Source organism: Streptomyces uncialis (assembly GCF_036250755.1).
GTDB lineage: Bacteria > Actinomycetota > Actinomycetes > Streptomycetales > Streptomycetaceae > Streptomyces > Streptomyces uncialis.
In genome coordinates, this window is sequence record NZ_CP109583.1 from 7886716 (window position 1) to 8809461 (window position 922746).

Sequence of the window (922746 nt, forward strand, 5' to 3'; positions counted from 1 at the left end):
TCGTCGCGGCCCTCGGTCTCACCGTCCCGCTGTGGGCGTCGGGCGCGGTCGCCTTCGCCGGTGGCCTGGCCGCGGCGGCGCTCGTCCTGCTGCTCTCCGGCCGGGCCTCGGGCACCGCGGGCACCCGGCTCATCCTCGCCGGATCGGCGATCGCGCTCGCCCTGGACGCGGCGACCGGGATGCTCCTCATCCTGTTCGACCAGAACACGACCGGCCTCTTCGCCTGGGGCAGCGGTTCGCTCGCCCAGATGAACATCGACGCCTCGGTACGCGCCCTGCCGGTCGTGGCCGTGGTGCTGTGCGCCGCCCTGCTGCTGTCCCGGCGACTGGACGTGATGAACCTCGGCGACGACGCCGCGTCCACCCTCGGTGTGCCGATCCGGAGCACCCGCGTGACCGCCGTGATCTGCGCGGTGCTCCTGGCCGGTACGGCGGTGACCCTCGCGGGCCCGATCTCCTTCGTCGGCCTCGGCGCCCCCGTCCTGGCCCGGCTGATCGCCGGGCGGGTCCGGGCATTGCGGCGGCACCTCCTGCTGGTGCCCGCGGCCGGGCTGATCGGCGCGCTGCTCATCCTGCTCGCGGACGCCTCCCTGCGCGCGGTGCAGGGCGCGGACGGCGCGGCATCCATCCCCACCGGCGTGCCGACGGCGCTGCTCGGCTCCGTCGTGATCGTGGTCCTCGCGCTGCGCCTGCGTGACACGGGCCGCCTCCGTCAGCCACCGCACTCACGGGTCGCCGCACGGTCCCGCCGCGCGTTCCTCCTCGTCGTGTCCGGTGCACTGGCCCTGCTGGCCGTGGCGGTCCTCGTGGCGGTCCTGGCGGGGAGCCTCTGGCTGCGGACGGGGGACCTCGCGCTGTGGTTCCGCGGCGGCGCCCCGGACCTGATCGGCCAGGCGCTCGACGACCGCGTCCCCCGGGTGGCCGCCGCGGTCCTCGCCGGCGCCGCGCTCGGACTGGCCGGGTGCGTCGTGCAGGGCGCGGTGCGCAACCCGCTGGCGGAGCCGGGAGTGCTCGGCATCACGGCGGGCGCCGGGCTGGGCGCGGCGAGCGTGGCCACGTCCGGGCTGTCGGGCGGCCGGCCCGTGCTCGTCGCGGTCGCGGTCGCCGCCGGGCTCGCCACGTTCGGGCTGGTCGCCCTGCTGGCCTGGCGCGGCGGTTTCCTGCCCGACCGGTTCGTACTGATCGGCATCGGCTGCGGATACGGCCTCAGCTCGGTCACCACCTTCCTGCTGCTGCGTGCCGACCCGTACAACACGCCGCAGATCTTCACCTGGCTCTCCGGTACGACCTACGGCCGCACGCTGCCCGACGTCGTACCGGTCGCGGTGGCCCTCGCGCTCGCGCTTCCCGTGCTGTTCGCCATGCGCGGCCGGCTCGACCTGCTCGCCGTCGACGAGGACACCCCGCGCATCGTCGGTGTCAAGGTGGAGCGCACCCGCTTCGCCGCGCTGGCGATCGCCGCGGTGCTCGCGGCGCTCAGCGTGATCGCCGTCGGTGTCGTCGGCTTCGTGGGGCTGGTCGCCCCGCATCTCGCCCGGTCCCTGGTGGGCGCCCGGCACGGCCGCGCGATCCCGGTCGCGATGCTGCTCGGCGCGTTGCTGGTGTGCGTGGCCGACGCCCTCGGCCGCACGCTCGTCGCGCCCGCCCAGGTACCGGCGGGCCTCATGATCGCGCTGGTCGGCGCGCCGTACTTCGTCTGGGTGCTCCGGCGGTCCCGCGCATGACACCTGACGCACCGTACCCGCGCCCCGGCCCGCCCTGACCCGTCCCCGACCCGCCCGGTCCCGCCCAATCCAGTCCCGCTCCGTCCCGCTCCGTCCCGTCCCGCCAGGAGTACCGCGATGCCGTCCCCGCAGGAAGCGTCCGTGAGGTCCGTCGTCGTCCCGTTCGAGGCCGGTGAGCCGCCTGCCCCGCTGAGGGGGCTCGGACACCACGGAGTGCTGGAACGCTGGCGCGCGGTCGACCGCTCCGGCCATGCCCCGCACCTCGTGGGTGTCCGGGGCGCGGACGGGGAGGACTGGACCGCCGCCGCGCTCGTGACGGCCCGCCCGCACACGGCGTATCTGAAGATCGTCGACGCCGTCGGTGACGTGCCGGCGGCCGTCGCGGCGGTCGTCGCCCACGCGCGCGCCCGGGGGCTCGCGCAGGTCAAGTGGGAAGGCTGGACGGCGACTTCCGAGGAAGCCGTCGCCGCGGGATTCGCCCCCCTGGGTCCTCCGCTCGCGCGCTCCGAGGGCGCCGAAGGGCCTGCCGCCGGATACTTCCGCTGGCTGCGCGACGGCGTGGTGACCGCACCTCCGTACTACGGGCAGACCACGCACTTCACCTGCGGCGCCGTCACCGCCCTGGTCGCGCAGGCACACGCGGGGGCGCTGCCGGGGGACGGGCTCGACCGCCGGGCGGAGCTGACGCTGTGGCGCGACGCGACCAACTTCCCCGCGTGCGAGCCCGTGGGACTGGGCGTCGCCGTCCGCCGCGCGTGGCCGTCGTCCCCCGTCACGGTCCACCTCGACACGGACCGGCCCGTCATGCTCGGCCACCTCCCGGAGAGCGAGCGGGAGTGGCGTGCCCACCTCCAGCGCATGTCACGTGAGGACGCCGGACGGATCGGCGTCCCGGTCGACCCGCGCCGCCTCTCCACGACCGGCATCCGGAGCGCGATCGGCCGACGCGAGCATGTGCTGCTCCTGGTCTCGCTCGCCGCGATGCAGGGCTTCGACGTGCCGCACTGGGTGCTCTGCCATGGCGTCGTGCCCGGCGCCGTCGTGGTCGACGACCCGTGGGCCGACGCGGCGAAGGGGGACACCTGGGTCGACGCCCATCTGCTGCCCGTCCCCGATCCGTCGCTCGACACCATGTCGGCCATCTCGCCGGACGGCTTCGGCGGCGCGGTGACCATCGGACGCCGGACGGCTTCAGCCGGGCGGTGACGTGCGGGGCCTGGCAGCGGACCCCCGGCCGCACGGCGTCACCCGGTCCGTGGATTCACGGGAGTCACGCCGTACGACGAACTCGGTCATGCTGACGAGGGGCGGTACAGCGATCGCGGCACGTACCCGGGAGAATTCGTCCAGGGTGCGCACGTGTCCACCAGTTGTCGCGCGCGACCGCGAGCCTGCCGGCGAACCCGGGCGCGTACGCCTTCCATGAGGAGATCCCGCCCTCGCGGGACTCCCGGGCTGTGGTAATCGGTGTGCGGTGCCTGGCCGATGGCCTGGTGGGACCGGACGGGACGGTTCTTCATCCGGGCGTCTCCGTTGCTGTGGTGGGGAGTTGCCCTTCGGTCGGTTCCGTCTCGGCGGGACGCCAGGACCGGCGGAAGTGTTCGACGCTGTTGTGCAGATGAACACGCGTGGCGTGGACGGAGAGCGCGGCATCGCGGCGGGAGATGGCCCGCGCGATGAGCGCGTGCTCCGAGGCGGACGCTTCGAGCCTGCTCCGGGAGTGGCCGGCCATACGGCGCACACGGGCGACGTGGGTCCGCAGGTTCTCCATCGCGTCGACCAGGAAGGAGTTGTCCGTCGCCTCGTTGACGGCCTCGTCGAAGCGCCGGATGAGTGCGAAGTAGTCGCTCACCTGCCCGTCGGAGACCGCGGCACCCCGGAAGAGGTCATGCCACTGCGTGAAGTGGTCCCCGAACTCCGCGAAGACCGCGGGCTCACCGCGTAAGGCGGCGAGCTGGGCGGCCTGGGACTCAAGGCAGGAACGCTGCTCGAAGAGGCTGCGCACGTACCGGTCGTCGACCTGCGTGATCACGAGGCCCCGTTTCCCCGACGGCTCGGCGAGACCCTCTGCGGCAAGGCGGCTCAGGGCTTCGCGCACCGGTGTGCGGGAGACCCCCAGGCGCTCGGACTGTTCCACCTCCAGGAGGTGGGCGCCCGGTGGCAGAACGCCGTCAAGGATCTCCGACCGCAGTTGCGCGTAGGCGCGTCCTGCGGCTGTGGGGGGAGTGGTCAACATGGATGCAGTGTATACACCATGGTTACGAGTGAGTGCGAAATGCGCGTGAACTCTTGTGGGCTCACCTCCGTATGTATACATTCCGGTTCTCCAGGCACCTGCCGGAGAGACAAGGAAGCTTCCATGAAGATCACCCGCACCGCCGCCACAACTGCGGCCGCTGTCCTTGCCCTCAGCGCATGCGGTAGCAGTGAGGACCCGGCCTCGGACGCCGAGCCCGAAGCGCTCGACCGTCTTGAGATCATCGCGCCGGCCGCGCCTGGCAGCGGTTGGGACCGAACCGCCCGCGGCACCCAGGACGCGCTGAGATTCGCCGGGCTCGCGAAGTCGCCCGAGGTCACGAATGTCGCCGGGGCCTCCGGCACCGTCGCCCTCTCCAAGTTCGCGCCCCAGAAGGGCAAGGAGGATCTCTGGATCACCTCGGGGCTGGCGATGATGAGCGGCGTCATCAGCAACGGGACCGAAGCCACGCTCGACGACCTCACGCCCCTCGCCCGCCTCATGGGCGAGTACGAGGTCGTCGTCACGCCGACGAACTCGCCCTACAAGTCGGTCGACGACCTGTTCGCGGCGATCAAGGAGGACCCCGAATCGGTCGCCATCGCGGGCGGCTCGGTGGGAAGCGCCGACCACATCTACATAGGTCTGCTCGCCCGGCACTACGGTGTCAAGCCCGCCGACATCAAGTACGTGCCCAACAGCGGCGGCGGCGAGGCGACGACCGCGCTCCTCAGCGGCAAGGCCCAGGCCGGCGTCTCGGGGCTCAGCGAGTTCGCCCCCCAGATCAAGAGCGGCAGGGTGAAGGGCCTCCTCGTCTCGTCACTTGAGCCCGTCGACGGCCCCCCCTTCGAGCAGACCGCCGCTGACGTCGACAAGTCCCTGGAATTCCAGAACTGGCGCTCGATGATGGCCCCGGGTGATCTGGACGACGCGCTCAAGACCCGGTACGTCGAGACGCTCAAGGAGATGCACGGCACAGAGGGCTGGAAGGACATCGCCGCGGAGAACGCCTGGAACGACAACTTCCTCGCCGGTGACGAGTTCGCGACATGGCTCAAGGAGGAGAACAGCCGGGTCAAGGAGATCCTCGGCGAGCTGGGCCTGGCCAAGAACTGATCCGAGCCCCGTGGTGGGTGACCGCCACCGTGCGCGGCCATCCACCACCACGGCATGAGACCGGCAGATCCATGGGCGCCCACCCGGGGCACGCCGTACAGCCTGGCGAGATACTGACGGAAGTTACCGTGACCCGCTACATCACGCCGCTGCGTGAGGGCGGGTCGCTGCCCGGTGTGGTCGAGGCCGACGATCTCGGTACGTACGCCATGAAGTTGACGTGCGAGGGGGGCTGACCTGCGTAAAGGTGGCAGTTTCCCGGGCTGACCTGCCTAGTTGGTCCTTTCGGTGTCTTTCAGGGGCGCGCCGTGTCATGCGGCCGCTTCTCCCTGAGCGCTCCCCAGCCGTGCGCTTTCTCCCCCGGTTCCTCCCAGGCGGGACTTGGCCCCGGGCGCTGACGTGGAGTGAACCCGCACGTGGTCGCAGTCGCGCTGAGTGAGTGCTGGGGCTGAGTAGGTGCGGGCTGTGGAGGGGATGGCCAGTCCCCGTTCTCCGCGAGTTCCGGCGGCGACGCCGGTGGTCGGCTGTCACGTGCAGGGAACCGCGGGACGTGCCGGACGGGTCGAACTCGCTTGCACTACGGTCGAGTTGTCCGTGATCGTGTGCGTGACGGGGGCTTCCGGATGACAGTGGAACCGGTGGCCGAGCGCGGGGTGCTGACCGCGCCGACCCCACGGACCCGGGCGAAGGTACTCTCCGCCAGGCAGACCACGACCGTGGCCTGAGAGCATCGAGGCATGGTCAGGCACAGCCGACCCAAACCGTCGGACCAGCCGTCGCGCGCCGTCCCGCGTCTGGACGCCGACAACCCATGCGCCGCGTACGACGAGCGGCGCCGCCCGCCGATGAACATCTACCGGCGTCACCGGCCGGTGCACGGCGGCGCAGTCACCTCCGGCCCGACGAGGCGCGCGTTCTGGAGGAGTGGAGCGGGTTCGCGTACGAGCCGGCCGGCACCGCCCCCGGCCTCGCAGCAGCCCAGGAATGATTGAACGAACTTCCGATCGGCGGCGCCCGCAGCATGATGCCCCGTGGCGGAAGGCATCCCGATCCGGGCCCGGGTGCCGGTGTATCCGAGGCGGCGGCCGGACACGGGCGCCGTGTGCCGGGGTGCCGAAGGCGTGGGCGGCGTGGTCGAGGGTGTCGGCGATCTGCCCGGGGTGGGCGTGCGCGTGGCGGAGCCGGGTGGTCACTTCGTCGGGGAGGCGGCTCCAGTCGGCTTCGTGCTGGCCGCCGGAGATCCGACAGCCCGTCACGAAAGTTCGCGGTCAACGAGCCGGATCCCAAAGCGTTTCAGATCGACAAGTCACTGGTAGTGAGGTTGGCGGACATGAGATTCGATCATCCTTTCAATTGCCCGGCATGGAGCGCGCCCCACCCCGGGAAGAGAAGGGCGGGGCGCGCAGTTGTCTCCGTACGGTTCCGAAGGGGGATTCAGAAACGGACGGCGAATTTGTTCGTCGTGCCCGTGTTCCCGACAGTCAGGTCGTCGACGCGCAGCTTCCACCAGCCATTGACGGACTTTCCATCAAGATTCACGGTGTACACCTTCTTGAAGGTGCCGCCACCCGTAGGCGCACCGGACGGCTTGAGGAGATGGATGGAGCCATCCGGGGCGATGACATCAATCTTCAGGTCGGCGTGACGCTGGTGATCGACCTCCACATACACCTGGACCTTCGAAGACGCGGTGCCGAAGAGGTTGGACACACTGGTCCAGATCTCCTCGTAGTTCTTGTCCGGGATGGGCTTGACGGTCTGGTTCTCATACGACGGGAAACCAAGCGCCCAGCCCTTCAGCGTGCCGGTGTCACCTGTGGCGTTGTCGGTGACCTTCAGCGTCCATGTGCCGTTCGCGACCGCATCCGTGGCATCCACACCCCATGTGGTGACCAGACTGCCGCCAGGCTCCGAACCGTACGGCTTGAGGGTGTACACCCGGCCGTCCGGGCTCGCCAGGAGAACACGAGCCTCACCGAGCTTGGTGTGATCCATGTTCACGTACACCTGGAGCGGCCCGGCCGCGTTGCCGTTGATGTTGGTGACGTCGATCGCGGACACGAGCGTGCTGTTGTCGGCAATGACCTCGTTGGCGTTCTTCTCGAACGGCGTCGGGAAGATCAGCGACCACCAGTTCAGCTTTCCGGTGTCAGCGTCATCAACATCGGTCATCTGAAGCTTCCACGTGCCGTTCGCCGGTTCAACAGAAGCATCCACCGTGTAAACGGCGACAATGTTGTCCGCCCCATCCGAAACAGAGGAATTCTTCAGTAGGAACACCTTGCCGGTCGGCGAGATCAGCTCCAGCTTCACATCACCCCGGTAGGTGTGGGTGATGTTCACCGACACGCTCAGCTTGTTCGACGCCTGCCCCGGGTACTCGGCCACGGTGATCGGCGACGTAGCGGCGGGTCCAGGGGCCGGAGAGCCCACACCATCGGGGATGGCAACCGTCTGATCGTTGTCGATGTGGAACGCACGCGGCTTCTTCGTCGTGGGATCAGGCCCCGGAGTCACCGCGGTGATGGCCTTGTACACATCAATACGCGGCGTGGTCGCTCCCGTGTACGAGATGGGCGTACCAGACGTGGCGAGCAGCGACACCAGGGATTCGATCGTCTCCGCCGGATACGTCTGCCGCAGCACAGCCAGAGCCCCCGCAACGTGCGGAGTGGCCATCGAAGTGCCGTTCTTGGAGGCGTAATTGCCGCCCGTCACCGACGAGTTGATGGAGGTGCCGGGGGCAAACAGGTCCAGCAGCGGGCCACGGTTGGAGAACGTGGACACCTCATCGGTGTCCGTGGTCGATCCCACGGTGACAGCAGAAGCAATACAGCCGGGCGCGGACACGGCATCGGTGTAGCCGTTGTTGCCGGCGGCGATGACAGTGGCGACACCCTTGGTGAGAAGACTGTCGATGATCGCCTTACGCGGATCCGCGTTGCAGCCAGTGGTCCAGCGGGCCCCGCCCAGGCTCATGTTCGCGGCGACAATGTTCACCCCGGCGGTCTTCCACTGCTGCACCTGCTCCAGGCCCTTGATCTGCGAAGAGGTGAAGGACAGCACGCACGGGCTGCCCCCGGCTCCGCAGTAGGTGTCGTCGTTGAACCGGGTGAACACCTGCACGGCAGCAATATCAGCTGCGGGGGCGACGCCTCGCTTTGGCGCACCAACAGCACTGTTCGAGTTGCCTGCGGCGATACCGGCGACGTGAGTGCCATGGTCGCACTGCGTGCCGAGCAGTGAGCACGGGCCGGTGGACGTGTCAGCTGAACCGGCACCCACCTGAGCCTGCGTGCTGTCCGGGCAGAGGCTGGTGGCACCGTAGCCCGCGTCAGTGACGGAGAAACACGCTTCCTGCTTGACGCGCCCACCGAGGAACGGATGCCCCTTCTCCACTCCGGTGTCCAGGACAGCGATCGTCACTCCGGCGCCGGTCTTGCCTGCGGCGGTCGCCCTGTCGGAACCGATCTTGACGGTGGATTCGTTCAGAGTTGCCTTGACCGGCACGTCTTCGGTGACGGAGATGACACCGGGCTGCGATTCAAGGTTCGTGAGCCCGGTCTGGTTCACCCGCAAGGTGACCAGGGGAAGCGTGTTGTAGGTGACGAGGGTTGCCCCCGCCGTTTGCGCAGAGGACAGCTCCGATGTCTGGGAGGTGACGACGTTGACGCGGACGGTGCCGCCGGAGGCAACCTTGTCGTTGAGGGCCGGATCAACAGCGTCGCTGGTAGCCGCCAGCGCAGTGCCGGTGATGGGGTTGTAAGGGGAGGGCATGGCCGCGAGGACCATGGCTGCTACCGTCGCCGTGACGGTAGCCCATATAGGCCGCTTCAAAACGGGTTCTTCCTTCTTCCGGGGACGGCATGGAAAAGGGGTCCGAGCGGGCATAGGACGGCTCGGACCCCTGTCACCTCAGCAAGCCGACTCGCTCACCTGAACGGTCAGGTGGCGTTGGCGCCGTTCTTCGGACGGCCGAAGTAGAAGACAGCCGTGTAGTACGCGTACGCCGTAGCCCGGCAGGACTTCTTGTTGCTGTACCGGGGGCAGGTGTAGTTGTACAACGTCTTGTAGAACGTCACGTCAGCCTGAGCGCCCTTGCCCTTGTCCAGGTACCACTTGTAGCCCTTGTAGGCGTTCCCGATCGTGCCGTACCCGTAGTCGTGCATGTCGCACGCCGGAATGAAGTTCCAGCCGTTCGGCTTGTCCCTGGCAGAGGTGCAGTGATCGTGGTTGATACCCACCACGTAGTGCCCCGTCGGCGTCACCTTCCAGTACGGGTTACGCCACCCGTAGTGAGCGACCTTCGTCGCACAGCCACTCGCCGTGTACCACATCCACTCATACGCGTTGTTGCACCACGACGGGTTCGCGGTGGGCGCGTTGATCTCACCGGACTCGAAGTCGGATGCCGCCGGAACAACCCCTTCTCCCTGCTGAATCGAAGGCGCACCCGCCATCGCGGTGCCGCCATCCGGAACAGTTCCGGTCGTCTCCGTCACCGTCGCCTGAGCGGTCTCCGCACCGAAGTTCAGATCCCACCTCCCGCCACCATCAGTGGTCGCGGTGTCCAGCCGATTCAACCCGTCATAGGTGTACGCGTTCAGCTCGTCACCCGCCGACGGGTTCTCCACCTTCTTCAGCAGCCCCGCACTGTCGTAGCTGTAGCGGGCCAGCGTCTGTGTGGTGGTACCGACCGTGAGAGAGATGTCCTTCACCAGACCACTCACTTCACCCAGCGCCGTGGAAGTGGCAGTGGTCGCGGTGGAGTAGTTCACCTTCAGCGTCTGCGCCGGAGTGTCGGTGCCACGCGCCGGGTCCTTCGCCTGCGAGACGCGGCCCTGCGCGTCGTAGGTGACGGTCGACGGCTTGTACGCGTTGTTACCCACCGACGTCACCCGCCAGGTGTCCCCGCTGCCAGACACCTGCTTGTAGACGTAGGTCGGCTTCAGGTCAGCGGCCGGAATCGGTGCGCCGGACGCATCCACGGGAACGTCGTCCCCGGTGGCGCCGGCGGCAAGGTTGACTTCTACGGTCTCGACGACGGTGGTCTTCAGCGACCCGGACAGGTCATCGAAGACGATGGACTCCATGAGCGTGGACCCGTCAGCGGCCTTGTAGGTGTTGGTGCTGCCGCCGTTGGGGCCGGCGATGGACTCGGTCAGGTCGTAGCGGGTGGAGGCACCCGACGCCAGGTCCTGCACGGTGATCGCACCACTGGAGGAGACGAGGGTGCGGTTGAGTTGCCCGCCGAGGAACTCGGCCTCCCACGCCTTGCCGAACACGTCCAGGTCTGCACGCGCGGAAGGCGCCTGCTCAACGCCGGCGGGACCGGATCCCTGCCCGTTCACGGCATGGGAGCGGCCCATCAGCCCGGCGGGGACATCGTTCTCGGTGACGGTGTACGTGTCGGTGGCAGACTCGTACAGGCCGGGGCCGATGGTGGTGACCGTGCCGTCGGCCAGAGGCGCGCTGGGCGTGGTGTCGGCGACGGCGGGTGACTGCGGCAGCAGCATGGCCAGGGAGGCCGCCGCTATCACAGGAAGCGCGATTTTGCGCACTGTGTTCCCTTCGGTCAAGTTGACGAGCTCTGATCAACAATCCGGGAACTTATGCGATCCGAACATGTGCCTGCAAGACCGTATAACTGGAGCCCACTCCTCCATTTATGAGCGTTTTTGAGACCCGGAGCAATACTCGAAAACTGTGGATCGGCGACGGGTGACCCGCGAAAGGGATACCTTGCCGAATGGTCCTGGGACGGTCATCGATTCCCTCCCTGTCAGCCTTGGGTGAGACTTCCCGCTTCGGCGGGTGAGCCTGAGAGGGCACCGACAGGAGAACCACCCCGTCATGATCAGCACCAAGCCCGCCTGATCCGACCCGGACGTCACCTTCCACGAGGACGACTCGCAGGTCGGGACCAGTACGGCTCTGCGGGCGACGGCCGGCTTCCGCAACCTGGCCATCAGTACGATCCGCCTCGCCGGACGAGCCGGCATCGCCCACGCCCGCCGCGACCTACTCCACCACGGGACGCTTGCGCCGTTCACGACATCTGATCAACATCATGAAACCGGGCAGCGCGGAACTGCGCCGGGGCCTTTCCTGGAGAACGATGACGGATTCGAAACCGAACTCGTCGAAATCGAGCCATCGCAACGAGACCGAGGTCAATTGATCCACAGATCTCTACGACTGCTTTGGCGTAATCAAGCCATGAGTACGCATACTCATGCGCCCCTGTGAGCGTGCGGCAAAGATTCATCTATGCCATCAATTCGCTTCACTGGATCCGTCGTCATAGCGGCTGCGGGCTCCCTCGCCCTGACCGCCTGCGGCACCCAGACAGCCTCATCCACCTCCACCACCCCGGTCGGCTCCCAGGTCTCCGCCTCACCCGCCCGGCAGCCCACCGAGAAGCAGTTCCTCGACCTCCTCAACAAGTTCGCACGCCAATGCTCCCCCGACGCCCCCAGCGGCAGCGGCGCCGCACCGGATCCCGGGACACTGCCCGGCGGCATCCCCAGCGGTGCAGCCCCCCGCACCGACAAGCCCGCCGGGACACCTGACGCGAACGGCGACATACCCATCCCCGTCGATGAGTCAGGTGAGATGCCCGACAAGCCCATGCGGTCCGGCCCGCCACAGGAAGTCGAACTCGGCGAAATCGAAAAGTGCGCCGCCGCCAAGCACGCCGAGCGCCTGACCACCAAAGCAGCCGGAAAGCCGCATACCACCTACAGCGCACTTCAGCAGACCATTATCGCCGCCGGATACCGTACCGACCGCATCCACAAGATGCCCGACCTCGGCGGCGACCCGCGCGCCCGAGTGGACCTTCGGTTCATGGGCTCCGGCCTGGCAGTGGAAGTCATCGGCACCGGAACAGGCGTGATCGCGGAACCCTTCGGCGCCCCCGCAGACGAGAGCGTGTCCGTGACTGAGGTGAGGCGGAAGCCGAACCTGGACGCACCGTCCTCCTGAACTGCGAGTGCACCGTTCCGGGTTCGGTGGAGACCCGATTCCGTGAATGGATCGAGCCATGGCACGCCCTTCCCGTTACCCGCTTGAGCTGCGCCGTCGCGCGGTGCGCATGTTCGCCGAGGTCCGTGGTGGCTGTCCGAACGAGTCGGCCGCGCTGCGGGCGGTCGCCCAGAAGCCGGGGCATCGGTTCGGCAGAGCCCCCGCGGAACCGGGTGAAGCGGGACGAGATCGACTCCGGGCAGCGGCCGGGGACGACCACGGAGGAGTCCGCGCAGGTCAAGGCGCTGAAGAAGGAGATCGCCGAGCTGAAGCCGCTCATCGTGCGAGACCGGCACCGCTCACCGGCCGCGGGCACCGCACCTGCCCGGCGCGGAATCCACCGCCGGCCGGTCCACCACCACTCCGACCGGGAACAAAACGACACCGCCCCAGGCCGGACACCGCGTCAGATGGTTCCCGGTACGGGCCGCGCTCCACTCCGCGCCTGCCGGAGGGGGCAGGCGGTGGTCAGGCGCTTGTCACGTTCTCGGCCTGGGGGCCCTTGGGCCCGTCGGTGACGTCGTACTCGACCGCCTGGCCCTCGTCCAGGTTCCGGAAGCCGGAGGCATTGATCGACGTGTGGTGGACGAACACCTCCGCGCCGCCGTCGTCCGGAGTGATGGCACCGTAACCCTTCTCCGCGTTGAACCACTTCACCGTTCCTGTAGCCACGCTGCTCTCCTTCTGCGATTCCTGGACGGCTCCACACGACCAGACGCTGCCTGGAGCCGGGCAGGCGGACCGGTACGGCCACCGCCATCAGGGACAACGAGCCGCGATGCTCAACGACTCGGCCGCCCGTCCAACGTTCCCGCCGAAACCCGCCCCACCGACCCATTCCGTGAGGTCGCTGCTGGGTGCTCGCACCTGGACAAGATCCGCCGCTACGGCTCACACACCGGCCACCTCGGAGGCGGGGACCTCACCGCCGACCTCGCCCTCCCCCTCGAACAACCGCCCCCACCCGGCAGCCACACCCTGCTCATCGGAGATCGCCGAGGCCCTCGCCCGCACGACGTTCTCTTCCTCCACGACGACCCGCGCCGGTTCGCGGCGTACGAACGGCGGTTCGGGGCCCCCTACCCGGCCGGGCGCACGGTGGATCCGCTGTTCACCCAGCTGCACCGGCGGACGCGGTCCTAGCGTCCGGCCGGCCCGGACGCCGAGCGTTCCACGTTCGTGGCGAGTTCCCGCGCCGAGGGCCTGTCACCCGGAGCGCTCAGCAGGACCTCTCGCAGGACTCCCTGGACCTCTGGCCACGGTGCCGCAGCTCGCAGGGGGATACGGCCGGTGGCGATCTGCGCGCGGAGCTGGTCCGAGGTCAGGTGCTCCGGTGAGATGCCGGCGGCCGGGTAGTCCAGGGGCCAGGTTCCGGTGACACAGGTCCACAGGGTGGCGGCCAGGGTGTAGACGTCGGCCGCCCTGCCCGCGTCCAGCGGCAGATCACCGGCGCCGCGCAGGGCCACCTCCGGCGGCACGAGATGGTCGATGCCCACCCCCGTCACCGGTGGCGGCCGCATCCCCTCCCGCCAGCTCCACGCCAGGTCGATCAGACGGACACCACCACCGGTGTGGATCCCGTGGTCCGGCTGGAGATCAGCATGGACCCAGCCCAGGCCGTGCAGGCCGTCGACCGTCCGGCACAGTTGCACCGCCGCGTCGAGGCCCGCCCTCCGCCCGCTGCTGTTCTCCCGGAACGAGGCGAAGGCATCCCATGTGGAGGGCCCTTCGAACCACCGCGCCACCAGCCACGCGCTGTCCGGTCCCCGACCCGCGGCGAGCAGATGCCCGGTCCACCCCAACGCCCGGAGTACCTCGGTCTCCCGCGACACGGCCCCCGCGCCGTCGCCGGTGCCGATCTTCACGGCGAACCTCCCGCCGGCACCCGCGGCCTCCCACACCACGGCTCCCCGGCGGGACGTCACCTCCCGCAACCGGAAGGCGCTCCCGCAGCGGGCCTCGACCACCGCGAGAGCCTCGTCGTATCCGGAAGGAAACTGATCCATCACGCAACCTGATGCTGTCGGGACACATGGGTTCGGCGGACCGTCCGGTCACGCCGCCCGAGCAAACGAGCCGGGCCGTCAAAAGACTCGGCGTGCCAGGGCGAGCTAGCCGGAATCGCCGGAGGCGGACCGCTCAGGAGCCTGGGGCGACAACGTAGCGTCCGGATGCGGCAGGCAGGAGCGCGGCGATCTCCCCCAGGACCCGGGCCGCCGGTGCCGGGTCGACCAGCCACTTCAGGTGGCTGCTGGTGAGTGTGCGGACGTCGTAGGGGGTCTTCGGTGTCAGCTTGTTGCCCTCGCGGATTATCCGGTCCTGCATGGCGAGCGGCATGCTGGTGTCCTCGGTCAGCCGGATGTACGTCTTGGGGATCCGCCCCCAGGTGTCGGCCTGTGCCCGGTCGTCGGGTGAGCCGACGTCGAGGTTCTCGTCGGGCTGGAAGGTGTTGAGGAAGACCATGAACTCGCCGTCTGTCCCGTCGGCGAGGAAGGCCGCTTTGAGGGCCGCGAGGGCGCCGGGGTCGGCGGTGCGGAAGTTGGAGCGCAGCAGCCCGAGTTCGGCAGGGTTCCCGACCATCGCCGATGCCACTCCTGTGGTGTCGACCGTGGCCATCTCGGGCTCGGCGTAGTAGGCGCTGACGTCGAGGTCGACGGGGCACCAGGCGGAGACGTAGACGATGCGGTCGATCAGGTCGGGCCGCTGGTTGGCCGCGACGGTGGCGGTCATGCCGCCGCGGCTGTGGGCGACCAGGATGACGGGCCCGTTCCGTCTGGCGCGCTCCAGCGTCCCGATGAGATGCGCGGCGTTGTCGGCGAGCGTGACGCCCTTGACGGCCCCGGGCGCGGTGGCGAGCTCTTCGAGGTCCTGCGGCGCCTGATAGGCGCGCGGGTACGTCGCGGCGAATCCGTGCCCCGGCAGGTCGACGGCGACGGAACGGTGCCCGAGGAGGCCGAGTTCGGCTTGGAGCGGTGCGAACGAGAAGGAGTTCGCGAAAGCTCCGTGAACCAGTACGAACGTCGGTTGCATCTGTCTGCTCTCTTTCTGGGCCCCGTGGCGCCCGGCGGCATGCGCATCGCCCTTTCCGGCGCCGCACACCACCTCGCGGCCGGGGCCGGGGAACGAGTCGTCGCCCGTTGCCGCCCGGCGGCAACGCGTATCCGCCCGGCCGTTGTCACCAGGTGGCACCTGTTCGGGGCATCAACACCACGGCCAGGGACACCGCAAGTTGCTGCGCCGTCCGGGTATGCGCGATGCGAGGCCCTTGCCCGCGGCCGCAGCGGCGGTCGGCGCCGAGCTGCACCTCCGGCACTCCGGGCACTCCTCCGAGTTGGTGTCGTGCGTCAGTCCTGCGAGGTACCCATGGAGTCGAAGGTCTCGCGCATCAACTGGTCGATGGTGCCCGGCTTGTCGGCCAGGGAGTCGAAGAGGTCCGCGAGCAGCCACAGCACGAAGCCGTGGATTATGGCCTCCTTCGGCTCGATCGGCCCGAACCGGTCGCGCCAGGCCACGGTGTCCATGCCCATGGCGGCGGCCATGAGGACACCGGTGGCCATCGGCACCTGCTCCGGGTCAGCCATGTCGAAGGTGGGCAGTTTGCGGATCACCGCGGGGATGAGGTCGGTCAGCGGATCGAACTGCTCCCCGCCGCCGGGCGGCTCGCCGATCAGGTACCCGGTCAGGACGCCCACCAGGAACACCGTGCCTCGGGAGACCTCCTCGCGCCCGACGGAGTCCGCCGCAGCCTTCACTCGTTGCTGCGCTTCTTGGCGCTCCTTGGCGGGCGTCCGCTTCTCCAGGACCCGGTAGGTGTCCCACGCCGCGCGGACCGCCTCATCCACCACTACACCGTCGTTGCTCATGCAGATGACGGTAGGCGAGACGACGTGATCCGCGAAGACATTGCGGCAACCGAGCCTCCGCGTCCGTGCCCAAAGGAGTTCCAGGGCTGGCTCTCAGGGCTTGCGGGTGCGTGTCAGGCGCGTACGACGAGGCAGGTGGCGCAGTAGCCGGCTCCGACGCTGACGAGCAGGGTGTGGCTCTCGGGTGGGGGTGGTTGTTTGAGGGTGAAGGCGAGGTTGGCGGTGAGGTCGCCGCCCCCGAGGTGGCCGGTGTGGGAGCCGTACCGGCGGATCTTGTCCTGGAGGGGGGCGGGAAGGGCGGGGCGGATGGTCCAGTCGATGAAGGTCTGGCCCAGGAAACAGGGGAGGACCGAGTCGATCCCGGGGGCGTCGGGGCTGAGGTGGGCGTCGTCGAGGGCGTCGTCCACGGCGTGCTTGACGCAGGCCCGCATGCGCTTGAGGACGTCCTGTTTGCGGAAGGGGGAGCCGTTCGGGTCGGGGGGCTGGAGTCCGAACGGGTCGCGGCCGGGGAAGTCGGGTTCGAGGCTGGTGTCTCCGTGGCCCGCGATGGATTCGATGAGCAGCGGGCCCGGGGAGGGGGTGAGGACGACGGCGGTGGCGCCGTCGCCGAGGGGGCCGCCGTCGGAGAGCGGGGACCAGCGCCCTTGGGGGACTTCGTTGAACTTGTCGGCGGTGGTGATCAGGGCCGTGGTGGTCCGGGGGTCCGTGGCGATTTTGGTGAGGGCTGTTTCGATCGCGGTGGCTCCGCTGTTGGACTGCTGTTGCAGGCCGAACGCCATGCAGTGGTGGGCGCCGGTGAGCCGGGCGACGCGGTGGGCCGGGCTCCAGACCCCCTCGCCCTGTTCGTAGACCCAGCAATGGATGTGGAGGTCCACGTCGTCGGGGGTGAGACCGGCGTCCTCAAGAGCGGTGCGGGCGGCTTCGGCGGCCATGCTCGAGACCGTGCGGTCATGGCAGACGGCCAGTTGGGCGAAGCCTTCGGCCTCGGCGGCACGCAGTCGGATGACTCCGGACGCGGCGGCTTCCTCGGCTGTGGAGGCGGTTTGGGGCAGCCAGAGCGCGGCTGCGTTGATGTAGAGGGGGATGTCGGTTCTCACGGTCGTCCTTCCCGTCGGCCGGCGGGGGAGGAGCGGGAGGGGAAGGCGGCCGAACGGCTGGGGAGTGGGTATCCGCGTCTGCGGGTACGTGTGTCTGCCACCGCCGGGCTTGCGGGGTTCGGTCCGGCGTGTTCCGGTCCGCCTGCGGCAATGGTGTCGTCCGTCGCGCCGGGGTCTTCATGGCCGCTGTCGCGCCGTGCCGAGGGTGACGGGGAGGGTGGTGAGGCGGCGGTTGAGGGTGGCGCCCTGCCAGGTGAGGGCGTCGGGTTCGGTGGCGAGCGCGATGGAGGGGTAGCGCCGGAAGAGGGCGCGCAGGGCGATACGTCCTTCCAGCCGGCCGAGGTGCGAGCCCAGGCAGTAGTGGGGTCCGTGGCCGAAGGACATCAGCTGGGCCGCGTTGGGGCGGTCCGTGCGGAAGTCGTCGGGGTGGGGGAAGACGCCGGGGTCCTTGTTGGCGGCGGCGAGCGAGAGCAGCACGAAGGCGCCTGCTGGGATGGTGGTGCCGCCGACCTCAACGGGTTCTGTGGTGAAGCGCCAGCCCGCGGTGAACAGGGGTGCGTGGTGACGCAGGAGTTCCTCGACGACTGCCTGGGCGCTGTCGTCGTCGGTCAGCAGGGTGCGTCGGATGTCGGGGTGCTCGATCAGCAGGGCGGTGCCGTAGGCGATGAGCGTGGCGGTGGTTTCCAGCCCGGCGGCGGTCAGGAGCGAGATCATTGCCTGGATCTCCATGCGGGTGATCCGGTCTCGGCCGTGGGCTTTCAGCAGCACGGTGATGAGGTCGTCGCCCGGGTCCGTGCGGCGTCGTTCCATGGCCTCTCTGACCAGGTCGAACTGTTCGAGGAGGGCGGCGTGCATGGGTTCGCTGTCCGGGGGGTCGGGTTCCCCGAGCCTGGCGGTGACGTCGGCAAGCGGTGCGCGGAGGTCGGCCGGGACGCCGAGCAGGGTGCTCATGACGTCGCTGGCCAGGGGGCGTGCGTAGTGGGCGACCACATCGGCGGGGTCCTGGCCGGCGAGGTCCCGCAAGGCGTTCTCGGCCGCGGCTTCGATCATCGGCCGCTGCGGCTGGACGGCCGCGTGGCTGAGAAGGGGGGAGACCTGCCGGCGCAGGCGGTCGTGGTCGGCGCCGTCGATGTTCATCAAATGGCGCCCCCGCACGGCCAGTCCGTCCTCGGGGTAGCGGGTGCGGCCGAGGCCGCAAGGGGGTTCGGGGATCTCGCGGATGTCGAGGGTCAGTCGTTGGTCGCCTGCCAGGGCGCGTGCGGCGTGGTGATCGGTGACGAGCCATGTGTGCAGGCCGCCGGGGAGGACGACCGGGTGGACCGGTCCGGTGTCGGCGAGATCGCGGATGGCGGTGGGGAACGCCTCATGGGGGAAGGCGGCGTCCATCAGATGCCGGTTCCCGCCTGTCCGGGCGGGGCAGACGGCCGGGGTCGGCTGGTCCGGGGAGGTCATGGCCCGCTCCCGGCTTTGGCGGCCAGCAGGGCACGCAGATCACCGACCGTGCGCAGATCGAAGAGTTCTTCGTCGCTGAAGGCAACCGAGAACTCTTTCTGTATGCAGGTCATGGCCCTGAGCAAGCCCAGGGAGTCCACGCCCGGCAGGTTGAGCAGCGGACGGTCGTCCTCTTCCGTGACGGTCCCGTTCCATTCGAACTCCCGGTCCAGCAACCGGTGCAGACGTTCCTGGAGGTGCGGCGCGAGCGCCGCCTGGTTCTGCTTCGGTGGGGGGTTCATGCGGCACACACTTCTCTCCTGCGGAAAGGCCGTGAGCGGGGCCGGTGACTTCCTGCACGTGGTCCCGCGGTGTCCGGGACGTTCAAGGGGATGTCGGGCCGACAGGCACGGTTTTTTCGACCCTACGCTTGTCCGCCGGGGGATTCGCGCTGAGCGGGGAGGGGCCGCGTGACAGGCACCTGTTCTCCGGGGGTCGCCTCCGCTGATCTCTGCGGGTCGCTTCCGTAGCGGTGGCGTGCAAGCATGGATACGCACTTTCCCGGCATTTCATCCCGTATGTCACTGGGGTCGGGGAGGCGGTCACAGGGGTCGCGTCGATGGCGACCCGTCGCCTCGCGATGAGGCGAAGTCGACTTTTCATGCACCGGTTGCCCGACCGGCCCGGTTCCCGGCCGGTCGAGTCCGCCAACGGAGCGGCCGATCCAGGATTCACGCCGGACACCTGACGCGAACGCGGTCGTCGGCCTGATTCATCAGGTGAACATCTGTCCTGCGAGGAGAATCCGATGGCCGCGCATTCCATCCGGCAGAACGGCCGCGGTGCCCCTACCCGTGGTGAAGCGGCGATGTCCGCCGAGTACCCGGCCCGTTCCACCGAACCGCAGGACGCGGTCGCCGTCGTCGGGCTGGGCTTTCGCGTGCCGGGAGCCATCAACAGCCGCGAGGACCTGTGGCGCACCCTGAACGCGGGCAAGGATGTCCTCACGCCGGTACCGCCCGAACGCTTCGATCCCGAGCGGTTCTTCGACCAGGACACGCAGCACGAGGGCAAGACGTACTCCACCACCGGCGCGTTCCTCGACGACATCAGCGGATTCGACGCCGACTACTTCGGCATCTCCCCCAAGGAAGCATCCCGGGTGGACCCCCAGCAACGGCTCCTGCTGGAGTGCACGGTGGAGGCCTTCGACGACGCCCAGCTCGACTCCGCCGCACTGGCGGGCAGCGACACGGCCGTGATCATCGGGGTCTCCGACCGCAACTACTACGAACTCCAGGTCCGCCGGCTCAGGACCATCAACGCCTATGCCATGAGCGGGTCGGCGTCCTGCAACACCGCCAACAGGATCTCCTACGTCTTCGACTTCCACGGCCCCTCGTTCGCCGTCGACAGCGCCTGCTCCTCCACCCTGACCGCGGTGCACCACGCCTGCGAGGCGATCCGTACCGGGCGCAGCACGCTGGCAGTCGCGGGCGGGGTCAATGTGATGCTCAACCCGGCCGACTTCATCGGATTCTCCAAGGCGTCCATGCTCTCGCGCACGGGACGCTGCCATCCCTTCTCGGCGGGCGCCGACGGGTATGTGCGCGGCGAGGGAGTGGGTGTGTTCGTGCTGAAGGCGCTGCGTGCGGCGATCGCCGACGGTGACCGGATCGAGGCCGTGATCGTGGCCAGTGCGGTCAACGACGACGGCACGACGTCGGGCCTGTCCCTTCCCAGCGCCACCTCGCAGCAGGAACTCCTGGAAAGCGTCTACACGCGGGCGGGCATCGATCCGGAACGGGTCGCCTACGTGGAGGCACACGGCACCGGGACCCCGGCCGGAGACCCGCTGGAGTGCCAGGCGCTGGGCCGGGCCCTGGGCAGCCGAAGAGCGCAGCCGCTGCTGATCGGCTCGGTGAAGTCGACGCTGGGACACCTGGAGGCGGCGTCCGGGGTCGCCGGGCTGCTCAAGGCGATGCTCGTCCTGCGCCACGAGACGATCCCCGCCACGCTGCACGCGCTGCCCCTCAACGACGAGATCGACTTCACCGGTCTCGGGCTCGAACCCGTCACCTCCCCGCGCCCGCTGCCGCTCGCACCGGACGGAGTGCTGGGGGTGAACTCCTTCGGGTTCGGAGGCGCGAACGTCCATGTCGTTCTCCGGGCCGCGCCCGTAGCCGCGCCGGTCGACAGCGGGCGCGGGGAAGCCGACAGCACGCGCGGGGAAGGCGAGCTGCCGGTGATGACCTCGGGCGCCACCGAAGCAGCGGCCAACGAGACGGCCCGGCTGCTCGCCGATCACCTGGAATCCGTTCCGGACGACTTCTACGACATCGCCTACACGAGCTGTCTGCGCCGTACACGGCGGGAGCACCGGGCGGTGGTCCTGGCTTCGGACGCGGCCCGGGCGGCGGCCGGCCTGAGAGCTCTGGCCGCCGGCGACGAGCCGGTCGCGGGCAGCGCCCGGGGAACCGCCGAACGGGACGGGAGCTCGGTGGGCTTCGTCTTCAGCGGCAACGGCTCCCAGTGGCCCGGTATGGCCAGGGACCTGCTGGCGGCGGACGAGGCATTCCTGAGCGAGGTCGCCCTCATCGACGGAGAGTTGCTGCCCCGGCTGGGCTGGTCGGTCCTGGAGGCGCTGCGCCGCCCCGTCGGCGCGCCGGAACTTGAGCGCACCGAGGTCGCTCAGCCGCTGCTCTTCGCGGTGCAGGGCGGACTCGTCGCCTCGCTGGCGGCTGCCGGTATCACCCCGGCGGGAGTCACCGGCCACAGCGTCGGCGATGTCGCCGCCGCCTACTGCTCGGGCGCCCTGAGCCGGGCCGCCGCCTGCCAGGTCATCGCGGAGCGCAGCCGGGCCCAGAGCAGGACCGCGGGCAGCGGGCGGATGGCCGCGATCGGACTCGGCCCCGCCGCCGCACAGGAGGCGCTCATCCCGTTCGGCGAACGGCTGGTGATCGCCGGGATCAACGGGCCCGATGCCGTCACCGTGTCCGGCGCGACGGCGGCGATCGCGGAACTGGGCAGGGCACTGGAGGCGCGGGAGGTGTTCTTCCGCGAACTGCCCCTGGACTACGCCTTCCACAGTGCGTCCATGGATCCCGTGCGGGAGGTGCTGCTGGATTCGCTCCAGGACCTCCCGGGGCGTCCGTCCCGTATCCCGATGGTCTCCTCGACGACGGGCCGGGTGGTGGACGGTCCGGACCTCGACGCGGAGTACTGGTGGCGCAACATCCGCGAACCCGTCCGCTTCACCGACGCGCTGGACACACTGCTGGACGGCGGCTGCACGGTACTGGTGGAGATCGGCCCCCACGCCGCCCTTACCCCGTATCTGCGCACCGGCACCGTACGACGGCCGGAACAGGTCACCGTCCTGTCCACACTTCTGCGCGACCAGGCCGGCCCGCCGCTGATCCGCTCGGCGATCGCCGCGGTGCTGGCCACCGGCGCCACCACCGACTGGACTCCCTTCTTCCCGGTCCGCGGCCGTGCCGTGCCCCTGCCCGCCTACCCCTGGCAGCGCGAACGGCACTGGTCCGGCGAGCCGTCATGGTGGGAGGAGTCCGCCCAGCAGGACGCCCCGGCCCGAAAGCATCCGCTGCTCGGTGAGCGGCTGCCCACCCTCGACCCCGCCTGGCACCAGCAGCTGGAGCCGGGCCCGCTCGCCTGGCTCACCGACCACAAGGTGGGCAGCGCCGTGGTGCTTCCCGCCGCCGCCTACGTCGATGTCGCCCTCACCGCCGGGGAGAATGCCCTCGACGCGGCGGCCGAAGTCACCGACCTGTCCATCGACGCCGGGCTCACGCTGCCCTTCGACGATCCCGCGATGGACATCCGCCTCCAGACCACGGTCGCCCCCGGCGGCCGGTGCACCATCGCCAGCCGTGACGGAACCTCAGGCCCCTGGCGGGAACTGGTCCACTGCCGGGTACAGCGACTCACCCTGCCGCAGCCGCCTCCGCTGGACCTGGCCGCCATCCGGGCCAGGACCACCCGCCGCCAGACCCGAGAGGAGCACTACGCCACCTGCGCCCGTGCCCAGTTGCCCTACGGGCCGGCGTTCCGGCCGCTGACCGCACTGGCGGTCGGCGAGACCGAGGTGCTCGCCGACTTCACGGCTCCCGTCCCCCCGTCCGGCCGGCACACCGCCGACGTGAGCGTGCTGGACGGCGCCCTCCAGTCGGGCGTGCCGCTGCTGGCCACCGAGGGCGACACGGTGGTGCCCTACCTGCCCTCCGGGTTCGCCGCCGTACGGTCGTGGACGGACCTGCCCGCCACCGGACACGTACACGTCACGGGTCGGCGCGGGGACCGGACCGAGCACACCTGGGATCTGACCGTCACGGACACCGACGGCAACGTGGCCCTGGAAGCGATCGGCTGCCGGCTGCGCCGCTTCAACGCCGCCGAACCGGCCGCCCCCTCGCTGCTGGCCGAAGTCCTGCGCGCCGCCCCCCTGCCCGGCACCTCGGCACGCCCCACCCCGCTGCCCTCCCCGCAGGAGACGGCCGCCGCAGACATCTGGCCGGATGGACCCGGCGACCAGCACCTGCACGACTTGACCCACTTCCGCACCGGTGTGGTGGACACCGCCGCCCACAGCATCGCCCGCGCCCTCACCGACATCCTCGGCGCGGACCGACCTCTCAGCGTCCCGGCGGTGCTCGCCACCGGAGTCCACCCCAAGCACTCCCGCTGGCTCACCGCACTGTGCCGCCTGGCCGAGGCACGCGGGGTCCTGCGCGCTACCGGACAGGACACCTGGCGGATCGCCACCGAACCCGCACTCGAACGCATCGTCCAGGAAACACTCACCGCCCACCCCTCCATCGGCGCGGCCCTGTACCCCTACGCGGTCACCGGACTCCACTACGCGGACATCCTGCATGGCCGGATCGACCCCCTGGAATTCCTCTTCTCCGTCGACAACCTCGCCTCACGGGTCTACGACTTCACCCCCAACCTGGTCTACCAGTACCGGCTGGCCCGCAATCTGCTGCGGGCGTCCCTGAAGAACTGGCCGCCGGGCCGGCCGCTGCGGGTGCTGGAGGTCGGAGCCGGCACCGGCGGGCTGACCGCCGCCGTCCTGCCCGTGCTGCCTCCCGAGCTCACCCGCTTCACCTGCACCGACATCTCGCCCGCCTTCTTCCCGCACTGCCGCGAACGCCTCGCCGCCCACGACTTCGTCGACTACCTGCGCCTGGACCTCGACCAGGACCCCACTGAGCAGGGCTTCACCCCGGGCAGCTTCGACATCGTCCTGGCCGCAAACGCCCTGCACACCGCCCGTGACATGGACCGCACCATGCGCTACGTCTCCGGTCTGCTGGCCGACCACGGCCACCTCCTGGCGATCGAGTCGCACAACCACGACGTCGCCACCCCCGTCTTCGGCATGCTCGACAGCTATTGGGACTACGAGGACACAGCACGGCGTCCCGACGGCCCCATGCTGTCCTGGGAGGAATGGCGCACCCTGCTGGAAGCCAGCGGTTTCGATACCCCGGTCCAGCTCGGCGACCACGCCGATCCGGACCTGCGCGACTACTCCCTCATCCTCGCCGCCGCCTCACCGCACCAGGACACCAAGGCCCCGGGACCGGCCCACCCGGCACCCGAGCGGACCGACCCGCAGGACACGACCCGCTGGCTCATCGCCGCCACGGGCACCGCCCACGGCCGAAACGCCGCTCTCGCCCGCGAACTCGCCGAGACCCTGCCCAACAGCCCCGGCCTCCCCCATGGCACACAGCTCATCGAGGACGCCGACGACCCCGGCTCCTGGACCAAGGCGATGCGGTCCTCACCCGGACCCACCTCCCTCGTCCTCATCGGCGGCGACGAACACGACAGGACGACGGAGCAGGACACAGATCCGCAGGCACTCACCGACGAGGCCATCCGCCAACTGGGCACCCTGCGAACCCTCGCCCAGGTCCATCAGCACCACACCGACACCGACCGGACCGGTCTGTGGCTCATCACCCGCAGCACCGCCCACACCCCGGAACACCCTCCCGGCGAACCGGTCGCCGCCGCGCTCTGGGGAGCCGCACGAAGCCTGGCCAACGAGTTGCCGACCACCCCGGTGCACCGCATCTCTCTCCCCCTGCCGGAGGGATCCCCCGACCCGGTCGACGCGCTGGTCGCCGAACTGAGCACGCCGACCGAGGAGGAAGAAGTCCTCCTCACCCCCGAAGGGCGCTTCGTTCCCCGAGTGCAGAACCTCCCCGCCCCCACCCGCCCCAGCAGCCACGGAACCTCCCAGCGGTTCACCCTCGAAGTCCCCGCCTGCGTACCGCACTACGAATTGCGCTGGAAGGCGGTCCCGCCCCTGGTACCGCCACCCGGCCAGGTGGTGATCGCCGTCGAAGCGGCAGCCCTGAACTACCGGGACATCATGACCGTGACCGGCCGGGTGCCCGCACCCCCCAGAGCCCCCGACGATCCGACCAGCCCCCTGGGGATGGACTGCGCGGGAACCGTCCAAGCCGTCGCCGACGATGTCACCACCCCTTCGGTGGGGGACAGGGTCGCCGGGATCAAGGTGGGCTGTTTCGGCTCCCACGCGGTGCTGCGCGCCGACCGGCTCATCCCCGTACCCGACACCCTGCGCAGCACGGAAGCGGTCACCCTGCCCGGCGTCTTCATCACCGTGGAGCTCGCCCTGCGCCATCTGGCCCACCTGAGCCGGAACGAAACCCTGCTCGTCCACTCGGGCGCCGGCGGCGTGGGAATGCTCGCCGTCCAGTACGCACAGCGTGTCGGCGCCACCGTCATCGCCACCGCCGGCACCCCCGGCAAACGGGACCTGCTCCGCCTCCTCGGCGTCCGCCACGTCCTGGACTCCCACACCCTCGAATTCGCCGATCAGATCCGTGAGATCACAGGCGGCGAAGGCGTCGACGTCGTCCTCAACTCCCTCGCCGGGGAAGCTCTCGCCCGTAGTGTCAAACTTCTCAAACCCCACGGCCGCTTCATCGAACTGGGCAAACGGGACTTCCTTGCCGACAGCCCGCTCCTCCTCGCCCCCTTCCTGAACAACCTCACCTTCTTCGGCGTCGACGTCGCCCCCCTGCTCACCGAGTACTCGCCCAGCGGCGACGCCCTCGTCCGCTCCCTGGCCGACGCCGTACGGACCGGCACCGCGCACCCGCCGCCCCACCAGGTGTTCCCCGCCTCCCGCATCGGCGAGGCATTCCAATCCATGGAACGGTCGCGTCACATCGGCAAAGTCGTCATCGACCTCACCGACACCGTCCCCGTACACACCGCACCCGACCCGGCCCCCCTCGACCCCGACGCCGACTACCTCATCACCGGCGGCCTCGGCGGCTTCGGCGCGGCCACCGCCCGCCACCTCGCCGGCCGGGGAGCCCGCCATCTCACCCTCGTCAGCCGCAGAGGCCCCGACGCCCCCGAAGCGGAAGCACTCCTCGCCGATCTGCGGCACGGCGGCGTCAGCGTCACCGCCCACGCCGCCGACGCCGGTGACTACGAGGCGATGGACACCATCGTCACCGGTATCACCGCCGCGGGCAGACGTCTGGCCGGAGTGGTGCACGCCGCGATGGTCCTCGACGACGCCCCGTTCACCGAGTTGACCGACGAGCGCCTCACGAAGGTCCTCGCGCCCAAACTCACCGGCGCCCTCATCCTGGACCGGCTCACCAGCGGACTCGATCTGGACTTCCTGGCCCTCTACAGCTCCGTCACCGCGCTCACCGGCAACACCACGCAGGCCGCCTACAGTGCCGCGAACCTGGCTATGGAAAGCCTCGCCCGCAGACGCAGGCGCGAGGGCGCACCCGTACTCGCCATCCAGTTCGGGGTCATCTCCGACGCCGGGTTCGTCCACCGCGACCAGACCGGCGGGACCCTGGCCGCCCGGGGAATGACCGGCACCACCGCCCGCGAAGCCCTCCAGAACCTGGACCGGCTCCTCGCCCAACCTCCCGTATATCTGCCCAGCCCCGCCATCGCCCTCACCCACATGGACTGGGCCACCGCCGCCGGCTTCGTCAGCACCCTCACCGCCCCCCGGACCGCCGGACTCCTGCCCCCGCAGGACGACACGGCCACTCCCCTCCTCCGTGAACAACTCACCCACGCCGACCCGGAAGAAGCAGCCGACCTCGTCGAGAACGCCCTGCGTGAGCTCCTCGCCGCGACCCTCAGAACCACCCCCGACCACATCCGCACCAACCGCCGCCTCGACCAGATGGGCGTCGACTCCCTCATGGCCACCGAACTCAGCACCGCCATACGCAACACCTTCGCCTGCGAACTCCCACCCGTCGAACTCACCAACGCCGCCGACCTCACCGCCATCACCCACCGCGTCCTCACCCGCCTCAACCTCCAGCAGGAACCCACCCCTGGCCCGTCTTCGCAGACCTGAAATGCCGGATGCTCCTCATCAGGACCGCTCAGCTCCTCACCTCGCCGAAGGATCCGGCCCCGGGATCGGGCTGCCGACGTTGAGAGGCCGACCTGGTCGCCGTTGGCCCGCAGCGATCACGCCGCGCCCGTGATGCCCGGAACCGCGACGCTGCGGGAGGCATCACGAATGTTCCCGGTACCCCTGCGTTCGTCGTGCACCGAGCCTCCCTCTCGGGCGGCCGGAGAGTCACCGTGCGCGGCAGCGGCCGGGGCGAGATCCTCGGAACCGCCTACAGCGGCCACGACCTGGTCGTGTTCCTTGCGGGTGCCGGCGTCGCCGGACCCGAGGCCGTCCCGGACGACCCGCAGTGGGGGGAGTGGCGCGGCGGCCATGCCCATGAGTTCGGCGCCGGCCGAGTACGTGCTCTTGACCCGGGACTGCCGTGGGCCACCGGCTGGAATTGTCGCCTCGGGGTTCAGATGTGAGAGCTCGTGGCCGAAGAACGGGGTACGCCGATCTTCCCCTCCGGCCCCGGGCGTTCCGGGTCCCGCTGCATCCCTGCCGGTTGCGGAGTGCCGAGTCGCACCGTGAGGTATCCGGCGGTCAGTGCGGACAGGGTTGTGTACGGGCCGGTGTGTTCGTCGCGGGTGAGGACGGCGATCGCGGTGTCCTGTTCTGGGAGGCGGACCAGAAAGGAGCGGTGGCCGGGATTGTCGCCGTGGTGGAAACGGGCCGGGTGCCCGGCCAGGGTTTCGATGAACACGTCGTAGCCGTACCCCGAGACGGCCAGCGGCGACGGAAACCGGATACGTGGGACGGCACGCGGGGTGAACATCGCGTTCAGGGAACCGCGGGTGAGAAGCTCTCCCCGTTCCAGCGCAACCACGAAATCCGTCACGGCGGCACATCATGGCTGCTCAATCAGTTCAAGGGAAAACCGCTTCGTGCGGCCTGACAGCAGGACCAACGGCATCACAGCTCGTCGATCAACCGCGCATACATGAACATGTCCCGGCGTGCGTCCCCCACCTGTTGCCATCCACGCAGCACCGAGCGCGACCCGCGCGGAGCAACCTCACCGCTGCTTCATCAATGACGACAGAGGGTGTCGGGTTTACGGCCGACGATGGACGTATGCGCGAAACCCCGGAAGAACTCGACAAGCTCCAGTCCCTCCTCGACTCCTCCCTCTCCGGCTCGACCGCACACCTCCGCTCGATCGTCGAGGGCCGCACCATCACGGCGGCGCAGCTCACCGGGGTCCTCACCGGCATGTGCACGCTCGCCCTCTCCACGGTGACCGCGAAGGGCGAACCGCGGATCAGCGGCGCCGACGGGCACTTCCTGCACGGCCGGTGGCACTTCGGCACGGCGCGCAACGCCGCCAAGGCGCGTCATCTCGCGGCCCGTCCGGCCGCCAGCGTCGCGCACATGCGCGGCGAGGACCTCGGCGTGTTCACCCACGGCACGGTGGAGGAGATGAACCCCGAGGACGCCGGGACCACGGCCGACTGGCAGGAACTCCGCGCCTACTTGAAGGACTTCTACAACGACGACGCCTTCGACTGGAACCGCGAGGTCGTCTACTACCGGCTGAACCCGCACTGGACGACCGTCTACGCCCCCGACCTCGACAAGCTCACCGGCCCGTGACGCCGGGACCGTCGACGAGGACCTGCACCTGCGCGTACGTGGGTGCGGGGCCGGTCGACGGCGCGCCCTCGCGTACCGCCGGCACCGTGGCGACAGCCTCGCCCAGCGCCCGCCGGTACAACAGCGACCCGAGGCTGCCCCGCCCCCAAGCTCTCAACTCCGCTTCGCTGCGCTCGAGCAGGGGGCCGCTCGGCGTCTTGCACCGGTCGGAGCGGGGAACCGTGTACTTGTGCAGTGCCGCCTGCGGGCCGAACGCGCCCAACAGCGCCTGCTCCTTGCCCACCTTGATGCGCTGGCGGGAGGTGGCCGAGACGTACGTGAGGCCCGAGATGATGTCGTGCCGCACCTGGAAGGCGTAGCGGAGCTTGTAGTGGCTGCCCTCGGTGAGGGTGAACCCCTTCTCCTTCAGTTCGGCGAGCGCCTGCGGGTCGTCCAGCTGCCAGGTGGTCGGGGTGCCGCCCTCGCTCTCCAGGGTCAGCGACCGGAGGACCAGCCGCCGTCCGTCGTCCGCCGCCTGCGCCACCGTGCTGCTCGTCTCCTGCTCGGGCATGTCGTCTCCCTCGGTTGTCGGGCCGGGCCGGCCGGGTGCGCGGCCCGCATCGCAGGAGAACACGGTGGTCTCCCCTGCTTCCGGCCCTCGCCGGGCCATGGCCCGGGCCCCGCCCCGTTGATCTGGAATCCGCCGGCCGTACCCGCCTGGCGTGCCGTTGCTCCTCACCGGGGCTGTCCGGCCGGGCGGCCGTCCGGTGCTCCCGCGCTGCCTGCCCGGCTGCTGTCTGGCGGCGGTGCCGCTCTCCCCCGGGGGGCGACTCTCCTCTTCTCCTCCGGGCGAGCCTGGGCAGGGCCCCGGTCTCATGCGAAAGGGTGGTGGCCGTCCGACCCGCCCCGGCACGGCGTCGCCACCGGCCGGGGCGGCGGTGGGATGAGGACAGCACTCCGGCCGGCGAGAGCCGGGGAACCTCCCAGGGGCGGAAGACCATCGTGATCGTTCGCATCATGGGCGAAAGCCAGGTCAAACCGGCCGACTCGCACCTCTCCCAGCTGAACCGGCTCGACGAAGAACTTCTGGCCTACATGGAGGACGGCGACGAGGAAGGCTCCAGGCGGACCCTCGGCGCGCTGCTGGACGCGGTCCGACGCCTGGGCGAGCCCCTGCCCAACGACGCCCTGGCGCCCTCCGAACTCGTCATCCCCGCACCCGACGCCTCCCTCGACGAAGTCCGCGGGAGGCTCAGTGACGACGGCCTCATCCCCAGCTGACCCACCGCACGGAACACCTTGCAGAGCCCCGCCGGGTCGCTCATTCGGGTGGGTGGTGTGGGGTATCACGGGGGCGCGGTCCGAGTGAGGGTGATGATCGCCATGAGGTCCGCGCGTGCGGGCCCGGCGCGGGTGTCGCGCCGCCGACGGCGGTGAAGGGTGGAGCTTGTGGCTACAGGCACGGTGAAGTGGTTCAACGCGGAGAAGGGGTACGGCTTCCTCTCCCAGGACGACGGCGGCGCGGACGTGTTCGTGCACTTCGCGGCGATCGAGGCCACCGGGTACCGGAGCCTGGAGGAGAACCAGCGGGTGGAGTTCGAGGTGTCGCAGGGCCAGAAGGGTCCGCAGGCGGAGAGGGTACGCCTGTTGCAGTCCTGACGTTCGACGCACCGCTCCGCGCGGCGGTCGTCCAGGCCCTGGCCGGACGACCGCCGCCCCTTTCGCGTGGCCGCCGACAAGGGTGCGGGCCCGGTCACGGGAAGCGATCTTGGCGGGCGGGGGAAGCCGCCCTGCAGCAGCACATCATCACCACAGCTCCGTGGATTCTGTCGGTTGGCCTCACCGAATGATGGCTGATCACAAAGCGATACGGTCTCTCTCCATACGATGACCGGTGATGTCGCGAGGCGGACACCCCGAGCTTGCCCTCACCGCAGCCCCGGCACGAAGGAAGCCATCATGGCTACAGACGTTCAGCCCGACGAGGTCGTCAAGCTAGTGAACGCGAAGACCATCAAGTCCCTCGACGAGCTGAAGGCAGCCGCCGTCGCGAAGCACCCCGGTGCCACCGTGACTGACAGCGAGCTCGCAGACGAGTACGGCCGCTACATCTACAAGGTCGAGCTCCGCGACCAGCAGAACGTCGAGTGGGCCGTCGACGTCGATGCCAAGACCGGCGAAGTTCTGAAGGACGAGCGAGACAACTGAGCCCAGCAGTCCATCGAAGACCGGTCTCGGGCGAAGCAGCGGAGGCAGCCCCGAAGGTGGGGCTGCCTCCGCTGCTTCGCCCGAGACGCCCAAGGCGAGTCAACTGTTACAAGTTCACCCCGCCCACTCACCGTGACGAATCGTGGCTCGGCCAGATCATCTCGTCAGGCTGAGCTGGTTCGGACAGGACCAGACCGGCGCCCTCGGCCTCGTCCTCAACGCTCTGGTCCTCTTCAACACCCGCTACATGGACGCCGTCGTCACCCAGCTCCGCGCCGACGGCTTCGCGGTCCGGGACGAAGAGGTCGCGCGCCTCCCCGTTCGTCCGGCAGCACGTCAACATGCTCGGCCGGTGTTCCTTAAAGCTCCCCGAGTTCCCCGGGGGCCTGCGCCCGCTACGTGACGAGAACGCCCCCGACGGCGAGTGAGGGCGGCTATCCGGCCGTCCTCACGGGCGCCGTGGTGAGGGCGTGCCGCTTTCGGGTGACGGTCGGGCGAAGCGGGGGTGTTGGAACCGAGCGGAGTCCGAGAACGATCACTTGTCCCGTCCCGCATACAAGCGACCGCCCACCGGCGGTTCTCGGAGTGGTCGAAGGCCAGGGTGTGGGCCAGGCTTCACCGCCTGGTCCTCGACGAACCCGGTTCCCGCGGTGAGCTGGACTGGTCGCGATGCGCGATCGACTCGGTGAACACGCGGGCACTGAAAAGAGGGACCTGACAGGTCCGATGGACACCTTTGCCCCGGGGCTGAGAGCAGAAAAGAAGAGGGTGTGTGGCGCCAGTGGATGGGAGAAGCCGAGTCCGATAGTGCGGGCCGGTGCCGGCAGGCGGATGCCTGTCGTGGCAGCGGAACTGGTCACGGTGCTCGGTCGGGACCCGCCGCCAATGCTGTCGGCGTCCTGGTGGCGTGCGGCATCGAGAGCCGGGCGCAGGGAGTCGGCCGTGCAGCGGGGGAGGTTCATCCCGTTGTGGGCCGTGGTGATGGGCGCGTCCGGTAGCCGCTGAGCCGATGGCGACCTGGTGGGCCGGGGCCCCTGGGGTGATGCGTGCTTCTCAGGCGGATTCCTGGTGACCGAAGGTCTGGGCGGGATGGCGTCAGGGGAGCAGTCGTGTCCTACGAGTCGTGAACAGCGAACGCTCTTCCTGAAATGCTGTGCGGCGGGCGGGGCAATATCTATGACCGCGGGGTGAGGGTTTAGCGCGTCGTGCGGGGAGAGGTTTTACCGCAGCTGACAGAGTCGAATCATTCGGCACGCACAGGTCGCTACCGCGTGCTACTGTCGTTTTCAGTTGCAGTCTTGGTTCCCAAAATTTGAAGCGTTTTCTTTCGGTGTCTTCAGCCGTTGGATGCGTTTTTGTATTTCCGGTCATTTTCCGGTCGGGGCATCATCGCGGCGACCCGGTACCCGTGCATTGCGGGCCCGGCACTCTGCCCCAGGGAGATATGACATGGCGTCTGGCACCGTGAAGTGGTTCAACGCGGCCAAGGGTTTCGGCTTCATCGAGCAGGACGATGGCGGCGCTGACGTGTTCGCCCACTTCTCGAACATCGCCGCCGAGGGCTTCCGTGAGCTGCTCGAAGGCCAGAAGGTCACCTTCGACATCGCGCCGGGCCAGAAGGGCCCGACGGCCGAGAACATCGTTCCCGCCTGACGCTGACGCGCACTTCGTAGCTGGGGCCCGCATCCCTCGGGGTGCGGGCCCCAGCTACGGGCATGTCCCACAGAGGTTGCACCCTGTAGGGCAACCAGCGCACGGCAGACCTCTCTCCAGCGATGCGGCCCCTTCGAAGCCGCATCCGTCGGCGTCCTGGATTTCACGTCCGTATGACGTCACCCATTCTCTTTCCTGGACCCGCATCGGATTCGCGGCAGGTCAGATTTTCTTTCGCATTCCATCCGGCCCGTTCTTGTGATTCCCCGCGCTGCTCTTCCGCTGCGGGAATTCCTTGATACGTGCCGTATCAAGGAAGGTTCTGAATGAACCCCACACGTACGAATGCCCGCTCCTCCCGCACCCGCAGCCGTACAGGCGGCCCCGCTTTCGGCTCCGGCTTCGGCTCCGGCTCCGGTTCGGGCCGGGGCAGCCGCTTCGGCTCGCCCGCCCCGAGCCGCTCCGGGGGGCCGGGCCGCCCGGGCGGCCACGGCCGGCGGCCGGCGGCGGTTCAGGGAGAGTTCGCCCTGCCCAAGACGATCACTCCGGCTTTGCCCGCCGTCGAGGCGTTCGCCGACCTCGACATGCCCAGCGGGCTGTTGGCCGCGCTGACCGCGCAGGGCGTGAGCGTCCCGTTCCCGATCCAGGGCGCGACCCTGCCCAACACCCTCGCGGGCCGCGACGTCCTGGGCCGTGGGCGCACCGGCTCCGGCAAGACCCTCGCCTTCGGCCTGGCCGTGCTGGCCCGCACCGCGGGACAGCGCGCTGAGCCCCGCCAGCCGCTGGCCCTGGTCCTGGTGCCGACGCGTGAGCTGGCCCAGCAGGTGACCGACGCGCTCACCCCCTACGCCCGCTCGGTGAAGCTGCGCCTGGCCACCGTCGTCGGCGGAATGCCGGTCGGCAGGCAGGCCAGTGCCCTGCGCGGTGGCGCGGAGATCGTCGTCGCGACGCCGGGCCGCCTCAAGGACCTCATCGACCGCGGTGACTGCCGGCTGAACCAGGTCGCGATCACCGTCCTGGACGAGGCCGACCAGATGGCCGACATGGGCTTCATGCCCCAGGTGACCGCGCTCCTGGACCAGGTCCGCCCCGAAGGTCAGCGGATGCTGTTCTCCGCCACCCTCGACCGCAACGTCGACCTCCTGGTCCGTCGCTATCTCACCGACCCGGTCGTCCACTCCGTCGACCCGTCCGCAGGTGCGGTCACCACCATGGAGCACCACGTACTGCACGTCCACGGCGCCGACAAGCACCGGACGACGACCCAGATCGCGGCGCGCGAGGGCCGGGTGATCATGTTTCTGGACACCAAGCACGCCGTCGACCGGCTGACGCAGGACCTGCTGAACAGCGGTGTCCGCGCCGCCGCCCTGCACGGCGGGAAGTCCCAGCCGCAGCGCACCCGGACCCTGGCCCAGTTCAAGACAGGGCATGTCACCGTGCTCGTCGCGACGAACGTCGCGGCGCGCGGCATCCACGTCGACAATCTCGACCTCGTCGTCAACGTCGACCCGCCGACCGACCACAAGGACTACCTCCACCGCGGCGGCCGTACCGCGCGAGCAGGCGAGTCCGGCAGCGTCGTCACCCTGGTCACCCCCAACCAGCGCCGCGACATGACCCGCCTCATGTCGGCCGCCGGCATCGTGCCCCAGACCGCCCAGGTCCGCTCCGGCGAGGAGACACTCAGCCGGATCACCGGCGCACGGAACCCTTCCGGCATCCCCGTGACGATCACCGCGCCGGTGGTCGAGCCGCGCAAGCGCAGCGCTGCCTCACGCGGTCGCCGCAGCTCCGCTTCCGCTGCCCGGCGCGTGATCGTGCGGCAGACCTCCTTCAACGCGGCGGCCTAGAACCGCCGTGATCAGGAAACTGACACATCTCTGCCGGAGGCACGTTTTGACGCTTGTTCAGATGAAGCTCCGATCGACGAGTGCCACGCCGGTGCGCAGAACGGTGGCCGACGCGAGGGACGCGGCCGGACCGCCGGTCCTCAACGACATGACCTTCGAGGCGGCCCTGTCCGTCATGGCCGGTGCCCGCGCCGGACACCTGCCCGTCCGCGACAACGGCGACCCGTGCACCGGACTGGTCACCCGGGCTCAGCTCGCCGCAGTCCGTGACAGCTCCGACCGCACGGACCGGGTTCGGCCGGGCGGCATCCTCGGCGACCGCAGGCCGTTCACCTCGCCGGTGGCCACGATGGCCGAAGCCGAGCACGCGATGCGCTACCGCTCGCTCGATGCCCTGCCCGTCGTGGACGAACAAGGCATCGCTCCGGGCGCCCTCGCCCTTGCCCGCTGAACCGCCTCACCTGGCAGAACCATCCCCAATTCTTCTCCCTGTGAGGCATCATGCGCTGCATCATCGCCCGGTTCCCGTTCGACCTCACCAGGAGCGGCGTCCTGGAATCCATGAAAGGCATCAAGCCCGAACAGGTCATCGGCGAGTCCGTCATCATCGGCCGCCGTACCTACCCCGTCAAGCAGGTCGGGCAGGTCATCACACGCCAGGACCGCCGCGATTTCAGCGCCGGTGAAATCCTCCGGGCCATGACCCGGCTCGGCTTCACCTGCCCCACCCTTCGCCGCACCACCGCGCCCCTCCCCGCCCTCACCCCGTCCCAGCAGGCTTCCGCGCTGCTCGGCCCCCCTGCCGCCGTCTGACCGATGTGCAGGCGTCAGCCGCCACCAGAACAGTGGTGAGGCCGACCTGGAACGCATCCGCGTTGACCCCGCCTTGGGCAAGGACCTGGCCACGGAAGCGGAACCGGTTCACCTGACCCCGGTCTTCGATCCGCCGCGACGAACGAACAGGCGCTTGGGAGGTCGCGGCGATCCCCGAGGCCAGCATCCGCCTCTTCAGCCAGCGCGACAACCAGGTTCGCGACCTGCTGACAAGGCTCGGCATCGACTACGACAGCGCCACCACCCGCGAGCGGACCACCGGCTCCACGGCATCCAAGGCCGCGAAGAACGGAGAAGCCGCAAGCGTCGCGGACGACGGTACTGCGCGACTGTTGGCAGGCCGATGCGGACCGCGGTCGTGGGCCCGGACACGGTGGCGAAGACCGTTTCCACCATCGAGGCCCAGCAGGGGTTCGAGTTCTCCGCCGAGCAGCGCGCCGTACTGGAACGTCTGCTCACCGCCCGGCACGGTTCATCCGTGTGCCCAGGCCCAGTTCGTTCCCACCGGCATCGGCCAGGGTGAGGTCGACGGCCGCCAACGCGGACCCGAAGCGAATGGCCGCGAATGCATCACGCAGGTGTCGGAGCTGGTGGCGCAGGAACATCCGATCCTCCTAGGGAACATCCGCGCGCTCTATCCGCAGGTCCGCCCGGCCGAAGACATCGAAACGAGGCAGCCGGAGCTCACTCGGCGGTTTCGGAGAGTGCAAGGTCGCGAGGGCACTACCCAGCTCTCCGTAGGTCGCCTTCCGGTTCTCTGCGGTAATCAGATGCCAGAAGGTGACCGGGTGGCCGCCGACCACCACGGGCTGGTCGACGTCCTCAAGAACTCGTGCCGCGGCAATGCCCTCCCCGATGCGCCGGCGGGAGACGGCCACCTCGTTGACCACCCTCGGGCAAGTACTCCGCAGACCTCGCGATCCGCACCACCACCGGCGCACTGGCCAACCGGAACAGCGCGTTCTCACCGACACGGATGAGGACCGCGCCCCGGTCGTCCAGACCGACGGCCTCGCATGCCAGCTTCAGCAGCCGTACGGCGGTCGCGGACGTGAGCCCCGCTCCCGCCCCGCCGACATCACTTGCCATCTCGCAACGCACTCTCCTCGGAGCACGGTGGCCGACTCACCCTGACCCGGCTACCCCACCGACGGTACCCACGCCGATGAAATCAACGCGAAGCCGACCCGGCTGAGAAGTGACTGAGAATTTCTTCCCGGCCTACCCGTTGTTATAGGCCGCATGGACAATGCGGCGATCCTGGCAAGCATCGGTCGGAGGAGAAGAATGAAGCGACACACCGGCGTGCCGTGGGGTCTGACGCGTATGGAGCCCTACCCGACCCTGAGCAGGCGGACCGCGACCCTCGTGGGTCTGGACCCGGATTCCCAGACGGCGGTCTACGCGGACCCGGCGGGGGAGCGGTTGGAGATGGGCAGGTACTCGACGCACCGCGGCGTCGGGACCGGGACCTCCACCAACCCGGGTGACGGCGCGGGCCCCGACGTGCGGGACGAGGATCACGATCAGCGGACGGAGGAGGACGATGACCGTGAGTACTGATCCTGCTGTCGTGGTGCTCACGGAGCCGGCCGACCCGACAGCCGACCTGGTGATCACCGAACTGAACAGCCGTCGGGTTCCCGTCGTTCGGCTCGATCCGGGGACGGACGCGGTGACGTTCTCGGCGTTCGTGCCGACGGGGCGGTCGTGGACGGGGTCCCTGACGACCGGCCGCGGCCGCGTCCTCGATCTCGGCAGCGTGCGCTCGGTCTACTACCGGAGACCGTCCCCGTACACCGCGCCGGAGCACCTTGATGCCCAGGAGCGGGCCTTCGTCACCGCGCACGCGCGGCACGGACTGGGCGGCGTCCTGGGAGCGCTCGACTGTCTCTACGTGAACCATCCCCACCGCAACCTGGCCGCCGGATACAAGCCGCACCAGATCGCGGAGGCCGCGCGTGCCGGCCTGTCCGTCCCTCCGACCCTGATCACGAACGATCCCGCCGAGGCCGCCGCATTCGCTGCGGAGTTCGGGCCGGTCGTCTACAAACCGCTTCGGTCCACCGCCTACGTCGAGGACGGCGAGCACCGGACCATCTGGGTACGGCAGGTCGACCCGGCGGAGATCGGCGATGGAGTGGCGGCCTGTCCGCACCTCTTCCAGCAGGCCGTGGCCAAGGTGGCCGACATCCGGGTCGCGGCCGTCGGCGGCCGGCTGTTCGCCAGCCGTATCACCGTGGACGGCGACCACCTCGACTGGCGCTGGGACTACGACCGGATCGCGTTCGACCCCATCGCCGTGCCCGCAGACGTGCAGGCCGGCATTGAGCGACTCATGCACCGGCTGGGCCTGGTCTTCGGCGCATTCGACTTCGGGCTCGGCCACGACGGCCGCTGGTGGATGTACGAGATCAACCCGAACGGGCAGTTCGCATTCGTGGACCCGCCGACCTGCACCGCCATCGTCGGCGCACTCGCCGACGTACTGGAGAAGGGCGTTCCCGCCTGACCGACCCCGCCACCCAGGCCCCGAAGCGCTCGCGGCCCGGCTGCGCGAGCAACTGGCCGACCGGTTGGAGGACGCGGGGCTGCCGCGATCGGACGTCCGGCGATCGGCCGTCTCGGCGGTACCCCGCGAGGTGTTCGTCCCTGCGTTCTTCCGCCACGGCGACGGACCCCAGGGGACCGTCCGGACTCCCACGGCGCCCGGCACCGAAGGCGCCTGCACCTGACTGGGGGAGGTGTACGCGGACGAGACCCTGGTCACCCAGCTCGACGGCGACGTGCACCCCGGCGACACCGACGGCCCGGTCACCGGGGAGCCGACCTCCTCGTCCCCCCTGCATCGAGCCGCGTCATGAAGGGGCGAAGGCGTGGCAGTGGGAGGCGGCGCGAAGGGACGGCTTCCATGTACTGCGGCACACCTGTGCCTCGGTCATGCTGGAGGCGGGGGAGTCCCTGGTGACCCTGGCGCGAGGGCTCGGGCCTTCCTTCGCCGACCGTCACGCTGAGCTACTACGCTCACTTCATGCCGGAAGCGGGAGCCAAAGGGCGCACCGTCATCGACGGAGTCCTGGGGAGCCGGAGAGAGTGACGTGCCCGTGGAAACTCCCCAGATCCTCCCCGGGGCTGGTGGGGGTGGGACGCGCCTGGTCGCACGGTCCGACTCGGTCTGCTGATTCACAGGGAGTCGCGCCGTATAGCCTGGGGAAATGCTGAGAGAGGTCGCGGCGACGCGCTATGTCACGCCCCTTCGTGAGGGGGGATCGCTGCCCGGTGTGGTCGAGGCCGACGATCTCGGTACGTACGCCATGAAGTTCACCGGCGCCGGACAGGGCCGCAAGACCCTGGTCGCCGAGGTGCTGTGCGCGGGGCTGGCGCGGCGTCTGGGGCTGCGGGTGCCGGAACTCGCCGGGCTCGTGCTCGACCCCGTCCTCGGCCTGGGGGAGCCAGACCCCGAGGTGCAGGAACTCCTGAGGTCCAGCGGCGGGCTCAACCTCGGGGTGGAGTTCCTGTCGGGAGCCCTCGGCTTCGACGCGCTGGCCTATACGGTCGACGCCCGCGAGGCCGGACGCGTCGTCTGGTTCGACGCGCTCGTCAACAACGTCGACCGTTCGTGGCGCAACCCCAATATGCTCGTCTGGCAGGGCGACCTCTGGCTCATCGACCACGGAGCCACTCTCATCTGGCACCACAACTGGCCCACCGCCGCCGCCTCCGCGGCCCGGCCCTACGACGCCTCCGACCACGCGCTCGCGCCCTTCGCCCCCGATGTGGCCGCCGCCGCCCGGGAACTGGCGCCCCAGGTGACCGCGAGCCTGCTCACCGAGGTGGCCGCCGAGGTACCGGACACCTGGCTCACCGGCGAACCGGGCTTCGACAGCCCCGACGCCGTACGCGACGCGTATGTGGCCGCGCTGCTGCCCCGCGCGCGGGACATCCACCAGCGCGTCACCCTCGGACCACCGGACCAGCGACTGCGCGCCCGTCCCACCGGCTGGCCGACGGACACCGGCCCGGCCCGGGAGGCCGTCCGATGACCGCACGGGACGTCTTCGAGTACGCGCTGCTGCGCGTGGTGCCCCGGATCGAACGGGGCGAGCGGATCAACGCGGGTGTGATCGTCTACTGCCGCGCCCGGTCGTTCGTCGCCGCGCGCACCGCGCTGGACGAGGCGCGGCTGCTGGCCCTGGATCCGGCGGTGGACCTGGCGGGCGTCCGGGCCGCGCTGCGCGCCGTCGAGGACGTGTGCCTGGGCGGTGACCCGGCGGGCCAGGCCGCGCGGGACGACGCCGGACGGCGGTTCCGCTGGCTGGTCGCCCCCCGGTCCACCGTGGTCCAGCCGGGTCCCGTCCACACCGGACTCACCGTCGACCCCGGCGCCGAGACGGAACGGCTGCTGGACCTGCTCGTACGCTGACGCGCTCCCGCGCGGGGGACCGCCGCGGTCCGATCGCGCTGTCCGACGGCCGGCGGGACGCGCCTCGCGCGCCGGGCCCGAGCCCGACCCGGCCTCACCTTGGACGCGACGGCCGGGACCCGCCCCCACGCGCGGGACCCCCGCCCCCGGCCTGCGTCCCCGCGCGCGGGACCCGTCGCGGACCGCACCGGACCGAGCCGGACGATGGATGCCGTTGACACCGGGTGCCAGGGCTTCTAGCGTCACGTCTGCCGTGGGTACTAAGCGGCCGCTCACCCGAAGAGCGTACGGTGAGGGGCGCGCCACGGCGTTCGTACGAAGCGGAACAGAGCTTTTCCGAGGGCGAGGAGCAGCATGTCCACCACTGAGCAGCGTGTGGCCGTAGTGACGGGAGCCGCGCGGGGTATCGGCGCGGCGACCGCCGTGCGGCTGGCCGCCGAGGGCCGGGCCGTGGCCGTCATCGACCTCGACGAGGCGGCCTGCGCGGACACCGTCGGGCGGATCACCGCCGCGGGCGGCACGGCGATCGCGGTGGGCTGCGATGTCACCGACGAGGCGCGGGTCGAGGCGGCCGTCGCCCGGATCGCCGCGGAACTCGGCCCGCCGACCGTGCTGGTGAACAACGCGGGCGTGCTCCGGGACAATCTGCTCTTCAAGATGAGCGCCACCGACTGGGACACCGTCATGAACGTGCATCTGCGCGGCGCGTTCCTGATGGCCAAGGCGTGCCAGAAGCACATGGTGGACGCCGGCTTCGGCCGGATCGTCAACCTCTCCTCCTCGTCCGCCCTCGGCAACCGGGGCCAGGCCAACTACGCGGCGGCCAAGTCCGGCCTCCAGGGCTTCACCAAGACCCTCGCGATCGAACTGGGCAAGTTCGGTGTCACCGCGAACGCCGTCGCCCCCGGGTTCATCGTCACCGAGATGACCAAGGCCACCGCCGCCCGGGTCGGTATGGGCTTCGAGGACTTCCAGGCCGCCGCCGCGACCCAGATCCCCGTCCAGCGCGTCGGCCACCCCGACGACATCGCGGGCGCCATCGCCTTCTTCACCGGCGACGACGCGGGCTTCGTCTCGGGCCAGGTCCTGTACGTGGCCGGCGGCCCGCTCAACTGAACCGGAGGACGGTACGGATGACTGTGCGGGACAGCGGACGGGTCGCGCTGATCACCGGCGCGAGCCGGGGCATCGGGTACGGCATCGCCGCGGCGCTCGTCGCCCGGGGCGACAAGGTGTGCGTCACGGGACGCGGTGAGGAGGACCTGCGGGAGGCCGTCGCGAAGCTCGGCGCCGACCGGGCCGTCGCGGTCCCCGGCAGGGCGCACGACGAGGAGCATCAGGCGGTCGCCGTCGAGCGCGCCATGGAGGCGTTCGGCCGGATCGACTTCCTCATCAACAACGCGGGCACCAATCCGGTGTTCGGGCCGATGGCCGATCTGGATCTCGGGGCGGCCCGCAAGGTCTACGAGACCAACGTCATCTCCGCGCTCGGGTTCGCGCAGCGCACCTGGAAGGCGTGGCAGAAGGACAACGGCGGCGCGATCGTCAACATCGCCTCGGTCGCCGGGGTCTCGGCCTCGCCCTTCATCGGCGCGTACGGCATGAGCAAGGCCGCGATGGTCAATCTGACGCTCCAGCTCGCCCATGAGTTCGCGCCCGGGGTCCGGGTGAACGCGATCGCGCCCGCGGTGGTGCGCACCGGCTTCGCCAGCGCCCTGTACGAGGGGCGCGAGGAGGAGGTCACCGCGGCGTATCCGCTCGGCAGGCTGGGGGTCCCGGAGGACATCGGGGGCGCCGCCGCGTTCCTCACCTCGGACCAGGCCGACTGGATCACCGGACAGACGCTGACGGTCGACGGAGGGCTCTTCCTGAACGCGGGGGTGACCTGACGGATCCGGCGGACCCGGGGACGTGCGATCCCGGGTGCGAGTGACGGCCGGGGGTGACCTGACGGACCGTCATCACCCGGGCATTTGCGCTCGTACGCGACCTTGCCGGATATCCCGCACCCCGTCGTCATGGGCGGTTCCGGCGGCGGAGTGCTGCGGTAGGGTGCGCCAACCCCGAGGTTCGGCCGATCGAGGAGCGTGCGCGTGTTCGTCCGGTTCCGATGTGCGCGGTACATGGCGGCGGTGGCGTCGATATCCGTGCTCGCCGGATGCGGGCTGGTGCCGCCCGGCGGTTCAGGCGGCGAGCAGAAGGTCACCGTCGGCACCACGAGCGCCCCCAGCACCCTCGATCCCGCGGCCTCGTGGGACGGCTCCTGGGAGCTGTTCCGCAACGTCCACCAGACGCTGCTCAGCTACCCGAGGGGCGCTTCCGAGCCCGAACCGGACGCCGCCCGCTGCGCGTTCGCGGACGACTCCAACCGCTCCTACTCCTGCACCCTGCGCGACGACCTCACCTTCTCCGACGGTGACCCGCTGGACGCGACGGCGGTCAAGCACACCTTCGACCGGATCATGCGCATCGGTGTGGACGGCGGCCCCAAGGGACTGCTCGGCAGCCTGGAACGCGTCGAGACCCGGGGCGACGACACGGTGGTCTTCCAGCTGAACCAGCCCGACGCCACGTTCCCCTTCGTCCTCGCGACGCCCGCCATGTCGCTCGTCGACCCGCGTGAGTACCCCGCCGACTCGCTGCGCGAGGGCGGCGGCGTCACCGGCTCCGGCCCGTACGTCCTCAAGTCGTACCAGGAGGGCAAGCAGGCGCAGCTCGTCCGCAACAGCCGCTACAAGGGCTACGCGGAGCGCAAGAACGACGCGGTGACGATCCGCTACTACCCGGACTCGGCCTCCATGGTCAAAGCCCTGCGCGACAAGCAGATCGACGCCACCTTCCGGGGGCTGTCCGCCCCCGACATCATCGACCTCCAGAGCGACGACGCCGGGGGCGGCCTCCAGCTGGTCGAGGGCGCGGGCACCGAGATCAGCTACCTCGTGTTCAACCCCAAGGACCCCTGGGCCGGGAGGCCCGCCGTCCGCAAGGCGATCGCCCAGCTCATCGACCGCAGCGCCATCGCCCACAAGGTCTACAAGGACACCGTGGACCCGCTGTACTCCATGATCCCGACGGGGCTGCCCGGACATACGACGGGCTTCTTCGACGACTACGGCAAGCCGAGCGTCGACAAGGCCCGCGACCTGCTCCTCCAGGACGGGATCACCGAACCGGTCCCCCTGGAACTGTGGTTCACGAGCGACCGTTACGGCTCCCTGACCGCCCCCGCGTTCGCGGAGATCGAACGGCAGCTGGAGCGGTCGAGGCTCTTCGACGTGACCCTCAGGAGCCGCCCCTGGAAGACCTACGAGGCCGGGTACCGCAGCGGCGAGTACCCCGTCTTCGGCCGCGGCTGGTTCCCCGACTTCCCCGACCCGGAGAACTTCATCGCGCCGTTCGTCGGCGAGCGGAACGCGCTCGGAACGCCCTACATCGTGCGGGAGATCACCTCCGTACTGCTGCCGCAGTCCCGCCGGGAGACCGACCGCGGCGCGGTGGTCGGGGACTTCGAGCGCGCACAGAAGATCCTCGTCGACGACGCGCGGCTGCTGCCGCTGTGGCAGGGGCGCCAGTACGTCGCCACGAGCGAGGAGATCTCCGGCGGCGAGCGCGCGCTCGACCCGTCCACGATCATGATGATGTGGGAGCTGGAACGCAAGACAAGTTGGTAGATCCGCAGGTCGCAGCCTTGACAGGCGGCCCGGTCCGGTGCTGCCCGGGCCGAAGCGGCGGGCGTTGTCAGTGGGCGCCGGTAGGTTCTTGGGTGTGGGGGCGGCCGTGGGGGTCCAGGGCCGCCGAACGACCTTTTTCCGGAGGATGTTGACGTGACCGATACCGCCCTGCTGCCCGAGTCCTGGCGTGGCGTCCTCGGCGAGGAACTGGCGAAGCCCTACTTCGAGGAACTCACCGGGTTCGTCGAGGAGGAGCGGGGGAAGGGCCCGGTCTACCCGCCTCGCGACGAGGTGTTCGCCGCCCTGGAGGCCACCCCGTACGACCAGGTCAAGGTGCTGGTCCTGGGCCAGGACCCGTACCACGGCGAGGGCCAGGGGCACGGGCTGTGCTTCTCGGTCCGGCCCGGTGTGAAAACCCCGCCGTCGCTCCGGAACATCTACAAGGAGATGCACGCCGAGCTAGGGCATCCCGTTCCGGACAACGGCTATCTGATGCCGTGGGCCCAGCAGGGGGTCCTGCTGCTCAACGCGGTGCTGACGGTCCGCTCCGGCGAGGCCAACTCCCACAAGGGCAAGGGCTGGGAGCGGTTCACCGACGCCGTCATCCACGCCGTCGCGGACCGGCCCGACCCGGCCGTCTTCGTCCTGTGGGGGAACTACGCGCAGAAGAAGCTGCCGCTGATCGACCAGGACCGGCACGTCGTGGTGAAGGGGGCGCACCCGTCGCCGCTCTCCGCGAAGAAGTTCTTCGGCTCCCGGCCGTTCACCCAGATCGACGAGGCCGTGGCCAAGCAGGGCCACACCGCGATCGACTGGCGCATCCCGAACCTGGGCTGACCCGGTCGCGGGGGGACGGCACCGGCGGCGACTTCGGTGACCCCGCGCCCCAGCGCGCAGGGGCGGCGCCCGGTGCTCGCGCGGGGGCGGGTCCGGCCGCTGCGCCGGTGGTGCCGTACCCGGCCGGTGCGGCACTGTCCGGGTGGCACTGTCCGGCCCCTCGCGGGGTGCATCGGCGGGTACGGGGCCCGCGCCTGCCCCGGAATGTCCCCGGTGACCGTTAGCGTCGTCCTCTCGGGAACGATCGCCGTACCGGCGCGATCGGCGGACCGGCGGGAGGACGCGGTGGCGGAGCGGCAGGAGGGGACAGCGGGGGACGACACCACGATGACCCGTATCGGGCAGGCCGTCATGCTGCACCACGGCGGCGACCGTGAGGAGGCCCGCGACCGTTTCCTGGCCCTGTGGGCGGAGATCGCGGACAGCGGGGACCCGTTGCACCGGTGCACCCTCGCCCACTACATGGCCGACACCCAGGACGACCCGGAGGCCGAGCTGGCCTGGGACCTGCGGGCCCTGTCCGCCGCCGAGGAACTGGCCGACGGCCGGGTGCCGCCGTACCATCTGGCGCCCGCCGCCCGCGCCTTCTACCCCTCGCTCCATCTCAATCTGGCCGCCGACTATGTGAAACTCGGCCGCACCGATGCCGCCCGCAGCCATCTGCGGCTGTCACGCGGGGCCCTGGACCAGCTCGCCGACGACGGATACGGCGACGCCCTCCGGGCCGCCATCGCCCGGCTGGGACACCGGCTGGACGGCGACCCGCCCGACGACCCCGGACCGGGCCCGCTCCGCCCGAGGAGCGACGGACCGCTGGGGCCGCCCCGCCGGGAGCAGTAGCCGCGGCGCCCCCGTATCGGGGTTCCCGTCTGTCCGACCGGCCGTCCCGACCACCCGGTCGACCACACGTCAACCACCCGGGTACGCCCGCGCGCAGAGCCGGGCCATCCGGTCACCGGGCTCCCAGCCCCCGTACGCGCGCCCGAGGGCGCACACATCCGTGGTGGTAGGGGTCGCCACCGGGCGCGGTGGTGAGGAGGGTGGGGGCGGTACGGGCCTGGGCGGCGTCGCGGTCCTCCGCCGCGCCGAGGGAGAGTGAACCGGGGGCGGGTCGAGGGACGGTGCCGGGGCGGATCTCGTCGTCGGCGGTGCGGGGGCCGGAGGACGGTACGGGGGTGCCGTGGGGCGGGGAGCCGGGCCGACGAGTCGCAGTGCCTCCCGCGCCGGGGGCTGGACCAGTCGCGGCGGCCGGGCGCTGTCCGCGTGCGGTGCGCGGGGCGCGGCGGACGAGACACGCGGCGTGGCGGCCGGCTGCGGGCCGTCGCCCACGCTGACGCAGCCGGACAGGGTCGTGACGGCCACCGTCGCCAGCAGCGCCGCCGTCGTCTTCGTTCGATGCACCCGCGCCACGATGGCGGGCCTGCCCGGCCCGTGGCGCCCGGGGCGGGTCCGATGGCCCGCACGGGTGACGTATGTGTCGTGCGCGCCCCGCGTGCGTCCGGCGGCCACGGCGCGCCGATGTGCCGCGTCGATGTGCCGTGCGTCGGAGCGGTCCCGCGGTGGGTCAGTCGCCGGTGGCGCCGTCGATCCGTTCCCGCACCAGGTCCGCGTGACCGTTGTGGCGGGCGTACTCCTCGATCATATGGACGTAGATCCAGCGGAGGCTGAACGGTTCCCCGGCGCGGCTCTTGAGGGCCGAGAGGTCGTCCAGGCCGTGGAGGGCCGCGCGCTCACGCGCCTGACCGGTCTCCGCCCGCCAGGTGGCGTACGCCTCTTCCCAGGTGTCCGTGTCACCGGGGTGGAAGTCACCGTCGGGGTCGGCGTCGTCGTAGTACAGCGGGGGAGCGTCGGCGCCGTCGAGGGTGCGTGCGAACCAGTGGCGTTCGACCTCGGACATATGGCGGACCAGACCCAGGAGGGTCATCCCGGACGGCGGGGCGGACGCCGTGCGCAACTGGACGTCGTCCAGCCCCGCGCATTTGCCGACCAGCGTCAGCCGGTGGAACTCCAGCCAGGACTCCAGCATCTCGCGTTCGCCCGCGGTGGTGCCGGGGGAGGTGCGGGCCGGTTCGGTGAAGGCGGTGGCGCCGGGTGTGGCGGGGGCGTTCGCGGGCGCCGAGCGGTCCTCCCCGGTGGCCGGGGCGGGTTCGGGCGTGGGATGTGAAGAGGTGGGCATGAGGGTCATCATCCCCAGCGACCTCCCCGTTCTCCAGCGAATTCCGGGTGCCGCGCCCCAGGCCCGGTCGCCGTCCGGCGGATCACCGTCGGTCGTCCGGTGGCCCCGCTCCGACCATGCCGGTCAGCAACTCCCGGAGTCCGTCGCGCAGCTGGTCCAGGGTGGGGACCTCCGCGTGATGGGAACCGGCCACGCACGCGAACATCATCCCGTCGCTCCAGGCGATCAGGGAAAGGGTGTGGCGCGGGGGGTCCGGTGAGCCCAGGACGGTGACCAGGGCGAGCAGCGGTTCGCGGAACCGGCGTCCCGCCTCGTCGTAGCGGTGGCGCAGTTCGGGGCGCCGGGTGGCCTCCAGCGCCAGCTCGTAGCGGCAGACCAGCAGTTCCCGGTGGCCGGTCAGATAGCGGTGCAGTACGGGGGCCAGCGCGTCGGCGACCGCGTCCGGGCCGCCGGCCGGGTCCGGCAGTTCGGTGACGGCCAGCGCCCGGGCCTCACGGGTCGCGAGCCGTTCGTTCGCCGCTTCCAGCAGCGCCAGCCGGGTCCGCGCGTGGTTGGACGTGGAGCCGGGCGGCAGCCCCGCCGCCTCGTCCACCGCGCGATGGGTGAGCCCGCGCATACCCCGCTCCGCGAGCAGCGCGAGCGCGGTGTCGGCGATGAGGACGGCACGGCCGGAACCCGTCGGCGGGCCGGGCGCGGTGCCGGGCCTCGTGGCTACGGGTCCGGTGTCGGCGGGACGCGCGGCGACGGGTTCCGCAGATACGGGCTTGCCGGGTACGGGTTCGGCGTCGGCGGGATTCGTGGTGACAGGTTCCGCGCGGACGGGCTTGCCGGGGGCGGGTCCGGTGTCGGCGGGCCTCGTGGTGGGCGGGGGAGCGGACGGGGTGCCGGTGGAGGTGGCGGACGGGGCGACGGCGGGATTCGCCGGGGGCGGCGGAGCCGGCGGGGTGCCGGTGGGGGTGCTGGGGTCGGGCATGGCCGACAATCTACCGCCCCAACTACAGCTGTAGTACGGTCATCGAAGCGCTCACTACACCTGTAGTCCCTGGAGGGGTCATGACCGGTCGGCACGCCGTCGTCATCGGAAGCGGTATCGGCGGACTGACCGCCGCGGTCGCCCTGCACCGGCGCGGCTGGCGGGTCACCGTGCTGGAACGCGCCCCGTCCGTCGACCCCGTCGGCGCGGGGATCGGCCTGGCGCCCAACGCCCAACGGGCCCTGGACACCATCGGGCTCGGCGACGACATCCGCGCGCTCGCCGCCTGGCAGGGCGCGGGCGGGATGCGGACCCCCTCCGGCCGCTGGGTGGCCAGGCTGGACGCCGCTGCCGCCGCCGAACGCTTCGGCGGTCCGCTCGTCCTCCTCCACCGCGCCACCCTCGTGGACCGCATCGCCTCCCGGCTGCCCACCGGAACGATCCGTACCGCCACGCCCGCCGAACTCGTCGACCCCGGTGTCCCGGGCGGGGCGCCGGCCGTGGTCGGCACCCCCGCCGGGGAACTGCGGGCCGACCTGGTCGTCGGGGCGGACGGCATCCACTCCGCCGTCCGGCGCGTCCTCTTCCCCCGCCACCCGGGACCCCGGTACGCGGGCCTCACCGCCTGGCGGTTCGTCGCCCCCGCCCCCGAACTGCCCTTCGCACCGCACGAGACCTGGGGACGCGGCACCCTGTGGGGCTCCCATCCGATGAAGGACGGCCGTGTCTACGCCTACGCGGCGGCCCGGGCCCCCGAAGGGGCACACGCGCCGGACGAGCACGCGGAGTTGCTGCGCCGCTTCGGTGACTGGCACCACCCTGTCCCCGCGCTGCTCGACGCGGCGGCCGGTCTTCCCGTCCTGCGCCACGACGTCCACCACATGACGACCCCGCTGCCCGCGTTCCACCGGGGCCGGACCGTCCTGCTCGGCGACGCGGCGCACGCGATGGCGCCCACCCTCGCCCAGGGCGGCAACCAGGCGGTCGAGGACGGGGTGGTGCTCGCCTTCCACGCCGCGCCGGACGCCGATCCGGGCGCCGCGCTCGCCGCCTACACCGCCGACCGGCTCCCCCGCACCACCGCCGTCGTCCGCAGGGCCGCCCGGGTCGCCGCACTGGTCTCCCTCGACGGCCGGGCCGCCGTCGCCCTGCGCACCGGCCTGATGAGCGTGACCGCGCGGCTGATGCCGGGCGCGGTGCTGCGCGGCTTCGACGGGATCGCCGACTGGCGTCCACCACGGCACACGTATGCTGCCGGGGCACAGGACAACCCCCAGCACAGGAGACACATGTGAAGGTCGGCTGCATCGGACTCGGTGACATCGCACAGAAGGCGTATCTGCCGGTTCTCACCGTCCAGCCGGATGTGGAACTGCACCTTCAGACCCGCAACCCCGAGACCCTCCAGCGGCTCGCGGCGATCCACCACATCCCCGCGGCCCACTGCCACACCGACCTCGACGGGCTGCTCGCCCAGGGCATCGACGCGGCCTTCGTCCACGCCGCCACCCCCGCCCACCCGGCGATCGTCAGCAGGCTGATCGAGGCCGGTGTCCCGACCTATGTCGACAAGCCGCTCGCCTACGCGTACGCCGAGTCCGAGCGGCTGGTGCGTCTCGCGGAGGAGCACGGGGTCGCTCTCGCCGTCGGTTTCAACCGCCGTCACGCGCCGGGCTACGCGCAGTGCCTGGAGCGTCCGCGCGACCTGATCGTCATGCAGAAGAACCGGGTCGGCCAGCCGGAGGACCCGAGGACGTTCGTCCTGGACGACTTCATCCATGTCGTCGACACCCTGCGCTTCCTCGCCCCCGGCACCATCGACCACTTCGGCGTACGGGCCAGGACCGAGGGCGGGCTGCTCCACCATGTGGTGCTCCAGCTCGCGGGCGACGGCTTCACCGCCCTCGGGGTGATGAACCGGCTCAGCGGCTCCACCGAGGAGATCCTGGAGGTCGCGGGCCAGGACACCAAGCGTCAGGTCCTCAACCTCGCCGATGTGGTCGACCACCAGGGCCAGCCCAGTGTGCGACGGCGCGGGGACTGGGTGCCGGTGGCCCGCCAGCGCGGCATCGAGCAGGTGGTGACGGCGTTCCTCGACGACGTCCGCGCCGGACGGACCATCAGCGCGCGGGACGCGCTGGCGACCCATGAACTGTGCGAGCGGGTGGTCCTGGCGGTCGAGGAGCAGATCGCCGGCTGACCCGGTGGGCCGCGGCGCCCGCGCCGTGGCCGCCGAGCACCAGCAGCGCCGCGACGACGGGCCAGTCACCGAACCGCGCGTACGGGGTGGTGCCCGTCGCCAGCGGGACGTCGTACACCCGGGCCGCGCCGGCGTCCGTACCGAGCCATGGCCCGGCCCGCGCACCGTCCGGCCCGTACACCGCCGAGACACCCGTCAGCGTCGCGTGCACCACGGGACGGCCGCTCTCCGCCGCGCGCAGCGCCGCCAGGGACGCGTGCTGCGGCGGCGCCCAGCTCCCCTGGAACGACGAGGTCGCCGACTGGGCCACGAGCAGCCCGGCGCCGCTACGGGTGAGTCGGCGGCCCATGTCGGGGAACGCCGACTCGAAGCAGACCAGCGGACCGATCCGGAGCCCGCCGCGGACCTCCATCACCACCTGCCGGGTGCCCCGGACCCGGTCCTCCCCGGCCGCCTTGCCCACGGAGGTCGCCCAGCCCAGCAGGGAACGCGCCGGTACGTACTCACCGAACGGCACCAGCCGCATCTTGTCGTAGCGCTCACCCGTGGGGCCGTCCGGGCCGACCAGCACGGAACTCTTGCGGATGCCCGCCTCCGTACCGCCGGTGTCGGCGCTGCCGCGGGCGTCGACGTTCACCAGGACGTCCGCCCCCACCCGGCGGGACAGCGCGGCAATCCGGTCCGCGAGGTCCGGACGGCCGGTCAGATCGTGGCCCACACTGCTCTCGCCCCAGACGACCAGGTCGACGCCCTGTCCGGCCAGGGTCCCGGTGAGCTGTTCCGCGCGGGCGAACCGGGCGTCCGCCCCGCTGATCACCCCCGGCTGCACCACGGCCACCCGCGCTTCGCCGGAGCTCTGCGCGCGCGGCGCCCAGACCCAGGCGCCCGAGGTGAGCGCGACGACCCCCACCAGACCGGCCACGGCCGGGGTACGGGCGTCCCGCGCGGACCACAGCAGGGCGACGGCGGTGTTCACGGCGACCACGCACAGGCTCACCAGCCACACCCCGCCCAGCGAGGCCAGCCGCAGCGCGGGCGGCACCTGCCACTGGCTGGAGCCCAGCAGCCCCCACGGCCCGCCGAGCGCCTGCCAGGACCGCACCAGTTCGACCACGAGCCACGCCGACGGCAGGACGAGCAGCGCCGCCAGGGCACGCGCCCCGCCGGGGCGTCCGCCCAGCAGCCGCCGTACCAGCACTCCCCACGGCACCCACAGCAGACCGAGCAGGCCCGCGATCATCACGGTGAACACATGAAGGCTCGGCAGCAGCCAGTGATGCACCGCCAGCATGAAACCGAGCCCCCCGCACCAGCCGTCCCACCCGGCGCGGCGGGCCGTGGGCGCGCCGCGCGCCAGCAGCATCCACGGTACGAGGGCCACCGGGGCGAGCCACCACAGGGACGGCGCCGGGAAGGCCAGCGCGGGCAGGGCGCCCGCGAGTGCCGCCAGGGCGGAGCGCGACCACGGGCCGTCGAGCAGGCGCCCCGCGCGCTCACGCGGGGCGCGCCACCGCTCCTGGCCGAAGAATCCGTCCATGAGGGCGCCTTTCCGGGGTCGCCGGTGCCGTCGTCGGTCCTGTGCGTCCAGTGTGTGCGCTCGGCCCGCACCCGGCAGGCGCACCGCCGCGCGCGCGGGGGTGCGCTACCACGTGCCCGGGGTTCACGACCCGTGCGCGGGCGTGCATGACAGCTCTACGGGGTCACGACAGATCCGTGGGGGTCACGGTCCGTCCGTGGGGTCCTCCGGCTCGCGGACACGCCGCCACTTCTCCTGGACGACCACCGCGTGCAGCCGCCAGCCGTCGCGGGTGCGGCTCAGGGCGAAGCTGTAGCGGCCGCCGCACACGAAGTCCGGGGCGGTGGCCGCCGCGTCGCCCCCGGCCAGCCGCATCGGGTTCACGTAGTCGGCCTCCACCCGCGCGGTGTCGCCGTCGTCGTGCTCAAGGACGCCGAAACGCAGTCTGCGGTTGACGATGAGGTGCTGGCGTACGGCGAACCGTGCCAGGGTGTCGGCGAGCCACGTGGCGGTCTGCGCGGCGCTGCCCTCGATGCCTCCGGCCGAGCGGTGGTCGATCCGGCCGTCAGGGGTGAAGAGTTCCTGGTAGAGCGCCCAGTCGGCGTCGTCGACGGCATGGGCGTATTCGGTGATGAGGGCGTCGATGGCGAGGCGGTCCATCACGGTAGCGAGTTCTACGCGCTGCGTCATTGGATCAGTGTTGGTGAACCGGGCCTCCGCGCCAAGGGGCAAGAGCCCCTCGGCTACCAGCTTCTGATCTCACCCCGGACAGCGGCGGCCCATTCGGTGACGAGGGCCTCGTAGGTGCGCCGCTCCTCGACCGTCAGACGACCACCGGTCCGAAGCCAAAGGTCGCGGATCTGTTCGTTCAGCGACTCGGCGGAACGCACGCAACCGGAGTGCTCTTGGATGCGGGACATGACACGAAGCTTAGGCGCTCGTTCTGACGATCCGCTACGCCTTGCCTACAGATCATCACTGTACGCGAGGTGCTGCGGAGCGCTTTCGGGGGTGAACCTGCTGGTCAGCAGGGGTTACCGCCGGTTGGCGGGGCGTCAGGTCCCGACGAAGGCTGTGAGGGAACTCTCTCTTTCGAGGCCAATTCGTGAGGTCCGAGGGGGTTTTGTGCGCGCCCGCACGAGGTAGGCGAAGGGTCTTGCCGCCGCCCGCGGACACCGTCCGGCGCCCGCCGCGCCCCGCCGGACACCGTCCGGCGCCCGCCGCGCCCCGCCGGACGCCGTCCGGCGCGCGGCCGTTGCCCGTCCCCCGTTGCCCCGTCGGCGCGGTCGAGGCACCCCGCACGCCGTACCCGGGAGAGATCCGTCCTCAAGCGTCGCGCTTCCGCAGGACGTACGCGGCGGTGAGCGAGACCGCGCGGTCCTCGTCGTGCGACAGTTCCACCAGGGCACGGGACGCCGTGGCTCCCGGGATGTTCGCGAGCGCCTGCGCCAGCCGCCGACGCGTGGACGGTCCGGCGCCCTCGTGCGCGAGGCGGTCGACGAGCCCGGCGGCGATCCGGTCCGCCGACCCGGGACGGCTCGCCAGCGCGCCCAGCGCGTCGGCCGCCTCGACGTCGTTGGTCCCCTCGGCGACCATGGCGATGAGCGTCGGGACCGCGTCGGTCGCCCCCCGGGCCCCGAGTGCCAGAGCCGCGTATCCGCGGACCGCCATGTCGGGATGGGCGAGGGCGTCCCGCAGCAGCGCGGTCGCCTCGTCGTCCGGGATCTCGGTGAGGGACCGGACGGCACGCAGCCGCACCTCGGCCACCGGTGAGCCGAGGCCCTCCGCCAGCAGCGCCCCGCCGCCGTCCGATCGTGCCAGAGCCCATCGGAGGGCTCCGGCGACGTTCGGGTCCGACTCGGTCAGCACCGCCTCGACCAGTGCCTCCACCGGCACCGGGACCTCGTCGGAGGAGGACAGGGCCGCCCTCTGACGGGTGCCGGGGCTCTCCGAACCCAGCGCCTGGAGAAGCGCGACGACCTGGAGGACGTCCTGCCAGCCACCGGGCTCCGCGGCCCCGATCCGGCGCAGCCGGGTCAGCAGTTCCGTCTCACGGGCGATACGGTCCCGGGTCCGGTGGACGAGATCGTCCACGAGCGCGGAGGGCGCGAAGCCGGGATCGTCGAGCGCCTGCCCGACCTCGCGCAGCGACAGCCCCAGGGACCGCAGGCTCTCGACGTGGAAGATCCGCCGGATGTCCTCGCCGGAGTACTCGCGGTACCCGGCGCCGCTACGACCCGTCGGCCGCACCAGCCCGAGCGAGTCGTAGTGCCTGAGCATGCGGGCGCTGACCCCTGACCGCCGGGCCACCTCACCGATCAGCACCGGCTCTCAGCCTTCCTGACCGGCCGCGCCCAGGGCCACGACGCGCTTCGCCTCTTCGACCGCGGACTCGAACCCGGCGTCCGGATCGCGCAACAGCCGTTCCGTGGCGACCGCGTGCGCGCGCACCCCGGGGTCGGGAGCCGTCGCCGCGGCGCGCAGGAGCGGCACGATCACCTCACCGAGCGCGGTCAGCGCCCGGCTGAGGCTCAGCCGCATGTCACGTCCGCCGCGCCCGAGCCGCGCCGTCAGCGCCGTCGCGAGCCCCGCTTCCTCGCCCTCGGGTACGAGCGCGACCGCCGCCCGCCAGGCGCTCCGGGCCACCTCGTCGTCGGCGTCGGACAGCAGCGCCGGTGTGATCGCCGGCCACGCCGACCGGTCCCCGATCTTGGACAGCGTGTGCAGCGCCTGGCTCCGTGCCTGCGCGCGCTCCGAACGGACCTCTTCGAGCAGCGCCGGGACCGTCGTGGACGCGGGATGGCGGGTGAGTGCCCACGTCAGTGCCTCGCGTACCTGGAAATCGGGTTCGACCGCGCACCGTGCGACGAGCGTGCCGACGAACCGCGGGTCAGGGCTCGTACCGACCGCCAGCGTCACCCTCAGCCGCACCGACGGGCGGCTGTCCTCCAGTCCCCGAAGAACTCGGATCGTCTCCGCGTCCTGTTGCGGCACGGTCATCGGAACCACCTCCTCGACACAGTGAAGACCTTGTCACCGTGTCAAGGTCAACGGCACGGCGACGCCATCGGGCACGCCGAGCGTGGGCACGCCGAGCGGGGGACGGGGAACGGGGAACGCGGGCCCAGGGCGTCAGCGCAGGGGCGCGTCCGTGACCTTGCCCGTGAGGTGCGGGCCCTCCAGCCACTCGTACCCCTTCAGACAGGACATCCGCATCCGCAGCGACTCCTCCGGTTCGGCCGGTGTGTCGGCGATCGTGGGTACGGACACCTCGGTGCTCGTCACGCCCGCCGGGAGGCCGAGCCAGAGGGAGGGGCTGTCCGTGGACAGGGGCCGTTCCGGGTCGGCGGTCAGGCCGAGGCCGGAGAGCCATTCCGTGTCGACGTCCGTCGTGGACAGTTCCGTACCCTCGTCCACCGGCAGGAGGTCGAACCGGCTGTCGATGACCGTGTCGGCGGGCTGGGACAGCTCCACCCTCCAGGTGAGCTTCTGTCCCTCGGTGACCGAGCCGGCGACCGGGGTCACAGTGACCGTGGGCATCGGATCGTCGTTCTCGACGAGCAGTCCCCCGGAGGCGCTGCCGACCACCGCGCCGTGTACGGCCTTGGCCGCGATCTCATGGTTGACGTCGAGGGCGTAGCGGGGGTTGCCCGCCACCGTGATCGATGTCTCCGGGGAGTCGGCGGCCTTCACCGTCACGGTGCGGATCGTGGACCCGCCGGTCCTCGGATCGAGAACGGCGAGCTTGATCACGCCGGTGCCCTTCCCGGTGACCCGGACGGGCACACGGTAGGTGAGGCTGCCGGAGTCGCCCTCCTTGACCGTCAGCCGGCCGATGTCGACACGCGGAAGGGGGACGGGGGCCACCGCCGGGGTGCCGGGACGCCAGCCCCAGGCGTCCATCAGCCAGAACTCGCCGGAGCCGCCGCGCGGGGTGAGCTCCAGCGACCGTGTCCGCTTGAGGTCGATCCCGGCGCCTACGGCCGCCTTCAGCGGCACCCGGACCTCTCGCGCCCAGTGTCCGGGTGTCAGACCGGCGCCGGGAACGCCGTTGACGGTGACCTGACCGAGCCTCACCCGCCGGCCGGAGGTGTCGGTGAGGGCGACGTCGAGCCGGGTGCCCCGGGTGTTCGGCGGCACGATCACCCGCAGGGCGAGAGACTCGGAGCCCGCCAGTGAGAAGGCGCGCTCCGGTGTCAGCCGGACCGGGGTGCCCGGCCGGGTCCAGCGGGCCGTGACCGCGCCTCGGCCCGGTTCGTCACCGAAGACCGACCAGGACGCGAAATGCGGCGACCCGCCGGACCCGGAACCCGTCAAACAGGCTTGGGCGGTGTCCGTCGTGATCTGCCGGCACACCCGCCCGTTCGTCACCGGGAGCGGGGCGTCGGGCGTGATCGCCGGGGTGCGGTTCCCGCCGACCGCGTGGGTCAGCACCTGGACGGGTCCGGCCGAGGGCGCGCTCCGGCCGGAGCCGTCGAGCAGCGGGCGGACCCGGTCGTCGCCCGCGAGGAAGAGCCGCGCCGCGGCGGCGATGTACGTGGTGCCCGCGGCCTGCTGCCGTTCGGCGCTCAGCCGGGTCGGGGCCCCCGTCGAGCAGACCGGATCGGTGTCGTCCCAGACATCGTCGAAGGCCGGGACCTCGGACCGGCCGGGCGCCCACTCCGTGTTGAAGTAGTTGTGGTTGGCGCCGACCATGTACACCGCGCTGTGCAGTGCCGTACCCCGGCCGATACCCCGGGTGCCGTCGACGTAGAGCTGTCCCTGGAGATCGCTCACATCACCGTCGCAGCCCGGCAGGACGGTCATGGAGGGCACGTCCGGCGTGGGGTTCTGGCCGAAGTTGGTGGGGCCGATCAGTACGGTGCCGCGGATGCGCCAGTTCACCGGCCCCTGGTAGCCGTCCTCGGCGGGCGGCGGCGGGGAGACGCTGTCGAGGGCCGCCCGGTTGACGCCCTCGCCGCCCCGGGAGTGGCCGACGAGCAGGACCTTGGAGAGGTCGGCGGGCTTCGTCGCGCGTACGGCCGCGGGGGCCTCGGCGGGGTTCGCGCCCCACTCCGCCCAGCGGGCGAGATGCTGACGCACCAGGGAGGAGCGGGCCTGCGCCCCGAGGTCGGCCGCGCGGTAGTCCTGCGCGTTGACGCCGTTCGCGGAGACGGAGACCGTCACATACCCCTGGGACGCCAGCCGCCGCTGGTCGTGCAGATGGCCGCGGTAGCTCGGGACCTCCTGGTGACCCGGCTTGCACGGCCAGCCGAAGGCGGCGCTGCTCTCGCCCGGCTTGTAGCAGGTGGCGGTGCGGCCGTGGAGGAAGAGTGCGAGCGGTCGCTTGCCCGGCGCGTCCGTCGGACCGACGACCGTGGCACGCATCTCCACCGGCTCGGCGTAGCCCGGCAGCCGCACGGCCTTCAGCTCGTACTCACCGCTGGTGGTGCGGTACTTCCCCGCGGTACCGGGGTCGACCGCGTTCGCGGGGAACGGCGCCGGGGGCTTCGCCGGGGCGGGCGAACGCCGTTGCGCGGACGGCCGGTCGGCGCCCGCGGCGTCCAGCCGCCGTGAACCGGCGACCGCCTGGAGTTCGCTCACCGGTCCGGTCCGCACCCCGTCGAGGCGGAGCCGGAAGGTGCGGTGGTCGGGGGAGGGCATCGGGACACCGAGGGTCCGCCCACCCGACCGGAACTCGACCCGGGCACCGCCCGTGCCCACCGGTTCCGGCGAGCTCCAGACCAGTTCCCCGCCCTGGAATCGCCACCCTTCCGGCAGCCGCTCGGCGGAGGCTCCCGGAGGAGCGCCGGGTATGGACTCGGCGGGCGGCTGCGCGTGCGCCTGCCCCGGCGGCGTACCCGCCGCGAGCGCCAGGACCGCCAAGGCGGCTGTCAGCGCGCGTGAGACCTGTCTCACGGTGGTGTCTCCTCGTTCTCGTCGTGCTTCGGTGCCCCAGGAATCCCAGGGGCACCCCCCGCACCGAGGAGATGCCGACGTGCCGTCATCGGTTGTCCGGCCCCGCGTGCCCTGACAGGAGTCGGACACGAGGCTGACAGGTCCCACACAGGTGGCGACCACCGCCGATGTCAGTGGTCGCCCCTAGGCTGTAGGCAACATCAGTCCATGCTGGCTGCGTGAGCTGAGAGGTCCCGTCCCGGCTGGACAGCGCCTCCGGGACGGGACCGGCATTCCCGCCACCGCGCCTCCGCGCGTCCCGGCCGGGGCCGCCCGCTCAGTGCCCCGACTCGCCCGCGTGCGGGCTGAGCACACCGGCTCCCACCAGGATGAACAGCACGATGCCCAGGGCGATCCGGTAGTAGACGAACGGCATGAAGCTCTGGGTAGTGATGAAACGCATGAACCACGCGATGACCGCATATCCGACAAAGAAGGCGATAAGGGTCGCGAACACCAGTGGCCCCCAGGACACATGACCCTCGCCCGCGTCCTTCAGCTCGTAGGCCCCCGAGGCGAGGACCGCCGGGATGGCCAGCAGGAACGAGTAACGCGCCGCCGACTCACGGGTGTAGCCCATCAGCAGTCCGCCGCTGATCGTCGCGCCGGACCGGGACACCCCGGGGATCAGTGCCAGGGCCTGGCAGAAGCCGAAGATCAGACCGTCCCTGACGCCGAGTTCCCGGAGCGTCTTGCGGGGCCGGGCCGCCCGGTGTTTGCCGCCGCTCTCGTCCCGTGCCGCCAGCCGGTCCGCGACACCGAGGATCACACCCATGACGATCAGGGTGGTCGCGATCAGCCGCAGATCGCGGAACGGCCCCTCGATCTGGTCCTTGAGGGTGACCCCCAGCACCCCGATGGGCAGCGAGCCGATGATGACCAGCCAGCCCATCTGGGCATCATGGTCGCCGCGCATCGACTTGTCCGTCAGCGACCTGAACCACGCCCGTACGATCCGGGTGATGTCCTCCCGGAAGTAGATCAGCACCGCGGTCTCCGTACCGATCTGGGTGATCGCGGTGAACGCGGCCCCCGGGTCCTCCCAGCCGGCGAACGCGGCGGTCAGCCGCAGATGCGCGCTGGAGGAGATGGGGAGGAACTCGGTCAGCCCCTGGACGAGTCCGAGGACGAAGGCTTCGAACCAAGACATGAAGTAACGGAATCCCGTGCTGATCGGTGCCTGGTCGCGGGACGCGCGAACCGGAGACGGAGACGGACGATGGTGGACCGGAGCGGGAGCCGGAGCCGGAGCCGGACGGTCCGGGGAGTGGCGGGGCGGGAGCGGTGGCCCGCGTGTGCGCGGGCTCATCCGGGCGACTGGGTGACTGGGTGACGACGTGGGAACGCTAGGGTCCCCGGGTGAACGGCGGCCCTCCGGAGGCTGACGCGGGGCCGTACGGGACACGAGCGCGCGCGTACCGGTGTCCGTACCCTCGCGGGACCACCCTGGCCGCCTGCCGCCTGCCGCCTGCCGCCTGCCGCCTGCCGCCTGCCGCCTGCCGCCTGGGCCCGACCGCCGTCGAGGAGGACCGTCGGCCGGTCCGCCCGCGTACGGCCCGCACGCGTCACCCCCGTACGCCCCGCCCAGGTCCATCGCCGCCCGGTTCCCGACCAGGTCCGTTTCCGACCGGGCCGCTCCCACCCGGGTCCGGCGCCGCCCCGGGTCCGGCCCGGGGCCTCAGCGTGGCCGGGACCGCGCGTGCAGGGTCCGGGCGACCCGGGGTCCCAGCCACCGCTTGAACCGGCGTGCTGACTCCAGCCGCCCCGCCGCGCGGTCGAGCCGGTAGTACAGCCCCGGCGGTACATGCGGAAGCAGCGGCGAGTGCCGCTGGCCGAGCAGCGCGAACATCCGCTCGGGCGGCAGCCGCATGTAGCGCGGCAGGTTCTCGTACCACTCGGCGCTGTAGCGCGCCGCGCTCTGCGCGGACAGCAGGGCGGACCGCCGCTCCCGCTCGTAGCGCGCCAGCGCGGGCCGCAGCTCGGGCGAGCCCCGCAGCGCGGCGGCCAGCGCCATCGCGTCCTCCAGCGCCAGGGTCGTGCCCGCGCCGATGGAGTAGTGCGTGGTGTGGGCGGCGTCCCCCAGCAGCACGAGGTTGTCCCGGTACCAGGCCCGGTTGGTGACCGTGCGGAACGTCAGCCACTGGGCGGTGCCGTCCCGCTGCTCCCGGCCGATCAGCCCGTGCCCGTCCAGCACGTCCGCGAACAGCTTCTCCAGGGTGTTGAGCCCCTCCGCCTCGTCGGCGCGGTCCAGACCGAGGCCGCGCCAGGTCGCGGGGGAGCACTCGACGACACAGGTGCTCCGGCCGGCGTCGAAGGGGTAGCCGTACGCCCAGATCCAGCCGTGCTCCGTCGGCACGAACGCGAAGGTGAACGACGGGAAGACCTTCGTCGTGCCGAGCCAGGCGTAGACGTTGCGTCCGGCGGTGACCTCGGTACCGAAGTGGTCCCGGTGGCGGTCGCGCAGGACGCTGTTCACCCCGTCCCCGGCCACCACGAGATCGGCCGGGGGCGGCTCGCCGACCTCGTCCTCGAACACCACCCGCACCCCCAGCGCACGCGCGCGTTCGGTCAGCAGACCGAGCACGGTCCGGCGGCCGATCCCGAACCCCTCGTCACCGGGCTGGACGGTCGTGAAGTCCCCGACACGCGCCACCCCCTGGTGCCAGCTGACGGAGTGTTCGGCGATGGCCCGCGCGGACTCGGGGTCCCCGGCCCGCAGCCGCTCCAGCAGCGCGCTCCAGTAGGTGACGCCCCAGCCGTACGTCGATCCGGCCGGGTTGCGTTCGTGGACGGTGATGTCATGCGACGGGTCCTGCCGCTTCATCAGGATCGAGAAGTACAGTCCGGCGGGCCCGCCGCCGACGCAGGCGACCTTCACACGCGCTCCCATGAGTGACACAAGGTGAATGATGGGCAACGCAGAGTAGCAGTAGGCAGGTGTGGCCGAACGGCTCCCCCGCGCGCGAAGAGAGCCTGCCGATCAGAAGCCGGGGAACCGCGCGAGCGTGAGCCGCAGAAGCGTGCTGGGTGCGAGCCGGGGAACCGTGCTGGGCGTGAACCGGAGAAGTGCGCCGAGAGTGAGTCGGGGACCGCGCGAGCGTGAACCGGGAGGTGCGCCGAGAGTGGGTCGGGGACCGTGCTGAGCGCGGGTCAGCAGTCCCGCAGCTGATGCCGCTTGCGCCAGGCGACCACCGCGCCCGCCAGCCCGGACAGCGCGATGAACCCCATCGCGATCAGGAATCCCGGCGAGGTCGGGGTCTGCGCGCGGTCACCCGCGATCACATACGCGGCCGTGTTCGGGACCGTTCCCAGCGCCGTCGCGAGCAGGAACGGCGTCCACCCCATCCGGGACACCGAAGCGCAGTAGTTCGCCGCGACGAACGGCACTCCCGGGAACAGCCGCACCGCCAGCATCGAACGGAAGCCGTGTCTGCTGAGCTGTCCGTCGGCCGCCGTCAGCCAACGGCCCCGGAGCAGCGGGCGCAACGCGTCCTGCCCCAGCACCCGGCCCAGCCCGAACGACATCCCCGCGCCCAGCACCGTGCCCGCCACCGCGGCGGCCAGCCCGAACTGCGAGCCCAGCAGCGCGCCGGCCGCGAGGTTCAGCAGCGGACGCGGCACGAACGCCACCGTGCACAGCCCGTACGCCACCGCGAAGGCCGTCGCCGCGGCGACACCGCCGAGTTGTGGTGGCCAGCCGTCGGCGAGCACCTTCTGCGGCTCGAACAGCAGCATCGCCGTCGCCGCGCCCGCCAGCAGGACCACCAGCAGGGAGAGCCGCGACCAGGGTGACAACAGGACGCCCGACCACCGCGCGGCGGCACTCTTCGGCGCTGCGCCGCCGACCGGCGCGGGAGGGAGAACCGTGGTGTCGAGCATCCGGGGAGATTAACCGACACCCGCATATGATCGCCGTAGGGTGCATGCGATCGCGGTCCTCGCACCGGGCGTGAGCTGCGGGAATCCGCCGAGTGAGGTTGCCGACACCGCCGCCGGACCGCCCTTCGCCGCCTTCGCCGCCCTCCGCCCCGCCCCCTTCCTGGTCGTCCTCCCGGTCCGGCACGGCGGCGGGTGAAGGTAAATCATTCGACGCCCGCGGCCCGTTCGGCGAGTATCTAGCCATGTTCCGGCACGCCTTCCTCCTCGCAGCATCCGCAGCAGCGGATGCCCGGAAGGCTGCCGTCCACGTCCTGCTCGCAAGCGTCGACGGCGCTCGAAGCTGACCCTCCCCGGATCGTCCGGCGGACCCCTCAGGGGGAGGGTCGGAAGGGCTGAGGGGTCCGAAGGTCCGGCAGCCGTGCTCCCGGACCTCACACGCTTTACCTCCTGACGCGAGACGCGAGGAATCCCCATGTCCAAGACGGCATACGTGCGCACCAAGCCGCATCTCAACATCGGCACCATGGGCCATGTCGACCACGGCAAGACCACCCTGACCGCCGCGATCACCAAGGTGCTCGCCGAGCGCGGCAGCGGCACCTACGTCCCCTTCGACCGGATCGACCGGGCGCCGGAGGAGGCCGCGCGCGGCATCACCATCAACATCGCGCACGTCGAGTACGAGACCGACACCCGCCACTACGCCCATGTCGACATGCCCGGCCACGCCGACTACATCAAGAACATGGTCACGGGTGCCGCGCAGCTCGACGGCGCGATCCTGGTCGTCTCCGCGCTCGACGGGATCATGCCGCAGACCGCCGAGCACGTCCTGCTGGCCCGTCAGGTCGGCGTCGACCACATCGTCGTCGCCGTCAACAAGGCGGACGCGGGCGACGAGGAGCTGACCGACCTCGTGGAGCTGGAGGTACGGGAACTGCTCTCCGCGCACGGGTACGGCGGGGACACCGTGCCCGTCGTCCGGGTCTCCGGGCTGCGCGCGCTGGAGGGCGACCCCCGGTGGACGGAGTCGATCGGCGCGCTGCTCGACGCCGTGGACACGTATGTGCCGCTGCCCGAGCGGTACATCGACGCGCCGTTCCTGCTCCCCGTCGAGAACGTGCTCACCATCACCGGCCGCGGCACCGTCGTGACCGGTGCGGTGGAGCGCGGCACGGTACGGGTCGGGGACCGCGTCGAGGTGCTGGGCGCCGGTCTCGAATCGGTGGTCACCGGGGTGGAGACCTTCGGCAAGCCGATGGACGAGGCGCAGGCCGGGGACAATGTCGCGCTGCTGCTGCGCGGGGTGGCGAGGGACGCGGTGCGCCGCGGGCACCTCGTCGCGGCGCCCGGCAGTCTGGCCCCCAGCAGCCGTTTCACCGCCCAGGTGTACGTGCTGTCGGCCGCCGAGGGCGGCCGGACCACCCCGGTCACCACCGGGTACCGGCCGCAGTTCTACATCCGCACCGCGGATGTCGTCGGGGACATCGACCTCGGCGAGGCGGCCGTGGCCCGGCCCGGCGACACCGTCACGGTGACGGTCGAGCTCGGCCGGGAGGTGCCGCTGGAGCCGGGGCTCGGCTTCGCGATCCGGGAGGGCGGCCGGACGGTCGGCGCGGGGACGGTGACCCGGGTCGGCTGACCCACCGGCGCGGACGGCCCGCCGACGGCCCTTCGGGGAACCGTCGGCGGGCCGTCCTGCCCCGGACCGGAACGGGCCGCCCCCGCGCCCGGACGCGGCGCGGGGCCGCACAATGGACGGGTGGACGACCCCGACCCCGACCCCGACCCCGACCCCGACCCCGACCCCGACCCCGACCCCGTACCCGTACCCGTCATCCGAGCCGTCGACCACGGCACCGCGCGGCTGCTGCCCGATATCGACCGGGAGCGGGCCTGGCTGCTGACCGTCGACGGCTCACCCCAGTCGTACGTCGACCTCGACGACCCCACCCATCTGGAATTCGAGTACGTCCGCCGCCTCGGACACGTCGTCGACACCGCCGCCCCGCCCGGCCGTCCGCTCGACGTGATCCATCTGGGCGGCGGGGCCCTCACCCTGCCCCGCTACACCGCCGCCACCCGGCCCGGTTCCCGTCAGCGGGTCGTGGAGTTCGACGGCGCCCTCGTCGCCCTGGTCGCGGAGCATCTGCCGCAGAGCGACCCGGACGGGGTCCGGACGCACACCGCCGACGCGCGCGGCTGGCTGGAGGCGGCGCCCGGGCGCTCCGCCGATCTGCTGGTCGCCGATGTGTTCGGCGGTTCCCGGGTACCCGCGCACCTCACCTCCGTCGAGTACGCGCGGGCGGCGGAACGCGTTCTGCGCGAGAACGGGCGGTACGCGGCGAACCTCGCCGACGGGGCGCCCTTCACCTTCCTCCGCTCCCAGCTGGCGAACTTCGCGGCGGTGTTCGGGGAGCTCGCACTCATCGCCGAGCCGTCCGTGCTGCGCGGACGCCGGTTCGGCAATGTCGTCCTGCTCGCCTCGCACGCCCCGCTGCCCGTCGCGGAACTGGCCCGGCGTACGGCCGCCGACGGGTTCCCCGCGCGTGTGGAGCACGGTACGGCCCTGCGGCGGCGGACCGGGGACGCGGCCGTGGTGCGGGACGCGGACGCCGTCGGCTCGCCCGAGCCGCCGGGCGGGACCTTCCGGGTCGGCTGACCGGCGTCCCGGTCAGCCGCGTCCGCCCGCGTCCGACGCCCCGTCCGCCGGTGCCTCACCGGCGGTGGCGGCGGCGGGATCGCGGGGGACCCCCGGGCCCGTGCCGGCCGTGAGCGGTTCCCGGGGCAGCGCCGCCGCCTTCGGGGCGTCGGCCGCCGGCCGGTGGGACAACCGCCGGACGTCCGGGACGAGCAGCACCGCCGCCGTCACCAGCACCACCAGCACGGCGCAGCCCCACAGTGCCTCGGAGCGGCCGAACGCGCTCTCCGCCGGGCCCGCCAGGGCGGTGAAGACGGGAACCATGCCGACCGAACCGAACCAGTCGTACGCGGACACCCGGGAGAACTTCTCCTCCGGGATCTCCTGGTGCAGCGTGGTGATCCAGGCGACGCCGAACACCTCGATCGCCACGCCGCTCACGAACATCACCGCGACCAGCCCGGCGATCGGCAGGGGCACCGCCAGCGCGGCGGACGGCAGCGCCAGCGTGAACACGGCCAGGCTGCCCACGAACAGCAGCCGCCGCGGCTTCCAGCGCATCATCACCAGGGCCCCGACGAGCGTCCCGACACCGAAGGCGCCGAGCGCGAAGCCCCAGGGCGCCGCGCCGCCCAGCTCCTCCCGGGCCACCAGCGGGCCGTAGACGGCCTCGGAGACCGTGATCACCGCGACCACGACGGAGAACTGCGCCACGATCGACCACAGCCACGGCCGTCCGATCACCTCGTGCCAGCCGTCCCGCAGATCGGCGGCCAGCCCGTTGCCCGGTTCCCGCGGCGGGATGTGCCGGACGTCCAGGAACGCGCGCAGCGCCCCGGCGAGGGCGAAGGCGGCGGCGTCCACCGCGAGGACCCAGCCGGGACCCATCGCGGCGACCATCGCCCCGCCGAGCGCGGCTCCGCCGATGCCCGCGCCGTGCATGGCCATCCGGTACAGGGCGAAGGCGCGGCCGGCCTGTTCGCCCGAGACGGAGGACATCAGCATGCCCTCGGAGGCGGGCGAGAAGAACGCGTGCCCGGCGCCGCCGAGGGCGGACAGCAGCATCATCTGCCAGAGTTCGGCGCGGCCGGTGATGACGAGGGCCGCGAACACCGCCTGCGACACACAGTTCACGGCGTTCGCCGCGACCATCACCCGGTGTCGGGGCAGCCGGTCGGCGACGGCGCCGCCGATCAGCAGGAAGAGCACCAGCGGCACGGTGCGCGCCGCGGCCACGAGTCCCACGTCACCGCTGCCGCCGCCCGACTCGATCACGGCGAACGCCGAGGCGATCAGGGCGCCGTGGCTGCCGAGGTTGGTGAAGACGGTGGCGACGGTGAGCAGGATGTAGTTGCGACCGGCCCAGGGCGGCCGGCGCTGACGTGGCGGCGGTGAGTTCACCCAGGGACTATCGCGGCGGGCCGACCCGGATTCAACCGAATTGCCGTGTCGCGGGCGGACGTGGCGTGATCGCGCCCGGCGCCCGCGGCGGAGGCCTCGCGGCACTCGCGGACGGACGGGCTCCGGGAGCGGTCACCCGCCCACCGGAGGCCGTCCGGGCAGCCGTTCGCTGCGGGGACCGCCGCCCGGGCGGCCGTCCGGCGGACCGTCCCGGAGGAGCGGCGACGAGCCGTCCGACCGGAACGGCCCGAGGGGTCAGTCCGTCGGTTCGCCGTGCAGCCGGACCGTCTTGAGGATCTCGGTGATCAGGCTGTCCGGGACCTCGTCCTTGACGCCCTTGGCGCCGTAGAGGTTCCAGGCGACGAAGTCACCCTTGGAGTTCTTGAAACCGAAGGAGACGGCCTTGCCGTCGCTCGCGCACTTGCCCTTCCGGGGAGTGTTCGTGGACTCCGCGCGCGCGATGCTGCCCTTGATCCCGGACGTGGTGGTGAAGGGCTTGCCCTTCTTGTCGGTGCGCATGCTCTTCTTGTCCGGCTGCGTGTAGCCGCCGTAGACCCACCACGGCACCTGGTTGACCGCGGCCTCCTCGGCGTCCTTGGCACCGTTCGCGCCCTTGGTGCCGACGGTGGCGAGCGAGGTGCTGTCCTTGTTGCCGTCCTTGTCGTCGTCCGACTCGCACCATTTGGACTTGAGGTACGCGGGCGCCGACATCACGATCAGCGGCTTGATCTCCTTGGAGTCCTTCTCCTCGAACCCCACCGACATCCCGGGCGAGTCGACCTCCCAGTCGGCCGGCACGTCGAAGGCCACCCCCCGCTTGGGGTTGTAGACGACCTTCCAGCCCGCGACGGTCGGCTTGATGTCGTCGCCCCCGCGCGGGTTGTCCTCGGCGGACTCCTCCGGCGCCACCTCCGGGGCGGAGGAGACGGGCCGCTCGGACGGCTTCTTGTCGCCGCCCTTCTGGGCCGTCTCCTTGCCGTCCTCGTCGCCGCCCAGCACCAGGAACCCGGTGACCCCGGCGGCGACCACGACGGCCACCGCCGCCACCAGGGCGACGAGCTTCGTCCTCCTGCCGTCGTCACCCGGCGGGGGAGGGCCCGGAACGGCCGGTCCCGCCGGGACCGTCGGCGCCCCCCAGGGCGGCTGCTTGTCCGGCGGCCCCGCGTAAGGGCCCGGCTGCTGCTGATAGCCGGGCTGCTGGTACGGATTGGGCTGCTGATATCCCGGCTGCTGGTACGGGTTGGGATTCGGCTGTTGCGGGTTCTGCTCGCCCCCGGGCGGCTGCTGTCCTGGCCACATGGGCAGTAACCATAGTGGCGCCGGGCAACGACCTTGTCACCGGCACTTGACGGGTACGTGCCGAACGGTCCGGCCCGCGAGGTCTGGCCAACTCTTCTTACCGGTGGGTAACATTCGGTCATGAGCGCTGACCAGATGTCCATCGGCGAGATGCTCGCCGCCACCGTCCCGATGGCCCGCACCCTCAACCTGGAGTTTCTGGAGACCGGTGCGGACAAGGCGGTGGTCGCGCTGCCCGACCAGGGCGACTTCCACAACCACGTCGGCGGCCCGCACGCCGGGGCGATGTTCACCCTGGGGGAGTCGGCCAGCGGCGCCATCGTGCTCGCCGCGTTCGGCGCGCAGCTCTCCCGGGCCGTGCCGCTCGCGGTGCGCGCGGAGATCGCCTACCGGAAGCTGGCCATGGGGCCGGTGACGGCCACCGCGACCCTGGGCCGCCCCGCCGCCGACGTGATCGCCGAACTGGAAGCCGGGGGCCGCCCCGAGTTCCCCGTCACCGTCGAGATCCGGCGCGAGGACGGCGCGGTCACCGGGGAGATGACCGTCGTCTGGACCCTGCGCCCCCACGCCTGACCCGCCGGAACTCGGCCGCGCTACGCCTGACCGGCGCCTCGGGTGCCTCCGCCGTCATGGCCGTCACGGTCGTCGTCGCCGTCCCCGGTGCCGTCCCGGTCGGCGGTCCGTTCCGTGTGCGCCTCCTCGTGCGCGCGCGCCAGCTCCATGTAGAGCGTGCCGTTCAGGGTGATGCCCGCCCGCTCCTCGTCCGTGAGGGGGCGGCGCACCTTGGCCGGCACCCCGGCCACCAGCGAACCGGGCGGTACCACCATCCCCTGCGGGACGAGGGCCTGCGCGGCCACCAGCGAACCGGCCCCGATCACGGCGCCGTTGAGGACGGTCGCGCCCATCCCGATCAGGGCGTCGTCCTCGATCGCGCACCCGTGGACGACCGCGTTGTGGCCGATGGTGACCCGCTCGCCGATGACCACCGGGAAGCCCGGGTCGACATGGACCGTGCAGTTGTCCTGGACGTTGCTGCCCGCCCCCAGGACGATCGGCCCGCAGTCGCCGCGCAGCACCGCGCCGTACCAGACGCTCGCCCCCGCGCGCACGGTCACCTCGCCGACCACGACCGCCGTGGGCGCGACGAACGCGCCCGGGTCCACCTCGGGGCTCTTGCCGCCCACCGCCACGATCAGTGCCCGTCCGGCCATGACTGCCTCCTCGTCGTCGCTGCGCGCATGCGCTCACCGGCACGGTAGGCGACCCGCCGGGCGCCGGGCCCGGCGGGTGGGGTGAAGATCACAGCGGGCCGCGCTCCGGCCCCCCGGTCCCGTGAGTACGGTGTGCGGGTGCCGAACAACCGCGATACGCGTCCCCTCCCCGGCCGGCGTCCGGGCCGCTGGCCGCACCGGCTCGCGCAGCGGGTGGTGCGGGGCGGCTGGGCCTGGGCGCAGCGGTTCGGCGCGATCACCGACGAGCATCCCGGGCGGCTGCGGTTCGGCGCCATCGGTACGGGCACCCGGCTGGCGTTCCCGCAGGGCACCGTCTTCGGGGAGCCGTGGATCCAGCTCGGCGCCCACTGTGTCATCGGGGAACAGGTCACCCTGACGGCCGGTCTGATGCCCGGTCTCGACCTCGGCCCCGAGCCGATCCTGCGGATCGGTGACGGTGTCGTACTGGGCCGGGGCAGCCATGTCGTCGCCGACACGGCGGTCACCATCGGCGCGCAGTGCTACGTCGGTCCCTATGTCTATGTGACGTCGACCAATCACTCCTACGACGACCCGGCGGAGCCGATCGGCAAGCAGTGGCCGCGGATGGAGCCGGTGGAGATCGGGCCCGGCTGCTGGATCGGCACCGGCGCGGTGATCCTGCCGGGTACCCGGATCGGACGGAACGTGGTCGTCGCGGCGGGAGCGGTGGTCCGCGGCGAGGTGCCCGACCACTCGGTGGTGGCGGGCGCGCCCGCGCGCGTGGTCCGGCGCTGGACCCCCGGGGAGGGCTGGCAGCCGCCCCTGCGGACACCCGCGCCGGTACCCATCCCGGAGGGCATGACACCGCAGCAGTTGATGGCCCTCGCGGAGCTGGAGTCGGACACCGGCGGGACGTGACCCGTCCGCCTGCCCGGACCCGGGGCGCCGCCGCGGGCTGTCCTCGCCGGCCTCGAAGTACAGTGCGGTGGACCAGGTGACCACCTCACGGTAGTTCTATGTGTTGCACCCTGCCATTAAAGATATTGGACGGAATGTGTCGGATCTCGACCAGCTCACACAGTCCCTCGCGCGCAATCTCAAGCGCTTGCGCGGCGAACGTGGCTTCACCCTGGACGTCCTCGCCACCCGCTCCGGTGTCAGCCGGGGGATGATCATCCAGATCGAGCAGGCCCGGACGAACCCCAGCGTCGGGACCACCGTGAAACTCGCGGACGCGCTGGGCGTCAGCATCAGCACCCTCCTCGACCAGGACCAGGGGCCGCTGGTGCAGCTCGTGCCCGCCGAGCGCGCGGTGCGGATGTGGTCCACCGAGGCGGGCAGCCACACCTCCCTGCTCGTGGGCACCGACCGGCGCGGCCCGCTGGAGCTGTGGGCATGGCGGCTGATGCCCGGCGACGGCAGCGCGTCCGACCCGCACCCGGGCGGAACCATGGAACTGCTGCATGTGACAGCCGGGGAGCTGACCCTCGTCGTGGACGGCGTCCCCTACCCGATGCCCGCCGGGACCTCCGCCACCTTCGAGGCCAACGTGCCGCACATCTACCGCAACGACGGTACCGAGGTGGTCGAGATGACCATGGCCGTCGCGGTCCCGCCCGCGCGGTGAACGGTCTCGCGGGACGCCTTCGCTTGCGCCGCCGGGTCCGTCCACCTGAGCCCACTCGCTCCGGTGCGGGCCGTCCGTGGCCGCGCAGTTCCCCGCGCCCCTGAGGTCACCTCGGGTGGGCGTCCCTTGCTCCTGTGCGGCTCGAACGTGGGTGCGCAGTTCCCCGCGCCCCTGAAGGGGCGCCTCCCTGCACGTTCAAGGTCGACGGAGGCGCCCCGAAGGGGCGCGGGGAACTGCGCGAAGACGAGGGCGAACCCGCACGCGATCAGCGACCGAGCGGGGCAGCATCCAGGGGCGCGGGGAACTGCGCGAAGACGAGGGCGAACCCGCACGCGATCAGCGACCGAGCGGGGCAGCATCCAGGGGCGCGGGGAACTGCGCGAAACGCGAGGGCGGCCCCGCACCCGAAGTGCGACGGACCGGGGCAGCATCCAAGGGGCGCGGGGAACTGCGCACCCATGAACGGCCCGCACCGGACTATGTGGGCCCAGGTGGACGAACCCCGGGGCGCAAGCGAAGGCGGCCCGCACCGGACTACGTCGGCCCAGGTGGACGAACCACGGACATGCGTCAGCCCATGCGGGGGATCTCGATCGCCGGGCAGCGGTCCATCACCATCGCCACGCCCGCCGCCCGGGTGCGGGCGTACGCCGCCTCGTCCACCACACCCAGCTGGAACCACACCGCCTTCGCCCCCTTCGCCACGGCCTCGTCGGCCACCGCGCCCGCCAGGTCCGCGTTCACGAACACATCCACCACGTCGACCTCGAACGGGATGTCCGCCAGCGTGGTGTACCCCCGCTCGCCATGGACCGTCTCCGCCTTCGGATGGACCGGGACGATCCGCTTCCCGAACCGCTGAAGGATCCGCGCCACCCCGTACGCGGCCCGCGACTCGTTGTTCGACAGGCCCACCACGGCCCAGGTGTCCCCCGACTCCGTAAGGATCTTCTCCACTGCCGCCTGGTCGCCGTACATGGCACGCCTCCTCGGATCACTGCTGCTGCCACCACGGCAACGAACCACCGTGCCCGGGGATTCCCGCCCCGCCCCCTGGCGTCCCGCCGCGGACACACCGCATACGCTGGGCCGATGCAGGACGAGTACCGCACCGTCGCCCAGGAGGGCGTGCACGAGACCGAGATCAACCGCTCGCGTTTCCTGTGCGCGCTCGCACCCGCGGCCACCGAGGAGGAGGCCCAGCGGTTCATCGCGCGGGTCCGCAAGGAGCACGCCGACGCCACGCACAACTGCTACGCCTACGTCATCGGCGCCGACGCCTCCGTCCAGAAGGCGAACGACGACGGCGAACCGGGCGGCACCGCGGGCGTCCCCATGCTCCAGATGCTGCTGCGCCGGGACATGCGGTACGTCGTCGCCGTCGTCACCCGCTACTACGGCGGGGTCAAACTGGGTGCGGGCGGGCTGATCCGGGCGTACGGCGGATCGGTCGGCGAGGCCCTCGACACCCTCGGGACGCTGACCCGGCGGCGCTTCCGGCTGGCCACCGTCACCGTCGACCACCAGCGCGCGGGCAAACTCCAGAACGAGCTGCGCGCCACCGGCCGCGAGGTGCGCGACGTGCGTTACGGCGAGGCGGTCACCATCGGGATCGGGCTGCCGGACGCCGACGTGGCCGCGTTCCGCGCCTGGCTCGCCGACGCGACCGCGGGCACCGCCGTCCTCGAACTCGGCGGCGAGGCGTACGGGACGGCCTGAGACCCCCGATTCCGATGGTGTCGGCCCGCGCGGAACGGGCACGCCCCGACCGCCGGTCTCAGCAGATGCGCGGCAGTTGCTCACCGAGTGGCAGATCGACCACCCGGGTCCCGCCGAACGCGGTCCGCGCGACCACCATCCCCGGATGCTCCGGTACGCACTCCCCGATCACCGCGGCGGCCGCGCCCAGCGGATGGGCGCGCATCGCGGCGAGCACCGCGTCCGCGTGGGCACGGGGGACGAACGCGACGAGCTTCCCCTCGTTCGCCACGTACATCGGGTCGAGGCCGAGGATCGCGCAGGCGTTGGCGACCTGCGGGGGCACCGGGACGGCGCGTTCCCGGATCACCACACCGACACCGGCCGCCCCCGCGATCTCGTTGAGGGCGGTCGCCAGCCCGCCCCGGGTGGGGTCCCGCAGGACGTGCAGATCCGGGGTGACGGCCAGCATCGCCTCGACCAGGGTGCCGAGCGCCGCGCAGTCGCTCTCGATCTCCACCCCGAACTCCAGACCCTCCCGCACACTCATGATCGCCACACCGTGGAGACCGATCTCCCCGCTGACGATCACCACATCGCCCGGCTCGGCGCGCTGCGGACGGATGTCGACACCGGGCGGCACCACCCCGATGCCCGCGGTGTTGATGTACACGCCGTCCCCGTGACCGGCCTCCACGACCTTGGTGTCGCCGGTGACCACCTCGGTGCCCGCCGCGCGGGCCGCGTCGCCCAGCGCCCGGGCGATCCGGCCGACCACCTCCGTCTCCACCCCCTCCTCCAGGATGAACCCGCAGGACAGGTACGCCGCCCGCGCGCCGCTCATGGCCAGATCGTTCACAGTGCCGTTGACGGCGAGGTCGCCGATGCTGCCGCCGGGGAAGAACAGCGGACGCACCACGAACGAGTCCGTCGAGAAGGCGAGCCGTGACCCGCCGACGGGGAGCACCGCGCAGTCACCGAGGGCGGCGAGCGTCCCGCCGCCGAAGGCCGGGAGGAAGAGATGCTCGACCAGTTCCGCGGACAGGGCGCCGCCTCCGCCGTGCCCCATCACCACCCGGGGGTGGTCGCGCAGCGGCAGCGGGCAGGTCCAGCCGCCGAAGTCCGGCGCGGCGGCCGGCGCCGGTGCGCCGGAGAGCGTGTCAGACAACGGAGCTCGCCTCCAGAGGGGTGGTGGGGGTGCCGAGACGGCGGTAGAGGTAGTACGCGGCGCACGCGCCCTCGCTGGACACCATCGTCGCGCCGAGCGGGCTGCGCGGTGTGCAGTCCGTGCCGAACGCCTCGCACTGGTTGGGCTTCAGCAGGCCTTGCAGCACCTCGCCGCTGCGGCACGCGGCGGGCTCACGCGTGGCGATGTCCACGACGTCGAACCGGTGCTCCGCGTCGTGCTCGCGGTAGCGCGGCGAGAGCCGCCAGCCGCTGAGCGGGATCGTGCCGATACCGCGCCACGCGCGGTCCGTGACCTCGAAGACGTCCGCCAGCATCGCGCGGGCCGCCGGATTGCCCTCCGGCCGTACCGCCCGCGGATAGGCGTTGTCGACGGTGTGCTCACCGCGCTCCAACTGCCGCACCACCCGCCGGATGCCCTCCAGGATGTCCAGCGGCTCGAAACCGGTGACCACGATCGGCACCCGGTGGCGTGCCGCCAGCTCCGGGTACTCGGACGTGCCCATCACGCTGCACACATGACCGGCCGCGAGGAAGCCCTGCACCCGGCAGTCCGGCGAGCCCATCACCGCGTCGATGGCGGGCGGTACCCGGACATGGGAGACCAGCATGCTGAAGTTGCGGATGCCGCGTTTGCGGGCCTGGTGCACCGCCATCGCGTTGGGCGGGGCGGTGGTCTCGAAGCCGATGCCGAAGAACACCACCTCACGGTCGGGGTTCTCGGTCGCGATCCGCAGGGCGTCCAGCGGCGAGTACACCACCCGGACGTCACCGCCCTCGCTGCGCACCCGGAACAGATCGCGGTCGGTGCCGGGCACCCGGAGCATGTCCCCGAACGAGCAGAAGATCACCCCGGGCCTGGCCGCGATCGCCAGGGCCTTGTCGATGACCTCCAGCGGGGTCACGCACACCGGGCACCCCGGTCCGTGGATCAGCTCCACCCCGTCGGGCAGCAACTGGTCGATGCCCTGGCGGATGATGGTGTGCGTCTGCCCGCCGCACACCTCCATGAGCGCCCAGGGACGGGTCACGGCCGCCCGGATGTCGTCGAGCAGGCCCCGGGCCAGCTCAGGGTTCTGGAACTCCGCCAGGTACTTCATCGTTCGACCTCCCATGGGTCACCGAACTCCTCCTGGAGCAGCCCGAGTTCCTCGAAGAGGGCGAGCGTCTTGCGCGCCGACTCCTCGTCCAGCCGCTGGAGCGCGAACCCGACGTGCACGATGGCGTACTCGCCCACCTTCAGGTCCGGCAGATACTCCAGGCACACGTCCTTGACCACACCGCTGAAGTCCACGACGGCCATCCGGGCACCGTCCCGCTCCGCGATCTCCACCACTCTGCCCGGCACCGCCAGACACATACGGCTCTCCTTCTCTCAGGTCACGGCCCGTGCGGCCACCATGAGCTGGCCGAGGGCCAGTCCCCCGTCACCGGGGGGCACGTTCCTGTGCCGCAGCACCGTGAAGCCGTCCGCCTCCAGCGCCCGCGCGCAGCCCGACAGCAGCAGGGCGTTGCCGAACACCCCGCCGGTCAGCGCCACGGTCCCCGGCTCGCCGGCGCGGCGCGCGAGCGCGCAGAGCGCGCGCACCAGGTCCACCACCGCCTGGTGGAAACGCGCCGCGATCAGGCCGGCCCCCGCCCCGGCCCGGACATCGGCCACCACCGCGGCGAGGACGGGAGCCGGATCGGCCAGCCAGCGCTCCTCGTGCGGACGCAGCGCGAAGCGGTAGGCGGGCGCGGGGCCGACGCCGTGCCCGGGGCCGACACCGTCCCCGGGGCCACCGCCGGACGACGGACCACGGCGGGGCGAGGGGTCACCGCCGGGCACCGGGCCGTGGGGGCGCGCGGGACCGTGAGGGTGCCCCGGTCCTTGCGCGTGTGCCGGACCGTACGCGTGTGCCGCGCCCTCCAGCTCGATCGCCGCCTGCGCCTCGTACCCGGCCCGGTGGCGGACACCGGCGAGCGACGACACCGCGTCGAAGAGGCGGCCCATGCTGGACGTGGGGACGCAGGCCAGGCCGGTCCCCAACTGCTGCGCCAGCGCTAGGAGTTCGTCGTCGGGACACACAGCGACCGGTGGCAGGTCCCGGGCCCAGGGGATACCTGCGGCCCGCAGATGGGCCAGCGCCATCCGGTACGGGCGCTCCACCGCCGCGTCACCGCCCGGCAGCGGCACATACGCGAGCTGGGCGAAACGGCGGAACCCGGCGTAGTCCGCGAGCAGCACCTCGCCGCCCCACACCGCGCCGTCGTCGCCGTACCCGGTGCCGTCGAACGCGACACCGATGACCTGGCGTCCGCCGTCCAGCCCGTGCTCCGCCATCACCGACGCGACATGCGCGTGATGGTGCTGCACCCGTACCACCGGCCGGTCGTGGCCCCGGCGGGCCCGCGCGGCCGAGCGGTAGCCCGGGTGCCGGTCCACGGCGACCGTCGCGGGGGTCACCCCGGTCAGCGCGGCGAGGTGTTCGGCGGCCCGGTCGAAGGCGGTCAGGGTGGCCAGGTCGTCCATGTCGCCGATGTGCCCCGACAGCCACGCCCGGCGGCCCTCGGCCACGGCGAGCACGTTCTTGAGGTCGCCGCCCGCCGCGAGCGACGGGCCCACCGGCAGCGGGAGGGGGATCGGGGCGGGTACGTAGCCGCGCGCCCGGCGCAGCGGGAACGGCACACCGTCGACCACCCGCACCACCGAGTCGTCGCAGGGGACATGGATCGGGCGGTCGTGCGTCAGCCAGCCGTCCACCAGCGGCGCGAGCCGTTCCAGCGCCTCGCCGTCGTCGGTGACGAGAGGCTCGCCGCCGAGATTGGCGCTGGTCATCACCAGCACCCGGGGCCCGGGCGGGTCACCCGGCAGGCCGAGCAGCAGATGGTGCAGCGGGGTGTACGGCAGCAGCACCCCGAGGTCCGGGCAGCGCGGGGCGACGGCCTCCAGGGCCACCGGGGCGGCCCGCTCCCGGTCCGCCGCGCGGGTGTCCGTCCGGCGCCGCAGCAGGACCACCGGCCGCACCGGCCCGGTCAGCAGCTCCCGTTCCAACGGGTCGAGCTCCACCAGCGGCTCGATGTCCGCGAGATCCCGTGCCATCACGGCGAACGGCTTGTCGCCGCGCCGCTTGCGGCGGCGCAGCAGGGCGACGGCCGCCGGGTCGCCCGCGTCGCACGCCAGGTGGTAGCCGCCGATGCCCTTGACCGCCAGGATCGCGCCGCCCGCGAGGAGTTCCCGGGCCCGGACGAGGGCCGGCCCGCCGCCGAGCGGCCCGGCGCCCGGCACGATCAGCGAGAGCCGGGGCCCGCAGTCGTGGCATGAGACGGGCTGGGCGTGGAACCGCCGGTCGGCCGGGTCGCCGTACTCCCGCTCGCACCGCTCGCACAGCGGGAAGCCCGCCATCGTCGTCCGGGCCCGGTCGTACGGCAGTGCCGTGGCGATGGTGAAGCGGGGGCCGCAGCCCGTGCAGGTGATGAACGGATGCCGGTGGCGGCGGTCGGCGGGGTCGCGCAGTTCGGCGACGCACTTCGGACAGGTCGCGGTGTCGGGCGGGATGAGGCTCGCGCCCCTCGACCCGACCGCGCGGGACGGGGTGATCACGAAGCCCTTCGTCCCGGTGAGCGCGATGACCTCGTGCCGGACCGAGTCGACGGCCGCCGGGCTCGGCGCGTCCGTCGCCACCCGGCGGCAGAACACGTCGACCGCGTCCGGCGGGCCCTCGATCTCCGCGAGGACACCCTCGCCGGTGTTGACGACATGTCCGGATAGCCCGAGTTCGGTGGCCAGTGAGTAGACGAACGGCCGGAAGCCGACGCCCTGGACCACCCCCTGGACGGCGACCCTCCGGCGCGCCGCCGCCACGGACCCCCCGGTCGAGGTCACAACTGGTCCGCGACCGGATGCGGGTGCGGGTGGGGATGCGCGTGCTCGTGCGGGTGAGCGTGGGTGCCGCCCGGGGGCTGCGGCAGGACGACGGGCGGGGTGTCCCGGTCCCCGGCGGTACGGGTCATCACCGGGCGGTGCGCCTCGGCGCCGTCCCGCACGGCCAGGGCCCGCTCCAGCAGGACCCCCTGACCCTGCCCGTCGCGCGCCGAGGTGAACACCACCTCCACACCGGGGTTCACCCGGGCGACGTTCGCCAGGAACGTGTCCCGGTCGAAGCCGGCGGCCGCGGCGATGTCCGTCTTGGTGACCAGAACGAGCTGGGCCAGCCCGAACGCGCCCGGGTACTTGAGCGGCTTGTCCTCGCCCTCGGTGACCGACGCCAGCGTCACCCGCAGCGACTCACCGAGGTCGTAGGAGGCCGGACAGACCAGATTGCCCACGTTCTCCACGAACAGCACCCGGGTGTCCGACGGCAGCCAGCCCGCGAGGTACCCGCGCAGCATCACGGCCTCCAGATGGCACAGACCGTCGGTGAGCACCTGCTGGACCGGTACCCCGGTGCGGGCCAGCCGCCGGGCGTCGTTCTCGGTCGCGAGGTCGGCGGTCAGCGCGGCCACGGGGACACCGCGCTCGCGGGCCAGCGCGAGTTCCGTCTCCAGCAGCGCCGTCTTGCCGCTGCCGGGGCTGGACAGCAGGCTGACGGCGACGGTCCCCCTGGCCGCCAGCTCGGCCCGCAGCGCCCGCGCGCTGTCGTCGTTGTGGGCGAGTACCGCCTGCCGGAGATCGGTCGTACGGCACATGGGACACCGTCCTCCTCGTCAGCTGTGCGCGTGCAGCGGGCCGTCGGCCCACTCGACGTCGCGGATCTGTAGTTCACGGCCCGTCAGCAGCTCGGCCCGCGCGCCCCCGCAGCGGGGACACACCAGATCGGGCGGGACGCCCGGGGACCACTCGGTGTCGCAGGGACCGCACCGCGCCCGCGCCGGGACGCTCCGGGTCACCAGACGGGCGCCCTCCAGGGGCGTCCCCTCGCAGACCAGCGCGAAGCAGAAGTCCAGGGCCGCCGGTACCACCCCGGCGAGCTCACCGACATCGAGCCGGACCGTGGTCACCGCTGTCGCGCCCCGGTCGGCGGCGGCCGAGGTCACCTGGTCGACGACGGCCGCGGCGATCGACATCTCATGCATCGGTACGCCTCGTTCCACGGCGCGTGCCGGACGGTCGACGGCGGCTCCGTCGTCCGGCGTGACCGCGGCTCCATTGCACGGCGCGGTCGCGGGAGGGGCCGGGTGCCACGCCGCCCGCCGGTGCGGCCCGCCCCGTTCGCAGCAGCGCCGTCCCCGGACGGCCGCGCCGCACCGCCGTGCCCGGGAACGAGCACGGTTCACATCCGGGAGATCCGCAGATACCGCCTCAGGTCGGGCAGGGTCAGCCGGATCACCACCACGGCGGCGGCCCCCGCGGCCGTGGCGAGCAGGGCTTTCAGCATGATGGTGCCTTTCTGCCGGACGGTTCGACCCCCGCCGCCTGCCCACCCTCTTCGACGGCCCCCTCGCTGACGGCCTCGTCGCCGACGGTCTCTCCGCTGACGACCCGTCGGATCAGCCGGACGGCCTGCTCGACCCCCGCCGTCACCGGGGCGCTCAGCCCGATGCCCTCCTCCAGCGAGGCGGGCTCGCATCCCACCACCAGCACGCGTTCCGGCGGGACGCCCCCGGTGCTCGCGCTGAGCGTCGCGAGAAGCGCGAGCACGGCGTCCGGACCCATCCGGTGGCCGTCCAGCGCGGCCGGACCCGACGGTTCCACCGGCCCCGCCTGCGCCTCGATCAGATAGACGGTGCCCGGCGCCCCGCCACGGGACGCGGCGTCCACCAGGACCACCGTCCCGTAGCCGTCGAGCAGTTGGTACGCCAGATGGACGCCGCGCACCCCGACATCGACCACGTCGACCCCGTCCGGCACTCCCGCGAGGACCAGCCGCCGGACGGTCTCGACGCCGAAGCCGTCGTCACCGAGGAAGATGTTGCCGACGCCCGCGACCAGCGTCCGTCGGCCGGTCATGACTCCTCCAGCGGGGTGACCTCGTCGGGCTGGAAGTAGCGGAACCTGCCCTGGGCCCGCCAGATGTCCGCCCCGGGGTCACCCTCCACGGTGACCGCCAGATGCACCGAGCCGTCGACATCGTGCAGGACCGCCTCCACCAGCGCGGTGCGCCCGTGCAGGAACGCGTCCTGCGCGTCGGTGCGCCGGCCCCCGGCGCCCAGCACCACCCGGCTCCCCGCACCGATCTGCCGGCCGTCGATCAGCACCCGGTCCCGGGCGGGGTCCACGTCCCGGTCGGCCCCCGGGTCCCACCAGGGCCGCGCCGGGTCGGCCGGGACACCGTAGGTCGGCACGCCGTCGTCCGGGACTCCGGTGAGGGGCGAGGCGCTGAACCGGTCCAGGGGATCCGCTGGGTCCGGGGGAGGGGACACCGCGTCCAGGGCGCGGATCGCGCCGTGGAGCCGTTCCAGCACCTCGGGGGGCATCGAGTCGGCCAGGTCGATCACGGCGCCCGCCCGGTCGTCGGTGCCCCGGGCCTCGCGCTTCTCCCGGTCGGTCAGCGCGGCGGTGCGCAGCGCGAGGATCTCGTCGATCTCGGTGGCGTCGTAGAGCGCGCCCGGACTTTCCGGGGCGATCCGCGGATGGTCCTCCAGGATGATCGGCGAGGACAGCACCACCTGGTCACGGCCCGGTTCCCCGGCCAGTACCGGCCAGGTGTGCTCGTTGCGGCAGCCGGCCACCGCCGGCGCGGCCCAGCGGGGCGGATCGGTCACCGAGAGGAAGGTGCCCCGGTCGAGGGCGAGCAGCAGATGCGCGGAGACCAGCGAGTGGGGCAGCGCGGCGTCCCGGCGGTCCGCGCCGGTGGCCGTCCAGCCGCTGGTGTTCTCCACGACGGCCGTCAGCCGAAGGGCGCCGTACGGCCCGGGGACCTCCTGGGTCCGCAGCCGGATCACCGCTTCGGCGCTCTCGCGCGCCCGCAGCAGCCGTCCCACCCGGACACCCGCCTCGTCGACCTGCTCCTCCTCCTCGCACGCGGGCAGCCGGAAGGCGTGGGTGACTCCGTCGTCGCGCGCCAGGTCCTCCACCGGCACCAGCAGCCGGACGTGCTCCTCCACGCCCTCGTCCCAGGGGACGAGCACCCTTTCGCCCAGGTCCAGTTCCGGGACGTCCGTCCAGCGGCCGTCCTCCGTCGCGCGCTGGACGGTTCTGCGCCGGGCCCGCAGGAACCGCAGCTCCACCGCGAGCCGGGCGCCGGGGCGGGGCTCCATCAGCAGCTCGGTCCGCTGGTGCGCGGGTTCCCCGGAGACCGCGGCCCAGCCGGGCGGGACGAGTACGCCGAACTGCCAGCGGAGCTGGTTCTTGGCCGCCGACGCCCGGTAGGGGTAGAGCACATAGCCCTCGAACAGCACGGCGTCGGCGATCTGCCGCACCGACGCGAGGCGCCGCTCCACGTCCTCGGGAAAGCGCACGGGTTCGTCGGAGAAGCGCACCGTGTCCTCGGGACCGCGCGCCGGCCGGCCGGTCGTACCTGTGTCGCCGGCCGCGTCCGTACAGCCGGTCGCACCTGTCGCAATGGTCACGTCCGCCGCACCGGGCGCTCCGGTCGCGTCCGTGGTCATACGCCCTCCCCGATACCGGCGGGCTCCCCGATACCGGCGGGTTCCGCGATACCGACGGGTTCCCCGGCGGCGGGCTCCGCCGCGGCCAGCAGCGCGCGTACGGTGTCCTCCCAGGACGGCAGCCCGCGGCGGGTGCGGAAGGCGAGCAGGGCGTCCATGAGGTCACCGGGGAGCCGCAGCCAGCCGCAGCCGGGGAAGTGCTGCTCGATCATCTCCCGCCACACCCGTACCGGCAGCCGGACGGCGGCCTCGCGGTCCCAGGCCACCGGGGTGACCCGGAAACCGGCGGGACCGCTGAAGACCGTGCCGGAGAACAGCAGCAACAGCGGTACCTCGCCCTCGTCCAGGGCCCGGAAGTAGCGGGTCGCGGCGATGTCCAGGTCGTAGGTGCACGGCACGACGACGTCCACCTCGGTCTCACCGGTGAACCCCGGCACCATCAGGGCGACCTGCGCGAACTGGATCGGGTGCAGCGTGCTGCCCCAGCGGGAACGCTCGCCGAACAGGTCCGTCAGCCGCTCGCCCTCACCCTCGGCGTACTTCCGGCGCGCCGGTTCGATCCGCAACTGGCAGCGCAGCGCGACCGCGTGCACCGGGACGTCCGGCTCGGCGGTGATCCGCAGCCGGAGGACCAGGGTGGGCCCGGCGGCGTACGGGTCGGCGCGCACGCCCACGCAGTGGAAGCGCAGTTCGCTCATGGGGTCGTCTCCTCGGGCAGGGCCACGGCCCGCTCCTGGACGGCGGCGAAGAAGGCGTCGAGTTCGGCATGGGCCTCGGAACCGCCGTCGAAGCCGCGCCAGTGCAGCCGCATCCGGCCCACCAGCTCGTAGGCACGGTCGACCGGCACCAGGAAGCACCGGACGCGGCCATGGGTCCGGCGCAGCAGCAGCGCCTCCACATCGGGCTCCAGCAGCGCCGCCAGCCGGTTCCCGGCGAACGCGGTCCGCCAGGTCTCCGGTTCCAGATCGCTCTCGGTGGCCCCGGCCGGGCCGGGGTAGCAGAGCACCGGCCGGGCCGGGGCGGTGCCCAGCATCAGGAACGCGGTGCTGACCGGGATGCCGAGCGTCCGCCAGGTGTCCTCGCCGGGCTCCCGGCCGGGATCGCTCAGACACCGGTCGGGGACCGCGCGGTAGCGGCCGTCCGCCGCGCCCGGCTGCTGGAACAGCAGCACACAGGCCGTGCAGGCGCAGACGAGGGCGCGTTCCGCGGTGTCCGCGAGGTGCCGGTGCCCCGGTGGCAGACCCGCGCCGCAGAAGGTGCAGCGCTCCGGCCGGGGCGGGGCGGGTTCCCGCATCCTGCGCAGCAGTGCGGAGCCGGTACGGGGGAGCTGGCGGATGGTCACCGGACCTCCGTCGGCACCGGTGGGCGGCTGCCGATCTGGAGCAGCGCGGGGGCCCGCTCCCAGACCACCGCGGTCACCTCCGGGGCATGGCAGGCGATCACGTCCTCGATCTCCTGCTCGCCGCCGCCCCCGCCGCAACCGCAGCCGCCCCCGGACTCCGCGCGCCGCAGGGTCAGGGTGCCGCTGCCGGGCTCGTAGCCGACGAGTGCGGCCGGGGCGTCCGGCAGTCCGGCCAGGGCGCGGGCGATCCGCTGGTCGACGCCCTCCGGGTGCAGCTCGTGCAGGACGAGCAGCCCGGCCGCGGCCGGATGCTCCAGGGCCGGGTCCAGCGCGCCCGGCGGCAGCGCGCCGACGAGCGCGGTCAGGCCCTCGCCGTAGAACGACAGCAGTTCGCGGACGAGTTCCTCGCCCGCCTCCAGGGCGCCGCTGCCGGTCAGCCGGTCCAGCGCCTCCTGCACCCGTACGCCGGTGGCCTCCGCCGTCATCCGCTCAGTCCGCTCAGCCCGGTGGGGACGTGCATCTGCTGAAGGGTGCGGCCGCCGCCCACGTACATGTGCACCCCGCACGGCAGACACGGGTCGAAGCTGCGGACCGCGCGCATGATGTCGATGCCCTTGAAGGTCTCCGGCGGGTTCTCCTCGAAGATCGGGGTGTTCTGCACCGCGTCCTCGTACGGGCCGGGGGTGCCGTAGCTGTCCCGGACGCTGGCGTTCCACGGGGTCGGCGGGTACGGATGGTAGTTGGCGATCTTGCCGTCGCGGATCACCATGTGGTGCGAGAGGACACCGCGCACCGCCTCGGTGAAGCCGCAGCCGAGGCCCTCGTCCGGCACCTCGAACTTCTCCCAGGTCTGGGTGCGTCCGGCACGGACCTCCTCCAGCGCCTTCTCCGCGAAGTGCAGTGCCGCCGCGGCGGCGTACGCCTGGAAGTAGGTGCGGGCGCGGTTGCGTTCGATGGCGTTGCTCCACCGGGGGATCTTCCACTCGAAGGTGGTCTCCGGCTTGGTCATCGACCGGGGCAGGTTGATCAGCACACTGTGGCCGGTCGCCTTGACGTAGCCGATGTCGACCAGCCCGGACAGCGCGGTCGACCACAGCCGGGCGATCGGGCCGCCGCCGGTGTCCAGCGCCAGATGCTCCTTGCCGTCGAACCAGCGGGGGGACATCACCCAGCTGTACTTGTCGTCGAAGTCCCGTTTCTGCGGGGCGGGGATGGTGTGCTGGTTCCACGGGTGGCGGGGGTCCACCGGATTGCCCAGCGGGTCATGGGTGACGAAGAGGTCCTTGCCCTGCCAGTCCTCGTAGTACGAGCTGCCGAGCAGGATACGGATGCCCAGATTGATCTCGGTGAGGTCGTTGGTGACCAGCTTGCCGTCCACGACGACACCCGGGGTGACGAACATCCTGCGGCCCCAGTCCGTCATGTTGCGGTACGTGAAGTCGCAGTGCGCGGGGTCGTTGAGGCTGCCCCAGCAGCCCAGCAGGACCCGGCGGCGCCCCACCTCCTCGTACCCGGGCAGCGCCTCGTAGAAGAAGTCGAACAGGTCGTCGTGGAGCGGTACGACCTTCTTCATGAACTCGACGTAGCGCATCAGCCGGGTCAGGTAGTCGGTGAACAGCTGCACCGTCGCCACCGTGCCGACCCCGCCGGGGTAGAGCGTGGAGGGGTGCACATGGCGCCCTTCCATCAGACAGAACATCTCCCGGGTGTACCGGCTGACCTGGAGCGCCTCCCGGTAGAACTCGCCCTCGATGGGGTTGAGGGAGCGCATGATGTCGGCGATCGTCCGGTAGCCGTGGTCGCCGGCGTGCGGTGCCTCGGTGCGTTCGGCGAGCTCCAGCACCCCGGGGTTGGTCTCGCGGACCATCCGCTCGCAGTAGTCGACCCCGACCAGGTTCTCCTGGAAGATGTTGTGGTCGAACATGTACTCGGCGGCCTCACCGAGGTTGATGATCCACTCGGCCAGGTGCGGCGGCTTCACCCCGTACGCCATGTTCTGCGCGTACACCGAGCACGTGGCGTGGTTGTCGCCGCAGATGCCGCAGATCCGGCTGGTGATGAAATGGGCGTCGCGCGGGTCCTTGCCGCGCATGAACACGCTGTACCCGCGGAAGACGGACGAGGTGCTGTAGCACTCCGCGACCCGCTTCTGCTTGAAGTCGATCTTCGTATGGATGCCCAGGCTTCCCACGATCCGGGTGATCGGGTCCCAGGACATCTCCGTCAGGCCGCTGCCGTCACCGGCTTTTGTGGTCGTTGAGGCCATGGTGTCTTTTCGTGCCCTTCTGCGAGCGGGAGGTGGACGGCGGCGGCCTTGCGCGATGCCGGACGCGGGTCAGGGGGAGCGGCGGTACCCGGTGGTCAGCCGGCGGCCGGTGTGCCGCCACTTGGGTTCCTTGTCGAGGGTCCGGGTGGTGATCGTGCGCAGCCGCCGGATCACCGCGCCGTACGCGGAGCTGGCGTTGCTGGAGACATGCGATCCGGGCGGGGCGTCCATGAAGGGCATGAACTTGTCGGGGAAGCCGGGCATGGTGCACCCGATGCAGATACCGCCGACGTTGGGACAGCCGCCGATGCCGTTGATCCAGCCGCGCTTGGTGACGTTGCACTTGACCACCGGCCCCCAGCAGCCGAGCCGCACCAGACACTCCGGGGTGCCGTACTCCGAGGCGAACTGTCCCTGTTCGTAGTAGCCGCCGCGGTCGCAGCCCTCGTGCACGGTCGCCCCGAAGAGCCAGGCGGGACGCAGCTTGTCGTCCAGCGGGATCATCGGCGCGGACCCGGCGAGCTGGTAGAGCAGATAGGTCAGCGTCTCGGCGAGGTTGTCCGGTTGGATGGGGCAGCCCGGCACACAGACGATCGGCAGTCCGGCCTTGGACGTCCAGTCCCAGCCCAGGTAGTCGGGCACCCCCATGGCGCCGGTCGGGTTGCCCGCCATGGCGTGGATGCCGCCGTAGGTGGCGCAGGTGCCGATGGCGACGATCGCGGTCGACTTGGCCGCCAGCCGGTCCAGCCACTCGCTCGTGGTGATGGGCTGCCCGGTCTCGGGATCGTCACCGAAGCCGCACCAGTAGCCCTCCTCCTTGATCTGCTCATTGGGGATCGAGCCCTCGACCACCAGTACGAACGGATCGAGCTCGCCGCGGTCCGCCTTGAAGAACCACTCGACGAAGTTGTCCGCGCCCTGCACGGGGCCGCACTCGAAGTCGATGAGCGGCCAGTGCACGGCGATCTTCGGCAGACCCGGCAGCGCACCGGTCACGATCTCCTCGATGCTCGGCTGCATGGCCGCGGTCAGCGCCACCGAGTCCCCGTCGCAGCTCAGGCCCGCGTTGATCCAGAGGATGTGCACGACATCGGTGTCCGTGCCCGTGCCCGTGTCGGTGCCGCTGGTGGTCGTCCCGGTCATGAGGGTGCCTCCCTGGAGAGGGGCGAAAGGTCAGAAAGCGACCAATAACGTCATAGCATTCCGGGCGACGGGCCGCCGGTCGGAAAGGCCGGACCGGGCGCCGGGAGAGCGGCCCGGGTGCGGGCCGTCCGGCGGTCGGGGAGCGGGCGGGCGCCCGGGTGGGGCGGCACGGGTCGCCCTCGGCGCGAATCCCGGGCCGCGGGCGGCCGAACGGTGGGCGCCGTCACGGGGTGTCACGGCGCCGGGCGTGCGGGCCTGCGGGGCCGGGGTGTGCGGGCCTGCGGGGTCGGGGCGTGCGGACCTGCGCGCCGGGCGATCCGGCGATCCGGGCCGCGTACGCCGTCACGGTCATCCGCCCCCGGCACGGATGGCAGACTGAGGCCGGTGAGGACCCGGTGCCGGTCGGCGCCCGGTGTGGTCGGTGCTGACAGCGGTGCCCGTGCTGAACCCGTACGGTCGCCGCCTGCGAGGGGGAGTGCGCGCATGCGGGCCGGAGAGGTGTCATGAGGATTCTGCACACGTCCGACTGGCACCTCGGCCGGACGTTCCACCGGGTGAACATGCTCGACGCCCAGGCCGCGTTCATCACCCATCTCGTGGAGACGGTCCGCGCCCGCGAGGTGGAGGCCGTGGTGGTGTCCGGCGACATCTACGACCGCGCGGTCCCGCCGCTGGCCGCCGTGGAGCTCTACGACGACGCCCTGCACCGCCTCGCGGACCTCGGCGTGCCCACCGTGATGATCTCCGGGAACCACGACTCCGCCCGCCGGCTCGGTGTCGGCTCCGGACTCCTCGGGCTCGCGGGCGTCCATCTGCGCACCGACCCCGCCTCCGTCGGCACCCCCGTCCTGCTGTCCGACGATCACGGCGACGTCGCGTTCTACGGACTGCCGTACCTGGAGCCCGCGCTGGTCGGCGACGTGTTCGGCGTCGAGCGGGCCCGCCACGAGACGGTGCTCGGCGCGGCGATGGACCGGGTGCGCGCGGATCTCGCGCGGCGCCCCGCGGGCACCCGCTCCGTCGTCCTGGCGCACGCCTTCGTCACCGGGGGACGCACCAGCGACAGCGAACGCGACATCACGGTCGGGGGAGTGGCCTCGGTCCCCGCGCAGGTGTTCGACGGTGTCGACTACACCGCCCTCGGCCATCTCCACGGCAGCCAGCGGCTCGGTGAACGCGTCCGCTACTCCGGCTCGCCGCTGCCCTACTCGTTCTCCGAGGCCGACCACCGCAAGAGCATGTGGCTCGTGGACCTCGGCCCGGACGGCGCGATAGCGGCCGAACGCGTCGACTGCCCCGTACCGCGCGCGCTCGCCCGGCTCCGGGGCCGCCTCGCCGACCTCCTGGACGACCCCCTCCTCACCGCGCACGAGGACGCCTGGGTCGAGGCCACCCTCACCGACCCCGTCCGCCCCGACGACGCCATGGCGAGGCTGACCACCCGCTTCCCGCACACCCTCGCCCTCGTCTTCGCCCCCGACCGCCCCCCGCGCGAACGGGACGTCTCGTACGCGCGGCGGCTGTCCGGACGCACCGACCAGGAGATCGCGGAGGACTTCGTGGCCCATGTCCGGGGGGCCGGACCCGATGCGCGGGAGCGGACCGTCCTGCGCGACGCGCTCGACACGGTCCGCGCCGACGACATCGTGCGGGAGGTGCCCCGATGAGGCTGCACCGGCTCCGCGTCCAGGCGTTCGGACCCTTCGGCGGCGTCCAGGAGGTCGACTTCGCCGACCTCTCGCGCGCCGGACTCTTCCTGCTGCACGGCCCCACCGGAGCGGGCAAGACCTCCGTCCTGGACGCCGTCTGCTACGCGCTCTACGGAACGGTGCCCGGCTCCCGCAACAGCGGCCAGGGCACCGGACTGCGCAGCGACCACGCCGCCCCGGACACCGTCACCGAGGTCACCCTCGACCTCACCGCCGCCGGCCGCCGGGTCGAGGTGACCCGCCGGCCGCCCTGGACGCGCCCCAAGAAGCGCGGCGACGGCACCACCAAGGAGAAGGCGTACAGCGCGCTGCGCGAGTACGACACCGCACGTGGCGCCTGGAAGGACCTCAGCCGCTCCCACCAGGAGATCGGCGAGGAGATCAAACAGCTCCTGGGTATGAGCAAGGAACAGTTCTGCCAGGTCGTCCTGCTCCCGCAGGGCGACTTCGCGAAGTTCCTGCGCGCCGACGCGGAGGTCCGGGGCAGACTCCTCGGCCGCCTCTTCGACACCCACCGCTTCGCGGACGTGGAACAGCACCTCGCGCAGCGGCGCCGCCAGGGCGAGGCCGCCGTACGCGACGCCGACACCGAACTCCTCGCCCTGGCCAACCAGATGGTGACGGCCGCCGGGGACAGCGCCGACGCGCCACTGCCCGACCCGGCACCCGGCGAACCCGGACTGAGCGACGCGGTCCTCGCCTGGGCCGCCACCGTCCGCGTCGGCGCCCGGGAACGCGTCACCCGGGCCGAATGCGCCCTGGAAGCCGCCGAGGCACGGCACCGCACGGCCCGGGACACCGCGCGCGAGGCGGGGGAACTGCACCGGCTCCAGACACGTTTCGCCCGGGCCCGCGAACGCGCCGCCTCGCTGGCCGAACGGGCGGCGGCCGACGAGACGGACCGGTTGCGGCTGGAGCGCGGACGCAAGGCCGACACCGTGGCACCCGCGCTGGAACTGCGCGCCGACGCCGAGGCCCGCCACCGGGACGCCGTCACCGCCGAGACCCACGCCCGGGCGGCCCTCACGGACACCCTCACCGGGCCGGAGCGCCACGCGGTAGCGCCCACCGGCTCGGAGCCGCGTACGGAAGCCACCGACGGGACCACCGCCGAACCGGACGTCACCGAACCGGACGTCACCGACCTGGGCCTCACCGACCTGGACGCCGCCGGACTGACGGCCGCCGCCCGCACGGCCACCGAGGAACTCGGCGGCCTGGAATCCGCGCGGCGCGCCGAACGGCGACTCGCCGCCCTCGCCGACGAACGCGCCGGGGCGCGACGCGAGGACCGCGCTGACCAGGACATCATCCAGGACGCCACGGGCTGGCTCGGTGACTGGGAGTCCACCCGGACCGCGCTGCGCCACGACATCGACCGCGCCCAGGAAGCCGTCGCCCGCGCCGAACACCTCGCCGGACAGCTGGAACCGGCCCGGCGGCGGCTCGACTCCGCCCGGCTGCGTGACCGGCTCACCGACCACGCCGACGAGGCCGGGCAGGCCGTCCGGGACGCCCGCACCCGCGCCGACGACGCCCGTCAGCACTGGCTCGACCTCAAGGAACAGCGGCTGAGCGGCATCGCCGCCGAACTCGCCGCCGCCCTCACCGACGGCGCGCCCTGCGGGGTGTGCGGCTCCGTCGAGCACCCGCACCCCGCGCGCCGGTCACCCGGCCATGTGGACCGTGCCACCGAGGACCGCGCGCACACCGCCTACCAGCGGGCGGACGCCGCGCGCGACGAGGCCACCCGCGAGCACGCCCGGCTGCGCGAGGAACTCGCCGCCGCCACCGCCGGAGCGGGCGACGAACCGGCCGAGGCGCTCGCCGCGGCCGTCGGCACGCTGCGCGACGAACTCGCCGGGGCCCATCGCACCGCCTCCGGTCTGCACGCCGCCCAGGAGGCGTTGGACCGCGCCGAGGACGAGCACGCGCGCCGGGTCGCCGCCCAGCAGGAGGCGGCCCGGCGTGCCGCCGCCCGCGCGTCCCGGCGCGAGGCGCTGGAGCGCGAGACGGCCGGCCTCGAAGCGGAGCTGACGCACGCGCGCGGGACCGCGACCAGCGTCGCCGCCCGCGCCGCCGAACTCGAACTCCGCGTCACGCTGCTGACCGACGCCGCCGACGCCGTGCGCACGGCCGCCGACACCGCGCACCGGCTGAAGGAGGCCGACGCGCGCGCGGCCGACGCCGCGTTCCGCGCCGGGTTCGACACCCCCGGGGCCGCCGCGGCCGCCCGGCTGGACGGCGCGGCGCACCGCGAGCTCCAGCACCGGGTGGACCTCCGGAGCCAGGAGGAGACCGAGGTCCGGGTGGCGCTCACCGAGGTGGACACGGCCGCCGCCGCGGCCCGGCCCCCGGCCGATCCGGTGGCCGCCGAGCGGATCGCGCGGGACACCGAGCGGGTGTCCCGGGAGGCGGCCTCCCGGCTCGCCGCCGCGATCCGCGACCGCGACGACCTGGAACGGCTCTCCGCCCGGGCCACCGCCGCCGCCCGTGCGCTGGCCCCCCGGCGCGAGGAGCACGACCGGATCGCCCGGCTCGCCGCGCTCACCGCCGGTACGTCCACCGCCAACGAGCACCGGATGCGGCTGGAGTCGTACGTCCTCGCGGCCCGGCTCGAACAGGTCGCCGCCGCCGCGACCCTCCGGCTCACCCGGATGTCCCAGGGCCGCTACACCCTGGTGCACTCCGACGACCGCACCGGACGCGGGCGTTCGGGCCTCGGCCTCCATGTCGTCGACGCCTGGACCGGACGGGAACGGGACACGGCGACACTGTCCGGCGGTGAGACCTTCTTCGTGTCGCTGGCCCTCGCCCTGGGCCTCGCGGACGTGGTCACCGACGAGGCCGGGGGAGTGCGGCTCGACACCCTCTTCATCGACGAGGGGTTCGGCAGCCTGGACGAGGAGACCCTGGACGAGGTGCTCGACGTACTGGACTCCCTGCGCGAGCGGGACCGCTGTGTGGGCATCGTCAGCCATGTCGCGGATCTGCGAAGGCGCGTCCACGCCCGGCTGGAGGTCGTGAAGGGCCGGGACGGGTCCGTGGTGCGGCAGCGGGGTGCGGCGGGATGATTCCCGGGCCGGCCCCGAGGTCCGTTCCCTGGCTGATCCCTGGCCGCTCCGGTGGTGCCCGGGGGTGACATCCGGGTCGACGCGTGGGTCCTGCCAGGCCCGACGCCTGAGGGCCGAAGTCCGGGTCAGCGCCCGACGGGACGGCCCGGCAACGGCGACGAGTACACCACGCTCGTGGTGACCGAACCCAGGGCGCCGATCCGGCCGGACACCTGTTCCAGATGGCTCATCGACCGCGCGGCGACCTTGATCACGAAGCAGTCGTCGCCCGTGACGTGGTGCGCCTCCAGGATCTCCGGGGTGACCGCCACCAGATCGTGGAACGGCTTGTAGTTGCCGGTCGGATACCGCAGCCGGACGAACGCGAGGATCGGCAGCCCCAGCCGCTCCGGGTCCACCACGGCCGCGTAGCCCCGGATCACGCCCGACTCCTCCAGCCGCCGGACCCGTTCGGTCACCGCGCTGGGGGACATGGACACGGCCCGCGCCAGCTCCGCGTAACTGGCGCGGCCCTCACGCTGGAGTACGTCGAGGATGAGCCAGTCGGTGGCGTCCGGGGAATGGTCGGTCATCCCCGAGTTCTACCAGTCGATTCCACGGTGGGCCGGGGCGGGGTCCGTGGATCACCGGTTCAACAACGGCCTTTCCCTCCGTAGATTCTCCGTTACCGGCACCCGGACCGCAGGCCCTCCCGGGCCCGCCGACCGCCGCGCCACACCTCCATGACGCACCGACAAGACGCACCGACAAGACGCACCTACAGGAGACCTCGCCATGACCACGGCCACCCCGTCGCCCGCCCACCGGGTGCTGGGAACCCCGCCCGCCGCCCCCGAGCGGGCCGCCGCGTACTTCGCCGCCCGGCTCGCCTTCCACACCGATGTGTCGGACGTGGCCGCCGCGCTGGCCACCGGCGGCGACCCCGGGTTCGTCCTCGTCGACTCGCGTTCCACCGAGTCGTGGGACCAGGGACATGTGCCCGGCGCCGTGCATCTGCCGACCGCCCTGATCCCGGCCACGGCCGCCGCGCTGCTTGACCGGTCCGTCCCGGTCGTCACCTACTGCTGGGGACCCGGCTGCGACGGCGGCGCGCGGGCCGCCCTCGCGCTCGCCGAACAGGGCTTCCAGGTCAAGGAGATGATCGGCGGCTTCGAGTACTGGGTCCGGGAGGGCTTCGCGTACGAGACCCACCAGGGCCCGGAGCGCCGCGAGGCCGACCTGCTGACCGCGCCCCGTGTGTCGGGCGACTGCGGCTGCTGACGAACCACCACCACCCTCAGGACAAGCGGCCCGGTCCCGTCCTCAGCGCGCGCAGGAACGGCACGTCCGCCGCCGGGACCTCCGCACGCGGACGGGACGACCGCAGCAGCACCTCAAGGGCCGCGTCGCCGTCACAGGCGTAATGACCGCTCGCCCAGGCCGCGTTCGCCTCGATCACGGCCCAGGCCCCGTCCGCCGGCGGCCCGAGTGGGGGTGGCGTACGGGCGGCCGTGTTCATCAGCGAACAGCCGTCCGGTCCGCGTCCCGCCGCCCCGCCGTCACCGACCCCACCGAACCGCGGCCGGCGCTCCGTGCAGGGCCCGTACCAGCACGTCGGCCGGATCGTGGCCGGACCCGTCGTCCCCCGCGGGAACACCGGGGGAAGGGGCCTGGGCCGCCCCGCCGGAGCCCCGGGGCAGTCCGCTCACCTGGCCGTCGCCTACCTCCACCACCCGCCAGCCGCGGCCGTCCGACCGCAGCGCGAGGTCGGTCGTCACGAAGCGGCAGCCCAGTGCCGCGACCGCCGCCCGTACCGCCGTCAGCTCCGGCCGGGGACGGTCGGCGGGGGTGTCCGGGTGGGCGGTGACCAGGACCGGTTCCCCGTCCAGCCACCACACGCGGGCCTCGCCGCCCGGGACGAACGGCTCGAACTCCCGCACCACCAGCCCACCGGCCAGTGCCTCGTCCTGAAGGGCGAAGAACCTCCGTACCACCGCCGACAGCCGCACCGGATCACGGAGATCGGGGACGAAGCACGCCTCGTCCCACTCGTGCTTGCGGGACTTCACATGGTCCTTGACGATCCCGGCACCCGGCGCCAGCTGCCCGGCCAGTTCCGTCAGCGCGGCCGTACCCGGTGGCGTACCCGGGCTCGCCGGGCACCACGCGCTGCGCGGGGTCAGTTCCGCGAACACCGCGTACCAGCCGGGCAGCTCATGGGCGCGGACATACGCCCCGGGCGGGGTCATCAGCGCACAGCCCCGCTCCCGGAGTGCCCGCGCCAGCTCCCCGTACTCCACCGCCGGCAGCATCCAGCCGCGGTACCAGTACGGCCCCGAGTCCCGCGGTACCCGGGCCACCGCCCCGCGCGGGTCACCCGCCGCCAGCGCGTCATGGCCGATCAGCGCGAGCGGCGCCCCGGCCGCGCGGACCGCCGTGACCTCGGCGGCGAACTCCGGATCGGGCCGGGCGGGCCGCAACGGGTCGTGACAGAACAGGAATCCGGGACGCATACGCGGTCCTCCACGGGGATCGGCGGTCCGGACCGGGGGCCCGACCGGTGGACCTACAACCGGGACAGCTCGTCCACCAGGTCGTCCAGCCCGAGCGAGCCCTGCGACAGGGCCGCCATGTGCCACGCCTTCGCGTCGAACGCGTCCCCGTGCCGCCGCTGCGCCCGCTCACGGCCCAGCAGCCAGGCCCGCTCGCCGAGCTTGTAGCCGATGGCCTGGCCCGGGATCGACAGATAGCGGGTCAGCTCGCTCTCCACGAAGTCCGCCGGACGGCTGCTGTGCGCGCCGAAGAACTCCTGCGCCAGCTCCGGCGTCCACCGCTCACCCGGGTGGAACGGCGAATCGGCCGGGATCTCCAGCTCCAGATGCATCCCGATGTCGACGATCACCCGTGCCGCGCGCATCATCTGCGCGTCGAGATAGCCCAGCCGCTCCTCGGGGTCCGCGAGGAAGCCCAGCTCGTCCATCAGCCGCTCGGCGTACAGGGCCCAGCCCTCGCAGTTGGCGCTGACACCGCCGATGCCCGCCTGGTAGCGCGACAGGTCCTCCCGCACATGCGCCCACTGCGCGAGCTGGAGATGGTGACCGGGCACCCCCTCGTGGTACCAGGTCGACACCAGGTCGTACACGGGGAAGCGGTCCAGGCCCATCGTCGGCAGCCAGGTCCGCCCGGGGCGGGAGAAGTCCTCCGACGGGGAGGTGTAGTACGGGGCCGCCGCGCTGCCCGGCGGGGCGATCCGGGACTCGACCACCCGCACCCGGTCCGCGAGGTCGAAGTGGGTGCCGTCCAGCGCCTCGATGGCCTTGTCCATCAGCTCCTGGAGCCAGACCCGCACCTCCTCAACACCCTCGATGTGCCGCCCGTGCACATCCAGATGGGCGAGCGCCACCCACGGCGTGGCCGCGCCGGGCAGGACCTTCTCCGCCTCGGTCCGCATCTCCGCCAGCAGCCGGTGGTACTCCGCCCAGCCGTACGCGTACGCCTCGTCCAGATCGAGGTCCGTGCCGTTGAAGTAGCGCGACCAGCGCGCGTAGCGCTCCCGGCCCACCGGGTCCGGCGCCCCCTCCACCGTCGGCGCGTAGACCTCGGCCATCCAGTCGCGCAGCTCCGCGAACGCCTGGGTGGCGGTACGCGCCGCGGCGGTCAGCTCCGCGCGCAGCGACTCGGGGCCCGGCGCGACGAACTGCTCGAACCAGGTGAGCCCGTCCGCGTCGGGTCCCGTCCACTCGGCGAGCTGCTCGACGAACGTGGCGGTGGGGCGCGGGCCCGCGTACAGCTCGCGCTCCAGACCGAGGCCCAGCGACTCCCGGTAGCCCGCGAGGGCCCCGGGCACCGCGCGCAGCCGGGCGGCGATCGCCGCCCAGTCCTCGTCGGTGTCGGCCGGGGTGAGCGTGAACACCTCACGGACGGAGTGGGCGGGGGAGTGCATGTTCCCGACGGCGCGCAGTCCCTCGTGGGCGTCATGGACGGCCAGTTCCGCCGTCAGCCGCTCACGCAGCAGCCGGGCGCAGCGCCGCTCGATGTCCGCGTCGGCGCCCGGCCGGGCCTCGGCGGCCTCCAGACCGGCGAGCGTACGGCGGGCCAGCTCGGCGAGCCCCTCCTGACCTGCGGGGGAGTAGTCCGGCAGCGCGGACGAACTGGCACGCACACCGAGATAGGTTCCGGTGACCGGGTCGAGGGCGATGAGCTCGTCGACATAGGCGTCGGCGACCTCGCGGGGCAGCGGGTTCTGGATCTCTGACATGCGGCCATCCTCATATGAGGACCCCGGCGCAGTCACGGGGATTCCGCTCTCGGCTTCGGCCGGCGGTGCCCCGCGTGGACGACCCCCGGGTTCCGGCCGTCCGGTGTCCCGGGGCGGACGCCGAGCCGTCCCACTCGGGCGCGCCGGGGTGTACCTTCTGCCCCGGGCGCCACAAACCGGAATCGCAGGGGCGTCCTGGACGCACCTGGGGGCGGGATGGGTTTCGCACGATCCAAGGGGCTGACGTTCTCGCAGCTCGTCGCGGTGAGCGTGGTGGGGGCGCTGGTCCTCGGCTCGGCACTGCTGCTGGCGCTCGACCGGCTGCTCGGCGGTCTGCTTCTGGAGGACGACGACTGTCTGGGGACCGAGGGGCGCGCCGAGGAGATGTCCGCCGTGGGCATCCTCGCGACACCGCCCGAGGGCGCGCGGGCGTCGAAGGGCTGGCACACCCCGGAGGTGGGCTGCCTGGACGACAGCGGCGACGAACTGCTGTCCGCCACCCGCGGCTACGACTTCGGCGGCGACCACCGGGCGGTCCGCGACCACTACCGGGAACTCGCGGAGGGCGACGGCTGGTCGCGGGTCGCGACGGCCCAGGACCCCGCCGGGCTGCCGCCCGGTGAACAGGCCGATCTCTGCTTCGAGAAGGACATGGAGGGGTGGCCGGTGCTGTTGCGCCTCACCTTCGACCAGGGGGAGTTCTGGGTCGGCACGGAGTCGGCGCTGGACGAGGGCGAGCGGGTGCCCTGCTGATCCGCGCTGACGTGACGTGACGTTCGGTCGGGTCGCGTCACGCCGGGGCGGTGCCACCCGGCGCCGTCGTTCCCGGCGGCGCCGGCGTGCCCGGTGGCAGCAGCGGACCGCACTCCCACTGCTGGAAGATCAGCCGGGTCTCGACCCGCGCCACCTCCCGCCGTGAGGTGAACTCGTCCAGCACCAGCCGCTGGAGATCCGCGGCGTCGGCCACCGCCACATGCACGAGATAGTCGTCGGGCCCCGTCAGATGGAACACCGAACGGGCCTCGGGCAGCGCGCGGACACGTTCCACGAACGGCCCCACCAGCTCCCGCCGGTGCGGACGCACCTGCACACTGAGCAGCGCCTGGAGCCCGCGTCCCAGCTTGGCCGGATCGAGCCGCAGCCGGTGCCCGAGGATCACCCCGCTGCGGCGGAGCCTGGCCACCCGGTCCAGACATGTCGACGGCGCGACCCCGACCTGCGCGGCGAGATCGCGGTACGTGCTCCGGGCGTCGTTCTGAAGGACGCGCAGAATGTGCAGGTCCACCGGATCGAGAGCGACGCTTTCGGCCATCCGCCGAACGTAGCACGGGGTTCGGCGCCGATCGGCCGGGCGGTGTTCAGCCTGGTGTCCATGGACCTCGACACATATCCCGGCACACACCCCGGCCCGGAGTCCGCCGACGGACCCCGCCCGGACGGTACGCGGGCGACCCCCGCCGCCCCGTCCGCCCAGGCCCCGAGGCACGAGACGGTACGGGCCACCGCGCGCGCCCTGGAGACGGAGGCCGTGCACGCGGGGCGCGAAGACCTCCCCGGGCTCGGACTGCACGCGCCGCCCCTCGACCTGTCCACCACCTACCCCTCGTACGACAGCCGGGGCGAGGCCGCCCGCATCGACGCGTTCGCCGCCGACGGCGCCGAACCGGACGGCCCCCCGGTCTACGCCCGGCTCGGCAACCCCACGGTGGCCCGCTTCGAGACGGCACTCGCCCGGCTGGAGGGCACCGGCAGCGCGGTCGCGTTCGCCAGCGGCATGGCGGCCCTCACCGCGGTGCTGCTGGTACGGAGCGCGGCCGGACTCCGGCATGTCGTCGCCGTCCGGCCGCTGTACGGGTGCAGCGATCATCTGCTCGGCGCCGGGCTGCTCGGTACCGAGGTGACCTGGGTCGACCCCGCAGGCATCGCGGACGCCATCCGCCCGGACACCGGTCTCGTCGTCGTGGAGTCCCCGGCCAACCCGACCCTCGCGGAACTGGACCTGCGCGCCGTCGCCCGCGAGTGCGGAGAGGTGCCGCTGCTCGCCGACAACACCTTCGCCACGCCCGTCCTCCAGCGGCCCGTGGAGAGCGGTGCCCGGATCGTGCTGCACAGCGCCACCAAGTACCTCGGCGGGCACGGGGACGTGCTCGGCGGTGTCGTCGCCTGCGACGAGGCCACCGCACGCGATCTGCGCCGGGTCCGCTTCGCCACCGGCGGGGTCCTGCATCCGCTGGCCGGATATCTGCTGCTGCGCGGCCTCGCGACCCTGCCGGTCCGGGTGCGGGCCGCGTCCGCGACCGCGGCGGAGCTGGCCCGGCGGCTCACCGCCGATCCCCGGGTCCGCCAGGTGCGTTACCCGCGGCTGGGCGGTGCGATGGTCGCCTTCGAGGTGGCCGGTGATCCGCACGAGGTGATCGCCGCGGTGCGGCTGATCACCCCGGCGGTCAGCCTCGGCAGCGTCGACACCCTGATCCAGCATCCCGCGTCGATCAGCCACCGGATCGTCGCGGAGGGCGACCGCCGTTCGTCCGGGGTCTCCGAACAGCTGCTGAGGATGTCGGTGGGACTGGAGGACGTGGACGACCTGTGGCGGGACCTGGACCAGGCGCTGGACGCGGGGCCGGGTGGTCGTACGGGCGGGGGTACGGCGGCGGGGAGTTACGACACGTACGCCGCGCCATGAGGTGCCGCGCCATGAGATGCCGTGCCGTGGGCCGTCGGACCGGGCGGTGCCGTGCCGTGGGCCGTCGGACCGGGCGGTGCCGTCCCGAGCCGTGACTCTTGGCGGCTCGCGGGGTCGGCGGGACTGGCGGGGCCGACGGGGCCGGTGTCCAGTCGGGCCGTGATGACGAGGGCGCCCTCGTCCCACTGGTGCTCCAGCGGCAGACCGAGCCCGCGCATCGCCGCGATCATCCCCGCGTTGGACGGCTGGGTCAGCGCGTACAGCCGCGCGCAGCCCGCCTCCGCCGCCATGTCCGCGAGCCTGCGCAGCAGTTCACCGCCGATGCCGCGGCGCTGCCACTCGTCCTCCACCAGCAGCGCGACCTCCGTCTCGTCGCCGTCCCAGAGCAGATGCCCGAGGGCGACGGTCCGTCCGGTGGCCGTCCGGGCGACGAGGGTGCGGCCGAAGTGCGGGTTCAGCAGATGGCGCAGATAGCGGTCCGCGTCCTGGACGGGGCCGTGATAGCGCGTCCGCAGGGTGCCGGACGAGCATCGGCCGTGCATGGCCGTCGCCGCGTCCACGTCCGACAGATCGGCGCGGCGCACGGTCACGGCCTCGCCGTGCGGCAGGGGCAGGATGTCCTGGCCGCGCGGGACACGGGGGCCGAGCCGGGTGTCCAGTTCCACCAGCGCGCGGGCGCGCGCGAACTCGGTCGGGGTGAACGGCGGATACGGGCGCTCCACGACGAGGGTGCCGCCTCCCGGCGCGTGCAGCCGGATCACCGTGCCCTCCAGGGCGCCCTCGACCGGCAGCGCGGTGCCGCCGTCCACCGGGCCGGGAGCCCCGTCGGCGGGCGCGGACCGGGTACGGACCGTGCAGCGGCCCAGGAGAGCGCGCAGCGCCGAGGGCAGTTCCCCCGCGTCCAGCGCCGTGCGGGTCGCCAACGACAGCACCCGGGTCGGCGCGTCCACCAGGTCATGGGGGTCCGCCCGTTCGATCCAGATGTCCGTGCCGCCCGCCCCCGCCACGGCCGCCGCGACCTCGGCTGCGGTGGTCCCGCGCGGTGCGCGCAGCAGGAACTCGTCCACCGTGCTTCTCGTCAGCGGGTGGGTCTGGAGGCTCAGGATGTCCACCTCGCGGTGGGCGAGCGCCGCGCACAGGGCGGCCAGGGAGCCCGGGGCGTCCTGGACGGTCGCCCGCATCCGCCACAGCGCGGTCGCCCCGGACGGCGTGCCGGGGCCGTTCCCGGGACGTGACCCGGGGCCGGATTCCTCCGCCGACGGCGCGGAACGTACGGAGGAGTCCCCGGGGTTCCCGTTGTCCCCGGCGGGCCCGGACCGCTCGCGTGCGGCGGGCGGCCGGGCGCCGGTATCCGCGGCGGGTGGCGCGTGACCGTGACGCCGCGCCCACCAGACATGGAAGCCCGCCGTGGCCAGCAGGACGGCCGCCGAGACGAGCAGCAGCTCGGGACCGTCCGGCCCATGGCCGATCAGATGGGCCACCGTGTCCGCGGCGGCCACGGCGGTGAACAGGGCCGCCAGCTCCACCACGTCGCGGCGCCAGCGAGGGCGGACGGGGCGGCTCTGCACGGCGGGGAGGGCATCGGACATCTCTCGACTCATGCGGTCACTCTCGGCGGGCGGTGTTGCGTGATCGCCAACGCTTTGTGTCCGATGGGTAAAAGCTGCTTCTGTCCGGAATGCCTCAGGTGGTGGCTGCCGAAGCGTCCTCCTCGGTGAGCAGGGTGTGCAGGCGACGGGCCTGGGTCAGCAGCCGTGAGCCGCCCCGGCGCGCCGCCAGCTCCCCGAGGTGCGGGAGCTCCCCGCGCCCCCCGGCGCGCTCCACGCACTCCGCCGCCACCGCGAGCAGGTCCCCGACCCCGCGCGCCGCCGCCGTCCCGGCCGCCGGGCCCGCCAGCAGCGCGGGCAGCGCCGCCCGCAGCAGCCCCCACACCGTGCCGCAGGCACCCGTCGCCGCCGCCGTGCGCACACACTCGACCACCCGCACCGGCTTGACCGCCCCCATGGCCATCAGCCGCCCCAGCAGCTCCCCCAGCCGGTCCGTGTCGAGCTGCCCCGACGCCGCGAGCACCAGCAGCGCGTCGACCGCCGCGACCCGCTCCTCGGCGCGCCGGGCTCCCGCCCCGTACGCGACGGACAGCAGCAACGCGTCCCCCACCGGGCCGGGCGACTCGGCGAGCAGCGGCAGATACCCCACCTCAAGGGGGATGTCGTCCACCGCGCCCGCCGAGACCACCGCCAGCAGCCGGGCCGCGACCGTCTCCCGCTCCCCGGGCAGGATCGCCAGCCAGTGCGGGTACGCGGGAAAGCCCCAGTGGTAGCACTGCTGCCCTCGCTCGGTGGGGTCCACCGGCGCGCCCAACGGGCGGAAGAACGGCGGCAGTTCCCTGCTCCGGAGCTCCGGTACCCCGCCGGTCCGCACGAGCAGCCGGGACTCCGTCCCGACGATCTCGGCCGCCGGTGCCGCCGGAGCGGGCGCGGTCAGCAGGGCCGCCAGCCGGTCGCCCTCCGGCGTGCCCAGCGCGGTGGCCGCCGCGGCGACACCGACCGAGGCGTCCGGGTCCGCCGGCACGTCGTGCCGCACCCTGCGCAGCGCCTGTGCGAAGTCCGCCTCCGCCACCGGCGCGCCCAGCCGCCGGTACTCGCCGAGCCGCGCCACCAGTTCCCCGGCCTCCAGCAGCCCGGACGCCCAGGTCGGGGTCGACAGCAGGAACGGCAACGGCTCGGTCCGCAGCCGGTAGGCGGTCTCGTACAGCCGGGCCCGCCAGGGCCGCTCCAGCTTGGCGTGCACACAGTCCGAACGCGTGGAGCCGTCCTTGCGGAGCGCCTTGTGCAGCGTGGACGGCTTCACCCCGTCGAACAGCGAGGCGAGCACGACCTCGACGCCGTACGGCCGGGCGCGGAAGTTGGTGTCCGCCGATGCGCGGGGACCGTCCTCGGGGTACCACCAACGCCCGGCCACCACCGGCCGCAGCGCCTCGACCAGCGCCTCGTGGTCCCGGTACGTGTGACGCACCAGGCCGTCGAGGACCCGCTCGAAGACCGCGACGTCCTCCGTCCGGGCCGCCAGCAGCGCGCCGACCTCCTCCGCCAGCTCCTCCACGGTCTCCGGCGCCGGGTCCACCCGCCGCGCGAGCGGTACCGGCGGCAGGATCTCCTCGTACACCTCGGGTGTGCCCGCTTCGAGTGCCTCCGGTACGACTCCCAGGGCCGCCGCCGCACGGGGCCGCAGAGCCCCGCTCAGCAGCTCGGCCGACGCCAGCATCTCGTCGCGTGCCCCCTGGTCCGCCCGGCCCGCCCACCGCTCCACCAGCTTGACGGCGCGCTCCTGGAGATCGGTGTCCGGATGGCCGAACCCCTCGGCGACGGCGGGCAGCAGGGCCGACGCCTCCGAAGGGCTCGCCCGCAGGACCTTGCCGAGCAGGACGAGCTGCGCGCGGACCAGCTTCTTCTCCGGCCGGAACAGCACGCCCCGGGACATCTCCGCGAGCTGCCGTGCCGTCAGCTCGCCGTCCAGGGCGAGCGCGGTCAGGACCGACTGGGCGTGAAAGGCGATCGCGACGGCCGCGTCGGTGGCCAGCGCCATCCAGTCGCCCGTGCGCTCCCGCTCCTCCTCCCGGGTGGGGGAGAGTGCCTTGAACAGCGTCAGGAACGCCCGCTGGTCGACGGTGGAACCGCCGCGCAGCAGCCGCGCCACACAGCCGTCGATCATCGTCCTGCGATCGAGGAGGCCCTGCTCGGTGAGCTGCGCCAGGGCCGGTATCCAGCCCTGGGCGTCGTCCTGACCGTAGGTCCACTCCAGCCGCCAGCCGATGTCGTCCAGCTCGAACAGGGCGTTCACCAGTGGCACCAGATGGGCGTCCCGGCCCAGCCGCTCCGCGAGCAGGGGGCCCGAGAGCTGCCAGGTGGTGGTGGACGAGTTGAGCCAGCCGCGGACATAGCTGTCGGTGGTGGGCACCGCGCATCCGGACAGCCGCACCAGTCCGGACATCAGCGCGAAGGGGACGCCGGCCGACTCCGGCCGGTCCGCCAGCCGGGCCGCGACATCCGCCTGCCACTGCCGGTCACGGTACGCCAGCAGGTTCAGCAGCACCGGGGGCACGGCGGGGGCCCAGGCCATCTCGGACCCGGAGATCCACGCCGCGGCCGCCGCCGCGCCGGAGTGACAGGCGGCGCCCGCGGCGTGCAGGGCCGGACGGATCTGCCGCGCCCTGTTGGACCAGAGCTCCTTGCGCAGCTCGATGCGCAGCGCCTTCAGCTCCGGCACCGCCGCGCGGCGCTCCTCGGTCGTCATGTCCGTGACCAGCTCGATCACCGCCGAGACCTTGCCCTCGCGGACCGCGGCCATGAGTGTGTCGGTCGTCGTCATCGTGCGCCCCCGTCGATCCGTGCCGTCGTGCCCTCGCCCTGCCGCGCGCCGGGACGGCCCGCGTCCGCCTCGCCCGCCCCGCCCGGAACGCCGTTCGAAGCGCCGTTCGGAACGCCGCCCTCCGCCGCGCCGCCGGTCGCGCCCCTGCGGGCCATCCGTACCGCCAGCGCGTGTTTGCACGGGCCCCGGCCGCCGCGGTACTCCGCCCACCACCGGCAGGTGCAGCTCAGCCGGCCCGCGTCCTCCCGCACCCGGTGCACATGGCCGTCCTCCGCGGTGACCGTGCCCAGCGCGCCCGCCAGGGTGACCGCTCCGGCGTCCAGCAGCGCCAGCGCGGAGCGCAGCCGCGGGTTGTGCCGCTCGACCCGCGCCGCGTCGTAGGGCAGTTCGCGGTGGAAGTACGCGGCCTCCGCCGTGTCGTACCCCACCCGGCCCGAGGTGCCGAGACGGACCAGGGCCGCCTTCACCCGCTCCCGGGACAGCCCGGAGGAGGCCGCCAGATCGGCGATGTCGATCGTGGGCTCCCAGGCGAGCAGGACCGAGACCAGCTCGGCGTCCTCGGCGGCCTCGTCCGTGGCCAGCGCCTCCAGGACCCCGCCCTCGCCGGAGAATCCGCGCGACGCCATCGGCGACAGCGTGAGGGTGAGCCGCATCCCGGGCAGCACGACCTCCCACGCGGCGGCGGCCGAGGCCTCCGTGCCCGCCGGGGGACCGTAGACCCGCAGGGCCGTGGCGTACCGCAGCACCCGCTGGAGGGCGGCCAGGCGCTCGGGGCCGGGCAGGCACACCGCGCCCGGCACCGGGCGGGTCGTCTGCCGCAGCCCCCGGCCCGCGGGCACCACCCACAGCGCGCCCTGGGACGGCCCGCGCCCGCCGCTCCTGGGCAGCGCCCGCAGGAACCGGACGGCCTCCGCCGCGGGCAGCTCGGCCCGCAGATCGAAGCCGGCGGCCACCACCTGGGCCTCCGCGAACCCGCGCAGCCAGCGGTCCGGCAGCGGCACCTTCTTCTCCACCACCGGTCCGCCGAGGGTCGTCACCGCCATCTCGTCGGGACCGACCCGCAGATGCAGCGGATCGTCCGACCCGATCCGCGACAGCGCCTCCCGCAGCGGGTTGTTCACATCGACGTTCGTCGTGCCGTGGCCGATCCGGTCCCCGTCCAGCCCGGCCGCCAGGACGTCCAGCCGCGCGTACACCCCGCCGCAGCCCGAGAACGACTCGAATCTGAGCCGGTCGCCGTTGCCCGTCACCACCGGGTCCAGCGACGCCCTCAGCTGCGGCTGGTAGTACCGGGCCGCCGCCACGTCGGCCACCGCGAGCAGCCCCGCGGAGGCGATCCGGGGCGAGGTCAGGAACCCGGCGAAGAAGCGGGGATGGTCCTCACGGCCATGGGGTGTGCTGCCCTGGGAGGTCTCCAGGCCGAGGCGCCGGCCGTCGGCCGCCGACTCCAGCGAGGAAGGGCGTGCGTAGGCCAGGGCATGCAGTGATCGCGTCATGGGAAAACCGTAGACTCCACCACTGACAAGGCCGTTGAGCTGCGAGAACCCACGAATCCGAGGCGGGCCGGGCAAGTTCGGCGGGGACGAGGGTGCTTCACCCCGCCCGCCTTCGTCCCCTTCCGCCCGCCGCCGCCCCGCCCCCGCTTTCGCCCGTCCCGCTCGCCGCAGTCCCGCCCTCGGCCGCCCCGCCTTCGTCCCGCCCCGTTCGCCCCGGCCCCGTCCTCGCCCGTCCCGCCTGGACGCCGCGCACCCTCAACCGTCCCGCGTGACAGCCGCGGCCAGCCCCCGCACCCCCGTCACGATCCGCGCCGGCGTCAGATGCGCGTAACCGAACACCAGCCGCACCGGCCCGCCGTCCCCGGCCGCCGCCCGCGTCCCGGCGGACCCGTACACCGACAGCGGTCGCACCACGATGCCCGCCTCCCCCGCCCGGGCCAGCAGCCGCGCCTCGGGGCCGTAGCGGCGGGGCAGCGCGGCGATCACATGCAGACCGGCGGAGATCCCGGTCACCCGCGCGCCCGGGAAGCACTCCGTCAGCGCCGCGACGAGGGTGTCCCGGCGCTCCCGGTAGGCCCGCCCGCAGCGCCGCAACTGGCGCTCGTACGCGCCGCTCTCCACGAACCGCGCCAGGGCCTCCTGGTCCAGCGACGGATTGCCCAGGTCCATGGTCCTCTTGCGCTCGACGAGTTCGTCCGCCAGCCGCGCGGGAGGCAGCAGCCAGCCGATGCGCAGCCCGGGCGCCAGGGACTTGCTCACCGACCCGGTGTACGCGACACGCTCCGGGTCGAGCCCCTGGAGCGCGCCCACGGGGGAGCGGTCGTAGCGGAAGTCACCGTCGTAGTCGTCCTCCACCAGCAGACCGTCCACGGCCCGCGCCCAGTCCAGCAGCCGCGCCCGGCGCCGCGCCGAGTACGCGATGCCCAGCGGGAACTGGTGGGCGGGCGTTGTCACCGCGCACCGCACCCCCGAGTCCGTCAGCGGCCCCGGCGCCAGCCCCTCCTCGTCCAGGGGCAGCGGTACGCTCCGCACCCCCGCCGACGCGAACAACGCCCCCTGCTCCGGGCTGCCCGGGTCCTCGACGCCCACCGCGCGCTCCCCGCGCGCGTGCAGCACGAACCCCAGCAGGGTCACCGCCTGCGTCACCCCGGAGCACACCAGCAGCCGCTCCGGGTCGGCCACCACCCCGCGCCGCCGTGTCAGCAACTCCGCGAGAGCCGTGCGCAGCCGGGGCGTGCCCCGGGGGTCCGGGTAGCCGAGCGTGTCGTGCGGCAGGTCCGCCAGCGCGCCCCGGTACGCGGACGCCCATCCCGCGCGCGGGAACATCGACAGATCAGGCGAACCGGGCGAGAAGTCGACGGTGGCCCCGCGCCGCCGGGGCGCCCTGTCACGCGCGCGGGGCCGCCCCGCCCGCGCCGCGCCGCCCACCCAGGTACCCGCGCCCCGGCCGCTGCGGAGATAGCCCTCCGCGGTCAGCTGCTCGTACGCCTCCGTGACCAGCCCGCGTGAGACCCCGAGGTCGGCGGCCAGGTCCCGGGTCGACGGGAGCCTGGTCCCCGGGGCCAGCAGCCCTTCGCGCACCGCCTCACGCAGGGCCGACCCGAGCGCCCGGCCCCGCCCGCGCGCGGGCGCCGCCACCGCGGGCCGCAACAGCTCCCACACGGGAGCGCCGGGCCCGGCGCTCCCGGGCGCGTCCCGCGCGTGGACGCCGGACGTGCCGGGCCCCGCCGGGCCGTCGCTGGAAGTGGTCCCCGATACCGTCATGGAAGTGGACCTTAAACGGGTCCACGCGCGTACCTAGCGTCAGCGGCATGAATGTGAACTCCGCACGCGGGTCGCTGTCCGCCGCCTTCGCCTGTGTCCTGGTCGGCGGCTCCTTCACCGCCAACAGCCTGCTGGGCGAGTACCCCTACGCGGGCGGACAGTTCCTCCGGTACGGACTCGCCTTCCTGCTGCTGATCCCGCTGGTGGGCCGGGGCGCCATGGCCGCCGTCCGGCGTCTGGGACCCCGCCAGTGGGCACGCCTGTGCCTGCTCGCGGCCGTCGGCATGGTCGGCTTCAACCTCGCGGTGCTCGCGGCGGAGCGCACCGCCGAACCGGCCGTGCCCGGCGTCCTCGTGGGCTGCGCGCCGGTCGTCGTCGCCGTCCTCGTCCCCCTCCTCGACGGCCGCCGCCCGCGCCGGATCGTGCTGTACGGCGCGCTGCTCGTCGCGGCGGGCGCGTTCACCGTGCAGGGCTGGGGGCGCACCGACACGGCCGGGATCGCGTTCTCCGTCTGCGCGCTGCTCGGGGAGGTCGGGTTCGCGGTGATCGCCGTCCCGCTGCTGCGCCCGCTGGGACCCCGGCTGCTGACCGCGGTGGTCTGCGCGGTGGCCGCCGCCGAGTCGGCGCTCGTCGGGCTGCTCGCCGACGGGGGTGACTGGCTGCGGGTCCCGGACACCACGGAGACGCTGGTGCTCCTGTGGCAGGCGGTGGTCGTCACCGTGGTCGGCTTCATCTGCTGGTACCTGGGTGTGCAGCGCATCGGCGCGGAGCGCGCGACGCTGTTCTCCGGCCTCATCCCGGTCGCCGCCGCCTGCACGGCCCCCCTGGTCGGCGCAGGCGGCTACGGGGCCGCCCAGGCCGCCGGAAGCGCCCTCGTGGCGGCGGGGGTGGCCCTGGGCGCCGGGGCGTTCGGCGGTCGCGGGGCCCGGCGGCCGGCCGGCCGCGGTGCGCCGACCGGCGGCCGGGACGGCACACGCGCCCGGCTCGGGTCCCTCCCGCGCGGCGGGCGGCCGGGCGGCGACGGCGGGCACTGACCCCCTCGCCGCCCCTCGCCGCTCGCGGCCCCCCTGCCGCCCGCCACCCGAGCGGGTTCGCGGTGGAGATGTGCCGCTGTCACCTACCGATGGGTAGCCCGCAGGACCGGCAGGGCCGGAAATCCCACCCCGCGCGGTCCGGAGGCCGAAATGCGAGGTGGACAGGGGGGTGCGCCTCGGGATGGGATGGGGAGGTGGCTGCCGACACCGCGACCGACGTCTTCGAGGAACACCGCTCCGTGCTGCTGGGAGTGGCCTACCGCATGCTCGGCCGGGTGGCCGACGCCGAGGACGTCGTCCAGGACGCGTGGCTGCGCTGGGCGGCCGCCGACCGCGGTGACGTACGCGAGCCGCGCGGCTTCCTGGTCCGGGTCACCACCCGTCTCGCGATCGACCGGCTGCGGCACGTCCAGTCGCGCCGGGAGGCGTACGTCGGCCCCTGGCTGCCCGAACCACTGGTGACGGACCACACGGCGGCCGTCCCCGACGGCGCCGACCGTGTGGTGCTCGCCGACTCCGTCTCGATCGCCGTCCTCGTGGTCCTGGAGTCGCTGTCCCCCCTGGAGCGGGCGGTGTTCGTCCTGCGGGAGGCGTTCGGGTACCCGTACGCCGATATCGCCGTCACCCTCGACCGCTCCGAATCCGCCGTCCGGCAGCTCGCGGGCCGGGCGCGCAAACACGTCGGGGAGGGCAGGCCGCGCTTCGACGTGGACCCCGCCGAACAGCGCGACCTCACCGAACGCTTCCTGGCCGCGGCCGCCGACGGCGACATCGGGCGGCTGCTGTCGCTGCTGGCTCCCGACGCGAGCCTGGTGGGCGACAGCGGGGGCAAGAGCAAGGCGCCCCTGCGGATCATCGAGACCGCCGCGAAGGTGGCCCGCTTCCTGGCGGGCGCCGCGCGCAAGGGCGTCGACGAGCACACGACCTTCGAGACGCTCGAACTCAACGGGGCGGTCGCGATCCTCGCACGGTACGACGGCAAGCCCGACGCCGTGTTCCAACTGGACGTCGCCGACGGCCGCGTTCAGCGCGTCTACGTCATCCGCAATCCGGACAAGCTCGTCTCCCTGGGCTGAATCCGGCATCACGCGACACCCTGCTCCGCCGTACGACGGGCCCCTGACCTCGTGCGAAAGGTAAAGGTTTCGCCATGTGACCGAGCCTGTACGCGATGTGACAAGCGCCTTACAGGCGTGTGAGCATCGCTAACGACTCATGAATGTTGTCCTGCGCGGGCCGAACGCGCGCCCGCACGGTTTCAGTATTGGTCTTGACCAAGGGTGGGCGGCGCCCTATCGTCGCAGTGATAGTGCAGGAACCTTTAATAAACAAGGGCGCTAAAACGCTTCTGGGACACGGCGATTGCGGAGGACAGGGTGGGGACCACGCAACTGGAGACGGTGCCGGAGCCCAAGTACTGGCACCTGAAGACCGTGCTCACCGAGGCACTCGACTCGGAGTTCACGGTGGGCGAGATCCTGCCCAACGAACGCGATCTCGCGGCCCGCTTCGGCGTCGCCCGCGCGACGCTCCGGCAGGCCCTCGAACAGCTCGAACTCGAAGGGCGGCTCCAGCGCCGCCGCGGGGTCGGCACCACCGTCGCGCCTCCGCGCGTGGGGGTGGCCGTCGGCTCCGACGACCAGGACTGGCCCGGCGTGCTCGGCGACGCCTGGCAGACCGTCGGCAGCGAGTCCGATGTGCCGCCGCCCGCGGTGGCCCGGATGCTGGAGTCCGGTACGGACGAGACGGTGCACATCGTGCGGCGCAGCCGGGTGTCGAACGGACAGCCCGTCGCCGCGGAACTGCTCTACATCCCGGGCGCCTCGGTGCCCGACCTCTCAGGGATCGAGAACCCCTCGGGCACGGCACGCGCGCGTGGTGTGCTGCGGGAGCTCCAGCGGCTCGGACTCGAAGGCCAGGACCGTGCCGTCGAGCTGGGATCGGCGCGCGCGGCCGACGCCAAGGAACTCGACCGGCTGCCCGGATCGCCCGTCCTCGTCGTCACCACCCGGTTCTTCGCCGGGGGACGCACGGCGGCGGTGTCCGTCGCGACGTACCGTGCCGACACCTGCCGGCTCACCTTCGGTGACTCCGGCGGCGTCGAGATACACCACGGACCGGAGCGACGCGCCTCCTGACCGACCGACGCGGGGCCCCACGCGGGTGGTTCACACCACACCCGCGTGGGGCCCCGCGCTGTTTGTCCGCACCACGCCGGACCGCCCGGGCGGACCTCGGCCGCCGCCCGGTGCACCGCCACCGGTCCACCGCCGCCCGGTCCGCGGCCACGCGGTCCGCAGCCACGCGGTCCGCCGGCGCCCGGTCTACCGCCGCGCGGTCACCGTGCTCTCCACGGCGAACAACTGCTCCTCCACATGATCCAGGGCGAGCCGCAGCGCACCCGTGGCGACCGCGGCCTCACCGAGCATCGACAGCGCCACCCGCGGCGGCCGCAGACAGTACCGCTCCAGCTCCTGGCGCAACGGCACCAGCACACCGTCCAGCCCCGCCGCCCAGCCCCCCACGACGACCACCTCCGGGTCCAGGGCCAGCACCAGCGCCATCACGTCGTGCACCAGCCGCCTGATGAAACGATCCACCGCCGCGCGGGCGTTCTCGTCGCCCCCGCGCGCGTGGGCGAAGACCTCCGCGACGGCCTGCTCGTCGAGCGGGTGCAGCGGCTCGCCGGTGGTGGACAGCAACACCTCCGGCGTGGCCTCACGCCCCAGCAGATGCAGCGCCCCGATCTCCCCGGCCGCGCCCCCGAAGCCCCGGTGCAGCCGTCCGCCGATCAGTGAACCGGCACCCGGGCTGAGGCCCGCCAGGACGAAGACCACATCGTCCGACTCGGTCGCGGCACCCTTCCAGTGTTCGGCCACCGCAGCGGTGTTGGCGTCGTTCTCGACGAGAACCGGACATTTGAACGACCGGCGCAGCCGCTCACCGAGCTGGAGCCCGGTCCAGCCCGGCAGCGCCGTGCCCAGGCGCACCGTGCCGTCCGCCTCCACGATCCCCGGGGTGCCCACACCGACCGCCCACAGCGAGCTGCGGGCCACCCCGCTGCGCCGCAGGGTGTCGGCCACGGTCATCCGCAGCCGCTCCAGCCGCTCGTCCGCCGGGGCCTCGGCGGTGATCTCCTTGAAGCCCGTGCCCAGCACCCGGCCGTCCAGGTCGGCGAGGATCGCGGCGACCCGGTGCGGGCCGATCTCCAGCCCCAGCAGATGCCCCGCCTCCGCCCGGAAGCGGAACCTCCGGGCCGGACGGCCCTGTCTGCGTGCCGCGCCCTCCTCGGCGGCCGACTCGACCGCGAGGCCCGTCTCGATCAGCCCCTCGACGACCCCTTCGACGGTCGGCCGGGACAGACCCGTCACCCGGGTCACCTCGGTCAGCGTCGCGGAGTCCGCCGCACGCAGCGCGTGCAGCACCACGGCGGAATTTATCCGCCGCAGAAGAGAGGGGTCTCCGCCGGTCAGCCGCCCCAACGTGTGTCCTCTCCGCTCGTGCTCTTATGGCCGGGATCGTACTCGTCACCGTGCGACCACGGCGAGCATCGATGCACTCCCGCAACCTGCCGATACCAAATCGCGTCGCAGCGGCCCCTGGACGCGAGCACCGGGCGGAACGTGAGCCTCCGCCAACCGCGCGCCGAACGGGCCCTTCGCCGCGCCCTCACCCCGGCGACACGAATCCGGACTCGTACGCCGCGATCACCGCCTGTGTACGGTCCCGGGCCCCCAGCTTGGCGAGCACCGCGCTCACATGGGACTTGACGGTCTCCGTGCCGACGACGAGCCGGACGGCGATCTCGGCGTTCGACAGCCCCCGCGCCATCAGCCGCAGCACGTCGGCCTCCCGGCCGGTCAGCGCGGCCCGGCGCAGCTCCTCCCGCGCCGCCGCCGTACCGTACCCCGTGCCGTACCGGGCGGCGAGCTGCCGTACGGCCGCGGGGAAGAGCAGCGACTCGCCGTCCGCGACGAGCCGGACCGCGTTGACGATCTCCGCGGGCCTCGCCCGCTTGAGCAGGAAGCCGTCCGCGCCCGCGCGGAGCGCGCCGTACACGTACTCGTCGTTCTCGAACGTGGTGATCATGAGGATCTTCGGCGGGTCCGGGACCGTCCGCAGCAGCGCGCGGGTGGCCTCGATGCCGTCCATCAGGGGCATACGGACATCCATGGCGACGACATCCGGCCGTAGTCGCCGCACCAGCGGGATCACCGCGGCGCCGTCGGCCGCCTCACCGGTCACCTCGATGTCGGGCTGCGCCTCCAGCACGGCGCGCAGGCCCGCGCGTACGAGGGGTTCGTCGTCGACCAGAAGGACCGTCAAGGGCATCGGATCAGCGTACTCGTGGTCCCCCGGGCCCCTGCCCGCCCACCCCTCGGGGCAACGCGGTGGCCGTTCCCGCGCGCGTGCGGGGTGCGTGGGACCCGTACCGGAACGGCTACGTCCAGGGGTGGGCACCGGCGGCGGGTCCCGGCAACCCGCTCGTACGACCCGCCTCAGCCGAGCGGCAGTTCGACCCGTACGCGCCACTCGCCCCCGAGGGGCCCTATCTCGGCGTGCCCGCCCAGCAGCGCGGCCCGCTCCCGTATCCCCCGCAGCCCCGTCCCGCCCCGTCCCGTGGGGACGATCGGCGCCGGCGGCAGCGGATTGACCACGTCGATGTCCACGCGCGTGGGAAGCACCGACACCCTCACCCGCACGGGCACCGGGCCCGCGTGCCGCAGCACATTGGTCAGGGACTCCTGAAGCATGCGGTAGCACTCACGGGACACCGCCCCCGGGAGCCGGTCGACCGGACCGGACACCTCGGCGTCCACGACCGCGCCGGACGCCCGAGCCGACTTCAGAAGCCGCTCGGCCTCCCCGAGCGCCGGCCGCGCGCTCGCGGGCCGTTGGGACTCCCTGAGGACCACCAGGACCCGCTCCAGGTCCTCCAGGGCGGCCCGCCCGGTCTCCTCGATCGCGCCGAGCGCCCGTTCCGTGAACGCGCCGTCACCCGCCGCCCGTGCCGCGCCCGCCTGCACCACCGCGACGGACAGCGCGTGCCCGATCGAGTCGTGCAGCTCATGGGCGATGCGGTTGCGCTCCAGCAACTGCTCCGTCCGCTCCTCCAGGGCCGCCAGCCGCTGCGCGGGGGAGGGACCCAGCAGCCGGCGGGCCGCCGCCGTCAGCGCCACCCCGAGCGTCACCACGACCGCCATCAGCAGCAGCACCGGCACCGGCACCAGCAGCGCCGCCGCCCACCACCGCGTCGGCGGCGCCAACGGGGCGTCGATGTCGTCGACGGAGCCACCCATGGCCCTGACCAGCAGCGCCATGAACTGTCCCAGCAGCGGAAGCATGGCCAGCCCGGTCAGACACCCGAGTTCCAGCCGCACCACCAGCCACACCGAGGTCCGCACCCGGTCCCGCCACGACGCCGACGGCGCGGCGCTGATCCCCGACGCGGCGTCACCGTCACGCACGCGCGCGTGCTGCCCGGGGAACAGCATCAGCTGCGCCTGGAGCCCCTCCGCGCGGCGGACCACCGGGACCAGCCCGAGGGCGGCGACCGGCACCGTCGGGACCAGCACGACCAGCAGCCACCTGACGGGCGTCATGTCGGTCAGCCCGGGATACACCATCGCCGACGCCAGCGCGAAGAACCACGCCAGCATCAGATGCAGCCAGCGCGTGTACGTCACGGCACGGGCCAGCGGGCGCGCCGACCGGAGCACCCGGCCCAGGAATGGGGGCATGGAGGCCATCGTGCCAGCCGGACCCGCGGGCACGGCTCCCCCCTGCGGGGGAGACGCTCTCCACGCGCGGGGGAGGCCCCGCACCCCCGCGTCCGACCAGGCTGGAGCCATGACCAGCATCGACGTACGGGAACTCACCAAGGAGTACGGGAAGACACGGGCCGTGGACGGGCTGACGTTCTCCGTCGCCCCAGGACGGGTCACCGGCTTCCTCGGCCCCAACGGCGCGGGAAAGTCGACCACCCTGCGACTCGTCCTCGGCCTGGACCGGCCCACCACCGGCACCGCCACCGTGGGCGGACGCCACTACACGGCGATCGACGAACCGCTGCGGCACGTGGGGGCCCTCCTCGACCCCCAGAGCGTCCACGGCGGACGCACCGCCCGTCAGCACCTCCTCGCGCTCGCGGTCGGCAACCGCCTCCCCGCGCGCCGGGTCGAGGAGGTCCTGGAGGAGACCGGCCTCGGCCCGGTCGGGCGCCGCCGGGTGCGGACCTTCTCCCTCGGGATGCGCCAGCGCCTCGGCATCGCCGCGGCCCTCCTCGGGGACCCGGCCGTGGTGATCCTCGACGAGCCGTCCAACGGCCTCGACCCCGAGGGGATCGTGTGGATACGGGACACCCTGCGCCGCCTCGCCCGTGAGGGACGCACGGTGCTGGTGTCCAGCCATCTGATGAACGAGACCGCCACCTTCGCCGACCAGTTGGTCGTCCTCGGCCGGGGCAGACTCCTCGCCGACCTCCCCATGGGGGACTTCATCGCCGCCCACGGCACGTCCCGCACCCGGGTACGCACCCCCGACGCGACGCGGCTGGACGCGCTGCTCACCTCCGCCGGGCACCGGCTCGCCCCGGCCGGGGAAGGGGCATGGGTTGTCGCCGGGCTCACCGCCGCCGAGGTCGGGGCGATCGCCGCGGGCGAGGGCATCCCCCTGCTCGAACTCGTCACCGAGGAGGCGACCTTGGAACAGGCCTACCTCGCCCTCACCGCGACGAGCGCCGAGTTCGCCGCGTCCACCACCGCCCAGGAGGTCTGACCGTGTCCCCCACCGCCGTCCTGCACGCCGAATGGATCAAGCTCCGCTCACTGCGGGCCGCTCTGGTCTCGCTCGCCGCGGTGTTCGCCGTGGGCGTCACCATCACCGCCCTCGTCCAGGCGTCGATCGAGGACCCGGCCGGCGCGATCGGTGAGGAGTTCGGCGGCGACCGGCTGTTCGCCGCCTTCTACGGTGTCAACTTCGCCCATGTCGCCGCGATCGCCTTCGGGACCACGGCCATGTCCTGCGAGTACGTGAACCACGCGCTGCGTGTCTCGCTCACCGCCGTACCGGACCGCACCCTCTTCTACGCGGCCAAGACCGCCGTGATCGGCGCCGCCGCGCTCGCGGTCGGCCTCGTCACCGGATTCGGGATGTTCCTGACCGGACAGGCCGCACTCGGGGACGACGGCCTGGGGCTCGGCGCCCCGGGCGCCCTGCGCGCCTGCTTCGGCACGGGCCTCGGGCTCGCGCTGACGGCCCTGCTCGCGGCCGGGCTGACCGCCGTGCTCCGCAGCGGTGTGGCCGCGTTGAGCATCCTCATCCCGTTCTTCCTCATCGTGTCCTTCGTGATCGGGGACACCACCGGCGGCGTGGCGGAGTACCTGCCGGACCGCGCGGGAGCTCAAGTCCTCTTCGCCGACCCCGTGGGCGACCTCGGCGCGTGGTCCGGTCTCGCCGTGGCCGCCCTGTGGTCGCTGGCGGCGCTGCTCGCCGGATGGTGGACGGTTCGCCGTCGCGACGCCTGACCCACGCTGCGCCCGGACATGACCGACCGCCAATTGTCAGTGGCGCGGGGTTTACTGGACCGCATGACCACCGCACGGCGACTCGCAGCGATCGACCTGCTGTGCTCCCGGGAACTCCCCGCGGGGCCCGGCGGGTCCGCGCCGTCCGGCGCCGGTACGGTACCCCTCCTCGTCGACCTGACGCATGCCCCGGGCCCGGCGGACGCGCCGCACGACGGGCGGGGGCCCGACGCGGACCACGAGGAGCAGCTGTACGCCGACCGGGACGCGCTGGCCGTCCCGCTGACCGCCCGGTTCGGCGAGCCGGACCACCTCGGGCTCCAGGGCGTGTTCCTGCGCGCGGCGGAGCCGGGGGAGGGGATACCCGAGCCCTGGCGCTCGATCAGTTCCCGCGCCGGGGACGCCCTGGTGTGGCGCGCGCCCGGCCGCTGGCTGGTCCTCGCCGTCACCCGCGACGGCCACGGCGGCGCAGCCCGGCTCCTCGCGGCGGCCACCGACGTCGACCCCCCGTAGCGACGACGCCCCGGCGGGAACCGCCGGACACGCCCTACACGGCCGGCCCGGACGCCGCTTCGCGCAGCCGCCCGTACTCCTCGGCCATCGCCGCCACCGTCCAGTGCGCGTTCAGCCCGCTCGGATTGGGCAGCACCCAGACCCGGCTGCCGCCGATCAGGGTCTCCTGCGGCCCGATCACGGCCCGCCGCTCACCGAACGCGGCACGGTAGGCGGTGACACCGACCACCGCCAGCCACACCGGACGCAGCCGCGCGACCTTCGCCGCGAGGAGCCTGCCGCCCTCGCGGTACTCCTCGGCGGACAGCTCGTCGGCCCGTGCGGTCGCCCGCGCCACCACATTGGTGATGCCGAGCCCGTGGACGAGGAGCTCGTCCTGCTCGTCCGGACGCAGCTGCCGGGGGGTGAAGCCGGACCGGTGCAGCACCGGCCAGAAGCGGTTGCCGGGCCGGGCGAAGTGATGGCCCGTCGCGGCCGTCATCAGACCCGGGTTGATACCGCAGAACAGCACCCGCAGGCCGTCCGCGACCACGTCGTCGACGAGGCGGTCACGGGCGGCCTCCAGCTCGGCGGGGGTGAAGCGGGTCAGAGGATCGCCCCGGGGGTGTATCCGGAGGCCGTCGGATAGCGCTTGGCGATGTCCTCCACCCGGGAGACCACCGCGGCGACCTGCGCGCCCGCCGCACCCGTGAACGACAGCTTGTCGGCCATCAGCGCGTCGAGCTGCGACCGGTCCAGCGGGATACGGTTGTCCGCCGCGAGCTTGTCGAGCAGCTCGTTGCGCTCGGCGCCCTGCTCGCGCATCGCCAGCGCCGACGCCACCGCGTTCTCCTTGATCGCCTCGTGCGCGACCTCCCGGCCCACCCCGGCGCGCACCGCGCCCATGAGGACCTTCGTGGTCGCGAGGAACGGCAGATAGCGGTCCAGCTCCCGGGCGACCACGGCGGGGAACGCGCCGAACTCGTCCAGGACGGTCAGGAACGTCTCCAGCAGCCCGTCCAGCGCGAAGAACGCGTCCGGCAGCGCTACCCGGCGCACCACCGAGCACGACACGTCGCCCTCGTTCCACTGGTCGCCCGCCAGCTCACCCGTCATCGACGCGTAGCCCCGCAGGATCACCATCAGACCGTTCACCCGCTCGCAGGAGCGGGTGTTCATCTTGTGCGGCATCGCGGAGGAGCCGACCTGCCCCGGCTTGAAGCCCTCCGTGACCAGCTCGTGCCCGGCCATCAGCCGGATCGTCTTCGCCAGCGACGACGGCGCCGCCGCCAGCTGCACCAGCGCGGTGACGACCTCGTAGTCCAGGGACCGCGGATACACCTGGCCGACCGAGGTGAAGGCGTGCGCGAAGCCGAGGTGACCGGCGACCCGGCGCTCCAGCTCGTCCAGCTTCGCCGCGTCCCCGCCGAGCAGGTCCAGCATGTCCTGGGCGGTGCCGACCGGGCCCTTCACCCCGCGCAGCGGGTAACGGGCCAGCAGCTCCTCGACCCGGCCGAACGCGACCAGCTGCTCGTCCGCGGCGGTCGCGAAGCGCTTGCCGAGGGTCGTCGCCTGCGCGGCGACGTTGTGGGAGCGGCCCGCCAGCACCAGCTCGGCGTACTCGCCCGCGAGCTTCCCGAGCCGGGACAGCACCGCCACCGTACGGTCACGGACCAGCTCCAGGGAGAGCCGGATCTGGAGCTGCTCGACGTTCTCGGTCAGATCACGCGAGGTCATGCCCTTGTGGACGTGCTCGTGCCCGGCGAGCGCGTTGAACTCCTCGATCCGGGCCTTCACATCGTGCCGGGTGATCCGCTCACGCTCGGCGATCGAGGCGAGGTCGACCTGGTCGAGCACGCGCTCGTAGTCGGTGATCGCGCTGTCCGGGACCTCGATCCCGAGGTCCTTCTGGGCCCGCAGCACGGCCAGCCAGAGCTGCCGCTCCAGCCGCACCTTCCGCTCGGGGGACCAGAGGTCGGCCAGCTCGGCCGACGCATAGCGGCCGGCGAGGACATTGGGGATACGGGGCTTCGAAGACGCAGCAGTCACGTGGAGGGAGTCTACTGGGCGGAACCTTCAGCCCGGTGCGCCGGGCACCTTCGGAGGAAGCTCCAAGATGACAGGGATGACCGGTCGGCGGCGGGGACCGGGCCATGAGGGACGCGACGGGCCCCTCGGCGGAGAGCCGCGTGGGCGCGCACCCGGCACGGGCTCATGCACAGGTCCCGTGCCCGCCCCGGCCCGCGTACGGACTCCCCACCCGGTGCGCGCCGCCCTCCCGTGCGCCGGGCGCCCCCGGCGCACGGCACCGCCCCGGCGCCTCCGACGGATCGGGAGCACCGGGGCGGGCCCACAGGTCACGCGGGCTGGCCGAAGAGCTCCCGCAGGACGTCCTCCATCGTCACCAGGCCCGACATCTTGCCGTCCGCGCCGAGGACGGCCGCCAGATGCGTACGGCTGCGCCGCATCGCGGTCAGCACATCGTCCAGCGGGGTGCTCGCCCGGACCCGGGCGATCGACCGCATGTCCTTGACCTGGAACGGAAGGTCGCGCGGGGTCACGTCCAGGGCGTCCTTCACATGGAGGTAGCCCACGATGCGACGGGCGTCGTCCACCACGGGGAACCGCGAGAAGCCCGACTCCGTGGAAAGGCGCTCCAGCTCCTCCGGGGTGACCCCGACATGGGCGTAGACCACCTGCTCCAGCGGCAGGACCACGTCGTTCACCGGGCGGCGGCCCAGCTCCAGCGCGTCATGGAGCCGCTCCTGGGCGCGGTCGTCGATCAGCCCCGCGTCCCCGGAGTCCTTCACCAGCCGGGCCAGCTCGTCGTCCGAGAAGGACGCGGTGACCTCGTCCTTGACCTCGACCCGCATCAGCCTGAGCAGGGTGTTGGCGAACGCGTTGATCGTGAAGATCACCGGCCGCAGCGCCCGCGCCACCGCGACCAGCGGCGGCCCGAGGATCAGCGAGGTGCGCACCGGCTCCGCGAGCGCGATGTTTTTGGGGATCATCTCGCCCAGCAGCATGTGCAGATACGTCGCCAGGGTCAGCGCGATCACGAACGAGATCGGGTGGACCAGTCCGTGCGGCACGCCGAGCGAGTCGAACACCGGCTCCAGCAGATGCGCGATCGCGGGCTCGGCGACGATACCGAGCACCAGGGTGCACAGGGTGATGCCGAGCTGCGCAGTGGCGAGCAGCGCCGACACGTGCCGCAGCCCCCACAGCACGCTGCGGGCCCTGCGGTCGCCCTCCTCGGCGTGCGGCTCGATCTGGCTGCGCCGTACCGAGATCATGGCGAACTCGGCACCGACGAAGAAGGCGTTCGCGACGAGGGTCGCCAGCCCGATCAGCAATTGGACGGCGGTCATCGCTCTTCCTCCTCCTCGTCGGGACGCGCGGGCGGCGCGTGCATCATCACCCGGGCCGCGCGGCGTCCCGTGGCGTCCACCACGTCGAGCCGCCACCCGGCGACGTCCACCCGGTCACCGGCGGCCGGGATACGTCCCAGCTCGGTGGCGACGAGCCCGGCCAGGGTCTCGTACGGGCCGTCCGGGGCGCGCAGACCGACGCGGGCCAGCTGATCCGTGCGCGCGGAGCCGTCGGCGGCGAAGAGCGCGCGGCCCTCGTCGTCCTGTCCGGCGGGCGCCAGATCGGGTGCCTCGTGCGGGTCGTGCTCGTCGCGTACCTCGCCGACGACCTCCTCGACGATGTCCTCCAGGGTGGCCACCCCGGCCGTGCCGCCGTACTCGTCGATGACGACGGCCATGGTGCGCTTCCCGGACAGGCGGTCCATCAGCCGGTCCACGGTCAGCGACTCCGGTACGAGCAGCGGCTCGCGCATCAGCTCCGCGACCGGCTTGCGGGGGCGCCGTTCGGCGGGGACCGCGAGCACGTCCTTGATGTGGACGACCCCGACGACCGTGTCGAGGTTGCCCCGGTACACGGGGAAGCGGGACAGGCCGGTGGCGCGGGTCGCGTTGGCGACGTCCTCGCAGGTGGCCCGTGCCTCCAGCGCCATGACCTGGACACGGGGCGTCATCACGTTCTCGGCGGTGAGGTCGGCCAGGTTCAGCGTCCGGACGAACAACTCGGCCGTGTCCGCCTCCAGCCTGCCCTCCTTCGCCGAGTGCCGGGCCAGGGCCACCAGCTCCTTGGGGCCGCGCGCGGAGGCCAGCTCCTCGGTGGGTTCCATGCCGAGGCGGCGCACGGCGTGGTTGGCGGTGTTGTTGAGATGGGTGATCAGCGGCCGGAACGCGGCGCTGAAGAAGCGCTGCGGGGTGGCCACCCACTTGGCGATGACCAGCGGGGACGAGATCGCCCAGTTCTTGGGGACCAGCTCGCCGACCACCATCAGGAACACCGTCGACAGCGCGGTGCCGAGGATCAGGGCCAGGGTGGAGGCGGCGGACGCGGAGACCCCGAGGTCACGCAGGGGTCCCGAGATGAGTTTGGAGATGGACGGCTCGGAGAGCATGCCCACGATCAGGTTGGTGACCGTGATGCCGAGCTGGGCTCCGGAGAGCTGGAACGTGAGGTTCTTGACCGCCTTCAGGGCGCTGGCGGCCCCGCGGTCGCCGCGCTCCACGGCGCGTTCGAGATCGCCGCGCTCGACGGTCGTGAGCGAGAACTCCGCCGCGACGAAGGCACCACAGGCCAGCGAGAGCAGGACCGCCACGGCGAGCAGAAGCACTTCGGTCATCGGGTCACCTCCGTCCCATGATCGGGCAGGAGCGGGGGGAACGCGCGATGTCTACTACTAGGGGGCTCGCCCATGGACGGACGCTCACACCTTTCGCGGAGAAGGGACGGGGGGACCACATTCTGATACGGGCGGTCCCACACATCGTAAAGGGTGGGCAAAAGCCTCTCGCCCGCCCACCGGACCTGTTCCCGCGTCCGCCGTTCCCAAGCCCGTCGTTCTCAGGCCACCACCCGGACCCGGTCCCCATGCCGTCCCGTCCATTCCCGTCCACCCGCCCGCCTCAGCCGGACAGCGGCTTCACCCAGCGGAGCCACTGGTCCTGGGGCGCGTACCCCGCCGCACGCCACGCGTGCTGCGCGCGTTCGTTGCGCTGGAGCACCATCGCGTCGCCCCGGCGCCCGCCCAGCGCCACGAACCGCTCCTCGGCCGCCGCCAGCAGGGCCGAGCCGATGCCCTGGCGCCGGTGCGCGGGGTGCACGGCGAGCCGGTACAGATGGCAGCGCCAGCCGTCGAACCCGGCGATCACGGTGCCCACCAGCTCGTCCGCACGCTCCGCGAGCAGCAGCGACCCGGCGTCACGGGTGAGCAGCCGCGCCACGCCCGCCCGGTCGTCCGAAATGCTCGTCCCCTCGGCGGCGGTCCGCCAGAAGGTGAGGACGGGGTCCAGGTCAGCGGGCCCGGCGGGCCGTATCCGAAGATCGTTCATCCCTGTATCCCACCTCATCTGGGAGCCGCTCCGCATCTGTGTTCGGGCTCTTCCCGCGATACGGACGCCTTGACCGGCGGCCGAGGGGCCCGCCCCCGGCGGACGGCCGGCGCCGCGCGCGCCCGTACGCTCCGGACACCCCTTGCGGGCGCTAGCACATCAACGCTAGCGTCGGCGTATGGCCAAAACCCAGCTGAACGTCAGGGTGGACGAGCACACCGCCCGCGCCGCACGGGAACGCGCCCTCGCGCAGGGCATGAGCGTCAATCGCTACATCGAGGAACTGGTCAGACGGGACACCGGCGAGATGGGGCACACCTTCGTCGACGCCGCGGCCGACTTCATGAAGCAGTACGAGTCCGTCTTCGTCGAGGAGTTCGGCGCGGACCGTGAAGGTCGTCGTTGAGGCGTTGAACATCAGAATCGATCTTGCCTGGCTGTTGATGGTCGCCGAACAGAAGACCCCCGGGGACCCCGAGGTCACCGACTGGGGAGCGCTGGTCGCCGCCGTCAGCAGACATGAGGCCGAGATATTCGGCGTCCCCGTCTACGAGGACCCGCACGTCCGTGCGGCGGCCCTCCTCCAACTCCTGCTGCACGTCCCCGCCCTGGAACGCTCCAACGCGATGTTCGCTGCGGCGGTGGCGTACGCCTATCTGATCGCCAGCGGCCTGAAGGTCGCCACCTCACCGGAACAGGTCCGCGACCTGGCCCGGCTGGTCAAGTCGGGCAACGCGACGGTCCGGCAGATCGCCGAGGTCCTGCGCGCCTGGACGCTCTAGACCGACGCGGCCCGGACACCGCCCGTGCCGGGTCACCCGAGCGCCCCCGGCCGCCTGAGGCCGTCCAGCCCGCTCCGGCCGTCCGAGCGCCCGCGTCACCCCTCCGGGCCCGGTCACCCGCCCGCCCCCGGTCACCCGAGCGCCCCCGTCAGCCGCCCGCCCCCGTCACCCGCCCGCGCCGGGCCCCGGCGCCTCGCGTGGCCGCCGGGCCGAGCCCAGCACCAGGTACGACGTGGGCAGCCGGGGGCCCTTCGCGGGGATCGTCACCGCGCGCTCCGCCTCCACCGTGAAACCGCGGTCCGTGAGCGACGCGACCGGATCGCGGGCCACATGACAGCCACCGAACAGGAACGGCCACACCGTACGGTCGAGGCCCCGCTGGACCGCGGCCATGCCCCGGCCGGGCGCCACCCCGTGCTCGAAGAAGCGCAGCACCCCGTCCGGCCGCAGCACCCGGTGCACCTCCCGCAGGGCCCGCCCGGTGTCCCGCACACTGCACAGCACCAGGCACAGCACCGCCGCGTCGAACGCCTCGCTCTTGACCGGCAGCGCCTCGGCGACCCCGGGCACCACGTCGACCGGGGTCCGCGACCGGCGCGCGGCGGTCAGCGCCAGCCCGCGCAGCAGCCGTTCCGGTTCGATCGCCACCACCTCGGAGACCTCCGGCGGGTAGTGCGCGAAGTTCAGCCCGTTGCCCGCGCCGATCTCGATGACCCGCCCGCTCAGCCCGGCGAGGAGTTCCGAGCGGTACGGGCCGACATCCCCCTCCGTCGCCGTACTCACCTTCGCGTACACCCGGGAGAACACCGGATGACGCACCGCGTCCGACGGCGCCCGCGGGGAACGGCTCCGTACGCTCATGGGACCTCCTGCGGACAGCGGCGTCGGCGGACACGGCCGAGGACACGGCCATTGTCCCCGCCATCGGGCGAAGTCACCCGTCGACGAAGCAGAACTCGTTGCCCTCGACGTCTCGCAGCACCTGGAAGGCCCCCTGCGGGTCGCTCACCCGCCCACCCACCCGCACCGCGCCGAGTTCCTCCGCCCGGGCGCACGCCGCGTCCATGTCGTCCGCGCGCAGGTCCAGATGCAGCCGGTTCTTGCCGGACTTCCCCTCCGGGACCCGCTGGAACGCCAGCCGTGTCCACCCGGGGACGTCCACGTACGACCAGGAGGGGTTCCGGTCCACCGGCGCACCGCCCAGCAGCGCGGCCCAGAACCGCACCGTCCCGGCCGGATCGGAACAGTCGAACACCAACTCGCTCACCTGTACTCGCATGATCGTGAGCCTAGGCGCCGCGGTACGGCGCGGTCCCGTCCGTCACCGGCCGTGTCCCGCGCCGGAGCGCGGTCCCCGGTTCCCCGGCCCGGGCACCGGCGCGGTGACGTCCCGGCCGGTCCACGGGTGCGGCGCCCAGGCCGCCGCGAACCCCGGGCCGTCCCAGTCGCCGCCCAGCTCCGGGGCCAGCCAGCCCGGGGCCGCCGCCCGGAACAGGGCCGGGTCGTACGCCCCCGCGCCGCCGGGCAGAGCGCCCAGGAGGGGCGCGTCGGCGGCCTGCGGCAGATCCGCGAGATTGCAGCGGGACGCCAGGTCCGGATCGTCCGGCCAGCTCCCCACGACGACCCCCAACGGGGCGAGCCCGCGATTGCGCAGCGCCTCCGCGGTCAGCGCCGTCGTGTTCAGCGTGCCGAGCCCGGCGGACGCCACCAGCACGACCGGCGCGGCCAGCAGCCGGGCCGTGTCCGCCAGCGTGCCGCCGCTCGCGTCGAACCGTACGAGCAGCCCGCCCGCGCCCTCCACCAGCACCAGATCGTGCGCGGACGCCAGCCGCCGGGCCGCCCCGGCGGCCTCCCGGGCACCCACGCCCGGACGCCGGGTGCGCCGGGCCGCCGTCGCCGGGGCCAGCGGCTCCGGGTAGCGGGCGAGTTCCACGGCCGTCACCGCGCCGGCCAGCCGCGCGACCTCGTCGGCGTCGCCGTGCTCCCCGGCCGTCACCCCGGTCTGCGCCGGTTTGAGCACCGCCACCGAACGCCCGGCCGCGATCGCCGCCGCCGCGATCGCCGCGGTGGTGACCGTCTTGCCGACCTCCGTACCGGTACCCGTCACGACCAGAATCGCCATCGCCCCCACCGCTTCCGTTCCCGCCGCCCGATGCCGGCGCCCCGCTGCCGTCCCGCTGCCGTCCCCCGTCGTGTGCGCGCATCGCGCCGTGTCCGCCGGGGTCAGCCGACCGCCGCCGCCGCGCACACCGCGCGGCCGATCCGGGCCACGTCCTCGTCATCGCACACGAACGGCGGCATCGTGTACAGCAGATCGCGGAACGGCCGCAGCCACACCCCTTCACGGACCGCCGCCCGGGTCGCCGCGGCCATGTCCACCGGGTGGTCCAGCTGGACCACCCCGATCGCCCCGAGCACCCGTACGTCACGGACCCCGGGCAGCTCCCGGGCCGGGGCCAGGGACTCCAGCAGCCCGGCCCCGATCCGCTTCACCTCCGTCCGCCAGTCCTGCGACAGCAGCAGGTCGACGGAGGCCAGCGCGACCGCCGACGCCAGCGGATTGCCCATGAACGTCGGCCCGTGCGCGAGCACCGGCACCTCGCCCCGGGAGATCCCCTCGGCGACCCGCGCGGTGCACAAGGTCGCCGCCATCGACAGATAGCCGCCGGTCAGGGCCTTGCCCAGACACATCACATCGGGGACGACCCCCGCGTGGTCCGCGGCGAACAGCTCACCCGTACGGCCGAACCCGGTGGCGATCTCGTCCAGGATCAGCAGCACCCCATGGGCGTCGCACGCCTCCCGCAGCACCCGCAGATACTCCGGCGCGTGGAACCGCATCCCGCCCGCGCCCTGCACCACCGGCTCCACGATCACGGCCGCCAGCTCGTCCGCGTGCCGCCCGATCAGCTCCCGCAGATGCTCCGCGTACCGCTCCTCGTACCCGGCCGGGGGAGCGTCCGCGAAGACCTGGCGGGGCAGCGCGCCGGACCACAGGCTGTGCATCCCGCCGTCGGGGTCGCACACCGCCATGGGCTGCCAGGTGTCGCCGTGGTAGCCGCCGCGCCAGGTCAGCAGCCGCCGTTTCGCGGGGCGGCCCAGCGAACGCCAGTACTGGAGGCACATCTTGACCGCGACCTCGACCGACACCGAACCCGAGTCGGAGAGGAAGACATGCTCCAGACCCTCCGGAGTGATGTCGACGAGCCGCTCGGCCAGCCGTACCGCGGGCTCGTGGGTGAGCCCGCCGAACATCACATGACTCATCCGGCCGAGCTGGTCGCGCACCGCCGCGTCCAGCACCGGGTGCTGGTAGCCGTGGATGGCCGACCACCAGGACGACATCGCGTCGATCAGCTCGTCGGGCCCGCCCAGCCGCTGTCCGCAGCCCTCGGCGAGCCGCAGCCGCACCCCGCTCGCCGACTCCACGACCAGCGGTTCTTGCCGCCCCGGCATCGGCCCGTACGGATGCCACACATGACGGCGGTCCAGGTCGAGCAGGGCCTGGACGCCGGCCTCGGCCGCCTCGCCGCCCGCCCCGGCCTCAGGCATTGGGCGCGACATCCGTCCCGGCCCCCCGGCGCCGCACCGCGACCAGGTCCGTACGCGCCTTCGGCGCACCCGTGGACCCCGTCTCGTCCGCGGCGGGCGGCGCGGTCCGCGCCGCCGGTACGGCCGGGGCGTCCTGCCCGGTCGTACCGCCGTGCCCGCCGCACGGCCCGCAGCCGGGTCCGGCCGACGCTCCCTCGCCCGCCGCCGGAACACCGGGGCCGCAGACCGGCTCCGCGGACGAGGACGACGCACGGTCCGCGGAGGACGCGGCGGCGGGGGACGTACCGCAGCCCCCGGCCGTCACCCGGTGCGGGGGCAGCGTCACCTCGCCGGTGCCCTCCACCTCGAACCCGGCGTCCGCGATCATCTCCAGGTCCGCCTTGCCCGCCTGGCCCTCACTGGTCAGGTAGTCGCCCAGGAAAAGGGAGTTGGCCAGATGCAGCGCGAGCGGCTGGAGGGTACGCAGATGCACCTCGCGCCCGCCCGCGATCCGGACCTCCGCGTCCGGGCACACGAAGCGGACCATGGCGAGGATGCGCAGGCACCGCTGCGGGGTGAGGTTCCACTCCTTCGCCAGCGGGGTGCCCTCGAACGGGATGAGGAAGTTCACCGGCACCGAGTCCGGGTCCAGTTCCCGCAGCGCGAACACCACGTCCACCAGATCCGCGTCGCTCTCGCCCATCCCGGCGATCAGCCCCGAGCACGCCGAGAGCCCCGCCCCGTGCGCCTTGCGGACGGTGTCGACCCGGTCCGCGTACGTGTGCGTGGTCGTGATCTGCTCGTACGTCCCCTCGGACGTGTTGAGGTTGTGGTTGTACGCGTCGGCGCCCGCGTCCCGCAGCCGCTCCGCCTGGCCGTCCGACAGCAGCCCGAGACAGGCGCACACCTCGACGCCCTCGTTCTGCTCCTTGATCGCCTTGATGGTGTCCGACACCCGGGCCACGTCCCGGTCCGTCGGCCCCCGGCCGCTCGCCACCAGACAGACCCGCTTGGCCCCGCCCGCGAGTCCGGCCGCCGCCGCCTGCGACGCCTGCTCCGGCTTCAGCCAGGTGTACTTGAGGATCCCGGCGGTGGAACCGAGCCGCTGCGAGCAGTACGAGCAGTCCTCGGGGCAGAGCCCGGACTTGAGGTTGACCAGATAGTTGAGTTTCACCCGCCGCCCGAACCAGTGGCGCCGCACCCTCCCGGCCGCGGCCACCACGTCGAGCACGTCGTCGTCGGAGGTCGCCAGTACCGCGAGCGCCTCGTCACGGGTCGGCGGCTCGCGCCGAAGCCCCTTGTCCACCAGCGTGTTCAGCAGGTCCATGGCGCCGATCCTGGCCTACGCCGACCCGGCAGGCCAAGGAGACTTCGCACAACTCTCGGCCGGCGACATGTGGGTATCGCCACATGGGAACCACGGGGGAGCGACCGTTAAGGTCTGTGGACTGCCTACAAAACCGCCCGGGTGCCCCGCGCCGCCGGGCAGCGCGGCCACGGCACCGTTCCCGGCCCCGCGGGCCCGTTCCCCGGCACCGTCCCCGCCGCATCTGGAGGCGCGCATGGCCGTATCGCCGTTCGACTGGATCGACGGGCAGGCCGAGCGCCGCCGCGCCGCAGGACTGGTCCGCACCCTGCGGCCCCGCCCCGCCGACTCCCCGCTGCTGGACCTCGCGGGCAACGACTACCTCGGCCTCACCCGCCATCCGGAGGTCACCGACGCCGCCGCCGCGGCGGCCCGCCGCTGGGGCGGCGGCGCCACCGGCTCCCGGCTCGTCACCGGCACCACCGAACTGCACACCGAACTGGAGTCGGAGCTGGCCAGGTTCTGCGGCTTCGAGTCCGCGCTGCTGTTCGCCACCGGCTACGCGGCCAACCTCGCGGCCCTCACCACCCTCGCGCCGCACGGCTCCCTGATCGTCTCCGACGCGGCCAACCACGCCTCCCTCATCGACGGCTGCCGCCTCTCCCGTGCCACCACCCAGGTCGTCCCGCACAGCTCACCGGACGCCGTACGCAAGGCGTTCGCCACCCGCGCCGCGCCCACGGACCCCGCGCTGCTGGTCACCGACTCGGTGTTCTCCGTCGACGGCGACGCGGCCCCGCTGTCCGCGCTCGCCGCCGTCTGCCGCGACGCCGGGGCCGCGCTGGTGGTGGACGACGCGCACGGCCTCGGTGTCCTCGGCGAGGGCGGCCGGGGCGCCCCGTACGCGGCGGGTCTCGCGGGCGCCGACGACGTCGTCGCCACCGTGACCCTGTCCAAGTCGCTCGGCAGCCAGGGCGGCGCCGTCCTCGGTCCGGCCCGGGTCGTCGACCATCTCGTCAACGCCGCCCGCACCTTCATCTTCGACACCGGACTCGCTCCCGCCGCCACGGGCGCCGCGCTCGGCGCGCTGCGGCTGCTGCGCAGGGAACCGGAGCGCGCCGCGCGCGCCCGCGCGGTCGCCACGCGGCTGCACACCCTGCTGTCCGGCGCGGGACTGGCGGCCGTCCGCCCGGACGCCGCCGTGGTGTCGGTCCGCGCGCCGTCGCCGGGTGACGCGGTGCGGTGGGCGGCCGACTGCCGCTCGGCGGGGCTCCTCGTCGGCTGCTTCCGCCCGCCCTCCGTCCCCGACGGGGTGTCCCGGCTGCGGCTCACGGCCCGCGCGGACCTCACCGACGCCCGCGTCGAGGAAGCGGTACGCGTCATCGTGGACCACGCCCCCCGGGACGCCCGGAGCTGACCCCGGACCGCCGCGCGGCGGGGACGGCGCCGGGACCGGTGGTACGGGCAGCCCCGCGCGCCCCGCGTTCCCCCGCACCCCGGCCCCGTACGCGGTGTGCGCCCGGTATGCGTCGCGCCCCCGGGACGCCGACCGGCTCGGCGTCCCGGGGAACGACCCGTCAGGGACCGGTCGGTGCCCGCTGAGCGGAACCGGTCGGCGTCGGGAGGGCCGGACCGGTCAGCGCCCGGTCAGCGAGCCTAAGAATGTGTCCCAGGCGCCGGGGGCGAAGAGCAGGGCCGGGCCCTGCGGGTCCTTCGAGTCCCGGACGGCGAGCAGACCGGCCGCGGTACCCGCCCCGGGCCGCGCCGTCTCGACACAATTGTTCATTCCCGTACTGCGGCTGCTACGGCGCCAGCGAAGGGCGCCGAGCGAAGTGCTGTCGCTCAGTGAGGTGACGTGGGGGAAATGCCTCGACCATTCGGACATCGATACTCCTACGCGCCGTGACGGACCCCCGCGATGAAGTCCAGGGAGTCCTCGGGGGAAAGGGCGTGCCTTTGGAGCGAACTGAAGGCGTCAAGATACGCCTTTACGTCTTCTTTCCCTTCCAGATAAAGGCTACTCGTCAGATTGTCGACGACGACCACATCCAGATCGGAGTTGCCCGGAAAGGAGAACATGACGAAAGGACCGGTCAGTCCGATGTGTTCCCCCGCCGCGAAAGGGAGCACCCGCAGGTCCACCCCGTCCGGCCGCGCCGACCGGACGAGATGGTCCAGCTGGCCGTCCATCACCGCCGCGCCGCCGACCGGCCGGCGCAGCACCGCCTCGTCCACGACCGCCTCGAACCGGGGCGGCGGATCGCGGCGCAGCACGTCCTGCCGGGTCAGCCGTACCTCGACCAGCTCCCCGATCTCCGTCTCCGACAGGCCCTCCAGCGAGGCCCGGGTCACGGCCCGCGCGTACTCCGGGGTCTGGAGCAGCCCCGGGACCACGGAGTTCTCCAGGGTCCGCATCCGGCACGCCTGTGCCTCCAGGCTGATGAAGTCCCGGTACGTGGGCGGCAGCAGCCCCCGGTACGCGTGCCACCAGCGGTCGACCGCCGCCGGGCCCAGGTCCGCGAGGGCGACGAGCAGGTCGCGCAGCGCCGGGTCCGCGACCTCGTAGATGTCCAGCAGCAGCCGCACGTCGTCGGACTTCACGGCGCTGCGCGCGGTCTCGATGCGGCTCACCTTCGACTGGTTCCAACCCGCCCGACGCGCGGCCTGGCCGCTGGTGAGCGCGGCGGCGAGACGCAGTCGGCGCAGCTCACCGCCCAGCTTTCGGCGGCGTACCGCGGGACCTCGGTGCATGGGCCGACTCCTCCCGGCCGGTGGCTGGTTCACCGCCAGACGGTAGAGCAAGTGGCGCTTTCGGGGGGCGCACGAGGCGCACGCAGGTGGTGTGGGGGCGCTGTGTGCCAAATACGTGCGGCCGTGGCAGAGTTCACCGCTTCGAGCGACAGATATATGCACATCCTCGTGGATCGGTACGCGCGGGCGCCGCTCAGATGGCAGGCTTTGCCGCAGCACCAATCCGGGACCGCCCGCGAACCATCCGCCTCACGCCGGAGTCCGGTCCCGGTGGGAAAGGGACGACGTCGCCATGGCCGACCACCAGGAAGCATCCGTGACCCTGCCGAGCGAACCCGCCTCGGTCTCCGTGGCCCGCGCGTATGTGACGGACGTCCTCGCGGAATGGGGGCTGCCCGCCGACACGGACATGACCGACACGGTGCGGCTCATCGTGTCGGAGCTCGCCACCAACGCGGTCCAGCACACGCTCGGCCAGTCACCGACGTTCACCGTGGACGTGGAGCTGGTGCGGGACGAGCAGCTGCGGGTGGGTGTCACCGACAGCCATCCGCGCTATCCCAAGCGGCTGCCCGCAGCCGTGCAGCAGGACAACGGCCGGGGGATGGTCATCATCCGCTCGCTCGCCGTCGAGTACGGCGGCCGGCTCTCCGTCAGCCCCACCGCCGAGGGCGGCAAGACGGTCTGGATCGCCCTGCCCTTCCAGCGCGGGCGATGTCTGTCGAGCGCGGACCGGCCGGCCCAGCGCTGACGGCCCGGCGCGCGGCGCCCGTGGTGTCCTCGCTCCGGCCGGGCGGGTGGTCGACGGGTCGGCGGGCCGGTCAGGACGGCTCGCCGCCGTCATCGGTTCCGGCCGGAGGTCCGGTCCGGTCCGTGGCCTCCCTGGTGGCCACGACCCGCTGGACATGCCAGGGCAGGACGACCCACAGGGCCGCGCACACCAGCAGGGTGGCGCCGCCCGCGACGAGCCCGCCGGTCCGCCCCACCGCGACATCCACGGCGAGCAGCACCGAACCGGACAGGGCGAGGCACAGCACGCCGAGGCCCAGTTCCGTGAGCCGGGAGGACACCCGGACGATGTCGCTCTTCACGCCCTGATGGAACAGATACCGGTGGATCGCGGCGGGCGCCGTGAACAGCGCCGCGGCCAGCACCGACAGACACAGGGCCACCACGTAGGTGACCCGCTGCACGCGGTCGAGGTCGGGGAAGCGGGGGGTGAAGGCGAGGGTCAGCAGGAAGGCGAAGAGGATCTGCACCCCGGTCTGGGTGACCCTCAGCTCCTGGAGGAGTTCGCCGAAGTTCCGGTCGGCCCGCTGGACCGGGGTCTCCGTCCGAGGATCACCGGTCCGGCCGGGGCGTGTCGGGTCAGCAGGCATGGGACATGGGTATCCCGCGCCGCGTTTCCTACGCCTGGCCGACCGCCCGCACAGCCGTGCGGGCGTGAGCCCTTCGGCGCGGCGGGTCCCGTCGGCACGGTGGTGCGGGCCCGTGCCGGTCCCCTGGGGCCCCAGGGGACCGCTCGTGGTGCGGGGACGGCCGACCGGAGGCCGTACGGGCGGTACGGGCCCGAGGGCGGCGGGGAACGGCCGCGGTCCGTTCCCCGCCCGCCTCAGTGGGCCCGCGCGGCGGTCGTCGTCCGCGCCGCCGTCAGAGGTCCATGGGTCACCGCACCCGGCCGTACTTGACGCTCTTGGTCCAGATCTTCGAGAGCCGGACCACGTCACCGGTCTTCGGGGAGTGCCACATCTTGCCGCCACCCGCGTAGATGCCGACGTGGTAGACGTTCCGGCCCGAGTAGAAGAAGACCAGGTCGCCCTTGCTGCGGTTGCCCGCCTTCACACGCTTGGTCTTGTTGTACTGGCCGGCGGCCGTGCGGGGCAGCGTCTTGCCGGCCTTCTTGAACGAGTACAGCGTGAGCCCTGAGCAGTCGAAGCGGCTCGGGCCGGTGGCTCCGTACTGGTAGGGGGCGCCCTTCTTGGAGGCGGCCACCTTGAGCGCCTTGGCCCCCGGTGCCGCGGCGGACGCCTCGGAGGCGGCGCCGGGGGCGACGATACCGCCGCCGACGGCGACGAGCGTGAGAGCCGAGGCCGTGGTGGCCCTCGTCAGCAGCGACGGAACACGATTCAGCGCGGTCATGCGAAACCCTTCGTCAGCCGCCTGTGAAGGATGACCTGTCGGGTTCGGGCAGGCGAAGATGCCCGGCCGCTCGCGCGGCTTCACCCCAAGGGCCGTCCGGATCTCTCCGGCGGCCCGTCGTACCTGGGTCCTCCACTCCTGCCGATGCACTTCTGTCGACCTGGCGTCCGGGCAGCGGCAGGACTCGGCGTCCGCCCGGACCGCCCCGCCGTTGTGGCGGGGGCTTGTCGTCGGAAGGGATCTTCACGCATGGATGTCGGAAAAACCGAACGTTACCGCTGGTTTGTGAGTCTCCTCACCACGGACCCGTTCGGGTGGACAGCCCCCAGGTCGAACACCTCGGCAGACGGCCGACGACGTCTGTACCAGCGGCGGAACGCATAATTCTGGCTGCCGGACAGACGATTCGCGCAAGTTGGACCACTCAAATGTCTACCCCTGGCTACGCTGTTCGGTGGTACCCCGTTCGGGCCGTTTCGGAGCGGCCCCGGACGTCGGGTCAGGTGCCGTCCGGAGGGACCCCGACGCGCGCCGACCGTCGTACGCCGTCCAGGGTGCGCAGCGCGCGGGCCAGCGTGTCGGTGTGCAGCTCGCTCTCGCCGCGCCGGTGCATCAGCGCCAGCGCGTCCCGGAGCGCGGCGGCCGTCGCGGCGAGCGCCTGGGCGGCGCGCAGAGCGCTGTAGGTGTCACCGGCGCGCGCCGGGTTGATCCGCCCCAGCAGTACGGCGGCCTCCAGATAGCGGTCGATCAGCTCGCCCTCGGCCCGGGTGAGCGCGGGCAGCGGCGGCAGATCCGGCAGCATCGGGGGCTACCGGATGCCCGGTGCCGTGCGCGTGGCCTTGCGGCTCGGCACGATCCGGTCGACCAGCCCGTACGCCAGCGCCTGGGGCGCGTCGAGGAAGTGGTCGCGCTCGATGTCCGCCGCGACCCGCTCCCGGCTCTGCCCGGTGTGCCGGACGAGCAGCTCCTCCAGCAGGTCACGGGTCCGCTGGAGCTCACGCGCCTGGATCGCGAGATCGTCGGCCTGGCCCTGGAGCGGCTCCGGGAACGCCGGCTGATGGATCATCACCCGGGCGCCGGGCAGGGCCAGCCGTTTGCCGGGGGTGCCGGCGGCGAGCAGGACGGCCGCGGCGGAGGCCGCCTGGCCGAGGCAGATCGTCTCCACGTCGCAGGTGACGAACCGCATCGTGTCGTAGATCGCGGTCATGGCGGCGAACGAGCCGCCGGGCGAGTTGATGTAGAGCGAGATGTCCCGGTCGGGGGCCGCGTGCTCCAGATACATGAACTGCGCCGCCACATCGTTCGCCGAGGTGTCGTCGACGGGTGTGCCGAGGAAGACGATCCGTTCCGCCAGCAGCTTCGCGTACGGGTCCAGGGTGCGGGGGCCGGTCGAGGTGCGTTCGGTGAACTGCGGCAGGACATGGCGGGCCGTCGGCTGCACGGGCATGAGTGGGCGCCTCCTCTGTAAAAAATGTACAGGACGTACGTGCCGTTAAGATGGGGAGCATGGCCCATGAGATTCCGGTGACGCAAGCACGAGCCGAGCTCGCCGATCTGATCAACCGCGTGGTGTACGGCGGTGAGACGGTCGTCCTGACCCGGCACGGCAAGCCGCTCGTCGCCCTGGTGTCCGCCGGTGACCTGCAAAAACTCGAAGCGCTCCAGGAATCACCGGACGAACACACCGTCAGTTCCGTGTCCTCGCTCGTGCCCTTGGCGTCCGCTCCCCGCGAACGTCAGCGGTTCGGGATCACGGCGGAGCACCGGGGCCCGGACGCCCGCTAGCGCGTCCGAGCGCCCCCGCGCAACCCCCTGCACGCCCCGGCGTGCGGGCGGCGCATACCGGATCGGTCACGCCCCGGGAGCAGCGGGAGCGCACCGCGTTCGAACCTTCCGGTCGTCGAAAGCAGACCGTGCGGTCGGTTTCCGCTCCGCACGGCGCCGCGGTCGCCACCTCGGGCGGGCACTGCGACCGGCGCGGCGGCCCCCGCTCGGAGGGCCGCCCCGGGCACCCGTACCCGGCCGAAGTCCCGCGCCCCGCTTCCCGGTGACCGCCGTACGGACCGCCGACGGACCGCCGTACCGACTGTCGTACGGACCGCCGCGTGCGCCGCCGGACGTACGCCGCGTGAGCCGCTGTGCGGACCGACGCCTGAGCCGCCGCGTGAACCACCAGGCGTAAAGGGCTGGAGAGTCGGGACCCGGGAGTGCTGGAATGCGCCCATGGTGTCTCTGGACCGATTGCTCGCCTTCGCGGCCATGTCCTTCCTCCTCATCGTCGTCCCGGGCCCCAGCGTCCTGTTCGTCGTCGGCCGGGCCCTCTCGCAGGGCCGCCGCGCCGCGCTGACGACGGTCGTGGGGAACACGCTCGGCGCCTATGTCCTCGTCGTGGCCGTGGCGCTGGGAGTCGGGGCGATCGTCGAACGCTCCGTCCTCGTCTTCACCGTCATCAAGCTGGTGGGCGCGGCCTACCTCATCCACCTCGGGATCAAGGCGGTGCGCCGGCGAGGGGTGATGCCCCTGGCGGCGGACGGTGGCGCGCCACCGGCCAGCGGGTCGCGCACCCTCTGGGAGGGATTCGCGGTCGGGGTCGCCAACCCCAAGACGATCGTGTTCTTCGCCGCCGTGCTCCCTCAGTTCGTCGACCACGGGAGGGGACAGGTGGTCGCCCAGATGCTGTTGCTCGGGCTGGTGTTCAACGCCATCGCCGTCGTCTGCGACAGCGTGTGGGGACTCGCCGCGGCCACCGCGCGGAACTGGTTCGCCCGGTCGCCGAAGCGGTACGCCGCCGTCGGCGGGGTCGGTGGCCTCACGATGATCGGCCTTGGGGTCACCGTCGCCGCGACCGGCCGCGCGGACTGACCCGTACGCGGTCCCCGGCGCCGCGCCGCCCTTCGGCAGCCCCTCCTGGCCCCGCCCTGCCGGGACCGGCCGATCGGCGGGGAAAGGAAACAGCCGCCGCGCCCTGATCCGGGAGCGGGGCGCGCGACATCGCGGCTGATTTCACCATCGGTGCCCCTTGCAACCGTACGGCGCCGAATTCTGCCCGGCAGTCGCCGAGTTCTGTCGGACACCGTTCGGTTGACGAACTCCAGGCATATGCGCACCGCACACCCCCGGTACCGGATACCGGCCAATTCCGGTGCCGCCGGGGAATTGCGTGCCACGCGGACGTCGACCGATGCTGAATACCCGCGAATCCGGTGCCTCCGAATGACCTCCGCCCGGAGAATCCGCCCGCCGCCCGCCGCCCGCCGCCCGCCGCCCGCCGCCCGCCGCCCGCCGCCCGCCGCCCGCCGCCCGCCGCCCGCCGCCCGCCGCCCGCCGCCCGCCGCCCGCCGCCCGCCGCCCGTCGGCCCCGGCCGCTTCCGGCCGCTCCCGCTGCCCCGAGCGGCCCGCCCCGCACGCCCCCCGTCCGGCGGATGCCACCCCCTGCCGACTCGCCCACACCCGCGTACCGCTCACGGAACGCGGGTTGCCGGTTATCGGATTGGTAAAGAACCCCGACCCTGCCTGTTGTCAGGGACCCCACAGACGACAGGATCACGCTGACTCATTCGAATCGGCGTACGGGAGGTCCCACTTGAGACGGACACGGGTGAGGCGGGTGACCGCGCTCGGCTCCGCGGGCACCATGATCGCGGCGACCCTCATAGCAGGCGCGCTGGCCGCGCCCGCGGCCAGCGCGCACGGCGACCGTGACCTGGGCCGTGACCAGGTCCGTGGTCAGGAACGGGAGCAGATAGGCGCGTCCATCGCCGCGGCCCGCGCCAAGAAGGCCGGGATCGACTGGAAGGACTGTCCCGCCGACTGGGGGCTCGCCAAGCCCATCCAGTGCGGCTGGGTGACCGTACCGCTGGACTACGCCAAGCCGTTCGGCAAGACGATCGAGCTCGCCGTCGACCGGATCGGCCACACCGGCACCCCCGAGGAGCGCCAGGGCGCCCTCGTCTACAACCCCGGCGGCCCCGGCGGCTCGGGTCTGCGCTTCCCCGCCCGGGTCACCAGCAAGAACCCGCTGTGGGTGAAGACCTCGAAGGCCTACGACTTCGTCGGCTTCGACCCGCGCGGTGTCGGTCACTCCGCGCCCATCTCCTGCATCGACCCGCAGGAGTTCGTCAAGGCGCCCAAGCTGGACCCGGTCCCCGACAGCGAGGCCGACAAGCGCGCCCAGCGCAAGCTCGCCGCCGAGTACGCGGACGGCTGCGCCGAACGCAGCGGCGAGATGCTGCCGCACATGACCACCCCGAACACGGCCCGCGACCTGGACGTCATCCGCGCCGCGCTCGGCGAGGAGAAGCTGAACTTCCTCGGGGTCTCCTACGGCACCTACCTCGGCGCCGTGTACGGCACGCTCTTCCCGGACCATGTCCGGCGCCTGGTCGCCGACAGCGTCGTCAACCCGTCCCGCGAGAAGATCTGGTACCAGGCCAACCTCGACCAGGACGTGGCCTTCCAGATGCGCTGGGACGACTGGACGTCCTGGGTCGCCAAGAACGACGCCGCCTTCCACCTCGGCACCACCCGTGCCGCGGTCGAGGAGCGGTGGCGCGAGCTCCGCGCCGCCGCGAAGAAGAACCCCATCGGCGGGGTCGTCGGCCCGGCCGAGCTGATCGGCTTCTTCCAGGGCGCCCCGTACTACGACTCCCGCTGGGTGCCGGTCGCCCGGGTGTGGAGCCAGTACGCCGCCGGGAACACCCAGGCGCTGGTGGACGCCGCCGGTCCCGATATGACGGACATCGCGGGCAATGCCTCCTCCGAGAACGGCAACGCCGTCTACACCGCGGTGGAGTGCGCCGACGCCAAGTGGCCCCGCGACTGGCGGACCTGGGACCGGGACAACACCCGGCTCCACCGGGACTACCCGTTCCTCACCTGGTCCAACGCGTGGATGAACCTCCCCTGCTCCACCTGGAAGTCGAAGCAGCACACCCCTGTCGAGGTGAAGACGCGCAAGGGTCTGCCGCCGGTGCTGATCGTCCAGGCCGACCGGGACGCGGCCACGCCGTACGCGGGCGCGCTCGAACTGCACAAGCGGTTCAAGGGCTCCCGGCTGATCGTCGAGAAGGGCGCCGGGTCGCACGGTGTCACCGGGGCGGTCAACCCGTGTGTGAACGACCGTGTCGACACGTACCTCCTGACCGGCAAGGTCGACAGCAAGAACGTGACGTGCGCGCCGCGCGCCACTCCCAAGCCCTGACCCGCGGTACCGGCCCCCGCGCGGGGGCCGGACAGCGCTGAGGGAGCACGAAGGGGGTCCGGGCAACTGCCCGGACCCCCTTCCGCGTGACCATGTGCCGATCACCGCCGGACGGCAGCCTGCGGTGCGACAGCGCGCCCGCCGAGGTGTCCCGCCGCCTCCCGGCGTCCGCCCGGCCGTCCGCTCAGCGGGAGGTCTCCTCCGCCTTGACCTCCGCCGCGTAACGGTCCACGTACTCCTGGCCGGAGAGTTCCAGGATGGCGTACATGATCTCGTCGGTGACGGCCCGCAGGATCGCCTTCTCGTTCTCCAGTCCCTCGTAGCGGGAGAACTCCAGCGGCGCGCCGAACCGGATGCGCACCGGATGCAGCCGGGGCAGCACCTGGCCGGGGGGCTGTGCCTCGAACGTGCCGATCATCGCGCACGGGATCACGGGCACGCCCGCCTTCAGGGCCATCGCGGCGACCCCGACCTTGCCCTTGTAGAGCCTGCCGTCGTGCGAGCGCGTCCCCTCGGGGTAGATACCGAGCAACTCCCCCTGGGAGAGCACCCCGAGCCCTTCCCGGATCGCCGCCTGCCCGGCCTCCTTGCCGGAGCGGTCCACCGGGATCTGGCCCGCGCTGCGGAAGAACGCCGCGGTGAGCCGTCCTCTCAGTCCCGGCCCGGTGAAGTACTCCGCCTTGGCCAGGAAGGTGATGCGCCGCCGCAGGATGGCCGGCATCAGGAAGTGGTCCGCGAAGGACAGATGGTTTCCCGCGATGATCGCGGCGCCCGTCTCCGGCACCCGCTCCAGCCCCTCGATCCGGGGGCGGAAGAGGAGCCGCAGCAGCGGTCCCAGCAGCACGTGCTTGAGGACGTAATAGAACATGGGGTGCATCCCGCCTGTACCAGAGGACCTAGTGCCTCGCATTCTCGCAGTTCAGGGGGTGGTCGGGAGGGGCGTCCGCAGGTGTCGTGGTGTTCCGGTCACCGCTCCCCGCGGCCGGACCCCGTGCCGGTCCGGCGCGGCAGCCCGTAGAGCGGCTGTGTCGCGCCGGGCACGAAGGCGGAACCGTGATGGTGGACGGGGTCCATGGTGGTGACGACGAGCCGTCCCGGGGTGGAGACCCTGCCCTCCCCGGACCCCGGACCCCGGAACGACTCCGGAACGCTCGGGACCCGCTGCTCCGCCCGACTCCGCCCACCTGCGCACGCCTCAGCGCCCGGCGCTCCCCGCAACTCCCCGCAACTCCACGCGGCCCGGGCCGCGTCGGGTCAGCGTCCCCGGTACCGTCGGGTCAGCGTCCCCGGTCGGTCGGCGCGCCGGACGGGTGGGCGGTCGCGGCGCGGTGCGCCCCGGTGGCCGCGACCGCTCCGACGGTCGCGGCCAGGACGGCGACGGCCGCCGCGAAGACCAGTCCCGCCGTGCGCAGATCGGTGAGTTCGGAGAGCACTCCGACACCGACGGCCGGTACGGCGAGCATGCAGTACAGCCCGGCGAAGAAGGACGAGGAGACCTCGCCCCGGCGCGCCGGTTCGACCTGCCCGACCGTGGTCGCGATCCCGGCGTTCAGACACAGCCCGCCGGCGACCCCCAGCACCACCGGCGCCGTCAGCAGCGCGCCGAGCGAGGTGGCCGCCAGCGCCAGCGCGAGGACGCCCGCGGCGAGCACCAGGCCCGCGCAGCCGATCGGGAGGGCCGTCGCCGGGCGCAGCCGCCGGGCGAGCAGCTGGCCCACCGCCATGCCCGCGAAGGCGAGGCAGACGACGAGTCCGGCGAGGGTGTGGCTGCGCAGCCCCAGCGAGTGTTCGAGGAACAGCGCGCTCACGGCGGTGAGCACCCCGGTGACGGCGAACGCGGTACCGGCGGAGAGCACCGCCAGGGTGAACGCCCCGCGCACGGCCGCGGGCACATGGAGCCGGTGCGGCCGTACCCGCGGCCGGCCGTGCGGGCCGGGCGCCGGGGTGAAGGCCCACAGCCCGGCGAGGGCGAGCACCGCGAGGACGGTCTGCGCCGCGTAGGGGACGACCAGGGGCGCGGGCGCGGTGTCGGCGATCACCCCGCTGAGCAGCGTGCCGAGCGCGAGGCCGCCGGTGTTCGCGGCGATCGCCACGGTCCCGGCGGTGACCTTGCGGTCGGCCGGGAACAGATCGATGACCGCGGCCGTACCGGCGCCGCTCATCAGCCCGGCCCCCAGCCCCGACAGGACCCGGGCCACGACGAGCCCGGGCAGTGTCGGCGGCAGCAGGAACAACAGGGCGCTGGCCAGGGCGAGTCCCACGGCGAGCAGCAGTACGGGACGGCGCCCCAGATCGTCCGACAGCCGTCCGAACAGCAGCAGGGTGACGACGACACCGAACGCGTAGAGGGCGAACAGCACCGTGACGGTGAGATCGTCGAAACCGAGCTCGGTGGCGTAGATCGCGTACAGGGGGGTGGGCAGGGTGGTTCCCATCATGGTGACGAGGAACGCGAGCACGGTGGCGCCGATCGCCCATCCGCCGTGCGTCCGGTCGCCCGACCCTGCCGTCATACGCACCGCCTCCGGCGTGGGCCGTCGCGGCCCGCTGGGCCCCTCGGCGAGCATAACGCCATCGAGACGGCCCGTCTCGCGGTGACGGGCGCCCGGGGTCCCACGCGTGGCCGACCGTGCTCCGGCACAGGCCCTGTGGTCCGCACGGTTCCCCGCGCCCCTCCGGGCCACCCCGCCCCCGCGCGGTCAGGGCAGCTTCGTCCCCTCGGGCAGCTCGATCCCGAAATCGTCCGCCAGGACCTTCAGCAGTTCCTCGTCCGCCACCTGGACGACCCTCCGCTCCCGGCCGTCCGCGAACTTCTCGGTCAGCTCCCTCCCGGCGAGCCGCAGATGCCGGTCGTCAAACGTCCGCTGGACATGCACCGCCCGGCTGAACGGCGACCGGGGGTTCGTCGCGACATGCCAGTTGGCCACGTCGAAGTCCGTCTGCTCGAACGGCTCCTCCGTGAAGCTGTACTGCCCGTCCCAGTCGGCCGTCTCCGGCGCGCCCACCTCCCGCGCCTGGAGCAGCCAGGTGGCCAGCGGCCCGGTCCGCTCCGGCTGGACCAGCCGGTGCCGCCGCCCGTCCGCCCCGACGGTGACGGTGCCGACGACCAGCGGCACGGCCTCCAGCAGCCCGCCCTCGGACCCGAAGCCCACGTCCGCGAGATACCGCCCGGGCTCGTCGGGCACCTCCACGAGCAGCGTCATATGCGTCCGGGGCCGGATCGCGCCGGGCCGCGCCCCCTGGACGACCCGCGCGGCGAGACCCGTCACCGAGAAGCCGAGTGCCCGCAGCACCGCGGCGAAGAGGGTGTTCTGTTCGTAGCAGTAGCCGCCGCGCCGTGAGCGGACCAGCTTCGTCTGTATGTCGGCGAGATCGATGGACGGCGCCGAGACCAGCACCGGTTCCAGGTTCTCGAAGGGGATGCCGCGCACATGTGCCCGGTTCAGTGCCCGCAGGGTGTCGGCGGTCGGCGCCCGGCCGCCTGTCCAGCCGATCCGGTCGAAGTACGCGTCGAGATCAAGTTCCATACGAAGACGGTAGACGCCCTGGCCGTACGGGTCAGGCGTTCGGTGATCAACTGTCGCGGGCCACGACCATACCGACGGTGATCAGCCCCACCAGCACCCAGCCGAACCACAGCCAGCCGTTGCTGCCGAGCGCCACCGAGTACGCCGACACGGCCACCAGCGTCCCGACGGTGAGCATTCCCATGGTTCTGGTCGATCCGGGAGTCGATCCGGGCATCATGGCACCCTCCTCGCGGCCGCCCGGACAACGCTGCCCAAGGCCATGGCCATGGGTCCATAGTCACCCGGAGGGCCTGCCCGGCGCCAGGCGGTACGCACACCGTATGTACCGCCCCCCGTTTCCCGGCCGCCCCGGGAGCGGTCAGCGGCCCCGGGAGTTCAGCGAGGCGAGATAGGCGTTGTAGGCCGCCAGCTCCTTGTCGCCGTCCCGGTCGGCGGCCCGGTCCTGGCGGCGGGCCTGGCGCTGGTCGGAGGCGTACCACTGGAACACCAGCGCGATCAGCACCAGCACCGAGGGCACCTCGCTGAACGCCCAGGCGATACCCCCGGCCGCCGTCTGGTCGGCGAGGGCGTCGATCCCCAGCGACTCCGGCGGATTCTGGTACGGGCCGATCATCGGGGTGCTCGCCATCATCAGCGCGATGCCGAAGAACGCGTGGAACGGCATCCCCGCGAACAGCTCCAGCATCCGCATCACGTACCCCGGCCGGTGCGGACCCGGGTCCACCCCCATGATCGGCCAGAAGAACACCAGACCCGTCGCGAGGAAGTGCACCATCATCGCGAGATGCCCCGGCTTCGACTCCATCAGGAACTCGAACAGGGGGGTGAAGTACAGCCCGTACAGGCTCGCGATGAACAGCGGGATGGTGAACCCCGGGTGGGTGATCACCTTCAGATAGCGGCTGTGCAGCAGCATCAGCAGCAGCTCACGCGGCCCCTTGCTGCCACGGGCCGCCACCGGCAGGGCCCGCAGCGCGAGCGTGATCGGCGCGCCCAGCAGCAGCATGATCGGGGACAGCATGCTGATCACCATGTGCTGCACCATGTGCACGCTGAACATGACCATGCCGTAGTCGTTGAGCTTGGTGCACATCACCAGCACCACCGACAGCACACCCAGCACGAACGACACGGTCCGGCCCACCGGCCACTTGTCGCCGCGCCGCACCAGCCGGGTCACCCCCCAGCCGTACAGGGCGAGCGCGAGCAGCGAGCCGGTCAGGAAGAACAGGTCGGGCGACCATTCGAGCCCCCGCCCCAGCGTGAACGGCGGCAGGTCCATGGACATGCCGTGGCCGTTGTGATCCATCCGCCGGCTCCTGTTTCGTACTGGTTCGCTGCGTCTGTCCGCACCAGACTAGAACCGCCCCCGCCCGCGGCTGCGAGCGGGGGCGGCCCGGACGGCGAAAGTGTCACCCGCCGACGCGGCGACCGGTCACAGGACGACCCCGGCCTCGGTGTAGCGCTCCTCGGGGACCGTCTTCAGCGTCTCCACGGCCGACGCCAGCGGCACCATCACGATGTCCGTGCCCCGCAGCGCCGTCATCTGCCCGAACTCACCCCGGTGCGCCGCCTCCACCGCGTGCCAGCCGAAACGGGTCGCCAGCACCCTGTCGTACGCCGTCGGGGTACCGCCGCGCTGCACATGGCCGAGGATCACCGGCCGGGCCTCCTTGCCGAGACGGTGCTCCAGCTCCACCGACAGCTGACGGGCGATGCCCGCGAACCGCTCGTGCCCGTACATGTCCTTGCCGCCCTCGTCGAACTCCATGGAGCCCTCGCGCGGCTTGGCGCCCTCCGCGGCGACCACGATCGCGAACTTCTTGCCCGCCGCGAACCGCTCCCCGACCCGCGCCGCGAGCTCCGCCACATCGAACGGGCGCTCCGGCACCACGACCGCGTGGGCCCCGGCCGCCATCCCCGAGTGCAGCGCGATCCAGCCCGTGTGACGGCCCATGACCTCCACGATCAGCACCCGCTGATGGGACTCGGCGGTCGTCTTCAACCGGTCCAGGGCCTCGGTCGCCACGCCCACCGCGGTGTCGAAGCCGAACGTCACATCCGTGGCGGCGATGTCGTTGTCTATGGTCTTCGGCACACCGACGATCGGCAGTCCGCTGTCCGACAGCAGCTTGGCCGCCTTCAGGGTGCCCTCACCGCCGATCGGGATGATCGCGTCGAGACCCAGATCGGCGACATGGCCCTTGGCCCGCTCCACCCCGTCCCGCAGATGCGCGGGCTGGACCCGGGAGGAGCCGAGGATGGTGCCGCCCCGCGCGAGGATGCCGCCCACCGCGTCGAGGTCGAGCTTGCGGTAGTCGCACTCCAGCAGGCCCCGCCAGCCGTCGTTGAAGCCGACGACCTCGTCACCGTGGTCGACGACGGCGCGGTGGACGACCGACCGGATCACCGCGTTCAGACCGGGGCAGTCACCGCCGGAGGTGAGGACACCAAGACGCATGGCTCGGAATACCTTTGCAACGTGGACGTGCGACCGGACCACGCCGTCCGGTGGGACGCCGCCACCCTACCGGCGCACCGCACGTCAGCCGAACCGCACGTCCGACTGCTGGACAGGCCCGCACACCTGAGCGCGGACCCCTTCAGAAGGGGTCCGCGCTCAGGTGTCACGGACGGCCCGGCCACGGCCGGACCAGGAGCGGGCGGCGGATCAGGCGGGCTGCTGCGCCGCGCCGATCCGCTCGTTGCGCAGGGCCTCGTACCAGCGGTCGTCCGTCGGCGGCAGCGCGTTCACGTCCAGCGCCAGCTTCAGCAGCAGATCCGCGATCAGCGGGTTGCGGGCGAGCACCGGGCCGTGCATGTAGGTCCCGAACACGGTGTCGCTGTACGCGCCCTCCGTACCGTCCCCCGAGCCGTTGCCCCGGCCGAGCCGCACCCGCGCCAGCGGACGGGCCGTCGGACCGAGGTACGTCACACCCTGGTGGTTCTCGAAACCGGTCAGCGGCGGCAGGCCGAGGCGCGGGTCGATGTCGCCGAGGACATCGCCGACGCACCGCTCGCCCTCGCCGCGCACCGTCTTCACATCGAGCAGCCCGAGCCCCGGCTGACGCTGCCCGAGGTCGTTGATGAACTCATGGCCGAGGATCTGGTACCCCGCGCAGACCGCGAAGACGATCGCGCCGTTCTCCACGGCCCGGGGCAGTCCGCCGTCCCGGCCCAGCCGCTCGGCCGCGAGCCGCTGCGGACGGTCCTCACCGCCGCCGATCAGATAGATGTCACCCGAGGTCGGGATCGGCTGGTCGCTGCGGACGTCGATCCGGGTGACGTCGAGCCGCCGCTGGCGGGCCCGGCGCTCCACGACCAGGGCGTTGCCCTGGTCGCCGTAGGTGCTGAGCAGGTCCGGGTAGATCCACACCAGACGCAGACTGCTGTCGCTCATCCTTGAAGTCCTAGGGTCGAAGGCCCGTGTGCCGGGCGGGCGTACGGGTGCGCGGGCCGGGGCGGCCCGTCAGTTGCCGATCCGGCGGCGCAGGTCCTGGAACGCGGTGTAGTTCGCGATGGCCTCGATCCGGCCGGGCGGCGCGAGCTGCACCGCCTGGTCGACCGTGTCGCACACCTGGAAGTTCTGGCCCGCGACCTCCAGCCGCACCGCGAGGTCCAGCTTGCGGTCACCGATCACGAAGATCGGGTGCCCGCCGAGCTGGGTGTAGTCCACGTCCCACAGCCACGAGGTGTCGGTGCCGTCGGCGCCGCGCGCGTTCACGGAGAGGATCACCGGGGTCGGCGGCGGGTCGATCAGCGAGAACGTCTCCAGCCAGCCGGCCGGGTTCTTCGCCAGCAGCAGCCGCAGGTCCCGGCCCATGAACTGGACCACGTCGTAGCGGCCGGCGACCGCCTGCACCTGGTACATACGCTCCAGCGCGACCTGGGGCGGCACCCCGAACACGGCGGCGACGGCCGCGGAGCTCGCCGCGTTCGCCTTGTTCGCGCGGCCCGGGAGCTGGAGGTGGATCGGCCAGGCCGAGCCGTGCGGGTCGAGGACGTAGTCGCCCTGGAGCGCCCAGCTCGGCGCGGGACGGCGGAAGCCGCAGTCGCCGCAGTACCAGTCGTCGCCGGGGCGCTGCATCACACCGCCGCACGACGGGCAGGACCAGGCGTCGTCCTTCCACATCTGTCCCGCCGCCACCCAGATGACGTTCGGCGACGACGACGCGGCCCAGACGACCAGCGGGTCGTCGGCGTTCGCGATCACCACGGCCTTGGACCCGGCGAGGCCCTCCCGCCAGTGCTCGGCGAGCATCCGGGTCTCCGCCGCGCGGTCCAGCTGGTCGCGCGAGAGGTTGAGCAGCGCGATCGCCTTCGGCTCCACGTCACGGGCCACTCCGGCGAGATACTTCTCGTCGACCTCGATCACGCCGAAGCGGGCGTCGGAGCCGCCCGCGAGCGCCGAGGTGATCCCGGCGGGCATGTTCGCGCCGAGCGCGTTCGACACCACCGGGCCGGCCGCCCGCAGCGCCTCCGCGATGAGCCGGGTCGTCGTCGTCTTGCCGTTGGTGGCCGAGACCAGCACCACGTCCAGATGGGTCGCGAGCCGCCCCAGCAACTCCGGGTCGAGTTTGAGCGCCACCCGGCCGCCGATCACCGATCCACTGCCACGGCCGGCCGCGCGGGAGACCGCCGCGGCCGCCTTGCCCGCCGTCACGGCCAGCTTGGCTCGTGGCGACAGCGGGTCCGGGTTTGCTGCCATCGTTCTGCGTCCTCCTTGCGGTACGGCGCCGCGCCTGCCCCGGCATCGATAGCCCTCAGCCTATCGAGATCCGGTCAGGTGCCCGAACCGCGGCACCGTCGCGGAACGGGCGGGTTCAGTGAACGTACCCTTACCGGCATGCGACAAAGCACCATCCCGGGCGCCTCCGGGCGCGTTCGGCCCCTTGTCCTGCACGGCGATCCGGGCTTGCGGACCCCCGGCGCCGAGGTCACCGAGTTCGGGCCCGCGCTGGAACGGCTGATCGAGGACATGTTCGCCACGATGTACGCCGCCCGGGGGGTGGGCCTCGCGGCGCACCAGGTCGGCGAGGCGCTGCGGGTGTTCGTCCACGACTGCCCCGACGACGAGGATCTGCGCCATCTCGGATATGTCGTCAATCCGCGGCTCGTGCTCACCGACGGGGTGGTGATCCGCGGTCCGGAGGGCTGTCTGTCGCTGCCGGGTCTGGAGGCGGGTACGGAGCGCTTCGACCACGCGGTGGTGGAGGGTGTGGACATGCGCGGTGAGCCCGTCCGGGTCGACGGCACCGGGTTCTTCGCCCGCTGCCTCCAGCACGAGAGCGACCATCTGGACGGCTGTCTGTACCCGGACCGGGTCACCGGTCTGCGTGCCCGCAGACTCCGGCGGGCCATCGCCCGCGCCCCCTGGACCCCCTGACCACCACCGACCGCCGCGCCCGGCCCCGACCGCCCGGCCTCCGGCTGTCCGGCCTCGGACCGCCCGGCTCCCGGCTGTCCGGGCCTCCGACCGCCAGGTGCCCCGACCTGCCTGACCGCGACCGGGGTGGTCGGCCACCGGGCGGTGAGCGGGGCCCTAGCGGGGAAATGGGCTCGCGCGGTGAGCGGGGCCCGCGCCGGGAACAGGACCCTGGCGGTGAGCGCGGGCCGGACGGAGAAGGGGGCCCGAGCGAGGACGGGGGTCAGAACCCCGGTCCGCCCACCCGGTCGCCCGCGGCGGCCAGCCTGCCCCAGAGCAGATCCGCGAGGATACGCACCAGCTCCGCCCGGTCGCAGGGCCGTTCGCCCAGCCACCAGTCGCCCGCCGCGTACATCATCCCGACGATCCCGTGCCCCCAGACCCGGGACACCCGCTCTCCGTCGGGTCCGAGGTCCAGCCGCTCCTCGATGACCCGGGCCAGCTCCTCCCCGAGCCGGCGCAGCAGCGGCGCGGAGTGCCGGCCCACGTCGAACTCCGTGTCCCCGGGCGCCCCGCCCTCCGCCGGGTGCATCAGGAACCGGTACACCTGCGGCCGGGCCTCGATCGCCGACAGATAGGTGTCGAGCGTCGCCTCGACCCGCTCACGCCGCTCGGCGGGCGCGTCGAGCGCCGCCCGCAGGGAGACGAGCAGGGCGTCGGTGTGCCGCTGGGCGAGCGCGGCGTACAGCCCGCCCTTGTCACCGAAGTGGCGGTAGAGGATCGGTTTGGTGATCCCCGCCTCGGCGGCGATCGCGTTCATCGAGGCACCCGGACCGTCCCTCAGGACCACCCGGTCCGCGGCTTCGAGCAGTTCACGCCGACGCCGGTCGGCCGGTTTCTGCTGATCGCCCCGTTGTGTGGTGTCCATGGTCTGCCTCTCCCCACCCTGCTGGAAACCGATGACGCCAGCGAAAAGTAACACCCCCGGCCCCGCGTCCCCGGGGCACGCTACGCGCGGTGATACGGGGGCGGACGGGTGTTGACAGCTTCTACCACCCGGTAACAGACTTTCGTTACCGCAAGTAACACTTGCTGTTCGGATACACCCGCCGTTCGCGCACGTCGCTGGAGGAGTCATGGCCGGATTCACCATGGAGCTGAACGACGAGCAGCGGGAGGTCCGGGACTGGCTCCACGGCTTCGCCGCCGATGTCATCCGCCCCGCCGCCGCGGAGTGGGACGAACGCGAGGAGACACCGTGGCCGGTGATCCAGGAGGCCGCGAAGATCGGGATCTACTCCCTCGACTTCTACGCCCAGCAGTACTTCGACCCGACCGGCCTCGGCATACCGATGGCGATGGAGGAACTGTTCTGGGGCGACGCGGGCATCGCCCTGTCGATCGTCGGGACAGGTCTCGCGGCCGTCGGTGTCCTCGCCAACGGAACCGAGGAGCAGATCGGCACCTGGATACCTCAGATGTACGGCGACCCGGACGATGTGAAGGTGGCGGCGTTCTGCTCCTCCGAACCGGACGCGGGCTCGGACGTCTCCGCCATGCGCACCCGCGCCGTCCATGACCCGGCCAAGGACGAGTGGGTGCTGAACGGCACCAAGACCTGGGCGACCAACGGCGGTATCGCCGATGTCCATGTCGTGGTCGCGGTGGTCGACCCCGCCCTCGGCTCCAAGGGGCACGCGTCCTTCATCGTGCCGCCCGGTACCCCGGGACTGTCCCAGGGCCAGAAGTTCAAGAAGCACGGCATCCGCGCCTCCCACACCGCCGAGGTCGTCCTGGAGGACGTCCGGCTGCCCGGCTCCTGTCTGCTCGGCGGCAAGGAGAGGCTGGACGAACGGCTGGCCCGCGCCCGGGAGAAGGCCGCGGCGGGCGGCGAACGCCTCAAGAACGCGGCCATGGCCACCTTCGAGGCGTCCCGTCCCGCCGTCGGCGCGATGGCCGTCGGCACGGCCCGCGCCGCCTACGAAGTCGCCCTGGACTACGCCCGGACCCGCGAGCAGTTCGGCCGCCCGATCATCGACAACCAGGGCGTCGCCTTCCAGCTCGCCGATATGCGCACCAGCATCGACGCCGCCCGTCTCCTGGTCTGGCGTGCCTCCTGGATGGCCGCGAACGGCAGGCCGTTCACCTCCGCCGAGGGCTCCATGTCCAAGCTCTTCGCCAGCGAGACCGCGCGGAACGTCACCGCCCAGGCGATCCAGATCCTCGGCGGCAACGGCTACACCCGGGAGTACCCCGTGGAACGCATGCACCGCGACGCCGCCATCTACACCATCTTCGAGGGGACCAGCGAGATCCAGCGCCTCGTCATCGCCCGCACCCTCTCCGGCACCCCGATCCGCTGACCCCGGCAGCCGGACGGCGGAGCTGCGGAAACGTTCCCGCAACTCCGCCGTCCACCCCACCAGCCCCGCCGTGTGGCTGCGCTCCCCGCCGTTCACCGTCCCGGCGGGTCCTGCCGGCCGTGGCGCAGCGGGGTGAGCTGCTCGATGTCGTAACGGCCGCGCAGGGCCTCGATCGCCGCGTGGTCCGGGGTGCCGCCCGCCGAGAGGATCTCCAGCAGTTCGTCGAAGTAGCGTTCGTGGTCCGGCGGCGGCGACGCCTGGAAGAACATCTTGGCGGGGGAGTCCGTCGGGTTCGCGAACGCGTGCGGACAGCCCGGGGGGACGACGATCAGCGTGCCGGGGGTGGCCCGCACCACCCGGCTGCCCGACGACGACTCCCAGCGCTGCCAGCGGTCCGGGGTACGGACCCGGGGCTCGAAGGCGAGCACGTCCAGCTCGCCCTCCAGCACATAGAACAACTCCTCGCTGCGGGTGTGCACATGCGCCCCCACGTCGAAACCGGGCGGCACCAGGACCTCGAAGGTCGAAGCGGCCCGTGAGTGCTCCCCGGTCACCTTGAACGTCACGTCCTGCGCCGGGGTCCGTACCCGCTTGCCGTGTCCGGGGGGGACCAGCAGACCCTCGGTCGCGGGTCGCAGGCCCTCGGGCGGGAGCAGTGCGGTCATCGGGCCGCCCTCCGCCCCTTCACCAGCGCACCGGGAGGGCTTCCGGCCCCCGGATCAGCGCGCCCTTGCGCCAGGGGACCTCCTCCGGCGCCACCGCGAGCTCCAGCCCCGGCAGCCGCTCGGCCAGCGTCGACACCAGCAGCTCGGCCTCCATCTTCGCGAGGATGCCGCCCACGCAGTAGTGCGGGCCGTGGCCGAACGACACATGGGGGTTGGGGCTGCGGTCGAAGTCGACGCGGTCCGGGTCGGGGAACACGTCCGGATCACGGTTGGCCGCGAGATACGACACGTACACCGCGTCGCCCGCCCTGATCCGGACGCCGTGCACCTCCATGTCCTCCAGCGCGATCCGGGACAGGCCGACCGCGCTGCGGTGCGGGATGTAGCGGATCAGCTCGTCGATGGCCTGTGAACGGATCTCCGGCTCGGCGCGCAGCCGCTCCCACAGCGCGGGGCGGGTCAGCAGCAGATAGAACAGCTGCCCGCTGTTGTTGGTGACCGCCTCCCCGCCGATCTGGACGAGCACCGCGAGCCCGACGGCCTCCTCCTCGCTCAGCTCGCCGCGCCCCACCGCCGCCCCCAGCAGCCCGACGACGTCCTCGGTCGTGCTGTCGCGGCGGGAACGCACCAGTTCCGTGAAGTACGCCACCATCTCGTCCTTGGCCCGTTCGCTGACCTCGACGCCGTTCGACGACGACAGGATCAGCTGGGTCCAGGTGTGCATACGCTTGCGATCCGCGGCCGGTACGCCCATAAGCTCGCAGATCACGGCGATCGGGAACGGCGCGAGCACCCGCTCGGTGAGGTCCGCGGGCGGTCCGTCCCGCAGCAGTTCGTCCACCAGTTCGTCGAGGAGTTCCTGGGAGTGCTGCCGGATGCGCTGCACCCCGCGCGCGGTGAACGCCGCCGTCACCGCTCGCCGCAGCCGGGTGTGGTCCGGCGGGTCGGCGAAGCCCACGGCGCCCGCCACCGGGATGAAGTGCGGGGCGAGCCGGGTGACCTGTTTCTCCATCACAGCCGCACGGCTGAACCGGGGGTCGTTGGTCACGGCGCGGACATCGTCGTAGCGGGTCACCAGCCAGGCCCAGCCCTCCCCGTTGGGCAGCTGGATACGGGTGACCGGGCCCTCGCGCATCAGCTCCGCCAGCACCGGGTCGAAGTCCACCGCCGTCAGATCGAGGGCGGGCCAGAACCGCACGGGCGGCAGGGTGGTCGTGGTCGTCTCGTCGGTCATGGTGACGCCTTCGCCATCGGGGACGGTAGGACGGTGGGACACGGACGGGGACCGGGGGAGCCCGGCCGGGGCGGTACGGGGCCCGGCGCGCGGTGCGGCACGCCGGGCCTGCGGGACGGGACGGACCGGCGCCGGGTACCGGGCCGGTGTGCGGACGGGCGGCGCGGACGGACGCGCGGACCGGACGGGGGGCGCGCGGGCGTCAGTTGAGCGCCTGCGGGACCGCGTCCCGGGACCCGCGCAGCGCGGGTTCCAGCGGCTCGTCCGCGGCGACCCAGCGCCCGAGCGCCATCTCGGCGGTGATCCCGGGCCCGAAGCCCGCGAGCAGCCCCCGCGCCCGGTGCTCCGCGCCGCCCTCGTCGAAGAGCCTGCGCAGCGCGTCCAGCACCACCGCGCTCGCGATGTTGCCGTACTCGGTGAGCGTCGCCCGGCTGAAGCGGAACGCCTCCGGCGGGACCTTGAGGTACTTGCTCAGGTCGTCCAGGATGCGCGGTCCGCCCGCGTGGATGATGTAGAAGTCCAGGTCGGTGGCGTCCCAGCCATGGACATCGGCGAGCTGAATGAGCGCCGGGGCCAGCGGCTCCATGGTCGCGGGCACCCGCTTGTCGAGCAGGAAGTGGAACCCGGTCGCCCGTACGTCGTAGGCGATCCAGTCCTCGGTCTTCGGGATCAGGTACGAGCCGTTGCGCTCCAGCGCCACCCCCGTACCGCCCTTGCCCCGCACCACGGCGGCGGCGACCCCGTCACCGAAGAGCCCGTTGGACAGCAGCGAGCCGATCCCCAGGTCCGTGGGCTGGTAGCACAGCGAGCAGAACTCGCACGCCACGATCAGGGCGTTCGCGTCCGGGTAGGCCATGCAGAAGTCATGGGCCCGGTTGATGGCCGCGCCGCCCGCCGCGCAGCCGAGCTGGGCGATCGGTATCTGCCGGGTGTCGCTGGAGAACTCCATCTTGTTGATCAGCCATGCGGTCAGCGACGGCATCATGAAGCCGGTGCACGACACGTAGATGATGACATCGATGTCGGCGGCCCGGAGGTCGGCGTCGTCCAGCGCGCGCCGCACCACCGCGGGCACCCGGGCCTTGGCCTCCGACTCGTACAGCTTGTTGCGGTCGGCGAAGCCCGGGTGCTTCAGGGTCTCCTCGATGGGCTGCACGATGTGCCGGGTCCTGACACCCGTGTTCCTGATCAGGCGCAGGGCCAGCGGCAGCTGGGGATGGTCGGCGTGGCGGCTGCTCGCCAGCGCCAGCGTGTCCTCCATGGTGATGACGTGCTCCGGAACGGATACAGCGGGTCTGCACAATGTCGCCATGAACGGTGCCTTCTCTCGACCCCCGGGCTGAAGGTGGTCCACCCACGATGACCCGGGGCGGCCCGGATATCGCGCCGGACTACTCCAGACCGGGGAGGCACCGCCCCCGCGCCCGGACCGCCCGGACCCCTCGGCGCGCCGCCGCTCCGGCCCGCCCCGCCGGGCCTGGCACGGCCCGCCGCCCGCGCGCCGCCGCCGACCGGTGTCCGCTCCGGCCCGTCGGCGGTGTCACCCGAACGGCTCAACCGATCCGCCGGGACCAGCACCGGACCCGGCACCGTCACGACGGGACGGTCGTGCTCACGGCGCCGTCGCGGTCAGGGCGCCGTCATGGTCAGGGTGCCGTCGCGGTCTGGTGCGCGATGCAGGCGACGTCGATCCGGTCGGCGAGCTTCGCCAGTTCGATGGTCAGCGTGGCCACCGTGTCCTCGTCGAGCCCGCGCCGCCCGTGCTCCACCAGATGGAGCCAGTGGCCCCCGATCCCGCGCAGCAGCTTGCTCACATCCTCGGCGGCCACATGCAGACTGCCGTGGCTGTCGATGATCACAGGGGGCACGACTTCCCGACCCACAGATTCCTCCCGGGGACGACGACGCTGTGGATCGTATCCGTCCACGGGCCGCGAACCCGGCCCTGCGGCTCCCCGTCATCCCGGGATTAGGCCGGTCAGGCGCCCTGCCACACGGTGGTGATGTTGCAGAACTCGTGCATGCCGTGCGCGGACAGCTCCCGCCCGTGGCCGGAGCGCTTGACGCCCCCGAAGGGGAACGCCGGATGGGACGCCGTCATCCCGTTGAAGAACACTCCACCGGCCGCCAGATCACGGGTGAACCGGGTGATCTCCGCCTCCTCCAGGGTCCACACGTTGGAGCTGAGCCCGAACGGCGTGTCGTTGGCCAGGGCGACCGCCTCGTCGAGGTCCGCGACCCGGTACAGCGTCGCCACCGGACCGAACGCCTCCTCGTGGTGGATACGCATGGCTTCGGTCACATCGGCGAGGACCGTCGGCTCGTAGTACCAGCCGTGGGGGAGGTCCGCCGGTCGCCGGCCGCCGCACATCACGGTCGCCCCGCTCTCCACGGCCTCGTCGACCAGTTCCTCCAGATCGGTCCGGCCCCGCTCGGTCGCCAGCGGGCCCACCTCCGTGTCCTCGTCCAGCGGGTCCCCCACCCGCAGCGCTCTCATGCCCTGGGTGAACCGGTCCGCGAACTCGTCGTACACGTCCTCGTGGACGATGAACCGTTTGGCCGCGATGCACGACTGGCCGTTGTTCTGCGTCCGGGCCGTCACCGCGACCCGTGCGGCGCGCTCCACGTCGGACGACGGCATCACCACGAACGGATCGCTGCCGCCCAGCTCCAGGACGGTCTTCTTGATCTCGTCCCCCGCGACGGCCGCGACCGCCCGCCCCGCCGGTTCACTGCCGGTGAGCGTCGCGGCGGCCACCCGGGGGTCCCGCAGCACGCCCTCCACCGCCCCGGAACCGATCAGCAGCGTCTGGAAGCAGCCCTCCGGATAGCCCGCCCGGCGGAACAGGTCCTCCAGGTAGAGCGCCGTCTGCGGCACGTTCGAGGCGTGCTTGAGCAGTCCCACGTTGCCCGCCATCAGCGCGGGCGCGGCGAACCGCACGACCTGCCACAGCGGGAAGTTCCACGGCATCACCGCGAGGACCACCCCGAGCGGCCGGAACACCACCCGCGCCGTCACACCCCCCGAGTCCTCCACATCGGCCGGGTCCGGGATCTCGTCCGAGAGCAGCGCGTCCCCGCGCTCGGCGTACCAGCGCATCGCCTTGGCGCATTTGGCGGCCTCGGCGCGGGCCTGCGTGACGGGTTTGCCCATCTCCACGGTCATCACCCGGGCGATCTCCGGCCGGTCGTGGTCCAGCAGGTCGGCGGCGCTGTGCAGCAGCCGGGCGCGCTCGTACAGAGGCAGCAGCCGGAAACTCTCGAACGCGGCCGCCGCGGCGGCGAGTTTGCGCTCCACACCGGGGCCGTCCAGTGCGTCGTAGGTGGCGACCTTCTCGCCGGTGGCCGGGTTCACCGTCGCGATGGGCATGGCTGAGACCTCCTGGTGCGCGGTCCCTACGACCATCACCCTCTGCGGGGACTGCCGCAACGCGATGTGGTGTGGACCGGTGGTACGTCGGGAATTGCCGTTACCCGGTGTGATGGTCGTTACACCTGGTGACGGTGAATTAGCGTGATGCCGCCATTCGGGCGGTGGCGCGATCGCATCGCTCGCGCACCACGATGTCAGCCCCCGAGACGCGTGGCCAGCCGGTCCAGGAACGGGGTCTGGCCCCGGACGATCGCCTCGCGCGCGGCACCGAGTCCGAACCAGGCGACACGGTCCAGCTCGGGGAAGGTACCGATCCGGCCGGACCGCGGCGGCCACTCCATGGTGAACGTGCCGGGGACCATCGACGCCGGGTCCAGATCGGCCTCGACGGCCCACACCGTCACGATCTTGCCACCGGGCTGGGTGTGTTCACCGAGCGGGATCGCCGCGCCCTGCGGCGGCGCGATCCCCAACTCCTCCTCGAACTCCCGACGGGCCGCGTCCCACGCCGACTCCGGCGGTACGTACTCACCCTTCGGCACGCCCCACGCGCCGACGTCCTTGCGCGCCCAGTAGGGCCCGCCCATATGCCCCAGCAGGACCTCCGGGCCACCGGAGCGCCGCTGGAACAGCAGCAGCCCCGCGCTGCGTTTGACCGTCATGGGCCCAAGTCTGTCCCTCCCCGGCCCGGTTCGTCCTCACGTACATCTGTGCCCCCGCTCCCCCCGGGCGACGATCACGAGGTCAGCCCCCGGGAGCGCCCCCGGAGTCCGGGCCGCCGCTCCGAGCGTGTCGCGCCGCGCCGACCGCGAGGACCGCGTCCAGCGTGTCGGCCCCCGCCGCGCTCTTGTCCTCCCGGTAGCGCACCACCCGCGCGAACCGCAGGGTGACGCCCGCCGGGTAACGGGTGGAGCGCTGGAGCCCGTCGAAGGCGATCTCGACCACCAGTTCCGGCCGGACCGTCACCACGAACCCGTCGTCACCGGTGGCGATCTCCCGCAGCCGCTCGGTCTGCCAGGCCAGCGTTTCGTCGGTGAGCCCCTTGAACGTCTTCCCCAGCATCACGAAGGAGCCGTCCGGGCCGCGGGCGCCCAGATGCAGGTTCGACAGCTTGCCGGTGCGCCGTCCATGACCCCACTCGGCGGCCAGCACCACCAGGTCCAGGGTGTGCACCGGCTTCACCTTCAGCCAGGACGCGCCCCGGCGGCCCGCGCTGTACGGCGCGCCGAGCCCCTTGACGACCACCCCCTCATGGCCGCGTTCCAACGTCCGCGCGAGGAACACCTCCGCCGTCTCCCGCGCCCCCGGGCCGTCCGCCGCGTCCACCACCGTCCGCCGCACCCGGGACACGGCGGGGACCAGCCGCGCCAGCTCCGGGTGCCGCTCGGCCAGCGGCAGATCCAGCAACTCCCGGCCGTCGAGGGCCAGCAGATCGAAGAAGACGGGGGACAGCGGCACCGAACGCGCCGCCGACGGCACATCGAGACGGGCACCGACCCGTCCGGCCGTCTCCTGGAACGACCGGGGCCGCCCGTCGGCGCCCAGCGCGAGCACCTCACCGTCCAGGATGAACCGGTCACCCGGGAACTCCCTCACCAGAGCGACCAGTTCGGGCAGCCGGGCGGTGATCTCGTCCAGGGTGCGGGTGTACACCCGGACCTCGTCGCCGTCCCGGTGCACCTGTACCCGGATACCGTCCAGCTTCTCCTCCACCGCGCACGGCCCGCCGTCCGCGAGGGCGTCCACCGCCTCCGTCGCCGAGACCGCGCTCCGCGCGAGCATCGGCAGCACCGGCCGTCCCACCGTGAGCCGGAACGACGCCAGCGCGGCCGGCCCGTCGGCGAGCAGCGCCCGCCCCACCTCAGGGAGCGAACCGGAGAGCATGACCGCGCGCCGCACCGCGTCCGCCGGGGCTCCGGAAGCCGCCGCCAACGCCTCCACCGCGAGCGCGTCGAGCGCGCCCTGGCGTACCTCACCGGTCAGCAGCCCGAGCAGGAACCGCTGCTCCTCCTCGGTCGCCGCGGCCATCAACCCACCGAACAGCCGCGTCCGTTCGGCCCGCGTCCCGGCCCCGGACACCGCGGCGAGACCGGTCATCGTGGTGTCCACCGCGCGGACAGTGAGGGTCGGCACGGACGCGGGCGGCACCGGGTGACGCAGCACGCTCCAGCCGACGCCGATCCGCCCCTGGGGGAGCCGTCCGGCGAGGTACGCGATCACCACCGGTACGTCGTCCGGCGCGCTCCCGCGGAACAGTTCCGCGAGCAGCGCGGTCTTGCGGGAGCGCGCCGAGGTGGCGGCCACCTCCCGCGACACCCGGGCCAGCCGTTCGAACAGCATCCCCCCAGCCTCCGGCCCGCCCCCGGGGCGCGCAACCCACGCGGACGGGGCGCGCCCCATATATGCGGACCGGACGCGGTCTACCAGTCCCCGTCCCGCACGGGCCGCCCCGGCCGGGGGTCGCCCAGCGGTCGTACCTGATGGGCGCCCGGCGCCTGCCACGGTGTGTGGTCGTCGCCGATCCAGTCCCCGACCGGCCTGACGTCACCGAGTGCTCGCGGGGGAGCCAGATCGGTGGCGCTCTCGTCGTAGTGGTCGAACCACGGCAGCCCCGCGGCCGTGTACGCGGCCCGGTCCACCGGCGACGGCGGCGCGGCCTCGCCGGTGATCCGGCGCCACTCCGGGGCCGTCACCAGATGGACGAACGTCCGTGCCGACGGCTCCGCGGCCCAGTCCGACAGCGGCCGGTCGTCCTCGAACACCTGCTGCCGCATCGAACCGCCCGCGCCCAGCCCCATCGCCGCCGACCGCGCCCGGGGCGCGGCCGCGCCCCGCGCGGCCTCCGGCGCCCCGCCCGGCGCGCGGCGGCGGGGCACCGCCCCCGACGGCACCCGGCGCCGCGAGCGCCCCGGGCGGGGCCCCGTACATGGCCGTCTCCATGCGCGGGCGTATCAGCCGGGCCCGTTCCCGCTCCGCCTGCCACGCGCGGTGCGCGGCCTCCCCGAGCCCGAACGCCTGGAGTTGCACACCGCCCACGGTCTCCTCGCCCGTCACCTGGCCCTCGACCGTCGCCCCCATCCCCAGCGGCACGGCCACGAACTGACGGACCGTGCCCCGGCCGGAGTTGATGCCGTCGAGCCACGGCTGGCGGGGCAGCGTCAGATAGTTCTGCGGGCGCCGCGCCAGCGCACCGGTCCACCGCTCGCCGGACACCGCGCACACCTTGCCCACCCCGACCTGGAGGGCCGACGGCTCGTCGGTGCCCGCGAAGCTCAGCCACATGGCCTCCCGCAGAAACACGGGAAGCATCACCCCGCCCCTGGCCCGCCACTCCGACGGCACGGTGTCCAGGTGGTCCTCGACCCGCCGCACCGGGAACTCGCCCAGCCCCGGCGGCAGCGGATGCGTTCCCGTCTCCGGCAGGCGCAGGGTACGGATGAACCGGACCCGCACCCCTCCCAGGACCACGGTGTTCCCCTCGATCCGGGCGGCACCGACTGCCATGGCGGACTCCCCTCTGTCGCACTCCGCTCGGCTCTCCGACGAGCCTCCCGGCAGTATTCACGAACGCACGCGCGCCCCGGTTCCCGCACCGGGCGCGGGCCGCCGCAGCCGTCCCCGCGCGACCAGCTCCACGGTGATCGCCACCGCCATGGTCTGCACCGCCATCAGCGCGATCAGCACGAAGAGCTGCACCGCGCCCGCCATGACCGGGGACGCGCCGCCCAGCAGCATCCCGACGAACGCGCCCGGCAGGGTCACCAGACCGACCGTACGGGTCTGGTCCAGGCCCGGCAGCAGCGCGTCCGAGGCGGCCGGGCGGACGATCTCCAGCCGCGCGTCCCGCTCCAGGAACCCCAGCGCCAGACACGCCTCCACCTCACCGGCACGGGCCGTCAGCTCGTCCAGCGCCCGGCGGCCGGCCAGCACCGTCGCGGTGAGCGCGCCGCCGATGAGGATGCCCGTCACCGGGATCATCGCGATCCCCCGCGCGGGCAGCAGCCCGATCGCCAGCAGCACGGCGACCAGCGGCGCCACCGGCCCGGCGACGGGGACCGCCGCCCACCACCAGCCCCGGTCCGGGGTGATCCGGTGCCCGGCGGTCCAGACCGCGACGGCGAACATCAGCAGCAGGAAGGCGAACGTGGCGGGAAGGTGCCGCACCACCCAGCCGATGGCCAGCGACACGGCCGCGAGCTGCGCCGCGGCCCGGCCGCCCGCGAACGCGATGTCCCGGGCCCGGCCGCGCGACCCGTCCGGCGCCAGCCGGAACACGGCGGCCGTCGTGGCGGCCAGCAGCAGAAGGGCGACCAGGACCACCCCGAGGGTCATGTCGACCGGCAGCAGCACATCGGCCGCCAGTACGGCCTCGTCCCGGCCGGGGGAACGCATCGCAGGACCGCGCACCCGCCCAGCCTAGGTGCTGCCCCCGCACCGGTGACCGACGACGCCCGGCGGGTACGTCCGGGTGTTCCCGCTTCCGGCGGAAACGTTACGCTCCACACGGGCGGGCCGACGCGACCGTCGGCCACCACACGACCGAAGGAATGAGGACGGGCATGGGAGCGCAGCAGGTGCGGGGCGTCATCGCGCGGGCGAAGGGCGAACCGGTCCGCATCGAGACGATCGTCGTGCCCGACCCCGGACCCGGTGAGGCCGTGGTCAAGGTCCAGACGTGCGGGGTCTGCCACACCGACCTCCACTACCGCGAGGGCGGCATCAACGACGACTTCCCCTTCCTCCTCGGCCATGAGGCCGCCGGGATCGTCGAGTCCGTCGGCGAGGGCGTCACCGAGGTCGCCCCCGGCGACTTCGTCGTCCTCAACTGGCGGGCCGTCTGCGGTCAGTGCCGCGCCTGCCGGCGCGGCCGTCCCCAGTACTGCTTCGACACCCACAACGCCCGTCAGCGGATGACCCTCACCGACGGCACCGAACTCTCCCCGGCGCTCGGTATCGGCGCCTTCGCGGAGAAGACCCTGGTCGCCGCCGGACAGTGCACCAAGGTCGACCCGGCCGCCTCCCCGGCCGCCGCGGGACTCCTCGGCTGCGGGGTGATGGCCGGGATCGGTGCCGCGATCAACACCGGGGGCGTCGGCCGGGGCGACTCGGTGGCCGTCATCGGCTGCGGCGGGGTCGGCGCGGCGGCCGTCCTCGGCGCCCGGCTCGCCGGAGCCGGACGGATCGTCGCCGTCGACATCGACGACCGCAAGCTGGAGACCGCGCGCGGCCTCGGCGCCACCCACACCGTCAACTCCCGCTCCACCGACGCCGTCGAGGGGATCCGCGAACTGACCGGCGGCTTCGGCGCCGATGTGGTGATCGAGGCGGTCGGCCGGCCCGAGACGTACGAGCAGGCGTTCTACGCCCGCGATCTCGCGGGCACGGTCGTCCTCGTCGGTGTCCCCACCCCCGAGATGCGGATCGATCTGCCGCTCCTCGACTTCTTCGGACGCGGCGGCTCCCTCAAGTCGTCCTGGTACGGCGACTGCCTGCCGTCCCGCGACTTCCCGATGCTGATCGACCTCTATCTCCAGGGGCGGCTCGACCTCGACGCGTTCGTCACCGAGACCATCGGGCTGGACGACGTCGAGGCGGCGTTCACCCGGATGCACCAGGGCGACGTCCTGCGTTCGGTGGTGGTCCTCTGATGGCCGCGCGCATCGACCGCCTCGTCACCTCCGGCACGTTCTCGCTGGACGGCGGCACCTGGGACGTCGACAACAACGTCTGGATCGTCGGTGACGACTCCGAGGCGGTCGTCATCGACGCCGCCCACGACGCCGACGCGATCGCCGAGGCCCTCGGGGACCGGCGGCTCGTCGCGATCGTGTGCACCCACGCTCACGACGACCACGTCGACGCCGCCCCCGCCCTCGCGGACCGCACCGGCGCACCCGTCCTGCTGCACCCCGCCGACACCGAACTGTGGCGGCTCACCCACCCCGACCGGGCACCCGACGGCGAACTGGCCGACGGCCAGGAGATCACCGTCGCGGGCACCGTGCTGCGCGTCCTGCACACCCCCGGCCACTGCCGGGGAGCGGTCAGCCTGTACGCCCCCGAGCTGGGTACGGTCTTCACCGGGGACACCCTGTTCGCGGGCGGCCCCGGCGCGACCGGCCGGTCCTTCAGCGACTTCCCGACCATCGTGGAGTCGATCCGCGCCAAGCTGCTGACCCTGCCCGGCGAGACCGTGGTCCGCACCGGCCACGGCGACAGCACGACGATCGCCGCCGAGGCCCCCCAACTGGACGAATGGCTCCGCCGGGGCCACTGACGGCCGCTGACGGCCGACGGGTCCCCCTTCCAGGAGACCCGTCGGCCGTCAACCCGTGCCCAGCGCCCGCAGGGTGTCGCCGTCCCGGGTCAGGCCCGACGCCGTGACCGGGGCCTCCCGGCCCGCCGGTACCGCGAGGGTCGTGCCCGCCGAGGTCTCCCGCACCGACCCGGCCGTCTCGATCCGGGTCACCGCCCGGCTGCCCGCCGCCAGCACGTACCAGCGCCCCGACGGCGCTTGCCAGCGCGCCTGAGCCACCATGTGCTGACCGAACCGGCCGCACGCCGCCGTGTCCGCGCGCCGGGCCACCACCGTGCCGGGCGCGGTCAGCGCACGCGCCGGGGGCCGGAACCGCACCAGGATGTCGCCAGGACCGCGCCAGGTGTCGACCCGGGTGCACGTCCACACGGCCCGGCCCGCCTCCTCCGGCAGATCCTGCTCCGCGAACGCCCAGTCGTTCACGGCCCGTACGCCCGTGCCCCGCATCCCCCGCAGCAGACACACCGACCGCGCCCAGCTCACCAGCGCCGGACCGCTCGTCGCCTCCCGGGGCTGCCGCGCGGGCGCCCCGCGGCCGGGCGGCGGGGTGTAGGTGAGGTGCACGGGGGAGAGGTCGCCGAGGTCCGTGACGAGGAACGAATGACGCTCCACGATCCGCCGGGAGGAACGCAACTGGAGCGCGGGCCACGACTCCCCGCATCCCCCGCCCGCCATCGGCCGCGGCACGGCCGGTGTCACACCGTCGGCGGCGACCTCCAGTGCCTGGGCCGGGGCGTCGGGATCCAGCAGATCACGGGTCGCGGCCGTCGCGATCCACGGTGCCGTCAGATACCGGACGGACCCGCCGCCCCGGGTGAGGGCCACGGCCGCGGCCGACGTCACATCGGCGTCGTCCGCCCGCGCGAGATCCAGTGCCCGGCCGCCACCGCCCGGCCCCGGCTCGGTGTAGCGGGCGAGCCGCTGCCCGTCGTGCAGCAGCACCACCGCGTCGCCGTCGGCCTCGCCCGCGTACAGGAGCCGCGCGGGCGCCGACGGCGGTACGGCGGTGGTGCCGGACGCCGCGGACACGGTCACGTCCCCGGCGGGCGACGCCCAGGCGCCCAGCGCCCGGCCGAGCAGCGCGCGGTCCCCGGCCCGGGAACCCCGGGCTAGGCCACACCGTGAAATCGACCCGGGCCGAGTCCGCCCAGCCGCCGTGGCCCGCACGCACGAGACGCGCCGGATCGACCACGGCGGAACCGGGCCCGGCCACCGGGGCGGCGGTCCGGCCCTGGTCGGGCGGGCCGGAGGTGACGGCGAGCGCGGTGCAGGTGAGCACCGCCAGCGCCCCGGTCATCGCCGCGAACCGGGCGCGGCGGCGGCGCCGGATGAGATCGGTGGGCCGGGTGTGCACCGTGCACGGATCGAACTCCTCCGACCGCAGCAGCGCCCCGGCGTCCTCGTGGGCCGACCGCAGCCGCTCGGCCGCCCGTACCGCACCGCCCGGGTCACGGCCGTCGGCCTGCGCGAGCTCGGCGCGCACCGCCTCGGACGGCAAGCCGTCGAGCAGCAGCAGCGCGAACGCCGCCCGGACCTCCGGGCGCACCTCGGACAGCGCCTGGTCCAGCGCGAGTTCCCCGGCGCCCCCGGCCCGGGGGAAGAGCCGCAGCCCGAGCACCGCGGGCAGCCGCAGCGGCAGGGCGTGCCGCGCAGACAGCCTGGGTGGCCACCAGCCGGTCCGTGTCCCCTCGGCCAGCGCGCCCCGCAGCACCCGCAGCCGCACCCACGCGTAGTCGGACGAGGACTCCCCGCGCTGCGCGGGGAGCGCCGGTTCCCGGCGGCCGCGCCGCACGCCCCGCAGGGACCGCTGCACCGTCCCGTGCGCGGCGAGCACCCGGCGGTGCCGGCCCAGCGCGGGCGGCAGCGTCAGATACGCCAGTCTCACCAGCCGCGCGTAGTGGCCTATCAGCGCGGCTTCGGCGCGTTCGACATGGTGCCGGGAGCGGTCGGCCGGGGGACGCGGCCGCGAGTACGTGGACATGGGGAGGGCCTTCCGGGCGGTGACGGTGTGCCGCTACCCGCCGTACGAGAGCGCGTCGGCATCCCTGACACCCGGAACAACGACCCATCGGTGTGACGGTCACACCGCCGCCCCCGGCGGCCCCGACGGTCCACCCCGTTCCGGCCACCGCCGACGCCCCTCCGGGCCCCACATGGCGACGCGCCAGCCCCCCTGGACGCGACCACACCCACCCGTCAGGCCACCTGTCACGCCACACCATCGGTCATGCGACCCGGGAGCCGAAGCCGTCCCCGCGTCCGTCCTCGTCCTCGTCGTCCTCCTCGTCGGGCAGCCGGACATCGTGGACGGTGATGTTCACCTCGACGACCTCCAGACCGGTGATCCGTTCGACCGCGTCGATGACGTTCTCCCGCACCTCGCGCGCCAGGCCCGCGATCGGCACCCCGTACTCGGCCACCAGGCCCAGGTCCACGGCCGCCTGCCGCTCGCCCACCTCGACCTTGACGCCCCGGCCCACATCGGGCCGCCCGCCCGGCACCCGGTCGCGTACCGCGCCGAACGTACGGGAGAGACCGCCTCCCATGTCACGCACACCCGGCACCTCACGGGCGGCCGTGCCCGCGACCTTGACGACCACGGCGTCCGCGATCGAGGTCCGGCCCCGGGTGGCGGCCGGTTCCCCGGGGCCGGTCGCCCCGCCGCCGAGGGTGGTGGTGTGCTCGGCCGAGCCGCCGCGCGCCGGGCCGGTCCCGGTCGCGGTGCCCTTCTTCCCACCGGAGACTTCCTGAGTGGCCATGGTGCTCGCTCCTCGTGTCCGGGGCCCGGTCACCGGAGCCGCGGGCCCCGGCGCCGGAGCGCCGGGGCCACGCGCCCGGCCGGGCCCGTGCCTGTGCTGCCTCGTATCCGTTGGACACAGGACGGAGCCGGACGTCACGCGGAGCCCGGCGGTCGCGTCACGTGCCGCCGCGTGACGGATCACGGCCACCGGTGTCGCAAGGGGTCCGCGGAGTTCTCCGCGTACGGGTGCAGAGGAGCGAACGATTGCCCGGGAACGGCATCGCCGGTACGGACCGACCCGACCCCCCGGGCCGGGCGCCCGACGACGCCCTGCTGGCGGTCCGGGCCCGGGAGGGCGACGAGGAGGCGTTCGAGACATTGGTGCACCGCCACGGTCCGCTGCTGCTCAATCTGGCGACCCGCATGCTCGGTGACCGGGCGGAGGCCGAGGACGCCGTCCAGGACGCGTTCGTCAGCGCTTGGCGGCGGCTGCCGGAGTACCGTGGTGACGCCGCATTCCGCACCTGGATGTACCGCATCGTCACCAACCGCTGTCTGAACGTGCTGCGCGCGAGACGTCCCTCGGCGCCCCTGGACGCCGTCGCCGAACCCCCGGCTCCCGAGCACGAGGGCTCCCCGGCGCGGACGGCGGAGTCGCACGCCGCGATGCGCGACCTGGCGGTCGCGCTCACGGGCCTGTCGCCCGAGCAGCGGGCCTGCTGGGTCCTGCGTGAGCTGCACGATCTGTCGTACGAGGAGATCGCCGAGGCGGTGGGCATCAGCCGGCAGGCCGTCCGCGGGCGGATCTTCCGCGCACGGCGCCAACTGACGGAGTCGATGGGAGCATGGCGTTGAACGTGAACCCGCTGCCGTCCGGCGACGGTCCCGGCACCCCCGACGGCCCCGCCGGTGAACTGCTGCCCTGCGGGCGGTCCCTGGAATCCGTCTGGGACGCCCAGGGCACCCCGGAGGCCGAGCGGGACACCCATCTGCGGACCTGCCCGCACTGCGGCGCGGCCCTGCGCGAGCTGACCACCCTCGACCGGCTCGTCCAGCGGGCCCGCGTCACCGACGAGGCGGGTACGGCCGATCCGCGCGAGGCGGCCCGGTTCACCGCGCGGGTGATGGACGTCGTCCGCCTCGAACTGCGTCCGGGCCGCACGCTGCCGCTCGGCGATCTCGACGAGGACCTGTGGATCGTGGAATCGGCCGCCGCGAAGACCTTCCGGGCGGCCGTCGACGCGCTGCCGGGGGTCCGGGCCGGGAGCTGCCAGGTCCACCCGGCCGACCCCGCCGACAGCGGCTCCGGGGTGCCCCGGGGACCGGTACGGGTGCGGCTGGAGGTCGAGGTGTCCGCGCTCCGCAACCTCCAGGAGGCCGCGGAGGCCGTCCGCGCCGCGACGGTACGGGCCGGCGCGGAGCGCCTCGGGCTCACCGTCGGCCGGGTGGACGTCACCGTGACGGACCTGCTGGCCGCCGACGACGGGAGGGACCGACGATGACCTCGCAGGACACCCGGCGGACGCTGGAGGGGACGGTCGCGGACGCGGTCCGGCCGCTGCCCGGGGTCGCCTATCTGCGACCCGCGCTGACCGATCTGCTGCGGGGCGCGGTGGCCCGCCCGGTCGGTTCGGCCGGGGTGCGCGCCGTTCCCGCGCCGGACGGGCGCGGCTGGCGGATCGACGTCAAGCTGACGACGCTGCGGGGTCATCGCGCGGTCGACGTCAGCCGCGCGGTCCGGGACGTGGCGCGGACGGCGGCCCGCACCCTCCTGGAGCCCGACGGCACCCCGACCATCGAGATCACCGTGACAGTCACAGGCACCCTCTGACAGGCCGCCTTCGCCAGCGCTTCCGAGGTCCGTCCGGCTGGGCGTACTTGTTCCTGTCCGGGTCGTCCGTTGGGTGCGCAGTTCCCCGCAGGCCGCCTTCGCTAGCGCTTCTGAGGTCTGTCCGGCTGGGCGCGCTTGTCCCTGTGCGGGTTGCCCGTGGGTGCGCAGTTCCCCGCGCCCCTAGGGTGCGCCCCTTGCGGTTCTCGTTCGGCTGCGGGTGGCTCCTGGTTGCTCGCGCAGTTCCCCGCGCCCCTGGATGCTGCCCCTTCGGGCTTGTTCTTCGGGTGCGGGCCGGTCCTCGTCTTCGCGCAGTTCCCCGCGCCCCTTTGGGGGCGCCTCCTGAGGCTGTTCTCTGTCTGCGGGGACGGGGTTGAACCATCCTCCTCGTGCAGTCGCATGGCTACGGGAGGGGGTGGGCGGGAATCTCTGCCCGCAGACTCCGATGCTCTTCAGTCGGGCATGAGGGATGTCCGACCGAGCGCGTTGGAGCGAGGACGGAGAATCCCGACCGGCACCGACCCGAAGAACCGGCCGGGGGCGCCCCAAAGGGGCGCGGGGAACTGCGCAAAACCCACGAGCGACGGCACAGCAACGAAGTGCGCCCACCCGGACGGACCTCGAAAGCGCAAGCGAAGGCGACCCGCTGAGGAACTCAGTCCAGCGCGAGTACGGCCCGTACCGTCTTCCCACCCCGCCGGTCGCCCACGACACACCAGTGCCGGGACAACGCGTGGACGAGGGCCAGCCCCCGCCCCGACTCCGCCGACGCCGACGGCGCACGCAGCGACGGCCGCTCGGGGCTGTCGTCGTGCACCTCCACCGTGAACTCGTGGGCGTCCAGCCGCAGCCGGAGCCGGCAGGGCCCACGCGCGGCCCGGGTGGCGTTGGACACCAGCTCGGACACGACGAGCTGGGCATCGTGCAGCCGGTCCGACGGCCGGCCGCACCCCTCCGCGAGCAACGCCCGGGTGAGCTGCCTGGCCCGGCCCGCCGACGCGGAGCCGCCCGGCAGCACGAATTCGACACGTGCCGTGCGACCACCGCAACGCTTCTGCGCGCGCATGCTGACCACTCCTCTCGCTACGGGCCCGGTTGGCCCGGATGACCTATGGCCCGTGGGCGGTGGAAGATCCCACCCGAACGGGGAGTTGACGGCGCCCCCACCACCCGTTACCAGAACCCCTTCCCGCTGCGGGCGATCGGCAAGCCCTTGACTGGTCAGGGCGGGTATCGGTCAACTCAGCGTGGCGTGTGACCGTTTCCGGCTGCATTCCACGACGGACGGTGCGCCGCGGTGTGAGCTGGTCCACACTGTCCTCGTGGTGCGAAGTACTCCTGACGAGTCCACGAGCTTTGTCGGACGCAGGTCCGAACTGTCACGGCTGGCCGAGGCGTTCGCCGGGCACCGAATGGTGACCCTGACGGGCCCCGGCGGTGTCGGCAAGTCGAGGCTTGCCCTGCACGCCGTCACGACGGGGGTCCTCGGGCCGCCCGACACGGTGGCCTGGGCGGATCTCTCGCCGCTCCAGGACGAGCGGCTGCTCGCGGCGACGGTCTCCGACGCGTCCGGCCTGGCCGATCACACCCCCCGGATGCCCGCGGACGCGCTGTGCGCGTGGCTCGCGGACAAACGCATGCTGCTGGTCCTCGACTCCTGCGAGCATCTGGTGGACGCCTGCCGCGATCTCGCGGGCGATCTGCTCACGGCCTGCCCCGGACTGACGATCCTCGCGACGAGCCGTCAGCCCGTCGGTATCCCGGGTGAGATGCGGTTCGAGGTCGGTCCGCTGCCCTTCGACGGCGACGCGCTGACCCTCTTCACGGACCGGGCCCGTGCCGCCGCCCCGGGCCTGCGGCTGGACGGCCCCGAGCAGACCAGGGCCGTCGCCGCGATCTGCCGCCGCCTGGACGGCATCCCGCTGGCCCTGGAGCTGGCGGGCGCCCAACTGCGCGAGGGCACCGTCGAGGAGGTCGAGAAGCGGCTGCGTACCGCGCTGTCCGCGCTGGACACCGTCGAACCGGTGAGCCCCGCCCGCCACCAGTCGCTGCGTACCGCCATCGGCTGGAGCCATGAGCTGTGCGCCCCGCTCGAACGGCTGCTGTGGGCGCGGCTCTCGGTGCTGCGCGGCACCTTCGACGAGTCCGCCGCGCGGGCCGTCTGCGTGGGCGGCCCGCTGCGCGCCGACGCGGTGGCGCCCGCGCTGGCCGGACTGGTCGCCAAGTCCGTGGTGTCCCGGCGCGGCAACGGCTTCCGGATGCTCGACACCGTCCGGGAGTACGGCCGGATGTGGCTCGCCGAACTCGGCGAGGAGAAGGCCGCCGAGGGGCGGCACGCCCGCGCCTTCCTCAATCTGGTGCGCCGCGCCGACGACGGCTGGCTCGGCCCCGGCCAGGCGGGCTGGTACCGCAGGCTCGCCGCCGCGCATCCCGATGTGTGCGCGGCCCTCGACCATCTGCTCACGACCGATCCGCACGCGGCCACCGAGATGGCGTCCCGCGTCGGCTTCTTCTGGGCGTGCTGCGGCCATCTGCACGAGGCACGCGACTATCTGGAGTCCGCGCTCGCGCTGTACGGCGTGCCCGGCCCGACGCGTACCCGCGCGCAATGGGCGCTCGGCTGCGCGGCGCTGCTCCAGGGGGAGCACGACAAGGCACGGCTGCTGGGTGAGCTCTGCGCCCAGGAGGCGGAGCGCGATGACGATCTGGAGGGCCGCAGATCCGCCGCGTACCTCCTCGGCATCACCCATCTGCTGTCGGGCCGTCCGCTGGCCGCCGGGAACGTCGCGGACCGGGCCCTGGCGACCGCGCCCGACGGGCCGTTCGCGTCGGCGTCGGTGCTGCGCTGCCATCTCGTCCGGATCTTCGCGCTGACCGGGTCGGGGCAGCTGGACCAGGCGACGGCCGAGGCGGAGAAGCTGCGGCGCGGCTGTGTGTCGCGCGGCGAGTACTGGGCCCGCAACTACACCTACTACCAGCTGTCGCTGATCGCGCTGTTCCAGGACCGGCCCGAGGAGGCCGCGGAGCACGCGCGGGCCATGCTCGACGGCAAGCGCAGGCTGGGTGACACCTTCGGTATCGCCCTGGGCCTCGACCTGCTGGCCGCCGCGCTCGCCGCGGGCGGCGAGAACAACTCCGCCGCCCGGCTCGCGGGCACCGGCCTCGCGTACTGGCGCGCGGTCGGCCACGCCCAGCGCGGTACCCCGGAGCTGGGCCCGATCCGTGAGGAATGCGAGCGGGCGGCCCGCGAGGCACTGGGCGACGAGAGTTACGACCGGGAGTTCCGTACCGGGGTCGAGGAGGACGCCTCGCTGGCCCTCGCCCGGGTCGTCGGCGGCTGAGCGCAGGCCCCACCGGGGTCAGGAGGCGCCCGGGGTCCCCTCGCCCCCGGCGGAGGGTACGTAGAACGCCAGGGTCGCTTGCGCGGCGGCCCCGGCGGCGGCGGGTTCCGCGCCGGACGCCCGGTGCGCCGCGCCCCAGGCGGCGCTGGAGCGGGTCATGAACTCCACCGCCTCGGGGGAGTCCTGCCACTCCCCGGACTCCAGGGCGCCCGCCCCGGTCCGCAGATGCCGTCCGAGTCCGAGCAGGGTGAGGTCCCAGCCGACGCCTGTCGCGCCGGGCCCGTACCGGTCCCATGTCCCGTCGGGGACCACCGCCGCGTGCTCCAGTGCGAGGACGGTCCGTTCCGTGCCCTCGGGGGTGAGCCGCAGTTCCACCTCGCCGAACCCGGGGTCGGGGCCGGACAGCCAGCTCACCCGCAGCAGCCGGGGCGGTTCGCAGGCCAGGATCCGCCCGCCCGCGTTGCCCTCCAGCCGGTAGTCCCCGCCCAGCCAGAACTCCCCGCTGACCGGCAGGAACCAGCGGCTGATCCGTTCGGGGTCGGCGCAGGCGTCCCAGACGTCCCCGGCGGGGAAGTCGTACGCGCGCCGCAGCAGCACCGTACGGGCCCGTCCCTCGGGGACGGTCCGGCCGCCGACCTCGCGGTGGACGTCGTTGATCCGGTCGACGATGTCGCTCATGGCCGCTCTTCCCTGTCGCCGTCGGTGCGCGGTCGCGGTGTCCGGCGCCGAACCGGGTCGCCAGGACATCGAATGCGTGCGCGACCGGCCGGGCCGACCGCAGCCTATAGACGTCGCCGCTCATATGACGCGGTGACGCGCGGAGCGCCGATCGCCGTGCGGGCACCGGGAGCGGCGCGGGATCCGGGCCCCGGGCGGCGGGTCGTTCGCTCGCCGTGGCGACGTGGGTCAGTTCGACCGGACCGCCACTCGATGGGGTGAAAGCCCGTTTGGCCATAACTCGAACCGTTCTCCGGCGTTTTCTCCAGTGCGGGTGAGTGCCCGCGACGACGTCTGGAAGGCAGGGAACGGATGAAGCGGGTTGCCCGGAATGGATTGATCGCCGTGGCCGTCGCCGGAGGTGCCGTCGTCGGCGCCGGCCCGGCCCACGCGGACTCCACCGCGAACGGCGCGGCGGTGGGCTCGCCCGGCGCGGTCTCCGGGAACACGGTCCAGCTGCCGGTGCACGTCCCCGTCAACGCGTGCGGGAACACCGTCAATGTGGTCGGTCTCCTGAACCCGGCGGCGGGCAACACCTGCGCGAACCGCGGCGGCGGCACCACCGCGAAGGGATACGGGGAGCAGGAGAAGCCCGGCGGGTCGGCCACGCCGGGCACGAACGCGGCGAACGGCGGCGGCGCCACCGCCGAGGGCGCGGCCGTCGGCTCGCCCGGGGTGATCTCCGGGAACGGTGTGCAGCTCCCGATCGACCTCCCGGTCAACGTCAGCGGGAACTCCGTCAACGTCGTCGGCATCGGCAACCCGGTGTTCGGCAACCACTCGGAGAACGTCTCCGGACCCAAGCCCCCGCAGAAGCCGGTGACCCCGCCGGAGCGGCCCGTCGTGCCCAAGCCGCCGGTGAAGGAGCCCGTGAAGGTCGCGCCGGAGGAGGAGTCGAAGACCCCGGCCACCGTCCTCCCGGACAACGACCACGAGAAGGCCGCCCCGGCCGCGCCCGCCGACTCGGCCACGCTCGCCCAGACCGGCGCCGACCCGCTGGCCCTCGCCGCCCCCGCCGCCCTCGCGCTGCTCGGCGGCACCCTGCTGCACCGCCGCTTCCGCAAGCAGCGCGACAACTGAGCCATCCTCCTCGGGCGGCGGGCGGAACTCCCCCTCCTTGGTCCGCTCCTCGCCCGGCCGTGGGTCCCACCGCATCCTTCTCCAGCGGTGGGGCCCACGGCGTTTTCCGCGCGGCGGTGTCCTCAGCCGCCGGTCCCGCGCTGTCCTTCCCCGGACCCCGTCCGCCCCGCCTCGCGCGGCCCCGGCTCCAGGGGCGGACAGTTGGCAGCCATGTTCGACCGGCACAGCGGCTCGGGGGCGTCCCGTACCCGGCCGCGTACCGCGGTCGGCCGGATCAGCAGCACGGCGGTCAGCGAACCGAGCGCGAAGAGCGCGGCGCAGCCGATCGCCGCCCGGTGGAACGACGCGTTGACCGCGTCCGCCGAGGTGTACGCGTCACCCGACAGCCCCACCGCCAACGGCAGCGCGGCGACCACCAGGAACTGCGCGATCCGCGCCGCCGTGTTGTTCACCCCGCTCGCCAGCCCCGCGTGCGACGGCTCGACCGACGCCAGCACCGTGGCCGTCAGCGGCGCCACGAACAGACTCATCCCCGCGCCGAGCACCACGACCGCCGGCAGCACGTCCGCCACGTACGTCGAACCGGGATGCACCCGCAGCATCAGCAGCACCCCCGCCGACGCGATCAGCGGACCGGTCACCAGCGGCAGTGTCGGCCCGACCCGGCGGGCGAGATCACCCGCGCGCGCCGAGAGCAGCAGCATCAGCACCGTGATCGGCAGGGTCGCCGTCCCCGCCTCCAGCGCGTCCCAGCCGAGGCCCGTCTGCAACTGCACCGGCAGCAGGAACAGGACGCCGCCGATCGCCGCGTACAGACACAGGGTCATCGCGTTGGTCGCGCTGAACAGCCGGGAACGGAACAACGACAGCGGCAGCATCGGGGCCGCCCCCCGCCGCTCCACCACCACGAACGCGGCACCCGCCACCACACCGCCCAGCGCGGACAACACGACGGCGGTGTCCGAGGTGTCGCCCGAGGCGCCGATCAGCGCGTAACTGATCCCGGCCAGGCACAGCGCGCCGAGCACCGCGCCCAGCACGTCGAACCGCTGGTCGGCGGCGGCCGGGTCACGGCTCTCCGGGACGTGCCGCAGCGCGATCGCGATGACGACCGCCGCGATCGGCACATTGATCAGGAAGATCCACCGCCAGCCGGGCCCGTCGATCAGCCAGCCCCCGAGGAACGGCCCCAGCGCGCCCGCCACCCCGGTCAGCCCCGACCACGCGCCGACCGCCCTCGACTGGTCGTCGGGATGGAACGTCGACCGCACCAGCGCCAGCGAACCCGGGGTCAGCAGCGCGCCGCCCACCCCCTGGAGCGCCCGCGCGGCGATCAGCGTCGCGTCGTCCGGGGCGATCCCGCACAGCGCGGACGCCACCGCGAACCACACCACGCCGATGACCAGCGTCCGCTTGCGGCCGATCCGGTCCCCCAGCGCGCCCCCCAGCAGGAGCAGCGCCGACAGCGTCAGCATGTACGCGTTGACGACCCACTGGAGCCCGGACAGGGACGCGTCGAGGTCCCGGCCCATCCGGGGCAGGGCGACATTGACGACCGTGCCGTCCAGCATCGCCATCCCGGAGGCGAGGACGACACAGCTCATCACCCAGCGCCCGCGCGCCGACGACAGCCGGACCCCGGGACCGCCGTCCGGTCCGGTGGTGTCCCCGCCGCCCTTGGCCCCGCTCCCGTGCCCGCTCACGTCGGTCCGCTCCGGTCCGGCGCGGCCGTCAGTCGCTGACCTTGCTCTGCCCGGAGTACAGCAGATCCTTGTACTCCGGGTGCCGGGCGATCCATCCCGAGTAGAACGGGCACACGGCCAGGACCGAGGTCCCGGCGGCCCGCGCCGCGTCGAGCGACGCCCGCACCAGCGCGCCACCGACCCCGCGGCCCTCGAACGCCGGATCCACCTCGGTGTGCACGAAGGCGATCAGTTCCGCCGTGCGGATGTACTGGGCGAAGCCCGCGAGGGTGTCACCGGTCCGGGCCTCGTAACGCTGCTGCTCCGGTACGTCGGTCACGGTGACGGCTTCGGTCGGCCGGCTCATCTGCGGTGTTCCTTCCCTCGCGGACAACTGCGACCAGAGTGGCGCGTCCGGGCGCCGGACGCGAGTCCGGCGCCCGTCCGGATCAGGTCGCCCGGTCGAGCGCGCGGTCGGCCCGGCCCTGCGTCGTGTGCCACCAGGTGGTCACCGGCTCGTACACCTTGACGCCATGCGGGGCGCCGAGGGACCGCGCGCTGAACGCCTTGCCCCGGTGCGACGGGTCCGCCGCGACGGTGACGGACCGTACGACGCGCGCGGCCGGGTCGTCGGTCCGGGCGATCGTACGGACCGTGGCGTACGCCGCCTTGCCCGCCCCGACGCGGTACGGCCTGCTCTCGGTGGGTGGCACCGGCTGCGCGGCACCGTCCAGCGCGCCGAACGTGACGGTCGGGATCCGGTCGATCGCACAGGTGCGGTCGCCGTTGTTCCTGACCCGGACATGGATGACATGGGGGCGGTCGGTCCTGCTCGCCTCGACCGTCACCTTGCCCTCCCGGCAGAGGGGCACCGGCGCCGCCTGCGCTCCCTGCGGCGCGGCGACCGCGAGGCTCGCGGGCAGGGTGAGGGCGAGAGCGGTGGCCGCGGCGGACGCCGCGAGAACGGTACGTACACGCATCACTTGGTTCCCCTGTTCCTGATCGTGGGGTGGACCCGACCGGCCGACGACGAACATCCCCCGTACGCCCACGTCCCGCCCCGTGTCCTCCCTCAGACGACCACCACCCCAAGGAGGTTGCACAGCACCCCGCACAGGAACAAGTACGCCCACGGACGCAGACCCCAGAGGCGCGGGGAACCGCCCAAGAACGAGAGCGGACCCGCACCCGACGAACAACGGACCGGGGCAGCACCTCAGGGGCACGGGGAACCGCGCAAAGCACGAGGGCGACCCGCACCCGGAGGGCGACCGCAATGGGGCAGCATCCAGGGGCGCGGGGAACCGCGCAAAACCCACGGGCGACGGCACAGGAACAAGTACATCCAGCCCCGAGTACCCAGGGGCGCGGGGAACTGCGCACCCACGAACGACCCGCACGGGCACAAGTACGCCCAGCACAGGAGACCAAAGGGGCGCGGGGAACTGCGCACCCCACGAGCGACGGCACAGGGACAAGTACGCCCAGCACAGGAAACCCAGCACCGCGAGCAACCGCAAGGGCTCACCGGGCGACTCAGTGCTCCCCCCTCGCACCCCGCCGCCCCCGCGCACGCGCGCGGAACACCGCCGCCCCGACCAGCGCGAGCACCGCCCCCGTCCCCACGACGGACCCCGTGGACCACCCTCCGTCCCCCTCCGCGACCTCCCCCTGCTGCGCCACCGACACGGCCAGCGGCCGGGGCGAGGGCGCCGCGGCCGAGGGGCTGACCGCGCCCGGGGCGGGTCGCGGCGGCGGGGGCGGCGGCAGCAGGGAGCCGACCGGCCGGACCCGGCCGACTGCGGTGAAGCCCCAGTCGAGCAGCGCCCGCGCCTCCTCGTAGACGGCGTGTCCGCCGTCCTGCGGATTCATCACCGTGGCGATCACGGTCCGGCCGTCGCGCTCGGCCGCCGCGATCAGGGTGTTGCCCGCGTTGGTGGTGTAGCCGTTCTTGACCCCGATCAGCCCCCGGTACGCGTCGACCCCGTCCGCCCCGGTCAGCAGCCGGTTGGTGTTCTGGATCGGATAGGTGACCCGGCCGCCGGGGAAGTCCGCCAGCTTGGTCGACGCGTACCGGATGAACTCCGGATCGGTCAGCCCCTCCCGACCGAAGACCGCGAGGTCGTACGCGGACGACACCTGCCCCTCCGCGTCGTACCCGTCGGGGGAGACGACCTTGGTGTCCAGCGCGCCGAGCGAACGGGCTTTGGCCTGCATCTGGCGGACCGTCGCGGCGAAGCCGCCGTTCATCGCCGAGAGGACCCGTACCGCGTCGTTGCCGGAACTGAGGAACACGCCCCGCCAGAGATCGTCCACCCGGTACCGGTAGCCCGCCTCCACCCCCACCATGCTGCTGCCGAACCCGATGCCCTCCAGTTCGCCGTCGGTGACCGTATGGGTGCCTCCCGACCGCAGATGCGGCAGGGCCGTGACGGCGAACAGGGCCTTCAGGGTGGAGGCGGGCGGCAGCTTGCGGTGCGCGTCACGGGCCGCGAGGATCTCGCCGGACCGGGCGTCCGCGACGATCCACGACAGCGCGGACAGGTCCGACGGGGGCGCGGCGGTCCCGGGGCCGCCCGGGTTGGCCTGGGTGCCCGGCCGGTCGAGCTGGCTGCGGGCGGGCAGGGGCCGGGGGCGGGGTGGCTCCGGCTCCCGGGACCTGGCAGCCGCCCCAGGCACGGGCAACAGCAGCGCGGCACCGAGCGCGAGCGCCACGGAACGGGCGATGACGGCGCGCGAAACGTGTCTGATGACCATTCAGCCACCGTAGGAACGGACGGCGCGCCCCGCAGATCGGCTTGATCCGGCTGGGGGTACGCCCGCCGTCGACACGGGGCCGATGCGGTGGTCGGCACGGCCCGGCAGGGCAGGGCGCGGACCCGGACCGGCACCCGGCCCGCGCCGGTCCTCCGCCCGGTGGACGCTCGCGTATGCGGGTGAGCCCCATGGCCATGGGCGAGCGGAGCACGGGGCGGTTGAGTGGTCGTACGGCCAAGGGGCGGCGCGGATCGCCCCCCGGATCGGCCATGCCGCACGGACAGGACGGACCATCATGAACACGGGGAACTCGCACCACCACGCCGCCACCCAGCACCTCGGCGACGGCACCATTCAGAGCGCCGGCGACGCCGCCACCCGGAATCCCGCCGACGCGGACCGGGTCACCCTGGTCGTCGGGGGGACCGGCAAGACCGGCCGCCGGGTCGCCGAGCGGCTGACGGCCCGGGGCCTGCCGGTCCGGATCGGCTCCCGCTCCGGGCGGCCGCCGTTCGTCTGGGAGTCGCCGCGGACCTGGGACGCCGCGCTGGACGGTGTCGGCGCCGTCTACCTCACCTACTACCCCGACCTCGGCATCCCCGGTGCCGCCGAGGCCGTCGGAGCCTTCGCCCGGACGGCCGCCGCCCGCGGGGTGCGACGCGTGGTGCTGCTGTCGGGGCGTGGTGAGGAAGGCGCCCGGCACAGTGAGGACAAGGTCAGGGAGTCGGGTGTGGAACTGACGGTGATCAGGGCGAGCTGGTTCGCCCAGAACTTCGACGAGGGACTCTTCGCCGACGCCGTGCACTCCGGTGAGATCGCCCTGCCCGCCGGGGACGCGGTGGAGCCGTTCGTGGACGCCGACGACATCGCCGACGTGGCCGTCGCCGCGCTCACCGAGGACCGGCACATCGGCCGCACCTACGAGGTGTCCGGCCCCCGGCTGCTCAGCTTCGCGGACGCCGCGGCGGACCTGACCCGCGCCCTGGGCCGGGAGATCCGCTACGTCCCCGCCACCATGGACGCCTTCCGGACCGCCCTGATCGAGGAGGGACTGCCCCTCGACCTCACCGAGCTGATCGGGCTGCTGACCGACGGACGCAACGCCCACCTCGCGCACGGCGTCCAGGAAGCGCTCGGCCGGCCGCCGCGCGACTTCGCCGACTACGCCCGCGACGCCGCGGCCCGGGGCGCCTGGAAGCGGTGAGCCCGGTGTGATCCATCGGAGGAATCACCCGCACGGGTGAGCCGCGCCTCGGCCGCGCCGCGCCCGCGCCGGGCGATGATGCCCACGTGCACCGCTCACTCGCCGCGTTCGGCGCCTCCGCTGTCCTGATCGCTCTCACCTGCACGGGGTGCGGGAAGGACAGCAAGGGCGCCGACACCGCACCCCGCCCCGCCGCCGGGGCCCCCGGCGCGCTCTCCGGAGCCGACGCCGCCGTGCCGTCCGGGGTCCGCGAACAAGCCGGGTCGTACGGCGCCGCGTTCCTCGGGGACGGCCGCCGCTTCAGCGCCCCCGGCTCGGACTCCGAGGAGGACGGCGGACCCCAGTACCAGCTCACGGTGACCCCCAAGTCCGTGCTCGTCGGCGCGCTCCCGGCGCCCGGCGGGGGAGCGGGCCCGGCCACCGGCCACCACTGGGAGGCCGTACGGGTGGCCTTCGCCAACACCGGCTGGGACACCTACGAGGGCATCCTCGGCAACTCCCTGTCGGTCCTCGACTCCGAGGGCCGTTCCCACCGCCCTGTCACCAAGGTCGAGAAGCTCACCGTCGGCGACACGATGGACGGGAGCGGAGAGCTGCTCCTCGGTGAACAGGTCACCGCCTGGGTGGTCTTCGACCTTCCGGACGGCGCCTCGGCGGAGCAGCTGAGGTTCCGCTGGGGCGGTACCAAGACGGTGAACACCCAGCGCGGCTGGCGGCTGTGACCCACCGCCCGCCGGGGCGCTGACACCGCGGGAACGACGGGACGGCCACCAGATCGCTCCGATGACCGTCCCACCCCCCGTCGGCCGCCCCGGTCACCCGGCCCGCGGCCGGACCGGGAACGGACGGCGGATCAGTCGCTCACCTCGATCTTCCCGTTGACGGAGGCCGACACCTCCGCCGGGGGCGCGCCCTCCGCCTTGCGGGCGGCGTTCTTCAGCAGCGCGGCCAGATCGACCCCGGTCGTCGCGCTGAGCAGTTCGACGCCCTGCGCGACATTGTCCGTGACCGTCCGGGACAGCTGACCCGCGCCGTCCGTCGAGATGATGGTCATCTTCTCCACCGCGCTGAGCGGCTCGGACGCCTTGGCGACGACCTCCGGCAGCACCTGCACCAGCATCTGGAGCACGGCGGCGTCCCCGTACTGCGCGAAGGCGTCCGCCTTCTTGCGCATGGCCGCCGCTTCCGCGGCGCCCTTCGCGTCGATCGCGGCGGCCTCCGCCTCACCCTCGATCCGTACCGCGTCGGCGATCGCCGAGCGCTGGGCCTTCTCGCCCTCACCGGTGAGACGTGCCCGCTCGGCCGCGGCCTCCGCCTCCTTGACGAGACCGATCCGGCGGGCCTCCGCCTCCTGTTCGGCCTGGTAGCGGGCCGCGTCGGCGGGCTTGCGGATCTTGGTGTCGAGCTCCCGGTCGGTGAGCGCGGCCTGGCGCGTGGCCACCTTCTCCTGCTCCATCAGGACTTCCTGCCGGCGGGCCGCCTCGGCCAGCGGGCCGGCCGCGTTCGCCTGGGCGGCGGCCTCGTCGGTCTGCGCCTTGATCTCGGCCTGCTTCAGGTACAGGGTCCGCTGCGCTACCGCGATCTCCTCCTCGGCCTTCAGCCGGGCCTGTTCGGCCGCGCGCCTGGCCACGGCCTCCGCGATGTCGGCCTCCTGCTTGGCGCGGGCGGCCTCGGGGCGGCCGAGGTCCTCCAGATAGGAGCCCTCGGTGGTGATGTCCTGGATCTGGAAGGCGTCCAGCACCAGGCCCTGGCCCGACAGGCTCGCCTCGGCCTCCTCGGCGACCTGGCTCGCGAAGGCGGCCCGGTCCCGGATGATGTCCTCCACGGACATCCGGCCCACGATGGACCGCAGCGCGCCCGACAGCACCTCCTGGGTGAAGCCGACGATGCCGCCCTGCTGCTGGAGGAACCGCTGCGCGGCGGCGCGGATCGAGTCCTCGGTGCCGCCGACCTTGACGATGGCGACGCCTTCGAGGTTGGCCTTGACCCCGCGCAGGGTCACCGCGCCGCGCACCGAGATGGGGATGTGCCGGCTGGACAGGTCGAGCACGAACTTCTGCTGGACGAACGGCACGACGAACACACCGCCACCGACCACGACCTTCTGGCCGCTGTTGTCGGTGAAGATCCGGCCGGTGTCCGGGTCGGTGGACTTCTTGCCACGCCGGCCGGTGACGATGAACGCCTGGCTGGGTCCGGCCACCTTGTAGCGGGTGACGACGGCCAGCGCGAGTACGACGAGGAGTACGACGACTCCGATGACGGAGATGAGGACTGGACTCATGGAGACCCCCCACTGCCCTTCCGGGGACGGCAGTTCGAACGGTTGACATGGACGGACGTACGGTGGACGGACCGGCGGACCGCTTCCGGCGGGTCAGCGCTCCCCGGTACGGACCGGCCGGACGACCACCGAGGTGGCGGTGGGCGCCGACTCGACCCAGACCTCGGCACCCCGGGCGATCGGGACGGCGCTGCGGGCGGAGTACTTCGCCGGCTGACCGGCGAGCCTGAGCATGACCTCGCCGTAGCCGTCGGCGGGGATCGGGGTGACCACGCTTCCCGCGCTGCCCACCAGATCCTCCCCGCGGGGCACCGGCGGGCCGTCGTCCCGCATCAGGGACCGGCTGAACCGCGCGGTCAGCCAGGCCGCGGTGACCCCGGCCGCGGCACCGGCGGCCGTCGCGGGCACGACCCCGAGGCCCGTGGACCCCAGCACGATCGCGCCGGTGAAGCCGAGCATGGACACGAATCCGGCGACCACCGGCAGCGACAGCAGTCCGTCGAAGAGGCCGTCCAGCACGCTGATCCCGCCGAACAGCCCTTCGAGGATCCCGTCGAAGACCAGCGCGAGGACGAGCAGCGCGAGCCCCGCGATCCCCAGACCGAGAAACCAGGTCATACCGCGACCTCCCCCTTGTGCACGGCACCGGCACGGGCGATGCCCGCCGGTGCGGCCCATGTTTCCATGCGTGTCCGCCCGAATTCATTTCCGGATTCCGGCAATCTTTACGCGTTCTTGATGCCTGGTCCGTCAGGAAGGACGGCACCGGCCCCCGCGCGGTTCCCGCCGGGCCGTCACATCAGCCGCCCTGTCCGGGCGCCGGGACCGTCCGGCGGGGGCGGCGGCCCAGCAGTTCCGCGAGACCCCGGCCGGTGGCCGCCAGCACCACCCGGTCCTCGGCGCGCAGCACGTACCCGGGGTGCAGGTCCCACACCAGGCCCGCCGCCCGGTCCGCGCGGGCGGGCGGCGGGCCGTCCCCGTCCCGCTCCCGGGCCGCCGTGTCCAGGGCGAGCACCCGCCAGGCCCCGGGGCGGAACGCCTCGGCGACGGTACGGCCCTCCAGCGGGAGATGGCCCGCCACATCGACGGCGGCGATCAGCAGCACCTTGCGCTCGACGGGGACGGCCCCGAGTATCTGCCGGCCCATCATCGCCCCGGCGAACGCGGGCGCGGCGAGGTAGGAGACGCTGCGGCTGCGGGTCAGCGCCCGGGGGTGGGCGGCCCGCAGGGTGCGGTAGACGGCGGTCGCGAAGTCGTCGTCGTACAGCCGCATCACCACCCGCAGCCGGGGGTCGACCGAGCGGGCGTACAGCGCGGCTTCCAGATTCGTCGTGTCGACGCTCGTCAGGGCGAGCAGCGAGTGCGCGCGGTGGATCTTCGCCGCCTCCAGCACGCCCTCCTCGGTGACATCACCGAGGACCACGGGCACCCGCAGTCTGCGGGCCAGTGCCATGCCCCGCGCGTCGGGATCGGCCTCCACGCACACGACCGGGATGTCGAGTTCCCGCAGCCGGGCCAGGACCCGGGTGCCGATCTTGCCGAGACCGAGCAGAACCACGTGTCCGGACACCCCGCGGGGCGGGCGCCGGGTCACGGACCCGCTGCGGAAGGTGCCGAGGACTTCGAGGACGGCCGCCAGCAGGACCGGGAGCAGCAGCAACCCGACGAGTCCGGAGAACAGTTGCAGCACCTGACGGCTCGTCGGTTCGCCGATCGCGGGCTCGTTGATGGAGAACAGGTCGAGCAGGGTCAGATACACCGCGCGCAGGGGATGTTCACCGGTGGTGAGGACCGCCGTGACCGCCAGCGCGACCACGGCGAGCACCAGGCCCACGAAGGACCAGCGCAGCCGGGCGGGCAGCAGCGAGCCGAGCGGCACACTGCGGCTCACCGGCTGCGCTGGACCGGAGTACGACACGGTCTCCAGCACGATCCGGCCCCGGTCGCGCGCCGCCGCCACGCTCTCCTCGTCGGGCAGCAGTTGGGGGACGGCCGTACCGGGTCCCTCGGTGTCGGTGGCGGTGTCGGTGAGCAGGGCCAGGGTGCACAGCGCCGGATCGTCGTCGTCCGGGTCCTCCGTACGGGCCGGGGGGCGTTCCGCCGCCCGCAGCAGCAGGCCCTCCGCCTGGACGACCTTGCTGCTGCCCGCGACGGCCGCCGCGGTGAGCGCGGGCGCGGCGGTGTCCGCGTCGGACAGGATCGTGGTGGACGCGTCGAACGCGCCGGTGCCGGAGCCGGGGACGGCGAGGGCGGCGGCCTGGTCGAGGACGTCCTCCAGGTACTGGCCGAGCCGTCGGTTGTAGAGCCGGATCACCAGCCGCAGCCGGGGGTTGAGGCGCCGGGCGGCGAGGGCCGCGCGGATGTTGGTCTCGTCGTCGTCATGCACCAGCGCGAGTGCCGCGGCCCGCTCCACCCCCGCCTCGGCGAGTACCTCGTCGGTCAGCTCCTCGGCCTCCAACTGCCGGTCGGGGAGGCCGGGTTCCGGGTCGCCGTTGTTCCCGGTGGCCCGGTTCACCGCGGCGGACACCCGGCCGAGCAGCGCGGAGGCCCGGGCCCGGCCCACGACGGGCGGGCCGGGGGTGCGCCCGGCGGGGGGCACCACCAGGGTGACCGGTTCGCCGTAGACGCTCCGCAGTTCGGCGGCGAGCCGTCGCGCGAGGGCGTCGTCGCCGCAGACGACCATGTGTTCCACGGCGGGGGGAGTTGATTGCGTGGGCAGGGCAGACATGAAACCTAGGACTGCCGTGAGGGTCGCGCGGTTTCATGGCCGGACGGCCGCGGCTGCTTTCCCCTCGTGCGACGGCGCCGATCCGGCCCGGACGCGGGCAACCGCCGGGTGCCGGGCGGGGGTTCGCGGGCGGGCCGGGGCTGTCACCGGAGCGGGGCCGGTCGTGCGGGTGGCTCACTCCTCCGGCGACACCGGGCGCAGGGTCGGCCGCCGGACGTTCCTCGCGGACGCGAGCAGGATGTGCATCCGCTCGGTGACCTGCGCGAGGTCGTCGGCGGGCCGGTGGAACGGCAGCCGTACGTCCTCGTGGCCGCGCAGCCGTTCGAGGCGCAGGGTCAGTCCGTGCCGGTCGAGGGCGAACGGCTGCACCCGGACCACCTCGCTCAGGCTCTCCGGCTCGACGAGCCGGGTGAGCCATTCGACGGCGTCGGCGTGGGCGTCGGCCAGATGGGTGAGCAGCCGGGACTCGGCGGTGGCGAGCGGGTCGGGCGCGGCCCGCGCGAAGTCGTCGATGTCGATGCCGATATGACCGGAAGGGGCGTGCAGCACGGCGCAGGCGGGCTGGAAGAGCAGGTGCTCACCCTCCCGGGTGAACCGCCCCGACAGCCACAGCCGCGCCCGGATGCGGTCCCGTACCGGCACCGGCGCCGCGTCGGAGAACTCCATCAGGGCGGTCGGCTCGCCGCGCGGGGAGCAGAGCGCGGCCGAGGCCAGCACGCTGTCCTCCGGGACGCACAGTCGTACGACGCCGTCGGTGGTGACGGAATGCGCCCCCACCAACTCCTCGTGGCAATGGTCCGTGGTCACCGCGCAGGACCATGCTGCTGCGAGTACCGAGCGGGCACGTTCCGCCGCGGTGGGCGCGGTCGTGCAAGCCTGGCGGACACCCATCTCCGTACCTCCAGTATTAGGTAAGCCTTGCCTAACTTAGCGGACCTGGAGGGGAAGGGCTACCGCGTGTGCCCGAAAGAGTGGCGCGGGATCGGCTTTGATCACCCGCTCGGACGCCTGTTCGCCGCCGTCGGCGGCCTGTTCGCCTCTCGCGGTCACGGGCGGGCCGGGGCCGGGTCGGGGGCCCGCGTCGCCGCCCGCATATGCCGCTTGACCAGGCACACGCACCCCTGGGTCGACCCTCGCGGCCGACGCGCGCCCCGAGACGGCAAGGGTATTTGTTATGTCCGTATATGGTCGCGCCGGGGCATTCGACCGTCGGCGTACGCGCCCTCCGATCGGAGGGTTTCCGGCCTATTGCTGAAGCGTCCCTATTCAGCCATGCCCCCCAGGACGAAACGGACAGCCCTCCGGTTCCGCGATATCCGGACCTTCCGCGGTGGCCATTTCCGTTACTTCTCGCCACTGATTCAATACGCAAGGTTACCGAAATGCAGGGGGTCGACGTGAAATCCGGCGCCGGAGTAGGCAGACTCACCGACGCCGAACAGGTAACCGATCCACAGACCGCCGCTCACAGCGGAAGGAGCGCACCATGTCGCACATCACCCGCCGGGCCATGACGGGGGCGCCGCCGACCGCGGCCGACCGCGGACCGCTCACCGGTGCGGCGCTCGCCGCCGGCGCTCCGTCCGGGGGCGCGACCGCCGCCTCTCCCGGACCGCACGCCGCCTCGGCCCTGGTACTCACCCTGGGCCATGGCGTGAACACGGCGAACGCGGCACCGCAACGCGCGGTCACCCTGTCCTGTGCGCCGGCCAGCGCGGGGACGCATCCCGCGGCGGGCCCGGCCTGCGCCGAACCCGCCCGTGTCCAGGGCGATCCGGCGGACCTGGTCGCCACTCGGTCGGGCGGGCGCACCCGGCGGTACGACCCGGTGGTGGTCACGGTGCCGGGCGTACGGGACGGCCGGCGGATCGCCTGTGAACGCACCTTCGGCAACGACTGCGTGAAGAACGCCCATGGGGTGGCGGTCTTCACTTTCTGAACCGGGACCTGGAGCGGTCGGTGCCTGCCTGTGGGGGGCAGATCCGACGGCCCGTGTGGGGGGTCCCAGTGGGGGACCGGCCGGGTGGAGGATTCATCTCCGCCCGGCCGGTCGACTTTCCGGGGCCGGTACGTCCGTACGGTGCGCCGACCGGTGCCACGGCGCCGCGCGGGTCAGCCGCCGGTGTCCGGGCGGGTGCCGACCACCACCGTCGCGGGCGGCTCCTCGCAGGTCGCGACCTCCGTCGTCAGCCCGCCGTCCCGGAACGCCCGCGCCGCCCGCTCCGCCTGCCGTCCACTGGTCTCCACCAGCAGATGACCGCCCGGCGCCAGCCAGCCGAGCGCCCCGGCGGTCACCCGGCGCAGCACCCCGAGCCCGTCCCCGCCCCCGTCCAGCGACACCAGCGGCTCATGGTCGCGCGCCTCGGTCGGCAGCAGCGCCACCTCACCGCTCGGTACGTACGGGACGTTGGCGACCAGCACGTCCACCCGGCCGCGCAACGCGGCGGGCAGCGCGTCGAACAGATCGCCCTCGTGCACGCCGCCGCCCCGGGGGACGACATTGAGGCGCGCGCACCGCACCGCCACCGGGTCGATGTCCGCCGCGACCAGCTCGGCCCGGGGCAGCGCCGCGAGCAGCGCGGCGCCGATCGCCCCCGATCCGCAGCACAGATCCACCACGACCGGCGGACGCGGCGCCCGCCGCGCGGCGAGCGCGACGGCCTCGGCGGCCAGGAACTCGCTGCGGCGGCGCGGCACGAACACCCCGGGGGTCACGGTGATCCGCAGTCCCCGGAACCCCGCCCAGCCGAGGACGTGTTCGAGGGGCGGGCCGGACGCCCGGAGCTCCGCCATCGCCAGGGCCTCGCGCGCGGTGCGCGCGGTGGCGAGGATCAGCGCCGCCTCGTCCTCGGCGAAGACGCAACCGGCGGCGCGCAGCCGGGCGGCGAGGGCGGACGGCTCCGCGCCGGACCCTTCGGGGCCGCCGGGGGACGCGCACGGTACGGGGGGTTCGGTCGGCGCGGCTTCCGCCCCGGCCGCGGGCGCGGCGGGAGTGGCGGGCGCGACGGACGGGTGCTGCGGGAACGTCATGGGGAGAAGGTGCCTTTCGGGGCCGAAAGGGCGTTCTCCCGGATGCGGGAACCGCTAGCAGCGGTCCGCCGTGCGACCGGCGGACGAGAACACCCTGCCTGAACTGGCGGAAATGGGTCTCACCTCCCCGGTGGACGCCGACGCGGACAGCCGCACACTACCCGAGCGGATCGGAGACCGTACAGGGGGACTTGCGCGTTCCGAGGTAGTGCTCGGCGGCGAGTGCCGCCTCCCTGGCGCTGCGCCGGCCCATCAGCACGCACAGGGTGTACGCCGTGTCCTCGAAGCGTCCCCGGACGGTGCCGTTGGACGGATTGGCGAGCATCAGGCGTTCCCACGCCCGATACCGCTCCAGGAGAAAGGCGACCTGGGGTTTGTCCGGCAGCAGCATGGCGCCGCTCACCTCCGATGTGATTCTCGCCGCCCGGAGTCGTGCGGTGGGGCCATCCTCGCCCGAACGCCCGCCGTCCTCCTGTCGGGAGATCGGCCGCCGCACCATCGCGCCGAGTGCCGGGCCATGACCCGACCGGCTCCGTACCGGCCGCCGCGCACCTCGATGACCTGCGGGAACGCTCCCGTGTTGCACGACTGGAGTAATCCCCGCACGCTGGAGGCAACTCAGCAGCGACCGCCGCTCACGCTTCGTGTTCGTGGCTCGGCCGAACGGGCGAGAAGCGGTGGTGACCGAGCTTTGCGGGTGAGGAGCCCAGATCATGACCGTCCCCCTGCCCTGTTACAGCTGTGTGGAAGTGGAAGCGCACCCGGAGCGGATCGACCGGGTCCACCGCATCCTCGCGGCGCACCTCGCCCGCTGGACGCTGGACCGCCAGATCACCCCGGTGTGCGCGGGGGTCCGCGAACTGCTCGCGAACGTCGCCGAGCACGCGGGCGACGGCACCGCCGTCATCGAACTCATCTGGACGGGACGGCACTTGATCGCCTCTGTCGCCGACCAGGACCACCGGCCGCCCCGGCCGCTGGGACCCGAGCGCGGCGGCCTGGCGAGGGTGGCCGCCCTCAGCGACGGCTGGGGGAGCTGCGGGACACCGGACGGCGGCAAGGTCGTGTGGTTCTGCCGCCGGGTGGAGACCGCGGAGGGCCAGCCACTGGTGTGGCCCGCCCCGGTGTCCGTGCTGCGGGAGTCACGGCCCGGCCCGGGGAGCGGCCCCGTCCCGGCCCTGCTCGGCGCTCCGGCGCGCGGCGCGGCCCGCCCGCCCCTGGCCCGCCGGCCGCTCGCCACGCGATGCGCGTGAACACCCGGAACGCTATCGGGAGCCGTCCACCAGCCGTGTGACCGTGTCCTCCATCCACCGCCACGCGTCGTCGGTGTCGGACGAACGCCCGTGCGGCGCGCGGAACATGTCCAGGAACGCGCACACGTCGTCCAGGTCCCAGCGCAGCCGGTACAGCTCCAGCGCGGACCGGTCCGGCGTCCGCCCGCTCGCCTGCGCCCAGGTCTCCAGCGCCGCCTCGTCGGTCCCGCCGGGCCCGGCCGCGTGCCACAGATCGCGTTCGGGGACCGCGAGTCCGGCGGTGTCCCAGTCGACGAGCAGCGGCTCTCCGCCGGAGCGCCACAGCACATTGCCCGGATGCGGTTCGCCATGGGTGACGACCAACTCCGGCCCGCGGTCGCGCAGTCGCCGCGCCCGCCGGTCGAACTCCGCCAGCCTCGTGCGCAGCCCCGTCGCCCGGGTACGGAGCAACTCCCGCGCCGGACCGCCGTACGGGCCCGGACCCCACGGCCCGTCCGTCCCCGCGAGCGCCGACTCCAGCCGTGCGCGCGCGGGCAGGTCCGGTGGCAGCACCCGGGCCGCGGCGGGTGGCGCGGCGCGGTGCAGGGCGGCGAGCATCCGCATGATCCGGGCGCGCTCCGGGGCGGTGAGCTCCTGCCCGAACTCCCCGGACGGCGCGTCGGTCCACGGCAGCACACTCAGCGCGTACCGCTCGCCGACCCGGCGTACCGTCGCACCGTCCCGGGCGGGCAGCGGCGCCACCACGGAGTCCAGCCCGGCCGCGTACAGCGCGGCCGAGGTGTCCAGGGCGCGGCGCAGCCCGTCGAACGCGCCGTCCGCGCCCTCGCCGCAGTACGGCTTGTGCGGCAGATCGGCCAGGGTCAGGAACCAGCGCCGCCCGTCCTCCCCGGTCGCGCTCCAGTGGTAGTCACCGAAGCCGACCGGGGCGTAGTCGAGCGAGACCGGCCCGACCTCCCAGTCGCGCAGCGCGCGGATCAGTTCGGACTCGGTGACACCGGTGGGGCGCTCTCTCATGGCCGCGAGGCTAGGGGCTCCCGCACGGCCCGGTCACACGCTTTTCCCCGGCGGCGGTCCGGTCGGGACCGTGACCGCCGGGGGTGAGGGCGGTCAGTGCGGCGCTTCGGAGGGCTCCAGGACGAAGACCGGGATCACCCGCTCCGTCTTCTCCTCGTACGCCGCGTAGTCGGGGTACGCCGCCACCGCGCGCTCCCACCACTCGTCCCGCTCCGCGCCGGTCACCTCACGGGCCGTCATGTCCTGCCGGACCGGGCCGTCCTGGAGCTCCAGCCGGGGATCGCCCAGCAGATTGTGGTACCAGACCGGGTTGTTCGGTGCTCCGCCGAGGGAGGCGACCGCCGCGTAGCGGCCCTCGTGCTCCACCCGCATCACCGGTGACTTGCGGAGCTTCCCGCTGCGCGCGCCCAGGGTGGTCAGCACGACCACGGGCATGTCCCGCAGGGTCGTGCCCTCGGTGCCGCCGGAGCGTTCGTACAGTTCGACCTGCTCACGGACCCAGGCGGTCGGGCTCGGTTCGTACTGGCCCTGCAAAGGCATGCGGCTCGTCCTCTCGTCGGTGGACACGTCGTCGTCCGGGTGCCTCAACACCGCCCGGCGGCAGGTTCATCCCGGCTGCCGTACGTTCACCCGTCCGGACCTGCCGGGTACGGCCGCCTCCGCGCCGGGCGGGGGCGGCCGTGTACTCAGAGCTCGCGCCGGGACCGGTCCGGGCGCTGCGGCCCGCTCGGCGCGCGGTCGTCGGCCTCCGACGCCCGGCCAGGCGCCTGGACGGGCGTCCGGTCATGGGCCTCGGCGGCGGGCGCCCCGCAGCCCGCGCCGCAGGCGTCCGGGTCCTCGGGGACCGACCTGGCGGACGCCGGGGCCGGGTCGACCAGCCAGCGCTGGCGGGCCGAGTTGTCCCGGAGTTTCACCACCACGTCCGCCCGTTTCACCAGCGCCGTGGGGGTGAGCGCCAGATCGTCCGCCCAGCGGGGGATCAACTGGCCCTGGACCGTGAGGTCGTAGTGCACATCGGCACTGTGGGACTCCTCGCGCAGCGCGCAGGGACCGAGGGCCGCCACCCCCTCGTCGGCGTGCGAGTCCAGGCACAGGCCGGGGTCCGCGGCGCTGCGCAGCAGTCCGTCGTCCTCGTACGTCCACTGCTGGCTCGGCCCCTCCGAGCAGGCCATCAGTGTCGCCGACGCGCCGGCGCGCGGTCGCTGCCCCGCCACGTCGAGACAGAGTCCCGCGTCGGCGTTGCGGAGTCTGCCGCCCACCGGTCCGCGCGGCAGCCCCGCGGCCTCCGCCGGGGGCACGTAGCCGGGCGGCAGCGACGCCTCGGGGCGGGTCACGGAGGTGCCGGGCAGCCCCGAACCCCTGGCGTCGTCGCCGCCGTTGGGCCACAGGGTCGTGGCGAGGACCGCCGTCGTCAGGACGGCCGCCCCGGCCCCGAACCCGGCGAGCATCTGCCGCCCCGACCGCAGGACACGCGGGGTGCGGACCCGGTGCCGGCCCGTCGCCCGCGGTGCGTCGGCGACGGGGTCCCGGTCCTCGTCGGACCGGGCCGAGTACAGCGGATGGGGCGGTGCCGGCGGGCGTACGGAGCGCGGGGGAGGGCCGGGCAATTCGGGAATTCTGCGGTGCTGACGGATGGCGAGATAGTCGTCCGCTCCATGGACGAGTACGGACTCGGCCAGCAGCGCACCCACATTTCCGTCGAAGTAGCGCAGTTGCTCGACGGTGAACCGGCAGTGCTCACAACCCTGTACGTGTTCCGTCACATCAGGCAGCAGGGGATCTCCCTGGCGGACGGGTACGTCGAGGAGACGGTTGTAGTAGCGGCATTCCGGACGGGTGGCAAGTTCGATATGCGCTTGCAGGCAGGATGTCCGGAATACCTCCCGTGCTTCTTCGAGTTCACCTTGGGCGGCGGCGTTCTCCAGGGCCAGCAGAGCGGCCGGTTCCGATATCGGCTCGCCCTCGACCTCGGTGTGCCAGAGCAGGTACTGGGCGGATATCGGCAACTCACCGAAAGCACGTGCGGCGATCCGCCGGTTATCCGCGACGGTGACCCCGGACGCCCAGGGTTCACCGCGTATCGGGTCCGTCGGGTTGATCGTGTCCATCGTGTTCCTCGGGGGGAGTGGGGTCGCCTCCGGGGAAAGAGCCCAGGTCCGGGCCAGGTCGCGCACGGTCAGCAGCAACCGGGGGCGCAGCGCGAGCGAGGGCTCCCCGTCGCGCGTGGGGTCGAGCACCGCACGGAACGCCGCCGCGGCGAGCATGGGGGAGGCGGCGGGTCCGGACACGGCGCACACGGTCGCGTAGTCCTGGACGGATTCCCAGTGGCGGCTCAGCAGCACCGCGAAGGCCCGGGTCTCCTGTTCGGCCGAGGGGGAGCGGAGCGCGACCGTGAGTTCGTCGTCGGAACGGCGTGAATCCGCCGTAGGGGTGTGGGGGTCCTGCTTCGGATGGGGTGTGAGGGGGGTGGGCACAGAGGGATTTCCTTCCAGAGCGCACTGGGGCACGCGGGGAGTTCTGGCCGGGGGAGGTAAAGGACGCGGGGACGTCCTCGACCACCGATGGCGAACACGTCTTCTGGGCGACCGGCCATGGTCCGTGCTGGAACGCTGCATACCCTGACACAGTCAACTCACGTGTAACAAGGTTTTCGTAAAGGGTTGTTGAGTGGATAGTCACCTGCGCTGTCATGTGAACCGCCAGACGCGCTCTCATCCGATGCGGCAAGTTACCTGTTGGTACTCGTCGATGCATTCGGCAGCGGCCCGCCGCGCGCCTGGGAGCTGCGCGGAAGTATGCGGTGCACGTGGTGAATCGGCGCCTCTCGCGGGGTACGGCGGCCATACGGCGATACGTGCCGGAACGCCCCTGTGTTCACATCCGGCGCTCTGTGTATGAGAGGGAAGTCCATCGGTTCTGTGCGATGCCAAAAGGCAGAACAATCAAAACGTCGAATGGAGTTCTTTCCCGGGAAGTCCTGTTCCGGAAGAAGGGGGAAGGCCGTGGAATCACTGGCGCCGGGCGAATGCCTGGCGGGGACCCACCGGACGGCGGGTGGCCGGGAACAGCCGACGGCCCCTGTCACGGGCATATGACAGGGGCCGGGAGGAGCGGTGAGGCCGCCGGGGGCGGGCCCCGGTCGGCGAGGCGGGCGGCCGGGCCGCGAGGCGCCCGCGCCGGATCAGCCCTGCGGCGGTTCGAGCGGCTGCGGTGCGGAGATCCGTGCGGACCCGCCCCCGCTCTCCGTCCGTTCCTCGGTACGGTGGCCACGGGCGATGTAGTCCCGGACGACGAGCTCCACCGCGTCCTGCGGTGAGCCGGCGCCGGACAGCACCATGACCTCCACCACGAGTTCCGCGTCCAGTCCGACGGTTACCTTGGCCATGTGCCGCTCCTCCGCACCGAAAGTGACCGAGACGGTAGCACCGCCCCCGCCGGACGCGCACCGGGGCGCCCGGCGTACGGCGACCGGTCGGTGGGTACTTGGCCGGAGTGTCCCGGCCCCGGCCGCCGATGGCTGACAACCGCCGTTCCCTCCGGGGTGTTCCGCGTCCTCGGTCACCGCCCGGGGACGCCGGCGGCGGTGGTCAGGTCGCGGTGTCCGCCGGGAACAGCCCGGCGAGGACACCCGTCGCCTTGAGGCCCGAACCGGTCAGCACCACGACCGTCGTCTCACCGTCCCGGATCGCGCCCCGGGCACGGAACACGTCGATCGCGGCGGCGGCCGTCGCGCTGGTCGGCTCCACGTACAGCCCCCGGCTCGCGAGAGCGCGGACCGCCGACGCGATGTCCCGCTCGGGGATCGCGGCCATGTCCCCGCCGGAGCGGCGGACCGCGGCCACCACCTCGGGCAGCCGTACCGGTGCACGGATCGCGGTGCCCTCCGCGATCGTCGGGCCGAACTCCGGTACGGGCTCCGACCGGAACGCGGCGTGCAGCGGGGCGCACGCCGCGGGCTGGGCGACCAGCAGCCGGGGAAGGCGCGCGATCCGCCCCGCGGCGAGCAGCTCCGAGAACCCCAGATCGCAGCCGAGGACCGTGCTGCCCGCGCCCGCCACGGTCACCACCGCGTCCGGGGCACGGAACCCGAGGTCCTCCCACAGCTCGTACGCGAGGGTCTTCGTCCCCTGGAGGAAGTACGGATGCCAGTTGTGCCCCGCGTACATCACCTCCCCGGCGCGCCGCAGAGCCTCCGCCGCGGTGGCCTCCCGGCCGCCCGGCACCGGGGTGATCCGCGCCCCGTACGCCCGCGTCTGGAGCACCTTGGCGGGCGAGGTCCCCTCCGGGACGAGGACCGTGGCGCCGATCCCGGCCGCCGCGCAGTAGGCGGCGACCGACGAACCGCCGTTGCCGGAACTGTCCTCCACGACCTCCCGTACGCCCCGGGCGGCCAGCGCCGAGACCATCACACTGCTGCCCCGGTCCTTGAAGCTCCCCGTCGGGTTGAACCACTCCAGCTTGAAACGGACCCGGGCCCCCGCCCACTCGCCCTCCACCAGCGGCGTCATCCCTTCCCCGAGGCTCACCGGGGGACGGCCGCCGGGCAGCGGCAGCGCGGCGCGGTAGCGCCACAGGGAACGGACCGAGCCGTCGATGTCCCCCGGCGCGAGGCCGGGCAGCGGCGACACGGTCAGCGGACCGCCGTCGTCCCCGCGCCAGCGCAGGGCGTCCAGCGGATACGTCCGCCCCGAACGCCCGTCGATCAGCTGTGGCCCCTCGGGTTCCCGCTCCGGTTCCGGCACGCGGACCGCCTCTCTCCTCGTCCGCCCGGCCCTCCGGCACGGCTTCCGACAGGGGGTCGAACGGATCATCAGATGATGGACGGAACCTACCGGACCCGTGATCGTCGGCCCCGTGTCGGCGCCGTACCTGAGCCGCCGGGCCCCTCCCGCCTGGCTCCGCCAAGCGCCTGCCACGGCCTGCCGAGCGCCGCCTCGGCCCTTTTGCCTCAGCGCCGCCCCCCTCAACCCCGCTCGCTGCCCCGGCTCCCGCCCCCGCCCGGGAACAGGGACCTCAGCCGTCCCAGCCAGGAGAACCGCTGCCGCTGCTCACGCGCGCTGCGGTCCAGTTCCTCCATCAGCCGCCTGCTGCGGTGCTCCATGTCCAGCTCGTCCAGCAGCCGGTCCACCTCGGTCAGCAGCGCCCCGTGGAGCTGCCAGCCGCGCGGGTCCTCCCGTACGTCGTCCAGCAGGAGCCGCGCCGCCCGGTCCCGGCTCGCGACCGCGGCACTCAGCTCCTCCGCCAGCCGTGCCTCGGCGGCGTCCGCGTTGGTGCTGACCTGAGTGGTCACCAGGACCGCGAAACTGACGACGGCGTCGGCGATATGGTCCAGCGTCTCCTGGAGCGCCGCGCCCGTCCCGCGCGGCAGCAGCGGCTCGTGCGGACGTTCCCTGCTCAGATCGGTGAACGTCCGGGAGAGGACCCGGACGACGACCACACAGATCTCCAGGGTGTCGAGACCGGTCCGCAGCACCACCCGGTTCAGCAGACCCTCACGGACCCGGGGGTTGAGCCGCAGGCTGTCCTCCGCCTGCCGCAGCGCCGCGTCCACGTCCGCCACGTCGTCGTCCAGCTGCCGTGCCTCGAACAGCCGCTGCTCGGCCTGCTCGGGCGCGGTCGGGGTGATGAGCTGTTCACCGCCCCGCAGCAGCAGCCGCCGCATCCGGCGCGCCAGGTTCTCGATGGACTCCCCGGCGGTGTCCACCCACACGGGCGGCGCCAGCAGGAAGTTGAACGACAGGCCGACCACCGCCCCGATCAGCGTCTCCAGCACCCGGTCCCAGGCGGACGCGCCCACCTGGGTCACCCCGAGCACGAGCATCGCGCTGATCGCCACCTCGGGCACGAACTCGCCCACCCGGACGAACTGGCCCACCGTCAGCGACGCCAGGATGATCAGGGCGAGGCTCCACCAGCTCAGCCCCACCAGCGAGCTGAAGCCGACGGCGATCAATACGCCGATGACCACCGAGTTCACCCGGCGGACGCCGGTGGTGATCGTGGCGTAGAGCGTCACCTGCACCACCAGGAGCGCGGTCAGCGGCGCGGTCAGCGGCGCCTCGACGTCGCTGAGCTGGAGCGCGACGGCGTACGAGATGGTGGCCGCCGCCGTGGACCGCAGGATCTGCACCACCACGGGGTCGCGCCAGCGCCGGACGACGCCGGCCGCCCGGGGCGCGTGCGCCGTCCGTCCGGCCGCCGCTTCCGGCGACGCACGGTTCTCCTCGCTCATCGTCAGCCACCGCCCGCCTCACGGAACCGATACCGGGTCCACTGTCGTACGGAGCGGTGCCGGGGGGACGGTGACGCTCCGTACGACCTGCGGCCGGTTTCGGCGGAGTCGCGGGGTCGCGGGGGCGCGAGGGCGGTGGGTGTCCGGCTCGCCGTCGTCTTCCGTCCCGGAGGTTCGCTGCCCCTTCGGGGACACCCGCTGTGGGGGCGGTGGGTGGTTCGCCCACCGTCGGCGGTCTTTCGCGCAGTTCCCCGCGCCCCTTTGGGGCACCCCGCTGTGGTGGCGGTGCGGGGTCGGCTTTCCGTCGGTGGTCGTTTGCGCAGTTCCCCGCGCCCCTATCGGGGCACCCGCTGTGGTGGCCGGGGGCGATCGGCTGACCGTCGCCGGTCTTTGCGCAGTTCCTCGCGCCCCTTTGGGGCACCCCGCTGTGGTGGCGGTGCGGGGTCGGCTTTCCGTCGGTGGTCGTTTGCGCAGTTCCCCGCGCCCCTATCGGGGCACCCGCTGTGGTGGCCGGGGGCGATCGGCTGACCGTCGCCGGTCTTCGCGCAGTTCCCCGCGCCCCTATCGGGGCGCCCCGCTGTGGTGGCGGTGGGTGGTCGGCTTTCCGTCGGTGGTTGTTCGGGCGGCTTCGGGGGAGCTCGGTGTGGGGCGGGTTGTCCCGGGCGTTCCCCCGCGGTCCGTGGCCGTCGTCAGTAACCTCCGGCGTACGCGGCGAGCGCACCGACGAGAGACGGGCACGACGATGAGCGGACATGCGGCCGACTTCCAGTACGAGATCTATCTGAACGGTATGACCGGGGCGGTGCCCAGACTGCCCACCGATCTGACCCGCCTCGCGGAACTCACCGAACAGCGGCTCGGTTCCGGACCGGTCGGCTATGTGGCGGGCGGCGCGGGCGACGGCAGCACCGACCGCGCCAACCGTGCGGCACTCGACCGGCTGCGGATCGTGCCCCGTGTGCTGCGGGACGTCCACGTGCGCGACCTGTCCGTGCACGTGCTGGGCCGCACCCTGCCCGCGCCCGTGGCGCTCGCCCCGATCGGTGTGCTGTCGATCCTGCACCCCGAAGCCGAGGGCGCCGCCGCCCGGGCCGCCGCCGTCCGCGGGGTGCCCTACATCCACTCCAGCGCCGCCAGCACCCCCATCGAGCAGGTCGCCGAGGCCCTGGGTGACGCCGAACGCTGGTTCCAGCTCTACTGGTCCAAGGACCGCGAGGTCACCCGCAGCTTCCTGACCCGGGCCCGGGACACCGGGTTCACCGTCCTGTTCGTCACCCTCGACACCCCGCTGCTCGCGTGGCGGCCCCGGGACCTCGACCAGGCGTATCTGCCGTTCCTGCGCGGGGTGGGCACCGCCAACTACTTCACCGACCCCGCGTTCCAGGCGGGACTCGCCCGGCCCGTGCACGAGGACCCGGACGCCGCCGTCATGCACTTCATCGGCCTCTTCTCCGATCCCTCGAACACCTGGCCGGATCTCGCGTTCCTCCGGGAGAACTGGGACGGTCCGATCGTCCTCAAGGGGGTGCTGCACCCGGACGACGCCCGGGCCGCCGCCGACGCGGGGATGGACGGTGTCGTCGTCTCCAACCACGGCGGACGCCAGGTCGCGGGCGCCATCGGCGCCGCCGACGCGCTGCCCGCCGTGGTCGACGCCGTCGGCGACCGGCTCGACATCCTGTTCGACAGCGGTGTCCGCTCCGGCGCCGACATCGCCAAGGTCCTCGCGCTCGGCGCCCGCGCCGTGCTGATCGGGCGGCCCTACGCCTACGGGCTCGCCCTCGACGGCCAGGCGGGCGTCGACCATGTGATCCGCTGTCTGCTCGCCGAACTCGATCTGACCCTCGCCCTGTCCGGGCACGCCACCCCCGCCACGTTCACCGCGGCCGACCTGCGGCGCGAGGGCGACCGATGACCGCCCCCGGCGGCCCGCACGGCCCGGGACGGCCGTGATGTTCGGCCCCGGCGGACCCACGTTCCGCGAACTCACCGTGCAGGCGCTGTCCTCCGTCGAGCACGGCTACGACCTGCTCGCCCCCACCTTCGACCGCACGCCCTTCCGCACCCCGGACGCCATCCTCGACGCCACCGCGCGTGTGCTGGAAGGACTCGGCCCCTTCGGCCGCGGGCTGGACCTGTGCTGCGGCACGGGTGCCGGTACCCGGGTGCTGCGGCGGGTGTGCCGGGACCGGATCGTCGGGGCCGACCTCAGCGCCGGGATGCTGACGGCCGCCCGCCCGGCCCCACCGGTCCGCCCCGGCCGTCCGGCGGAGCATCTGGTCCGGGCCGACGCGCTGGCCCTGCCCTTCGCCGGGAGCCTCGACCTGGTCGTCAGCTTCGGGGCGTTCGGCCACTTCCTGCCCCGGCAGCGGCCCGCCCTCTTCGCCGGGGTGCACCGGGCCCTGGCCCCCGGCGGCCGGTTCGCCTTCCCGGTGGTCGCACCGCCCGCACCCGGCTCGCGGGGGTACTGGGCGACGGCCGGGTTCGACGCGGTGATGCGGCTCCGCAACGCCCTGTGGCGTCCGCCGTTCGTGATGTACTACCGCACCTTCCCGCTGTCCGCCGTCCGCGCCGAGCTGACCCGCGCGGGCTTCACCACCGACCTGTACGCCCTGCCGGAGCTGGGCCGGCGGCCGGACGGAGGACCGCGCTGCCGTCTGGTGGTCGCCACCCGGCCCCGCACCCGCGCCCAGGTGGCACCTGGACGCGCGGCCGATGAGTTTTCGGCGGACCATCGGTCGTAACGGAGAGAGCATGCAGTAACCGATCGCGCACGCGGGAGGCGTCACCGATGACCAGCGAGGCATTCACCACCTGTCTGTGGTTCGACGGCCGGGCCGAGGAGGCCGCGGACCACTATCTGTCCGTGTTCAAGAACTCCGAGCCCGGCCGGGTCACCCGGTACACCGAGGCGGGCCCCGGCCCCGCCGGGACCGCCATCACCGTCGACTTCACCCTCAACGGCCAGCACTTCCTCGCGCTCAACGGCGGACCGGAGTTCACGTTCAACGAATCGGTCTCGTTCCAGATCCACTGCGCCGACCAGGACGAGGTCGACTACTACTGGGACCGGCTCACCCAGGACGGCGGCCGGCCCGGGCAGTGCGGCTGGCTCAAGGACAGGTTCGGGGTGTCATGGCAGGTCGTCCCCACCGAACTGCCCGGACTGCTCGCCGACCCCGACCATGAGAAGGCGGCCCGGACGACCCGCGCCCTGTTCGCGATGACGAAGCCCGACATCGGCGCGCTGCGCGCCGCGTACGCGGGGGAGTAGCCCCGGCCGGGACCGGTCGCGGGGGTCGGCGGTTGTCAGTAGCGCAGTACGCCCGCGATCCGGCCCAGGTCCGCGAGGGTGCCGTCCGGCAGGAAACGTACGGTGGCGCCCGTCGCCAGGCAACGCTCGACGATCTCGTCCACCAGGTCCTCGCGGGAGTCGAGATCGTCATGCCTCGCGGGCATCAGATGGTGGCCGTCGTCGCGTACCGTCACCCGGTAGTTCTCCTCCACGGCCAGCAGGTCCACCCGGCCCTCGGTCGCGTTGCGCCACACCTCGTCGGCCCCGGCGGCGAACTCCCGGCGGCCCCGCGCCCGGTCGAGGTCCCGCAGCACCGCGCCGTTCTCCGCCTCCTGCCGCGCGGAGTGGAACGGCAGCACCGCCTGCCACACCAGCTCGGGCGGCCCCTGCGCCAGGCCCCCGTGCGGCACCCGGAACATCTCGCCCGCACCGCCGTCCGACGCGCCGCCGACCTCCGCGAGGGTGGTCAGCGCCGCCGCCTCCCCGGCCGCGTACAACGGGCGGGGGTGGTCCGCGAGTACGGCGGCCATGGCTTCGTCCGCCCGGCGCAGAAACGCCCGGGTCGCCTCGTCGCGGAAGGTGCTGGGCAGGTCCCCGACGCGTTCCTGACGCTCCGCGTCGGGGTCCGCGAGACTTCTGACCAGCGGGAACGGGCCGGTGCGGACCTCGCTGACCCGCTCGGCGCGGCCGTCCCACAGCGAGATGTGGTCGGCGGAGACCGCGAGGACCCAGTACGGGCGATCGGCGAGGTCCGCGGCGACCAGGTTCCGGGTCAGGAACGTGTCCGACAGCACGACGCGTTCGGGGACCGCGCGGTTCAGGTACCAGACCTGGTGCTCGCCCGGCGCGGCGAACACGGCGAGGCCGTCCTCCGCGAGGGCCAGGTCGGTGGCGGCGACGGCCTGGTCCAGCTGGTCGGCGATGTCCGCGGAGCGGGCGCGGGTCGCCGCGGGGTCGGCCCGCAGCCGGTTCTTCGCCTCCGCGACGAGGTTGCGCAGACGTACGTGGTCCTGGGCGTGGTGGGGTTCGCGCCGGTGCGTGGGCATCAGCAGGGACAGCGCGGGGTAGGGGCGCGGCTCCCGGAGCCGCGCCAGCGTTCGGGGGTCGAGCCGTGGGTGCATGTCCGCCTTCGCTTGCGCTTCTGAGGTCTGTCCGGGTGGGCGCACTTGTCCTTGTGCCGTCGTTCGTGGGGTGCGCAGTTCCTCGCGCCCCTGGGTACTCGGTGCTGGGCGCGACTGTTCCCTGTGCCGTCGCTCGGTGGTTTCGCGGTTCCTCGCGGGTCGCCTTCGCTTGCGCTTCCTAGGTCTGTCCGGCGGGGCGTACTTCGTTGCTGTGCCGTCGTTCGTGGGGTGCGCAGTTCCTCGCGCCCCTGGGTACTCGGTGCTGGGCGCGACTGTTCCCTGTGCCGTCGCTCGGTGGTTTCGCGGTTCCTCGCGGGTCGCCTTCGCTTGCGCTTCCCAGGTCTGTCCGGCTGGGCGTACTTCGTTCCTGTGCCGTCGTTCGTGGGGTGCGCAGTTCCTCGCGCCCCTGGGTACTCCGTGCTGGGCGCGCTTGTTCCTGTGCCGTCGTTCGGTGGGTTTGCGCAGTTCCCCGCGCCCCTGTCGGGGCGCTGCCTGGCTGGTGTTGTTGTTCGGGTGCGGGTCGCCCTCGTTTTCGCGCAGTTCCTCGCGCCCCTTTGGGGCGCGTTCTGTTTGTTCTTCGGGGCGGGGACGGTCGGGATTTTCCGTCCTCGCTCCAACGCGATTTCCGCCCACCCCCTTGCCTAGCCGGGCGGGTGTGCGGGGAGAGGGGTGCTCCTTCGGTCAGCCCTGCGCGCCGAGGTGTTCGGCCAGTTCCTTCTCGTCCTCCGCGTTCAGCGAGGTCTTCAGCAGCCTTCCGCCGAACGGCTGCATCGCGTCGGCGAACTTGTCCTCCGTGATCTTCGCGGCCATGATCACCACGGCCGCCGCCCCCGGCTTCAGCATGGACTGCACCTGCCCCCGGAACTCCTCGTCGATCCCGGACTTGCTGAGCTTCCCGAACAGCCCGCCGAACGCGGCACCCGCCAGCAGGCCGAACGCCGGGACGAGGAAGAGCAGGCCGAAGATCGTGCCCCACAGCGCACCGGACGCGGCCGAGACCCCGACGATCTTGCTGGGCGTCTCGACGTGGTTCTTGCCTTCCTGGTCGACACTGACCACCGCCAGTCCGGAGAGATCGACCACGAAGTCCTTCTGGAGTTTCTGGACCTCTTCGTACGCCTGATGGGCGACCGCTGGATCCTCGTACCCGATCACGATGAGTTCGGACATGGTGTGCCTCCTTGGCGGTGATTGTTCACGGTCACCGGCGACCGGACCGACATATGCACCTTATGTCCGTTCTGGGGGTCGGGCATATGGGTCAGATGTGGGAGGGCTCGGATGTGCGGGGGTGTCGGCCGTCCGGGGCGGGGTGCGGTCTCCGGGTCCGGCTTCGCGTGGTTACGATGCGTCATGCCCACTCGTACCGCGCTGCTCGCCGGGGCCACCGGCCTCGTCGGCGGCCATCTCCTCGCCCGGCTGCTGGCCGACCCCCGCTACGACCGGGTCACCGCCCTGGTCCGCCGCCCCCTGGACCGCGAACACCCACGCCTCGACGTACGGATCGTGGACTTCGCCACGCTCACCGCCGACGAGGTGCCCGCCGTGGACGATGTGTACTGCGCGCTGGGCACCACCATCAGGAAGGCCGGGTCGCAGACGGCGTTCCGCGCGGTCGACCATGACGCCACGCTCGCCGTCGCCGACCGTGCCCATGGAGCCGGGGCCCGTCGGATCGCCCTGTGCTCGTCGGTCGGCGCCGACCCCGCCTCCCGGAACTTCTACCTCCGGGTCAAGGGGGACGTCGAACGCGACATCATCGCCCTCGGGTACGACAGCACCCTGCTCTTCCGGCCCTCCCTGCTGCTCGGGGAGCGGACCGAACAGCGCACCGCCGAACGCCTCGCCGCCCGGCTCGGCCCGGTGTTCGGCCCCCTCTGCGCCGGACCGCTGCGCCCGTACCGCCCGGTCGCCGCCGGACGGCTCGCCGCCGCGATGGTGAACGCCCTCGCCACCGCCGAGCCCGGTACCCGCGCCCTCACCTACGAGGACATCGTCCGCGCCTCCGAAGCCCGCTGAGCCCGCCGGATCAGGACGGCAGCGGTCCGCCGCAACGCGCGCAGCAGCGGTCCTCGCGGCCCGGGGCGAGCCGTCCGCACTCCTCGCACACCCGGTGCAGCAGACACGCGGCTTCCCCGCCCATGTCCGGCGCCGGGGCGCGGGCCGCCTCCGCGTCGGACTGTCCGTGATCGTTCGCCGCCATGCGTCCCCCGGTCTCCCGTTCCGTGTCCGGGTGCGCGCCGGTCGCCGCCACCCGCCCTGTGTCCGACGGTACGCGGGACCGGCTCCCGTCTCCGGCGAACGCTGTTCGGGAGTCTTTTCGGTCAGGGTCAGTTACCGCGTGAAGTGGCGAACGCGCTGGTGGAGTGGGTGAGTTGAGTCTTCGGTCAACTCGTGGGGCGCCCGGGACCGCACACTGGCCGAATCGGAGTGGTGACATACAGTCATGGCGTGAACTAAAGAAGAGGGGGTACACGACGGCGACGACGCGCATGCGACGAGCGGCCGTCCATGTGCCATGTCCTGAACCGCCCCCGGAGGTGACCATGCATGACGAATTCCTGTGCCACGTCACCGCCTACGGTGTCTGCGGTGGCCAGTGGGTCGGCGTGCCGCTCGGTACCTACCGGGCCCCCACCCTGCCACTGGCCCTGTGGTGGCTGCGCGACCGGGCCCTGTGGATCGCGGCCCGCCTCGATCCCCTCCCCGAAACCGCCGCCTTCCCGGAAGGTTCGCTGACCCCCGTCGGCGCTGACACGGCGGATGTACCGGCCGTGCTGCGTGACTGGTGCCACGACACCTACCGGCAGGACCGGGTCGCGGAGGAGCTCTCCCAGGGGCGGCTGATGCGATTCTCCGCCCAGGACGAGACCACGGAGTACGAGCTGATGGCGGAGTCCGTGGACACCCTGCGGATGCGCCGGATGCGCGACCCGTACGCGATGTCCGCCGGCGCGGCCCGGTGGTGAGCGCGCACGCCGGCCGCCTGGTCCGGAGGGCCGTGGCCGGCGGCACCGGACCGGGCGGGGCCGACGGGTCAGGCCCGCGGTGGCTGCTGGCCCCGGTCCTGGTCGCCGAGCCGGTCCTTCAGCGCGTCCTGGCCCTTGTCGACCTGGCCCTGGTACTTGCCCTGCGTCCTGTCGTCGATGGCGTCTCCCGCCTTGTCGACGCCCTTCGACGTCTGGTCCTCATGCCCCTTGAGCATGTTTTTGAGCTTGTCCATCATGGACATGAGCCCACCTCCCTAGAGGGTTGTTCCGTCTTCAGCTTCACCCGCCCGGGCCACTCCCGCATCCGCGCGCGTCCCCGCTGGTAACTTCTCACCATGAGCAGCGCAGCCGAGCCGCCGACCGTGGCGGTCCCGCTGGACACCCCGCCCCGGGTCGCGAGCCTCGGCACCGGGGTCCACGGCACCCACACCACGACCGACGTCTTCCGGCTGCCGGACCTGTGGCAGCTCCACCTCTACACGTACAGCGCCGAACTCGTCGTCGGCGGTCTGTCCCACACCATCCGGCCCGGCCGGGTCAGCCTGGTGCCGCCCGGCACCGAGGTCCGCTACCGCTACCGGGGCCGCTCCGAGCACCTGTTCGTCCACTTCGCCCTGCCCGGCACCGGGGGGTCCACCCGGGTCCCCCTCCTCCAGGACGCCGGGGCCGAGACCCCGGCCCTCACGGGGCTGCTGCGCCAGGCCGTCGCCATCGCCCCGCGCAACCCCGTACGGGCCGCCGCCGAGGTGTGGACGGCACTGTGGCGGGTCGCGGAACTCGGCGCGCCCGGCGGGTCCGCCCAGGCGCCCGGCCCGGTCGCCGCCGCGATCGCCCATGTCGAGGCACATCTGGCGGGCCCCCTCGCGGTGCCCGACCTGGCCCGGGTCGCCGGGGTCTCGCACAACCATCTGACCAGGCTCTTCCGCGCCGAGACCGGCCGTACGGTGGTCGCCTACGTCCGTGCGCGGCGGATGGCCCGCGCCCGGCATCTGCTGCGCGAGTCGACGCTCACCGTCCGCGCGGTGGCCGACGCCGTCGGCATCGCCGACCTCCAGGCGTTCAACAAGGCGTGCCACCGGGAGTTCGGCGCCTCGCCCCGCGCACTGCGCGCCGCCGCCCGCGCGTCCGGCGGGGATCAGCGCAGCCCGGTGCCCTGATACAGGTCCAGCTCGCCGTCCAGCTCCACGGCGAGGACGGTGGCGCACGGATCGACGTCCCCGGGCCCCGGCGCGTCGATCCAGGTCATCCCGGGCACCTCGTGCAGCCCGCCGACGACCCGGTGCCCCAGCTCCGCGCCCGTGCCGAGCACGCTCACCCGCTTCACCGGGGTCCGCAGCCCGCGTACCGTCACCGACTCGCGCGGTACGTCGAAGCACATCAGGTACAGGGTGCGGCGGTCCGCCGAGAGGGTGCTCGGTCCGTAGTGGTGGCCCGGCGGCAGGCCCGCGACCGTGCCGTGCACGGCGTCCGCGTGGGCGCGTATCCAGTCACCGAGGCCGGTGAGCCGCTCCGTCTGCGCGGCCGAGATCGTGCCGTCCTCCCGGGGCCCCACGTCGAGCAGCAGATTGCCGCCCATCGCGATCGTCTCCGTGAGGTAACGCACCAGCAGCGCCACGGACTTGTGGTTGTCGTCGCCCTGCCGGTACCCCCAGGAGTCGTTGACGGTCAGACACAGTTCCCAGGGGCCGTCCGGGGCCCGCACCGGCAGTCCCTGCTCCGGGGTCGCGTAGTCGCCGTGTCCCGTCAGCCGGGCGTTCGCCATGGTGTCCGGGGCCGCCGCCCGGATCAGCCCCGCCAGTTCGGCCATCCGCCACTGCTCCGGTGACCGCTCCCATTCACCGTCGAACCACAGCAGGTCCGGGCGGTACCGCTCGATCAGCTCGGCCACCTGGCCGTCCCGGTACGCCAGATACCGCGCCCATGCCGCCGGGTCCTCCACCCCGTTCTGTGGGGTGACGTACGCACTGGCCAGGATGTCGTCGTGCGCGGGCGGGTCGGGGTGGACGACCGTCGGGTAGTCGGGGTGGTTCCAGTCCGAGTGCGAGTAGTAGAGGCCCACCTTCAGCCCCCGTTCCCGCAGCGCGTGCGCGTACCCGGCGATCAGGTCCCGGCCCGCCGGGGTGTGCCGGACGACGTCGAGTCCGCCCTGGCCGGAGTCCCAGAGCGCCACCCCGTCGTGGTGGCGCGCGGTGAGAACCGCGTAGCGGGCGCCCGCCCGCGCGAACAGGTCCGCCCACTCGGCCGGGTCGTAGCGCGACGCGGTGAAACGGCCGAGCTGACTCATGTACCGCTCGTGCGGGACCTCGCCGTTGTAGAAGGACCAGGACTCGGCCACCGAGTCGACGGCGTAGACGCCGTAATGGACGAAGACGCCCAACTTCGCGTCACGGAACCAGGGCTGTGTGGACATGCCCGAACGCTAGAGCGGCGGACCGTCCCCGCGCGTGGGTACGGATCACCATCGGTGGTCCATTTTCACCCTATGGAGGAGCCTGGCGAAGGCGACGGGGTGCTGTTCCGACGGGGTCGTGGGGCTTCCGTCCGCGCGGACCGGTGGGCGCGGTCCACCAGCGGTCCGGCGGCCGTCCGTCGGCGGGCGAGGGCCGCGAGACGGCCGCGAGTCGTCCGTGCGACGGTTTGCGGAGGGGGCGTAGCCCCAACCTCAGCAGGAGAGCGCCTTGTTCATGGGCGGGAATCGGTCACGGAGGACGGCATGACGGACGGCACGACGGATGACGGGCGCGACAGGCGCGGTGCGGGCGGCGGTGTGGGCGGGGTCGACGCGGACGGCCGGGACGGGGTGGGGAGCGCGGTCGGCCCCGGCGGCACGGCGGGTGCGCGTGCCGAGGCGGCGATACCGGGGAAGGGCGAGGGCGGCGACCGGACAGGTGGCCGGACGAGTGGTCGGCGCGGCCGGGTGCGGGCGCTCGGCACCCTGCCGGTCGCCGCCGCCGCGCTGACCGTGACCGTCGCCGTCTACATGGCCCTCGTCGCGTTCGGCAACATCACCGACTTCGGGACCAACCAGCAGTTCGTCCGGCATGTCCTCGCGATGGACACGACGTTCAAGGACGAGGACCTGATGTGGCGAGCCGTCGAATCCCCTACGCTCGCCGATCTCGCGTACGTCGCCATCATCGTGTGGGAGACCCTGGCGGCCCTGGTCCTGCTGGCCGCCGGGTGGCTGTGGCTGCGGGCTCTCACGGGCGGCGCCCGGAACGCGCCGGGCACCCAGGACGGCGACGCCCTCGAACGTGCCCGCGCCGTCGCCACCCTCGGACTGGTGATGGTCCTGCTGCTCTTCGGGCTCGGGTTCATCGGTATCGGCGGCGAGTGGTTCGCCATGTGGCAGTCGTCCGACTGGAACGGGCTCGACGCCGCCAGCCGTAACGTCACCCTCGCCGGTCTCGCGCTGGTGGTCGTCAGGCTCCCGGCCGGCCGGGACGGCACCGACCGGGCCCGGTAGCGCGGAGGCGACGTGGCCGGGCGGCCGTGGAGAGGCGACGGCCGGGGGGCGGTAGGGGCGACGAAGCCGGTGGCGGCAGGTGTGGCGAAGCCGGTGGTGTCAGACGCAACTGGCCTGGCAGGCGTACAAGATCGGCCCTCCCGGCACGTCGCGATCGCGGGTCCGCCATACTGATGTCCGTGCGAGTAGCGGTCATGACAGCGGGTTCCCGGGGCGATGTCGCCCCCTTCACCGGGCTGGGCCACGGGCTGGCGCTGGCCGGTCACGAGGTGACCCTCGTGACCCACGCGCGGTTCGCCCCGCTCGCCGCGCGCGCCGGACTGGACTTCCGTCCGCTGCCGCTCGACCCGCGTGCCGTACTCGCCTCCGCGAAGGGCCAGGACCTGCACCGCAGCGGCAGCGGGATCGGCAAGATGAACCGGCTGTTCGCCCTGGTCAGGGAACAGGTCGGGGCACTCGCCGACGACCTCCTGGCAGCCGCCGGGCACAGCGATGTGCTGCTGCTGGCCCCCGCGATCGCCCCGCTCGGCCACGCCGTCGCGGACGGCCTCGGACTCCCGGCCGCCGAACTGCACCTCCAACCCCAGTCGCCCACCCGGGTGTTCGCCCCGCCGCTGCTCGGCGCCCGCTCGTTCGGGCCGCTGGGCAACCGGCTCGGCGCCCACGCGGTGAACGCCGGGCTCGACCGGCTCTTCGCCGACTCCACCCGCGCCCTGCGGGCCCGGCTCGGCGCCCCGCCGGTCGGCGTCCACGCCGCCCGCCGCACCCGGGACCGCCGCCTGCTGCCGGTGCACCACGGCTTCAGCCCGCTGCTCGTGCCCCGCCCCCGCGACTGGCGGCCCGGCCTCACCGTCGACGGCTACTGGTGGTCGTACGATCCCCCGGACGCCGAACTCCCGGACGAGGTCGCGAAGTTCCTCGACGCGGGACCGCCCCCGGTGTACGTGGGGCTGGGCAGCGCGACCGCGCCCGACCCCGAGCGGCTGAGCGCCACCATCGTGGGGGCGCTGCGGGCCGCCGGGCTGCGCGGGGTGATCCAGCGCGGCTGGAGCGGACTCGCCGCGGACGGCGACGACATGCTGACCGTCGGCGAACTCCCGCACTCCGTGCTGTTCCCGCGGACCGCCGCGGTCGTCCATCACGCGGGCGCCGGGACCACGGCGGCGGCGCTGCGCGCCGGGGTGCCCTCGGTGCCGCTGCCCGTGCAGTTCGACGCCGCGTTCTGGTCGGCGCGGCTGCGCGCGCTCGGGGTCGCGCCGGACATCGTGCCGCTGCGGACGCTCACCGAGCGGCCGGGGAGCGCGGACCGGCTGACGGCGGCGCTCGTCCGCGCCACCGCCCAGGACTCGACCCATCGGACCCGCGCCCGCGCGCTGGCCGCGCGGCTCGCCGGCGAGGACGGTGTGCTGCCCGTGGCGCGGACCGTGGAGCGGCTCGCCGCGCGACGCTGACCGGCACCCGCGCGATCCGCTTGACCTCTAGATTGGTTGAGGTTGCAGGCTGTTCCCTGTCGGCGCGACCGGCGCCATCGACGGAGGGACAGCGTCATGTCGGACACCCGCACGACCAGGGACACCGCGAGGAACAAGGTCGTCATCTACGAGGAGGAGGGCGGGGACCCCTCCGTCGATCTCCTGGTGGTCGGGAACACGCACGGACGGACCCGCGTCCGCGCCGTAGGGGACCCGGCCCAGGCCGTCGAACTCGCCGTGCGGCTGGTGGCCGAGGGCGTGGACCGGATCGAACTGTGCGGCAGCTTCGGGGCCGTGTGGCACGCGCGGGTCGCCCGCGCGGTCGACGGCCGGGCCCCCGTCGGCGCGATCTACTACGGCTTCGAGTCGCTGACCCCGATCGCCGCGTACAAGGCCCGGTTCGAGGCGGGCGAGGTGCTGTCCGACGCGTTCCTCGTCGTCCACGAGGGTGCCGACCCCGTCGCCGACCGTGTCGTCCACGCCAAGCCCGGCGGCGGGCGGGTCACGCTCGTCGCCGTACCCGACGAAGAGACCGCCGCCCGGGTGGCCGCCGAGCTGGGCCCCGCGCTCCAGCTCATCGAGTTCTACGGGGTGGGCGGGCCGGACGCGGCGGAACGGGTCATCGAGGCCGTTTCCCCGGCGGGCGTTCCGGTCGGGGTCATGGCGTTCGCGGGGCCGTAGGGGCACGGGCGTCGGGTGGGGCCGGGCAACCGTCGGGTGGGCGGGGGAGTTCACCAAGCGGGTGAAGCTACCAATAGGTAGAATTCGGACATGGCAGAGCGGTCCGGAACCCCGACCGCGCCCGCCCTCGTCGTCGAGACGGACTCGGGCTCCACCGTGCTGACTCCGGACCGCGACTACCACGTCGGGCGGGACCCGCTGAGCGACATCGTCATCGACGACGACCGGGTCTCCTGGCACCACGCGGTCCTGCACGCCGACTCGGACCACTGGACGGTCGCCGACGAGGGCAGCACCAACGGTACGTACGCCGATGGACGGCGGGTCGACGAAGGGGGCGTCGGGCCCGGCAGCGAGCTGCGTTTCGGCAGCCGGACGGACGGCCCCCGCGCCCTGCTCAGCGCCTCCCCGCCGCCCCCGGCCCCACCTGGTCCGGAGCCGACCGGTGCCCGGGGACCGAACGATGCCCCGGCCGACGCCGACGCCGACGCCGACGCCGACGCCGACGCCGCAGAGCCGCCCGATGCCCCGGCCTCGACCGGTGCCGTGGAGCCGCCCTATGCCCCGGCGCCGACCGACGGTACCGAGCGGCTTTCCGGGGTGCACGCGCCCGCCGCCACCGGGACGTTCCGGCGGCCCACCACCGTCCGGCCGATCCCCGTACGGGCCGTGCGGATCGGGCGGGCCCGGGACAACGACCTCGTCGTGGACGACCTGGTGGTCTCGCGTCACCACGCCGAACTGCGGGTGGGCACCGACGGGACCTTCGAGATCGCGGACCTCGGCAGCCACAACGGCACCTATCTCAACGGCAGTCCGGTGACCCGGGCGGCCGTCCTGCCCGGCGACATCGTCGGCGTGGGGCACTCGGCGTTCTGCCTGGTCGGCGACAAGCTTGAGGTGTACGTCGACACCGGCGAGGTCTCGCTGGACGCCCAGGAGCTGACGGTCACCGTCGACCGGGGCCGTAAAACGCTGCTCGACGGGGTGTCGTTCCCGGTCGGGGAGAAATCCCTGCTCGCCGTCGTGGGACCGAGCGGCGCGGGCAAGTCGACCCTGCTGAACGCCCTCACCGGACTGCGGCCCGCCGACCACGGCACCGTGCTGTACGACGGCCGGGACCTCTACCACGACTACGCGGAACTGCGCAGCCGCATCGGGCTCGTCCCGCAGGACGACATCCTGCACGTCCAGCTCACCGTCCGCCGCGCGCTGCGGTACGCCGCCCGGCTCCGCTTCCCGCAGGACACCGCCGAACCGGAACGCCGGGCGCGGGTGGACGAGGTCATCCGGGAACTCGGTCTCGAACAGCGCGCCGACCAGCACATCCACAGCCTCTCCGGCGGCCAGCGCAAACGCGTCAGCGTCGCCCTGGAACTGCTCACCAAGCCCTCGCTGCTCTTCCTGGACGAACCGACCTCGGGGCTCGACCCCGGGATGGACCGCTCGGTGATGCATATGCTGCGCGGTCTCGCCGACGACGGACGGACCATCGTCGTCGTCACCCACAGCGTGCTCAGCCTCGATGTCTGCGACCGGCTCCTCGTCCTCGCGCCGGGCGGCCGGATCGCCTACTACGGACCGCCCGAGGACGCCCTCGGCTACTTCGGCTTCACCCAGTGGCCCGAGGCGTTCGAAGCGTTCGAGACGGACCGCGAACGGGACTGGGCGGGGGACTACCGCGCCTCGTCGTTCCACCGCGGATACATCACCGACGCCACCGCGCGCCCGCCCGTACCGAACGCCGACGGCGTCGCCGCCGTCGCCGCAGCGGTGCCGCCGCCCAAACCGCAGAGCTGGGGCGCCCAGCTCTCCACCCTGGTCCACCGTTACGCCACCGCGCTCAGCGCCGACCGCACCTTCCTGGTGATCATGGTCGCGCTGCCGTTCGTGATGGGTGCCATGGCCCGCGCGCTCGCGGGCAGCAGGCTCACCGCGCAGTCCGCGATGAACGCCCTGCTCATCCTCTGCGTCGGCGGCGTCCTCACCGGCGCCGCCAACGCCGTACGCGAACTCGTCAAGGAACGCGCCATCTACCGCAGGGAACGCGCGGTCGGGCTGTCCAGATCGGCGTACCTGATGTCGAAGGTCGTCGTCCTCGGCACGATCACCGTGCTCCAGTCCGTGGTACTGACCCTGGTGGCGCTGCTCGGAGTCGATCTCGGCGCGCCCGGCGGACAAGGGGTGTTCCTGCCACCGCTGGTGGAGATCGTCCTCGCCGTCGCCCTGCTCTCCTTCACCGCGATGACCCTCGGGCTGCTGGTGTCCGCGCTGGTGCGCAAGGAGGAGGTGACGATGCCGCTGCTGGTGCTGCTCGCCATCGTCCAGGTGGTGTTCTGCGGCGCCCTCCTCGAACTGAACGTGCCGGGCATCCAGCAGCTGTCCTGGCTGGTGCCCGCGCGCTGGGCGTTCGCCGCGATGGCCTCGACGATCGAGCTGGGGCGGATCGTGCCGGGTGCCATGAGCTCCGACGCCCTGTTCCGGCACTCGGCGGGCGTCTGGCTGCTCGACATGGGCATGTTGATCGTGCTGTCCCTCGTCTTCCTGTACGCCGTGTCCCGGCTGCTGCGGCGCCAGGAACCGGCCGTGATGCGTGAGTGACCCCGCCCGGCCCGCCGGGGCGCGGGCCCGCGCCCCGGACCGTCCGGCACCGCGAGGGAGCCGCCGATGACCACCGCCGAGTTCCGTCCCACCCATGTCGTCCCGCCCGGTGGCCTGCCCACCTGGGAGGTCCCGGACACCGACCGGCCCACCGCGCCCCTCGGCGCGCTGCTGCCCGTACAGCTCACCGACCGGCTGGGCGACTGGGGCCGGGTGGTGTGCGCGAACGGCTGGACCGCGTGGGTCGACGGCCGGCTGCTGATCGCGGTCCCCCAGCGGCCGCCCGAGGCGGGCAGCCCCACGGCCCGTACCGCCGACCCCCGGCCGCTGCTCGCGCGCGCCGAGGAGGCCGTCGGACGGTACCGGGCGGCGGCCGGGGAACTCGCGGACGGCCGCCTCGACGTGGAGTCCTTCCACCGCCGCACCCGGGGCTTGCGGGTGGGCATGGTCGTCGACGGGGAGTCCATGTGGCTCTACGACGCCGACCACGAACGGTGGGTGTACTGCGACGGCCGACGGCTCAGCGGATTCGCGGCGGACCGGGCACCGGGGGAGAGCGCGGCTCCGGCGGCCCCCACCGGCACGCCACGGGACCGGGCCGCCGTACGACCGGACCGGGCCGCCGTACGACCTGAGCAGGCCGGGGCGCGACCCGAGCAGGCCGGGGTACCCGAACCCGCGCCGGAACCGCCCCGTCCGCCCGCACCCGCACCCGACCCCGCGCCTGAACCGATACCGACAACACAGGTACCGGAGCCCGAACCCGCATCGGAACAGGCACAGCCACCCGCACCCGCACCCGCGCCGGAACCGGAGCCGACACTCGACCCCGAATTGACGCCCGACCCCGCCCCCGAACCGACCCGTGTCGTCCCCGTCCGTCCCACGCCCCCCTCCCGTCCCCCGCCCCGCGGCTCCGCGCCGCCCCCCACCCGGGTCGTCCGTCCGGTGCCCGGTGACACCGCGGGTCCCGAGCCCGCGTCCGGTCCCGCGGGGGAGGGGACGGACGCCACCCGTCAGGCGTCCGGGCCGCGGGCGGAACCGCGTGCCCGGCCCGGTGGTGACACCCCATGAGACCGGCCGGTACCGACGAGGGGACGAGTGAACACTCCGGGCGTCCCTCGGGACTCCTCGGCCGCCGGATCGCCGGGTACCGCGTCGAGAGCGAGATCGGACGCGGCGGTATGGCCGTCGTCTACCGGGCCAGGGATCTGCGGCTGGACCGGACCGTGGCGCTGAAGCTGCTCGCCCCCGAACTCGCCCGCAACGACACCTTCCGGCGCCGCTTCACCCATGAGTCACGGGTCGCCGCCGCCATCGACCATCCGCACATCGTGCCGGTGTTCGAGGCGGGCGAGCGGGACGGCGTGCTGTACATCGCCATGCGGTACGTCGCCGGACTGGATCTGCGCCATCTCCTCGACCAGCGCGCCGAAGGGGACCCGCTGCCCCCGGCGGCGGTCGTACGGATCACCGCGCAGGTCGCCTCCGCGCTGGACGCCGCGCACGACCACGGACTGGTCCACCGGGACGTCAAACCGGGCAACATCCTGGTCGCCCAGGGCACCGACAGCGACCATCCCGAGCACGTCTACCTCACCGACTTCGGTCTCACCAAGAAGTCCCTGTCGCTGACCGGGTTCACCACCGTCGGCCAGTTCGTCGGCACCCTCGACTACGTGGCGCCCGAGCAGATCTCCGGACGGCCCGTCGACGGCCGCTGCGATGTGTACAGCCTGGCGTGCGTGGTGTACGAGATGCTGGCCGGGGGACCGCCGTTCCAGCGCGACGACGACATGGCCCTGCTCTGGGCCCACCAGTACGACCAGCCGCCGCCGCTCGCCGAACGGCGCTCCGGGGCGCCGCCCGGGTTCGACGCGGTCCTGGCGAAGGCGCTCGCCAAGCGCCCCGACGACCGTTACGGCTCATGTCTGCGTTTCGTGGCCGCCCTGCGCACCGCCGCGACCGGTGCGCGTGCCCCGGCCCTGACCGATCCGGGGGCGCTGCCCGCCGATCTGCCGCCCGGCCCGCCGCCGGTCCCGCCCCGCTGGGCCCGTCCGGCCTTCCGCCCCGCGCCCCGCTGACCGCAAGCGCCGAGCCGCTCAGTCCACGCGCCCGGTGGCCCGCGCGTGCACCCGTGCCGCCGCGCCCCCGAGGAACCCCGTCACCAGACCCCACAGCGCGGCCGTCCCCAATGCCCCCCACAACCGGGGCGACAGCCGCACCTGTCCGCCCAGCCCGCCCCCGAGGTCCCCGATGCCGAGCAGCGACAGCCCGAAGTGGGCGGACACCCGTCCGGTCAGGCACACGATGAGCACCGTCAGCACCAGTGCGATCCCGATACGCAGCGCGAGCCGCCACAGTGCCGTACCGGCCGGTGACCGCCGCGCCATCAGGAAGGCCGCCGCGAGGAGCACCAGCGCCGCGCACGGCACCAGCCACCACGCCCGGGGGTCCCGTTCGGCCAGCGTCCGTACGTTCAGCACGCTCAGTTCGCCGCCGCCCGAACCCCGCAGCACCTCGTCCAGCACCTTCGGCACCGGCAGTCCGAACGGTCCCTCGATCCGTCCGTCCCAGGTGGCGCCGAGCCCGAGCGTGAAGGCGAGCCAGACGAGGTTGGGCAGTCCGAGGAGCAGTACGCCGACGGTGTCGGCGGCGTTGCCCCGGGTCGCGGCGACGACGAGCCCGACGACCAGTCCCGCGACGACATAGGTGAGCAGCACGTCCAGCATCGCGTGCGCGGCGGGCCGCACCGCCCCGTGGAACCGCAGCAGCCGCGGCGGGACCGGTGTCCTGCGGGCGACGAGCAGCGTGATCACGAGCACCCCCGCGAGCCACACCAGTCCGACGAGGACGCTCGTCCCGACGTCCCCGGCGAAGCCGACGGTGGGGGCGATCCCCAGCAGATCGCCGAGGTCGCCGATGGCGCCGTCACCGATCGAGACCCTGAACTCCTGCCGGGCGAAGAGGGCGAGGGCGACGAGCACGACCACCCACGGCACGGCGATCCGCGCCGCCCAGCCCGCCAGCTCGCGTTCCCCGACGACGGCGCGGTGGCGCAGCGGTACGAGGAACCCCGCCCCGAGGACCAGCGCCCCGGCGAGGGTCACCGACAACGGCAGCACGCCGAGGTCGCCCTGGGCGCCCGCGAGGCCGCCGGCGTCCCCCGACAGATCGATGTCCCCGCCCACGGCCATCAGCACGACGGCCGCGACCACCCGGGGGAACGCCGCGCCCGGCAGGGTGTGCGCCCCGGCCGCCCAGAGCCCCGCCGCGGCGACGACGGTCATCACGACCAGCGCGGCGAGCGCGGTCAGCAGGGCCTGGAACCAGCCGTGCGGCGCGGGCCCGGCCACATAGTGGTCGGCTGCCCCGCCGGGTGAAGTCCTGTGGCTCACACGGTCACGCTATGCAGTTCCCGGCCCGTGCGCTCCCCGGACACCGCCGACCGCGCCGGCTTGCGGGCGGGCGCGGGAAGCGGCACACAATGGGCTGGTCGCGGCAGGAAGCGGACGAGGGAGTTCGGCTGTCGCCCGGACATCCGCGGCGGGGCCCGGGGGGTCGTACGAGACCGGGAGCTGAGTGACCGTGAGCGCCGAACCGCCGCCGCCCGACCGCCCCACCGGCCCGTCCCCGTCGGGGGCCCCCGCGGGCCCACCGTCCGGCCCGCCCGCGGGACCCCCTTCGGGCCCGCTCTCCGACCCCTCCCGGCCCGGCTCGCCCTCCGGCCCCACGGGCCCGCCCGCGGACCACCCGTCCGGCCCGCCGTACGGCCATCCGGACGACGGCGCCCACGGCACGACGGGCGGCGCCCCCGCCCCACCGCCGGAACACGACGGCACGCGCCCCGGGACAGGCGACGGCGGGACCACGGACGGCGGAACCGGGGAGGGCGGCGGGAAGGGCGGCGGCGAAGGTGGTGGCCAGGGCGGGGGCGGCGATGGCTCCGGGCCCGGTGGCGCGCCCCCCGCGGAGCCTGGCAGGGGCGGCGGTACGCCCTGGTGGCGCAGCGCCCCCCGGGTGGCCCTGCTGACGCTCGGGGTCGTGGCCGCGGTCGTCCTCGGGGTGGTGCTCACACGTTCGGGCGGTTCCGGCTCGGGTGACGGTCCGTCGGGCGGCGGTGGCGGCGAGGTGTTCCTCCAGGCCGCGGACAGCACCGGCCGGGACCCGTTCACGGAGTCGACCGCGCGGGACAGCAGCCCGCCGCCGAACACCCCGTCGCTGCCCGGCCGGTCGGAGTCCGGCCGGTCCGAGTCCGCGCCGGCCGCCCAGGGGGTGTCGGGCGCCGCACCCGGCCTGTACGGGGGCACCCGGAGGACGGCGAGCTGCGATGTGGAGAAGCAGATCAGGTTCCTCGGTGCCGAGGAGGCGAAGAACAAGGCGTTCGCCTCGGCCCTCGGTATCGCCCCGGACAAGGTGCCCGGCCGGCTGCGCGCGCTGACCCCCGTACAGCTCAGGCTCGACACCCGGGTCACCAACCACGGCTACGTGAACGGCTCCGCGACGGCCTACCAGGCGGTCCTGGAGGCGGGCACGGCGGTCCTGGTCGACGACCGGGGGCTGCCGACCGTCCGGTGCGCCTGCGGAAACCCGCTGACGGAACCGGTCGCCCTGCGCGGCACCCCGAAGGTCGTCGGTGAGCCCTGGCCCGGGTACCGCGCGTCGAACGTCGTCGTGGTGAAGCCCGCGTCCCGGCCCGTGGACACCTTCGTGATCTACGACCCGCACAGCGGCGGCTGGTTCACCCGCGACCCCGGCGGCACGGGTTCGGGCGACCAGGAGACCGCCCCGCCGACGGACGCGACCCCCTCGCCGGACGGTTCGCCCTCCGGCGAGGACACCTCGACGGGTTCCACCGACGAACCCGGCACCCCTTCGGACGGGACCGGAGGGCCGTCCACCGGATCGCCGTCCGCCGAGCAGCCCGGCTCACCGTCCGCCGGGTCCCCGCCGCCCGCCACCGAGGAGCCGCCCCTGACCTCGGGACCGGGTGACACCCAGGCCCCGCCGTCAGGACCGGCGTGACCGCGACCCGGCCAGGACCGGTGTCCAAGACCGGGCGCAGGCGGGTGACCGGAGCGGGCCAGGCGGGTGATGTACGGCCAGGATGTACCGGAATGGGGGGTTATGGGGGGACAGGGTGGGCGCGTCCGTGCCGCACTCGCACCAGGAGACCTGAATGCGCCTCATGCCTCGTCCGCAGCGCCAAGCCGTGCGCGGCCTGGCCCTCACCGCCACCCTCGTCGCCGCCGCGTCCCTGACGACGGCACCGGCCCACGCCCATGAGGGACTCCCGTCGCACCACTGCGTCCTCAACGGGGCGGAGGTACCCCCGGGCCAAGAGGTGTTCGGCACCCCCGGTGACGATGTCATCGAGTGCGAGAACGACGTCGAGAACGTCATCATCTGGGGCGGGGCGGGCAACGACAACATCCGCGTCAAGGGCCTCATCATCGACTCGCAGGTCCTCGGCGGCGACGGCGACGACCGCCTCCAGACCAGCCATCTGCTCCCCCGCGAGGGCCAGGCGTCGATCCGGGCGGGCGCGGGCGACGACACCGTCATCGTGCCCACCGTGATGGGCACCACCGACAACGGCGCCGCCGTCTACGGCGACCAGGGCGCGGACACCATCACCGTCGGCACGGTCTCCGGCTCCCCGGGCCAGCACGCCCGGGGCGGCGGCCAGGTCTTCGGCAACGACGGAGCCGACACCATCTCGGCCGGTGTCATCGACTTCGGCGGCCGGGTGCTCGGCGGCAGCGAGAACGACGTCATCGAGGCCAAGGGCGTCGGCCCGGAGGCGGGCGGTGTCATCCAGGGCGGACCCGGCAAGGACACCATCCGGGGCGCCAAGGACACCGTCCTGCTGGCCGGACCCGGCTGGGGCCTGGTCGACGGCGGTCTCGACGAGGACCAGTGCAAGGTGCAGCACGCCAACCCCGAGCGCGCCCGCAGCACCATCGCCGCCTGTCCCTGACCGGCCGGAACCCGCGCCCCTCCCCGAACTGCGGCCCCTCGGCCGTCACCCCGGGGAGGGGCGTCCGTCGTACGGGTGTTCCCACGCGGCCCCGCGAGGTGGGGCCCCACGGGTGAGCCGGGCCGCCCGGCCGTGACCGAGCCCCCCGCTCGGCCGTTGCTCCGGGCATGACCGCAACCCGACGTATTCTCGCCGCCGTGGCCCTCGCCTCCAGCGTCACCGGACTCACCGTCACCGCCGCGTCCGCGTCCGCGATGGAGGTGCCGTCCGTACTGGGCCAGCTCGACGCGCTGTCCGCGCAGTCGGTGACCCCCGAGCACGCGCACCGGATGCCGACCGTCACCGGTCAGCTCGGCACCGTCGCGCAGGGCGCCTCCCAGCTCAACCAGCTCCGCCAGGTGACCGACCTCGCGGCCCCCGTCACCGGGCTCCTCCCGGCCGTGGAGTACTAGGCCACCCGTACCCGCCGCCCCCCATGCGCCCGCCGCCCCCGGACGGACCCGGTTCGTCCGGGGGCGGCCCGTGTCTCAGATCCCGGCCGCCGCCATCACCGGGATCAGCTGCTCCTCCTCGTACCTCAGATGCGCCTCCAGCTCGGCCGCCAGACGGTCGAACTCCTGGAGCAGGTAACCGGGTTCCGTCTCCGTCGCCGAGACCAGCAGTCGCAGGGACTCCGCCAGCTCCGCTATCTCCTCGTGCTCCCGCGCGAGCCGGTCCATGACCGGCGCCAGCTCCGGACGCCCTGGCGTGAGCTGCGGGAACAGCATCGTGTCCTCGCCCAGATGGTGGTTGCGCAGCCCCTGGCAGACGGTCAGACAGTTCATCCGGAGCTGACCGCCGATCCCCGCGCCCGAAGAGGTGATCTCCTCGCGGATCATGGCGAGTTCACGGCGGAACCCGTCATGGACGACCTTCATCCCCTCGGCGAACGACTCCGCGTTCAGCCGGTGCGCATCCTCGACCGCCCGCAGCACCACGACCGGGATGACCCGGTCGGTCTTGCGCTGGTACTCGGCCCAGCCGTCGTCCGCCTCGACCGCGCGGGCGAACATCCGGTCACGGTCCTCGCCGGTCAGCACCTCGGCCTCGGCCTCGTAGGTGAAGACCCCGTCCTCCACGGTCACCCTCGGCTCGGCCACGAGATTGTGGTACCAGTCGGGATGCCGGTCCGCGCCACCGGCGGACGCGATGACGACCACCTGCCCACCGCCGTCCGGCAGACAGCCGACGGGGCTCGTACGGGGGACGCCGCTGCGCCGTCCGGTGGTCGTCAGCAGGAGCAGTCGCGCTCCTTCGAACCAGCCGCCGACACGTCCCTGGTTGGCGCGGAACTCTTCGATGATCCGCTCATTGAACTCGTTGGGCATTCGCTGCTTTCCGCTCGGTTCTTCTCGCCGCTGAACAGGGCACACGGCCACCCGGGCAGGGCTGCGGGGACGCGACGGGATTCCGGCGCGCCCGGCTGCCCCGGCAGGGGTGGGCGGTGCTCAGGGGAAGGGGAAACGCACCTGACCGGTGCGTGAGAAGAAACGAGCGGCGGGGCTCTCGCCCGCCCCGGAGTCACTCCGAGGCCGGGTGCCCTACTCGTGCGCGGCGCGAAGCCGACCCGGCAGTCATACGGACGACCCTAGCGGCCACCCCGTCGGTCGAACAACCCGATGATCGCCCCGCATTCGGGTCTCTTCCGAGGGCGCGGGGACCGGGTCCGGTCGGCGCCCCCGAAGCGGCGCCGGAACCGCGTACCCCGTCCGTCACCCGCGATCGGTCCAGGAGACGGTCGGCCGGGCGGGGTCCTCCTCGGCGAGCGCGGCGCCGGTTCAGCGGTTCAGCGGGGACATGTCCGTGTAGCGGTCACCCGAGGGGGCGGAGAGTGCCGCGAGGCGGGTGAGCTGCTCGGGGGTGAGGGTGAGGGCGTCGGCCGCCACGTTCTCCTCCAGCCGTGACACCCGCTTCGTCCCGGGGATCGGGGCGATCGTGTCGCCCTGCGCCAGCAGCCACGCGAGCGCCGTCTGCGCGGGTGTCGCGCCCGCGTCCCGCGCGATCGCCTCGACCTCGTCGGCGATCCTCAGGTTCTGCTCGAAGTTCGCCTCGCTGAACCGGGGGTTGTCCTTGCGGAAGTCGGTGTCGTCCAGCTGGTCACGGCTGCGGATACGCCCCGTCAGGAAGCCCCGGCCGAGCGGCGAGTACGGGACGAAGCCGATGCCCAGTTCCCGGGTCAGCGGCAGGACGTCCGTCTCGGGGTCCCGGGTCCACAGCGAGTACTCGGTCTGGAGGGCGGCGACCGGGTGGGCCGCGTGGGCCCGCCGGATCGTCTCGGGTCCCGCCTCGGACAGCCCCACATACCGGATCTTGCCGTCCGCGACCAGCTCCGCCAGAACGCCCATGGTCTCCTCGATCGGGGTGTCCGGGTCGACGCGGTGCTGGTAGTAGAGATCGATCCGGTCCGTGCCGAGCCGCCGCAGCGACCCCTCGACGGCCGCCCTGATGTTGCGCGGCGAGCTGTCGGGACCGCGCCGCGCGCCCGGACCCGAGTGCGACAGGATGCCGAACTTCGTGGCGAGCACGACCTCGTCCCGCCGGTCCGCGAGAGCCCGTCCGACCAACTCCTCGTTGGTGTAGGGCCCGTACACCTCCGCCGTGTCCAGCAGGGTGACACCGAGATCGATGGCCCGGTGGATCGTCCGCACCGCCTCGGCCTCGTCCGTACCGGCGCCGGTGTAGAACGCCGACATACCCATACAGCCGAGGCCGATCCGGGATACGTCGAGCCCGCCCAGGGAGACGTGTCGCATGGGGGTTGCCCTTTCAGGGGAGGGACAGCGCGGGAGGGCCACCGTGCCAGAGCCCGGCCCGGCCGTGCCCCCGACATGCCGGAATGCTGACACACGCCACAACACCGGGCGACCGGGCCCGGCGCAGGTGGGTGCGGGCGGAGGCGGGGCGGGTCCGGTGCCGGGCGGCGCGACCGGCCGGTGACGGGCCGCCGTGGCCCGGCCTCCCGACGGCCTGCGTGGCCCGGTTCGTGGTGAGCACGGTCCGGACCGCCGCCGCTCGTCAGCCGCCACGGGCCTCGTACGCCGTCCTGGGGAGCGGCCGTCACCGACCGGCGGACGTCCCTGCCTATGCTGTTCGGCGTGGTGAAGAACTCCCCGGCCGGCGGGCGGGCACATCCGGGGCGGGCCCTGCGGTCCGTGGACCTCGCGCGCAGCGCCGGGGTCTCCACCCAGCAGATCCGCAACTACGAGGACGCCGGGGTACTGCCCCCGGTCCCGCGCAGCGAGTCCGGGTACCGGCGCTTCGACGAGGGGCACCGGGGCGCCCTGCTCACCTACCGGGCGCTCGCCCGGGGCTACGGTCCGGACCGGGCCCGCGCGGTGATGCGGGCGGTCCACGCGGACGACGTGGCGCTGGCGCTGAGCCTCCTCGACGCCGGACACGCGGCCCTGCACGAACAGCGCCGGGACATGCTCGCGGTGGGCGAGGCGCTCGCGGCGGTCGCAGGGGAGGACCCGGACCGCTCGCGGGCCGGGGTACCGCGCGGCGGGCTGCGGATCGGGGAGGTCGCCGCCCGGCTCGGGGTGCGCACCTCGGCGCTGCGGGTGTGGGAGAAGGCGGGTCTGCTCTCCCCGGTACGTGAACCCGGCACGGGATACCGCTGGTTCGGGCCCGAGGAGGTAAGGGACGCCCGCATGATCAGGATGCTGCGCCAGGGCGGCTACCGGCTGCCGCGCATCGCGCGCGTCCTCGACGGGCTGCGGCGCACCGGCAGCGCGGAGGCGCTGCGGGAGGCCGTCGCGGAACGCGGACGGGAACTGTCCCTGCGCTCCCGGGCGATGCTCGCGGGGGCGAGCGGGCTGCACGACTACCTCGCCGGGCGCGACGGGGAACGGGCGGACGCGGGGGACAGGGGTGACGCGCGGGATACGGGTGACGGAGGACGCGGTGACGCCCGGGAGAACGGGTGACGCGTCGGACACGAGCCCTGTGACGGATACGGCGGGTACCGGGGTCAGGACGGATACGGCGGACACCGGAGTCGCGGCGGGGGCGGCGGACACCGGGGCTGTGCCGGATTCGGCGGGCACCGGAAAGCGGGCGGCCCCGCCCGGGTGATCGGGATCGTCACCCGGGCAGGACCGCCCGCCGGTGGGGTCGGCGCGCCTCCGCGTCGGCTCAGACCGAGGCCGGGCCGCTCGTCCCGGAGTCCGGTCCGTTCGCCGTGGCCGTCCGGCGGCGCCTCACGAGGACCGCCCCGGCCGCGGTCAGGGCCGCCGCCGCTGCCGCGGCCGACAGGACCGTCGTCCCGGTGGAGGCGAGCACACCGCCACCGCCACCGGTCGTTTCGACGCCGCCCGAGCCCGTGGAGCCGCCCGCGCTGCCGCCGCCGCCGACCGAACCGCCGGAGCCGGAGCCGCCGGTGGAGCCACCGGTGCCGCCGCTGTCCCAGCCGCCGGCCGAACCCCCGGCCGAACCGCCACCGTCGGCGCCGCCGCTGTCCGAGCCGCCGTCGGTCGAACCCCCGTCGGTGCTGCCGCCGTCCGTACCGCCGTCCGTGGTCCCGCCCTCGGTGGAACCGCCGTCCGTACCGCCGTCGGTGCTGCCGCCGTCGGTGCCCGTGGTGGTGCCCGCGGTGGTGTCCTGCTCCTTCTCGACGGTCAGGGTCACCGGGTAGGTGCGGGTCGTCCCCGCGTCGTTCTTGAACTCGGCCCGGTACTTGTGGCCGTTCTGGGCGAGCTCGGCGGTGAAGGCCAGGGTGGCGGACGTCGCGCCTTCGACGTCCTTCCAGGTGGTGCCGTCCGTGCTGATCTGCCAGCGCCGCGCGGGCTCCGGGGTGCCCTCGGCGCGCGCGGTGAACGTGACGTTCTCGCCGGGCTCCACCGACACATCGGCGGGCGCCTCGGTGACCTTCGGGGACACCCGCCGGACCAGCTTGAGGACCTTGCCCTCGGCCGGGTGGGTCACGTACACGACCGCGCCGCCCGCCTCGACGGTGACCGCCGCCGCGCCCACCTGGCCGTGGTTGCCCGGCAGCGACACCGGCTCGGTGGTCCGCGTGTGGTCGGTGGTGTCGTAGGTGGTGAGCGAGCCGTTGTTGTCGTTGCCGGGCTCGTTCAGGTCACCGCGGTCCTGCCGGACCACGAACGCCTGTCGGCTGGATTTGTCGAAGGCGACCGCGATGGCCTGGTCCGAGTCCGTGATCTTCTTCACGGGCTTTCCGTCCGGACCGAGGACCAGGATCGTGCCCCCGGTGCCCAGCCAGACGGCACCGCTCTCCGGGTCGACCTCGATGACGCCCGTGGCGTCGCTCGCGATGTCCGGTACGTCGATGGTGTCCTTCAGGGTGAGGGTCGCGGTGTCGACCCGGTACAGCTTGCCGCCGGGGAAGTCCGCGAACCACACCGAGCCCCGGGCGGTGTCCACCGCGAACCGGCTGCCGCTCTCCAGGGTGAGACTGCGCAGGGTGGCGCCGTCCTTCGGGTCGATCTCGGAGAGTTTGCTGCCCTGGGCGACCAGGACCGCGGTCGGGGTGGAGGTGCCCGGACCCACGTCGTGGACGGTCCCGCCGGCGGCCAGCCATACGCCCCGCATGGCGGTGTCGCCCTGCTTGGCGCTGCCGATGCCGCGCAGCGGGTACTGGAAGCGCGCCCCGTCACCGGCCAGCGGGCCGATGAACCGGGAGACCGACGACGCGCGCGGGGTGCCCAGGTTGCCGGGAGCCTGGTTGAGGTGCGCGAGCGCCTTGCCGTCCTCGGGGTCGAGGACGTACAGCCCGCGCTCGTCGATGTCCGCGGTGTCGGCGAGGTTGTCGGAGCCGACGTAGAGCTTCTTCGACTCGGGGTGGAGCAGCACGTCCAGCGGCTTCCCGGCGGTGGTGAACTCCGCGGTCCGGTGGTACGACACGGTGCCCGGGGGGACGCCGACGCCTTCCCCGCCGGGCGGCGGTCCGGCCGCGAAGGTGACCGGGATACGGACGTCCTGCGAACGGTCGCCCAAGCCGCGGTGGTCCACCCGGGTCACCACCGAGCAGGCGACCTCCGCACAGTCGACCGTCGTGCTCTTCGCCTCGATCTGGAGCTCGACGTCGAAGGTGCCGCCCGGCCCGAACGCCGTGGCGAGTTCTCCCGCGTGGGAGTCCCCCTTGGGCACGATCCAGGCCGACGACTTCGAACCGCCGGTCATGTCGACGCCGCCCGCACAGGGGGAGGGGGCCCGGCCGGGGCCGTTGTCCTTGCAGACGGCGACGTAGACGCCCTTGGTCTCGTCGTAGTCCTTGCCGGTGATCCTGATGGTCTGGCCGGCGGGGTTCAGGTCCTTGGTGACCGACGCGGAGAGTTTCTGGCCGCCGGAGCCCGTGCCGGTGCCGGGGGTGTCGGCGGCGAGGACGGGGCCGCCGGCGCCGATCGAGACCGCGAGCACGGCCGCCGAGCCGAGCGCGGTGGACGCGATCAGGGCCGGGGTGCGGCGTCTGCGGCCGTCGCGGGAACGCGGGGATGAGTTGTCTGTCATGGCTTCCTTGTCGTACGGGACCGGCGCACGCGCCGAAGGGCGGGCCCCGGCACGGAGGTGCCGGAACCCGCCCGGGGCTTCGCCTTCAGGGTCTTTCGTCCGGATCGGGCGGGAGCGGGCCCCGGCGGGACGCGGACAAGAGGTCCTAGGAGAAGGTCACCGGGATGTGGACGTCGTACTTGCGGTCGTTGCTGTCGGTGTGGTCGGCACGTGTCACGATGGCGCAGTCGACCGTGTCGCCGCAGACGTTGCCGCCGCCCAGATCGGCCTTGATGTGGATGGTCGCGGAGAACTTGCCGCCCGTGCCGAAGGTGGAGCTGTTCGGGAGGAGGCCGCCGCCGAAGTTGGACACCCAGTACGAGGCGCCGGTGGTCCCGGCCTCGTCCTGGCCGCCCAGACACGGGGTCGGCTTGTTGGCGCCCTGCGTGCCGTTCACCGCGCACAGGCCGACGTAGATGCCCTGCCACGAGTTGTAGCCGGTGCCCGTCACCGTGACGTTGGCGCCGGTGGCCGCCGCCGTGTTGGGGCCGGTGATGGACAGGTTGTAGGTGGTGGACCCGTCGACGATCGTGCGGCTTCCGGTCGCCGCCGAGGCGGAGGAAGCGAGACCGAGTGTCAGCGCGGCGGCCGAGAGGACGGCGATGCCGGCGCGGGCGGCGGTACGGGTGGAGAGCACAGCACTCATCCTGTGAGCACCTTTCTGAGCAGCGAGGATCGGGCTCCGGATGGCTCCGGTTCACCCGTTCGGCTTAGGTAAGGCATACCTAAGTTGATGCTGGGTGAGTTGTCAACAGGCGGTAAAGGAACCGCAACGCGGATGTGTGCCCGCCGGGTTGGCGCGAGGCTGTGGGGTAGCTCCGCCGGTCCCGGCCGCCGGGGCCGGTTCCCCGGGAAGCCCCGTCGGGGCGAACCGGACGGCGGCGCCCGTGTCGCTCATATGTACCGAATCGGTGACAAGCGTCCGGGCTCTGTGACAGGTGGCGGTCGCGTACAACGGCTTCCGTGCGCGGCGGGTCCAACAATGCGTGGTGCCGGGGAGATCCGGTGCGCGGCACGGCTCGTGGCCATGGGCCACGGGGTGCGGAACCGACGCGCGAACGGCGCGCGCGGGGAGGGGAGAGTTTCACATGGGGGACATGCGCAGAAGGGCCGGCGTCGCCTTGGGGGTCGCCGGGCTGATGGCTCCGCTGGCGCTCGCGCTCGGTGCGGCTCCGGCCGCGGCGGCCGCGTCGTGCACCACACAGGCGGGCCCGTACCAGAAGAAGGTCGAGAAGTTCCTCGGGCGGCCGGTCGACGGCCGTCAGTCGGCCGCGGACTGCAAGGCGGTCCAGGCGTTCCAGAAGAAGCACGGCATCACCCCGGCGGCCGGCTACGCGGGCTCGGTGACCTGGGGCGTCATGGATCTGATGAACAAGCAGAAGGCGGTCGGCGACAAGCCCAACCGGGACCGCAAGTGTCCCACCAACAGGGGCCGGATCGCCTGCGTGAACCTCACGCTCCAGATCAGCTGGATCCAGGACGGCAACACACTCAAGTACGGCCCTGTGCCCGTCCGTACGGGCCGCGACGGCTCCGAGACCCGCACCGGCGCCAAGAAGATCACCTGGCGCAACATCGACCACCACTCCAGCCTGTACGACGTCGCCATGCCGTACGCGCAGTTCTTCGACGGCGGTCAGGCGTTCCACTCCGCGGCCGTCAGCATGTGGAACGCGCCCGGCTCACGCGGCTGTGTCAACCTGCGCCCCGCGGACGCCAAGAAGTACTGGTCGATGCTGAGGAACGGCGACGACGTGTTCGTGTACGGCCGCAAGGCCGGTACCTGACAGACCGTCAAGTCCAGGTACGCACAGGTCCCGGGAGCCCGCCAAGGGCCCCGGGACCTGTGCTGTGGGTACCGGTGTTCCGTACCTGTGTGGGCGGGGTCACCGGACCGTGGCCGCTTCCACGGTCCGGTGACCCCGCCCGGTTCTCCGGGCCGCCCACGACGTCGGCCCGGAGAGACCTGAGGAAGCGTCAGCGGCCTTGCAGGGCCTTCACGTTGTCGCCGAAGGTCCAGTTGCGGGAGCCGTCCCAGTTCAGCGACCAGGTCATCAGACCCTTGAGGGCGCCGTTGTACCGGTTCCACGCCTGGCCGACCAGGGAGGGCGACATATGGCCCCCGCCCGCGCCGACCTGTGCGGGCAGACCGGGCACCTGCTTGTCGTACGGGACCCGGATGGTGGTGCCCTGGATGACCAGTCCGCGGTTCAGGCAGTCCGTCTGCGCGGCGAAGCCCGCGACGGTGCCCGCGGAGTACGAGTCGCCGGAGCAGCCGTACATGCTGCCGTTGTAGTACTGCATGTTCAGCCACCACAGGCGGCCGTTGTCCGCGTACTTCTTGATGACGGGCAGGTATGAGCCCCAGATGGAGCCGTAGGCCACGCTGCCACCGGTCACGTACGCCGTCTCGGGGGCCATCGTCAGACCGAAGTTGGACGGCATCTGCGCCAGTACGCCGTCGATGATGCGGATGAGGTTGGACTGCGAGGACGACAGGGTGTTGATGTTGCCGCTGCCCACCAGCCCGGTCTCGATGTCGATGTCGATGCCGTCGAAGTTGTACTTCTTCAGGATCGGGACGATCGTCGCCACGAAGCGGTCCGCGACCGAGCTGGAGCTGAGGTCGATGCCCGCCGCGGCCCCGCCGATGGACATGAGGATCGTCTGCCCGGACGCCTTCGCGGCGCACATCTGCTCGGGGGTGGGGACCTTGACGGTGTTGTCCATACCGTCCTCCCACAGGACCGTCCCGTCGGAACGGATCACCGGGAAGGCCGCGTTGAGGACGTTGTAGCCGTGCTGCCCGATCCTGCTGTCGTCGATCGGTATCCAGCCGAGCGGGGGATGGACGCCGTTCGCGGCGCCGTCCCAGTTCTCCCAGTAGCCCTGGAGGACCTTGCCCGTGGGTTTCGACTTCACCGCACAGGTGGTGGCCGCCGCGCTTTCGGGGGCGGCGTTCGCCGCGGGCGCCACGACGCCCAGCAGGGGGACCGCGCTCGCCAATGCCGCGCCGATACCGAGCAGCCGCAGCTTGCGGCCGATGGTGCCGATCATGCTGAACTCCCTTCGCACCGTGACGCGCCCGTGTGGGGTGGGCGCGCCCCGGAAGAGGTCGGCAGGAGGGAACGATCGCTCAAGGACACGCTGACCTCCTGGGTGGGGGGAACCTGGAGACTTACGCGGAACGGTGAGGGAGGAGGGGTGGTGAGGGTGCTGCGGGGGTGGGGGTCGTGCGGGGTCCCGGTGGGGTGGGACGGGCCGTGGTGGTGCGTGGGGGTACGGCCCTGGAACATGGGGTCGGGGGAGGGTGCGAGCCCATACCGTAAGTTGGTCCAGACCTGTCGTCAATAGGTCTGGACCAAAACGGAGAAGGGTGCTCCGAACGCCGCCGCGCCGTGCCTGTCGCCCGGCGGCACCGGCACCGCCCCCGACCTGCCGACGGCGCGCGGTCAGCCGCCGCCGGTGAGCCAGGAGTACGCGGCCGTCGCGGTGAACTCCGCCTGACCGCCCGGGAACAGCAGCTCCGCCGCGACGAACGCGGGGTCGTCGGCCTGCTCCTTCAGGAAGGGCACGGCGATGCAGCGCATTCCGGCCGCGTGCGCCGCGAGCACCCCGGGCACGGCGTCCTCCAGGACCACGCAGCCGGCCGCCGGCGCGCCCAGCCTGCGGGCCGCCTCCAGGAAGACATCGGGTGCGGGTTTGCCCGCGGCGACCTCGTCGGCCGACACCGTCGCGGTCATGAACCCGCCGAGCCCGGTGCCGTCGAGGATCGCGTCGATCGCCGCACGCGACGAACCGGACGCGACGGCCATCGGCACCCCGGCCCCGTGCAGCAGCTCCACGAACCTCCGCATCTCGGGGTAGGTCCGGGTGTTCGTCCGGGCCAGTTCCAGATAGCGCCGGTTCTTCTCCGCCAGCAGCTCGTCCACGGACGGGCCGAGTGCGTACCGCTCCTTCCAATGGGTCACGGTCTCCCGGGTACTGACCCCGACGGACCACAGATGGTCCTCCCAGGAGAAGCCGTCCACCCCCTGCCCGGCCAGCAGCTCCCGCCCCGCCTCGAAGTAGTTGGTCTCGCTGTCCACCAGCGTCCCGTCCAGGTCGAACAGCACGGCCTGTCGCACGCGCGCCCTTGAATCCGTCGTCATGCCCCCCAGCATGCCAAGACGCGCCCGCGGCCGTAGGGGGGCGCATGTGCCCCTTTGTGCGCCCCCTGTGATCCCCCCGCGCCCCCACCCCGCACCCTCCCCCGCATCGCCCTGCCGGGTCCCGGAGATACTGTCCGGAGTGCGTCCGTCACTCTCCGCCAGTCGGGGGGCCGCGCACTGTCCCGCACCGCCGTGACTCACCCGCCCGAAACTGGGTAGCCGGACCTTTCCGCAGGTGAGCGCGGTGACCGGGGTGCGCGGTGAGGCGGACGGAGGAGTCCGCGGGCACGAATGGTTCCGCGAGGCACCGACGGGGGTGGATCAGGCCGTCCGGGGGTGACCCCGCGGCGCAACGACGACACGCTGCCCGCGGACCGCAGGCAGCGGGCCGGGGCGTTGGGGGATAGGTATGCAGAACCTCCCGTACCGGACCGCGTCCATGACGGCGGGCTGCCCGGTGCTCCACGACGATCCGGCGGCCTGGCCCGACCGGTCCGCCGGACCTGAGAGACCGCTCCGCGAACAGGCCGGCGCCGTGCTGCGGGCCGCCACCGAGTTCCTGACCCTCCACCACACCGAGGAGGGTCTGGGCGACCCCGCACCTCGGATCGCCGAGATCCAGGACGAGATCGGACGGACGGGCACCTACCGCCACACCGCGCGGGAACTCACCTTCGGCGCCCGGGTCGCCTGGCGCAACGCCAACCGCTGCATAGGCCGGCTGTACTGGCGCTCCCTGCGGGTCGACGACCGCCGTGACCTGCGGTCGGCCGGCGAGGTCGCGGACGCCGCCGTCCGGCATCTGCGCGAGGCCACCCGGGGCGGCCGGATACGCCCGCTGATCACCGTGTTCGCCCCCGACGCCCCCGGCCGGCCGGGACCCCGGATCTGGAGCGACCAGCTCATCCGCTACGCCGGTTACCGCCGCCCCGACGGCACGGTCCTCGGCGACCCGGCCAACACCGGTCTGACCGCCCTCGCCCGGCGCCTCGGCTGGCCCGGCGGCCCCGGCACCCCCTTCGACGTGCTGCCCCTGATCGCCCAGGGGCCGGACGGCGTACCGCACTGGTTCCCGGTGCCCCAGGACGCCGTCCACGAGGTGCCCCTCACCCACCCCGGGCATCCCTGGTTCGCCGAACTCGGACTGCGCTGGCACGCCGTACCGGCCATCTCCCATATGTGCCTGGAGATCGGCGGTGTCTGCTACTCGGCGGCGCCCTTCAACGGCTGGTACATGGGCACGGAGATCGGCGCCCGCAACCTCGCCGACACCGACCGCTACGACCTGCTGCCGCTGGTCGCCGCCGGACTCGGGCTCGACACCAGCAGCGACCGCACCCTGTGGAAGGACCGGGCGCTGGTGGAGCTGAACATCGCCGTCCTGCACTCCTTCGACCTGGCCGGGGTCACGGTCGCCGACCACCACACCGAGTCCCGCCGCTTCCTGACCCACCTCGACCGGGAGGAGAGCCAGGGCCGCCGGGTCGGCGCCGACTGGTCCTGGATCGTGCCGCCGCTCTCCGGCAGCACGACCCCCGTCTTCCACCGCACCTACGACGAGACCGAGCTGCGGCCCGCGTTCGTCCACCACCCGGAGGGCCTCGCCCGAGCACGCGGGGAGTACGTTCCCGACTTGGTCTAGACCGATCGCCTCCGGCTGCTACCGTCGGCGCAGCAATCAGGCAGCCGAGAGGGGACAGCAGTGCGCGGGCACACCGGGCGGGCGTACATCGGATCGTTCACGGCGGCCGGGGGACCGGGCATCGCCACGGCCTCCGTCGACCCCGCCACCGGTGCCCTGACCCTCCTCGGGACCACCGGCGCGGTGGCCGACCCGTCGTACCTCGCGCTGTCCGCCGACGGGACCACCCTGTACGCGGTGAGCGAGACCGACGAGGGCGCGGTCGCCGCGTTCCGGGTGACCGGCGCACGGCCGGAACCCCTGGGCGCGCCGGTCCGGGTGGGCGGCGCCGGTCCCACCCATCTCGCCGTGCACGCGGGGCATGTGCTGACGGCCAACTACGGCTCCGGGAGCGTGAGCGCCGTACCGCTGCGCGCGGACGGCTCCCTCGGGGACGCGCCCTCCGGCGTGCTCACCCACAAGGGTTCCGGACCGCACCCGCAGCGCCAGCACGCCCCGCACGCCCACCAGGTGCTCGCCGTTCCCGGCGGACGCCGGGCCGTGAGCGTGGACCTCGGCACGGACTCCGTACGCGTCTTCGAGCTGGACACGGCGGGCGAGCCCGTCCAGCACCGGGAGATCGCCCTGCGGCCCGGCAGCGGACCGCGTCATCTCGCGTTCCATCCCGGGGGCACGGTGGTGTACGTCCTGAACGAGCTGGCGCCGACCCTGACGGTGTGCCGCTGGGAGGCGGTGGAGGGCGCGCTGCGTCCGCTGGCCGAGATCCCGGTCCTGCCCGGTGCCCCGGAGGGGGACGCGTACCCCTCGGAGGTGGTCGTCGCGCCCGACGGCCGGTTCGTGTGGACGGCCACCCGGGGCGAGGACGTCATCTCCGTGTTCGCCGCCGGGGACGGGGGCGAACGGCTGGAGCTCGTCGCGACGGTGCCCTGCGGCGGGCACTGGCCCCGTGACCTCGCGCTCGACCCGTCCGGTCGGCGGCTGTACGCGGCCAACGAACGCTCGGGCGACATCACCTGGTTCGACGTGGACGGCGCCACCGGGCTGCCGGTGCGGGCGGGCTCCCTGGAGTTCCCCGCGGTGTCCTGCGTCCGCTTCTTCTGACGCCGCCGGGGGCGCGGCGCCCGCACGCACGGCCTGTGCCGGGCGCGCCGGGCCCGGCCACCGTGCGGTGCTGCCGGGCCTGCTCGCCGCTCAGCGCAGCGGCGCGCCCGCACCGGTCTGCGGGATGCCCAGCGTGGCGGCGTACTTCGACAGCGCGAGCTTGCCGATCGCCGGGTACGCCCCGAGCGGCTCCGCGGCGAGGCAGCCTGCCTCCTTGGCGGCGGCCTCCAGCAGCGTCGCGTCGATCTCCGGACCGATCAGGTACGGCGCCAGCGCGAGCTGCGCGGAACCGGAGGAACGCAACTGCTCGGCGGTGTCCGCGATCGCCCCCTCCTTGTCCAGCGCGGCGGCCATCACCGGCACGGCGAGCCGCGCGGCCAGCAGCATCCCGGTGATCCCGGCGGCCTGCACGGCCTCCTCGCCGCCCACGGACGCGATGATGATCCCGTCGGCCGCGGTGGCCACCGTGAACAGCCGCGCCCGGTCCGCGCGGGCGAGCCCCGACTCCGAGAGCCGTACATGCAGGGCCTCGGCGAGCAGCGGGTGCGGACCGAGGACATCGGTCAGTTCCGCCGCCACCTTGCTGTCGTTGATGCCCTGGCGGACCCGGCGCAGCAGCGCGCCGTCCGGCCCGGCGAGCAGCGGGACCACCACGGCGACGGGCCCCTCGGGCTCCGTGACCTCGACACCGGCGGCCCTGGCCTGCTCGTAACGGGCGGTACGTTCCCGCGCGGTGCGCGCGAGGACCGCGGCGAGGGTGGGGAACTCCGTGTCGTCCCCGTCGAGATATCCGATCCGGGCGTCCAGGCCGGGAAGCTCGGAGCGCGCGATGCTCACGACCTCGTCGGCGAGGCTCCGCACGGACGCACCGGGGGTGCCCGGGACCGCGAGCACGAGCGCGGGCGCGCCGTCGGGGGCCACCGCGGGTTCAGGGCGGCGGTGGCGTCCTGACTGACGGGGGCGCGGCATTCGTACTGGCAGGCCGGAGGCTGGCCCAGTGGGGGTGCTCATGGCGCCGCATGCTACTGGCTTTGTGGCCTGCTCCGTTCGGGGAGGGGGTAGCTGCACGGCATCCATCCGTATTTGTCCGGTTGATCTGGAGGTGGGGCAGGTGGGACGCCCGTTCTCAGCCGCCGCTTTCGGTACGTACGTGCAGCATGCGGTCATCAACGGGCAGACCCGGACGCTCTTCGGCCAGATCCGTCGCGATCCGTACCGCGCCGTGCAGCGGATCGCCCTCCGCGGCCGTCCGTCGTGCCGAGGGCAACTGCCGGGACAACTCCTCCTGGAGCGGGACGAGCAGGGGATCGCCCATCCTGAACAGTCCGCCCGTGAACGCCACCTCGCAGTCGCCGGACTTCGGCGCGACCGCCGCCGCGGCCTCCACGATGTGCCCGGCCGCGGCCGTCAGGATGCCGCGTGCCACCGGGTCCCGCTCCGCGCACGCGGCGACCGACGGCACGAACGAGGCGAGCACGGCGGGCCGGTCGGTGCGGGGATACAGCAGCCCCGGCAGCTCACCGGCCGGGCCGAACATCTCCTCGGCGCGGGCCAGCAGCGCCACGGACCCGCCGCGCCGCCCGTCGAACGCCCGCATCGCCGCGTCGAGTCCCGCGCGGCCGATCCACGCGCCGCCGCCGCAGTCGCCCAGCAGATGACCCCATCCGTCGGCCCGCCGCCAGGTGGTGAGGTCCGTCCCCGTCGCGATCATGCCGGTGCCGCCCGCCACCACCGCGCCCGCGCGGCGGCCCAGCGCCCCGGCGTAGGCGGTGACCGCGTCGGCGGCCAGCGCGAGCCGCCGGACACCCAGCTCCCGGGCGAACGCCTCCGGCAGTTCGGCCCGCAGCGCGTCCCCGAGGGTGGCCATCCCGGCGGCCCCGAGCGCCGCCGCCCGTACCTCGCCGATCCCCGCGTCGGCCATCAGCCGACGTGCCATCGGCAGCAGCAGCGCGAGCAGATGCCCGGGATCGATGCCCCGCGCACCGGTACGGACCGGCTCCGCCGAGACCAGCGGGGCGCCCAGCGCCCGCCCGCCGACGGCGAGCACCGCCCGCAGCCCGGAACCACCCGAGTCGACGGCGAGCACAGCGCCCGCCATGCCCGGTACCGGGGGACGGCCGCCGGTCACGGAAGCCGCCAGTCGACGGGCTGGGCGCCCTGACGGACGAGCAGATCGTTGGCGCGGCTGAACGGCCGGGAGCCGAAGAAGCCGTTGTCCGCGGACATGGGGGACGGATGGACGGACTCGACCGAGGGGAGATCACCCAGCAGCGGCCGTACATTCCGGGCGTCGCGCCCCCACAGGACCGACACCAGGGGCGTGCCACGGGCGGCCAGCGCCCGGATCGCCTGCTCGGTGACCTGCTCCCAGCCCTTGCCGCGGTGCGCCCCGGGCTTGCGCGGGGCGGTGGTGAGCGACTTGTTCAGCAGGAGCACGCCCTGCCGGGTCCAGGGGGTGAGGTCCCCGTTGCCCGGCGGCGGTACACCGAGGTCGCTGGTCAGCTCACGGAAGATGTTGAGGAGGCTGCCGGGCAGCGGACGGACCTCCGGGGCCACCGAGAACGACAGTCCCACGGCGTGCCCCGGAGTCGGGTACGGGTCCTGACCGACGATCAGGACCCGTACCTCGTCGAAGGGCTGCTGGAAGGCGCGCAGCACATTCGGTCCGGCCGGCAGGTACGTACGGCCCGCGGCGATCTCGGCGCGGAGGAAGTCCCCCATCCGGGAGACCTGTCCGGCCACGGGCTCCAGGGCCTTGGCCCAGCCCGCTTCGACGATCTCGTGCAAAGGTCGTGCTGCCACGCGGCCGCGCCCCCCAGAGTGCTCAAGTGTGCGATGTGAACCAAGCGGAGTGGTGTACGTCTCCGCGGCTCGAAGGGTACCGCCGTACGACGGTCGCCCTTCCCCCGGGACAGCCACGCGTTTCCCCCGGCGTGACGCCCCCGAGGGCCCGGCAGATGCACTCCACGCGTTTGCAGTACGGGCATACGGGGACCACGGTTGGTCTCCTTCCTTGACAGGGGATGTCGGTTCTTTATCCCTCCCTTAGAGAAACGGGTTGGAGCGTGTGCAGGTTTCGAAAGGGAATGAAGACCTCGTGATGTTTTTCGTCACGTCGGTTTTCGGCCGACGTGGCTGAAGTTGCGCTCTGTTGCTCCGTGTTATGGGGCGACTGCGGCGCGCACACGAGAAATGTCCGGGAGTGGAGCGAGGAACGACCGCCAGGAATCGACGTCGCCCGGGGAGACGTACAATTCGCCGCTGCGATCGCCGAAGCGCACACCCGGTCACCTCCGGACAGCGTTGTCCTCACCCTCGTCAGTCTGCACCGGATGCCCGGTCCCACACCCATGACCCGCCGGATCGCGATCCGCACGGGCCCGCACGGCCGGAGCGGCCCGGTCCGGTAACGGACCGGCGGCGATCGGCGCGACAGCGTGGCCCGGTAACGGACCGGCGGCGATCGGATCGGCCGCGTGCCGGTACGGACGGGCGGCGGTCAGCGCGGTCCCAGGGGGCCGGTGGCGTTCCGTACCCGGGCCGCCGTCTCCGCGATCGCGGCGGGTCCCACCCGGCAGCACCCCCCGACCAGCCGCGCGCCCGATGCCAGCCAGCCGTCCACCCGGCGGGCCGTGAACCGCCGCGGACCCGTCCAGACGCCGCGTACCGCGTCCCAGCCTTCACCGCTGTTCGGGTAGACCACCACCGGCTTGCCCGTGACCCGGGCCGCCAGCGCGACGGCCGCGTCCGCGTCGGCGGGCGTGCAGCAGTTCACGCCGACCGCGACCACCTCGTCCGCGTCGGCGGCCACCGCGAACGCCTCCGCGAGCGGCTGTCCCGCGCGGGTGCGGTCGCCGCGCACGTTGTACGAGAGCCAGGCCGGCACCCCGAGTCCCCGTACCGCGCGCACCAGGGCGCGCGCCTCGTCGGTGTCCGGGACGGTCTCCAGCGCGAACACATCGGGCGCGGCGGCGGCGAGGGCCTCCAGCCGGGGCCGGTGGAACCGTTCCAGCTCCGCGACCGTCAGCCCGTACCGCCCCCGGTACTCCGAGCCGTCCGCGAGCATCGCCCCGTAAGGACCCGCCGAGGCCGCCACCCACCGCGGCCGGCGGGCGGGGACGGCGGTACGGGCCGCCTCCCGGGCCAGGGCCACGGCGGACCGCAGCAGTTCGGCGGCCCCGCGCCGGTCCACCCCGTGCCGGGCGAACCCCTCGAACGTCGCCTGGTAGCTCCCGGTGACGGCGATGTCCGCGCCCGCCTCGTAGTACGCCCGGTGCGCCGCGACAAGGGCCTCCGGCCGGTCCAGGAGCAGCCGCGCGGACCACAGGCCGCCGTCCAGCCGCTCACCGGCCGCTTCGAGCTGATTGGAAAGCCCGCCGTCCAGGACGAGCGGACCACGCCGCAGCACGTCCGCGAAAGTGCCGGTCGCGAAGGTGCCGGTCGTGGACGCGTCGGGGGTACCGGGGCTCTCCGGGGGCCGTACGTCGTCGGGGAGCCGGGGGGATCGTGCGGCGCTGGGAGGCCGGTCCGGGTCGGGGGTGCCGGGGAGCGGGTCGGGGTCCGGGTTGCCGGGGGAGTCGGGCATGGGTCCGACGCTAGCGGCGGGCGGTCCGGTCCGGACCGCCCGGCGCGGGGGCGTGCGTCAGACGGAGCGCAGATACGGGTCCGGGACCCGCACCGCCGCGCCCAGTTCACGGGCCGCGTGCCGTGCCCAGGACGGGTTGCGCAGCAGTTCCCGTCCCAGCAGCACCGCGTCGGCCTCGCCGTTGGCGACGATCTTGTCGGCCTGCCCGGCCTCCGTGATCAGTCCCACGGCGGCCACGGACAGCCCGGCCCCGGACCGGACCCGGCTCGCGAACGGCACCTGGTAGCCGGGGCCGGTCGGGATGTCCGCGCGGGGCGCGTTGCCTCCCGACGACACGTCCAGCAGATCCACCCCGTGCTCCTTGAGCTGCCCGGCGAACCGGACGGTCTCGTCGGCGGTCCAGCCGTCCGGGCCCAGCCAGTCCGTCGCGGAGACCCGGAAGAACAGCGGCAGATCGTCGGGCCACACCGCGCGGACGGCGTCCACGACCTCCAGCGCGAAGCGGGTCCGGTTCGTGAAGGAACCCCCGTACGCGTCCGTGCGCTTGTTGGAGTACGGGGACAGGAACTCCCCGAGGAGGTAGCCGTGCGCGCCATGGATCTCGACGACCCGGAACCCGGCGTCGAGGGCCCGGCGGGCGGCGTCGGCGAACTGCCCGGTGATCCGCGCGATCCCCCCGGTCGTCAGCTCCGTCGGTACGGGATGCCCGGTGTCGAACGGGACCGGGCTGGGCGCGAGAGGCTGCCAGCCGTCGGCCCCGGGTCCGACCGGGCCGCCGCCCCGCCAGGGCCGGTCGGTGGAGGCCTTCCGTCCGGCGTGCCCGATCTGGAGGCCCGGCACCGTGCCCTGGGCGGTCAGGAAGGAGGTGATCCGGCGGAAGGCCCGGGTCTGGGTGTCGTTCCAGATGCCCAGGTCGGCGGGGGAGATACGGCCCTCGGGGCTCACGGCGGTCGACTCGACCAGGATCAGCCCGGTGCCTCCCGTGGCGCGGGCGGCGTAGTGGGCGAAGTGCCAGTCGCCGGGAACCCCGGCGCACGGCCCGGTGGGATCGGCCGAGTACTGGCACATGGGCGCCATCCAGGCCCTGTTCGGGACGGTCAGCGAGCGAAGGGTGAGGGGTTCGAACAGCGCGCTCAAGACGGACTCCATCCGTGTTCCATGGCGGGTGGCCGCCCCGGTGCCCGGTCGCAGGACCAGGGCCCGTCGGCCTGGTAGTACGATAGACCTCGTAGTACGGGAGATGTCAAACTACGAAGGATGTCGAACCAGTCTCGTAGGATGGTCAGGAGCGGCGTCACGTCACGTCATGTCGCCACCCGTCAGAACGCAGGGAGCCGCCGTATGACCGCCGCCAGCAGTCGCGAACTCGCGCACCCGCGCAGCGAGGACATCGCCCTGGAGGAAGTGCTGCACGCGCTCTCCGACCCGCTGCGGCTGAGCGTCGTCACCGAACTGGCTTCGACCGGCGGCGAGTTCCCCTGCTCGCACTTCCCGCTTCCCGTCACCAAGTCCACGACCACCCACCACTTCCGGGTGCTGCGCGAGTCCGGTGTCATCCAGCAGTGGTACCGGGGCACGGCCAAGTACAACCGGCTGCGCGGCGAGGAGCTGGACGCGCTGTTCCCCGGGCTGCTCGCCGCGATCCTGCGGGCCTCGGCGGCGCAGTCCGCGCGACGGACGGACGGCTGACCCCGGACGCCTCCGCGTCGGCGTCCTCGGGTGGCGTGACACGTGGCACCTCCGGGCGCCTGGCGTCCCCAGGGCGCCCGAAGCTGCCCGCGCGCCCCCGCGTGCGCTCCAGGGGGCCGTCACGCCCCGGCGCGGGGCCGGTGCGGCCCGCGCCGGGTGACGGCCCCGGCGGGCCGACGGCCCCGGCGGTCAACGCGGGCGCCATGACCGTCACTCGAACGGGGCCCTGAGAGTGCCGGGTCGGCCACCCGGACGGGCCGTCGCCCGACCTTCCGGCCTTTCCGCCGGACGGCCCGCCCGGGCCCATCGGTGCGGCCCGTCCGAGCTGACCGGACCGGTGGACCGGCCGTGCCGGGTCAGAGCATGTCGCGCATCCGGCCGATCTCCGCCGTCTGCTGGGCGACCACATCGGTGGCCATCTCCTCGACGAGGACGTTGTTGCCGTCGGAGAGCGCCTCGGTGGCCATCGTGATCGCGCCCTCGTGATGCGTGATCATCAGCTTCAGGAACAGCTGGTCGAACGCCTTCCCGTCCGCCGCCCGGAGCTTCGCCAGCTGCGCCTCGGTGGCCATGCCCGGCATCGAGCCGTGGTCGTGGGAACCCGGATCGGGCGTCTCCCCGCCGTGCCCGCCCTCGCCGTGGTCATGGCCCGACCCGGACGGCTTCTTCGGGTCCGTGTTGTTGTCCAGCCAGCCCTGCATGGCGCCGATCTCGGGCTTCTGCGCGGCGGTGATCCGGGCGGCCACCCGCTTCACCTGCGTCGAATCGGCCCGCGAGGGCACGAGTTCGGTCATCACCAGGGCCTGGCCGTGGTGCTCGATCATCATCCGGGCATAGGTGAAGTCCGCCGAGTTGGGGGAGTCGTCGGCGGCCTGCTCCTGGACGTCCTCCGCCGACAGGGTCCGCGCCGCCTCGCCCGGCTTGCCCGGGGCGATCACCGAAGGGCCGGACGCGGCCTTCCCCTCGTCCTTCGAACCGCCGGAATCGCAGGCGGACAACGTCAGGACGAGCGCCGCGCACAGCAGCGCGGGACCCGCGCGCAGGGCACGGGGAACGGCGGCGTCCCGGTGGCCGGGACGGTCGGCGGCCGGACGGCGGATCACACCGGTTGCGGCGGTACGGCGACGGAACAAGGCATCCTCCAGCGGGTGCACGGGAGTTGAGGGAGCCCGGTACGGGGCGTGCGCGGACAACGGACGGGGGACCCGCCGGAGCGCGTCGTCCCCGGGCCGGACGGTGGGGCGGATGTGACGGATGTGCCGGTGTCCGTCTTAGCACCCCTTCATGGACCGGTGATCAAAAACCTTTATGACGATTACGTTGCCCTCTATTGATATGAGCATGAGGAAGACGATACTTCGGGTGTCCGTGAACCGTTCCAACCGTGAACGGCGCAGAGGGAGGACGCAGTGACCCTGTCGAACAACCCCCGAACACGGCGCAGACGCCTGGGAGTCGCCGCCGCGGCGGCCGGTCTGCTCGCCGCACTGATCACCGCCGGACCCGCCGGGGCGACCCCCGACCCCGGGGACAACCCGGCGAGCCCCGAACGGGTCTCCCAGAGCGAGGTCCGCGACGCCAAGCGGGCCATAGCCAACGGGGAGATACCCGGCCAGGACGAGATCGTCCACTCGGACAACATCGAGCACCTGGCGAACATCCCCAAGGACGCCCTGCCCGGCACCAACTCGGACCTCGCCTTCCAGGGCAAGTACGCGTTCGCCGGCAACTACGACGGCTTCCGCATCTTCGACATCAGCAACCCGAAGGCGCCGAAGACCGTCTCCCAGGTGCTGTGCCCGGGTTCCCAGAACGACATCTCGGTCTCCGGGAACCTGCTGTTCCTGTCGACCGACTCGTCCCGCAGCGACAACTCCTGTGCCAGCACCTCCCAGTCCGCGACCAACAAGGACTCGTGGGAGGGCATGAAGGTCTTCGACATCAGCGACAAGCGCAACCCGAAGTACGTGTCCGCGGTGGAGACGGCCTGCGGTTCGCACACCCACACCCTGGTGCCGGACCGCAAGAACGTCTACGTGTACGTCTCCTCGTACTCGCCGCTCGCGGCGTTCCCCGACTGCCAGCCGCCGCACGACGGCATCTCGGTCATCAAGGTGCCCAAGAAGGCCCCGCAGAACGCGGCGGTCGTGGGCTTCCCCGTGCTCTTCCCCGGTGAGGGTCCCGACGGCGGCGGCAACCCGGGCGGGCCCACCAACCCGGGTGTCTCCAAGACGACCGGCTGCCACGACATCACCGTCCTGCCCTCGAAGGACCTGGCCGCCGGCGCGTGCATGGGCGACGGCATCCTGTTCTCGATCAAGGACCCGGAACGCCCGAAGGTCATCGACAGGGTCCAGGACAACGTGAACTTCGCGTTCTGGCACTCCGCGACCTTCAACCAGGGCGCAAAGAAGATCGTCTTCACCGACGAGCTCGGTGGCGGCGGCTCCGCGACCTGCAACGCCGAGGTCGGCCCGAACCGCGGCGCCAACGGCATCTACGACATCGTCGGCCGCGGCGACAAGAGCAAGCTTGAGTTCCGCAGCTACTTCAAGATCCCGCGCCACCAGGCCAGCACCGAGAACTGCGTCGCCCACAACGGCTCGGTCATCCCGGTCCGCGGCAAGGACCTGATGGTCCAGGCGTGGTACCAGGGCGGTATCTCCGTCTGGGACTTCACCAACTCCTCGCGCCCCAAGGAGATCGGCTACTTCGAGCGCGGTCCGATCAGCACGACCACCCTGGTCGGCGGCGGATCCTGGTCGGCGTACTACTACAACGGCTACATCTACTCGAACGACATGGCCAAGGGCTTCGACGTACTGAAGCTCAACGACCGCCGCACCGATCCCGCCAAGAAGGTCCGGCTGCACGAACTGAACGTCCAGACCCAGCCCGACTACTTCGACAACGACTGGGACGACGACCGCTGGGACGACTGACCCGTCCCCCCCCAGGTGCCCGGCCGATCCACCGGCCACGGTGAGCGGCCCGCCCGCCCACCACCGGTGACCCGTCCGGGCACCACCCGCACGACAACGCCCCCGCCCCGCACGACCTGTGCCACGGGCGGGGGCACCTCTGCGCCCGGACCGCCCGCCCCGCGACCGGACCACGCCCGGCCACGGCTGCGCACGGGGCCCGCGTACGGGCTACGGCCGGATCACGGCCGCGACGCCTCGTCCTGCCCGCACCGACCCGGCCCGAACAGCGGGGAGAAGTTCTCCGGACGCCCGGCGCCCACCCGCGGCGGACCCCCGGCGGGCGGCACACCGAGTTCCCACGCCAGCTCGTAACGGTGGAACAGCTCCGCCCGCAGCACCTCGGCCGACATCCCGGCGCCGGGCAGCAGCACCGCGAAGACCGAACCCATGAGCTGCGCCCGCAACAGCGGATAGTCCACGTCCGGCGCGGGCGACCCGTACCGCTCGACGGTGTCCCGCAGGAGTTCCGCCAGCCGCTGCTGCTCCTCGCAGCGGACGAAGCCCTCCGCCTGGAGAATGCCCGCCATATGGGTGCGCATCAGCACCGGACGGTCCCGGGCGAGCCCGAGGACCGCGTCGATCGCACGGGCCATCCGCTCCTGTCCGTCGTCCGTCCGGGGCTCCCGCTCCAGGGCCTGCGCGAGCGTCAGATGCATCAGCCGGTGCACCGCGGACTGGAGCAGCTGGCGCTTGCCCGGGAAGTAGTACGACACCAGCCCCCGCGCCGTACCCGCGCGATCGGCGATGTCGGAGAGCTTCGTCGCCTCGTACCCCCGCTCGCCGACCAGCTCCACAGTGGCCCGCAACAGTCGCTCACGACTGCGTCGGCGCAACTCTTCATTGACCGATGGGCTGCGCGGGGACATCCTGTACTCCTGCGTTGACTGGCTCCAAGCCAATATACTCAGAGCGGTCGGCACGGAACCCTTCGTGGGATCTGTGCCGCTGCCGCCGTGCGCATGGGCGCAGCGGGGGAGCGTCCATGCGCACGGTGCCCGCACCATCCGGCCGGACCCCACGGGGTCCGGCCGTCGGTCTTCTTCTCGCGGGACGCCCGGCCGGTCCCTACAGTGGGGCCGAGGCCGAGGAGGCGACGACATGGATCAGCGAGAGATCCTGACGCGGATCACGGCGATGGTCGAGGACGAACGGCGGCTGCGGGACTCCCTCGCGAGCACCGGCACCGACGGCGACACGGAACGTTCCCGCCTCTCCGCGCTCGAACGCGAGCTGGACCAGTGCTGGGACCTGCTGCGCCAGCGGCGGGCCAAGACGGAGTTCGGGGAGAACCCCGACGAGGCGGCGGTCCGCCCCTCCTCGCAGGTCGAGGGCTACCAGTCCTGACCCGCGGCGGTGCCGACGGCACCGCCCGGGAAGCCGCGTGGGCCGGGTCCGTCCGGCTCAGGGAGCCGTGTCCGGCCGGGCGGTGTCCCGCCGGGCCGTGTCTGCCTCTGCCGTGTCCGTCCGGTCGCGGCCAGGACGCCCGCCTGTCCGCTCGTACGACACGATCGCGAGGGTGACCATCAGGGCGCCCAGCAGCCAGCCCTCCAGTACGTCCGACGGCCAGTGCACACCGAGCCAGATCCGGGTCAGCCCCGCGCCGAGCACCGACACCACCGCCAGGGCCACCGCCGTACGCCACAGAGCGGGTGCCACGCCGTGCCGGAGCAGTACCCACAGCACCAGTCCGCTGACGACGGTCGCCGTCAGGGCGTGGCCCGACGGGAACGCGTTGAAGTGCGCGGAGTCGACCGGGTCCGGCCAGCTGGGGCGCTCCCGGCCGACCGCCGCCTTGAGGGACTGCTGGAGCAGCGTCCCGACGAGGCTGGTCGCCACCAGCCAGCACGCGAGCCGCACCTCCCGGCGCCGCAGCAGCCACAGCACCACGACGGCGAGCAGCAGGCGCATCGCCCAGGGGTCCCAGATCCAGTCGGTGAGGATGCGGTTGGCGTGGGTGAGGCCCGGTTCGGCGACCGCCCAGCGGTGGGTCGTGCGGGCGATACGGCCGTCGAGGTCCATGAGCGGACTCCAGCGGGCCGCCACCAGGGCCAGCAGCAGCGCCGCGAGGCCGAAGAGGACGAGCGCGGCGCGTGGGGCGCGCGCGCCCGCCGGACGCGGGGGGCGGGGTGGGGAGGAGGGGGACACCGTTTGCATGGGGTGATCCTTCCCGACCTGGCCGGTCGCAGCCATCCGGGTGAGGAGATCCACAGCGGTCGGGTCCGTGTTAGGCCGGTGGACGGCCCTGCGGCGGCTGGTTCGACGCTCCCCCGGCGGTGGCGGTGGCGGGACGCCGTGGTGGGGTGCGGTGGCCGGGGGCGACGGCCCGGGTACGACGGCCCGGGTGGACGGTGAGCCCGGGGTCCGGGGGGCGGTGAGTCCGGCGTCCGGGGCGGTCGCGGGGCTCGGCGGGACGGGTGGGGCGGGTCCGGTGGCGGCGCGGGGTGCGCGGGCCTCCGGTGGTCGGCGAGGGCGCGGGCCCCGATGGCCGACGCGGGGTGTGCGGCCCCGGTGTGAGCGCAGGGTGGTCCAGCCCTCCGTTGGTCGGCGCGAGCCATGCGGGCACCCGGGTGCCGCCGCAGGGTGCGGGCCCCCGGTGTCAGCGCAGGGCGTGCAGGCCCGGGACGAAGGCGATCAGGACCGGGACCACCGGGACGAGCGCGGCCGCCGCGGTCAGCCGGAGCCGGCGGGCCGGGGTGAGACGGCGCGGTGGGGCGAGCAGCCGGTGCACCCGCTGCGGGACATGGCCGTGCGGGGTGGGGCAGGGGCGGCCGAACACCCCGCGGTCCTCGTTGAGTTCGACCAGGGCGAGGGCGATCGTCAGCCGTCCGAAGCGGCGGGAGGCGACATCGTCGGCGGCCAGCTCCACCAGCCGGTGCATCTGGGCACGGAACGCGGCGAACACCGGCACCTGCGGGAACCCGTTGGCGAGCGCGGCCGACGAGTGCAGCAGCCAGTCGTGGCGCGCCTCGGCGTGACCCTGCTCATGGGCGAGGACGGCGTCTAGCTGCCTGCCCTTGAGACGGCGCAGCGCGGCCGTGGTGATGACCAGCCGCGGTGCGGCCCCGGGCAGCCACCAGGCGTCGGGCCGCTCGCCCTCCAGGACGACGAGCCGGTCGCTGCCGGGCTCCTCGCCGGGCAGCAGCGGTGCGCGGACCTGGAGTTCGGCGCGGCGTGTCCGGCGGGCCGCGCGGGTGAGACGGATCTCCCGGGCCAGCATCGCTGCGGTCCACACCCCGCCGCACGCCAGCAGCAGCGCGGTCGTCGCCGCCCAGGGGCCGGAGGGACCGAACGCGTACGCCTCGATGACCCGGGTCGGCGCCGGTGCGAACAGCCGCCCGCGTACCGCCTGCCAGGCCGCCGCCGCGCTCAGCGCCATCGACAGCGCGCAGCACAGCAGGACCGCCGCCACCACGCACTGCCAGAGCCAGAGCGCGACGACAGGTTCGCGTTCGGGCCAGTCCGCTCGCGCGAGCAGTCGCGGGGCGAGCACAGCGGTAAGCGCGCCGAGCAGCAGCAGTGCCACGGATACCGTCATCACCCCAGCTTATGAGGGGTGCGGGACCCCGCGATACCGGTGATCGCCGCAAGTGACGCAGGCCACGTTTACGGCTCGCCGCCCGGTGGCCCCGCGGGAGTCAGACGGTCAGCAGCATCGCGACCATCGCGACCCCCATCGAGAGTCTGCACGCCCGTGTCAGCTCGGGCCGGTCGCCCCAGCCGATCCGTGCCCCGCCCGGCGGACCCGCCGCGCCCGCCGGAGCCGTCGGCCGCCCGGCCGGGTGGCCTGCCGCCGGGACCGGTACGGCCGCCCCGGCCGGTATCAGCCGCGCGCCCGCCCACAGCACGTACCCGGTGAAGTAGCCGAACAGTACGGCGGTCAGCGGCGAGGTGCCCGCCGTGCCGTGCCCGTCCGCCGACGCCATCGCCACCGACATATGGACCATCGCGACCGCGCCCACCAGATGATGCAGATGGTGGGCGCCCGCTCTGGACTCCCACAGGGCCCGGGCCCCCGCCACGGTGAAGAGCGCCGCCCCGGCCAGCCACACGGCCCGCTGCGCGGGCACCAGCGCGGCGGGCAGGGCCATGGCGGCCATCCCGAACCCCATCAGCGCCTCGCCCCCCGCCGCCCGGCGCTGTGCCTCGACCCCGCTCCGCATCCGTAACAGGCAGTAGCCCCCGCTCAGCGCGCAGAGCACGACCAGCAGCCATCCGGCCGCCCCCGGTGTGTGCACCGCCCACCTCCCTGTCCGGTGCCCCCGGGGCATGGCTGCCCACCGGTCCGGCGGGGGAAGCGGGCGGGGGTGAGCGCACAGGTGTGCGAGGGGGAGTGCGCGGGGGCGCGCGGTCAGCGGGAACAGCCAGGGGTCCGCTCCATGGCCCGCTCGGGCAGCGGCTCGCGGCCCGAGTGCGGCAGCTCACGCAAGGTGGATCAGGCCACCTGTCGGCTGCCCTCCGGGCACGGGCCCGCGCGGTCCGCACCCCGGCCGGGGGTCTCCGTGAGGGTGATCCGGGTGGAGCGGGGGCGGGGGTCGATACCGGCGGCCCGCAGGAAGTCGGCGGCGGACTGGGCCGCCGCGAGGGACCGGCGGACCCGGGGGCGGGGCACCGCCGTCGCCAGACAGATCCGTTCGACGCGCCAGCCGTGCCAGGCCAACTGCCAGACCACCGAACCCAGATGCTCCGGTGTGACGACCAGCCGCTCACCGGTCAGCAGCCGCCGCACCAGGGAGTCGTCCGCGCCGTACAGGGTGCGCAGGGCGCGCCGGAACCGGCGGCGTTCCGACGGTGTGAGACCGCCCCACACCCCGTCGGACTCGCAGTTGTCGACGGCGTGCCGCAGACAGTCGACGCGTACGGCGCAGCCGCCGCAGATGCGTTTCGCCTGCTCGATGGAGTGCTCCCAGCGTTCCGACTCCCCACGGGGGAAGAACAGCTCGGGTTCGTGGCCGATGCACGCGGCACCCGGAAAGGCGGTGTCACGGACGAGAACGCGGTCGCGGGGCGGCCGGGATGCGGTCATGTGGCTGTGTCCCTTCGGGCATGCGGTTCTTCCGCCCGGCCCGGGGTCGGACCGGCTGCGGGGGTGCGCAGCCCGGGGCCGGGTGGCCGGTGCGGGACGCGGGCCCGGCCCCTGGGGACCGTGCGACCGCTTCCGCACCGAGCCTTCGTCCCCAACAACGGATGCCGGGGCGCACGTGTTCAGCGCGGCGCGGGGGAACTCGTCACACCCCCCGGCCGGGGTGTTCGCGGGACGCGGCGGAGAGCCCGCGGGATCGCCGGGGACGGGCGCGGGGACGGGGCGCCGGGCCCGGTGGGACGGACGGGCGGCCGGGACGTGCCGGGCGCCGCGGACCGGGTGGGGCGCGGCGGTGGACGGGCCGGACGCGGTGGTGGACGGGGTGGGTCAGGCAGGGCGGGTCGGGCAGGGCGGGCGGGTCAGGCGGTGAAGCGGGCGGTCCGCTTGATCTCCGGATGGTCCGTCGTCGCGCCGTCGAGCCCGAGGGCGCGTACCAGCCGCAGCTGGTCCTGGGTGTTGACGACCCACCCGATGATCCGCAGATCGGCCTTGCGCGCGCGTTCCACCAGTTCGAGGGTGAGCCGGCGGATGTTCAGCACCAGGGTCCCGGCGCCGACGGCGGTCGCCCGGTCCACCACGTCGAGGCCGTAGCGGCTGGCCACCAGGGCGGTGCGCGCGTCCGGCACCAGCCGGGAGATCTCCGCGAGGGCCGCGTCGTGGAAGGACAGCACCTCCACGCGCGGGACCAGGTTGCGGGCGTGCATCACATCGGCGAGCGCGCGGGCCGCCGCGATGTCCTTGATCTCGGCCTGGAGGGGGGCCCGTACCGCGTCCAGGACCTCCTCGAACACCGGGACGCGTTCGCCGCGTCCGGCGTCCAGGGTGCGGAGCTGGGCGAGGGTCCGGTCCGCGATGGGACCGCTGCCGTCGGTGGTCCGGTCGACATCGGCGTCGTGCATGACGACGAGCGCGCCGTCCTTGCTGAGGTGGAGGTCCAGTTCGATGACGTCGAGGCCCGCGAGCTCGGCGGCGACGAAGGACCTGAGGGTGTTCTCGGGCTCGACGCCCATGATTCCGCGATGGCCGATGGTGAGGAAGTTCAACGTGTACTCGCTTCCGTCGACAGCGGGTCCCCGTACGGGTCGCCGGGCGGTGTCCGCGTGCCCCGCGCGGGCAGGGCGCAGCCTAATCGTCTCCTGGGATGTGGGAAGGGCCGTGGGCGGGCGCGGCTGGTTGTGTTCCTCCGCCCGGCGGCTCCCGAGGCCGGTGCGCCTCCCTTCACGCCCCCTGGTCGGTGGTCCCGCCCCCTGGACGGGAGGCTGCCCCGGTTCGTCCGTGTGATGTTCATCCCGGGTTCGGACGGGCTATCACGGGAAAAAGAGCGGTGTGGGTGGAGCGGGGCAGGAGATTTTCCGGCCCCTCGTCTTGCTGTAGAGATCCTTGCCCGCTTACGGTGGCATAACGCAAGGTTTTCCCGTGGAGGGTGAGAAATGACGGATGTTCTTGTGCGGATGGGTTCCGGGGGGCGGGTTTCTCCGTCGGAGCGGGTGATCGACCACCCTTCCTGGCCCCTGCTCAAGGCTGCCGTGGAAGAGATCAGGCCCTGGCAGTCCAAGGACGGCTCGATCGACCTCGGCGCCGACCACACCCCCGACCTCGCCCGGGCCACCGCCGTCGTGGAGCGCGTCGTGGACGCCCTCGGCGACCTCGCCCCGCTGCTGCCCCACAACGCCGCGTACCACACGGCCCTCGCGGCCGATCTGCGCCGCTGGGCCGCCGGCGGCTTCGAGGTCCCGGACTTCCTCGACTCGCTGCTGGCCTTCCAGCCCGCCGCGCACCGCGAGGACGGACTCCAGCACCTGGTCGTCTTCCCCATGTACACGCAGAACGGCAATCTGGACCGCAATCTCGAAGCGGTCGTCCTGCGCATGGTGTGGCCCGACTGGCTCGCCGAGCTGGAGCGCACCCGGTACGACAACCCGCTGTTCTGCGGGATCACCTTCGAGGACTTCACCCCCGGGTACGACACCAACTCCGCGGTCCTCTTCCCCGAGACGATCGCCGTCCGCGAGGCCCCCGAGCGGTTCACCTGGGGCGGGATCTTCTGCGACCGCGAGGCCGCCCGGTTCCGGCGTGTCACCGACGCCTCCGTCGGCATCCTCGGTCTGGAGCTGCCCGACGACATCCAGCAGATGGTCGGCGACCAGGACCGCTGCGAGCAGGCCTTCGTCCTGTGGGACATGGTCCACGACCGCACCCACAGCCACGGCGACCTGCCCTTCGACCCGTTCATGATCAAGCAGCGCCAGCCGTTCTGGATGTACGGCCTGGAGGAGCTGCGCTGCGACCTCACCGCCTTCAAGGAGGCCGTGAAGCTGGAGGCCGACGGCTTCCCGCAGGGCCGTGACGTGCAGTTCGCCGTGCTGTTCGACCGGATGTTCCGCTTCCCGGTCACCGGTGAGCGCGTACGCAACTACGACGGGCTCGGCGGCCAGCTCCTCTTCGCCTACCTGCACAAGCACGACGTCGTCCGCTGGACCGACAACAAGCTCCACATCGACTGGGACCGCGCCCCGCAGGTCACCAACCAGCTCTGCGCCGACATCGAGCGGCTGTACCGCGACGGCATCGACCGCCCCAAGCTCGTCCACTGGTTCGCCGGGTACGAGCTGGTGTCGACCTACCTCGCCCCGCACCCCGGCTCCCGCTGGGCCAAGGGCCCCGACGCCCTCGATCTGACGCTGCCGCCCCGCAAACTCGTGGACGACGTGCTTCCGGACGAGTTTCCCCTGAGCATGTTCTATGAGGCGCTTGCCAAGAAGCTCAAGAACGTGATCGCCTCGACCAAGGGCATCACCGCGGCCACGCCCGGCACGGGCACCGACTCCACCGAGGTGGCCGCGTGAGCCCCGAGGGCAGCCCGGAGGTGAGCACGATGGACGGCAAGGACACGCTGAACGGTGCGGTGATCGCGGTCGCCGGCGCGGCCGGCCCGGCGGGCCGGGCGACACTGCTGCGCCTGGCCGAGGCCGGAGCCACGGTGATCGGCTCCGACGCCGACGCCGAGCGGCTCGCCGAAGCGGTCGACGCGGCGCGCTACGCGCACGGCGGGTCCACCGTCATCGGCGACACCGTCGACCTCCTCGACCTGCGGGCGACCCGGGAGTGGGCCGACCGGATCGAGAAGGACTTCGGACGCGTCGACGGCCTGATCCACCTGGTCGGCGGCTGGCGCGGCAGTCCCTCCTTCGCGGACACCGACCTCGCCGACTGGGACCTGCTCGAAAAGCTCCTCATCCGCACCGTCCAGCACACCTCGCTGGCCTTCGCGGAGCCCCTGAAGCGCAGCGACCGGGGCCGCTATCTGCTCATCAGCGCGGCCGGCGCGAGCAAGCCGACCGCCGGGAACGCCGCCTACGCGGCGTCCAAGGCCGCCGCCGAGGCATGGACGCTCGCCCTCGCCGACGACTTCCGCAAGGCCGGGGGCGACGACGGCCCCGCCGCGGCGGCTGCGATCCTGGTGGTCAAGGCGCTGGTCCACGACGCGATGCGCGCCGAGCGACCGAGCGCGAAGTTCGCGGGCTTCACCGACGTGGCGGACCTGGCCGAGGCCGCCGCCGGAGTCTGGGAGCGACCCGCCGGCGATGTGAACGGAAACCGTCTGTGGCTCACCGAGAAGCCGTGAACCCTCCCAGGACCGACGCGCGACGTCACCACGACCCGGACGTGCGCGGCTTCGCCAGCGACAACTACGCGGGCGCCCACCCGGAGGTCCTCGCGGCCATCACCCTCGCCAACGGCGGCCATCAGGTCGCCTACGGCGAGGACGACTACACCGAGAACCTCCAGCGAATCATCCGCGGCCACTTCGGCGCCCGTGCCGAGGCGTTCCCCGTCTTCAACGGGACCGGCGCCAACGTCGTCGCGCTCCAGGCCGTCACCGACCGCTGGGGCGCGGTGATCAGCGCCGAGAGCGCCCACATCAACGTCGACGAGGGCGGCGCGCCGGAACGCGTCGGCGGGCTCAAGCTGCTCACCGTCCCCACCCCGGACGGCAAGCTCACCCCCGAGCTGATCGACCGGCAGGCCTGGGGCTTCGAGGACGAGCACCGGGCCATGCCGCAGGTCGTCTCGATCACCCAGAACACCGAGCTGGGCACCGTCTACACACCCGACGAGATCCGCGCGATCTGCGACCACGCCCACGATCTGGGCATGGTCGTCCACCTCGACGGCGCCCGGATAGCCAACGCCGCCGCGTCGCTGGACGTCCCGATGCGGACCTTCACCAACGCGGCCGGGGTCGATCTGCTGTCGCTGGGCGGGACGAAGAACGGCGCCCTGTTCGGGGAGGCCGTCGTCGTCCTCAACCCGGACGTGGTCCGCAGGATGAAGCATCTGCGCAAGCTGTCCATGCAGCTCGCCTCGAAGATGCGCTTCGTGTCGGTGCAGCTCGAAGCGCTGCTCGCCAAGGACCTGTGGCTGCGCAACGCCCGCCACGCCAACGAGATGGCGCAGCGGCTGGCCGAGGGCGTCCGCTCGGTGCACGGGGTGGAGATCCTGTACCCCGTGCAGGCCAACGCCGTGTTCGCGCGGCTGCCGCACGACGTCAGCGAGCGGCTCCAGAAGCGGTACCGCTTCTACTTCTGGGACGAGACGGCCGGCGACGTCCGCTGGATGTGCTCGTTCGACACCCGTGAGGAGGACGTCGACGGATTCCTCGCGGCGCTCAAGGAGGAGATGGCGCGGTAGCGCGAAGCGCAGCGCACCGCGCCGTTCGCGGCGGCGGGCGCGAGGTCCCGGAAGGGGCGCGGGTGAGCGGATCCCCGCGCCCCTTTCCGTTGTCCGTGTTCTTCCCGCTCCCGGAACGGCTCAGCAAATGCATTGAAGTTCCGTCGAACGTATATCTATGCTGAATGTATGCAGCTGATCGAGCAGGACGTGCCCCGGTCCGCCTATCTCGCCGCCGATGAGGTGGTCGACCATGGGCATCCTCTGGTGCGCGAGACGGTGACCGCCTTGGGTGGCGGGTCGCTGTCGCCGTATGAGTATGCGCGGGCCGCCTTCGAGTACATCCGGGACGAGATCCCCCACTCACGGGACAGCGGCGACATGAGGGTCACCTGGCGCGCCTCGGACGTGCTGGAGCTGCGTACCGGGATCTGCTACGCCAAGTCCCATGCCCTGGCCGCCCTGCTCAGGGCGCGCGGCATCCCGACGGGCTTCTGCTACCAGCGCCTCACGGAGGACGACGGCAGCGCCCCGGTCCTCCATGGGCTCGTGGCGATCGCGCTCCCCGGGCACCCGCGCTGGGCGCGTCAGGATGCCCGGGGCAACACCTCGGGCATCGACGCGCGGTTCTCGACGGAGGATGAACGGCTGGCCTTTCCCGTCCGGGCGGAGTTCAGTGAGGTGGACTATCCGGTATTGTATGCTGCACCGCATCCGGCGGTGATGGACGCCCTGAGGAGCGCACCGGACCGGGCCGCGCTGTGGCAGTCCCTGCCCAGCTCGCTCTGACCCGCACCGCCACCGGCAACGACCCACGGCAGGCAAGGCAGAAGATGACCATTCCGCTCACCGTGTCCGACGAGGTGCGCGCACTCGCGCCCGGCTTCATCCATGTCACCGTCGAGGCCGAAGGGCTCGTCAACACCCCCAGCAGCGAAGGCACTTCGGCCCTGCTGGACGACGCCGCCCGGCGCCTCGCGGTCCGTCTCGAAGGCCGCGCGCCGCACGAGGACCCGCACATGGCCGCCTGGCGTGCCGCGTACACCGCGTTCGGCGCCAAGCCCGCCCGGACCCGCAACTCCGCCGAGGCCCTCGCCAAGCGCGCCCTCTCGTACGCCGGACTGCCCCGGATCAACGCGCTCGTCGATGTCTACAACGCCGTCAGCGTCGCCCATCTGATCCCGGTGGGAGGCGAGGACGCGGACCGTATCCACGGGGGCATGCGACTCGTCCGCGCGAAGGGCGACGAGGAGTTCCCCACCGCGGCCGAGGGGGAGCGGGTGATCGAGCACCCCGAGCGGGGTGAGGTCGTCTGGTGCGACGACAGCGGGGTCACCTGCCGCCGCTGGAACTGGCGGCAGGGAACGCGTACCCGGCTCACCGAGGAGTCGCGTTCGGCGCTCTTCCTGCTGGAGGGGCTGGCGCCGATGCGGGCCGGCGAGGTCGCGGCGGCGGGAGCGGAACTCGCCGAACTGATCGAGAAGTTCAGCCCCGGCGCCCGTATCACCGTCAACGCGCCGGTCGGTGCCTGAACCCACCTGGGAGTCGGCCCCGGCGGCGGGCGGACCGGGCGGGGAATGGTGGAGTCGGCTGGCCGGTCGGTCGGTCGGCCGGGGTTCGGCGGGGCGGGCGGGGCGTTCTCAGCCCGCTTCCGCCGCCTTCACGGCCTCCGGGGTCGGCGCCGTGCCACCGAGGTGCGCGGGCATCCACCAGGTGTCGTCGACACCCTTGGGCCGTACCGGGTACGCGCGCTGCGCCGCCTCAAGAAGCTCCTGCACCTGGTCCCGCACCCGCCGGGTGATGGCTCCCGCGTACTGGTCGCGGGGGGCCTCCATCGGCTCACCGACCCGCATCGTGACCGGGATGTGGTGCCGCCGGAAGTTGCGCGGCCGCCCCTTGGTCCACAGCCGCTGTGTCCCCCACAGCGCCATCGGCACCAGCGGGACGCCCGCCTCCTGCGCGAGCCGCGCGGCACCCGACTTGAAGCTCTTGAGCGTGAACGACTGCGAGATGGTCGCCTCGGGGAACACCCCGATGATCTCCCCGGACCGCAGCGACTCCAGCGCGTGCTGGTACGCGGCCTCGCCGCTCTCGCGGTCCACCGGGATGTGCTTCATCCCGCGCATCAGCGGGCCCGACACCTTGTGCCGGAAGACGGCGTCCTTGGCCATGAAGCGGACCAGCCGCTTCTGCGGGAGCGCCGTGAGCCCCGAGAAGATGAAGTCCAGATAGCTGATGTGATTGCTGACCAGAACCGCGCCACCGGTGCGCGGGATGTTCTCCGAACCCTTGCACTCGATCTTCAGATCGAGCGCCTTGAACATCGTCAGGGCCACGCCGATGACGGGGCGGTACACAAGCTCTGCCATGGGACGAGGAAGGCCCTTCTGTCTGCCTCGGGAGGGGGAACCCGGGCGGGAAGTTACGCAGCCGTAGGTTTTCCGGCCTGCGCAGATCGTGCCCGAAGAACGAACCGGGGGCCAGTCCTGGCGCCCCCGCAGCGCGAGATCCTCGTCACGTCGGAGACATGTACCGTTCCCCCCGCCGGGCGGGCGTATGCCGCCCCGTCGCGACCCGCCGTCCGGCGGAAGTTCCGTCCGGAACCAGGCAGGTCAGGAATCACCGCGAACCGGTGCACGCTCTTCCTGGGGAAGGCGGGGTGTCCGGCGCCGGACACCCCCGAACAGAAGGACGGTGGACGGTGGACGGTGCACACGCGCAGGAGTGGGCGCGCGGGCCCGGGGACGGTACGCGGCTCGACGCGGCCGCGCTCGGTGCGGACCTCGGGGAGCGGGCCACACTCGTCCAGTTCTCCAGCGCCTTCTGCCGGCCCTGCCACGCCACCCGCCGGGTGCTCGCACAGGTCGCGGACATGGTGCCGGGTGTCCGGCACATCGAGATCGACGCCGAGGACCACCTCGCGCTGGTCCGCTCCCTCGGCATCCTCAAGACACCGACGGTCCTCGTCCTGGACGCGGACGGCCGTGTGGTGCGCCGGGCCGCCGGACAGCCCCGTACCGCCGATGTGATCGCCGCGCTCGGTGAGGCTGTCTGAAGGCCGTGCGACCGGGGAAGGCTGCGACTACGGAGCGTTGCGAAGGTCACAAGGCCGAGCGCTTGCTCAGGCAGGATGACAGGAGTCTACTGATCGGTAATATCGCCTCCGGGTGCACCCGGAGGCGGCCGGAACGGGCGGCTCCGCGCGCCTGCGCACCTGCGGGGCGATGCCCCGGAACTGACGACGAACAAGGAGTTCGGTATGACCCTGAAGATTGTCGTGTGTGTGAAGTATGTGCCGGATGCTTCGGGTGAGTGGGGGTTTTCGGGGGATTTGACGGTGGATCGTGTGGGTGTGGACGGTTTGTTGTCGGAGTTGGACGAGTATGCGGTGGAGCAGGCGTTGCGGGTTGCTGAGGCGTCGGGGGATGCGGAGGTGACGGTGGTGACGGTGGGTCCTGATGATGCGCGGGATGCGGTGCGGAAGGCTTTGTCGATGGGGGCTGATCGTGGGGTGCATGTGGAGGACGGGGGTGTTGAGGGTTCGGATGTGATGGGGACGTCGTTGGTGCTGGCGGCGGCGGTGGGGAAGGCGGGGTTCGATCTGGTGGTGTGCGGGATGGCGTCGACGGATGGGGTGGCGGGGGTGGTTCCGGCGTTGCTGGCGGAGCGTCTGGGGGTGGCTCAGGTGTCGTTGCTGTCGGAGGTGTCCGTCCGGGACGGTGTGGTGCGGGGGCGTCGTGACGGGGATGCGGCGTCGGAGGTGCTGGAGGCGGGGTTGCCTGCGGTGGTGTCGGTGACGGATCAGTCGGGTGAGGCGCGGTATCCGTCGTTCAAGGGGATCATGGCGGCGAAGAAGAAGCCGGTGGAGTCGTGGGATCTGGATGATCTCGGGGTGGATGCGGGGTCGGTGGGTTCGGCGGGTGCGTGGACGGTGGTGGAGTCGGTGACGGAGCGTCCGGCGCGGGTGGCGGGGACGGTCGTGACCGACGAGGGTGACGGCGGGCTCCGGTTGGCGGAGTTCCTGGCGGGTCAGAAGTTCATCTGACGGGCCCCTTCCCGGAGGGGCCGGGGTCCGGGCCGAGGCCGGTCCGGGCCGGTGCGGGTGGTGTTCTCCCTGCGCGGGTGACCGGGTGACCGGGTGGCCGGGTGGCGGCGGGTTCCTCTCGGTTCCTCTTCGTTCCTCCTTCGGTCTTCGTTCTCTTCGGTCTTCGTTCTCTTCGTTCGTTCTGCGTTGTTCTTGGTTCGTTGTCGGGTGCCGGTGTGGCCGGCTGTTGTGGGATTGGGTGGTTGTGGTGGCGCAGGTTCTGGTTTTTGTGGATCAGGTGGACGGTGTGGTGCGGAAGCCGTCGTTGGAGTTGCTGGCGGTGGCGCGGCGGTTGGGTGAGCCGGTGGCTGTGGTGGTGGGTGCGGGTGCGGGTGGTGCGGCGGGTGTGCTGGGTGGTCATGGTGCGGTGAGGGTGCTGGTGTCGGAGGCTTCGGAGTTCGCGGAGTTGTTGGTGGTGCCGAAGGTGGATGCGTTGGAGGCGGCGGTGGGGGTGGTGTCGCCGGTGGCGGTGCTGTTGCCGTCGTCGGGGGAGAACAAGGAGGTCGCGGCGCGGTTGGCGGTGCGGCTGGGTTCGGGTGTGCTGGTGGATGCGGTGGATGTGGTGGCGGGGGAGGGGGGTCCGGTGGTGGTGCAGTCGGTGTTCGCGGCGGGGTTCTCGGTGCGGTCGCGGGTGTCGCGGGGGGTGCCGGTGGTGACGGTGAAGCCGAATGCGGCGGCGGTGGAGGAGGTTGCTGCGGCGGGTGCGGTGGAGGAGTTGGCGGTGGTGTTCGGTGGGGGTCCGGCGGCGCGGGTGGTGTCGCGGGAGGCGCGGGCGGTGTCGGGGCGTCCGGAGCTGACGGAGGCTGCTGTGGTGGTGTCGGGTGGTCGTGGTGTGGGGGGTGCGGAGGGCTTCGGGGTGGTGGAGGCTCTGGCGGATGCGCTGGGTGGTGCGGTGGGGGCGTCGCGGGCGGCGGTGGACGCGGGCTGGTATCCGCATGCGGGTCAGGTGGGTCAGACGGGGAAGAGTGTGTCGCCGCAGTTGTATGTGGCGAACGGGATCTCGGGGGCGATCCAGCACCGGGCGGGGATGCAGACGTCGAAGACGATCGTGGCGGTGAACAAGGACGCGGAGGCGCCGATCTTCGATCTGGTGGACTTCGGTGTGGTGGGTGACCTGTTCAAGGTCCTGCCCCAGCTGACCGACGAGATCAACCACCGCAAGAACTGACCCACGACCCGAACAACCCGGCCCGACCCGAACGGCCCGGCCGGCCCGGACAGCCCGGCCGGCCTGATCCGACCTGACCGGACAGTCCGGCCGACCCTGGCCGATCCGGCTGCCGGTCACCCACGGCCCCCGCGACCCCCACCGGTCACGGGGGCCCGGCCATGCCGCCACACGAACACGTACCCCACGGAGTACGCCCCCAGGGGTTGTTACCGGCCCACGACCGCTGGGTAGCTTCACCGTCCCGGTACGGGACCGGCGTACGGCGGAACGCGGGAGGTCGTGGCATGCGGCAGCGCGAGCACGTGGCGAGAAGCCTCACGCGGGAGGTCACCGGGCCCGTCTGCGCGGCGCTCGCCCCGGTCGACGTACGACTGGCGCGCACGTACCCGGGGGACCCGGGCACCCGGCAGCCGGTGCACACCGTCTACGTACCGGGTGATGTGTTCGACGCGGGTACGGTCCGGCGGTGGGGGGATCTGGCGCGGGAGCTCCTCGACGAGCACGCGCCGGACGCGTCCGCCCTGGCGGCGGTCCTCGGTCTGCCCGGGGAGTTGGCGGAGCCGGTGCACACCCGGGTACTGGCCAAACTGGAGCGCGAGCCGGTCGAGGATCTGCGGATCGACTTCGAGGACGGCTACGGCACCCGCTCCGACACGGAGGAGGACGAGGCCGCGGCGCGGGCCGCCCGGCTGGTGGCGCGGGCGTACGCGGACGGTACGGCCGCCCCGTACATGGGTGTCCGGACGAAGTGCCTGGAGGCGCCGGTACGGGAGCGGGCCATCCGTACCCTGGACATCTTCCTGACCGGACTCATGGACGCCGGGGGGCTGCCCGCCGGACTCGTGCTGACGCTGCCCAAGGTGACGTATCCGGAGCAGGTGACGGCGATGGTCCGGCTCCTCGACGGGTTCGAGCGGGCCCGGGGGCCGCTGCCCGCGCGGATCGGGTTCGAGATCCAGGTCGAGACCAGCCAGGCCGTGCTCGCGGCCGACGGCACGGCGACCGTCGCCCGCATGATCCAGGCGGGGGAGGGACGCGTCACGGGGCTGCACTACGGCACGTTCGACTACAGCGCCTGTCTGGGGGTCGCCGCCGCGTACCAGTCGAGCGACCATCCCGCCGCGGACCACGCCAAGGCCGTCATGCAGGTCGCGGCGGCCGGGACGGGCGTACGGGTGTCCGACGGGTCCACCAACGTCCTGCCGGTGGGCCCCACTCCACGCGTCCACGAGGCCTGGCGGCTGCACCACCGGCTGACCCGGCGGGCCCTGGCCCGCGCGTACCACCAGGGCTGGGACATGCACCCCGGTCATCTCCCGACGCGGTACGCGGCCGTCTTCGCCTTCTACCGGGAGGGGTTCGTACGGGCGGCGGAACGGCTGCGCGCCTATGTGGAACGCACGGGCGGCGACGTACTGGACGAACCGGCTACGGCGCGTGCCCTCAGCGGCTTCCTGGTCCGGGGTACGGACTGCGGCGCACTGGACGAGGCCGAGGTCACGACGGCGACCGGACTCACCGCCCCGGCCCTGCGAGCGCTCGCGTTCCCGCGCCGGACCGCGCCGACCGGATGAGGGGACGCCGGAGGAGGGGTTGCGGGTCGGCGCGGAGTCAGTCGGCCGGGGGTATCTCGCCGGACCCCCGGGTGATCAGCCGGGTCGGCAGTTCGATGCGTTCCGGGGTCCGTGAGCCCCCGTCGAGCTGACGGAACAGCCGTTCGGCGGCCGTCCGTCCCAATTGGGCGGCGTCCTGGGCGATCACCGTGAGCCCCGGTACCAGCAGGTCCGCCAGTTCCAGGTCGTCGAAGCCGACCAGGGCGACCGGACGGCTCTGTTCGGCCAGCACACGCACCACCGTCACGGTCACCCGGTTGTTCCCCGCGAAGACCGCTGTCACCGCTCCGGGGCCCGACAGCATCGCCTCCGCCGCCACCCGTACCCGCTCGGGGACGGTCGTCCCGAGGGACATCCACGCGTCCTCGACCGGTATCCCGGCGTCGGCCATGGCCGACCGGTACCCCCGCAGCCGCTCGACCGCCGTGTGGATGCGCGGCTGGTCGCCGATGAACCCGATCCGCCGGTGCCCGTGGGCGATCAGATGCGTCACCCCGGCGCGGGCACCGCCGTAACTGTCCGACAGCACGGTGTCCGCCTCGATACGTCCGGCGGGCCGGTCCACGAACACCGTGGCGACCCCGGCCCTGATCTCCGGTTCCAGGTACCGGTGGTCGTCCCCGGCGGGGATCACCACCAGCCCGTCCACCCGCCGCGCGCAGAGCGCGAGCGCCAACTCCTGCTCCCGGCCCGGGTCCTCCGCGCTGGAGCCGTTGATGAGCAGCGCGCCGTGCGCGCGGGCCACCTCCTCGACGGCCCTGCTCAGCGGACCGTAGAAGGGATCGGCCAGATCCTCCAGGACGAGTCCCACACTGGCGGTACGCCCTTTGCGCAGTACCCGCGCGCTGTCGTTGCGCCGGAACCCGAGTGCGTCGATGGCCTCCTGGACGCGTCGCTCCGTGTCTGCCGTGACCCCCGGCTCCGCGTTGACCACGCGTGACACGGTCTTGAGACCGACTCCTGCGCGCGCGGCGACGTCCTTCATGGTCGGACGGTTGCCGTAGCGGTTCTCGGCTCTGCGGGCTATATCGGCCACTATGCGGCGTCCTGTCCTGTCGTACGGGTACGTTTTCCGGGTATGCATGACGATGTGGCGACGAGCATAGAGCCTGGACAACGTTGTCAGACGCGAGGGAGACTGTTCCACGCTTTCTCCGGACGGCCCTTCCACCAGGAGATCCCACACTGATGCTGACCGACCTCGTCGCCGCGCTCGACATCGGCGGGACAAAGATCGCCGCCGCACTCGTGGACGACCGGGGCCGTGTCCACACGCGGGCGCAGCGGCCGACGCCCGCGCACGAGGACGGCGACACGGTGATGCGGGCCGTCACGGAGGTCGTCGCACAGCTGACGGTGTCGCCGTTGTGGTCGTCGGTGCGGGCCGTCGGGATCGGCAGCGCGGGACCGGTGGACGCGGTGGCGGGCACGGTCAGTCCGGTGAACGTCCCCGGGTGGCGCCGGTATCCGCTGGTGGAGCGGGTCGCCTCGGCGACCGGGGGGCTGCCCGTGGAGCTGATCGGCGACGGTGTCGCGATCACGGCCGCGGAGCACTGGCAGGGTGCCGCACGGGGCCATGACAACGCGCTCTGCATGGTGGTGTCGACCGGTGTGGGCGGCGGGCTGGTCCTCGGCGGCCGACTGCATCCGGGGCCCACGGGGAATGCCGGGCACATCGGGCACATCAGCGTCGACCTCGACGGCGATCCGTGTCCGTGCGGTGCGCGCGGCTGTGTGGAGCGCATCGCCAGCGGCCCCAACATCGCCCGCCGCGCGCTGGAGGGCGGCTGGCGCCCCGGCGCGGACGGGGACGCCTCCGCCGAGGCCGTCGCCGTCGCCGCGCGCGCGGGTGACCCGGTCGCCCTCGCGTCGTACCGGCGGGCCGCGCAGGCGCTCGCCGCCGGGATCGCGGCGACCGCGACCCTGGTGGAGATCGACATCGCGGTGATCGGCGGCGGTGTGGCCAACGCGGGCGAGGTGCTGTTCGCCCCGCTGCGCAGGTCGTTGCGTGACTACGCGGCCCTGTCCTTCGTCCAGCGCCTCACGGTGGCACCCGCTCGGATGGGGGCGGACGCGGGACTGGTGGGCGCCGCGGCGGCCGCGCTGAGCCGGGGCGCGGGGGCCGCGGCGGCGGGCGTCTGAGCCCTGGCCCACTCATGAGCCCTGGCCCCCCTCGTGAGTCTTGAGGTCCTTGTGCGTCCTGAGCGCTCGTGAGTCCTGAGGCCCTGAGGCGGCGGGTCCCCGAGGTGGCGGGTCCGGAGGCCCTGGGTGCTGTCGGGTCCTCGTCCTCGACCTCGTGCGCGGGAGGGCGGTGTGCGCCGCCTCCCTTAAATAGTCAGCTTGACCAAAAAGAGGGAACCCTTTAATGTCATGGAGACGAAAAGGGGTCCCTCATGGCCGACATCACCAGGCGTCTCGGCTGGCGCCATCTGCGCTCCGCCCCCACCTCCCATATCCGGCACCACCGGGACGGCGGACTCGTCCACGACGGTCCGGGCATCGGATTCTGGTACCGCGCCCTCACCGCGGCCCTCTCCGAGATACCGGTCGACGACCGTGAGGAGTCGATGGCGTTCCACGCCCGTACCGCCGACTTCCAGGACGTGACCGTGCAGGCGACCGTCACGTACCGGATCGGTGATCCGGCCGTCGCCGCCGAACGGCTGGACTTCTCCATCGACCCGGACACCGGCGCCTGGCGCGGTTCGCCGCTGGAGCAGCTCTCCACGCTGCTCTCGGAGACGGCCCAGCAGCACGCGCTCGACGTCCTCGCCCGGACCCCGCTCGCCGGGGCCTTGGTCGACGGTGTGGCCGCGGTACGGGAGCGGGTGACGGACGGGCTCGGCGCGGAGCCCCGGCTCGCCGCGACCGGGCTCACCGTGGTCGGGGTGCGCGTGGTGGCGATCCGTCCCGAGCCCGAGGTCGAACGCGCCCTGCGCACCCCCGCGCGTGAACGTATCCAGCAGGAGGCCGACCGGGCCACCTACGAGCGCCGGGCCGTGGCGGTGGAGCGGGAGCGCACGATCGCCGAGAACGAACTGGGCAGCAAGATCGAGCTGGCCCGCCAGGAGGAACGGCTGGTGGAGCAGCGGGGCGCCAACGCCCGCCGGGAGGCCGAGGAGCAGGCCGCCGCCGACGCGATCCGGGCGGAGGCCGAGGCGGCCCGCACGGTCCGGCTCGCCAGGGCGCAGGCCGAGGCGGCCCGGGAGGCCGGGGAGGCACGTGCGGGGGCCGAGGCGTCCTGGCTGCGGGTGCACGGCGACGCCTCACCCGAGACCCTGCACGCGCTGACGGCCGCCCGGCTCGCCGAGAACCTGCCGCGCATCGACAGTCTGACCGTCTCTCCGGATGTGCTGACCGGGCTGCTGGAACGCCTCGGCCGCCCCGGCGCGCGACGGGAGCCGGGGGCGTGAGTCTCGCGCCGAGGGCGGTGCTGGTCCACCGCACGACGGAGTACGAGGAACTGCTCGCCCGGCACGGCACCGCGGGGCAGGCCGGTTTCTTCCTCTCCTCCCGGGGCCGGAGCCTCGCCGGGGTGGCGGCGCGGCACGCGCTGGCCCGGCGGACGCTCGCCGAGACGGCGGCGGCCGTCCCGCTGAGCTGGCGTCAGGCCCGGGTGGAGCGCGGCGATCTGGACCGGTTCCTGTTCGGCCCGGAGGACGTGGTCGTGGTGGTCGGCGCGGACGGACTGGTCGCCAACACCGCGAAGTACCTGACCGGACAGCCCGTGGTCGGGGTGGACCCCGAGCCGGGCCGGGGTCTCGGCGTACTGGTGCGTCACCGGTCTGCGGACACGGCCCGGCTGCTGGCCGCCGCCGTCTCGCCCGGCGCGCTGTGCGACGAGCTGACGATGGTGGAGGCGGTGGCCGACGACACCCAGGTGCTCCGCGCGCTCAACGAGATCTATCTGGGTGCGCCGGGGCACCAGACGGCGCGCTACCGGCTCGGTACGACGGCCCCCGCCCACGGCGGCGCGGGGCGGCGCGGGGACGCGGGCGGGGACACGGAGGAGGCCCAGGCGTCCTCCGGGGTGCTGGTCGGCACCGGCACCGGGTCGACGGGCTGGCTGGGGTCCCTCTGGCGGGAGCGGGGCAGCGGGCTGACGCTGCCGGCGCCCGCCGCCCCCGGTCTGGTCTGGTTCGTCCGGGAGGCCTGGCCGTCGCCCGCCACCGGCACCTCGCTCGTGGAGGGCACGCTCGGCGGGAACGAACAACTGCGGCTCGTGGTGGAGTCGGACCGGCTGGTGGTCTTCGGGGACGGGGTGGAGAGCGACGCGCTGGAGCTCACCTGGGGCCAGACGGTCCGGGTGGGACTCGCGGATCTCCGGCTGCGGCTGGTGATCTGACGCCGCGCCGGACGGCTCGGGCGCGACGACCGGCGTCACGGAGCCCGGCGCGCGTCGGCGGAGCGGGTGTCCCGTACCCGTACCCGTACCCGTACCCGTACCCGTACTTGTGCCTGTGGCCGGTGCCTGTGCTTGTGACCGTCGCCGTGTGAGGTCCGTCAGGTGTCAGCCGTTCTCGCCGTCCGGACCTCCGGCGTGTCCCGGCTCGGGGGCGTCCTCGCCCGGTGCGGAGAACTCGGCGGTGAACACCTCGTCGCCCAGGGCCGCGAGGACGCGGGCGGTGACGCGGTCCACGTCGCCCCGCTCGGCCTCCGGGAGCGGGGCGCCGGACCGTTCGCGGGCACGGGCCGCCAGGCCCAGGAGGCGGGCCGCCCGCGCGGGTCGATCCGCGAGGGAATGGGCACCGGCCAGGCCCTCGTGGGCGAGGGCGACGGCCCGGGGGTCGCCGCCCTCGCGGGCGACCGCGAGACCCTGCTGGTGGAGGGACAGGGCCAGGGCGGCATCGCCGCGCTGTTCGGCGAGGAAGCCGAGTTCGGCGAGCAGGAGCGCGGGGCCGGGGCCGAACTCGACCTCGCGGTGCCAGGCGAGGGTCTTGCGCAGATACCGCTCCGCGAGGTCGAGGTCGCCCTCGCGGCGGGCCCCGAGGGCCAGGCCGATCTCGGCGTGGACCTCACCGGCCGCGTATCCGTGCTCGGCGGCGCGCGCCCTGGCGTCCCGGTGGAGTGCGGCGGCCCGCCGGAAGTCACCGGTCAGCAGGGCGACCCGGCCCAGGCCGGTGAGCCGGTCGGCGGCGTCCGCCCAGAACCCCAGCTCCTCCGCGAGCCGCAGACCCTGCTCGTGCAACGCCGAGGCATGGGCGTGGTCACCGGTGATCGAGGCCAGCGCCGCCAGCGGGTACGAGCTCTGAAGACGGCCCCAGGGGTCCCCGAGCTCGTCGAAGAGCGCGTGGGCGTCCGTCGCGTCGCTCCGCAGCGCGGCGAGGTCGCCCCGCAGCAGTCTCTGGACGGCCCTGGTGCTCAGCGCCGCGGCGATCCCCCAGCGGTCGCCGTCCGCGCGGAAGGACGTCAGGGCCCGGTCCACCAGGACCTCGCTGCGGGCCAGGTCCTCGCCCGCCCTGAGCGAGGAGTGGCCGAGGAACCACACGGCCCGCGCGTCCCCGCCCCACTCGCCTGCGCCGCGTCCGGCCTTCGGAACCGGACCCTGCCGGGCCTCCCCGGCCAGCAGGGCGAAACCCTCGTGCCACAGGGCGATACGGGAGCGCTGCCCGGACCGGTCCGCGCCGGTGACGCGCAGGGTCTCGCCGAGCGACCGGCGGGCCTCGCTGAGCCGGCCGCGCAGGAACCAGTACCAGGTGGAGGCGAGCGCCATCCGCGCTGCCGCAGCCGGCTCCCCGTGCCGCAGGGCCCGTTCCAGCGCCGTACGCAGATTGGCGCTCTCCTGGTCCAGCCGGTTCACCCACTGCCGCTGCCCGGGGCCGTGGAGCAGGGGCGCGGCCCGCCCGACCAGTCCGGCGTAGTAGGAGTGGTGGCGCTGTCCGACGGTCCCGGACTCGTCCGCCTCCGCGAGACGTTCCGAGGCGTACGCGGCCACGGACTCCGGCAGCCGGTAGCGGGGACCGTCCGTCACCGTGACGAGCGAGCGGTCCACCAGCCGGATCAGCGGCCCCAGGACATCCGTGTCGCCGCCGCACACCGACTCGGCCGCCTCAAGGGCGCAGCCGTCGGCGAAGACCGACAGCCTGCGCAGCACCGTCCGCTCGTCGTCGCCGAGCAGCTCCCAGCTCCAGTCGATCACCGCCCGCAGGGTCCGCTGCCGGGCGGGCGTCCCGCGGTGGCCCCCGTCGAGCAGCCGGAACCGGTCGTCCAGGCGGGCGGACAGCTCACGCACGCCCAGCGCCCGGACCCGGGTCGCGGCCAGTTCCAGCGCGAGCGGTATCCGGTCGAGGCGGCGGCATATCTCCGCGACGGCCTCCGCGTTGTCCCCGGTCACGGTGAATCCGGGCGCGGCGGCCGCGGCGCGCTGGGCGAACAGCAGCTCGGCGTCGGCCTGCGCCAGCGGCGGCACCGTCCACACCGCCTCCCCGGCCAGCCCGATCGGCTCCTGGCTGGTGGCCAGGACACGCAGGCCGGGGGCGGCGCCCAGGACGCGGCGGATGACGTCGGCCGCCGAGTCGATGACGTGCTCGCAGTTGTCCAGCAGGAGCAGGAGCCGCCGGGAGCGCAGCGCGTCCTCCAGCCCCGCCGGGCCCTCCTCGCGGATGCCCAGGGCCGCGCTCAACTGCTCGGCCACGTCGAGCGATCCGGCGAGACCGACCATCCTGACGCCGTCGGGGTATTCACCGGCCACCCGGCCCGCCACCTCCTCCGCCAGCCGGGTCTTGCCGACCCCGCCGGGCCCCGTCAGCGTCACCAGCCGGTGCGCGGCGAGCAGTTCGGCCGCCGCGGCCACCGCTCGCGTCCTCCCGATCAATCCGGAGAGCGGGGCCGACAACCCGGTGGGCGAGGTCGGTGATCCAGGCAACCCGGCGGACGGCGCCGGCGATCCGGCGAAGGGGGCCGACGGGGCGCCGGTGCCGCGTCTGCGGGTGGCGGGAGCCGTCCCCAGTGCCTCGTCGTGCGCGAGGACCGCCTGGTGGAGGGCGACCAGCTCCGGGCCGGGGTCCACCCCCAGTTCATCGGCCAGCAGCTTCCGCAGCGCGGTGTAGGCGGCCAGGGCCTCGGACTGCCGCCCCGCCCGGTACAGCGCCCGGATGTGCGCGGCCCGCAACCGCTCCCGCAGCGGGTGACGAGCCGTCAGCTCGCCCAGCTCGTCCGTCAGCGCGTGGTGCTCGTCCAGTTCCAGCCGGGCCTCGGCGCGTGCCTCCAGCGCGGTCAGCCGCTGCTCCTCCAGGCGTTCGGCCGCGGAGTGCAGGAAAGCGACCTCCCGCAGATCGGCGAACGCGTCCCCCTTCCACAGCGCCAGGGCGTCGGTGAGCAGGTCCGACCTGGTCCGGGGGTCCCCGATGTCATAGGCCGAGGTGGTCAGTTCGGTGAACCGGTGGGAGTCCACGTCACCGGCTCCGGTCCGCAGCAGATACCCCGGGGCCCTCGACTCCACCAGCTCCGCGGCCCCCGACTCGCCCCGCTCCAGGGCGCCGCGCAGCCGGGACACCTTCGTCTGGAGGGCGCCCACCGGGTTACGGGGCACCCGGTCGCCCCACAGATGGTCCACCAGCAGGTCCGACGACACGGTCCGGCCCGCGTGGACCAGCAGGGCGGCCAGCAGCGCGCGGACCTTGGCCTCGGGGACGTCGACCGGGTCACCGGCCGCCGTGGAGACGGTGAGCGGGCCGAGCACGGAGAAACGCATGCCCGCACGGTATCCGGGCGTCCCGGCGGTCGGCGTCCGTGGACCGTCCAGACCCCTGACCCCTGACCCCGAGCCGCGGACCGCCCACCGCCCGACCATGACCGACAGCCATGACCGACAGCACTCCGACAGGGTCCCGACAGCGCGCGCGGCCACAGTGAGGTCAGTCGAACGAACCGGCCCGGCGCAGCGGACCGGACGGACCACCGGACACACAGGAGTGACCATGCTGGAGCACACGAACGACGGGCAGTCGGCGGTGTCGGTGATCGGCCTGGGGCAGCTGGGGACCCGGATCGCCCAGGCGTTCCTCGCCGCCGGCCACCCCACGACCGTATGGAACCGCACCGCCGCGAAGGCCGACGCCCTGGTGGCCCAGGGAGCACTCCGGGCCACCACCCTGGAAGCCGCGGTCACCGCGAGTCCGCTCGTCGTGGTGGTCCTCCCGGACTACCCGACCGTGGAGAAGCTGCTCGGGCCGGTGGCGGACGGGCTGCGCGGCCGGGTACTGGTGAACCTCACCTCCGGCACCCCCGAGGACGCCACCAGGACGGCCGGGTGGGCGGCGGAACACGGCGTCGGCTACCTCGACGGCGCCGCCATGAGCGGCACCCGGCTGGTCGGGCGCCCCGAGGCGCTGTTCGTCCTCAGCGGCTCCCAGGACGCCTTCGACGCCCACCGGGAGGAACTGGCGAGCCTCGGCAACGCCGTGCACCTCGGCACCGACCCGGCGCTGGCCCCGGTGTACGACACCGCGCTGTTCGGCCAGGTCTGGGGCGCGCTGGCGGGCTTCTACCACTCCGTGGCCCTGGTCGGCGCCGCGGGCGTCGACCCCACGGCCTTCGCGGCGGTGGTGAAGGGGCACATGCCCTTCGTCACCTCGCTGATGGTGGACCACGCCCGGCAGATCGAGGACGGCCGGTTCCCGGACGACGACGGCACGGTGGAGGTGCACGGGGCGGCGATGGACCATCTCCTGCACACCAGCGCGGACCAGGGCATCGGCACCCGGGTGCCGGAACTGTTCAGGACCCTGCTGGAGCGGACGGCGGCCGACGGCCACGGCAGGAGCGGCATCGCCAGCGTGGCGCGGACGATCTCGAAGGGCGACACGGCGGTCGACGCGACGGCTGACGCGACGGCCGCCCCGGAGGGTGACACGAAGGCCGACGAGAAGGCCGACTCGAACAGCGACGAGAAGGGTGAGCGGAATGTCTGAGCGTACGAAGTCTCCCGTGACGGTCCTCGGGCTGGGCCGGATGGGCACCCCGATCGCCGACGCGTTCCTCGCCGCCGGCCACCCCGTGACCGTATGGAATCGCACCGCGGCGAAGGCCGGTCCGCTCGTGGCGCGAGGCGCCGCCGGTGCGGCCACCGCCGCCGAGGCCGTGGCGGCGGGCCCGCTGGTGATCGCTCCGCTCCTCGACCACGAAGCGGTACGCGAGGCCCTCGGCCCGGCCACCGCCGAGCTCCGTGGCCGCACCCTGGTCAACCTCGCCAACAGCAGCCCCGACCAGGCCCGGGAGCTCGCCACCTGGGCCGCCGGGCACGGCGCCGACTACCTCGACGGCGCGATGATGGCCCTGCCGCAGACGGTCGCCACCCCGTCGGGCTTCTTCCTCTACAGCGGCTCCCAGGACGCCTTCACCACCTATCGGCCCGAGCTGGAAGTGATGGCACCGGCCCACTACTTCGGCACGGACCCCGGCGCGGCGGAGATCCACGACCTCGCCGTGCTGGGCACCGGGTACGCGGCCCTCGCCGGGTTCCTGCACGCGGCGGCCCTGCTCGACACGGTGGGCACCCCTCCCGAGGTGCTGGCCCCGCTCGCGGCCCGCTGGCTGGGCGGCATGGCCGACTTCCTGCCCGAGCTGGCGCGGGAGGCGGGATCGGGATCGTACTCGGACGGGGTCTCCACGATCGACCTGAACCGGGCCGCGGTCGGCAGCCTCGTCGGCCTCAGCCGCACCCACGGTGTCGCCACCGACGTGCACGACCCGCTGAAGGCCCTGCTCGACAGGAGAGCGGCCGACGGCCATGGCCAGGACAGCTTCTCCAGCGTGTTCGAGCTGCTGCGCACCCGGAACCCTTCGAAGGGGTGAGCGCACGGCCGGGGAGGCGGGGGCGGCCGGGCCGACCTTCAGGGCCGCCCGTCGACCGGCCGACGCCCCCGGCAGCCCACGTCGACCGGCAGACGTCCCCCCGCCCCCCAGACCCCCGGCCCCGCCGACCGGCCCCCGCCGATCGGCGGGGCCGTCGCCGATCCCGGCCCGCGCCGAACCCCGCCGACCGGCGAAACCCGTTACCGGCGGAGGCTGTCGAGGCGTCACAATGAGGGTGTCCCCCGAGCGTCAGGGCGTGCATGAGGCCGACGAGGTCACCGATCACGTCACGCCGCACCCGACCCGCTCGCGGACCCGCCAGGACGCGCGCCCCTCGCGGCACGGACCGGGCGCAGATCACACCGATCGCCGTACAACCCTCCGGGGGTGTCGTCGGTCTTGCCATTGATCACGCCGTGATCGCATCCACGAGGAGAAACGTCATCACCGCCATACGCAAGACCCTCACCGCCACCGCTGTCGTCGCTCTCGTCGTGTCGGTTTCCGCCGCCTGCGGCACGGTGGAGAACCTGACCGCGGGGCAGAAGATCGACCGCGCGTTCGAGAAGCTCGGGAAGGAGAACTCGGTCGGGTTCGAGCTGGACCTCGACACGGATGTCGCGACCCTGAAGTCGATCGACCCCGCCGCCTCGCCCGACGACCAGATCCCCGACGAGTTCGCCGAGCTGATCACCGCGGGGAAGATCTCCGTCTCCGTGGAGTCGAAGAAGCCGTTCGCCGAGTCCGGCCAGAAGGACTTCGTCGGCATGGCGGCCAAGGTCAGCGGTGCCGACGGCGAGCTCATCGAGTACCGGACCGTCGGTGACTTCACCTACGCCCGGTTCGACCTGGCGGCGTTCGCGAAGCTGTCGGGCAGCCCCGCGCCGTCCGTGGACGACATGCTCCCGCCCGGTGAGCTCGCCGAGAGCCGTGCGGCGATCGAGAAGGCGCTCAAGGGCGAATGGGTCAAGGTCTCCAACAAGAAGCTGGAGGAGATCCAGAAAGAGGTGATGGCGGAAGCGCCCAAGGAGGCCGCGGAGCCCACCCTCGACGCCAAGACGCAGAAGAAGCTGCTCGACGCGGTGACCGGCGTCCTCTCCAGCAAGGTCGAGTTCAAGACCGCCGAGGGCAAGGACGGCGCCGAGCGCGTCACGGCCACCGCCTCCCTGCGTGCCCTCGTCACGGCGATGGTCGAGGAGATCCGCCCGCTGGCGAAGGACCTGCCGCCGGGTGTCGAGCTGCCCACGGCCAAGGAACTGAAGGAGCTCCCCACCAAGAAGGGCTCCGCCGACTTCACCCTGAAGAACGGTGAGCTGAAGGAGGTCTCCATCGACCTCAGCCAGCTCGACAAGAAGCTCAAGGGCAAGAAGATCGACCTGGTGCTGCGGCTGACCGACGCCGAGAAGCCCGAGGCCCCGGCCGGTGCCACGGAGCTGAAGCTGGACGAGATCATGGACAGCATGTTCGGCGGCGGCGCGGCGGGCTTCCCGTCCGAGGAGTTCTCCGGCTGAGCCGTCGGCGGAGCCTGGTCCGGCCCGCACCTTCATGGCGGGAGTGCGCCACCGGCCCGCTTCCCGATCGCCCCCGGGGCCCCGCGCCCCGGGGGCGATCGGCTGCCCCGCCGCCGGTGCCCCCGCCGTCGGCGCCACGCCCGGCCGGGTCCGGGCACGCCCCCCACCGGGCACGACACGGTCCCCGGCCCGCCCCGCGAAGGTGGGCCGGCCCCCGCCGCCGCGCCCGGCGGCCACGCGGGGGCGGGCCGGCCGGGGCCGGACAGCGGCGGGGAGCCGAGCGGAGCGGGAATCGCGCGCCTGCCACGGCGGAAGCGCGGGTAGGTCCACCTACGGGGTCCTGGTTTTCGCGGCGGGGCCTTCCGGGCAGTCCTTCAGGGGTTACCAGCAGAGGGGGAACCGTGATCGTCTGGGTGAACGGTGCGTCGGGTGCGGGCAAGACGACCACCGCACGGGAACTGATCGAGCTGATCCCGAACAGCACACTCTTCGACCCCGGGGTCATCAGCGGCGCGCTGCCTCGGCTGCTGCCGCCCAAGTACCTCGACGAGATAGCCGACCACCAGGAACTGCCGATCTGGCGGCGACTGGTCATCGACACCACGGCGGCCGTCCTCGCGGAGGTCGGCGGTGTCCTCGTCGTCCCGATGACCCTGCTGCGCCAGGACCACCGCGACGAGATCTTCGGCGCGCTGGCCTCCCGCCGGATTCCCGTACGCCATGTCGTGCTCGCCCCGGCGGAAACGATCCTGCGCGCCCGTACCGCCCAGCACCCGGCCCCTGCGGACCGCCCCGACGGCGCGGTCCGGGTCCGCCCACGGGAGGACGACCCGGTGGCGGCCTACCGCGCCGCACTCGGCTCCTGGCTCGCCGCCGACGCCCACCTCATCGACAACGGACGGCTCACCCCGCACGCCACCGCCGTCCGGATCGCGGAAGCCGTCCGCACCGGGACCGCGCCCGTCAGCGACATCGTCCAGACCCCGCAGCCCGGCGCCGAGACCGTCGCCGCCGGGGTGCTCCTCTTCGACGCCGAGGACCGTGTCCTGCTCGTCGATCCCACGTACAAGGCGGGCTGGGAGTTCCCCGGCGGCATCGTGGAACCCGGCGAGGCGCCCGCCCGCGCGGGCGTCCGCGAGGTCGCCGAGGAGACCGGGCTGCGGCTCGACCAGGTGCCCCGGCTGCTCCTCCTGGACTGGGAACCGCCCGCGCCTCCCGCCTACGGAGGACTGCGGCTGCTCTTCGACGGCGGCCACCTCGACGCCGACCGCGCCGGACAGTTGCTGCTGCCAGGCCCCGAACTGCGTGACTGCCGCTTCGTCGCCGAGGACGAGGCCCGCCGGCTGCTGCCCCCCGAGCGGTACGCCCGCCTCCGCTGGGCGCTGCGCGCCCGGGAACAGGGCGCCGTCGTCTATCTGGAGGCCGGACTGCCCGTGTAGCCGAGCGCCGCGCGGCCGGTGACCCCTGCTGGTCGGTGCGGCGGGCACCGACCGGCACGGCCCGCCCACCCGTCAGCCCCGATCCGGACGGAAGCCCCTGGCCGACGCCCGGGATCGCGGCTGGACGGGCCCGCCACCGAGCGGACGGGCCCCGCGTCGAGCGGACGGGCCCCACGCCGACCGGATGTGGACCTGCACCGACCGGACACGCCCCCGCAACGGCGGTACAGGGCCCCGGCACCGACCGGACAGGGCCCCGGCACCGACCGGACAGGGACCCGCACCGGCCGGACAGGGACCCCGCACCAGCCGGGACAGACCCCCGCACCGACCGGACAGGCCCCGGAAGCACGGCAGCGGGCGCGGCCGGGGCGCGGGGCGGATACTGGGGTGGTGCGGCCCGGTAGGGCGGTCTGCCCCGGGTGCGCTCCGTGCGACCTGGAGGTGCGGCGCCATGGCGCGAGGCAGCGGGAAGCCCGGCGGACGGGTGATGGTGGGCGGCGCCCGCCATCTGACCCCCCGGGAACGCGCGGAGCGCGGAAAGGCGGCCCGCAAACGGACCCCGAGGTCCGCGCACGCCGGGTTCGAACCGGCGCCGGGGCGGCCCGACCCGGTCGCCGTCGTCGAGGAGCAGTCGGCCGCCCGGGTCCAGGAGCTGATCCCCATCCGCTACGGACGGATGACGGAGACCCCGTTCCGCTTCTACCGGGGAGCCGCGGCCGTGATGGCCCAGGACCTGGCCACCACCCCGGACTCCGGGCTCACCGTCCAGCTCTGCGGTGACGCCCATATGCTCAACTTCCGGCTGCTCGGCTCCCCCGAACGGCGCCTGGTCTTCGACATCAACGACTTCGACGAGACCCTGCGGGGCCCCTGGGAATGGGACCTCCAGCGACTCGCGGCGAGCCTGGTCATCGCCGCACGGGAGAACGGCTGGTCCCGGTCGGTGCGCGCCCGGATCGTCCAGGACACCGTACGGTCCTACCGCGAACGCATGCGGGCCTACGCGGGGATGGGCAACCTCGACGTCTGGTACGACCACGGGGACATGGAACGGGTGCGGCTACTGGCCGACGAACGGCTCGGCGCCCGGGGCCGCGGCCGGCTGACCAAGGCCCTCGGCAAGGCACGGACCCGCGACAGCCTCCAGGCGTTCGAGAAGCTCACCGCGGTCCACGACGGGCGACGCCGCTTCAGCCCCGACCCGCCGCTGATCGTGCCGGTCGACGACCTGCTGAGCGGCGCCGAACTGGACCGGCTGGTGAAGGGGCTGCGCCAGCTCGTGGAGCGGTACGTACGCAGCCTGGCCATGGAACGCCGGCATCTGCTGCGCCAGTACCGGGTCGTGGACATCGCCCGCAAGGTCGTCGGGGTCGGCAGCGTCGGCACCCGCTGCTGGATCCTGCTCCTCCTCGGCAAGGACGACCAGGACCCGCTGATCCTCCAGGCCAAGGAGGCCGACCGGTCGGTCCTCGCCGAGCATCTCGGCGAGAGCCCCTACGACAACCAGGGCAAACGCGTGGTCGCCGGACAGCGGCTGATGCAGGCGGTCGGGGACGTGTTCCTCGGCTGGGACCGGGTGACCGATGTCGATGTCCCGCAACGCGATTTCTACGTACGCCAGTTGCACGACTGGAAGGGCATCGTGGAGCCGCAGGACATGGTGCCCAAGGGGATGCGGGTGTTCGGCGAGTTGTGCGGGGCGACCCTGGCGCGCGCCCACGCCCGGTCCGGCGACCGGATCGCCATCGCCGCCTATCTGGGCGGCGGCGATGTCCTCGACCGCGCGCTGGCCGTGTTCGCGGAGGACTACGCCGACCAGAACGAACGCGACCACCGGGCCCTGGTCACCGCCGTCCGCAAGGGCCGGGTGACGGCCGCGGGCGCCTGACCGCCACCGGCCACATGCACCGGATCAGCACCGGTCACGGGCCCTGACCACCACCCGCCCCCGGGCCCCTGACGGTCACCCGCCCGGGCACGTGACCGTTACCCACCCGTCCCCGTCAGCTCCCCGCGTAGGCGCGCAGGAACAGGGCCTCCGTCAGGGACAGCCGCTCCAACTCCTGCGGCGACACGCTCTCGTTCGCCGCGTGGATACGGGCCTCCGGCTCGCTCAGCCCGATCAGCAGGATCTCCGCCGCGGGATACAGCGCGGCCAGCGTGCCGCACAGCGGGATCGACCCGCCCTGACCCGCGTACTGCATCCGCTCACCGGGGTACGCGGTGCTCATCGCCCCGGCCATCGCCGTGTACGCGGGACTCGTCGTGTCGGCGCGGAACGGCTGGCCCTCACCCGTCTGCTCGACGCGTACCCGGGCACCCCACGGGGTCCGGGAGGTGAGGTGGGCGGTGAGGAGCTTCGTCGCCTCGGCCGCGTCCACGCCCGGCGGCACCCGCAGACTGACCAGGGCCCGCGCCCGGGACTGCACCGAAGGCGTGGCGCCCACCACCGGCGGGCAGTCGATGCCCAGCACCGTGACGGCGGGCCGCGCCCAGATCCGGTCCGCGACCGTGCCCGACCCGATCAGCTCCACCCCGTCCAGCACATGCGCGTCCGCGCGGAACGCCTCCGGGTCGTACTGGAGCCCGTCCCACACCCCGTCACCGGACAGCCCGTCGACGGTGGTCGAACCGTCCTCGGCGCGCAGCGAGTCGAGGACACGGATCAGCGCGGCCAGCGCGTCCGGCGCGGCGCCGCCGAACTGCCCGGAGTGCAAATTGCCCTCCAGGGTCTCCATCTCGACCCGTACCATCGTCATCCCGCGCAGGGTCGTCGTCACCGTCGGCAGGCCCACCCGGAAGTTGCCCGCGTCACCGATCACGATGGTGTCGGCGCGCAGCAGTTCGGGGTGCTGCTCCGCGTACCGTTCCAGGCCGCCGGTGCCCTGTTCCTCGGAGCCCTCCACGATGACCTTGACGTGGACCGGGACGCCGCCGTGGGCCTTCAGCGCGCGCAGCGCCACCAGATGCATCACCAGACCGCCCTTGCAGTCGGCGGACCCGCGACCGTACCAGCGGCCGTCCCGCTCGGTCAGCTCGAACGGCGGGCTGTCCCAGGCGGCCTCGTCCAGCGGCGGCTGTACGTCGTAGTGCGCGTACAGCAGTACGGTCGGCGCGCCCTCGGGGCCGGGCAGGTAGCCGTACACCGACTGGGTGCCGTCGGGTGTGTCGAGCGTGGCGACGTCCTGGAAGCCCTCGGCGCGCAGCGCGCCCACGATCCAGTCCGCCGCGGCCTCGCTCTCGCTCCTCGGGAACTGCGCGAAGTCCGCCACCGACCGGAAGGCGACCAGCTCGGCCAGCTCGGTACGGGCCCTCGGCATCAGCGACGCGACGGTCTCGGCGAGAGGATTCGGCGACATGGGCACGCTCCTGACGGGTGCGACGTTGTACACGGTGATGTGTCGGTGCCTTCGCGGGTGCCGGGGTGTGCACGGCGCGGACGCTGGTGATCCTCCCACAGCGGGAAGCGGCGGCCACCGCCGTAGGATGCCTGATGGAAGCGCGGCAAGCTGTGGGATCGGAGCGGTAGACCAACGTGAGCAGCGAGAACTCTTCGGACGAGGCCCGTCATGTGTGGGACGTCGTCGTGGTCGGGGCGGGACCGGGGGGAGCCTCCGCCGCCTACGCGGCGGCCGTGGCGGGGCGCAGCGTCCTGTTGCTGGAGAAGGCCGATCTGCCGCGTTACAAGACATGCGGCGGTGGCATCATCGGTCCCTCCCGTGAGGCGCTGCCGCCCGGATTCGAGTTGCCGCTCCAGGACCGGGTGCACGCGGTGACGTTCACCCTCGACGGCAGGTTCGCCCGGACCCGCAGGTCCAAGCAGACCCTGTTCGGTCTGGTCAACCGCCCCGAGTTCGACCAGCGGCTGGTGGAGCACGCGCAGAAGGCGGGCGCCGAACTGCGCACGGGGGCCACGGTCACACGGGTGGAGCAGCACGGCCCGGCCGTCCCCGACCGGCGCACGGTGGCCGTCGTCCTCCAGGGCGGCGAGACGCTGCTGGCGCGGGCCGTGGTCGGCGCCGACGGCAGCGCGAGCCGGATAGGGGCGCATGTGGGGGTGAAGCTCGGCCAGGTCGATCTGGGTCTTGAGGCCGAGATCCCCGTTCCGCCGACGGTCGCGGAGGACTGGAAGGGCCGGGTCCTCATCGACTGGGGCCCGCTGCCCGGCAGTTACGGCTGGGTGTTCCCCAAGGGCGACACCCTGACGGTCGGGGTGATCTCCGCGCGCGGCGAGGGCGCCGCGACCAAGCGGTACCTGGAGGACTTCATCGCCCGGCTGGGGCTGGCCGGTTTCGAGCCGGGCATCTCCTCGGGGCATCTGACCCGCTGCCGCGCCGACGACTCCCCGCTGTCCCGGGGCCGGGTGCTGGTCTGCGGTGACGCGGCCGGGCTGCTGGAGCCATGGACGCGGGAGGGCATCTCCTTCGCGCTGCGGTCGGGGCGGCTCGCGGGGGAGTGGGCGGTGCGTATCGCGGAGTCGCACGACGCCGTCGACGCCCGCCGCCAGGCCCTCAACTACGCCTTCGCGGTGAAGGCGGGGCTGGGGGTGGAGATGAGCGTCGGCAAGCGGATGATGGCGGTCTTCGAGCGCAGGCCCGGAATGCTGCACGCCGCGCTGACGGGCTTCCGTCCCGCGTGGAAGGCGTTCACCCGGATCACCCGGGGCACCACCACGCTCGGCGAGGTCGTCCGTACCCATCCGGTGGCGGGCCGGCTGCTCTCGTCCATCAACCGCTGACGGCTCCGCCCTCGCGACCGCCCTGCCCCAGGTGCCGCGTACGGGTCCCGCCCGCCCTTGGACACCCGGGGCCGCGGTGTCTCAGCCGTGGGCCGGGGCGGTCCGGGTGTCGCGGATCGCCCAGGCGATCACCGAGGCCACCGCGGCGAGGAGTGCCACGCTGGTCAGGGCGGTGGGCAGGGAGAACCAGTCGGCCATGAAGCCGATCGCGGGCGGAGCCAGCAGCAGGCCGCCGTAGCCCAGGGTGGAGGCGGCGGCTATGCCGTTCGGTCCGGCGAGGGCTCCGGCGCGTTCCACGGCCACCGGGAAGATATTGGCGAGCCCGAGGCCGGTGACGGCGAAGCCGGCCAGCGCCAGCCACAGCGTCGGGGCGAGTGCGGCGACGAGCATGCCGACCGCGGCGGTCGCGCCACCGGCGACCAGGGTGCGGGTGCGGCCCAGCCGCTCCAGCAGGGTCGTCCCCGAGAACCGGCCGATCGTCATGGTCAGGGCGAAACACGAGTAACCCGCCGCCGCGACACCGGGATGGGCGGCCAGGGTCTCCTCCAGATGCAGCGCGCCCCAGTCGGCGAGCGCGCCCTCGCCGTACGCCGTGCACAGCGCGATCACACCGAACACCAGGACCAGCCGCCGGGTACGGGGCTCCATCCGGTGCGCCGCCTTCCGCGCGGGCGCGTCGGCCGGGGTGGCGGGGCCCGCCGGTACGGGATCGGGGATGCCGTGGCGCAGCAGCGGTCGGGCGGCGACGGCGGTCACCACGAGTCCGATGACGGCGAGTCCGAGCAGGTGCCGGGTGGGCGACAGCTGCCCCGCGACCAGTCCGCCGAGTCCGGCGCCGAGCATCCCGCCCAGGCTGTACGCGGCGTGGAAGGCGGGCATGACAGGACGCCGGATCGCGTTGACCACGTTCACCGCCGCGCTGTTGAGGGCCACGCTCATCGAGCCGTAGGCGGCGCCGAACAGCAGCAGCACCAGGCCCAGGGACAGGGCCGACCGGGTCAGCGGGGGCAGGATCACGCTCAGGGACATCAGCGCGGCGCAGGCGATGGAGACCCGGAGGCTGCCGAAGCGGCGGCACAGCCGGCCGGTGAGCATCATCGTGATCACCGCCCCGGCCGACACACCCAGCAGGGCGAGGCCCAGGGTGCTGGCCGTGGTGCCGGTCTGCTCCTTGATCGCGGGGATACGGACGATCCAGCCCGCGAAGATGAATCCGTCGAGGGCGAAAAAGACGGTGAGGGGGCCGCGAGGGTAGGCGGACGTGCTGGTCGTCCCGGGGGTCGCGAGTTTGTTTATTATCGGCACAAAGTGAGGGTAGGGGCCGTGCCGGGGTGCGGGCAAGGGGGTTCGCGGTGGTCTGCGCGGTGACGGGCGGGGTGCCCTTCGCCGTCCCTTGGGAGTGGATTGCGAGGTGCGGTGAGGGGGTCGACCTGGCCCGGATGTCTTCCCGTCGATGCCGGATGCCGGATGCCGGATGCCGGATGCCGGATGCCCGGTGCTCGGTGCCCGACGGTGTCCAGGCGACCCGCTGCCTGGTGACGGCCCGCTGCCCGGTGGCGGCCCGGCATCCCGGCGCCCGATGACATCCCGATGCCCGGTGATGTCTCGTCGCACCCGGGGCCGTCCGGTCAGACGGTCATGACCCTGATGCCCGCGTCCTCGAAGCGTGCCAGTGCCGCCGGGTCGGCGGCCGTGTCCGTGACCAGGGTGTGGACGCCCTCGGCGGGGCGGATGCGGGCGAAGGCGCGGCGGCCCAGCTTGCTGGAGTCCGCGGCCACGACGATCCGCTCGGCGCGCTCGCACAGCAGCCGGTTCGTGGCGGCCTCGGCCTCGTCATGGGCGGCGGCGCCGTGGACGGCGTCGAACGCGACGACACCGAGGACGGCCACGTCGAGGGTGATCTGCGCGAGGACCGTGTCGGCCAGCGGGCCGGTCAGCTCGTACGACTGGGGGCGGGCGACACCGCCGGTCAGCACGATCTTGAACTGGGGGCGGATCGCCAGCTCGTTGGCGATGTTGAGCGCGTTGGTGACCACCGTCAGGGCGGGGGTGCCGGACGCCAGGTCGGTGCGTACGGCGAGGGCCCGCGCCACCTCGGTCGTCGTCGTCCCGCCCGTCAGCCCGACGGCCTCGCCCGGTGCGACGAGAGCGGCCACGGCGGCGGCGATCCGCTGCTTCTCCGAGGCGTGCCGCGCGGACTTGTAGCGCAGCGGGAGTTCGTACGAGACGCCGTGCACCACCGCGCCGCCCCGGGTGCGCACCAGCATCTGCTGTTCGGCCAGTTGGTCGAAATCGCGACGGATCGTCGCCGATGAAACCCCGAGGGTGGAAGCGGCCTCTTCCACATCGAGGCGTCCGCGTTCCACCAGCAGTTCCAGCAGCGACTTCCACCGGGCGTCGCGGGACATCGGCGTGCTCCCTTCCAGATCTTCCGTGACCCTAGCGTAGCTTCCTGAGACCCGAGAATGCTTGAAGATGCTCGAAAGTCCACTGTATCTTGCAGAAAAACGCATCACCTGACGCGTGTGACAGCGACGCGTGTGACAGTGGGGAGAGGAAAACCGGCATGAGTCATGTCGAGAACGAACTGAACAGCCAGCCCGAGTGCTGGACCCGCGCCGCCGCGCTGGCCGCCGACCATCGCGCGGCCCTGCCCGCGCCCGGCGAACGCGTGGCCGTCGTGGGCTGCGGCACCTCGCTGTTCATGGCGCAGTCCGCCGCGGCCCTGCGCGAGGACGCGGGTCAGGGCGAGACCGACGCCTTCGCCGCCTCCGAGTTCCCCGGCCACCGCGCCTACGACCGGGTGGTCGCCCTCACCCGCTCCGGCACCACCACCGAGGTACTGGAGCTGCTGGCGTCCCTGCGCGGCCGGGTCCGGACCACCGCGGTCACCGCCGACCCCGCCACCCCGGTGATGGACCTCGCGGACGATGTCGTGGTCCTCGACTTCGCCGACGAGAAGTCCGTCGTGCAGACCCGCTTCGCCACCACCGCCCTCACCCTGCTGCGCGCCCATGTGGGACGCCACACCGAGGACGCGGTCACCGACGCCCGCACCGCGCTCGCCGACCCGCTGCCCGAAGGGCTCGTCGACCGCACCCAGTTCACGTTCCTCGGCCGCGGCTGGACCGTCGGCCTCGCGAACGAGGCCGGACTCAAGATGCGTGAGGCGGCCCTCGCCTGGACCGAGGCGTACCCGGCGATGGAGTACCGCCACGGCCCCATCAGCATCAGCACCACCTCCACCGTCACCTGGATGTTCGGCGAGGCGCCCGACGGGCTCGCCGAACAGGTCCGCGCGACCGGCGGACGCTGGATCGCCGGGGGCCTCGACCCGCTCGCCGAACTCGTCCGCGCCCAGCGCCTCGCCGTCGCCGTCGCCGCCGCCCGCGGCCTCGACCCCGACAGCCCCCGCCACCTCACCCGCTCGGTGATCCTCGACTCGCCCTGACCACCCGCGCTCCCCGCTCCGGGCGCCGCACCCCTCCCGCGGCGCCCGGAGCGGGGTACCCCCGGCCGCCCGTCCGGGGACAGGAACCACAGAGGAAGGAGGGGCCCGTGCCCCTCGCAGCAACCGGAGACCTCGTCGCGCAGGCCGCGGCCGCCCGCGGTGCCGTCGCCGCGTTCAACATCATCACGCTGGAGCACGTCGAGGCGGTCATCACCGGCGCCGAGGCCGTGGGCGCCCCCGTCGTCCTCCAGATCAGCGAGAACGCCGTCAAGTTCCGATACGGACGGCTGCTCCCGCTCGCCCGCGCCGCCGTCGCCGCAGCCGAACGCGCCGAGATCCCCGTCGCCCTCCATCTGGACCATGTCCAGAGCGACGACCTGCTGCGGCAGGCCCCCGACGCCGGATTCAGCTCGGTGATGTACGACGCGGCCCGGCTGCCGTACGCCGAGAACCTCGCCACCACCCGCGCCGCCGCCGAGTGGGGCCACCAGCAGGGCCTGTGGATCGAGGCCGAACTCGGCGAGGTCGGCGGCAAGAACGGACAGCCGCCGCTCGACGCCCACGCGCCCGGCGCCCGTACCGACCCGGACCAGGCACGGGAGTTCGTCGCCGCCACCGGGGTCGACGCGCTCGCCGTCGCCGTCGGCAGCTCGCACGCCATGACCACCCGCACCGCCGCCCTCGACCACACCCTGCTCACGGACCTGTCGGCCGCACTCACCGTCCCGCTCGTGCTGCACGGCTCGTCCGGCGTGCCCGACGGCGAACTGCGCCGGGCCGTCGCCGGAGGGATCGCCAAGGTCAACGTCGGCACGGCGCTCAACGCCGCGATGACTCGTGCCATCCGGGGGTTCCTCGCGGCGAACCCCGAGGCCGTCGACTCACGCAAGTACCTCAGCGTCGGACGCGAGGCCATGGCGGCCACTGTCCAGGACCTGATCACCGTGCTGCGCTCCGCGTCCCCGGCCGCCGCCTGACAATGAGGATGTTCGTGAGCGTTCCCCGGCGGGGTCTGACCCACCGCCTGACTGACTCAGGGTCCTCAACGGGATCTGTCGGCCCCGTTCGGGGGGCGCTCGTGTGCATCCGTCGGGCCGGGGGACGTGACTTCATAAGAGCCTGGCCAGAGGCCCCATCACTGTCTTGTCCGCCCTCCCGGCCGACGGGTGCCATCCCACCCGGTCGAATGGACAGGACGGCACAACCCACGATGGCACAGCACCAGGTCGAGGTCACCGGCGGCGTCGACACCCACAAGGACACCCACACCGCGGCGGCGATCGATTCGGCGGGCCGGGTCCTGGGCTCGGCCCAGTTCCCCGCTTCCGCGCTCGGCTACCGCAAGCTTCTGACCTGGCTCTCTTCCTTCGGCACCCTGCTGATGGTCGGGGTCGAGGGCACCGGCGCCTACGGCGCCGGCCTTGCCCGCTACCTGCGTGAACACGACGTGAGGGTGGTCGAGATCGACCGCCCGGACCGCAAGACACGCCGCTGGCAGGGCAAGTCCGACCCGGTCGACGCCGAGGCGGCGGCGCGGGCCGCGCTCGCCGAACGCCGCACCGGCACCCCGAAGTTCCGGGACGGCCGGGTCGAGGCCCTGCGGGCGCTGCGGGTCGCCCGCCGCAGCGCGGTCCAGCAGCGGGCCGACGTCACCCGGCAGATCAAGAACCTGATCGTCACCGCGCCGGAAGGCGTCCGCACGATGCTGCGGTACCTGAAGGACAAGGACCTCCTGGCCGTCTGCACGGGCTTCCGCCCGGGCCTGGACCAGGCGGGCGATCCGGTCACCGCGACGAAGATCGCCCTGCGGTCCCTCGCCCGCCGCCACCGAGGCCTGGGCCAGGAGATCGACGAACTGGACGAGCTGATAGCCCCGCTCACCCAGAAGATCAACCCTGCCCTGACCGAACTGAACGGCGTCGGCCCGGACGTCGCGGGCCAGCTGCTGGTCACGGCCGGGGACAACCCCGACCGGCTCCGCTCGGAAGCGGCGTTCGCCATGCTCTGCGGCGTCGCCCCGCTGCCCGCGTCATCCGGCCGAACCCACCGCCACCGCCTCAACCGGGGCGGCGACCGGGCCGCGAACGCGGCCCTCTACCGGATCGTTCTCTGCCGCCTGCGCTGGGACCAGCGCACCCGCACCTACATGGAACGTCGCACCAGGCAGGGCCTGTCGAAGAAAGAGATCATTCGCTGCCTCAAGCGGTTCGTCGCCCGCGAGATCTACCACGCCCTGACCACCACGAACGCCACAGCAGCGGCCCCAAGCCACCTCACAACCGCTGCTTGACATCCATAAGAGCATCCCGGACGCCGCGGCCCCCCGGAGCCGGTGCACCGCACCGGCTCCTTCCGGCCGGGATCGTGGCGGATCTGACACGCTCTGTATCCCCGCAGTCGCTCCAGGCATATGCTGAGTGGCCCCAAGCGAGGGGAATGCGGCATGCCGTCGGACGCCAAGATCCTCATCGTCGCCGACCATGAGGACACGCTCTACGCGCTGGAGAGCGCGCTGTCCCCGCTCACGCACGAGGTCGTCTGCGCCACGAGCGGTGACGCGGCACTGAAGGAAGTCCTGCGCGGGAACATCGGTCTGCTGCTGCTCGACGTACGGGTCCCGGACGTCGGCGGCCTGGAGGTCGTGCGCTATATGCGGCGGGTCGAACAGACCCAGTACATACCCATCGTCCTGCTCACCGGCTTCGGACCGGACGCGGCCCTCTCCTCGGCCGCGCTCCGGCTCGGGGTCGCGGACCTGATCCCCAAGCCCGTCGATCCCTGGGCCCTGCGCACCAAGGTGAGTTATCTGTTCCGCACCCATCAGCGGCTGCGGGCGATGGAATGCGAACTGCGCGAGCTGCGGACCAGACCCCCGTCCCGGACCCTGTTCGGCCGGGGACGGGCCGTCGGCCGCACCCGCGGGGTCGACCCGCGGAGCCCGGTCCCGCTGGAGCTGCCGCTCCAGCCCGACTCGGCACCGCAGGGCGGCTGACCCCGCCCCCCGACCACTTCTCCCCGTACCCGCGCCCCGGCCCCCGCGCCGCGACCGGGTACGGGGACCGTCCGCATCACAGCCACCACTGGCACCAAAGCCGCCACAGCCGCCGCGTCGTCGGGTACCGGACAGCGGTGCCGCCGCCATGGGCCGACGCCCCGTCCCGGGGCCCGGCCGGACCGCGCGGTGCGCCGATCATGGGAGACTCGCCCTCATGAACGGCAAGGCGGCACCGAGGACGGTGGGGGACGGGTCCACGCGTACCCGGCTGGAACGCGGACGCGGCGCGCTGGGGCCCGCGTTGGCACTGGTGCACACGGGACGGGCACCCACCCGGGCCGTCCTCACCGCGGAACTGGGCGTCACCCGGGCCACCGCCGGGGCGGTCGCCGCCGAGCTGGAGGCCCTCGGACTCATCCGGGTCGACTCCCACCCCAGCGCCGCCACCGGTTCCCAGGGCCGCCCCTCGCACCGGCTGCACCTCGCCGAGGACGGCCCCGTCGTGCTCGCCGGACAGATCCACGCCGACGGACTGCGGGTCGCACTCGTCGGCCTCGGCGGCCGGATCGTCGCCACCGCGTCCCGGCGCGCGGCCGTCGACGCCGACCCGGCCGGTGCCCTCGGGACCGTCGTCGCCGCCGGCGCGGAACTCCTGGCCGCCACCCCGCGCCGCTGTGTGGGCGCGGGACTCGCCGTCCCGTCCGCCATGACCGAACCCGAGGGCGCCGCCCTCAACCCGCTGCATCTGGCCTGGCCACCGGGCTCCCCGGTCCGCGAGGTGTTCGCCGACCAGGTGCGCGCCGCCGGGATCACGGGCCCCGCGCGCGCGGGCAACGACGTCAACCTCACCGCCCTCGCCGAGCACCGGCACGGCGCGGGTCGGGGCGCCCGCGACCTGCTGTGCGTGGCCACCGGACACACGGGTGTCGGCGGCGCGCTCGTGCTGGACGGGAAGCTGCACACCGGGAGTTCCGGGCTCGCCCTGGAGGTCGGTCATCTCCCGGTCCGCCCGGAAGGCGGGCACCGGTGCTATTGCGGCGGCCGGGGCTGCCTGGACGTCGAGACCGACCCCCACGCCTTCCTCACCGCGGCGGGCCGCGACCCGGGCCCCGGGACGTCCGTCCTCCAGCAGGCCCGGGACCTCATCCGCGACGCGTACGACGAGCCCGCGATCCGGATCGCCACCGAACTGCTCATCGACCGGCTCGGGCTGGGGCTCGCCCAGCTGGTCAACATCCTCAACCCGGACCGGATCATCCTCGGCGGGCTCCACAAGGCGCTCCTCGAAGCGGACCCCGAACGGCTGCGGGCCGTGGTCGCGGACCGTAGTCTGTGGGGCCGCAGCGGGGGTGTGCCGATCCTGCCGTGCGTCCTGGACCACAACAGCCTTGTCGGCGCGGCCGAGCTGGCGTGGCAGCCGGTCCTGGACGACCCGCTGCGCATCGCCCCCTGACCGTCCGCCTTCCCGCACGCCCCGAGGTCCGCCCGTCCGTGGATGCGCGGTTCCCCGCGCCCCTGGGTACTCGCAGGTGGGCCCACTTGTTCCTGTGCGGGTTCGACGGGGGTGCGCAGTTCCCCGCGCCCCTTTGGGGCGTCGACTCCGGCCGGTTCCCCGGGTGCGGGTGCTCCCGGCCGCAGCCGACGAGATACCCCAGGCGGCACCCTCCAGGGGCGCGGGGAACTGCGCACCCCACGAGCGACCCGCACGCGAACAAGTCCGGTCCGCACCGCGTACCCAGGGGCGCGAGGAACCGCGCACCCACGAACGACCCGTACAGAAACAGGTGCGGTCCGCACCGCGTACCCAGGGGCGCGGGGAACCGCGCACCTCACGAACCACCCGCACGGGACAAGCGTGCGTGGGAACCCGGGGCGCGAGGTACCGGCGACCCGGCCGACGGCACCGCGTCACGCCGTGAGACTCCACAACGCCGCGACCAGCGGCCTGCGCAGATCAGGCCGCCGCACGCACAGCCCGATCGTCAGCGGATCGGGCCCCCGCTCCACCGCCACGACCGCCAACCGCTCCCGCACCGCGCTGTGATCGAGCACCAACCGCGGCACCACCCCCGTACCGCAGCCCAGCGCGACCAGGGTCAGCAACGCCTCATGGCCGTCCGGTTCGGCGCCGATCACCGGCGCACGCCCGTGCGCACGCAGCCACCGCTGCGCGGCCTCCCGCACCAGCCCCCGGCGCGGCAGCACGAACGGACCCCGCACCCCCGGGTCCGGCCGCTCCCGCGCGGTCACGAACACCAGGTCGGTGACCGCCACGGTCCGGGTGACCAGCGCGTCCGGGACCCGTTGCGGCACACCGGCCACCGCGACCTCGACCTCCCCCTCGTCCAGCCGGGCCAGCGCGGTCGCCGCGTCCCCGGTCCGCAGATCGAGACGGACGCGCGGATGCGCCGCCAGGAAGGGGGCGAGGAGCGAGGGCAGCAGCGTCTGGCAGGCCGTCACCGTCGCGAACACCCCGAGCGTGCCGCTCAGCTCCACCGGGTCCTGATGCCCCGCCCGGTACGTGTGCCACAGCTCCAGCGCCCGCGTCGCGTACTCCCGGAAGCGATGGCCCTCCGTCGTCAAAGACACCCCGCGCGGACCCCGGTCGAACAGCCGGTGCCCCACCCGGGACTCCAGCCGCTGGACGGTCCGGGTCAGGGTCGCCGCACTGACATGGCACTCCAGACTCGTCCGCCCGAAGTTCAGCGTCCCCGCCAGATGCAGGAAGACCCGCAGCTCCTCGTACTGATCCGACACGTCCCACCTGCGTCTTTCATCTCACGCAACGCCCCGCTGCGGAAGTTGCGCTTGCCGCAACAGTGCGCCGGAGCCTACAACCACCCCATGACATCGAGGAACCAGAACCTTCCGGAACCGGCCGTCGGCAACACCTTCTCCTCCGCCGTCTTCCCGCTGGAGACCATGGACGTGCCAGGCGGCACCGAGACCGTCCTGCGCGGCGGACGCCATCTCTTCCCGCTGCTGCCGACGGCCTTCGCCGGGGTCCGCAGCATCGGCGTGATCGGCTGGGGGCCGCAGGGCCGCGCGCAGGCCCGCAATCTGCGGGACTCCCTCGCGGGCACCGGCATCCGCGTCACCGTCGGTCTGCGCCCCGGCTCGGCGTCCGCCGCCGACGCCCGCGCCCACGGCTTCACCGAGGCCGACGGCACCCTCGGCGACTGGCTCGACGTGACCGCGGCGAGCGACCTCGTCATCCTGCTCATCGCGGACGCCGCGCTCGCCGCCCACCACGAGCGGGTCTTCGCCGCGCTGAAGCCCGGCGCCACCATCGGACTCTCGCACGGCTTCCTGCTCGGACATCTGCGCTCCCTCGGCGGTGGCTTCCCCGCCGGGCACGCCGTCATCGCGGTGTGCCCCAAGGGCATGGGCGACTCGGCGCGCCGCCTCTACGAACAGGGCGCCGAGGTCAACGGCGCCGGGATCAACAGCAGCTTCGCCGTCCACGCCGACCCCGACGGGCACGCCGTCGACCGCGCGCTGGCCTGGTCCGTCGCGCTCGGCTCCCCGTACACCTTCCGGACCACCCTCGGCAGCGAGTACCTGTCCGACATCGTCGGCGAGCGCGCGATCCTCCTCGGCGCGGTCCACGGTCTGGTCGAGACCCTGTACCAGCACCACCGGATCGCGGGCGCCGACCCGGTGACCGCGTACGAGCGTTCCTGCGAGAGCATCACCGGACCGCTGGCCCGCATCATCTCCCGTGACGGGCTGCGGGCCGTCCGCGACGGACTCGACCCCGCCGGACGGGACACCTTCGACCGCGCGTACACCGCCGCCTACCGCCCGGCGCGCGATCTCGTCGCGGAGATCTACGACGAGGTCGCCGACGGCACCGAACTGCGCAGTGTGATCCTCGCGGAGGCCCGGCTCACCGCCCGTCCCATGACCCGGATCGGCGGTTCCCCGATGTGGGCGGCCGGAGCCGAGGTGCGGGCCCGCCGGGCCGGCCGGGGCACGGCCGTGGACCCCGTCACCGCCGGGATGTTCGTCGCGACGATGACCGCGCAGATCGACGAGTTCGCCGAACGCGGCCACCCCTGGTCGGAGATCGTCAACGAGTCCGTCATCGAGGCCGTGGACTCCCTGCTGCCGTACATGCACGCCCGCGACATCGCCCATATGGTCGACAACTGCTCCCGGACCGCGCGGCTCGGCGCCCGCCGCTGGGGCCCCCGCTTCCAGGCGGCGTACCAGCAGATCGCGCTCCCGGCGGCGGACGCTCCCGCGGACCCCGCGCTCGTCGCCGCCTTCACCGCGCACCCGGTGCACGAGGCGCTGAGCGCGGCGGCGAAGCTGCGGCCGTCGGTCGACATCGCGGTGGGCTGACCGCCACGGGTGACCGTGCGGGCCCGGCCCGTCAGCCGACGACCGCGGGTCCCACCGGGACCTGGCCGGGCCGGGGCCCGTCCGCCGCCGGTCCGACGGGCACGAGCCCGGGTACGGCGGCGACGGCCACCAGGACGTCCAGCCCGGTCGTCGTCGATCCGTAGACGGCGTGTCCGGGGACGGCCACCACGGGCGACGGGGCAGCGGCCGGAAGGGTGAACCACACCACCTTGCCGGAGTCCCCGAACGGCCGGGCCCCCCAGCTCTCGCTGACGGCGGCCACCATCGCGAGGCCCCGGCCACAGGTGGCGAGGGCGTCGGCGACATTGAGGTCGGGCAACCGGGGATCACGGTCGCGCACCGACACCGTCAGCCGGCCGAGCAGCAGCTCGATGTCGACGGTGCAGGTCTTGTCGGGCTGGGCGTGCCGGTGGACGTTCGTCAGCAGTTCGGTCACCCCGAGCGCCGCGTGGTCTATGAGGCCGTCCACATGCCAGTAGCGCAGTTGCGCGGAGATGATTCTGCGGATCTGTCCGATCCGCGACGGCAGGGCTTGCAGCTCCACCGTGCAGTGCCTGCTTGGCTCGCTGGTCACGGCTACGACTCCCCGAATTGAGGTCCGGAAGAGGACGCGGTTACCGAAGTCAGCAGGTCGGCCCCACCGAGCCGCCGCCTGCTGCGTGTCCGGCGAGCTGGTTCGCAGCGTGATCGCCGGTAAACCCAGAGTAAAGTGAGACCAGAGTGACTCACGGGTCACCACCCCGCAACTCGCGCCCCGCATCCGGTGCCCCGGCCGTCCGCAGCGCTCCCCCCTCGGGGCCCGTTCGGAGCCGTCCGCTCGGACCCGGACGCTTCCGTCCCGCGCGGCCGTTCCCCGCAGCCGCCCGGCTCAGCCGTTCCGTTCGCCCCGGCCTGGGCGCTCGCCCGCGCGGCGTACCGCCTCCACGAAGCGACGGGCCGCCGAAAGACCCGGGGCGCCCGGCGGGGTCTCGCCGGGGTCAAGGGTGAGGTTGTAACGCGTGCCGTTGACGTCCGCGTGCGCGCGGCCGTCCGGCGCGAACCATGATGTGCCCGCGCGGACCGAGCCCACCGGCGCGCTGTCGATCTCGCTGCCGTAGCTGGTGAGCAACTCCAGCCTGCCGTCCGCGATACGGATCTGACCGGCCCGGGTCAGCGAACGCAGCCGTCTGCCGATCCGCACCCCGCTGGCCGCGAACTCCGGTTCCCCCATCGTCCGCCCCTCCTTCGTCGCCTCGAACCCACGCCCGGCCGCCGCCGGGACGGGCCCTTCGGCCCCCGTACGGTCAGGGTGGCAGTGTGCCCCGGTGCGGCGGCGGGCGCCAGAGCGCCGTCCGCCCGGTCCCCCCGTTCCCCTTTGAGCTGCCCAAAGCAGTGTTTATGCAGGTGAGGTGAGGTGCGGTGGCGCCTATGATCGAAGGCATACGGCCCGATCGACCGGTGCGTCCGGCTGGTGCCCCGGCACCGCGGTGACGCCGAGGAGACGCGATGAGCACCCCCCGAGCGGCACATCAGCCCGACCCGTCAGGCGCCCGTGGTCCGGTCGGCGGCGGTGAACCGATGCCCACCCTCGACACCGACCGCACCGATCCCGGCTACCGGGACTGGCTCAAGGAAGCCGTACGGAAGGTGCAGGCCGACGCCAACCGGTCCGCCGACACCCATCTGCTCCGTTTCCCGCTCCCCGAGGCGTGGGGCATCGATCTCTACCTCAAGGACGAGTCGACGCACCCCACCGGCAGCCTCAAGCACCGGCTCGCCCGCTCGTTGTTCCTCTACGGCCTGTGCAACGGCTGGATCCGTCCGGACCGCCCGGTCATCGAGGCGTCCAGCGGCTCGACGGCCGTCTCGGAGGCGTACTTCGCCAAGCTGATCGGCGTCCCGTTCATCGCGGTGATGCCCCGTACGACGAGCGCCGAGAAGGGCCGACTGATCGAGTTCCACGGCGGCCGGTGCCACTTCGTGGACGACCCCCGCACGATGTACGAGGAGTCCGCGGCCCTCGCCGCCGCGACCGGCGGCCACTACATGGACCAGTTCACCTACGCCGAGCGGGCCACCGACTGGCGCGGCAACAACAACATCGCTGAGTCCATCTACCGTCAGCTGGAGCTGGAGCGCTATCCGGAACCGGCGTGGATCGTCGCCACGGCCGGTACCGGCGGCACCTCGGCGACCCTCGCCCGGTACGTCCACTACATGCAGTACGACACCCTGATCTGTGTCGCCGACCCCGAGAACTCCTGTTTCTACGAAGGCTGGACGACCGGTGACCCCGATGTCACCACCGACCGGAGTTCCCGTATCGAGGGCATCGGCCGCCCCCGGATGGAACCCAGCTTCGTACCGGGCGCCGTCGACCGGATGATGAAGGTGCCCGACGCGGCGTCGGTCGCCACGGTCCGCGCCCTGGAGGACGCCATAGGCCGCCGGGCGGGCGGCTCGACCGGGACCGGGCTGTGGAGCGCGCTGAAGATCGTCTCCGAGATGGTCGCGGCGGGCCGTACCGGCAGTGTCGTGACCCTGCTGTGCGACCCCGGCGACCGCTACCTCGACAAGTACTACTCCGACGACTGGCTGGCCGCCCAGAACCTCGACATCACCCCGTACCGGACGGCACTCGACACGTTGTTCCGCACGGGGAAGTGGGTGGGCCAGGACTCCGTCCCGCCTGCCTGAGCCCCTCGGGCTGCCTGAGTTCCCGGTCTGCCTGAGGCCCTCCGGATGCCGCCCCCGAAGGTCGATCCGTGGACGTCGTCGCCCGGCAGCCGGCAGCCGGCAGCCGGTCGCCGTCGCCGGGTGCCGGTCACGCCCCCGCGCCCGGTCAGCTCTCCGTCGGTTCCAGTCGCTCCGCCAGCGACTCCATCGCTTCACGGAACGAGCTGCCGAGCCCCGAACGGGCCCGCCGTAACGCGAACCGGAACACCGCCGTGCCGTCCGCCGCGAAGGTCCACTGCACCCGGGTACCGTCCGGGGTCGGCGTCAGCAGCCACTCCTCCAACAGCCCCCGCGCGCCAGGGACGTTGGTGCGGTCGACCCGGTAGGCGTACTGCGCGGGCGCGTCCACCGCGATCACCGTCTCCTCGAACCGGCCCCCGCCCCGCAGCCGCACCACCCGCCGCTTGCCGCCGTCCGCCGACCGGGCCTCGGTCACGGCCCCGAACCACAGCGGCCAGTCCTCCACCTGTCTCGCGAGAGCCTGGAACACCGCGTCCGGAGCGGCCGGGATCTCCCGGGCGAACACCAGCCGCACCGGGGCGGTACTGGCGAAGTCGAGCCCCACCGGGCTCAGACTGTGTGTCATACGAGGCCCCCCTCACAGAGTCCGGCGCCGGAACACGGCGCCCGCTTCAGCGATGAGCAGGGTCACCCTAATGGGCCGCCTCGCGGATGTCTGCACCGCCCTCGGCGTCCTCGCCCGCCACTATCAGCCGCCGCAGCCGCTCGGTCACCTCCGCCCGCGCCTCGGCGGGCAGCCCGGTGTCCGTGACGAGAGTGTCCACCTGGTCCAGTGAGGCGAAGGAACTCAGGCCCACCGTGCCCCACTTGGTGTGGTCCGCGACCACGACCACCCGCCGTGCGGAACGCACCAGCCGGCGGTTCGTCTCCGCCTCCGCGAGGTTCGGGGTCGAAAGCCCCGCCTCGGCCGATATCCCGTGCACCCCGAGGAACAGCACATCGAAGTGGAGCGCCGCGATCGCCTGGTCGGCCACCGGGCCCACCAGGGAGTCCGACGGCGTACGCACCCCGCCGGTGAGCACCACCGTGGACGAACCGGTACGACCAGCGCCGCGCTGCGCCACATGGAACACGTCCGCCACCCGCACGGAGTTGGTCACCACCGTCAGCTCCGGGACGGCGAGGAGGCGCTGGGCGAGCGCGTACGTGGTGGTGCCGCCCGACATCGCGATCGCCGTGCCCGGTACGACCAGCGCCGCCGCGGCCCGCGCGATGTCCTCCTTGGCGGTCAGCTCCAGCGCGGACTTCGCCTCGAACCCCGGCTCGTGCGTACTCGCCTCGACCACCGGGACCGCGCCGCCGTGCACCTTCTCCAGCACGCCCTGCCGGGCGAGGGCGTCCAGATCGCGGCGCACCGTCATGTCCGACACCCCGAGCTTGCGCGTGAGTTCGTTGACCCGGACACCACCGCGGCGGCGCACCTCGTCCACGATCAGGGCGCGGCGCTGCTCCGCGAGGAGGTTCTGGTTCTCACTCACGTCCGTCACGCCCCTGCCCGTCGGAGGCGGCCGACCACGTCGCCCGGCTCCCCGCGCCGTGCTCCCCTCGCGCCACGCGTCGTCTCCTCTCCCGGGGGGACCCGAGATCCCCGAGGACCCCCCATCCTCGCACGAGGCACTGACACGCCCGACGGCACGGGGGCGCGCCGGACACCCACAAGCTCACCTCATTCGGGGAGATTCCGTCATGACCGGTGCACCCGCTCCCGGTACGCGCGATTCTGGCTGCCTCACACGATTTACCCGCCTCGGGGGAAGCGTCATGCAGCCTGCGGAACGCGCGTCCTCACCACCCACGGCACCACTCGCGGCACCTCGTCCGGCGCCGGGCGCGGCCCTGGAACTCCTGGTCCACGGGGTCGGCGGGGCCACGGCCACGGGCATGCTCGACGACCCGCACACGGTCCGGGTCACCGGCGACGGCATCGCGGCCGTCCACCGCCGCTTCGTCGACCTCGACGCCGAACGGCGCTCGTGCGCGCCGGACGGCCGGCCGGTCCCGGAGGCGTACGTCTGGTCCAATCTGACCTCCGGCAGCGGCAGCCGCGCCCTGTGGCTCCTGCTGCTGCCGTTCATGGTCGTCAACCTCGCCCACTGGATGCGGCCGCCGTCCCACGGGCGCGACCGGACGGCCAGCGGGTACGGGCTGCTGGTGCGGCTCGTCGCGCTGAGCCTCACGGTGCTGCTCGTCGCCGCCGTCTGCCAGGTCGCGCTCGACCTGGTCGCCTGGCAGTGCGCGGGCACACGCGCGTGTGCCGCGCGGTACTCCTGGCTCCGCTTCCTGTCGCCCGACCTCGACCCGGGCGGCTGGTGGTCCGGGCCCGGCCGCCGGCTCGCGCTCGCCGCGCTGGTCCCGGCCGCCGTCACCGGCCTCCTCTGGTACCTGTCGCACCGCACCTGGAGCGTCTACGAGTCCGCGGAACCCCCACCCCCGGGCCCACCCCTCACCGACCCGCCGGACGACGGCACCTCACCGCCCGACGGCACCCGGTCGCCCGACGGCACCTCGCACGCGACCGCTTCCGCCGATGGACCCGCCTCCGCCCCGCGTGCCGCGTCTGCCGCCCGTGTTCCCGGCCCGGCGCACGGCGCGAACCGATCCACCGACCGCACCGACCGCCGCCCGGACCACGGCACTGACCCCACGGACCGCGCGGACCCCACCGGGCACCCCACCGCCCGCGCCGAACACCACCCGGACCACCCCACCGACCACGCGCACCCCGCCCCCGGGGCACCCGACGCCGGCACCACCCCCCTGGCCCGGCCCGGGTTCTGGTACGGGCGGCGGCTGGTGGCCCGGCTCCGGGCCGCGCACACGGCCGCCGCGTTCCTCACCGTCGCCGCCGCCGTCGCCACCCCCGTCGGCCGTTTCGACCTCCGCTCCGGAGGCCCGCCCTGGCTCGGCGCGGCCGGGCTCCTGCTGCTCGTCGTGATCGTGGCCGGGGCGGCCGTCGCCGTCGCTGTGATCTGCCGCCGGGGCCGCAGCGAACGCCACCTCGACCGGCACCCGGACGGTCCCCTCGTACGGTTCCTGCCGTCGGCGGCCCTCGCCGTGCTCGTCCTCGCCGCCGGATACGCCTTGTGGCCCCGGCCCGGCTGGCGGTCCGGTGGAAGGCTTCCCGGGGACACGGCCTTCGGCGCCCTGATGCTGCTCCAAGGCGTCCTCGTCCTCGCGCTCGCCGTGACCGCCCGTCTGCTGTACCGCGCGGGACCCGCGCCGCGCACCGCGCTGCGCGGCTTCGGCGGCCCCGCCGTCGCGGTGCTGGCCTGCGCCCTCGGCGGGGTGATGACCGGTGGCGTCGCCCAGCGGGTCGCGGACTGGCTCGACGGCTCCGGCACCCCCGGCGGGGCGGGTCCCCTGCCCGGCCCGCCGGTCCTGCTCACCTGGCAGGCGTCGGTGATCCCCCCGCTGCTGCTGGTCATAGCCCTGGTCCTGGTACGGCTGTCCGTCGCCACGCTGCGCCGGGCCCGCGCCGAGGCCCCCCGGGTACCCGCGGACTACCCGGACGAGCACCCGGCCGACCCCGGCGACCCGTACGCCCCGCCCGCCGGGGACACCGCACGGGCCCGCCGGATCGCCCTGACCCGTGCGGGGGCCGCGCTCACCGACCGGGCCCCGGTGGCCGTCGGGGCGCTGGCCGTGACGACGCTGCTGTTCGGCGCGTTCGCCCTCGCCGGGGCCTGGGGGACCGGTGAGGTGCCCGGGGACGCGGCCCAGGGCACCCCCGATCTCGTGGCGGGCGCCGCCGACACGGCCCAGGCCGCCGGATCGTGGCTCATAGGAGCCGGGTTCCTGCTGCTCGTCGCCTGGGGCCGACGTGCCTACCGGGACCCACGGGCCCGCCGTACGATCGGCATCCTCTGGGACGTCGGCACCTTCTGGCCCCGCGCGGCGCACCCCTTCGCACCGCCCTGCTACGCGGAACGCGCCGTGCCCGACCTCACCTGGCGGGTCGACACCTGGACCCGCGCCACCCGGGGCCGGCTCGTCATCTCCGGACACTCCCAGGGCAGTGTCCTCGCCGCCGCGGCGGCCTGGCAGCTCGCCCCCGACGTCCGGGCCCGGGTCGCCCTGCTCACCTACGGCTCGCCCCTGGAGCGGTTGTACGGGCGCTGGTTCCCGTCCTGCTTCGGCCCGGCCGCGCTGGACGCGCTGCACCGCGAGGTGGACTGCTGGCGCAATCTGTACCGGGACACCGACCCCATCGGCGGTCCGGTCCGGCTGACCGGCTCCTGCGGACCCGCCGTCGACCGCCCCGCGCTGCGCGACCCGCTGGCCTTCGGCCGTACTCCCGAGCACCCGCTGCCCGCACCCGTCCTCGGGCACTCCGACTACCAGGCCGACCCGGCGTTCGAGGAGGAACGCGCGCGACTGCTGCGCCGCCTCCGTCCGGGCACGCTGCCCGCGCCCCGGCCCGCCGAGCGGCCGTACGAGCCGCGGGAGGCGCCGGAGCCGCCCGTCGGAGCCGGATGACCGGACGGCCGGGACCATACGGTCCGTACGGTGCCGTCGGGGCGGGTCACGGCAGGTCGGGCAGATCCTCCGGGTAGAGCAGGGTCAGCTCGTCCGTGCTGGGCTCGGCGAGCTGGGCGACCCGGCCCGCGTGCCGCTCGACCATCGCCTCGAACGTCTGCCGCGCGGTGCGGCCGTTGCCGAAGGCGGGGCCCTTGGGCAGGACCGTGAAGTACTTCAGCAACGCCTCCGGCGCCGCCTCGCCGAGCCGGTACTCGTGCTCCTCCGCCTGCTGCTCCACGATCCTCAGCAGCTCGTCGGGCATGTAGTCGTTGAAGGTGATGGTCCGGGAGAAACGCGACGCCACACCCGGGTTGGTCGCCAGGAACCGCTCCATCTCGGCGGTGTACCCCGCGACGATGACGACCACGGCCTCCCGGTGGTCCTCCATCAGCTTCACCAGGGTGTCGATCGCCTCCCGGCCGAAGTCCCGGCCCGAGTCCTCCGGTGACAGCGCGTACGCCTCGTCGATGAACAGCACTCCGCCGCGCGCCCGGTCGAACGCCTCCTGGGTGCGGATCGCGGTCGACCCGATGTGCTCACCGACCAGGTCCACCCGGGACACCTCCACGAGATGCCCCTGTTCCAGCACCCCGAGGGAGGCGAGGATCTCGCCGTACAGCCGGGCCACGGTCGTCTTGCCGGTACCGGGGGAGCCCGTGAAGACCAGGTGCCGTCGTGCGGAGGCGGCCTTGAGGCCCGCCTGCTGCCGGCGCCGGCCGACCTCGATCATGTCGGTGAGCGCCCGTACCTCGCGCTTGACGCTCTCCAGACCGACCAGGGTGTCGAGTTCACCGAGCACGGCGTCCGAGGACCGCGCGGGCTCGGCGGGCGGTTCCGCGACCGCCGGGACCGCGCGTGGCGCCGGGCCGGCCGACAGGAGTCCCACCGAACCGGAGACCGTGGCCGTCGCCGCGGCTCTGGGCAGCGGATCGGGTGTGCTGGTCCTGTGTATCCCGCCGCTCTCGTCGCTGGTGCAGTCCTCGGCGACGGGCCCGTCCTCGGAGAACTCGTACCCGCCGCGCGCGCAGCGCTCCGTACGGCACTTGCGCAGGGTCGTACGGCAGCCGTCTATGACATGGAAGCCGTACCCGCCGCTGCCGGTGACCTTGCATCCGACGAGGGTGCCCCGGCCGCCCGCCGAGACATAGAAGCCCGCCTCGGCGGGGGAGGTGACGGTGCAGCGTTCGATGGTCGGGTCGGCGCCCTTGGTCACGATGACCCCGGTCTGCACGGTGTCCACCGTGCAGTTCGCGAGGGTGCCGCCGCTGCCGTGGTCGCGGAACCACGCGCCGGTCGCGGCCTCCCGGATGCGGCAGTCGTCGAGCTGGGCCGTCGCCCCGTCGCTCACCGACACCGCGGTGTTGCGCACCTGGGTGAGATCCGTGTCGACGACATCCGCGCGGGAGCCGCGGTCCAGTACGAACAGCGCGTCGGGCACGTCCCGGACCCGGCACGAGTCGAGGACGACCGCGGCGCCGTCGCTGACCCACACCGCCGGGTAGTCGCCGGTGCTGTCGTGGATCTCGCACTGATGGGCGTCCACCCGGGTGCCCGGGTCCCACACCGACAGACCGTTGCGGCCGAACCGGCTCACCGTGGAGCGGGTCAGGGTCAGCACCGAACGCGACCTCAGATCGACCGCGTTCTCCGGGATGTCGTGGATGCGGCAGTCCGCGAGGGTCAGCACCGCGTCCGTGTCGAGGGTGATCCCGTCGGCGGTCGTGCGGTGCACGTCGCAGTCCGTCAGATGGGCCGTGGCCCGCGCGGTGACCTGCACACCGGAGCCCTTGACCTCGTACACCTCGCAGCCGAAGCCCTCCAGCGTCGAGCCCTCACCGGTCACCGAGATGCCGGGACCCGACGCGTGGTGCACCCGGCAGCGCTCCAGCCGGGGGCGTCCGCCGTCGCGGACGGCTATCCCGGACTGTCCCGCCGCGACGACCTCGCACTCCTCGAAGACACCGCCCCCGCCGTCCAGGACCGCGATACCTATCCCGGCCGGGTTGTCCACGGTGCAGCGCCGTACCGTCGGCCGCGCGCCCCCGCGCACCTCTATGCCCACCGCGGACCGGGTCACGATCCGCAGATCGGACAGCTCGGGCGCGCTGTCCTCCACGAGCAGCGCCGGGGAGGCGGAGTCCTGGCCCTCCAGCAGCAGGTCCTGGACGGCGGCCGGGGCGCGCACGGTGAGCGGCACCCCGTCGACCGGCGCGATCCGCACCGAACCCGCCGACCCCTCGGGGCCGCGCAGCGTCACCGCGCGCTGGATCACCAGGTTCTCCCGGTAGGTCCCGGGCGCGACGGTGAGTACGTCGCCGTCCCCCGCGGCTTCCAGCGCCGCGGCGAGGGAGGGGTACTCACCCGTGCGGCGCCGCCACCGTGATGTACCGCTGTGCGTCACCTGGACCGTGCCCTGTGCCATGGCGCTGTTCTGTCCCCACCTCGTCGTACGCGGGTGTCGCGAGTGCTGCCGAAGACCTCGGCCGGTCCACCGTAGCGTGTACGGGGGAGCCGAGTTGACCGGAGCGGAAGGCCGGTCAGCGGCCCGTGCCCGTCCGGCCCCAGTCGGGACCGGCCCGCTCCCACGCCTGGTCGAGACGCCGGTACCGGCGGCGCACCAACTCACCGACGGCCAGCCGCCGCACGACGTCGACCAACGCGGCCAGCACCGCCACGGTCCACCCGCCCGCGAGGACCGCGTGCACGGTGACCGCGTCCGGGGCCATCGGCGGGGCGGTGATCCGGCCCCGTGGATCGGTCCATACCGGGAACCGGCTCCCCGCGCGCGGGGCATCGAGGCCGGAGGCGACCGGGCCGGTCCGGGGCGTGCCGTCCGGACCCGTCCAGCGGGCCGTGACCCTGCCGTCCTCGTCGTCCTCCGGGAGCGCCGCGCGGCCGGGCGTCACCCGGAGCACGGTCGCCGTCGTCCGGTACCGCTCCCGGTGCTGCTCGCGCACCGACTGCGTCAGGCTCCGCTCGGCCGCCGACCCGGCGAGGACACCCGCCACCGGTGCCGCGCACAGTGTCAGCAGCAGGGCCCCGAGCGCCAGCCACGCCTCGACGGCGTCCGTACGGCGGCGCAACGGGTTGTGCCGCCAGCGCCACACTCCGACCATCGCTCGCACCCCGCGCCCCTCCCTCTCCCTGTCCGTGATAGCCCGTCATGGCGCCGTCCGCGCCGGGGAATCACGAAGAGAGAGCGAAATCACCAGCCCCGGCGGGGCCGTACCGCGCGGGACGTCACCCCAGGACGGTGACGGGGTCGCCCACCCGCAGGGTGCCGGTGTTCTCCGGGACGAGGTTCTGCCCGAAGACGAGCTGATCGCCGAAGCGGCGGTGCCGGGCGAGGGTCCGCAAGGGTTCCCGGCCGCGTTCGGCGGTGCGCTGGTCGGTCGTCGTCACCACACAGCGCCCGCACTTCTTGGCGACGCGGAAGGTGACCTCACCGATCGCGATCCGTCGCCAGTCGTCCTCGGCCCACGCGTCCGTCCCGTCGACCACGGCGTTCGGCCGGAACCGGTCCATCGGCAGTGGGCCCTCCGAGGCGTGCGTGCCCTGCGCCACCAGGTCGTTCAGCGCGTCGAGCGAGGCGCGGGTGGTGAGCAGCAGCGGGAATCCGTCGGCGAAGGACACGGTCTCCCCCTCGCGGGCGTACCCCGGGTCGATCGAGCGGCGGACCGCCGGATCGTCCATGTGCACCAGCCGGACCGGGATCCCGAGGAACTCGCTGAACCACGTGTGCGCGGCGTCGTCGGCGGACACCGCCTCGACCTTGTCGCGCCAGATCTGCACCGGGGTCGTCGCGCCGGGTTCCGGCACGGGCACCGTGACGGGCGCGAGGCCGGGTGCGGACAGCCGGACGGCTCCACCGGACAGCGAGCGCGCGCGCACCAGCGCGAGCCGGGCCTGCTGGCGCTGGGTGACGACCTTCGCCCCCTCGTCGACGAGCATCCAGCGGCGGTCGCCCGCGAGTCCCCACGGTTCCACGACGGCCTCGTCGGGCGTCTCGCCCTGAACCGCCTTCACCGGGTGGACACGCAGGGACACAAGCACTGGTTTCGCCATGCACCCATCCTGCCAGCAGGGTCGGACGAACCCCCGCCCGCGCCCGTCAGTAACCGCGGTACTGGCGGTTGTACGGGTCCTCGTACGGGGTCGGACCCGGAGCGGGCCGCGGGGCCGCGGGCCGCATGGCCTCGTAACCGGTGCCCTGCGGCGGCCGGGGCTGCTGCTGCGGGCCGGGGTAGCCGCGCGGGCCGCCCGGCTGCTGCGGGATGTACTGGCCCGGGTGCTGCATCGGCGCGGGCTGCGCGGCCGGCGCGTATCCGTACTGCTGCGGGTACTGCTGCGGAGAAGGGGCCGCCGGCAGCGCGGGAAGCGCGGAGGGCAGCGCGGGCAGATGGTGACTGCCGGTGTCGTACGCGGCCGGGACCCGGATCGGGGCGATCTGAGGTGTGCCCCGCTCTGCGACGAGGGAGTCGTAGATAGGGGTGTCCCGGAAGGACGGCGCGGAGTAGAAACCGCCGCCATAGGTGGAACGGGGGGAGGTCATGCCACCTAAGTTAAGCCCACGATGTGCTGGTTGGGGAGACCGATAAGAGGGTTGTTTTCCGTGCTCGTCGTAGCCGCGGATACCCAATCCGAGCGAACCCGGGAAAATCGGTCGCATGAGGGCGTAGGAATCCTGTAAAGGCGGAGTTCCCGGCAGGTTACCGCCGGTTGACCAGTGGTCATCCCCGTCGGCCGGAAATCCGTCCGTTCACCCGCCGCGCGTCCGCGCGCCGTTCGGCGAACACGGCGCACCAAGAACCGCCGCACCGTAGGGAACCGCTCACGCGGGCCCGGCCGTGAACAGCGGCGATGGAAGCGAACATGTCATCAGCACCTCATCCGCACACCATCCGCACGGTGTCCGTCCGGCGTTCACCGAAAGCGCCGAGGACCACCGCCGCGGTATCCGCGTCCCGTCCGAAAACGGATCACGGACGACGACAGCGCACCCGCGGGTGATCACTCCCGGTCACTGCTCGCCCGGGGCCACCCCGGCGTCCCCGGCGGCCAGCCCCGGCTCCCCCGGCGGACGGCCGGGGGGCACCCGGTCCGGCCGGGTGTAGGTACGGCCCTTCCAGCCCGTGCCGAGCCCCCGGTGGTGCCGTACCGCCGACTCCACCGTCATCAACAGGTACAGCAGGGCCGTGAACGGCAGCAGCGGCGCCGTCCACGCGCTCTCCCGGTAGTAGCGCAGCATCGGCAGATACGTCAGCGTCATCACCAGCCACGCCAGCCCGCCCAGGACCACCGGTGCCGCACCCGGCACGGTGCCCGTGGCACCGAGCACGACCGCGGCCGGGGGCACCAGGTACACCAGCGCGAGCCCCAGCACCGTCGCCACGAGCACCGCCGGGCGGTACCGCAGCTGCGCGTAGGCGCTGCGCGACACCATCCGCCAGACATCCGCCAGCCGGGGGCAGGGCCGCACACTGTCCACCTGGTCCGCGAGCCCCAGCCAGATCCGCCCGCCCGCGGCCTTCACCGCACGCGCCAGCGACACATCGTCGATCAGCGCGCCCCGGATCACCTCCGGCACCCCCGCCCGCTCCGCCGTCTCCGACCGCAGCAGCACACAGCCACCCGCCGCCGCGGCCGACCGCCCGCCCGGACGGTCCACCCGGCGGAACGGGTAGAGCTGCGCGAAGAAGTACACGAACGCCGGGACGAGCAGCCGCTCCCAGCCGCTCACCATCCGCAGCCGCGCCATCAGCGAGACCAGGTCGTAGCCGCCGGACTCCGCCGCCGTCACCAGCCGCTGGACGCTCGAAGGCCCGTGCGCGATGTCCGCGTCGGTGAACAGCAGATACCGGGGCGCGCCCTCCCGGGCCTGCGCCATCCCGTGCCGCAGCGCCCACAGCTTGCCCGTCCAGCCCTCCGGCGGCTCACCCGGCGACGTCACCGTGAGCGGGGCGCCCCCGTACCGCCCGGCCAGCGCGCGGGCCAGCTCGCCCGTACCGTCCGAGCTGCCGTCGTCCACCAGGAAGACCTCCAGCCGCCCCGGATAGTCCTGGGTCAGCAGCGACGGCAGGGTCCGCGGCAGTATCGCCGCCTCGTCACGGGCCGGGACGACCACGGCGACCGACGGCCACACCCGTGGCGCCCGCCCCAGCGGCAGCCGGACATCGGTCCGCCAGAAGAAGCCCTGGCCCAGCAGCAGCCACAGCCAGGCGGCGAGAGAAACAGCGGTCACCCACACCCACACGCTCACCCGCCGCAGTCTGCCCCACGACCCCGGGCCGGGCGATGCCCATCGTCTATGGTGACCGGGTGAAGATCGCGCTCATGGACTCCGGTATCGGACTGCTCGCCGCCGCCGCCGCGGTGCGCCGGCTGCGCCCCGACGCCGACCTCGTCCTCTCCTCGGACCCCGACGGCATGCCCTGGGGTCCCCGTACCCCCGAGGGTGTCGCCGAGCGCGCGCTGATCGTCGCCGAGGCCGCCGCGGAGACCGGCGCGGACGCCCTGATCGTCGCCTGCAACACCGCGTCCGTGCACGCGCTGCCCGCCCTGCGCGCCCGCCTCGAACCGGCGCTCCCGGTCATCGGCACCGTCCCCGCGATCAAGCCCGCCGCCGCCGGTGGCGCGGCCTTCGCGATCTGGGCGACCCCCGCCACCACCGGCAGCCCCTACCAGCGCGGGCTGCTCACCGAGTTCGCCGCCGGGGCCGCCGCCACCGAGGTCCCGTGCCCCGGACTCGCGGACGCCATCGAGCAGGCCGACGAGGACGCGATCGACCGCGCCGTCGCCGCCGCGGCGGCCCGCACCCCGAACGGCGTAACCGCCGTCGTCCTCGGCTGCACCCACTACGAACTGGTCGCCGAACGCGTCCGCGCCGCCGTCCGCGCACCCCTCGCCCAGCTGCCCGCCGCGCCGTCCCAGCCGGTGCCCCCGCTGATCCTGCACGGCTCCGCCGGGGCCGTCGCGGCCCAGGCGCTGCGCCGGATCGGGGTGAGCCCCGACCCGCAGGCGCCCCCTGTCGGATCGGTCACAGTCCTGCACAGCGGACGCCCGGCGAGCCTGTCGACACGCGCCCTCGCGTATGTCGAGGGACGGCTGCTGGCCGCCGTGGGCCAGCCCCGATAGCCTCCGGGCGCGCCCCGCCGTCACCCTCCGTGCTCCCCTGCCCCCGGTGCTGTTCGTCGGTACGCTCGACAGCATGAGGGACCACGCGCACGGCGATCGGGGCCCCACCGAGGGCCCCGACGAGATCTGGACCGGACGAGCGAGCAACCGCGTGCAGTGGCTGCTCGCCCTGGCGGGCGCCGCCTGTATCGCGCTCGGCGTCGAACTTGCTGTCGTCTCCGAGTGGGACAGCGGCGTCCTCGCCCTGGTGATGTCGGTCGTCGGCTGCATCGCGGCTGGGCTGCTCGTCCTGTTCGGCACCGTGGCGTTCGTCCATGTGGCCGTGCGCGTCGACGCCGACTCCCTGGAGGTCCGCTGCGGCCATATGGGACTGCCCCGGCGCCGTATCCCGCTGGCGCAGATCGTGGGTGTCGACTTCGCCCCCGCGGTCACCCCCCGGCAGTGGGGCGGCTGGGGCTACCGCTGGCGGCCCGAGATCGGTACGGCCGTGATCGTGCGCCGCGGCGAGGCCGTCGTGCTCAGCCTCGGCGACGGCCGCAAGTTCACCGTGACCGTGGACGACGCCGAGGCGGCCGTCCGGATCATCCGCGCCCGGCTCGGCCCGCCCTCCACCCCGGTCGCCCCCACAGCGGTCCGACCCTGATCCACCGACCGGGGACGCCCCGCCAGGTAGGCCGCCGTCCGCCCCAGGGCGCGCGCCCCCGCATCCGTACGCGGCGTCCCGGTCAGTCCGGTGGCGCGGCGGCGGACGGCAGGGGCTCCGGGGACAGCGGCCGGGCCGTCGCGACCCCCGCGAGGAGCCCCGCGCCCACCGTCACCACCATGAAGCTCAGCGCGTCCCCGACCGCCGCCAGGGCCGCCAGCGCGGTGAGCGACGCTCCCGCCGTCAGCACCACACCGGTCGGCCGCGGTGAGAGCGCCAGGGCGTGCAGCACCCAGCAGAACACCGCCCCGAGCAGCGCCACCCCCACCAGCCCCTGCTCCGCGGCCTGCTGGAACAGCGCCGAATGCGGCCGTCCGTCCGGGACGACCGACTCCGCGACCGTCGGACTCAGCCCGCCGAAGAGGTTCGGACCGACCCCGGCCCACGGGTGGTCCCGTGTCATCTCCAGCGCGTCACGCCACAGCAGCACCCGGTACGGGGTGAGCTGGCCCTCCAGCGAACTCATCAGCCCGTCCGGGAGGACATCGGCCGCGACCGCCCAGGCCGCCGCCCCGACCCCCGCGACGGCGAGCCCGTAGCAGCTCAGCGCCGGGGCCCGCCGGGCCGTCCGGGCGGCGGCCGGGGAGATCAGCAGCACCCCGGCGCACAGGGTCAGCCCCGCGAGCGAGTCGAGGAGCAGGGCGCTCAGCGTCACCAGCACGGCGAGCGTCCACAGCGCGCGGCGGGCCCCGCGGTGCCGTGCCGCCCACGCCGCGCAGCAGGCCGCGCCGGTGGCCAGCGCGAGCAGAGCCGCCGCCGCGCCCCCGTGGCCCAGCGGCGAGGAACCCTCGGGGGCGGCCCGCAGATGCGGGAGGAGGAAGGCGAGGACGGCACCGGCGAGCGCGCCGACGGCCGGGGCGCCCACCGGGAACACGGCCCCGAAGATCCGGCCCGCGGCATAGGCGGCGGCCATCGCGAGGACGGCGAGCAGCAGTCCCTCGGGCCGTCCGCCGGTCGCCGCCGCGGTCATCAGCGCCCAGCCGGAACAGGCCGCAAGCAGGATCATGCCGACCGCGTCGGACGTGGGGCCGTGCGCGTCGGCCGCCCGTACCGTGCTCGCGGCGGACCGCTCGGCCGTGCCGCTCCCGCGCGCTGTCCCCGCGCGCCCCGCAGACCCCATCCGTCGCCCCCCGACGTCATGACGGGCCCCGGCGGCGGACCCCCTCCGGCCGTTCGTCCAGGGCTGCGGCACACGGTAACCGCTGGTACCGGCTTTGGGCACTCCCCGTGCCGACCTCGTCCGGTTCGCCACGGGCCCCTTCCCGGGGGCGCCTTGCCCCCGGGAGGTATCCGGGACCCGACCCGTAGACTCGCGGGGTGACCGTCACCGCCACCCCGCCAGACGAGCCGGAGCGGCCCGGCGCGACCGAGGCGGCCTCCACGCGCGCGTCCCGTGCCGTACACCGGCTCCTGCCCACCCTCGTCGCCGCGCTCTCCGGCGTACTGCTCTATGTGAGCTTCCCGCCGCGCACCCTGTGGTGGCTCGCGCTGCCCGCCTTCGCCGGGCTCGGCTGGGCGGTGCGCGGGCGGTCCTGGAAGGCCGGGCTCGGCCTCGGCTACGTCTTCGGGCTCGGGTTCCTGCTGCCGCTGCTGGTGTGGACCGGGGTCGAGGTGGGCCCCGGCCCGTGGGTGGCGCTGGTGGCCATCGAGGCCCTCTTCGTCGGTCTCGTCGGCGCCGGGGCCGCGCTGGTGTCCCGGCTGCCGGGCTGGCCGCTGTGGGCCGCCGCCCTGTGGATCGCCGGTGAGGCGGCACGCGCGCGCGTGCCGTTCGAGGGCTTCCCCTGGGGCAAGGTCGCCTTCGGCCAGGCCGACGGCGCGTTCCTGCCGCTCGCCGCCCTCGGCGGCACCCCGGTCCTCGGCTTCGCCGTCGCCCTGTGCGGCTTCGGGCTGTACGAGGCGGTACGGCTGGCCGCCGACGCCCGGGGCGGCCGGAGCGTACGCCGGGCCGCCGCCGTCGCCGCCGCGGTGGCCGTGGTCCTCCCGCTCGCCGCCGCCTTCGCCGCGCGTCCGCTCGTCGGCGCGGAGGCCGAGGACGGCACGGCGACCGTCGCCGTGATCCAGGGCAACGTCCCGCGGATGGGCCTGGACTTCAACGCCCAGCGCCGGGCCGTCCTCGACCACCATGTCAAGGAGACCGTGCGGCTCGCGGACGAGGTGCGGGCGGGCCGCGCGAAGCAGCCCGACTTCGTGCTGTGGCCGGAGAACTCGTCCGACATCGACCCGTTCCGCAACGACGACGCGCGCGAGGCGATCGATCGGGCCGTCACCGCCATCGGGGCACCGGTCTCCGTCGGCGCGGTCGTCGAGTCGGACGACGGCCGGCTGCTGAACGAGCAGGTCCTGTGGGACCCGGACAAGGGACCCGTCGACACCTACGACAAGCGGCAGATCCAGCCGTTCGGCGAGTACATCCCGCTGCGCTCGGTCATCAGCGTCTTCAGCAGCGACGTCGACATGGTCCGCAAGGACTTCAGCCGGGGCTCGGAACCGGGCGTCTTCACGATGGCGGGCACCCGGGTCGGGATCGCCACCTGTTACGAGGCGGCCTTCGACTGGGCGGTGCGCGACACCGTCACGGGCGGCGCCCAACTGCTGTCGGTACCGAGCAACAACGCCACCTTCGGGCGCAGCGAGATGACCTACCAGCAGCTCGCGATGTCCCGTATCCGCGCGGTCGAGCACAGCCGTACGGTCGCCGTACCGGTCACCAGCGGCGTCAGCGCCGTGATCATGCCGGACGGCCGGGTCGTGGACCGCACCCGGATGTTCACCGCGGACTCGCTGGTGGCCGAGGTGCCGCTGCGCTCGTCGCGGACGCCCGCGACCCGGCTGGGCACGGCACCGGAGGCGGTGCTGGTCCTGATCGCGGCGGGGGGCCTCGGCTGGACGGCGGCGCGTGCCGCGCGGGCCCGCGCGGCACGTACGGGAGAGCGCTCCCCGGCTCGTGTCTGACGGTTCGCGGCCAGGTGCGGTGCCGGGCGTCGCGGGCCGCGCGGCGCGTCCGGGAGAGTGATCCCGGGGGCCTTGAGCAGGCCCTAGGGTCGGGACATGGCTACTCCTGACTTCATCCGTGAACTCCGTACCACCGCCGGGCACCAGCTGTTGTGGCTTCCCGGGGTCACCGCGATCGTCGTGGACGACGACGACCGCGTCCTGCTCGGACGCCGCAGCGACACCGGTGAGTGGGCGGTGATCGGCGGTATCCCGGAGCCGGGGGAGCAGCCCGCCGTGTGCGCGGTGCGTGAGGTGTACGAGGAGACCGCGGTGCACTGCGTCGCGGAACGCGTCCTCCTGGTGCAGGCGTTGTCGCCGGTGCGGTACGACAACGGCGATGTGTGCCAGTACATGGACATCACGTTCCGCTGCCGGGCCGTCGGCGGGGAGGCCCGGGTCAACGACGACGAGTCGCTGGAGGTCGGCTGGTTCGCCGTCGACTCGCTGCCGGAGCTGGGGGAGTCGACGCTGCTGCGGATCAAGCTGGCGTTCTCGGACGACCCGGCGTGGTTCGAACCCGTGGAGTGAACCGGTCCCGCACAGCCGTCACCCACATGGGTGCATCGGGAGCGCGGGGGACCGTGGCGCGCGGGCTCAGCGCCGGTGCTCCGCCACCGTGGCCGTGATGGCGCGCGCGATCCGGGTGATACCGGGGGAGGGGACCGGACACGGCCTCGACCGGGGGGTCGTGGGTGCCAGACAGAAGTGCAGATAGTCGTCGTCGCGGTGCAGCGCGGTACGGTCCCGGGCCCGGTCGGTGCAGGCTCCCGCCGTCGTCCGCTCCCGCTCGGTGCAGGGCAGGTACTGGGTCCAGGTGTGGCGGGCGCCGGGCGCGCTGACCGCCGCGCCCGCGTCGGCCAGGAGCTCCCCGGTGTCCCGCGCGCGTTCCGCGTACACGGCGTTGACCTCGCGGACACGGTCCGGGGTGATCGGGTCCGGCCCCTGGAGCACCCAGACGCTCCGGGGCGGCGTCATCCCCGCGCGGCGGGCGGCGGCGGAGATCTGCCCGGACAGCCGCCCGGCGTCGGCCGCGTAGCGCTGGAAGTACGCCGCGGGGGACGCCTCGTGGGTGAGGCCGCCCATACAGGGCGTGTATCCCCAGGAGTTGCCCCAGAACTGGAGCACCACATAGTCGGGCCGCTCCTTGACGACGAGCGTCGCCGCCTTGTGCTCCGTGGGGACGAGGGAGTCCTCGCCGGTGCCCTCCAGGTAGTCGCACAGTGTGGTGCCCGACCGGGGCGCGCTGGTGTACCGCGCCCCGAGCTCGTCCCGCAGTTGCTTCCCGAGCACGTCCTGGTTCTCCATGGCGAGCGAGTCGCCGAGGTACAGCACCCGGGGGCCCTTCCTGGGGGTGGGGGAGGGCCGGGGCGGCCGGGTGGCCTCGGGTGACGCGGCGGGCCGCTGCTGGGTGGTGGCCGGCGGACGGCCGGTCTCCTCGCGGGTGGGGGCGGGCGGCGCGGCGGCCGGTGACGACGGGTCCCCGCAGCCGGTGAGCAGCAGCAGCCCGAGCACGGGGACGACGGCCCATGGCTTCCGCATGCGGTAACCCCCGGTAAGTGTCAGCGGAACGGTCCCTCAGGCAAACACACGCCCCCGAGCCGTGAAAGTGCGGATCGCGCCACGCGAGGCATGGGTTTTCAGCCACGCGCGGGCGGTACGGGAGTGCCGGTACGGGATCGCCTCGCACCGGGTCGGCGTCAGCGTCGCGTAAGCGCCGGGCCGATCGCCGTATGCGACGCGTCAGGGGACGCGGGACCCCCGGGTCCGCCGCCCTAGCGTCGGCGGCGCGGCCCCGGCGGCGGACGCCCGGCACACGCCCATCGCCTCGTCCCCGACCGCCCCATGGCCGATCCCCGCCCCCCGCTTCCCGCCCCCCGTATCCCGTATCCCGAGGAGCATTTCCATGGCAGTACTCCGGCCGGAGCGCGCACGATGACGCCCTCCGGTGGCGGGCCACCGCCCCCGCGCCGATTCCCCGCGCCGCCCGCGTGGGCCGCCCGGCACCTCGTCGCGGTACGGGTCGTCCTCGTCCTGACGCTGCTCGTCGGCCTCGGGTATCCGCTCGCCATGACCGCCGCGGCCCGGCTGCCCGGACTGCGGGACGCGGCCCAGGGCTCACCGCTCACCGGTCCCGGCGGCGAACACCTCGGCAGCACGCTGATCGGCCAGTCGTTCACGGACCCCGACGGCACCCCGCTGCCCGGCCGGTTCCAGCCCCGCCCCTCGCACGCGGGGGACGGCTACGACGCGCTGGCGTCCGGCGCCGGGAACCTCGGACCGGAGTCCACGGTCGACACACCGCCCACCGGCGGCGAGCCGGGCACCCCGGCGCTGCTCACCCAGGTCTGCGCGCGCAGCAAGGCGATCGGGCAGCGGGAAGGCGTCGACGGGTCCCGCCCCTACTGCACCGCCGACGGCGTCGGCGCGGTGCTCGGGGTGTTCCGCGCGGACGGCGCCACCGGCACCGCCACCCGGGTCGTGAGCCTCAACCAGCCCTGTCCCGCCCGCCCGTTCCGCGCCCGCTACGAAGGGGTCCCGGTCGAGTGCGCCCGCCCCGGCGAGGACCACTCGGCGGCCGTCGTCACCCCCGTCCGGGGCGGCGCGCCCGCCCGGCCCCGTGTCCCCGGGGACGCGGTCACCGCGAGCGGCAGCGGACTCGACCCCCACATCAGCCCCGGCTACGCCCGGCTCCAGACCCCACGGGTGGCCAGGGAACGGGGCATCGGCGAGGACGTCGTACGGGCCCTGGTCGCCGGCTGCACCACCGGACGCCCGCTCGGTGTGCTCGGGGAACCCACGGTGAACGTCGTCCGGCTGAACGCGGAGCTCGACCGCGTCCGTCCCGGCGAAGGGGGCTGACATGCACGGCTGGCTCCAGGCCGCCCTCGTCGTCGCCGTGGTGGTGGGACTGCATGTCCCGCTCGGCGACCATATGGCCCGGGTCCTCGGCGGGGCACGCCACACCCGGGCGGAGCGGGTGCTGTACCGGTTCCTCGGTGTCGACCCGGACCGCGAACAGCACTGGCGGCACTATCTGTCCGCCGTGCTCGCGTTCACCACGGCCGGGATCGCCGCGCTGTTCGCGCTCTTCACCTGGCAGCACGAACTGCCCTGGTCCACCGGCCACGACGGCATGCCGTGGCGGCTCGCCCTGCACACCGCCGTCAGCTTCACCACCAACACCAGCTGGCAGAACTACGCGGCCGAGGACACCACCGGCCATCTCGCCGTGATGGCGGGCCTCGGCACCCAGGCGTTCGCCTCGGCAGCCGTCGGGATATGTGTGGCGCTCGCGCTGATCCGGGGGCTGATCCGGCAAGGAGGGGACGCACTCGGGAACTTCTGGGTCGACCTGACCCGTACCGTGTTCCGCGTCCTGCTGCCGCTCGCCGCCGTCGCCGGGCTGTTGTTCATCGCGCTCGGGGTACCGCAGACCCTCGGCGCCCCGCAGCCGGTGACCACCGTCGCGGGCGGTACGCAGGTCCTGCCCGGCGGCCCGGTGGGCTCCTGGGAGTCGGTCAAGCTGTTGTCGGGGGACGGTGGCGGCTTCTTCAACGCGAGCAGCGCGCATCCCTACGAGAACCCCTCGGCGTGGTCCAACGCGCTGTCGGCCGTGCTGATGCTGCTGATCCCGACCGCGTTCGTCCGCACCTACGGACGGCTCATCGGTTCGACCCGGCAGAGCTGGACCCTGCTCGCCGTCGTCGGTGTGCTCTTCGGGCTGCTCGCCACCGCCGCGACCCTGGCACAGGGCGCCGGGGGCGGGACGGTCACCGAGGCGGTCGGCGGTCAGTACGAGGGGACCGAGACCCGGATCGGTGTCCCGGGCTCCACCCTGTTCGGGATCGCGGCCACCGCGAGCGCGGACGGCGCGGGAGGCTCCTCGTACGACAGTTTCTCCGCGTTGGGGGGCGGGGTGCTGCTCAGCGCGATGATGCTCGGTGAGATCGCCCCGGGTGGTACCGGCAGCGGGCTGTACGGGCTGCTGATCGCGGTGCTGGTGGCCATGTTCGTCGGCGGACTGATGGTCGGCCGGACGCCCGAGTACCTCGGCAAGCGGCTGGGGTGGCGGGAGATGCGGTTCGTCGCCCTGTACACGCTGGTCGCCCCCGTCACGATCCTGTCCTGCGCCGCCCTCGCGGTCGCGCTGGGGCCCGGGGTCTCGTCGATGGACGAGCCGGGACCGCACGGGCTGACCGAACTGGTCTACGCGTACACGTCCGGTGTGGTGAGCAACGGCAGCGCGATGGCGGGCTTCGACGGCACCACCGACTTCCATCAACTGCTGATGACCGCGGCGATGCTGATCGGCCGCTATCTGCCGATGGTGTTCCTGCTGGCCCTCGCCGGGCGGCTGGCGCGCCTGACTCCGTCGGCGGTCACCTCCGGCACCCTTCGGGCCCGCGGCGCGGCCTTCGTGGTCCTCGCGACCGGTTCCGCGCTGATCCTGGCCCTGCTCAACTTCCTGCCCGTCCTGTCGCTGGGCCCGCTGGCGGAAGGTCTGGGGTGAGCTGCCGGGGTGCGCGGGGGAGCGGACGGCATGTGCGAGAGAGCGACACGTCCCCATATATGAGCAGGACAGGGTGAGTTGCGCGAAAGGCGCGGCGTATTGCCGCCATATCCCGTGCACCGTGCGGTGGTTGGTGGGTCGGGAGGGCCGCCGGAAGCTATTTGTGGCCGGATTCCGGTGACCTAATTGGTCTAAACCCTTGACTGGTACAGACCAAGGCGATTGAGTGGCAGCCCACCCCCCACAGCGGTCCGCCCGTCGCGTATCAGCCGCCCCCAACCGGCAGTGCGCGGGACCCACTCCGTCCCCTGTCACGGGCGAGGCCGTACGCGCAACGAGGAGTAGATCGCATGTCCAAGCGACGCTTCACCGCCGTACTCGCCGCCCTCGCCGTCGCCGGCGGGGCCGCGGTGATCATCCCGGCGACGCAGGCCGCGGCCGCGCCCTGTTCGAGCTACCAGTCATGGGTGCGCGGCCAGTCGTACCAGGTCGGCGACATCGTGCGGTACACCGACGGCCGGGCCTACATCGCCGAGCACGCCAACCCCGGCTACGACCCGACCGTCTCCACCTGGTTCTGGAACCCCCACACGTGCGAGACCGGGCCCGTCGAGCCCGAACCCACGGAACCGGCCGGCGACTTCGTGGTGAGCTCCGCGCAGTTCAACCAGATGTTCCCGGGCCGCAACTCCTTCTACACGTACGCCGGGCTCAAGGCCGCGCTCAGCGCCTACCCGGCCTTCGCGAAGACGGGCAGCGACACGCTCAAGAAGCAGGAGGCCGCGGCCTTCCTCGCCAACATCAACCACGAGACCGGCGGCCTCGTCCACGTCGTCGAGCAGAACACCGCCAACTACCCGCACTACTGCGACGCGAGCCAGCCCTACGGCTGCCCCGCGGGCCAGGCGGCGTACTACGGACGCGGCCCCATCCAGCTCAGCTGGAACTTCAACTACAAGGCCGCCGGTGACGCGCTCGGCATCGACCTGCTGCGCAACCCCTCGCTCGTCCAGAACGACTCGGCCGTCGCCTGGAAGACCGCCCTGTGGTACTGGAACACCCAGTCCGGTCCCGGCACGATGACCGGCCACAACGCGATGGTGAACGGCGCCGGGTTCGGCCAGACCATCCGCAGCATCAACGGCTCCCTGGAGTGCGACGGCCGCAACCCCGCGCAGGTCCAGAGCCGCATCAACTCCTACCAGCGGTTCGCCGGCGTCCTCGGCGTCCCCACGGGAGGCAACCTCTCCTGCTGACCCGCGTCGGCCGCCCCTCCCCAGGGGCGGCCCGACCCGCACGGCGGACCCAGACCAGCGGGCGCCCGGGGTGAACCGCCCCCCGGGCGCTTCTGCTGTTTTCCGCACCACCGTCTTCCCGGTGCCTACGGCTGTCCTCCCGGTGCCGTACCCCGTGTCCACGGCCGGCTTCCCAGCGCCGTGCCCACGGCGAGGGGCCGGACCCGCACCCGGCCGCCGCCGAGACTCCGCTCGTCCCGCGCCGGTCACCCCTGCGGGTGGATCACGCGCCGCGCCTGTGACGGCAGGCCGTACGCGGCCCCGTGTCCGTCCCGCAGCGCAAGCGCACACGATCAGTGCCCCGACCCCGTGCCGCGCCCCGCCGCACGGGGTCTTCGGCGTCACCGGGAGCGTCCGGTCCGACGGGCGTGAAGCGGGCGGGTGCGACAAGGTGGGCCGACCGGGTACGGGCCGGTGACGATGCCCGGGGCGCCCCGCCGGAGCGGGCGGGGGCGGGCGGGCCGGGCGCTCACGGAAGCCGGGGGTCCGGGGGCCCGCAGGGGATCGTTGCGGCCGTATGAACACTCCGGCGGCCGGGGAATACCGGCGTGCCCCTCCGTGCTTGGTGCCGATGTCGCAGATGGAGAGTCGCAGGTGGAGAGCAGGCAGCCCGCCGACGAGCGAGAGGATGAGGTCCCATGCCGAAGGCATTCGTGTTCACCCGTCACGGCGGCCCCGAGGCCCAGGCCCTCGTGGACCGGGCCAAGCCCGTGCCGGGCCCGGGTGAACTCCTGGTCGCCGTACGGGCCGCCGGGGTCAACCCGGTCGACTGGAAGCTCCGGGAAGGGCTGCGCAGACCGGGCGCCGGGGAACCGCGCTTCCCGGTGGTCCTCGGCAGCGAGGTCGCGGGGACCGTCGAGGCGCTGGGGCCGGACGTCAGCGGGTTCCAGGTGGGGGACGCCGTCTTCGGCAACCCGTCGGACGGCGGCTACGCCGAGTACACCCTGTTGCCCGTCGCCCTCGCCGCCCGTAAACCGGACGCGGTCTCCTTCACCGACGCGGCGGCCCTGCCCGTCGCCGCGGCCACCGCCCTGGACGGAGTGCGTCAGCTCGCCCTGCCCCGGGGCGCGACCCTGCTGGTGACGGGCGCGGGCGGCGGGGTCGGCGCCTCGGCCCTGCAACTCGCCGTGGCCTCGGGTCTGCGGGTCGTGGGGCTCGCGAGCGCCGGGAAGAAGGAGTTCGTGGAGTCCCTGGGCGCCGTGCACGTGGCCTCCGGCCCCGGCTTCGCCGCCCGGGTGGGCGCCGTCACCCCGGACGGCGTGGACGGTGTGCTCGACCTCGTGGGCGGTGAGGTGCTCCAGGAGGCCGGGCCGCTGGTCGCCGACCGGACGAAGTTGGTCAGCGCCGGGGACCGGGAAGGCGTCACCCGGCTCGGCGGCGCCTTCGTGGTCCGCGCCCGTGCCGCCGACGTCCTCGGTGAACTGGCCGCCCGGGTGGCCGACGGCTCCCTAGACCCCCGGGTCACCCGCGTCGTGCCGCTGGACCGCGCGGCCGAGGCGCTGCGCGAGGTCGAGGAGGGGCACGCCCGGGGAAAGACGGTCATCGAGATCGGCGGCGGTGACCCCGGCGGTGACCCCGGCGGACATCCCGGTGGGCACGTCGGCCGAGATCCTGACGGGCATTCCGGCGGGCGTCCTGGTGGGCACTCCGGCGGAGACCGTGACGGGCGTCCCGGTGGGGAGGCCCGCCGGTGAGCGCCCCGTCCCGTACCGCCGAACTGTCCGCATCCGGCCCTGCTCCGGCGACCGTCCTCGCCACGGCTGCTGGTCCCGTGCGGGATCCGGGTACCGGTACGCCCGCCGGTGCCGCCCCCGGCGCGGACCCCGGTACCGCGGACGGTCCCGCGCTCGACGAGGCGTCCGCGCTGACCGGGGTGCCGCACATCCTCGACAATCCGGCGTACGCCGCGCTCCACGGTCCGCACGCGCGCTTCGCGGAGCGCGTCGGCCGGGTCGTCCGCTATCAGCTGGACGTGTCGCCCTGGCTCGGGATGCCCGAGGAGCCGGGCCCGCAGGACTGGGCGGACCTCGCCGCGCTGGTGGGGCCGGACACCGAGGTGCCGCTCCCGGCGACCGGGGTGACCCTGCCCGAGGGCTGGACGCTGGTCGACCGGCTGGCCGGGGTCCAGTTCGTGGACGCCGGTCTGGTGGCCGCGCATGACGCCGAGGCGGTACGGCTCGGGCCCGCCGATGTGCCCGAGATGCTGGATCTGGTGGCCCGGACCCGGCCGGGGCCGTTCCTGCCCCGGACCGTCGAACTCGGCACGTATCTCGGTATCCGCCGGGGCGGCGCGCTGGTCGCGATGGCGGGGGAACGGCTCAGACCGCCGGGCTGGACGGAGATCAGCGCGGTCTGCACCGACCCCGGCCACCAGGGCCAGGGCCTCGCCGCACGGCTGGTGCGCGCGGTCGCGGCCGGTGTCCGGGACCGCGGTGAGGTCCCGTTCCTGCACACCAGCGCGCGCAACACCCACGCCATCCGGGTGTACGAACACATGGGATTCCGGCTGCGCAGGACCACGGAGTTCGGCGCCGCGCGCACCCCGCCGGCCGCAGGACGGTAGCTCCCCGCGCGGCTGCCGCTCCCGCGTCGTACGGCGATGGCCGACGGCTCCACCCCGTACGTCACGGCAAGCCGGTTCCGCGTACGGCGACGGCCGCCGCCCGGGGTGGGCGGCGGCCGTCGGGTGGAACGCCTCAGTGCTGACGCGCCCCGCCTTTGCGCCGTAGGTACAGCACGGTGGCGGCGACACCTGTCAGCACCAGGCCCCCACCGCCGACCAGGGTGAGGGTGCGGTGGTCCGTGGCGCTGCCGCCCAGGCCGCCCCGTACGCCCGCGGGTGCGGTCGTCGACGACAGGGTCGGTGCCGCGTTGACGGTGACCGATCTGGTCCCCGCCGTGGAGCCGTTGCCGCACACCACCGACACCGAGTAGGTGCCGGAGCCGACGTTCGTCCAGGTGGCGGACTGGGTGGCCCCCGTGCTGAGGGTGGCCTGCCGTCCCTGGGAGAAGTCCGCCTGGGTGCCCGTCATCAGCGACGCGGTGCCGCCCCCGGCGCAGGCACCGGTGCTGACCTGCACCGTCGACCCGGACGAGGTGACCGTGATGCCCGGAACCCCGGTGCCCCCGGCGAACACGGGGGAGGCCGTCGCCAGTGGTATCGCGGCGGCGGCCACCGCGAGTCCGGCGCGGACGGCTATCTGAGTGGTGCGCATGTGTCTGCCCTCCGACGGCACGGTTGGCGGTACGTCCCGTGCGCCGCCGAGGGTGGGGAGTCGTCCGTGCTGCCTGGGTCGAGCCAACGGCCGATCGGAGCGGCCCGCATGCGGGCGCGGTCCGGGCAGGTGACGGGGTCCCACGTCCGGGGGACCCCGCCGCGCGACCGGCGGTACCGGCCGGACCGGGGAACCGCCCCGGCCCGGCCGTCCGCTACCGCTTCGGGGCCTCGCCCGTCACCACGACCCGCTCCGGCGAGTACTCCCCGAACGTGCCGTCCGGCAGCATCGCCTGGATGCGTACGCGATAGGTGACGCCCTTCTCCCGGTCGGCGTAGAAGCTGTGCTTCGCGCGGCCCTTCGGCGGATTGCCGCCCCAGACCAGGGACGTGGTCTGCTCACGGTTGAGCTGGATGCGGTACTGCATCACGACCCCGTCGGTCTCCGGCGGGTTCCACGACAGGTCGATGTGGTACGACCCGTCCTCCTCGCGGGAGACCGCCTCGAACTCGGTCGGCGCCGTGCCCCGGGCGTCCTCCGCGCCCTCGGCGGTCGTCAGCCGCAGCGCGTTGCTCGCGGCCGAGGAGTTGTCGGACGCGTCCCGCGCCTTGACCGTGAAGGTGTAGTCGGTCCCGGGCCGCAGCCCGGTCACCACGGTGCGGGTGGCCTTCGCGCCCGCGCTGTGGATCTTCGTGCCCGACTGGTAGATGTCGTACGACGCGACGGCCTGGTCGTCGGTGGAGCTCTTCCAGGTCAGCAGCGCGCTGCGGGCACCCCGGGCGTCGCCCTTCAGCTCGCCGGGTACCGTCGGCGGCTTCTTGTCGGCCTTCTTGAACCGCGGGGTGGTCACCTTGACGGCCCTGCTCCTGGGGCCGAGGGTGCCGCGGTCGTCGCGCGCCCGGACCGTGAAGGAGTACGAGGCCGAGGGCTTGAGCCCGGATATGTCGACCATGTACTGCTCACCGGGCAGTTCCTTGACCAGTTTCTCGCCCTGGTAGACGGAGTAGCCCTCGACCTTGGCGCCGGGGCCGGGCCGGTTCCACATGACATGGACGGTGCTGGAGCTCCCGGCCTCGGCGGTGACGCCGATGGGCGCGGCGGGCGGTGCGACGGACGGGCCGTCGTCGGTCCACCCGCAGGAGGTCAGGAGGAACGCCGCCGCGCACAGCGGCAGGGCGCGGAGGGGGATGCGGTGTGGGGGGATGCGTCGCACCGTGGTGCCTTCCGGTCGGCATTGGTACAGACCTGTATGACATGAATGTTGAGTGCACATCAAGGGGTTGACAGCGATCCGAAACCGTCCACCGCGTGCGGCGTCTGCGCCGACCGGGTGGCGACACGCCGCGCGACCGCCGGTTCACCCGCCCGTCCGGCCCCGGAGCGATGGAAGGATGTCCCGTAACGGGCACAAATGTGTGACAGCTCGTCACTGTCCGCATCTGGAGGGTCTGTTCATCGTGCACAACCGGACGACGGTACTCGCCACCGCGATCGGCACCGTCCTGCTCGCCCCCGCCGCCCTCTCGGCCGAGGCTCTTCCGCTGCCCCCGCCGCCGCGCTGGGAGCACCGCGCCCCCGTCGTGCGGGAGGCGGCCGTCACGGCCGCCGACCTCCTCGCCGCGGTGAAGGGCTGCGCCCAGGTGTCCCAGGGCAGGTTCCGCACCGACGCCGTCGCGGCGGCGGAGTCCGTCCCGGTGTGCGGGACGGCCGGGGCCGTCCACTGGACCGCCGACATGGACATCGACTGCGACGGCCGCCCCGGGCGGTACTGCAACAAGGAGACCGACCCCTCCTTCACCGCCATGACGGCCTTCCAGCAGTCGGACGGCCGCTATCTGAGCGCCGAGGAACTGCCGTTCATCGTCGTGCCCGCCCGTGGCTCCCGGTGGAAGCACAGCGACCACGGCGTCCACGGCGGCAGCGTCGTCGCCGTGATCCACGAGGACAAGGTGCTGTACGCCGTCGTCGGTGACACCGGCCCGACCGGGATCATCGGTGAGGCGTCGTACGCGGCGGCCGAGGCGCTGGGCATCCCGTCCGATCCCCGGACGGGCGGAGTGCCGTCCGGGGTCACGTACATCGTGTTCAAGGACTCGAAGGCCAAGCCCATCGAGAGCCGTTCGGCCGCCGTCACGGAGGGGGAGCGGCTGGCCCGGGAACTCGTCGCCCGCACCGGCTGACGGACCCGTTGCCCGCGCCCGGCGGGGCCGCTTTGGGGACCGTGCCGCACCGGCTGACGGACCCGTTGCCCGCGCCCGGCCGGGCCGCTTCGGGGGCCGCGCCATGACGACGAGAGCCGCGCGCCCGGCAGGGCGCCCTCGCCGCGAGGGCCCCGCACACGTGCCGTGGCCGGTCGTCCGGCCACGGCAATCCCCGTCACACCTTGCGGTAGTCGTACGCCTCCGTGGCCGCCGTGGCGACCGCGTCCAGATCGGCGCCGGTGGACGCGGTGACCAGCGCGGCGATCGCCCCCTCCACGAACGGCGCGTCCACCAGTCGGGTCGCCTCGGGGAGTTCGTCGCCCTCGGCCAGCAGCGCCTTGACGGTGAGGACCGCGCTGCCGAGATCCGTTAGCACCGCGACCCCCGCGCCCCGGTCGACCCGGGCCGCCGCCACGGAGATCAGTTCCGAGCTCGTACCGAGCCCGCCGCCCTCGGTGCCGCCCGCCGCGGCGATCGGCGCCGGGGCGCCGCCCGCGGCCAGCCCCAGCGCCAGTTCGGCGACCGACGCCGCGACCGCCGCGCTGTGCGACACCAGTACGATGCCGACGACCCGCTCACCGGGCCGTGCGTCCGCCGCCCGCGCGCCCGCGTCGTTCCCTCCCACGGCCTCACTCACCGGACGCCCCCGATCCGGCCGCGTCCGCGAGCGCCGCGATCAGCAGCGCGGACGAGGTCGCCCCCGGGTCCTGATGGCCGATGCTGCGTTCACCGAGATAGCTCGCCCGGCCCTTGCGCGCGAGCATCGGTGTCGTCGCCTCCGCGCCCGCGTCCGCCGCGGCCCGCGCCGCGGCGAACGAGCCGCCGTCGCCCAGCGCGTCCACCGCGGGCAGCAGCGCGTCGAGCATCGTCTTGTCGCCGGGCGCCGCGCCGCCGAGCGTGGCCACCGCGTCGACCCCGGTACGCAGCGCCGCCGCCAGATCGGCCTCGGACACCTCGTCCGCGTCGCCGAGCGCCTTCCCGGTCCGGCGCAGCAGCGTCCCGTACAGCGGGCCCGAAGCACCGCCGACGGTGGAGATGAGCTGACGGCCCGCCAGGACGAGGACGGCGCCCGGTGCCGCCGGGGGCTCCTTGTCCAGGGTGGTCACCACGGCGAGAAAGCCGCGTTGCATGTTGCTGCCGTGGTCGGCGTCCCCGATCGGGGAGTCGAGCGCGGTGAGACTCGCCGCCTCACGGTCCACGGACACGGCGGTCGCGCTCATCCAGCGGCGGAAGAACTCGGAGTCGAGCACTGGGCCTCCTTGCGGTTCATGGGGTCGGGCAGGGGTCGCACCCGGGCGTGTGCGGTTCGTTGTCCGCGCCTTCCGGGCCGCGCCCCTCGCGATGTCGGTTCGTACGGGGGTCACATGCCCCAGCGCAGGCCGGGGGTGCTGACCGGGGCGTCCCACAGGCGCAGCAGCTCCTCGTCGACCTGGCAGAGCGTCACGGACGCGCCCGCCATGTCCAGCGAGGTCACGTAGTTGCCGACCAGGGTCCGGGCCACCGTCACCCCGCGCTCGTCGAGGACCCGCCGTACCTCGGCGTGATACCCGTACAGCTCCAGCAGCGGGGTCGCGCCCATGCCGTTGACGAGGACCAGGACCGGGTTCCGCGGCTCCAGGTCCTCCAGTACGGCCTGCACCGAGAAGTCCGCGATCTCCCGCGCGGTCATCATCGCCCGCCGCTCCCGGCCCGGTTCCCCGTGGATGCCGATGCCGAGCTCCAGCTCACCGGACGGCAGGTCGAACGTCGGACTGCCCTTCGCGGGGGTGGTCACCGAGCTGAGCGCGACCCCGAAGCTGCGGGAGCTCTCGTTCACCTGACGGGCGATCGCCTCGACGCGCGCCAGCGGCATGCCCTCGTCGGCCGCCGCGCCCGCGATCTTCTCCACGAACAGGGTGGCCCCGGTGCCGCGCCGGCCGGCGGTGAAAAGGCTGTCCAGCACCGCCACGTCATCGTTGACCAGGACCTTCGCGACCTGGATGCCCTCGTCCTCGGCGAGCTCGGCCGCCATGTCGAAGTTGAGCACGTCACCGGTGTAGTTCTTGACGACGAACAGCACCCCGGCACCGCTGTCCACGGCCGCCGCGGCCCGCAGCATCTGGTCGGGCACGGGCGAGGTGAAGACCTCGCCCGGACACGCGGCCGAGAGCATTCCCGGCCCCACGAATCCGCCGTGCAGCGGCTCGTGCCCGGACCCGCCGCCCGAGATCAGCCCGACCTTCCCGGCGACGGGCGCGTCCCGGCGCACGATGACCCGGTTCTCCACGTCGACGGTGAGTTCCGGATGTGCCGCGGCCATCCCCCGCAGGGCGTCGGCCACCACGGTCTCGGCGACATTGATGAGCATGCGCAAGGGTTCCTCCCGGGAAGTTCCGGTCGGCCGCACGAGCGGCGTCCCGTCTGATCAGTGGGGATCGGATCGTGGGTGGCTGGGTGGCTGGGTGGCTGGGTGGGGTCGGGACCTGGACGGGCGGGCGGTCGGTGTGCCGGGTGCGGTGACGGGGCGTCCGGCGGGCGGTGTTCGTCCGGCGCGGGTCCGTGCCCGGGTGGCGACAGGCCCAGTATCGAAGACGGCGGGGTGATCAGGCACGACCCGCCCGCCGAATCCCGGAAATCCCCCCGAAGCGCCGGGTGGAAGACCGGGTCGGCCCAGCATCCGCCGGATCTCCGCGACGGTGGTCCCCTCGGGCGGCCGTGCCCCGGCCGTCCGCTTCCTACGGCTGCGGCACCCGCCGCCGGATCAACCCGGGCGACCCTGGGCCATCGGGCGGGCGGGCTCCGTGGCCCGGTCGCCGGTAGCCTCGGGGGACGGACCAGGCCCCGCGCCGGACACCCGGCGCGTCCACAGGAGGGCCGCCGCGAACAGCACGGCCGACACCAGCAGCCAGGGCAGCGGCCCGGCGGGGAGCGCGGTGACCGTCAGGCCCGCGACCACTCCCGCCAGTTGCAGCGCCAGGGACTGCACGGACAGCGCGGTCGCCCGTCCGGCGCTGGTCACGCTCCGGTGCAGCAGGTCGTTCTCGTTGGGCCCCGCCGCGCCCAGACCGAGGTACAGCAGCCCGTAGCCCATGGCCGCCAGCGCCAACGGGGCGCCGTCCGTGGCCGCGCTGGTCACCCCGAGCAGCAGCAGACCGGCGGCACAGACGCTCAGCGACGCCAGCACCGCGCGTTCCCCGCTGCCCGTCAGCCGGGCCGTCAGGGGCGCGAGCTGGTTGCCGAGTGCCGAGCAGACGAACCCGGTGCAGGCGAGCCCGGCGAACAGCACGGCTCCCGACTCCGGGGCGCCCGTCAGGGCCGCCGCCCGTCCCGGGACGAGGAGTTCCACCGTGGCGAGTCCACCGCCCGCCGCCGCCGCGCTCAGCAGCACCCGCCGCACCAGCGCGTTCCGTCCCCCGAGCCGCAGTCCGGCGGCGACGGTCGCGGGAACGCCCCGGAGCACACCCGCCGGTGTCACCGACGGACGTCCGGGTTCCCGGAGCACGGCCAGCACGTACGCGACGAACACCAGCGCGACCGCCGAGCCCATCAGGGGCGGCACGGACAGCGGGAGCACCGCACCCGAGGTCGCCTCGCGCAGCCGCTCGCCCGGGTCCGGGCCGAGGCCCAGCAGCCAGGGCACCCCGCCGCCCACCAGGGTGCCCACCGCGAGCGCGGCCGAGACCGCCGCGCCGCCCCGGGCCAGCCCGGTCCGCAGCTCGGCGCCGGGACCTCGCGCGGCCTGCACGGTGTCGACGTACCAGGCCTCCGCCGGGCCGCTGGAGAGCGCGCGGGCCGCGCCCATCAGGGCCATGCCGACGGTGAGTGCCCAGGCGGTGGTGCCCAGGGCCTGGAAGGTGAAGGCGACGGCGTTCAGCAGTCCGGCGGCGGCCAGGACGGCGCGGCGGCCGATGACGTCCGAGAGCCCGCCGGTGGGCAGTTCGAGCAGCGCCGTGGTGAGGGAGTGCGCGGCGAAGAACCCCGCGACGGCCGTCAGCGCCATGCCCCGCTCGGTGAACAGCAGCACCAGCGGCGCGATGGTCAGCCCTATGGGCAGCCAGAAGAGGGCGCACACGGTGATGTACCGGCGGCGCGCCTTCCGCACGGTCGCGTCCGGGTCCGGGTCCGGGTCTGTGCCTGTGCCCGTGCTCGCGGCGGTCTTCGTGTCGGCCTTGGGCTCGGCGTCGGGTTCGGGTTCGGGTATCGGGGGCGGGGGAGGAGTCATCGGGTGCTCCCGGAGCCCGGCCCGTCTTCGGCTTCCCCGGCGTCGGGGGCTGATCCGGCGTCCGGGGCCGGCTCCGTGCTTTCGGCGGGGCCGGTGTCCTTGGCGTCCACGGTTGACCCCGCGTCCCGGGTGGTGTCCCCGAGGGGGCCGGTGGTGTTCTCGGTGGGCCCGGTGCCCGCTGCCTCCGGGGCGAGCGGGAGGGTGGCGGTGAGCACCACGACCTGTAGTGCGCGGGGGTCCTCGGCGTCCTGGGCGGTCAGTTCGGCCAGGCGCTCCTCGTAGACACGCTGTAGTTCGACGGCCGACTCGGGGGTGAGCCGGGGCAGCAGGTCGGTGATCCCGGAAGGCTCCCGCCACTCCTGGCCCAGCCGCCCGGCCTCCACGTCCGCCTCGTGCTGGTCGAGCGAGGCCGCCAGATGTTCGACCTGCCGTCGTCGCATGGCCGCGACCGCGGCCCGGCCTTCCGAGGACGCGCCCATGGCCTCGTTGCTCCACGAGGTGACCAGATGCTCCGCCCGCCAGCGCCGCTCCCGGCCGTCCCGGTGCACCGCCTCGGCGACGAAGGCGTACTTCGCCAGTACCCGCAGGTGGTAGCTGGTGGACGCGGACGACTCGCCGGTACGGGCCGCCAGCTCGCTGGCGGTCGCCGGACCGTGCTGGCGCAGCAGGCCGAGCAGCCGGATGCGCAGGGGGTGGGTGAGGGCCTTGAGCGCTGCCGCGTCGCGCTCGGGGTCCAGGACACGACGGGTGCCGTCGCGACGGCTCTCTTCGGTGGTCACCTTTCGAGCGTAGGCCGGGCGAGGTGCTTTCCCAAAGTATTTTTGCAGAATATATTTGGGAAAGTTCGGGAGCGTGGATTTCGGGGGTCTGGAGTGGTGAGTGGGCCGGGCCGGGCCGTCGCGGTCAGGCCCGGCCCGGCCGGCGGGGTCCGGTCAGCGGAAGTCGTCGACGTGGTCCCGGGCCCAGGCGGCGAAGGGGCGGGCGGGCCGCCCTGTCGCGGTGGCGGCCGGGAAGCAGGGCGCGGACGATCCCGCCGTGTCCGTGTCCGTGTCCGTGCCGGTGGCGGGGTCGGCGTGCTGGCCCGTGTCCTGGTCGGCGGTGGGGCCGGGGTCCGCTCCGGCGGCCTCGTCCTGTTCGGGGTCGACGGGGTTGCCCTCGTAGTCCGTGAAGCCGAGCAGCATGTCCGCGTTCTCGGCGGCGAAACCGCCCTGGCGGAGATAGTGCTCGCGCGCCTCCTCCGGGGTGACCTCGTCGAAGCGGATCTCCTCGCCCAGGGCGGCGGCGATCGCGCGGACCTGCTCGCGCAGGGTGAGGGGCGCGGGTCCGTCGACCGCGTAGGCGCGGCCCGTGTGCCCGTCCGCCAGCAGGGCGGTGACGGCCATGTCCGCGATGTCCCGCTCGTGCACGGGACGGCTCTCCAGATCGGGATAGGGGTGGCGTACGACCCGCTCCGTACGGATCGGCGGCCCCCACAGGGCGACATGGTTCATGGCGAACTCGCCGGGCCGTACATGGGTCCACTCCAGCCCCGACTCCTCGGCGGCGCGCTCGACGGGCAGGTGGTAGCTGGTGTCGTATCCCGCCGTGACGGCCCCTGAGGACAGCACCACCACGCGCCGGACCCCCGCCTCCCCGGCCAGTGCCATGACCTCGCGGGCCGTGTCGGGCTCCGGGAAGAGATAGAGCCGCTCGACCCCCTTGAGCGCGTCCCGGAGGTCGGCGGGCCTGGTGAGATCGCCCGTCACCGCCTCGGCTCGCGCGGGCAGGCCGGCCCGGCGCGGGTCCCGGGTCAGCGCGCGGACGTCCGCCCCCGCGTCGATCAGTTCGCGCACCACATGACGGCCGACCGTTCCTGTCGCACCGGTCACCAGAATCCTCATGACAGCCCTCCCGTGGTCCTGTGATCCGGGCCGCGCGGGCCCGGGTTCCGTGCGGATGCCCCAGGGCGGCGGTCCGTTCGCCCCGGGGCGGTGTGCTCAGCCCTGTCCGCCGGTGCCGACCTGTCCGCCGGTGCCCAGCGACTTCGAGAGCGACAGCAGGCAAGCCGCCAGCGAGTCGTGCTTGGAGGCTCCGTGGTCGCGTACATGGGTCCACGCCGTGTAGAGCGTGGACCACATCAGTTGCTCCATCCACGCGGCGGTGAACCGCGCGTCCAGGGTCCCCTCCGTGCGGCCCCGGCCCAGCAGGGACCGCAGCGCCACGTCGGTGGCCGACTCCTCCTCCTCGGCCTCGTTCTCCCAGCCGGGCGCCACCAGCATCACGATGTCCCCGAGGTCGAACAGCTCCCGGGCCAGCCGGAGCAGGGCCTCCAGGGCGGGCCCGTCCTCGACGTGGGCCCGGTGGGTCGCGTCGTCGATCTTCTCCGTCGCGTACGTGGAGAGCGCGGCGAGCAGCGCGGAGCGGTCCGCGAAGTACCGCTGGAGGGTGCTGCGGGCCACTCCGGCCACGGTCGCGACCTGGCTGAGCGGGGCGGACTGGTCCTCGCCGAGGACCGCTACGGCGGCGTCGAGGATCGCCAGGCGGGTCCGGGACCGCGTACGGGATTCCTCGGAAGGCATCTGATTGAGCACGCCGTCAGTGTAGACGAATCGGTAATCGGTTGCCGCTTGTCGGGCGGTCATGCTTCACTTTAGGGCATGAGTGACCTATTTTCTGAACCGGCGGGCGGCCGAGCGCCGACCGCGTCCACCACCGCGCCCGCCCCCACCGCCCCCGCGTCCGGCACGTCCGCGCCCGACCGGGACCCGCCCGCCTCCGACCCGCCCGCGCGCGGCGGGCCCGCCTTCGTCCGGCTGCGGGTGCTGTGGAGCTTCGCCCGCCCCCACAAGGGCAGGCTCGCCCTCGGTCTGGTGCTGGCCCTGCTCGGCTCCGCGATGGAACTGGCCACCCCGATGGCGACCAAGGCGGTGCTGGACACCCTCAGCGGGGACGTCCGGTTGGCCTGGCCGATCACCGTCCTGCTCGCGCTGCTCGCCGTCGGCGCGTTCGTCGGCCTCTGGCAGGCGATCCTGCTGGGCACCGTCGCCGAACGCATCGTCCTCGACGCCCGGGAGTCCGTCGTCCGGCGTTACTTCCGCGCCGCCCTGCTTCCCCTGTCCGGACGCTCCACCGGCGAACTCGCCACCCGTGTCACCTCGGACACCGTCCTGCTGCGCGAGGCCGCGTCCTCCAGCGTCGTCGGACTGATCAACGGAGCCGTCCTCCTGGTCGGCACGCTGGTCCTGATGGGCACCCTCGACCTGGTGCTGCTCGGTGTCACCACCGGCGCGGTCGTCGTGATCGCCGTCGTCTTCCTGCTGCTGATGCCGGGCATCGCCACCGAACAGGAGAAGGCGCAGGAAGCTCTCGGGCGGATGGGCGGCGCGCTGGAAGGCGCGCTGCGCGCCCTGCGGACCGTCAAGGCCGCCCGTGCCGAGGAACGCATGGCGGACCGCGTGGTCGTCCACGCGCGCACGGCCGCCGCGCACGGCACCAGCGCCGTCCGGCGCGAGGCCGTCGCCTGGACGGTCGCCTTCGCCGGCATCCAGCTCGCCGTCATCGGCATCCTCGGCTTCGGCGCCTGGCGGGTCTCGGCCGGACATCTGGAGGTCTCCAGCCTGATCGCCTTCCTGCTCTACATGTTCACCCTCATGGGACCCGTCACCGAACTGTCCACCCATATGACCGCCCTCCAGTCCGGCATCGCCGCCGCCGCCCGCATCCGCGAGGTGGAGGCCATCCCCCTGGAGACCGCCCCCGCCGCCCCCGCCGGGCACCCCACGACCCCGCCCGGCAAGACGTTCCCCGCGCCGCGCGCCGACCGCCCCGTGCTCGAACTGCGCGCGGTCACCGCCCGGTACGCCCCCGGCACCGAACCCGCCGTACGCTCCCTGGACCTCGCCGTCCCCGCGCGCGGCCACACCGCCGTGGTGGGCCCCTCCGGCGCGGGCAAGACCACCCTGTTCTCCCTGCTGCTGCGCTTCCTCGACGCCGAGCACGGCGAACTGCGCCTCGACGGCACCCCGTACACCGAACTGTCCGCGGCCGAGGTGCGCGCCCGCTTCGCGTACGTCGAGCAGGACACCCCGCTGATCCCCGGCACCCTCCGCGAGAACCTGCTCCTCGGCCACCCCGACGCCGCGGAGGACGACCTGTACCGCGTCCTGGACGAGGTCCGGCTGGGGGACCACGCCCGCGCGCTGCCCGAAGGGCTCGACACCGAGCTGTCCGCCACCTCCCTCTCCGGCGGCCAGCGGCAGCGGGTGGCACTCGCCCGCGCCCTGCTGCGCGCTCCCGATGTGCTGCTGCTGGACGAGGCGACCGCGCAGATCGACGCCCTGACCGAGGCGGCCGTCACCGAGTACGTCCGCGCCCACGCCGACCGGGCCGCCGTGATCTCCATAGCCCACCGGCTGTCGACCGTGATCAGCGCGGACCGCATCGTCGTGATGGAGGACGGCAGGGTCCGCGCGGTCGGCACCCATCAGGAACTCCTGCGCGCGGACCGCCTCTACCGCGACCTGGTCGAGGCCCTGCACATGTCCGGCGTCCCCGGGGACCCCGGTGCCCGTACGCCGTCGCCGTCGCCGTCGCCGTCGGCGGAGGTGGAGTACGCGGGCGCGGCGGGGGAGCAGCGGGAGTAACCCCCGCCAACACCGGACAGCACATCATCCACACCGGCGGGGAACACGCGTCCTACCTGCGACTGCCGGTCAAGGCGGTCCGACCCTCCTAGGGCCGGTCGCCCGGGGCGCCGTCGGTGCGGTCGGCGAGCCCGCAGTCGCCGCACTTGGCGCCCGCCGGGGCCCGGTAGTAGAGACAGCAGCTGCGGCGCCGGAACGTCAGCGCCGGACCGGTGACCCGGCCGGTCCCGGCGAGGCGCCCGGTGCGCAGCAGATCGTCCACGAGGACGGTGAGCGGCTCCCGCGCGGCGGGGTGGGCGGCGAGGATCGCGCGGCCCGCCTCGACCAGCGCGGACGCGGAATTGCCGTCGAGGAGCCGGGGCGCCACCTTGACCCGCAGCCCGGCCCGCAGCACCTCCAGCTGGCCGGTCATCACGATCCCGTACAGCTCGTCGGCCAGCCGGGGCACCCGCGCCGCGTACCGTCCGGCGGGCGCCGGCAGCCGTAGGGCCGGACCCTCGTCGGCCCGCTGGAGCCCCGACAGATCGGGGACGATCCCGTGCAGGACCGTGCACGCCAGCACCGGGGACCACAGCCGGGCCGCGTGCCCGAGCTGGGCGATCGACGCCCCGAGCCGTGCTTCGGGGCTGCGGTGCCGGGCCGCCGTCGCGGCGACCAGGTCCGGGAACCCGCGCGCGTACGACTCGGTGACGGGGTGCCAGCCCCCGTCGGGGCCGCCGAGCCGGACCGCGAAGAAGCCGCCGAGCCCCGCCACGTCACGCAGCGCGGCGCCGACCTCCGCCGCCGGGACACCGTCCGGGGACGCTCCCGGCGGCGGGTCACCGGGGCGGGACTCCGTCGTGCGCGGGGGACGGGGGCCTGCCGGGTCGGGGACGCGGGACCGTGCCGGGTCCGGGAGACGGGGCCCTGTCATGGGCGGTCCGGTGGTTGTGCCGTTCCCGTCAGCAGGGTGATGTGCGGGACGCCGGTACGGGGGTGCTCGGTGACCTCGGCGTCCACCCGGTACACCTCCGCCAGCAGCCCGGTCGTGAGCACCTCGGCGGGGGAGCCGAGCGCGACCACCCCGCCTGCCCGCATCACACACACCCGGTCGCAGAACGCGGCGGCGAGGTTCAGGTCGTGCAGGGCGACCACGGCCGTGACGCCCAGCTCACGCACCAGCCGCAGCACGTCCAGCTGATGGCGCAGGTCCAGATGGTTCGTCGGCTCGTCCAGGACCATCGTCCCGGTGCGCTGGGCCAGGGCGCGGGCGATCAGCACCCGCTGCTTCTCCCCGCCGGAGAGCCGGTCGAACGGCACCTGCGCCAGCGGCGCCACATCGAGGCGCGCCAGCGCCGCCGCGATGACCGCCCGGTCGTCGGCGTCGTCACCCGCGAAGGCCCGCTTGTGCGGGGTGCGGCCCATCGCCACCACGTCGTACACCGACAGCTCGAAGTCCCCGGCGCTCTCCTGGAGAACGGCGGCGAGCCGCCGCGCCAGCCGCTTGCCGGGCATGGCCCACACATCGCCACCGTCCAGCAGCACCCGCCCCGACGTGGGCCGCAGCGTCCGGTACACCGTGCGCAACAGGGTCGACTTGCCCGCCCCGTTGGGTCCCGCGAGCCCGACCACCTCCCCGGGGGCCACCTGTAGCGACACCCCGTCCACCAGCGCCCGGCCGCCCATGACCACCGACACGTCCTGGAGTTCGAGCAGACCGGGCACAAGTGCCTGAGGTTCCGTCAGCGGCGCCGTCATGAGGTCCTCCTTCGCATCAGCCACAGGAAGAACGGGCCGCCGACGAGCGCGGTGAGAATGCCGACGGGCACCTCCTCCGGGCTCATCAGGGTGCGGGCCGCCAGATCCGTCATGATGAGGAACGCCGCGCCCAGCAGCGCCGCCGCGGGCAGCGCCCGCCGGTGGTCCGCGCCCACCAGCAGCCGCACCACATGCGGCATGATCAGCCCGACGAACCCGATCTGCCCGCTGACCGCCACGATCGTGCCGATCATCAGCGCCACCAGCGTGAACAGCGCGGCCCGGAACCGGTGCACGTCCAGCCCGAGGGCGGTCGCCGCCTCCTCACCGGCCAGCAGCAGGTTCAGCGGACGGCTCACCCCGAGCAGCACCGCCGTACCGGCCAGCACCACCACGGCCGGTATCCACAGCATCGACCAGGTGGTGCCCGCCAGCCCGCCGAGCATCCACCGCAGCGCCGACTGGGTCTTGTGCGGGTCGTTGGACGTGACGATCAGGAAACTCGCCAGCGCCGACAGCACCTCCGCCGTCGCCACCCCCGCCAGCACCAGCCGGATCGTGGTCATCCGGCCGCCCGACCGGGCCAGGAAGTACACCGCGACCAGCGCCGCCAGCGCCCCCGCGAACGCCGCCACCGGCAGGGTCACCAGCCCGAACACCGTGATGTTCAGGACCAGTACCGACACCGCGCCGACCGACGCGCCCGAGGACACCCCGAGCAGCATCGGATCGGCCAGCGGATTGCGGACCAGGGCCTGGAGCGCCATCCCGGAGACGGCGAGCCCGGCGCCGACCACCCCGGCCAGCAGCACCCGGGGCAGCCGCACGTCCAACACGATCGTCTCGCGGACCGGGGTCCACGTGACCTCGGCGAGCCCCGGATGCACCTGGTGCAGGAGCATGCCCCAGACCTGCCCGGCCGGGACACTGATGGAACCGGCCGCGACACCCGCCGTCGCCGCGAGCACCACCAGTACCGCGAGCCCCGCGAGGACCAGCGGGTACGGCGGCCGGCCCCGGCCCCCGGCCGGGACGGTGCCCGGTCCGGGAGCCTTGGCGGCACTGCCGAGGACGACGTTCCCCGAGGACCGGGGCGCGCCCGTCACCGGACCCGGTCCGGGTGCAGCTGCCGGGCCAGCGACTCCACGCCCGCCGGGACCCGCACACCGAGCACCGTCGACGACAACGGCAGCACCGCGAACCGCTTCTTCTTGATGGCGGGCACGTCCTGGAGCGCCGGATGCGACAGCAGGAACTTCTTCTTGGCCGCGAGGGGCTGGTCCCCGTAGTCGTAGATCACGACGACCTCGGGGGCCCGCTCGGCGACCTGCTCGAACGAGACGTCACCGAACTGCTTGTCCAGATCGGCGAAGATGTTCGCCCCGCCCGCCTCCTTGATCATCTCGTTGCCGACGCCCGCGCCGCCCGCGGTGAACGCCGTCTTGTCGCCGCTGTCGTACACGAACACCTTCAGCGGATCGACGTCACCGAGCTTCTTCTCGACCGCCCCGAGCGCCGCCTTCGCCTTCCTGACCTCCCGCTCGGCGCGCTCCGGGACCCCGAATATCTTCCCGACGGCGCGCAGTTCCTCGTCGATCATCGCCATCGTCACCGGACCGGTCGGGCATTCCTCCACATTCAGATAGGAGTTGACACCCGCCTTCGTCAGCGCGGCCCGGCCGCGGCCCTCCTTCTCGTCGAAGGTGCTCGCGAACCCGGCGTACGCGAAGTCCGGTTCGGCGTCGAGCAGTACCTCGAACGACGGGTACTCCTTCGAGAGCACCTTGATCCCCTCGTACGCGTCCTGGTACTCCGGCAGGATCTTGTCGTCGAGATAGGCGGTGCCCACCATCGACTTCTCCAGACCGAGCGCCAGCAGCACCTCGGTGGCGTGCTGGTTCAGCGTCACCGCGCGCTCGGGCGGACGCTGGTACGTGGTCTTCACCCCGCAGTTGGTCACGGTGACGGGGAAGCCCTCGGCCGTGGCACCCGACGCGGCCGGGTCGTCCCGGTCACCGGAGGTGCCACCACCGCAGCCCGCCACCAGGAAGGCGGCAGCGGCCAGCAGGGACAGAGAGCGTTTCGCCATGGTGTGGTCGGTCCTCTCACCGCGTACGCCCGTGCGCCGCGGTCGGTTGGAAGGGTTCAGCGGGGATCGGCGGACGCGCCACGGACCCGCCGCGGCGGGGTGAAGGCGTAGAGGTCGAGGATCTCCGGCAGCGGGGCGGCCCCGGGGCCGCCCGCCCGTACCCAGGCGACGATGTCGCCGGTCGCGGCGGGGTCGTTGACGAGGCCGAGCCAGACAGGACGGGCGCCGGCGGCGCGTTCCACCGCCGAGGGCTGGACGACCACCACGTTCGCCTGGTCGCAGACGTCCAGGCACTCGGAGATCCGTACCGGCAGGTCTTTGCTCAACGCGGCGACCTGCGCCGCGTGATCGACACCGGTCACCTTCGCGCTGCCGCAGCAGCAGTCCCGGCACACGACGACCCGGCACGGCGCCGGAGCCCCGGAACGTTGCCCTTCGGGCATTGCGACCCACACTCCCCCCTGGGGAGATCCGCCCCAGTTCTGTCGAGGAGGCGACCGCGTGAGTCTCCTGGCTCTCGGGTCAACGCTCGCCCCGGCCTTCCCACCCGCGTACGGGCAGTGGTCTGTTCGGGGTCCGCTCGCCGATCACAGTGGCGGGACCGCACCGGATTCACACCGGTTTCCTCGATCCGCCGTCGCCTATCGGCGTCATCATGACAGACCGCGCGGCCGGATCGTATGCCCGGGGCGCGGTTGCAGCGCAGGTCACACGGCGCCCGGTCCGACCGGGCGGCCGGACCGAGGCCCCGGCCGGGTGGCGGGACCGCGTACCGGCCACCCGGCCGGACCACCGCGCACACCACCGCCCCGGGCGTTCACGGGCCCGCGACGCCCATGATCAAATATCCGCCGTGCCCTTCACGCTCTCCCATCTCGCGGCCGTCATACCCGTCGCCCGGGGACCGTTGGTGCCCTCGGCGCTCGCCGCCGGTGCCATGTCCCCGGACCTCCTCTACTTCGTCCTGCTCCGGCCGGGCGGACGCGAGGCCACCCACAGCGCTTGGGGGATCGTCGCGATCGACCTGCCTCTCGCGCTCCTCGCCCTCGCCGTCTTCCGGCTGCTGCTCCTGGAACCACTCGTGTCGCTCGCACCCGCGGCGGTGCGCGCCCGGGTCGCGCCCCTGTGCGGACCCCCGCGCCTGTCCTGGCGCGGCGCCCTCGCCGTCGTCGTGTCGGTACTCCTCGGCGCGCTCACCCATGTCGTGTGGGACGCCTTCACCCACGCCGGAGGCTGGGGCGTGGAACTGGTCCCCGCGCTCACCACCGAGGTCGCGGAGGGCATCCCCGCCTTCAAGATCGCCCAGTGGACCAGTTCGTCCCTCGGCGGCCTCGCCGTGCTGATCTGGTCCGGCCGCTGGCTCCGGCGGACCCCCGCCGGACCGGTGCCCGAGCGGTTCGCCCCGCCCGCCCGGCCCGCCCTCCTGGCCGGAGCCGTGGTACTCGGCGCCGCCGCCGTCGCCGTGCTGTCCGTGGCGATCTCGACGCAGGGCGGCTTCCACGCCTCCCTGGTACGCGCCACCATCGGGGCCATGACCGGCGCCGTCCTCGCCCTGGCCGGATACGGGCTGTTGCGCCGCACGGTCGGCACCCGGGCCGGGCGCCCGGCGACCTGAGCACCGGCACCGCCGCCCCGCCGCCTTCTCCTCAGCGGGACGGCGTGGACGGCGGTCGCGCGCCGGACGTGGACCCGGAGTCGGGCTCGTGCTCTGAACCGGACCGGGGCCCAAGGCCCGACACCGAATCGGACCCGGAGCCCGGATCGGCGGCCGTACCGCTCGGGTAGCGGCGGACCGAGCAGGCGATGACCAGTGCCGCCAGCAGCCCGATACCGGTGGCGGTCACGGCGACCCCTGTACCGCCGTGCGCGGAGACCGCCCAGCCGCCGACGGCCGCGGCGACGGCGATACCGGCATAGAGACCGCTGGTGTTCAGGGCGACCGCCTCGGCCTCCGCGTCCCGGGCCAGTTGCAGGGCGCGGGTGTTCATCGGGGGGTTGAAGCCCCAGGCCGCGAATCCCCAGACGGCGAGGACGGCGGCGAGCAGCCAGACAGGGGCTTCGTCGGTGAGCACACCGGTCGCGGCCAGCGCCGCCGTGGCGGCCACCAGCCCGCCGAAGGTGGCCAGCAGGGCCCGGTCCGCGCCCCAGCGGTCGGTCAGCCGCCCGCCCAGGAAGGTCCCCGCGGCCCCGGACACACCGATGACGGAGATCAACAGGGCCAGGACCGCCCCACCGCTCCCGGTGATGTCGCGGGTGAGCGGGGCGATATACGTATAGGTCATCAGACCGCTGGACGCGCCCAGGACCGTGCCGGTGACACAGAGCAGCACGGCAGGCCGCGACAGGATGCGCAACTGGCGGCGGACACCGATCGCGGGTGCGCCGGGCAGCACGGGGAGCAGCCGCCAGGACGCGACGGCGACCGCCGTACTGAACAGGGCGACGGCGACGAACGTGGAACGCCAGCCGAAGGCCGAGGACAGCAGGGTGCCCAGCGGCACACCGACGAAGAGGGCGACGGTCAGTCCGGCGGCGACGGTACCGATCGCCCGCCCGACGCGTTCGGGGGCCGCGGCACGGGCCGCCACGGCGAACACCGCGGGGGTGATGGTCGCCGCGATCAGCGCGGTGACGATCCGCAGGAGGATCAGGCTCGTGTGGTCGGGGGCGAAGGCGGTGACGGCGTTGGCCGCCGCGAAGACGGCCAGACCGCCGACGATCAGGGGCTTTCGGGGCAGCCGCGCTGTGGCCACCGCGAGCGGGGGAGCGGCGAGGGCGTAGGTGAGGGAGAAGACGGTGACCAGTTGCCCCGCCGCCGCCTCACCGACGCCGAGGTCCGCGGCGATCTCGGGCAGCACACCGGCGATCACGAAGTCGTCGGTCCCGATGACGAATGTCGTCAGCAGCAGACATATCAGCCACCCCGTGCCGCGCTGACCTGCTGTGTTGTTGCTTCCGGAAGTCATGCGCCGACGCTAGGACCTTGACGCCTGTGTCAAGGTCAACCGTGCCCGCCGCGCCCGCGCATCACCTTCGCCCCGTCGCCCTAACGGGTTCTTGGACTTCCGTCCGGCCTCCCGTGCCTACCGCGCCTTCGGTTCCTCCCGCGCCTTCGGTGCCTTCCGGGAGTCGACAGCCGCGTCGACGGTGGCGCTGTGCCGGGCCAGCCGGTCCCTGAGTTCCTGGAGCCGGGCGATCCGGTGGTCCAGGGACTCCAGCCGCCTGTGGATGGTGTCGCTCTCGCCCGCACACCGCGGGGTCTGCGCGAGCGGCTGTTCCAGGCAGCCCCGTTCCAGATAGTGCAGCACGTCCTCGGTGGTCAGTCCCACCGCGAGGAGTTCCTTGATGTTGCGGGCGCGCACGAGCGCGGTCTCGTCGTACTCCCGGTACCCGTTGCTGTCACGCGTGGGGGACAGCAACCCCTGCTGCTCGTAGTAGCGCAGTGAGCGAGTGCTGGCGCCCACGCGCTCCGCGAGTTCCCCGATCCGCATCCGCATCGTCATCCCCACCCCATGTCCCCACATCCCCGCATTCGCATGTCCGCGTCCCGGTCTCCGGCGGCAGGCGGCGTGGTCCAGGGGAACACGGCGCCGCCGCGCACCCCATGACCGTGGCGACCCGCGTGCCGGGTTCAGCGTTCGGCCGGGACCTGGCTCCTGACCAGTTCCAGCAAGGTGGTGTGCGTCCGCCGGTCCGCCGCCACGATCAGCCCGTCCGCGCCGGCGCCCAGGGGCTGTCCGTGGAGCGCGGTCACCACACAGCCCGCGGCCTCGCACAAGGCGATCCCGGCGGCGAAGTGCACACTGTCGTACGGCCGTCCGTCGGTGACGTAGGCGGCCCTGCGCCCGGCGGCGACCCAGGCCACCGCGAGGGTCGTGGAGACGACCCGGGGCCGGAAGTGCTCGCCGAAGACGGGGTCGGCGAGGAGACGGGCCGCCCGGAAATCCGGTGCGTTCGGGAACGGCGGATCGAGATTGACGTCCACCAGCCGCGAACCGGCCGACGGCACCAGCACCTCGTCCGCACCGCCGCGCCGCACCCGGGCGTGTTCACCGTCGGTCCAGAACACCTCGTCGTTGAACGGGTCGGCCGCGGCGGCCACGGTGGTGCCGGCCCCGGTTCGCAGCGCCACGTTCACCGCCACGAGCATCGTGCGCACGGCGTAGTTCAACGTCCCGCACAGCGGATCGACCAGCCACCGGCGCTCGGCGTCGGCCGCCCCGGTGCGCCCGCTCTCCTCGCCCGTCACGGCGTCATCGGGACGTGCGCCCCGAATGACGTCCAGAACGGCCTTCTCCGCCGCGAGGTCCGCCGCTGTCGCGAAGTCACCGGCGCCCTTCTCGAACCGCGCCGACGGTTCCCCGTACATGTCACGGACCACGGCCGCACCCGCTTGCGCCGCCGCCACGGCCAGCCGCGCGTCGGATTCCCTGTTCGTGATCGGCATGCGCGCAGGATATCCGCGGCCGTCCCGTCGGGGTCGGGAGCCCGTACGAGTACCCGTACGAGTACGAGGGGAACCGGATCGGGGTCGCCACGATTGCGTGCGGGCTCCGGGCGCGGCCTGTACGTCTTCCCGCTGAAGCGCGCGGCCCCAACTCCGAGGGGTCGCGGGGATGTCGACGCAATGAGCACGGTCGCGCCCGCCGCCGGTCCGGGCCCGCCGCGATGTCAGTGCCGACAGGTACGTTGCCGGGAACCGACCGCCATCCCCGGGAGTGGAACCACCGTGATCCAAGGACCGCACACGACACCGCTCGACGTGGGTGAGCTGATACCCGGGCTGGCCTCCCTCGCCATGCGGACGACGATGCTGTCCCCGAAGCCCGGGGCGCCCGGGGTCGGTGACAGCTCCATCGGCGGCCCGTTGCTCTGGCCCGCCGGCGAGCCCTGGCCCTACTGCGAGCAGCCCGGACACCGGACCTCGTACGACGAAGAGTCCCCGGCGGGACCGGTCCCCGTGGTGCCGGTCGTCCAGCTGTTCGCGCGCGATGTGCCCGAACTGCGGTTCCCCGAGGGCAAGGACGTGCTGCAAGTGGTCTGGTGCCCGCTGATCCACCCCGAGGAGTCGTACGTCGCGCTCCCCGCGTTGCACTGGCGCGACGAGGCCGAGGCCCGGGCGGCCGGTGTCCTGCGGGATGTCCCCCAGCCGCCCGGGGGCGAGTACGAACTGGACTTCATGCCGCGTCCTGCGTGCACCCTGACACCGACCGTCGTCGTCGACTACCCGGACAAGGACCTGCCCGGTGAACTCTTGCCGTACGTAGTGGAGTTCGAGGAGAAGTACGGTTCCTTCTACAACGAGGTGGCGTGTGTGTCCCGGAACAAGGTCGGCGGCTACCCGGCGTGGACCCAGCCGCCCGACTGGCCGTCCTGCGACGAGGGCCACCGGATGGAACACCTCCTGAGCGTCACCGGGGAGGAACATCTCGACATGGCCATGGGCGACGCGGGCGGCATCTATCTCTTCCTGTGCCGACAGTGCCCGGAACTCCCCAACGCGTACCGGTACGACTGCCACTAGCGCCTGCCCGGAGGTCCGGCCCGCAGCCGACGGCCCTCACCCCTCCGGGCGGCGCGGCTTCCCTGCCGCCGCACGGCCGTGATCTACCGGCCGCCGGTGACGGCGCCCTCGCGCAGTTCCAGGCGTGAGCCGGTGAACCGTGACCGCATCCGGCGGTCGTGGGTGACCAGCACCACCGCGCCCGCGTAGCCGGTCAGCGCCGCCTCCAGGTCCTCCACCAGCGCCGGGGAGAGATGGTTGGTCGGCTCGTCCAGCAGCAGCAGATCCACCGGTTCGCTGACCAGCCGCGCCAGTTCGATACGGCGCCGCTGTCCGTACGACAGCTCACCGACGCGCAGTCCGAGCGTGTCCGGGCCGAACAGGCCGAGCGACAGCAGCTGGTCGGCGTGCGTGTCCCGGTCACCGGGGCGGCCGTGGGCGAACGCCCCCAGTACGGTCAGCGACGGGGGGAACGGGGTCTCCTCCTGCCGTAGATGCCCCACCCTTCCGGATACGTGTGCCGCACCGGCGTCCGGCCGCAGTTCCCCGGCCAGCAGCCGCAGCAGGGTGGTCTTGCCGGCGCCGTTGGGGCCGGTGACCAGCAGCCGTTCGGACGGGCCGATCCTCAGCTCCGGGACATGCAGCCGTCCGGTCACCACGACACCGTCGAGCCGCGCGACCGGCCCTTCGCCGCCCGGACCGCCCGCGGTGGTGATCCGGGCCATGAAGGAGAGCGGGTCGGACGGTGGCGCCACCGGGTTCGCCGTGAGCCGCTCCAGCCGCTCCTTGGCGTTGCGGACCCGGCTCATCGCACCATGTGCGCGCCCCCGCGCACGGAACCCGCCGTAGCCGAAGATCGCCTTCGGCATCCTGCGCGGGATGCCGTCCAGCCGGGCGATGTTGGACTCGGCCAGACGGCGGCTGCGGTCGAGATCCCGACGCCACTCGTCGTGCCGGTGCCGGTGCCGACGGCGTTCGGCGGCCTTGGCGGCGAGATAGCCGGCGTAGCCGTTGCCATGGCGTGTCACCCGTCCGCCGTCGACCTCCAGGACCGTGGTGGTGAGCCGTTCCAGGAAGACCCGGTCATGGGTGACCACGACGACGGTGCCGCGATGGGCCCGCAGACGCTCCTCCAGCCAGCCGACCGCCTGGTCGTCGAGGTCGTTGGTCGGCTCGTCCAGGAGCAGCAGCTCCGGCCGGGACGCCAGTGTCGCGGCCAGCGCCAGCCGCGACCGCTCGCCGCCGGAGAGTGTCCCCAGCCGCCGGTCCCGGGCCAGCCCCGGCAGGCCCAGCCCGTGCAGCGCGGTGTCCACACGGGCGTCGGCCCGGTAGCCGTCGCGTGCCTCGTACCGCTCGGTCAGCCGCGCGTACACGGCGAGGCGCTCTTCCAGTGCGGCGCCCGTGGGAGCCTCGGTCAGCGCGGCCTCCGCCCGCCGCAACGCAGCCTCCAACACACGTAGTTCGGCCAGTGCCGCGTCCACGGCGTCCTGGACGGTGGCCTCCGGCGGCAGACCGGACGACTGGGCGAGATACCCGGAGCCGCCGGGCGCGGACACGGTCACCTCGCCCGCGTCGGGGCGTTCCGCCCCGGCGAGAAGCCGGAGCAGGGTGGACTTCCCCGCACCGTTGTCACCGACGACGCCCGCCTTCTCACCGGGCGCGAGACCGAAGGACACCTGGTCGAGCACGGTGCGGTCGTCGTACCGCTTGGTGGCGGCGTGCAGGAAGAGCTGTGCGGAATGTGCTGGGTGCATGGGAAAGCCCCTGTTCTCGGCCAGGCCGGAAGAACGGATTCGAGGACGGATCAACGCGACGACGGCGGAGCACAGCTCGACACGGTCGCGCGGGGGGCCGTCACAGAGTTCCCATACACCTCAACATAGGCGGGCGCGGCCTCGGCGTTCAAGGGGATTTCCCCGGTCGGCAGACCCTTGCCGGGCCGGGGCGGACACCTGGGGCGGACGCCTGGGGCGGCCCGCGTACGCGCCCGTGTGCGCAGAGCGGGATCGCGCGCAGGCGGAATTGGCTGCTCAGGCGGATGTGGGGGAGGGTGGGTGGGGGACCCCAACGAAAGTGGGTACCGGAGCTGGACGTTGGTCCGGTGCGGGGCGGCGAGCGGGGGACCTAGGCTCGGTACCGGCCTGGGCGAGGGCCTTCCGGTGGGTTCGACCTGCGGAAACGTCCTCGGCCCGGTGCATCGTCCAGCTGTGACCGATCCATGGGAGTACACGTTGTCCGCTCTGCCTCTCGCCTCCTCCGCCGAACCCGAACTCGACGGTCTCGCCGGTACGCTGGTCGACCTGATGGAGGACCTGGGCGGGCCCGGCGCCGGTATCGCCGTCTTCGCGGAGAACCTTTTCCCGCCGCTCCCCAGCGAACTGTTCCTTCCCCTGGCCGGGTTCACCGCAAGCCAGGGACGGATGAGCCTGGCCGAGGCGCTGATCTGGACGACCCTGGGCTCGGTCGTCGGCGCCCTCGCGCTGTACGGCTTCGGCGCGCTCCTCGGCCGGGACCGGCTGCGCCGGATCATCGCGAAGATCCCCCTGATGAAGGTCTCCGACTACGACCGCACCGAGGAGTGGTTCGCCAAGCACGGCACCAAGGCCGTCCTGTTCGGGAGGGTGCTGCCGATCTTCCGCAGTCTGATCTCGATCCCCGCCGGAGTCGTCCGGATGCCGATCTTGACCTTCGTGGCTCTGACCGCGCTGGGGAGCGCGGTCTGGAACACCGTCCTGGTCATGGCCGGATACAGCCTCGGCAACAACTGGCACCGGGTCGAGGGTTACGCGGGAATCATGGAGCGGGTCGTGCTCGGCGGTGTCGCCCTCGGTCTCGTCGTGTTCGTCTGGACCCGGGTCTCCGGGCTGCGGAAGGAGAAGCGCGCCCGACAGGTGAAGTGAACGAGGGGGAGGATCGGGGGAGGGACGCCCGCCGGGTGTCCGTCGGGTGGCTCCTTCCCCATTTTCCCGCGTTCCTGTGTTCCGCGCCGGTCCGGCTCCCTCCCAGCCGGGTCCACCGCCGGGAAGGGCCGGCCCCCCGGGCCGGTTCCCGGCGGTCCGTACGGATCTCGTCCGTCCGTCGGTCAGGACGATGACGGCTCCTGCGGGGCGAGGCCCGCCTCATGCCCGATGATCGCCGCCTGGACCCGGTTCCTGACCTCCAGACGGCTCAGGATCGCGCTGACGTAGCTCTTCACCGTGCCCTCGGCCAGATGCATCCGGCGTCCCACCTCGGCGTTGGACAGCCCCGCCACGAGCAGCCCCAGCAGCTCGCGCTCCCGCGTGGTCAGCCCGGCCACCCGCTTGCGGGCCGCCGCCTCGCGGTTCATCCGGCCGGCCCCGAGCCCGGCGATCACACGACGCGCGACCCGGGGCGACAGATACGCCGCGCCGTCCGCCACCGCCCGTACTCCGTCGATGAGTTCTCGGGGGTCCGCCGCCTTGAGCATGAAACCGAGGGCGCCGTCATGGAGCGCCCCGGCGATGTAGTCGTCCTCCAGGAACGTCGTGAGCACGATCACCGCGGTGTCCGGCGAGATCGCGCGGATGCCCGAGATGGCGTCCAGTCCCGAGAGGTTCGGCATCCGTACGTCCAGCAGTACGACATCGGGCCGGTGCCGACGGATCATCTCGACAGCCAGCAGCCCGTCCTCGGCCTCGGCGACGACCTCGATGTCCTTCGCGGAGTCGAGGATCGCGCGTACACCGGCCCGCACCAGCCCCTCGTCGTCGGCGACGACGACCCGTACCACCACCGGCCGCTCCCGTCCCGTGCGGACTTCCGACCATTCGATCCTACGGTGTTCGGCGCGCTGCGGCCCGTGGCGCCGGATCGGCCAACGACATCTGCGGTAGGGGCTCTTGTCCCTTGATCTGGTCATTGGTCCTGGGTCAGTGGTCCTGGGGCGGGAACGCGTTCTTCGACGCCAGCCGGTCCTCGACGAAGCAGAGCCGGTAGACATCGGCCGGGGTGAAGATGTCCGACGTGGCGCGGTAGTACCGGCAGTTCGCGCCGTTGGGCGGACGGGCGCCTCCCGCCGCGCTTCGTTCACCCTCCTCGTACTCGTGGCGGGGCAGCGCGCGTTCCAAAAACTGCCGCGACTGCCCCACCTCGACGCGCTCGAACTCGCTGGGCCGCAGGGAGGAGTCGAGCGTGCGGAGGACGAGCGAGAGGGCCAGCGCCGCCGCGATGGCGACCCCGGCCGCCAGCGCCCCGACGGTGAGCGCCAGTCCGCGGCGCGTGCGCCGCCGCGCCTGTCCGACCTCGTGCCGCAGGCTCACGGTCCGGCACGAGGACCGGCTCCCCGTCAGGCTCGCGGACGGGTTCAAGGGCGGGCCGACGGTGAGGCCCGGGCCGGCCGGTGTCGCGGCTCGCACTTGCTGCGGGAGTAGCGCGTACACCTCGAAACCGCCGTCGTCCAGCGGCCCCGAACGCAAGGTGCCGCCTACCAGCCGCACTCGTTCGTCCAGGCCGACCAGTCCCGAACCGCCGTGCCCTGGCCTTCGTGACGGGAGGCCCGGCGGAGGTTGGTTCGTCACACGTACGGTGCTCTCCCGCGTCCCGTGCCGTACCTCGACGGTGACGACGCCGCCCGGTGCGTGCTTGCCCGCGTTGGTGAGTGATTCGAGCACCACACGCCGGGCCGCCAGGTCCGTCAGGTCCGACAGCTCCGCCTCGCCCTCCTCCCGTAGGTCTATGGTCATTCCCGATGTCCGCGCCTCCTCGACCAGTTCGGGGATGCTCCGGTCCAAGGGCTCTGCGGGCACGGGTTCCGCGTCGTCGCGCAGGGCGCCGATCGTCTCGCGCAGACCGTCCGTGGCCCGGACCGCGGACTCCCGGAGCCGGGCCACGGAAGCGAGATGCTGCGGCGCGAGGTCCGACCGCACCTCCAGGGCCCCGGCCTGGAGGGCGATCAGGGCCAGCTGATGCCCGAGGGAGTCGTGCATGTCCCGGGCCATACGCGCCCGTTCCAGCAGTCGGGCCTGTCCTGCGAGGAGATCCCGCTCGCGTTCGAGCCGGGCCGCCCGCTCCCACCCGCTGACCACCACCTCGTGCTGGAGACGCAGGTACCGGCCCGCCAGCCAGGGGAAGAACATGACCAGAGGCAGTGCGCACAGGGTGGTGAACCAGGCCCACGCCTCGGCGCGCAGCACCAGGTTCAGCACCGATCCCGACGCCAGGATCGCGGCGAACGTCAGCAGCGCCGGGCGCGGGGAAGGCATCCGGCGTCCGGCCAGACAGCTCATCACCAGCAGGGTGAGCGAGAACCAGACGTTGGCCATGACCAGCACCGCGGCGCCGAACATCGCCAGTGCCGGGAAACGGCGGTGGCTGAGCACCGCCGTGGCGATCAGCGCCAGCAGCCCGGCCAGCTCCCACCAGAACGTGGGGGCATCGCGCCGGTCCAGGGCCAGAGGGACGGCCGACGGGGTGAGAACCGCCCACAGCCCCACGTCCTCGATGAGGCGGCGAGGGCCGCGCGGGGCGACCTTCCGCGCGGCGGGCCGGGTGCTGCTTCGAGAAAGGGGCCACGTCACGCGGAGGCACGCTATCAGCCGGGCGAGCCGCCGCTGTGGGGGTGAGCGGGTCGGTGGCGCGGTCCGCCGAAGCGCGCCCACCGGGATCGCTCCGGCGTCGGTGGGCATGCACCGCTTGGTCCGAGCACCGTCCGCCGGGGGTCCGGTCCGCCGCCGTTCGCGGCTGCTCCCCGGTGGCCACCCGTGCCGCGTCCCGGGCCCATCGGCGTCGCGGGCTCCAGGTATCGGCCTGAGGGCCGACGATCAGCGGATGTGATACTCGAACCATGGCATCACGTATGACAGGGCGCGGCCGACGTGCGGCAGGCCCTGCCCCGGTACGGATCGCGCGTGCCACCGCCCGGGACGCCAAGCGGCTCACCGCGATGGTCCGGGGCTCGCGTGCCTATGAGGGGCCGTACGCGCCGATGATCGCGGGGTACCGGGTGGGTCCCGACTACATCGAGGCCCACGAGGTATTCGCGGCGCTGGGGGAAGGCCCGGAGGAAGGGGCGCTCCTCGGTTTCTACGCCCTGCTCCTCGGCCCGGCCGAGCTCGACCTGATGTTCGTCGCGGACCGGGCGCAGGGCCGGGGGATCGGCCGCGCGCTCGTCGCGCACATGCTGGACCGGGCGCGGGAAGCGGGGCTCGACTCCGTACGCGTCGTCTCCCATCCGCCGTCCGAGGGCTTCTACCTCGCAGCGGGCGCGCGGCGCACCGGCACCGTCGCGGCGAGGCCGCCCGCCGTCCACTGGGACCGGCCCGAGCTCGTCTTCTCCGTACCGCGGGCCGACGACCGAGGGTGAGCGGGACGGGCCCGCGACGACCGCTGGGTGCGGGACGGGGCCCGCCGGGTGCCGGACGGGCCCACGGCGACCGAGGCCGAGCGGGACGGCCCGCGACGAACCGCGAGGACGCGGGACCGGCCGGTGTGACCGGGCGCGGGGCACGGCCCCCGCCGGACGCGGGGTGCGGTGACGGGAGCGTTCAAGAGACGCGGCGACAGGGCTTTCTCGCTCGAACTCCCGTTCCTTGCTGAGCAGTTCGGGTGTCCGGTCCCCTCCGCTGCGACATACTGGCGGCGTCGAAGCGGCTCCCACGGGGCCGTGTTCGCGACGTTCCGCGCGGGAGCGCGCGGAGGTGACCCGACCGGGGACGCGTGCCGTGCGGGGAGCGATGAACCCGGACCCATCAGGAGGAACTCCATGCCCGAGGTCAAGGAAAGCCCGCGCGTCGCCGTGTACGGGCTGGGGGCGATGGGGCTGGAGATCGTCAGGATTCTCTACCGCCGCCACGCGCGCGTCGTCGCGGGGATCGTCCGCCCCGGGTCCGACAAGGACGGGCGGGACCTGGGGGACCTGGCCGGTGTCCCCGGGCTCACCTTCCCGGCCCGCGGCGACGCCTCGCAGGCCCTGCACGAGGCCGCGCCCGACATCGTGGTCGTCACCGTCAGCACCTACCTCGACGACACCCAGTTCGGGATCTTCTCGACCGCGGTCCGCGCCGGGGCCCATGTGATCACGCTGGCCGAGGAGATGCTGTACCCCTTCGCCACGGACAATCCGCTGGCCCGGGAGCTGGACACGCTGGCCCGGGAGCACGGTGTGACCGTGACGGGCACGGGGCACCAGGACGCCTACTGGGTCAACCTCATCAGCGTGCTGGCGGGGTCGACCCATGACCTCGGCGGGATCGAGGGCCGGCTCGCCTGGAACGTCGACGACTTCGGCCCCGCCCTCGCGGAGCAGCAGCGGGTCGGCACGACCACCGAGGACTTCAGCCGCTGGCTGGCCGGCACCGAACGGCCGCCGAGCTTCACCCACTACTCGCTGTACGCCCTGGCCGCAGCCGTCGGTCTGACCCCGGACGGCACCGCGGAATGCGTGACCGAGCCGGTGCTCGCCGAGCGGGACGTCCACAGCAAGGCCCTGGGCACGACGGTGCGCAGCGGGACCCTTCTGGGCTACACCGACACCGACACCCTGCGGACAAAGGAAGGGATCACGCTCTCCGTCAGCTCGCAGGGGAAGGTCTACGACGAGCATGAGACGGACTACAACGAGTGGCGGGTCACGGACGGATCGGGCAAGCCGACACTGCATCTGCGCAACAGTGATCTGAGTACGGCGCACACCACCTGCGCCAGCCTCGTCAACAGGATCCCGGACGTCATCGCGGCGAGGCCGGGAATCGTCACCGTGGACCAGCTGCCCCAACTGCGCTACTGGACGGGCCTCCATCTGGCCTGACCTGGCCCGAACTGGCCGTAGGGCGGTCCTGGCCCGGTGCGCCGCCCGCCGCCGGACCGGGTCACCCCGATGCGGCGGCGGGCGCCGGGCGCTACGCCGCGCCACCCTTCCCCGTACAGGCGACGGCCTCGTTCAACCGGGTGACGATCGCGTTGGTGTCGGCCCTGCCGTACAGGCTCACCGCGGTGACGCCCTGCCGGTGGCCGTCCGCGTCACCGAACAGATAGGCCGCGCTGCCGTGTATGCCGCCCGCGTGGCCCCACAGCGGCCCGCAGCCCAGCCCGTCGAGTGAGTCGAGGCGCTGGATTCCCAGCCCGTACCGCACGCCGAGCCCGGTCGGGACGGTGCGCTTCATCTCGGTCAGCTCGGCGGGGCGCAGCAGGGTGCCGCGGAACAGGGCCGAGTGGAAACGTGCCAGGTCGGCCGTGGAGGAGACACCGGCCCCGCCCGCCCCGGCGACGGACGGGTTCAGCTCGGTGGTGTCCACCGGACCGGTTGGCAGCCGGGTGTAGTTGCGGGCGTGCGGGCCCCGGATCAGGGGTGAGGCGGATGGCATGGACGTGTCCCGCAGCCGCAGCGGGCGGACGATCCGCCGTTCCACCTCCTGGTTCCAGGTGCGGCCCGTCACTCGCTGGACGAGCATCCCGGCGACGAGGTAGTTGGTGTTGGAGTACCGCCAGCCCTGCCCCGGCGGGAAGTGTGGGGCACGCTCGGACGCCTCGGCCACCATCGTCGCCGCCGAGTACGTCCGCCAGCGGTCGGTACGCACCCAGCGCGCGAGCCCGGCGTCGTCCACGGGGACGTACCGGGGGTCGTCGGTGTAGTCGTACAGGCCGCTCGTGTGGTTGAGCAGTTGGCGGACGGTGATGCGGTCACCGTCGGGGAGCACTCCGGGCAGGTAGGTCTCCACGGGCTCGTCGAGCGTTATCCGCCCCTCGCCGACCAGTTGGAGCACCACCGTGGCGGTAAAGGTCTTGGTGATGCTGCCGATCCGGAACCGTCCGGCCGGGTCGACCTGCCGCCCGGTGCCCCGCACGGCCGTGCCGGCCGCGCCCTTCCACACCGTACGGCCGCCCTCCACGATCCGGGCCATGTCCCAGGTGGCCGCCCCGCTGTCTACCACCGTCCGCAGTACGCGCAGCCGTTCGGCCGGATCGACGCCGGTGACCCGGGCCGGCGCACCGGTGGTCGGCGTGGCGGAAGCGGCGGGTGCGGCGGGTGCGGCGGAAGCGGCGGGTGCCTGCGGGGCCAGGGTGCCCACCAGGCCGGCTGTGGCCAGCATCAGCACCCCGGCGCGCGTGGCGGCCCGTCGGGACATCGGGTTCGGCGAGCGGTCGTTCATCCAAGGTCTCCTTACCTCGTGCGGGACACCTCGCGTGTCCACCGTCGTACGCCACCGGCGGACCCGCCCGTGGACGGGCGGGTCCGCCGGTGGCACGGCCTTCCGGGTACGCCGGTGCGGGGGGCACGGGTGGGCGGACGCGGTGGTGGGCGCCGTGGTGGCGGGGCCACTGCCCCGGGGTTCGGCCGTACTTGGAGCGTAGGAAGGGAGACGGGTGCCCCACCATGGCGCGCGCTCCCCGTCCGCACGGGAGCGGGATATCCCCCCCGTGGTGGTATCCGCTCCACCTTGCCCGCAGCCCAGCGGCTCTGAAATCCGTTGGTCGGGACGGCGCGGGCGGTGCACACTCGCCGTCATGTCTACGACGCTCCAGGCCGGGCCGCTCTGTACACGTGAGTCGCTGGCCCATGAACTGCGGGGGCTGGGCGTGACCCCCGGCGAGACCTTGCTCGTGCACTCCTCCCTCGGTTCGCTGGGCTGGGTGTGCGGCGGCGCCGTCACCGTCGTCCGCGCGCTCCTCGATGTCCTGGGTACGGACGGGACCCTCGTGGTGCCGACGCACTCCGGTGACAACTCGGACCCCGCCGGGTGGGTGAACCCGCCGGTGCCCGAGTCATGGTGGGCGGACATCCGCCGGTCGATGCCCCCGTACGACGCGGACCTCACCCCCTGTTTCGGGGTCGGGATCGTCCCGGAGACGGTGCGCGGCTGGCCGGGAGCCGTGCGCAGCGCGCATCCGCAGACCTCCTTCGCGGCCGTCGGTCCGCGTGCCACGGGCATCACGGACGGCCACGCACCGGACTGCCGCCTCGGGGAGCGCAGCCCGCTCGCCCGGCTGGAGGCGGCCGGGGCGCGGGTGCTGCTGCTCGGGACGGGCTACGGCGCCTGCACCGCGTTCCATCTGGCCGAGTACCGGGTGCCGTCGCCGACGGCCGACAACTCCTTCGCGGTCATGACGTCCGGGGGCCGCCGCTGGACCACCGTGCGGGACGTCGCGATCCGCGAGGACCGGTTCGACGAGCTGGGCGCGGCGTTCGAGAAGGAACACCCCGTGGTCCGTGGCCCGGTGGGCGCGGCCGAGGCCCGGCTGTTCCCGCTCGCCGACGCGGTCGCCCACGCCACCGGCTGGCTCGCGGAGCACCGGCCGTGGCCCGCGCATGACTGATCCGGTGCGGCGCCCGCGGTCCGTCGGCGTGGCATCCCTGGTCCGCTCGCGCGGCACCCCGGGGTCACTTGACGGCGCTTCTCGTGCAGCGCCGTCGCCTCACCCGCCGGCGAGCGCGCGGGCCTCCTTCGCGATCAGCGCCGCGCGTGGCGCGGGCAGGCCCCGGCCGTGCTCGGCCCAGCGGGCCAGCTGCCGGTAGTGGCCGTGGCCCAGCATGGTGGTGAGGGTCGCGACATGGTGGTCGGCGGCGCCCGAGGTCAGGATCAGATGGGCCAGCCCGGTCCGGGACGCCCGGAGGGTGAAGGCCGACTCGGCGGTGGCCGTGCCGCCGGGACCGGTGACCGTGGCCCGCAGGGTGTGCTCACCGGCGCCGAGCGCGGTCAGGTCCAGCGGCTCGCCCGCCTCGACCGGACGGCCGTCCAGCGTCAGCCGCGTCGAGGCGGCGCCCGACGACTGCACGGCCGCCACCGGCACCTGCGCCCGGTCCAGCCGCGCGCCGGGGGCCGGGGACGTCACCGCCACGGCCGGTGCCGTGGGACGGTGCTGCCGGGACGCCGCGTTCCAGCCGACGAGTTCGGCGGGACGATTGGTGATGACGGCGTCCACACCGGCCTCCTCCAGGGCCGCCCAGCGGTCGGGACTGTCGACGGTCCACACCATCACCGCGACCCCGGCGTCCCGCAGTTCGGCCACCGCCCCGGGCCGCGCGCCCAGCGCCGCGTCGGACGGGTTGTACGAGGTGAGGCCGAGTTCCCTCGCCACGGCCACCGGATCGGCGTCCAGGGTGCCGCGCAGCAGACCCAGGGGAAGTTCGGGCGCCAGCTCACGGGTGTACCGGAGCGCGTCGGGCTCGAAGCTCTGTACGAAGACCCGGTCGGTCATCCGCTGCTCACGGATGATCCGGACGATCGTGGCGACCTCGTCGCGGGAGTGCCTGCCCTTGATCTCCAGCAGCATGTCACCACCCCGCTCCCGCAGATCGCCCAGCTGCGCGGCGAGGGTGGGCACCCGGTTCCCGGCGAAGGCGGGACCGAACCACGACCCGGCGTCCAGCGCGTCCAGTTGGGCCGAGGTCAGCTCGCGGACCGCCCCGCTGCCGTCGGTGGTGCGGTCGACGGTGCTGTCGTGCAGCACGTACGGGACGCCGTCCTTGCTGGGCTGGACGTCGTTCTCGATGTACTCGGCCCCGCCACGGCGACCCACCTCGTCGGCGACCAGGGTGTTCTCCGGCGCCGCGGACGAGGCGCCGCGGTGCGCGATCACGGTCAACGGGGCACCCGGCGGCCGGAGATGGCCTCGGTCGGGCAGCGCCGTGATCCGCAGATCGTCGAAGGACACGGTCGCGCCGTTGACGACGAGCGCCTCGACACCGTCCGCCGAACGGGCCACCCGGCTGGTACGCAAGGCCTCACGCCCGTCGACGGACCAGCGGGCCCGGGAACCATGGACCTCCACCGCGAGCCGCACGTCACGGCCGGTGCCGACGGCCGACGGGGCCGGTCCGGTGTCGGTCACGTCCCAGGTGTTCCCGGCCGTACGCCGGGCGAACTCCAGTCCGTTCGCGGCGGTGGTACCACTGCGCACGGTGGCCAGCGACCACGGCACCGAACCGTCCGCGGGCACGTCCAGCCCCAGCGCGGCCCACCGGGAGGGGTCCGTCACCGACTCGAACCGGGCGGTCACCTCCATCCGGAAGTTCTTGAGGTGCGCACCGAAGGTGATCCGGCTCAGGACCCCGGAATGGGCGGACGAGCCGTGCAACCGGCCGTCCCGCACCTCCCAGTTCCCCTCGACGGCACGGAATCCAGGAGGCAGCGCCTTACCGGGGAACCCGGTGGCCAGCACCACCTCCTTCCCGGCCGCCCCCCTGCCCTCCTCGGTGGGAACGGCCCCCGCGGGCACGGGGACGGACAGGGCGGTGAGCGTGGCGGTCACCAGGAACGCCAGGAACGCGGCTGACGTACGAAGCGATCGGACTGACATGCCAGGAAAGGTAGGGACCCCGGACGAACGGCCGTGTACCCGTGGGAGAACAGCGCCCGGCGGTCGCGTGACCGCATCCGTACCGGGCCCTTTCCGGCCTTCCGGGCACTCGTTGCCACATCCGCTGTCGAGGCACTTCCCGGGTGTGGCAGAGTCGGGCCGCGAGCCGGTCCGGGGGGCCGGCGGGCCGTGGTGACCGGATACGGCACCCCGGCCGAGTGGTGAGGGAGACTTGTTGTGGCGCGGGTGATCGACGGCCGGTTCGAGCTGCTGACACGGCTCGGCGGCGGTGGCATGGGACTGGTGTGGCGGGCGCGCGACCTGGCGCTGAACCGCGAGGTGGCCCTGAAGGAGGTACGCCCCCCGGACCCGGCGCTCGCCGAGTACGACCCCGAGGGCGCCCGCGCGCTGCGCGCCCGGGTACTGCGCGAGGCCCAGGCCCTGGCCCTGATCGACCACCCCAATGTGGTCACCATCCACCACATCGTGGACGGCGGCGAACACCCCTACCCTTGGCTCGTCATGGAGCTGGTCACCGGGGGCTCGTTCCAGGAGCGGCTCGACCAGGGCGGCCCCCTCTCCCCGGTGGCGGCGGCCGGGATCGGGCGCGGGGTGCTCGCCGGGCTGCGGGCCGTGCATGCCGCGGGCATCCAGCACCGGGACATCAAACCCCCGAACATCCTGCTGCGCCCGGACGGCCGTCCCGTCCTCACCGACTTCGGCATCGCGGCCATCCAGGGCTCCACCGCCCTCACGATCGCCGGTTCCGTCATCGGCACCCCCGACTACATGGCCCCCGAACGAGTCGGCGGTCAGGACGGCGGCCCGGCGGCCGACCTCTGGTCGCTGGCCCTGATGCTGTACGTCGCGGTCGAGGGCCGCCATCCGCTGCGCCGGGCCAACACCCTCGCCACCCTCGCCGCGGTGCTCAGCGAGGACGTGCCACCGCCCCGGCAGGCCGGCCCGCTCGCGTCGGCCCTGATGGCCGTCCTGGTACGGGACCCGGCGGCGCGGCCCGACGCCGAGGAACTGGACGAACTGCTGGCCGCAGCGGAGTCGGGGACGACGGCGGTGCCCAGGTCCCCGCGCGGTACGCCTCCGGGCCCGGCCGCGCAGCCGGATCCGGACGCCGTTCCCGGTGAGCCGACCTCCTACGCCCTGGCACCCCCCGAGCGGCCCGCCGAGCCTGCCGACTCGTCCCCGTCCCCCTCCCTGTCGCCGTCTCCGTCCCGGCGGGAGCCCTCCGTGGTTCTTTCCCGGCCCCCCGGGCCGCCGCCTTCGGGGGACCCGCGGCGGATCCGGCGCAGACGCGGCTTCGCGTACGCGGCGCTCGTGGCCGTCCCGCTCGTCGGCGTCCTCGTGTGGAACCTGCTCCCGGACAGCGGCGACGACCCCGACGCCGCGGGCGGCGGACGTTCCACCAAGTCGCCCCAGGTGTCCGGTTCGAGCGGTGCCGGGCAGCTGACCGTCGGGATCAAGTTCGACCAGCCCGGCTTCGGGGAGCGGGACCAGGACGGCAAGTTCAAGGGCTTCGACGTGGACGTGGCCACCTACATCGCCCGCCATCTGGGCCGCGACCCCGCCGACATCGTGTGGAAGGAAGCCGTGGCCTTCGAGCGCGAGTCGATGCTCAAGGAGCAGGAGGTCGATCTGATGGTGGCCACGTACACGATGAACGAAAGCCGGGAGGAGGAGATCGACTTCGTCGGCCCCTACCTCGTGGCCCATCAGGACGTGCTGATGAGCATCGACAACATGGCCATCGCCAGGCCGTACCACCTGAACGGCAAGAAGGTCTGCTCGGTGACCGGTACCTCTCCCGGGCGCACTCTCCAGAACACGGTCGCCACCCAGGCCGTGCTCGTGGAGCGTCCCGGATACACCCAGTGCCTGACCGATCTGGCGAACGGCACGGTGGACGCGGTCACCACCGACGACGCGCTGCTCGCCGGGTACGCGGAGCTGAACCCCGGCAAGTACCGTCTCGGCGGCTTCAAGATGAGCGACGAGAGGTACGGTATCGGCCTTCCGCCGAACAGCCTCCTCAAGCAGAGGGTGCAGGCGGCGCTGGACAAGATGATCGCGGACGGTTCCTGGAAGAAGGCCCTGACGCGCAACCTCCCGCTGCTGCAACGGGACTCACCTACCTCGTGACACACCGGTAGGGCGCGACCCCGGGGCGCGGGTGTCCGCCGGGCCGCGCCGCCCGGGGGAACGTCACGCCAGCGTCTGGGCCGCGTACACCGCCCCGGTCGTCGTGGCGAGGGTGCCGAGGAGGAGCCGTAGCGCGGTGTCGGGGAGGCGGGGCTGGAGCAGGGCGCCGAGGTAGCCGCCGACCAGTCCGCCGAGACCGCAGGACAGGCCGAGGAACCAGTCCGGGGCGACGGTCCCGTCGCTGACGAGCGACAGCAGTGCGAAGGTGGCGGCGCCGACCACCGAGGTCGCGAAGGTCGCGGCGAGCGCCGCGGGCGCGACCCGGGCGACCGGCATCCCCCGGCCGACGAGCACCGGCCCCAGGAGGGAACCGCCGCCGATGCCGTAGATCCCGCCGACCACACCGACGGCGAGGGCGAGGGCGGTGACCGTCCGCGGGGACGGTTCGCCGCCCGGTCCCCTCCGGGCCGGTCGCAGGGTGCGGGCACACAGCCACAGGCCCAGGGGCAGCAGCAACGCGGCGATGAGGAGCCGGAAGACGGCGGGACCGGGCAGGACGAACACCCGCAGCGCGGCCCCGGCGACCACACCCGGGAGTGTGCCGAGGACCAGACGCCGGGTCAGCGGGCCGCGCAGGGTGCCGTGCCGCCGGTAGCGCCACAGGGCGCCGGGCCCGGCGACGACGTTGAAGAGCAGATTGGTCGGGGTGACCGCCGGGTTGGGTACGCCGAACACACTGAGCTGGACCGGGAGCAGGAACACCGCGCCCGACACCCCCACCGGCGCGGTGACCACCGCGATCAGCAGTCCGGCGGTCAGCCCGCCCAGCCCGGCCACCCAGTCCACAACAGCCCCCCGGCGCGACGACGTCGGCCATCAGTATCCCCGCCGCGTCCGTCCCCCAGCGTCCGTGTCCGGGCCCGCAACCCGCAACCCGTACCGCTCCGGCCCGCGCTCGTACCCGTACCGCTCCGGCCCGTGCTCGTCCCTGTCCCCGTGCCGTCCCCGACTTGTCCCTGATCCGGCAGCCCGTGCCTGTGCCTGTGCCCGGCCCGTGTTCGTTCCGCCCTCGCCCTTGTTCCGGCCGCTCCGGCCCGTCCCCGTCCCCGCTCCGTCCCCGCTCCGTCCTCGTTCCCGCTCCGTCCTCGTTCCGGCCGTGCCGCCCGGCTTCCGTCCCGTCCCGGGTCTCAGCGGCCGACGGGGTCCTCGTGGGCCGCGTCCCCGGGCTGTACCAGGGCGAGATGGCCGCCGTCGTCGAGCGGGGTGGGCACCCGCAGTGTGGTGACATGGGTCCCGGCCGTCGAGTCGATCACCTCGATCTCGCCGTGGCCGCCCCGGCTCACGGCGATGAGCGGGCCGCCGGGTGAGGCGGCGATCGCCCGGCGCTGCACCCCGTCCCAGGGGGTGCCGCCCCGCTTGGGCGCGCCGTCCATCGGGGGCAGCGCGATCCGCGCGCTGATGCGCGGCCCTTCGGGATCGAGCAGGATCAGCTCGTCCCCCTCCGGGTGGACCCGCGCGTAGGCGATCCGCCGCGCGGCGACCGCGAGGCGGAAGACCAGCCCGCGGCCCAGCGCGAGCCGGCCGGTGGTGCGCCGGTCGAGGGCGTGCCACCAGGCGCCGTTCTCCCATTCGGGCCAGCGTCCCGGGTCGGCGGGACCGGAGCGGACGCAGGACCACAGCAGCCGGCGGACCGGGTCGAGCCGCAGATAGTAGCCGCGTCCGGGGCCGCCCCAGCCGAGCGGGGTGCCGGTGGTGAGCCCGTCGCCGGCGCGGCGGGCGCGGTGGACTCCCGAACCGGCGGCGGCGTACAGCGTTCCCGTGCGCGGGTCATGGGCGTCGCCGTGTCCGTCGTCGTCGGACAGCCGAAGGCCGCCGGCCGGTACGGCGGGCGGGCAGGACGGCCCGGCGGCCAGCAGATCGGCGTGCCGGTAGGCGGTCAGCGAGCCGGGCTCACGGTGCCGCAGCACGACGAGGGCGTCCTCGGCGCCGGGCCCGCTCGGGGCGAGGACCGTGACCCCGGGCTCCCCGACCCGCGTCCGGACCCGCGCCGACCGGGGCGCCGCGGGGTCCGTGAGGTCGATCACGGTCAGCAGATCGCTCCACGGCTCATCGTTGCGGCCCAGCCCGGTGGTGACCGCGAGCAGCCTTCCCGACGGGTCGGCGGCCAGATGTTCGGCGGGTACGGCCACCGGCACGGTCGCCGTGACGAGGGGCCGTCCCCGGTCGGGGCCGTAGGGGTCGAGGACGACGAGTTCGCCCGCCAGGTCGTCGACGAAGGCGGTGCGTCCCCCGGGCAGCGCCAGGAATCCGGCGTGCTCGGCGAGGTGGCGGCCCTCGACCAGCCCCGCCGTCTCACCGGACGGGAGGTCCAGCACCCGTATGTTCCCGGCCACTTGATCGGCGACGAGGAGTCGGGGCGGGGTGACGGGCACGGGCGGCATGGCGGCTCCTGGTCGGGGCGGGGGAGGGGGCGTGACCCATTCTATTGAGAATGATTATCATGAGCGCCTGTTTTGGTGAAAGAAAGAAGGAAGAGATGTCCCGACACGATCTGCGGGCGGCCCGGCGCTGGACCGCCGCCGCCGTACTGGCGGCCCTGCTGGCAGGCTGCGGCACGAGCACGGACGGCGGCGACGCCGGAGAGGACGGCCGGGCCGCCTCGGAACGGACCGACGTGCGGGTCGAACCCATAGCGGAGCGCCGGAAGATCACCGACGCCAAGGGTGAGACCGTCGCCACCCCCGCACCACCCCGGCGCGTGGTCTGCCTGGTCGCCCTCTGCGACGACATGCTCGCCGAACTCGGGATGACCCCCACCGCCACCAACAGCCAACTCCTCGCCCACCCGCGCTTCCTGGGCAAGGCCAAGGCGGCGCGCGTCCCCGTCGTCCCCGGCGGATTCCTCAGCCCCGAGGCCGAGGCGATCCTGTCCCACGAGCCGGACCTGGTCATCGGCCTCGGTGACACCCACGGCAAGCTCGCCCCCGCGCTGAAGGGCGCCACGGTCTTCTGGCCCGTGCAGCCCGCCCGCTGGCAGGACAGTGTCGGCTACCTCCGGGACCTCGCCGCGCTCACCGGCCGCACCACCGAGGGCGAGGCGGCCGAACGCGCGTTCCGCGAGAAGCTGGCCCGCGCCGAGCGGGCCCGCAGCGAGCGGACCGCGCTGGTCATCTTCGGCAGCGACGAGAACTTCGGGGTCGCCACCGAGGGCAACGACGTCGCCGCCGGACTCCTCCCCAAGATCGCCTCCTACCCCTGGCGCAGCCGCGGGGTGGAGGGCTCCTACAGCATGGAGGAGATCCTGGCCCGGGACGTGGACGTCCTCTTCGTCGAAACTCTCTCCTTCGGCGGCCCCGCCGAGGGCAAGCTGTCCGAGAAGCTCGCCAAGAACCCGCTCTGGTCGCGCATCCCGGCCGTCAGGAACGGCGCGGTGCACGAGGTCGACCCCGAGGTATGGGCCAAGGGCCGCGGCACCCGGTCCCTCGGGATCGTCCTCGACGAGGCCACGGCCAAGCTGAAGTGAGCCGTTCCCTGGCCGTGCTCTGCGCGCTTCTCGCGCTCGCCGTCGGCGCGCTCACCCTCGGCACCCCCTATGTGCCCCTCGCCGCGCTGCCGCACGAGTTCGTGGTGACCGAACTGCGGCTGCCCCGGCTGGTGCTCGCCCTGGTCGCGGGCGCCTGTCTGGGCGCCGCCGGACTCGTCCTCCAGGAAGCGCTGCGCAACCCGCTCGCCGTCCCCGAGATGCTGGGCGTCTCCTCGGGGGCCGCGCTCGGGGTGGCCGCCCCGCTGGTCCTCGCCCTGTCCGTACCGCTCGCCGTGCAACCGTTGCTCGCGCTGGCCGGCGCCGCCCTCGGCGGCGCCCTCACCCTGCTCGCGGCGGGTCTCGGCCGCAGCCCCTCCGCCGTACTGCTCACCGGCGCGGCCGTCACCGCCGCCCTCCAATCGGCGCTGCTGGTACTGATGGTGCTCGCCGACCAGCTCGACCTCCAGCTCATCTACCGCTATCTGCTGGGCAGTCTCTCGGCGCGCACCTGGCACGACGTGACGGGGCTGTGGCCCTGGCTCGCCGTCGCGCTGCCCGCCCTGGCACTGTGCGCGCCCGTCCTGTCGGTGCTGCGTCTCGGTGACGACGACGCGCGCGCCCTCGGCGTCCGGGTCGGCCGGGCCCGGCTCGCCGCGCTGGCGATCGCCATCGTGCTCATCGCACCCGTGGTCGCGGTCTGCGGGCCGGTCGCCTGGGTGGGCTTCCTCGCCCCCCAGCTCGCCCGGCGGCTGCGCCCAGGGGCGGACGCCGTCCGCTGGCTGCCCTGGTCGGCGGCCTGGGGTGCGGTCATCGTGGCCTGCGCCGACCTCCCCGCCCGGCTCGCCCTCGCCCCGGTCGAGACCCCCGTCGGCGCCTGGACCGCGCTGCTCGGGGTGCCCGCGGGCGTCGCCCTGCTCCGGGCCCGGGGACGCGGCCACCCGCCGCCCGGCGGCGGTCGCCGCACGCGTTCGGCCGCCGTCACCGCGCCCCGGGACGCCGACCCGGGGGAACGGCGCACGACGGCCCTCCCCGAGACGGACGGAGGCACCCGATGAAGCGGCTGCTGATCCTCGCGCTCGCCGTCGTCGCCGTCGGCTGCGCCGACCTGGTCGCCGGACGCGCGCTCGGACCGTCCGACGTATGGCGGGTGCTCAGCGGCGGCGGCGACCCGCTCGCCCGGCACATCGTCCTCGAACTGCGGCTCCCCAGAACCCTGGTGGCGCTCGGGGCGGGCGCCTGCCTGGGACTCGCCGGAACCGTGCTGCAAGCCGCGCTGCGCAATCCGCTCGCCGGACCCGAGGTCACCGGGGTCACCCCGGGCGCGGTGCTCGGCGCGGTCGCCGCGACAGGACTCGGCCTCGCGGGCTGGGAGTCACCGGCCGCCGTGGTCGCCGCCGCCATGATCGGCGGCTTCGCCGGGGCGGGCCTGCTGTGGCTGCTCGCCGGACGGGAGGCGGACGACCCCGTAGGCACCGCCGTGTACGGCGTGCTCGTGTCGGCCGTGCTGTCCGGGCTCACCGCGATGGTGCTGCTCGTCGCACCGGGCGAACTGGGCAGCGTGGTCCAGTGGCTGGTCGGCTCCACGGAGGGCCGCGTATGGGACCACTGGACCTTGCTGTGGCCCTGGGCCCTTCTCTGGGCCCTGGCCGCCTGGACCCTCGCCGCCCCGCTGACCCTGCTGCGCTGCGGCGACGAACAGGCCGCGGCCCTGGGGCTGCGCACCGGCCCGGCCCGGGTGGCGGCCCTCGTCTGCGCGGTCGCGCTGACCGCGGGCGCGGTGGCGGCCGTCGGGGCGCTCGGCTTCGTGGGGCTCCTGGTGCCCCATCTGGCCTTCGCGCTGTTCGGCGCCGGACTGCGCGTCGCGCTGCCCGGCGCCGCGCTGCTCGGCGCGGGCGTGGTGTGCGGGGCGGACGCCGCGGCCCAGTGGCTGTCCCGGCTGCTGGCCGACATGACGGACACCGACCGGCTCAGCGTGCCCACCGGCGCGCTGACGACCGGCGTCGGCGCGGTGCTGCTGCTCCTGGTGGCGCGGCGGTCGAGGGAGGAGGGGACATGAGCGGTGAGCACCCCGGGCGAACCGGGACGGACGGCGAGGAGCGGGACATGATCCGGTTGGAAGAGGTGCGGTTCGGCTATCCGGGCCACGAGGTCCTGCGCGGGGTCACGCTGCACGTCACCGAGGGCGAGTCCGTTGCCCTGGTCGGACTCAACGGCTGCGGCAAGAGCACCCTGCTGCGGCTCTGCGCCGGACTGCTGCGCCCGTCGGCCGGCCGGGTGCTCCTCGGCGGCGACGACCTCACCCGGCTCTCCCGCCGCGCCGCCGCACGCCGTGTCGCGCTGCTCCACCAGTCGGCACCCGCCGTACCGGGCATGACGGTACGTCAGCTCGTACGGCAGGGGAGGTACGCGGACCGGGGTCCGCTCGGGATGCTCCGCGACAGCGACGATCCCGTGTGCGCCCGCGCCATGGCCGACGTGGGCGTGACCGGCTGGGCGGACCGCCCGGTCGACTCGCTCTCCGGAGGTGAACGCCAGCGCGTACGGCTCGCGATGGCGCTGGCGCAGGGCACCCGCGTGCTGCTGCTCGACGAACCCACCACCTATCTGGACCTGCGTCATCAGCTGGAGGTGATGGGCCTGGTGGCCCGGCTGCGGGACGAACGGGGCCTGACCGTGGTGATGGTGCTCCACGACCTGGGGCACGCGGCGCGATTCGCGGACCGGATCGTCGCCCTGCGCTCGGGCACCGTGGCCGCCGACGGCCCGCCCCGGGAGGTCGTCACGCCCGCGCTGCTCGCCGATGTCCTCGGTGTGGTGGGGCGGGTGGGTCGTGATCCGGAAGGGGGCTGGCCCGTGTGTTACCCGGATCACCCGGTGAAGGACGAGACCCCTCTTGTAAAATGAAAATCATATTCACTAGAGTCATCGATGTTCCCCCCGGACGACACCGGAGGGGGGCTTTCCTTCCACGATTGGAGTCCCGACTCATGGACCAGCAGAGCGTGTTCAGCCCGATCGCCGACCAGAGCCAGCTCGCCCACCTGTCCGCCACCCACTCCAACGCGCTCGTCGAGAACCCCTTCGACGACGCCCCGGTGGACGGCGACGCCGACACCGAGAAGTAGTACCGGCACCACCACCGGGCAGTTCCGCCGCCGCCCGCGCGGCAGGCGCCTCGCGTGATCGGCGCCTCGCGCGACCGGCGCCTCGCGCGACCGGTGCCCCGCGACGTCGGCGGCGACACGCGCGGACGGGCCCGTCCGGACCACGGTTCCGGGCGGGCCCGGCCCGGCCCCCCCTTGCCTTCAACACGAGCAGCCCGCCCGTCCGAGTGGCCCATGCGGTCCAAGTGGCCCAGGGGTCTCAGCAGTTCGAGCAGTCCGAGCAGTTCCAGCACAGGAAACGAGGAGTGCCCCCGTGAACAGCGTGCGACTCGCCCCCGGCGTCGCCTTGGTCACCGTCCCCGGCCGAGGGCTCGCCGTCCGCACCCCTGGCGGAGAGTTCCTGAAGGTGGCGACCGGAGAGGTGCGCGAGACGGACCTGCGCCGACGGCTGCACGCCCCGGACGGGGCTCCTGACGGACCCGCCGCGGCCTCCGCCGACGGCGACGGCCCGTCCGGCGGTACGGACCCGGCGCTCGACGCCCTGGTCGCCGCCTTCGAGGGCGCGGGGTACGCGACCCGTGAGCCTCTCGGCACCGGCATGTTGACGGGCTGTCAGGTGTTGCTGCTGGGCGACCCCGTGCTCGTCGACCCCCTCATGCGCTGTGCGCGGGACGAGGGCGCCGAGGTCGGGACGATCACACCTGACCGGCTCCCGCGCACGGCACGGCGGTCCGGCGGCTCAGGTCGTACCGTGGTCGTCTGGTGCCTCGACGGACCGGTGCCGCCGGGACTCTGGGACGAGGCCGACCGGCTGCCCGGGCACTCCGTCGCCTGGCTGCGGTGCCACCGCGAGGGCGACACGGCCTGGCTGGAGCCCCTCGCCGCGACCACGGACGACGTCACCTCCGCCCATGTACGGCTGCGCAGGCTCGCCGCGACCGCCGCCCACCATGAACTCGGCGCGTACTGGGCGTCCTTGTCCGCCGAAGGCCCCGGTTCCGGGCACTCCACCGCCTCGGCGGCGCTCACCGCCGGGCTGCTGATGGAGGACCTTGTCGCCTGGGCGTCCGGCGACCGGAGCGCACGGCGGCGACTGCGGCGGGTACGGGTACGGGGGCTCACCGTCTCGCGACACCCGGTCCTCCCGGTCCCCGAGGTGGCCCCGTACCCGGCCTCGGCCCCCGCCTCCGCCCTACCCGTGCCCACCGACCCGGCATCCGCCGAACCGCCGCGCGACGCTTCCGCGCCCGCCATGCCGACCGCGCCGGAGTCCGGTACGCCAGGGTCGGTCCCGCCGGAGTCCGGGGCGATCGCGCCGGAGTCCGGTACGCCAAGGTCGGTCCCGCCGGAGTCCGGTACGGCCGTGTTGCCTGCCCGGGAGGCCGGTACGCCCGCACCCGCGTCGGCCGCGTCGGAGTCCGATCGGCCCGCACCGGCGTCGATCGCGCCTGAGTCCGACAAACCGGTGCCCGCCGTGCCCGCACACGCACCCGCGTCCACCACCCGCGCACCCGAGTCCACCGTGACCGGCCCACCGCGTTCCCGGGCGGCCGTCCCCGCGCCCCGGACCGCCGACCGCGCCCCCCGATGACCATCCCGCCGACCGCCCCGCCGTCCGGCCCGCCGTCCGGCCCGCCGTCCGGCCCGATGGCCGGCCCGTCGACCACCGTGCCGACCGACGGTACGACCGGTCCGGCACCCGGCCCTGCACCCGGCCCCATGTCCGTACAGGTTCCCGTCCCCGGGGCCGCGCTGGCGACCGATGTCCGGTTGCCCGCCGGGGCTGGCCCCTTCCCCGCCGTCGTGCTCCGGACCCCTTACGACCGCCGTGGTCATCGCGGTGAGGCCCGCGCCTGGGCGGCCCACGGTTTCGCCGCCGTCGTCCAGGACGTCCGGGGGCGCCACGCGTCCGGCGGCGACTGGCACCCGTACCGGTACGAGGCCGGCGACGGCGCCGACACCCTGCGCTGGATTCGCGCCCAGCCCTGGTCCGACGGACGGGTGATCGCCGTCGGTGCCTCCTACGCCGCCTACTGCGCGCTGGTCACCGCCGTGCCCGGCGCGGAACCGGCCCCGCCCGCGACCACCGGCGCCCCGGCCCCCGCCGCTTCCGTGCCCCGGCCCGCCGCGGCCCCCGACGGGGTCATCGCCGCGGTTCCCGCCGTGGGCCCGGCCGCCGTCGCCCGTGAACCGTCCGGGGTGGAGAGGCTGCTGGGGCGCGCCGGATGGTGGGCGGCCCACGGCGACCGTGCCGGGTCCGACCCCGCCGCCCTCGGCAAGGCGCTCGCCGACGACCCCCGCCTCCTCGAACACCTCCCCGTCAGCGCGCTGCCCGAGCGGCTGGGACGCCCCCTGCCGTCATGGGCGGACGTCTGGTCCTCGGCTGCCCCGGACCGGACCCCCTGGGCCGACGGACGAGTCCCGCTCCTCGCCGTCGGCGGCACCCGTGACCCGTTCGCCGCCGACACGCTCGCCCTCTGGCGGAAGTGGGGCGGTCCCGCACGACTCGTCCTCGGCCCCTGGGGCCACGGGCTCACCGCGGAACCCGCGCCCGAGGCCCGGCCCGGCCACCGGACCGACCTGGGAAGGCTCTACGTCCGCTGGGCCCGGGCCGCCCTCGCCCCGACCGGACGGCCCGGCGCGCACGGCGCGGTGGCCCTCGGAGGCAGCGAGCACTGGTACCCGGTCACCCCGCAGGACACCGCCCCGGACACCGGAACCGCCCTGCCCTTCGTCAGCAGCGGCAGCGGTACCGGGCCACGGCTGCTGCGCGGCCGGGACTTCACCGCCGACCCCGCCCACCCCATGCGCTCCGACCGGCTCGACACGGACCCCCGTGCCCACCCCGACCGGGCGCTCCTGCTCACCCCGCCGCTGCCCCGCCCCCTGGACCTCCTCGGCATCGCGTGCGCCCGGCTGCGGGTCGCGGCGGACACCCCGGCCGCCGACTGGTTCGTGCGGCTCGTCGCGCTCGACCCGCGTGGCCGCGCCGAGCCCCTCGCCCTCGGCACCGCGCGCCGCACCGATCCTCCCGGCACACCCGTCACGTTCACCGTCCCGCTCGGCTTCCTCGCCCGCCGCCTCGGCGCGGGCACCCGGCTGCGGGTCGAGATCGGCGGACACCACTTCCCCGCCCACGCCCGCAACCCGCACACCGGCGACGACCCGACGACCGCCACCCGGCTGCGCCCCTCCCGGCGCACCCTGCACACCGACGGCAGCGCCCTGCTGCTACCCGTCCGCACCGGCCGCCGCCCCCTCACCGACCCCCTCCAGGAGATATGCACGTGACCACCGCCCCGCTGTCCCTGGACCAACTCGTGGACCCGGTCTGCGGAATCGTCCGCTCGGTCGCCCCCGTGCCCCATCCGACCGGCGCGCCACCCCGCTACACCGCGATGACCGCCGAGGTCGCGGACGCGCGCCGGTTCGGGCTCTGGCCCGCCGACCGGGTCTCGCTGGGCACCACCTTCGGTGACCCGGAGGGCGCTCGGACCGCCGCCGTCGCCGAAGCGGTGGAACGCTACTGCGGCAACCGGCTGCCACCCCCCGGCCATCCATCCGCCCCGCGCCGGGCCACGGCCGCCGAACTGCGCGCCGAGGGCCGCACGGTGTACGGACCGGGGGACCTGCCCGCCTACGCCCCCTGGCAGTACGCCCGCCCCGGCTTCCCCTACCGGCCCCTCACCGACGACACCCCCGCCCTTTGGGCACGTGGCGACGAAGCCGGTACGGAAGTGTGGGCGCCGGTCGCGCTGACCCACCTCAACTGGCGCCAGGGCGCCCTGCGGGACCTCCCGCGCACCCATCACCTCAACTACGCGGGCATCGCCACCGGCCAGGGATTCGACGACGCCGTGGAACGCGGGCTGCTCGAAGTGGTGGAGCGGGACGCCCTGGAGGTGTGGTGGCGGCTCGACGGGCCCACCCGGGGCATCGACCTCGCGAGCGTCCCCGGCCTGGAGCGGGAACTCGCGGGCGGCGGACTGGAGATCAGCGCTGTCGAGATGCCCTCCGAGTTCGCGCCGTGCGTCGCCGCGCTGGCGTACGACCCCGTCCGCGATCTGTACGCGGCGGGCTTCGCCTGCCGCTACGACCCCGCCGAAGCGGTACGCAAGGCCGTCCTGGAAGCCGTGCACACCTGGGTGTTCACCCTCGGCACCCTCGACCCCGACGGCTGGGTGTTCCGCGCGGTCGACGCCGGGACCCTGGCCCGCGGTCTGTACCTGGAACACCGCGCCGACCGCCGCTACCTCGACGACTGCGGACCCGAGTTCGCGTCCGTACGGGACCTCGGCGCCCATGTACAGGTGTGGCTCGACCCCCGGACGGCGCCCCTGGCCCGCCGCTTCACCCACCCCGCGCTCGGCACGGTCCCGGTGCACGACATCGCCCCCGGCAGCCGGACGCGTCTCGACGCGCGCCTCGCCGAGGGCGGCCACCGGACGGTCACCCTCGACCTGACCACCGAGGACATCGCCGAGACGGAACTCAGGGTCGCCCGGGTCCTCGTCTCCGGACTCGTCCCCAACGCCCCGGCCGCCTTCGGGTACCTCGGCTGCCCCCGCCTCGCCGACGCGGCCGAGGCACGCGGCTGGCGCTCCCGACCACCGCGCGGACCGGGCGACTTCACCCTCGTCCCGCCTCCGCACATGTGAGCCCGGCATGCCCACCCTGATATCCGACGCGCTCGCGCGGGCCCGCTCCTCGGCCGTCCCCGGACCGGACCTCCGGCCCCCCGCCCACCGCCGAGCCCCTGGAGTCCTGGTGGCCGTACCCGCCGCACTCGACCGGCTGCTCGCGCGATCCGTCGCCGGGGCCCGGCTGCGGCCCGCCGCGTCCGCCGGAGCCCTGCACCCCGTCGATGTGCTCCTGCTGATGGGCGCGGGCAGCGGGGTGCGTCCCGGCCGCTATCTGTACCGGCCCGCCGAACACCGGCTCCAGCGGGTCGCCGCCGCGCCCGTCCCCGCCCCGCCCGGGGTGTTCGCCGTGCTCCACGCGCGGGCGGAACGCACCGTCGCCCACTACCGGCACCGCGGCTGGCCGCTGGTCCTGCTGGACACCGGGCACACGGTGGCCGCCCTCGTGGCGGCCGGCGCACCGGCGTTCACCCTCGACCTGGACGGTCGCGTGCTGCTGCCCCGCACGGCGACGGGCCGTGCCACGGCTGTCGGCCTCTCGACGGGCCGCCCCGCGACCGGCTGTGCTACGGCTGTCGGCCCCTCGACGGACCACCCTTCGACGGACCGCCCCGCCACGGAACCTGGCGGCGCCGTCCTGGCCGTGGTCCGGCTGACCAGGGACGGCACCCTGGACCCTTGGTGCGTACCGGCAACGACAGGCGCACCCGGACCCACACCGGTACCCCCACCGGCTCCGGTACCCGTACCGGCCCAGGCACCCGTACCCGCGCCCGCCCAGGCACCCGTACCGGCCCAAGAGCCCGGACCCCCACCGGCTCAGGTACCCGCGCGCGCCCAGGCACCCGTACCCGCCCCTGTACCCGCCCCGGCTCGTGACTCCGCGAGCCCGGGGACACGATCCCCCCAGGACGACGACCTCGCCGAGGCGGCGCGGATCCTCGCGCGGCTCGCGGCGGCCGGGAAGGGCACCGGGAGCTGGACCACGCCCCGCGCCCCCGCCGCACCCGACGCGGTCCTCCTCGGCCGCCGCAGTGCCGATCCGGACGTCCTCGCGACCGCCGGCCGGCCCTCGTCCGCCGCGCTCGCCCTGCTCCTGGAAGCGGCCGTGTCGGCCGCCCCCGACGGGCCCCGCTGGTGCGTGGCCGTGGGCGGCCCCGCACCCGGCCTTCTTCGACTTGAGGGCGACACGCTGACCACCCTCGCCACCGGACCCGTACTGCCCACCCTCGCCGTCTGGGCCGCCGGACAGCGGTGGATCGCCGCCACCGGCGCCGTCCTCCTCGCCCACGGCTGCCCCTGGGACGCCACCCCCGCCCGCGTCCGCCGCGAACACCTCCTCGCCGGGTACGGCGCCGGTCGGGCCCAGCTCACCGCCACCGCCCTCGGCCTGGTGTCCCGGCCCGTCGGCTCCTGGCAGCAGGCCGACCTCGGTGCCCGTCTCGGCGGACCGCCGGGCCGCGACTGGATCGTGCACGCACTGGCCGTCGGCACCCCGGCGGCCTCCGACGGCGGCACCGCCCGCACCGCCCGTACGACTCAGGAGACGAACACCCGATGATGCTCCACCCGGAGCTGCTGCGCGCGGCCCGGACCGCCCGCCGCCCGCTGCTCCTCGCGACCGCCCTGCTCGCCGCGACCGCCTGCACCCACCTCCTCCAGGCCGTCCTGCTCGCCCTCGTCCTCGGCGCGGTGGCGAGCGGGGACCTCACCGGCCTGCCCCCGCTGCTCGCCGCCGTCCTGGCGGCCGTCGCGGCCCGCGCGCTGCTCACCCGGTGGCAGCGGCGGGTCGCCGTCGGCGCCGGATCGGCCGTACGGGTCGGACTGCGTGACGAACTGCTGGTCCGGCTCGGCCGCACCGGACCGGCCCGGCACACCGATGTCCGCTCGGGTGCCGTCCGCGCCACCCTCGTCGACGGCGTCGAAGGGGTCGACGCGTACGTCTCCCGCTATCTGCCCCAGTTCCTGGTCACCTGTGTGCTGCCCCTGCCGCCACTCGTCGCCGTCACCGTCCTCGAACCGTGGGCGGGTGCCGTACTGGCGCCCGCGCTGCTGCTCGCCCTGTTCGCCCCCCGCTGGTGGGACCGGCTGCTGGCACGCCGCGGGGAGCGGCACTGGGGCGCCTACGAGGCCCTGGCCGCCGACTACCTGGAGGCGCTCCAGGGCATGCCCGCGCTGCGCGCGCTGGGCGCGGTCGGCCAGGTGCGGGCCCGGCTCGCGGAACGCTCGGACACGCTGCACCGGGCCACCGTCGCCAAACTGCGGGTCTCGCTCGTGGACACCGGGATCACCGACCTCGCCGTCCAGGGCGGCACCGTCGCCGCCGTCCTCGTCGCCTGCTGGTCCGCCGCCGCCGGACATCCGGCGGCCACCTCGACGTACCTCGTCCTGCTGCTCACCGCCGAGTGCTTCCGGCCCGTGCGCGATCTCTCCCGGGAATGGCACTCCGGCTACCTCGGCGTCTCGGCCGCCGACGGGATCGCCGCGCTGCGCACCGCCCCGGGCGGCGTCCCCGACACCGGACACCTCACCGCGGGCCCCGGGCAGGGGCCGGAGATCCGCTTCGACGACGTGCGGTTCACCTACCCGGGCACCGGACGGCCCGCCCTGCGCGGTGTCAGCTTCACCGCCGCCGCCGGACGTACCACCGCGATCGTCGGACCTTCCGGCGCGGGCAAGTCGACCCTCGTCGGCCTGCTGCTGCGGCACCATGAACCCGGCGGGGGACGCGTCCTGCTCGACGGCGCCGAGGTCGGCGCCCACACCCTCGGTTCGCTCCGCCGCCAGATCGCCGTGGTCTCCCAGCACACGTACCTCTTCCACGACACCGTCGCCGGGAACCTGCGCCTCGCCCGCCCGGACGCCACCGACGGCGAACTGCGCGGCGCCGCCCGCGCGGCGGGCGTCCACGACGAGATCCTCGCCCTGTCCGACGGCTACGCCACCGTGATCGGGGAACGCGGCTCGACCCTGTCCGGCGGGCAGCGTCAGCGGCTCGCCCTCGCCCGCGCCCTGCTCGCCGACGCGCCGGTCCTCGTCCTCGACGAGGCCACCAGCGCCGTCGACGAACACCGTGAGGCCGGGATCGTCCGCGAACTGTTGCGTGCCGCACGCGGCCGGACCTGTCTGGTCGTCGCCCACCGGCTCGCCTCCGTACGGCACGCCGACCGGATCGTGGTGCTCGACGGCGACGGCCGGGTCGAAGCCGTCGGGGACCACACCGCCCTGCTGGCCGCCGACGGGATGTACGCACGACTGGTCGAGGCGGGGGAAGCGGCATGACCATGGACCACCGCACCACCGAACCCGGTGCCGCCCCCGGTCCCGGTTCTCCTGCGAGTCCCTCGCCGGAACGCGGTTCGCTGCGTGCCCTGTTGCCGGTGCTCGGCGCCCATCGCTCCATGACCGTACGGACCTTCGTCGCCGCGCTTGCCGGACAGACCGCGCTCGCCGCCCTTGTGGTGCTCGCCGCGCACACCGTCGGCACGGCCGTCATGACCCGCGCCGCGCCCGGCACCGGCACCGGCACCGTCCTCGCCCTTGTCGCGCTCGTCCTCGTCCGCGCGGCGACCACCTGGTGGGAGATGGACCTCTCCCACGACCTCGCCTACCGGGTGCTGGCCGAACTGCGCGTCCGGGTCTTCGACGGGCTCGCCCGCAGCGCGCCCCTGCGGATCGGTGGCCGCCGCAGCGGGGACCTGGCGTCCGCCGCGCTGGCCGACGTCGAGGCACTGGAGTTCTTCTACGCCCACGCCGTCGCCCAACTCCTCGCCACCACCGCCGTGTTCGGTGCCGGTACGGTGGTCCTCGCCGACCTCGAACCCTGGCTGCTGCCGGCGGTGCTGCCGATGGCCGCCGCGCTGATGCTGGGCCCCGTACTGGAAGGCCGCGACCGTGCCGCGCTCGGCGCGCGCACCCGGTCGGCGGCGGCGGAACTGTCGGCGCGGGCGGTCGAGACCGTCGACGGCCTGCCGGAACTGCTGGCGTTCGGCGCGTTCGACCGGCGCCGCGCGGACTTGCGCGGGTACGGGCGGCTGCTCGGTGCCGCCCAGCGTGCGGAGCAGACCCGGGAGGCACGGTCCGCGGCCGTCCGGGACATCCTGGTGGTGATCTCGCTGGTCGCCGTCGTCGCGGTGTCCGCGCACACGCTGGAAGGCGCGTGGGTCCCGGCGGCCGTGGCCCTCGCCCTCGGGGTGCTGGCACCCGTGGCCGACTCCGCCGCCGCGCTCGGCCAGGCCGCCTGTCTGCGTGCCGCCGCCGCCCGGGTGGGCGCGGCGGTCCGGGCGCCCCGGGGCGCGCCCGAACCCCGTTCGCCCCGGCCCGTCCCCGACGGTCCGCTGGGCTTCCGGCTCAGTGGCGTCCGCTTCGGGTACGGCGGCGGGCCCGTCCTCGACGGTCTCGACCTGCTCGTACGTCCCGGCGAGACGGTGGCGTTGGTCGGGGCGTCCGGTGCGGGCAAGTCGACCTGCGCGCATCTGCTGGCCCGCTTCTGGGACCCGGCCGACGGCCGGGTCGAACTGCTGGCCGGTGACGGCCGGAGCGTGGATCTGCGCCAGGTCGCCGAACCCGAGCTGCGGGCGACCGTGGCGGTCGTCGGCCAGGACGCCCCGCTGTTCCACGGCACCCTCCGCGAGAACCTGCGGCTGGGCACCCCGGCGGCCTCCGACGCGGACCTGGTCGCGGTCGCCGCGCTCACCGGTGTCGACCGGATCGCCGACGGACTCCCGCAGGGGTTCGCCACGATGCTCGGTGAACGCGGGTCGACCCTCTCCGGGGGTCAGCGCGCGCGGGTGGCGCTGGCGCGGGCGCTGATCGCGCGCCCCAGGGTGCTGGTGCTCGACGAGACCACCAGCAACCTCGACGGGCTCGGTGACGCCGAGCTGCTGGCCGCGCTGCCGGACTGCGCCACGCTGATCATCGCCCACCGCGCGGCGACGATCCGGCGGGCGGACCGGATCGCGGTGCTGGAGGACGGCCGTGTGGCCCAGGAGGGCACGTGGGCGGAACTCACCGCCGTGCCCGGTCCGTTCACCCGGGTGCTGGACCGGGAGCAGCGGGGTTGAGCCGCTTGGGCTTCCGGGGTTCGTCCGGGTGGGCGTGGTTGTTGCTGTGCCGTCGCTCGGTGGTTCTGCGCGGTTCCCCGCGGGTCGCCTTCGCTCGGGCTTGCGAGGTCTGTCCGGCTGGGCGCACTTGGTCTTGTGCTGTCGCTCGTGGGTTGTGCGCAGTTCCCCGCGCCCCTTCGGGGCGCCCCTGCGGGTTCCCCGTCGGCCCCGGGGGCACGGCCGGACGGTCAGCGCGAGCCGCTCCACGCGGCGGGGACGAACGTCCACAGCACCTCGGCGGGACCCTCGCCCGCGTTGCGCCAGTTGTGGGGCTCGCGGCCGGAGAAGGTGAGGGTGTCGCCCGCGGCCAGCCGTTCCGCGCGGCCCGTGAAGAGCACCTCGACCTCGCCGCTGATGACGTGCAGGACCTCGGCGTCGCAGTTGATCGTGTAGAGCTGGTCGCCGCCGTGCGCGCCCGGCTCCAGCCGGGACCGCAGCACCTGCACCTTGGACTGCGCGCGGGGGGTGACCATCCGGTCCAGGACCCCGTGCCCGCCCATGTTGATGTGCGGCGCGTCGGCCAGCCGGACGACCTCGGTGTCGGCGTCCTCGAAGAGCGAGCCGACGGGCAGTGACAGGACCTGGCACAGGGTGACCAGGGTGTTGACGCTCGGGGAGGTCTCGTCGCGTTCGACGCGGCTGAGGAAACCCCTGGTCAGCTGGGCCGCGGCGGCCACCTGCTCGATGGTCAGCCCCTGGTCCTTGCGGCAGGCGCGCAGCCGCGCGCCGACGCGGACCGGATCGGCCGACGGCGTCGGGTGCAGCGCTTTCATGGCAGTCCTCGGATAGCTCGATCGGCCCACTGACGACGCTTGACAGGGTGATGACCCGGAGCCAGACTACCCGGAATGCAAGTTGCCTAATAAGCATTCTTTGTTGTGTATAGGTAACTTCTCGTGCACCAGATCCGAGGTTCCGATGAACGCCGTCGAACCCCCGCTCGGCCCCCCGGACACCGGCGACGTCCCCCCTCGCGCCGGAGTCCCCGCCTCATCGCGCCCCACGCGCCCGCAGGTCGCCCCGCGCGTCCTCGTGGTCGCGGTGGCCCCACCGGCGTACGAAGGTCTCCGCACATCTCTCCCCCGACACGGCTCCCGCGGGACGACCGGCCGGTACCGCCACCACCACGGATAGGACGACGACGATGTCTACCCCAGAGACCGCGACCAGTCGCGAAGGAGCGATCGAGCAGCACTCGATCGACTACGTCCCCAGCTCCGAGCGGCACGGCAAGGTGTGGCACCAGGGGCCGTTCTGGTTCACCGGCAACTTCGTGCTCCCCACGATGGTCGCCGGATTCGTCGGCGCCTCCATGGGACTCAGCGTCTGGTACAGCGTGCTGGCCATCGTGCTCGGCGTCGGCGTCGGCACCTTCTTCATGGCCTTCCACGCCAACCAGGGGCCCCGGATGGGTCTGCCGCAGATGATCCAGTCGCGCGCGCAGTTCGGCAGCCGCGGCTCCACCGTGCCGTTCGCCGCGACGGTCTTCGTCTACGTCGGCTTCCTCGTCTTCGACACCGTCCTCGCCGAACAGGGCCTCGGGCTGATCTTCCCGGACGGCAAGCTCTTCTGGTACCCGGTGCTGATCGCGGTCTCCATCGTCATCGCCGTCGTCGGCCATGACCTGCTGCACTTCGTGCAGCGCTGGCTGACGTATCTGCTGATCGTGGTGTTCGCCGTCCTCACCGTGGTCGCCATCGTGCACTTCTCCGGCAACCCGATCCCCGCGGGCGCCCCCGCCGCCACCGCGGGCTGGGACTCCACGGCGTTCCTCGTGCAGTTCTCCCTCGCCGCCGGATACAACATCAGCTACTCGGTGTACGTCTCCGACTACACCCGCTACCTCCCGCGCAACGCCCCCGCCCGCAAGCTGATCACCGCCGTCTACACGGGCGCCGCGTTCTCCGCCGTGTGGCTGATGTCGCTGGGCGCGATCCTCGCCAGCTACCTGCCCGACCCGGACCCGATCCTGGCCCTGCGCGAGGTCGGCGACCTGCTGTTCCCCGGCTTCGGACTGATCGTCGTCCTCGCCTCGGTGCTCGCCCTGATCTCCATCATGGGCGTCAACGCGTACGGCGCCATGCTCACCGGCGCCAGTGCCCTCGACGGCTTCCGCAAGGTCCGTCCGACCGTCCGGCTCCGGGTCGTCGGGCTGATCGTGGTGGGTGTGATCTCGCTCGTCGTCGCGCTGCTCATCCCCGACGACTACATCGGCAGCTTCAACAACTTCGTGCTGATGATGCTGTACTTCCTGGTGCCGTGGACCGCGGTCAACCTCGTCGACTTCTACTTCGTGCGCCGCGGCCAGTACGCCATCGCCGAGATCCTCAAGCCGGACGGCATGTACGGCCGCTGGGCCTGGCGCGGGGTCACCGCCTACCTGGTCGGCTTCGTCGCGATGATCCCGTTCTTCTCCACCACCTTCTACGTCGGACCGGTCGCGGACGCCCTCGGCGGCGCCGACTTCTCGTTCGTCGTCGGCCTGACCGTGTCCGGGCTGCTCTACCTGTACCTCTCCCGTAACCTCGACCGCGGCGCCGAGGCCGAGGCCCGCGCCGCGAGCGAGGCCGAACTGGAAGGAACCCCGCGATGACCCCGACGGCACCCGTCGGCACCCCCTCCGGGCCCCGGCCCGTCACGGTCGCCTGCTGCCAGCTCGCCCTCCAGGTCGGCCGCGTCGAGGAGAACCGCGCGCGTATCCGCGCCGCCGTCGAGGACGCCGCCGCCCAGGGCGCCGGCATCGTCGTCCTGCCGGAGCTGGCGAACTGCGGCTACGTCTTCGAGGACGCCGCCGAGCTCCACGCCCTCGCCGAACCTCTCGACGGCCCCACCGTCCGGGAGTGGACCGAGCTCGCCGCCCGGCTCCGGCTCGTGATCGCCGGCGGCTTCGCCGAACGCGGCGACGACGGCCGCACCTACAACTCGGCCGTCCTCGTCGACGAGACCGGGCCGCGCGCCGCGTACCGCAAGGCCCATCTGTGGAACGGTGAGAAGACCTGGGGCTTCACCCCCGGCTCACAGCGCCCCCCGGTGGTCGACACCCGGCACGGCCGGATCGGGCTCATGGTCTGCTACGACCTCGAATTCCCCGAATGGGTACGGCTCGCCGCCCTCGACGGCGCCGATCTGCTGTGCGGCCCGGTCAACTGGCCGCTGTACCCGCGCCCCGAGGGCGAACGCCCCGGCGAGATCGTCCGCGTCCAGGCCGACGCCGCCGTCAACCGTATGTTCGTCGCGGTCGCCGACCGTGTCGGCACCGAACGCGGCCAGGACTGGCTCGGCGGCAGCACCGTCGTCGACGCCGACGGCTACCCGGTGACCGCGTCGCGGCTGGGCGAGGAGGCGATCCTGACCGCGACGGTCGACCTCGCCCAGGCCCGCGACAAGTCCATCAGCGAACACAACGACGTCCACCAGGACCGCCGTCCCACGCTGTACGCCCACCCCGGATCGGACCCGTCATGACCCGGACGACCGTCACCATCGTCCAGCAGCCCCCCGCCCTCCTCGATCTCGCGGAGTCCCTGCGCCGCGCCGTCGTCCACATCGGGGACGCCGCGCGCTCCGGGGCGTCCCTGGTGGTCTTCCCGGAGACCTGGCTCACCTGCTACCCGGCCTGGGTGTTCGGCCTCGCCGGATGGCGGGACGCCGAGGCCCGCCACTGGCACGCGCGGCTGCTGGAACAGAGCCCGGTCCTCGACCACGAGGGCGGCGACGAGGACGACCTCGCCCCGGTCCGCGCCGCCGCGCGTGAGCACGGGGTCACCGTGGTCCTCGGGCTGAACGAGCGCCCCACCCGCACCAGCGGCTCGCTCTACAACTCGCTGCTCGTCCTCGGCCCCGACGGCCGGACCCTGAACCTGCACCGCAAGGTGTCGCCCACCCACACCGAACGCATCGTCTGGGGTGCGGGCGACGGCGCCGGACTGCGGGTCGTCGACACCCCCGCCGGGCGGCTCGGCGGGCTCATCTGCTGGGAGCACTTCAACCCGCTCGCCCGGCACGCGCTGCACGCGCAGGACGAGGAGCTTCATGTCGCGCTCTGGCCCGACATGCCTGAGAGCCACACCATCGCGGCCCGGTCCTACGCGCTGGAGGGCCGCTGCCATGTCGTGTCCGCCGGACAGTTCCTCACCACCGACGACCTCCCGGCGGATCTGCGTGACGCGTTCCGGGCGGGTGTCGGTCCGGACGCCCCCGAGCAGGGGGTGCTCTTCGACGGCGGCTCCAGCATCGCCGGACCGGACGGGACCTGGATCGTGCCGCCCGTCCACGGCGAGGCCCGGCTGATCACCACGACCCTCGACACCGGCAGCCGCTACGGCGAGGCCCTCGACCTGGACGTCGCCGGACACTACGCCCGCCCCGACATCTTCCGCCTCTCCGTCGACCGCCGCCGCCGCGGCACGGGCGTCGACTTCACGGAGTGACCGCCCGGCCCGGTGCCTCCCCGGCCGAAGAGCCCGGTGAACGCGCCTCATCGGCCGGGTAGCCTGGAAGGACGATCTTCCCGGCGAGGAGGCACCTGTGGTGGAGGACGCCGACCTGCCGCATCTGCGGCGTTGTGTGGAACTGGCGACCGAGGCACTGGAGGCGGGCGACGAGCCCTTCGGCTCCGTCCTCGTCGCGGGCGGCGGCGCCGTCCTCTTCGAGGATCACAACCGGGTCGCCTCCGGGGACCGAACCCGTCATCCGGAGTTCGAACTGGCCCGCTGGGCCGCGGCGCGTCTGCGTCCGGAGGACCGCGCGGCGGCCACGGTCTACACCTCCGGCGAGCACTGTCCGATGTGCGCGGCGGCCCATGGCTGGGTCGGCCTCGGCCGTATCGTCTACATCTGTTCCTCGGCGCAACTGGCGGGCTGGCTCGCCGAGTGGGGTGTGCCGCCCGCCCCTGTCAGCGCCCTGCCGATCCGGGACGTCGTGCCCGGTGCGCGGGTGGAGGGTCCGGTACCGGCCCTGGTGGACCAGGTCCGGGCCCTGCACCACCGCTTCCACGGAGCGCCCTGACGCGGCGGGCCCCGGGTGCTTCCGCCCGGCCCCACTCGTCCCGGTGCGCGCACCCACCGAGTACCCGCACCGGCTCACCTACAGGCCGGCCCGGGTCAGGGGAGCTTGGGGGCGGCGTGGACGAAGTGCTTGATCTCCTGGAACTCCTCCAGCGCGCGCTCGCCGTTGAGGCGCCCGACCCCGCTCTGCTTGAAGCCGCCCTCCTCCATCTGGTCGACGATCACGGCCCAGGTGTTGGCCCACACCGTGCCGGCCTCCAGCTCCCGCCCCACCCGCAGCGGCCGGTCCACGTCCCGGGACCACACACTCGCCGCGAGACCGAACTCCGTCGCGTTGGCACGGCTGATCGCGTCGGCCTCGTCGTCGAAGACCTCGAACGTGGCGACCGGGCCGAACACCTCCTGCTGGACGATGGGCCGCTCCACGTCCTCGACCTCCACCAGACTCGGCCGGACGAACGCCCCGGCGGCCAGCGGACCCTCGGTGATCCGGCCGCCCCGGACGAGGATCTTCGCGTACGCGGCGGCGTCCGCGACCACCTGGTCGACCCGGTCGGCGTTGGCGTGGTCCACCAGCGGACCCATCTCGCTCGCCGGATCGGTGCCCGGCCCGACCCGTACCGCCTCCAGCGCGGCGGAGAGCCGGGAGCGCAGCTCGTCGGCGATCCCGCGCTGTACCAGGATGCGGCTCCCGGTCATGCAGAACTGTCCGGTGAAGGTGGTGACGGCCTTGGCGAGGACCGGCACGGCCGCGTCGAGATCGGCGTCGTCGAAGACGATCATCGGGGTCTTGCCGCCCAGTTCCAGGGACATCCCCTTCAGTGAGGCGGACGCGTCGGCCATGATCGAGCGTCCGACGCGGGTGCTGCCGGTGTAGCTGATGACGTCCACGCCCGGGTCGGCGACGATGAGCCGCGCGCCCTGGCTGCCCGACTCGGTGAAGGCGTTGAACACGCCCCGCGGCAGCGACGGGGTCTCCGCGATGATCTCGAACAGCAGACTGTTGGTGAGCGCGGTCTGCGCGGGCAGCTTGAGGACCACCGTCGCGCCCGCGGCGAGCGCCGGGGCGAAGGAGCGCACGGAGAGGATCACCGGGGAGTTCCACGGGGCGATGACCCCGGCGACCCCGACCGGCTGGCGCAGGGTCATCGAGTAGAGACCCGGCTTGACCTCGGAGGCGCGGCCCGACTCGGTGAGCGCCAGGGCGCCGTAGTAACGGATCTTGGAGATCGTCAGATCGACCTCCAGCGCGGCCTCGGACGGGATCTTGCCGTTCTCCTGGCACAGCAGGGCGACGAGTTCGTCGCGCCGCGCGGCCATCCGGTCCGACATCTCGAACAGGGCCTTGGCCCGCAGATCCCGGTCGCGTGACCAGCCGCCGGTACGGAAGGCGCGCCGGGCGGCGTCGATCGCGGCGCGGGCCTCCTTGGGGCCGCCGTCGGCGTAGCGGCCCAGGGTCAGGCCGGTGGCCGGGTCGACGGACTCCCGGATGGTGTCGGAGTCGGTCCAGACGCCGTCGATGTGGTTGCGGGCGTAGGGCGTGTCCTGGGGTTCGGTGCTCATGGGGTCTTCCTCGGAGGTCGCTCGGATGCGGGGGAGAGGGGAGAGGGGTGAGAGATGAGGGGAAGGGCCGGGGTGCGGTCCGTCCCCCTTCGCCGCGCGTGCCCTCCGGACGGGTCCGGCGGACACGGTGCCCGGTGCGCCGGCCCCGGTGGGGCCGGTGGCCACGGGGTGCGTGCCGCGGGGTTCGGAGAGACGCTGGTCAGGTGAGCGCCGTACCGCGCCGACGGGCGGTCGGCAGCCGTGGAGGCGGCCGTTCCAGGAATCGTCGGCCGGGCTCACCCGGGTGTGCAGTCGGGTGTTCACTCGGCAATATAGTTCGTTCTGCAACGAAGCGTAACAGCTGAAGCGCCGGGTGGGGGGCGGATATTCCGGGTGTTCGCGGATCGGAATCCCCGGTCCGGGGAGTCGCTTGACCCTGGCTCTGCGGCGTGTCTATTATTCGTTGCGCAACGAACTAAATGGAGGTCGGACGGGACAGGGCGGGACGCCCTTCCCGCCCTCGCCGGAGCAGATCCGGCCCTCCGTACCACGCCGCCCAAGGCGGCTGAGGGATCACCGCCCCCGCCCGGAGCCGACCGCCCGCCCGGGGAGCGCATCCGGTTGGGAGAATCGATCATGGCGGTAGCAGCGGGCTCCCCCGCACCGCACGCACCGGGCACGTCCGGTGCCTCCATCACGCCCGTACGGGCGGCGGTGACCGAGGGCAAGGGAGCGCCGTTCGTCTTCGAGAACCTCGAACTCGACACGGCCCTGCGGCCCGACGAGGTCCTGGTCAAGGTCGTCGCGACGGGCGTCTGCCAGACGGACATCCATGTCCGGGACCAGGCGCTGCCCGTCCCGCTGCCCGCGGTGCTCGGCCATGAGGGCGCGGGCGTCGTGGAGCGGGTCGGGGACGGTGTCACCTCGGTGGCACCCGGTGACCGGGTCGTCATGTCCTACCAGGCGTGCGGCCACTGCCGCCCCTGCCGCAGCGGCAACCCCGCGTACTGCGCCGTCTCGTTCCCCGCGAACTTCGGCGGGGCGCGGCTGGACGGCAGCAACGCGCTGCGCCGTACCCCGGAAGCCGGGGGCGGGGAGATCCACGGCCACTTCTTCGGCCAGTCCTCCTTCGCCACCCACGCCCTCGCCACCGAGCGCAATGTCGTCAAGGTCGACGACGGCATCCCGCTGGAACTGCTCGCCCCCCTCGGCTGCGGACTCCAGACCGGCGCGGGCGCGGTCCTGAACTCCCTCAGGATTCCCGCGGGCGCGTCCGTGGTCGTCATCGGCACCGGCACCGTGGGACTCGCCGCCGTCATGGCCGCCAAGGCCACCGGCGCCGCCCCGGTCATCGCCGTGGACATCGTCCCCGAGCGGCTCGCCCTCGCGGCCGAGCTGGGCGCGACCCACACGGTGAACGCCAAGGACGAGGACACGGCCGCCCGGATCGCCGAGATCACCGGCGGCGGCGCGGACTACGTCCTGGAGATCACCGCTCGCCCCGAGATGCTCACCCTCGCCGTCGACGCCCTCGCGCCGCTCGGCACCGCCGCGCTGATCGGCGGAGCACCCGCCGGGGCACGCGCCGAGGTGGACATGAACGCCCTCCTCGGCGGACGCACGGTCCGCGGTATCGCGCAGGGCGACTCCGTTCCGCAGCTCTTCATCCCCCAGCTGATCGAGCTGTACAAGGCCGGCCGCTTCCCCTTCGACCGGCTGATCACCCCCTACGGCTTCGACGAGATCAACGAAGCCGTCGAAGACACGCGGACCGGAGCTGTCATCAAGCCCGTGCTGCGCATCGGCGACCCGGACGTGTCCTGACCGGACACCCCGGCGGCACCCCCGTGCCGTCGCCGCCGACCCGGAGCCCTCGCGCGACCCGCGCCCAGCTCCTCCGTACGACCCTCCAGAGGACATCACCATGACCGACTTCCAGAAGCCCGGCACACCCACCGACCGCCACCAGCTCGGCGCCGCGGGCATGCCGCTGAACACCCTCGCCGACTACCGGCCCATCCCCGCCGACGGCTACGGTTCCCTCTTCCTCCCCGACCGGATCGCCAAGGGCTACCACCTGGAAGAGATCCAGGACGGCGCCTACTACGTCACCTCCGGCGCCTACGACACGATGTTCGTGCGCACCGGCAACGGTGTCGTCGTGGTCGACGCCCCGCCGCTGCTCGGCGAGAACCTCAAGCGCGCCATCGCCGAGGTCACCGACGAGCCCGTCACCCATCTCATCTACAGCCACTGGCACTCCGACCACATCGGCGCGGCCGGGATCTTCGCGGCCGACAAGCCCAAGGTCATCGCGCACGACTACACCCGCGAGATGATCCAGCGCTGGCCCGACCTCGGCGGCGAGCGCGGACTGCCCGTGCCCACCGACACGATCACCGAGAGCGACACCCTCGACGTCAACGGCGTCCGGTTCAACCTCGACTACCACGGTGTGAACCACACCCCGGGCAACATCTTCATCTACGCCCCGCAGCAGAAGGCCCTCGCGGCGATCGACATTATCAGCCCCGGATGGTCGGCCTTCAAGCACTGCGACGCCTCCGAGAACATCCGCGGCTGGGCCGAGGCCCACGACTGGATCCTCGGTTACGACTTCAAGGCCGTCGTCTCCGGCCACGTCAACCGCTACGGCACCCCCGAGGACGCCAAGGCGTCCCGCGACTACACCAACGACATCGTCGAGTTCTCCAAGGAGGCCCTGTCGCACGGCCAGGAGTTCGAGTACATCGAGAAGATCGGATTCTCCAACGCCTGGGTCCTGTGGGAGAACTACTTCAACGAGATGACCAACTACGTCACCAAGAAGACCCTGGAGAAGGTCACCGACAACGGCCAGACCTGGGCCCAGCGTCTCGCCGGTGCCGACGTCATGACCAAGTACCACGCGTACTCCGTGCTGGAGGCCCTGCGCCTTGAGTACGGCATGGTCTCCGGCTTCGAGAAGCTGATCCTCCCCAAGGCGGGCGCCTGACCTGACGAGGAGGGACACCCGGGGAGGCGGCCCGGCGGAGGAGACCCTCCGCCGGGCCGCCCGCGTCCCGGACCCCCGATACCATGGGCCAGGAACCACATCAGCGGAGGGGCGATGAGCCTGAACACCGAGAACGCCACGAGCGAGGACGGCCCGGCCGGACCACGGCGGGGCGCACCCTCGCGCGCCCTGAACCACACGGAGCGGGCGGTGTGGCTCGGCTTCCTCTCCACCCATCTCAAGCTGCTGCGCACCCTCGACGCGGAACTCGTCGCCGCCGAACGCATCCCGATGTCCTCCTTCGAGGTGCTGCTGACCCTCGCGGAGTCGGCCGGGGGCCGGGTGCGGATGAAGGACATCGCCGCGTCCCTGCTGATCAGCCGCAGCGGACTCACCCGTATCGTCGACGACCTCGAACGCCAGGGCCTGGTGGTGCGGGAGAAGTGCCCCACCGACGCCCGGGGCTTCGACGCGGTCCTCACCGAGGCGGGCAAGAAGGCGTACCGGCGTGCCCGGAAGGTCCATCTGACCAATCTGCGCGGTGAGTTCCTCGACAAGCTCAGCGACGAGCAGCTTGCCGGGCTCGCCGACATCTGGCGCACGCTCGGCTTCGACGACCGTTCGGACGCCTGCTGACCCCGGCCGGGCCGGACGGCTCCCGCCTCCGCCCTCGGTGCGGACTCCCGCCTCCGCCTCGGCGCGTATGAAGCCCCCCTCGGCGCGTGGGAAGGCCCCCGGTCCCAGGACCGGGGGCCTTCCCACGCGCCGAGGCGTCGTCAGCCCGTCCGTGCCGCCGCCCCGCGGGCGCGGGAGCGTTCCACCAGCAGCAGACCGCCGACACCCGCCGCCGCCCAGAGCGCCAGGACGACGACCCCGGTGGCCACCCCGTCGCCGTCGAAGTAGGCCAGCCCGTTCACCGCGCGGACGCCCACCCCGACCGGCAGGAGCCGGGAGAAGGGCTCCAGCCAGCCGGGAAGGAACTCGGCGGGCAGACTGCCGCCGCTGGTCGCGTTGCCGATCGTCATGAACAGCACCGCCGCGGCGCTCGACCCGAGCACCCCCAGCGCCCGGACCAGCAGCATCGTGGACGCCCCCACGGCCAGCGCCACCAGGCCCACGAGCGCGGCCACCCCGGCGAACGGCGCGGGCAGCGCCCCGAACGCCCCGACGACGGACGCCACCGCCAGCCCGCCGGCGCCGCCGAACGCCGCGAGTCCCACCAGCCGCCGCCCCGGGGAGAGCCCGGGTGCGAGCTGCCACGACATGATCCCGAACAGATAGCCCGCCAGCACCAGACCGAAGGTCGTGTAGAAGACGGCCAGCCCCCGGGTGTCCTGCGCGGACGCGGGGACGACGTCGGTCGTCGTCAGGGTGAGGCCGCCGGCGCGGGCCACATCCCCGAACTCGTCCGTCACCAGGGTGATCACCGCCGGACCGTGGGCCCCTGCGAACAGCAGCTGGGCGCTCCGTTCCCCGGGGACGTACGCGGCGAACACCTCACCCGTCTCCACGGCCGCGCGGGCCGACCCGGTGTCTGGCGCTGCGCGCACCTCGAAGGTGCCCGACGGCGATCCGGCGAGCTCCTCCCGTACCGTCGCCGTCTGCGCGGCGCCGCCGACGACGGCCACCGGCAGATCCCGGGCCACCGGGGCGTGGAACGCGGAGAGGTACACCCCGATGAAGATCGCGCCGATCGCCACGGCCACGGCCACCGGCAGCAGGACCGGCCGGGCCAACGACGTCCAGCGGGGTCCGGGCGGGTCCGGCGGGGTGTCCGCGGGCGGGGCCATGGGCATCGGTCGGGTGGGCTGCTCGTCGGTCCGCAGGGGGCCTGGCGGGGTCTGGGGCATGATCACTGTTCCTCACTGATGACGGCAGGAGGCGGAGTGGCCGCGGGGGAGGCCCGAGCGGGCGGCACCGGCCGTCGAGGGCGTCCAGGGCCGCTTCCCGGCATGGACAAACCCCTCATATATTTCGTTGCTCAACGAACTATATGAGGGGTGGGGGGAGAGGGTCAAACGTGTACCGGGCCCACCGGGGCGGCGTTCCCGGCCCGGACGGCCGCCAGCGCTCCGGCGACGGGCACCACATCGTTCACGGCCATCTCGATCCGCTCGTACACCTCCGGATTGAGGATCGTCGTCCCGTCGAAGTCGCCCGAGTTGAGATAGATCCCGGCCGGGGCGGTCCATGCCTGGAGGAAGCCGAACAGCGGGCGCATCGCGTGCTCGATCACCAGCGCGTGCCGGTCGCTGCCGCCGGTGGCCGCCAGCAGCACGGGCTTCGCGGCCAGTCCGTACTGGTCGACCAGGTCGAAGAAGTGCTTGAACAGTCCCGTGTACGAGCCCCGGAAGACGGGGGTGGCCGCGATCACGAGATCGGCCTCCTCCACCGCCCGCAGCGCGTCGGCGACCTCGTCGTCCACCTGGTCCCGGTCCGTCGCCCCGGTGAACGCCGGCCCCAAGGTGTGCAGTTCGATCAGCCGGGTGTCCACGGCGGTCCGCGCGGCCAGGGTCGCGAGGATCAGCTCCACCAGCGCCGTCGTCCTCGACGGGGCGCTGAGCGTGCCCACCACCGCCACGACCCGCAGCGGGGCGGCGGTCATGCCGTCACCCGCGCCGCGGACGCCTCCAGCGAGGCGATCTCCTTGCGGACCACCGGCGCGACCTCCGCGCCGAGCAGTTCGATCGACTTGAGCGCCTCACGCTGCGGCACATTGCCGAAGCCGAGCTGGATCATCATGCGGTCGTGGCCGAACACCTCGTACTGGGCCATGATCTTGTCGGTCACTTCCTGGACACTGCCCAGGAAGAACGCGCCCGCCGGGGTCGCCTGCGCCTCATAGGCCATCTTCGGCATCGGGACGCCCTGGCCGCGCTGATGGTGGTTGGCCATCCACCCGGCCTGGAAGTACGGATGCGACACCTTGACGGCCTCCTGATGCGTGGCGGCGACGAAGCCGGGCGAGTTCACGGAGACCTTGAGCTTCTCCGGGGCGTGCCCCGCCTCGGCCCCGGCCTTGCGGTACAGGTCGACGAAGGGCGCGAACTGGCGGTAGCTGCCCCCGATGATCGCCAGTGACAGCGGCAGTCCGAGGCGCCCGGCGCGCACCACCGAGGCGGGCGTGCCGCCGACCGCCACCCAGACGGGCAGCTCACGGTCGGGGCGCGGGGTGATGTCGGCGTTCATCAGCGGGGGCCGCAGCGAGCCCCGCCAGGTCACCGGGTTCTCCTCCCGCAGCTTCAGCAGCAGGTCCAGCTTCTCGGCGAACAGCTCCGAGTACTCGTTCAGGTCGTAGCCGAAGACGGGGAAGGACTCGATGTACGAGCCGCGCCCCGCGATGATCTCCGCCCGGCCGCCGGACAGCAGGTCGAGCGTCGCGAACTGCTGGAAGACCCGTACCGGGTCGTCGGAGCTGAGGACGGTGACCGCGCTGGACAGCTTGATCGTGCGGGTGTTCTCCGCCATCGCCGCCAGCAGGACGGCGGGGGAGGACACCGCGAAGTCCGTACGGTGGTGCTCGCCGACGGCGAAGATGTCCAGCCCCGCCTCGTCGGCCGTCCGCGCCTGCTCCACGAGTTCCCGCAGTCGCGTACCCGGGGCGGGCGGCTGGTGGGTGGTGGGGTCGGGCGTCAGCTCGCCGAAGTGGTAGATGCCCAGTTCAAAAGCCATGGTTCGGATCTCTCCGCGCGTCGATTTATTAGTTGCGCAACGAACAACATGGTGAGTCCCTGATCGTATTCCCGCAGGCCCCGGGCCCGGCGGAGCCATGTCCCCCGACCAGGAACGACTCGAAAATCCCGCCCCCACCCGGCACAGGCACATCCCCCGCCGCGCGCCGGACAGCGCCCCCGACCGGATTCCCGCCGTCGGCGGTCTTGTGCTCCGGGTGGTTGAGCCGTACACAGACCGTGTCCGAGATGACGTCCCCAGCGCATCAGCGCGCACAGGAGGTTCCATGCCGCCCCCGTCCCGCCGTCTCCGACGCGGACTTCTCGCGCTCGTCCTCGTCCCGACGGTCGCCGCGGTCCCCCTGACCCTCCCGCCCCCGCCCGCCGCCGCCGCGGACGCCGACGCCCCCTATCTCGTCGGCCGGGGCATCTCCGATGTGACCGGGGAGGCCGCGGAGACCGGGATGATGGGCTACTCCAGCTTCGACCAGAAGACCTCCGGCATCCACCAGCGGCTGCGCTCCCGGGCCTTCGTCGTCGCGGACCGCGCGAGCGGACGGCGTGTGGTGTACGTCAACGCCGACCTCGCGATGATCTTCCAGTCCGTCCGCCAGGGCGTCCTCGACCGGCTGGGCGAGCGGTACGGCGATCTCTACCGCGGCGAGAACGTCCTGCTCTCCGCCAACCACACCCACTCCGGACCGGGCGGCTACTCCCACCACCTCGCCTACAACCTGTCCGTGCTGGGCTTCCAGAAGGGCACCTACCAGGCGGTGGTCGACGGGATCGTCGAGTCCGTCGTGGCGGCCCACGAGGACCTGCGGCCCGGCACCCTCGCCGTGGGCACCGGCACCCTCACCGACGCGAGCGTCAACCGCTCCCGGTCCGCCTTCGACCGCAACCCCGCCGCCGACAAGGCCGCCTTCCCCGACGCCATCGACCCCGCGATGACCGTGCTCCGGCTGCGCCAGGGCGACAAGGACGCGGGCGCGATCAGCTGGTTCGCCACCCACAACACTTCGGTCACCAACAAGAACACCCTGATCAGCCCGGACAACAAGGGCTACGCCGCCTACACCTGGGAACACGACCACGAAGGGGTGCGCTATCTCGACGACACCCCGGGGTTCGTCGCCGCGTTCGCCAACACCAACGCCGGTGACATGTCACCCAATCTGAATCTGCGGCCCGGCTCCGGCCCCACGGAGGACGAGTTCGAGAACACCCGGATCATCGGTGAGCGGCAGTTCACCAAGGCCCGCGAGGTCTTCGAGGACGCGGCCCCCGCCCCCGGCGGTGTCGACGCCCGGCTCACCCACGTGGACATGGAGAACGTGGCCGTCTCCGGCGCGTACACCACCGACGGCCGCCCCCAGCGCACCTGTCCGGCCGTCGTCGGCGCCTCCACCCTCGCGGGCAGTGTCGAGGACGGACCCGCGCTCCCCGGTTTCACCGAGGGCATGCGCAGCCCCGTCGCGTCGCTGGCCGAATCGCTCAGGACCGAGGTGCCGGCCTGGCTGAAGAGCTGCCAGTACCCCAAGGCGAGCCTCGTCCCCACCGGTCTGATGAGCGGTCTGTACCCCGTGACCCCGCGTATCCTGCCGCTCCAGATCGTCCGTCTCGGACCGCTGCATCTGGTCGCCGCACCGGGGGAGTTCACCATCACCGCGGGATTGCGGGTCCGCCGCACGGTCGCCCGGGAACTCGGGGTGCCCCTCGAACGCGTCCTCCTCCAGGGCTACGCCAACTCCTACAGCCAGTACGCGACGACACCCGAGGAGTACGACGCGCAGAACTACGAGGGCGGCTCCACCCTCTACGGCCGCAACACCCTGCCCGCGTACCAGCAGGAGTTCGCCAAGGTCGCGGCCTCCCTGCGGGACGGCACCCCGATCCCCGGGGGCGCCACCCCGCCCGACGAGTCGGGCCGCCAGATCAACCTCCAGACCGGTGTGGTCCTCGACAGCCCGCCCGCCGGCCGTTCCTACGGTGAGGTGCTGACCCCGCCGGCCGCGTCGTATCCGCGCGGGGCCACCGCGACGGCCGCGTTCGTCACCGGCCATCCCAAGAACAACCTGCGGCGCGGCGGCACCTTCCTGGAGGTGCAGCGGCTCGTCGACGGCCGCTGGGAACGTGTACTGGACGACGGCGACTGGGCGACCACCTACCGCTGGACCCGGCTCAACGCCGTGCTCGGCACCTCCAAGGCGACCCTGACCTGGCGGATCGGCCCCGGCACCCCGGCGGGCACCTACCGCTTCGTCCACCACGGCGACGCGAAGAACTTCTGGGGCCGGATCACCCCCTTCACCGGCACATCCGGCACCTTCACCGTCGGCTGACGCCACCGGCGGGCCGGGACCCGGCGGACGGACCTGCTGCGACGATCCAAGGACGGGACCGAAACGGCCGCCCCGCGCGAAGTGCTGCGCGGGGCGGCCGTCGGTGGACGATCCGGGTCCGGGTATCGGGTGCGGGTGCGGCGGAGGGTACCGGTCCGGCGGGGACTGTCCCGGTGCCGTGCGCTCCCGGGCGGGATCAGTCGCAGGTGACCTCGTCGCGCGGGGTGTAACGGGTGTTGAAGGGCTCCCGCTTGACCTCCTTGCCACCGTCGATGAAGATCCGCTCGACGGTCACGTCGAACCCTTCCAACGGGGTCTGCGGCTGGCAGTCCTTCTTCGCGCCGGGCAGCTTCTTCGGCTCCTGGACATTGGTACGCGGTCCCTTGCTCGCCTCGACCGCGTCGTACTTCTTGGTGCCGAGGAAGGTCACCGTCACCGAGGTGTCGGTGGCCTCCGTGGCGATGTACAGGGCCTTGCCCGAGTCGTTGGTGAACTTCAGGTCGAGGCTGCCCCACGCCACCGTGGCCTCCCGGCCCTCCGGATAGCGCTCGATGTAGAAGGAGTGCGCGCCGTACTCCACGGGCTTGACCCCCGCGAAGAAGATCGCGTTGAACATCGCCGTCGCCACGGTGGAGACACCGCCGCCACCGGCCTTGGTGTACTTGCCGTCGAGGATGATGATGCCGTCGACGAAACCGTTCTCCGTGGTGCGCTCGCCCACGGTGTCGTTGAAGCTCCAGGTCTCCCCGGGCAGCACCGTCGAACCGTTGATCAGCTCGGCGGCCCGGCCTATGTTCTTCGTGCGGTACTCGGCGCGCTCGAAGTTCGCGGTGAAGGACGACACCTTCTCCGTCATCCCCATCTCCGCGACCTTCGCCCGGGTGAGCTCGGGCTGGGAGAGGACGGTGTCCACCTTGCCGATGCGCTCCGGTCCCGAGCCGGTCAGCAGCGGCAGCACGGCCTTGCCCAGGGCCTCGGCGGTGACCTTCTGCCCCGGCTTGCCGTCCCGCGCCACCTCGACGCGCTCGCCGACGACGCGAAGTGTGGCGTCGACCGGCTCCGTCGTCACCGCGCGTACCGAAGCGGCCACGGCCGGGTCCTTGTACAGGCCCTTCTCGTCGAGACGCGGGACGAGACGCTGACTGTCGTCGGGCCGCATCGTCAGATGATCGCCGAACGTCGCCGGGTCGATCGTGACGCGCCCCTCACCGGTGGTGAGCGTGACGGGCGCCGACATCGCGGGCCGCGCGAACTCGCGCAGCGCGCGGTCCGTCTCGGCCTTGCCGATCCTCGGCTCCTTCTCCTCCACGGGCAGCTCGATCCGCCCGGGGTTCTCGGCGAAGTACGCGTCCCGCACCGGGTCGACCGATCCGTCGATGTCCAGCGTCTGGCCGGTGACCGGCCGTACCGCCTTCGCCGCGCCCTCGCTGAAGGAGACGGCGCCCTCACGGACCTTGCGGTCGTGCTTCTCCGCGAGCCCCCGCAGGGCGGCCCGGGTGGCGTCCTCGTCCATCGCGAGCACGGGGTCGACCGCGCCGCCACGGGAGGTGAACAGATCACCGATCACCGTGAAGGGGTCGTAGCTGGAGCGGACCGCGCGGGAGGCGGTCTCCTCGGTGTCGAGCCGGAGCCCGGCCGCCGCGGGGTCGAGCCGGTCCGTACGGTCCCCGACGGTCACCGTGAGCGGGGCCGTTGCCGTGGCCGCCAGCTCCCGGTCCAGTTTCTCCTTGGCCTCCGGCTGGCTCAGCCCACCGAGGTCCACCCCGCGCACCGTGGTGCCGGAGGGAGCCTCGTCGCCGGTCACCAGCAGCCCGGTCAGATAGAGGGCCCCCGCGCCGAGCACGACAGCGCCACTCGCGACGGCGGCGGGATGTATTCGGCGGCGCATGGGACTCCCAGAAGATGACCGGCACGGATCAGTCCGGACATGGCCCGGCCGGTGTGACGAACGCACTGGACGCTACCGTGCCATAAGTAAGCGAATAGTAAGAAACGGAGGTAGGGATAACCGGCCACCGGCCCACCGGCCGCTACCGTCGCCTTCCCCGCTTCGCCGCCCGGACACCGTCCCAGCGCCCCCGGCCCGGCCCCGCCCGCCCGGCCTGCGGGCCCTCACCCGGCGGCAGTTCGCACGCCGTGAGATGACGGCCGTCCGCTGCCCCGCGCCGCGCGCCGGGCCGCCGACCGCGCCGGACGTGGAAACCCCCGGCCCCGCCCTCCCCGGTGGGCGTGACAAGACCGACACGGGAGCACCCCGCTTCCGCGCCTTCCAGCGCGAACCCCGCGACGGGCGCCGTACCCGGCACCGCGCTCGCGGCCCGCGCCGACCTACTACGGTGTGTAGAAGATCAATGGCCGGATCGTGACGGTCGTACCGGGCGGCGGATCATGAACGGCGACCCCCATGATCCGGACCGGCGGCGCCTGTTGCGGGTGCGGTGAGCCGTACCGGCGGCCGGGGGAGGGAGTGCGATGATCAACGGATCTACTAAGGTGGTTCCCACATGCGTCGCGCCGGGAGGACTCCACGGCGACCACGCGTACGCGGTAGCACGTGCCACGGCGACGGGCACGGAGCTGAGGGAGGCGGACCGATGCGGACCTGGACAGCACGTCAATGGCTGGCCGCGGCGGCGGTGACGGTGGCCGCCGGTGCGGCGATCGGGATTCCGACCGGGGTCGTCGACACCCCGCTGTACGCCCGGATGACCGCCGTGCTCTGGTGGAACTACCCGGTCTGGGCGCTGTCCTCGCTGCTCGTGGGACTGCTGGTGGCGACGTACGTGGGTCAGCCGCCCGCGGTCCGGGCCAGGGGTCCGCGCGGACCGCGCGCCGTCGCCGCCGCCCTGCTGTCCGCGTTCGCGGTCGGCTGCCCGGTCTGCAACAAGCTCGTCGTCCTCGCCCTCGGCACGAGCGGGGCCCTGTCCTACTGGGCCCCCGCGCAGCCCCTGCTCGCGATCGCCTCACTGGCGCTGCTCGTCCACGCCCTGGTGCGGCGGCTGCGCACGGTGGCCGACTGCCCGGTGCCGGTCACCGCGTCGTCCACCAAGGCCGACGGCGCACCGGTCGCCTGACGGACGGCCGCGCGGACCACGGGCGCTCCCGTGACGCCTCGCGGGGGCGCACCCGAGGGGCGCCTGAGACGTACGTCTTCGTGGAGCCGTGGGCCGAGGGGCGCCCGACGGTCAGCGCGGCGTGGGGCGCCAGGCGGCTTCGGCGTCCTGGGCGGTGGGATGGGTCGGGAAGACCTGGTCCAGGCCGACGATGCGGAAGATCCGGCTGACCCGGTCGGGGACCGCGGCCAGCGCGATGGTCGCCTGCGCGGCCAGGGCGTGGTTGCGGGCGGCGAGCAGGACCGTGATGCCGGTGGAGTCGCAGAAGGTGAGGCTCCCCAGATCGACGACCAGCTGCTGGCCCGGACACAACGCCAGTCCGGGCAGGACGGCGCGTACCTCCGGCGCGGTGAGGTGGTCGAGCTCCCCGGCGACCGCGACGACCGGCCCGGCGGCCGTGCTGCGGGTACGGACGGTCAGCTGCCTGGTCACCGCTGCTCCTCACCGGGGGGCCGGGGCGCGTGGACGGCGAGGACGGCGGTGTCGTCGTCCACGCCGGTGCCGAGGGTGTCGAGCAGGCCGCGGACCGCGTCGACGGTGTCCGACGCGGTGGCGGGGGCCAGCGCGCGGGCGAAGTCGAGAAGGGCGTCGTCGCCGTAGCGTTCCCCGCCGCCGGAGGTGGCGTCGGTGCGGGCCTCGGTGAGGCCGTCGGTGTACAGCAGCAGGGTGTCGCCGGGGGCGAGGCGCACGGTGGTGGTGGCGATATGGGCCTCGGGCAGGACACCGATGAGCTGTCCGCCGGGGGTGGGCAGGAAGTCGGCGGTGCCGTCGGCCCGCAGCAGCAGGGCGGGCGGATGTCCGCCACCGGCCAGGGTGATGTGGAAACCGCCTTTCTCGGGGTCGAGCGTGAGCAGTCCGAAGACGACGGTGCAGAACCGGGGATCGGCACCGTTGTACTCGTGGTTGAGCACCGTGTTGAGGTTGCCGAGCACGGCCACCGGGTCGGGGTCGTAGACGGCGGCGGCGCGCAGGGTGTAGCGGGCCAGGGAGGTGACGGCCGCGGCGGCGGCGCCCTTGCCGCACACATCGCCCAGGAACAGGCCCCAGGTGTCCGGGGCCAGGGGGAAGAGATCGTAGAAGTCGCCGCCGACCTCGTCCGGGGAGGCGAGATGGTAGTGCGTGGAGACATCCAGGCCCGGCATGTTCTCCAGCGCCGGCGGCAGCAGCGTCTTCTGCAAGGTGGCGGCCAGCACCCGGAGGCGGTCGCGTTCCTGGTCGGCCTCCTTGCGGGCGCGCAGCAGCTCGGTCTCGTAGGCGCGCCGGTCGCGGGCGTCGAAGAGCGTGGTGCGGACGAGCAGCGGCTGCCCGTTGCTGCCCCTCTTCAGGGTGGAGGTGACCAGGACCGGCAGGCGGGTGCCGTCGGCGGCCTTCAGCTCCAGGGCGATGCCGCTGATCTCGCCCTGCATCCGCAGCAGCGGGGCGAAGTGGGTCTCGTGGTAGAGCCGGCCGCCGACGGTCAGCAGGTCGGAGAAGTGCTTGCGGCCGACCAGGTCACCGCGCCGGTAGCCGAGCCAGTCCAGCAGCGTGGTGTTGACCTTCGCGATCCGGCCGTCCAGCTGGGTCGAGAGATAGCCGCAGGGGGCGTGCTCGTAGAGGTCCTCGACGCTGTCCTCCAGCAGCGCGGAGAACTGCGCCTGCTCGTCCCCCGGGGCCTCGTCCTTTCTCGGACCGTTCTGGTCGTCGTCGGTCCTGCTCATCACGGGGTGCCTCCCGCGAACGCGGCGATCGCCGCGGCGGTCTCGTCGGGGGCGGCGAGCTGCGGGCAGTGTCCGGTGGCGTTCAGCGTGACGAGCTGGCTGCCCGGTATCCGCGCGTGCACGAACGCGCCCACCTCGGGCGGGGCGATCGCGTCACGGGAGCACTGCGCGACGAGGGTGGGCACCGTCACCCCGGCGAGGTCGGCGCGGTTGTCGGACAGGAAGGTGACCCGGGCGAAGACCCTGGCGATCTCCGGGTCGGTACGGCAGAAGCTGCTCGTCAGTTCCTCGCCCAGCTCCGGCCGCTCCGGGTTGCCCATGATGACCGGCGCCATCGCACCCGACCAGCCCAGATAGTTGGCGTCGAGCGACTCCAGCAGCTCGTCGATGTCCTCGGCGCTGAACCCGCCCCGGTAGCCGGTGTCCGGGTCGTCGATGAAGCAGGGCGACGGGGCCAGCAGGACGAGCCCGGTGAACGCCCCGGGCTCCTTCGCGGCGGCCAGCACCCCCATCATGGCGCTGACCGAGTGCCCGACGAACGTCACCGGGCCCAGTGCCAGCTCCCGGCACAGCTCCAGCAGGTCGTCGACGTATCCGTGCAGGGTCGAGTACCGCTCCCGGCTCCATGCCGAGAGGTCCGAGTTCCCCGCGCCGACATGATCGAAGAGGACGACGGTGAAGTCGCGCTCCAGCGCCGGCACGATCAGCCGCCACATGTTCTGGTCGCACCCGAACCCGTGCGCCAGCATCACCACAGGGCCGCCGGGCCGCCCCGACACCGTCACATGGTTCCTGCTCCGCACATCCATATGGCACATACTCGCAGAGACCGCCCGGGCCGCCCGCGGAGCATGCCACCGGGTGCGCGCGCCGTCGGCCCCGGCACCCCGGTCGCCGCCCCGCCGGAACCGTCAGTGGTGCGAGGTCACCGCCACCGGGCAGGGGGCGTGGTGCAGCGCCGCGTGCGCCACCGAACCGATACGGCCGCCGATGGGCGTGTACCGGGCCCTGCGCCCCACGACCAGCAGCTGTGCCCCGGTGGACGCGGCGAGCAGGACCTGACCGGCGCTGCCGATCTCCACATGCTCCACGACGCGGACGTCCGGGAACTTCTCGCGCCAGGGCGCCAGGGCCTCGCGCAGGGATTTGCGCTCCAGCGGCTCCAGCCCGCCGGCCTCGTCGGTGAGCCGCAGGAACTCGGAGCTGTAGGCGTGCAGCGGCGGCAGGCTCCAGGCCCGTACCGCGCGCAGGGCGGCGCCGCGCGCGGCGGCCGCCGCGAACGCGAACGCGAGCGCCGGTCCGCTGTCCTCGGCGCTGCCCTGCTGGCCGACGACGACCTCGCCCGCGCGCGGCGGCGGCCTGTCCCCGGGGGACCGGACGGAGACCACGGGGTGCCGTGCCTCCGCGATCACCTGCCGGCCGTAGGAGCCGAGCAGGAAGCCCAGGACGGGGCCCTGTCCCTTGGAGCCGAGCACCAGCATCTCCGCCGTCCGGGCGGCGCCGAGCAGGGCGTCCACCGGGTCCTCGGCGACCACCTCGGAGCTGATCTCCAGCTCCGGGCGCCCCTCGGCCGCCCGTGCGTCGGCCTTCGTCACGACGGCCTCGGCCGCGCGGCTCAGGGCGTCCCCGCCGCCGGTCAACGGGACGTCGCGCGGCTCCCACCAGGGGGCGTGGACGATACGCAGGGGGAGCCGCCGCAGGGCCGCCTCATGGGCCGCCCAGTCGACGGCCGCCAGACTCTCCGGTGAGCCGTCCACCCCAACAGCGATTGCGCGGGCCATTGCCATGCCTCCTTGTGACGCGACGGAGCGGCAACGCTACCGCCCCTCCCCGCAGCCTTCCGGATCATGGCCCGCCGGGGGAGGGCCGATCGTCCCGAATCCAGGAACCGGCCGGTCGGGGCCGCCCTGGCGTCCCAGGCGGCCGTGCCGGATCCCACGAGGGCGGGCGCCTTCCCGCCGCCGCCCGGTACCCACCGGCGGGCGTGCGGGGCTCACCACTAGGCTGCCGGGATGACCTCGGTGACGTACCTCTCGGAGCTGTTCTCACTGGACGGCAGGGTGGCCCTGGTGACGGGCGGCAGCTCGGGGATCGGCCGGGCGGTGGCCGGGGCGCTGGCGCGGGCGGGCGCCCGGGTGGTGATCGTGGCGCGCGGCGAGACGGAACTCGCGGCGACCGTGGCCGAGCTGACGGCCGAGGGCCGCGAGGCGGCCTGGGTGAGCGCCGATCTGAGCGCCCGCGAGGGGGTGCGCGCGGCGGCGGAAGCGGCGGCGGCCGTGTTCGGGGAGCCGGACATCCTGGTGAACAGCGCGGGCATCAACCTCCGTCCTCCGCTGGGTGAGCTGGGCGAGGACGTCTGGGACACCACCATGGCCGTGAACCTGGAGGCGCCGTTCCTGCTGGGGCAGCGCTTCGGCCCCGGGATGGCCGCGCGGGGATTCGGCCGGATCATCCACATCACCTCGCAGCAGGCGCACCGGGCGTTCGTGCAGAGCGGCGCGTACGGCGTCTCCAAGGGCGCGCTGGAGTCGCTGGCCCGCTCGCAGGCCGAGGCGTGGTCACCGCACGGTGTCACCTGCAACACCCTGGTACCGGGTTTCGTCATGACCCCGCTCAACCAGCGGCTGTCGTCCGACCCCGACCGGGTCGCGGCGCTCGCCGCCCGCACCATGGTCGGACGCAACGGCCTGGCCGAGGACTTCGCGGGCGCCGCCGTGTTCCTGGCGAGCGGGGCGTCCGCCTATGTGACGGGCCAGTCCCTCTTCGTCGACGGCGGCTTCTCGACCCACTGACCATGCGGCCCACCGACCCGGCGACGCGCGGACCGACGGCCTTCCGATCGGCTTGCCCTCCGCCCGGCGACCGCGTCCACCGGCGACCCACTGACCGACCACGTGCGGACCGGTGGCCCGCTGACCCGCTTCGCCGCGACCGTCGACGCCGCGACCGTCGACGCCCCGACCGGCCACGCACCGTCCCGCCCCGCCGCGCCCGGTCCCCTCCCGAGGACCGGGTGCGGCGCGGACACCGTCAGGCGTCGGCGTGTTCCGCCGTCCGCCGGGAGGCCGCCCGCCGGGACGCCGTCGGTACGGCGGGTATGCCGGTACGGCGGTCGCGCCGCTCCAGCGCCCCCGCCCACAGGGCCCCGGCGAGTCCGAGGAGGGCGAGCGCGGCGCCGACCCAGGCGACCGAGGGATAGCCCCAGCCCGCCGCGATCGTCGCGCCGCCCAGTGCCGGGGCCAGGGTGTTGCCGATGTTGAAGGCGGCCGTGTTGGTGGCGCCGACGAGGGTCGGGGCGCCCGGTGCGAGGGTGAAGACCCGGGCCTGGAGGGCCGGGTTGGTGACATATCCGGCCAGGCCGAGGACGAAGACCAGCACCAGGGTGACGACGGTGTGCCGGGCCGTGAGCGCGAGCGCGGCGGAGGCCACGGTCAGCACCGCGAGTCCGGCGACGAGCGTCGGCACGGACCGCTCCTCGGGCTGCCGTCCGCCGATCGTCATACCGACCAGCCCGCCGACCCCGAACAGCGCCAGCACCACGGGCACCCACCCCTCGGACATCCCGCTCACGCCGGTCAGCAGCGCGGCGAGATAGCTGAAGGTGACGATGACCGCGCCGAAGGCGAAGGCCGTGACGGCGTACGAGAGCCACAGCTGGGGCCGCCGCATGGCCCGCAGCTCCGCGCGGACCGTCCGGGGCTCCTCGCGCGCGCCCTTGCCGCCGGGCACGGCGAACACCGTGCAGACGAGGCTGACGAGGGTCAGGACGGCGACGCCCCAGAAGGCCGCGCGCCATCCGGCGAACTGGCTGAGCACCGTACCCGCCGGGACGCCCACGATGGTGGCCAGGGTCAGTCCGCCCGCCACCACCGCGACGGCCCTGGCCTTCGCGTCCGCCGGTACGAGCGCCACGGCCGTCGCCACCGCCACCCCCCAGAACCCGGCGTAGGCGAGGGCGCTGACGATCCGGGTGGCGAACAGCGGCCCGTAGCCGGGCGCCAGCGCGCCGACGACGTGCGCGGCGATGAACACGCCCTGGAGGGCGACGAGCGCGGTGCGGCGCGGCCAGCGCAGTGTGGCGACGGCGAGCAGGGGCGCGCCGACGACCATCCCGATCGCGAAGGCGGAGATGAGCAACCCGGCGTCGGGGATCGAGACACCCAGATCGTCGGCCATCCCCGGGAGCAGCCCGGAGAGCATGAACTCCGAGGTTCCCTGGGTGAAGATCCCCAGTCCGAGGACGTAGACGGCTAAGGGCATGAGTGTTCCTCCGGTGTACGGGCGGTGCCGCGGTGGACAGGTCAACGCCGATACGGCACAGCGGCGTTCGACGTCGCGGTGTGCCCGGCCCGAAGGACGCTAGCATGTTTTGAAGCAACCGCTTCAGAACTGGCGGAAGGCCGCCGGAGGCCAAGGCGCGCATGGCGCGGGGCCGTTGAGAGGCGATAACCGGGGGTTTGGTGCGGTCGCTTCAGAACCCCTACGATCGCGTCATGGCACGGCCACGGAAGTTCGACGAGGCCCGGGCGGTCGGCTCCGCGATGGACGCCTTCTGGCGGCAGGGCTACCACGCGACGTCCACCAGGGACCTGACCGACCGCACCGGCGTCGGACCGTCCAGTCTGTACAACACCTTCGGCGACAAGCGGCAGCTCTATCTGCGGACCCTGCGCGAGTACTTCGCCGTCCACACCGCCGAACAGACCCGCGGGCTGCGCGCACCGGGACCGGCCAAGGAACGGCTGCGCCACCTCATGGTCCACGCGGTCGACCTGGACCTGTCCGGGACCGGACCCGCGGGCTGCTTCGCGGTCAACGCGCTGATCGAGATGGGGAGCGAGGACCCGGACGTCGCCGAGGAACTCCAGCGCCACTTCGGCGCCGTGGAGGACGCGTTGACCGACACCGTGGCGGAAGGGCAGCGCGACGGCGGGATCACCGCACCGGGCGACGCGCGCACCCTCGCCCGCCAGGTCCTCAGCACGTACTACGGGCTGCGGGTCCTCGCCCGGGTCCAGAAGGACCGGCAGGCGCTGCTCGCCGTCGCGGACAGCGCCCTCGCCGCACTCTGATCCCGGGGCGACACGGGCGTGCGGGCCTGGGACGGCTACTGAGCCGCCGTGGCCGCCAGCGGAGCCCGCTCATGGGCGGACGGAGCGACGGCCTCCGCCGCGCCCACGGGCTGTGCGCGAGCGCTGACGAGCAGGTTCACCGGCTCCTGCGCACCCGACGGCAGACCGTCCAGCGGTTCCCACACCACATCGGTGAACCCGGAGGCCCGCAGGGTCTTCTCGATGGTCTCGCAACTCCAGTACCGCGCGGGCAGCGTCGTCGGGGGAGTCGTGGGGATCGTCAGGGGTGAGGGGTCACCGTCACGGGCGTTGTCGGGACGGTGCACCACGAGACCGTTCATCTGGGCGCTGTCCGCCGGGAGCCGGGGATTGCCCACATAGGCGAGGAAGCGGCCCCCGGGCGCCAGATTGGCCCAGGTCTGCCTCATCATCCGGGCCAGCGTCGCCCGGCTGTCCGCGTAGTGCAGGACCGCGACCGCCACCACGGCGTCGAAGGTGCCGAGGACGGGCATGTCGGCCGCGTCCACGACCTCGTACCGCACCCCGACCGGCTCCCGCTCCTCCAGCGCCCGCGCCACCTCGATCATGCCGGGCGACACATCCACACCCAGCACCTCGGCCGCGCCCCGGCGCCGCAGCAGCCGGGCGTACGCCCCGGAACCGCACCCGAGGTCCAGTACGGAGGCCCCCTCGACCGGGCCGAGGGCACGCAGGAGCGACGGGATCTCGATGAGGCTGCGGTAGGTGCTGAACACCCGCTCCACATCGGTGTAGTCCGCCGCGATCTCGTCGTACTGCTCCGTGAGGGTCAACTGCTCTCTCCTTGTACGTGAACGGGTCTGCTGGGGCGGGGAATCCGGCGCGGCGACCGGTTCCGGGCTGACGACGAGGAATCCCTGCCGGGGGCTGCGCCCGGGGCTCCCGGGTTCCTGGTACAGCGCGGTGACCACCGGCATCAGCTTGTGATAGCAGGTGACCGAGGAGGGGACGCCCAGAATGGCGGGGGTGTCGAGCAGGAAGGGGATCTCCGAGCGTACGTACGCGAGTCCCGCCTGTATCTGCACGGAATCGGCGGAGTGCTCCGTGACGGGGCCGGAATGGTGTTCGAGGAGTTCGCGTACCTGTTCCTCGGCGGCCCGCCGCACCGGCCCGCTGTCGTCGAAATCCCGGTCCAGCCGGCGCAGCACCGCCTGATACGCGGGAAGTTGCGCGCATTCCGACATCGACCGCACCCGGAGCCGCCCGTGCGCGGTGCCCGAGGTCTTCTCCAGGGCACGCCGGATTCTTCGCCGGACATCCTTGAGCATGCTTCTGGTGCGACTGCCGGCCTGGGCCGGGGTGAGTCCCGTCGCGATGAGCATGGCGTCGATATGGGTGTCGATGTACAGGACGTCGACCAGGGTGAAGTGTTCTTCCGCCCAGGCCAGCAGCGAACCCAGCCGTTCCTGATGGAAATAGCTGTTCCCGGCACTCACGCCGATCAGCGCGTGGTCACCGCGCTCATAGATCCGCCGACAGGTCGGGGTGACGGGTTCCACCTCGAACTTCGTCATGTCTCTGCTTCCCTCGGCCGTTCGGATTCCCCGCCGTCAGGTGGTGGCGGGGGAAGCCGGACCCCGCCGGATGAGATCGGAGTCCCGCAGCAGCAGCGTCAGCTTCCCGCACACCTCGTCGAGGAACGCGGTGAGATCCCTGGGAGCCATCGGCCCGCACATGAAATCCTCCAACCGGCCGTGCAGTTCCTGGAGTTCGCTGTTGGTCACACCGCGGTCCCGGAGCAGCACCAGTACCCGCCGGGCGGCGTCGATGCAGCGGAAGGGGCCGTATTGCTGGGGCTCCTCCAGAAGTCCCCGCCCGCTGCTGAGCAGATACGCGGTGAGAAGGAGGAGTTCCTCATCGATCGGCCGGAGTGCCGTTTCCCCAGAACTCATGACTGACTACCTCACTGCGGTCTCGGCGGGGCGGTGATACGAGATCCCTGGCCGGGTGGCCGAGGGGAACCAGGAGCAGGGGTTCGAGATGGCTGGGCAGCCCGAGGATCGTGGCGACGGAACCACGACGGAAACTGGCCGCGGGACAGCCGCCCAGCCCCAGGGAATGGGCGGCGAGCAGCAGGTTCTGCACCGCCATCGCCACGCACAGCAGTCCCTCGTCCCAGAACTCGCCGTCGTCCTTGACCGCGCGGGAACGGTCGAAGCACGCGACCACGACGAGCGGCGGCGGCTCGATCATCCCGGGGGAGAAAGCCCGTACGAGCCGCAGGGTGCGCGGGTCGCGCACGGCCACGAAGGCCCAGGCCTGCTTGTTCCCCCCGGTGGGGGCGGCCAGTATGGCGTCGATCAATTGCTCCAACTGGTCGTCCGACACGGGTTGGTCGGTGAACTGCCGCACCGCACTCCGGGTACGGAGCACACGCATGACGGCTGATGACTGCTGGGTGGACAACGACTTCCTCTCCGAACCCCGAACCGCACTCAAGAGAGTCCCCGTGACGCGGTGTTCGCGAAGCGCCGGGAACCGTGAGGGCGTCGCCGTCGAGCGGCGCGCACCGGAACTGTGGCATGCCCGATCCGGGCCGTTCCCGGCATCCCCGATCCATTCACCCGCGCGGGGTCAAAGTGTGATGGTCCGCTGGTCCGCGATTCCGCCGGTCCTTTGCCCGGAGCATTCCCGGGGGCCGGAACTCCGTGCCATGAACGGGATTTCGGGCCGCTCGTCCGTTGCCTCGGCGCCGGTGTTCCGCCGGGCGGAACGCCGACGTTCCCGTACCGCATGAGGTGTGTGAACGCGGGTAGACGGCCCAAGGTGACCCACGGCCAACTGGAGGAAAGATGCCTGTACCCAAGACGGCCGTCCTGGCGCTCGACTGCGCCGACCCCGAGGCGCTCGCGGAGTTCTACGCGGCCCTGCTCGGCGGTGAGATACGCCCGACCGGTGACCCCGACCTCGTGGAGGTGAGGGGCGAGGACGGATCCGTGCTGGGGTTCCAGCGCGACCACGGCTTCGCGCCGCCGAGCTGGCCCCGGCCCGAGGACGCGCAGCAGGCACATCTGCTGATCATGGTGGCGCGGTCGGACCTCGACGAGGCCGAGCGCGAGGCGGTCAGTCTCGGGGCGACCCCGATGGACGTACAGGGCCGGGGCACCACCCGTGAGGGGCGGCTGCTGTCCGACCCCGCCGGGCACTCGTTCATGCTGCGCTCCCTCAAGTGACCCACGACGGCCCCTCGTGTCCCGGCGGCGACCGAGGCGTCCGGGGCGTCCGGGGTGACCGGGGCGTCCGGCGCGACCGGAGGCGACCGCCGACCGGCACCGGGGCGGCGGTCAGGGGGACCGCGGGGGGCCGACGAGAGTGGTGAGGCGGTCGGTGAGCGCACCCGTGTGGCCGATGTCGGAGCCCGCCCGCCGTGGACGTCAGCCGCGCAGTGACGCCGCGTCACCCATCACCACGACCGGCCGCAGCCGGGGGTCCAGCGCGCGCAGCAGCTCCCGCATCCGGCCGCGCGGCAGCGACACACAGCCCTTGGTGGGGCCGCCGTGGTCCACATGGAGCCAGATCCCGCTGCCCTTGTCCGCGCCCAGCGGCCGGGTCTTGTCGAGCGGCGACGTACCGGGCACCCGGTTGTAGTCGATCGCCAGGACGTAGTCGAAGGAGCCTTCCAGCGACTCGTCGAGGTAGCCCGTGCCGGAGTCGCCGAACTCGATGTCCTGGTCGTACGGCAGCGCGGTGCCCGGGTCGGGCAGCAGCCCGCCCGCGTCACCGAGGCCGAACACCCCGATCGGGCTGCGCAGATCGCCCGCCCGGTGGTCGTCCGTCCAGCCGCGCAGCGCGTTGTGCGCGGGCCAGGGTCCGGCCACGGTGCGCCAGACGCCCTGGGCGCCCTGCTGGTGCAGCGCGGCCGTGCCCGCGCTGGAGTCCCGTCCGGCGCCGGTCACCACGAGGGCCTGCCGGGTCCGGGCCGGAATCCGGGCCCGGGTCCCCGGCCCGAGCCCGGGGACCGCCGCGACCTCACCGGCCGTGCCCGGCCCGGGGCGCCCCTCGATCGGGGGCCGGGCCGACGGGCCCGTCGCACTGCCCGCCTTGGCGTTCAGCGGGGCCGGACCACCGCCCCCGGCCCGTCCGGACCCGGCCCCGGCGGAGCAGCCGGTGAGCAGCAGGGCACCGCACGAGAGCGCGGCCAGCGCGGAACGGGTGGCGCGGACGGTACGAGCGGTACCGGTGGAACGGGAGGTCCGGGCGACGGTCCGGACGGCAGGGCGGGTCCGGAACGTCCGGGTGGGGCTCGCGGGCACGGGAGGGGGCCTTTCGACGACGAGGAGCGGGGCTCGGGGCGGCGCGCGGACGGATTCCGGGGCACCGGTGTGACATCTGTGCCCGGCCCCGGCGCAAACCCCGCATTCCGTTGGGCCGACCCGGCGCCGTTCACCACCCCCGAGTGGCCCGGGAGCCCCCGGACGGCCCACCCCGACGGGCGACCCCGCGGCCGCGCCGCTGGAATGGGCAGATGACCCCGCCGGACGACTGCCTCGCCCGCAACGACTGGATCTGCGGCGAGTACCTGACGACCAGGAGCCATATCCTCACCGACGCGACCGTCCAGCACCTCCAGCTCACCTTCCTCGCGGTGCTGATCGCCCTGGTCGTCGCCGTCCCGCTGGCCGTCGCCGCACGGCGCTGGCGCTGGGCCTCGGGGCCCGTCCTCGCCGTCACCACCGTCCTCTACACCATCCCGTCGCTGGCGATGTTCTCCCTGCTGCTGCCCGCGTACGGGCTGTCCGCGTCCCTGGTGGTCGCCGGACTCGTCCTCTACTCGCTGACGCTGCTCGTCCGGAACATCCTCGTCGGCCTGCGCGGCGTCCCCGAGGAGACCCGGCAGGCCGCCCGCGGCCTCGGCTACGGACCGGTCCGGCTGCTGCTCACCGTGGAACTCCCGCTCGCCCTGCCCGCCTCGATGGCGGGACTGCGGATCGCGACCGTCTCCGCGGTGTCCCTGGTGACCGTCGGCGCCATCGTCGGCTTCGGCGGCCTCGGCAATCTGATCTACGCGGGGATGAACACCTACTTCAAGGCCCAGGTCCTCACCGCGTCCGTGCTCTGCGTCGTCATCGCGGTCGCGGCCGACCTCCTGCTCCTCGGCGTCCAGCGGCTGCTGACCCCCTGGACCCGGGCCGCCCGCGCATGAGCGCCGACCAGGGGAGGCGGCGGCCCTGACCACCCTCACCGACGCCTGGCAGTGGCTCGCCGACCCCGCCCACTGGTCCGGGGACGACGGCGTCTGGCACCGGCTGCTCCAGCACTTCCTGCTGACCGTCGTCTGCCTCGTCATCAGCTGTCTGATCGCCCTGCCCGTCGCCCTGGTCCTCGGCCATCTCGGCAAGGGCGGCGCGCTCGCCGTCAACATCTCCAACGTCGGCCGGGCCGTCCCCACCTTCGCCGTCCTCGTCCTGCTGCTGCTCACCCCGGTCGGCGAGTACGGGGAGGGCCCGACCGTGATCGCCCTGGTGCTGTTCGCGGTACCGCCGCTGCTCACCAACGCCTACGTCGGGATGCGCGGCGTCGACCAGGACGTCGTGCGGGCCGCCCGCGGTATGGGGATGACGGGACGGCAGGTCCTGCTGCGGGTCGAGCTGCCGCTCGCCTCGCCGATGGTGCTCAGCGGGGTCCGGATCGCCGCCGTCCAGCTCGTCGCCACCGCGACCATCGCCGCGCTCGCGGGCGGCGGCGGACTCGGACGGATCATCACCGCCGGGTTCAACCTCGCCAGCACCCCGCAGGTCGTCGCGGGCGCCGTCCTCGTCGCCGTGTTCGCGCTGCTGGTGGAGGGCGTCTTCGAGGCCGTGGAACGGCTGGCGCCGAACCGGGCCCGCGCCGGGCGCGGCGGATGAACCGCCGCGCGGCCCCCGCCGCCGTCCTCGCCCTGCTCTGCCTCACCGCCGGCGGCTGCGCCGGCGGACCGTCCCTGGAGACCCGGGACGCGGTGGCCGCCTCACCCGGCGACAACAAGAACCTCGTCGTCGGCTCGGCGGGCTTCACCGAGAGCGACGTCCTCGCCCAGATGTACGCCCTGCTGCTCAAGGACGCGGGCTACTCCACCCGGATGCTCACCGTCGCCAACCGCGAGCTGTACGAACCGGCCCTGGAGTCCGGCCAGATCGATGTCGTCCCGGAGTACGCCGCCACGTTCGCCGACTGGCTCAACGCCAAGGCGAACGGCCCCGACGCCCCGCCCGCCGGGTCCCCCGATCTGACGACCACCATGGACAATCTGCGCCGTCTCGCCACGCCCCGGGGGCTCACCGTCCTCGATCCGGGCCGCGCCGTGGACCAGAACGCGTTCGCGGTGGCCGCGTCGTACGCGCGCGAGCACCGGCTGAAGACCCTCAGCGACCTCGGACGCTCGGGGCTGAAGGTGCGGCTCGCCGCCGGGGACGAGTGCGTGAAGCGGCCGTACTGCGAGCCCGGCCTCAAGAAGGTGTACGGGATCGACATCACCGGTATCGACCCCAAGGGCGTCGGCACCACCCAGGCCAAGAAGGCCGTGCAGTCCGGGCAGGACCAGATGGTCCTCACCACCACGACCGACGCGACGCTCGCCCAGTTCGGGCTGGTCATCCTCGCCGACGACAAGCACCTCCAGAACGCCGACTACATCGTGCCCGTCGTCAACCGTTCCCGCGCGGGCGGGGCGGGGCCGACCAAGGCCCTCGACAAGCTGAACAAGGTCCTCACCACGGCCGATCTGGCCTCCCTCAACCAGCAGATCGACAGCTGGCGCAGACTCCCACAGGACGTGGCCCGCACCTACCTAGAGGACAAGGGCCTCCTCTGACCCGCTGCGGACGCGCCCCGAAAGAGGCGCGGGGAACCGCGCACCCACGAACGGCCCGCACGGAGACACGTACGTCCAGGGGCGCGACCCCAGGGGCGCGGGGAACTGCGCGAGCAACCACGGGCGACCCGCACCCGAGCGGCGACAACGAGGGGCGCGACCCCAGGGGCGCGGGGAACCGCGCACCCACGAACGGCCCCGCCGGAACAAGCCCGTCCAGGTGGGAAGACCTGGGGGCGGGCACGAGCCAGGACGACCCTCAGACGTCGGACACCGAGTCGAACGAGACCTCGTCCCGCGCGACCCCTTGCGCGTCCGCGTCGACCGACCGCCGCAACGCCTCGTGCAACTTCGCCGGGGTCAGCACCCCCAGGAACCGGGCCCCGTCGATCACCGCCACCCAGCCCGCGTCGTGCTGGAGCATCACCCCGAACGCCTGCTTCAGCGGGGCACCCACCGGCACCCACGCGTTCATCCGGTGCGCCAGGTCCCCGACCGTCGCGCCGGGCCCCGCCAGCGCCAGCTCGTCCACGCCGACCCAGCCGTGCAGATCCCCGTCCGTGTCCAGCACCACACCCCAGCGGGCGTCCTCGCCGCGCAGCCGCCCGGCGGCCCGCCCGGCCGGTTCACCGGTGCGGACGACCACGGGCTGCTCCAGGTCGTCCGGTTCGATCGCCGTCACCGACAGCCGCTTCAGACCCCGGTCCGCGCCCACGAACTCCGCGACGTACGGGGTGGCGGGGGTCCCGAGGACCGCGCCCGGGGTGTCGAACTGCTCGATGCGGCCCTGCCCGTACACCGCGATGCGGTCACCGAGCCGGACCGCCTCCTCGATGTCGTGCGTGACCAGCAGCACCGTCTTGCGCACGGCGTCCTGCATCCGCAGGAACTCGTCCTGCAACTGCTCCCGCACCACGGGGTCCACCGCGCCGAACGGCTCGTCCATCAGCAGCACCGGCGGGTCGGCGGCCAGCGCGCGGGCCACCCCCACCCGCTGCCGCTGGCCGCCGGACAGCTGCTCGGGATAGCGGGAGCCGAACAGCGCGGGGTCCAGGCCCACCAGGTCCAGCAGTTCGGCGGCCCGCTCCCGGGCCCGTGTCCTCTTCCAGCCCATCAGGGTGGGGACGGTCGCCGTGTTGTCGAGGACGGTCCGGTGCGGGAACAGTCCCACCTGCTGGATGACGTACCCGATACGGCGGCGCAGCTTGACCGGGTCGACGGTGGAGATGTCCTCGCCGTCGATCAGGATGCGGCCGGAGGTCGGTTCGATGAGCCGGTTGACCATCATCATCGTGGTCGTCTTGCCGCACCCCGAGGGACCCACCAGGGTCACCAGCTCGCCCTCACGCACCTCGAACGACAGATCGTCCACGGCCGTCGTCCCGTCCGGGTAGCGCTTGCCGACCTGCTCGAACCGGATCATTCCCCCACGCTAACCGGGTCCGTCACCACCCGCACACGCGTGGCCGTCCCCGCTCAGCAGCACCACCTCCAGGGTGCGCGGACCGTGCACCCCCTCCACCCGGTCGAGTTCGATGTCGCTGGTCGCCGACGGACCCGAGATCCAGGTCTGCGGCCGGCGCGGGTCCAGCCGCTCGATCGCCCGCGGCACGGAGCAGACCACCTGGTCCGGCACCCGCACGACGCAGATGTGGTGGTCGGGGATCAGGGTGATCCGGCGGCGGCCCTGTTCCGGCCCGCCGTCCAGGACGATCGTGCCGGTCTCGGCGATCGCCAGCGCGCAGCCCGTGACGACGCTCCCCACCCGGTCCAGCCTGCGCGCGGTGACCGCCGCCCGGTCGTGGACACGGACCGGATCGGCCGCCGACAGCCAGTACGGCGGCAGCGCGGGCGGCACCAGCATCTCGTCGGGGCCCTGTTCGGACAGCAGCCGCATCAGCAGTTCCGGCAGCCCCTCGTCGTCCGTCCGGTGGACGAGCGCCCGGTACTCCGTCAGACGCGCGGCGAGCAGGTCCACGGACTCTTCAGGGGTGCGCTCGCCATGGACGCGCAGATAGTCCCGTACCCCGTCGTAGGCGACAGGGCCGTCCGGCCCGGGGGAGGCGCCGGACCCGCCCGCGAGCGCCCGCCGGACCCGGCCGAGGACGACCTCCCTGCCGTTCACGACCGCTCCTCCCGCCCGCTTCCGCCCGCGCTGTCGCGGCCGCCCGAGGTACGCCGCCACCAGTCGCGGAACGACTCCTCGGGCACCTCCGGCAGATCACGGTCCGCGCTCCACGCCCGGCCCGGACCCGGCAGCCTGCGCGGATGCAGCCGCCGGGTCCGGGAGAGCAGCCGCTGACCGGCGGCCAGCGCCGTGGGACGGGTGAACACCCAGCCCGCCGCGCGCATCGCGGCCCGCTGCGCCGCGTGCCCCCGCGCGGGCCGCAGCACGACCCGGGTGCCCCGACGCACCGCCGGACCGCCCTCGACCACGCGTTCACGCAGCCGTACCAGCACCTCCGGGATGTCGATCGCGACGGGACACACGTCGTAGCAGGCCCCGCACAGCGACGAGGCGTACGGCAGCGACGCGTCCACGGCGCTCCCGGTGCCCCGCAGCTGCGGGCTGAGGATCGCGCCGATCGGACCCGGGTACACCGACCCGTAGGCGTGACCGCCCGCCCGTTCGTACACCGGGCAGACGTTGAGGCAGGCCGAACAGCGGATGCAGCGCAGCGCCTGACGGCCCACCTCGTCGGCGAGGGTGTCGGTGCGGCCGTTGTCGAGCAGCACCAGATGGAACGCGGACGGCCCGTCGGTGTCCGTCACCCCGGTCCACATCGAGGTGTACGGGTTCATCCGCTCGGCAGTCGACGAGCGGGGCAGGGTCTGGAGGAACACCTCCAGGTCCCGCCAGGCCGGTACCACCTTCTCGATGCCGACCACCGAGATCAGCGTCTCGGGCAGGGTCAGACACATCCGGCCGTTGCCCTCCGACTCCACGACGACCATGGTTCCCGTCTCCGCGACCATGAAGTTCGCCCCGGACACCCCCACCTTCGCCCGCAGGAACTTCTCCCGCAGATGCAGCCGGGCCGCCTCCGCCAGCTCGGCGGGCGCGTCCGTCAGCCCGTCCGGCGCGGGACGCCCCCAGTCGCCCATCGCGGACACGAGGACGTCCCGGATCTCCGCCCGGTTGAGATGGATCGCGGGGACGAGGATGTGCGAGGGCCGGTCGTCGGCGAGCTGCACGATCAGCTCGGCCAGATCCGTCTCGTAGGCGCGGATGCCCTCGGCCGCCAGCGCCTCGTTCAGCCCGATCTCCTGGGTCGCCATCGACTTGACCTTCACGACCTCGCGTTCACCGGTCGCCTTCACCAGCGCGGTGACGATCCGGTTGGCGTCGGCGGCGTCGGCGGCCCAGTGCACGGTCCCGCCCGCCGCCGTCACCGACTCCTCCAGCCGGAGCAGATAGTGGTCGAGATGGCGCAGGGTGTGGTCCTTGATCTGCTTCCCCGCCTCCCGCAGCCGCGCCCAGTCGGAGAGTTCCGCCACGGCGCGGGCACGTTTGTCGCGGATGGTGTGGGTGGCGTGCCGTAGGTTGCCGCGCAGGGTCGTGTCCCGCAGGGCGTCCCGCGCGGCGTCCGGGAACGCGGGCATCCCGAGGGGGGTGGCGCTCATCGCCGTACCTCTTCCCGGGTGCTCGCCAGGATCTCCGCGATATGGACCGGCCGCATCCGTGACCCCTGTCTGCCGAGCAGCCCGCCGAGATGCAGCAGACACGAGTTGTCGGCGGCGCACAGCACCTCGGCGCCGGTGCCCTCCGCGCTGCGTACCTTGTCGGTGCCCATGGCCACCGACACCCCGGGGTTCTTCACCGCGAACGTGCCGCCGAACCCGCAGCACTCCTCGGCGCCCGGCAGCTCCACCAGCTCCAGCCCCCGGACCGCGCGCAGCAGCCGCAGCGGCCGGTCCCCGAGCCGCAGCGAACGCAGCCCGTGACACGTCGGGTGGTACGTCACGGTATGCGGGTACCAGGCACCCACGTCCGTCACCCCCAGTACGTCGACCAGGAACTCCGTCAGCTCGTACGTCTTGTCCGCGAGCGGTGCCAGGGCCGTCGCGAGAGCGTCGCCCCGGCCCTCCGCGCGGGCCCGCTCACCCAGCCGCGGATACATCTCCCGCACCATCGCCGCGCAGGACCCGGACGGGGTGACGACCGCGTCGTGGTCGCGGAACACCTCCGCGAGACGCCGGGCGATCGGCTCGGTCCCGCGCCGGTACCCGGTGTTGTACTGGGGCTGCCCGCAGCAGGTCTGCCCCAGGGGGAAGTCCACGTCCACCCCCAGCCCGGCCAGCAGTTTCACCACGGCCCGCCCGGTGCCCGGGTAGAGCGTGTCGTTGACGCAGGTCAGGAACAGGGCGACACGCATCGCGGGTTCCTCCTTCGGCGATCACCGGACGGTCCGCACCCTACGCCGACCCGCCCCGCCGGGGGAGAGCCCCGGCCCCGGGCCGTACCGGCCGTCCGGACCGGGGCCCCGAGGCGGCATAACCTGACACGCTCGGGCCCGACACGGGCCGCCGCGCGGCAGGACGGGAGCACCGGGCATCCATGGTCGGCATCAAGGACGTGGCCAGAGCGGCCGGAGTGTCCGTGGGGACCGTGTCGAATGTGATCAACCGTCCCGACCTGGTCTCCGAGGAGACCAGGAACCGGGTCCGGTCCGTCATCGAGGAGCTCGGTTTCGTCCGCAGCGAGTCCGCCCGCCAGCTGCGGGCCGGACGCAGCCGGATGATGGCGCTGCTGGTCCTGGACCTGGGCAACCCGTTCTTCGTGGACGTGGCGCGGGGCGCCGAACGCGCGGCGCGGGCCGCCGGGCTCGGGGTGATGGTCTGCGACAGCGCGCAGAGCGCCGCCGAGGAGGCCGAGTACCTGGGGCTGTTCGCGGAGCAGCGGGTGCGCGGGGTGCTGCTGACCCCGGCGGACGCCACCGGCGCCAACATCGCGGCGTTCCGGCGCCACGGCATCCCGTTCGTCCTGGTCGACCGGGTCTCCGAGGGCACCACGGAGTGCTCGGTGTCCGTGGACCATGTGGCCGGGGCGGCGCTCGCCGTACGCCATCTGACCGGGGCCGGGCACCGGCACATCGCGTACGTCAGCGGTCCGCAGGAACTGCACCAGGTCCGCGACCGCCGGGAGGGCGCCCGGCTGGCGCTCACCGAGGCCGGTCTGTCCCCGGACGCGCTGCGGGAACTGCCCACCCAGCGGCTGGACGTGGCGGCGGGCCGGGACGCCGGTGCCCGGCTGCTGGCTCTCGCGGAGCGGCCCACGGCGGTGTTCTGCGCCAACGACCTGCTGGCCCTCGGGGTCCTCCAGGCGGTGTTCGCGGCGGGCACCCGGGTCCCTGGCGAACTGGCGATCGTCGGCTACGACGACATCGAGTTCGCGTCGGCCGCGGCCGTCCCCCTGACCTCGGTACGCCAGCCCGCCGCCGAGATGGGCGCGCTCGCCGCGGGACTGCTGCTGGAGGAGACGGACTCCTCGGCGTCCCACCGGCACCGCCGGGTGGTGCTCCCGCCGGAACTGGTGGTCCGCGACTCCACCCGGGGGCCGGTGTAGCGGCGTCCCGTCCGGACCGGGCGGAACACGGGAACCGGGGCGCGCGAGCCCCGGCCGGACCGGACGAAAGGCCGCCCGGCGGCCCCGGAGCCCCGGTGCGCCCCGGGCGGCGGGACGTACCGGCCCCTGTGGTCAACTGGGCGCACAAGCCCCCATACCGATCACCGCAGGAGGACCCCGTGCCGCTTTCCTACCGCCAGCCGGGCGTCGTTTTCACGGACCACCACTTCTCGGTCCCGCTGGACCACGACGCCCCCTCCGGTGAGCAGATCGAACTCTTCGCCCGGGAGGCCGTGGCGCCGGGCAAGGACCCGGAGCAACTGCCGTGGCTGGTCTACCTCCAGGGCGGCCCCGGCTTCGGCGCCAACCGCTTCGCGGGCAGCGGCGCGTGGCTGCCCCGGGCGCTGAAGGAGTTCCGGGTCCTGCTGCTCGACCAGCGCGGTACGGGCCGCTCCACCCCGGCGACCCGGCAGACGCTGCCCCTGCGCGGCGGCCCCCGCGAACAGGCCGACCATCTGGCGCTGCTGCGCTCGGACTCGATCGTCCGCGACTGCGAGGCCATCCGCCCGGCCCTCACCGGCGGCGCCCCCTGGACCGTCCTGGGCCAGAGCTTCGGCGGCTTCTGCGCCACCCGCTATCTGTCGTCCGCGCCCGAGGGGCTGGCCGCCGCCCTGATCACCGGCGGTCTGCCGTCGCTCGACGGTCACGCCGACGACGTGTACCGGGCGGCGTACCCCCGTATCGCGCGCAAGGTCGCCGCGCACTACGCCCGCTACCCGATGGACGTCGAGCGGGCCTGGCGGATCGCCGCGCATCTGCGGGAGCACGAGGTCGTCACGGACGGCGGCTACCGCCTCACCGTGGAGGCGTTCCAGTCGCTCGGCATCCTCCTCGGCGGCGGGGACGGCAGCCACCGGCTGCACTATCTGCTGGAGAACGCCTTCGTCCGCACCCCGTCGGGCCCCGCGCTCGCGGACGCCTTCCTCGCGGAGGTCCACGGACTCCTGTCGCACGCCGGGCACCCGCTGTACGCGCTCGTGCACGAGTCCATCTACGCCCAGGACCACCGTCCGACCGCGTGGTCGGCCGAGCGGGTCCGTGCCGAGTTCCCGGCCTTCGACGCGGAGCGCGCCCTGACCGGCGACGGCCCGCTGCTGTTCACCGGCGAGACGGTGCACCCGTGGATGTTCGACGCGGACCCCGCGCTGCGCCCGCTGCGCGAGGCCGCCGACCTGCTGGCCGACCGCACCGACTGGGCCCCGCTGTACGACGCCGACAGCCTCGCCCGCAACGAGGTGCCGGTCGCCGCGGCCGTCTACCACGACGACATGTACGTGGACACCGCGCACTCCCTCGCCACGGCGGGGACCGTACGGGGGCTGCGCACCTGGGTGACCGACGAGTTCGAGCACGACGGGGTGCGGGTCGGGGGCGACCGGGTCCTGGACCGACTGCTCGCACTGGTCCGCGACGAGGTCTGAGCCCGCCCGCCCCGCCCTTCGACGGCCCCGGCCTCCCTGCCCTTCGGCGGCCCGGCCTCCCCGGTCCGGAGGGGGCCGGGACCCCCGTGGCGGCGGGGGTGCGCGGGGTGCCGTCCGGAGCGGACCGCCGTGACGGTTCGTCAGGGTGGCCGCGCTGCGTCGCAGGTCGGTCCGCCGGGGGTTCCCGAAGAGGCGCCGGAAACCCCTTCCGAGGACAAAACTGCTGGTCCAGACCACATCGGCGGTGCGTCACGGGTAGGACACGAAGCGTTGGGCTCTAGTGCCGCGCGGTCCATTCCCCTCAAGAATGTCCTTCCACAGCACCGTTATCGTGGGGGCACCGTCATGCGCACCAGGTCCGCTCTTCTCACCATCGCCACTCTGTCGGCGGCACTCGTCGCCTGTGGCACCGAAGGCGGGGGGACCGTCGAGAGCGGATCCAGCACCGCCGCCCAGGCCGGGAGCTCGGCGCCGGCCGGCACCACCAAGGCGTCGCTTCCCGTGCCCGGTCCGGACGGCAGGTACGAGCAGACCTGGAAGCGGGCCACCGCGGACACCACCTGCGACCAGTTCCGCCAGCAGATGACCCCCGAGGAGCGCTGGGTGATGGCCGCCGAGGTCCTCACCGACGAACGCGGAGACGGCGCCGAGGCGCCCGCGCAACAGGAGATCAGCCGCTTCGAGACCGATCTCAATGTCGCCTGTCAGGACACCTCGACCGCCGAGAGCGTGATGACCGAGGTCGGCTCCACGCTCTATCTGCTGGACCAGACCTACAAGCCCTGACGGTCGGTGCCGCGCCCCCGGGTACGCCCCGGCGCGCACGAACCCGTGCGGCCGTCCCCACCGGCCGCGCGGACCCGCGGCCCCCGCGTCTCCCGGTCCGCTCCCCGGCGGGCCGGGCACCGCGTCATTTGACAAATCTCCTTGCCGAAACTGCACTGAACCCGTGACCGATGACCAGCGCCCCGAGCCCGCCCAGGACGAGGACCGTACCGGCGACGTACTGGCGGGGGTCGGGCCCCGGCTGCGCACCCTGCGCAAGGAACGCGGATCGACCCTCGCGGAACTGTCCGCCGCGACGGGCATCAGCGTGAGCACGCTGTCCCGGCTGGAGTCCGGGCAGCGCAAGCCCAGTCTGGAACTGCTGCTGCCCATCGCCCGCGCGCACCAGGTCCCGCTGGACGAACTCGTCGGCGCCCCGCCCGTCGGCGACCCCCGCATCCGGGCCAAGCCCATCCACCGCGGCGGCCGCACCATGTTCCCGCTGACCCGTCAGCCCGGCGGCCTCCAGGCGTACAAGGTCGTCGAACCGGCCCGCTCCCCGGACCCCGAGCCGCGCACCCACGAGGGCTACGAATGGCTGTACGTGCTGTCCGGGCGGCTGCGGCTGGTGCTCGGTGAGCACGATGTGGTGCTCACCGCCGGGGAGGCCGCCGAGTTCGACACCCGGCTGCCGCACTGGTTCGGTTCCACGGGCGAGGGTCCGGTGGAGTTCCTGAGCCTGTTCGGACCGCAGGGCGAGCGGATGCACGTACGCGCCAGGCCCACCCGCCCCCGCGCCGACACCGACCCCGACGACTGACCCGGACGACTGACCCGGACGGCCGACCCGGACGGCCGAGCCCACGGTCGCGACCGGCCTCTTCCGTGCCCGCGCCCCACCCGGTCCACCGGCTGTGAGTTCCCCCACACGCCCGCCGTCACCAGCGGGAACCTTCCCGGCGCACCGGCCCGCCACGGCCCTCCGGCCGCCCCGGAGGGCAGCCCGTCGTACGGGACCCACTCCTGACACGCCCATTACCTGGTGCATAATGCACAACTGCGAACGAGTGGCAACAACTTCTGATCTTCAACGACTCAGAGAACCTTTAGGGGTGGAGCGGCATGAGGGCCCGATCGATACGTGGTACGGGCACCGTGGCGGTCGTCGCCGCGATAGCGGTGGCCGCGACGGCCTGTTCGGCACCCGGCGGCGGCGACAGCGGGAACGCGGACTCCGCGGTCGTCGGCATCGGCTACGAACCCGAGAGCCTGAGCCCCTTGCTCGGCTTCGGCAAGGACGGCAACTCCAAGATCTTCGACGGACTGCTGACGCACGACGCGCAGATGAACCTGCGCCCCGCGCTCGCCGCCGAACTCCCGAAGGTCGGCGACGACGGCCTCACCTACACGTACCCCCTCCGCGAGGGCGTGAAGTTCAGCGACGGCAAGCCGTTCACCGCCAAGGACGTCGTCTTCACCTACCGCACCATCCTCGACGCGAAGACGAACAACGCGTCCAAGGGCGAACTCGACGCCCTGAAGACCGTCACCGCCGAGGGCGACCACTCCGTGGTGTTCCGCCTCAAGTACCCCTACGCGCCCTTCGCCGAGCGGACCGTCCTGCCCATCGCCCCCGAGCACGTCGCGGGCGGCCAGGACGTCAACACCGGCGCCTTCACCACCAAGCCCATCGGCACCGGCCCCTACAAGCTGGTCAGCTGGTCCAAGGGCGAGAAGCTCGTCTTCGAGGCGAACCCCGGGCACTGGGGCGACGCCCCGAAGGTCAAGAACTTCACCATGGCCGTCATCAAGGACGACGACGTACGCGCCACCCGGCTGCGCTCCGGTGACCTCGACAGCGCGATCCTCCCGCCGAACCTCGCGGAGACCTTCGCCAAGGACAAGGACCGCAAGACCCACGCGGCCAAGACCTTCGACTACCGCGTCGTCACCCTCCCCACCGGCAACAAGGTCGCCGGGGACACCGCCGTACGCCGCGCCCTCGACATCGCCGTCGACCGGGGCGCCATGGTCGACTCGATCCTCAACGGCGCGGGCAAGGAGGCGTACGGCCCCGTCCCCACCGACAGCGAGTGGTTCACCGAGGGCACCGAGCGCGCCCACGACCTCGACCGGGCGAAGAAGATCCTCGACGACGCCGGATGGAAGCCCGGCTCCGACGGCGTCCGTGAGAAGGACGGCGTCCGCGCCTCCTTCCCGCTCTGGTACGTCTCCGGCGACAAGCTCCGCCAGGACCACGCCCTCGCCTACGCCTCCGACGCCAAGAAGGCCGGCGTCGAGATCAAGGTCCAGGCCGGCACCTGGGAGGTCATCGAGCCCCGGATGCCCAAGGACGCCGTCCTCGCGGGCGGCGGCTCCCCGGCCGACCCCGACTTCGACCAGTACACCCTGCTGAAGTCCGACCTCGCGGGCGACGGCTTCAACAACATGGCCTGGTACGACAACCCGGCCGTCGACAAGGCCCTCGACAACGCCCGGCGCAGCGGCGACAAGGCCGAACGCGCCGCCGCCTACGACACCGTCCAGCGCGAACTGGTGAAGAACCCCGGCTACACCTTCCTCACCCACATCGACCACCTGTACGTCGTCGACGACCGCTACGGCACCCTCACCACCCAGGTCGAGCCGCACGACCACGGCCTCGCCTCCGGGCCCTGGTGGAACGTCGAGGACTGGCAGCCCGCCAAGTGAGGAAAGCCGCCGCCGGCGGCCCCCGCACCGGACGGGGGCTGCCCTGGGGACCCATGGCCCGGCTCGCGGGACGCCGGGCGCTGTTCGCCGTGCCCATCCTGCTCGCGGTGACCTTCGGCGTCTTCGCGATCGCCGCCGCCTCCCCCTTCGACCCGGTCAAGGCGTACGCGGGCACCGCCGGACTCACCGCCTCGCAGGAGAACCTCGACCAGCTCCGCGCCAACCTCGGCGCCGACCGCCCCTTCACCGCCCGCTGGTGGGACTGGCTCACCGCCGCCGTCGGCGGTGATCTCGGGGACTCCTCCGTGATGCGCCAGCCCGTCGCCGACGTCATCACCGAACGCATCGGCTGGTCCGTCCTCCTCGCCACCACCGCGTTCGCCCTGGCGATCCTGCTCGGCACCCTCCTCGGCGTCCTCGCCGCCCGCCGCCGCGGCGGGATCGTCGACCGCGCGGTCACCTCCCTCGCGTACACCCTGGAAGCCGCCCCGCCGTTCTGGCTCGGCCTGCTCGCCGTCTGGCTGTTCGCCCTCAAACTCGGGGTGCTCCCGGCCGGCGGGCTCACCGACACCGGCAGCAGCGTCATCACCGCCGGACAGGTCGCGAGCCATCTGATCCTGCCCGCCGCCGTCCTCGGGATCTCCCAGCTGCCCTGGTTCGCGCTCTACGTACGCCAGGGCGTCGGCGACGCCCTCGACGAGGACCCCGTACGCGGCGCCCGCGCCCGCGGCCTCGCCCCCCGGACCGTCCTCGTCGGCCACGCCCTGCGCTCCGGGATGCTGCCCGTGCTGACCCTCGTCGGCTCCCGCGTCCCCGAACTCATCACCGGCGCCCTCCTCGTGGAGACCGTCTTCAGCTGGCCCGGCATCGCCGCCGCCACCGTCGAGGCCGCCACCTCCGTCGACTTCCCGCTGCTCGCCGCGCTCACCGTCCTCGCCACCGCCGCCGTCCTGCTCGGCAACCTGCTCGCCGACCTGCTGTACGGACTCGCCGACCCGAGAGTGGGCTTCGATGGCTGACACCACCCTCTGGACCTCCCGCGGCGGTACCCGCCGCTCCACCCGCACCTGGCGCATACGGTCCTCCGCCGTCGTCGTCGCGGTCGTCGTGATCGCGGTCCTCCTCGTCCCGCCGCTCGTCCAGCTGGACGAACAGGCCGTGAACCTCGCGGCGAAACTCCAGCCCCCGTCCTGGGAGCACCCCTTCGGCACCGACGACGTCGGGCGCGACCTGCTGCTGCGCTGCGTCTACGGACTGCGGGTCTCCCTGCTCGTCGGCCTGGTCGCCGCGGTCGTCGCCACCGTCATCGGCACCGCCGTGGGCACCGCCGCCGCCGTGTTCGGCGGCTGGGTCGACCGGCTCGTCATGCGCCTCGTCGACGCCTTCGCGTCCGTCCCGCATCTGCTGCTCGGCATCTTCATCGTCGCGATGTTCCGCCCCGGGGTCTGGCCCGTCGTCTTCTCCGTCGCCCTCACCCACTGGCTGTCCACCGCCCGGATCGTCCGCGCCGAAGTGCTGTCGCTGCGCTCCCGCCCCTATATCGACGCCGCGATATCCGGCGGCGCCTCACGCCGCCGGGTCGCCGTACGCCACCTGGTGCCCGGCGTCCTGCCGCAGGCCGGACTCGCCGCCGTGCTGATGGTGCCGCACGCCATCTGGCACGAGTCCGCGCTGTCCTTCCTCGGCCTCGGCCTGCCCACCCACCAGGCCAGCCTCGGCACCCTGGTGCAGAGCGCCCGCGGCTCCCTCCTCGCGGGCGACTGGTGGCCCACCCTCTTCCCCGGGCTCTTCATCATCGTCCCGACCCTCGCCGTCGCCGGACTCGCCGGAGCCTGGCGCGAACGCCTCAACCCACGACGCCGATCGGAGCTGATGCTGTGAGCAGCGCAACGCGCGGCGCACCGGACCGCCCGGCCGCCCCCGGCACGGAAGCCGCCCGCTCGCGGGCTCCTCGTACGGCAGCCGACGGGCCGCGCGGTCCGGTGCCCGGCACGGCACCCGGCGCCGAGTCACCCGTGCTGTCCGTCCGGGGGCTGTCCGTCCGGTTCCGGATGCGGGGCACCACCTACGTCAGCGCCGTCACCGACGCCGGATTCGACCTCGCGCGCGGTGAGTGCCTCGCCCTCGTCGGGGAGAGCGGCTGCGGCAAGTCCGTCCTCGCCTCCGCGCTGCTCGGACTGCTCCCCGCCAACGCCCAGACCGCGGGCTCCGCCGTCCTCGCCGACGGCACCGACCTGCTCACCGCCGACGAGGCAACCCTGGCCCGGAGCGTACGGGGCCGCCGCGTCGCCCTCGTCCCGCAGAGCCCCGCCGCCCACCTCACCCCCGTCCGCACGGTCCGCTCCCAGCTGGAGGAGACCCTCCGCGAGGTCACCGCCACCCGGCGGCCCGAGCTGCGCGCCGCCGCCGAGGCCGCCGCCGAACGCGCCGCGTTCCCCGCCGACCACCTCGACCGCTACCCCCATGAACTCTCCGGCGGCCTCGCCCAGCGCGCCGCCACCGCCCTCGCGCTCGTCGGGAACGCCCCGCTGCTGCTCGCCGACGAACCCACCACCGGCCTCGACCGCCCGCTGGTCGACCGGACCGTCGACGAACTGCGCCGCCACACCGGCGAGGACCGCGCCCTGCTCCTCATCACCCATGACCTCGCCGCCGCGGAACGCGTCGCGGACCGGGTCGCCGTGATGTACGCGGGCCGGATCGTGGAGATCCAGGACGCGCCCGGCTTCTTCGGCGCGCGCGGGCCCCGCCACCCCTACGCCCACGGGCTGCTGAACGCCCTGCCCGAACGGGCCTTCACCGCCATCCCCGGGATGCCGCCGGAGCTGTCCGCGCTGCCTGGGGGCTGCGCCTTCGCCGAACGCTGCGACCGGGCCACCGGGCTCTGCGGGACGCTGCCCGTGTTCGACGGGGTCGCCTGTCACCATCCCCTGCCCCGGCAGGCCACCGCCCGGGAGGTCAGCGGTGCTTGAACTCCGTTCCGTCACCGCCGGATACGACCGCCGTGCCCCCGTGGTCCGGGGGATGGGTCTCACCATCGAGGCGGGCGGCTCCGTCGGCCTGCTCGGTCCCAGCGGCTGCGGCAAGTCGACCCTCGCGCGGGTCGCCGCGCTGCTGCACCGGCCCTTCGCGGGCGAGGTGATCCTCGACGGGGTGCCCGTCGCGGGCTGGCGTCACCACGCGCCGCGGGCCCAGCGCACCGCGATCGGTGTGGTCTTCCAGCAGCCCCGGCTGTCCGCCGACCCCCGGCTGCGGATCGCCGACATCATCGCGGAACCCCTGCGGGCGACCGGCCGCGGCGCCGAGGCGCGGTCCCGGACCGAGGAACTGGCCCAGGCCGTCGGGCTCGGCGGTGACCTGCTCGGACGGCGGCCCCATGAGGTGAGCGACGGGCAGTTGCAGCGGGCCTGTGTCGCGCGGGCGCTGGTGCTGCGGCCGCGGTTGCTCATCTGCGACGAGATGACGGCGATGCTCGACGCGTCGACGACCGCGGCGCTCGTCGGGGTGGTCGAGGAGTACCGGGCGCGGAGCGGGGCGGCGCTGCTTGCCGTCGGGCACGACCGGGTGCTGCTGGAACGCTGGTGCGCACGTACGGTCGCGTGGCCGGACCTCACGGCGCCGTCCCCGCGGTGACGGGCCGCCCTCGGCCCGCGCCCCTGGGTTCCCCCACCTGAGCGTACTTGTCCCTGCGGGCGCCGGACGGGGGTGCGCAGTTCCTCGCGCCCCTGGGTCTGCTGTGCTGGGTGTACTTGTTCCTGCGCGGGTCGGACGGGGGTGCGCAGTTCCCCGCGCCCCTGGGTCTGCTGTGCTGGGTGTACTTGTTCCTGCGCGGGCTGGACGGGGGTGCGCAGTTCCTCGCGCCCCTGGGCTTGCTGCCGTCGGGACAGTTACCGCTTCCGGACGGTGTAGGTCAGGTGCGTCACCCTCAGGGAGGGCTCCGCGCGGACCTGTTCCAGGGCCACGCGCCCGGCGTCCACGCCCTCGAACAGGCGGATTCCGGAGCCGAACAGCACGGGTGAGAGCGCGATCGAGAACTCGTCGATCAGGCCGGCGTTCACGTACTCCAGGATCGTTGCGCCGCCGCCCGAGATGCGGACGTCCCGGTCGCCGGCGGCCTCGCGGGCCTGGTCGAGGGCGGACTCGATGCCGTCGTTGACGAAGTGGAAGGTGGTCCCTCCGGGCCGCTCCCAGGGGTCACGCTTCTCGTGCGTCACGACGAAGACCGGCGTGTGGAACGGCGCCTCCTCCGGCCACATCCGCTCGCCGGCATCGAACATGCGCTTGCCCATCACGCTCGCGCCGGTGCGCTCGAACGTCTCCCGCACGATGTCGTTGTCACGCCCCTCCTTGCCGCCCTCGCCCAGCTTCAGGTTCTCCCGGAAGAACCGCAGCGGGAAGATCCACCGCTGGAGCTCCACCCACTGCTGCCCCATCAATTCCTCGGAGGACTCGGGCGCGATGAAACCGTCCAGCGACATCGACACACTGAAGAACACCTTCCCGGCCATCAGCCCTCAACCCCCTTCCGAGCGATCTCGGTGACGTACGCGGCCAGGTTGCTCAGAGTCTGCCGGCCGCTCTCGATCGCGTGGTACTTCTCGACCGCCTCGTCGCGCTGCTCCTTGGTGGGGAACACCGCGTGCATCTCGATCCGGGTCGCCGCACCGTCGGGCGTGAACGTCAGGACCGACTCGAAGGCGTTCGGGTCGTCGCGGCGCTCACCGTGAAGCATCGCGATCCGTTCCGGCGGGGCGAGCTCGGTCCAGGTGATCCACTCGCTGTAGTCCGTCCCGTCCGGTCCGTGCATCACGAAGTCCCACTCTCCGCCGACGCGGAACTCGAACGCCCGCGTGGTGGTGGTGAACCCTTCCGGTCCCCACCACCGCGACAGGTGCCGCACCTCGGTGAACGCCTCGAACACCAGCTCCCGTGGGGCGTCGATGATCCGGGAGACGACGATCTCGCGGTCGGCTGTCGCCGACCGCGCCGGCGTTCCTTGTTCTTTCGTGCTCATCAGCTACTCCGCATTCCTTGTCTGCTTCAGGTCCTGCACGTAGGCGTCCAGTCGGTCGAAGCTCTCGTTCCAGAACTGCTCGAAACCGCCGGTCCACTCATGGACGGGCCGCAGCCCGTCGGCGTCAAGGCCGTACAGGCGCTGCTTGCCTGCCTTGCGGTCGTGCACCAGCCCGACCTCCCGGAGCACCCGCAGGTGTTTGGACGCTCCCGGCTGGGTGATCCCCAACTCCTGGGCCAACTCGGTCACCGACCGCTCACCCGCCCGCAGCAGTACCAGGATCTCCCGGCGCTGCGGCTCGGCGATCGCGTTGAAGACGTCCGACGTCGTCGCTGCTCGTGCCATGGGACAATCGTATGCCGATATCGGCATGCGTCAAGTGGAAAGGAATCAGGCCGGCCGTGCCGGAGCTCACCGAACCGGCCGCCATCGTCGAACAGTCCGGCTGCCCCACCTGTGAAGCGCCCGCGGGAAGCATCCGCCGCACTCGCGGCCGCGAGGTCGCCGCGAAGCAGGGGTCTCGAACGCGAGGCTCAGGTCGAGGTTCGGGATGTCCACAACATCTGGTGGCCGACCGGTTCGGGCCACGCCGGGTCGCTGTCGTCAGCGACGCGGTCCGCTGCGCGGTCGTCCTCGCCGCCGCCGTGGCAGTCATGCTGGCGTCCCCGAGCGTGTGGCTCCTGGTCACGGTCGCGTTGATCTTCGGAGTGGTCGACGCGGTATTCATGCCGGCGGTGGGCGCGCTCCCGCCGCGTATCACGGCACCTGACCAGCTCGCCCGGGTCCAGGGGATGCGCGGATTATCCATCCGGCTGAGCAACGCCGTCGGACCGCTCCTGGCGGGAACCGTACTGGTGATCGGCGGCGCGGCCGGCGCTTTCACAGCCGCTGGAGTCCTCTTCGCTCTCTCGCTCGTCACTCTGCTCACCGTGCGGATCACTCCTTCCGCGGAGGTACCCCAGCGCGCCTCCGCCTGGCGTGAACTGGGCGACGGTCTGCGATACGTCCGTCGGCACCGGATGCTCGCACCGCTGGTCACCGTGATCGGGCTGAGCGAGATGTGCTTCAGCGGTCCCGTCGCCACCGGCCTGGTGCTCCTGGCCGACGAACGCGGCTGGGGCGCCTCGGGCATGGGATGGATCGCGAGCGCGTTCAGCGTCGGAGCCGCGGCCTCAGCGTTGCTGCTCACCGTCTCGACCCGGATACCGCGCGCCGGGCTGGTGATGTGCGGCGCGTTGCTCGCCACCGCTGCGGGAGCGGTCGCCTTGGGGCACGCGGCCTCACTGCCCATCGCCGTCATGTTCGGTTCCTTGATCGGACTGACCAGCGGGTTCACGACCACCCTCACTGGTGCCCTGGTCCAGACGGAGACAGACCCCCGCTACCTCGGACGGGTCGTCTCGGTCACCACTCTGTGCACGCTGGGCCTCGCTCCCGTGCTCTTCCCGGCCGTCGGCATCACGGTGGCCCTGTGGGGAGCGGACATGTTCTTCATCGGATGTGGCGCGATCTGCCTGCTGGCCGCAGCGCTCGGCCTGTCGGTCCCCATGATCCGGCACGCCGAACTCCACCCGTCCAGTTCTGCATCGTCGGCAGGCGGCTGAGGGGACCGGCAGGGTTCGCGTCCAACCGTTCGTCGGCCGATGCCTCACGTCAGGCCCGCACAGGTAGAGGTGCGTCAAGGCGGGGAACCCTAGGGTGCGGGGAACTGCGCGACCCCGGGGAACCTGTACAGGAACAAGTGCGCCCAGCACAGAAGACCCAGGGCGTGGGGAACTGCGCAGCCGACGAGTACCCGCACAGGAACAAGTGCGCCAAGCACAGGAAACCCGGGGGCGTGAGCGACGGGGAGGGGGCGGCGGGATGGAGCGGCGGCGGGTGTTGGCCGGGTTCGGGGGAGGGCTCACCGTCTGGGCGGTCGGGTCCACCGAGGCGCGAGGGCAGGGACGGGCCACCCAGAACCCCGGGCCCTTGCGGCACGCACACGCGCACAACGACTTCGCCCACCCCCGCCCCCTGCACGACGCCCTGGCGCACCGCTTCACCAGCGTCGAGGCCGACGTACACCTCGTGGACGGCCAACTCCTCGTGGCCCACGACCCGGTGGACCTCGACCCCTCCCGCACCCTCGACGCGCTCTACCTCGCACCGCTCGCGGCCCTGGTCCGGGCCCACCACGGCACCGTGTACCGGGGCTCCCGGCTGTCCCTGCAACTCCTCGTCGACCTCAAGACCGAGGGCGTGTCGGCGTACCACGCCCTGGACCGCCGGCTGCGCGCGTACCCCGGGCTCCTCAGCTCGTACCGCGCCGGACGGGTACGACGCGGACCGGTCACCGTGGTGGTCTCGGGGGACCGGGCGGCCCGGGAGCCGATGGCGGCACAGCGGGTCCGGTACGCCTTCCACGACGGCCGCCTCACCGACCTCGGGCCCGCGGTCCGCCCCTCGCTCGTCCCGCTGATCAGCGACAACTGGGGCCGTCACTTCACCTGGCGGGGCGCGGGACCCGTCCCGCCGACCGAGCGCGAGACCCTGCGGAGAGTCACCGCCGAGGCCCGGTCACGGGGCCTGCGGGTGCGGTTCTGGGCCACACCCGACGCACCAGGACCGCAGCGGGAGGCCGTCTGGGACGAACTCCTCGCGGCCGGGGTGGACCACCTCAACACCGACGACCTGGCGGGCCTCGCCGCGTACCTCGACGCACGACAGCAACGCCGTGGCTGAAGCGGTCAGGGGCGCAGCTCCGCGTACACGATCAGGTTGTCCACCGGGTGCCCCTCGGCGTCGAAGTCGCCGTCGCAGGTGATGAGCCGCAGGACCCGCTCGGATGTCGCGCCGTAGACCCGCTCGGTGGGGAACGCCTTCTTGCTGACGGTCTCCGTACTGGTGACGGTGAACCGGGAGGTCCCGCCGGACGCGTCACGGACGTCGATCCGGGCGCCCTCGCGCAGCTGGTGCAGCTTCTCGAAGACCGCGGGGCCGTGCCGGGTGGAGTTATGGCCGATGATCACCGCGGGGCCCGGCTGTCCCGGGGCCGGACGGCCCGTGTACCACCCGGCCGTCATGCCCTGTTCGGCCGGGGGGACTTCGACCGTGCCGTCCTTGTTGAGTCCGAGGGACATCAGCGTGGAGGACACCCCGATCGACGGGATCGTCACCTCGGTGGGAGCGGGTACCTCGTCGCCCCGGGCGGTACGGCCGGGGGAAGGGGTGCCGGACGGCGCTTCGGTGGCGGGGGCCGAACCGGCGGCGGACGAGGTCGGCGCGGAGCGCGTCCCCTCGTCACCGGTACCGGCTCCGCAGGCGGTGAGGGTGCTGGTCAGGGTGACCGCGAGGAGCGCGAGCGCGCCGGCCCGCCGTACGCGGTGGACCGGCCCGAACAGCCGGGCGGGACGGGAGGCGGGCCCTTCGGGGCCCTGCGGGGTGCGGTGGGTCGGCGTCACGGTGCCTCGGGGTCTTCCGGGTCTCGGGAGGGGGACGCGGCGCGTGTCCGGGCCGCGCGGACGGATGACGCGGACGGGTGGCGCCGCACGGAGCGGCGCCACCCGGGCGGATCAGCCGTTGCGGTGCGCCGCGCGGCGGCGCAGCATGATGGTCCCGGCGCCCGCGAGCATCACCCGACCGGCCGCGGAACCGGCGACGGCGGTCGAGCCGCCGCCCTCGGCCGCGACTCGCTCACCGGCGGCGACCCCGCCACGGGGGGCGAGGGAGACCTTCTTGTCGGCCAGCTTGCTGTCGACGACGCGCGGTGCGGGGGTGGCCGTCGGCTCACCGGCGGCGACCCCGCCGCGGGGCGCGAGGGAGATCTTCTTGTCGGCCGGCTTGCCGTCGACGACACGCGGTGCCGGTGTCGAGCCGGCAGCCGCTTCGGGAGCAGGGGCCGAGCGCGGCGGGGTCGTCGCGCCAGCCGCGACGCCGCCGCGCGGGGTCACCGTCACCTTGTCGCCGGGGGCCTCGCGGTCGGGCTGGACGACCTCCGCCTTGGCGGGGGAGTCGGAGTCGGACACGGAGATGCTGCGGTCCGGCGCGCCGTCGGACGCTACGGCCGCGCCGGCCGGGGCGAGCACCCCGCCGATGGCCGCGGTGAGCAGCGTCGCACGACGCAGGATGGAGCGAGAGGACATGACGTGGTTGCCTTTCAGCAGGGACTACGGGTACCCGGGAAGGCCGGTGGTGCCGTCCTCCCGGGTATGCCGCAAGGCTGCCGGGCAGTTGTGAGGAACCTGTCAGCTCACTGTGCTGATCGCATCAGGCCGCGCGCGGCCCCCACCCGCCACCGGCCCACCCGCCACCGCATCACCCCGGCCACCGCTCACCCGCCACCGCTTCACCCGGCCACCGCTTCACCCGGCCACCGGTTCACCCGCCACCGGTTCAACCATCGGCGGGAACGCCCCGACCGTCGGTGTCCGGGCCGGTGGCCCGGTCCCACCGTGCCGCCATGGGAAACCACAGGGTGAAGACCGTACCCACGCCGACGACGCTCGACACGTCGACCGTCCCGCCGTGCGCCTCCATCAGCCGCCGGACGATCGCGAGCCCCAGACCGCTGCCGCCGGTACGCCGGTTGCGGGACTTCTCGGCCCGCCAGAAACGGTCGAAGACATAGGGCAGCTGCTCCGCGGATATCCCTTCCCCGGTGTCCCGGACCTCCACGACCAGATCACCGTCCGGGCCACGGCGGAACGCCCGTACACACACCTCACCACCGGACGGGGTGTGCCGGATCGCGTTGGACACGAGGTTCCCGACGGCCTGCCGCAGCCGGACCGGATCGGCCCACGGGTCCTCGTGGTGAGGGGCCGTCACACTCTTGCCGGGCCCGCAGCCCGGCCCCGTCACGGGGTCCGCCTCCGTCCGCACGGTCAGGGTGACGCCCGCCGCGTCCGCCCGGGTCCGGTGCGCGGCGGCGACCTGGGTCAGCAGCTCCGTGACCCGTACCGGCTCCGGGCTCAGCCGCAGGGCGCCCGCGTCCGCCTCGGCCAGGTCCTGGAGGTCGTCGATGATGTGCTGGAGCTGCACCGCCTCCTCCAGCAGCGACGCCACCAGCGCCTTGTCCAGTTCGGCCACCCCGTCCTGGGCACCCTCCAGCCAGCCCCGGATGGTGCTCAGCGGGGTCCGCAGCTCGTGCGCCACATCGCTGACCATCACCTTGCGCTGCTCCTCCAGCCGGGTGCGGTGCGCCGCCATGTCGTTGAACGCGGCGGCCAGCCGCCCTATCTCGCTGTCGGCGGGTACCCGTACCGGGGTCCAGCGGTCCCCGTCCGTGCCGTCCCGCATCCGGCGGGCCGCACCGGTCAGGGCGTGCAGCGGACGGACCAGCCGGGTGCCCGCGAGGACCGACACCCCGACCGTCAGGGCGAGCACCAGGGCCGCGGCTCCCGCGATCTTCGCCGTGTTGGCGGGCGACAGATCGAAGTTGGATTCGGCGCCGCCGTCCGGGGCGGTGAGGAACAGCAGCGCGGGTTCCGCCACATGGGAGGCGAGCTGCTCCAGCCGGGCGTTCTCCAGACATGTGGCGACCGGACGGTCCCCGCCGTCCGCGCGTGACTTCGCGGCCCGGGACCCGGAGGACCACGTCAGATCCAGGGCCACCTCCACCTCGCTGTGGCCCCGCCGGTCGAGACAGGCGTTGGTGAGGTCGTTGAGCGTGTCCAGCGCCTTGCGCTCGGACGCCGTCGGGGTGGCCAGCGCCTCGGTGCCGCAGTCCAGTTCATCCGTCACATAGACGTCGCGGTCGGCCGTCGTGGACGGCCGCTCGGTCTCCAGCCGGGGACGGCCGCTGGGCCCGGTGACGATGGTGACGGTGAAACCGCGGTCGGTGTAGCAACGGGCCTGCCGCTCGGCGAGCGCCCGCAGCACCCCTCGGTCGGCCGCGGACAGCGCGAACGGCCCCACCGCTCTCGGGTCGATCCGGTCGGCCGCCAGTTCGGCGGCCGTCCGCTCGCCCTGCGGGGAGGGCAGCACCTCGGCGGATCCCGCGATGTCGATCCGAGGGGGGACCCCGGGCCTCGCGGAGGGCACGGGAGCGGGTTCCTTGAACGGCGTCCGGGGGGCCGGCATGGGCCCGCCCCGTTCGCCCTCGCGGACGGGACCCGGGGTCACGGTCGTACGGCTCGTGACGGGGTCCGTGCCCGGACCGCCCGAGGTGAGGCCCGACAGGGCGGTGTCCACGGCCAGTGGGTTGACGACCGCGGAGGGATGCGGGGGCAGTGCGGGCGGGACGGCCCGGTCGCTGGAGTCCGCGAGCGGGCGCCGCTGCTCGTTGGTGGTGAGGGTGACCCGGCGTCCCGTGCGCTCCGCGAGTTCGTCCACGGTCCGCTGGACGCCTTCCCACCCCGCGTGCGTGGCGCCGTAGGCGAGCAGGGTGTCGTAGACCCGCGCGTCGTCCGCGATGGCCCGGCCCTGCTCCTGCTCGATCGCGCCGGAGGTCGTCTGCACGGCGATCCACGCGGTCGCCGCCACCGAACACGCGGCGACCAGCGCCGACACGGCGAGGAACCGGCCCAGCAGGCTCTTGCGCAGCGGCAGCCGTGAGCCGCGCTCCGCCCGGCGCTCCGCCCTTTTGCCGCGCCTTCGTTCACGCCTGGGCATGTCGCCCGGCCCCGCCCGGCCCGCCACGGCCCCGCTCCGGATCGGTGAGCTTGTAGCCGACCCCGAAGACGGTGAGCAGCCGGGCCGGACGGCGCGGGGCCCGCTCTATCTTCTTGCGGAGGTTCATCACATGCACGTCGACCGTGCGGATGCTGATGTACCGGTCGAAGCCGTGGAGTTCCTCCAGCAGCCGCTGCCGGCTGAAGACCCGGTCCGGTTCGGCTGCCATCGCGGCCAGCAGCCGGAACTCGCCCGGTGTGCACTCCACGGCGCCGCCGTCGACATGGACCTCATGGCGGTCCGGGTCGACGACCAGCGCGCCGACGGCCAGGGTCCGGACCGCCGGGGGAGCGGCGGCGGGCACCGGCCGGGCGGTGCGCCGCAGCAGGGTGCGTACCCGGGCCATCAGTTCGCGCGGACTGTACGGCTTGGTCATGTAGTCGTCCGCGCCGAGGTCCAGCCCGAGCAGCAGATCGTCCTCGGTGCTGCGGGCCGTCAGCATCAGCACGGGCACGGTACGGGCCTCGGCCCGCAGCACCCGCACCACGTCCAGGCCGTCCGCCTTCGGCATCATCACGTCGAGCACGATCAGATCCGGTTCCCGCTGCCGGACCCGTTCCAGGACCGCCAGTCCGTCATGGACCAGCGTCACACCGTGGCCCTCTCTTTCGAGATAGCGGCGGACCAGCTCGGCCTGCTTCTCGTCGTCCTCGGCGACCATGACATATGCGCACACCCCGCCGATCGTAGGGTAAGTACGACGATCGACGGGGTGCGCGCTCCCCGGTGCCCGCCCCGTCCGGTGGCGGGGACGGGGTCTCACCCCGTGGCGAACACCCCGATCCCGTTGGCGACCATGCGTTCCGAGCCGTCGCTGGGGTGGTTGCGCACCGTGACCCGGGTCGCCCCCGCCTTACGGGCCGCGAGGGTGGACGAGCCGCCGCCGTCGAGGTTGAACCCGTCGTCGGCGCCCGCGTCCCGCAGCTCCCGGGCCAGCTCCGCCATGGTCAGGCCCTTGCGGTAGGCGCTCGCCCCGTCCACCGCGAACAGCAGCAGCCGCCGCCCGGCGGCGTCGATGCCGACGGCCGTCCGCACGGCCGACGCCGAGGTGTCCAGCCCGCTGAGCGGCGCCCCGTCCCGCAGCACGGGGTGCCCGCCGATCGCGAACCGGTACGCCACCCCCGCCACCGACGGAACCAGCCGGTGGCGCACCGTCACCCGGTCGCCGACCGACAGCTTGCGCAGCTCACGCGCGCCCGCCTCCCGGCCGACCAGCACGGTCGTGCCCTGGAGGACACGTCCGTCACCCGGGGTGGCGCGGGTGGCGACGACCTCGCCGCCGCGCACGGTCACCTCATGGGTGTCGTCGCTGCACGGATCGCCGCGCTTGGTGTCGCTGCCGCAGGTCGCGCGGACCCGGGAACGGCTGCCCCAGTCGGCGGTGAACGCCCCGACCGAGCCCACCTTGAGGGCGTACTGGTTCAGGCCGTGCAGCTTCAGCGTGCCGCCGGGGGTGGTCACCGCGCCGTCGAGCCGCAGCCGGTCCAGCCGCGCCCGGCCTTCGGTGTCGACCCCCAGCACGTCCTCGGTGCTGGTGCCGGGCGGCAGCGACGGACCGAAGCGCTGCTTGCGCGGGACGGCCGCCTTCAGCTCCCGTCCCGCGGCGATCGCGGGGCCCACCGGCGCGTAGGTGGGGGAGACCCCGGGGTGCTGCGCCTCGGTGATGTTGAAGAAGTCGCCGTTGACACCCGCGATCGCGCCGCCCGTGTTCGCGAGCGACGAGACGGTGGCCCGGCCGCCCACCACCGAGGGGTAGAGCAGATCGACCTTGACCCCGGGGTCGCCCAGATCGACGGTCAGCAGATGGGCGTGGGTGGTACCGCGCGGGGTGCCGATGTCGTAGTGCCGGTACGTCACCCCGGTGGCGATCCGCTCGGTCACCCCCAGCAGACCGTGGGCGCCGGGCGGGGCGCCGTGGACCTTGACGCTTCCGGGGCGCTTCGCGGCGCCCGCGAACGCCTCGCCCGCCTGGGCGCCGCTGGCCTGCGGCGCGGCGGACAGCGCAGTGCCGGTCAGGGCCGCACAGGTCAGGCCCACCGCCAGCAAAGCCTTGAACCGCCCGCGTTCACGGGTGCGGGCGGCGGGTCCGTCGTGGCGCTCCGTACCGAGCCGGGGTGGGGCTCCCGTACCGCGTTCTGTCACTGATCGCGCTCCTTCCGCCGGCCGCCGCGCCAACTTCTGTCCGGAAGGCCGGTTTTCGGTCGGTGGGCGAGTCCATCAGAAGGAGGGCCGTGTCAGGGGTGACTACGTGCCGACCAGACGCGAACGGATCAGAAATCGCACTCCTTCGGGTGCCTCCAGGGAGAAGCCGCCACCGCGCCCCGGCACCACGTCGACGATCAGCCGGGTGTGGCTCCACAGCGCGAACTGGCTGCGCGACATCCAGAACGGGACGGGTTCGCCGCAGCCCTCGACGTCGAGCTCGGCGAGCAGCACATCGGAGTCACCGGTACGGAACTCACCCGCCGGGAAGCACATGGGGGCGCTGCCGTCGCAGCAGCCGCCCGACTGATGGAACATCAGCGGCCCGTGCTCCGCGCGCAGTCGGCGCAGCAGCTCGGCCGCGGCATGGGTCAGCTCCACCCGGGCGGGCGGGGGGCCGGTGGGGTCCGTGCTGTCCATACGGTGTCCCGGGGCTCGGCTACGGGGGGCGCGTACGGCCCGTCCGGTGGGCGGACCACGGGTACGCCGTCCCGGCCCTCGCGCGGCCCTGTCGATGGCGCACCCTGCCCGACAGGGTGCCGTGCCCGACGTTGCGGGGACGTTGCGGGTCAGCCGATCCGGGCGACCGCGCCCCAGCCGACATCCGCCGTACTCCTCAGGGTGCTGCCGTCCGGACGCCAGCGGGGCATCGGGACGAGGCCGGGCGGGACCAGTTCGAGCCCCTCGAAGAATCCGGCGATCTGCTCCGGGGTCCGCAGCACATAGGGGGTGCCGCCGCTGCCGGCGTACGCGTCGTTCGCGGCGGTGAGCCGGGGCAGCAGGGAACTGGGCGCGCTGTGGCTCAGCACCAGCAGACTGCCCGGCGCGACCGCCCCGACCAGCCGTTCCACCACGCCGTACGCCTCGTCGAGATCGCTGATGTGGCCCAGCATGTCGCTGAGCACCAGCGCCGTGGGACGCCCGAGGTCCAGGACGCGCGCGGCCTCGGCCAGCACATGAGCGGTGTCCCGGACATCGGCGTGGACGTACGCGGTCGCGTCGTCGGGCGCGCTGTCCGGACCGGATACCCGGTGGGCCGTGACCATCGGGTCGTTGTCGACGTACACCACCCGGCACAGCGGGTCGACGGCCCGCGCGATCTCATGGACGTCCGGCGCGGAGGGCAGTCCCGCCCCCAGGTCGAGCACCTGGCGCAGGCCCGCCCCGGCCAGCGCCCAGCGCACGGTCCGGCGCAGGAACTGACGGCTCGACAGCGCCAGCTCGCGGATCTCGGGCACCTCGGCCGCGAAAGCCTCCCCGGCGATCCGGTCGGCCTCGTAGAAGTACTCGCCGCCCTGCCAGAAGTTCCAGATCCGCGCGGAGTGGGGGACGCTCGTGTCCACGCCCGTCGGTGCCCGCCGCGCGGGCGTGGGGTCGGTCACGGTCGGGCTCCTCGGGGCCTGAGCGGATCACACTCTTCGTCACACCCTATTACTTTATGTATGCATATTGCGGAACGCGCGCATTGCGTGGATCGTTGAAATCATGACGGACGACGAGCCCCCCACCCGGCGGCCGGTGCCGCCGGGGGACGCGGGGGCGGGGGAACGCCCCCGGACCCTCAGCCGTTGGGTGGAGGCCGGTCCGGAGGGCCCCCGGCAGGCGCGATCCCACACCCGTGCCGCGCTCGCCCGCTGGCGGGTGGACCCGCAGGTCACCGACACGGCCACCCTGCTGATGTCCGAGCTCGTCACCCACGCCGTCCGGCACCGCCCCGCCGAACGCGGTCTGCCCTCCGACGGCCGTGTCCACTGCCAGGTCCAGCACTGGCCGGGCGGCACGGTCCGGCTCACCGTCCAGAGCGGGCCGTGCGTGTGCATGCCCGGTCAGCGGGGCGCGCACAGCCGGGAGAGCACACCCGGCTCGCCGCACTCGCTGCGCGAGCACCCCCGGGGGCTGGAGATCGTCGAGGCGCTGTCCGGCGCCTGGGGCACCCGGGACTCCGACCATCACCAGGTCGTGTGGGTGGAGCTGTAGCCGTGGAGGGGGAGCGGCGGCGTCGCCGTCCGGGCGGGGAACCGCCCCCGTCACCCGGTGGGGCCGCGGCCCCGCAGCCGGGTGACCAGCGCCGCCTTCGGGCGGTAGGCCAGCGGCATCCGCAGGCCCGCGCCCAGCGCGGCCAGCACCTCCTCCTCGGCGGCGGAGTACGCCGCCGCGTCCGCGAGAAGCGTGGCCGCCTCGTCCGGCGCGTCCGGCAGGGCCACCGCCCCGCCGTCGTCCAGCAGGACGGGCGTGCCGTCGGTCAGGGGCACGCCGCCCGGTGACACCGGGCCGCCCACCTCCGCGACATGGACCCCGGTGCCCGGTCCCGCCGTCGCCTCGCCGAGCGCCCATACGGGCAACGCCAGCCGCTCCAGCGCCGGGACGTCCCGGACCAGGCCCTCCACCAGCGCCCCGCACGCGCCGCGCGCGAGGGCCGCTTCCGTCAAGATCTCGCCCCACACCGCGCCGGGCACGTGCGACGCCCCGGCGATCACCAGCACCCGGCCCGTCAGATCCTCCCCGAGCAGCGACCGCAACGGGCCCAGCCCGTGCGGCCCGGGGCCCGGGGCCAGCCGGACCGTACGGGCTGCCGCGAGGACCGGGACCGCCGGGCCGCGCCGGACGGGCCGCAGCGGCGGGGTCAGCCAGCCGGCGGCGCCCCGCAGCTGGAGGACATCGGCCAGCGCGGTGGCCGCCGGTAGCCGGTCCGGTGACGCGAACGGAAAACGCCAGGTCGTCATGGACGGCCCCCTTCGGTGAGCCGGAACTTGCGGATCTTCCCCACCGAGGTGCGCGGCAGCTCCGGCACCCGCTCGAACCGCACCGGACGCTTGGACTTCGCCAACCGCCGCGCGCACCACGCGGCGAGGTCGTCCAGCGCGTCCGGCGCGCAGTCCGGTACGGCCACCACATACGCCACGGGCACCTCGTCACGCACCGGATCGGGCTCACCGACCACCGCCGCCTCCAGGACCGCCGGATGGTCCGCCAGCACCGCCTCGACCTCCACCAGCGACACGTTCTCGCCGGACACCTTCAGCACATCGCCGCGCCGCCCCGCGAAGAAGAACCTGCCCCGCGCGTCCACCCGCGCCCGGTCCCCGGTGGCGAACCAGCCGTCGCCGAACGGGAACGACGCCGCCGTCGTCACCGGGTCGTCCAGATACCCGGCGAACAGCGTCCGGCCCGGCTCACCCCCGACGAACACCTCGCCCTCCTCGCCGGTCCCGGCCGTCCGGCCCGAGTCCGGGTCCCGTACCGTCACCCGGCAGCCCAGCGTGGCCACCCCCATGGAGCGGGGCTGTGGGCCGACCGCGCCGTTGGTGAGCACCGCCGGAACGGTCTCCGTCATGCCGTACAGCTGACGCGGACGGCAGCCGATGAGGGCGGCGAACCGCTCGTACTGCTCGTCGGTGACGTTCTGCGCGTACCAGCAGTGCGTGACGCACAGCCCGCTCACCGGGGTCGCGCCGCGCGCGAGCACCATCCGGATCGGCGCGGCGAACAGGCTCAGATGGGTGGCCCGGTGGCGGGCCGCCTGGCCCAGCAGCCCGCTCGCGGAGAACCGCGGCATCAGGGCGACACTCGCGCCCCTGGTGATCGCCGGGGCGAACGAGTAGTACTGGGCGTTGGCGTGGAACAGCGGCAGCACCACGAGCTGACGGTCCGTCGTCCGCAGCGCCGAGGCCGCCGCCATCACCTCCCCGGCGAACACGTAGTTGGCCTGGGTCACCATCACGCACTTGGGCGCGGCCGTCGTCCCCGAGGTGAACATCAGCCCCAGGACGTCGTCCGCCACCGTCTCGGACTCCCGGACCCGCTGTTCGCCCGTCAATGTCGACAACTCGACATCCGTGAGGGGTGCTTCGTACGCCGTGGCACCGGCCGCCGACGCCCCCCGGCGGTACTCGGCGTACTGTTCGGGCCCGCAGAACCCGAGCCGCGCACCGGTCCGGCGCAACTGCTCCGCGAACTCGGGGGCCCGCGCCGACGGATCGGAGCACACCATCGCCGCGCCCAGCCGGGCCAGCGCCAGCCACAGCGCCACGAACGCCGGGCAGTTGGGCAGGGCCACACCCACCCGGGAACCCCGGACGACCCCCCGTTCCCGCAGGCCCCCGGCGACCCGGGCCACCAGGTCGTCGAACGCGCCGTACGTCCACCGGGTCACGCTCCCGTCCGGGGCCTCCCAGACGAGGAACGTCGTCCCGGGGAGGGCCGCGGCGGTGTCCGCCCAGCGGTCCGCGAAGGTGGGTGGTGTGCCGGCCATGTCAGCCTCCGGTCCGATGCGGATGGGGTACGTCAGGGTGCCGGGAGCCCGGGGCGGCCCGCCGGTGTGCGGGGACACCCCGGGCGCCCGGGGCGCGGGTCACACCGCGGCGGTCGCCGGGACCGGCCCGTACCCGCCGCCGCCGGGCAGCTCCAGCCGGACGACGTCCCCGGGCTGGAGCGTGATCCGGGCCTGGGTGCGCACCGGTTCACCGTTCACCAGGAACCGGCCGGTCGCCCCGGCGCCGCCGCCGAAGACACCCAGAGGTCCCCGGGCCAGCCGGGAGGTGACCGCGTTGAGGACCCAGGGCGAGGGCGAGTCGACGGTGAACTCGATGGTCTGGCCCATCCCGCCGACCTGGGCGCCCTTGCCGCCCGAACCCCGGCGCAGCTCCTTGCGCAGGAACCGGATCGGCGCGGACGCCTCCACCACCTCCAGCGGCACCGCCGACACACCCGTCGGGTACGACGTCGTCGACAGGCCCGGCTTGGTGGCCCGCGCGCCGACCCCGCCCGCGTAGGTGAACATCGCCGTGATGAACGGCCTGCCCTCCGCATCATGGCCGCTGACCTGCATCGTCCACACCGCAGCCGAACCCTCCGCCATCACCGCGTCGGGCAGCGCCTGCGACATCGCCTGGAGCAGCGGCATCGGCAGGAACATCCCCACCACATGACGGGCCGTGCACGGGGACGGCGGCCGCGCGTTGACGATGCTGCCCTCCGGCGCCTCCACCGAGATCGGCGCCAGCGAGCCCGCGTTGTTGGGGATCTCCGGGTTGAGCAGACTGCGCAGGGTGAACGTGGTGTACGCGTGGGTGTAGTTCTTGACGACGTTGATCCCGAACGGGCTGGCGCCCGACGAACCCGCGTAGTCGACCAGGATCTCGCCCTTGTCGGCGTCCACGGTCACCGCGACCTCGATGGTGATCTCCGAACCGTCCGCCAGGTCCAGCACCGACGACGCCCGGTACACCCCGCCCGGCAGTTCACGGATCGCCCGCCGGGTGGCCTCCTCCGAGCGGCGGATCACCTCGTCGGCCAGCTCCTCCACGTCCGGGAGGTCGTACGAGTCCAGCAGGGCCTGGAGCCGGACCGCGCCCACCTCGCCGGACGCCATCTGCGCGTGCAGATCACCCGCCATGTGCTGGGGCTGGCGGACATTGGCCAGGATGAAGTCCCACACCGGTTCGTTGCGCACCCCCGCCGTCATCAGCTTGCTGATCGGTATCCACAGGCCCTCCTCGAACACGTCCCGGGCGCCCGCGCCGATGCCGTACCCGCCGACATCGGTGTGGTGGATCGTGGAGCCGAAGAAGCCGATGACCCGGCCGCCCCGCCACACCGGGACCAGCACCGTCACATCGAGGAGCTGACCCGCCGTCTGGTACGGGTCGTTGGTGATGAGGACGTCCCCCGGGGTGAGGGAGTCGACCGGGTGCCGGTCCAGGATGTTGCGGCACGCGATGGCGAGGGAGTTGATGTGGCCGGGCGTCCCGGTCACGGCCTGCGCGACCATCCGGCCGCGCCGGTCGAACAGCGCGTTCGCGAGGTCGCCCGCCTCCCGCACGATCGGACTGAACGCCGACCGCTGAAGGGCCTTGGCCTGTTCGTTGACGGTCGCCACCAGGGAGCCCCACAGGACTTCCAGCTCGATGGCGTCGAAGGTACGGCTCATGCGGAGACCTCCTCGTTCTGCTCGACGGTGACAGGCCGCTCGGCCGGCGCGGTCGCGGTCGCGACGATCGACCCGTCGGCGGCGACCTCACAGCTCCAGCCGCCGGGGATCACCGATGTCGTCTCCCGCTCCTCGACCAGCGCGGGCCCCTCGAAGCGGTCGCCCGCGCCGAGTTCGGCCCGCCGGTAGACGGGTACGGGTACGGGCTCCTCGCCCCGGCGGAAGCGGGCGGGACGGTGCCGGTCCGGCACCGGCGTACCGCTGCCGGCGGCCACGGCCGGTACCTCGAACCCGGGGGCGTCCGACCAGGCGGCCACCCGCCAGGTCACGACCTCGACCCCCACATCGGGGATGCGCAGACCGTAGATCTTCTCGTACTCGCCGTGGAACAGCTCCAGGGTCTCCGCCAGCGACGACGGCCAGGCCGCGCCCTCGCCCACCCACAGCGTGATCTCGTTGCCCTGGCCCTCGTAGCGGGCGTCCAGGCCGTAGCGGAAGCGCACATCCCCCGAGGCCGCGCCCGCCGCCGCGAGCACCCGGCGGCCCTCCTGGCGCATGTCCTCCAGAAGCAGGTCGCGGTCGGCGTCGACCCGCCCGTCCAGGGCACGGACCATCGACCGCGCCAGGTCGATCCGGACCGGGGAGACCAGCGTGCCGAACGCGGACAGCACACTCGCGTTCACCGGGAAGATCACCCGGGGCGCCTCCAGCAGCGTCGCCACCCCGCACGCGTGCACGGGTCCCGCGCCGCCGAACGCGATCAGCGCCACGCCCCGCAGATCGATACCGCGCTCCACGGCGTGCATCCGGGCCGAGGCCGCCATGTTCTGGTTGATGACCTCGTACACCCCGACCGCCGTGTCGTCGGCGGACGCGCCGAGCCGCTCGCCGAGCGGCGCGAACGCGTCGCGTGCCCCCGCGAGGTCCAGGGGCATCTCACCGCCCAGGAAGTACTCCGGGTCCAGCAGGCCCATCACCAGGTCCGCGTCGGTGGTCGCCGGGACGGTCCCGCCCCGGGCGTAACTGACCGGGCCCGGGTCCGCGCCCGCCGAGTCGGGGCCCGCCTTCAGCAGGCCCAGGCCGTCCACCCGGGCCAGGCTGCCGCCGCCCGCGCCGATCTCCACCAGGTCGACCGAAGGGATCGAACAGGGGTAGCCGGAACCCTTCTTGAAGCGGTAGACCCGCGCCACCTCGAACTCGTTGGTCAGCTCGGGCCGGTAGTCCTCGATCAGACACGACTTGGCGGTCGTGCCGCCCATGTCGAAGCAGAACAGCCGCTCCTCGCCGAGCCGCCGCGCGTACCAGACACCCGCCAGGGCGCCCGCCGCCGGACCCGACTCGACCAGCCGGATCGGCACCCTGCGGGCGTCGTCCGCGGAGACCACACCGCCGTTGGAGAGCATCATCAGCACCGACGCGCCGAACCCGGTCTCCGTGAGCCAGTCCTGGAGCTCCTTGAGATACGGGCCGATGACCGGCATCGTCGCCGCGTTGCACACCGTGGTGATCATGCGCGGGTACTCACGGATCTGCGGTGTCACCTCGTGCGAGGCGCACACCGGCACCCCGAGCCGCTTGGCCAGCCCCTCCGTCACCAGCCGCTCGTTCCCGGCGTTGGCGTACGAGTTCAGCAGACAGACCGCGACCGCCTCGACATCGTGCCGGCGCAGTTCCTCGGCGAGGGTGTCGAGCCCCGTCTCCGTCGGCCGGGTGAGGACCGTACCGCTCGCCGAGGTCCGTTCGTTGATCTCGAAGACCAGGTCGCGGGGGATCGGCGGCGCGGGGAACTCGATCTGGAGGTCGTACATGTCGTAGCGGTGCTCGCTGCGGATCTCCAGCGTGTCACCGAAACCGTCGGTGGTGACCAGGGCCGCGCGGCCGGTCTTGCCCTCGATCAGCGCGTTGGTGATCAGGGTGGTCGCGTGGACGATGGGGCGGGTGATGTCGCCGGGGGAGATCCCGGCCTTGTCCAGTGCGGACAGCACACCGGCCCGGACGCCGCCGAGCGGCGCGGACGGGGTGGTGAGCGTCTTCTCCACGACGACACGTCCGGTGTCGGCGTCGAGGAGGACGACATCGGTGAAGGTGCCGCCGATGTCCACGGCAAGGCGCCAATCAGTCACGTCTGGCCTCTTCTCTGGTCGTGGCGGGAAGGAGGGTCCGTCCCGGTCCGGGGGTCATGCGGGGTCGGGCTTCGGGGGCAGCAGGGTGACGTCCCGGTGATCGGGCACCGGGCCCGCCGAGGGCTCGTCCGGATGGCCGGACAGCACCTCGGCCGCGGCGGTCAGATGCCACTGCCACTCGGGGGGCAGGCTGTCGGCCGGGTAGATGGCCTGGACCGGGCAGACCGGTTCGCAGGCGCCGCAGTCGACGCAGTCGCCGGGGTGGATGTACAGCATCCGGTCCCCCTCGTAGATGCAGTCGACGGGGCACTCGTCGATACAGGTGCGGTCCTTGACGTCGACGCAGTTCGTCCCGATCACATAGGCCATGGGCACCTCCTGGGGCGCGAAGGGGGACGGGGAGAGGGCGGCCGGGGGGAGCGGGGGCGGCGGTGGGCCGGGCGGCGGCTCATCCGGCGGTCCAGGTGTCGCGGCCGGTCAGCAGCGTGTCGAGATCGCGGCCGGCGCCGTCGGCCGCGGCCCGGCGCAACTGGTCGGCCACCAGCCGGTCGTACGAGGGCCTGGCCACCGAGCGGAAGACGCCGACCGGGGTCGGACCGCCGTTCTCCGGCAGCCGCGACAGGGCGAACGCGCCCGCCGGGTCCGGGTCATGGGCGTCGTGCACCACCTCGCCCGGTGGTTCCGCGCCGTCCCGGCCGGCCGGGGTCAGCGCGCCGGACGGCCCGCGTACGACGGTCCGCGCGCCCCCGGCGCCGTACCGCAGCGGCGCCCCGTGGGTCAGCCGCAGCAGATGGTCGTCGCGGGTCGCCCGGTTCTTGAGGACCTCGAACGCGCCGTCGTTGAAGATGTTGCAGTTCTGGTAGATCTCCACCAGCGCGGTGCCCTCGTACCGGGCGGCCTCCCGGAGCACCGAGGTCAGATGCGCGCGGTCCGAGTCGATGGTGCGGGCCACGAACCCGGCACCGGCGCCGAGCGCCAGACCGACCGGGTCGAACGGGGTGTCGACGGAGCCCATCGGTGACGACTTGGTGATCTTCCCGGGCTCCGAGGTCGGGCTGTACTGGCCCTTGGTCAGGCCGTAGACACGGTTGTTGAACAGCAGGATCGTGATGTTCACATTGCGGCGCAGCGCGTGGATCAGATGGTTGCCGCCGATGGACAGGGCGTCGCCGTCCCCGGTGACCACCCATACCGACAGATCCGGCCGGGACACCGACAGACCCGTGGCGATCGCGGGTGCCCGTCCGTGGATGGAGTGCATACCGTAGGTGTTCATGTAGTACGGGAAGCGGGACGAGCAGCCGATCCCGGAGACGCACACGATGTCCTCCCGGCGCAGCCCCAGTTCCGGCAGGAACCCCTGGACGGCGGCGAGGACGGCGTAGTCGCCGCAGCCGGGGCACCAGCGGACCTCCTCACCGGAGCGGAAGTCTTTCGCCGTCAGCTCCAGCGCCGGGCCCCGGGCGCCAGGTGGCGTGGTCACCGTCTCAGACATCGCAGATCACCTTCTCGACGGCCGTCCGCAGATCGGCGGCCTTGAACGGGGTCCCGCGCACCTGGGTCACGGACACCACGTCGACCAGATAGCGGCCACGCAGCAGCAGGGCGAGCTGACCCAGGTTCATCTCGGGCACCACGACCCGGTCGTAGGCCGCGAGGATGTCCCCGAGTTCCGCGGGAAAGGGGTTGAGGTGCCGCAGATGGGCCCGGGCGACCGGGCGTCCCGCGGCCCGGACCGCGTCGCACGCGGCGGCGATCGGCCCGGCGGTCGAGCCCCAGCCGAGCACCAGGACCCGGGCGTCCCCGCCGGGGTCGTCCACCGTCAGCGGCGGCAGGTCCCGGGCGATCCCGTCGACCTTCGCCTGCCGCACGCGCACCATGAACTCGTGGTTGTCCGCGTCGTAGGAGATGTCGCCCGTCCCGTCGGCCTTCTCCAGCCCGCCGATCCGGTGTTCCAGACCCGGGGTGCCGGGCACCGCCCAGGGCCGGGCCAGGGTGACCGGGTCCCGCAGGTACGGCAGGAACCGCGGCGATCCGTCGGCGGCCGTGCCGTTGGGGCCGGTCGCGAAGGAGAACACGGCCGACAGGTCCGGCAGTTCGGCGGCCTTCGGGACGAGCCACGGCTCGGAGCCGTTGGCGAGGTATCCGTCGGACAGCAGCACCACCGGGGTCCGGTACGCCAGAGCTATCCGTACCGCCTCCAGCGTCGTGTCGAAGCAGTCGGCCGGGGAACTCGCCGCGAGCACCGGCAGCGGCGACTCGCCGTTGCGGCCGTGGAGCACCTGGAGGAGATCCGCCTGCTCGGTCCTGGTCGGCAGCCCGGTGGAGGGCCCGCCGCGCTGGACGTCCACGACGACCAGCGGCAGTTCCAGGGTCACCGCGAGCCCGACGGCCTCCGCCTTGAGCGCGATCCCCGGCCCCGAGGTCGTGGTCACCCCGAGCGATCCGCCGAACGCGGCCCCCAGCGCCGCGCTGACGGCGGCGATCTCGTCCTCCGCCTGGAAGGTGGTGACCCCGAGGTCCTTGTGCCGGCTCAGCTCGTGCAGGATGTCGGAGGCCGGTGTGATCGGGTACGAGCCGAGGAACAGCGGCAGCCCGGCCCGCTGGGCGGCGGCCACCAGTCCGTACGACAGGGCGAGATTGCCGGTGATGTTCCGGTACACACCGGGCGGCGCGGGCGCCGGGGCGACCGTGCAGGTCACGGCGAACGCCTCGGTCGTCTCACCGAAGTTCCAACCCGCCCCGAACGCGGTGAGGTTGGCCCGCAGGATCTCCGGCTTCCGCGCGAACCTCCGTTCCAGATGGGTCCGGGTGCCCTCGGTCGGCCGCTGGTACATCCAGGACAGCAGCCCCAGCGCGAACATGTTCCTGGCCCGCTCGGCGTCCTTGCGGGACAGCCCGGAGTCCTTCAGCGCGGTGACCGTGAGGGTGGTGAGCGGCACCGGCCGCAGCACATACCCGTCCAGCGTGCCGTCGGTCAGGGGATCGGCCTGGTATCCCGCCTTCGTCAGCGCGCGCGGGGTGAACCGGTCGGCGTCCACGATGATCTGGGCGCCGTCCCGCAGATGTCCGAGATTGGCGCGCAGCGCGGCCGGGTTCATCGCGACGAGTACGTCCGCGCTGTCGCCCGGGGTGCTCACCCCGTGGTCGGCGAAGTGGAGCTGGAACGCCGAGACCCCGGGGAGGGTGCCGGCGGGGGCGCGGATCTCGGCGGGGAAGTCGGGCAGCGTCGCCAGATCGTTCCCGAAGGCCGCCGTCTGCGCGGTGAACCGCTCACCGGTGAGCTGCATACCGTCACCGGAGTCACCGGCGAACCGGATCACCACCGAGGGGACGGCTCTGACCTGCTTGGACATGATCGCGACTCCTGAGATCGCAGGGAGGTCCCGCAAGGGGGCTCCGGGGTGCCCGGTCCGGTGGGTAACCGTGTCTCGCGTCGTCCGGTGCGGACGCCCGGGGCACCGGCCGTACGGGACGCGGCCCGGGACGCCGTACCGGATACCGCACCGGAACGCCCGGCGCGGGCCGGGGGAGAGACATGGGGTGGGAAGGCCGTGGGCGGGAGGGCCGGTCCCGGTGGGCCGCGCGACCGGGGCGTCGGCCCACCGGGACCGGGCGCCGGGGCCGGCGGGAGTCCGTGCGGGGAACTCCGCGGGCCGCTGCGGCGCGGGCCTGCCCGGAGGGTACGGGCAAGCCGTCCGGGCCGCCCGGGACCGGGGCGGAGGCGGCGGCCAGGGGCGAAAAGGGGAGGTGGTGGGCGGGGGTGGCCGCGCCCCGTACGCGTGATGGGCATCGACCGCGCGGGACACGGGACCCTTCAGGTCCCGCACACGGTGCGTACGGGGCGCGACCGGTCCGGTCAGGTCCCGTGGACCGCCTCACGCAGCCGCGCGACCAGTTTGTCCGGCGCCGCGGACCCCCAGACGTTGCGGCCGAACGCGACACCCGCGCCGCCCGCCTCGACCACGCCCCGGGCGAGCGCGACCACCTCGTCCTCGCTGTCGGTCTTCGGACCGCCGAGCGCCACCACCGGCACCGGGGTCGCCGCGACGACCTCCGCGAACTCCTCCGTCGGACCCGGGCACACCGTCTTGATGATGTCCGCGCCCAGCTCCGCGCCGATCCGCGCGGCCCGCGCCACGTTCTTCGTGGTCCACGGCACCGCCTTGGCCCAGCCGCCGGGGATCATCTCCGCCATCACCGGCAGACCCAGCAGCTCGCACTCCGAGGTGAGCCGGGCCAGCCGCTTCAGCGACAGATCCTCGTCGGGCGCCCCGGGGAAGGCGAGGACGACCACGCAGTCCGCGCCGATCCGCAGCGCCTCCTCCGGCAGATGCATGATCGCGTTGACGTCGCCGGAGGCGAACTCACCGATCTCGGAGGAACCGCCGTCCACCCGCAGCACCAGCCCCGCGCCGGCGAACACCTCGGCGTACGCACGGGCCAGATGCCAGGTCGCGAGGACCGCGTCCGGGCGGCCCTGCGCGATCCGCGTCATCGGCTCCCCGAGCGGCGGCCCCTCACCCATGTACGCGGCGTGGTCGATGGCCGCGAAGACGGCCCGGCCGTCCGCGCCGAACATCCGGCGCATCCGCCGGAGCTTGCCCGCCCCGAGGGCGGAATGGGTCTGCACAATCGTTCCTTTCGTCGCTGTACACGTCATCCGGGCGGCGGTCCCGGCCGGCTACCCGTCCTGCTCCGGCCGGGTCCGCCACCGCCGCTGCTCGGTGCTCTGCCGCTGGAAGGTGCCGCTGTCCCAGTAGTCGACCCGGTGCGCGATCTCCCCGCCGCTGACCCGGAACCGGAACATCCCCCGGATCCTGATCCGCGGCCGGTGCGCGGCCCCCGACCAGCGGAACGTCATCAGATACGCCACCGCGGCCCGGTCACCGTCCACGATCAGGTCCTCGACCTCGTACCGCAGTTCCTCGAACTCGGCGAGGAATCCCGTCAGCCGCTCCCGGTACGCGGCCCGGCCGCGCACACTGCGGCCGAGCGACGCGGTGTGCTCGTTGTGGAAGTCCGCGGTCACCCGCCCCGCGATCCGGTCCGGGTCCCCGCTGTTCAGCGCGGCGATATAGCGTTCCACGGCCTCCCGGGTCCGCTGCGCGGTACCCGCGCCGGCGGCCGGGGCGGACCCGCTCACCGGTCCCCGCCGGAGCCCCAGAGGGTGCGGACCTCCTCGAACACCCGCTGATTGTGGGAGATCTCGACGACATTGCCGTCCGGGTCGTTCAGCGCGCAGATGTAACCGACCGGCGGCGGCAGCTCCATCGGCTCCCAGTGCAGACAGCCGGCCTCCCGGGCCCGCGCCGCGGTGTCGTCCACGTCCGAGCGGTTCGGCACCTCCATGCCGAGGTGCGCGAACGGGCTGAGCTGCGGCTGCTTCCTGCCCTTGTCCTTGTCGAACCCGACGAGCACCAGCACGAACGGCGTCTCGACCTGGCCCTGGTTGGACAGCCACGCGTTGGCGCCGTCCTTGTCCTGGTGCCGGGCCACCACCACCAGCGGGGTGAAGGACGTGTAGAACTCGACCGCCGCCTCCAGATCGCTCGTCGGAAGCGCGATATGGGTCCAGCGGGCCTCGGTGAGCTTCCTGCCCGGTTCCGTGTCGGCCACGGTCACCACTCCTCTTGTCTCTCGTTCCTCGGCGGCCCCGCTCGCGGCCGTACCGGCCGCCGCTGCCCGTCCCCTCAGCCGACGGGTCCCTCGAACTCGTCCGGCGCCAGCGGGGTCGCCACGTCCTCGCGGATCTGACGCATCATGTGCCGGGCCCGGCCCTCCCAGGTGCTCGGCGGGCCGACCCGGTAGAACGGTGAGCGGAGGTTCTCCATCAGGACGGTCACCATGTCGGTGTCCTCCTTGTTGGTCAGCTCCAGATTGACCAGTTCCCGCTCCTGGAGCCCGATGTCCTCGGTCAGCCCGTAGATCCGCGACACCAGCCGGCTCCGGTCCGGGGCGATCGGGTCCACCCGCACCATGATCAGCTGCGAGGCGTACGGCAGCGGCGTCAGGTTCGGATAGACGAACTCCGCGTAACTGCCGCGCAGATCCTCCTCGTTCAGGTCGGTGCGGCCCAGCGACAGATCGAAGTTGTCGCTGTGCGGCTTGTAGCCGCTGGTCGTCCGCCCCTGGAAACGGACGATGGTGTCCATCTGCTTGCGCACCTTGTTCAGCCGCCGGTGCACGAACCGCACGTGGTAGTCGTCGTTCGAGTTCTCGACGAACACCTTCCAGTTCATCGGGTACTCGTCGTTCAGCTCGCGGTGGTAGCGGTGGTACCCGTCGATCCGGTACGCCTCGTAGCGCGGCAGCAGCGGCGCGATCCACTCCTCGAAGGAGGGCGCCCTGCGCGACAGACAGGCGAACACCAGCTTCCCGAAGGCGATGTGCACCCGGATCGGCACCAGCCCGTACCGGTCCATCGGGAAGTCCGGGCCGTACATCCGCTCCCGGTCCGGGATCGACAGCAGCTTTCCGTCCAGGCCGTACGTCCAGGCGTGGTAGGGGCACGCGAACGCCTTGCCGCAGTTCCCGGCCGGTTCGAAGGCCACCCCGGAGGCGCGGTGCCGGCAGTTGTTCAGGAAGCCCTTGACCGAGCCGTCCCGCTGCTTCACCACCAGCACCGACTGGGTGCCGATCCGCCCGGTGATGAAGTCGCCCGGCTTCACCAGGTCCTCGGTGTCCCCGAGCCACACCCAGGACCGGCCGAACACCCGGATCATCTCCAGGTCGAACAGTTCCTGGCTCCACACCTCCCACGGCTGGAGCATGTCGCTCGGCAGGGGTGACTCGACGAGTCCGTCGCTCTCCCGCGCCGGCCCGGCGGCCCGGCCCGCGGCCACCTGCTCGTCCAGGGCGAGTTCCGAAGCGGTCATCCGGTCCAGCACGGCTTCCTCCCCAAACACTTGACTTGCTTGCACCGACTGCGTGCTCTTGATGCTTGCGATGAGCTCGAAGGTAGGTCCGCGGCCCACCGCCCCGGTATGTGCTTCAGGCACGAACCTGGGCCGCCCTTGCTGCTCCCCGGCCACATCGGTACGCGCGGGGCGAGCTGTCAGGCTCGGGACATGGATTCTGTGAACCTCGGCGGTACAGGACTGCGGGTCAGCCGCCTCTGTCTGGGCACGATGATGTTCGGCGCCTGGGGGAACCCGGACCACGACGCCTGCACCCGGATGGTGCGTACCGCGCTGGACGCGGGCATCGGCTTCATCGACACCGCCGATGTGTACGCCTTCGGCGAGAGCGAGGAGATCGTCGGCCGCGCGCTGAGGGGCCGCCGTGACGAGGTCGTCCTCGCCACGAAGTTCGGTGAGCGCACGGACCCCGACGACCCGCGCACCGGTGGCGCGTCCCGCCGGTGGATCGTGCGGGCGGTCGAGGACAGCCTCCGCAGGCTCGGCACCGACCGGATCGATCTCTACCAGCTGCACCGGCCCGACTTCGGGACCGCGCTCGACGAGACACTCGGCGCCCTCGGCGATCTGGTGCGCCAGGGCAAGATCCTCGCGATCGGCGCCTCGGCCACCCCGCCGGACCGCATCGTGGAGGCCCGGTGGACCGCGGAACGCCACGGTCTGGAACCCTTCGGCACCGAGCAGCTCGGGTACTCCGTCCTCGCCCGGCACGCGGAGGCGGCGGCCCTGCCCGCGTGCGGGCGGCACGGGATGGGCGTGCTGGTGTACAGCCCCCTGAACGGCGGATGGCTCACGGGGAAGTACCGCGCCGGGGTCCCGGCCCCCGCCGACTCCCGGGCGGTGCGCAACGCCGGGCACTTCGACCACGGGCAGCGGGGTGTGCGCGCCCGCAAGCTCGCGGTGGTCGAGGAGATCGCCCGGCTCGCCGAGGAGTCCGGGCACACCATGATCGAGCTGGCGCTCGGCTTCGTGCTCGCCCATCCCGCGGTGGGGTCCGCGATCGTCGGACCCCGCACCGAGGAGCAGCTGGCGGCTCAGCTCTCGGCGGGGTCGGTACGGCTCGCCCCGGACGTGATGGACCGGCTCGACCAGCTGGTCGCCCCGGGTACCGACCTCAACCCCGGGGACGCCGACCAGACGTCCCCGGCGCTGACGGACGCCGCACTGCGGCGCCGCGCCCACGCGCTGCCCGAAGGCGCGCTGCCCGGGGGCGGTGCCTGACCGCCGCCACGCGACCGGGCCGGGCCGCCCCGTCCCGGGCGGCCGGGCCCGAGGACACGGCCGCGGCCGGGCAGCGGACGAGCCGCCTCGGCCCCCGCCGGACGGCCCCGCGCATCAGGCGTCGGCCGACCCCCTGACCCCGGTCGGACACCCGGCTCCGGCCGGGACCCCGGTCGTACGCGGGGTCCCGGCCCGGACGGTCCCCCGCGAGGTCCCGGCCCGGCAGTCGCCGGCGTCAGGAGTTCGCCCGCCACACCACGATCTGGTTGCCCCACGGGTCGAGGAACGAGGCGTGCCGGCCGTTGAACTCCTCCCAGTAGGTCTGCTCCCACAGGGCCGTCGCGCCCAGCAGGACCGCCTTGTTGAGGTAGTCGCCGGGCGGACCGTCCACCAGGATGTACACCCGGGTGTGCAGACCGGAGCGGGGCTGCGCGGGCAGCGGCGCCGGGTCCGGGTGCTGCTCCGTCTCGCTGAACAGACCCAGGTGCAGCCCCTCGCCCGGGACCACCTGATGGAAGACGCCCTGGGGGCGCGGGTTGATCGTCCAGCCGAACAGCTCACGGTAGAACGCCGTGGACGCCTCTACATCGGTGCTGGGGAGGTCGACGAAGACAAGGGTGTTGGCCATGGGGTGGTTCCTCGGTTCCTGGGATCGTTTCGGTTGCTCTGCCGACCGCGTCCGGTGCCCGGCGGCGGTCACCCGGTCCGCGGCGCGTGACCGCTCCTGAAGTACGTCCCCTTGTCACGCCACAGGACGACCTCGTTGCCCCACGGGTCACGGAACGCCGCGCAGCGGGCCTCGAACTCCGCCCACGGCTTCTCCTCCCAGAGCACCGTGGCGCCACCGGCGACGGCCTTCTCCAGACAGGCCGGCGGCTCGTCGACCATCACATAGATCCGGGGCACCGGACCGGTGACCGGACGGTCCTCCCGGTGGATGCCGAGATTCGGCTTCACCCCGGGCAGCACCTCGTGGAACTCCCCGGCGGGGCGGCGGTTGAAGGTCCAGCCGAACAAATCGGCGTAGAAGCGCGAGGTGGCCTCCACATCGGGCGTCGGCAGATCCATGAAGATCACGGGATTGGGCATCGGGACTCCGTTCTCCGGGCGGGACGGACAGGGGCCACCGGGCGGCGGCCCTTCACGCGGCGGTGGAGGTGTTCACCGGAGCCGACAGACGCGCCACCTCCGCGTCCCCGAGCGCCAGGAAGAGCCGCAGCCCCTCCGCGTACACCGGGTCCGGCTCCGGATCGATCACGGTCATCGGCGGACGCGGCCAGTCCCCGCCCGCCCCGGCGCCGGGCACGGGCCACCAGCCCGCCCCGGCGCCCGCGGCGAGCGCCGCCCCGAACGCCGCCACGTCCACCGGCTCCGGCACCTCCACCGGCACCCCGAGGACCGCGGCCTTCACCCCGCACCACAGCCGACTGCGCGCCGGGGACCCCGCGCACACCAGCGTGTCGATGGGCGCCCCGTGCGCGGCCAGCCCCAGCGCGATGTGCGCCAGCCCGTACGCGGCGCCCTCCAGCGCCGCCCGGGTGAGCTCCCCCGGACCCGCCGCCGACGACAGCCCGTGGATCTCGCTGCGCAGCGCGCGGTTCCAGCGCGGCGCCCGCTCACCCTCCAGATACGGGATCACCGTGACGCCCCCCGCGCCCGGCGGCACCCGCGCGGCCAGCCGCAGCAGATCCGGCACGGCCCGGCCGGTCAGGGAGCTCAGCCACTCCAGCATCAGTCCGTGCGCGGCGACCGGCCCGCCGACGATGTCGAGGCCCGGCACCGCGCTCGGCAGCGCGTAGTGGTCGGCGGCCGGTGAACCCGCGGCGACCGCCACCGCGAGGCCGCCGGTCCGGCCGCCCGGGTCCATCGCCCGGCCCGGCCGGTCCAATCCCCCCGCCCAGAACGCCAGATACGCGTCCTGCGCCGCCGCCACCAGCGGAATCCCGGGCGCCATGCCCTCGGTGCCGGTGGTCGTCCCGGTCACCGTGCCGGTCCGGGCGACGGGCCCGTAACCGTCCAGCAGCGGATCACCGGTCCAGCGCGACTGGTACCGGTCCGCCCCGAGCCGGGCTCCGACCCAGTCGTACAGCTGCCACGGTGTGCCGTCCGGGTCGTCCGCGCGCAGCACCGTCCGCTGCGCCTGGTGCTGGGCGACCGGGGACCCCTGCGCCCCCGCTGGATGACGGCAGGTCAGGGCGGTGACCGGGGAACCGCCGTCGGACACCGCGACCGTCGTCGGGCTCTGCCCGCCGAAGGCGAGCGCCACCGGACGGGCCGCCGCGGGCAGTCGCGCGGCCAGCCGGCGCACCGACTCGACCGCACCGGCCAGCCAGCCCGCCGGATCGGCGCGTCCCGCGGTCCAGTCCGCGGCACCCGGATAGGGCGCGGTGGCGCTGCCGAGGCTGTTCCCCCCGGGGTCCAGGGCCAGCGCACGGGCGGAGTTGCTTCCCAGGTCGACCCCGACGACGACCGGGGCGGACACGGGCGGCACGCTCAGCCGCCCACGAGGACACGGTAGACCGGGCTCTTCGCGGCGAGCCGGAGCGCCGCGTCCGCCTCCGCCAGCGGGAACTCGGCGGTGACCAGCGCGTCGAGGTCGGCGGCGAGCCGCCCGGAGGCGATCAGGGCCGCCGCCTCGGTCCAGTCCTCGGGCTCATGGCTGAACACCCCGAGGACGGTCAGCTCATGGTGGTGGATCGCGTCGGGGCCCACCCCCGCGACGAGTTCCTTCGGGAACGCGCCGAACAGCACCACCGTGCCCCCGTCGTCGCACAGCGCGAGCGCCGTCTCCAGCGCGTCCGGCGCACCCGCCGTCACGAACACCAGATCCTGCTTGCCGCCCGTCGCCACCGCCGCGTCCGGGGTGCTCGTCCAGTCGGCCCCGGCGGCACGCGCCTCCGTCAGCCGGTCCTCGCTGATGTCGATCAGCCCCACGGACGCCGCGCCCCGCAGCTTCGCCAGCGCCAGATGCAGCCGCCCCATGAAACCCGCGCCGACGACGGCCACCCGGTCCCCGGCCCGCAGCCCGCCGAGCCGCGCGGAGTGCGTGACACACGCGAGGGGTTCGCCCATGACCGCGTGGCGCACCGGCGCCGCACCCGTCCCGAACGCCTGCGCGGCGGGCACCCGGACCAGCTCCGCGAGGCCCGCGCCCATCGAGACGGTGCCGTCCGACAGCGCGCCGCCCTGCGGGCGTTTGCACAGGGCGCTGCGCCCCCGGCGGCACGAGACACACGTCCCGCAGCGGGTCAGCAGATCGAGGGTGACCGTGTCACCGACGCGGGGCGAGCCGGGCAGCCCCTCGGCCTCCGCGCCGACGGCGACGACCTCGCCCGCGACCTCGTGCCCGGCGGCGACCGGATAGACCGGCTTGGTGCCCAGATAGAGCCTGCGCTCCATGGTGCACAGACCGCAGGCCCTGATCCGTACGAGCACTTCCCGTGCTCCCGCGACCGGATCGGGCTCCTCCCGCAGCGAGACCTGTTCGGCGGCGGTGATGACGGCGATCTTCATGAGAACGACTCCCGGTGCTAGGGGATGCGAGAGGACGGAACGGAAGAGGTGGGGTGGGGAACGCTTCAGTGGGCCGCGATCACGGGCCATCGGGACCGGACCGGGACGCCCGAACGGTGCAGCAGGTCCGCCGCCGCGCGCGCCGCGTCGGCCCGCAGTTCCGTCTCGTCGACGGTGACGCAGCGGTGGTCGCGGACCACGACCCGGCCGCCGACGAGGACGTCCCGTACGGAGCGGCCGTCGGCGGACCACACGAGCTGATGGGCGATGTCCCCGCGCGGTGTCCACTCGGGTCCCGCCGTCGTGTGGACGACGAGGTCCGCGTACTTGCCGGGTTCCAGCGAACCGATCCGGTCGGCCATCCCGATCGCCTCGGCGCCCCGGATCGTCGCCAGCTCCAGGGCCTCGGCGGCGCCGAACCGGGTGGGGTCGGCGCGCATGTCCTTCGCGAGTCCGGCGGCGAGCGCGGCGGCCTTCAGGATGTCGGAGGAGTCGCCCGCGTTCTGCGCGTCGGTGCCGAGCGCGAGCCGTCCGCCCCGCTCGAACAGCTCCGCGTGCCGCCCGGCGCGGGTCACCCCCTGCCCGAGCCGCAGATACGCCCAGGGGCAGTACGCGACGGCCGTGGAACTGGTCAGGAGCGCGTCGACCTCCGCGTCGTCGAGCCACACCGCGTGGGCGAGCAGCAGATGCGGGCCCAGTACCCCGAGGTCGGCGAGGTGCAGCACCGGCCGGCGGCCGGTCAGCTCCAGATAGTGCGCGGGGTCGGCCGCCGACGGCGACATATGCATGGTCATCGGGGCACCCGTGGCGCGTGCGAGGTCGGCCGCCCCGGCGAGCAGTTCGTCACTGGCCAGCCCGTGCCCGACGAGCGTGACCCAGCCCTCGACCCGGCCGCCCGCCGGATACGTCTCCACCAGTGCGCGCAGCCGGTCCAGCACCCGCGGCGCGGGGGCGGCGAACGGCGCCCCCGGCACGTCCCAGCCCCAGGTGCCGACCGTGCCGCGTATCCCGGCGGTGCGCAGGGCGTCCGCGACCCGGTGCGGATGGGCGACCGTGCCCGCCTCCACCACGGTCGTGACCCCGTTGCGCAGATTCTCCACGCAGGTCAGCAGCGCCGACAGTCCGTCGTCCGCGGTGGTGTGCGCGCGGTGCAGGGGGATCGCCCAGGAGTCCACCGACGCGCCGGGCGGCAGATCGTCGGGGATCCGGGCCCGGGCCAGCGGGTCGCCCGTGTGGTGCTGGTGGGCGTTGACCAGACCGGGGGTGACGACACAGCCGCCGGCGGACAGCTCGGGGGTGCCGGGCCAGCGCTCCCGCAGCGCGGAGGTCGCGCCGACCGCCAGGACACGTTCCCCGGCCACCGCGACCGCGCCGCCCGCGAGGATCTCGCGGCGGGCGTTCATCGTCACCACGTCGCCGCCCGTCACCAGCAGATCGGGGCGCTCCGGGGGCGGGCCGTGCGGCTCCTGTTCGCTCACCATGGCCACGGACACTAGGCCGCCCCGGGCCGCCGGACATCGTGGCCGGGAGCACAATCAACGCCCCCCGGTCCATGCCGGGAACACGATGCGGCGGCTCCCCGCTGCGACCAGCCTGACTCGCGTTCGTATCGCACGGCCAGGCAGCCGAGAGGGAGTGACCGCGATGTCCGCCGCGATGTCCGCCGGGGAACACAGCACCGGCCCGCAGCCCGGAGCCGAGCCCCGGCTCCGTCCGGGCTGGCTCAGCACGGACCCCTATCCGCAGCTCATCGGGGGCCGTGAGGCCACCGGCGGCACCCCCCTGCCGATCACCGACCCGTCCACCGGGGAGCGGCCCGCCCGCTATCTGGCCGCGACCGCCGAGGAGGTGGACGCCGCGATCGGCGCGGCCCGCGCCAGCTTCGACACCGGGGTGTGGCGGCGGATGCCGGGCCCCCGCAAGGCGGAGGTGCTGGAGGCCGCCGCGGCGGCGATCCGCGCCGACGCCGCGCGGTTCGCCGCGCTGGAGGCCCTGGACACCGGCAAGGCGGTGTCCGGCGCGCTCACCAACGACGTCTACGAGGCCGCGAACGCCTTCTCCTACGCGGCGGCCGTGGCCCGCACCGCGCACGGCGATGTCCGCCGGGCGACCTTCCCGCCGGAACTGCTGCCCGGCGGCGGGCCGCGTGTCCTCACCGTCCGTGAACCGGAGCCCGCCGGGGTCGTCGTCGAGCTGCTGCCGTGGAACGGGCCGCTGATGACCGGCAGCCAGCGCATCGCGTCCGCGCTCGCCGCGGGCTGCTCGATCGTGGCGAAGCCCCCGGCCGACGCGGTGATCACCCTGGTCGAGCTGGGCCGTCTGCTCACCGCCGCCGGACTGCCGCCCGGGGTGCTGAACATCGTCCTCGGCTCCGGCGCCACCGTCGGGGAACAGCTGATCACCGACCCCCGGGTCGATCTGATCAGCCTCACCGGGGGCACCGCGACCGGCCGCCATGTGATGGCCGCCGCCGCCCGCAACCTCACCCCCGTCCATCTGGAACTCGGCGGCAAGTCCCCGGTCGTGGTGTTCGCCGACGCCGATCTGGAACAGGCCGTCGGCTGGGCGATGATGGCCGCGTTCGTCAACATGGGCGAGGTCTGTGTCGCGGGCAGCCGGCTGCTGGTCGAGGAGTCGGTCTACGAGGACGTGGTGCGCTCGGTCGCCGCCGCGGCGGCGACGCTGCCGGTGGGGGACGCTCTCGACCCGAAGACGTTCATCGGCCCGCTGATCCACGAACGGCACGCGAACCGGGTACGGGGCTATGTGAGCCGCGCTCTCGGCGCCGGGGACGCCACCCTGGTCGGCACCCCGGAACTGCCCCCGGGACTGGGTCCGGCGTACGCCGCGCCGACCGTGCTCGGCGGGGTGCGGCGAGGCTGCGAGCTGGAACAGGAGGAGGTCTTCGGCCCGGTGCTCGCGGCGATGCCGTTCCGTACCGAGCGGGAGGCCGGTGAACTGGCCAACGGCACCGCCTACGGGCTCAACGGCACGGTGTTCACCGGGAACCTGGAGCGCGCGTTCCGCTTCGCGGACACCCTCGACTGCGGCGAGGTCAACGTCAACTGCCATTTCGCGCCCGATATGAACGGCGGCCGGGGCGAACCCCGTCGGGCCAGCGGTTTCTCCCGTACCGGGGTCGACGCGTACACCCGGATCAAGGCCGTGAACATCTCCGTGCACAGTGGCTGAATCCCCGCTTTGTGCTCCTGAACCAAAGACCCCCCTGGCCTGGCGTCCATACCTTCTGACCGTCAGACCATCAGTCCGGAACGAACCGGCCCACCGAACCACCGGAAGGAGTCGCCGACGATGGCGATCACCGGTATGAACCACGCGGTCCTCTATGTACGGGACGCCCGCAGGACCGCCGCCTTCTACCACGACGTCCTGGGCTTCGAGACGGTCATCGAGGGCCCGCCGGGCAGCTTCGTCTTCATGCGCGCCCCGGCCTCGGACAACCACCACGACATCGCGTTCTTCACCATCGGCGACAAGGCGAAGGCGTCCGAGGCGGGTTCCCGGACCGTGGGCATGTACCACATCGCCTGGGAGGTCCCCTCGCTGACGGCCCTCGCCCGGGCCCGCGACACCCTGGCCGCCGCCGGCGCGCTGAAGGGCGCCAGCGACCACGGCGCCAACAAGAGCCTGTACGCCACGGACCCCGACGGACTGGAGTTCGAGGTGATGTGGCTGGTCCCCGCCGAGCACTGGGGCGACGAGGCGCACCAGGCCATCGTCCGCCCGCTGGACATCGACGCGGAGATGCGCCGCTTCGCATCCGTCACGGGCGCGGTCTAGGACCTGACCCTGCCCCGTCCCGGTGCGCACCGGACACCGCGCCGACCCACCGGGCGGGCGTACCCACCACGAGGACCGGAGGCCGTCCCCATGGACCCGAAGCGCTTCGCCCCCGTCTCCCGCGCCACGGTCCCCGAGCAGATCAGGGACTCGCTCCTGGACGGCATCCGCGACGGCAGCCTGGCGCCCGGGTCCCGGCTCCCCGCGGAGCGCACGCTGTGCGAACAGTTCGGCGTGGCCCGCACCTCGGTACGCGAAGCGGTCCAGGGACTCGTCGTCCTCGGCTGTGTCACCAAGCGGGGCAACCGCTTCGTCGTCGCCGATTCCCTGCCCGACATGCCGCTGGGCGGCGAGGACCGGCGCAAACGCAACATCAGCGAACTGTTCGAGGTACGGCAGGTGATGGAGGTCGCCATCGCGCGGCTCGCCGCCACCCGCGCGGACCCGGCGGAACGCGCCCAGATCACCGCCCTCGCGGCGGAGTTCGGGCCGGGCATGCGGCTGGAGGACTTCCGGGACCTCGACCGCCGCTTCCATCTCGCCCTGGCCCGCGCCTGCGGCAACCCCACCCTGCACGAGCTGTACCGCAAGGCCCTGGACGCGGTGTTCGCCTCCGAGGACTTCTCCTCGCTGCTGGACGCCGAGGACAACGCCGGGGCCGTCCGCGAGGTCATCGCGGAAGCCTGCCTGGCCCATGTACGGATCGCCGCCGGGGTGGCGGGCGGGGACCCGCACACCGCCGCGCTCGCCGCGGCCGACCATCTGGGCGAGGTCGAGAAACACATGATCGCCCGCATGTTCTGACCCACGGGCCGCCCGCTGGCCGCCGGGGCCGGCTCCCCGGCTCTCGGCTCCCCGGACCGCGGGGCGCGGGCACCGGCACCGGCACCCGCACGACAGAGAGGACGGACCCGCCCATGAGTGACGACGAACGGCCGACCGAGGACGCGCAGCACGTCTGGGCCTTCGACGACGCCGAGTTCAAGGAGGTGCGGCCCGGCTTCCGGCGCCGCGTCTGGTCCAGCGACGACATGATGCTGACCTTCTGGCGGATCGAGGAGGGCCGCGGCCCCACCCCGTACGACAACCATCCGGACAACGAGCAGTGGGGCGTCGTCCTCAAGGGGAAGCTCGACTTCCGGATCGGTTCCGACGAGCGGCGGACGCTCGGCCCCGGCGACGTCTACTGGGCGCCCAAGGGCCACGACCACGGCGACAGCCTCTTCATCGGCGACCCCGAGCACGGCGAGACCTGGATCCTCGACATCTTCACCCCGCCCCGCGAGGAGTACCTCGGCGGCTGACCGCGCCGCCCACGCCTCACTCACCCGCGCACCACGCGCCACTTCACCCACGCGCCACCCGCCTACCCACCCACGCATCCTGGAGGACACCGTGCGCATCGGCAGCCTGCTGATCGGTTCGGAGAACGCCGAGCAGATGAAGTCCTGGTACCGCTCCGCCTTCTCGGTCACCGAGAACGACGGCGGCGCCTTCCCTCTCGGGGACGTCCAGCTCTTCATCGAGGAGCACAGCGAGGTCTCCGGGCCCAACGCGGACGCCGCCCGGGTGATCGTCAACCTCGACGTCGACGACTGCCGCGCCCTGGAGGCCCATCTGCTCACCCTCGGCGTCACCTGGGTGCGCAAGGTCGAGCAGATGCCCTTCGGACTGATCGGCACCCTCGCCGACCCCGACGGCAACTACGTCCAGATCATCCAGTGGGGCGCCGAACCGGGCACCCACCCCGGATGATCCGCCCGCCCCACCTTGAGGGCCCCCACAGCACCCCCCACTCCTAGCAGCTCCCGCAGCACCCTCGAACGGTCCGCGGACCCGCCACCGGGTCCGCGTGACACCGAATCCGCGTTGAGTCGTCTGGAGAAGTGCGATGCGAAGAAAAGTACTGAGAGCTGTCGCGGGCCTGGTCATCGCGCCGGGACTGCTGCTGACCGCCTGCGGTGAGACCCGGACGGACAGCCCGAAGGCCACCCCGGCCGCCGGCAAGAGCAGCGGGGGAGCGGCCACCACCACGCAGGCCGACGGCACACTGCCCGCGGGCGAGCCCGATGTGAACGGCGACGGCAAGGTCGTCATCGGGGTGATGAGCCCCGGTGACACCAAGGACAAGGGCTACTACCAGAGCTTCGTCGACGAGTCCCGGAAGTTCGCCGACGAGCACGACTGGAAGCTCACCATCGTCGACAAGATCAACCCCGCCACCGCCGTCCAGCAGGCCCGCAACCTGTGCCTCCAGCGGGTCGACCTGATCGCCATCGGCGCCAGCGAGCTCAAGGACGCGCTGTCCGCGTCCACCGAACCGCAGTGCAAGGGCGTCGCCTGGTACATCAGCGGCGGCCAGGGCGTGAAGCAGACCCCGGCGTTCACCCAGTCCCTCGACTTCATCAACGAGAGCCTGTACGCCGCCGGTTACGCCGCCGGACTCATCCTCAAGGAGAACGGCGGCAAGAAGGCCGGCTACATCACCGGGCCCGACCTCGACTTCGCGCGAGCCGTCGCGAAGGCGTACAAGGCCGGTATCAGGTCCGTCGTCCCCGACGCCGAACTCGTCGAGAACTACACCGGCGACTTCAACGACTCCGGCAAGGCCAACGAGGCCGCCAACGCCCAGCTCTCCCAGGGCGTCAAGGTCATCTACCCCTACCTCGGCGGCGCCACCGACTCCGTCACCCGGATCGCCAACAAGAAGGGCGTCCCCGCCCTCACCCCCGGCACCGACCGCTGCACCCCCGAACCGGGCGGTGTGAAGTACGCGGTGTCCGTGGTCTTCAGCCCCGGCGCCTACTTCGCCGGAGCGCTCAAGGACTTCAAGGAGGGCACCCTGCGGATGGGCGTCGCCCGTGAGTGGCACCTGGGCAAGGACCCCGTCCCCACCGTCAAGCTCTGTGAGCCGAAGGGTGACCAGGAGGCCAAGCTGGCGAAGCTCATCGAGGACATCGGCAGCGGAAGGCTGAACGTCGATGACGCCGTCGCGGGCAAGCGGTAGCGCGACCGCGCCGGTCATGGCCGCGGACGTGCCCGTGCTCCAGATGCTCGGCATCTCCAAGCACTTCGGGTCCGTCCGCGCCTGCGGCGAGGTCGATCTGAGCGTGGCCGCCGGGGAGATCCACGGTCTCCTCGGTGAGAACGGCGCGGGCAAGAGCACCCTGATGAAGATCCTGCTGGGCCTGGTCGTCCCGGACTCCGGACGGGTCCTGCTGCGCGGCCGGGACGAGGACATCACCGACCCGCTCACCGCCGCCGCCCGCGGTATCGCCATGGTCCACCAGCACTTCAGCCTCGTCGGCCCCCTCACCATCTGGGAGAACATCGCCCTCGGTGACCGGGGCCGGGTGGACCGCGACCGGGTACGCGCGGCGGTCCGCGAGGTCGGGGAGCGCTACGGACTGGCCGTCGACCCCGACGCCCGGGTGGAGGACCTGTCCACCGGGGAACGCCAGCGGGTGGAGATCGTCAAGTGCCTGCGCCGGGACCCTGATGTGCTGGTCCTCGACGAGCCGACCTCGGTACTCACCCTGGAGGAGTCACGGGACCTGTTCACCGTGCTGCGCCGGGCGGCGGCCGACCAGGGCAAGGCGGTGATCCTCATCAGCCACAAGCTGGACGAGATCGTCCACGCCACCGACCGGGTCACCATCATGCGCCAGGGCCGCGTCGTGGCCCGGCGCACCACCGCCGGGACCGACGAACGCTCCCTCGCCCGCGAGATGGTGGGCCGGGAACTGTCCAAGTGGACGGCGGCCACCGCCGTCGGCGCGCTGGACGCCCTCATCGAACCCGGCCGCACCGAACCGGCCGGAGGCTCACCCGTCGAGGTCCGCGAGGAACCGGACACCGAGGCCCCGGCGGCCACCCCGGCCGCCACCCCGGCGGCCTTGCCCGCTACTTCGGCCACCCCGGCCGCCACCCCTGGGACCGCTCCGACCGCCGCGTCGGGGGAGTCCGGCACGGCGGACACGGCGTCCGGCGGGGCGGGGGAGTCCGGCTCGGGCGACGGGCCGGGGGTGAGCCGTACCGGAGCCGCGTACGGCTCACCCCTGCCCGCCGTCCCCGCGCCCCGGCGGGCGGACGCCGACCCGGGGCCCGGATCGGCCGGCCCACCGCACCCCGCCGCCACGGGTGTGCTCCTGCGGGTCCGCGACGCCCACGCGGTCGGCCCCGAACGGATACCGCTGCTGCGCGGACTCTCCCTCGAACTGCGGGCCGGGGAGATCCTCGGCATCGCCGGGGTCGAGGGCAACGGACAGGCAGCCGTCGGTGAGCTGTTCTCCAGTCTGCTGCCGCTCACCTCCGGCAGCGTCGAGGTCGACGGCACCACCGTGCCCGCGGGCCGCCCCGGCGCCATGCACGACGCCGGGATCGGCGTCATCCCCGAGGACCGGCACGCCTCCGGATGCGTCCTCGACATGAGCGTCGCCGAGAACCTCGTACTGGCCGACCTGCGGACCGTGACCCGGCGCGGACTGCTCAGCAGACGCCGACTCGTCGCCCGGGCCCGCGAACTCATCGAGCGGTTCGAGATCGCCACTCCGTCGCCCGACACCCCGATGCGGCTGCTGTCCGGCGGCAATCAGCAGAAGGTCGTCCTCGCCCGGGAACTCTCCGCCCGGCCCCGGGTGCTCGTCGCGGCCCAGCCCACCCGCGGGCTCGACATCGGGGCCATCGAGTACATGACCGAGCGGCTGCACGAGGCGGCCCGCGGCGGTATCGCGATCCTGCTGCTGTCCACCGAGCTCAGCGAGATCCTCACCCTCTCCCACCGGATCGCGGTCATCCACCGCGGCACGGTCGTCGGCGGGATGGACCGCGCCGACGTCGACATCGAACGCCTCGGCCTGATGATGGGAGGCCAGACCGCATGACCGGACTCCTCCAGGCGCCCCGCGCGAACAGCGCGGCGGGCGCGCCCGGACCACCCGCGCCCCCACCGCGCCCACCGCTCACGGAGCGGCTGCGCACCCCCGCGCTGTACGTCCTCTCCCTCTCCGCCGCCTTCGGGATCGCCGCGATCCTCGTCGCCGTCGTCGGCAAGTCCCCCAAGGACGCCGCCGTCGCGATGTTCGACGGCAGCCTCGGCAGCGGCGCGGCCCTCGGCCAGAGCGTCGACCAGGCCGCCCCGCTGCTGCTCGTCGCCGTCGGCTCCGTCATCGCCGCCCGCGCCGGGATCTTCAACATCGGCCAGGAGGGACAGGTCGTCATCGGCGCCGCGCTCGGCGCGGGCGTCGGGCTCTTCATGCCCGGCCCCGGCTGGTTCGTCCTGCCGATGATCCTGCTGTGCGCCGCGCTCGGCGGCGCCCTGTGGGCCGGCGTCGCCGCCCTCCTCCACTACTGGCGCGGGGTCGACGTCGTCATCAGCACCCTGCTGCTGATCTTCGTCGCCAACCAGGTCGTGTCGTTCGCCGTCAACCGGGACTATCTGCTGCGGGAGACCGCCGTCCCCGGCCAGACCACCACCTCCCAGTCCGACATGCTCCGGGAATCGGTGTGGCTGCCGCGCTTCGGCGAGTTCCCCGGCTTCAACATCGGTGCCGGGATCTTCCTCGCCGTCGTCCTCGCGGTCGCCGTGTACTTCGCGCTGACCCGCACCCGCTGGGGCTTCCGGATCCGGCTCCTCGGACTCAACGCCCGCACCGCCCACCGCGCCGGGGTCGGCGCCGTCGTCGTCGGCGGCGGCGCGCTCCTCGCCTCCGGCGCCTTCGCCGGGGCCGCGGGCGGGGTGATGCTCACCGGCAGCGGCTACCGCATGCAGGACGGCTTCGCCGGGAACGTCGGCTTCGACGGACTCCTCGTCGCCCTCGTCGCCAAGGACAACCCGCTGCACGCCGTCCCCGTCGCCTTCTTCTTCGGGGCGCTGCGCGCCGGCGGCGGCTTCCTCGCCGCGACCGGCATCCCCCGCTACATCGTCGCCGTCGTCACCGCGCTGCTCGTCCTCGCCGTCGTCTTCCCGACGGCCGTCGCGGAGATCCGGCGGCGTGTCCCGGCCCGCACCAAGGAAGCCTGAGAGGAGGCACCATGATCGACGAGTCCTCCGTGGTCCTCGCCAGCGCCGTACGGCTCACCGTGCCCCTGGCCTTCGCCGCCTGCGGCGAGTACATCGCCGAACGCGCCGGAACCATCAACATCTCCGTCGAGGCCATGATGCTCGGCGGCGCCTTCAGCGCCGTCCTCGGCGCCACCGTCACCGGCTCCGCCGCCACCGGACTGCTGTTCGGGATGGCCGCCGGACTGCTCGTCGGCTTCGTGCACGCCCAGTTCAGCCACCGGCTCGGCGTCAACACCTACGTCGTCGGCCTGGTGCTGAGCGCGCTGGTGCTCGGTCTGACGAGCTTCCTCCTCGACTCCGTCGACCTCGACAAGAACCAGCAGGTCGGAGCCGTCGACATCCCCTTCCTCTCCGACCTCCCGCTGCTCGGACCCGTCCTGTTCAGCCATCGCTGGCCCGTGTATCTGCTGGTCGCCCTGGTCCCGTTCGTCTGGTGGCTGGTGCAGCGCAGCCGCTTCGGCCTGGAACTGCGGGCCGCCGGGGAGAACCCCCGGTCGGCCGACGTCACCGGTATCGACGTCCGCAAGCGCCGCCGCCAGGCCCTGCTCATCTGCGGGCTGCTCTCCGGACTCGGCGGCGCCTACCTCGCCGTCGGGGAGGTGGGCATGTTCAACCAGAACATGACCGCGGGCCGCGGCTTCGTCGTCATCGCCGCCGTCATCTTCGGCGGCTGGACGCTGCGGGGCACCCTCACCGGCTGTCTCGTCTTCGGCGCCGCCGACGCCATGCGGCTCGCGCTGCCCGCGCTCGGCCTCCAGCTCAACGCCCAACTCCTGATCGCCGCACCCTATGTGCTCGCCCTGCTCGCCATGATGTTCTTCGCCAAGAGCCACCGGGCCCCCGGCGCGCTCGGCCGGCCGTTCGTCCGGGGGACCGTGTGAAAGCCGTGATGCACACCCGCCACGGCGGACCTCAGACCCTTGAGCTCCGCACCCTGCCCGACCCCGAACCCGCCCCGGGCGAGGTGCTCGTCGCCGTCCGCGCCGCCGGGGTCAACCGCCTCGACCTGATCCAGCGGCGCGGCCCCGGCGTCCTGCCCGGCTTCCGGCTGCCGCACATCCCCGGCATGGACGTCTCCGGCGACATCGTCGCCCTCGGCCCCGGCACCACCGGCCGCGCCGTCGGGGACCGCGTCGTCGTCAACCCGACCATCGCCTGCGGCGACTGCGGTGACTGCGCCGCAGGGAACGACGCCTACTGCGGCCGGGTCCGGATCATCGGCGGCAACCGCCCCGGCGGCTACGCGGAACTCGTCGCCGTACCCGCCACCCACACCCATCTCCTGCCGCCCGGCACCGGTCATGTCGCCGCCGCCTCGCTGCCCACCGCGTACGGCATGGCCTGGCAGGCGCTCGTCGTCCGCGGTGAACTGCGCGCGGGCGAGAGCGTCCTGGTCCACGGCGGCGGCAGCGGGGTGAGCATGGCCGCCGTCCATATCGCCCGCCGGATCGGCGCCCGGGTCCTCGTCACCTCCGGCTCCGACACCAAGCTCGACCATATGCGGGACGTCGGCGCCCATGTCGTCATCAACAACCGCACCGAGGACATCGCCGCTCGCGCCCACGAGGCCACCGGGGGCGCCGGGGTCGACCTCGTCCTCGACCACATCGGGCCCGCCCTCTTCCAGCCCTCCCTGCACGCCCTGCGGCTGCGCGGACGCCTCGTGTTCTGCGGCGACACCACCGGCAGCACCGCGGAGTTCGACCTGCCGCACGCCTTCCACCGGGGCATCACCCTGCTCGGCGCCGGATCGTGCGGGTACGCCGACTTCGGCGCGATGATCGACTTCTGCTTCGGGGACGGCGGCGGGGTCGAGGGCGACCTCGAACCCGTCGTCGACACCCTGCTCCCGCTCGCCGGGGCCGCCGCCGCGCACCACCGCCTGGAGAGCGGCGCCACCATGGGCAAGGTCGTCCTCGTCCCCGGCGACACCCATCCCGGCCCGGCCGCCCGCACCACCCGCGCCGCCCCCCGCCCCGCGCCCGTCCCGCACGGCCGCCCGTCCGCTACCCGCTCCACCGCGACGGCCGTGGAAGTGGCCACCGTCCCGTGACCGCGTTCGAGATCGTCCTCGTGCTGGCCGCCGGACTGGCGGCCGGCACGCTCAACACCGTCGTCGGCTCCGGGTCCCTGCTCACCTTCCCCGTACTGGTCGCCCTCGGCCACCCGCCCGTCGTCGCGAACGTCTCCAACACCATCGGCCTGGCCCCCGGTTCCCTCAGCGCCGTCTACGGCTGCCGCCGCGAACTCGCCGCCCAGCGGCACCGGTTGCTGCCGCTCGGCGCCGCCGCGGTCCTCGGCGGACTCACCGGCGCCCTGCTGCTCCTCGCCCTGCCCGCCGACACCTTCGGCGCCGTCGTCCCCGCACTGGTGCTGCTCGCCGCACTGCTGATGGCCCTTCAGCCCCGGCTCACCCGCCTCGTCGCCGCCCGCCTGGCGCGGCACGCCCACGCCCCCGGGACGCTCGCCACCCGGCCCCCGCGCACCACGGGACGCGCCCTGCCCGCCGCCGTCCTCGCCGTCAGCGTGTACGGCGGCTACTTCGGCGCCGCCCAGGGCGTACTGCTGCTCGCCGCGCTCGCGATCGCGCTGGACGACGACCTGCGGCAGCTCAACGGCCTCAAGAACCTCCTCCAGGCACTGGTCAACCTGATCGCCGCGGTGCTGTTCGCACTCACCGCGGACGTGGCCTGGCTGCCGGTGGCGCTGATCGCCGCCGGTTCCGTCCCCGGCGCGCTCCTCGGCGCCGCGCTCGGCCGCCGGGTGAGCCCCGCCGTGCTGCGCGCGGTGGTCGTCACGGTCGGGACGGTGGCGGGGGTGACGCTGCTCATGCGGTGAACGGACCGGGCCCGGGGCCGGACCCCGTGCCCCCACGCACGACGGACGAACGACGACGAAAGGCTGGGAACATGCTGCGCTGGCTGACTGCGGGGGAGTCCCACGGACCCGCGCTGACCGCGGTACTGGAAGGGATGCCCGCGGGAGTGGGCATCACGACGGACGACCTCGCGGACGCGCTCGCCCGACGCCGTCTCGGCAAGGGCCGCGGCGCGCGGATGCGCCTGGAACGCGACCAGGTCGAGATCAACGGAGGCGTCCGGCACGGACGGACGATGGGCGGCCCCGTCGCCGTGCGCGTCGCCAACACCGAGTGGTCCAAGTGGTCGGAGGTGATGTCCCCGGACCCCGCGGACGCCGACGGCCGCCGCTACGACGAACCGGGCCGGTTCCCCGACCGGGGCCGCTCCGCCCCGCTGACCCGCCCCCGGCCCGGCCACGCCGACCTCGCCGGGATGCAGAAGTACGGCTTCGACGACATCCGTCCGGTGCTGGAACGGGCCAGCGCCCGAGAGACCGCCGCCCGGGTCGTGCTCGGCGAGGTGGCCCGCGCGTTCCTCACCCAGGTCCTCGACGCGGAGGTCCTGAGCCACGTGGTCCGGATCGGTTCGGTGGCCCTCCCGGACGGACTGGTCCCGGTCCGGGGCGCCCGCGACGCCGTTGACGCCGATCCGGTGCGCTGCCTCGACCCGGCGACCTCGGCCGCGATGGACGCGGAGATCGACGCCGCCCACAAGGACGCCGACACCCTCGGCGGTGTTGTCGAGGTCGTCGTCCACGGGCTGCCGCCGGGCCTCGGCAGCCATGTCCACTGGGACCGCCGGCTGGACTCCCGGCTCGCCGCCGCCCTGATGGGCATCCAGGCCATCAAGGGCGTCGAGGTGGGCGACGGCTTCACCACGGCGTCCCGCCGGGGTTCGCTCGCGCACGACGAGATCGAGGGCGTGGCCGGCGGCGACCCGGGGCGGCTCGCGGTCCGCCGGATCACCGAACGGACCGGCGGGATCGAGGGCGGCATGACCACGGGCGAGACGCTGCGGGTGCGCGCCGCGATGAAGCCCATCTCGACCCTGTCCCGACCGTTGTCCACGGTGGACGTGAGCACGGGGGACCCCGCCAAGGCGATCGCCCAGCGCAGCGACGTGTGCGCCGTCCCCGCGACCGGCGTGGTCGCCGAGGCCATGGTGGCACTGGTCCTCGCGGACGCGGTCCTGGAGAAGTTCGGCGGCGACAGCGTCACGGAGACCCGCAGAAACGTCGAGTCCTACCTGACCGAGGCAAAGGTGACAACAGCCCCTTGACCGAACCCACCAGGACCCGGCGGGGTGCCCCGAAGGGACGCACCCAACAGCGGCACCCGCCGGAACAGGCCCCGTCTGGACAAGCCCAGGCGGGGTGCCCCGACAGGGGCGCGGGGAACTGCGCGAATCCCCGTACAGCCGTGGAGGTCCCGTCCGACGCCCAGGATCGCCCCGAAGGGGCGCACCCGACAGCGGCACCCGCCGGAAGGCACACGGACCGGACAAGCCCGGGCGGGGTGCCCCAAAGGGGCGCGGGGAACTGCGCGAATCCCCGTACAGCCGTGGAGGTCCCGTCCGACGCCCAGAATCGCCCCGAAGGGGCGCACCCGAGAGTGGCACCTGCCGGAAGGCTCACGGACCGGACAGGCTCAGGCAGGGTGCCCCGACAGGGGCGCGGGGAACTGCGCGAATCCCCGTACAGACGTGGAGGTCCCGTCCGACGCCCAGGATCGCCCCGAAGGGGCGCACCCGACAACGGCACCCGCCGGAACACGCACCCGACACCCGGACCCACCGGAACACGCACCCGAGACCCGGACCCACCGGAACACGCACCCCACGACCGGACCCACCGGAACCGGCCCCGCGCGGAACGGGTCAGGGGGAACCGAGGACCCCCACGCCGCCGCCCGAGGCCACCGCCCGCGCCACATCGATCCCCGCCCAAGCCATCGCGAGCCCCCCTTCCACCACAGCCCGATCCGCCGCCGCCCCCGCGGCCACCGCCGCGAACCCCGCCTGGTGCAGCCCCACCGTCCCGGACCCGATGGACACCAGCGGCTGGATCGCGGGCACGGCGAGCGACACGTTCGCCATGTCCGTGGACCCGGCCTGCCGGTCGTCCTCCGCGGTGACCGGCGGGAAGACCCGCCCCAGGGCCACCGCGTTGCGCTCGTACGCACGAAGGAGAACAGGATCATGACGGAAGTGCGCGTACGTGGGGGAGTCGGACCCGATCGTCAACCGGGTCCCCGTCGCCACCGCGCCCGCCTCGAAGCACGCCCGCACCCGCCGCTCCAGCGCGCCGACCCCGTCCAGCGTCGCGGCCCGTACATAGAACGCGGCCTCCGTCAGCTCGGGGATCACATTGGGCACCTGCCCCCCGGTCGTGACGATCCCGTGCACCCGCTGGTCGGGCGTCATGTGCTGGCGCAGCAGCCCGATCGCGACCTGTGCCACGGTCAGCGCGTCCGCCGCGTTGAGCCCGTCCTCGGGACACGCGGACGCGTGGGCCGCCCGCCCCTCGTAGCGCACCCCGAGCTGCGCCCGCGCCAGGCACACCGGATCGAGCCGCTCCCGGGGCGCGGGGTGGACCATCATCGCCGCGTGGACGCCCGTGAAGGCGCCCCGCTCCAGCATCAGGACCTTGCCGCCGCCGTTCTCCTCGGCGGGGGTACCGAACACCCGTACCGTCAACCCGATCTCGTCGGCGACCGCCCCGAGCGCGAGGGCGGCGGCCACCGCGGCGGAGGCGATCACGTTGTGCCCGCAGGCGTGCCCGAGGCCCGGCAGCGCGTCGTACTCGGCGCAGATCCCGATCACCAGCGGACCGCTCCCGCGCTCGGCGACGAACGCGGTCGGCAGCTCGCAGACACCCGCCGTGACCGTGAACCCGTGCGCGGTGAGGACGTCCCCCAGCCAGCCGCACGCCCGCTCCTCCTCGAAGCCCAGCTCGGGGTGCGCGTGGAGCCGGTGGCTCAGCGCGACCAGCTCGTCCGTCGCGCGGTCGACGGCGGCCCGCGCGGCGGACTTGACCCGTGCCGTGTCGGCGGAATCACCGGGTATCCCATGGTTCGTCAGCATTCGCGCATCGTGCCACGGGTGGCCGGAACCATGCGATACCCGGGACGGGACGACTTCCGCCGGACAGCCCCGCGTCAGCGGCGCTCCGGTGGACGTACCCGGGCCGGGCGTTCGCGCGATTGGAGAGGTGGAGGGGGTAGAGCGGACGATCGCAACGAGATACGTTCCCGGTACCGATATGGCCGATGCGGGGATTTCACCGTATGGGGCCTATGGGGGACATCCTGGACCGTGGGCGTCATCCATGGACAGGGACACCGTGTCGAGCGGCCGGACGATCCGTCGTCCGAACAGTGTGGAGCGACATGAACCAGACAATCGGGAGACCGGTCCGCCCCGCCCGCACCCCCGGCGGGGCCGAGGTGTTCGAACGCCGGCTCAACACCCTCGCCCTGTCCGGCGACGGCTGGTCCGCGGTCCTGCGGGCGATCGCCCAGCACACCGGGCGTCCCGTCCGGCTGATCGGGGTGCACGGCGGGGTGCTCGCCGCCACCGACGACGGCGCCACCGCGATGACCCCGGTGGGTGTCGCCCGGGTCTTCGCCGAGGACGGGGTGGTCCCCGTCACCTGCGAGACCGGCTGGCACGCCAGCGCGCGAGCGGTCCGCGCGGGTGAGCGCCGGGTGGGCGTCCTGCTGCTGGGCGGCGCCCGGTCCCCCGCCGACCCGGACGACGAGGTGGTCCTGCGTGCGGCCTCGACCGCCGTGGCCATCGAGGCGATACGCCGTGACGCGGTCGCCGCCGCCACCACCGAGACCGGCGGACGGCTCATCGACGAGCTGCGCTACGGCGCGCTGCGCAACCACACCGAGGTCGTACGCACCGCCGCCCGCTTCGGTCTGCGGCTGGACCAGCCCCACGCGGCGGTCGTCTTCGCGTACGCGGGCCCCAATCAGCGGACCTGGTCCACGGCCCTGTCGTGGCTGGAGATGCCGGTCCGTCAGGAGGGCCGGTTCGGCCTCGCGGTGCTCGCCGGGCACATGGACCGGGAGATCACCCGGATCAGGGTCCGCCTCCAGGGCATGGTCGGCGAGTTCCCGGTGCTGGCGGCGGCGGGCCCGGTCGTCTCGGACGTCCGTGAGACGGCCCGTTCCTTCCGGGACGCCGAGACCGTCCTCGGACTGCTGCGCCGCCGGCCGGGGGAGGTGGAGCTGCGGTTCGCCTCGCTGGGGCTCGCCCAACTGCTGTTCGGGGTCTCGCCGGAGCGCCTCCAGGCGTTCGTGGAACAGCATCTGGGCCCGATCCTGGAGCGCGAGGAATGGGTGCACACCCTCAGCGCCTGGCTCGCGACCAAGGGCAGCCGCGCCGCCGTCGCGGAACTGCTGCATCTGCACCGCAACTCCGTCGGCTACCGGGTGGGCCAGATCCGTGAACTCCTCGACGCCGATCCCCTGGACCCCGAGGTCACGCTGCGCCTCCAGGCCGCGCTGACCGCCCGTGAACTGCTGTCCGTCCTGCGCGAGGACGGCACCCGGCGCCCGGTGTGAACCCGTGCGCCGCCGCACCGGACGCGCACCGCGTCGTACCGCGCAGGGCGCGTACCGTACCGGGCCGCTACCGCCGGGCGGTGTACCAGGTGACGCTCACCCCGTTGGGGAACACCTCGCGGTCGGCGGCCAGGAACGGCGTCGGGTCGAAGCCCCCGTCGAACAGCGTGACCCCGGCCCCGGCGACCACGGGGTAGCTCTTGAGGATCAGTTCGTCGATCTCCGGCAGCAGCGCGCCCGCGAGCTTGCCGCCACCGCACAGCCAGATGTCCCGCCCCCGCTCGCGCTTGAGCGCGCGGACGAAGCCGACCGGGTCGCCGTCCACCACCGTCACGGCGGGATCGGGGGCGGCGCCGAGGGTGCGGGAGACGACGTACTGCCGCAGATGGGCGTACGGGCTCGGGGCGCCGAGCGCGAGCGCGTCGCGGTAGGTGCCGTGTCCCATCAGCACGGTGTCGAAGCGGGCGGGGGGTACGTCCGCGACACCGGCGGGTTCCCGCATGGCGGTCGGGACGGTCTCCGGCAGCCGGGAGTTGACCCAGCCCGCGTACGCGGCGGACTGCTGGGCGTCCCCTGTGGGGAAGAAGCCGAACTCGCCCTTCGGACCGGCGATCCGGCCGTCGAGGGACGCGGCGATGTAGTACACGAGCTTGCGCAAGAGGCTCCCCGTTGTGCAGTACTATGTTTGTAGTGGTGGGAATGTAGTACTACATATGGAGTGATGTCAATGGCGCGCAGGAACGACGAGCGACGAGCCGCCCTCGTGGACGCGGCGATCGAGGTACTGGCCGGCGAGGGTGCCCGCGGGCTCACCTTCCGGGCGGTCGACGTGGCGGCCGCCGTCCCCACCGGAACGGCGTCCAACTACTTCACCAACCGCGACGATCTGCTGACCCAGGCGGGCGCCCGGGTCTATGAACGCCTCCAGCCGGACGAGGCGACGATCACGCGGCACCGCACCGCGAGCCGGGACCGGGAGACCTACGCGGAACTCATGCGTGAACTCGTCGGCCGTGTCAGCTCCTTCCGTACCGGCTATCTCGCCCTGCTGGAGCTGCGGCTGGAGGCGACCCGGCGGCCCGCTCTGCGGGCGATCCTGACCGAACGGGTCAGCGCGGACGTCGCCGCCAATGTCGCCTATCACGAGCAGTCGGGGCTGCCCGGCGACGCCACCGCCGTACGGCTGCTGTATCTCGCCCTCAACTGGCTCATCGTCGAACAGCTCACGCTCCCGGGCGTGTTCTCCGAGGAGGAGCGCGACGCGCTCGTCACGGCGGCGGTCGAGCGGATCGTACGGACGGACTGACCGGACCCCCGCGCGCCCCGGCCCCCGGACCCGTCCGCGCCCCGACCCTGAAGGAGCAGCGCCATGCCCACCCTTGACCGCCAGGACGGCGTCTTCGTCCTCGACCTCGGGGACACCGAGAACCGCTTCCACCCCGACTGGGCCGCCGAGGTCGACGCCCTTCTTGACGAGGCCGAGCGGGCCGACGGCCCGCGCGCCCTGGTGACCACGGCGCGCGGCCGGTTCTGGTCGAACGGCCTGGACCTCGACTGGTTCCTCGCCCACCCGGACCGCGCCGACGCCTTCGTCGCCGATGTCCAGGCGCTCCTCGCCCGGGTGCTGACCCTGCCGATGGTCACCGTGGCCGCGCTCCAGGGGCACACCTTCGCGGCGGGGGCGATGTTCTCGCTGGCGCACGACCTCCGGGTGATGCGCGCGGACCGGGGCTACTGGTGCCTGCCCGAGGCCGACCTGGGGATCCCGTTCACCGCGGGCATGTCCGCGCTGATCCAGGCCCGTCTGGACCCGCGCACCGCCCATGAGGCGATGGTCACCGCCCGCCGCTACGGAGGCCATGACGCCCTCGCCACCGGGATCGTGGACCGGGTGGCCGACGCGGACACGCTGCGCGGCACGGCCGTCGACCTGGCCCGCGCCCAGCTGGCCAAGGCGGGAGCCTCGCTCGCCACCATCAAGTCCCGTATGTACGCACCGGTTTTGACGGCCCTGGCGGAGAAGGGCGTCCGCCTCGCACCGGACGCCCGGCCCGCGTGACGTGACATGGCCGACGGCACCCGGGTGCCCGGGTGGGCAGCCGGATGCCGCGCGCCCGACGGCACCCGCCCGCCACCCGGCGGCACCGCGCACCGGGCGCCCGCCCGCCTTCCTGTCGGCGCCGAGGGGGCGGCGCACGGGCGGACCACCCGGTGTGCGCGGTGCCTGAGTCATACTATTGCTAAGTAGTTTAGTAGTCGAATGCGCGGGCGGACGGCGCTCCGTCGGACCCGTGGTTGAGGACCCACCATCGGATGGGCGCCCGCGTGCTGCGTTCCGCCGAGCGTTCCATGACGATGAAGGGTTCGGTCGCCGACTGGGAGAAGTGGGTCGGGTTCGCCCTTCCGGCCTCCGGTAGCTATGTGGTCCCGGGGGCCCTTGCTCCCCTCGTGATCGACCGCGCGACTGACCAGGGCGTGCTGGTGGAGCCGAACGTGTGGGTGCGGCACCGCTGAACGGCCGCGCCGTCCGACATCGCTGCTCTCTGTGCGTTGCTGAGCGGACGCCGCAAACGGTCCTGGCTCAGCGACGACCGCACAGAGCGTGCCGACCGGCGAGTCGACGAAAGATCGGTTGGCCGGTGACATCTCCGATCGGCACCTGCGCCGCGTCCGGTGGGTTCCGCTTCGGCTTGCCGCTTGGTGCCGCGCTGACCTGCGGCTTTGATGGTCGTCCAGGTGACTTGTCAGCGGTTTCGTCCAGCGAATGTGTCAGATTCTTCAGCAGCGGGAGCCTCTTCGGGCAGTGCACAGAACCATCTGGTGGTCGCCATGGGAGAGAATGCTGGGCATGACGACTTGAAGAGCACCGACCGGGCGGCAGCGCTGGGTCAAGGTCGCGACCTGGGACACGGTCAGCCACGGCGATCGCCGAAGCTGCGCTGCCTGCGGGACACCCGTCCGCTCCTACCAGTTCCGTCTCCATGAGCCTGAGTCCTCGATGTTCGAGCGGTGCGTCGGCTTGGCATGGTGTTCCGGGTGCCGGATCTACTCCGCTGCGATGGTCCGGATTCCCCGAACGCGTGTCCTCGTCGACGCGCTGGGATCCCTGCCTGCGGACGAGCGTGTTCGACTGCGCCGCAGCGAGGTGAAACTGATCGACCATCTCGATCGCCAACGCGACCGGAGGTCGTGATCCGCATCCCGAGGGTGGCACTGCCGATGTCGCGCTCACTCGTGAGTCGGTCCGGCGGCTCCAGCCGATCAACGTGCCCGGCGCACGAGTGGTGCCCGGCCGGAGCCCCTTCGATGCCTCCGATCGTCGGTGAGACCGGATGCACCCCGGGTCAGGGGCGGGTGGCGGCGAAGTACGGCATCGAGTCCAGTGGGGTGAGCTCGACGTTCTTGCCCGTGCGGGGCGCGTGGATCGCCTTCCCGTCGCCCACGTACATCCCGTTGTGCTGGGTGTTGTTGTACCAGTAGATGATGTCGCCCGGCTGGAGGTCCTCCCGTGCGACCTGGCGACCGGCCGAGTACTGCTGGATGACCGTGCGCGGCAGTGAGACCCCGGCCGTGCGCCACGCCGTTCCCGTGAGCCCCGAGCAGTCGAAGGAGTCCGGGCCGGTCGACCCCCACTCGTACGGCTTGCCGAGCTGCGCGTACGCGAAGCGGACCGCGTCGCGGGCGCGGCCGCTCGCCGAGCCCTGGTACGCCGCGGGCTTGTCGCTGTTGCCCGCGGCCTTGTCCTCCTTCTTCTCCGCCTCCCGCATCTCGGTCCGCTGCTCGGCCGTGAGGCTGTTGAGCAGCTTCCGCGCCGCACCCAACTTGCCCTGGATCTCCTCCTTCTTGCCGCTCAGGCGCTCGCGCGCCTTCTCCGCCGCGCCCACCTTCCGTCCCGCCTCGGCGCGTGTTCGGGCGAGCTCGCGGCGCTTGGACTCCAGGGCGGTGAGCTCGGTGGCCTGGCGCGCGCTCATGCGGTCCAGCGCCTGGGCCCGGTCGAGATAGCTGTCGGGGTCCGCCGACAGGAACAGTCCGAGCGTCGGGTCGACCCCGCCGCTGCGGTACTGGGCCGCCGCCATGGGCCCCATCCGCGCCCGCAGTTCGTCGACCTCGGCCTGCTGGTCGGCCATCCGGCGGTGGGCCGCGTTGGCCTCCTTCTGGAGTTTCGCCTTCCGTTCCAGGATCGCGTTGTACTCCTCCGTCGGCGCCTCGGCCTCCTCGTAGAGCGCGGCCACCTGCTGGCGTACCTCGTCGAGGGAGGGCTTCGGCGCGGCCTGCCCCTGGGTGGGCAGCAGCGAGACGGTCCCGGCCGTCGCGGCCAGGACGGCGAGCCGGGGACGGCTCGGCGGCTTCGGTCGGCGGTGCGTCCCCATGGCGGACCACTCCTTCGCTCACCGGGGCGGCGGACGCCGGGGCGGGCGTCCGCCGCACGTGCCGGTGGGGTTGTGACGTCGATATCGTCAACAACTTAGTAGATTCGTAGTTCGGCCCACAATCCCGGGCACCGGATACGCGGGAGCGGCGGGGGACCGGGTACGCGGCCGGGTACGGGCGTCAGCCGACGCCGTGCAGACAGCCCATCGCCAGCGGGAGGAGCACGACCGCTGCCGCGGCCGCGGCCAGGCCCGTCCGCAGGACGAACGGGGGTCGGTGGCGCGGGGCGAGCACGCGCCGCAGCCGGAGCAGGGCGGTGGGGCCGCCCACCGCGAACGCGCCCGCCGGGGCGGTCGCCGTCGCCATCCCGTACATCGCCGCCGCCAGGACATCCCCGGGCTGACGGCGCAGCGCGTGGTCGTCGGCGATCATCTCCAGCAGGACCGCGGTCTGTTCCTGGCCGTGCCGGGCCAGTGGGAGCCACCGGAACACCCGGGCGAACCCGCCGGCCGCGGCGAGCACCAGATGATGGCGCCCCGTGATGTGGGCGCGCTCGTGCAGCAGGACCGCGTCGAGCTGGTCGTCCGACAGCAGCCGCAGGGCGCCCGCGCTGACCACGACCCGGGGGCCGCGGCCGGGCAGGCAGTACGCGGCGGGCCGGTCATGGTCGAGCACCGTCGCGCCGAGCCGCCGCGAGCGGCGTCCCACGATGTCCAGCACCGCCCGGTGCCGGGACCGCGCCCGCCGACCCCGCAGCACCTCCACCGCGACGGCCAGCGCGACCGTACCCACGACCGCGCCGGGCGCCGCCATCGCGAGCCGCGCCGCCACCGAGGCCGCCGGGACGGCCGCCGGGTCACCGACCCCGCAACTGTGCAGCAGCCCCACGATCTCCGTGTGCAGATGACCGGCGGGCACCACGACGTCGTAGACGGCCAGCGCCAGCGACACGAGGAACGACAGGGTGAGCGCCTGCCAGACGGCGAGCGCCAGCGCCGGGGCGCGGTGCGGCCAGCGGGCCCGCAACAGGGGGACGGGCGCGAGTACCCCGACGGCCGCCGCGTAGCCGAACAGCGCGGGGGCCGTGCTCACGCGCGGTCCTGCCGCCCGGCCGCGCGCAGCGCCTTGCGCAGCGCGCCGACCTCCTCGGGGCTCATCTGCTCCACGAAGTGCGCGAGGGCCACCGGGCGGTCCTCGCTGGCGCCCAGGGCGTCCTCCATCAGCGCCGCCGCGTACTCCTCACGGCTGCGGACCGGGGTGTACACCCACGCCCGGCCCTCCTTCGCGCGCAGCAGCCAGCCCTTGTTGTAGAGGATGTTCGCCACCGTCATCACGGTGGTGTACGCCAGCGGACGCCGCTTGTTGATGTCGTCCACGACCTCCCGGACCGTCGCCGGGCGCTCCCAGCGCCACAGGCGGTCCATGATCTCCGCCTCCAGATCCCCCAGCCGACGCATCCTCTGCTCCTCCTCCGACACCGCGCGAACGCAGGCCAATAGTAGGCCGTGGGGGCCGGCCGGCGGTCCGCGCACCCGGCGTCGGCTCACACCCGGGCGGGCTGCTCCTCCTCCCCGGGCCGTCCGGCGTCCTTCGCCTCCGTGGGCCGGGGCCGGGTCTCCGGCAGCGCGGCGAAGCAGCACAGGCTCAGCACGGCGACCCCGGTCAGCCACCCGGCGACACCCCAGGGCGGTCGGCCGCCGCCGGACAGCGCGGTCGCCACGATCGGGGTGACCGCGCCGCCCAGCACCCCGGCTAGGTTGTAGCCGACGGCGGCGCCCGTGCACCGCACCCGGGGTTCGTACAGCTCCGGGAGATACGCGGCGATCACCGCGAACATCGTGACGAACGCGATCAGCGCCACCATGAACCCCAGGGACATCAGCACGGGTTCCCCCGTGCTCAGCAGCGCGACCAGCGGGAACATCCACACCACGGCGAGCGCGCTGCCCGCCAGGCACAGCGGACGCCGTCCGAACCGGTCGCTCAGCAGCGCGGCCACCGGCGTCAGCAGCCCCTTCACCGCCACCGGGACCATCACACAGAGCAGCATCAGCGTGGGACTCACCCCGATCACCTCGGTCCCGTACGCGAGCGCCCAGGTCGACACCGAGTAGAACACCGCGTATCCGCTGGACAGGGCGCCGGCGGTCAGCAGCACCAGCCGCCAGTGGCCGCGCAGCACCTCGGCGACGGGCGCGGCGGCCCGTTCCCCGCTCTCGCTGAGGGCCTTGAACTGGGGGGTCTCCGCGAGGGAGGAGCGCAGCAGCAGACCGCCCGCGGCGAGGATTCCGGCCGCCCAGAACGGCACCCGCCAGCCCCAGGAGTTGAACTGCGCGTCGGTGAGGGTGGCCGTCAGCAGCAGCATCATGCCGTTCGCCAGCAGGAACCCCAGCGGGGGACCCATCTGCGGGAAGCTGCCCCACAGCCCGCGCCGACCGGCGGGGGCGTGCTCGGCGGTCAGCAGCACCGCGCCGCCCCACTCACCGCCCAGTCCGATGCCCTGGACGAACCGCAGCACCAGCAGCAGCAGGGGCGCCGCCATCCCGATCGACGCGTAGGTCGGCACGCATCCCACGGCGACCGTCGCGACCCCGGTCAGCAGCAGCGACGCGAACAGCACGGGCCGCCGCCCGTACCGGTCCCCGACATGGCCGAACAGCACCGATCCGAGGGGCCGGGCCACGAAACCCACGCCGAACGTGGCGAACGCGGCGATGGTCCCGGCCAGCGGGGAGAACGACGGGAAGAACAGCGGCCCCAGCACCAGCGCGGCGGCCGTGCCGTAGATGAAGAAGTCGTAGAACTCGACGGCGGTCCCGGCGAGCGAGGCCGTCGCGAGCCGCAGCATGGACGGCGTCCCGCTCCGGGAGGACGGCGGCGACGGAGCGTGACTGGTAGACATACCGCACCAACGCCCCGCACCCGGAGCCGGTTACGCCGACGGCCGCGACATCGGCAGGAACATAGGCCAGGGCACGGGCGCGGGCGTCGGTACGGGTCCGGGCACCGGCACCAGCACCAGCACCGGTACGGCCGGCGTGACTTCGCGGCGGACGGAGCGCGCGCGGAGCGCGGACGGGTGCCCCGGCGTACCGTGCGCACCCCCTCAGCGCGACCACCGGGTGTGCGGGTCACTTCGCGGCGTGCCCGGTCGGGCGCGGTTCCAGCCCGCGCGTGCGCATGGTTCACGCGCTCCCGCCCGGCGCCGGGACCCCGCGCGGCGACCGCTGCGCCTAGCCTTCCGAGGACATTAGCAGGGGCGGCCGTCGTGAATTCCCACTGCGTCGCCCCCGCCCGTCCGTGTCTCGAACCGGAGACCGTTCCCGGAGGTTGTCCATGCTGGAGAGCATCGTTGTCGTCGGTGGCGGAACATCGGGCTGGATGACGGCCTCCTATCTGAGCGCCGCGTTCGGCGAGCGGATATCCGTCACGGTGGTGGAATCCGCCCGGGTCGGGACCATCGGCGTCGGTGAGGCGACCTTCAGCACCGTGCGGCATTTCTTCGAATACCTCGGGCTTTCCGAGGAGACATGGATGCCCGCGTGCAATGCCACCTACAAACTCGGTATCCGCTTCGAGAACTGGCGGGCACCGGGCCACCACTTCTACCATCCCTTCGAACGGCAGCGGGTGGTGGACGGGTTCACCCTCCCCGACTGGTGGCTGGCCGACGGCGGCGCCACCGAACGGTTCGACAAGGAGTGCTTCCTCGTCGGCACCCTGTGCGACACGATGCGCTCGCCCCGCCACATGGACGGCGCGCTGTTCGAGGGGGACCTCACCGACCGCCCCGCGGGCCGCAGCACACTCGCCGAACAGGGCACCCAGTTCCCGTACGCGTACCACTTCGACGCCGCGCTGCTCGCCGACTTCCTGCGGGACTACGCCGTCGCGCGCGGGGTGCGGCACGTGGTGGACGACGTGGTCCACGTCGCCCGGGACGAGCGCGGCTGGATCAGCCATGTCGCCACCCGGAGCAGCGGTGACCTGGCCGGGGACCTCTTCGTCGACTGCACCGGCTTCCGCGGGCTGCTCATCAACGACGCCCTGGACGAGCCGTTCGAGTCGTACCAGGACACCCTCCCCAACGACAGCGCCGTCGCGCTGCGGGTACCCGTCGACATGGAACGCGAGGGGCTGCGCCCCTGCACCACCTCCACCGCGCAGGCCGCGGGCTGGATCTGGACCATCCCGCTGTTCGGCAGGGTCGGCACGGGCTACGTCTACGCCCGCGACTACTGCACCCCCGAGGAGGCCGAGCGCACCCTGCGCCGGTTCGTCGGCCCCGCCGCCGACGATCTGGAGGCCAACCACATCCGGATGCGGATCGGCCGCAGCCGGCGCTCCTGGGTGAACAACTGCGTCGCCGTCGGACTGTCCTCCGGATTCGTCGAACCACTGGAATCCACCGGGATCTTCTTCATCCAGCACGCCATCGAGCAACTGGTGAAGCATTTCCCCGACGCGGACTGGGACCCCGCCCTGCGCAGCGCGTACAACACGCTCGTCAACCGCTGCATGGACGGCGTCCGGGAATTCCTCGTCCTGCACTACTACGGTGCCGCCCGCGCCGACAACGAGTACTGGCGGGACACCAAGACCCGGAAGATCCCGGACTCCCTCGCCGAACGCGTCGAACAGTGGCGGACGAAACTCCCGCACCCGGAATCCGTGTATCCGCACTATCACGGCTTCGAGGCCTATTCCTATGTGTGCATGGTGCTCGGGCTCGGCGGAATCCCGCTGAAACCCTCACCCGCGCTGCGCATGCTCGACCCGTCCGCCGCGCAGCGGGAGTTCCGGCTGCTGGCCACCCAGGCCGAGGATCTTCGGCGCACACTGCCCAGCCAGTACGCGTACTTCGCCCAGTTCCGCTGAGCGGCGGCGGCCGGAGCCGTGGCGATGACGATCGATCTGCTGTGGTCAGTACTGCATCTGACCGCCCTGCTCGGGGCCCTCGGCCTGGTCGCGCTGACCGGGCGGGCCGTCGCGCGGTGGCTGCGGCTGCCGCTGGTGATCGGGGAGATACTGGTCGGCCTGTGCGCCGGGCCCGCCCTGCTCGCCCTGCTCGGGGGACCGGGCTTCGACCGGCTGCTGCCGGACCATCTCGCCGTCCCGCTGGCCCGGGTCGGTGAGGCGGGGCTGGTGCTGTTCCTCGTCGGTGTCGTCCACGGGCTGCGGCACGGCCCGGCCGGTCCGGCGAACCGGGCCCTCGGCCGGGTGAGCGCCGGGGTGTTCCTGCTGCCGCTGCTGACCGGGCTGCTGTTCGCCGGCTGGGTGCTGTGGCTCGGCCCGCCGGGCCTGGCCGGTACGGCGGCGCTGCCCGCGCTGCTGGTGATGCTGCCCGTGGCGATGAGCGTGACGGCGGTGCCCGTCCTCGCCTGTGTCATCGACGAACGCGGGCCCGGGCTCGGCCGGGCCGCGCCGCTCGCCCTGATGTCCGCGATCCTGCTGGACACCGTGGCGTGGCTGCTGCTGGCCGTCGCGCTGGGGCTGGCCGCCGGGGGACTGTGGGGGGTGGCCGGGGCGTTCGCCGCGCTCGGCGTCGGGCTGCTGCTGGCGCACGGAGGCCGCCGCGCACTCGCCCGCCCCCGGATCACGGCGGCCGCCGCCCGCCGCCCCACGGCCGCCGCCGTGCTGCTCGGCGGGCTCGCGCTGCTGGCGGCGACCGGGGCCCACGGCGCGGGACTCACCGCCGTCCTCGGCGCGTTCCTCGCGGGCGTCATGGTCCCCCATGACCCCGACGGCCCCTGGACCCGGGCGGTCGCCGTCGTCGCCCGGGTCGGCCGGGTGCTGCTCCCGGTGTTCTTCGTCGGCACCGGGATCACCCTGTTCACCGAATCGGCGGGCTCGCTGCCCTGGTCCGCGACCCTGCTGTGCACCGCGCTGGCGATCGTCGGCAAGGTCGGCGGCGGATACCTCGGCGCGCTGTGGGCGGGGGAGGACCGCCGGACCGCGCTGCGGGTCGGCGTCCTGGTCAACACCCGCGGACTCACCGAGATCGTGGTCCTCCAGGTGGGCTGGGCGGCGGGCATCCTCACCCCGGGGCTGTTCCTCGCGATGCTGGTCATGGCGCTCGTCACCACCGTCCTGACCGGACCGCTGCTCTCCCTCATCGACCACCACGCGGCCTCCCGGGAGCCGCTCGTGCGAACAGGCGGTGTTCCGTGAAACTGTCCCCAGAGATCACCCCGACCCGGTTCCGCGCCCTGATGGCCGGGTTCCCCAGCGGTGTCGCCGTCCTCACGGCCACGGACCCCGACGGCGGGCGCCCGTGGGGCATGACGTGCTCCTCCGTGTGCGCGGTGTCGCTCGCCCCGCCCACCCTTCTGGTCTGCGTGCGCACCGGCAGCCCCACCCTGGACGCGATGCTCCGCCGGAGCGCCTTCGCGGTGAACCTGCTCCACGACGGGGCCCGCGCCACCGCCGAACTGTTCGCGTCCGGGGCGCCCCACCGGTTCGACCAGGTCCGCTGGGAGTACCCGGTGACGGGCGGCGGGCCGCATCTGGTCGAGGACGCGCACACCGTCGCGGACTGCGAGGTAAGCGGGCACCAGGTGGTCGGCAGCCACGCCGTGGTGTTCGGGGAGGTGACCGCGGTCCACCACAGGAGCCCGCCGCGACCCCTGCTGTACGGGCTGCGCCGGTACGCCGCGTGGCCCCTGCCCGACGTGGACACCGTCTCGTGGGTGGCCCCCTGACGGCCGTCTCCTGGACGGCTACCTGGACGGCCCCCTGGACGACCTGACGGCGGCCCGCCGGCACAGCTCGGCACGCCTCCGCACGCCTCGACGGCTCCGCACGGCTAGGGCACGGCTCCACGCGTACGCCCGACTCGGGCACGGCGTCCACCGACGGAAGGTCGCCCAGGAACGTCACCCAGGGGCGTCGTCGCCCGCGTCGGTGGCCGCGGGCAGCAGCCAGGCGAGGGCCGCCGACACCGCCCCCGCGAGCGGGTCCCCGCCGGGCGGGAGCTCCACGAGACGGTGCTCGGCGGTGAGCGCCCCGGCGGCCGACCGTGACGACGCCACGGGGACCCGTGCCGCGCCCGTACCGTGCACGATCAGGGTGGGCGCGGTCACCGCGCCGAGCACCCCGCGCGGCTGGAGCCAGAAGACCTCGTTGAGCATCGCCCGGCCCGCCGCCAGCCCGCAGGCAGACGCGAGCGCGCCGTCTGCCAGCAGCGTCCGGCCCGCGGGCTCGGTCAGCCGTCCGCCGCGCCACCGCGGCGAATCCGCCGTGAAGTGCTCCTGGTAGTCGATCAGCGGATCGAACAGCACCAGCCGGCCGATCTCGTCGCCGCGCCGCGCCGCGTACCCCGCGGCCACCCCGCCCGTGAGTCCCGCCGCCAGTACGGCGATCCGGGCGGCACCGGTCCGCTCCCGCAGCTCCCGCAGCCCGGAGCCGATCAGATTGAGCAGCCCGGACAGGCTCAGCTCCGCCTGCCGCCCCTCGCTGTGCCCATGGCCCGGCAGATCGAAGCGGAGTGTGGCCACCCCGCCGTCCGCCAGACCCCGGGCGACCCGGGTGAAAAGCCCGCCCTGCTCCCGGTCGGCACCCGACCCGTGCAGGAACAGCGCCGCGTCCCGGGAGCCGTCGTGATGCCCCGGCGGTACCAGGAGCGTGCCCGCGAGCCGCAGTCCGTCATGGGTGCGGACCAGGACCTCCGCGCCGGTGTCCGGCGGGTCCGCCGGCAGGGTCGCATCGGACATCACAACACTCCGTTCGGGCGGGGGCCGGAGCGCCAGCGTGCCCCCGCCCGGCGCCCGTGGGTGGTCCGGCCCCCGGATTCCCCCGGCTCGCACGGTGTGGACGACCGCCCCGCACGCGACCGGCCCCGCAGGGCCACCGCAAACCGTCAAAGGCCCCCGGTGAGTGGGGATGTGGGCGCGGTCGCCGGTCCACAAGATTAGGGGCCGGGGGTTCCACCGCCCTGACGGTCGGTGCTCCGGACGAAGTCCCGTCGCGGATGGCGGAGGCCGTCACCTCGGCCCCGGCACCCGGGACGGCCCGTCGCCCTCCCCGGTCCCGTCCCCTCTGCCGAAGGAGTCCGGTGCGCAGGAACGGCTCGGCGGCCACGGGCGTCACCCGCCCGTACCCGCCCCTCTCGACCATCCCCCGCCCGCCCGCGTCCGCCGGGCATCCGCCACCGGGGCCCAAACGGATCACCGTCATCGGCGCCGGTATCGCCGGGCTGATAGCCGCCCATGAACTGGAACGCCTGGGCCACCGCGTCCAGGTGCTGGAGGCGGGACTCGCCCCCGGCGGCCGGGTCCGCACCCACGGGTTCAGCGGACGCGCCCACGGACCGCTCGTGGAACTGGGCGCCATGCGCATCCCCGCCTCGCACCACCTCACCATGCAGTGGATCGACCGGCTGCGGCTGAGCGACCGCGTACGGCAGTTCCGCACCCTCTTCTCCGACGACGCCAGCTATCTGGCGACCCCGGCCGGACACGTCCGGGTCCGGGACGCCTCACCGGTCCTCGTCGAGGAGTTCCGCCGGAGCCTGCCGCCGGGCCCGGACCACCGGCCCGAGACCCTGCTGTGCGCGGCCTGGCTCGCGGCGAGCGTCCACGCGGTCGCCCCCGGCACCTTCGGACGCGGACTGCACACCGATCTGCCCGTCGAACTCCTCGGCCTGCTCGCCGGCATCGACGTCCGGCCCTACCTCGTCGGCGGCGCCGCGACCCGGATCGACCTCAACCGGTTCTTCGCCCACCACCAGGGCTTCGCCGCGCACGGCCGGTTCCGCTACTTCTTCGACGACGTCGTCACCGAGACGTCCTCGGCGCTGTTCCGGCTGGACGGCGGGATGGACCAGATACCCAGACGGCTCGTCGCCCAGCTGCGCGGACCCGTCCGCTGGGGCCGCCGGGTGGTCGGGCTGCACGCACGGCCCGACGGGGTCACGGTCGACACCCGGCACGGACTGTCCACGGAACGGTTCGACTGCCCGTACGTCCTGTGCACCCTGCCGTTCTCCGTACTGCGCCGGATGCCGCTGACCGGGGTCGGCGACGACAAGACCGCGGTGGTCAACGACATGCAGTACTGGCCCGCCACCAAGATCGCCCTGCACTGCCGGGAGGCGTTCTGGGAGAACGACGGGATCAGCGGCGGCGGCTCCTTCACCGGGGGACTCACCCGCCAGACCTACTACCCGCCGGTGGAGAGCGACCCCCGGCTGGGCGCCGCGCTGCTCGCCAGCTACACCATCGGCCCCGACGCGGAGGCGCTCAGCGAGGTGCCGAAGGACAAGCGCGTCGCCACCGTCCTCGGTGAACTCAAGCCGATGCACCCCGAACTGGCCTCCCCGGGCATGGTCCTCGACGCCCGGAGCCAGGTGTGGGGCGAGGACCCGCTGAGCATGGGCGCCGCCTCCGTGCGGTGGAGCAAGGACCCGGACACCGCCGAGGAGGAACGACGGCTCGCCGCCGCGCCGCAGGGCGCCCTGTTCTTCGCCGGCGAGCACTGCTCCTCGACCCCCGCGTGGATCGAGGGCGCGATCGAGTCGGGGCTGACCGCGGCCCGGGAGATCCACGGCCATGTCCCGCTGAACCGCGGGGTGACGGCGCCGGGACACCGGGTGGGCGCGGGCGGCGCGCGATGAGCCCGGCGGACGGCCGGGGCGGACCATCCCCAGGAGGATCGATGAACCCCTCGCACGACACCGGCGTACTGATCGTCGGCGGTGGCCCCACCGGTATGGCCACAGGTCTGGAACTGCGGTCCCGCGGCGTCGACTTCACCCTCGTCGAAGCGGGTGACGGCAGCGTCACCCACCCCAAGGTCAGCGCGATCGGTCCGCGTTCCATGGAGTTCTTCCGCCGCTGGGGCATGGCCGACCGGGTCCGCGGCGCGGGCTGGCCCGGGGACCACACCCTGGACTGCGTCTGGGTCACCCGGGTCGGCGGCCATGAGCTGTACCGGCTGCCGCGCCGCACCATGGACACCCGCGCCCCGTTCCGGCACACCCCCGAACCCGACGCCATCTGCCCCCAGCACTGGCTCGGCCCCCTGCTCCGCGAGGAACTGGGCGTGCACCCCGGCGGCCCGGTCCGGATGCGGACCCGGATGACGGGCTTCACCCAGGACGCGGACGGCGTCACCGCACGGCTCACCGACGAGGCCACGGGCCGGACCACCACCCTGCGGGCCCGCTATCTGATCGCCTGCGACGGCACCTCCTCGCAGGTCCGCAAGGACGCCGGTATCGAGGCCCCCGCCCGCCACCGCACCCGGGTCTGCCGCAACATCCTCTTCCGGGCGCCACGGCTGCGCGAGGAACTGGGCGAACGCAACGCCAACTTCTTCTATCTGCTGATGTCCTCCGCCCTGCGCTTCCCGCTGCGCGCCCTCGACGGCAAGGACCTGTACCGGCTCACCGTCGGCCTGCTGGGCCACCCGGACTCGCTGGTCGACGCGGAGACCCTGGTCCGCCGGGCCATCGCCCATGACACCCCCGTCGAGGTGCTGTCCGACAACCAGTGGCATCTGGTGCACCGGGTCGCGGAGAACTTCCGCGCGGACCGGGTGTTCCTCGTCGGGGACGCCGCCCACACCCTGTCGCCCTCCGGCGGCTTCGGGATGAACACCGGGATCTGCGGCGCCGCCGACCTGGGCTGGAAGCTCGCTGCCGCGTTCGACGGCTGGGCGGGCCCCGGACTCCTCGACAGCTACACCACCGAGCGGCGGCCCGTGGCGCTGGAAGGCTTGGAGGAGGCCAACCGGCATCTCGTCCGGGCCTGGGCGCGGGAGATCCCCGGGGAACTCAACGACGACACCCCCGAGGGCGAACGGCACCGCCGCTCCCTGGGCGCGGACCTCGCCGCCGGGCCGGTCGCCAAGGAGTTCGACGCCCCGGAGATCCATCTCGGCTTCAGCTACGCCGACTCCCCCCTGGTCGTCCCCGATCCGACCGTCCCCGCCGACGCGCACGACGACCGGCGGCCCAACTCCCGGCCCGGCTCCCGCGCCCCGCATGCCTGGGTGAAGCCCGGGACGTCGACCCTGGACCTGTTCGGCGACGGGTTCGTGCTGATGTCCAGCACCCGCTCGGCCCGCACCGACGGCTTCACCCGCGCCTTCGCCGACCGCCGCGTCCCGCTGACCGTCGTCCACTGCGAGGTCCCCGAGGTCGTCGAGAGCCTGGAGCGGCCCTTCGTCCTCGTCCGCCCCGACGGACATGTGGCGTGGCGCGGCCATGAACTGCCCGACGACCCCGCCGCCGTCGCCGCCCGGGTCACCGGCGCGGGTACGGGTACCCGCGCAGGTACCGGCACGGACTCCGGTACGGGCGCCAGCGGCACCGGGGGAGCGCCATGACCCCCGCCACGGCCCCCGCCGCCCTGCCCCCGTTCGGCCTCACCGGCTGGCCCGCCGAACGCCTCGCCGACCCCTACCCGGTCTACCGCCGCTACCGCGCCGCCGCCCGCGTCCACCGGGCCGAACCGGACGGCACGGCACCGACGTTCTACGTACTCGGCCACGACGAGGTCGCCAAGGTCCTCAGCGCCCCCGTCTACGGCCGCAGCCCCCGCCGCGCCACCGGCGGCGCCCCACCCGCGACGGTCCCGGACGGCCACTCCGCGCTGCGGAGCATGGTCGAGAACTGGCTGGTGTTCCTCGACCCGCCCCGCCACACCGAACTGCGGTCCCTGCTGAACCGGGAGTTCACCCCCGGTGTCGTCACCGATCTGCGCGGCCGGATCCAGGACATCGCCGTCGGCCTCCTCGCCGAACTCACCGCCGAGGCCGCCCGCACCGGGACCGTGGACCTCGTCGAACGGTTCAGCGCGCCCTTCCCGATCCTGGTGATCTCCGAACTGCTCGGGGTGGACCGGACCGACTGGGCCTGGCTGCGCGAACAAGCCGTCGGGGTGCAGCAGGCGAGCAGCAGCCGCGCCGCGCTGCGCCCCGACGCGCACCACGTCGCCGAGACCGCCGCCCGCGAACTCACCTCCTACTTCCTGGAACTGGCCGCCCGGCGCCGCGCCGAACCGGCCGCCGACCTGGTGTCGCTGCTCGTGTCGGCGCAGACCCGGGGCGAACCGCTGACCGACGCGGAGATCGTGGCGACCTGCGTGCACCTGATGACGGCGGGCCACGAGACCACCACCAACGTCCTCAGCAAGTCCGTCCTCACCCTCACCGCGCGGCCCGCGCAGCTCGCCCGGCTGCGGGCGGCGCCGCTCGTCCCGGCGCCCGCGGTGGAGGAACTCGTCCGCTTCGACCCGCCGGTGCAGGCCGTGACCCGCTGGGCCTACCGCGATGTGGTGCTCGGCGGGCACCACGTACCCCGCGGCAGCAAGCTCTTCGCCGTGCTCGGGGCCGCCAACCGCGACCCGGCGCGCTTCCCCGACCCGGACACCCTCGACCTGGACCGCGGCGGACGCAACCTCGCCTTCGGGCTCGGCGTCCACTACTGCCTCGGCGCCGGCCTCGCCCGCACCGAGATCGAGATCGGACTGGGACTGCTGCTGCGCGCCCTGGCCGCCCTCGGCGACAGTGAGGTCGACGAGGTCCACTACCCGTACGACCTCGTGTTCCACGGGCCCGAGCGGCTCACCCTGCGGCTGCGCTGACCTCCGGCGAGGTCGCCCGCAGCAGCACCCGGTCGAGGAAGGCGACCAGCGCGCCGACGGCGTCCGGGGCCGGGAGGTCCACCACGGCCCCGAGATGCCCGTCCGGCCGGACCACCACCAGCCGCGCCCCCTTCACCTGGTACGCGCGGTACGCCGCCGCCTCCTGCGGCGGCACCGCGTGGACCGTCACCATCCCCGGGTAGCGGTCGTCCAGCAGCTCCGCGAGCTCCTGGACGTCCAGCCCCGCCGCGCCGGGGTCCGCCGCGAACCCCAGGACGTGATAGCCGCTGCCGTGGGTCAGGTCCAGCACACTGCCCGTCCCGTCACCGGCCCGCGCCAGCAGCGCGTACGGGGCCCGGTCGCCGGGCCGCAGCCCGCCCGTCACCGGCCGGGCGGCGGCGACCGCGCGTGAACCCCGGTAGCCGATCCACAGCTGCGAGAACATATGGAAGAACATCCGCCGCACCGGCGCGAGACGGCTGACCACGCCGACCACCCGGGCCGCCACCTGGGTCCGCATCCACACCGCGACCGCCCCGTCGCCGGTCTCCGCGCGGAACCCCAGATCGGTGCGCTTGAGGACGGTCCGCGCGATGGGCCGCCGCTCCGACTCGTAGGTGTCCAGCAGCCACGGCGGCGCCTGGCCGTGCACCACCTGCGCCAGCTTCCACGCCAGATTGACCGCGTCGCCCACCCCCAGGTTCAGCCCCTGCCCGCCCGCCGGGTTGTGGATATGGGCGGCGTCCCCGATCAGGAAGCAGGAGCCCACCCGGAACCGCGGCGCGATCCGGCTGTGGAAACGGAACATCGACGCCCACACGATCTCCTGGAGCCGCGCGTCCACCCGGAAGTAGTCGGCGAACCAGCGGTGCAGCACCTCCGGTTCCAGCGCCGCGTACGCCTCGTGGGAGGTCTCGACGGGCTCCTGGGCCTTGTGCACCGACGGCGGCACCACCCCGAACAGCCGGCAACGCCCGCTCGCCAGCGGCAGGATGCCGACGAAACCGCCCCGGGTCAGGTTCAGCCGCATCCCCCGCACCCCGAGATCGGCGTCCAGCACGACATCCGCGAGCATCCCGCTCTGCGGATACGTCCGCCCCCCGAACTCCAGCCCCAGCGACTGCCGGACGGTGCTGCTCGCGCCGTCCGCGCCGATCAGCCAGCGCGCCGTCACCGTCTCCTCGCCGTCCGTGCGCCGCACCGTGACACGTACCCCCTCACCGGTGTCGGCCAGCGAGTCGAGCGCGCTGTCCCACTCGACGTCCACCGCGTGCTCGGCCAGCGCCTCCACCAGCAACCGCTGGGTCTCGAACTGCTCCAGCGCCAGCGCGTACGGGAACCGGGTCCAGGCCGCGGTGCCCGCGCCCGCGAGCGGCATCCGCCCCGCGTGCCGGCCCCGCTCATGGATGGCCACCTGGGTGATCGGCAGCCCCCGCGCCACCGCCTGCGCCGCGACCCCGAGCCGGTCCAGCAGCTCCAGCGTGCGGGCGTGCACGATCGCCGCCCGCGCCTCCTCCACGGGCCCCGCGGCGCGGTCCACGACCCTGACCCGGACCCCTTGCTGCGCCAGCGCCAGCGCGGCGGTCAGTCCGCTCGGACCCGCCCCGACGACGAGGACGTCACAATCGTGTGCGTCACGCATAGGACCTCACAGCGTGGAAGTCGGTCCCGGAGCCGGTCCCGGGACCCCCGGCCCCGAGTGTCCCCGGCGCGCGGAGCCGTCCGCATCGCGCGTCGCACGACCCGGCGGACGGTTCTCGGCGGACGGCGGCCCCGCCCGCCGCCCGCCGGAGGTGACCCCGGGCCCCCGCGCGGCCCGGCACCCTACGCGAGTGCGCGGTATCCGGCGCACCGCCGCCGCCACCGCTTCCGGCCGCCGGGACCGGACTATAGGTTCTGGCCTGACCGTGGCGGGCGCCGAGGCCCGCCCCGACCCGCCGAGGACGTGCAGATGACCGACCAGGCCCCCGTCCCGCCCCCACCACAGCCGTACTTCGACGACCTCGCGGACCTGTACGAGCGGTTCACCAGCATCCGGGACGGCGCCACCAGCCCGGTCCGCTCCTGGCTCGTCGGCCAGCTGCCCAAGGGGGAACGGGCCCTCGACATAGGCTGCGGCGGCGGCAACAACTGCGTGATGCTCGCCGAACGCTACGACGAGGTGGTCGGCGTCGACATCTCCCGCCGGATGCTCGACATCGCCGCCGCCAAACCGGCCCGGGTCCCGGTGCGTTACCAGCACCGCAGCGCGCTGGACCTCACCCCCGCCGCCGACGGCACCTTCGACCTGGTGATGTCCGTCAACGCCGTCTTCCATCTGGGCCCCGCCCCCCGGGTGCTGCCCCGGCTGCGCGACCTCGTCGCCCCGGGCGGCCGGCTCGTCGTCATCGACGTCACCCGGCCCGACGCGACCGGCACGGACACCGACGCCGCGCCGGCCGCCGAACGCGACACGTACGCCTTCGACACCGCGCGCACCATCTACGAGGTCTCCGGCGACGCGGACGCCGCCGCCGACTCGCTGCGGATGATGCTCCACCCGCGCTGGCTGGAGATGAGCGCCGCCCATATGCCGCTCACCTACGGCGAGTTCGTCCGCGCCTACCGCGAACAGCTGCCCGGGGTGCGTATCACCCGCGACCTCATCCCCACCATGAGCGCCGCCGTCTGGGACGCCCCGTGAGCGTGCTCGACGTGCCCCGGGTGCACTTCGCCGGGGCCGCCGTCACCCGGCTGCCCACCGGCCCCCGCTCCGGACTGTACGACCTCGCCACCGGGCGGGCCCTCACCGACGACGGCCCTTTCCCGCTGGAACGCCCCGCCCGCGAGTACCACGACCTGCTGCGCGCCCGCGGCGAGCGCTACGAACCCGACGGCACCCTCACCCCCGACGGCCGCTTCTCCACCACCACCGGCTGGAACTTCGGCGGCAACGGCCACTTCTGGATCGACGCCCGGGTCACCGGCTGCGAACACGCCCCCGGCCGCGCCGCGACCGACGACCCGCTGGTGGGCCGCGCCGTCGACCTGTGGGGCCACTTCTGCGACTACACCGCGGGCACCGTCAACCGCTGCCGCGTCCTCGACGTCGACCCCGCGTCCCCGTGGACCACCACCGTCATGATCGGCCAGCTCGCCCTCGGCCGCCTCGGCCGCTCCCACGACGTGGGCTATCTGCTCACCGGCGACGTGACCGGTATGAGCCCGCCGCGCTGGCCCAACGCCCGCTACATCGACGACGTCGGCCCGCACCCCCTCGCCGACCGGTTCCGCCGCTCCGTCGTCCACCAGTTCGCCGTCGAACGCGGCACCGGACTGCACTGGCTGGAAGGCTCCGCCGACTCACCGGCCCTCACCGCGCTGCGGGACCTCCTGGACTCCGGCGCCGCCGACGGACTCGTCGTCCAGCTCGCCCTGTCCAACATGTCCACCCCCACCGACAACGACCAGCCCGACTTCTGGGACCTGCGCGGTGTCCTCGCCCCCTGGCACGCCCACGAACTGCGCACCTACCCCGCCGGACGGCTCCTCACCGGCCGCCGCGTACGGGCCGCCGGTCACCACGCACCCCTGCACAACCTCACCGTCCGCGTGGACGACGAGCACGTCACCGCGAACCTCGTCACCGCGCTGCCCGTCACCGGCCGCGCCCCGCTGCGCGGCCCCGGCCCCACCCACCGCACCGGACCCCTCGCCGACCTCGGCGACCTCCAGCTGCGCGCCGCCGACGGCACCCTCGTCGCCGTCGTCCGCGGCGCCGACTACCTCGGTGCGGGCTACCGGCGCACCGGCGGAGTGCTCACCCTCGACCGGATCGACGGCCGCACCGGCGAACCCGCCGGCCCGCTGCGGATCACCGCGCCGGACGGCACCGTACTGGCCGACGAGGAGGAGACCGTCGTCCAGTCCGACGAGGCGGCGCTGTTCCTCGAACACCCCAACCCCCGCACCGGCGAGGACTTCGCGGTCCAGGTGCCCGTCCGCTCCTATGTCCGGGGCCGCCCCGCACGGGCCACGGGCATCCGGGTCCAGCAGTACCCCAACCCCCGCGCCCGGCCCCTCGACCCGGCCGCGCAGTCGCCCGACGCCCGCCCCGCGGACATCCCCGTCACCGCGTTCCTGGCCCCCGGCCGCGCCGACTACACCGCCGACAGCCTGCTGTCCACCGACGAACACGGCCACGGCACCCTCACCCTGCGGGGCGCCGCGGCCGGCGCCGCCCTGGTCCTGCTGCTCCCCGCCGGTGAACAGCCCCCCGCCGACCCCGCCGAGCCGGGCTCAGCCGCCCGCGGCTACGACCACGACGACGACCTCGGCTACTGGCCCGCCGCCGGCAGCATCGCCGTCCGGGTGCTGCCCGACCACTGGCACCTCGACGACCTGCCCGACAGCGCCATCACCTTCCCGCTGGTCTACCGCCAGGCCCTCGCCCCCTACGAACTCCTCTACTCCTTCATGAGCGACGAGGTGCTCAGCCTCGCCGACGAGTTCAAGGTCGAGACATACGCCCGGCTGATCTGGCACGTCAGCGCCCCCGAACACCGGGACCGGACGTTCTACATGCCCTCCACCCGCGATCTGAGCGCCCCTCAGATCCGGCTGCTGCTGCGGTACATGCTCGCCGACGAGGCGAAACGGCAGACCCCGCCCGTCCTCGTCCCCCCGCACCGGACCCCCGGCACGATCACCACCCGCGACGCCCTGCTGCGGGCCCTGCGCCAGGCCGCGGCCATCGAACTCGCCACCATGATCCAGTACCTGTACGCGGCGTACTCGGTCCCCACCCACGGCGCCGCCCGCCACTACGTCGAGCGCGGCGAATGGACCCCCGCCCAGTTCCTCCTCGCCTGCGGCGAAGGCCCGCAGACCCTCAGCAACGGCATCCGCGGCAGCCTCACCAACGTCGCCCGCGAGGAGATGATGCACTTCCTCGCCATCAACAACATCCTCATGGCCATGGGCGCCCCCTTCCAGGTGCCCGACATCGACTTCGGGACGTTCAACCACCGCATCGATGTCCCCCTGGAGTTCTCCCTCGAACCCCTCGGCCTCGGCAGCGTCCAGCGGTTCATCGCCCTCGAACAGCCCCACACCCTCACCCAGGAGATCGCGGGCAACGACTCCACGGCCGACGGCGGGACCGCCTACCGCTACGGATCGCTCAGCGAGCTGTACGCCGCGATCCGCGACGGCATCCAGCGCGTCCCCGGCGCGTTCCTCGTCCGCAAGGGCCGCGGCGGCGGGGAACACCATCTGTTCATGCGGGAGTCCGTCAACGCCGTGCACCCCGACTACCAGCTCGAAGTGGACGACGTCACCAGCGCCGTCTTCGCCATCGACTTCGTCACCGAACACGGCGAAGGCGGCTCCATCCCCTCCGTCCTGCCCGACGAGGACTCCCACTTCGACACCTTCCTGCGGATCTCCGACGCCCTCGTCCACGAACGCGCGCAGGGACCGAACGGCCGCGCCGTGCCCTGGAACCCCGCCTACCCCGTGCTCCGCAACCCCACCCTGGACCTGCGGAGCACCGCCAAGGACCCCGTCACCCACGAACCCGCGCGCCGCGCCATGACCGTCTTCAACCGGTCCTACGCCCTGGCCATGCACCTGATGGTCCAGCACTTCGGCCACAGCCCCGACAAGAGCCTGCGCCGCTCCCGGCTGATGAACTGGGCACTGGACATCATGACCGGCGTACTGCGCCCGGTCGCCGAACTCGTCGTCACCCTGCCCTCCGGACGTCCCGGCCGCACCGCCGGTCCCTCCTTCGAACTCGGCACCGTCCCCCAGTACATCGCCCGGCCCGATGTGGCCGCCGCCTGGCTGGCCCGCGAGTTCGACGAGACCGCCTCCCTCGCCCGGGGCTGCCCCGCACTCACCCCCGCCGTGGCCGACCTCCTCGCCTTCATCGGCGACCGGCTGCGCACCATGGACCCCCGGGAGATGTGATGAGCGGTCCGGCCCCCATCCGCACCACCGTCTGCGTGGTCGGCGGCGGCCCCGCGGGCGCGATGCTCGGCCTGCTGCTGGCCCGCTCCGGCGTGGACGTCGTCGTCCTGGAGAAGCACCACGACTTCCACCGCGACTTCCGCGGCGACACCGTCCACCCCGCCACCCTGCGCGTTCTCGACCAGCTCGGCCTCATCGACCGCTTCCACGCGCTCCCGCACCAGAAGGTCACCACCATCGGGGTGATCCAGGACGGCCACCGCATCGACATCGCGGACTTCAGCCGGCTACGGGTCCCCTACCCCTACATGGCCTTCGTCCCCCAATGGGACTTCCTCGACCTGATCACCGCCGAGAGCGCCCGCCACCCCGCGTACCGGCTGCTGATGGGCACCGCGGCCACCGGGGTGCTGCGCGACACCGACGGCCGCGTCAGCGGCGTACGGACCCGGGGCCCCGACGGCGCCGCCGACCTCCGCTGCGCCCTGGTGGTCGCCGCCGACGGCCGCCACTCGGCGCTGCGGGCAGCGGTGGGCGCCCGGCCGAGACTCATCGGCTCCTCCCTCGACGTGGGCTTCTTCCGGATCTCCCGCCGGCCGACCGACCCCGACGAGGGCATCTGCGTCCGGGTCGGCAACGGCAAGATCTTCGGCGCGACCGACCGCGGCACCTACTGGCAGATGTCCTACGAGACCACCCGAGGCGGCTTCGACCGGGTCAGGCGCGCGGGACTCGACGCGTTCCGCGCCGACCTCGCCGCACTGGTGCCCTTCCTCGCCGACCGGGTCCACGAACTGCGCTCCCTGGACGACATCAGCCTGCTGGAGGCCCGGATCGACCGGCTCGCCCGCTGGCACCGGCCCGGACTGCTGTTCATCGGGGACGCCGCGCACGCCATGTCCCCCGTCGCCGGGTTCGGCGTCAACCTCGCCGTCCAGGACGCCGTCGCCACCGCCAACGCGCTCTGCGCGCCCCTGCTGCGCGCCCAGCGCACCGGCGCCGCGTTCGACGACACCCTCCTCACCAAGGTCCGCCGGCGCAGACTGGTCGCCACCGCCCTCTCCCAGGGACTGCAACGCGCCACCCAGCGCTTCGGCATCGACACCACCCTCAACGGCTCAGGACAGCCGCCCGCGCCCCGGCTGTTCGAACGATTCCGGCCCGCACAGCTCCTGATGAGCAGGGTCATCGGGGTCGGCTTCCGCCCCGAACACATCCGCACTGCCCCGGCCCGCCCCGCCGACCACGAGAAGGACCCGACATGAGCGCAGCCGACCCCGGGGGGACCGGGCCCGCCCCGGCCGACCGGATGATGTCGATGATCACCGGCTACTGGGTGACCCAGATCGTCCGGACCGTCGCCGAGCTGTCGATCCCCGACCAGCTCGCCGAGGGCCCGCTGACGGCCGCCGAACTCGCCGCGCGGATCGACGCCGACCCCGACGCGGTCGCCCGGCTGCTGCGGGCGTGCGCGTCGCTGGGGCTCACCGAGGCGGACGACCGGCGCGCGTTCCACCGCACACCCCTGCTCGACACCCTGCGCGCCGGGACCCCGCACTCCCTGCGGACGATCGCGCTGGTCCACGGCTCACCCGGCCACTGGCTGCCCTGGGGTCTGCTCCCCGACGCCGTACGGTCGGGGACCCCGCAGACCGGGGCCGCCCTCGGCCACGACATCTGGGCCCACTTCCTCGCCCACCCCGAGGAAGGCGAACGCTTCGCGACCTCCATGACCGAACTGACCGCCGGGCTCGCCGAGGAGGTCGCCGCCCTGATCGACACGGACGGCGTCGGGGTCGCCGTGGATGTGGGGGGCGCGAACGGCGCGCTGGTGCACGCGCTGCTGCGCGGCGACCCACGACCGCGCGGGGTGGTCGTGGACCTGCCCGCCGTCGAGGAATCCGCCCGCGCCGAAGCGCGCGAGGCGGGACTCGCCGACCGGGTCACCGTGGTCGGCGGTTCCTTCTTCGACCCGCTGCCCCGGGGCGACCTCTTCCTGCTCAAGGCGGTCCTGCACAACTGGGACGACGACGCCTGCACGGCCATCCTGCGCAACTGCCGCGCCGCGCTGAACCCGGGGGGCCGGGTGATCGTGGTGGAGATGCCCCTGGGCCCGCTCGGCGAGCCCGGCTTCGCCCCCCTCCTGGACCTCAACATGCTCGCGGTCCTCCCGGGCCGCGAACGCGACCTCCCGCACTACGACGCCCTCTTCGCGGCCGCCGGCCTGCGCCGCACGGGGATCACCCCCACCCGTTCCCCCCAGCGGCTCATCACCGCGGTAGCGGCCGGGAGCTGACCCCCGGCCGCTACCGGACCGGGTCCCCTGGGAAGGCCAGGACCCCGCGCCCGGTGCGGGGGACCAGCACCGGACCGGGGCCCCGGGGCGGCGACCACCCCGCGCCCGGTGAAGGCGACCCGCGCGGGAACGGACGACGGCCACCGCCCCGAAGGCCCCGCCAGGGAACGCGGCTCGGCCCCTGGCGGGCTCCCGGGGCGGGCGGCGGGGGCCTACTCGGCCCCGAACGGCGCCGGAGCCGTTCTCGCCCCCGGCGCACACACGATCCGGGTCAGATCCACCCGCGACTGGATCGCCAGCTTCCGGTAGATCTGCCGCAGATGGAAACTCACCGTGTGCGGCGAGATGAACAGCTCACCGGCCACCTGCCGGTTCGTCAGCCCCCGGGCGACGAGCTGCGCCACCTTCTCCTCCGCCCCGGTGAGACTGTCCCAGCCGGTCTGGGGCCGGGCGACGAGATTCCAGTGCCGCCGCCGCACCCCGAGCCGCCGCAGCCGCCGCCGCACCCGCGCCGAGTCGCGTTTGGCGCCCAGCCCGTCGTACCCGGCCATGGCCGCGTTGAACGCGCCGATAGCCCCCTCCCGGTCGCCCCCGCACAGCAGCACGCCCAGATCCTCGGTGGCCGAGGCGACGGCCCAGGGGTCCCCGTACCCGTCGACGGCCCTGGCCAGCAGGGTCACATCGCCGGTCAGCAGGGCCCGCCCGTGCGCCGCCGCCGCACCCGTCGCGGGCCGCGTCCGGGCCAGCGCCGCCACCTCCCCGGCGCAGTCCACGATCCGCGCCGCGAACTCCCGGTCCCCGGCGGCCAGCGCGGTACGGACGCACCACGCCGTCGCCGACGGGTCCTCCAGCACCAGCCGTCGCCGCAGCCCTTCGTCGTGACGGGCGTCCCGCAGTACCTCCAGCGCTTGTTCGGCCCCCCTCCGCGCGGCCGTCACCTGCGCTGTGATCAGGCACCGCATGGCCCACCACGGGCGCGACGGCCCGCCGGGCACGGTGGCGGACTCCCAGTGGCCCTGCCGTTCCAGGGCCTCGGCCAGATCGCCCCGGCGCAGCGCCACGGCCACCAGCACGGCCCGCAGATGTGGTTCGCACAGCGGCATCCGGGCCGCGTCGGACGCGGCGATCCCGGCCCGCGCGAGCTGCTCGGCCTCGGCCAGGTCGCCCCGGGCGAAGCTCACCCAGGACCGCAACGCGAACTGCAACGGGTCCAGTACCCCGTTGGAGTCGGCGTCGATGGTGCGCCGGACCGCTTCGACCATGACCGCGGCCCCGTCGAGGTCGCGGAGCTTGATCAGGATCCACGCCGTGTTCCACAGGGAGTTGTTCTGCCAGATGCCGGTGCCGTCGTCACCGTGCGCGGGGGTGCGCTCCAGCAGGCCCAGCGACTCGTCGATCCGTCCGTCGCCCCACAGGGACATCGCCCGGATGTTGCGGGCCGCCGTACACACGTCGCGTTCGTGGGCGGACTCGTCCTTCAGTACCTCGTCGGCCGCCGCCAGCGCGGCCCGTTCGTCGGTGTGGGACAGCATGGTGAGCCGCAGCAGCAGCGGCGACGGGCTGCCCTGGCCGGGGCCCGCCCCGTCCGCGGCCGGGTCCGGGGGCCCGCCCGCCGCGGCGTCGCACAGGATCCCCGGTACGGAGGCGGCCTCCCCGCGCAGCAGCAGCGCGGTCGCGAGCCAGGCCCGCAGCGGCCAGGTCCGGGCGTCCTGCCGGGCGCCGTCGCCGGGCCGGGCCGGATGCGCGCGCCGGTGTCCGGCGACCACGCGTTCGGCGACGTCCACCGCCCGGTGCAGACTGCCCGAGCGGACGAGCGCGGCGGTCGCCGTGGTGGCCAGCGCGATGTGCTCGGGCTGGGTCGGCGTGGTGATCTCCAGACCGCGCAGCGCGAGCGCGGCGGCGGCCTGCGGGGACACCGGGAGCAGTCGGTCCGCCGCCTCCCGGATGGTGGTGATGGCCTGGTCGTCGTCGGACTGGGCGCAGTGCACCAGATGCACCGCCGCGGCGGTGCCGTCCCCGAGCTGACCGAGGATCATGTTCGCCGCCTGCCGGTGCAGCAGGGACCGCATCAGCGGTGGAACGGTGCCCAGCACCGCGTACCAGATCGGTTCGCGGTGGAAGGAGAACTCCTCGGTGCCGCTGGTGAGAAGTCCCGCTGCCAGTGACTCCTGGAGCGGGCCGAGGAGTTGCACGGGTCGCTCGTCGGCCATCTCCGCCAGGTCGCGCGGCATGAAGGACGGACCGAGGACGGCCGCGACCTGGAGGAGCCGCTGGGTGCCGGGCGCGAGCCGGTCGAGCCGGTCGTGCATCAGCCGCAGGAACGCGCGCGGCAGATGCGCCCCGGGGTCGGGGGCGACGGCGGAGGTGAAGCCGGAGGCGAGCGGTTCCGCGACGAGCGACACGGTGCCCCCGGTGATCCGCAGGCACTGCTCGTCCAGCAGACCGCGCACCAGCTCCACGATCGCCTGGGGGCTGCCGCCCAGGCTCTCGCCGAGGGCCCGTACGTCGTCGCTGGGACGGGCGCCCAGGAGGTCGCCCATCAGTTCGGTGACCGCCCGGTCGTCGAGCGCGTCGAGCTGCGGGAGCCATTCCGCCCGGTGGATGGTCAGGTTGCGCAGCAGGAGGCTGTTCGCGGACCGCGCGTCCTCCGTACGCATCGTGAGCAGCCACCGCACGGGAGCGGCCAGCAGTTTGAGCGCCAGTCCGCACAGGGTCCGCAGCTGCACCGGGTCGGCCCACTGCGCGTCGTCCACGAGTACGAGCACCGGGCCGCGCCGCAGCCCCGCGTCGATCTGGGCCTGGACCTGCACGGGGCCCGCCGGACGTACCGGGCGCGGCACCCGCGGGGCGACGGCCCGGCCCGCGCCGACGGCGGGCGAAGCCGCCTCCTCGCCGCGCCAGGCGCCCCCGGCGGAGCAGTCGATCACGGTGAAGCCGAGTCCCTCGGCGAGGGCGCCCGTCTCCTGGAGGAGCCGTGTCCTGCCGCTTCCCGCGGGGGATTCCAGGAGGGTGATGCCGCCTTGGCGGCTCTCGGCGGTCGCCCGCAACGAGGCGCGTATCTGCTCCAGATGGCCGTCGCGGCCACGGAGCGGACGGCCCACGGCCGGCGGGAACTGGGGGACTGGGTCGTCAGGCTTTTCCAGGGTCTTCCCGTTCATGATCTCTCCTGCACGTGGGGGTGAGGGTTGAGTGCGTCGGGTGTTCCGTCGCCACGGGGCTCCGCCGGACGCTCCCGCCCGGCCGCCGGTACCGCGCACCACGGTCCGGGTACGGTGCCGGGCTGGTCCCGCCGGACCGGCTGCCCGGGACGCTGCCCGGGGAGGTCGAACGCTCTGGCCGACCGCCCTCGGTGTTCGGGTGCCACGGACATCGGGCACAGGGCGGTGGGCGCCGGGGGATTCGAATCCGGCGGCGCGTTCGTTGACACGTCATTGCGGCGGGTGCTGTCGACCATGTGCGCTGGTTCTCCGTGACGTCCGGTGCTGTTACCGACAGCCGTAGCCGTAACAAGTACCGGCTGCGTGAATGCTTCCCGTGGGATTCGGTCCGGTGAACAGGTGTGGGTAAGTCGGTGCGCATTCCTTGCCGGTCGGTGCAGCTTCCTCAGCATACGCACCGGTCAGCGACTCCGGGAAGGGTGAGTCCTGCGGGGCGGCTGTCGCACAAGGCATTACGGGCGCGATCTTCCGGACGGGGTCACGACATTCCGAGCTGGCGCATTTCATGTCGTCGGCGCGCCCCCTGGTTTGGAAGTCGGTATGCGGCGATCTGGCGCCAATGAACGGCTATGTGATGTGCCGTGGACAAAGCGGGCCGAGGGGCTGCCGGGGTGCCTGGGGGCGCGGCGTCGGCTGGGGGACGACGGGAGGAGCCGGTCGTGGGCGGCGGGCGCGGACGGCCGCAGTGGTGACCCTGGTCCGCGCGGGGGCCGGTCCGGTCCTGCCCCGCGGGCGTGGACGGGAGCCCGTGCGGCGCCCTTCGGTCCGAGGCGGATTCCCCCGGGACGTACCGGGCCGCGGTCACGGGTTCCGGATGTCACCGGGGTGCGGAAGGGGCGTGGTCGGAGGGGGTGCGGAGTGGTACGGCAGGGGGTGGCGGGAAGGTATGGGCCGCGCGGCCCGGTGGTGGGCGGGATGACAGCGGGCGGGCGTCCGCCGCCGCGCCGGGCCGTCCGCCGGAGCGGTCAGGGAGGGGACACGACCGGACAGGAACGGGCGAACAGCCACCCGTAGCGGGCTTCGTGGGCGACATGTCCCCCTGTCCGGGGCAGCGTACGCCGGAGCGGCCGAGCGGGACGGAGCACGTTCCGGAGCGCCCGGCGTCACCTTCCTCCCCTCCGGTGCCGCGCACGCCCCGCCGTGGCGGTCCGGAACTCCCCGGTCGGGGCGCGATTCGCGGTTTCCGGTGCCCCGTCGCCGTGTCGCCGGGAGGGGGTGATCCGTCGGGGCGCCCGGACGGTCACGGTGGTGTCGGCGTGCGGCTCCGTCGGTCCGGTAGGCGTACCCCCGCGCGCAAGCGCCGGTGATTCGCTCTCCCCGCACATCAACGCTCCCCCGCCGGACGCCACGCGCCCCCTGTGGTGCCCCTGGCCGTCACGGCCGCGGACGCGTCTGCCCGCTGCCGCAGCCGGGACTCCGGGGGCGCAAAGGGAATGCGTCTCCATGGGGTGATGGCCGGGAATCCGTTCGTTCCGGCCATCGGGACAATCCGTCTGACCGTTTGTTCGCACGATCGTCCGGCGAAAGAAAGAACACCGTATTTCCGCTCGGTACGGAATCCCGGGAAGAACTGCTTCCCGGTCCGGGGGAGTGGGTTACGGCGCGAGCGCGGATATGGGGAACTCAAACCGCCGCGCGCGCCGGGAATTCACCCCGGGGAGCGCTGTGCCGTCCTGTCGATGTATCCGGATTGAACGAAGTTCAAGGCGTGGGCCGGTCGCCCCGAGTGAATCCTGGGGGATGAATCCGCACTCCGCAATACGGTGAGCGCGGCAGAGTACCGGAAGGCCCGGTACGCCGTGCCGCCCGGGGGAAATCAGCCTCACGTGCTTCCGATGGCGGCGCGTGGGGGCAAGGCCGAGCGCGCAGGGTGGGGAGTGTGGGGAGTGCGGGGCGGAGACGCGCCCACCCGCGACGCGCACTCACCCGCGACGCGCGCCCACCCGCGACGCGCCACCCGCCACGCGCCCACCGCGACCGCGACCCGTCGAGCGCGGCCATCGACCGCGACCTGCCCAGCGCGACCCCGCTGACCGCGTCACCCCGACCGCGTCGCCGGCGGCCGGGCACCCCCGTAGACGGCCCCGACCAGAACGTCCGATCCCGGGGTTCAGTGGTACCCCACCGGGGAATGGCAGAGGAACTCCTGTGTCCCACCCGGCCGGAACGTACGGCGGCGCGTACGAGAGGAACGGGGACGATGAGCGAGAGCCCGGTACCCGGTCAGCGGGCCGACCCCGACCGCCCCGACCCGCCCGACCGCCCCGACCCGCCTGACCGGTCCGACGAGCCCGACCGCCCCGACGAGCCGGATGAGCGGTACGAGCTCGACCCGCCCGCCCCGCCCAACCGACCCGATGGGCCCGGCTGGTCCGACGAGCAGGACGAGCCGGACGAAGCAGACCGGCCCGACCGGCCCGACCGGGTCACGGTGCGGAGCCCCGTCCGGCCCGAGGCGAGCGAGGCGTGCCGCTATCTGTGCGCCGGGACCCATCTCGACAAACGGTTCCGCGACACGGTCATCAACGAGCTGTACGTACACGAAGAGCGCTTCGCCGCACCGTCGTTCGGGATCGACGCGGCCCGGGTCCTCGCCCACGCCCTGCTGGCCCGTCGGCTGGAACTGCGGTGGGCGCTCGCGATCCTGGCGGTATGGGTCGCCGCCCTGCCGCTCACCGGCGGGGAATTCCTCTGGATCATGCTGCCCTCGCTGCTGTTCACCGCCGTGTCGAGGACGCGGCGGAGACTGCGCCGGGCATCGCCCTTGCTGCGCGCCCTCGGCACCGTCCTGCGCTGGTACGTCACGCTGATGCTGGTGGCTGCGATGCTGACCATGTTCCCCTTCTGGGACGAGGCCCGGCAGCTCGGGTCCGGCCTCCTGGGGCTCCTCCTGCACCCGCCGGCGATGTTTTTCTCGTTCGTGCCGTGGCGAGAGCTCTCCGCCTGGATCGACTGGCCCGATCCTCTGGTGCCGTCGTACGTACCGTTCCTGGTGCTCGCCGTTCTCGTGGGGCTCCGGCAGGGCGGCTTCGCCCGGCTGATGGACGGACCGCTGTCCGCCGCCCACTTCCCCGACCCCACCGTCGATCCGGCCGAGGCGGTACGGGACGGCCGTGCGCGTCGGCTGCTGGCGCTGGTGCGCCGGGAGCAGCACTCACCGCTCGCGATCTACGACTCGGCCGACCCCTTCCGGGGCGCCGGCGAGCCCTACGAGCCCTGGACGCTCACCGTGGAACTGCGCCCCCGCGCGGGGCATCAGCCGGAGCCCGTGGACAACCGCGCGGCGCTGGAGCGGGTCCGCCCGCTGGTGGAAGCCCTGCGCACACCCTCCCCGCACGGGTCACCGCGGGCCGCCGAGGTGGTGCGGGACCGGCTGCGGGAGCTGGAGGTCGACGAGTGCGTGTTCCTGCCGCCCGACGGACTCCGGCGCCGCGAGGAGGCCCCGTACGACGCCGAGCGTTTCGCGGTGCAGCGCCGGGAGGCGATCGAGGAGGGCGGCGAGGCCCGCCGTCACTTCCTGCGGATCAGGGTCGGCGGCTGGGAGGGCGAGCTGATGGTCACCGTGTACGTCCGCGTCCACACCCAGGGCGGCATGCTGATGCTGGAGGTCGCGCCCTATGTGCTGCTGCCGGTGCTCCGCGAGTTCCGGGACGCCGACCGCACGGCACACCGCTACGTCCACAACAGCGTGTTCAGCAAGGCGGTTCGGGCGCTGACCCGTACCCCGTCGTCGCTGGCGGGGTCCGTCGCCCTGCTCGGCGGCTGGTCGGGCAGCGGCTGGAACGTGGCGGTCGAGGGCAACAGGGGCGCGCTGCCCGAGGGTCCGGCCCTCGCCGTCCGGGAACTGGGCGCGAGCGACGAGGCGTCCCTCTTCGAGTGGATGGACGTACGGCGCTATCTTCAGAGCATCCAGGAGCGGGTGGGGGAGGGCGTCAAGCACGCTCTGTACGACGCGGGCTGGCAGACGGCCGCCTTCGAGCAGAAGATCGTCAATGTCAGCGGCGGGGTCTACATCGAGTCGGCGCGCAACAGCGCCTTCGGCTTCGGCGAGCGGTCCACCGCCGTCACGGACAACAACACGAACCGGGGGACGGGAAATGAGCAGCGACGGCAGTGAGCGGGACGGACCCGGCGCGGGCATACGGATCGGTTCCGTGTCCCACAGCGCACTGAACTTCGGCTCGCATGGCTCCGCGACCACCACCAACTCGCCTCCCGGGACGGCCGGTCCGGGTCAGGACGAGTTGCTCGCGGCGGTCCGGGCGCTGCGTGCGGACCTGACGCGTCTTGAGGCCACCCGGGACGCCCAGATCCTCGACGCCGAACTGGTGGCCACCGAGGCGGAGATCACGGGTTCCGGCGGCGCGGGCCCCGGCAGGCTGGCGCTCCTGCGGGACTCCCTGGCCGACGCGGGGCAGGTCGCCGGCGCCCTCGTCTCCGGCGTGGCCCTCGCCGAACTGCTCGCCGCGCTGCTGGGCGGCTGACATGAGCGAGGGCGTACCCCGGTGGAATCCGGAGACCCAGCGCTGGGAGCGGGACCCGGGGCCGCAGGGGGCGCCGCCCGCCCCCGGCTGGGCGGGCGGCCCCGGGCAGGCGGGCGGCCCCGGGTGGGGCGGCGGATCGGGGTGGGGCGGCGGCCCCGCTCCCGGCGGCGGTCCCGGCTGGGGCAGGGGTCCGGTGATCGCCCTGGTGGCCGGCGGGGTCCTGGCCGTGGCGGGGGTGGTGCTGTGGCTGACCGCGGACCGGGACGGCGGCGGGGGCGACGAGTCCCGGCGGACGGACAGCACCGGCTACCACTGGTCACCGCCCGCGACGGGCGGTTCGCAGACCTCGCCGACGGGCGGCGGTGCGTCGCTGGACTCGCCGGACGGCACGGGCGGCACGAACGGTACCGATGGCACGACCCCGGGCGGGCAGGACACGGCGCCGGGTGGCGGGGAGTCCCCTTCACCGGGGTTCGTCCGGGTCACGGAGCCCACCAGAGGGTTCACGATCGCCGTACCCGAGGGCTGGGAGCACTCGCTGGAGGACGGGTCGGTGTTCTACCGGTCGCCCGACCAGCGTGGTCTGGTGCAGGTGTTCGGGGCGTCGGGGGCGGACCCGCTGGAGGCGGTCGGCCTGGCGGAGCGGCCGCTCAAGTCCCGGGAGGACTACCGGCGGCTCGCCCTCGGCCGGGTGGACAGCGGCCCGGAGAACCCGTCCGGGGACGCGGCCGAGCTGCACTACTCGTACCGGAACGAGGATGTCGGCGGGGTCCGCGAGTGCGTGGACCGGGTCTTCACCGGGACCGACGGCAAGCAGCACGCCGTACTGGCCTGCTCACCGCCCGGGGCGGCCGGGCTCGCCGCCCGCCGGGTGCTGGACACGGCCCTGGCGGACTTCGCCCCCTGACCCGCCGCTGACCCGTCCCCTGGGACCCGCCCTGGGGCAGCCGGCCGGACCGGCTGCCCCAGGGCGTCACGCGGTGTGGTGGACCACCACGGAGATGACCCGGACCTCCTGGTCCGACATGTTGCGGTACTGATGCGGGGTCGCGGAGTCGAACGCCAGCGAGTCGCCCGCCTCCAGGACGTAGGTCTCGAAGCCGACGTCCGCGTGCAGGGTGCCGTGCAGCACGAGCTGGTACTCGCGGCCGTCGTGGCGGATCGGGGCACGGCTGTCGGTCGACCGGCCGAAGGGCTGGTACACGACCTCCAGGAAGTCCACCCGCGCGTCCTGCTGGGGGGTGAGCCGCTCCCAGCGGACCCCGCTCGCCAGATCGATGGTGCGCCGCCGGCCCCGGCGCTGGACCACAGGTTCCTCGGGCAGCGCGAGGGACGGCGGGGGGACGGGATCGAGGTCCGGGAGGCCGTCGGGGTCCGGCAGACCGTCGGAGCCGGGGCCCGGACCGGACGCCGCCACCGCGCCGACCGCCATGGCCAGCCGGGGCGCGGTCCCGTTCGCCGCCATGGCCGACCGCGGCTCGTCGGCCCGGCGCGCGGAGGAGGGGGACGTACTGTCCTCGCCGACCCCGAAGAGATAGTCGAGGGAGATGCCGAGCGCGTTGGCGATCCCGTAGATCACGCCCGCGGACGGGGCGGTCTGGCCGCGTTCCACCTGTGAGATCAGGCTCGCCGAGCAGCCCGCGAGCCGGCCGAGTTCGCGCAGGGACAGGCCGCGTTCGGAACGGACCCTCCTCAGTCGCGCGCCGAGTCCGGGACTTCCCCCCGCTGGCTTCATGGCGGCTCCTGCTTCTCTTGGTGCGGTCGGTCCGGTCGCTCCCGTGTCTTCGTGCACATGCCGACTGTATAGGAGTGTGCACCGCTGTACAGCATGGCTGACATGGTGCACAGCTGTCACCCGATCGGGGGCGATATTTCAGATTGGGGTGGGGTTTGATTTAACCCTTGACAAGAATGCTGCACGGAGCGTGCACTATAGCGCACAAGCCCCTTCCAGGAGGGCGCACAACCTTGTGTGGAGGTTCTCGCTGTGACAGTCAATGAACGGTCCACTTCGCGCAGACGGGCCGGCTCGGCCCGGACAAGAACCCCCGGTGTCCGCTCCGGCGGCGCCCTGCTCGCCACCGCCCTCGCCGTCACCCTCACCGCGTGCGGCGGTACGAAGGACTCGGCAGGCGCCCCGAAGACCTCCGGGGACGGACCGAGCGGCACCCTGCGCGTCGGCACCAACCAGCAGTTCGACGACTGGGACACGGTCAACAAGCAGAACAGCACGTTCTCCTCGCTGGTCTACGAACCGCTGATGAGCGTGGCCCCCGACGGCTTCACCCTCAAGCCCCAGCTCGCCACCTCCTGGAAGGAGACGCCGGAGCACATCGAACTCACCCTCCGCTCGGGCGTGGTCTTCCACGACGGCACCCCGTTCGACGCCGCGGCCGTGGTCAAGAACCTGGAACGCGTCAAGAGCAGCCCGAGCCAGTACCGCAGCCAGCTCGACGCCGTGAAGACGATCACCGCCGTGGACGCCACCCATGTCCGGATCGACCTCAAGCAGGCCGCGCCCAGCCTGATCAACAACCTCGCCCGGCTGGGGATGTTCATGGTCTCGCCCAAGGCGCTCGCCGACGGCACCTGGAAGACCAAGCCGGCCGGTACCGGCCCGTGGGCCTTCGACGCCGCGAAGACCACCAAGGGGCTGCGGACCGCGGTCAAGGCCTTCGACAAGTACTACGACAAGAAGTCCGTCGGACCCGCCAATGTCGAGATCACGCAGATCAACGACCCCGACAGCCTCTACAACGCGCTGCGGGCCGGACAGCTCGACGTCGTCTGGACCACACCCCCGCTCGCGTCCCGCGCGGACAAGGAAGGACTCAAGTCCACCTGGTTCCCGTCCGTGCTCTGGCACCTCCAGATGTACGACACGGAGGGCGTGTTCAAGGACAAGAAGTACCGTCAGGCCATCTGCCACGCGATGAACCCGCAGGACTACATCGACGCGGCGCTCGGCGGCAAGGGCAAGACCCACCTCCAGCGCATCCCGGAGGGCCAGCCCGGCTACGACGCGGCGCTCGGCGGATACCCCTTCGACCTCGCCAAGGCCAAGAAGCTGCTGTCCGAGGCCGGCAGCGCACCGAAGTCGTTCACCCTGATCAGCTATGACACCCAGCGCACCATCGCCGAGCTGTTCCGCAGCCAGATGGAGAAGATCGGGATCGAGGTCGAGCTCGAACTGCCGAACTTCCCGCAGTTCCTGAGCACCTACCAGAACGGCAAGTACCCGGCCTCCATCCTCTCGGACGGTTCCCGCTCGGGCGCCTACGACTACTACAACCGCAAGTTCGCGCCCACCGCACCCGGCAACCCGCTGAAGGCGCAGTACCCGGAGCTGACGGCCGCCGCCGAGGAGGGCCTTGCCGCCAAGACCCCCGACGCACGCGAGACGGCCTGGAAGAAGATGTCCAAGATAGTGAACGACGAAGCGCTGGACTGCGGTTACTTCGACTACTCCGGCTTCTGGGCGTACAACCCCAAGAAGGTCGACAACATCGTCTCCACGACGAACGACGTGGCGGTCTTCCGCTACAAGGACGCCAAGATCGTGGGCTGACCGGACGCCGCGTCCCCGGATCGCGGGAACCTCCCCGCGCCACCCGCAGACCGCGGGCACGGACCGTGCGCCCGTACCCCGGTCCGCCCTCGCCGACCCGCCGCCCGGCCGGCTGCACCCGGCAACCCCGTACGCGGCCCTCGCCGACGCCACCCGTCGCGAGAACCAAGCGGTGACCAGGCAGTAACCAGGCGGCACAGCACCACACACGTGTCACCGGCACCACGCACCACGAACATCACCAGCACCACCAGCACCACGCATCACGTACCACCGGCACCACGCGTCACGAGAACCACACACCGCAGCAGCCGATCCGCCGGGTGGACCCACCCCACCGAACCCCGGCCCGCCTCCCACGGCATCCGCAGGACGCCGCACGAGGCGCCGGAGCCCCACGCCGCCCCCCCCGCTGTGCACCTCTCAGTACCCACCCTCCGTAAACCCCGGATGGAGAACCCACCCATGAGCAGCACACCGCCTTCCGCCGCGCACCCCGATCTGGTGCTCCTGAACGGGCGCGTGACCACCATGTCCACCGACGCCCGCAGCGCCGAGGTGGAAGCCGTCGCCGTCAGCGGCGAGCGGATCACTGCGATCGGCACCAGCCGGGAGATCGAGGACCTCGCAGGTCCCGGCACCACCGTGGTGGACCTCGCCGGGCGGCGCGTCGTCCCCGGGCTGATCGACTCGCACGTCCACATCGTCCGCGCCGGACGCACCTGGCGCGACGAGGTCCGCTGGGAGGACGAGCTCACCCTGGAGAGCGGACTCGCGGCCATCACCCGCCGCTCCGCCGAGCGCCCCGCCGGCAGCTGGATCAGGGTCATCGGCGGCTGGCACCCCGCCCAGTTCCCCGAGAACCGCGGCCCGAGCCGCGCGGAACTCGACGCCGCGGCCCCCGACAACCCGGTCTACGTACAGTTCCTCTACGACTGGGCCGTCCTCAACACCGCCGCGATGCGTGTCCTCGGCGTCGACCACGCACTGGTCCGCGAACTCGCCGAGGAGGGCTTCGACCCGGCCTCGTTCGAGACCGGCGCCGACGGCGAACTCACCGGCAAGGTCAACGGCACCCCGCTGATGGAGTGGTTCTACCGGCGGATGCCGAGCCCCACCTTCGAGGAGCAGGTCGCCTCCACCGCCGAGATGTCCCGCGAGCTCAACCGGCTCGGGATCACCGGCGCCATCGACGGCGGAGGCTTCAACAGCGGCCCCGACGCCTACCCCGCGATCCGTGAGACCTGGCGCCGCGGTCTGCTGACCGTCCGCAGCCGCCTCGCCGTCCACGCGTCCCGGGCCGGCACCGAGATGGACGAGCTCGCCGGCTACCTCCGCTTCACCCCGCTCGACGTCGGCGACAACATGCTGCGCGTCATCGGCTCCGGCGAGGTCGCCCTGTACCGCACCGTCGACAAGATCGCCCACCCCGTCGTCATCGACGACGAGGTCCGCGACCAGCTCCGGCAGATGTTCACCGACCTGGCCCGCAACCGCTGGACCGTGCACACCCACGCACACCACCACGAGACCATCGACGCGGTCCTCACCGCCTGGGAGCAGGTGCACGCCGAGCACGACATCAGCGATCTGCGCTGGTCCCTCGTGCACGCCGAGCCCCTGCGGCCCGTCGACGTCGACCGGATCGCCGCCCTCGGCGCCGGTGTCCTCGCCCAGGGCCTGTTCCGCTTCCAGGGCGACGAGGCCATCACCGCCTGGGGCGCCGAGACCGTCGCCGAGGCCCCGCCGCTGCGCACCCTCATCGAACGGGGGATCCCGCTCGGTCTCGGCTCCGACGCCATGCGGGTCGCCTCGTACAACCCCTTCGCGACCCTCGCCTGGTTCCTCAACGGCCGTACCGTCACCGGCAACGACACCCTGGACCCGCGGCATCTGCTCACCCGCGAGGAGGCGCTGCGCGGCTACACCGCCTCCGGTACGTGGTTCAGCTTCGAGGAGAACGAGCGGGGCCGCCTCGAACCCGGTCTGCTCGCCGACCTCGCCGTCCTCAGCGACGACTACCTCACCGTCGACGAAGAGGTCATCCCGCGCATCGAGTCCGTGCTGACCCTCGTGGGCGGCCGGATCGTCCACACCGCGAAGCCCTTCGCCGAGCTGCCCGTCGCCCACCCCGTCACCCAGGGAGTCAGCCGTGCCTGAGAACACCTCGACCGACGAGCGCCGCCTGCTGATCAAGGGCGCCACCGTCCTCACCATGGACCCCGGCTACGGCGACCTCACCACCGGTGACATCCTGATCACCGGGGACCGCATCACCGCCGTCGGACCGGACCTCGCGGACCAGGTGCCCGGCGACGCCGAGGTCATCGACGCCCGCGGCATGATCGCCATCCCCGGTCTCATCGACACCCATATGCACGCCTGGCAGACCCCCCTCAAGGGACTCCACGCCCGGGGCTGGACCGGCGACGACTACCAGCGCGAGGTCTTCTACCTCCGCGAGCACTTCGGCCCCGACGACATCCACGACGCCACGTTCTCCGGCTCCGTCCAGATGCTCGACGCCGGAGTCACCGGGGTCCTCGACTTCTGCCACAACGTCATGTCCCCCGAGGCCGCCGAGGCCGGACTGAGCGCCCACCGCCGTACCGGCCAGCGCGCCCTCTTCGCCTACGGGATGCTCGGCAGCTTCGGCGCCCCGCCCGAGGACCACGCCTGGCGCCTGGAGCACGTCCAGCGCCTGCACGAGGAGATCAACCTCGGCGGCGACGGACTGCTCAGGGTCGGCATGGCGCTCGGCTCCATCGAGTACGGGTCCATGGACCGCGTCACCAAGGAGATCCTGCTCGCCCGGGAACTCGGGATGCGGATGAGCGTCCACCAGAACCCGCCCGGCCAGATCCGCGCCCTGCACGAGGCCGGACTCCTCGGCTCCGACATCGTCCCCGCGCACGCCAACGCCGCCGACGACAGCGAGCTGGCGGCGCTCGCGGCCTGCGGTGGCGGTATCTCCTTCACCCCCGAGGGCGAGTTCGGCGGCGGCCGGTCCATGACCATCCTCAACCGCGCCCACCGCGCGGGCGCCCGCCCCAGCCTCGGCATCGACACCCACGCCCGGGTCTCCATCGACCTGTTCGCCGCGATGCGTCTCACCTTCCTGCTGATGCGCAACGTCGACGCCACCACCGAACGCGAGGCCGGCCGCTGGCCGCTGGAGCACAGCCCCGGCGTCCCCCTCGTCCAGCCCCGCGACATGCTGGAGTTCGCCACCGTCAACGCCGCCGCCCACCTCGGTCTCGGCGACGAACTCGGCCGCCTCACCCCCGGCCGGCTCGCGGACGTCGTCCTCGTCGACACCGAGCCCTACGGTGTCGCCCTCGGCGACCCCGCCGCGCACATCGTCCTCCAGACCACCCCGCGTGACGTCGACACCGTCATCGTCGGCGGCCGGATCCGCAAGCGGGGCAAGGTCCTCACCGACCTCGACCCCACCGCCGCGGGCGCCGCGACCCGCCGGGTCCGCGAGCGGGTCTTCGCCGACGCCGCCGCGCAGGGCGGACCGGTCCCGGACCTGGGACCGGTCCGGTGACCAAGTTCCTTGTGCGGCGGCTGCTGTCCGCACTTCCCACCCTGCTGCTGGTGTCGGTGTTCGTCTTCAGCCTGGTGCACATGACGCCCACCGACCCGGTGGCACAGATCCTCGGCGAGGGCGCGCCGGCCGAGGACAAGGCGGCCATGACCGCCCAGCTCGGCCTCGACCGCTCGTTGTTCGAGCAGTACGTGGACTGGCTCGGCGGCGCCCTCGGCGGTGACCTCGGGGCCTCTCTCTACACCAGCGTCCCCGTCACCGAGTCCATCGGCACCGGCATCGGCATCACCCTGTCGCTCGCCATCGCCGGTATGGTCATCGCCCTGGCCGTCGGTGTCCCGCTCGGGGTGCTCGGGGCACTGCGCCCCGGCACCGTCGCCGACCGGCTGCTGACCACCGTCGTCGCCCTCGGACTCGCCGTACCGAGCTTCTGGCTCGCGATGCTGCTGGTCCTGGTCTTCGCGGTCAACCTCGGCTGGCTGCCCGTCGTCGGCTACACCCCGCTCACCGAGGACCCCGCCGCCTGGTTCCAGGGCATGATCCTGCCCGCCCTGGCCCTCGGCTCCCACACCGCGGCCGTCATCGCCCGGCAGACCCGCAGCGCGATGATCGACGCCCTGGAGTCGCCGTACGTCCAGACCCTGCTGGCCCGCGGCATCAAACGGCGGCGGATCGTCCTGCGGTACGCCACCAAGAACGCCATGGTCCCGGTCCTCGCGGTCATCGCCATCCAGATGTCCGTCCTGGTCGCCGCAAGCTTCGTCATCGAACGGATCTTCGCGGTCCCCGGCCTCGGCACCCTCCTCATCGACAGCGTCGTACGCGCCGACTACCCGGTGCTCCAGGGCTCCATCGTCCTCGTCGCCGTCATCGTCCTCCTGGTCAACCTGGGCGCCGACGTCCTGTACGGCGTGATCAACCCGAAGGTGAGGCCTCAATGAGCACCCACCAGGCACGGGCCGGCACCTTCAGCCGTCTGCTGCGGCAGCCCGTCACCGTGATCTGTCTGGCCTTCCTCGCCCTCCAGATCACCCTCGCCCTCGCGGCCCCGCTCATCGCGCCGTACGGCCCCACCGAGATCAGCGTCGCGGACAAGCTCCAGGGTCCCAGCGCCGACCACCTCCTCGGCACCGACGACCTCGGCCGCGACACCCTGACCCGGCTGATCTACGGCACCCGCACCGCGCTCCTCGCCTCCGGCGAGTCCGTCGCCATCGGGCTCGTCCTCGGCGTCGGCCTCGGACTGTTCGTCGGCTACCGGGGCGGCTGGTGGGACCGGATCGGCATGCGGATCGCCGACGTCATGCAGTCCATCCCCGCCCTGCTGCTCGCCCTCGCCCTGGTCGCCGTCCTCGGCAACGGCCTCGGCAACGCGATGCTCGCCGTCGGACTCATCTTCGCCGTCAGCTTCATGCGCATCACCCGCGCCGTGGTCCTCGCCGAACGCGAGAAGCTGTACGTGGACGCCGCCCGGGTCCTCGGACTGCGCCCCCTGTCGATCATGTTCCGCCAGGTGCTGCCGAACGTGTCGCCGCCCCTCATCGTGCAGGCGTCCATCGCGCTCGGCACGGCCCTGCTCATCGAGGCGACCCTGAGCTTCCTCGGCGTCGGCGTCGACACCACCGCGGTGAGCTGGGGCGCCATGCTCGACGCGTCCCGCCAGCATGTCGCCGAGCACCCGCTGCTCGCGATCCTGCCCGGCGCCGCGATCACCCTGAGCGTCCTGGTCTTCAACCTGTTGGGGGACGGGTTGAGGGACGCCGGGTCGCCCCGGTCGGCGGGGGCGACCCGGCCCGGCAGGTCCAAGGCCCCCGCCGGGACGACCGTCCCGGCGGGGCCCGGGGACCCCACCGGCATCGGCCCGGCCGCCCTGACCGACCTCGCGCCGGCGAACACCCCGGCCGAACCGGCGGCGGACGGCCCGATGGACAGCACGGCGAAGGCCACGGCCACGGTCACCGACCGGCCCACGGCCGAAGCCGTCCCGGCCACCGCGACCGCCACGGCACTCACCACCGTCCGCGGCCCCGCACCGGCACCCGCCGACGCCCTGCTCCGCCTCGACGGGCTCACCGTCACCGACCCCGGCGGCGCCCAGCTCGTCTCCGGGGTGTCCTTCCACATCAACCGCGGCGAGACCTTCGGCCTCGTCGGCGAGTCCGGCTGCGGCAAGTCCATCACCGCCTCCGCGATCCTCGGACTGCTGCCCCGGGGCGTCACCGTCGCCTCCGGCTCCATCCGGCTCCAGGACACCGAACTCGCCGGACTGCGCGGCGAGAAACTCCGCAAGGTGCGCGGCGGACGCGTCGGCATGGTCTTCCAGGACCCGGGCTCCGCGCTCTCCCCGGTGCACACCGTGGGGCGCCAGCTCACCGACGCCATCCGCGCCCACAGCGACCTGAACCGCAACCAGGCCACCGAACGGGCCGCCGAACTCCTCAACCTCGTCGGCGTCCCCGCACCCCGGGAACGGCTCAAGGACTACCCGCACCAGTTCTCCGGAGGCATGGCCCAGCGGGTCGTCATCGCCGGCGCGCTGGCCTGCGACCCGGAGCTGCTCATCGCGGACGAGCCGACCACCGCGCTCGACGTCACCATCCAGGCCCAGGTCCTCGACCTGCTCGCCGGACTGCGGGAACGGCTGTCGATGTCGCTGCTGCTGATCACCCACGACCTCGGTGTGGTGGCCGACAGCTGCGACCGGATCGCCGTCATGTACGCCGGCCAGATCGCCGAACAGCGCACCGTACGGGACGCGTTCGCCACTCCCCGGCACCCGTACACCGAGGCCCTGCTGGCCGCGGTACCGCACCACGGGAACGGCGACGAGCCGCTCGCCACCATCCCCGGACGGGTCCCCCCGGCCTGGGACTGGCCCCAGGGCTGCCGCTTCCACCCGCGCTGCCCGTACGCCACCGACGCCTGCCGCACCACACCGGTGCCGGTCGACATCGACGGGGTGCGCTGTCTGCGGGCCTCCGAACTCGACCTGGCAGGTGCCCGATGAACGACAAGGCCACGGACCGCGCCCCGGACACCACCGGCCCCGCGCCGGACGGCACGGCCCCGCTGCTCTCCGTCGAGAACCTCTCCGTGCGCTACCAGCTCGGCCGGGGCATGACGGGCAAGCCCAAGCTGCTCACCGCCGTCCGGGACGTCAGCTTCACCATCGGCGCCGGACGCACCCTCGGCCTGGTCGGGGAGTCCGGCTCCGGCAAGAGCAGCATCGGACGGGCCATCCTGCGCCTCGCCCCGGTCTCCGAGGGACGGGTCCTCTTCGACGGCCAGGACATCGCCGCCTTCGGCCGGCGCACCCCGCCCTCGTTCAACCGGGACGTGCAGGTCGTCTTCCAGGACCCGCTGTCCTCGCTGAACCCGCGGCAGACCATCGGTGTCACCCTCGGGCAGGCCCTCACCCGGCACCGCCCGCTGTCCGGCGCCGAACGCCACCGCGAGATCGCCGACTCCCTGGACCGGGTGGGGCTCTCCGGCTTCCACGCCCAGCGCTACCCGCACGAACTGTCCGGCGGCCAGCGCCAGCGGGTGGCCATCGCCCGGGCCCTCGCCACCCGGCCCCGGCTCATCGTCTGCGACGAACCGGTCAGCGCCCTGGACGTGTCCACCCAGAGCCAGGTCATCAACCTGCTCAAGGAACTCCAGCGCGAACTCGGCGTCAGCTATCTGTTCATCGCGCACGACCTGGAGGTCGTCCGCCATATGAGCGACGACATCGGGGTCCTGTACCTGGGACAGCTCGCGGAGTCCGGACCGGCCGAACGGGTCTACCGGGAACCCGCCCATCCCTACACCCAGACCCTGCTGGCCTCGACCCTGGTCGCCGACCCGGCACTCCAGTCCGAGCGTTCGGCGCGGCGGCGGGAGCTCGCCACCGACGCCGAACTGCCCAGCCCGCTCGCGCCGCCCCCGGGCTGCGCCTTCCACCCCCGGTGCCCCCGGGCCGACGACCTGTGCCGCACCGAGGGACCGGTGCTGCTGCCGGTCACGGGCACGTCGTCCGGTTCGCTCGCGGCCTGCCACCACACCGGGCCCGTCCCGGTGGCGGCCCCCTGACCCGTCGCCCGGACCGCGGACGGCGCGGTCCGGGCGACGGACCCACCCCTCGTCCCTCCTACCCCTCCGGTGTCCCCCGAGCCGTGCCCTCCGCGCGGCCGGCCCACCCCACCGCACCCGCCCACCTGTCCGCCCCCTCGTACACGGAGACCCCATGAGCCCCTCCGCTGTTCCCCCGACCCCTCCGCTGCCCGTCGCCCCCGCGCCCGGCCACGGCCTCGTCGACTTCGAGGAGCGGGTCAACTTCGACCGGCTGCGCTCCTACCGGCTGGCCCGTATCCAGCAGGCCCTGGAGGCGAGCGAGCTGGGCGCGGTGCTGGTGTTCGACAACAACAACATCCGCTACCTCACCGGTATATCCATCGGTGAGTGGACCCGCGAGAAGCTGTCGCGGTACGCGATCTACACCCGTACCGGCGAGCTGATCCTGTGGGACTTCGGCTCGGCCGCGGTGCACAACCGGATGTACGCGCCCTGGATGAAGCCCGAGAACTGTCTCTCCTCGTGGACCACCATGCGCGGCGCGGTCCCCCCGGACGCCGATCTGATGGGACGCGCCGTCACGGAGATCAAGGACCGGCTGGCCCAGGCCGGTGTCGGGGGGATGCCCGTCGGGGTCGATCTGCTCGACCTGCCGATGCACACCGAGCTGACCCGCCAGGGCCTCGACATCCGCGACGGCCAGCAGACCATGCTCGACGCCCGGCAGATCAAGAACCGCGACGAGATCACCCTGCTGTCGATGGCCGCCGCCATGGTCGACGGCGTCTACCACGACATCACCGAGGCACTGAAGCCCGGCGTCCGCGAGAACGAGATCGTGGCCCTCGCCAACAAGCGGCTCTACGAGATGGGTTCCGACGACGTCGAGTCCATCAACGCGGTGTCCGGCGAACGCTGCAACCCGCATCCGCACAACTTCTCCGACCGCATCATCCGCCCGGGAGACCAGGCGTTCTTCGACATCATGCACTCCTACAACGGCTACCGGACGTGCTACTACCGCACGTTCAACGTCGGCCGTGCCACCACCGTCCAGCGGGACGCCTACACCCGCGCCCGGGAATGGATGGACGTCGCCATCGACGCCATCCGGCCCGGTGTGTCCACCGCCGACGTCGCACGGCTGTGGCCGACGGCCGAGGAGATCGGCGTCCAGGACGAGAAGACCGCGTTCGGGCTGCTCTTCGGGCACGGCCTCGGTCTCGCCCTGCACGAGCGGCCCATCATCAGCCGCCTCACCTCGCTGGAGAGCCCGATGCTCATCGAGGAGGGCATGGTCTTCGCCCTGGAGACCTACTGCCCCGCCACCGACGGCGTCTCCGCCGCCCGGATCGAGGAGGAGGTCGTCGTCACCGCCACCGGGGTCGAGATCCTCACCCGCTTCCCGGCCGACGAACTCTTCATCGCCAACCAGTACTGAGCCGACGCGACGGGCCGGCAGCCGCCACGAGCGGCACCGGTGACCCGCCGTCGAGAAAGGTGCGGACCCATGTCCGTCGACACCAGCGCCGCGTTTGCGCCGCTCACGGGACCCGTGAGCGGGGACGTGTCCGAGGAGACAGCGCTCTCCCTCTACCGGACCATGTCCACCGCCCGTAAGTTCGAGAAGCGGGCGTACGACCTGTTCCTCCAGAACCTGGTCAAGGGCACCACCCACCTCGGGATCGGCCAGGAGGCCGTCGCCGCCGGGGTCGCCGCCGCGATGCGGCCCGACGACTACTCCTTCATCACCTACCGGGGCCACAACCACCTCGTCGCCCGCGGCACCCCGCTCGCCCCCCTGATGGCCGAACTCCTCGGCCGGGACAACGGGCTGATGCACGGCAAGGGCGGCTCGATGCACCTCATCGACGCCGAACGCGGCATCCTCGGCTCGTACGCCATCATCGGCGCGCAGCTCGTCATCGCCAACGGCGCCGCCTGGTCGGCCCAGTACCGGGGCACCGAGCAGGTCACCGTCTGCTTCTTCGGGGACGGCGCCACCAACATCGGCGCGTTCCACGAGGCGCTGAACTTCGCCGTCATCTGGAACCTGCCGGTCGTCTTCGTGTGCGAGAACAACCTGTACATGGAGTACACCCGCATCGACAGCGTCACCGCGGTCCAGAACCCGGCGGCCGACCGCGCGTCGGCCTACAACCTGGACTCCGTCGTCATCGACGGCAACGACCCGGACGAGGTGTACCTGACGGCGTCCGCGGCGATCGCCCGGGCCCGCGCGGGGGGCGGGCCCGCCCTGATCGAGGCCGTCACCTACCGGCACGGCGGCCACTCCCGGGCAGACCCGGCGAAGTACCGCGATCCCGGCGAGGTCCGCGCCTGGATGGAGAAGGACCCGATGATCACCTACCGGGAGCGGCTGATCGGCCGGGGCTTCGACCCGGCCGAGCTGGACGCGGTCGACGCCGAGATCGTGACCGAGATCGACGCGGCCACCGAGGAGGCGAAGGGCGGCGCCTGGCCGGATCTGTCCCGTCTCTACACCAATGTCTGGAGCGACGGCGGCCACGCCTGGCGCACCGAGCCGCGCGCCGACCAGGCCGCGCAGCAGAAGGAGGGGCTGGCCCCATGACCGTACTGACCTACCGCAAGGCCGTCGCGCACGGCATCGCGCAGGAGATGCGCCGCGACGAGCGGGTGGTGTTCCTCGGTGAGGACGTCGCCGCCGCCGGCGGGGTGTTCAAGACCACCGCGGGACTCCTGGAGGAGTTCGGCCCGCTGCGGGTGCGGGACACCCCCATCAGCGAGCAGGCCATCCTCGGCGCGGCGATGGGCGCCGCGATGACCGGGCTGCGGCCGATCGCCGAGATCATGTACAGCGACTTCTTCGCGGTCTGCTGGGACCTGGTCGCCAACGAGATCTCCAAGTCCCGCTACATGTCGGACGGCCAGGTGTCCTTCCCACTGGTCATCCAGTGCGGCAACGGCGCCGGACTGCGGTTCGGGGCGCAGCACTCGCAGTCCATCGAGAACTGGGCCATGGCCATCCCCGGCCTGAAGGTGGTCGCCCCCGCCACGGCCCGTGACGTCGTCGGGCTGATGGCGGCCGCCGTCCGCGACAACGACCCGGTGATCTTCTTCAACCACAAGGCCCTGTACTCCAGCAAGGAGGAGATCCCCGACCTCGACGGGGAGATCGTGGAGGAGCTGGGCCGGGCCGTCGTCCGCCGGGAGGGCGAGGACGCCACGATCGTCGCGCTGGCCGCGATGGTCCCCAAGGCGCTGGAGGCAGCCGAGCGGCTGCACGCCGAGCGCGGGCTGGACTGCGCGGTGATCGACGTACGCAGCCTGGTCCCGCTGGACACGCCCACGATCCTCGGGCACGCCTCGCGCACCGGGCGGCTGTTCACGGTCGAGGAGAATCCCCGGCTGTGCGGCTGGGGCGCCGAGATCGTCTCACTGGCCACCGAGGAGTGCTGGGACGCGCTCACCGGCGCGCCCGTGCGCATCACCACCCCGCACATCCCGCTGCCGTCGGCGGACGCGCTGGAGGACCTCGCGATTCCCTCCGTGGAGCGGATCGTCACCACGATCGGCGCCGCCATGGGCGCCTGAGCCCCGGCGTCACCGAACATCCACCGCAGTACCTCACACCCTCGAAACACCCCCTCGAAAGGCGAGAACAACCATGAGTGCATCCCGTAACGAGCGGCTCGGCTGGCTCGGCACCGGCCGGATGGGCACGGTCATGTCGGAGAGCCTGCTCGCGGGCGGTGCCGACCTCACGGTGTGGAACCGCACCGCGGCCAAGACCAAGCCGCTGGTCGACAAGGGCGCCAAGGCGGTCCCCGCCATCACCGGACTCACGGACGCAGACATCGTGTTCGTGATGGTGTCCGCGAGCCAGGACCTCATCGACGTCGTCACCGGCGAGGGCGGGCTGCTGAGCGCCGACAGGACCCCGTCGGTCATCGTCGACTGCTCGACCGTCTCCGCGGAGGCGTCCAGCGAGGTCCGCGCGGCCTGCCGGGCGGCCGGGGTCGACTTCCTCGCCTCGCCGATCAGCGGCAACCCGCACATGGTCGCGGACGGGATGGGCGCCATCGTCGCCTCCGGCCCCCGTGAGACCTACGACCGGGTGCTGCCGTACCTCCAGCTGATCGCCCCGACCGTGGTGCACGCGGGCCCGGAGGAGCAGAGCCGGCTGGTGAAGATCTGTCACAACCTGATGCTGGGCATGATCACCCAGGCGCTGGTGGAGGTCACCACCCTCGCGGAGAAGGGCGGGGTGCCGCGCGGCGCGTTCATCGACTTCCTGAACGGCTCGGTGCTCGGCTCCACCTTCATCAAGCACAAGGGCCGCGCCCTGGTGGAGCGGGACTACACGCCCACCTTCAACAACAAGATGCTCCGCAAGGACTTCGACCTGGGTCTGGGCGCCGCCCGTCATCTGGAGGTGCCGATGCCGGTGAGCAGCATGGTCCACCAGCTGATCCAGACGGCGATCGGCCACGGCTTCGCCGAGGAGGACTACGCGGCGCTGTTCGAGGTCGAGGCGCGGGCGGCCGGGATGCGTTCCGGGGACGACTCCACCCGATGAGACGTCCGGGGGCCGCCGGACGAACCCCGGTGCGGCGGCCCCCGGCGCGGGGGTCCGGGCCGGGCCCCTGAGTCCACCCCGGTCCGGACCCCTGATTTCCGACCCCGCCGTGCGCGAGCCGACGCCCTGTCCTGCGAGGGCCCGCGCACGGCGGTTCCGTGCTGCCCGGACGCGGTCCGAAGGGCCGTATGTGTGGCGTGCCGCGGGCCGTACGCGTGTGCCTGCCGGGTGGCCGTACCCGTGTGTGCCGGGCGACCCGTGTGTGCCGGCCGACCCGTGCGTGTCGGCCGGGTCCCGGGAACGCCGAGGGCCCGTCGCCGGTGCGGCGACGGGCCCTCGGTGGTCCCGGTGGTGCACGGCTCACCGGTCAGCGGTTCACCAGTCGGTGGCGATGTACTTGGTCTCGGTGTACTCCAGGATGCCCTCGTGGCCGCCCTCCCGGCCGAGCCCGCTCTGCTTGACCCCGCCGAAGGGTGCCGCGGGGTCGGAGACGATGCCGCGGTTCAGTCCGACCATGCCGCTCTCCAGCGCGCCGCAGACGGCGAGTCCGCGCCGCAGATCGCGGGTGTAGACGTAGGAGACCAGCCCGTACTCGGTGTCGTTGGCCAGCCGGATCGCCTCGGCCTCGTCGCGGAACCGGACGATGGGGGCGACGGGACCGAAGATCTCCTCCGTCAGCAGCGCCGACCCGGGGGCCACCTCGTCCAGCACGGTGGGCTCGTAGTAGTACCCGGTACGGTCCGGGGCGCGTCCGCCGGTGCGGACCCGGGCGCCGCGGGTGACGGCGTCCGCGACCAGTTCGGCGACCTTGTCCCTCGTCGCGGCGTTGACGAGCGGTCCGACCTCGGTGTCCTCCTCCAGGCCCGGCCCGACCCGCAGCGAGGCCATCGCGGCGGCGAAGCGGCTCGCGAACTCCTCGGCGACCGACTCATGGACGTAGAACCGGTTGGCGGCCGTGCACGCCTCGCCGCCGTTGCGCATCTTGGCGAGCATGGCACCGCGTACCGCCGCGTCGAGGTCGGCGTCCGCGAGGACCAGGAAGGGCGCGTTGCCGCCGAGCTCCATGGAGGTGCTGAGCACCCGGTCCGCCGCGCTGTGCAGCAGCCGCCGGCCCACCTCCGTCGACCCGGTGAACGACAGCTTGCGTACGGCCGGGTGGTCGAGCATCGCGCCGACGACCCGGCCCGAGCGGTCGGCCGGCACCACGTTGACCACCCCGGCCGGGGCGCCCGCCTCGGCCAGCAGGGCGCCGACGGCGAGCGCGGTCAGCGGGGTGTCGCTCGCGGGCTTGAGGACGACGGAGCACCCGGCGGCCAGCGCGGGGCCGATCTTCCGGGTGGCCATCGCGGCGGGGTAGTTCCAGGGGGTCACCAGGACGGCCACCCCGATGGGGGCCCGGTCCACCACGATCCGGTACCCGCCCGCGGGGGCGTGCTGCACGGTCCCGGCGAGCCGGACCGCCTCCTCGGCGTACCAGCGGAAGAACTCGGCGGCGTAGGCCACTTCGGCGCGCGCGTCGGGCAGTGCCTTGCCGTTCTCCGCGCTGATCAGCGTCGCGAAGTACTCGGCCCGCTCCGTCATCAGCTCGAAGGCGCGGCGCAGCACGGCGGACCGCTGCCGGGCCGGAGTCGCGGCCCAGCCGGGCAGCGCGCGGGCGGCGGCGTCGGCGGCGGCACGGGCGTCGGACTCGTCGCCGGAGGCCACGGAGGCGATGCGCTCGGTGGTCGCCGGGTCGTGGACGTCGATCCGGCGGCCGTCGGAGGCGGGCCGCCAGACGCCGTCGACGAGCAGTTCGGTCGGGCAGAGGTCGAGGGCTTCGGCGAGTTTCATTGCGGGCTCCGGGGCTGGGTGGACGGGTGGGACGGCGGGACGGGCGGACCCGTCCACGGAGGGTGTGTCCCTTCGCTTCCATCGGTACGTGGCTGAGTGGTAAGTGGCTAAGCCAATCGCCTCATAGTAGGTCCAGGGGGTCGGGGCGGTCGAGGGGTTACCGCACGTTCCGTGGGGGATTGGGGTCGGATGGCGCTGTCGGGGATGCTGGTGCGGGGGAAGTGGCTTGACCGATGGGCGGGAAGCCTCGTTCACTGGGGCTCGTGTGTGGCCGGGTGGGGTGCCTCGGTGGACGCGTGGGGGCGGCGTCGGGGTGAGGTGGGCGGCGTGGCTCCCAGGGTTGGTCCGGGGCGGGTTGCGATGCGCGGGCCCGGCGCGCGGGCCGCCGCCCGGAGTTCTGGTGGCGTCCGGGTCCGCTCGCGCGGGGTCGTCGTCGCGCCGTCCCGGGGCGGCTCGCGTGGGGAGCTCCTCGCCCGCCGAGAAGCTTCCGCGTCGATGTGACCTGCGTCACTCGTCAAACCGCCACGGCTGTTTGCTCGCGTTGCGCAAACACCCCTCGATGGCCGGGGAGCCCGCCCGTCCGCTGGTGGGAACGGTGGACCGGACGGCCCGGGATGATCGAAGTTGCGGGGCAAACCCGTTGACGGGGCAACGAACCGCCCGGAGCGCGGCATCCGGACGGCCGGGGGCACGATTGCCTTTGCACAGAACGACCGTTGAGATCAGTCCTGCATGGTGGAGCGCGCCGGGCGCACTCCCGGCGGCCACCCCGGGGCGGGCGGTAGCCGATCCGCAGCGAGAGGAACCGATCCTTTCATGAGCATGAGGCTTGCCGCAGACGTCATCATGGCGGCCGTCGCGGTCCGGGTACTCGGGCGCGACACCATCACCCTCCTCCGCAAAGCCGCGGCGGCCGGGGTGAAAGCGGGGTTCAGCGAGATCAGCCGCGACCGCGGCGGACCGGAGGGACGGTGAACCAGAACCACGGCGCCCGCACGCCCCGTCGTCTCACCCTGATGCCCCAGGCACCGCCGCTGGACTTCTCGGCGTTCCACCAGATGCACCGCCCCGCCTATCTCCGCTACGCCCGCGCCTTCCTGCGCAACCGCGCGGACGCGGAGGAGGCGGTCGACGCGGCCTTCGAGAAACTGCTGCGAAAATGGCCCCAGGTGCTGCGCAGCGACAGCCCCGACCGCTACGCCTGGGCCGTGCTGCGCAACCATGTCGCCGACCACAACCGGGGCCGCAGGCCCGAGACCCAGCCCCTCGACGAGGCCGCGTTCGACACCGTCGCGCTGCGGACCTCCAGCGACCCGATCGCCCAGTTGGAGGAGTCCCTCACCCTGATGCGGGCCGTCCGCCAGCTCCCCGACCGCCAGCAGGACGTGACCGTGCTGCGGTATCTCCTCGACCTGCCGGTCGACCGCATAGCCGACGAACTCGGGATCTCCCAGGCCGCCGTGCGCTCCACGGACCGGCACGCCCGGCGCAGGCTGCGGGAGATCCTCGGGCCGGACCGTTCCATGGAGGGACGCAACCGTGAATGACGACCTGCTGGACCGCCTCACCCGCGCCCGCCTGGTCGACGACGTGCCCTGCACCCGTGAGGACATCGCCGCCGCCGAGGCCCGGATCGCGGTACGCGCGGCCGGGCCGTGCGCACCCGCCCCCGGAGCCGAGGCCGGGTCCGGCCCGGCCCGGGACGACCGGCTGGTGGCGGCCGGTCAGCTGACCACCCTGTGCGAGACCGTGGTCACCCACGCGGCGCTGCACGGGCTGCGGAACTTCCTCACCCAGACCCTGCCGGAGCCGGACGGGGCGCTGCTGCTCGGCTGTCTGCTCCAGCTCAAGGCCGGTGACGAGGCCGCCCGTTTCTGGTGGCAGTACGCCGCGGGCGCGGGGGACCAGGCCGCCGTGTACTGCCTGTACCTCCACCATCTGTCGCTCGGTGAGGACGGTCCCGCGAGCTGGTGGTACGTCCAGCGGCCGGGCGCCCGCCTGACGGAGCCCTCGGCGGTCGGCGGGCCGAGGGGTCTGCTTACCGGCCTGCCCGAAGGCGTCCTCGACCTGGAGGCCGCCGACGCGAGTCTGACGACCACCCTGCGGGTACTGGGGGCCCTGCGCACCCGGGACGACTGGCGGGTCCCGGCGATGGTCTACGCGGTCATGGACTACATCCCGGCCGCGGTCGACTGGGTGGACGACGACGTCGAACTCCCTCTGCCCGAACCGGGATTCACCGACCGCATCCGCAGCCTGACCGGCGAGGTGCCCAAACCCGACGCGCTGCGGGTGGCCTCGGGCCTGCCCGCCCGGCCGCTCACCCCCCGGGTGGCGATCGCGGAGGCCGCGCGGGGGCGCTGCGCACGGTAGCCGGGGGCGGGTTCGAGGGCGTCGTCGCGACACCCGGGGCCGCCCGACAGCGCTGGGCGCGGTAGCCGCAGGTGGTTCGACGGGGAGACGGGGAGACGGGGAGACGGGGACGCCCGGGGGCCCGGTGCGGCTGCCCCGCGCGCGTTGACGGGACCGGCCCCCCGGCCGTACGGGAGGACCTGTCCCGTCGGTCCATCACTCCGTCACTCCGTCAGTCCATGGTCAGCACCAGCTTGCCGAACTGGCTGCCCTCGGCCAGTTCGGCGAGGGCCTTCGCGCCCCCGTCCAGCGGGAAGGTCCGGTGCACCACCGGGCGCAGACGGTGCTCGGCCACCAGCGCGAGCATCTCGCGGAACTCGGCGGCGCTGCCCATCGACGTGCCCACCACGCTGATCTGCCGGAAGAACAGCTCACGCAGCGACAGCGTGACCTCCTCGCCGGTCGTGGCGCCCAGGGTGACCAGCCGCCCGCCGGGGCGCAGCGCGGCCAGCGCGGAGCCGAAGGTCGCCGAGCCGATGCTGTCCACCACCAGGTCCACCGGCCGCTGAAGGGCGGCGGACCAGTCGGCGTCGCTGCGCAGGGTGTGGTCGGCGCCGGACTCCCGGGCGCGGCGCAGCTTGTCCTCGCTGCGGGAGGTGACGGTGACGGTGGCGCCGACCGCCTTGGCCATCGCGAGCGCGATCGTCGCCACGCCCCCGCCGATCCCGGGCAGCAGTACATGGTCCCCGGTCCGCAGCCCGCCACGGGTGAACAGCGCCCGGTAGGCCGTGACGGCGGACAGCGGCAGTGCCGCGGCCTCGGCCCAGTCCAGATGGGCGGGCTTGGGCAGGACGTTGTGCGCGGGGACGGCCACGTACTCGGCGAACGTGCCGTCGTCCGGGCCGCCGAGGATGCCGGGCACCTCGGGGACGTCCGACGGGTCCGCCCAGCCGAGCGTGGGGTCGATGATCACCTCGTCGCCCACGGTGAGCCCGTCCGGTCCGTCACCCTGGACGATCACCCCCGCGCCGTCCGCGCCGAGGACGAGCGGCGGATCGTGCGGCGACCGCCCGGCGGCCACGAACAGGTCGCGGTGGTTGAGCCCCGCCGCCCGCAGCCGGACCAGGACCTGCCCGGGGCCCGCCACCGCCATGTCGGCCTCGCCCACCCGTACCCCGGCGAGTCCGCCGGGTCCCGCGTGGACCACGGCCCTCATGCCTGCCATCCGCTCTCCCTCATCCGCTCCGGGGTGGCGCCGAAGGCGCGGACGCGCCGTACCGCCCCGGAGGGCGTCAACGCCGGTGAGGCGGGAGAACTTCCGTGATCCGGGCCACGTCCGGTGGCGGTCGCTCAGTTCCGCAGGCCCGCCAGCAGCCGGTCGAGGGCCCGTTCGGTGTCCGGGAGCGCTCCGGGTCCGTCCGTACGGGCCAGCCAGAGGGCGGCCTCGTTCATCGCGCCGGACAGCAGCCGGGCCAGGGGTTCCACCGGCTGGTCGGCGATGATCCCGGCCGTCACCAGGGACCCGAGGGCCTCGGCCAGATGACGTGCGGACGAGTCCTCGTCCATGGCCCGCCACTCGTCCCAGCCCAGCACGGTCGGCGCGTCCACCAGCACGATCCGCCGGACCGCCGGGTCGGCGCCCGCCGCCAGGAAGGCACGGCAGCCCGCGCGCAGCTGCTCCCAGGGGTCGGGGTGCGCCATCGCCGCGTCCGCGACGCGTTCCCCGAGTTCGTGCTGGACCTCGGCGACCACCGCCCGGAACAGCCCGGCCTTGCTGGCGAAGTGGTGGTACGCGGCGCCCTTGGTGACCCCCACGGCCGCCGCCACCTCGGCGAGGACCACCGCGTGGTACCCGTCGGCCGCGAACCGCCGCCGCCCTTCCGTGAGCAGGGCCCGCCGGGTCGCCGCCCGCTGTTCCGCCCGGTTCGCCGCCATCGCGGTACCGCCTTTCCCATTTTCGCGTACCCCGGGTATGTTAGCGCCGGACTTCACATACCCGAGGTATGTGAAATGGTGCGGCACGCCACGCGCACCCACGACGAAGGGACTTGAGTCATGAAGAACACGCTCGGCGGCTTCTACCCCGTCATCTGCACCCGTGACGTGGGCGCCTCCCGCGACTTCTACACCCGCCATCTGGGCTTCGCGGTGACGTTCGAGGCCGACTGGTACGTGAGCCTGCACCGCCCCGACGCCCCGCACTACGAACTCGCCCTGCTCGACCCCGACCACCCGACCGTCCCCGAGGGGTACCGCACCCCGGTCCGGGGCGGCCTCCTGCTCAACTTCGAGGTGGCCGACGTGGACGCCGAGCACCGGCGTCTGGTGGGCGGGGCGGGACTGACCGAGCTCCTCGCCCCGCGCACGGAGGAGTTCGGCCAGCGGCACTTCATCGTCGCCGCGCCCGACGGGGTGCTGATCGACGTGATCACGGTCGTCCCGGCGGAAGGCGAGTACGTCGGCCAGTACACCGAAGGCCACCTCCCGCAGGGCTGACCCGCCGGGCCGCGCGCACCGCCCGGCCCCGCGCACACCGCCGGACCGCGTCGCACAGAGCCGGACCGCGCACACCGCCGGGCGGGACGGACCAGGCCGGGCGGGACGGACTCGGCCGGGCGGGACGGACTCGGCCGGGCGGGACGGACTCGGCCGGGCGGGACGGACCCGGCCGGGGGCTCAGCCCTGGCGGGCGTCCACGGCCCCCTCCTCCCCGCGCGCCGCGTCCGTCGGCCCCGTGCCGTCGGCCGCCGTCGCCCGCCGTCCCCGTGGCGGAGGTCCCACCGGCACCGGCCGCAAGGGAGCCGGGAGGTCGGCGGGGTCGGTGTCGGGCCGCTGATGACGGAAGTACCGGTCGTACAGCAGGCTGTACGAGCCGTTCCGGGCGAGCAGCTCCGTATGGGTGCCCCGCTCGGTGATCCGGCCCCCGTCGACGACGGCGATCAGATCGGCCTTGCGGACCGTCGGCAGCCGGTGGGCGACGACGAGGGCGGTGCGGTCCGCCGTGAGGACGTCGAGTCCCTCCTGGATCTGTGCCTCGGTCAGCGGGTCGAGACTGGCCGTCGCCTCGTCCAGGACGAGGACGGGGGCGTCCTGGAGGAAGACCCGGGCCAGTGCGACGAGCTGCCGCTGTCCCGTCGAGAGGTTGCCCCCGCCCTCGTCGGTACGGGTGTCCAGCCCCTGGGGCAACCGGTCGACCCAGTCGCCGCCCGCCACCGCGCGGGCGGCGGCCTCGATCTCGCGCGGCCCGGCGCCGGGCCGGCCCCGCCCGATGTTCTCCGCCACGGTGCCGGAGAACAGGAACGGTGTCTGGGTGACCACCCCCAGATTGCGCCGGTATCCCGCCAGGTCGAGGGTCCGTACGTCCCGCCCGTCGACGAGGAGTTCACCGCCCTGGAACTCATAGGCGCGGGTGATCAGCCGCACCAGACTGGACTTCCCGGCGCCGGTGTGGCCGACCAGCGCGACCGTCCGGCCCGCCGGGATCGTGAGATCGACACCCTTGAGCACCGGGTGCCCGTCGGCGTAGGCGAAACGCACATCGCGCAGTTCGAACGCGCCCCGCAGCCGGGTCACCGGGACCCGGCCGTGCCGGCGGACCGCCGGTTCCCGGTCGATCAGCGAGAACACCCGCTCGCCCGCCGCGAGGCCCTGCTGGAGCTGGTTCCAGAAGGCCGCGATGCTGGTGAGCGGCGACCAGAACAGCGCCAGGGCCTCCAGGAACAGCACCCACTCACCGGCCGACATCCCACCCGCCGCGACGGCCCGGCCGCCCACCAGGACCACGGCGACGGTACCGAGCCCGGTCAGCGAGAGGAGCAGCGGGAAGATCCCGCTGAACAACCGGTTCAACCGGACGCTCGCCAGGTACCAGCGCCGGTCGACCTCCCGCAGCCCCGCCTCGGCCGATCCCTGCCCCTGGTGGTTGCGCGTCACGGCGATGCCCCGCAAGGTCTCCTGCACAAAGCCGTTCACCTCGGCCAGGGTCCGCTGCTGCCGCCGCGACGCCTCCCGAGCCGCCCGCCGGAAGCCGAGGCTCACCAGCACGATCATCCCGGCCACCAGCGCGGTCAGCAGCGCCAGCGGAACGTTGATGACGAAGAGGACCGCCATCACCAGCACGATCATCAGGACCTGGCCCAGCAGGGCCAGCACCAGGGCGGTGAGTGTCGCGAACGCCTGGGTGTCATGGGTGACCCGGCTGACCACCACCCCGGTGGGATGCGCGTCGTGGAACGCCATGTCCTGCCGCATCACCGTCCCGAACACCCGCTCCCGCAGGGCCAGCACCACATCCCCGACCAGCGTCGCGGTCCGGCGCTCCTGGAGATACGCGCACAGCCACGCCACGCTCCCCGCCGCGAGGATCGCCGCCACCAGCGCGGTCACCGGCCGCTCGCCGCCGTCGAGGGCGGAGTCCACGGTACGGGCCAGCAGCACCGGTACGGCACTGCCCGCGACCGCGGCGACGACCACGGCGCACGTCACGAACGCCACCGCCGCGCCCCGGCCGTGGAAGTAGGGGGTGATCCGCCGGACCAGCTCCCGGTCGCTGTACCGGCGTTCGCGCTCCTCCGGCTGTGTGCCGTCCAGCGGATGCGTCATAGGTGGGTCCCCTTCCGCACGGACGGGTGGCGCGGGACGGCCGCCCGCCCCGGTTCGCCCGGATAGGGCGCGAAGATCCGGCGGTACAACGGGCAGCCGTCCAGCAGCTGTTCATGGCCGCCCTGGCCGACGATCCGCCCCCGGTCCAGGACGAGGATGTGGTCGGCCGCCCGGACACGGGACAGCCGCGGCGTGATCAGGAACGTGGTGCGTCCCACCGCCGCCTGCCGCATCGCGAGCTGGAGTTCGTGCTCGGTGACGCTGTCGACGGCGCTGGTCGCGTCGTCCACGGCGAGCACCCGGGGGTCGGCGACCAGCGCACGGGCGATGGCGAGCCGCTGGCGCTGCCCGCCGGACAGGGTGGCGCCGCGTTCACCGACCACCGTGTCGTAGCCGTGCTCGCTCGCCATGATGAAGTCGTGCGCCTGCGCGGTACGGGCCGCCGACTCCAGCCGGGAGCGGTCCGCGCCGGTGTCCGCCCCGGCGCTCAGGTTCTCGGCGATGGTCCGGGAGAAGAGGACCACGTCCTGCTCGACCACCGCGATCTGGGACCTGAGCGATCCGGTGTCCCACTCGGTGGTGGCGACCCCGTCCACCAGGACCCGTCCCCGGTCGGGGACGTAGGTGCGGTTCAGCAGACGCAGCACGGTGGACTTGCCGCTGCCGGTGGGCCCGACGACCGCCACGGTGGACCCGGGGGCCACCCGGAAGGAGACGTCCCGCAGTACGGGGACGCCGGGGTCGTACCCGAAGCTGACGTTCTCCATCACGATCTCACCGGCGACGGCCGCGCGGTGCGTGCCGTCGCGCTCGTCCTCGTCGTCCGGGTCGGCCACGACCTCCATGATGCGCCGGGCGCCCGCCGCGCCCAGGTGGATGAGCCCCATGCTGAACGACGCGAGCTGGGTGGGCGCGCGCAGCGTGCCCATCAGGCCGAGTACGGCGACGAGTTCACCGATGGTGAGAGCACCCGCCCGCAGCAGCGCCACCGAGTGCACCAGGGCACCCGCCGTGGCGAGGGTGAGCAACAGCGGTGGCAGGGAGAGCGCCTGGGCGCGCGCCTGGCGCACGGCGGCGTCCCGGTACTCCCGGGCGCGGGCGGCGAACCGGGCCCGCTCCTGCTCCACGCCCCCGGCCGACTCGACCACCTCGATCCCGGCGACGCTCTCGGTGGCCTGGGCCGTCATCGAGCCGAAGCGCTCCCGGGTGAGATCGGAGACGGGTTCCAGCCGTCGCCCGTGCTCGAACAGGGCCACCGCGAACAGCACCACGAAGAGCACGGGGGAGAGCAGCAGCCGGGGATCGATCAGCGCGATGAAGGCGACCGGCATCAGGATGTTGAGGGTGAGGTCGACGGCCATGTCGAAGCCGGGGGAGACCATCAGGTTCAGCGACTCGGCGTCCCCCGTGGCGCGCGCGGACAGATCACCGACGCGCCGCCGGTCGAACCAGCCCTGGCTCTTGCGCAGCAGACCGGCGAACACCTGCCGACGGGCCTCGCGTTCCAGGCCGCTCGCGAACGACTCCAGGGAGTACGTGGCGACGACGCCGCTCACCCCCCGGACCACGACGAGCGCCAGCAGGACGGCGACCACGAGGTGGAAGGTGCCGAGGTCGGGGCGCTCGCCGCCGAGGACCGCGTCGAAGCCGAGACCGACGGTGAGCGGGATCGCGGCGGACAGCACCTGCCACATCAGGCTGCCCGCGAGATGGACGGCGATGACGAGCCGGAAGGGCCGCGTCTGTCCCAGCAGCCACCGGCCGACACCTTCCCGGCCGACACCCTCCAGGTCGCCGCGGCCGGGGGCCGGGCCCGCGGGCCCGGCCGGGTCCTCGCCGTCCGCGGATGTACCGGCGCTCATGGCTGTCCCGGTGCTCATCGGCACTCCTTCGCTGCCGCCGCGGCGGACGGGGGCCGCTCCTCGGCCGGATTCGTGTCCACAATATTGATGCCGTACGGAACATGTTTTTTGGTCATGGTCCATCGATTTCTGGTTCCGGTGTCCGCACGAATTTCCGGTGGCCCGAAAAGGCCCCGCCCGCCGCGTGCCGGGGTGCGGTGAGGCGGCTGCGGGGGCCGCCGCGGAGACATGGGTAAACCGCTCGCCGACCGGTCGCACAGGCGCGTCGGTCCGCGGATTCGGCGGGAATTCACACGCGGCGACGCGTGGCGAAACGATGTGTCCGGCCCTCGGCCGTCGAGGGTCGCCAAGGGTGACGGACCCGGTCAGGGGTGTGCGGATCACCTCGTGGGTAGGTACTCGGGTGCGTGTGGTCGGGGGATCGGGCGGCGACGAAATACATCGCCGGGGTGCCGCGGCAAGGAAAGTACTTGTTTTTCAAGGGAAACGAAAGCCTGTCCGGACGGGGCCGGAGTGTGGCGCTGGGTGAATATTCAACCAATATCGCGGAGGTGTTCGAAGTGCCCCATTGTTGCGGGCGTCATACGTAAGTCGTCGTGCCACCTTTGTGTGGTTGAGCGAAACGATCTGCCTGGGTACGGTGAGAGCTTGCCGTTGAACAGGTGTGGCCAATGCGCATGTTCGGCAACAAGGTGAACGGGGACGGCGGACACGCCTGAAACGCCACCCGGTCCGGCGGCAGTGCGGCCCCGCGAGAACGGCATATGTCTTTGACATATGTAGTACCAGTGAGGAGGAGTACGGGTGAGTCAGGTGCTGTGCGACACCCCCGCCCCGGGAGGGCAGCTCGTCGTGACCACCTTCGTCCGTGATGGTGTGCTGCGACTCGGCCTGCGGGCCGTGTTGTCGACGACCCCCATCGTCAGAGAGGTCAGGAACTGCGGTGACTGGAGCGAGGTGGAGAGCACGTTAGACACGACCCCTGTCGACATCCTCTTCCTGCACGAGGCCGACTACGGCCCCGGCAGGGGGGTGCCCGTCGACTGCCGGCGCCGGCGCCCGAAAGTACTGCTGCTGCTGAGCGACGCCCAGGTGCGCGAGGACCTGCTGTCCGGTCCGTCCGTCCCGGACGGCTTCCTGGTCGAGGGCGAACTGACCGCCTCCGCCGTCGAGGACGCCCTCCAGCGCACGATGGCCGGCGAGGTGCCCATGCCCACCTCCTTCACCAGGGCGCTCCTCCAGCGCGTCGCTGAGCCCGGACCGTCGCGCTGGCGGCGTGAGGTGAGCCTCACCGGCCGCGAGGACGAAGTGGTGCGCTTGCTCGCCCAAGGTCTCAGCAACAAGCAGATAGCCCGTCGTCTGGGCATCTCCAGCCACGGCGTCAAGCGGATCGTGGCCAGTCTGCTCCTCAAGCTCGGCGCCCCCAACCGGACGGCCGCCGTGGTCACCGCGCTCCAGACAGGTCTCATCAGCTACTGAGGCCGCCCGGCGCGGGCGTGCCGACACGCCCGCCGCCGCCCGGCCCGCGACACCCGGCCCGGAAGCCCGCCCGCGACGCCCGGTACCCCGAACCTGGGCGGACGTCCCGGGTGGCAGCGGAACTCCTCCCGCACCGCCCGCATGATGTACCCGCCGCGCGGTCAACTCCCGTGCCGCGGAAGGCTCCCGTGCCGCACGGCTCCCGCCGCGGGAACACCCGGCCCGGAGCCCGTCGCCACAGCACATCGAAGCGGTCGGTCCGTCGAAGCGGTCTGCCGCCGCGGCGCGTCGAAGCGGTTCGGGAAGCCCGGGAAGTCCTCGCACGTCCATGCTCGTCCCCGCCGGGCCGGCGGGCAAGCGCCTGCCGGGCGCACGGTCGGTGTAGCCGGAGGGGCAGGCCCGTACGAGCCGGTGACGGCCGGGCGCCCGATCGCTACGTTGGAAGCGGTGCCCGCACGGAGCACCCGGGCCCGCACACCGTCACCATCTCCAGCAGCCTCCGAGCGCCGAATTCCCCTGAGGCGCGTGGCGTTTCGCAGCGGCTGGCCGGAACTACCGCTCACCACGACGAAGATGGCCCGTCGGGCCGTGCGAAAGCGTGTGCGGGTGTCCCCGTGAGCGGAGGCCGACGGGTGGTGTCCGGGTGGCATGGCCGGCGGGGGAGCCGCCAAGCGGCTCGGGCGGCACGCGTGACGCCGTACGCGAGGCCGTCCCGTGCGGCGGGCCGCGAGCGCGGCGAGCCCCGGCCGGCGCGGCCGGTCCGGGTGCCTGAGCCTCTCCTGAGATCCCTCACGGGCTGATCGCGCCGCCGCAACCGCCTTGCGGCACACCGGTGTTCCAGGAGCGGACGTCATCCAAGGGGACACGCCTACGTGCCGCGCCTACGTGCCGCGCCTACGGTGACGCCGGGCGCGGGCGGGTCCCGTGACGAGAGGGCCGTACGGCGGACGGTGCGGCACGGCTACGACCGGGCGCGTACCGGTTCCGGCCCGACGGCCCGACGGCATACCGGCTCACCGAACCAGGATCCGCTGTCCAGCGCTCCGTCCACCGCACCCGTCAACCCGCCCGCGTCACGGCATGGGTGGGGCGCGCCCACGGCCCGTGTCTCCGTGGACGCGCCCTCGTGAGTGAGGATGCCCGGCCGTGGCCGCGAGCAGCAGACACGCTTGGTCGCGCTGTCGGTGTAGCCGGATGGCCATGGTCGGAAGTGGGGGTGCCCGTCGTCCCGCCCAGCGGTCAGACTGTTCGACGGGCCGCCGGACCGGGCGGGCGCAACGGCACAGGGGCGACGGTCCCGGGAGGGTGATCCGGCAGCGCGACGCCGGACGGTACCCACCGGAATCGTTCCACTCCTGTTCCCGCTGCGAAGTCCGGCCGCACGCCCGAAGTCGTTCCACCGGTCGAGGTGTTCCCCGGGTCGGCCCCGTGCCGCGTTCCCGGCGCACCGCCCCGGATCCCGTCCTCGACGGGTCGGCGTGGCCGGTGTGCCGGCGGCCCGTACCCCCGCAGTGCCCGCTTCGCCGCACCACGCCGTTTCACGCTGCCCATGTCGTCCTACGTCGCTCTATGTCACCCCGATCAGGCGGGAGCAGATGTCCCCCTCGACCCCACCAGACAACCCCCCGTATCCCGGGCCCGGTACCGCCGGCCCGCTCGCACGGACGGAGAACGGCTGATGTGCGCCCACGCGGCCGGACCGTCCGCGACCACCGTGGCCCCGGCGCCGGGCGGTCCCCCGCCCCCGGGTACGGCGCCCGTGGAGAACCCCGCGCTCGGCGAGGTCTTCGCGCATGCCCCGGTCTGCACGGCCGGGGAACTCGACATCGTCCTGGCCGACGCGGACCGCGCCTTTCCCGGCTGGGCGGCGGCGCCCGCGGAACTGCGCAAGGAACGGCTGCTCGCCTGTCATCGCGCGTTGCGGGCCGCCGTGGAACCCGTCGCCGATCTCCTCACCAGGGAGCAGGGCAAACCCCTGCGGCACGCCCGTGCCGAGGTCGAGCTCGCCGCCGACTGGTTCGCGCAGACCGCGCGACTGGAACTGACCCCCAGGAACCTGGTCGACGACCGGGCCGCCCGCGTCACCCTGGAACGGGTGCCGCACGGTGTCGTCGCCGCGATCGCGCCCTCCAACTTCCCGATCCTGCTGGCCGTGTGCAAGATCGCGCCCGCCCTGCTGGCCGGGAACACCGTGGTCCTCAAACCGTCGCCCGTCACCCCGCTGTCCAGTCTGCGGATGGGGGAGGTGCTGGCCGGGGTGCTGCCGCCCGGTGTCCTCCAGGTCGTCAACGGCGCGGCGGAACTCGGGGCCCGGCTCACCGTCCACGACACCGTGCGGCTGGTGTCCTTCACCGGTTCGGTCGGCACCGGCCGCGCCATCGCCCGGCAGGCGGCGACCGACCTCAAACGGATCGTGCTCGAACTCGGCGGCAACGACCCGGCCGTGGTGCTGCCGGGGGCCGACCCCGTCGCCACCGCCCGGGAGCTGTTCCAGCGGTCCATGGCGAACACCGGCCAGTACTGCGCCGCCGTCAAACGCGTCTACGCCCCCCGGGACACGCATCTCGCGCTCGCCGAGGCCATGGCCGGACTCGCCCGCTCCGCGGTGCTCGGCGACGGACTCGACCCGGCCACCGAGTACGGTCCGCTCGTCAGCCGTGACGAGCGCGACCGGGTGGCCGCGCTCGTCGACGACGCGGTGCGCTCCGGCGGCCGGGTCCTCGCCGGCGGCCGGGTCCCCGACCGGCCGGGATGGTTCTACCCGCCCACCGTCGTCACCGGCCTCCCGCCCGGCACCCGCCTGGAGGAGGAGGAGCAGTTCGGCCCGGTCGTCCCGGTCCTCCCCTACGACGACCTGGACGAGGCACTCCACCGCGCCAACGCCTCCCCCTACGGACTGGGGTTCTCCCTGTGGGGCGACGAGACCGAGGCGAAGGCCCTGGCCTCCCGGGCCCACAGCGGAACCGTGTGGGTCAACACCCACGGCGCGCTGCGCCACGACGTGCCCTTCGGCGGTCACCGGCACTCGGGGATCGGCGTCGAGTACGGCCGCTGGGGCCTCAACGAGTACACCCAGCTCAAGGTCCACCACTTCGCGCTTAGCCAATCAGAGCAGGAGACGTCATGAGTGACACCACACGGGTCGGCGTCGACGAGACGGACGGCATCGACCTGACCGGGGTCAAGGTCTTCGTCGGCGGCCCCATCCAGCACGCCATCCGCGACGACGGGTTCCACACCCCGTTGCAGGACGCCATCAGCGGCATCATCGGCAGGGTCACCGCGGTGGGCGCCACCGTGTTCTCCGCCCATGTCGCGGAGAAGTTCGGCGAGGACACCCCCCTGTTCACCCCGGACCAGGTCAGTGTGCGCGACCTCGGCTGGATGCGCCGCTGCGATGTGTTCGTGCCCGTGCTGCCGGTCGACGGCGACGGGGACCTCATGCGCACCGACGGCACCCATGTCGAACTCGGCTGGGCCTCCGCGCTGGGCAAGCCCATCGTCGTGGTGACCCCCGCGCCGCTCGCCGCGAACGCCAGCCATCTGCTGCGCGGGCTGCCGTCGGTCGCCGACGTCACCGTCCTCGACCTGGCCGTCGCCCACCGCGACCCGGTGGAGCTGCTCCGGCTGATCGACAAACTGGGACGTGAGGTCGTGATGACCAAGTGAGTGCCGCCCCGGACGGACCGGCCGCGGTGCGTGTCCTCGGGCTGCGGCTCTCCTCGCCCGTCGTCGTCGGCTCGGGTCTGCTCACCGACCAGGAGCGCAACATCCGCAGGCTGCTCGACGCCGGCGCGGGCGCCGTCGTCACCAAGACCATCCACCCGAGCCCCGGACCGTCCGGGCAGGAACGACTGCTGCGGCTGCCCACCGGGATGCTCAACAGCACCACCTACTCCCGGCGCGGGATCGACGAATGGTGCGCGATGCTCCGCAGATTCGCGGACGACGCGCTCCCCGTCATCGCCTCCGTGCACGCCGACTCACCCGAAGAACTCGCGGCCCTCGCCGCACGGGTGACCGACGCGGGCAGCCCCGCCCTGGAACTCGGCATCTCCTGCCTCAACGAAGCCGACGGACTGCACGACACCCCCGAGCGCGTCGCCGCGTACACCCGTGCGGTGCGCCGGGTCACCCCCGTACCCATCAGCGTCAAGCTGGCCATCGGGGAACACTCCCGGGAACGCATCGACGCCGCCCTGGCCGCCGGCGCGGACGCCATCACCCTCAGCGACACCATCGCCGGGCTCGCCGTCGACGCGGACACCGGGGAAGTGACCCTCGGCGGGGCGTTCGGCTACTCGGGGCCGGGGATCAAACCGCTGGTCCTCGCCGAGATCTACGCACTGCGCCGCGCCGGACTCCGTGTCCCGGTGCTCGGCAGCGGCGGGGTACGGGACGCCGCCGATGTGGCGGAGTACCTCAGCGTGGGCGCCGACGCCGTCCAGGTGTACACGGCGCTGCATACCCGGATGCACACCACGTTCCTTGAGATCCGCGAGGGCTTCGACCGCTGGCTGGCCGCCCGCGGCGGCACGGTCGCGGACGTGGTGGGGCGCAGCGTCACCAGGACAGGAGAGGAGAGCGATGCGGCAACGCGCGACGAACGTACCCCGGTACGGTGATCTGACCAGCCCCGAGGTGCCCGACCGGGTCCGCGGCGCCACCCTCGTCTGGCCGGTGGGCGGTCTGGAGCAGCACGGACCGCACCTTCCGCTGTCGGTCGACATGGACATCCCCGACGCGCTGGCACGGCAGCTGGCGGCGGAGACCGGCGGACTCGCGCTGCCCGGTCAGCCGCTGTCCGCCCGGTCGCTGCCGCACAGCGGCGGCGGACTGCACTTCCCGGGCACCGTCCATATCGGCGGCGCCGCGTTCATCGACTACCTGACCGACGCGCTGCGTTCCCTCGCCCGGCTGCGGCCCGCGCGGCTCGTCGTCGTCAACGGGCACTACGAGAACGAGGGCCTGCTGTTCGAGGCGCTCGACGGCTGTGCGCCGGGCACCCTGTTCCCCGCGACCGAGGTGGTCGCGTTCAGCTGGTGGAGCCTGGTGACCGACGGCTGGCTCGGTGAGCACCTCCCCGCGTTCCCGGGGTGGCACGCGGAACACGCCGGGGTCACCGAGACCAGTCTGATGATGTACCTGCGGCCGGACGTGGTCCGCCCGGAACGTCCCGTCAACCCCAGTCCGCCCGCGGCGGGGGTGTACCGGCACCCCGTGGACGAGGCGGCGATCTCGCACCAGGGGGTCCTGTCCTCCACCACCGGCGCCTCGGCCGAACTGGGGGAGAGCCTCTTCTGGCATCTGGTGGACGGCGGCCTCCAGACCCTGGAGAAGCCGTCGGTGCCCGCGCCGGGCGGACCGTGAACGCACGGCGTCGCCGCACCCGACCATGACCGAGCCGTACCCAGGGAGATGATCCATGCAATCGCGCAGGTCGTACGAGGACTTCGACATCTGCGTCGTCGGGCTGGGCTACGTCGGCGTCACACTCGCCGCCGCCCTGCTGACCACCGGCAGGCGTGTACTCGGCTACGAGCGGAATCCGGCCGTGGCGGGCGAACTCGCCCGGGGCGAACTCCGGCTCGCGGAGCCCGGGGTCGCCGAGGCCGTCGCGGAAGGGGTCGGCGCGGGGACCTTCGCCGTCACCTCCGACATCGACGGGGCGGCCCTGCCGCCCGTCGTCATCATCTGTGTCGGCACCCCCATCGAGACGGGCGGCACCACACCCGATCTCAGCCATCTGCGGTCGGCCACCGAGTCGATCGCGGACGGCATCGACGACACCACCGTGGTCATCGTGCGCAGCACCGTACCGGTCGGCACCTCACGCGGTCTGGTGCTGCCCATCCTCGGCCGCCGCACCCCCGAACCGCTGCTCGCCTTCTGCCCGGAACGCACCATCCAGGGCCAGGCACTCGCGGAGATCCTGTCGCTGCCGCAGATCGTCGGCGGACTGACCGACGAGGCCACCAAGCGCGCGGCGGACCTCTTCGGCACCCTCACCGACGAGGTCGTGCAGGTCTCGTCGCTGGAGACCGCCGAACTGATCAAGCTGGTCTGCAACTGCCACACCGACCTCATCTACGGCTTCGGCAACGAGGTCGCCCTGATCGCCGAGAAGCTGGGCCTCGACGCGATGGAGGTCATCGGCTCCGCCAACCAGGACTATCCGAGGCCCACCATCCACAAGCCCGGCTTCGTCGGCGGCAGCTGCCTCACCAAGGACCCCTATCTGCTGCGCTACTCGGTCGCCGGGCACGATCACACCCCCGACCTGGTGACCGCGGCCCGCACCCTCAACGAGTCCATGCCGCGTCTCGTCGGGGAACGTGTCCTCGCCGCACTGCGCGACCAGGGCCAGGACCCGGCCACCGCCAGGGTGCTGCTCTCCGGGTTCGCCTACAAGGGCCGCCCCGAGACCGACGACCTGCGGGGCGCCCCGTACGAGCCGCTGCTGGAGTATCTGAGGGGCCGGGTCGGGGAGATCGTCGGCCATGACTTCGTGGTGCCCCCCGAGCGCATCGAAGCCCTCGGTGTGAAGGTCACCGGCATCACGGAGGGGTTCACCGGCTCCCACGCGGTGATCCTCCTCAACGACCACGTCCGGTACGGCGACCTCGACGCCGACGGCCTCGTCGCCCGGATGGCGGCGCCCGCGGTGGTCTACGACACCTGGCGGGTCCTCCCGTCCTCGACGAAGGCGATGAGGCTCGGTCGTGCGTAAGAAGATCCTGATCACCGGCGGCGCGGGCTTCATCGGACTGCATCTGGCCCGCAGGCTCGCCGACAGCTGCGACGTCACCCTCCTCGACGACTTCAGCCGGGGCCGCTCCGACGCCCAGCTGTCCGAACTGCTCGGCCGGGTCACCCTCGTCGAGCACGACCTGACGACACCCGTACCGCCCGGACTCCTCGCCGACGACTACTCCGAGGTCTACCACCTGGCCGCGGTCGTGGGCGTCGTCCACTCCAACGACGACCCCCGCCGGGTGCTGCGCACCAATCTGCTCACCACCATCCACCTCCTCGACTGGTTCGCCGGACTGAGCGGGGCCACCCTCTGCTTCGCCTCCTCCAGCGAGGCGTACGCCGGGAGCGTGGAGGCCGGGGCCGCGCCCGTGCCCACCACCGAGGACGTACCGCTGCTGATGCCGGACCCCACGGTGTCCCGCTCCTCGTACGGCTTCAGCAAGATCACCGGCGAAGTGCTCTGCCGGACGTACGCCCGCACCCACGGCTTCGCCCTGCGGATGGTCCGCTTCCACAATGTGTACGGGCCCCGGATGGGCTACGACCATGTGATCCCGCAGTTCATCGAACGGCTCCTCAGCGGCGCCGACCCGTTCGAGATCCACGGCGCCGACCAGACCCGGGCGTTCTGCTACGTGACCGACGCGGTCGAGGCGATCGTCGCGCTGACCGCGCTGCCCACCAAGGAGACCCTGCTCGTCAACGTCGGCAACGACGAGGAGGAGGTCGTCATCGAGGACCTCGCCCGCCACACCTTCGACACCGTCGGACGCCATCCGGAACTCGACATCCGGTCCGCGCCCCCGCTGTCCCCCCAGCGGCGGCTGCCCGATCTGACCCGGCTGCGGGAACTCACCGGGCACCGGCCGGCCGTGGACCTGCGCGAAGGGCTGCGCCGCACCCACGCCTGGTACGCGGAGGACCTCGCCGCGCGCGGAACGGGAGCGTGAGCCGGGTGCGCGTACGGTACGTCCACCGCGGCTACTTCCCCGGACGCGCGGGCGCCGAACTGATGACCCAGCACCTCGCCGCGTCCATGGGCGGGCGCGGCTGGGACACCGGGATCTGGACCGGCGCCGTCGGCGAGGACACCGCCCGCTTCATGAAGGAGACGGGCGTACGGGTGGAACCCCTGCCCGCCACCCCCGACGCGGCCGTGCCCCCGGACGTCGTCCACGCCGTGGACGCCTTCCACCCGAGGGACATCGCCGCCGGACTGGACCTCGCCCGCGCCTGGGGAGTGCCGTTCGCCGTCACCCCCGCGTCCGCCCCCGAGGTATGGCCCGACCGGGAGACCGTCCTGGACGGCTGCCGCGCCGCCGACGCCGTGTTCGCCCTGTCCACCGCCGAACGCGACATGCTGCACGGCGCCGGGGTCGCCGCGTCCGCCCTGCACATCGTCGGCCAGGGACCCCATCTCCCGGGCACCGCCGACCCGGACGGATTCCGCGCCGCACACGGTATCGACGGACCGATGGTGCTGTTCCTCGGCCGGAAGATGCGCTCCAAGGGCTACGTCACCCTGCTGGAGGCGACCCGCCGCATCTGGGCGCAGCACCCGGACACCCGCTTCGTGTTCCTCGGCCCCCGCTGGGACAACGACTGCGCCGCCCTCTTCGCCCGCCACGCCGACCCGCGGATCGTGGAACTCGGGATGGTCGACGAGGACACCAAGCACAGCGCGCTCGCCGCCTGCGACCTGGTATGCGTCCCGTCGACCGTCGACATCTTCCCGCTCGTCTACGTGGAGGCGTGGGCCTGCGGCAAACCCGTCGTCGCCTCCCGCTTCCTCGGCAGCGGCGAGGTCGTCCACCACGGCCGCGACGGACTGCTCGTCGACCCCGCCCCCCGGCCCGTCGCCGAAGCCGTGGGACGGCTCCTCGCCCACCCCGCCGAACGGCACGCCATGGGACGCCACGCCCAGGACCGGGTGCGCCGCGAACTCGGATGGGACGCGATCGCCGACCGCGTCGACACCGTCTACCGCACCCTGATCGCCACCCGCCGCAAGACGGAGAGGCTCCGATGAGAGCAGTGGTACTGGCCGGCGGCGAGGGCCGCCGGCTACGGCCCGCCACCCTCACCGTCCCCAAACCCCTTATGCCGGTGGACGGCACACCCATCCTCCACATCATCCTGGCGCAGCTGAGGAGCGCCGGCTTCACCCATGTGACCCTGTCGCTCCGCTACCGCGCCGACACCATCAGGGCCGCCTTCGGCGGCAACCACTGGTCCGGCCTGGAACTCGACTTCCGGCACGAGGACGAACCCCTCGGCACGGCGGGCCCCCTCGCCCTGCTGCCGCCGTTCGAGGACTCCACCCTGGTGATGAACGCCGACCTGCTCACCGACATCGACTTCGCCGACCTGTGGACCCGGCACAAGAAGTCGCAGGCCATCGCGACCATCGCACTCAGCCGCCAGGCCACCGACATCGCCCACGGCGTCGTCGAGATCGATGACGAGCAACGCGTCACCGACTTCCAGGAGAAGCCCCGGCTGAGCTATCTCGTCAGCGGCGGCGTCTACGTCCTGGAACCCGCCCTCCTCGACTACCTCCCGCACGGCCCGTACGACATGCCCGCCCTCCTCGAACACGCCCGCGGCAAGGGCGAACGCGTCGAGGGCTATGTCCACGACGGCGAATGGCGCGACATCGGCACCCCCGAACAGCTCGCCCTCGCCTCCGAGGCGCTGCGCGGCGACCGCACCCGCTACCTGGGCGGCGCCCCGGCCGCCGAACGCCACACCGCGGCCCGCCCGGCCGCGTCCCGACCGGAGGTGCACGGCGTATGACCGGCTTCGACATCCCGCTGTACCAGCCCGTGTTCGGGGACGCCGAGATCGAGGCGGCCACCGAGGTCCTGCGCTCCGGCTGGCTCTCCTCAGGTCCCGTCACCGAGGACTTCGAGGGGAAGTACGCCGCCGCCCTCGGCGTCGAGGACGCCGTCGCGGTCAGCAGCGGCACCGCCGCCCTGCACCTCGCGGTCCTCGCCCTCGGACTCGGCCCCGGCGACGAGGTGGTGATGCCCTCGCTCACCTTCGTCTCCACGGCCGCCGTCGTCGCGCTGACCGGCGCCACCCCCGTCTTCGCCGAGGTCCACGGCCCGCACGACCTCGGCATCGACCCCGCCGACGTGGCCCGCAGGATCACCCCCCGCACCCGGGCCGTCGTCGCGGTCCACTACGCGGGACACGCCGCCGACCTCACCGCCCTCGGCGCCCTGTGCCGCGCCCACGGCCTCGCCCTGATCGAGGACGCCGCCCACGCCCCCGCCACCGCCACCGCCCAGGGCATGCTCGGGACCGTCGGCGACATCGGCTGCTACAGCTTCTTCGCCACCAAGAACCTCGCCATGGGCGAAGGCGGCATGGTCGTCGCCCGGGACCCCGCCCTGCGCGCGACCGTCCGGCGGCTGCGCTCCCACGCCCTGACCGTCAGCGCCCACCGCCGCCACCACGGCGGACCCGCCCTGTACGACGTCGACGGCTTCGGACTCAACTACCGCCCGGGCGAAATCGCCTGCGCCATCGGCCGCGTCCAGCTCGACGCGTTCCCCGCCGCCCAGGCCCACCGCCGCGCCGCCGTCCGCGAGTACCGCGAACGGCTCTCCGGGCTCCCCGGCCTCGTCGTGCCGTACGCCGACCGGCCGGTCGAGGACAGCGCCCACCATCTGTTCCCCGTGGTGCTGCCCCCCGGCATCGACCGCGAGGCGCTGCGCGAACAACTCCGCGCCTCGGGCGTGCAGACCGCCGTCCACTACCCCCCGACCCACCTCTTCACCGCCTACCGCGAACGCTACGACGTGGGGCCCGGCAGTCTGCCCGTCACCGAGGACATCATGGAACGGCAACTCTCCCTGCCCATGCACGCCGGGATGGGCAGCCCGCAGGTCAGGCGGGTCGCCGAGGCGGTGAGCGCCGCATGGCGTCCGGCCGAGTGAACACCCAGGTCACCCTCGTCGACGGCGTCCCGCACCGCGACGGCCGCCCCTTCTTCAGCATCGGCGTCAACTACCATCCCTCACCCACCGGTTGCGGCTACTGGCGGGACTGGGACGGCGCCCGCGTCGACGCCGACTTCCGCCGGATGGCCGAACTCGGCATCGACACCGTACGGTTCTTCGTCTTCTGGGCCGACTTCGAACCCAAGGAGGGCGGCCACGACCCGCTGATGACCGACCGGCTGCGGGAACTGGTCCGCACCGCCGACCGGCACGGCCTGCTCTGTCTGCCCTCGCTGCTCACCGTCTGGATGAACGGCCAGCGCTTCGACCCGCCCTGGCTCGACGGCCGCGACCTGTGGCGCGACCCCGAAGTGGCCGAGCGACAGCGCGCGTTCGTCCGGCACGCCGCCACCGCGCTGCGGGACGCGCCGAACATCCTGGCGTACGACCTCGGCGACGAGATCATCCATGTCGACCCGGCCTCCGCCGCCTCCTACGACCCGGGCGAGGCCCGCGCCTGGTGGGCCGGGCTCGCGACGGAGATCCGCGACGCCCACCCCGGCGCACTCGTCCTCCAGGCCAACGAACCCTCCGCGGTGATCGGCGCGCACGCCTTCCGCCCCGAGCACGCGGACCCCCTCGACCTGGTGGGACTGCACGGCTTCCCGCTGTGGACCCCCTTCCACATCGAGTCCAACGACGCCCGCAAGGCCAGCGCGTTCGTTCCCTACCTGGTGCGGCGCGGCACCGCCCACCGGCCCGTCCTCGTGGACGAACTGGGCAGCTACGGCTGCGACGAGGCCACCGGCGCCCGGTATCTGCGGGCCGCCGCGCACAGCGCGTTCGCGGCCGGGGCCGTCGGCACCGCCGTCTGGTGCTGGCAGGACTTCACCACCGAGGCCAAACCGTACGCCCTGCGGCCGGGAGAGCGCCGGGTCGGGCTGCTCACCGCCGACGGCCGGGAGAAACCGGCGCTCACCGAGTACCGGGCCTTCGCCCGCCGGGTCCGCGGCGAACTCGCCGGATTCCGTCCCCTGCCCGCCCCCGTCGGCGTCCTGCTCCCCGAGCACACCCCACGCGGCGACGCGGGCTATCTGACCCCGGCCGGCAGCGACGCGCCCGCCGCGTTCTACGCCCATCTGCTGCTGCAACAGGCCCACCTCCCGCACGAGTTCCTCGGCGCAGGCGGCCCCGAACCCGACGGACACACCCTGCTGATCTGCCCCTCGGTCCGCCGGCTGACGCTCGCCGACCGGCAGCGGCTCGAACGGTACGTCCGCTCCGGCGGAACCCTCCTCTACACCACCGGGAGCGTGCTCGACGCCGCCGGGGACGAGGAACTCTTCGGGGTCCGCGTCCGGGACTTCACCCTGGACACCGCGTCCCACGCCGAACTCACCTGGGCCGGTGTCAGCCTTCCGCTGCACTGGGAACCCGGACCGGTCCCCGTCCTCGACGCGGCGGGCGCCGATGTGCTGGCCACCTTCGCCGACGGCTCACCCGCCCTGACCCGCCACCGCCTCGGCCGGGGCACCGCCTACTACCTCAACGCCCCGCTGGAGGCCCAGCTCAACGCGCCCCACCGGCTCGACACGGCACCGTGGCACCAGCTCTACGCCGAGATCGCGCGCGCCGCCGCGGTGGTGGCACCCCTCACCGCCGACGACCCGTGCGTGGAGACCACCGTCCTCGGACACGGCGACGAACGCTGCGCCGTGGTCGTCAACCACGCGCCCGAACCGGTCCGCACCACCCTGCGCCGCCCCGCACCGCCCACCGGCGGGACCGGTACCACGCAAGAGGTGTCGCTGGAGCCGAAGGACGTCCGGCTGCTGTTCTGGCGGGACACCCCGCCCCTCGGCCCCCGCCAGGAGGACATATGAGAGCGCTGCGCTGGCACGGGGCGTACCGGGTGGCGATCGACGACGATGTCCCCGCACCCCGCGTGGAGCACCCGCGCGACGCGGTGGTCCGGGTCGTCCGCAGCGCGATCTGCGGCACCGATCTGCACCCCTACCGAGGTGAGATGGACACCTTCACCCCGGGCACCGTCACGGGACACGAGTTCACCGGAGTGGTCGAGGCCGTCGGACCCGAGGCCCACGGGCTGCGGCCCGGCGACCGGGTCGTCGCCTCGGACGTCATCGCCTGCGGACGCTGCCGCGCCTGCGGACTCGGCCACCACTACCAGTGCCCCCAGGTCGCGCTGTTCGGCTACGACACCGTCGTCGGCGACCACGCGGTCCCCGGAGGACACGCCGAATACGTGCGGGTCCCCTTCGCCGACACCGTGCTCCACCCCATCCCCGACGACGTGGGGGACGAACGGGCCCTGCTGATCGGGGACGTCCTCGCCACCGGTTACGCCTGTGCCGTAGGGGCCGGGGTGCGCCCCGGGGACACCGTCGCCGTGGTCGGCTGCGGACCGGTGGGCCTGATGGCGCTGGAGGCCGCCTGGATACTCGGCGCGGGCCGGGTCCTCGCCGTCGACCCGCTGGAGCGCCGCCGCAAGATCGCCGCCGGACGCGGCGCGGACACCTTCGCCCCCGGTGACGACCTGCGCGGGCTGATCGCGGACCTCACCGAGGGCCAGGGTCCCGACGCCGTCCTGGAGGCCGTCGGTACGGACACCGCGCTGCTGACCGCGCTCGACCTCGTCCGCCCCCGGGGCACCGTCTGCGCGGTCGGCGCACACGCCTCCGACGCGATGCCCCTGCCGACCAGGACGGCGTTCGCCAAGGAACTCACCCTGCGGTTCGCCGTCGGGGACCCGATCGCCGAACGGGACACCCTGATGCGGCTCATCCGCGGCGGCCGGCTGGACCCGACCTTCGTCATCTCGCACCGGCTGTCGCTCGCCGAGGCGCCCCGGGGTTTCCGTCTCTTCGACTCCGGCGAGGCCGACAAGGTGGTCCTGATCCCCTGACCGCTCCGGTCGTCCTGGTCCCCGCGCTCCCACCGGCCCTCTCGGGCCCCGGCTCACCCGGTCACGCGGGGCCCGGGAGCCGTCAGGGCCGGTGCGGGTCACCGGCCGGCCCGCCCGCACCTTCCGCCGATGGGTCCTCGACCATGCCCAGGACTTCCGCTGAGCGGCTTGCGCCACGGGACGCCCGAACCGGCTTGCCCAGGACCGTCTCCACGTCCGCCGACGGGCCAACTCCGCCCGCCGACCGGCGGATTGCCTTTGCCAAGGTAAGCCTTGCCTGACTAAGGTGCGATCCCTGTGGGCCCGCACGTACCGGCGGGGGCCCGGCCGCACGGTCGTCCGTTCGGCGGACCGCGGTCCCTGCCCGGTACGCGCACAGCGGTACGGGCCGCTGCCGGGCGCCGCGCCGTCCGGTCACTCCACCACCGACGGACGGGGCACATCATGACCACCACGATCGACCGCGAACGGCCGCCGCACCGGATACCGTTGCGCCGCCGTCGGCTGCTCTCCGCGGGTGCCGCGCTCGGCTCGTCCCTCGTCCTCGCCGGATGCGGCGACGACGAGCCCGCCCCGGCCGGGCCGTCCCGCTCCGGCGGCGGCGCGTTCCCCCTCACCGTCGAGGACAAGTTCGGCGAGGTACGGATCACCGAGCGGCCCGAGCGGGTGCTCTCCCTCGGGCGCACCGACCACGACGTGCTCCTCGCGCTCGGTGTCGTCCCGGTCGGCCTGTGGCAGTTCATCCCCACGATGAAGCGCGGCGTGGGCAGCTGGGCGGAGCCCTCGCTCGGCGGCCGGACCCCGTCCTTCCTCAAGCCGCCCTTCGACTTCGAGCAGGTGGCCTCCCTCGACCCCGATCTGATCGTCAACGTCCAGTCGGGCGGCGACGAGACGGAGTACCGCACCCTCACCGACATCGCCCCCACCGTGGGCCTGCCCGGCGGCGCCGCGGCGAACAGCGTCCCGTGGCGTGAGTCCACCAGGCTCATCGCCCGCGCGGTGGGACGCGAGGCGAAGGGCGACGAACTGGTGGCGGGCACCGAGTCGCTGCTCAAGGCCGCCGCCGACCGCAACCCCGGCTTCGCCGGGAAGACCGTCTCCATCCTCCTCGCCTTCGGCGGCAAGGCCGGCGTCTACACCACGGGCGACACCCGGATGCAGATCGTCACCGCACTGGGCCTGAAGCCGTCCCCTTACGTGACGGAGCTGGGCGACGACAAGTACTTCGTCGAACTGTCCGCAGAGAACACCGGCGACGCGGACGCCGACGTGGTGATCCTGCTCAGCCAGCAGCAACTCCCGCTGGCGGCGACCCTGAAGCAGTACCCGCAGGTCGCCGAGATGAAGGCGGCCCGCGAAGGGCGGCTGGTCTTCCCCGCCGACCCGTCCGTCGGCCTGGCCCTCTCCAGCGCCTCCGTCCTCAGCATCCCGTACGCGGTGAAGGGGCTGGAGCCGCTGCTGCGCGAGGCGCTGGGCTAGGGGCGGTCCGGGCCCCCCTTGGACGCGGGGCTCCTCGCGGTCCCTGGGGTCGTCACCGTGGGCGTACTCGTTCGTGCGGGGACGCACCGGGTGCGCGGTCACCCGCGCCCCTGGGTGGCCTCGGGCGGGCGTTCTCCCGTGGGTTTCCGCGCCGCCCCCGTGCCTGCGGGGCGGCGCTTTCGGGACGCGGGGCTCAGTCGCCCCGGCGTACCGGCTTGGCGTGGAGCGTTCGCGCGGTGATACGGCGCGGGTCGTCGGGGCGGGCCGCGGGGACCACCAGCGGGGTGCCGACCTCCGGGTCGGGGATGATCCGGCAGTCGAGTCCGAAGACGTCCCGTACCAGTTCCGGGGTGACGATCTCCATCGGATCGCCCTGGGCCTCGATCCGGCCGTCCTTCATCACGATCAGATGCGTGGCGTACCGGAACGCCTGGTTGAGGTCGTGCAGCACGAGGACCAGGGTGTGCCCCCGCCGGTGGTGCAGGTCCCAGCAGAGGTCGAGGACCTCCACCTGGTGCGCCAGGTCGAGGAACGTGGTCGGCTCGTCGAGCAGCAGGATGCCGGTCTGCTGGGCGAGCACCATCGCGAGCCAGACCCGCTGGCGCTGTCCGCCGGAGAGCTCCTCGACGAACCGGTCGGCCAGGTCCAGGACATGGGTCATCTCCATCGCCTCGACCACCGCCTCCTCGTCGGCGGGTGACCACTGCCGCAGCAGCCGCTGATGCGGGAACCGGCCCCGGGCGACCAGATCGCCGACGGTGATGCCCCCGGGCGCCGTGGACGTCTGGGGCAGCAGCCCGAGCAGCCGCGCGGCCTCCTTCGTCGAGTACGAGCCGATCGGCGCGGAATCCAGCAGGACCGTTCCGGCCCGTGGCTTGATCATCCGGGACAGGGCCTTCAGCAGTGTGGACTTGCCGCATCCGTTGGGGCCCACGATCACCGTGAAGGAGCCGTCGGGCACGGCGATGTCCAGTGCGTCGGTCACCACCCGCTCGTCGTAGGCGAGGGTGAGCCCCTCGCCGCGCAGCCGGACACCGCGCGCGGAGTCGCTCATGTCGTTCCCTCTCCGTGGTTCCCCGGCGCAGCCGGACCTGGCGCCCGGTCCGGTCCTGGTCGAGCGGCGCGTGTCATCGGCGCCGCCATTCCCGGCCCAGCAGCCAGGCCAGGTACAGCCCGCCCAGGGCCGCGGTGCCGATACCCACCGGGAGCTGCGTCGGGGCCAGCGCCCGCTGGGTGGCCAGATCGGCGGCGGTCAGCAGCAGCGCGCCCATCAGCGCGGCGGGCACCAGTCCGGCCCCCGGCGACCCGGTCAGCCTGCGGGCGAGCTGCGGGGCGGCGAGCGCCACGAAGGCGATCGGCCCGGCGGCGGCGGTCGCGACCGCCGTCAGCGCGACACTGGTCACCAGCAGCGCCAGCCGGGTCGGTTCGGCGGGCACCCCACGCGCCCGCGCGGTGTCGTCCCCCATCTCCAGCAGGGACATCCGGCGGCCGAGGGACAGCGCGACGGGCACCAGCAGCAGCAACGCCAGCGCCAGCGGCACCACATGGTCCCAGCGGCGGCCGTTCAGACTGCCGGTCAGCCAGAGCTGCGCGGTCTGCGCGTCGTTGAGGGTGGCGCGGGTCAGCAGATACGAGTTGAACGCGGCCAGCATCGCGGTGGTGCCGATCCCGGTCAGGATGAGCCGGAAGCCCTGCACACCCCGGCGGAACGCCAGCCCGTAGACCAGCCCCGCGGTCAGCAGCCCGCCGACGACCGAGCCCGCGGCGACACCGTGCAGACCACCGCCGAGCAGCAGGATCACCACCAGGGCGCCCGTCGCCGACCCGGTCGTGAAGCCGACCACGTCGGGGCTGCCCAGCGGGTTGCGCGAGATGCTCTGGAACATCGCCCCGCCGAGCCCCAGCGCCGTCCCCACCATCATGGCCACCAGCAGCCGGGGCAGCCGCAGTTCGTTGACGATGAACCCGAGGCCCGCGGGGCCGCCGCCGAACAGGGTCGCGACCACGTCGCGGGACGACGCCGAGTAGCTGCCGGTGGTCAGACAGAACAGCCCGAGCACGCAGGTCACCAGCGCCAGCAGCGTCCCGACGGCCAGCGAACGCGCGTGCAGCCGCAGGGACAGCGACCCCGAACGGGTCCGCAGCACCCTCCCCGTCACCGGCCGGACACCGGACCGGCCCCGTACGGCGCTCACAGGGCCGCGATCCGGCGCCGGCGGCTGAGCGCGATGAACAGCGGCGCGCCCAGGAACGCGGTGACGATACCCGTCTCCAGCTCACCCGGTGCGGCGAGGAACCTGCCGACGACATCGGCACCGAGGAGCAGCACGGGCGCGAGCAGCAGGGAGTAGGCCATCACCCAGCGCTGGTCGGGGCCGGTCACCATCCGTACGAGATGGGGGACCGCCAGCCCGATGAACGCGATCGGCCCGGCCGCCGCGGTGGCGCCCCCGCACAGGAGGGCGACCGCCACCGCGCCCGCCAGCCGGGTCCGTTCGGTGTGCGCGCCGAGCGCGCGGCCGGTCTCCTCGCCGAGCGCCAGCGCGTTGAGCGGACGGGCCAGGCACAGCGCGGTCACCACACCGGCGAGGATCAGCGGGCCCACCTGCCGCACCACTTCCATGTCCCGTCCGGCGAGCGATCCCACCGCCCAGAACCGGAACGCGTCGAAGGCGCGGATGTCGTGGAGGACCACGGCGGAGACGAACGCGATCAGTGTGGCGTTGATCGCCGCTCCGGCGAGGACCATCCGGTCCGGGCCGGCCGAGCGGCCCGACGAGCCGAGCAGGTACACCACCGCGTACGCGAGGGCCGCCCCCAGGAAGGCGAACCAGACGTAGCCGAGGGGCGAGCCGACGCCGAGGAACGCGATCGCGACGACCACGGCGGCCGATGCCCCGTTGTTCACCCCGAGCAGGCCCGGATCGGCCAGCGGATTGCGGGTCAGTCCCTGCATCAGCGCTCCGGCGAGCCCCAGCGCGGCACCGGCCAGCAGCCCGATCACGGTACGCGGCACCCGCAACCGGCGTACGACGAACGCCTCCTCGCCGCCACGGCCCTGGGTGAGAACCTCCCACACGGTGGCGAGCGGGATGCTCCGCGCACCGACCGCGAGGCTGAGGGCACACACCAGGGCGAGGGCCAGCGCCGCGAGGACGAGCCCGTACCAGCGGACCGCCGCGGCCCGGCGGCGAACGGCCGTCCGCGCCGGAACGGTGGCCTCACCGGCGGCCCGTGGCGTGGTCCGTGGCCCGCCGCTCGGTATGCCGCCGCCGTCGGACGCGGCTTCCTTCCGTACGTTCACACCCGGACCCGCGCCGCGTGTCCGCGGCGGCATCGCGCTCGCGCCATCCCGCCCCCTCCGTCGGATCTGCCCCGGTCGGAGGCAACTCAGGTGAGCCTAACCAGCGTTGCGCCGTCCGTTCAACTTCTCGGCGAGACGCTCGGCGATCATCGTGGCGTCCCGCTCCCGGCGACGGCGAGGACAGGTGGCCGGGAGCGGGACGCGTCGTCGTCGTTCGCGGCCGTGTCCGGCAACGCGCGCGGGTCGGCCGCGGCGTCCCACGGCACCTGCCAGGAAGCCCGTCGACGCACGATCCTGAGTGCCCCCGTCCTCCAGTCGGAAGGTGCCCCCATGGCCCTTCCGTACGATCCCCACCCTGGTGTCATGCGCGGGTCGTAGAGGAATCGGGCCGGTCACGGACCGATCGTGGTGCGGCGTTCGGCCGGGGGCAGCAGCAGTACCTCCAGCGCGGCGGCACAGGCCCGGGCCTGGTCGGTGAACCAGGCCAGCCGGTCGTCGGTGAGCACGGCCGGGGTCGCGCGCAACGCCAGCGCGAACCGGGCGCGTTCGGTGTGGTCGAACACCGGGACGGCGAGGGTGCGGACACCGGTCGCGGACTCGCCGTCGTTGACGGCGTGGCCCCGCTCGCGCACCCGGTCGAGTTCGGCGCGCAGCGCGTCCGCGTCGACGATGGTGCGGTCCGTGAAGGCGGCCAGCCCGGGGAGCACGCCGACGGGGTCCGGATCGTCGCCCGGCCAGGCGAGCAGGACCTTGCCGAGCGCGGTGGAGTGCAGCGGTCTGCGCAGTCCGGCACCGGTGTCGTGGCGTACCGAACCGCCGACGAGGATCAGCGCGTGGACGCCGTCCCGCAGGGCCAGGTCGGCGGTGGCCCCGGTACGTGTCGCGAGGTCGGCGAGTTCGGGCGCGGTGAGATGCAGCCCGCGCTGGTGGTACGAGAGCTGACCGAGTTCGGTGACGGCCGGGCCCAGCCGGTAGCGGGCGGTGTGCGCGTCCTGTTCGAGGAACCCGGCCGCGACAAGGGTCCGGGCCAGCCGGTGGGCGGTCGAGACGGACAGTGAGGTGCGGCGTGCGATGTCCGAGGCGCTCAACGGGGAGCCGCTGTCGCGGAAACAGTGCAGCACGCCGAGCGCCCGGCTCACGGCCTGCGATCCCGAGGGGGCGGCGGGTACGGCCGGACGGCCGGTCGCCGACGGCGGTGCGGCCCCGGGGCCTCGCGCCGGGCGTGGGGGAGTCGAGGCGTCATCGGAAGAGCTTCCCATGATGTGGCAGCTTCCCCCGGGGGTGTGTGCCCGGTCAACTCGCCTTGCCCTGCTACTTGATGGAGATGCGGGGGAGCGGTGGGGCTTCGCATCGGCCCGTTCATGGACCAGGTGTCCCACGATGTGGGAAGCGACTTGTCCGTGGGGCAAGCGCCGTGGCAGAGTCGGCGCACCGACCCCGCCGACCTGTCGAGAGGAGCGCCGCCGTGACCGTCCGCCGGACCTTCACCGCCCTGGTGCCCTCGGTGACGCCTGCTCTCAGCAGCCGCCGCCACATAGACCTGGTCCGGGTCGCCAGCTCCGGCTGTCGCTGACCCGGACACCGGCCCCGCGCCGCACCCGCCCCGCCCCGCCCGCTCCACCGTGTGAAGTCCCTCGCGCGGGGGCTCGCGTACGGCCGGGCCACGTCCCACTGACACGTGCCGCTCCGGCACGCCCTGTCGGGACCTGAGCGGCACCCGACCGGCGTCCTGCCTGCTCCGACCGGCCCCCTGTCGGCACCCGCCATGTCCCGGTCGGCGCCGGACCCGTGCACCCACCGCCCCGCACCGGTCGTCCCGCACCCCACCGCGTCCGCCGGACCTCCCGCACCACCTTCCGTACGCCCCGGCGCGCTTCGGCGTACGCCCGTCCACCGTCCTGTGCCGCGCTGTTCCGTGCCGCGGTCACCATCCGCACCCCTGGCCAAGAAGGGCCCATGACGCGATCCACGCCGCCCGCCACCCTGTGGTTCACCCGATGCCCCGTGCCCACCGCGACCGGCATCGCCGCCGATCTCGGCTGGCTGGCCGACGAGTTCACCCCCGACGGGATCTCCGTCCGCTCCCTCCAGGACGCGCCCGCCGCCACCGCCCGCGACCACCACTACACCCACGCGCTCGAAGGACTCTTCCGCGAGGGTGGCAACGTCCCGGCCCTGTGGGCCCGTTCACGTGGCGAACCCACCCGGCTGATCGGTCTCACCTGGATCGAGGAACGCCAGGTCGTCCTCGTCGCGGCCGACTCCGGCATCCATGAGGCGGCGGACCTCAAGGGCAGCCGGCTCGCCGTCCCCCGGCATCCGCTGCCCATCGACTTCTGGCGGGCCATGGCCCTGCGCGGCTTCGAGGGCGCGCTGTCCACCGCCGGGCTCACCCTCGCGGACACCGTCCCCGTCGACGTACCCGCCGACGCCCACGCCGCACAGTGGTCCGCCGAACTCGCCGCCCTGCGCGCCGGGACCGTCGACGCCGTCTACGCGAAGGGCGCCACCGCCGTCGAGGCCGCCGCCCGGTACGGCGCGCGGATCGCCGTCGAACTCGACGACCACCCCGACCGGCGCACCAGGGTCAACAACGGCACCCCCCGCCCGATCACCGTCCGCGAGAGCCTGCTGGACGAGCGGCCGGACCTGGTCGCCCGCTACCTCGCCGTCCTCGTCCGGGCCGCCGACTGGGCGGCCGGCCACCCGGACGACCTCGCCCGGGTACTGAGCCGGGAGACCGGCGCGGGCGCCACCGGCGTCGCCGGTGCCTACCGGGCCCGCGGCCATCGCGATCTGCGCATCGACCTCTCCGACGAACGCCTCGACCTGCTCGCCCGGCAGGAACACGCCCTGCGCGGCCACGGCTTCCTCGCCGCACCCGTCGACGTACGGGACTGGGCCGCCCCCGAACCGCTCCGCGGCGCGACCGACCGGGTCCGCCGCCCCGCCACCACCGAGGACCATCCATGGCTCACCAGCTGACCGCCCCGACGACCCTGACCCGCCGGGCCGTGCGCACGGCCGCCGCCCTCGCCGTCACCGCCGCCCTGTTCGCCGTCACCGCCTGCGGCGGGGCCGCGGAGGGCAGCGCGGGGGACAAGGGCACCGTCGTCGTCCGCATCCCCGACCCGAAGAACTCGGGTGTCCTCGCCCTCGGGAAGAAGGACGGCAGCCTCGCGAAGGCCCTCGACGCCGCCGGTGCCCGTGTCGAATGGACCGGCAGCAGCGGGCCGTTCGCCCCCGCCGCTCAGGCGCTCAACGCCGGACAGCTGGACATCGCCACCGGGTCGATCACCTCCGGGGTCACCGCCCTCACCCAGAAGCCCGGGTTCAAACTCTTCAGCGCCATCGAACCGGACGGCGCGGGGGAGGGCATCCTGGTCCGCGAGGACTCCGGGATCAGCACCGTCAAGGAGCTCGCCGGACGCAAGGTCGCCGTCAACCAGGGCGGCACCGGCGAGTACCTGCTCCTCAAGGCGCTCGCCCGGCACGGCGTACCGGCAGATGACGTGGAACGCGTCTATCTGCGCCCCGACCAGACGGCCTCCGTCTACAAGACCGGCCAGGTGGACGCCTGGGCCTCCTGGGCCGCCTACTCCGTCGCGGAACTCGGCAGCGGCGACTCCCGCTTCGTCGCCGACGGGGCCGCCGTCGGCTCCGACAACTACAGCTTCCACGCCGTGCGCACCGGCTTCGCCGAGCGGCATCCGAAGGTCGTCAAGGCCCTGTACGACTACCTCCGCACCGGCAGCGCCGCCCAGCGGGCCGACCCGGAGAAGTACGTCAACGTCTTCACCGACCGCGGTCCGACCGCCGTCACCGGCGCCGCCAGGGAACTCCAGCTCCGTATCCTGCGCGAGGGCGGCACCGTCGAACCGATCACCGCCGACGACATCGCGCGCTTCGAGTCCGTCGCCCGTTTCTACCTCGACCAGAAGGTCCTCACGAAGCCCGTCGACATCAAGCCCCACATCCTCGACATCGAGGCCCTGGGATGAGTACCGCGACCCGGCCGCCCGGGAACCTCGTCACCCCCCGCCCCTACCTGCCCCGCGACCGGCCCCGGGCCGTCTCCCTCACCGTGCGCGCCCTCGGCCCGCTGCTGCTGATCGGTGCCTGGTGGACCGCCTCCGCCACCGGACTGCTCACCCCCGACATCCTCGCCGGACCCCCCGCCGTCGTCCGCGCGGTGGGGGAGCTGTGGGGCAACGGCGAACTGCCCGACGCCCTCGCCGCCTCACTCACCCGCTCCGGGACCGGACTGCTGCTGGGACTCGTCGCGGGCGTCGTCCTCGGGGTCACCACCGGCTTCAGCCGGTCCGGCGACGAACTCCTCGACTCCTCCCTCCAGGCGATGCGCACCATCCCCTTCCTCGCCCTCGTCCCGCTGTTCATGGTCTGGTTCGGGATCACCGAGACCGCCAAGATCCTGCTGATCGCCTTCGCGACGACGTTCCCCATGTACGTCAGCACCGCGGGCGGCGTACGCGGCACCGACCGCAAGCTCCTGGAGGCGATGCGTTCCTTCGGGATGGGACGGCTCGCCCTCGTCCGTGAGGTCGTCCTGCCCAGCGCGCTGCCCTCACTGCTGTCGGGACTGCGGCTGTCCATGACCCTCAGCGTGATCGCGCTGGTCGCCGCCGAGGAGATCAACGCCACCGCGGGCATCGGCTATCTGATGTCGCAGGCCCAGGCGTACGCCCGCACCGACGTCCTCGCGGTCTGCATCCTCGTCTACGCCCTGCTCGGACTCACCGCCGACGGCATCGTCCGGCTGCTGGAGCGGCTGCTGATGCCCTGGCGCACCCTGGGGGCGGTCCGATGAACGACACCGCCGTCCATGTACGGGGCCTGCGCCGGGTGTTCGCCGGACGCGCTGTCCTCGACGGACTCGATCTGACCATCGCCCGCGGGGAGTTCGTCGCCCTGCTCGGCGCCAGCGGCAGCGGCAAGACCACCCTGCTGCGCATCCTCGGCGCACTCGACCGCACCGACGGCGGCACGGTCCTGGTGCCCGGGGTCCGCACCATCGTCTTCCAGGAACCCCGGCTCGTCCCCTCCAAGAAGGTCCTCGCCAACACCGTCGTCGCCATGCCGCGCGGCGCCGCGACCCGCGAGACCGGACTGCGGGCCCTGCGCGAGGTGGGCCTCGCCGCGCACGCCGACGCCTGGCCCGGCACCCTGTCCGGCGGCGAGGCCCAGCGGGTCGCCCTCGCCCGGGCACTGGTACGCCGCCCCGAACTCCTGCTGCTCGACGAACCGTTCGCCGCGCTCGACGCGCTGACCCGGTTGAAGATGCAGGACCTCGTGGGGGAGCTCTGCCGCCGCCACCGGCCCGCCGTACTGCTGGTCACCCATGACGTCGACGAGGCCGTCCGCCTCGCCGACCGGGTCGCGGTGCTGCGCGACGGACATCTCGTCACCGACGAGACGGTCGGCATCGCCCACCCCCGCGACCCCGCGCACCCCGCCTTCGCGGCCCTGCGCCGACGACTCCTCGGCGACCTCGGAGTCCACCAGCAACCCGAGCGGCACGTCCTGACACACGCCGAGCCCGACACCGAGCACGAGCCGGACGCCGAGCGGGGCGCCGGACCCGACGTCCGCGCGAAGCCGCCGTCACCACCGCACGCTCATGAACCCGACCGTGAAGCCCGCGTACCCGAAGCCCACGAACCCACCGGAGCGACCCTGTCATGACCGTCACCATCGGCGTCCACGCCAACAACCCGACCCTGACCTACCTCTCCCGGCTCGACCACGCGCAGCGGGCCCTCGAACCCCTCGGCGAGACCGTCGCCTTCCACCACTACACCAACGGCGTCACCACCGGCACCCTGCTCAGCGAGGGGGTGTTCGACTTCGGCGGCACCGGCTCCACCCCACCCCTCAGCGCCCAGGCCGACGGGCACGACATCGTCTACACCGCCGTCTCCGCGCCCCGCCCCGACCACGGCGCGCTGCTCGTCGCCGCGGACGGACCGGTCCACGACATCACGGGACTCAAGGGCGGCACCGTCCACCTCGGCATCGGCTCCTGGCAGACCCATCTGCTCGCCAAGGCACTCCACACGGCCGGACTCTCCTACGCCACCGACCTCACCCCCGCCCCCGCCGGGCCGGACAGCGCACGGCTCCTCGCCGACGGCACCATCACCGGCTGGATCACCCAGGGCGCCGACCTCGCCGCCGCCCTGCGCACCGGATCGGCCCGGGTCCTGCTGCGCTCCGGCGACGTCATCACGGACCGCTCCGTGTTCTTCGCCCGCCGCGATTTCGCCGAGCGGCGCCCCGAGGTCGTCGCCGCCCTGGTCACCGCCCTCCAGCAGGCCGACGACTGGGCCGCCGCGCACCCCCGCGAGGCCGCCCTGATCGCCGCCGACGGCCTCGGTGGCGACACCGGTGACTGGGAGACCGCCCTGCGTGCCCTGCCCTGGCACATCGAACCCGTCACCGAGGTGTTCCTCGCCGAGCAGCAGGAGGCCGCCGACATCCTGCACGGCGCGGGCTTCCTGCCCCGCCCGGTCACCACCGCGCACGCCGTGGCGCGTACGGCGGCCGGCCGATGACCTCCGAGTTCCTCTGGTACGTCATCCCCCGCGAAGGGCCCTACCCGTGGGAACCCGAGGGCCGCCGCCCCGTGGACCTGCGCTATCTCCAGCAGCTCGCGGGGACGGTGGAGCGGCTCGGGTACAGCGGCGCGCTGCTGGCCACCGACCTGCACGACGTCTGGCCGCTGGGCAGCGCGCTCGCCGCGTCCACCGGCCCCGGCTTCAAGCCGCTGCTGGCCGTCCACCCCGGACTGATCGCCCCCACCCTGCTGGCCAAGATGGCGCTCACGTTCGACAACCTCTTCGGCGGACGGCTGCGGTTCAACGTCGTCAACGGCTCCACCGCGTCCCTGCGGGAGTACGGCCTCCATGTCGAGCACGACGAGCGCTACGCGCTGAGCGCCGAGTACTGGTCGATCGTGAAACGGCTGACCGCGGGCGAGGTGTTCGACCACCGGGGCCGCTACTACGACCTGCGGGACGCGGGCGCGTCGCTGCGTGAACTCACCCCCGTCCAGGAACCGCACATCCCGCTGTGGTTCGGCGGCTCGTCCCCGGCCGGTGTCGAGATGGCGGCCGAGCACGTGGACGTCTATCTGACCTGGGCCGAGCCGCCGCATCTGCTGAAGGAGAAGCTGGACCGGGTGCGCGAGAGGGCCGCCGCCCACGGGCGCGTCCTGCGGATCGGACTGCGTGTCCATCTGATCGTCCGGGACACCGAGGACGAGGCATGGGCGGCCGCCGACCGCCTCCTTGAGGTCACCAGCGAGGCCACCTACGCCCGGCAGCTCGGGGTGAAGGCGACCGAGGACGGCGTGGGCTGGCAGCGCCAGTTCCGGCACGGCGGCCGGGTCCCGGCCCGCGCCCGTGACCTGGAGGAGCATCGCAACATCTGGCCGGGCATGAGCCTGTTCCGGCCGGGCCCCGGTACCGCGGTCGTCGGCTCCACCGCACAGGTCGTGGAACGGCTCGCGGAGTACGGGTCGCTCGGCGTCGATACGTTCATCCTGTCGGGCAACCCCCTGCTGGAGGAGGCGTACCGAGTGGCGGAAACGGTGCTCCCCGCGCTCGGCGCACGACGCTAGCCGGGTCCTGTACGGCGGATCGTCCTTACGCCGGCACCGTCCCATCGATCCGGCTCCGGCGCGGCTGTGGACACGGAGATGGCTCCGGCTCCGATGATCAGCTGTGCGGAGCCGGAGATACCGACAGGCCCGCGGCCTTGCTCCAGGCAGCGGGTGGGTCCTGGGCGGACAGTTCTTCGGCCAGTTCCATGCAGCGCACCCGGGCCGGGGAGAGGTCGTAGGGCATCTTGCCGACGGCTTCGAACGCGCTCATGGAACCGGCCTCCCGCCTGCCGGAGCCGAGATCGGCCTCGTCCTCGCCGTCCTCGGGGTGCAACACGTCCCAGGCGTCGAAAAGGGCATCGTCGTCCTCACCCAGGCCGGACTCCTCGATGACGGCGTGGAGGGCGCTTTCGAAGGCGTGCCGCTCGACGGCCACCTGGGCCACCCGTGGATCATCGACGGCGACGCTGTCGTCCAGTGCCTCCTCGGCGGCATCGACGCGGTCGGAATGCTCCCGCAGAGCGGGATGCGTGGCCAGGGCGATGAAGCGGCCGGCCTGGACGGCCGCACCGAGCGGACCGAAGATCCGCTCGGTGACCAGCAGAATGTCCAGGTCCGCCTGACGCAGGGAGCCCTCGGGCAGGTGCTTGAGCCGTTCGGTGACGAAGTCGGAGAGCAGACCCATCCGGCTGCCTTCGGTGCGCATCCGCTGCACGGCGGTCCGCTGCCGCCGCAATTTCGCCTCCTGCTCGGCGAGGGTTTCCTCCAACCGCTCCAGGGTTCCCGCGAAATCTTCTCCGCTGTCCGCACCGGCGGAATCCGTACCGCCGGTAAAGGCGTCACGGATATCGTCCAGGGCGATCCCGGCGTCGGCCATCTTGCGAATCCACAGCAGGCGGATCATGTCCTCGTACTCGTAGCGGCGACGGTCGTCGCCACCCCGCGCGGGTTCGGGGAGCAGGCCGATCTCGTGGTAATGGCGAATCGCCCGTGGCGTGCTGCCGACGAAGGCCGCCGCGTCACCGATCTTGACCTGGCGGGGTGGCATGAAGGACGAACGCATGAGCAGGGACCTCTCCTCAAGGGGTCGGGACGCAGGTCCACCGGACCACATGCCGCTACGGAAGGTGCAACCCAAGCACCTCGCTCCGCGCCGATATCATGATATGTGCCCCTCCGGTACAGCTTTCAGGTCAGAGGCTCATAGAACAGGCGGGCCGGAGGGGAGGCGCCCACCATGACGTCCTCGCCTTTGAGGAAGGCCAGCAGCCAGTCGCTGAACGTCATTTCGTAGAGCTCGAACTCGAAGGAATCCATTTCCTGTATGCCTACGACCCAAGGTGCTGACGGACCGGGCGGTACACGTAGGAAGACGCTCTCCGCTGTTGCTCCCGTGGCGATCGGCAGCAGCTCTCCTGGGCGGGTTCCGGCCTTGCCGGGAAGGATCTTCGTCACATCGTCCTCAAGCCAGAACTCGATCTCCTCCTTGATGCTTCTGCCCAGGTTCCTGGACGGATGGCCAGGGTGGTCCAGGTACAGCCTGTCGCTGATCAGCACGGGGCCGTAGGCGTCGGTGATGGCCCGGAAGTCGGCGGGGAAGGTGATTCCGAGTTCCTGTTCCAGCAGGTTCCAGGGCTCGGGATCGGACCAAAGGAAGCGGGGTTCTCCCAGTAGTGCCTTGATCTCCTCAAATGTCGCCATTCCCTCTCCCCTTACGCTTGCGTGTACGTGTGCGAGAACGCATGAACGGGCTCTGCCGAGGGGGTGCCGACAAGAACGCCCCGCGGCCCGACCCGGCACGTCCGCCGAAGGGTAGGGGCTGCCACTGACACACGAGGCCGACGGACTCCAGGCGCCGGACGGCCGCCGCCGGAGCGGGAACGGGGTCCGTACACAGTGGCGTTGCGCGGAGTTCAGCGGGGAGCGGACCGGGCCACGCGGAACCCCACGTCGTCGATCCGGAACGTCGGATGGCTGCGGCGCCGTACCGAGGCCCGGCAGCTCCAGCGCTCGTCGAACCAGCCGCCGCCGCGCAGCACACGGTACGAGCCGTAGACCTCGGCGTCGTACAGGTCCCAGCACCACTCCCACACATTGCCGAGCATGTCGTACAGGCCCCACGCGTTCGGCAGCCGACCGCCCACCTCATGGAGCCGCTCACCGGAGTTGCCGCGGTGCCAGGCGATCTCGTCCAGCGAGCCGTAGCGGGCCCCTGTGGTACCGGCGCGGCAGGCGTGCTCCCACTCGGCCTCGGTCGGCAGCCGGTATCCGTCGGCCGCGGGGTCCGGCTCCACGGCCGTGACGTCGTCGTGCGCCCCGTACACCGGCGTCAGCCCCTCGCCCACGGACAGGGCGTCGCAGAACCGGACCGCGTCCCACCAGGAGACGCCCTCGACAGGCAGCCGGTCGCCCCGGGCGGTTCCCGGCCGGCCGCCGGTGACCTCCGCGTACCACTCCTGGGTCACGGGCGTCGCGGCCAGCCGGAAGGGCGCGAGGTCCACCGGCCAGCTGCGCCGGGTCCGGCGGTCGGACAGGGTCACCCGGCCCCCGGGGACGGTGACCATCCGGGCTTCCACGCGCATGTCCATGCACGGATGATCTCAGCGATCCGCCCCCGCCGGGCCCGTCAGAGCGTCCGGCGGGGGCGGCCGCCGGTCAGGAGCGGGCGTTCAGCAGTGCCTTGGCGCGGTCGAAGGCCGAGTCGCGGCCCGCGGCGAACTCCTTCTCGGTGAACACCGGCGTCCGCACATGCGGGGCGATGCCCGGACCCTCGAAGGACCGGCCGCGCGGGTTGGTGTACCTCTCGTTGGAGAGGCTGAACTTCCAGCCGTTGGGCAGCGTACGGCCCAGCACGTCCGAGAAGATGCCCTGCGTGTTCGCCCCGATCCTGACGGTCGACGGGCGCTCCGACAGTGCCTGGGTGAACGTCTCCCCGGCGCTGACCGTCGAGCCACCGGTCAGCAGCGCGATGGGTCCGGTGTAGCGGGGCACACCCGCGGCGGGCACCACACCGATCGTCTGCCGCCGGGTGAACCGGGTGTCGTCACGCGGATCGTTGCGCGCCTGCTTGGCGTACGCCTGGTACGAACGGTCCGTGAGGCGGGACGCGATCGACAGACCCAGTTGGTCCATGCCACCGGCGTTGACCCGGATGTCCACGATCAGACCCCGCCACGCGCCGGGACCGGAGGTACGGGCCCGGGTGACGATCCGGTCCAGCACCTTGGTCAGCTCGGCGGCGTCCGCCTGGTAGACGGGGGCGTCCGGGGTGTACCAGGTGAAGCGGTTGATCCGCAGGTAGCCGATCCCGCCGGGCAGTTCACCGTAACCGATCGCGCCGTTCGCATGGCTCTCAAGCGGCACCCCGCCGAAGTCCCGGCGCTCGATGAACTCGCGGACCCGCTCGTCGTACTCCAGGCTGGGCGCGACCGTCCCCTCACGCCCCACCCGCGCGGACCGGGTGAGCTCCGGGGTGTCCGCCTCCAGGGCGACATGCCCGTCCTGGAGCGGCGCGGTCATCTCCGCCAGGATGTCGAAGAGTTCGGCGGGCGTCGTCCGGGCGGTGACCTTCGGCCGGTACTTCGCGCGGACCGCGTCCCAGTCCACGCCCCGGGCGGCGAAGAAGGCGTAGTTCTCCTCGAACGTCTGCCAGAAGACGTCGAAGTTCGCCAGCGGCCCGGTCGCGGGGGCCCGCCCGCACAGCTCGGGCAGCGCGGGGACACGGCGCATGTCACGGGTGCCCACCCCGCCGTCGACGGCCAGGGTCGCCCGTTCGGTGCCCCGTTGCCGCACGATGAGGACGGCCTCCGGTGAACCGAACCGGACCTCCCCGCCGGGGCCGGGGGCACCTTGCCGGGTCGCCGTCAGACCGGGCAGGCAGCTGAGGGCCGTGGTGTCCCAGGTGCGCAGCACCCCACCGCTGACCGTGACGAACAGCCCGTAGCCGTCCATCCGCCACACACCGTCGGCCGGCGCGGCGTTCCGCGCCGCCCGGGTGTCCGGTGCGGTGGGCACGGCCGCGGCCGTGCCCAGGGAACCGGCCAGCGCGAGGACGGTGCCCACCGCGGTGAGGACGGCACGCCGGGTGCGGCGCGGGGCGGGGCGGGCGGGTCTGGCGGATTCCCCGGCCCCGGCCCGGGACGTCACTGATCTCACTGTGTTCTCCGATGAATCGTTCTGCTGACAGGGTCCCGTGCACGGTTCCGTCACGGTATCCAGCGGGGCCCTCCGGCCGGGTCAACCGCCAGGGCGACTACGGGGACCGGCTCCCTTAAGGGCTGTCCCGGGCGGCCGACGGGTCGCGGCGGGCGCCCTCCCTGATCGGGATGCCCGATGCCCGGGACGAAATGCCTGGTGGCGGCGGGTGCCCTGGGCCGGACGGCCGTCGGGGACATCGGACACCCGCCCCGGGGTCAGCGCACCGTGACGGCGGGCGGGCTCTCCGGCTCGGTGTCGGCGGGCGGGGCACCCGGCTCCGTACCGGCGGACGCGCTGAGTTGCGGCCGCCGCAGGGTCAGCGCGATGAGCAGACCGCCCGCCATTCCCGCCGCGGTGAGCAGCACGACCAGGAACTCCCCGTCGGCGGTGGCCGCGCGCAGGGCCTCACCGCTCTTGCCGTCCGTACCCCGGTCGGCGAGCGCCGTGAACACCGCGAGTCCGATGGCGTTGCCGATGTTGAGCCCGGTGGAGGCGGCTCCGTTGGCGACACCCTGTTCCTCCGGCGCGGTGCCGGTGGCCGCGGTGATCCACATCGCCGTCCAGACGATGCCCTGGCCGAGGCCGGAGACGATCAGACCGGGCACCAGCAGACCGTATCCGGCGTCCTTGTCGAAGCCGAGGGCGAGGACGGCCGTCCCGACGGCGCCGACGGCGAACCCGGTCACCAGTGTCGTGCGCACCCCCACGCGGCCCACCGCGCGTTCCCCGAGCTGGGTGCCGACGGCGATGGCGACCGAGGGGATCAGGAAGGCGAGTCCGGTCCCCAGCGCGGTGTAGCCGTGCACGGTCTGCATCAGGACGGTGAGGAAGTACGGGAGCACACCGAACGTCGCCATGTACAGGAACGTGATCGCCACCGCGGCGGTGAGGCTCCGGTTGCGGAACAGCCGGAACGGCAGCAGTGGATCGGCACTGCGCGTCTCGACGACCGCGAAGAACACCAGCGCGACCACGGCCAGCCCGGACGCGCCGAGCACCGCCGGGCTGCCCCAGCCCAGTTCGGGGCCCTGGACCAGCGCGAACACCAGCAGGGTGGCACCGGCGGTGACACCGAGCGCCCCCGGCAGGTCGAACGCGCGGCGCTCGCCGCGCTCGGGGTCACGGGGGATCACGAACAGGGTGGCCACCGCGATCACCACGGCGAGGGGGACATTGACATAGAAGACGGCGGGCCAGCCGAACTGCTCGGTGAGCACTCCGCCGAGCAGCGCGCCGATGGTCAGCCCACTGGCGCCCGCGCCGCCCCAGACGGCGAGGGCCCGGTTGCGCGCCGGACCCTCCGTGAAGAGGGTGTTGATCAGCGCGAGTGTCGCGGGCAGCAGCAGCGCGCCGCCGATCCCCTGCACCGCACGGGCCGCGACGATCAACTCCGGGCTCCGCGCGAGACCGCCCGCCAGCGAGGACACGGCGTACAGGGCCAGGGCGACGACGAACACCCGGCGGCGGCCCAGCAGATCCGCCGCCCGCCCACCGAGCAGCAGGAAGCCGCCCGCGAAGACGACGTACGCGCTGACCACCAACTGCTGGGTCTGGCCAGGGAATCCCAGAGCCGAGCCGATCTCGGGGAGCGCGACGAAGACGATGTTCAGATCGAGGGCGTACATCAGCTGGGCCAGGGCCAGTAACGCGAGCGTCCAGCCGGGGCGTGGCCGGGTCGGGTTGGGAGACATACGGGGGTGCTCCTTCAACGGGTGCGTGCCATGGATGACTGTTCGTATATTCACGTACAGTCGTACTGAAGGCAAGCGGCTGCGATGGCCGCTGCATCGAACGATGCAGAGCGATCTCCCCGGTGAGGACGACGCGGCACGTACGACGGAAAGGAAGAGTGGTCGTCCTGGCGCCGCCCGCTCGGCGCCACCCCGAGTCCCGACCCCAGCCCCGAGGGAGACATGACAGCGCGGTGTGAACCAAGGGCCTTCCCTTCACGGAGCAGGTCCCTCGGCCGGGCACTGCTCGGCGGCCTCGTCATGGCGACCTCGCTGGGAGCGGGTACCGCCGTCGGCTCGGTGCTCACCAAGGCGGCGGGCCTCGACGGAGTGCCGGCCCGGCTGGTGTCCGCGGCGCTGGTCAGCGCCATCGCCACCCCACTCGTGCTGCTCGCCGCCCGTCGTGCGCGACTCCCCGCGCGGCTGCTGGGGACCGGGGGACCGCGCGCGATGTTCCGGGCCTTCCTCGCCGGGTCGGGGGTGATGGCCGCCGCGGCGGCACTCGTCATGGGGGCGGCCACCGCGGCGGGGCTGCTGCGCTGGTCGGCTCCCGACCTCGTGACCCTCGCCGGATTCCTCGTCACGAACGGCGTGGTCGCCCTGCTGCTGGAGGCGTGGCCCGAGGAAGTGACCCTGCGCGGCTATACCTGGGCCGCGCTGCGGGAACGGTTCCGCGGGCTGTGCGCGGGCCTCGCGACGACGGTGGTGTTCCTGCTGGTGCCCGGCGCCTCGACGGTTGTTCGCGCCGTGGTCGGCCGGGCCCTGGGTGAGGACGAGGTCCCGCCGCTCGGGCTCGCCCCGCCGGGGCAGTCCACCGCCGACTATCTGATCCTGCTGGCCGTCTTCGGATCGGCCCTCGTGGTGGCGCGCACCGCGGTACCGGGACCAGCGCCGCTGGGGGCGGCGATCGGGGCGCATCTGGTCTTCCTCACCGTGAACCGGGTCGTGTTCGACGGCGAGGCCCGGGGCGCGGGCTGGTCGGCGGAGCTGTCGTCGCCCGACGCCGCGCTGCTCGTCCCGGCGTATCTGCTGGTCGCCGTCGCCGGGTTCCGGCTGTACCGGCGGGTGCGGCCACCGGTGCCCGCGAGACGGTACGACTGTCCGGGTACGCTGGGACCATGACCTACCGCCATCCGGACCGTGAACAGATCAGGATCGAAGGTGTCCTGTCGGCGCTCGGCCACCCTGTGCGGCTCTCGGCGGTGCGGGTGCTCGACGCGGGGGGTGAGCACAACTGCGGCAGCGTGCTGAGGGTTCTCGGCATCACCGCGAAGTCGACGATGACGCATCACTGGCGGGTGCTGCGGGACAGCGGGGTCATCCGGCAGGAGCCTGCCGGACGGGAGAATCTGCTGACGCTGCGGCGGGTGGACCTGGACGCGCGCTATCCCGGGCTGCTGGACGCGGTGCTGGTCGGCGCGGCGACCGACGGAGTCACCACCGGCTGAGCGGCCGACCTCACTTGTTCCTGTACAGGTAGTTCGTGGGTGCGCAGTTCCCCGCGGGTCGCCTTCGCTCGCGCTTTTGAGGTTTCCTGTGCTGGGCGTACTTGTTCCTGTACAGGTCGTCCGGGGGCGCGCAGTTCCCCGCGCCCCTTTGGGGGCGCCTCAGCCTCTTGCTGTTGTTCTTCGCCATTCTCCTCGTGCAGTCGCGCTGCTGCGGGAGGGGGTGGGCGGGAATCTCTGCCCGCAGACTCCGATGCTCTTCAGTAGCTCCGCTGGACGTCGTACCGAGCGTGTCGGATCGAGGACGGAGAATCCCGACCGGCACCGACCCGAAGAACCGGCAGAACGCGCCCCAAAGGGGCGCGGGGAACTGCGCAAACCCACCGAGCGACGGCACAGGGACAAGCGCGTCCCGCCGGACGGACCTGGGAAGCGCAAGCGAAGGCGACCCGCTCAGCCCGGCCGCGCCGCCGACACCCGTAGTCGCCGGGTCACCACGGACGCCACCGCGGGGAGCTGCGCGGCCGGGAAGAAGTGGTCCCCGGGGAGCACCTCGTGGTGGAACGACCCGGCGGTCACGTCCGCCCAGCGGGCCGCCGCCGCCGGTTCGACGGCCAGATCCGCCGTGCCGGTGAGAACGGTGAGGTCCAGCGGCAGTGGCGGGGACACCGGTGTCGGTACATGGGTCTCCGCGAGGCGGTAGTCCGCGCGGACGATCGGCAGGAACAGATCCCTCAGATCCGGCTCCGCGAGCACCTCCGCGTTGACCCCGCCGTGTCGGCGCAGCACCTCAAGGAACTCCTCCTCGGGCAGGAGATGCACCTGCCGGTCCCGGGGATGGTGGGGAGCCTGCCGGGCGGAGGCGAAGAAGTGCACGAGCGTGCGGGCGTGCCCCGGGTCCGCGAGGAGCAGCCGCAGCACCTCGTAGCCGATCGTCGCCCCCATGCTGTGTCCCAGCACGGCCGTCGGCCGGTCCAGCAGCGGGGCGATCGCGTCCGCCGCGCCCCGGGCGAGCTCGTCGAGGCTCCGGGCCGGGGGCTCCTTGATCCGGCGCTCACGGCCCGGGTACTGGACGGCCCACGCCTCGATGTCGGGAGGCAGTGCCTTCGGCCAGTCCCGGAAGAATCCGGCGGAACCGCCCGCGTGCGGGAGGAGGATCAGCCGGGAGGTGGCGTCCGGCCGTGCCTCCAGGGGGCGCAGCCAGGCCGCTTCCGGCCCGGCGTGTGTCCCCTGCCCGTGTACCGCTCCCACACTGCCTCCGCCTCGCCCCGGTGAACGGGGAGTCCGCCCGCGCACCGCTCCGGGCCGTCGGTAAGTCGTACCTTAATCAATTGCGTCAAGCTGTCATCAAAACGTCCCGGCCCTCCCGGGGGTTCCCGGTCAACCGAGCGATGTCGCGAGATCGTTGACATCCCGTCAGTACGAGCGATCATCCGCGACGCTCTGACCTGCCGCGCCGCTCAACCACGGGAAGTCCGGGGCGGGATCTTCCAGACGCGCCCCACCCGGCCGTGAGGCGTGTTCGTACCGACCCCGGCGGCGCCCTCCCGCTTCATGGCTGGTTAGGCGGGCCTTGCCGATTAATGACGACCTGTTGCAAACTAACGCTGCGTCGGCCTCGGGCCATCCCCCGCGCCGGGGTCGGCGCCTTCCCTCCGTCTGCCCAGGGGTCCGCCATGACCGAAGCGCGACACCCGGCCCGCACCACCGGCCGGCCACCTCCCGCACCGTGTCCGGCGGCCCGCCCGCGCCGCCGCCCCCTACCGCGATCGCCCCGCACCGCTCGTACCCGCCCTTCTGGAGCACCCTGATGTCCGATCAGCCTGGCGGTCCACCCGCCACCCTCGGGGAGCTCCTCGCCCCGGTACGGCCGAGGATCGTCACCGCCACGGCCCTGTCCGTGCTGGCCGCGCTGGCGGGCCTGGTGCCCTTCGCGGCGGTGTATCCGCTGGCCCTGGAACTGAGCGAGGCGGCGCCCGACCGCGCCACCGTGTGGACCGTCGTCGCGGTCACCCTGGGCGCGGTGGCCGTCCAGTTCCTGTGCAACGGGGCGGCCGTCGCGATCTCGCACCGCGCCGACACCACCCTCCAGACCCTGCTGCGCCGGGCCATGGCCGAACGGCTCTCCAAGGCGCCGCTCGGCTGGATCGGCCGCCAGGGCAGCGGCAAGGTGAAGGCCACCCTCCAGGACGACGTGGAGGACATGCACTATCTGATCGCCCACGCGCTGCCCGATCTCGCGGTCGCCGTGGCCGCCCCGATCGCGGCCGCGCTCTGCCTCGCCACGGTCGACTGGCGGCTGACCCTGGTCTGTCTGATCGGCATCCCGCTCTACTACGCCGGATACCGGGCCGCGACCCGGGCGGCCGGCTCCCGGATGGGTGCCATCGGCGCCGCGATGGGCCGGCTGAACTCCGCCGTCGTGGAGTTCGTGCAGGGCATCGCCGTGGTCAAGGCGTTCGGGCAGGCCCACCGGGCGCACGCCCGGTTCGCCACCGCCGCCGACAACTACCTGGAGACCTTCAGCTCCGCGATGCGGCCCATCCTGCGCATCCAGTCGCTCAGCGGCGCCGTCGTCTCACCGGTCACCACCCTCCTGGTCGTCGCCCTCGCCGGAACCCTCTTCGTCGGCCAGGGCTGGACCGCCCCGATCGACCTCGTGCCGTTCCTCACCCTCGGCCTCGGTCTCACCGCGCCCGTCCTCACCCTGGGCCTCGCGGGCGGCACCCTGCGCACCGCGCGCGCCGCCGCCGGACGCGTCGGCGAACTCCTCGCCGTCGAACCGCTGCCCGAGACCGCCACCCCGCTGCGGCCCGACGGCCACCAGGTCGAGTTCAGGGATGTCACCTTCGGCTACGACAGTGCCGCCCCCGTACTGCGGGACATCAGCGCCGTCCTGCCCGAAGGCACCGTCACCGCGCTCGTCGGACCCTCCGGCGCGGGCAAGTCCACCCTCGCCGCTCTCGCCCTGCGGTTCGCGGACCCCCAGCGGGGCCAGGTCCTGATCGGCGGCACCGATGTCCGTGACATCCCGAGCGCCGACCTCTACCGCTACGTCGGCTTCGTCCTCCAGGACGCCCGTTTCCTGCGCGCCTCCGTCGCCGACAATCTGCGTCTCGCCGCACCCGACGCCACCGACACCGACCTCGCGCACGCGGCCCGCGCGGCCGGCGTCCACGAGCGCGTCCAGCAACTCCCGCGCGGCTACGACTCGGTGATCGGGGAGGACGCCCGGCTCTCCGGCGGCGAGACCCAGCGGCTCGCCATCGCCCGGGTGCTGCTCGCCGACACCCCCGTCGTCGTCCTGGACGAGGCCACCGCGCACGCCGACCCCGAGTCCGAGGCCGCCGTCCAGAAGGCCCTGTCCACCATGATCGCCGGACGTACCGTCCTGGTCATCGCCCACCGGCTGGGCAGCGTCGCCACCGCCGACCGGATCGTCGCCCTGGACGAGGGCCGCATCGCCGAACAGGGCACCCATGACGAACTCCTCGCCCTCGGCGGCCTGTACGCGCGGCTGTGGGCGACCGAACGGCAGCACATCGACGCGGCCGACGCCGCACGGACCGAGGTGGCGCGATGATCCGCAAGCTCTTCCAGGTCGCCGGACCCGAGAGCCGGGGCCCGATGACCGCGCAGTTCGTGGCGCTGATCGTCTACAGCGTCCTGCAAGGCGCCGCGTTCGTCCTCGTCGTCCCCCTGCTCGGCAGTCTCCTCGGTGACGATCCCGGCGACGCCTGGCCCTGGGCCGCCGCCCTCACCGTCGTCGCCCTGGCCACCGCCGTCGCCCACTACCTCCAGCAGATGATCGGCTTCCAGGTCGCGCTGGCCGTCTCGCACCGCCTCTACCACCGCCTCGGCGACCATGTGTCCACCCTGCCGCTCGGCTGGTTCTCCGGCGAACAGGTCGGCAGGCTCGCACAGTTGGCGTCACGCGGCGTTCCGCAGGTGCGCGGGTTGCTGGCCCATCTGCTGCAACCCCTGCTGTCCGCCGTCCTGACCCCGCTGACCGTGATCGTGGCGATGGTCTTCTACGACTGGCGGCTCGCCGTCGCCACCGCCGCCGGTGTCCCCGTGATGTACCTCGCCTACCGCTGGGCCGTCGGCGCCACCGCCCGCGCCGACGAGGCCGTCGACGCCGCCGCCGCGGCGGCCAACGAACGCGTCGTCGAGTACGTCCGCGCCCAGCCCGTCCTGCGGACCACCGGCGGCGGCGCCCGCGGCCGCGCGCTGCTGGAACGCTCCCTCACCGAACAGGACGCCGCCGCGCGGGCCCAGACCGCCCGGACCGCGCCCGGCCGCACCGCCTTCAGCGCGGTGGTCCTGCTCGCCGTCGCCTCGGTGATCGTGACCGGCGCCGCGCTCGGACTGCGCGGCGGCGCCGACATCGCCGAACTCGTCGCCACCCTGGTCCTCGTCGTACGGTTCGCCGAACCCGTCTCCGGCATGGCCGAACTCGGCGCCGGCCTGCGTGCCGCGAGCGGCGCGCTCGACCGGATCGACGCCGTCCTGTCCACCGCGCCCCTCCCCGAGCCCACCACCCCCGGCCCCGGCCCCGCCGACTCCTCCGTCACCCTGCGGGACGTCCGCTTCGGCTACGACGACGGTGTCCCCGTCCTCGACGGGGTGAACCTGGAACTGCCCGCCCGCACCACCACCGCCGTGGTCGGACCCTCCGGCTCCGGCAAGACCAGCCTCATCCGGCTCCTCGCCCGCTTCTGGGACACCGGCACCGGAGCCGTGCTGCTCGGCGGCGTCGACGTCCGCGACCTGACCGGTGAGCAACTGCGCACCCAGGTCTCCCTGGTCTTCCAGGACGTGTACCTCTTCGACGCCACCATCCGGGAGAACATCGCCGTCGGCCGGCCCGACGCCGACGACATGCGGATCGCGGAAGCCGCCCGGCTGGCCGGGGTCGACGAGATCGTGGCCCGGCTGCCCCAGGGCTGGGACACCCCCGTCGGCGAGGGCGGCACCGCGCTGTCCGGCGGCGAACGCCAGCGGGTCTCCCTCGCCCGCGCCCTGCTGAAGGACGCGCCCGTGCTGCTCCTCGACGAGGCGACCTCGTCACTGGATCCCGCCAACGAGGCCGCCGTGCAGCACACCCTTGACGCCCTCACCGGACGCCGCACCCTGGTCGTCGTCGCACACCGGCTCCAGACCGTGGTCCGCGCCGACCGGATCGTCTTCCTCGACGGCGGACGGATCACGGAGAGCGGCACCCATGAGGAACTGCTGGCCCTCGGCGGGCGCTACGCCGACTTCTGGCGGGAGCGCGGCAGCGCCCAGGGCTGGCAGCTCGCCCGGCAGGTGACACGGTGACAGCGGCCCGGGGCCGCCCGGGGCGGCGCCCTCTGGTCGACCGCGACTCCGTCCTCGCGGCCGTCGTCGAACAGGGCTTCGGCACCGTCACGGTCAGCTCGGTCGCCCAGCGGCTCGGTATCCGGCCGTCCACCCTGTACCGCTACTTCGCCAACCGCGACGAGATGGTGGCCGCCGCCGTCGAAACCTGCTTCGCCCGTGTCCCGCAGCAGGCCGAAGGGCACGGCTGGCGCGCCCGGCTGGCCTCCGGGGCCTGGGGACTGTGGGGTGTGTACGCCGCGCATCCCGGTCTCGCCGAGGCGGTCGTCGTCCAGCCCACCTCGCCCCCGGCGCTCGCCATCCGGATGGACCGGATGGCGGTGCGGCTGCTGGAGAGCGGATTCCAGCCCATCGACGCGGTCCTCGCGGTGGACGTCATCGGTGAACTGGCCCTCGACACCTTCCTGCTGGGACGTATCACCACGGGCCCCCGGGCCGACGGCACCGGCGCGCTCACCGCCCGCCGCGGCCGGATCGAGGCGGCGACCCCGCTGCTGGACCCCCGGCTGCGCGGACCCATCGAGCACGCGGTCGTCTGCTCCCCGCGCGCCTGGTTCGGACGCAAGCTCGACCTGGTGCTCGACGGCCTGACCGACCGCGCCCCCGCCCCCGGCGCCCCGGCCTCCGACACCCCGGTCCTCGCGAAACCGGTCCCCGGCACCCACGTCCCCGCGACCCCGGCCACCTACGAACCGGCCTGCGACACCCACGCCCCCGAGACCCGCGTGCCCGAGACCCAGGCACCTGGTACCCCGCCCACCGGGGAATCCGCCTCCTCCCAGCCGGACGCCTCCGGTACGGACGCCACCGGTACCGCCACGACCGGTACCGCCACGACCGGCACCGCCACGACCGGTACGAGCGCCGCCGGCAAGGCCACCCCCGCCAAGGCCACCCCCGCCACAGCCGCCCCCGTCACAGCCACCGGTACGGACGCCACCGCCCCCGGCGTCCCGGACCAGGCCGCACCACCACCGAGATGACCATCACCGGGGCGGGTACGGGTGGGGCCGGCCCGACCCCGAGCGGGCCGGACACGGGAGTGGCGACTGGGCTGCGCACACTCCCGGGTCCGGCCGGTCCGATGGCCCGGCGCGATCGCCGCGCCGGGCCATCGGCACCACCTGGGCGGTTCGGCATCACCTGGGCGGTGCGGCACGAGTCGGGCCGTCCGGCGCCACCTGGGCGGTCAGACCGCCGACCGTGGCGTGCCACCGTCCCGCTGCGCCCGTACCAGTTCCCCCCAGGCGGCCAGCGTGGGCTCCAGGGCCAGGTCCGCCACCTTCAGCCGTACCCCGAAGGCGCTCCACTTGCTGGCGACCGTCATCAGGCCCACCGAGTCGAGCCCCTGCGCGATCAACGACCGTTCGTCATCGACCAGTTCGACGGGGCAGCGCAGCGCCTCCGCGATGTCCGCCCGCATCCGCTCGACGCTCAGCCCCGTGTCCCGGTCCGCCCGGTCCGGTGCCGCCGCGTCCACGCCGGGTGCCTGGGCCGCCACCACGCTCAAGGACACACTGCGCAGCTTCTCGCAGGTCTCCGTGAACTCCCGCTCCGGCAGCGACTGCCCGACGATCCCGGCCCCCGCCCGCAGCCAGGTGCGCTCCCCCCGCTGATACACGGACCGCAGCACCAGCGCCACGTCGAACGACCCGTCCTGGTCGACGGTGAGCACCGCGCCGCCGTACAGCCCCCGGGGATCGCGCTCCAGCCGCCGGATGCAGACGTTGGCCGCGGACTTGGGCACCCCGGACACCGTGACCGCGGGGAACAGCGACGCGAGGGCGTCCCAGCCGTCGCGGCCCGGGGCGAGCGTCCCCGCCAGCTCCGAGGCGAGGTGCTGCGCCGTGCCGCGAGGCTTGACCGACATGTAGTCGTGCACCGCCACCGAGCCGGGGACACAGATGTCCGCCAGCTCGCCGAACGACGTACGGACCGTCACCGCGTGCTCGTAGAACTCCTTCGGGTCCGCGAGCAGTTCCCGGCGCAGCCGGTCGTCCTCGCCCGCCTCCCCGGTCAGCGCCCGGGTCCCGGCCAGCGGCTGGGTCCGCACCCGTCCGCCGGGGTCGACGGCCAGCACGATCTCCGGACTGAACCCGGCGGCCCGCAGTCCGTCCAGACCCAGCAGGAACGAACGGGCGGGGGTGTTGCGGGAGCGGCCCAGCAGATAGGTGCGGGCGATGTCCACCGGCTCCCGGACCGGCACCGAACGCGACAGGATCACCTTGCGGGGGCTGCCGTCCCGGCCCTCCCGGATCTCCTGCGCCGCGCTGGAGACCGCCTTGAGGTACAGCTCGGAGTCCTCGCCCGCCAGATCCACCGGCACCGTACGGCCGACCTCGATCGCGGTCGGGTCGAGGGCCGCCGCCGTGCGCTCGGCCGCCTCGGGGTCCAGGGCCCGGATCACGGCCGTGCCGTCCGTGATCCGGGTCTCCACCGCCGGGACGATAAGCCGCAACAGCACCTGGTCGCGTGGGAGTTCAGCCAGTGACGGCGTACCCGCGTAGGCCAGTTCGAAGGCGGCCGTGCCGTAGGCGCGCCAGTCCTCGAACGGCAGCCCGGCCAGCAACTGCCTTACGACCGGCCCGGGATGTCCTTCCCAGGGCGCGGTGCGCTCCCCGTCCGGCGCGCTCAGCCGCACCTCGGCCGGGGTGACCGTCAGCTCGGCCGCCGCGCCCACCGCGACGGACCAGGTCCCGTGCCGCTCGTACAGCACATGGGGGGTGTCCGCGGCCCGCATCGCGAGGCGGACGGCGACCGTCAGCGGATCACCGGGCACAGGTGTCGAGAGGGTGTGGTAAAGCCGCGGGGATGATGTCATGCGGGACTCCGTCGCTCGGCCTTCGAGGGGGGCTGGTGCGGTCGGTGCGTGGTGCGGGACCGTTCGGCGGCCCGCGCGGTCAGGGCCCGCCGGTCGACCTTGCCGACCCCGGTGACGGGCCAGCCGCCGGCGGTCTCCACCTGGTCGGGCCGTTTGAACGCGGCCAGTCCCGCGGCCCGCAGATGGTCGGCCAGGACCGGCGCGGTCAGCGCCGCCGGATCGGTGCCCGGGGCGGGCCGTACCCAGGCGCACACCCGTTCCCCGAGCACGTCGTCGGGGACCCCGACCACCACCACCGCGTCCACCGCCGGATGGCTCAGGAGATGCGTCTCCACCTCCTCCGGGGACACCTTCTCCCCGCCGCGGTTGATCTGCTCCTTGACCCGGCCCTCGACGACGAGGTCGCCCGCCGCCGTGCGCCGCACCAGATCACCGGAGCGGTAGTGGCCGTCGGGCGTGAACGCGACGGCGTTGTGCGCCTCGGCTCGGTAGTAGCCGCGCAGGGTGTACGGGCCCCGGGTGAGCAGTTCGCCGGTGGTCCCGTCGGGCACCGGGGCGCCGTCCTCCCCGACGACGAGGATCTCGTCGTCGGGCGAGACGGGGCGCCCCTGGGTCGTGGCCACGACCTCCGGCGGGTCGTCGGCACGGGTGGCGCACAGCAGCCCCTCCGCCATGCCGAAGACCTGTTGCAGCCCGCAGCCCAGCGCGCCGGGCAGTGCACGGGCCGTCGCCTCCGGCAGCCGGGCGCCGCCGACCTGCACCAGCCGCAGACTGCCCAGATCCGCCGGGACCCAGGCGGCGGCCTTCGTCCACAGCGCCGCCAGCGGCGGCACCAGCGCGGTCACGGTCACCCGCTCCCGTTCGATCAGCGGGAAGACCTCCGGCGGACTCGCGACCTCGGTGAGCACGGTCCGGCTGCCCGCGACGATCGCGCCGAGCAGCCCCGGGCACGCCAGCGGAAAGTTGTGGCCGACCGGCAGCACCGCCAGATATGTGTCGTCGGGCGTCAGCCCGCACCACGCGGCCATGGTGCGCGCGTTGTACGCGTAGTCGTCATGGGTGCGCGGGATCAGCTTCGGCAGCCCCGTGGAACCGCCGGACAGCAGCAGCAGCGCGGGCCCCGAGGGGTCGGGGTCCGGCCCGGCCAGCGGCTCGTGCGCGGTGAGCGAGCCGAACGGCACCTCGCCGGGGCCCGCCTCCCCGACGGTCACCAGATGCCGCACCGAGGGACACGCCTCGTGCAGCCCCTCGGTGACCGGCGGACCGTCCGGGGCCCGCGCACCGCCCGTACCCACATAGGCGACGGCCCCGGACAGCTCGCTCAGATACCGGATCTCGGTCCGGCCGTGCGCGGGCAGCGCGAGGACCGGCAGCGCGCCGAGCCGGAACAGCGCGAAGCACAGCACCGCGAACTCCGTCCGGTTCGGCAGATGCACCACCACCCGGTCGCCCGGCGCGACACCGAGCGAGCGCAGTCCGGCGGCGGTCCGGTCGGCCGCGTCGTCCAGCGCGGTGAACGACCAGCGGCTGTGCTCGTCGGCCACCGCGATCCGCTCGCCGTGCGCCCCGGCCGCCTCGCGCAGCAGCCCGCCCAGCGGGACACCGCGCCAGTGGCCCGCCGCGCGGTACCGCTCGGCGAAGCCGGCCGGCCAGGGAACGAATCCTTCGGCCACGGTGCTGTTCGGCATCGCTGCTCCTTCCACCGGTGTCTGATGTGCGGGGCCTGTCATGGCGCAGGGGCCGGGGATCAGACCGGCCGGGCCTCGACCAGGGACTCGCTGTCGGGCCGCAGATCCGTGCGGGACAGCTCAAGACCGGCCCGCGCGAAGAGTTCGCGGTACTGCTCCGGGGTACGCAGCCGCGCCTGGAGCAGGACGAACATGTACAGGTCCAGCGCCCGTACGTAGTGCGTGCGGTCCTCGCCGGTCGGCATATGGCCGACGATCACGAGACGGGACGTCGGCCGCATCACCGCGCGCACGGCCCGCAGGATGCGTACCGAGTCCTCGTCGTTCCAGTTGCCGATCACCCGGCTCAGCAGATAGACGTCGCCGCCCTCGGGAACCCCGTCGAAGAAGCTGCCGGCCGTGACGGTGGCCCGGGCGGAGACCCCCGCGTCGGCGAGCACCTTCGCCGCGCCGGTCACCGCGCCCGGCAGGTCGAACACCGTCCCGGTCAGCCCGGGACGCGCGGTCAGCAGCTGGGCGAGCATCGCGCCCCGGCCGCCGCCGACGTCCACGACATGCGCGTCGTCGGGGAAGGCGTAGGCCGAGCTGACGGTGTGCGCGGCGGCGGACTCGGCCATCGCCCGGTGGAACACCCCGGAGAACTCGGCGTTCTCCCCGTCCCCCATGTGCGACCACAGGGAGCGGCCGAACGCCGCGTCGAAGGCGGGCGTGCCGGTGCGCGCGGTGTGGGACGCGTTCGCCCAGGTCCGGGCGAACTCCTCCATCCCGGTGAGGCGGCACATCTCGCGCATGCTCGTCGGATGGTCGGAGCGCAGCACGGCGCCTACCTCGGTGAGCGCGAACCGGCCGTCGGGCCGGGCGAGCACCACCCCGGCGGTGGCGGCGGCGTACAGGAAGCGCTCCAGCGCGTCGGGGTCCGTGCCGCTGCCCTCGGCCAGTTCGGCGGTGGTCCGCGGCTCGTCGAGCAGATCGGCGACGCCCAGTTCGGCGAGGGCCGACACGGCGGCGGAGACCCAGCCCGCGGAGATGATCTCGATCAGACGCAGTCGGGGCGGGAGGGCGGGGGTTTCCTGGCTCATTCTTCGTCCTGTCCGTTCGGAGGAGCTGCTGTTGATGCTGCTGCTGAAGGGTCGGGGGAAGGGGCGGGCGAGAGGGTGGGGGAGTCGGCGGGGGACGACTGACCGGCAGCCGCTCCGGCGGGCGTCCCGGCGTCAGCGGGCCCGGTCCCGGTGGGCCCGGTCCGGTTGTGCTCGGCGGCCTCGGCGGCCTCGGCGAGGAATCCGGCCACGGTGAGCCGGTCGCCCACGTACAGACGGCGTACCGACAGGTCGACGCCCAGGGCGTCCCGTACCTGCCCGGTCAGCCGCATCAGCAGCATCGAGTCGCCGCCGAGGTCGAAGAAGTTCTGGTCGGGCGCGATACCGGTGACGCCCAGCGACTCCTCCCAGAGCCGGGTCACCCGCCCCAGCGGGCTGTCGTCCGGCGGACCGGACCGGGATCGCGTGCCGACCGCCGCCACCGGCGGCGAGCCGCCGTCCGCCGGGGTGTACGACGGCACCGGGCCGCCGCTGACCGGGCCCCCGCCCGGCGGGTCGATCCAGAACCGGGAGCGGGCGAACGGATATCCGGGCAGCGGGACCCGGCGCGGACGGGTCCCGCGCCACAGGGCCGGCAGATCCGGCTCGGCGCCCGCGCACCACAGCGCGCCCAGCGCGCCCAGCAGGAACGACCCGTCGTCCTGCTCGGCGTAGGCGTGCCGCAGCGCGGCCACCACCGGGACCCGCGGACCCAGTACGGTCCGGGCGAGCTTGCCGAGCCCGCCGCCCGGACCGGCCTCCAGCAGCACCGGCGGCCGGGCCGCGTCGCCCAGGGTCCGCAGCGCGTCCGCGAACCGCACGGTCCGCCTGCTGTGCCGCACCCAGTACTCGGGGTCGGTGGCCTCCTCCTCGGTGATCCAGGTGCCGGTGACGTTCGACAGGTACGGGACCCGGGGCTTGCTCAGCCGGATGCCCGCCACCAGGTCCCGGAACTCGGGGAGCACCGGGTCCAGGACGGGGGAGTGCACGGCCACCGGCACCCGCAGCCGGTGATGGTCCACCCCGGCGGCGGCCAGCCGGGCCTCCAGCGCGATCACCGCGTCGGTCCGCCCGGAGACCGTGCAGGCGTCCGGGCCGTTGACCGCGGCCACCGCGAGGCCCGGCGCGAGGAACGGCGTCACCGCGTCCTCGCCCCGCCGCACGCTCAGACTGGTCCCGCCGACCGAGGCGAACAGCCGCTCCCGCTCCGCGACCAGCGGCAGTACGTCCTCCAGGGCGATCACCCCGGCCAGGCAGGCGGCCGTGTACTCGCCGAGGCTGTGCCCGAGCAGCGCCACCGGGGTCACGCCGTAACGCTGTTCCAGCACCCGGGCCAGCGCGTACTCGGTGGCCACCAGCGCCGGGAACGACGCCGCGCGGTGACCGGTGGCGGTCCCGTCGAGCAGGGCGGTGTGCTCGCCCCCGTCCCGGGAGGCGGCGGCCTCCGCCAGGAGCGCGTCCCTGATGTCCCGGCCCAGCACCGGCCGCAGGATCCCGGCGCACCGGTCGATCGTCTCCCGGTACACGGGCTCGGTCGCGTACAGACCCCGGCCCATCCCGTCGTAGTGGACACCGCCGCCCGGCAGCAGCAGCGCCACCGGCCGCTGCCGCGCCGGTTCCGCGGCGGCCCCGATGGTCTCCCGCAGCCGCTCGGCGGCCTCGTCCGCGGACCGTACGACCAAGGCGCGGCGGTAGGGGTGCGCGGTGCGGCCGGCGGCGAGGGTGTGGCCGATGTCGTCGAGCCGCGGCGCCGGTCCGGCCGCCAGCCGCTCGCCCAGCAGACGGGCCGTCTCGTCCAGCGCGGCGGGGGTGCGCGCCGAGATCGTCAGCAGTGTGTGCTCCCGGCCGGGCGCGGACGGCGGCGCGGACGGCGGCTGCTCCAGGACGACATGGGCGTTGGTGCCGCCGATCCCGAAGGAACTGACACCCGCGCGCCGCGGGCCGGGCACCCGCCACGGACGGGCCGTCACCGCGGGCTCGAAGGGACTCGCCGCCCAGTCGAACAGCTCGGTCGGCTCGTCCAGGTGCAGGGTGGGCGGGATCGTGCCGTGCTCCAGCGCCAGCACCGTCTTGATCAGCCCCGCCACGCCCGCCGCCGCGTCGAGATGACCGATGTTGGTCTTCACCGACCCGATCGCGCAGCCCCCCGGATGGCCGCCCGCCCGCTCGAACGCGTCGTGCAGCGCGGTCAGTTCGATCGGGTCGCCGACCGGGGTGCCCGTACCGTGCGCCTCGACGTACCCGATGGACGCCGGGGACACCCCGGCCTCCAGCAGCGCCGACACGATCACCTCCGTCTGCCCGGTGGTGCTCGGCGCGGTGAACCCGATCTTGCGGTCGCCGTCGTTGTTCACGGCGGAACCGAGGACGACCGCCCGGACGGTGTCCCCGTCGGCCAGCGCGTCCGCGAGCCGCTTGAGCACCACGACCCCCGCGCCGTCCCCTTGCAGCATCCCGGCGGCCCGCCGGTCGAAGGCGCGGACCTTGCCGTCCGGCGAGTACGGGCCGTCCTGGACGTAGCGGTAGCCGAGCCGGGCGTGCGGATTGAGCGCCACCCCGCCCGCGAGCGCCAGATCGCAGCGCTGCGCCAGCAGGTCCTGGCAGGCGAGGTGCACCGCCACCAGCGACGTCGAACAGGCCGTCGCCACGCTGATGCTGGGGCCCGTGAGCCCCATCAGGTACGAGACGCGGGTGGGCAGGGTGCCCGCCGAGTTGGCGGACAGCGCGGCCGTGTGGTCGAGCGAACCGGGGCGGCCCGCGTACCAGGGCGCCAGGTTCGTGGTGAAGTACCGGCTCGGTCCGGAACCGGCGTAGACACCGACCGCCCCGGGATGTCCGCCCGGCGGATAGCCGCTGTCCTCGAACGCGTGATGGGCGACCTCCAGGAACATCCGCTGCTGCGGGTCCAGCAGCGCGGCCTCCGCCGGGGAGTAGCCGAAGAACTCCGCGTCGAACCGGTCCAGTCCGGCGATCTCCGCGACGGCCCGCACATGGTAGGGGTCGTCGAGCAGCGCCGGATCACCCCCGGCGGCCAGATGCTGCGCCTCGTCGAGGACCGTGATCCCCTCGTCGCCCGCCAGCAGCGACCGCCACAGTTCGCCCGTGCCGTCCGCGCCGGGGAACCGCCCCGCCAGCCCGATGACGGCCACACTGAACCGCGGGTCGGGCCCCTCGTCGTCGTGCCGCTCAGTCATCCGGCCGTCCCTCCCTGGCGCGGGTCCGGCGTGCGGCCCCCGCTGACCGTGCCGCCCGCCGACGGCGGGCCAGCTCCTCGTCCCGTTCCCGTACCGCCCGGTCCACGCCGCCGGACCCGCTGTCACCGGAGGCCGCGGCGAGCAGCGCCGCCAGATCGGCGACCGTCGGACGGGAGAACAGGTCCACCACCCGTACCCGGTGCCCCAGCTCCGCCTCCAGCGCGGCCTGCACCCGCAGGGTCAGCAGCGAATGCCCGCCCAGATCGAAGAAGTTGTCCCGGGCGCCGACCTCCGGCACCCCGAGCACCCGTGCCCAGACCGCCGCCACCGCCTGCTCCAGCCCCTCCCGGGGGCGGACGTACGGCGCCACGACCGGGGCCGCCGCGGGCAGCGAGGCGAGCGCCGCCCGGTCCGCCTTGCCCGACGGCATCAGCGGCAACTCGGCCAGCACCTGCGCGGAGTGCGGCACCGCGTACTCCGGCAGCCGCTCCGCCGCCCACACCCGCAGCTCCTGCTCACCGGGCGCGGGCCGGTCCGGTGCCGCCAGGCAGTACGCCGCCAGGTGCTGGGTGCCCGGGGTGTCCTCCCGGACCAGGACCACCGCTTGGCGCACCGCCGGATGGCGGCCGAGCACCGACTCCACCTCCTCCAGCTCGATCCGGTAGCCGCGGATCTTCACCTGATGGTCCGCGCGGCCCAGGAACTCGATCACCCCGTCGTGCCGGAAGCGGCCCAGGTCCCCGGTGGCGTACAGCCGCGCCCCGGGAACGCCGCCGAACGGATCGGGCACGAACCGGTCCGCCGTCCGCAGCGGATCACCGAGATAGCCCTCGGCGACCTGCACCCCGCCCACATGGATCTCCCCCGGGACACCGGGCGGTACGGGCCGCTGACCGGGCGCCAGCACATACATCCGCACATTCGGGTTGGGCCGCCCGATGGTGATCCCGGTCCGGGCGTCCGCCCCCCGGTACACCTCGCAGCTGACCCCGATGGTGGTCTCGGCGGGCCCGTAGCCGTGGTACATCGTGCTGTCGGGCAGCCGGGTCCGGAACCGGTCGAACAGCTCCGGGGTCAGCACCTCGCCGCCGCACCACACATGACGCAGCGTCCGCGCGGCCCGCCCGGTGTCCGGCCGGACCAGCATCGCGTCGAGCATCGTGGACGTCACATAGACGAAGCTGACGCCCTCGTCGGCGATCAGCCCGATCAGCCGGTCCGGGTCCTTGTCCGCGCCGGGCGGCGCCAGCACGAGCCGCGCCCCGCAGACGAGCGGCAGGAAGATCTCGTTGACGGAGATGTCGAAGCCCAGCGGCGCCTTGTGCAGCACCGCGTCACCCGGCCCCAGCCCCAGCAGCTCCGCCTGCCACGGCAGCCGGTTGCAGATCCCCCGGTGCCCCAGCATCGCGCCCTTCGGCGACCCGGTGGAGCCCGAGGTGTAGATGACGTACGCCAGATCGTCCGCGGTGACGGTGGCGGCCGGTCCCCGGGGGACGGAGCCGCCGGGCTCCGCCGACGGGTCCACCGCGGGCACCGGACCCCAGCCGTCGGCGTCCCGGGACAGCACGGCCACCGGCGACGCGTTCCTCACCACCTCCTCGACCCGGCGCGGCGGCCACGACGGCTCCAGCGGGACGAACGCCGCACCCGACTTGAGCACCGCGAGCAGCCCCACCACCAGATCCGCCGACCGCTCCAGATGGATACCGACCAGCCGCCCGGCCGTGGCGCCCAGCGCGCCGAGCCGGGCCGCGAGCCGGTCGGCCGCCGCGTCCAGCTCCGCGTACGACCACCGCACCCCGTCGGCCACCAGCGCCTGCGCGTCCGGTGAACGGCGCACCTGGTCCTCGACCAGACCGTGCAGGGTCGCGGGCGCCAGCAGCTCCGGACGGTCGGTGTCGTTCCACTCCACCAGGACCTTGTGCCGCTCCCCGGGGAGCAGGAACGGCAGCTCCGCGACGGGCCGCCCCGGGTCCGCCACCGCACCGGCCAGCAGGGTCTCCAGATGCGCGAGCAGCGCCCCGGCGGTGGTGCCGGTGTACAACTCGGTGCGGTACGTGGCACCGAGTACGGTGGTGCTTCCGTCGTCGACGGCCTCCACCGCCAGGTCGAAGCGGGCCGTGCCGTTGTGGACCTGCCGCTCCCGCACCTCGACACCCGGCAGCTCCAGCGCGCCCAGACCCGCCACCCGGCGCGAGAACATCGTGTCCGCCAGCGGATGGCGGCCCGCGCTGCGCTGCGGCCGGACCGCCTCCACCACCCGCTCGAACGGCACGTCCTGATGGGCGTACGCGGCCAGGCACTCCGCCTTCACCCGGCGCAGCACCGTCCGGAAGTCGTCGTCGGCGGACACCTCCGCCCGCAGCACCAGACTGTTGCCGAAGTTCCCCACGAGGTCCCGCAGCGAGGGGTCCTCCCGGTCGACGACCGGGGTGCACACCGCGAGATCGCTCTGCCCGGTGTACCGGTGCAGCAGCACCAGATATCCGGCGAACGCCACCATGAACGGGGTCGCCGCCTCCGCCCTCGCCAGCGCGCCCAGCCCCTTGTGGAGCGCGGCCGGCAGCGGACGCGTCACCCGCGCCCCGGCCGGTCCCGGCCGGGCCGGGCGCGGCAGATCCGGCATCGGCGCGGCGGGCACCGGGACGGGCGTCAGCCGCTCGCGCCAGAACGCCGTGCCGCTGTGCTCGCGGCGCTGTTCATGGACCGCGTGGTCCGCGTACTGCACCGGCAGCGGCTGTGCGGGCGGCGTCTCCCCGCGCAGCGCGGAACGGTAGCCCGCGGCGGCCCCGGCGAACAGCGGGGCCCAGCTCAGATCGTCGCAGGCGATGTGATGGAGCACCACGAGCAGCACATGACGCTCCGGGGCGAGCCGGTACAGCCGCAGCCGCAGCGGTGTCGCCACCGCCAGGTCGAAGGGCCGCGCCGCGTACGCCGACGCCGCCGCGTCGAGCGCGTCCGCGGTGACGTCCACCACCGAGAACGGCGGCGGCGCCGACACCAGGACATGCTGGAGCGGGGTGCCGTCCGGCCCCGGCCGGTACACCGTGCGCAGCACCTCGTGCCGCCGCGCGACCGCCGCGAACGAGGCCTCCAGCGCCGCCGGGTCCAGCGGCCCCGTCAGCTCGGCGGCGACCGCCAGGTTGTACGCGGGGCTGTCCGGCTGCGCGTGCTGGTGGAACCACATGCGGTACTGCGCCGACGACAGCACGGCCGGACCGTCGTCGCCGCGCCGCGGGATGCCGGACTCCGCCGGGGCGCCGCCCTCCCGCTCCAGCAGCAACCGGATCAGCCGTTGCTGCTCCGGCCCGAGACCACCGTCCCCGGCTCCGTCCTGTCCGCCCATGTCCGTCCGTCCCTCCGCTCGCCGTGCCGTCCGCCCGTCGCCGGGCCCCGATGCCGTCATGACCGCCCCAGTTCGTCGAGGGCGGCGGCCGTCTGCTCCGGGGACAGCGCGGACACCGTCCGGTGCAGCCGCGCGACCAGGTCGAGGCGGCCCGGCGCGGACTCCGCGCCGCGCAGGGCCTCGGCCATACCCGTGACCGTCAGCGTCTCGAACAGGGTCCGGGCGGTGAGCCGTTCGCCCGCGAAGATCCCGCGCAGCCGGGTGAGGATGCGGGCGCCGAGCAGCGAGTCGCCGCCCAGTGCGAAGAAGTCCTCGTCGGGCCCCACCCCGTCGACACCCAGCGCGCGCGACCACTCCTCGGCCAGCAGCAGCTCCAGCGGCCCGCCGGCCGGCCCGGCCGGTTGCGGCGGCCCGGCCGGTGGCCGCGCCGCCCGTCCGGCCGCCTCGGTCAGCGCCGCCCGGTCGACCTTGCCGTTGGCGGTCAGCGGGAACGCCGTGACGCGCAGGAACGCGGCCGGCACCATGTGCTCCGGCAGCCGCTCCCGCAGATGCGCCCGCAGCTCCCGGGGATCGGGGCCGCCGCCGGAGCCCAGCACATGGGCGGCCAGCGCCTTGTACCCGCGCCGTCCGCCGTCCGCCGGTACCCCGGTGACCACCGCCCGCGCCACCCCGGGGTGCAGCGCCAGCGCCGCCTCGACCTCGGCGGGCTCGATCCGCTGCCCGCGTACCTTCAGCTGGAGATCCGCCCGGCCCACGAACTCCAGTGCCCCGTCCGGCAGATACCGGCCCAGATCCCCGGTGCGGTACAGCCGCTCACCGGTGTCGGGATGGACGAGGAACGCCGCCGCGGTGCGCTCGGTGTCCCGCCAGTAGCCGCGGGCCAGCCCCACCCCCGACACATACATCTCCCCGGTGACCCCGTCGGGTCGGTCCCGCAGCCGCTCGTCCAGCAGGTGATAGGCGGTGTTGGCGATCGGCTTGCCGTACGGTACCCCGGGCACCGCCGGGTCCAGCGCGTCCACCGGGTGCCAGATGTTCCACAGCGTCGTCTCCGACGGACCCCCGACGCCCACCAGCCGCGCGTTCGGAGCCAGTTCGGCGAGGCTCCGCACCAACTCCGGCGGAATCCAGTCCCCTCCGGTGAACGCGAGCCGCAGTGAGGCCAGCGCCCCGGCCGCACCGGGGTCGTCCAGCATCATCTCCAGCATCGCCGGGACGCTGTTCCACAAGGTGACCCGGTGCCGGCGCAGCAGCTCCGCCCAGTGCGCCGGGTCACGCTCGGCGCCCGGATCGGGCAGTACCAGGGTGCCCCCGGCACCCAGCACCCCGAACAGGTCGAACGCCGACATGTCGTGGTGCAGCGCGGTCAGCCCCAGCACCGTGTCGTCCGGCCCGACCCCGAAGGTCTCCTCCGTCTCCCGCAGGGCGTTGACCATCCCCGCGTGCTCGACCATCACCCCCTTGGGCGTGCCCGTCGAACCCGACGTGAACAGCACGTACAACAGATCCCCGGGCCCCTGCGGCAACTCCTCCACCACCGGCACCGGTACGTCCGGCAGCTCCCCGTCGACCGCGACCGCCCGCACCCCCTCGGGCAGCCCGCCGTGCGGTCCGCCGCCCCGGACCAGCACGGTGTCCACCCCCGCGTCCGCCAGCACGGCCCGCAGCCGCACCTCGGGCATCGCCGGGTCCAGCGGCAGATACGCGGCGCCCGCCAGCAGCACCCCGTACACCGCGACCACCTGCTCCTGGCCCTTGTCCAGCAGCACCCCCACCACCGGCCCGGGCCCGCGGCCGCCGTCCGTGAGGAGGCTCGCGACCCCCGCCGCCCGCCGCGCCAGCCGCCCGTACCCGAGCTCCCCGGCGGACGTCACGACCGCCGTGCGTCCCGGGTCCTCGGCGGCACGCCGCAGGAACGCCGCGTGCGCCGGGACCGCGGGCAGCTCCCTCGGACGGCCCCGGACCGCCTCCCGCCGGGCACGCTGGTCCGGCGGCAGCACCTCCAGCCCGGTGGAGCGCCACCGGCTGTGCGCCAGCCGCTCCAGCAGCGCCCGGAACGCCTCGAACATGGCCTCCGGCATCCCCGCCGGGAACAGCTCGTCGACCGAGTCCCAGTTGTAGACCAGCCGTCCCTGCCGCTCGTCGAGCTGCACATCGAGGAAGACCTGAGGCGTCTGCGACACCCCGTGCACCTGGGTCCAGATCCGGTCCAGGGCGGTGCCCTCCGGGTCGGCCCAGGCCAGCGTGCTGGTCAGCACCACCGGCATCCGCGCCCGGTCCATGCTGTTGTGCAGCCGCGCCAGCTCCCGGAGCATCCACGCACCCGACACCTGATGATGGCTCAGGTCCTCCCACAACCGCCGCTGGATACGCAGCGCCCGCTCCTCGAAGGTGTCCCGCGCCCGGTTGTCGACCTCGACCAGCGAGAACGACGCGAACTCCCCGACCAGCCGCTCCACCCGCGGAAGCAACGGAAGCCGGTTCATCCGCGGCACATTGACCGTGAACCGGGCCTCCTCGCTCCAGGCCGCCAGCACCTCCGCGAACACGGCGAGCAGCAGGGCCGACGGGGTCAGCCCCGCGGACCTGGCCCGCGCGGTGAGCCGCGCCCAGTCCGCCCGAGGCAGCTCCGCCTCCCGCCGCACGAAACGCGACCGCGCCAGCTGTCCCGGGTCGGCGGCCAGCGGCAGCCGGGGCGGCGGCGGCAGCTCCGCGATCCGCTTGTGCCAGTACGCCTCCGCCTCCCGGTACTCCTCCCCGTCACGCAGCGCCCGTTCCGCCAGCACGTACTCACGGAACGAACCGCTGAGCGGCTCCAGCACGGCCCCGGGGTCCGTGTACAGCAGGGACAGCTCCCCGGACAGCACATGCCAGCTCGCGAAGTCGCAGACCAGCCCGTCGAAGCCGATGAACACCCGCACCAGGTCGTCCCGCAGCCGCGCCACGGTCACCCCGAACAGCGGCCACCGGTCGGCGGGCCGCACCTCGTGCGACAGCCGCTCACGCAACGCGGCCAGCTCCGCCTCGCGCGCCGCCACGGACAGCCGCCGCAGATCCACCACATCGGGCACGAAGGGCGGCGCGTCCGGCAGCACCCGCTGCTCCATGCTGTCCGGCAGCATCACGGCCCGCAGCATGTCGTGCCGTTCGACCAGCAGCCGCCAGGCGGTCGCGAACCGCTCCGGATCCAGATCGCCGTCGAACTCGAAGTACGCGTGGGTGGACACATTGCCCAGCGCGAACATGTCGCCCCGGCCCAGCAGATACGCCCGCTGCGTGTCGGTGAGCGGGAAGGGCGCGTACCGCTCGTCGTCGGTGCTCACCGCCGCTCCCCCCACAGTTCCGCGGCCCTGGCCAGGCACTGCGCGCGGGTCCCGGGCGGTCCCACGGCACTCCAGCCCGCGGGCGGACGCCGCCCGGACGGCCATACGGAGAACCGGCCGGCGTCGTTGCGCACCGCCTGATGGTCCGGGGTGTCCGGCCGCCGGGGAGCCCGCGCGGCCGGCCCGGGAAGCGTTCGCGCGGACAGGAAGGGACAGCGCTCCCACGCCTGCGGCGGGCCGTCGTCGGCATCAGGAAGGAAGTACTGCCGCCACTCGCGGTTGTCGGTGTCGCCGTAGCTGCCGAGCGCGGGGGAGGGCGGCACCGTGTCGTAGGCCCGCAGCCGGGCCCGGATCGTACGGCGGGCCGCGGCGCCCCGGGGGGAGTCGGCCTCCAGCCCCTCGAACACCCAGCGCGGCTGAAACGTGATCATGAAGTCCGCGGCATGCCGGCTGCGCCGCTCCCCGTGCGCCGGGGTGTTGCAGACGACGAAGATCGGCACCCCGCCGAAGGTGAACTCCCACAGCGGGTCGTCGGGGTCGGTCGGCAGCTCCGCGGGCCACGGACTGCTGTCCTTGTCCGCGAGATAGCCGAGCACGTCCCAGAACCGCTGCCGGAAGCCGTCCAGCGGCAGCGCGGCACCGCCGGGTTCGGGCCGGAAGAACACCACGAACGAGGTGTCCTTGCCGAGGGCCTGGTAGCCCTCCAGATAGCGGCGCAGCAGATCGGGCAGCGCCGCCCAGTCGCCGCGGTCCCCGGCGCCGTCGACGAAGCCGAACCGCAGGGTCCTCTTGCGTGCCGCGGCCACCGCGAAGGTGCAGGGGAAGGGGTGCTCCTGCGAGACCACGGTCGACAGCAGACCTTCCGCGCTCCGCGGGCCCCAGTGCGGTATTTCACCGATGGTGAGTTCGGGGAGCGTGGCGAGCAAGGAATCGCGTGCGTGCTGAAACTTGTTCTCCGGCTCGCTCTCCCGGATGTTTCCGGACTTCATTCCTGAATGGTTCGCGGGGGTGCTTGAGGGCATGGCGAATTCATACTCCGATCAAATCCCGTCACGGATGCCGAGCAGCGGAGGACGAATTCCCCTCAGTCGGTGGTGAATTTCTGGAACATGTCCTCGGGGATGATCGGCTGGTGGTAGACGCACGTACCCGACAGCACGACGGAACCGTGCAGCCGTGAGGTGGGGATGAGCAGCTTGTCGCCCTCGGACAGCGCGATCCGGTGGGTGACGTTGTGCCAGAAGTGCATCTGACCGCTCTCCACCATCACGAGCCGGTGGTCGTCGTGCACATGGGTCGTCGAGGTCTCCTCATGGCTCTCCACGAACGTGTCGAGGTCGACCTCGATGTGCTCCGTGGTGAGATGGTCCTGGATGCGCTCGGCGTACGTCTTGAAGTCGTCCACGCGGTCCGCCCAGGCGAGCTGCGCCGTCAGATCGGCGTCCCAGGCACGGGCGTAGCGGACGGCGTCGGTGAACCCCTCGTGGAACGCGACGACGAAGGACTCGCCGAACAGTTCCGGCAGCGGGCCCAGCAGCCGGTCCACCAGGTCGTCCGGCTCCAGGGCCGTACCCGCGGCGGGCGGGCGGGGGTACGGGACAGCGTGGCCCAGGGTGTCGCGCAGCGTCGCGGCCAGCGGGGCCGCGGTCGTCTCCCGCTCGATCAGGAACTGCGCGAGGGCGCCCAGCAGCCGGCCCGGCCTGCCGCCGTCGAGCCCCAGCCCCAGCAGATGGTTGCCCCGCGCCAGCGAGGAGCCCAGCAGGAACTGCCAGTGCGCGGTGGCGGACGGGCTCAGCCCCGCCCCGGTCCACAGCGCCCGGTAGTCGTCGGCGGCCTCGGTCCAGCGCTGCCACACCGACAGCAGGAAGGGGCGCAGCCCCGGATGCGCCGCCCCGGTCTCGGCCAGGGCGCCCCGCGCCACCGCGGTGTACGCGGCGGGCAGGAAGGCGCCCAGCTGCAACAGGAGATAGACGCCCGCGCCGTGTGCGTCCTTGACGCTCGTGGCGGTGGCGAACGCCGTCGGCGGCTCGTCGCGCAGCCCGTCGCGGTACGCCCGCACCCCGGCCTTGACGGCGTCCACCGTGGGCGCGGCGAGCGGCTCCCGGCCCTCCTCCAGGAAGCCGAAGAGATGGTGTTCGAGCACGGGCCGGGCGAGCGCCGCGAGCAGCCGGGTGTCCGGCGCGTGGAAGACCGCCCCGTCCGCCCGCGCGGCCGCGTTCCCGTCGGGAGGCAGCAGACCGTGTTCCGCGTCGTACGCGTTGCGCAGCATCCGGTGCCCCAGCAGCCCGCTGAGCAGCTGTTGCTCATCGGCCGGGAGCACCTTGGAGTAGTCCAGCCAGCCGAGGTCGTCCGGCCGGACCGGGCGGCGGTACGGGTTGTCCGGGGTCGTCAGTTCCTCGGCGGTCGCGGCCCGGAAGGGGGCAGCGGCCGCGTACGCCTTGAGGATCGCGTTCGGGTCGCCGTTCAGTTCCGCGAGCGACCGGGCGACGGTACGGGGCGCGGGCGTGTCGTTCTTTTCGGGCATGGCTGTACCTTTCGCCGGCGTTCGGTCAGGGCTCTGGGCTGGAAGCAGCGTCGAAGGACGGCACGAAGCGCGCCGGGCCATGGGTGGGAGCCAGGCGGACGCGCGGGGGAGAGGGCGGACGGTGACGGGAGAACGACGACGTCGCACCTAGGGAAATCGCCGGTCGAACGGCCCCGAAGGAGGCGGCCGGAAACGCCTGACCGTCACACCTGCCGTGCACGGTGTGCCACCGGCCCGCGGCTTTCGGGGAAAGCGTGTGGACCCGGGCAATTCATGGCGTGCTGAGTTCGGCCACGGATTCCCGCACGGTCTTCCATACCGCGCTGAACCCGATAGCGGACGCCAGCCTAGGCGCAGGTCGCCTTTTCACGCAAGACCGCATTTCCGTGCCCCGTACGCGATTTGACGGAAGCGGGATCCGGCACCCGGCGCGCGAAGCCGGATCGGACGGCCGGCGCGCGGAACCGGATCAGACAGCCGGTGCCGAGGCGGGGGCGGAGGCGGCAATTCCGTCGAGGAGCACCTCGATTTTGCGGCCGAACCAGTCCGCCGACGATCCGTTGAGGATGCGGGTGAATGCCGCCTCGATCGACGGATCGGTCACTTCCCGAATGTCGTCGAGCATCGCGCGGCGCAGTTCCGCCACCCCTTCGGGGTCGGTCGCGGGCCGGCCGGTCCGCTGCCCCGTGAGGAAGTGGAGCAGCACCTGTTCGTTGACGAGGTCCTGGGCCAGGGCCGCGGCCTCGGGGTCGAAGCCGAGGTCGACCAGGACCGCCGTGGTCCGCGCGCCCTGCCGGGCGAACTCCCGGACCCCCACCCGCAGCGCGGCGATATGCGTCGCCAGCCCCGGGTGCTCCTCGAACAGCCGGAAGGCGGCCCGTGCCACGGCCCGCAGATACGGCCGCCAGCCGGCGCAGGGCGACGGCCAGTCGGCCCCGGCGACCACCTGGTCCGCGGCGGCGGCGATCAGCTCCTCCTTGTTGGAGAAGTACCGGTACAGGGTGGAGTGCTTCACCCCGAGGCGCCGCGCGACGGCGCTCACGCTCAGCTCGTCGAAGCCGACCTCGACGGCGGCGTCCACGATGGAACGCCGGCCGACCTGGGACGGGCGTCCGAGCTTGGGCACCCTCAGCCGGGCGTTCAGCTCCGGGCGCCGGTGCGGGGGATCAGGGGGCGTGTCAGCCATGCCCCCCATTGTCCCCGACCGCGGGGCGGTGCCCAGGGCCCGCCCCCGGGAGCGCCCGGGGCCCGCCTTCGGGGGGCGCTCGCAGGGGCGCGCGACTCACGGAGGAGCCGGTCCGGGGGCCTCCGGGCACTTAATGACAGCGAGTTGAAAAGAGGTTAGGCTTACCATACTATTCCGGCGTCGAGGGTGGTCACACCTGCCGTGACGGCCCTTCGACGCGACGCGGCCCACGCGACGGCGCACTTCCAGCGCCGGTACGACCGCGCGGCCGACCTGGAAGGGGCCGTCGCGCGCAGACCAGCCGTTCGCCCGGAGTTCCGGTACCTCCCCAGGATCAGCGCCCCGCCCCGGCGGCGGTCCCGCCCATGACCGCCCGCCGGTCGCGCCCCGTTCGTCGCCGTCCCCCGCGCCCCAACCCTCCGCGGACGGATCGCGACAGCGCTTCACCCTTCCGGCACGGCCCGCCGGAAGACCCGTACCCGGCTCCGCCGACGGCGCCGGGCAGTACGCGCGCAGTCGTCGGCGACGGCCGACGGCCGCGGAGATGTCTCCTCGGCATGTCCGGTCCTCGCGCGGTACGTCCCGACGGGCGCGGTCCGTCAGAGGTGCGTCCGCTCTGTGCGCGCGACGCTCACCCGGCCGTGCGCTGCCTCGGTCCGCGTGCCGTACCTGTACCCGGGGTGCTGCTGTGTGCCTGACGCCTGGTCGGTGGTCCGGGTGTTGTGCGTGCCGGGGCCGGTACCCGGGGCGGGCGGCTCGTGATCCGTGCGGGGTCGTGGCGCCCTCACCTCGGGGCCCGGACAGCGAACAGGACCCGGTTCCGGTGCTGGGGGAACCAGGTCCTGTCCATCGATCGCCGTGTCACCGGGGCCATACGGCATGCGTGTGGTCCGGGCCCACGGCTGTCATGGGCCCGTGTGCGGGGTCGTCCCGCACACGGGGTCGGTCCGCGTACGGGTCAGGGCCGTGCCGTGCCCCCGGGTGCGCGTACGTGTGCCGCGGTGCGGGTCACTTGGCCGCCTTCGCCAGCGCGGGGTCCAGCTCCTTCAGCAGCCAGGGGATGCCGAGGATCGACGGATTGCGCAGCAGGGTGATGGTCTCGCTGTTCACCGCCTGGTAGGTGCCGGACTTCTTCACCTCGGTGAACGCGGGGTTGGCCTCCAGGGCCTTGCGCACCTGCGGGGAGTTGAAGCCGATCACCACCAGATCGGCCGACAGCTTCTCGGCCTGCTCCGGGCTCAGGATGCCCGGCTGCACCTTGGTCGCGGTCTTCTCGGTGCCCGCGAGCGACGGTGTCACCTTGGGGCCGAGCGCTTCGAGGAACTTCACGGCGAAGTCCTTCGGGGAGGCCAGGGTGGCGATCTGGGTCGGGGAGTACCCGAACGAGGCCGAGAACGTCTTGCCCTTGAGTCCGGAATGCCTGGTCGCGGAGGCCGAGATCGCGGCCTCCGCCACACCGATCTGCCGCTCGGCGTCCTCGCTCCTGCCGAGGGCGGAACCGATCTGCTTCTCCCGGGTCTGCCAGCTGTCCTCGGCGGCGGACTTCTGCGGGGCCACCGTCGGGGCGATCTTGCTCAACTGCGTGTAGTGGTCGCCGATCGCGTAGTCCCCGGTCGCCAGGATCAGATCGGGGTCCAGCGCCGCGACCTTCTCGTAGGAGACGTCCGGGGTCGTGCTGAACAACTCGGTCGCGGCCGGGTCGAGTTCGTCCGTCAGCCAGGGGCTGATGCCCTTGGGGGCGAACGGGTCCTTGCCCGCGCCGACCGGGGTCACGCCCAGGGAGAGCGCGGCGTCCAGGTCCATCGTGGTGAGCGCCACGACACGCTTGGGGGCGGAGGAGACCTCGGTGGTGCCCCGGGAGTGCTTCACCTGGACCGGGAAGGCGTCGCCGCCGTCCGCCCCGGCGGACGCCTTCGCCGTCGACTTCGTCTCGCCGTCGCCGCTGTCGTCCGACGCACCGCAGGCCGTCGCCGTCGTGCACAGCAGTCCGACGGTCAGTAAGGCCGCCGCCGTTCTGGTGCCGTTCGCGCGCCTCATGTCGTTCTCCCCATCCCCGTGCCCACAGCCCCGGATCGTCGTGACACGGCCGCCCTCGCACTGCGGGCCGCCGGGGGCGACTTTACGACAGGCAGTCATTAATAGGCAAGGCTTACCTAATATCCGTCAAGTGGTCTACCGCGCAGGGGGGATGTCAGTCACGCGGTCCACCGCGCCGGGTCAGCAGCCAGGCCAGATACGCCCCGCCGAAAAGACCCGTCGCGATACCGGCCGGCACCTCGACCGACGGCAGCGCCCATTGCGTCGCCACATCCGCGCCCGTCAGCAGGAGCGCGCCTGTCAGCGCGGACGTGGCGATCCCGGGGCCGGGCGCGCGGGTCAGCCTGCGGGCGATCTGCGGAGCGACGAGCGCGACGAACGTGATGGGGCCCGCCGCCGCCGTCGAGGCGCCGATCAGGGCCACCCCGGTCACGATGGCGATGACCCGGGTCGGCCGCGGCGGGGTGCCGAGCGCCTCGGCCGTGTCGTCGCCGAGGCTCAGCAGCCCCAGCCCCCGGCTCTGCGCCACCGCGAGCGGCAGCAGCGCCGCCAGCACGACCGCCAGCGGGGCCACCTGGTCCCACGTACGGCCGTTGAGCGTGCCCGTCAGCCACAGCTGCGCCACCTCGGCCTCCTGGACACGGGAGCGGCTGAGCAGCCACGCGTTGACCGCCGTCGCCATCGCCGCGATCCCGATGCCGACGATGATCAGCCGCTGGCTGTGCAGCCCGTCGCGCCAGGTGATGAGCAGCACCACCGCCGCCGTCACGGCCCCGCCCGCCACCGCGGCGACGGAGGTCCCGAGGGCGCTCGTGTGCCACATCAGGAGGGCGATCAGCGCCCCGGTCGCCGCGCCGCTGCCGAAGCCGATGACGTCCGGGCTGCCGAGCGGGTTGCGGGTCACGGACTGGAACAGCGCGCCCGAGGCCCCGAGAGCCGTGCCCACCAGGAGCCCCGCCACGGCACGCGGCAGCCGGAACTCCACCACGATGAACCGGGCCCCGGGCTCGCCGCCGCCCGCGAGCACCCGCAGCACCTCGGGCATCGGGAGCCCGAAGTCCCCGGTGACGCACGCCAGGACGAAGACCACGGCCGTCACCACGAGCAGGGCGGCGCCCACGACCAGGACGCGTGGCCGGACCCGTACCGAGAACCGGCGGGTCCGCAGGGTCCGGGTCCGCAGGGGGCGTTGCTTCGGAGTGCGGGTGCGCGTACGCGAGGCGGTGGCGGTCATCGCCCGGACCTCCGGTTCCGTCGGGACAGCACGATCAGCGCGGGCGCCCCGAGGAACGCCGTCACCACCGCGACCTCCAGTTCGCCCGGCCGGGTCAGCACCCGGCCCAGCACGTCCGCGGCCAGCAGCAGCACCGCTCCCAGCACCGCCGAGTACGCCAGGATCCAGCGGTGGTCCTGGCCCGACCGCCGCCGGGCCAGATGCGGGACCGCGAGGCCGACGAAGGCGATCGGGCCGACCGCCGCCGTCGCGCCCCCGCACAGCAGGGTGACCGCCAGCACCCCGGCCACCCGGGTCCGGGCGGGCCGTCCCCCGAGGGAGGTCGCGACATCGTCGCCGAGGGTCAGGGCGTCCAGCGGCCGGGCGAGCGCCAGGGCGAGCAGCATTCCGGCCAGCAGCAGCGGCAGGACCTGCCACAGGGTGTCCGCCTGCCGCCCGGCGAGCGATCCCACCGTCCAGAACCGGAAGGCGTCGAACACCTCCGGCCGCATCAGCAGCACCGCCGTCACCAGGGCCGTGAGCGCCGCCGACAGCGCGGCCCCGGCCAGCACCAGCCGGATCGGGGTCGCGCCGCCCGGCCCCGCCGAGCCGATGAGATGCACCATCACCGACACGAGCCCGGCCCCGGCCAGCGCGAACCACACATACCCGCTGAAGTGCTGGAACCCCGCGAAGCCGATGGCGAGCACCGCGCCCGCCGAGGCACCGGAGTTGACCCCGAGGATGCCCGGATCGGCCAGCGGGTTGCGGGTCAGTGCCTGCATCAGCGCCCCGGCGAGACCCAGGGCCGCTCCGGTGGCGAGGCCCAACCCGGTTCGTGGCAAACGCAGTTCACGGACGAGGGCCTGGTCCGGGCTGCTGCCGTCGTGGTCGACGAGGGCGTCGAGGACCGTCGCCAGGGGGATGTCCTTGGTGCCGATCGCCACGGAGGCGAGGAGGACGACGAAGAGGACGGCGAGCCAGCCGGCCAGCCCCGACGCCCGCGCGGGTAACCGCCGTCCGGGCGGCCGTGGCGCTGCCTTCGGTGGTCCCGCGACCCGCTCGGTGACCGTGCCCATGCGTCTCCCGCCCTCCCGCCGCCTTCAAGCCAAGTAAGGACAGGCTAATCCAAAAATGACAGGGTGTTGCGTGCCGGTCCCGGGCACTTCGTACGGCCCCTACGCCTCGGACGTGCCGTCAGGAGCGCGTCGCACAGCGGGAGTTCTACGGCCCCCGACCTCGTAGCGGGTACTGACCTCGGACCGGGTACCGACCGGGACCGGATACCGACCCGCACCGCGGACCGGTGTGCGTACGGCTCGTACCCGGTCAGTGGTCAGTGCCGGTTCCGCCGGAGCCAGTGACCGCGGCGCTGGTACCGGGCGACCGGGGGAGCGGCGGGCGGTGGGGCGCCGGGGGAGGGGGTACCCGTGTTCTGACCGGGAGCCGGAGGGTGACCGGAAGCGGAGGTGCCGTCCGCGGGCGGGGACAGGCCCTCCGGGTCGTAGACCGTCGTCGCGATGGTGTCCACGAGCCGCTCCTCGGAGAAGTCCTCCGAACCGGGCACATGGGGGACGAACCCGACGAGGACCCCTTCGCTGACGATCTCCGCGTCCAGTCCCGCCGCCCCGTCGACGTCCCAGAGCGCCTCCATGTCCGTGTCGAGGACGACCCGGATTCCGAATTCGTAGACACCGGCCTCCACGAGATGGGCCATCACCCCCCGCTCACGCAGCGCCGCCACCATCCGGCGGGCACGTTCCGCATCCATACCGGGTGGACCTCCTTCGTGCGGGAACCCGGGCCGACGCGGGGAGCGGGTCCCTGGGCCTGTCCGGGGGCGCGTCAGCGCTTCGTACGGGCGATCACTCACACCGCCGGACGGCCGACCGCCCGACCACGGTCACCCGCACCGGGCGAACCGCACGAACCGGGCCGCCTTGTCTTGTCGTCCACCGGATTCCGGCACCCGCCGGAAACGTCCGCCGGCCGCCTCGGATCCACCGTACTCCGGCTCGCCCCGGACGGCGCGCGGCGCGCGACCGGGCGCCGCCACCGGCCTATACGGGCAGGTGGAAGGGCACGGTGGTGATGACGATCTTGGGGAGGGGGCGCAGCGCGCGGCGCAGCCGGGTGGCGGTACGGCTGTGCAGGAACCGGTGTCTGCGGCGGCGGGTGACGATCTCCGGCACGATCACGGTGAGGGTCAGTTCGGGATGCTGCCGGTGCAGCGCTTCGAGATAGTGGACGAGCGGGGCGACGACCGCGCGGTAGGGCGAGATGACGATCTCCAGCGGCAGATGGTCGCCCCACAGGGACCAGTAGCCGCGAAAGCGCCTGGCCTCGTCCTCGGTGAGACTGATGTGGACGACGAGGACGGGCTGCTGGAGCGAGGCGGCGTAGGCGAGGGCCCGCATCCCCGCGAGGTCGAGGGTCGCGATGGCGACGACCGACAGATGACGGATCTCCTCGGGGATCTCCTCGTCCTCACCACCGCCGTCCGCGCCGCTGCCCCCGGTGAGTGCCGAGCCCCGCGCGGGCAGGGGGCCCCGCGCCGTACGGGCGGGCAGTTCCACGGTGTGCGGATGCAGCCGCAGGGCGTCGCGGGCGGCCCGGTAGTGCCGTCTGATCCGGGTGGTGACCAGCAGGAACAGTCCGACGGCGACGATGGCGACCCAGGCACCCGAGGTGAACTTGCTGATCCCCGCGGTGAGGAACACCAGCGCCGACAGCGCCCCGCCCACCGCGTTGAACGCCAGGCTCTTGCGCCAGTGCCGGTTCCGCAGCCGCCACCAATGGACGACCATCCCGGCCTGCGAGAGCGTGAAGGCGAGGAAGACCCCGACGGCGTACAGCGGGATCAGGGACGCGGTCAGCCCGTCGAACGCCACGAACACCAGGGCCGCGGCGAGCGACAGGAGCAGGATGCCGTTGCTGTACGCGAGCCGGTCGCCGAGCCGCATGAACACCCGCGGCGCGCAGTCGTCACGGGCGAGCAGGGACAGCACCCGGGGGAAGTCGTTGTACGCGGTGTTGGCGGCCAGCAGCAGCACGGCCGCCGTCGCCGTCTGGACGAAGACGTACATCCATCCGTCGCCGAACTCCAGATGCGCGAGCCGGGAGAGCACGGTCTCCCCGGAGCCGGGCACCACCCCGGTGAGATGGACGAGCAGGCTGATCCCGGTGAACATCACGATCAGCAGGCCCACCATCCAGGTCAGGGTGGTGCGGGCGTTGCGCCATTCGACGGGCTTGAACGCGGGGACGGCGTTGGAGATCGCCTCGATCCCGGTCATCGCCGTGGCACCGGAGGAGAAGGCCCGCATGACCAGCAGCACCCCGACGGACTCGGTGACGCCCAGCGGCGGAGCCGGACGCGCCTCGAAGCCCCGGCCGGCCGCGTCCACGAGACCGTAGGCGATCAGGGTGAGCATCGCGGCGACGAAGGCGTAGGTGGGGGCGGCGAAGAGGGCCCCGGCCTGCCGGATACCGCGCAGGTTCCCCGCCAGCAGCAGGACGATCACCCCGACGCCGATGGGTACCGTCTGCCCGGCGAGGGAGGGTACCGCCGAGGTGATGGCCGCGACCCCGGAGGCGATGGACACGGCGACGGTGAGCACGTAGTCCGTCATCAGACCGGCGGCGGCGACGAGACCGGGCACCCGTCCCAGATTGTCGCTCGCCACGATGTACGAGCCGCCGCCGTGCGGATAGGCCCGGATCGTCTGGCGGTACGACAGCCCGACCGCGAGCATCAGGAACACGATCGCCCCGGAGACCGGCAGCGAGTACGCCAGCCCGGCCGTCCCCGCCAGCACCAGTACGGCGAGCAGGGCCTCCGGACCGTAGGCCACCGACGACAGGGCGTCCGCGGACAGCACCGGCAGCGCCAGCAGCTTGCGCATGCGCTCGGTCACCACGGCGGAGCTCCGCAGCGCCGCCCCCAGCACCAGCCGCCGGACGAGGGCCCCGGCCCGCGCGGACCGGCCCGTCGGCGGTTCCTCCGTGTCGACCCGCTCCCCGGCGGAGCGCGGTCCGAGCGGCGAGATCGGCACCAGCCGCCCGAACCGGGGCGGCCTGATCTCGGCGGGCGGCGGAAACCTCCCCAGGTCCGGATCGACCGGCAGCGCGTCGCGCCACACCTCCGGGGCCGCCGACACCCGCCCCCATTCCCGGCCCACCCGGCGCAGCACCCGCACCTGCTCGTCGCCCAGCCCCGGCAGCTGGGCGGCGGGGCCCGGCGGACCCGTCCCCGCCCCCCGGTCATCCCGCGTATCCGACACATCGCGCAGTGTCGCCGATCACGGAACCCTGTGGCGGCACCGACATGGCCGGGGGCGCGGGGCGGTGAGGTGTCCGGGGTCGTCCGGTGCGGGGCGGTGGCCGACCCGCCCAGGGCGTCCGGCGCGGGGCGGCGGTGAGAGCCCGTGGCCGTACGTCCTGGTCGGCGGGCCGGGCGTGGGCGGGCCGGGCGTGGGCGGGCTGGACGTGGGTGGGCCGGGCGTGGGTGGGCCGGGCGGAAATGCGGATGCGGGCCGCGGGGCCCGGGGCGTAGGGTCGGCGCCCGTGGAACCGCTCACCGAGAAACAGATCCGCTCGTCCTTCGTGAACTGCACCAAGGGGGAGGCCGCGCGGCTGAAGCTGCCGCTCGACTTCGCCGACCTCCCCTGGGCGGAACTGGACTTCCTGGGATGGGTCGATCCCGGGGCCCCGCTGCGGGCCCACCTCGTACTGCCGCGTCCCGGCGGGCCGCTCGGCATCTCGTTGCGGGTGCCCTCCGTGCGCCGCACCAGCGCGGTGCGGTCCAGCCTGTGCCAGATCTGCCTCACCGCCCACGCCTCGTCGGGGGTCGCCCTGCTCGCGGCCCCGCTGGCGGGCGCCCGGGGCCGCGAGGGCAACACGGCGGGTGTGTATCTCTGCGCGGACCTCGCGTGCTCCCTGTATCTACGCGGCAAGCGGCAGCCCAAGCTGCGGTCCGGCTTCTACGAGGAGTCGCTGACCCTGGAGGAGCGCGTCGCGCGGATGTCGGGCAACCTGGATGCCTTCCTGGCCAAGGTCACCGCGAGCTGAACACCCGGTGCGCGGCCCCTCCCGGGCCCGGCGGGGGAGTGCGTCACGACTCCTCGGCGGCCGTCCCCTCCTCATAGGGGAAGAGGGCGGGCGGTGTCGCGCTCTGGAAGAACGTCTTGGCGCGCAGCATGGCCCGCTCGTCGTCCCGTATCTGTCCGGGCCGGGAGCCGTTGCCGAGCAGCACCCCGCCGAACCCCATCCGCATGTACGCGGCGGTGTGGTGAAGGGTCGTCACCAGCCCGTCCGCGACGACCTCCTCGTCATCGGCCATGACCGTGACACCCCACAGGGTGCGCCCCGCCATCCGTTCCTTGAACCGCGCCCCGGGCAGTGACAGCCAGCCCGACCAGTAGTCCAGATAGCGCTTGGTCTGCGCGGACACGTTGTACCAGTACAGGGGGGAGACGATGACGATGTCGGTCGCCTCCGTGGTGACCCGGCGCAGCTCCTCCTCGTTCTCCCCGCTCGGCCAGGTGCCGGTGTCGTGCCGGTCGTCCTCGAAGTCGGGCAGCGGGGTCCGGTTCAGGTCCACCCAGTGCTGCGGGACATCGGCGGGCAACTGAGCGGCGGCGGTCCTGGCGAGGATCTCGGAGTTGCCGTCGGCGCGGGAACTGCCGAGGACGAAGAGAAACGAGCGGGTCGTGCCACGATCCGTTTCGGTGGTCATGTCTGCTCCGGTATCGGACCCCGGCCAGGGGCGCCGGGGGGACCGCGGCGCCCGATCCCGGACCAGGGTGGTCGGTGGGTTCGCCGCTCCAACTCCCTTGTCCTGGAGGTTATTCCGACCGTTGTCCGTATGCCGGGCAGGTGCTCCAGTGCCGTTCCCCCAGGTGGGGGGCCGGGCCGGACGGTGCCGTGGCTGCGACCACCGTCCGGCCCGGGGTCCTCACCGGCGGGCGTGCAGGGCGGCTCTCACACGTCCCCGGGACGCAACAGGCCGCGCTCGTACGCCTTCACCAGCCGCTGCGGCACTTGATGCACGGCCCCTTCGACGGTGACCGGGACCAGTTGAGGAGTCGTGGCCTTCCACTGGGCGCGGCGGTGGCGGGTGTTGCTGCGGGACATCTTCCGCTTCGGAACTGCCATGGGGTCCTCCTGGACTGCCGTCACAAGTCTTTCGGTGGGGACTGCTTGCCGGAGTAGGGCAGGAGCGCCGTCTCCCGTGCGTTCTTGATCGCCGCGGCGAGCTGCCGCTGCTGCTGGGCGGTCACCCGGGTGACCCGCCGGCTGCGGATCTTGCCCCGGTCGGAGATGAACCTCCGCAGCAGATCGGTGTCCTTGTAGTCGATGTACGTGATCCCCGCCGCGTCGAGCGGGTTGGGTCGCGGCGCGCGCGGTGCGCGGGGGTCCTGGCGACGGGCCATGGGTGCCTTCCTTCTGCCTGCCTGCCGACCGGCTGGTCCGGCGGGTCGTTCCTACGGGAGCTGCGAACTGCGGGTCAGGGGGGCGCGATCAACGGACCGCGGTCAGGGGACGGGGTCGAGGAGGGTGTCGAACGCGGGCGGCAGGTGCTTCCACGAGTCGGGACCCGCCGCGTACTCGTCGTCCGTGAGCAGGCATGAGTCCAGCAGCCGCTCCAGACCGTCCCGGTCGAGGCCGGGCGAGGTGAAGACCAGGTGCTGGCAGCAGTCGCCGTGCTCGGGGTGCCAGTCGAGCGCCGCGGCGGCGCGCCGGGTCGGGGACACCATCTCCCAGGCGGCGTCCGGCAGGGAGGCCAGCCACGGACCGGCGTTCTCCACGCACAGGGCGCCCCCGGCGGCGTCCCAGGCCAGCAGGGTGTCGGGCCGGTCGGCGAGCCAGAATCGGCCGCGGCTGCGCGCCGCCGCGCAGCACAGGTCCTCCAGCGCCAGGTACAGCCGCTCCGGGTGGAAGGGGCGGCGCCGGTGCCAGACGAAGGTGGCGACACCCGCCTCGTCCGCCTCCTGGGGGAGCAGGGCGCAGGCGGGATGCTGGGCCGCGGCGGCGCTCTCCACGTCGAAACCGGCGAAGGCCAGCCGGACGAGTTCCTCCGACCCGGCGGGCACCCGCCGCGCGGTGGGGTGGAGCTGGGCGAGCAGCGCGTGGTCCTCGTCGTCGGCGCTCTCACCGCCGACGAGCGCGAGGACGGGCGCGTACTCCAGCTGCCGGGCCCAGGTGTCCCCGACGGTGCGCTGGTCGGTGGGGGCGGAGGCGCGGCCGACATCCGCGAGATCGTCCCCGTCGGCGAGGTACGCGAGGACGAGCGCGGGGTCGACCGCGGTCACCACATTGGTGAGCCGCAGCTCGTCGCCACCGTGCGCGACGACGACCTCGGCCATCGCCCGGGGCTCGACCGAGTCCCAGAGCTCGACGATCGCGAGCCGGGTCGTACCGCCGGTGGCCAGTGCGCGGAGCTCGGGGACGAGATCCTCGCGCAGCGCGCAGCACGCGCAGTCGTTGACGAGCGGGGCCTCGCCCCGGGACAGCTCGCCGGAGGCGTCCCGGACGCTGCGCCGCACGGTGCCGTCGTACGCCGTGGCCATGTCGTGGTGGAGAGCGACGCTGCCCGGGACGCGCCGCAGGAGGCCGTCGACGACCTCCTTGCGGGCATCCGTGTGGAGTCCGCCGACGATGACGACGGGCAGCCTGTTCCTGTCCTCCATCAGTTCGCCGTCCCGCGCCGGGCGTAGCGGCGCTCGAACCGCTCGACGCGTCCCGCGGTGTCCAGGACGCGGGCGGTGCCTGTGTAGAAGGGGTGGCTCGCGGCGGAGATCTCGACGTCGACGACGGGGTAGGTGGCGCCGTCCTCCCAGGTCACGGTCTTGTCGCTGGTCATGGTGGAGCGGGTGAGGAAGGCGTACCCCGCCGCCTTGTCGCGGAAGACGACGGGGCCGTACGCGGGATGGATTCCTTGCTGCATCGCGGGGTCCTTCGGAGAGGTCGGGGGTCTGGGGTCGGGGAGGGGATCGGGAGGAGCGGGCGGGGTGTCCGCTCCGGGCCTGACGGGTCTGGCCGGGCTGCCAGGCGCGCGCCCGGCGGCGGGGTGGTCCCGACACGGGCGGCGGCCTGACCGCCATGCCGGGGCCGGTGTCTTCCGGGCGCGTCCGACGGCGCCTTCGACGGTGCTTCGTGGTGCCCGGTCGTGCTCGGTGGTGCTCGGGCGGGCCGTGAGCCCCTACTATATGGGAATGGTTTCCATTTTCAAAAGGAAGCTGTCCCCGTCCCCCGAGAGGCAGGAGCATCTGTGTCCGCCCATTGCCAACTGACCGGCGCCCGGCCCGGCTTCGGCAACCGCATCTCCCACTCGCACCGGCGCACCTCGCGCCGCTTCGACCCCAACATCCAGCGCAAGCGGTACTGGCTGGCGAGCGAGGGCCGTCATGTGCGGCTCGTCCTCAGCGCCAAGGGGGTCAAGACCGTCGACCTCATCGGCGTCGAGGCCGCCGTCGTCCGTATCCGGGCCCGGGGGGTGAAGCTCTGATGGCGAAGAAGAGCAAGATCGCGCAGAACGAGAAGCGCAAGCGGGTCGTCGAGCGGTTCGCCCTGCGCCGGGCCGAGCTCAAGGAGATCGTGCGCCGCCCGTCGTCCACGGCCGCCGAGCGCCGGGCCGCCCTCGGGGAGTTGCGGCGCCAGCCCCGTGACGCCAGCGCCACCCGCGTCCGCAACCGCGACAGCGTGGACGGCCGGCCCCGGGGTCATCTGCGCAAGTTCGGACTCTCCCGGGTCCGGATGCGTGAGCAGGCGCACGCCGGATTCCTCCCGGGGGTCACCAAGTCGTCCTGGTGACCACCCGGACAGCGCGACGGGCCGCCGTTCCCTCGGGAGCGGCGGCCCGTCGTATGCGGTGCGGGTGGGTGGACATGCCCGTACGGGGCGGGTCCGCGGGGTCCGGCCTGTACGGGGGCGGGTCCGCGGGGTCCGGTCTGTGCGGGTCGGGCCCCCGGGCCTGGGCTGGGCGGGGCCCGGACCGGGCGGGTCAGGTCTGTGGGGGTCGCGGGGCCCGTTGCTCGATGGAGTCGAGGAGCAGCCGCAGTGCCGTCTCGAAGACATCTGCCGGGTCGACCTCGAACAGCGGGTCGCGGACCCGGTGGATGTGCGGGTACTCGCGCGGGTCCGCCGCGCGGTACGCGCGGGCCCAGCCGTCCGCCTCATGGGCCTTCGTCTCGGCGTCCAGGCTGTGGAACGCGGCCTCCCCGCCGGACCACAGCAGGGCGAAGTCCGCCACGACCCGGTACAGCAGCGCCGCCTCGGCCGCCCCGAACCCGGCGTCGCCGAGCGCTCCGATCACCGTGTCGGCCGCGCGCATCTCGGCGGGCCGCCGGGTGGTGCGCGGACCGGAGAGCGCCGCCGCCGCAGGATGCGCCAGATAGGCGCCGCGCACCCGGCGGCACACATCGGCGAGGGTGTCCGACCAGTGCGGGTGCGCCTCGAACCCGGTCAGCGCCTCCTCCAGCAGCCGGTCGGCGACGGCGAGCAGGATCTCGTCCTTGCCCGCGAAATGGCGGTAGACCGCGGTCTGGTCGGCGCCCAGCGCCTTGCCCAGTCGCGGCATGGTGAAGCCGTCGGTGCCGTGCTCGTCCAGGAGTCGCAGACTCACGTCCACGATGCGTTCGGGGGTGAGCGCGCCCCGGCGCAGCCGGGGACGCCGTGCGGTGGGGGCGGTGCGGCCGGGTGGTGTGGTCACCGGTTCATCATCTCGTTTCGCCGCGTCACGGGGGGTGGTTGCCTCGCAAAGACAGGGAGCCGCCATGTTAGCGCACCCTGGACAAAGGCTTAGTCCAAGGCATTGACAGAGGGTCGCGCGAGGTGTTTCCTCGGAGCCATCGCCCCACCGGACAATCCGGCCGGTGACCCGGTGACCCGGTGACCCGGTGACCCGGTGACCCGGTGACCCGGTGACCCGGTGACCCCGCCGTGGGCGTCGGTGTCGGCGCCCACCCCGTGCCCACCCAGCGCCCACCCCGCGTCTGCCGCCCGCACCGAACCCCGGCCTCCCCGCCCCCCGGGACACCGCTCCACCTCACCTCACCCCACCCGGACCCCCGGACACAGCTCCCCCCGACCCGTCACCCGCCTCCGCACGGAACAGGCCGATCCGAATGACCGACACCCGCACCCAGCCGCCCGCCGCCCGCGGCACCCGGTCCGCGGCGGACCGGGCCGACCTCGTCCTTCTCGGCGGCCCCGTGTTCACCGCCGACGCGGCCCGCTCCTGGACCGACGGCCTGGCCGTGCGCGCCGGACGGATCGTCGCCCTCGGCGCTCCCGCGGCCCGCGCCCTCACCGGCCCCCGTACCGAGATCGTCGATCTGGCCGGACGCATGGTCGTGCCCGGCTTCGTGGACGGGCACGCCCACCCCGTCTTCGGCGGCCTGGAACGCGCCCGCTGCGATCTGCTCGGCGCCGTCGGCCCCGCCGAGTCCGCCCGGCTGGTCGCGGAGTACGCCGCCCGGCACCCCGGGCGGCCCTGGGTGGTAGGCGGCGGCTGGTCCATGGACCACTTCCCGTCCGGCACCCCCGACCGGGCGACGCTGGACGCGGTCGTCCCCGACCGGCCCGTCTTCCTGCTCAACCGGGACCGGCACGGTGCCTGGGTGAACACCCGCGCCCTCGAACTCGCGGGGATCGACCGCCGCACCCCCGACCCCTCCGACGGCCGGATCGAGCGCGCCCCCGACGGCACCCCCACCGGCACCCTCCACGAAGGCGCGGCGGACCTCGTCGCCCGGCATCTGCCGCCGATCACCGCCCAGGAGTACGAACAGGCCCTCCTGGAAGGGCAGCGGCATCTGCACTCGCTCGGGGTCACCGGCTGGCAGGACGCCCTGATCGGGGCCTACCTCAGCTACCCCGACCCGCTCGCCGCCTATCTCTCGCTCGCCGGATCGGGCCGGCTCACCGGACGGGTGACCGGCGCCCTGTGGTGGGACCGCGAACGCGGCGTCGAGCAGCTCGCCGAACTCGTCGAACGCCGTGAACGCGGCCATGTCGGGCGATTCCGCGCGACCACCGTCAAGGTGATGCAGGACGGCGTCTGCGAGAACTTCACCGCCGCGCTGCTCACCCCCTATCTGCCCGCACCGGACGCGGCCCACGGCCCCGGCAGCGGCCACAGCTACCTCGCGCCCGCCGAACTGGACCGGGCCGTCACCGCCCTGGACGGCGCCGGGTTCCAGGTCCACTTCCACACCATCGGCGACCGCGCCGTGCGGGAGGCGCTGAACGCGGTCGAGGCCGCCATGACCGCCCGCCACCAAGGCCCCCCGGCCACCGCGACCGGTCCGCACACCCCCGGTCCGCACGGCCCCCGCACCCATGACTCCCGCACCCACTCCGGCCACCACGGCGACAACCGGCACCACCTGGCGCACGTCCAGCTCGTCCACCCCGACGACGTACCCCGCTTCCGGCGGCTGCGGACCGCCGCCAACATGCAGCCCCTGTGGGCCGTCCACGACGAGCAGATGGCCGAACTCACCGTCCCCTTCCTCGGCGCCGAACGCGCCGCCCGGCAGTACGTCTTCGGCGCGCTGCGCGCCGCCGGGACCACCCTCGTCGCGGGCAGCGACTGGCCCGTCTCCAGCGCCGACCCGCTCGCCGGGATCCATGTCGCCGTCAACCGCACCACCCCCGGTACCGACACCGAGCGGCCCTTCCTGCCCGGACAGCGGCTGGACCTCGCCGACGCCCTGTGCGCCTACACCGCCGCCGGAGCCTGGATCAACCACCGCGACCGGACGACGGGCACCCTCGCCCCCGGGATGTACGCCGACCTCGCCGTCCTCGACCGCGACCCGTTCGAGGGGCCGGTGAACCGGATCGCGGACACCCGGGTCGACCTCACCCTGATCGAGGGTGTCCCCGTCCACCAGCGGGACGGCGCCCCATGACCGCCGACGGCGCCCCGGAAGCGGGCGGCGACCTGCGGCTGCGGCTGACCCGACTGTGCTGGGAGGCCGACGGTGTCCTGTCGCTGACCCTCACCGATCCGCACGGCCGGCCGCTGCCCGACTGGCGGCCCGGCGCGCATCTGCGGCTCACCCTGCCCACCGGCGTCGAACGCCACTACTCGCTGTGCGGCGACCCCGCCGACACCGGCGCCTACCGGATCGCCGTCCTCCATGAACCACGCGGACGCGGCGGCTCCGAGTACATCCACCGCTTTCTGCGCCCCGGCGCGCTCGTCGCGGCGGGCCGCCCCCGCAACAACTTCCCCCTGCTGCCCGCCGCCCGCTACCTCTTCGTCGCCGGAGGCATCGGCATCACCCCGATCCTGCCGATGCTCCGCGAGGCCCACCACCGGGGCACCCCCTGGCAGCTGCTGTACGGCGGACGCAGCCGCGCGTCCATGGCGTTCCTCGCCGAACTGGCCCCGCACGGACGGCGTGTGCGGATCTCCGCCCGCGACGAGCACGGCGCACTGCCGCTCACGGACACCCTCGACGCCGCGTGTCCGGCACCCGGCGCCGAGCCGCTCGCCGTCTACTGCTGCGGACCCGAGGGCCTGCTCGACGCGCTCACCGGGCACTGCGCCGGACGCGACGGCCTGCGCGCTCACGTCGAACGCTTCAAACCGCCCGCCGCCCCCGCCCGCACCGACGACAAACCGGTCGAGGTGCGCTGCGTGCGCTCCGGGACCACCGTGAAGGTGCCCGCCGACGAAAGCGTCCTCGACGCGCTCCTCACCGCCGGGGCCAAGGTCCACGGCTCCTGCCGCGAGGGCGTCTGCGGCAGCTGCGAGGTCACCGTCCGCGCCGGCACCCCCGACCACCGCGACCACATCCTCGACGCCGCCGAACGGGACACGGCCCAGGTGATGTACCCCTGCGTCTCCCGCTCCCTGACCCCCGTACTGGAGCTGGACCTATGACCACGACCCCCGTACGGACGCGTCCCGCGCCCAGCCGCCCCCGCCGGATCGGTCTGGACCGGGTCCGCGAGATCGTCGGCACGCCCGACCCGGTGATGCGGCAGAAGGTCCTCGACCGGCTCGACGACCACTGCCGGCTGTTCCTCGCCCACTCGCCGTTCTGCGTCGTCGCCTCGGCCGATCTCACGGGGGCGACCGACTGCTCACCGCGCGGCGACCACCCCGGCTTCGTCCGGGTCCTCGACGACCGCACCCTGCTGATCCCCGACCGGCCCGGCAACCAACTCGCCGACACCTTCACCAACATCACCGAGAACCCCGGAGTGGGACTGCTGTTCCTGGTGCCCGGCTACGCGGAGACCCTGCGGGTCAACGGGCGCGCCTATCCCACCGACGACCCCGCGCTGCTGCCCATGCTGGAGTCCCGGGGCCGCCCGGCGAAGCTGGCGACCGTCGTCGAGGTCGAACAGGCGTATCTGCACTGCGCCAAGGCGGTCATCCGCTCCGGCCTGTGGGACGACGAACCGCGCGCCCTCGCCGGTCTGCTGCCCTCCGGCGGAACCATCGCCGCCGCCCACTTCGGTATCGCCGGACTCACCGCGGCACTCCTCGACGACGACCTCGCCGACGACTACCGCCGCAATCTCTAGCCCTCCCGAACGCCGTCCAGAGAGATATCCCATGACCTTCCAGTTCCTGCGGGTCGGCCCGTCCCCGCTGCACGCGGGCGCCGAACAGCACATGGTCCCCATGCGCGACGGCGTCCGCCTCGCGACGGACGTGTACCTCCCGGCATCGCCGCGCAAGCACACCGCCGTCGTCAGCCGGATGCCCTACGACAAGGCGAGCGCCTATATGGCGGTCCACAAGCTCGCCCCGCTCTACCTGGAACGCGGCTATGTCCTCGTCGCCCAGGACGTCCGCGGCAAGTTCCGCTCCGAGGGCGACACCGTCCCCTTCGTCCACGAGATCGAGGACACCTACGACACCCTCGACTGGATCGCCGCGCAGCCCTGGTCCGACGGTTCCGTCGCCATGGTCGGCGACTCCTACCATGGCTACACCCAGTGGGCGGGCGCCGCGAGCGGCCACCCCGCGCTGCGCGCGATCGTCCCGCGCGTCACCAGCCTGGAGATCTCCGACCTCCGCGGCCTCACCGGCACCACCCCCGACGCGGCCCTGTCCCTCTACCACGCCAACTACTTCGCCCATATGTGGGTCGACCAGGGCCTGTACGCCTACGAGGTCGACTGGTCGGTACGGCCGCTGCGCGACCTCTTCGAGGAAGCCTTCACCGCGATCGGCCACCGCTCCGCCGCCGTGGACGGAGTCATCGCCGGACGGCCACCCGTCGACCCCTTCCGTACCCGGCCGCCGTTCGCCGCCCGGCCCGTGCCCGTGCTCCACCGCGTCGGCTGGTTCGACAACCTGATCGACGCCTCCATGCGCGACCACACCGCGCAGCTCGCCGACCCGCGCTGGGCTCCGCACACCTACCTCGACGCGGACGCCTGCGACCACCACACCTACCACCTCGACCAGGCACCGGTCCGCCCCGAGCACGACCACGCCCTCGACGAACGCGTCCTGGACGCCGTCCTGCCCCGCTATCTGGGCCGCACCCTCGACTTCCTCGACACCTTCGTCGCGGGACGCGGGGACACCGCCGCCTTCCCCCGCGCGACCTGGTACCAGGGCCACGACGGCACCCGCACCGCCACCTCCTGGCCGCCGCCCGCCGCCCGCGAACTGCGGCTCTACCCCACGGACGCGGCACTCGCCACCACCGGCGCCGACGGCGGCACCCTCACCGAGGCCCGGGAACGCGAACCCGCCGCCGTCCGCTGGACCCACGATCCGCTCGACCCCGTGCCCTCCCCGGTCCGCGACCCCTGGGTCCATCTCCAGGAGTACCCCGAGGAGCAGTCCGTCCACGACCGGCCCGACGTCCTCACCTTCACCGGCGCGCCCGTCACCGCGCCCCTGGACCTCGTCGGACCCGTCACCGCCACCGTCGACATCGGGACCAGTGCCGCGGCCGGCCATCTCTTCGTCAAGCTCCACGACGTCGCACCCGACGGCACCGCCCGGATGATCGTGCGCGGTCAGCGCCGTATCCCCGGCGGCGGACCCCTCGCCGCCCGGGTCGACCTCGGCCACACCGGCTACCGGCTGCGCGCCGGCCACCGGCTGCGACTCCAGCTCTGCGGCAGCGACTTCCCGCTCTACGCCCCCCACCCCGGCACCGACGGCGACCTCTGGCAGGCCACCGCGTTCAGCCCCGCCGAACAGACCCTCCGTACCGGCGGCGACCGCACCCACCTCACCCTCACCGTCTGCGACGGCCCCGCCCAGTAGAGCCGGCCGACGGCCCGCAGCGGCCACCGAAGGGGACCACCCTCATGACCCTCACCACCGCGAGACCCCGCCCCACCACACCAAGACCCGTGCGCACCGCGGTACTCGCCGCCGTCGTCACCGCCGCCCTCACCCTCGCCGCGTGCGGCGGCGGGGGCGGCGGGAAGGCCACCGCGCCCGACGCCTTCGCCAAGGACCGCTCCGACACCCCCGCCGCCCAGGGCGACCTCGACTCCTACACCTGGTACGGCGACTACCGCGCCCCCTACAGCCTCGACCCGGTGAAGAACGCCGACTACCCCGAACAGACCGTCCTGCCGAACATCTGCGAGTCGCTGCTGCGGGTCAAGAGCGACTACACCCTCGAACCCGGCCTCGCCACCAAGTGGGAACAGCCCGACCCCCGGACCCTGCTCCTCACCGTCCGCGACGGCGTCAAGTTCGCCGACGGCACCCCGATGACCGTCGCCGACGTGGTGTACAGCCTCGAACGCAACAGGGACACCAGGACCGTCTCCTCGTACGCCTCGCTGTACGCCAACGTCGCCTCCATCACCGCGGGCACCGGCGCCGGCGCCGCCACCGTGAAGATCGCCTTCCGCACCGACGACGCCGTCTTCGTCAAGGTCCTCGCCACCCTCGGCGGCTCCGTCGTCAGCCGCGCCCACGCCAAGGCCAAGGGCGCCGACCTCGGCACCCCCAAGGCCGGTGTGCTGTGCACCGGCCCCTACCGGGTCACCTCCTTCGACGGCGCGGGCGACCTCACCATGGAACGCAACGACCACTACTGGGACGCCGGCACGGTGCGCTCCAAGAAGGTCACCTTCGTCTTCCCCGCGAGCGCCAAGGCCCTCGGCAACGCCATCGCGGGCAAGGCCGTCGACGGCGGCTTCAACATCCCCTCCCCGCTGGTGCCCACCCTCGCCAAGGCGAACGGCGGCACACTCTGGACCGGCGCCGAAGGCAGCTCACCGCAGAACCTCGACCTCGTCGTCAGCGACCTCAGGAAAGGCCCCCTCGCCGACCCCCGCACCCGCCAGGCCCTCTCCCGCGCCCTCGACCGGGAAGGCATCGCCCGCAGCATCTTCTCCGCCGCCGCCGACCCGCTGTACGCCGTCGCCGGACCGGGCACCTGGGGCTACGCCCGCGACCGCTTCCAGCGGGCCTACGACGAACTCACCGTGAGGGCCGACCCCGCCGCCGCCAAGGAACTCATCACCCGGGCGGGCGCCGAGGGCCGCAAGGTGAAACTCGCCTACCCCACCGGCATCGAGCTGTACGCCGAGGTCGCCACCACCCTCCAGCAGACCGCCGAACGCATCGGCCTCGACATGGAGATCGTCGGCCTCCCCCTCGCCCAGTACGGGGAGATGTTCATCGACCCCGCCGCCCGCGAACCCTACGACGCCTTCCTCACCATGAACTACATCCAGATCACCGAACCGGCGTTCCTGTACGGCTTCATCGCCACCCCCGACGGCCCCCAGAACTACGGCGGCTACGACAACCCCGAGGTCGCCGACCGGATCACCCGCGCCTTCGGCACCACCGACGACCGGGCCCGCGCCGACCTCCTCATCGAGGCCCAGGAACGACTCGCCCAGGACCTGCCCTGGATACCGATCGTCGCGCCCCGCGCCACCGTCTACCTGAGCGACAAGGTCGCCGGAGTGCCCCTGACCTTCGGGTACATGGGCCGCCCCTGGGCCGCCGCCGTCGGCGCCCCCTGAGACCCGGAGCGCGCACCATGACACGATTCCTCGCCGGACGGCTCGCGGGGCTGCTCGTCACCCTCACGGTGTCCAGCTTCGTCGTCTTCGCCGGGCTCTACCTCGCCCCCGGCAGCCCCGAGTCGGTGCTGCTCGGCAACAGCACGCCCACCCCCGAACGCCGCGCCGCGGTCCGGGAACAGTACGGGCTCGACGACCCGTTCATGGTGCGCTACCTCCACTGGCTCGGTGACGTCCTCCAAGGCGACCTGGGCACCTCCTTCGTGGGCAACCAGCCGGTGGCCGCCCGGATCGACGCCGTCTACGGGACGACCCTGTCCCTCGTCGCCGTCACCGCCGTACTGATCGCCGTCCTCGGCCTCGGCCTCGGGCTGCTCGCGGCCCTGCGGCCGGGCCGCACCGACGACCTGGTCTCCGCCGCCACCGCGACGGCCGCCGGCGTCCCGGCGTTCGTCGCCGCCTCCCTCGGGATCTCCGTCCTCGCGGTCCGCCTCGGCTGGTTCCCCGCGTACGGAGCGGGCGGCCCCGGACTCCCCGGCACCCTCCACGCGCTCGTCCTGCCCGCCCTGTCCCTCGCGCTGATCTCGTCCGCGCTGCTCGCCCGGGTCACCCGGGCGGCGGTCCGCGCCGAACTCGGCAAGGAGTACGTGGAGACCGCCCGCGCCCGCGGCGTCCCCACCCGGCGGGTGATCCGCGCCCATGTGCTGCCCAACGCGGCGCCACCGCTCATCACCGTCGGCGGACTGCTCGTCGCCGCCCTGCTCGCGGGGACCGTCGTGGTCGAGAACGCGTTCGGACTGCCCGGCATGGGGTCCCTGCTCATCGGCTCCGTCAACCAGAAGGACTTCCCCACCGTGCAGGCCGTGACCCTGCTGATGGTGACCGGCTTCGTCCTCGTCAACCTCCTCGTGGACGTCGCCCAGCAACTCCTCGACCCCCGGCTGCGCCAGGGAGGAACCCCATGACGACGGCACCGACCGCACCGACGGCACCCGCGTCACCGAAGGCCGCTGCGCAACGGCCCGGCCCCGCGCGCCGGACGGCCACCACCGTCACCACCACCGTCCGCCGACTGCGCGCCCGACTCGGCGTCACCGGGCTCGTCGCCCTCGCCTGGATCGTCCTCGTCGTGGCGGGCGCCGCCCTCGCACCACTCGTCGCACCCCACGACCCCGACGCCCAGAACCTGCTCGACGTGTACGCCCCGCCCGGCGGGGAACACCTCCTCGGCACCGACGGCACCGGCCGCGACATCCTCTCCCGGCTGCTGTGGGGAGCCCGCACCAGCCTCGCGGGACCCGCCCTCGTCGTCCTGCTCAGCCTTGTCGTCGGACTGCCGCTCGCGCTGGCCGCGGCCTGGCGCGGCGGCTGGGCCGACGCCCTCGCCGGACGCTTCCTCGACATCGTCTTCTCGCTGCCCGCCATCCTCCTCGCGGTCCTCGCCGTCGCCGTCTTCCGGCCCGGCCAGACCCCCGCGGTCCTCGCCCTGGCCGTCGCCTACCTCCCGTACGTCGCCCGGGTCGCCCGCAGCGCCGCCCTGCGCCAGCGCGCCATGCCCTACATCGCCGCACTCACCGTCCAGGGCCACTCCGCCACCGCGATCTGCGTACGGCATCTGCTGCCCAACATCGCGCCCGTGGTCGGCGCACAGCTCCCCATCGCCTTCGCGGGCGCCCTCATGGACCTCGCGGCGCTCTCCTTCCTCGGACTCGCCGTCCAGAGCCCCCAGGCCGACTGGGGTGTCCTCGTCAACGACGCCCAGGCCGTCCTCCAGGGCCACTCGTCCCAGGTCGTGTACGCCGGAGCGCTCATCGTCGCCACCGTCGTCGCCCTGACCCTCCTCGGCGACCGGCTCGCGGACGGCACCCGCCCCCGACGCGCCCGCCGTTCCCGTATCCGCGCCCGGAGGACCCGATGAACCCGCTGCTCCGCCTCGACGGGATGTCGGTGCGCGTCCCGGTCGCCGCAACCCTCCGGGAGGTCGTCACCGACATCACCCTCGACCTCGCACCCGGGGAGGCCCTCGGTATCGTCGGTGAGTCCGGCTCCGGCAAGTCCATGACCGCCCGCACCGTCATGGGACTGCTGCCCCGGGGCAGCGCCGTCGGCGGCACCGTCCTCCTCGACGGCACCGACCTGTACGCCCCGGGCCGCGCGGGCCGGGCCGCCGCCGCCACCGCCCGCCGGGGCACCGGCATGGTCTTCCAGGACGCCCGCGCCCATCTCGACCCCCGGCAGCGCATCGGGGACTTCCTCACGGAGACCGGCCCCGCCGGACGCGCCGGCCGTACCGCCGCCGCCGCGATCCTGGACCGGGTGGGCATCGACGACGCCACCCGGCGCCTGCGCCAGTACCCGCACGAGATGTCCGGCGGCATGCTCCAACGCGTCATGATCGCCTCCGTCCTGCTGGCCGGACCCCGGCTGATCCTCGCCGACGAACCCACCACCGCGCTCGACGTCACCACCCAGGCCGAGGTGGTCGCCCTGCTGGACGAACTGCGCCGCGAGAACGGCACCGCGCTCGTCTTCATCACCCACGACATCGACCTCGCCGCCGCCTGCTGCGACCGGATCGCCGTCATGTACGCGGGCTCCCTGCACGAGGTCCACCGCGCCGACCTCCTCACCACCGCCCCCCTCCACCCCTACACCCGGGGCCTGCTCGCCTCCCGGCCCAGCACCCGCACCCGCACGGCCCGGCTGCCCGTCATCCCCGGCCGCCCCCTCTCCGCCTTCGAGGCACCACCCGGCTGCGCCTTCGCGACCCGCTGCACCCACGCGGCCGACCCCTGCCGGGAGACCCGCCCGCCCCTGGCACCGCACGACGGCGGACTCGTCCGCTGCGACCGCGTCACCGAGATCGGGGCCGCACCCGCCCCCGGGGAGGCCACCCGATGAGCACCGGCCCCGAGACCGTCGTCGAGGTCACCGGTCTGCGCAAGGTCTACCCGACCGGCGGGCCCCGGCTCCCCGGCCGCCCCCGGGAGGGCTTCGTCGCCCTCGCCGGAGCCGACTTCCACCTCGCCGCGGGGGAGTGCCTCGCCGTCGTCGGCGAGTCCGGATCGGGCAAGAGCACCGCCGCCCGGATACTCGCCGGCCTCGAACACCCCACCGCCGGAACCGTCTCCGTCCTCGGCACCGACCGCAGCCGCCCCGCCCGGGGCTCCGCCGAACGCCACCGGCGCGGCGCCCAGCTCCAGATGGTGTTCCAGGACCCCTACACCTCCCTCGACCCCCGCCAGAGCGCCCGCGCCGCCATCGCGGAGACCCTGCGGCTGCACACCTCCCTCGACCGCGCCGGACGCGCCGACCGCGCCACCAGGATCGCCGCGTCCGTGGGCCTGGACGCACGACAGGCCGACGCGCTGCCCGCCGCGCTCTCCGGCGGCCAGCGCCAACGCGTCGCCCTCGCCCGCGCCCTGGCCGCCGACCCCCGGGTGATCGTGCTGGACGAGGCCGTCTCCGCGCTCGACGTGTCCATCCAGGCCCAGATCCTCAACCTGCTCGCCGACATCCGCGACGCCACCGGCGTGGCCTACCTCTTCATCACCCACGACCTGGCCGTCGTCCGGCACATCGCCGACCGTGTCCTGGTCCTCCAGCGCGGCCACATCGTCGAACAGGGCCCCACCGCACAGGTGCTGGACGATCCCCGCCACCCCTGCACCCGGCTGCTGCGCGACAGCGTCCCCGGCCGGCGCGCCCCATGACCCGGGCCCAACCGCCCACCACCGCACCGCACCCCCGGCCCAGCGCGCGCCGGACCCCCCGACGGAGGCTCGGATGAACGGACCCGGAGACATCTTGCGGCACACCGCCGCCCGCCACGGCGACCGCACCGCCCTGATCACGGCGGACCGCACCCTCACCTACACCGAACTCGACACCGCCTGCGACCGGGTGGCCGCCGCACTCACCGCCCACGGGGTCCGGCCCGGCCGGACCGTGTCGCTCTACGCCCAGAACCGCTGGGAGTGGATCGCCGCCTACCACGGCGCGCTGCGCGCGGGCGCGGTCGTCAACCCCGTCAACGTCATGCTCACCCCCGCCGAACTGGCCCATGTGCTCGACGACTGCGGTGCGACCGCCGTGTTCACCGCCGCCGAACAGGCCCCCGCCGTCCTCGGCGCGGGCGGCGACCCGACCGGGCCCCGCCTGGTCGTGACGTTCGGCGGTCCGGCCGAGGACACGGTCGCCTTCGACGCCCTCCTCGCCACCGACGGCCCCGCCCCGCACCGGACGGCCGAACCCGACGCCCCCTGCACCATCGGCTACACCTCCGGCACCACCGGGCACCCCAAAGGCGCCGTGCAGAGCCATCGCGCCGTCCTGCTCAACTGCGCGCTCACCGCGACGATGCACGGCCGCACCGAGCACGACGTCGTCGTCACCGCGTTGCCCGCCCCGCATGTCTACGGCAACGTCGTCATCAACGGGACGTTCCTGGTCGGCGGGACCGTCGTCCTGATGGAACGCTTCGACGCCGCCGAGGCGCTGCGGCTGATCGGCGAGCACCGCGCCACCCTGTTCGAAGGCGTCCCGGCGATGTACGCGATGATGCTCGCCGCCCCGTCGCTCGACGGCGCCGACCTGTCGTCCCTCACCCGCTGCACGGTCGGCGGCCAGACCATGCCCACCGCGACCATCCGCCGCTGGGAGCGGCGCAGCGGCGCCCCCCTCATCGAGCTCTGGGGGATGACGGAGATCAGCGGTCTGGGCATCACCCACGCCGTGCACGCGCCCCCGCTGCCCGGCTCCATCGGGGTCTCCCTGCCCGGTGTCGAGACCCGGGTGGCCGACCTGGCGGACACCACCCGCGACGCCCCGCCCGGCGAACCCGGCGAACTGATGGTCCGCGGCCCGCTCGTCATGCTCGGCTACCACGGCGACCCCGGGGCCACCGCCGAGGCGATCGACACCGACGGCTGGCTGCGCACCGGCGACATCGCGACCATGGACGCCACCGGCCATGTCTTCATCGTCGACCGGCGGAAGGACATGGTCATCACCGGCGGCTACAACGTCTATCCGGCGGAGATCGAACGCGTCCTCGCCGAGCACCCGGCCGTCGCGCTGGTCGGCGTCGGCCCCGTACCGGACCCGGTGAAGGGCGAACTCGCCTGCGCGTACGTCGTCCTGGCGCCCGGTGCCACCGCCACCGCCGGCGAACTGTCCGCCTTCGCCGCACCCCGGCTCGCCGCCTACAAACGGCCCCGGCTGATCCGCTTCGTCCCCGATCTGCCGAAGACCTCCTCGGGGAAGATCATGCGCCGCGAGCTGCTGAACGCCTTCACCGCCCACCCCACACCTCGACCCACCCGGACACCTTGACTCGCCCGTCCGCTTGCCCGTTCGCCCGGTCCTCGCTACCCGCCTTCGCCGTCCGGCCCTGCCTGCCTGCCTGCCTGCGTCGCCCGCCCCCGCCCTCGCCCCTGCTCCCGCCCCCGCCCTCCGGTCCGGACCGCCGCAGGGCCAAGACGCCGTGCGTCGGGGCGAGTCGGGTACGGGCACACGGCAACGGTACGAGTACCGGACGCACGGCAACGGCTACGAGTACCGGACGCACGGCATCCGTATGAGTACCGGACGCGCGGCGTCTGGGTAGCGGTGCTCAGGCGGCGCCGGGGCCGGGGCGGTTGGCTGGACTCATGCCCGCACACCCCCCGCACCCGCACCCCCACCCCGAGCCCGTCCGTACCGCCCCGGTCCGCCCGGCCGCCGCTCGTCCCGCCCACGTCAGGGCTCCGCGGGCCGTCGCGCCCCGCGACCGGTTCGCGTGGATCGCCCCGCTGACCGGAACCCTCGCGGCCCTCCCCTCCGCACTCCTCCTCGCCACCACGGTCCTCTTCTCCCCGATGGCCTGCGGCTCCTGCGACGCGGCGGACGCGGCACGGTTCGACGACAGCTTCGCCCCCGCCCTGTTCGTCGCGATGGGGATCCTGGCCCTCGCGGGCGGCCTGCTGGTCACGTCCTGGGCCCTGCCGTGGCGGACCTCCGCACGCACACGCCGGGCGCTGATGGCGGCGCCCGCGCCGTTCCTCGCCCTGGCCGCGTACCTGGTCTTCCTCGAACTGGTGGCCTGGCCGTAGGGTCCGCCGTCCGGTCTCACGGGCGGCGCTCCAGGAAGATGCTGGTGAACACCGCCACCTTCGCCCGCAGCACCCAGGGATCGAACGGCTTGGCGATGTAGTCGACCGCTCCGGCCGCGTAGCCGCGCGCGGTGTGCTCCGGGTCCGCGCCCATCGCGGTCAGGAACACGATCGGCACATCCCTGGTGCGACGTCTGCGCTTGATGTGCGCGGCGGTCTCGTAGCCGTCCATCTCCGGCATCTGGACATCGAGCAGGATGACCGCGAAGTCGTCGTGGTGCAGCAGCGCCTTGAGCGCCTCCCGGCCCGAGGAGACCGCCACCAGCTCCTGGTCGAGGGTGGCGAGCACCGCGCTCATGGCGAGCAGATTGTGCGGCTGGTCGTCCACCGCCAGGATCTTCGGCATGCCCCGCGCGGCCGGGGCCGCGCCCGGCAGCGGCACCGAGGACCGCTGGGCCCGGTCGATGGCCTCCAACTGCCGCTCCAGCAGCTCGCACCGGTCCTCGGCCTCCCCGCGCTGCTTCTGCGCCGCGATCAGTTCGGACCCCAGCCGGGCCACCTCGTCCCGCAGGGTGTCCCGTTCGCGCAGCAGCTCCGACACATCGGGGTGGGCGGACGCCAGCCGGTCCGCCCGCTCCCGTTCGGCGCTCCACTCCGCCTCCAGCTGGCTCAGCCGCACCTCCAGATCCGCGATCCGGTGCTGACGGTCCAGCAGCGCGTCCCCGAGGACGTCGCCCCGGACACTGGAGCGGCGCGAGACCCGGTCGGCGTCCGCGAGCTGCTGCTCCAGCACCTCCATCGCGTGCCGGGGCGACGCGCCCGTGGCGACCGCCGCGCGGTGCAGTCCCCGGACATGCTCGATGGCCTCCGGGGTAGCGGGCCGCCCCCGGTGCTCGGCGAGGTCGGTGAACAGATCCGTCACCACCTCCCAGGGCGGCACCCGGGCCCCGCTCAGATAGCGCGAGAAAGTCCCCGGGTCACGGGTCCGGCGCGCCGCGTACCGCCGCACCGACACCTCCAGCCCGTCGAACAGCTCCCGCAACGCCTGGGCCAGCGCCCGGGACTCCGGTGTCAGCCCCTCCCCGAGGGGCCGCAGTTCACCCATGGCCGTCCTCCGTCCCGGCCGGAGCCGTCAGCGGGAACGCCGGGGCCGCCCGGGGCGGCACGCGTGAGGGGTCCATCGCATCCCTGTTCCGTCGGGGCCGCGTGCCGGACGTCCGCCGGAGCGCGGCCCATGACTCACCCCGGCGGCGGCCGGAGGGAGAGCCACAGCATGGAACGCCCGCGGACCGTTGCGCGGCCTCATCGCCACATCGGCAACGTTGGAGCGAACTTGGCATCACCCCCGGCCGCGCATGGCGGCCGATGTGCCGGAGCGCGACGACCTGCGCGCGCCGGGGAACCGGCCCTAGGGACGGGGGGAGGCGATCCCGTACTCGCGGGCGGGCCCGTCGGAGTACCGAAGTACCTCGGCGGGGCCCAGCCCCGCCACATATGCGGGGACCCCCGCCCCGGCCATCTCCGCACCGCTCCGCTCCCACGCCAGCATCCGATGCAGCCCGTCCAGATGGATGAGCCCTTCCCGGGCCGTCATCTCGTCGTAGTCGGCGCCGGGCACCGTCCGGGTGCTGAGGAACACCGGCTGCCGGGGCGAGCCCGACTGGTACTCCAGCTTCCGCGCGCACGCCGGATTGGTCCGCGCGTACGAGGAGTCCAGCGCGCGCAGCCGGTCGGCGGTCCCGGCCACGGTCAGTCCGGTCGGCGGGATCAGCTCCACCTCGCCGTACTCACCCACGTGCCAGGGCAGGACCACCGACAACAGCTCGGCGCGGTCCAGCAGCACCTTGTGCCACAGCCCGCCGAGAAGCCGCTCGGCGCCGCGGAGATTGACCTCGGCGTCGTCGTTGTAGTTGTCCGCGTATGTGTCGTCGAAGGGATGCTCCTGCGCGAAGTGCCGCATCACCACGTCGAACGTGACGGTTTCCAGGATCCTCATCGCTGCCCTTCACCCTTGCCTCCCGCGGGGAGCGCCACCGCGCGCACGGGACGACCGCCTTCGGCCCAGTGTGCCAAATGATGGGTGATGCACGGGAGTTCGGTCCGGCCCTGAAGGCCGGCCGCGAGGGTGCTCCCATCGCCTCGTCAGCGCTTCCCGGGCAGGGTGTCGTGGACGACGAACCAGATGGCGCGCGCGGTCACCGTTCCCGTGTTCCCGAAGACATGCGGGGTGCGCGAGTCGAACGAGATCGAGTCACCCACTCCCAGTACGCACTCCTCGTCGCCGACCTGGACGGTCAGCTCGCCCTCGGTCACCACTCCGTACTCGAAGCCCTCATGACCCGCGCCGTGACCGTCCTCGTCCGAGGAGCCCCCCGGCTCGTAGACGATCTCCAGGAAGTCGACCTGGGCGTCCGACACCGTCGTCAGCCGTTCCCAGCGGACACCGTTGCCGAAGTCGAGGGCGCGGCGGCCGTCGGCCCGCTGGATCTGCGCCGGGTAGGACGGCGGCAGTCTGCGCAGCGACCGCAAGCCGTCGGAGGCCGGGATGTCCGGCGTACCGGAGCGCCGCCCGGTGGCGCCGGGGCCGCCCCCGCCCGCCGGGTCCGCCGCCGCCCCCGGCCGGAGCAGGAAGTCGGTGGACACCTCCAGTGCGCCCGCCAGGCTGTAGAGGACTCCCACCGAGGGCGCCGATCTGCCGAGCTCGATCTGGGAGAGCAGACTCGCCGAACAGCCGATCCGGCGCGCGAGCCCGCGCACCGACTCGCCCCGCGCCTGACGCGCGGACCTCAGCCGCCCGCCCAGGGCTGCGGTACGGGGGTCCGGGGCCTGTGCGGGGGTCGTTTGCGTCACGCGTGTCAGTCTAGACCGCACACCCGGATGTGCAGCCAGACTGTACGAAGGTGATCGCCCCGCCCGCCGCATCACCTGCGGAACGGTCCCGGGAGCGCGGCGACGCGCCTCCAGGACGCGCTACGGGCCTCCCCGCCCGAGGGGCCGCAGAAAGCCCCCAGTACTCCTCCCCGTACTCCTCTGAACTGCACACTTCATTACGTACGGTAATCCTCGCGAGGTCGCCCGTGGCGGTCGCCGCCCAACACCCGGCCCGCCCGCGCCCGTTGCCGGGAGCCGTGCGCGGCCCGTCGCGTCACCCCGCGCCACATGTCCAGTGAGGCTTGACAGTGCGCGCGGCGCGTTCCTACGCTCACCGGACGACGAGAGGCGCCACCACACCCCCCGGCCTCCGTGCGGGCAGCCCAGCTCAATGCAGAGGAGAACGTGGTGAAGCGAACCCTCATCCAGAACGCCTCGATCATCAGCGTCGACCCGGCCCTCGGGAACCTCGACGGTGCCGACCTCCTCATCGAGGGCACCAGGATCGCCGCGGTCGGACACGACCTGCCGTCCGACGGTGCGGAGATCGTCGACGGGCGCGGCACCATCGTGATGCCGGGCATGATCGACACCCACCGCCACCTCTGGCAGACCGTGCTGCGCAACATCGCCGCCGACTGGACCCTCAGCCAGTACTTCGCCGGGGTACGCGTACAGCTCGGCGGACACTTCCGGCCCGAGGACGTCTACGCGGGGAACCTCGCCGGGGCCTACGAAGCACTCAACGGCGGTGTGACGACCGTCCTCGACTGGTCGCACAACATGAACACCCCCGAGCACGCGGACGCGGCGGTCGAGGCGCTCAAGGCGACCCACGGCAGATTCGTCATGTGCTACGGCAACAGCAACGACGAATGGCTCCCGGTCAGCGACCGCCCGACGAACGCCGCCGACGCCCGCCGGGTACGCGCCCAGCACTTCTCCTCCGACGACCAGCTCGTCCGGATGGGCATGGCCCTGCGCGGCCCCCAGTACGCCACCAAGGACGTCACCCTCGACGACTGGGCACTCGCCAGGGAACTGGGCGTCCTGATCTCCGTCCATGTCGGTGACGGCGCCTGGGGACGCGACCGCCCGGTCGCCTGGCTCGCCGAGAACGGACTGCTCGGCCCCGACGTGGTGTGCGCGCACTGCAACTCGCTCGCGGACGACGAGTTCCGGATCATGGCCGACTCCGGCTGCTCGGCCGCGATGACCCCCGAGATCGAGATGCAGATGGGCCACGGCTGGCCCGCCACCCGGCGCCTGCTCGACGTGGGCATGGCCCCCAGCCTCGGCATCGACATCGCCACCTGCAACAGCGGCCATCTCTTCCAGGTGATGCGCACCGTGCTCCTCGTGGAACGCGCCTTCGCCCACGCGGACGCCGCGCGCCGAGGCGAGACCCTGGACGAGCAACTGCCGGTGAGCACCAAGGACGCCATCGAGTTCGCCACCATCAACGGTGCCAAGGCGCTCCGGCTCGACCACCGCATCGGGTCCCTCACCCCCGGCAAGGACGCCGACGTGGTGCTGCTCCGGGCGGACGGTATCGAGATGGCGCCGATGAACAACGCCGCGGGCGCGGTCGTGCTCGCGGGCCATCCCGGACTGGTCGACTCCGTGTGGGTCGCCGGGCGCCGGGTGAAGTCCGGCGGGCGCCTCGTCGGCGTCGACGAGCGCAAGGTGGTCCAGCAGGTCGACCGCTCACGTGACTTCGTCCTCGCCCGGGCGGGCGTCGAACAGGGCGGACGCTTCCACCCGGCGGGCTACTGACGGCACGGGCGGCCGACGACCCGGCGACCTGAACCGGCGGCCGACGGCCTCTGCCACCGCCGACGACCCCGGCGGCCGTGGCAGGACAACGCCCCGCCCGGCCGCGGACAGCCCGACGTGTGCGGTCAGCGGCGGGGGATGAACGCGGCACACAGTCCGGCCAGCAGCATGAGGCAGGCGGCGACGAGGTTGACGGCCGCCCCGGCCCCGGCCGTACCCGACGACGTGGCGGACGGTGCCATCGCGAGGTAGACACCGCCCAGCACCGCGACCCCGACGGCCTGCCCGAGCTGGGTCGCCGTCGCCGTCAGCCCGCTCGCGTCCGCCGCGTCCCGGGGCGCCACCCGCGACAGCGCCGCGTGCAGCGCGGGACCGTACGCCGCACCCATCCCCGCACCCGCGAGAGTCGCGGACAGCTGGTACAGCGGACCGGCCGGGCCGAGCCCGGACGCGACCAGAGCCACACCGGCGTAGCCCGAGGCCGACACGGCCAGCGCCGCCGGGACCAGCCCGTGGTGGTACCGGGCAGGGACCCGCCGCCAGTTCAGCCCCACCAGCCCGAATCCCAGGGCGGGCAGGACAAAGGCCAGACCCGCCGCCAGTGGGGACAGCCCGAGACCGCCCTGGAAGTACAGCGTCATGGCGAACAGGAACCCCGCGTACCCGGCCATCATCAGGAAGACGGCCATGGTCGCGGGCACCGCCCCCGGCGCCCGCAGCACCGCGCGCGGCAGCAGCGGCACGGCCGCGGCGCGCTGGGTCACGGCGAACACACCGAAGAACACCGCACTGCCCGCCAGCATCAACAGGCATTCCACCGGCCACCCCCACTCGTGCCCCACCGTCAACGGCACGACCAGCAGCAGTACGGCGGACGACAGTGTCAGCAGCCCCGGGAGATCGAGTCCCCGCGCGCCCCGGGCACGGTCGGCGGGCAGCCGGTCCACGGGCAGCAGACGTGCCGCGGCCACCAGCAGTACGAGCCCGATGGGCACGTTCACCAGGAAGACCGGACGCCAGCCGGAGCCCGCGATGTCCGCGCCGGTCAGGACCCCGCCGAGCACCTGCCCGGTGACGGCCCCGCCCGCCAGCACGGTCGTGTACGCGCTGACGGCCCGCGCCCGGGCCGCGCCCGTGAAGGCCAGCTGGATGAGACTGAGCACCTGGGGCACCATCAGCGCGGCCCCGGCACCCTGGAACAGCCTGAAGGCGACGAGCCGTTCGGTCGTCCCGGCGAGACCGCATGCCAGGGACGCCACCGTGAACAGGGCGAGCCCGATGAGGAACAGCCGCCGGTGACCGAACATCCGGCCCAGCCGCGCGCCGGTGACCAGGAGCACCGCGTACACGACCGTGTACCCGGCCACGACGAACTGGAGGGCCGCCCCGGAGGCGCCCAGATCCGCGCGGACGGACGGCGCCGCCACCGTCACGATGGTGGCGTCGAGGATCGCCATGAACTGCCCGGCCAGCACGACGAGGAGCAGCGGCCGCGTCCCGCCCCGGAGGGACGTGGCCGGTGAACTGGGTGTGGTCATGCCGAGCAGCGTGCGGCGCGGAGGGGAACGGTGGCAGAAGCCCGGTGATCCTGGTACCGACAGCACCTGGTACCCGTACCGGCCCTCGGTCAGGATGGCCGGATGACCACCGCACCGGTATCGAGCCACCGACCTTCGCGCCGGGCCGAGTTGGCCGCCTTCCTGCGCAGCCGCCGGGGCCGTGTCGCCCCGGCCGACGTGGGTCTCGCGCCCGGCATCCGACGGCGCACCCCGGGACTGCGCCGCGAGGAGGTCGCCCAGCTCGCCGGGGTCGGTGTCACCTGGTACACCTGGCTGGAGCAGGGCCGCCCGATCAACGCCAGCACCCAGGTACTGGACGCGGTCGCCCGCACGCTCCGGCTCGACCACGCCGAACGCGAGCACCTGTACCGGCTGGCCGGTGTCCCCACCGTCCCGCCGACCGCTGCCGTGGAGGAACGTCCCCTGGGCCCCGAGGTGCAGCTCATCCTCGACGCCCTCGGTCCGCTCGCCGCCGCCGTCTACTCCAGCCGCTTCGATCTGAAGGCGTGGAACGCCACGTACGCGAGGCTGTTCCACGGCTTCGTGGCCGAACCGCCCGAGCGCCGCAATGTGCTCCGGCAGCACTTCACCGCGAGGTCGTGCTGCAATCTGTTCATCGACCCGATCGCCGATGTCACCCCCATGGTCGCGATGCTGCGGGCGGCGTTCGGGCGTCATCTGACCGACCCCTCCTGGACCCGCTTCGTCCACGGACTGGCCGCCGCCAGCCCTGAGTTCGCCCGGATGTGGAGTGCGCATGACGTCGCCGAGCCCGGCCCCAGGACCCGGGTCCTGCACTACGACGAGGTCGGGGAAGTACGGCTGACCAGCACGAGCCTCGACCTCGCCGGCACCCCCGAGACCCGGATCGTCGTCCACACACCCGCCGACGACCGCTCCCGGGACCGCGTCACGGCCCTGCTCGCACACCCACCAGCGCGCTGCTCCGCACCGGACTGCCCGGATCACGCGCCCAGGGCCCCGGCCGGCCCGTACTGATCGCGTCCGGCCGCGCGGGGGGCACCGGTCGGCACCGCCACGACCCCGGTCGCCACCGGCACCGAACGGCGGCGGCCGTCGCCCCGACACCGTCCGGCCGCCATCAGCCCGGGCCCGTCCTCAGTACCGCCCCACCGGCCCCGCCCCCGTCGCCCCGCCCCCGTGCCCGTCGCACCACCCCGCCGACGTCACGACCCCCCGGTCAGCTCCGCCGGGACCGCGCCGCGCAGCGCCTCGGCCACGGCGGTGATCGCCGGATGCCGTCCCGCGCCACGGCGGTACGCGATCGTGGTGCGCCGCCGCACGGGCAGCCGGGTCAGCGAGACGGCGGCCGGTACGTCCACCAGCCCGAGACGCGGCACCAGCGCGACCCCCTGACCGGCGGCCACCAGCGCGAGCACCGTGGTGAAGTCGTCGACCCGGTGGCGGACATGGGGGGTGAAGCCCGCGGCCTGGCACGCCCGTACCGTCATCGTGTGGCAGAGGGTCCCGGGCGTCGCGGTGATCCAGGGGGCGGCGCTCCACCCGGCGAGCACGGACAGCCCGGTCCCCGTCGTACGGGCCGGAGCGGCCGACGCCAGGTACATCGGCTCGGCGCACAGCGGCTCGACCGCGAGTCCGGGCTCGGTGGGCGCGGGCACGAAGTCGTACTCGTGCAGCAGCGCGACATCCAGGTCACCCGCCCGCAGCGCGTCTGCCACCCGCGCCGGGTCGGTCTCCGACACCAGGGGCTCCAGCCCCGGATACCGGGCGCCCAGCACGGTCAGCGCGGCGGGCAGGATCGCCCGGGTCGCGCTGGGGAACGCCCCGATGCGCAACGGACCCGACGGGCCGTGCCGCGCCTCGGCCAGCTCGGCGGCGGCCAGCTCCAGCCGCTCCAGCACGTCCTCCGTACGGCACACCAGCCGCTGACCGGCGGGCGTGAGCGCGACCCGCCGCCCGGACCGTTCCAGCAGGGCGACACCCGCCTCGCGTTCGAGGACGCTCAACTGCTGGGAGACGGCGGACGGCGTGAAGGAGAGCGCTTCCGCGACCGCGGCGATGGTGCCCCGGTGCGACAGCTCCCTCAGCAGACGCAGACGCCGGACATCGAGCATCAGTTCAGCTTACGTGTCGGCTCGGAAACGCGAACTGGACCTACCGGTACCCCGCGGACCACCCTTGCCACATGACCTGGCACACACCCGTCGACGGGCTCCACGTACCGCTCATCACCCCCTTCACCGCCGAGGGGACGGTGGCGGCGGACGCACTCGAAGCGCTCGCCCGTGCCGCCCTGGACGCGGGCGCCACCGGACTCGTGGCCCTGGGCACGACAGGCGAGACCGCCGTGCTCGACGCGGACGAACGGCGGACGGTCGTGGAGGTCTGCGCCCGGGTCTGCGAGGAACGCGGCGCCCACCTGACGGTCGGCGCGGGGTCCAACGACACCCGGGCCGGTGAGCGCGCGCTGGCCGGTCTCGCCGGGACCGGGGCGAGCGCGGCGCTGGTGACGGTCCCCGCCTTCACCCGCCCGTCCGAGGAAGGCGTCGTCGCCCACTTCACCCGGCTGGCGGCGGCCTGCCCCGTCCCGCTGATCGTCTATCACATTCCCTACCGCACCGGGCTGCCGCTGAGCGTGGACGCGCTCCGCGCGCTGGCCCGGATTCCCGGCGTCGCCGCAGTCAAGTACGCACCGGGCGCCATCACCCAGGACACCATGGAACTGCTGGGCGACCCGGTGCCCGGGTTCTCCGTCCTCGCGGGCGACGACGTCTTCGTCTCCCCGCTCCTCGCGCTCGGCGCCTCCGGCGCGATCCTCGCCTCCGCGCATCTCGCCACCGGCCGGTTCGCCGAACTCGCCGCCGCCTGGCGGTCCGGTGACACCGTACGGGCCCGGGACCTCGGGCACGCCCTGGCCCGGATGTCGGCCGCGCTGTTCCGCGAACCCAACCCCGCGGTCGTCAAGGGGGTCCTGCACGAACGCGGCCTGATCCCCACCGCCGAGGTACGGCTGCCGCTGCTGCCCGCCCGGCCGGACAGTGTGTCGCGGGCGCTGCGGCTGCTGACGGAGGTGGAGGGGACGGTGACGGCCGCGTGACCGGCGCCGGGGGCGCGGCGCTCAGAGGAACAGCACCTCGACCGGCAGATAGAGGAACACGTACGCGGTGAAGACCAGCGCCGGGACACCGAGCAGCACGAGCCCGCTCACCTGGGCGAGGACGACCGACGAGGGCAGTACGGACGTGGCCCGTCCGGGGCGGTTCGGGTCGTACGTCACCTGTATCTGCTCCGGATGCTGATGGCTCTGTGTGTCGAAGCCGATCGGAACCCGGTGCTCCACACCCTGTGTGTCGGTGAAGCGGTAGAGGTTCTTCCTGTCGCCGGAGAGCTCGTGTTCCGCCGTGACGGAGACGCCGCGTCCCCGCAGAACGATCCGCAGCCACAGCCCCTTGACGATCTTGACCGATCCCACCACCCCGGCCAGGGTCACCGCCCCGAAGGCCCAGTACAGGACGGCGTCCCCGTCCCCCGCCACGAGCATCAGCGCCAGGCCCGCCAGATACAGCGCGACACCGATCAGGCGGCGGACCCGTGGCATGTCGTCGCGGAGCCGGACCGCGGCTTCCCGTGCCACGACCTCCACCAGTGATTCCCCGTCGACACGGGGCGTGTGCACGTCCCGCGGGGGCCGCCCGGCGTTGACCGCGTCACGGAGCGCGGCCAGCGTCGCCGCGTAGCGGCTCGTGAAGCGGTACGTGGTCGCCGCCCTGCCCGGAGCCGCGGTCAGCACGATCTCCAGGGTCCGGCCGTCCGGTGTCCGGGCCTCCTCGACGGCCGTCAGCGGTATGCGCCTTCGGACCGCGCCCCGCGTCAGCGACACGGCTCCGTCCTCCAGCGAGATCCGGTCGGAACGGCCGGAGCGAAGCGTCAGGGGCTGCGGGCGCGAGGCCGGAGGAGGGTTCTTCATGCACGGATCGTAGGCGCGGCGGACCTGGGCGACCAAGCGCGACGGTCGGCGCACGACGGCCCGCCCGGGGTCACCGTGGAACGCGCACTCAAGGGGGCGCGGCGCCCCGGTTGCCGGGAGCCTCCGTGGTAAGCAGTGGGGCGGAGGTGACGGAGTGACCAAGTACCCCCTGCGTGACCGTGTCGCGGTGGTGGCCGCCCTGGTGGGCCCGCCGCTGGTCGCGCTGTTGCTCGTGCCCTTCCGGGACAGCCTGTCGCACACCAACGCGGCACTGGTCCTCGTCGTGGTCGTCGTCGCTGTCGCGGCGGGCGGCAACCGGGTGGCGGGCGCGCTCACCGCGGTGTCCGCCGCGGTGTGGTTCGACTTCCTCCTCACCCGCCCCTACCAGAGCCTCGGTATCGACGCCGCCGACGATGTCGAGACGGCCGTCCTGCTCCTCGCCGTCGGCCTGGTGGTGTCCCAGCTGGGCGCCCGGGCCCGGCGTCTGGAGGTCGTCGTGGTCACCGGCGCGGCGGACCTCGCCCGTATCCACGACACCGCCGAACTGGCCCGCGCCACGACCTCCGCCGACGCGGTCGTCACCCATGTCAAGGGCCAGCTGACCGAACTGCTCCAGCTGCGCGACTGCCGCTTCGAGTACGGCTCCCTGCTCGGCCACCCGCCCCGGCTTGAGCAGGACGGCGGGGTCAGCGCCGGACGCCGCCGCTGGGACGTCGACCAGCGGGGCTGGCCCCGGGGCGAGATCGAACTGCGGGCCATCGGCAACGGCCACTACCAAGGCCGCTTCATGCTCACCCCCGCCGAGGGGACGGCCCCGCCCCTGACGGCCCGGCTCGTCGCCGTGATCCTCGCCGACCAGGCGGGCGCCGCCCTCGACACCGCGGGCCCGGAACCCCGCCCCTGACGGCCCCGGCCCGCCCGGCCCGGCCCGCCCGGCCCCGCTCCGCCCGACCTCGGCCCGCCCGTACCCCGCCCGCCTGGCACCGTCCGCCCGCCCGGCCCAGGTCCCGCCCGGCCCAGGTCCCGCCCGGCGTCGGCCCGGCCACCACCGCCCCCGCGACGGTGCGTCCGGCCAGGGCCCGCCACCCGCTGGGCCGCCCGCGCTCGGCCGCCCGCCACCCGCTGAGCCGCCCGCTGCTCAGCCACCCGCAACCCGCTCAGCCGCCCGCGGCCACCGCTTCGAGGAACTCCGCCGCCACCGGACCCGCGTCCGCGCCGCCCGACCCGCCGTCCTCGATCAGCACCGAGAAGGCCAGATCGCCCTGGTAGCCGATGAACCAGGCGTGGGTGCGCGGCGGCGAATCGGTGCCGAACTCGGCGGTGCCGGTCTTGGCGCCCGGCTCGCCGGGCAGCCCGCGCAGCGCCTCGCCCGAACCCTCGGTGACCACCGCCCGCATCAGGGACCGCAGTGCGGCCGCCGTACCGGCGGGCAGCGGGGCCGTGGCCTTCGCGCGCTTCCCGGCCGCGTCCGGTACCAGCACCGGCTGACGGAACGTCCCGTCCTTCACCGTCGCCGCGACCGACGCCATCACCAGCGGACTCGCCTCCACCCGGCCCTGCCCGATCATCGCGGCGGCCTTGTCGTTCTCGCCGGTGGTGCGCGGCACGGAACCGTCGTACGTGGTGGTGCCCGCGTTCCACTCCGGGCCGATGCCGAACCATCCGGCCGCCTCGCTGAGACTGTCGTCGTCCAGCCGGTCGCGCAGCCCGATGATGCCGGTGTTGCAGGACCGGGCGAAGCCCTCCCGGAACGTCGACCCGGCGGGCAGCGCGAACAGGTGCTGGTTCTCGAAGCGCTGGCCGTTCACCCGCTCGTAGCGCGGGCAGGGCACCGGGGTGTCGCCCCGTACCCCCTTCCCGATCAGCGCGGCGGCGGTGATCACCTTGAAGTCGGAGCCCGCCGCGTACCGTCCGCGCAGGGAACGGTTCGCGCCGGTGGGCGGATTGTCGGCGGCGGCGAGTATCTCCCCGGTGCTCGGCCGTACGGCCACGACCGCCGCGTTCTTGTCCAGCCCCTTCAGCGCCCCCTCGGCGGCCCGCTGGACGGCCGGGTCCAGGGTCGTCCGCACGGGCTCGCCCCGGCGGCCCTCGGCTGTGTGCAGGGTGGCGAGCGTCCGGCCGGTGCTGGTGCCGACGATGGCCACCGAGTCCGCGGGCTTCCCGGCGAGCCGCTTGTCGTAGCGGTACTGGAGACCGCTCTTCCCGGGGCTGCCGACCAGCGCCGGGGCCAGCCCGTCGAGCGGGCTGCCGTCGGCGGCCCGCAGCTCCCCGCGGTTCCCGGTGTCGGGCCGCAGGGCCAGTTCGCTGCCCTCGGTCAGCCGGGGATGCAGCACGGCGGGACTCCAGCGCACCACCCAGCGCCCGTCCGCGCGGACCACGGGCGCCGACGAGTCGTAGGCCCAGGTGCCGCCGCCCGGGAGACGGAACGTGGCACGGAACCGGTGGCCGCCCTGATCGGTGGGCGCGCCCCGGACGAGGGAGACCTTCCGGGCCGGCAGGTCCTCGGCGAGCTTCGTCAGCCGGGCGGAGGCCGCCGCGGGCCGGTCGGTGTGCGCTCCGGCCCGGTCGGCGTCGCCGCGGGCCCACGCGTCGAGGAAGCCGTCGACCGCGGCGGTCCGCGCGTCGGGCTTCCCGTCGTCCCCGCCGAGCAGGCTCCACGCCGCCGTGCCGCCCCCGGCCAGGACGACCAGGGCGACGGCCACGGGCAGCAGCCGCCGCCGGGGCCGGGAGGACCCTGTACCGGAGCCGTGGCCGGAGGCCGTGCGGCCGTGGTGCGCGTTGTAGTCGTTGTCGTCGTCGTTGTTGTCGGACATGGCCCCAGCTCAGCAGGCCGGACGGCTCCCGGGCCAAGAGCCCTATCCCGTCCGCCCCCATAGCGGAACGGCTATGATCGCTGCTCGTGGACCTGGTCAAACATGTCCGGTACTTCGTCGCCGTTACAGAAGAAAGACACTTCGGACGTGCGGCGGCCCGGCTCGGGATGGCCCAGCCGTCGCTCTCGCAGCGCATCCAGCGGCTGGAGCGGGAACTCGGCGTGCGCCTCTTCGACCGCACCAGCCGGGGCGTCGAACTGACCGAGGGCGGACGGCTGCTGCTCGCCGAGGCACGGCCCCTGATCGAGCGGGCCGACACCCTGCTCGGCGTCGCCGCCCGGGTGCGCAGCGGCGCGGCCGGGGTGCTGCGCGCCGCCGTGCCGCCGGAACTCGGCAGCGCCGTCGTCGCGGCCCTGGTCGGCGGATTCCGGGACGGCTCGCCAGGTGTCCGGCTCGCCCTGCGGGAACTCGGCGCGGGCACCCAGCTCACCGAACTGCGGGCCGGGACGCTCGACGTGGGAGTGCTCCGGTACCCCGTCGACGTGGCGGGACTCGGCCTCGGCGAGGTCCTGTCCAGGCCGTACGGGGTGGTGCTGCCGCACACCCCGGGAGCTGGCTGCGGCCCGCCCGGCGCCCCGCCGCCGCACGGGGGAGCGGGCGGGCCGGTAGGGCTGGCCTCGCTCAGCGGACTCGACCTCGTGCTGTTCCCCCAGCCGTCCGCGCCCGCCCTGCACGCCGAGATACTGGCGGTCTGCCGCCGCCACGGCTTCGAGCCGGGCACGGTGATCGCCGGACAGGACCCCGAGTTCGTCGACGGCATGGTCCTCTCCGGAACGGCCGTCACCTTCGCCACCCGCGACCGCAAGCTGCCGCCGGGCACGGCCTGGCATCCCCTGGAGGGCGAACCCTTGCTGGAACAGGTGTCCGCCGCCTGGTTGCGCGGCCGGCAGGACGATCCGGTGGTACGGCTGTTCGCCGAGGTGGCGCGGAGCGTGCTCACCGAACGAGGAGGAATGGTCCCGGTGATGGAGACCGCCGCGGCCCGGCGGACCACGCTGCCCGGCCCCGCCTACGGATACACCGTATGAACGCGCCCGGGGAAGGAACCCCGCGGGGCACCGGTGTCCGCTCCCGCATCCGGTCCGTGTTCACCGACGCGGGGGTCACCGGCTGGATGCACGCACTCGACCTGGGCGACGGCGCCGAGGTCGCCGTCGCCGCGGACACCCCGGTCAGCACGGCCAGCGTCCACAAGCTGTGCCTCGCGGTCACCGTCCAGCGGTTCGCCGACGAGGGCCGCCTGGACCTGGACGAACAGCTGGAGTCGCTGCCCGGCGACCGCACCCCCGGCCCCACCGGGCTGTCGATGCTGAGCGGCCCGGTCCGGATGTCGGTCCGTGATCTGCTCGCGATGGCCCTCACCGTCAGCGACAACGCGGCGGCCGACCTGCTCATCGACCGTGTCGGACTCGACGCGGTCAACGACGCCATGCGCGCCCTCGGGCTGCGCCGCACGGTCGCCGTGCAGACCATGCGCGACCTCATCGCCTCCATCGAGGAGGACTCCGGCGGCGACCCGGCCCGGCTGGCGTCCGACCCGGCGGTCCTGGGACGGCTGCGGGTCCTCGACCCGGCCCGCGCCAACCGCAGTACCCCCCGGGAGATGACCAGGCTGCTCGCGGCGCTCTGGCGGGACGAGGCGTGCTCGGCGGGGCGGGCCCGCGAACTGCGCGCGGTGCTGGGCCTCCAGGTGTGGCCCCACCGGCTCGCCTCCGGATTCCCGTACGACGACGTCCGCGTCCACGGCAAGACCGGCACCCTGCCGACCGTCCGCAACGAGGCCGGGGTGGTCGAGTACCCCGACGGCGGCCGGTACGCGGTGGCCGTCTTCACCCGCTCCGCCCGCACCGCCGCCCGCCAGCCCGCCGCCGACGCGGCGATCGGCACGGCGGCGAGGCTCGCGGTCCGCGCCCTGCGAGCCCCCTGACCACCCGCCCGCACCACGCCCCGGGACGCCAACGGCCCCCACCGGCCGCACACCCCCGGGCTCCCCACCGCGCCGTACACCCGTCCCCTGCCGTCGGCTGTACACCCGCCCCGCTCCCGTCGGCCGTACGCCCACTTCGCCCCCGTCGGCCGTACGCCCGCCCCGCTCCCGGGTGGGTCCGTACACCCGCCCCGGCCCCACCGGCCGTGAACGAGCCCCGGCCCGAGGCGGTCGGGGCGCACCGGGGGAGCCTCTTCCCGTCAGTGGCGGGCCGTGCGCCGGTCCGGGCGCGGCCCTCGGTGACCGCCCGGAAGCGGATCGCCGCTGCTCGGATGAGGCGCACCTGCCGAACGCCCCGGACCGGCCCGGCGATTTCCGGCCCATCGGACTTTTCGCCGGGGGAGCGGGGCAGGGTGACGGCGAACGACCGCCGGAGCCGTTCCGGCCCACGCGAACTGCCCGAAAGGGGAACGCCCGTGCCGCTCTTCAGGTACAAGCCGACCGGATACCAGTACACGGTGTCGCACATGGCTCCGCACACCACGGGAGGATGGAACGCGCTGTTCGTCTCCAACGAACAGGCCCTCGTGGTCGGCGAGGAGGCACAGCTCCACAAAGGCGCCCTGACCACCGCGTACGACGGCGCCCTCGGCTGGCTGCGGGGGGTGTGGACCAGCTGCGCCGAAGGCGCGTTACAACTGCCCGACGCGAACGGCGTACGACAACTCCTGCTGTTCCACGGTGACACCTACGCCTGGGCGAAGTGGGACAGCGGGATGCATGAGATGAGCGGATGGACCCGGCTGCGCCTCGGACCCCGGAGCAGGACCCTCGGTGAACTGCTCCCCGCCGACTGGTGTTCCGGGGTCGACGTCATGCTCCAGGCACCGTGCCACGCCGACGGCACCTGGCAGACGTACTTCTTCAAGGCCGACCGCGTCCTGACCCTGAACTGGGCGACCGGGGTCGTCCGTGACGTGCCCATCAGCCAGGGACCGGACAGCGGAGCGCCGGGCTGGGCGGCGCTGCCCGCCGACTTCACCCACGGCCTCGACCACCTGCTCGCACTGCCCCCCGCCGCCGACGGCACCCGCCGCTCCCTGCTGGTCAAGGGCGTGGACGGACTGATCCTCGACTGGGTCGCCGGGGTGGAACGCCGGGGCCCGCTGCACACCCTGACCCGGGGCCTGGCCCAGCTGACCGGCGACATGGCCACTCTCCGCCAGCCGTTCTCCGGACGCTACTCCTGGAGCGACGGGGCGAACCGGGTGGATCTGCGGATCGATCTGGAGGCCGCGGACACCTCGCGGGTGATCAGCGGGGAGCTGTTCACCGTCGCGGGACGGACCACCACGTACGCCAACTCCTTCCGCTGCGTACCCGGCACGGTGCGGGTCGGCCGGGGCTCCGTGCAGGTGTACGCCGATGTCGTGGAGTTCGCGCGACCGGCGCCGCCCACGTCGCTGTCGATCCTCATCGACCGCAAACCCGTCGGTGACGCCCCCGCCTTCGCCGTCTTCGACCTCAACCGCGACGATCCCTCCCAGACCCTCAACTGCCATGGCCCGAGGATCTCCCCGCACTGCCGCGCCATCGGCCACGAGACCGGCCCGACGGCCGGTCCCGAGCCGCTCGCGCGGTCCGGGACCACGGCCGCGCGGATACCCCCGGGCCACCGCCATCGTGTGCTGTCCGTGGCCTCCGCGTGGGCCGGTCCGGGCCTGTGGACACGTCCCGGCTCCGCCGGGGCGGCGGCTACAGGGGAAGGGTGATCCAGATGCTCTTGCCGCCGCCGTCCGAGTCCGGCCGGACGACCGCCGTGCCGCCGAGGCCCAGGGTGAGTTCGGTGACCATCGCGAGGCCCGAGCCGGGGGTGTGGGCCACCGCGCCGTGCAGCGCGGGCTGATAGGGGTGGCGGTCATGGACGCCGAAGGCGAGGGTGCCCGGCCCGGCGGTGTGGATGACGGTGAGGTTCGGGCAGTGGTCCGCCGCGTGCCGGACGCTGTTGGTGACCAGTTCGCCGAGGATCAGCAGCGCCGCGTCCGCGCTGGGGTGCCGGGGGCTGATGCCCCATTGGGTCAGCACCTGTTCGGTGACCTCGCGCGCCGTGCGCACGGCGCTCCCGGCGGCGGGCAGGGACAGGACGTTCCGCAGGGGCAGGCCCTCGGGCATGGTGTGCAGGAACGTCATCGCGTGGTCCTCGGGGCGCCCGGTCCCGCGACGGGCGGCCGGTCCGGTGCCCCCCGGGGCCCGGGCACCGCCGGGCGCGCACCCGGGGACCGATCCGGACGGCCCGGCGGGCCACCGGCCTTCGCCTGACACAGCGGAACCGACACGATCCTCGGACCCCTCCACGACTCGCCCGGCACGACGCCCCGCCCACGGCGGCCGGGCCCGGGTCACTCCAGCGCGTACAGGATGTAGTCAATTGCAGAATTCTGCAACTCCGCACGAGGTGAGGGCGCTTGGAGTTCCCCGACCGGCCGGGTCCCCGGCACCGCCGAGGTCAGCCGGGTTCGACGTCGGCGTCCCTCAGCTCCTCCAGCAGCACGTTCTGACCGGCCAGCATCTCGGTGAGGATCCGGCGGGCCGCCCGCATCAGATCCGCCACGTCCCCGCCCGCCAGCGCGTACACCACGGTCGAGCCCTCACGGGTGGCGGTGACGATCCCGGACCGGCGCAGCACGGCGAGCTGCTGGGAGAGCGCGGCCGGTTCGACATCCATCTCGGCGAGCAGATCACGTACCGCCGTCGGTCCGTTCTGCAACAGCTCCAGCACCCGGATACGCACCGGATGTCCGAGCATCTTGAAGAACTCGGCCTTCGCCTGGTACAGCGGCACCGCCACAGCCGTCCACCCTCCTCGAATCCCCCACCCGGCCGGGCCTGCGGCACGCACGGGCACAGCACCGTTGCAGATTAGTGCAACGGTTCCGGACGGCCGCCGTGGAGGTGGGCACGGCGGTGCGCCGGGGCGGGCGTGTTCAGCGCGGCACGTTCTTCTCCAGGTTCGTCAGATACGCGGCCATCAGATGGTCCCGGATGCCGTCGGAGGCGGGGGCGAACGCGTCGGCGGTCATCCCGCCGATCCTGTCGCCGACCCCGGCGGCGAACGGCATCCGGTCGTGCAGCCTGCCGTCGGCGTCGAAGTACCGCAGCCGCTCGACATGGGAGAACACCGGCGCGGGCGGCACCTGCGGCACGATGTCGTTGTTGTTGACGAACCGGTGGGTGCGGTTCTTCAACGCGTCGTTGTACGCGGTCGCCAGCAGCCGGTCGCAGGTGCGCGGCTGACCGTAGGTGAAGACGCCGTGCGGGCTGAGGTTCGGGTCCTCGAAACGCAGCCGTGCCCCCGAGAGCATGGCCAGCGCGCCGCCGAGGCTGTGCCCGGTCAGCCAGACGCTGCGTCCCGCGCCGCCGAACTCCACGACGGTGTCCCGGACCTCCGCGTGGACCGAGGCGAGGGCCAGATGGAAGCCGAGATGCACCAGCCCCTTCCCGGCGGGCCCCGGCACGGGAGGGGTGTTCCCGTCGGACAGCCAGTCCTTCAGCACGGCAGGTTCGGTGCCCCGGAACGCGACGATCACCATCCGGTCGCTCCCGGCCACGTACGCCTGGGTGTCCTCCAGCGGGAACGGCGCCGCGTGCGGGGTCCGGAAGTGCCGGAAGCGGCCGAAGCCCCACCCGGCCAGCTCCTCCCGGGCGGTGTCCTCGTCCGCGTACGCGGCCTGGGCGGCCCTGGCCAGCCAGTACGCCTGACGCGGGCTGTATCCGGTCTCGGAGTGGTCGAGGGCGGCGACGGGCACGGGGCCTCCTGGGCGACAGCGGTGGATCGGGTCGCTTCGGATCATCGACGGGCGGACGGACGTACGTACACCGCCGCTTGCCCCGTTCGGCGGGCGTACCGGGGCGCGTTCCGGCCCCCGCCGGACAGCGGGCGCCCCGCACGGCACACGCGCGGGCCGCAGGGGGCGCCGTACCGGAAGCAGCGGTGACCCGGGGCGGCCGTGGCCAAGGGGGCGTCGCGGCGGGACCGGCGGTTCGCCCCGGGGCTCGCCGTCGCATGGCGTGTGGCCGGGCTGTTGGCGCGCGGCTCTGGCAAGGTTGGCCGACGGTGCGTCACCGCCCACCCGGACCGGTACGCGCGAGCCGGTCCGTCCCCCCGGGCCGGCCGTACCGGACGGCCCCCGCCGCCGGGACCGCCCGGAGCCCCGCCGCCGGGGGCGGACCGGCCTCCCGGGCCGGACCCGACCGACGACCCCGACAGGAAGGCCCCGCGTGGACCTGGCGCAGACCCGCCCGACAGTGCCCCTGTTCGTCTCCGTACTGCCCGCCGTGATGATCGTGGCCGGGACGGTGTACGACATCATGATGCCCACCGAGTACACGGCCGTCCCGATGCTGTCCGCGGCGCCCCTGATCGCCGCCCCGTTCTTCTCCTGGCTGCCGACGCTCCTGATCAGCCTCGTCTCGGTGGTCGTCCTCGCCGGGCTGCACGCCTACGAGCACTCGTTGGCCGCGCCGCAGTCCTACACGGAACAGGTCACCCTCATCACCGTGGCCGCCCTGGCACTGCTGATCAACCAGGTCGTCCGGCGCGGCGGTGAGCGGCTGGCCTCCGCCCGGGTCGTCGCGGAGGCCGCGCAGCGGGCCGTACTGCCGACCCCGCCCGCACAGGTCGGCGCGCTGTCGGTCGCCGTCCGCTACGAGGCCGCGCTCGCGGACGCCTTCATCGGCGGCGACCTCTTCGCCGTGCAGGACACCGCGCGCGGGGTACGGCTGATCGTGGGGGACGTCCAGGGCAAGGGCCTGGACGCCGTCGCCGAGGTCGCCGTGGCCATCGGGGCGTTCCGGGAGGCCGCCGACCAGGAGACATCGCTGCGCGCGCTGGCCGGGCGGCTCGACGGCGCGATGAGCCGCGAGGCGACCCGCCGGGGCACGGCCGAGGCCGCGGAGTCCTTCACCACCGCGGTCCTCGGCGAGATCCCGCCCGGCACCGCCACCGTACGGCTCGTCAACCGCGGCCACCCCGCCCCGCTGATCCTGGGCCCCGGCGGCGAGGTGACCCGGCTGCCGCCCACGGCCCCGGCCCTGCCGCTGGGCATGGCCGGACTCGGCAGCTGGCCCGACCGCACGGACGAACACCCGCTGCCCGACGGGTCGATGCTGCTGTTCCACACCGACGGGCTCGACGAGGCACGCGACACCCACGGCGTCTTCTACGACCCGCCCGCCCGGCTGCGCGGCCGGAGCTTCCCCGGCCCCGAGCAACTGCTCGACTTCCTCATCACCGACGTACGCCGGCACACCGGCGGCCGGGCCACCGACGACCTCGCGCTCCTCGCCCTCTTCGCGGGCCCGCCGCCGCCCCCCGGATGACCGCCCCGACCCGTTACCCGCGAGACGTGGCGGTCTCCTTGAGGAACAGCCCGGCCAGCGCGCCGAGCACGAGCAGGATCGGCATCATCAGCAGCGCGTGACCGTAGTCGGCCAGATCGGGACTGTCGGGCAGCAGCCGCCCGGGGACCGCCTGGAGGACACCGCCGATGATGAAGCAGACCCCGTTGACGATGGCGGCGGAGCTGCCGACCAGGGCGCCGGGCACGGATTCCCCGGCCACCGTGAAGCCGAGCATATGGGCGCCGGCGAAGAGCCCGACGGTGAACATGGTGACGACGGAGACACTGTTGGTCTCCGTCGGCAGATAGATCAGCAGGGTCACCGCCGCGGCCTGGAGCAGGACCCCGACAACGGCCGGGATGCGGCGGTTGTTCCAGTGGTCGGACAGCAGATTGAACAGCGGCGCGCCCACGGCGAGCCCCAGCCACGACACGGCCGTCAGCACCGCCGCCAGGGAACTCTGCGCACCGCGTGCCTCCATCACCCGCGGACCCCACAGCACGCCCATGGCGAGCATCGAGCCGAACGACACCCCGGCGAGCGCCGCCGACAGGACGACGTTCCGGTTGCGGAAGCAGGCGCCGAGATCACGGAAGATGCTGGACACGAGCGGCGGACGCTTCGCGGAGGTGGCCCGCGCCAGTTGCTCCGGCCCGGGGGAGGGATTGCGGACCAGCAGGGCGAACAGAACGATCAGCAGCACCCCCGCCGCACCGAATCCGTTCAGCAGCTGCTGCCAGCCGACATGACCGAGCTGCCAGGAGATCGCGGGCTGACCGAAGGCGGACCCGAGCGACGCCAGCGACTGCACCAGCCCGAACATCAGCCCGTAGCGCGCCGCCGGGAACCACTGACCGCCGATGTACCCGGCGCCCACGAAGCCGAACGAGGAACCGATCGCGAGAACCACCTGCGCCGCGACGAGCGTGCCCATGCTGTCGGTCTGCGCGTACAGGAACGCCCCGGCGGTGACGAAGGCGACCGCGACCGTCAGCAGCGGACGGGACCCGAAACGGTCCAGCAGCGCCCCGGAGAAGAACTGGCACAGCGCGAACGCCCAGGTGTAGATCGACCCCGCGAGCCCGATCTGGGCGACCGTGAGCGCGGCGGTCCGCTGGATCTCCGGCGACACCACCGCGTAGCCGGTCTGGATCGAGAACAGCCAGATCACGAAGACCGTGCACAGACCCCAGACCAGCCACGCCTCGACCCCGCCGATCGTCCGGTGCGGGCCGTGCAGGAACCGCGCTCCGGGATGCTTGCGGAACCCGGCTCCGCCGTCGGACGCGGGAACGTTGCTCGCCATGACGGTGTCCTCCTGTTCGGTCGGATGGGTCAGGCGGGAGCGGCGTCGCGGTCGTGCGCCAGGGCGCCCGCCACATAGGTGGCGCGCACGGCCCGGTCGTCGCCCATCACCGCAAGCACGAACAGCAGCTCCTCGATGTCGCCCACCCGGGACGTGCGTTCGGCCAGCAGCGGCGTGGCACGCGGGTCCAGCACGACGAAGTCGGCCTCGTGCCCCGCTTCGAGGGACCCCACCTTGTCCTCGACGCCCATCGCCTGCGCGCCGCCGAGGGTCGCGAGGAAGAACGCCTTGAGCGAGTCGAGGGGATAGTTGGCCAGCTCGGCGACCTTGTACGCCTCGTTCATGGTCGCCAGCAGCGAGAAGCTGGTACCCGCCCCGATGTCCGTCCCCAGCCCCACGTACAGGGGACGGGCGGAGTCCTTCGCGTCATGGACGTGGAACAGCCCGCTGCCGAGGAACAGGTTCGAGGTCGGGCAGTGCGCGATCGCGGTGCCCGTCTCCCCGCACCTGGCCCGCTCACGGCCGGTCAGATGCACCCCGTGGGCGAGGACCGCCCGCCGCCCCAGCAGCCCGTAGTGGTCGTACACGTCCAGATAGCCGCGGCGCTCCGGGAAGAGGGACCGCACCCAGGAGATCTCGCCGGTGTTCTCCGACACATGGGTGTGCACCAGCGCGTCCGGGTGCTCCCGCCACAGCGCGCCCGCCGCCTCCAGCTGCTCCGGGGTGCTCGTCGGGGCGAACCTCGGGGTGATCGCGTACATGTTGCGGCCCTTGCCGTGCCAGCGCTCCAGCAGGGCCTTCGAGTCGTCGTACCCGGAGCGGGCCGTGTCGAGCAGCGCGTCCGGCGCGTTGCGGTCCATCAGCACCTTGCCCGCCGCGACCCGCATCCCGCGCCGGGACACCTCCTCGAACAGCGCTTCCACCGACTCCGGGTACACCGCGCAGAAGGTCAGCGCCGTCGTCGTCCCGTTGCGCAGCAGTTCGTCGCAGAACGCCGACGCGATACCCCGGGCGTACCCGGGGTCCGAGAACCGCTGCTCCTCCACGAAGGTGTAGTGGTTCAGCCAGTCGATGAGCTGCGACCCGAAGGCGGCGATGATGCCGGTCTGCACGTAGTGGATGTGGGTGTCCACGAAACCCGCGCTGATCACCTGGTCCGGATAGCGCACCGGCTCCACCCCGTCGGGCAGCAGATGCTTGAGGGCCGTGTAGTCGCCCGACGCGGTGATCACCCCGTCGGCGCAGATCAGCAGCCCGTCGCCCTCATGGACGAAGGTGTCCTCGCGGCCCGCCAGGAACGGGTCGCCACGGAACCAGATCATCGGCCCGCGCACCGCGGTCACGTTCGACACCAAGGCCGCCTCCCGGAGCCAGCAGGTCCGGCCAGTCGACCCCGGGAGCGGCACACGGGCATCCCGGCGGGGCCGAACGGGCGAACCGCCGGGCCGCGGCGCACGGCACCCGGCCCGACGGCGCCCGTCCCCGGCTCAGCGGCCGATCGCGCGACCCCGGGCCTGCACGAGGATCTCCCCGGGGGCGATGCCCAGGGACCGGCTCAGCCGGTTGCGCATGTGCTCGTACACATCGAGGGCCGCGACCCGCATGCCCGCGGCGGTCAGCGCGTTCATCAGCAGCGCGTGGGACGACTCGTTGAAATGGTCCTCCTCGCAGGCCCGCCGGGCCGCCACGATCGCCTCCCGGGGGCGGCGGGCCTCCAGCGCGGCCCGGGCCAGGTCCTGGAGATGGTCCGTGTGCTCCAGCGTCAGCGACTGATGCGCCTGATGGTCGACGCACTCCGCCGGTACGCCCTCCAGCAGCCGTCCCCGCCACAGGGCGAGGGCGTGCTGGAGCATCCGCAGCCGCGGCAGCGGATCGGACAGCTGACGCGCCTGTTCGGCGGTGCGGCGGAACCGCGCGAGGTCGGTGAGCAGGTCCCCGCCGGTGAGCGCGTACCCCGACGGCTGGGTGACGACGCCGATACCGCCGTCCGTCGCGGCCAGCAGCCAGGAACGCAGCCGGTGGGCCCCGGTGTGCAGGCTCTGCTTCGCCTGCGGCGCCGTCCGGTCGGGCCACAGCCGGGTGGCGAAGGAGTCCGCGCTCACCGGCAGCGGGTGGGCCAGCGCCAGGCTGCCCAGCAGGGCCCGCACGACGGAACCGGACGGGGCGGCGGTGCTCCCGTTCGGGCCGAGCAGGACCACCGGTCCGAGGATGCCGACACAGTGGGCCGTTCCGGCCACCGGTGGCGGATCCCCGGGCACCGGCGGGTGTTCCCCGGTGGCGGGCCATGGTTCCTCGTACCCGCCCGGCCGTCCCGCGTCCGGGCCGAGCAGTGCTGGGTCGGTGTCCTCGGCTCTCCGCATGATTGCCCCCGTTTCCTTGTTGGTCATCCGGCGTCCGGGCTCAGCGGAGCAGGACGGTGCTGCCCTGGAAGGGGAGAACCTCCCCGATGACCGGATGGCCGGGCAGCTCGCCCGCCAGCAGCAGACCGCCCGAGGTCTGGGCGTCCGCGAGCAGCAGCGCCGTCGCTTCGTCGGCGGCCGACAGATCGCCGTGCGGCGCGACCCAGTCCAGATTGCGCCGGCTGCCGCCGCTGATGTGTCCGGCGGCGACCGCCGACCGGGCCGCCGCGAGGACGGGGACGCGGTCCGCGTCGATGGCGAGGGTCACCCCCGAGGCCCGCGCCATACGATGGGCGTGACCCAGCAGACCGAAGCCCGTGACATCCGTCCCCGCCCGGATGCCGCGCGCCGTCGCCGCGGCCGAGGCGTCGCGGTTGAGGGTCGTCATCACCTCGACGGCCTCGGGGAACACCTCACCCGTGGCCTTGTGAAGGGTGTTGAGCACCCCCACCCCCAGCGGTTTGGTCAGCGTCAGGGGCCGGCCGGGTTCGGCCCGGTCGAGGGTGATCAGCCGCGCCGGGTCGGCGGTGCCCGTCACGGCCATGCCGTAGAGCGGGTCCGGCGAGTCGATGCTGTGCCCGCCCGCCACCGGACAACCGGCGGCGCGCGCCGCGTCGAGTCCGCCACGCAGCACCTCACGGGCGATCTCCATCGGCAGCGTCTCGCGCGGCCAGGCGAGCAGGTTGACGGCCATCACCGGCGTGCCGCCCATCGCGTACACATCGGACATCGCGTTGGTCGCGGCGATCCGGCCCCAGGTGTACGGGTCGTCGACGACCGGGGTGAAGAAGTCCGCCGTCGAGATCGCGGCGAGCCCGGGGCCCAGACGCACCACGGCCGCGTCGTCACCGTGCTCGGGTCCCACCAGCAGCTCTCCCGCGTCCCCCGCGCGGGCGTCGTCGGTGAGCCCCTTGAGTAAGGTCTCCAGCTCACCGGGCGGGATCTTGCAGGCGCAGCCGCCTCCCCGTCCGTACCGGGTCATCCTGATGTCGTCCATGTGCCGTCCTCCCTCGCGCCGCACAGCGTGCGCAGATCGTCGGAACCGCGCCGGGTGACTCCGGCACGGTCGAGGTACTCGATGAGTGGGAGGGCGATCCTGCGCGGCACGTTCCAGATCCGCCGCGCCTCGGAGACGGTGAACGGCCCGGCACCCAGGGGCGCGAGAGCCCTGGCCGCCGCCTCCGGTACACGGGCCGCGACATGAACCGTGCCGGACAGTCTGACGAGGCGTCCGCTCCGTACGGCGAGCGCGAGATCGTGGCCGCCGACGCCGAGCGCGGTCAGCTGCGCCGGGGTCGGCGCCCCGAAGGAGCCCTCCGCCAGAGCGGCCTCCAGCGACCGGACCAGGTCCCGGGCCGCCGCCGACAGCGGTCCGGCGCCGTCGGTCCGTACGACGCGGCCCGCGCGCAGCACCAGCGCGGGCGGCAGCAGCGCACCGAGCGGCACCCCGTCCGGCAGACCCAGCCGCGCGCCGAGCGCGGTCGCGTCCACGGGCTCGCCGTCCGCGGTGGCGGCGGAGACCTCCCCGGCGATCCTGCGGCGCTCGGCGGGCGACACGAGCCAGCCGCCCGCGACGGGCGCGGTCGCGGTGGTGTCCACCCCGATCCCGCGCAGGGTGTCCAGCCGCACGAAGCCCCGGGAGGCGATCTCGTGCTCCGGGTCGGGCGTGCCGGGATGCCCGGCCAGCGCCGCCGCCCGCGCCCCGCCCGCGCGGCGCGGCCCCACGAACGGCGGTACGGGGTCGAGGACGACGGCGCTGCCCACGACCCGCCGGTGCGCGGTGAGGACCGCGCGGTCGCCGACGCGCAGGGGCAGCGGGCGCGTCAGCGTGAGACGGGCGGTACCCCTGCCGAAGCGGCGGACGCGCGCGGGCACGGCGGCGGAGCCGATGTGCACGGTGACCTCGGCGGTCGCACGCCCGAGGAGCGGACCGCCCAGCCGCACATCGGCCACCGCGGAGTGCAGGGACGTCCCGGGCGGACACAGCGCGGTCCCGCGCAGGCCCTCCCGGGGCGGATCGCCGCGCAGATTGACGGCGACCCGCGCCGGTCCGGTGGACGCGCGGACCGTACGGCCGAGTTCCTGGAGTCCCCGGACGGTCAGCCGCGCCCGGCCGGGTCCGGCGTCCAGGACATCGCCCTTCGTCAGGGTGCCCTCCTGGAGGGTGCCGGTGACGACGAGTCCGTGCCCGGGAAGGGTGAACGCGCGGTCGGCCCAGAGGCGTACGGGCGCCCAGGGACGCGGCGGCGGCATCCGGTCCCGTAACGCGGCCAGCGCGTGGACGAGTTCAGGCAGTCCGTCGCCGGTGCGGGCGCTGACCGCGACGGACGGCAGCCGGGCGAGGCCCGTGCCGGACAGGGCGGCGCGGGCCCGGTCCCGGGCGGGCCCCGGGTCGGCCAGGTCGCAGCGCGTCATGACCAGGATGCCGTCACGCACCCCCAGGGCGTCGAGCGCGAGGGCGTGTTCCTGGGACTGCGGCATCCATCCGCCGTCGGCCGCGACGGTGAACAGCACGGGCGGCGCGGGTCCGGCGCCCGCCAGCATCGTCGCCAGGAAGCGCTCATGGCCGGGGACGTCCACGAACGCGACCCGCTCGTCACGGCGCTCGCCGTCCTTGAGGCCGCCGTGCCCGATGTTCCCCGCCCCGGTGCCCCCCGCCCCGGTGCCCCCCGCCCCGATGCTCCCTGCCCCGGTGTCCGCGCGCCGATGGCGCTTGTTCCGGAGGTCGCCGTGCCGGTCGTCCCGATCCCGCCCGTTCCCGTCCGGGTCGTCCCCGGCCGGGTCGTCCCCGGTCGTGGGGACGGAGGTCCAGACGAAACCCAGGTCGATGGTGAGCCCCCGGCGGCGCTCCTCCTCGGTGCGGTCGGGGTCCGTCCCGGTCAGGGCACGCAGCAGGGTGGACTTGCCGTGGTCGACGTGGCCCGCCGTGACGACGACCATCACGGCCCGGCTCCCGCGACGGCCTCCGCCACGGCCCCGGCGGCCCTCGCGGCGGAACGCGTGACGGTCCCGGCGGTCTCCGGCACGGCTGCGGCAGGCTCCTTGAGGGCTCCGGCGGTCGCCGTTGTGGCCTTGGCGGGTGCGGGTGCGGGTGCGGGTGCGGGTGCGGGTGCGGATGCGGATGCGGCGGACGGGCGGGCGACCAGACCCCAGGCGTCCAGCACCGCGCCGATCAGCAGCTCGTCGTCCTCCTCCTCGACCGTCCGCAGATCCAGCACCAGCCTGCCCTTGTGCACACAACCGAGTACGGGCATCCGGCCCGCCCGGAGCGGCGGCCCGAGGCCGTCGGGCAGCGACACCCCGGCGGACGGCAGCGCCACGCCGGGTGCCCCGCCCCCGCCCACCACGGCCTCCGTCGCCACGGAGACGGCGTCCAGACCGGCGCCGCACAGCCGCCGCGCCATCTCCCCGGCGCGGTCGCCCAGTTCCCCGACGGAGCGCGACAGCGCGGCCGGCAGCGGCGGGACCGGCCCGCGAAGGGTGGCCTCCAGGGCGGCCAGCGTCAGTTTGCCCGTCCGCAGGGCGCGGGCCAGCGGATGCCGCCGCAGCCGCTCCACGAGAGCGGCCTCCCCCAGCAGCAGCCCCGCCTGCGGCCCGCCCAGCAGCTTGTCGCCGCTCGCCGTGACCAGGGCCGCGCCCTGCGCGAGCACCGTCGCCGCGTCCGGCTCGTCGGGCAGCAGGGGATGCGGCGCGAGCAGACCCGAACCGATGTCGACCACCAACGGCCGCCCCAGTGAAGCGAGGTCACGTACGGACGGACTGCTCACATACCCGCTCATCGCGAAGTTGGAGGGGTGCACACGCAGCAGCAGGGCGGTGTTGTCGTTGATGGCCCGCGCGTAGTCGTCGGCCGTCGTGCGGTTGGTGGTCCCCACCTCGCGCAGCCGGGCGCCGGTGCTCTCCAGCAGTTCCGGAAGCCGGAAACCGTCACCGATCTCCACGAGTTCGCCACGGCTCACGACGATCTCCGCGCCCTGAGCCAGCGCTGTCGCCACGAGCACCATCGCGGCGGCGTTGTTGTTCACCACATGGACGGCCTCCGCGGCCGGTACCGCGGCGTGCAGGGCTTCGAGCGCGCCGCGGCCACGTCGCCCACGGCGGTTTTGCGCCAGATCGAGCTCCAGGTCGGAGGTGCCCGCGAGATAGGCGACCGCGTCGACGGCGGCCCTGGACAGCGGTGCCCGGCCGAGGTTGGTGTGCACCAGCACACCCGTGGCGTTGAGGACCCGCCGGTGACGCGTGGGCGCGGGCGGCAGCGCGGCGACGGCGTCCGCCACCGCCTCGGCGAGCGGGCGGTGCCCGCCCCGTAACGACCGCTGCACCCGGCGGGCCGCCTCACGCGCCTCTGACCTGCCGAGACCGGCGGCGGCAGCCCGCAGCCGCGGATCGTCCATGATCTCGCGCACGGACGGTATGCGACCGGGAACGTCGGCCTTGCCCATGGCGCTCCTGACACTCGAACGTTCTCCCGGGCGTGGTCGCCCGCGCGGACGGCTGGGACGGAGGTGGACGGGAGTCGAACCCGCTGACGCGTAAGGGACAACGTCCACCGGTTTTGAAGACCGGGGCCGGCACCGGCCGACGGACACCTCCGGACAGGATCTTCCAAGGCGGGATCTGGTCTGTCAACGAACGCAAACACTCAGGAAACACGCTGTCAGCGAGGTGTAAGCGGCCGGTAAGCGAACGGTCAGCCGGCCGGGAGCGGCAGAGCAGACGCCGGACGGCGAGGCGACAGCGGACGGCGAGGGAACCGACAGCCGCGGGACAGCGGCGGACCAGAAGGGGTTTCTACGGTGTCTGCGGGCCGCACCTCCGGTGCGGCCGGCCATGCTCCGCTCCCTCCTGGAGGACCCATGCAGTCCACGGCCCTGTCCGCGAAGGCTCTGGCGCCCAATGGGCGCTGGGTGTCCTTCGCCTGCCGCGCCCGCTCGATGCAGGACGACTGGTACTGGAACTTCCGCCTCGTCGGCGCGACCATCGGTGTCGGCATCGCCATCACCGACCGCGGCTACCCGGGCGTCCTGATAGAGACTCAGGGCAACAACATCGTCCAGCAGCTCACCTACGACAACCAGCCGCTCCAGATCCTGCTCCACTCCGGGGGCGAGGGCTGGCACGGGATCTGGACCGGCCCGCACCACTGTCTGATCATGTCCTTCCCCGACGACCAGGTCGACCCCGGCGCCGTCACCACCGTCCTCGACCAGCTCGTGCTCACCGACACCGCCGCGGGCCTCGTGGTGACCCCCCGCGGCGGGGACACCACCACCTGGAGCCTGTACGGGGTCAAGTTCACCTCCGGCGGCGCCGTCACGATGTACGCCGCGGAGGACGCGACCGGTCTCGTCCCGGCCGAGCCCGGCAAGGCCGTCGAGCACGGTCACGTCTGGGCGAAGTCGCTGGAGGTCGACGGGGTGCTGCGGGGACGCAAGTACATCCACGCCGGCCCCAAGGCCGTCTGCACCATCGACGACGAGACCGACAAGAACCTGGGTGTCGGCGCCGTCGACCAGGAGGAACTGCTCCAGTCGCTCGACGTGCGCTGGGGAGTGTGATCGGTGCAGAGCGTTCTCGTCGTCCTGCTGGTCCTCGCCTGGGCCGCCATCGCCTTCCTCACGTTCGGGTACGCCGCACTGGTCGGCAAGGTCCGCGCCCTGGAGTCCAGAGGCTCCACCAGCTCGGACCCGGCCCGCCGGTGGCCCGACCTGGCCGCACCGGCCGCGGCGAAGCGCACCCTGGCGCTCGTCGTCTCCTCCACCTGCCCCACCTGCGAGGAGGCCGTCGCGGCCTGGCCCGCGATCCGGCGCGCCCTGAGCGGCGCCGGACACCGCACGCTGCTGATCGACATCGACAACTCGGGACGCTGGAAGGACGCCGACGCCGGCGAGATCCGCCAGGGCGCCGAGCTGTCCTCCCCGCTGCTGCTCGCCTACCAGCCCGCGCTGCTGCTCCTCGACGCGGACGGCGCGCTGCTGTCGGCGGAGCCCGTGGGCTCCGCCGAGACCCTCACCGCCCTCACCGCGGAACACCTCACCTCCGCACCGGTCACCGCATCCACGACGGGAGTCGCATCATGAGCACCGCCTTCCTCCAGTCCATCCCCGAAGTGACCATGTCACCCACATCGGGCGGCAGCAGCAGACCGACCACGGAGCTGTCCGGGACCCCGGGGAAGAACGGCGGCTTCGGGCGCCGCACCTTCCTCCGCACGGCCATGGCCGGAGCCGCCACCCTGGCCTTCACCGGCCTCGGCTGGATCGCCGGCGGTCCGGCCCACGCCGTGACGCGCAGGTCCCGCCACCCCCGCCACTGCATGAGCGTGAACGTCGCCGGTGACACCCCTTGCTGGGGCCGCCAGTACATCTCCGGCCGGTTCTGCGCCTCCGACGGCTACCACCGCACCGACAGCAAGAACTTCGGTTCGTACACCGAGGACTACAACTGGGAGGCGGCCTGCGGCGGATACGCCGGCTGGTACTGGACGAAGAGCAACGGCACCACCGTCCACTGCTGGGACGGGTACTTCTACGCGATCACCAACGCCACCGGCCACCGGACGCGCCACACGACCAGCTGCAAGAAGTAGCCGCACCTCTTCACGTACGCGCCGGTGGCCGTCGTCGCTCCCTACGACGGCCACCGGCCGGGAAAGGACTTCGGATGGCACTCACGCACCGACCCGCCCTCCGGCGCCCCCGCACCCCCGGCGTCTCCGCGCTGACGGCCGGGGCGCTGACCCTGCTGTTCACCGCGGTCGCGTTCGCGGGCGCTCAGTGGGGCACCCAGGCGCTGCACGGGATACTGCCCGCGGTCGCCGCCTGCGCGGTCGGCATCGCGGCGGGTTTCTCGCTCTCGGGCTCCGTTTGAAGCCACAACTCAGCGGGTCTGCTGACCTCGTCGGTCTGGCGGGGAACCAAGAATGTCGAGTATTTCGTCCGGGGCCTGTTCTTCGGAGGATTCGCCACCGGAATGCTTCTCCTGCTGCCCGCGGTACTCGTCCAGTCACTGGCGCCGGACAGGGTACGCACGATCGCCCTGGTCGTCACGACGGTGCTGTTCCTCGGCATCGAGGTGCGGCTGCTGCCGTTCCGCATGCCGCAGAACGCCCGGCTGGTACCCAGTGACATCGTGGTCCGCACGGACGGCACCGGAGCCCTTCAGTTCGGCTTCGAGATGGGCACGGGCATGCGCACCTTCGTCCCGTCGCATCTGCCGTACGCCTGTATCGCGTTGCTCGTCCTGGTGGGTCCGTGGTGGGCTACACCGCTGGGCGGCCTCGCGTTCGCCCTGGGACGTGCCCTGATGGTCAGGTCCGCGGTCCGCTCGGGCGACGCGTCCAAGTGGGACAAAGCCTTCGCCGCACGGCGGCGGCCGATCCTGCTGCTCTGCTGGACGACGGCCCTGTGCGCGGGCACGGTGGCGGCACTGATCCGGCACGACGCGCTGCCGCTGTAGCGCGCCGACGGTACGAGGAGTGCCGCCCGGTACGCGTGCGGCGCCGGTACGAGGAGTGCCGCCCGTACGTACGGGTGGCACGCCGGGCCCTGTGCCCGGCTCCCGGGACGATGGTCCCCGGGAGCCGGGCACACGGGTTTCGCGGCGGTGCGCCCCGCTTGCCCGGTCGGACGGTCCCGGCTTTCGCCCCGGTGCCCACGGGCCGATGATGAAGGTGGACCGGGCCACGTCCGCCCCGCCGGGGGCGGCCCCGTGCCCGGCAACCGGTCCGCGAGGCCCACGCCACGCCACCCGGGGCCGGTGCCGTGCCCCGCGCCGGGGCCGGTCCATCCGGGTCGGTTCGGAGGCGACGGCGACGGGCGGGCCGGCGGCCGACAGCGCCGGGTCCGGCACGACCGACGGACCGGCGACCGACAGATGGGTGACCGACATGCGCCAGGAAGACCTCCCGGTTCCCGCCACCGGACTGCTGCTCACGCACTTCCTCACCGTGGCCGATGTGGCCCGCTCCCGGGCGTTCTACACCGATGTCCTCGGCGGTGAGGTGGTCCTCGCCGAGAACCCGTGCATCGTCAAGCTCGCCAACAGCTGGCTCATCATGAACCCGGGCGGCGGCCCCACCCCCGACAAACCGGGAGTCACCCTCCGGCCGCCCGACGACCCGGACACGGCCACCAGCTTCCTCAACATCCGGGTGGCCGACATCGATGCCTGCTACCGGCTGTGGAGCGGGAAGGGCGCGGAGTTCCTGACCCCGCCGATCGACCGCAAGGCCGAACTGCGCTGCTATCTGCGCGACCCCGACGGATATCTCATCGAGGTCGGGCAGGCCACCGGTCTCCTCCGGGGCGTCCTGGCCGACCCGCCCGCCGGGAACGGGTAGCGGGACCCGTACCGGTTCGGCACCCGCACCCGCCGGGACCCTTACCCGCTCGGGACCCGTCCCGCCGGGAACCCGCACCCGCCAGCACCCGTACCTGCTGGGACCCGCCCGCCGGGATCCGTGTCCGCCGCCCGCCGCGACCACCGCGTCGGGCGGCGGGAGTCCGTCAGCGCAGGTCGGCGCCGTACACCTTCTCGACCGCCAGGGTCACCAGCACCCGCCGGTCCGACACCATCACGGACCGGTACTCGTCCCAGTCCGGGTGTTCCCCGGCGGCGGCCCGGTAGTAGTCCACGAGCGCCTGGACCTCGGGACCGTCCGGGTCCGTTCCCGGGCCGACGAGGGTGGTGGTGCCCTCGGCGGTGGCCCAGGACCGCCCGTCCGGACCGGTCACCTCCAGCGCCGCGCGCGGGTCCCGGCGCAGATTGGCGGTCTTGGCGGTGCCCGCGGTCGTCGAGATCCGGATCACCCCGGCGGTGCGGTCATAGGCGGGCATGACGGGTGAGAGCTGGGGTCGGCCGTCGGACTTGATGGTCGCGAGCACGCCGAGGTCGCTGTTCGCGAGCAGGGTGTGCGGATCGAAGAGTGTGTTTGCCATGTCGGGCCCAACCCCCGGGCGGCGGCCGGGTATTCCGGTTCCGTACGACCGATCGGGTGATCCTGTTCCTGACGGCCCGTCACCGGGTGGCGCGCGGACGGACTCAGCCGGTGCGGAGCGCGCCGAGAGGGTCGGTGGGTGCGCCGCGGAGGGACGTGTGCGGTGTCGCGGTCCGTCGGACGGGCGGGCTCAGGGGCGGATGACGGCCCGTTCGAGCAGGCGCTTAAGGGTTCCCTGCTCCTCCTGCGTGAGCCCCGAGAGCGGGGAGTCCTCGCCGAGGAGTTCGAGGAGCCGCTCGCGGAGGGCGGTGCCCTGGGGGGTGAGGACCAGCCGCTTGGCACGCCGGTCGGTGGGGTGCGGCCGGCGTTCGAGCAGTTCCCGTTTCTCCAGCTTGTCGACGACGAAGGTGGCGTTGGAGGGCTCGCAGCTCATGCGTTCGGCGAGTTCCCGCATGGTCATCGGGCCGGTCAGCTCGCGCAGCGCCGTGGCCTGCGGCGCGGTCAGCCCCAGGCGGAGCGCGCGCTGCCGGACATGCTCCGCGATCTGGTGGGCCATCCCGTTCACCAGGCCGCACAGTTCGCGCTCGGCGACGGCCTGCGGTTCCGGGTTCGTCATACCGCTCATCCTAACAAGACCATCCAGCCTGAATATTGCAAGCTTGCATGATTCAAGCTTGATGCATACGGTGATGGGACCGCCGAGGCCCACGGCCCACGGCGCCGCCCCACACCGTCCAGGGAGAGGGAAGAGCGCGCATGCGTTCCACCACGTCGCACCACACCGAGCGGCTGCGCAGGCCGTCGGGAATCCGGTCGCTCACACTCGGCCGGACGCGGGTCACCTACGTCCCGGACGGCGCGGTGCGGCTCACCCCGCGCGGCTGGCTCCCGGACAGCACCGACGCGTGGTGGGCGGCCCACCCCGAGTACCTGGACGACTCCGGCCATCTCGTCGCGGGTATCGGCTCACTGCTGGTGGAGAGCGGCGACCGGGCCCTGCTGATCGACGCCGGATTCGGTCCGCGGTCCGCTCCGGCCGAGCCGGGCAACGCGTACGGCGCGATCCACGGGGGAGCGCTCCTGGACAATCTGGCCCGCCTCGGCCGCCCACCCGGGACGATCGAGGCGGTGGCGTTCACCCATCTGCACATCGACCATCTCGGCTGGGCCGGGCACCCCGCCCCCGGCGGCGACCGGCCCGCCTTCAGCGGCGCCGAACTCCTCGTGACCGAACCCGAGTGGTCCGGGCGCCATCTCCTCGCGGCCCACGGCACCTCCGCCGAAGCGCTCGCCGCGCTGGAACCCAGGGTCCGGACCGTGACCGACGGTCAGGAGGTCTTCCCCGGCGTACGGGTCCGCTACATGCCCGGACACACCCCCGGCCACACCGGCTATGTGATCGAGTCGGGCGGCAGACGCCTCATCGCCTTCGGCGACGCCCTGCACTCACCGGTCCAGACAGCCCGTCCGCAGTGGTCCGCCGCCCCCGACCACGACCCCGCGCTGTCCGCCCGGTTCCGCCACCGGCTGGTCGCCGAACTCCAGGAGCCCGGCACCATCGGCTTCGGCAACCACTTCGCCGACGTGGTCTTCGGACACGTCCGTCCGGGAGCCGACGGCCCCGTCTGGCACCCCGTCGACGCGTGACCCGCCGGAGCCGGACATGACCGTGCCCTCGCCGCGCCGCTCCCCTGCCAAGTACCGCGCCCGGGTCTGGCCGGGCGTCCTCACCGCCGCGCTGACCGCGACGGTCACCGTCATGCCGGGGTTCGCCGTCGGAGCCCTCGTCCCCGGCATCGGGTCCGAACTGCGCATGTCCCGCACCGGACTCGGACTGTCCATGACCGCCTTCTACGCCGCCACCGCGCTCGGCTCGCCCCTCGCCAAGCGGACGGCCGCCCGGCTTCCGACGCACACCACCCTCGCGACGGCCTCCCTGATCGCCGCCGCGGTCATGCTCGGGGTGTCACGGGCGGGCGACGCGGCCACCCTCACCGCCCTCCTGGTCGTGGGCGGCCTCGGCAACGCACTTGTCCAGCCCGCCGCGGGCCGGCTGATCGTCGCCGGAGTCCCGGGGCACCGGCGCTCCCTGGCGGCGGGCGCGGTCGGTGCGGCCTTGGCGGCGGCGACCCTCGTCCCCGGCCTGCTCGTCGCCTTCGTCGTCCCGGGACATGGCTGGCGCACGGCCATGACCGTCGCCGGACTCGTCGCCATGATCCCGGCGGCACTCGCCCCGCTGACCGTCCCCCGCACCGGTACCCCGGCCACGCCGACCGTACGTCCCACCGCTCCCCGGAGCGTCGGGCCCGTACTGGCACTGTGGGCCTTGGCCGCCGCGCTGTCGGCCGCCGGGAACAACGCGGTGGCCACGTACTTCGTCCAACTGGGCGCGGAAGCCGGGCTGTCGGGCACCCTCACCGGGAACCTGCTGTCGCTCAGCGCGCTCTGCGCCATCGCCGTCCGACTCGCCGCGGGTGCGCTGACCGACCGGGCACCCCATCACAACCCAGCGGTGATCACCGCCATGATGGCCACCGGTGGCATCGGGCTCGCCCTGATCTCGACGGGCTCACCGACAGCCTTCCTGGCCGGAGCGGTGCTCGCCTTCTCCGCGGGCTGGGGCTGGACCGGACTGCTCCTCGCCGCCGCACTGCGGTTGGTACCCGACAAGGCGGAGCACGCCGGGCACACCGTCCAGGTCGGCATCTACACGGGCGCCACCGTCGCGCCGTTCGCCTTCGCGGCACTGACCGGGGCGGTCGGGTTCGCCGGCGCGTCGCTGGCCGCCGCCACCGCCGCGTTCGCGGGCGCCGCGGCGACGACCGCCGGGGCGTTCCTGCTGCGTCCGCCCGGCCGCCCCACGCCCGCCTCCGCCCCGGGCGGCACCGGACCGTCGGCCGCGCCCCACAGCCCGGTCCGTGCGACGGGCCCCACGTCCGGCGAGGACTGAGCCACGCGTCACGAGGTGCTCGATGACGGGGGGCACCGACACTCCGCCGACCGCCGACCGCCGACCGCCGACCCGAAACGGCGGGACCGAAACGGCGGGACCGGGACGGCGTCCGGCCGGGACGGCGTCCGGCCGGGACACCGTGGTCGTCGCGGTGTCCCGGCCGGATGGCCGAGCGGAGCGGAACGGTCAGAGAGTTCCGGTGTACAGCAGCCTGTTGGGCGAGTTCTTGGACACGGTGAGGATGTCCTTGACCGACTGCTCGATGATCCAGTTGCCCACCTGCTGGGTCCCGGCGCCGGGGTTCAGGGACTTGTACAGGGCGGCGACCCCCGCCACATGCGGGCTGGCCATCGAGGTGCCGTTCAGCGCGGTGCTGCCGCCGCCGAGCTTCGCCGAGACGATGGCCTGGCCGGGGGCGTACACATCCAGACAGGAGCCGAAGTTGCTGAAGTCCGTCTCCTTGTCCTGGTGATCGGTCGCGCCGACCGTCAGCGCCCAGGTGGCGCTCGCGGGGGAGACCGAGCAGGCGTCCTTGTGGTCGTTGCCCGCCGCGATCACCGGCAGGACACCGCGCCCGGCGACATTGTCGGCGGCGTTGTTCACGGCGTCCGTCCGGTCCCCGCCGAGGGAGGCGTTGAGGACGGCGGGCTGCCGCGCGTTCTGCGCGACCCAGTCGAAGCCCGCGATGATCCCGGACCAGGAGCCCCGGCCGTCGCAGCCCAGGACCCGCACACTGACCAGCTTCACATGGCGGGCGACACCGAACGTGACCCCGCCGACCGTCCCGGCCACATGCGTGCCGTGTCCGTTGCAGTCGGCGGCGTTGCGGCCGTCACCGATCGAGTCGAAGCCGGGCGCCGCCCGGCCGCCGAACTCGGAGTGCTGGAAGTCGATACCGGAGTCGACCACGTAGACGGTCGCGCCCGACCCGGTGCCGTTGACGTTGTACTGCTGGTTCAGCGGCAGATACGGCTGGTCGATCCGGTCCAGCCCCCAACTGTAGGCGGGCAGACGGGTGCCGGCGGCGGGCACCGGGGTCGCCGACGCGGTGCCGTCCTCCTCCACCGCCTCGACGGCCGGCAGCGCGCGGACGGCCGTGAGCTGAGCGGGGCTGAGCTTCGCGGCGAAGCCGTTGAGAGCGGCGGAGTACGTGAACAGCGGCTTCACCCCGGGCACGGCCTGCTGAAGCGCGGTCTGGGGGCTCGCACCCTTCCGTACGGTGACGATGTACTGCCCGGGGATCGGCGAGGGCACGCGCCGCAGGGGGGCGGGCTCGGCCCGGGTGGGACTCGCGCTCACCGGCGCACCCGGGTCGGGAGCGGCGGACACCGGGCCGCTCACAGCGGTCAGCGAGGCGAGGGCGATGACGACGGCGGCCGCGATGCGGGCGCGCGGCCTTGTGTACGTGGACATGGAGCGACCCAAGCAAAGCAAGATACATGAATCCATCACCGGACGGGGGTGTCCCACCACCGCGGGCGCTGAACAACTCGAACGCCGGTCACCTCCGCTCGCGCCGCCGGGATTCCGTCCCTGGGCCGACCCGTTCCGGTACGGGTCGGCCCAGAACGGGTCGTTCGTGGATCGCGCGGTACCCCGCGTCCCTTGGGGGCTTCGCGGGTACGGGGAACCACGCACCGCTGTGCGCACACCAGCTCCACCGCTCATGAGCCCGTCGCCCCGCGCCTGACCGGAGAGCGGGGACGACCGGCGACCGGCTCAGAGCCAGTCGTTCTCCGGAGCGGCCGCGCGGAGTGCCGCGCTCCCGTTCTCCGTGAGCGGCAGGCCATGGGGTACGCACACGATGTCCACGTCCAGCGCGGCGAGCCGGTGGAACGAGGCGATGGCCTCGGTCCTGTCCACATTGAACGGACCGAGGATCGCCCGGCCTTCCGCGGTGGCGACCAGATCACCGGGGAACAGCACACCGCTGGACGTCAGATGGAGGGCGACGCTCCCCGGGGTGTGGCCGGGGACGTGCAGCACGCGGACCGGCTCGCCCCACCCTTCGAGAAGGTCACCGTCGCGCAGCTCGACGTCCACCGGCACATGCCTCAGGGCGGGCTGGTCCGCCTTGTCGAACCCGGCCAGAACCTGCTCATGGAGGGCACGTTCCGAGGCGGTGAGCACCGCCTCGGGCTCGGGGGCCGTGCCCTGGACGAAGGGGGCGTCCAGGGCACCGGCCAGCACTTGGGCGCCCGTCGCCTCGACGAGATCCGCGGCCGAGCCCATGTGGTCGACATGGCAATGCGTCAGCACGATCCGCCGTACGTCCTGGGGCCGGGCGCCGAGCTCCCCGAGCGCTTCCAGGACCGCGGGGGCGGAGCCCGGCACACCCGTGTCGATCAGGGCGTACCCGTCCGGCAGACGCACGATGTGGACGTTGCCGACCGGGAAGGGCAACTGCCAGACGCCGGAGGTGATCCGTGTGAGCTCCATCCACCGACGCTAACGGGAGACGAGGGAAGAACCGGTCACATTGTGCTGCGGGCGGATTCCGCGCACCGTGAACGAAGGACCGCCCGGGACCGGCCTGAACCGGCCCGGACAGACCTACGAGGCGAGCCCACGACGAAGCGGCCGGCCCACAGTTCAGCCCCGCATCGGGCTACCGGAGGTGATCCGCGACGGCTTCCGCGATGGCGTCCATCCCCGCGTCCCCCGGGTGGAGCCCGTCCCCCGAGTCGAACACCGGAGCCATCTCGTCACCGTGCCCCGGGCGGCGATCGGCCAGCACCCGGTCGAGGTCCACCACCGAGTCGTACGCCCCGCTGGTCCGGAGCCAGTGGTTCACGGCGTCACGCACCCGCTCCTTCTCCGGGGTGTAGTAGGGGCCGTACCCCTTGAACGGGGTGAGGGTGGCCCCGATGAGGGTGATTCCCCGCCGGTCCGCGGCCCGGATCAGCTTCCGGTGTCCCTCGATGAGCTGCTTCGCGCTCACCACGGGACGCACCCCGCAGCCCCGGTCGGGCAGCCCGCCGCCCCCGATGTCGTTGACGCCCAGCATCACGACGGCCGTCCGGACACCCGCCAGACCGAGCGCGTCGTCCCGGAAGCGCGCGGTGCCCTTGTCGCCGTAGCACAGCGAGTCGGTGAGCAGCATGTTGCCGCTGATACCGGAGTTGACCACGCTGAGCCGTCGCCCGTCGGCGAGCAGCCGCTCACCGAGCCGGTCCGGGTACCGGCGGTCCGCGCCCGGGGTGGAACCCCAGCCGGCGGTGATCGAGTCACCGAAGGCGACGACCGCGCCCTCGGTCCGCCGCCCTCGCACCTCGACGCCCCGTACGAGGTAGCGGGCCTGGCTCGTCTCGTCGAAAGCGTCGCCCGAGGTGTGGTGCGTACGGTCACCGGCGGCCCGGTAGGCGTTGGTCAGCCCGTCCTCCAGATAGGTGACCGGACCGGTGCCCCCGGCGAAGTGCAGGGTGACGGTCAGTTTCTCCAGAGGCCGTACGGGGAGCCGCACCGGATCGGACGACCACTGCTCCCCGACCGGCACGATGGCCGAGGACCGGCCCCCGAACCGCAGCTCCCGGACCGACCCGGCCCGGACCGACGCTCCTTCGGCCGCCCTGGCGACACTCGCCCGGGTCAGTCGCAGCGGCTTGTGCCCGTACCGGTTGGAGACCTCGACCCGCACCTCCGACCCGGCGGCCCCGACCCGGACCACCTGACGGACGCTCTGATCGGCGAAGCCGTCCCAGGCCCAGTTGGGCCAGGACCCCGGCAGGGGCGCCACCGGACGGTGGAGGGCCGCGCCCCACGCCCTGGTCCAGCCACTCTCCCGCGCGGTGGCGCTGTGACTCCCGGCGGCCGGAGCGGGCGCGGCCGCTGTCGCGGCGACCACGGCCGCGATGCCCAGGGCGGAGAGACGAATCCGCCGGTTCCTTGAACGCAAGGTGACTCCTTCGACGCCGGATACGCGGAGCGTTTCGCACGGTGCCGCGGCGAAGCCGCCGCGCCGGACGCCAACTCCGCTGTCGGAGGTGCCAGTCCACCATGGAGTAAACCGGATTTCGGGACACCGTCGACATCGCCGTCCGAGTCGCGGGTCGCGGTTCAGCGCCCGGCAGGCCCCGCCTGCCGGGCGTACTCCGGAGCCGCCCGCACCATCACCGCTCCCGGTTGGGGCATCGTCGGCGGACGAGAAGGGCGGATGATGGACTGACGCCATGACCACATTGATGCCCCGCGTGCTCAGCGCACTCGACCGGTTCCATGCGGCCCGTCCGTGGGACCACAACGCCCACTACCACCGCTGGATGCTCCGGCAGTTGCCCAAGCGCTTCGGCAAGGCCCTGGACGTGGGTTGCGGCAGTGGTGATCTGGTCAGACTTCTGGCCGAGCGTGCCGGGTCGGTGCACGGACTCGACGCCGACCCGGCGATCGTCGCCCGGGCAAGGGAACTCACCGACCCGGCAACTCCGGTGACCTACCAGGTCGGTGAAGCGCCGAAGGGAATTCCACCGGGCCCGTACGACGTCATCACCTGCGTCGCCACCCTCCACCATCTGCCGTTCACCGAAACCCTGACCCGCTTCCGCGACCGCCTGGCGCCCGGCGGAACCCTGGTGATCGTCGGCGTCGCGAAGCCGGAGACGCTCGGTGACCAGCTGCTCGGCACGGTGTCCGCCGTGCTGAACGTGGCCATGGCGTTGCTGAAGAACAGGGGACGCGGGGCAGCCCGACCGGTCGCGATGACCGCCAAGGTCCGGCCCGCGGACATGAGCTTCCCGGACATCGCCCGTGAAGCCCACCGGGTCCTGCCCGCCGCCCGGCTGCGCCGAAGGCTCTTCTGGCGCTACACCCTTGTGTGGCAAAAGAGTTGAGCTCGCACTCCATCTGCCAAGACCTTCCGGGCTTGCCGATGACATACGCCGCACATCGCTCCGTGCCCACGACGGTGCTCCGGACAACAGCGTCAGGTCCATCCGTCCGGGCGGGCGTAGAGGGCTGATTCACCCACCAGCGCCGGTGGGTGAATCAGCCCACCGGGGTGCCGTTGAGGGCTCACGGACGGGTTCTCAGCTTGTTCGATGTCCATGGCGGTCTGTGGCTGGGACGGATGGGCCCAGGGCTTCGTCCAGCCTTTCGACGATCTTCCGGAGCTCGCGAGCCCCGCGCTGCGACATCGCCTGCATCGCGCCGTCGAGGAGGATGCGGGCCCTGAATGGGTTGCCGCAGCAGTACCAGTCCACGTGGCCGAGCTCGTCGTCGCGCCAGAGCTCGCGCTCGGTGCGGTGGACGTAGTCCTTCCACAGACGCAATGCCGCGCCTACGTACCCTGGTTGGAGATAGTTCCGCGTGCGTTCGAGACGAACGATCTCGGAAACTGTTCGCTGGGAGAGGCGGTCGATGACCAGTCTCGTATTCCGTGACTGGTGCCGGTCCGGGATCCCGGCCCGGACCCGCCTTGGCCGTCTACGCGGCATGGGCCTTTCGGTTGGTCGTCATGGCGCACATAGTGCCACGAGCTCGAACGGCATCTCGAACGGGTTTACCCGCCTGGGCATTTACCGGACGTACGGACGCCCCTCGTCCGATCGGGTGCTCCGACCAAGGAAGCACGTCACCGCGACGAAGGCTGTGAGGTGAGTACGCTGCTCGATGCCCTCGGGACGGAAGCAATCGCGGAAGCGTCGCGCCGGACGATGCCACCGATGGATGAGGTAGGGCACCCTGGCGACGACGGCCGTCGCGTCTTCCGGCGTGTGGCCCGGACAGTCGCCGGCTCCCGTCGCGCGCGGTTCAGAGTGGGGTGGTCCAGACGCCGACGGGATGCTCGGCGGGCTCCAGCCAGAGCCACGGCTGGGACTTCCGATAGCTGTGGCCGCTCTCGTCCTGCCAGAGGTAGTGGCCTTCACGGTCCGGCCACACCGCTTCGAGGACGGGGAACGGCGGGCGCCGGTAGAACGAGATCGCGCTGCCGAAGAAGGTGCGGTGCCAGCGGGGATCGACAGCCTTCAGGGCAAGGGAATGGTGCGCTATGACGTCCGTGCACCGCTGGCCGTCAGACAGCGTCCTACCTTGGGCGGCCCGCTGTCCCAGGGTGTTGAGGCACGTACGCATCACGTGGATGTCGAGGCCGAACATGGCCACTTCAGGAGTGCGGAACGAGTGCCAGAGCCCGACCGTGTACGCGAACCCAGGGCCTTCCTCGTCCGGGGGAACCGTCACCACGCTCCAACCATGGCCCAGGACATGTTCCAGGGTTCGGAGGTCCAGGGCATCTGCTTCGTGCCGGTCTCCGTGGTCGTGGCATATGACGCAACGGCACTCGGCGGGGTCGTCGTGCATGCGGCTCAGAGTACGTCTGCCGCGTCACGATGCCCGGCGGGGGCGTTCGCTGTCGGGCCACACTTCCGGGACGACTTGTTCGGCTGCCTGCCTGCGCGCGGAGCCATGCTGTTCGAGCTCACCGATGCGTCGCCGCGCGCGGACCGGCCGATGACCACGCCGGTGGACCTCACGCTGACGCCGGGCGTCGGCGCGGGCACGGCGCGCTGAACAGCGGGAACGCGTCCGCCGTCCGCCACCCGGTCGGCGCCCGTCGGCCCGTACCCCCCGCTCAGATGTCGTGCGGGACCCAGGGGGCCGTTTCGCTCGTGAAGGCGGTCGTCGCCTCCGCCAGTGCGCCCGGGCGCAGCTCCCGTACGCGTCCGGCCGCGGCCAGTTCGGTCAGTCGGGTGCCGCCCAGGTACACCGTGCCCAGGTCCCTGATGTCCAGGGCGAGGTCCGCCGGGTCGCCGGTCCGTTCGCAGGTCGCGCCCTTCGGGTCGCCGGACAGGCGCCATGTGCCCTCGTTCCACGGGCAGAAGGCGTCCTTGACGTCGAACACGACATCCACCGGCACCCGGTAGGTCCGCGCCTCCAGTGCCGCACCGACCTCCACCAGCCGGACATGGCCCCCGTCGTTGATCCGGACGGCGCAGCGCCGGATGTCCGAGACGAGGTGCTGCCAGGCGTCGTCCACGGGGCAGTTGCCCAGGCTGACGGTCGAGGTGAGGTCGATGCCGAAGAGATGACGCATGAGCGCGGCCCGGGAGGCCGGGTCGAGCGCGAACAGGTCCTGGACCTCGACGGAGCCCTTGGGGCCCGCGTCGTCCCAGGTGGGGCGGACCCGGAAGCGGACGTAGCCGGTCGTCCGGCCGTCCCGCTCGGCCACGACGCACCGGAGGTGGGAGGTGCCCTCCCGGAACTCGGGGACGTCGAGGACCCCGAGGCGTTCCCAGCCGGGCAGCCGGGCGATCATCCCGGGGCGGGCGGGTACCAGTTCGGCGTAGACCGCCTCGCAGTCGGCCAGCGAGTCGCCCGGCGGGACCTCGCGCAGCCCGACCTCGTCCGTGCCCTCGGGGACCGTGAGCCGTACCCGGGACGTGTCGATGTCCGCCTTCACCAGATGAGTCGACGGGCCGTAGCCGAAACGGCCGTAGATGGCGGGCTCGGACGCGCCCAGGATGGCGAGCGGTTCGCCCCAGGCGTGGAAGTCGTCCAGCTGGCGGCGCATCATCGAGGTCAGCACGCCCCGGCGACGATGGGTGGCGGCGACGGTCACCAGGGAGACCCCCGCCATCACGGCGAGCCCTCCGCCGGGTACCGCCACCCCGAAGCGGAACGAACCGGCGGTGCCGACGCACAGATCCCCGTCCCAGGCGGCCAGTGAGCGCTCGACCACCGTGATGTCGCGGATCAGCTCCCGCCTCTCCGGGGACTGGGGGACACCGCCGAAGGCCAGGTTCAGCCCGTCGTACCAGCCGTCCCACTCGGACGCGCGCAGGACCCGCAGCTCGATGGTCATGCGCCATGTCTAGCAAGGTGCCCAGCCGGGCCGCGACCCGATTTCCCGCGGCGCGGCCGGTACACCGCGGGTGAGGGACGGCGTCGTTCCGGCATCTCGTCACACGGGGTGCGGGGCCGGGCCGAGGGTGCGGCCGGGTACCAGGGTGCCGGGCAGCAGTTCGTGCTCGGTCGGTGTCCGGGTCCGGTCGTCCCGCAGGGCCCGCATGACCTCCACCGCGCGCCGGGCCGCCCGCTCCACCGGGATGCGTACGGTGGTGAATCCCAGCAGATCGATGCCCGGCAGGACGCCGTCGCACCCGGTGAGCGACAGATCGTCCGGTGCCTGGAGGCCCGCCGCCTGGGCGAGGGGCAGGAAGGCGAGGAGCCGCCAGTCGGACGGGAACATGGCGGCGGTGATCCGCCCCGACCGGTGGAGGCCGAGGATGTCCAGCCCGCCTTCCTCGGCCCGCCCGAACGTGGGGGAGGCGACGGGATGCACCCGGACGCCGTGTTCACGCAGCCGACGGGCCATCGCGACGCCGCGCCGGTGCTCGGGCACGGAGTTCGCGGCGCTGGGCGTCACGACCGCCACGGACCGGTGCCCGTGCGCCGCGACCGCGTCGGCGAGCTGGGCCGCGTTGCCGTCCTCGTCGTAGGACACGCTGTGGATACGGGGGTGCGACTCGGGGCGTCCCACCACGACGACCGGCACGATGTCGAGGAACGGTTCCAGCATCTCCGCGCGGATCACCCCGGTGGCCACGAACATCCCGCCTACCCGCAGTCCGAGCAGCCGGTTGAGTGCCTGCCGTTCGTACCGGGCGCCCTCGTCGCGTGAGGGCGCCACGGTCACCATCTCCAGTCCGGCGCGGCTCACCTGGGTCTGCAACTCGCTGAAGAGGAGCCCGTAGGCGGGGTTGGTCGGGTCGCGCACCAGCAGACCCAGGATGTCGGAGCCACGCGCGGCCAGTGATCTGGCCATCGTGTTGGGGACGTACCCGAGTGTCTCCGCCGCCGCGTGCACCGCGTCCCTCGTACCCGGGGCCACGGGGGTCGAGCCGTGGAAGACCCGTGACGCGGTGGCGCGGGAGACACCGGCCGCCGCGGCGACGGTCTCCATCGTGACCTTCAGGGGTGACGCGTCGCCGGACTCCGGCTGCGGCCGTGGCACCCGCTCACCCCGTCCGTCGCGGGGTCCGCGGCGCGTCGCCCCGATGGCCGTGCCGCCTCGGTGCCGTCCCGTGGACCTGCTGGCGGTACCGGGCCAGCAGGTCCGGCCAGTCGGTCTGGACGATGTCCGCGCCGTGCTCCATCAGCCTGCCCCATCCGTCGGCCGGATCACCGAGGACGGAGGTGTGGTCGTCCAGGCCGGCGAAGAGGGGGACGCCGTTGGGGAGGTTGATGGCGTTGAGCAGGCAGGCCAGTTTGGCCGCCCGGAGTTCGGCGACGAGGGCGGGGCCGGCCAGTTGGTCGTCCGCCGACGTGGGGAGGAGTTCCACGCCGACCAGGTTGACACCGGGATCACCGAGGACGGCGTGGACGTCGGCGAGGGAACGCACCATCGGGAGGAACGGGTACTTCACCGGATGCCGTCGCAGCTTCTCCAGCCACACCTCCTCGACGGGACTCTTCAGCACGAGCTGCCCTGCCATGTCGTAGCGGTCCAGGAACGGCAGCAGGTCGTCCCAGTACCACCAGGAACGGTCCACGTTGAACAGCGCGTCGCCCCGGAAGCGTTCGAGCAGGGTGCCCAGCCCGGTGACGCCGGCGTCATGGCGGGTCCAGCGGTAGCGCAGCTCGCGGATCTCCCCGGCGGGCAGGGTGCGCAGATCGATGTCGCGGTCGAAGGCGTGTCGCTCGTAGCCGTCGTGGAAGAGGAAGAACTCCCCGTCGGCCGAGCGGACGACATCGAACTCGACCATGTCGGCACCCTGCCGGAACGCCGCTTCGACGGCCTCGGCGGTGTTCTCCTGGATGTTCCCCAGACCGGTGCCGCGATGCGCCGCGATCAAGGGGGTGCGCCGCGCGAGGTGCGCGTTCAGCAGCGCGTTGACGTCCTGGTACTGAGCTTGTCCGAACACGTGGTTCCTTCCGTCAGCCGGTCGGGGCGGTCTGTGTGGTCCGGGCGGTGGGGGCGGTTCCCGCGGTGACGGTGTCGGGGAGCACCGCAACCGGCGGCCCGGTCCTCGTCCTGCCCCGGGTACGCAACCGTGAACGCCGCTCACCCGTACCGCTGTTGCGGCCGTACACGAACCACATCGCGAGGGTCGAGATCGCCATCAGCAGCACGGTGTAGACGAAGGTCAGGGCCGTGGCGTCGCTCGCGCCCTCGCCCCGGGTGGCGTTCTGGATCGCGATACCGAGGGGCTGGTGGAGCGGATGGGCGAGGAACACCGCGGTGTCGTAGTCGTCGAGCAGACCGGTGAAGTTCAGCGCGCTGACGGCCGCCGCCGCGGGGAGGACCAGTGGCAGCAGGACCCGGCGGTAGGTGTGCAGCGTACCGGCGCCGAGCAGGGTGGCCGCTTCCTCCAGCGAGGCGGGGATGCTCGCGTACGCGGCCTTGAGCATGCGCAGCGTGAACGGGATCTTGGCCGTGATGTACGCGACCGCCAGCAGCCCGACCGTCCCGGTCAGTACGGTCTCGCCCACCGGGAGCCTGGGCACGGAGTACGTGATGATCAGCCCGAGGGCCGTCAGCGTGCTGGGCAGCACCCAGGGGATGTGCAGCAGGTACTCGACGGTGATCGTGACGGCGTTGACGAACTTCTGGAGGACCCGGGCGACGAACAGCATCATGGCGATGACGACGGCCGCGGTCACCGCCGCGTAGCCGACGCTCACCACGAACGGCCGGTACGCGGCGGCGTCCGTCAGCACCCGCCGGTAGTTGTCGAGGGTGAAACCGCCGGCGCCGAGGTCACCGGACGCGATCGTCGCGGCGTCCGTGAACGAGAAGACCACGATCAGCAGCGGCGGGATCAGATAGACGAGGAAGAGGGCGTACGCGGCCAGATGAACGGCGCCGTTCGCCACGGGGTGGCCGATGCGCTGCTTCTTCAGCGCCGTCGGCACCTTCGACACCGAGAAGTAGGTGCCCCCGGCCTGGAGCCGGTTCAGCACGGCGAGCAGCAGCAGGGTGGCCAGCCCGAGGACCAGGGCGAGGGTGGCGGCGAGGTCACGGGAGCCGGGGTTGCCGGAGAACGTCAGGATCATCGGGGTGATCGTCTGGAACTCCCGGCCGCCGAGCACCTGCGGCGCCGCGAACGCCGCCAGCCCGCCGAGGAAGGTCAGCACGGTCACCGCGAACAGCGTCGGCTTGAGGACGGGCAGCACGATCGTGCGCAGGACGCGCCATGGGGAAGCGCCCAGTTGCTGCGCGGCCTCGATGGTCTGGTGGTCGATCCGGGCGAGGGCGGACGACAGGAACAGCATGTGATAGCCGGTACCGGTCAGGGTCATCACGACCACGACCGCGAGCATCCCCGAGAACCACGCCGGGTCCAGACCGGGGAACACCTGGAGGAGCAGACGTGTGACGAACCCGTTCTCCCCGTAGACGAAGGTGTAGCCCGAGACGGCGACGACACCGCCGTAGACCAGGGTCGTCGCGTACCCGAGCCGCAGCAGCCGGGCACCACGGACGGTGAAGTAGCGCGTGACGAGGACGATGAAGACGCCGAGGACGTTCACCGTGACGGTCAGGACGGCCGCCAGGACGAAGCTGTTGCGCAGCGAGTCCATCGCGCGCTCCGACGCCGTCAGCTTCTCGAACGCGCGGGTGCTGAACGCGCCCTGCGGTGCGAAGACCTCCTTCAGCATGACGGCGTTCGGGTAGATCATGAACGTGAACACGAACCACAGCAGCGCCACGCCGGTGACGACGACCAGCGGTGAGCGGAGCATGGCCCGCAGCGAGCGGCTCATGCCCAGGCCCCGGAGTCCGCGACCGGGGCGGAGTCCGCGACGGGGGCGGGGGCCGCGACGGGGACGGGGTAGCGCATCAGGGTCGCCGGGTCGAAGACCACATCGACCTCCTGCCCGGTCCGTATCAGCGGCCCGGCACCGTCCTGCACCACGGCCCGCAGACTGTCGTGCTCGGTCCGCAGCAGATACACGCTGTGCGTGCCGTGGTACGTACGCGAGGTGACGGTCCCACGCACGGCGATACCGTCGTACGGCTCCCCGTCCCTCGCGAGACCGACCTTCTCGATCCGGACATAGGTGGGATCGGCGGGGTCGAGCCGTGAGGCGCCCCGGGCGGCGAGGGTGCCCACCAGTTGGGGACCGAGCCGGTTCACCTCACCGATGAAGGTGCACACGAACTCGCTCGCGGACCGTTCGTAGATGTCCTCGGGCGTACCGACCTGCTCGATCCGGCCCTTGTCGATCACCGCGATCCGGTCGCTCATGGACAGGGCCTCGTCCTGGTCATGGGTGACGTAGACGGTCGTGATCCCGAACCGGCTCTGGAGCTCCTTGAGCTGGACGCGCAGCTGGCGGCGGAGTTTCGCGTCGAGGTTGGACAGCGGTTCGTCGAGCAGCAGCACCTTCGGCCGCATGACCAGGGCGCGGGCGATCGCCACGCGCTGCTGCTGGCCGCCGGAGAGTTCGGCGACCCCCTTGGCGAGCTGTTCCTGTGAGAGATCGACCTGTTCGGCGATCTCGTCCACGCGCCGGTCGGTCTCGTCCCTGGGCCGTCCGCGGGCGCGCAGTCCGAACGCGATGTTCTCGCGGACGCTCATACCGGGGAACAGCGCGTAGTTCTGGAAGACCATCCCGACCTCGCGCTTGCCGCTCGGGAGATGGGTGATCCTCCGGCCCGCGACACGGATGTCACCGGCACTGGGTTCTACGAACCCGGCGAGCGCGCGCAACGCCGTGCTCTTGCCACAGCCGGAGGGTCCGAGCAGGGTGAAGAACTCCCCTTCCCCGATATCGAGGGAGAAGGAGGGCAACGCCTCGAAGGTGCCGAACCGCACCGAGACATCGTCAAAGCTGATCATGTCGATCCTTGGGCCGAGTGGGGCCGAGTGGGGCCGAGTGGGGCCGAGTGGGGCTGACCGGGCCTGAGTGGGGTTGTTGCGTGCCCGTGAGGAGTGCGGGGCGGCCGTCGTGCCTCGGTGGGCCGGGCGACCGCTCCAGGTGCGGGGCCGGGTCAGTTGGGCAGGTACTCCAGCTCGATCTTCTCGGTCCACCGGTCGAGCCGGGCGGCCACGAACGTCCAGTCGATGTCCTGCTCGGTGAAGGAGTCGGTCTCCTCGACGGCTCCGGCGTCCGCCTTCGCGAGCGCGCCCTTGTTGGCCGGGGCGGTGTGGAACTCCCGGGACCAGGCGGCCTGTACCTCCGCGCCGCCGAACCAGTCGATGAACTTCTTCGCCGCCCCGGCCTTCTTCGTACCGTTCACCAGCCCGATCTGCTGGACGACCATCGGAACGCCGGTCTCCGGCCGGACCGCCTCGGTCCGGATCTTGTACTGCTCCTCACGGGTGGCCTTCCCGGAGAGCCACATCTGGCCCGCGGTGACCTTGCCGTCGGCCATCCGCGCGTACAGGTCGGTGTTCGTCACCGAGGGCACACCGTGCTCGAAGTACGACTCGACGGCGTCCCAACCGGCCTGGCCGACCCCGAGGTCGCCCTGGTCGTCGCGGTGTCTGCTGAGGATGCCGGACAGCACCATCTGGGTGGTGGCGCCGCCGAGTTCGGTGGGGACCTCGTACTTCTTCCGGAACTCCTCCTTGGTCCACAGATCGGGCCAGTCGGCGGGCGCCTGACCCTTCTCCGGATAGGCGGCCTTGTCGTGGACGAGCATGACCGGCTCACGGACGATGGGCCAGAACCGCTTGCCGGTCGCGTCGCCCAGCGCGGCATCGACCTGATCGGCCCAGGCGGGGGTGTAGGCGCCGAGGACCTCCGCCTCCTTGAGCTTCTCGAAGTAGACGTTGTTCAGTCCGAAGGTGACGTCGGCCACCGGGTTCGCCTTCTCGGCGAGCAGCCGGTTCTGGACGTCACCGCCACCGAGGTCGACCACCTGGAGCGAGTGGCCCGCCTTGCCCGCCTCCTTCTTGAGCCAGTCGCCGCGCCCGTCGGACACGGAGTTGCTGTAGACGACGAGGGTCTCCGGGTCATCCGAGCCGCTCCCCCCGGACGGCGAGCCGCATCCGGCGGCGAGGGTCGCGGTGAGGAGCGTGGCCACGGCGGCCGTGAGGGTCCTGCGCATCGGTTCGTTCCGTTCCGGCCCTGGTCGCGCTGCGCGCCGGGCCCCTTCGGCAGATGGATGAACGCGCGTTCATCCACACTGAACGCGCGTTCATGGACCGAGGGGCGGCCGGCAGATGAATGACCGGCGTCCGAGCGCCGAAGGTCCGCCGCCGGGCGGTCGGGTAGGGGCGAGACCGGACGGGTACGGGCGGTCACACAGTGGGAGCCGGGGACCGGTACGACCGGTCCCCGGCTCCCGGGGATGTCATCCGCGCCGGTTCGTGCGTCCGGCGGCGCGGGACTCAGTCGGCCCGCCGCGCTCCCACCGCCACCTTGGTGGGCGGCGGAGCGGCGGTGTCCGTCGCGGACGGCTCCGGCGCGCTTCCCGGGGACGGGTCCTCGACGGTCCCCGGTTCCTTGAGGAAGAAGGTCAGCCCGAGGCCGACCAGATAGATGGAGGCGATCACCCACACCGTGCCCTCGATACCGATCGGCCCGACCAGCCCGGCGATGGCCGATCCGGCGAACTGGCTCAGTCCGGCGCCCAGGTTCAGGATGGCGACCGAGGCGGCGATATGACGCGGGGCGAGCATCGGCATGATCGCCGACAGCGGGACGAACGCGCCGAGCGCCAGTCCGTAGACGATGGCCACGGCCAGGGTGATGCCGAAGCTCGGCCCGACCGCCTCGGGCACGTAGTACAGCGCGAGCACGGTCACGAAACAGCCGAGTCCGCCGGCCCAGGCGACGGTGTTGACGCTGCCGATCCACCCGGCGACGTACCCGGACAGCAGATTGGCCGCCACATTGGCCAGCAGCATGGTGCCCCAGATGGTCTGCCACTGCGCCGTGGAGAAACCGACGTCGTTGACCATATGGGAGGTCAGGAACACCACGAAGGCGTAGAACGAGAGGGTGTTGATCATTCGGACCACACCTCCGACGCCCACCCGGGGATGTGTCCTGACGATGGTGAGCGCGCCGAACATCTTGGCGACGGACTCCTTGGTGGAGTCCGGGGGAGCGGTCGTGACACGGGCCCGGACCAGGAAGATCACCAGCAGACCACCGGCGGCGACGAAGGCGAGGGAGAGCCACAGGGTCGCCATCTCGCCGATCACGGGGATGACCGCCCCCGCGAAGTAGGAGCTGATCACGCCGAGGCCCATGGTGGAGGCGAACCAGTACCAGCCGACCGCGCGGTTGAGCTTGTCGCCCGGGGTCTCCATCGCGATCCAGACGAGGAAGCCGTACGCGAAGAAGGGGTAACCCAGTCCGCGGATACCGAAGGTGAGGAGCATCAGCGGGTAGTTCCCGGCCGCGACACCGACGGTCAGGAAGAGGACCTCGAAGACGGCCCAGATACCGAGGCCCAGCAGCATCACCCGGCGCGGCCCCCACGCCTCGGCGAGCGCGCCGGAGAGCCAGGCCGCGACGGCGACGACGAAGCCGTACACCGTCCAGAGCAGGGCGACCTCGCTGCCGGAGAGCCCGCGCGACTCCAGGTAGGGCGAGAGGAACCCGACTTCGATGCCGTCGCCGACCATGAACAGCATCACGGCGAGGAAGCCGAAGGCGAGCGGCCGGACGATCCCCTGCCGTTCGAGGAATCCGGGGCGGGGCACGGCCGGGCCGGCCGTGGGATGGGGCGAGGTGGGCATGTGTCCTCCGGCGTACACAACAGACGCGTGAACATCTGATCAATAATCGAACCAAAGTGCATGTAATATGAGTGGCACCCCTGCGGCTGTCAAGCCTCGGGCGGGTTCCCCGTACGGGGTGACGCGGCAGCCGCTGTGCTGGTCAGCGGCCCCCTGACCGGCGGAAGCGGCAGAGCAGGCTCCGAACGGAGGATCGATGGAGAGAGCGACCGGTCAGAAGAGACCACCGCTGGGCAAGATCGCGCGGCTGTACTACGAGCACGGACTGACCCACCAGGAGATCGCCGACCTGTGCGGGCTCTCCCGGATCAAGGTCACCCGGCTGCTGGCGGAGGCCCGCCGGGTCGGCATCGTGGAGATCACGGTGCACAGCGACGACCATCTGTTCGTGGGCCTGGAATCGGCCCTGGGCAGCGCCTACGCCCTGCGGCAGGCATGGGTGGGCCCGGCCTTCGATGACGAGAGCCGGGCCGCCCACTCCCTGGGGGCACTGGCCGCGGACTGCGTCAGCGCCTTCCTCGACGAGGGCACCACCATCGCGGTCGGCCTGTCGGGATCGGTCGCCACGATCCCCGAACATCTGCGGCCCTCGTCCGCCCCGGACGTCAACTTCGTCCCGCTCACCGGGAGCAAGGGCGGTATCTCCCGGGCCGCCAGCTCCCATGAACTCGCCCTCGCCTTCGCCGCCGCCGCGGGCGGGCACGCCTACCACCTCCCCGCCCCGCTGCTGGCCCGCTCCGCCGAGGCCGCCCGGGTGTGGCGCGAGGACCCGGCCGTCCAGGAAACCCTGGAACGCGCGGTCTCGGCGGACGCGCTGATCGCCGGGATCGGCGGGACGACCGCCGACGCCGGTCTGCTCGTCCAGGGCCTGACCGCCACCGAGCTCGCGGGCATCCGCGCGCGCGGCGCGGTGGGGGATATCTCCGGCCGCTTCTTCGACGCGGACGGCGCCGCCGTGCCGGGCGAGGTGGACGAACGGCTCATCGGACTGAGCCTGGAGCAGCTGCGGGCGGTACCCGTCCGGATCGGGGTCGCCCGGGGGGCGGCCAAACGCCAGGCCCTGGAGGTGGCGCTGCGCCAGGGCCTCATCAATGTCCTGGTGACCGACGCCGCCACCGCGGAGGAACTGCTGGCAGCCGCCGGCGTGGCGCCGAACGCGCCGTCATGAACACCCCGAGCGGCCGGACCGTCCGACGGCCCGCCGCCGTACGAAAGGACATGATGTGAAGCCGGTTCATACCCGCGAGGACCTGTGCGAGCGGCTGGCCGAGGTCGGCCGGATCGCCGTGGAACGCGGACTGGTGCTCGCCAGCGGGGGAAACCTGTCGGCGCGGCTGCCCGGCGGCGACGAGTTCGTCGTCACCGGCGCGGGCACCTGGCTCGACCGCCTGGAGGAGGCGGACTTCACCGTGATGACGCTCGCCGGGGAACGGACGGGTGGCGCGGCGAAGCCGTCCAGCGAGTGGAAGCTGCACCAGCGCACGTACCAGGTGCGCCCGGACGTCAACTGCGTGGTGCATCTGCACCCCCAGCACGCGGTCCTCCTCGACGCGGTCGGCGCGCCGATCCGGCTGATCAGCCTCGACCACGCCTACTACGTCCGCTCCGTCGGTACGGTGCCGTACCACCCCAACGGCTCCGACGAACTCGCCGAGGCCGCGGCCGAGCAGGCGCTGCGCCACGACTGCATGGTGCTCTCCCACCACGGGTGTTCCTCGCTCGGTGCGGACATCGGGATGGCCTTCCGGCGGGCGATGAATCTGGAGGAGGCCGCGGTGGCCACGTATCGTGCTCTCGCCCTGGGCGATACCACGGCGGCGTTCCCGTCCGAGGCCCTGGCGTCCCTCCACCACGCCTGACCCACCCCCCACCCCAACGGTGCCCCACGGGTCGCCTGTGCTGGGCCCACTTGTCCCCGTGCGGGCCGCCCGTGGGGTGCGCAGTTCCCCGCAGGTCGCCTTCGCTCGCGCCCCCTAGGTTGCCTGTGCTGGGCCCACTTGTCCCTGTGCGGGTTGCTCGTGGGTGCGCAGTTCCCCGCGCCCCTGGATGCTGCCCCCTTGCGGTCGCTACTTGGGTGCGGGCCGTCCTCGTTTTGCGCAGTTCCCCGCGCCCCTGAGGTCGCGCCCCTTGCGGTTCCCGTTGGGGTGCGGGTGGTCCTTGGTTGCTCGCGCAGTTCCCCGCGCCCCTGAAGGGGCGCCCACCTGGGGCTGTCCGTCAGGTGCGGGCCTTCGCTCGCGGAACCCCTCTCCTCCCGCGGTCGCGCTGCTGCGGGAGGGGGTGGGCGGGAATCTCTGCCCGCAGACTCCGATGCTCTTCAGTAGCTCCGCTGGACGTCGTACCGAGCGCGTTGGAGCGAGGACGGAGAATCCCGACCGGCACCGACCCGAAGAACCGACCGGATGCGCCCCAAAGGGGCGCGGGGAACTGCGCGAAAACGACGAGCGACGGCACAGGGAACAAGCGCGCCCACCCGGACAGACCTGGGAAGCGCAAGCGAAGGCGACCCGCGGGGAACTGCGCACCCGACGAGCGACGGCACAGAACCGAAGTGCGTCCCGCCGGACAGACCTCGGAAGCGCAAGCGAAGGCGACCCGCGGGGAACCGCGCGAACCCCCCGAACGACGGCACAGGAACGAAGCGCGCCCAGCACAGGGACCCCAAGGGCGCGCCCAGGCAAAAGGGGACGCCCCCGAGCGAAAACCCGGGGGCGCAACCAAAGACGGCCGACCCGTCAAACCGCGGCGAGCGGCCCTGCGTTGGCCACCGCCGCAGGCTCCTCCCCGACGGCCCAGGCACGCAACGCACGCTCCGCGATCCGCGAGTGCTCCGTGACCACATCGTCGGACGCGCCACCGATATGCGGAGTGAGCGTGACATTGTCGAGCCGGAACAGCTCGGAGTCGGCCGGCGGCGGCTCGGTCCAGAAGACATCCAGACCGGCCCCCCCGATCCGCTTCTCGCGCAACGCGGCCATCAGGGCCTCCTCGTCCACCACGGCCGCCCGTCCCGCGTTGACGAGATAGGCGTCGGGACGCATCAGGGCGATCTCCCGCGCCCCGACGAGCCCCACCGTCGAGTCGTTGAGCGGCACATGCACGGTGATGACGTCGGACCGGCCCATGAGGTCGTCGAGGCCGACGATCTCCGCGTCGTCACCGAGGGCGCCCGGCGCGAGGAACGGGTCGTGGACGAGGACGTTCATACCGAACCCCAGGGCGCGGCGCATCACCCGGCGCCCGATGGCACCCCCGCCGAGGATGCCCAGTGTGCGCCCGCCGAGACCGATCCCCCGGAAGCGGGCGTACGGCTCGAAGACATCGTCCGCGCGCCAGTTCCCGTCCCGCATCCACCGCTCCGCGGCCCCCGTGCGGCGGACGGCGGACAGGATGAGCGTGAAGGCGAGATCGGCGGTGATCTCGGCGTTGCGCGCCGGGGTGGTGGCCACCGGTATGCCCCGGCGGGTACAGGCGGGCAGATCGACGTTGACGGGGCTGGCCCGGCAGGTGACGACGAACTTCAGCGCGGGCGCCGCGTCGAGCGCCGCCTGGTCGACCTGGTCGACCTCGCAGACCACCGCGTCGGCCACCGCCAGTCGGTCGGCGAGCTGCGGCCGGGCGAGGGAAGCGCCCTCCATGGAGGGTTCCACCGTCTCGACTTCGAACAGTTCCGCCAGCCGTGCGGCGGCGGCCGGGTCGAACGGCGCGGTGATGAGCAGCCGCGGACGCGGCGACGCGTGGGTCACAGGGATTCCAATCCATCGGCGGCGGGCGCCGACTCCGTGGTGGGGGACGGGGAGGACGGAGCCCCGGTGAGGCTCCGCAGATCACGCAGGGAGGGCCAGACGGGACGCAGCGCGTCCCTGGCGGCGGCGAAGGCGCGCGCCTGCCGGTCGTGCAGATCCCGTACGGCGGGGTCGGGACGGAAGGTGAGGGTGGCGGCGGGCCGGCCCAGGGCGGCGAGCGCGCTGTCGAGATCGGCGGCCGCCCCGCCCGCGACCAGGGCCAGCGCGGCCACCCCGCGGGCTCCCAGCTCGGGTGCGGTGGAGCGTTCCACTGGCCGTCCTGTGACATCGGCCAGTACCTGGCACAGCAGGTCCGACGAGGCCGATCCGCCCGCGATCCGCAGCGTCCGGCCCGTCACCGGTTCCCCGAGGCACTCGCGCAAGGTGAGGGCGATCCCCTCGTAGACGGCGCGCAGCAGTTGCCCCGGGGTCGTCAGGACGCTCATCCCCACCCAGGCGGCGGAGGCCGCCGGGTCGACGAACGGGGCGCGTTCCCCCTGGGGCGAACCGTAGGGGAGATAGAGGACACCGCCCGCCCCCGGTCCGGCCGCTCGGGCCAGCCGCTCCAGGTCCGGCCAGCCGCTGCCCTCCGGGCCGGTCACCGTACGGACCCAGTCGAGGTTGGGCGCGCCCGCCATCGGGGCCAGGCATTCGAGGACGCTGCCCAGCCCGGTCGCCAGGGTGATGCGCCCTTCGGGGCCGGGGCCCCGGCCGTCCTGCCGTACCCGCGCCGCGAAGGCCGTGGTGCCGACGATCAGATAGGCGTCGCCCGGCCGGACCGCGCCGAGTCCGACCCCGCCCGCGACGGCGTCGACCAGGCCGACGACCACGGGAACGCCCTCGGGCAGCCCGGTGGCACGCGCGGCCGGTGCGCCGACCGTGCCCGCCGCCTCGTGCGGCGGCCGAACGGGGGCGAGCAGATGACGGAAGCGCTGGTGTCCCAGCCCCTCCAGCAGGGCGTCGGAGTAGGTGCCGGTGGTGACGTCGAGATAGGTGCGGGAGGCGTCGGACGCGTCGGTGGCGATCTCCCCGGTCAGCCGGAAGCGAATCCAGTCCTTGCAGTTCAGCTGGTGCGCGGCCCGGTCCAGCCGCTCGGGGTGGTCGGCCTCCAGCTGCTCCAGCAGCACCGGTAGCGCGCCGGGGAACAGGGACGAGCCGGTGATGTCGCGTACGAGGTCGCCGCGGCCGTCCCGCTCCCACGCGGTGACCCGGGCGGCGGCCGTGCCGTCCATCCAGATCGTCGCGGGACCGCACGGGCGCCCCGTCTCGTCCACCAGCCAGGCTCCGTCGCCCTGACCGGTCACACCGACCGCGACGATCTCGACACCGTCACCGGCGTCCCGGACCGCGGCCCGCACGGTGTCACCGACCGCGGACCAGATCTCGTCCATGTCCTGCTCCACCCGGTCACCGTGGTGCGTGACCCGCAGCGGCGCCCGGGACCAGCCGAGCTGTTCGCCGTCCCGGGCCAGGACAACGGCCTTGACCGCGGTGGTGCCGGCGTCGATGCCGACCACTGCCTGCCGAGTCACTGATGAACCTCCCACAACCGAAAAATGAACATTGGTTCATCGAACGATCCAAAGTGCAGCAAATTTAGGCGTGTATCGGGCAGCCGTCAACCGATCCCGGGTGGCTGCTGGAGGCAGTGCGCGGCGAGGGTCCCGGGTTCCGCCGGGGGCGACGGCCCAGCAGGGGGACGCGCGGGCGGCTGCCCTGAACCGCAGGTCACGGTCGTACCGGCACGGGGACATGCGGGCCGGTCCCGCTGAACCTCCGCCCCCTCTGAACCGCACTCACTCACCTCGGCGGTCCAGGCCACCGACCCTGTCCCGGACCGCCGACCCTGGACCGCACCCGGACCTGAACGTCGGGGGACAGGCCGAGCCGGGCGGGGTGGCTACGATCGCGGGTCAACTCCCTCCGGGTGAGAGCCCTTTCTCGTATCCGGCCGCCGGTGCGGTGAACACCCCGTACAGGTCGTTCCTCGTGAACGCCGGGTCGCCGATGACCTCACGGGGCAGGGTCAGTCCGTAATGAAGCCCGAACAGCCGGTACACCTCGGCCATGGGTGGGATGTACAGGCTGCATTCGTCGGGGTCGTCCGGGTAGTCGGGGTCGGGTACGGCGCGGTCGAGCCCGATCTCGGCCGTCATCCGTACGGTGAGCGGGTGATCGGGCCTGACCTGCTCGTGAACCGAGCCTTCGCAGTACGACCAGTCCCACACCCCGTCCACGAAGGCCCTGACCGTCGGCGGGTCCATCTTGGTGTCGGAGACCTGTATCCAGGTACGGCCCTCCCACAGCGGGCGCAGATGGTCCCGGTCGGCCCGGTGCGGGCCGTCCCCGGTCTCGAAGGCGAACGCCCACCCCGCCCGGGCGCCCAGCCGGGCGAGGTCGGGCAGCCGCCATGCCGTTCCGGCGGCCGCCACCAGGGCGTTGAAGGCAGGCGGGTCCATCACGGTGCCCGGCCTGCCGCCCAGCATCACCGCCAGTTCCTCGACCCCGGCGTCCCTCACCGCGATCAGCTCGAAGCTTTGTTCGCGGAGGGCGTCCTGTATCCATGAGAGTCCATCGGTCATGATCCGCAACGTAGCGGGCGCCACTGACACCCCGAACCCGCCGTGCGGGCAAGGCACTTGGGCCCGCACCGGCACCGGACCCCGTTCCCCGGATCGCGCCCGCTCTCCCCTTATTCACTCGTCAGTGCGCATTCCTGTTCCCGTGCTTGCCCGCCGGGGCACGCGTGCGCGGTAATGGCCCTGTCCCGTAAGGGGCACAGAACGCGATGTGTTCTGGGAGGCGGTGTCCATGGACTCTCCCGATCTGCCGGCCGGTGCGCTTCCCGGCGCGCGCGACACGAGGGAAGACCCGGGCCCTTCACCGGCCGGGACGCCCCCGGCGCCCGGCGGTGCGGAGCGCGGCGATCTCACGGCCCCCTTCAAGGCGCCCGTGATCAGTCTGCCCAAGGGCGGTGGCGCGGTCCGGGGGATGGGGGAGAAGCTCTCGGTGAGCCCCGCGACGGGCACCGCCACCCTCACCGTCCCGCTGCCGCTGAGCCCGGGACGCGGGGACTCCACCCCGCGACTGCGCCTCACCTACGACACCGGGGCCGGGAACGGCCCCTTCGGTATCGGCTGGAGTCTCGATCTGCCCGCCGTGACCCGCCGGACCGACAAGGGCGTACCGGCCTACGACGACGACTCCGGTGACACGGACGTGTTCCTCCTGTCGGGCGCCGAGGACCTGGTGCCGTGTCTCGACGCCGACAGCCGTCCGCCGCGGCGGCCCCGGACGGTCGCCGGGGTCACCTACGACATCACCCGCTACCGGCCCCGGACCGCCGTGGGACGAACACCGTCGACCCCGACTCGCTCTCCGATGTGTTCTGCACCTCAACTACACGGCACGCGAGGGAGGGGAACCGCTGCGCGGGGCGGCCGCCGACGCCGCCCGCGGCCGACTGCCCGGCGACGGACGCCGGTTGCTCGACGTCCGGCGCGATCTGCCCGACGCCTGGGCGGCGCTGACCCGGCGCGGCGGGGAACGCCGCGAGCTGGAACTCGCCCTCACCCCGGCGATGTTCCCGCTCGTACCGGCCCGCCGTGTCACCCATGTGGACCGGATCGGTGTGCTTGTCGAGGCGGCGGGTGCCCGGCCGGGCGCCTGGATCGAGCTGGTCTTCCGGCCCGCGCCGCACTCCTGCGCGGGTCCCTGCGCCTGTGCACGGATCACGGTGCGCTGTGTCGCGGGCGGCACCTACCCGGGCCTGTTCCACGGCGAGGTGGAGCTGCCCGGCCCGGCGCCGCTCGGGGCCCTCGGCCCGGGCGGGCCGACCCGTATCGGCACCTTCGAGTTCCCCGGGGAGCCGGACCGGGTCCGCGAGATCTTCCTGCTGCTCGACCACCGCGCCCGGCCCGACCGGGACTCCCGCGAGGAGGCTCAGACGTTGATGCGCAACCGGTCCAGCGGCTCCACCAACTCCTCCTCCTCGTAGTCGAGGTGGGAGGTCAGGATGCGGTCCAGTACCTGGGTCAGGTCCTGGACCTCACCCATCCGGCTGTCGTCCTGGACAAGGGTGACCAGCGCGGCGTCGAGCCGGGACAACGCCTCGGCGATGACCTCGTGCTCCTGCTCCAGCCGCTCGACGACAGGCCCGAGCGAGTCCTGCTTCTCGCGCAGCTCGGGGAACATGAACTGGTCCTCGATGGTGTGGTGCGTGGTGAGGGTACGGCTGTAGGCGGTGCAGAACGAACCGAGGGTCCAGTAGTTCTGCCGCAGGGTGAGACTGTTGATCATCGAGCGGGCCGACGCGGCGTCCTGCCGGCCCGCCGCCACCTGGGCCACCGCGTCACGGATCTGCCGCATCTCCTGGCGCAGATTGTCATGGATACGCACCAGCCGGGTGCCCGTGCCACCGGGGTGGCCCGCTGTCGCGGGCCGCTTGGGCGCGCGCGGCCGGGTCGCCTCGCCGAGCGGGTCGGCGGACCACAGGTCGATGTGCTCGGGCGCCCGCGTCAGCTCCACCGCCGCGTCGTCGTCCGGGGTGGGGGAGGAGCCGCCCCGGGCGGCGCCCACGGCCTCCCGGACCAGGGGCGCCACCTCTTCGGCGAAGGTGCGCAGCTCGCGCTCGGGGTCCGCCCCGGAAGGGGCGAGGACGAATCCGCTCATCCCCTCGGTGAGCGCCAGCTCGGTCAGCTGCCGCGCCCACTGCTCGGGCGGCCCGTCGAGGAAGCCGTCCGAGGCGAGACGGGAGAAGCGTCCGGCGACGGTGTAGATACGCCGGACGGCCGCCGGGTCACGGCCCGCGGCGAGTGCGGCGTCGTCGATGGCGCGGCCCATGGCCGTCAGTTCGCCCGGCGGCGCGTACATCGACGAGGGCAGCCAGCCGTCCGCGAGCCGCCCGGTGAGTTCGAGCATGCGCCTCTTGTACGAGCCGACCCAGATACCGAGGGGATGCACCGGGAACGGGCCGGGGCGCGCACCCGCCAGGGAGTGGTGACGGCCCTCGAAGTCCACGCCGGGACCGGGCGTCCACATCGCGCGGATGACGGTGATCGCCTCCTCCAGCGCGTCCACCGCCTCACCCGGTGTGCGGCGGGGGCCGCCCAGCGAGGCGATGGCGTCCCAGAAGGCGCCCGCCCCGATGCCGAGTTCGGCCCGGCCGCCGCTGAGGATGTCCAGGGTGGCGGCCGAGCGGGCCAGCACGGCCGGCGGGCGCAGCGGCAGATTCGCGACATGCGGGAAGAGCGTCACGCGTTCGGTCCGGGCCGCGAGATGGGTCAGCAGGGTCCAGGTGTCGAGGAACGCGGGCTGGTAGGGGTGGTCCTGGACACCGAGCAGTTCCAGTCCGCTCCGGTCCGCGAGCGTGGCCAGCCGTACGAGGTCGTCGTGGCCTTCGGCCGTCGGCGTCAGGAACGCGCCGAACCGCAGGTCGTGTCCGTGGTCGGTCATGAGGATGTGGTGCTTTCCGTTGAGCGGACGGCCCCTTCGGGCGGCCGGGAGGGGAGGCCCGCCGGTCCGGCGCGGCCGTTCAGCAGGTGGTGGCGGAGTCGTCGAAGCCGACCGTGCGCCAGATGCCGCCGAGGGCCGTGAGGTCCTCCGGCGTGAGCTTGTCGAGGAACTCGGCCCGGAGGCTGCTGAGGTGCACCTTGCGGGCCCGGCGGTACGCCCTGGTCCCGGCCTCGGTGAGGACCGCGTCGAAGCCCCGGGCGTCGGTGGAGCACTTGCGCCGCTCGACGAAGCCCTGGCGTTCGAGGTCGTCCACGATGCGGGTGAGCCCGCTGCGGCTGATCAGCAGGGACGCGGCGAGCTCCTTCATCCGCAGATGGCGCCCGGGGGCCTCGGCGAGGGTGAGCAGCACCTCGAAGGAGGACATGGGAAGGCGCTCGGCCGTCATCAGCTCACGGTCGAGGGTGCGCAGGAGTCGCAGATGGGTGGAGAGGAGTCCGAGCCAGGCCGCCCGCTCGGCGCGGTTCAGCGGGCGGGCGGGCGAGCTGCCCGCCGGGGTGTCCGACGGGGTGTCCCGGCGCGGGCCGTCGACCTCGCGGGCCGTGGTCTCCCGCTCCTCGTGGGTGTTCCGCAGGCTCATGGCTCCTCCGAAAGGTTGGTTCCACAACGAATTATATCCGGAGTCCTTCCGGTGGGTGCGGGTCCGGTGGGGCAGTCGCCGGACCGGTGGTCCGATCGCGTCAGGCCGCCTATGTAGTTCGTTCTGCAACGAAGATAAGCGGGACTCCGGCCAGGGGTCAAGCGTCGCAGGTGGGGGGTGCTCTCCGGGGTCGGCGTCCAGGGGATTGCCTGTCCGAAGGCGGTGCGGGTGGTGTTATGGTTCGTTGCAGAACGAACTAGATTGCTGGCTGGTCACCCCATCGAGCTCCGGGTGACCGCCCCCGGGACGGACACCCGGCCCCGCCCGTTCCCGGGAATCGCCCCCACAGAGACCGGCAAAGGAAACCCTCACGATGAACACACCCCCGACGCCCGACCTGTACGAGGAACACCTCGTGCTCGCGGCCGAAGCGCGCCGTCTGCTGTTCACCGGCGCCCGCACCGCGAACTCCTTCACCGACGAGCCCGTCCCCGACGAGACCCTCCGGGCCATCTGGGAGCTCGCGAAGTGGCCACCGACCTCGGCCAACACCAACCCGCTGCGGGTCCTCTTCCTGCGCTCCGGCGACGCCCAGCGGCGGCTGATCCCGCATCTGGCGGAGGGCAACCGGGCCAAGAGCGTCTCGGCCCCCGTGATCGCCGTCCTCGCCTACGACACCCGGTACAGCGAGCACATCCCGCGGCTGCTGCCCTTCATGCCCGAGCTGAAGGAAGCCCTCGAATCGGACCCGGTGGGGCACCAGGAGCACGCGCGCTTCAACTCCGCTCTCCAGGCCGGCTACTTCCTGCTCTCGGTCCGTGCCGCCGGTCTGGCCGCGGGCCCGCTCGGCGGCTTCGACGCGGACGGCGTGGACGGCGAGTTCTTCCCCGACGGCCGGCTGAGGTCGTTCCTCGTCGTCAACATCGGCAAGCCCGGCGACAACCCCTGGTTCGAACGGCTGCCCCGCCTGGAGTACGAGGAGGCCGTCAGCTGCCTCTGAGCCCCGACGGACCCGGCGCGGGCCGGACGTGAGCGAGCGGCGCGGGTCCGCCGGGACCCGGTACGACGCGGGCCCGCCGGGACCCGGTACAAGGGGTCCCGGCGGGCCCACCGCCGTCAGCGCGCACCCGGCGTACCCGGTGCACCGGCGTACCCGCCGCACCCGCGGCACCCTGCGCCGTGACGCCTACCCGCCGAAGAAGGCGTCGTGCACGGTCACGCTCGCGGTGCCGCCCTGCTTGTCGGTCACCCGGGCACGCAGGGTGACCGACTCGCCCCTCGCCGGGTTCCGCACCGTCGCCCTGGCCCCGGTCACCGTGAGTTCCCGCCATGTCCGGCCGCCGTCGTACGAGGCGTGCGCGGTCAGCGACCTGACGTTGCCGTTCGCCGCGGCGCCGTGCACCTGGAGCGGAATCCGCTGGACGGCGCCCGCCGGGGCGGTGCTGTCCGGGCCGACCCGCGCACCGGAGAAGCGCACGGTCGAGATCGGCATCATCACCTCGTCGTCCGTCGGCGCCGCGGCCGCCCGGAACGTCCACGCGGCGTCGATCCGGCTGCTCACCCGGGCCGTCGCCGCGTCGCGCAGCACCGAGGTGGTGAGCGTGAACCGCCCGGCCTCCCGGCCGATCGGTACCGACCTCCCGCCGGTCAGCGCGTCGGGGATCTCGCCGATCCTCGTCCCGTTCCGGTACAGCGTCGTCCTGGCGGACCCGATGCCGGACGTTCCGGAGTGGCCCCGGCCGTCCGAGAACAGCGGAACCCGGGGGACCAGCTGATCGCCACGACGCGAGAAGCCCGACCCTTGGTCGAGCAGCGGACCGAAGACGGCGGTGTTGAACGTCTCCCGGTGGATCCTGCCCGCCCGGTAGGTCCTGGGCCCGGACTCCAGCACCGCCTCCGTCCGGTCACCGCCGCCCGGGTCGTCCCCGGTGAGCTGGCCGAAGCGGAAGCTCCATCGCACCCCGTCGCCCGTGGAGAGCCGCACCGTGCGGGTGTCGGGCAGTGGCCGCGCGACACCGAAGCCACGCATTCCCCAGAGACCGCCCGACAAGTGCGGGCTCGGCTCCAGAGTGGCCCGTTTGCCGTCGGCCGGAGCCCCGAGAGCCACCTTCACCGTGGCGAACTCCGCGGGCCTGAAGATGCGGCTGTATCCGGTGGCGAGCCGCTTCACCCGCCCGCCGGAAGCCGCGTGGTACTCGGTGCGGTCGGCTGCGCGCCAGAGCCCGTACCAGCCCTGGCGCAGCGACCCGTCCGTGACCGGCGGCCCGAGATGCGCGACGTTCAGCGTGGCGAACGACTCCCCGGGGTAGAACCCGCCGATGTCCTCGCCGGCCGACCCGGTCCGGGCGTACTCCATCCCTCCCGCGGCCTGCGGGGCCCCGGGATCGGGCCCGGTGATCCGCACCGGCCTGGCCCGGCGGGCGTCGAGCGTGACCGTGCGCGCCCTGTCGATCACCAGCTTGGGCTGCACCAGCGCGTCGAACCCCTTGGTGGGATCTGCGGGGTCGACCGGACCCCAGGCGTCGAGCACGTACTCGCCCCGGGTCAGCCGGACCACGGGATCACCGTCGGCGGACGACAGGAAGTGGTACCCCGGTTCGAGCGAGTCCACGGAGGACACGAGCGCCCCGAAGTCCCTGCTCGGCCTCCCGTCCCGGCCGATGGTCCTGAAGGTGATGTCGTACGACTCCACCTCGCGCTCGACCGACACGGTCGACCGGACGGTCAAACCGGCCCCGGACGCCGTGACCGTGGCCGCGAAGTGGCCGTCCTCGCCGCCCACCCGGGTGTCCGCGGTGACCTCGACGGAGGCGGTCCCCCCGGCCGGGACGGTGACCCGGTCCGCGCCCAGGGTGAAGAACCCGGCCGGTGCGGGTCTGTTCCCGGGACCGTGACCGGCCACCGCCAGATCGAGGACCGCGTCCGCCGGGCCGCTGTTGCGATAGGTCAGCTTCCCGGTGACCGGTGTGTCGTCGCCGTGCGGCCAGCGCTGCTCGCCCAGGCCGATCGATACCTGGGTCGGGGTCACGGTCTGGCCGAGTGCCCGGTCGACGGCGATCCGGCCGGTGCCCTGCTCATAGGCGGTGTGTCCGGTGTCCGCGGCGGACGAGGCGAGCGCGCCGCGCAGTTCCGCCGCGCGCCGGTCGGGATGCTTCTGCTTGAGCAGCGCGGCGGCCCCCGCCACATGCGGGGTCGCCATCGACGTACCCGAGATCGCGGTGTAGCCCGGGATGCTGCCGGGGGCCCCGGTGCCGGCGGCCGCGGCGGCGACGATGCCCACACCCGGCGCGGTCACATCGGGTTTGACCACACCCCCCGCGTACCGGGGGCCCCTGCTGGAGAACGGGGCGAGCCGGTCCGCGCGGTCGACCGCTCCGACGGTGAAGGCGGCGTCCGCGCTGCCCGGCGAGCCGATGACGTTCCGCCCCGCGTTGCCCGCCGCCACCACGAAGAGCACACCCGTCTCGGCCGTCGCCCTGTCGATATAGGCCTCCATCGGGTCGATCGCGGGATCGGCGTCGCCCGTGATGCTGAGATTGACGATGTCCGCGCCCTGCGCCACCGCCCACTCCATCCCCGCCAGGACGGCCGACTCGCTGCCGCCCCCGTTGTCCTCCAGCACCTTGCCGCTCAGGATCCCGGCCCGCGGCGCGACCCCCCGATGGGTGCCGTTCGACCGGGCCCCGCTGCCCGCGGCCGTGGACGCCACATGGGTGCCGTGACCGTTGCGGTCGGTGGTGTGCGGGGATGTGCTGAAGTTCCGCGCCGCGATCACCCGGCCCGACAGATCGGGGTGGTCCGCGTCGACACCGGTGTCGAGGACGGCGATCCGTACGCCCTGGCCCTCCCATCCGGACCGCCATGCCTGGGGCGCTCCGATCTGCCCGGTGCTCCGTTCCAGGGCGGCCTTGACCACGCCGTCCAGCCAGATCCGGCTGATCCCGGACGCCGTGGTCCGCGCCCCACCGCGACCGGCCTCGGTGAGGGTGTCCCACAGCCGCGGCGTGCCGGTCACCGCGTCCGCGTTCAGGGAACGCAGCGGCCGGTCGCGTTCCGTACCGTCGGCGGCCCGCACGGACCTCCGGGCATCCGGACCGGCGGCGCCCCCGTACTCCACGATCAGCCGCAGCCCGTCCCGGTGCGCCTTCCGGCTCTGCGCACCGCTCAGCCCGGTGACGTCGAACAGCCGTCGGTCCAGCCTGCCGTCCGCGATCAGCCGGCGCGCGTCCCGCGGCACCACATAGGTGCGACCGCGGTCGGTGTGGGTGTGCACGGGGACACCGGCCCGCCCTTCGGCGGGCTCGAATCCGGCGACCTCGCCCCGGGCGTCGACCCCGACCCGGTCACCGGTGATCAGCGTGACCCACACCGGGTCGTCGGACCTCTGCCGTGGTGCCGCCGCGTCCCCGTCGGGCGGCGGGGACGCGGCGGCGTTCGCGGCGACGGCCGTCCCGGCGACCAGCGCCATGGAGACCGCGACGGCGAACGCCGCCACCCCGGAACCCTGTTGTCTGTGCTGTCCGTTGAACACATGCCCCCCTGAGCGAGGTTCGCGGGCCCGCGCGGGCCCGCTCACTCAGGAGAGGCGGGTCCGGTGGGCAGGGGCGTTGAGTGCGGAGCCGACGAAGTCCGGAACTGACGGTTCGGTGGCCTGTTCGGGCCGGTCCGCTCCGGTCCCCGGTCAGCCGCCGCCGTCCTCCTTCCCGGTGGAGCGTTCCGGTGCCCGGCCGAGTCCGCGGATCGCGGGCACACAGAGCATGACGGCGATGAGGACGAAGGACATGACCGAGGAGAAGAGCAGTACGCGGTCCGCCCCGAACGACTCGGCCGCCGGACCCGCCAGCGCCCGGCCCAGCGGAATGACCATGATCGATCCGGCGACGTCGTAGGCGGAGACCCGGCTGAGGACGGCCAGCGGGATATGGGACTGCACGCTGGTCGCCCACATGACACCCCAGAAGGCGAACCCGCAGCCCGCCACGACACCGGTGAGCGCCGTCACGGTGAAGGACCAGCCGAGCGCGGGCGCCAGCGGGTTGAGCGCGAAGAAGAACATGGCGCAGGCCCCCGCGACAAGCGGTCGGCGCGGCCGGACCCGCATCCCGAGCAGCCCGCCGATGATGGTCCCGGCGCCGTCGGCGGACGCGATCCAGCCGTATCCGCTGGCCCCGTGCTGCTCGGTGAGCAGCGCCGCGCCGAGCGGCAGGGCCGGGCCGAAGACGAACAGACCGTAGACGGCCCAGACGGCGATGACCCCCCACAGCCAGGAGCGGGCCCGGAACTCGTGCCAGCCCGTGGCCAGCCGCTGCCACATGGGGGCGTCGCTGTCGTCCCGGGCGGTGCTCAGCTTGCGCAGCGGCGCGAGGCCCAGCGCGCTCAGCGCGTAGGCCGCCGCGATGACGACGAAGGACCCGGCGACATCCCAGTAGGCCACGAGCAGACCGGCCACCCCGGGACCGAGCAGGGTGCAGATCGCCTCGGCGATCCGCAGCAGCGCGTTGGCGCGCTGGATGTCCTGCGCGACCTGGGGGACCATGCTCGCGAGTCCCGGCTGGAACATGGCGGTCGCGGCACCGCTGAGGGCCATCAGCGCCATGATCTGCCACAGCCGTACGTCGGTCGCGACCAGCAGCGCGGCGAGCGCGAGCATGGCCACCATCCGCACCACATCGGCGCCGACCATCATCACCTGCGGGGTGAACCGGTCGGCCATCACGCCGCCGAAGAGCACCAGCAGCACGATCGGCGCCATCCACGCGGCCAGCGCGTATCCCACTCCGGCGGCGCCGTATCCGGCTCCCAGTACGGCGGTGGTGAGCGAGACCATCAGCATGCCGTCGGCCAGCAGCGAGGTGCTGCGGGCGGTGAAGAACAGCCGGAAGCGGCTGGAGCGCCATGGGCTGGGGAGGGAGTCCGGCTCCCGCTGGACGGTTGTGTCGTCGATCGTCATGTCACATCTCCCCGGCCCCGGCCGGTTCCTTCCATGAGAATCCGCTGCCGGAGCCAGCCATCGCTCCGGTCGGCCTCCGCGGGCGGACCCTGGACGATCACATACCGGCGGGGGGCCAGCAGTCCGGGTCGGCCGGGGAGGGCGGCCATCAGTGCGGCATGGGCCTTCTCCGGTGTCGGCGGGGAGCCGTCGGAGGCGATGAACGCCGTGAGGTGCCGACCCGCCCGGTCCTCGGACGCGGTGTCCGAGGGCGCGGTGTCCGGCGGGGCGTCCGTGTCCGGGCTGCCCACGGCGACGTGCACGGGCAGTCCGCCGAGTGCCTGACTCAGGGCCTCCGCCACGGCGGGCGGTGAGACCCAGCAGCCGTCGACCCGGGTCCAGCCGGTGTCACGCCCGACCGGCCGGACCCCCGTCACCTCGGTGAGGTCCGTGAACGGCACGTCCTGTGTCCCGGCCGCCTCCAGCAGCCGCACCAGTCCGGTGACGAAGGCTTCCGCCTCGTCCCGGGTGAACAGCCCCGGGTCGACCCACATACCGAGGTGGAGCACCGGCGCCGTCCGATGGACGAAGGTCAGGACGCGGGTCGGCAGCACCTGGTCCGGTCCCCAGCTCAGCTCCGGTTCCGGTCCGTCCGGGGCCGGGGTCGCGGCGGCGAGGGTGGCGGGCAGGGTGCTCACGTCGTTGAAGACGATGTCGCGCGCGAAGTGACTGCCCCGCTCGTACGTCGTGTCCCCGATCATCTCCCACAGGCGCAGCGCGTCGAACTGGCTGTGCCGGTAGGCGTTGAGCGCCGCGCCCCACGCCTTGCGCAGGAGCGCGTCGAAGGACGGGACCTGGACATCCAGGGAGAGCAGGGCGTCCTGGGACACGGTGTTCACCGTGCGGGCCAGCCGGGGCAGGAACCGGTTGGAGGTCGGCACGGCGGCGACACAGGTGGTCTGGCCGGTGCGGTGGGCGATCAGCGCGCACCAGGCCGTCAGCAGCACGGTGGACGGCAGCCCGCCGGTGCGCTCCGCCACCCGGGCCAGCGCCTCGGCGCCCCGGGGCGAACGGAGGGTGAGCTGCGGTACCCGGACGTCGGTGCCGGTGGCACGGGGTTCGGCGAACATGGCCTGGGGCCCGGTGCGGATGATCTGTTCCCAGTACCGCAGGGACGCCTCGGACTTGCGGAGCCCGGCCGGGGCCGCCTCCTCGGCGGCGAGGCCGAGCGGGGTGAGGGCCGTCACCGGCGGGAGCGTGCCGCCGGCGAGCAGGGTCAGCCATTCCTCCCGCAGCACCGCGAGGGCGCTGCCGTCCGTCGCCGCGTGGCTGGCCGTCACGGCGGCGAAGGCCGGAGCGCCGTCCTGGGCGACGACGGAGACACGCAGCGGGAACTCCCGGTCCAGCCGGAAACGACCGGCCCGGGCCCGGCGGGCCACCGTGGTGGCGTACCGGGCGCCGTCCGGGGGGAGTTCGGCGTGGTCGAGGACGGTGACCGTGAACTCCCCCTCGCCCGCGACGACCTGCTCGCACGGTGCGGTGCCCGACGCGTGCGGGAAGGTCGTGCGCAGCGCTTCGTGGCGTACGACCAGCGCGCGCAGGGCGTCGATCACCGCTTCCAGCCGGGTCCCGGCGGGGACGGGCCACACATCGTAGATGTTGATGTGCACCGGATCGTCCCGCAGGACGCAGCGGATCATGTTGGCCTGCCCCATCGTGGCGGGGCCCCTGCGTTCCGTACCGCCGGTGTACGGGACGGTGCGGGTCCGGGTGCTCCTCGGCCGCGAGGAGTCCCGCTCGCTCACCGGCCTGGGGCCGGTGCGGCCCGGAACGCTGGTGTCGATCGTGGACGACGGCTCATGTGATGCCTTTCGCGGACTGCTTCCGGCAGGTCGGGGTGGCGGTGCGGGGGATGTGGGTCCGGTGCGGGCGAAGGCCGACCGGTGCGGCCGGGTTCACCGGGCGTGCGCCGCCCCCGCGACGGCACCGGTGCGGGTCAGGGGTTCCCAGACGTCGATCAGGAAGGCGAACTCCGCCATGTCCGTCCGGGCCTCGGCGAGCAACTGGTCGCGGCGGGCGGCGAAGAGGTCCGCGGCCATGGCGTAGCGGCCGCCCAGCTTCCGGTAGGAGCGGTCGAGGACATCGAGCCGTTCGGCGTTGTCCGTCCGCTCCAGCAGCGCGCTGTCCCTGACCGACTCCGCGACGGCGTCGGCGCGTACATGCCCCGCCGCGTCGAGCAGCGCGTCACCGGCCTCCCTCATCCGCGCGTACACGGCGTCGAAGTACGGGGTGGACAGCAGGAACTTCGCGAGCCGCAGCTGGTAGGCGAGGAACCCGCTGTCCGAACGCCGCTCACCGGTATGGAAGTTGACGATATGGCGGTTGTGCAGGACACCGGGCAGCCGGGCGTCGTGGACCAGATGGATCAGGAAGTAGTCGCTGCCGATGGTGTCGGTGGCGGGCGGCAGCGGCACCCGGGCGTAGACCTCACGGTCGAAGCCGATGTTGCACATGTCCACCCGGGTGGGGGCGACCCTGGTGAGCGTGGTGAGGTCACCGGTGAACGGCGTGGTCCCGGCGCCGCGGAACGACTCCTCGATCAGGTTCCCGCGCCAGATCTCCGGATATCCGGCGGGGACCGACAGACCGACGACATCACGGTAGATCCCGGGGTCGAGCCGGCGGATCTCCGCCACGTCCACGGACATCTCACCGACGAAGGAACCGCCGACCAGGGCCACCGGCCGCTGCGCGTACGCGGGGTCGAGCCTGCTCCGGGACACGAGTCCCGCCACCTCGTCGGCCCGCCGCCCGAGGTGTGCAAGCTCGTGCTGGAGGGGGAAGACGGGCTCGCCGTCCAGGTACTGGTAGCGGCTGTCGGAGTCCCGGCGGTGCACCGACGCGCAGCCCAGCGCCTCCGCGATCAGGAAGGCACGGTTGGTGCAGGCGCCGTAGGACGCCCGGGCCGGCAGCATCAGGTCGAGCACCCGCTCCGGCGCGGCGACGCCGGAGCGGGCGATCACCTCCCGCAGGAAGCGCCGCTGCCCGGCCTCGTCGAGATGGTGGACGACCACCCCGGGTGCCGGGGCCAGCGCGTCCACCACCTCCCGGTGCTCCGCGAGCACCTGGTCGCCGGAGGAGTCGAGGATCAGCAGACACACCTCGACACCGAAACGGCGGGCGCCGTACGCGGCCTCCTCGGCGACCGCCCTGATGGTCGCCGCGCAGGCCCGGTCGGTGGGGAGGGTCAGACAGACACGGCGCACGACTGGTCCCCGCTCCGCCCGTCGGCCGCCGTTTCCTGGTCCGTGTCCTTCCAGGAGGTGAGGCCCAGCAGCCGGCTGCCGAGTCCGTCGAGGGTCGCCGTGGGGTACCGCTCGGACTCGTGCAGCACCGGATCGCCGACCAGGGTGCGGTTCCAGCGCGGGGTGCGCAGATGCCGCCAGGCGTCGACACGGGACCGCCTGAGCCGCTCGTGCTCCTCCAGCGCCGGCATCATCGACAGGTACTGGACCGCCCGTACGGAGTCCGCCGAGACATTGCGTGCCACTCCGTGGGCGAGCAGACCGTTCCAGATCAGCAGGTCGCCGGGGCGCAGCTCGGGCCGTACGACGGGGAACTCCGTCCGGTCCACGGCGGGGCGGATGGGGTCCCGGCCCGCGGGCTGGGCGATCCGCCATTCCTCGAACCGCCGGAACAGCTCCGGGCAGCACTGGAATCCGCCGGTCTCCGGCCGGGTGTCGTTGAGCGCGATGATCCCCTGCACCCGCTGCGGCGGCACCCCGAGCGTGGTGTCGATGTCCCAGTGCAGCTCGATGTCGAAACCCCGGTCGGTGGGCTCGATCAGGGCACGGTCACGGTTCTTGACGTTGGGCGGGTTGAGGTTGAGCCGGTCCTGGGTGACCCACAGTTCCTCGCAGTCCCACACGTCGACGAAGGCGTCGTACACCCGCTGGGCCTGGCGGCTGTCCCAGAGCAGCTGGTGGTGGTACGCCTCCACGAAGCCGTACACGTGCAACTGCTGGTCCAGTTCGGAGCGGAAGGGCCGGTCGTCGTACCAGCTGTCCGGGCGGTCCGGGTCGAGCCCCTGGAACTCCCAGGTGAAGTCCAGCAGCCGCCGGGCCGACGCCGCCGGGATCGCTTCCCGGACGATGACGTACCCATAGGTCTGCCAGTGCGCGAAGTCCTCCTCGGACAGCACCCGCAGGGGCCGGGACTTGGTCATCTCCCGCAAGGTGGTCTGCGCCAGATAGGACTCGCCGTCCGTGCTGAAGTACGGGAGGTCCGAGGCCGCCCGGTGCAGATAGGGGCGCCGCGGGCGGCGCTGGGGTACGGATGTCGTCATAAGGCCCCTCCAAAGTGGGGGTCGGGGGGAGCGCTCCCGTGGTGGCCGGGGGCCCGGACGCGGCCGTCCGCCGCGGGCGACCGGAATGCCGGTTCCGCCCGGTGGGCGGACCCCCGGAAGCGTTCCGAGCTCCCGGACGTCAAGCGCGGGGCAGGGGACAGGGACAGCGATGACAAGCGCTTCTCCTCGGCCGGCGGACAGCACGCGGCGGCCCTCGGCGGAGGGCTTGCGACGGACGGCATGGATGGATGGCGACGCCGTGGCGGAGGTGCGGTCACCACGTCCTTCAGCAGGATTGGTTTAGACCAACCCTCTTGTCAAGTCACCGTTTGGTAAGCCGAGTTACGGCAGCTCCGGACCACAATGGCCACGTCGGTGCTGACCGTCGGGTCAGGCGGCTTTGGTCTAGACAATGCCCAAGTGGCTGGCTTAGTGTCCCCATGCGCGGCTCCGGCCCCTGATGGGGCATCGGTCGGCTTCCCCGCTGCGCTGAGGTCAACGGCGACCACATACAAGGCCGTTCGCGCCGCCGCCATCACCACGCGGCGAATCCGTTCCGCCGAACCGGCCGACACCCTGATCGTTCGCCCACGTCCACAGGGAGCGGTTTCCCATGAGTACCCCCAGCGTCACGGCACTGCCGGACGGCTGTCTGAAGAACCCCGGTCCCGGCCTGGTCACGCTGGACCCGGTCCGCACCGCGCTGCTGCACGGTCTGGACGACCTGCTCACCGGGCTGGCCGCACGCCTGAAGGCCCCCGAGGTGGTGGGCCCGCCGCTGCTGTCCGTCGAAGGGCTGACCCGGCTCGACTACTTCCGCAACTTCCCCCATCTGGGGGTGTCCGCCGGACGTTTCGCCCCCGAGGCCGTCGACGGCCTGGCGGCCGGTGAACCGCCGGGGGAGCTGCCGCTCCGGCCGACCGGCCATCTGCTCCCCTCCGCCACCTGCTACGGGCTGCTGCTCTCCCTGGAGGGCCAGGACGTCGGCGAGGCCGGACTGCGCCTTTCCGCCACCGGCCGCTGTTTCCGCAACGAGACCCACTACGAAGGACTGCGGCGGCTGTGGGGCTTCCATATGCGGGAGGTCCTGTACCTCGGCACCAAGCCCGGCGCGACCGAACACCTCGAACAGGGAGCCGTGTTCGTCCAGGAACTGGCCGGACGGCTGGGTCTGGAACTGACCCGGGCCGCCGCCGACGACCCGTTCTACGACAAGGGCGGCTCCCGCGCCCGGCTGATGGCGCTGGACCCGGTCAAGCACGAGTTCAGCGCCCCCGACGGAACGGCCATCGCCTCCGTCAACCGGCACCGCAACTTCTTCGGTGAGCGGCTGGACATCCGTGCCGGTGCCGACGGGCCGGCCCACAGCGCCTGCGTCGCCTTCGGCGTCGAACGCTGGGTCCACGCGATGATCCTCGCCCATGGCACCCCCGAGCAGGCACTGGACGTACTCGGCGCCGCCCGGACCTGACCCGCCCCGTTGCCCGGCCACCGCCCCCCGGCGAACCCGGACACCGGCCTTCGGACCTCCAGGGGTCCCCCCAACACCCCCAGCAATCCCTGGCAATCCCTCGGACAGCAAGGAGCGAGCCCACCCCCATGGAACGTATCGCCGAGTGGCTCCACGAGAAGAACCCCGGCCTCGACGGCGGGATCGACGCCGACGAGGACCTCATCGAGGCACGTCTGATCGACTCCATGGACTTCCTGGAGTTCATCGATCTGCTGGAGGACATCTCCGGCACCACCATCGACCTTCAGCAGGTCACCATCGACGACTTCCGTACCCTCGGCCGGGTACGGGAGCGGTTCCTGAGCCCCGCCGGACCGGCCGCCGCCGCCCACGCGCCGGCCGGATGAGCACCCGCCCATGACCGGCGGTCCGAGGCCGCGGGGCCGGACGGCCATGGCCGTGGTGGCGACCACCGCGGAGGTCCTGGCCCACCCGGAACTGCACGAGGGTCTGCTCGCGTCATGGGAGCTGCGGCGGCTTGCCCGGACGAGACTGCCGGGCCGCCGCGACGACGTGCTGGCGGCGCGGCTGCTGCTGCGGCTGTGCGTCGCCCGGTACACCGCACGGCCGCTGCGGGAGGCGGCCCCGGCCCAGTATTGCGCCGACTGCGGGGGAAGCGGGCACGGCCGCCCGTATCTGCCCGCCCACCCCGGGGTCGGCGTCAGTCTGAGCCATACCGACGGGTTGGTCGCGGCGGCCGTCGGCCCCGGCGCCGTCGGTGTCGACGTGGAGCCCGCGGCCAGGCGGCCCGGCCCCCTGTCGGTGCTGAGCCGGCTGCTCCCCGAGGCCGAGATCCGGGAAGCGACCGCCCGGCCGGATCCCGGCGCGGCGCTGCTGCGGCTCTGGGTGCGCAGGGAGGCTTTGCTGAAAGCAGGTCAGGAAGACGTCCGGCTGCTGGAGTGGACGGACCGGCGGCGGGCGGCCGTGGTGACGGTGGCCAGCGCCGCCCCGGCCACGACCTTCACCGTCGGCCCCCGGAACTCGCTGTCCGTACCCTCCGGCCCTCAGCCCGAGTCCCGTTCCGACGGTGGGACCTGACGCACCTTCCGGGAATGCCAAAGGCCCCGGGTCCCCCTGAGGGGAGGCCGGGGCCTTGATCGAGCGCTGGGCAGGCCTTGCACCTGCATCCCCCCACGGGAAGTGGGGTGTCTTTCCTTGGACCACCAACGCCGGTCCCACTGCCGTGGATCACGGCCGCGAGCACATGACCGACTATATCCCAGGAACGGAACGCCCTCCAACTCGGCGCGTCCACCCCCATGTCCCGCGCCGAGAACCGGCCGAACGCGGTGCGCCACGGCCCCAAACCCCCTGCGGCCAGGGTTGTTAGGGTGATCGGATGCCGCTTCCCTCTCGCCGCTCCGTCGCCGTGTCCACCGCGATGGCCACGCTGCTCGTCGCTTCCCTGTCGGGATGCTCCACGGACTCCCCGGGCGGGGCCGACGGCGGAAAACCGACCGGCTCCGGAACGGCCAAGGGCGCCACGGACGCCAAGCCCCCCACCTCGAAGCCTGACGGAGGCTTGGGTGACGTGCTGGTGGACGGCCGCCGCGTCACCGGTTCGAAGCCCACGGGCATCGCCAAGGTCCCGTTCGAACGCACTTACACCGACGGCGAGTTGTACTCGGCCGTCACCGGATACCGCGCGATGATGTTCGGCGTCGCAGGGCTGGAGGGGTTGGCGCAGGAGGAGATCGAAGCGGGTAAGGATCTGGCGACGACCGTCGACCCCGCGGTGCAGCGCGCCGCCTTCGACGGACTGCGCGGACAGCTTGGTGCCGCGATCGCCCTCGACGCGGAGACGGGCGACATCGTGGCCCTGGTGAGCGCCCCGTCGTTCGACCCCGGTTCCTTCAGCGGGAACACGTTCGCGGAAGAGAGGGTGTGGAAGCGGCTCAACGAGGACGACGACAAACCCATGCTGAACCGGCCCCTGCTCCACACCGAGAACCCGGGGTCGGCCGCCCATGCCGTCGTCGCTGCCGCCGCCCTGGAGAAGGGCCTGCTCGCTTCGGTCGACACGCCGACCCGCAGTCCCGCCGTCCATGTCGTCCCCGGGAGCACGGCGGAGTTCTCCGGCGACCCCGGCCGTTGCGCGGACGCCAGTCTGCGGACCGCACTGCGCTACTCGTGCGCGAACGTCTTCGCCCGTATCGCGTCCGACCTGGGAGCCGAGGCGCTGGCGTCGACCGCCGCGGACTTCGGATTCCGCCAGGAAACCTTGTACACCCCGCTGCGCGTCGACGAGAGCGTATGGCCGGACCGGCCCGAGAACGCGACACAGCTCGCCCTCACGGCCAACGGTCTCTTCGAGGTCAAGGCCACCGCGGTCCAGATGGCGATGCTGATGGCGGCGATCGGCAACGGCGGGAACCGGCCCCACCCTCAGCTGCTCGTCGATCCCGTGGAGCCGGAGTCCGCCAGGCGGGCCGTGTCCCGGCGTACGTCCGACCAGTTGCGTTCCGCCCTCGGCGCGTCCGTGAACACCTGGGTCCCTTCCGCCTCGGTCACCTGGGCCCTGTCGTACACCCGCACCGCCGCCGGTCGCCCCCTGGCCGTCGCGGTCTGCTTCTCCTCGGCCGACGACGCCACGGAGCGGGGTGCCCGGATCGCCCAGCGGATCGCCGCGGCCGACCAGGGGTAGTCGCCCGGTACGCGCTGACGTGAGTCGGCGGCTGACGGCACGGGAGCGGACCGCCTGGTCGGAATGATCCGGGGCCGGCCGTCCAGCAGCGCGGCAGGGGAATCGACGCCAGGTCAGGGCGAGGCCGCCTGGCCGGACCGCGCGGGCCGCGCCCAGGTGTCGGCTTCGGCGAGGAAGTCCCGGATGGGCGGTCCCACCGCGCGGGCGAGGTCCTCCGGCGTGCGCAGGGCCTCGCAGACGGCGACCGGGGCCAGCCGCCCGCGCGGGAGGGTGCGGGCGACCTGCTCGGCCAGGGCGGTGGGGTGGCGCGCGTCCGTGCCGGGGACGACGAGAACGGGTGCGCGCAGTGTGCGCAGCTCGGTCACGTCGCGGAAGGCGCGGTCGTGGCCGATGGCGGCGGCAGCGGCGACGCTGGCCGCGTCGGAGCGGGGGATCGCGTCCCGTACCGACGCGCCGACGACCGGCGGGAACATGTCCAGGACAGGAGCCCAGGCGGCCTCCAAGCCCTTGGTGAGGGCCCGTTCGGCGAAGGCGTCCAGGAAGGCGGCCTGCGCCTCCCCGGCCTTGTCGTCCTCGATGTCCTCGACGCCGATCAGGATGCCCGCGCGAATCCGGTCAGGATGGGCGAGGGCGGCGCGCAGAGTGATCGTCGAGCCCAGTCCGGTACCGCCGACGACCGCTTGGGCCGTACCCAGACGGTCGAGCAGGGAGACGAGGTCGGCGGTGTAGCGGGCCCAGGTGTGGCGCGGCGGGTCGGCGCACCGGGACCGGCCGTATCCGCGCACGTCCGGCAGGACGACCGTGTGCCGGTCGGCCAGCAGCGCGGCGAGCGGCAGCAGGCTGTGGTGGTCCGGCCCACCGCCGTGCAGCAGGACGACCGTGCTGTCACCGGTGCCCAGCGTGACGGCGTGCAAGGGGGTTCCGTCGGAGGCGGTATGTGTCAGCTCTGTCATGGTGGGTGCATTTTGCCTGACATTCCCTGCTTTACCGGCTCTTCCGGCGGGCGGCGTGGGTCGTGGCTCGCCGCCTTGCTCCCCGGACCTTGTCGACGGCCTCGCGGACCCGCCGGAACGAGGAGTTCCATGGGCGTCGCCCGGGCATGCCGTCCTCGGCGGACATGGGGCCGGAGGCCATCCGGGGGAGGACCGCCGAAAGCTGCGACGAGGGCGGGGCCGATGGGGACATTGCAGGGGTACATCGTCGGGACCTTGGTCGCCCTCGCCGCGATCGGCGCCGTCGCCCGGGAGGGGCGCCGCCTGCGGGCCGCCCGCCGGGCCCTGGACGCCCGGATACGGCCGCCCCGGTCGGCGGACACCCCGCTCGACCTGTACGAAGTGGCCTATCTGTGCGGCGGGGCAGGACGTGTCGCCGTGGTGGCCGTGGTGCGGATGCACGCCGAGGGCCGGTTGCCGGTGCGCGCACGGGCGGCCCGTTGGATCACGGCCGAGCCCTCGGGGGAGCCGCGCGACGGCGTCGAGGCGGCAGTGCTCGGCGCGTTGGCGGCGCGGCGTGACGACGACGGCCGGTCGCCGTGGCCGGTGGAGCTCTTCGACAGCGACCCGCCCGTACGGGACCTGCGCGAGCGGCTGGTCCTCGCGGGCCTGCTGCGCGACCGGTTCGCACCTGTCGGCGTACTGCACCACCATCCGGTGTCCCGCGCCTACTACCGAGCCTGCGCCCGCTTCGCCCGAACGCTGCGCCTGGCGTCCGCGCTCGCCGTCGCGGGCGTCGTCATCGCGCTGCTGTGGCGCGCCTATCCGCCCCTCCTGGTGTATCCGCCGCTGCTGTGGGCCGGCCGACGGCACCGGGACAGATACGACGCCGGCACCGGCTCGTACGGTGAGGTCACCGACGCCGGCCGAGCGGCGGTACGGGCCACGGACGCCGCCGACGGCCCGCTGACGGCCGACCGCCGGCAGGTGTGCGAAGTGGCCCGGTCCGGTCCGGACTCCCTGCCCGTCCAGCACATCCTCCGCCCCGCGCCCGCACCACCGTGGCAGCCACCGGAGCCCGGCCCGGAACCACCGCGGATCGTCATCGACGGCTCACCCGGCCTCGGTGGCCTCTGAGGCACCTCGTGCCGATGGAAACCCCCGCCGGTGCCGCGAAACGGGGCAAAGGATGTGAAATGCGACCGGTCGTCCGGGGTGGTGCGGGAACGGTTCGCCGCCGAGGCCCGCCCATCAGAAGGTGATGATCGCCCGGGAACAAGAGGCGCTGACCTCGGAACGGGACGCGGTGCGAGGTCGCGTGGTTCGGATGGATGGAGCACGGTCAAAATCGATTCTGCGGGTTGATGTCCGCTTCCCGTGCAGCGATTCCCCGGGATACCGGGCCCGGGTGCGGTACACAGCGGGCGTGGACGATCCTTTCGCGTTGAGCCCTCCGGCGCTGCCCGAGGAGCCTTTCAGGGGTATGCCGCGGCCGGAACGGCGGGCGGTGGGCCCGGACGATCCCTGTTCCCGGTGCGACGGCTGCCAGTTGCCCATGCACGTCTGCGGCCGAGCGGAGGCAATGCCCGGTGACACCCTGGACGGGACGGTCAGCCGGCGGGCCCGGTGTTCCCGTCCGTCGAGGGGGCCGGCTTCGGACGGGTGACGGTGCGCGCGTGGTGGAGCACGGCCGCCGCGTCCGGCCGGTCCCGGAAGCCGCGCAGCGATGTGCGCAGATGCTTGAGCGCGTGGTCGGCCGGAGCGGCGCGCAACCCCGGATAGTGGTCGAGGAAGACATGCCAGTGGACGCAGGACTCCTCCAGGCGCCCCAGGGGCAGCAGCGTCGCGGCCAGCCGGGCATGGGTGAGAGCACCGGATCTGTGCCGGTCGGCGCCGCGTGCCGCCGCCGACGAGGTGAGCGCCCGTGCGGCCTGGGGCGCGTCCCCGAGGGCGAGCAGGGCCAAGCCGCGCTGGTAGTCGAGGCCGGGGCGCGGATACATGCTGAAGGGGCCGGGCGGACCGGTCGCCCGGTCGTGCTGCGCCTCGGCGGCCGTCAGGTCGTCGACCGCCTGCCTGCGGTGGCGCGCGTACGCGTGGGTGAGGGCGCGCTGGCTCAGGAGGAAGGCCCGTGCTGACGGATCGTCCGAGGACCGGGCGGTGTCCACGGCGGTGTCGGCGAGTTGCCGCGCCCTGGCGTGGAACCCCAGACGCAGGGCCTGAAGGCTCATGGCCCGCAGGGTGATCGCGTACAGGCGGCGGTCGTCGGCCTCGTGGGCGAGGCCCAGAGCCGTGGTGAAGTAGCGCTGCGCGAGGCTGGGGTGACCGGCGTCCATAGTCATACGGGCCAGTACATGCGTGAGTTGGGCCGCGCCGGAGAACAACTGCTTGCGCAGGGCGGCTTGCGCGGGGGCGACCAGGAGCCGGCTGGTGTCGTCGGTGAGATAGGCGGCCAGCGCGGAGCGCGCGTGCGCGCCGCCGTAACGCTCCATGAGGTCCACGAAGACCTGGGACATCTCTTGCAGCGTCCTGACCTCCGCGGCCGTGACCCGGGCACCCGTTCTCCGCGGTCTGACGGGCAGGGGCCGACCGGGCCGCCAGTCGGGGGAGGCGTCGGGGTCCAGGCTGTAGGCGGAGTCGGTGAGCCGTGGACGGCCCGCGGGGTCGGCGTCGGTGCGGCTGAGGACGGTCAGTCGGTCCACGACGTCGTCCGTCCCGGCCCCGGACGCCAGCAGCGGGTCGTCGGCGGGCCGCCCGGGTCGGGCGAGGCCGGTCTCCCCGACGGTGACCAGGCGTCCGGTGCGGCGGCTGAAGGCGGAGGCGACCAGGTCGGGAACAGGGGGCCGCGGACGGGAGCCGGTGAGCCAGTGCGCGACCGACGTGCGGTCGTACCGCAGCGTCAGCCCTTGCGCCCTGCCTATGCCGTTGACCGCTCTGGCCAGGTCGGCCGGGTTCCAGTCGGCCTCGTTGAGCAGAACTCCGAGACGCTGATTGGGTTGATGGCGTGCCATGGCCCCGTCCTCCCTGGCTGAACGCTGTCCGCGGGACGGCCGACGGGGTGACCTCCCCCGTGCCTGGGCGCGGGCCGGTCATGACGAGAAGGCTGCCGGAACGGCCCGCGTATGCCGAGGACATGGTCCTCGCCGCTATCATCCCGGTCCCGGAGCCTGCCGGACAGTCACCGGAGCCACCCTCTTGGTCCATGGCCCGGGACTTCCGCCCCGGCCGCGAGGAAAGCTGTCTTCAACGTCCGCAAATGGCGGTAACTGCCCGACATCGCAGGCGGGTTGTCGGTCGTGGTGCCGGTGAAGGGTGTCCCGGAGCGGGCGGGCGAGCCGGATCGGCGGCGATCAGTATCCGCTTTTCGTCCCCGGCCGACCGGCGAAGGACCGGCCGCTCGGCGAGCTCGCGGTCCCCGTCCCGGAGCAAGTCACGGGCAGTGCTCCGCAGGCTGTCCGGGCACTGACCCGCCCGGGCCCCGGTGCCGGCCGACGGGCGGTCACTTGCCGAAGCGGCGCTGGCGGTTCGCGTACGAGCGGAGCGCGCGCAGGAAGTCCACATGGCGGAACGCGGGCCAGTAGCAGTCCACCCAGTGCATCTCGGCGTACGCGGACTGCCAGAGCAGGAAGCCGGACAGCCGCTGCTCGCCGGAGGTGCGGATGATGAAGTCGGTGTGGGCGGCGGTCGGCGAGTACAGATGCCGGGAGATGTCCCCGATGTCGAACCGCTCGACCAGTTCGGCCGCGTCGCCCCCGGCCGCCATGTGTTCCTCGAAGGCGCTCTTCACCGCGTCGACGATCTCGCGCCGGCCGCCGTAGCCGACCGCGACGTCCACCTTGAGCCCGCCCCGCCCGGCCGTCACGGCGGCGGCGTCCTTGAGCACCTGGGCGCCGGCGCCGGGCAGCATGTCGAGGGAGCCGATCACCTGCACCTCCCAGCGACGGCCCTCGGCCGTGATGTCCCGGACGGTCTCCTCGATGATCTCGATCAGCGGGCCGAGTTCCTCGGCGGGACGGCCGAGGTTGTCGTCGGAGAGCATGAAGAGGGTCACGTGCTCGATCCCCGCGGCCGTGCACCAGCCCAGGAACTCGGTCACCTTGGCGCCGCCCGCCCGGTATCCCTCACGGACGTCCGCGTGTCCCGCCTGCCGGGCCCAGCGCCGGTTGCCGTCGAGCATGATCCCGACGTGCTGGGGGCGCGGCAGTCCGGCCAGAGTGGCGGCCAGTCGGCGCTCGTACACTGCCTCGATCGGCCGTCGGAGGAACAGCGGGAGCAGCTTCATGAACCCTCATCATCGCGTCGTGGACCCCTCGCCGGACCTTACCAGGGGCCTGGTGACACCCCTGGTGAGCAGGGGCGTTGCCCCAGCGGTCGCTCCGGCCGGCACGCCGGGGCGGCCGTACCCGGCGCTGTGCCCCGGCGCGCCGGTCGCGGTCGGTGGGCGGCGGGGTCCCAGGCCGCCGGGAGCAGCGCGGGCTTGGTGAAGAACAGGTCCCGTTCCCAGGGGACATCCTGCTCCGAGACGGCGAGGAACAGCGAGGGGTCCTTGACGCAGTCCCCGAGTTCGAGGTGGTGGACCAGCGGGGTGACCACCCCGTGCCCAGCGGGGCGACCAGGGGTTCGGAGCCGGTGACGAACAAGTACGACACCGTGCCGTGCAGTTCGGCGTCGCTGATCTCCCCGGCGGCCTCGGCCCGGATGAGCACCTCGATGGGCCCCACATGCCCGGCCCACTCCGCCAGCCGCTCGCTCTCCGGCGAGCAGGGCTGGACCAGGAAGGGTGAGGGTGACGTCTGTTGCCGGACTTCACTCGCTGTCGGAGCTGTCGGGGGCGGGGGCGGGGGAGGTGTCCGACGTGGTGGGCGCGGTCCGCGGGCCGGCCTCCGCCTGGATGATCAACGCGTGCGGGCAGTGCAGATAGTCGGCCCAGAACTCGTCGCCGTACTCCTGGCGGCCCTGCTCGGAGACCTTGGGGCGGATCCAGGAGATCCGGTCGAAGCCCGCTGCCCGCAGCGCCCGTTCATGTGCGGCGGCCGACCACCGGAAGTAGTCCACGTCCAGGACCTCCTCACCCACCCACGCCTTCAGATGACCCTTCGTTCCCTCGCCCACCGGCTCCCGCGCGCTGAGCTCCATGCCGTAGGGCCGGTACCAGCCGGGGGCGGTGGAGTGGTCGGGGTTGAGGGTCGCGGCCACGAACCGTCCGCCGCTCTCGGGCAGGGCCCGCCGGGCCGTGGCGCAGAGCCCTTCCAACGCCGCCGGGGTCGGGGCGTAGGGCAGCACGTAGACGGCGGTGACCAGGTCGAACGCCCCCTCGATGGCGGGCAGGTCATCGGCGGACGGTGCGGCGGCGTCCGCGACGAGGTACTCCGCGCCCAGCCCCTCACGTCCTTCACGGCGGCGCGCGTAGTCCACCATCGCGGTCGACTCGTCCAGCCCCACCGCGCGTGCGGCGCCCTCGCGGCGCAGCCGTCGGACGTACAGCCCGCTGCCGCACCCCAGGTCGAGCACCCTGCGCCCGGTGACATCGCCGACCGCGTTCAGGAAGCTGTACGCCTCGATGTGTTCGCGGAACGGCATCTCCTGGACGCTGTGCTCGTATGCGGCCACCGCTGTGTCGAACTGGCTTTCCACAGCCATCTCCTCGCTTCAGGATTCCGTGCGGCACGCCCGGGTCCGGGGCGACGGGATCCAGCCCGGCGAAGCCCTCCCGGGCCCGGGCGTTGCCGCTGTGTTCGGATCGCTCGTGGGGTGAGGCTCCCGGCGTCGTGCCGGTCCTCTCCGCGGGACGTGACGACGTGCCGCGAAGGCTCCGGTGTCATGGCACCGGCAGGGCCCGGCCTCGCCACCGCCCCCGAGGGGCCCGTGGCGGGCGTCGTCCGGCGGGACGGTCCTGTACGTGCCGGCCCCGGCCGAAGCTCCCGCTCACCTGTCTCCACCATCCGTGCCAGGGGGCGGGTTCGGAAGGGGTGCGGGCGGGCGGGGTCGTTCACGCGTTGAACGCTTGCGCGCTTGTGAACGGCTTCGGCGTGAGCGCCGACTGCCGTTCCCGCGTGGGCACGGATCCCGCGTGGGCACCGACCGATTCCGCGACGCTCCGGGGACGCCGGCCGTCGGCCTCGGGACGCGGATCTGCCGGACCCGCCCCCGGGTTCGCTTGCGCGCGGGCGGGCCCGGGAAGCGGCGGGGAACCTTCCGGTGCGGCTGTCCGTCAGGGAAGTGACGCCGGGTTTCCGGCTCGTGTCCCTGCGACAGAGGCGGATTGCCATGCGGACGAGCGACACGGACAGGACGAGCGACACGGTGACGGCGAGCGACACGGACAAGCTGGAGACCACCCTGGGCGCCGGTCGGCGGGTGACGCTGTCGCTCCCGCCGACGGACGCGCCGTGGGCGGCGGGCGGGGTCGGCGCCCTGCGGGCCGTCCCGCCCACGCACACCGAGCACGACGAGAACCCCCCGCCGCTTCCCGAGGAGCCCGCGCTCCCCCTTTCCGTGGCGATGCTGGGCCTCGGGATATGAGGTGCGCCGACGGGCCGGGGTGACCGGTGCGGCGGGTGGGCGCGGAAGGGGTGCCTGACCAGGGCGGAGCTATAGTGCTGCGCGTGCAGAGGTCCGAGGTGGTGAGGGAGGGCGCGAGGCGCGAGGTACGTGCGCCGTACGCGATATCCACCTCACGCATGCGCCGTGAGCGCTATCCGCACGGGCGGACATGGGAGGCGCACACGCATCTCTTCGACCATGAGCTGCTCTGGGGGGTCAGCGGGTCGGTGACGGCCACGGTGGACGGGGTGTCCTGGACGGTGCCCCCGACCGTGGGGCTCTGGGTCCCGGCCGGGGCGGTGCACGAGGTCACCACAGGGCCGGGCGGCGACTTCTACACCACGTACTTCCGGGGCGAGGTCTTCACCCCGGCCACGGAGCGGTCCGGGGTCTGGGCCGGGCCGGGGCTGGTCGCCGTCTGCGCCGCGCTGCGCGAGATCCTGCTGCACATGCGGCGCTACGGGATGACGCTCGCCGCGCGGAACCGGGCCGAGCAGGTCGCGTTCGACCTGCTCCAGCCGCTGGAGATCGCGGCGGTCGAGGTGCCGATGCCCACCGACGCGCGGGCGCTCGTCGTCGCCCGCGCGCTGATCGCCGATCCCGCCGACCCCCGGGGTCTCGCCGAGTTCGCCCGGCTCTCCGGATGCGGTGTGCGTACCCTCACCCGGGTCTTCACCGCCGACACGGGGATGAGCTTCGTGCAGTGGCGTATCCAGGTGCGGGTCCGGGCGGCGCTCACCTATCTGGCGGGCGGGCTGCCGGTGTCGGTGGTCGGACGGCGGGTGGGGTACAGCACCCCGAGCGCGTTCGTCGCGGTGTTCCGCCGGGTCACGGGGCGGACGCCCGGTGAGTGCTTCGGCGTCGTGGAGGACTCGGGGTACGCGGACTACCAGGGGCACGAGGACCCCGAGGGGTTCACGGACCTCCCGGGGCTCGCGGGGCGGGCAGCGGCGGGATAGCCGGGGGCCGCTGTGCCGTCCAGGCCCGCCACAGCCGGGCGTAGGGGCCGTCCGAGGCGAGCAGCCCGGCATGGGTGCCCTCCTCGACGATCCGTCCCCGGGCCATCACCAGGACCCGGTCGGCCGACGCGGCCTGGTTCAGCCGGTGGGCGACCGTGATCGCCGTACGGCCCGCCAGCACGGCGTCCGTCGCGGCGTCCAAGGCCCGGGCCCCGGCGCTGCCCGCGTCGGCGGTCGCCTCGTCCAGGACCACGATCGGCGGGTCCAGGAGCAGGACCCTGGCCAGCGCCAGTTGCTGGGCCTGGGGCGCGGTGAGGGGATGGCCGCCCGCGCCGACCACCGTGTCCCTGCCGTCGGGCAGGGCGCCGATCCAGGTATGGGCGCCCACGGCCCGCAGGGCCCGTTCCAGTGCCGCGTCGTCCGCCCCGGGGACGGCCAGCCGCAGATCGTCGGCGATGGTACCGGCGAAGACATGGACCTCCTGGGTGACCAGGGCGACCGTGCGGCGGGTGGCCGCGGTGCCCAGTTCCCGGGGTTCGACACCGCCGAGCCGGACGGTCCCGGCGGAGGGCTCGTACCCGCCGGCGATCAGCCGGGCAAGGGTCGACTTGCCCGCGCCGGTCGTCCCGACGAGGGCGACCCGCTCGCCCGGTGCGACGGTCAGGGACACCTCGCGGGGGACGGTGAGGCCCGGACGGTGGGAGTAGGAGACCCCGGTGAGGGCGAGGGAGCCGTCGCGCGGGTGCGGCGGGTCGGCCGGTTCGGCGGCGTGGGGCACCTGGGTCACCCCGACCAGCCGGGCGAGGCCCGCGCCCGCCTCCTGCAACTCGTCGAACACACCGAGCAGCTGGCCCACCGGGTCGAAGAGCCGGTGGAAGAACAGCGCGGCGGCCGTCGCCTCGCCCACGGTGACCGTTCCCTCGCCGACCAGCCGGAAGCCGACCGCGAGGACGGCCGCCAGCCCGATCAGCTCGGCCAGGTTGAGACGTCCGAAGAAGCGGGTGCGCAGCCGGGTCGCCCGCAGACTGTGCGAGACGGCCAGGAGCGAGCGGTCCGCGATGGCGTCCAGATGGCGGGGGCCGCGGCGCATCGCGGTGACGGTGTCGGCCGCGCCGAGTGCGTCGAGGAGCGCCTGCGCGCGTTCGCCCTCGGCGGTCCGCTCGGCCCGGTAGACCGGCCCCGAACGGCCGAGGTACCAGGTCAGGGCGCGGATCTGGACGGGTGCCGCGACCAGTGCCGCGAGGGCGAACCGCCAGTCGAGGGTGCCCAGACCGACGAGGGTCAGCGCGATGCCCAGCAGCGCGGTCACGAAGACGGGTACGGCCTGCGAGGCCGCCTCGGTGACGACCCGTACGTCACCGGTGATCCGGGCGACGAGATCGCCGCGCCCCGACCGTTCGACGTCCTTCGGGGGAAGGCGCAGCGCGCGGTCGAGGACGTCCTCACGCAGGTCGGCGACCATGTGTTCGCCCGCCTGGACCACCAGATAGTGGCTGAGCGCGCCCAGCACCGCCTGGAGCACGGCGATCGCGGCCAGTGCCCCGCCCAGCAGATGGAGCCTGCCGAGGGCGTCGCCGCCGTGGCGGACGACCTCGTCGACCATACGGCCGAGGATCAGCGGACCGGCCAGCCCGACGGCGGTGGAGGCGGCCAGCAGCAGTACCGCCCACAGGGTCCGGGCGCGGTGCGGGCGCAGCAGCCGCAAGGCGGCGCGGCGGGTCGTGGCGGTGTCGGCGACCGGCAGGAGGGAGTCGTGTCCGGTGGTCATGCCAGTACCGCCGCTCGGTAGGACGGGGACGCCGTGAGCAGCCCGGTGTGGGTACCGGCGGCCTGGGGGCGGCCGGCGGGGAGCCAGACGACGCGGTCGCAGACCGCGAGCAGCGTCGGGCTGGTGGTGAGCAGCAGTGTGGTGAGTCCGGCCCGGTCCCGGCGCAGCCCGTCGGCGATCCGGGCCTCGGTGACGGAGTCGACCGAGGTCGTCGGGTCGTGCAGGACGAGCACGGGTGCCCGGGTCGCCAGGGCTCGTGCCAGGGCGATGCGCTGGCGCTGGCCGCCGGAGAGGGTCAGCCCCTGTTCGCCGACGGTGCTGGCGGGTCCGTCGGGCAGGGCGTCGACCACGTCGTCGGCGCAGGCGGCGGTCAGCGCGGTCGCGATCGTCCGCGCGGTGGTCCCCGGGCCGTCCGGGGCGATGTTGTCGGCGATGGTGCCCGCGAACAGGGCGGTGTCACGCGGGGGAGCGACGACGGTACGGCGTATCCGGTCCGGGTCCGTGCCGCGCAGGTCGGCGCCGTCGAGGCGGACGGTTCCGGCGTCGGGGTCGATCCGCCGGGCGCAGCAGTCCAGCAGCGCGCGGGCGTGCGCGGCGTCCTCGGTGACGACGCCGACGAGTTCGCCGGGGGCGACGCGCAACGACACCCCGGTCAGTGGTCCGGCGGCACCCGCCGGGGCGTGGACGGTCAGGTCTTCGAAGCTGAGCACGGCGGTACGGGCGGGTGCGACGGGCTCGGGGTCCGGGGTCCCGGTGGGCCCGGCCGGGGCGTCCCGTACCTCGACGGCGGGCGGGGTGCCGAGCAGCGCGGCCACCCGGCGGGCCGACGCGCGGGCGCGGGCCAGACCCGATCCGAAGTACGCCACGTCGACGAGCGGTCCGCGCAGGAACTGGGCGAGTCCCACGACCGCCACCAGCTCCCCGACCGTGAGGGTGCCCCGCGCCGCCATCCGCGCGCCCACCAGCGCGATCAGCGCCAGGAATCCCCCGGTGACCAGGGTGTTGGCGGCGGTGTACCCGGCCTGGGCGCGTTCCGTGCGCAGGGTCGCCGCGAGGGCGGCGCGGCTGACCTCGCGGTAGCGCCGGGCGGCGTGCGGCTGGGCGCCGATGCCGTCGAGCACCCGTAGTCCGGTGAGCAGATCCGCGGCGGTGGCACCGGCCTTCGCCGCGGACGCGTAGTCGCGTTCCGTCCGTCGTTCCAGCGGGCGGCTCAGATACTGCATGGCCACCAGGACCGGTGGTGTGCCGAGCAGGACCAGCAGCCCGAGCGGCACCGAGATCAGCAGCAGGGCCACCGCCGCCGTGACGATCGCGGCTGCCGCGGCGAGCTTGCTGCTGAGGGTGTGGGTGAAGCGCGACACGTTCCGGGCGTCGGCGGTGGCCAGCGAGAACAGCTCGCCGGGCATCGTACGGGTGGCCGTGCCGAGGGGGTCCAGGGCCCGCCGGGCCACGGCCATCCGGACCTGGTGGCCGCCGTGCTCGGCCACATGGGCCGCCGCCCGCGCGGCGAACCGCCATGACAGCAGCAGTCCGCCGAACAGCACGGTGAGCACGAGGAGCCAGCGTCCGAGGGCGGCGGCGTCGCCGGTGGCGACCGCGCGGTCGATGACGGCGCCGATGGTGACCGGTATGAGTGCTTCGGCTACTTGATGTCCGGTCAGTCCGACCGAGGCGGCGGCCAGCCTGCGGCCCCGCCGTTCACCGGTGAGTGCCTGGCGCAGTACGGAGCGGGCGGTGGCGGGCACAACCTCGTGGGCGCCGGTCGCAGGTGGGGTGGGCGGGGCGGGGGACGCCGTGGCGGACGGCGTTTCGAGGGAGGCGGGCATGGGAGCCGACCGTACCGCCGCCCTCTGCGGCGTCCCCTCGGGCGGGCCATTCCCTGTCGTGAACGGGCCATGGGTTGGCCGAATGGCCTCTTGGCGACAGTGAATGGCGTGTGCTCGACATGGCCGCTTGCGCCCCACTCATCCGTTCGACTATTCATAGGTAAGGCTTACCTAATATTCCCCGATTCTTCGTACCGCCCCGGAGGCGTCGATGCCGGCCGCACCACCACTCGCCAGACCGTCGCTCCGCACCGCGACGGGCCACCCGACCCGGCGCCGCTTCGCGGTCGGCGCGGGCGCCCTCACCCTCGGCGGTCTGCTGGCCGCCTGCGGCGGTGACGACCGGCCCACCGCCACCGGCTCCGGCGCGAAGAACTCCGGCACCGTCGACTTCGCCTACCAGGACTTCCGGGCGAAGCTCCCCGCCGACCCCCAGCGCGTCGTCGCCCTCGACCCGCGTACCGGCATGGAGTTCGCCGTGCTCGCCGGATACCCCGTCGTCGCCGGATACCGGCTGGAGAAGGGCAACCATCTCGCCGAGAGGGTTCCGAAGGGCTACCGCACCCTGGAGGGCAACGAGACCGAGCCCAGCGCCGAGTCCATCCTGGCCCAGGACCCGGATCTGCTGGTCGTCGGCGAGGAATGGTGGCAGTACTACAAGGAGCGCAAGCTCCTCACCCAGGACATCGCCCCCGTCCTCGTCGTCGGCGGCGGCTTCAGCCCTCACTGGCGCCGCCACACCGAGCAGCAGCTCACCCGCCTCGGCCGCGCACCCCGGGCCAAGAAGCAGCTCGACGCCTACGACACCCGGCTGGCCGCCGCCCGCCAGGAGGTCGGACGGCTGCTCAAGGGCCGGAAGATCGCCGTCGCCGGCGCCCAGAAGCCCCAGTTCTGGGCCCAGACCAACAGCTTCTACCTGGCTGTCGCACGGGACCTCGGCATGGAACTCATGTTCTACGACCCCGAGCGTGAGCCGGGGGGCAAGTCCAACAGGTTCTTCGGCCTGGAACGCCTCGACGTGTTCGCCCCGGCCGACCTGATCATCCTCCAGAACCCGGACGACCCCGCCACCAAGGCCAAGACCTGGCAGCAGCTGCCCGCCGTCAGGGCCGGACGCGTCGCGCCCCTCAACTACTACAGCAACGCCGGACTCGCGTTCACCGCCACCGCGCTGCTCGACGAACTCGTCTCCGCCGCGAAACTCCTGGGGTGAGCGGACGATGAAGGACCGGCTGCACCGCGGAACGGTGCTCACGACCACCCATGTCACCCCCGGCATGATCCGGATCGTCCTCGGTGGCGACGGCCTCAGCAGCTTCGAGACCTCCGGTGTCGGCGACGAGTACCTGCGCCTGCACTTCCCCGTCCCCGGCACCGGGGAACTCGTCCTGCCCCGGCCCGAGCTCGACTGGACCTACCCCGAAGGCGTCACCCGCTCACCGTGCGAGCGGTACACCGTCCGGCGGTACGACCCCGCACGCGGCCAGGTCACCTTCGACTTCGTCGTGCACGACGGCGGCGTCGCCAGCTCCTGGGCCAAGGCCGCCCGGCCCGGCGACGAACTGGGTATCGGCAGCCCACGCGGACTGTACGACCCGCCCGCCGACGCGACGCACCTCCTGCTGGCCGCCGACGCGACCGGACTGCCCGCCGTCGGACGCCTCGTGGAACAGCTCCCCGCCACCCTGCGCGCCACCGTGATCGTCGAGATCGCCGACGCCACCCACGAACAGACGATCGCCACCGACGCCGACGCCGAGTTCATCTGGCTGCCCGGCTCCGGCAACGGCGTCGGCCCCAGCCGACTGGAGGAAGCCGTCCGCGCGGTCGCCAGACCCGGCGCCGCCCCCGGCTACGTATGGGTCGCCGGGGAGAGCGCCGCCGTCCGGGGCATCCGCCGCTATCTGCGCCACGAACTCGGCCTGCCCGCCCGCGCCTACAAGGTCATCAGCTACTGGCAGCACGAGTCCGAGCGCTGGGAGGAACGCTGGAACGCGCTCGACCCCGAGGTCCGGCGCAGACTCGACGACGCCTACGACGCCATGCGGGAGCACGCCCTCAAGGGCGCCGACGGCGACGAGGCGAGCATCGAACGGAGCGAGGACATCCTCGACACGGTGGAGGAGACCATGGAGCGAGCCGGGCTGTGACCACCGTGACCGCAGTGACCACCGAGGGCCGCGCCCGCGCGGCCCGTGACATCCCACCGCCCGGCGCCGCGTCCACCAACGCCCGCCGCTCCCTGTGGCTGCTGATCGCGGTGGGCGCCCTGCTCGCCGTGACCCTGCTCAGCCTCGGCGTCGGTTCCAAACACCTGCCGCCCGCCGCCGTGTGGGACGGACTGTTCCACTACACCGGCTCCAACGACCATATGATCATCCGCGATCTGCGGCTGCCCCGCACCCTGCTCGGCCTGCTGGTCGGTATGGCGCTCGGCCTCGCGGGCGCGGTGATCCAGGCGCTCACCCGCAACCCGCTCGCCGACCCCGGCATCCTCGGCGTCAACGCGGGCGCGTCCTTCGCGGCCGTCCTCGCCATCGCCCTGTTCGGACTCACCGATCTGCGCCAGTACATCTGGTTCGCGTTCCTCGGCGCCGTCCTCGCCACCGTCGCCGTCTACGCCATCGGCTCCCGCGGACGCGGCGGCGCCACCCCCGTACGGCTCACCCTGGCCGGGGTCGCGACCGGCGCCGTCCTCAGCGGCATCACCTCCGGCATCACCCTGCTGGACCCCGCGACCTTCGACCGGATGCGGTTCTGGGCGGCGGGCTCCATCGCCGGACAGGACATGGGGACCGTGGCCCGGATCGCGCCGTTCCTCATCGCCGGACTGCTGCTCGCCCTGACCCTGGCCCGGCCGCTCAACGCCGTCGCCCTCGGCAGCGACACGGCCCGCGCCCTCGGTGTGAACATCACCCTGACCCGGACCCTGGCTCTCGTCGCGCTGACCCTGCTCTGCGGCGGAGCGACGGCCGTCGCCGGACCCATCGCGTTCATCGGCCTGATGATCCCCCATGTCGCACGCTGGATCGTCGGCCCCGATCAGCGGTGGATACTCCCCTTCACCCTCGTCCTGGCACCGGTCCTGCTGCTCGTCTCCGACATCGTCGGACGGCTGGTGCTGCGGCCCGGCGAACTCCAGGTCGGCATCGTCACCGCCTTTGTCGGCGTCCCGGTGCTCATCGTGCTGGTGCGACGGCAGAAGGCGAGCGGACTGTGATCACCAGGACCAGGAAACCCCGTACGACCGGACCACGGCCGGACCCCCGCCCGCATCCGCCACGAGCCGCGCCCCACCCCGCCCGCTCCCGGTCCGGCCGTCCCGCCGTCGACTTCGGACGCCCCATCCGGGTGCTGCGCGTACCGGACACCCGGGGCGGACGGCTCTCGCTGCGCCTCGACACCCGCGCCACCGCCATCTGTCTGCTCCTGCTGGCCGCCACCGCCGCCCTCGGCATCCTGACGCTCGGCAGCGGCCAGTACACCGTGCCGCCGGGCGACGTGATCCGCGCACTGCTCGGCGACGCCACGCCCAAGGTCCATATGGTCGTCGTCGAATGGCGGCTGCCCCGGGTCCTGCTCGCCGTCCTGTGCGGGGCCGCGCTCGCCGTCAGCGGCGCCATCTTCCAGTCGCTCACCCGCAATCCGCTCGGCAGCCCCGACGTCATCGGCTTCAACACGGGCGCCTACACCGGCGCGCTGGCCGTCATCATGCTGGCGAACGGCGGCTACTACCAGGTCGCGGCGGGCGCGCTGGCGGGCGGCATCGCCACCGCCGCCCTCGTGTACGCACTCGCCTACCGGCAGGGCGTCCAGGGATTCCGGCTGATCATCGTCGGTATCGGCATCAGCGCGCTGCTGGCGTCCCTCAACACCTGGATGACGATCAAGGCCGACCTGGAGACCGCGATGGCCGCGGCCGTCTGGGGCGCCGGTTCCCTCAACGGACGGAGCTGGGAACAACTCGGCCCGGTCGCACTGGTCCTGGCCGTCCTGCTGCCCGTCGTCCTCCTCCTGGCGGGCCGGATGCGCATGCTGGAGCTGGGCGACGACACGGCCCGCAGCCTCGGACTGCGCACGGAACCCAACCGGCTCGCCCTGGTCGTCACCGGCGTCGCCCTGACCGCCCTGGTCACCGCCGCCGCGGGCCCCATCTCCTTCATCGCACTGGCCGCACCCCAGCTCGCCCGGCGCCTGGTGCGCTCCCCGGGCGTCTCCGTACTGCCCTCCGCCGCGATGGGGGCCGCGCTGCTCGTCGCCGCCGACTGGGTCGCCCAGCGGGCGTTCGCACCGACCCAGCTGCCCGTCGGGGTCGTGACGGTGAGCATCGGCGGCGCCTATCTGATCTGGCTGCTGCTCGGCGAGGCCCGCCGCCAGTGAACCCCCGCCCGCCCCGCCAGGACCCGCCTCCCGCAGATACGGACCCGCACCGATGACCACCCTCCACAAGAACCCGGCCGCAGCAGACCCGACCGCACCCGCCGGTCAACGGCTGCGGGCCGAGGGACTCACCCTCGCCTACGACGCCCGGACCATCTCCGAGAACCTCACCGTCCGGATACCCGACGGCTCCTTCACCGTCATCATCGGCCCCAACGCCTGCGGCAAGTCGACCCTGCTGCGCGCCCTGTCCCGGCTGCTCAAACCCACGGCGGGCCTGGTGCACCTGGACGGACGGGCGATCTCCTCCTACCCCGCCAAGGAGGTGGCGCGGCGGATGGGCCTGCTCCCGCAGACCTCACTGGCACCGGACGGCATCACCGTGGCCGACCTCGTCGCCCGCGGTCGTCACCCCCACCAGAAGCTCCTCCGCCAGTGGTCCGACGCGGACGAGCAGGCCGTACTCGACGCCATGGACTCGACCGGGGTCACCGATCTGTCCGCCCGGCTGGTCGACGAACTCTCCGGCGGCCAGCGCCAGCGCGTATGGGTGGCCATGGTCCTCGCCCAGCAGACACCCCTGCTGCTCCTCGACGAGCCCACGACGTTCCTCGACATCGCGCATCAGATCGAACTGCTCGAACTGTGCCGGGACCTCAACCGGCGCGACGGCCACACCCTCGTCGCCGTGCTCCACGACCTCAACCACGCCTGCCGGTACGCGGACCACATCATCGCCATGCGCGACGGCGAGGTGATCGCCACCGGCGCGCCCGCCGACATCGTCACCGCCGAACTGGTCGAGGACGTCTTCGGACTGCCCTGCCGCATCATCGAGGACCCCGTGTCCCTGACCCCCCTGGTCATCCCACTGGGCCGCGGCAACTGACCCACCGCGCCCGGCCACGGCCCGGGTCACGGGCACGCGTCCGGCGCCTGCGCCCGCGCCCGCGCCTGCAAGTTCGCCTCCGCCTCCGCCTCCCGTACGGCCGAGTCCGGGTCCAGCCGGGTGCCCGCGGTGAACTCCGCCGCGTGGACGCGCTCGTCCAGCACCGTCGCGAGGCGCGCGCCGATACGGTCCACATCGCCCCGCTCGCCCTCCGGCAGCGGAATCCCGACCGCGCGCCGGGCGGCGTCGGCCGCGCCCAGCAGCCGGGCCGCCCGGGACCAGCGGCCCGCCAGCGACAGGGCACCGGCCAGACCCTCCAGCGCGAGGGCGACCGCCCGCGGATCGCCGGTGGCCCGGGCGGCCGCCAGCCCCTCCCGCTGAAGGCGCAGAGCGGTCGGCGCGTCGCCCCGCAGCTCGGCGGTGAAGCCCAGTTCGGCGAGGATCAGCGGGGGCGCGCCCGGCTCGTACCCCATCTGCCGGTGCAGTTCGATCACCCGCTCCATATGCGCCTGCGCGGTGTCGAGTTCGCCGGACCGCCGTGCCCCGAGACCGAGACCGATCTCCGCGTACTGCTCCCCGAACACGTCCGACTGCTCGACGGCCAGCCGCCGGGCACGCTCATGGCATTCCCGGGCCCGGGCCAGCCGCCCGGTCAGCAGGGCGAGCCGCCCGACCCCGGAGAGCTGGAAGACGAACTCGGGCCACAGCTTCAGCTCCTCGGCCATCCGCAGCCCGTCCTGGTAGAGCCGTTCGGCGTGCCCGTAGTCACCGACCGCCTCGGCCAGCTTCGCCAGCGGCACCATGGCCTGGAGCTGACCCCACTGGTCGCCCAGCTCACGGAAGAGCTCAAGGCTCCGCTCGCCGTCACGGCGCAGTGCCGCGAAGTCCCCGCGTGTCTTCGCGTGGAAGGTACGGCTGCCGAGCGCCGCCGCCGTACCCCAGCGGTCGTCCAGCGAACGGAACGTCTCCAGCGCCCGGTCCACCAGCTCCTCGGCGGCCACCGGATCGGCGACGCCGTAGAGCTTGGAGGCGAGGAACCATTCCATCCTGGCGCGCCCGCCCGGGTCGTCGAGCGCGTCGTACGGTTCCAGCGCGGCGCGGTACTCGCCGGCGGGGTCGCCGCCGCCGAGCTGGAGGCGGACACCGCCCAGCAGGGCGCCCGCCGCCGCCACCAGGGCGGCGGGCGCCGCCGGGTCCACGGACAGCGCGAGCGTGAGCGACCGCCGTGCCTCGTGGTTACGGCCCCGCAGATGCCAGTACCACGCCAGCGCGTTCACCAGCCGCAGCGCCCGGACGGCGTCCCCCGCGTGCACGGCGCTCTCCAGCGCGCCCCGCAGATTGGCCTGCTCCGCGTCGAGCCTGCGCAGCCACCGCCGCTGGTCGTGCCCCCGCAGCAGGGGCGCGGCGTGTTCGGCGAGCTCCGTGTAGTACGCGCGGTGACGGGCCCGCGTCTCCTCGGCCTCACCGCTCTCCCCGAGGCGTTCGGAGCCGTACGCGGCCACCGACTCCAGGAGCCGGTAGCGCGGCCCGTCGGCGGTGTCGGTCATCACCACCAGCGAACAGTCCACCAGCCGGGCCAGGAGATCGAGGACGTCCGAGGGGGCGATCCCGTCACCGGCGCAGAGTTCCTCGGCCGCGGTCAGCGCGCAGCCGTCCGCGTGCGCGGCGAGCCTGCGCAGCACCACGCGCTCCGGCCCGTCGAGCAGCTCCCAGCTCCAGTCGATCACCGCGCGCAACGTCCGCTGACGGGCCGGAGCGCCACGGGCACCCGCGGCCAGCAGCCGGAAGCGGTCGTCCAGCCGGGCGGCGAGCTCCCGCACCCCCAGCGCGCGGACCCGGGTCGCGGCCATCTCCAGGGCCAGCGGAATCCCGTCCAGCCGACGGCAGACGGCGACGACCGCGTCCACCGTGGTCGCGTCCAGGACGAAACGGGGCGCCGAGGCACCGGCCCGCGCCACGAACAACTCCACCGCGCCGAACCGTCGTACGGCGTCGGGGTCGAGGTCCGCCGCCGGTCCGGGCAGCTGGAGCGGAGGCACCTCCAGAAGATGCTCACCGGCCACACCCAAAGGGCGCTGCGTGGTCGCCAGGATGCGCAGTCCGGGCGCCGCGACGAGCAGTTGTTCCGCCAGCTCGGCGACCTCGTGGACCACATGCTCGCAGTTGTCGAACACCAGCAACGCCGGTGCCCGGCCCAGCGCGCGGACGAGCCGGTCGACGGTCGAGAACGGCGCGGCGGTACGGCCGTGACCCGTCGGGGCGTCGTCACGCATGCCCAGGGCCGCCGCGACCACGTCGTACACCCCGGTCGCCGACGCGATGACCCGCTCACCGCCGGACCGGGACGGTTCGAGCGCGGCGAACTCCGCGAGCCGGACCCCGCCGGGGAACCCGTCCGCGAGCTGGGCGGCCGTCGCGAGCGCGAGCCGGGTCTTGCCGACCCCGCCCGCGCCGGTCAGTGTCACCAGCCGGTTGACGGCCAGCAGCGAGCGCAGTTCGCGCAGCGCGTCGGCCCGGCCGACGAGTCCGGTGAGCTCGGCCGGCACGTTCGTCGGCGGACCGGCCGATACGGCGGCAGGGGAGAGCGTGGCGGGGGAGACGGCCGTAGGGGAGACGGCCGCGGTCAGTGAAGGGTCCTGGGTGAGGATCGCCTGGTGGAGCGCCGCCAGTTCGGGGCCCGGCTCCACCCCGAGTCCGTCGGCGAGCCGCGCGCGCAGCTCGGCGTAGCCGCTGAGCGCCGCGCTCTGCCGTCCGGCCAGATACAGCGCCCGGAGCTGGACGGTGCGCAGCCGCTCCCGCAGCGGATGCTCGGCGACGAGATCGCCCAGCCCGTCCGCGACCAAGCCGTGTTCGCCCAGTTCGAGCCGGGTCTCGGCCTGCTCCTCCAGCGCGGTGAGCCGCTGCTCGTCCAGCCGCTGCCGGGCGGCCCGGGTGAACTCCTCGTCGGCGAGGTCGGCGAAGGCCGGACCCCGCCACAGCGCCAGCGCGTCGGCCAGCAGTCCGGCACGCACCCGTGGGTCGCCCGCCGCGCGTGCCTGGGCGGTCAGCCGGTCGAAGCGGTCCGCGTCCACCGTGTCGGGCGCGGTGCGCAGTTGATAGCCCGGCGGGCGGGAGACCACCAGGTCCCGGCCGCCGGGTTCGGCGTCCTCCAGGGTGCGGCGCAGCTGCCAGACCTTGTTCTGGAGCGCGGCCGCCGGATTGCCCGGCCGCCCGGCACCCCACAGATCCTCGATCAGCCGGTCGGCGGAGACCGGCCGGTCCCGCCGCACCAGCAGATTCGCCAGCAGGGCCCGGACCTTGAGCTCCGGCACCCTGACGGGCTGTCCGTCCGCGGTCCGTACGCCCAGCGGGCCGAGCACTTCGAAGTACATGTGATCACGCTAACCCGGTGCCGGGATGGGCAACAGCGCGGCCGGGGCCGCGGCCCGGCGGGGGAGAGCCCGGGTGCGGTCCGGGCGGTGTTCAGGAGCGGTTCGGGCGAGTCCCGGCAAGGGCCGGGGGTGTCCGGGGGCGCACCGGGCGAGCGCCGGGCGAGGGCTGGGTGTGACGTCCGAGAGCGGTCCGGGCGAGGGCCGGGAGGGGGCCGGGAGAGGGCCGAGAGAGGACCGGGAGAAGTCCGGGAGCGGTCACGTCCATGGTGGTGGCCGAGGAATGAGGAGTGGACGAGGAGAGCGGTGACGGCCGCGCTCCTCCCGCCCCGGCGAGACCCCGAGTGGCCCGGCACCGTCCGTGATCCGTCCCGGACAACACCGTCCGCCCGTACCGGCGTCACCCGCTCACCCCTCCCGGCACCACCCGCGCACCCGCGCGTCCGCGCATCACGGAAGGATTCCCATGTCATCCATCGCCCCTACCGCCGCACCACCGAAGGCCGGGGCCCGGGAATGGACCGGGCTCGCCGTACTGGCCCTGCCCACGCTGCTCGTCTCCCTCGACCAGAGCGTGCTGTTCCTCGCGCTGCCGCACCTCGCCGAGTCCTTGCGGCCCAGCGGTGTGCAGACCCTGTGGATCATGGACATCTACGGGTTCCTGATGGCCGGCTTCCTGGTCACCATGGGCACGCTCGGTGACCGGGTGGGCCGCCGCAAGCTGCTGATGCTGGGCGGGGTCGCGGTCATCGCCACATCCTTGCTCGCGGCCTACTCCGACAGCCCCGAGATGCTCATCCTCAGCCGCGCCCTGCTCGGTGTCGCCGCTGCGTCGCTGATGCCCTCGACCCTGGCGCTGATCAGCAATATGTTCCAGGACCCGCAGGAGCGGGGCCGGGCCATCGCGATGTGGGCCAGCTGCTTCATGGCGGGCACCGCGCTCGGCCCGGTGGTCGGCGGACTGCTGCTGGAGCACTACTGGTGGGGCTCGGTGTTCGTCCTCGGTGTGCCGGTCATGCTCGTCATGCTGGTCGCCGCCCCGTTCCTGCTCCCCGAGTACCGGGCCCCCCGCACCGGCAAGCTGGACCTGGTCAGCGTGGTGCTGTCGCTGGCCGCGATCCTGCCGGTCGTCTACGGCCTCAAGGAGATGGCCAAGGAGGGACCGGGGACCCTGCCGGTCGCGCTGATCGTCGCCGGTCTCGCCGTCGGAGCCGTGTTCGTGTCCCGCCAGCGCAGGCTCGACGACCCCGTGCTGGACGTCCGGCTGTTCCGCAACCCCGCCTTCACCGCGTCCCTGGCGCTCACGACCCTGCTGATGGTCGGGGTGTCCGGCAGCTATCTGTTCATCACCGGCTTCCTCCAGATGGTCGAAGGGCTCGGCCCGGTGGAAGCCGGTCTGTGGATGGTGCCGTCGGCGATCGCGTCCATCGTCTCCGCGATGCTGGCGCCCGGACTCGCCCGGCGGTTCTCGGTGCCCGGTGTCATCGCGGGCGGGCTGCTCCTCGCGATGGGCGGCTACGCGGTCATGGTGTTCGTCGATCCGGTCGGCGGGCTGCCGCTGCTGATGACCGGATTCGTGGTCTGCTTCTTCGGCACCGGCCCCATCGGCGCGCTCGGCACCAATCTGGTGGTCAGCTCCGCCCCGCCGGAGAAGGGCGGCTCGGCCGCCTCCCTCCAGGAGACCAGCAGCCATCTCGGGGTGGCGCTGGGCATCGCTTCGCTCGGCAGCCTCGGTTCCCTGGTCTACCGCGACCGGATCACCGTCCCGGACGGCGTCCCCGCCGAGGCGGCCGACTCCATACGCACCGGCCTCGAAGGCGCCCTGACGGTGGCTCCGACGCTGCCCGACGCACTCGGCGCGGAGGTCCTGACCGCCGCCCGGGACGCCTACACCGGTGGGCTCAACGTGATCGCCGTCGTCTGCGCCGTCTTCACCGCGGGCACCGCCGTGATCGCGATGACCGCGCTGCGCCGGGTGGGCGCTCCGAGGTAGACGACGCCGCGGACGCCCCTCGCGGCGAGCGGGTGGGCGACCGCGAACCCGGGTGAGCGGCGGGCGGGGGAGGGTCGGTACGGCCGGGTCGGCCGACGGACCGTCCCCCGCCCGGCTCCGCGCGTACGGGGGCGAACCGGCGCGAGCGAGTGCGCGCTTGCCGCCTCCCCATGGGCCGCTCGGCCCGCCGCTCAGCCCGCCCTCGGCCGGCTCAGCCGGTCACCGCCACCGGTCAGCCCGCCACCGGTCAGCCCGTGACCGGCCAGTTCAGCTCGGTCCGCAGATCACGCGGGTCCATGTCCGGGGAGGGCTCGGTGACGTAGGTCTCCCACCGGTCCTCCGCGACGGTCAGTCCCCGCGCCCGCGTCCAGTCGTGCAGCCGTTCCCAGGAGGCGCCGAGGCCGTCGAACGCCCCGATATGGGTCAGCCGTGCGACCCGGCCACCGGGCAGCGAGCCCGCCACGACCACCGCCTCGGGCCGCACCGCCCGGTCCGTGGGGAAGCCGACCTCCAGGTCCAGGGTCTCCCCGGGCGTCCCGTGGTAGAGCCCGAAGGCGGGGCCCAGCACGGTGATCCGCTGTTCCGCGAGGGTCCGGGCCAGGGCGCCGAAGGACGTGTCGAAGAAGTCCGGCACACCTGCCATCGGTACGACCCCATGGACCACCGCTGTCGTCGCCGGTTCCAGATCCACGAGCTCGGGCTCCGGGGTGCCGGTCCCGCTCTCGAATCCACGACTGTTCATACCGCTCCCATCCAAGGTCCGATGCTGCTCGGACCTGTAGACCCACCGCGTGCCGAGAACTCATCGCGCCACCTTCGGTGAGCCCGGGGCCCTGAGCCCGGAGTCTCCGGGCGTCCGGTGCTTTTGACGGGAGCATCCTCGCAGCGGGACCGGGAGGCGGCGGGGACCGCCGCGCGTGGGTGACCGCGCCGCCGACGGGGCGGGCCGGACCGGCTGCCGTCAGGGGCGGCCGGTGAGATAGCCGCCCATGGAGGTGAAGTACTCGGTCGCGGGCAGCTCGCGGCCGTCCTCGGTCCGTACCCGGGTGAGGGCCAGACCGTGGTTGCGGCCGGTGCGGGCGTCGGCGCCCGCGACGATCACCACTCCCTCGCCCTCGCGGTAGAAGACCCGGCCGGGGGTGCCCCCGTAGCGGCCCTCCGACACGACCGCGGACACGACCTCCAGGCGTTTGCCCTTGTGGAAGGTGAACGCGCTCGGGTACGGCGCGGACTGGGCGCGGACCAGACGGTCCAGGACATCGGCGGGCCAGCTCCAGTCGATACGGATGTCCTCCTCGGCCCGCTTGTGGAAGAAGCTGGCCTGGGAGCGGTCCTGCTTGGTGAACCCGGTCCGCCCGGAGGCGATCAGGGCCAGGGCGCCGACCGTGACCGGGGCGATGAGATCGACGGTCTTGTGGAACAGGTCCGTCGCGGTGTCCCTGGGCCCTACCGTCACGGCGCGCTGGTCGACGATGTCGCCCGCGTCCAGCACCTCGTCCATCATGTGGGCGGTGACACCGACCTCCCGCTCGCCGTTGATCAGTGCCCAGATCAGCGGGGAGAAGCCCGCGTACTTCGGCAGGAGCGAGTCGTGGATGTTCAGCGTGCCGTGCCGCGGGAGGGAGTAGATCCTCGGCGGTATCCAGGTCCGCCAGTTGTTGGCCACGATGATGTCCGGGTCGGCCTCCTTGAGCCGCTGCAACAGCTCCTCGTCGTCCGGCCTGTTGCGGATGACGACCGGGACGCCGTGCTCGGTGGCCAGATCGGCGACCGAGTCGCTCCAGATCTTCTCGTAGGCGTGCTCGCTCGCCGGATGCGTCACCACCAGCACCACGTCGTGCTCGGAGTCCAGAAGGGCTCGCAGGGTGCGGTGGCCCCAGGTCTGGTAACCGAACATGACGACCCGCATGGGGTTCCTCCTCGGGAGAGCGAATGACCGCGCCAAGTAAAGCAAGGCTTACCTAACGGTGCAACGGCCCCTGATTCCGGGCGTGTTCGATGCCGTGATCCTTCGCATACCCGGCCCGGGCCGTCGACAGGCCGGTCCAAGTAAGGTTAGCGTTACCTAAATTCGGCTGCCCGGTGTCAATGGCGGGCCCGGCGGCCCGTGTTCCTTTCAGCCCCGTCCGACAGGCGGCTGTCCCGTACGAATGGGAGCGACATGTCACAGGTTCTTCCTGGCGACACACCTCTGATACACGACCTCATAGGTATCGGCTTCGGGCCGTCCAATGTGGCGATGGCGATCGCGCTCCGCGAGCACAACGAGCGCGTCGGGAGACAGGAAGCCGTCACCGCTCACTTCTTCGAGCGTCAGCCGAGCTTCGGCTGGCACCGCGGCATGCTGATCGACGACGCCACGATGCAGGTGTCCTTCCTCAAGGACCTGGTCACGCTCCGCAACCCGTCCAGCGAGTACACCTTCTTACGCTATCTCCAGAGCAAGGACCGGCTGGTCGACTTCGTCAACCACAAGAACTTCTTCCCGCTCCGCGTCGAGTTCCACGACTATCTGGAGTGGGCCGCCGCGAAGGTCGACGACATGGTCTCCTACGGCCATGAGGTCGTCGCCGTCGAACCCGTCGTGCGCGACGGTGTGGTGGAGTACCTCGATGTGACGGCCCGCGCGGGGTCCGAGACGGTGGTCCACCGGGCCCGAAACCTCGTCATCGGCACGGGTCTGCGCCCGCTGATGCCGGAGGGTGTCGAGCGGACCGACCGCGTCTGGCACACCTCCGAACTGCTCACGAGACTCGACGGTCTGGACGGTACCCGCCCCGCCCGCTTCGTCGTCGTCGGCGCGGGCCAGAGCGCCGCGGAGAACGTGGCCCATCTGCACCGCCGCTTCCCCGAGGCCGAGGTCTGCGCGGTGTTCTCGCGCTACGGCTACAGCCCCGCCGACGACAGCGCGTTCGCCAACCGCATCTTCGACCCCGCCGCGGTCGACGAGTACTTCACCGCCCCCGACGACGTCAAGCGCAAGCTGATGGACTATCACGGCAACACCAACTACTCCGTGGTCGACATCGATCTGATCGACGACCTGTACCGCCAGGCGTACCAGGAGAAGGTGCTCGGCACCGAGCGGCTGAGATTCCTCAACATCTCGCGGCTCACCGGTGTCGAGGAGGTCGGTGACAAGGTCCGCGCCACCGTCAGGTCCCTGGTCACCGGCGAGGACACCACGCTGGACGCCGATGTCGTCGTCTACGCCACCGGCTACAGCCCGGTCGACCCCCTCGCCCTGCTGGGCGAGGTCGCGGACCGCTGCCGCCTCGACGACCGGGGCCGGGTACGGGTGGAGCGTGACTACCGGCTCGCCACCGATCCCGGGCTGCGGTGCGGGATCTACGTCCAGGGCGGCACCGAGCACACCCACGGCATCACCTCGTCCCTGCTCTCCAACACCGCGATCCGGGTCGGCGAGATCCTGGACTCGATCCTCGACCGCGGTCCGGAGCCCGTCCGGGACGAACCCCGTCCGGTCGCCGACGGCATCGGCTCGGTCCGCTGAGGACTCCCCGCCCCCGCATCGCCCCGGAGCTGTCCACCGCCATGTCCCCAAGGAGTGACGACCTATGACCGCCAACCCGTTCGAGGACCCCGAGGGCCGCTTCCTGGTCCTGGTCAACGACGAGAACCAGCACTCGCTCTGGCCGTCCTTCGCGGAGGTGCCCGCCGGGTGGCGGACCGTCCTCGGTGAGGACACCCGCGAGGCGTGCCTGGCGTACGTCGAGGAGCACTGGACGGATCTGCGCCCGGCGAGCCTCGTCGCGGCCCAGGAGCGCTGACCGGGTCCGGGGCGGCGGCCCGGGCGCCGGTTCATCGCCGTGTACTGGACCCTGTCCGTAGCTCGATGGGGTGGTTCGCCGGCCGGTCGGCAGCACGCCACGCAGCCGGCGCGTATGACGTGATGCCATGGCACTCGGAGACCGGCACCAGAAGAAGGACGTCGAGGCGGCGCTGAAACGTGCGGAGCGAGCGGGCCTGAAGGTGACGCGGAAGAGGAGCGGCCACACCTGGGGTCTCGTGATCTGCTGTCCCTGCAACGATCACGTGAGCGTCTCGTGCACCCCCAGGAGCACCGGAGCCGAAGCGAAGAGGATTGATGAGTTCGTCAGAGACCACCAGCGATGTGCCTCGTGATTGGCATTTCAATCTTGTGCTGGACGCTCCCCTGACCGAGGAGCAGTCGGAGACCCTGGATCATCTCGACCGCTTCCACGACGGAGCTCTGGGACTGGCGGAGCGGCCGGGTCACAGCCGGTTCCTCTGCATTGTCCGTGCGGGCACTCTCACCGCCGCCATCGCGGACGCACTGGAGCGGTTCGAGGACTTTCCCGGTGTCCTGGTCCGCAGCGTCGAACTGGGCCCGATCGCGCTGGACGAGAACGGCATGGCGACCCCCGCCGTGGTCCCCGCGCCGCCCCCGGTGGAGGCGGCGCACCACGTGTCGTGACGTTCGTCGGCCGATGCACGACCGAGCCCCGCCGCTTCCGGAGGACCGGAAGCGGCGGGGCTCGGTCGTGCGGTTCCACAGTTCAGCGGACCGGGGGAGGCCGACCGGCCCGGCGAACGCGGAGGGTGAACCCTCCCGTCACGCCTTGAGCGCGTGCCCGGCGGGCCTTGATAGACATCTGGTAGGGCGTTGAGAACGCCACCTCGTAGAACTGGACAGGTCCACGGGAAGCCGCCGGTTTCCGAAACGTCCGAACGGGGAGATCCAGATGAATTCGTTGGTCGCCGCTGCCTCAGCCCTTGTCGATCCCGGCCCCGCCTTCGACATCATCTGGAGCTGAGCCGCGCGGATACCGACGTCCCGTGAGCATCTCGGTCCGGGTCCTCGACTCCACCAGTGGCCGCCCGGCGTCCGGTCTGGCGATCTCCCTGCACACCCCGGAGCACGGCGACGGGCCGTCCCTGGCGCGCGTCCGCACCGATGACGCGGGGAGGGTCGACCCGCTCGGGCCCGCTCTGCTGCCGAGGGGCGCGTACCGGCTGGTCTTCGCCACCGGCGAGTACTTCCGGGACCTGGGCTTCGAGACCCACTACACCGAGGTCATCCTGTCCGTGCACTACCCGGGTGACGCGGTGGACCTGCACATCCCGCTGTTCCTGAGCCCGTTCTCGTACAGCACCCACCGCGGCTCCCGCTAGCCGGTGCCGTCCCCCGGCGTGCCCGGGGCACCTCGGCGCCGTCGTCCACGGGCAGGAGAGGTTCCGGGTGCCCGGGAACTCCCGCCGGACGGAGGGCCGGGGTCGTCGCCGGCCCGGACCCCGGGCGTACCGGGGCGGCGGGGCCGGTCGGTCCGGGGCCGTCAGGAGGACTGGACGGCGGTGGCAAGCGCTCTTCCGTGAACCTTTCGCGCGGCGATTCCCGAGGTGACACTTCGCATGGATGCATCGACGAATCCTCTCCAGGGCCGTTCCGTACCCGACGAGCCGGTGGCGATCGTCGGGATGGCGTGCCGGCTTCCCGGAGCGGCCGACCCCGGTGCCTACTGGCGGCTGCTCAGCGAGGGCGGGGACGCCGTGACCGAGGCGGCCGGGAGCCGCCGCGCCGCCGGTACGGCCGGCGGCCGGCGCAGGGCGGGCTTCCTCGACGACGTGGACACCTTCGACGCGGCCTTCTTCAACATCTCGCCGAACGAGGCCGCCGCGATGGACCCCCAGCAGCGCCTCGTGCTCGAACTGGCCTGGGAGGCCTTCGAACACGCGCGGATGACCCCGGCCGCGCTGCGGGACTCCCCGGCCGGGGTCTTCGTCGGCGCCATCGCCCATGACTACGCGAACCTCCATGACCGCCTCGGCACCGACGGGATGACCGCGCACACCATGACCGGTGTGCAGCGCGGCCTCATCGCCAACCGGGTGTCGTACCGCTTCGGACTGCGCGGCCCCAGTCTGACGCTCGACGCGGGGCAGTGCTCCTCGCTGCTCGCCGTCCAGACCGCGTGCGAGGCGCTGCGGCGCGGCGACGCGGAGGTGGCCATCGCGGGCGGCGTCCATCTCAATCTCGTCCCGGAGAGCGATGAGGCCGTCGGCAGGTTCGGCGCGCTGTCGCCCGACGGCCGCTGCTACACGTTCGACAGCCGGGCGAACGGATTCGTGCGGGGCGAGGGCGGCGGGCTGGTCGTGCTGAAGCCGCTGTCGGCCGCGCTCGCGGACGGCGACACCGTGCACAGCGTGATCCTGGGCGGAGCGGTCAACAACGACGGCGGCGGCGAGGGGCTCACCGTACCGAGCGGACGCGCGCAGGAGGAGGTCGTACGACTCGCCTGCCGGCGGGCCGGGGTCGATCCCGCCGAGGTGCGGTACGTGGAGCTGCACGGTACGGGGACGAAGGTCGGTGACCCGGTCGAGGCGGCGGCGCTGGGTGCCGCGCTCGGCGCGGGCAGGCCCGAGGGCGGTGAGCTGCTGGTCGGTTCGGCGAAGACCAACATCGGCCATCTGGAGGGCGCGGCGGGCATCGCCGGGCTGCTCAAGGTCGTCCTCAGTATCAAGAACCGCCTGCTCGCGCCCAGTCTGAACTTCGAGACGCCCAACCCCCGTATCCCGCTCGCCGAACTGCGGTTGGACGTCGTGCGTGCCGCCCGGCGGTGGCCCGCGCGCGAGGGGCGTCTGATCGCCGGTGTCAGCTCCTTCGGGATGGGCGGCACCAACTGCCATCTGGTACTGGCCGAGCCGCCCACCCATGACACGGACACCGGGGAGCAAGCGCCCGGTGAGGGCGGGCCCTGGGTGCTCTCCGCCCGCTCGGCGGCGGCCCTCGGCGCACAGGCGGCGCGGCTGTCCGCGCATCTGGTGGAACGGCCGGGGACCGGGGCCGCCGATGTGGCGCTCTCCCTCGTCCGTACCCGCGCCACGTTCGAGCACCGGGCCGTCGTCCTCGGCTCCGGCCGGGACGAGCTGCTGGCGGGTGTCGACTCCCTCGCGGCCGGCCGGCCCGGCGGATCGGTGGTGCGCGGCAGGGCCGTGGCGGGACCGCACGCCCTTGTCTTCCCCGGCCAGGGCTCGCAATGGCCTCAGATGGCCCGCGCCCTGCTCGACGACGGCCCCTCCGCGTTCACCGAACAGCTCGCGCGGTGCGCGCGGGCCCTTGAACCGCACACGGACTTCGCCCTGCTGGACGTACTGCGCGCAGCGCCCGGCGCTCCCGGCCTCGACCGGGTCGACGTGGTCCAGCCCGCGCTGTGGGCGGTCCTGGTGTCACTGGCCGAACTGTGGCGCGCGCACGGCTTCGAGCCGGGCATGGTCATCGGCCACTCCCAGGGCGAGATCGCCGCGGCGACGTCCATCGGCGCGCTGTCGGTGGACGACGGGGCCCGGGTGGTGGCCCTGCGCAGCCGGGCGATCCGACGGCTGTCCGGCGGCGGCATGATGTCGGTCGGCGCACCCGCCGACGTGGTCACCGAGCGGCTGGCCTCGGTGGACGGGGTCGGCATCGCCGCGCTGAACGGCCCGCGTTCCGTCGTCGTGTCCGGCACGGCCCGAGGGCTCGAAGCGCTCCGCGCCTCGCTGGACGCCGACGGCTACCGCACCAAGCTCCTCCCCGTCGGCTACGCCTCGCACTCCGCGGCCGTCGACGGACTGCGTGACGAGATCCTCGACGCGCTGGCGCCGATCAGGCCCGTGTCGACGGCCACGCCGTTCCTCTCCACGCTGACCGGGGAGGCGATGGACACCGCCGGGCTGGACGCCGACTACTGGTTCCGCAGCCTGCGCCGCCCCGTGCGGTTCATGGACGCCACCCGGCAGGCGCTGGCCCGCGACTGCGCGCTGTTCGTCGAGTGCAGCCCGCATCCGGTGCTGGTCGGCGGTATCGAGGAGACAGTGGAGGAGGCCGAGCGCGACGCGGCGGTCGTCGGCACGCTCCGGCGCGACGACGGCGGCCCGGACCGCTTCCTGCGGAGCGTCGCGGAGGCGTTCACCGCGGGCGCCGCCATCGACTGGGACATCCACTGCGCCGTACCGGGGGCCCGGACGACGGACCTGCCGACGTACGCGTTCCAGCGGCGGCGGCACTGGCTGGGCGCCGCATCGCCGCGCGCCGCGTCCCCCACCGGGACGGCTCCGGCCGGGCCGCAGGACACACCGTCCGACGAGGCCGTGGCCGGGCCGCCCGCCCTGTCCCGCGCCGAACTGCGCGACCTGGTGACCGCGACCGCAGCGGCGGTCCTCGGGCACGCCGACAGCGGTGAGCTGGACCCGTCGCTGACCTTCAAGGAACTCGGACTCGACTCGGCCGGGTCGGTGGAACTGCGCAACAGGCTCCAGTCGTCGACCGGGCTGCGGCTGCCCACGACGGTGCTCTTCAACTTCCCCACGCCGGAACGCCTGGCGGGACATCTGCGCGACCGGGTCAGCGGAGCGACCCCGGGAACGACGCACGCGGCCGGGGCCCCGGCGGGCGGCACGCCGGACGACGACCCCGTCGTCATCGTCTCGATGGGCTGCCGCTACCCCGGTGACGTGGCGTCCCCCGACGATCTGTGGCGGCTGGTCGCCGACGGCACCGACGCGATCTCGCCGCTGCCCGCCGACCGCGGCTGGGACCTGGACGCGCTGCACGGCGCGGGTCCCGGCCGTCCCGGCACCTGCGCGACGCGCCACGGCGGTTTCGTGCACGACGCGGACACGTTCGACGCGGCGTTCTTCGGTCTGAGTCCGCGCGAGGCGCTGGCGATGGACCCGCAGCAGCGGCTGCTGCTGGAGACGGCGTGGGAGGCCGTCGAGCGCGCCGGTATCGACCCCGCCTCGCTGGCGGGCTCGCGGACCGGGGTGTTCGTCGGCGCCATGTCCACGGACTACGGCCCCCGGCTGCACCGGCCGGGCGGCGGCGTGGACGGCCATCTGCTCACCGGGACGGCGCTCAGCGTGGCGTCGGGACGTATCGCGTACACCTTCGGTCTGCGGGGTCCGGCGCTCACCGTCGACACCGCATGCTCGTCCTCGCTGGTGGCCGTCCAGCTCGCGACCCAGGCGCTGCGCCGCGGTGACTGCTCGCTGGCGCTGGCCGGCGGTGTGACGGTGATGGCCAACCCGGGCAACCTCGTGGAGTTCAGCAGACAGAACGGTCTCGCGGCCGACGGCCGCGCCAAGGCGTTCGCCGCGTCGGCGGACGGCACCGCGTTCGCCGAGGGCAGCGGTGTGCTGCTGCTGGAACGGCTGTCGGACGCGCGCCGCAACGGGCACCCCGTGCTCGCGGTGATCCGCGGTGTCGCGGTCAACCAGGACGGCGCGAGCAACGGCCTGACCGCGCCCAACGGCGAGGCGCAGGAGCAGGTCATCCGGCAGGCCCTCGCCGACGCGCGGCTCACCCCGGCGGAGGTCGACGCGGTCGAGGCGCACGGCACGGGCACGGCGCTCGGCGACCCGATCGAGGCCGACGCGATCCTGGCGACGTACGGGCAGGACCGGCGGGACGGGTCCTCGCTCTGGCTGGGCTCGGTGAAGTCGAACATCGGTCACACCCAGGCCGCCGCCGGGGTGGCGGGCGTCATCAAGATGGTGATGGCGATGCGGCACGGAACCCTGCCGCGCACGCTGCACGTGGACGAACCCACCGCCGCCGTCGACTGGGCGGCCGGCCGGGTGCGGCTGCTGACCGAGGAACGCGCGTGGACGCCCGGCGAACGGCCGCTGCGCGCCGCGGTGTCCAGCTTCGGCATCAGCGGCACCAACGCCCACCTCGTCCTGGAATCCGCCCCCGCGACACCTGCCGAACCCGCGACACGAGCCGAACCGCTGAGCGAGCACGCGGGCGAGGACGTGGGCGAGCGTGCGGGCGGGGAATCCGCGGAAGGGCCCCTGGTGTGGGTCGTCTCGGCCCGGTCCGCCGCGTCGCTGCGTGCGCAGGGCGAGCGGCTGCGCGCCTACGCGGCGGCGGCCTCCGACGGTGAACTGGCCGCGACCGGACCCCAGCTGGCCCGTCGGCCGTCCTTCGCCCACCGGGCCGTGGTGGTCGCCGCGAACCGCACGGAACTGACCGGGGCGCTGGCCGCGCTCGCGGCGGGCACCCCGCACACCGCGCTGTCGGCCGGGGTCGCCGGGACGGACGCGCAACCGGTGTTCCTCTTCCCCGGCCAGGGCGCCCAATGGCCCGGTATGGCGGCCGGCCTGCTGGCGGACGACCCCGTGTTCGCCACCCATCTGAAGCGCTGCGACGAGGCGCTGGCCCCGTACACCGGCTGGTCCGTACGGGACGTGCTGAGCTCGGCCGACGGCGCTCCCGCGCTCGAAGGCTCCCAGGTCATCCAGCCGGTCCTGTTCGCGCTGATGGTCGCGCTCGCCGAGATGTGGCGCGCCGCCGGTATCGAGCCCGCGGCGGTGGTCGGGCACTCGCAGGGCGAGATCGCCGCCGCGTACGTCTCGGGCGCGCTCTCCCTGGACGACGCCGCGAAGGTCGCGGCGCTGCGCAGTCAGGTGCTGTCCGCGCTCGACGGCACCGGTGGTGTGCTGTCGGTGGCGCTGCCCGTCGACCAGGTGCGGGAGCGGCTCACGCCCTGGGCGGACAAGCTGTGGGTGGCGGTGGACAACGGGCCTTCGAGCACCGTGATCGCCGGTGACCCGACCGCGATGGACGAGTTCACCGCCAAGTGGGGCGACACCGTGCGGTTGCGGCGCACGGCCCTCGACTACGCCTCCCACACCCCGCACATGGCCGCCGTACGCGACGAACTCATCGACCGCATCGGCACGTTGAAGCCGACGGACGCCATGACCGCGATCTGCTCCTCCTGCGAGGGCGGCTTCGTCCCCGGTACGACGATGACCACCGAGTACTGGTACCGCAGCCTCGCGGGCGAGGTCCGGTTCGACGCGGCCGTCCGCGCGTTCCACGAGTACGCCAACCCGCTGTTCATCGAGGTGAGCCCGCATCCGATCCTGGCGGGCGCGGTCCAGGAGATCCTGGAGAGCGCGCACATGGCGGGCGGCTCCGTCGGTTCGCTGCGACGCGGCGCGGGGGACCGGCACCAGTTCCTCAAGGCCGCCGCCCAGGCGTACGTCCAGGGCGCCCCCATCGCGTGGGGCGCCGTCCTCGGGCCGGTACGGCGCCGGGTCGAGCCGCCGACGTACGCGTTCGACCGGCGCAGGTTCTGGCTGGACGGCGCCGACCCCGTCCGGCCCGCCGGGGCCACGGAGCACCCGCTGCTCGACACCGTCGTCGAGCTGGCGGGCGAGGACGGGTTCCTGCTCTGCGGGCGGCTCTCGCGCACCGCCGCGCCCTGGCTCGCCGACCACACCGTGGGCGACGCCGTGCTGCTGCCGGGGACCGCGTTCGTGGAACTCGCCCTGGAGGCGGCGGCCGTGTCCGGCGCCGGACCGGTCGCCGAACTGACCCTGGAGGCACCGCTGCCGCTGCCGGAGCACGGCACGGTGGAGATCCAGGTCACCGTCGGCGGCGCCGATGACGACGGGCGGCGCGCGCTCGCCGTCCACGCCCGCCCCGCCGACGAACCCGGGACGGGCTGGAGCCGTCACGCGAGCGGCACGCTGGCCCCCGCCGGCGGCGACACGCGGACCCCTCCGCTCACCGAGTGGCCGCCCCCGGGCGCCACCCCGGTCGATCTGACTGGCGCCTACGAACGGCTCACCGACGCGTCCTACACCTACGGTCCCGCCTTCCGGGGGCTCACCGCGGCCTGGCGTGACGGTGCCGGGCTGTACGCCGAGGTCCGGCTGCCCGAGGAGACGGAGGCCGGCGCGGCGGACTTCACGCTGCACCCGGCGCTGCTCGACGCGGCCCTGCACCTCCTGGTGCTCGACGCCGCCGACAGCCCCGACGACACCGGGCTGCTGCTGCCCTTCTCCTGGTCGGGCGTGCGCACGGCGACCCGCGGGGCCGCCCTGCTGCGCGTACGGCTGACCCCGTCGGCCGGTGGCGGGCACGCGCTGGCCCTGCACGACGAGGAAGGGCGATGGTGCGGCGGGGTCGACGAACTGACCCTGCGCCGGGTGCCGAAGGACAGTGTGCTGCCCGCGCCCCAGGGCGGCCCGTACCGGATCGACTGGGTCGCCAGGCAGTTCACCGTGCCCTCGCGCGACGACCTCGCCGCACGCCGGTGGGCCGTCGTCGGGACCGACCCGCGCGCCGAGGGGATCTCCCGGGCACTGGGGGACGACGGGATCAGCGCGCCGCTCCACTACGAACTCTCCTCGGCGGCCGAACCGTCGGCGGGCCCCGCGCCGTCCGTCGTCGTCGTGCCGTACCTCCCGGACCCCGACGACGCGGCCGAGGACCCGGCGTACGCGGTGGGGCGGACGCTCTACGACATCGTGGACGCGATGCAGCAGTGGCTGGGCGACGAAAGGTTCGCCGAGTCCCGGCTGGTCCTCGCCGCCTCCCGCACGGCACTGGCCGACGCCCCGGTATGGGGCCTGGTCAGATCGGCGCAGACCGAGCACCCGGGCCGCTTCGTCCTCGCCGATGTCGGAGCGGACCGCCCGGGGCAATGGGCGCTGCTGGCCGCCGCGCTCGACGCGGACGAACCCCAGATCGCCGTACAGGACGGACAGATCCTGGTGCCCCGGGTAGCCCGTACGCCCGGCGCGGCCCCCGACGAAGGCGGGCCGGGCGACGTACCCGACTCCGGCCTGGCGGACGGCACCGTGCTCGTCACGGGCGGTACGAGCGGCCTCGGCGCGCTCACCGCGGCCCGGCTCGTGAGCCACCACGGGGTGCGCCATCTGCTGCTGACGTCCCGCAGGGGAACGGCGGCGCCCGGCACCGGGGAACTCGCCGCCGCCCTGATGGAGCTCGGCGCCACGGTCAGGATCGAGTCGTGCGACGTCACCGACCGCCCGGCCGTGACGAAGCTGCTCGCGTCGCTGCCCGCGGACCGGCCGCTCGTCGGGGTGGTCCACGCCGCGGGCGTGCTGGACGACACCACCCTCCAAGGACTCTCCCCCGAACGGCTCGACCCGGTGCTGGCGCCCAAGACGGAGGCGGGCTGGCTGCTCCACGAGCTCACCAGCACCCTGCCGCTGCGCCTGTTCGTGCTGTTCTCCTCGGTCGCCGGGGTGGTCGGCAACGCGGGACAGGCCAACTACGCCGCGGCGAACGCCTTCCTGGACGCCCTGGCCGCACACCGCCGCGGCCTCGGACTGCCCGGCGTCTCGGTCGCCTGGGGCCCCTGGTCGGACACCGGGATGGCCGCCGGACTCACGGCGGCCGACATCTCCCGGCTGACGGCGGGCGGCGTCGGGATGCTGAGCCGCGAACAGGGCCTGGACCTCCTGGACACGGCCTTGCGCGGGGCCCCTGACGCGCTGCTGGTCGCCTCCCGCTGGGAGACGGCCGCGCTGCGCGCACGGGCCGCCGCGGGCGACGACGCGATCCCCGCGGTCCTGCGCGACCTGGTCCCCGCCGCGCGCCGCGCGAGGACCGCCGCTCCCGGCGGCGCCGTTCGGACGGGCACCCCCCGGACGGACGGCGCGCCCCCGGCCGGTGGCGCCCTGGCGGCCAGGCTGGCGGGGCTCGACAGGGCGGCGGCCCGCACCGTGGTCCTCGACCTCGTACGCGGCCAGGTCGCGGTCGCGCTCGGGCACGACTCCGCCGCCGACATCGGACTGGAACGCCCCTTCAGCGATCTGGGCGTCGACTCGCTGACCTCCGTCGAACTGCGCAACCGGCTCCGCACCGCCACCGGACTGCCGCTCCCGGCGACGCTCGTCTTCAGCATCCCCACCGTGTCGGAGCTCGCCGACTACCTGCTCGGCGAACTGGCCCCCGCGCCACCGGCGGCCGACGAACTGCTCCGGGAAGCGCTCGATGCCGTCACCGTGCGGCTCGACGCCTCCGACGAAGCGTCCGGCGAGCGCGCCAGGGTCACGGCGGCTCTCGAAGCGGCCCTCCGGCGACTCACCGCGCCCCCCGGCGAGGACGACTCCCTGCCGCAGCTCGACGCCGCCTCGGACGAAGAGCTCTTCCGATTCATCGACAACCGACTCTGACGCGAGGGATGCAGCGATGGCCGGCGAAGACAGACTGCGTGACTATCTCAAGCGGGCGACCCTGGACCTCGCCGACACCCGCCGCCGCCTGGCGGAGAACGACGCCCGCAAGCACGAACCCATCGCCGTCATCGGCATGGCCTGCCGCTACCCCGGCGGGGTGAACGGCCCCCAGGACCTCTGGGACCTTGTCGAGGACGGGCGGGAGGGCGTGGGCGCCTTCCCCACCGACCGGGGCTGGGACCTGGAGAAGCTGTACGACCCCGACCCCGAGAAGCCGGGCACCACCTACACCCGGCGCGGTGGGTTCCTGCACGACGCCGGCGAGTTCGACGCCCCCTTCTTCCAGATGAGCCCGCGCAACGCCCTCGCGACCGACCCCCACCACCGGCTGCTCCTGGAGATCAGCTGGGAGGCGTTCGAGAGCGCCGGCATCGATCCCGCGTCGGCGCGCGGCAGCAGAACCGGCGTCTACACCGGGATGATGTACGACTACTACTCGACGCAGTTCCTCGGGCGGATGCCCGACGACATGGACGGCACCCTGCTGATCTCCAGTGCCCCCAGCGTCCTGTCGGGCCGGGTCGCGTACACCTTCGGCCTGGAAGGGCCCGCGGTCACCCTCGACACCGCGTGCTCGTCGTCCCTGGTCGCCATCAACCTCGCCGTGCAGGCGCTGCGTGGCGGTGAGTGCGCCACGGCCCTCGCGGGCGGCATCACGGTGATGGCGACCCCCGACTCGTTCGTGGCGTTCTCCCGGCAGCGCGCGCTCGCCCCCGACGGCGTCTGCAAGTCGTTCTCCACCGACGCCGACGGCGCCGTATGGGCCGAGGGCGCGGGCGTGCTGCTCCTGGAACGGCTCTCCGACGCGCGGCGCAACGGACACCGGGTGCACGGCGTCATCAAGGGGATCGCCGTCAACCAGGACGGCGCGAGCAACGGCATGACCGCGCCCAACGGCCCCTCCCAGGAACGGGTCATCCTCCAGAGCCTCGCCGACGCGCGGCTGGAGACCCAGGACGTCGACGTGGTGGAGGCCCACGGCACGGGCACACCCCTCGGCGACCCGATCGAGGCGCACGCCATCCTCGCGACCTACGGCCGCGACCGGCCCGCCGACCGGCCGCTGCGCCTCGGCTCCGCGAAGTCGAACATCGGGCACACCCAGGCGGCGGCGGGCGTCGCGGGCATCATCAAGATGCTCATGGCGATGCGGCACGGCGTGATGCCGCGCACCCTGCACGTCTCCGAACCCTCCCACCATGTGGACTGGGCGTCCGGCGCGGTGGAACTCCTCACCGAAGCGCGCCCCTGGGAGCGCCGCGGCGACGAACCCCGCCGGGCCGCCGTGTCGTCGTTCGGGATCAGCGGCACCAACGCGCATGTCGTCCTCGAAGAGCCCGCGGACACCCCGCCCGACCCCGCCGGGACGGCGCCCCGACCGGACACCACGACCGCGTGGGCGATCAGCGGGCGGACCGCGGCGTCCCTGCGCGAACAGGTGCGGCGGCTGTACGACCGGGTCGCCGCCGACGGGACGGTCCACCCCGTGGACGTGGCCCACTCGCTCACCACCAGCCGCGCCCGCTTCGACCACCGCGCCGTCGTGTGGGGGACCACCCGCGCGGAACTGCTGGACGCCCTCGCGGGCCACCTCGACGACCGCCCCGGCACCCCCGTCGCCGTCGGTACCGCACGCGGCGGGCCGCGCACGGCCTTCCTCTTCACCGGACAGGGCGGCCAGCGCCCCGGTATGGGACGCGACCTGTACCGCGCCTTCCCGGTCTTCGCCGCCGCCCTCGACGAGGTGTGCGCCGCGCTCGACCCGCATCTCGACCGCCCGCTGCGCGAGGTGATGTGGGCCGCCGAGGGCAGCGCGGACGCCGAACTGCTCGACCGGACCTACTACACCCAGCCGGCCCTGTTCGCCTACCAGGTGGCGCTCTTCCGTCTCCTCACCTCCTTCGGTGTGACCCCGGACCGGGTGGCGGGCCACTCCGTCGGCGAGATCGCCGCCGCGCACCTCGCCGGGGTGTGGGACCTGGCCGACGCCGCCAGACTGATCACCGCGCGCAGCGCGCTGATGCAGGCCCTGCCCGCGCGCGGAGCGATGGTCGCCGTGGCCGCGTCCTACGACGAGGTGCTCCCCGAACTCGACGGCATCGGCCATCTGGTGGACGTGGCGGCCGTCAACGGCCCCGCCGGTGTGGTGCTCTCGGGCGACGAGGACACCTGCCTCGCCGTGGCCGGGCGATGGCGCGAGCGCGGCAGGCGCACCCGCCGCCTCGATGTCAGCCACGCCTTCCACTCGCCGCTGATGGAGCCGATGCTCGACGGGTTCGCCGCCGGGCTGACGGCCCTCACCTTCCACGAACCCCGACTGGACCACGAGACGAACCTGGGCCCCGACCGGTCATGGTCCGACCCCGCCTACTGGACGGACCAGATCAGGAACACCGTCCGGTTCGGCCCGATGATCGACCGCCTGGCGAACGCGGACACCGGCACCTACCTCGAACTCGGCCCGCGCCCCGTGCTGTCGGGGATGGTCCGCGAATGCCTGCCCGACACGACGGCGACCGTGGCGGCCACCTACCGCAAGGGGTACGGGGAGCCCGAGGCGCTGCTCGCCTGCCTGGCCGAGGCGTTCGTGACCGGCAGCGATGTCGACTGGACCGCGGCGGCGCCCGGCGGAAGGGCCGTCGACCTGCCGACGTACGCCTTCGACCGTGAGCGCTACTGGCTGATCGCCCCGCCCGCGCGGGGCGGGATCACCGCCGCGGGACTGCGGGAATCCACCCACCCGCTGCTCGCCGCCGCGGTCGATGTCGCCGCCGACGGCGGGGTGGTGGCGACCGGACGGCTGGCGCTCGCCGATCTGCCGTGGCTCGCCGACCATGTGATCGGCGGTGTCGTGGTGGTACCGGGAGCCGCCCTGCTCGACCTGGTGCTGGAGGCCGGCGGCCAGGCCGGGTTCGACCGGGTGGACGAGCTGACCTTCGAGGCACCGCTGACCCTGCCGGCCGAGGGCGCCCTGTCGCTCCAGGTCGCGGTGGACGGCGCCGACCGTTCGGTGCGGGTGTACTCCCGCGCCGACGGCGACGACACCTGGACGACCCACGCCTCCGGCTCCCTCTCGGCGGCCCCGTCCGCCGCCGCCCCGGTCCCCTGGGCGAAGGCATGGCCGCCCGCCGACGCGGTGCCCGTCACCTTCGACGGCGCCTACGACCGGCTCGCCGAGCTGGGCTACGCGTACGGACCCGCGTTCCGCGGTGTCACCGCCGCCTGGCGCAAGGGCGACGCACTGTACGCCGAGGTCGAGGTGGTGGCCGACGCGCGGAACGAGGGGTTCGGCCTCCATCCGGCGCTCCTCGACGCGGCGTTCCACCCGTACCTCTTCGAGGGCGACGGCACGGAACTGCGGCTGCCGTTCGTCTTCGGCGGGGTGCGGCTCGCCACCCGGGGCGCCTCGGCGCTGCGGGTGCGGCTGACCCCGGCGGGACCCGACGGGCTCACCGTCGAGGCCGCCGACGTGTCGGGCACCGAGGTGCTCACCATCGGTGAACTGCGGGTGCGCCCCGTGTCGGTCGCCTCGCTCGTCGCCTCGATGGGCGGCGCCGCGGGCCCCGCCGGATTCCATGGACTCGACTGGACCCCCTTCCCCCTCGCCACCCCCGACGGCACGGCCCGCTGGGCGGTGGTCGGGGAGCCCGTACCGGGACTGCCCGGCTACGCGACCTTCGAGGAGCTGGCCGCCGCCGTGGACGCGGGGACCTGCGCCCGGCCCGCGTTCGTGGCCGTCCCCTGCGCGGACGCGGACGCCGACGCCGATGTGCCCGCCGCCGTGCGCGCGGTCACCGGCCACGCGCTGGACATCATGCAGCGCCATCTCGCCGACGACCGGCTCGCGGACTGCCGGGTCGTGTTCCTGGCCGGCCACCGCTCCCTGACCGCCGGAGCGGTCTGGGGCCTGGTGCGGGCCGCCGCGATCGAGCACCCCGGCCGGTTCGCGCTGGCCGACGCGAGGGCGGACTCCGCCACCGACCGCTCCCTGCTGGCCGCCGCGATGGCCGCGGGGGAGTGGCAGTGCCTGGTCGAGGACGGCGCCCTGCGCGTACCGCGCGTCGCACGCCGCTCCCCGGCCCCCGATCCGGCGCCGGACCTCGGCGCGGGCACGGTGCTCGTGACCGGCGGCACGGGCGGGCTCGGAGCGCTCGTCGCGACCCGCCTGGTCGAGCGGTCGGGGGTCCGCGAACTGCTGCTGACCTCACGCCGGGGCATCGAGGCGGACGGCGCGCGCGAGCTCGTCCGGAGCCTGGAGGAGCTCGGCGCCTCGGTCCGGGTCGCGGCCTGCGATGTGTCCGAGCGCGGCCCGCTCACCGCACTGCTGGCGTCCCTGCCCGGGGACAAGCCGCTCACCGCGGTCGTCCACGCGGCCGGTGTGCTCGACGACACCATGCTGGAGAAGCTGACATCCGAGCGGATCGACACGGTCTTCCGCCCGAAGGTCGACGCGGCCTGGCTGCTCCACGAACTGACGGCCGGAATGCCCGTACGGAGCTTCCTGCTGTTCTCGTCCATCGCGGGCGTCCTCGGCAACGCGGGACAGGGCAACTACGCGGCGGCCAACGGGTTCCTGGAAGCACTCGCCGCCCACCGGCGGGCCGCCGGACTGCCCGCGCTCTCCGTCGCCTGGGGGCTGTGGGCCACCCCCTCCGGGATGGGCGCCGGGCTCACCGCCGCCGACGAGGTCCGCCTCGCCCGCTCCGGGGTGACGGCGCTGACCGCCGAACAGGGCCTCGAACTCTTCGACGCCGCCGTCCGCGAGACCGGGGGCGACCCCCTGGTGGTGGCCGCCCGCTGGGACCGCACGGCGCTGCGCGCCCACGCGGAGGACGGCGGCGAGGTGCCCGTGGTCCTGCGCGGCCTGGTCCGGGTCGCGCGCAAGACGGACAGCACGGCCGCGCCCGTGTCCGCCGGTCTCGCCGAACGCCTCGACGGGCTCTCCAGGGAGGAGGCCCGCCCGGTGACCGTCGACTACGTCCGGGCACAGGTGGCCCGGGTGCTCGCGCACGGGTCCGCCTCGGACATCGACGTGGACCGGACGTTCAGCGAGCTGGGCTTCGACTCCCTCACCGGGGTGGAGCTGCGGAACAGGCTCAACGCCGAGAGCGGTCTCCAGCTCCCCGCCACGCTGGTCTTCGACCATCCCACGGTCGCCCAGCTCGCGGACCGGCTCGTCGCCGAACTCGCCTCGTCGGCCCCGTCCGTGACCGACCTGCTCCGCGAGGCGCTCGACCGGATCGTCCCCCGGCTCGCGGACGCGGACGCCGACGAGCGGGCACGGGTGGCGGCGGCACTCCAGGCAGCCCTCGACGGCATGGGCACCGCCGCCCGCGCCGACGCGGTACAACTCGACGCCGCGACCGACGAGGAGATCTTCGCCTTCATCGACAAGCAGCTCTGACCCGCGGCTTCCCACGCACACGAATACATAGGGGTTCACACATGGTCGGCGAGGACAAGCTCCGCGAGTACCTGAAGCGGGTGACGGTCGAACTGACGGACACCCGCCGTCGGCTCGCGGAGGCCGAGGCACGCAGGGACGAGCCCATCGCGGTCATCGGCATGGCCTGCCGGTTCCCCGGCGCCGACAGCGTCGACGCCTACTGGGACCTGCTGCGCACCGGCCGCAGCGCGGTGGTCGACGAGGTGCCCGACGGGCGCTTCGACCTCGACCCGTGGACCGAACACGGGGTGTACACCCGCCGGGGCGCCTTCCTGTCCGACATCACCGGATGGGACGCCCGGTTCTTCGGGTTCCCCCCGCGCGAGGCACTGCGCATGGACCCCCAGCAACGGCTCCTGATGGAGCTGGCCTGGGAGGCCATGGAGGACGCCGGCACACCCGCGCCGGAACTCGCGGGCAGCCGCACGGGCGTGCTCGTCGGCTTCTCCGACACCCTCCAGTACGGGCGCCTCGAAGCGGACCGGCAGGGCCCCGGCGTCTACAGCGACCCGTACATGGGCCAGGGCACCTCCGCGAGCGTCGTGGCGGGGCGGCTCGCCCACCGCTTCGATCTGCGCGGCCCCGCGCTCGCCCTGGACACCGCCTGCTCGTCCTCGCTGGTCGCCGTGCATCTGGCGGGCGAGGCACTGCGGCGCGGCGAGTGCGATCTCGCGCTGGCGGGCGGCGGATTCCTCGCCATGCAGCCCGACCTGTACGTGCACGGCTGCGCCACCTCCATGCTGTCGCGCACGGGACTCTGCAAGACGTTCGACGCGAGCGCCGACGGCTATGTGCTCGGCGAGGGCGGCGGACTCGTCGTCCTCGCCCGGCTGTCCGACGCGATCAAGGCGGGACACCGTGTCCGCGCGGTGCTCCGCGGCTCCGCCGTCAACCAGGACGGCCGCAGCAACGGTCTCACCGCGCCGAACCGCGCGGCCCAGGTCGATGTGATCCGCCGCGCCCTCTCGGCCGCGCGGACCTCGCCCGACCAGGTCGCCTATGTCGAGGCGCACGGATCGGGCACCCCGCTCGGCGACGGGATCGAACTCGGCGCGTTGCAGGACGTGTTCGCCGCCGGGGAGCGCGAACAGGCCCTGCACGTCGGCGCGGTGAAGACCAACATCGGTCACACCCAGGCCGCGGCGGGCGTGGCCGGGCTGATCAAGGCCGTGCTCGTGCTCGAACGGGGCGTCGTCCCGCCGAACCTGAACATGACGGTCCCCGCCGAGGCCGTCCTCGCCTGCGACACGGTCCGCCCCGCGGCCGGAGTGACCCCGCTGCCCGACGGCGACGAACCGCGGATCGCCGGGGTCAGCTCCTTCGGCTGGTCGGGCACCAACGCGCATGTGGTGCTCGAAGCGGCTCCCGCGCCGGAACCGGCCGCCCCGCCCCGGGACGGCGCCCGCGCGAGGGCGCACCTGCTGCCGGTGTCGGCGGCGGACGGCGCCGCGCTCGGCGCGCAGCTCACGCGGATGGCCGCGGGCGCGGAAGGCGTCCGTGTCGCCGATGTGGCGTTCACCCTCCAGACGGGCCGCGCGGCACACGAGTACCGCCGCGCCGTGGTCGCCACCAGCACCACCGACGCGGTCGCCCGCCTCGCGGCGGCGGCCGAGGCGCCCGGGGTACGCGGCGCCAGGAAGCGGCCCACCGTGGCCTTCCTGCTCCCCGACGACGGTGACACCGGCCGGACCCGGGACGCCGGACGCGAACTGTACGAGAGCGAACCGGAGTTCGCCGCCGCGGTGGACCGGTGCGTGGCGCTCGTGGCCGAGATGTGCGGCGCCGCCCTGCGGCCCGCCCTGTTCGGCGGCGGCGTCACGGACGGCACCGACGAGGGTACGGGGAACAGCGCGCCGGACGGCGCCGGGGACCTCGTCCCGCTCGCGCTGTTCACCACCCAGTACGCGCTCGCCCGGCTGCTCGCGCACCAGGGCGTCACCCCGGACGTGCTCGTCGGCCACGGCACCGGCGAGTACGCCGCCGCCTGCCTGGCCGGACTGCTCACCCTCGACGGCGCGCTGCGGCTGGTGGCCGCGCGGTCCGGTCTCCTCGACGGCGCGGCCACCCCGTCCCCGGACGGGGCGACCCCCGCCCCGCAGGCGCGCGAGACCCCGGGCCCCACCGTCGTCTCGGCCGCCACCGGCGCCGTCCTGACGAGCGCCCCCACGGCCGACCCGTCGCACCGGCCGGAACCCGGCGACGGCCCGGACCGGTTCGCCGCCGTGGCGCGGACCTGCGCGGAGCACGGGGTGGACATCTGCGTCGAGCTGGGCACCGGCCCGCTCGGCGACGCGGTACGGCGGACCTCCGGAGCCGACCCGGCACCCGTCGTCCTGTCCGCACCCGCCGACGGTGACGGCGACGGACGGGCCCGGGTGCTGGAGACCGCGGGGCGGCTCTGGGAACTCGGCCTCCCCCTGGACTGGACGGCCCTGCGGCAGGGCGAGGGGACACTGACCGGGCTGCCCGCGTACCCGTACCAGCGGGAGCGCTTCTGGATCGACCCGCCCGCCACGTCCGAGCCCGTGACGCCTCCGGCGGCGGACCGCACGGCCGATACGTCCGTACGACTGCTCACCCAGCGGTGGACACCGGCGGAGCCCGTGTCCGGCCCTGGCGGCACGGGGCGGTTCGTCCTGGTCGCCGACGCCACCGGGACCGCGGACGCGCTCGCCACCCTGCTGCGCGCGGACGGCGCCGACGTGCTGACCCTGCGCGGCGACAGCGGGACCACGGACCCCGCCGCCGTGCGCGGCGAGGGCGCGGTCACCGTCGTGGACCTGACGGCGCTCGACCACACCGGACCCGGTGACAGCGGTCGCGCGGTCCACGCCGTGTCACGGACGCTCGCCGGGTGGGGCGCGGCGGGCGGGGACGACTGCCGCGTCGTCGTGGTGACCTGCGGCGGCCAGGGTGTCGACGGCGCGGGGAGCGCGGACCCGGCCCAGGCGGCGGTCGCCGTACTGCCGGTCGTCGCCAACCAGGAGTACCTCGACCTGGACAGCCGCTGCGTCGACCTCGACCCCGCGTACCCGGTGGACACCGCCGCCGCCGTCCTCGCCGCCGAACTGCGCGGCCCGTCCGACGCGATGCTGGTCGCCCACCGGGGCGAGCGGCGCTGGACACCCGCCTATGTGGCGGCGGACACCGGCGCCATGGCCACCGGTACGGGCGAGACGGCCACGGAGCCCGGTGACGTACCCGCCGACGCGCCCGCGGTCCGGACCGGCGGCACCTATCTGATCACCGGCGGACTCGGTGACGTCGGACTCGTCATCGCCGCACATCTGGTCGCCCAGGGCGCCGCCCGGGTCGTGCTCACCAGCCGCCGCGGACTGCCGGACGACCCCGACGACCCGCGCCGCGCCGCCGTACACCGGCTGCGCGCGCTCGGGGCCGAGATCACCACGCCCCGGGTGGACGTCACCGACGCCGCCGCGATGCGCGAACTGTTCGCCGGGGCTCGCGTCGACGGAGTCCTGCACGCAGCGGCCGACACGGGCACCGACACGTTCCGGCCGCTGCGCGACCTGGACGAGCCGACCGTCGCCCGGCACTTCGGGGCGAAGACCGAGGGCGCCCGGGTGCTCGCCGCGACGATCGACGAGCTGCCCGCGGACCGGGCCCCCGACTGGTGCGTGCTGTTCTCCTCGACCTCCGCCCTGCTGGGCGGGGTGACCTTCGGCGGCTACGCCGCCTCGAACGCGGCCCTCGCGGCGTTCGGCGGACACCTCTCGCCCGGCGGTACCCGCTGGATCTCGGCCGGCTGGGACACCTGGGCCTGCACGCTCGACAAGCTCGACGGCGGGATCGGCGCGAGCCTCGTCACGTACTCGATGAGCGACGCGGAGGCGCTGGACGCGCTCGACCGGCTGGTGGCGCGGCGTCCGACCGCCGTGGTCGTCGCCGTCGGGGACCTGGACGGCCGTCTCCCGAGGCCCGCCACGGGCGTCACCGCCCCGGTGTCGCACGCGGTCATCCGGCACCCGCGCCCCGAACTGCCGCAGCCCTACACCCCGGCACTTGGTGCCACCGAACGTGCGCTCGCGGAGCTGTGGACCGATGTCCTCGGCATCGACCCGGTCGGCACCCGTGACAACTTCTTCGACCTGGGCGGCACTTCGCTGCTCGTGCCGCATCTGCTGGGCCTGGTCAAGAAGCGGTTCGGCGTGAGCCTGCCCACGGTGACGCTGTTCGAGGCACCGACCGTCCGCGCGCTCGGCACCGCGATCGATCTCGCCCGCACCTCGGCCGCTCCCGTCATATCAACTTCCTTGCCAGCAGCTCCCGTTGCGGTGCCCTCCGCTCCCGTTGCCGACGCCGCCGAGGTGCCGAGGACGGCCGTCAGCACCACTGACGTGCCGGTGTCCGACACCGCTGCTGAGGCGTCCGCCGGGCAGCGGACACCCCGGACGGACCCCCGGCCGGAACCGGTGCCGGAGGAGGAGCTGGACCGCCGTATCGCGATCGTCGGCATGGGCGGCCGCTTCCCCGGCGCCGCCGATGTCGGCCGTTTCTGGCGCAACCTGTGCGACGGCGTCGAGTCGATCACGTTCTTCTCGCCCGAGGAGATGGCGGAGGCCGGTGTCCCCGCCGAGCGGCTCGCCGATCCCGCCTATGTCGCCGCCCGCCCCGTCCTGGACGACATCACCGGCTTCGACGCGGCGTTCTTCGGCATGAGCCCGCGCATGGCCGCGCTCACCGACCCGCAGCAGCGCCTCTTCCTGGAGGTCTGCTGGGAAGGACTGGAACACGCGGGCTACGCCCGGCCCGACAACCGGGGCCGGGTCGGTGTCTTCGGCGGTACGCACATCAGCACCTATCTGCTCGGGATGAAGGACCGGCTGGGCGACGACGTGTCCCAGTTCGAGATCGCCATCGGCAACGAGAAGGACTCCCTCACCACCAACGTCTCCTATCTGTTCGACCTGCACGGTCCCAGCGTCGCGGTCCAGACGTTCTGCTCGACCTCCCTGGTCGCCGCGCATCTGGCCGTGCAGAGCCTGCGCTCCGGCGAATGCGAGATGGCGCTCGCCGGCGGGGTGTCGATCCGTGTCCCCGACCGGACGGGCCATCTGTACACCCAGGGCGGTATGGAGTCCCCCGACGGGCATGTGCGCACCTTCGACGCGAAGGCGCGCGGCTCGATGTTCGGCGACGGCGCGACCGTCGTCGTCCTCAAGCGGCTCTCCGACGCGCTGCGCGACGGCGACCATGTGTGGGGGGTCGTCCGGGGCTCCGCGATGAACAACGACGGCGCCCTCAAGGTCGGCTTCACCGCGCCGAGCGTCACGGGCCAGGCCCGGGTGATCGCCGCCGCGATGGCCGACGCGGGCGTTTGCGCCGAGGACATCGGCTACGTCGAGGCGCACGGCACCGGCACCCCGCTCGGCGATCCGATCGAAGTGGCCGCGCTGACCCGGGCGTTCGGCACCACGGCGGAACGCCAGTACTGCCCGATCGGCTCCGTGAAGACCAATGTGGGCCATCTGGACCGGGCCGCGGGCACCGCGGGGCTCATCAAGACCTCGATGGTGCTGCGCGAACGGCTGATCCCGCCGACGCTGCACTTCACCACCCCCAACCCCGAGATCGACTTCGCGAACAGCCCGTTCTACGTCAACACCGAGCTGAAGCCGTGGGCCGCGCCCACGGGCAGGCCGCGGGTCGCGGGCCTCAACTCGCTCGGGATGGGAGGCACCAACGTGCACATGGTGGTCGAGGAACCGCCGCGGCGCCCCGGGCCGGGACCCGACGACCCGGACACCGCCCGGCGTTTCCAGGTGCTGCCCCTGTCGGCGCGCACCGCGACCGCCGCGGACACGGCCGCCCGGCGGCTGGGCGAACATCTGCGGACCGTGCCGGACGCCCGGCTCGCCGATGTGGCGTTCACCCTCCAGGAGGGACGCAAGGTCTTCGAGCACCGGCGCGCCGCGGTCGTGCCGAGCGTCGGGGCGGCCGTCGCCTCGCTGACCGGCGCCGACGACGCCACCCCGCCCTCGGTACGCACCGACGCGGCACAGGGCCGCCCGGTCGCCTTCTTGTTCACCGGTGTCGGAGAGCAGTACCCCGGCCTCGTCGGCGAGCTGTACCGGCGTGAACCGGTGTTCCGCTCGCACCTCGACACCTGCCTGGAGCGCCTGGCCGACGAGATCCCGGCTGTCGACGCCCTCGGTCTGCTGACCGGCGCGCGCGGCGGCGGCGACGATCTCGCCGCGCTGCTCGGCCGCGCCACCACCACCGACCCGCGCGCCGCCGAACTCGACCGGACGGAGGTGGCCCAGCCGCTGCTGTTCGCCGTGGAGTACGCGCTGGCGGCCACCCTGACGGCCTGGGGCGTGCGTCCCTCGATGATGCTCGGCTACAGCCTGGGCGAGTACGTGGCGGCCACCCTCTCCGGTGTGCTGTCGCTGGACGACGCGCTGCGGCTGGTCGCCCACCGCGCCCGGCTGATCAGCACGGTCGAGCCCGGCGCGATGACCGTCGTCCCGCTCCCCGCCGGGGAACTGGAGAGCCGCTTCGGCCTCACCGGGCGCGGGCTCGACATCGCGGCGGTCAACGGCCCCGGGACGGTCGTCGTCGCGGGCCCCACCCGGACGATGGCACAGCTCACGGACGACCTCACCCGGGCCGGGACCGCCGCCAGGCCGCTGCGCACCACGCACGCGTTCCACTCCCGGATGCTCGCGCCCCTCGCCGGGGAACTGACCGACTGGATCGCGGCGAACATCACGCTCCGCCCGCCGACACTGCCGTACGTCTCCAATGTGACGGGCGCCGTCGCGGACGCCGACCTCGTCACGGACCCCGGCTACTGGGCGCGCCATATGTGCGCGACGGTGCGGTTCACGGCCGGAGCCGAGGTGCTGCTGGCCGACCCCGGGGCCGCGGTCGTCGAGATCGGGCCCGGCCAGTCGCTGTCCGCCCTGATCCGCGCCGCGGGCTGCCCCCCGGACCGCTGGCCGCTGATCACGGCGACGCTCCCCGGCGCCTCCGACCCGCGTCCGGCGGACGAGGTGCTCACCGAGAGCCTCTCCCGGCTGTGGCTGACCGGCGTGGACATCGACTGGGCCGCCTACCACGGCAGGGGCACGGCCACCGAGGCCCCGTACGGCGTGGCCCCCGGCCGCATTCCGCTGCCCACGTACCCCTTCGAACGCCAGCGGTACTGGATCGACCCGGCCACCACCGCACCCCCCGCGGACACCTCCGCCGTACCCGCCGAACCCACCACCTTCGCCGACCTCGACCGGGTGCCCCGGCAGCCGGAGGAGAAGTGGCTCCATCTGCCCGTGTGGCGGCAGAGCGCGCCGCCCCCGGCCGCCACGCGGCAACCCGCCTCCTGGCTGGTCTACTCGACGGCGGGCACCGCCGACGCCGTGCTCGCCGGGCTGCGGGCCGCGGCCGGGTCCGACGGCGCCGCACTCGTCGTCGCCAGACCCGGTACGGCGTTCCGCGCCGGCCCGGACGGCTTCACCCTCCGGCCAGGCGAGGTGGACGACGCGCTCGCCCTGCTGCGCGCGCTGCGCGCCGACGGGGTGGCACTGGAGCGCGTGGTCCATCTGTGGACCCTCGACGACGCGCCCGGCGGCGACCCGCGGACCATGGCCCTCGGACTGCACAGCCTGGTCGCCCTGGCCCGCGCCGCGTGCGAGCTCTCCCTGGACGGCTGGGCACTCGACATCGTCTCGGCGGGCACCCAGCAGGTGCTGACCGGCGCCGAGGCCCGTCCCGCCGCTGCGACCGTCATGGGACCCGCCCTGGTCATCCCGCTCGAATACCCGACGGTGACCACCCGTCTGATCGACGTGGAGCCCACCACCCCGGCCGGCCGTGTCGTCGCCGAACTGCGCCGCCCCCGGACGGAACAGACGGTCGCGCTGCGCGGCGCACACCGCTGGGTGTGCGGCTACGACACGGTGGCACCCGAACCGCTCGACGCGGCCAGGACCGTGCTCCGTGAGCGGGGCGTCTATCTGATCACCGGCGGCCTCGGTGGCATCGCGCTCGGCCTGGCCGGGCAGCTGGCCCGCGAACGCCGCGCCCGGCTGGTCCTCCTCGGCCGCCGCGGACTGCCGCCGCGCGAACGCTGGGACGCCATCGCGTCGGGCGCCGAACCCGCCGACGACACCACCCGCGACCGGGTGCGCCGCGTGCTCGCCATCATCGCCCTGGGCGCCGAGGTCGAGATCGTCACCGGTGACGTGGCGGACCCGGGCGACGTACGGCGTGCCGTCGAGGTGGCCCGTGCCCGGTTCGGGGCGCTGCACGGCGTCCTGCACGCGGCCGGGGTCCCGGGCACCGGGCTGATGCAGTTCCGGCGACCGGAAGACGCCGCGAACGTACTGGCGCCGAAGGTCGCGGGCAGCACCGCGATCGCCGAGGCCCTGCGGTTCGGCTACGACGACGAGGTGCCCCTCGACTTCCTGGTGCTGTTCTCCTCGATCACCTCGGCCACCGGCGGCGGACCGGGCCAGGTCGACTACGCGGCGGCCAACGCCTACCTCGACGCCCACGCGGCCCAGCTGTCCGCGCCGGGCCGCCGGGTGCTCGCCGTCGACTGGGGCGAGTGGACATGGAACGCGTGGGACGACGGACTCGGCGGCTACGACGACGAGCTGCGGACCTTCTTCCGCGACCACCGCGCCACATTCGGCATCGGCTTCGAGGAAGGCTGGCGCACCCTGCTGCGCGCCCTGGCCACCGGCGGGAGCCGGGTCGTGGTGTCCACCCAGGACCTGGCGACGATGGTGCGCTTCAGCACCGGGTTCACCGTCGACGCGGTGACCGCCCCGGCAGCACGGGGCACGACGGGCGAACGCCATCCCCGGCCCGAACTCGTCACCCCGTTCCAGGAGCCCTCGCCCGGCTCCGAGGAGCGGATCGCCGCCATCTGGTGCCGCGCCCTGCACCTCGAACGGGTGGGCGCCGGTGACAACTTCTTCGAACTCGGCGGCAACTCCCTGCTCGGTATCTCCCTGCTGGCCTCGCTGCGCGCGGAGTTCACCGGCACCGAACTGCCGCCGCACATCCTCCACGAGGCGCCGACCGTCGCGGCGCTCGCGAAGGTCGTGGACGCCCCGAACGGGACGGACCCCGGCCCCGACACACCCGCGGGCCGCGACAGCGGCGCGCAAGGGCGACTGCGCCGCTCCGCGATCAAGGCCGCCGCGGCCAGGCGCCGCACCTCGTGAGACGACGGACAACAGCACACAGCCGACCAGCACGGACACGGAGAACGGAGAGGTCATGACCCTCATCGGCGTAGTGGGCGCGGGTGTCATGGGTGTCGGGGTAGCCCAGAACTTCGCGCAGTACGGACACGATGTCGTCCTTGTCGACAAGGACGAGGACACCCTCGGTACGGCGCGGGAGACCATCACCCGCAACTGCCGGATGAGCCGCCTGATGGGCGGGCCCGCCCTGGACCCGGAGGAGATCCTCGCGAGGATCACCACCACGGTGGACCTGGACGCGCTCGCCGGGGCGGCCGTCGTCGTGGAGAACGTCACGGAGAACTGGGAGATCAAGCACGAGGTCCATACGATGCTCGACAAGATCTGCCCGCCGCCGGCCGTCCTGGTCGTCAACACCTCCGCGATCCCGATCACCAAGGTCGCCGCGGTGGGGCGCCACCCCGAACGGGTCATCGGGGTGCACTTCATGAACCCGGTGCCCGCCAAGCCCGTCGTGGAGCTGATCCCCGGCTTCCACACCTCGCCCGGCACCGTCGAGCTGACCCGTGAACTGCTGCGCGGGATCGGCAAGAACGCGATCGACGTCAAGGACGCCTCCGGCTTCGTCTCCAACCGCGTCCTGATGCTGACCGTGAACGAGGCGGCGTTCCTCGTCCACGAGGGCGTCGCCACGGCGGAGTCCGTGGACGAGGTCTTCCGCGGCTGCTTCGGCCATCCGATGGGCCCGCTGGAGACCGCCGACCTGATCGGTGTCGACACGATCCTCTACAGCGTCGAGGTCCTGTACGACCACTACGCCGACAGCAAGTACCGGCCCTGCCCGCTGCTCAAGCAGATGACCGACGCGGGACTGCACGGCCGCAAGACCGGCCGCGGCTTCTACACCTACGACAGCTGAGGAGAACGGACATGGGCGACACCACCGCGGACCGCATCCGGACGTTCATCGAAGGACGGTTCCCCCAGGCCCCGATCGCCGAGACCGAGGACATCTTCTCGCTCGGCTACATCAACTCCCTGTTCGCCATGGAGCTCGTGATGCACGTCGAGAAGAGCTTCGCCGTCACGGTGCCCAACAGCGAGCTGCGGATCGACAACTTCCGCACGGTGAAGGCGATCACGGAGCTCGTCGACCGTCTGCTCGCGGCCACCCCCGCGGGCGGCCACCGATGACCGGCCCGCTGACGGCACCCCCACCGGCCGACCGCGCCGCCCCCGACCGCCTGACGACACGGGCGTTCGTCGACGAGCACATCGTGCCGTACGCCGAGGAGTACGACCGCGCGGGCACCCTGCCGGACGAACTGCTCGACCGGATCGCCGGAGCGGGCCTGTGGGCCCCGTTCCTGCCGGCCTCGCTCGGCGGCGCGGACACCGACATGGTGACCCTGGGCGCGATCCACGAGGAGGTGGGCCGGGGCTGCTCGTCCGTACGCAGCCTGCTCACCGTGCACACCATGGTGTCCTGGGCACTGCGGCGCTGGGGCAGCCCGGAACAGCTCGACCGGTGGGGCCGCGAGCTCGCCACCGGCCGCACGCTCGGCGCGTTCTGCCTCTCCGAACCCGGCACCGGAAGCGACACCGACTCCCTGACCACCACCGCCACCCCCAGGGACGGCGGCTGGGTGCTGTCCGGGGTCAAGAAGTGGACGACCAACGGACAGCGCGCCGATCTGTTCCTGGTGTTCGCGCGGGGCCCGGTGTCCACCGTCGCCCTGCTCGTCCCGCGCGACACACCGGGAGTGCGCGTCACCCCGATCGAGGACATGCTCGGCACCCGGGCCTCCATGCTCGCCGAGATCAGCTTCTCCGAGGTGGCGCTGGGCCCCGACGCCCTGCTCGGCCCGAGCGGCTTCGCCTCCGGGATGCTGCTCACGGGCACCCTCGACCTGGGCAGGTACAGCGTCGCCGCAGGCTCCGTCGGCATCATCCAGCGCTGTGTCGACGCGTGCGCCGCGTACACCTCGCGGCGCACCGTCGCCGGTTCGCTGCTGCGGGACCTGCCGCTGATCCGCGCGAAGCTCTCCGACATGGTCACCGATCTGCGCGCGGCACGGCTGCTGTGCGCCGAGGCGGGACGCCTCAAGGACGAGGGGGACCCGGCCACCATCATGGCGACCTGGGTCGCCAAGTACTTCGCGTCCACCGCGGCGGCCCGGCACGCGGCGGAGGCCGTCCAGGTCCACGGCGCGAACGGCTGCGGCACGCGGTACCCGGTGGCCCGGCTCTACCGGGACGCCAAGGTCATGGAGATCATCGAGGGCAGCAACGAGATCCAGCGCATCACCATCGCCGGTGAGGCGTACCAGGAGTGGGTGCGATGACGACGAACGCGGACACCCGGCGCCCCGCCCCGCCGGAGAAACCCGTACGGGGCCGGATCAAATGCGTGGTGTGGGACCTCGACAACACCGTCTGGGACGGGGTCCTGCTGGAGGACGACGAGGTGACCGTGCGCCCCGCCGTGGTGGAGCAGATCCACCGGCTGGACGCGCTGGGCGTGCTGCACTCCGTCGCCAGCAAGAACGACCACGACACGGCGATGGCCAAGCTGCGGGAGTTCGGCCTGGACGAGATGTTCCTGTACCCGCGGATCTCCTGGAACGCCAAGTCCGCCTCGGTCGAACAGATCGCGGCCAAGCTCAACCTCGGCCTCGACGCGTTCGCCTTCGTGGACGACCAGGAGTTCGAACTCGCCGAGGTGGCGTACGCCCTGCCCGAGGTCACCTGTGTGGACGTGGCCGCACTGGAAGAGGCCCTGGCCCGACCCGAGTTCAGCCCGCGGTTCGTCACCGACGAGTCGGCGCAGCGGCGCGGGATGTACCGAGGCCAGCTCGCCAGGGACGACCTGGAGACCGGGTTCGTCGGCACCAACGAGGAGTTCCTCGCCGGGCTGGACATGACGTTCACCATCGCCCCCGCCCGGCGCGAGGACCTTCAGCGCGCCGAGGAGCTGACCGTCCGCACCAATCAGCTCAACTCGACGGGCCGGACGTACTCGTACGACGAACTCGACGCGCTGCGCGAGTCCCCGGACCATCTGCTGCTCGTCGCGTCGCTCACCGACCGGTACGGCAGCTACGGCAAGATCGGCCTGGTGCTGGTCGGCACGGGCACGCCCGACTGGCGGCTGCGGATGATGCTGATGTCGTGCCGGGTCATGTCGCGCGGGGTCGGCACCGTACTGCTCGGCCATGTGATGGGGCTGGCCCGGGACGCCGGAGCGGGGCTGCGCGCGGACTTCGTGGAGACCGGCAGGAACCGCATGATGCAGATCACCTACGCGTTCAGCGGCTTCCGCGAGGTCGCCCGCGACGGCGACCAGGTGGAACTGGCCGCCGATCTGTCGCAGCTCCAGGCACCGCCCGGCTATGTCACGCTGGAGGTGCTTCCCGCATGACCGCGACCACCGCGACCTCACCGGTGAGCCGCTGGCTGCCGTACGGCGCGCCGGAGGGCCGCCCCCGGCTCTACTGCCTTCCGCACGCGGGTGGTTCGGCCTCCGCCTTCCGGGCCTGGGCGGGGCGGGTGGGACCGGTCGCCGTGTGCCCCCTCCAGCCGCCCGGCCGGGAGACCCGGCTCGGCGAGGCACCGCACACCCGCATGGAGACCCTGGTCGACCAGCTCGCCGAGGTCGTCCTCGGCGACGCGGGCGACGAGCCCTACGCGGTCTACGGGCACAGCCTCGGCGCGCTCGTCGGCTTCGAGCTGCTGCGGGAGATCCGCAGGCGCGGTGGCCGCGACCCGGTGCGCCTGATCGTGTCGGGTTCCCCGGCGCCGCAGTGGGACGACGACGTCGAACGCCCGTCGGTGGCCACGATGGACGACGCGCAGGTGGTGGAGATGCTGCGCGTCATAGGAGGTACCCCCGACTGGCTGCTGGCCGACCCGGCGGTCCTGCGGATGATCCTGCCGCCGTTCCGCGCCGACTTCGCCGTCCGGGAGAGCTACCACTACCGGCCGGCCCCACCGCTGACCGTGCCCGTCACCGCGCTCGCGGCGACCGCCGACGCGCGGGTCCCCGTGCACTCCGTGGCCGACTGGCGCGAACAGACCGTCCACGGCTTCACCTCGCACACCCTGGAGGGCGGGCACTTCGCGGTCCTCGAACAGCCCTCCGCCACGCAGGCGTTCCTCCGCCAGGCGCTCGGCGTCTGACCGCACGGACTGCGGGCCCGGCCCCTCCCGGGGGCCGGGCCCGCAGTGCGCGCCGAACGTCAGGACCGCTTGGACACCGGCACCACATGACGGTGGTACACCAGCTCGCGCAGTACGTCGTCACCGCCCTCGAAGAGGGACACGTACCGCATGTCGCGCACCAGCTTCCCGATGGCGGCCTCATGGGTGTAGCCGAGACCGCCGAACATCTCCGACGCCTCCGAGGCGATCCGCCAGCCGCTCTGGCCGCAGAACATCTTCGTGGTCATCGCCGACTTGAGGGTGCCCTGCCGCAGGAACTCCTCGGCGGCGTCCGGCCGCGCGGCGACGGCGTCGTACTCACGGGCGGCGGCCAGGCACTGGTTCGCCATCACGTCGATCAGCGTCTCGAACTGCCCGAGCCGCCCCGCGAACACCGCGTTCGAGGCCAGCGGCGCGCCCTTGACCGTCTTCGTCCTCGCGTAGTCCATGCACAGGTCACGGATACGGCGCGCGATACCCAGCGCGGTGGTGGCGATGAGTATCCGGCTCGCGCTGAGACCGGTCTCCAGCAGCCGCAGACCGTTGCCGCGCAACGCGTTCGCCGCGGGCACCCGGCAGTCGGACAGGGTCACCTCATGGGCCGCCGACGACCGCAGCCCGATGACGTCCCACCGCTTCCCCACGTTCACGCCCGGGTTGTCGCGCGGCACGACGACGGCGAGATACGCGTCGGGGTCGTCCGCGGACCGGGCGATGACGACGAGGAAGCGCGCGTGGTCGGCGTTCGTGGCGAAGGCCTTCGTCCCGTCGAGGACGAGGCTGTCGCCGTCCGCGCGTACGGTCGTCGCGGTCCTGGCGAGCTCGCTGCCCGCCTCGTGCTCGCTGGCGAGCGCGGCGCAGAAGCCGCCCTCCGCGGCGAGCGGACCGAGGACCCCTGCCCGGAGCTCGTCGCCGCCGTACCGGTCGACCATGCTGGTCCCCAGGATCGGCAGGAACAGCGAGAAGGCCACGCCCGCGTCGCCGTAGGCGAGCGCCGACACGATCCGTACGCTCTCCTCCAGCCCCAGACCGCGGCCACCGTGCTCCTCGGGCAGCCACCAGTTCATCAGCCCCGTCGTGGCGAACCGCTCGTAGAGCGGCCGCGGTACGTCGGCCGGTACGTCGAGCTCCTTCTCCCGGCCCGTCAGTTCCCGCCGTACGAAGCGCTGCACGGTGCGGAGGTGATCCGGTTCTCTCATCGCGGAAGTCCTCGGTTGTCGTCGGCGCTGCTCCGGGCGCCGGTCAGTGCGGTGATCTCGGCGCTGAGCAGACGCACCGTCGGATGTTCCACGAGCGCCGTCGACGGCAGCGGGGCCCGCAGGGCCTCGCGGACACGCAGGGCGAGCTGGACCGCCACCAGGGAACGCCCGCCGAGCTCGAAGAAGTTGTCGTCGGCGCCGACGGAGTCCAGTCCCAGACCGGCGGCCCAGAGATCGGCGACGGTGCGTTCGAGACCGGCGGCGGGCTCCACGTACGGGGTGGCGAGCGCGGGGCGCGGACGGTTCGGCCCCTCGTCGGCCACGACGGCGTCCGCCGCCCGGCCGTCGGCGGGCGCGAGTACCGCCCGCCCGGCCAGGGGCCGGGTGGAGAGCATCACCTCGGCGAGATGACCGGCGGAGGCGGCCCGTGCGAGCAGCTCGCCCGTGTCGCCCAGGTCCCCGTCGTCGCCCGCGTCCCGGGTCACGACGGTCCACCGGCCCTCGCCGCGCGGTCGCGCCGCACCGGCGTACGCGGCGAGCGCGGCGCCCACGGGGGAGGGGCCCGCGGTCGCGGCGCCCGACCCGGCCACCGCCGGAGCGAGGACCACCCGCCGCCGGACGGCGGGATCCGCGCCGACCCGGATCACCGTCCGCAACTCCCGTACGGCCGCCCGCACCCCCTCCGGGAGGCCGGGACCCGGCGCCGGGTCCGGACCCGCGCTGTGGACGAGCACGTCCAGGGAGCCGAAGCGGTCGACCGCGGCACGGACCGCCGCGCGCAGCGCGGCCTCGTCCCCCGCCGGGACGGGCAGCACCAACAGGGGGGCACCGGTCGCCTCCAGCGCGGCCACGGCGCGGACCGCGCGTCCGACGGGCCCGTCGTCGTCGGCGAACCGGTCCCGGTGCGCGCGGTCCGGCAGCGGCACGGGGGTGGTCAGGACGAGCCGGGGGCCGTGCGCGCGGGCCAGACGGAGCGCGAGGGGCAGCGCGGTGGGGCCGAGCCCGTCGGTGATCAGGACGGTCTCGCCGGGACCGGCGAACGGGTGCTCGTCGTCGGGTGCGAGCGGGTGGGGCTGGTAGCAGCGCACCCACGCCTCGTCGCCCCGGACCGCGACGGGCCCTTCGTACGGCACCGTCAGCGCGGCGAGCACCTGCCCGGGGTCGGCTCCCGCGTCCAGGTCGACATGGTGGCAGAAGGGGTCCGGCTGCTGCGTGGCCCAGGCCGCGAGCGCGGCGTGCCCGGGACGGTCGGGGCCGGTGCCGCCGACGCCGACGGCACCCGAGGTCAGCAGGGCGAGCGCCGCGGGGCGCGCGACCGGTCGCCCGGCGTACGCACGGGTCACGGCGAGCGCGGAGGCGAGGCCGCCCCCGTCCTCGCCGTCCGGGGCCAGGGCGAAGCCGTGCACCACCGTGCGGGGTGTGACGAGCTGGGAGCGCAGCATCGCGGTGAGATCGTCGGACGAGTCGGCCCGGACGGTGAAGTCGCCGTCGTCGTGCGCGGCGAAGTCCCCGCCCGGCCGGACGGTGACGACCTCGGCGCCCGCGTGGAGCAGCCGCGCGCCCAGCGCCTCACCCCGGGCGTCGGCGGCGAGCAGCAGCCACGGTCCGGCGGCGCGCAGCCGCGCGTCGAGGCCCGTGAGCGGCAGCGGACGGCGGCGCCAGTCCGGCAGGAAGGTCGCCGGGGCGCCCTGGTGGGCACCGCCCCGCTCCCGCGGCGGCTCGGCGTCGACCCAGTGCCGCGACCGCTGGAACGGGTACGAGGGCAGCTCGACACGGCGGCCACGCCCGGCGTGAAGCGCGGCCCAGTCGATGCTCGCACCGGCCTGCCAGAGCCGCGCGAGCGTGGTCAGCACCCAGTCGGCGGCCGTCCGTCCACCGGGTGCGACGACGACCTCCTCGGTGGCGCCCACGGCCCCGTCGGACCACACCCGCACCCCGAGCCCGGACAGCGCCCCGCCGAGCACGGCGAGCGCGGTGTCCCGGCCGGCCGTGCGCTCGCCCCCGCCTTCGTCGCCCGTCAGGAGGCGGTCCGCCGCCGCGGCCAGCTCGGACCACCAGGTGTCGGGGACGCCGTCGCCCGGGGTGAGCCGTACCCACGGGTCGCGGCGCACGGTCTCGCCGTCGATCAGGCGTGCGGGGTCCGCGAGGGCGGCCACCGCGTCGTCGTGGTCGGCGCAGACGACCGCGCGGCGCAGCGCGAAGCGGCCCCGCGACATCTGGAGCGTGAACGCCACATCGGCCAGCTCGTCCTCGCGGTGCTCGTCGAGATGCGCCCGCAGCCGCTCGGTGAGCGCGTCGAGCGCCTGCGGGCCGCCCGCGGAGAACGTCAGCAGATGCGGTCCGGGCGGCGCGGGGCGCGGCTCGCGCGCGGGTGCCTGCTCCAGCACCACATGGGCGTTGGTGCCGCCCACCCCGAAGGCGCTGACCCCGGCGCGGCGCGGTTCGGGACCGGCCGGCCAGGGGCGGTCCCGCGCGAGCACCGTGAAGCGGTCGGCGAGCGTGGCGAGGGTCGGGTTCGGCGCCTCGAAGTGCGCGGTGCCCGGCAGCGTCTCGTGGCGCAGGCTCAGCGCGGCGCGCATCAGTCCGGTGACACCGGCGGCGCGGTCGAGATGGCCGATGGACGGTTTCACCGAGCTGAGCACGCACGGCGTCCCGGACGGTGTCCGGAACACCCGGCCGAGCGCGGCGAACTCGATGGAGTCCCCGAGCCCCGTGCCCACGGCGTGGCACTCGACATAGCCGACCGACTCGGGTTTCACCCCGGCGACGGCGAGCGCGGTCCCGACGACGGCTGCCTGTCCCTCGACGCCCGGCGCGGCGTAACCGGCGCGCTCACGGCCGTCGTTGTTGACGGCGGAGCCCAGGATCACCGCGTGGACCACATCACCGTCGGCCTGCGCGTCGGCCAGCCGCTTCAGCGTCACGACACCCACGCCCGACCCCATGACGGTGCCGTTCGCGGACGCTCCGAGGCTGCGCACCCGGCCGTCGGGGGAGAGGATGCCGCCTTCCTCGTGGAGATAGCCCGCCGGCTGGGGCAGCGGCAGATAGGCGCCGCCCGCGAGCGCCATGTCGCACTCGTACGTCAGCAGGCTCTGGCACGCGAGGTGCACCGCGACGAGCGAGGTCGAGCAGAACGTCTGCACCGTCAGACTCGGCCCGCGCAGACCCAGCTTGTACGAGACCAGCGAGGTCAGGGAGTCCCGTTCGTTGCCGGTGGCGAAGAGCTGCCCCGCGCCGCGTTCCGTCGCCAGATGGGAGACGTTCCCGACCATGTAGTCGGGAAAGCCGCAACCGGCGAACACCCCGACAGGGACGCCCGGTTCGGTCGGGCAGTACCCGGCGCGCTCCAGCGCCTCCCAGGAGCATTCGAGGAACAGCCGGTGCTGCGGCTCCATCGTCTCCGCCTCGCGCGCGCTGAACCCGAAGGCCGCCGCGTCGAACCGGTCGAGTCCGTCCACCGGTCCGCCGACCCGTACGTACGCCGGGTCGGCGCGCAGCGCGGGGTCCACCCCGGCCCGGTCGAGCTCCTCGTCGGTGACAGGGCGCAGACCGCTGACCCCGGCCCGCAGATTGCGCCACAGGGCACCGACGTCGTCGGCGCCGGGGAAGCGTCCGGCCATGCCGACGAGCGCCACTGCTGAGTCGTACGCGGTTTCCTCCACGGAGACCTCCCGTTCCACTGGCTCGTGCGCTCACGTATCGGTCCGCCGTCCACACGGCCGTCCACCGGGTTCCGCGCCCCGTGCCGCCCGGCGCGCACCTTCTGGACGGCACCCGGGCACGACCGGACCGGCGTGTCCCGGACGGCACCGGTCTCTCGGGCCGCACCGGTGTCCCGGGCGGCGCCCCGGGCGCGGCTCACGGGGACCGCACCATCGCCCCGGCCAGCGTCAGCAGCGGCCGTACGCAGGTGAGATCGCCGGGCGACACGCCCTCCCAGCCGCGCGCCCGCAGCTCGGCGACCACCCGCGGTGTCCGCAGCGCCCGGCCGCCCGCCCCGGTGTAGCTCTCCGACAGATCCACCCCGTCAAGGCCGTTGACCTCGGCGACGACCGCCGTCAGCGCGTGTTCGGCGTCGGTGGCCGGGGACACGGCCGGGCCCGTCCGTCCGTCGCCCTCCACCACCGGGGCCCCGGATCCGGTGACGGTGACACGGAACAGGCCGGGGCAGCGTGCCGCGGGGTGGTCGTGCAGGGCGCCGAGCACATGGACGCGCAGCGCGGCGGGCGTGACATCCGCCGCGGCCACCACCTCGGCGGTGAGCCCGCGCGGGTCCGCGGTCACCGTGACGGAGGCGACCGCCGGGTGCCCGAGGAGCACCCGCCGGGTCTCCGCGAGATCCACCGCGTCCGGGCCGATCCGGGTCAGGGGACGTTCGGGGGCCGGTGCGAACCCCATCCGCCGCGCGGCCTCACCGGCCCGCAGATCCGCTCCGGGGTCGCGGTGGGCGTCCAGGAGCGCCGCGTAGCCGCGCAGGAACCGCTCCACCGCGTCGGCGTCCATGACGGCGTCCATGGCCTGGAGGACCAGGGTGATCCCGTCCTGCCACTCGTAGACGCGGAAGTAGGTGTCGGAGCCGGAGCGCGCCCAGTGCGCGGGCTCCGGGTTCGGGGTGAACCTGTCGCGCCGCACCCCGCACGAACGGGGCTTGTGGTCCAGGAAGTTGAGCTCGGAGGCGACCCGGACGCGCTGGCCGCGCCGGGTGGACTCACGGGAGAGGAGTTCGACGATCCCGTCGTACGGGACACGCGCGTGCGCCAGCGCCTGCTCGACCCTGGCCGCCGCCCGCCGCAGCACCTCGCTGAACGGCGGGTCGTCCGAGAGGTCCATGGCCACCAGCGCGGGACTCGACTGGCAGGTCATCAGGGCCGCCCGGCCGCCGTCCTCACGCAGACTGGTGTACATCCGGTGCGACACCAGGTCCTCGCCGGTGTGGGCGGCCATGGTCACCGCGTACGCGGCGAGATGCACCGCGGCGGGCCAGACACGGTGCCGTTCGGCGAGGCCCGCCACGGTCGCGAGCAGGTCGGGCGAGGTGAACGAGGCACTGTGCGCCGCACCGGCCACCGCGGGCGCGCGGCGGCGCGCGTACATGTCGGCGGGCAGCCGCGCGGCCACGTCACGCCAGTGACCGAGGGCCTCCTCGACCGCCTGGTCCGAAGTGGCCGCCTCACGGGCGGCCAGATCGGCGGGCTGGTCCCGGACGGGCGGCAGCACGGCGGGCCGCCCGTCCAGGACGCCCGTCAGCACGGCCTCGAACTCCCGGCGGAGCGCGTCGAGCGCGACATCGTCGAAGGCCACATGGTTGAAGACCAGATGGAGCCGGTCGGGCACCCCGCCGCGGGTGACGACACAGGCGCGCATGGGCCACTCGGCGGCCAGGTCGAACGGGGCCGCGGTCAGCGCCCCGGTGAACTCGGCGGGCGACGGGGTCCCGTCGGGCTCACCGCTCACCTCATGGACGGTGACGGGGGCCGGCGGCTGGACACGCTGCCGCGGCCAGGGATGCGCCCGCGCGTCGTACACGGTGCGCAGCACCTCGTGCCTGCGCACGAGATAGCCGAGCACGGACCGTACCTGGGCGAGCGTGGTACCGGCGGGCAGCCGGAAGGTGTCGGTGATGTGCGCCTCGTGCCGCGAGCCGGCGGGCACCTGCTGGTACCGCAGCCAGTGGTACCGCTGCCCCCAGCAGAGGTTCGCGCTCTTCGACGCGGTCATCCGTACCTCCCACCCGTAGATGTACGCGAATCGATGGTCGCGCGGCTCGCGAAGCCGCGGCAGTGCCCGGCGATGGCGCCTTGCGGACGGTGAAATGCTGCCACCGGACGTTTCCGATCTTCCTGCCGAACCGCCTTGACGCCCGGTGGCCGAATCAGGATTCTCAGTCGGAGGGTGCCGGTGGCGAGTTCCGCGTGCGCCAGGAACCAAAGCTCCGGGAACCGGAGCTCCCGGTGCGCTCGGTCCAGGTGCGCCCGCCGCACCTCCCGGCTTCGTGTCGAGCGGCGAGGAGCCGACCGGGCGGGGGAAAGAGCCGGCAGCCGACCGTCTCTTCCCGACCGCCACGGAGGAATCGATGCTGGACGCCATCGCGGAGTGCGAAGAAGCCGCCTACGAGAACGGACTGGCCGCCGGACTCGCGGTGGCACTCGCCGGGACGGACGGCCCGGCCCCACCGGGCCGGGTGGCCGCACTCCCCACCGCCGCGCTCGCCCCGGGCGCGTCCGTGATCCGCCATCGCATGGCGGACCTCGAAGGCATCGCGTTCGTCAGACGCGGCGGCACCCGCCCTGCGCCCGCGCCGGAGCTCACCGCGTTCGGCGCCCGCCTCGGCGCGGTCCGGATCGGGGTCACCCGGCGGCTGACCGACCTGGCCGTCCACCATCTCTCCGGCCGGACGTCCGGCGGCGAACCGATGATCCGCAAACAGCTCGTCGCGGGGGTGCTCGCCGACCTCGTCACCGCCGCCGAGGCCCTGCGCCGCTGCCTCGAAGTGGCCGGACACCTACCGGTGGCCGTCACCGATGTGCACGACCGGCTCACCGTCCACGACCGGGAGGCGGCCGCGCTCCTCGGCGCGAGCGGATTCCTGGCCGGCAGTCCCGCGCGCGCCGCCCATGTCTCCCGGCTGACGGCCAACTGCTGGATCGCCAGGGACGGTATGTCGTGATCGAACTCGACTCCTCCCTGCGCGGGTTGCGGGACCTGTGCCGTGAGATCGCGCCCGATCTGCGGGCCCGCGCGGCGGCCGTGGACGCCGATCCCCTCGACATGGCCCCGCATCTGGACTCACCGACCCTCGCCCTGCTGCGCGCCGCCAGCACCCCGGAGCCCTTCCGTACCCGGGACGTGCCGCCGCACGCGGGCGCCTACGCCTCCAGCTGTCTGGCCCGCGTCGTGGCCAACCTCGAACTGGCCCGCGGCGACGCCGGGATACTCAGCGCCAACACCGGCCCCTCCCTGGCGGGACTCGCCGTGGACGCCCTCGGCAGCGACGAGCAGCGCGACCTCTTCTACCGCGCGCTCGCCGACGGCCGCACCTGGTCCTTCTTCGGTATGACCGAGGAGAGGCACGGCAGCGACGCGACCGCCCTGGAGACCCGGCTCGACCGCGACCCCGACGGCGGACACCGGCTCAACGGCGCGAAGCGGTACGTCGCGAACGCCACCAGGGGCACGATCGGTGTGGTGTTCGCCCGCACAGGGCCGGGCCCCCTGCCCATCAGGGCCGTGCTCCTGCGCCGCCCCGCCCCCGGACTCACCGGCGGCCTCCTCGAAATGTCGGGCCTGCGCGGCGCCTGCATCGGCGCGATGGCCTTCGACGAGGTGCCCGTCACCCCGGGGACGGTCCTCGGCGCCCATCTGCCCGCGTCACGCCGGGGGCTGTGGGGGGCGAGCCGCGCCTTCAACGTGATGCGGGTCCAGATCGCCGCGCAGGCACTCGGTGTCGGCTACGCCGCCCACGACCTCGTCCGCGCGCAGCGCCCCGGATGGCCCGGCGGTGAACTGCTCCGCGCACGGCTGGACGGGGCCCGCGCCCTGCTCCACGACGTCGCCGCCGGGATCGACCACGCGCCCGACGACCGGCGCCCGCCGTCCGTCGCCAAGCTGCACGCCACCCGTCTCGCCACCGAGGTCGTGGAACGGGTCGAGCACGCGCTGGGCCCCGGCTCGCTGCTGGAGCACCCGCTGCTGGAGAAGTGGTGCCGTGACGTGCACGCCTTCGAGTTCATGGACGGTACGAGCAACATCCTGCGGCTGCACATCGCACCCACCGGCGTCCCCCGCCCGGCGGCGACCTGATCCCCGCCGGGCGCAGGACCCCGTGACCCCGCCCGGGACGTGCGCGTCACGTCCCGGGCGGGGTCACATCGGTCCACGGGGTCTCAGAGCAGCTGGCTGCGGCCCCATCCGCGCGACAGCCGGTACACGGCGAACACACCGAACACGGCGCCGATGGCGAGGCAGACGGCCGCCGCGCGCAGCGTCTCACCGCCGTCGCCGCTGATCGCCGACTGGATCATGGTCAGCCCCCAGTACCCGGGGGAGTAGTGCGCGACGGAGGCGGCCCACGGGGGCATCAGGGCGACCGGTGCGACGGCTCCGCCCAGCGAGCTGACGACGATGGAACCCAGATCGGTCGCCAGGAGCAGATCACCGCGGCTGCGGACCACGGTGGCGAGCGCCGAGCCGATGGCGAGAAGGGTGAATCCCCAGACCATGACGGCCAGCGCGATGTACCCGGGCGGGCCGGGTACCGGCAGGCCGATGATGAAGGAGCCGTACAGCAGCAGGACGAGTTGCTGGAACACCAGGACGACGAAGATCGGCACCAGCTTGCCGATCAGCAGCTCGGTCTGGGTCGCCGGGGTCACCCGCAGCCGGTCCCAGGTACGCCACTCGCGCTCCAGCATGATCGAGTTGCCGACGATGGCGAGGGCGAAGACGGAGAACATCACCAGGGGGCCGGTGACCGCTTGCAGGGTGCTGCCGTCCAGCGCCTTCACGTACAGCGGTTTGAACACCAGCATGAGGACCATCGGCACCAGGATGTAGCTGAGCATCTGGCCGGGGTCGCGCAGCCGCAGGATGAAGTTGTGCCGGATCAGGACGCCGCTGCGCAGCAACACATCAGACACGGACCACCGCCAGCGATCTGTAGAGGTCGTCAAGGGTGGGGTGGTGCACCTCGACGCCCGCCACCGGTCGGTCGGCCCGGCTGAGCAGATCGACCAGCGCGGCGGTCGGATCGGTCGTCGGCACGCGGACCTCCTCCTCGTCCTCGAAGGTGACCCGCACCTCGCCGGGCAGCCCGTCGAGCAGTTCCGCGCTGGTACCCCGGGCGATGATCCGGCCGTCCCGGGCCACCGCGAGGGTCGCGTCGAGCTCCGTCAGTTCGGGCAGGTAGTGGGTGGTGTAGATCACCGCGGTGCCCTCGCCGGCCCGCTCCTTGACGACGTCGAGCAGGGCTTGGCGGGTCTCCGGGTCGGCGCCCGCGGTGGGTTCGTCCATCAGCAGCAGCCGCGGCCGGTGGATCAGCGCCACCGCCGCCTGGGCGCGCCGCTGCTGGCCGCCGGAGAGCACCCCCACGGGCCGGTCGCGGAACGGCTCCAGTTGCAGCGCGGACACCAGCAGATCGATCTCCCGCCGCAGCGCGCCGCGGCGCAGCCCCGCGAGACCCCCGAAGAGCCGCAGGTGCTCGTGCACCGTGGTGGACCGGTACAGCGCGATGCTCTGCGGGGAGACCCCGACGGTGGCCCGCGCGCGCACCGGGTCCTTGCCCCCGATGGTGACCCGGCCCCCGTCGGGCCGGATCAGCCCGGAGACGATCTCGACGAACGTGGACTTCCCGGCGCCGTTGTGGCCGACGAGTCCGACGATCTCGCCGGCCGCCACGGACAGGGTGAAACCATTGAGGGCGGCTACGTCGCCGTAGCGCTTGGTGAGTGCGGTCGCTTCTAACACCAGGGACTCTCCAGCGGGGGAACGGTCGGCATCACACGAGTACTTCGGCCGGTGCCGGGTGACCGAGGAACGCCGTCGGGCTGGCGGTCAGCCCGTAGGCACCCGCCTGGTACACCACGATCAGATCGCCGACGTCCGCGTGCGGCAGTTCCACCGCGTCGCCGAGCAGGTCCAGGGGTGTGCACAGACAGCCGACGACGGTCGCCGTGCCGACGGCCGGATCGTCCGGCCGGGCTGTGGTGACAGGGTAGTTGCGCCGGATGAACTGGCCGAGGTTGCCGGAGGCGGCGAGCTGATGGTGCATACCGCCGTCGACCACGAGGTACGTCGTGCCGCGGGATTCCTTGCGGTCCACGACCCGGGTGACGTACACACCGGCCTCGCCGACCAGATAGCGGCCGAGTTCGATGTGGACGCGCGCCTGCGGCAGCCGCGGACGCAACCGCTCCGCCAGCAGCGTCTCCAGGTTCTCCCCGACCCGTGCCAGGTCCAGGGGCCGGTCGCGGCCGAAGTAGGGGATGCCGAAACCGCCGCCGAGATTGAGGTAGCGCACGGGACCGGGGGCCGACTCCGCGAGGTCCAGCAGCAACTCGACCGTCAGCCGCTGGGTCTCGCACACCCGGTCGGCCCGCAGGTTCTGCGAGCCGGCGAAGACATGGAAGCCCTGGAAGTCCAGGTCGCCCATGTCACGCAGCAGTTCGGGGACGCGTTCGGCGTCGACGCCGAACTGCTGCGGCCCGCCGCCCATCCGCATCCCGGAACCGTGCGCCGTGAACGGCGGGTTGACGCGCAGCGCCACCCGTGGCCGGATGCCGAGTTCCTCGCCGGCACGCCGGATACGGGCCAGTTCACGCGCCGACTCCAGCTCGACGGTGACACCCGAGGCCACCGCCGCCGACAGTTCGGCGTCCGTCTTCCCCGGCCCCGCGAAGCTCATCCGGTGCGGCGGGACGGTGGTGTCGAGCGCGTGGCGCATCTCCCGCGCGGACGCCACGTCGAACCCGTCGACCAGCGCGCTCATATGGGCCAGCAGCGCCGGCATCGGGTTCGCCTTCACCGCGTACTTCAGCGAGATGTCCGCGGGCAGCGCCTTGCGTACCTCGGCCACCCGTTCGGTGACGAGCCTGCGGTCGTAGGCGAAGAACGGCGTGCCGCCGACGCGGGCGGCGAGCCGGTCGAGGGGGACCCCGCCGACCGCCAGTGTGCCGTCCTGCCGCTCGAACAGCGCGGGGCCGGTGCCACGGGCGCTCACGCGGTCGCCATCCGGCGGGTCTCGACGCGGTCGAACTTGCCGTTGGGCGACATCGGGAACCGTTCCAGGAAGACCACACGCCGGGGCAGCATGTAACGCGGCACACGTGCCTCCATAGCGGTACGCAGCGCGGATTCCGTGGTGTCACCGGTGACGGCCAGGACGGTGTGCTGGCCCAGCCGTTCGTCCGGGACGCCGAAGGCGATCGCGGCGCCGACCAGCCCGGTGGCGTAGGCCGCCTCCTCGATCTCGGTCGGGCTCACCCGGTAGCCGGAGGTCTTGATCATGTCGTCGTCCCGTCCGACGAAGTACAGGAAGCCCGCCTCGTCGCGATAGGCGCGGTCCCCGGACCACACCGCCAGCTCCGTACGCGCGGCACCGGTGGCGCCGGGCGCCGGACGGAACCGCTCCGCGGTGCGCTCGGGGTCGTTCCAGTAGCCCTGCGCCACCAGCGCGCCCCGCTGGACGATCTCCCCGTGCTCGAAGGGCTCGCACGGGGTACCGTCCGGACGGACCACGGACACCTCGGCGTTGGGAACCGCCTTGCCGATCGAGTCGGGCCGCCGGTCCGCCTCGGCCGGGTCGAGATACGTGGCCCGGAACGCCTCGGTCAGTCCGTACATGAGATAGGGGCGGGCGGCGGGGAACAGCTCACGCAGCCTGGCCAGGGTGGACCGCGGCAGGCGCCCGCCCGTGTTGGTGTAGTACCGCAGCCGCGCGGTCGCCTCGCTCGGCCACCGGCAGCCGGTCAGCTGCATCCACAGCGGCGGGATGCCGGTGATCCCGGTGACGCCGTGCCGGGCGCACAGCCGCACCAGCTCCACGGGCAGCAGATAGTTCGTCAGCACCACATGGGCGCCCGCGTGCAGCGCGGTGGTGAGCTGGCTGAAGCCGGCGTCGAAGCTGAGGGGCAGCGCGGCGAGGATCACATCGTCCGGCGTGTGCCCGAGGTAGGTGGCCACGCTCTCCGCCCCGGCGAGCAGATTGCGGTGGCTGAGGACGACGCCCTTGGGGGAGCCGGTGCTGCCGGAGGTGTACAGGATGGCCGCGAGGCCGGTGTCGATGACCGGTGGCAGCGGCTCACCGCCGTCCGGGGCGCTCAGCGCCTCCCACTCGACGTTCCGCCACGGCCCGTCGTCCGTGCCGGGCGCCCCGCCGACGAGGACGACATGCCCGACCGTCGGCGAACCGGCGAGCCCCGCCCGTACGATCCCGTACCGCTCGGCCGTGGTGATCACGGTGCTCGCGGCGCAGTCGTCGACGATGTGCCCGATCTGGGGGGCCTTGCAGACGGGGTTCACCGGGACGAGGACCGCACCTGCCGCGAAGACCGCGAGCATGGCGACGACGGTCTCGATCCGCTTCTCCATGTAGACGGCGACGCGGTCGCCGTGCCGCACGCCCAGGCCGCTCAGTCCGGCCGCGGCCTGCGACACCCGGCGGCGCAGTTCGGCGTAGTCGATCGTGGTGTCCTGGAACGTGACGGCGGGCCGGTCGGGAGCGCCCCGCAGGGCCAGCCCGTCGACGCTCGTCACCAGGGTGGCGCCGGCGGCCTCACTCATCGCCGTGCTGGACCTCGGACACCATCCGCCACAGGGAACCGACCGTGGAGAAGGTCTCCTGGTCGAGGGCGTCGTCGGGGAACTCCAGACCGTAGCCCTCCTCCAGGGCGGCCAGCAGCTGCACCACACCCATGGAGTCGAGGCCCAGCGCCGCCAGTTCCTGCGACGCGTCGAGCTCACCGGCCCCGGCGTACGGAAGGTACGCCCTGACGATGTCCTGGAACCGCCGAGGTATCACTACTGACGCGGGCATGGATGTCACCTCTGGGAGAGATCGGTTCCGACCGGGGGCGGGGCGGCGGACGGGACCTCCCGCCCACCACCGCACTGAGGAAAGGTAGAGCTCCGCTCTTTCGGCGTTCTACCGCCGCTCTATCGCGCACGGAACACAGGAAGTGTCCGTTTCCTGGCCATTCCATAGGTTTTCGCGGGGTCGGGGCGGCGGGGCACACGACAGGGCGGCGATGGCCGGTCCGCGCAGTATGGCCCCGAGCCCGCGCGGTGCGTCAACGGACGGGCCGTAGCCGCGGGAAGAGGGGAGACCACGGTGACGTCGGCGAGTGTGCACACGCGGTTCGGTCCGCCATCGGTACGGGACGAGCAGGTGATCGGTGTCTACTGCCACACCGTGCGGCAAGGGGGCCTGGACTCCGTCCAGTCGGCGGCGGACGACCTCGGCATGGATGTACGGGACGCGGGAGCCGCCGCCGCGTCCATGGTCGAACTGGGGCTGCTCAGGGCCGACCCGGCGGGCGGCGGACGGCTGGTGCCCGTCGATCCCCGCCGCGCCTCGGCACTGCTCATCTCGCCCATCGAGCGGGAGATCTACGCCCGGCGGGACTTCATCGACCAGCTGCGCGACCGGCTCGACCACATGGCCCCACCGCTGCCGCGGACCGCCCAGCTGCCCGTCGGCTCCATCGACCAGCTCTTCGGGCCCGCGGAGATCCGCGGACTGCTGGGGCACCTGGCCGAGACCTGCCGACGGGAGGTCCTGGTGCTGCGCTCCCCGCACCAGGACGGCGACCCGCTGGACGACTTCCTGGAGGGCTGCGCCCCACTGACCCGCCGCGGGGTCGTCGTACGCGCGCTGTGCGCACACCGCAGCCGGGCCGACTTCGCCTCGCGGGCCAGGGCCGCCCGCCAGATCGAGGCCGGTGTCGAGCTGCGCACGGTGACCCGGCTGTCGCAGACCGCCGTGGTGTTCGACCGGGGACTGGCCCTCGTGTTCGGCGAGACGGAGGACGGCGACCCCGTCGCCTGGCGGGTCCACGAGGACAACGTGGTCCGCTTCCTCGGCGAACTCCTGGACCAGCTGTGGGACGGCGCGGCACCCTTCGTCCCCGGCGGACCCGGCTACGCCGAGGTGACCGACGACCTCCAGCAGGACATCGCGAGGCTCATGGCCCAGGGCCACACCGACGAGGTCGTCGCCCGCAAACTCGGTATGTCCGTCCGCACCTGCCGCCGCCATATCGCCGCCCTGCTGCGCACGCTCGACTCCACCAGCCGCTTCCAGGCCGGTGCCCGCGCCGCCCGCCGGCTGACCATCGAGGAGGGCTGACCCGCCATGGACGACGGCCGACCCTCCGGCGCGGCGGCTCAGGGCGACGGACACGCCCCCCGCCCCGAGGACACCGCGACCCCGGTCGGCCCCGGGGACGCGACCCCGGACGGCCCCGCCGCGCGACGGTCCCGGGCCGTGGTGCGGATATGGGTGCTGGACGCGGACACCGCCCACCCGGCCGCCGAACGCCGGCTGTCCCCGTCCGAGCTGGCACGGGCGCGGGAGCCCGCCATGCGACGGGTCCGGCCGACGTACGTCACCTCCCGCGCGCTCCAGCGGACCCTGGGGGCCCGGTACCTGGGCACGCCCGCCGAGCACACCGACATCAGCCGCACCTGCTTCCACTGCCGTGACGACGGGCACGGCAAACCGTGGTTCCCGGCCGCGCCGGAGCTCGACTTCTCCGTCTCCCACACCGCCGGACTCGTCGTACTGGCGGCGTCGACCGACACCAGGGTCGGGGTCGACGTGGAGGCCGGTGACCGCACCATCGAGACGGGCGGGATGACCCGGCTGCTCGCCTCGGACTCCGAACGGCGGCACCTTCCCGCGACCGGCGGGGACACCCTGCGCCGCGCGCTGCTGCGGCTGTGGGCCCGCAAGGAGGCGACGCTCAAACTGACCGGCCACGGACTGCTCCATGTCCCCTTCCGTGAACTGTCGGTGGACGGCCGGACCGCCCGGATCGGGACCCCGCCGGTCAACTGGCCGACCCGGCCCATCCACCTCGCGGACCTGTCCCTGGAGCACGGATACGCGGCGGCGCTCGCCACCACCCGGGCCCGGCCGGAGATCACCGTCATCCCCCTGGCCCAGGTGGCGGACCTCTCCTGGTGACCTCATGACAGGCCGTCCGGGTCCGGCCCGCTACCGGCCGCCCCGGGCCGACCGTTCCATCGACCGCAGCAACTCCTCCATGGTGTCGGGCGCCAGCAGCGTGGTGTCCGCGGTGAGGGAGAGGTCCAGCGCGCCCGGCGCGTCGATCACATGGAGCGCGAGCGTCACACCGCCCTGCCGGTCCGAGGGAACGCTCCACGTCAGCGACCCCTCGGGCGCCGGGACACCCGGGGCGTCCGCGCCGCCCCCCGGACCCGGTTCGCCGTCGTCCGCGGCGGGCCCGGCCACCCGGGCCGCCTCACCGCGCCGGTCGTTGTACCAGCAGGTGGTGTCCGCGGCCGGGGCGCCCCGGAGCTGTTCGGTGAGCCGGTCCTTGTCGTAGTACGCGAAGCGGTACGTGTTGACCGACGCCTTCCAGACCCGGGGCGTCAGCGCCTCGATCGGGCCGCGGCAGTCGGGCAGGTACAGCACGCCCTCCAGCGCCACCGGCGCCACCACATCCGCGAGACCGGGCACGAAACGGTTGCTCACCATGACCTGGAACGCGAAGTCGGACCGGTCCGCCGAACGCGCCGCCGCCGAGCACGCCGCCGCGAGCAGCACCGTCGAGGAGGTCGTCCCGAGCCGCGACGCGGTGGCGGCCACCGCGCCGTCGAGCCCGGGACAGCGCAGCACCGCGGACCGGTAGCGCGGCCCCCGCGCCGAGGCCGCGGCGGGCGCGCCGTAGAGATGGGCCGGTGTCCGGGCGAGATTGCCGAGGATGAAGGAACGGGCCGACTCGTCACGCCGCAGCGCGGCCCGGCCGCGCTGGAACGCCGCCTCGTCCAGCGGGCCGCACATCGCGCGTCCCGCGCGCAGCTTCCCGGGATCGGCCCCGGCCACCAGGCTCGTCATATCGGCCCGGAGCCGGGGCAGCGCCCAACCGTCCACCGCCGTGTGCGACAGGGTCATCACCGCGTACCGGACCAGACCTCCCCGGGTGACCAGGCCCACACGGAAGGGCCAGTCCCGGGCGGGGTCGAAACGCTGCCCGCACAGCCTGCGGTGCAGCGCCTCCGCGACGGCCAGGGTGTCCGTCCCGTCCGCCGCGATCAGCCCGACCTCCAGTTCGCCTTCGGTGCGGAGCTCCTGCGTATAGGTCCCCTCGGGGGTCTCGTGCATCAGGGTGCGCAACGAGTCATGGACGTACATCAGCCCGCGGACCGCTTCCAGCGCCGCCTCGACCGTGAGTCCGGGCTCGACCAGGCCGCCCCAGTCGACGTTGAACTGATGGTCGTCGGGCTCCAGGGCGCGCAGCGCGCGTCTGATGGCGGTCTGCCCCCAGGTCGCTGGGCCACGACCGCCGACGGGCCCCGTGAAGGGGACCGTCACCCGCCGTTCCATGGGCTGGTGCGTGACGACGGAAGACATCGGAGTACTCCGTTTCCGCTGGGATCTGCCGGGATCTTCCCCGCACCGAGGTGCCGGGAGCCCCACGAACGGGCCGTACGGGGATCGTCGCCGTCCGGGCCGCGCACGGCCCGTACGGCGACGGGGCCGGTCAGCGGGCCACGGACCGGGTGCCGCTGCGGGCCGTGGACACCCGGAGCGCGCCGTCGGGTCCGGGCCGCACCACCACATCGGCCAGGTGCGCGCCGCGGTCGGGGGGCCGCGCGGCCTCGCCGACCCCCAGCACCCGCGCCCCCGCGGCCCGCGCGGCGGCCACGCCCGCCGCGGAATCCTCGACCGCGAGACAGGAACCGGGCGGCACACCGAGCAGCGCGGCACCGCGCAGGAAGCCCTCCGGGTCCGGCTTCCCCCGCTCCACGTCCTCCGCGCACACCAGATGGACCGGGCGGGGCAGACCGGCCGCCGCCAGCCGGCTCAGCGCGACCTCACGGGCCGCCGAGGTGACGATCGCCCAGCGGTCCGCGTCCAGCGCGGCGAGGAGTCCGCGCACCCCGGGCAGGGGTGCGATGCCCTCGGTGTCCTCGACGGACAGCCGGTGCAGCCAGCGGAACTCCTCCTCCGCGTCCGCCCAGGGGGCGACCAGGGGGATGAACTCCGTGTCCCTGCGCCCGTGCGACCGGGCCAGCACCTCGTCCGGCCGGGCGCCCACCCGCCGGGCCCAGCGCACCGTATGACGCTCGATCGCCGCCAGCGACGAGACGAGCGTGCCGTCCAGGTCGAACAGGAACGCGCGGACCGACCACGGTCCGGCGGCGCCCGCCCGCTCAGGTGTCCGCGGCGCGAACCCCCCGGCGAGGTCCGGAGGTCGGGGCATCACAGTCTCCCTCTCACGGCGTCGAAGCGGATGCGGCGGTACTCCTGGGCGAGCGCGTCCAGGGCCGGGGAGGCCGCGTGGGCGGTCAGGAACCTGCTGGGCGCGCCGCTGCGCACCCCGGCGGCCGAGGTGAAGGACACCGGAAGGATTCCCTTGCCGGGGCGCCGATCGGTGCCGGGGGAGTCCCACCAGTCGGCCTCCGCCCGTGCCAGGCGGGGCAGCAGGGCCACCCACCGCGCCGGGTCGTCGGCAACCGGCGCGGACGGGTCCGCCCCGGTGGTGGACAGCAGCCCGAGGAGCGCCGTACTACGGGTGCGGAACCAGGTGGGCCCGTGCGCGCGGACCCCGTGCGCCAGCGCCAGCAGACCGCGTACGGTGGGGCGTTCACAGCTCAGCAGTTCCAGCACGGCGCCGCCGTCCGCGCCGGGCAGCGCGGTGGGGTCAGGGGCGTCCGACGCGGCCAGGTACGACAGCGCGCCGCCGCCCGAGTGACGCGCCGCCAGCTCCGGGAGGTTCGCCCCGGGGGCGGCCCCGCACCAGGGGCAGGGATGGACGAGCGCCCAGGTGGCGGGCGGCCGGGGCGCCGCTCCGGACAGGACCGCCGCCTCCCTGACCGCCATCTCCGACACGGCCTCGCGCACCCCCGCGTCCGGCCCGGCCTCCGAGGACAGGGCGGTGGACCCGTCCGCGCTCCGCCCCGGGCGACCGGCCTCGTTCCCGGCACGCCGGCCCAGTTCCAGCGCGCGGCGCGCCCACTCCACCGTCCCCTCCAGTTCCCCGGGCCCCAGCTCGGCCGCGTCCAGCGGCGCGAGCCCCGAACGGATCCAGGAGCGCAACGCCTCGTCACGGTCCCGTAGCCGCACCGGGCCGGGCGGGCGGTCCCACGCGGTGCGTGACACATCGTGGCCGAGCAGCCAGGCGGCGGCGCCCAGTTCCGTCCGCGCGGGCCGGGACAGCGACGTCACCGCGTCCTGGTCGCGCCGCTCCTCCAGGCTGTGGAGATCGGCCCGGACCCGGGCGGGGTCCGCACCGGTCCAGCCGGCCCAGTCGGTCCAGTCCCAGCCGAAGGGGTGCTCCAGCGGCTCCCGGGCCCCGGGCCTCAGGAGCCGAACCGCGCACCGCGAGTCCTGGAGTTCGACCGCGTAGGGCCGTCCGACCGTGCCCGAGCGCGGGGGGAACACGCGCGGTCCGGGCCGCTGCCAGTGCTCGACGGGCGGCGTGGCGGTTCCCACCGGGACCGTGGCGTGGCGCGGGCCGTGCGCGTCGTTCCCGGCGAGGCTGGGCCCGCCGCCGTGCTCCAGCAGATGCGGCACCGACGCGGTCACCGGATACCCCTTCTGGGCGCAGAAGCCCACCACCAGCTCGTCGTCGTCGCGGAAGTCGTCGGGGAATCGCCCCAGATGAGCGGCGAGCTCGCGGGCGGCCCCGGCCGGCAGGACGAGGCCGAGGGTCGGTACCCACTCGTGGTGCCCCAGCGGGGCCCAGGACTGCCCGGCGACGGCCGCGCAGCGCACCAGATAGGAGTTGTGGGGGCTGTTCCAGTTCGTGTAGAGCGCCAGGGCGTGGTCGGGCCGCTGGGCGACGGCCGCGGTGAGCTGTTCGGCGAATCCGGGACAGAGGGTGACGTCGTCCTGGAGCACCAGATGATGGGTGGCGCCGGGGTCGACCGACGCCCAGGCCAGCTTGGCCGTCCGCAGCGGACTGGGCGGCCCGGTGGGGTCGGGGTCCATGACGACCCGTGCGTCCAGCGGCCGGCAGGACGCCACCAGATCGGTCAACGACCGGCCGCGAAGCGGGTGGTGCATCACCGCCACACTGATCCGGAGGCGATCACCCGCAGCGTCCGCCGCACGGCCACCGCGGTCCTCGACGCCGGTCCCGGTCCGCGAGAGGGTCACGACGACTTCGACCCCTTCGGGCCGGACCGCGGCCCGCGGTGGACCGCCCTGTTCGCCGCGGCCCCCGGGGAAGTGGCGGGTCCCGTCCCGGGCACGGGGACGGGGGCACGGCGGAGCACCGTCGGTGCGGAGGATGTTCCGCTGCGGTGCACGGGGCTTCGGGCCGACACGGGGACTCCTTCTGCGCGGTGGACTCACGGACGGGGCGGGACGGACACCGTGGCCGGGCAACGGCCCTGGAAGGGTGGGACCCGGTCACTCCCGGTCGCCGGACCCGCCTTCGCGCCGGAACGTCCGTCGCTCCCATGAAGCCCCGGGACGAAACAGGAGGACCGATCCTTCCCCGGCCGTCCGGAGGCCGTTCGGTCCCGGTCCCTGAAGCGTGCGGAGCCGCCCGTCGGCCGGTCGATGAAGGCTCGCGAATCCATGCCGACCGTGTCAAGGAACTTCACCGCCGCCCGGTCCGCCGCCCCGTGGACCACTTCTTCCCCCGCACTCGATGACAACGGACCCCGGTGCACCGCCGTCACGAACCCGGTCACCACCGGCGGCGGCACACCCCGGGATGACATCGAATGGACCGGAAGTAGCTGCCAACCGCGCGGCGGGGGCAGCCCGCTCCCGGCCCGCTAGCCTCGGAACGAGAGGTGCTCTCCGCGGCCCTGACGGGGGCGCGTCCGTGGCGCACACCGGACGGCTCCCCGCGTACAGCGCTTGTGGTCCCATCAGCCAGCCCCACCTCGCGGAGGACGTGCCATGGAGCAGCAAGAGGTCGCCGAGCACATCAAGGCATCGCTGGAGGCGGTTCTCCAGCGGGAGGTCGTGGGGCTGAACGCCGACAGCCGGCTGTTCGAGGATCTCTCCCTGGACTCGATGAGCGTTCTGGAGCTGCTGCTGACCCTGGAGGACACGATCGGTCTGGAGATCGACCCGGACGAGCTCGACGCGGAGGTGTTCCGGTCGTTCGGGAGCCTGTCCGACTACGTGGTGGGCCAGTTGCGGAAGGCGGCGTGAGCGGCCGCGCGCCGCGGACGGGGGACGGACCGTGACGATCACCATGTCCCGGGTGGCGGTACGGGTGCCCGACGGGCGGGACGGGGTCGACGAGATCCTGGCACGGTACGACCGGCCCCGGGCCGAACGACGGCTGTTCACCCGGATCTACGGGCTGCGCACCAGCCCGGTGTTCTCCGCGGGGGAGAGCCTGCTGGAGCAACTGCTGGACGCCGGACGGGAAGCCCTCGCCGGCCGGCGGGCCGCCCTGGTGCTCTACGGCCACACCCTGCTGGTGCAGCCGTTCGGGCATCACGACGAGTTCGTGTCGGAGATCCGCGACCGGCTCGCCCTGCCCGGGGTCCCCGTGTACGGGATCTCCCGGATCAACTGCGCGTCGGTGCTGCGCGGCGCCGACCTCGCCGACCGCTTCCTGAATCGTCCGTCCGCCGCTCCCGAGGACACCGTGCTCGTGCTCGGCGGCGACCAGGGAAGCATGGGGGACATGTCCCGCGTCATCCCGGGGGTCGCGGTCTGCGGGGACGCCGCGGCGGCCTTCGTCATGGGCCGCGAGGGGACGAACCACCGTGGCCGGTACCGCTATCTGGGCGGGGCGGCGGCCCGCGACGACCGGTTCCACCGCAATCTGCGGATGACACCGGAGGAGAGCCGGGCGTTCGGTGCCGCCTGTGTCGAGGGCATGGCGGGCGTGGTGGACGCCGCCCTGGAACGGACGGGACTGCGCCGCGACGAGGTGGACTGGATCATGCCGCACATGTCCAACGCCTTCGTCTGGCGCGCGGTCGGCGGAGCGCTGGGCATCCCGATGGAGCGGATCTGCCTCGATCTGCTGCCCGATCAGGGCCACCTCTTCGGAGTGGACGCGCTGACCGCGCTCGACCACGCCGACCGCACCGGCCGACTCCGGCCGGGCCAGCGGTGCGTACTGGCCGCGCAGGGCATGGGCGCCTACTTCCAGGCGGCCGTCGTCGAGGTGACGGACGACGCGCCATGACACGACGAGGACGGCAGGACGCGCACCGCGTCCGCGTCGCCGTGGGCACCCCGCGGCATACGACCACGCGAGCCGGAGGCGCCCTGTGAGCACCGGAGCCCCCCAGCTGTCCGTGGTCGCCCTCGCCGTCGCCACGGAGGAGGACCCGCGGTACCACGACCCCCGGCGGTCACGGGACACCGAGGACATGGCCGGACTGTTCGGCGGCTGGGACACGGCGCGGGAGGACGAGGGCGACGGCCTGCTCGCCGCGTACCTGGCCTCCGTGGCGCAGTACAGCGGAGCGCCGCCGTCCGAACTGCGCATGCTCACCGCACCGCCGGACGGCGAGGACATCGCGAGGACGGCCCTGAGCCGGCTGGGCCCGCCGCCGGGTCCGCAGCCCTTCGTCCTGGTGCAGGCATCGGCCGACCGGGACATGCTCAGCGCGGCCCTGCCCCGGCTCGTCCATGAGAGCCGGTGGCCCGTCACGGAGGACCTGGGCCTCACCCATCTCGGAGATCTGGGCGGCACCGCCGTGGTGGGCCTGGTCTCCTGGTGGGCGGACGCCCGCTCCGGGGCGACGGCCCTGGTCGTCGACCAGCCATTGTTCGCCCTCGCCGGGGCCCTGCCCGCGCGGCTGACCGCCGTGGCGCTGCGCTTCGGCGACGGCGACGGCCCCCTGCACGTCCTCGACCAGGGAGAGGGACGCCCGCCGCCCGCGGCGGACCGAAGCTTCCACGGCCCGGGAGCCTGCGGCGGCTGGCCGGAACTGCATCATGCCCTTCACCACGACGAACTGCGCCCGGATGACCGGATCCTGGTGCGCTGCGGTGCGGAGGAACAGCGTTCCTGGGTCCTGCTGCGCCGTACCGCGAGCGCCCTCGGCGAAGGCCGGTGAGCACCGCCGGGAACGGCACCCCGGCGGGACGAAGGGCCCGGGCCCCGGTACGCCCCGGCCTGCGGCCGCCGTGCCGCCCGGAGGACCACCGGCCCTCGGGGAGGAGCGCGGCAGGCATCGCCATATGACCCTGGCCATGGCCGAACGCGCTTGCCCGGCCCGCCCGTACGTCCGGTGACGGGACTCCGGAGGCACGGGCACGGGCACGGGCCCGGAGGCACGGGCACGGGTGCTTCCCGCTCGTCCACCCGTGCCCTCCCGGGTCCGGAGGAGGTCCGGTCACCCGGGTCACCGGCCGACGCCCGGCGCCGGACGGCCGCGGTCCGTATCCGTCGGCCCGGCACCGGGCATGACACGGACCCGGCACCGCCGAGCGCGCCCGACGCGCCGTCGGCCACCCGCGCGCAACCGCTGAATCCAGCCAGAGATCAGCGGACAAATCGGTCCGATACTCGGTCGGTTGCCCGGCGAGCGACACCTTCGCGCCACGGGAGAGGCTTGGTCTAGACGATTCGTCGGAGCGCTTGCTAGCTTTCGCATCGCTGATCAGCGGGCGTTCCACCAGAGCAATGGCCGAGCAGAGAGATCCGGCTGCCGTTTCTGTGTGTACGGGGGAGTAGGGATGCGCTTTCGCATGCTCGGACCGCTGGAAGTCACCGGTCCCGACCGCTCCGTCCCCATCACCGCCGAGCGCCAGCGCGTGCTGCTGGCCCTGCTGTTGATGGAGGCGAACCGGGTGGTCACGGCTGAACGGCTCGTGGACGCGGTGTGGGGCGACTCCCCGCCGTCCACGGCACGCGGCCAGATCCATATCTGTGTGTCCATGGTCCGGGCCAATCTGGCGAAAGCAGGGCTCACGGATGTGATCCACACCCGCCCCTGGGGCTATGTCGCCGAGGTCGCGGACGACGATCTCGATCTCCATGTCTTCGACCGCCTCGCGCTGGCCGGCCGCGCCGCCGCCGAGTCCGGCCGCCACGCGGAGGCCGTCTCCGTCTTCGCCGAGGCCCTGGCCCTGTGGCGCGGGGACATCCATGTCGACAGCGGCGCCGCGCGCACCGCGCTGCAAGCGCCCGTGGCCCGGCTCAACGAACAGCGGCTGACCGTCGTGGACCAGTGGGTGGACGCCCAGATGGCACTCGGCCTGCACCAGCAGCTCATCGAGCAGCTGATCGAACTGGTCATGCAGAACCCGCTGCGCGAACATCTGCGGGCCCAGCTCATGGTCGCGCTGTACCGCTCCGGCCGGCAGGCCGAGGCTCTGGAGGCCTACCGCGGCGGGCGCCAGGTCCTGATCGACGAACTCGGCATCGAACCGGGCGAGGAACTGCGCCGGGTGCAGGAGGAGATCCTGTCCGGTGCCCTGGACAGCCCGCGGCCGTCCCCCGCCGCGCCCCCGGCACCCGCGCCGGACGCGCCGGCCGCCGAGGCGCCCCGGGTGCCCCGACTGCTCCCGGGAGCCATCGCGGACTTCACCGGCCGCGACGCACTGGTCGACCAGCTCACTCACGCCCTGGAGACCGACCCCGCCGACTCGTGCGGCCTGCGGATCATCGCCGTCACCGGCAAGGGCGGGGTCGGCAAGACCACCCTCGCGGTGCACCTCGGCCATCTGCTGGCCGACCGCTATCCCGACGGACAGCTGTTCGCGAAACTCCGGGGCCCGTCCGGCCGGCCGGTGGCACCGGGACAGATCCTGGAACGGTTCCTGCGCAGCCTCGGAGTGCCCGGGGCCGCCATTCCGGCGACCGTCGAGGAACGCGCCGAACTCTTCCGCGACCACATCGCCGACCGGCGCGTCCTGATCCTGCTCGACGACGCGATCGACGAGGCACAGGTGCGCTGGCTGCTGCCCGGCTCCCCCCACTGCCCCGTCCTGCTCACCAGCCGGTCCCGGCTGACCGGCCTGGAAGGCACCCACTCCGTCCAGATGGACGTCTTCACCACCGAACAGGCCTTGCAGATGCTCTCCCGGATCATCGGCGCCGAACGGGTCCAGGTCGACATCCCCAGCGCCCTGGCGCTGATCGACCTCTGCGACGGCCTCGCCCTGGCACTGCGTATCGCCGCCGCCCGGATGGCCGCCCGCCCGCACTGGCCCCTCGGCCAGATGGTCGCCCGGCTGCACAACGAGCACGAACGGCTCAACGAACTGACCCACGGCGGGGTCGACGTCCGCGCCAGCCTCGCCGTCGCCTACCAGGAACTGCCGGTCGACGCCCAGTGCCTCTTCCGAAGACTGTCCGTCCTCGAAGCCACGGAGTTCTCCTCCTGGGTGGCCGCGCCGCTGCTGGGAACGGACGTGGCGACGGCCGAGGACACCCTGGAACGCCTGGTCGACGCGCAGCTCGTCGACGTCGAACTGGTCGACGGCTGCCGCGCCCGCTACCGGCTGCACAGCCTGGTCCGTGTCTACTCCCAGGAATGCCTGGCCGAGAAGGAGAGCACACCGCAGCGCGCGGCCGTGCTCAGCAGGGTGCTCAGCACCTGGCTGTACCTCCTGGAGGAGGCCCAGCGCCGGGTGTACCAGGGCGACCACGCCCTGCATGGCACCGCACCGCGCCGCGCCCTGGACCGATGGGTGGTCGACCGCGAGGTGGCCGACCCGATGGTCTGGTTCGAGGAGGAACGCACCAGCCTGATCACCGCCGTACGGCAGGCCGCCGCGGCGGGTCACGACGAACTGTGCTGGGACCTCGCCCTGACGCTGGTCACGATGTTCGAGAACTACAACTACTTCGACGACTGGCGCACCACACACGAGGTCGCGCTGGCCGTCACCCGGCACAACGACAACCGCCGCGGCCAGGCCGCGATGCTGTACTCACTCGGCTCCCTGCATATGTTCGAGTACCGCCTCGACGAGGCCGGCAGCCGGCTGGGCGCGGCCCGCAAGCTGTTCCGCGAGGTCGGCGACCGGCACGGCCAGGCGCTCGCCATCCGCAACCTCGCCTTCATCGACCAGGTGCGGGGCCGCCGCGACGAGGCGATGGACGGCTACGAGGAGGCGCTCGCCAAGCTCGACCAGGCGGGCGACCCGACAACCGAGGCCCACATCCTGGGCAGCATGGCGCAGATCCAGCTGGACCGCGGCCTCGTCACGGAGGCCAAGCGCACCCTGGAGACCGCGCTCGCGCTCCTCCAGCACTCCGGCGGCCACCGCATCCGCGCGCAGACGCTCTGCCGCCTGGGCGAGGCACATCTGGAGACCGGCGACCTGGCAGCCGCCGAACGCGCCTTCACCGAGGGCATGGAGAGCATCCGCGCCGCCGGTGACCAGGTGGGCGAGGCCCACGCCCTGCGGGGCCTGGCCACCGCGCGGCACAGACAGGGCGCGCACACCGCGGCCCTGGAGATGCTGGAACGCGCCGTCGCCATCGCGGACCGCGTCAACGAACGATTCACCGCCGGCCGGATCCGGCTCACCCTGGGCGAGGTGACCGCCGAACAGCGGCGCTACGTCCTGGCCCGGGAACACACGGCCGCCGCCCTGGAGATCTTCCAGCGGATCGACGCGGCGGGCTGGCGGGACCGGGCGATACGGGTGCTCAAGGACATCGACGCCGAGTCGGCCGAAGCCCCGGCGCCGAGTTGGTCCCTCTGGGGGCACGGCCCGTCGGCGCCACGGCTGGAGACCTCCGCGACGCGCCCGGGAGCCAGGCGCTGACCGCCGTGAAGGGTGATCCGCGCTGCGCCCGCGAGCCGCGCCGGCCACGGTGAAAGGTGAGCGGTAGCGACCTGGTAGCGCGAGGGGGGACGGTGTGTGCCCGGTGCGGACGGCACCACGCGGTGACACACGACCCCAAGGAAGAGGGCGACGCGGCGTGAAGCTTGTGGTGTCCGTCATGGACGGGACCAACGGACAGCCCGCCGACGGTCTGTCGGTCCGGCTCGAACAGTTCGGTCTGGACGGCTGGCGGCGGATCTGGAAGGGCATCACGGGCGAGGACGGACGGTCCGGGTGCGCGGTGAGCCCGGGGGAGATCGACGGCTTCTCCCGGCTGACGCTGGAGACCGACCGGTACTTCGCCACGCTCGGACTGAGGCCCTTCTACAGCCACATCACGGTGGAGCTGTCGGGCGGCGAGCCCCACGACCGCCAGGAACTCTCGGTCGTGCTCACCCCCCACGGATACGTGGTCTGCGGAGCCGGCTGACCCGCGCGTATCCCACCCGCCGGGTGCCCCGGACGGGACACCGGCCGCCGACCGGCCAGGAGGGACGATCATGGAACACACCCTGTACGAGTGGTTCGCCGCCTCCGCCCTGGAGTTCGGCGACAGACCCGCGCTGGAGGTCGGCGAGGAACGGCTGACCTACCGGGAACTGCGCGGACTGGCCGAACGGATCGCGGCGGACCTGGTCACGGCCCATCGCGGGACACCGGCCCGGGTCGGCCTCCTGGCCGGACGCGATGTGCTCACCTACGCCGGATATCTCGCGGTACAGCGACTCGGCGCCACGGTCGTCCCGCTCAGCCCCTTCGCCCCGGCGGTCCGTAACGCCGTGATCGTCCGCGCCGCCGGTCTCGACCTCGTACTCGCCGGGCCCACGCCCGCCGGGCCCGCCGCGCCGTCATGGCCGGTGCCCGTCGTACCGCTGCGGCGTACCGCCCCGCCCACCGCCCGGCTGCGGCTGCCGCGGCGAGTGGACGACACCGACGCGCTCGCCTATGTACTGTTCACCTCCGGCTCGACCGGTACCCCCAAGGGCGTCCCCATCCGGCACGGCAATGTCTGCGCCTACCTGGCGCACGTCATCGCCCGCTACGGACTCGGACCCGGCTGCCGGGTCTCCCAGACCTTCGACCTGACCTTCGACCTCTCCGTCTTCGACATGTTCGCCACCTGGGGCAGCGGGGCCACCCTGGTCGTCCCCACCCGCCGTGACCTCATGGTGCCGGTGCGCTGGGTCGCGGACAAGAAGCTCACCCACTGGTTCTCGGTGCCGTCCCTGGTGTCCTTCGCCCGCCGGATGCGCACCCTGCGCCCCGGCCGGATGCCCGCTCTGCGCTGGAGCCTCTTCTGCGGTGAGCCGCTCACCCTCCAGCAGGCCGGGGCCTGGGCCGCTGCGGCGCCGCACAGCACCCTGGCCAACCTCTACGGCCCCACCGAACTCACCATCAGCTGCGCCGAGTACACACTCCCGGCCGATGCCGCGCGCTGGCCCCGGCCCGCCAACGGCACGGTGCCGATCGGCTCCGTCCACCCCGGACTCGCACACCTGGTGCTCGACGCGCGCGGACGGCCCGCCGACGAAGGGGAACTGGTCGTACGCGGCGCCCAGCGGTTCCCGGGCTACCTGGACGCGGACAGCGACAAGGGCAGATTCCTCTCCTACGACCGCCCCGGCGAGGACGCGACGCCCTACACGGGCGACGGCCCGCTGACCGCCGCTCACTGGTACCGCACCGGCGACCGGGTACGACGGGAGGACGGGCGACTGGTCCATCTGGGCCGGACGGACCAGCAGATCAAGCTGCACGGCTACCGGATCGAACTGGGCGAGATCGAGGCCGCGCTGCGCGAGCAGCCCGGCGTACGGGACGCCGTCGCCGTGGCCGTCGCACGACCGGGCGACGAGATCGCCCTGGAAGCGGTGTGCACCGGTACGGACCTGATCCCCGAGGCGATCAGGTCGGCGCTCGAAGCGCGGCTCCCGGCCTACATGGTCCCGCGCGTCACCTCCCTGGTGGAGGAACTTCCCCTGAACGTCAACGGGAAGATCGACCGGCAAGCCGTCACCACGGCCCTCGAAGGTCGGCGCGCGGCGCGCCGTCCGGTCACGCCGCGCGGGTGAAACGGCGACCCGCCACCGCGACCGCCAGCAGGGCCAGTACCGCGATCAGACCGACCTCCAGCGCGACCGGCGGGGCCCAGCCCCACAGCTCGGGCCCCGCGGCCCGGCCGCCGTAGTCGACGACCCCGTCCCCGGGGAGGGTGCGGCGTACGGCGTCGACACCGTAGGTCAGCGGATTGAGCAGCACAGCGGTGCCCAGCCAGCCGGGCAGCCCGCTGGCCGGGAACATCGCGCCGGACAGGAAGAGCATCGGCATCATCGCCAGGCTCACCGCGATCTGGAACGTCTGCGGCCGTGTGATGCACACCGCCGCCAAAACCCCCATCGCTGTGAAGGCGAAGGAGATCAGCGCCAGTTCGAGCAGCACGAGCAGCATCCCGGCACGATAGGGGATGCCCACGATCCCGGCCGTGGCGAGCACCATCGCGGCATACGCGGCACCGGTGGTCGCGCCGCCCAGACAGATGCCGAGGAGCAGCGTCCCGCGGCGCACCGGGGCGACGAGCATCTGGCGCAGGAACCCCGTCTGACGGTCCCACACGATGGCCGCCCCGACCGCGATCGCGGGCGCCTGCAACGCCATCATCAGCACACCGGGGAAGAGGAATCCCTGATAGCTTCCGCCGCCCGCGCCCACCTCGTTCAGGCCGGTGCCCAGGATCAGCAGGAACATCAGCGGTGTCAGCAGCCCCATACCGATCTGCAACCGGTTGCCCAGGAAGCGGATCATCTCGCGCTGCCACATCACCTTGAGCGTCCGCAGATCCCGGTGGCCGGGCCGGCGGGGGCCCGGCGGCGACGGCGGCTGTGCCACCCGTGTCCCACCGGCGTGGGCGACCTCCGTACCTGACATCGGCTACCTCCTCCTGGCGACCAGATCGGCCATCGTCATCGGTCCGGTCTCCGCTTCCCGGATGGTGCGGCCGGTGTAGTGCAGGAACACATCGTCCAGCGTGGGCGGTGCGACGGTCACCGAGTGCACCGGCACGGTGAGTTCGGCGCACAGCGTGGGTACGAACGCCGCCCCGTCCGCCGCCCGCAGCCGCACCCCGCCGGGCCCGGCCGCCGCGTCCAGCCGGAAACGCTCCCGCAGCACCTTCACGGCCGTGTCGTCGTCCCCCGTGCGCAGGGTGATCAGATCCTCGCCGATCACGGCCTTCAACTCGTCCGTGGCGCCCTCGGCGACGATCTCGCCGTTGTCGATGATGGCGATCCGGTCGCAGTGCTCGGCCTCCTCCATCTGATGTGTCGTCAGGAAGAGGGTGGTGCCGCGCTCGTCGCGCATCCGGTGCAGATGCTCCCAGATGGCCACCCGGGTCTGCGGATCGAGTCCGGTGGTCGGCTCGTCCAGGAACAGGACATGCGGGGAGTGCAGCAGCCCCCGCACGATCTCCAGCCGCCTCCTCATACCACCGGAGAACGTACGCACCCTGGTACCCGCGCGCTCGGTGAGGTCCACCATGTCGAGCATCGCGGCGATCGTCCGGCGCGCCTCGCGCCGGGGCATCCCGAAGAGCTCCGCGTGGAACCTCAGATTGTCCTCGGCGGTCAGATCGCCGTCCACGGTGGACTCCTGGAAGACCAGACCGATACGGCGACGGACCTCGTCCGGTTCGCGGACCACATCATGACCGGCGACGGCCGCATGCCCCAGGGTCGGCCGCAGCAGGGTGCAAAGCATGCTGATCGTGGTGCTCTTCCCCGCGCCGTTCGGGCCCAGGAAACCGAAGATCTCACCCGCCCGCACACTGAGGTCCACCCCCGTCACGGCCTCCCGGTCGCCGAAGAGCTTGCACAGCCCCTCGGCGTGCACGGCGGGGGTCCCCGCGTCCCCCGTCACGGCCGCCCGCCCGACGGGTGCCGGACGCTCATCATCGTGTGGAACAGGGTCGTGTCGTCGCCCTCCCCGACCGCGGCGCCGCCTACCTCCACCCAGGCGTGCGCCCGGAACGGCTCGGTACGGACACCCGTGCACCAGTCCGGCCACCGCCCCCGCAACCGGCACAGCAGGACCGTCGCGATCGACCGCTGGAGACAGCCCTGCCCGGCGCACCGGGCGCTGACCGTCACCACCGCCTGACGGGCACCGAGCGCCTGCGCGGCGGTCGCCGGACGGGTGCCCCGCCGGGCGAACCGCAGCACCTGACCCAGCCTGCGCGGCGGCAGCAGACTCAAGGGACGCGCCACGACGACCGCGCCGCGCGCGGTGAGGTGCCGGTGCCAGGACAGCCGGACCGAGAGCTCGGAGGCGACGGGCATCGTCATGACGCCACCACCAGACGGGCCTCGCTCAGCGCGTCGACCAGCGTCCGCACATCGCTCAGCGCCCGCTCGGCGGCCACGGAGCTGTCCCGGGCCAGCCGCTCCGCGACCTCCTGCGGCGACCGCCCGTCCAGCAGCAGCCGCAGTACGGTCGCCCCGGCCGGGTTGAGCTGCCAGTAGCGTCCGCCGCGCTGGTCCAGCAGGACCATCCCGCCGCCGGTGTCGGTGGCGGTGACATCCGTTCTCAGGGTGAGACTCATCGTGGCTCTCCTGTCGGGTGTGCCGTCAATGCCGCCGCGGGGGCGGTGCGGACCGGCCCGCGCAGCCAGGCCTCGCAGGACAGGGTGTTCTCGAACGGCGTCAGATCCCGGGTCTCGGGCTTCGGACCCAGCAGCCCGGCACGGAGCGCGCCGGCGTCCACCAGCCCCAGCCGGGCGAGCTCCAGATCGTCGCACCGCTCCAGCAGCAGCCGCCGGTTGCGCAGCAGGCCCTCGTACGCCTCGGCGCTGAACTCGCCCTTGCTGCGGCGGCCGAGCAGTTGGGCGGGGACGACCCCGCGCATCGCGGCGGTCAGGACCGGCTTGTACCGGCCCCGGGCGACCCGGTCCTCGGTCCGCACCATGAGCGCCGCTTCGAGCACACGATCGTCCAGGAAAGGGGCCTCCAGCGTGACGCCGGTGCCGTCGAGGGCGAGATTCATCTGGCGCAGCGCGCTGCCGCTCACCAGCGCCCCCTCGATCACCTGGTGCTGATGCCGGTCCCGGTGCATCGGCCCGGGCCGCGCGTCGGCGGCCTCGCCCAGCAGCCGCCGTACGGTCGCGACGGCGTCCCCGGTGGCCCACGGCGGCATCCTGGGCACCCCGCCCCAGCCGAACGAGGGCTCCCGCGGGTGCGGAAGGGGATCGGTGAGACCGTCGGCGACGGCCCGCAGCGAGGCGGCGAAGGGCCTGGAGTCCAGGAGACCGCGGACCGTGGGGCCGAGCCACCAGCGGTTCAGCAGCCGCATCCGGTTCAGATCCGGCAGGCTGGTCAGCGGATGTCCGCGCACCATGGACCACAGATACGTGGGGCTGGGGGAGAACAGCTCGTCCCCGCCGACCCCCATCAGATGCGTCCGTGCCCCGGCTCCCGCCGCGGCGCGCGCGACGAACTCCATCTGGGCGTGGTTGCGGTGCCACGCCAGCGGCCCTTCCAGCAGACCGCCACCCGCCGCGTGGTGCTCCGGCGGCGTCTGGAACCACGTCGGCCTGCGGTCCGCCGGGACGGACCGGTGGCGGGCGTCCGGCAGCGCGGCGGCCGACCGCTCCCACCACAGCGCGTCGTCGTTCGCGAGGTCCAGCGGCTGCCAGTGATGGGTGTGCAGCTCCGCCCCGGTGGCGGCGGCCAGGAAACACAGGCTGGTGGAGTCCATCCCGCCGGAGAGGTCGGCGCTGACGGCGGTGCCCGCCCGGGCCCGGGCCCCGACCGCGTCACGCAACGCGGAACGCACCGTGCCGGCCGACCGGGACAGCGGGGCGACGGGCTCCGGCACACTCCACCACCGGTGGGCGCGGCACTCACCGCCGGGGGTCAGCTCCAGCCAGTGGCCGGGGGCCGACTGCGCCACACCGGACCAGACCGTCCGCAGGCTCAGCGGCCACGGCGGCCCCGGGGTCAGCAGCCGCAACGCCAGCGATTCCTCGTCGACGCCCCGCCCGGCGAGCGCCGCGAGACGGGCCGGATCACCGGCGGCCACCGTGACGCCGGAGACCCGGGTATGGAAGATCTGCCGTGCGGTCGACAAGGTGCCCTGCGCCCGTACCCGGCCCTCGAAGGAGGCCGTCAGATGGCAGCTTCCCGGCAGCCGACGGGCCAGGGAGTCCACATCGTGCAGCGAGCGTGCCGTCTCCAGCAGCCGTTCCAGCGTGCCCGGAGCGGGCCGGGCGTGGCCCAGCAGCACGATCCGGCGGTCCCCCGCGCTCACCGTCACGATCTCGTCCTCGTCCCAGTGGCCGACCACCCACGGCCGTCCCGAGGCGTGCCGCACCACCCGCGGGTCCCGGCGTTCGTTCCGGTCCCGGGAGCCGCCCGGCTGCGCCCGGACCTGGGCGAGCGCGGCGGCGTCCTCGCTGTCCGGGAGGATCAGGAAGTCCATGGTTCCTTCTCGGGAGTAGCGCTGACGTGGGGACATCAGGCCGGGCCCGCCGCGGCACGCCCGCGGACCCGGTGGCGGCGGGGCGAAGGGCCGCACAGGCCCCGCGCCCCGCCGCCGACGCCGTCACATCAGCAGGCGAACGGCGTGTTCCAGCCGACCAGGTCGTTCGGGCAGCCCCAGGGCGTACCGAGCGTCAGCTCGGTGAAGTCCCCGACCTCGACCAGCGTGGGTGCCTCGTAGATCTCGATGTCCTCGATCATCGTCAACTCTCCTCGGTCCGAAGGTGTACGGACGTGCTCCCCGACCCGCTGTCCGCGGGGCCGGGAGGCGGCCCGTCGGATGGACAACCTCAAGGTAGGAGGCATCGCGTCCCGGTCTCCTGAGCCATCCGTCCCGTCCCGGTCCCGTATTCCCCCAGGACACTGTCCGGCCGATCGGCCACCGTGCTGCAATCTCTCGGGTCATCACCAGTCACCCATGGGAGAGGGGTCCGTATGCCTGACATCAGCCGCAGGCGCGTACTGGGTACCGGGCTGGCCACCACGGCCGCAGCCGGCCTCGGCATCACGGGAGCGGGGACGGGGTGGGCCGCGTCCGCGCTCCCCGGTCCCCACCAGGACCGGGACTTCCCGCCGGTACCCGGGATGCGCGGGGACCGGCGGGCCAACGAGTTCTGGTGGCAGTACGAGGTCCGGTTCGCCTTCGAGGCGACCCAGGAGGTCCGGGACGCCTACGCCGCCATCGACAGGTCCGTCGGCGGCCAGGGCGACGGATCACGTCTGTTCGCACTGCACGCCCGGTACCAGCAGATCCGGCGCGAGGGCGGCTTCCCGGACGACTACCTGTCCCTGGTGGCGCCGGTCAAGGACGCCTACGCGGTCCTGTCCCGGCTCCAACTGGAGCTGTTCGACGACCACTACGGCGGCCGTCACCAGCACCTGCTGCCCTGGGCCTTCGTCCGGATGGGCGACGGCACCCTCTACGACCCGCGGATGCCCGGCCGGAACAAACTCCATCTGATGCCGTACGGCGCGAACGGCGTGATGACCCACGCCTGGCACCTCTGGCACGCCGTCAACCGGGCGAACACCCTGCTGGGCCTCTCGCCCGGCCGGTGGAACCGGATCGACCCGCTGATCGGCCTCGGATGGGCCGTGCAGTCGGTGATGTATCCGGACCCGGATCTGGTGAACCCGCCCATGGCCACCGGGACCGCCCAGCGACTCGTCCGGCAGTGGCGGTGGCGGACGCCCGCGCGGATGGACACGGCGTTCGACAGCCATCCGCACCCGCCGGGCCACCGCCCCTGACCGCCCACGGCCGGGGCACCGGACACCCCGGGCGCCCCGGCGACCCCCGCGCTCACGCGTCGCGTCTGCGCAGCACCGCGTAGCCGCCCAGCACCGCCGCGACCGTCCACGCCACGAGGACCAGCACCGCGGTGCCCGGTCCGTACGCCGTGGTCATGTCGTCCCGCTCGACGACCCGCATCAGGACGGCACCCGCCTGGTCCGGGAGGTACCGGGCGGCCTTCTCCACCCCCGGGATGATGTTCAGGATCGGCGACACGATGAAGAACAGCGGCACCAGGAGCGCCAGGGCGAGGACCGAACTGCGCAGCATCGTGGCCGCGCCCATCGCGAAGGCGCACATCAGCGTCATGTAGAGCGCCGCGCCCCACACGGCGCGCGCCGAACCCGGGGCGTCGAACGAGGTGCTGTGCGGACCGAGCGCGGCCTGGGCGACGAAGAACGTGATGAAGGCACTGGCCAGGGCCACCCCGGCCGCCAGCAGCGTCCCGACGGTGATCTTGGCGCCGTAGAAGAGACCGCGCCGCGGCACCGCCGCCAGCGAGGTACGGATCGTCCCGCTGGTGTACTCGGTGCTCACCACCAGCACACCGAACACCAGCAGGATGATCTGGCTGAAGGTGAGCCCCTGGAACCCGGTGTACACGGCGTCGAAGTTCGCCCGCTCCTGCGGGGTCCGGTCGTCGAAGGTGCCGCGCACGGCCAGCCCGAGCGACAGACCGATGACGACGGAGACGAGGAACGTCAGCACGAACGTCCACAGGGTCGACCGGACCGTACGGATCTTGGTGAGCTCGGCGGTGAGCACCGCCCATGACGCACCCATGGTCATGATTCCTTTCCCTGGCCGGTGGGCTGCCGTTCGCCCTGCTGGCCCACGGTGCGGGAGACCGGGGAGCGGTACTCCACGTCCTGCTCGGTGAGCCGCATGAACGCGTCCTCCAGCGAGGCGGACTGCACGCTCACCTCGTGCACCGTCAGCCCCTGCCGGGCGGCCAGCTCGCCGATGGTCGCGGCCTGGTCCCCCACGGCCTCCAGCGCGCCGTCCGCCGCCCGGGTCACCGTGATGCCCCGCTCGGTCAGGACCTGGTGCATCCGGTCCGGTTCCGGTGTGCGGACCCGGACGAAGGTCAGGGAGTTGCGTGCGATGAACTCCTTCATACCGGTGTCCGCGAGCAGCCGCCCCCGCCCGATCACGATGAGGTGTTCCGCGGTGAGGGCCATCTCGCTCATCAGATGGCTGGAGACGAACACCGTGCGCCCTTCACCGGCGAGCTCCTTCATCAGATCCCTGATCCAGCGGATGCCCTCCGGGTCGAGTCCGTTCACCGGCTCGTCGAACAGCAGCACCGGCGGGTCGCCGAGCAGCGCGGCCGCGACCCCCAGACGCTGGCTCATCCCGAGGGAGAACTGCCCGGCCCGCCGCCCGGCCACGCTCTCCAGACCCACGAGTTCGAGCACCTCCCGCACCCGGCGCCGGGGAATCCGGTTGCTCTGCGCCAGCCACAGCAGATGGTTGTGGGCCGTGCGGCCGCTGTGCACGTCCTTGGCCTCCAGCAGGGCACCGACGTGCCGCAGCGGATCGGCCGGCCGCGCGTACGGCCGGCCGTCGAACCGGATCTCTCCGGAGGCCGGGCGGTCCAGACCGAGCATCATCCGCATCGTGGTCGACTTGCCCGCGCCGTTCGGCCCGAGGAAGCCCGTCACCCGCCCGGGGCGCACCTGGAAGGACAGCCGGTCGACGGCCACGGTCTCGCCGTAGCGTTTGGTCAGTTCGTTCAGTTCGATCACACCGACACCCTCCCGCGTTCCGGGGGTCGGGCACATCGGACCGGAGCGTGAACCGGGATGTCCACCCGGGGTCCGGGGTCCACCGCGGCCGGCGGCCCGTTCTCAGTCCGGGGTATGACATACCCCGGGCTGATGCGTGGTCAGATCACCCCGGGGTACGGTCGGTCGGTGCAAGCGCCCGGCCCCCTCCCCGTTGTGCCCCGCCGGCTGAGCCGTGGCGGGCTGATCGCCGTCGACGGCCTGGCCGCCGCCGGGTACGCCACGCTGCTGCTGGTGGCCGCCCTCACCGAGGTACGGCCCGCGGACCCGGGCGTGCCGCTGTGGGCGGAGTGCCTGGTCGTCGCCCTGACCGGCCTCCCGATCGCCGTCCGCCGCCCCTTCCCGCTCACCGCCCTGGGTATCGCGCTCGTCCTCGCCGTGGCCTCCGTGCTGCTCGACATGGTGCGGGACCCGTTCGTCGTGGTCTGTCTGACGCTCTACACCGTCGCCGTCACCGACCCCGCGCGGCGGTGGATTCCCTGGCTCGCGGCCTCGATGCTCGGCCTCGCCGGCGCGCTCGGGACCCCGCTGACCACCACCCCGTACTGGTGGCTCGACGGCCCCGGGCTCATCCTCTTCGGCTGGGCGGCCATGGCGGGGTCCTGGACGGTCGGGCGGGCCGTGAAGGAGCGGCGGGCGGCCATCGCGCACTTCACCGAGCAGGTCGCCGAACGCGCCGCCGCGGAGGAACGCCTGCGTATCGCCCGCGAGTTGCATGACATCGTGACCCACAGCATGGGGCTGATCGCCGTGAAGTCCGCGGTGGCGAACCATGTGGCCCGCACCCGTCCGGAGGAGGTCCAGGACGCCTTGCGTGTCATCGAGGCGACCAGCCGCAGCACGCTCCGCGAGATGCGGCAGATGCTCGGCGTCCTGCGCTCCGAGGTCGAACCCGGCCCACTGGGCCCCGCCCCCGGTCTGGCCCGGCTGCCCGAGCTCGCGGAGCGGGCGGGCACGGCGGGTGTCACCGTCGAGATGGAACTGCGCACCGAGGACACCCTGCCGGAAGGACTGGAACTGTCGGTGTACCGGATCGCCCAGGAGGCCCTGACGAATGTGATCAAGCACGCCGCCCCCGCGTCCTGCCGCATCCTGGTCACCGCCGACGGCCGTACGGTGACGATCGAGGTCAGCGACGACGGCGGCGGTGGTCGGCACCCGCAGGGACACCCACCGGCCCGGCCGGGCCCCGGCAGCGGGCGGCACGGTCTGCTGGGGATGCGGGAGCGCGCGGCACTGTACGGCGGCTCCTTCACCGCCGGACCGTCGCCCGACGGCGGCTTCCGGGTCCGCGCCCAGCTGCCCTACCAGCCCGTCGTCAAGAGCGGGGACGGCGTATGACGCGCGACCAGGTCCGGGTGCTCGTCGCCGACGACCAGGCGCTGCTGCGGGGCAGCTTCCGTGTCCTGGTGGACTCCGATCCCGGCCTGAAGGTCGTCGGGGAGGCGGACACCGGGGTGACGGCGGTCGACATGGCTCTGCGTACCCGGCCCGACGTGGTGCTGATGGATGTACGAATGCCCGAGATGGACGGTATCGAGGCGACCCGGAGGATCTGCGCCGCTCCCGGGGCGAAGGGCATCCGGGTGCTGATGCTGACCATGTTCGACCTGGACGACTACGTCTACGCGGCGCTCCGCGGCGGCGCCAGCGGATTCCTGCTCAAGGACACCCCGCCCGGCGAACTGCTGGCGGCCATCCGCGTCGTCGCCTCCGGTGAGGGACTGCTGGCCCCCTCGGTGACCCGCCGCCTGATCGCCGAGTTCGTGCGCACCCCCGAATCGGCCCGCCCTCCCGGGCGCGTCCTCGCCGGTACGACCGAGCGGGAGCGCGAGGTGCTGACGCTCATCGCCCGGGGACTGTCGAACGCCGAGATCGCCGCGTGGTTGCATCTGAGTCCCGCGACCGTGAAGACACACGTGGGCCATCTGCTCAGAAAGCTGGAGGCCCGTGACCGTGCCCAGCTCGTCATCGTCGCCTATGAGACGGGACTGGTGGCGGCCTCGCCGGAGGCGGGAGCGTGACGGCGGCTCATCTGCCGAGCCCGGCGTCACGGGCCCGTACCCCCGCCATGGAACGGTCGTTGACCTGGAGCTTGGCGAAGACGTGCGAGACATGGTTGCGGACGGTCTTCTCGGAGAGCACGAGCGCACGCGCGATCCGTCGGTTGCTGTAGCCACGTGCCACCAGATCGAGTACCTCCCGCTCACGGTCCGTGAGCTGGGGGAACGCGGCCCGGCTGGGCAGTTCGTGCACCGCCGAGAAGTAGGTGCCGAGCCGCTGCGCGATGTCGGAGCTGAAGACCGCCCCGCCCTCCACCACCGTGAGAACGGCACGCAGCAGCACGTCCCGCGACGCGTCCTTGGTCACATAGCCGTGCGCACCGGCCCGCAGGACCGCCACCACCTCGTCGTCCTCCGCGGACATCGACACGACGAGCACCCGTGGCCGGTGGGTGCCGGCCGGACCGCTCGCGGCGTCCGCGGTGAGCTCCCTGATCGTCTCCAGCCCCGAGATCCCGGGAAGCCTCAGATCCATCAGGACCACATCCACCGAGGAACCCAGCTCCGGTACGAGGTCCAGGGCGTCCTCACCGCTGAACGCCTCGCCGACCACCTTCAGTTCACCGCTGCTCTCCAGGGCGGCCCGCATCCCCTCCCGGAACATCGGATGGTCGTCGACAAGAAACACCCCGACGGTCATGCGGCGCTCCGGGACGCGTCCCGGCGGGTCCGCCGCGTGGGTATTCGGGGCACTACGGCCCGCACCACGGTCCCCGGGGACGCGTCGGAGCGCGGGCCGACCGTACATCGGCCCCCCACCGCTTCGGCGCTGCGGGCCATGGAGACGAGGCCGATCCCGTGGTCACGCGGCTGCCCGGCCCACTCCCCGGTGCCGTCGTCGCGCACCTCCAGGACCATGTTCCCGCCATCCGCCGACAGCTGTACGTCTATGCGCGCGGCCCCCGCGTGCCGGACCGCGTTGGTCAGGCTCTCCGCCGCGATGCGATAGAGCGCCGCTTTCGTGGCCGCTGCCACGAGCGGCGGACCACAGGAAACCTCCAGGGTGATCTCCGGCGCCGAATCGCCCAGGCTGCTGACCAGTTGCCGCAGCGCGTCGGGCAGTCCCACGCCGTCCGTGCCGCCGGACGGCGCGGTGTCGGTGATGCTGTGGACGCCCTGCGCCGCGCGCAGTGTCTCGGCCGCGGCCTCGGTGAGCAGCCGTCGCGTCTTGGGGTCGTGCGCGAGACCGGCGGCGGCCGTGTCCAACCGCAGTCTGATGCCGAGCAGGGTCGGACCCAGTGTGTCGTGGATGTCGTAGCGCAGCCGGCGGCGCTCCTCCTGCCGGGCGGCGTCCACGCGCCGGCGCAGGGCCAGGGCCGCCGCGGGGGAGAGCGCCGGGTCCAGGGACTCCGTCCGGCGCGGTCCCCGCAGCAGCAGGCCGCTCAGGAAGCACAGCACCCCGATGCCCGCCGCCGGGACCATGGCCGCCACCATGAGCAGCGCCCCGCAGAGCACCGGGACCCCCAGTCCGGGCCAGATCCGGCGGTTCGACCGCCGCAGCCGTCCGGCGAGCGCGGTGTACACGGGCAGTGCCATCGCGGCCGGAATCAGGATGGTCAGCCAGCCGACCGGGCTGGGCTGCTCGCCCGGGGAGTCCGTGTCGACCGGGGCGAGGGCGTAGGCGACATAGGTGATCAGGGCGGACACGGCGAGATCCGCCCATGAGGGGGCGGTGCCCGGCGCCGTCATCCGGGGCGGCGCGAAATGCCTTACCGAATGATCTTCCGTATCGCCCGTTCCTGCCTCTCCGATGCGCACTGCGAAGTGCTTCCGCCTGCTCAAATTCCCCCCTTGGTGGATCTGTGAATCAAAGGCTAAGCCCCTTGGTCGGCCATCTGGAGAGTGATATCTGGTCAGCCGAAGCATGACGCGATTATCGGTTCGTCAACGGCATGCCACTCCGAATTCTGCGGGGACCCGATTACATGCCACGCATCCGTGGCGGTTGGCCGATGTGTGAACCGACCGCCCTGAGTGCATGGAGGGGGGCCGACGGCAACGGAGCGTTCCGGCGAACGGTCTGACCCCGCACGGTCGGAGATGGCCGTCCAGTACCGGACACCGATGAGCGGATCGGTCGGAACCTCCGAGCGATTCCCGCCACCCGGTAGCGCGCGCCGCAGCAGCAATTCGGGGTGATCGCCGTGACCGTCCGGAGATCATCCCGGAATCGGGGAGAGTGAATGCAGTTCGGTATGAAAATATCCCCGGCTCCGGCGGTGGAAGTGTCGGCGGAACAGGAAGAAGAACGGCGGAGGAAATGTGAACGTGGCCGTCCGCGTGCCGCACCCGCCGATGGATCTGTGTGCCACGCCCGCCGATAGGAGGGTCCGCGGCCTTGCCGGGGATGCCTCCGGGTAAGGCGGATGCGGTGCCACGGAGGCGGCCGTCCTCGGGCGCGCGGCGGCCTCTTCGGGCCTCGTGCCGACCTCCTGGCTCCGTCGTGCAGTCGCGGGAGCCCCGGTGCGGACCCGTCGGAAGGGGCGTTCGAGGTTAGGTTAGGCTAAGCAAAGTTGAGAGCAAGGGTTCTTCCGGCCACGCCGTTCGGTGGTGTCGGCCGCCCGTAAGTCCTAGGAGTCGTCCGCCGTGCGTCCCGTCCGTTTTCGTAAGACCGTCGTAGCGACCGGTGCGGTCCTGAGTGCGGGTCTCCTGCTGAGCGCCTGCGGGGAGTCCGGCTCGTCGGACAAGGGCGCGAGCAAGGGCAAGGTCACCGTCACCACGGCCAAGGGTGACGTCGAGGTCCCCAGGGAGCCCGCGCGGGTCGTCGCGCTCGACAGCACCTCCTTCGCGACGCTGAAGGCGTTCGGCGTCAAGCCCGTCGCGGTGCCCAAGGGGCTGCTGCCGGACGAGGGCTTCGAGGACTGGAAAAACGATTCTGCGATCAAGGACGCCGGAATCCACCACGAGCCCAAGCTCGAAGCCGTCAACGCGAGCGAGCCGGACCTGATCATCGGTGGCTACCGGTTCGCCGAGCACCACGACAAGCTGGCCAAGATCGCCACCACGATCGACGTCGCCCCGTCCGACGAGGCCGAGGGCGGCTACGTCAACTCGCTGAAGTCGCAGACCGAGACCCTCGGCAAGATCTTCGGCAAGGAGGACGAGGCCAAGAAGATCGTCGACGGTCTGGAGAAGGCCAAGAACGCGGCCGCCGCGGCGACCAAGGGCGAGACGGTGTTCCTCGGTGTCTCCAGCGCCGGCAAGATCGACAACGGTGCCAGCCGGATCGGGCGCCTCGCCGAGCCGCTGAACCTGAAGAATGTGCTGAGCGCCGAGGGCGAGGAGAGCACGTCCGTCCACGACAACTCGGGCCTGGCTCCCGAGACCCTCGCCAAGCTGAACCCCGACTGGATGATCCTGCTGGACCGCGACGCGGCCGTGGGCACCGAGGACGGCTCCGAGCCCGTCGCGGCCAAGAAGATCGTGAACGGCATGGAGGCGTGGGAGAAGACCACGTTCCGCCGGCAGGACCAGGTGATCTACCTGGCGAGCGACTTCTATCTGACCGAGGGCGCCCAGGCGTACACCGACGCCTTCACCGCGGTGTCGACCGCCTTCGACGCGGCCGGCTGACACTCCCACGTCCGCGCGGCCCCGGGCACCCCGGGGCCGCGCGCCTCATCCGTCCCGGAAGCCCCATGCGCCGACTTCCCCTCGCGTCCGCCGCGCTCGGTGTGCTGGCCCTGGTCATCGCCTCCCTCTTCATCGGCGGCTACGACATCGGCCCGCGCTCCCTGTTCACCGACCCCGACGCCCGGGAGATGTTCCTCATCTCCCGGGTACCGCGCACGCTCGCGCTGATCCTCGCCGCGGCCGCCATGGCCGTCTCCGGCGTGATCATGCAGATGCTGGTACAGAACCGTTTCGTCGAGCCGACCACCACCGGCACCAGCGAGTGGGCCGCGCTGGGCGTACTGCTGCTCACCGTCCTCACGCCGGGTGCGTCCCTGCTGGTGAAGATGGGCGCCGCCAGCCTCTTCGCGTTCGCCGGCGCACTCGTGTTCCTGGTCGTCCTCAGCCGGATCGCGCTGAAGTCGCAGGTCATCGTGCCGATCGTGGGCATCATGCTGGGCGCGCTGGTCAGCTCGGTCACGGTGTACATCGCCTCGTCCACCCAGCTGCTCCAGATGCTCGCCACCTGGCGCTCCGGCGGATTCAGCTCGGTGGTCCGCGGGAGCTACGAGCCGCTGTGGGCGGTCGGAGCCATCGTCGTCGGCCTGTACGTGGCCGCCGACCGCTTCACCATCGCCGGTCTCGGCCGGGACACCGCCGTCAGCCTGGGGCTGCCGTACCGCCGCATCCTCTTCACCGGGCTCACCATGGTCGCCCTGGCCACCGGTGTCACCACGGTCGTCGTCGGCTTCATCCCCTTCCTCGGGCTGATCGTGCCGAACCTCGTCTCCATGGCGCGCGGCGACGACATCCGCCGCAATCTGCCGTGGGTGGTGCTGGCGAGCGTGGCCCTGATGATCGTCTGCGATCTCGTCGGGCGGCTCGTCGTCTTCCCCATGGAGATCCCGGCGACGCTGGTGCTCGGTGCCGTCGGCGCGGTGATGTTCGTCGCGATGATCCTGCGTCAGCGAGGGAAGGCCCATGTCTGAGACCCGTCCGCCGACGGCCGCGACCGCACCGCACGACAAGGCCACCAGCGATGCCGGGCCCGCGGGAGGCGCGGCGGCGCCCCGCAAGGGCCTTCCCGTCGCCGCCCGACTGGCCCTCGCGGCCGGACTCGTCGCCGTCGCCGTGGTCCTCTTCCTCTTCCTCTTCATCGAGGGGACCTTCGCGTTCGCCTTCGAACGCCGGCTGACCGTGCTGGGCACGATGGTGATCGTCGCCTTCGCCCACGCGGTGGGCACGGTGGTCTTCCAGACCATCACCCACAACCGCATCCTCACCCCGTCGATCATGGGGTTCGACGCCGTCTACATCCTGACGCAGACCCTGCTGGTGGCGGTGTTCGGCGGCAGCGTGCTCGCCGCGACGGACGGGATGCCCAAGCTCGTCACCCAGACCCTGCTGATGGTCTGCTTCACCATGCTGCTGTTCCGGTGGCTGTTCTCCGGCCGCAACGGCAGCATCCATGTGATGCTCCTGGTCGGCGTGGTGCTGGGCCTCGCCTTCCGCAGCCTGTCGGACTTCCTCCAGCGGCTGCTCTCCCCGTCCGAGCACGATGTGCTGGCCACCCGGCTCTTCGGACGGCTCACCAGCGCCGAGGTCGGATACCTGCCGCTCGCCGGAGCCGTGTGCCTGATCGTCGGCGCGGTCGTCTGGCACCGCCGGTACCGCCTCGACACCCTGCTGCTGGGCCGCGAGACCGCCACCAGCCTCGGCATCGCCCACAAGCGCGAGCTGACCGTGATGCTGCTGCTGGTCTCCCTGCTGATCGCGATGTCCACCGCGCTCGCGGGCCCCATGACCTTCTTCGGCTTCGTCACCGCGATGCTCGCCTACCAGTTCGCGGGCACCCACCGGCACGCCGTCGTGCTGCCCATGGCGTTCCTCATCGGCCTGCTCACCCTGGTCGGCGGCCAGTTCGTCATGGAGCACGTCTTCTACGCCTCCGGCATGCTCACCGTCGTCATCGAGTTCCTCGGCGGGGCCGTCTTCCTCGTCCATCTCCTCAGGAAGGGCAGCCTGTGATCGAGTTCACCGACATCCGCAAGGCGTACGGCGACACCACCGTCCTCGGCCCGGTGTCCGGGCGTATCCCGGCGGGCGGGATCACCTCGCTCGTCGGTCCCAACGGCGCGGGCAAGTCCACCCTGCTGACGATCATCGGCCGGCTCGCCGAGCCGACCTCCGGCACCGTGACCGTCGACGGCCTCGACGTCCACCGGGCCCCGTCCCAGGACGTGGCCCGTACGCTCTCCATCCTCCGCCAGGAGAACCACTTCACCGCCCGGGTGACCGTCCGCGAACTGGTCTCCTTCGGCCGCTTCCCGCACAGCCGCGGCAGGCTGACCCAGGAGGACCGGGCCCATATAGACGAGGCCCTGGACTTCCTCCACCTGGGCGACCTCCAGCACCGCTACCTCGACCAGCTCTCCGGCGGCCAACGCCAGCGCGCCTATGTGGCGATGGTGCTGGCCCAGGACACCCGGTACGTACTGCTGGACGAGCCCCTCAACAACCTGGACATGAAGCACTCCGTCCGGATGATGGGCCAGCTGCGCCGCGCCGCCGACGAACTCGGCAAGACCGTGGTCCTGATCGTCCACGACATCAACTTCGCCGCCACCTACTCCGACCGGATCATCGCCCTGCGCGACGGCCGGATCGCGGCCTCCGACACGGTCGGGGCGATGATGCGCGCCGAGGTGCTCACCGACGTGTTCGACACCCCGGTCCGGGTCCACGAGGTCGAAGGCCGGCCGACCGCCGTGTACTACCGCTGACCGGACCCCACCCGGACCCCACCCGGACCGGACCCGACCCGGAGACCCGTCGGGCCGACGGGACGGCACCGCCCCGGCCCTCGGTCCGTCGGCGGCGAGCCGAGGGCCGAGGGCCGCCGGATCAGCTCCCGATACCGCCCGGTCCGCGCGGGCCGGGCCGCCTCAGGCGGATTTCGGGGCCTCGGGAGCGTGCGGGTAGTCGCCCGACCGGTGCTGGAAGGAAAGGATCTTCGGGTTCTGGACGACACCGTCGCGGATCTCGATGGCCTTCGAGACCGTGACATCGGAGTCCCATGCCTTGGGACCGCTCATGACCTTGCGCAGGTAGGGCAGGAGCGCCTCGCTGATCTCCCAGGTGGCGGAGTTCCACAGATGGGACGGGCTGTGATCCACCGCGTAGTTGTGACACCCCGGTCCCACCGTGAACATCGGTTCGCCGAAGGTGGTCGGACGGGCCCACTCGAAACCCATCCCCTCGTCGCAGGCGACATCGATGAAGAGGGTCCCCGGCCGGAACAGCGCCAGTTCCTCCTCGGTGACGAACATCAGCGGCGCGTCGGTGTCCTGGAGGACGCAGTTGACGATGATGTCGAACCCGGCCAGGTACTCGGCCAGCGGGACGGAACCGGCCGCGGTGACCGCCTCCAGGCGCGTCGGATCGCCGTCCACCTCCGCGTAGTGACCCATCACCACCGAGGGCATCGGCGAGGCCACCGCCGCGGCGGCGCGCTGGGTGATCACCGTGACATCGGAGATCCCCATGGCGCCCAGGCCCGTGACCGCCCCGCGCGCCGTGGCGCCGAAGCTTATGACCGCCGCGCGCATACGCCGCCCGTAGCTGCCGGTCAGCCCGCCGAGTTGCAGGGCGTGCAGCACCGAGCAGTAACCGGCGAGCTCGTTGTTCTTGTGGAACACATGGACGCTGAAGGCACCCGTGGAGGTCCAGTGGTTCATGGCCTCCCAGGCGATCAGGGTCAGCCGGCGGTCGATGGCGAGCTGGGTCATCTTCTCGTCCTGCACGCAGTGCGGCCATCCCCACAGCACCTGGCCCTCGCGCAGCTCGGCGACGTCCTCGTGCATCGGTTTCGGCAGCAGCAGGACATCGCACTCGGCGATCAGCTGTGCGCGGGAACGCAGACCGCCCACGAGTGGTCGCAGCGCGTCGTCGGCGATGCCGAAGCGTTCGCCGTAGCCCTCTTCGAGGTAGGTCCTCGCGCGTATGTCCGGCGCGATCCGGTCGAGGTGGCTGGGGTGCAGGGGCAGCCGGAACTCGTTCTCCTTGTGCGAGGAGGCGAGTACTCCGAGACTCATCAGACTCATGTGGGTCGGCTCGTTTCCGACCGGACGCGAGGCGTTCCGGTATTGCCGTTCCCCGAGGGCGACGCCGAAGCGGATGACGGCGTGCGAGGTGCGCTCGGTAACGCCACCGTACTACTCTCCCGGGCCGCAAAGTGCCCGCCGCCCGTCCGGGCTTGAAGGGCGCTCAGGTCCAGATCCGCCCCGTGCGGGTCAGGCCGAGCCGCCCATGGCACCCGGATCGAGGCCCAGGTCCGGGGTCGGGTCGAGGTACACGCGGCGGATGGCGGGGAAGCGCTCGCGCAGCTGCTGCTCCGCCTCCTCGCAGGCCCATTCGACCTGCCGGGCGCTGGACGCGTCCCGGAAGTCGACCTTCGCCGCGATCAGGATCTCGCGCGGGCCCTGGATCAGAGTGGTCAGTTCCAGCACGGCCACGATGTGGGGGACGGTCAGGATCTCCTCCACCACCGCCTCGCGCATCGCGCGCGGCACCGGGCGGCCGATCAGCAGCCGTGCGTTGCTGCGGCCCAGTACCCAGGCCACGTACACCAGCAGCAGACCGATCAGGACCGAGGCGACGCCGTCCCACACCCCCGAGCCGGTGAGCTGCCCGCCGAGCAGTCCGGCGGCGGCGAGGACCAGCCCGACGAGGGCCGCCGCGTCCTCCATGACCACGGCCTTGACCGCGGTGTCAGGGGTGTGGCGCAGATAGTGGCCCACCGGTGCGCCGAGCAGGGCCGCCTCGGCACGGGCCTGCCGGACACCGGTGCGCAGCGACCAGCCCTCCAGCAGGAACGCGACGCCGAGGACGAGATAGGAGAGCAGCGGATCGCCCAGCTCCTCCCCATGGGTGAGCGTGTGGACACCGTCGTACACGGCGAAGACCCCACCGCCGACGAAGGTCGCCACGGAGGCGAGCAGCGCCCAGATGTACCGCTCGGGGCCATGGCCGAGGGGGTGGTCCTCGTCGGGCGGGTGGTCGCCGCGTTTGAGGGCGACGAGCAGCATCAGTTCGGTGACGGTGTCCGCGACCGAGTGGGCGGCCTCGGCGAGCATCGCGCTGGAGCCGCTGACCACTCCCGCGACCGCCTTCGCCACGGCGATCCCGAGGTTCGCCGAGGCCGCCACGATCACGGTCACGCTGCTCTCGGGAGCCTCGGCCTTCCCGCCCGGCGGGGTGTCCGTTCCGGTCATACAGGGACGGTAGGCGGCAGGGGCCCCAGGGGCGGCACACCACGCCCGCGCCGCGCGGGTACGCGGACCGGCGCGCGGCCGACGGCGCCGGAGCGGCCGTCAGTTCTTCGGCTGTCCGTGGCGCCACAGCACATGGACGACGCGGATCGCGGCGAGCACCCCACCGACCGAGGCTCCCGCCAGCAGCATGAACCTCTCGACCGCGGGCGGCATGTCCCAGACGGCGGCGGGACCGGCGATCGCCGCGAACATGACGCCGCCGAGGAAGCAGGCGCTGACCAGTGCGTAGCCGATCTCGACGGTGATCTCGTCCCGGTCGGCCTGGCTGCGCCGTTCTGTGCTCATGGGTCCAAGGATCGCAGCATGCCCGCGAGGGGTCCATACGATCGAGCCGATCTCGCCAACCGCGCGGTCATGGCCGGGAGATGCGGGTTCGGTGCGGTCGTGGGCGAGCTGCCGACGGCCGTACCTCGCTCATGCGATGTGACGGCTTGTCAGATACGGGGCGGTGGCCGGCCGTCCGTGGGCCCGCGGTGGACCGCTCAGCCGAGCCGGGTCCCCACCCGGGCGGTGATGTGGGGTGGCGCGGTGATCGCCTCGGGGAGGGCCGCGTCGGGCCGCTCGCTCCCGAAGGTCGTCACCAAGGGGAGGGTGCCCGCCCAGATCGGCAGTGCGGCGTCCGGGCCGTCGCCGTCGTCGGGATCACCGGTACGGATCTTGACGGAGGCCTCCTCCAGGGACAGCGCCAGAAGTACGGTCGCCGCCAGTTCCTTTCGGCTGGGACGGCGCGCGTAGTCCCACTGGCCGGGCGCGCTCTGCTCGGTGAGGCGGCGCAGAGCGGCGAGCTTCTCCGTGGGGTCGGTGACGACGCGGGGCGTGCCGTAGATCATGGCGCTGCGGTAGTTCACCCCGTGCTCGAACACCGACCTGGCCAGCACCAGACCGTCCACATGCGTGACCGTCACACACACCGTCGCCGTGGGTGCGGCGACCAGGCTCCTGCTGGCGACGGAGCCATGGAAGTAGAGGTTCAGCGCGTCGGCCCCGTACACGGTCGGCACCACCATCGGATGTCCGTCGACCACGACGCCGAAGTGGCACAGGAATCCGGCGCCCAGGATGGCGTCCAGCGCTCCGCGGTCGTCGCTGCCCTGCTCCCGCAGGCGGTGATGACGGGTGCGGTCGGTTCCGGGCAGCTCTGCCGGTAGCGGGTTCTGCTTCATATCGGGTCTTTCGTCCACGCGGGCGAGGAGGTCTCCGACGGGCGGACGGAGCACGCCCCCGCGATGGGCGCCCCCGCGCTGACGCTATCGATGCAGTCGGTAGAGCGCCACATTTCTGCCGGAATTAGTCGCGTGACGCCCCCAATGCGACGAAATCCGTTGCCGCGGCCCACCGTGCGGGTCGCTGCGCGGACGGCGGACCGCCGCTCAGGTCACCGCGCCGCCGACCGGGCCTGGGGCGCCGGGTGATCGGCTTCCCAGGGGGCCGGGCCGGTGGCGTCCGCCCAGGCGGTGAGTGCCTCGCTGTCGAACCGGAGGATTCCGCACTCGTCGGCGTACTCCGCCGCGGGACCTGTGAACTCGCCGGTGGTGACCAGGACCGCCACATCCGCCTGGTGGACCGCGAAGCAGGTGCCGCCGAACCGCTGCATGTCCTGGGAGCCGACCTTGTTGACCGGGCCATAGCGTTTGCACTGCACGACCAGCCGCCGTCCGTCCGGGGTCAGGCCCGTCACATCCGCGCCGAGGTCGCCCGCGCCGCCGCTCACCTCGACGTCCTGGCAGCCGTCGCGGACGCAGAGCTCCGCTATGGCCTGCTCGAAGACCAGCGGGTCCATGGCCCCGAACATCTCCGCCGTGGACTGGGGCGTGGACTCGGGCGCGGGCACCGCTTCCGGCTCCGGTTCCGGCTCGGGGTGGTCCGGCTGCCGCCGCGGTCCGGGCACCGACGCCATCGGCTCGCGGAGCGGCCGGGCGGTACGGGCGCGAGTACGGGCGCGTGGGCGTGGCCGGGTGCGGGTGCGCCGGACGGTGGCGATGAGGGCGATGACCACGAGCAGCCCCGCGGCGTACACATAGCCCCGGTGCTCACCCGCGTTCCGGGCGACGGCCTTCAGTGCCAGACCGGTGCCGCAGAGCAGGGTGGCCGCCAGCGCGAACACCAGGGCCGTCTGGCGCAGGCTGAAGGCCCCGCGCTGTCGCGGAGCCTTCCTCGCCGGGGTGATGGGCGGGGTCATCGGGGCGGTCGCCTTCCTCTGCGCGCACCTGCGGCTGATGCGGGACCCGGTCGTCGCGGTCCCGCATCAGCCGTCGCTTCGGTGGTGGTCATCGCTGTGTCAGGGCTGGTCGGCGTCCGGTCCCCGCGCCCGTCCCGGTACTCGGAACGCGCCGGGTACGGTTCCCGGTGCCGTGGGGTGCGGCGGACCGGCCCGGGTCAGTGGCCGGAGCCGTAGTAACCGCCGAGCTGGTCGCGGTAGGCGGGGTCGCCGAGGTGCCTGTCCTTGTCGAACTCGGGCGAAGCCTTGATCTCGTCCTTGGTGCGGGAGACATGGACGGTGCGCTCCTCATGGTCGACGCGGGACACGGTGCCCGCCGGGAGCATGACCTCCTTGCCGAAGATCCAGACACCGGTGTCGATGACGAGGTACTGCGAGCCGACGTCGTTGGAGTGCTTGTCCACCTTGCCGATGTGGCCGTCGGTCGCCTCGACCCGGTAACCGGAGAGGTCGTCGTCCCGGGTATGGCCGGCGGTGGGGACGTAGTTCCACAGATTGTCGTTCATCGAGAACTCCTTCTGATGACGGCGCGGGCATGATTCCGCCCGGACGTCGAATGGGTATCCGTACAGAAAATAAGGGGACAGGAAGCGGACCGGGGTTAATTCCGGTGCGCCTGTCGTGTTCTTTCGTTGTCAGGGTTCGCCGGACGCAACGGCCGCCCCGCACGGTGCGCCGTCCCGCCTGGTGCGGTCAGCGGCGGCACCGTGCCGCGGTCAGCGGCCGTTCGTGGGCCGTCTGCCCCTGTTCGGCGAGGTCATGCCTGGTCGTCGGGGTGCGATGACCGTTGACGGCGGTACCTACCAGCGGTACCAGCGGCCGCGGCTGCCGCCGTGTCCGGCGGGCCGGACGATGAAGCCGAGCACCCAGAGCACCAGCACGACGGCGGCGACCCACCACAGGATCTCCAGCGCGAACCCGGCACCGAGAAGAAGAACAGCGAGCAGAAGAACGAGAAGAAGCGGGACCATTAGTATCAACCTCCGAGATTCCGTGTGCCCGGGAAAAGGGGGCTCACACACAAGGTCCCGCCGATATTTCCCCGATTGTTTTTCCCGGGGATTCCTCCGCGGCGGAGTCCGCCACGGCCCGTCGGCGTGCGCGCCGACGCGCGGACGCCGACCGTCAGGTGACGTGGATGCCGATGAGACAGGTGTCGTCGTCCGTGTCCGACCGGCTGTGGGCGAGGAGGTCGTCGAGCAGCCGCTCAAGCGGCCGGTCGGGACCGCCCGCAGCGCTGAGAAGATGACTCAGGGCGTCGTTGAGCGCGAGGTCCTTGCGTTCGACGAGCCCGTCCGAGTACATCAACAGGGTGTCGCCCTCCTCCAGCTGCATCTCCTGTTCGCTGTAGGAGACCTCCGCCACGGCGCCGAGGAGGAGCCCCTTGCCCAGCGGGAAGGTCCGGGCGCCGCGGTCGCGGATCAGGACGGGCGGCAGATGTCCCGCGCGGGCCCAGCGCAGTACGCGCGTGCGGGGATCGTAGAGACCGCAGACGACGGTCGCGGTGACCCGGGTGTCGAGGTGATGGGCGACGAGGTTGAGCCAGGTCAGGAGCTGGCCCGGCCCCGCCCCGGTGACCGCCAGTCCCCGCAGCGCGTTGCGCAGCACCACCATGCTGGTCGCCGCCCCGATGCCGTGTCCGGCGATGTCACCGACGCAGAGCAGGATCTGCTGGGACGGCAGGACGACGCTGTCGTACCAGTCGCCGCCGACCAGTGATTCCGTGGCGGCCGGGCGGTAGCGCACGGCGACACTCAGACCGGTGAGGTCGAGCGGTCCCTGGCTGGGCGGCATGATGGCGTGCTGGAGCTGGAGGGCCAGCCGGTTGCGCTCCTCGGACTCGGCCTCGCTGTAGGCGAGCTGGTCGCGGGTGGCGTGCAGCGCGACCTCGGTCCAGTGCTGGGACGAGATGTCCTGGTAGGCGCCGCGTACCGTGGTGACCCGCTGCTCCGTGTCGAGGACCGGTTCCGCGATGACACGGATGTGCCGGATGATGCCGTCGGGACGTTGCAGCCGGAAGGTCACCGACGAGGGCCGCCGGTACTCGAAGACCGTGTGCAGCAGCCGGTCGATGACGGCCGTGTCGTCCGGGTGGGCGAGCGCCGACAGATCGCGCAGCGACAGGGGCGCCGAGGTGGCCGGCCTGCCGTACAGATCGAAGAGCTGACTGTTCCAGGTGATCTCACCCGTGGTCATGCTCTCCTCGAACCCGCCGATCCGTCCGAGGCGCTGCGCGTGCTGCAACAGGCTCGCCAGCCGTACGGTCTCGTCCTGGATACGCCAGACGAGGACCAGGACACCGCTGTGGCGGCTGATGCTGACATCCGCGACCACGGTGAGCGGCACCTGGTCGACGAGCGCGGTGAGTCTCATGTGCCCGGCGCGGAACGGCTCACCGGTGGCGTGGACCCGCTCGACCCGCTCGTACAGGCCGTGTTCCTCGGCGGCCAGTGGATACGCCTCCAGCAGCAGCGCGCCCCGGACCTGGGCGGGCGGCCGGCCGGCCGGGTCGGTGAACCGGCTGTTCACATGCCGGATACGGAAATCGGCGAGCCGTCCCTCGGCGTCCAGGTGCGGGGTGAGGAGGAGCACCGGATCGCTGAGCCCCTCCGCGAGGTCGATCAGCTCGGTACCGGGATGCGGGAGCGTCCCGGCGGCGCCGCGGCCGGGACGGGTCTCCAGGGTGTGGGCGCACAGCTGGGCGAGCGCCTCAATCTGACGGAGGATCTGAGGGGGCGGCGGGGACATGGGATCGGGCCAGCAGACCTCCAGCACCCCGTGCAGACGGCCCCCGGTGCCGGCCGGGACGGCCATCCGGCCGCCCTGGGGCCATTCCCGTCGGCCCAGCGACGGGGTCACCGTGTCCGCCAGGCTGTGCAGGAAGACGGGTTGGCGTTCGCTCAGGGCCCGGCGCGCGAGGATGGCGACCCCGGGCGGCACATGGTGCCAGAGCGCGGCCTCCTGCGGGGTGAAGCCCGCGGAGCCGCTCAGGGCGAACGAGCCGTCCCCGGCGGCGGTCCAGATCGCGACGGCGCACGCGCCGAGCGGACGCAGGGCGTTGTCGAGCAGCGCGTGGGCCATGGCCTCGGTGTCGTCGGCGGCGAGCACACCGCTCTCCGCCGTCCGCAGCCGGACCGCCGCCGAAGGGCCCGAACCGCCGGACGGGGGAGAGGCGGTGCGCTGGACGAACTCGGCGGCCACCTGGCTGACCTGGTCACGGGCGGCCTCGTTGACGATGTCCGCCGCCAGCTCCAGGGGCGTCAGACCGGCCCGGTCGGCGATCGCGGCCAACTGCTGGGCGGCCTGCACCGGTCCGCATCCCAGCCGCTCGACGAGAACGCCCTTCGCCAGCTCCACCAGGGCGCGCCCGTCGGCGTTCGCCTGGGCCGCCCTGACCTCCCGCCGCAGGCGTTCCACCGTGGCCGCCAGCCTGCTGACGGGCGAGTCCGCGGCCGGCGTACCGTCCGCCGCGGGTTCCTCCGGGCGCGCTTGGGGGCCGGGCCCGCCCGGGGGCGCCGTCGGGCCGTCCGGGGCGGGTCTGCGGGGATCGTCTGCGGTGCTCACCGTGGTTGCCTGATTCCTGGCCTGAGGTCGTCTCGGGGGCGGGGGATGACGGTCCGGCACCTCTAGGACGTCGTCACCCGCCCGGGGGACAACCACCGGCGGACACGGCTGATGAGATCGTTCGCGTCGACCGGCTTGGTGACATAGTCGCTCGCCCCGGAGGCCAGGCTCTTCTCCCGGTCGCCCGGCATCGCCTTCGCGGTCACCGCGATGATCGGCAGCTCCGCGTAGGCGGGCATCCGGCGGATCTCCGCCGTCGCCGTGTAGCCGTCCATCTCGGGCATCATCACGTCCATCAGGATGAGATCGACACGGGGATGACGGACAAGGGCCTCGATGCCCCTGCGGCCGTTCTCCGCGTGCACCACATGGATGCCGTGCAGTTCCAGGATGCCGCTGAGCGCGTAGAGGTTGCGCGCGTCGTCGTCGACGACGAGCACGGTGCGGTCGGCCAGGGACGCGTCGACGGGCTGCGACGCCAGCCGGCCCGCGTCCTCGGCGCGTACCAGCGGCAGCACACTGCCGGGCTGCTCGGCGGCCAGATGGAGCGCGATGCGCTCGCGGAGCTCGTCCAGACCGGACAGCAGTTCCAGCGGCCGGTTCTCCGACCGCCGCACCAGGGCCTGTTCCTGCGCCGGGTCGAGACGCCGGTTGTTGTGCGCGAGGACGGGCAGCGCGGTGAGCGCGGGATCGCCGTCCATGTGCTCCAGGAACTGCAACGCCTCACCGTCGCGCAGATCGAGATCGAGGACCACGCAGTGGACCGGCTCGGCGGCCAGGGCGGTGGCCGCCTCCTGCGCGCCGACGGCGGTGATCACGGCGGGGTCCGGCTGATGATCGCCCCTCTCGTGCCCGGAGGCCGCGAGATCGGCGGCGGCGCTCTCCGCGACGAGCGAGAGCAACCCCCGGGGATGCTGCTCGATCACCAGCAGACGGCGCTGCTGCCGCGGCAACTGCGCCGGATGCTGCTCACGGGCCGCGGTCCCGGCCGCGTCGGCGCCGTCGGCCTGGTCGCCGAAGCCCGCCCGGGCGAGGGGAAGGTAGAGCGTGAAGACGCTCCCGGTGCCGGGCGTGCTCCGGGCGGTGACCGCGCCACCGAGCACCTGGGCGATCTCCCGGCTGATGGACAGCCCCAGCCCGGTGCCGCCGTAGCGGCGGCTGGTGGTGCCGTCCGCCTGCTGGAACGCGCCGAAGATCACTTCGAGCTGCTGTTCGGCGATGCCGATGCCGGTGTCCTTGACCCGGAAGGCCAGTACGGGTCCGCCGTGGTCCGTGCCCGCGGGCAGTTCCTGCTCCGCGGCGGGCTCGATCCGGAGCTCCACGCTCCCGTGCTCGGTGAACTTGACGGCGTTGGAGAGCAGATTGCGCAGCACCTGACGCAGCCGTGAGTCGTCGGTGACCAGTTCACCGGGGACACCGGGCGCGGTGATGATCGAGAATTCGAGGCTCTTCTGCGTGGTCATCGGCCGGAACGTCGCCTCGACGTAGTCGAGCAGCCGCCGCAGGGAGATCCGCTCCGGATGGACGTCCATCTTGCCGGCCTCGACCTTGGACAGATCGAGGATGTCGTTGATCAGCTGGAGCAGGTCCGAACCGGCCGAGTGGATGATCCCCGCGTACTCGACCTGCTTCGGGCTGAGGTTGCGGGTGGGGTTCTGGGCGAGGAGCTGGGCGAGGATCAGCAGGCTGTTGAGCGGTGTGCGCAGTTCATGGCTCATGTTGGCCAGGAACTCCGACTTGTACTTCGAGGCCAGGGAGAGCTGCTGGGCCCGGGTCTCCAGTTCCTGACGGGCCTGCTCGATCTCCAGGTTCTTGGTCTCGATGTCGTGGTTCTGCGTGGCCAGCAGGGCCGCCTTCTCCTCCAGCTCGGCGTTGGAGCGCTGGAGTTCGTCCTGCTGGACCTGGAGCTCCTCCGAGCGGGCCTGGAGTTCACCGGCGAGACGCTGCGACTCGACGAGGAGTTCGTCGGTGCGGGCGTTGGCGACGATGGTGTTGACGTTGACGCCGATGGTCTCCATCAGCTGGTCGAGGAAGTCGCGGTGCACGGGGGTGAACGAGCTGAAGGAGGCCAGCTCGATGACGCCGAGGACCTGGTCCTCGACCACGATCGGCAGGATCATCAGACTGCCGGGAGCGGTCCCGCCCAGTCCGGACGAGATCACATAGTCCCCGGGCACCTCGTCGGCGGCGATCGTACGGCGGCTGCGGGCCGCCTGGCCGACCAGTGACTCACCGGCGCCGAACCGGCCGGTGATACTGCCGCGCGGCCGTCCGTACCAGCCGATCAGGGTCAGTTCCGCGCCCTGCGCACCCTCGTCCGCGAGATAGAACGCCCCGTACTGGGCCGCCACCAGCGGGGTCAGCTCGTCCATCACCAGCTCCGCCACCACGGACAGATCGCGGTGTCCCTGCATGAGTGAGGAGATCCGGGCCAGATTGGACTTGAGCCAGTCCTGTTCCTGGTTGGCCCGGGTCGTCTCGCGCAGCGAGCCCACCATCGAGTTGATGTTGTCCTTGAGCTCGGCCACCTCGCCCGAGGCGTCCACGGTGATCGACCGCGTCAGATCGCCCTCGGCGACCGCGCTGGCCACCTCGGCGATCGCCCGCACCTGGCGGGTGAGGTTCCCCGCCAGCTCGTTGACGTTCTCGGTCAGCCGCTTCCAGGTCCCGGAGACACCCTCCACCTCGGCCTGTCCGCCGAGGCGCCCTTCGCTGCCGACCTCGCGCGCCACCCGTGTCACCTCGGCGGCGAACGCGGAGAGCTGGTCGACCATCGTGTTGATGGTCGTCTTCAGCTCCAGGATCTCGCCGCGCGCGTCCACGTCGATCTTCTTCGACAGATCCCCGTTGGCGACCGCGGTGGTGACCTGGGCGATGTTGCGGACCTGTCCGGTCAGGTTGTTCGCCATCGAGTTGACGTTGTCCGTGAGGTCCTTCCAGGTCCCGGAGACGCCCTTGACGTCGGCCTGGCCGCCGAGCCGTCCTTCGGTGCCGACCTCGCGCGCCACCCGGGTGACCTCGTCCGCGAACGCCGACAGGGTGTCGACCATCGTGTTGATCACCCCGGCGAGCGCCGCGACCTCGCCCTTCGCCTCGACGGTGATCTTCTGCGAGAGGTCACCACGGGCCACGGCGGTGGCGACCTGGGCGATCGACCGCACCTGGCCCGTCAGATTGGACGCCATCACATTGACGTTGTCGGTGAGGTCCTTCCAGGTTCCCGACACCCCCCGCACGGTGGCCTGCCCACCGAGATTGCCCTCGGTGCCGACCTCGCGCGCCACGCGGGTGACCTCGTCCGCGAACGCGGAGAGCTGGTCGACCATCGTGTTGATGGTCTCCTTCAGCTCCAGGATCTCGCCCCGCGCGTCGACCCGGATCTTCTGCGAGAGATCCCCTTGCGCCACGGCCGTGGTGACCTCGGCGATGGACCGCACCTGCGCGGTGAGATTGTCACCCATGACATTGACGGACTCGGTGAGGTCCTTCCACGTCCCCGAGACGCCCTTGACGTCAGCCTGGCCGCCGAGCCGCCCTTCGGTGCCGACCTCCCGTGCGACACGGGTGACCTCGTCCGCGAACGCGGACAACTGATCGACCATGGTGTTGATGGTGTTCTTGAGTTCGAGGATCTCGCCCCGCGCGGTCACGGTGATCTTCTGCGAGAGATCGCCCTTGGCCACGGCCGTCGCGACCTGGGCGATGGACCGCACCTGCGCGGTGAGGTTGCCCGCCATGGAGTTCACCGAGTCGGTCAGGTCCCGCCAGGTCCCGGAGACGCCCTTGACGTCCGCCTGGCCGCCGAGCTGCCCTTCGGTGCCGACCTCGCGCGCCATACGGGTGACCTCGTCCGCGAACGAGGACAGTTGGTCGACCATGGTGTTGATGGTGTTCTTGAGTTCGAGGATCTCGCCCCGCGCGTCCACCGTGATCTTCTGCGAGAGATCACCCTTCGCCACCGCGGTGGTCACCTGGGCGACATTGCGCACCTGGTCGGTGAGATTGCCCGCCATGAAGTTCACCGAGTCGGTCAGCTCACGCCAGACACCGCCCACCCCCGGCACTTCCGCCTGTCCGCCGAGGCGGCCCTCGCTGCCGACCTCGCGTGCCACGCGGGTGACCTCGTCCGCGAACGCGGAGAGCTGGTCCACCATCGTGTTGACGGTGCTCTTCAGCTCCAGGATCTCGCCGCGCGCGTCCACGTCGATCTTCTGCGAGAGATCGCCCCTCGCCACGGCCGTCGCCACCTGTGCGATGTCCCGCACCTGAGTGGTGAGGTTCCCCGCCATGGCGTTGACGGAGTCGGTCAGATCCGCCCAGGTACCCGAGACGCCCGGTACCTCCGCCTGCCCGCCCAGCGTGCCCTCGGTGCCCACCTCCCGCGCCACCCGGGTGACCTCGGAGGTGAACAAGGACAGCTGGTCGACCATGCCGTTGAAGACGGTGGCGATCTCGCCCAGCAGTCCGTCGGCCTCACCGGGCAGCCGCGTCCCGAAATCACCGTCCCGTACCGCGGTCAGCCCGGCCAGCAGTTGCCGCAGCTCGGGTTCCCCCACGCCGCCGGAGCCACCCGGTCCACGCGACCCGGCCCCCGCATACTGGGTTCTCGCCTCAGCCATGCCCCACCTTCCAGATCCCCAGGCATACGGTCCGCGCGGAAGCGGACAGGACCGACGGCACGGACGGGAGCGGGCACGCTCCGCCCGCCCTGCCGTGGACCACTCCCCACCCCGCGCAGCAAATACGACAGAGAGTACCGCTGGACTACCCACTGGTACGGGCCAACTACCCGCGCCGACCATCTTCGGGCGGTCCGGACGGCGGGCTTCCGGGCCCAGGGCCCCGACCGGACCGTCCCGCCCGGGCCGATGATCCGCGATCCGCGATCCGCGGGCGGCGGCACGGGGGCGGCGGCACTCCGCGGCGCCCCGGAAGGGAGGCCGCCTACGGTGCGCAGTTCACGGCGACGCGACGGACAGGGAGAACGCCTGGAGCGTGCCGCTCACGGCGACGCGACAGGCGGGAACGGCCCGTCGAAGGAGCCAGGGGACGCGTCAGTTCCTCGGTGTCTTGACGACGAGGAAGGCGGCACCCGCCAGGAGCGCCACCCCGGCGACCGTCGGTATCACCCAGCCGCCCTTGCCCCCGGTGACCGCTTGCGCGGACAGGATCAGCAGTCCGATCGCCGCGACCACGGTGACCGCGATCGCGGTCCAGAAGGCAGCCGGATGACGCATGATGTCTCTCCTCGGGCGGGGTCGCGGGCATCGGAAGCACCTGGTCCTCCTGCCCCCTCATTCGGCCGGAATTCCCGACAGTTCCGTCCACAGGTCGAGAAACGCCCGCAACGGCGCGCCGAGCCGCGGGCCCAGCCGCCAGACGAACACCTTCCGCAACCGGATGGCGGGTTCCAGCGGCACGACGACGAAGCGCGGGTCGGTGGCCAGAACCGGACTCGCGTGGGAGGTCAGGGCGATGCCCACCCGCTCCGCGACCAGGGCCACCTGGAGGGCGACGTCGTTCGTCGCGTACGCGATGTCCAGCCGAAGCGCCCGCGCGGCGAAGGCGTCACGGATGAACGCGTGGACCCCGCTGTCGGGGCCGTAACTGATGACGGTGCTCCGGGCCGCCTCCGCGAGGGGCATCGGGACGTTCGCCGCCCGGCTCCCGGCGGGGAGGACCGCGACGATCCGGTCCTCCAGCAGGGTCCGCGACCCGACGGCGGCGGGCAGCCCCTGCGGCGGCGGCGCCATCACGGCCGCGTCGAGCCGCCCTTCGCGGACCGCTCCCAGCAGTGACGGGCTCGACGCCCCGATGAGACGCACGGAGATCCCGGGATACCGGCGGTGGTACTCCCCGAGCAGCCGGGGGACACGGGTACCCTCCAGACCGCCGACGGTCCCCAGCGCGAGCGCCCCGTCCAGCAGACCGGCACGGTCGGCGAACTCCAGGGCCGCCGCCGCTGCCGCCGCCAGACAGTCCCGGGCGTGCGGCAGCAGAGCGGCACCCCCGGAGGTGAGGACCACCCGCCGGGGCAGCCGTTCGAACAGCGGCTCGCCCAGTTCCCTCTCCAGGGACCGGATCTGCTGGCTGATCGCGGGCTGAACGACATGACAACGGACCGCCGCCTTGGTGAACGACCCCTCCTCCGCCACCGCAACGAAGTACTCAAGGGTGCGGAGCTCCATGGCCGCGAGGTTATCAACCCCTTTGTCGAGAAAGCTTGTTGTCACGCGAGCCCGGGCAGGAGCCGGTCCGTCCCGTGGTGCCCGACGGCCATGCGGAGGGTGGTTCCCCGGTGCGATCACCGAGCATGACCGCTGGTATCACCGCTGTGTATTGGACACCCGCCGTCCGGTGGCCGGACGCTTGGGCAGGGCCCCGCGGCCCGGGCGAAAGGCAGGGGCGGACCGATGAAGGTGACTGTCGTGGGTGGGGGCATCGCCGGGTTGACCTGTGCCCTGAGCCTGCACGCCGCGGGGTTCCCGGCGCGGGTGTACGAGGGGGCCCGGACCGTCGAGGCGGTCGGCGTGGGCATCAATCTGCTGCCGCACGCCGTCCGGGAACTCGCCGAACTGGGTCTGGCCGGTGAACTGGCCTTCATCGCGCTCCCCCCGCACCGGCTGAGCTACCGCGACCGGACGGGCGAACCGGTGTGGGAGGAGCCACTGGGACTCACGGCCGGCTACCGGTGGCCGCAGTACTCCGTGCACCGCGGGCATCTCCAGATGACGCTGCTGGCGGCGGTGCGCGAGCGGCTGGGGCCGGACTCGGTCCGTACCGGGCTGCGGTTCCAGCGCTTCGAGCAGTCCGCGGACGGCGTCCGCTCCCACTTCCTGGACCGCGCGAGCGGCCTGCCCGTGCTGGACGACGCCGATGTACTGGTCGGCTGCGACGGTGTCGACTCCGCGGTCCGCGCCCAACTCCACCCGGACGAGGGCGCCCCGAACCGCAACGGCGTCCATATGTGGCGAGGCGTCGCCCGCCACCCGCATGTCCTCGGCGGGCGCTCGATCGTGGTGGCCGGGGGCACCCCCGGCGCGAAGTTCGTCGCCTACCCGATCGAGGACCCCGCGGCCGAGGGCGGCGAACCCCTGATGAACTGGGTGCTGGAGGTACGGCACGGACCGTCCGGCCCGCCCGCCGACGGCCCCGGCCCCGGCGGCACCGGCCGTCGCGTCACCACGGCGGAGGCCCGCGCCGCCCTGGCGTCCTGGGACCTCCCGTGGATCGACCTCGCGGCGCTGGTCGAGCGCTCACCCGCGATCCTCGAATACCCGATGCTCGACCGCGACCCCCTGCCGCGCTGGAGCTTCGGACGGGTCACCCTGCTCGGCGACGCCGCGCACCCGATGTTCCCCATGGGCATGAACGGCGGATCGCAGTCCGTCGTCGACACCCGGGTGCTGGCCTGGTGCCTGGCCCGGGAGAACGGTCCCGTGGCCGCGCTGCGCCGCTACGACGGGATGCGCCGGGAGGTCGTCAACGCGGTCGTGACGGCCAATCGGGACCTGGGGCCGGAGGAGATCATCGCGCGGGCCGCGGACCGGGGCGGGCCGCTGCCCACCGCCCACGCCGACCGGATCGCGCACCGCTACCGAGAGCTGGCACAGGCCACCGTGGCCCAGGTCAACACCCACCCGTCATGGACGGTCCCGCACCCTGCCGGGGAACCGGTCCGGTGAGGACCCGACCCTCCCCGGACCCGAGCTGATCCTCCCGAGGACGACCGTGATGGCGAAGACCCCGACCCGCCGCGCTCACGTCCTTGTCACCTCGGCGGACCGGGTGCGCCGCGCGGCGACCGGACCTGGTCGGCGGTGGCGGAACGGGAGTTCACCGGTACGACGATCGGCAGACCGGTGCGCGGGTCGGACAGCACATCCGCGTCGAGCCCGAAGACCTCGGCCAGCATGCCGGGAGTGAACACCTCGTTCGGCTTTCCCCGTTCCAGGATCGCGCCGTCCTTCATGACGACCACCAGATCGCTGCAACGCGCGGCCAGGGTGAGATCGTGCAGCACCATCGCGACGGTGCGGCCGCGTTCCCTGTTCAGCTGAAGCACCAGGTCGACCACCTCGACCTGATGGGCCAGGTCGAGGAAGGTGGTCGGCTCGTCGAGCAGCATGATCTCCGTGTCCTGGGCCAGCGTCATGGCGATCCAGACGCGCTGCCGCTGGCCTCCCGAGAGTTCGTCGACGCGCCGGTCGCGGAGATCGGCCACCCCGGTCAGCTCCAACGCGCGGTCCACCGCCTCCTCGTCCCGCGGTGACCACTGGCGGAACCACCGCTGATGCGGATGCCGCCCCCGGGTGACCAGGTCGCGTACCACGAGACCGTCGGGCGCGACCGGATGCTGCGGGAGCAGACAGACGCGTCCGGACACCTCCCGGGTCGGGGTGTCGTGCACGGATTCCCCGTCGAGGCGCACCCGTCCCGAGGAGGGTGTGAGCAGACGGGCCATGGTGCGCAGCAGCGTCGACTTCCCGCATCCGTTCGGGCCGATGATCGTGGTGACCGTCCCGTCGGGAACGTCGAGGGTGACGTCCCGGACGACCGGGTCACCGCCGTAGCCGACGGTCACGGCCTCGGCGCCCAGCCGGGAGACGGGCCGGTGAACGGCCGGGTCGGTCATACGGTGGTCCTCCGGTTGGTACGCACAAGAAGCCAGATCAGGTAGGGCGCTCCGACGCAGGCGGTGACGACCCCGGCGGGGACGCCCGAGGCAAGGACGTTGCGGCACATCAGATCGGCGACGACGACGAGGCAGGCGCCGTAGACCGCCGAGGCGACGAGGGGTGGCCGCGATCCGCCCGTCAGCCGGAGGGCGATCTGCGGGACGGCGAACGCGACGAAGCCCAGCGGCCCGACGGCGGAGACGGCCGCCGCCGCGAGCAGCACGGCGGCCAGCAGGGTCAGGAGCCGCGTCGCACCCAGCCGTACCCCGAGTCCGCGGGCGGTGTCGTCGCCGAGCTGGATCGCGCCGAGGTGCCGGCCGAGCAGCAGCGAGAGCGGGAACATCGCGGCGAGGACGACGGCGACGGGGACGGCGTGGTCCCAGCCGCGCCCGTCGAGGTTGCCGAACAGCCACCTCTGGGCGCTCGCTGCGTCGTCGATACTGGCCCGGACCAGCACCCACCGGGTGAGGGCGGCGAGCACCGCGCCGACGGCGATGCCCGTCAGGACCAGCCGTTGCGGATCGGTTCCCCGCCCACCGGCGAGGACGCGGAGCAGGACGGCCGCGGTGATACCCCCGGCGAAGGCGGCGGGTACGAGACCGAAGTGCTGGAGCGCCCCGTCGACCGGTCCGCCGCCGCTCCCCTCCGAGGCCGTCCCGACGATGACGAGCACGGCGGCCAACGAGGCTCCCTGGGTGACACCGAGGATGTCGGGGCTGGCCAGCGGATTGCGGGCGAAGGTCTGGGTCAGCGCCCCCGCGAGCCCCAGGGCGGCGCCCGCCAGGACGGCCACGGTGACCTGCGGCAGCCGCAGTTCCCTGACCAACAGCGTGTGGGCGGGGTCGTCGCCGATGACCAGCGCGCGGAACACCGCTCCGGGACCGATGCCGAAGTCACCGGTCGCCAGGTCTGTGATGACGAGCAGGACGAGCAGCGCGACACCGGCGAGCGTGGCGGCGAGGGAGCGCAGCGGCAGCAGCCAGGAGGCGCCCCCGAGGCGCAGCGGGGCCTCGGCGGCCCGGAGCCGGGTGCTCATACGCGCACCAGCCGGGCGCGCCGCACGAGGACCACGAAGACGGGTCCGCCGAGGAGTGCCGTCACGATGCCGACGTGGACCTCCGAAGGGGGTGCGAGGACGCGGCCGATCGTGTCGGCCAGGGTCAGGAGCAGTCCACCGAGAACGGCGGAGTACGCGGTCACCCAGCGGTGGTCGACCCCGCACAGCCGGCGGGCCGCGTGGGGGACGGTGAGGCCGATGAATCCGATCGGGCCGCAGGCGGCGGTGGCCGTACCGCACAGGACCATGATCGCGCCGATGCCCAGGATCTTCTGCCGCAGCGGGTGCTGTCCCAGGGACCGGGCGACGTCGTCGCCGAGTTGCAGCAGATTGAGCCCGGGTGCGACGGCGACGGCCAGCAACAGCCCGAGCAGGGGCAGGGCCTGGAGGAAGATGTCGATCCCCCGGCCCATGACCGTGCCCGACCCCCAGACGCGGTAGGCCTGGACCGAGCGGGAGTCGCGTGTCACGAAGGCCTGGGTGACGGCTGTCAGCAGGGCGGTCGTCGCGGCGCCGGCCAGGACCAGCGAGAGCGGGTCGGGTCCGCCCCGGCGGGAGCCGACGGCCAGGACGGCGACGGTCGCGGCACCGGCACCGGCGAGCCCGAACCACAGGTAACCGGCGATGTGGTCGACGCCGAGCAGCGCGATGGCGAGCACCACCGCGAGCGCGGCGCCCGCCTCGATCCCCAGCAGACCGGGATCCGCCAGCGGGTTGCGGGTCTGCCCCTGCATCAGCGCTCCCGCCAGCCCGAGCGCGGCACCGACGGCGAGCGCCAGCACCGTCCGGGGTATCCGCAGTTCGTGGACGATGACGGCCGCCTCGCTGCCGTCGGGACGCAGCAGCACGTCGAACACCGTCCCGGGCGGGACACCGCCCGCCCCCACGGCCAGACTCAGCGCCGTGACGACGGGCACCGCGGCGAGCAGCAACGCGAGTCCGGTCCAGCGTCTTCGGGTGCCCGCGCGGGTACGCGAGGCGGCTGGGCGGCCGGTCTTGTCGAGCGTCATGCGGGACGGGGCAGGGCGCCGGGGGTGTGGAGCCGGGCCGGGCGACCGTCGGAGCGGTCGCCGGAGCGGCGCACCTCGGCGGGATCGAGAAACCCCTGGGAAGGGGGCACCGGGCGCAGGGCCGGTCCGCGCGGCATCAGGCGCCCGCCTTCCTGAGCTCTTCGAACAGCTCGACGCCGCTCACCTGGTCGGTGACGGTCCCGTCGTCCAGCAGGACGGCGCGGATGTCGTTGAGGACCCAGGACACGTCGAAGGAACCGGAGCCGTACCAGGCGGCGAAGTCGACCACGCCGGTCCTGGCGTCACCGACCTCGAACAGCGGGTTGTCCAGCGGGTCCGGCGCACCGTACTGGACGGAGCCGGACAGGACGAAGACGATCGGGGCGACCAGTTCGCCCAGCTTCTCCTCGCTGACGCTCGTGTAGCCGTATTTGGCGCCGGTCCGGTCCTGGCCGTGCGCGGAGGGGCGCTTGAACCCCAGGTCGGTCAGGACCGGACCGGCGGTCCGGCCGCTGCCGTAGGCGCAGAAGTTCCCCTCTCCGCACGCGGACATCAGCGACACGGTCTCGCCCGCCAGCCCCGCCTCCTCGATGTCGCGCCTGGTGGCGGTGGTCTCCCGGTCGAGGTGCTCGATGACGGACCCGGCCCGCTCACCCCGGCCGGTGGCCCGGCCGAGGAGGCGCAGGTTCTCCTCCCAGGACGCGGTGGCCCGGGTGATCAGCACCGGCGCGATCTTCTTCAGCTCCTCGGCCAGCTCGTCGCTGCTGAGGCTCTGTTCCCCGATGATGACCGACGGCCCCGCCTCCAGGACGAGTTCGACCTTGTCGGGTTCGACCAGCTCGATCCCCTCGTCGGCCAGCAACCGCTCCTGTGCCTGGAAGGCCGCGTCGCCCTTGTGCGTGGACCGGCCGACATGGGTGGGGGTCACACCGATCGCGAGGAGCTCGGTCGCGGTCCTCGGATCGAGTGCCCAGACCTTCTCGTCGGTGACGGGGACGGTGGTCCGGCCGTAGGCACCGGCGAGCGTCACCTCGCGCGGCCCGCCGCCGGTGGAGTCCCCGCCCCCGCCACCGGAGCCGGAGCCGCAGGCGGTGAGGAAGAGCACGGCCACGGCGAACGCGGCGGTGGCTCGCGCGGCTCGGCGGCCGGTGACGGTGTACAGCATGGGCGGGGGTTCTCCTGATTCGATGTCGCGGTCGAGGTGCCTGACGCGTGGACGGGTCAGGGCGCGATGCTGACGATGCGCCAGTGACGCGACCGCTCGTACTGCCGGCTGAGCCGCGCGAACGTCCCTCCCGTGCGCAGCAGTTCGGCGGGCGTACCGGCCTCCACGACCCGGCCCCCGTCGAGCGAGACCACGTGATCCGCCGTGGCCAGGGTGGCGGGACGGTGGGCGATCACGATCACCGTGCGGGCGGGGTCGTCACCGAGATTGGAGATGGCCTGGGTGATCGCGGCCTCGTTCTCGGGGTCGAGCGCGGAGCTGGCCTCGTCGACGAGCACGATCCGGGCCCGCTTGAGCATCGCCCGCGCGATCGCCACCCGCTGGCGCTCACCGCCCGACAACTGGGCGCCGGCCTCGCCCACCCGGGTGTGCCAGCCCTCCGGCAGCCGCTCGATCACCTCGTCGAGCCGCGCCGCGGCGGCCACCTCCCGCAGCTCGTCCCATGTCGCCTCCGGATGTGCGAGGCGCAGGTTGTTCTCGATGGTGTCGTCGAACAGATAGACGTCCTGGAAGACGATGGCGATCTCGTCGAGCAGGACACCCGGGTCGAGTTCCCGGACATCGGTGCCGCCGACCCGTACCTGGCCCGCGTCGATGTCGAAGAAGCGCGCGATGAGCCGGGTCACCGTCGTCTTCCCGGAGCCCGAGGGCCCGACCAGCGCGGTGGTGGTGCCCGGCCGGCAGCGCAGCGACACGTCACGCAACGCGGGGCTGTCACCGCCCGGATAGGTGAAGTCGACGTGCGAGAACTCGACCTCGGCCGTCTCGATCCCGCGCACCGGCTCGGTCGGCACGGGCAGGGTGGGGGTCGCCAGCAGTTCCTCGATGCGCACGATCTGGTTGCGCAGCGCGCGCAGTGCCCCGATGAGGTCGATCAGGTTGCCGAGCGGCTCCAGGAAGCGGGCGGCCAGTACGAGCAGCGCGATCGCCTCGGCGACCCCGACGCGCCCGGTGAGCATCAGCTGCGCGGCCAGCGCGAGCACCGCGACGAACCCGCCCATGATCACGCCGGTGTACACGAAGAACGGCTGCCTGGCGCGGCGCATGCCGTCGCGGTAGGTCTCGCGGTGGTCCTCCAGCGCGGCCCGCATCCGGGGTGTGCCGTCGGCATGGCCCGCGGCCCGCAGGACGGGCTGGGCCTGGCCGAGCTCGATCGCCCGGCTGGCGACCCCGGTCGCCGCCCGCTCCAGCTCGATCTCCGCGATCTCCGCGATCCGCGCGGCCCGCCGCAGCGCCGCGTAGGCGACCAGCGCGATCACGCACAGCAGCAGTGCCATCCGCCAGTCGACCGCGAACGTCACGGCGACGACCGTCGCGGGCAGCAGGGTCGAGGTGATCACGGGGCCGCCGATCGTCACGGCGAGATGCGCGGCGTTGCCCACGTCCGCGGTCACCCCCCGCGCCAGCCGCGCCTTGTGCTCGGCGGTGAACCAGCCCAGCGTCAGGGTGCTCACATGGCGCATCAGCCGGCGGCGCAGTTGCGCCGCGAGCGCTCCCGCAGCCGCGAATCCCACCGGGGTGGCGATGATGCTCAGCACCGCGTACATGGCGGCGCCGCACGCGCCGACCACCAGCCACGGCGTGGCGGCGGCGAGATCGGGCTCGGGCCGTACGACGGCGTCCAGGACCGGGACGAGCAGGGCGAGCATCAGCCCTTGCAGGACGGCCTGGGCCGCGGTGAGAAGCCAGAGCCGGGCCAGCAGCCGCGGATTCGGCCACAGTCGGTACAGACGGCGGATCATGCGAGTACACCTTCCTGCGCGGCCCACATCCGGGCGTACAGCCCGTCGCGGGCGAGCAGCTCGTCGTGGCGGCCCCGTTCGGCCAGCCGTCCGTTGTCGAGTACGAGGATCTGGTCGGCGCCGGCGATGGTGTGCAGCCGGTGGGCGATCACGATCACCGTCTTGCCGGTCGCCAGGGTGGCGAGCGCGTCCTGGACCGCCGACTCGCTGTCGGCGTCCAGCGCGGCCGTCGCCTCGTCGAGGACGACGATCGGCGCGCCGGACAGGATCGCCCGCGCGATGGTCAGCCGCTGGCGCTCACCACCGGACAGACTGCCGCCGCCCGCGTCGAGCAGCGTGTCGTACCCGTCGGGCAGTTGCTCGATCACCTCGTGGATGTGCGCGGCGGCCGCCGCCCGGCGGACCTCTTCGTCGGTGGCCCCCGGCCTGCCGATGCGGATGTTCTCCGCGACGCTGTCGCGCAGCAGCGCGACATCCTGGAACACCAGCGACATCGACGCCAGCAGCTCGGCGGACGGGATCGAGCGCACATCGACGCCGCCGATCCGGACCGCTCCGTCCGACACGTCGTAGAAGCGCGGCAGCAGGCTCGCGAGGGTGCTCTTCCCGGCGCCCGACGGCCCCACGATCGCGGTGACCTGGCCCGGCGCGCAGACGGCGCTGATCTTGTCGACCGCGGTGGTCACCCCGTCGTAGGAGAACGAGACACGGTCGAACTCGACGCCGTGACCGGACGGTGCCCGGGGAAGCTCGGGCTCGGGCAGCGGCGGACGGGCCAGCAGCCGCTCGATGTTGGCCGCGCCCATCCGGCCCTTGCGCACGCCCTGGGAGGCGGTCACGGCCGGGAGGATGGAGTTCGGCATGCCGACCGCGACGACGAGGAACGCCACGAGGTCCGCGACGCCGAGCGACCCGTGGTCGACGAACGCCAGCCCGGCGGCCGTCATCGCGGTGAGGACGGCCATCTCCGAACCGAACAGCCGTGCCGCCGCCGAGCTGTAGCGCACCTCGGCGACCCATGCCGCGAACGCCTGGGTGTGCTCGTCCACGGCGTCGTCGAAGCGGCGCAGGACGCGGCCCCCGGTGCCGAACGTCTTGACCACCTGGATTCCGTCGGCGTACTCCACACTGGCCGCGCTGATCCGCGCGTCGGCGGCGGTCAGCCGGTTCATATGGGTCGTCATGGAGCGCATGGAGACGCGGAAGCAGACCGCCATCAGGCCCAGTACGCCCAGCGCGATCAGTGTCATCCGGACATCGACGAAGAACAGATAGCCCGTCCCGACGGCCATCACCGTGACCGCTCCGGTCAACTGCCCCAGGGCGTGCGCGATGACCTCGTGCATCTCCTCCAGGTCGCCCGTCATCGCCCTCTTGACCCGGCCCGAGCCCGCGAGACGGAACCAGCCCAACGGCAGCGCGCCGAGGTGGCGCACGATCCGCACCCGCAGATCGTGCAGGATCGCCGCGTCGGCGTAGTGCCCCACCCGGGAGGACTGCACCAGCAGCACCAGCCACACGCTGGCACCCGCCGCACCGATACCGACCCAGGTCCAGATGGCCGAGTGCGCCCCGGTGGGGTCTTCGAGCATGATCCGCGCGATCTCGGCGACGGCGATGTAGGGCACGATGCCCGCCGCCGCGCTCAGGGACGAGAGGACCGCGCAGATCACGAGATGGGTCCGGATCGGTGCGAGCAACCGCGCCAGAGCGCCGGATTTCGCGAGTCCCGCGGACGGGTCGGCCTCCTGGTAGGACCGCGAGGTGTCGACCGCTGGTGCGTCTGGTGTCGTGCTCATGCCTCTTCCTCCCCGGGGGCCGCCGGCACCGTCGCCGGTCGTACGGCCCCATGGATCTCGACGCAGCCTCCACCGTCACCCTGGGGTGCGGTAAGGCATGCCTAACCTCACCTCAATCTTGAGTCTTCAAGGTCACTTGATGTCAAATGAGCGCATGAGCGATCCAGTCGGTGTCTCGATCGGCCAGGCGGCGGCCCTCTACGGCCTCGCGCCGTCGACCCTGCGATGGTGGGAGTCGCAGCACGTGCTCCCCGAACCCCCGCGCGTCAACGGGCGACGGACCTACACCGAGACCGAACTCCGCCGCATCGGTCTGGCGTATCTGTGCTGCGTGGTCGGCACGATGCCGCTCGACCAGGCCGCCGTCGTGACCGCCGGTGGCAGGAACCAGCACTGGCAGCGCACGGTGAAGGGCCAGGCCGGGCTGATCGAGGAGAAGATCAGGCAGTTGCGGAGCGCGCACGCGTATCTGCTGCACCTGCTGGGATGCCCGGACGACGACATCGTCGGCCAATGCCCGGACCTCGACGGCGAACTGATTGACCACACACCACGCGGGCGCGTCGCCACCCCCGGACTCGTCGCCGCGGCGCAGTCCATCCCCCGCCGTGGGGCGGGCCGTGGCAAGCGTGATGAAATGCCGCCGCCCCGTGACGAAACCCCGGCGACGGTCTCCGTTCGCTGCGATGTCTGTGCGGGCCCCGTCCCCCAACCGGCGCGGGGCCGCCGCCGCAAGTACTGCTCACGCGCCTGCCAGCAACGGCGCTACCGCCAGAACACGGCCCGGCCCCCGGCCCGCTGACCGGCGACCATCTGACGGGCGACCACCCGACGGGCGACTCCCGCCGAACGGCGGACCGGCCGCCCCGGTGAGGGGACGGCCGCACCGTGACCGCCGCGACCCCGCTGCCCGCTACCGACAACGGGCGTACCCGCACGCACCGAAGGCCCGGTGGGCGTGGGTGATCGACCACGCCCACCGGGCCTTCGGCCGCGGCGGGTGCTCCCTACCGGAAGGCGGGCAGTCCGGTCATGGCCTGGCCGATGACGAGCTTGTGCATCTCCGGGGTGCCCTCGTACGTCAGGACCGACTCCAGGTTGGCCATATGGCGGATCACCGGGTACTCCAGCGAGATCCCGTTGGCGCCCAGGACCGTGCGGGCGCTGCGGCAGATGTCGAGCGCCTTGTTCACGTTGTTGAGCTTGCCCATGCTGACCTGCTCGGGGCGCAGACCCGGACCGTCCTTGCGCCGTCCCAGATGCAGGGCGAGCAGGGTGCCGCACGTCAGCTCCACCGCCATATGGGCCAGCTTCTCCTGGGTGAGCTGGAAGCCCGCGATCGCCTTGCCGAACTGCGTGCGCTGCCCCGCGTACTCCAGGGCTGCCGCCAGCGAACTGCGTGCGGCACCCATCGCGCCCCAGACGATGCCGTAGCGCGCCTCGTTCAGACAGGACAGCGGGCCGCGCAGCCCCCGCACCTCCGGCAGCATCGCGTCCCCGGGCAACCGGACCCCGTCCAGGACGAGTTCACTGGTGACCGACGCCCGCAGCGACAGCTTGTGCTTGATCAGCGGGGCGGAGAAACCGGGGGTGTCGGTCGGCACCACGAAGCCGCGCACCCCTTCCTCGGCCCGGGCCCACACCACCGCCACATCCGCGACGGAACCGTTGGTGATCCACATCTTGCGGCCGTCGAGGACCCAGTCACCGCCGTCCCGGACGGCGCGGGTGAGCATCCCGGCCGGATCGGAGCCGTGGTCGGGCTCGGTCAGGCCGAAACAGCCGATCGCCTCACCGGCGGCCATGGGCGGCAGCCAGCGCCGCTTCTGCTCCTCGCTGCCGTGCTGCCGGATCGCGTACATCGCCAGCGAGCCCTGGACACTGACCAGGGAACGGATGCCCGAGTCGCTGGCCTCCAACTCCATACAGGCGAGCCCGTAGTCGACGGCGCTCATCCCGGCGCAGCCGTAGCCCTCCAGATGCATACCGAGCAGGCCGAGACCGCCGAGTTCCTTGGCGAGTTCCCGGATGGCGGGCAGCTCGCCCTTCTCGAACCATTCGGCGACATAGGGGTCCACGGCCGTGTCGCAGACCTGCCGGACGGCCGCCCGGACCGCCTTCTCCTCGGGGCTGAGCATGTCGTCGATGCCCGCCAGGTCGAGCGGATCGGACTTGGCGCGGACGGCGCCGGACGTTCTGCCGGATGCGGTGGACATGGGTCCTGCCTTTCGGACGCGGAGCTGGGCCGGTGGTCGGGTACGGGGACGGGCGGTGCGGTGCGGCGGCGGTCCCGGAGGTTCGGGAGGGCGGCGGAGGCGGGTCAGCCGCTGCTGGGAAGCGGCTCACCTCCCGGTCCGGCGAGCCAGGCGCGTACCGCGTCGCCGTGCTCGTCCAGCCGGGGCGGTGGCGAGGGTTCGCGGACCGGCCCGGTGGAGTACGTGACCGGGTGCCGGACCGTGGGCGTCCCCCCGCCGGGCGGGGTCACGGTGGGGGACAGGCCCAGCTCCTCGGCGAGCGCGAATCCGTCGGCGATCGTGCCGACCCTCCCGGCCGGGACACCCGCCCCGGTGAGCCGTGTCTGCCAGTCGGCGGCGTCGCCGTGCGCGAGACGTTCCTCCAGCGCCGCCACCAGCTCCTCGCGGTGCCCGACCCGGGCGGCGTTCGTACGGAACCGCGCGTCGTCCGCCAGTGCCGCCGCGCCGAGCGCGGTGGCCAGCCGGGCGAACTGGCCGTCGTTGCCGCAGGCGACCGCCAGCAGTCCGTCACGGCAGCGCAGCGTCTCGTAAGGGGCGATGGAGGGATGGCGATTGCCCATCCGCCCTGGCGGCCGGCCGGTCTCCAGGAAGCCCTGGGCCTGGTTCACCAGGGAGCCCAGCAGGCTGGACAGCAGATCGACCTCCACCCGGCAGCCGCGTCCGGTCCGGGCCCGGCCCGCCAGCGCCGCGAGGACACCGATCACGGCGTCCTTGCCGGTCAGTACGTCGACCAGCGCCACACCGGCCTTCGCCGGGTCGCCGTCCGCCTCGCCCGTGACGCTCATCAGTCCGCCGACGGCCTGGACGACGAAGTCGTAACCCAGCAGCCCGGCACCCGCGCCACCGCCGAACCCGGTGATCGAGCAGTACACGACCCCGGGATTGACGGCGGACACCCGCTCGTAGCCGAGACCCAGCCGGTCCAGTGAGCCGGTACGGAAGTTCTCCACCACCACATCGGCGCGGTGGGCCAGTTCCTGCCCGAGCGCGCGGTCGGTGTCGTCGGTCAGATCGAGGGCGATGCCCAGCTTGGAGCGGTTGACGCTGTCGAAGTACGTCGTGGACGTGGCCGACCAGGGCGGCCCCCACGCCCGGGTGTCGTCGCCGGAACCGGGCCGCTCCACCTTGACGACCGTCGCCCCCAGATCCGCCAGGGTCATCGTGCACAGCGGCCCGGCCAGCACCCGGCTGAAGTCCGCGACCAGTATCCCGTCCAGCGGCCCGCTCACGCCCCGGCCCCCGTCCCGGCGGGAGCCGCCGCCACCGGCACCCCGTCCAGCCGCCGGACCACATGCCAGGGATTGCCGTCGCGCAGCGCCTCGGGCAGGGCCGCCCGCGGCACGTTCTGATAGGCGACCGGCCGGGTGAAGCGGTCCAGCGCCCCCGCCCCGACACTGGTGGCGTCCGGCCTGCTGGTCGCGGGCCAGGGACCGCCGTGCTGCTGCGCCCAGGAGGTCGCCACCCCTGTCGGCCAGCCGTCGACGACCACCCGCCCGGTGCGCCCTGCCAGACGCTCCACGAGCCACGGCAGGTCGGGGTCCGCCGGGCCGCAGGAGATCACGGAGGCGGCGAGCGACGGCTGGAGCGTGTCCAGCGCCTCGCGCAGACCGGCCGTGCCGTCGTACTCCACGACCAGTGCCACCGGGCCGAAGCACTCCGCCAGCAGCCGTGAGCCGGGCCGCAGCGCCCGCGCGGGTGCGGACAGGACCGTCGGCGCGGCGGCGAACCCCTCCTCGGACGGCGCCACGGTGGCCACCCGCTCCGCCCCCGCGGCCAGCAGATCGGCGACACCCCGCCGGTACGCCTCGGCGATCCCCTCGGTCAGCAGCCACCCGGGCCGTACGCCCTTCAGCGCCGCCGCGACCGCCTCCGCCGCGCCGCTGCCCGCGGGGGCCAGCAGCAGACCGGGTTTGGTGCAGAACTGGCCCTGCCCCAGGGTGAACGACCCGGTGAAGCCGTCCGCCGCGGCCGTCAGCCCGGCCCGGTCAGCGGCCGCGGCGGGGGTCAGAACCGCCGGATTGACGGTCCCCATCTCGGCGAAGACGGGCACCGGTACCGGACGGCGGGCCGCCCGCTCGACGAGCGCGGTGCCGCCGCTCTGCGAACCGGTGAAGGCCACGGCCGCCACTTCGGGCGCGTCCACCAGGGCGAGTCCCGTGTCGAAGCCGGTGACCAGGGCGAACGCCCCCGCCGGAGCCCCCGCGCCACGCAGCGCGGCCGAGACCAGCGCGCCGAGCCGCGCGCTGAGCAGGGGATGCGCGGGGTGCGCCTTGACCAGTACGGGGCACCCGGCGGCCAGGCCGGACGCGGTGTCGTGCCCGGCGACCCCGAACGCGAACGGGAAGTTCCCCGCGCCGAACACCGCCACCGGGCCCAGCGGCCGGTTGATCCGCCGCAGCTCCACCGAACCGGTCGTCGCCGGTCCGTCGATCCGGACACCGAGCCAGCCGCCCTCCACGGCGACCGACCCGTAGAAACGGGACTGCGCGGCCGCGCGGCCCACCTCACCGCGCAACCGGTCCGTGCCCAGCGCGGTCTCGGCCTCGGCGAGCGCGGTCAGCTCATCGGTGTGCTCCACCAGCGCGTCCGCGACGGCCGTGAGCCACGCCGCCCGTACGGCGGGGGCGGTCGCGGCGACCTCGTGCGCGTCCCGCGCGGCGGCGGCGAGCAGGGCGGACAGCTCCGCGGGCGCGGTGGCGGGCGGCCCGGCGGTCGCGGCGCCTGTGCGCGGATCACGGCTCACCTCGGCCCCGGGCTCCGCACCGCGATTCACCTCGGCCGGGGGGACAGCAGCAGGGGACATCGGGGACGTCCTTCCATGGGCGGGTCGCTGGTGCTGTCGAAACTAGGTGCCGAAGGCCCTGGAAATCCCTGTACGTTCCATCCGAGAATGGCCGGAAGCTGTGCGAAGCGCACAGCACCCGACACCGGGAGAGCCCCATGCCCGCGCTCGACGACCTCGTACGCCTGCTGGGGGCCGACCTCGAACCCGTCACCCCCGCGCTCGCGCCCCCGCTGGACATCACCGGCGTCCACGTCAGCGAGCTGACCGACCCGACGCCCTATCTCACCGGCGGGGAACTCCTGCTCACCACCGGTATGGGGCTCACCGGCCAGACGGCGCAGGCCCGCGCGTACACCGCGCGGCTGGCGGCCCGCGGTGTCGCCGCGCTCGGCATCGGGCTCGGGCCCGTGCACACCACCGTCCCCGGGACCCTCGTCGAGGCGTGCGAGAGCGCCGGGCTGCCGCTGTGCGCGGTTCCCGCCCCCACCCCGTTCCTGACCATCGCGCGCACCTACTGGTCACTGACCGCCGCCGCCGGGCACGAGCAGCTGAGCGCCGCTCTCGGCGCGCACCGCGAACTGATCCGCTCGGCGGCCGGACCCGACCCCGTCCGTGCCGTGGTGCGCACCCTCGCCGACGCGGTGGAGGGCTGGGCGGCCCAGCTCACCCCGCAGGGCGAGGTGGTGGCGGTCTGGCCGCGCGAGCACCGCTCCAGCGCCCGGCGGATCGCCGCGGAGGTCGCCCGGCTGCGGGTGGCGGGCCCGCACTCCTCCGCGACGTTCCCGCTGGGGGACGACGATGTCGTGCTGCATCCGCTGACCGGACGCGGGCCGCTGAGCGGCTTCGTCGCCACCGGCTGCCCCCGCCCCATGAAGGCCCCCGACAGACAGCTCGTCCTGACCGCGTGCGCGCTGCTCGCCCTCCAGAGCGAACAGCGGCGCCGGGGTGTCGCGGCGGCACGCACCGCGCGCGCCTGTGTGGCCCGGCTGGTGCTGAGCGGCCATCTCGACGCGGCCCGGTCCCTGGGCGCCGACCTCGGTCTGCCCGCGATCCCCGCCCGGGTCCGGCTGTTCGCCGTGGCCGGGCTCACCGGCGGTGCCGACGAGGTGCTCGACGTACTCGAACCGGCGGTCGGCCCCGGCAGGCAACTGCTGGCCGTGGCCGAGCCGGACGAGCTCTGGGTCCTGGCCGGACCGGACGACACACAGGCGCTGCGGGCCGCCGTGCGGCGGCTGACCACGGAACGGCTTCCCGGCGCCAGGGCCGTGCTGGGCCTTCCGGCCGCCGCGGCCGAGCTGCACCGGCAGCTCCCGGCGCTCAGCCGCACCCTGGCCGCTGTCCCGCCGGGCACCTCGCGCGACCTGGCCGACGACGGCACTGCCGCGGCTCCCTCGCTGGACCCGGTCCTCGGCTACCGGCGCGCCGATCTGGCCGGTGCCGTCGTCGCATATCTGCGCCATCGGGGCCACTGGGAGCGCGCCGCCGCCGACCTCGGTGTCCACCGCAACACGCTGCGGAACCGCATCGCGACCGCCGCCCGGCTGATGGAAGCGGACCTCGACGACCCGGACACGGCGAGCCGCACCTGGCTGGCCCTCCGGGCGGCCGGCCTCGCCTGACGGGCCGTCGTCAGCGGGCGGAACAGCCGTGACCCACGGTGGGCCCCGGCCCGCAGACCGCCGACCGGTGGTGCGGACCGGCCCGGGACCCGGGTGGCGTCGCGATCGCCACCCGGGTCAGGGGTGACTCAGAGGGTGGACTTGAACAGCAGCCGGTTCGGGGTACCGCTGACATTGCCGCGGATCGCGTTGGCCGTGCTGTTGCTGATGATCCAGTTGTTGACCGTGGTGCTCGGGGCGTCGCCGTTGACCGCCTTGTAGAGCGCCGCCACCCCGGCCACGTGCGGCGCGGCCATCGACGTACCGCTCATGGTGGTGGTGCCGCCACCGGCCCGGGCGGAGACGATGTTCACCCCGGGGGCGTAGAGGTCGGTGCACCGGCCGTAGTTGCTGAATCCGGCCTTGGAGTCGCCGGAGTCCGAAGCCGCGATCGCCAGGGCGTCCTGAGCGCTCGCCGGGGAGTAGTTGCAGGCGTCCTGATTGTTGTTCATCGCCGAGATCGTGGTGTGCACCCCGGAGCGGGCCAGGGCGGTGGCCGCGTTGTTGAGGGCGGTGGAGAATCCGCCGCCGAGGGAGGCGTTGGCGACCGCGGGCTTCACCGCGTTCTGCCGGACCCAGTCGAATCCCGCGATGATGGCGGAGTTGGCGCCGCTGTTCTGGCAGTTGAGCACCCGCACCCCGCGCAGCTGCACCCCCTTCGCCACCCCGTACGTCGAGCCGCCGATAGTGCCCGCGACATGGGTGCCGTGACCGTTGCAGTCCCGGCCGTTGCCGCCGAGGGCGTCGAAGGCGCTACGGGCCCGGCCGCCGAACTCCGGGTGGGTCGCGTCGATACCCGAGTCGATGACGTACGCGGTGACACCGGCACCCGTGCTGCCGTAGTTGTACTTGTTGTCACGTCCGCTGCGCTGGTCTATCCGGTCCAGACCGTAGGACGGGTTGTTCTGCGTCGCGGTGCTGGTGACGATCTGGTCCTCCTCGATGGCGAGGACACGCGCGTCACCACGCAACGCCTTCAGCTGGCCGGGCGTCAGCTCCGCGGCGAAGCCGTTGATGACCTTGTCGTACACGTACGCGGTGTCGATCGACCGCTTCTCCGCGATGCCGGTCGGGTCGGCGCCGGACTTGAGGGTGACGATGTAGCGTCCCTTGATCTCCTTGCCGGCCGGAGCTTCGGCGACCTTGACCGCCGGGGTCGGATCGGCCACCGGGGCGGCCGAGCCGACCCCCGGTATCAGGGTCAGCGGGACGGCGAGACCTATCGCTCCGACGGTGAGGACGCCGAGGTGGGTTCTGCGCATGTGGAGGGTGCACCTTTCTGGGTCCGGCCGCACTGTGCCGCGGGCCGGGTGTGTACGGAGCGCACCCCGTTCATCCGGACGTGGGGTCCGGGCCGCGTGACGCGGGACGGGGCGGCGGGAGGTGGCACGTCCCACTGCGTGAGCGACGCGGTGAGCGACCGCGCGGCGCACGGACCGAGCGGGGTGGAGGGCCACCGGTGCCGGATCGCCTGTGCCCATCGCAGGACCCCCGGCCACCCGGCACGGAACGTCCACGGGCGGGATCACCGCCCGCCGGAGCACCGTTGCCGCCGGGTGTGCCGACAACATACCGGCGTCAACCATGTGTTGACCCGGCCGAAACAGGCGTGACCCTTTGCGGACACGGCGGCCCCCGGCCCCGGCCGAACGCGAGGGCCCTGACCAAGGGATCTGCCTCCGTTAGTGTTCGGGCCATGGCCGTCGACGAGTCGCCCACGAACGCCGCTGCCGCGCACGGGAGCGCGCCCGCCTCCTCCGGGTCCGCGCCGGACGGGGCGGCGCCGGGCGGGACCGGGGCGGACGCCGGGGACGGGCCGGGGACAGCCGGGGGAAGGGCCGCCCGACGGGAGCGCAACCGCGGCGGTGACGCCTTGGACGTCCTCCCCGGGGACATCCTGGACTGGCTCACCGCGCGGCGGCTCGTCGACCGGGACCGGCGGCACGCGAACTCACCGGAGCGGGTGCTCCATGAACTGGTCGCCGAGCAGCGCCGCCAACTCGGCCAGTTCCACCGCGGTCTGGACGCCGTCCAGGGCCTGCTGCGTCTGGTGGCCGACCCTCAGACGTCCGGACGCATGACCGTCGAGGCCGAGTACTTCACCGACCGCGCCCGGCTCCGCCAGCGTCTGTACGACCTGGACGTCCTGTGCCAGGGCGAACTCCTCTGCATGCGCGGCACCTTCCCCGAGCCCGAGGATCTGGCGGACAGCCTGGAGGCGGACCTGGCGATGCTCGCCCGCGGCGTCACGATCCGGCTGCTCGTCTCGGCCGGTGCCGCGCGCAGGCCCGGTGCCTCCCGCTTCCTGACCGCGCTGTCCGACCACGGCGCGGAGATCCGGCTCGCCGCCGCCGTGCCCCTCCAGCTCAACATCGTCGACCGCCGGACGACCGTCCTCGCGCTGCACCTCGCCGAGGACGGGACCGGACCGCCCGAGGACATCCTGTTCCACAGCACCCGGCTCGCCCTGTGCTTCGCCCGGGTCTTCGAGCACCACTGGGACGTCTCGCTGCCCTACGGGAGGGAGACGGGCCGCGGCGAACCGGCCGAGGAGTGGACCCCGAGGGAGCGGGAGATACTGGCCCTCCTCGCCTCCGGCGCCAAGGACGAGGCGATCGCGCGCCGACTGGGCTGCTCGGAGCGCACCCTGCGCCGACTGCTCGCCGCCCTGGTCCGCAGACTCGGCGCCGAGAGCCGCTTCGCGGCGGGGGTGCGCGCGGCCCGGCTCGGCCTGCTGGACGGCTCCTGACACAGCCACGACGCGCCCGCTTCCCGTCCGCGTGACCGCGCCCGGCGACGATGATCACCAGTGCCGTCCCGATACGCGGAGCCCGACCTATGAGGCGAAGAGGCGTCGAACCTGTAGAAATGCGACATGGCAGTGTCAAGGGGCTCGTCCACTCCGCAGGAGCACACCCATGACTCCGGTGCCGCTCGTGACCAAGGCCCGCGCGGACGCTCGGTCCTCGGGGTGCGCAGCGTCGTCGGTCAGATGTTCGTCCTGCAACTCGTCGTCGTGGTGCTGCTGGCCGCCGGAGCCGTCGCACTGCTGCTGCTCCTCGCCCAGCGGGAGAGCGAGCAGGAGGCCGCCAGCCGCTCGCTCGCCGTCGCCCAGGGCTTCGCCAACTCCCCGGGTGTCGCTCCCGCCCTTGAGTCGTCCGATCCCACGGCCCTGCTCCAGCCCGGCGCCGAAGCCGCCCGGAAGGGCTCGGACGTGGACTTCGTGGTCGTCGTGGGACGCGACGGCCTGCGCTACACCCATCCCCTTCCGGACCGTATCGGCAAGCCCAGCTCCCGGGACATCACCCCGCTCCTCGCCGGACACACGGTCGTCGAGGAGCGGGTGGGCACGCTCGGGCCGCAGATCCGGGCCTACGTCCCCGTCAGGAACCGCGGCGGGACCGTGGTCGGTGCCGTCGGTGCGGGCGTCACCATCGCCGAGGTCAGCAGCGCCGCCGCCGACCAGTTGCCGCTGGTCATCGGCGGCGTCGTCGGTGCGGTGGCCGTCTCCACGGCCGGCGCGGCCCTGCTCAGCAGACGGCTGCTGCGCCAGACACACGGACTCGGCCCGGCCGAGATCACCCGTCTGTACGACCACCACGACGCCGTGCTCCACGCGGTCAAGGAAGGCGTGGTCATCGTCGACCGGGAGCGAAGGCTGGTCCTGGCCAACGACGAGGCCCAGCGGCTGCTCGAACTCCCGCCGGGCTCCGAAGGCCGGAAGGTGACGGACCTCGGTCTCTCCGGCGGCGTCGCCGAACTCCTGTCGTCGGGCCGGGCCGTCGCCGACGAGATGCACGAGGCGGGCGGACGGCTGCTGGCGGTCAACCAGCGCCCCACCTCGCGCCACGGCCCGGACGGCAGCGTCGCCACCCTGCGCGACTCCACCGAACTGCTCGCCCTCTCCAGCAGCGCCGACGCGGCACGGCGCCGGCTGGGGGTGCTCTACGACGCCTCCGTACATGTCGGAACCACCCTGGAAGTCCCGCGCACCGCCCAGGAACTCGCCGAGACCGCCGTACCCCGGTTCGCCGACTTCGCCACCGTCGACCTGGCGGAACCCGTCCTGCGCGGCGACGAGCTCCAGGGCACCGAACGGGTCCTGCGGCGCACCGCCGTCACGGGCGTCCGGGACGACCACCCGCTCTATCCCCGGGGGCGGCTGATCCGGCTCGTGAGCTCCACCCCCCAGGCGCAGGGGCTCTCCAGCGGCCGTGCCGTCGTCGAACCCGATCTGCGCCGGGCCGCGGGCTGGCACGCCCAGGACCCCGAGCGCGCGCGGCGCATCGTCGACTACGGCATCCATTCCCTGATCAGCGCCCCGCTCTCGGCGCGCGGGGTGGTGCTGGGCGTGGCCAGCTTCTGGCGTTCGGAGAAGCCCGAACCGTTCGAGGACGACGATCTCGCCCTCGCCGAGGAACTCACCGCACGGGCGGCGGTCTGCATCGACAACGCCCGCCGGTACACCAAGGAGCACTCCGTGGCCGTGACGTTGCAGCGCAGCCTCATGCCCCGCGGTCTGCCCGTCCAGACCGCCATGGAGGTGGCGACCCGCTATCTGCCCGCCCAGGCGGGGGTCGGAGGCGACTGGTTCGACGTCATCCCCCTGCCCGGCGCCCGGGTCGCCCTCGTCGTCGGCGATGTGGTCGGCCACGGGCTGCACGCCGCCGCCACCATGGGGCGGCTGCGGACAGCCGTGCACAACTTCTCCTCCCTCGACCTCGCCCCGGACGAGATCCTCAGCCATCTGGACGAGCTGGTGGAGCAGATGGACCAGGACCGGACCACCGACGAACAGAGCCACGACGTCACCGGCGCGACCTGCCTGTACGCCGTCTACGACCCGATCACCGGAAGCTGCTCCCTGGCCGCCGCGGGACACCCCCCACCGCTCGTGGCCCTCCCCGACGGCACGGCGTACTACCCCCGGCTCTCCCCCTCACCGCCTCTGGGAGCGGGCGGCGGGCTCCCGGTGGAGAGCACCCAGATCCAGCTGCCCGAGGGAGCCCGGCTCATCCTCTACACCGACGGCCTGGTCGAGGACCGGCGCCGCGACATCGACGCGGGGCTCGCCCTCCTGCGGACCGCCGTCACGGGCAGGGCGGGCCTCGGACCGGAGGAGACCTGCCAGGAGATCCTCGACGCCATGCTGCCCGAGGACCCGGGCGACGACATCGCCCTGATGGTGGCCCGCACCCGCCCGCTGGACCCGGACTCGGTGGCGCAGTGGGAGGTGCCGTCCGACCCCGCGGCCGTCGCCGTGACCCGCAACGCGTGCGCGCGCCAGTTGGCGGCCTGGGGCCTCGACGACATCGCCTTCACCGCCGAACTGATCCTCAGCGAACTCATCACCAACGCCATCCGCTACGCCACTCAGCCCATCACCGTACGGCTGATCCACGGCGCCGGTCTCATCTGCGAGGTCTCCGACGGCAGCAGCACCGCCCCGCATCTGCGCCGCGCCGCGCTGACCGACGAGGGCGGACGCGGCCTGTTCCTCGTGGCCCAGCTGGCCGACCGGTGGGGCACCCGCTACACCGCCACCGGCAAGGTGCTGTGGACGGAACAGGCGATCCACCCCACGGGAACCCCGCCGGCCGTCTTCGACGACCTGCTCGGCCTGGACGACATCTGACGCGGACCCCGACCCCGGCGGCCCGATGGGACCGTCCGGGGGACGAGAACCGCGCCCGGTCCGACAGTGCCTCCGCCGCAGCCGCCGGCAACGCCGCTTCCGACACCGCCGGACCCGCCACGCCGATCCGCCCGTGGGCCGTCACCCGTCACCCGTCGACCGGAACGCCGGACCGGGGCGCCGTCACGACCACCCGCCGCTCAGCACTTCTCGTTCTCGTAGTACTCGGCCTGCGCGATCCCCTCGTTCTCGCCCCGGCCGGCCGAACCGTCCGCCAGGTCGACGCCCACGGCTTCCGCCCCTGTCGCCTCGATCTCCCGGCAGATCCGCTTCCGCTGCGCGGGCCCGATCGCCTCCCACGCGACATCCCAGACGGCCTTGTCGGTGTGCGTGGGCTCGTACGCCAGGATCTCGTCCTTGTGCTCCGTGAGTACGGCGGCCACGGCCTCCCGGTACTCGGCGGCCGTCAGGGCCTCGCACTCGGGTTCCCCGGACACGTCCCGGACGTCGTCGGCCTGGTAGGCGCGGTCGAGGAGGGCCTGACAGTCCTCGAAGTCGTGGACTGGTGAGGGCATGGGGGCCGGGCTGGTGGTTCTCAGCGGCAGGATCGTGGTCTTGTCGGGGCCGTCGTTGCCGCATGCGGCAAGCGTCGAGAGCAGTAGCGCGGCGATCGTGGCGACGGCGGTGCGGGTGTCCATGGTCCCCCCCAGGGATTGGCGTGGGGCCATCATCGAGCGGGGCATGCCCAGGGGTGGGTGGAGTGCCCGTTTCGTGACCCGCGAAATCCCTGCTCGTCGCCGGTGCGAGGCGGGTCCGGACGACTGGTGTTACGGACGTGGCCACTGGGACGCAGCCATGTGCGGGTGACGAAGAACGGGGGAGGGTGGGGAGGGTCCGTCCCCGCGGCGAACCGGCATCACCCATGAGCCGAAAGGGCTGCCGGAGGCGGGGACAGGGGGTTCAGCTTTCGCGGTGCGCCGCTGTGCCCCGGTCCGCGCGTTCGAGGATCGCCGCGATGACTTCGCTCTTCGCGTCGGCGTAGTGCTGCATGTACGTCCATGTCCGCCGTGCGAGGTCCCGCTTGGTCCGGGCGTAGAGGTCCCGTTCATCGGTATGGGTGCGCAGCCAGTCGCGGAACAGGAGCATACGGGCGATCTCGGGGCAGCCGGTGGAGAGCACATGCAGATTGGCCGACTCGGCGCCGGGGGCGGGAGCGGGCTTGCGCAGGACGCGATGCTCGTACCAGTCGGGCTCCCGGATCGCGAGCGTGTAACCGATGGCCTCCAGGGCGGGCACGTAGGCGGACTCGTCCGCCGAGTCCGGGACGATCAGCAGGATGTCGATGACCGGTTTGGCGGGCAGCCCGGGTACCGAGGTGGAACCGGTGTGCTCGACCTGGTGGGGCAGTCCGTCCAGCCCTTCGCTCATCCGGGCGGCTTCCTCCTCGAACCCCGTGGCCCATTCGGGGGTGTACTCCTTCAGTTGGACAGCGCTGTCGAGCCGAGGAGCTGATTCGAGGTTCGCCGCTTCGATCTCCTCGTCGGTCATCGGGACACGAGGAATCTCCTGCTCGTGTCGTTCCTGATCCGTCATGGCTGTTCGTCCCGTCTCGATGGTTCGGCAACTTCACTGGATCAGAGGGTAATTGCTCCATGCGCCGCCGACGGACGCCGTCGTTCCGGCACGCGAGACGGACCGGACCGGACGGTTCGTGCCGGTGTCCGCCGCCCCCGCCCGGCAGCGCGCGGCGGTCGGCCGGGCTGCCCGCCGCCTTGCCCCGTCCGTGCGACGGCACGGGAGTGGCTGTCCGTCGCATGTCCCCGACGGGCCACCCTTGACAGGCGGCGGGGTGGCTGGATTACTGGGCGTGGCGCACGGTGACCGAATGGTCGGTCGGGTCGTTGGCGCGGACCGTCGGTCCGACGGGGGAGCGGCGACCCGGGGGAGACCGGGTGCCCCGGGGCCCGGCGGGAGACACCGCGGCGCGTGGTGAAAGGTACGGCGGTGACCAGGACACCGGGCACGACGACGAAGGAGTCGCGATGAGCAGCGAACCGACGGCCTCGGCGACCCCGGGCCGCCCGTCCGGCGGCAAGCGGGGCGAGGTGATTCCTCCCGGACTGCTGGACGACGCCGAGCGGCTGACCCGTCGGCAGCTGGAGGAACTCCAGCTCGACCGGCTGCGGTCCACGCTGCGCCACGCCTACGACAACGTCGAGCTGTACCGCGCGAAGTTCGACGAGGCCGGGACAGGGCCCGGCGACTGCCGTTCCCTCGGTGACCTGTCCCGCTTCCCCTTCACCACGAAGGCCGATCTGCGGGACACCTATCCGTTCGGGATGTTCGCCGTCCCGATGGCCGATGTCCGGCGCGTGCACGCCTCCAGCGGCACCACCGGCCGCCCCACCGTCGTGGGATACACGGACAACGACCTCTCCGTCTGGGCGGATGTGATGGCCCGTTCCATCCGGGCGGCCGGTGGCCGCCCCGGCCACAAGGCGCACATCTCCTACGGCTACGGCCTGTTCACCGGAGGTCTCGGCGCGCACTACGGGGCCGAGCGGGCCGGATGCACCGTGATCCCGGCCTCCGGCGGTATGACGGCACGCCAGGTGCGGATCATCCAGGACTTCCGGCCCGAGATCATCATGATCACCCCGTCCTACATGCTCACCTTGCTCGACGAGTTCGAGAAGCAGGGGATCGATCCGCGTACCAGCTCCCTGGAGGTGGGAATCTTCGGCGCGGAGCCGTGGACGGAGGAGATGCGCCGCGAGATCGAGGAACGCGCGGGCATCCACGCCGTCGACATATACGGTCTGTCCGAGGTGATCGGTCCCGGCGTCGCGCAGGAGTGCGTGGAGACCAAGGACGGACTGCATGTGTGGGAGGACCACTTCTACCCCGAGGTGGTCGACCCGCTCACCGGCGCGGTGCTCCCCGACGGCGAGGAAGGCGAACTCGTCCTCACCTCGCTCACCAAGGAGGCGCTGCCGGTCGTCCGCTACCGCACCCGCGACCTGACCCGGCTGCTGCCCGGCACCGCAAGGCCCGCCTTCCGCCGGATCGAGAAGATCACCGGCCGCTGCGACGACATGATCATCCTGCGCGGGGTGAACGTCTTCCCCAGCCAGATCGAGGAGATCGTGCTGCGCACCCCCGGCGTCGCACCGCACTTCCGGATCGAGCTGACCCGCCGGGACCGGATGGACCATATGACCGTCCTGGTCGAGGCGCGGCCCCAGGCCGGCCCCGGGCAGCGGGAGGCCGCCGCCCGGTCCATCGTCCAAGGGGTGAAGGACGGGGTGGGAGTCACCGTCGAGGCGCGGATCGTCCCGCCCGAGACCCTGGAGCGCTCGCTCGGGAAGCTCCGCCGGGTCAAGGACCTCCGCGGGGAGTGACCGGCGCGGACGGTGTCCGGTGAGGGGCATGACCTCCGCGGGGAGTGATTACCGGCGCCCGGATGCCGGACCTGGACCGTGCGGATGCCGGACCGCCCGCATGCCGGAGCGGCTGAGCCGGACCGCCCGGGCACCGGAACAGCGCATGCCCCGCACCTCCCGACGGCGGCGCCGCGAACGGCCCCTACCCGGAAACGACCCGGGAACGACCGGGGCGTGCCCAGCCCGACCTGTGTAATGGAGGAGCGAACGGGCTTGTGACGTGGTGAGCGCGGGTGACACTGTTGCCGCCATGGCGCACTCCTTTCCCTTGCCCGAACACGGGGCGGTACTGGCGGAGGTGCGGATGGTGAGACGGGCCGGGGTCGTGGGACTGCGCTCGCTCAGCACTCCCGAGCTCTCCCGGATCGTGCACCGGCCGGGTCACTCCGGGACCGCGACGGGTCCCGCCACGGTGGAGCAGTTGCTGCGGACCGCCGTCGCGGGCATCGGCGGGGGCACCTTGCAGACCGCCGCCGAGTACAGTCTGGGGCTCGCCGCGGGCACCCGGGACTGGCCGGCCGCCGACCGCCGGCGCCGGGCCGCGCAGGTGTACGGGGTCAGCATCGAACGGTTCCGCAAGCACCACGAGTTGATGGTGCTGGGCCAGATCGCGGAGCGCATCCTCCTCATCGCCGCCACAGACACAGACACAGACACAGCCACCGCGTCCGTGACCGGAACGGCCCCCGCGGACGGGCAACGCCCCGATCCCGGCGCCGTACCGGTGGCGCTCCCCGGACTCGCCGCCTCGCACCGCACGCTCCATCCGCTCGTGCACGGCCGCCGCACCACCGTGACGGTGCACACCCACTCGGTGGACCTGCTGCGGGACATCGACGTCGTGGTCTCGCCGTGCAACACCTACTTCGCGCTGCCCGCGCCCTTCAAGTCGTCGGTCGCCGCCACCCTGCGACGCGCGGGGGCACGCAAGGACCCTACGGGGGGACTCGTCGAGGACTCCGTCCACGACGAGTTGTGGGGGTGGGCCGCCCGGAACGGAATGCCGGGCCGGGCGGCCCTGCCGGGAACCGTCGCCGCCACCTCGGCCGGCGCACTGGGCGAACAGGGGATACGACGGCTGTACCACGCGGCCGTGGCCGTCCCGCGTCCCGACAGCAACGACTACGACGTCCCGCCCACGGTGGTCACCCGCTCCGTGGCCGCCGCCTTCGCCCTCCTCGCCCGGGAGGCCGACGACCACGACCCGCCGCTGCGTTCCCTCTGTCTGCCGCTCCTCGGCGCCGGTCGCGGTGGCCTCTCACCGCTGGAGAGCTTCGGTGCGCTGTGGCCCGCGGTCGAGGCGGAACTGGCGCGCGGAGCGCCGTGGCAGGTCCACTTCGTGATGCGTAGGCACGCCAACGCGGATCTTGTGGAACGACTTCTCACCGGACCGCCGGGCAGGACCCACCAGTGACCCGCCGATGACCTGCCGGTGACCCACCGATGAACGACCCACCAGTGGACAGGGAACAGGGAACGCAGTGAATCCGTATGCGGTACTCGCCGCCGCCGCCGAGCAGTGGGAGCGGATCGCCGGAGCACTCGGCCCGGCACCGCGGGAGCGGCTGGCCGCGCTGCTGGCGCGGGCGCGCCACGACGACCGGGGCCGGCACACCGGGCGGCAGCGGCACGAAGCCGCGCTGGCCGCCGTGGACCTGCTCGCCGAGAGGCTTCCCGAACTGTTCGGCGGCGAACAGCAGGCACGTCTCACCCTCACCGCGCCGCCGCCCGGCGCCGCCGCGGAGAGCGTCACCCACCTCGGCTTCACCGCCGAGGACCTGGCCGTCCTGCTGATCGACGGTCACCGGATGGTGGGCCCCCTGCTGGGCCCGGTACGCGAACGCCTGCTGGCCGCTCCCGCCCTGGACCTGGACACCGTGCTGCTGGGTGGCACCGACCCCTTCGTCCCGGCGCTGATCCGGCTGCGCGGCAGAGGCGGAGCCGTGCGGCTGCCGAGCCTCCAGTTCACCGCGGCACACCGGCCCCGGCCGATCGTGCTCGCCGTCAACGAGATGCTGGCCGCGGACCGTGACCCCTGGGGCGCGGCGGACTGGTGGCTCTCCGCCGACGCCCGGCTCGACGCCCGTCCCGAGACGCTCATCGGGACCGCCGGCGAGCAGCAACTCCTGGACACCGTACGAATGTTGGCAGAGCAGGAGTAGCCGTGCCGAGATACCGCCCGCCCGCCGGCTTGTCCGGGGCCCCCACCGAGGTCCAGCTGGCCGCCGGTACGCGGCTGTACCGGGTGCACGCCGCACACCGGGCCCCGGAGGGCTTCAACCCGGTCCCCGCGCACTGTCTGTACGGGGGCGGGCGCTTCGACTCCACCGCCTGCGACCGGTACGGATACCTCTACGCGGGGCTCGCGGCGGCCACCGCCGTCTGCGAGACCCTGCTGCGCGGCATACCGTTCGACCCGTCGGGCGCTCCGCGGCTCGTCCCCCGTGTCGCGGTCGCGGGCCGACGGCTCTCCACCCTGCTGCTGACCACCGATGTCACCCTGATCTCCCTGACCACGGCCCAGGACCTGGCAGCCGTCCACCAGGACAGCTGGCTCGTCCAGACGGAGGCCCACGAGTACCCGTACACCCGCGACTGGGCCCACTGGATCCGCCACCACACCGGCCCCGGTGCCCAAGGGCTGCTCTGGTCCTCGAAGCGGGAACCCGGTGAGCGCACGGTGATCCTCTTCGAGGACCGCTGCCCGCCGGACGTGCTGAAGGCGGCGGCCGGTGACCCGGTGGACTTCGGTACACCGCACGGCGAGCAGTGGCTCAACTCCGTGCTCCAGCCCTACCATGTCCAACTCCCCCCGGCCGACGGCCGTCCCTGAAAGCCGGGAGGCGCCCCCATGTCCCAAGAGAACGCGATCGCCCACGCCACGGCCGCGGAAACCGCGTACCGGAGCTACTGCGAGACCTTCGACCCCGCGCTGCTCGTCCGGGCGACCGAGGAGTTCGAGGAGGCCTTCGAGGAACCGGGCGACGACGGGCCCTGGCCCGTGTGGCGCGTCATGTTCGGCCATCTGCGCTGCTTCCAGTACGACGAACAGCCCACGGCACCGCTGCTGCGCCACACCTGGAACCTGCTCAGCGAGGGCCTCGACGCACTCCCGGACGACGACGGGGAACAGGACGGGGCCCGTACGGTCGCACACCTCCTGCTGGCGAACGTCGCACGGCTCCGCTACGAGGCGGGCCGGGGGAGGAGCGTCGAGGAACGCACGGCGCTGCTCGACGAAGCGCTCCGGCGGCACACCGAGGCCGAACCATGGGCGCGGACCCCGCAGGAGGACCCGTCCAGTGAGCCCGGCACCCTGCTCGCACTCCACCAGGGCCAGGGCTGTCTCTTCCTGGAACGTCACCGGATGACGGCCGATGTCAGGGCGGCGCGGAGCGCGGTCACCCACTACCGGGCCGCGCTGAGCATGCCACCGCCGACGGAGGAACTGGCCCTCAGCTGGTACGGACTGGGCCTCGCCCTGTTCGCGGCCGGATCGACCGCCCAGGACCGCGCCGAACTGGAAGCGGCGCAGCAGGCGTTGGAGAAAGCGTTCGCCCTGGCCCGGGACACCGGAGCGGACACCGGGACATGGGCCTGGGAAGCGGAGATCCGGATCGCCGCCGTGCACTGCTGCGTCTATCTGATCTGGAAGGACCACACGCACGGCGAGGCCGCGATGGCGCACGTGGGCAGGCTGCTGGCGGAGCCCGGCACGGAGGACCGGCTGGAACCCTTCTTCCTGCACGCCTTCGCGAGCGTGCTCTTCGAAAGAGCGGGCAGGGAAACCGACGGGGAGCAACAGGACCGGGCCATAGCCATGGTGCGGCGGCTGGTACGGGAGACGCCACCCGGCCGTGATCCGGCCAAGCCCCAGCGGCTGTTGGTGCTGGCCGCCTTCCAGCAGATCCGCTACTACCACGACCAGGACCCGGAACGGGCCAGGGAGACGGGACGCGCGGCGACCCTGGCACTGGCGGAGGAGCCGGAGGACCCTGAGACGGCCGACCTGGCGGAACAGCTCCAGGTCTGGGCCCGGACGATGCTGGAGCACCGCGGACAGCTGACGCCGCAGGACGAGACGGCCATCGGCGCCCTCAGCGACGAGCGGGCCAGAGCTCTCATGGCCGAATGGGCGGAGAAGGCCGAGAACGGGACGGCCCGCCCGTTCTTCGGCGACGCGCACCCCGACCTTCCCGGGATGTTCGCGGGACTGCTGGGACAGCAGCGCAGGGAAGACGACTTCGCCCTGCTCTACGCGTCCTGGTGCGAGATGGAGCAGGGCGGCCGGGACCGCGCGCAAGCCGCGGCGCAACTGCTGAACGCGGCGCTCATCGCGGACCCTGACGCGGCCATGGTCAGCGAGGAGCAGCGCGACACGCTCATCGAGGCGATCCTGGAGACGGACAAGGACGACCCTGTCTGGCAGCGCTACGCACACCGGATCGTGGGCTTCGTGCTGCTCCAGTACGAGCGGCGGGGCCGTGGGCGGGGGATGGACGAGGTCGTCGCCCATCTGGAGCTGGCCGGGCTGGGCGGACCGGCCTCCGGCGAAGCGGACAACTACACGGACGAGCTCATCGGTCTGGTGGCCCGGCTGCACCGGGGTCAGGAGGACGGCTCCGCCGACGACCTGGAGGCGGTGGGCGAGATCCATCGGAGACTGCTGGACAACCGCGCTCTGCCACCGCACCTGGCGACGCTGATCGAGACCGGGCACCTGTACCTCCAGGTGCGGGAAGCGGTTCGGCGCGCGGACCTCCCGGCGGTGGACCGGTGCGTCGCGCGGACCGCCGCCATCCGTGCCGGGCTGGCACCGGACGATCCCGCCCGGGCGGAGATCTGGGTGCATCTCACCGGCATGATCCTGAGACGTGAGGGACTCGCCTTGCGCCTCGGCGCCGCGCCCTCGACGCTGCCCGACCCGCCCACCGTCGAGGAACTCCGCCGGTCCACTCTCTCCTTCCCTCCCGGTCACCGTGCCTGGATCCTGGGCGACAGCGCTGTGGGCCGAATGGCCTTCGCCGTGCGGGACGAGGACGTGGAGGCGCTCGCCGAGGCGCGGGAGCTGATCGAGGAGGCACGTGAGCTGTCCCGGTCCGATCCGCCGTCGTACCTGCGGTACACCGGTCTCCTGGCCGCCGCCCACGACGCCCTGGCCCGTCTGCTCCGCGTCCCCGCCGAGCGGGACGAGCACCTGGAGCTGGCGATCGGCCTCTACGAGGAGTGCCACGCGGCCACCGGCGGGCCCGAGCACCGGCTGCGGCCCTCCGCCGCGCTCGGGCTGGCCCGCGCCTACCGGGAGCGGGCCTCCCGCCGGCCTCGCACGGCTGCCCAGGACCGGCACAGGGCCCTGGCCCTGGGCCTCGACGGGCTGCGCGGTTACGCCTGGGCCGCGCTCCTCCAGTCCGCCACGGTCCATGCCGCCGAGGCCGTCGCCGAGGCCACCGCCGAAGCACTCGAAGTCGCCTCGTGGGCACTGCGGGAAGGCGCCCTCGAATCCGCCGTCGAAGCGCTGGAAGCCTGCCGGGGACTCGCCCTGCACGCCGCCACCACCTCCAGGACCGTGCCGCAGCGGCTGGCCGCCGCCGGTCTCGGCGAACTGGCCGACGAGTGGCGCGCGGCCGGAACCGGGGCGGGCGGCACGGGCGCGTTCCGAAGCGGCGGCGAGGGGGACATCCCCAGCGCGCTGCGCCGCCGCGTGCTCACCGCGCTGCGGGCGGACGCGACCGACTCCGGTGACCGGCTCCTCGATCCGCCCGGTATCGCCGCCGTCGCCGAAGCGCTGCGCACCCTCGGCCGGGACGCGCTGGTCTACCTGGTGCCCACGTCGGACGAGGGAAGCGGCTCGGCCGTCGTGGTCACCGCCGGCGGTGAGACGCACGTCCTGCCGCTGCCCGCACTCGACGAACAGGCCGGTCCGCTCGCGCAGTACACCCCGGTCCCCGGTGGCGGCCGGGACCTGGGACCGGTGCCCGGTGCGCCGGGCGGCCCCGGCCCTGCGGCCGGCCGGCCACCCGGCGGTCCCGAACTGCGGCGGCAGCTCGACCGGTTGTGCGGCTGGGCGTGGTACGCCGCCATGAGACCGCTGCTCGACGCCTTCAGCGCACCCGGCCGCCCGGACCGCGTCCCGAGGCTCGTCCTCGTCCCGATGGGAAGGCTCGGGCTCGTCCCCTGGCACGCCGCGTACCGCCCGGCCGCCGGGGGCCGCCGCCGCTACGCGCTTCAGGACGCGGACCTCTCGTACGCCGCGTCGGCCCGGCTGCTCTGCGAGGTCGCCGCCCGACCCGCCGCCGCACGGGCGGGAGACGCCCTGGTCGTCGGTGACCCGACCGGGGACCTGGTGTACGCGGGGGAGGAGGCGGACGCCGTCCAGCGACTGTTCTACCCGGACGGGACGTTCGTGGGGCGGCGTCGCGGCGGGGCGGCGGACGGTGCCGGGACGCCGGACGAGGTGCTCGACTGGCTGCGGGGGAGCGGCAGCCGGGACGGGGTACTGCATCTGGCTTGCCATGCCTCGGTCACCGACAACGCCCGGCGCAGCGCGGGGCTCTCCCTGCACGGCGGCGACCTGTTCGCCGAGGACCTCACCGCGGCGGGAGGCGGCACGGGCTCCGCCGGTCCCGCCCTGGTGCTGCTGGCCGCGTGCCGCAGCAATGTCTCGGGGCACGGGGACAACGAGGCGTTCACGCTGGCGACCGCGTTCCTGGTGGCGGGCGCCCGCTCGGTGGTGGGCTCCCTGTGGCCGGTCCCGGACGAGGCGACCTCGGTGCTGATGCTCCTGACCCACTACTTCCTCAGCCGTGAACAGGAGCCTCCGGCAAGGGCGTTGCGACGGGCCCAGCTGTGGATGCTGGGGCTGGACCGGCAGCCGCCCGGCAGCCTCCCCGATGAGCTGGCCGCGCGGGCGGCGCGGGTCGATCCGGACGACCTGAGCGCGTGGGCGGGGTTCACGCACCTCGGCCGCTGACGGCGCATCAGGCGACGTTCGCCCGGTTGACCATGTCACGGAGGCGAACGTCGTCACACCCTCGTGGCCCGCACATCCACAGGGCCGCCCCGACTTCGCGAGCGCCCCGGGGCTCAGCCTTGGGTGTCCGTGTTCCCGGCCGGTTCCCGCTGGTCGGCGGTGCCGGGACTCTTCGTGTCCGCCTTCCTCGACGCCATCACGCTGGTGACCGTGGTGATGGCCAGCACACCGCCGATGACGGCCAGGGAGACCGGGGTGGAGATCTCCGGCACATGCAGGCTCGTCGTCTCGTGGACACCGTGCAGGACCAGCTTCACGCCGATGAAACCGAGGATGGCCGACAGCCCGTACGACAGGTGGACCAGCTTCTTCAGCAGCCCGACGATGAGGAAGTACAGCTGCCGCAGGCCCATCAGTGCGAAGGCGTTCGCCGTGAACACGATGTACGGATCCTGGGTCAGGCCGAAGATCGCCGGGATGGAGTCCACCGCGAAGAGCAGATCCGTGAGACCGATCGCCACCATGACGATCAGCATCGGCGTGGCGAGCTTCTTGCCGTTCTCGCGGACGAACATCCGCGTGCCGTGCCACTCGGAGGTGGAAGGTACCCGTCGCTGAACAGCCTTGAGCAGACGGCCCTCCTCCCAGTCGTCGTCGTCCTCGTCCGTGCGCGCCTCCTGGATGAACTTCCAGGCGGTGTAGATGAGGAAGGCGCCGAAGACGTAGAAGACCCAGGCGAACTGGTTGATCGCGGCGGCGCCCAGGGCGATGAAGACCGCGCGCAGCGCCAGCGCGAGCAGCACGCCGATCATCAGCACGCGCTGCTGATAGATCGTGGGGACCGAGAACTTCGCCATGATCAGCACGAACACGAACAGATTGTCGACGCTGAGCGATTTCTCGGTGATGTAGCCCGCGAAGAACTCACCGGACGCCTGTCCGTGACCCAGGACGGCCAGTCCGGTACCGAAGAGCACGGCGAGGGCGAGCCAGACGATCGACCAGGTGCCCGCCTCCTTCATCGAGACTTCGTGTGGTTTGCGCCCGCCGATGAAGAAATCGGCCGCGATGAGTATCAGCAGTGTGGCGACTGTGATTACCCACATGGTCATCGAGGCGTCCAACTCTGTTCCCTCCCGTAGCTGTAGCGCGAACCGACAACAGTACTGGGTAGGCCAAGAGTTGGTATGGCGGGAGTAAACCGGCGTGCGAAGCACCCGATTTCAAGGGCCATTGACGGCCGCCGTCGCACGGTCATGGGGCGCGGGTGAGCACGCAAGCCGCGATCGCCGGCCGGTGTCAGGGAGTCGGCACGACGGTGCGCATCGCGAGAGTACGTGTCGTCCAGTGGCCGTACGGCCGGGTGTTGACCGCCGTCAGGTCCCTCGTACCCGGCTGCGGCGGGGCCTGCGAGAAGCGCAGGACACCGTCACGGCCGTCCGGGGCGGACATCCGGGAGCCCGCCGACCCGGCTGCCCAGGCCGGGAGATGGAACGGCACCGTGTTGAGCTCGCACTCGGCGACGATCAGCTTGAGCCAGTCCCGCGCCTCCGCCCCCGGCACCGGAGGGCGGCCCACGGGCAGGGAGAACCGTACGGGCTCCCCGTCCAGGGCGTGCCCGGTGTGCCCCGGGGCGATGAAGTGCCCCGGGTAGAGCGTCGAATGGCCGGCGTATCCGTCCGTCAGGTCGAGCAGCAGACACCACAGGGTCCGGTCCGGTGAGCGGTTGTGCAGCCGTACGGACAGCAGCGGTGGCTGTGGCGCGTCACCACGGTCGGCGGCCGGCGGCGTGTACGCGCAGACGATCTCCCCGCTGCCGTCCGGGACGAGGAGCCGGTCGGACGGTGCTCCCCAAGGGCCGACCTCGACCCGTACCAGCCCGTCGAGCGGCGAGGGGCGTGGCGTCAGGTCCCGGAGCCGGTGCCAGCGCGTCAGATGGGTCAGACAGTCGACGATCCGCCGTACGTCCCCGGGCGCGGACAGCGGCAACGGAGCGACGAAACGGCTGCCGTCGCGGCGCAGGACATGTACGGCGCTTCCCCGTACCTCCAGGCTGAAGTGCAGATCGCCCGCGTCCCGGGGGTCGGGGACCGACCGCAGGAGCGGTGAGGGGCCACCGCCGGGCCCGGCCGTGGCGAGCGCCCGTGCCAGGGCGTCTTCGAAGCCGCCCGGTGGACCCGAGGCCGGGGCGTCCGCCGGGACGACGGTGACCGTCGCGGCGGGCAGGTTCAGCGCGGTGAGGGCCACCGGGTAGACCTGCCCGGGAGCCGGGGCCCAGCCCACCGGATCGACCAGGGTACGGTCCGCCAGCACCGTACGCGCGGTGAGGAGCCTGCCGGGTCGGGAGTTCCCCGACGCCGGGCCGCCCCCGGTGCGGGTTGGCCCGGGCCCGGCGGGCACGTCCCCCGTCGCCGCGTCCGGCCCCGACCGCTCCGCCTCCGCCGGACCCCCGTCCACCACGGCGCGATCCACCACGGCGAACTCCGCTGCGGCGGCCCCCGCCGCGGCACCCTCGCCCAGCCCGTGCCCGGCCCCGCAGTCGACCTCCCAGCCCGCCGCCCCGTGGCGCAGCAGATGCGCGCCGTCCGCCCTCGCGACGCCGTCCGTCAGGAACGGCAGATCGGCCACCCCGCCCGGCCCGGGGGGAAAGAGGACCGGCTGCTGGAGGCCACCCGAACACTGCACCCGGGCGTCGGCGGCGGACAGTACCTCCCGGTAGGTGAGGCCCGGCGGCGCCTCCCGGACCACGCCGAGCACCGCGTGTGTGAACACCCCGTGCCGACGCCCGTCGAAGAAGGCCTCGTGCGCCGGCTGGTACGCGCGGCTCGCCGCCAGCAGCAGCACCTCACCCCGGCCCGGCGGCCCGGCCGGACGGGACGGGACCGCCTCGCGCGCCGACACGGATGCCGCAGAGGCCCATTCGTCCCGCGCGGGCGCGAACCGGGCCGTCAGCCCCGTGTCACGGGTCGCCCCGCCGGCGAAGCAGCAGTCGAGGACCGCCACCACATGGGCGCCGCGTGCGGCGACCCCGTCGAGCAGTGCCCGCAGCCGTTTGTCCGGCAGCGGACCGTCCGCGCAGACCAGGGCCTGGTTGTGTCCCGTCGCCTCGATCAGCAGATCCGCCCCGTGGGCCCGCGCCTCGGTGCCGTGCCCGGAGAACCAGAACAACGCGGTGTCCCCGGGACCCGCTTCACCCAGCCCCTCGCGGATGCCGTGCTCGACCGCTTCGACGGTCGCCTCCCGGTCGAGCAGCACCCGCGGGCCCGGCACCGGCACCCGCCCCGCCAGCAGACGACGGACCCCGGCGATGTCGTTGAGACATCCGCCCAACCGCGTTGCCACCCCCGCCGGGTAGTCGTCGATGCCCACCAGGAGGGAATGAATCGTCGTCATACCGGAGAGTCTGTCAGCCCTCCCGCCCGACGAGCGGCGCACCCTTGGGCGTCAACTGGCCCTGTCCTGGGCGCATATAGGGTGGACGTACCGTGATGCGCCGATCCGGCGGCACGATGGAACCGGGCTCACTATCCTACGGTTCCGATCCGCGGGCCCGGCCGACGACGGCCGCACGACCGGCCCGCGCCGTGACCACGCGGTCCGGGACGAGACGGGGGACACACATGGGATTCGTGGAGCGACGCCGACGACTCGACACCGTCGGGGCACCGGAGGTACCGAGCGCCCTGCACGGGGCACCGCAGTCGGGGCAGGCCACCCCGCACGGCGGCTTCCTGCCGCGCTCACGCCTGCTGCGCGACGCCATGGCAGCGCTCGACAGCGGGATCGACGAGGCACAGGCCCGCCGCGTCATCGACGGCATCCGTCAGGAGTACGCCTCCGCCCACGGCGGCGTGCCGCTCGGCTTCCTCGCCCACTGCTATCTCGGCCCGCCGTTCGTCGATCACCAACTGGATCTCGACCACGCGGTCGTGCGGCACTTCGCACCCGCCGACACGGTCCCCGAGCCCTACGCCGCCGCCCGGATGCTGGCCCGTTCCGAGGCCTACGCGTACATCGAGATCCACAGCGACGGACTGGCCATACCGGTACTCAAGGACGGCAGCGTCGTCCGTCCCTGACGGACCAGGGCACACGCATGATCGGAGAATCCGTATGAACGACGTCGACTACACCCTCCGCCACCAAGTGCGGCAGGTCGACGCACAGGTCAACGCGCTGCGCGAGCACGTCAACATCGTGGCGGGACAGGTCGAGAACGTCCGGGCCGGCCAGGAGGCGGCCCGCAGTGAACTCCAGCAACTGCGGGACGACTTCAAGGAGTACGTACACACGGCCGAGCTGAACGCCCGGATCCAGCGGGCGGAGACCCGGATCGGCGTCGTCCAGGACCAGGTCGACCATGAGTTCGGCCACTACAAGCAGGTCAGACGCACGGCGACCGGCATCCTCCAGGCCTTCGACGTCGGTCTGGTGACCGAGGACACCGTACGTTCCGTCAGCGAACAGCTGATGATCCAGACCCCGCGCTACTGGCTCGCACCCGCCCTCGTCGCCCTGGCCTCCTGGTCGGCGGACGACTCGCGGCTGTGCGAGCGCGGTGTCGAGGAGGCGTACCGCCGCTCGCCGGACCGCACCTCGCTCTTCTTCGCGCTGGTGCTCCGCCGCCAGGACCGCGCCGACGGATCGGTGCGCTGGCTGCGGCACTACCTTCAGGCACAGGATCCGCAGGCGCTGGGCCGGGAGTTCACCGTCATCCTGGAGGCGGTCGCCCACGGGGCCTTCGGGGCCGCGGGCCGCGATGTGCTCGCCGGGGTGCTGACCCGGTGGAACGCGATGATGGCGGACGAGGTCGAGTACCGGGAGACGCAGGACGCGCAGACCCGGCGCTGGCGCGCGGAGGTCGACTCGCTGCGGGCACCGTCCGCGGCCCGGGAGTTCCCCCAGCTGGCGGCGTTCTCCCCGCAGTGGAGCATCCTCGACGGGGTACTGTCCTGGGCGCGCACCCAGCAACTGTTCCTCGACAAGTACCGAAGCATCCTCGGCCACGAGGCCGCGCTCGCGGCGCGTCTGGAGGACACCGTCGACGACCTCCTCGACCTGCTCGTGTCGGAGTACGACGACGAAGAGCTTCCGCTGCGCCGGGAACTCGCCCTCCACCGGGCCGTCGTCACCCACCGGGGCGACACAGCCGCCGCCGATGCCGCGGTCAAGGCCGACGAGGCCTCCTACGACATCACCCTGGACCTCCTGACGCTCCAGACGACCGCCGCGCTCAGCCCCGCGGCGATCGGCGTCTCGGAGGGAACGAGGAAGCTGGCCGTCGGCGCCTGCCGGGAATGGCTCTTCCGGGCCCACACCCAGTTCACCCGGGACTACCGGGCCGCCGTCCCGCAGGATGTGCAGATCCGGTTCAACACGGACCACACCGTCGGCGCGCAGAACTTCAGACTGCCCCTGTGGACCGGTTCGTTCCTCAGGCCGCTGGCGGAACTGGAGCAGTCGCTCACCGCTCACTGGGGCCGCCACAGCGCGGCCTACATCGATTCACTCGGCTACCCGCTGCTGCGGAAGTCCGTGCCCGCGGTGGCCGTGGTCGCCGCCGTGATGCTGGGCGTGAGCCTGGTCAGTGTCCTCGCCGCCCTCGCCTGCGGGGCCGTCGTCGGCCTGGGATGGGGACTGCGGATACGTCAGCGCTCGCGGGCCGCCGCGCGACTCCAGCAGCAGGCCCGGGCACTGCTCGGACAGGCCACGGCCGAATCGCTGCTCCGGCTGCGCGCCGCCGCGGCCGAACTGGCCGACTGGTACACGGGATTCAAGAAGGCCGACGAGGTGGAGACGGCCTGCGCCGAACTGATCGCCTCGCTCGGGACCACGACGGACAACGGGTCACCGTTCGGGGGACGTTCCGTCCAGGGAGAGGGCACACCGGCATGACGAGCGACGACGCGACGACGGCGGCACACGATGACGGTGCCGACCGGCAGCCGCCATGGGCCGGACCGGGCCCGCAGGGCGGCGTCCCGTGGGCGACGCCCACCGCCGCCCGCCGGCCGGGCGACCGTCCCACCCAGCGGCGGCGCCGCGTGGTCGAGGGGCTGCCGGACTGGGAACCGACGCCACCCGGCGAGATCCTGCTGCGCCGGCCCGGCACAGGGGAGGGGACGTGAGCGGGTTCTGGGGCGACGGAGGGCCCTACGCGTCCTGGACGCGGGCACTGCACGCCTGGGCGCGGCACGAGCCCGCCGACCTGGCGGCACTGCCCCGGCTGAAGCGCGACCAGTTCGACGCGGACACCTGGGAACGGCTCACCCGCCATGTCCTGGACGCCCTCGACACACGGCTCACGGAATGGTCACGCCGGTTCGCCCTCGCCTTCGGGGAAGCCCCCGACGAGTTCTCCGCCGGGCGGGAACTCACCCAGGCCAGAGTCGGGCTGCGGTCCCTCCGCGATCTGGCGGACCACCCCGGGTTGCCCGACGACCTGCGCACCCGGCTGGGCGAACTGATGGACCAGCACATCCGCTCACTTCAAACCCAGATGGAGCACGCGGTCAGCGAACTCGCCCGCTCCGGGACCGATCCGCACTGGGTGGACCAACGGCTGCGGACCCTGCGCGACAACGCGTTCACCTCGGTCCTCGACGCCCCGCCGGACCCGCCCGCCGAACCGCCGGCCCCGTTCGCACGGCTCCGCCGCCGCCTGCGGTTCCCCCGCAGCGGAGACGGACGGGAACCGGCACGGACAACCGGAGTCGCGCGACCCTCCCCGCCCGCGGCCGGTGATCCCCCCGCGGACCACTGGTCGACGGCCCCGGCCACCGCACCGAAGCGCCGCATCGTGCCCGACTGACCGGCAACGTCCCGGCGACTCCCACGCATTGGATGCCGCCACCCGCGCACGGGAGCGCCTTCCGCGCACGGGACGACAACCCGGCCCACGGGACGACGATCCCGCGCACCGGACGGCTTTCCCGCGCACGGGACGACAACTCCACGCACGCGCCCCGCCGGGCGGCGCGCCGCACTCTCCCCTTTCCTTTCCCTCACCCTCCGAAGGCCGGTATGCCGAACTACGCCGACAGCCTGCGTCACCTCGACAGCTATGTCTCCGCCCGGGTACCCGTCATCGCGCTCCGCACCATCGAGCAGCAGCGCGCCCTGCGGCTGCTCCGCGAGGCGGCGGGGCGGCCGAGCCGCAGCGGGATGCCGTTCTGGATCTACACCAGGGCGACCGGGCTGCGGGACCTCCGCACCCACGCGGCCGTCCACGACGACCGGTCGCTGACCGGCGCCATGGAGTTCGCCGCCTCCCAGTTCGCCGCACGGGCCAACGCCACCGTGATCCTCGTCGACCCGCACGATGTCGCCTCGGACACACCGGCGGTCCGCCATATCGCCGAACTGGCGCGGCTCGCGGAGAACAACATGGGCAGCGTGGTCCTGGTGTCCGACACCCCGGTGTGGAGCGGGCTCCAGCGGCTGGGGATGGGACTGATGCTCGATCTGCCCGACGCGGAGGAGATGTACGGAATCCTCAGCGGCTTCCTCACCGACCACCGGGGCCGCTTCCCCATCGAGTGGGACGAGGACGACGCCCGTCGCGCCGCCGAGTTCCTCTCGGGCGCCACCGAGTCCGAGTGCGTCAACCTCATGGCCACCGTCGCGGCGAAGGGCTCCGTGAAGAAGGAGGACGTACTCGCCCTGGCCCAGGCGAAGGACCGGATCTTCAGCGACATCACCGGGCTCGAACGCATCCACCTCAAGGACGCCGACTACCAGGTCGGCGGGCTGACCAGCCTCCGGACCTGGCTGCGGCGGCGGAACCAGCTGATCCACTCCGATCTGCGCCATTCCCATCTGCGCCCGCCACGCGGGGTACTGCTGGTGGGGGTGCCCGGCTGCGGCAAGTCGTTGTCGGCCAAGGCGGTCGCGCAGGAGTGGCAGCTCCCCCTCTACCGGCTGGACATGGCGAGCATCCACGGAAAGTACTGGGGCGAGTCCGAGGGCAATATGCGGGCCGCGCTGGAGACCGCCGACCGGGTGGCGCCGTGTGTGCTGTGGATCGACGAGATCGAGAAGGGACTGGCCGGTGGCGCCGGAGAGGTGACAGGGGTGGGCCAGCGGGTCATCGGCCACTTCCTGTTCTGGCTCCAGGAGTCGCAGTCGCGGTCGTTCGTCGTGGCGACCGCCAACGATGTGCGCAGTCTGCCGCCCGAGCTGCTGCGCAAAGGCCGCTTCGACGAGCTGTTCTTCGTGGACCTGCCCGACCCCGAGGACCGCAAGGAGATCATCACGCTGTACTTCGGCCGCTATCTGGGCAAGGACCCGGAGCCCGCCGAACTGGACCGGCTGGTCGATCTGTCCGAGGGCTTCGCCGGTTCCGACATCGAATCCGCCCTGCACGACGTCGGCGCCGAGGCGCTGCTGGACGGCGGCGTGGAGAACCTGAGGCCGTCCTTCGTACAGGACACCTTCGCCAACACGGTTCCGATGATCAGGGTCAACCCGGAGCGGATCGAGGAGATCCGCGCCTGGGGCCGGGAGCGCGCGGTACCCGCCGGACGCTCGTCCCTCTCCTCGGCCCCGGGAGCCACGACCCCGGGCCGCCGCATCCTTCTGATGGGTGACTGAACCGGACCGGTACGCGGCGGGGGGAGCGGCGGTGCCGCCGGACGGGTGGGGCTTGACCCTCACGTCGCGTGAGGCTGAAGAGTGTGGTGCATGAGCGATTACTACAACGCGTTCGAGACGAGTCCCGTGCCCGCTCCCGGCCCGGACGCCGTTCCGCCGGAGTTGTTCCGTGGCATCTACGGAATGCCCGCGTTCGTGACGATCCCCACCAGCGATCTGGCGGAGTCGGTGGACTTCTGGGTTCGCGGCCTCGGGTTCTTCGAGCTGTTCAGCATCCCCGGCACACTGGTGCATCTGCGCCGGTGGGCGTTCCAGGACGTACTCCTCGTCCCGGCGGCGGAGGTCGCGGACCAGGCACCGGCGATGAGCTACAGCTTCTCGGGAGTGCTCAGCCAGGTCGATCCCCTGGTCGAGGCATGCCGCGCGTTGCGCCCGGACTCGGTCGACGGTCCACGGGACACGCCCTGGAACACCCGCGACGTCACCGTGATCACCCCCGAGAACGCACGGATCGTCTTCACCGCGGCGAAGCCCTTCGCCCCGGACAGCCAGGAGGCACGCAACCTCGCGGCCATCGGGATCTCCCCACCGGACGGGCCGCCGCGGTGACAATGAGCGGCATGCTCGAAGCCACCGAAGCCGATGGCCTGACCGTCGGCCAGGTCTCGACGCGTCTGGACGTGACGGTCCGCGCGCTGCACCACTGGGACGAGATCGGTCTGGCACGACCGTCGCTGCGCACAGCCGCCGGATACCGGCTCTACACCGCCGGTGATCTGGAACGGCTGCACCGCATCGTCGTCTACCGCGAGATCGGTCTCGGTCTGGACCGGATCCGGGCCGTCCTGGACGATCCGGCCACGGACGTGCCCGGCGCGCTGCGCGCGCAGCGTTCCCAGATCGCCGACCGGATCGAGCGACTCCAGCGGCTCGGCGCCGGACTGGACCGGATGATCGACGCCCACGAGGGCGGTCCGCTGCTGACCGTCGAACAGCAGGCCGAGGTCTTCGGCTCCCGGTGGAACCCGGACTGGACCGCCCAGGCCAGGCAGCAATACGGAGACACGGCGCAATGGCTCCAGTTCGCCGAACGCTCGGCCGCTCGCGGCGTTGAGGAATGGCGAGCCGTCGCCGACGCCGTGGACGGCCTCGACCGTGCCCTCGGGGACGCGATGGACAGGGGTGTCGCACCTGGCAGCCCGGAAGCGGGCCGACTCGTCGAGCGGCACCGCGAGGTGTTCGCCTCGTACTTTCCCCTCACCAGGCGGATGCAGGTCTGCCTGGGCCGCAGATACGAGGCCGATCCCGCGTTCGCCGCCCACTACGACGGTATCCGCGCCGGGCTCGCCGCGTGGTTCCGCCGGATCGTCGACGCTGACGCGCGCGCCCACGGCATCGACCCCGACACCGCGACCTGGCAGTAGCGCGGCCCCCTCCAGTCGCCCGGTCCGGACAAGGTCCCCCGCTGCCCCTCTCGGCAGCCACGGGACCCCGCCCGGACCGGCTCGGCTTCGGCCGGACGATCAGCGGTCACCCCTCATCGCAGGGCCACCGCATCCGGGGTCAGGGCTGGATGAGCGAGTCCTTGTAGTAGACGGACGCCTTGCGCTGACCGCTCTGCACCCCGGAGGCGAAGCCCATGCAGAGGCGGTACACACCGGGGTCGGCCATCTTGGGGATCTGGATGGCGAGGCCCTCGGGCTCGCGGAAGGGCAGGGTGTAGCCGGCCTTGGAGTGGAAGGACTTGACGAGTTGCCCGGTGTTCAGATCGACCGAGGCGAGGAAGGTGTTGCCCTCACCCGGGGGCGAGATGACGATCTCCGGTGTCGCGGCGTTGCCGTCGTGGTCCTGCTTCTTGCCGTAGGCGTTGCCGCGCAGCATGTACAGGTAGCTGCCGGCCACCGCGTACCCCTGGAACGACGGCTTGCCGTAGCGGTTGACGTCGACCGGGATGGCGGGTTCGGCGACCTCCACCAGCGGGGTGCTGAAGTCTCCGGCACGGGCCTTGGGCAGATCGTAGACGCGGTAGCGCATGCCGCCGGCGTCGTAGCGGACGACCAGGCGGTTGTTGAGCGGGTCGACACTCGCGGTGTTGTTGGAGCTGCCGGGAACGGGGGTGAACTTCTGGAGCGAGGCGTTGGTGGCGTCCAGGGGTGTCGCGGAACTCGCGAACTTGAAGCGGCACAGCCGCTTGCCACGGCTGGTCATGTCATCGATGTCCTGGACGGCGTCGACCTCGGTCCACAGGTAGGTGCTGCTGCCGGACGGCTCGACGCCGAAGCTCACCCCGTGCCCGAAGCCGCGCAGGTACATGTAGCCCGTCACGCTGCCGGTGCCGCTGCCGTCCGCCGCGTCGGCGCCGAGGGTCCACTCGGTGATCGCCAGGTCGCCGCGCAGGTCACGGACGTCACCGGCGACGGGCGCCGACTCGCCGGGGAGCTTGCGGCCGCCCTGGATGACCTGGGCGTAGTAGAGGCGGCGGTTGACGTTGTCGAAGCCTATGGACTGGATCACGGTCCCTTCACGCAAGGTCTCCTCGCGGAAGTAGGCGGGACCGGTGTTGCCCTCGACCCTGATCAGCTTTGAAGGTGGCAGACCTACGGCGTTCGCTCCTGTGGCTGGGCCCGCGCCCGCGCCCGAGCTCGCGAACGCGGCGCCGGCACCCGAGCCGACCCCGGCGACGGTCAGTGCGGCGACGCCGCTCCAGCTGAGGAAGTTGCGTCGGTTGAACTGAGAGGTGTTGTTCATATGCTCTTTGTTTCACAGAGATTGACGGGACGTCGACTCATTTCTGGTACCACTGACATCGACAGCGGTACATGGGTCCCGATGGTCGTCGGCCCGCCGCCCCGCCTCGCCCCCGGAACCCGTCTCCTGTGAGGGCCCTCCGTCCGGCGGTCAGCGCACGAGGCGCCTGCGCGACCGCCGATCTCGTACTGCCGATCTCACACCCGCGGTCTCATACCAGCGACCGCACACCGGCGGCGATCGACGCGGCGTCGATACCGGAGTGGTGGAGCTGTTCCGCGGGCGTGGCGGACGCGGGCATGTTCCGTACCGCCAGGCGGATCAGCCTCGGCGCGGGGCGGCCGTCGGCGAAGGCCTCGGCGACCGCGTCCCCGATGCCGCCCTCGGGGTGGTGGTCCTCGACCGTCATCAGGCAGCCCGTCGCGTCCGCCGCCTGCCGAAGGGTCCCGCCGTCGACGGGTTTCACCGAGTACAGGTCGATCACCCGTACCGCGATGCCCTCCGCCGCCAGCAGATCGGCGGCGCGCAGGGCCTCGTGCACGGTGACCCCGGCGCCGATGACGGTGACCTGGTCCGCGTCGCCCGACCGCAGCACCCGGGACCCGCCGACCGGGAAGTCCTCGTCCGGGCCGTACAGGACGGGGGAGGCTCCGCGGCTGGTGCGCAGATAGCCGATGCCGGGCAGCCCGGCCATGTGGTGGACGAGACGGGCGGTCTGGTTGGCGTCGCACGGGTACAGGACGGTGGAGCCGTGGACCGCGCGCATCATGGCGAGGTCTTCGAGACCCATCTGGGAGGGTCCGTCCTGGCCGATGGAGACTCCGGCGTGGGAGCCGCAGAGCTGGATGCCGGTGCCGCTGACGGCCGCCATCCGGATGAAGTCATGGGCCCGGGTGAGGAACGCGGCGAACGTCGTGGCGAAGGGGAGGTAGCCGCGTGCCCGCATCCCCACGGCGGTGGCGATCAGTTGCTGTTCGGCGATGTACATCTCGAAGTAGCGGTCCGGGTGGGCCTTGCCGAACGCGTCGGCCCGGGTGGAGTCACCGACCTCGCCGTCCAGGGCGACGACATCGTCCCGCTCCGATCCGAGGGCGGCGAGCGCGGCCCCGAAGGCGTCCCGGGTGGCGACCTCGTCCCCGGCCCGGTAGCGGGGCGCCGCGACCGGGCCGGTCCTGTCCGGGGTGGTCCCGTCCCCGCCGGTCCGGTCCGGGGCGGTCGCCGGCGGCGTACCGGACGGCTTCGCCACGTCGATCCGGACGGACCGGGTCCCGCCCAGTTCCTCGACGGCCCGTTCGGGGTGCGGCAGCGGCTTGCCGTGGAAGCCCTCCTGGTCCTCCACCTCCGCGACGCCCCGGCCCTTGTGGGTGCGGGCGATGACCGCGGTGGGCCGGTCCGTCGTGGCCGCGGCCTCCCGGAAGGCGGTGTCGATCGCGGCGACGTCGTGTCCGTCGACCTCGATCGTGTGCCAGCCGAAGGCACCCAGCTTGCGGGCGTAGGCGTCGAGGTCCCAGCCCTCCCGGGTGGGGCCGCGCTGGCCGAGCCGGTTGACGTCCACGATCAGGGTCAGGTTGTCGAGCCGTTCGTACGCCGCCTGCGCGGCGCCTTCCCAGACGGACCCCTCGGCCATCTCGCTGTCCCCGCACAGCACCCAGACCCGGTACGGCAGCCGGTCCAGCCGCTTCCCGGCGAGCGCCATGCCGACCCCGACGGGAAGCCCCTGCCCGAGGGAGCCGGTGGCCACGTCCACCCAGGGCAGACGTGGGGTGGGGTGCCCTTCCAGGGGGCTGCCGTCCTGCCGGAACGTGAGGAGTTCTGCGTCGTCGATCACTCCCGCGGCCCGGTAGAGCGCGTACAGCAGCGGAGAGGCGTGCCCCTTGGAGAGGACCAGCCGGTCGTTGCCCGGATGTCCGGGCCGCTCGAAGTCGTAGCGCAGATGGTGCGCCAGCAGCACGCCGCCGAGGTCCGCGGCCGACATCGACGAGGTGGGGTGTCCCGACCCCGCCGCGTCCGCCGCGCGGACCGCGTCCACCCGCAGCTGCTGACCCAGTTCTTCCAGTTGCCCGGTCTCCATCTCGCTCCTCTCGTCCGGCCCGCTTCCCGTCGTTCGCACGGTCCGATTCCGTCCGGTCCGATCCCGTCCGGTCCGGTCCACAGGCGGCCCCTCCACCCGGGGCGGCCCGTCGGTGTATCGACCTTTGGTACCGAACCCGTCACGTACGGTGACCACGCCCGGTCCCGTATCCCGCCCGTACGGAGCGGGCCCGCCGGGCCCGTCCCTGACGGGGACGACGCGGCAACCGCGCACACTCCACACCGCCGGACCGCATGCGGGTACCCAGCCGTCCGGGCCGTACTTCCAGGATCGTCACAATCCGCCCGGAGCGCTCCCGGGGAGACCGGCCCCCGGTCCCGCGCGATCACCGGGAGCCCGTCACCGCGGCGCGCTCCCGTTCCCACGCGGCCCCTCGGAGGAGCCGGGCTCAGGGCGGGGTGTCCGCCGGGCGGGTCCCGCGCAGCTGGTCCAGACGGCGGATCACCGGGGTCGCGCTCACCCCGTGGAGCAGGACGGACAGCGCGACCGTGAGAGCGGTCAGCGCCCACAGCTCGTCGGCGAGGCCCGCGAAGTCGTCGTGGCCGAGGGCGTAGGAGAGATAGAAGAGGGAGCCGATGCCCCGCAGGCCGAAGACCGCGGTGACGGCCTTCTCCCGGGGGCCCGCCGGGAGGCCGAGCTGTGCGATCCAGCCCGTGACGGGGCGGATGACCAGGATGAGTCCGAGTGCGACGAGGACGGTCCACCAGGTCAGTTCGGACAGCCCACCGGTGACGAGGTAGCCGCCGAGGAGGACGAGGAGCGCCGCGGTGAGCAGACGTTCGATCTGCTCGGTGAACTCGTGCAGCACCTTGTGATAGCCGTGGTCGCGTTCGGCGGCCCGGATCGTGCAGGCGGTGACGAAGACGGCGAGGAAGCCGTAGCCGTGGGCGAGTTCGGCGATCCCGTAGGACAGGAAGGTCGCCGCGAGGGCGACGAAGCCCTCCATGTGCCCCGAGAGACGCAGCGCCGACGCACCGGCCCGGAAGAACATCCACCCCAGCAAACGCCCCAGGGCGAGACCGACGACCACCCCGACGGCGACCTTGACGAGGACGTCGACGACGAACCAGCGCCCCCATCCGGCCTGCGACCAGGCGCCCCCGGCGGCGGCCAGCGCCACGGCCGCGAGGACGAAGGGGAACGCGAGACCGTCGTTGAGACCTGCCTCCGCCGTCAGGGCGAAGCGGACTTCGTCCTCGTCGTTCTCGTCGTCGGTGGGCTCACCGACCCGCACCTCCGCGGCCAGCACGGGGTCGGTGGGCGCCAGCAGGGCTCCCGCCAGCAGCGCGGCGGCGACGGGCCAGCCGAGCAGCAGCCAGGCGCTCATGGCGGTCGCGACGACGGTGAGCGGGAGCGTGATCCCGATCAGCCGCCAGGGCCCGGCCCATGACCGCGGGGTGAAGGGCCGGTTGATGGCCAGTCCCGCGCCCATGAGGGAGACGATCACGCAGACCTCGGTGACATGCTCGACCCACACCCGGTCCGCCACCGGATCGACCTGCGGCAGCGGTACGGGCAGCGCGGCGGCCACCGCGCCTATCACGAGGAACACGATCGGCATCGACAGCGGTCTGCGCCGCAGCAGCCGGGGCAGCACAGCCGCCGCGAGCGCCCCGAGACCCAGGGTCGTGTACACGATGTCGGACGGGGTCAACGGCTTCGTCCTCTCAGCGGGCGTGCAACAGGAGCCAGGGAGCACGTGCCCGTTCGCCGGAGGATCATGGCCCGTCCGTCGCGGGGCCCGCCGTCGCCGCGACCCGAGCGGCCCGGGAGCAGATCTTCGCCGACGACGGGACCGCGCCCCGGGGCATCACCAGGTGACGTGGCCCGCCGCCCGCGAGATCCGCGGGACGGGCCCTAACCGGCCGTCGGTGTTCCGCCCAGGGTCTCGCGCAGCAGGACCGCCTCCTGGTCGAGGTGGTGGAGCAGCGCCTGGAGGGCGGGGGTGCGGGTGCGGTGGGGTGCCTCGGTGGTGCCCACCGTGCGTCCCACCGAGGGGAGTTCGACGGGCAGCGCGGCGAGGTGCTCGTCCTCGCGCAGTACCAGTTCGGGCAGGAGCGCCACCATGTCCGTCTGGAGGAGCAGCGCCCGCATGGTGAGGATGGACGTGCATTCGACGCGGTCCGCGGGCAGGGCGAGGCCCCGGTCCACGAAGAGGGCGCCGAGTTCCTGACGCAGGGCGGTCTGCTCGACGGGCAGGATCCAGGGGAACCCGAGGGTGTCCGTGAGTGTGACGCCCTCGGCGTCGAGGAGCGGGTGGCCGGATCGTACGGCGAGCCGGATGGGCTCCCGGTACAGCATCCGCTGGCGCAGTCCGTCCCCTTCGGCGGGGGCGGAGCCCACCCGGCCGACGATGACGTCCAGCTCGCCCGCCAGCAGCGCGGGGTGGAGGACGTCCGGGGTGCCCTCGCGTACGACGACGGTGAGCCGGGGCCGTTCCCGTTTGAGTCCGGCGACCGCCCGGGGCAGCAGGACATTCGCGCCGGCCAGCAGCGTGCCCACGGTCACCGTGCCGTCCTGGCCCTGCCGCAGCCCGGTGAGGTGCTCCCCGGCCCGGCGCACCTCGGCGACCACCGCGCGGGCGTGTTCCGCCAGTGCCGCGCCGTAGACGGTGGGCCGCATCCCGCGCGGTACGCGGACGAAGAGCGGCAGATCGGCGATGGCCTCCAGCTCATGGAGGGTCCGGGTCGCGGCGGGCTGGGTGAGATGCAGGGATTCGGCCGCCCGTACGACGCTTCCGTGCTCGCTGACCGCTATGAGCAGGGTCAGGTGCCGGAACTTGAGCCGGCCGTCCAGGAGGTCCATCCGGGGGCTCCTTCCTGGGAGGCGGGCGGCCTGTGACGGCGCGGGGAGCGCGACATACCAGGATCGCTATAGCTCTCACACCGATCGGCATTGGATCGGCATAGCTGGGTGGGTGCACTATACCGGCACACCCCGGGGGGCGAGTTTCGGACATTCCCCGGCCCAGTATCGGAGGTCTGCAAGGTGGCTTCACCCGTGCGGCATTACGTAGGAGGCGGGTTCGACGCGTCCGGCGTGCCGTTCCCGCTCGTCGACCCGGTCACCGGGAGCGCCGTCGGCGAGGTACCGCAAGCGTCCCGCGAGGTGGTCGACCGGGCGGTCCGCGCGGCCCGGGAAGCGCTGCGCGGACCGTGGGCCGCGTGGAGCCCGGCGGAGCGGTCGCGGCTGCTGCACCGGATCGCGGACGGGATCGAGCGGCGCTTCGAGGAGTTCGTCACCGCCGAGTGCGCCGACACCGGCAAGCCCCGCGAGCTGGCGTCGACCGTCGACATCCCGCGCGCGGTCGCCAACTTCCGCTCGTACGCGGACCTCCTGGCCGGGCGGAGCGAGCGGTCCTGGCACACCACCACCCCCGACGGGCGCGGCGCGCTGAACTACACCGTGCACAAGCCGCTCGGCGTCGTCGCGGTGATCTCCCCGTGGAACCTGCCGCTGCTGCTCCTCACCTGGAAGGTCGCGCCCGCCCTCGCGACGGGCAACACGGTGGTGGCCAAGCCGTCCGAGCTCACCCCCGGCACCGCCTGTCTGCTGGCCGAGGTGATGGCCGAGGCACAGGTCCCGGCGGGCGTCTTCAACCTCGTGCACGGCACGGGCGCCGACGCGGCCGGACAGTGGCTCACCGAACACCCCGGGGTGGACGCCATCGCCTTCACGGGTGAGTCGAGCACCGGGACCGCGATCATGCGGGCGGCGGCGGCCAGGCTGGCGCCGGTCTCCTTCGAGCTGGGCGGCAAGAACGCCGGACTCGTCTTCGCCGACGCCGATCTGGAACAGGCCGTCGAAGGGACCCTCCGGTCGGCCTTCACCCACAGCGGGCAGGTCTGTCTGTGCACCGAGCGGGTGTATGTGCAGCGTCCGGTCTTCGACGAGTTCGCGGCGGCGCTGGCCGCCGGCGCGAAGGAACTGTCCGGCTACGGCCCGATGGTCTCCGCCGCCCACCGGGACAAGGTGCTGGGCCATCTGGCGCGGGCCACCGCCGACGGCGACGTCCTCGCGGGCGGCGGGGTGCCGCACTTCGGGGACGAGCGCGACGGCGGCTTCTGGGTGGAACCCACCGTGCTCGCCGGACTGCCCGAGGACCACCCGGCGGTACGGGACGAGATCTTCGGCCCGGTCGTCCATCTGGCGCCGTTCGACACCGAGGAGGAGGCGCTGACCCTCGCCAACGCGAGCCCCTACGGGCTGGCCGCCACGGTGTGGACCGGCGACGTGAGCCGCGCGCACCGCGTGGCCCCCGCCCTCGATGTCGGCATCGCCTGGGTCAACACCTGGAACCTGCGCGACCTCCGTACGCCCTTCGGCGGCGTGAAGGCGTCCGGGATCGGCCGTGAGGGCGGCGACCACTCCCTCGACTTCTTCTCCGAACCGATGAATGTGTGCGTGAAGCTGTGAGCACAAGGGACGAGACCGTGAACACGACGGGTGAGGCGGCGGGCGCGACGCCCGACCAGGTGGCGAGCGCCGCACAACGCCTGGAGGAGGCGCACCGCACCGGTGTCCCGTGCGCCCCGGTACGCGACCTCCTGCCGCCCGGGGACCTGGACGCCGCCTACGCCGTCCAGTCCGTCCTCACCGAACGCCGCCGCGCCCGGGGCCGTCGCGTCACCGGCTGGAAGATCGGTCTGACCTCGGTTGCCGTGCAGCGGCAACTCGGCGTCGGCACACCGGACTTCGGCGCGCTCCTCGACGACACCGCCGTGCCGGACGGCGCCGAGATCCCCTGGGGCTCGGTGCTCCAGCCCCGCGCCGAGGCCGAGGTCGCCCTGGTCCTCGAACACGACCTCCTCCACGAGCGGCACACGGTGGCCGACGTGATCCGCGCGACCGCCTTCGCGCTGCCCGCCATCGAGGTGGTCGGCAGCCGGATACGCGACTGGGACATCTCGGCCGTGGACACCATCGCCGACAACGCCTCCAGCGGCGCGTACGTCCTCGGCACCCGGCCCGTGCCGCTGCGGGACCTCGATCTGCGGACCGCCGGGATGGTGCTGGAGCGCCGCGGCGAGCCCGTCTCCACCGGTGCGGGCGTCGCCTGCCTGGGGAACCCGCTGCACGCCGCCGTCTGGCTGGCCGACACCCTCGTCCGGCTCGGCCGCCCGCTGCGCGCCGGGGACACCGTGCTCACCGGCGCGCTCGGACCCATGACGGCCGCCCGGCCCGGTGATGTGTTCGAGGCCCGTGTCGACGGGCTCGGCTCGGTCCGCGCGGCCTTCGGGCGCGCCGCCCACGAAGCCCACGAAGCCCAGGAAGGGGACGTCCGATGAACATCATGACTCTCGCGGAATCGCTCGACACCGCGGCGCTGGACGCCCGTCCGCTCCCCGGCGGCGGCAGCGGCCTGACGGACACCGCTGAGGCGTACGCCGTCCAGGACGCCCTGATCGCCCGGCGGCTGGCCCGCGGGGAGCGGCTCACCGGCGTCAAGCTGGGCTTCACCAGCATCGCCAAGATGCGGCAGATGGGCGTGGACGATCTGATCCACGGACGGATCACGGACCGGATGGAGATCCCCGACGGGGGGCTCCACGACATCTCCGGGCTGATCCACCCCCGGGTCGAGCCCGAGGTGGCCTTCCTCCTGGGCGCGACCCTGCGCCCCGGCGGCGACCCGGCGGCGGCGGTCGCCGCCGTGGCACCCGCGCTGGAGATCATCGACTCCCGCTACGACGGCTTCCGCTTCTCCCTCCCCGAGGTGATCGCCGACAACACCTCCGCCGCGGGCTACGTCGTCGGGCCCTGGAGCGCCCCCCGCGACCTGGCCAACCTCGGCGTCCTGCTGGAACTCGACGGACGCCCCGCCCAGACCGGTTCCACCGCGGCGATCCTCGGGCACCCGCTGCGCGCCCTCGCCGCCGCGGCCCGGCTCACCGGCCCGCTGGAGGCCGGCACGGTGATCCTCGCCGGTGCGGCGACCGCCGCCGTGCCCCTGCCGCCCGGCACCCACGTACGGTCGACCGTCGCGGGCCTCGGCACCGTCCAGTTCACCACCGCGGCCGCCCGGACCACCGGGGAGGACGCGTGATCGTCCCCGGTGCCGCCCCGCCCCGCGGCCGGTTCCCGCATCTGCGGCGCGCGGGCGACCTCGTCTTCGTGTCCGGTACGAGCTCCCGGCGCCCCGACGGCACCTTCGTCGGCGCGAGCGCCGACCCGATGGGCGTGACGGACCTCGACATCCGCGCCCAGACCCGGGCCGTGCTCGACAACATCGCGAGCCTGCTGGCCCCGGTCGGCGGCGGACTCGGCGACCTGGTGTCGGTCACCACGTATCTCGTCGGCATGAACGACTTCGGCGGCTACAACGAGGTCTACGCCGAGTACTTCGACGAGAGCGGACCGACCCGCACCACCGTCGCCGTCCACCAGCTCCCGCACCCCCACCTGCTGATCGAGATCAGCGCCGTGGCCCACCTCCCACAGAGCAAGGAACAGCGCCGATGACCATGACACCGTTCAACCTCCAGTCCTGGATCGAGGAACACCGGCACCTGCTCAAGCCGCCGGTCGGCAACGTCCAGATCTGGCAGGACGCCGATCTGATGGTGACGGTCGTGGGCGGACCCAACCGGCGCACCGACTTCCACGACGACCCCATCGAGGAATTCTTCTACCAGCTCAAGGGCGACATGGTGCTCCGCGTCATGGAGGAGGAGGGCCGCCCGCCGCGCGACATCCACATCCGTGAGGGCGATGTGTTCCTCGCCCCCGCGCATCTGCGGCACTCCCCGCAGCGGCCGGAGGAGGACAGCATCGGCCTCGTCGTCGAGTTCGCCCGCCCGCAGGGCCACCTCGACGCCTTCGAGTGGTACTGCATGGAGTGCCACCACCTGGTGCACCGCAGCGAGGTCCAGCTCACCTCCATCGTCGACGACCTGCCGCCGGTGTTCGGCGCGTTCTACGCCGACCAGGCCGCCCGCACCTGCCCGCACTGCTCCGCGGTGCACCCGGGCCGCGACTGGCCCGAGGAGCTGCGCCCGCGCACCCGCCGCGACGAGGAGGCCGGCGCGTGACCGTCGTCGACGTGCACGCCCACGTCTTCCCGGAGATCGGCCGCGCCGAGTCCCGGCGGCTCACCGGCTCCGACGACGGCCCCTGGCTGCGCACCACGGACGGCCCGGGCACCGGGATGATGATGGCCGGCGCCGCCGAGTACCGGCCGGTCCAGCGCACCCTGTGGGACCCGGCGGAGCGCGTCGCCGACCTGGACCGGCTCGGCGTGGACGTACAGGTGCTCTCCAGCACCCCGATGCTGTTCGGCTACGACCTCGAAACCGCGCGCGGCGTCGACTGGTGCCGCACGGTCAACTCCCATCTGCTGAGCTACGCCGCGCACGACCGGGACCGGCTGGCCCCGCTGTGCCAGGTGCCGTTGCAGGACACCGAGGCGGCCTGCGCGACCCTCAGCGAGGCGATGAGCCAGGGCTTCCACGGCGTCCACATCGGCAACCACCTCGTCGACCGCGACCTCGACCACGGGGCGCTGCTCGAATTCCTCACCCACTGCGCCGACCAGGACGCGGCCGTCCTCGTCCACCCCTGGGACCTGCCCTCGGGACCGCGGTTCTCCCGGTACATGCTGGCCTGGCTGGCGGGCATGGCGGGGGAGACCCATCTGACCATCCTGTCGCTGATCCTGTCCGGCGCCTTCGAACGCCTCCCGGCGTCGCTGCGGCTGATGTTCGCCCACGGCGGCGGCAGCTTCCCGTACCTGCTGGGCCGGGCCGACAACGCCTGGCACCGCCGCGACCTGGTGCGCGCCGACAGCCCGCACCCGCCCTCGCACTACACCGACCGCTTCTCCGTCGACTCGGCCGTCTTCGACCCCGGCGCGCTGCGGCTCCTCGTGGACGTGATGGGCGCGGAGCGGGTACTGCTCGGCTCCGACCACCCGTTCCCGCTCGGCGAGGAGGAGATCGGCCGTCTGGTGCGCGAGAGCGCGCTCACCCCCGAGGAACGCGCGGCCGTCCTCGGCGGCAACGCCGTCCGCTTCTTCGGACTGGCCCGGCAGACGAAGGAGGCCGTCCGATGAAGGCAGCCGTGATCGGATCGGGCAACATCGGCACCGATCTCCTCATCAAGATCATCAGAGGGTCGGGGAACGTCACCGCCGCCGCGATGATCGGCATCGACCCGGACTCGGAAGGGCTCGCCCGCGCCCGCCGACTCGGGGTCCCGACCAGCTCGGACGGCGTGGCCGGACTGATCGCGCTCGACGGATTCGACGAGATCGACGTGGTCTTCGACGCCACCTCCGCCGCCGCGCACCACCGCAACGCCGCCGCGCTCGCCCCGTACGGCAAGACGCTCGTCGACCTGACCCCGGCGGCCATCGGCCCGTACGTCGTCCCGCCCGTCAACCTCGACGAGCACCTCGACGCCCGCAACGTCAACATGGTCACCTGCGGCGGCCAGGCCACCATCCCGATCGTCGCCGCCGTCGCTGCGGTCGCCCCGGTCCACTACGCGGAGATCGTCGCCTCGATCGCCTCCCGCTCGGCCGGCCCCGGCACCCGCGCCAACATCGACGAGTTCACCGAGACCACGTCCCGCGCCCTCGAACAGGTCGGCGGCGCGAGTCGCGGCAAGGCGATCATCGTGCTCAACCCGGCGGAACCGCCGCTGCTGATGCGCGACACCGTCCACTGCGTCGTCGACGACTGCGACACCGGGCGGGTGACCGACTCCGTCCACGCCATGGTCGCGTCCGTCGCCGCCTACGTACCCGGCTACCGGCTCAAGCAGGAACCGCAGTTCCGCGCCCTCGCGGCCGACGACCCGCTGACCGGGCTCGCCGGCGGCGGACGGCTCCTCGTCTCCGTCTATCTGGAGGTCGAGGGCGCCGCCCACCACCTCCCCGCCTACGCCGGAAACCTCGACATCATGACCTCCGCCGCGCTGCGCACCGCCGAGCGCCTCGCCGAACGGAGCCGGGTCCGATGACCAAGGTCTACGTCCAGGACGTCACCCTGCGCGACGGTATGCACGCCGTGTCGCACCGCTACACCCTCGACCAGGTCCGGGCCATCGCCGCCGCCCTGGACGCCGCGGGCGTCGACGCCGTCGAGGTCTCCCACGGCGACGGCCTCTCCGGCTCCTCCGTCACCTACGGACCCGGCGCCCACACCGACTGGGAGTGGCTGGAGGCGGCGGCCGAGGTGCTCGACCGGGCCAGGCTCACCACCCTGCTGCTCCCCGGTATCGGCACCGCCGACGACCTGCGCCGCGCCCACTCCCTCGGCGTCACGTCGGTCCGGGTCGCCACGCACTGCACCGAGGCGGACATCTCCGCCCAGCACATCGGTCTGGCCCGGGAACTGGGCATGGACGTGTCGGGCTTCCTGATGATGTCCCACCTCGCCCCGCCCGCCGAGCTGGCCGCGCAGGCCCGCCTCATGGAGTCCTACGGCGCGCACTGCGTCTACGTCACCGACTCCGGCGGCCGGCTCACCATGGACGGCGTACGGGACCGGGTCCGCGCCTACCGCGACGTACTCGACCCGGCCACCGGGATCGGCATCCACGCCCACCACAACCTCGGCCTCGGGGTGGCCAACAGCATTGTGGCGGTGGAGGCCGGGGCGCACCGCGTCGACGCCTCCCTCGCCGGACAGGGCGCGGGCGCCGGGAACGCGCCGCTGGAGCCCACCGTCGCGGTGTTCGACCTCATGGGCTGGGAACACGGCTGCGACCTGTTCCCGCTGATGGACGCCGCCGAGGAGCTCGTACGACCGACCCAGGACCGACCCGTGCGGGTCGACCGGGAGACACTGACGCTCGGGTACGCCGGGGTGTACTCCAGCTTCCTGCGGCACGCGGAGAACACGGCCGGGCGCCACCGTCTCGACACCCGCGACCTGCTGGTCGAGGCGGGACGGCGGCGGCTGGTCGGCGGGCAGGAGGACCTGCTCACCGACATCGCGCTCGATCTCGTCCGGGACCGCGACGCCACCCCCGCCCCCGACGCCTGACCGCCCTACCCCACCACCACGGAGAACCATCCATGCTGACCGAACGCGCCGCCGCGCTCGACGCCGCCGACCCGCTCGCCCACATCCGTGACCGCTTCCTGCTGCCCGACGGGGTCGTGTACCTCGACGGCAACTCGCTCGGTGCCCTGCCCGCCGCCGTCCCGGCGGTCGTCGAGGACGCCGTGCACCGCCAGTGGGGCACCGACCTGATCCGTTCCTGGAACGGCAACGGCTGGTGGGAGGCGCCGCTGCGCACCGGTGACACCCTCGGCCGGCTGATCGGCGCGGCCCCCGGCCAGACGGTGGTCGGGGACTCCACCAGCGTGCAGCTGTTCAACACCCTGCTCGCCGCCGCCCGGATGCGCCCCGGGGCCCGGCTGCTGCTGACCGACCCCGACCACTTCCCCACCGACCAGTACATCGCCGACTCGGTGGGCCGCCTCCTCGGGCTCGACGTCCGCCGGGTACCGGCACGGGAGGCCGCCGCGGTACTGGCCGCCGAGGCCGGGAACGTCGCCGTCGCCGCCTACGCCCCGGTGGACTACCGCACCGGCGAGCTGTACGACATGGCCGCGCTCACCGCCGCCGCGCACGCCGCCGGGGCCCTGATGCACTGGGACCTGTGCCACGCGGCGGGTTCCCTGCCCGTCGAGCTGGACGCCATCGAGGCGGACTTCGCGGTCGGCTGCGGCTACAAGTACCTCTCCGGCGGCCCCGGCGCCCCGGCGTTCGCCTACGTCGCCCGCCGCCACCAGGCCGGCTTCGACCACCCCCTCACCGGCTGGCACGGGCACACGGAGCCGTTCGCCATGTCCGGCACGTACGCCCCGGGGGACGGCATCAGCCGCGCCCGGATCAGCACCCCGCCGCTGCTGTCGATGCTCGCCCTGGAAGCCGCGCTCACGGCCTTCGACGGGGTGGAGATGACGGCCGTCCGCGCCAAGAACCTGTCGCTGACCGGGTTCTTCCAGGACTGCGCCGACACCCTGCTCGACGGCCTCGGCTTCACCATGGCCACCCCCCGCGACCCGGAGCGCCGCGGCAGCCAGGTCGCCCTGCGCCACGCGGAGGCGTACCCGCTGGTGGCCGCGCTCACCGCCCGCGGTGTGATCGGCGACATGCGCGCCCCCGACCTGCTCCGCTTCGGCTTCAACGCCCTGTACGTCACGCACGCCGATGTCCTGCACGCCGTACAGGAGCTGCACGCCGTCGTGACCGGCGGTGCGCACCTGGCCCCCGCCTTCCAGCAGCGCCCCACCGTCACCTGATCCCGCCCACCACCTGATCCCGCCCGCCACCTGATCCCGCCCGCCACCTGATCCCGCCCGCCACCCGATCCCGCCCGTCCGCCCGATCGGCCCGTCGTCCGAACCGTCCCGGACGGTTCCGTCCCCAGCCCACCGTCACCTGATCAGGTCCCCACCCGCCTGATCAGGCGCCCATCCGCCCGCCCCAGGGGCACATCGCGCGCATATCCCGTTCCGTTCCTTCTCAGACAAGGACCGTCACATGCGTTCCCTCCGCAGAAACGCCGCCCTGGCCGCGGTGGTCGCCGCCGCCACCACGGCCACCCTTCTCGCCCCCGGGGTGTCCGGCGCGAAGTCCGTCGCCGCCGACCCGAACATCCTCGACGTCTGCGAGGACCGCCGCCCCGGGCCGGCCGACCCCGGCTCGTACGGCATGCAGCTGGACGGCAGCTTCCGTCATCCCGCGCTCACCCCGGTCGACGAGCAGAACGAGCACGACTTCCCGGGCCGCAACAAGAAGTACGACACCCGCTCGTACATCAAGAACATGAAGGTCGAAGCCGCTTACGAGGGCGCCGACTTCACCCCCGACTACTTCCACACCTGGCAGAACATCGTCGACTTCGACGGCCGCCGCTACCTCTTCCAGTACAGCCGCTCCGACGGCCGCGTCTACGACATCACCGACATCAAGAAGGTCAAGGTGGTCGAGCGGATGAGCCGCAAGGACGTGGGCGGTGACGAGACCCGGGCGAACGGCGACTGGGCGGCACACGACTACTGGGGCGCCTCCACCATCCAGTGGAACAAGAGGCTCAACGCGTACGTCATGGTCCAGAGCTTCGAGAGCAGGCGCCAGATCTCGGAACTGTCCGACCACCCGCCCGGGGACAAGTACAACAACCCGGAGGGCGTGAAGAAGCTGCGCGCCAAGCCGGGGCTCAAGGGCTTCAAGGTGTTCCGCCTGGACGGCCCGCGCAAGAAGGACTGGAAGCTGCTGACGACGGTCTCCACCGACTCCACGCAGGCCGACCCGCTGAACACCGACCCGGCGAAGGCGCAGCAGGGCTCCGGCTCGATCGACGTGCCGTACTGGACCGGCGAGAAGTACATGTTCATCGCCGCGGCGCCGGACGACACCTACTCCGGGACCGAGTACCCGACCAATCTGCACTCGCCCGGCTACCAGTCCTGGGACATGTCCGACCCGGCCCGCCCGAAGCTCCTGGACACCTGGCACCTGCCTGGTCAGCGCACCGGTGAGGACGCCGCGTACCGTGAGAACCCGCGCTGCGGCAACCGCACCAGCTGGATGGGTGCCCGGATGCCGCTCTTCCTGCCCAGGCCCGTCGAGAAGGGCGGGCGTTACGCCTTCGCCGCCATGGGCGGTTACGGCCTGACGGTCCTCGACGTCTCCGACCCGTCGAACATGAGGACCGTGAGCCATCTCGACCTGCCGGCCTCCGTCGCGGGCACCGAGGGCGACAACATCGACGTGTCCCAGTACGAGAAGACCGGGATGATCTACTACTCCGGCTACCCGCTCACCGAGGACTGCTACGAGCCGTACAAGGACGTCTACCAGATCGACGCCCGCGACCCGAAGCAGCCCCGTGTCGTCGGTGTCCTGCCCCGTCCGACCCCGCCGAGGTCCGCAGGGATCACCGACTACTGCCAGCGCCGCGGCAGCTTCGGCCCCAAGCGCACCGGCTACTACACCAACCCGGGCCAGCACACCGCCGGTGTCCTGAGCTACGGCTTCTACAACGCGGGCGTGCAGTTCTTCGACGTCTCCGACCCCGCCGAGCCGGAGATCTCCGCCTACTTCGTCCCGAAGGCGTACGGCCCGTCGACCGCCGACTACGCGTACGGCAACCAGACCCACGGCGTCTACGTGGAGTGGGACCGCAACATCGCCTGGACGCTGACCAACCACGGCATCTACGCGCTGTCCTCACCGAAGGTCCTGGGCAAGCCGGACCGGGACGCGCCCGCGAGGCCGTTCCGCAACAGCGAGTTCTGAGCCCCTCACCCGCTCACCCGCTCGTCAACCCCGTCATCCTTCAGAAGGGCACCACCGCCATGGCTGCTGCACCCGGTGACTCCGCACCGCTCGCACCGCCCGCCGACGCCGACGGCGTCAGACCGGCCCCCGACACCGAAGGGGCCGCACCGGCACCCGCCGGTGAGGGACTGGTCCGCTCCCTCACCCACCGGCAGACGACCATGATCGGGCTGGGCTCCGCGCTCGGCACCGGCCTCTTCCTCGGCTCCAGCACCGCCATATCCATGGCCGGCCCCGCCGTGATCATCTCGTACGCCATCGGTGCGGTGCTGGTCGCCGTCATCGCCGTCCTGCTGGGCGAGATGTCCGCCGCCCACCCGGTCCAGGGCTCGTTCGGCACCATCGCGCACCGCTACCTCGGCCCGTGGGCCGGGTTCCTCAGCCGGTGGCTGTACTGGTTCAGCGCGGTCGTCGTCATCGGGACGGAGGTCGTCGCCTCCGCGCTGTACATCCGGTGGTGGTGGCCCGAGGTGCCGATGTCGGTGGCGATCCTGGCGATCGCCGCGATCGTCCTCGCGGTCAACATCATCAGCGTGAAGTCCTTCGGCACCACCGAGTTCTGGCTCTCCACCGTCAAGGTGGTGGCGCTCTGCGCCTTCATCCTGTGCGCCGCACTGCTGGTCTTCTTCGGACTGCCGGACACGGAGGCCACCGGCTTCGCCAACCTCGCCGACGACGGCGGATTCGTGCCGCACGGGGCGAGCTCGATCTGGCTGGCCATGTCCGTGGTGATGTTCGCCTACGCCGGTTTCGAGGTCGTCGCCATCGCGTCGGCGGAGGCGGTCGACCCGCAGCGCACCATCCGCACCGCGATGCGCCAGCTGGCCTGGCGGCTGAGCTTCTTCTACCTCCTCGCCATCACCCTGGTCCTCGCGCTGATCCCGTGGCGCAAGCTCGCGGACGGCGACGGAAGTGTCGAGACGAGCCCCTTCGTGCGGGTCTTCTCGGAGGTCGGCGTGCCCGCCGCGGCGACCCTCACCAACGCGGTCGTCCTCATCGCCGCGATGTCCGCCGCCAACGCCCACCTGTACGGCGCCTCCCGGCTGCTGCACTCGCTCGGCGGCGACAAGCTGGCCCCGGCGCCGATGGCCAAGCTCAGCAAGCGCGGTGTCCCCGCCGTCGCCCTGGCCGCGTCGACCGTCGGTATAGCCGCCGCCGCGCTGCTGGCCTTCTACGACGTCAGCGGACTGTTCGGCATCATGATGTCGATCGCGCTCTTCGCGGTGCTGCTGGTGTGGCTGCTGATTCTCGCGTCGTACATCGCCTTCCGGCGCCACCGGACGGCGCACCCGGAGGAGTTCACCGGCTTCAGCGTCCCGGCAGGCGGGAAGCTGGCCATCGTGGCCCTGGTCGGGGTGCTCGCGGTCGCCGCCACCGCGGTGGAGGTCCCCGACATGCGCCAGGCGGCGGGCATCGGTCTCGCCTTCACCGCCGTCCTCGGTGTCTGCTACGCCCTGACCACCCTCCGCAAGACCCAGCAGAAGTAGCGCGCGACCCCGCGCCGGAGAACTGACACGTGACACCTGATGTCCGGTATCTCGTGCCTGGTGCCTGGTGCCTGGTGCCTGGTGCCTGGTGCCTGATGTCCGACACCTGACGCCGCAGGGCGCCGCTGTTCCCACAGCGGCGCCCTGCGGCGCGCCCCGGTACCGGGGCGTGCGCGGTCAGGCCGACTCCCGGGTCACCAGCCGGTGGGCGAGGACCACTTCCCGCGCCGGTCCGTCGTCGTCGCCGTCCAGGCGCTCCAGCAGGATGCGGGCCGCGGAGCGGCCGATCTCACGGGCCGGGTTGAGCACGGTCGTCAGCGCGGGGGACACCAGGGACGCCGCGTCGATGTTGTCGTAGCCGGTGACGGCGACCCGACCCGGTACGTCCACCCCCCGTTCCCGGCAGGCGTCCAGGGCGCCGATGGCGATCAGGTCGTTGGCGCAGACCAGGGCGTCCGGCGGTTCGGCCGCGGCCAGGAGCCGTGCCGCGCCGGTCCGCCCGCCCGCACGGGTGAAGCTGGTCCAGAGCACCAGATCCCCGGGGATGGCCAGCCCCGCCTCCGCCAGCGCCTCCCGGTACCCCTGGAAGCGCTCGCCGCCGGGCTCGACGCCCTGTTCGCCGCCGATGAACCCGACGCGCCGGTAGCCGCGGTCGCGGACCAGATGCCGCACCAGATCCCGCATCCCCTCGACCTCGGCCGCGCGCACCACATCGCCCGGACCCGCCGCCAGGGGGCCGCCGAGGCGCACCAGCCGGGCGCCGGAGCCGGTGATCAGGGCGAGATCCGCGCGGGTGGCGCCGTAGCGGCCGAGCACGATGCCGTCCATCCGGCGCGCGGCCAGCTGCCGCAGCACGGCCGGGAGATACGGCCCGCCCATGGGTGCCTCGCAGACGACCGTCAGGTACTCATGGGCCAGGGTGACCTCCTGCATACCGACGGCGAGCTCGGCGTTGAAGGGGTTAGCCAGGTCGGGGACGACCAGCCCCAGGGTGCGGGTGCGCTGGGTGCGCAGCCCCCGGGCCGAGGGGTCGGCCTGGTAGCCGAGGCGCTGTATCACCTCCTCGACCCGTGCCCGGGTGGCCGCCGACACCGGCCGGCGCCCGCTGATCACATGCGACACGGTCGTGACGCTGACCCCGGCCTCGGCCGCCACGTCCCCGATCTTCGCGCGGCCTGTGCCGTGCACATCACCCTCCCGCTTGCCGGGCGCCGCGGCGCCGCTGGTTCGGATGCTCACACTATCCAAACCGCAAAACGTTTTGTAGTGTGCCGTCCAAACGCACCCGGACCTCACCCCTCCGGGCCCCTCATCCCATGCAAAACGATTTGGACGTGCGATGGTCCCTGATCCGAAGCGGACGCCATGACCGGCCTCCTCAGCCGCAGACGCCTGCTGGGCACGGCGCTCGCCGCGGCTTCCGGCGCGGTCCTCGCCGGCTGCGCGGACGACCGCCCGGCCGGTGGCCGGACAGCGGTGCGCTTCCTCGGCCCCGAGACGGCGGACACCTTCCGGCCCGTGATCCAGGGCTTCGAGCGGGCCCATCCGGACCTGCGCGTGGAGTACACCCCGGTCCCGCCCGCCCAGCTCAACGACGTACTGCAACTGCGTCTGTCCGCGAAGGACACCGCGATCGACGTGTACTGCGTCGACCAGCCACGCGTACCCGCCCTCACCGCCCGCGGATTCCTCACCGATCTCCGCGCGGTGGACGGCCGGGCCCGCGCCGCGGTGACCCCGGAGCAGTACGAGATCAGTTCCTGGGACGGCGTACTGCGCTGCCTCCCGGTGTGGACCTCCACCCAGTACCTCTTCTACAACGCCGACCTGCTCAAGAAGTCGGGCGCCGCCGCACCCGGCGCCGACCCCGCCGACCGCTGGTCCTGGGAACGGATCCTTGAGACCGGACGGCGCGCCATGGACCGGTCCGGCGCCGACTACGCGCTGCTCATCGAACAGACCGACGCCTACTACGGCATCCAGCCGCTGGCCGAGTCGCTGGGCGGCGGCCCCGGCATCACCGGTGACGACATGCTCACCCCCGCCGTCACCAACCGGGGCTGGACCGAGGCCATGACCTGGTACGGAAAGCTGTTCGCCGACGGACTCTCCCCCCGCGGGGTCTCCTCGTTCGAGATGGCCTCGCTGTTCACCGCGGGCCGGGCGCCCTTCTTCGTCGGCGGCCCCTGGAACCTCGGAGCCTTCGCCTCCCTGAAGGACTTCGCCTGGGGAACCGCGCCACAACCGCAGTTCGAGCGGGGCCGCGCCGTGACCCCCACCGACTCCTGGTCCTGGGGCGTCAACCCGCACTCCGGCCGGGCGGACGCGGCCCTGCGCTTCATGGAGTACGCCTCCCTCACCACGGAAGGCAGCCTCGCCACCGTCGCCGCCTCACCCCTCATCCCGTCCCATCGCGGGGCCTTCGACCGATACGCGGCCGATCTCGACCGCACCGCCACCCGCAGCACCGAGGGAGTGGCCGCGATCATGCGCCATGAACTGGCCGAAACGGCCGTCAGCCGGCCGAGGAGCATCGGCTACACCCAGTTCGAGACCGTCATGGGCTCGGCGTTCTCCGACATACGCAACGGCTCGCCCGTGCGGCCCCGGCTCGCCAAGGCGTCGGCGGAACTGGTGCGCACCTGGGAGCGACTGCGATGAGAACCGGACTCCCCACCCGCCGGCGCCCCGCGCGCCCCACACGGCCGTCCCGCCCCTCACAGGGCAGACTCGCCCTCTACTTCCTGGCACCCGCCCTGCTCGCGCTCGTCCTGCTGCGCCTGCTGCCCGCGCTGATGGCACTCATCAGCAGCCTGCGGCACCACAGCCTGACCGACGGGGTCACCCGCTTCGTCGGTCTCGCCAACTACGCCGACCTCTGGGCCGATCCGCAGTTCTGGCAGAGCGCCCGGGTGACCCTGCTCTTCAGCCTGGTCATCAACCCGCTCCAGGTGCTGCTCGCGCTGGGCCTCGCGGTGCTGTTCAACCAGCGGTTCGCCGGTGCCCGGTTCTGGCGCTCGCTCGTCTTCGCGCCCATCGCCGTGCCGCCCGCCGTGTCCGCCGTCATCTGGGGCATCCTCTACCGCCCCGAAGGCCCGCTGAACGCCTTCCTCGGCGCGCTCGGCATCCCCGCCCAGCCCTTCCTCACCAGCCCCGAACAGGCGCTGTACGCACTGATCGTGCTGATGTCATGGGTCGGCGTCGGCTACTGGATGACCTTCCTGATCGCCGGACTCCAGGACATCCCCCGGGAGGTGTACGACGCGGCGGGCATGGACGGCGCGAACGCCTGGCAGCGCTTCGTCCACATCACCCTGCCGCTGCTGCGCCGACCGCTCTCGTTCGTCCTCGTCGCCGCCACCGTCTCCAACTTCCTGGTGTTCGCCCCCGTACAGCTCCTCACCGGTGGCGGACCCGACGGATCGACCAACCTGATGATGCACGACGTGTTCCGCCGCGCCTACAGCGTCGGCGACATCCACTACGCCCAGGCCGAGGTGGTGGTGCTGGTCGCCGTCACGCTCGCCGTCGTCGCCGTGCAGTACCGGCTGATGCAGGGCAAGGGCGAGGAGTAGCCATGGCCATCGAAACGCACCGGAGCCCCCGCGCGACGCACGGGAGCTCCCGCGAGCCGCACCGGAGCCCCCGCCGCCGGATATCGCCCGCGCGCCACGCGCCGCTGATCGCCGCCGTGCTGATCGGCCTGCTGTTCACCCTGCCCCTGCTCTGGGTGCTGGCCGGGTCGCTGCGCCCCGGGGACAAGGTGCTCGCCGGACTCGAATCGCTCTCCTGGCGCAGCGTCGTCCCCACCGACGCGACGTTCCACAACTACGTCACCCTCTTCCAGGGGGACTTCGGACGCGCGGTGCTCAACTCGGTCCTCGTCGCGGCGGTGACCGTCTGCGTCGGACTGCTGCTGTCGGCCACCGCGGCTTTCGGGCTCGCCGTGTTCGACTTCCGTGGCCGCGGGGCCGTGTTCGCCGTGATCCTGCTGAGCTTCATGATCCCGTTCGACGCCATCGCCATCCCGCTCGCCTCCACCTTCCGCGCCTGGGACCTCCAGAACACCTACGCGGGACTGATCCTCCCGGGCATCGGCAACGGCCTGGCCATCTTCCTGCTGCGCCAGTTCTTCCTCGCGGTGCCCCGCGAACTCGTCGAGGCGGCCCGGCTCGACGGCCTCAGCTGGTGGGGCGTCTTCCGCCGGATCTACATGCCGCTGTCCCGGCCGGCCCTGATCGCCGCGGGCCTGACCCTGTTCACGTTCCAGTGGCAGTCGTACATGTGGCCCCTGCTGATCGGCACCGAACCCGCCAAGCAGCTCGGCCCCATCGCCCTCGGGACCCTCCAGGGACAGATGGTGGTCGACTACGGACAGGTCTTCGCCGCGGCGGTCGTCCTCACCGTCATCCCGTTGGTGGTCCTGCTGCGACTCCAGCGCTACTTCACCCAGTCCATCGCGGGCAGCGGCCTCAAGTAGCCGTCACGGCCCCCACGACCGCCGCCCCCTCCCGCGACTCCTGACCCGCACCCCCCACTTTCCAGCACTCCCGCACTCCCGCACTCCCCACGAGGTACCCCATGATCGCGCCCCGACCGTACGACGTCCTGCTCGACACCGACATCGGCAGCGATGTCGACGACGCCCTCGCCCTCGGCGTCCTCCTGGGCTCGCCGGAGGTGTCGTTGCGCGGGGCGACGACGGTGTACGGCGACACCTTGCTGCGCGCCCGGCTCGCCCGTCGGCTCGCCTCGCTCGCCGGGCACGACCTCACCGTGGTCCCGGGCGCCGCCGAGACCCTGTCCGGACGGGAGGTGTGGTGGGCCGGGCACGAGGGCGACGCCTTCGACGACCTCTCCGGCGAGCGGGTGCGCGACGACATCGGCGCCCCCGGCTTCCTCACCGAGTCCGTACGGGCCCGCCCCGGTGCGGTCGACCTCGTCGCCATCGGGCCGCTCGCCAATGTCGCCCGGGCCGTCGCGCACGACGAGGGCTTCGTGGCCGGTGTGCGCACCCTGTATCTGATGGGCGGCCACTTCGGACCCGGCGCCAAGCCGGAGCACAACATCCTCAGCGACGTCACTGCGGCACGAGCCGTCTTCGCGTCCGGTCTCCGTACCGTCGTGACCGGTCTGGAGATCACCACCCGGGTGCGTATCGGGGCCGAAGGGATCGAGACCATCCGCGCGTCCGGCCCCTACGGCACCGCGCTCGCCCGTGAGATCGACGCCTGGACCGGCTTCACCGGGGAAGGGTGGAGCGTCCCGCACGACCCCATCACGGTGCTGTCGATGCTGCGCCCCGACCTCTACACCACCGAACGCGGCACCGTCACCGTCGCCGACGACGGAGTGACCTCTTTCCACCCCGACCCGGACGGCACCGTGTCCCTCGTCACCGACGCCGACCTGGTCACCGTCGCGGACGAGATCGTCAGCCGTATCGTCCGCGCCTCCGAGGGCGTCCGCTGATGCCCGGGGTCCCGCCGGTGAACCGCTCCCCGCTGGTCGTCGTCGGCTCCGCCAACGCCGATCTGGTGGTGCGGGTCGGGCGCAGACCCCGGCCCGGGGAGACCGTGCGGGGCGGCGATCTCGCCGTCCACCCCGGTGGCAAGGGGGCCAACCAAGCGGTCGCCGCGGCCAGGCTGGGCGGCCGGGTGACCCTGCTCGCGCGGGTCGGGGACGACTCCCACGGAGCACTGCTCACCCGCGCCCTGCGCGAGGCCGGGGTGGACTTCCCCGCGCTTCCGTACGGAGACCGGCCCACCGGGACCGCGCTGATCGTCGTGGGCCCCGACGGCGACAACAGCATCGTCGTGTCCCCGGGGGCGAACGCCCTGCTGTCCCCGGCGGACATCGCCGAACAGCGCGAACGGCTCGCCGCCGCGCGCGTGCTCTCCCTCCAACTGGAGATACCGCTCGACACGGTCACGGCGGCGGTGGGCGCCGCCGGTCCCACCACCCGTGTGGTGCTCAACCCGTCCCCGCCCACCGACCTGCCCGCCGAGGTCCTGGCCCGCTGCGACCCGCTCGTCCTCAACCAGCACGAGGCACGCCACCTGTTGGGCGTGGACACCGCACCGGAGGAGGCCGCCGTGGCTTTGCTCGCACGCGGTCCCCGTTCCGTCGTCATCACCCTCGGAGCGGAGGGCGCGCTGGTCGCCGAAGGCGACGGGACGACCACCCGGGTGCCGGGGGAGGAGGTGGCGGTGGTGGACACCACCGGCGCGGGTGACGCGTTCACCGCGGCGCTCGCCTGGCGGCTGTCGGAGGGCGACGGCCTCACCCCGGCCGTGCGGTACGCGGTCCACGTCGGCGCCGAGGCGGTGTCCGGAGCGGGAGCGCAGAGCCTGTCGCCCCGCGGCCGGACCCCGGGCCCCGCTGTGACGGACGGTTGACCGCGCGCCCGCTGCCGGAGCCCGCGTCGTCCGCCTCGGCAGCGGGAACCGGCGAATCGGGTGTACCCGACAAGTGGTTGCCTCGGTTTTCGGTCATGTTTGCGCTCTACATGTAATGCGTCGAGGGCGGGGGGTTCCGGAGGATCTTCACGGGGAGGCCATATCCGCGGGGGAATCTCCTCTTCCGGGGTGGGCGGGGTGCGCGCGCGAAGGAAGATCACTGCCGTCGGCCCTCGCGTGACCTGCTCCGATGTGTCCGTATGCGAGCCAACCGAACGGACACCCCTGCGCGGGTCATCACCCTCCGTGTAGGCATGGCCACGGCGGTCCCGATGAACCCAGGGTCGCCGTCAGCCGATTCGCAGGGGGTTATCTGTCATGTCCAGACTTACTCGTCGTCAGGCCGTGGGGGCCGTGACCGGCGTCGCCGCCGGTATCGCGGTCGCCGGTGTGGCCACCGCCTGGGCGGACACCGCACCGGACAAGGGAAAGCGCGAGGGCTCGGCGCCCGGTGGCGAGGACGCGTCCTTCGACGAGGTCTTCCAGGGCCGCCGTATCCAGGGCGAGCCCATCGGCGGGGCCGGGGCCCATGCCTCCGGGCACGGCAAGCACGCGGGCCACGCGGGTCACGAGGTGTACCGCGTCCTGATCGACGGCCGGGAGCTCCAGGTGATGCGCCACGGGAAGAGCGGCTGGAGCAGCGCGATCAACCACTACGAGAGGTTCGCGACCCCGCTCGACGCCGCGCGCACGGCGGTCACCACCCTCAAGGGCGCCTCTGTCGTCCCCTTCAACCCCACCGCCTGAGACGGGAGCAGCTCCATGACCGTACGCAAGAACCAGGCGAACCTCACGGCCGCCGAGAAGAAGGCCTTCGTCGACGCCGTGCTGGAGGTCAAGCGCATAGGCGTGTACGACGAGTTCGTCGCCGCCCACCGCCTGCGCTTCGCGCTCGACATGAACACCGGTGTCTACGTGGGTCACTTCGGCCCGTCGTTCCTGCCCTGGCACCGCAAGTTCCTCATCGATTTCGAGAACGAGCTCCAGAAGATCGACGCGTCGGTGTCGATCCCCTACTGGGACTGGACCGCCGACAACACCGTCGCCTCCTCGGTCTGGGCGCCGGACCTCCTCGGCGGCACCGGACGCCCCCTGGACGACCAGGTGATGGACGGCCCCTTCGCGTACTCCGCCGGCAAATGGCCGATCAACATCCAGGTCGACAGCCGCCCGTTCCTCGCCCGTAATCTCGCCTACCGCGTCCCCACGCTTCCGAGCCGGGCCGAGGTCGACGCCGCGCTCGCCATTCCCACCTACGACTCCGCGCCCTTCCGTGACGGCTCGGCGGGCTTCCGGGCCACGCTCGAAGGCTCGGCGGGATATCTGAGCATGCACAACCGCGTGCACTCCTGGGTGTGGGGTCAGATGGAGTCGAGCGTCTCCCCGAACGACCCGGTGTTCTGGCTGCACCACTCGTTCGTCGACAAGCTCTGGGCCGACTGGCACGCGCTCCACCCGACCAGCGCCGAATACCTCCCCGCCGGGGGCACGGTCGATGTGATCGACCTCAACGAGACCATGCCGCCCTGGCCCAACACGACCCCGCAGAGCATGCTGGACCACACCCCCTTCTACACCTACGCCTGACGGCTCCCGAGGGCGGACGCCGCACACGGCGCCACACGGATGCCCGCCGCCGAGGACGCCTCGGCCGGGTCACCGTGGCGGCGGCGAGGCGTCCGCCCTCGTCCCCACCCGCGATCGCGGCGACCGCGGCGACCGGGACGACCGGGACGACCGGACAGGACCGGCGCGACCGCGGCGATAAAACTCGATTGAAGGGGTTCTGACATTAACTTGCGAAAGAGTTGATTGTATCGGTAATCCCGGGGTGACTAGGGTCTGACGCAGGGAAAGAGCGGTCGCGCTATTTCCCTGGAAGGAGTTCGTCATGCTCGAAAGGCTCGCAGAAGAATCGCGTTCCCGCCGTTTCCCGCAAGCCGAATCGATGAGGGACCGACCGGGCCGGGAATACCGTGACGCCCTCCGGGGGACGATGTGATCGGACGCCGTGAATTCCTCGGAGCGACGGCCGCGGCCGTCGCCGTCGTCGGCTTCGACCCCCTCGGCCGCGGCTGGGTCACCGAGGCCCAGGCCGCCGAACGGTCCTCCTCCGCGACACCGTTCGCGGGAGCGCCCGCCCTGGACGGCGAACTCGTCCTCGACGCGCCGTCCCGCGAGGCCGTCGCCACCGACCTCGGCAACATCACGTTCCACACCCCCGGCGCGGTCCTGCGCCCCGGCTCCGCGCGAGACATCTCCCGGATGATCCGCTTCTGCCGCCGGCACGGCATCCCCGTCTCCCCGCGCGGCCAGGCCCACACCACCTACGGTCAGGGTCTCTCCGACGGTCTGGTCATCGAGAACCGGTACCTCAAGCGCATCCACTCCCTCGGTCCCACCACCGCCGAGGTGGACGCCGGAATCCACTGGATGGAACTCGCCAAGGCGGCCTACGCGCACACGCCCCGGCTGACGCCCCCCGTCCTCACCGGCTACACCGGGCTGACCGTCGGCGGCACCCTCTCCGTGGGAGGCGTCGGCGGCCTGGTCGGCGGACTGCACACCGGCCTCCAGGTCGACCATGTCCGCGAACTCGAAGTCGTCACCGGCACCGGCGACATCGAGCGCTGCTCCCGGGACCGCAAGCCCGATCTGTTCGAGTCGGTACTCGGCGGACTCGGCCAGATCGGTGTCATCACGAAGGCGGTCATCGATCTCGTCCCCGCCAAGCAGCGCGCCCGCAGCTATGTGCTCGGGTACGACGACACCGCCGCGTTCGCCCGCGATCTGCGCCTCCTCATCGAACGGCCCGTCGTCGACCATGTCTACGCCGAGTTCGTCGCGCCCGGCACCTCACCGACGTACAAGATCCACGCCACGGTCTTCCATGAGCCGGACCAGCCGCCGCACGACCGGACGGTGATCGGTGGGGTTTCGGGCGTGCCGGAGATCCGGAACACCAGCTATCTGGAACACGTCTTCACCATCGACACCCTGATCGACTCGCTGCGGCAGACCGCTGACTGGGACCGGCTCGTCAAGCCGTGGTTCGACGTATGGGTGCCCGGCAGCCGCATCGAGAGCTACCTCGCCGAGCTGATGACGACGCTCACCCCGCGCGACATCGGCCCCCTCGGCGCCGGACTGATCTACCCGCAGCGCCGCGCCCGGGTCCACAACCCCTACCCCCGGCTGCCCCGGCCCGACGGCTCCGACTGGGCGTTCATCGTCGATGTCAACACGGTCTCCGCCACCACGCGGCCCGAGCCGGGGTTCGTGGACGAGATGCTCGCCCGCAACAAGCGGCTCTACGCCCGCACCCGCGATCACCACAAGGGCACGCTGTACCCGATCGGGTCGGTGCCGCTCACCGAGGAGGACTGGCGCGGTCACTTCGGCGACAAGTGGCCGGCGTTCCGGGCGGCGAAGCGCCGCTACGACCCGGACCAGTTGCTCGCACGCGGTCAGAACATCTTCCGCGACGGCCGCTGATCCCGCGCGGACCCGTCTGAGCTCTTCCGGAAGGACTGTTTCCGCAGGGGCGTGGGGGAGGCCCGGACATCATGTCCGGGCCTCCCCGTTCCGCTGCCCGCGTCCTTGGCGGCGCCCGGCAGATCCGCCTGTCCCCGGCCGGAGCGAGTCCGGCCGGGGCATTTCCGTGGGTGCGCTCTCCGGCGGTGCCCTTCCCTTCGGCGAGCTTTCCGTCGGTACGCGACGGCGCAGGACTCAGCGCGCCACGGCGTACGACTGGCGGCCACGCGGACTCGCGGCGGCCAGCAGCAGGTCCCGCTCGGTGTCCACACCGACCGCGCACACCTTGCCCAGCGAGAACTCCGGCGCCAACTGCACCTCATGGCCCCGGCGGCGCAGCTCCTCCACCACCTCGGGGTCGCAACCGGCCTCGACGACCAGCCGCCTGGGCGCCGACTCGTGCGGGGTGAACGACGCCGCGAAGTGATCGGTGTGGAACGCCAGGGTCTCCGTCGCCGCCTGGAGATCGAGGCCGAAGTCGGCCACCGCGAGGAAGAACCCGAGCGTCCACTGGTCCTGCCGGTCGCCGCCCGGGGTGCCGAACGCGAGCACCGGCGCGCCGTCCTTGAGCACCAGGCTCGGGCTGAGCGTGGTGCGGGGACGGCGGCGGGGGCCGAACGCGTTGGGGTGGCCCGCCTCCAGATTCATCGTCTGCGCCCGGGTGCCCAGCGACAGGCCCGTGCCGGGGACGACCGGGGAGCTCTTCAGCCAGCCGCCGCTGGGCACGGCCGCCACCATGTTGCCGAACCGGTCGGCGACCACGACGGTGCAGGTGTCGTTGCGGGCCTCGGTGGCCCGCACCACCGTCGGCAGCCCGTTGTGGATCTGCGACATCCAGTGCTCCCGCGAGGGCGGCACCGGGTCCGACCCGTACCGCGGTATGTGCGGCGCCCGTCCGCCCGGGGAGCCCGGACGCAGCTCCGACGCGGCCTTCGCCCCGATCAGAGCGCGCCGCTCCCGGGTGTAGCCGGGGCTCAGCAGCTCGTCCAGGGGCACGTCCGCGTGGTCGGGGTCCCCGTACCAGGCCTCGCGGTCGGCGAAGGCGAGCTTGGAGGACTCGGCGACCGTGTGCAGGTATTCGGCGCTGCCGAGGCCCATACCGCGCAGATCGAAGCCCTCCAGCAGCGCCAACTGCTGGAGGAAGACCGGGCTCTGCGACCAGACCCCCGGCTTGTGGACCGTGAGATCCCCGTACGCCAGATGCGCCGAATCCTCCACGGTGGCCCGCCAGTCGGCCATGTCCTGGCCGGTCAGCAGGCCCTTGTTGCGGCGGCCGGTGGAGTCGAGGACCTCGGTGGAGGAGACGTAGGCGTCGATCGCCTCCGCGACGAACCCCCGGTAGAAGGCCCGTTCGGCGGCGGCGATCTGCGCCTCCCGCCCGCCCGGCGCGGCGGCCGCCTCCCGCAGCAGCCGCTTGTAGGTGTCCGCGAGCACCGGGTTGCGGAACCGCGAACCGGCGGCCGGCGGCCGTCCGCCGGGGAGGTAGACCCGCGCCGACTCCTTCCACTCGGTCTCGAACAGCGGGGCCAGCACCTCGATGGCGTCGGCGGCGCCCGCCAGCAGGGGGTGGCCGTGCTCCGCGTACCCGATGGCCGGATCGAGGATGTCGGCGAGCGGCAGGGTGCCGTGCTCCGCCAGCAGCCGCATCCAGGCCCCGAACGCGCCGGGCACCACGGCGGGCAGCAGACCCGACCCCGGCACCTGGTGCAGCCCGAGGTCCGTGATGCTCTCGATGGTCGCCGCCCGCGGGGTCGGCCCCTGACCGCACACCACCTGCACCCGGCCCGTGGACGCGCTGTAGGAGACGATCGGGACATCGCCGCCGAGGCCGTTGTAGTGCGGTTCGACCACTTGCAGGACGAAACCGGCGGCGGCCGCCGCGTCGAAGGCGTTGCCGCCCTTCTCCAGCACCGACATGGCGGCCGCCGACGGCAGCCAGTGTGTCGAGGAGACGGCGCCGAAGATGCCGCTCAGCTGCGGCCTTCCCGCTTGGATGCCTGCGTTCATCGCGTCGGACCTTTCTGTGTCACTGCGTGTGCGTGTACCCATGGACGGGGGTTCGGGTGCCCTCCGAGGCCACCCGGAACCCCGTCCATGGGCAGACGGGGGAGGGAGCGGCCAGGGCCCTCGCGTCAGCCGCGCGGTTCGAGCTCGTAGAAGCACATACGGGGTCCGGCGGTCGCCCAGGTGAGGGTGCGGCGGCAGGTCAGCCGGGTCCGGTCGAAGATCCCCGCCCAGACGGCGCGGTCCACCGGGAAGCCCTGGTCGGTGAGGACGTGCATCAGGAAGAACTCCGAGTCGCTCTCCCGGTCGTCGTAGTGGGGCTCCGGTTCACCGATGAGCAGCATGCGCTCGCCGGTGAGGAAGTCCGCGTACGCGTCCAGGATGTCGACGACGGCCTTGTCGCCGTCCCGGAAGTGCTCGTGCAGCACCCCGATGCCGGTGATCACCTCGATGTCCGCGCACACCTCCTCGGGCCATGTCCCCGGGTCGAACGCGTCACCGACGACGAACTCCAGCCGGTCCTCCAGGCCGTGGCTCCGCGCCAGTTCACGGGCCACCTCCACCGCCGCGGGCGCGATGTCCAGACCGACCCCGGTGATCTCCGGATCGTTCAGGCAGGCGTCGACCAGCAGCCGGCCGCCGCCGCAGCCCAGGTCCATGATCCGTTTGGCGCCCCGGTCACGCATCGCCTCCAGTACGACCGGGGTGTAGTAGCGGCCGAAGACGGTTCCGCAGTGGCGGCTCAGCGGGCCGTTGCTGCGGTGCACATCGGTCCCGTACTCCGCGGCGCCGGTCATCAGCTCGTCCGCGCGCCCGACGACCGGACCGTAGGCCTCCAGATAGAAGCCCAGCCGGGCCAGCGAGATGTCCGAGGTCAGGAGCTCGCCGCGCCGGGTCAGCCGGTAACTGCCCCGCCATTGCTCCAGTACGCCCTTGAGGGCGAGATAGCGCAGCGTGTTCGAGGACACCCGGTGGTTCATTCCGTCGTACAGACCGCTCGCGGTGCTGTGCCGCCCCTCGCGCAGCCGCTCCAGCAGACCGGACTTCGCGAGCGCGTGGAGCGCGTGGCACAGATGCAGGGCGCCGAGCAGGTCCGGCATACCCGACAGCTTGAACTCCTCCCAGGTGCGGCCGAGTTCCTCGTCGCGGAGTTCGACCGGCCCGCCGCCGGGAGCGGGCCCGTCGCCGAAGGCCGTGCCGGTGTGCCGCGTGGTGCCGTCGGGCGTCGGTATGCCGGTGTGCGGCGGGCCGGAGGTGCCGGGGGAGATGTCCATGGATGTGTTCCCTCTTCCCTTGCCTGATGGAGGCCTTCTGGAGGCTGAACGGGTCGTACGGGGTCGTACGGACGCCGTACGGAGGTCTTGCGGGGAGCCCTGTGCTTCTGGAGCCGGATCAGAGCGCGGTGGACTCCGATCCGGTCGTCGCCCTCTTCCCGTCCGTCCCCTGCTCCTGGTTCCGGTCGTCCGGCTCGTGTTCCTGCTCCTGGCCCTCGCCCTGTTCCTGCGTCTCGCCGCCGCCGGGCCTGACGTGCCGCAGGGAGGTGGCCACCAGCAGGGACGAGACCGCGACCAGTACGGCGGCGATCAGGGCGATGACGCTCAGCCCGTACGTGAACGCCTCCCGGCCGGCCGCCACGAGCTGTGCGCCGAGGTCCTCCGGCAGGTCCCGCGCCACTTCGAGTGCCTTGGCCAGGGTGTCCTCGGCGGGGCCGAGGGTGTCCGACGGGATACCGGCGGGCGCGGTGTCCTCGACCTGGTCGCGGTAGAGCGCGGTGCCGATGCTGCCGAGGACGGCCAGCCCCAGCGCGCCGCCGAACTCGTTGCTGGTCTCCGATACGGCGGAGGCCGCACCGGCCCGCTCCGGGGGAGCGGAGCTCACCACCATGTCGGTGCCCAGGTTCAGCGCGGGAGCGATACCCGTGGACATCACGGCGAGACCGGTCACCAGCAGGGCGAAGTCCGAGCTGTCGGCCAGCCATACGAGGACCGCGCCGCCCGCGGCCGTCGCGAGCACCGCGGCCATGATGTACGCCGGACGCACCCGCCGCAGCGCGGCGATGGCCACGACCGTGCCCAGCACACCGCCCGCGGTGCCCGGCAGGATCCACAGTCCCGCCTCCAGCGGCGACAGCCCGTGGACCAGCTGGAGCGACTGCACGATGAACAGATTGATGCCGAACATCACGAACGACAAGGTGGCCAGGGCGCCCAGCGACACCCGGAACCTCGGCTCGCCGAACAGCTTCAGGTCGATGAACGGGTCCGCCAGCCGCCGCTGGCGCCGCAGGAACACCGCACCCGCCGCCACACCGACGGCCAGCGCCAGCAGGGGCAGTACCTCCACCCCGTGCCGGGTGAGCTGCTTGATGCCGTACACCACCGGCAGTACGGCGGCCAGGGAGAGCAGCGAGCTGGCGAGGTCGAGGCTTCCGGCGGACGGCGAGCGGTACTCCGGCAGCAGCACCGGGCCGAGGGTCAGCAGCAGCACCATCACCGGCACGCCGACGAGGAACACGGAGCCCCACCAGAAGTGTTCGAGGAGCACCCCGCCGACCAGGGGGCCGATCGAGGCACCCACGGTGAAGGACATCATCCACGCCGAGATCGCGATGGTCCGCTGCCGCTCGTCGAGGAACATCACCCGCAGCAGCGACAGGGTGGACGGCATCAGGGTCGCCCCGGCGAGCCCCAGCAGGGCGCGCGCGACGATCAGGGCCTCGGGGGTGGTGGCGTACGCGGCGAGCACGGACGCCGCGGCGAACGCCCCGGCGCCGAACAGCAGCAGCCGGCGCCTGCCGACACGGTCACCGAGATTGCCCATGGTGACGAGGAACCCGGCCACCAGGAACCCGTAGATGTCGGTGATCCACAGCAGCTCGGAGCCGGTGGGCGAGAGATCGGCGCTGAGCTGGGGGACGGCCAGGTGCAGCACCGTCATGTCCATCACGATGAGCATCGCGGGCAGGGCCAGGACGGCCAGCCCCACCCACTCCCGCATTCCCGCCCGGGGCGGGCTCTGGCCGGTCTCGGCGCCGTGGTCGGGTCGTGCGGACGTCATGAAACGCTCCTTGCGGATACGGGGTGAGCCGGTACGAGGTTGGACCGCACCGGGTGGAACGGGAGAAACGGGGAGCGCTCCGGTGAGGGGCACTCAGGGGCGCGCGAGGTGCCGGTGGTCCTGGGCGGCGGGCCACCGGTCGTCGTTCTTGCGGTACCAGTCGACGGTTTCGGCCAGCGCGGTGCGGAAGTCGCGCCGCGGCTCCCAGCCCAGCTCGCGGCGGATGCGCCCGCTGTCGACCGCATAGCGCAGGTCGTGCCCGAGCCGGTCGGGGACGAGCTCGACGCTGTCCCAGTCCGCGCCGCAGTGCTCCAGCAGGGCTTCGGTGAGCTGCCGGTTGGTGAGTTCGACGCCGCTGCCTATGTTGTACGTCCGGCCCGGCAGCCCGGCGGTGCGCACCCGCTCCAGGGCGGCGACATGGTCGTCGACATGCATCCACTCCCGGGTGTTGCCACCGGTGCCGTACAGCGGGACCTTGCCGCCGTTCAGCAGCCGGGTGACGAACAGCGGGACGATCTTCTCCGGGTACTGTCCGGGCCCGTAGTTGTTGCAGCAGCGCGTCACCCGCACATCGAGCCCGTACGTCGTGTGATGGCCGAGCACCAGCAGATCGCCGGCCGCCTTGGAGGCGGAGTACGGCGAACTGGGCGCCAGCGGATGCTCCTCGGGCCATGAGCCCTCGGGCAGCGAGCCGTACACCTCGTCGGTCGAGACCTGCACGAAACGCCGTACCCCATGGCGTACCGCGGCCTCCAGCAGCACCTGGGTGCCGAGCACATTCGTCCGGACGAACTCCGCGCCGCCGGTGATCGACCGGTCCACATGGGTCTCGGCCGCGAGATGCACGATCTCGTCCGTGTCGGCCACGACCCGGTCCACGATATGCGGGTCGCAGATGTCCCCGGTCACGAAGCGGAACCCCGGACGGTCGCGCACATCGGCGAGATTGGCGAGGTTCCCCGCGTAGGTCAGGCTGTCGAGCACCGTCACCTGAGGCCGGGTGTCCGAGGCCAGCAGGGCCCTGGCGTAGTGCGATCCGATGAATCCGGCACCACCGGTCACGAGAATGCGGGTAGGCATGGCACGCTCCTTCTTCCAAGGGCGGTTCGCCCGTCGAGGCAAGCGGAACGTGATCACTGCCGTCCCGGCCGGGACGGAGCGGTACGTACACTGCTGACGGCATGTCATCGGCCGTACGGTGACGTGATTCCGCGTTGCGTGGTGTGTGCAAGGACTGTGCATGGTGTGTGGATCGCGGGGAAGGCGGTGCGAGCACGGCACTGTCACGTCCGTACTGAGGGCCGAAGAAGGACTTCACGAACAGGGAGACTTGTTGTGTCTGGCGAGGGCCGGAACTTACGCAGGATCACGTGCGTCAAGGGAGGTCCGGCCGCCGCTCAGACCGAGCGCCGCGGACCCGCCGCCCCGAGACCGCACATCCTGGTCGCCTCGGACTGTCCATCGGTCGAAACGCTCAAGCAGGACCTGCAACGGCATGGATACGCCGCCGCGATCGCCGCCAGCGGCAGCATCGCGCTGGACACCCACCACGACAGCGACCTCGTACTGCTGGACACCGACCTGCCCGATCTCGACGGGGTGTCGGTGTGCCAGTTCATCCGGCAGGTGAGTGATGTGCCGATCATCGGCTTCACCTCCTCCGAGGCCGAGGTGGACCGGGTGCTGCTGCTGGAGGCGGGCTGCGACGACTGCGTCGACATGCCCTACCGGGCCCGCGAGCTGGTGGCCCGGATCAAGGCCGTGCTACGCCGCACCGGTACCCGTAACCCGACCGAACCGACCACGGGAGGGATGACCGAACTGCTGCGGTTCGGCCCGCTCGTCATCGATCCGAAGCGCCGCGAGGCCCGGCTGGACGGGATCACGCTCACCCTGACCCGGAAGGAGTTCGACCTGCTCCACCGGCTGGCCGCGGAACCCGAACGCATATTCCAGAGACAGGAGTTGATGTCCGACGTCTGGGACTATCCGGCGGACAACCGGATCAGCGTCCAGGAGAGCCGGACCATCGACACCCATGTCAGCAGCCTGCGCGGCAAACTCGGCAACAGCGAATGGATCACCACCATCCGCGGGGTCGGCTTCCGCTTCGGGCTGTCCGCCGCCGAGCCGGACCAGCCGGCCCCCGGCCCGGTGAAACCGGACCGGACGCCGGGCGTGGCCGACCTGGCCCTGCCCCGGCTGTTCAAGGTGCGAAGCTCCAACGGGTCTGCGCGACCAGGCCCTTGGTGAACGCGAACACCGTCCGGGGAGCCACCGAGAAGGCCCACGACCGGCCCACCGAACCGCTGAGCATGTCCTTCTCCACGACATAGTCCCAGCGCGGGCCGTACTTGTGGCGGAAGACCTCGGCGGCCTCCTCCAGCCGCCGCGTGTCCGTGACCCGCTCCGCCTGCCCCTCCAGCACGATGTCCACCCCGCTGTCCATCCGGTTCGTACCGGTCAGCAGCGAGCAGCGCGGATTGGAGACCAGGTTGCGGACCTTGCGTTCGTGCGGCTGCGAACAGAACCACAGCGCACCGTCGTGCCACGCCCCCGCCACCGGCGTGATGTGCGGCCGCGGGCTCGGGCGGACCGTGGAGATCCAGTACAGCTCCGCCTCGGCGAGCGTGGTCCGGGTCTCGGTCCACTGGGCGGGCTGGGCCCCCGGGCTGGTGTACCGGGGGTCCAGCTCCACGTCGTACGGATGATCGCTCATGACAGCTCCCCTGATCGTGAGGTCCCGGCGGGACCCGGCGACAGCATGGGCCCGGGCGACGCGGTGCTCTCCACATCGCGGGCGAGGTCCGGGTAGCACGCGATGATCTCGTCGGCCTGGGTCCGCGGGTCGTACTTCTCGCACAGCAGGTCCAGCACATGCCGGTCCCGCTCGCTGCGCCGCACGACCTCGTCGTACGGGGTACGGGTGAACGCGACGAGCTGGTAGAGCTGGGTGAAGTCCCGCGGGTAGCGCTGATGCAGCCGCGCTTCCAGCCCCTTGCGCAGATGGAACAGCTCGTCGTCTATATGGGTGTTCAGCTCCTCCAGGTTCGCCATCGACAGATCCGCTATCGCCTGGCCGGGTTCCACCCGCAGCTCGCTGAAGTCCGCCACCGCCGCCCGTATCGCCCCGTGCCGGTCGGCGTCGGCGGCCAGATGACGGTCCAGCAGCCCGCACAGCACCTCCGCGTCCTCGAAGCTGCAATTGATGCCCTGGCCGTAGAACGGGACCATCGTGTGCGCCGAGTCCCCGACGAGCACCGCGCGCGCGTAGTGGTAAGGGGCGCAGCGCACCACCTTCAGCAGCGCGGGGCGCGCGTCCCACACCTCACCCGTCACCCGGGGAAGCGCGTCCGCGATGTCCGGGTACTCCCGCTCGAAGTGCCCGCGTACGGCGTCCCGGCCGGGGAAGGCCCGGAACCGCAGCTCGCCGGCACGGCTGTCGACCGGCATGAACAGGGTGGTCGTCGCGGTGCCGTCCCGGTTGGGCTGCGCCTGGAGGAAGTGGTCGCCGCGCGGCCACAGATGCATCCGGTCCCGGCTCAGTGCCCGCGCGGCATCCGGCTCCATCGTCAGCTCGACATGGCCGTGCGAGATGTACTCCTGATGGATACGCATCCGCGCGCCCGACTTCGACAGTTCATGACGCAGGGTGCTGTTCGCGCCGTCGCAGCCGATCAGGATGTCCCCGGTGGCCCGGCACACCCCGCCGTCACCGGTCACGAACACCGCCTCCGCGCGATGCGCGTCCGCCGCGACACAGGAGTGCCCGAAGTGCACCACGGCCCCGGCGGCCAGCGCCTGAGCCAGAAGGATGCGCTGAAGCGCGGCGCGCGGCACCGACAGCAGATGGTGGTCGTCCCGCACCCCGTACGGCTGATGGGTGGGCGTACGGTCCCGGTGGTGCACGGTGCGCTGCCGCAGCACCTGCCCCACCTCGTAGAGCTGGGCCCGCAGGGCCGGGCGCAGCGCGCTCGACCCGCGGTGGGTGAGGGTCAGATTGAAGGAGCGGGCGGTCCCGGCGGAGGTCATGGTCCCGGCGGACTGCTTTTCGTGCATCTCCACCTCGAAGCCGCGTCGGCGCAGCTCGATGGCGAGGAGGCAGCCCACCGGGCCGGCTCCCACGATGACGGCCCTGACGCGGCGCCTGGCTTCTGACACGGGGGGTTCCTTCCTGTGGGGGTGTCGGCCCCGGTGCGGGACGGCCTTCGGCGGGTGGGGTTCCGCCGCGGGCCCTGACGTCCTCGACGGGGGGCCGTGCGGTTCCGGGCGCTGCGCGTCGCATGGCACACGCGGTACGCCTCACAGCAGGCGGGGTGCGTCGCATGGCATTCGCGGTGCGCCTCACGGCACGCGCGGTGCGGGGACCTGGCCCGTCTCGGTGAAGTACCGCACCATGGAGGTGATCCACGACGGTTCGGGGACGGGCAGCTCCAGCCCCAGGTCCCGCAGCAGCCGGACCGTGCGGTCGTTGCCGTAGCTGTGGTCGGCCAGTTCCATGACGCCCTCACGGAACAGCGGCACCAGGCTCGCCAGGGAACGGTCACCGTCCTCGGCGGGCCCCGCCTCCAGCGCCGCCAGCCACTCGTCGGCCGACACCATGCGGGGCGCCCGGCCCAGCGACTCCAGGGCCGCGAACACCGAGTCCCAGCCCATGCCGACCGGATGGAAGACATGCACGGTCCTGTTGAACGCGGCCTCGGCCCCGGACAGCAGGACGACCGCGTCCGCGACGACATCGGCGGGCAGCAGGTCCACCGGCGGCCCCGGCACCTCCGGCGCGAGCCCCAGTTGCAGGAAGCTCTTGATCTGGAGCCAGAAGAAGTCGTCCGTGCGGCACGCGCCGCTCACGGAGTCCGGCCCGATCCGCCCGATCCGGTACACCGTCACCGGCACCCCGCGTTCGCGGGCCGCCATCGCGAGCCGTTCGGCGACCCACTTGCTCTGCGCGTAGCCGATACCGAGTCCCTCGGCCACCTCCGGCACGGTGTCCTCGTCGATGTACCCGGCCGGTCCCTCCGGCGAGAACACGGCGAGCGTGGACATATGGTGGAGCGGCTTGAGCACGGTGTCGGCGCAGAACTCGGCGACCCGTACGAACCCGTCCACGTTCGTCGGCCGCACCGACGCGTACGGCGCGGCGAAGTTGATGTGCGCCGCCGCGTGGTACACGGCCTCCACCTGGCCGGCCAGCTCCCGGTACACCCCGTCGGCCAGCCCGAACCGCTCCCGCGACAGATCCCCGGGCACCGCCCGTACCCGCGACAGGTCCAGCCCCTCGTCGGCCCGGTACAGGCGCGCGCTGTCCAGGACGCGGCGCGTCGCCTCCTCGGTGGAGCCGGCCCGCACGAGACAGTGCACGACACAGCCCGCGGCCAGCAGCGAGCGGAGCAGATGGACCCCGAGGAAGCCGGTCACTCCGGTCAGCAGCACCGTCCGCGCGACACCCGGACCCATGGGCCGCGCGCCGTGGGACACGTCCACGCTGTCCGGCAGCCGTACATCGGCCCACAGATCGGGCTCGCCCGCGTCGTCCGGCCCGCTGTCCCCGGTGAGCGCCCGCTCCACCCGCGCCGCCATACCCGCCACCGTCGGCTGGCTGAGCAGCGCGCTCAGCGGGACCTCGACCCCGTACTCCTCCTGGAGCCGGCCGCGCAGCCGCACCGCCAGCAGCGAGTGGCCGCCCTGGCCGAAGAAGTCGTCGTCCGGCCCGCTCCCGGCCCCGCCCAGCAGTTCGCCCCACACCCGGGCGACGCCCTGCTCGGTCTCCGTCAGCGGACGTTCGGCGGTCACGGCCCCGCGCGGCGGTGGCAGCGCCGCCGCCATGACGGCCAGGGCCGCCCGGTCGGTCTTGCCACTGGGCGCCGTCGGCAGCTGGACGACCCGCACGAAGCGGGACGGCACCAGATACGCGGGCAGCGTGCGGCCCAGCAGCCGCCGCAACGCGGCCTCGTCCGGCTCACGGTCCGGCTCGCCGTCCGGGCCGGGCGAGGGGTCGGACCGCAGGAAGGCGACCAGCCGCCGGTCCCCGGGCCCGTGCTCCACCGCGACCACGGCCGACGCGGTCACCGACGGCAGATCACCCAGGACGGCCTCCACCTCGGCGGGCTCGATCCGGTGCCCCCGGATCTTGATCTGCTCGTCGACCCGCCCCAGATGCGTGAACCCGTCCCGGGGGGTGCACTTCACCAGGTCCCCGGTGCGGTACAGCCGGGCACCCGGCGTGGTGTCGTACGGGTCGGGCAGATAGCGCTCCGCGGTCTGCTCCGGCAGATTCAGATATCCCGGCGACAGGACCCGCCCGCCCACGTACAGCTCGCCCGGCACCCCGAACGGCACCGGCCGCCGGTCCCCGTCCAGCACATACATCCGCACCTCGCCCACCGTGTGCCCGATGGACGGCCGCTCCGGCCAGGACGAGGGGTCCGCGGGCAGCCGCAGCGCGGTGCACAGATGCGCTTCGGAGGGCCCGTACGCGTTGATCAGCCCGGCGTCCGTCAAGCGGCCGAACATCTCCCGCAGCGCGGGTGTCACCACCAGCTGCTCGCCCGTGGTGTACACCTCGGCCAGCTCCGGCAGCGGGATGTTCCCGCGCACGACGACGGACGCCAGCTCCTGGAGGGCCACGTACGGCAGGAACATCCGGGCCACCCGCCGCTCCCGCAGATACCCGGCCAGCCGGTGCAGATCCGTCCGGGTCTCCTCGTCGGTCAGGACCAGTGTCGCCCCGGCGCACAGCGCGCCGAAGATCTCCTCGAAGGACACGTCGAAGGACAGCGACATGTACTGGAGCATCCGCGAGGCCGCGCGCGGCCCGGACAGCTCCGCCTGGCGGTACGCCACATTGGTCAGGGTGAAGTCCTGGATGGCCACCCCCTTCGGCCGTCCCGTCGACCCCGAGGTGTACACCACGTACATCTCGTCGTCCGGACGCCGGCGCTCCGGCAGGTCCGCCCCGTCCAGCTCCCGCAGCCGCCCCGCCTCGGCGGCCAGGTCGAACACCTCGGTCCCGTCGGGACGCGGGATGTCCGTGACCCCCCGGGTGAGCAGCAGACGGGGCCGGGAGTCGGCCAGCATCAGCGCGACCCGCTCCGCCGGATAGGCCGGGTCCAGCGGCACGAAGGAGGCCCCGGCCTTGAGTACCGCCAGCAGCGCGACGACCGCCTCCGGGCCGCGCTCCAGCAGGACCCCGACCCGCGTCCCGGGCCGTGCGCCACGCAGCCGCAGGGCCCGCGCCAGCCGGTTCGCCCGGGTGTTCAGCCGACGGTACGACAGGACGGTCCCGTCCACCGTCTCGACGGCGGTGGCGTCCGGGGACCGTGCCGCCCGATCCTCGAACAGGTCGGTCACCGACCCCTTCGCGGGCCGGTCGTCGGCGGGCCCGTGCCAGACGGCCGCCAGCTCCCGCAGTTCCCGCTCGGGCACCCAGCGCAGCTCACCGACCGTACCGCCCGGCCGGTCGAGCAGATCGGCCAGCAGCACACGGAACCGGCCCACGATCCGCTCGACGGTCGCGGTGTCGAACAGCGCCGGGTCGTACTCGAAGGTCAGCCCCAGCTCCTCGGCGCCCTCCTCCACGATCAGCGCGAGGTCGTACTTGGGGGCGCCGCTTACATGCCGCCACTCCGTGACACCCAACCCCAGATGCCCCAGCACCCGGCGTTCCCTGGGCATCAGCGTGACCATCGTCCGGAACAGCGGGGAACGGCCGCCGTCCTCGCCCGAGCCCACCGCCTTCACCACGTCCTCGAACGCCGCGTCCTTGTGGCGCATCGCGGACAGCACCTCCCGGCGGGTCCGCGCCAGCAGCTCCCGCACGGTGTCCCCGGAGGTGACCCGGTGCCGCAGCACGACCGTGTTGACCAGGTGCCCGATCACCTCCTGGTCCATGGCCCGGTCGCGCAGCGACACCGGCACCCCGACCGCGAGATCCGTCTGACCGGTGTGCCGGTGCAGCAGCACGGCGTAGGCCGCGAGCAGCGCCATCAGCGGGGTCACGCCCTCCGCAGCCGCCCGCTCCCGCAGCCGCCCGGCCTCGGCGCCGGTCAGTACGGTCCGTACGGCGTGTGCCGTGGCGGCGCTGGGCCCGCGCGGACGGTCCAGCGGCAGATCGAGCAGCGCGGGTACGCCCGCGAGATGCTTCGTCCAGTGCTCCAGTGACGCCTGCGGGTCCGGCCCGCCCGTCCGGCCGGTCACGACCTCCCGGAACTGCGGGGCGTGCGGCGGGGGAGTGAACTCTGCCCCTGCGGCGAGGTCTTGATAGAGCGTCAGCCACTCGTTCAGCAGGACCGACCAGGAGAACCCGTCGAACACGGCGTGGTGCACGTTCACCAGAAGGGCCGTGCCGCCCGCGCCCCCGGTGCCGCCCGCACCTTCCGTACCGCTCGTGGCGTCCGCGCCTTCCGTACGGGCCATGCCGTCCGCACCGTCCGTACCGCCCGTGCCGGTCTCCACGCACAGTACGTGCAGCAGAGGTCCCGACCGCAGGTCCAGCCGCCTGCCCGCGAACTCGGCCGTCAGAGCCGTGAGGGCGTCCTCGCCGGACGCGGTCGCCGTCGCGAAGCCGAAGTCCGGTTCGGCCGCCACCCGCAGCATCAGCCGCCCGTCGTCCGCCATCGCGAAGGTGGTCCGCAGACTCTCGTGCCGTGCGACGACATGCCGCAGCGCCCGCCGCAGCAGCCCGGCGTCCAGCGACCGGGGGAAACGCAGCAGCACGGGCGAGTTGTACGCGGTCGGGTCACCGAACTCGCACGCGTACCAGATCCCGGCCTGGCCGGACGTCGCCTCGGTCTCCGCGTCGGTCGCGGTGCCGATGCCGCTGTCGGTGGCTCCGCTTGCCGGTCCCGGCGTGGTCCCGGTGTCCGTGCCGGCCGCCCGGCCGGTACGGGGGGCGCCTTCCCGGCGGCGGGCGCGCAGCAGGTCGGACAGGGCGCGGGGGGTGCCGCACCGGGCGATGTCGCGCGCGCCGACGTCCAGGCCCAGCAGGGCTTTGAGATCGGCGGCGTAGGCGTCGGCGTGGCTCGCGGCGAACGGGTCGTCGGCCGTCGCGTCCGGGCGGCCCGTGGTGTGCCGCCAGCGGTCCAGGACGACGCTGAGCAGGGGGTCAGTCATGAGCGGTCACCTCCGTGCCGTCTCTTCGTCCGCGGGTCCGCCGTCCGGGGCCGTGCCGTCCCCGGCGGTGCCGTCCCGCAGCGCGCGTATGTGCCCTGCCAGGGACTCGGCGTTGTCGTGCTGGAAGATGTCCTCGGCCCGTACGCCCACCCCCATCACGTCCTGGATGTTCGCGGCGAGCCGGATGAGCTGGAGCGAGTTGGCGCCGGACAGCACGAACGAGTCCGCGGTGCCGATCCGTTCGCGGCCCGTCACCCCGGCCAGCAGTCCGACGACCGTCGACGCGACCGGATCGTCGGCCGCCGTCGTGGCCTGCCCGTCGTCCGGCTCGACCAGCACCGCGCGCGGCTCCTGGAGGGCCATACGGTCCAGCTTCCCGTTGTGGTTCAGCGGCAGCTCGGACAGATGGTGCACCCGCGCGGGCAGCATGTAGTCGGGCAGCCGTCCGCGCAGCTGCGACAGCAGCGCCTCGGTGCCGGGCGGCTCCCCGGTGGCGGTCGTGCAGAACAGCACCAGCTCGCGCAGCCCGTCCGCCGCGTCCACCGCGCGCACCACCGCCCGCTTCACCGCGCCGGTCTCCTCCGCGGCGAGTTCGACCTCGCGCAGCTCCACCCGGAAGCCCCGGATCTTGACCATCTGGTCCGCCCGCCCCGACAGCACGACCTCGCCCTCCGGTGTCGTGCGTGCCATGTCGCCGGTACGCAGCACCCGCGTCCCGTCGAGCTCGGGGAACTTGCGGGCGGTCAGCTCCGGCTGGTCGAGATAGCCCTGGGCGAGCCCCGCGCCGCTGACGCACAGCTCACCCACCTCACCGGGCCCGCACGGGGTGAGATCGTCACGCAGCACATGCAGCCCCACCCCGGGCAACGGCAGCCCCACCGGGAACACCTGGCGGCGCAGATCGTCCTCGTCGAGGGCGTGCACGGCGGTCAGCGCCGAGTTCTCCGTGCAGCCGTACGCGTTGTACACGGTGCCGCCGACGGCCTTCAGGGCGCGTGAGAGATGGACGGGGGAGGGGAAGTCACCGCTGACGATGACCGTGCGCACCCCGGCCAGCGCCTGCGGGTAGCCGTCCACGAGCAGGTTGAACAGTCCGCACGGCAGATTCAGGAACGTCACCTTCCGCTCGGTGATCGTCGCCGCCAGATCCGGCAGCGACGGCAGCTGCGGCGGCGGTACCACCACCCGTGCCCCGTGCAGCAGGCTCAGCCAGATCTCCGTGGTGGACGCGGCGAAGGAGTACGGGGCGAGCTGGAGGAAGCAGTCGTCGTCACGCACCTCCGCCTCGCCGTTGTGCTCGGCGACCCGGGCGATCGCCCGGTGCGGGACGAGCACCCCCTTGGGACGGCCCGTGGACCCGGAGGTGAACATCAGATACGCGGTGCTCGCCGGGTCCACCGGCTCCGGCAGGTTCCCGCTCCCGTACGTGGCGCTGTCGGACAGCAGCTCGTGCACGTCCCGCTCGGCGGTCACCGACCCCAGGCCCGCCGGTACGTCCCGCAGGGTCAGCGGTGGCGCCGCCTCACGGACGATCGCCCGGCGCACGGACACCGGGTGCGCCGGATTCAGCGGCACCACCACCGCCCCCGCCTTCAGCACCGCCAGGATGACGACGTACAGCTCCAGCGACCGCGACATGTGCAGGCCCACCCGGCTGCCCGGCGTCACCCCCTCGCGCTCCAGCCGGCGGGCGAGACGGTTCGCGGACGCGTTGAGCTCGCGGTAGGTGAGCGAGGCCGTTCCGTACTCCAGCGCGGTCTTCTCCGCCGCGACCGCGGCGGCGGTCTCGAAAGCGGTGGTCAGAGCGGGCACGTCCTTCAGTTCTTCGATGGCATGCATGCAGACTCCAGCGGACGGAAGGTCGGGTGGACGCACGACGGCCCGGCGCACACCGGGTGCGCCGGGCCGTCGTCGTGACGGAGATATGGGGGGCGGAAGGGACGGGGACGGGTCAGGCGGTGGACGGTTCCGCCGCGGGCAGCGACGCCCTCAGGAACCGGGCGGTCGTGGTGTCGGCGGACTCCGCCATCTCGGCGGGCGTACCGGTGAACACCACCCGGCCGCCGTGCTCGCCCGCACCGGGCCCGATGTCGATGATCCAGTCGGCGTGCTTGGCGACGTCCAGGTCGTGCTCGATGGCGATGACCGTGTTGCCCGCGTCCACCAGCCGGTCCAGCAGCGCCAGCAGATTGCCGACATCCGCCATGTGCAGCCCGGTGGTCGGCTCGTCGAACACGTACACACTGCCGCGCTCGTGCAGCCGGTCCGCGAGCTTCACCCGCTGGCGCTCACCGCCCGACAGCATCGACAAGGGCCTGCCCAGCGTCAGATAGCCCAGGCCGACCTCGTGCAGCGGGTCCAGACGGCGTACGACGGCCGGGTCGTCGAAGTGGTCCCGGGACTCGGCCACCGTGAGGTCCAGCACCTGGGCGATATCGAGGCCCTTCACCCGGTGCTCCAGTACATCGGCGCGATAACGGCTGCCCTCGCACAGCTCGCACACCGTGGTCACCGGGTCCAGGAACGCCAGATCGGTGGTGATCGTGCCGCGCCCCTTGCACTCGGGACAGGCGCCCTTGGCGTTGAAGCTGAACAGGCTCGCGTCCAGCCCGTGCGCCTTCGCGTACTGCTTGCGCACCATGTCCCAGATACCGGTGTACGTCGCCGGGGTGGACCGGGGGTTCATGCCCACCGCCGACTGGTCCAGCACGATCGCCCGCGGATGCTCTTGGGTGAACACCTTAGACACCAGGGTGGACTTGCCCGACCCGGCGACCCCGGTGACCACCGTCAGCACCCCGGTCGGGAAGTCGACGTCCACCTCGCGCAGATTGTGCAGCCGCGCGCCACGCACCGACAACTGCCCTGTCGCCGTCCGGGGCGCGGGCTTGAGACCGGGCTGGACCCGGAAGTGCCGGCCGGTGAGCGTCCCGCTGTGCGCCAGCTTCTCCACGGTGCCGGTGAACACGATCTCACCGCCCCGCGCACCCGCCTCCGGACCCATGTCGATGACATGGTCGGCGATGGCGATGACATCGCGGTTGTGCTCCACGATCAGCACGGTGTTGCCCTTGTCGCGCAGATCCAGCAGCAGCCGGTTCAGCCGGTCCACGTCATGGGCGTGCAGTCCCACACTCGGCTCGTCGAAGATGTACGTCATCCCCGTCAGCGCCGAACCCAGATGACGTACCGTCTTCAGCCGCTGCCCCTCACCGCCCGACAGGGTGCGGGTCGGCCGGTTCAGGGTGAGATACCCCAGCCCCACCGAGGCGATCCGGCGCAGCGAGGCCAGCGCGGCCGGTACGACCGGGCCGGGCCACCGCCCGGCCACCCGCTCCAGCTCCGTCACCAGGTCACCGATCTCCATCGCGCAGTAGTCGGCGATGTTGCGGCCGTCGATCGTCGAGTCCAGGGCCGCCCGGGACAGCCGGGCGCCCCCGCACTCCGGGCAGGTCCGCTCGGTGACGACCTGCTCGGTGGACCTGCGCTCCTTGTCCTTGAGCGATTCCAGACCCGGCTTCACGAACCGCCGGGTGAGGCGGGGCACCACACCCTCGTAGTCGTTGATGGCGACGTTGTTGAGATCGTCGGGGCGGATCGTCTGGAACCCTTCCCCGTGCAGCAGCAGGTCCATCTCCTGCTTCGTGTAACGCGCCAGCGGCTTGTCGGCGTCGAACACCGGCTCCAGGTCCTGCTCCCGGGCGCGCCCCTTCTCGTACCGGCTGATCTGCGCGTAGCGCTTCCAGTAGTTGGTGCCCACCGCGAAGTTGGAGTGCCGGATCGCGCCCTCGTTCAGGGACTTGTCGAGGTCCAGCAGCTTGTCCAGGTCGAGCTGGAGGGTGGCGCCGAGACCGTCGCAGTGCGGGCACATGCCCTGCGGGTCGTTGAACGAGTAGAAGTTCGACGGTCCGGCGCTGGGCTCCCCGTACCGCGAGAACAGCACCCGCAGCACCGGATTGACCTCGGTCATCGTGCCGACCGTGGAACGGGTGCCGCCGCCCACCGGCTTCTGGTCCACGACGATCGCCGGGGCCAGGTTCTCGATCAGGTCGAACTCGGGGCGCTCGTAACGCGGCAGCCGGTTGCGGATGAACGCGGGGAACACCTCGTTGAGCTGCCGTTGCGACTCCACCGCGATCGTCCCGAACACGACGGACGACTTGCCGGAGCCGGACACCCCGGTCACCACCGTCAGCACGCCCAGCGGGATGCGCAGGTCCACCCCCTTGAGGTTGTTGGCCCGCGCCCCCGTCACCACGATGTGCTGCCTGTCCTCGCGCATGGGCGATTCCCTCTCCTCACTTGCCGCTGTTCACTCGCTGACCTGCTGTCATCGGCCTCTCACCACTGTGCCCGCCGTGGCGGTCCCGGCGGCGTCCGCCGCGAGGTCGCCCATCGAGATCCGGCCACCCCGGGTGACCAGGTCCACCAGGAACTTCTCCGCCGAGGCGTCCGTACCGCCGCGCGCCCCGGTGAGGCCCGCGAACCACTCGGCGCTCGCCGCCCCGATGCGCTGGGTGTGCTCCACCGCCGGGCGCCGGGCCGCCTCGTACGCCGTCAGCGCCTTCGGCAGCGACGGCTCCACGCACAGGGCGGTGACCAGCGCGTGGGCGTCGTCCAGGGCGAGGCGGGTGCCCGAACCGATCGAGTAGTGCGCCGTGTGCGCCGCGTCGCCCAGCAGCACGACGTTGCCGCTGGACCAGACGGCGTTGCGCACCTGGACGAATCGGCTCCACCGGGACCGGTTCTCCAGCAGCCGCGCCCCGGCCAGGGGCTTCGCGAACAGGGCGGCCACCTCACCGGTGTCCGGCCGGTGCGCGGCCTCCACCAGGAAGGTGCCGCGCCCGGGACCGAACGGATAGGCGTGGGCGACCACCGGGCCGTCCGGGGTGTCGGCGACGAAGAAGGACAGCGAGTCGAAGGCCCGCTCGGCCCCCAGCCAGATGTAGTGCGGCGCGGTGTGCGCGGTCATGGTGCCGAAGCGGTCGGCCAGCGCCGTACGGGTCGCCGAACCGGCCCCGTCGGCCGCCACCACCAGGTCGTACAGACAGGACAGCGCGTCGGTGTCCGGGGCCGGGACGCCCTCGTGCAGGACGACTCCCAGCTCCGCGCACCGGCGGCGCAGCACCCGCAGCAGCGCGCGTCGGCTCAGCGCGCCCAGCGGGGGCGCGGACACGCTGAGGGTCCGCCCGTGCCGGCGCACGGCGATCTCCGCCCATCGGGTCAGGTGCGGTTCCAGCGCGTCGGCGAGCACCGGGTCGGCACGCCGGACGGTGTCGGTGGCGGCGGGCGGCAGGATGACGCCGAACCCGTAGGTGTCGGCCACCCGGTGGCGTTCCCACACGGTGACCTCGGTCCCCGGGGCGGCCAGCTTCATGAAGGCGGCGAACGCCAGCCCGGCCGGGCCGCCGCCGCTGACAGCGATCCTCACGGTGTCTCCTCGGTGCGGTGCGGTGCGGTGCGTGCATGGGGTGCGGTGTCGCGCGGTGCGGTGAAGGGCGGCGCGGTGCGGTGGACCCGGTGCGGTCGGCGTCGGTCGGTGCCGAACCGTTCGTCCAGGACCCTTCGTCCAGGACCCTTCGCCCGGGACCGCTCGGCCAGGGCCGTCCGTACCGGCACCCGACCGGGCCTGTACGGGTGCCTCAGCCCCGTGCCGCCGCGCCCCGTGCCGGGGGCAGCAGCTCACCGATCCGGTCGATCACCACGGCGGCCGACGGCATCGCCGCCATCTCCTCGGCGACCTCCCGCGCCGCCCGGCCGTGGGCCGGGTCGCGCAGTACGGCTTCCAGCGCGGCCGTCACCGCCTCCGGGCCGAGCGTGTCGATGTCGAGGGTGGGGCCCGCGCCCCGCTCGGTCACCGTCCGGGCGTTGCTGACGTTGACCGTGCCCGGCATCGGCAGCGACACCTGCGCCAGCCCGGCCGCGAACGAACTCAGCATCGTTCCCGAGCCGCCGTGGTGCACCACCGCCGCGCAGCTGTCCAGCAGCTCCCGCAGCGGCACCCACCGCTCCGGCCGCACATGCGGCGGCAGCGACTTCGGCAGCTTCGGCAGCTCGGCGTCCGCCGTGAGCAGCACCAGTTCCGCGCCCAGCTCCTCGGTGGCCAGCACGATGTCGCGGTACAGCGCGCCCTCCCGGGTCATCGTCGCGGCCGACCCGCAGGTGGCGGTGACCCGCGGCCGGTCACCCCGCTCCAGCGCCCAGCGGGGCAGATCGCCGCCGTTGTTGAAGCATCCGTAGCGCATCCGCAGCACATGCTCGGGGCGTCCGATGTCGGTGGGTACCTCGGTGAAGTTGGACAGCGAGGGCGGCAGTACGTCGATCTCGATCTCCGCCTCCCACACCTTCTCCACCCCGGCCCGTGCCGCGTGCGGGGCCAGATGCTCCAGGGCGGGTCCGAACGTCGGCAGCGGGGTGCCGTACCCGTGCAGCACCGCCGGGACACCCACCGCGCGGGCGGCGATCAGCGCGGCGGAGTGGATGCCCGGGTACACCACCGCGTCCGCGCCCCAGGTCCGCGCGATGCCGATCAGATCGTCCAGCATCCGGGCCCCCACCTCGCCGAACGCCCGCCCGTGCACGGCGAACGCGGTCGCGTCGTCCGCGGCCGTCCCGGCCTCGCCCCGCTCCAGCATGCGCAACAGGTCCTCGTACGGCTCCCGCGCCCGCAGCCTCTCGCCCGCCTCGACGGTGACCAGCCCGGCCGCCCGTGCGGTGCGCGCCGCCGGGCCGCCGGTGGCGACCAGTACCTCGTGGCCCGCCGCGAGCGCCGCGTGCGCCAGCGGCACCAGCGGCATCAGGTGCGAGGAGACCGGCATCGATGTGAACAGGTATCGCATCATCAGCTCCTTGCCGCCCCGGCACGGGGCGGCGCGTAGGGCAGTCCCGCCGGATCGGCGGTGAACTCGGGCGGCAGCGAGTCGGGCACCCGCTCACCGGCCGCCGCCTCGGCCAGCTCGGTCAGATAGGTGCCGTAGTCGGTGTCCGTGTGTTCATGGCTCAGCCGCCGCAACTGATCGGCGCCGACGAAGCCCATCCGGTACGCGATCTCCTCCAGACACGCGATCCGTACGCTCTGGCGCTTCTCCAGGATCTGGATGTACTGCCCGGCCTCCAGCAGCGCGTCGTGCGTGCCGGTGTCGAGCCATACGAACCCCCTTCCCAGACGCACCAGTTCGGCCCGGCCCCGCTCCAGGTACACCTGGTTGATGTCGGTGATCTCCAGCTCGCCGCGCGCCGACGGGGTCAGCCCCCTGGCGATCTCCACGACGTCGTTGTCGTACATGTACAGCCCGGTGACGGCGAGTTCGGAGCGCGGCCGTTCGGGCTTCTCCTCGATGCTCAGCAGCCGCCGCCCATCCTCGGCGACCTCGGCGACGCCGTAACGCCGCGGGTCACGCACCGGGTAGCCGAAGATCGTGCACCCGTCGAGGTTCCGCGCCCGGTCACGCAGCAGCGCGGAGAAGCCGGGGCCGTGGAAGAGGTTGTCGCCCAGCACCAGCGACACCGAGTCGTCCCCGATGTGCTCCGCCCCCACCAGGAACGCCTCGGCGATACCGCCGGGATGTTCCTGCTCCGCGTACGTGAAGCGCAGCCCCAGACCGCCGCCGTCACCGAACAGCGCCCGGAACATGGGCAGATGGGCGGGGGAGGAGATGATGAGGATGTCCCGTATCCCCGCCAGCATCAGCACCGACAGCGGATAGTAGATCATCGGCTTGTTGTAGACCGGCAGCAGTTGCTTCGAGAGCACGCCGGTCAGCGGCTTGAGCCGGCTGCCCGACCCGCCGGCCATGATGATGCCCTTCATGTCGACTCCTCCTTCTCCCGGACACCCGGCGAAGAGTTCCCGGTAGACGTTCCGTACCTCGGCAGCAGACCGCGTTCCAGCGCCTCGGCGAGCGGCGGCGCGGCACGGTCCTGCTCGGACATCACCGGTTCGGGGTGGCGGGGCACCGGAAGTCTCAGCACGGGATCGAGCACCGAGACGGCCAGCTCGTCGCCCGGCCGGTACGGGGTGGACATCAGATAGACCACGGTGGTGCCCTCCGTCAGCGACACGAACGCGTGACCGACACCCGGCGGGCAGTACACGGCGCGCGGCCGGGCCGCCGACAGCCGTACCCCCTCCCAGCGGCCGAAGGTCGGCGACCCGGCCCGTACGTCCACCACCAGGTCCAGGGCCTCACCCGCCGCGCACAGCACGACCTTCGCCGTGCCGGACAGGCCCCGGGAGTAGTGCACCCCGCGCACCACCCCCGCGTGGTTCACACTCAGCCCGCTGCGCACCACCCGGAACCGCGGGGCCCCGGGCAGCTCCGCGAAGCCGCCCTCCTCGTACAGCGGGCAGAACGCGCCCCGCCGGTCGGGGAAGAGCGGTGGGACGATCTCCAGCGCGCCCTCGACGGCGAGTTCCCGTGCTTCCATACCACGGCCTCCCTGCGCTGCGGATCGGACCCCTGGCACCTACGGCTGCTCAGTGCGCGAGCCCGAGACGGTCGAGCACCGCCCGGCCGAGCACCGTCGTGGGGTCCCCGAGGTCGAACGGCAGATCGAAGTGGTCGCGGCCCCTGACGACCAGGTCGTCGACGGCCAGGCCGCCCATGGCCCTGCCGTCCGCGGCCGGACCGGCTGTCGGTGAGCCGTCTGGGGCCGAGCCCTGGCCCTCACGGCCACCGGCACCACCGCGCCCGGTCATGGACGACTCCCGGCCGCTGCGGCCACCGGCACCACCCGGCCCGGCCCCGGACGACTCCCGGCCACCGGCACCACCCGGCCCGACCCCGGACGGCTCCCGTCCGCCGTGGCCACCGGCCCCACCACCCGCCCCGCCGACCGCATCGCGCAGCATCGCCGCGAACGCGTCCTGCTGCCGGGCGTACTCGTCCGTCTCGTGCTCGCCCCGGGCCAGCAGCACCCGCCCGCCGCGCGGCGGCGCGCGGAACAGCGGGCTCTGCTCCCGGGCCTGCCCGGCCGTCAGTCCCAGCGCGTCGTTGACGTAGCTCCCGACCACCGGTTCCAGGTCGTACAGACCGCTCAGCAGGAACAGCCCCGCCAGCGGCAGCCCGTCCGGACCGCCCGCCGCCATCGCCACCAGATGCGCCCCGGCCGAGCTGCCCGCCGCGAACACCGCGTCCGGCCGCCCGCCCAGCTCGACCGCGTGCTCACGCACCCACGCCAGCCCGAGCTCTACCGAGGCACTCAGCTCCGTCAGCGGCCGCTCGGGCGCGAGCCCGTAACCCAGGGCCACATAGCCCGCCCCGGCCCCGACCAGCGCGGGCGCCGCGAAGCAGGCGTCCTCCTTGCTCGACTCCTGCCAGTGCCCGCCGTGCACGAACACCACCAGCGGCGCACCCGCCCGGCGCGGGGGGAAGTGGTGCAGCCGCTCCGCCGGATGCGGCCCGTAGGCGATGTCGGCCCGGTACGCCAGCGACTCACGGGCCGCCGCGCTGCGGGTGCGGTACGCGGCGAGCGTGCCCGCCGCGTCCCTGGCCCGGGTGCTCGGCGACAGCTCCCGGTCGATCCGGCTCCGTGCCGTGCCGACCGCCTGCCGGGCGTCGCTCACGGCGCCCGCCGCACGCCGCCGACCACACCGTGCGGGGTCCAGCCCGCCGATACGGTGCGCCCCACCTCGGTGAAGCCCGCCTCGCGCAGCCAGCCCTCGACCTGTGCCCACCGGTAGATTATGGAGTGCCGGAAGGGCAGCGTCGTGAAGTAGACGTTGTCGAGCGCCGCGTACAGCGGTCCCGACCCGTCGTCGTCGCTGAACGCGTTGAACACCAGGACCCGGCCGCCCGGCTCCACCGCCTCGTACGCCTTCCGCAGCAGTGTCACGTTCTGCTCCGGCGACCAGATCACCAGCTGATGCGCGAACAGCACACAGTCGTGGCCGCCGGGGTACGCGCCGGTGAAGATGTCGGCGGCGTGCGTCTCGACGCGGTCCGACAGACCGGCCTCCCGGATGTTGCGCTCGGCGACCTCCAGCGCGCCCGCCCGGTCCAGCACCGTCACCCGCAGCGACGGATGCGCGCGGGCCAGGGCGATCGCGTTGACCGCGTCACCGCCGCCCACGTCCAGGACCCGGCGGGTGGCGGAGAAGTCCGTCTGCTCGACCAGCACCGGATTGGACAGCCGCGACCAGGAGTGCATGCAGCGGTAGAACAGCTCCTCCAGCCCCGGCACCCCCGACAGCCGGGTGTACAGATCGCGGGTGGTGCCCGGGAAGTGCCGGATACCGGCGTTCTCGCCGGTGCGCAGCGACTCCGTGTAGTCCCCGGCGGGCAGGTACGAGACCCGGTCCTGGAACTCCACGATGTCCCGCAGCACCGGCCACAGCCCCTCGCGGAACCCGGCGGCGATCGACGGCCCGTTACGGTACGTCCCGTCCACGGCCTCGGTGAGACCGAGCGCGGTGGTGCCCAGCAGCAGCACGTCGGCGGACCGCCGGGCGATCCCCAGTTCCTCCGCCACCCGCTCGGCGGACAGCGGCCCCTTCGCGTCCAGCAGTTCGAACAGCCCCAGCTGGGAACCCGCGTTCAGCTGCTGGAACGCCGCGTACCCGAACAGCACCGGCACCAGCCGGCCCAGCTCCTCGGCGGAGCGCGCGTCGTTTCCGCTCACGAAGCGCTCACCGCCCGCGAGCGCACGGTCGGTTCGGGCACGGGGACGACGAAGCCGCCGCCCGCGTCGAGAAAGGCCGATTCCTTGCGCATGATCTCCTCGGCGTAGTTCCAGGCCAGCAGCAGGTAGTAGTCCGGCTGCCGCTCCACGTCCTCGGGCGCCAGCACCGGCAGATGGGTGCCCGGGGTCAGCCGGCCCTGCTTCTGCGGGGTGGTGTCGGTGCAGAACTCCAGCTCGTCGCGGCCCAGCCCGCACATGTTCAGCAAGGTGGTGCCCTTGGCCGACGCCCCGTACCCGGCGACCCGGCTGCCACCGGCGACCAGCCCGCGCACCAGCTCGCGCAGCCCGTCGCAGGTCCCCCGTACCCGGGTGGCGAAGTCCTCGTACACCGCGTCGGTGAGCAGACCCGCCGACCGCTCGTGCGCGATCAGTTCACGCACCCGGTCACCGGTCGTACGCGTCCCCTCCGCGAGACCCGCCGACACGAGCACCGAACCGCCGTGCACCGCCAGCCGTTCCACGTCCACCGTGCGCAGCCCGTGCCGGGCGAACAGTGTGTCCAGGGTGCTGATCAGGAAGTACGAGAGGTGCTCGTGGTAGATGGTGTCGAACGCGAGCCCGTCCACCAGGTCCACCGCGTACGGCACCTCGATGGTGAACAGCCCGTCGTCGGCGAGCAGCGCGCGTACCCCCGCCAGCACATCGGCGACATCGTCGATGTGCGCGAAGACATGCCGGCCCAGGATCAGCTTCGCCCTGCCGTGCTCGGCGGCCACCGCTCCCGCTGTCACGGAGCCGAAGTACTCCGGGACCGTCGGTACCCCCCGGTCCTCGGCGATCGCCGTGAGGTTGCGCGCCGGATCGACGCCGAGCACCCGCGCGCCCACCTCCTGGAACGCCAGGAGCTGGTCACCGGTGTTGCTGCCGAGCTCCACGACGAGATCGCCGTCGGCCAGCCGCGCGCCCTCCGAGCAGAGCCGGACCACCGTCCGCATATGGCGGGCCATCGTCTCCGAGTCGGAGGTGACGTAGGAGTAGGTGCGGTACAGCAGCCGGGGATCGACGACGGCGGTCAGGCTCAGCAGCCGGCACCCCCGGCAGGAGATCACCTCCAGCGGGTACGACTGCTCCTGGGCGGCCGAGTCGGCTCCCTCCAGGAACCCGTTGGCGAGCGGCACCTCCCCGAACGAGATCACCTGCTGCCACTCCTCGCCGCCGCAGACCCGGCAGGCGGTGACGAATCGGACGTTGTCGCTGGTCATGACCGGTCCTCTCGATCGGTGGCGCGCTCCGCGCCAGCAGTGGTCCCCGTACGGAAGGAGGCGAGCGCCTCCACCACCCGCCCGGCCTGCGCGTCGCTCAGCTCGGTGTGCAGCGGCAGCCGCACCAGCCGGTCGGCGATCCGCTCCGACACCGGGCAGCCGCCCGGCGCGCTGCGCCCGTAGCGCAGTCCGGCGGGCGAGGTGTGCAGCGGCAGGAAGTGCACGCTGGCCCGGACGTCCCGCTCCGCCAGATGCTGGAGCAGCGCCGTACGGTCCTCCTCGGACGGCAGCACCAGGTGGTACAGATGCGCCGAGTGCTCGCGGTCGGCGGGCACCGTCGGCAGCGCCACCCGCTCGTCGGCCGCCCATCCGGCCAGCCCCGAGTGGTAGGTGTCCCACAGCGCGTGCCGCCGCTTCTGCACGGCGTCGAACTCCTCCAGCTGCGCGGCCAGCAGCGCCGCCAGCACCTCGGGGAGGATGTAGCTCGAACCCAGGTCCACCCAGCGGTACTTGTCGACCTGCCCCAGGAAGTACTGGTGCCGGTCGGTGCCCCGGTCGCGGATGATCGTCGCCCGCTCGACCAGCTCCGGGTCGTTCACCAGCAGCGCGCCCCCCTTCCCGCAGTGCACGTTCTTCGTGGCGTGGAAGCTCTGCGCCGACAGCGTCCCGAAGCCGCCCAGCGGCCTGCCCTGGTACGTGGCGCCGAGACCGTGCGCGTTGTCCTCGATGACGGGGACGCCGTACGCGTCGGCGATCCGCTGGATCTCCCGCATCTCGCAGGCCACGCCCGCGTAGTGCACCGCCACGATCGCCCGGGTCCGCTCGGTGAGCGCCGCCTCCAGCAGCGACTCGTCCATGTTCAGGGTGTCCGGATGGCAGTCGACGAACACCGGCACCGCACCGCGCATCGCCACCGCGCTGGCCGTCGGCGCGAACGTGAACGACGGCATCACCACCTCGTCGCCCGGGGCCAGTTCCAGCAGCAGTGCCGCGATCTCCAGGGCGTGGGTGCACGACGGGGTCAGCAGCACATGCGGCGAGCCCGTGATCCGGGCCAGTATCTCGGTGGCCCGCGCGCTGTAGGGGCCGTTGCCGTCCAGGTCCCCGGACGCCAGTACCTGCCGCAGATAGTCGTCCTGCCGCTCGGCGGTGTGCGGGACATGGAACGGCACCGCCCTCGGCGGGGCGGGGGCAAGGCTCATCGGGACAGCTCCAGAAGGGTGAAGTCGATATGGACCTGGGAGGTGTCGTCGGCGTGCGCCGCGTACACCGGGGAGTCGCCCATCTCCTGCGCGGGGACCGAGAAGGACTCCTGCCGGTGGACGCCCACCGTGAACCCCGCCTCGCCGGCCACCTCGCGCAGCCGCTCCGCGCTGCCCATCGCGAAGCTGAACCCGAGGAACAGCCGCCCTCGCGGCGTCAGCCGCTCGGCGGCCCCGGCGAGGAACCGCCGGTGCATCGCGTACCCCGGGTCGAAGAAGTGGTAGGCGAGCGCCGACTCGTGGCGCTGCTCGGGCGGTGCCTCGATGAACGGGGAGTTCCAGAAGATCAGGTCGAAGGACTCGTCCGGCTTCAGCGCCGCGAACAGATCACTGGTCTTCGCGGTCACCCGGTCGAGCACTCCGTGCCGCCGGGCGTTCAGCTCGGTGGTGCGTACCGCCGCCTCGTTGATGTCCAGCGCGGTCACCTCCGGGACCCCGGCGAGCGCGGCGATCACCGACGCGACACCGCAGCCGCAGCCCATCTCCAGCATGCTGGTGACACCTTCGTGCGGCAGCGCGGACGCGAACATCCCGGTCGCGTAGTTGTACTCGCCGCCGAGCACCCCGCCCAGCTGGGTCCACTGCCGGTCCAGCAGGGTGAACTCCAGCTCGCGGTCCTGCTCGGCGATGGCGTGTGCGTAGGCGTCCTGCCCCATGACGAGGCCGAGTTCGTTCATGACGGGGTTCCTCCGGTCGGGGGTGCGGTGCGCTTCGTGCGGTGAGGGGTCGCTTCGGACGGAGAGTTCGCGGGGGGAAGAGACTCGGGAGGGAAGGGTCCGGACGGGTTGGCGCCGGACGGACGGGCGGGGGCTCGCGCGGGGCGGGGCGGGCGGAGGCGGGGGCGGCCGGTCACAGGGCCGAACGCATGGTCCACAGCTCGGGGAAGAACCGGTGCTCGTTGACCGCCCGCAGCCAGGCCGCGCCGTCGCTGCCCCCGCTCCCGCGCTTGCCGCCGAGCATCCGTTCCACCACCAGCAGATGGGCGGCTCGCCAGTGCGAGAACTGGTAGGCCACCTCCAGCAGTTGCTCGGCGAGGTCGTACACCGTCCGGAACTCCCCGGGAGTGCGGTAGACGGCCACCCAGACCTTCTCCACATCCGGGTCGGACGTGTACGGCGCGCTCGGGTCCCGGTCCGTCAGACGTTCCGGTACGGGCAGGCCCGCGCGGGCCAGGAACCGCAGCACCTCGTCGTACAGGCTGGGCCGTTCCCATTCGGCCCGCAGCTGCGGGAACGCGTCGAGGTCCGAGGTGCGCACCATCGTCAGATCCCGGTTGCCGAGCGCGAACTCCAGCATCCGGTACATGAACGACTGGGTGCCCGACGCCTGCCCCAGGATCTCCCGGAAGCCCAGGAACTCGTCCACGGTCAGCGCGTTCATGCTCTCCCAGGAGGAGATCAGCACCCGCTGGCTGCGCACCGCCCGACCCAGCGCGCGGCAGGCCGCCTCCGGCCGGTCCTCCCGCAGCCGCGCCCGCGCCTGGTCGACCTCCAGGTACACCATCCGGAACAGCAGTTCCTTCACCTGGCTGATCAGGATGAACGACATCTCGAACGGTGAGTCCGTACGCGGCTCCTGCAAGGAGTGCAGGTCGTCCATCCGCGCGTAGTCGACGTACTGATTGTCGTACGGGCATCCCGCGCCACTCATCCGGACATCTCCTTCCTGACGTCCCCGAGTGCCGTGACCGCGTCGAAGACATCGGTGTACGACACGTACAGCCCGTTCAGGCACAGCCGCAGCAGGTCCGGCGGCCGGGCGTCGGTGACGATGCCGCGCTCCATCAGCGCCGCCGACACCGAGGAGGCATCCGGACACCGCAGCGCCAGATGGCTGCCCCGCCGGTGGTGCGCGGCGGGCGTCACCACTTCCGGCCGGGCCGGGGCAGGGAGGCGATCCGCCAGCAGCCGGACCAGCAGGTCACCCAGCCGCAGGCTCTTCTCCCGCACCGCCGCCACCCCGGCCCGCTCCAGCGGCGCCAGCGCCGCCTCCAGCGCCAGCAGCGACAGGATGTGCGGGGTGCCGGTACGGGCCCGGTCGATACCGGGCGCGGGCACGAACTCGTCCGCCATGTCGAACGGCCGGACATGCCCGTGCCACCCGGTGAGCGGCAGATCCAGCGTGTCGTGGTGGCGGGCGGCGGCGTAGAGGAACGCGGGCGCGCCGGGGCCGCCCGAGAGGTACTTGTAGCCGCAGCCGACGGCCAGGTCCACCCCGGCGGCGTCCACCTCCACCGGTACCGCGCCCGCCGCGTGACTGAGGTCCCACACCGCGATCCCGCCCGCAGCCCGCACCTCGGCCGTGGTCCGTACGAGGTCCCACAGCTCACCGGTACGGAAGTCCACCGCCCCGCACAGCACCGGGCCGACCTCGCCCCGGTGCCGGGCCAGCGCCCCGGGCAGCCCGTCCACGGTCGTCTCGACCAGCCGCAGGCCCAGCGTCCGGGCCACCGACGCCGCGAGATAGCGGTCGGTGGGGAAGTTCGCCGCGTCGGACACCAGCACCGTGCGCTCCGGGCGCAGCCGGGCGGCGGCGGTGAGGGCGTTGAACAACTGCACCGATGTCGACTCGCCCACCACGGTCTGTCCGGGCCCGGCACCGATCAGCCGCCCGATCCGGTCGCCGACCCGCACCGGCGCGTCCCACCAGCCGTCCTCGCTCCAGCCGCGTATCAGATGCTCGCCCCACTGACGCCGTACCACACGGTCCAGCGCCTCCGGCACACCACCGTGCAGGGGGCCCAGCGAGTTCCCGTTCAGCTGGATCACCCCGGGGGGCAGATCGAATTCCGCGCGGAAGGAGGAGAGCGGGTCCTCGGAGTCCTGTTTCTCGGCCCACTCACGAGTGGATTCCATGGTCGTACTCCCTTCGGACACCAGCATTCGAACACCGGCGGACACCGTCGGCGCGCACTGCCAGGATTTCTGACTTCACTCCCGTCAAAGGGTCAACTCTCCTTTTGTCAATAGAGCTTCAAGGAACCTGAAAACCTGTGCAGAGGCGTTCAAGGTTCCTTGAGGAAACATTTCGAGGAGGGTTGGAAAGAAAACCTCCGAATACCCTTGGTGAGATGGGCCGGACAGCGCCGGGAATCCGAATTCCGGAATCGGCGCGGCTACCGGAACACATGGACGATTCGAAGAGAACGCCTGGACGAAGGGAAGAAATGGACAGGGAAACGGGACCCGACACCACCCGTCCGGTACGCACCCACCCGGCGGGCACCCCGTGCACGGGACCGCGGTGCCGGACCGGCTCCGGGCACGCCGCCCGCGCCGTCACCGGCACGGTCCTGTGCCTGACCTGCCGCACCCGCCTCGCGGACGCCCTCGCCCGGCTGCCCGCCCTCTACCAGGAGTGCGGCGAACGCCACTTCCGCGCCCGCACCCCCGCCTGGGCCGAGGCCCCGGGCCCGCGCAGGCCACCGACCGGACCGCTGCACGTACCCGCCTCCGACGTCCGGCACGCCGTGCTCGGCGTGCTCGCGTGCTGGGCCGGGACGACCGTGCAGAAGACCGGGGTACGTGCTCCCCGGCGGGCCGTCGGTGATCTGTGTGTGTTCCTCCACCGCAACCTGGGCTTCCTGGTCCGCCACCCGGCGGCCGGCGAGTTCGCCGCCGAGGTGGCCGATGTACGGGACCGCGCCGAACGCGTCGCCCGGCCCGAGCGGACAGGCCGTACGGCCGTCGGCCCCTGCGCGGAACCCGGCTGCGCCGGACGGCTCACCGCCCGCGCCGCCCGCGACCGCGACGACCCCGCCCGGGTGACCTGCGACACCGACCCGGCACACACCTGGAGCGGCCCGGAATGGCTCTCCCTCGGCCGCCGCCTCCAGACCGCCGACACCTCCGGCGAGCGGCCCGCCGCGCCCCGGGCGCCGCTGCCCACTGCCGCGGTAGCCGTCCGTACGCCGCGCTGGCTGCGCCAGGAGGACGTCACCGCCCTGTGGGGCGTGCCGCGCGGCAGCGTCTACCGGCTGGCCAGCGAACAGGGCTGGGAGCGCCGCCGCCTCGACGGACGCACCTACTACGCGGCGGAGGACGTCCGCCGGGCCCTGGTCCGTACCGAGGGCTGACCCCTACGCGTGAGATCGTCGGACGAGGCGTCGCGCGGTCCCCCCGCCCGGCAGAGCGCCGCGCGGGGGTTTCGCGGTCCGCGGGGCGGCGCGGTTCAGGGGGCGGGGCGGCCCAGACGGCCGCTCCTGACGAGTCGTCGCCTCGCCCACCGTTCGGGACGGTCGTTGCCAGCAGCCCGGTGCGGGCCGGTCGTCGCTACGGGAGCTGTCCGACGGCGGCCGGCGGTACGGCGAGTTCCCCGGTCAGTTCCTGTGGGGCCCGCCCGCCGACCGTCGCCCGCAACGCGCCGCTGTCCGGGTCGACGGCGACGGTGCACTCCAGCTCGGCGGGCCGCCCCATCCCGGCACCCTGCTCGATCCGGAAGTCCGTCCACCCGTCCACCGCGCCCAGCTCACCGAGCCACACGCCCAGCGCCAGCCCCAGCGACGCGCACGCAGGGTCCTCGTCGATCGCGTACCCGGGGGCGAACAGCCGGGCCGTCGCGATCCGCGCCGTCCCGTCCCAGTGGAAGACGAACAGGTCCGGCAGCCCGCTCCCGGACATCGCCGCCACATCGGGCCGTGCCGCCCCGACCGCCTTCTCCCGTACCGGCAGCAGATGGAACAGCGGTCCGAACCCGGCCGCCAGCACCGGCCCTTCGCCCAGGTCCCCGGCGGTCAGCCCCACGGCCGCGAGCAGCGGACCGGGCGCCAGGGCGGCCACCGGGGGCGGCCCGGTCGCGGTCACCGTGGCGCGCTCGCCGTCCGCTTCGAGTTCCAGCAGCTTCCCGCCGCACTCCTGGACCACCCGCCCGGACGGCAGCCGCCCGGACCGCACCAGCGCCACCGCGGTGCCCACCGCGGAGTGTCCGCCGAACGGCGACTCGCCCCGCCGGGTGAAGACCCGCACCCGGTGCGTGGCGCGTGGCACGGTCGGCGGCAGTACGAACACGGTCTCGTCCACCCGCAGTCGGCCCGCGATCCACTCCATCTCCCCGGTGGACAGCCCCTCGGCGTCATGGACCACGGCGAGCGGGCTCCCGCCGCCCGCCCGGACCCCGAACATCCCGACCACTTCGTAGTCACGGGCACCTGTCATCGTGTGCCGTCCTTTCCCAGCCCGGCCGCCGCCGCGAACTCGTACAGCACGTCCTCCCGGCCCTCGAAGGGGAAGTCGGGCCGGGGCCAGTGGACCACCAGATCGGTGAAGCCCGCGTCCTCCAGCATCCCCGAAGCGTCCCGCCAGCTCTCGACGGACTCCAGGACGCCTCCCACCGAACCGCCGGTCAGCAGCAGCCGCCGCAGACCCGCCGGGTCACGGCCCTGCGCCACGCACGCCCTGTCCAGCTCGGCGAGCTGTTCCTTGAGCAGCGGCACCACCCGGTCGTAGCGCTCGCTCTCGAACATGTTCGGCGCCCCGCTGGTGACCCAGATGTCGGCGTGCCGCGCGGCGAGGGCCATACCCCGGGGCCCGGCGGCGGCCACCGCGAGCGGCAGCCTCGGGGCTGCCAGGCACTCCGGCTTCACCACGACGTCCTCGACGGTGTACCAGTCGCCGCGGAACGTGGTCCGCTCCTCACGGAGCAACCCGTCGAGCAGTTCCACGAACTCACCGAACCGGGCCGCCCGCTGGCCGCGCGACAGCTGCGGATCGTTCCGTATCCGGGAGTCGTACCCCTCGGCCCCCGCACCCACCCCGCACACGATCCGGCCCCCGGAGATGTCGTCCAGGGACAGCAACTCCTTCGCGAAGTTCACGGGATGACGGAAGTTGGGGCTGGCCACCAGGGTCCCCAGCGCGATCCGTGAAGTCGCCCCGGCCGCCGCGGCCAGCGTCGGCACGGCGGCGAACCAGGGCTTGTCGCTGAACCACCGCCACATCAGATGGTCGTACGTCCAGGCGTGGTCGAAGCCCAACTTCTCGGCCAGAACCCAGCGTTCGCGGGCCCGGACCCAACGGTGCTCGGGCAGGATCAGCACTCCGTGGCGCATACGCGCGGCACTCCTCTCGGCCAGCGGTTCGTTTCCGCGCCGGTACGCGCGGGAACGGAAGCGGAAGGGCCGGATGGCCGCGCTGATCGCCCGGCGCTGTCCGGTACAAGCCCGACCGTCCGGTGCGGGACCCAGCGGCCCGGCACAGGCTCAGCGGTCCGGCACAGGCTCAGCCGTCGGCCGACGCGGCCGTCGTCGGGTCGGCCCCGGCCGCCACCTCGGCGGCGTGCAGCCCCGCGACGGCCAGTACGGAACCGAGCCGGCGCTCGCACCCGGCCACCGACCCGTTCCACACCTCGGGCTCCTCGCCGTCGTCGGTGCGGCCCAGCGGGTACAGCCCGTTGACGGCGAGGTCGAGGGCCACCGCCCGCAGCCTGCTCAGCAGTTGCGCGGCCACGGCCTCGTCCGTCACCTGGCCGCGCAGGGTCATGAAGAAGTTGTCGTACAGCACCGCCGTCCGCTCGGAAGGCCGGACCGGGCTCTCCGCCATGGCGTGCTGGAGCAGCGACCGTCCGCCCGGCACCAGCCTGGCCGCGACCGTGTCGTGCACGTCCTGGTGGGCCTCGACCGCCGCGCGCAGCCCGGCCGCCCGGTCGTCGTCCAGCCATGGCACCGACCGCCCCCGCATCAGCCCGCGGACCTGTGCGAAGTCCGGTGCCCAGGTGCCGCTGAAGCCCCGGTGCTGGAGGAACATCGCCGAGCGGATCAGCGTCCCGTACAGCCCGCGCGGACACGAACCGCTGTACAGCAGCATCGCGCAGTACCCGTGGGTGTAGGCCTCCAGCCGGGCCATCGCCGCGGACCCGGGCACCACATCCCGGTCGCCGCCCTCGTCGAGCACCCGGCCCAGCATCCGCCACAGCGCGAACGTCACCTGGTGCCCGGTGATCCACCGGAACCAGAACAACTGGTCGTACGAAGGCGCCGTGGGCACTTCGAGCCGCGCGGCCACCGGCCCGCTCCCGGTCAGCGCCAGCAGCTCCCGGCAGATCTCCTCCGGCGCGCGTCCGGGCAGTTGGGGCCGACGGTCGGACGCGGTCCGCGCGTGTCCGGCGGGCGGCATGACCAGCGGCTCCAGCCCGTACGGGAAGTCCCCGAAGTCCCAGTCGCCGACGCGGACCGCTCCGGCCGTGGGGGGAGCGGCGAGAAGGCTCATCGGCCGGCCTCCGGACGGTTCCCGTCCGGCACATGGGTGAACTCGTACTCCAGCCCATTCACGTCGAGGACGTACAGGCTGAGCACCCCCTCGTCGTCGACCACGATGTCGCTGGGCCGCTCGTCGCGGGCGAAGATGAACCGCCCGGAGTCGTACAGCTCGTTCCACCGGTCCCTGAAGACCTCCAGGTCCCCGGGTCCGTCGACCCGCAGACAGACGTGCTGGAACTGGTAGCCCCTGGCCTCCGGCACCGCCCGGGTGTGTCCGGCCCGGTCGAAGAGATGGAATCGCAGATCACCGACCGCCACCTCGACCAGCCGCCCGATCCCCGGCAGCCTGCTGAGCGTGAGCGGGGAGAACCGGTCCAGCTCCCACATCCTTTGGGCGCCGAAGAACTCCACGTACCAGCCCAGCGAGTTCTCCAGGTCGTCCGTCTGGACCCCCACATGGTCGACGACCGGCCGGATGATGCGCGCGGGGGGTTCCGGAACCGTCGTCCGCGCTGTGGTCTCTGTCAAGGACATCTCTGCTGCCTTCCGGATTCTCGGGGGACAAGCGGACGGCTGCGGAACAACGGCCCCCCGCCCGTGCGGAACACCGCATGTGAAATGCGGTGGCGCGCGGCCGGAAGCGGCACGCGCACTCCTATGGGGAGCTGGAGCGATGGCGCGCGGCGGCCGGGTGAATGGGGGCGCGAAAGGTCCGTCGGCCTCAAGCCAGCACAATGGCGAGACTACGAAAAGCTATCTTCGGCCGCTCACCACCGTCAACGCAGAAAGCACAGAACCGCATGAGGGGTTTGTGAAGTCCTCTACAGAGGAACGTGTGAGGGCATCCACGGCCGCCCGGAACCCGGCGGACCGTTTCCCGCTGTCCGCCCCCTCGTTCAGGAAGACATGCGCGCCACACACACCCCAGAGACCACAGGCGTCCCGGACGCCCCGCCGATCCTCGTCCTCGGCGCCACCGGTTCCGTAGGCGGCAGGCTCGACGCCCAGCTGCGGAGCCTGGGCGCGACCACCCGCCCCGCCGCACGGCACACCGCGATCCCCTTCGACTGGGACGACGACTCCACCTGGGAACCGGCCCTGCGCGGCATCCGCCGGATGTTCCTGATGGCCCCCGACCGCGTCCCCGTCAACCCCGGCTTCGTCGCCCTGGCGGCGGACCTCGGGGTGGAGCACCTGCTGCTGCTCTCCAGCCGCGCCATCGAGGTCATAGGGGATCAGCGTCTGCTGGACGCGGAGGACACCGTCAAGGAGTCCGGGACCGGCTGGACGATCCTGCGGGCCGACTGGTTCGACCAGAACTTCGACGAGGGCCCCTTCCTCGACTCCGTCCACGCCCAGGAACTGGCGATGCCGATGGGCGACTGCCGTCAGACGTTCGTGGACCTGACCGACGTGGCCGCCGTGGCCGCCGTGATCCTCACCGCCCCCGCCACGGAACACCTCCGTCGCACCTACGAGGTGACGGGCCCGCAGGCGCTGACCTTCGCCGAGGTCTGCGCGATCATCGGCGACACCACGGGACATCCGTTCAAGTTCCACGGCGACCCCGAGAGCTACCGCGCCGCGCACACCGCCTTCGGCCGCCCGGTCGAGGAGATCGAGCGGGAGCTCACCGCCTACACCGCCCTGCGGTCCCTGGGCGACTCGAAGCCCGCCGACACCGTCCCCCGGCTGACCGGCCGCCCGGCCCGCACCTTCCAGGAGTACGCGGCGGGGGTCACCGCCTGGAGCTGACCCCCGCCGGGGCGGCGGAGAACCGCGACATCGTGGAGCCCGCCGACGCCTGACGGCGGAGGTACGGAAGCCGTCGGCGTCCCGTACCCACGGGACGCCGGTCGCACCTCACCGTGCTGTCAGCGCCTCGCCCGAACTCCCCGCCGGGTCGCGCCGCCGCCGCGGACCAGGCTCGACAGGGACAGCAGCCCCGGCCCGAAGAAGACCAGCAGCAGGAAGCCCCAGCAGAACAGCGCCGGGGACAGGCCGCCGTTCTGGAGCGGGAAGAGACCGTCCCGCTGGTGCTCCGTGAAGTACGCGAAGGCCATGATCCCCGAGCTGACGAACGCCGCGCCACGCGTCGCCACTCCGAGGAGGACGAGAGCACCACAGACCAGCTCGATCACCCCCGCGTACCAGAACGGCCAGTCGCCGACGGGACTCCTCGGCCGGTCCAGCACCCCGAAGACCGTGGCGGCGCCCTCGCTGGTGAACAGCAGACCCAGGACGACACGGAACAGCCCGAGGACGAGAGGCTGGTGACGGGAGAGTCTGTCGCTCAAGGGGGATGTGCTCATCGGCGCGTGCTCCTCGGATCGATCGGCGCCTCCCTGGGAGACACGGGGCGGGGCCGACGGACGAGAGCCCTCCCGCACTTCCCATACGTGCGCACCGGACGATCGGTTCAGCCGAATCCCTGGCACCCGACCGCTGCGGGGCATCATCCTGTGCCGGGCGGTTCGCCTCGCCGCGTCACCGGACCGGCCCCTTCGCCCTCAGCTTGAGGTCGCCGCGATGGTCTTCCGGAACGCTGTGCCCTTTCTGTGAGCCGGAGATGAACCACGGCTTTCGCGGTGCCATCTTCCGTGGCGAAGAGGCCGCTTGGCCTCGCTCCGCACCGGGGCGAGCTCATCCACCGGAGGACAACCTCATGCAGAGACGACGACTCGTTCCCGTGCTGGCGGTGAGTGTCATGGCCACCCTGGTCCCCGCCGTGACCACCACCGCGACAGCCGCACCGGCACCCGCCACGAGTCCCCTGGCACGGTACGCCGAGCAGAACCCCACCTGGAAGCGCTGCGACCCACGGCAGCCGGCCGCCTTCCAGTGCGCCAAGGTCAAGGTTCCGCTCAACTACGCCAAGCCCGGCGGCAAGAAGCTCGACATCGCGATATCCCGCTACCGCACCAGTACGCCGGGCAAACGCCACGGAGTCCTGCTCTCCAACCCCGGCGGCCCCGGCGGTCCCGGGATCAGCTTCCCCCTGATGCTCCACGCCGAACTGCCCCGGTCCGTGCGGGAGCGGTACGACCTCATCGGCTTCGACCCCCGTGGCGTCGGCATGAGCTCCCCGGTCACCTGCGGGCTCTCCCCGGCTGAGTCCCGCTGGCCGCGTGTGTACAAGGCGAGGACCTACGCCAGGGACGTCACCACGGCGAAGGCGGTCGCCACCAAGTGCCGCGCGCGGTCCGGGGAGAAGCTGCCGCACATCACCACCCGCAACACCGCCCGGGACATGGATCTGATCCGTACCGTCCTCGGCGAGAAGAAGCTCAACTACCTGGGCTACTCCTACGGCACCTATCTCGGCGCCGTCTACACCCAGATGTTCCCCAAGCGCACCGGCCGCTTCGTCCTCGACAGCGCCGTCGACCCGGGGCGCGTCTGGCGCGGCATGATCCAGGGCTGGGCCGAGGGCGCGGAGCCCGCGTTCCGGCGGTGGACGAAGTGGGCCGCGGAGCGCAACCCGGTCTACGGACTGGGCGACACCCCCCAGAAGGTGAGCAAGAGCTTCTGGGACCTGATCGCCCGCGCCGACCGGCAACCCTTCGAGTACCAGGGCGAAATGCTCGACGGCGACAGGATACGCACCTACATGCGGTTCTCGACCTTCGGTGTCGAGTACGCCAGCACACTGGTCGTGGAACTCAAGAAGGCCGCCGCCGGGCAGCGGACCGCCCTCGCGCCGACCGCGCGGCGCGCGCTGCCCGCCTTCGCCGAGGAGATACCGGCGGACAACTACAACGCGTCGTTCTGGGCCGTCGCCTGCGGTGACCACTCCGCCGCCTGGCCGAAGAACCCGGCGCAGTACCGCAAGGACGCGGTCCGGGACAAGAAGCGCTACCCCCTGTACGGGGACTTCGCGTCCAACATCATGCCGTGCGCCTTCTGGAACAAGTCCCGTGAGCCGGTGACCAAGGTCGACAACAGGGTGCCCTCCCTGATCGTCCAGAACGAGTGGGACTCCCAGACCCCGCTCGTCGCCGCGAAGGGGATGCGCCGCGCGCTCAAGGGCTCGAAGATGGTGACCGTCAAGGGCGGCGGGGGCCACGGGGTCTACCTCTCCGGCGGAAGCGCGTGTGCTGACGCGGCAGTGGCGTCGTACCTGCGGACGGGGAAGCTTCCGGCGAGCGACACCACCTGCGCTCCCAGCACGCCCCGCACCTCGCGGACCCAGCAGTCCCCGCTGCCGCAGCACCTGAACCGCTTCTGAGCCGTCCCGCCCGGGGTCCGGGGGCCGCACGCCATGCGGCCCCGCAGTGGCCCTGATGCCCGTAGCCGTGAGGAGCCCCCGGCCCGCGTCGGTCGCGGAACGCGCCGGGTCCGCGATCGGTCCGCGAACTCCGATATGCGTAGGGGCGTGCGACCCGAGACATCGCCTCGCCGGGTGCCTACGATAAGCGGACAAGTCGGGCCGCCGGATCAGCGAGTGACCGTGGGCGGACCCGGGTGCCGTTGTCTGTTCGACGGGTATAGGCCGCTTCACCATGACTTGGGATATTTGTCGGCCGCGCCTTCCCGTTCCTGCCTCACGGGTGAGCCACCATGAGCCCCTGGCGCGCTCGCCGGTCCGCCCTGGCTGCCGGTCGCCGTAGCGCGGGGAGCATGGGCGAAGCGAGCGGAGGCGGCGGTGTGTTGAACGCGTGGACACCGATCCTGCTGCTCCTGGCGGTGGCCTTGGCGGGGCTGGCGGTGCTCTACGGGGTGTCGACGTGGCTCGCGCCCGCCCGATCCGCCGTGGACGCCGACCCGTTCAGCGGGGGCCGCGCACCGGAGCAGCACGCCTTCTCACGGTTCCATGTGCGCTGGTACCCGATCACCATGATCTTCCTCGCCTTCGACATGGAGATGCTCTTCATGTACCCGTGGGTGAAGGTCGTGCCGGAGATCGGCGTCGCCGCGGTCGTCGAGATGTTCCTCTTCCTCGGAATCCTGTTCGCCGGTGTCCTGTACGCGTGGCGCGAGGGGGCTTTCCGGTGGACCTGAGAAGCCGGTTGCGGCGTATGGCGGTGCGCAGCCCCGTGGCTCTGCCGGCGGTCCTGCCCGGAGCGACGCAAGCGCGCCTCGGCGTCGAGGCGGAACTGCGTCGGCGGGGCTGGGAGACCGCACAGGCCCCGGCGGCGGCGGATCTGCTGGTGGTCTGCGGCAGTCCGTATCCGGAGGAGGACCGGCGGCTCGACACCCTGCTACGGACCATGTCGCAGCCGGCGGCACGCGTCGATGTGACACGGCCCGAGCATGCCGCACAGGCTCTGGACGAGGGCTTCGCCCTGCTCCGCGACAAAGCGGCCTCACGTTCAGAATCCCCCCTGGGACACGAGGACGCCGCCGCCGGGAAGCACGACGCGCACCCCGCCAAGGGCACCGCACCCGCAGGGCCCGCTCATGGGCCACATCATGAGCATGCAGGTCCAGGTCACCCCGGGCAGGACGCACCCGGCGGCCACTCGGGCCATGAAGCGCACACGATGTCCACGGTGGCGGGGCTGCCGATGGCCGACCGGGCGGCCGACCGGGACGGGCTCAGCCTGGACCGGCTGAACCTGCCGCTGGGCCCTGTGCTGGCCGACTGGCCCGCCGGGCTGATCCTGCGCTGCGCGTTGCAGGGCGACATCGTCCAGGAAGTCCATGTGGACCGTGTCCCTGGTCCATCGGACGGCACCTCCTTCTGGAACGAACCCTGGTCGCGGGCGGCTCGGGGAGAACCGGTCGAGCGCGGCGCCGCGGCCCGCCGCCGCTGCGCGGCCCATCTGGACAGCCTCGGCCGCCTTCTCTCGCTGGCGGGCCGGCCGGACACGGCGGCGCGACTGAGGCGGCTGCGGGACGACGTACTCGCCGGCGCGCCGTCCGTGCACTGCGGTGAGCGGCTCCAGGCCCTCACGAAGCGCGTCGAACGCTCGCGGACGCTGCGCTGGGGCCTCGCCGGTCTGGGAAGGCTGTCCGCGGAGCGGGCGCGGCAGCGGGGAGTGACCGGTCCCGCGCTGGAGGCGGACGGCGATGTCCACGACCGGCTCCTGACATGGTCGCGGGAGGCCCGCCGGGCGGTCCGGGACTTCGACGACGGCCGCCCGCTGTCCACCGGGCGGCTGATCGGACCACGCGGCACGGTCGAGGGGACCGTACCTCCCTCGCAGGCGCTGCTCGACGTTCTTCCGGAGCTGCTGACCGGTACCGAACTCGGCTGCGCCCGGCTCATCGTGGCGAGCCTGGACCCCGATCTGGACGAGCCCGTCGCCGTACCCGCGACGGAGGGCGCGCATGCCTGACGCCGCTCCCCTGTGGGCGACGGTGATCCTGCCGGTCGCCCTGGTGTCCGTCGCGGTCGTCACCGCCGGGTTCGACGCGGTGCTGTCCGCCGCCGCGGTGCGAGGCCGCCCGGGGTCGCCGCGCGAGGTGGGTACCTGGGCGGCGGCTCCCCTGCGCGAGGCGTTTCGGCTGCTCGCGCAGCAGCCACGCCGGACCATCGCGGCCGATGTCGCGCTGGGCCGGATCGGGGTGGTGCTGGTACCCGTGGCGGCCGTACTGGCGGGAGCGGTACTGCCACTCGGGTTCCGCCCGGTGAGCGACCCGGCCGTCGGCATCGTGTGGTTCAACGCGATGGAGGCACTGGCCTGGGCGGCGGTGTGGCTGACCGGGTGGGGCCCGAACTCCGCGCTGTCGCTGATCGGCGGCTACCGCTTCCTCGCGCAGGGCCTCGCGTACGAACTGCCGCACATGTTCGCGATCACCACCGCCGCCCTGGGCGCCGGGTCCCTCCGGGTCGGGGAGGTCGTGGCGGCGCAGGACGGCCTGTGGTTCGCGGTGTGGATGCCGGTCGCGTTCCTCGTCTATCTGCTCAGCGCGATGGCGATGTCCTTCTGGGGACCGTTCGGGCATCCGCTGGGCAGGGACACCGCGGGCGGGGCGGCCATGGAGCTGTCGGGTGTCGACCGGCTGGTCCTCCTGGGCGGCCGGTGGCTGCTGATGGTCGTGACCGCGGCCGTCAGCGTGCCGCTGTTCCTCGGCGGGGGCAACGGCCCGCTGCTGCCCCCCTGGGCATGGACCCTGCTGAAGACCGCGCTGGTCCTGGCGGCGCTGGTCGCCGGGCGCAGGCTCCTGCCCACCCTGCGGATGGAGCGCTACACGGAGTTCGCCTGGCTGGTGCTCGTACCCGCCACGCTGTTGCAGGCCCTTGTCGTCGCCGTCGTCGTACTGAATCGCTGAGAGGAAGTGCCATCCGGTGACCGAGGACATCGTCTTCTGGGTGCTCGCGGTCCTCGCCGTCGCCTCCGGCGTCATGGTCTTCCGGTTCGACTCCATGGCCCGCGCCACATACGCGCTGCTGCTGTCGCTGCTCTGCGTCGGCGGTGAGGTCCTGCTGCTGGGGCTCGACTACCTCGGCGTGGTCATCGTGCTGATGATGACCATCGAGATGGCCCTCATGGCCGTGTTCATGGTGATGTTCATGATGAACCCGGCCGGCCTCATGCCGATGTCGATGCTGCACAACAAGAAGGGCGCGGCCGTCATCTGTACGACGGTGTTCGCCGCACTCGCCACCGGAATCCTCCTCGCCCGATGGCCGGCCCGGCGGGGCCGTCCGCCCACCGACCCCACCATGTCGCTCGGTATGTCGCTCATGGGGCCGCAGATGCTCACGATGGTGACCCTGGGCATGGCCCTCTTCGCCACCATCGTCTCGACCGTCGTCCTGTCCACCCGGCGTGGCCGCTACGACCGGTTCGGCGACGATCTGCGCACCCGCCCCGCCGACGACCCGGTCCCGGGAGGCGGGGGCCGGTGAGCCTGGACCTGCTTCTGCTGCTCGCCGCCGCCCTGTTCAGCATCGGACTGTTCGGCGCGCTGACCCAGCAGTCCGTCGTGATGCTGATGATGGGCCTGGAGCTGATGCTGGGAGGCGTCATCGTCGGCGCGGCGGCGATCTGGCACTTCCTCACCCCCGACGCGGCGGACGGGCAGGTCCTGGTCGTCCTCGCGGTGACCGTGATGGCGGTGGAGATGGCCGTCGGCTTCGCGGTGGTCACCGCGCTGTTCCGGACGCGCGAGGTCGACACGACCGACATGGCGGCGGAGCTCAAGAGATGAGCGCACTGCTGTGGGCGCTGATCGCCCTGCCGCTGGCGGTCGGCGCGCTGCTGACAGCGGCCGGACGGTATGCCGACCGGGCCGCCCCGGCGGTGGCGGTCGCCTGCGCCACCGCGACCCTCGGTCTCGCCGTCGCCGCCGCCCTGCGGCACCCCACCGCCGAGGCGCCCCTGCTGGAGCACCTGCCCGTACGTCTGGCGGTGGACGGCCTGTCCGGTCTGACGGCGGTGACCGTGGCGGCGATCACCGCGGCCGTCCTGCTCTTCAGCGCCGGCGACATCGGCCCCGGGGAATCCCGCGCCCGCTTCTTCGGTCTGATGCTCCTGTTCAGCGGCTCGATGCTCACCACGGTCACGGCCGCCTCCCTCCCCGTCCTGCTGATGGCATGGGAGGTGATGGGGGCCACCTCCTGGGCACTCATCGGCTTCTGGTGGCGCGACCCGGCGCGCGGACGCGCGGCGAACACGGCCTTCCTCACCACACGCGCGGCCGACCTCGGGCTCTATCTGGCCGCCGGCGCGGCCCTGGCCGGCGGCCAGGCGAACGCCCTGGCCCTGGACGGACTCTCCCGCACCGCCGAACCCTGGCTCTCCGCCGTCACCGCCGGGGTGATCGTGGCGGCCCTGGGGAAGTCCGCCCAGCTGCCCTTCAGTTTCTGGCTCTCACACGCCATGCGGGGGCCCAGCCCGGTCTCCGCGCTGCTGCACTCCGCGACCATGGTGGTGGCCGGGGCGTATCTGCTGCTCCGGCTGGAGCCGCTGCTCAGCGCCTCGGGCTGGGGCGGCCCGGCCGTCGCGTGGACCGGCGCCGCCACAGCGGTACTGCTCGGACTGGTCGCCGTCGCCCAGGCCGACCTCAAGCAACTCCTCGCGGCGTCCAGTTGCGCCCAGATCGGCTTCATGGTGATGGCGGCCGGGACGGGGTCCGTCACCGGCGGGACCGTACAGCTCATGGCCCACGCGGCGGCCAAGAGCCTGGCGTTCCTCGTCGCCGGTGCCTGGCTCACCGCCCTCGGCGTACGGACCCTGCCCGCCCTGCGCGGGTCGGCCCGCCGCCATCGGACGGCCGGCCTCTCCTTCACCGTGTCCGCGCTGACGCTCGCCGGGATTCCGCCGCTCTCCCTCTGGGCGGCCAAGGACCTGCTGCTGGCGGGCGCCCTGGCGGAGAGCGCCTGGCTGTACGCGGTGGGGCTGGCGGCCGGGGTGATCTCCGCCGTGTACGCGGTGAAGGCACTCTGGTTCGTATGGCGTCCGGCACCGGTTCCCGGCAGCGGCGTCCCGAGCGTGACACCCGTGTCCGGCACCGGCCTTCCGCGCCGCGAGCCATCCGCGTCCGGTACCCGCCTGCCGGGCACGGCACCCGCGCCCGGCAGCGGCCGTCCCGGCCGGCCAACTGTGTCCGGCAGCGGCCCTCCCGGCGAGCCACCCGCGCCCGGCACCCACCTACCCCGCATGCCAGCTGCGCCCGGCAGCCGCCCACCCGGCGAGCCATCCGCCTCCGGCATCCGGCTGCCGCGCGTGGAGGCGCCGCCGTTCGTCCTCCTCGCCGTCGCATGCGTCGGCCTCACCGCGCTCGCCGTGCCTCCGGCGCGGGACGCGGTGGCCCGGGTCCTCGGGGGCGCGACGCAACCGGTCCCCGTCGCCTGGGAGTTCGCCCTCTCCGGTGGGCTGGCCCTGCTCGCCTCCGCCATCGTGTGGACCTGGGGCGCCCCCGCCCTCGGAGCGCCGTGGACCGACTGGCTCCGCCTGGAAGCCGCGGCACGACTCCTCCTCGTACGCCCCACGATCCGCGTCGCCCACGCCCTGGCCGTCTTCGACGACCGGGTCCTGGACCGGGCCGTCGACGGCGTGGCGCGCGGCGTCCTCGCCCTCGCCCGGTGGACCGACCGCCGCGTCGAAACGGGTGTCGACCGCGCCGTCGAAGGCGTCGCGTCCGCCGCACGCGCGCTCGGCCGATGGGCCCGCGGACCGCAGAGCGGACAGCTCCACCAGTACCTCGCCCAGACCGTCGCGGCGTTCACCGTCCTTGCCATCGCACTCGTCCTCGTGAGGTGACCGCATTGCTCACGGCCCTGATCCTGCTCCCCACCGCCGTCGCGGCACTCCTGATGTGTGTCCCGCGCACTGCCCCGCGCTCCGTCTTCCTCACCGTGTGGGTGGCGACCGCGGCAGCCGAACTCGCCCTCACCCTGGCCGTGTGGGCGGGATACCGGCCCGACGGCGGAATGCAGTACGAGACACAGGTCACATGGATCCCCAGTGCCGGGGTGAGCTACCACATCGGTGTCGACGGCCTGTCCTTGCCGCTGATGGCCATGACCTCCCTGCTCTTCCTCGCCTGTGCCGTCTACGCACTCCGGGAGACCCGGCGGGTACGGGAGTTCGCGGCGCTCTTCCTCTTCCTCCAGACAACCTGCCTCGGACTGTTCGCCGCCCTCGACCTGATCCTCTTCTTCGTCTTCTTCGACCTGTCCATCGTCGCGATGTACTTCATCATCGCGAGCTGGGGGCACGCCGGAGCGCACCGGGCCGCCCTGAAGTTCTTCCTCTACACCTTCCTCGGCTCCCTCGCCCTGCTGCTCGGCTTCATCGGCCTCTACCTCGCCGCCGATCCGCACACCTTCGACATCGTCGAACTCACCGGGACGAACCCCCTCGCCGGCCGCTCGCTGTACGGCGCGCTGGTACTGCTCGCCATCGGCGTGGGCCTCGCGGTGAAGACCCCGACCGTCCCCTTCCACACCTGGCTGCCGCCCGCGCACACCGAGGCCCCCACCATCGGATCGGTCGTCCTCGCCGGTGTACTGCTCAAGATGGGCACCTACGGATTCCTGCGGATCGCGATGCCCGTACTCCCCGGCGCCTGGACGGAGTACGCCCTGGTCTTCGTCGTCGTCGGCGTGGTCTCCGTGCTGTACGGGGCACTGGTCGCCATGGCCCAGACCGACTTCAAACGGATGATCGCCTACACCTCGGTCAACCACATGGGCTACATCCTGCTGGCGATCGGCGCCGCCGCCGCCGTCGGCACCGGCGAACAGGCCCGGCGACTCGCCGTCACAGGAGCCGTGTTCCAGATGGTCAGCCACGGTCTGCTCACCGGCGCGCTCTTCCTGCTCTCCGGCGTGCTGTACGCACGCGGACGCACCTACGAGATGGCCGCGTACTCAGGGGTCGCCGACCGGGCCCCGGTCTTCGCCGCGGCGACCGGACTCGCGGCGTTCGCGTCCCTCGGACTGCCCGGCTTCTCCGGCTTCATCGCCGAGTTCCAGATCCTCGCCGGCAGCCTCGGCCCCCGGCCCGTCGCGACCGGACTGGCCCTGCTGGGCATCCTGATCACCGCCGCGCTCCTCGTCCGCGCGATGCAGCAGATCTTCCTCGGCCCGACACGACTGCCCGCCCTGGCCCCCGGCGCGGCCGGACCGTTCCCCGATCTGCGGCCGCACGAGAGCGCCGCCGTCCTCCCCCTCCTCGCACTCGGCATCGTCCTCGGCCTCATGCCCCGCTTCGTCCTCGACATCATCGAACCCGCCTCCCACCAGGTGCTGGACCTGCTCGCGCGATGAACGGGATGAACGAGAACCCCCTCGACCTCCTCCCCGAGGCGCTGCTCGCCGCGTCCGCGGTCATCGGACTGCTCCTCGGGGCCTGGCTGCCCCGGCACCGCCAGTGGATGACCGGCGCCCTCGCCGCCGCGGCCTGCACGGCGGGCATCGCCGCGGCGGCCGTCGCCGCGGCCGGTCCCGACACCACCGCGTTCGGCGAGTCCTTCAGCGTCGACCCCGTCACCGGAGCGGGCAGGATCATCATCCTCGCCGGCACCCTCCTCGTCCTCGCCCTGGCGGTCGGCCCGCTCCACGCGCACCCCCGTGAGACCGAGTTCTACGTCCTGCTGCAACTCGCCGCCCTCGGCGCCCTGATGCTCGCCGGGGCCCAGGACCTGCTGCTGCTCGCCGCCGGATATCTGCTGGCCAGTGTCCCCGCCTACACCCTCGCCGGATTCCGTAAGGACGCGGCGGGCACGGAAGCGGCCCTCAAGTACTACGTCGTGGGCGCGGCCCTCGGCGTGGTGATGCTCGGCGGGATCACGGTGCTGCTCGCCGCCGGGCGCGCGACCATGTACCCGATACTGCGAGCCGAACTGCCCATGGCCTCCGCCGCACTGGTGACGACCGGGACGATCGCGCTGGTGGCAGGCGTCCTCTTCAAGGCCGGGGGAGTGCCGGCCCACTTCTGGGTGCCGGACACCGTGCAGGGCAGCACGGCACCCGTGGCCGCGTTCCTGACCACCGTCCCCAAGATCGGCGCCCTCGTCGCCCTCTACCGCCTCGCCGCGGTGCCCCTCGCGGACACCGCGATCCCCTGGCCCGGACTGGTGGCCGTGCTCTCAGCGGCCTCGATGACCCTGGGGAACCTGGCCGCGTTCTTCCAGCGGGACGTCAAACGCCTGCTCGCGTACTCGACGATCAGCCAGGTCGGCTATCTCCTGATGCCCGTCGCGGTCGTCGGCGCCACCGGCCTCGACCAGCGGGCGCTGCTCTTCTACCTGGCGGCGTACACCGTCACCAACATCGGGGCGTTCGCCGTCGTCTGCGCCCTGCCCGACGCGCACACCATCGAGGACTACCGAGGACTGGCCCGGGAACGGCTCGTCCTCATCGCCTCCCTCGTCGTCTGCCTCCTCGGTCTGGTCGGCACACCACCCACCGCCGTCTTCCTCGGCAAACTCCAGGTGTTCAGCGCGGCGTTCGACGGCGGCTACGCCTGGCTCGCTGTCCTCGCCGCCGTCAACACGGTCGCCTCGCTCTTCTACTACCTGCGCTGGATCGCCCCGACCGTCTCGCCCCGAACCCACCGGCACGCGGCCACCGGCCCCAGGACGGCCGCGGGAGTCGCCTGCGTGACGGCCACCGCCTCCCTAGCCCTCGGCGTACTGGCCGAACCCGTCCTGGAAGTCCTCGCCACGCCCCTCATGCCCTGACACGGCCCGACGTGCTCCGACATGGCCCCGACACGACCTCCACGCGGCCTGGACACGACCCCGGCTCGGCACCGGAGCGGCCCGACTCGGCCCCGACCCGGGCCCCTGGGCCGGTCACCGCGGCTTCCACAAGTACGGGAGAGCTGTGGGCGCGGGAGGACTACTGCTGCGGGAGAATGCGGACGAGCCCGGCGGGTGCGACCGGTCGGCCGCGCCACTCGCGCGGATAGCCGAGCGACACCTCGCGGTGGGGCACCCCGTCGCACTCGATCGTGCGCGGGATGTGCAGATGCCCGTAGACGACGGTGATCGCGCGGTACCGCACATGCCAGTCCGCCGTGGCCTCGGTGCCGCACCACAGGGCGAACTCCGGGTAGCGCAGGACCCGGGTCGGCTCACGTACCAGCGGGAAGTGGTTGACGAGCACGGTGGGCAGCGCGGGGTCGATCCGGTCCAGGCGTGAGCGGGTGTAGGACAGCCGCGCCCGGCACCACGCCTCACGGCTGGGATACGGGTCGGGATGCAGCAGATACTCGTCGGTCGCGACCACACCCGCCTGGTGGGCGACGTCGAGCGCCCCTTCCACGGTGTATGTCCCCTCGGGCCGGAACGTGTAGTCGTACAGCACGAACAGCGGCGCGATCACGACCGGTCCGTCGGCGCCCGGCCACACCGGGTACTCGTCCTCGGGTGTGACCACCCCGAGGTCGCGCAGGGTCCGCACCAGGTGTGTGTACCGCTTGTCGCCCCGCAGCTGCACCGGGTCCTTCGGCGGGGTCCACAGCTCATGGTTGCCGGGAGCCCAGATGACCTTGGCGAAGCGTTCGTTGAGTGTGCCGAGCGCCCACACGATGTCGTCGAAGGTCTCCCCGACATCCCCGGCGACCACCAGCCAGTCGTCGTCCGACTCGGGGCGCAGCCCTTCGACGATGGCACGGTTCTCGGTGTAGCGGACATGGAGGTCGCTGATGGCGAGCAACTTCATCCCAGCACCCCTGCCCCGGCATCGCGGCCACGCCGCACGTCCTCGTACATATGGCTTCCCGTCCGTGTCCCCGCGCACGACATCTGTGCGCATGCCCTGTCCTCGCGCGCCGACCCGCTCGCGACGCGGTACCACTGACGAACACCCCACTCTACGTGCCGCGTTGGGTGGTGGGGGCGGGGGGACGGGAGGCCCGGGTGCGGGGAGGTCCCCATGCGGCCGGGTGCCCCGGTGTCACGACCGACGAGCCGGGCCCGACGGTCCGGGCCCGGCTCGAAGGGACTGGCTGGAACGCGCCGGGCTAGTAGTTCCGCCACTCGTGGCGGGTGTACTCCAGGACCGCGGGGTCCATCAGGGTGCTGGCCCGTACGTCCTGGCGGCGGCGGTCGACCGGGAAGACGGTGGACGCCCTGAGGACGGAGCCGTCGAGGAACCTCAGCGGCGGGGCGTCGCCCGCGAGGCGCAGCGGTGGCGGGGCGTCGGTTCCGGCGGTGGCGAGGAGGAAGCCCCAGTTGCCGAAGCTGGGCACATCGACCTGGAACGGCGTGGTGGTGTATCCGGCCTCGGCCATGGTCTCGGCGATCGACCAGTACGTCTTGGGGGCGAAGAACGGCGAACCGCCCTGGACGAGCACCTGGCTGTCCGGCTTCAGGACCCGGCCGAGGAGATGGTAGAACTCCACGCTGTACAGCTTGGCGAGGGCCGCGGTGTCCGGGTCGGGGAAGTCGATGAGGACCGCGTCGTAGCGCCGTGTCGCGTCGCGCAGCCAGTTGAAGGCGTCGGCGTGGACGGTGGTGACCCGCGGGTCGTCGAGGGCTTTGTCGTTGAGTGCGGCGAGCGGGGAGAAGTCGCGTGCCAGCCGGGTGATCGCGGGGTCGAGGTCCACCAGGGTCACGTCCTCGACGTCGTCGTAGCGCAGTACCTCGCGCAGGGCGAGCGCGTCGCCGCCGCCGAGGATGAGTACGGACGAGCGGTTCTTCGACAGACCGGGGTGGACGAGTGCCTCGTGGTAGCGGTACTCGTCCACGGAGGAGAACTGGAGGTCGCCGTTGAGGAACAGCCGGGTGTCCGGGGACCCGGTGAACGCCCTGGAGCGGGTGATCACGATGTCCTGGTACGGGGTGGTCTCGGCGTGGACGATCGGATCGCGGTAGAGCTGCTGACGGGCGCTGACCTCGATCTCGTCGGCCAGGACGTACACCGTGCCGAGGATGCCGAGGACGGCGGTCATACCCGCGAGCAGACCGATCCGCACGATACGGCGCATCTCATGGCGGAAGATCCACAGTACGACGACGACACCGGCGGTGGCGTTGACGGCGCCCACGACCAGGGCGCCCTGGAGCTGCCCGAAGGCGGGCAGCAGCAGGAACGGGAAGGCCAGTCCGCCGACCAGGGCGCCGATGTAGTCGACGGCGAACATATCGGCGACGGCGCTGCCCGCCTCCTGCCGTCTGATCCGCTGGAGAAGAGTCATCAGCAGGGGGATCTCGGCGCCGATGAGGAGTCCGACCGCGAAGGACACCACCACCATGGCGGGCATGTAGATGCGCAGCCAGGCGAACGAGACGTACAGGATGAGCACCGACAGTCCGCCGACCAGGGCGAGGGTGCCCTCGATGAGGGCGAAGCCGCCGGCCGCCCGCTTCTGGAGCGGTTTGGCGGCCAGCGAGCCGATGCCCATCGCGAAGACCATGACGGACAGCACCACCGAGGTCTGCACCACGGAGTTGCCGATGAGGTAGCTGCCGAGCGCGGTCAGCGCCAGTTCGTAGGTCAGTCCGCAGGCGGCGCAGATGAACACGGCGAGCAGCAGCAGGAACCGTGCCGCCCGCGACTGGGGCCCTTGCGCGCGGGACGCGGGTTCGGAGGTGCGGGGGACGGTGTCGGTGCTCACGGAGGCGGTCAGGAGACGGCCGCGCCGACCATGAAGGCCGTACCCAGGTACATCGCCGCCTGGACCCAGGCCGCGGGATGCGGACGGTCGCCGCTGTCGTCCAGGACGACGGCGCCCATCCGGCCCGGGGTCATCAGCCCCACGACGAGCGAGATGAGCGTCATCACGACGACTCCCGCAAGCCCGTAGAGCAGGGTGCTGGCGAGGCCCTGGCCGAGGCCCAGTTCGGACTCGCTGGCGCGGATCGACTGCTCGATCACCAGGCCGATGGCCACCGTCTGCCCGGCGAGGAGGATCGCCGCCCCGCGGTTGCGCTCGGTCCACACCACATGGAACAGCTTGCCGGGGGTGACGAGGTCGAGGGCGACGAAGCCCACGGCCATCACGACGAAGCCGACGAGGCCGTAGAGCAGGGCGATGCCCGCCGACTCGAATATCTCTGCCACGGTGGTGCCTTTCGCTGGGGTCGTTGACGTGCTCGGACGGGCGGCGGTGGGCTATTTGCCCGCGCCGGGGCCCCCGCCGCGGAATTCGTTGCTGTCCGGGTGCGGCCACTTCGAGGGCAGCTTCCCGTACCAGCGCTGATAGCCGGTGCGGTAGTCCACGACCTCGATCCGGCTGCCCCGCTTGTAGGGGGCGATGGAGACGATGTCCTCGCGGTAGCGCAGGTACACCGTGTTCCCGTCGCGGCCCCGGTCCCGTGCCGAGGTGTGCCCGGAGATCTCGTCGGCGACCGAGCCCGGGCGGTCCTTCTTGTCCACATGGCCGACGGGTACGCGGGCGTACTGGCTGCTGATCCACTGGTACGGGACGGCGTTGGCCTGCTCGTCCGAGCTGTCGGAGCAGGCGGCGAGCGCCACCGTGGCGAGGAGCGTCGCGCTGACGCGTCGTGCGGTCTTCATCGGGCCTCCATTCGGGTGTGCGTCGCCACGATCCGGCGGCTCTGCGGATAGGTGTGCCAGGTCCGCCAGGCCAGCCCGTCGGCGAGCGGGTCCACGACCAGCGCGGTGACGGCTTCCTGGGCCCCGGGGAAGATCCCGTACAGCGCCCGCGGGTGGGTGTCCGACATCCGTCGGACCCATGCCACCTCGTTGCTGAACTCCTCCGGGGTGAAGTCCTGCACCCGGGCGGTGAAACGGTACTGCCAACCGTCGGACGTCCGCACCGTGTCGGGCAGGCCGCCCGGGGTCCCGGGCAGGCACGCCACGGTTTCCCGGACCGGGCCGGCGAAGACCTGATGGGAGGCGCCCAGCAGCCGGAGCTGCACCTCGACGCCGCCGACCGTGAGGTCGCGCACCGCGAGGGCCTCGTGCGGAGGCTGCCCCAGGGAGAAGGCGAGCTGGTCGGCGTCGGTGTCCAGATACGGGGTCGCCAGGGCTATGCCGGAACCGCCGCTCATAGGGCGCGCCCCCGCCATGTCGCCGGTGCCGGTCCCCGTCCTCCGGCGGGGTCCTCCCCGCGCGTCTTCCTCAGCACCGCATACTCGAACGTCACAGGGCCCCCGTACTCACAGTCGTGCCAAATTTCCGCTGAGTATGCTACAAATTCCCGCCACCTTCCGACGAGCGGGTTTGAGCGGCCTTCCCGGCGTGCTGAACGGGCGGGTCCGCACGACTGTGTACGTCAGGTGCGGCGGGGGTTCCTCAGGGGCGGTCGGGCGCCGTCCCACCGGTCGGCGACAGGGGCTCCGACCGGCTCCGGGGCCACCGGGAGGAACGAACCGCGGGCATTTGTACGATGCCGTGAAGCATGACCGGAGGGGGAAGAAGTGGCCCGGGAGCGACCGGATCGGAAGAAGCGGAAAGGGCGGAAGGGGAGGAAAGGGAAGCAGGACGGCGAGGTCGGCTGCTGTGTCGGCGCGATGGACGACTGTCAGTACTACTGCTTCCACGCCTGCCCGCTCACCGCGATCAACGCGCTCTTCCTGGCCCTGTGGCGGCCCGCGCCCCTCGGGAGGACTCCCGCGGACCCCGCGGCTCCCCGCCCGGCCGGACGGGCGGCCGCCGCGCTGTACGGAGCGGTACGCCACTACCGCACTCATGTCAGCCCCACCCGGCCCGCGTGCTGCCCGTACACCCCTTCCTGTTCGACCTACGCCGTCAAGGCCCTCCACCGGCACGGAGCCCTCCACGGCACCCGGCTGATCGTCGGACGGCTGCTGCGCTGCAACCCGGCCGCGGCCCACCGCCGGGGGCACAACGATCCCGTGCCTCCCGTGAACGGCTGAACGGACCTCACCTGGCGGATAGTTGAGCCGGGCGCGGGGGTGCGGCGCGAGTCCGCTGGAACCCGGCTCCCGGCGCGGTTCGGGTACCGGCGCCGCCGAGTGGTCAGGGCAGACGGGTCCGGGTGGTGCGGGGCCTGAGGGTGCGCAGCAGTACCCCGGGACGGGCCAGGGCGACGGGGCTCCGGAGGGCGCTGGCGACGCGGATGAAGTCCGCTGCCAGGGCGGCGTCGTGTTCGGCGGCGGCGACCAGACGGCGCAGGTACCACAGGGCCAGCCCGGCGCCGGGGAGGCCCGAGCCGCCCACGCCCGGCAGGAAGGAGTCCGAGAGGCTGGAGAACCGCCAGGACCCGGCGACCGCCCGGCCCGCGTCCTTGAAGAAGCGGCGGGGGAGTCCGTCGATCCCCTCGCGCAACCGGCGGTCGAGGATGAGCGCGTACGCCGCCGAGTACATCATCCCGGTGCCGTAGAGGGGGTTGAGGGCGGCGAGCGCGTCACCCGTCACCAGCAGCCCTTCGGGGAAGCGCGGAAGCTTGTCGTAGCGGCGCCGGTAGGTCTCCGGGACCTGGAAGACACGCACTTCGGTCAGCGGCTCCGCCGCCTCGATGACCGCCCACACGTCGTCGGGCGCCAACTCCCGTACCTGTGCCATGAACTCGTCGGTGTCGGCGCTGGGCCGGAAGTCACCGTACCCGTAGACCGTCAGCGTCCACCGGCCCTCCTCCTGGACCGTGAAGTACAGCCCGCGCGGGCGGTCCAGCCGGGGGCCGACCGCGATGGCCCGGTCGTTGGCGAACACGTCCGGTCCGCAGCGCAGGATCCGGCTCGCGTACGCCAGGTTCACCTTGACGCGCTCCTCACGTGGCAGCGGATAGCCGAGGTCCGACAGCCAGGTGCGGGTCCTGCCGGTACGGCCGGTCGCGTCGACCACCAGATCAGCGGCCAGGGACTCGGGCCCGCCGCCGTCGGGCTTCTCGACGACGACTCCGGTGATCCGCCCCCGGGTCGGCGCCAGGGGCCGCACGGCGAAGCAGCCCTGACGCAGAGTGACCTCGCTCCGGGCCCGGAGCCGCTCGCGGATGCCCTTCTCCAGGAAGGGGCGGCTCGCCCACACGGTGTCCAAACCCGCCTCGGACTGCCGCAGTTGATGGCCGAAGTAGAACAGGCGGTGCTGGCTCATCATCCCGACGGGGACGCCGCCGTCCTGGACGTAGCTCTCCTTCATCCCCGGGAGCAGTTCGTCCAGGAGGTCGACGGCCTTGAGCACCAGCGCGTGGGGATGCCATCCCTGGGGGACGCCGCGCCGTGGCGCGGCGGTCTCATGGCCGTCACGCTCGACGACGGTCACCCGTTCGAAGTGATCCGCGAGCACATGGGCCGCCATCAGCCCGCTCATGCCGCCGCCCAGCACTACCGCGTGGGCACCGATTGCTGACATGCCTCTCCTCAGTTCCTCAAGTGTCGTGGACTCGCGTGGCGGCGCGGGTACGGTGATCGTCTTCCCGTCGTGGGCCGGGACCGCTCGGGCCCGCCATCACCCCCTGACCAGGCGGCCGTCGACCATGCACAACGAGGTGCCGCCGCGACGGTGACGGGCCGCCGCCCCAGGGCTCAACGGGACTCCCCTCGCGGGCGGTCCGGCGGCGGGAAGTACCCCTTGCGGACGAAGAACGCGACATGTCTGCGGAACGACGCGCGACTCGCCTCGGGCAGCTCGATCCCGCTGCCGTCGAGCGCCGCGACGGTCTCGGTGTCGTCCACCGGCGGATAGAAGCCCGCCGGGTCGGCCGCCATCACGTCGAAGGCGTCCAGCAGCGGAACCAGCGCGTTGCCGGGGTCCGCCGCCACCTCGGCGCGCCACGCCGTCCGGTCCCGCTGCTCCAAGTCGTAGCCGTGGGAGCGGAGTTCCTCGGTCATCGTGCCGAGCGTCAGACCGGTGCGACCGCAGACATGGAAGGTCCGGAAGTCCGTCCCGGTCCGCCGCGAGATGTGCGCGATCGCCGCACTGGCGTAGTCCACGGGCATCAGCCGGAACAGCACGGGGATGTCCTCGGGGACCGTACCGGCCTGGAGGATCCCCTTCAGCGTCAGCCAGACGAAGTCATGGGTCTGGCACGCGCCGGTCCCGTGGTCGCCGGAGATCAGGTCCACCCGGTAGACGGAGACCGGCAGCCCACGGCCCCGGGCCAGTTCGACCAGCTGCTCGGCCACCCACTTGCTCTGGGTGTAGCCGGTCGGCAGACTCCCGCCAGGACCGGCCGGGTCCGACACCCTGATGGCGCTGCCGTCGCTCTCCCGTCCCGCGTAGACGCCCAGCGTGGAGACATGGTGCACGGGTACCGTCCGGTGCCGGGCGGCGAGCCGCAGGATCTCCTCGGTGCCCGACACATTGGCGGCGCGGACCGTGGCGTAGGGCTGGACCCAGTTGACGGCGGCCCCCGCGTGGTAGACCGAGTCGACCGTGCGCGCCAGTTCGTCGAAGAGCCCGGGGGCAAGACCGAGTCCGGGCAGCGCGAGATCCCCGACGACCACGGAGAGCCGGGCGGGATCGATCTGGTCCAGCAGCCCGTACCACTCCAGGTTGGACCGCAGCCGCTCCAGCCCCGCCGTCCCGTCGGCCGCGCGCACCAGACAGCGCACGGTGGCCCCGGTGGTCCGCATCAGATCGCGCAGCAGATACGCCCCGAGGAAGCCGGTGGCGCCGGTGAGCAGCACCGTCCGGGGGTCGGTGGCGACCCGGTGGACCTCACCGGCCGGGCGGATGTCGTCGGCGAGCACGGTCTCCGCCGCGAAGTCCACCCCCGGGTCGGCCACCGGCGCACCGTCCGCGCCGCCCTCCGCCAGAAGCGCGGTGAGGAGGTATCCCGCCAGCGCGGTCACCGTGGGATGGTCGAAGACCAGCGTCGTGGGAAGCCGCAGCCCGGTCAGGAACCCGAGACGGTTGCGGAGTTCCACCGCGTTCAGCGAGTCGTAGCCCAGCTCGGTGAACGAACGCTGGTCACGGATGGCCCCGGGGTCGGGATGCCCGAGTACCGTGCCCGCCTCCGTCCGTACGAGGTCCAGGACGCGCCGGCGCCGCTCGTCCTCGGACAGCGTGCTCAACTCCAGGCCGAGGGAGCCGCCCAGCGCGTCGTCGTTCACGGCGGCGGGCCGGGTCGGGACCCGCACGATGTCGCCGAGGATCGCCGGCAGCTCACCCGGACGCTCCCGCAGCGCCCGGTGGTTCAGCGGCGCGGCCACGGCGGTGGGGCGGTCCAGGCCCAGCGCCAGGTCCAGCAGCGCCGGGCCGAGCTCCGACGCGATCGGCGGATAGCCCGCGCGGGCGATGCGGTCGACATCCGCCTGAGTCAGCTCACCGGTGGCCCCGGAGGCCGCCCACAGCCCCCAGGCCAGGGAGGTCGCGGGCAGGCCCAGGGCAGCCCGGTGGGCGGCGAGACCGTCGAGAAAGGTGTTCGCGGCGGAGTAGGAGGACTGTCCGGCGCCGCCGACGGTCCCCGCCAAGGAGGAGAACAGGACGAACGCCGAGAGGCCCAGGTCCCGGGTGAGTTCGTGCAGATGCCAGGCCGCGTCCACCTTGGGCCGCAGCACCTCCCGGAGCCGTTCCGGGGTCACACCGGTGATCAGACCGTCGTCCCGGGCGCCCGCCGCGTGCACCACACCCGTCAGCGGACGGTCGGCCGGGACCGCGGCCAGCACCCGGGCCAGCGCGTCGCGGTCGGTGGCGTCACAGGCGACGACGTCCACCTCGGCCCCCAGCGCCGCCAGTTCCTCGCGGAGCGTGGCGACGCCCGGCGCGCCCGGTCCGCGGCGGCTGGTGAGCAGCAGCCGGGTGACACCGTGCACGGTGACGAGATGCCGGGCGAAGAGCGCGCCCAGTGTGCCGGTACCGCCGGTGATCAGCACCGTGCCCCGGGCGTCCCAGGACCCGGACGGGGTGCCGTCCACGGCCGACCCGGGCGCAGTGCCGCGGTTGGCCGGCGGCGGCACCCGGCGCAGCCTGGGCAGCAGCACCCGGCCCGCCCGCAGAGCGACCTGGGTCTCGCCGGAGGCGGCGACCGCCGCCAGCAGCGCGGGTGCGGGCTCCTCCGTGCCGCAGTCCACGAGGACGAACCGCCCGGGGTGCTCCGACTGCGCCGAGCGCACCTGGCCCCACAGGGCGCGACCGCCCAGGTCCGGCACCGGCTCACCGGGAACGGTCGCCACCGCGCCCCGGGTCAGCACCATCAGCGGGGTACCGGTGAACCGGTCCTCCGCCAGCCAGGCACGGATCACGGCGAGCATCCGCCGGGCGGCCCCATGGGCGGCGGCCACCGGGCCGGTCTCCTCCGGGGAGGTGAGCCGGACGAAGGCCGCGTCGATGCCCCCGGCCCGGAACCGACCCGCGTTCTCGGGGTCCACCTCGCGGACACGCCAGGGCTCCTGCGGCGGCGTGAGGGCGATCGGGGTCCAGTGCTCGTGGAAGAGGGAGTCCCGGAGCCGGGAGCCCGACCGCCACACATCCGACCGCCTCATGCCCGCCCCGTCGGCCGGGCCCAGGGTGAGCGAGCCGATCTCGGCGACCGGCCGCCCCGCCCGGTCGGCGAGCCGGGCGGACAAGGTTCCGTCGCCGGAACGCGACAGCCGTACCCGCAGCTCCGTCGCCCCGGTGGCGTACAGCCGCACCCCGCCCCAGCCGACAGCGGTAGGGGAGAGCCCGCCCGGAGCGGTCCCGGTGAGCAGCGCGGCTTGGACGACCGCGTCGAGCAGCGCCGGGTGCAGGCCGAAGCCGGCGGCTTCGCCCACGGCCTTCTCGGGCAGGGCCACGACCGCGCAGAAGGACGGGACTCCGTTGACACCCGGGCGGTCTCCCTTGACGGCCGGGCGGTCCCGCCCGTCGCCCGGGTTCTCCCGCCCGTCGCCCGGGTTCTCCCGCTCGTCGTCCGGGTTCTCCCGCCACAGGGCGGTGACCGACGGGAAGTGCGGGGCGCGCTGGGACGCCGACGCGCCCCGCGCGCTTCCCGGTTCCGGTTCCGGTGCCGCTGACGCCGCCATTGCCTCTGCCATCGCTGTTGCCGTCGTACCCCGCTCACGCTCACCGCCCGCCGAACCGACCCCTTCGCAGTCGTCGGCGTCGGCGTCGGCCACGTCACGGCCCACGTCGGCGTCGGCGCCAGCCTCGGCCAGGTCCACCGACCGCGCGCCGTCCGGCGGCCACGGCTCCAGCGAGAACGCCTCACCCCGGCCCCGTACGGCCAGGCGGGCGCGGGCGATCTCCGTCCACGGCTCCTCGCCCTCCTCCGGGCGGGCGTGCACGGCGAGCGCACGAACCCCGTCGCTGTCCGGTCCGTCCACGGTGACCTGGAGCTGGACGCCGCCGGAGACGGGCACCACCAAGGGAGCCAGCACCGATAGTTCGTCCACGGAGGTGCAGCCGACCTCGTCCCCGGCCCGGAGCGCCAGTTCCACGAGGACCGACGACGGCAGTACGGCGGCTCCGCCGACCATGTACCCGGCGGCCCAGGGGTGGCGGTGCGCCGACAGCCTGCCGGTGAGGAGCGTCTGTCCGGTACCGGCCACGGTCACCGCCGCGCCCAGCAAGGGATGATCGACGCCGCCCAGACCCAGACCGGCGGCGTCGGAGGACCCGGAGCCCGCCGCGTACCAGTACCGCTCCCGCTGGAAGGCGTAGGAGGGCAGTTCCACCCGGCGCGCGCCGGTGCCCTGGAACGGCCGCGACCGGTCGACCTGGCCGCCGCGCACCAGAAGATCGCTCCAGGAACGGAGGAAGCGGCGGATGCCGCCCTCGTCCCGTCGGAGGGTGCCCGTGACGAGGGCGCCGTCGCCCAGGTTCTCCTGGAGCGAGGAGGTCAGCACCGGATGCGGGCCGATCTCCACGAAGATCCCATGACCCTGGTCCGCCAGCGCACGGGCGGTCCGGGCGAACTCCACCCGGCCGCGGAGATTGCCGTACCAGTACGCGGCGTCCAGCCGGGCGGTGTCCACCCGGTCGCCGGTCACGGTCGAGAAGAACGGCACGGTCCCCGTTCGCGGCCGGATCGGCGCCAGCGCCGCCAGCAACTCGTCCCTGACCGGCTCCACCAGCGGCGAGTGGGAGGCGAAGTCGGTGGGGAAGCGCTTGGTCCGCGCCCCGTCCGCGGCGCACCGGGCGATGAACTCCCCGAGCGCCGCCCGGTCACCGGCGACCAGTACGGACCCGGGCCCGTTCTCGACCGCCACCCAGAGCCGGTCCGCCCACGGCGCAAGCCGCTCCTCCACCTCCGCGCGCGGCAGACCGACCGCTCCCATGCCACCGCTCCCCTGGAGCTTCGGAACGATGGCGCCGCGCAGGGCGACGACCCGCGCCGCGTCCTCCAGGGTGAGGCCCCCCGCCACACAGGCCGCGGCCACCTCGCCCTGGGAGTGCCCGACCACGGCCGCCGGTTCCACTCCGTAGGAGCGCCACAGCTCCGCGAGGGAGACCATGACCGCGAACAACGCGGGCTGGACCACATCGAGCCGCTCCAGCGAAGCCGCGCCCGCCGCGTCGCCGCGCAGCACATCCCGCAGGGTCCAGTGGACATACGGCTTCAGCGCGTCACCGCACCGCTCGATCGCGCTCGCGAAGACCTCGGAGGTGTCCAGCAACTCCCGCGCCATCCCGGGCCACTGGCCGCCCTGGCCGGGGAAGACGAATACGGTTTTGCCCAGCTCCCCGGGGTCGCCCACGATCGTTCCCTGGACGACCTGTGCGCCACCGGTACCGGGATCGGCCGACGCGTCCTTGGCGGACATGTCGTCCTCGGCGAGGGCGTCGAGCCCGGCGAGCAGTTCCGCACGGCTCCCGCCGATGACCACCGCACGGTGTTCCATGGCCGTACGGGTGGTGGCCAGGGAGAACGCGATGTCACCGGTGGCGGGGGCGACGGCCCCGGCGGCGAAGTCACGCAGCCGTCGGGCCTGGGCGCGCAGGGCGCCGCGGGATCTCGCGGACAGCAGCCACGGCACGGTCGCGGCCGGTGGATCCGCCGCGCCGCCGGACGGTTCGTCCTCCGGGGGCGCCTGCTCCAGGACGACATGGGCGTTGGTGCCGCTGGCGCCGAAGGCGGACACCGCGCCGCGCCGGGGCGCGCCCGTCCCGGGCCACGGCCGGTTCCCGGCGAGCAGTTCGACCCGCCCCGCCGACCAGTCCACATAGGGGGTCGGTTCGTCCAGATGCAACAGCCCGGCCAGCTCTCCGTGCCGGAGCGCTTGGACCATCTTGATCAGCCCGCCGATCCCGGACGCCGCCTGGGCATGGCCGATGTTGGATTTGAGTGAGCCGATGTAGAGGGGTTCGTGTCCCGTGCGGTCTTGTCCGTAGGTGGCGAGGAGTGCTTGGGCTTCGATGGGGTCGCCGAGTCGGGTGCCGGTGCCGTGGGCTTCGACGGCGTCGATGTCGGCGGGTGTGAGGTTGGCGTTGTGGAGTGCTTGGCGGATGACGCGTTCCTGGGCGGGGCCGTTGGGGGCGGTGAGTCCGTTGGAGGCGCCGTCCTGGTTGACGGCGCTGCCGCGCACCATCGCGAGGACCTGGTGGCCGAGCCGCCGGGCGTCGGAAAGCCGCTCCACCACCACCAGGCCCACACCCTCCGACCAGCCGATGCCGTCGGCGGCGGCCGAGAAGGGTTTGCAGCGACCGTCGGGGGAGAGGGCGCGGGCCCGCGCCGCGTCGAGATATCCGCTGGGGTGGGCGCAGATGTACGAGGCCCCCGCGAGCGCCAGCGACGACTCCCCGGACCTCAGTGACCGCACCGCGAGGTGCAGCGCCACCAGCGACGACGAACAGGCGGTGTCAAGGGAGACAGAGGGCCCTTCCAGGCCCAGGAGATACGAGATCCGGCCGGACGCCATCGAACTGAGCTTCCCCGTGACCTGGTAGCCCTCGAACTCCTCCGGGCACTCCAGGTCCAGATAGCTCTGCTCCACCAGCCCGGCGAAGACTCCGGTGCTGCTCCCCTTGAGCGAACCGGGATCGATGCCCGCGTGCTCCAGAGCCTCCCAGGCGGTCTCCAGCAGCACCCGCTGCTGAGGGTCCATCACCAGCGCCTCACGCGCCGGGATACCGAAGAAGCCCGCGTCGAACCGGGTCGCGGTGTCCAGGAATCCACCGTGCCGGATGTAGATCCGGCCGGGAACGGTGGGATCGGGGTCGTACAGGGCATCGAGATCCCAGCCCCGGTCGGTGGGGAAGCCGGAGATCGCGTCGCCCCCGTCCAGGGCGAGCCGCCACAGCTCGTCCGGACCGGCCGCGCCGGGGAAACGGCAGGCCATACCGACGATCGCGACGGGCTCCGCCCGCTCCGCCTCCAGTTCGGCGACCCTCCGGCGGGACTTCCGCAGATCGGCGGTCACCCACTTGAGGTACTCGACCAGCTTCTCTTCGTTCGGCATGGGAGTCCGTCTCTCCTTGGGGTCGCTCTCCTTGGGTCTCCGGAGGTGCCGTGGAGCCACGCCGTTCAGTCGGCGCCACGGCCCAGCTCGCCGTCGATGAGGGCGAAGACCTCCTCGGCGGAAGCATCGGCGAGCCGGGAGCCCGCGTCGGCCTCCTGGTCCGCCTCCGCCGCCTCTGCCTCCGCTGCCGGGCCGAGCCGCGCGAGCAGCGCCCGCAGCCGTCCGGCGACCACGGGCCGCTCGACGGCCGCGGGCCCGGCGGCGGAGATCGCGGCTTCGAGCCCGTCCAGCCCCACCAGCACCGGGTCGGACTTCGGCCCGACCGGCCCTGCCCCGGCCAAGGCGGTGAGCAGGTACTCGGTGAGAGCCGTCGGGGAGGGATGGTCGAAGGCCAGGGTCGCGGGCAGCGCCAGTCCGGTCTCCGTCTTGAGCCGGTTCCGCAGGTCGAGCGAGGTCAGCGAGTCGAACCCCATCTCATGGAAGGCCTGCCCGGTCCGTACGGATCCCGGGTCGCCCCCGCCGAGGACTTCCGCGACCCGGTCCCGCACCAGCCGCAGGACGATCCGGCGCCGCTCGTCGTCACCGGCTCCCGCCAGTCGCAGCGCCAGCGAACCGGTCGGGACCGCCCCGCCGTTCGGGACCCCGGCCAGGTCGCGCAGCAGCGCCGGTACGGTGCCCCGCGCACGCAGCACCGGCAGATCCACAGGAGCGGCGACCAGCGTGGCGTGACCGGTGGCCAGCGCCGCGTCGAACAACGCCGTGCCCTCGATCGCCGGAAGCGGCCGGAACCCCTCGCGCGGCCCGGACTCCCGCCCGACGGGACGCCCTTGGCCGGTGCCGGAGCGTTCCGGGAGATCCCAGCCGCCCCAGGCGATGGCGAGCGCGGGCAGCCCGCACCCGGACCGATGGGCCGCCAGCGCGTCGAGATACGCGTTCGCCGCCGCCTGGTCCGCGCGTCCGGGCGCGCCCAGCGCACCGGCCGCGTCGGAGAACATGACGAACGCCGCCAGGTCCGCGCCCCGGGTCAGCTCGTGCAACTGCCAGGCGCCGTCGGCCTTGGGCCGCAGCACGGCGTCCAGACGGTCGGCATGGAGATGGCCGGTGTCGGGACGGTCGGCGCCGGGTGAGTCGACCACGTCGTCGTCGCGGAGGCCCGCCGCGTGGACGACCGCCGTCAGCGGATGTTCCGGCGGGATCGCGCCGAGCACCCCGGCGAGCGCGGCCCGATCGGCGACATCACAGGCCGCGAACATCGTCTCGGCGCCCAACTCCGTCAGCTCCAACGCCAGTTCCCGCGCGCCAGGGGCTGCCTCGCCCCGGCGGCCGAGGAGCAGCAGACGGCGCACCCCATGACGCACGGTCAGGTGACGCGCGAACAAGCTCCCCAGCGCGCCGGTGCCCCCGGTGATCAGTACGGTGCCGTTCGGGTCGAGCGCCCGTGCCGGTACGCGTACGCCCGTCGCGTCCACGGCGTCCACGGCGTCCGCCGGACGCAGCCGGGGCGCCAGGAGCCGTCCGCCACGCACCGCGATCGCGGGTTCGCCCGAGGCAAGGGCCCTGGTGAACAGCTCGATCGGCAGCTCACCAGGGCCGGTGCCGTCGGTGCTCCTGGCGCTCGCGGTGGCCTCTGAGCTCTCCAGGTCCACGAGGACGATACGGTCCGGGTGCTCCGTCTGGGCCGACCGCAGCAGCCCGAGGGCGGTCGCGGTCGGCAGGTCCACCGGGTCGCCGGGACCCGTCCGGGCGCCGCCGCTGGTCACCACCACGAGCCGGGCCGCAGCGAGCCGGTCGTCGGCCAGCCACTCCCGTACCAGGGCGAGCGCGCGATGAGCCGCTTCGTGGACGGCGCCGGGTGCGGTCACGGTCCCTGATGGCGCGGTCACGGCCTCGGACAGCCCGGTCACGGCTTCCGAGGGTGCGGTCACCGCCTCGGACGGTTCGGCCACGGCCTCGGACAGCGCGGTCACGGCCTCCGACGGTTCGGTGACGGGCCCCGGCGGTGCCCAGCGCGTCAGAACGGCGTCGGGCGGCGTGCCGGACCGGGCGGCGGCGAGATCCGCGAAGGTGTCGTGGTGCTCCAGACCATGGGCGCCGAACCCGGACCCGAGGACCGCCCACCGCACCGCCGCTCCGGGCGTCGCGTCGGTGACCGGTCGCCATCCGATCTGGAGGAGCCCATCGGCGTACGGCTGCGGGGCATCGGCGGAACCGGGCCCGCCGGGCGCTTCGGAAGCGGGGTCGGCGGTGATCCAGTAGCGCTCACGCTGGAAGGCGTACGTGGGCAGCCCGGTCCGGCGGGCGCCGCTCTCCCGGAAGAACGCGGGCCAGTCGACCGGCACACCGCGTGTGTGCAGTTCCGCCAGACCCGTCAGCAGAGCTTCGCTCTCCGGCCGGCCCGGTCGCAACAGCGGCAGGGCGACGCCAACGACGCCGACTCCGTCCCGCCCGTCGTCGTGTAGCTGTCCGTCCTCCGGCTCGTCCAGCGTCTGTGCGGCGAGCGCGGTGAGTACGCCTCCCGGGCCGACCTCGACGTAGTTGGCCACGCCCGCCCGGCCGAGCGCGCGCACCCCCTCGCCGAACCGGACCGGCTCACGGACGTGCCGGACCCAGTGGGCGGCGCTCATGAGGGCGCGGGCGTCGGCGGGTCCACCGGTGAGATGGGAGATCACCGGGGTGTGCGGGGCGTGATAGGTGAGACCTTCGCAGATCTCCCCGAACTCCTCCAGCATCCCGTCCACGCGCGCCGAGTGGAACGCGTGGGAGACCGTCAGCCGACGGGTCCGGCGGCCCAGCGCGGCCAGCCCGCCGGCCACCGCCAGCACGGCGTCCTCGTCGCCGGACACCACGACCGAGCGCGGCCCGTTCACCGCCGCGACCGAGACCCGGCCCGGCCACCGCGCCACGGACTGCGTCACCTCGTCCTCGGTGGCCTCCACCGCCACCATCGCCCCGCCCGGGGGCAGCGCCTCCATCAGCCGGGCACGGGCCGCCACCAGGACCGCCGCGTCCTGGAGGGAGAACACCCCGGCGACATGCGCCGCCGTCACCTCACCCACCGAGTGACCAGCCACGAAGTCGGGCCGTACACCCCACGATTCCATCAGCCGGGACAGCGCGACCTCGAAGGCGAACAGCGCCGGTTGGGTCAGGGCCGTCCGGTCCAGGAGGGGGCCTGTGGGGGAGTCGGCGGGCGCGAACATCACGTCTCGCAGGGGGTGTTCGAGTTCGCCGTCGAAGGCGGCGCAGATGGTGTCGAGGTGCTTGGCGAACAGTGGTACCCGCTGGTACAGCTCATGGCCCATCCCGTTCCGCTGGCTGCCCTGCCCGGGGAAGAGGAAGGCCGTTCCGCCTGTCGTGCGCACGCCCCGGACCACACCGGGCGCGGAGCCCCCGGCCGCGAGTCGGCCCAGCCCGGCCACCAGTTCCGCCCGGTCCGCGCCGACGACGACCGCCCGGTGCTCCAGCGCCGCCCGGCCGGTGGCCAGGGTGTACGCCACGTCCAACGGAGCCGGGCCGTCCGCCCCCGACACCGCCGCGTGCAGCCGACGCGCCTGTGCGGTCAGCCCCTCGGCCGAACCCGCCGAGACCACCCAGGGCAGTACGGGCAGGGCGGCTGAGGGCTTGGCCTCCGCCTCGGGTGGGGGTTCTTCGATGATGAGGTGGGCGTTGGTGCCGCTGATGCCGAAGGAGGAGACGGCGGCGCGTCGGGGTCGGCCGGTGTCGGGCCATGCTCGCTGCTCGGCGAGTAGTTCCGCTGTGCCGGTGGTCCAGTCGACGTGGGGGGTGGGGGTGGTGATGTGGAGGGTGCGGGGGAGTTGTCCGGCGTGGAGGGCTTGGACCATTTTGATGACGCCGCCGACGCCTGCGGCGGCTTGTGTGTGGCCGATGTTGGATTTGAGTGAGCCGATGTAGAGGGGTTCGTGTCCCGTGCGGTCTTGTCCGTAGGTGGCGAGGAGTGCTTGGGCTTCGATGGGGTCGCCGAGTCGGGTGCCGGTGCCGTGGGCTTCGACGGCGTCGATGTCGGCGGGGGTCAGACCGGCGTTGTGGAGTGCTTGGCGGATGACCCGTTCCTGGGCGGGGCCGTTGGGGGCGGTGAGTCCGTTGGAGGCGCCGTCCTGGTTGACGGCGCTGCCGCGTACCACCGCGAGGACCCGGTGGCCGAGCCGCCGGGCGTCGGAGAGCCGTTCCACCACCACCAGGCCCACGCCTTCCGACCAGCCGGTGCCGTCGGCGTCGGCGGCGAAGGAGCGGCATCGGCCGTCCACCGACAGCCCCCGCTGACGCGAGAATTCGATGAACGAGCGCGGTGTGGACATCACGGTGACGCCGCCCGCGAGGGCGAGGTCGCATTCGCCCTGGCGCAGGGCGTTGGCCGCGAGATGCATCGCCACCAGCGACGAGGAGCACGCGGTGTCCACCGTCACCGCCGGACCCTCCAGCCCATATGCGTACGCGACGCGCCCGGACGCGACACTGCCCGCGTTCCCGCTCGCGAAGTAGCCCTCCAGATCCGCTGGGATGGTCCGGAGCTGCGAGCCGTAGTCGTGGTACATGAGGCCGGTGTAGACGCCGGTGCGGGTGTGTTGGAGGTGGGTGGGGTTGATTCCGGCGTTTTCGAGGGTTTCCCAGGTGGTTTGGAGGAGGAGTCGTTGTTGGGGGTCGGTGGCGGTGGCTTCGCGGGGTGACATGGCGAAGTGGTGGGGGTCGAAGAGGTCGGCGTCGTGGAGGAATCCGCCGTGTCGGGTGTAGGTGGTGGTGGGGTGGTCGGGGTCGGGGTGGTGGAGGGTGTCGAGGTTCCAGTCTCGGTTGGTGGGGAAGGTGGTGATGCCTTCGTTTCCTTGGGTGACGAGGTTCCAGAGGTCGTCGGGTGAGGTGATGCCGCCGGGGTAGTGGCAGCCCATTCCGATGATGACGATCGGGTCGTCGTCGGCCACCACGACAGGGCTCGTGACGTCACGCTTCGCCACCTCACCCGACACCCGCTCCACCAGATGGGTGGTGAGCGCGTCCAGCGAGGGATGGTCGAAGACGAGCGTGACCGGCAGCGGGAGCCCGGTCGCCGCCGCGAGCCGGTTGCGGAGCTCCAGTGAGGTCAGTGAGTCGAAGCCCATTTCCTGGAGGGCGCGTTCCCCCGGCAGGGCGGACGGGTCAGCGTGTCCGAGCACGCCCGCGGCATGGGTGCGGACCACTTCGGCGACCGCTCTCCGCGCCTCCGCCGGGGACAGCCCCGCCTTCAGCGGGGACCCGCTCGCCGGGGAACCGCTCCGGACCCCGGCTCCCCGAGCGGGCCCGGTGGGCGCCAGCCCCCGCAGAAGCGGCGGCCACCCCTCCATGTCCCCCAGAGCCGCGGTGCTCAGCCTGGTCAGAGCGGTGACCGGGGCACCGCTCGCGACAGTCGCGTCGAACAGCTCCATGGCCTCGGCGGAGGCGACGGGCACCAGCCCCAGCCGGGCCAGCCGCCGGCGATCCGCCGCCGACAACTGCCCCGCCAGTGAGCCCGTCTCCTCCCACAGTCCCCAGGCCAGCGACGATCCCGCCAGTCCCCGCGCGTGACGGTCCGTCGCCAGCGCGTCCAGGAAGGCGTTCCCGGCGGCGTAGTTGGCCTGACCCGCCGTGCCCAGCAGACCGGCCACGGACGAATACAGCACGAAGGCGGCGAGGTCCAGGCCGGCCGTCAGCTCATGCAGATACCACGCCGCGTCCACCTTCGTCCGGAGCACCTTCTCCAGTTGTCCGGGGGTCATGGTGGCGATGGTGTGGTCGTCGAGGATGCCCGCGGTGTGGATGACGGCGGTGAGGGGGTGTTGGGCGGGGATGGCCGCGAGTGCCGTGGTGAGTGCGTCGCGGTCGGTGATGTCGCAGGCGGTGTAGGTGACTTCGGCTCCGGCTGCTTCGAGTGCGGTACGCAGTTCCGTGGCGCCTGGGGCGTTGGCGCCGCGTCGGCTCAGCAGGAGGAGTCGGCGTACGCCGTGGGTCGTGACGAGGTGGTGGGTGAGGACACGGGCGAGTGCTCCGGTGCCGCCGGTGATGAGTACGGTGCCCGCCGGGTCGAACGCGGGGGGCGTGGGTTCGCCGGGGGGCGCGGCCCGCGTCAGCCGTGGAACGAACAGCTCGCCGTTCCGTACGCCGAGTTGGGGCTCCGGCGAGCTCGGGACCGGGGCGTCCGGCTGGTCCAGGTCCACGAGGGCGAACCGGCCCGGGTGTTCCGTCTGCGCGGTACGGACCAGTCCCCAGACAGCCGACTCCGCGAGCCCCGGTACGTCCTCGCCGGGCCGGACGGCGACGGCCCGGGTGGTCACGAACACCAGCCGGGACCCCTCGAACCGCTCATCCGCCAAGAACCCCTGCACCAGCCGGAGC

General features: G+C 73.0%; 757 protein-coding genes, 1 tRNA gene, 12 pseudogenes and 2 riboswitches (2 of these 772 cut by a window edge). Of the genes and pseudogenes, 370 read left to right on the top strand and 400 right to left on the bottom strand.

All coding sequences use genetic code 11. The features are described from left to right. Nucleotides 1-1724: the 3' portion of an iron ABC transporter permease gene (locus OG711_RS32995; RefSeq protein ID WP_329562196.1), read on the top strand. The gene continues 364 nt to the left of window position 1, outside the view; 1724 of the gene's 2088 nt are visible here — the last part of the coding sequence; its start codon lies off the left edge, out of view; it ends in the stop codon at nt 1722-1724. A gap of 117 nt (nt 1725-1841) precedes the next feature. Next, complete coding sequence (locus OG711_RS33000; protein ID WP_073794958.1) at nt 1842-2930, top strand: peptidase C39 family protein; 1089 nt, start codon at nt 1842-1844, stop codon at nt 2928-2930. Nucleotides 2931-3240: 310 nt separating this feature from the next. Here OG711_RS33000 and OG711_RS33005 read toward each other — a convergent pair whose 3' ends face one another. Beyond that, nucleotides 3241-3960, bottom strand: coding sequence for a GntR family transcriptional regulator (locus tag OG711_RS33005; RefSeq protein ID WP_073794955.1), 720 nt, complete (start codon nt 3958-3960; stop codon nt 3241-3243). A 123-nt stretch (nt 3961-4083) separates the two neighbouring features. Here OG711_RS33005 and OG711_RS33010 point away from each other — a divergent pair, with 123 nt between their 5' ends. The 3 genes and pseudogenes from OG711_RS33010 (at nt 4084) to OG711_RS33015 (ending at nt 6064) form a co-directional block, all read left to right on the top strand. Further along, entirely contained in the window at nt 4084-5076 is a 993-nt protein-coding gene (locus OG711_RS33010) for a Bug family tripartite tricarboxylate transporter substrate binding protein (RefSeq protein WP_073794952.1), read from the top strand. Between the two features lie 110 nt (nt 5077-5186). Further along, a pseudogene (locus tag OG711_RS39260) lies at nt 5187-5306 on the top strand (HipA family kinase); the annotation flags it as partial. Nucleotides 5307-5887: 581 nt separating this feature from the next. Continuing rightward, nucleotides 5888-6064: a DUF6087 family protein gene (locus OG711_RS33015; protein WP_329562198.1), complete on the top strand. Its 177-nt coding sequence runs from the start codon at nt 5888-5890 to the stop codon at nt 6062-6064. A 446-nt stretch (nt 6065-6510) separates the two neighbouring features. Here OG711_RS33015 and OG711_RS33020 read toward each other — a convergent pair whose 3' ends face one another. After that, the gene (locus OG711_RS33020) at nt 6511-8868 is read right to left on the bottom strand and encodes a proprotein convertase P-domain-containing protein (protein ID WP_073794949.1); all 2358 of its coding nucleotides are present in this window, start codon (nt 8866-8868) and stop codon (nt 6511-6513) included. A 152-nt stretch (nt 8869-9020) separates the two neighbouring features. Beyond that, on the bottom strand, nt 9021-10637 hold the full coding sequence (locus tag OG711_RS33025) for a phospholipase A2 (protein WP_329562201.1): 1617 nt from the start codon (nt 10635-10637) through the stop codon (nt 9021-9023). A 1054-nt stretch (nt 10638-11691) separates the two neighbouring features. On the opposite strand from OG711_RS33025, the gene OG711_RS33030 reads away from it, so the two are divergent. Continuing rightward, nucleotides 11692-12063, top strand: a complete 372-nt coding sequence (locus OG711_RS33030) for a hypothetical protein (RefSeq protein ID WP_329562203.1) — start codon at nt 11692-11694, stop codon at nt 12061-12063. Nucleotides 12064-12570: 507 nt separating this feature from the next. On the opposite strand, the gene OG711_RS33035 is transcribed toward OG711_RS33030, so the two are convergent. The 8 genes from OG711_RS33035 to OG711_RS33070 form a co-directional block, all read right to left on the bottom strand. Beyond that, nucleotides 12571-12774, bottom strand: coding sequence for a cold-shock protein (locus OG711_RS33035; protein WP_073794938.1), 204 nt, complete (start codon nt 12772-12774; stop codon nt 12571-12573). Between the two features lie 219 nt (nt 12775-12993). Beyond that, on the bottom strand, nt 12994-13227 hold the full coding sequence (locus OG711_RS33040) for a hypothetical protein (protein WP_329562205.1): 234 nt from the start codon (nt 13225-13227) through the stop codon (nt 12994-12996). Between the two features lie 14 nt (nt 13228-13241). Next, nucleotides 13242-14108 carry a serine/threonine-protein kinase gene (locus tag OG711_RS33045; RefSeq protein WP_329562207.1) on the bottom strand — a complete coding sequence of 289 codons (867 nt, stop codon included), beginning with the start codon at nt 14106-14108 and terminating at the stop codon, nt 13242-13244. A 133-nt stretch (nt 14109-14241) separates the two neighbouring features. Continuing rightward, nucleotides 14242-15132 carry an alpha/beta fold hydrolase gene (locus OG711_RS33050; protein WP_073794932.1) on the bottom strand — a complete coding sequence of 297 codons (891 nt, stop codon included), beginning with the start codon at nt 15130-15132 and terminating at the stop codon, nt 14242-14244. Nucleotides 15133-15446: 314 nt separating this feature from the next. Continuing rightward, nucleotides 15447-15965 carry a hypothetical protein gene (locus OG711_RS33055; RefSeq protein ID WP_329562209.1) on the bottom strand — a complete coding sequence of 173 codons (519 nt, stop codon included), beginning with the start codon at nt 15963-15965 and terminating at the stop codon, nt 15447-15449. Nucleotides 15966-16078: 113 nt separating this feature from the next. After that, nucleotides 16079-17062: a ketoacyl-ACP synthase III family protein gene (locus OG711_RS33060; protein ID WP_329562211.1), complete on the bottom strand. Its 984-nt coding sequence runs from the start codon at nt 17060-17062 to the stop codon at nt 16079-16081. Nucleotides 17063-17239: 177 nt separating this feature from the next. Beyond that, nucleotides 17240-18514 carry a cytochrome P450 gene (locus OG711_RS33065; RefSeq protein WP_329562214.1) on the bottom strand — a complete coding sequence of 425 codons (1275 nt, stop codon included), beginning with the start codon at nt 18512-18514 and terminating at the stop codon, nt 17240-17242. After that, nucleotides 18511-18795 (bottom strand): acyl carrier protein, encoded by a 285-nt coding sequence (locus tag OG711_RS33070; protein WP_073794921.1) that lies wholly within the window; start codon nt 18793-18795, stop codon nt 18511-18513. Before OG711_RS33070 ends, OG711_RS33065 begins: the two co-directional genes overlap by 4 nt. Before the next feature lie 506 nt (nt 18796-19301). Here OG711_RS33070 and OG711_RS33075 point away from each other — a divergent pair. Both OG711_RS33075 and OG711_RS33080 read left to right on the top strand, forming a co-directional pair. After that, nucleotides 19302-26900 (top strand): SDR family NAD(P)-dependent oxidoreductase, encoded by a 7599-nt coding sequence (locus tag OG711_RS33075; protein ID WP_329562217.1) that lies wholly within the window; start codon nt 19302-19304, stop codon nt 26898-26900. A gap of 233 nt (nt 26901-27133) precedes the next feature. Further along, nucleotides 27134-27367 (top strand): hypothetical protein, encoded by a 234-nt coding sequence (locus tag OG711_RS33080; protein WP_405674303.1) that lies wholly within the window; start codon nt 27134-27136, stop codon nt 27365-27367. Here the strand turns inward: OG711_RS33080 and OG711_RS33085 are convergent. After that, nucleotides 27358-27780 carry a serine hydrolase gene (locus OG711_RS33085; protein ID WP_329562219.1) on the bottom strand — a complete coding sequence of 141 codons (423 nt, stop codon included), beginning with the start codon at nt 27778-27780 and terminating at the stop codon, nt 27358-27360. The two genes, OG711_RS33080 and OG711_RS33085, sit on opposite strands and share 10 nt — an antisense overlap. Before the next feature lie 236 nt (nt 27781-28016). Here OG711_RS33085 and OG711_RS33090 point away from each other — a divergent pair, with 236 nt between their 5' ends. Next, a complete protein-coding gene (locus OG711_RS33090; RefSeq protein WP_329559071.1) occupies nt 28017-28535 on the top strand; it encodes a pyridoxamine 5'-phosphate oxidase family protein in 519 nt (172 codons plus the stop codon). Here the strand turns inward: OG711_RS33090 and OG711_RS33095 are convergent. Continuing rightward, on the bottom strand, nt 28522-29085 hold the full coding sequence (locus OG711_RS33095; RefSeq protein WP_329562221.1) for a rho GDP-dissociation inhibitor: 564 nt from the start codon (nt 29083-29085) through the stop codon (nt 28522-28524). The two genes, OG711_RS33090 and OG711_RS33095, sit on opposite strands and share 14 nt — an antisense overlap. Before the next feature lie 431 nt (nt 29086-29516). Here OG711_RS33095 and pspAA point away from each other — a divergent pair, with 431 nt between their 5' ends. The 9 genes and pseudogenes from pspAA to OG711_RS33140 all read left to right on the top strand — a co-directional run bounded on the left by pspAA (nt 29517) and on the right by OG711_RS33140 (nt 35041). Continuing rightward, on the top strand, nt 29517-29795 hold the full coding sequence (gene pspAA, locus OG711_RS33100) for a PspA-associated protein PspAA (RefSeq protein ID WP_266512909.1): 279 nt from the start codon (nt 29517-29519) through the stop codon (nt 29793-29795). Nucleotides 29796-29963: 168 nt separating this feature from the next. After that, nucleotides 29964-30173, top strand: a complete 210-nt coding sequence (locus OG711_RS33105; RefSeq protein ID WP_266512906.1) for a cold-shock protein — start codon at nt 29964-29966, stop codon at nt 30171-30173. A 300-nt stretch (nt 30174-30473) separates the two neighbouring features. After that, nucleotides 30474-30722 carry a PepSY domain-containing protein gene (locus OG711_RS33110; RefSeq protein ID WP_266512903.1) on the top strand — a complete coding sequence of 83 codons (249 nt, stop codon included), beginning with the start codon at nt 30474-30476 and terminating at the stop codon, nt 30720-30722. Nucleotides 30723-30906: 184 nt separating this feature from the next. Beyond that, nucleotides 30907-31150, top strand: a pseudogene (locus tag OG711_RS33115) (Tn3 family transposase); the annotation flags it as partial. Between the two features lie 134 nt (nt 31151-31284). Next, nucleotides 31285-31428 (top strand): annotated as a pseudogene (locus OG711_RS33120) (IS5/IS1182 family transposase); the annotation flags it as partial. A 743-nt stretch (nt 31429-32171) separates the two neighbouring features. Further along, the gene (locus OG711_RS33125; RefSeq protein ID WP_329562225.1) at nt 32172-32375 is read left to right on the top strand and encodes a cold-shock protein; all 204 of its coding nucleotides are present in this window, start codon (nt 32172-32174) and stop codon (nt 32373-32375) included. Nucleotides 32376-32701: 326 nt separating this feature from the next. Next, entirely contained in the window at nt 32702-34228 is a 1527-nt protein-coding gene (locus OG711_RS33130) for a DEAD/DEAH box helicase (RefSeq protein ID WP_329562227.1), read from the top strand. A gap of 46 nt (nt 34229-34274) precedes the next feature. Then, nucleotides 34275-34679: a CBS domain-containing protein gene (locus OG711_RS33135; RefSeq protein ID WP_329562229.1), complete on the top strand. Its 405-nt coding sequence runs from the start codon at nt 34275-34277 to the stop codon at nt 34677-34679. Between the two features lie 50 nt (nt 34680-34729). Then, complete coding sequence (locus tag OG711_RS33140; protein ID WP_073794898.1) at nt 34730-35041, top strand: SCO5918 family protein; 312 nt, start codon at nt 34730-34732, stop codon at nt 35039-35041. Nucleotides 35042-35532: 491 nt separating this feature from the next. On the opposite strand, the pseudogene OG711_RS33145 reads toward OG711_RS33140, so the two are convergent. Together OG711_RS33145 and OG711_RS33150 are read right to left on the bottom strand one after the other, a co-directional pair. Next, nucleotides 35533-35607 (bottom strand): annotated as a pseudogene (locus tag OG711_RS33145) (M15 family metallopeptidase); the annotation flags it as partial. Nucleotides 35608-35676: 69 nt separating this feature from the next. Then, the gene (locus OG711_RS33150; protein ID WP_329562231.1) at nt 35677-35952 is read right to left on the bottom strand and encodes a hypothetical protein; all 276 of its coding nucleotides are present in this window, start codon (nt 35950-35952) and stop codon (nt 35677-35679) included. Nucleotides 35953-36349: 397 nt separating this feature from the next. Here OG711_RS33150 and tgmA point away from each other — a divergent pair, with 397 nt between their 5' ends. The 9 genes from tgmA (at nt 36350) to OG711_RS33200 (ending at nt 44833) form a co-directional block, all read left to right on the top strand. Beyond that, nucleotides 36350-36625 (top strand): putative ATP-grasp-modified RiPP, encoded by a 276-nt coding sequence (gene tgmA, locus OG711_RS33155; protein ID WP_329562233.1) that lies wholly within the window; start codon nt 36350-36352, stop codon nt 36623-36625. Further along, nucleotides 36615-37574, top strand: coding sequence for an ATP-grasp ribosomal peptide maturase (gene tgmB / locus OG711_RS33160; RefSeq protein WP_329562235.1), 960 nt, complete (start codon nt 36615-36617; stop codon nt 37572-37574). Before tgmA ends, tgmB begins: the two co-directional genes overlap by 11 nt. 703 nt (nt 37575-38277) lie before the next feature. Next, nucleotides 38278-39105 (top strand): HipA family kinase, encoded by an 828-nt coding sequence (locus OG711_RS33170; protein WP_329562237.1) that lies wholly within the window; start codon nt 38278-38280, stop codon nt 39103-39105. Continuing rightward, entirely contained in the window at nt 39102-39485 is a 384-nt protein-coding gene (locus tag OG711_RS33175) for a DUF3037 domain-containing protein (RefSeq protein ID WP_073794886.1), read from the top strand. Before OG711_RS33170 ends, OG711_RS33175 begins: the two co-directional genes overlap by 4 nt. A 354-nt stretch (nt 39486-39839) precedes the next feature. After that, nucleotides 39840-40601 carry a 3-oxoacyl-ACP reductase FabG gene (gene fabG / locus OG711_RS33180; RefSeq protein WP_073794883.1) on the top strand — a complete coding sequence of 254 codons (762 nt, stop codon included), beginning with the start codon at nt 39840-39842 and terminating at the stop codon, nt 40599-40601. Between the two features lie 17 nt (nt 40602-40618). Next, on the top strand, nt 40619-41374 hold the full coding sequence (locus OG711_RS33185; RefSeq protein WP_266512867.1) for an SDR family oxidoreductase: 756 nt from the start codon (nt 40619-40621) through the stop codon (nt 41372-41374). A 234-nt stretch (nt 41375-41608) separates the two neighbouring features. Further along, a complete protein-coding gene (locus tag OG711_RS33190) occupies nt 41609-43156 on the top strand; it encodes an ABC transporter substrate-binding protein (RefSeq protein ID WP_178391205.1) in 1548 nt (515 codons plus the stop codon). A gap of 153 nt (nt 43157-43309) precedes the next feature. Further along, nucleotides 43310-43993, top strand: a complete 684-nt coding sequence (gene ung / locus OG711_RS33195) for a uracil-DNA glycosylase (RefSeq protein ID WP_073794874.1) — start codon at nt 43310-43312, stop codon at nt 43991-43993. Nucleotides 43994-44278: 285 nt separating this feature from the next. After that, nucleotides 44279-44833, top strand: a complete 555-nt coding sequence (locus tag OG711_RS33200; RefSeq protein ID WP_073795128.1) for a tetratricopeptide repeat protein — start codon at nt 44279-44281, stop codon at nt 44831-44833. A 724-nt stretch (nt 44834-45557) separates the two neighbouring features. Here OG711_RS33200 and OG711_RS33205 read toward each other — a convergent pair. Together OG711_RS33205 and OG711_RS33210 are read right to left on the bottom strand one after the other, a co-directional pair. After that, nucleotides 45558-46019 carry a DinB family protein gene (locus tag OG711_RS33205; RefSeq protein ID WP_073795112.1) on the bottom strand — a complete coding sequence of 154 codons (462 nt, stop codon included), beginning with the start codon at nt 46017-46019 and terminating at the stop codon, nt 45558-45560. A gap of 232 nt (nt 46020-46251) precedes the next feature. Next, nucleotides 46252-46824: a TetR/AcrR family transcriptional regulator gene (locus OG711_RS33210; protein ID WP_329564204.1), complete on the bottom strand. Its 573-nt coding sequence runs from the start codon at nt 46822-46824 to the stop codon at nt 46252-46254. A 398-nt stretch (nt 46825-47222) separates the two neighbouring features. Here OG711_RS33210 and OG711_RS33215 point away from each other — a divergent pair, with 398 nt between their 5' ends. Continuing rightward, nucleotides 47223-48437 (top strand): FAD-dependent monooxygenase, encoded by a 1215-nt coding sequence (locus OG711_RS33215; RefSeq protein WP_329562241.1) that lies wholly within the window; start codon nt 47223-47225, stop codon nt 48435-48437. After that, complete coding sequence (locus OG711_RS33220; RefSeq protein WP_073794868.1) at nt 48434-49342, top strand: Gfo/Idh/MocA family protein; 909 nt, start codon at nt 48434-48436, stop codon at nt 49340-49342. Before OG711_RS33215 ends, OG711_RS33220 begins: the two co-directional genes overlap by 4 nt. On the opposite strand, the gene lnt (OG711_RS33225) is transcribed toward OG711_RS33220, so the two are convergent. The 9 genes from lnt (OG711_RS33225) to OG711_RS33265 form a co-directional block, all read right to left on the bottom strand. Further along, entirely contained in the window at nt 49263-50879 is a 1617-nt protein-coding gene (lnt, locus tag OG711_RS33225) for an apolipoprotein N-acyltransferase (protein ID WP_329562243.1), read from the bottom strand. The two genes, OG711_RS33220 and lnt (OG711_RS33225), sit on opposite strands and share 80 nt — an antisense overlap. A 183-nt stretch (nt 50880-51062) precedes the next feature. After that, entirely contained in the window at nt 51063-51548 is a 486-nt protein-coding gene (locus OG711_RS33230; protein WP_329562245.1) for a nuclear transport factor 2 family protein, read from the bottom strand. A 53-nt stretch (nt 51549-51601) separates the two neighbouring features. Further along, complete coding sequence (locus OG711_RS33235) at nt 51602-51778, bottom strand: hypothetical protein (RefSeq protein WP_178391197.1); 177 nt, start codon at nt 51776-51778, stop codon at nt 51602-51604. Nucleotides 51779-52184: 406 nt separating this feature from the next. Next, entirely contained in the window at nt 52185-53183 is a 999-nt protein-coding gene (locus OG711_RS33240) for a HEAT repeat domain-containing protein (RefSeq protein ID WP_329562249.1), read from the bottom strand. A gap of 6 nt (nt 53184-53189) precedes the next feature. Further along, nucleotides 53190-53858, bottom strand: coding sequence for a HEAT repeat domain-containing protein (locus OG711_RS33245; RefSeq protein ID WP_073794857.1), 669 nt, complete (start codon nt 53856-53858; stop codon nt 53190-53192). Between the two features lie 132 nt (nt 53859-53990). After that, the gene (locus OG711_RS33250) at nt 53991-56756 is read right to left on the bottom strand and encodes an alpha/beta hydrolase (protein WP_329562255.1); all 2766 of its coding nucleotides are present in this window, start codon (nt 56754-56756) and stop codon (nt 53991-53993) included. A 316-nt stretch (nt 56757-57072) separates the two neighbouring features. After that, on the bottom strand, nt 57073-57945 hold the full coding sequence (locus OG711_RS33255) for an undecaprenyl-diphosphate phosphatase (RefSeq protein WP_266512846.1): 873 nt from the start codon (nt 57943-57945) through the stop codon (nt 57073-57075). Between the two features lie 528 nt (nt 57946-58473). Then, on the bottom strand, nt 58474-59685 hold the full coding sequence (locus OG711_RS33260) for an FAD-dependent monooxygenase (RefSeq protein ID WP_329562257.1): 1212 nt from the start codon (nt 59683-59685) through the stop codon (nt 58474-58476). 260 nt (nt 59686-59945) lie between these two features. Continuing rightward, nucleotides 59946-60674 carry a TVP38/TMEM64 family protein gene (locus OG711_RS33265; RefSeq protein ID WP_073794847.1) on the bottom strand — a complete coding sequence of 243 codons (729 nt, stop codon included), beginning with the start codon at nt 60672-60674 and terminating at the stop codon, nt 59946-59948. A gap of 40 nt (nt 60675-60714) precedes the next feature. Between OG711_RS33265 and OG711_RS33270 the strand changes: the two genes are divergently transcribed. The 3 genes from OG711_RS33270 (at nt 60715) to OG711_RS33280 (ending at nt 63336) form a co-directional block, all read left to right on the top strand. Beyond that, nucleotides 60715-60870 (top strand): hypothetical protein, encoded by a 156-nt coding sequence (locus OG711_RS33270; protein WP_329562259.1) that lies wholly within the window; start codon nt 60715-60717, stop codon nt 60868-60870. 276 nt (nt 60871-61146) lie between these two features. Continuing rightward, complete coding sequence (tuf, locus tag OG711_RS33275) at nt 61147-62316, top strand: elongation factor Tu (protein ID WP_073794845.1); 1170 nt, start codon at nt 61147-61149, stop codon at nt 62314-62316. Between the two features lie 195 nt (nt 62317-62511). Continuing rightward, entirely contained in the window at nt 62512-63336 is an 825-nt protein-coding gene (locus OG711_RS33280) for a spermidine synthase (RefSeq protein WP_329564206.1), read from the top strand. Nucleotides 63337-63348: 12 nt separating this feature from the next. Here the strand turns inward: OG711_RS33280 and OG711_RS33285 are convergent, their stop codons facing one another. After that, the gene (locus OG711_RS33285; protein ID WP_329562261.1) at nt 63349-64716 is read right to left on the bottom strand and encodes an MFS transporter; all 1368 of its coding nucleotides are present in this window, start codon (nt 64714-64716) and stop codon (nt 63349-63351) included. Between the two features lie 255 nt (nt 64717-64971). Beyond that, entirely contained in the window at nt 64972-66015 is a 1044-nt protein-coding gene (locus tag OG711_RS33290) for a hypothetical protein (protein WP_266512832.1), read from the bottom strand. 135 nt (nt 66016-66150) lie between these two features. Here OG711_RS33290 and OG711_RS33295 point away from each other — a divergent pair, with 135 nt between their 5' ends. Continuing rightward, nucleotides 66151-66588 carry a DUF4442 domain-containing protein gene (locus OG711_RS33295; protein WP_266517933.1) on the top strand — a complete coding sequence of 146 codons (438 nt, stop codon included), beginning with the start codon at nt 66151-66153 and terminating at the stop codon, nt 66586-66588. 20 nt (nt 66589-66608) lie between these two features. Here OG711_RS33295 and OG711_RS33300 read toward each other — a convergent pair whose 3' ends face one another. Next, a complete protein-coding gene (locus tag OG711_RS33300; protein WP_329562263.1) occupies nt 66609-67226 on the bottom strand; it encodes a gamma carbonic anhydrase family protein in 618 nt (205 codons plus the stop codon). A 138-nt stretch (nt 67227-67364) separates the two neighbouring features. Between OG711_RS33300 and OG711_RS33305 the strand changes: the two genes are divergently transcribed. Then, a complete protein-coding gene (locus tag OG711_RS33305; protein ID WP_329562265.1) occupies nt 67365-68126 on the top strand; it encodes an acyltransferase in 762 nt (253 codons plus the stop codon). A 136-nt stretch (nt 68127-68262) separates the two neighbouring features. Beyond that, entirely contained in the window at nt 68263-68835 is a 573-nt protein-coding gene (locus OG711_RS33310) for a helix-turn-helix domain-containing protein (protein WP_073794833.1), read from the top strand. A gap of 570 nt (nt 68836-69405) precedes the next feature. Here the strand turns inward: OG711_RS33310 and OG711_RS33315 are convergent. After that, nucleotides 69406-69813, bottom strand: a complete 408-nt coding sequence (locus tag OG711_RS33315) for a CoA-binding protein (RefSeq protein WP_329562267.1) — start codon at nt 69811-69813, stop codon at nt 69406-69408. Between the two features lie 114 nt (nt 69814-69927). Here OG711_RS33315 and OG711_RS33320 point away from each other — a divergent pair, with 114 nt between their 5' ends. Then, on the top strand, nt 69928-70554 hold the full coding sequence (locus OG711_RS33320) for a YigZ family protein (protein WP_073794828.1): 627 nt from the start codon (nt 69928-69930) through the stop codon (nt 70552-70554). Between the two features lie 58 nt (nt 70555-70612). Here the strand turns inward: OG711_RS33320 and hypE are convergent, their stop codons facing one another. The 14 genes from hypE to OG711_RS33385 all read right to left on the bottom strand — a co-directional run bounded on the left by hypE (nt 70613) and on the right by OG711_RS33385 (nt 83999). Next, entirely contained in the window at nt 70613-71701 is a 1089-nt protein-coding gene (gene hypE, locus OG711_RS33325; RefSeq protein ID WP_073794825.1) for a hydrogenase expression/formation protein HypE, read from the bottom strand. After that, a complete protein-coding gene (gene hypD, locus OG711_RS33330) occupies nt 71694-72818 on the bottom strand; it encodes a hydrogenase formation protein HypD (RefSeq protein WP_266517930.1) in 1125 nt (374 codons plus the stop codon). Before hypD ends, hypE begins: the two co-directional genes overlap by 8 nt. After that, the gene (locus tag OG711_RS33335; RefSeq protein WP_073794819.1) at nt 72815-73078 is read right to left on the bottom strand and encodes a HypC/HybG/HupF family hydrogenase formation chaperone; all 264 of its coding nucleotides are present in this window, start codon (nt 73076-73078) and stop codon (nt 72815-72817) included. The genes hypD and OG711_RS33335 overlap by 4 nt, the downstream gene beginning before the upstream one ends. Before the next feature lie 15 nt (nt 73079-73093). Continuing rightward, nucleotides 73094-75583, bottom strand: a complete 2490-nt coding sequence (gene hypF, locus OG711_RS33340; protein WP_329562270.1) for a carbamoyltransferase HypF — start codon at nt 75581-75583, stop codon at nt 73094-73096. After that, on the bottom strand, nt 75580-76386 hold the full coding sequence (hypB, locus tag OG711_RS33345) for a hydrogenase nickel incorporation protein HypB (protein WP_329562272.1): 807 nt from the start codon (nt 76384-76386) through the stop codon (nt 75580-75582). Before hypB ends, hypF begins: the two co-directional genes overlap by 4 nt. An 18-nt stretch (nt 76387-76404) precedes the next feature. Next, nucleotides 76405-76773, bottom strand: a complete 369-nt coding sequence (gene hypA, locus OG711_RS33350; protein ID WP_073794811.1) for a hydrogenase maturation nickel metallochaperone HypA — start codon at nt 76771-76773, stop codon at nt 76405-76407. Nucleotides 76774-76970: 197 nt separating this feature from the next. Then, nucleotides 76971-77075 (bottom strand): DUF6893 family small protein, encoded by a 105-nt coding sequence (locus OG711_RS39205; RefSeq protein WP_385924093.1) that lies wholly within the window; start codon nt 77073-77075, stop codon nt 76971-76973. Further along, entirely contained in the window at nt 77069-77647 is a 579-nt protein-coding gene (locus OG711_RS33355; RefSeq protein ID WP_329562273.1) for a hydrogenase maturation protease, read from the bottom strand. Before OG711_RS33355 ends, OG711_RS39205 begins: the two co-directional genes overlap by 7 nt. After that, on the bottom strand, nt 77644-79248 hold the full coding sequence (locus OG711_RS33360; protein WP_329562275.1) for a hypothetical protein: 1605 nt from the start codon (nt 79246-79248) through the stop codon (nt 77644-77646). Before OG711_RS33360 ends, OG711_RS33355 begins: the two co-directional genes overlap by 4 nt. Further along, complete coding sequence (locus OG711_RS33365) at nt 79245-79946, bottom strand: DUF6084 family protein (protein WP_329562277.1); 702 nt, start codon at nt 79944-79946, stop codon at nt 79245-79247. Before OG711_RS33365 ends, OG711_RS33360 begins: the two co-directional genes overlap by 4 nt. Next, nucleotides 79943-80584, bottom strand: coding sequence for a DUF5947 family protein (locus OG711_RS33370; RefSeq protein WP_399504727.1), 642 nt, complete (start codon nt 80582-80584; stop codon nt 79943-79945). Before OG711_RS33370 ends, OG711_RS33365 begins: the two co-directional genes overlap by 4 nt. 2 nt (nt 80585-80586) lie before the next feature. Further along, entirely contained in the window at nt 80587-81075 is a 489-nt protein-coding gene (locus OG711_RS33375; protein ID WP_329562279.1) for a thioredoxin, read from the bottom strand. After that, nucleotides 81072-82856, bottom strand: a complete 1785-nt coding sequence (locus OG711_RS33380) for a nickel-dependent hydrogenase large subunit (protein ID WP_073794800.1) — start codon at nt 82854-82856, stop codon at nt 81072-81074. Before OG711_RS33380 ends, OG711_RS33375 begins: the two co-directional genes overlap by 4 nt. A 69-nt stretch (nt 82857-82925) precedes the next feature. Continuing rightward, the gene (locus tag OG711_RS33385) at nt 82926-83999 is read right to left on the bottom strand and encodes an NADH-quinone oxidoreductase subunit B family protein (RefSeq protein ID WP_329562281.1); all 1074 of its coding nucleotides are present in this window, start codon (nt 83997-83999) and stop codon (nt 82926-82928) included. Nucleotides 84000-84502: 503 nt separating this feature from the next. Between OG711_RS33385 and OG711_RS33390 the strand changes: the two genes are divergently transcribed. Both OG711_RS33390 and OG711_RS33395 read left to right on the top strand, forming a co-directional pair. After that, entirely contained in the window at nt 84503-85666 is a 1164-nt protein-coding gene (locus OG711_RS33390) for an exonuclease SbcCD subunit D (protein ID WP_073794794.1), read from the top strand. After that, on the top strand, nt 85663-88782 hold the full coding sequence (locus OG711_RS33395) for an SMC family ATPase (protein ID WP_329562284.1): 3120 nt from the start codon (nt 85663-85665) through the stop codon (nt 88780-88782). Before OG711_RS33390 ends, OG711_RS33395 begins: the two co-directional genes overlap by 4 nt. Nucleotides 88783-88907: 125 nt before the next feature. Here OG711_RS33395 and OG711_RS33400 read toward each other — a convergent pair whose 3' ends face one another. Then, nucleotides 88908-89354, bottom strand: a complete 447-nt coding sequence (locus OG711_RS33400) for an Lrp/AsnC family transcriptional regulator (protein WP_329562286.1) — start codon at nt 89352-89354, stop codon at nt 88908-88910. Between the two features lie 202 nt (nt 89355-89556). On the opposite strand from OG711_RS33400, the gene OG711_RS33405 reads away from it, so the two are divergent. After that, nucleotides 89557-90042, top strand: a complete 486-nt coding sequence (locus OG711_RS33405) for a rhodanese-like domain-containing protein (RefSeq protein ID WP_329562288.1) — start codon at nt 89557-89559, stop codon at nt 90040-90042. Between the two features lie 16 nt (nt 90043-90058). Here OG711_RS33405 and OG711_RS33410 read toward each other — a convergent pair whose 3' ends face one another. From OG711_RS33410 to OG711_RS33420, 3 genes are all read right to left on the bottom strand, one after another. After that, nucleotides 90059-90220: a hypothetical protein gene (locus tag OG711_RS33410; protein WP_405674314.1), complete on the bottom strand. Its 162-nt coding sequence runs from the start codon at nt 90218-90220 to the stop codon at nt 90059-90061. Nucleotides 90221-90320: 100 nt separating this feature from the next. Then, complete coding sequence (locus OG711_RS33415; protein ID WP_329562290.1) at nt 90321-91274, bottom strand: ATP-grasp domain-containing protein; 954 nt, start codon at nt 91272-91274, stop codon at nt 90321-90323. A 53-nt stretch (nt 91275-91327) separates the two neighbouring features. Then, a complete protein-coding gene (locus tag OG711_RS33420; RefSeq protein ID WP_329562292.1) occupies nt 91328-93019 on the bottom strand; it encodes a DUF885 domain-containing protein in 1692 nt (563 codons plus the stop codon). A gap of 216 nt (nt 93020-93235) precedes the next feature. On the opposite strand from OG711_RS33420, the gene OG711_RS33425 reads away from it, so the two are divergent. Next, nucleotides 93236-93772, top strand: coding sequence for a hypothetical protein (locus OG711_RS33425; protein ID WP_073794775.1), 537 nt, complete (start codon nt 93236-93238; stop codon nt 93770-93772). 37 nt (nt 93773-93809) lie between these two features. Here OG711_RS33425 and OG711_RS33430 read toward each other — a convergent pair whose 3' ends face one another. After that, nucleotides 93810-94331 carry an Lrp/AsnC family transcriptional regulator gene (locus OG711_RS33430; protein WP_329562294.1) on the bottom strand — a complete coding sequence of 174 codons (522 nt, stop codon included), beginning with the start codon at nt 94329-94331 and terminating at the stop codon, nt 93810-93812. 60 nt (nt 94332-94391) lie between these two features. On the opposite strand from OG711_RS33430, the gene OG711_RS33435 reads away from it, so the two are divergent. Continuing rightward, nucleotides 94392-95702, top strand: a complete 1311-nt coding sequence (locus OG711_RS33435) for a trans-sulfuration enzyme family protein (protein ID WP_329562296.1) — start codon at nt 94392-94394, stop codon at nt 95700-95702. Here the strand turns inward: OG711_RS33435 and OG711_RS33440 are convergent. The 4 genes from OG711_RS33440 to pdxR form a co-directional block, all read right to left on the bottom strand. After that, nucleotides 95678-97303, bottom strand: a complete 1626-nt coding sequence (locus OG711_RS33440) for a GNAT family N-acetyltransferase (protein WP_329562298.1) — start codon at nt 97301-97303, stop codon at nt 95678-95680. The two genes, OG711_RS33435 and OG711_RS33440, sit on opposite strands and share 25 nt — an antisense overlap. 82 nt (nt 97304-97385) lie before the next feature. Beyond that, the gene (locus OG711_RS33445; RefSeq protein WP_329562300.1) at nt 97386-100070 is read right to left on the bottom strand and encodes a DUF7824 domain-containing protein; all 2685 of its coding nucleotides are present in this window, start codon (nt 100068-100070) and stop codon (nt 97386-97388) included. Continuing rightward, on the bottom strand, nt 100067-101566 hold the full coding sequence (locus OG711_RS33450) for an SWIM zinc finger family protein (protein WP_329562302.1): 1500 nt from the start codon (nt 101564-101566) through the stop codon (nt 100067-100069). The genes OG711_RS33445 and OG711_RS33450 overlap by 4 nt, the downstream gene beginning before the upstream one ends. 255 nt (nt 101567-101821) lie before the next feature. Further along, the gene (pdxR, locus tag OG711_RS33455; RefSeq protein ID WP_329562304.1) at nt 101822-103330 is read right to left on the bottom strand and encodes a MocR-like pyridoxine biosynthesis transcription factor PdxR; all 1509 of its coding nucleotides are present in this window, start codon (nt 103328-103330) and stop codon (nt 101822-101824) included. A gap of 47 nt (nt 103331-103377) precedes the next feature. Between pdxR and OG711_RS33460 the strand changes: the two genes are divergently transcribed. From OG711_RS33460 to OG711_RS33470, 3 genes are all read left to right on the top strand, one after another. Further along, on the top strand, nt 103378-104364 hold the full coding sequence (locus OG711_RS33460; protein ID WP_329562306.1) for a DMT family transporter: 987 nt from the start codon (nt 103378-103380) through the stop codon (nt 104362-104364). Between the two features lie 194 nt (nt 104365-104558). After that, the gene (sigJ, locus tag OG711_RS33465) at nt 104559-105440 is read left to right on the top strand and encodes an RNA polymerase sigma factor SigJ (RefSeq protein WP_073794762.1); all 882 of its coding nucleotides are present in this window, start codon (nt 104559-104561) and stop codon (nt 105438-105440) included. A 300-nt stretch (nt 105441-105740) separates the two neighbouring features. After that, a complete protein-coding gene (locus OG711_RS33470; RefSeq protein ID WP_073794759.1) occupies nt 105741-106502 on the top strand; it encodes a GntR family transcriptional regulator in 762 nt (253 codons plus the stop codon). Nucleotides 106503-106688: 186 nt separating this feature from the next. Here OG711_RS33470 and OG711_RS33475 read toward each other — a convergent pair whose 3' ends face one another. From OG711_RS33475 to OG711_RS33485, 3 genes are all read right to left on the bottom strand, one after another. Then, on the bottom strand, nt 106689-107846 hold the full coding sequence (locus OG711_RS33475; RefSeq protein ID WP_073794756.1) for an ROK family transcriptional regulator: 1158 nt from the start codon (nt 107844-107846) through the stop codon (nt 106689-106691). Between the two features lie 187 nt (nt 107847-108033). Continuing rightward, on the bottom strand, nt 108034-108696 hold the full coding sequence (locus OG711_RS33480; protein WP_073794753.1) for a response regulator transcription factor: 663 nt from the start codon (nt 108694-108696) through the stop codon (nt 108034-108036). Between the two features lie 167 nt (nt 108697-108863). Then, entirely contained in the window at nt 108864-110084 is a 1221-nt protein-coding gene (locus OG711_RS33485) for a sensor histidine kinase (RefSeq protein WP_405675072.1), read from the bottom strand. 130 nt (nt 110085-110214) lie between these two features. Between OG711_RS33485 and OG711_RS33490 the strand changes: the two genes are divergently transcribed. The 3 genes from OG711_RS33490 to OG711_RS33500 all read left to right on the top strand — a co-directional run bounded on the left by OG711_RS33490 (nt 110215) and on the right by OG711_RS33500 (nt 112403). After that, entirely contained in the window at nt 110215-111141 is a 927-nt protein-coding gene (locus tag OG711_RS33490; RefSeq protein WP_329562312.1) for an ATP-binding cassette domain-containing protein, read from the top strand. A gap of 2 nt (nt 111142-111143) precedes the next feature. Then, nucleotides 111144-111890 carry an ABC transporter permease gene (locus tag OG711_RS33495; RefSeq protein ID WP_405674320.1) on the top strand — a complete coding sequence of 249 codons (747 nt, stop codon included), beginning with the start codon at nt 111144-111146 and terminating at the stop codon, nt 111888-111890. A gap of 63 nt (nt 111891-111953) precedes the next feature. Then, complete coding sequence (locus OG711_RS33500) at nt 111954-112403, top strand: hypothetical protein (protein ID WP_073794748.1); 450 nt, start codon at nt 111954-111956, stop codon at nt 112401-112403. 34 nt (nt 112404-112437) lie between these two features. Here OG711_RS33500 and mug read toward each other — a convergent pair whose 3' ends face one another. The 5 genes from mug to OG711_RS33525 form a co-directional block, all read right to left on the bottom strand. Next, nucleotides 112438-112992, bottom strand: a complete 555-nt coding sequence (mug, locus tag OG711_RS33505; RefSeq protein ID WP_266517921.1) for a G/U mismatch-specific DNA glycosylase — start codon at nt 112990-112992, stop codon at nt 112438-112440. Beyond that, nucleotides 112989-114431 carry an adenylosuccinate lyase gene (gene purB, locus OG711_RS33510; RefSeq protein ID WP_329562315.1) on the bottom strand — a complete coding sequence of 481 codons (1443 nt, stop codon included), beginning with the start codon at nt 114429-114431 and terminating at the stop codon, nt 112989-112991. The genes mug and purB overlap by 4 nt, the downstream gene beginning before the upstream one ends. Nucleotides 114432-114739: 308 nt before the next feature. After that, entirely contained in the window at nt 114740-115753 is a 1014-nt protein-coding gene (locus tag OG711_RS33515; protein ID WP_266512750.1) for a hemolysin family protein, read from the bottom strand. After that, nucleotides 115750-117084 (bottom strand): hemolysin family protein, encoded by a 1335-nt coding sequence (locus OG711_RS33520; RefSeq protein WP_073794741.1) that lies wholly within the window; start codon nt 117082-117084, stop codon nt 115750-115752. The genes OG711_RS33515 and OG711_RS33520 overlap by 4 nt, the downstream gene beginning before the upstream one ends. A 283-nt stretch (nt 117085-117367) precedes the next feature. After that, entirely contained in the window at nt 117368-117811 is a 444-nt protein-coding gene (locus tag OG711_RS33525; RefSeq protein ID WP_329562318.1) for a GNAT family N-acetyltransferase, read from the bottom strand. Between the two features lie 160 nt (nt 117812-117971). On the opposite strand from OG711_RS33525, the gene OG711_RS33530 reads away from it, so the two are divergent. Continuing rightward, a complete protein-coding gene (locus OG711_RS33530) occupies nt 117972-118199 on the top strand; it encodes a toxin-antitoxin system HicB family antitoxin (RefSeq protein ID WP_073794736.1) in 228 nt (75 codons plus the stop codon). Between the two features lie 4 nt (nt 118200-118203). Continuing rightward, nucleotides 118204-118575, top strand: a complete 372-nt coding sequence (locus OG711_RS33535) for a fic family toxin-antitoxin system, toxin component (RefSeq protein ID WP_073795069.1) — start codon at nt 118204-118206, stop codon at nt 118573-118575. Nucleotides 118576-118740: 165 nt separating this feature from the next. Here the strand turns inward: OG711_RS33535 and OG711_RS33540 are convergent, their stop codons facing one another. The 5 genes from OG711_RS33540 to bioB form a co-directional block, all read right to left on the bottom strand. After that, nucleotides 118741-119436 (bottom strand): class I SAM-dependent methyltransferase, encoded by a 696-nt coding sequence (locus OG711_RS33540; protein WP_329562320.1) that lies wholly within the window; start codon nt 119434-119436, stop codon nt 118741-118743. Nucleotides 119437-119509: 73 nt separating this feature from the next. Continuing rightward, entirely contained in the window at nt 119510-119854 is a 345-nt protein-coding gene (locus OG711_RS33545) for a VOC family protein (RefSeq protein ID WP_266512740.1), read from the bottom strand. A 42-nt stretch (nt 119855-119896) separates the two neighbouring features. Next, nucleotides 119897-120697, bottom strand: coding sequence for a dethiobiotin synthase (gene bioD, locus OG711_RS33550; RefSeq protein ID WP_329562322.1), 801 nt, complete (start codon nt 120695-120697; stop codon nt 119897-119899). Nucleotides 120698-120798: 101 nt separating this feature from the next. Beyond that, nucleotides 120799-122127, bottom strand: coding sequence for an adenosylmethionine--8-amino-7-oxononanoate transaminase (locus OG711_RS33555; RefSeq protein ID WP_329562324.1), 1329 nt, complete (start codon nt 122125-122127; stop codon nt 120799-120801). After that, entirely contained in the window at nt 122120-123433 is a 1314-nt protein-coding gene (gene bioB / locus OG711_RS33560; protein WP_329562326.1) for a biotin synthase BioB, read from the bottom strand. The genes OG711_RS33555 and bioB overlap by 8 nt, the downstream gene beginning before the upstream one ends. 235 nt (nt 123434-123668) lie before the next feature. On the opposite strand from bioB, the gene OG711_RS33565 reads away from it, so the two are divergent. After that, nucleotides 123669-124829, top strand: a complete 1161-nt coding sequence (locus OG711_RS33565; RefSeq protein ID WP_329562328.1) for an 8-amino-7-oxononanoate synthase — start codon at nt 123669-123671, stop codon at nt 124827-124829. A gap of 219 nt (nt 124830-125048) precedes the next feature. Here OG711_RS33565 and OG711_RS33570 read toward each other — a convergent pair whose 3' ends face one another. Together OG711_RS33570 and OG711_RS33575 are read right to left on the bottom strand one after the other, a co-directional pair. Continuing rightward, nucleotides 125049-125297 (bottom strand): DUF397 domain-containing protein, encoded by a 249-nt coding sequence (locus OG711_RS33570; RefSeq protein WP_329562330.1) that lies wholly within the window; start codon nt 125295-125297, stop codon nt 125049-125051. A gap of 8 nt (nt 125298-125305) precedes the next feature. Next, complete coding sequence (locus OG711_RS33575) at nt 125306-126163, bottom strand: helix-turn-helix domain-containing protein (RefSeq protein WP_329562332.1); 858 nt, start codon at nt 126161-126163, stop codon at nt 125306-125308. A 292-nt stretch (nt 126164-126455) separates the two neighbouring features. On the opposite strand from OG711_RS33575, the gene OG711_RS33580 reads away from it, so the two are divergent. After that, complete coding sequence (locus OG711_RS33580) at nt 126456-126914, top strand: ATP-binding protein (RefSeq protein ID WP_073794715.1); 459 nt, start codon at nt 126456-126458, stop codon at nt 126912-126914. Nucleotides 126915-126984: 70 nt separating this feature from the next. Here the strand turns inward: OG711_RS33580 and OG711_RS33585 are convergent, their stop codons facing one another. From OG711_RS33585 to OG711_RS33600, 4 genes are all read right to left on the bottom strand, one after another. After that, a complete protein-coding gene (locus OG711_RS33585) occupies nt 126985-127542 on the bottom strand; it encodes a DUF6328 family protein (protein ID WP_329562335.1) in 558 nt (185 codons plus the stop codon). A gap of 286 nt (nt 127543-127828) precedes the next feature. Continuing rightward, the gene (locus tag OG711_RS33590; protein WP_329562337.1) at nt 127829-128302 is read right to left on the bottom strand and encodes a C40 family peptidase; all 474 of its coding nucleotides are present in this window, start codon (nt 128300-128302) and stop codon (nt 127829-127831) included. Between the two features lie 3 nt (nt 128303-128305). After that, nucleotides 128306-128478: riboswitch (cyclic di-AMP (ydaO/yuaA leader) on the bottom strand. Nucleotides 128479-128801: 323 nt separating this feature from the next. After that, nucleotides 128802-129104: a hypothetical protein gene (locus OG711_RS33595; protein ID WP_073794706.1), complete on the bottom strand. Its 303-nt coding sequence runs from the start codon at nt 129102-129104 to the stop codon at nt 128802-128804. Nucleotides 129105-129110: 6 nt separating this feature from the next. Then, complete coding sequence (locus tag OG711_RS33600) at nt 129111-129749, bottom strand: ATP-dependent Clp protease proteolytic subunit (protein ID WP_073794704.1); 639 nt, start codon at nt 129747-129749, stop codon at nt 129111-129113. Nucleotides 129750-129808: 59 nt separating this feature from the next. On the opposite strand from OG711_RS33600, the gene OG711_RS33605 reads away from it, so the two are divergent. The 3 genes from OG711_RS33605 (at nt 129809) to OG711_RS33615 (ending at nt 133502) form a co-directional block, all read left to right on the top strand. Beyond that, on the top strand, nt 129809-130087 hold the full coding sequence (locus OG711_RS33605) for a type II toxin-antitoxin system Phd/YefM family antitoxin (RefSeq protein ID WP_073794702.1): 279 nt from the start codon (nt 129809-129811) through the stop codon (nt 130085-130087). A gap of 438 nt (nt 130088-130525) precedes the next feature. Then, nucleotides 130526-131164 carry a LysE family translocator gene (locus OG711_RS33610; protein WP_329562340.1) on the top strand — a complete coding sequence of 213 codons (639 nt, stop codon included), beginning with the start codon at nt 130526-130528 and terminating at the stop codon, nt 131162-131164. A 772-nt stretch (nt 131165-131936) separates the two neighbouring features. Next, nucleotides 131937-133502 carry an alpha/beta hydrolase gene (locus OG711_RS33615; protein WP_178391203.1) on the top strand — a complete coding sequence of 522 codons (1566 nt, stop codon included), beginning with the start codon at nt 131937-131939 and terminating at the stop codon, nt 133500-133502. Between the two features lie 184 nt (nt 133503-133686). Here the strand turns inward: OG711_RS33615 and OG711_RS33620 are convergent, their stop codons facing one another. The 8 genes from OG711_RS33620 to OG711_RS33655 form a co-directional block, all read right to left on the bottom strand. Next, nucleotides 133687-134370 carry a lysophospholipid acyltransferase family protein gene (locus OG711_RS33620; RefSeq protein ID WP_099281256.1) on the bottom strand — a complete coding sequence of 228 codons (684 nt, stop codon included), beginning with the start codon at nt 134368-134370 and terminating at the stop codon, nt 133687-133689. A 409-nt stretch (nt 134371-134779) separates the two neighbouring features. Further along, nucleotides 134780-136015: an MFS transporter gene (locus OG711_RS33625; protein ID WP_329562343.1), complete on the bottom strand. Its 1236-nt coding sequence runs from the start codon at nt 136013-136015 to the stop codon at nt 134780-134782. A gap of 186 nt (nt 136016-136201) precedes the next feature. Further along, nucleotides 136202-137029: an arylamine N-acetyltransferase family protein gene (locus OG711_RS33630; RefSeq protein WP_329562345.1), complete on the bottom strand. Its 828-nt coding sequence runs from the start codon at nt 137027-137029 to the stop codon at nt 136202-136204. Nucleotides 137030-137075: 46 nt separating this feature from the next. Then, a complete protein-coding gene (locus OG711_RS33635; protein ID WP_329562347.1) occupies nt 137076-137246 on the bottom strand; it encodes a hypothetical protein in 171 nt (56 codons plus the stop codon). A 144-nt stretch (nt 137247-137390) separates the two neighbouring features. After that, nucleotides 137391-138341 (bottom strand): cytochrome c oxidase assembly protein, encoded by a 951-nt coding sequence (locus OG711_RS33640; protein WP_329562349.1) that lies wholly within the window; start codon nt 138339-138341, stop codon nt 137391-137393. Between the two features lie 126 nt (nt 138342-138467). Further along, the gene (locus OG711_RS33645) at nt 138468-139493 is read right to left on the bottom strand and encodes a 6-phosphofructokinase (protein ID WP_073794681.1); all 1026 of its coding nucleotides are present in this window, start codon (nt 139491-139493) and stop codon (nt 138468-138470) included. 210 nt (nt 139494-139703) lie between these two features. Continuing rightward, nucleotides 139704-140432 (bottom strand): type 1 glutamine amidotransferase, encoded by a 729-nt coding sequence (locus tag OG711_RS33650; RefSeq protein WP_073794678.1) that lies wholly within the window; start codon nt 140430-140432, stop codon nt 139704-139706. A gap of 69 nt (nt 140433-140501) precedes the next feature. Continuing rightward, on the bottom strand, nt 140502-141740 hold the full coding sequence (locus tag OG711_RS33655) for a MurT ligase domain-containing protein (RefSeq protein WP_073794675.1): 1239 nt from the start codon (nt 141738-141740) through the stop codon (nt 140502-140504). Between the two features lie 138 nt (nt 141741-141878). Between OG711_RS33655 and def the strand changes: the two genes are divergently transcribed. Next, nucleotides 141879-142418: a peptide deformylase gene (def, locus tag OG711_RS33660; RefSeq protein ID WP_073794673.1), complete on the top strand. Its 540-nt coding sequence runs from the start codon at nt 141879-141881 to the stop codon at nt 142416-142418. Nucleotides 142419-142680: 262 nt separating this feature from the next. Here def and OG711_RS33665 read toward each other — a convergent pair whose 3' ends face one another. After that, entirely contained in the window at nt 142681-143325 is a 645-nt protein-coding gene (locus tag OG711_RS33665; RefSeq protein WP_073794670.1) for a TetR family transcriptional regulator, read from the bottom strand. A 208-nt stretch (nt 143326-143533) separates the two neighbouring features. On the opposite strand from OG711_RS33665, the gene OG711_RS33670 reads away from it, so the two are divergent. Continuing rightward, nucleotides 143534-144760 (top strand): acyl-CoA dehydrogenase family protein, encoded by a 1227-nt coding sequence (locus OG711_RS33670; RefSeq protein ID WP_266512697.1) that lies wholly within the window; start codon nt 143534-143536, stop codon nt 144758-144760. Nucleotides 144761-144852: 92 nt separating this feature from the next. On the opposite strand, the gene OG711_RS33675 is transcribed toward OG711_RS33670, so the two are convergent. From OG711_RS33675 to OG711_RS33715, 9 genes and pseudogenes are all read right to left on the bottom strand, one after another. Further along, nucleotides 144853-145425, bottom strand: a complete 573-nt coding sequence (locus OG711_RS33675) for a cupin domain-containing protein (RefSeq protein WP_073794664.1) — start codon at nt 145423-145425, stop codon at nt 144853-144855. A gap of 19 nt (nt 145426-145444) precedes the next feature. Continuing rightward, complete coding sequence (locus tag OG711_RS33680; RefSeq protein WP_073794661.1) at nt 145445-146659, bottom strand: cytochrome P450; 1215 nt, start codon at nt 146657-146659, stop codon at nt 145445-145447. A gap of 202 nt (nt 146660-146861) precedes the next feature. Beyond that, nucleotides 146862-147971, bottom strand: coding sequence for a type III polyketide synthase (locus OG711_RS33685; RefSeq protein WP_073794658.1), 1110 nt, complete (start codon nt 147969-147971; stop codon nt 146862-146864). A 334-nt stretch (nt 147972-148305) separates the two neighbouring features. After that, nucleotides 148306-148542, bottom strand: a complete 237-nt coding sequence (locus OG711_RS33690; protein WP_099281245.1) for a DUF6213 family protein — start codon at nt 148540-148542, stop codon at nt 148306-148308. Nucleotides 148543-148637: 95 nt separating this feature from the next. After that, the gene (locus tag OG711_RS33695) at nt 148638-150029 is read right to left on the bottom strand and encodes an NADP-dependent succinic semialdehyde dehydrogenase (protein ID WP_073794653.1); all 1392 of its coding nucleotides are present in this window, start codon (nt 150027-150029) and stop codon (nt 148638-148640) included. A gap of 197 nt (nt 150030-150226) precedes the next feature. Further along, the gene (locus OG711_RS33700) at nt 150227-150694 is read right to left on the bottom strand and encodes an NUDIX domain-containing protein (RefSeq protein WP_073794650.1); all 468 of its coding nucleotides are present in this window, start codon (nt 150692-150694) and stop codon (nt 150227-150229) included. An 82-nt stretch (nt 150695-150776) separates the two neighbouring features. Beyond that, nucleotides 150777-152372 (bottom strand): ATP-dependent DNA ligase, encoded by a 1596-nt coding sequence (locus OG711_RS33705; protein WP_329562354.1) that lies wholly within the window; start codon nt 152370-152372, stop codon nt 150777-150779. An 80-nt stretch (nt 152373-152452) separates the two neighbouring features. Then, nucleotides 152453-153536, bottom strand: a pseudogene (locus tag OG711_RS33710) (hypothetical protein). A gap of 57 nt (nt 153537-153593) precedes the next feature. Further along, nucleotides 153594-154424, bottom strand: coding sequence for an ABC transporter permease (locus OG711_RS33715; RefSeq protein ID WP_329564213.1), 831 nt, complete (start codon nt 154422-154424; stop codon nt 153594-153596). 167 nt (nt 154425-154591) lie between these two features. Here OG711_RS33715 and OG711_RS33720 point away from each other — a divergent pair, with 167 nt between their 5' ends. Together OG711_RS33720 and OG711_RS33725 are read left to right on the top strand one after the other, a co-directional pair. Next, nucleotides 154592-155680, top strand: a complete 1089-nt coding sequence (locus OG711_RS33720; RefSeq protein ID WP_073794639.1) for an S-(hydroxymethyl)mycothiol dehydrogenase — start codon at nt 154592-154594, stop codon at nt 155678-155680. After that, complete coding sequence (locus OG711_RS33725) at nt 155680-156309, top strand: MBL fold metallo-hydrolase (protein ID WP_329562357.1); 630 nt, start codon at nt 155680-155682, stop codon at nt 156307-156309. The genes OG711_RS33720 and OG711_RS33725 overlap by 1 nt, the downstream gene beginning before the upstream one ends. 48 nt (nt 156310-156357) lie before the next feature. On the opposite strand, the pseudogene OG711_RS39210 reads toward OG711_RS33725, so the two are convergent. Beyond that, a pseudogene (locus OG711_RS39210) lies at nt 156358-158329 on the bottom strand (hypothetical protein). A gap of 244 nt (nt 158330-158573) precedes the next feature. Next, nucleotides 158574-159107 carry an Asp23/Gls24 family envelope stress response protein gene (locus OG711_RS33740; RefSeq protein ID WP_329562363.1) on the bottom strand — a complete coding sequence of 178 codons (534 nt, stop codon included), beginning with the start codon at nt 159105-159107 and terminating at the stop codon, nt 158574-158576. Nucleotides 159108-159352: 245 nt separating this feature from the next. Here OG711_RS33740 and OG711_RS33745 point away from each other — a divergent pair, with 245 nt between their 5' ends. Genes OG711_RS33745 through OG711_RS33755 form a run of 3 tightly spaced genes read left to right on the top strand, consistent with a single transcriptional unit; the run spans nt 159353 to nt 160919 of the window. Beyond that, the gene (locus tag OG711_RS33745; RefSeq protein WP_073794629.1) at nt 159353-159943 is read left to right on the top strand and encodes an RNA polymerase sigma factor; all 591 of its coding nucleotides are present in this window, start codon (nt 159353-159355) and stop codon (nt 159941-159943) included. Beyond that, nucleotides 159934-160590 (top strand): hypothetical protein, encoded by a 657-nt coding sequence (locus tag OG711_RS33750; protein ID WP_329562365.1) that lies wholly within the window; start codon nt 159934-159936, stop codon nt 160588-160590. The genes OG711_RS33745 and OG711_RS33750 overlap by 10 nt, the downstream gene beginning before the upstream one ends. Beyond that, nucleotides 160587-160919, top strand: a complete 333-nt coding sequence (locus OG711_RS33755; protein WP_073794624.1) for a hypothetical protein — start codon at nt 160587-160589, stop codon at nt 160917-160919. The genes OG711_RS33750 and OG711_RS33755 overlap by 4 nt, the downstream gene beginning before the upstream one ends. A 652-nt stretch (nt 160920-161571) precedes the next feature. Here the strand turns inward: OG711_RS33755 and OG711_RS33760 are convergent. After that, entirely contained in the window at nt 161572-161982 is a 411-nt protein-coding gene (locus OG711_RS33760; RefSeq protein WP_329562368.1) for an ATP-binding protein, read from the bottom strand. 256 nt (nt 161983-162238) lie between these two features. Here OG711_RS33760 and OG711_RS33765 point away from each other — a divergent pair, with 256 nt between their 5' ends. Further along, the gene (locus tag OG711_RS33765) at nt 162239-164257 is read left to right on the top strand and encodes an ATP-binding protein (protein ID WP_073795067.1); all 2019 of its coding nucleotides are present in this window, start codon (nt 162239-162241) and stop codon (nt 164255-164257) included. Nucleotides 164258-164275: 18 nt separating this feature from the next. Here the strand turns inward: OG711_RS33765 and OG711_RS33770 are convergent, their stop codons facing one another. After that, complete coding sequence (locus OG711_RS33770) at nt 164276-164935, bottom strand: SRPBCC family protein (protein WP_266512667.1); 660 nt, start codon at nt 164933-164935, stop codon at nt 164276-164278. A 351-nt stretch (nt 164936-165286) separates the two neighbouring features. Between OG711_RS33770 and OG711_RS33775 the strand changes: the two genes are divergently transcribed. Then, nucleotides 165287-166054, top strand: coding sequence for a chaplin (locus OG711_RS33775; RefSeq protein WP_187337531.1), 768 nt, complete (start codon nt 165287-165289; stop codon nt 166052-166054). 122 nt (nt 166055-166176) lie between these two features. Here OG711_RS33775 and OG711_RS33780 read toward each other — a convergent pair whose 3' ends face one another. The 4 genes from OG711_RS33780 to OG711_RS33795 form a co-directional block, all read right to left on the bottom strand. Further along, complete coding sequence (locus tag OG711_RS33780; RefSeq protein ID WP_329564214.1) at nt 166177-167658, bottom strand: MFS transporter; 1482 nt, start codon at nt 167656-167658, stop codon at nt 166177-166179. A 127-nt stretch (nt 167659-167785) separates the two neighbouring features. Then, nucleotides 167786-168103 carry a GNAT family N-acetyltransferase gene (locus OG711_RS33785; protein WP_073794609.1) on the bottom strand — a complete coding sequence of 106 codons (318 nt, stop codon included), beginning with the start codon at nt 168101-168103 and terminating at the stop codon, nt 167786-167788. A gap of 82 nt (nt 168104-168185) precedes the next feature. Further along, nucleotides 168186-168716 carry a DUF4232 domain-containing protein gene (locus OG711_RS33790; protein ID WP_329562373.1) on the bottom strand — a complete coding sequence of 177 codons (531 nt, stop codon included), beginning with the start codon at nt 168714-168716 and terminating at the stop codon, nt 168186-168188. Nucleotides 168717-169272: 556 nt separating this feature from the next. Beyond that, nucleotides 169273-170493 carry a D-alanyl-D-alanine carboxypeptidase family protein gene (locus OG711_RS33795; protein ID WP_073794604.1) on the bottom strand — a complete coding sequence of 407 codons (1221 nt, stop codon included), beginning with the start codon at nt 170491-170493 and terminating at the stop codon, nt 169273-169275. 295 nt (nt 170494-170788) lie between these two features. Between OG711_RS33795 and OG711_RS33800 the strand changes: the two genes are divergently transcribed. Both OG711_RS33800 and OG711_RS33805 read left to right on the top strand, forming a co-directional pair. Beyond that, on the top strand, nt 170789-171697 hold the full coding sequence (locus OG711_RS33800) for a Rossmann-fold NAD(P)-binding domain-containing protein (RefSeq protein WP_329562376.1): 909 nt from the start codon (nt 170789-170791) through the stop codon (nt 171695-171697). Between the two features lie 86 nt (nt 171698-171783). Further along, nucleotides 171784-172419, top strand: a complete 636-nt coding sequence (locus tag OG711_RS33805; protein ID WP_073794601.1) for a hypothetical protein — start codon at nt 171784-171786, stop codon at nt 172417-172419. A 131-nt stretch (nt 172420-172550) separates the two neighbouring features. On the opposite strand, the gene OG711_RS33810 is transcribed toward OG711_RS33805, so the two are convergent. The 4 genes from OG711_RS33810 to OG711_RS33825 all read right to left on the bottom strand — a co-directional run bounded on the left by OG711_RS33810 (nt 172551) and on the right by OG711_RS33825 (nt 177600). Continuing rightward, complete coding sequence (locus tag OG711_RS33810) at nt 172551-173981, bottom strand: flotillin family protein (protein WP_073794599.1); 1431 nt, start codon at nt 173979-173981, stop codon at nt 172551-172553. Between the two features lie 93 nt (nt 173982-174074). Continuing rightward, a complete protein-coding gene (locus tag OG711_RS33815) occupies nt 174075-174599 on the bottom strand; it encodes a hypothetical protein (RefSeq protein WP_329562378.1) in 525 nt (174 codons plus the stop codon). Between the two features lie 181 nt (nt 174600-174780). Then, nucleotides 174781-176664: an NAD-binding protein gene (locus OG711_RS33820; protein WP_073794594.1), complete on the bottom strand. Its 1884-nt coding sequence runs from the start codon at nt 176662-176664 to the stop codon at nt 174781-174783. 219 nt (nt 176665-176883) lie between these two features. After that, complete coding sequence (locus OG711_RS33825; RefSeq protein ID WP_073794592.1) at nt 176884-177600, bottom strand: DUF2470 domain-containing protein; 717 nt, start codon at nt 177598-177600, stop codon at nt 176884-176886. Nucleotides 177601-178195: 595 nt separating this feature from the next. Between OG711_RS33825 and OG711_RS33830 the strand changes: the two genes are divergently transcribed. Next, nucleotides 178196-178648: an SSI family serine proteinase inhibitor gene (locus tag OG711_RS33830; protein WP_329562380.1), complete on the top strand. Its 453-nt coding sequence runs from the start codon at nt 178196-178198 to the stop codon at nt 178646-178648. Nucleotides 178649-178821: 173 nt separating this feature from the next. Here OG711_RS33830 and OG711_RS33835 read toward each other — a convergent pair whose 3' ends face one another. Both OG711_RS33835 and OG711_RS33840 read right to left on the bottom strand, forming a co-directional pair. Next, nucleotides 178822-179739, bottom strand: a complete 918-nt coding sequence (locus OG711_RS33835; protein ID WP_329562382.1) for a putative protein N(5)-glutamine methyltransferase — start codon at nt 179737-179739, stop codon at nt 178822-178824. A 196-nt stretch (nt 179740-179935) separates the two neighbouring features. Continuing rightward, a pseudogene (locus OG711_RS33840) lies at nt 179936-180130 on the bottom strand (DUF5133 domain-containing protein); the annotation flags it as partial. Nucleotides 180131-180452: 322 nt separating this feature from the next. On the opposite strand from OG711_RS33840, the gene OG711_RS33845 reads away from it, so the two are divergent. Beyond that, a complete protein-coding gene (locus tag OG711_RS33845) occupies nt 180453-180992 on the top strand; it encodes an ATP-binding protein (RefSeq protein ID WP_329562384.1) in 540 nt (179 codons plus the stop codon). A gap of 12 nt (nt 180993-181004) precedes the next feature. Here OG711_RS33845 and OG711_RS33850 read toward each other — a convergent pair whose 3' ends face one another. The 6 genes from OG711_RS33850 to OG711_RS33875 all read right to left on the bottom strand — a co-directional run bounded on the left by OG711_RS33850 (nt 181005) and on the right by OG711_RS33875 (nt 188238). Further along, a complete protein-coding gene (locus tag OG711_RS33850; RefSeq protein WP_329562386.1) occupies nt 181005-182006 on the bottom strand; it encodes a phosphotransferase in 1002 nt (333 codons plus the stop codon). Between the two features lie 93 nt (nt 182007-182099). Then, nucleotides 182100-182546 carry a nitroreductase family deazaflavin-dependent oxidoreductase gene (locus OG711_RS33855; protein WP_073794585.1) on the bottom strand — a complete coding sequence of 149 codons (447 nt, stop codon included), beginning with the start codon at nt 182544-182546 and terminating at the stop codon, nt 182100-182102. Between the two features lie 146 nt (nt 182547-182692). Then, nucleotides 182693-184480, bottom strand: a complete 1788-nt coding sequence (locus OG711_RS33860; protein WP_329562389.1) for a ricin-type beta-trefoil lectin domain protein — start codon at nt 184478-184480, stop codon at nt 182693-182695. Between the two features lie 707 nt (nt 184481-185187). Then, entirely contained in the window at nt 185188-185391 is a 204-nt protein-coding gene (locus OG711_RS33865) for a DUF2191 domain-containing protein (RefSeq protein WP_073794580.1), read from the bottom strand. Nucleotides 185392-185593: 202 nt separating this feature from the next. Continuing rightward, nucleotides 185594-186709, bottom strand: coding sequence for a threonine synthase (locus OG711_RS33870; RefSeq protein WP_073795056.1), 1116 nt, complete (start codon nt 186707-186709; stop codon nt 185594-185596). A 260-nt stretch (nt 186710-186969) separates the two neighbouring features. Beyond that, complete coding sequence (locus OG711_RS33875; RefSeq protein WP_079185132.1) at nt 186970-188238, bottom strand: FUSC family protein; 1269 nt, start codon at nt 188236-188238, stop codon at nt 186970-186972. Nucleotides 188239-188980: 742 nt separating this feature from the next. On the opposite strand from OG711_RS33875, the gene OG711_RS33880 reads away from it, so the two are divergent. From OG711_RS33880 to OG711_RS33890, 3 genes are read left to right on the top strand one after another with little or no spacing between them, the layout of a single operon-like run. Then, nucleotides 188981-190153: an alpha-hydroxy-acid oxidizing protein gene (locus OG711_RS33880; RefSeq protein ID WP_329562392.1), complete on the top strand. Its 1173-nt coding sequence runs from the start codon at nt 188981-188983 to the stop codon at nt 190151-190153. Between the two features lie 37 nt (nt 190154-190190). Continuing rightward, nucleotides 190191-190982, top strand: coding sequence for a class I SAM-dependent methyltransferase (locus OG711_RS33885; RefSeq protein ID WP_079185131.1), 792 nt, complete (start codon nt 190191-190193; stop codon nt 190980-190982). A gap of 47 nt (nt 190983-191029) precedes the next feature. Next, entirely contained in the window at nt 191030-191512 is a 483-nt protein-coding gene (locus OG711_RS33890) for a VOC family protein (protein WP_073794575.1), read from the top strand. Between the two features lie 35 nt (nt 191513-191547). On the opposite strand, the gene OG711_RS33895 is transcribed toward OG711_RS33890, so the two are convergent. Both OG711_RS33895 and OG711_RS33900 read right to left on the bottom strand, forming a co-directional pair. After that, on the bottom strand, nt 191548-192654 hold the full coding sequence (locus tag OG711_RS33895) for a baeRF3 domain-containing protein (protein ID WP_329562396.1): 1107 nt from the start codon (nt 192652-192654) through the stop codon (nt 191548-191550). A 681-nt stretch (nt 192655-193335) separates the two neighbouring features. Then, nucleotides 193336-193824 (bottom strand): DUF1269 domain-containing protein, encoded by a 489-nt coding sequence (locus OG711_RS33900; RefSeq protein WP_266512615.1) that lies wholly within the window; start codon nt 193822-193824, stop codon nt 193336-193338. Between the two features lie 183 nt (nt 193825-194007). On the opposite strand from OG711_RS33900, the gene OG711_RS33905 reads away from it, so the two are divergent. Next, nucleotides 194008-194673: an oxidoreductase gene (locus tag OG711_RS33905; protein ID WP_329562398.1), complete on the top strand. Its 666-nt coding sequence runs from the start codon at nt 194008-194010 to the stop codon at nt 194671-194673. A 10-nt stretch (nt 194674-194683) separates the two neighbouring features. Here OG711_RS33905 and OG711_RS33910 read toward each other — a convergent pair whose 3' ends face one another. Continuing rightward, nucleotides 194684-194857: a hypothetical protein gene (locus OG711_RS33910; RefSeq protein WP_178391192.1), complete on the bottom strand. Its 174-nt coding sequence runs from the start codon at nt 194855-194857 to the stop codon at nt 194684-194686. Nucleotides 194858-195200: 343 nt separating this feature from the next. Between OG711_RS33910 and OG711_RS33915 the strand changes: the two genes are divergently transcribed. Next, complete coding sequence (locus OG711_RS33915; RefSeq protein ID WP_073794562.1) at nt 195201-195623, top strand: hypothetical protein; 423 nt, start codon at nt 195201-195203, stop codon at nt 195621-195623. Between the two features lie 68 nt (nt 195624-195691). Here the strand turns inward: OG711_RS33915 and OG711_RS33920 are convergent, their stop codons facing one another. Continuing rightward, on the bottom strand, nt 195692-195886 hold the full coding sequence (locus OG711_RS33920) for an antitoxin (RefSeq protein WP_073794561.1): 195 nt from the start codon (nt 195884-195886) through the stop codon (nt 195692-195694). 93 nt (nt 195887-195979) lie between these two features. On the opposite strand from OG711_RS33920, the gene OG711_RS33925 reads away from it, so the two are divergent. Continuing rightward, the gene (locus OG711_RS33925) at nt 195980-196801 is read left to right on the top strand and encodes an AraC family transcriptional regulator (RefSeq protein WP_266512600.1); all 822 of its coding nucleotides are present in this window, start codon (nt 195980-195982) and stop codon (nt 196799-196801) included. Here OG711_RS33925 and OG711_RS33930 read toward each other — a convergent pair. Then, the gene (locus OG711_RS33930; RefSeq protein ID WP_329562401.1) at nt 196780-198054 is read right to left on the bottom strand and encodes an alpha-L-fucosidase; all 1275 of its coding nucleotides are present in this window, start codon (nt 198052-198054) and stop codon (nt 196780-196782) included. The genes OG711_RS33925 and OG711_RS33930 overlap by 22 nt on opposite strands. A 507-nt stretch (nt 198055-198561) precedes the next feature. Here OG711_RS33930 and OG711_RS33935 point away from each other — a divergent pair. From OG711_RS33935 to OG711_RS33960, 6 genes are all read left to right on the top strand, one after another. After that, nucleotides 198562-199110: a DUF2165 domain-containing protein gene (locus tag OG711_RS33935; protein WP_329564218.1), complete on the top strand. Its 549-nt coding sequence runs from the start codon at nt 198562-198564 to the stop codon at nt 199108-199110. A gap of 194 nt (nt 199111-199304) precedes the next feature. Continuing rightward, entirely contained in the window at nt 199305-200561 is a 1257-nt protein-coding gene (locus OG711_RS33940; RefSeq protein WP_329562403.1) for a glycosyltransferase, read from the top strand. A gap of 96 nt (nt 200562-200657) precedes the next feature. After that, a complete protein-coding gene (locus OG711_RS33945) occupies nt 200658-201263 on the top strand; it encodes a DUF6506 family protein (RefSeq protein ID WP_073794557.1) in 606 nt (201 codons plus the stop codon). 90 nt (nt 201264-201353) lie between these two features. Then, nucleotides 201354-203864, top strand: coding sequence for an ABC transporter ATP-binding protein/permease (locus OG711_RS33950; protein ID WP_329562405.1), 2511 nt, complete (start codon nt 201354-201356; stop codon nt 203862-203864). A 66-nt stretch (nt 203865-203930) separates the two neighbouring features. Continuing rightward, nucleotides 203931-204938: a hypothetical protein gene (locus OG711_RS39215; protein ID WP_405674336.1), complete on the top strand. Its 1008-nt coding sequence runs from the start codon at nt 203931-203933 to the stop codon at nt 204936-204938. After that, on the top strand, nt 204935-205948 hold the full coding sequence (locus tag OG711_RS33960) for a serine/threonine-protein kinase (RefSeq protein ID WP_329562407.1): 1014 nt from the start codon (nt 204935-204937) through the stop codon (nt 205946-205948). Before OG711_RS39215 ends, OG711_RS33960 begins: the two co-directional genes overlap by 4 nt. An 18-nt stretch (nt 205949-205966) precedes the next feature. Here OG711_RS33960 and OG711_RS33965 read toward each other — a convergent pair whose 3' ends face one another. Then, on the bottom strand, nt 205967-207262 hold the full coding sequence (locus OG711_RS33965) for a streptophobe family protein (protein WP_329562408.1): 1296 nt from the start codon (nt 207260-207262) through the stop codon (nt 205967-205969). Between the two features lie 190 nt (nt 207263-207452). On the opposite strand from OG711_RS33965, the gene OG711_RS33970 reads away from it, so the two are divergent. The 3 genes from OG711_RS33970 (at nt 207453) to OG711_RS33980 (ending at nt 210296) form a co-directional block, all read left to right on the top strand. Next, complete coding sequence (locus OG711_RS33970) at nt 207453-208889, top strand: DUF6777 domain-containing protein (RefSeq protein WP_329562410.1); 1437 nt, start codon at nt 207453-207455, stop codon at nt 208887-208889. A 154-nt stretch (nt 208890-209043) separates the two neighbouring features. Further along, nucleotides 209044-209844, top strand: a complete 801-nt coding sequence (locus tag OG711_RS33975; protein ID WP_107420580.1) for a hypothetical protein — start codon at nt 209044-209046, stop codon at nt 209842-209844. A 167-nt stretch (nt 209845-210011) separates the two neighbouring features. Beyond that, nucleotides 210012-210296, top strand: coding sequence for a hypothetical protein (locus OG711_RS33980; RefSeq protein ID WP_073794552.1), 285 nt, complete (start codon nt 210012-210014; stop codon nt 210294-210296). Nucleotides 210297-210371: 75 nt separating this feature from the next. On the opposite strand, the gene OG711_RS33985 is transcribed toward OG711_RS33980, so the two are convergent. Both OG711_RS33985 and OG711_RS33990 read right to left on the bottom strand, forming a co-directional pair. Beyond that, a complete protein-coding gene (locus OG711_RS33985) occupies nt 210372-211211 on the bottom strand; it encodes a nitroreductase/quinone reductase family protein (RefSeq protein WP_329562413.1) in 840 nt (279 codons plus the stop codon). A 450-nt stretch (nt 211212-211661) separates the two neighbouring features. Next, nucleotides 211662-212636: an aldo/keto reductase gene (locus OG711_RS33990; protein WP_329562415.1), complete on the bottom strand. Its 975-nt coding sequence runs from the start codon at nt 212634-212636 to the stop codon at nt 211662-211664. A 330-nt stretch (nt 212637-212966) separates the two neighbouring features. On the opposite strand from OG711_RS33990, the gene OG711_RS33995 reads away from it, so the two are divergent. Continuing rightward, nucleotides 212967-213809, top strand: a complete 843-nt coding sequence (locus OG711_RS33995; RefSeq protein ID WP_405674337.1) for a TioE family transcriptional regulator — start codon at nt 212967-212969, stop codon at nt 213807-213809. 208 nt (nt 213810-214017) lie between these two features. Here OG711_RS33995 and OG711_RS34000 read toward each other — a convergent pair whose 3' ends face one another. Continuing rightward, nucleotides 214018-216351 (bottom strand): hypothetical protein, encoded by a 2334-nt coding sequence (locus OG711_RS34000; protein ID WP_329562419.1) that lies wholly within the window; start codon nt 216349-216351, stop codon nt 214018-214020. 145 nt (nt 216352-216496) lie between these two features. Continuing rightward, nucleotides 216497-217036, bottom strand: a complete 540-nt coding sequence (locus OG711_RS34005) for a hypothetical protein (protein WP_073794540.1) — start codon at nt 217034-217036, stop codon at nt 216497-216499. A 442-nt stretch (nt 217037-217478) separates the two neighbouring features. Here OG711_RS34005 and OG711_RS34010 point away from each other — a divergent pair, with 442 nt between their 5' ends. Further along, nucleotides 217479-218177, top strand: coding sequence for a L,D-transpeptidase family protein (locus OG711_RS34010; protein ID WP_329562423.1), 699 nt, complete (start codon nt 217479-217481; stop codon nt 218175-218177). Between the two features lie 190 nt (nt 218178-218367). Here OG711_RS34010 and OG711_RS34015 read toward each other — a convergent pair whose 3' ends face one another. Next, complete coding sequence (locus tag OG711_RS34015; protein WP_178391200.1) at nt 218368-219435, bottom strand: chitinase; 1068 nt, start codon at nt 219433-219435, stop codon at nt 218368-218370. Between the two features lie 407 nt (nt 219436-219842). Next, nucleotides 219843-220541, bottom strand: coding sequence for an HAD family hydrolase (locus OG711_RS34020; protein WP_329562425.1), 699 nt, complete (start codon nt 220539-220541; stop codon nt 219843-219845). A 409-nt stretch (nt 220542-220950) separates the two neighbouring features. Between OG711_RS34020 and OG711_RS34025 the strand changes: the two genes are divergently transcribed. Together OG711_RS34025 and OG711_RS34030 are read left to right on the top strand one after the other, a co-directional pair. Continuing rightward, the gene (locus tag OG711_RS34025; RefSeq protein WP_329562427.1) at nt 220951-222183 is read left to right on the top strand and encodes a nitric oxide synthase oxygenase; all 1233 of its coding nucleotides are present in this window, start codon (nt 220951-220953) and stop codon (nt 222181-222183) included. 60 nt (nt 222184-222243) lie between these two features. Next, nucleotides 222244-223284, top strand: a complete 1041-nt coding sequence (locus tag OG711_RS34030; RefSeq protein ID WP_329562429.1) for a lactonase family protein — start codon at nt 222244-222246, stop codon at nt 223282-223284. 90 nt (nt 223285-223374) lie between these two features. On the opposite strand, the gene OG711_RS34035 is transcribed toward OG711_RS34030, so the two are convergent. The 5 genes from OG711_RS34035 to OG711_RS34055 all read right to left on the bottom strand — a co-directional run bounded on the left by OG711_RS34035 (nt 223375) and on the right by OG711_RS34055 (nt 229018). Next, nucleotides 223375-224295 (bottom strand): sirohydrochlorin chelatase, encoded by a 921-nt coding sequence (locus OG711_RS34035; protein WP_099281197.1) that lies wholly within the window; start codon nt 224293-224295, stop codon nt 223375-223377. A 115-nt stretch (nt 224296-224410) separates the two neighbouring features. Then, complete coding sequence (locus OG711_RS34040) at nt 224411-225382, bottom strand: N-acetylglucosamine kinase (protein ID WP_329562431.1); 972 nt, start codon at nt 225380-225382, stop codon at nt 224411-224413. 26 nt (nt 225383-225408) lie between these two features. Next, complete coding sequence (locus OG711_RS34045; RefSeq protein WP_073794525.1) at nt 225409-226086, bottom strand: uracil-DNA glycosylase; 678 nt, start codon at nt 226084-226086, stop codon at nt 225409-225411. A 697-nt stretch (nt 226087-226783) separates the two neighbouring features. Beyond that, nucleotides 226784-227869, bottom strand: coding sequence for a homocysteine S-methyltransferase (mmuM, locus tag OG711_RS34050; protein ID WP_329562433.1), 1086 nt, complete (start codon nt 227867-227869; stop codon nt 226784-226786). A gap of 57 nt (nt 227870-227926) precedes the next feature. Beyond that, nucleotides 227927-229018, bottom strand: a complete 1092-nt coding sequence (locus OG711_RS34055; RefSeq protein ID WP_329562435.1) for an NADH:flavin oxidoreductase/NADH oxidase — start codon at nt 229016-229018, stop codon at nt 227927-227929. A 192-nt stretch (nt 229019-229210) separates the two neighbouring features. Between OG711_RS34055 and OG711_RS34060 the strand changes: the two genes are divergently transcribed. After that, entirely contained in the window at nt 229211-229558 is a 348-nt protein-coding gene (locus OG711_RS34060) for an ArsR/SmtB family transcription factor (RefSeq protein WP_266512527.1), read from the top strand. A 356-nt stretch (nt 229559-229914) separates the two neighbouring features. Here the strand turns inward: OG711_RS34060 and OG711_RS34065 are convergent, their stop codons facing one another. Then, on the bottom strand, nt 229915-230658 hold the full coding sequence (locus OG711_RS34065; RefSeq protein WP_079185151.1) for a DUF305 domain-containing protein: 744 nt from the start codon (nt 230656-230658) through the stop codon (nt 229915-229917). A gap of 309 nt (nt 230659-230967) precedes the next feature. Between OG711_RS34065 and OG711_RS34070 the strand changes: the two genes are divergently transcribed. After that, complete coding sequence (locus OG711_RS34070; protein ID WP_329562437.1) at nt 230968-232500, top strand: LVIVD repeat-containing protein; 1533 nt, start codon at nt 230968-230970, stop codon at nt 232498-232500. 221 nt (nt 232501-232721) lie between these two features. Here OG711_RS34070 and OG711_RS34075 read toward each other — a convergent pair whose 3' ends face one another. Continuing rightward, entirely contained in the window at nt 232722-233408 is a 687-nt protein-coding gene (locus OG711_RS34075; protein WP_329562439.1) for a TetR/AcrR family transcriptional regulator, read from the bottom strand. Nucleotides 233409-233640: 232 nt separating this feature from the next. Between OG711_RS34075 and OG711_RS34080 the strand changes: the two genes are divergently transcribed. Then, entirely contained in the window at nt 233641-233886 is a 246-nt protein-coding gene (locus tag OG711_RS34080; protein WP_073794519.1) for a DUF2630 family protein, read from the top strand. Between the two features lie 57 nt (nt 233887-233943). On the opposite strand, the gene OG711_RS34085 is transcribed toward OG711_RS34080, so the two are convergent. From OG711_RS34085 to OG711_RS34105, 5 genes are all read right to left on the bottom strand, one after another. Then, nucleotides 233944-234696 carry a phosphatase PAP2 family protein gene (locus OG711_RS34085; RefSeq protein ID WP_079185150.1) on the bottom strand — a complete coding sequence of 251 codons (753 nt, stop codon included), beginning with the start codon at nt 234694-234696 and terminating at the stop codon, nt 233944-233946. Between the two features lie 442 nt (nt 234697-235138). Next, on the bottom strand, nt 235139-236077 hold the full coding sequence (locus OG711_RS34090; RefSeq protein ID WP_329562442.1) for a M56 family metallopeptidase: 939 nt from the start codon (nt 236075-236077) through the stop codon (nt 235139-235141). Nucleotides 236078-236177: 100 nt separating this feature from the next. After that, entirely contained in the window at nt 236178-236777 is a 600-nt protein-coding gene (locus OG711_RS34095) for a DUF5134 domain-containing protein (protein WP_266512508.1), read from the bottom strand. Nucleotides 236778-236974: 197 nt separating this feature from the next. Then, on the bottom strand, nt 236975-237565 hold the full coding sequence (locus OG711_RS34100) for a WhiB family transcriptional regulator (RefSeq protein ID WP_329562444.1): 591 nt from the start codon (nt 237563-237565) through the stop codon (nt 236975-236977). Between the two features lie 416 nt (nt 237566-237981). Then, nucleotides 237982-238665, bottom strand: a complete 684-nt coding sequence (locus OG711_RS34105; RefSeq protein ID WP_266512502.1) for a glycerophosphodiester phosphodiesterase — start codon at nt 238663-238665, stop codon at nt 237982-237984. A gap of 387 nt (nt 238666-239052) precedes the next feature. Here OG711_RS34105 and OG711_RS34110 point away from each other — a divergent pair, with 387 nt between their 5' ends. The 5 genes from OG711_RS34110 (at nt 239053) to OG711_RS34130 (ending at nt 243825) form a co-directional block, all read left to right on the top strand. Further along, nucleotides 239053-240468: a DUF6421 family protein gene (locus tag OG711_RS34110; RefSeq protein ID WP_266512497.1), complete on the top strand. Its 1416-nt coding sequence runs from the start codon at nt 239053-239055 to the stop codon at nt 240466-240468. 29 nt (nt 240469-240497) lie between these two features. After that, nucleotides 240498-241247 (top strand): SDR family NAD(P)-dependent oxidoreductase, encoded by a 750-nt coding sequence (locus tag OG711_RS34115; RefSeq protein ID WP_073795029.1) that lies wholly within the window; start codon nt 240498-240500, stop codon nt 241245-241247. After that, nucleotides 241244-242314, top strand: coding sequence for a threonine aldolase family protein (locus tag OG711_RS34120; protein ID WP_266512494.1), 1071 nt, complete (start codon nt 241244-241246; stop codon nt 242312-242314). The genes OG711_RS34115 and OG711_RS34120 overlap by 4 nt, the downstream gene beginning before the upstream one ends. 168 nt (nt 242315-242482) lie before the next feature. Next, complete coding sequence (locus tag OG711_RS34125; protein WP_329562449.1) at nt 242483-243082, top strand: transglutaminase-like domain-containing protein; 600 nt, start codon at nt 242483-242485, stop codon at nt 243080-243082. Nucleotides 243083-243126: 44 nt separating this feature from the next. Then, a complete protein-coding gene (locus OG711_RS34130) occupies nt 243127-243825 on the top strand; it encodes a B3/B4 domain-containing protein (RefSeq protein WP_266512487.1) in 699 nt (232 codons plus the stop codon). A 108-nt stretch (nt 243826-243933) separates the two neighbouring features. On the opposite strand, the gene OG711_RS34135 is transcribed toward OG711_RS34130, so the two are convergent. Beyond that, nucleotides 243934-244662 carry a lysophospholipid acyltransferase family protein gene (locus tag OG711_RS34135; RefSeq protein ID WP_073794493.1) on the bottom strand — a complete coding sequence of 243 codons (729 nt, stop codon included), beginning with the start codon at nt 244660-244662 and terminating at the stop codon, nt 243934-243936. A 332-nt stretch (nt 244663-244994) separates the two neighbouring features. Between OG711_RS34135 and OG711_RS34140 the strand changes: the two genes are divergently transcribed. From OG711_RS34140 to OG711_RS34155, 4 genes are all read left to right on the top strand, one after another. Next, nucleotides 244995-245348, top strand: coding sequence for a TlpA family protein disulfide reductase (locus tag OG711_RS34140; RefSeq protein WP_329562453.1), 354 nt, complete (start codon nt 244995-244997; stop codon nt 245346-245348). A gap of 204 nt (nt 245349-245552) precedes the next feature. Beyond that, on the top strand, nt 245553-246338 hold the full coding sequence (locus OG711_RS34145; RefSeq protein WP_329562455.1) for an electron transfer flavoprotein subunit beta/FixA family protein: 786 nt from the start codon (nt 245553-245555) through the stop codon (nt 246336-246338). Between the two features lie 247 nt (nt 246339-246585). Further along, entirely contained in the window at nt 246586-247545 is a 960-nt protein-coding gene (locus OG711_RS34150) for an electron transfer flavoprotein subunit alpha/FixB family protein (protein WP_266507918.1), read from the top strand. 287 nt (nt 247546-247832) lie between these two features. Then, nucleotides 247833-249122 (top strand): DUF6986 family protein, encoded by a 1290-nt coding sequence (locus OG711_RS34155; RefSeq protein ID WP_329562458.1) that lies wholly within the window; start codon nt 247833-247835, stop codon nt 249120-249122. Between the two features lie 37 nt (nt 249123-249159). Here OG711_RS34155 and OG711_RS34160 read toward each other — a convergent pair whose 3' ends face one another. After that, on the bottom strand, nt 249160-250245 hold the full coding sequence (locus OG711_RS34160; protein WP_329562460.1) for a LacI family DNA-binding transcriptional regulator: 1086 nt from the start codon (nt 250243-250245) through the stop codon (nt 249160-249162). Nucleotides 250246-250349: 104 nt separating this feature from the next. On the opposite strand from OG711_RS34160, the gene OG711_RS34165 reads away from it, so the two are divergent. The 3 genes from OG711_RS34165 (at nt 250350) to OG711_RS34175 (ending at nt 253506) form a co-directional block, all read left to right on the top strand. Continuing rightward, on the top strand, nt 250350-251303 hold the full coding sequence (locus tag OG711_RS34165) for an ROK family protein (RefSeq protein ID WP_329562462.1): 954 nt from the start codon (nt 250350-250352) through the stop codon (nt 251301-251303). A gap of 251 nt (nt 251304-251554) precedes the next feature. Next, nucleotides 251555-252574: an SPFH domain-containing protein gene (locus tag OG711_RS34170; protein WP_073795890.1), complete on the top strand. Its 1020-nt coding sequence runs from the start codon at nt 251555-251557 to the stop codon at nt 252572-252574. Beyond that, on the top strand, nt 252571-253506 hold the full coding sequence (locus tag OG711_RS34175) for a hypothetical protein (RefSeq protein WP_266512467.1): 936 nt from the start codon (nt 252571-252573) through the stop codon (nt 253504-253506). Before OG711_RS34170 ends, OG711_RS34175 begins: the two co-directional genes overlap by 4 nt. A 165-nt stretch (nt 253507-253671) precedes the next feature. Here OG711_RS34175 and OG711_RS34180 read toward each other — a convergent pair whose 3' ends face one another. Further along, nucleotides 253672-256854, bottom strand: coding sequence for an AfsR/SARP family transcriptional regulator (locus tag OG711_RS34180; RefSeq protein WP_329562464.1), 3183 nt, complete (start codon nt 256852-256854; stop codon nt 253672-253674). Between the two features lie 97 nt (nt 256855-256951). Here OG711_RS34180 and OG711_RS34185 point away from each other — a divergent pair, with 97 nt between their 5' ends. From OG711_RS34185 to OG711_RS34205, 5 genes are all read left to right on the top strand, one after another. Continuing rightward, entirely contained in the window at nt 256952-258073 is a 1122-nt protein-coding gene (locus OG711_RS34185; protein ID WP_266512461.1) for an NAD(P)-dependent oxidoreductase, read from the top strand. Then, on the top strand, nt 258066-258956 hold the full coding sequence (locus OG711_RS34190) for an NAD(P)-dependent oxidoreductase (protein WP_266512457.1): 891 nt from the start codon (nt 258066-258068) through the stop codon (nt 258954-258956). The genes OG711_RS34185 and OG711_RS34190 overlap by 8 nt, the downstream gene beginning before the upstream one ends. A gap of 416 nt (nt 258957-259372) precedes the next feature. Continuing rightward, the gene (locus OG711_RS34195) at nt 259373-260467 is read left to right on the top strand and encodes a hypothetical protein (RefSeq protein ID WP_245877067.1); all 1095 of its coding nucleotides are present in this window, start codon (nt 259373-259375) and stop codon (nt 260465-260467) included. A 401-nt stretch (nt 260468-260868) separates the two neighbouring features. Beyond that, on the top strand, nt 260869-261906 hold the full coding sequence (locus OG711_RS34200; RefSeq protein ID WP_073795881.1) for an NUDIX hydrolase: 1038 nt from the start codon (nt 260869-260871) through the stop codon (nt 261904-261906). 454 nt (nt 261907-262360) lie between these two features. Then, nucleotides 262361-263797 carry a DUF2252 domain-containing protein gene (locus OG711_RS34205; RefSeq protein ID WP_266512451.1) on the top strand — a complete coding sequence of 479 codons (1437 nt, stop codon included), beginning with the start codon at nt 262361-262363 and terminating at the stop codon, nt 263795-263797. A gap of 115 nt (nt 263798-263912) precedes the next feature. On the opposite strand, the gene OG711_RS34210 is transcribed toward OG711_RS34205, so the two are convergent. After that, entirely contained in the window at nt 263913-265268 is a 1356-nt protein-coding gene (locus tag OG711_RS34210) for a dipeptidase (protein WP_329562468.1), read from the bottom strand. A gap of 176 nt (nt 265269-265444) precedes the next feature. On the opposite strand from OG711_RS34210, the gene OG711_RS34215 reads away from it, so the two are divergent. Then, nucleotides 265445-266647 (top strand): geranylgeranyl reductase family protein, encoded by a 1203-nt coding sequence (locus OG711_RS34215; protein WP_073795874.1) that lies wholly within the window; start codon nt 265445-265447, stop codon nt 266645-266647. 81 nt (nt 266648-266728) lie between these two features. On the opposite strand, the gene OG711_RS34220 is transcribed toward OG711_RS34215, so the two are convergent. Together OG711_RS34220 and OG711_RS34225 are read right to left on the bottom strand one after the other, a co-directional pair. Further along, nucleotides 266729-267952, bottom strand: coding sequence for an MFS transporter (locus OG711_RS34220; protein WP_405674357.1), 1224 nt, complete (start codon nt 267950-267952; stop codon nt 266729-266731). 323 nt (nt 267953-268275) lie between these two features. After that, on the bottom strand, nt 268276-269055 hold the full coding sequence (locus OG711_RS34225) for a DeoR/GlpR family DNA-binding transcription regulator (protein WP_073795872.1): 780 nt from the start codon (nt 269053-269055) through the stop codon (nt 268276-268278). Between the two features lie 158 nt (nt 269056-269213). Between OG711_RS34225 and OG711_RS34230 the strand changes: the two genes are divergently transcribed. From OG711_RS34230 to OG711_RS34250, 5 genes are all read left to right on the top strand, one after another. Continuing rightward, nucleotides 269214-270098 carry an SIS domain-containing protein gene (locus OG711_RS34230; protein ID WP_073795870.1) on the top strand — a complete coding sequence of 295 codons (885 nt, stop codon included), beginning with the start codon at nt 269214-269216 and terminating at the stop codon, nt 270096-270098. 107 nt (nt 270099-270205) lie between these two features. Beyond that, complete coding sequence (locus OG711_RS34235) at nt 270206-271075, top strand: class II fructose-bisphosphate aldolase (protein WP_073795869.1); 870 nt, start codon at nt 270206-270208, stop codon at nt 271073-271075. Nucleotides 271076-271284: 209 nt separating this feature from the next. Beyond that, nucleotides 271285-272388 carry an IS110 family RNA-guided transposase gene (locus tag OG711_RS34240; protein ID WP_405673086.1) on the top strand — a complete coding sequence of 368 codons (1104 nt, stop codon included), beginning with the start codon at nt 271285-271287 and terminating at the stop codon, nt 272386-272388. A gap of 153 nt (nt 272389-272541) precedes the next feature. Continuing rightward, nucleotides 272542-273090, top strand: a complete 549-nt coding sequence (locus OG711_RS34245; protein WP_329562472.1) for a response regulator — start codon at nt 272542-272544, stop codon at nt 273088-273090. A gap of 217 nt (nt 273091-273307) precedes the next feature. Further along, nucleotides 273308-274546: an ROK family transcriptional regulator gene (locus OG711_RS34250; protein ID WP_073795864.1), complete on the top strand. Its 1239-nt coding sequence runs from the start codon at nt 273308-273310 to the stop codon at nt 274544-274546. A 455-nt stretch (nt 274547-275001) separates the two neighbouring features. Here the strand turns inward: OG711_RS34250 and ilvY are convergent, their stop codons facing one another. Further along, nucleotides 275002-275850 carry an HTH-type transcriptional activator IlvY gene (gene ilvY / locus OG711_RS34255; protein WP_329562476.1) on the bottom strand — a complete coding sequence of 283 codons (849 nt, stop codon included), beginning with the start codon at nt 275848-275850 and terminating at the stop codon, nt 275002-275004. Between the two features lie 87 nt (nt 275851-275937). On the opposite strand from ilvY, the gene OG711_RS34260 reads away from it, so the two are divergent. Further along, nucleotides 275938-277440, top strand: a complete 1503-nt coding sequence (locus OG711_RS34260) for a ketol-acid reductoisomerase (protein WP_329562479.1) — start codon at nt 275938-275940, stop codon at nt 277438-277440. 31 nt (nt 277441-277471) lie between these two features. Here OG711_RS34260 and OG711_RS34265 read toward each other — a convergent pair whose 3' ends face one another. After that, on the bottom strand, nt 277472-278035 hold the full coding sequence (locus OG711_RS34265) for an ATP-binding protein (protein WP_266512428.1): 564 nt from the start codon (nt 278033-278035) through the stop codon (nt 277472-277474). A gap of 294 nt (nt 278036-278329) precedes the next feature. After that, nucleotides 278330-278671: a hypothetical protein gene (locus OG711_RS34270; RefSeq protein WP_073795854.1), complete on the bottom strand. Its 342-nt coding sequence runs from the start codon at nt 278669-278671 to the stop codon at nt 278330-278332. 347 nt (nt 278672-279018) lie between these two features. Here OG711_RS34270 and cds1 point away from each other — a divergent pair, with 347 nt between their 5' ends. Beyond that, nucleotides 279019-280137, top strand: coding sequence for an L-cysteine desulfhydrase Cds1 (gene cds1 / locus OG711_RS34275; RefSeq protein ID WP_266517893.1), 1119 nt, complete (start codon nt 279019-279021; stop codon nt 280135-280137). 145 nt (nt 280138-280282) lie between these two features. Here cds1 and OG711_RS34280 read toward each other — a convergent pair whose 3' ends face one another. After that, complete coding sequence (locus OG711_RS34280) at nt 280283-280762, bottom strand: SRPBCC family protein (RefSeq protein ID WP_073795852.1); 480 nt, start codon at nt 280760-280762, stop codon at nt 280283-280285. 67 nt (nt 280763-280829) lie between these two features. After that, nucleotides 280830-281675: a DeoR/GlpR family DNA-binding transcription regulator gene (locus OG711_RS34285; RefSeq protein WP_266512424.1), complete on the bottom strand. Its 846-nt coding sequence runs from the start codon at nt 281673-281675 to the stop codon at nt 280830-280832. 283 nt (nt 281676-281958) lie between these two features. Between OG711_RS34285 and OG711_RS34290 the strand changes: the two genes are divergently transcribed. Further along, complete coding sequence (locus tag OG711_RS34290; protein WP_329562482.1) at nt 281959-284673, top strand: hypothetical protein; 2715 nt, start codon at nt 281959-281961, stop codon at nt 284671-284673. A 46-nt stretch (nt 284674-284719) separates the two neighbouring features. Here the strand turns inward: OG711_RS34290 and OG711_RS34295 are convergent, their stop codons facing one another. From OG711_RS34295 to OG711_RS34315, 5 genes are all read right to left on the bottom strand, one after another. Then, nucleotides 284720-287137, bottom strand: a complete 2418-nt coding sequence (locus OG711_RS34295; RefSeq protein ID WP_329562484.1) for a right-handed parallel beta-helix repeat-containing protein — start codon at nt 287135-287137, stop codon at nt 284720-284722. A gap of 115 nt (nt 287138-287252) precedes the next feature. Beyond that, complete coding sequence (locus OG711_RS34300; protein WP_329562486.1) at nt 287253-287840, bottom strand: Rv1733c family protein; 588 nt, start codon at nt 287838-287840, stop codon at nt 287253-287255. A 115-nt stretch (nt 287841-287955) separates the two neighbouring features. Then, the gene (locus tag OG711_RS34305) at nt 287956-288780 is read right to left on the bottom strand and encodes an MOSC domain-containing protein (RefSeq protein ID WP_329562488.1); all 825 of its coding nucleotides are present in this window, start codon (nt 288778-288780) and stop codon (nt 287956-287958) included. Nucleotides 288781-288826: 46 nt separating this feature from the next. Next, nucleotides 288827-289267, bottom strand: coding sequence for a DUF6643 family protein (locus tag OG711_RS34310; protein WP_073795840.1), 441 nt, complete (start codon nt 289265-289267; stop codon nt 288827-288829). A gap of 468 nt (nt 289268-289735) precedes the next feature. Next, entirely contained in the window at nt 289736-290974 is a 1239-nt protein-coding gene (locus OG711_RS34315; protein ID WP_245877066.1) for a glycosyltransferase, read from the bottom strand. Nucleotides 290975-291033: 59 nt separating this feature from the next. On the opposite strand from OG711_RS34315, the gene OG711_RS34320 reads away from it, so the two are divergent. Continuing rightward, nucleotides 291034-291849, top strand: a complete 816-nt coding sequence (locus OG711_RS34320) for a glutamate racemase (RefSeq protein ID WP_405646924.1) — start codon at nt 291034-291036, stop codon at nt 291847-291849. Nucleotides 291850-291922: 73 nt separating this feature from the next. Beyond that, nucleotides 291923-292492 (top strand): hypothetical protein, encoded by a 570-nt coding sequence (locus tag OG711_RS34325; RefSeq protein WP_073795960.1) that lies wholly within the window; start codon nt 291923-291925, stop codon nt 292490-292492. An 82-nt stretch (nt 292493-292574) separates the two neighbouring features. Here the strand turns inward: OG711_RS34325 and OG711_RS34330 are convergent, their stop codons facing one another. Next, a complete protein-coding gene (locus tag OG711_RS34330; RefSeq protein ID WP_329562492.1) occupies nt 292575-293672 on the bottom strand; it encodes an O-antigen ligase family protein in 1098 nt (365 codons plus the stop codon). Nucleotides 293673-293869: 197 nt separating this feature from the next. On the opposite strand from OG711_RS34330, the gene lnt (OG711_RS34335) reads away from it, so the two are divergent. Next, nucleotides 293870-295504 carry an apolipoprotein N-acyltransferase gene (gene lnt / locus OG711_RS34335; protein WP_329562495.1) on the top strand — a complete coding sequence of 545 codons (1635 nt, stop codon included), beginning with the start codon at nt 293870-293872 and terminating at the stop codon, nt 295502-295504. A 96-nt stretch (nt 295505-295600) separates the two neighbouring features. Continuing rightward, nucleotides 295601-296074, top strand: a complete 474-nt coding sequence (locus OG711_RS34340; RefSeq protein ID WP_073795832.1) for an NUDIX hydrolase — start codon at nt 295601-295603, stop codon at nt 296072-296074. Between the two features lie 66 nt (nt 296075-296140). Here the strand turns inward: OG711_RS34340 and OG711_RS34345 are convergent, their stop codons facing one another. Then, nucleotides 296141-297085: an SGNH/GDSL hydrolase family protein gene (locus OG711_RS34345; RefSeq protein ID WP_329562497.1), complete on the bottom strand. Its 945-nt coding sequence runs from the start codon at nt 297083-297085 to the stop codon at nt 296141-296143. Between the two features lie 393 nt (nt 297086-297478). Between OG711_RS34345 and OG711_RS34350 the strand changes: the two genes are divergently transcribed. The 5 genes from OG711_RS34350 to OG711_RS34370 all read left to right on the top strand — a co-directional run bounded on the left by OG711_RS34350 (nt 297479) and on the right by OG711_RS34370 (nt 303914). Continuing rightward, entirely contained in the window at nt 297479-298405 is a 927-nt protein-coding gene (locus tag OG711_RS34350) for a potassium-transporting ATPase subunit C (RefSeq protein ID WP_329562499.1), read from the top strand. 1 nt (nt 298406) lies between these two features. Beyond that, nucleotides 298407-300056, top strand: coding sequence for a potassium-transporting ATPase subunit KdpA (kdpA, locus tag OG711_RS34355; protein WP_329562501.1), 1650 nt, complete (start codon nt 298407-298409; stop codon nt 300054-300056). A 350-nt stretch (nt 300057-300406) separates the two neighbouring features. Then, a complete protein-coding gene (locus tag OG711_RS34360) occupies nt 300407-301312 on the top strand; it encodes a glycoside hydrolase family 19 protein (protein ID WP_073795821.1) in 906 nt (301 codons plus the stop codon). 677 nt (nt 301313-301989) lie between these two features. Further along, a complete protein-coding gene (locus OG711_RS34365) occupies nt 301990-303045 on the top strand; it encodes an NADP-dependent oxidoreductase (RefSeq protein WP_329562504.1) in 1056 nt (351 codons plus the stop codon). Between the two features lie 170 nt (nt 303046-303215). Then, nucleotides 303216-303914 carry a GNAT family N-acetyltransferase gene (locus tag OG711_RS34370; RefSeq protein WP_073795955.1) on the top strand — a complete coding sequence of 233 codons (699 nt, stop codon included), beginning with the start codon at nt 303216-303218 and terminating at the stop codon, nt 303912-303914. 133 nt (nt 303915-304047) lie between these two features. Here OG711_RS34370 and OG711_RS34375 read toward each other — a convergent pair whose 3' ends face one another. Together OG711_RS34375 and OG711_RS34380 are read right to left on the bottom strand one after the other, a co-directional pair. Further along, the gene (locus OG711_RS34375; protein ID WP_329562506.1) at nt 304048-304566 is read right to left on the bottom strand and encodes a hypothetical protein; all 519 of its coding nucleotides are present in this window, start codon (nt 304564-304566) and stop codon (nt 304048-304050) included. A 214-nt stretch (nt 304567-304780) separates the two neighbouring features. After that, nucleotides 304781-305779: a fibronectin type III domain-containing protein gene (locus tag OG711_RS34380; protein WP_329562508.1), complete on the bottom strand. Its 999-nt coding sequence runs from the start codon at nt 305777-305779 to the stop codon at nt 304781-304783. Between the two features lie 202 nt (nt 305780-305981). On the opposite strand from OG711_RS34380, the gene OG711_RS34385 reads away from it, so the two are divergent. Beyond that, the gene (locus OG711_RS34385) at nt 305982-306746 is read left to right on the top strand and encodes a glycoside hydrolase family 75 protein (protein ID WP_329562510.1); all 765 of its coding nucleotides are present in this window, start codon (nt 305982-305984) and stop codon (nt 306744-306746) included. Between the two features lie 196 nt (nt 306747-306942). On the opposite strand, the gene OG711_RS34390 is transcribed toward OG711_RS34385, so the two are convergent. The 7 genes from OG711_RS34390 to OG711_RS34420 form a co-directional block, all read right to left on the bottom strand. Continuing rightward, nucleotides 306943-307392, bottom strand: a complete 450-nt coding sequence (locus OG711_RS34390; protein ID WP_073795813.1) for a PTS-dependent dihydroxyacetone kinase phosphotransferase subunit DhaM — start codon at nt 307390-307392, stop codon at nt 306943-306945. Nucleotides 307393-307396: 4 nt separating this feature from the next. Continuing rightward, entirely contained in the window at nt 307397-308017 is a 621-nt protein-coding gene (dhaL, locus tag OG711_RS34395; RefSeq protein ID WP_329562512.1) for a dihydroxyacetone kinase subunit DhaL, read from the bottom strand. Nucleotides 308018-308127: 110 nt separating this feature from the next. Then, nucleotides 308128-309120: a dihydroxyacetone kinase subunit DhaK gene (dhaK, locus tag OG711_RS34400; protein WP_073795809.1), complete on the bottom strand. Its 993-nt coding sequence runs from the start codon at nt 309118-309120 to the stop codon at nt 308128-308130. A gap of 387 nt (nt 309121-309507) precedes the next feature. Next, nucleotides 309508-310968 (bottom strand): MFS transporter, encoded by a 1461-nt coding sequence (locus OG711_RS34405; protein ID WP_329562514.1) that lies wholly within the window; start codon nt 310966-310968, stop codon nt 309508-309510. Further along, a complete protein-coding gene (locus OG711_RS34410; RefSeq protein ID WP_329562516.1) occupies nt 310965-311747 on the bottom strand; it encodes an ArsR/SmtB family transcription factor in 783 nt (260 codons plus the stop codon). Before OG711_RS34410 ends, OG711_RS34405 begins: the two co-directional genes overlap by 4 nt. A gap of 153 nt (nt 311748-311900) precedes the next feature. Continuing rightward, entirely contained in the window at nt 311901-312848 is a 948-nt protein-coding gene (locus OG711_RS34415; RefSeq protein ID WP_329562518.1) for an SDR family oxidoreductase, read from the bottom strand. 96 nt (nt 312849-312944) lie between these two features. Further along, on the bottom strand, nt 312945-313538 hold the full coding sequence (locus OG711_RS34420; RefSeq protein ID WP_073795790.1) for a TetR/AcrR family transcriptional regulator: 594 nt from the start codon (nt 313536-313538) through the stop codon (nt 312945-312947). A 66-nt stretch (nt 313539-313604) separates the two neighbouring features. Here OG711_RS34420 and OG711_RS34425 point away from each other — a divergent pair, with 66 nt between their 5' ends. After that, complete coding sequence (locus tag OG711_RS34425; RefSeq protein WP_329562522.1) at nt 313605-315590, top strand: ABC transporter ATP-binding protein; 1986 nt, start codon at nt 313605-313607, stop codon at nt 315588-315590. Nucleotides 315591-315678: 88 nt separating this feature from the next. Here OG711_RS34425 and OG711_RS34430 read toward each other — a convergent pair whose 3' ends face one another. From OG711_RS34430 to OG711_RS34450, 5 genes are all read right to left on the bottom strand, one after another. After that, nucleotides 315679-316503 (bottom strand): (2Fe-2S)-binding protein, encoded by an 825-nt coding sequence (locus OG711_RS34430; protein ID WP_329562524.1) that lies wholly within the window; start codon nt 316501-316503, stop codon nt 315679-315681. Continuing rightward, the gene (locus OG711_RS34435) at nt 316500-317327 is read right to left on the bottom strand and encodes an ABC transporter ATP-binding protein (RefSeq protein ID WP_329562526.1); all 828 of its coding nucleotides are present in this window, start codon (nt 317325-317327) and stop codon (nt 316500-316502) included. The genes OG711_RS34430 and OG711_RS34435 overlap by 4 nt, the downstream gene beginning before the upstream one ends. Further along, a complete protein-coding gene (locus tag OG711_RS34440; protein ID WP_073795925.1) occupies nt 317324-318325 on the bottom strand; it encodes a FecCD family ABC transporter permease in 1002 nt (333 codons plus the stop codon). Before OG711_RS34440 ends, OG711_RS34435 begins: the two co-directional genes overlap by 4 nt. Before the next feature lie 104 nt (nt 318326-318429). Next, nucleotides 318430-319416, bottom strand: a complete 987-nt coding sequence (locus OG711_RS34445; RefSeq protein ID WP_329562528.1) for an ABC transporter substrate-binding protein — start codon at nt 319414-319416, stop codon at nt 318430-318432. A 56-nt stretch (nt 319417-319472) separates the two neighbouring features. Then, the gene (locus OG711_RS34450) at nt 319473-319859 is read right to left on the bottom strand and encodes a (2Fe-2S) ferredoxin domain-containing protein (protein ID WP_329562530.1); all 387 of its coding nucleotides are present in this window, start codon (nt 319857-319859) and stop codon (nt 319473-319475) included. Nucleotides 319860-319904: 45 nt separating this feature from the next. Continuing rightward, a riboswitch (cobalamin riboswitch) is annotated at nt 319905-320079 on the bottom strand. Between the two features lie 190 nt (nt 320080-320269). Between OG711_RS34450 and OG711_RS34455 the strand changes: the two genes are divergently transcribed. Continuing rightward, entirely contained in the window at nt 320270-321031 is a 762-nt protein-coding gene (locus OG711_RS34455) for a DUF4184 family protein (protein ID WP_266512347.1), read from the top strand. A 31-nt stretch (nt 321032-321062) separates the two neighbouring features. Here the strand turns inward: OG711_RS34455 and OG711_RS34460 are convergent, their stop codons facing one another. From OG711_RS34460 to OG711_RS34470, 3 genes are all read right to left on the bottom strand, one after another. After that, on the bottom strand, nt 321063-322382 hold the full coding sequence (locus OG711_RS34460; RefSeq protein WP_329562533.1) for an MFS transporter: 1320 nt from the start codon (nt 322380-322382) through the stop codon (nt 321063-321065). 117 nt (nt 322383-322499) lie between these two features. Further along, on the bottom strand, nt 322500-322919 hold the full coding sequence (locus tag OG711_RS34465) for a MerR family transcriptional regulator (protein WP_329562535.1): 420 nt from the start codon (nt 322917-322919) through the stop codon (nt 322500-322502). A 128-nt stretch (nt 322920-323047) separates the two neighbouring features. After that, nucleotides 323048-323863 carry an inositol monophosphatase family protein gene (locus OG711_RS34470; protein WP_266512336.1) on the bottom strand — a complete coding sequence of 272 codons (816 nt, stop codon included), beginning with the start codon at nt 323861-323863 and terminating at the stop codon, nt 323048-323050. 282 nt (nt 323864-324145) lie between these two features. On the opposite strand from OG711_RS34470, the gene OG711_RS34475 reads away from it, so the two are divergent. Next, nucleotides 324146-324940: a DUF1963 domain-containing protein gene (locus OG711_RS34475; RefSeq protein ID WP_266512333.1), complete on the top strand. Its 795-nt coding sequence runs from the start codon at nt 324146-324148 to the stop codon at nt 324938-324940. A gap of 83 nt (nt 324941-325023) precedes the next feature. On the opposite strand, the gene OG711_RS34480 is transcribed toward OG711_RS34475, so the two are convergent. After that, entirely contained in the window at nt 325024-326673 is a 1650-nt protein-coding gene (locus OG711_RS34480) for a TlrC/CarA/OleB/SrmB family ABC-F type ribosomal protection protein (RefSeq protein WP_329562537.1), read from the bottom strand. A 477-nt stretch (nt 326674-327150) separates the two neighbouring features. On the opposite strand from OG711_RS34480, the gene OG711_RS34485 reads away from it, so the two are divergent. Continuing rightward, a complete protein-coding gene (locus OG711_RS34485) occupies nt 327151-327819 on the top strand; it encodes a DedA family protein (RefSeq protein WP_329562539.1) in 669 nt (222 codons plus the stop codon). A gap of 182 nt (nt 327820-328001) precedes the next feature. Here the strand turns inward: OG711_RS34485 and OG711_RS34490 are convergent, their stop codons facing one another. Beyond that, complete coding sequence (locus OG711_RS34490; RefSeq protein WP_329564225.1) at nt 328002-328670, bottom strand: response regulator transcription factor; 669 nt, start codon at nt 328668-328670, stop codon at nt 328002-328004. A 139-nt stretch (nt 328671-328809) separates the two neighbouring features. After that, complete coding sequence (locus OG711_RS34495; RefSeq protein WP_329562541.1) at nt 328810-330456, bottom strand: sensor histidine kinase; 1647 nt, start codon at nt 330454-330456, stop codon at nt 328810-328812. Between the two features lie 266 nt (nt 330457-330722). On the opposite strand from OG711_RS34495, the gene OG711_RS34500 reads away from it, so the two are divergent. Both OG711_RS34500 and OG711_RS34505 read left to right on the top strand, forming a co-directional pair. After that, entirely contained in the window at nt 330723-331241 is a 519-nt protein-coding gene (locus OG711_RS34500; RefSeq protein WP_329562543.1) for a GNAT family N-acetyltransferase, read from the top strand. A gap of 399 nt (nt 331242-331640) precedes the next feature. Further along, a complete protein-coding gene (locus tag OG711_RS34505; protein WP_329562545.1) occupies nt 331641-332684 on the top strand; it encodes a dihydrodipicolinate reductase in 1044 nt (347 codons plus the stop codon). Nucleotides 332685-332775: 91 nt separating this feature from the next. Here the strand turns inward: OG711_RS34505 and OG711_RS34510 are convergent, their stop codons facing one another. Next, complete coding sequence (locus OG711_RS34510; RefSeq protein ID WP_329562547.1) at nt 332776-334026, bottom strand: serine hydrolase domain-containing protein; 1251 nt, start codon at nt 334024-334026, stop codon at nt 332776-332778. A gap of 355 nt (nt 334027-334381) precedes the next feature. Here OG711_RS34510 and OG711_RS34515 point away from each other — a divergent pair, with 355 nt between their 5' ends. Beyond that, nucleotides 334382-335191: an aminoglycoside N(3)-acetyltransferase gene (locus OG711_RS34515; RefSeq protein ID WP_266512317.1), complete on the top strand. Its 810-nt coding sequence runs from the start codon at nt 334382-334384 to the stop codon at nt 335189-335191. A 99-nt stretch (nt 335192-335290) separates the two neighbouring features. On the opposite strand, the gene OG711_RS34520 is transcribed toward OG711_RS34515, so the two are convergent. After that, nucleotides 335291-337174: a glycerophosphodiester phosphodiesterase gene (locus OG711_RS34520; RefSeq protein ID WP_329562549.1), complete on the bottom strand. Its 1884-nt coding sequence runs from the start codon at nt 337172-337174 to the stop codon at nt 335291-335293. A 237-nt stretch (nt 337175-337411) separates the two neighbouring features. Here OG711_RS34520 and OG711_RS34525 point away from each other — a divergent pair, with 237 nt between their 5' ends. Continuing rightward, nucleotides 337412-339328 (top strand): bifunctional serine/threonine-protein kinase/glutamate ABC transporter substrate-binding protein, encoded by a 1917-nt coding sequence (locus tag OG711_RS34525; RefSeq protein WP_405674383.1) that lies wholly within the window; start codon nt 337412-337414, stop codon nt 339326-339328. Nucleotides 339329-339391: 63 nt separating this feature from the next. Here OG711_RS34525 and OG711_RS34530 read toward each other — a convergent pair whose 3' ends face one another. Together OG711_RS34530 and OG711_RS34535 are read right to left on the bottom strand one after the other, a co-directional pair. After that, nucleotides 339392-340174, bottom strand: a complete 783-nt coding sequence (locus OG711_RS34530) for a sulfite exporter TauE/SafE family protein (protein WP_266512311.1) — start codon at nt 340172-340174, stop codon at nt 339392-339394. A 341-nt stretch (nt 340175-340515) separates the two neighbouring features. Next, entirely contained in the window at nt 340516-341769 is a 1254-nt protein-coding gene (locus OG711_RS34535) for a hypothetical protein (RefSeq protein WP_266512308.1), read from the bottom strand. A 95-nt stretch (nt 341770-341864) separates the two neighbouring features. Between OG711_RS34535 and OG711_RS34540 the strand changes: the two genes are divergently transcribed. The 11 genes and pseudogenes from OG711_RS34540 to OG711_RS34590 all read left to right on the top strand — a co-directional run bounded on the left by OG711_RS34540 (nt 341865) and on the right by OG711_RS34590 (nt 355658). After that, the gene (locus OG711_RS34540) at nt 341865-342851 is read left to right on the top strand and encodes an ABC transporter substrate-binding protein (RefSeq protein ID WP_073795753.1); all 987 of its coding nucleotides are present in this window, start codon (nt 341865-341867) and stop codon (nt 342849-342851) included. Nucleotides 342852-342859: 8 nt separating this feature from the next. Further along, complete coding sequence (locus OG711_RS34545; protein WP_266517883.1) at nt 342860-343906, top strand: FecCD family ABC transporter permease; 1047 nt, start codon at nt 342860-342862, stop codon at nt 343904-343906. Further along, on the top strand, nt 343903-344907 hold the full coding sequence (locus OG711_RS34550; protein WP_073795751.1) for a FecCD family ABC transporter permease: 1005 nt from the start codon (nt 343903-343905) through the stop codon (nt 344905-344907). Before OG711_RS34545 ends, OG711_RS34550 begins: the two co-directional genes overlap by 4 nt. A 47-nt stretch (nt 344908-344954) precedes the next feature. Beyond that, a pseudogene (locus OG711_RS34555) lies at nt 344955-345771 on the top strand (ABC transporter ATP-binding protein). A gap of 67 nt (nt 345772-345838) precedes the next feature. Next, nucleotides 345839-345976, top strand: coding sequence for a streptamidine family RiPP (gene amiA / locus OG711_RS34560; RefSeq protein ID WP_178391211.1), 138 nt, complete (start codon nt 345839-345841; stop codon nt 345974-345976). 292 nt (nt 345977-346268) lie between these two features. Then, entirely contained in the window at nt 346269-347546 is a 1278-nt protein-coding gene (locus tag OG711_RS34565) for a hypothetical protein (RefSeq protein ID WP_329562553.1), read from the top strand. 128 nt (nt 347547-347674) lie between these two features. Then, complete coding sequence (locus OG711_RS34570) at nt 347675-349246, top strand: CocE/NonD family hydrolase (protein WP_329564228.1); 1572 nt, start codon at nt 347675-347677, stop codon at nt 349244-349246. Next, nucleotides 349243-350613, top strand: a complete 1371-nt coding sequence (locus OG711_RS34575) for a YcaO-like family protein (protein WP_399504581.1) — start codon at nt 349243-349245, stop codon at nt 350611-350613. The genes OG711_RS34570 and OG711_RS34575 overlap by 4 nt, the downstream gene beginning before the upstream one ends. 7 nt (nt 350614-350620) lie before the next feature. Further along, nucleotides 350621-352156, top strand: a complete 1536-nt coding sequence (locus OG711_RS34580; RefSeq protein ID WP_329562557.1) for a nitroreductase — start codon at nt 350621-350623, stop codon at nt 352154-352156. After that, entirely contained in the window at nt 352153-353877 is a 1725-nt protein-coding gene (locus OG711_RS34585) for an ABC transporter ATP-binding protein/permease (protein WP_329562558.1), read from the top strand. The genes OG711_RS34580 and OG711_RS34585 overlap by 4 nt, the downstream gene beginning before the upstream one ends. Next, nucleotides 353874-355658: an ABC transporter ATP-binding protein gene (locus tag OG711_RS34590; protein ID WP_405674388.1), complete on the top strand. Its 1785-nt coding sequence runs from the start codon at nt 353874-353876 to the stop codon at nt 355656-355658. Before OG711_RS34585 ends, OG711_RS34590 begins: the two co-directional genes overlap by 4 nt. Before the next feature lie 227 nt (nt 355659-355885). Here the strand turns inward: OG711_RS34590 and OG711_RS34595 are convergent, their stop codons facing one another. Next, nucleotides 355886-356470, bottom strand: coding sequence for a helix-turn-helix domain-containing protein (locus OG711_RS34595; RefSeq protein ID WP_073795737.1), 585 nt, complete (start codon nt 356468-356470; stop codon nt 355886-355888). A gap of 371 nt (nt 356471-356841) precedes the next feature. On the opposite strand from OG711_RS34595, the gene OG711_RS34600 reads away from it, so the two are divergent. From OG711_RS34600 to OG711_RS34615, 4 genes are all read left to right on the top strand, one after another. Then, nucleotides 356842-358290 (top strand): purine-cytosine permease family protein, encoded by a 1449-nt coding sequence (locus OG711_RS34600; RefSeq protein ID WP_329562560.1) that lies wholly within the window; start codon nt 356842-356844, stop codon nt 358288-358290. After that, nucleotides 358287-359162, top strand: coding sequence for a nitrilase family protein (locus OG711_RS34605; RefSeq protein WP_329562562.1), 876 nt, complete (start codon nt 358287-358289; stop codon nt 359160-359162). The genes OG711_RS34600 and OG711_RS34605 overlap by 4 nt, the downstream gene beginning before the upstream one ends. Then, nucleotides 359159-360127, top strand: coding sequence for a carbon-nitrogen hydrolase family protein (locus OG711_RS34610; RefSeq protein ID WP_329562563.1), 969 nt, complete (start codon nt 359159-359161; stop codon nt 360125-360127). The genes OG711_RS34605 and OG711_RS34610 overlap by 4 nt, the downstream gene beginning before the upstream one ends. Before the next feature lie 97 nt (nt 360128-360224). Continuing rightward, complete coding sequence (locus OG711_RS34615; protein WP_073795728.1) at nt 360225-360704, top strand: nucleoside deaminase; 480 nt, start codon at nt 360225-360227, stop codon at nt 360702-360704. Nucleotides 360705-360799: 95 nt separating this feature from the next. Here the strand turns inward: OG711_RS34615 and OG711_RS34620 are convergent, their stop codons facing one another. After that, on the bottom strand, nt 360800-362266 hold the full coding sequence (locus OG711_RS34620; protein ID WP_073795725.1) for an aldehyde dehydrogenase family protein: 1467 nt from the start codon (nt 362264-362266) through the stop codon (nt 360800-360802). 615 nt (nt 362267-362881) lie between these two features. On the opposite strand from OG711_RS34620, the gene OG711_RS34625 reads away from it, so the two are divergent. From OG711_RS34625 to OG711_RS34635, 3 genes are all read left to right on the top strand, one after another. Continuing rightward, nucleotides 362882-364069 carry an NAD(P)-dependent alcohol dehydrogenase gene (locus tag OG711_RS34625; protein ID WP_079185194.1) on the top strand — a complete coding sequence of 396 codons (1188 nt, stop codon included), beginning with the start codon at nt 362882-362884 and terminating at the stop codon, nt 364067-364069. A gap of 100 nt (nt 364070-364169) precedes the next feature. After that, nucleotides 364170-365240, top strand: coding sequence for an MBL fold metallo-hydrolase (locus OG711_RS34630; protein WP_329562566.1), 1071 nt, complete (start codon nt 364170-364172; stop codon nt 365238-365240). 114 nt (nt 365241-365354) lie between these two features. Further along, nucleotides 365355-365876, top strand: a complete 522-nt coding sequence (locus OG711_RS34635; protein WP_073795722.1) for a MarR family winged helix-turn-helix transcriptional regulator — start codon at nt 365355-365357, stop codon at nt 365874-365876. A 140-nt stretch (nt 365877-366016) separates the two neighbouring features. Here OG711_RS34635 and OG711_RS34640 read toward each other — a convergent pair whose 3' ends face one another. From OG711_RS34640 to OG711_RS34650, 3 genes are all read right to left on the bottom strand, one after another. Continuing rightward, complete coding sequence (locus tag OG711_RS34640) at nt 366017-367090, bottom strand: ABC transporter permease (RefSeq protein ID WP_329562568.1); 1074 nt, start codon at nt 367088-367090, stop codon at nt 366017-366019. Between the two features lie 164 nt (nt 367091-367254). Beyond that, nucleotides 367255-367845: an FMN reductase gene (gene msuE / locus OG711_RS34645; protein ID WP_073795719.1), complete on the bottom strand. Its 591-nt coding sequence runs from the start codon at nt 367843-367845 to the stop codon at nt 367255-367257. Then, complete coding sequence (locus tag OG711_RS34650; protein WP_329562570.1) at nt 367842-368912, bottom strand: LLM class flavin-dependent oxidoreductase; 1071 nt, start codon at nt 368910-368912, stop codon at nt 367842-367844. Before OG711_RS34650 ends, msuE begins: the two co-directional genes overlap by 4 nt. 286 nt (nt 368913-369198) lie before the next feature. On the opposite strand from OG711_RS34650, the gene OG711_RS34655 reads away from it, so the two are divergent. Continuing rightward, on the top strand, nt 369199-371253 hold the full coding sequence (locus tag OG711_RS34655) for a neutral/alkaline ceramidase (protein ID WP_329562572.1): 2055 nt from the start codon (nt 369199-369201) through the stop codon (nt 371251-371253). Between the two features lie 196 nt (nt 371254-371449). Here OG711_RS34655 and OG711_RS34660 read toward each other — a convergent pair whose 3' ends face one another. Then, a complete protein-coding gene (locus OG711_RS34660) occupies nt 371450-373141 on the bottom strand; it encodes a VanW family protein (protein WP_073795713.1) in 1692 nt (563 codons plus the stop codon). Between the two features lie 706 nt (nt 373142-373847). On the opposite strand from OG711_RS34660, the gene OG711_RS34665 reads away from it, so the two are divergent. Continuing rightward, nucleotides 373848-374327, top strand: coding sequence for a hypothetical protein (locus OG711_RS34665; RefSeq protein ID WP_073795710.1), 480 nt, complete (start codon nt 373848-373850; stop codon nt 374325-374327). A 111-nt stretch (nt 374328-374438) separates the two neighbouring features. Here the strand turns inward: OG711_RS34665 and OG711_RS34670 are convergent, their stop codons facing one another. From OG711_RS34670 to OG711_RS34685, 4 genes are all read right to left on the bottom strand, one after another. Then, on the bottom strand, nt 374439-374798 hold the full coding sequence (locus OG711_RS34670; RefSeq protein ID WP_073795708.1) for an STAS domain-containing protein: 360 nt from the start codon (nt 374796-374798) through the stop codon (nt 374439-374441). After that, entirely contained in the window at nt 374795-376063 is a 1269-nt protein-coding gene (locus tag OG711_RS34675; RefSeq protein WP_329562576.1) for a PP2C family protein-serine/threonine phosphatase, read from the bottom strand. Before OG711_RS34675 ends, OG711_RS34670 begins: the two co-directional genes overlap by 4 nt. Continuing rightward, on the bottom strand, nt 376063-376872 hold the full coding sequence (locus tag OG711_RS34680) for an alpha/beta fold hydrolase (RefSeq protein WP_329562578.1): 810 nt from the start codon (nt 376870-376872) through the stop codon (nt 376063-376065). The genes OG711_RS34675 and OG711_RS34680 overlap by 1 nt, the downstream gene beginning before the upstream one ends. A gap of 102 nt (nt 376873-376974) precedes the next feature. Further along, the gene (locus OG711_RS34685) at nt 376975-377844 is read right to left on the bottom strand and encodes a universal stress protein (protein WP_329562580.1); all 870 of its coding nucleotides are present in this window, start codon (nt 377842-377844) and stop codon (nt 376975-376977) included. Nucleotides 377845-378075: 231 nt separating this feature from the next. Between OG711_RS34685 and OG711_RS34690 the strand changes: the two genes are divergently transcribed. Further along, the gene (locus OG711_RS34690; protein ID WP_073795697.1) at nt 378076-378855 is read left to right on the top strand and encodes an SDR family NAD(P)-dependent oxidoreductase; all 780 of its coding nucleotides are present in this window, start codon (nt 378076-378078) and stop codon (nt 378853-378855) included. Between the two features lie 238 nt (nt 378856-379093). Here the strand turns inward: OG711_RS34690 and OG711_RS34695 are convergent, their stop codons facing one another. After that, nucleotides 379094-380323 (bottom strand): Cmx/CmrA family chloramphenicol efflux MFS transporter, encoded by a 1230-nt coding sequence (locus tag OG711_RS34695; RefSeq protein WP_329562583.1) that lies wholly within the window; start codon nt 380321-380323, stop codon nt 379094-379096. 233 nt (nt 380324-380556) lie between these two features. On the opposite strand from OG711_RS34695, the gene OG711_RS34700 reads away from it, so the two are divergent. Further along, nucleotides 380557-381135: a TetR/AcrR family transcriptional regulator gene (locus tag OG711_RS34700; protein WP_073795692.1), complete on the top strand. Its 579-nt coding sequence runs from the start codon at nt 380557-380559 to the stop codon at nt 381133-381135. Between the two features lie 35 nt (nt 381136-381170). Here OG711_RS34700 and OG711_RS34705 read toward each other — a convergent pair whose 3' ends face one another. Genes OG711_RS34705 through OG711_RS34715 form a run of 3 tightly spaced genes read right to left on the bottom strand, consistent with a single transcriptional unit; the run spans nt 381171 to nt 383580 of the window. Next, nucleotides 381171-382688, bottom strand: a complete 1518-nt coding sequence (locus tag OG711_RS34705) for a tRNA-dependent cyclodipeptide synthase (protein ID WP_329562584.1) — start codon at nt 382686-382688, stop codon at nt 381171-381173. 36 nt (nt 382689-382724) lie between these two features. Continuing rightward, nucleotides 382725-383066: a DUF6092 family protein gene (locus tag OG711_RS34710; RefSeq protein ID WP_073795687.1), complete on the bottom strand. Its 342-nt coding sequence runs from the start codon at nt 383064-383066 to the stop codon at nt 382725-382727. Then, nucleotides 383029-383580 (bottom strand): nitroreductase family protein, encoded by a 552-nt coding sequence (locus OG711_RS34715; RefSeq protein WP_329562587.1) that lies wholly within the window; start codon nt 383578-383580, stop codon nt 383029-383031. Before OG711_RS34715 ends, OG711_RS34710 begins: the two co-directional genes overlap by 38 nt. Before the next feature lie 386 nt (nt 383581-383966). On the opposite strand from OG711_RS34715, the gene OG711_RS34720 reads away from it, so the two are divergent. Continuing rightward, nucleotides 383967-384347, top strand: a complete 381-nt coding sequence (locus tag OG711_RS34720) for a VOC family protein (RefSeq protein WP_073795683.1) — start codon at nt 383967-383969, stop codon at nt 384345-384347. Nucleotides 384348-384548: 201 nt separating this feature from the next. Here OG711_RS34720 and OG711_RS34725 read toward each other — a convergent pair whose 3' ends face one another. Next, nucleotides 384549-385427, bottom strand: a complete 879-nt coding sequence (locus OG711_RS34725) for a hypothetical protein (RefSeq protein WP_245877059.1) — start codon at nt 385425-385427, stop codon at nt 384549-384551. 212 nt (nt 385428-385639) lie between these two features. Between OG711_RS34725 and OG711_RS34730 the strand changes: the two genes are divergently transcribed. Genes OG711_RS34730 through OG711_RS34740 form a run of 3 tightly spaced genes read left to right on the top strand, consistent with a single transcriptional unit; the run spans nt 385640 to nt 387964 of the window. Next, nucleotides 385640-386317: an ABC transporter permease gene (locus tag OG711_RS34730; RefSeq protein ID WP_073795680.1), complete on the top strand. Its 678-nt coding sequence runs from the start codon at nt 385640-385642 to the stop codon at nt 386315-386317. A 25-nt stretch (nt 386318-386342) separates the two neighbouring features. Continuing rightward, on the top strand, nt 386343-387020 hold the full coding sequence (locus OG711_RS34735) for an ABC transporter permease (RefSeq protein ID WP_073795678.1): 678 nt from the start codon (nt 386343-386345) through the stop codon (nt 387018-387020). Beyond that, nucleotides 387017-387964, top strand: a complete 948-nt coding sequence (locus OG711_RS34740; protein WP_266512225.1) for an ABC transporter substrate-binding protein — start codon at nt 387017-387019, stop codon at nt 387962-387964. The genes OG711_RS34735 and OG711_RS34740 overlap by 4 nt, the downstream gene beginning before the upstream one ends. 259 nt (nt 387965-388223) lie before the next feature. Here OG711_RS34740 and OG711_RS34745 read toward each other — a convergent pair whose 3' ends face one another. Genes OG711_RS34745 through OG711_RS34760 form a run of 4 tightly spaced genes read right to left on the bottom strand, consistent with a single transcriptional unit; the run spans nt 388224 to nt 392340 of the window. Continuing rightward, entirely contained in the window at nt 388224-389387 is a 1164-nt protein-coding gene (locus OG711_RS34745; RefSeq protein WP_073795674.1) for an ABC transporter ATP-binding protein, read from the bottom strand. A gap of 9 nt (nt 389388-389396) precedes the next feature. Then, nucleotides 389397-390089: a LutC/YkgG family protein gene (locus OG711_RS34750; RefSeq protein WP_329562592.1), complete on the bottom strand. Its 693-nt coding sequence runs from the start codon at nt 390087-390089 to the stop codon at nt 389397-389399. After that, on the bottom strand, nt 390086-391588 hold the full coding sequence (locus OG711_RS34755; RefSeq protein ID WP_329562594.1) for a lactate utilization protein B: 1503 nt from the start codon (nt 391586-391588) through the stop codon (nt 390086-390088). Before OG711_RS34755 ends, OG711_RS34750 begins: the two co-directional genes overlap by 4 nt. Further along, nucleotides 391585-392340, bottom strand: coding sequence for a (Fe-S)-binding protein (locus OG711_RS34760; RefSeq protein WP_329562596.1), 756 nt, complete (start codon nt 392338-392340; stop codon nt 391585-391587). Before OG711_RS34760 ends, OG711_RS34755 begins: the two co-directional genes overlap by 4 nt. A 182-nt stretch (nt 392341-392522) precedes the next feature. On the opposite strand from OG711_RS34760, the gene OG711_RS34765 reads away from it, so the two are divergent. The 9 genes from OG711_RS34765 (at nt 392523) to OG711_RS34805 (ending at nt 402121) form a co-directional block, all read left to right on the top strand. Further along, nucleotides 392523-393530, top strand: a complete 1008-nt coding sequence (locus OG711_RS34765) for a LacI family DNA-binding transcriptional regulator (protein WP_266512213.1) — start codon at nt 392523-392525, stop codon at nt 393528-393530. A gap of 179 nt (nt 393531-393709) precedes the next feature. Next, a complete protein-coding gene (locus OG711_RS34770) occupies nt 393710-395011 on the top strand; it encodes an alpha/beta fold hydrolase (protein ID WP_266512210.1) in 1302 nt (433 codons plus the stop codon). 345 nt (nt 395012-395356) lie between these two features. Continuing rightward, nucleotides 395357-395797, top strand: a complete 441-nt coding sequence (locus OG711_RS34775) for a hypothetical protein (protein WP_073795662.1) — start codon at nt 395357-395359, stop codon at nt 395795-395797. A 163-nt stretch (nt 395798-395960) separates the two neighbouring features. Continuing rightward, the gene (locus tag OG711_RS34780; protein ID WP_073795659.1) at nt 395961-396596 is read left to right on the top strand and encodes a helix-turn-helix domain-containing protein; all 636 of its coding nucleotides are present in this window, start codon (nt 395961-395963) and stop codon (nt 396594-396596) included. A gap of 302 nt (nt 396597-396898) precedes the next feature. After that, nucleotides 396899-398488 (top strand): ABC transporter substrate-binding protein, encoded by a 1590-nt coding sequence (locus tag OG711_RS34785; protein WP_329562601.1) that lies wholly within the window; start codon nt 396899-396901, stop codon nt 398486-398488. A 53-nt stretch (nt 398489-398541) separates the two neighbouring features. Beyond that, nucleotides 398542-399507: an ABC transporter permease gene (locus tag OG711_RS34790; RefSeq protein ID WP_073795653.1), complete on the top strand. Its 966-nt coding sequence runs from the start codon at nt 398542-398544 to the stop codon at nt 399505-399507. After that, nucleotides 399500-400369 (top strand): ABC transporter permease, encoded by an 870-nt coding sequence (locus tag OG711_RS34795; RefSeq protein WP_329562603.1) that lies wholly within the window; start codon nt 399500-399502, stop codon nt 400367-400369. Before OG711_RS34790 ends, OG711_RS34795 begins: the two co-directional genes overlap by 8 nt. Further along, nucleotides 400366-401460 carry an ABC transporter ATP-binding protein gene (locus OG711_RS34800; protein ID WP_405674407.1) on the top strand — a complete coding sequence of 365 codons (1095 nt, stop codon included), beginning with the start codon at nt 400366-400368 and terminating at the stop codon, nt 401458-401460. The genes OG711_RS34795 and OG711_RS34800 overlap by 4 nt, the downstream gene beginning before the upstream one ends. Continuing rightward, a complete protein-coding gene (locus OG711_RS34805; RefSeq protein ID WP_329562605.1) occupies nt 401453-402121 on the top strand; it encodes an ABC transporter ATP-binding protein in 669 nt (222 codons plus the stop codon). Before OG711_RS34800 ends, OG711_RS34805 begins: the two co-directional genes overlap by 8 nt. A gap of 254 nt (nt 402122-402375) precedes the next feature. Here OG711_RS34805 and OG711_RS34810 read toward each other — a convergent pair whose 3' ends face one another. Genes OG711_RS34810 through OG711_RS34820 form a run of 3 tightly spaced genes read right to left on the bottom strand, consistent with a single transcriptional unit; the run spans nt 402376 to nt 403847 of the window. After that, on the bottom strand, nt 402376-402996 hold the full coding sequence (locus OG711_RS34810; protein ID WP_073795645.1) for a dihydrofolate reductase family protein: 621 nt from the start codon (nt 402994-402996) through the stop codon (nt 402376-402378). Further along, the gene (locus OG711_RS34815; protein ID WP_329562607.1) at nt 402996-403502 is read right to left on the bottom strand and encodes an SRPBCC family protein; all 507 of its coding nucleotides are present in this window, start codon (nt 403500-403502) and stop codon (nt 402996-402998) included. Before OG711_RS34815 ends, OG711_RS34810 begins: the two co-directional genes overlap by 1 nt. A 3-nt stretch (nt 403503-403505) precedes the next feature. Further along, nucleotides 403506-403847 carry an ArsR/SmtB family transcription factor gene (locus OG711_RS34820; RefSeq protein ID WP_073795640.1) on the bottom strand — a complete coding sequence of 114 codons (342 nt, stop codon included), beginning with the start codon at nt 403845-403847 and terminating at the stop codon, nt 403506-403508. Between the two features lie 218 nt (nt 403848-404065). Here OG711_RS34820 and OG711_RS34825 point away from each other — a divergent pair. Together OG711_RS34825 and OG711_RS34830 are read left to right on the top strand one after the other, a co-directional pair. Continuing rightward, nucleotides 404066-405106, top strand: a pseudogene (locus tag OG711_RS34825) (MFS transporter); the annotation flags it as partial. Between the two features lie 259 nt (nt 405107-405365). Continuing rightward, entirely contained in the window at nt 405366-406226 is an 861-nt protein-coding gene (locus OG711_RS34830; RefSeq protein WP_405674410.1) for a phosphatidylinositol-specific phospholipase C/glycerophosphodiester phosphodiesterase family protein, read from the top strand. Nucleotides 406227-406231: 5 nt separating this feature from the next. Here the strand turns inward: OG711_RS34830 and OG711_RS34835 are convergent, their stop codons facing one another. From OG711_RS34835 to OG711_RS34865, 7 genes are all read right to left on the bottom strand, one after another. Further along, nucleotides 406232-406885 carry a class F sortase gene (locus tag OG711_RS34835; protein WP_266517879.1) on the bottom strand — a complete coding sequence of 218 codons (654 nt, stop codon included), beginning with the start codon at nt 406883-406885 and terminating at the stop codon, nt 406232-406234. A gap of 171 nt (nt 406886-407056) precedes the next feature. Next, nucleotides 407057-407626 carry a hypothetical protein gene (locus OG711_RS34840; RefSeq protein ID WP_329562610.1) on the bottom strand — a complete coding sequence of 190 codons (570 nt, stop codon included), beginning with the start codon at nt 407624-407626 and terminating at the stop codon, nt 407057-407059. A gap of 250 nt (nt 407627-407876) precedes the next feature. Continuing rightward, nucleotides 407877-410096 (bottom strand): ATP-binding protein, encoded by a 2220-nt coding sequence (locus OG711_RS34845; protein ID WP_329562612.1) that lies wholly within the window; start codon nt 410094-410096, stop codon nt 407877-407879. Next, nucleotides 410083-410817, bottom strand: coding sequence for a response regulator transcription factor (locus OG711_RS34850; protein ID WP_073789086.1), 735 nt, complete (start codon nt 410815-410817; stop codon nt 410083-410085). The genes OG711_RS34845 and OG711_RS34850 overlap by 14 nt, the downstream gene beginning before the upstream one ends. 98 nt (nt 410818-410915) lie before the next feature. Beyond that, entirely contained in the window at nt 410916-412199 is a 1284-nt protein-coding gene (locus OG711_RS34855) for a phosphodiester glycosidase family protein (protein ID WP_405675087.1), read from the bottom strand. Between the two features lie 201 nt (nt 412200-412400). Then, nucleotides 412401-412778 (bottom strand): DUF779 domain-containing protein, encoded by a 378-nt coding sequence (locus OG711_RS34860; protein ID WP_099282929.1) that lies wholly within the window; start codon nt 412776-412778, stop codon nt 412401-412403. A gap of 149 nt (nt 412779-412927) precedes the next feature. Beyond that, nucleotides 412928-413740 carry an SAM-dependent methyltransferase gene (locus OG711_RS34865; protein ID WP_329562616.1) on the bottom strand — a complete coding sequence of 271 codons (813 nt, stop codon included), beginning with the start codon at nt 413738-413740 and terminating at the stop codon, nt 412928-412930. Between the two features lie 103 nt (nt 413741-413843). Between OG711_RS34865 and OG711_RS34870 the strand changes: the two genes are divergently transcribed. Continuing rightward, complete coding sequence (locus OG711_RS34870; protein WP_099282931.1) at nt 413844-414335, top strand: ATP-binding protein; 492 nt, start codon at nt 413844-413846, stop codon at nt 414333-414335. A 50-nt stretch (nt 414336-414385) separates the two neighbouring features. On the opposite strand, the gene OG711_RS34875 is transcribed toward OG711_RS34870, so the two are convergent. The 11 genes from OG711_RS34875 to OG711_RS34925 all read right to left on the bottom strand — a co-directional run bounded on the left by OG711_RS34875 (nt 414386) and on the right by OG711_RS34925 (nt 427300). After that, a complete protein-coding gene (locus tag OG711_RS34875) occupies nt 414386-415081 on the bottom strand; it encodes an RraA family protein (protein WP_329562618.1) in 696 nt (231 codons plus the stop codon). Then, nucleotides 415078-416610, bottom strand: a complete 1533-nt coding sequence (locus OG711_RS34880) for a class I adenylate-forming enzyme family protein (RefSeq protein ID WP_329562620.1) — start codon at nt 416608-416610, stop codon at nt 415078-415080. Before OG711_RS34880 ends, OG711_RS34875 begins: the two co-directional genes overlap by 4 nt. Before the next feature lie 99 nt (nt 416611-416709). Continuing rightward, nucleotides 416710-418287 (bottom strand): hydantoinase B/oxoprolinase family protein, encoded by a 1578-nt coding sequence (locus tag OG711_RS34885; protein WP_329562622.1) that lies wholly within the window; start codon nt 418285-418287, stop codon nt 416710-416712. Then, nucleotides 418284-420410 (bottom strand): hydantoinase/oxoprolinase family protein, encoded by a 2127-nt coding sequence (locus tag OG711_RS34890; protein ID WP_329562624.1) that lies wholly within the window; start codon nt 420408-420410, stop codon nt 418284-418286. The genes OG711_RS34885 and OG711_RS34890 overlap by 4 nt, the downstream gene beginning before the upstream one ends. Nucleotides 420411-420464: 54 nt before the next feature. Further along, nucleotides 420465-420779, bottom strand: coding sequence for a ferredoxin (gene fdxA, locus OG711_RS34895; RefSeq protein WP_099282936.1), 315 nt, complete (start codon nt 420777-420779; stop codon nt 420465-420467). Nucleotides 420780-420858: 79 nt separating this feature from the next. After that, on the bottom strand, nt 420859-421905 hold the full coding sequence (locus tag OG711_RS34900) for a 2-oxoacid:ferredoxin oxidoreductase subunit beta (protein ID WP_329562627.1): 1047 nt from the start codon (nt 421903-421905) through the stop codon (nt 420859-420861). After that, nucleotides 421898-423766: a 2-oxoacid:acceptor oxidoreductase subunit alpha gene (locus OG711_RS34905; RefSeq protein ID WP_329562629.1), complete on the bottom strand. Its 1869-nt coding sequence runs from the start codon at nt 423764-423766 to the stop codon at nt 421898-421900. The genes OG711_RS34900 and OG711_RS34905 overlap by 8 nt, the downstream gene beginning before the upstream one ends. A gap of 503 nt (nt 423767-424269) precedes the next feature. Beyond that, nucleotides 424270-425043, bottom strand: coding sequence for a class I fructose-bisphosphate aldolase (locus OG711_RS34910; protein WP_073789061.1), 774 nt, complete (start codon nt 425041-425043; stop codon nt 424270-424272). A 51-nt stretch (nt 425044-425094) separates the two neighbouring features. After that, on the bottom strand, nt 425095-425556 hold the full coding sequence (locus tag OG711_RS34915; RefSeq protein ID WP_073789059.1) for an ester cyclase: 462 nt from the start codon (nt 425554-425556) through the stop codon (nt 425095-425097). Next, nucleotides 425553-426029: a VOC family protein gene (locus tag OG711_RS34920; RefSeq protein WP_073789272.1), complete on the bottom strand. Its 477-nt coding sequence runs from the start codon at nt 426027-426029 to the stop codon at nt 425553-425555. Before OG711_RS34920 ends, OG711_RS34915 begins: the two co-directional genes overlap by 4 nt. Before the next feature lie 74 nt (nt 426030-426103). Then, entirely contained in the window at nt 426104-427300 is a 1197-nt protein-coding gene (locus OG711_RS34925) for an aromatic ring-hydroxylating oxygenase subunit alpha (protein WP_329562635.1), read from the bottom strand. 180 nt (nt 427301-427480) lie between these two features. Here OG711_RS34925 and OG711_RS34930 point away from each other — a divergent pair, with 180 nt between their 5' ends. Beyond that, on the top strand, nt 427481-428551 hold the full coding sequence (locus tag OG711_RS34930; protein ID WP_329562637.1) for an aldo/keto reductase: 1071 nt from the start codon (nt 427481-427483) through the stop codon (nt 428549-428551). A gap of 235 nt (nt 428552-428786) precedes the next feature. On the opposite strand, the gene OG711_RS34935 is transcribed toward OG711_RS34930, so the two are convergent. The 5 genes from OG711_RS34935 to OG711_RS34955 all read right to left on the bottom strand — a co-directional run bounded on the left by OG711_RS34935 (nt 428787) and on the right by OG711_RS34955 (nt 433545). Then, nucleotides 428787-429179 carry a VOC family protein gene (locus OG711_RS34935; protein WP_073789053.1) on the bottom strand — a complete coding sequence of 131 codons (393 nt, stop codon included), beginning with the start codon at nt 429177-429179 and terminating at the stop codon, nt 428787-428789. A gap of 68 nt (nt 429180-429247) precedes the next feature. Further along, nucleotides 429248-429640 carry a VOC family protein gene (locus OG711_RS34940; protein ID WP_329562640.1) on the bottom strand — a complete coding sequence of 131 codons (393 nt, stop codon included), beginning with the start codon at nt 429638-429640 and terminating at the stop codon, nt 429248-429250. Between the two features lie 52 nt (nt 429641-429692). Then, complete coding sequence (locus OG711_RS34945) at nt 429693-431033, bottom strand: FGGY-family carbohydrate kinase (RefSeq protein ID WP_329562642.1); 1341 nt, start codon at nt 431031-431033, stop codon at nt 429693-429695. Nucleotides 431034-431044: 11 nt separating this feature from the next. After that, nucleotides 431045-432064, bottom strand: a complete 1020-nt coding sequence (locus OG711_RS34950) for a zinc-dependent alcohol dehydrogenase (RefSeq protein WP_329562644.1) — start codon at nt 432062-432064, stop codon at nt 431045-431047. 65 nt (nt 432065-432129) lie between these two features. After that, nucleotides 432130-433545 carry an amidohydrolase family protein gene (locus OG711_RS34955; protein WP_329562646.1) on the bottom strand — a complete coding sequence of 472 codons (1416 nt, stop codon included), beginning with the start codon at nt 433543-433545 and terminating at the stop codon, nt 432130-432132. Nucleotides 433546-433708: 163 nt separating this feature from the next. Between OG711_RS34955 and OG711_RS34960 the strand changes: the two genes are divergently transcribed. The 12 genes from OG711_RS34960 to aroC all read left to right on the top strand — a co-directional run bounded on the left by OG711_RS34960 (nt 433709) and on the right by aroC (nt 446068). Beyond that, nucleotides 433709-435256, top strand: coding sequence for an aldehyde dehydrogenase family protein (locus tag OG711_RS34960; protein ID WP_178391040.1), 1548 nt, complete (start codon nt 433709-433711; stop codon nt 435254-435256). A 120-nt stretch (nt 435257-435376) separates the two neighbouring features. Beyond that, nucleotides 435377-435865, top strand: coding sequence for a VOC family protein (locus OG711_RS34965; RefSeq protein WP_073789029.1), 489 nt, complete (start codon nt 435377-435379; stop codon nt 435863-435865). 90 nt (nt 435866-435955) lie between these two features. Next, nucleotides 435956-436669: a FadR/GntR family transcriptional regulator gene (locus tag OG711_RS34970; RefSeq protein ID WP_073789026.1), complete on the top strand. Its 714-nt coding sequence runs from the start codon at nt 435956-435958 to the stop codon at nt 436667-436669. A 113-nt stretch (nt 436670-436782) separates the two neighbouring features. Continuing rightward, complete coding sequence (locus OG711_RS34975; protein WP_329562650.1) at nt 436783-437169, top strand: cupin domain-containing protein; 387 nt, start codon at nt 436783-436785, stop codon at nt 437167-437169. A 91-nt stretch (nt 437170-437260) separates the two neighbouring features. Next, nucleotides 437261-437620, top strand: coding sequence for a VOC family protein (locus OG711_RS34980; RefSeq protein ID WP_079184683.1), 360 nt, complete (start codon nt 437261-437263; stop codon nt 437618-437620). Nucleotides 437621-437756: 136 nt separating this feature from the next. Further along, a complete protein-coding gene (locus OG711_RS34985; RefSeq protein ID WP_329562652.1) occupies nt 437757-438872 on the top strand; it encodes a BMP family ABC transporter substrate-binding protein in 1116 nt (371 codons plus the stop codon). A gap of 16 nt (nt 438873-438888) precedes the next feature. After that, entirely contained in the window at nt 438889-440748 is a 1860-nt protein-coding gene (locus tag OG711_RS34990; RefSeq protein WP_329562654.1) for an ABC transporter ATP-binding protein, read from the top strand. Further along, nucleotides 440745-441887: an ABC transporter permease gene (locus OG711_RS34995; RefSeq protein WP_266512119.1), complete on the top strand. Its 1143-nt coding sequence runs from the start codon at nt 440745-440747 to the stop codon at nt 441885-441887. The genes OG711_RS34990 and OG711_RS34995 overlap by 4 nt, the downstream gene beginning before the upstream one ends. 11 nt (nt 441888-441898) lie before the next feature. Beyond that, nucleotides 441899-442810: an ABC transporter permease gene (locus OG711_RS35000; RefSeq protein WP_073789014.1), complete on the top strand. Its 912-nt coding sequence runs from the start codon at nt 441899-441901 to the stop codon at nt 442808-442810. An 8-nt stretch (nt 442811-442818) separates the two neighbouring features. Next, nucleotides 442819-443982, top strand: a complete 1164-nt coding sequence (locus tag OG711_RS35005; RefSeq protein ID WP_266517875.1) for a zinc-binding dehydrogenase — start codon at nt 442819-442821, stop codon at nt 443980-443982. Beyond that, nucleotides 443979-444767, top strand: coding sequence for a sulfite exporter TauE/SafE family protein (locus OG711_RS35010; protein WP_329562657.1), 789 nt, complete (start codon nt 443979-443981; stop codon nt 444765-444767). The genes OG711_RS35005 and OG711_RS35010 overlap by 4 nt, the downstream gene beginning before the upstream one ends. A gap of 71 nt (nt 444768-444838) precedes the next feature. Then, nucleotides 444839-446068 (top strand): chorismate synthase, encoded by a 1230-nt coding sequence (gene aroC / locus OG711_RS35015; RefSeq protein WP_329562659.1) that lies wholly within the window; start codon nt 444839-444841, stop codon nt 446066-446068. Between the two features lie 597 nt (nt 446069-446665). Here aroC and OG711_RS35020 read toward each other — a convergent pair. Beyond that, nucleotides 446666-447871 carry an amidohydrolase gene (locus OG711_RS35020; RefSeq protein ID WP_329562661.1) on the bottom strand — a complete coding sequence of 402 codons (1206 nt, stop codon included), beginning with the start codon at nt 447869-447871 and terminating at the stop codon, nt 446666-446668. 305 nt (nt 447872-448176) lie between these two features. On the opposite strand from OG711_RS35020, the gene OG711_RS35025 reads away from it, so the two are divergent. After that, nucleotides 448177-449358, top strand: coding sequence for a PucR family transcriptional regulator (locus tag OG711_RS35025; RefSeq protein ID WP_329562663.1), 1182 nt, complete (start codon nt 448177-448179; stop codon nt 449356-449358). Between the two features lie 67 nt (nt 449359-449425). On the opposite strand, the gene OG711_RS35030 is transcribed toward OG711_RS35025, so the two are convergent. Beyond that, nucleotides 449426-450016 carry a dihydrofolate reductase family protein gene (locus OG711_RS35030; protein WP_329562665.1) on the bottom strand — a complete coding sequence of 197 codons (591 nt, stop codon included), beginning with the start codon at nt 450014-450016 and terminating at the stop codon, nt 449426-449428. Between the two features lie 69 nt (nt 450017-450085). Between OG711_RS35030 and OG711_RS35035 the strand changes: the two genes are divergently transcribed. The 3 genes from OG711_RS35035 (at nt 450086) to OG711_RS35045 (ending at nt 451872) form a co-directional block, all read left to right on the top strand. Continuing rightward, nucleotides 450086-450664 (top strand): TetR/AcrR family transcriptional regulator, encoded by a 579-nt coding sequence (locus OG711_RS35035; protein WP_073788999.1) that lies wholly within the window; start codon nt 450086-450088, stop codon nt 450662-450664. 63 nt (nt 450665-450727) lie between these two features. After that, nucleotides 450728-451417, top strand: a complete 690-nt coding sequence (locus tag OG711_RS35040) for an enoyl-CoA hydratase/isomerase family protein (RefSeq protein ID WP_329562668.1) — start codon at nt 450728-450730, stop codon at nt 451415-451417. Between the two features lie 254 nt (nt 451418-451671). Then, nucleotides 451672-451872, top strand: a complete 201-nt coding sequence (locus tag OG711_RS35045) for a hypothetical protein (RefSeq protein WP_329562670.1) — start codon at nt 451672-451674, stop codon at nt 451870-451872. 830 nt (nt 451873-452702) lie between these two features. Here the strand turns inward: OG711_RS35045 and OG711_RS35050 are convergent. From OG711_RS35050 to OG711_RS35065, 4 genes are all read right to left on the bottom strand, one after another. Then, nucleotides 452703-453728 (bottom strand): C40 family peptidase, encoded by a 1026-nt coding sequence (locus OG711_RS35050; protein ID WP_329562672.1) that lies wholly within the window; start codon nt 453726-453728, stop codon nt 452703-452705. A 181-nt stretch (nt 453729-453909) separates the two neighbouring features. Continuing rightward, nucleotides 453910-454821, bottom strand: coding sequence for a M56 family metallopeptidase (locus OG711_RS35055; protein ID WP_329562674.1), 912 nt, complete (start codon nt 454819-454821; stop codon nt 453910-453912). Continuing rightward, entirely contained in the window at nt 454818-455186 is a 369-nt protein-coding gene (locus tag OG711_RS35060; protein ID WP_073788987.1) for a BlaI/MecI/CopY family transcriptional regulator, read from the bottom strand. The genes OG711_RS35055 and OG711_RS35060 overlap by 4 nt, the downstream gene beginning before the upstream one ends. Before the next feature lie 86 nt (nt 455187-455272). After that, complete coding sequence (locus tag OG711_RS35065; RefSeq protein WP_329562677.1) at nt 455273-456577, bottom strand: MFS transporter; 1305 nt, start codon at nt 456575-456577, stop codon at nt 455273-455275. A gap of 488 nt (nt 456578-457065) precedes the next feature. Between OG711_RS35065 and OG711_RS35070 the strand changes: the two genes are divergently transcribed. Genes OG711_RS35070 through OG711_RS35080 form a run of 3 tightly spaced genes read left to right on the top strand, consistent with a single transcriptional unit; the run spans nt 457066 to nt 460430 of the window. Beyond that, nucleotides 457066-458607, top strand: a complete 1542-nt coding sequence (locus tag OG711_RS35070; protein ID WP_329562679.1) for a tryptophan halogenase family protein — start codon at nt 457066-457068, stop codon at nt 458605-458607. A 24-nt stretch (nt 458608-458631) separates the two neighbouring features. Next, nucleotides 458632-459900 carry a cation:proton antiporter gene (locus OG711_RS35075; protein WP_329562681.1) on the top strand — a complete coding sequence of 423 codons (1269 nt, stop codon included), beginning with the start codon at nt 458632-458634 and terminating at the stop codon, nt 459898-459900. Then, nucleotides 459897-460430 (top strand): flavin reductase family protein, encoded by a 534-nt coding sequence (locus OG711_RS35080; protein WP_323181456.1) that lies wholly within the window; start codon nt 459897-459899, stop codon nt 460428-460430. The genes OG711_RS35075 and OG711_RS35080 overlap by 4 nt, the downstream gene beginning before the upstream one ends. A 174-nt stretch (nt 460431-460604) precedes the next feature. On the opposite strand, the gene OG711_RS35085 is transcribed toward OG711_RS35080, so the two are convergent. Then, nucleotides 460605-461441, bottom strand: coding sequence for an alpha/beta hydrolase (locus OG711_RS35085; protein ID WP_329562684.1), 837 nt, complete (start codon nt 461439-461441; stop codon nt 460605-460607). A 341-nt stretch (nt 461442-461782) separates the two neighbouring features. Here OG711_RS35085 and OG711_RS35090 point away from each other — a divergent pair, with 341 nt between their 5' ends. The 3 genes from OG711_RS35090 to OG711_RS35100 are packed head-to-tail and all read left to right on the top strand — an operon-like array spanning nt 461783 to nt 466316. Further along, nucleotides 461783-463342: a flavin monoamine oxidase family protein gene (locus tag OG711_RS35090; protein ID WP_266512072.1), complete on the top strand. Its 1560-nt coding sequence runs from the start codon at nt 461783-461785 to the stop codon at nt 463340-463342. Nucleotides 463343-463383: 41 nt separating this feature from the next. Further along, nucleotides 463384-465057: an FAD-dependent monooxygenase gene (locus tag OG711_RS35095; protein WP_329562686.1), complete on the top strand. Its 1674-nt coding sequence runs from the start codon at nt 463384-463386 to the stop codon at nt 465055-465057. Then, the gene (locus tag OG711_RS35100; RefSeq protein ID WP_329562688.1) at nt 465054-466316 is read left to right on the top strand and encodes a cytochrome P450; all 1263 of its coding nucleotides are present in this window, start codon (nt 465054-465056) and stop codon (nt 466314-466316) included. The genes OG711_RS35095 and OG711_RS35100 overlap by 4 nt, the downstream gene beginning before the upstream one ends. On the opposite strand, the gene OG711_RS35105 is transcribed toward OG711_RS35100, so the two are convergent. Continuing rightward, nucleotides 466297-467958: an FAD-dependent monooxygenase gene (locus OG711_RS35105; protein WP_329562690.1), complete on the bottom strand. Its 1662-nt coding sequence runs from the start codon at nt 467956-467958 to the stop codon at nt 466297-466299. The two genes, OG711_RS35100 and OG711_RS35105, sit on opposite strands and share 20 nt — an antisense overlap. Nucleotides 467959-468267: 309 nt before the next feature. On the opposite strand from OG711_RS35105, the gene OG711_RS35110 reads away from it, so the two are divergent. From OG711_RS35110 to OG711_RS35125, 4 genes are read left to right on the top strand one after another with little or no spacing between them, the layout of a single operon-like run. Further along, nucleotides 468268-468999 carry a class I SAM-dependent methyltransferase gene (locus OG711_RS35110; RefSeq protein ID WP_329562692.1) on the top strand — a complete coding sequence of 244 codons (732 nt, stop codon included), beginning with the start codon at nt 468268-468270 and terminating at the stop codon, nt 468997-468999. Next, on the top strand, nt 468996-472268 hold the full coding sequence (locus OG711_RS35115; RefSeq protein ID WP_329562694.1) for a ferritin-like domain-containing protein: 3273 nt from the start codon (nt 468996-468998) through the stop codon (nt 472266-472268). Before OG711_RS35110 ends, OG711_RS35115 begins: the two co-directional genes overlap by 4 nt. Further along, entirely contained in the window at nt 472268-473533 is a 1266-nt protein-coding gene (locus OG711_RS35120; RefSeq protein WP_329562696.1) for an FAD-dependent oxidoreductase, read from the top strand. The genes OG711_RS35115 and OG711_RS35120 overlap by 1 nt, the downstream gene beginning before the upstream one ends. Beyond that, on the top strand, nt 473530-474564 hold the full coding sequence (locus OG711_RS35125) for a methyltransferase (RefSeq protein WP_329562698.1): 1035 nt from the start codon (nt 473530-473532) through the stop codon (nt 474562-474564). Before OG711_RS35120 ends, OG711_RS35125 begins: the two co-directional genes overlap by 4 nt. Nucleotides 474565-474776: 212 nt before the next feature. Here the strand turns inward: OG711_RS35125 and OG711_RS35130 are convergent, their stop codons facing one another. Further along, nucleotides 474777-477722 (bottom strand): helix-turn-helix transcriptional regulator, encoded by a 2946-nt coding sequence (locus OG711_RS35130; RefSeq protein ID WP_329562700.1) that lies wholly within the window; start codon nt 477720-477722, stop codon nt 474777-474779. Between the two features lie 2260 nt (nt 477723-479982). Between OG711_RS35130 and OG711_RS35135 the strand changes: the two genes are divergently transcribed. From OG711_RS35135 to OG711_RS35145, 3 genes are read left to right on the top strand one after another with little or no spacing between them, the layout of a single operon-like run. After that, nucleotides 479983-481899: a hypothetical protein gene (locus tag OG711_RS35135; RefSeq protein ID WP_329562702.1), complete on the top strand. Its 1917-nt coding sequence runs from the start codon at nt 479983-479985 to the stop codon at nt 481897-481899. After that, complete coding sequence (locus tag OG711_RS35140; protein ID WP_073788965.1) at nt 481880-482266, top strand: hypothetical protein; 387 nt, start codon at nt 481880-481882, stop codon at nt 482264-482266. Before OG711_RS35135 ends, OG711_RS35140 begins: the two co-directional genes overlap by 20 nt. A gap of 1 nt (nt 482267) precedes the next feature. Then, the gene (locus OG711_RS35145) at nt 482268-483173 is read left to right on the top strand and encodes a hypothetical protein (RefSeq protein ID WP_329562706.1); all 906 of its coding nucleotides are present in this window, start codon (nt 482268-482270) and stop codon (nt 483171-483173) included. A 66-nt stretch (nt 483174-483239) separates the two neighbouring features. On the opposite strand, the gene OG711_RS35150 is transcribed toward OG711_RS35145, so the two are convergent. Beyond that, nucleotides 483240-484001 carry a helix-turn-helix domain-containing protein gene (locus OG711_RS35150; protein ID WP_073788962.1) on the bottom strand — a complete coding sequence of 254 codons (762 nt, stop codon included), beginning with the start codon at nt 483999-484001 and terminating at the stop codon, nt 483240-483242. A gap of 252 nt (nt 484002-484253) precedes the next feature. Between OG711_RS35150 and OG711_RS35155 the strand changes: the two genes are divergently transcribed. From OG711_RS35155 to OG711_RS35200, 10 genes are all read left to right on the top strand, one after another. Further along, nucleotides 484254-485834 carry an ABC transporter substrate-binding protein gene (locus tag OG711_RS35155; RefSeq protein WP_329562708.1) on the top strand — a complete coding sequence of 527 codons (1581 nt, stop codon included), beginning with the start codon at nt 484254-484256 and terminating at the stop codon, nt 485832-485834. Between the two features lie 465 nt (nt 485835-486299). Next, nucleotides 486300-487994, top strand: coding sequence for an amidohydrolase (locus OG711_RS35160; RefSeq protein WP_073788958.1), 1695 nt, complete (start codon nt 486300-486302; stop codon nt 487992-487994). Next, nucleotides 487987-489384: an amidohydrolase family protein gene (locus OG711_RS35165; RefSeq protein WP_073788956.1), complete on the top strand. Its 1398-nt coding sequence runs from the start codon at nt 487987-487989 to the stop codon at nt 489382-489384. The genes OG711_RS35160 and OG711_RS35165 overlap by 8 nt, the downstream gene beginning before the upstream one ends. After that, a complete protein-coding gene (locus tag OG711_RS35170) occupies nt 489381-490325 on the top strand; it encodes an ABC transporter permease (protein WP_073788954.1) in 945 nt (314 codons plus the stop codon). The genes OG711_RS35165 and OG711_RS35170 overlap by 4 nt, the downstream gene beginning before the upstream one ends. Then, nucleotides 490322-492391, top strand: a complete 2070-nt coding sequence (locus tag OG711_RS35175) for a dipeptide/oligopeptide/nickel ABC transporter permease/ATP-binding protein (protein ID WP_073788952.1) — start codon at nt 490322-490324, stop codon at nt 492389-492391. Before OG711_RS35170 ends, OG711_RS35175 begins: the two co-directional genes overlap by 4 nt. Beyond that, a complete protein-coding gene (locus tag OG711_RS35180) occupies nt 492388-493455 on the top strand; it encodes an ABC transporter ATP-binding protein (RefSeq protein ID WP_073788949.1) in 1068 nt (355 codons plus the stop codon). Before OG711_RS35175 ends, OG711_RS35180 begins: the two co-directional genes overlap by 4 nt. A 154-nt stretch (nt 493456-493609) precedes the next feature. Further along, nucleotides 493610-494878: a M24 family metallopeptidase gene (locus tag OG711_RS35185; RefSeq protein ID WP_073788947.1), complete on the top strand. Its 1269-nt coding sequence runs from the start codon at nt 493610-493612 to the stop codon at nt 494876-494878. A gap of 69 nt (nt 494879-494947) precedes the next feature. Continuing rightward, nucleotides 494948-496030, top strand: coding sequence for a thiamine pyrophosphate-dependent dehydrogenase E1 component subunit alpha (locus tag OG711_RS35190; protein WP_073788945.1), 1083 nt, complete (start codon nt 494948-494950; stop codon nt 496028-496030). Continuing rightward, nucleotides 496027-497013, top strand: coding sequence for an alpha-ketoacid dehydrogenase subunit beta (locus tag OG711_RS35195; RefSeq protein WP_073788943.1), 987 nt, complete (start codon nt 496027-496029; stop codon nt 497011-497013). The genes OG711_RS35190 and OG711_RS35195 overlap by 4 nt, the downstream gene beginning before the upstream one ends. Nucleotides 497014-497086: 73 nt before the next feature. Further along, the gene (locus OG711_RS35200; protein ID WP_073788941.1) at nt 497087-497998 is read left to right on the top strand and encodes an NAD(P)-dependent oxidoreductase; all 912 of its coding nucleotides are present in this window, start codon (nt 497087-497089) and stop codon (nt 497996-497998) included. Nucleotides 497999-498373: 375 nt separating this feature from the next. Here the strand turns inward: OG711_RS35200 and OG711_RS35205 are convergent, their stop codons facing one another. Beyond that, nucleotides 498374-499828: an NAD-dependent succinate-semialdehyde dehydrogenase gene (locus tag OG711_RS35205; RefSeq protein WP_073788939.1), complete on the bottom strand. Its 1455-nt coding sequence runs from the start codon at nt 499826-499828 to the stop codon at nt 498374-498376. An 816-nt stretch (nt 499829-500644) separates the two neighbouring features. Here OG711_RS35205 and OG711_RS35210 point away from each other — a divergent pair. Genes OG711_RS35210 through OG711_RS35220 form a run of 3 tightly spaced genes read left to right on the top strand, consistent with a single transcriptional unit; the run spans nt 500645 to nt 502201 of the window. Continuing rightward, complete coding sequence (locus tag OG711_RS35210; protein ID WP_178391037.1) at nt 500645-500803, top strand: hypothetical protein; 159 nt, start codon at nt 500645-500647, stop codon at nt 500801-500803. Further along, nucleotides 500800-501375, top strand: a complete 576-nt coding sequence (locus tag OG711_RS35215) for a sigma-70 family RNA polymerase sigma factor (protein ID WP_241561863.1) — start codon at nt 500800-500802, stop codon at nt 501373-501375. Before OG711_RS35210 ends, OG711_RS35215 begins: the two co-directional genes overlap by 4 nt. Then, nucleotides 501368-502201 (top strand): hypothetical protein, encoded by an 834-nt coding sequence (locus tag OG711_RS35220; RefSeq protein ID WP_329562716.1) that lies wholly within the window; start codon nt 501368-501370, stop codon nt 502199-502201. The genes OG711_RS35215 and OG711_RS35220 overlap by 8 nt, the downstream gene beginning before the upstream one ends. A gap of 211 nt (nt 502202-502412) precedes the next feature. Here the strand turns inward: OG711_RS35220 and OG711_RS35225 are convergent, their stop codons facing one another. Further along, nucleotides 502413-503405, bottom strand: a complete 993-nt coding sequence (locus OG711_RS35225; protein WP_245876804.1) for a zinc-binding dehydrogenase — start codon at nt 503403-503405, stop codon at nt 502413-502415. Between the two features lie 125 nt (nt 503406-503530). Next, on the bottom strand, nt 503531-504115 hold the full coding sequence (locus tag OG711_RS35230) for a TetR/AcrR family transcriptional regulator (RefSeq protein WP_266512012.1): 585 nt from the start codon (nt 504113-504115) through the stop codon (nt 503531-503533). A gap of 120 nt (nt 504116-504235) precedes the next feature. Between OG711_RS35230 and OG711_RS35235 the strand changes: the two genes are divergently transcribed. Next, on the top strand, nt 504236-504676 hold the full coding sequence (locus OG711_RS35235; protein ID WP_329562719.1) for a VOC family protein: 441 nt from the start codon (nt 504236-504238) through the stop codon (nt 504674-504676). Between the two features lie 180 nt (nt 504677-504856). On the opposite strand, the gene OG711_RS35240 is transcribed toward OG711_RS35235, so the two are convergent. After that, nucleotides 504857-506782: an ABC transporter ATP-binding protein gene (locus OG711_RS35240; RefSeq protein WP_329562722.1), complete on the bottom strand. Its 1926-nt coding sequence runs from the start codon at nt 506780-506782 to the stop codon at nt 504857-504859. Continuing rightward, nucleotides 506779-508662, bottom strand: a complete 1884-nt coding sequence (locus tag OG711_RS35245) for an ABC transporter ATP-binding protein (protein ID WP_329562724.1) — start codon at nt 508660-508662, stop codon at nt 506779-506781. The genes OG711_RS35240 and OG711_RS35245 overlap by 4 nt, the downstream gene beginning before the upstream one ends. Before the next feature lie 786 nt (nt 508663-509448). On the opposite strand from OG711_RS35245, the gene OG711_RS35250 reads away from it, so the two are divergent. The 13 genes from OG711_RS35250 to OG711_RS35310 all read left to right on the top strand — a co-directional run bounded on the left by OG711_RS35250 (nt 509449) and on the right by OG711_RS35310 (nt 525231). After that, the gene (locus tag OG711_RS35250) at nt 509449-510123 is read left to right on the top strand and encodes a helix-turn-helix transcriptional regulator (RefSeq protein WP_073788923.1); all 675 of its coding nucleotides are present in this window, start codon (nt 509449-509451) and stop codon (nt 510121-510123) included. Between the two features lie 1678 nt (nt 510124-511801). Continuing rightward, a complete protein-coding gene (locus OG711_RS35255; protein WP_329562726.1) occupies nt 511802-513250 on the top strand; it encodes an aldehyde dehydrogenase family protein in 1449 nt (482 codons plus the stop codon). Next, nucleotides 513247-513792, top strand: coding sequence for a nucleoside 2-deoxyribosyltransferase (locus OG711_RS35260; protein ID WP_073788921.1), 546 nt, complete (start codon nt 513247-513249; stop codon nt 513790-513792). The genes OG711_RS35255 and OG711_RS35260 overlap by 4 nt, the downstream gene beginning before the upstream one ends. Next, complete coding sequence (locus tag OG711_RS35265) at nt 513789-514748, top strand: tRNA-dihydrouridine synthase (RefSeq protein WP_073788919.1); 960 nt, start codon at nt 513789-513791, stop codon at nt 514746-514748. Before OG711_RS35260 ends, OG711_RS35265 begins: the two co-directional genes overlap by 4 nt. Further along, a complete protein-coding gene (locus OG711_RS35270; protein WP_073788917.1) occupies nt 514711-515493 on the top strand; it encodes a creatininase family protein in 783 nt (260 codons plus the stop codon). The genes OG711_RS35265 and OG711_RS35270 overlap by 38 nt, the downstream gene beginning before the upstream one ends. 55 nt (nt 515494-515548) lie before the next feature. Then, complete coding sequence (locus tag OG711_RS35275; RefSeq protein WP_073788915.1) at nt 515549-516853, top strand: nucleotide sugar dehydrogenase; 1305 nt, start codon at nt 515549-515551, stop codon at nt 516851-516853. Beyond that, on the top strand, nt 516846-517829 hold the full coding sequence (locus OG711_RS35280; RefSeq protein ID WP_073788913.1) for an NAD-dependent epimerase/dehydratase family protein: 984 nt from the start codon (nt 516846-516848) through the stop codon (nt 517827-517829). The genes OG711_RS35275 and OG711_RS35280 overlap by 8 nt, the downstream gene beginning before the upstream one ends. Continuing rightward, nucleotides 517826-518908 (top strand): glycosyltransferase family 4 protein, encoded by a 1083-nt coding sequence (locus OG711_RS35285; RefSeq protein WP_329562732.1) that lies wholly within the window; start codon nt 517826-517828, stop codon nt 518906-518908. Before OG711_RS35280 ends, OG711_RS35285 begins: the two co-directional genes overlap by 4 nt. After that, entirely contained in the window at nt 518905-519675 is a 771-nt protein-coding gene (locus tag OG711_RS35290) for a nucleotidyltransferase family protein (protein ID WP_329562734.1), read from the top strand. The genes OG711_RS35285 and OG711_RS35290 overlap by 4 nt, the downstream gene beginning before the upstream one ends. After that, nucleotides 519672-520823: a DegT/DnrJ/EryC1/StrS family aminotransferase gene (locus OG711_RS35295; protein ID WP_329562736.1), complete on the top strand. Its 1152-nt coding sequence runs from the start codon at nt 519672-519674 to the stop codon at nt 520821-520823. The genes OG711_RS35290 and OG711_RS35295 overlap by 4 nt, the downstream gene beginning before the upstream one ends. Continuing rightward, on the top strand, nt 520805-522709 hold the full coding sequence (locus tag OG711_RS35300; RefSeq protein WP_266511984.1) for a beta-galactosidase trimerization domain-containing protein: 1905 nt from the start codon (nt 520805-520807) through the stop codon (nt 522707-522709). Before OG711_RS35295 ends, OG711_RS35300 begins: the two co-directional genes overlap by 19 nt. Next, nucleotides 522706-523752: an alcohol dehydrogenase family protein gene (locus OG711_RS35305; RefSeq protein WP_329562738.1), complete on the top strand. Its 1047-nt coding sequence runs from the start codon at nt 522706-522708 to the stop codon at nt 523750-523752. The genes OG711_RS35300 and OG711_RS35305 overlap by 4 nt, the downstream gene beginning before the upstream one ends. 444 nt (nt 523753-524196) lie before the next feature. Beyond that, on the top strand, nt 524197-525231 hold the full coding sequence (locus tag OG711_RS35310; RefSeq protein ID WP_329562740.1) for an ABC transporter substrate-binding protein: 1035 nt from the start codon (nt 524197-524199) through the stop codon (nt 525229-525231). Between the two features lie 193 nt (nt 525232-525424). Here the strand turns inward: OG711_RS35310 and OG711_RS35315 are convergent, their stop codons facing one another. From OG711_RS35315 to OG711_RS35330, 4 genes are all read right to left on the bottom strand, one after another. Beyond that, nucleotides 525425-526285 carry an ABC transporter ATP-binding protein gene (locus tag OG711_RS35315; protein WP_073788901.1) on the bottom strand — a complete coding sequence of 287 codons (861 nt, stop codon included), beginning with the start codon at nt 526283-526285 and terminating at the stop codon, nt 525425-525427. Between the two features lie 73 nt (nt 526286-526358). Further along, nucleotides 526359-527426 carry a FecCD family ABC transporter permease gene (locus OG711_RS35320; RefSeq protein WP_329562743.1) on the bottom strand — a complete coding sequence of 356 codons (1068 nt, stop codon included), beginning with the start codon at nt 527424-527426 and terminating at the stop codon, nt 526359-526361. Beyond that, complete coding sequence (locus tag OG711_RS35325) at nt 527423-528535, bottom strand: FecCD family ABC transporter permease (protein WP_329562745.1); 1113 nt, start codon at nt 528533-528535, stop codon at nt 527423-527425. Before OG711_RS35325 ends, OG711_RS35320 begins: the two co-directional genes overlap by 4 nt. A gap of 392 nt (nt 528536-528927) precedes the next feature. Continuing rightward, nucleotides 528928-529674, bottom strand: coding sequence for an IclR family transcriptional regulator (locus OG711_RS35330; protein ID WP_329562747.1), 747 nt, complete (start codon nt 529672-529674; stop codon nt 528928-528930). A gap of 326 nt (nt 529675-530000) precedes the next feature. Between OG711_RS35330 and OG711_RS35335 the strand changes: the two genes are divergently transcribed. The 7 genes from OG711_RS35335 (at nt 530001) to OG711_RS35365 (ending at nt 536174) form a co-directional block, all read left to right on the top strand. Next, a complete protein-coding gene (locus OG711_RS35335; RefSeq protein ID WP_323181455.1) occupies nt 530001-530108 on the top strand; it encodes a putative leader peptide in 108 nt (35 codons plus the stop codon). Between the two features lie 383 nt (nt 530109-530491). Next, nucleotides 530492-531520 carry an ABC transporter substrate-binding protein gene (locus OG711_RS35340; RefSeq protein WP_266511953.1) on the top strand — a complete coding sequence of 343 codons (1029 nt, stop codon included), beginning with the start codon at nt 530492-530494 and terminating at the stop codon, nt 531518-531520. Continuing rightward, complete coding sequence (locus tag OG711_RS35345; RefSeq protein WP_329562751.1) at nt 531505-532536, top strand: ABC transporter substrate-binding protein; 1032 nt, start codon at nt 531505-531507, stop codon at nt 532534-532536. Before OG711_RS35340 ends, OG711_RS35345 begins: the two co-directional genes overlap by 16 nt. Beyond that, nucleotides 532533-533363, top strand: a complete 831-nt coding sequence (locus OG711_RS35350; protein WP_073788891.1) for an ABC transporter permease — start codon at nt 532533-532535, stop codon at nt 533361-533363. Before OG711_RS35345 ends, OG711_RS35350 begins: the two co-directional genes overlap by 4 nt. After that, nucleotides 533360-534238, top strand: coding sequence for an ABC transporter ATP-binding protein (locus OG711_RS35355; RefSeq protein WP_329562753.1), 879 nt, complete (start codon nt 533360-533362; stop codon nt 534236-534238). Before OG711_RS35350 ends, OG711_RS35355 begins: the two co-directional genes overlap by 4 nt. Continuing rightward, nucleotides 534235-535107: an ABC transporter substrate-binding protein gene (locus OG711_RS35360; RefSeq protein ID WP_073788889.1), complete on the top strand. Its 873-nt coding sequence runs from the start codon at nt 534235-534237 to the stop codon at nt 535105-535107. Before OG711_RS35355 ends, OG711_RS35360 begins: the two co-directional genes overlap by 4 nt. After that, nucleotides 535104-536174, top strand: a complete 1071-nt coding sequence (locus OG711_RS35365) for an LLM class flavin-dependent oxidoreductase (protein WP_266511942.1) — start codon at nt 535104-535106, stop codon at nt 536172-536174. Before OG711_RS35360 ends, OG711_RS35365 begins: the two co-directional genes overlap by 4 nt. Nucleotides 536175-536271: 97 nt before the next feature. Here the strand turns inward: OG711_RS35365 and OG711_RS35370 are convergent, their stop codons facing one another. The 5 genes from OG711_RS35370 to OG711_RS35390 form a co-directional block, all read right to left on the bottom strand. Then, nucleotides 536272-537219, bottom strand: coding sequence for a MerR family transcriptional regulator (locus OG711_RS35370; protein WP_329562755.1), 948 nt, complete (start codon nt 537217-537219; stop codon nt 536272-536274). Nucleotides 537220-537344: 125 nt separating this feature from the next. Continuing rightward, complete coding sequence (locus OG711_RS35375; protein WP_329562757.1) at nt 537345-537857, bottom strand: SMI1/KNR4 family protein; 513 nt, start codon at nt 537855-537857, stop codon at nt 537345-537347. A gap of 212 nt (nt 537858-538069) precedes the next feature. Beyond that, nucleotides 538070-538744 carry a formylglycine-generating enzyme family protein gene (locus OG711_RS35380; RefSeq protein WP_329562760.1) on the bottom strand — a complete coding sequence of 225 codons (675 nt, stop codon included), beginning with the start codon at nt 538742-538744 and terminating at the stop codon, nt 538070-538072. 67 nt (nt 538745-538811) lie between these two features. Next, a complete protein-coding gene (locus tag OG711_RS35385; protein WP_329562762.1) occupies nt 538812-540302 on the bottom strand; it encodes a S41 family peptidase in 1491 nt (496 codons plus the stop codon). A 266-nt stretch (nt 540303-540568) separates the two neighbouring features. Further along, on the bottom strand, nt 540569-542044 hold the full coding sequence (locus OG711_RS35390) for an MFS transporter (RefSeq protein WP_073788878.1): 1476 nt from the start codon (nt 542042-542044) through the stop codon (nt 540569-540571). Between the two features lie 222 nt (nt 542045-542266). Here OG711_RS35390 and OG711_RS35395 point away from each other — a divergent pair, with 222 nt between their 5' ends. After that, on the top strand, nt 542267-543205 hold the full coding sequence (locus OG711_RS35395; RefSeq protein ID WP_329562765.1) for a hypothetical protein: 939 nt from the start codon (nt 542267-542269) through the stop codon (nt 543203-543205). Further along, a complete protein-coding gene (locus OG711_RS35400) occupies nt 543202-543531 on the top strand; it encodes an ArsR/SmtB family transcription factor (protein WP_099283019.1) in 330 nt (109 codons plus the stop codon). The genes OG711_RS35395 and OG711_RS35400 overlap by 4 nt, the downstream gene beginning before the upstream one ends. Before the next feature lie 450 nt (nt 543532-543981). Here the strand turns inward: OG711_RS35400 and OG711_RS35405 are convergent, their stop codons facing one another. Then, entirely contained in the window at nt 543982-544779 is a 798-nt protein-coding gene (locus OG711_RS35405) for a thioesterase II family protein (protein ID WP_329562768.1), read from the bottom strand. A gap of 559 nt (nt 544780-545338) precedes the next feature. Between OG711_RS35405 and OG711_RS35410 the strand changes: the two genes are divergently transcribed. The 3 genes from OG711_RS35410 to OG711_RS35420 are packed head-to-tail and all read left to right on the top strand — an operon-like array spanning nt 545339 to nt 549872. Continuing rightward, entirely contained in the window at nt 545339-547111 is a 1773-nt protein-coding gene (locus OG711_RS35410; RefSeq protein ID WP_329562770.1) for an ABC transporter ATP-binding protein, read from the top strand. After that, nucleotides 547108-548850, top strand: a complete 1743-nt coding sequence (locus tag OG711_RS35415; RefSeq protein ID WP_329562772.1) for an ABC transporter ATP-binding protein — start codon at nt 547108-547110, stop codon at nt 548848-548850. The genes OG711_RS35410 and OG711_RS35415 overlap by 4 nt, the downstream gene beginning before the upstream one ends. Next, nucleotides 548847-549872, top strand: coding sequence for a TetR/AcrR family transcriptional regulator (locus OG711_RS35420; protein ID WP_329562774.1), 1026 nt, complete (start codon nt 548847-548849; stop codon nt 549870-549872). Before OG711_RS35415 ends, OG711_RS35420 begins: the two co-directional genes overlap by 4 nt. Nucleotides 549873-550078: 206 nt before the next feature. Here OG711_RS35420 and OG711_RS35425 read toward each other — a convergent pair whose 3' ends face one another. The 14 genes from OG711_RS35425 to OG711_RS35490 form a co-directional block, all read right to left on the bottom strand. After that, the gene (locus OG711_RS35425) at nt 550079-551710 is read right to left on the bottom strand and encodes a salicylate synthase (RefSeq protein WP_329562776.1); all 1632 of its coding nucleotides are present in this window, start codon (nt 551708-551710) and stop codon (nt 550079-550081) included. Next, nucleotides 551707-553398, bottom strand: a complete 1692-nt coding sequence (locus tag OG711_RS35430; RefSeq protein WP_329562777.1) for a (2,3-dihydroxybenzoyl)adenylate synthase — start codon at nt 553396-553398, stop codon at nt 551707-551709. The genes OG711_RS35425 and OG711_RS35430 overlap by 4 nt, the downstream gene beginning before the upstream one ends. A gap of 59 nt (nt 553399-553457) precedes the next feature. Beyond that, nucleotides 553458-554477: a methyltransferase gene (locus OG711_RS35435; RefSeq protein ID WP_329562779.1), complete on the bottom strand. Its 1020-nt coding sequence runs from the start codon at nt 554475-554477 to the stop codon at nt 553458-553460. Further along, nucleotides 554474-557668 carry a type I polyketide synthase gene (locus OG711_RS35440; RefSeq protein ID WP_329562780.1) on the bottom strand — a complete coding sequence of 1065 codons (3195 nt, stop codon included), beginning with the start codon at nt 557666-557668 and terminating at the stop codon, nt 554474-554476. The genes OG711_RS35435 and OG711_RS35440 overlap by 4 nt, the downstream gene beginning before the upstream one ends. After that, a complete protein-coding gene (locus OG711_RS35445) occupies nt 557661-561014 on the bottom strand; it encodes a non-ribosomal peptide synthetase (RefSeq protein WP_329562782.1) in 3354 nt (1117 codons plus the stop codon). The genes OG711_RS35440 and OG711_RS35445 overlap by 8 nt, the downstream gene beginning before the upstream one ends. A 56-nt stretch (nt 561015-561070) precedes the next feature. Next, nucleotides 561071-564337: a non-ribosomal peptide synthetase gene (locus tag OG711_RS35450; RefSeq protein ID WP_329562783.1), complete on the bottom strand. Its 3267-nt coding sequence runs from the start codon at nt 564335-564337 to the stop codon at nt 561071-561073. Continuing rightward, the gene (locus tag OG711_RS35455) at nt 564334-565326 is read right to left on the bottom strand and encodes a YqcI/YcgG family protein (RefSeq protein ID WP_329562785.1); all 993 of its coding nucleotides are present in this window, start codon (nt 565324-565326) and stop codon (nt 564334-564336) included. Before OG711_RS35455 ends, OG711_RS35450 begins: the two co-directional genes overlap by 4 nt. A 95-nt stretch (nt 565327-565421) precedes the next feature. Next, nucleotides 565422-566861, bottom strand: a complete 1440-nt coding sequence (locus OG711_RS35460; RefSeq protein WP_329562787.1) for a cupin domain-containing protein — start codon at nt 566859-566861, stop codon at nt 565422-565424. Nucleotides 566862-567330: 469 nt separating this feature from the next. Beyond that, the gene (locus tag OG711_RS35465) at nt 567331-568047 is read right to left on the bottom strand and encodes a TetR/AcrR family transcriptional regulator (protein ID WP_073788844.1); all 717 of its coding nucleotides are present in this window, start codon (nt 568045-568047) and stop codon (nt 567331-567333) included. Nucleotides 568048-569055: 1008 nt separating this feature from the next. Then, on the bottom strand, nt 569056-570084 hold the full coding sequence (locus OG711_RS35470; protein ID WP_329562791.1) for an ABC transporter substrate-binding protein: 1029 nt from the start codon (nt 570082-570084) through the stop codon (nt 569056-569058). Between the two features lie 154 nt (nt 570085-570238). Further along, a complete protein-coding gene (locus OG711_RS35475) occupies nt 570239-571318 on the bottom strand; it encodes a FecCD family ABC transporter permease (protein ID WP_329562793.1) in 1080 nt (359 codons plus the stop codon). Continuing rightward, nucleotides 571315-572376 carry an iron chelate uptake ABC transporter family permease subunit gene (locus OG711_RS35480; protein WP_329562795.1) on the bottom strand — a complete coding sequence of 354 codons (1062 nt, stop codon included), beginning with the start codon at nt 572374-572376 and terminating at the stop codon, nt 571315-571317. The genes OG711_RS35475 and OG711_RS35480 overlap by 4 nt, the downstream gene beginning before the upstream one ends. A gap of 257 nt (nt 572377-572633) precedes the next feature. Continuing rightward, the gene (locus tag OG711_RS35485; protein ID WP_266511857.1) at nt 572634-573068 is read right to left on the bottom strand and encodes a hypothetical protein; all 435 of its coding nucleotides are present in this window, start codon (nt 573066-573068) and stop codon (nt 572634-572636) included. 289 nt (nt 573069-573357) lie between these two features. Then, nucleotides 573358-575202, bottom strand: coding sequence for an APC family permease (locus tag OG711_RS35490; RefSeq protein WP_266517872.1), 1845 nt, complete (start codon nt 575200-575202; stop codon nt 573358-573360). 661 nt (nt 575203-575863) lie between these two features. Here OG711_RS35490 and OG711_RS35495 point away from each other — a divergent pair. Continuing rightward, nucleotides 575864-576367: an FBP domain-containing protein gene (locus OG711_RS35495; protein WP_073788830.1), complete on the top strand. Its 504-nt coding sequence runs from the start codon at nt 575864-575866 to the stop codon at nt 576365-576367. A 43-nt stretch (nt 576368-576410) separates the two neighbouring features. On the opposite strand, the gene OG711_RS35500 is transcribed toward OG711_RS35495, so the two are convergent. The 5 genes from OG711_RS35500 to OG711_RS35520 all read right to left on the bottom strand — a co-directional run bounded on the left by OG711_RS35500 (nt 576411) and on the right by OG711_RS35520 (nt 579245). Next, nucleotides 576411-577034: a flavodoxin family protein gene (locus OG711_RS35500; protein ID WP_266511854.1), complete on the bottom strand. Its 624-nt coding sequence runs from the start codon at nt 577032-577034 to the stop codon at nt 576411-576413. 245 nt (nt 577035-577279) lie between these two features. Continuing rightward, a complete protein-coding gene (gene rpmF / locus OG711_RS35505) occupies nt 577280-577453 on the bottom strand; it encodes a 50S ribosomal protein L32 (RefSeq protein ID WP_073788826.1) in 174 nt (57 codons plus the stop codon). A 20-nt stretch (nt 577454-577473) separates the two neighbouring features. Continuing rightward, a complete protein-coding gene (gene rpsR / locus OG711_RS35510; RefSeq protein ID WP_329562800.1) occupies nt 577474-577731 on the bottom strand; it encodes a 30S ribosomal protein S18 in 258 nt (85 codons plus the stop codon). Between the two features lie 102 nt (nt 577732-577833). Then, on the bottom strand, nt 577834-578988 hold the full coding sequence (locus OG711_RS35515; protein WP_329562802.1) for a CobW family GTP-binding protein: 1155 nt from the start codon (nt 578986-578988) through the stop codon (nt 577834-577836). Further along, nucleotides 578988-579245, bottom strand: a complete 258-nt coding sequence (locus OG711_RS35520; RefSeq protein WP_073788820.1) for a type B 50S ribosomal protein L31 — start codon at nt 579243-579245, stop codon at nt 578988-578990. The genes OG711_RS35515 and OG711_RS35520 overlap by 1 nt, the downstream gene beginning before the upstream one ends. Nucleotides 579246-579569: 324 nt before the next feature. On the opposite strand from OG711_RS35520, the gene rpmB reads away from it, so the two are divergent. Together rpmB and rpsN are read left to right on the top strand one after the other, a co-directional pair. Next, on the top strand, nt 579570-579806 hold the full coding sequence (gene rpmB, locus OG711_RS35525) for a 50S ribosomal protein L28 (protein WP_073788818.1): 237 nt from the start codon (nt 579570-579572) through the stop codon (nt 579804-579806). Continuing rightward, nucleotides 579806-580111, top strand: a complete 306-nt coding sequence (gene rpsN / locus OG711_RS35530; protein ID WP_073788816.1) for a 30S ribosomal protein S14 — start codon at nt 579806-579808, stop codon at nt 580109-580111. Before rpmB ends, rpsN begins: the two co-directional genes overlap by 1 nt. A 190-nt stretch (nt 580112-580301) precedes the next feature. Here the strand turns inward: rpsN and OG711_RS35535 are convergent, their stop codons facing one another. Next, nucleotides 580302-581009: a TetR/AcrR family transcriptional regulator gene (locus OG711_RS35535; RefSeq protein WP_266511843.1), complete on the bottom strand. Its 708-nt coding sequence runs from the start codon at nt 581007-581009 to the stop codon at nt 580302-580304. A 415-nt stretch (nt 581010-581424) separates the two neighbouring features. Here OG711_RS35535 and OG711_RS35540 point away from each other — a divergent pair, with 415 nt between their 5' ends. The 11 genes from OG711_RS35540 (at nt 581425) to OG711_RS35590 (ending at nt 594375) form a co-directional block, all read left to right on the top strand. After that, on the top strand, nt 581425-583215 hold the full coding sequence (locus OG711_RS35540) for an amidohydrolase (RefSeq protein ID WP_329562806.1): 1791 nt from the start codon (nt 581425-581427) through the stop codon (nt 583213-583215). Continuing rightward, nucleotides 583212-584195, top strand: a complete 984-nt coding sequence (locus OG711_RS35545; protein ID WP_329562808.1) for a PDR/VanB family oxidoreductase — start codon at nt 583212-583214, stop codon at nt 584193-584195. Before OG711_RS35540 ends, OG711_RS35545 begins: the two co-directional genes overlap by 4 nt. Beyond that, a complete protein-coding gene (locus OG711_RS35550) occupies nt 584192-584845 on the top strand; it encodes an MSMEG_1061 family FMN-dependent PPOX-type flavoprotein (protein WP_073788810.1) in 654 nt (217 codons plus the stop codon). Before OG711_RS35545 ends, OG711_RS35550 begins: the two co-directional genes overlap by 4 nt. Nucleotides 584846-584876: 31 nt before the next feature. Continuing rightward, nucleotides 584877-586553 carry a CocE/NonD family hydrolase gene (locus OG711_RS35555; protein WP_073788808.1) on the top strand — a complete coding sequence of 559 codons (1677 nt, stop codon included), beginning with the start codon at nt 584877-584879 and terminating at the stop codon, nt 586551-586553. An 89-nt stretch (nt 586554-586642) separates the two neighbouring features. After that, on the top strand, nt 586643-588283 hold the full coding sequence (locus OG711_RS35560) for an ABC transporter substrate-binding protein (RefSeq protein WP_329562810.1): 1641 nt from the start codon (nt 586643-586645) through the stop codon (nt 588281-588283). A 17-nt stretch (nt 588284-588300) separates the two neighbouring features. Next, on the top strand, nt 588301-589248 hold the full coding sequence (locus tag OG711_RS35565) for an ABC transporter permease (RefSeq protein ID WP_073788804.1): 948 nt from the start codon (nt 588301-588303) through the stop codon (nt 589246-589248). Beyond that, nucleotides 589245-590201 (top strand): ABC transporter permease, encoded by a 957-nt coding sequence (locus OG711_RS35570; RefSeq protein ID WP_079184663.1) that lies wholly within the window; start codon nt 589245-589247, stop codon nt 590199-590201. The genes OG711_RS35565 and OG711_RS35570 overlap by 4 nt, the downstream gene beginning before the upstream one ends. After that, nucleotides 590198-591184, top strand: a complete 987-nt coding sequence (locus tag OG711_RS35575) for an ABC transporter ATP-binding protein (RefSeq protein ID WP_329562814.1) — start codon at nt 590198-590200, stop codon at nt 591182-591184. Before OG711_RS35570 ends, OG711_RS35575 begins: the two co-directional genes overlap by 4 nt. Beyond that, complete coding sequence (locus tag OG711_RS35580) at nt 591181-591996, top strand: ABC transporter ATP-binding protein (RefSeq protein WP_266511821.1); 816 nt, start codon at nt 591181-591183, stop codon at nt 591994-591996. Before OG711_RS35575 ends, OG711_RS35580 begins: the two co-directional genes overlap by 4 nt. Nucleotides 591997-592069: 73 nt before the next feature. Further along, nucleotides 592070-593617, top strand: a complete 1548-nt coding sequence (locus OG711_RS35585) for a class I adenylate-forming enzyme family protein (RefSeq protein WP_329562817.1) — start codon at nt 592070-592072, stop codon at nt 593615-593617. 317 nt (nt 593618-593934) lie between these two features. After that, nucleotides 593935-594375, top strand: a complete 441-nt coding sequence (locus tag OG711_RS35590) for a hypothetical protein (protein ID WP_329562819.1) — start codon at nt 593935-593937, stop codon at nt 594373-594375. A 16-nt stretch (nt 594376-594391) separates the two neighbouring features. Here OG711_RS35590 and OG711_RS35595 read toward each other — a convergent pair whose 3' ends face one another. The 3 genes from OG711_RS35595 to OG711_RS35605 form a co-directional block, all read right to left on the bottom strand. Further along, entirely contained in the window at nt 594392-595480 is a 1089-nt protein-coding gene (locus OG711_RS35595) for a response regulator (protein ID WP_073788796.1), read from the bottom strand. Between the two features lie 303 nt (nt 595481-595783). Beyond that, the gene (locus tag OG711_RS35600) at nt 595784-596371 is read right to left on the bottom strand and encodes a DUF6309 family protein (protein WP_329562821.1); all 588 of its coding nucleotides are present in this window, start codon (nt 596369-596371) and stop codon (nt 595784-595786) included. A 146-nt stretch (nt 596372-596517) separates the two neighbouring features. Beyond that, nucleotides 596518-597225 (bottom strand): helix-turn-helix domain-containing protein, encoded by a 708-nt coding sequence (locus OG711_RS35605; protein WP_329562823.1) that lies wholly within the window; start codon nt 597223-597225, stop codon nt 596518-596520. A 429-nt stretch (nt 597226-597654) separates the two neighbouring features. Between OG711_RS35605 and OG711_RS35610 the strand changes: the two genes are divergently transcribed. Further along, nucleotides 597655-599022, top strand: a complete 1368-nt coding sequence (locus OG711_RS35610; protein ID WP_266511805.1) for an amidohydrolase family protein — start codon at nt 597655-597657, stop codon at nt 599020-599022. Nucleotides 599023-599147: 125 nt separating this feature from the next. On the opposite strand, the gene OG711_RS35615 is transcribed toward OG711_RS35610, so the two are convergent. After that, complete coding sequence (locus OG711_RS35615; RefSeq protein ID WP_329562825.1) at nt 599148-600560, bottom strand: MFS transporter; 1413 nt, start codon at nt 600558-600560, stop codon at nt 599148-599150. Between the two features lie 102 nt (nt 600561-600662). Between OG711_RS35615 and OG711_RS35620 the strand changes: the two genes are divergently transcribed. Next, nucleotides 600663-601580 carry a helix-turn-helix transcriptional regulator gene (locus OG711_RS35620; protein WP_079184658.1) on the top strand — a complete coding sequence of 306 codons (918 nt, stop codon included), beginning with the start codon at nt 600663-600665 and terminating at the stop codon, nt 601578-601580. A 188-nt stretch (nt 601581-601768) separates the two neighbouring features. Here the strand turns inward: OG711_RS35620 and OG711_RS35625 are convergent, their stop codons facing one another. After that, nucleotides 601769-602677: a LysR family transcriptional regulator gene (locus OG711_RS35625; protein WP_329562827.1), complete on the bottom strand. Its 909-nt coding sequence runs from the start codon at nt 602675-602677 to the stop codon at nt 601769-601771. A gap of 71 nt (nt 602678-602748) precedes the next feature. Between OG711_RS35625 and OG711_RS35630 the strand changes: the two genes are divergently transcribed. After that, nucleotides 602749-603660, top strand: a complete 912-nt coding sequence (locus OG711_RS35630; RefSeq protein WP_266511795.1) for a dihydrodipicolinate synthase family protein — start codon at nt 602749-602751, stop codon at nt 603658-603660. Nucleotides 603661-603681: 21 nt separating this feature from the next. On the opposite strand, the gene OG711_RS35635 is transcribed toward OG711_RS35630, so the two are convergent. Continuing rightward, nucleotides 603682-604530 carry a hypothetical protein gene (locus OG711_RS35635; RefSeq protein ID WP_329562830.1) on the bottom strand — a complete coding sequence of 283 codons (849 nt, stop codon included), beginning with the start codon at nt 604528-604530 and terminating at the stop codon, nt 603682-603684. Between the two features lie 154 nt (nt 604531-604684). On the opposite strand from OG711_RS35635, the gene OG711_RS35640 reads away from it, so the two are divergent. Then, nucleotides 604685-605434, top strand: coding sequence for a DUF4118 domain-containing protein (locus OG711_RS35640; RefSeq protein ID WP_073788782.1), 750 nt, complete (start codon nt 604685-604687; stop codon nt 605432-605434). A 253-nt stretch (nt 605435-605687) separates the two neighbouring features. Here the strand turns inward: OG711_RS35640 and OG711_RS35645 are convergent, their stop codons facing one another. Continuing rightward, the gene (locus tag OG711_RS35645) at nt 605688-607343 is read right to left on the bottom strand and encodes a penicillin-binding transpeptidase domain-containing protein (RefSeq protein WP_329562832.1); all 1656 of its coding nucleotides are present in this window, start codon (nt 607341-607343) and stop codon (nt 605688-605690) included. 86 nt (nt 607344-607429) lie between these two features. Between OG711_RS35645 and OG711_RS35650 the strand changes: the two genes are divergently transcribed. The 3 genes from OG711_RS35650 to OG711_RS35660 all read left to right on the top strand — a co-directional run bounded on the left by OG711_RS35650 (nt 607430) and on the right by OG711_RS35660 (nt 611102). Further along, complete coding sequence (locus OG711_RS35650; RefSeq protein WP_266511784.1) at nt 607430-608431, top strand: LysR family transcriptional regulator; 1002 nt, start codon at nt 607430-607432, stop codon at nt 608429-608431. Further along, a complete protein-coding gene (locus OG711_RS35655; protein ID WP_073788778.1) occupies nt 608428-609330 on the top strand; it encodes a serine hydrolase in 903 nt (300 codons plus the stop codon). The genes OG711_RS35650 and OG711_RS35655 overlap by 4 nt, the downstream gene beginning before the upstream one ends. A 476-nt stretch (nt 609331-609806) precedes the next feature. Further along, nucleotides 609807-611102 (top strand): hypothetical protein, encoded by a 1296-nt coding sequence (locus tag OG711_RS35660; RefSeq protein ID WP_329562837.1) that lies wholly within the window; start codon nt 609807-609809, stop codon nt 611100-611102. On the opposite strand, the gene OG711_RS35665 is transcribed toward OG711_RS35660, so the two are convergent. The 3 genes from OG711_RS35665 to OG711_RS35675 form a co-directional block, all read right to left on the bottom strand. Next, nucleotides 611086-611520 (bottom strand): ATP-binding protein, encoded by a 435-nt coding sequence (locus OG711_RS35665; protein WP_079184656.1) that lies wholly within the window; start codon nt 611518-611520, stop codon nt 611086-611088. The genes OG711_RS35660 and OG711_RS35665 overlap by 17 nt on opposite strands. 316 nt (nt 611521-611836) lie before the next feature. Beyond that, the gene (locus OG711_RS35670; RefSeq protein WP_073788749.1) at nt 611837-612178 is read right to left on the bottom strand and encodes an ArsR/SmtB family transcription factor; all 342 of its coding nucleotides are present in this window, start codon (nt 612176-612178) and stop codon (nt 611837-611839) included. A 136-nt stretch (nt 612179-612314) separates the two neighbouring features. Beyond that, nucleotides 612315-613136 (bottom strand): lipase family protein, encoded by an 822-nt coding sequence (locus tag OG711_RS35675; protein ID WP_329562840.1) that lies wholly within the window; start codon nt 613134-613136, stop codon nt 612315-612317. 532 nt (nt 613137-613668) lie between these two features. On the opposite strand from OG711_RS35675, the gene OG711_RS35680 reads away from it, so the two are divergent. Continuing rightward, nucleotides 613669-614709, top strand: coding sequence for a PP2C family protein-serine/threonine phosphatase (locus OG711_RS35680; RefSeq protein WP_079184709.1), 1041 nt, complete (start codon nt 613669-613671; stop codon nt 614707-614709). A 13-nt stretch (nt 614710-614722) separates the two neighbouring features. On the opposite strand, the gene OG711_RS35685 is transcribed toward OG711_RS35680, so the two are convergent. From OG711_RS35685 to OG711_RS35715, 7 genes are all read right to left on the bottom strand, one after another. Next, entirely contained in the window at nt 614723-616036 is a 1314-nt protein-coding gene (locus OG711_RS35685) for an MFS transporter (protein ID WP_266511768.1), read from the bottom strand. Between the two features lie 29 nt (nt 616037-616065). Then, the gene (gene guaD / locus OG711_RS35690) at nt 616066-617388 is read right to left on the bottom strand and encodes a guanine deaminase (protein WP_329564235.1); all 1323 of its coding nucleotides are present in this window, start codon (nt 617386-617388) and stop codon (nt 616066-616068) included. Nucleotides 617389-617523: 135 nt separating this feature from the next. Next, a complete protein-coding gene (locus tag OG711_RS35695) occupies nt 617524-618396 on the bottom strand; it encodes an AfsR/SARP family transcriptional regulator (RefSeq protein WP_073788745.1) in 873 nt (290 codons plus the stop codon). Nucleotides 618397-618436: 40 nt separating this feature from the next. Continuing rightward, the gene (gene selD / locus OG711_RS35700) at nt 618437-619432 is read right to left on the bottom strand and encodes a selenide, water dikinase SelD (protein WP_073788743.1); all 996 of its coding nucleotides are present in this window, start codon (nt 619430-619432) and stop codon (nt 618437-618439) included. Continuing rightward, entirely contained in the window at nt 619414-621375 is a 1962-nt protein-coding gene (locus OG711_RS35705) for a SelB domain-containing protein (RefSeq protein WP_405675092.1), read from the bottom strand. Before OG711_RS35705 ends, selD begins: the two co-directional genes overlap by 19 nt. Continuing rightward, entirely contained in the window at nt 621375-622877 is a 1503-nt protein-coding gene (gene selA, locus OG711_RS35710; RefSeq protein ID WP_329562844.1) for an L-seryl-tRNA(Sec) selenium transferase, read from the bottom strand. The genes OG711_RS35705 and selA overlap by 1 nt, the downstream gene beginning before the upstream one ends. 58 nt (nt 622878-622935) lie before the next feature. Next, nucleotides 622936-623028 (bottom strand) — tRNA-Sec (locus tag OG711_RS35715). A 263-nt stretch (nt 623029-623291) separates the two neighbouring features. Here OG711_RS35715 and OG711_RS35720 point away from each other — a divergent pair. The 6 genes from OG711_RS35720 to OG711_RS35745 all read left to right on the top strand — a co-directional run bounded on the left by OG711_RS35720 (nt 623292) and on the right by OG711_RS35745 (nt 626776). Beyond that, nucleotides 623292-623993 carry a hypothetical protein gene (locus OG711_RS35720; protein ID WP_073788738.1) on the top strand — a complete coding sequence of 234 codons (702 nt, stop codon included), beginning with the start codon at nt 623292-623294 and terminating at the stop codon, nt 623991-623993. 3 nt (nt 623994-623996) lie between these two features. Then, nucleotides 623997-624515 carry a hypothetical protein gene (locus OG711_RS35725; RefSeq protein ID WP_073788736.1) on the top strand — a complete coding sequence of 173 codons (519 nt, stop codon included), beginning with the start codon at nt 623997-623999 and terminating at the stop codon, nt 624513-624515. After that, nucleotides 624512-625024 carry a hypothetical protein gene (locus tag OG711_RS35730; RefSeq protein ID WP_073788734.1) on the top strand — a complete coding sequence of 171 codons (513 nt, stop codon included), beginning with the start codon at nt 624512-624514 and terminating at the stop codon, nt 625022-625024. Before OG711_RS35725 ends, OG711_RS35730 begins: the two co-directional genes overlap by 4 nt. A 74-nt stretch (nt 625025-625098) precedes the next feature. After that, nucleotides 625099-625305 (top strand): hypothetical protein, encoded by a 207-nt coding sequence (locus OG711_RS35735; protein ID WP_073788732.1) that lies wholly within the window; start codon nt 625099-625101, stop codon nt 625303-625305. A gap of 102 nt (nt 625306-625407) precedes the next feature. After that, nucleotides 625408-625893, top strand: a complete 486-nt coding sequence (locus OG711_RS35740; protein WP_073788730.1) for a hypothetical protein — start codon at nt 625408-625410, stop codon at nt 625891-625893. Nucleotides 625894-626323: 430 nt separating this feature from the next. Next, nucleotides 626324-626776 carry a VOC family protein gene (locus OG711_RS35745; protein ID WP_073789206.1) on the top strand — a complete coding sequence of 151 codons (453 nt, stop codon included), beginning with the start codon at nt 626324-626326 and terminating at the stop codon, nt 626774-626776. A gap of 166 nt (nt 626777-626942) precedes the next feature. On the opposite strand, the gene OG711_RS35750 is transcribed toward OG711_RS35745, so the two are convergent. Together OG711_RS35750 and OG711_RS35755 are read right to left on the bottom strand one after the other, a co-directional pair. After that, nucleotides 626943-627374: a PPOX class F420-dependent oxidoreductase gene (locus OG711_RS35750; protein WP_329562849.1), complete on the bottom strand. Its 432-nt coding sequence runs from the start codon at nt 627372-627374 to the stop codon at nt 626943-626945. A gap of 189 nt (nt 627375-627563) precedes the next feature. Next, a complete protein-coding gene (locus OG711_RS35755; protein ID WP_329562851.1) occupies nt 627564-627989 on the bottom strand; it encodes a MarR family winged helix-turn-helix transcriptional regulator in 426 nt (141 codons plus the stop codon). 140 nt (nt 627990-628129) lie between these two features. Here OG711_RS35755 and OG711_RS35760 point away from each other — a divergent pair, with 140 nt between their 5' ends. Further along, the gene (locus OG711_RS35760) at nt 628130-629020 is read left to right on the top strand and encodes an MBL fold metallo-hydrolase (protein ID WP_073788724.1); all 891 of its coding nucleotides are present in this window, start codon (nt 628130-628132) and stop codon (nt 629018-629020) included. 16 nt (nt 629021-629036) lie between these two features. Next, nucleotides 629037-630323 (top strand): MFS transporter, encoded by a 1287-nt coding sequence (locus tag OG711_RS35765; RefSeq protein ID WP_329562854.1) that lies wholly within the window; start codon nt 629037-629039, stop codon nt 630321-630323. Nucleotides 630324-630512: 189 nt separating this feature from the next. On the opposite strand, the gene OG711_RS35770 is transcribed toward OG711_RS35765, so the two are convergent. The 3 genes from OG711_RS35770 to OG711_RS35780 all read right to left on the bottom strand — a co-directional run bounded on the left by OG711_RS35770 (nt 630513) and on the right by OG711_RS35780 (nt 634221). After that, entirely contained in the window at nt 630513-631739 is a 1227-nt protein-coding gene (locus tag OG711_RS35770) for a S8 family peptidase (RefSeq protein WP_329562856.1), read from the bottom strand. Between the two features lie 306 nt (nt 631740-632045). Then, entirely contained in the window at nt 632046-632765 is a 720-nt protein-coding gene (locus tag OG711_RS35775; protein WP_329562858.1) for an MBL fold metallo-hydrolase, read from the bottom strand. Between the two features lie 169 nt (nt 632766-632934). Next, nucleotides 632935-634221 (bottom strand): SGNH/GDSL hydrolase family protein, encoded by a 1287-nt coding sequence (locus tag OG711_RS35780; protein WP_329562861.1) that lies wholly within the window; start codon nt 634219-634221, stop codon nt 632935-632937. 274 nt (nt 634222-634495) lie between these two features. Here OG711_RS35780 and OG711_RS35785 point away from each other — a divergent pair, with 274 nt between their 5' ends. Together OG711_RS35785 and OG711_RS35790 are read left to right on the top strand one after the other, a co-directional pair. After that, on the top strand, nt 634496-635152 hold the full coding sequence (locus OG711_RS35785) for a class I SAM-dependent methyltransferase (RefSeq protein WP_329562863.1): 657 nt from the start codon (nt 634496-634498) through the stop codon (nt 635150-635152). 207 nt (nt 635153-635359) lie between these two features. Further along, the gene (locus OG711_RS35790; RefSeq protein ID WP_329562865.1) at nt 635360-635701 is read left to right on the top strand and encodes a hypothetical protein; all 342 of its coding nucleotides are present in this window, start codon (nt 635360-635362) and stop codon (nt 635699-635701) included. A gap of 370 nt (nt 635702-636071) precedes the next feature. On the opposite strand, the gene OG711_RS35795 is transcribed toward OG711_RS35790, so the two are convergent. Beyond that, the gene (locus tag OG711_RS35795; protein ID WP_329562867.1) at nt 636072-636503 is read right to left on the bottom strand and encodes a DUF4262 domain-containing protein; all 432 of its coding nucleotides are present in this window, start codon (nt 636501-636503) and stop codon (nt 636072-636074) included. Nucleotides 636504-636512: 9 nt separating this feature from the next. Here OG711_RS35795 and OG711_RS35800 point away from each other — a divergent pair, with 9 nt between their 5' ends. Further along, nucleotides 636513-636830, top strand: coding sequence for a hypothetical protein (locus OG711_RS35800; RefSeq protein ID WP_329562869.1), 318 nt, complete (start codon nt 636513-636515; stop codon nt 636828-636830). Nucleotides 636831-636891: 61 nt separating this feature from the next. Here OG711_RS35800 and OG711_RS35805 read toward each other — a convergent pair whose 3' ends face one another. From OG711_RS35805 to OG711_RS35835, 7 genes are all read right to left on the bottom strand, one after another. Then, a complete protein-coding gene (locus OG711_RS35805) occupies nt 636892-638121 on the bottom strand; it encodes a GNAT family N-acetyltransferase (protein WP_329562871.1) in 1230 nt (409 codons plus the stop codon). Between the two features lie 99 nt (nt 638122-638220). Next, on the bottom strand, nt 638221-639273 hold the full coding sequence (locus tag OG711_RS35810) for a LacI family DNA-binding transcriptional regulator (RefSeq protein WP_329562873.1): 1053 nt from the start codon (nt 639271-639273) through the stop codon (nt 638221-638223). Between the two features lie 4 nt (nt 639274-639277). Further along, on the bottom strand, nt 639278-640183 hold the full coding sequence (locus OG711_RS35815) for a glycerophosphodiester phosphodiesterase family protein (protein WP_329562875.1): 906 nt from the start codon (nt 640181-640183) through the stop codon (nt 639278-639280). A 13-nt stretch (nt 640184-640196) separates the two neighbouring features. Further along, nucleotides 640197-642026, bottom strand: a complete 1830-nt coding sequence (locus tag OG711_RS35820; RefSeq protein ID WP_329562877.1) for an ABC transporter permease — start codon at nt 642024-642026, stop codon at nt 640197-640199. Beyond that, nucleotides 642023-643105 (bottom strand): ABC transporter ATP-binding protein, encoded by a 1083-nt coding sequence (locus OG711_RS35825; RefSeq protein WP_329562879.1) that lies wholly within the window; start codon nt 643103-643105, stop codon nt 642023-642025. Before OG711_RS35825 ends, OG711_RS35820 begins: the two co-directional genes overlap by 4 nt. A 152-nt stretch (nt 643106-643257) precedes the next feature. Next, on the bottom strand, nt 643258-644319 hold the full coding sequence (locus tag OG711_RS35830) for an extracellular solute-binding protein (protein ID WP_329562881.1): 1062 nt from the start codon (nt 644317-644319) through the stop codon (nt 643258-643260). 283 nt (nt 644320-644602) lie between these two features. Continuing rightward, on the bottom strand, nt 644603-645961 hold the full coding sequence (locus OG711_RS35835) for an MFS transporter (protein ID WP_329562883.1): 1359 nt from the start codon (nt 645959-645961) through the stop codon (nt 644603-644605). 196 nt (nt 645962-646157) lie between these two features. Between OG711_RS35835 and OG711_RS35840 the strand changes: the two genes are divergently transcribed. After that, nucleotides 646158-647129 carry a sugar-binding transcriptional regulator gene (locus OG711_RS35840; protein WP_329562885.1) on the top strand — a complete coding sequence of 324 codons (972 nt, stop codon included), beginning with the start codon at nt 646158-646160 and terminating at the stop codon, nt 647127-647129. 55 nt (nt 647130-647184) lie between these two features. Beyond that, on the top strand, nt 647185-647820 hold the full coding sequence (locus OG711_RS35845; RefSeq protein ID WP_073788692.1) for a class II aldolase/adducin family protein: 636 nt from the start codon (nt 647185-647187) through the stop codon (nt 647818-647820). Between the two features lie 873 nt (nt 647821-648693). Here OG711_RS35845 and OG711_RS35850 read toward each other — a convergent pair. The 3 genes from OG711_RS35850 to OG711_RS35860 form a co-directional block, all read right to left on the bottom strand. Continuing rightward, a complete protein-coding gene (locus tag OG711_RS35850; protein WP_329562887.1) occupies nt 648694-649704 on the bottom strand; it encodes an NAD(P)-dependent oxidoreductase in 1011 nt (336 codons plus the stop codon). Further along, nucleotides 649701-651275: an FGGY-family carbohydrate kinase gene (locus tag OG711_RS35855; RefSeq protein ID WP_329562889.1), complete on the bottom strand. Its 1575-nt coding sequence runs from the start codon at nt 651273-651275 to the stop codon at nt 649701-649703. Before OG711_RS35855 ends, OG711_RS35850 begins: the two co-directional genes overlap by 4 nt. 381 nt (nt 651276-651656) lie before the next feature. Beyond that, the gene (locus OG711_RS35860) at nt 651657-652325 is read right to left on the bottom strand and encodes a hypothetical protein (RefSeq protein WP_329562891.1); all 669 of its coding nucleotides are present in this window, start codon (nt 652323-652325) and stop codon (nt 651657-651659) included. 409 nt (nt 652326-652734) lie between these two features. Here OG711_RS35860 and OG711_RS35865 point away from each other — a divergent pair. Both OG711_RS35865 and OG711_RS35870 read left to right on the top strand, forming a co-directional pair. Then, nucleotides 652735-653076: pseudogene (locus OG711_RS35865) on the top strand (SpvB/TcaC N-terminal domain-containing protein); the annotation flags it as partial. 151 nt (nt 653077-653227) lie between these two features. After that, on the top strand, nt 653228-653740 hold the full coding sequence (locus OG711_RS35870; protein ID WP_329562893.1) for a hypothetical protein: 513 nt from the start codon (nt 653228-653230) through the stop codon (nt 653738-653740). On the opposite strand, the gene OG711_RS35875 is transcribed toward OG711_RS35870, so the two are convergent. Together OG711_RS35875 and OG711_RS35880 are read right to left on the bottom strand one after the other, a co-directional pair. After that, a complete protein-coding gene (locus OG711_RS35875) occupies nt 653686-655197 on the bottom strand; it encodes an LLM class flavin-dependent oxidoreductase (protein WP_323181452.1) in 1512 nt (503 codons plus the stop codon). The two genes, OG711_RS35870 and OG711_RS35875, sit on opposite strands and share 55 nt — an antisense overlap. A 79-nt stretch (nt 655198-655276) precedes the next feature. Beyond that, on the bottom strand, nt 655277-655834 hold the full coding sequence (locus tag OG711_RS35880; RefSeq protein WP_079184650.1) for a MarR family winged helix-turn-helix transcriptional regulator: 558 nt from the start codon (nt 655832-655834) through the stop codon (nt 655277-655279). Nucleotides 655835-656207: 373 nt separating this feature from the next. Between OG711_RS35880 and OG711_RS35885 the strand changes: the two genes are divergently transcribed. Next, nucleotides 656208-656834 (top strand): malonic semialdehyde reductase, encoded by a 627-nt coding sequence (locus OG711_RS35885; RefSeq protein WP_073788678.1) that lies wholly within the window; start codon nt 656208-656210, stop codon nt 656832-656834. A 186-nt stretch (nt 656835-657020) separates the two neighbouring features. On the opposite strand, the gene OG711_RS35890 is transcribed toward OG711_RS35885, so the two are convergent. The 5 genes from OG711_RS35890 to OG711_RS35910 all read right to left on the bottom strand — a co-directional run bounded on the left by OG711_RS35890 (nt 657021) and on the right by OG711_RS35910 (nt 666108). Next, nucleotides 657021-660329 carry a S8 family peptidase gene (locus tag OG711_RS35890; RefSeq protein ID WP_329562897.1) on the bottom strand — a complete coding sequence of 1103 codons (3309 nt, stop codon included), beginning with the start codon at nt 660327-660329 and terminating at the stop codon, nt 657021-657023. A 186-nt stretch (nt 660330-660515) separates the two neighbouring features. Beyond that, nucleotides 660516-661784: an MFS transporter gene (locus OG711_RS35895; RefSeq protein ID WP_073788676.1), complete on the bottom strand. Its 1269-nt coding sequence runs from the start codon at nt 661782-661784 to the stop codon at nt 660516-660518. After that, nucleotides 661781-663568, bottom strand: coding sequence for a condensation domain-containing protein (locus OG711_RS35900; protein WP_329562900.1), 1788 nt, complete (start codon nt 663566-663568; stop codon nt 661781-661783). Before OG711_RS35900 ends, OG711_RS35895 begins: the two co-directional genes overlap by 4 nt. A gap of 150 nt (nt 663569-663718) precedes the next feature. Next, the gene (locus OG711_RS35905; protein ID WP_329562902.1) at nt 663719-665029 is read right to left on the bottom strand and encodes a DUF6271 family protein; all 1311 of its coding nucleotides are present in this window, start codon (nt 665027-665029) and stop codon (nt 663719-663721) included. Further along, entirely contained in the window at nt 665011-666108 is a 1098-nt protein-coding gene (locus OG711_RS35910; protein ID WP_329562904.1) for a phytanoyl-CoA dioxygenase family protein, read from the bottom strand. Before OG711_RS35910 ends, OG711_RS35905 begins: the two co-directional genes overlap by 19 nt. Before the next feature lie 613 nt (nt 666109-666721). On the opposite strand from OG711_RS35910, the gene OG711_RS35915 reads away from it, so the two are divergent. The 4 genes from OG711_RS35915 (at nt 666722) to OG711_RS35930 (ending at nt 670265) form a co-directional block, all read left to right on the top strand. Further along, on the top strand, nt 666722-667579 hold the full coding sequence (locus OG711_RS35915) for a class-II aminoacyl-tRNA synthetase family protein (RefSeq protein WP_266511680.1): 858 nt from the start codon (nt 666722-666724) through the stop codon (nt 667577-667579). Nucleotides 667580-667707: 128 nt separating this feature from the next. After that, entirely contained in the window at nt 667708-667968 is a 261-nt protein-coding gene (locus tag OG711_RS35920; RefSeq protein WP_329562906.1) for an acyl carrier protein, read from the top strand. Nucleotides 667969-667978: 10 nt separating this feature from the next. Then, complete coding sequence (locus OG711_RS35925; RefSeq protein WP_329562908.1) at nt 667979-668659, top strand: 4'-phosphopantetheinyl transferase family protein; 681 nt, start codon at nt 667979-667981, stop codon at nt 668657-668659. 301 nt (nt 668660-668960) lie between these two features. After that, the gene (locus OG711_RS35930) at nt 668961-670265 is read left to right on the top strand and encodes a penicillin-binding transpeptidase domain-containing protein (protein WP_329562910.1); all 1305 of its coding nucleotides are present in this window, start codon (nt 668961-668963) and stop codon (nt 670263-670265) included. A gap of 113 nt (nt 670266-670378) precedes the next feature. Here the strand turns inward: OG711_RS35930 and OG711_RS35935 are convergent, their stop codons facing one another. Continuing rightward, nucleotides 670379-671218, bottom strand: a complete 840-nt coding sequence (locus OG711_RS35935) for an alpha/beta fold hydrolase (RefSeq protein WP_329562912.1) — start codon at nt 671216-671218, stop codon at nt 670379-670381. Nucleotides 671219-671440: 222 nt separating this feature from the next. Here OG711_RS35935 and OG711_RS35940 point away from each other — a divergent pair, with 222 nt between their 5' ends. Then, nucleotides 671441-672334, top strand: a complete 894-nt coding sequence (locus tag OG711_RS35940) for a TIGR04222 domain-containing membrane protein (protein WP_329562914.1) — start codon at nt 671441-671443, stop codon at nt 672332-672334. A gap of 473 nt (nt 672335-672807) precedes the next feature. Here the strand turns inward: OG711_RS35940 and OG711_RS35945 are convergent, their stop codons facing one another. The 4 genes from OG711_RS35945 to OG711_RS35960 form a co-directional block, all read right to left on the bottom strand. Further along, the gene (locus tag OG711_RS35945; protein WP_329562916.1) at nt 672808-674205 is read right to left on the bottom strand and encodes a hypothetical protein; all 1398 of its coding nucleotides are present in this window, start codon (nt 674203-674205) and stop codon (nt 672808-672810) included. 488 nt (nt 674206-674693) lie between these two features. After that, the gene (locus OG711_RS35950) at nt 674694-675476 is read right to left on the bottom strand and encodes an isoprenyl transferase (RefSeq protein ID WP_073788656.1); all 783 of its coding nucleotides are present in this window, start codon (nt 675474-675476) and stop codon (nt 674694-674696) included. Between the two features lie 38 nt (nt 675477-675514). Further along, the gene (locus OG711_RS35955) at nt 675515-675787 is read right to left on the bottom strand and encodes a hypothetical protein (RefSeq protein WP_329562919.1); all 273 of its coding nucleotides are present in this window, start codon (nt 675785-675787) and stop codon (nt 675515-675517) included. A 213-nt stretch (nt 675788-676000) separates the two neighbouring features. Continuing rightward, nucleotides 676001-676828 (bottom strand): class I SAM-dependent methyltransferase, encoded by an 828-nt coding sequence (locus tag OG711_RS35960; RefSeq protein WP_329562922.1) that lies wholly within the window; start codon nt 676826-676828, stop codon nt 676001-676003. A gap of 633 nt (nt 676829-677461) precedes the next feature. Between OG711_RS35960 and OG711_RS35965 the strand changes: the two genes are divergently transcribed. Both OG711_RS35965 and OG711_RS35970 read left to right on the top strand, forming a co-directional pair. Then, complete coding sequence (locus OG711_RS35965; RefSeq protein ID WP_266511652.1) at nt 677462-677716, top strand: hypothetical protein; 255 nt, start codon at nt 677462-677464, stop codon at nt 677714-677716. 83 nt (nt 677717-677799) lie between these two features. Further along, a complete protein-coding gene (locus OG711_RS35970; RefSeq protein ID WP_218623264.1) occupies nt 677800-678696 on the top strand; it encodes a helix-turn-helix domain-containing protein in 897 nt (298 codons plus the stop codon). Here OG711_RS35970 and OG711_RS35975 read toward each other — a convergent pair. Both OG711_RS35975 and OG711_RS35980 read right to left on the bottom strand, forming a co-directional pair. Further along, entirely contained in the window at nt 678653-680464 is a 1812-nt protein-coding gene (locus OG711_RS35975; RefSeq protein ID WP_329562929.1) for an ABC transporter ATP-binding protein, read from the bottom strand. The two genes, OG711_RS35970 and OG711_RS35975, sit on opposite strands and share 44 nt — an antisense overlap. Further along, the gene (locus OG711_RS35980) at nt 680461-682290 is read right to left on the bottom strand and encodes an ABC transporter ATP-binding protein (RefSeq protein WP_329562931.1); all 1830 of its coding nucleotides are present in this window, start codon (nt 682288-682290) and stop codon (nt 680461-680463) included. Before OG711_RS35980 ends, OG711_RS35975 begins: the two co-directional genes overlap by 4 nt. A 211-nt stretch (nt 682291-682501) precedes the next feature. Here OG711_RS35980 and OG711_RS35985 point away from each other — a divergent pair, with 211 nt between their 5' ends. Genes OG711_RS35985 through OG711_RS36005 form a run of 5 tightly spaced genes read left to right on the top strand, consistent with a single transcriptional unit; the run spans nt 682502 to nt 687559 of the window. Next, nucleotides 682502-683503, top strand: a complete 1002-nt coding sequence (locus OG711_RS35985; protein ID WP_329562933.1) for an ABC transporter substrate-binding protein — start codon at nt 682502-682504, stop codon at nt 683501-683503. Nucleotides 683504-683510: 7 nt separating this feature from the next. Next, on the top strand, nt 683511-684440 hold the full coding sequence (locus OG711_RS35990; protein WP_329562935.1) for a siderophore-interacting protein: 930 nt from the start codon (nt 683511-683513) through the stop codon (nt 684438-684440). Next, nucleotides 684437-685510, top strand: a complete 1074-nt coding sequence (locus OG711_RS35995; RefSeq protein ID WP_329562937.1) for an iron chelate uptake ABC transporter family permease subunit — start codon at nt 684437-684439, stop codon at nt 685508-685510. Before OG711_RS35990 ends, OG711_RS35995 begins: the two co-directional genes overlap by 4 nt. Beyond that, nucleotides 685507-686670: a FecCD family ABC transporter permease gene (locus OG711_RS36000; protein WP_329562939.1), complete on the top strand. Its 1164-nt coding sequence runs from the start codon at nt 685507-685509 to the stop codon at nt 686668-686670. Before OG711_RS35995 ends, OG711_RS36000 begins: the two co-directional genes overlap by 4 nt. A gap of 52 nt (nt 686671-686722) precedes the next feature. Then, a complete protein-coding gene (locus OG711_RS36005; protein WP_329562941.1) occupies nt 686723-687559 on the top strand; it encodes an ABC transporter ATP-binding protein in 837 nt (278 codons plus the stop codon). A 26-nt stretch (nt 687560-687585) separates the two neighbouring features. On the opposite strand, the gene OG711_RS36010 is transcribed toward OG711_RS36005, so the two are convergent. Next, nucleotides 687586-690930 (bottom strand): AfsR/SARP family transcriptional regulator, encoded by a 3345-nt coding sequence (locus OG711_RS36010; protein ID WP_329562942.1) that lies wholly within the window; start codon nt 690928-690930, stop codon nt 687586-687588. A 463-nt stretch (nt 690931-691393) separates the two neighbouring features. On the opposite strand from OG711_RS36010, the gene OG711_RS36015 reads away from it, so the two are divergent. Further along, nucleotides 691394-692920 carry an MFS transporter gene (locus tag OG711_RS36015; protein ID WP_329562944.1) on the top strand — a complete coding sequence of 509 codons (1527 nt, stop codon included), beginning with the start codon at nt 691394-691396 and terminating at the stop codon, nt 692918-692920. Nucleotides 692921-693167: 247 nt separating this feature from the next. Here the strand turns inward: OG711_RS36015 and OG711_RS36020 are convergent, their stop codons facing one another. After that, entirely contained in the window at nt 693168-693662 is a 495-nt protein-coding gene (locus tag OG711_RS36020) for a GyrI-like domain-containing protein (RefSeq protein ID WP_329562946.1), read from the bottom strand. Between the two features lie 219 nt (nt 693663-693881). Next, on the bottom strand, nt 693882-694829 hold the full coding sequence (locus tag OG711_RS36025; RefSeq protein WP_073788632.1) for a methionyl-tRNA formyltransferase: 948 nt from the start codon (nt 694827-694829) through the stop codon (nt 693882-693884). A gap of 252 nt (nt 694830-695081) precedes the next feature. Between OG711_RS36025 and OG711_RS36030 the strand changes: the two genes are divergently transcribed. From OG711_RS36030 to OG711_RS36090, 13 genes are all read left to right on the top strand, one after another. Next, complete coding sequence (locus tag OG711_RS36030; RefSeq protein ID WP_329562948.1) at nt 695082-696434, top strand: lysine N(6)-hydroxylase/L-ornithine N(5)-oxygenase family protein; 1353 nt, start codon at nt 695082-695084, stop codon at nt 696432-696434. Nucleotides 696435-696498: 64 nt separating this feature from the next. Continuing rightward, a complete protein-coding gene (locus OG711_RS36035; protein WP_073788627.1) occupies nt 696499-696711 on the top strand; it encodes an MbtH family protein in 213 nt (70 codons plus the stop codon). Between the two features lie 127 nt (nt 696712-696838). Continuing rightward, complete coding sequence (locus OG711_RS36040) at nt 696839-697066, top strand: hypothetical protein (protein ID WP_329562952.1); 228 nt, start codon at nt 696839-696841, stop codon at nt 697064-697066. Further along, the gene (locus tag OG711_RS36045; protein WP_329562954.1) at nt 697029-697379 is read left to right on the top strand and encodes a hypothetical protein; all 351 of its coding nucleotides are present in this window, start codon (nt 697029-697031) and stop codon (nt 697377-697379) included. The genes OG711_RS36040 and OG711_RS36045 overlap by 38 nt, the downstream gene beginning before the upstream one ends. Nucleotides 697380-697741: 362 nt before the next feature. Then, nucleotides 697742-698077, top strand: coding sequence for a hydroxyisourate hydrolase (locus tag OG711_RS36050; protein ID WP_073788623.1), 336 nt, complete (start codon nt 697742-697744; stop codon nt 698075-698077). 237 nt (nt 698078-698314) lie between these two features. Beyond that, a complete protein-coding gene (locus OG711_RS36055; RefSeq protein WP_329562956.1) occupies nt 698315-706876 on the top strand; it encodes a type I polyketide synthase in 8562 nt (2853 codons plus the stop codon). A 34-nt stretch (nt 706877-706910) separates the two neighbouring features. Continuing rightward, complete coding sequence (locus tag OG711_RS36060; RefSeq protein ID WP_405675094.1) at nt 706911-712343, top strand: type I polyketide synthase; 5433 nt, start codon at nt 706911-706913, stop codon at nt 712341-712343. 41 nt (nt 712344-712384) lie between these two features. Further along, complete coding sequence (locus OG711_RS36065) at nt 712385-721579, top strand: type I polyketide synthase (RefSeq protein ID WP_329562960.1); 9195 nt, start codon at nt 712385-712387, stop codon at nt 721577-721579. Between the two features lie 55 nt (nt 721580-721634). Next, nucleotides 721635-722480: a 3-hydroxyacyl-CoA dehydrogenase family protein gene (locus OG711_RS36070; RefSeq protein ID WP_266511604.1), complete on the top strand. Its 846-nt coding sequence runs from the start codon at nt 721635-721637 to the stop codon at nt 722478-722480. Between the two features lie 11 nt (nt 722481-722491). Next, a complete protein-coding gene (locus OG711_RS36075) occupies nt 722492-722755 on the top strand; it encodes an acyl carrier protein (RefSeq protein ID WP_329562962.1) in 264 nt (87 codons plus the stop codon). Beyond that, nucleotides 722752-723906 carry an acyl-CoA dehydrogenase family protein gene (locus tag OG711_RS36080; RefSeq protein WP_079184643.1) on the top strand — a complete coding sequence of 385 codons (1155 nt, stop codon included), beginning with the start codon at nt 722752-722754 and terminating at the stop codon, nt 723904-723906. Before OG711_RS36075 ends, OG711_RS36080 begins: the two co-directional genes overlap by 4 nt. Continuing rightward, nucleotides 723903-724982: an HAD-IIIC family phosphatase gene (locus OG711_RS36085; RefSeq protein ID WP_329562965.1), complete on the top strand. Its 1080-nt coding sequence runs from the start codon at nt 723903-723905 to the stop codon at nt 724980-724982. Before OG711_RS36080 ends, OG711_RS36085 begins: the two co-directional genes overlap by 4 nt. Then, nucleotides 724979-725740, top strand: coding sequence for a thioesterase II family protein (locus OG711_RS36090; RefSeq protein WP_073788611.1), 762 nt, complete (start codon nt 724979-724981; stop codon nt 725738-725740). Before OG711_RS36085 ends, OG711_RS36090 begins: the two co-directional genes overlap by 4 nt. Nucleotides 725741-725799: 59 nt before the next feature. Here the strand turns inward: OG711_RS36090 and OG711_RS36095 are convergent, their stop codons facing one another. The 3 genes from OG711_RS36095 to OG711_RS36105 form a co-directional block, all read right to left on the bottom strand. Then, nucleotides 725800-726960, bottom strand: coding sequence for an acyl-CoA dehydrogenase family protein (locus OG711_RS36095; RefSeq protein WP_329562968.1), 1161 nt, complete (start codon nt 726958-726960; stop codon nt 725800-725802). Continuing rightward, nucleotides 726957-730625, bottom strand: a complete 3669-nt coding sequence (locus OG711_RS36100) for a beta-ketoacyl synthase N-terminal-like domain-containing protein (protein ID WP_329562970.1) — start codon at nt 730623-730625, stop codon at nt 726957-726959. The genes OG711_RS36095 and OG711_RS36100 overlap by 4 nt, the downstream gene beginning before the upstream one ends. Nucleotides 730626-730821: 196 nt before the next feature. After that, nucleotides 730822-732681: a condensation domain-containing protein gene (locus OG711_RS36105; RefSeq protein ID WP_329562972.1), complete on the bottom strand. Its 1860-nt coding sequence runs from the start codon at nt 732679-732681 to the stop codon at nt 730822-730824. 355 nt (nt 732682-733036) lie between these two features. On the opposite strand from OG711_RS36105, the gene OG711_RS36110 reads away from it, so the two are divergent. Both OG711_RS36110 and OG711_RS36115 read left to right on the top strand, forming a co-directional pair. Next, nucleotides 733037-733630: an acyl-CoA dehydrogenase family protein gene (locus OG711_RS36110; RefSeq protein ID WP_329562974.1), complete on the top strand. Its 594-nt coding sequence runs from the start codon at nt 733037-733039 to the stop codon at nt 733628-733630. Continuing rightward, nucleotides 733627-734763 carry an acyl-CoA dehydrogenase family protein gene (locus OG711_RS36115; protein WP_329562976.1) on the top strand — a complete coding sequence of 379 codons (1137 nt, stop codon included), beginning with the start codon at nt 733627-733629 and terminating at the stop codon, nt 734761-734763. The genes OG711_RS36110 and OG711_RS36115 overlap by 4 nt, the downstream gene beginning before the upstream one ends. Nucleotides 734764-734846: 83 nt before the next feature. Here OG711_RS36115 and OG711_RS36120 read toward each other — a convergent pair whose 3' ends face one another. From OG711_RS36120 to OG711_RS36140, 5 genes are read right to left on the bottom strand one after another with little or no spacing between them, the layout of a single operon-like run. Continuing rightward, a complete protein-coding gene (locus OG711_RS36120) occupies nt 734847-735599 on the bottom strand; it encodes an ABC transporter permease (protein WP_266511576.1) in 753 nt (250 codons plus the stop codon). Then, nucleotides 735592-736425, bottom strand: coding sequence for an ABC transporter ATP-binding protein (locus OG711_RS36125; protein WP_073788603.1), 834 nt, complete (start codon nt 736423-736425; stop codon nt 735592-735594). Before OG711_RS36125 ends, OG711_RS36120 begins: the two co-directional genes overlap by 8 nt. A gap of 31 nt (nt 736426-736456) precedes the next feature. Further along, on the bottom strand, nt 736457-737677 hold the full coding sequence (locus tag OG711_RS36130; protein ID WP_329562979.1) for a pyridoxal-dependent decarboxylase, exosortase A system-associated: 1221 nt from the start codon (nt 737675-737677) through the stop codon (nt 736457-736459). Then, complete coding sequence (locus OG711_RS36135; protein WP_329562981.1) at nt 737674-739239, bottom strand: acyl-CoA ligase (AMP-forming), exosortase A system-associated; 1566 nt, start codon at nt 739237-739239, stop codon at nt 737674-737676. The genes OG711_RS36130 and OG711_RS36135 overlap by 4 nt, the downstream gene beginning before the upstream one ends. Then, complete coding sequence (locus OG711_RS36140; protein ID WP_073788601.1) at nt 739232-739492, bottom strand: phosphopantetheine-binding protein; 261 nt, start codon at nt 739490-739492, stop codon at nt 739232-739234. Before OG711_RS36140 ends, OG711_RS36135 begins: the two co-directional genes overlap by 8 nt. 294 nt (nt 739493-739786) lie before the next feature. On the opposite strand from OG711_RS36140, the gene OG711_RS36145 reads away from it, so the two are divergent. Next, nucleotides 739787-740803, top strand: coding sequence for a helix-turn-helix transcriptional regulator (locus OG711_RS36145; protein ID WP_073788600.1), 1017 nt, complete (start codon nt 739787-739789; stop codon nt 740801-740803). A gap of 6 nt (nt 740804-740809) precedes the next feature. Next, the gene (locus OG711_RS36150) at nt 740810-741643 is read left to right on the top strand and encodes a 4'-phosphopantetheinyl transferase family protein (RefSeq protein WP_329562984.1); all 834 of its coding nucleotides are present in this window, start codon (nt 740810-740812) and stop codon (nt 741641-741643) included. Between the two features lie 30 nt (nt 741644-741673). On the opposite strand, the gene OG711_RS36155 is transcribed toward OG711_RS36150, so the two are convergent. The 3 genes from OG711_RS36155 to OG711_RS36165 all read right to left on the bottom strand — a co-directional run bounded on the left by OG711_RS36155 (nt 741674) and on the right by OG711_RS36165 (nt 745711). After that, the gene (locus OG711_RS36155) at nt 741674-743053 is read right to left on the bottom strand and encodes a condensation domain-containing protein (protein WP_266511562.1); all 1380 of its coding nucleotides are present in this window, start codon (nt 743051-743053) and stop codon (nt 741674-741676) included. A gap of 130 nt (nt 743054-743183) precedes the next feature. Next, complete coding sequence (locus OG711_RS36160; RefSeq protein WP_073788597.1) at nt 743184-743906, bottom strand: HAD-IA family hydrolase; 723 nt, start codon at nt 743904-743906, stop codon at nt 743184-743186. Next, nucleotides 743906-745711 (bottom strand): hypothetical protein, encoded by a 1806-nt coding sequence (locus tag OG711_RS36165; protein ID WP_329562987.1) that lies wholly within the window; start codon nt 745709-745711, stop codon nt 743906-743908. Before OG711_RS36165 ends, OG711_RS36160 begins: the two co-directional genes overlap by 1 nt. 849 nt (nt 745712-746560) lie before the next feature. Here OG711_RS36165 and OG711_RS36170 point away from each other — a divergent pair. The 6 genes from OG711_RS36170 to OG711_RS36195 all read left to right on the top strand — a co-directional run bounded on the left by OG711_RS36170 (nt 746561) and on the right by OG711_RS36195 (nt 754491). After that, entirely contained in the window at nt 746561-746818 is a 258-nt protein-coding gene (locus OG711_RS36170; RefSeq protein WP_073788595.1) for an acyl carrier protein, read from the top strand. A gap of 31 nt (nt 746819-746849) precedes the next feature. Then, on the top strand, nt 746850-747812 hold the full coding sequence (locus OG711_RS36175; protein ID WP_329562990.1) for a 3-oxoacyl-[acyl-carrier-protein] synthase III C-terminal domain-containing protein: 963 nt from the start codon (nt 746850-746852) through the stop codon (nt 747810-747812). Nucleotides 747813-747897: 85 nt separating this feature from the next. Further along, nucleotides 747898-748692, top strand: a complete 795-nt coding sequence (locus OG711_RS36180; protein WP_329562991.1) for a hypothetical protein — start codon at nt 747898-747900, stop codon at nt 748690-748692. Nucleotides 748693-749314: 622 nt separating this feature from the next. Continuing rightward, nucleotides 749315-752359 carry an AfsR/SARP family transcriptional regulator gene (locus OG711_RS36185; protein ID WP_329562993.1) on the top strand — a complete coding sequence of 1015 codons (3045 nt, stop codon included), beginning with the start codon at nt 749315-749317 and terminating at the stop codon, nt 752357-752359. A gap of 157 nt (nt 752360-752516) precedes the next feature. Next, a complete protein-coding gene (locus OG711_RS36190; RefSeq protein WP_073788589.1) occupies nt 752517-752849 on the top strand; it encodes a hydroxyisourate hydrolase in 333 nt (110 codons plus the stop codon). Between the two features lie 70 nt (nt 752850-752919). Continuing rightward, on the top strand, nt 752920-754491 hold the full coding sequence (locus OG711_RS36195) for an AMP-binding protein (protein ID WP_329562995.1): 1572 nt from the start codon (nt 752920-752922) through the stop codon (nt 754489-754491). On the opposite strand, the gene OG711_RS36200 is transcribed toward OG711_RS36195, so the two are convergent. From OG711_RS36200 to OG711_RS36225, 6 genes are all read right to left on the bottom strand, one after another. Continuing rightward, a complete protein-coding gene (locus tag OG711_RS36200) occupies nt 754475-755344 on the bottom strand; it encodes an ABC transporter permease (protein WP_073788587.1) in 870 nt (289 codons plus the stop codon). The two genes, OG711_RS36195 and OG711_RS36200, sit on opposite strands and share 17 nt — an antisense overlap. Nucleotides 755345-755347: 3 nt before the next feature. Next, nucleotides 755348-756331, bottom strand: coding sequence for an ATP-binding cassette domain-containing protein (locus OG711_RS36205; protein ID WP_073788585.1), 984 nt, complete (start codon nt 756329-756331; stop codon nt 755348-755350). Then, nucleotides 756328-756756, bottom strand: a complete 429-nt coding sequence (locus tag OG711_RS36210; protein WP_329562998.1) for a lasso peptide biosynthesis B2 protein — start codon at nt 756754-756756, stop codon at nt 756328-756330. The genes OG711_RS36205 and OG711_RS36210 overlap by 4 nt, the downstream gene beginning before the upstream one ends. Further along, on the bottom strand, nt 756753-757013 hold the full coding sequence (locus tag OG711_RS36215) for a lasso peptide biosynthesis PqqD family chaperone (RefSeq protein WP_073788581.1): 261 nt from the start codon (nt 757011-757013) through the stop codon (nt 756753-756755). Before OG711_RS36215 ends, OG711_RS36210 begins: the two co-directional genes overlap by 4 nt. Beyond that, nucleotides 757010-758887, bottom strand: a complete 1878-nt coding sequence (locus tag OG711_RS36220; RefSeq protein ID WP_329563000.1) for an asparagine synthase-related protein — start codon at nt 758885-758887, stop codon at nt 757010-757012. Before OG711_RS36220 ends, OG711_RS36215 begins: the two co-directional genes overlap by 4 nt. Nucleotides 758888-759015: 128 nt before the next feature. Continuing rightward, entirely contained in the window at nt 759016-759147 is a 132-nt protein-coding gene (locus tag OG711_RS36225) for a lasso RiPP family leader peptide-containing protein (protein ID WP_107420598.1), read from the bottom strand. A gap of 234 nt (nt 759148-759381) precedes the next feature. Here OG711_RS36225 and OG711_RS36230 point away from each other — a divergent pair, with 234 nt between their 5' ends. Then, complete coding sequence (locus OG711_RS36230; RefSeq protein ID WP_329563002.1) at nt 759382-760197, top strand: hypothetical protein; 816 nt, start codon at nt 759382-759384, stop codon at nt 760195-760197. Nucleotides 760198-760249: 52 nt separating this feature from the next. Here the strand turns inward: OG711_RS36230 and OG711_RS36235 are convergent, their stop codons facing one another. Both OG711_RS36235 and OG711_RS36240 read right to left on the bottom strand, forming a co-directional pair. Then, a complete protein-coding gene (locus OG711_RS36235) occupies nt 760250-761029 on the bottom strand; it encodes an ABC transporter permease subunit (protein WP_245876796.1) in 780 nt (259 codons plus the stop codon). Continuing rightward, a complete protein-coding gene (locus OG711_RS36240; RefSeq protein ID WP_329563005.1) occupies nt 761026-761988 on the bottom strand; it encodes an ABC transporter ATP-binding protein in 963 nt (320 codons plus the stop codon). Before OG711_RS36240 ends, OG711_RS36235 begins: the two co-directional genes overlap by 4 nt. Nucleotides 761989-762156: 168 nt before the next feature. On the opposite strand from OG711_RS36240, the gene OG711_RS36245 reads away from it, so the two are divergent. Both OG711_RS36245 and OG711_RS36250 read left to right on the top strand, forming a co-directional pair. Continuing rightward, nucleotides 762157-763368 carry a sensor histidine kinase gene (locus OG711_RS36245; protein WP_329563007.1) on the top strand — a complete coding sequence of 404 codons (1212 nt, stop codon included), beginning with the start codon at nt 762157-762159 and terminating at the stop codon, nt 763366-763368. Continuing rightward, entirely contained in the window at nt 763365-764051 is a 687-nt protein-coding gene (locus OG711_RS36250) for a response regulator transcription factor (protein WP_329563009.1), read from the top strand. The genes OG711_RS36245 and OG711_RS36250 overlap by 4 nt, the downstream gene beginning before the upstream one ends. Before the next feature lie 7 nt (nt 764052-764058). Here the strand turns inward: OG711_RS36250 and OG711_RS36255 are convergent, their stop codons facing one another. Both OG711_RS36255 and OG711_RS36260 read right to left on the bottom strand, forming a co-directional pair. Next, entirely contained in the window at nt 764059-764730 is a 672-nt protein-coding gene (locus tag OG711_RS36255) for a response regulator (protein ID WP_266511515.1), read from the bottom strand. Further along, nucleotides 764727-765737, bottom strand: coding sequence for a sensor histidine kinase (locus tag OG711_RS36260; RefSeq protein WP_329563012.1), 1011 nt, complete (start codon nt 765735-765737; stop codon nt 764727-764729). Before OG711_RS36260 ends, OG711_RS36255 begins: the two co-directional genes overlap by 4 nt. A 939-nt stretch (nt 765738-766676) precedes the next feature. Between OG711_RS36260 and OG711_RS36265 the strand changes: the two genes are divergently transcribed. The 4 genes from OG711_RS36265 (at nt 766677) to OG711_RS36280 (ending at nt 770485) form a co-directional block, all read left to right on the top strand. Beyond that, nucleotides 766677-767663: an ABC transporter substrate-binding protein gene (locus OG711_RS36265; protein ID WP_329563014.1), complete on the top strand. Its 987-nt coding sequence runs from the start codon at nt 766677-766679 to the stop codon at nt 767661-767663. A 65-nt stretch (nt 767664-767728) separates the two neighbouring features. Next, nucleotides 767729-768691 (top strand): ABC transporter permease, encoded by a 963-nt coding sequence (locus OG711_RS36270; protein WP_329563016.1) that lies wholly within the window; start codon nt 767729-767731, stop codon nt 768689-768691. Beyond that, complete coding sequence (locus OG711_RS36275) at nt 768684-769730, top strand: iron chelate uptake ABC transporter family permease subunit (protein WP_329563018.1); 1047 nt, start codon at nt 768684-768686, stop codon at nt 769728-769730. The genes OG711_RS36270 and OG711_RS36275 overlap by 8 nt, the downstream gene beginning before the upstream one ends. Further along, nucleotides 769727-770485: an iron ABC transporter ATP-binding protein gene (locus OG711_RS36280; protein WP_329563020.1), complete on the top strand. Its 759-nt coding sequence runs from the start codon at nt 769727-769729 to the stop codon at nt 770483-770485. The genes OG711_RS36275 and OG711_RS36280 overlap by 4 nt, the downstream gene beginning before the upstream one ends. Nucleotides 770486-770647: 162 nt before the next feature. On the opposite strand, the gene OG711_RS36285 is transcribed toward OG711_RS36280, so the two are convergent. The 11 genes from OG711_RS36285 to OG711_RS36335 all read right to left on the bottom strand — a co-directional run bounded on the left by OG711_RS36285 (nt 770648) and on the right by OG711_RS36335 (nt 785005). After that, a complete protein-coding gene (locus tag OG711_RS36285) occupies nt 770648-771805 on the bottom strand; it encodes a N(5)-(carboxyethyl)ornithine synthase (RefSeq protein WP_329563022.1) in 1158 nt (385 codons plus the stop codon). Between the two features lie 189 nt (nt 771806-771994). Continuing rightward, complete coding sequence (locus OG711_RS36290; RefSeq protein WP_329563024.1) at nt 771995-772975, bottom strand: cation diffusion facilitator family transporter; 981 nt, start codon at nt 772973-772975, stop codon at nt 771995-771997. 99 nt (nt 772976-773074) lie between these two features. Continuing rightward, nucleotides 773075-773320 carry a DUF6332 family protein gene (locus OG711_RS36295; protein WP_329563026.1) on the bottom strand — a complete coding sequence of 82 codons (246 nt, stop codon included), beginning with the start codon at nt 773318-773320 and terminating at the stop codon, nt 773075-773077. Nucleotides 773321-773517: 197 nt separating this feature from the next. Beyond that, nucleotides 773518-774198 (bottom strand): pyridoxamine 5'-phosphate oxidase family protein, encoded by a 681-nt coding sequence (locus OG711_RS36300; protein WP_329563028.1) that lies wholly within the window; start codon nt 774196-774198, stop codon nt 773518-773520. A gap of 212 nt (nt 774199-774410) precedes the next feature. Continuing rightward, a complete protein-coding gene (locus OG711_RS36305; RefSeq protein ID WP_329563030.1) occupies nt 774411-775214 on the bottom strand; it encodes a restriction endonuclease in 804 nt (267 codons plus the stop codon). A 197-nt stretch (nt 775215-775411) separates the two neighbouring features. Continuing rightward, nucleotides 775412-775759, bottom strand: a complete 348-nt coding sequence (locus OG711_RS36310; RefSeq protein ID WP_073788550.1) for a PRC domain containing protein — start codon at nt 775757-775759, stop codon at nt 775412-775414. A 294-nt stretch (nt 775760-776053) separates the two neighbouring features. Continuing rightward, nucleotides 776054-776224 carry a hydrophobic protein gene (locus OG711_RS36315; protein ID WP_073788548.1) on the bottom strand — a complete coding sequence of 57 codons (171 nt, stop codon included), beginning with the start codon at nt 776222-776224 and terminating at the stop codon, nt 776054-776056. Between the two features lie 154 nt (nt 776225-776378). Next, nucleotides 776379-778817 carry a GAF domain-containing SpoIIE family protein phosphatase gene (locus OG711_RS36320; RefSeq protein WP_329563033.1) on the bottom strand — a complete coding sequence of 813 codons (2439 nt, stop codon included), beginning with the start codon at nt 778815-778817 and terminating at the stop codon, nt 776379-776381. A gap of 62 nt (nt 778818-778879) precedes the next feature. Next, the gene (locus OG711_RS36325; RefSeq protein ID WP_329563035.1) at nt 778880-783373 is read right to left on the bottom strand and encodes a HAMP domain-containing protein; all 4494 of its coding nucleotides are present in this window, start codon (nt 783371-783373) and stop codon (nt 778880-778882) included. A gap of 498 nt (nt 783374-783871) precedes the next feature. Then, a complete protein-coding gene (locus tag OG711_RS36330) occupies nt 783872-784054 on the bottom strand; it encodes a hypothetical protein (RefSeq protein ID WP_329563036.1) in 183 nt (60 codons plus the stop codon). 57 nt (nt 784055-784111) lie between these two features. Beyond that, nucleotides 784112-785005: a LysR family transcriptional regulator gene (locus OG711_RS36335; RefSeq protein ID WP_329563037.1), complete on the bottom strand. Its 894-nt coding sequence runs from the start codon at nt 785003-785005 to the stop codon at nt 784112-784114. 225 nt (nt 785006-785230) lie between these two features. Here OG711_RS36335 and OG711_RS36340 point away from each other — a divergent pair, with 225 nt between their 5' ends. Continuing rightward, nucleotides 785231-786502, top strand: a complete 1272-nt coding sequence (locus tag OG711_RS36340; protein WP_329563039.1) for an FAD-dependent monooxygenase — start codon at nt 785231-785233, stop codon at nt 786500-786502. An 86-nt stretch (nt 786503-786588) separates the two neighbouring features. Here OG711_RS36340 and OG711_RS36345 read toward each other — a convergent pair whose 3' ends face one another. The 6 genes from OG711_RS36345 to OG711_RS36370 all read right to left on the bottom strand — a co-directional run bounded on the left by OG711_RS36345 (nt 786589) and on the right by OG711_RS36370 (nt 794328). Beyond that, the gene (locus tag OG711_RS36345) at nt 786589-787452 is read right to left on the bottom strand and encodes an ABC transporter ATP-binding protein (protein ID WP_329563041.1); all 864 of its coding nucleotides are present in this window, start codon (nt 787450-787452) and stop codon (nt 786589-786591) included. Next, nucleotides 787449-788531, bottom strand: coding sequence for a FecCD family ABC transporter permease (locus OG711_RS36350; protein WP_329563043.1), 1083 nt, complete (start codon nt 788529-788531; stop codon nt 787449-787451). Before OG711_RS36350 ends, OG711_RS36345 begins: the two co-directional genes overlap by 4 nt. Beyond that, entirely contained in the window at nt 788528-789562 is a 1035-nt protein-coding gene (locus OG711_RS36355) for a FecCD family ABC transporter permease (RefSeq protein WP_329563045.1), read from the bottom strand. Before OG711_RS36355 ends, OG711_RS36350 begins: the two co-directional genes overlap by 4 nt. A 136-nt stretch (nt 789563-789698) precedes the next feature. Beyond that, nucleotides 789699-790727 carry an ABC transporter substrate-binding protein gene (locus OG711_RS36360; protein ID WP_329563047.1) on the bottom strand — a complete coding sequence of 343 codons (1029 nt, stop codon included), beginning with the start codon at nt 790725-790727 and terminating at the stop codon, nt 789699-789701. Nucleotides 790728-790783: 56 nt separating this feature from the next. Further along, complete coding sequence (locus OG711_RS36365; protein ID WP_329563049.1) at nt 790784-792529, bottom strand: ABC transporter ATP-binding protein; 1746 nt, start codon at nt 792527-792529, stop codon at nt 790784-790786. Next, nucleotides 792526-794328: an ABC transporter ATP-binding protein gene (locus OG711_RS36370; protein WP_329563050.1), complete on the bottom strand. Its 1803-nt coding sequence runs from the start codon at nt 794326-794328 to the stop codon at nt 792526-792528. Before OG711_RS36370 ends, OG711_RS36365 begins: the two co-directional genes overlap by 4 nt. A 154-nt stretch (nt 794329-794482) precedes the next feature. Between OG711_RS36370 and OG711_RS36375 the strand changes: the two genes are divergently transcribed. Next, nucleotides 794483-795130, top strand: coding sequence for a helix-turn-helix domain-containing protein (locus OG711_RS36375; RefSeq protein WP_329563051.1), 648 nt, complete (start codon nt 794483-794485; stop codon nt 795128-795130). 205 nt (nt 795131-795335) lie between these two features. Here OG711_RS36375 and OG711_RS36380 read toward each other — a convergent pair whose 3' ends face one another. From OG711_RS36380 to OG711_RS36390, 3 genes are all read right to left on the bottom strand, one after another. Beyond that, nucleotides 795336-796544: an acyl-CoA dehydrogenase family protein gene (locus OG711_RS36380; protein WP_073788526.1), complete on the bottom strand. Its 1209-nt coding sequence runs from the start codon at nt 796542-796544 to the stop codon at nt 795336-795338. 104 nt (nt 796545-796648) lie between these two features. Next, on the bottom strand, nt 796649-797812 hold the full coding sequence (locus OG711_RS36385) for a CaiB/BaiF CoA transferase family protein (protein WP_329563052.1): 1164 nt from the start codon (nt 797810-797812) through the stop codon (nt 796649-796651). Next, a complete protein-coding gene (locus OG711_RS36390; RefSeq protein WP_329563054.1) occupies nt 797809-799386 on the bottom strand; it encodes an aldehyde dehydrogenase family protein in 1578 nt (525 codons plus the stop codon). Before OG711_RS36390 ends, OG711_RS36385 begins: the two co-directional genes overlap by 4 nt. A gap of 137 nt (nt 799387-799523) precedes the next feature. Between OG711_RS36390 and OG711_RS36395 the strand changes: the two genes are divergently transcribed. After that, a complete protein-coding gene (locus OG711_RS36395) occupies nt 799524-800987 on the top strand; it encodes a PucR family transcriptional regulator (protein WP_329563056.1) in 1464 nt (487 codons plus the stop codon). A gap of 128 nt (nt 800988-801115) precedes the next feature. Here the strand turns inward: OG711_RS36395 and OG711_RS36400 are convergent, their stop codons facing one another. Next, the gene (locus OG711_RS36400) at nt 801116-802288 is read right to left on the bottom strand and encodes a S8 family peptidase (RefSeq protein WP_073788517.1); all 1173 of its coding nucleotides are present in this window, start codon (nt 802286-802288) and stop codon (nt 801116-801118) included. A 434-nt stretch (nt 802289-802722) separates the two neighbouring features. Here OG711_RS36400 and OG711_RS36405 point away from each other — a divergent pair, with 434 nt between their 5' ends. Together OG711_RS36405 and OG711_RS36410 are read left to right on the top strand one after the other, a co-directional pair. Further along, nucleotides 802723-803775 (top strand): helix-turn-helix transcriptional regulator, encoded by a 1053-nt coding sequence (locus OG711_RS36405; protein WP_329563058.1) that lies wholly within the window; start codon nt 802723-802725, stop codon nt 803773-803775. 126 nt (nt 803776-803901) lie between these two features. Then, nucleotides 803902-806661: a SpoIIE family protein phosphatase gene (locus OG711_RS36410; protein WP_405674564.1), complete on the top strand. Its 2760-nt coding sequence runs from the start codon at nt 803902-803904 to the stop codon at nt 806659-806661. A 200-nt stretch (nt 806662-806861) separates the two neighbouring features. On the opposite strand, the gene OG711_RS36415 is transcribed toward OG711_RS36410, so the two are convergent. Continuing rightward, nucleotides 806862-807359, bottom strand: coding sequence for a hypothetical protein (locus OG711_RS36415; RefSeq protein ID WP_073788513.1), 498 nt, complete (start codon nt 807357-807359; stop codon nt 806862-806864). A gap of 262 nt (nt 807360-807621) precedes the next feature. Then, the gene (locus OG711_RS36420) at nt 807622-808254 is read right to left on the bottom strand and encodes a GrpB family protein (RefSeq protein WP_329563061.1); all 633 of its coding nucleotides are present in this window, start codon (nt 808252-808254) and stop codon (nt 807622-807624) included. 449 nt (nt 808255-808703) lie between these two features. On the opposite strand from OG711_RS36420, the gene paaK reads away from it, so the two are divergent. The 5 genes from paaK to OG711_RS36445 all read left to right on the top strand — a co-directional run bounded on the left by paaK (nt 808704) and on the right by OG711_RS36445 (nt 817074). Then, the gene (paaK, locus tag OG711_RS36425) at nt 808704-810062 is read left to right on the top strand and encodes a phenylacetate--CoA ligase PaaK (RefSeq protein WP_329563063.1); all 1359 of its coding nucleotides are present in this window, start codon (nt 808704-808706) and stop codon (nt 810060-810062) included. Nucleotides 810063-810354: 292 nt separating this feature from the next. Then, on the top strand, nt 810355-811518 hold the full coding sequence (locus OG711_RS36430; protein WP_329563064.1) for a macro domain-containing protein: 1164 nt from the start codon (nt 810355-810357) through the stop codon (nt 811516-811518). Between the two features lie 67 nt (nt 811519-811585). After that, entirely contained in the window at nt 811586-812266 is a 681-nt protein-coding gene (locus tag OG711_RS36435; protein ID WP_329563066.1) for a hypothetical protein, read from the top strand. 2 nt (nt 812267-812268) lie between these two features. Next, nucleotides 812269-812937, top strand: coding sequence for an RES family NAD+ phosphorylase (locus OG711_RS36440; protein WP_073788502.1), 669 nt, complete (start codon nt 812269-812271; stop codon nt 812935-812937). Nucleotides 812938-812955: 18 nt separating this feature from the next. Continuing rightward, the gene (locus OG711_RS36445; RefSeq protein ID WP_329563071.1) at nt 812956-817074 is read left to right on the top strand and encodes a CHAT domain-containing protein; all 4119 of its coding nucleotides are present in this window, start codon (nt 812956-812958) and stop codon (nt 817072-817074) included. 113 nt (nt 817075-817187) lie between these two features. Here the strand turns inward: OG711_RS36445 and OG711_RS36450 are convergent, their stop codons facing one another. Both OG711_RS36450 and OG711_RS36455 read right to left on the bottom strand, forming a co-directional pair. After that, nucleotides 817188-818198, bottom strand: coding sequence for a TerC family protein (locus OG711_RS36450; protein ID WP_329563073.1), 1011 nt, complete (start codon nt 818196-818198; stop codon nt 817188-817190). Nucleotides 818199-818373: 175 nt separating this feature from the next. Beyond that, nucleotides 818374-820467 (bottom strand): caspase family protein, encoded by a 2094-nt coding sequence (locus OG711_RS36455; protein WP_329563075.1) that lies wholly within the window; start codon nt 820465-820467, stop codon nt 818374-818376. Nucleotides 820468-820694: 227 nt separating this feature from the next. On the opposite strand from OG711_RS36455, the gene OG711_RS36460 reads away from it, so the two are divergent. The 7 genes and pseudogenes from OG711_RS36460 (at nt 820695) to OG711_RS36490 (ending at nt 827090) form a co-directional block, all read left to right on the top strand. Then, nucleotides 820695-821153, top strand: coding sequence for a hypothetical protein (locus OG711_RS36460; RefSeq protein WP_329563077.1), 459 nt, complete (start codon nt 820695-820697; stop codon nt 821151-821153). Nucleotides 821154-821187: 34 nt separating this feature from the next. Further along, on the top strand, nt 821188-822969 hold the full coding sequence (locus OG711_RS36465) for a hypothetical protein (RefSeq protein WP_329563079.1): 1782 nt from the start codon (nt 821188-821190) through the stop codon (nt 822967-822969). Beyond that, nucleotides 822966-823202: a hypothetical protein gene (locus tag OG711_RS36470; protein ID WP_073788488.1), complete on the top strand. Its 237-nt coding sequence runs from the start codon at nt 822966-822968 to the stop codon at nt 823200-823202. Before OG711_RS36465 ends, OG711_RS36470 begins: the two co-directional genes overlap by 4 nt. Then, nucleotides 823199-823885 (top strand): hypothetical protein, encoded by a 687-nt coding sequence (locus tag OG711_RS36475; protein WP_073788486.1) that lies wholly within the window; start codon nt 823199-823201, stop codon nt 823883-823885. The genes OG711_RS36470 and OG711_RS36475 overlap by 4 nt, the downstream gene beginning before the upstream one ends. Nucleotides 823886-824097: 212 nt before the next feature. Beyond that, nucleotides 824098-825666, top strand: a complete 1569-nt coding sequence (locus OG711_RS36480) for an AAA family ATPase (RefSeq protein ID WP_073788484.1) — start codon at nt 824098-824100, stop codon at nt 825664-825666. 90 nt (nt 825667-825756) lie between these two features. Continuing rightward, nucleotides 825757-826291 (top strand): annotated as a pseudogene (locus OG711_RS36485) (VOC family protein); the annotation flags it as partial. After that, complete coding sequence (locus tag OG711_RS36490) at nt 826287-827090, top strand: MerR family transcriptional regulator (protein ID WP_329563082.1); 804 nt, start codon at nt 826287-826289, stop codon at nt 827088-827090. The pseudogene OG711_RS36485 and the gene OG711_RS36490, both read left to right, overlap by 5 nt. Nucleotides 827091-827229: 139 nt before the next feature. Here the strand turns inward: OG711_RS36490 and OG711_RS36495 are convergent, their stop codons facing one another. The 4 genes from OG711_RS36495 to OG711_RS36510 form a co-directional block, all read right to left on the bottom strand. Then, nucleotides 827230-828414, bottom strand: coding sequence for a phage baseplate protein (locus tag OG711_RS36495; RefSeq protein ID WP_329563084.1), 1185 nt, complete (start codon nt 828412-828414; stop codon nt 827230-827232). 211 nt (nt 828415-828625) lie between these two features. Then, complete coding sequence (locus OG711_RS36500) at nt 828626-830485, bottom strand: transketolase (RefSeq protein WP_329563087.1); 1860 nt, start codon at nt 830483-830485, stop codon at nt 828626-828628. A 409-nt stretch (nt 830486-830894) separates the two neighbouring features. Beyond that, on the bottom strand, nt 830895-832160 hold the full coding sequence (locus OG711_RS36505) for a cation:proton antiporter (protein ID WP_329563089.1): 1266 nt from the start codon (nt 832158-832160) through the stop codon (nt 830895-830897). A gap of 203 nt (nt 832161-832363) precedes the next feature. Continuing rightward, entirely contained in the window at nt 832364-833311 is a 948-nt protein-coding gene (locus OG711_RS36510) for a LysR substrate-binding domain-containing protein (RefSeq protein WP_073788476.1), read from the bottom strand. Nucleotides 833312-833506: 195 nt separating this feature from the next. Between OG711_RS36510 and OG711_RS36515 the strand changes: the two genes are divergently transcribed. From OG711_RS36515 to OG711_RS36565, 11 genes are all read left to right on the top strand, one after another. Beyond that, entirely contained in the window at nt 833507-834922 is a 1416-nt protein-coding gene (locus OG711_RS36515) for a 2-hydroxymuconic semialdehyde dehydrogenase (RefSeq protein ID WP_218623262.1), read from the top strand. Between the two features lie 17 nt (nt 834923-834939). Next, entirely contained in the window at nt 834940-835794 is an 855-nt protein-coding gene (locus OG711_RS36520; RefSeq protein WP_329563091.1) for a 2-keto-4-pentenoate hydratase, read from the top strand. Further along, a complete protein-coding gene (locus tag OG711_RS36525; RefSeq protein WP_073788470.1) occupies nt 835791-836552 on the top strand; it encodes a 2-keto-4-pentenoate hydratase in 762 nt (253 codons plus the stop codon). The genes OG711_RS36520 and OG711_RS36525 overlap by 4 nt, the downstream gene beginning before the upstream one ends. Further along, a complete protein-coding gene (locus OG711_RS36530) occupies nt 836549-836968 on the top strand; it encodes a RidA family protein (RefSeq protein ID WP_073788468.1) in 420 nt (139 codons plus the stop codon). The genes OG711_RS36525 and OG711_RS36530 overlap by 4 nt, the downstream gene beginning before the upstream one ends. After that, complete coding sequence (locus OG711_RS36535; protein ID WP_073788466.1) at nt 836965-837537, top strand: 3-hydroxyanthranilate 3,4-dioxygenase; 573 nt, start codon at nt 836965-836967, stop codon at nt 837535-837537. Before OG711_RS36530 ends, OG711_RS36535 begins: the two co-directional genes overlap by 4 nt. Beyond that, nucleotides 837534-838556 carry an amidohydrolase family protein gene (locus OG711_RS36540; RefSeq protein ID WP_073788464.1) on the top strand — a complete coding sequence of 341 codons (1023 nt, stop codon included), beginning with the start codon at nt 837534-837536 and terminating at the stop codon, nt 838554-838556. Before OG711_RS36535 ends, OG711_RS36540 begins: the two co-directional genes overlap by 4 nt. Beyond that, nucleotides 838553-839467, top strand: a complete 915-nt coding sequence (locus OG711_RS36545) for an acetaldehyde dehydrogenase (acetylating) (RefSeq protein WP_073788462.1) — start codon at nt 838553-838555, stop codon at nt 839465-839467. The genes OG711_RS36540 and OG711_RS36545 overlap by 4 nt, the downstream gene beginning before the upstream one ends. Beyond that, the gene (gene dmpG / locus OG711_RS36550; RefSeq protein WP_329563096.1) at nt 839464-840495 is read left to right on the top strand and encodes a 4-hydroxy-2-oxovalerate aldolase; all 1032 of its coding nucleotides are present in this window, start codon (nt 839464-839466) and stop codon (nt 840493-840495) included. Before OG711_RS36545 ends, dmpG begins: the two co-directional genes overlap by 4 nt. A 32-nt stretch (nt 840496-840527) precedes the next feature. Beyond that, on the top strand, nt 840528-841763 hold the full coding sequence (gene kynU / locus OG711_RS36555) for a kynureninase (RefSeq protein WP_073788458.1): 1236 nt from the start codon (nt 840528-840530) through the stop codon (nt 841761-841763). A gap of 241 nt (nt 841764-842004) precedes the next feature. Then, the gene (locus OG711_RS36560) at nt 842005-843765 is read left to right on the top strand and encodes an LVIVD repeat-containing protein (RefSeq protein WP_073788456.1); all 1761 of its coding nucleotides are present in this window, start codon (nt 842005-842007) and stop codon (nt 843763-843765) included. Nucleotides 843766-843824: 59 nt separating this feature from the next. Continuing rightward, nucleotides 843825-845294 carry an amino acid permease gene (locus tag OG711_RS36565; RefSeq protein ID WP_073788454.1) on the top strand — a complete coding sequence of 490 codons (1470 nt, stop codon included), beginning with the start codon at nt 843825-843827 and terminating at the stop codon, nt 845292-845294. A 177-nt stretch (nt 845295-845471) separates the two neighbouring features. On the opposite strand, the gene OG711_RS36570 is transcribed toward OG711_RS36565, so the two are convergent. Next, the gene (locus tag OG711_RS36570; RefSeq protein WP_329563100.1) at nt 845472-846533 is read right to left on the bottom strand and encodes a LacI family DNA-binding transcriptional regulator; all 1062 of its coding nucleotides are present in this window, start codon (nt 846531-846533) and stop codon (nt 845472-845474) included. Nucleotides 846534-846659: 126 nt separating this feature from the next. On the opposite strand from OG711_RS36570, the gene OG711_RS36575 reads away from it, so the two are divergent. The 8 genes from OG711_RS36575 to OG711_RS36610 all read left to right on the top strand — a co-directional run bounded on the left by OG711_RS36575 (nt 846660) and on the right by OG711_RS36610 (nt 855247). Then, on the top strand, nt 846660-847955 hold the full coding sequence (locus OG711_RS36575; protein WP_266511368.1) for a sugar ABC transporter substrate-binding protein: 1296 nt from the start codon (nt 846660-846662) through the stop codon (nt 847953-847955). Then, the gene (locus OG711_RS36580) at nt 847952-848869 is read left to right on the top strand and encodes a carbohydrate ABC transporter permease (RefSeq protein WP_329563102.1); all 918 of its coding nucleotides are present in this window, start codon (nt 847952-847954) and stop codon (nt 848867-848869) included. Before OG711_RS36575 ends, OG711_RS36580 begins: the two co-directional genes overlap by 4 nt. A gap of 2 nt (nt 848870-848871) precedes the next feature. Then, nucleotides 848872-849774, top strand: a complete 903-nt coding sequence (locus OG711_RS36585) for a carbohydrate ABC transporter permease (RefSeq protein WP_329563104.1) — start codon at nt 848872-848874, stop codon at nt 849772-849774. A gap of 101 nt (nt 849775-849875) precedes the next feature. Beyond that, on the top strand, nt 849876-850766 hold the full coding sequence (locus OG711_RS36590; protein ID WP_329563106.1) for a nucleoside hydrolase: 891 nt from the start codon (nt 849876-849878) through the stop codon (nt 850764-850766). After that, complete coding sequence (locus OG711_RS36595) at nt 850766-851692, top strand: ribokinase (RefSeq protein WP_329563108.1); 927 nt, start codon at nt 850766-850768, stop codon at nt 851690-851692. Before OG711_RS36590 ends, OG711_RS36595 begins: the two co-directional genes overlap by 1 nt. Before the next feature lie 378 nt (nt 851693-852070). Continuing rightward, nucleotides 852071-852499 carry an apotyrosinase chaperone MelC1 gene (melC1, locus tag OG711_RS36600; protein WP_073788444.1) on the top strand — a complete coding sequence of 143 codons (429 nt, stop codon included), beginning with the start codon at nt 852071-852073 and terminating at the stop codon, nt 852497-852499. Nucleotides 852500-852514: 15 nt separating this feature from the next. Beyond that, on the top strand, nt 852515-853339 hold the full coding sequence (locus OG711_RS36605; RefSeq protein WP_073788442.1) for a tyrosinase family protein: 825 nt from the start codon (nt 852515-852517) through the stop codon (nt 853337-853339). A 411-nt stretch (nt 853340-853750) separates the two neighbouring features. After that, the gene (locus OG711_RS36610) at nt 853751-855247 is read left to right on the top strand and encodes an FAD-binding protein (protein WP_329563111.1); all 1497 of its coding nucleotides are present in this window, start codon (nt 853751-853753) and stop codon (nt 855245-855247) included. Nucleotides 855248-855481: 234 nt separating this feature from the next. Here OG711_RS36610 and OG711_RS36615 read toward each other — a convergent pair whose 3' ends face one another. From OG711_RS36615 to rfbB, 4 genes are all read right to left on the bottom strand, one after another. Further along, the gene (locus OG711_RS36615; RefSeq protein WP_329563113.1) at nt 855482-857293 is read right to left on the bottom strand and encodes a gamma-glutamyltransferase family protein; all 1812 of its coding nucleotides are present in this window, start codon (nt 857291-857293) and stop codon (nt 855482-855484) included. 125 nt (nt 857294-857418) lie between these two features. Continuing rightward, entirely contained in the window at nt 857419-858564 is a 1146-nt protein-coding gene (locus OG711_RS36620; RefSeq protein ID WP_329563115.1) for an SAM-dependent methyltransferase, read from the bottom strand. A gap of 118 nt (nt 858565-858682) precedes the next feature. Then, the gene (locus tag OG711_RS36625) at nt 858683-860347 is read right to left on the bottom strand and encodes an MFS transporter (RefSeq protein WP_329563117.1); all 1665 of its coding nucleotides are present in this window, start codon (nt 860345-860347) and stop codon (nt 858683-858685) included. Between the two features lie 93 nt (nt 860348-860440). Further along, the gene (rfbB, locus tag OG711_RS36630; RefSeq protein ID WP_073788435.1) at nt 860441-861427 is read right to left on the bottom strand and encodes a dTDP-glucose 4,6-dehydratase; all 987 of its coding nucleotides are present in this window, start codon (nt 861425-861427) and stop codon (nt 860441-860443) included. A gap of 255 nt (nt 861428-861682) precedes the next feature. Here rfbB and OG711_RS36635 point away from each other — a divergent pair, with 255 nt between their 5' ends. Beyond that, a complete protein-coding gene (locus OG711_RS36635; RefSeq protein ID WP_329563119.1) occupies nt 861683-862600 on the top strand; it encodes a response regulator transcription factor in 918 nt (305 codons plus the stop codon). Here the strand turns inward: OG711_RS36635 and OG711_RS36640 are convergent. The 16 genes from OG711_RS36640 to OG711_RS36715 form a co-directional block, all read right to left on the bottom strand. Then, nucleotides 862554-863066: a pyridoxamine 5'-phosphate oxidase family protein gene (locus OG711_RS36640; protein WP_329563121.1), complete on the bottom strand. Its 513-nt coding sequence runs from the start codon at nt 863064-863066 to the stop codon at nt 862554-862556. The genes OG711_RS36635 and OG711_RS36640 overlap by 47 nt on opposite strands. Further along, nucleotides 863063-864508, bottom strand: a complete 1446-nt coding sequence (locus OG711_RS36645; protein ID WP_329563123.1) for an FAD-dependent oxidoreductase — start codon at nt 864506-864508, stop codon at nt 863063-863065. Before OG711_RS36645 ends, OG711_RS36640 begins: the two co-directional genes overlap by 4 nt. A gap of 183 nt (nt 864509-864691) precedes the next feature. Then, nucleotides 864692-869458 (bottom strand): non-ribosomal peptide synthetase, encoded by a 4767-nt coding sequence (locus OG711_RS36650; protein WP_329563125.1) that lies wholly within the window; start codon nt 869456-869458, stop codon nt 864692-864694. A 6-nt stretch (nt 869459-869464) separates the two neighbouring features. Further along, complete coding sequence (locus OG711_RS36655) at nt 869465-871297, bottom strand: non-ribosomal peptide synthetase (protein WP_329563127.1); 1833 nt, start codon at nt 871295-871297, stop codon at nt 869465-869467. Between the two features lie 112 nt (nt 871298-871409). Then, nucleotides 871410-873740 carry an excinuclease ABC subunit UvrA gene (locus OG711_RS36660; protein WP_073788425.1) on the bottom strand — a complete coding sequence of 777 codons (2331 nt, stop codon included), beginning with the start codon at nt 873738-873740 and terminating at the stop codon, nt 871410-871412. A gap of 48 nt (nt 873741-873788) precedes the next feature. After that, nucleotides 873789-874889 carry an FAD-dependent monooxygenase gene (locus tag OG711_RS36665; RefSeq protein WP_329563129.1) on the bottom strand — a complete coding sequence of 367 codons (1101 nt, stop codon included), beginning with the start codon at nt 874887-874889 and terminating at the stop codon, nt 873789-873791. A gap of 211 nt (nt 874890-875100) precedes the next feature. Continuing rightward, on the bottom strand, nt 875101-876297 hold the full coding sequence (locus OG711_RS36670; protein ID WP_073788421.1) for a glycosyltransferase: 1197 nt from the start codon (nt 876295-876297) through the stop codon (nt 875101-875103). A 2-nt stretch (nt 876298-876299) separates the two neighbouring features. Continuing rightward, the gene (rfbA, locus tag OG711_RS36675; protein WP_329563132.1) at nt 876300-877268 is read right to left on the bottom strand and encodes a glucose-1-phosphate thymidylyltransferase RfbA; all 969 of its coding nucleotides are present in this window, start codon (nt 877266-877268) and stop codon (nt 876300-876302) included. Continuing rightward, nucleotides 877265-877885, bottom strand: coding sequence for a dTDP-4-dehydrorhamnose 3,5-epimerase family protein (locus OG711_RS36680; protein ID WP_329563134.1), 621 nt, complete (start codon nt 877883-877885; stop codon nt 877265-877267). The genes rfbA and OG711_RS36680 overlap by 4 nt, the downstream gene beginning before the upstream one ends. 49 nt (nt 877886-877934) lie before the next feature. Next, complete coding sequence (locus OG711_RS36685; RefSeq protein WP_329563136.1) at nt 877935-879023, bottom strand: alpha/beta hydrolase; 1089 nt, start codon at nt 879021-879023, stop codon at nt 877935-877937. Beyond that, nucleotides 879020-880078: a methyltransferase gene (locus OG711_RS36690; protein ID WP_329563139.1), complete on the bottom strand. Its 1059-nt coding sequence runs from the start codon at nt 880076-880078 to the stop codon at nt 879020-879022. The genes OG711_RS36685 and OG711_RS36690 overlap by 4 nt, the downstream gene beginning before the upstream one ends. Further along, the gene (locus OG711_RS36695; protein WP_329563141.1) at nt 880075-881340 is read right to left on the bottom strand and encodes a class I SAM-dependent methyltransferase; all 1266 of its coding nucleotides are present in this window, start codon (nt 881338-881340) and stop codon (nt 880075-880077) included. The genes OG711_RS36690 and OG711_RS36695 overlap by 4 nt, the downstream gene beginning before the upstream one ends. Then, complete coding sequence (rffA, locus tag OG711_RS36700; RefSeq protein ID WP_073788408.1) at nt 881337-882542, bottom strand: dTDP-4-amino-4,6-dideoxygalactose transaminase; 1206 nt, start codon at nt 882540-882542, stop codon at nt 881337-881339. Before rffA ends, OG711_RS36695 begins: the two co-directional genes overlap by 4 nt. After that, nucleotides 882539-883279: a class I SAM-dependent methyltransferase gene (locus OG711_RS36705; protein WP_266511317.1), complete on the bottom strand. Its 741-nt coding sequence runs from the start codon at nt 883277-883279 to the stop codon at nt 882539-882541. Before OG711_RS36705 ends, rffA begins: the two co-directional genes overlap by 4 nt. Nucleotides 883280-883451: 172 nt before the next feature. Continuing rightward, a complete protein-coding gene (locus OG711_RS36710) occupies nt 883452-884252 on the bottom strand; it encodes a tryptophan 2,3-dioxygenase (RefSeq protein ID WP_266511314.1) in 801 nt (266 codons plus the stop codon). After that, a complete protein-coding gene (locus tag OG711_RS36715) occupies nt 884249-885457 on the bottom strand; it encodes a kynureninase (protein WP_329563144.1) in 1209 nt (402 codons plus the stop codon). Before OG711_RS36715 ends, OG711_RS36710 begins: the two co-directional genes overlap by 4 nt. A 311-nt stretch (nt 885458-885768) precedes the next feature. Between OG711_RS36715 and OG711_RS36720 the strand changes: the two genes are divergently transcribed. After that, nucleotides 885769-886677, top strand: coding sequence for a hypothetical protein (locus OG711_RS36720; RefSeq protein WP_266511308.1), 909 nt, complete (start codon nt 885769-885771; stop codon nt 886675-886677). A 196-nt stretch (nt 886678-886873) separates the two neighbouring features. Here the strand turns inward: OG711_RS36720 and OG711_RS36725 are convergent, their stop codons facing one another. The 4 genes from OG711_RS36725 to OG711_RS36740 all read right to left on the bottom strand — a co-directional run bounded on the left by OG711_RS36725 (nt 886874) and on the right by OG711_RS36740 (nt 890328). After that, entirely contained in the window at nt 886874-887755 is an 882-nt protein-coding gene (locus OG711_RS36725; RefSeq protein WP_329563146.1) for a PhzF family phenazine biosynthesis protein, read from the bottom strand. After that, complete coding sequence (locus tag OG711_RS36730) at nt 887752-888648, bottom strand: LLM class flavin-dependent oxidoreductase (RefSeq protein ID WP_329563148.1); 897 nt, start codon at nt 888646-888648, stop codon at nt 887752-887754. Before OG711_RS36730 ends, OG711_RS36725 begins: the two co-directional genes overlap by 4 nt. Nucleotides 888649-888817: 169 nt before the next feature. Continuing rightward, on the bottom strand, nt 888818-889804 hold the full coding sequence (locus OG711_RS36735; RefSeq protein ID WP_073788394.1) for a hypothetical protein: 987 nt from the start codon (nt 889802-889804) through the stop codon (nt 888818-888820). Then, nucleotides 889801-890328, bottom strand: coding sequence for a VOC family protein (locus OG711_RS36740; protein ID WP_329563151.1), 528 nt, complete (start codon nt 890326-890328; stop codon nt 889801-889803). Before OG711_RS36740 ends, OG711_RS36735 begins: the two co-directional genes overlap by 4 nt. Nucleotides 890329-890700: 372 nt before the next feature. Here OG711_RS36740 and OG711_RS36745 point away from each other — a divergent pair, with 372 nt between their 5' ends. Further along, nucleotides 890701-891549, top strand: coding sequence for a Rossmann-fold NAD(P)-binding domain-containing protein (locus tag OG711_RS36745; RefSeq protein ID WP_329563153.1), 849 nt, complete (start codon nt 890701-890703; stop codon nt 891547-891549). Nucleotides 891550-891668: 119 nt separating this feature from the next. Here the strand turns inward: OG711_RS36745 and OG711_RS36750 are convergent, their stop codons facing one another. Then, nucleotides 891669-892106 carry a DoxX family protein gene (locus tag OG711_RS36750; RefSeq protein WP_329563155.1) on the bottom strand — a complete coding sequence of 146 codons (438 nt, stop codon included), beginning with the start codon at nt 892104-892106 and terminating at the stop codon, nt 891669-891671. Between the two features lie 353 nt (nt 892107-892459). Between OG711_RS36750 and OG711_RS36755 the strand changes: the two genes are divergently transcribed. From OG711_RS36755 to OG711_RS36795, 9 genes are all read left to right on the top strand, one after another. After that, on the top strand, nt 892460-894022 hold the full coding sequence (locus OG711_RS36755) for an alpha/beta hydrolase (RefSeq protein WP_329563157.1): 1563 nt from the start codon (nt 892460-892462) through the stop codon (nt 894020-894022). 392 nt (nt 894023-894414) lie between these two features. Further along, nucleotides 894415-894795: an NADH-quinone oxidoreductase subunit A gene (locus tag OG711_RS36760; protein ID WP_266511288.1), complete on the top strand. Its 381-nt coding sequence runs from the start codon at nt 894415-894417 to the stop codon at nt 894793-894795. A gap of 35 nt (nt 894796-894830) precedes the next feature. Beyond that, on the top strand, nt 894831-896075 hold the full coding sequence (locus OG711_RS36765; RefSeq protein ID WP_329563159.1) for a hypothetical protein: 1245 nt from the start codon (nt 894831-894833) through the stop codon (nt 896073-896075). Next, nucleotides 896068-897012 (top strand): complex I subunit 1 family protein, encoded by a 945-nt coding sequence (locus OG711_RS36770; RefSeq protein ID WP_329563161.1) that lies wholly within the window; start codon nt 896068-896070, stop codon nt 897010-897012. Before OG711_RS36765 ends, OG711_RS36770 begins: the two co-directional genes overlap by 8 nt. Before the next feature lie 16 nt (nt 897013-897028). Next, on the top strand, nt 897029-897592 hold the full coding sequence (locus tag OG711_RS36775; protein ID WP_073788379.1) for an NADH-quinone oxidoreductase subunit J: 564 nt from the start codon (nt 897029-897031) through the stop codon (nt 897590-897592). Further along, the gene (gene nuoK / locus OG711_RS36780; RefSeq protein ID WP_329563163.1) at nt 897589-897894 is read left to right on the top strand and encodes an NADH-quinone oxidoreductase subunit NuoK; all 306 of its coding nucleotides are present in this window, start codon (nt 897589-897591) and stop codon (nt 897892-897894) included. The genes OG711_RS36775 and nuoK overlap by 4 nt, the downstream gene beginning before the upstream one ends. Continuing rightward, nucleotides 897891-899948: an NADH-quinone oxidoreductase subunit 5 family protein gene (locus OG711_RS36785; RefSeq protein ID WP_329563165.1), complete on the top strand. Its 2058-nt coding sequence runs from the start codon at nt 897891-897893 to the stop codon at nt 899946-899948. The genes nuoK and OG711_RS36785 overlap by 4 nt, the downstream gene beginning before the upstream one ends. Nucleotides 899949-899953: 5 nt before the next feature. After that, nucleotides 899954-901459 (top strand): complex I subunit 4 family protein, encoded by a 1506-nt coding sequence (locus OG711_RS36790; RefSeq protein WP_178391041.1) that lies wholly within the window; start codon nt 899954-899956, stop codon nt 901457-901459. After that, nucleotides 901456-902874 carry an NADH-quinone oxidoreductase subunit N gene (locus tag OG711_RS36795; protein WP_329563167.1) on the top strand — a complete coding sequence of 473 codons (1419 nt, stop codon included), beginning with the start codon at nt 901456-901458 and terminating at the stop codon, nt 902872-902874. The genes OG711_RS36790 and OG711_RS36795 overlap by 4 nt, the downstream gene beginning before the upstream one ends. A 160-nt stretch (nt 902875-903034) precedes the next feature. Here the strand turns inward: OG711_RS36795 and OG711_RS36800 are convergent, their stop codons facing one another. From OG711_RS36800 to OG711_RS36820, 5 genes are all read right to left on the bottom strand, one after another. After that, on the bottom strand, nt 903035-903859 hold the full coding sequence (locus OG711_RS36800) for a metallophosphoesterase family protein (protein ID WP_073788369.1): 825 nt from the start codon (nt 903857-903859) through the stop codon (nt 903035-903037). 301 nt (nt 903860-904160) lie between these two features. After that, entirely contained in the window at nt 904161-905756 is a 1596-nt protein-coding gene (locus OG711_RS36805) for a polyamine aminopropyltransferase (RefSeq protein ID WP_266511265.1), read from the bottom strand. An 8-nt stretch (nt 905757-905764) separates the two neighbouring features. Further along, nucleotides 905765-906202: a DUF350 domain-containing protein gene (locus OG711_RS36810; RefSeq protein ID WP_073788363.1), complete on the bottom strand. Its 438-nt coding sequence runs from the start codon at nt 906200-906202 to the stop codon at nt 905765-905767. A gap of 51 nt (nt 906203-906253) precedes the next feature. Then, on the bottom strand, nt 906254-906658 hold the full coding sequence (locus OG711_RS36815; protein WP_073788360.1) for a DUF4247 domain-containing protein: 405 nt from the start codon (nt 906656-906658) through the stop codon (nt 906254-906256). After that, entirely contained in the window at nt 906655-907155 is a 501-nt protein-coding gene (locus OG711_RS36820) for a DUF2617 family protein (RefSeq protein ID WP_329563171.1), read from the bottom strand. Before OG711_RS36820 ends, OG711_RS36815 begins: the two co-directional genes overlap by 4 nt. Nucleotides 907156-907617: 462 nt before the next feature. Here OG711_RS36820 and yidD point away from each other — a divergent pair, with 462 nt between their 5' ends. Further along, complete coding sequence (gene yidD, locus OG711_RS36825) at nt 907618-907983, top strand: membrane protein insertion efficiency factor YidD (protein WP_079184625.1); 366 nt, start codon at nt 907618-907620, stop codon at nt 907981-907983. A 103-nt stretch (nt 907984-908086) separates the two neighbouring features. On the opposite strand, the gene OG711_RS36830 is transcribed toward yidD, so the two are convergent. The 3 genes and pseudogenes from OG711_RS36830 to OG711_RS36840 form a co-directional block, all read right to left on the bottom strand. Beyond that, nucleotides 908087-909418 carry an FAD-dependent oxidoreductase gene (locus OG711_RS36830; protein WP_073788354.1) on the bottom strand — a complete coding sequence of 444 codons (1332 nt, stop codon included), beginning with the start codon at nt 909416-909418 and terminating at the stop codon, nt 908087-908089. Between the two features lie 173 nt (nt 909419-909591). Then, nucleotides 909592-916374 (bottom strand): annotated as a pseudogene (locus OG711_RS36835) (thioester reductase domain-containing protein); the annotation flags it as partial. Nucleotides 916375-916451: 77 nt separating this feature from the next. Further along, a protein-coding gene (locus tag OG711_RS36840; protein ID WP_329563176.1) for an SDR family NAD(P)-dependent oxidoreductase crosses the window boundary here: on the bottom strand, nt 916452-922746 show its 3' portion. 12044 nt of this gene lie beyond the right edge of the window; the window shows 6295 of its 18339 coding nt (coding positions 12045-18339); its start codon lies off the right edge, out of view; it ends in the stop codon at nt 916452-916454.

Bases quoted from the DNA above. Each gene is read 5' to 3' on its own strand.
- OG711_RS35705 (WP_405675092.1), bottom strand. From the start codon at position 621,375: ATGGTCGTCGTCACGGCGGGCCACGTCGACCACGGCAAGTCCACCCTG.
- OG711_RS35635 (WP_329562830.1), bottom strand. From the start codon at position 604,530: ATGAAGAACCCTCCTCCGGCCTCGCGCCCGCAGCCCCTGACGCTTCGC.
- OG711_RS33295 (WP_266517933.1), top strand. From the start codon at position 66,151: ATGTCCATCGGCGAGATGCTCGCCGCCACCGTCCCGATGGCCCGCACC.
- OG711_RS33675 (WP_073794664.1), bottom strand. From the start codon at position 145,425: ATGACCGCACTGCTCCCGCCCGAGGGCCTGCGACCCGCGACCGAGGGT.
- OG711_RS34595 (WP_073795737.1), bottom strand. From the start codon at position 356,470: ATGAAAGCGCTGCACCCGACGCCGTCGGCCGATCCGGTCCGCGTCGGC.
- OG711_RS34205 (WP_266512451.1), top strand. From the start codon at position 262,361: ATGGCGCGAGGCAGCGGGAAGCCCGGCGGACGGGTGATGGTGGGCGGC.
- OG711_RS35035 (WP_073788999.1), top strand. From the start codon at position 450,086: ATGGCGCGCAGGAACGACGAGCGACGAGCCGCCCTCGTGGACGCGGCG.
- OG711_RS33450 (WP_329562302.1), bottom strand. From the start codon at position 101,566: ATGACGCGATCACTGCATGCCCTGGCCTACGCACGCCCTTCCTCGCTG.
- OG711_RS35040 (WP_329562668.1), top strand. From the start codon at position 450,728: ATGCCCACCCTTGACCGCCAGGACGGCGTCTTCGTCCTCGACCTCGGG.
- OG711_RS33430 (WP_329562294.1), bottom strand. From the start codon at position 94,331: ATGGCCGAAAGCGTCGCTCTCGATCCGGTGGACCTGCACATTCTGCGC.
- OG711_RS33050 (WP_073794932.1), bottom strand. From the start codon at position 15,132: ATGCAACCGACGTTCGTACTGGTTCACGGAGCTTTCGCGAACTCCTTC.
- OG711_RS34690 (WP_073795697.1), top strand. From the start codon at position 378,076: ATGACCTCGGTGACGTACCTCTCGGAGCTGTTCTCACTGGACGGCAGG.
- OG711_RS34210 (WP_329562468.1), bottom strand. From the start codon at position 265,268: ATGTCGCCGAATCCTCTCGCCGAGACCGTCGCGTCGCTGATGCCGAGG.
- OG711_RS33425 (WP_073794775.1), top strand. From the start codon at position 93,236: ATGGGTTTCGCACGATCCAAGGGGCTGACGTTCTCGCAGCTCGTCGCG.
- OG711_RS36235 (WP_245876796.1), bottom strand. From the start codon at position 761,029: ATGACCATGGGTGCGTCATGGGCGGTGCTCACCGCCGAGCTCACCAAG.
- OG711_RS36510 (WP_073788476.1), bottom strand. From the start codon at position 833,311: ATGGACCTCCTGGACGGCCGGCTCAAGTTCCGGCACCTGACCCTGCTC.
- OG711_RS33540 (WP_329562320.1), bottom strand. From the start codon at position 119,436: ATGAGCGTACGGAGCCGTTCCCCGCGGGCGCCGTCGGACGCGGTGCGT.
- OG711_RS34905 (WP_329562629.1), bottom strand. From the start codon at position 423,766: ATGTCCAAGCAGGTCAGAGCCGTCCCCTCGGTGGTGATCCGGTTCGCC.
- OG711_RS34080 (WP_073794519.1), top strand. From the start codon at position 233,641: ATGGATCAGCGAGAGATCCTGACGCGGATCACGGCGATGGTCGAGGAC.
- OG711_RS35060 (WP_073788987.1), bottom strand. From the start codon at position 455,186: ATGCGTCGGCTGGGGGATCTGGAGGCGGAGATCATGGACCGCCTGTGG.
- OG711_RS35550 (WP_073788810.1), top strand. From the start codon at position 584,192: ATGACCACGACCCCCGTACGGACGCGTCCCGCGCCCAGCCGCCCCCGC.
- OG711_RS36010 (WP_329562942.1), bottom strand. From the start codon at position 690,930: ATGTACTTCGAAGTGCTCGGCCCGCTGGGCGTACGGACCGCGGACGGA.
- OG711_RS36615 (WP_329563113.1), bottom strand. From the start codon at position 857,293: ATGAACGCAGGCATCCAAGCGGGAAGGCCGCAGCTGAGCGGCATCTTC.
- OG711_RS34280 (WP_073795852.1), bottom strand. From the start codon at position 280,762: ATGACACACAGTCTGAGCCCGGTGGGGCTCGACTTCGCCAGTACCGCC.
- OG711_RS35260 (WP_073788921.1), top strand. From the start codon at position 513,247: ATGAGTGACACCACACGGGTCGGCGTCGACGAGACGGACGGCATCGAC.
- OG711_RS33190 (WP_178391205.1), top strand. From the start codon at position 41,609: ATGGCGGCGGTGGCGTCGATATCCGTGCTCGCCGGATGCGGGCTGGTG.
- OG711_RS33905 (WP_329562398.1), top strand. From the start codon at position 194,008: ATGCCCACTCGTACCGCGCTGCTCGCCGGGGCCACCGGCCTCGTCGGC.
- OG711_RS36725 (WP_329563146.1), bottom strand. From the start codon at position 887,755: ATGACAGGTGCCCGTGACTACGAAGTGGTCGGGATGTTCGGGGTCCGG.
- OG711_RS35625 (WP_329562827.1), bottom strand. From the start codon at position 602,677: ATGCTCGATGTCCGGCGTCTGCGTCTGCTGAGGGAGCTGTCGCACCGG.
- tuf (WP_073794845.1), top strand. From the start codon at position 61,147: ATGTCCAAGACGGCATACGTGCGCACCAAGCCGCATCTCAACATCGGC.
- OG711_RS36345 (WP_329563041.1), bottom strand. From the start codon at position 787,452: ATGACCGACCCGGCCGTTCACCGGCCCGTCTCCCGGCTGGGCGCCGAG.
- OG711_RS35315 (WP_073788901.1), bottom strand. From the start codon at position 526,285: ATGAGCGACTCCGCGCGCGGTGTCCGGCTGCGCGGCGAGGGGCTCACC.
- OG711_RS33490 (WP_329562312.1), top strand. From the start codon at position 110,215: ATGACCAGCATCGACGTACGGGAACTCACCAAGGAGTACGGGAAGACA.
- OG711_RS35665 (WP_079184656.1), bottom strand. From the start codon at position 611,520: ATGACGTTCCTGCACACCATGCCCGAGGGCCTGCCCCTGCGGAACGTC.
- OG711_RS36045 (WP_329562954.1), top strand. From the start codon at position 697,029: ATGAGTTCGTCAGAGACCACCAGCGATGTGCCTCGTGATTGGCATTTC.
- OG711_RS36370 (WP_329563050.1), bottom strand. From the start codon at position 794,328: ATGAGCACGACACCAGACGCACCAGCGGTCGACACCTCGCGGTCCTAC.
- OG711_RS33355 (WP_329562273.1), bottom strand. From the start codon at position 77,647: ATGACCGGCCGACGGACGCTGGTCGCGGGCGTCGGCAACATCTTCCTC.
- OG711_RS34650 (WP_329562570.1), bottom strand. From the start codon at position 368,912: ATGGCTTTTGAACTGGGCATCTACCACTTCGGCGAGCTGACGCCCGAC.
- OG711_RS35620 (WP_079184658.1), top strand. From the start codon at position 600,663: ATGACCACCGCACCGGTATCGAGCCACCGACCTTCGCGCCGGGCCGAG.
- OG711_RS33775 (WP_187337531.1), top strand. From the start codon at position 165,287: ATGAAGCGGGTTGCCCGGAATGGATTGATCGCCGTGGCCGTCGCCGGA.
- OG711_RS35345 (WP_329562751.1), top strand. From the start codon at position 531,505: ATGGCTCACCAGCTGACCGCCCCGACGACCCTGACCCGCCGGGCCGTG.
- OG711_RS33700 (WP_073794650.1), bottom strand. From the start codon at position 150,694: ATGACGGTCAAACGCAGCGCGGGGCTGCTGCTGTTCCAGCGGCGCTCC.
- OG711_RS33290 (WP_266512832.1), bottom strand. From the start codon at position 66,015: ATGTGGCCAGGACAGCAGCCGCCCGGGGGCGAGCAGAACCCGCAACAG.
- OG711_RS36595 (WP_329563108.1), top strand. From the start codon at position 850,766: ATGCCCGGGGTCCCGCCGGTGAACCGCTCCCCGCTGGTCGTCGTCGGC.
- OG711_RS34885 (WP_329562622.1), bottom strand. From the start codon at position 418,287: ATGAGCCGTACCTTCGACGCCATCGAGCTGGAAGTCCTGTGGGGCTCC.
- OG711_RS34435 (WP_329562526.1), bottom strand. From the start codon at position 317,327: ATGACGGCGCCGCTGACGGAACCTCAGGCACTTGTGCCCGGTCTGCTC.
- OG711_RS33260 (WP_329562257.1), bottom strand. From the start codon at position 59,685: ATGGGAGCGCGTGTGAAGGTCGCCTGCGTCGGCGGCGGGCCCGCCGGA.
- OG711_RS33215 (WP_329562241.1), top strand. From the start codon at position 47,223: ATGACCGGTCGGCACGCCGTCGTCATCGGAAGCGGTATCGGCGGACTG.
- OG711_RS36720 (WP_266511308.1), top strand. From the start codon at position 885,769: ATGGACAGGGAAACGGGACCCGACACCACCCGTCCGGTACGCACCCAC.
- OG711_RS33630 (WP_329562345.1), bottom strand. From the start codon at position 137,029: ATGGAACTTGATCTCGACGCGTACTTCGACCGGATCGGCTGGACAGGC.
- OG711_RS36760 (WP_266511288.1), top strand. From the start codon at position 894,415: ATGGGCGAAGCGAGCGGAGGCGGCGGTGTGTTGAACGCGTGGACACCG.
- OG711_RS35375 (WP_329562757.1), bottom strand. From the start codon at position 537,857: ATGGCGACATTTGAGGAGATCAAGGCACTACTGGGAGAACCCCGCTTC.
- OG711_RS33975 (WP_107420580.1), top strand. From the start codon at position 209,044: ATGCGCCTCATGCCTCGTCCGCAGCGCCAAGCCGTGCGCGGCCTGGCC.
- OG711_RS33925 (WP_266512600.1), top strand. From the start codon at position 195,980: ATGAGCAGCGCAGCCGAGCCGCCGACCGTGGCGGTCCCGCTGGACACC.
- OG711_RS34600 (WP_329562560.1), top strand. From the start codon at position 356,842: ATGTCTACCCCAGAGACCGCGACCAGTCGCGAAGGAGCGATCGAGCAG.
- OG711_RS33755 (WP_073794624.1), top strand. From the start codon at position 160,587: ATGACCTCGCAGGACACCCGGCGGACGCTGGAGGGGACGGTCGCGGAC.
- OG711_RS33795 (WP_073794604.1), bottom strand. From the start codon at position 170,493: ATGGTCATCAGACACGTTTCGCGCGCCGTCATCGCCCGTTCCGTGGCG.
- OG711_RS34445 (WP_329562528.1), bottom strand. From the start codon at position 319,416: ATGGCGAAACGCTCTCTGTCCCTGCTGGCCGCTGCCGCCTTCCTGGTG.
- OG711_RS36565 (WP_073788454.1), top strand. From the start codon at position 843,825: ATGGCTGCTGCACCCGGTGACTCCGCACCGCTCGCACCGCCCGCCGAC.
- OG711_RS35950 (WP_073788656.1), bottom strand. From the start codon at position 675,476: ATGAAGCTGCTCCCGCTGTTCCTCCGACGGCCGATCGAGGCAGTGTAC.
- OG711_RS34900 (WP_329562627.1), bottom strand. From the start codon at position 421,905: ATGTCTGAGACGGTGACCACGCCACCTGGCGCCCGGGGCCCGGCGCTG.
- OG711_RS35565 (WP_073788804.1), top strand. From the start codon at position 588,301: ATGACACGATTCCTCGCCGGACGGCTCGCGGGGCTGCTCGTCACCCTC.
- OG711_RS33500 (WP_073794748.1), top strand. From the start codon at position 111,954: ATGACCACCGCACGGCGACTCGCAGCGATCGACCTGCTGTGCTCCCGG.
- OG711_RS36155 (WP_266511562.1), bottom strand. From the start codon at position 743,053: ATGTCTTCCGTCGTCACGCACCAGCCCATGGAACGGCGGGTGACGGTC.
- yidD (WP_079184625.1), top strand. From the start codon at position 907,618: ATGGACGACTGTCAGTACTACTGCTTCCACGCCTGCCCGCTCACCGCG.
- OG711_RS36740 (WP_329563151.1), bottom strand. From the start codon at position 890,328: ATGTCCTTGACAGAGACCACAGCGCGGACGACGGTTCCGGAACCCCCC.
- OG711_RS35000 (WP_073789014.1), top strand. From the start codon at position 441,899: ATGATCGACGAGTCCTCCGTGGTCCTCGCCAGCGCCGTACGGCTCACC.
- OG711_RS35365 (WP_266511942.1), top strand. From the start codon at position 535,104: ATGACCTCCGAGTTCCTCTGGTACGTCATCCCCCGCGAAGGGCCCTAC.
- OG711_RS35175 (WP_073788952.1), top strand. From the start codon at position 490,322: ATGAGCACCCACCAGGCACGGGCCGGCACCTTCAGCCGTCTGCTGCGG.
- OG711_RS35765 (WP_329562854.1), top strand. From the start codon at position 629,037: ATGACCGTGCCCTCGCCGCGCCGCTCCCCTGCCAAGTACCGCGCCCGG.
- OG711_RS33885 (WP_079185131.1), top strand. From the start codon at position 190,191: ATGTTCGGCCCCGGCGGACCCACGTTCCGCGAACTCACCGTGCAGGCG.
- OG711_RS33790 (WP_329562373.1), bottom strand. From the start codon at position 168,716: ATGCGTGTACGTACCGTTCTCGCGGCGTCCGCCGCGGCCACCGCTCTC.
- OG711_RS35075 (WP_329562681.1), top strand. From the start codon at position 458,632: ATGACGATCGATCTGCTGTGGTCAGTACTGCATCTGACCGCCCTGCTC.
- OG711_RS36085 (WP_329562965.1), top strand. From the start codon at position 723,903: ATGACGACGAACGCGGACACCCGGCGCCCCGCCCCGCCGGAGAAACCC.
- OG711_RS35490 (WP_266517872.1), bottom strand. From the start codon at position 575,202: ATGCGCAAGCTGCTGGCGCTGCCGGTGCTGTCCGCGGACGCCCTGTCG.
- OG711_RS34625 (WP_079185194.1), top strand. From the start codon at position 362,882: ATGGCGGTAGCAGCGGGCTCCCCCGCACCGCACGCACCGGGCACGTCC.
- rpmF (WP_073788826.1), bottom strand. From the start codon at position 577,453: ATGGCAGTTCCGAAGCGGAAGATGTCCCGCAGCAACACCCGCCACCGC.
- hypA (WP_073794811.1), bottom strand. From the start codon at position 76,773: ATGCATGAGATGTCGATCGCCGCGGCCGTCGTCGACCAGGTGACCTCG.
- OG711_RS33815 (WP_329562378.1), bottom strand. From the start codon at position 174,599: ATGACCTGGTTTCTCGGTCTGGGGATCGCGGGGCTCGCGCTGCTCGTC.
- OG711_RS36300 (WP_329563028.1), bottom strand. From the start codon at position 774,198: ATGAAGCAGAACCCGCTACCGGCAGAGCTGCCCGGAACCGACCGCACC.
- OG711_RS34330 (WP_329562492.1), bottom strand. From the start codon at position 293,672: ATGGGGTCTGCGGGGCGCGCGGGGACAGCGCGCGGGAGCGGCACGGCC.
- OG711_RS35695 (WP_073788745.1), bottom strand. From the start codon at position 618,396: ATGCGGAGAGCCGAGGACACCGACCCAGCACTGCTCGGCCCGGACGCG.
- OG711_RS34860 (WP_099282929.1), bottom strand. From the start codon at position 412,778: ATGGACAGCACGGACCCCACCGGCCCCCCGCCCGCCCGGGTGGAGCTG.
- OG711_RS34270 (WP_073795854.1), bottom strand. From the start codon at position 278,671: ATGGGGGAACCGGAGTTCGCGGCCAGCGGGGTGCGGATCGGCAGACGG.
- OG711_RS36755 (WP_329563157.1), top strand. From the start codon at position 892,460: ATGCAGAGACGACGACTCGTTCCCGTGCTGGCGGTGAGTGTCATGGCC.
- selD (WP_073788743.1), bottom strand. From the start codon at position 619,432: ATGGACGACATCAGGATGACCCGGTACGGACGGGGAGGCGGCTGCGCC.
- OG711_RS33645 (WP_073794681.1), bottom strand. From the start codon at position 139,493: ATGCGTCTTGGTGTCCTCACCTCCGGCGGTGACTGCCCCGGTCTGAAC.
- OG711_RS35240 (WP_329562722.1), bottom strand. From the start codon at position 506,782: ATGACGCATCCGCTGGACGGCACACAGCCGGAGGAGCGCGAACGCCGG.
- OG711_RS33390 (WP_073794794.1), top strand. From the start codon at position 84,503: ATGAGGATTCTGCACACGTCCGACTGGCACCTCGGCCGGACGTTCCAC.
- OG711_RS34955 (WP_329562646.1), bottom strand. From the start codon at position 433,545: ATGGTGAGCGAACAGGAGCCGCACGGCCCGCCCCCGGAGCGCCCCGAT.
- rfbB (WP_073788435.1), bottom strand. From the start codon at position 861,427: ATGCCTACCCGCATTCTCGTGACCGGTGGTGCCGGATTCATCGGATCG.
- OG711_RS36620 (WP_329563115.1), bottom strand. From the start codon at position 858,564: ATGGACATCTCCCCCGGCACCTCCGGCCCGCCGCACACCGGCATACCG.
- OG711_RS34515 (WP_266512317.1), top strand. From the start codon at position 334,382: ATGTCTACGACGCTCCAGGCCGGGCCGCTCTGTACACGTGAGTCGCTG.
- OG711_RS36110 (WP_329562974.1), top strand. From the start codon at position 733,037: ATGCTGGACGCCATCGCGGAGTGCGAAGAAGCCGCCTACGAGAACGGA.
- bioB (WP_329562326.1), bottom strand. From the start codon at position 123,433: ATGGACCTGCTGAACACGCTGGTGGACAAGGGGCTTCGGCGCGAGCCG.
- OG711_RS36200 (WP_073788587.1), bottom strand. From the start codon at position 755,344: ATGTCAGGTACGGAGGTCGCCCACGCCGGTGGGACACGGGTGGCACAG.
- OG711_RS35290 (WP_329562734.1), top strand. From the start codon at position 518,905: ATGAGAGCAGTGGTACTGGCCGGCGGCGAGGGCCGCCGGCTACGGCCC.
- OG711_RS33205 (WP_073795112.1), bottom strand. From the start codon at position 46,019: ATGCTGGAGTCCTGGCTGGAGTTCCACCGGCTGACGCTGGTCGGCAAA.
- OG711_RS35830 (WP_329562881.1), bottom strand. From the start codon at position 644,319: ATGCGCAGGACCCTCACGGCCGCCGTGGCCACGCTCCTCACCGCGACC.
- OG711_RS34310 (WP_073795840.1), bottom strand. From the start codon at position 289,267: ATGACCTCCCCCCGTTCCACCTATGGCGGCGGTTTCTACTCCGCGCCG.
- OG711_RS36305 (WP_329563030.1), bottom strand. From the start codon at position 775,214: ATGACCCCGCCCATCACCCCGGCGAGGAAGGCTCCGCGACAGCGCGGG.
- OG711_RS35350 (WP_073788891.1), top strand. From the start codon at position 532,533: ATGAGTACCGCGACCCGGCCGCCCGGGAACCTCGTCACCCCCCGCCCC.
- OG711_RS36140 (WP_073788601.1), bottom strand. From the start codon at position 739,492: ATGCCCGCGTCAGTAGTGATACCTCGGCGGTTCCAGGACATCGTCAGG.
- OG711_RS34000 (WP_329562419.1), bottom strand. From the start codon at position 216,351: ATGACAGACAACTCATCCCCGCGTTCCCGCGACGGCCGCAGACGCCGC.
- OG711_RS34240 (WP_405673086.1), top strand. From the start codon at position 271,285: ATGGACAGGACGGCACAACCCACGATGGCACAGCACCAGGTCGAGGTC.
- OG711_RS35885 (WP_073788678.1), top strand. From the start codon at position 656,208: ATGAACACACCCCCGACGCCCGACCTGTACGAGGAACACCTCGTGCTC.
- OG711_RS35370 (WP_329562755.1), bottom strand. From the start codon at position 537,219: ATGCGTTCGTCCTTCATGCCACCCCGCCAGGTCAAGATCGGTGACGCG.
- def (WP_073794673.1), top strand. From the start codon at position 141,879: ATGCGACAAAGCACCATCCCGGGCGCCTCCGGGCGCGTTCGGCCCCTT.
- OG711_RS34665 (WP_073795710.1), top strand. From the start codon at position 373,848: ATGCGGACCTGGACAGCACGTCAATGGCTGGCCGCGGCGGCGGTGACG.
- OG711_RS34135 (WP_073794493.1), bottom strand. From the start codon at position 244,662: ATGGCAGAGCTTGTGTACCGCCCCGTCATCGGCGTGGCCCTGACGATG.
- kynU (WP_073788458.1), top strand. From the start codon at position 840,528: ATGCTGACCGAACGCGCCGCCGCGCTCGACGCCGCCGACCCGCTCGCC.
- OG711_RS33920 (WP_073794561.1), bottom strand. From the start codon at position 195,886: ATGTCCATGATGGACAAGCTCAAAAACATGCTCAAGGGGCATGAGGAC.
- OG711_RS33640 (WP_329562349.1), bottom strand. From the start codon at position 138,341: ATGGATCACAACGGCCACGGCATGTCCATGGACCTGCCGCCGTTCACG.
- OG711_RS34775 (WP_073795662.1), top strand. From the start codon at position 395,357: ATGCGCACCAGGTCCGCTCTTCTCACCATCGCCACTCTGTCGGCGGCA.
- OG711_RS36090 (WP_073788611.1), top strand. From the start codon at position 724,979: ATGACCGCGACCACCGCGACCTCACCGGTGAGCCGCTGGCTGCCGTAC.
- OG711_RS34165 (WP_329562462.1), top strand. From the start codon at position 250,350: ATGCTGACCGACCTCGTCGCCGCGCTCGACATCGGCGGGACAAAGATC.
- OG711_RS35775 (WP_329562858.1), bottom strand. From the start codon at position 632,765: ATGGAGCTCACACGGATCACCTCCGGCGTCTGGCAGTTGCCCTTCCCG.
- tgmA (WP_329562233.1), top strand. From the start codon at position 36,350: ATGAAGCGACACACCGGCGTGCCGTGGGGTCTGACGCGTATGGAGCCC.
- OG711_RS34460 (WP_329562533.1), bottom strand. From the start codon at position 322,382: ATGACTTCCGGAAGCAACAACACAGCAGGTCAGCGCGGCACGGGGTGG.
- OG711_RS33695 (WP_073794653.1), bottom strand. From the start codon at position 150,029: ATGCCCATCGCGACGGTGAACCCGGCCACCGGCGAGAAGGTCGCCACC.
- OG711_RS35105 (WP_329562690.1), bottom strand. From the start codon at position 467,958: ATGCGTGACGCACACGATTGTGACGTCCTCGTCGTCGGGGCGGGTCCG.
- OG711_RS35310 (WP_329562740.1), top strand. From the start codon at position 524,197: ATGACCACCACGATCGACCGCGAACGGCCGCCGCACCGGATACCGTTG.
- OG711_RS36735 (WP_073788394.1), bottom strand. From the start codon at position 889,804: ATGAGCCTTCTCGCCGCTCCCCCCACGGCCGGAGCGGTCCGCGTCGGC.
- OG711_RS35145 (WP_329562706.1), top strand. From the start codon at position 482,268: ATGAGCGAGGGCGTACCCCGGTGGAATCCGGAGACCCAGCGCTGGGAG.
- OG711_RS36335 (WP_329563037.1), bottom strand. From the start codon at position 785,005: ATGGAGCTCCGCACCCTTGAGTACTTCGTTGCGGTGGCGGAGGAGGGG.
- OG711_RS33335 (WP_073794819.1), bottom strand. From the start codon at position 73,078: ATGTGTCTGGCGGTGCCGGGCAGAGTGGTGGAGATCGCGGAGCGGGAC.
- OG711_RS36285 (WP_329563022.1), bottom strand. From the start codon at position 771,805: ATGAGTCTGATGAGTCTCGGAGTACTCGCCTCCTCGCACAAGGAGAAC.
- OG711_RS35500 (WP_266511854.1), bottom strand. From the start codon at position 577,034: ATGACCACCGAAACGGATCGTGGCACGACCCGCTCGTTTCTCTTCGTC.
- OG711_RS35980 (WP_329562931.1), bottom strand. From the start codon at position 682,290: ATGCCCGCCTCCCTCGAAACGCCGTCCGCCACGGCGTCCCCCGCCCCG.
- OG711_RS34125 (WP_329562449.1), top strand. From the start codon at position 242,483: ATGCAGCTGATCGAGCAGGACGTGCCCCGGTCCGCCTATCTCGCCGCC.
- OG711_RS33960 (WP_329562407.1), top strand. From the start codon at position 204,935: ATGAGACCGGCCGGTACCGACGAGGGGACGAGTGAACACTCCGGGCGT.
- OG711_RS33555 (WP_329562324.1), bottom strand. From the start codon at position 122,127: ATGCCTGAGGCCGGGGCGGGCGGCGAGGCGGCCGAGGCCGGCGTCCAG.
- OG711_RS36715 (WP_329563144.1), bottom strand. From the start codon at position 885,457: ATGGAATCCACTCGTGAGTGGGCCGAGAAACAGGACTCCGAGGACCCG.
- OG711_RS36020 (WP_329562946.1), bottom strand. From the start codon at position 693,662: ATGAACAGTCGTGGATTCGAGAGCGGGACCGGCACCCCGGAGCCCGAG.
- OG711_RS35895 (WP_073788676.1), bottom strand. From the start codon at position 661,784: ATGACGATCGACGACACAACCGTCCAGCGGGAGCCGGACTCCCTCCCC.
- OG711_RS36395 (WP_329563056.1), top strand. From the start codon at position 799,524: ATGCCCGCGCTCGACGACCTCGTACGCCTGCTGGGGGCCGACCTCGAA.
- OG711_RS34695 (WP_329562583.1), bottom strand. From the start codon at position 380,323: ATGCCCTTAGCCGTCTACGTCCTCGGACTGGGGATCTTCACCCAGGGA.
- OG711_RS36210 (WP_329562998.1), bottom strand. From the start codon at position 756,756: ATGACGATGCCCGTCGCCTCCGAGCTCTCGGTCCGGCTGTCCTGGCAC.
- OG711_RS36545 (WP_073788462.1), top strand. From the start codon at position 838,553: ATGAAGGCAGCCGTGATCGGATCGGGCAACATCGGCACCGATCTCCTC.
- OG711_RS35475 (WP_329562793.1), bottom strand. From the start codon at position 571,318: ATGACCGCCACCGCCTCGCGTACGCGCACCCGCACTCCGAAGCAACGC.
- OG711_RS35595 (WP_073788796.1), bottom strand. From the start codon at position 595,480: ATGGGTGAACTGCGGCCCCTCGGGGAGGGGCTGACACCGGAGTCCCGG.
- OG711_RS34605 (WP_329562562.1), top strand. From the start codon at position 358,287: ATGACCCCGACGGCACCCGTCGGCACCCCCTCCGGGCCCCGGCCCGTC.
- OG711_RS36575 (WP_266511368.1), top strand. From the start codon at position 846,660: ATGACCGGCCTCCTCAGCCGCAGACGCCTGCTGGGCACGGCGCTCGCC.
- bioD (WP_329562322.1), bottom strand. From the start codon at position 120,697: ATGGCGATTCTGGTCGTGACGGGTACCGGTACGGAGGTCGGCAAGACG.
- OG711_RS34830 (WP_405674410.1), top strand. From the start codon at position 405,366: ATGGAGCGGCGGCGGGTGTTGGCCGGGTTCGGGGGAGGGCTCACCGTC.
- OG711_RS35745 (WP_073789206.1), top strand. From the start codon at position 626,324: ATGCGCCAGGAAGACCTCCCGGTTCCCGCCACCGGACTGCTGCTCACG.
- OG711_RS34995 (WP_266512119.1), top strand. From the start codon at position 440,745: ATGACCGGACTCCTCCAGGCGCCCCGCGCGAACAGCGCGGCGGGCGCG.
- OG711_RS33590 (WP_329562337.1), bottom strand. From the start codon at position 128,302: ATGACCGCGCTGAATCGTGTTCCGTCGCTGCTGACGAGGGCCACCACG.
- OG711_RS34115 (WP_073795029.1), top strand. From the start codon at position 240,498: ATGGACGGCAAGGACACGCTGAACGGTGCGGTGATCGCGGTCGCCGGC.
- OG711_RS33825 (WP_073794592.1), bottom strand. From the start codon at position 177,600: ATGGGTGTCCGCCAGGCTTGCACGACCGCGCCCACCGCGGCGGAACGT.
- OG711_RS33245 (WP_073794857.1), bottom strand. From the start codon at position 53,858: ATGACCGTGCCGCAACAGGACGCGGAGACGATCCGAGTTCTTCGGGGA.
- OG711_RS34640 (WP_329562568.1), bottom strand. From the start codon at position 367,090: ATGCCCCAGACCCCGCCAGGCCCCCTGCGGACCGACGAGCAGCCCACC.
- rpsR (WP_329562800.1), bottom strand. From the start codon at position 577,731: ATGGCCCGTCGCCAGGACCCCCGCGCACCGCGCGCGCCGCGACCCAAC.
- OG711_RS33880 (WP_329562392.1), top strand. From the start codon at position 188,981: ATGAGCGGACATGCGGCCGACTTCCAGTACGAGATCTATCTGAACGGT.
- OG711_RS36225 (WP_107420598.1), bottom strand. From the start codon at position 759,147: ATGATCGAGGACATCGAGATCTACGAGGCACCCACGCTGGTCGAGGTC.
- OG711_RS35440 (WP_329562780.1), bottom strand. From the start codon at position 557,668: ATGACTGAGCGGCACGACGACGAGGGGCCCGACCCGCGGTTCAGTGTG.
- OG711_RS36165 (WP_329562987.1), bottom strand. From the start codon at position 745,711: ATGCACCACCCGCTTCGCGGCCGGTCGTTGACCGATCTGGTGGCGTCC.
- OG711_RS34965 (WP_073789029.1), top strand. From the start codon at position 435,377: ATGGCGATCACCGGTATGAACCACGCGGTCCTCTATGTACGGGACGCC.
- OG711_RS33895 (WP_329562396.1), bottom strand. From the start codon at position 192,654: ATGCACCCACGGCTCGACCCCCGAACGCTGGCGCGGCTCCGGGAGCCG.
- OG711_RS36770 (WP_329563161.1), top strand. From the start codon at position 896,068: ATGCCTGACGCCGCTCCCCTGTGGGCGACGGTGATCCTGCCGGTCGCC.
- OG711_RS33395 (WP_329562284.1), top strand. From the start codon at position 85,663: ATGAGGCTGCACCGGCTCCGCGTCCAGGCGTTCGGACCCTTCGGCGGC.
- OG711_RS36480 (WP_073788484.1), top strand. From the start codon at position 824,098: ATGCCGAACTACGCCGACAGCCTGCGTCACCTCGACAGCTATGTCTCC.
- OG711_RS35770 (WP_329562856.1), bottom strand. From the start codon at position 631,739: ATGTCCACGTACACAAGGCCGCGCGCCCGCATCGCGGCCGCCGTCGTC.
- OG711_RS33665 (WP_073794670.1), bottom strand. From the start codon at position 143,325: ATGGACACCACACAACGGGGCGATCAGCAGAAACCGGCCGACCGGCGT.
- aroC (WP_329562659.1), top strand. From the start codon at position 444,839: ATGCTGCGCTGGCTGACTGCGGGGGAGTCCCACGGACCCGCGCTGACC.
- OG711_RS34635 (WP_073795722.1), top strand. From the start codon at position 365,355: ATGAGCCTGAACACCGAGAACGCCACGAGCGAGGACGGCCCGGCCGGA.
- OG711_RS36625 (WP_329563117.1), bottom strand. From the start codon at position 860,347: ATGACGTCCGCACGACCCGACCACGGCGCCGAGACCGGCCAGAGCCCG.
- OG711_RS35880 (WP_079184650.1), bottom strand. From the start codon at position 655,834: ATGAGCCTGCGGAACACCCACGAGGAGCGGGAGACCACGGCCCGCGAG.
- rpsN (WP_073788816.1), top strand. From the start codon at position 579,806: ATGGCGAAGAAGAGCAAGATCGCGCAGAACGAGAAGCGCAAGCGGGTC.
- OG711_RS34260 (WP_329562479.1), top strand. From the start codon at position 275,938: ATGACATCGAGGAACCAGAACCTTCCGGAACCGGCCGTCGGCAACACC.
- OG711_RS33855 (WP_073794585.1), bottom strand. From the start codon at position 182,546: ATGCCTTTGCAGGGCCAGTACGAACCGAGCCCGACCGCCTGGGTCCGT.
- OG711_RS33670 (WP_266512697.1), top strand. From the start codon at position 143,534: ATGGCCGGATTCACCATGGAGCTGAACGACGAGCAGCGGGAGGTCCGG.
- OG711_RS36290 (WP_329563024.1), bottom strand. From the start codon at position 772,975: ATGACCGGAACGGACACCCCGCCGGGCGGGAAGGCCGAGGCTCCCGAG.
- OG711_RS35400 (WP_099283019.1), top strand. From the start codon at position 543,202: ATGACCTACCGCCATCCGGACCGTGAACAGATCAGGATCGAAGGTGTC.
- OG711_RS36695 (WP_329563141.1), bottom strand. From the start codon at position 881,340: ATGACCAGCGACAACGTCCGATTCGTCACCGCCTGCCGGGTCTGCGGC.
- OG711_RS34190 (WP_266512457.1), top strand. From the start codon at position 258,066: ATGTCTGAGCGTACGAAGTCTCCCGTGACGGTCCTCGGGCTGGGCCGG.
- OG711_RS33760 (WP_329562368.1), bottom strand. From the start codon at position 161,982: ATGCGCGCGCAGAAGCGTTGCGGTGGTCGCACGGCACGTGTCGAATTC.
- OG711_RS36680 (WP_329563134.1), bottom strand. From the start codon at position 877,885: ATGGAAGCACGGGAACTCGCCGTCGAGGGCGCGCTGGAGATCGTCCCA.
- OG711_RS34705 (WP_329562584.1), bottom strand. From the start codon at position 382,688: ATGACGAAGTTCGAGGTGGAACCCGTCACCCCGACCTGTCGGCGGATC.
- OG711_RS34620 (WP_073795725.1), bottom strand. From the start codon at position 362,266: ATGAGCACCGAACCCCAGGACACGCCCTACGCCCGCAACCACATCGAC.
- OG711_RS34950 (WP_329562644.1), bottom strand. From the start codon at position 432,064: ATGAAGATCGCCGTCATCACCGCCGCCGAACAGGTCTCGCTGCGGGAG.
- OG711_RS36820 (WP_329563171.1), bottom strand. From the start codon at position 907,155: ATGAGCGGCGGTTCCGGCATAGCCCTGGCGACCCCGTATCTGGACACC.
- OG711_RS35270 (WP_073788917.1), top strand. From the start codon at position 514,711: ATGCGGCAACGCGCGACGAACGTACCCCGGTACGGTGATCTGACCAGC.
- OG711_RS33090 (WP_329559071.1), top strand. From the start codon at position 28,017: ATGCGCGAAACCCCGGAAGAACTCGACAAGCTCCAGTCCCTCCTCGAC.
- OG711_RS33380 (WP_073794800.1), bottom strand. From the start codon at position 82,856: ATGGCCTCAACGACCACAAAAGCCGGTGACGGCAGCGGCCTGACGGAG.
- OG711_RS35130 (WP_329562700.1), bottom strand. From the start codon at position 477,722: ATGAACGGGAAGACCCTGGAAAAGCCTGACGACCCAGTCCCCCAGTTC.
- OG711_RS34010 (WP_329562423.1), top strand. From the start codon at position 217,479: ATGGGGGACATGCGCAGAAGGGCCGGCGTCGCCTTGGGGGTCGCCGGG.
- OG711_RS35735 (WP_073788732.1), top strand. From the start codon at position 625,099: ATGGCACTCACGCACCGACCCGCCCTCCGGCGCCCCCGCACCCCCGGC.
- OG711_RS35295 (WP_329562736.1), top strand. From the start codon at position 519,672: ATGACCGGCTTCGACATCCCGCTGTACCAGCCCGTGTTCGGGGACGCC.
- OG711_RS35975 (WP_329562929.1), bottom strand. From the start codon at position 680,464: ATGACCACCGGACACGACTCCCTCCTGCCGGTCGCCGACACCGCCACG.
- OG711_RS34345 (WP_329562497.1), bottom strand. From the start codon at position 297,085: ATGCGGAAGCCATGGGCCGTCGTCCCCGTGCTCGGGCTGCTGCTGCTC.
- OG711_RS33375 (WP_329562279.1), bottom strand. From the start codon at position 81,075: ATGACGGCGGAGGCCACCGGCGTACGGGTGCAGGAGGCGCTGGACCGG.
- OG711_RS33110 (WP_266512903.1), top strand. From the start codon at position 30,474: ATGGCTACAGACGTTCAGCCCGACGAGGTCGTCAAGCTAGTGAACGCG.
- OG711_RS34060 (WP_266512527.1), top strand. From the start codon at position 229,211: ATGACCGCCGCCAGCAGTCGCGAACTCGCGCACCCGCGCAGCGAGGAC.
- OG711_RS33685 (WP_073794658.1), bottom strand. From the start codon at position 147,971: ATGGCGACATTGTGCAGACCCGCTGTATCCGTTCCGGAGCACGTCATC.
- OG711_RS35515 (WP_329562802.1), bottom strand. From the start codon at position 578,988: ATGGAGGACAGGAACAGGCTGCCCGTCGTCATCGTCGGCGGACTCCAC.
- OG711_RS35020 (WP_329562661.1), bottom strand. From the start codon at position 447,871: ATGCTGACGAACCATGGGATACCCGGTGATTCCGCCGACACGGCACGG.
- OG711_RS33585 (WP_329562335.1), bottom strand. From the start codon at position 127,542: ATGCCTGCTGACCCGACACGCCCCGGCCGGACCGGTGATCCTCGGACG.
- OG711_RS33460 (WP_329562306.1), top strand. From the start codon at position 103,378: ATGAATGTGAACTCCGCACGCGGGTCGCTGTCCGCCGCCTTCGCCTGT.
- OG711_RS36315 (WP_073788548.1), bottom strand. From the start codon at position 776,224: ATGGTCCCGCTTCTTCTCGTTCTTCTGCTCGCTGTTCTTCTTCTCGGT.
- OG711_RS34305 (WP_329562488.1), bottom strand. From the start codon at position 288,780: ATGGCGAAACCAGTGCTTGTGTCCCTGCGTGTCCACCCGGTGAAGGCG.
- OG711_RS34350 (WP_329562499.1), top strand. From the start codon at position 297,479: ATGACGCCCTCCGGTGGCGGGCCACCGCCCCCGCGCCGATTCCCCGCG.
- OG711_RS33415 (WP_329562290.1), bottom strand. From the start codon at position 91,274: ATGCGTCCCGGATTCCTGTTCTGTCACGACCCGTTGCGGCCCGCCCGG.
- OG711_RS33595 (WP_073794706.1), bottom strand. From the start codon at position 129,104: ATGCTGCCGGATCTGCCGCCGCTGCCCGCGCTCACCCGGGCCGAGGGC.
- OG711_RS33030 (WP_329562203.1), top strand. From the start codon at position 11,692: ATGCCCGACAAGCCCATGCGGTCCGGCCCGCCACAGGAAGTCGAACTC.
- selA (WP_329562844.1), bottom strand. From the start codon at position 622,877: ATGGGCAAGGCCGACGTTCCCGGTCGCATACCGTCCGTGCGCGAGATC.
- OG711_RS36495 (WP_329563084.1), bottom strand. From the start codon at position 828,414: ATGAACAACACCTCTCAGTTCAACCGACGCAACTTCCTCAGCTGGAGC.
- OG711_RS35805 (WP_329562871.1), bottom strand. From the start codon at position 638,121: ATGACCATCGAGCTGCGGGTCCTGCGCGCGTCCGAGTGGGACGGCTGG.
- kdpA (WP_329562501.1), top strand. From the start codon at position 298,407: ATGCACGGCTGGCTCCAGGCCGCCCTCGTCGTCGCCGTGGTGGTGGGA.
- OG711_RS33910 (WP_178391192.1), bottom strand. From the start codon at position 194,857: ATGGCGGCGAACGATCACGGACAGTCCGACGCGGAGGCGGCCCGCGCC.
- OG711_RS36295 (WP_329563026.1), bottom strand. From the start codon at position 773,320: ATGAGCACAGAACGGCGCAGCCAGGCCGACCGGGACGAGATCACCGTC.
- OG711_RS33435 (WP_329562296.1), top strand. From the start codon at position 94,392: ATGGACCTCGACACATATCCCGGCACACACCCCGGCCCGGAGTCCGCC.
- OG711_RS36275 (WP_329563018.1), top strand. From the start codon at position 768,684: ATGTCTGAGACCCGTCCGCCGACGGCCGCGACCGCACCGCACGACAAG.
- OG711_RS36195 (WP_329562995.1), top strand. From the start codon at position 752,920: ATGGAACACACCCTGTACGAGTGGTTCGCCGCCTCCGCCCTGGAGTTC.
- OG711_RS33175 (WP_073794886.1), top strand. From the start codon at position 39,102: ATGACCGCACGGGACGTCTTCGAGTACGCGCTGCTGCGCGTGGTGCCC.
- OG711_RS35470 (WP_329562791.1), bottom strand. From the start codon at position 570,084: ATGAGGCGCGCGAACGGCACCAGAACGGCGGCGGCCTTACTGACCGTC.
- OG711_RS33600 (WP_073794704.1), bottom strand. From the start codon at position 129,749: ATGCCCGTGCAGCCGACGGCCCGCCATGTCCTGCCGCAGTTCACCGAA.
- OG711_RS36330 (WP_329563036.1), bottom strand. From the start codon at position 784,054: ATGCGTCATCCGGCTGCCTTCTGGACCGCGATCGCGGTCACCGTGGTC.
- OG711_RS33385 (WP_329562281.1), bottom strand. From the start codon at position 83,999: ATGACCGGGACGACCACCAGCGGCACCGACACGGGCACGGGCACGGAC.
- OG711_RS35915 (WP_266511680.1), top strand. From the start codon at position 666,722: ATGAGTACCCCCAGCGTCACGGCACTGCCGGACGGCTGTCTGAAGAAC.
- OG711_RS35025 (WP_329562663.1), top strand. From the start codon at position 448,177: ATGAACCAGACAATCGGGAGACCGGTCCGCCCCGCCCGCACCCCCGGC.
- OG711_RS34035 (WP_099281197.1), bottom strand. From the start codon at position 224,295: ATGAGCACCCCCACTGGGCCAGCCTCCGGCCTGCCAGTACGAATGCCG.
- OG711_RS33055 (WP_329562209.1), bottom strand. From the start codon at position 15,965: ATGAGCAACGACGGTGTAGTGGTGGATGAGGCGGTCCGCGCGGCGTGG.
- rffA (WP_073788408.1), bottom strand. From the start codon at position 882,542: ATGAGCCTTGCCCCCGCCCCGCCGAGGGCGGTGCCGTTCCATGTCCCG.
- OG711_RS34760 (WP_329562596.1), bottom strand. From the start codon at position 392,340: ATGCGTGTCGCCCTGTTCCTGACCTGCGTCAACGACACGCTCTACCCG.
- OG711_RS36710 (WP_266511314.1), bottom strand. From the start codon at position 884,252: ATGAGTGGCGCGGGATGCCCGTACGACAATCAGTACGTCGACTACGCG.
- OG711_RS34570 (WP_329564228.1), top strand. From the start codon at position 347,675: ATGTCCGTACAGGTTCCCGTCCCCGGGGCCGCGCTGGCGACCGATGTC.
- OG711_RS33625 (WP_329562343.1), bottom strand. From the start codon at position 136,015: ATGACGGCAGGGTCGGGCGACCGGACGCACGGCGGATGGGCGATCGGC.
- OG711_RS34340 (WP_073795832.1), top strand. From the start codon at position 295,601: ATGGCTACTCCTGACTTCATCCGTGAACTCCGTACCACCGCCGGGCAC.
- OG711_RS33850 (WP_329562386.1), bottom strand. From the start codon at position 182,006: ATGAGAGAGCGCCCCACCGGTGTCACCGAGTCCGAACTGATCCGCGCG.
- OG711_RS34535 (WP_266512308.1), bottom strand. From the start codon at position 341,769: ATGCCGCCCGTGCCCGTCACCCCGCCCCGACTCCTCGTCGCCGATCAA.
- OG711_RS33720 (WP_073794639.1), top strand. From the start codon at position 154,592: ATGGGAGCGCAGCAGGTGCGGGGCGTCATCGCGCGGGCGAAGGGCGAA.
- OG711_RS35425 (WP_329562776.1), bottom strand. From the start codon at position 551,710: ATGACATCATCCCCGCGGCTTTACCACACCCTCTCGACACCTGTGCCC.
- OG711_RS33650 (WP_073794678.1), bottom strand. From the start codon at position 140,432: ATGAGCGACAGCAGTCTGCGTCTGGTGTGGATCTACCCGGACCTGCTC.
- OG711_RS33785 (WP_073794609.1), bottom strand. From the start codon at position 168,103: ATGAGCCGGCCGACCGAAGCCGTCACCGTGACCGACGTACCGGAGCAG.
- OG711_RS35730 (WP_073788734.1), top strand. From the start codon at position 624,512: ATGAGCACCGCCTTCCTCCAGTCCATCCCCGAAGTGACCATGTCACCC.
- fabG (WP_073794883.1), top strand. From the start codon at position 39,840: ATGTCCACCACTGAGCAGCGTGTGGCCGTAGTGACGGGAGCCGCGCGG.
- OG711_RS33990 (WP_329562415.1), bottom strand. From the start codon at position 212,636: ATGCGACACGTCTCCCTGGGCGGGCTCGACGTATCCCGGATCGGCCTC.
- OG711_RS36640 (WP_329563121.1), bottom strand. From the start codon at position 863,066: ATGAGCGATCATCCGTACGACGTGGAGCTGGACCCCCGGTACACCAGC.
- OG711_RS36270 (WP_329563016.1), top strand. From the start codon at position 767,729: ATGCGCCGACTTCCCCTCGCGTCCGCCGCGCTCGGTGTGCTGGCCCTG.
- OG711_RS33360 (WP_329562275.1), bottom strand. From the start codon at position 79,248: ATGACCACGGACGCGACCGGAGCGCCCGGTGCGGCGGACGTGACCATT.
- OG711_RS35430 (WP_329562777.1), bottom strand. From the start codon at position 553,398: ATGCCGAACAGCACCGTGGCCGAAGGATTCGTTCCCTGGCCGGCCGGC.
- OG711_RS33440 (WP_329562298.1), bottom strand. From the start codon at position 97,303: ATGAGTCGAGAGATGTCCGATGCCCTCCCCGCCGTGCAGAGCCGCCCC.
- OG711_RS34540 (WP_073795753.1), top strand. From the start codon at position 341,865: ATGTCCCGACACGATCTGCGGGCGGCCCGGCGCTGGACCGCCGCCGCC.
- lnt (WP_329562243.1), bottom strand. From the start codon at position 50,879: ATGGACGGATTCTTCGGCCAGGAGCGGTGGCGCGCCCCGCGTGAGCGC.
- OG711_RS34415 (WP_329562518.1), bottom strand. From the start codon at position 312,848: ATGAGGATTCTGGTGACCGGTGCGACAGGAACGGTCGGCCGTCATGTG.
- OG711_RS36105 (WP_329562972.1), bottom strand. From the start codon at position 732,681: ATGACCGCGTCGAAGAGCGCGAACCTCTGCTGGGGGCAGCGGTACCAC.
- OG711_RS34145 (WP_329562455.1), top strand. From the start codon at position 245,553: ATGACCCTGAAGATTGTCGTGTGTGTGAAGTATGTGCCGGATGCTTCG.
- OG711_RS34975 (WP_329562650.1), top strand. From the start codon at position 436,783: ATGAGTGACGACGAACGGCCGACCGAGGACGCGCAGCACGTCTGGGCC.
- OG711_RS33365 (WP_329562277.1), bottom strand. From the start codon at position 79,946: ATGAGCGAACTGCGCTTCCACTGCGTGGGCGTGCGCGCCGACCCGTAC.
- OG711_RS35205 (WP_073788939.1), bottom strand. From the start codon at position 499,828: ATGAAACTCGCCGAAGCCCTCGACCTCTGCCCGACCGAACTGCTCGTC.
- OG711_RS34970 (WP_073789026.1), top strand. From the start codon at position 435,956: ATGGACCCGAAGCGCTTCGCCCCCGTCTCCCGCGCCACGGTCCCCGAG.
- OG711_RS36220 (WP_329563000.1), bottom strand. From the start codon at position 758,887: ATGGACTTCCTGATCCTCCCGGACAGCGAGGACGCCGCCGCGCTCGCC.
- OG711_RS36005 (WP_329562941.1), top strand. From the start codon at position 686,723: ATGACCACCCTCCACAAGAACCCGGCCGCAGCAGACCCGACCGCACCC.
- OG711_RS35395 (WP_329562765.1), top strand. From the start codon at position 542,267: ATGACAGCGCGGTGTGAACCAAGGGCCTTCCCTTCACGGAGCAGGTCC.
- OG711_RS36310 (WP_073788550.1), bottom strand. From the start codon at position 775,759: ATGAACGACAATCTGTGGAACTACGTCCCCACCGCCGGCCATACCCGG.
- OG711_RS34990 (WP_329562654.1), top strand. From the start codon at position 438,889: ATGGCCGCGGACGTGCCCGTGCTCCAGATGCTCGGCATCTCCAAGCAC.
- OG711_RS35230 (WP_266512012.1), bottom strand. From the start codon at position 504,115: ATGGCGGCGAACCGGGCGGAACAGCGGGCGGCGACCCGGCGGGCCCTG.
- OG711_RS35485 (WP_266511857.1), bottom strand. From the start codon at position 573,068: ATGGATGCGGAACGTGCCCGCCGGATGGTGGCGGCGCTGCGTGAGCGG.
- OG711_RS33185 (WP_266512867.1), top strand. From the start codon at position 40,619: ATGACTGTGCGGGACAGCGGACGGGTCGCGCTGATCACCGGCGCGAGC.
- OG711_RS35630 (WP_266511795.1), top strand. From the start codon at position 602,749: ATGACCTGGCACACACCCGTCGACGGGCTCCACGTACCGCTCATCACC.
- OG711_RS33705 (WP_329562354.1), bottom strand. From the start codon at position 152,372: ATGCTGTTCGAACGGCTGGCCCGGGTGTCGCGGGAGGTGGCCGCCACC.
- OG711_RS35390 (WP_073788878.1), bottom strand. From the start codon at position 542,044: ATGTCTCCCAACCCGACCCGGCCACGCCCCGGCTGGACGCTCGCGTTA.
- OG711_RS34745 (WP_073795674.1), bottom strand. From the start codon at position 389,387: ATGATCCGGTTCGAGCAGGTCGGCAAGCGCTACCCGGACGGGACGACG.
- OG711_RS33525 (WP_329562318.1), bottom strand. From the start codon at position 117,811: ATGAGGTGGGATACAGGGATGAACGATCTTCGGATACGGCCCGCCGGG.
- OG711_RS34660 (WP_073795713.1), bottom strand. From the start codon at position 373,141: ATGCGCCGCCGAATACATCCCGCCGCCGTCGCGAGTGGCGCTGTCGTG.
- OG711_RS35940 (WP_329562914.1), top strand. From the start codon at position 671,441: ATGGGGACATTGCAGGGGTACATCGTCGGGACCTTGGTCGCCCTCGCC.
- OG711_RS36380 (WP_073788526.1), bottom strand. From the start codon at position 796,544: ATGTCCACCGCATCCGGCAGAACGTCCGGCGCCGTCCGCGCCAAGTCC.
- OG711_RS35300 (WP_266511984.1), top strand. From the start codon at position 520,805: ATGGCGTCCGGCCGAGTGAACACCCAGGTCACCCTCGTCGACGGCGTC.
- OG711_RS33945 (WP_073794557.1), top strand. From the start codon at position 200,658: ATGTCGGACACCCGCACGACCAGGGACACCGCGAGGAACAAGGTCGTC.
- OG711_RS35520 (WP_073788820.1), bottom strand. From the start codon at position 579,245: ATGCAGCAAGGAATCCATCCCGCGTACGGCCCCGTCGTCTTCCGCGAC.
- OG711_RS35910 (WP_329562904.1), bottom strand. From the start codon at position 666,108: ATGACGACATCCGTACCCCAGCGCCGCCCGCGGCGCCCCTATCTGCAC.
- OG711_RS35455 (WP_329562785.1), bottom strand. From the start codon at position 565,326: ATGAAGTCCGGAAACATCCGGGAGAGCGAGCCGGAGAACAAGTTTCAG.
- OG711_RS35840 (WP_329562885.1), top strand. From the start codon at position 646,158: ATGGAGAGAGCGACCGGTCAGAAGAGACCACCGCTGGGCAAGATCGCG.
- OG711_RS34985 (WP_329562652.1), top strand. From the start codon at position 437,757: ATGCGAAGAAAAGTACTGAGAGCTGTCGCGGGCCTGGTCATCGCGCCG.
- OG711_RS34930 (WP_329562637.1), top strand. From the start codon at position 427,481: ATGGATTCTGTGAACCTCGGCGGTACAGGACTGCGGGTCAGCCGCCTC.
- OG711_RS35185 (WP_073788947.1), top strand. From the start codon at position 493,610: ATGAGCCCCTCCGCTGTTCCCCCGACCCCTCCGCTGCCCGTCGCCCCC.
- OG711_RS34360 (WP_073795821.1), top strand. From the start codon at position 300,407: ATGTCCAAGCGACGCTTCACCGCCGTACTCGCCGCCCTCGCCGTCGCC.
- OG711_RS36745 (WP_329563153.1), top strand. From the start codon at position 890,701: ATGCGCGCCACACACACCCCAGAGACCACAGGCGTCCCGGACGCCCCG.
- OG711_RS34610 (WP_329562563.1), top strand. From the start codon at position 359,159: ATGACCCGGACGACCGTCACCATCGTCCAGCAGCCCCCCGCCCTCCTC.
- OG711_RS34100 (WP_329562444.1), bottom strand. From the start codon at position 237,565: ATGACCGCATCCCGGCCGCCCCGCGACCGCGTTCTCGTCCGTGACACC.
- OG711_RS33890 (WP_073794575.1), top strand. From the start codon at position 191,030: ATGACCAGCGAGGCATTCACCACCTGTCTGTGGTTCGACGGCCGGGCC.
- OG711_RS34680 (WP_329562578.1), bottom strand. From the start codon at position 376,872: ATGGATGTGCGGAGCAGGAACCATGTGACGGTGTCGGGGCGGCCCGGC.
- OG711_RS34850 (WP_073789086.1), bottom strand. From the start codon at position 410,817: ATGGTCGCCGAGGACGACGAGAAGCAGGCCGAGCTGGTCCGCCGCTAT.
- OG711_RS33070 (WP_073794921.1), bottom strand. From the start codon at position 18,795: ATGAACCCCCCACCGAAGCAGAACCAGGCGGCGCTCGCGCCGCACCTC.
- OG711_RS34075 (WP_329562439.1), bottom strand. From the start codon at position 233,408: ATGTCCCCGCGCAGCCCATCGGTCAATGAAGAGTTGCGCCGACGCAGT.
- OG711_RS34110 (WP_266512497.1), top strand. From the start codon at position 239,053: ATGACGGATGTTCTTGTGCGGATGGGTTCCGGGGGGCGGGTTTCTCCG.
- OG711_RS34470 (WP_266512336.1), bottom strand. From the start codon at position 323,863: ATGCCGATCACGAACAGGGAATCCGACGCGCGGCTGGCCGTGGCGGCG.
- OG711_RS34520 (WP_329562549.1), bottom strand. From the start codon at position 337,174: ATGTCAGTCCGATCGCTTCGTACGTCAGCCGCGTTCCTGGCGTTCCTG.
- OG711_RS33985 (WP_329562413.1), bottom strand. From the start codon at position 211,211: ATGCCCAACGAGTTCAATGAGCGGATCATCGAAGAGTTCCGCGCCAAC.
- OG711_RS33265 (WP_073794847.1), bottom strand. From the start codon at position 60,674: ATGCTCGACACCACGGTTCTCCCTCCCGCGCCGGTCGGCGGCGCAGCG.
- OG711_RS36025 (WP_073788632.1), bottom strand. From the start codon at position 694,829: ATGCGGGTCGTCATGTTCGGTTACCAGACCTGGGGCCACCGCACCCTG.
- OG711_RS33075 (WP_329562217.1), top strand. From the start codon at position 19,302: ATGGCCGCGCATTCCATCCGGCAGAACGGCCGCGGTGCCCCTACCCGT.
- OG711_RS36660 (WP_073788425.1), bottom strand. From the start codon at position 873,740: ATGCGCGAGGACAGGCAGCACATCGTGGTGACGGGGGCGCGGGCCAAC.
- OG711_RS36170 (WP_073788595.1), top strand. From the start codon at position 746,561: ATGGAGCAGCAAGAGGTCGCCGAGCACATCAAGGCATCGCTGGAGGCG.
- OG711_RS33125 (WP_329562225.1), top strand. From the start codon at position 32,172: ATGGCGTCTGGCACCGTGAAGTGGTTCAACGCGGCCAAGGGTTTCGGC.
- OG711_RS35835 (WP_329562883.1), bottom strand. From the start codon at position 645,961: ATGCCCACCTCGCCCCATCCCACGGCCGGCCCGGCCGTGCCCCGCCCC.
- cds1 (WP_266517893.1), top strand. From the start codon at position 279,019: ATGCCCACCCTCGACACCGACCGCACCGATCCCGGCTACCGGGACTGG.
- OG711_RS36340 (WP_329563039.1), top strand. From the start codon at position 785,231: ATGAAGGTGACTGTCGTGGGTGGGGGCATCGCCGGGTTGACCTGTGCC.
- OG711_RS35210 (WP_178391037.1), top strand. From the start codon at position 500,645: ATGAGCATGAGGCTTGCCGCAGACGTCATCATGGCGGCCGTCGCGGTC.
- OG711_RS34630 (WP_329562566.1), top strand. From the start codon at position 364,170: ATGACCGACTTCCAGAAGCCCGGCACACCCACCGACCGCCACCAGCTC.
- OG711_RS36375 (WP_329563051.1), top strand. From the start codon at position 794,483: ATGAGCGATCCAGTCGGTGTCTCGATCGGCCAGGCGGCGGCCCTCTAC.
- OG711_RS36390 (WP_329563054.1), bottom strand. From the start codon at position 799,386: ATGTCCCCTGCTGCTGTCCCCCCGGCCGAGGTGAATCGCGGTGCGGAG.
- paaK (WP_329563063.1), top strand. From the start codon at position 808,704: ATGAGCAGCGAACCGACGGCCTCGGCGACCCCGGGCCGCCCGTCCGGC.
- OG711_RS33015 (WP_329562198.1), top strand. From the start codon at position 5,888: ATGCGCCGCGTACGACGAGCGGCGCCGCCCGCCGATGAACATCTACCG.
- OG711_RS34160 (WP_329562460.1), bottom strand. From the start codon at position 250,245: ATGCATACCCGGAAAACGTACCCGTACGACAGGACAGGACGCCGCATA.
- OG711_RS35125 (WP_329562698.1), top strand. From the start codon at position 473,530: ATGAGCGCAGCCGACCCCGGGGGGACCGGGCCCGCCCCGGCCGACCGG.
- OG711_RS35875 (WP_323181452.1), bottom strand. From the start codon at position 655,197: ATGACCGACCACGGACACGACCTGCGGTTCGGCGCGTTCCTGACGCCG.
- OG711_RS34585 (WP_329562558.1), top strand. From the start codon at position 352,153: ATGATGCTCCACCCGGAGCTGCTGCGCGCGGCCCGGACCGCCCGCCGC.
- OG711_RS33810 (WP_073794599.1), bottom strand. From the start codon at position 173,981: ATGAGTCCAGTCCTCATCTCCGTCATCGGAGTCGTCGTACTCCTCGTC.
- OG711_RS34170 (WP_073795890.1), top strand. From the start codon at position 251,555: ATGGCCGACATCACCAGGCGTCTCGGCTGGCGCCATCTGCGCTCCGCC.
- OG711_RS34250 (WP_073795864.1), top strand. From the start codon at position 273,308: ATGAACGGCAAGGCGGCACCGAGGACGGTGGGGGACGGGTCCACGCGT.
- OG711_RS33950 (WP_329562405.1), top strand. From the start codon at position 201,354: ATGGCAGAGCGGTCCGGAACCCCGACCGCGCCCGCCCTCGTCGTCGAG.
- OG711_RS35860 (WP_329562891.1), bottom strand. From the start codon at position 652,325: ATGACCGATGGACTCTCATGGATACAGGACGCCCTCCGCGAACAAAGC.
- OG711_RS36365 (WP_329563049.1), bottom strand. From the start codon at position 792,529: ATGATCCGCCGTCTGTACCGACTGTGGCCGAATCCGCGGCTGCTGGCC.
- OG711_RS36135 (WP_329562981.1), bottom strand. From the start codon at position 739,239: ATGAGTGAGGCCGCCGGCGCCACCCTGGTGACGAGCGTCGACGGGCTG.
- OG711_RS36185 (WP_329562993.1), top strand. From the start codon at position 749,315: ATGCGCTTTCGCATGCTCGGACCGCTGGAAGTCACCGGTCCCGACCGC.
- OG711_RS33995 (WP_405674337.1), top strand. From the start codon at position 212,967: ATGCTGTTCGGCGTGGTGAAGAACTCCCCGGCCGGCGGGCGGGCACAT.
- OG711_RS36585 (WP_329563104.1), top strand. From the start codon at position 848,872: ATGGCCATCGAAACGCACCGGAGCCCCCGCGCGACGCACGGGAGCTCC.
- OG711_RS35785 (WP_329562863.1), top strand. From the start codon at position 634,496: ATGACCACATTGATGCCCCGCGTGCTCAGCGCACTCGACCGGTTCCAT.
- OG711_RS33065 (WP_329562214.1), bottom strand. From the start codon at position 18,514: ATGACCTCCCCGGACCAGCCGACCCCGGCCGTCTGCCCCGCCCGGACA.
- OG711_RS34480 (WP_329562537.1), bottom strand. From the start codon at position 326,673: ATGCACCCAGCACATTCCGCACAGCTCTTCCTGCACGCCGCCACCAAG.
- OG711_RS35050 (WP_329562672.1), bottom strand. From the start codon at position 453,728: ATGGGGACGCACCGCCGACCGAAGCCGCCGAGCCGTCCCCGGCTCGCC.
- OG711_RS34810 (WP_073795645.1), bottom strand. From the start codon at position 402,996: ATGGCCGGGAAGGTGTTCTTCAGTGTGTCGATGTCGCTGGACGGTTTC.
- OG711_RS36730 (WP_329563148.1), bottom strand. From the start codon at position 888,648: ATGCGCCACGGAGTGCTGATCCTGCCCGAGCACCGTTGGGTCCGGGCC.
- OG711_RS36230 (WP_329563002.1), top strand. From the start codon at position 759,382: ATGCCTGACATCAGCCGCAGGCGCGTACTGGGTACCGGGCTGGCCACC.
- OG711_RS33315 (WP_329562267.1), bottom strand. From the start codon at position 69,813: ATGTACGGCGACCAGGCGGCAGTGGAGAAGATCCTTACGGAGTCGGGG.
- OG711_RS33000 (WP_073794958.1), top strand. From the start codon at position 1,842: ATGCCGTCCCCGCAGGAAGCGTCCGTGAGGTCCGTCGTCGTCCCGTTC.
- OG711_RS34155 (WP_329562458.1), top strand. From the start codon at position 247,833: ATGCGGCAGCGCGAGCACGTGGCGAGAAGCCTCACGCGGGAGGTCACC.
- OG711_RS33780 (WP_329564214.1), bottom strand. From the start codon at position 167,658: ATGAGCTGTGTCGTCCTCGCCTCCGGGATGGCGATGCTGGACGGCACG.
- OG711_RS33875 (WP_079185132.1), bottom strand. From the start codon at position 188,238: ATGAGCGAGGAGAACCGTGCGTCGCCGGAAGCGGCGGCCGGACGGACG.
- OG711_RS35685 (WP_266511768.1), bottom strand. From the start codon at position 616,036: ATGGCGAGCAACGTTCCCGCGTCCGACGGCGGAGCCGGGTTCCGCAAG.
- OG711_RS33800 (WP_329562376.1), top strand. From the start codon at position 170,789: ATGAACACGGGGAACTCGCACCACCACGCCGCCACCCAGCACCTCGGC.
- OG711_RS35110 (WP_329562692.1), top strand. From the start codon at position 468,268: ATGACCGACCAGGCCCCCGTCCCGCCCCCACCACAGCCGTACTTCGAC.
- OG711_RS34225 (WP_073795872.1), bottom strand. From the start codon at position 269,055: ATGTCCCGCGACGCCCGGTGGAAGTCGCTGCTGGAACTGCTGGTGGAA.
- OG711_RS35645 (WP_329562832.1), bottom strand. From the start codon at position 607,343: ATGTCCGACAACAACGACGACGACAACGACTACAACGCGCACCACGGC.
- OG711_RS33045 (WP_329562207.1), bottom strand. From the start codon at position 14,108: ATGGATCAGTTTCCTTCCGGATACGACGAGGCTCTCGCGGTGGTCGAG.
- OG711_RS33570 (WP_329562330.1), bottom strand. From the start codon at position 125,297: ATGTCCGAATGGTCGAGGCATTTCCCCCACGTCACCTCACTGAGCGAC.
- OG711_RS36650 (WP_329563125.1), bottom strand. From the start codon at position 869,458: ATGACTGACCCCCTGCTCAGCGTCGTCCTGGACCGCTGGCGGCACACC.
- OG711_RS35755 (WP_329562851.1), bottom strand. From the start codon at position 627,989: ATGACGAACCCGGAACCGCAGGCCGTCGCCGAGCGCGAACTGTGCGGC.
- OG711_RS35355 (WP_329562753.1), top strand. From the start codon at position 533,360: ATGAACGACACCGCCGTCCATGTACGGGGCCTGCGCCGGGTGTTCGCC.
- OG711_RS34700 (WP_073795692.1), top strand. From the start codon at position 380,557: ATGGCACGGCCACGGAAGTTCGACGAGGCCCGGGCGGTCGGCTCCGCG.
- OG711_RS34710 (WP_073795687.1), bottom strand. From the start codon at position 383,066: ATGAGTTCTGGGGAAACGGCACTCCGGCCGATCGATGAGGAACTCCTC.
- OG711_RS36040 (WP_329562952.1), top strand. From the start codon at position 696,839: ATGGCACTCGGAGACCGGCACCAGAAGAAGGACGTCGAGGCGGCGCTG.
- OG711_RS33770 (WP_266512667.1), bottom strand. From the start codon at position 164,935: ATGAGCGACATCGTCGACCGGATCAACGACGTCCACCGCGAGGTCGGC.
- OG711_RS33005 (WP_073794955.1), bottom strand. From the start codon at position 3,960: ATGTTGACCACTCCCCCCACAGCCGCAGGACGCGCCTACGCGCAACTG.
- OG711_RS36415 (WP_073788513.1), bottom strand. From the start codon at position 807,359: ATGGACACCCGCACCGCCGTCGCCACGATCGCCGCGCTACTGCTCTCG.
- OG711_RS35255 (WP_329562726.1), top strand. From the start codon at position 511,802: ATGTGCGCCCACGCGGCCGGACCGTCCGCGACCACCGTGGCCCCGGCG.
- OG711_RS36035 (WP_073788627.1), top strand. From the start codon at position 696,499: ATGACCGCCAACCCGTTCGAGGACCCCGAGGGCCGCTTCCTGGTCCTG.
- OG711_RS34550 (WP_073795751.1), top strand. From the start codon at position 343,903: ATGAAGCGGCTGCTGATCCTCGCGCTCGCCGTCGTCGCCGTCGGCTGC.
- OG711_RS35225 (WP_245876804.1), bottom strand. From the start codon at position 503,405: ATGGCAGGCATGAGGGCCGTGGTCCACGCGGGACCCGGCGGACTCGCC.
- OG711_RS36590 (WP_329563106.1), top strand. From the start codon at position 849,876: ATGATCGCGCCCCGACCGTACGACGTCCTGCTCGACACCGACATCGGC.
- OG711_RS36400 (WP_073788517.1), bottom strand. From the start codon at position 802,288: ATGCGCAGAACCCACCTCGGCGTCCTCACCGTCGGAGCGATAGGTCTC.
- OG711_RS33095 (WP_329562221.1), bottom strand. From the start codon at position 29,085: ATGCCCGAGCAGGAGACGAGCAGCACGGTGGCGCAGGCGGCGGACGAC.
- OG711_RS35480 (WP_329562795.1), bottom strand. From the start codon at position 572,376: ATGGGCACGGTCACCGAGCGGGTCGCGGGACCACCGAAGGCAGCGCCA.
- OG711_RS34935 (WP_073789053.1), bottom strand. From the start codon at position 429,179: ATGGCCAACACCCTTGTCTTCGTCGACCTCCCCAGCACCGATGTAGAG.
- OG711_RS34405 (WP_329562514.1), bottom strand. From the start codon at position 310,968: ATGACTCCTCCCCCGCCCCCGATACCCGAACCCGAACCCGACGCCGAG.
- OG711_RS33235 (WP_178391197.1), bottom strand. From the start codon at position 51,778: ATGTCCCGCATCCAAGAGCACTCCGGTTGCGTGCGTTCCGCCGAGTCG.
- amiA (WP_178391211.1), top strand. From the start codon at position 345,839: ATGGACCAGCAGAGCGTGTTCAGCCCGATCGCCGACCAGAGCCAGCTC.
- OG711_RS36460 (WP_329563077.1), top strand. From the start codon at position 820,695: ATGGGATTCGTGGAGCGACGCCGACGACTCGACACCGTCGGGGCACCG.
- OG711_RS33725 (WP_329562357.1), top strand. From the start codon at position 155,680: ATGGCCGCGCGCATCGACCGCCTCGTCACCTCCGGCACGTTCTCGCTG.
- OG711_RS35965 (WP_266511652.1), top strand. From the start codon at position 677,462: ATGCGGACGAGCGACACGGACAGGACGAGCGACACGGTGACGGCGAGC.
- OG711_RS36095 (WP_329562968.1), bottom strand. From the start codon at position 726,960: ATGAGAGAACCGGATCACCTCCGCACCGTGCAGCGCTTCGTACGGCGG.
- OG711_RS33655 (WP_073794675.1), bottom strand. From the start codon at position 141,740: ATGGCAGCAAACCCGGACCCGCTGTCGCCACGAGCCAAGCTGGCCGTG.
- OG711_RS34580 (WP_329562557.1), top strand. From the start codon at position 350,621: ATGCCCACCCTGATATCCGACGCGCTCGCGCGGGCCCGCTCCTCGGCC.
- OG711_RS35180 (WP_073788949.1), top strand. From the start codon at position 492,388: ATGAACGACAAGGCCACGGACCGCGCCCCGGACACCACCGGCCCCGCG.
- OG711_RS34960 (WP_178391040.1), top strand. From the start codon at position 433,709: ATGTCCGCCGCGATGTCCGCCGGGGAACACAGCACCGGCCCGCAGCCC.
- OG711_RS33740 (WP_329562363.1), bottom strand. From the start codon at position 159,107: ATGGCCACTCAGGAAGTCTCCGGTGGGAAGAAGGGCACCGCGACCGGG.
- OG711_RS35120 (WP_329562696.1), top strand. From the start codon at position 472,268: ATGAGCGGTCCGGCCCCCATCCGCACCACCGTCTGCGTGGTCGGCGGC.
- OG711_RS34180 (WP_329562464.1), bottom strand. From the start codon at position 256,854: ATGCGTTTCTCCGTGCTCGGCCCGCTCACCGTCTCCACGGCGGCCGGT.
- OG711_RS34815 (WP_329562607.1), bottom strand. From the start codon at position 403,502: ATGAGCACGAAAGAACAAGGAACGCCGGCGCGGTCGGCGACAGCCGAC.
- OG711_RS36670 (WP_073788421.1), bottom strand. From the start codon at position 876,297: ATGCGATACCTGTTCACATCGATGCCGGTCTCCTCGCACCTGATGCCG.
- OG711_RS35800 (WP_329562869.1), top strand. From the start codon at position 636,513: ATGGCCCAGGACATGTTCCAGGGTTCGGAGGTCCAGGGCATCTGCTTC.
- OG711_RS33140 (WP_073794898.1), top strand. From the start codon at position 34,730: ATGCGCTGCATCATCGCCCGGTTCCCGTTCGACCTCACCAGGAGCGGC.
- OG711_RS33830 (WP_329562380.1), top strand. From the start codon at position 178,196: ATGTCGCACATCACCCGCCGGGCCATGACGGGGGCGCCGCCGACCGCG.
- OG711_RS34090 (WP_329562442.1), bottom strand. From the start codon at position 236,077: ATGACGGTATCCGTGGCACTGCTGCTGCTCGGCGCGCTTACCGCTGTG.
- OG711_RS33255 (WP_266512846.1), bottom strand. From the start codon at position 57,945: ATGTCTTGGTTCGAAGCCTTCGTCCTCGGACTCGTCCAGGGGCTGACC.
- OG711_RS35825 (WP_329562879.1), bottom strand. From the start codon at position 643,105: ATGATCAGCTTTGACGATGTCTCGGTGCGGTTCGGCACCTTCGAGGCG.
- OG711_RS35190 (WP_073788945.1), top strand. From the start codon at position 494,948: ATGTCCGTCGACACCAGCGCCGCGTTTGCGCCGCTCACGGGACCCGTG.
- OG711_RS34880 (WP_329562620.1), bottom strand. From the start codon at position 416,610: ATGGCCGGCACACCACCCACCTTCGCGGACCGCTGGGCGGACACCGCC.
- OG711_RS34365 (WP_329562504.1), top strand. From the start codon at position 301,990: ATGCCGAAGGCATTCGTGTTCACCCGTCACGGCGGCCCCGAGGCCCAG.
- OG711_RS34765 (WP_266512213.1), top strand. From the start codon at position 392,523: ATGGTCGGCATCAAGGACGTGGCCAGAGCGGCCGGAGTGTCCGTGGGG.
- OG711_RS35945 (WP_329562916.1), bottom strand. From the start codon at position 674,205: ATGGCACGCCATCAACCCAATCAGCGTCTCGGAGTTCTGCTCAACGAG.
- hypD (WP_266517930.1), bottom strand. From the start codon at position 72,818: ATGAAGTACCTGGCGGAGTTCCAGAACCCTGAGCTGGCCCGGGGCCTG.
- OG711_RS35655 (WP_073788778.1), top strand. From the start codon at position 608,428: ATGAACGCGCCCGGGGAAGGAACCCCGCGGGGCACCGGTGTCCGCTCC.
- OG711_RS36410 (WP_405674564.1), top strand. From the start codon at position 803,902: ATGGCAGTGTCAAGGGGCTCGTCCACTCCGCAGGAGCACACCCATGAC.
- OG711_RS35445 (WP_329562782.1), bottom strand. From the start codon at position 561,014: ATGGGCGGACAGGACGGAGCCGGGGACGGTGGTCTCGGGCCGGAGCAG.
- OG711_RS36055 (WP_329562956.1), top strand. From the start codon at position 698,315: ATGGATGCATCGACGAATCCTCTCCAGGGCCGTTCCGTACCCGACGAG.
- OG711_RS34185 (WP_266512461.1), top strand. From the start codon at position 256,952: ATGACCGACAGCCATGACCGACAGCACTCCGACAGGGTCCCGACAGCG.
- OG711_RS33620 (WP_099281256.1), bottom strand. From the start codon at position 134,370: ATGTTCTATTACGTCCTCAAGCACGTGCTGCTGGGACCGCTGCTGCGG.
- OG711_RS36030 (WP_329562948.1), top strand. From the start codon at position 695,082: ATGTCACAGGTTCTTCCTGGCGACACACCTCTGATACACGACCTCATA.
- OG711_RS33610 (WP_329562340.1), top strand. From the start codon at position 130,526: ATGGTGTCTCTGGACCGATTGCTCGCCTTCGCGGCCATGTCCTTCCTC.
- OG711_RS36420 (WP_329563061.1), bottom strand. From the start codon at position 808,254: ATGACGGATCAGGAACGACACGAGCAGGAGATTCCTCGTGTCCCGATG.
- OG711_RS35760 (WP_073788724.1), top strand. From the start codon at position 628,130: ATGCGTTCCACCACGTCGCACCACACCGAGCGGCTGCGCAGGCCGTCG.
- OG711_RS34790 (WP_073795653.1), top strand. From the start codon at position 398,542: ATGGCCCGGCTCGCGGGACGCCGGGCGCTGTTCGCCGTGCCCATCCTG.
- OG711_RS34675 (WP_329562576.1), bottom strand. From the start codon at position 376,063: ATGAGCAGGACCGACGACGACCAGAACGGTCCGAGAAAGGACGAGGCC.
- OG711_RS34510 (WP_329562547.1), bottom strand. From the start codon at position 334,026: ATGAACGACCGCTCGCCGAACCCGATGTCCCGACGGGCCGCCACGCGC.
- OG711_RS36430 (WP_329563064.1), top strand. From the start codon at position 810,355: ATGGCGCACTCCTTTCCCTTGCCCGAACACGGGGCGGTACTGGCGGAG.
- OG711_RS34840 (WP_329562610.1), bottom strand. From the start codon at position 407,626: ATGTCCTCTCGCTCCATCCTGCGTCGTGCGACGCTGCTCACCGCGGCC.
- OG711_RS36075 (WP_329562962.1), top strand. From the start codon at position 722,492: ATGGGCGACACCACCGCGGACCGCATCCGGACGTTCATCGAAGGACGG.
- OG711_RS35005 (WP_266517875.1), top strand. From the start codon at position 442,819: ATGCACACCCGCCACGGCGGACCTCAGACCCTTGAGCTCCGCACCCTG.
- OG711_RS36800 (WP_073788369.1), bottom strand. From the start codon at position 903,859: ATGAAGTTGCTCGCCATCAGCGACCTCCATGTCCGCTACACCGAGAAC.
- OG711_RS33565 (WP_329562328.1), top strand. From the start codon at position 123,669: ATGGCCGTATCGCCGTTCGACTGGATCGACGGGCAGGCCGAGCGCCGC.
- OG711_RS35095 (WP_329562686.1), top strand. From the start codon at position 463,384: ATGAACCCCTCGCACGACACCGGCGTACTGATCGTCGGCGGTGGCCCC.
- OG711_RS36605 (WP_073788442.1), top strand. From the start codon at position 852,515: ATGACCGTACGCAAGAACCAGGCGAACCTCACGGCCGCCGAGAAGAAG.
- OG711_RS35435 (WP_329562779.1), bottom strand. From the start codon at position 554,477: ATGAGCCAGGAAACCCCCGCCCTCCCGCCCCGACTGCGTCTGATCGAG.
- OG711_RS33545 (WP_266512740.1), bottom strand. From the start codon at position 119,854: ATGCGAGTACAGGTGAGCGAGTTGGTGTTCGACTGTTCCGATCCGGCC.
- OG711_RS33010 (WP_073794952.1), top strand. From the start codon at position 4,084: ATGAAGATCACCCGCACCGCCGCCACAACTGCGGCCGCTGTCCTTGCC.
- OG711_RS33845 (WP_329562384.1), top strand. From the start codon at position 180,453: ATGACCGTCCCCCTGCCCTGTTACAGCTGTGTGGAAGTGGAAGCGCAC.
- OG711_RS33020 (WP_073794949.1), bottom strand. From the start codon at position 8,868: ATGGTCCTCGCGGCCATGCCCTCCCCTTACAACCCCATCACCGGCACT.
- OG711_RS35460 (WP_329562787.1), bottom strand. From the start codon at position 566,861: ATGCCCGAAAAGAACGACACGCCCGCGCCCCGTACCGTCGCCCGGTCG.
- OG711_RS35740 (WP_073788730.1), top strand. From the start codon at position 625,408: ATGCTTCTCCTGCTGCCCGCGGTACTCGTCCAGTCACTGGCGCCGGAC.
- OG711_RS36815 (WP_073788360.1), bottom strand. From the start codon at position 906,658: ATGAAGACCGCACGACGCGTCAGCGCGACGCTCCTCGCCACGGTGGCG.
- OG711_RS35540 (WP_329562806.1), top strand. From the start codon at position 581,425: ATGACCGACACCCGCACCCAGCCGCCCGCCGCCCGCGGCACCCGGTCC.
- OG711_RS34290 (WP_329562482.1), top strand. From the start codon at position 281,959: ATGCAGCCTGCGGAACGCGCGTCCTCACCACCCACGGCACCACTCGCG.
- OG711_RS35570 (WP_079184663.1), top strand. From the start codon at position 589,245: ATGACGACGGCACCGACCGCACCGACGGCACCCGCGTCACCGAAGGCC.
- OG711_RS33865 (WP_073794580.1), bottom strand. From the start codon at position 185,391: ATGGCCAAGGTAACCGTCGGACTGGACGCGGAACTCGTGGTGGAGGTC.
- OG711_RS36350 (WP_329563043.1), bottom strand. From the start codon at position 788,531: ATGAGCACCCGGCTCCGGGCCGCCGAGGCCCCGCTGCGCCTCGGGGGC.
- OG711_RS35410 (WP_329562770.1), top strand. From the start codon at position 545,339: ATGTCCGATCAGCCTGGCGGTCCACCCGCCACCCTCGGGGAGCTCCTC.
- OG711_RS33915 (WP_073794562.1), top strand. From the start codon at position 195,201: ATGCATGACGAATTCCTGTGCCACGTCACCGCCTACGGTGTCTGCGGT.
- OG711_RS34785 (WP_329562601.1), top strand. From the start codon at position 396,899: ATGAGGGCCCGATCGATACGTGGTACGGGCACCGTGGCGGTCGTCGCC.
- OG711_RS36445 (WP_329563071.1), top strand. From the start codon at position 812,956: ATGTCCCAAGAGAACGCGATCGCCCACGCCACGGCCGCGGAAACCGCG.
- OG711_RS35305 (WP_329562738.1), top strand. From the start codon at position 522,706: ATGAGAGCGCTGCGCTGGCACGGGGCGTACCGGGTGGCGATCGACGAC.
- OG711_RS35085 (WP_329562684.1), bottom strand. From the start codon at position 461,441: ATGTCCGATGCGACCCTGCCGGCGGACCCGCCGGACACCGGCGCGGAG.
- OG711_RS35070 (WP_329562679.1), top strand. From the start codon at position 457,066: ATGCTGGAGAGCATCGTTGTCGTCGGTGGCGGAACATCGGGCTGGATG.
- OG711_RS35930 (WP_329562910.1), top strand. From the start codon at position 668,961: ATGCCGCTTCCCTCTCGCCGCTCCGTCGCCGTGTCCACCGCGATGGCC.
- OG711_RS33230 (WP_329562245.1), bottom strand. From the start codon at position 51,548: ATGACGCAGCGCGTAGAACTCGCTACCGTGATGGACCGCCTCGCCATC.
- OG711_RS36150 (WP_329562984.1), top strand. From the start codon at position 740,810: ATGGACGACGGCCGACCCTCCGGCGCGGCGGCTCAGGGCGACGGACAC.
- OG711_RS34130 (WP_266512487.1), top strand. From the start codon at position 243,127: ATGACCATTCCGCTCACCGTGTCCGACGAGGTGCGCGCACTCGCGCCC.
- fdxA (WP_099282936.1), bottom strand. From the start codon at position 420,779: ATGGCCTATGTGATCGGGACGAACTGCGTCGACGTCAAGGACCGCACC.
- OG711_RS36830 (WP_073788354.1), bottom strand. From the start codon at position 909,418: ATGTCAGCAATCGGTGCCCACGCGGTAGTGCTGGGCGGCGGCATGAGC.
- OG711_RS35600 (WP_329562821.1), bottom strand. From the start codon at position 596,371: ATGAGGATCCTGGAAACCGTCACGTTCGACGTGGTGATGCGGCACTTC.
- melC1 (WP_073788444.1), top strand. From the start codon at position 852,071: ATGTCCAGACTTACTCGTCGTCAGGCCGTGGGGGCCGTGACCGGCGTC.
- OG711_RS34230 (WP_073795870.1), top strand. From the start codon at position 269,214: ATGAGTCATGTCGAGAACGAACTGAACAGCCAGCCCGAGTGCTGGACC.
- OG711_RS33715 (WP_329564213.1), bottom strand. From the start codon at position 154,424: ATGCGTTCCCCCGGCCGGGACGAGGCCGTACTGGCGGCCGATGTGCTG.
- OG711_RS33680 (WP_073794661.1), bottom strand. From the start codon at position 146,659: ATGACCGACGAGACGACCACGACCACCCTGCCGCCCGTGCGGTTCTGG.
- OG711_RS35340 (WP_266511953.1), top strand. From the start codon at position 530,492: ATGACGCGATCCACGCCGCCCGCCACCCTGTGGTTCACCCGATGCCCC.
- OG711_RS35575 (WP_329562814.1), top strand. From the start codon at position 590,198: ATGAACCCGCTGCTCCGCCTCGACGGGATGTCGGTGCGCGTCCCGGTC.
- OG711_RS33480 (WP_073794753.1), bottom strand. From the start codon at position 108,696: ATGCCCTTGACGGTCCTTCTGGTCGACGACGAACCCCTCGTACGCGCG.
- OG711_RS35150 (WP_073788962.1), bottom strand. From the start codon at position 484,001: ATGAAGCCAGCGGGGGGAAGTCCCGGACTCGGCGCGCGACTGAGGAGG.
- OG711_RS36250 (WP_329563009.1), top strand. From the start codon at position 763,365: ATGACGCGCGACCAGGTCCGGGTGCTCGTCGCCGACGACCAGGCGCTG.
- OG711_RS35235 (WP_329562719.1), top strand. From the start codon at position 504,236: ATGAAGAACACGCTCGGCGGCTTCTACCCCGTCATCTGCACCCGTGAC.
- OG711_RS35360 (WP_073788889.1), top strand. From the start codon at position 534,235: ATGACCGTCACCATCGGCGTCCACGCCAACAACCCGACCCTGACCTAC.
- OG711_RS36455 (WP_329563075.1), bottom strand. From the start codon at position 820,467: ATGACGACGATTCATTCCCTCCTGGTGGGCATCGACGACTACCCGGCG.
- OG711_RS34870 (WP_099282931.1), top strand. From the start codon at position 413,844: ATGACGGACGACGAGCCCCCCACCCGGCGGCCGGTGCCGCCGGGGGAC.
- OG711_RS36215 (WP_073788581.1), bottom strand. From the start codon at position 757,013: ATGAGTCTCACCCTGAGAACGGATGTCACCGCCACCGACACCGGCGGC.
- OG711_RS36750 (WP_329563155.1), bottom strand. From the start codon at position 892,106: ATGAGCACATCCCCCTTGAGCGACAGACTCTCCCGTCACCAGCCTCTC.
- OG711_RS35545 (WP_329562808.1), top strand. From the start codon at position 583,212: ATGACCGCCGACGGCGCCCCGGAAGCGGGCGGCGACCTGCGGCTGCGG.
- OG711_RS33130 (WP_329562227.1), top strand. From the start codon at position 32,702: ATGAACCCCACACGTACGAATGCCCGCTCCTCCCGCACCCGCAGCCGT.
- OG711_RS33575 (WP_329562332.1), bottom strand. From the start codon at position 126,163: ATGCACCGAGGTCCCGCGGTACGCCGCCGAAAGCTGGGCGGTGAGCTG.
- rfbA (WP_329563132.1), bottom strand. From the start codon at position 877,268: ATGAAGGGCATCATCATGGCCGGCGGGTCGGGCAGCCGGCTCAAGCCG.
- OG711_RS36070 (WP_266511604.1), top strand. From the start codon at position 721,635: ATGACCCTCATCGGCGTAGTGGGCGCGGGTGTCATGGGTGTCGGGGTA.
- OG711_RS36015 (WP_329562944.1), top strand. From the start codon at position 691,394: ATGTCATCCATCGCCCCTACCGCCGCACCACCGAAGGCCGGGGCCCGG.
- OG711_RS36535 (WP_073788466.1), top strand. From the start codon at position 836,965: ATGACCATGACACCGTTCAACCTCCAGTCCTGGATCGAGGAACACCGG.
- OG711_RS34020 (WP_329562425.1), bottom strand. From the start codon at position 220,541: ATGACGACGGATTCAAGGGCGCGCGTGCGACAGGCCGTGCTGTTCGAC.
- OG711_RS36785 (WP_329563165.1), top strand. From the start codon at position 897,891: ATGAGCGCACTGCTGTGGGCGCTGATCGCCCTGCCGCTGGCGGTCGGC.
- dmpG (WP_329563096.1), top strand. From the start codon at position 839,464: ATGACCAAGGTCTACGTCCAGGACGTCACCCTGCGCGACGGTATGCAC.
- OG711_RS34005 (WP_073794540.1), bottom strand. From the start codon at position 217,036: ATGAGTGCTGTGCTCTCCACCCGTACCGCCGCCCGCGCCGGCATCGCC.
- OG711_RS34795 (WP_329562603.1), top strand. From the start codon at position 399,500: ATGGCTGACACCACCCTCTGGACCTCCCGCGGCGGTACCCGCCGCTCC.
- OG711_RS35750 (WP_329562849.1), bottom strand. From the start codon at position 627,374: ATGGCAAACACACTCTTCGATCCGCACACCCTGCTCGCGAACAGCGAC.
- OG711_RS35415 (WP_329562772.1), top strand. From the start codon at position 547,108: ATGATCCGCAAGCTCTTCCAGGTCGCCGGACCCGAGAGCCGGGGCCCG.
- OG711_RS34875 (WP_329562618.1), bottom strand. From the start codon at position 415,081: ATGACGACCTGGCGTTTTCCGTTCGCGTCACCGGACCGGCTACCGGCG.
- OG711_RS36500 (WP_329563087.1), bottom strand. From the start codon at position 830,485: ATGGAGACCGGGCAACTGGAAGAACTGGGTCAGCAGCTGCGGGTGGAC.
- OG711_RS34040 (WP_329562431.1), bottom strand. From the start codon at position 225,382: ATGGCGGGCGCTGTGCTCGCCGTCGACTCGGGTGGTTCCGGGCTGCGG.
- OG711_RS36255 (WP_266511515.1), bottom strand. From the start codon at position 764,730: ATGACCGTCGGGGTGTTTCTTGTCGACGACCATCCGATGTTCCGGGAG.
- pdxR (WP_329562304.1), bottom strand. From the start codon at position 103,330: ATGACGGTATCGGGGACCACTTCCAGCGACGGCCCGGCGGGGCCCGGC.
- OG711_RS35990 (WP_329562935.1), top strand. From the start codon at position 683,511: ATGAAGGACCGGCTGCACCGCGGAACGGTGCTCACGACCACCCATGTC.
- OG711_RS35380 (WP_329562760.1), bottom strand. From the start codon at position 538,744: ATGGACATGCGCGTGGAAGCCCGGATGGTCACCGTCCCCGGGGGCCGG.
- OG711_RS34720 (WP_073795683.1), top strand. From the start codon at position 383,967: ATGCCTGTACCCAAGACGGCCGTCCTGGCGCTCGACTGCGCCGACCCC.
- OG711_RS34085 (WP_079185150.1), bottom strand. From the start codon at position 234,696: ATGCAAACGGTGTCCCCCTCCTCCCCACCCCGCCCCCCGCGTCCGGCG.
- OG711_RS34450 (WP_329562530.1), bottom strand. From the start codon at position 319,859: ATGCCCGAAGGGCAACGTTCCGGGGCTCCGGCGCCGTGCCGGGTCGTC.
- OG711_RS35920 (WP_329562906.1), top strand. From the start codon at position 667,708: ATGGAACGTATCGCCGAGTGGCTCCACGAGAAGAACCCCGGCCTCGAC.
- OG711_RS34685 (WP_329562580.1), bottom strand. From the start codon at position 377,844: ATGGCCCGCGCAATCGCTGTTGGGGTGGACGGCTCACCGGAGAGTCTG.
- OG711_RS33605 (WP_073794702.1), top strand. From the start codon at position 129,809: ATGGCCCATGAGATTCCGGTGACGCAAGCACGAGCCGAGCTCGCCGAT.
- OG711_RS36065 (WP_329562960.1), top strand. From the start codon at position 712,385: ATGGTCGGCGAGGACAAGCTCCGCGAGTACCTGAAGCGGGTGACGGTC.
- mmuM (WP_329562433.1), bottom strand. From the start codon at position 227,869: ATGCCCGACTCCCCCGGCAACCCGGACCCCGACCCGCTCCCCGGCACC.
- OG711_RS33170 (WP_329562237.1), top strand. From the start codon at position 38,278: ATGCTGAGAGAGGTCGCGGCGACGCGCTATGTCACGCCCCTTCGTGAG.
- OG711_RS35200 (WP_073788941.1), top strand. From the start codon at position 497,087: ATGAGTGCATCCCGTAACGAGCGGCTCGGCTGGCTCGGCACCGGCCGG.
- OG711_RS33835 (WP_329562382.1), bottom strand. From the start codon at position 179,739: ATGACGTTCCCGCAGCACCCGTCCGTCGCGCCCGCCACTCCCGCCGCG.
- OG711_RS36360 (WP_329563047.1), bottom strand. From the start codon at position 790,727: ATGCTGTACACCGTCACCGGCCGCCGAGCCGCGCGAGCCACCGCCGCG.
- OG711_RS36470 (WP_073788488.1), top strand. From the start codon at position 822,966: ATGACGAGCGACGACGCGACGACGGCGGCACACGATGACGGTGCCGAC.
- OG711_RS35820 (WP_329562877.1), bottom strand. From the start codon at position 642,026: ATGAGCCGCTCGCTGCGGGCCATGCTCCGCTCACCGCTGGTCGTCGTC.
- OG711_RS35985 (WP_329562933.1), top strand. From the start codon at position 682,502: ATGCCGGCCGCACCACCACTCGCCAGACCGTCGCTCCGCACCGCGACG.
- OG711_RS34025 (WP_329562427.1), top strand. From the start codon at position 220,951: ATGCAGAACCTCCCGTACCGGACCGCGTCCATGACGGCGGGCTGCCCG.
- OG711_RS34325 (WP_073795960.1), top strand. From the start codon at position 291,923: ATGAGGGACCACGCGCACGGCGATCGGGGCCCCACCGAGGGCCCCGAC.
- OG711_RS33400 (WP_329562286.1), bottom strand. From the start codon at position 89,354: ATGACCGACCATTCCCCGGACGCCACCGACTGGCTCATCCTCGACGTA.
- OG711_RS34940 (WP_329562640.1), bottom strand. From the start codon at position 429,640: ATGCCCAATCCCGTGATCTTCATGGATCTGCCGACGCCCGATGTGGAG.
- OG711_RS34425 (WP_329562522.1), top strand. From the start codon at position 313,605: ATGAGTGACCTATTTTCTGAACCGGCGGGCGGCCGAGCGCCGACCGCG.
- OG711_RS35195 (WP_073788943.1), top strand. From the start codon at position 496,027: ATGACCGTACTGACCTACCGCAAGGCCGTCGCGCACGGCATCGCGCAG.
- OG711_RS36080 (WP_079184643.1), top strand. From the start codon at position 722,752: ATGACCGGCCCGCTGACGGCACCCCCACCGGCCGACCGCGCCGCCCCC.
- OG711_RS34055 (WP_329562435.1), bottom strand. From the start codon at position 229,018: ATGGAGTCCGTCTTGAGCGCGCTGTTCGAACCCCTCACCCTTCGCTCG.
- OG711_RS39205 (WP_385924093.1), bottom strand. From the start codon at position 77,075: ATGCTGAAAGCCCTGCTCGCCACGGCCGCGGGGGCCGCCGCCGTGGTG.
- OG711_RS33980 (WP_073794552.1), top strand. From the start codon at position 210,012: ATGACCGCAACCCGACGTATTCTCGCCGCCGTGGCCCTCGCCTCCAGC.
- OG711_RS34590 (WP_405674388.1), top strand. From the start codon at position 353,874: ATGACCATGGACCACCGCACCACCGAACCCGGTGCCGCCCCCGGTCCC.
- OG711_RS35275 (WP_073788915.1), top strand. From the start codon at position 515,549: ATGCAATCGCGCAGGTCGTACGAGGACTTCGACATCTGCGTCGTCGGG.
- OG711_RS35160 (WP_073788958.1), top strand. From the start codon at position 486,300: ATGAGCAGCACACCGCCTTCCGCCGCGCACCCCGATCTGGTGCTCCTG.
- OG711_RS33615 (WP_178391203.1), top strand. From the start codon at position 131,937: ATGATCGCGGCGACCCTCATAGCAGGCGCGCTGGCCGCGCCCGCGGCC.
- OG711_RS34655 (WP_329562572.1), top strand. From the start codon at position 369,199: ATGCCGCCCCCGTCCCGCCGTCTCCGACGCGGACTTCTCGCGCTCGTC.
- OG711_RS35585 (WP_329562817.1), top strand. From the start codon at position 592,070: ATGAACGGACCCGGAGACATCTTGCGGCACACCGCCGCCCGCCACGGC.
- OG711_RS34245 (WP_329562472.1), top strand. From the start codon at position 272,542: ATGCCGTCGGACGCCAAGATCCTCATCGTCGCCGACCATGAGGACACG.
- OG711_RS36525 (WP_073788470.1), top strand. From the start codon at position 835,791: ATGAACATCATGACTCTCGCGGAATCGCTCGACACCGCGGCGCTGGAC.
- OG711_RS33520 (WP_073794741.1), bottom strand. From the start codon at position 117,084: ATGACCGAAGTGCTTCTGCTCGCCGTGGCGGTCCTGCTCTCGCTGGCC.
- msuE (WP_073795719.1), bottom strand. From the start codon at position 367,845: ATGACCGCCGCCCCGCTGCGGGTCGTGGCGGTGGTGGGCACGCTCAGC.
- OG711_RS36465 (WP_329563079.1), top strand. From the start codon at position 821,188: ATGAACGACGTCGACTACACCCTCCGCCACCAAGTGCGGCAGGTCGAC.
- OG711_RS35100 (WP_329562688.1), top strand. From the start codon at position 465,054: ATGACCCCCGCCACGGCCCCCGCCGCCCTGCCCCCGTTCGGCCTCACC.
- OG711_RS34500 (WP_329562543.1), top strand. From the start codon at position 330,723: ATGGCATCACGTATGACAGGGCGCGGCCGACGTGCGGCAGGCCCTGCC.
- OG711_RS36405 (WP_329563058.1), top strand. From the start codon at position 802,723: ATGGCCGTCGACGAGTCGCCCACGAACGCCGCTGCCGCGCACGGGAGC.
- OG711_RS33420 (WP_329562292.1), bottom strand. From the start codon at position 93,019: ATGTCAGAGATCCAGAACCCGCTGCCCCGCGAGGTCGCCGACGCCTAT.
- OG711_RS34505 (WP_329562545.1), top strand. From the start codon at position 331,641: ATGCCCGAGGTCAAGGAAAGCCCGCGCGTCGCCGTGTACGGGCTGGGG.
- OG711_RS33580 (WP_073794715.1), top strand. From the start codon at position 126,456: ATGGCCGACCACCAGGAAGCATCCGTGACCCTGCCGAGCGAACCCGCC.
- OG711_RS35720 (WP_073788738.1), top strand. From the start codon at position 623,292: ATGCAGTCCACGGCCCTGTCCGCGAAGGCTCTGGCGCCCAATGGGCGC.
- OG711_RS33930 (WP_329562401.1), bottom strand. From the start codon at position 198,054: ATGTCCACACAGCCCTGGTTCCGTGACGCGAAGTTGGGCGTCTTCGTC.
- OG711_RS36655 (WP_329563127.1), bottom strand. From the start codon at position 871,297: ATGCATGCCATCGAAGAACTGAAGGACGTGCCCGCTCTGACCACCGCT.
- OG711_RS34375 (WP_329562506.1), bottom strand. From the start codon at position 304,566: ATGCGCACCACTCAGATAGCCGTCCGCGCCGGACTCGCGGTGGCCGCC.
- OG711_RS34845 (WP_329562612.1), bottom strand. From the start codon at position 410,096: ATGCCCAGGCGTGAACGAAGGCGCGGCAAAAGGGCGGAGCGCCGGGCG.
- OG711_RS35555 (WP_073788808.1), top strand. From the start codon at position 584,877: ATGACCTTCCAGTTCCTGCGGGTCGGCCCGTCCCCGCTGCACGCGGGC.
- OG711_RS36560 (WP_073788456.1), top strand. From the start codon at position 842,005: ATGCGTTCCCTCCGCAGAAACGCCGCCCTGGCCGCGGTGGTCGCCGCC.
- OG711_RS35790 (WP_329562865.1), top strand. From the start codon at position 635,360: ATGTCCATGGCGGTCTGTGGCTGGGACGGATGGGCCCAGGGCTTCGTC.
- OG711_RS36160 (WP_073788597.1), bottom strand. From the start codon at position 743,906: ATGCCCCGACCTCCGGACCTCGCCGGGGGGTTCGCGCCGCGGACACCT.
- OG711_RS33900 (WP_266512615.1), bottom strand. From the start codon at position 193,824: ATGTCCGAACTCATCGTGATCGGGTACGAGGATCCAGCGGTCGCCCAT.
- OG711_RS35045 (WP_329562670.1), top strand. From the start codon at position 451,672: ATGGGCGCCCGCGTGCTGCGTTCCGCCGAGCGTTCCATGACGATGAAG.
- OG711_RS33320 (WP_073794828.1), top strand. From the start codon at position 69,928: ATGCAGGACGAGTACCGCACCGTCGCCCAGGAGGGCGTGCACGAGACC.
- OG711_RS35615 (WP_329562825.1), bottom strand. From the start codon at position 600,560: ATGACCACACCCAGTTCACCGGCCACGTCCCTCCGGGGCGGGACGCGG.
- OG711_RS33445 (WP_329562300.1), bottom strand. From the start codon at position 100,070: ATGACGACGACCGACACACTCATGGCCGCGGTCCGCGAGGGCAAGGTC.
- OG711_RS35925 (WP_329562908.1), top strand. From the start codon at position 667,979: ATGACCGGCGGTCCGAGGCCGCGGGGCCGGACGGCCATGGCCGTGGTG.
- OG711_RS33530 (WP_073794736.1), top strand. From the start codon at position 117,972: ATGGCCAAAACCCAGCTGAACGTCAGGGTGGACGAGCACACCGCCCGC.
- OG711_RS35245 (WP_329562724.1), bottom strand. From the start codon at position 508,662: ATGAGCACCGGGACAGCCATGAGCGCCGGTACATCCGCGGACGGCGAG.
- OG711_RS36795 (WP_329563167.1), top strand. From the start codon at position 901,456: ATGAACGGGATGAACGAGAACCCCCTCGACCTCCTCCCCGAGGCGCTG.
- OG711_RS35590 (WP_329562819.1), top strand. From the start codon at position 593,935: ATGCCCGCACACCCCCCGCACCCGCACCCCCACCCCGAGCCCGTCCGT.
- OG711_RS33635 (WP_329562347.1), bottom strand. From the start codon at position 137,246: ATGCCCGGATCGACTCCCGGATCGACCAGAACCATGGGAATGCTCACC.
- OG711_RS33300 (WP_329562263.1), bottom strand. From the start codon at position 67,226: ATGGCCGGACGGGCACTGATCGTGGCGGTGGGCGGCAAGAGCCCCGAG.
- OG711_RS35580 (WP_266511821.1), top strand. From the start codon at position 591,181: ATGAGCACCGGCCCCGAGACCGTCGTCGAGGTCACCGGTCTGCGCAAG.
- OG711_RS34820 (WP_073795640.1), bottom strand. From the start codon at position 403,847: ATGGCACGAGCAGCGACGACGTCGGACGTCTTCAACGCGATCGCCGAG.
- OG711_RS34740 (WP_266512225.1), top strand. From the start codon at position 387,017: ATGAACCGCCGCGCGGCCCCCGCCGCCGTCCTCGCCCTGCTCTGCCTC.
- OG711_RS35680 (WP_079184709.1), top strand. From the start codon at position 613,669: ATGATCGTGGCCGGGACGGTGTACGACATCATGATGCCCACCGAGTAC.
- OG711_RS34465 (WP_329562535.1), bottom strand. From the start codon at position 322,919: ATGACGATGCGGATGCGGATCGGGGAACTCGCGGAGCGCGTGGGCGCC.
- OG711_RS35465 (WP_073788844.1), bottom strand. From the start codon at position 568,047: ATGGCTGACACGCCCCCTGATCCCCCGCACCGGCGCCCGGAGCTGAAC.
- OG711_RS33750 (WP_329562365.1), top strand. From the start codon at position 159,934: ATGGCGTTGAACGTGAACCCGCTGCCGTCCGGCGACGGTCCCGGCACC.
- OG711_RS33515 (WP_266512750.1), bottom strand. From the start codon at position 115,753: ATGACCGCCGTCCAATTGCTGATCGGGCTGGCGACCCTCGTCGCGAAC.
- hypB (WP_329562272.1), bottom strand. From the start codon at position 76,386: ATGTGCCGTACGACCGATCTCCGGCAGGCGGTACTCGCCCACAACGAC.
- OG711_RS34730 (WP_073795680.1), top strand. From the start codon at position 385,640: ATGACCCCGCCGGACGACTGCCTCGCCCGCAACGACTGGATCTGCGGC.
- OG711_RS36490 (WP_329563082.1), top strand. From the start codon at position 826,287: ATGCTCGAAGCCACCGAAGCCGATGGCCTGACCGTCGGCCAGGTCTCG.
- OG711_RS39215 (WP_405674336.1), top strand. From the start codon at position 203,931: ATGACCACCGCCGAGTTCCGTCCCACCCATGTCGTCCCGCCCGGTGGC.
- OG711_RS34295 (WP_329562484.1), bottom strand. From the start codon at position 287,137: ATGGCACAGGGCACGGTCCAGGTGACGCACAGCGGTACATCACGGTGG.
- OG711_RS36355 (WP_329563045.1), bottom strand. From the start codon at position 789,562: ATGACGCTCGACAAGACCGGCCGCCCAGCCGCCTCGCGTACCCGCGCG.
- OG711_RS35140 (WP_073788965.1), top strand. From the start codon at position 481,880: ATGAGCAGCGACGGCAGTGAGCGGGACGGACCCGGCGCGGGCATACGG.
- OG711_RS35065 (WP_329562677.1), bottom strand. From the start codon at position 456,577: ATGCTGCGGCTCGCGACGGCCTCGCTCGCCGGGACCGCCGTCGAGTTC.
- OG711_RS36705 (WP_266511317.1), bottom strand. From the start codon at position 883,279: ATGAACGAACTCGGCCTCGTCATGGGGCAGGACGCCTACGCACACGCC.
- OG711_RS34430 (WP_329562524.1), bottom strand. From the start codon at position 316,503: ATGACAGGGCCCCGTCTCCCGGACCCGGCACGGTCCCGCGTCCCCGAC.
- OG711_RS33820 (WP_073794594.1), bottom strand. From the start codon at position 176,664: ATGGTCGTCTGCGGCGACGACGCCCTCGCGCGACGGCTCGCCGCCGAA.
- OG711_RS35935 (WP_329562912.1), bottom strand. From the start codon at position 671,218: ATGACAGAGCTGACACATACCGCCTCCGACGGAACCCCCTTGCACGCC.
- OG711_RS34755 (WP_329562594.1), bottom strand. From the start codon at position 391,588: ATGAGCGCCACCCCCCTCGGGATGCCCGCGTTCCCGGACGCCGCGCGG.
- OG711_RS35135 (WP_329562702.1), top strand. From the start codon at position 479,983: ATGAGCGAGAGCCCGGTACCCGGTCAGCGGGCCGACCCCGACCGCCCC.
- OG711_RS33405 (WP_329562288.1), top strand. From the start codon at position 89,557: ATGACCACGGCCACCCCGTCGCCCGCCCACCGGGTGCTGGGAACCCCG.
- OG711_RS36580 (WP_329563102.1), top strand. From the start codon at position 847,952: ATGAGAACCGGACTCCCCACCCGCCGGCGCCCCGCGCGCCCCACACGG.
- OG711_RS33940 (WP_329562403.1), top strand. From the start codon at position 199,305: ATGACAGCGGGTTCCCGGGGCGATGTCGCCCCCTTCACCGGGCTGGGC.